The following is an 895,850-nucleotide window of genomic DNA, read 5'->3' as shown; positions in this document are numbered from 1 at the left end:
TGGAAACCTGTCGCGACAACGAAACGCGCTTCGAGTTCGAGTGCTACGACATCGGCCATCTCTACAACCTAGCGCATTTTCTCGACCGCCGGCTGGTGACGCCGCCACTGTTCGTGCAGTCGGTGTTCGGTCTGCTCGGCGGCATTGGCCCGCATCAGGAGGATGTCCTTCACATGCGGCGCACAGCCGACCGGTTGTTCGGGGCGGACTATCGGTGGTCCGTGCTGGGCGCGGGGCGTCACCAGATGAACATCGCCGCAATGTCGGCGGCGATGGGGGAAAATCTGCGGGTTGGCTTGGAAGACTCGCTCTGGATCGGGCGCGGCCAACTCGCGGAATCGAGCGCGGAGCAGGTCAGGCGGGCGCGCAAGATCGTCGAGGGGCTGGGGCGGCGTGTTGCGACGCCCGATGACGCGCGCCGGATTCTTCAGCTCAAGGGAGCTGAGAAGGTCGGCTTCTGATCGGCGATCGGCGGCCGGTTTTCATCGGGTGAAAACCAGCGCACCCAATGCGTGAAGCTGCACTTTCGTGGGCTTAGCGTCGATCCGAGTCAACAAAGTGGGGGGAAGAGGGAGTGACAATGAAGTTGATGCAGGCTCTCGTCGGGATTGCCGTGTATCTGGCGCTTCAGGCCGGCGCGTGGGCGCAGGTCTCGGACAATGCGGTTCGGATCGGGGTGCTGACCGACCTCTCGGGTCCGTTCGCGGAGACCAATGGCAAGGGCGATGTCGTTGCAACCCAGATGGCGGTTGACGAGTTTGCCGGCCAGGTGCTCGATCGACCCATCGTCGTCATCTCGGGGGACCACCAGAACAAGGCCGACGTGGCCGCCGCGATCGCCCGCAAGTGGTTCGACGTGGACGGCGTCGATGCCATCGTCGGCGTACCCAATTCGGCGGTCGCGCTTGCCGTCAACGAGGTGGCGCGGACGCGCGGCAAGATCGTGCTGGCATCCGGGCCCGCGACCGGGGACCTGACGGGCAAGGCGTGCTCGCCGACGACGCTGCATTGGACATACGACACCTGGATGCTGGCAAACAGCACCGGGAAAGCGGTCACGCTGAGCGGGGGCGGCTCGTGGTTTTTCATCACGGCCGACTACGCATTTGGCCATGCGCTCGAGCGCGATACGACGCGCGTCATTGCGGAGAATGGCGGCCAGGTACTCGGCTCGGTCAAGGCGCCTCTCAATGTGTCCGATTTCGCGTCCTTTCTCCTGCAGGCGCAGGGTAGCAAGGCCAAGATCATCGGGTTGGCCAATGCGGGCGCCGACGCGGCCAATGCGATCAAGCAAGCGCACGAGTTCGGCATCGCCGACAACGGGCAGAAGCTGGCGGGATTGCTCGTGAGTGTCGTGGAGGTGAGCTCGCTCGGCCTCGATGTCGCAAAGGGGCTAGTCTTTACCGAGACATTCTATTGGGATCTCAATGACCAGACGCGCGCCTGGGCCAGGAAGTTCGGCGAGCGTCGCGATGGACGCATTCCGGGCATGGTCAACGCCGGCGCCTACTCCGCCATCCTGCACTATCTGAAAGCGGTCAAGGCGGCGGGTACCGATGAGGGCCTGGCAGTCGCTGCCAAGATGAAGGAGCTTCCGACCGACGATGCGGTCTTTGGCCCCGGCTTGGTGCGGGCGGATGGCCGCAAGATCCACCCGGCTTATTTGCTGGAGGCGAAGAGCCCGTCGGAGTCGAAGGGAGGATGGGACGTGGCGCGCGTGCGCTACACGATACCGGCCGAGGTGGCGTTTCGTCCATTGTCCGAAAGCGAGTGCCCATTGGTCAAGAAGAGCTAAGTCATGGTGTCGTATCCCTACCGTAACGGCCATCCGGACGAACAGCAGGCCATCTCGCTGAGTCGTCTTCTGACCTACGTTCGCGATGTCATCTATCCTTACTCGCCGTACTATCGCCAGGTGTTACAGCGAAGGGGCGTGGATCCCGCGGCGTTGCGATCCTACGGTGATTTCAGGCGTGCGGTGCCGCTGACCTTCAAGGAGGACATCGTCGCAAATCTCGCTGATCTCACCGTCATGCCTGCCTATCCAGGCGAGGCGTCCGCCTCTGGTGTCGAAGAGCTTACCCCCGCTCACTTGCGAGCCTATCGGAGCGCGGCCGAGACGCCGTCCACGCGCGACGTGTTCGGACTGCGCCCCGAGAGCGAGCGCGTTCAGGAACAGTTCCTGCGCGAATGGCAGCCGATCCATTTTCAGTTGTCGGGTGGCTCGACGGGACGCTCGATCACGACCGGGTACACGGCGCATGACCTGCGCTTGATGGAGCGATCCGGTGCGTGGCTTTATCAGCTCAACGGGCTGATCACACCGCAGGACGTCTGGATGAACCTGCTGCCGGCGGCGCCGCATCTTGGCATCTATGCCTCAATGCTAATTCCGTACATGAACGCTCAGCCGAACCTGAACACGTTTGGCGGCAAAGTGATGCCGACCGAACGTCAGATCGAATGGGCTGCGGAGATGGGGGGCACCGCAATTCTGGCGCTGCCCTCCTATCTGACGCACTGGCTCAGGAGCGCGAAACGATTGCTCGACCACGGGTGGATCAAGCCTCTGAAGAAGATAAAGCTCGCGATGTGCGTCGGCGAGCCGCTGACGGAGCCGTATCGGAAGCTGCTTAAGGAGCTATTCGCATCGATCGGGTCTGACGACGTGGCCGTACTCGAGGGGATGAGCTCGACCGAACTACGGGCGGGCGGCTTCTTCGAGTGCCGCGAGGGCTCGAAGCTCCACCTTGACCCCGAATATTTCTATCCGGAGATCCTGCACCGCGAAACGCGCGAGCCCGTCCCGTTCGGCGAACCCGGTGTGTTCGTCTGGAGCCATATCGATTGGCGCGGGACCGCCATCCTTCGCTATTGGACCGGTGACTATGTGAGCGGGGGAATGGTGTGGGACGAATGTCCACATTGCAGGTTGACGATGCCAAGGCTGCGAACGCCGATCTGGCGGGTGGAGCGCGATTTCACCAAGGTCAGAGGGACACGTGTCGAGTACGTCGCGCTGCAGGATGCCGTCCGCGGCGTCCCGGAGGTCCGCACCTACCAGGTCGTGCTTCGCAAGGAAGTGGCCGGCGATGCGACGTCGCGTGATCTTCTCGACGTCAGCATCGCGATCGCTGCGGACGCTGACGAAGCCGTGGTGAGAGAGCGGATTCAGGGCGCGTTGAAGACCCAGATCGAGCTGCGCGCCGATTCGATTGCCGTGGAGAGCATCGAGACGATCGAGGGCAGGCTGTTTGCAAAGAAACTGAAGGCAGAATGGATCGTCGATCAGCGTCCGGTGCTGGACCGCGCAGGCGTCTAGGCCTCTGCGAACACGTCGGGGAGCGGGGAAGGCTGCTTGAGGCCGCCCACTCGGCTAGAGCAGTTTGCCGATTTCGTCAGCCGCCTTGCGGAGCCTCGGTGCGATCTGGGGCAGTGTGTCGCGATTGATCCGCGAACTCCAGTCCGAGACCGCGATCGCACAGACGACGGTGCCTTCCTGATCGAACACCGGTGCCGCGTGCGAGGCAACGCCGGGGATCGCCTCCTCGAAATCGCAGCATCCTTTCTTGCTCCTCATGTAGGAGAAGTGGCGCTGCAGGAACCTCGGATCCGTGATCGTGTGGCTGGTGAATTGCCGCAAGAGGCGGTTTTGATACGTCGTGGCGAACTGCTTGTCGCCGCGGTAAGCGAGCAACAGCTTTCCGATTGCGCTGGCGTGCGCGGCCGTCGGCAAAGTCTTGAACGCTTCCCGGACATCGCGATCCCCGCTGTTGGTCAGGATGCGCTCATGGATCACGACATCCTCGCCCAGCAGTTCCCCGAGTTGAATCGCCCCCTTCACCTCCTGCGCCAGTCGCAGCAGGATTGGTTTGGCGGTGTCGCGAAGGAGCTGGGAACGCTGCGTCGAGTTGGCGAGACGGAATATCCTGTAGTTCAGCACATAGCGGTCGCGCTGGTCGCGCTTGATATAACCCATCTGCGTCAGCACGGCGAGCATGCGATAGGCTGTCGCCGTATGCAGCCCCACTTTATCGGCAATGTCGACCATGCGGAGCGGGCGAGGGCTCTGCCTAATGCATTCGAGCACATCGAAGCCGCGTGCCAAGGATCGATTTTGATAGGACATCACAGGCTCCCTTTGTGGCGTCGGTCGGCCCTCGCGCGCCGGCGTTTCGCTTATTGCTTCTCCGCGCCGAGGCGGATGGAAATTTCCCTTGCCGCGGCGAGCGTCAGCGATTTGACCTTGCTCAGATGCTCCGCCGAATATCGCTTCTTGAGGCCGCCGATGCTCAGCGCCCCGGCGAGCTTTGAACCCGGCCCGAAGATCGGGACGCCGATGGCGACAACGAACTCGGCGACATCCTCGTCACCGATCGCGTATCCATCGGCGCGGACGCTGGCGAGTCTCGATCGGATCTTTCGCGGGTCAGTCACGGTCGCCGCGGTTCGAGCCGGCAGTGGGCCGCGCAGTATCTCCTCTTGCTGTTCCAGGTTCATGTTTGCAAGCAGCACAAACGGTGCTCCTCCGCAGTGAAGCGGCAATGTCTTTCCAACGGTCATGACGTTGGCGAGAACGGGAAAGTCTCCGTCGACCTTTTCGATGCACAGCGCTTCCATGTTGTGCTCGACCGTGAGCAGAACGGTGTCGTTTGTCTGCTGCGACAGCGCGCGCATGACCGGCGTCGCAGCCGTGTGCAGGGCGGTGTTCGTGATCGCCGTGCTTCCCAAGCTGAAGAGGTCAAGGCCTAGTCGATAAAGGCCTGTTCGTGAACTTCGCTCGACAAAGCCCTCTTCTTCGAGGGTGCAGAGCATGCGGTAGCAGACCGTCCTGGGATAGCCGGTCTCCTCGACCAATTCGCCCAAAGACTTTTCCGGAGACGCGTGGGTGAACGTCCTCAAGATCCGGATCGCCTTGCGAAGCGACAAACTCCGGTCGCCACTGGGCGCAGACGTCTCGCGGGTGGTCTTCGTCGTCGCCACCTGGATTTTTCCCCATCCGTGATGTCCGATAATCGGAACATGTGTTCGATTATAGGGAAAGTCAAGTCCGATTGACGCGTCTCAAAAGAGAAACCAAGTTCCCGCAGCTCCGTATGACCCTGGTGCTCGAATAGGGATGAAGGAAGCGGTTTGAGCCACTTCTAGCATCGAGGGACCAACTAGCCTCTCCTTCGGCCCCGCGTGTGATGTTTTGCCCAAGCTGATGTGTCACAGCACATCCAGCCGATCGCTTCGATGGTTTCGTTGTGCGATTGTACCAAGGTGGGTTTTTTGAGAACTGGCTCGTGATGGGCAAAGCGGTTACGCAATCTGCGAATTGCGTTTAAGCGGCCAAATGTTTCGGGCGTCGCGGCGGCGGGGCCGGATAGGAATCGAACCATCAACCAAACCGTTACGAGCGGTCATTAGCTGACACGAGAATAGCACGGTCGCTCGCTCTCTTTGCCGCGAAGACGATTGAAGAGATCCGACCGTCTGAATCCGAGGGGCCAAAAGGCACTTCTTCGAGAGCGAGTTCTCCAAAACGACCCGCAGCTATACCGGAAAGGGTACTGTCAAATACCAGTGGTGAGTGATGTTCGCTGCGCGCAGGCCGGTCGACCGATTGGGACGGCGACCGGGGGAAGTGCTGCGCCGCGGCGGCGACCTCACGCGCGCCGGCGTGATGAAGCAGGCGGCGAGCCGGAAGCAGTTTGCGCAGGGCGGTTTGCTGCCAGGCGTGACGCTGAACACCGGCCCCGACGACTTCCAACTCACCGCAAGAGAGTTTCTATTCCACGGTCCTGCATGAACTGACGCATTTCAGCAGCGCACCCCCGCGCCCGAACCGGGAGAAAAAGCAAGCGATTTGCCGACAAGCCCTATTGCTTCGAGGAATTGAATTGTGGAACTCGGTGCGGCGTTTGCGCCGAACTCGAGATCAGCAACGAACCGCGCCAGGATCACGCTCAGTATATCGCCCCTCATCTAGCAGACAAGCGCGCGGTCTTTCAGGCAGCAACTGCCGCGATCTCTTTCTCGCGCGATATTACCTATCCTATGAGGTCATTCATCCGCAGCGCTAGATAGAGCAGGACGCGTTGCTCGTACGCCGCAAGTTTGAGCCCGGTCAATCGCTCGATCTTGTCGAGTCGATAGGCGACTGTTTTTTGATGGGTGCGGAGCTCCTTGGCCGCAGCTTGCTGGGAACAGTTGCATGAGAAAAACGTTCGCAGGGTCTGGAAGAGCACGTCTCGCTGCGGGCTCTTCTCTTTGAGAAGCTTGCCCAAGGTTTCTTTCGCAAACTGGTGAAAGTCGGCTCCTTCCCGCATACTCATGAGAAGCCCGGCGACGCCGACTTCATCGAAGCCCACGACAGCCGCTTGGCGATTTTGGCGCGCAACGTCAAGCGCGATATGAGCGTCTTTCCATGCATCCGGCATCAGCATAGGATCGCGACAGCTCCGACTTAGGCCGATATAGACAAGCGAGCCAGGAACGCGCCGCATGACTTCCGCCAGAAGGCTTTGAGCAAAGTCGCGGACGCGCACGGCATCGGACGTGGAGACCACGAGGGCCAGTTCGTTGCCCCGCAACCCAGACAGCCGAACGAGATGTCGGGACGACAATCGGTCAGGGGCTTCCACAACCGACCGGCGACGAGCTTCAATTTCGCCGCCGGTAAGCAACCCGGATTTGCCAGGTTTATCGATCCCGTCCACGCAGCATACGAGAACGCAGTATTCTCCAGGAATCTCGGCATTTAACTCTTTCGCTCGCTGGAGCGCGAGCTGACGCAGGTGATCCGGACCTTCAAGCAGGTCCCACGTCAGTATGGCCAGCTTGTCGGTGAGAGCACGCGCAGCCGCCCTCTCCTTGGTTTGATGAAGCGCCGTCGTCACACACAGCTCTGTAATCGCGAGTTGGGCGCTCTCGTCTTCGATTTCTGGATCGATGAGAATGGCCCAGCCCATCAGTTCCGATCCCGCCGTGATACTTTGGAACGCGAAGCGGAGCGTCCCTGAAGTCAAGGTCTTGTGGCGCGTATCCGACCCCGTACTTTGCGAGATTCCGGTACGGATAGCGCGCAGAATCGCATCGGTGACGGAGCTGGAGGGATGGCATGCTTTAACATCCAGGTGCTTATCGAGGATCAGAACCGGAGAACGCAGATGCTCGTGAGCCCGTTGGGCGATCTCCGACAGGCTGCCACCGTTGAGCAATGTCGAGATCAGACTTTCTTGCAGGTTTGCGGAGTTGCGTATGACGTCGTAGCGCTGCTGAAGCTCAGCGTGGGCATCCTTCAGCTTTTGCGTGGCTAACTCGCGCGCTTCAAGCAGCGCCGCATTTTCGATGGCCAGGGAAGCAAGATTGGCGAGCGTCGCGAGTTCCGCCGTATGCTGCGCCGTGAAGGTGGACGGCTTTCGTCTCCAGACCTCTAGGACTCCGATCACCTGGTCCTGTGACATAAGCGGAACGGCCAAGGCTGAACGGACGCGCTCCGCGCGCGCGAGACTCATGAAGTCGCGGCTGATAATTTCGCTTTGAACATAATCTTCGATCGAGCAGGGCTGCCGGGTCTGCAGCACCCTCCCTCCAACGCCTTGGCCTGCTTTCATGCTCAGGCGCGCCGTCTCGACCGCAAAGTTTCCGGTGCAACGCTTCATAACCAAAGCGTCGCCCTCAAGAAGCATGATGCCGCAGATATCGGCGGACAGCCTGGTCTTGGCTTCGTGAGTGATTTGAAGAAAGATCTCCTGCAAATCGTGACTTTTAAGGATCTTATTTGCAACGCGCTGGAATACGCGGATCGCTTCGAGCTTGTCGGGATTGACGGTTTGACTCTCACTCGATGCGATAGCGAGCCCAAAGACTTTGGACAGGACCGCGGCGGCTTCATTGAGCGCCGCAGGATCGCCAACACCCTCGGCAAGCAGGCCAACGCGGGCCACTTGCACGGGGATAAAGGCAGAGTTCTCGAAAATCACCACACTGTCTGCCGCGTCGGGCAGGCTCTCGATCAACGCTTCGTCGGCGCCGTCATTGAGTCTCTCCCATTCTCGCCAGGCGCCAGCCGAACGAACGAGAAGTCGTACGTCCTTTGCGGAGAGCAGATTGCGAAAGAGAATACGAGCTTCGGAAAACAGCGCTTGCGTGCCGTGGTCGGCCGCGTTGACAAGCGTGCCAATAGCGTCTTTCAAAAAAGCCACCGGTAAAGCGGGATGCGGCTCCAAAACGACGTGCGCCAGCGGCGCGGTCCTGCTCATGCATACTCCTCCCAGGCGGCTCGGAGTGGCGCTGCAACGGCTCGTCTTCGCGAGGCCATTTTGTGCAACGCAATACGACTGCGGCCCTCGTAAGAGCTTGCTCTGACTTGCCTTAATTGGCAACCGCGCAACGACAGCCCGACTAAATCCGAGGATCGATTACGGCCTTCAGAATCCTTTGCGCCTTTAGATCGGCATAGGCTTGCACGGCGTCAGCAAATCCAACCCGGCGATCCACAACAACGGTGGGGTCGAGAACGCCGGTCGTGATCAATGACAGAAGTCTGGGACGAAGCCGGATCGAGTCGCCGATCGCAAAGCCCAGCGTGAGCTCGTTTGCGAAACTCTTGGCGAGTGGAAACGGCCAGCTTTCGGTGGCATGGGCACCAACCGAGATGATACGCCCACGCTTTCTTACGAGATCGAAAGCTCCGGTCAGGGTGACGGCTGCTCCAACGGCTTCGACGACCAGATCGGCCCCCTCACCATCAGTCAGGCTGTCAATGAGCGAGCGGGCTTCGCTGGGCGAGGTAGCAAGGCTCCCGTTCGCACGGGCAAAGGCGCGGCGGGTCTCGCTGGGCTCGATAACGACGACTGCGCCAGCTCCTGCTGCTTGCGCGGACAGACTTGCCAGCTGGCCAACACTGCCGCCTCCTATGACAGCGATGATTTCTCCGGGCAGGAGAGCACCCCGCTCGACGGCTGCCCATCCCGTTGCGAGGTTATCGCCAAGAAGAATGGCGGCTTCATCGGAGCACCCCTTCGGCAACAAACCCAGCGTTGTGTCCGCGTTGGGAACCCGTACGATTTCCGCCTGTGCCCCGTGGAGCGCCGGGCCAAAAGACGTTCCTGTGCCGAAGAACGCCCTTTCGTGGCATTCCCAATGGTCGCCCCGGTCGCACCAACGGCAGTGACCGCAGGCGGTGAAGTCGGACGACATCACCCGGTTGCCAACCTTGAACCGTGTCACGGCCGCGCCGACCGCAATGACTTCGCCGACGAACTCGTGGCCAATAATTGCACCAGGCCGGATGCCCGCGAAGTCGCCGGCAGTCACGTGAAGGTCCGTGCCACAGATGCCGGCCAATTCCACGCGTACCAGAGCGTCTCCAGGCTGCTCCACCTGCGGCGGAGCAACGTCCTGCAAGGCGACAGTCCCGCGACCCTGGTAGACAATGGCGCGCATATCAGCCCAATTCGGAAATGCGTTTGGCGATGCTGCGGGCAGCTTCCGCTAGCGCAGCTTGTTCTTCAGGACGGAGTGGGAGTGTGACGATCTCCTTGACACCATTTGCGTCCAGACGGACGGGAAGACCCAGGCGCGTGTCCGCCACGCCGTAAGCTCCTCCCGATTGCACACAAGCCGCGATCATGGGGCTGCTGCCTTTCACCATGGCTGCGACCATCGAGGCAGCAGACTCGGCTGGCGAGAAATAGGCACTACCCTTTTGGAGCAGTTTGACGACCTCAGCGCCGGAGTCCCGTGCGCGCTCAACGATGGCAGCCAGGCGATCCTTGGCGATCAACGTCTCGATCGGTCGACCGTTCGCAGTCGCGAGGCTTAGGGGAATGACCATCTCGGCGCCATGGCTGCCGAGGGCGATCGCATCGACATCCTGGGGCCTCGCGACGCCCTCGAGCGCGATGAGTGAGCAGAAGCGTGCGCTGTCGAGCACGCCCGCCATCCCGATGACCTTGTTGGCGGCGAACCCGGACAGCTTGGCCATCAAATGGGTCATCTCCTCGAGCGGGTTGGTCACGACGACCACCACCGCGTTTGGCGCATAACGACGAATTCCGTCCGCGACGCCTCCAACGATTTCTGCATTCACACCCGTGAGATCGGTGCGGCTCATGCCGGGCTGACGGGGGCGACCAGCCGTCATGACGACGTAGCGCGCCTCTTCGAGCGCCGCGAGATCGGTGCTTCCTTCGATGCGGGTTGTGAATCCTCGCAGCCCCGAGCTATGCCACATGTCGAGGGCCAACCCGGCGGCAAGGCCGGGAACGATATCGACGAGAACCACGCGCGAGAAGAGAGAGGTTTCAGCAAGCCGGAGCGCGGTCGTGGCCCCGACATGCCCCGCGCCAATCACCGCTGCCCGCGGTCGATCGTCGTTCGTAGCGGCATTCGGCTCGCCCCCAACGCGCATTTGCGGGGGCACAGGTGCCCCACGGCGATAAAGCGAGCCCGAGAGCGCGCCCAGCTGAAGCGAACCGGGACTCACTGAGGGTTTGGCCGCGGGGGCGGATCGCGAAGGAGCTAGCGGGATCGAAGGCATGGGTGACGCCGCAGGCGGTGCAGCGCTCCGCAGCGAACCGGATCGTTCGATCCGGATGTTCAGCTCTTTGGCGCGGTCGGCCGCCAGCGGCGTCAGAATATCCTTCGCAGATATGATGAGAACGCCGTTAGCACGCTCGACATCTGCAACAGAAACGACGCTCATACTTTCGTTCCTCCCAGTTCCTCCAGCGAGGCGACCGCAGCTTTCGCCGCACTTTCGACTTCACTCTCGGTGCCAGAGATGAACAGCCGGCCGAACCGGCCGACCGCGCGGACTTCGATCAAGCTGATGTTGGCAGCCTTCTCGGCCTCATTGCCGGCCAGCGTTACATAGGCCGCGGGCGTCGCTTCGAGCACGAAAAGGCTCGACCTCGGCAATAGCAGATTGCCCTTGCGCCACTTGTTGATGAGCTGAGCTTGATAGGGATTGACGTTTGTGACGAATTGCGAAGACGCAATCGTCGGCCGCACACGGTCCTCTTCCTTGAGACCGAGGTAGTCGAGGACGGCTTGACCTGCCGCAAGCACTTCCGATTGGGTGCGGGAGTGAATTTCGAGAAGGCCAAACTCGCGTTCGATGATCTGTAGCGCCGGGCGCACGTCGGCCGCCTTGAGCGCAATGTCGGCGCACCGGAAGATCTCGTTGCCGGGTGCCACCTCGATGAAAAGCTCAGACATCCCGGCCACAGGCACATCCCCCTGACAGGTGGATGCGACATGCGCGGCAGCCTGGGGCTGCATGCTGTCGATGAAGGCGTATGTTCGCAGTTGGAAATCCATTGGGTTAGCTCTTTGCGATTCCGAAAGGAGTGACGAGTTCTGAGTGTGGATAAGCCCAGGTCTCAATTCCGCAGAAGGCAGCGACGATCGATGCCGCGTGAGGGACCCGGACCGCGCCGCCCACAAGATGAATGGAGCGAACGTCGCGGTCTCTGATTTGCCGGAGGATTGAGGTCGCGATCCGCTCAACGCCTGGACGAAGGATGTGAGAGTAATCCTCCTTGCCGAGGCGTTTGCGTTCCTCAGCATCTTCAACGGAAATTCGCAACGCGCCGGCGAGGATGAGGTCGAGGTGATGACCTCCGCCCGGCTCGTCATCGAGGGCGATGATCGTGCCGTTCTCCACGATGCCGACACCCGTGGAGCCTCCGCCAACATCGACAATCGCGCCATTGTCCAGTCGCAGCAGCGCTCGTGCGGCAGACACCTCGTCGACGAGCTGGCGGCAGGTGATACCTGCGTTTTCGAGGACATACCGGCACGCGCGAGCTTCGGCCTCTGGAACGCCCGGAGGAAACGCTGTTGCGGCGGCGCCGATCTCCGCCCCCAATGCGGTCGTTGCCGAGCTCTTTAGCTGCTTGACGGCGGTGACGGCATCTCCAAAATTGACGACGACGCCGTCGCGCACGGCCTGACAGGGAAGACTATCCCAATAGACTGGACGCCCGGCTCCATCCACGGCGGTCAAAACGATCGTCGCAGTCCCGAGATCCACACCGAAGGATACCGGAGCTTCGGAGGACGGAGCACGAAAGGTTGCTGCTGCCGATTCGAGAAACGCCGTTGTTTCGTGGTTGACCGCTGAAATGCTCGATTTGACGCGCGCAAGCATGGCTAGATCCCCATGTTCGCCTGATAGAGCGAGCGCCACGGACGCACTTCATGCGCGATACGTTTGATGTTGATCAGATGAAGTGGCGTGACGTTGTCGGAGACAATCGATCCACTCCAGGTGCCGGTGCCGAGCATAAACGATGGGTCGGTCGCGCAGCTATAGCCCATGCCGCCAAACAGAGTTGGCGTATTGATCACGATGCGTCCGGCACGAAGGGCCGACATGGTGGCGATGACCTGATCGTCCTCGCAGTGAAGACCGAGGGTGTGGCCTTCGCCACCGAATGCGAGGATATGGCGGCAGCGTTCGTACCCTGCCGCGAGGTCTGCCGTGCGGTAAAAGGACAAAACGGGCCCGAGGATCTCGCGCGACAGCGGTGCCTGTGGGCCTACTTGTGCCAACTGCGCCCCGAGAACCTTACAGTCTCCGGGAACGCCAACATTGATTCGACGGGCCAGCTCTTTGGCCGACAAGCCAACCGCTTCCGGCCTGAGTTCATCTTTGTCGGTAAAGATGATCTCCGCCAAACGTTTCTGATCCGCTTCGTTCAGAAAAAACGTTCCTTGGGCTGCGAACGCGGCGATACCCGCGTCGGCGATCGGCTCATCCAGCACGACGGACTGTTCGGCGACGCATGCCGTGCCGTTGTCGAACGACTTCGACGTGATAGCCATCAGCGCGGCTTCCTTCACGTCTTTGACCGACCGATGGATGTAGACGGGCACGTTGCCGGCGCCGACGGCAAATGTCGGCTTACCGCTTGAATACGCCGCACGCACCATTCCCGGCCCTCCGGTTGCGAGCACAACGGAGACGTCGGGATGGCGCATGAGCTCTCCCGTTGACTGAATAGTGGGTAGTGCAAGGCACGAAATCAGGCCCTTGGGCGCTCCGGCCTTGACTGCGGCTTCCGCCATGATCTCTGCCGCCCGGACACAGCACCGCACGGCGCGGGGGTGCGGTGCACATACAATGGCGTTGCCCGACTTTACGGCCGCCAGGCACTTGAATAGGACCGTGGAAGTTGGGTTTGTGACGGGGATGATGGCCGCGATCACGCCCATCGGAGACCCAACGGCCGTCATGCGGTTGACTTCGTCGACCCACAGAACTCCCACCGTCCGCATCGGGAGCATCGACGCGGCGACGAATTTGGTATTGTAGAGGTTCTTCAGGATTTTGTCCTCGTACACGCCAAACCCGGTCTCGTCGACCGCCATTCGGGCAAGCTCCTTGGCAGCGGCCGTGCCGGCATCCGCCATCGCCCGAACAATGCTGTCGACTTTTTCCTGATCCGCGCCAGCGAACGCTTGGAAGGCTGCCCGCGCTTGACGCGCTTTGTTGCGCGCCTCCGCCAAGCCCGCCAAATCGGAATCAAGATCCATTGCCACGCCCATGGACTCACTCATGCATTGGAGTTTTGAGAATCAGATGGGAGATGGCGGTCAGCCCTTGCCGAGAATTCCTTCGACATCCTCGTGCGGTCGGGGAATGACGTGAACAGAAACTACTTCTCCGACTTTGCCGGCTGCCGCAGCGCCGGCATCCGTGGCGGCCTTAACGGCGCCGACGTCGCCGCGTACCATCACGGTGACGAGGCCCCCGCCGATCTGTTCGCGCCCGATCAGCCGCACATTGGCGGCCTTCACCATGGCGTCGGCCGCTTCGATGGCTCCCACGAGCCCCTTGGTCTCGACAAGACCGAGGGCTCCCCTCGGTTGACCGGTCGTTGGCGTCGTATTCATTTGAGCGTCTCCTTGCTTTGGTTGGGATGTATTGTTCGGCGGGCGATTTTGCCGGTCATGCTTTCGAGTAGACATTCTTGCTGCCGATCTGAACTGTATCGACCACCGCAATGATCGCAGCATCGGTCGGTACGTTGGAAGCGTCGGGAATGCGCGCAGCGCTTCCGCGCGTCACGAGTACGATCTCGTCCTCACCGGTCCCCACGAGATCGATTGCGACATAAGTCGTGGCGCCCTCAGGCGTAGCCGCATCCGTTGCCACTTCGACGGGGGCTACGACGAGCAGTTTGTAGGAATTCAGGCCGGACGACTTGATCGTGGAAACAACGGTTCCGACTACACGCCCGATCTCCATAGCGCACTCCCTGGACACGATTGTCGGCGCTCGACTGACGCCATTTTCGTGAACACTAGGGGGTCTAGCTGCGCGGCGTCATTCTCTTGCCCGGATAAAAAACAGCCGGCCGATTTATCTTGGACGCCCATGGCAAGGGCATTTTAAATACGGATGATGACGGTGCTCGCAGAGGGTGCCGCCAAGAGCGCCAGCTAGGGAGGAATAGCATGATTCAAGACGAAGACGTCCATTTTCACAAGGCGGACGCGGGCGTCCCGAATTGGGCGGAGACGAACTTTTTTGGGTTCTTCAACGCCGAGGCGAAACTCAATATCGGCGTCTACGCGCTGTTTCGTCCCAACCTGGGTATCGTCAGCTCCACGATCTGCATGAATTCCGGGTTTGCCAACACCCCTTGGGAAGCTGACTTCTGCGATCTTCGAGCGTCGATGCCGATCCCTGAGCCGCGCGATCTCAGCGCGTTCAAGCTCGAGAATTCGCTCGGCATCAAGTGCCTGCGCCCGAATATGGATTGGCACATCGGGTATGATGACGGCGAAGGCACATTGATCGACGTTAACTATCGTTCGATCATGCTTCCTTTCGATATTCACGATCCCGATATGGACCCGATGAAGGCGAAAGCCCTCAAAGAAGCCGAACAGGGCGGCAAGTTCGCTTGGGGGACGGCCTATAACGGTCACTTCGACCAGACGGGACATTTCAAGGGAAGGGTCGCCATACGCGGCGAGACGTTTCCGATCGACTGCATCTCGACCATGGATCACAGTTGGGGCCCTCGACCCGAGCGTGGCGCGCCCAACATGAGCTGGTTGCACGCCCACTTCTCGAAAGATCTCGCTTTCCACGTCATTTTCAGCTTCGACCCGAAGACGAACGGCCGCGAACTGTCCCTAGCTCATGGCTATGTGGTCGAAAAGAGCAAGATCTTCGGTCTGAAAGCGGCCTACGGCACGACAAAGAGGTCGCGCGACCGGTATGCCGATGAGGTCGATCTTGTCCTGACCGACAGCAGTGACCGGGAGTGGAAGCTGCACGGCAAGGGACTGACCAGTTTTCCCTGGCAGTGCTGGCCCAACATGGTGTCCTTCAACGCCTTGGCGCGGTGGACCTGCCAGAATCTGACCGGCTACGGGGAAATCCAGGACTTCTTCGAGATGCCGCAGCTGACCGCGCTGAACGCGGCGCCGGAGACCCGTATCCGCGCTGGGATGGCAGAAGCGAGATGAAAGAGGTGCTTGCTGTCCTCTTCGATCTCGACGGAACGCTGGTGCAGACCCGGGAAGCGTCGTGGCGGGTCTTCGCCAAGACGAACGCCGCCCTCGGGCTGGGCATCAACAGCCAGTCCGAATTCTTCCGTCTCCTCGAAGACAATATGTTTCATGGGCTTCAGAAGCATTGTGGCGACGGGCGGCGAGCCGAAGAGGCGGCACGGCATTTCCTTGACCTCTTGCAACGCGAATACAACCCAGAGTTTGTCCCGGGAATGGCGGACGTTGTGCGGGCGTTCGCCGGAAGCTGCTCACTCGCCGTGATATCCTCCAATTCCGTCGCCACCATCCGACGCATATTGGATCGCGAAGGACTGACGCATTGTTTCTCGCACGTATTCGGCGGCGATGTCGAAAAAGACAAGCGGGCCTGCGTTCGGCGCTTTCTGGTGGACGGTTCCTATCTGGTCAGCCGCAATTGCACGCCCGCTTACCGGGAGGGCCATGAGCCAGAGGCTCCGCGCGCGGATCAAATCGCACTCATCACAGACACCGTGGGCGATGTTCGTCATGCCGTGGAATGCGGCGTTCGCGCCATCGGCGTCGCTTGGGGCATGCATTCCGAGCAACAGTTGCGCGCCGCCGGCGCGGAATTTGTCGCCGTATGGCCGCAAGAGCTCGTGGCACAGTTGCTGCCTGACGGCTTTGCTTCAGGTTGCGCGATCGTGCCGGTGACCGAGCCCGGCGCTTGCTGCGGAAGCGGCGCCTCGCACTGCAATTGCAGTTGCCAGCATAGCGAGCTCGCCGAAGTAGCGGCCGTCCGACGAAGCCGACGCCTCGCCGCGACGGAGGCGCTCGGCGAACGCACGACGTGTGGCGCCGGAAGCTCTCCGGCACGCGACGACGTTCCCAGCGCCCGCGTCAGGGATGCGGACAATCTCCTTTTGCATACCCTTCGCCGGCTGCGAGGCGGCGAGCGACAGCTGTTCCACTGACCAATTCATCAGCCACGTCAACACACAGGGAGGAGCTTAAATGAGTTACATCGCGGAAGGTTACAACAGCTTCGAGACCAAAAAGACGCCGTCCGGCACCGTCAAGTATCTTCCGGATCCGAAGTCTGTCATCGCCCTGATCCAGAGTGGCAAGCTGAAGGAGCACATTCTCCTCGTTCAGGGCGGAACGACGACCTTCCTTGCGCCGGCCCTTAGCATGGGCGCGATCGGCGTGATCACGATGTCTGGCGCGCCGGAGTCCCATCTCGGGATTCTTTCGCGCGAATTTCAGATGCCTTGCGTGATGACGACCTACCTGACCGACAGCGACTCCCGCTACGTCACCGGCGGAAACAACGACGCGCACTTCGCAGCCATCATCAAGGCCCTCGAGGGCAAGAAGGTCCAGCTGCACTGCGAGGACAGGGAGACCGGTCGGATCGCCATCGTCAGCTGATCAATTCCAAATATAATCGCAATCGAGGAGGAAACCGATGTCTACCTATAAGGACCGTTATAAGTCTGCGGACGACGGCATGCGTTTTCAGGATCTCGTGTACCAAGGCAATTTCAAGGGCTTGGATCCGGTGCCCGACGGCATTCTTGGCGACAAGATCTTACGCCAGCGCGCAAAGAGCAAGGTGCTCGAGAAGGTCAGCAAGGAAGACGTCCTGCGCGACCAGTTCACGGTCGACGAGCTGAATGACCTCAACAACTATCTGGCCTGGAACATCTGGGACGTACTCGTGATGCGCGCGACCGAGGGCGTGTCCGGCATGATCCCGCGCCAGGAGTACGAAATCCTCGCGTTCATGCACGAGTTCTATCGATGGCCCGAAATCCTAGAAATGACGACCAATGAAGTTGGCGCCCAGGGCATCATCGACATCGGTGCGTCGGCCCGTCGCGAGATCGGCACGAAGGTGAACTGCGTCCACGACTGGTGTATCGGAGCGGTCGGCTTCGGCATGGGACGTTGCGGCCTGCTGGCGCTCGAAGCCATCCAGCCGCAGGACTACGTCCGCGAGAGCAACATCATCCTCAAGTTCATGCAACGTGTTCTCTGGGGCAAGCGCCAGGATGGCTACATCCTGAACTCCCAAGACCGCTATCGCTGCAAGATCCACGAGAAGGACATCCTCGACAAGCTCGTCGGCCAGGTCGAATACTTCGAACCTGGCAGCGAGAAGCATGACTCGTTCGTGCGCTTCAATGCCGCCGCAGAGCTTCTGTCATTCCTCGACCACTATGATTGCCGACTGGGATTGGGCGACACCGGCCCTTACGAGCTTCCCGACGGCAAGATCATGATCATCCGCGACCTCTTTACCAACGAGGAGGCCTTTGATTGGAGCGATGTTTGCGACCACGAGAATGTGCCACACTGCTACACGTTGTGCCTTGTCATCGATCCCGACAAAATGAATCTTTCGGAGATTCGGGTGAACGACATCTCGACGACGTTTACGCGGCCGAAGAACTACATCGAGCATATCGTCGGCGGCGCGGTCTTCGTGCGTGAGAAATGGAACACGCCGATGGGCGAGGTCTACCCCGTCAAGATCTCGGAGTTGGACAAGCGTCTTGAGGGAATCCAGCAGGCTACGTTCAAGCTCTATACGAAGTTCTCACGGATGTCCCGGCGTACCCTTATCACCAACGGCATGTACGTGTACTACATCGACATGATCCTGCCGCATCTGCGCCTGGCCGGCACCTACGACAAGGCCTGCAAGGATTACGAGTTCTGGGAGATCGACCAGCGGGTTTCCAACTACTACTACGACATCGTGAAGCGGGGCTTTGCTCAGGCGACGGTGCCGCAGAAGATCTTCTCGGGTGAGGGCTATCTTCCGTTCCCCGACAATGTCAGCCTCAGCCGATCAAAGTACTACTGGAAATAGCCAAGAACGCGACGTCGGACGCCGCTTCACGCGACGTCCGGCACCGTATCGATTGGACGGATGATGACAGCATTAAGCGAACAAGAGTTTCTCGTGCTGAACGGCGCCCATTTGAAGAAGATGGCATCCGCCAACGAGCTGGCGCGCGCCGTTGGCGTCGCCGCCTCGGACGCCGAGGCCGTACTCAACGCTGCAGCAGACAAAGGGCTGCTAATGGTGGCCGAAGGCAAGTATCTGCTGCTGCCGGACGGCACCAGCGCCGTGCACGAATACTATACGACCGCCTACGGGACCCTGCGATCCAATGAAGAAGTTCTGGCGTGGTACGACCGCTTCGAGACGATCAATGACCAGTTCATCAAGCAGGTCAGCGAGTGGCAATCGGCGGATGGCGATGACCGAATTCAGGCGCGCCTCATCAAGACCGTGGAGCGGCTGATCAAGAACATCGGAGAGTTGACACCGCTGATCCCGCGCTATCACACCTACGTGGATCGCTTCGGCGCAAGCGTCGCGCTCGTGGACCAGGGCGAGAAGGACTATGTCTGCAAGCCCACGCTCGATTCCGTTCACAATGTCTGGTTCGAATTTCACGAGGATATTCTCTCAGTGATCGGTCGGCCACGGGATACGTGAAACAGACAGATGACGGCCAGCATGATGGGTGACAGTTTCGTTCGAGATGTGACCGCCGGCGACGTCGAGGACGCGATGCGGTTCGGCGGGAAGGCGAGCGGGCTCGCGAAGATGGCGCGCGCCGGTATCCCGATTCCTCCGGCCTTTGTCATTGGTGTTGAAGGTTTCCACCAATTCCGGGCCAACGGGGGAAAGATCGGACAACAGCTGCTTACGCAAGCGCATGAAGCGATCCGTGGCCTAGAAGCACAAACCGGTCGCTTGTTCGGCGACAAGAACCGTCCGCTGCTCATTTCCGTGAGATCCGGCGCGCCTGTGAGCATGCCTGGAATGATGGATACCGTCCTCAATCTTGGTTTGACGTCGGCGTCAGCATTGAAACTTGCAGGCGGTCCCGGGGGAAGCGATTTCGCGCTTGATACTTGGCTGCGCTTTTGGCGCATGTTTAGCGACATCGTCTTGGGGCTCGACCCGGCTGAGCTCATGAAGGCCGTAAAGGCGCCCGAGGTGGCTGCGCGAAAGGACCTCAATCGAGCAAGTTTCGATTCATTGGAGCGCTCAATCCTCGACCATATCGAGGCGGCGGGTGAATCAGTCAGCTCTGATCCCCTTCGCCAGCTTGAGCAAGCTATCGAGGCCGTCTTTCGGTCCTGGGACAGCGCGCGCGCAAAAGCCTACCGCAGGCATCATGGAATCTCAGACGATCTGGGAACAGCTGTGACGATACAAGCGATGGTGTTCGGGAACGCCGATGATGACTCCGGTTCAGGTGTGGCTTTCACCCGAAACCCCAATGACGGTCGGAAGGCGCTCTACGGCGAATATCTGATTGGTCGGCAGGGAGAAGATCTCGTCTCGGGAACGCATACGCCAATCGACCTTTCTGATTCCAAGGCTCTCGACCCGGCGTTGCGCGAGGCCTTCGAAAGGCACAGCAAGACGCTCGAAGCTCTCTATGTCGATGCCGTCGATATCGAGTTTACCGTTGAGGCACGGAAGCTCTACTTTCTGCAGGTGCGCCCGGCCAAGCGGACGGCCGCCGCGGCTATCAAAATAGCCGAGGATCTGGTTGAGGAGGGCGCCATCGATCGGGATACGGCCCTGTCTCGCGTCACTCCGGATCAAGTTCGAAAGGTTTCGCGTCCGGCTTTCGACGATGAGGATCTCGCACGGGCGACGCTCGTTGCGCAGGGATTAGGCTCGTCGCCGGGGCATGCGTGCGGTGCCGCGGTTCTCGACGCGGATCGGGCGGCTGACCGCGCGCTTGCGGGCGAGAACGTCATTCTGCTGCGTCCGACGACGAGCCCTCAGGATATCCGGGGGATGCTTGCCGCCAATGGGATCATAACCGCGCGCGGCGGCGCGCTGAGCCATGCCGCCGTCGTGTCTCGAGCGCTTGATCGTCCTTGCATCGTCGGTTGTGACGCGATCGATGTTGATCTCAATCAGAAGACGTTCACCATCGCGGGAAAGACATACCCTGAAGGCACGCAGATCTCGATGGACGGCAGCACCGGAAAAGTATTTGCCGGTGCTCTCAAGCTCAAGGCGGCCGGCGCGGGTCTGCCGTCGTTGAAAAATTTGCTTCTTTGGGCTGATGAAAGGTCGAGGGCGACGGTCTGGACCTCCCCGAAGTCGAGTGAGGAGCTGACGGAGTCCGTCAATGCTGGCGTACGGGCAGGAAACCTGGTCAGCATCACGGATCTGATCATCGCGAACGGAAGCGTTGCCAAATTTGTTGAACTCACGGCAGCGGCCGGGCGAACAGATTCGCTGCGCGGCGTGGCGGACGGCATTCGTTCGATCGTGCACGATGCTTGTTCTTCAGCTCTAGCGGGAGCCTCGGATATCCCGGTGTGGTTGCGCCTCCCTCGCGTAAGTTCGGACCGGGCGCGCCGTTTGATCGACAATTGGGAGGAGCTGCCGGCGGGGTTCTTCCTGCCTCTAGGTTCATCGAGCTACCTGCAGGCTATAATGGACGGAATATCTGCCGCTGCCAACGGCAAGGAAGTGGGTGTCCTGATCGGCGGCATCTCGTGCGCCGCCGAGCTCGGAGCATTCCAGCAAAAGGCCAAACGAGCCGGCCTTAGTGCTGGCGCTGTCATCAACAATGTCATGGCTCTCGACAATGTCCTGCACTTCGTCGAGTCGGGGGCGCCGATCTGGATCGATGTTGCCGACATCGTCCGCACGGTCTGCGGCTTTCCGATCGAGGTCCAACAGTCGCTGGATGTGCTTGATCAGTATGCCAAGGAAGAGCTCATTCCGGCCAATCCGTTCCGCAAGCTTCCGGTGTATGTGACCGACCTTTTGGCGGCCGCTGCTTCCGCCGCAGACCAAGGCGCGGCCCTCGGAGTCGAGGGGGGCGGCATGCCTGGCGAAATGCTCGCCAAACTGCATCAAATGGGTTTCCGGCGCTTCGTCGTACCCGTTGGGCGGCGTGACGAACTTCGCTTTGTGCTGGGGCGTTAAAACAAGGAGTAGGCAATGGCACTGCAGGCGCTGGGCTTCGTCGAAACAAACGGGTTGGTCGCGGCTATTCAGGCTGCCGACGCTATGGTGAAGTCCGCCAACGTTAAGCTCGTCACAAAGCAACAAGCCGGAGGAGGCCTGATTTCGATCATTGTGCAAGGTGACGTCGGTGCGGTGAAGGCTGCAGTCGACGCGGGTGCCGCAGCGGCCGGCCAGCTCGGGAAGGTTGTGTCGGCTCACGTCATTCCACGGCCGCATGACGGCATGGAGGATATTCTGAAGCGCCCCCCAGTCCGATAGACTCTTCTGGTCGCTGACCAAACCGCCAGCTTGGTCTGCAGGCCTGCGCTCCTCCTTGCGAAACCGCGCCATGGCTCTACACGCATCGATCCAAGCTATCGAATGGACCACTTATCGGTAGCCAGAATCGTGGGTTCGCATGTGCCGAAAAGGAAAGCGGCTTATATTTCAATGGGGATTGACTGACACTCTCTCCGCCATTTGCACGATTTTGTACACCAAACTACGATTTCGCGCGCTCGGGGACGCACGTTGGGCGGAATGCACGCCAAAGCGTGCGGAGAAAAACAATAGTAACCAACCAACTCTTCCTGCCAGTTTCAAAAATCCTGATGTCGCGCTCCAGAAGATTGTTGTCGATCGGCGCCATCTTCGGTGTATCGCGCCAGATAATTCCACTAGTTCTGAGCATAGGACACGGCGTCGCCAAGCTTGCTGTCGGGCAAGATCGCCGTCGCGCAAACGACGACGGTGTTACCCAGCAGTTGAAGGTTTCGGTTGAAAAGCCTTCGAGGCAGAACGGTGGGCCCGATGCCGCGACAAGTGGGAGATGCGCACAACGTTAGCTGAGGTGCGCATCTCTCCTGTCGCTGTTTTCACGCTAACTATCGTGTTTCAAATAGAGGTCTGGCCTCACCAACTCACAGAGCGAAGGCGGTAGAGCCGATCCCACGTCTCAAAGATCGAGCACAAGGGGCCCCGTCCGACAACGCGAGACACAGGCTGTGAGATAGGTCTCCTTTTCCGCATCGCTGAGGATGAAATCGCGATGATCTGGTTCACCGGCCAGATAGCGAACCTTACACGAGCCGCAGAGCCCAGAGACGCAGGAGGTTTCCACCTCGATTCCGGCGCCTGTGAGTGCTTCGACAATGCTCTGTTCGGCGGCAACGTGCACTCTGCGTCCAGAGCTCGCTATCTCCACATCGAATTCGTCCAAGCCCGCTACTGGCGGGGTTGCGCCATTCGAGGATATCTGGAGGACGGGTGCGGCGAAGTGCTCAAAATGAACACTTCCCTTCGGCCAGTGCGCCGTCGCACTGGAACAGGCCTTCATAAAGCCGGCTGGTCCGCAATAGTAGATCTGTGTGCCTTTCTCGTGCGTCCTAAGCAGAGCCCCGATATCCAGGCCTTTGTTGTAGTCACCGCCGTCATGGTGAAGGTGGACCTTGCGCTGCAAGCCAGAGTTGGCCAGTTCGTCCTTGAACGCGGTGTATTCGGGACCTTTGGTGCAGTAGTGTAGCGCGTAGCTCGCACCGATCGCCTCGAGGCGGTGACACATTGCTTTCAAGGGCGTGATGCCGATCCCGCCGGCCAGCAAGACATACTTGGAGGCTGCTTCGTCCAAGTGGAAGTTATTTCGTGGATAGCCGATCCGCACCACATCCTGCACATGCACGTTGTGATGCAATGCCTTGGAACCGCCGCGTCCCGCCTCGTCCTTTAACACGGCGAAGACGTATCGGTGTCGTTCGGCTGGGTCATTGCTCAGTGAATACTGCCGTACGATGCCGTTCGGCAAATGAACATCAATGTGCGAGCCCGCGGTGACTTCGGGGAGTGGGCGCCCCTTGGCATCGACTAGTTCGTAGGAATGAACACCGAGAGCTTCGAAGCGAATTTGTCGCACCAGGAGCTCAAGTGTGTCTGTGGCGGGAGTTGGCCTGCGCAACTGTGAGGGGCTATTCATGGCGCTTACTCCAGCTGGTGGCCGGGACGAACCCGACCGACCAGCGCAGTTCAAGACACAGGCACCACATGTGTGGGCGGCGCCGGTCATGTTCTTCCGAGGTTACGTTCGATTTTATCCATGCCTTCGATGACGAAGGCGCGGCGCTCCTTGTTGGGCAACTTGTCGCTGTTAGTGAGCAGCGCGACGATTCCGCGCGAAATGCGCCGGCGGTTCGCGACCTCCTCATTGATATCCTCGGCCTCCGGCACATCAAACACGTTGCCGCAGCAATAGCTGTACGGAGCGCCCCCTGCTGCGCGCAACCAATCGGCAAAGCCGTCCGCCGATGCCGCTAGGTTGGTCCCGCGCAACGCGTCGCGCAACATCTTGCGGAAGGCATAGAGGCCAGCGTCAAACTTGGTCGGGTTTTCAAGCGCGTGAACCGCGATCGGACGCTGACTGATGATCGCCTCATAGTCGCCCGGCGCGTACTGGCACTCCTTGTAGTTGTCACGTTCACGATGACTCGACGGAATCGGCGGGAGATCTTCCAGTTTGTACTTGCCGAAGCGTTCGGGGCGCCTCATCGCGATTTGCCCCTCCAGAAAATCAATCGTCTCATAGCCGACCAGCGACTTGTCGCCGATGCCGCGGGTGTCGATACCAGGCCCCATCACGCGCCAGCCGATCATCTTGCTGTTTTCGTCGTCGACAGGAACCGTCCAGCGGATGATGTGGAAGCGGCTGAAGTGCTTGCGCGCCGAACCGTCCTCCGAGGTGTAGGCGTGGAGCGACAAGTTGGGTAGCACCTGGTGCTGGACGCGGACAAACAGGCGATCCTTGTCGACGCGGCGTGCTCCGGCGCAGGCGAGGCTACGACCATCTTGCACCGGAATAAATTGCATGTCGGGCGCGACCTCCATGGAGGCTGCACCGACCTCGTTGAACGTGGTGCCCTGATAGTGACCGTCTACCACGAAGGTACCGTTGTGCAGGGCGGTCGGGTGATAGTTATCAGCGGCGTTATCCTGCACCTGAAGCCAGTTGCAATGCTGCCAGTTGCTGTAGGGCACGAGTTCGTCCGTTTCAGCAACAGTGAAGTTGCCTTCCCATTCAGGAAACGGTGGCTCGTGCTCTGGGGGTCCCATGTAGGCAAAGACGAGCCCATGGCGCTCGAACGCCTTGTAGGCGCCCTGACGGATCGAACAGGCGAATTTCTCCGCCTCCTTCTCCTCGCCCTTCGGATAGGGAACGTGCAGACAAGTACCGTCCACATCGAACACCATGCCATGGTAACAGCAACGGATACCGCGGTCTTCGATGCGACCATATTCCAAGCTCGCACCGCGATGAACGCAATGCGCGTGGAGCACGCCTACGCGGCCACTCTTGTCACGGAATGCGACCAGCTCTTCACCCAGGATCTTCAGAAAGCGGGGCGTGTCGGTAAGTTCGGCTGACATGCAGATGGGGTGCCAGAATCGGCGCATGAATTCACCCATCGGGGTGCCTGGGTTGGTCTCCGTGAGTTCGGGATCGTGTTGAGGCACGCGGTTCGCGTAGTAGCCGCCGTAGGACTGCATGTGCTGCTTTGACGGGGCGCCGCTCGATGCGGGCTTTGCCAGTGGCTTTGTTGCGGCGTCCATTCCCGTTCTCCTTCTCATTTGTTGCAAACGCGGCCGACCGGTGAGGTCCGCTTTAATTTGGAATACCAAAATCTCATAGTAAATGGAATAGATTTCTTGAAGTTCGATCAACACAATGATTTATAATAAAAAAACTGAAGTTAGCCTCGTTAATTTTGGAATTCCAATTGAGTATCGAGCAGCAGGAATTGCGCGGCCGCCTCGGAGAAGACGGCGCAACCAATCTTGGGACTGATGCGAGGGATCGGCAGAATCGGCTAACGCGTTCCGCGCAGCCTGTTCTCTGTGAAAGAGCCAGCGTTGGCGGCATGAAGGAAAGCGAGCTCTTCAGCTTCCTCCGGCTGGCCACCGAGAATGGCGCCCATTATGACGCGATGCTCACCCCATGCACGTTGCCGCTCCGGGCCGGCCTCGAGCACCAACACCATCGCACGCTGGATGTGCAACCAAAGGGGATCCATCGTGGCCGCGATAGAGGAGTTACCGCAGATGTCATAGATTTCCCGGTGAAATGCCACGTCGGCACGCACCTGTTGCGACATCGACGTACTGCTTGTGGCTATAGCGCCTGCGTCGAACACTCGTCGAAGGCGCTCGAGGTCTGCGGTCGGCAACTCGCCGACCTTCACGCGTGCCGCAGCCAACCTAGCCGCCAAACCATCCAAACGAGCCCGAATTTGATAGAGATCCCGAACTCTATCCGCACTGACGGGAGCGACCTCGACACCCATCTTGCCAGCCTCTCGCACGAGCCCGCGCTGTTTGAGGAGCTGAAGGGCGTGACTGACTGGGGCTCGGGAGACGCCCAGGCGTTCGGCGAGCGCTGCCTGCCGAATACGTTGGCCCGGCGGCAGCTTGCCGTCCACGATCTCTTCGATCAGCCGGTGGTATACCGAATCGGTCAGAAGGGGCGCGTCAGTGAGAGCATGACTCAAATGATAGAACTCCTCTTTTGCCCATACTACTGGGCGCCACCTGAACGGGGAATAGGAATCCGGTATTCCAGATCGGAGCGGCCATGAGGGACAATCGCCTATTGGAAATGCAGATCTTCCGGGCCGTCGTGGAGCACAACGGCTTTACGGCAGCCGCCTACGCGCTCGAGAGCTCGCAGCCTTTCGTCAGCCGTGCCATCGCGCAGCTCGAGAGAAGGCTAGGTGCCAAACTGATCCACAGAACTACTCGGCAGCATCGCCTCACCGCAGAAGGAGAGCGCTATCTGGCCACCTGCCGAGAGATCCTCGCAGCGCTCGATGATGCCGAAAACGCCTTTGCGGGACAGTCGACCCCGGCAGGCGACCTGAGAGTTAGCGCCCCCCTTGCCTTCGGTACTGACCAGGTCCTTCCGTTGCTGCCCGGCTTCCTAGCCACCCATGACCGAGTGAGGGTACATCTTTCCCTAAGTGATACGATCGTCAGTCTGATCGACGACAATTTCGACGTCGCCGTACGCATGGGGAGACTGCGTGACTCTCAACTGAGGGCACGCAAGCTCTGCGACCTTCGGCGAATCGTCGTCGCTGCGCCGGACTATGTTCGACGTCGCGGCGCCCCGCCGACGCCCGCTGCACTCAAGGACCATAACTGCCTGGAGTGGCATGGCGCACAAGAGCATCTGAATCGTTGGCCATTCAGTATCGAAGGCGAACGACGAGACCACATCGCGGCAGGCAATTTCCGCAGCAGCAACGGCCTCTCACTGGCCGAGATGTGTTTTCAGGGCGTGGGCGTTATGCGGATGGCCGAGCACCTTGCCCTACCGGCAATCCGCGATGGTAGGCTGCTTCGCCTCCTTCCTGAATTTGAAGAGCACGATGGCACCGCTATTCATGCAGTCTATCTTCCGGAACGACGCCTCAGTGCTCGCGTCCGTGTTTTCATAGATTACCTCGCTGACGCCTTGCGCAGCCCGCCTTGGAGCCAGGCCGATTAATTACGCCACGGCATGAGTGTTATGGCATAGCGTATCCTGAACGCACTGCGGGCGAGGGTTAGCATCTTCGGTATTGATGAAGGAGCTCCCCATGCTGGACACCAAGATCTCGGAAAAACCATCTACTGCCACCGAAGATGGCCGCGGTGAAAAGATCACTCTCTCCAAAGGCCGGATTTCGATCTACCAGCCGGAACAGGAGGGATTGATCTTTCCCGAACTTCCACAATTCAAGAATGTCGGCGAAGAGCGCGCCTACCGTAAGGCTCATCTGACCGCCGCTTGCCGGGTCTTCGCCAAGTACGGCTATGACTACGGCTTCGCAGGTCATCTAACCGTACGCGATCCGGAATTTCCCAACCTCTATTGGACCAATCCGATGTGTGTCCATTTCGCGGACGTGACCGTATCTAGTCTCATTCTGGCCGACCATTCCGGCACGGTCCAGGAAGGCAAATACGCCATCAACCGTGCTGGCTTCGTGCTCCACGCAGCGGTCCATGAACACAACCCAAAAGTCATGGCGATGTGTCATGCTCATACGCTTTATGGCGCCGCCTTCTCCTCCACCGGACGGCCGATCGATCCGATCTCGCAGGACGCCTGCGCCTTCTTCGAGGACCAGGTAGTCATCGGGAAAAATGCAGGCGCTGTCGCGGTCGAAGAGAAGTCGGGCGTTGGCATCGCCGAGGCGATTGGAAATCACCGCGCTGTGCTTCACCAAAACCATGGCCTGCTGACTTCGAGTCCGCATAGCATCGACGATGCCGCCTGGTGGTTCATCGCCCTCGAGCAATGCTGCAAGGCGCAACTCGCGGCCGAAGCAGCGGGCAGCAAGCCAACGTTTGTAACCCCCGATCGGGCGCGCTACAGCCGAGAACACGTTGGAAGCTCATTCATTGGCTGGCTCCACTTCCAGCCACTGTACGACCACATCGCGAAACACCAACCCGATATGTTTGCATAGCCGAACTTGCAGTGGATTATTCGGGGCTCACGCGTCGCCGAGCCCCGATCGATCCAAACACCGGCAAGCCTGTGCTCATCACAAGCGCCCATCGGCACGCCAGATCAAGGCGTCAGCTCTGTGTCCACCGAGCGGTCGAGGACGGCCTTTCTGACAGTTCACTCGACCTGCGAAATAGCTGGACGTGAGTCTGGCGCACATCCGATAGATTCAGCCTTCCTGTCAGGCCATTTCCAACAAACGAACCAATCAATAGGAGGAGCAAAACGTGCGTGTTTTCTATGATGCCGACGCTGACACCAACCTAGTGAAGGCAAAGACTATCGCGATCATCGGCTTCGGCAGTCAAGGACATGCTCATGCCCTCAACCTGAGGGACAGCGGTGTGAAGAACGTTGTGATCGGCCTTCGGCCGGGCTCGACGAGCGTCGTCAAGGCCAAAGCAGCTGGTTTTGAGGTCTCGGATGTAGCAGCGGTCGCCAGATCCGCCGATATCGTCATGCTCCTGACTCCGGACGAGCTACAGGGCGACATCTATCGCGAGCACCTGCACGACAACATGAAGAAGGGCGCGGCGCTCGTGTTCGCGCACGGCCTCAACGTGCACTTCAACCTGCTCGATCCGCGCGCCGACCTTGACGTGCTGATGATCGCGCCGAAGGGCCCCGGCCACACCGTGCGTTCGGAATATCAGCGCGGCGGCGGCGTACCGTGCCTGATCGCGATCGCCAAGGACGCCTCCGGCAATGCCCATGATCTAGGCCTCAGCTACGCCTCCGCCATCGGTGGCGGCCGGGCCGGCATCATCGAGACCACCTTCAAGGAGGAATGCGAGACCGACCTGTTCGGCGAGCAGGTGGTGCTCTGCGGCGGCCTGGTTGAGCTCATCAAGGGCGGCTACGAGACCCTGGTCGAGGCCGGCTACGCCCCCGAGATGGCCTATTTCGAGTGCCTGCACGAGGTGAAGCTGATGGTCGACCTGATCTATGAAGGCGGCATCGCCAACATGAACTACTCGATCTCCAACACCGCCGAGTATGGCGAGTACGTCACCGGTCCGCGCATCGTCACGGCCGAGACCAAGGCGGAGATGAAGCGCGTGCTCGCCGACATCCAGGGCGGCAAGTTCGCCCGCGACTGGATGCTCGAGAACAAGGTCAACCAGACCTCGTTCAAGGCGACCCGTGCCAAGCTCGCTGCACACCCGATCGAGGAAGTCGGCGCCAAGCTCCGCGACATGATGCCCTGGATCAAGAAGGGCGCGCTGGTCGACAAGACCAAAAATTAATTAGAGCCATGCGGCTCGGTGCCGCTCACGGCATACGACCGGCTGGCGGGGCCGCAAACCGGCTCAGGCTTCCGCGCAGGGAATATCCGGCGCGGGATGGGCGCTCATGAGGCTCGGGCGAGACCGCGTGGCATCAGACGGCCGCGAGTAGTGCAGCGCAAACAAAGAGAAACTGTAGCGATTAGCAAGAGGAGGAAGCAATGACGGATATAACTGCGCAAGATGCGAGCGCGACGACAGTTGATGATCGCGCGATCTACACGAAAGTCATGTGGCGATTGATACCATTTCTGCTCACTTGTTACGTCGTCGCCTATCTCGATCGAGTGAACGTTGGTTTCGCCAAGCTCCAGATGTTGAGCGAGCTCGGATTCAGTGAACTGGTTTACGGCCTGGGGGCTGGGATCTTTTTCATTGGCTACGTGATCTTCGAGATTCCTGGCAACTTCATTCTGATCAGAGTCGGCCCTCGCCTCTGGATCAGCCGCATCATGATCACTTGGGGCGTGATCTCTGCTTTGACGATGCTCGTCAAGACGCCAATGAGCTTCTACGTTTTCCGGTTTTTACTGGGAGCGGCAGAGGCGGGCTTCATCCCGGCAATTCTCTACTACCTTACGATTTGGTTCCCATCGTCTCAGCGCGGCAAGACGTCGTCCCTCTTTTTAGCGGGTATTCCGCTTTCGGGCATTATCGGAGGGCCTTTATCGGGATGGATTATGAGCGAGTTGCACGGCTCCACGGGACTGGCGGGTTGGCAATGGATGTTCCTCCTCGAAAGTATTCCGGCCATCATACTCGGAATCGTGTGCTATCTTTACCTTGATGATCACATCGACTCCGCGGACTGGCTCACCGGCATCGAGAAGGAGAAGATCAAGGCGGACATTTCCCGCGAGACGCGGGAAAAGAAACTACACTCCTTCCACGATGGTCTGCTAAACGGCCGTGTCTGGCTCCTGAGTATCACCTATTTCTTCTTCACACTGGGACTTTATGGGCTCAGCTTCTGGCTACCGAGCATCATCAAGGAGAGCGGCGTGAAGGACCCGCTCTCGGTTGGAATGTTAACAGCCATCCCTTATTTTGGCGCCTTGGTTGTAATGTTTCTTGTTGCTCGTAGCTCTGACCGGCATCAAGAACGCCGCTGGCACTTGGCTCTTCCAGCGCTGGTTGGTGCCGCCGGCCTCATGCTAAGCGTGAGCTACGCCCACAATCCTGTATTGGCATTGGTTGCACTCACGATCGCTGCCATGGGCGCTCTCACCTGCATACCGCAATTCTACACTTTACCCCCAGCCATCCTTAGCGGTGGTGCCGCGGCGATGGGACTCGCCGTTGCGAACTCTGTGGGGAGTATTGCGGGTTTCGTCAGCCCGTATCTTCTGGGCTGGTTCAAAGAACTCACGGGGAGCACAGATGTTGGGATCATGCTACTTGCCGGAGGCCTGGTGCTCGGAGCGCTTCTCGTATTTGCAAACCCGCCGCGACTTGTGAACCGCTGATGCGCGACAACCCCAGACCGCAGGAATAGACGAAGATCAGAAAGTAAACGCGGCGCGGTGCGCTAGAAGCATCAAGGTACTGATTGACGAACTATCGGTCGCGGCGTTTTTCGAATCCCAAGAATCCGGTGAACGCCGCGACCCTAGCGAAAGGTGATTTACTGGACCGACCTGCGAGATCAAAATGTCAAGCAATCTGATCCGGGGCTTACGTTTGTGGGCCTCCTGAATGCCAAATTGCAGGTTGGTAACGATCTCCCCGGAGCTGGCGCCATGACGTCCGCGGGGGCGTCATCGCTTTCCCCCTCATTGGTTCCGACCATCAGCCCTGCATATAAACGATGTGCGTCTCCATGTACTCATAAAGTCCGTGTTTTCCATCTGCACCACCAATGCCAGACTTACGTCTGCCAGCATGGAAGCCCTGCATCGCTTCAAAATGCTCGCGGTTCACATAGGTCTCGCCGAACTTCAATTCTCTGCTCGCTTGAAGCGCGGAATTGATGTTCCTGGTAAATATCGAGGACGTCAGGCCGTACTCTGAGTCGTTTGCCAGAGCGATCCCCTCATCGAGCCCATCGATGACTTGAATCGGGAGCACTGGTCCGAAGATCTCCTGCTTCATGACGCCCATGTCACTCTTGCAGTTCACCAATACCGTGGGCTCGTAGTGAAAACCCTTGTCCCGATTGGAGACCTTTCCTCCGGTCAGCACCTGCGCTCCCGCAGATTTCGCGCCTTCGACAAGCGTGGAGACCTTCTTGAGAACCGCCTGATTGGTGAGCGGCCCCATGGACACACCTTCATCAACCAGGGGATCGCCGTAGGTCGTGGCTTTCATCAGCGAAGTCACCTTCTCCGCGAACTGGTCTACCACGCCGCGCTCCACGTAGATCCGCTCGGCGCAATTGCACAACTGCCCGGTGTTGAGCACGCGGGAATCGTAAACCGCCTTCGCAGCGAGATCGATGTCAGCGTCACGCATCACGATGGCAGGAGCCTTGCCGCCCAACTCCAGATTGACGCGGGTCAGATTGCGGGCCGCAGCCTCCATGATCCGAACCCCGGTGGGGACACTGCCGGTAAAGCTCACCAACCCCACATCCCGATTTGACGCCAGCGCATTGCCCGTGCTGGCCCCGCGGCCGCTGATGATATTGAAGACACCCTTCGGGAGCTCCGTCTCCGCAACGAGTTCAGCAAACTCGTACGCATTGATCGGGGTTTCTTCGCTGGATTTGATGACGATGGTATTTCCCGTCACTAACGCGGGCGCCATCTTTCGCGCGATCAGAAAGAAGGGGAAATTCCACGGCAGGATCCCGGCGGTCACGCCGATTGGCTTTCTGAAGAGAAACACCGACTCGTTGGGCCGATCGCTCGAAACGATCTCGCCTTCGATCCGGCGTGCCCATTCAGCCATGTAGTCGATGTAGTCCGCAGTAAACGCCACCTCGAGCTTCGCGAGGCCAAGAACCTTCCCCTGCTCCTTTGTAATCGTCAGCGCCAGGCGGTCCACGTTCGCGCGAATCTTGGCGGAGAGCTGACGGAGGTAGCTTGCCCGCGCGATCGCTGGAAGCTTTTCCCACGCCGGCTGCGCGCGCTTGGCAGCCGCGACCGCTTCATCCACCTCGCTTACCGGCGTATCGGTCACGACGCCAACGAGCTGGCCATTTGCTGGATTGATCACATCGACGGTGTCGCCTCGAGATGCTTTGACAAAGCGCCCATCAATGTAGTTCTCACATTTTTTTGCCATTCGATTCTCCTCCCAGGTTGATTGCGGCGACATCGGACCTGTTGCCAACGGCCGCGCAAGCAGCGCGCGTGCCCCGAGCTAGCGTCCAATATCTTTTCCGAAGGCCTATATTTTTGGTCCATGAGCAGCGCTTCAATCTGCTCGTTCAAGCGGGCATCCGCGCACTTCACCCAAGCAGATCGAGTGAAGTTGGCTCCATTTCGAGCGCCAGACAGGCGGCGCGCATAATCCGCAATCCGCCTGTCTGGCCTATGCTGTGATTACCGAGGTCACTCAGCTCTTCGGAAGCTCTGCATCGGTGATGACCCAGAACTTCTTGAGGAAGGGCGTCTTGATCGACCAATGCAGATCCAGATTCTTCGGCTGGCCGACGATATCACCCGCCTTGATATGGTACTGTTTCCCGGTTTGCGTCACCGTGAGGACAGCTTCGCCTTCCAGCAGGAAGAAGGTCTCATCCCCCATGGGTGACGAGTACCTCATCTCGGACGACCCATCGGCTTTACGGGTGGGCGAGGTCATTCCGGTGCGCCACAAACCACACATCAGGGTCCCGGTTGAACCGACTTTGCGGATGACCTGTACTTCGCCGACTTTTGAGGGGCCGTGCACGGGCTCGTTCCACTCGAAAGGAACCCATTTGTCGGCATCACCGGTGATGTTACCCGTGTAAATCGCGTCCGCCGGGGTCGCGACGTTCGGGCTATCCCAAATGACCCACATCTTCTTCAGGAATGGAGCCGGGATTTCCCAGGTCACATCAAGATTCTTTGGATGGCTGATGATGTCTCCGGCCTTGATGTGATGCTTCTTTCCGGTCTTGGTGACCGTGATGTGGGCCTCCCCCTCCAGTATCAAGATCGTCTCATCCCCTACCGGAGCGGAATAGACGACGTTGCATGAACCGTCGGGACGACAACCTGACGAGACCGGGCTGGTTCGCCATAGACCGGAAAGCAGAGAGCCACTTGAGCCCTCAGGCCGGATCACGATGAGGTCACCCTTGACCTGCTTCCCATGAAGGGGATCATCCCACTCAAACGCAGTCCACTTATCCTTCGCTGGATTATCATTTCGATTCCCGACGAAGAGCTCCAGAGATTTTGCGGCGGATACTTTCTGCACAACGTTCATCGTCATTTCCTCCTCTTAATTATGGCCGACCTGAATTCGAATTCTGCATTCAGAGTTCAAATCGCAGCTTATGGAGGCACGAAATGGAGTTTGAGAAATGGGCCAGTCGAGAGTTTTTTGAGTAGTCCAGTCTCCTACTTCCTCGCTGGGCTCCTCAGCTAAATATGTCTGATCATAGGGACCTTCCCGAATTATTGCGGTGCGATCAGACGTCTGATCTGCGCCGGAGATTCGAGACGCGCCCCTCGACCCGGATCAAATCGTGGGTGAGGTCAGATTGACTATGGGGGCGGGATGGGAAACGATGTGGTACACCGATAGCGCTCCCAGCTGAGCTTTCGATGGGTCCAGACCGAGAGGCCCTCAATGCAACTCCTGATCAGCATTGACCGTGCGGCTGGACGACCTTTGCAGATCCAGATCTATGAATCGATCCGGTCTCAGATCCTGAGCGGTACGCTCAAAGCCGGAAAACAGTTGCCGTCCTCGCGAACTCTCTCGGAGCAACTGGGCATCGCCCGCAACACGGTGGTGCTGGCTTACGAGCGTCTTGCATCCGAAGACTATATCAATTCGCGTACCAAGGCCGGCATCTTCGTCAACGACAGGCTTCCGGACGCGGCCGTGTTGATTCGGAGCGGCTACGCGACCGATACATCGAAGACGCAACGCATTTGTCTCGGAAAGAATCCAACTTTTTCAGGACGAGCACCTGAGCTTTGGACGGAACAGCGCGCGCGGCCACGGTTCGACTTCTTTGTCGGACGTCCCCATGCGGATAGCTTTCCAACGAGCTTCTGGCGTAGCGCCACCGCGCGCCATCTGGCCTTTGCGCACGGCGTGCAAACCCAATATGGGGATCCGCGCGGGCTTGCGGTACTGCGCGAGGCGATCGCCGATCATTTGAAAGCGACGCGCGGCATCGACGCGGAAGCCGATCAGGTCCTGATCACTTCAGGCATTCAGGGGGCACTTAATCTGCTGGCTCGTGTGTTCTTCGACGGGACCGGGGACACCAGCGTCGCGATCGAGAATCCTTGCTATCAGGGCGCAGCCTTTTTGTTCAGCAGTTATGGTGCCCGCATCCACCCGGTTGCGGTGGATGATTATGGGATGATCGTCTCGCAGCTCGAAGGGTTTCGCGGCAGTCTGGTCTATGTGACACCGTCGCATCAGTTTCCAACCGGCTGCACGATGAGCCTCGACCGCAGGCTGCATCTGCTGAGCTGGGCGTATCAAACCGGAAGCTATGTCATCGAAGACGATTACGACAGCGACTTCCGCTACGACGGACCGCCGCTGACCGCACTTGCCGGGCTAGATCGCCGGGGACACGTCATCTACCTGGGCACGTTTTCGAAATCGATCGGCGCCGGAATCCGGCTTGGCTACGCGGTGCTTCCGCGCCATCTGCTTGAGCAGGCACGGATTGTGAAGTCCTTGCTGGACAATGGCGCGCCCTGGCTCGAACAGGTGGTTGTCGCGGATTTTCTGAAGGAAGGAGCGTTCATCCGGCACCTTCGACGTATCCGGCGATCGTACATGGCCGCGCGAGATGCCCTGATCGAGGCGATCGACCATCATTTCCCAGGCGGCGTGCTTTCAGGCCGCGAATGCGGGATGCACATGATGTGGACGGTGCCGCCTAACCTGCCAGCGGCGGACGACATACAGCGTCTCGCACTCAGCCGAGGCGTGGGGCTCTATCCACTTTCCAAGGCGGCCGCCCACGAGTACGGCAAGGCGCAGTTGCGCGACCGGTCGCTTGTTCTTGGCTATACTGCCTTGTCGGAGGGTGAGATCGGGGACGCGATTGCGCGTGTCGCTGCGGCAATCAAGGACCACGCGGGCTAACAAACAAGACAAGTACTGCTTCGTCAGCCAAAAGGGTGCCCGACCCTGCGGGTCGGGCAGTCTGGGAGTTCGAGAGCGCGGCTCTCGGTATGTCGACGTCTGGACGGTGGCGAGCAATGCCATGCGCACCGGCAATACCGGAAGGGCCACGTCGGCAAAAACAAATGAGGCCAGTCAGCGGGCCGACGCACGCGCTGAACCGACGTCGTCCCCTGCCTGGACCAATTCTAAATCGTGCCACTGGTCCAAGCGTTCCGCAAAAACAACTCTATGCTTCCTCCCGCCTAAGCCGTTGCAAGGGAGATTATCCATGGCAGTTTATCAAAGCATGCAGCGCGTGCGGTTTTCGAGCGAGGACGGCTACAAGAAATTCCAGATGGTTTTCTCCAACGTTCGCCACCATCTGAAGAAGCTTCCCGGGTTTCTGCATCTGACGTGGTGGGTGCATCCCGACGATCCCCACTGGTACAACGAGGTCAGTTTCTGGACCAGCTTCGAGGCCCTGAAAGACTGGCACATGGACACTTACCACAAGCACGCGAAGGAGTGGGCGGTCCGCACGGGCGCGATCATGGAAGACATCATCGTCAACTTCGAATACAAGAATGCGCGGCTCATTCGCGTGTGCCCGGCTTGCGCCCATATCTCTGATACGGCGTTCGATGTCGCGCAGGAGCAGGCTGCCCTCGCCCAACCCTGCGTCAAATGCGGATTCATTTTCCCGGTGATGGCCGAAACTGCGAACAGCACGGCAGTCTTTAAGGACGTTGCTCCGGCGCCGGCAGCTATCGCTGCGGAGTAATCGCTCCATCCTACGCGTTCGCAGCGCTTATCGCTCAAGCGATGTCTTGCCGCATCAAGCGAGGCGGCAAGACTCTGCGACGCACGCTGTCACCCCTGACGGAAGACATCTTCGATGGCGAGACCAATGCGGCGAAAGCTTCCGGTGACCGTCCTGTCCGGATTTCTCGGCGCCGGCAAAACCACATTGCTGAACGAATTGCTGGTGAACCGGGCCGGACGGCATATCGCGGTCATCGTCAACGACATGTCGGCGGTGAACATCGATGCTGCGTTGATCAAGTCGGGAACGGCGCAGCTGTCCCGTACCGAGGAGACGCTGGTCGAGCTGAGCAATGGTTGCATTTGTTGCACGCTTCGCGGCGACCTCATCGACGAGGTCAGGAAGCTTGCTGGGCAGCGCCGGTTTGACAACCTGATTATCGAGGCAACCGGCATCTCCGAACCCCTGCCGATCGCCGCCGCGTTCGCATATCGAGATGAATTCGGTTTCAGCCTGGACGACGTTGCCTCGATCGAGAACATGATCACGGTTGTCGATACGGCGCAAATTGCGCACCAGTTCTGGTCGCGCGAATTTCTGAGTTCGAAAGAGGCCGTTTCGCCCGACGATAAGCGCACCATTGTCGAGCTGCTGGTCGATCAGATCGAATTCGCCGACGCCATCATCCTGAACAAGATTTCGTCGGCCAGCATCGAGCAGCGCCGCGCAGCATATTCGATCGTGCGTGGATTGAATGCCGACGCGACGATCCTTGAGGCGGACTTCGGGCGCCTGGATCTTCGGCATTTGCTCGATGTTAATCGCTTTGACGGCGAACGGGCGCAGATGCATCCACTCTGGAAGAGAGAACTCGATGGGTTCAAGGATCATGTGCCTGAAACCGAGGAGTACGGCATCTCGAGCTTCGTGTATCGCGCCCGGCGCCCGTTTGATCCGACACGGTTTTCCGAATTCCTTGCCAGTCCCTGGAACGGAATCCTGCGGGCCAAAGGCTTCTTCTGGCTTGCAAGCCGCCCCCGATGGGTCGGCGAGCTCAGTCAGAGTGGCGCCCTGGTGCGGACGACTGGAAGAAGTTGGTGGTGGTCAGCGATCGGCAAAGCACTCTGGCCCAGCGATCACCAATGGCGCCGCGAGCTTGCGGCCTCATGGGACCCCAGATATTGCGATCGCAAGCAGGAGCTCGTCTTTATCGGAACGGATTTTGATGCCGACGATCTACGTCGAAGGCTGGATCTGTGTCTGACGGACTCCAGCCCCTCTCAGGTGCCTTCAGAGCTGATCGACGAGGACGACTGTTTTCCGGCCTGGCTTGCGAAAGCGGATCTGAATAGCGTCGCGTCGACACCGCCGTGATCTCATTCCAGAATTGCATAAAAGCAGGACAAAGCTGCGCGCAGGTGCTGCATCGGCCGGAGTGCCCAGTTTTGTTCGCAAGTGGCGCACCCGACACGATTCGAACGTGTGGCCTTCGCCTTCGGAGGGCGACGCTCTATCCAGCTGAGCTACGGGTGCTGACTGCTTACGCAGTGCTTACGCGAGCTTTGGCAGGTGTTGAGCTCCTGCGCGCCGCCTTCGCAAGCCTTTGTATTTCAATCGTCTTTCTGACGCGCCTGTCGCATCTGCCGGCTTGACACGTGCCTTCGGAGGGCAACGCTCTATCCAGCTGAGCTACGGGTGCGTGCAGGGGTTCATTTAGCTGATTGGCTCCGCGTCGGCAACGGCGTTGTCCAACTGGTTAAGGGCTGTAAACTGCCTCCCGACAATATGACAGGCCGCGAAAAAAGGCCGTCTTTCGAGGGAGTTTGCCCATGCGTCCGCTGGAATTCGGCTGGTATCTGCCCACGCATGGCGACACCACGGCCTATGGGCTGATGGAGGCCCAGATCGCCGGTTCGCCGGAACTCTGCGAGCGCGTGGTCGCGGCCGCTGAGGACGCCGGCTTCGAGTATCTGCTGATCCCGGTAGGCTCGGTGTGCTGGGAGGCCTGGATCACGGGCGCCTTCATGGCGGCGCGCTCCAGCCGGATCAAGCCGCTGATTGCGGCGCGGCCCGGCTATATCAACCCGGTGCTGATGGCAAAGATGATCTCGACCTTCGACCAGATGTCGGGTGGGCGGATCTGCATCAATCTGATCGCCGGCCAGAACGAGAGCGAGGTTGAGGCCGAGGGCGTGCGTCAGCCCAAAGAAGAGCGCTACGCGCTGATGGAGGAGGAGGTCTCGATCGTCAAGGCGCTGTGGACGACGCGCGGCCCGGTGCATTTCCAGGGCAGGTTTCACACGATCTCCGGCGCGCATATCAGGCCGCGGCCGCTTCAGCAGCCGTTCCCGAAATTCTATCTCGGCGGTGGCTCGCGGCAGGCCTGGGAGGTGTCGGCGAAGCATTCCGATGTTCATCTGTTCTGGGGCGACCTGCCGGAACGCATCGCGGAGAATATCGCCGAGATCCGGCGGATGGCGCGGGCGCATGACCGCGAGGATGCGATCGGCTTCGGCATGCGGTTGCAGGTGATCTGCCGCGAGAACGAGACGGATGCCTGGGAGGCGGCCGACCAGCTGGTGCGCCACGCCACCGAGCGGCAGAAGCAGGAGATGAAGACGCTTTACAATCGCTCGGAGGCCAACCAGCGCGTGCAGCAGCTCGCGCGCGACTACGGCGATCTCCTGATGCCGCATCTGTGGACCGGCATCACCAAGGTGCGGCCCGGCGCCGGCATCGCGGTGGTCGGCGATCCCGCGCAATGCGCCGCGACCTTGCAGCAGTTCATCGATGCCGGTTGCCACTCCTTCTGCCTGTCCGGTTATCTGCACGACGAGGAGGCCGAGCGGTTCGGCCGCCTGATCCGCCCGATCCTCGCCGCCAACAATCATGGACGGCTCGTGGCCTGAGGCGCGGGTGCGGAAGCTTTCCGAAAATTCACGGGTGAATCTGCGCCTGACGCGCCATGATCCAGCCGAGCTCGCGGCAGCAACGGAGTCGAACCATGCATCACCGGGCCTGGCTTGCGGCCGCGGCATTGCTCGTCGTGGCGGCGGCGCACGTACCCGCGGCGTCCGCGACGCAGGCACAGACCGAGCGCGACCGGAAACCGGTCAAGGAGATCGCCAATGCGCGGATTGCCGTCGGCAAAGCGAGCTTTCCGCTCTACCTCTCGGCCGACTGGTCCAACCCGCTGCCGGATGTTACGCGCGCGGTGCTCGTGCTGCATGGCGTGCTGCGCAATGCCGACGACTATTTTCGCGCGGCGCTGAGCGCGCAGGCCGCGGCCGGCGATGCCGGCGAGCATGCGCTGATGATCGCGCCGCAATTCCTGATCGAGTCCGACGTCGAGGCCTTCAAGCTGCCGGCGGAGACGCTGCGCTGGAGCCTCTATGGCTGGCAGGGCGGCGAGCCTGCGCTCGCGCCGAGCGCGGCGAGCTCGTTCGAGGCGCTCGACACCATCCTGGCGAAGCTCGGCGACCGCAAGCTGTTTCCGAACCTGCAGCAGGTCGTCGTGTTCGGTCATTCCGGCGGCGGCCAGGTGGTGCAGCGCTATGCGATCGCGGTGAAGGGCGACCAGGCGCTGCTGCGCGAGGGCATCGGCGTGCGCTATGTGGTCGCCAATCCGTCCTCCTACGCCTATTTCACCAAGGAGCGGCCGGAGCCCGCGATCGCGGCGAACTGCCATGGCTATAACAGCTGGAAATTCGGTATGGACGACCGCCCGCCCTATCTTGCCGAGCCTTCGCCGGCTGCGCTGGAGCAGGCCTATGTCGCGCGCCGCGTGATCTATCTGCTCGGAACGCTCGACACCAACCCCAATCATCCCGCGCTCGACAAATCCTGCATGGCGGAGGCCGAGGGGCCGTACCGTTACGCGCGCGGGCATTCCTATGCCGCCGTGATGCAGGCCCGCGACGGCGGCGCGCCAAACCACAGCGTGTGGGATGTGCCCGGCGTCGGCCATGCGGGCGGCAAGATGCTCAATTCGCCCTGCGGCCTGACCGCCGTATTCGACATCCCCGGCTGCGAAGCAGCGCGCTGAGCCCCCGACACCAGAATTTGTGCGCGGAATCGGTGGCAAGCGGCACAGAGATCGCCTACGCTTGTACCGCGAATGGAGCAGCACGACCGACAGCTCGATGGAGAACATCATGAGAGCAGGTTTGATCACGCTTCTGACAGCCGGTGCCTTCCTCGGCTTGACCCCGGCCAACGCCGCAGAGGGATGCGGTGACGGTTGCCACAGGACCTCACGAGGTGCCTGCGTGATCGACGGCTGGGGCACCGCCGCGCGGGTCAGGAATGAGTGTCCCGCCACCTCGCGCCCGCGCCCGCCGTGTGGTGGCGCTGGCTTCGTCTGGCGGCGCGACTACCAGGCTTGCAGCCAGACCACGAAGGATTGGCTCTAGTGTGCTGAATGCGAAGTTCGTGCGATTTCGCGGCAGCCACTTTCACGAACTTCGCATTCATAAAGCACACTAGAATCAGAAGTTTGCTAGTGTCCTTATCGAATCCGAAGTTCGCTCCGAAGGTGCGGCAAATGATGCGAACTTCGGATTCGGGACACTAGCCGTCGACGGCCTGGCCAGCGTCACGCCGGCACGATCACCTTGCCGATCGGCCACAGCGCGATGCCGGCAAGCTTGAGATGCGCCCAGGCGAACGGGATGCCGATGATGGTCACCGCCAGCAGGATCGCGGTGATCACATGGCCGATCGCGAGCCACCAGCCGGCCAGGATGAACCAGATCAGATTGCCGATCACGCCGAGCGGTCCGGTACCGATGTCGGACGTGCCGGTCACCTCATCGCGGCGCACCGCACGCGAGCCGAACGGGAGCAGCGTGTAGACGGCGATGTTGAAGGCGGCGCGCGCCCAGGGCAGCCCGATAATGGTCACAGCCATGATCACGGCGGCGACCAGCCAGCCGAACGCCATCCACGCGCCGCCGATCAGGATCCAGAGGATGTTCAGGAGGATAGATACAGGCTGCATGGCTGACACCTTCGCGCCGCTTGGGACTGCTCTTTATATACGCCGCCGCCCGGCGCTGCGGTAGGTGTGGCCTAACCGCGCGCCTGCCGTGACGAGGCGCTTCACCGGCTGCCGGCGCCGAACGACAGCTGGCACCTCATTGCATCCATCGCGACGGCAACTAATCTCGCGCGACCGGGCAGGGCGCAAAGACGCCTGCACCGAAAAGGGAGAACAACAATGAGAACAATATTCGGAGCAGCGATCTTGGCGGCGCTGGCATTGTCGGTTTCGGCCGTGCGGGCCGACGACGCCGTGCGCTTCGCGCCGCTGAAGGCGGAGGAGCTGTCGCCGGCGCAAAAGGCCTGGGCCGACATGATCAGCGCGCCGCCGCGCAATGCCAAATTCACCGCGCCGCCCTACCGCGCCTATATCCGCAATCCCGATCTGGCGCCGAAGCTGTCGAACCTGTCGGAGTACCTGCGCTGGAATACCTCGCTGCCGGCACGGCTCAGCGAAATGGCGATCCTGATCACGGCGCGGCACTGGACTGCGCAATATGAATGGTCCGCGCACCATCCGCTGGCGATGAAGGGCGGGCTCGATCCGAAAATCGCGGACGCCATAGCCAAGGGCACGCGGCCCGAGAGCATGAAGGACGACGAGGCCGCGCTGTACGATCTCGGCATCGCGCTCTATCGCGACAAGAAAGTCAGCGACGCTGTCTACAAGGCGGCGCTAGATAAATTCGGCGAGCGCGGCATCACGGATATCATCGCCATCATGGGCTATTACGACATGGTCTCGATGATGCTGATCACGATGCAGGCCGGCCCCGCAAATAACGGCGTGCAGCCGTTGGCGGTGCTGGACAAGTAGCCGCATCTGCAGCGGTCTCAGGTTCTTACCTCTCCCGCCTGCGGGGAAGGTCGACGTGCGCGCAGCGCGCGGCGGGTGGGGGCTCTCTCCCCAATTATGACTCGTGGTGAAACCCCTACTCCAACCCTCCGCCGCAAGCGCAGGGCAATCGCATATGGCCGTTTGAGGCGATCGGAGTTCCCACAAACTCGTCATGCCCGGGCTTGTCCCGGGCATCCACGTCTTCGTTTCCACGCGAAGAAAAGACGTGGATGGCCGGGACAAGCCCGGCCATGACGGCGCGGAAGAATCGGTTCATTCCATATGCGATTCCCCTGCCCGCAAGCGGGAGAGGGAGCGCAGTCACGTCGCGCCCTTACCGCCGGAAACCGCTGGCGCGCGAATAGCCCTGGCGGCCTTCCTGGGCAGGGCGCGCGGCCATGCTGGCGCGCGTTTCGCTGGCGACCGGCGTCGCCGGCTTCAAATCCTCGAGGAAGATCGGCTTGGCGAAGTAATAGCCCTGGGCATAGCGGATCTTGGTCGCCGCCTGCAGATAGGTGAGCTCCTCGTAGGACTCGATACCCTCGGCGATCACGGTCATACCGAGCGCCTCGCTCAGCGATTCGATCGCGCGCAAGATGCCCTGGCTGCGCGGCCGCTGATGGATGTCGGTGATGAAGGAGCGATCGATCTTGATCTCGTCGGCGGTGATATCGGCGAGCGCCGACAGCGACGAATAGCCGATGCCGAAATCGTCGATCGAGATGCCGACGCCGATGCCGCGCAGGATCGGCAGGATCTGGTCCTGGAAATGCGACCGCGTCACGAACGCGTCCTCGGTCACCTCGATCATGAAGCGTTTCGGGAAGCCGGTCTCCTCGAGCGCGCGCGCGAACCGGCGCATGAATTCGAGGTTGGAGGCCTGCTTGGCGGCGACATTGATGCTGATCGTCGCCGTCGGACCGAACGTGTCGTTGATCAGGTCGATCGACTTGACGATCTCCGCCAGCACCAGGAACGTCAGCTCGTCGATCAGGCCGAGCTCGACCGCGAGATCGATGAAGGTGCCCGGCGCCTGGATCACACCCTCGTCGTCGCGCAGCCGCACCAGCGCCTCGATGCCCTTCACCTCCTGGGTGCGGATATCGACCTTGGCCTGAAACGCGCAGCAGAAGCGCTTTTCCAGGATCGCCAGCCGCAGCGACTGCTCGATCTTCATCCGCGCCAGCGCCTCGCGCTCCATGCTGTTGTCGAAGAACGCGGTCGAGCCCTTGCCGTTGTTCTTGACGCGGTACATCGCGATGTCGGCGTTCTGGCGCAGCGCCTCGTAGCTCCGGCCATGCATCGGATAGAGGCTGACGCCGATCGAGGTCGAGGCGAAGATCTCGGAGTCCTCGATGAAGAACGGCGCCTTCAGCCGCTCCTGCATGACATGGATGAATTCGGCGACTTCGTCATTGCCGCTGATCGGGTTGAGCAGCAGCAGGAATTCATCGCCGGAGATGCGCGACAGGATATCGGTGTCGCGCAGCGCGTGGCCGAGTCGCTTCGACAGCTCAACGAGCAGCGCATCGCCGATCGCATGGCCGTAATAGTCGTTGATGTGCTTGAAGTTGTCGACGTCGAGGAAGGCGAGCGCGAAATGGCCTTGCGAATCGTCGCGGATCAAGCCGTTGACGCGGTGCTCGATCACCCGGCGGGTCGGCAGGCCGGTCAGCTCGTCGTAATAGGCCGAGCGGAACAGCTGGTCCTCGAACGCCTTCTGCTCGCTGATGTCGGTCGAGGTCGAGATCAGGAGATTGCGACCCGCGATCCGGACCGGCCGGTGCGAGGTCAGGAACACGTATTTGGATGCGCCGCAGGAGAGCGTTTCCTCGAGCACCACCGGACGGCCGCTGCGCAGCAGGTCCAGGTTGGCGGCGTGGCGCTCGTCGACCGGGGACGCCTGGCTCGCACTGGCGGCCAGCTGCAGCTGGCTCGCGGCTGCTTCATTCACCAGGATGATCTGGCCCTGCTCGTCCTGGACGGTCACACCCGCCGGAAGGAGTTGGAGAAGGTCGCGCAGGATACGCAATTCATTGCCGGAAATATCGTCTTGGCCGGGCACTGCCGCGCCCGCCTGAAAATCGTGTCTGGTGAGACTATGCATGCGCCGACCTTGGCAAAGTCCGTTGTAGTTTTGGTTAAGCGGACCTGCGAAATGCCGTGACAGAATGAGACCGCGGCGGCTTTCGCAAGCCGTCGCGGCAATCGTAATTAACAGAGTATCAATGTCGGCCGCGACCGCTGGTGAAAGCGATTGCGCTGCGCGCGGTTGCATCAACACATGCGCGTGTGCCGGAAAGCCGACTTATCAACAGCTCGGAAGCTTGCACTGCATGGTGCAGTGAACACCGGTCTTCAGGTAACTGATCTCGGTCTTGCCGTCGAACGGCCGCAGCGCCGACTTGAGCAGCTTGGTGCCGAAGCCGGCTTCGCCGATCGTCTCGACCACTGGTCCCTCGGTCTCGTCCCAGATCACGTTGAGACGTCCATCGTCGACGGTCCATGACACTTGTAAAAATCCGCGCGGCGAGGAGAAGGCGCCGTATTTTCCGGCGTTGGTTGCGAGCTCATGGAAGATCAGCGCCAGCGAGACGGCGAGCTTGGCGGGCAGGAACAGCTGCTCGCCATTGAGGTTGAACCGCACGTGGCCGTAGGGCCCGAGTTCCGAGCGCAGCAAATCCTTGATATCGCAGCCATAGCCGTCGACCCGCGCGATCAGATCGTCGGTTGCCGAGAGCGCGCGGATGCGATGGTCGATGCGCTGCCAGACATCGGGCCGGTCCTGCAGCGCCTGATGCAGTACGGCATGAATGGTCGAGGACTTGTTCTTCAGCCGGTGCTGCAATTCGTCGACCACCACCTTGCGGTACTGCTCTTCCTCGATCAGCCGTTTGGAAACTTCGCGCTGCTGTGCGACCAGGGAACGGTAATGCTCGACGCCCCAGATCGCGATGCCGCACACAACCCAGAAGATCATCAGCAGCGCAAAGCGCGCAGGATCGGCGTGCGCGCCGCTGAAATTGAGCACGACGCCGAGCAGGCCGCTCGCCAGCGCAGTCGCGATCCCGATCCGGAAACCGCCAAGGGCGGTGGCAAAGAACACTGCCGGGAAATAGGGCGTGAAGAACACATCCGGCCGGATCTGGGCGAGCCCGAAGCGCGCGGCCGTGGCCAAAACGAGACAAAGCACCGCGAAGGCGACCGCAAGCCGCACCGACGGCTGGGCATCGCCCCGCCAACACGCCCTGAAATCGTCGATCCACTTCGCCATCGGTCGTCCCAGTTCACGTGAACAGGCGACCCAAAATAAGGCCGCTGCGACCGAAAAACCGCAGTTGTGGCCTTCTGGCCACAGGCGGACCTCGCGACCCGTGGCGGCTTGCAAGTGCTTGTATTGGCAGCAGGAGCTGGGGAATATCCGCAACATCATACGTAAGTTGAGGGGACCGACATGGGACGGCTGGACGGCAAGGTCGCGGTGATCACAGGGGCGACCAGCGGCATCGGGCTGCGCACGGCGGAGATCTTTGTCGCGGAGGGCGCGAAGGTCGTGATTGCCGGGCGCCGCGCGCCGGAGGGCGAGGCACTGGCGCAACAGCTCGGCGAGACCTGCGTGTTCCGTCAGACCGATGTCACGGTCGAGGAACAGATGCAGGCGCTGATCGCGCTTGCGGTCGAGAAGTTCGGCCGGATCGACTGCCTGTTCAACAATGCCGGCGGCCCGGCGCAGACCGGGGGCATCGAAGGCCTCGACGTCGAGCGGTTCGACGCCGCGATGGCGACGCTGGTGCGCAGCGTCATGCTCGGCATGAAGCATGCTGCGCCCTCCATGCGCAAACAGGGCTCCGGCAGCATCATCAACAATGGCAGCATCGCCGGACGGCTCGCCGGCTTCTCGTCGTCGATGGTCTATGGCGCCGCGAAGGCCGCGGTGATCCATTTCACCAAATGCGTGGCAATGGAGCTCGGCGAGTCCGGCATCCGCGTCAACTCGATCTCGCCCGGCGCGATCGCCACCGGCATTTTCGGCAAGGCGCTCGGATTGTCGACGGAAGCAGCCGAGAAGACCGCGGCCGTGATGCGCGAGGTCTACAAGGCGGCGCAGCCCATCCCGCGCGCCGGCCTGCCCGACGACATCGCGCATGCCGCGGTGTTCCTGGCGAGCGACGAGTCGAGCTTCATCAACGGCCATGACCTCGTGATCGACGGCGCCATCACCGGCGGCCGCAACTGGAGCCAACAGCAGGCCGGCTACGTCGCGCTGCGCAAGGCGTTCGATCAGGGCGCGGGGTAGCAGCATCCGTCATTGCGAGCGGGGCGACTTGTCCGCCGAAGCCTTGGCGAAGGCGGAAGTAATCCATCGCGCACTGCCGATTCCTTCAGGGCGAGGAAAAAGTATGAAGCGCGTCTTGATCACGGGCATGTCTGGAACGGGGAAATCGTCCGCGATCGAAGAGTTGGTTGCGCGAGGTCATCAGGCTTACGACCTTGACACACCCGAATGGTCTCACTCGCACGCGGCATGTGCGGGTGATGACGCCGCATTGTTTGGCGTCTTGAAGCGCAAACCATCCCCGCCGTCGTCCCGGCGAAGGCCGGGACCCATTACCCCGATTGGTCATTGTTGAGCGATGCTGGAACGACGAGTCCCGTTCACAACACCCGCCGCGGAGTATGGGTCCCGGCCTTCGCCGGGACGACGGCGGTGGATGTGGCGCGGGCTGGCGTTCTTTCTTCCTCCAGGAAGGGTCGCAAATCACGCCTTCTGTTTCGCCGCGGCCTTCGCAAGATCCGGCGCATTCACCGCGGGGATCGCGACGCGGCCGGGGCCGGTTTGTTGAAGCGCAGCGGCGGCCTTGTCGTTCTGCATGATCTTGGCCATCACAGCCTGGCCGGCGCGTTCGAACACGGCGCGGTTGTCGATCAGGAACTGGCGCGACTTGCGCAGGCCGTCGATATAGCCGTTGATCTCGGGCACGACATAGCGCGCGACCATGTCCCAGCTGCGGCGGGTGTTTTCCGGATTGGCCCAGTCGTGCGCGAAGCCGATGATCGAGCCGACGCCGCCCGACACATCGACCAGATTCTTGATCATCTTGATCAGATCATCCGGCGTGCCGATGGTGGACGCGGCGCCTTCGACGAACGCGGTCTTGTCGACGGCCTCATCGGGCGAGGAGAATGCGGTCAGGCCCGGCCGCATCAGGGTGCCGACGTTATATTCGTTGTGCCAGCGCATCAGCCCGGCGCCGGCCTCGCGCCGCGCCTGCTCGCGGGTCTCGGCGATGTGCCAGGACAGCAGCACGCGCCAGTTGGCGCGGCTCACCGTGGTGCCGGCCTTCTTGGCGGCGTCCTCGGCGAACTGCCATTGCTGCGGCAGCGCCATCAGGCCCTGGGTCGACATCGAGCCCAGCGAGATGATGCCGATGCCGTATTTGCCGGCGAGCGTCATGCCCGACGGCGAGATCTGCGAGGCCACCACGAACGGCATGTCCTCCTGCAGCGGCAGGATCTGCAGCGCGGCGTCGTGCATCTCGAACCAGTCGGTCTTGGCGGTGACGCGCTCGCCGTTGAACAGGCGGCGGATCACCGCGATCGCCTCGTCCTGGCGGTCGCGCTGGGTCATCGGGTCGATGCCGAGCGTATGGGCGTCGGAGGCGAGCGCACCAGGGCCGGAGCCGAAGATGGCACGGCCGCCGGTCATGTGGTCGAGCTGCACCATGCGCTGCGCGACGTTGAAGGGGTGATGATAGGGCAGCGAGATCACGCCGGTGCCGAGCTTGATGCGCTTGGTGCGCTCGCCGGCCGCGGCCAGGAACATCTCCGGCGAGGCGATGGTCTCCCAGCCCGAGGAGTGGTGCTCGCCGCACCAGAATTCGTCGTAACCGAGCGCGTCGAGCTGCTCGACGAAATCGAGGTCGCGGCGGAATTGCAGCATCGGATGCTCGCCGATCGGGTGATGCGGGGCGAGGAAGGCTCCGAACTTGAGGCGCGCCATGGGTCGTTCTCTCCGGACTATTGTTATCGGGGCTTTCCGCCAACCTACGGGGTGCCCCGGGGCAAGGCAATGCTCCGAGGCTGCGGCGCCCGCATGGTTGTTGCGCAAATCGGCGGCGATTGCCGCCGTCCGGAATGTTTCCCAGCGCGTCAACGCAAATTGGCAGCCGGGGCTCGAGCGTCTGTGATCCCGGGCTTACCTCGCAGGTAATCGAAGCGATGACCGGAATCTGCTGATGTCCGCCGTAACGTCATTTCGGGCAGGACAGGACATGCACCAGATCGTTTCGACGCGAGCGGACACGTCCCGCCGCTGGTGGGTGCTGGCGATCGTGGTGTCGGCGCAATTCATGTTCGGTGTCGATGCCTTCATCGTCAACGTCGCGATCCCGACGATCGCGGCGGAGCTGCACGCGACGCCGGCGCAGATCGAGGCCGTGATCGCGATCTACCTGATCGCCTATGCCACGCTGGTGGTCACCGGCGGCCGGCTTGGCGACATCCATGGCACCAGGAACGTGTTCATCGCCGGCGTCGCCGGATTCTCGGTGACCTCGCTGTGGTGCGGTCTCGCGCAGTCCGGGCCCGAGCTCATCGTCGCGCGGCTCGCGCAGGGTGCAACCGCGGCGCTGATGGTGCCGCAGGTGCTGGCGACGCTGCATCTGCTGTTCTCAGACGCCAGCCGCGCGCGGGCGTTCGGCATCTACGGCATCGTGCTGGGGCTCGCGGGAGCCGCCGGCTTCATGCTCGGCGGCGTGCTGGTGACGCTCGATCTCGCCGGCCTCGGCTGGCGCGCGGTGTTTTTCGTCAACGTGCCGTGCGGCGTCGTCATCATCGCGGCGGCATTGAAGATCATGCCGACGGTGCCGCGCCGCGCCGGCACGCGGCTCGATATCCCGGGCGCGATCGTGCTGTTCGCGGGCCTGCTGTGCCTGATCGGTCCGCTGCTGTTCGGCCACGATCTCGGCTGGACGGCATGGGTGTGGTTGGTGATGGCCGTGGGCATCGCCGTGATCGCGACTTTCGTACGGCTCGAGCGGTCCGTCGCGCGCCGCGGCGGCATGCCTCTGATCGATCTGTCGCTGCTGTCGGATCGCGCCTTCATGCGCGGGCTGGTCGCGGTGTTTTTCTTCTTCTTCGCCAACCTGTCCTTTTATCTCATCATGACCATGTTCATGCAGAAGGGCCTGCAGATTCCGCCGCTTCAGGCTGGGCTGGTGTTCGTGCCGCTGGCGCTGACCTTCGTGGTTGCCTCGCGTCACAGCGGCGTGCGCGCAAGGCATCGCGGCACGCTGGTGCTGATCGAGGGCTGTGCGCTGCAGATCGTCGGTCTCGCCGTGCTCGTCGCGACAATTGAGGTGGTCGCGGCACCGTCGGCACTGCTGCTCGCGCTGGCGCTGATGATCTTCGGCTACGGCCAGGGGCTTGTCATGGCGCCATTGTCGAGCGCGGTGCTCGCGAGCGTGCGGCCCGCGAGCGCCGGTGCCGGCTCCGGCATGTACGGCACGACGACGCAGATCGGCAACGCGGCCGGCGTTGCCGCGATCGGCGCAGTCTTCTTCGCAATCGAGAGCACGATGTCAGCACGTCTGGCGCTGTTTGCGGCATGCGCATTGTTTGTGCTGTCGATCGCCATTTCAGCCGCATTTCTGTCATGGATGCGCCGCGCCACGGCGTGAATCCGGCGGCACGCGGCGCGCATTCCTGAAAAGTTGATGCTCAAACAAGGTGCTACGGCAACTATTTCGGCCGACTCGCAGCGCGATCACGCATTAACGCCGATTCTCACAATTCCGCAGGGAAAGACAGCACACGGCCTTTTCATTTTGCAGTGCAGCAATTATCTGATCGGGTGACACAGAAGACCAAATCACCTCAGGAGTTGCTGTTGTCCCTGATCAACAACGTCGAATTTCTGCGTCATCTGCCGAAGATGAGCGCGTTCGGCGGCCTTGGCGCACTCGCGCCGGCCGTGCCGACGCCGCTCGTCGAGACGACCGAATTCGGCGTCAACCCCGGCGATCTGAAGATGTTCTCGTTCGTGCCCGCGCAGCTGGCGCGGTCGCCCGCGCTCGTCGTGGTGCTGCATGGCTGCGGCCAGACTGCCGCGTCCTACGATCACGGTGCCGGCTGGTCGGCGCTTGCGGCGCATTACGGCTTCGCGCTGCTGATGCCGGAGCAGCAGTCTTCCAACAACGGCAACACCTGCTTCAACTGGTTCAACCCGCAAGACATCGCGCGCGGGCAGGGCGAGGCCGCGTCGATCAGGCAGATGATCGCGCATCTGGTCGGCACGCATGAGATCGACCCGCGCCGCATCTATGTGACGGGTCTGTCCGCCGGCGGCGCGATGGCCTCGGTCATGCTCGCGACCTATCCGGATGTGTTCGCTGCCGGCGCCATCATCGCCGGCCTGCCGTTCGGCGTCGCCACCGATCTGCGCGAAGCGCTGCACGCGATGATGCATGGCAGCGCGCTGTCCGCGCCCGAGCTCGGCGGTCTGGTGCGCAACGCGTCCACGCATGGCGGCGCATGGCCGAAGATTTCGGTGTGGCACGGCAGTGCCGACCGCACCGTGCACCCCGGCAACGCCGATGCGATCGTCCGCCAGTGGCTCGACGTGCACGGCCTGCCGCTTGCCGCGATGTCGAAGGCGGATGTCGACGGCCATCCGCGCGAGGTGTGGTGGAACGCCGACGGCGAAACCTTGGTCGAGTCCTACACCATCGCCGACATGGCGCATGGCACGCCGCTCGGGCTTGCCGACAATGACGAGCGCTATGGCGTGGAGGGCGCGTTCCTGATCGAGGCCGGGATCTCCTCGTCCTATCACATCGCGAGCTTCTTCGGCCTGACCGACAAGGTCCGTCAGCCGCATATCGCGCCGACCGGAATTCCGCGCGAGCGCGCCGACACGGTCTCGATGACGGTACCGGTGCCCGCGGCCGAGCCGGAGGTGGCGTCCGGCCGCAAGAGCGATCGGCAGCGCAAGCGACGGAGCAAGGGTGTCGATGTCGGCGGTGTCATCACGCGGGCGCTCACCGCTGCGGGGCTGATGAAGTAGCTACATCTCGCCGGTCAGAAACGGATTCGTCATCCGCTCTTGGCCGATGCTCGATCCGGCGCCATGGCCGCAGATGAAGCCGACATCGTCGCCGAGCGGCAGCAGCTTGTCCTTGATCGACTGGATCAGCGTCGGATGGCTGCCCCCGGGCAAATCGGTGCGTCCGACCGAGCCGGCGAACAGCACGTCGCCGACATGGGCGAAGCGCAGCTCCTTGTTGAAGAACACCACGCTGCCCGGTGAGTGGCCGGGGCAGTGCAGGATGTCGAAGGTGAGGTCGCCGATCGAGACCTGATCGCCCTCATCGAGCCAGCGGTCTGGCCCGAAATTGCGTACCCCGGTCATGCCGAAGCGCGCGCCGCTCGAGACGACATTGTCGAGCAGATATTTGTCGGCGATGTGCGGGCCCTCGATCTTGACCTGCAGCGCGTCGCGCAGTTCGGCGGCGCCGCCGACATGGTCGATATGACCGTGGGTGAGCCAGATCTTCTCGACCGTCACGCCGGTCTGCTTGATCGCAGCCTGGATCTTCGGCACGTCGCCGCCGGGGTCGATCACCACGGCCTTCTTGGTGGGCTCGTGCCAGATGATGGTGCAGTTCTGCTCGAACAGCGTCACCGGTACGATGATCGCGCCGGCCTTCGGTTTGGTGTCGGTTGTCTCGTTCATGGGGGCACCATAGGCTTCCGGGAAACGTCGTCAACACGCGCTGGAAATGCGGCTGCCCCGGCGTGTGATCCCAAAACGGACCGTGATAAGGTCACCTCCAGCAGAAGAAGTTCGTGAGCGGGCCGGTACGCGGCTGCTCTCGATCATGATTCAAGTCATCGCAGTCCGGAACTTCATGACCCAGGCTTCCAAATCACCGCTCGGCGGACCCCGGACCACCGCGCGCGCCTTCTTCGTCGCAGACCGCATCAACACGTCCGGTCTCGAGCGCGGCGACGTGCTGGCCACGACGCCGCTGGCGTTTCGCGTCAATGAAAACGGCGTGGCGATCCTGTTCCGCTACGGCGTCGTCGTGCTGATCGGCCTCAATGCGCTGGAGGAGGATGAATTCCTGCGCAGCCTGCAGTCGCGCATGACCGGCCTGTTCACGCGGCGCGAGGAGGAGATCGCAATCATCGAGCTCGCCGCCGAGAAGGAGGATCAGATTCCGCCGGGCGGCCCGATCTATCTGCAGGGCCTCTCGCCGGAGCGGCTGATCCTGGTCGGCGAGGCGTTGGCGAAAAGCGTGGTGCTGGCGCGGCACGAGCGCGAGGTCCGGGCAGTCTTCGACACGACCGAGCCGCTTGCGCGTGAGCTCGCCAAGGGCGGCCGCGTCCATCGCGGACGCGTTGCGATCCTCAAGCACATCGGCAACGCGCTGCTGGTGCGGCATCGCGTGGCCGGACCGGTGGAAGTGTCGGAGAAGCCCGATATCCTCTGGGACAAGCCGCAGCTCGAGCGCCTCTATGCCCGGCTCGAGGACGAGTATGAATTGAAGGAGCGTGCGGAATCGCTGAACCGCAAGCTCGCAGTCGTTGCCGAAACCGCGCAGGTGCTGACCGACATCATCGACACCAGCCGCTCGCTGCGGCTGGAGCTGATCATCGTCTTCCTGATCCTGTTCGAGGTGCTGATCACCATCTATCAGCTGGCGATGGCCCGCCACTAAGACACCTTGCGAACGGCGTAGCCCGGATGCAGCGCAGCGAAGTCCGGGAGCTTCGTCAGCCGGTCCAGTGGCCCCGGATTGCGCTTCGCTGCATCCGGGCTACGGCGCCATTTTTCCGTCCCGAATTGTGCGTCATCCCTGAACCTCCGGACAACCCCGGGGACACGGGGCGGACCACGAGCGAGGGGGAATAGGATGGATCAGGACAACAGGGACTGGTGGCGACGCGGCATCTTCTATCAGGTCTATCCGCGCTCATTTCAAGACAGCGACGGTGACGGCGTCGGCGATCTCAAGGGGATCATCACGCGGCTGCCCTATCTGACGCGGCTTGGCGTCGACGCGGTCTGGCTGTCGCCGATCTTCCCGTCGCCGATGGCCGATTTCGGTTACGATATCTCCGATTACACCGGCATCGACCCGCTGTTCGGGACGATGGAGGATTTCGACGCGCTGGTCGCGGCCGCGCACGATTCCGGCCTCAAGCTGATCCTCGATCTGGTGCCGAACCACACATCCGACCAGCACCAATGGTTCATCGAGGCGAAGAACTCGCGCGATAACCCTAAGCGCGACTGGTACATCTGGCGCGATCCGGCGCCGGACGGCGGCCCGCCCAACAACTGGCTGTCCGAGTTCGGCGGCAGCGCCTGGGCGTATGACGAGGCCTCAGGCCAATACTATTATCACGCCTTCCTCGCGCAGCAGCCCGATCTCAACTGGCGCAATCGCGAGGTCAGGGACGCGATCTACGACGTGATGCGCTTCTGGCTGCGCAAGGGTGTCGACGGTTTTCGCGTCGACGTGATCTGGCACCTGATCAAGGATGCCGACTTCCGCGATAACCCGACAAACCCGCATTATCGCGCGGACCGGCCGCCGCACGAGAAGCTGCTGACGCAATATTCGACCGATCAGCTCGAGGTGCACACCGTCATCACCGAGATGCGCGGCGTCACCGAGGAATTCGACAACCGCGTGCTGATCGGCGAGATCTATCTGCCGCTGCATCGGCTGGTCGCCTATTACGGCAACGATCTGCGCGGCGCGCAGATGCCGTTCAACTTTGCGCTGCTGTCGACCTTGTGGAGCGCGCGATCGGTCGAGATGATCATCGCCGACTACGAAAAGGCGCTGCCGCCGGGGGCATGGCCGAACTGGGTGCTCGGCAACCACGATCGGCCGCGGGTGGCGAGCCGGGTGGGGCCGGCGCAGGCGCCGGTCGCCGCGATGCTGCTGCTGACGCTGCGCGGCACGCCGACGCTCTATTACGGCGACGAGATCGGCATGCGCCAGGTTGCGATTGCGCCGGATCAGGTGCGCGATCCCTTCGAGAAGAACGTGCCGGATATCGGCGTCGGCCGTGACGGCTGCCGCACGCCGATGCAATGGAGCGCCGAGCGCCATGCCGGCTTCTCGACGGCTCCGCCGTGGCTGCCGCTGGCGCAGGATTTTGCCAGCGACAATGTCGCAAGTCTCGAAGCCGAGAGGACGTCGATCCTCAATCTCTACAAGGCGCTGATCGCGCTACGGCGAAGGCTGCCGCAGCTCGTCCATGGCAGCTATGAGCCGGTGGCGGCGCACGGTGATGTGCTGCTCTACCGGCGGCGCAGCACCGAGGGCGTGGCCGTGATCGCGCTGAACTTCGGCGCGGCCGCCGCGTCGGTCTCCTCGAGCGCGATCGGCTTCAGCAATGAAGTCCTGCTGTCGACCTTGATGGACCGGCAGGGCGAGAAGGTCGAAGGCGTGCTCGATCTGCGCCCCAATGAGGGCGTGATCCTCGGACCACATCAGGACGATTGACGCCGGGTGCGGGGCTCCATGGTATCGATGTCGCTGCGCTTGAGCAGATAGTCGAGCCCGCCGACCCGATACCAGCGATAGCCGTAGGCCTCGATCAGAAGCTTGTGGCGACCGGCCTCGTCGGCGCGGCTGTGGTCCTCGGTCAGGAGATTGACGAGGAGTTTGCCGGCGTCGTCGGGCAGCCCGACGTTGAACGATATCTCGAGCGGCTTTTCCGCGAAGTTGTGCACGAACAGCACCGAGTTGTTACGCCAGTCGTACCGGATGATCAGGATGGCGGGGTTTCGGCTTGCGATAACCTTGAAATCTCCCCAGCCGACCTCGGGGACTTCCTTGCGCATACGGACGATGCGCTCGGTCGAGTTCAGCATCGAATTGGGGTCGCGCCGTTGCTTGGCCGCGTTGACGTGCTCATAGCCATACGGTCCATTGTCGATGACGGGCACACATGGCCGATCGCTCTCGGTGAAGCCGGCGTGTGGCTCGGTCGACCATTGCATCGGTGTGCGCGCGCAACCGCGTTCGGGCAGGTCGAGATTGTCGCCCATGCCGAGCTCATCGCCGTAGCGGATCACGGGCGTGCCGGGAAGCGTGCACATCACGCTGTAAGCGAGCTCGATGCGTCGGCGGTCGCCGCCCAGCATGGGCGCAAGCCGTCGCCGGATGCCCCGGTCGTAGAGCTGCATGCTCTTGTCGGCACCGAATGCCTCGAACACCGTCTCGCGCTGCGGCTTCGACAGGCGGCCGAGGTCGAGTTCATCATGATTGCGCAGGAACAAGCCCCATTGTGCGGTCGCGGGCCGTGGCTTGGTCGCCGTCAGTGCCTTCGCCAACGGCTTCGTATCCGCCGACGCCAGCGCGTAGAACAGATGCTGATTGACGTGGAAGTTGAACATCATGTGCATCCGGTCGCCGTCACGCCCGAAATATTCCATGTCCGTCTCGGGCAATACGTTGGCTTCAGCGAGGATGATCGCGTTGCCCTGGCGCCATTGCAGGAATTCCCGAAACGATCGCAGCATGTCGTACTGCTCGACCGGCTTGCGCCTGGAGGCGCCCTTGGTCGCGATCACGAAGGGCACGGCGTCCATGCGGAAGCCCGAGACGCCGAGCTGAATCCAGAACCCCATGATCTTGAGGATCTCGGCCTGCACATGCGGGTTCGATGTGTTGAGGTCCGGCTGGAAATCGTAGAAGCGATGAAAGTACCAGGCGCCGGCTTGCTTGTCGCGCGTCCAGGTCGATTTCTGAACGCCGGGAAACACCATGCCGGTGTTGGCATTGGCGGGCTTCCTGTCCGACCAGACATACCAGTCGCGGTACGGCGAGTCCTTCGAGCTGCGCGCTGATCGAAACCAGGCGTGCTGATCCGAGGTGTGATTGACGACGAGGTCGATGATGACGCGGATGCCGCGCTGCTGGCAGCCATGGGTAAATTCAACGAAATCGCCCAGCGTGCCGTAGCGCGGATCGACGTCGTAATAATCCGAGATGTCGTAGCCGTCGTCCCTGTTGGGCGAAGGCTGAAACGGCATCAGCCAGATCGCGGTGATGCCGAGCCCGTGCAAATAGTCCAGGCGCCGGAGCAGGCCGCTGAAATCACCGATGCCATCGCCGTTGGCATCCATGTAGGTGCCAACCGACAGGCAGTAGATCACTCCGTTCTTGTACCAGAGGTCGTCGATCACCAGGCAATCCTCACCAGTCCACCTGTGGCGGCGGCCGGGAGGATAAGCGGTGAGGCGGCGACGGGTTCCTGTGGAGCGCCGTCCCGCAACGGAGCCGGACGACGCTCCGTGCCGGCCTGACGCTGCCGCGCTCTATCGGTGGGAGCATGATCTCCGCGGAAAGCCCGCTTCCACTTTTCCGGATCATGCGCTCGTGGAATCGGCTAATCTTCGCTCTATGGACTCATCCGCCCGCCAGATCGCGCTTGTGCCCGCGCCCGACCGACGCCAGTCGGAGACCGCGCTTGCGATCGCGCGCGGCACGGCGAGGCTTCTGAGATCGCTGGGATTTTCCTGCATCAGCGAATTGCCGCTGCCGTCCGGCCGAAGAGCCGATCTGGTCGCGCTGAACGAGCGCGGCGAGATCTGGATCGTCGAGATCAAGTCGTCGGTCGAGGATCTGCGCGCCGACCAGAAATGGCAGGACTACCGCATGCATTGCGACCGGCTGTTCTTCGCCTTCACGCAGGATCTGCCGTGCGAGATCTTCCCGGAGGACACCGGTTTGATCATCGCCGACGCCTATGGCGCGCATCTGCATTGCGAGGCGCCGGAGCATCGCCTGCCGGCGGTCACGCGCAAGGCGATGACGGTGCGCTTTGCCATGGCCGCGGCGCAGCGCATCAACCGCCTGGTCGATCCGCAGGGGCACGCCGAGTTTTAGCGAAGAACATTGCTGTTGCCCCGTCATCCCCGCGCAAAGGCCTCGCCTTTGGCGCTGGAGGCGCGAGCGCAGCGAGCCTCGAAGGATGAATCGGCCCGGCTGGTGGCCGTCGACCCTTCGAGACGCGCGCAAGGGCGCGCTCCTCAGGGTGACGGACAGCTTGTTGGATTCCGTAGGATGGGTAGAGCGAAGCGAAACCCATCACTTGCCGCCGCGGCGTGAAGTTGGTGGGTTTCGCTTCGCTCTACCCACCCTACGAAGCGACGAAAAGCAAATGGCCGGGACGAGCCCGGCCATCGCGAAATCAAATGAAGCGTCGCTTACCGCGGGGCGCGCTTTGCGAGGATGCGCTGCAAGGTGCGGCGGTGCATGTTGAGGCGGCGCGCGGTCTCCGAGACGTTGCGGTTGCACATCTCGTAGATGCGCTGGATGTGCTCCCAGCGCACGCGGTCCGCCGACATCGGATTGGCCGGCAGCTCGGACTTCTCGGTGCCGGTCGCGAGCAGCGCGGCGACGACGTCATCGGCGTCGGCGGGCTTCGAGAGATAATCGACGGCGCCCATCTTCACCGCGGTGACGGCGGTGGCGATGTTGCCGTAGCCGGTCAGCACGATCGCGCGCGCCTCGGGGCGCTTGCGCTTCAACGCCGAAACGACGTCGAGGCCGTTGCCGTCGCCGAGGCGGAGATCGACGACCGCGAAAGCGGGCGCGGCGCGGCCGATCTCGGCGAGACCATCAGATACCGTGTCGCATGACTTCACCGCGAAACCCCGCGTCTCCATCGCGCGCGACAGGCGTTCCAGGAACGGCTTGTCGTCCTCGACGATGAGGAGCGAGCGGTCGGCATGGTCATTCAGTTCAGTGATGGCGTTCACGATCCATTTTTCCCTGTGGCAGACCCCTATTATATGGGGTCCTACTGCGGCGCTGCCAAGGCAGCCGAAAGTCGCGTGCTTGTCTGGAAAGAGCAATGCATCCGTAATGCCAGGGTCGCGATTAAGAATCGTTCTTAGGATTCGGTTTCGTCGCCAGGCGCAGCTTCCTCGAAGCGCTCGCGCGGCCAGACGATCTGCACCACGGCGCCGTGATCGGGAAAGGTGCGATTGGTAAACGACACCTTGGCGCCGGTACGTTCCAGCAGCGTCCTTGCGATGAAAACGCCCAGACCCAGGCCCCCACGTGGGTTTTGGGCCTCATCCGCACCTCGGCGACGCGACAGATACGGCTCGCCGATCCGCTTCAGCATGTCGGGCGCGATGCCCGGACCGTCGTCGGAGACGACGACTTCAACGGTCTCGGCGTTCCACCACGCGTTCACCTCGACGGTCTGGTGCGCGAAATCGACCGCATTTTCGAGAATGTTTCCGACGCCATAGAGGATCGCCGGATTGCGCGCGGCGACCGGTTCGGGCGTTGCTGCGACAGCAAGCCGCACCTTGATGTTGATGCCGAAATCGCGATGCGGCGCCACCGCCTCCTCGATCAAGGTCGACAGCTTCATGGTGTCGAACGGCGCACCGCTCGATGACAATTGCGCGATCTTGCTCAGGATGTCGCGGCAGCGCTGCGCCTGCTCGCGCAGGGTCTTGAGGTCGCCGGCGATCGCCTGGTCATGCACCGTCTTCTCGAGCTCGCGCGAGATCAGGAAGATCGTCGACAGCGGCGTGCCGAGCTCGTGCGCGGCGGCGGCGGCGAGGCCGTCGAGCTGGGTCAGATGCTGCTCGCGCGTCAGCACCAGCTCGGTCGCCGCGAGCGCATCGGAGAGCTGGCGTGCTTCCTCGGTCACCTGGAATGCGTACAGACTGGTGACGCCGATCGCGAGCAGGATCGAAAGCCAGACGCCGATCAGATAGATCGGCGGCAGCACCAAGGGATCGTCGGCATCCCAGGGCAGAGGCAGATGGTAGAAGAACAGCGCCGAGGCGCAGGCGACCGCAAGACAGCCGAGCGCGATCGTCAGCCGGATCGGCAGCACGGTGGCCGAGATCAGGACCGGCGCCAGGAACAGGAACGAGAACGGGTTCTGCAGCCCGCCGGTGAAGTACAGGAGCCCGCCGAGCTCGACGATGTTGAACGCGAGCAGGGCCGCGGCATAGGCCGGCTCCAGCCGCTGCATCGGGTTGAAGGCGATCTGCAGCGCCAGATTGAGCAGCGCCGAGAACGTCACGATGGTGACGCAGGGGACGATCGGAACGTCGAATTCCAGTCCCTGCGCCACGATGAAGATGGCGACGAGCTGGCCGAGCGCGGCGAGCCAGCGCAGCCGCAGGATCGTATCCAGGCGGACGTAGCGGCGGGGTTGGCGGAAATCGGAAGCGACGTCGGTCATCCCGGGACCTTAGCTGTGCCGTGGGCGGCGCACAAATTCGCGACTTGGCGCACCGATGCAGGGCAAGCCTTTAATTACCGCCAAGCCTTGCGCTTATTGTCGCAATGGCTCAATGACGGCCATATGCAACAGGTCGGGACAGGTCAGAGGCAAGCTCCGGCGGCTGAACAAGGCGAGTCGGCCGCGATCGACGTCGCGCATCTGGTCAAGGTCTACAAGACCGCTCGCGCGGTCGACGATATCTCGTTCCGCATCGCGCGCGGCAGCATCACCGGCCTGCTCGGCGGCAACGGCGCCGGCAAGACCACGACGATCGCGATGATCATGGGCCTGGTGCTGCCGACCTCGGGCAGCGTCGAGGTGCTCGGTGCACGAATCCCCGAGCAGCGCTACGACGTGCTCGGCCGGATGAACTTCGAAAGCCCCTACGTCGACATGCCGATGCGGCTCACGGTGCGGCAGAACCTGACCATTTTCGGGCGCCTTTATGCCGTGCAGCGTTTGCGTGAGCGGATCGACCAGCTCGCCGACGATCTCGATCTCAAGGAATTCCTCGACCGCTCCAACGGCAAGCTCTCTGCCGGGCAGAAGACCCGCGTCGCGCTGGCGAAGGCGCTGATCAACGAACCGGACCTCTTGCTGCTCGACGAGCCGACCGCCTCGCTCGACCCGGATACCGCCGACTGGGTGCGGCAGCATCTCGAGACCTACCGCAAGACCCATAACGCGACCATCCTGCTGGCGTCACACAACATGCTGGAGGTCGAGCGCCTCTGCGACCGCGTCATCATCATGAAGCGCGGCAAGATCGAGGACGACGACAGCCCCGACCGGATCATGGCGCGCTACAACCGCGACACGCTGGAAGAGGTGTTTCTCGACGTGGCGCGCGGCCGGGTGCGGGAGGGCGCGCCAGAGGACACACCATGAGCGAACTCGTCAGCCAGCACCAGCACACCATTTCACTGCAACGCATCAACGCGATGGTGCTGCGCTATTGGTATCTCCTGATGTCGTCATGGCCGCGGCTCCTGGAGTTGGTCTACTGGCCGGCACTGCAGATCATCACCTGGGGCTTCCTGCAGAATTACATCTCGCAGGCATCCGGCTTCTTCGCCAAGGCGGGCGGCACGCTGATCGGTGCCGTGATCCTGTGGGACATCCTGTTCCGGGGGCAGCTCGGCTTCTCGATCTCGTTCCTGGAGGAGATGTGGGCACGCAACCTCGGCAACCTGATGATGAGCCCGCTGAAGCCGATCGAATTCCTGCTCTCGCTGATGATCATGAGCCTGATCCGGCTCGCCATCGGCGTGATCCCGATGACGCTGCTGGCGCTGTTCTTTTTCGGCTTCAACTTCTACGCCATCGGGCTGCCGCTGATCGCGTTCTTCTGCAATCTGATCTTCACGAGCTGGTCGGTCGGCGTGTTCGCCTCGGGCCTCGTGCTGCGCAACGGGTTAGGGGCGGAAAGCATCGTCTGGACGCTGATGTTCGCGGTGATGCCGCTCGCCTGCATCTACTATCCGGTCGAGGTGCTGCCGGCCTGGCTGCAAGCTGTCGCCTGGACGCTGCCGCCGACCTATGTGTTCGAAGGCATGCGCTCGCTTCTGATCGATCACGTCTTCCGCGCCGACCTGATGGCGTGGGCGCTGGTCATCAACGCGTTCCTGTTCGCTGCCTCTTTTGCGATCTTCCTTGCCCTTTTGCAGAGCGCCAAGCGCAACGGGTCGCTGCTCGGCGGTGGTGAATAAATGTCACTTTCTCGTGGATTCTCGGCCTTTTAGCCCGATATCGCCCCCAGATTCGGCTCGCGGCGCATTGACGCATTGTTACGCATTGGTCAGGATGCTGCGGCGCAAAACAGGGGTCTGAAAATACTATGCCCATCGGTGAATTTGGCGGTGCCCCGCCACTAGCGGCGGAAGGCAGCCCGGCACTCACGACGCCGTTGTACTGGATGTACGAGATGGCGCATGCGTCGCTCAATCCGGTGCGCGCGGTAACCGACGCCACCAAGATCCTGTTTCAGAACCCGCTCAATCCGTGGACCCACACCGAGTTCGGCAAGTCGATCGCCGCCGGTTGTGAGCTGTTCGAGCGCACCACGCGCCGCTACGGCAAGCCGGAATGGAACCTGCCGACGACCGAGGTCAACGGCATCCGCACTCCGGTCGAGGTCCGTTCGATCTGGGAAAAGCCGTTCTGCCGCCTGCTGCATTTCGATCGCAAGCTGACGCGCCCGCTGCGCTCGCCGCAGCCGCGCGTGCTGATCGTGGCGCCGATGTCGGGTCACTATGCGACGCTGCTCCGCGGCACAGTCGAGGCGTTCCTGCCGACGCATGAGGTCTACATCACCGACTGGGCCGACGCGCGCATGGTGCCGCTCGCGGCCGGCCGGTTCGATCTCGAGGACTATGTCGACTACCTGATCGAGATGCTGCACGCTCTCGGCGGCAACATGCATGTCATCGCGGTGTGCCAGCCTTCGGTGCCTGTCGTGGCAGCGGTTTCCGTGATGGAAGCAAACAACGACCCGTTCGTACCGCTTTCGATGACGCTGATGGGCGGGCCGATCGACACCAGGCGCAATCCGACCGCGGTCAACAACCTCGCCGAAGAGCGCGGCATCGAGTGGTTCCGTAACAATGTCATCACCAAGGTGCCGTTCCCGCATCCGGGCGTGATGCGTGACGTCTATCCGGGCTTCCTGCAGCTCAATGGCTTCATCAGCATGAACCTCGACCGGCACATGGACGCGCACAAGGCGCTGTTCGCCAATCTGGTCAAGGGTGACGGCGATCTCGTCGACAAGCACCGCGAATTCTATGACGAGTATCTCGCGGTGATGGATCTCACCGCCGAATATTACCTGCAGACCGTCGACCTCGTCTTCGTCAAGCACGCGCTGCCGAAGGGCGAGATGACCCATCGCGGCAAGCCGGTCGATCCGTCGAAGATCCGCCGCGTCGCGCTGATGACGGTCGAAGGCGAGAAGGACGACATCTCAGGTCTTGGCCAAACCGAGGCGACACACGCGCTTTGCACCGCGATCCCGAACCATCGCCGCGTGCATTACGTGCAGAAGGGCGTCGGGCACTATGGCGTGTTCAACGGCTCGCGTTTTCGCTCCGAAATCGTGCCGCGGATCTCCGATTTCATGGTTTCGGCGGCCAATACGCGGCTTTCGCTGGTCGCCGCCGCCGAATAGGTATCGCCCCGGCCGCGATTTTCGCGGTCGCGCAAGTCGCTGATTTAACTAAAAGAATCCCAAATCGGGCGAGGCCCAAAGGGTGAATATAATTTCATTCTTTGGGCCTTTTTCGTAACCTTGATTCATCGGAAAAATTCCGGTTCCAGCCCCTGCCTGTAGAGGTCAATTAACGTCCGACCCCTGTATATTGGGCAAATGATTTGTTTTTGCGCCGAGCGCTTTCCCTGGCGGCGGATATGGCAAAGTTCGGGCGAACTCCTGCTCCCCGGACTCTCAGAAATGGCTACTCGCGCGCTCCTCTATCGGCGGCCTGCCGAACCCGCGACCGTATTGGTCAGACACGGCTCCCAGTTCTTCACCGTCAGGTTGCGCCGGCATAGGCGCGCGCGCCGCTACACACTCAGGATACATCCAACCGATCGTGAAGCGATCCTGACGATGCCGCCGCGCGGCACGATTCCGGAAGCCAAGGAGTTCGCCAATCTCCATGGCGGCTGGATCGCCGCCCGTCTTGGCCGCTTGCCGAAGGCCGCGCCGTTCCAGACCGGCACCGTGGTGCCGTTGCGCGGCGTGCCGCATCGCCTGGTGCACCGCTCGGGCGAGCGCGGCACGGTGTGGACCGAGACGCGCGACAGCGGCGAGAGGATCATTTGCGTCGCCGGCGGCGTCGAGTACATGGATCGCCGCGTGCACGACTTCCTCAAGCGCGAGGCGCGCAAGGACCTGCAGAAGGCGGCGCAGCTTCACGCCGCGGAACTCGGCGTGCGGGTACGCCGGATCTCGATCCGCGATCAGTCCAGCCGCTGGGGCTCGTGTACTTCGGCGGGTTCGCTGTCGTTCTCATGGCGGCTGATCCTGGCGCCGCCCTTCGTGCTCGATTACCTCGCTGCGCATGAGGTCGCCCATCTCGTCGAGATGAACCACTCGGCGCGGTTCTGGCGGGTGGTCGACAAGGTCTGCGCGTCGGTAACGCGCGCCAAGAACTGGCTCGACACCTACGGCAACGACCTGCATCGCTACGGGATCCAGGAGTAGGGCGCGCTGTTCGCCCCGAACGTTGCTGTCATCGCCCGCGAAAGCGGGCGATGCAGTATTCCAGAGGCGTTTGTCTTCAATCCAGGGGCTGAGGCGTACTGGATCCCCCGCCTTCGCGGGGGCTGACGGCTTGAGTGCGTAGTGCGTAGCCCGGATGGAGCGTAAGCGTAATCCGGGGCAGCTTTCACCGATGGCGTGACTGGTCCCGGATTACGCTTCGCTTCATCCCGGCTACGGAGCAACGCGATCCGTCCGCCTACCGACTTCTACCGAAACAACCGATCCGCCAGCCAGCCGTCCAGTCCGGCCGCAGCCTCCGGCCGCGCGTTCGGGTTGGGTGGCGCCGAGGCGCGGGCCGGCGTCGGCGGGGGCGGGCGATAATAGCCGCCGCCGGATGGCACCGGCGCCGGAGGTTGCGATGCCTGCATTGGTGGCTGAATCTGCATCGGTCCCGCCGGCGCAGACGGCGCGGTGACCTGCGACGAGATCTGCATCAGGTTCGCCGGCCCCCAGCTGCCCTGCGAGTTCGGGATCGCGGCGACCGGCACGCCCTGATGCGCCGCCTTCATGAAGCGGGTCCACACTTCGACCGGCAAGCCGCCGCCGGTCGCCTTCTTGGTCGGTGAATTGTCGTCATTGCCGAGCCAGACGCCGGTGACGAGCTTGGCGGTGTAGCCGATGAACCAGGCGTCGCGATAATCCTGGCTGGTGCCGGTCTTGCCGGCGGCGGTCCAGCCCGGGATCTCCGCCTTGCGCGCGGTGCCCGAGATCAGCGTCTCGCGCATCATGCTGTTCATCATCGAATCGTAGCGCGGCTCGATCACCTGGTTGGGCGGATCGGTCGGACGGTCATAGAGCAGCTTGCCCGAACTGGTCTTGATCCTGGTCACCACATGCGGCGAGATGGCGTAGCCGCCATTGGCGAACGGCGCATAGGCGCCGACCAGCTCGATCACGGAGACTTCCGAGGTGCCGAGCGCGATCGAGACGTTGGACTCCAGCTTGGAGGAGATGCCGAGCCGGTGCGCGGTGCGCACCACGTTCTTGGCGCCGACCTCGACGCCGAGCCGCACCGCGACCGTGTTCAGCGACATCGCCAGGGCCTGGGTCAATGTCACCGAGCCGAAATATTCGTGGGTGTAGTTCTCCGGCTTCCAGCCCTTGATGTCGAGCGGCGCGTCGGTGCGGATGGTATCCGGCGTCAGCCCTGCTTCGACCGCGGTGAGATAGACGAACGGCTTGAACGCCGAGCCCGGCTGCCGCTTCGCGGTGACCGCGCGATTGTACTGGCTCTCCGAGTAGTTCCGGCCGCCGACCATGGCGCGCACCGCACCGTCCGGCGTCATCGCCACCAGCGCGCCCTGGCTGACATTGAACTTCACGCTCTTGGCGGCGAGCTCATCGATGATGGCGGCTTCGCCGACGTTCTGCAGCTTCGGATCGATCGTGGTCTGCACCACGATGTCCTGGTCGATCTGGCCGACCAGATCGTCGAGCACTTCGCCGATCCAGTCGGCGACATAGTTCACGGTGCCGGCGCCGGCCGGCTTCACCGCAATCGAGGGCTGGCCGATCGAGGCCTTGGCCTGCGCCTCGGTGATGAACTTGGCGTCGGCCATCGCCGCCAGCACGACCTGCGCGCGCTGCTCGGCGCCTTCAGGGTTGCGGTTTGGCGCCAGCCGCGACGGCGACTTGACGAGGCCGGCCAGCATCGCGGCTTCCGGCAGCGTCACGTTCTTCGCCGACTTGCCGAAATAGCGCTGCGCGGCGGCCTCGACGCCATAGGCGCCGGACCCGAAATAGACCCGGTTGAGGTAGAGCTCGAGGATCTCGTTCTTGGAATGCTTGCGCTCCAGCCAGAGCGCGAGCTCGGCTTCCTGCAGCTTGCGCTGCATGGTGCGCTCCTGGGTCAGGAACAGGTTCTTGGCGAGCTGCTGGGTCAGCGTCGAGCCGCCCTGCGAGACGCCGCGGTGCAGGAGGTTGGTCACCGCCGCGCGCAGGATGCCAACCGGGTCGACGCCGTAATGCGAATAGAAGCGGCGGTCCTCGATCGCGATGAAGGCCTTCGGCAGATAGGGCGGCAGATCCTTCAACGCGATATTGGCGCCGGCCATTTCGCCGCGCTGCGCCAGCACGCTGCCGTCGATGCCGACGATCTGGATCGTCGGCGGACGCTTGGGAATCTCCAGCGACTGGATCGGCGGCAGATGCGCGCCGACCCACACCACGACACCGATCACCGCAATGCCGGCCCACAGGCCGAGCACCGCGGTCCAATAGAACAGGCGGCCGATGCCAAAGCCCCGCGGCTTGCTGCGCCGCTTGCTGCCGCTGCGCGACGGGCGCGGTTTCTCGCTACCGGAATCGCTGCTCTTGTCGCTGCTCTTGGGTTTGGATTTGGCGGGCTTGTCGTCGCCGCCGCCGGGAATGCGATCGGACGGCGACAGCCGAAGGTCGGCAAGCGCGGCCGGAAGCCCGAACAGCGGCTCCTTGCGCGCACCGCCTTTTTTCCGTCCCCACGCCATCCGCAACGCTCACACCCTGACAGGGACGCACGCTAGCGTTCCCGGTTTAAGGGGCGGTTACGCAAAGCTTAACGGGGCATTAGGAGGTGAGGCAGCGCGTGCTACATAAGGAGCATGATCAGGAAAAGTGGGCACCGGTTTTCCCTCGCGACAAACGCGGAGCGTTTGCGCGGAGATCATGCTCAAACAGGATGGAAGAGCGCGATCGAGCGATCGCGCTAGGGAACAAGAAACGAAGGAGCGCCGCATGGGCCATATCGATCCGACCAAGGACGTTTTCGCGCAGTTCCGGGACGACAACCGGCCGGGCCCGATCCACATGCTCAACCTGGTGCGCCTGCGCGAATGGGCCGCCTATCCCGACGGCCGCAAGGCCACCGGCGCGGAGGCTTATGCGGCGTACGGCCGCGAGAGCGGGCCGGTGTTCGAACGGCTCGGCGGCCGCATCGTCTGGCAAGGCCGCTTCGAGCTGATGCTGATCGGACCGCAGGAGGAGCGCTGGGATCACTGCTTCATCGCGGAATATCCAAGCGTCGCCGCCTTCGTCGAGATGATCCGCGATCCGGTCTATCGCGAGGCGGTGAAGCACCGCCAGGCCGCGGTGGACGATTCCCGCCTGATCCGCCATGCCGTGCTGCCGGTGGGGAAGAATTTCGGCGAGATTCCGAAGTAGGCGCGTAAAAATCGATGGGTCGCGGCGATCTCCATCCCCGTCATGCTGAGGTGCGAGCGGAGCGAGCCTCGAAGCATGCACGGCCCCGCTGGTGGCCGTCGACCCTTCGAGACGCGCCTCGCGCTCCTCAGGGTGACGGTGATAGGACATCCCCGCAAACAAATCGGCGGCCTGGAGGCCGCCGATTGCATTTCAAACCTGCGCGAACCGGCTAGCCGGCCGGGCCGGCGTCCTCGAGGATCGGGCCGAACAGCTCCCAGCGCTCGCCGTTGAAGCGCATCATCTGCAGCTGCTTGTTGACGCGATAGTCGTTCGGCGCGGTGTTGCCTTTGATGCCGGGCAGCGCCATGTCGAGCTCGACATTCTTCAGGTTGGTGGCCTGCTTCAGCACGTTGTCGCGGGTCAGGTCGTCGCCGCACTGCTTCAGCACATGCACCATCAACTGGGCGGTCGAGTAGCCATAGGTGTTGAAGTTCGAGTTCTTGTCGCCGTCGGGATAGTACTTGGCCATGAAGTCGAAATAGCGCTTCATGCCCGGATCGTCCTTCCACTGCGGATCGGCCGGATCCTTGCCGTAATTGGTGCTGATCAGGCCCTTGGAGGCTTCCAGGCCCGCCGGCTGCAGCACGGCGCCGACCGAGGTCGCGTTGATGTCGACGATGTGGATCGGGTGCCAGCCGAGCTCGGCGATCTTCTTGATCGCCTGCGCCGCCTGCTTCGGCGTCGAGGCCGAGAAGAACAAGTCGGCGCCGGCGTCCTTGATCTTGATCACCTGGGAATCGATGGTCGGGTCGGAGACCTCGTAGGAGGCTTCGGCCACGATCATCTTGGCGGCCTTGTCGCCGAGCCCGGCCTTGATGCCGTTCAGATAATCCTTGCCGAGGTCGTCGTTCTGATAGAGCACGCCGATCTTGGCGTTGGGGTGCTCCTTCAGGATGTACTGGCCGTAGATGCGGCCTTCGACGAAGTAGTTCGGGTTGAAGCCGAGCGTCCAGGGGAAGTTCTTCGGGTCGGTGAACTTCGAGGCGCCGGTGGCGGCAAACAGCTGCGGCACCTTCTTGGCGTTGAGATATTTCTGCACGGCGGCGTTCGACGGCGTGCCGACGATCTGGAAGGTCAAGAGCACCTCGTCGCTCTCGACGAGCTTGCGCACCTGCTCGACGGCCTTCGGCGGCGAATACGCGTCGTCATACTGGATCAGGTTGATCTTGCGGCCGTTGATGCCGCCCTGATCGTTGATCATCTTGAAGTAGGCCGCCTGGGTCTTGCCGATCGAGGCATAGGCGGAGGCCGGTCCGGAGAAGGGGACGGTCTGGCCGATCTTGATCTCGGTGTCGCTCGCGCCGGGATCGTACTTCTTCTGCGCAAAGGCCGACGTTGCTGACAGCGCGATCGCGAGCGCCGTTCCCGTGACCAGGTGGAAAATCCCGTTCCTCATAATGCTGTTTCCCTCACGTGACTGATGGTTGGCCGATGATCTTGTCCGCGGGTTCAAGGTCCCGCGGTCGCCATCGCTGGGCCGGGATACTGGAGGAACCGTTATTGCAACGCAAGACGAGCGCTGCCGAAAAGGTGAGCGATTTCAGTCAACCAAAGTAGGGGGCGGTGCGAAAAGGTGGGTGGAGCGGCGCGAAGGTTGGGGCCCGCTTTACCTCGCCCCGGCTGCGGGGAGGGAGGTCGCATCGAAGATGCGATGTGGGTGAGGGGGAGTCTCCGCGGGCGCAGCTAATGCAGCGGTGCGCGGAAGCAGCCCCTCACCCCGACCCTCTCCCCGTAAGAACGGGGAGAGGGAGTGGAGTCTCGTCCCGACCGCGGCTAGCCCGCCGGTCCGGTGTCCTCGATGATCGGGCCGAACAGCTCCCAGCGCTCGCCGTTGAACTTCATCATCTGCATCTGCTTGTTGATGCGATAGTCGTTCGGTCCCGTTGTGATCGACATGCCCGGCAGCGCGAGGCTCGGCACGAACTTCTTCAGGCTGGTCACCTGCTTCATCAGGTTCTCGCGGGTGAGGTCGTCGCCGCACTGCTTGAGCACCTGGATCAGGAGCTCGGCCGTCGAGTAGCCGTAGGTGTTGACGGTGTTGAGCTTGTCGCCTTCCGGATAATACTTGTCCATGAAGGCGAAATAGGCCTTCACGCCGGGATCGTCCTTCCATTGCGGGTCGGCGGGGTCCTTGCCGTAATTGGTCGAGATGATGCCCTTGGAGATGTCGAGACCGGCCGGCTTCAGCGTCGCCGACACCGGGCTCGCATTGATGTCGAGGATGTGCACCGGGTTCCAGTTGAGGTCGGCGATCTTGCGGATCGCCTGCGCGGCGAATTTCGGGGTCGAGGCGTCATAGACCAGATCGACGCCGGCGGCCTTCAGCTTCACGATCTGGGAATCGACCGTCGGGTCGGTCAGCTCGTAGGACACCTCGGTGACGATCATGCTGGCGGCCTTGTCGCCGAGCCCGCTCTTCAGGCCGGTGATGTAGTCGCGGCCGAGATCGTCGTTCTGGTAGAAGATGCCGATCTTGGCGTTGGGGTGATTGGCCAGGATGTATTTGGCGTAGATGCGTCCCTCGGACTGGTAGTTCGGATTGAACGCGATCGTCCACGGCGCGTTCTGCGGATCGGAGAAGCGCGAGGCGCCGGTGGAGGCGAGCAGCTGCGGCACCTTCTTGGCATTCAGATATTTCTGCACGGCGGCATTCGACGGCGTGCCGATGATCTGGAACGTGAACAGCACCTCGTCGCCCTCTACGAGCTTGCGCACCTGCTCGACCGCTTTCGGCGGCGAATAAGCGTCGTCATACTGGATCAGGTTTAGCTTGCGGCCGTTGATGCCGCCCTGATCGTTGATCATCTTCATGTAGGCCGCCTGGGTCTTGCCGATGCCGGCATAGGCGGATGCGGGGCCGGAGAACGGCACGGTCTGGCCGATCTTGATCTCGGTGTCGGTCGCGCCGATGTCGTATTTCTTCTGCGCGGTGGCCGATGTAACCGACAACGCGATCGCAAGCGCCGTCGCAGCGAGCAATTGCACGCTTCTCATGTCCGTGACCTCCCTGTTGCCGGTGATCTTGTCCGCAAGCTCAGGCCGGCGGATGTCACCGTTGCACGGGATGATGGAGGAACGGCTGGGCCATTGCAAGACGATGCACCCTGCGCGCGATGTCGCGTTTGAGCATGATCCGGAAAAGTGTGAAACGCTCTTCCGAGCGGATCATGCTCAAGAAAACAAAAGCGCGCCCGCGCTTTAGGCCAACCAGAGCTGGATCAGCGCCAACGCAGCGGGAGCCGCCTGCACATAAAGAATGCGGCGGCTGACGGTGGCGGCGCCATAGGCACCGGCGACAATCACGCAGAGCAGGAAGAATGTCTTGATCTGGAACGCGAAGGCCGGATTGCCATGTACGAGGCCCCAGATCAGTCCGGCGGCGAGGAAGCCGTTATACAGCCCCTGATTGGCGGCGAGCACCGCAGAATCGTTTGCCTTCTCGATCGAGTTGCGAAACGTCTTCAGCCCGAGCGGCTTGGTCCAGAGAAACATCTCGAGCACAAGGAAATAGACGTGCAGCATGGCCACCACCGCGACCAGAACATTGGCAAGCAGCATATTGCGGTCCCCCAGAGCTTCGGTTCTGATTGAATCAGAATCAAAGCTCAAGATTGTTGTTTTGACGCGTTTTCTTCACGCGAACCGGTGTCCACTTCGCTTGAAAACGCTTTAACCGGAATTCGGGTGGACGCTAGCATGCGGGCGGTGAATTGTATGCCGACCGATCTGCTTGCCCGAGATATGACAATGGCCGACCGCAGGACTGCACAGACCTTCAACCTCGACCGCCACAAGACCCCGATCGGCACCGCGCTGCTGGTGACCGATGACGACGGCGTGCTGCGCGCGCTCGACTGGGACGACTATGAAGCGCGCATGCTCGACCTGCTGCGGCTGCATTATGGCGCCGTGACGCTGCGGGACGGCCACGCGCCGGCTGCGATGCGCAAGGCGCTCGGCGATTACTTCAAGGGCGATCTCGATCGTCTCACCGATGTCGAATGGCGCGTCGCCGGCACGCCGTTCCAGCAGAAGGTCTGGCACGCGCTGCCGAACATTCCGCACGGCACCACCATGAGCTACGGCGCGCTGGCGGCGAAACTGAACGCGCCGAATGCGATGCGCGCGGTCGGCCATGCCAACGGCTCCAACCCGATCAGCGTCGTCGTGCCATGTCACCGCCTGATCGGCGCCAACGGCTCGCTGGTCAAATATGGCGGCGGGCTGGAGCGCAAGCGCTGGCTGCTGCGCCACGAAGGCGTGGAGGTGTAGAGCGTTTTCGAGTGGGAACCGGTTGGCGTGAAGAGGCGCGTCGAGACAAGGTCCAGCAATCCGCTTCGACCGCCGGTGCGGCGATCAATCGAGATCTTCGCTGGGCATGTTGCGCAGATCGCGCACGATATAGAGGAACACAACGAGCGAAGGCACCCACGCGAGTATCGCTCCCACCAGCATCGCATCGACCGTCGTCATGTGAGACTCCTTGCGCGTTGTTGGCCAACGTCGTCAGATCGGCTTTTTCGATGGGGCGCCGGTTCTGGGGAAGGGATACAGCCACTTCCAATAGGCCTTGTTGCGCTCCAGCTGCCGCTTGTGGATCTCGCGGCACTTCGTCGAGCAAAACTGCTCAAAGTACCAATTGTGCCGTATCAGCCCGAAAGGCCGCTTGCAGGCCGGATTTCCGCAACGAGCTGTCATGACGCTGCCTCCGCATTCGCGCGCCAAAGCCAGCGGATGAAATCCTCCTGGCCTTTGTAGAGGCAGAGGCGTCCGCAGTAGCGTTCGCCCGCCGGATTTCGCAAACAGATGATCTTGGGGTCTTCGCTGTCACACTGGGCGCAGCGCGGTTCCGCACGCATGGCGACCTCCCTCCGAGGAATTGCCATTTGCCAATCAAAATGTCTGGTGCTGTCCTTGCCGTCGATCTTCCCGAAGGACGACGATGCGAAATCTCGCGCCGCCGCCGTCCATGCGCAACTTGTCCAGATGTTTTGTGGCATCATCCTTGCGTATAGCCGGCCCGGTGATGGCTGATCCAACTCACGCACCCGGCGCCGCGCTGCGCTGCGCGAGGGCGGTATCGAGGCATTTGATCAGGACGTCCCCGTCGCAGGGCTTGCTCAGAAAGCAGATCGCTCCAGCCTTCAGCGCCCGGACGCGATCGCTTTCGACCGAGAACGCCGTGACGAAAATGAACGGAAAGCGGTGTCCGCTGGCAATGAGGTGGCTCTGCAGGTCGAGCCCGCTCATGGCCGGCATCCTGACATCCGCGATCACACAGGATGTGTCATTCAGGCTGGGCGAGTGCAAAAATTCCTCGGCCGACGCGTAGGTCTCGACCGCGTAGCCCAGCGACCTGACGAGATTGTCGGTCGCGGTGCGAACCGACATGTCATCGTCGATGATTGATATCACTGGCGGGTTGGGCAAGGAGGTTTTCCCGGGCCGGAAGGGCCTCTGGCGTGTGCATCATGTGGGGACCACAGTGCGTCGCCAATCGGGGCCGGAGAATCATACTTAGGTTTGCGCCCCGCCGGCTGCCGGTCCGATCTGGAGCATCTGTGCCATCCTGACCAGATCGGGTAACGACTTCGCCGCCATTTTCCGCATGATGTGCCCGCGGTGTATCTTCACTGTGATCTCGGCCACGCCGATTTCGGCGGCGACCTGCTTGTTCATCAACCCCGCCGTGACGAGCGTCATCACCTGGCGTTCACGCGGCGTCAGGGTCGCGAAGGCGGCGCGCAGGTTGGCAAGAACCTTGGCGTCATCGCGACGGTTCCTGTCGCGCTCGATCGCTGTCGTGACGGCATCCAGCATGTCCTGATCGCGAAATGGCTTGGTCAGGAAGTCCACAGCGCCGGCCTTCATGGCCCTGACCGTCATCGGGATATCGCCGTGGCCGGTCATGAAGATGATCGGAATATCGATGCCCGCCTTCGCCAGCTCCCCCTGAAAGTCGAGGCCGCTGAGCCGGGGCAGCCGGATGTCGAGGATCAGGCAGCTCGGGACATCCGGGGGCTTGCGCTGCAGAAATTCATGGGCCGAGCCGAATGCTGCGGTCCGCAAGCCGACGGACCGGAACAGATTGCTCAGCGCGTCCCGCACGGATGCGTCGTCGTCGACGACGAAGACGATGGGATCCTCGGCGTTTGCCAGACCAGAAGGCGATGCCGCGCGCCCGGTCACCATGCATGATCCTCTTCGTGCAGTGGCAAGGTGAACTGGAATGTCGCGCCGGGGCCGCTATTTCCGGTCACGGACAGGCGGCCTCGGTGGGCTTCGACGATCGATCGGCAGATCGACAGCCCCATTCCCATGCCGCTGGCCTTGGTGGTGTAGAAGGCGTCGAACAGCCGTTCGGCATTCTCGGTCGCGATTCCGACGCCGCAGTCGGTGACCGTGACCACGATCTGCCCGACCTCGTCATGTCGCGTCCGGATCACCACTTCCCGCGGCCGGTCCGTGACCGGCTGCATGGCCTCGATGCCGTTGAGGACCAGGTTGAGGATGACCTGCTGCAGCTGGATACGGTCGGCAACGACAGACGGGAGCGCGGGAGCGAGGTCGAGCTGCAAGGATACATGGTGGCGCTGCAGTTCATGCTGCACCAGGATGATCACCTGGTTGATGACTTCATTGACGTCGAGTGGCGCCTTCTGATCGGTCGTCTTGTTCACCATCGCGCGGACGCGCTGGATGACCTCGCCCGCCCGGTTGCCGTCGCTGATGATCGACCTGACCGCGCCGCGAGCTTCGTTCAGATCGGGGGCCGCCCGGTTGAGCCACCGCAGGCATGCCGCGGCATTGGTGACCACGGCGGCAAGCGGCTGGTTCACTTCATGGGCGATCGATGCGGCGAGCTCGCCGAGCGCCGTCACGCGCGTGACGTGTGCGAGGTTGGTCTGCGCTTCGTGCAACTCCGCCTCGGCTCGCTTGCGGGCGGTCACGTCGGTGACCGCTCCGATGAATTCGGTGTCGCCCGAAAGATTCGTCACCGCATGCGCCCTGGCGTGAACAAATTTGATCGCCCCATTGGGCATCAGCAATCGGTAGCCGTGCTCGAAGTCCTTGCCGTCGAGCGAGGCGCGGTCGATGGTCCGTTGCACGCGGGCGCGATCATCCGGATGGACGCGCTGCAGGACCGTGGCATGTGTGATGGAAGGAGCCCTGTCGAATTCGAAGATCCTGAACGTCTCTTCCGACCAGATGATCTCGCCGCTGGCGACGTGCCAGCCGAAGCTGCCGGTGTGGCTCAATCGCTGGGCTTCGGTCAGGTACATTTCACTCTGCTGCAGCGCATTTTCGGCGTGCTTGCGCTCGGTGATGTCCTCGCATGCGATCAGCACGATCAGCTGATCGCCCAGCCGCCGCACCGCCTTGGCGTTTTCACGAACCCAAATCCGTGAACCGTCCTTGCGGACCTTCCGGATTTCCCAATTGTGGGTCTGGCCGATGTTGTCGAGGCATGCCGCGACGTTGCGCTGGACCATGTCCCGGTCTTCGGCGGCAAAGACCCGCAGCACCGATTGTCCAAGCAGTTCGTCGACGGTGTAGCCGAGCTGCGCCGCGCCGAACGTGTTGACCGACAGCACGAGCCCCGTTGCGTCGACCATGAAGTACATGACCGGGTTGTGCTCGAATACCTCCTTCCATTGCGCTTCGCTGTTGCGCAGCGCCTCCATCGCGCGCTCCTCGCTGCTGGCTCGGCCGCGCAACATGGCTTCCATCCGCCTTTGCGAACGGCCCACCAGGCGGATCATCAGCAATGCGGCGGTCAGCGACGCGACGAGCAGCGCCAGGGCAACCAGATGGGCGGAAGCTGCTGGCTGCGGACCTAGCAACAGCCCGATGCAGGTTGTCGCCAAGGCCAGCACCATGCCGCCGAGCAGCCATTGCTCGGCCGACCAGGACTTCGTGGTCGGGTCGCGGATCATCGGCAGCCCAGCACTTGGCCATCATCATGGGCCGCGCTGCGTCGCTAGGTGACTGCTACCATCAGCGGCGACAACGTCGCCCTCCCAATAGACTGTATATTAGCAGCTTTCTTGCCGCCCGGGCGGGATGACGCCGGCCTTTTTGGCGGTCCACACCCGTGGGATCGCGCAGAAAGCGAAGCCGTTGAGCGCGCTCAGGTCCAGGTTGCGACCTAAACTCAAGTATGAGTCGTCCCCACCGAATGTAACGGTCGGATCAACCTCCGTTCAATGGCCCGTTCCATCCCGGTGACTACGCTTATTGGGTAACTCGATGACGGTAGAGATTTCCGGGGTTCAGCAATCGCCAATCAGTGACGGAGATTGAAATGCCCAGCGCGCGCCTGCATCTGATCGTTTGCTCCGACGACGTCGACCACGAGGCAAGGCCTCAGAGACGCGATCGCAGCTTCCAGCCTTCCGTTATCGTTGGTGGCAGGCAAACAGCAAGCACGCTGACCGACAACCCGTGGATCGATCTGCTGGACGCATTCGATCTGGGCGTGGTGGTCTGTCAGGCCAGCTACCTGGCCTTGCTGGGAGCGAGCCTGGCGGCGCTGCAGCCGCAATTCGACGCGCCAGACTCAGGGCGGTAGCCGGCCCTGAATTCCAAGTCCGGCAGGCTGCCGGGACCGAAGCGCTGGCTGCTCACGCCTGGGTCGCGCAAGACGGGTCCGATCACAGCCTCCGTGAGAGCCCGGAATCCATTCCCCGCCTAGCCCCGGCCCTGATGGATTCCGGGCTCAGTTCTGCAGACGCCCTCGGCTGCGCAATGGCGCACCGCAATGATGGGCGGAGCAGGTCGACGGCGCGGCTCCCGCGCCAGGCTCCCGACGGCGGCAAATTGCAGCAATTTTTTCGAAAGATGCCCGGTTCGCTTTAGCCGCTTTTGAAGCACCTGATTATTGGATCTGTCCGGCAACGGCTTCGCTCTGCAGAGCTGTGCGTTGGTTCGCGCACTGACAGATCAGGGGCCGGTCATTATGAATCAGGCACAGCAGCACAAGCCGCTTCCCGAAGACAATAATTCCGTCACCAGGAATGAGGCCGACGGCGCACGGGGATTGCAGCGCGATCTGCAGGAACGGCTGCAGCCGGAGCATGACGAGCCGGCCAGCGATAGCGCTCCCCATCCCGAAGCGCCCGCAGGCTCAGGCCGGATGGTTCGCCGCCTGCTCAAGGTCGGCATTGGCCTTGCCATCGTCACCGTCTTCGGATGGCTGCCGCTCAGGGCTGTGTTGCAGACCTCGAGCGTGGAGGCCGTGGTCAACGCCAGGATCGTGACCTTGCGCTCACCGATCGACGGCACCGTGAGCGCGAAGCCGCAGAAATCCACGCAGCTCAGCGTGGTTCACGAGGGCGATGCGATCCTTCACGTCGTTAACGCACGCGGCGATCGCGCCCGGCTCGATGATCTCCGGCGACAGATGTCGCGGTTGGAAAATGAGCGCCCGAGTCTGGCCGCCAAGCTTGCGGCCGCCGAGACGGCGCAACAGGATCTTGCCCGCCAGGCCGGCCAGTTCCGTGACGGCCGCATCCTTCAGCTCGAGGCCCGGATTGCCGAAATCCAGACCGCGATCGAGGCCGCCGCCGCACGGCGGGAGGAGGCCGTGGCCGCCGTCGAGCGGGCGTCGTCGCTGATCAAGTCGGGCAGCGTGTCGACGGTCGAAATGGCCCGCCTGACGCGCGAGCAGGCGATCTCGCAGCAGACCGAAATCGGCGCTCGACGGCGTCTCGACGCCGCCAAGGTCGAGCTCACCGCCGCAAGGAATGGCACTTATCTCGGCGACAGCTACAATGACCGGCCGAGCTCCGTGCAGCGCGAAGAGGAGATGCGCCAGCGCGTTAGCGATCTGCGCGCCGATCTGGCGCATGCCGATGCCGAGATCGAATGGCTGACCCACGAGATCGCAGCCGAGCAGCTGCACTACGTCAACCGGGCGGAAGCCGACATCAAGGCGCCGGTCGGCGGGCGCATCTGGGAGATGATGACGTCGCCCGGCGAGGACGTCAGGGCCGGGCAGCCCTTGCTCAAGCTGCTCGATTGCAGCGGCGCGGTGGTCACGGCGAACGTCACCGAGAGCGTCTACAACGGACTGAAACTCGGCGAGCAGGCGAGCTTCGAGCCGAATGACGGCAGCGCCGCGCTGCAGGGCGAGATCGTCAATCTCACCGGCGCGTCGGGCGCGCCCGCGAACCTTGCGATCAATCCGGATGCGCTGAACAAGGAACCCTATCGGGTCACGGTCTCGATGCCGGCGCTCGATACCACGGGCAAGGATTGCGCGGTCGGCCGCACCGGGCGCGTGGTGTTCAACGCGGACGTGGCAAAGTCATGATGGCGGCATTTGCGCCCGGGCTAGTCGCCTTCGGCGCCTGCCTTGCCATCCTGCCCCTGCTCCGCCGCGAGCAGACCCTGGCCCGCGTCATGATGACCGGCATGTCGTTCGTCCTGCTGGTCCACTATTTCGCGTGGCGGGTGACCCACACCTTGCCGCCTCCGGGCCTCACCGCCGACACGCTGGTCGGCTATCCCTTCATGCTGGCCGAGGCGGCCTCGATGATCGCGGTGTGCCTGTCGCTGCTGTTCCTCAGCCGCACGATCGACCGCTCACCCGAGGTCAATTCGATCCTGCGCCGATCGAAGCTGCCCGCAAACGCGCCGCTCGTCGACGTCTTCATCTGCACCTACAACGAGGAGAAGGCGATCCTGGAGCGCACCATCATCGGCGCGACCGGGCTCAACTATCCCAATTACCGCGTCTGGGTGCTCGACGATGGGCGGCGGCTCTGGCTGCGCCGGCTCGCCCAGGAGCTCGGCTGCAACTATCTGGCCCGTCCGGACAACCGCCACGCCAAGGCCGGCAACATCAATCATGCGCTCCAGCACGTTTCCGGGCTGGCCGAGCGGCCGGAGTTCATCTCGATCCTCGACGCGGATTTCGTCCCGATGCCGGACTTCCTGACCCGGGCGATGAGCCTGATGCAGGACGGCAGCGTCGGCGTCGTGCAGACGCCGCAGCACTTCATCAACCCGGATCCGATCCAGACCAATCTCGCGGCGACCGATGTGTGGCCCGACGAGCAGCGCTTCTTCTTCGATATTTTGATGCCGGCCAAGGATGCCTGGGACACGGCGTTCTGCTGCGGCACCTCATCGCTGATCCGCTTCTCCGGCCTGATGCAGATCGGCGGCTTCCCGACCGATTCGGTGACGGAGGATTACCTCGTCACACTGCGGCTGAAGGAGAAGGGACTGCGCACGGTCTATCTGAACGAGCGCCTGACCATCGGACTCGCGCCGGAGGGACTGAAGGAATACATCACGCAGCGCGGACGCTGGTGTCTCGGCTTCATGCAGATCTTCCGCGGCCGCAGCGGGCCGTTCTCGCGGCAATCGAAGCTCGCCTTCATGGACCGGCTGTCGCTGGTCGACGCCTTCATGAGCTGGGCGGCGGTCTACGGCACCAAGGTGTTCGGCCTGGTCGTGCCGTGGCTTTATCTGCTGTTCGGGATCAAGGCGGTCCATGCCGACCTGTTCGAGCTGCTAAAATATTTCCTGCCGTTCTATGTCTGGCACGCCTTCACGATGGCGTGGATTTCGCGCGGCCGCTCGCTCGCGATCATGACCGACGTGTCGCAATACATCGCGGCGCCCGCGGTGCTGAAGGCGGTCGTGACCGGCCTCGCCAGGCCGCAGGGCCACAAATTCAAGGTGACGGCCAAGGGCGGCGACCGCAACCGCCGCTTCATCGAGTGGCCGCTGCTGCGGCTCTACGGTGCCGCCCTGCTGATCACGCTGTTTGCGATCGCCTACGCCTTCATCCTGCATCTGCGCGGCGAAAACATCGCCTATGGCGGGCTGGCGCTGGCCTGGAGCCTGTACAATTGCGTCGTGCTCGCGATCGTGTGCTTCATCTGCATCGAGCAGCCGCGGCGCCGCAAGGCCGAGCGGTTCGAGCGCGACGAGCCGATCCTGATCCATCAGGACAGCGAGATGCGGCTGATCCGGATGGCCGACATCTCGATCTCCGGTGCGCGCTTCATCGATCCTGTCCCGCCCGCCATCGGTTCGCTGATCAAATGCAATGTCTACGGACAGAACGTCGCCGCGACCGTGGTCCGCCGCACCCGCGACGGCTTCGGCGTCCGCTTCGAGGACGCGGTGGCGACGCGGGTCAATGTCGTGCGCGCGTTCTACGCCGGCGAATATGTCCGCGCTTTCCAAGGCGTGCGCGCGGCGCCGGTCGGCAAGGCCCTGCTGATGCGGCTGTTCGGTTGATTCGCCACGGGATTGGGGCTTCGCTCCTTCGGTGGAAACGGCTTTCGATCCCGTCATCCCCGCGCAAAGGCTTCGCCTTTGTCGCTGGAGGAGCGCGGAACGCGCGTCTCGAAGGATCGACGGCCCGGCCGCTTCCGCATACTTCCACTCTCTTGGGGAAGGAACGTGGCCGTCGATCCTTCGAGACGGCCGCTGCGCGGCCTCCTCAGGATGACGGGACAGGCGTGTACGCTTCTTACGATTCGATCTACGCCGCCGGCTTTGCCGCCTGGTCCTCGCTCGCCAGCAGATGCAGCAGCGCGCTCTTGATCGCGGCCTGCCGGGTCGGCGCCGTGATCTGGGCGCCGAGCAGGTCGGTGACATAGAACACGTCGCGGGCGCGTTCGCCGAAGGTCGCGACATGCGCCGAGGCGATGTTGAGGTTGAGCTTCGAGATCGCGGTGGTGAGCTGGTAGAGCAGGCCGGGCCGGTCGAGGCCGGAGACCTCGATCACGGTGTAGCGGTCGGACCACTGGTTGTTGATGGTCACCTCGGGCTCGACGATGAACGGCCGCGCCTTGCTGCGGACGGTGCGCTTGGCAACCGCCTCGGGCAGCCGCAGCTTGCCTTCCAGCACGTGCTCGATCATCTCGCCGATTCTGGTGGCGCGGCGGCCCTCGTCCTCGTCGCGGTCGTATTCGCGTGAGATCGAGATGGTGTCGAGCGCGCGGCCGTCGGTCGTGGTGTAGATCTGGGCGTCGACGATGTTGGCGCCGGCCGACGCGCAGGCACCCGCGATGATCGACAGCAGCCACGGATGGTCGGTCGCCAGGATCGTCAGCTCGGTGACGGCGCGGACCTCGTCGAAGCCGACATTGATCGCAAGCTTGTGGCCGGCCTGCTCGCTGGCGCGGATGAAGCGGGCCTGGCGGATCTTGCGCGCCAGCTCGACCTTGAGCCAGTAGGCCGGATAGTGCCGGCCGATATAGGCGTTGAGCTCCGCCTCCGGCCATTCGGTGAAGGCGCGGCGGAATTCGGCTTGCGCCACCGCGATGCGCTGGGCGCGGTTGACCTCGGAGAAGCCGCCGGTCAGCACCGGCTCGGTCTCGTAATACAGCGTGCGCAACAGCTGCGCCTTCCAGCCGTTCCAAACGCCCGGGCCGACGCCGCGGATGTCGGCCGTGGTCAGGATCGTGAGCAGCTTCATCTGCTCGACCGACTGGACCACGGCGGCGAAATTCTCGATGGTCTTGCGGTCCGACAGGTCGCGCGATTGCGCCACCGTCGACATCGTCAAATGCTCCTCGATCAGCCACGCCACCAGCTCGGTGTCGGCCGCCGAGAAGCCGAGCCGCGGGCACAGCCGCCGCGCCACCTTGGCGCCGGCGATCGAATGATCCTCAGGTCGGCCCTTGGCGATGTCGTGCAGCAGCGTCGCGATATAGATCACCGGGCGGTGCTCGGGGCGGATCTTGCGAAACAGGTCGCTGGCGACCGTGAACTCCTCGTTGCCGCCGCGCTCGATGTCCTGCAGGAAGCCGATGCAGCGGAGCAGATGCTCGTCCACCGTGTAGTGGTGGTACATGTTGAACTGCATCATCGACACGATCTTGCCGAAGGCGCGGATGAAGTGGCCGAGCACGCCGGTCTCGTTCATCCGCCGCAGCACGATCTCCGCATTGTCGGAGGTCAGGATCTCCATGAACAGGCGGTTGGCTTCGTCGTTCTCGCGCAGCTGGGTGTTGATCAGCTTGAGCGAGCGCGTCACCGTGCGCATCGCATCGGGATGGAAGGCAAGGTTGTTCTGCTGCGCGAGGCGGAAGATCCGGATCAGATTGACCGGATCGTGCTTGAACACGTCGGGCGCGGCGAGGTTGATGCGGTTGTTGTCGACGATGAAGTCGTCGCTGCCGTTAACCCGCCGCCGCTTGGTGCCGGGCCGCAGCCGCGCCACCATCCGGCTCAGCACAGGCGCCGGCTTGTTGTGCTCTTCCTCGAGCTTGGCGCACAGGATCGCGGTGAGGTCGCCGACGTCTTTCGCGATCAGGAAGTAGTGCTTCATGAAGCGCTCGACGTCCTGCATGCCGGGATGCGAGGTGTAGCCGAGGCGGACTGCGATTTCGCGCTGCATGTCGAATGACAGCCGTTCCTCGGCGCGTCCGGCGAAGAAGTGCAGATTGCAGCGCACCGACCACAGGAAGTCAGCGCAGCGGCGGAAGGTGCGGTATTCCTGCGCGTCGAACACGCCGCGTTCCAGCAGCTCGTCGGTCTCGCGCACGCGGTAGACGTATTTGGCGATCCAGAACAGCGTGTGCAGGTCGCGCAGCCCGCCCTTGCCGTCCTTGACGTTGGGCTCGACCAGATAGCGCGACTGGCCGGCGCGGCGATGCCGCTCCTCGCGCTCGGCAAGCTTGGCGGTGACGAATTCCGACGCGGTGCCCTGCACCACGTCCTTGTCGAAGCGCTCGACCAGCTCGTCATAAAGCGGCTGGTCGCCGGTCAGGAACCTGGTCTCCAGGATCGCGGTGCGGATCGTCATGTCGCCGCGGGCCTGACGGATCGATTCATCGACCGAGCGGGTGGCGTGGCCGACCTTCAGCCCCATGTCCCAGAGGCAATAGAGAATGGCTTCGGCGACCTGTTCGCCCCAGGCGGTCTGCTTGTAGGGCAGGATGAACAACAGATCGATGTCGGACTCCGGCGCCATCAGCCCGCGGCCATAGCCGCCGGTCGCCACCACGGCCATGCGCTCGGCGCCCGAGGGGATCGGCGAGTGATAGAGGTGGCGGGTCGCCGCCGCATAGAGGATGCGGATGATCTCGTCCTGCACGAAGCAGAGCCGTTCGGCGCAGCGCCGGCCGTGACGGTCCTTAAGCAGCAGCGCCTGCGCCGTAGCGCGCGCCGCGATCAGCTCGGCCTTGAGCAGCTGCGCCATCGCGGCGCGGAACTGGTCCTCGCGGCCGGCATGCCGTTCGGCAAGCGCATTCACCGCCGCGGTGATCCGCTCGGTCTCGAAACGATCATCCGCTTCAGGGCGGGCCTCGGCTACGACGCTGTCCATAGGTTCATCCGATATCGGACGGAGCCGTTGCTGTCACTGACCAAAGTATAACGACAGCAGCTCCATGCTTTCATGGCGGCGCTTCGAGCAAGATCGTTCTCGCGCCATCCCGTAAAGGGTAGAGATTTTCTCGTTGACCGCAAGGCTAACTCATTGAAATAAAAGATTGTTTCTTAAAACTGATCGAGGGGGTCGACGAATGCAAAAATTTTCCCGGCGCACGTTCGCTGCGCTGCTCGCGGTCTCGACCTTGCTGCCCGGCGCGGCGCGCGCCGCCGACGCGCTGAAGGAGATCCGGATCGACTGGGCGACCTACAATCCGGTGTCGATGGTCCTGAAGCAGAAGGGCCTCCTGGAAAAGGAATTCGCCAAGGACGGCATCAGCATCGTCTGGGTGCAGTCGGCCGGCTCCAACAAGGCGCTCGAATTCCTCAACGCCGGTTCGATCGATCTCGGCTCGACCGCGGGTTCGGCGGCGCTGGTCGCGAAGATCAACGGCAACCCGATCAAGTCGATCTATGTCTATTCGCGTCCCGAATGGACCGCACTGGTCACGACCAAGGATTCCAGGATCGCGTCCGTCGCTGACCTCAAGGGCAAGCGCGTCGCGGTGACGCGTGGCACCGATCCGCACATCTTCCTGGTTCGTGCGCTGCTCGGCGCCGGCCTCACCGAAAAGGACATCACGCCGGTGCTGTTGCAGCACGCCGACGGCAAGACCGCGCTGATCCGCGGCGACGTCGACGCCTGGGCCGGTCTCGATCCGATGATGGCGCAGGCGGAGGTCGAGGACGGTGCAAAGCTGTTCTACCGCAAGGCGGAAGCCAACACCTGGGGCATCCTCAATGTGCGCGAGGAGTTCCTGAAGGCGCATCCGGATATCGTCCGCCGCGTGCTCGCGACGTACGAGGAAGCGCGGAAATATTCGCTGGCCAACTATGACGAGCTGAAGAAGACCTTCATCGCCGTCACCAAGCTGCCGGACGCCGTGGTCGACAAGCAGCTCAAGGAGCGCACCGAGCTGACCCACAGCCGGATCGGCAGTGCCCAGCGCGAATCGATCCTCGCCGCCGGCCTCGCCTTGCAGCAGGCGGGCGTGATCGACGCCAAGACCGACGTCAAGGCCGCGCTGGATTCCTTGGTCGACGATCAGGTCCCGCTGCCCACCAACTAACCGCTGTCGTTAAACTAGGACCAATCCACATTCAGGATTCCCATAGCTGAATGATGCTGAATCAATGCGTTCCGGACGTTTTGATTCGGAGCGTGCTGATGGGTGTGAAGCGCTATGAGCTAAGTGATGCGCAATGGGCTCGGATTGCGCCTCTGCTGCCAGGCAAGGTGGGCGATCCCGGCCGCAGCGGTGTCGACAATCGCCTGTTCGTGAACGGGGTTTTGTGGGTTCTGCGGTCCGGCGCCTACTGGCAGCACCTGCCGGAGCGCTACGGCAAGTGGAAGAGCGTACACGCGCGTTTCACCCGCTGGGCCAAGGCTGGCGTTTGGGAGAAGGTGTTTGCCGAGCTGATCAAGGATCGCGACAACAAATACCTGATGCTCGACACCACTCTGGTTCGTGTCCACCAGCAGGCTGCGAGCGGAAAAGGGGGGCCAAAACTCAGGAACTGGGGCGTTCCCGAGGTGGTTTGACCACCAAGATCCACATGCTCTGCGACAGCCTCGGTCGGCCGCTGCGCTTCATGCTCACCGCCGGACAACGACACGACAACCTCACCGCAAAAGCCCTGCTCGAAGGCTTCAAGGCCGAGGCCGTGTTGGCCGATAAGGCCTACGACAACAATGATCTACGCACGACCATCGCGGACATGAACGCCGAAGCGGTAATCCCCTCAACCCGCTCTCGTAAGATCCCCATCCCGCATGACGAGACGATCTACAAGCTACGCAACCGCATCGAGCGTTGCTTCAACAAGCTCAAACACTTCCGCCGCTTTGCCACGCGATATGACCGACGAGCAGACTACTTCCTCGCATTCGTCCACCTCGCCGCAATCTGCATTTGGCTCCGCTGAATGTGGATTCGTCCTAACCTTCGTCGTCCCGGGCAAGCGAAGCGCGACCCGGGACCCATAACCACAGGGCTTTATTGTTGAACAAGGCTGTGGCCCCAGCTCGCTTGATTACCACGCCCTGTGGTTATGGGTCCCGGCCTTCGCCGGGACGACGTGGATGGAGTTAGGCGCGCTCCGCCTTGCAATCCCGCCGGAAGAATAGTTGTTGCTATGGCCATGACCGTTGACCTGCCCGCGCTGGAACAGACGGCCCCGCCCGGTGCACCTGCGCAGTGGTCACGCTATGCGCGCCCGGTGCTCGGGCTCGTGCTGCCGATTGCGCTGGCGCTGGGCTGGGAACTCGTCGTCTCTCTCGGCTATTCCAACGGCCGCCTGGTGCCGCCTCCGTCAAAGGTGTTCGAGACCATCGTCGAGCTCGCCAAGAGCGGAGAGCTGTCGCGCCATATCCTCGCGACGCTGTGGCGCGTGGGCGCGGGCTTTGCGCTCGGTGTCGTCGCCGGGACCATCATGGGCGCGATCTCCGGCTATTGGGATTTCGCCAAGCGGCTGCTCGATCCGACGGTGCAGGCGCTGCGCGCGATCCCCTCGCTCGCCTGGGTGCCGCTGTTCGTGCTCTGGCTCGGCATTTTCGAGACCTCGAAGGTCGCGCTGATCGCGGTCGGCGTGTTCTTTCCGATCTATCTCGGCGTGATGGGCGCAATCCTGTCGGTCGATCGCAAGATCGTCGAGGTCGGCCGCGTGTTCCGCCTGTCCGGACCGGCGATGATCCGCCGCATCCTGTTGCCCGCCGTGCTGCCGGCCTATGTGGTTGCGCTGCGGGTCGGGCTCGGTTTGGGGTGGATGTTCGTGGTCGCGGCCGAACTGATCGGCGCCTCCGAAGGCCTCGGCTACCTTCTGCTCGACGGCCAGCAGCTCGGCAAGCCGGCGCAGATCCTCGCCGCGATCGTGATCTTCGCGATCCTCGGCAAGCTCACCGACTGGCTGATCGAGGTCGCCGCCGCACCGCTGCTGCGCTGGCAGGACGCGTTCGGCGCGCGGGGAGGGCAGTGATGCTGGCTCTCAAGGACGTCGGCAAGACCTATCCGAACGGTGTCCACGCGCTGGAGCGGTTCTCGGCCGAGATTGCGCCCGGCGAGATCATCGCGATCATCGGCGGCTCGGGTTGCGGCAAGTCGACGCTGCTGCGCGCCATCGCCGGCCTCGACCGCGCCAGCACAGGCAGCGTGACGCTCGACAATGCGGTGATATCATCGCCGCACGCCAAGATCGGGATCATCTTCCAGGAGCCACGGCTGCTGCCCTGGCTCAGCGTCGCCGACAATATCGGCTTCGGCCTCGCCGGCCTTCCGGCCGAGGCGAGGCGCGCGCGCGTCGTGGCGGCGCTCGCCCGCGTCGGCCTTGCCGACAAGGCCGCGGCCTGGCCGCGCGAATTGTCCGGCGGCCAGGCGCAGCGGGTCGCGATAGCCCGCGCGCTGGTGCCGCAGCCCGAAGTGCTGCTGCTCGACGAGCCGTTCTCGGCGCTCGATGCCTTCACGCGGCGCGATCTGCAGGATCATCTGCTCGATCTGTGGACCGACACGCGGCCGACCCTGATCCTGGTCACCCACGACGTGGACGAGGCCGTGGTGCTCGCCGACCGCGTGCTGGTGATGCGGCCGCAGCCGGGCCGGCTGTTCGAGGAGATTACCATCAACCTGGCGCGGCCGCGCGACCGCAAATCGGAGCTGTTCGACACCTTCAAGCGCCGCGTGCTGACCGCGCTCGACCGCTCGCTCGACCGTTCGGTGCGGGACGTCACCGACAAATCCAGCGCCGGCGAGGCGATGTGGTGGTGACATCCGCTCGTTAAGGCCTTACATCGGCATAAAGAAGAATAGCCGGGAGCAGACCCATGGACTCCGCCGAACTCCGCGCAATGCAGGCTCCGATCAAGGAGCGCTACAAGACCGACCCCCAGGCCGCCGTGATCACGCTGAAGGCCAAGGGATCGATCGACAATGAGAGCATCGCCTGCAAGGTCGAGACTGGCCGTGCGCTCGCGATCGCCGGCCTCCACCCCGCTACCGGCGGCTCCGGGCTCGAGCTTTGCTCCGGCGACATGCTGCTGGAAGCGCTGGTCGCCTGCGCCGGCGTCACGCTGAAATCGGTCGCCACCGCGATCGACGTGCCGCTGAAGCCCGGCAATGTCTTCGCCGAGGGCGATCTCGATTTCCGCGGCACGCTCGGCGTCGACAAGGAGACCCCGGTCGGCTTCCGCGAGATCCGCCTCCGCTTCGAGATCGGCACCGACGCGCTGCAGGACAAGCTCGATCTCTTGCTGAAACTCACCGAGCGCTATTGCGTGGTCTATCAGACCATCAAGAACGGCCCGAAGGTTTCGGTGACGATGCAGCGGGTGTAGCCGCTTTCAACGGTGTCGTCCCGGCCTAGCGCGCGATTGCGCATGGAGCCGGGACCCATACGCCGTGTCTTCTCGATTCAAGCCCCGCTGTCCGACGGCTTTCGTTCCACACGAACAGTCGTGGTTATGGATCCCGGCCTTCGCCGGGATGACGAAGAATGTCCCCCGAACTCCACTTCGTCCTGATCCTCGTGCTGCGCATGGCGGTTGCGGCCGCATTCGTGGTCAGCGCGTCCATCATCACGGAGCGTTCGGGACCGGTGATCGGCGCGCTGATCGCAACCCTGCCGATCTCGGCCGGGCCGTCCTACACCTTCCTCGCGCTCGACCATGACGCGGCCTTCATCGCCGAGGGCGCGCTGGCGAGCCTGCCGGTCAACGCCGCCACGATCTATATGGGCCTGACCTACGCCGTGCTGGCGCAGCGCTTCAGCATGTGGATCAGCGCGGGCAGCGCGATCGCGGTGTGGCTGGTGCTCGCCACCATCATCCGCCAGTTCGAGTGGTCGCTCGCCGCCGGGCTGATCGTCAACGCCATCACCTTTGCGATCTGCATCCCGCTGCTGAGGCCCTATCGGCATGTCGCGAAAATGCCGCTGATCGCGCGGCGCTGGTACGACATTCCGCTGCGCGCCGCGCTGGTCGCAAGCCTGGTCGGCACCGTGGTTACAGCGTCAAGCTGGGTCGGCCCGCGCGTCACCGGCGTCATGGCGCTGTTTCCGATCGTGTTCTCCTCGATGATGCTGATCCTGCATCCGCGCATCGGCGGCCCCGCCACCGCCGCCGTGCTCGCCAACAGCGCCTGGGGCCTGATGGGCTTTGGCCTCGGGGTTGCGGTGCTGCACGTCGCGGTGCTGCAATTCGGCTCGCCGATCGGCCTCTGCTGCGCGCTCGCTACCTGCATCGTCTGGAATCTGGTGCTGTGGCAGCTCGGGCGGAGGAAAGTAAAACGTTGACGCCGTCATTCCGGGGCGATGCGAAGCATCGAACCCGGAATCTCGAGATTCCGGGTCTGGTCCTTCGGACCATCCCGGAATGACGACAGGAGCTACCCCTTCGGCAGCTTCGCCCTTAGCGCATACAGCGCATCCAGCGCCTCGCGCGGCGACATCTCGTCGGGATGCAGCGCCTTCACGGCCTCGACCAGCAGATCGGCCTCGCTCGGCGGTTTGTCCTCACTGGCGGCGCGGGAGGGGACGGCGAACAGCGGCAGATCGTCGACCAAGGCACGCGCGGTCTGGCCGCGGTCCTGGGCTTCGAGTTTTGCCAGCACCGATTTGGCGCGCGTGATCACGGCCGGCGGCAGGCCGGCGAGTTTTGCGACCTGGATGCCGTAGGAGCGGTCGGCCGAGCCCGGCAGCACCTCGTGCAGGAACACGACGTCGCCCTGCCACTCCTTGACCCGCACCGTGGCGTTGAACATCCGCGGCAGTTTCGCCGAGAGCGCGGTCAGCTCGTGATAATGCGTCGCGAACAGCGTGCGGCAGCGGTTGCTCTCATGCAGATGCTCGATCGCGGCCCAGGCTATCGACAGCCCGTCGAACGTCGCGGTGCCGCGGCCGATCTCGTCGAGGATCACCAGCGACCGTTCGCTGGCCTGGTTCAGGATCACCGCGGTCTCGACCATCTCGACCATGAAGGTCGAGCGTCCGCGCGCCAGGTCGTCGGCGGCGCCGACGCGCGAGAACAGCCGGTCGACGATGCCGAGCCGCGCCCGCGACGCCGGCACGTAAGAGCCGATCTGTGCCAAGAGCGCGATCAGCGCATTCTGGCGCAGGAAGGTCGACTTGCCGGCCATGTTCGGACCGGTGATCAGCCAGAGCTGACCGGATTTCTGGCCCGGCGCCGGCGACAGGTCGCAGGCATTGGCGATAAACGGCTGGCCGTCGCGCTTCAGTGCCTGCTCGACCACCGGATGCCGTCCGCCCTCGATCGCAAAGCCGAGCGAGCCGTCGACATCGGGCCGCACGTAATTGTCGTCGATCGCAAGTTTGGCCAATGACGTCGCGACGTCGAGCATCGCAAAGGCATGCGCGGCGTTGCGCAGATCATCGCTCGCCGCGAGCGCCATCGCGCTCAGGCGTTCGAAGATCTCGAGCTCGAGATTGAGCGCGCGCTCGCCGGCATTGGCGATCTTGGCTTCGGTCTCGCCGAGCTCTGCGGTGGTGAAGCGGACCTGCCCGGCCAGCGTCTGGCGATGGATGAAGGTTGCATTCAGCGGCGGCGCGAACAGCTTGTCGCCGTGCTGCGCGGTGACCTCGACGAAATAGCCGAGCACGTTGTTGTGCCGGATCTTCAGCGTCTTGATGCCGGTATCCTCGGCATAACGCGCCTGCATCGCGGCGACGACGAGGCGCGAGGCGTCGCGCAAATTGCGGCTTTCGTCGAGCGCGGCCTCATAACCCTCGCGGACGAAACCGCCGTCGCGCTTGATCAGCGGAAGCTGCTCGGAGAGTGCGCGGGAGAATTCCTGCGCCAGATCGCGCGAGGGGCGCTGTAGCGCCGCCATCACGGTCGAAACCTCGGCCGGCGGATTGGACAGCTGCGCCAGCAGCTCCAGCGCCTGGTCGGCGGCGAGGATGCCGTCGCGCAGGCTGGCGAGGTCGCGCGGGCCGCCGCGGCCGACCGAGAGCCGCGCCAGCGCGCGCGACATGTCGGGCGCCGCGCGCAGCACGGTCCTGATGTCCTCGCGCGCCGCGGAATCCGCGACGAAGGCCGAGACGGCATCGAGCCGCCGCGCGATCACGGCAACGTCGGTCAGCGGCGCGGCAAGGCGCTGTGCCAGGAGGCGCGAGCCCGCCGCGGTGACGGTGCAGTCGATCGCATCGAGCAGCGAGCCGCGGCGCTCGCCGGCGAGCGTGCGCGTCAGTTCGAGATTGGCGCGGGTCGCCGGATCGATCGCCATCGTGGTGCCGGCGGCCTCGCGCGCCGGCGGCGACAGCGGCGGACGCTTGCCGACCTGGGTGCGGTCGATATAGGTGACGGCCGCGGCCGCGGCGGTCGCCTCCAGTCGCGACATCGCTGACAGGCCGTCCATGGTCGCGACCGCGAAATAGTCGCAGAGTCGCCGCTCGGCGGTGGCGCTGTCGAACACGTCGCGGGTCAGCGGCGTCACCGACGGCAGTTCGCGCAAGGTCGGCGCCAGCTCGCTGTCGCTGTAGAGCGCATCGGTGACGATGGCCTCGTTCGGATTGATGCGCGCCAGCGTCGCCGCGAGCTCCGCGGTCGCACACTCCGTCACCATGAATTCGGAGGTCGAAATGTCGATCCAGGCAAGGCCAAGACGATCCGCACCGGCCGAGCCGCGGGCGCGCGCGATCGCGATCAAGTAATTGTTGGTGCGGGCGTCGAGCAGGGTGTCTTCGGTCAGCGTGCCCGGCGTCACCAGCCGCACCACGCCGCGGCGGACCACGCTCTTGTTGCCGCGGGCTTTGGCCTCCGCGGGATTTTCCGTCTGCTCGCACACCGCGACACGATGGCCGGCGCCGATCAGGCGATGCAGGTAATCCTCGGAGCGTTCGACCGGAACGCCGCACATCGGGATGTCCATGCCCTGATGCTTGCCGCGCTTGGTCAGCACGATGCCGAGCGTCCGGGAGGCGATCTCCGCATCCTCGAAGAACAGTTCGTAGAAGTCGCCCATCCGGTAGAACAGCAGCAGGCCGGGATGGGCGGCCTTGATTTCCAGATACTGTTCCATCATCGGCGTGACGCGCGACGGCGCCTCGGCGGCAGGAGCGGGCTCGGGCGGAACGGGGATGGGCTGCTGGACTGTCATGAGGGGGCGGAAACTACAAAATTTCGTCGCGCGGTCCTATCCGCGAAGTCGGGGTTTTCCACCCTGTCCACGGCGCCAATTATGTCAGCCCTCACGGCAATGCGTGCGGGGCGCGCAGCCGCATCAATTGACCTGCCGCGGGCACGCTCCTAAAACCGATCTCAAGTTCCAGCAGATCCAGCGCCTAAGTCGCGGCATTCAGGGAGAGATTCAATGCGTGATGTGTTCATTTGCGATGCCGTCCGGACCCCGATCGGCCGTTTCGGCGGCTCGCTCGCCAAAGTACGCGCCGACGATCTCGCCGCGGCCCCGATCAAGGCGCTGATTGCCAAGCACCCGACGCTCAATTGGAACGAGGTCGACGAGGTCTATTTCGGCTGCGCCAACCAGGCCGGCGAGGACAACCGCAACGTCGCGCGCATGGCGCTGCTGCTCGCAGGCATGCCGGAGTCGGTTCCCGGCCAGACCCTGAACCGGCTCTGCGCCTCCGGCCTCGATGCAGTCGGCGCTGCGGGCCGCGCCATCCGCGCCGGCGAGATCGATTTCGCGATCGCGGGCGGCGTCGAATCGATGACGCGCGCGCCGTTCGTGATGGGCAAGGCCGCGGAAGCCTTCTCGCGTTCGTCCGAGATCTACGACACCACAATCGGCTGGCGCTTCATCAATCCGCTGATGAAGGCGCAGTACGGCGTCGATGCGATGCCGGAGACCGGCGAGAACGTCGCTGAGGAATTCCAGGTGTCGCGCGCCGATCAGGATGCGATGGCGATCCGCTCGCAGCAGCGTGCGGGCGCGGCGATTGCGTCGGGCTATTTCGCGCGAGGAGATTGTTCCGATCCAAGTGCCCGGCGGCAAGGCCGGCCCGATCACCGTCGACAAGGACGAGCATCCGCGTCCGGAGACCACGCTCGAAGGTCTCGCCAAGCTGAAGCCGATCGTGCGCAATCCGGGCACAGTGACCGCGGGCAACGCGTCCGGCGTCAATGACGGCGCCGCCGCGATGATCCTCGCTTCCGAAGCCGCGGTGAAGAAGCACGGCCTGACGCCGCGCGCAAAAATCCTCGGCCTTGCCTCGGCCGCGGTGCCGCCGCGCATCATGGGCATCGGTCCGGTGCCGGCAACGAAGAAGTTGGTCGAGCGCCTCGGCATCAAGGTGTCGGACTTCGACCTGATCGAGCTCAACGAGGCCTTCGCCTCGCAGGGTATCGCCTGCCTGCGCCAGCTCGGCGTCAAGGAAGACGCCGATTTCGTCAATCCGCATGGCGGCGCGATCGCGCTCGGCCATCCGCTCGGCATGAGCGGCGCGCGGCTGGTCTTGACCGCCGTGCACGGCATGGAGAAGCGGGGCGGGAAGCTTGCCTTGGCAACTATGTGCGTCGGAGTTGGTCAGGGCGTTGCGGTCGCGATCGAAAAACTTAATTAAGCCAATGGCTTGGAGGGGCTGAAAACAGCCCTTCCCCAATTTGGTTATGCATTATAATGATCTGACGTGAGCTCACCGGGCGCGTGGGCCGCGGAGGAATTCGCCATGACCTTGTTGTACCCGCTGCAATCGCTTGCGGCCCATCCGGCGCGGCTGTCGCCGGACTATCGTTCCGCCGTGAAGCGTTCGCCGCAGAAGCCGCTGATCCCGCTGCGGCACACGCTCTCGGAGCTGACCGGCCCGGTCTATGGTCATGAGACGGTGCGCGCGCACGACAACGACCTCACCATCCAGGCCAAGGGCGAGCCGCTCGGCGAGCGCATCATCGTGCACGGCTATGTGCTCGACGAGGACGGCCGTGGCGTGCCCAACACGCTGGTCGAGCTGTGGCAGGCCAATGCCTGCGGCCGCTACATTCATGTCGTCGATCAGCACCCGGCGCCGCTCGATCCCAACTTCACCGGCGCCGGCCGCACGCAGTCCGATGCCAAGGGCTATTACAAGTTCATCACCATCAAGCCCGGCGCCTATCCCTGGGGCAATCACCATAACGCCTGGCGGCCCGCGCATATCCACTTCTCGGTGTTCGGCCACTCGTTCGTCTCGCGGCTGGTGACCCAGATGTACTTCCCGGGCGATCCGCTGTTCCCGTTCGATCCGATCTTCAACTCGGTGACGGACGAGAAGGCGCGGGCGCGGATGATCTCGTCATTCGATCTCGAGAACACCAAGCCGGAATGGGCGCTGTGCTACCGCTTCGATATCGTGCTGCGCGGGCAGAGTGCCACGCCGATGGAGACCAGGTAAGTGTCGAACCCGCGTCCTGATGGAATCACGCCTTCGCAGACCGTCGGCCCCTATTTCAAGTATGGCCTGACGCCGAACGGCGAATATGAATGGAACGATGCCTTCACCAGCAACCTTCTGACGCCTGACGTCTCGGGCGAGCGCATCCGCGTCGAGGGCAAGGTCTATGACGGCGACGGCGCGGTGATCCCGGATTGCATGCTGGAGATCTGGCAGGCCGATAGCCAGGGCCGCTTCTCCGATCCGCAGGATGCGCGCGCGCTGCCCAATTCGAGCTTCAAGGGCTTTGGCCGCTGCGGCACCGACAAGAGCGGTGGCTACGCCTTCGACACCATCAAGCCGGGCGTGGTGCCGGATGCCGACGGCAAGCCGCAGGCGCCGCATATCGGGCTCGCGGTGTTCGCGCGCGGCATGCTGCTGCACCTCTACACAAGGATCTATTTCGACGACGAAGCCGGCAACGCCGGCGACTCCACGCTCGCACTGGTGCCGGCCGAACGCCGCGCGACGCTGATCGCCAAGCGCAAGGCCGGCGCGGGCAGCGTCTACACCTTCGACGTCCATCTGCAGGGCGACAACGAGACCGTGTTCTTCGACGTCTAGCCCGGCCGCTAGCCGCCGCGCCGCAGCTCTTCGGTGGCGCGCCGGAGCACCTCGTGAAGCCATTCGTGCGAAGGCTCGTCCTCGACGCGTTCGTGCCAGAGCAGCCGAACTTCCACGGGCGTCGTGGTGTAAGGCAGTTCATAGGTCGTAATCGCATGTGCCTGCTCGAGTGCACGCGCCAGCGGCCGCGGGACGATCGCAGCCAACTCGGAATCGATCAGCAGTGCGGGCAGGGCAAGGAAGTGCGGCAGCGAGACCGCGATCCGCGGCGGCCGGTCGCTCTCGGACAGCGCCCGTTCGAGCGCGGGGCGATCGTACATCTCCGAACGCCTGGCGAGTCCGCGCTCGGAGATGAAGCCGCCAATCGCGCCTTCCTGCTCGCCGCCAAAGGACACCACGACCAACGGCAAGGTCGCGAGCTTTGCCTTGTCGAGCCGGCCAAGCTTGCGCCTTTTGCCGACGATCAGCACATCATTATATTCGAACAGCAGCGCCGTGCGGAAACGGCTCGGCGGCGACGAGAACACGCCGATCGCGACGTCGATGCGGCCGAGGTCGATCTGCTCGGCAAGATCGATCCGCGTCACCGGCTTGATGGTGAGGTCGATCGCAGGAGCTTCCCGGCCCAGGATCTTCAGGAGCGGCGGCGCCAGCACCATCGTCGTGAAGTCGTTGGCGGCCAGCGTGAACGGCTTGGTGGAGGCTGCTGGAGCGAAGGTCGGCAGCTCGACCGCTGCCTCCAGCGATCGCAGCGCCTGGCGAACCTGCGGCGCCATCGTCAACGCGCGCGCGGTCGGCTGCATGCCGGTGGCCGTGCGCACGAACAGGTCGTCATCCAGCATCTCGCGCAGCCGCGCCAGAGAGTGGCTGACAGCGGATTGGCTCAGCGCGACCTTCTGGCTGGCCCGCAGCACGCTGCGCTCCTCCATGACGGCGTCGAATACCTTGAGCAGATTCAGATCCAGGGTCTTGAAGGAAACGGACACGTTGAGAGTCCCCGTCTATGGCAGATCGCTCGCCTCGGCAAAATTCCGCGATCGACGGCAGTTAAGGCCAGGCGTCTGGCGGATGCAACCGAGCGGATTCTCCACGAGCGTATAGCCGTGTCGTCACCACCTGCCATCTGAAGCCGGTTCAGGATCACTCTGCAAGACTTTCACTTCCGCAACGCGGCGTTCTGGCCAAGATTGCCGGCACCGGGTTGGGAGGAGAAAAGCGATGAAGGCCTGGGTGATGTTGGCCCGAAGTGGCGCGCGTAAATCAATCGGACTGGCGTTGATGCTGGTGGCGACGGCGACGTCGGCGATTGCACAGAACGAGCCGGTCAGGCTCGGCGTGCTGACCGACATGTCGTCGCTGTACGCTGACAATGGCGGCCAGGGCTCGGTGGTCGCGGCGCAAATGGCGGTGGACGATTTCAAGGGCAAGGTGCTCGGCCGCCCGATCGAGATCGTTGCCGGCGATCATCAGAACAAGGCGGATATCGGCTCGGCGATTGCCCGGCGCTGGCTGGAGAACGACAATGTCGAGGCCATTCTCGATGTCCCGAATTCCGCGGTCGCGCTGGCGGTGCAGGGCATCACGCGCGACAAGAAGAAGCTGTTTCTCGCTACCGGCGCGGCAACGTCCCGGCTGACCGGCGACGAGTGCTCGCCGACCGGCATCCACTGGACCTACGATACCTATGCGCTGTCGCAGGGGACGACGAGGGCGATTTCGCGCCTCGGCGCCAGGTCCTGGTTCTTTCTTTCGGCCGACTACTCGCTCGGTGCGCAGCTCGAGGCCGACAGCCGCAAGGTGATCGACACGACCGGCGGCAAGGTGGTCGGCGCCGTGAAACACCCGATCAACACGCCCGATTTCTCGTCCTTCCTGCTGCAGGCGCAGGCCTCCAGGGCCGACGTGATCGCGCTCGCCGACGCCGGCGGCGACTTTATCAACGCCGTGAAGCAGGCCGGCGAGTTCGGGGTGACGCGCGGGCAGAAGCTTGCCGGCCTGATCGTCTTCATCGCCGACATTCACAGCCTTGGGCTGCAGAGTGCGCAAGGCCTGATGCTGAGCTCGGCGTTCTACTGGGACCTCAACGACGAGACGCGGGCGTGGTCGAAGCGCTTCATCGAGAAGACGAAGAAGGTGCCCACCATGATCCACGCCGGCACCTATGGCGCGGTCATGCACTACCTCAAGGCGGTCGAAGCCGCCGGCACGCTCGATGGGCCGACTGTCGCCGCCAAGATGCGCGAATTGCCGGTGAACGATTTCATGACCCGCAACGGCAGGATCCGTCCCGACGGCCGGCTGGTCCGCGACATGTATCTGTTCCGCGTCAAGTCGCCGGCAGAGTCGAAATACCAGTTCGACTACTACCAGCTGCTGGCCACGATCCCGGGTGAAGAGGCCTTCAGACCGATGGAGGACGGCGGATGCTCGCTCGTGAAGAAGTCGTGATCGACCGGGACGCGGCGTGCGGCGTTGCGCGCAATCCGATCGACGAGGTGATCGCCGGCCGGCTGTCGTGCCGCGAGTTCTCCGGCAGTCCGGTCTCGCGAGCGACCGTCGAGCAGATCCTGCGCGTGGCGCGGTTCGCGCCGAGCGGCGCGAACATCCAGCCCTGGCACGTCTATGTGCTCGCCGGCGCCGCCAAGACCGAGGTGTCGGCTGCGCTTCTGCATGCGTATGAGAACGAGCCGAGCGAGCACGTCTCCGAATATCAGTACTACGCCAGCGCCTTCCCCGAACCGTATCTCGGCCGTCGCCAGGAGTTCGGGCGATTGTTCTATAACTCGCTCGGGATCGCGCAAAGCGACACTGCGGCGAGGAGCCGGCAGACCGCAAAGAACTTCGTGTTCTTCGGCGCGCCGGTTGGATTGATCGTCACCATCGATCGGCGTCTCGCGATGGGAAGCTGGCTCGATCTCGGCATGTTCATCCAGAACGTGATGCTGGCGGCGGTCGGACGCGGGCTGCAATCCTGTCCGCAGGAAACCTTCGCCAGATTCCACCGGATATTGCGTCCACTGTTGTCGATCCCCGCCGAGCAGATGGTGGCCTGCGGGATCTCGATGGGCCACCCCAGGGAGCGACCGCGCACGCGACTGATGCCGCGCGCGGAGGTGGAGGCATTCGCCTCCTTCAAGGGTTTCGAGGATTAGACCAGGAGAAAGTCATGGGAAGCCGGGAACAGCTTATCGAACGCAGCATTCCATTTCTGCGCGAGGTCAAGGACATGACGCCGAGCGCGGCGATGGAGCGATGGCTCAACGAGACCTATGGAGAGGACAGCGCGCTGTACCAGGATCTCGCCCGCCTCATCAAAATGGGAGTCGAGGAGGGCTGGGCGGCGAACCAGGAGGTGGAAGGTCCGAACTATCGGCGCAGCCGCATCCTCGAGCCGGTCCCCGAGACGTTCCAGTTCAGCATCACCGCGGTCTACATGAACAGCACCGATCCGCGCCGCTTCAAGGACGAGGACGATCGCGACGTGCTGCGCGGGCAATATCATGGTCACCCCTATGGCGAGCTCAACCTCGTCGTTCCCCTCGACAAGGGCGCGCAGTTGAAGGGGCTGCAGGGCTGGCAGGGGCCGGGCTGGACCGCGCCGGATCCCGGCAGCCGGCACTATCCGGAGGTCAGGGGCGGCGCGGTCATCGCGCTGTTCTTTCTGCCGGCCGGGCGCATCTCCTACGATTTCAAGGCGCCGGCCTGACGTTCGGCGCCAGCGGCAATCCGGTCCGGAGAATGCGCATGACATTGATCTATCCGGTCGCTTCGAACAGCGTCCATCCCGCGCGCCTGTCGCCTGCGTACCGCAGCGCGATCAAGCGCGTACCCTCAAAGCCGCTGATCCCGCTGCGGCACACGCTCTCGGAGCTGACCGGCCCGGTCTATGGTCATGAGACGGTGCGCGCGCACGACAACGACCTCACCATCCAGGCCAAGGGCGAGCCGCTCGGCGAGCGCATCATCGTGCACGGCTATGTGCTCGACGAGGACGGCCGTGGCGTGCCCAACACGCTGGTCGAGCTGTGGCAGGCCAATGCCTGCGGCCGCTACATTCATGTCGTCGATCAGCACCCGGCGCCGCTCGATCCCAACTTCACCGGCGCCGGCCGCACGCAGTCCGATGCCAAGGGCTATTACAAGTTCATCACCATCAAGCCCGGCGCCTATCCCTGGGGCAATCACCATAACGCCTGGCGGCCCGCGCATATCCACTTCTCGGTGTTCGGCCACTCGTTCGTCTCGCGGCTGGTGACCCAGATGTACTTCCCGGGCGATCCGCTGTTCCCGTTCGATCCGATCTTCAACTCGGTGACGGACGAGAAGGCGCGGGCGCGGATGATCTCGTCATTCGATCTCGAGAACACCAAGCCGGAATGGGCGCTGTGCTACCGCTTCGATATCGTGCTGCGCGGGCAGAGTGCCACGCCGATGGAGACCAGGTAAGTGTCGAACCCGCGTCCTGATGGAATCACGCCTTCGCAGACCGTCGGCCCCTATTTCAAGTATGGCCTGACGCCGAACGGCGAATATGAATGGAACGATGCCTTCACCAGCAACCTTCTGACGCCTGACGTCTCGGGCGAGCGCATCCGCGTCGAGGGCAAGGTCTATGACGGCGACGGCGCGGTGATCCCGGATTGCATGCTGGAGATCTGGCAGGCCGATAGCCAGGGCCGCTTCTCCGATCCGCAGGATGCGCGCGCGCTGCCCAATTCGAGCTTCAAGGGCTTTGGCCGCTGCGGCACCGACAAGAGCGGTGGCTACGCCTTCGACACCATCAAGCCGGGCGTGGTGCCGGATGCCGACGGCAAGCCGCAGGCGCCGCATATCGGGCTCGCGGTGTTCGCGCGCGGCATGCTGCTGCACCTCTACACAAGGATCTATTTCGACGACGAAGCCGGCAACGCCGCTGATTCTACGCTCGCACTGGTGCCGGCCGATCGCCGCGCGACGCTGATCGCCAGGCGCAAGGCCGGCGCGGGCAACGCCTACACCTTCGACGTCCATCTGCAGGGCGACAACGAGACGGTGTTCTTCGACGTCTAGCTGCGCGTCGCCAGCGGCGCGCAATTCCAGCATTGAAGGGATGACCGAAATCCGCTGCGCGCGTTCGCCGCGGCGGATTTCGCTTGACTATGCGTAATCAGTTATATAATGCATAAGTTATATAACTGATTTGAGATCAAATATGGCCAATCTCGACGCCGCCTTTTCCGCGCTCGCCGACCCGACCCGCCGGGCGATCCTGGCGCGCCTCGCGCTGGGCGAGGCGACTGTCATGGAACTGGTCGAGCCGTTCGACATGACCCAGCCCGCGATCTCCCGCCATCTCAAGGTGCTCGAGGGCGCCGGCCTGATCGTGCGGCGCATCGAAGGCACCAAGCGGCCGTGCCGGCTCGCGCCGACGGCGGTGGCCGAGATCGATCAATGGCTCGGCATGCTGCGCCGTGCGCTGGAAACCAATTACGACCGGCTGGACGACGTGCTGGCCGCAATGAAGCCTGAGCAGTGAAGGGTATCCCCATGAGCAAGTTGACGCTGAAGACCGAAGGCGACCGCTATGTCGTCGTGATCAGGCGCTTCGTCGCGCCGCCGGAGGCGGTGTATCGGGCTCATACCGAGCCGGAGCTGTTGCAGAAATGGCTCCTCGGTCCCGACGGCTGGACCATGCCGGTCTGCATCAGCGAGGCGAAGCCTGGCGGCAGGATCCGCTACGAATGGACCGACGGGAAGGGCGGCGGCTTTCATTTGACCGGCGAATATCTCGCGCTCGAACCGTTCAGCCGCATCGTGCATGTCGAGCGCATGCATCTGCCGGATCCGACGCCGGACAATCATGTCGAGACGCGCTTTGCGCCCGACGGCGACGGCACCTTGATGACGATGCGGATGACCTTGCCGGATGCCGAAACGCGCGCAGCGATGCTCGCGACCGGCATGGAGCACGGCATGGAAGACAGCTATGCTCGGCTCGACCGCATGAGCTGAACGCGACTGACGTGAGGGACAATGCGCGACCGTTTCCTGACGGGGCTGATTGGCTATCCGATCGCGCATTCGGCGGCGCCTGCGATGCACGAAGCGGCCGCAGCTGCGCTCGGCGTTCGCTCTCACTACCAGCTCATCGAGGTCAAGGGCGCCGGCCGCGACGAGTTGCGCGCGCTGCTCGAGGGCATCCGGCGGCTCGGCTTTGCCGGCGTCAATGTCACCTTTCCCTACAAGGAGGCGGTGGTCGAGCTGCTCGACGACCTCGCACCCAATGCGCGCGCGATCGGCGCGGTCAACACCATCGTCGCCGATGGCACGCGGCTGGTCGGGCACAACACCGACGCGTCAGGTTTTGTGCGTGCGATCGCGCCGCTGCTTGCATCAGCGCCGCGCGGCCCGATCGCGCTGATCGGTGCCGGCGGCGTCGGCAAGGCGATCGCCTTCGCGCTCGCCGGCCTCGGTGTCGGTGAAATCAGGATCTTCGACGCCGATGCTGCCAGGGCGGCACAGCTTGCGGCCCAGTTGCGGGATCGCCATGCGGTCCGCGCCGCTAGCGTCGAGGCAGCGGTCGATGGCGCGACCGGCGTCGTCAACGCAACGCCGGTCGGCATGCTGCCGAGCCGCGACAGTCCCGTGCCGGACAGCTTGTTGCGTCCGTCGATGTGGGTCGCCGATGCGGTCTACACGCCGCTATGGACGCCGTTGCTGTTGGCGGCCAAGGCCAAGGGCGCCAGAGTCCTGATCGGGCGCGATCTCGCGATCTACGCAGCAGCGGATGCGTTCGAGTTGTTCACGACAATGATGCCTTCGACGGATGTCATGGCAAATGCGTTCGACGCAGTGATGGCCGCACGCTACTCTCCGCCCGCTTGAAGGGCGGAGACACAAAATGACAAAAATCAGGATCGGGCTGGCCGGCTGCGGCTTCGTGTCGGAGCTGCATATGGTTGCCTACCGGCGCGTCTATGGCGTCGACGTCGAGGTGAGGGCGGTCGCGGCGCGCGGCGATCATGTCAATGCGTTCGCCCGCAAGCACGCAATCCCGAACGCCTATCGCAGCTTCGCCGAGCTGATCGCCGACCGCGAGCTTGACGTGATCGACATTTGCACGCCGCCGAACCTTCACGCCGCGATGATCGTCGAGGCGATGCAGGCCGGCAAGCACGTGATCTGCGAGAAGCCGTTCAGCGGTTATTTCGGCCGCGACGGCGACAAGGCGCCGATCGGCCGGCATGTGCCGAAAGCGCTGATGTACCAGCGGGTGATGGAGGAGATGGAGGTGACCCGCGCCGCGATCGAGCGAAGCGGACAACTCTTCATGTATGCCGAGGACTGGATCTACGCGCCGGCGGTGACCAAGACCGCGGAGATCATCCGCGCGACAGGCGACAAGATCCTGTTCATGAAGGGCGAGGAGAGCCATTCCGGCTCGCATGCGGCGCATGCCGCCGAGTGGGCGATGACCGGCGGCGGTTCGCTGATCCGGATGGGCTGCCATCCCTTGTCGGCGGTGCTCTATCTCAAGCAGGTCGAGGCCAAAGCCCGCGGCGAGGCCATCACGGTCGCAAGCGTCACCTGTGACGTCGGCAATGTCACCGCCGGCCTCAAGCCGGAAGAGCGCGCCTACATCAAGGCCAAGCCGGTCGATGTCGAGGATTGGGGCACGCTGACCGCAACCTTCTCCGACGGCACCAAGGCGACGGTGTTTTCCGGCGACATGATCATGGGCGGCGTGCGCAACCTGATCGAGACCTATACGAGCGGCGGCTCACTGTTTGCCAACATCACCCCGAACACGCATCTGACCAGCTACCAGACGAGCGAGGAGAAGCTCGCCTCCGTCTACATCACCGAAAAGGTCGATCGCAAAACCGGCTGGCAATATGTCTGTCTCGAGGAAGAATGGACCCGCGGCTACCTGCAGGAGATCCAGGATTTCATGGAGTGCATTGCGACTGGCCGGCAGCCCCTCGCGGACCTCGCGCTGGCGTATGAGACGACCAGGGTGAACTACGCCGGCTACTGGGCGGCGGATGAGGGCAGGCGGGTGGTGCTGTAGGGTGGCGGGAACGACGAGATTACGCGGGTATACTCACGCCAGACCCGTCATCCTGAGGAGCGCGTAGCGCGTCTCGAAGGATGCACGGCCCGGCCGGTGGCCGTCGATCCTTCGAGACGCCCGCAAGTGCGGGCTCCTCCAGCGACAAAGGCGAAGCCTTTGCGCGGGGATGACGGGGATAATTCTCCGGCGAGCCGCACAGCAAACGATCGTCCCTACGCCGCGTACACCGAGCCCTTCGGCAGCGGAAACACCGGATCCTGGGTGCGGATATTGGTCGGCCACACCACGGTGATGCGCTCGCCGGCGTTCTGCATCACGACCGGCGTCGAGCGCTCGTTCTGGCCGGACAGCGGCGTGCCCGGCGGATAGAACTTCACGCCATAGCCCTGGATGGTGCCGCCTGCGGGGATGTCGACGTCGAGCGCCGCCTTGCGGATCGCCTCGGGATCGAAGCCGCCGTACTTCTCCTTGGCGACCGGCAGCACATTGTTGAGCAGGATCCAGGTCTGGTTGAAGCCCATCGAGCAGTGCGGCGGCACTTCGGTCGCATTGGTCTTCTCGCGGTAGCGCGCGACCATGGTCTTGGTGAGGTCGCCGATTCCCGGCGCGAGCTTGGCGGGATCGAGCAGCTGCGCCGGCACCGGATCGATGTTGCAGAAATTGTCGATGTCGGCGCCGAAGGTCGCGCGCAGCTTGTCGAGCTGGCTGTAGCCCGCGCCGGCGCCGAACAGCATCTTGAACTTCAGCCCGCTCTCGCGTGCCTGGCGCAGGAACAGCGTGATGTCGGGATTGTAGCCGGCATGCGAGATCACGTCGGCCTTGGCGCGCTTCAGCTTGGTGACCAGCACCGAGAGATCGGGCGCGGAGGCGGAATAGCCCTCCTTCAGCGCGACCTGCAGCCCGACCTCCTTGGCGAAGGCCTCGTCCGCCGCGGCGACGCCGACGCCATAGGGCCCGTCCTCATGGATCAGCGCCACCTTGACGTCCTTCGGCTCCATGCCGAGCTTGGCCTTGGCGTGTTCGTTGATGAAGCTCGCGAAGGCCTGGCCGTACTGATCGGAATGGATCTGTGCGCGGAACACGTATTGCAGGTTCTTGTCCTTGAACACGGCGGTCGAGACGGCGGTCGTGATCCACAGAATCCGCTTCTGCTGCTCGACCTTGGCGGCGAGCGGCACCGCGTGGGAACTTGCGAACACGCCGTTGAGGATGTCGACCTTCTCCTGGTCGATCAGGCGATTGGCCTCGTTGATCGCGACATCGGGCTTACTCTGGGAATCGACGTTGACCGGCGCGATCTTGTACTTGCCACCGATGCCGCCCTTCTCGTTGACGAGGTCGATCGCGATCTGGGTGCCGATCGAGGAGGCGACCGAGCCGCCGGCGGCGAACGGGCCTGTCAGGTCGTAGATCACGCCGATCCGGACCGTCTCGGCCTGCGCCTGCGCCCGTGTCCAATCCAAGCTGAAAGCAGCGGCGGCAGCCGCTGAAGTCTTCAGCAGCGTCCTGCGTGAAGTCGGCATCGCGTCCTCCCCTGAAACCGTCAGTTGTGTGACGGGTCCTGCTTGTTTTCGCGGAGTATTGGGAGGCGAGGTCGGAAAGTCAACGCGGCTCGCTGCTGCGGCGTCTTGCGCTTTCGGAGGGGGCGTCCTCACTCTTTCACCGTCACCCTGAGGAGCGCGTAGCGCGTCTCGAAGGGTCGACGGCCACCAACGGGGCCGTGCATCCTTCGAGGCTCGCAAGTGCTCGCGCCTCAGGATGACGGTGTGACCAATCGCCCCGACACTCGGAGAACGTAGGGCGAAAACCTACTCCATCACCGCGGCATGATCCGACGGCGCCGACTGCGCGCGCAGCGCGGCCTTGGTCGAGCCGATCATCAGCGCGAGCGGGATCGAGACCAGGATGAACAGCATCACCAGCTGGTAGTCGTGCGAGAACGCGATGATCTGCGACTGCGCCGCCACCATCTTGTCGGCCATCGCGCGGCCGGCATCGGTGTTGAGGTTGATCATGCCCGATACGTCGGGCATCTGCAGCGCGTGGTTGAACGGATTGATCTGCTCCGACAGCTTTGCGTAGATTCGCCGTCCGCCTTCCGTCAGCTGCGCGATCACGATCGAGATGCCGACCGAGCTTGCGACGTTGCGCAGCAGCGTCAGCATCGAGGTGCCGTCGGTGCGCAGATGGTTGGGCAGCGACATGAACGCCACCGTCGACAGCGGCACGAACACGAGGCCGAAGCCAAAGCCCTGGACCACGCTGACGACGATGATCTCGTTGGCCTGCGTCATGTCGGTCCAGCCGGTCATCTGGAACAGCGAGGCCGCGGTCAGCGCCAGGCCGGAGATGATCAGCGTGCGCGCCTCGATATAGCGCATCATGCGGCCGACCAGCATCATCGCGACGAAGGTGCCGGCGCCGCGGGTCGCCAACAACAGGCCCGCGGTGATGATCGGGTAGCCGACCACGTTCTGCAGATAGGGCGAGGACAGCGCCATCGTCGAATACAGCACGAGGCCCATGACAGTCATGAACACGCAGCCGCCGAGGAAGTTCTTGTCCTTGAACAGCGCGAACTGGATGAACGGCCGGCTGGTCGTCAGCGAATGGGCGAAGAAATAGTAGAAGCCGATCGCGGAGACGATGAATTCGATCATGATCTCGTTGGATTCCAGCCAGCCGAGCTGCTCGCCGCGGTCGAGCGCGAGCTGCAGCGAACCGATCGCGACCGCGAGCGCGCCGAACCCGAACCAGTCGAAGCGCAGATTGAGGTCTTGCTTGGTCTCGTCCATGAAGACGGCAAGGCCGAGCACGGTGATGGCGCCGAATGGCAGGTTGACGAAGAACACCCAGTGCCAGGAATAGGTCTCGGTCAGCCAGGCGCCGAGCGAGGGCCCCATGATCGGGCCCATCATCACGCCCATGCCCCAGATCGACATCGCTTTCGCGCGCTCATGCAGCGCGTAAGAGTCGAGCATCACGGCCTGCGACAGCGGCACCAGCGCCGCGCCGAACACGCCCTGCAGCAGGCGGAACAGCACCATCTGGTTGATGTCCTGCGCCAGGCCGCAGAACACCGAGGCGACGGTGAAGCCGGCCGAGCAGATGATGAAGATGCGCTTGCGGCCATAGCGGTTGGCGATCCAGCCCACCGGCGCGGTCATGATCGCGGCCGCGACGATGTAGGAGGTCAGCACCCAGTTGATCTGGTCCTGCGAGGCCGACAGCGAGCCCTGCATATAGGGCAGCGCGACGTTGGCGATCGTGGTGTCGAGCGCCTGCATGATCGTCGCGGTCATCGCGCAGATCGTCACCATGTTCCGGCGCATGCCGGGTACGGCGGATGGTGACGGTGCATTCATTCAGGTCGGTCCTGTTCGAGCGTTGGAAACCCGCTCCCCCGCAAGCGGGAGAGGGGGCGCACTGTCTCCCGCTTCTTCTCTCTACTCGTGGTCCGGGTGCGCCGAGGCCGGCGCCAGCCCGAGCAGGCCGGCCAGTGTGCGGCGGTGGTTGGTGTCGATCGTCGCGTAGACGCTCATGCCGGCTTTCAGCTTCTTCACGAACGGATCGTTCTCGTCGAAATAGATCCGCACCGGCACGCGCTGCACCACCTTGACGAAGTTGCCGGTCGCGTTCTGCGGCGGCAGGATCGCGAACTGTGCGCCGGTGCCGGGCGACAGCGAGCCGACCTTGCCCTTGAACCGATGGTTGGGGAACGCGTCGACGTCGAGCTCAACCGGCTGGCCGACCGCGACATAGGTGAAGTCGCTTTCCTTCGGATTGGCGTCGACCCAGGGATGGTCGACGTCGATGATCGAGAACACCGGCGAGCCGGCGGCGACGAAGCGGCCGAGCTGGATCTGGTCGACCTGGGTCGCGACGCCGTCCATCGGCGCGCGCAGCACGGTGTGGTCGAGATTGCGCTGGGCGTCGTCGAGCTTGGCCTTGGCCTGGGCGTAGGGCGGGAACTGTTCGATCGGCAGGTCGATGTCGCCGAGCAGCTGCGTCTTGTCCTTGGAGATCTGCTGCCTGATGTATTGCGCGAGACTCTCGGCCGTCACTTGCGCATTCGCCGCATTGTCGAGGTCGAGCTGCGAGCCGAAATTCTGCTTGGCCAGCGTCGACTTGCGATCGACGTCGCGCTTCTTCAATTCGATGCTCTGCTGGGCGAATTCCAGCATCCTGCCGTTGATCTTGATGTTGTCGACCAGGTTGTCATAGGTGGTCCTGGTCTGGTCGAGCGCAGCCTTGGCCTGCGCCACCGCGAGGCGGAACGGCACCGGGTCGATTTCGAACAGTTCGTCGCCCTTCTTGACGTGCTGGCCTTCCTTCACGACGATCTTGTCGATCTTGCCGGAGATTTCCGGCGTGATCAGCACCTTCTGCGCCCCGACATAGGCATCGTCGGTGCCGACATAGCGGCCGCCATTGAGATAGAACACGATGCCGCCGATCGCAGCGAGCGTCGGCAGCACGACCAGCAGCAGTGTGCGGCGATAGCGCCGCAGGCCCGCCATCAGGCGGCGGCGCGGCGCGCGGCTGGCCTTGCCCGACGGGGTGGGCTCGCCCGGATTGTTCTTCTGCTCGGGAGCCAGCTTGAGGACGGGTTCAGCCATAGCGCTGTTCCTTTCGGGAGGGCTCGCCGGCTGGGGTCTGGACGGCATTGCGAACGTTTTCCTTGATCGATTCCAATTGGGTGAGCAGGCGATACGCGTCAGCGGGGCTGATGCCCTCGAGCGCGGTCGCGGTGAGTTCGGAGCGGAGGCCGGCGAGCTTGCCGAGCAGCGGGCGGGCGGCCTTCTTCAGATAGAGGCGGTTGACGCGGCGGTCGTTCTCGTCGCTGCGGCGTTCGATCCAGCCATTGTCGCAGAGCTTGTCGATCAGCCGCGTCAGCGTGATCGGCTGCACCTCGAGCAGCTCGGCGAGCTCGGTCTGTTTCAACCCTTCCTGGCGTTCCACCTTGGACAGCACGGCCCATTGCGCGCGGGTGATGCCGTAGCGTGCGGCCTCCTTGTCGGCATAGACGCGGATCAGCCGGAACACCTCGCCCAGCGTAAACAAGAAATCGGTGTCCACCGAACCGCGCATCGATCCTGCCTCCATAAGCTTGGGATATAATAAGCTTGCTTATGATTTCTGCATGCCGGGTTAACGCGAGGCTGCCCCGCATTGCGGGCATGGCTGCAACGCGGCGGCGAACCGGGGTTGGGAGCCGGGCTTTGGGAACGGGCGCGCAAATGCTACATATCGAGGCAATGAGCCTGGCCAAGCCGACATTTCCTGCCCCCGACCACGATCACGGCCGCTGCGCCGCGGACGCGATGGCGCATGCCGAGCAGGTTTGTGCGCGCCGCGGCCAGAAATTCACCCCGATCCGCCGTCAGGTGCTGCAGGCGCTGCTGTCGAGCCATCGCCCGCTCGGCGCCTATGAGGTGATCGACGAGCTGGCCAAGACGATGCCGCGGCCGGCACCGATTACCGTCTACCGCGCGCTCGACTTCCTGATGGAGAACGGCCTCGTCCACCGCATCGAGAGCCGCAACGCCTTCCTCGCCTGCGCGCATGACCATGACGAGACCTCGATGGTGGCGTTTTTGATCTGCGACCATTGCGGCTCGGTCGGCGAGATCCCGGCCGCCCCCGTCGCGCAAAGCCTGACCGCGGCGGCGCGGGCCTCGGGGTTCATCCCGAAACTCTCCGTCGTCGAGATCGCCGGCACCTGTGCGCACTGCCAGAAGACGTGATGGCGCGATGGTTTCAGCTAACTCGCACTGCTTTCGAGCTACCTCGCCCCGCTTGCGGGGAGAGGTCGAAATTCGCGGTAGCGAATTTCGGGTGAGAGGGACTCTCCGCACGCTCGCCTCTATCGAATTTGCGGCGACGGCCCCTCACCCCAACCCTCTCCCCGCAAGAGCGGGGCGAGGGAGCCCAACCGGCAATTAACAACACGGCACCAAGCCGGCCCGCGAGGAAACATGTCGACCCAAGCGATCTCCGCCAGCGTCACAAGGCCCGTCAGCGTCGGACACGGGCTGCCGCCCGGCGCCATCGCCGTGATGCTGATGCTGTGCGTGAGCTGGGGCTTCAACCAGCTCGCGGTCAAGCTTGCGCTGCCCGACGTGCCGCCGATGCTGCAGGCGATGATCCGCTCCGCCGGCGCGCTGCCGGTGATGCTGATCGTCGGCCACCTGCGCGGGGTCAAATTCTTCGAGCGCGACGGCACGCTCGTGCCCGGGATCATCGCCGGGCTGATGTTCGGCTGCGAGTTCGTGCTGATCTTCACCGGACTGGTCTTCACCTCGGCCTCGCGCGCCTCGGTGTTCCTCTACACCGCTCCGTTCTTCGTTGCGCTCGGCTCGCACCAGTTCCTCGGCGAGCGTCTCTCGACCGTGCAGTGGAGCGGGCTTGCGCTGAGCTTTGCCGGCGTCGCGCTCGCGATCGGCGTGCCGCAGCCGAACGTCGATGCCAAGGTGCTGCTCGGCGACCTCATGGTGGTCGGCGGCGGCGCGCTGTGGGCGGCAACTACGCTGGTCGCCAAGGGCACGGGCTTGCGCAAGGCCGCGCCGGAAAAGGCGCTCGGCTACCAGGTCGCGATCTCGATTCCGATCCTCGGCCTCGCCGCCTGGATCGCGGGCGAGCGCATCGAGCATGTGCCGAGCGCGCTGTCGATCTCGCTGCTCGCCTATCAGGCGGTCTGGGTGGTGGGCTGCACGTTTGTCATCTGGTTCGCGATGGTGAAAACCTACTCCGCGAGCAAGCTGTCGGCCTTCACCTTCGTCACGCCACTGTTCGGCGTCGTCGCGGCCTATTTCATCATGCACGACACGCTGACGGCGGTGTTCGGCGTCGCCGCGCTGCTGGTGATCGCAGGGCTCTATCTCGTCAACAAGCCCGACCCGAAGGTGACGCCGGATCCCAACGTGCCGGCGTGAGGCTATCCTGGGTGCCGTGCGCTCAACTCTCTCCCCGTCATGCTGAGGAGCGCGGAACGCGCGTCTCGAAGCACGACGGCCCAGCCGGCAGCCGGGCCGTTCATCCTTCGAGGCTCGCAAGAGCTCGCGCCTCAGGATGACGAGCAAAGAGGAGCGGAATGCCGCAGACAACCGGAGCGCAATCCCGTTACATCATCCGCTCATGCATCTCGAAATCGACGTAGACCGGCGGAAGATGCAGCCCGCGGCCGGCAAGCATTTTTGCGCTCCCGGCTCCGAGATCGGTGACCTCGAGTGAGATGCCGAGCCCGTCCCGGTAGAGGATCGGCTGATAGCCCTTGATGATTCTCTGGCCGAACGCGGGATAGGGCGGCGCGCCATCGGAGAACGCGTGGCGGAATGCCTGGTAGAGCGTCGACGATCGCAGGGTCTCCATCGCGGCGCGCCCATGCCCTTCGGCAAGGCAGATGCGGATTCGGAAATAGGTGTTGTAGCTTTGATGCAGCTTCTCGATCGCAATGAATCCGGCTGCGTCCGCTCCGTCGAGCGCGTAATAGGCCGTCGTCCGATCCTGTTCCGGCGTCGCCGTCTCGGCCGCCTGCAACTGCTCTTTCTCCTTGTGCAGCAGGCCGGCAATGTCGGTCTGTCCCGCGTCCTTGCGCAGTTCAACTGCGCAATTGCTCACGATGCTGGCGCTTGCGCGATGGTTCAGGTCGATCTCCGCGCCGCCGTCCCGTAGGGCGTGCCAGCCGGCGGCCTCAAGTCGCGCCCCTGATCCGGAAAACAGCGCGTTGAATGGCGGTGAGGTGATGCCGTGTCCGTAACGCGCGCAGAGATCGACGACGATCCCGCACGCGGCAGTGACGCCGGGGTCGGTTTTGTCGGCGACGGCCGATGTCCCGCCATCCGCCGGGATCGCGAATACGGCCATGACGGCTTTGGAAAAACCGGAGACCTTGCGTTCCGCCTCTCGCCTGGCGAGCACGGCCGGATCAGGCGGAGGTGCTTCCGATGAATCGACGCCGGACCTCGCCCGTGCCGTCGAAGCGGTCTGCAGGCTTCGGCGGCCGAGTGCGGCGAGGAAGCAGAAGGCAGAGAAAGCAAAGGCGCAGGTCGCCGGGATCGCGGCGATCAATCCATACGGCACGTGCACGCCAAACCATGCCTCGATGCGATCCTGGACAGCGGAAAAGAAGTAGAAGATGACAAACGGCGCAACGGCGAAGAACACCGCAAGGCCGGTGGTCAGGCCACTGTCGTGGAAGCGCCGGGCCGTCACGGCAAACAGCGGCAGCGCTATTGCGACGGCGGCGTAGACCGTCTTGTCGAGCTGATGGGCTGCGAGCAGGAGCAGCAGACAAAAGCCGAAGAACCACCAGAACTCGGCGCGCGAAGCCCGTCCGGTGAAATCAGCATACTTCCTGAAACAGGTGGCGATCGACACGGTGGGATGCACGACCATCTCCGGCAGACGGCAGCACTCTAGCGGCGAAGATTTACGTTTCCCTATTGCTGAGCGGACAATTGTGGCCTTCAGGCGCAATTGCGGACGGTATCGATTTACGTCAACATCGCCTCCACGAAGGCTCCCATGCGAGGGATGCCGTTGGAGGCGCGCCGATGCCAACCGATGCCACCGATGCAATTGAAGCCGGAATCCGGTCCGCGTTCACGGCATACTCCAAGGAGGATGATCCGGACTGGCGGAGCGCGTGCTGGATCAAGCCGGATGAGTGCTCCCACCTCGCACGGAGCATCTTGAAGGAATTGGCGGCCCGCGGCCTTGAGATCGTCAAGAAGCCGGCTTGATCGGCTCAAGACTCCGACGATTCATGTCACGAGAATGCGGATGTATGCCTCATCGGCGCGCCAAACATTCAGCGTCGTCCTGGCGAAGGCCAGGACCCATTACCCCAACTGTCGGTTGTCGCGCGACGCTGGGGGCCGCTTTCCCGTTCACAAGCAAATTCGCCTTCGCCAGGACGACGGAGGAGACATCGCGCTTCCCCACTAACCCCTCTCGATTGGCAGGGACTCATCCTTCGCCCATTCGCCCATCGAGCCGTCATAGAGCGTGAGATTGTCGTAGCCGAGCCGATGCAGCTGGAACAGGTCGATGGTCGCGGAGATGCCGCCGCCGCAATAGGCGACGACGCGCTTGTCCTTGGTGATGCCTTGCGCAGCAAACGTCGCTTCGGCCTCCTCAAGCGGCACGAACGTCTTGTGCTTGGGATCGATCAAGGTCGCCGCCGGCACGCTGACGCTGCCGGGGATGCGGCCGGGTCGGCCGTAACGGCTCGGCTCCAGTCCCTTGTAGAATTGCGGGCCGAGCGCGTTGACGATGACGGTGTCGCCCTCCGTGGTCGCGGCGAGCACGTCATGCTTGTCGACGAACATGCCGTCCTTCGGCCGCGCCGGAAACGTCGCCGGCGGATAGCCGCCGGCAAGTCCGGTCTCGATGTCGCGTCCTTCGGCGGTCCATTTGTCGATGCCGCCGTCGAGCACGGCGGCACCCTCGAAGCCGAGCGAGCGCAGCATCCACCAGAACCGCGTCGCCCACATTGCGGTGCCGATCGAATAGAGCACGACGCGGCTGCCCGCCGAGATGCCGTGGCGGCCGAACGCGGCTTCGAGCTGCGCTGTCGGCGGCATCATGAAACGCAGATGGGTATTGGCCTCGGAGAATTCGGCCTGCAAATCCAGGAAATTCGCGCCCGGGATGTGGCCGGCCTCGAACGTCTGGCGGCCCGAGACGACAATATAGGGAACGTTGCTGCCGGCGGGAGCCGGCTCCAGATAGGTCGTGCAGTCGAACAGGCGAAGGTCCGGCCGGGTCAGGATCTCGGCAAGTTCCGCCGTGGTGATCAGCTCGCTGTTGCCGGCCATTTTGCGTCCTCCCGGTGTGTGTTTAACGGGATGCTAAGATGCGCCAGATCACATGAAAAGCTGTCACTTTGCCCTTTGATTCACCCCAATCCGGTCCAATATAGCGGGGCATGCAGGACGCCGCTGCATGGCTTGCGTTTGGCCTCAATCGGCGCCATAAGCTATTGAATTCACTCCGAAACACGATCGTTTGGCCCGCCGCGCGCGAGGCTCATCGCCCCCTTGGTGAATGTCACCAAAACCTGATATTCGAGACGCCATGAACAAGCCCGAGATTTTGCCGCAAGACGACGTCGCCGGCCCCGCGCCGCGGCACCAAACCACGCAGGTCATGGTCGGCAACGTCGCCGTCGGCGGCGGTGCGCCGATCGTCGTGCAGTCGATGACCAACACCGACACCGCCGATGTGGACGGCACCATCGCCCAGGTTGCCGCGCTGTCTCGCGCCGGCTCCGAGATGGTCCGCATCACCGTCGACCGCGAGGAAGCCGCTGCCGCCGTGCCGCACATCCGTGACGGCCTGCGCAAGCGCGGCATCACCACGCCCCTGATCGGCGACTTCCACTATATCGGCCACAAGCTGCTCGCCGAATATCCGGCCTGCGCCGAGGCGCTCGACAAGTACCGCATCAATCCCGGCAATGTCGGCTTCAAGAACAAGCGCGATACGCAGTTCGCCGACATCATCGAGATCGCCAACAAGAACAACAAGCCGGTGCGCATCGGCGCCAATTGGGGTTCGCTCGACCAGGAGCTGCTCACCAAGCTGATGGACGAGAATACGGCCTCGGCCAATCCGCGCGATGCCCGCGCGGTGACCCGCGAGGCGATGGTGCAGTCGGCGCTGCTGTCGGCCGCGCGTGCGCAAGAGCTCGGCATGCCGAAGAACAAGATCATCCTGTCGGCCAAGGTGTCGGCCGTGCAGGACCTGATCGCGGTCTATCAGGAAGTCGTGCGCCGCTCGGATTATGCGATCCATCTCGGCCTCACCGAGGCCGGCATGGGCTCGAAGGGCATCGTGGCCTCCTCGGCCGCGCTGGGCATCCTGCTGCAGCAGGGCATCGGCGACACCATCCGCATCTCGCTGACGCCGGAGCCCGGCGGCGATCGCACGCTGGAAGTGCAGGTCGCGCAGGAATTGCTGCAGACCATGGGCTTCCGTACCTTCGTGCCGCTGGTTGCGGCATGCCCGGGCTGCGGCCGCACGACCTCGACCACGTTCCAGGAGCTGGCGCGCTCGATCCAGGATTTCATCCGCGACGAGATGCCGGCCTGGAAGACCAAGTATCCGGGCGTCGAGCAGCTCAACGTCGCGGTGATGGGCTGCATCGTCAACGGCCCGGGCGAATCCAAGCATGCCAATATCGGCATCTCGCTGCCCGGTACCGGCGAAGCGCCGGCCGCGCCTGTCTTCGTCGACGGCAAGAAGTTCCGCACCCTGCGCGGTCCGGGCATCGCCGCCGACTTCAAGGCATTGGTGATCGACTATATCGACCAGCGCTACGGCAACGGCGCCAAGCTGCCGGAGCAGGCCGCCGCCGCGGAGTAGTTTCACTCCGCGCGTGACCCACACTCAACCGTTGTTCCTGCCTAGTGCGCAATTGCGCACGGGAGCAGGGACCCATAGCCACAGGATGTGGTTGTGGCGCGAGATGCGGGTTACCAGCCTTCGCAAAACCCGATCCTGTGGTTATGGGTCCCGGATCTGCGCTCCGCTTCGCTGCGCTTGTCCGGGACGACAGATATGTTTGAGGCGCAGATTGCGCTTCCGTCGATGCGCGTTACCATGCTCCCAATCAAGAATGATTGGGAGAACGCCCATGAGCTCGCTATCCGGCAAGCAGGGTCCGCGCTATCGCCACCTCGCCGACCAATCCGAGCCCTATGAGACCATCGGCGTCGAGAAGCTGACGCCGATCATCGGCGCGGAGATCTCCGGCGTCGATATCGGCAAGCTCGTTGGCGACGATGCGCGCTCCAACCGCCAGATGGACGAGATCCATCGCGCGCTCGCCGAAAACCTCGTCATCTTCTTCCGCGACCAGCACATCAGCCCCGACCAGCATCTCGCCTTCGGCCGCAAGTTCGGCGAGCTGCATGTGCATCCCGCCGCGCCCAATGAGGGCGATCCGGCGCTGATGAAGATCTACGCCGACAAGGATTCCCCGCGCGCCAATGGCGAAGGCTGGCACACCGACGTGTCCTGCGACCTCGAGCCGCCGATGGGCTCGATCCTCTACATCAAGCAGTGCCCGCCGCGCGGCGGCGACACACTGTTCGCCAACATGTACGCCGCCTATGAGGCGCTGTCGGACCGCATGAAGGCCTATCTCGACGGGCTGACCGCGCTGCATGATGGCGAACAGACCTATCGTGGCCTGTATGCGAACTACGGCGTCGCCGACAAACGGGAATATCCCCGCGCCGAGCATCCGATGGTTCGCACCCATCCGGGGACCGGCAAGAAGTCGCTCTATGTCAATCGCGGCTTCACCCGCTTCATCGTCGGCATCCCGCGCGACGAAAGCGACGCCATGCTGGCCTATCTCTACCAGCACGCCGAGAACCCGCTGTTCCAGTGCCGCTTCCGCTGGACCGAGAACGCGATCGCGTTCTGGGACAACCGCTGCGCCCAGCATCGCGCGATGTGGGATTACTGGCCGCACACCCGCTCCGGCACCCGCGTCACCGTGAAGGGAGAGCGGCCGGTGTGAGGAATTGCGTGGTGCGTAGGATGGGTAGAGCCAACGGGTCCGCGCAACGCGCGGCCCGATGATAAACTCCGCGAAACTCATCGTCGTGCGGCTCAAAAAGTTGATGGGTATCGCTGCGCTCCACCCATCCTCATATGGGGATTTGTGAGTCAAGTCTCTTCGCGAGGTCTGGGTTGGTGTTTGACGGCAAGAGGGCGGCGCGCGGAGCCGAGCGTAGCGCAGCGCGACGACCGGGCAACGAACAGGGATTGGCTTCCGAAGATTGCTGCAGTTCACTGCATCACCTCATATCCGGTCGGATTGTTTGATCCGTACCCACTTTCCGCATGCTTGCGGCGAGGAAGCCTGGCGAGGATGAGACCCATCTACGAAACGGCGGTTGAAGCCCTAGGATGGCACGGTCATCATCCATCCCGCACGGAGCGCGGCGAAGCCGCGGCGCGTGGTGGGGTGGTCGGTTTTACGCCTTGATCACGGCCTGGTCGGGGACGAGGCCGGTGGTGAGATAGCGCCACAATGCCACGATCAACTTGCGCGCCAGCGCGACGATGGCGATGCGTTTGGCGCGCTTGCCGGCGTCGGCGGTGCGGGTGCGGAACCAGCGGCTGAGCGTGCTGTCGCCTTGATGACGAAGCCACAGCCAGGCCAGTTCGATCGCCTTGTGGCGGGCGCGCCGATTGCCGGCCTTGCTGATGCCTTGCTCGCGATCGGTGCCGCCGCTCTTCCAGGGACTGGGCGTCAATCCGCAATAGCTGGCGACCTCGCGGCGGTTGCGGAAGTCCTTGTAGAACAGCTCGTTCACCAGCGTTGCCGTGAAGGCCGGGCCGAGCGCCTTGAGCCGCTGCAATTGATCTCGTCGCTCGACCATCGGCGTCGGAACCGCCGGAGAAGTGTCCGCAGCCTGGGTCTGCTCCAGCGCCGCGAGTTGCTCACACACCAGCATCAGCCGGGCGTGCTCGCGCTTGATCTCGGCCAGAAGATGCGGCGGCAGCGCCTCGCCCTGCCAGTCGCGCTGCCGCTCGAGCCAGGTAAGCCAGTCGCGCCGCCGCGGATTGCCGACCGCCATCCCCCGAAGACGCAGCAACGCCTTGATCCGGTTGCTGTGGGCGGTCTGCTCGGTGACCAGGCGGTCGCGTTCGCGGCTGGCGCGCCGGGCATCCTCCGCTTCCACGCGCGGCACCCGCACGATCCGGACCACCCGCGGCTCACCCCGCAAATAGGCCATCAGCGTGCGCAGCAATAGCTCGCCGTCGATCCGGTCCGTCTTTGCTCGCCGTGCCCGCTGCTCCACCGCAATGCTCGCGGGGTCGAACACGAAGTTCAAAATCCCGGCCGCCTCCAGCAGCCGGTGCAGCCAAAAGCCGTCATAGCCGGCTTCATAGCAGCTCACCACACGCGGCACCGATCCGAGCTTCTCCGCCACCCGGGCGCGGGTCCGTTCGATCAACGCCAGCAGTTCGGCGTGATCGCCTCCTTGCAGCTTGTGGCGCGACATCCGATCCCGGTCCGGGCTGTGCAGCGTCACAAGCCACGTCTTCTGACTGAGTTCGATCGCAACAAAAATTGTGCCACAATGGCTGGCGGTGGGCGTCCCTGCGGTCGATGCTTGCATCTGACTTCTCCGATGGTTCGAGTGTGGAAACCCAAATCTATCGGAAAGGCCACGCTCACCGCCCCATGGAATCTACGAACTACAACGAAAATAAATTCGGGAGACCGCCCATGCTTCGCGCCGAAGACAACAAATTCCTCACCGAATCCGGTGAGGGGACCGGCATGGGCGAATTGCTGCGGCGGTTCTGGATTCCGGTGCTGCTGTCCGAGGAACTGCCGGAGCCGGACAGCGACCCGAAGAAGATCGTTGTCATGGGCGAGGAGCTGCTCGCCTTCCGCGACACCAGAGGCGTGGTCGGCGTCATCGACCAGTACTGCCCGCATCGCGGCGCCAATCTTTGGCTCGGCCGCAACGAGGAATGCGGCATCCGCTGCGTCTATCACGGCTGGAAGTTCGACACCGACGGCCGCTGCGTCGACATGCCGACCTCGTATCCCGACCTCAACGCAAAGGACCTGATCCGGATCAAGTCCTATCCGGTGCGCGAATGGGGCGACATGATCTGGGCCTATATGGGTCCGGCCGATCAGATGCCCGAGCTGCCGGCGCTGGAGATGGCGCTGCTGCCGGCCTCGCACCGCTTCGTCACCAAGAAGTGGCAGGACTGCAACTGGGTGCAGGCGGTGGAAGGCTCGATCGACACCGCGCATTTCACCTTCGCGCATCTCTCCTTCGAGAAGGAGGAGAACGAGATCCTCGACATCAAGAAGCATTTCGTGAACCCGCTGACCCGGGTCGCGACCGATCACATGCGCTGGATCGCCGAGGACCCGCGCCCGGTGATCAAGATCAATCCGCATGAGGCCGGCCTCACGGTGGCGGGCGGACGGCTCACCGGCAGCGACAACATCTATTGGCGCATCGCCCAGTTCCTGATGCCGTTCCACAGCTACGCGCCGAGCTCGATGCCGGGCGAGAACATGTTCGGCCAGACCTTCGTGCCGGTCACCGACACCAATTGCTGGATCTACACCTATGCGTGGAATCCGCACCGGCCGCTGACCGATGCCGAGCGCGAAGGCTACGCCAACGGCAACGGCGTGATGGCTGTCGTCGACGAGAACTACGTGCCGCTGCGCAACAAGGCCAACGACTATCTGATCGACCGCAAGCTGCAGCGGACCAAGAGCTACACCGGCATCAAGGGCGTTTCCGAGCAAGACGCCGCGGTGCAGGACAGCCAGGGCCCGATCGCCGACCGCACCCGCGAGCATCTCGGCCCGACCGATCTCGGCATCATGCATTTCCGCAAGCTGGTGATGGAGGCGGCCCGCGCGCTGCAAAAGGGCGAGACGCCGCCGCATGCTCAGCATCAGGACCGCTACACCGTGCGCTCCGGCGCCTGCGTCACCAGCAAGACCAAGGACCTCACCGCCGTGATGATCGAGCGGTTCGGCGATCCCTCCGGCTTCGTCGGCGGTCCCGGCCAGAACGCCGCCGCGGAGTAGGGCACCGTCGTCCCTGCTTTCGCAGGGACCCATAACCACCGTTGGATATTATTGAGATGCGCTGTGGCCCCAACCTTCGCCAAACCAGCGACGGTGGTTATGGGTCCCGGCCTGCGCCGGGACGACGTGGGGAGGGATACCGCGCGCTACACGCGCTACAACGGCATCCTGCGATACTCGCGGTTGGCGAGGCTGGCTTCCTCGAGGTCGAGGTCGCGCTCGATCCGCCGCCTGGTCTCGTCGGTGATCTTGCCGTCGCGCAGCAGCATGTGGATGAACTTGCGCTCGGAGGCGATCAGCTCCCGTGTCAGCTCGGTGCCGGTGGCGGAGACGTCGTGCGTGTCGGGATTGAGCGAGTCGGGGAGCTGGTTGATGCGGATCTCGTGCCGCGAGCGCAAAAGCTTGATCACCTCGTCGGAAAGCTCGCGGTCGTCGGTGATGGCATCGAGCGACTTCAGCGCGGCGTTCAGCGCCTCGCGCCGCGCCGCGATCTCCTGCTCGTGCTCGGCGATGTGCTCGCTGCGTCCGTCCCTGGCGAGGCCGAGCCAGCGCACCACCGGCGGCAGAGTGAGGCCGAGCCCGACCAGCGTCACGAAGATCACACCGAAGGCGACGAACAGGATCAGGTCGCGATACGGGAAGGCATCGCCACTCGGCAAAGTCAGGGGCAGCGCCAGCGCCGCGGCGAGCGAGACCGCGCCGCGCACGCCGGTGAAGGCCACCACGAACACCGCCCGCCACGACGGCAGCGGATCGCGCTCGCTCACGCGGGCGCTGATCCAGCGCGGCAGATAGGTGCCGGGAAACACCCAGACGAAGCGCGCCACGATCACGATGACGGCGACCAGCACGGTGGCGGTGAGGATGTCGTGCAGCGGGAACGACTTCGACTTCTCGTACAGCGAGCGCATCTGGAAGCCGGTCAAGAGGAACAGCAGGCCCTCGATCAGATAGATGATCAGGTCCCAGAAGAAGATGCCCTGCAGGCGCGTCGCGGCCGAGATCAGCAGCGGCCCGTTCCAGCTCATGTAGAGGCCGCAGGCGACGGTCGCGATCACGCCGCTGCCGCCGAAATGCTCCGGGATCCAGTAGGCGAGGTAGGGCGTGATCAGCGACAGCGTGATCTCGACCTGCGGATCCCTGGCGCGGCGGCGGGCGCGCAGGCTGAGCCAGCCGACCGCGGTGCCGAACGCGATCTCGCCGGCGACGATGACGAGAAAGGTGCCGGTCGCCTTCGGCAGCGAGAACAGCCCGGTGGTGATCGCGGCGAGCGCGAAGCGGTAGAGGATCAGCGCGGTCGCGTCATTGGCAAGCCCTTCGCCCTCGAGCACCACCAGGATGCGGCGGGGCATGCCGAGCCTGCGGGCGATCGCCAGCGGCGCGACCACGTCCGGCGGCGCGACGATGGCGCCGAGCAGGAAGCCGATGCCCCAGGGCAGGCCGATCAGATAATGGGTCGCGGTCGCGACCATGAAGGCGGTGAAGATCACGCAGCCGACCGACAGCAGGATGATCGGCCGCAGATTGGCCTTGAACTCGCGCCAGCTCATCGCGACGCTCGCCGAATAGATCAGCGGCGGCAGCACCACCAGCAGCACCAGCTCGGGCGGCAGTTCCAGCGACGGCATGCCCGGCACGAAGGCGAGCACGATGCCGACCAGCAGCAGCAGGATCGCGGGCGCGATATCGGTCCGCCGCGCCACCAGGGCGGTTCCCGCCAGCACGCCGAGCAAAGTGAGAAAAATCTGAAATTTGGCTTCCATAACGGGCTCAATTCGCCCGGAAACCGGTGCCAGTCAATGCGGTCCGGCCGGAGCCGGACCGCAGGGGGCGCGTCACAAAGCCGTCGCGGGCGCGCCGCGCCCGGTCGATCAATCCCTGAGGTCGTAGCGGTACGACTTCGAGACGATCTGCCAGCCGTCGGCGAGCTTCATCGCCACCAGATAGTCGGTGAAATAGCGCGGCGGCAGCTGGCAGCGCACCTTGATGAAGGCGGTGTTGTCGTCGGAGCGGTCGATGGTGACGATAAAATCCTCGCGCGGCTTGCCTTCGGCCTTCGCCGAGGTGCGCTTGCGCACCAAGGCAAGCCAGTCCGGCACGGTCAGGACCTTCAGCTCGCCCTTCTCCACCCAGCGCAAATCGGCGCTCGGATGAAAAGCCTCGGCGAGCTTGTCGGCATTGCTCTCGTAGAGACCGTCGAAATAGGTTTGCACGACGCTTTCGACGCTGGATCGATCTTGGCTCATCGGTTGGTCCTCCCGGCAGGATTGGATCGGCTGGAGCGTTTTCGAGCGAAGCGGGTGCCGGTTCGCGTGGAGAAAACGCGTCAGGCTCGAATCTAGAGCCCCCGTTCCGATTCAATCGGAACGGAAAGGGCTCCAGGATTTAGCCATGAACCGCTAGATTGCGCCATGGCCGGCGACAAAATTCTGCGTGAGGGACGAGTTGTGACCGCATCTGCAAATTCGAACGAACATATCCTGACCGGCGAATGCTTCTGCCGCGACGTGCGCTACGAGGTGGCCGACGCGTTTGCCTATGCGCTCAATTGTCACTGCTCGAACTGCCGGCGCACCACGGGATCGGCGTTCAAGCCGTTCGCGGGAATCGCGCGCGACAAATTCACCGTGGTCGGCGGCGCTGACGGGCTCCTGATCTATGGCGATGAGCGCACCCACGACGCGCATTGCGGCCGCTGCGGCTCGCTGCTCTATTCGCTGGTCCGTGACGGCGCCTATGTCCATGTTGCGATGGGCACGCTGCGCGATGCGCCGGCGATCCGGCCGACCGCCCATATCTTCGTCGGCTCCAAGGCGCCGTGGTACGCGATATCGGACGATCTGCCGCAATATCAGGAGCACGTGACGCAAGGCGGGGAATAAATTCGCACGACGTCATCGGCGTGCTGCTTGTAGCCCTTGCCGACCGCCCTGCGCACGGCATCTCATCATGCCGCGCAGCTAGATTGCGCTCGCGGCGATGTTCACCATCAGGGCGAGCAGCGCGGTGTTGAACACGAACGAGATGATGCCGTGCACGGTCGCGGTGCGGCGGATGATCTTGTCGGTGATGCCGACGTCTGAGACCTGCGCGGTCATGCCGATCACGAACGAGAAGTAGACGAAGTCCCAGTAATCGGCGTCGGCATGTTCGTCGCCGCTCGGAAACTGCAGGCCGCCGGGCGTCTTGCCGCGGTAATACTCATGGGCGTAGTGCAGCGCGAACGCGGTGTGCACCACGGCCCATGACAGCGTGATGGTGACGATTGCCAGCGCCAGTCCGGCCGGGCTGCCCTTCGATGCGCCGAGCTCGAACACGATGGCGGCGAGGCTCGCCAGCGCGCCGAACGCGGTCAGCAGCAGGATCAGGAAACGGCCGTCGTCCTGCAGGATGGCGCTTCGCTTGATATGGGCGACGCCACAGCGCAGCATCATCACATAGGCCAGCACGAGATACAGCGCGGCGAAGGCATCCCAGCCCGCGAGCAGGCGCGTGACGATGCGCGCTGCTCCCGGCACCAGCAGCGCAGCCAGGATGCCGAAAGCGATCGAGCCGAAGGTGCGCGGCCGGCCCACGACGACGCGGACCGGCAGCGGCAGCTTGCGGAAGCGAACAAGGCGGTCGTCGATCTCCTTGTTCATTTCGCGCGTTGCTCTCGGCTAGTTCTTGCGCTCGGCGACGAAGCGGGCGGCCGCCCGCAGCACCTCGCCGCGGTCGCCGAACACCGACAGCGCGGCGTCGGCACGCGCCAGGAGGTCGCGGACGCGCTGCTTGGCGCCATCGATGCCGAGCTGGGTGACGAAGGTGGTCTTGCCGAGCGCGGCGTCAGCGCCGGCCGGCTTGCCGAGCGCGGCAGCATCGCCCTCGACGTCGAGCAGATCGTCGGCGATCTGGAAGGCTTCACCGAGCGCTTTGCCGTAATCGTCGAGCGCCTGGTACTCCTTTTGTGAGGACTGGCCGAGGATCGCGCCGGCGATGCAGCCGAAGCGGAGCAGCGCGCCGGTCTTCATCTGCTGCAGGCGCGCGACGTCGACCGGCTCGCGGTCGCCGAAGCGGCCTTCGCCGGCAAGGTCGAGGATCTGGCCGCCGGCCATGCCGCCGACGCCGGAGGCGCGCGCCAGCGCGCGGGTCAACAGCAGGCGGACCTGGGCGTCCTTGTGGATCGCATCACGGGTGATAATGTCGAAGGCAATGGTGAGCAGCGCGTCGCCGGCGAGGATCGCGGTGGCGTCGTCATAGGCCTTGTGCAGGGTCGGGCGGCCGCGGCGCAGATCGGAATTGTCCATCGCCGGCAGATCGTCGTGGATCAGCGAGTAGCAGTGGATGCATTCCAGCGCGGCGCCAACCAGCAGCGCGGATTCGCGTGGGATGCCGAACACCGCCGCGCTCTCGACCGCGAGGAACGGCCGCAGCCGCTTGCCGCCGCCGAGGCTCGAATAGCGCATGGCCTCGATCAGCCGCTTCGGGCGCACGATTTCGTCGCTTTCGGTCGCGTCGGACAGCAGTTTGGCGAGCAGGGCTTCGGTATCCTCCGCGGTCTGGTCCAGCCGCTTGGAAAACTCTGCAGTACCGGTCGTCATTAAGAATTGCTCCAGATCGATTTTCGGCCGGACAATCGTTGATGGCATCGGCTTCGTCAATTCCCGCCCTGCGACGGAATGCGCCTTAAAAGTGCTGGAAAAACCGTGAACTATCCCGCAGACGTCGACGGCGCCGGCCGTGTTCTGGCGGGCGGGTCCCAAATCCTTCCTGGAATGGTCCTCCCCGGAAACCCCTGTTTTGCGCATCGTCCGAACTTTATTGCTGCTTTTGCTGGCCCTGCTGTTGCTGCCGTATCTGGTGGCGCCGTTCTACCGCACCGGCCATCCGGTTTCGGCGCTGATGGCCTGGCGGACCCTGCGCGGGGCCCCGGTGACGCGGCATTGGATCGATTTCGGCGCGATGTCGCCCTATCTGGCGCGGTCCGTGGTCGGCTCGGAGGATGCCCATTTCTGCAAGCATCGGGGCATCGACTGGGGCGCGCTGCGCGAGGTGCTCGACGACGCCGAGGATGGCGAGGTGGCCCGCGGCGGCTCGACCATCACCCAGCAGGTGGCCAAGAACCTGTTCCTGTGGTCCGGCCGCAGCGTGATCCGCAAGGGGCTGGAACTGCCGCTGGCGCTCTGGATCGATCTCGTGTTGCCCAAGCAGCGGATCCTGGAAATCTACCTCAATATCGCGGAAATGGGCCCGTCCGGCCAGTTCGGCGCCGAAGCCGGCGCCCAATATGCCTTCGGCCGGTCCGCCGCGGGGCTGTCAGCCCGCGAGGCCGCGCTTTTGGCGGCGATCCTGCCGAATCCGGTCAAGAGGAGCGCCCGGAACCCGGGCCCGGGGGTCCGCAGGCTGTCCGCCACCTATATGGTCCGGGCCAACTCCGTGACGCGCTGCTGGCGCGAAAATCGCGGCTCCTGAGGCCGATTTCGGGCGCTTTTTGCTGTCTCCGGCCCTAGCTTTACGCAGTGCCTTCCTCTATAAGCGCGGCCTTACCGGCATCGCAGCTTGCGCTTCGAAGCGCTGAGCCGTCCGCATTTCGGACGATGCCTCCGCAACACCCCTAGAGGACACCGTCATGGCCGTTCCCAGAAGAAAAACCTCGCCGTCGCGCCGTGGCATGCGCCGTTCGGCCGATGCGATCAAGACCCCGACCTATGTCGAGGACAAGGACTCCGGCGAACTGCGCCGTCCGCACCACCTCGACCTGAAGACCGGCATGTACAAGGGCCGTCAGGTCCTGAAGGCCAAGAAAGAGTCCTGATCGGACATTCGGTCCACGCGCCGCAGCCATGCGGCGCGGCGCCTGAATTCGGTCAACGAGTGCGGCGAAGACGGGCGCGTCCGCGGCGAGGCCAATGAGCGTCGCCGCATTGCTGGTTCTCCCTGAATAAGGCGCAAGCCCCGATGGTCGGTTTTCCGCTGCTGCTCGTTCCGCTCGCGGTCTACAACATCATCGCTTTCCTGATGCCCGGCGTGTCGTTCACGGACCCGCTGATCAGGCTGACATTGCTGTCGGGCGAGCAGTGGCAGATCACGCTCAGCGACATGCTGCTCGCCGCCGCCGTACTGCTGTTGCTGCTCGAGGTCATCAAGGGCGCGCGCCCCGGCGCGAAATATCTCACCGACCATCTGCTGTCGCTGATCGTGTTCGGCGCCGCCGCTGCCGAATTCGTGCTCTGGCCGAAATTCGGCAACTCGACCTATGGCCTGCTCACGCTGCTGGCGCTGGTCGATTTCATTTCCGGAATTGCGCTGCGCACCCGCCGCCGTGCGGTGGTCGCACCGGCGCCCAGCGCCGGCAGGGCGCACCCTGCGGCAGCTGAGGCACCGCAACCTGCACCCGTAGCGGAGCCGGCACCCCGGCCTGAGCCCGCGCCTGTCGCCGCGCCGGCGCCTGCCGCGCCGCCACCGGCCGCACCGGTCCCCTCGGCGACGTCGGTTGCGGAATCCGTGCTACTCGATCAGTCCGCGCCAAAGCCGACGGTGACCTCGCCGGATTTGCAGCCGGGCGGCCATCCGCCGTCGGACGCGCCGCAGCGCTGATATTTTCCTAGATGATCTGCCGGGTCCGCCGCGCCACGCTGCGGCGTTCGTCGACATGCGGGCCGTAAGCGCTCTGCGCGTCGGCCAATGACCCACGCCGCTGCCCGCGCGTCTGCGGTTCGTGTGCGGCGGTCGCGATCAGATGAGCCACAAACGACGGATCGGCATGCGGCAGCGGGATCTTGGGCGCCCAATGGGTGGTCGCGGCCAGCGGCACCAGCGCCGTGCTGGCCGCCGCGGGATCGCCGGTGCACTCACCGTCGAGGATTTCCGATTGATCGATATCCTGCATCGCCTGCGACCCGTTGGAGCGTCATAGTTTGGGACGTTGCGGCCCTCCGCAACACCCCTGTGGCAAGGGTCATGCCCGCCGTCCCCAGTTCGTTCCCGGACAGTCGAAAACGTGGTTTCCAGATTATTTATCAACTTCACCTAGCGTTGGATTCGCCGGAACCACTATCTTGAGAGCGTGTAGAATCACCGGGCGCCGTCCCAAATCGAGACATGTTCGATGCCCCCTGTCCCGCCAGCTGCCAGCATCCTCGCCTCGCTCGGCCAAGCGACATTCGCCTGGGACTTGGCGAGCGATGCGATTGCCTGGAGCGACAATGTGGCGGCGGTCTTCCCGGATATCCCGGTTGCGGCGCTTGCGAGCGGTGCCGAGCTTGCAAAGCTGATCGAGCCATCGCGCTCGGTGCGATCCGATGCGCTCGGCGCGCCGGCGCCGGTACGCGGCGGGGAGGGCGTTCCCTACCGGATCGAATATGGCGTGCGGGCCGTCACGTCAGCGCCGGTGATCTGGATCGAGGAGACCGGCTGCTGGTTTGCCGGCGCCGACGGCAGGCCGGCGCGCGTGCAGGGCGTCGTCCGCATCAACAATGAGCGGCATGCCCGCGACGAGCAGCTGCTGAAGCTGTCGCGGCACGATCCGCTGACCAACGAGCTCAACCGCACCCATCTGATCGCCTCGCTCGCCGAGACGATGGAGGAGTGCGCGCGCTTCCGTTCCTCCTGCGCCTTCATGCTGATCGGCATCGATCATCTGGCGCGCGTCAACGATGCCTTCGGCTTCGATGTCGCCGACGCCGTCATCGCCGAGGTCGCGAAGCGGATTCGTGCGCGGCTGCGCAGCGGCGACATGCTCGGCCGCTTCTCCGGCAACAAGTTCGGCCTGATCCTGCGCAACTGCACCGTCGACGACACCAATGTCGCGGCCGAGCGCTTCCTGGCCGCGGTGCGCGACGAGGTGGTGCCGACCAAGTCCGGCCCGGTATCGGTGACGGTCTCGATCGGCGCCGTCACCATTCCCCGCCATGCGCGGTCGGCGGAGGAGGCGGTCAATCGCGCCCAAGAGACGCTGGACGCGGCCAAGAGCCGCCGCGCCGGATCGTTCGCGCTGTGGAAGCCGAATGTCGAGCGCGACGCCCAGCGCCGCGTCAACATCCGCGTCACCGACGAGATCGTCACCGCGCTGAACGAGCGCCGCATCGTGATCGGCTTCGAGCCCGTGGTCGATTCGCTCCTGCGGCAGCCCGCGTTCTACGAGTGCCTGGTCCGGATGGAGCAGGACGACGGCCGCGCGCTGCTCGCGCCCGATATCGTGCCGGTCGCCGAGCGGCTCGGCCTGATCCGGCTGGTCGATCACCGTGTGCTGGAGCTCGCCATCGCCGAGCTCGCTGCCGCTCCCGGCGTACAGCTCAGCCTCAACATCTCGCCCGACACCACGATGGATCCGGACTGGTGGGCCACCATCGAATCCCTGATGCGCGCGCATCCCGGCGTCGGCGAGCGGCTGATCGTCGAGATCACCGAGACGGTGGCGATCCAGGATATCGACGACGTGCGCGGCTTTGTCACGCGCCTGAAGAACTTCGGCAGCCGGATCGCGATCGACGATTTCGGCGCCGGCTACACCTCGTTCCGCAACTTGCGCAAGCTCGGCGTCGACATCGTGAAGATCGACGGCGCCTTCGTGCAGAACATCGTGCGTTCGGCCGACGACCGCGCTTTCGTGCAAACGCTGATCGATCTCGCCCGCCGCCTCGAGATCAGGACGGTCGCCGAATGGGTGCAGGACGAGGAAGCCGCCGTGATGCTGCGCGAATGGGGCTGCGACTTCATCCAGGGCCGCCTGATCGGCCTCGCCTCGCCGGACCGCCCGTGGAACGCGTCGGCGGAGAAGCCCGTGCCCGCCACGGGCTGATCTGTTCGCCAAATCAACGGTGTCGTCCCGGCGAAAGCCGGGACCCATACGCCGCAGCCTCTCGATGAAGCGATCTGGCAGACGTTTGCTTCAAACAACCGACATTTGTGGTTATGGGCCCCGGCTTTCGCCGGGGCGACGTTGGGTGAGGTGCGCGGCGCAAAGCCATGCTCGTCCTTCTTCGGCTGACCGCTACGCTTCAGGCCTTCTCTTCAGCTCTCGCCGCCGGCGAAGATGTCCTTGCGGATCACTGCATGGACGCCCCAATTGCCGTCGACCACCTGGGTGATGCCGAAGTCGACGCCGAGCGAGATCAGCGAGATGGCCTCGTCCTCGGTCAGCTTCTTCGTCGTCATCAGGAATTTGCGCATCTTGCGGAAGGCGTCGCGCAGAGCGAGGTCGACCGACGACTTCTTGTAGATCTCGGTCTGCGCGCTGGAGCCGAGCTCGCTGAGATAGTTGGCATAGCTGAAGCCGTGCACCAGCCATTCGTCCTGGGTCTCCAGCATCGGGTAGTCGAGCGCTTCCAGCGCGGTGCCGGCGAGGTCGGCCTTCTTGTGCAGGATGATCTGGAAGGTGCCGTTGAGCGAGCATTCGATCGCGGTGCCGCACAGTTCGGAATCGCCCTGCGAAGCATGGGAGTCGCCGACCGAGAGCAGCCCGCCCTCGACCGCCACCGGGTAATACATCGTGGCGCCCTTGCCGATACGCCAATTGTCGATGTTGCCGCCGGTGTAGCTCGGCGGGATCGAATCGACGAACTCGGCCTCCTTCGGCGCGAGCCCGATCACGCCGAAATGCGGACGCACCGGGATGCGCACGTTCTTCAGGATGCCGTGGTTCTCCTTGACGGTCGAATGATCGACCGGGACGCCGGGATAATCGATCGTCTTGTGCACCACGCCGGACGGATCGGTCTGCGGCGTCCAGGTGAAATTGTAGACGGCGCGCGCCCAGTTGCGCTCGCCGGTCGCGTCGACCTCGTAGATGGTGACCACCTCGCGCGGCTTCGGCTCGGTGAGCAGATCCTTGTAGTGGAAGCCCCACGATGCCGCGGCGTTGCTGCCGAACGCCTTGCCGGAAAATTTCGGGTTGGCGCAGGGCCGCGGCGCGACGTCGATGATGCGCAGCTCGAGCACGTCGCCTTCCTCGGCGCCGCGCACGAACACCGGCCCGGTGCAGATATGCACCCCGAGGCCTTCGCCGGCGCCGCGTCCGAACAGCGAGGCATCCATCGGGCCGGCGCCGCGCCGGTTCACGCCCTTCTTCTCCTTGGTCCAGAGATAGACGCTCTCGACGCCGGGATCGCCCTTGACCATGCGCTCGGCATCGTCATTGGCGTGATGCGTCAGCGCCTCGATGGTGATGAAGTCGCCGGAATTGATCTCGACGCGCGGCTTCAGCGATTTGCTGAAATAGCCCCAATGCACGGTGTCGGCATTCGCTGGCAAATGGTGATAGGCGCGCTGCGCCGGCTGATGCTTCTCGGCGGCGGCCGCCATTTTCGGCGTCACCAGCGAGATGCCGCCGGCGGTCATTGCCGCGGCGCCGCCCGCCGCCGCGAAGCTTGAGCGCAGGAACGAACGGCGTTCGCGGTCGAGCGTCTCCTTGAACTGGCGATGATGCAATTCGAAGTCCGGGCAGTTCTTGTCGTCACCTGCGCACATCTTGAGCTCCTCCTTGGATCGAAAGTGCGCATGAGAGTGCATGGTGCCGCGCCGCTCCGACATGACCGGGCGCGCCCAATAATTTGTCGGCGCGCTTGCTGTCGTCGCGGCGCAAAGGCCTGTGCAACAGCGTGCAAGGCATCTGCGGCGGCCGTCTTCGCATCGCGGCATGGCCGGAGCGGTCAAGAATTTGGGCGCATTCGATCAAGTTGCACTGCGTTCGCCGCTGATAGCGCTGCCACGCGAAAGCGGCCGCTTCCGCGCGTTGCACGCAGGCTGGGCAACATGTGCCGTCGCAACACGCTTGCCGCCTGCCTGCAATCGGTGCAGGCTGCGTTCACGGCTCTGCGAGTGGAACGCTGCGGTGCTGCGGCCTGGAGGGGTGATGGTCGCGACGACCTATCGGGTTTCGGTCGATGCGATCCCGCGGCAAAACCGGCGGGAGGTCTGGCGCGAGGCGCTGGCCGGTTTGCAGCTCGATTGCGAATTGCCGGAGGCCGGCCAATTCCAGTTCGGCGAATTGACCGCGAAGCGCTCGACCAGCGGCGGCCAGCTCGCGCTGCTGCGTTCCACCGAGCAGCAGATCGTCTGCAGCGGTCATGCGGCCTCGCCGGGAATGCCGGCGCGGGTCGCCATCATCTTCCACGGATACGGCCGCGGCAGCATCACGTCCGGCCAACGCAGCTGCGAGTTTGCCGACAACGACGTCTCGGTGTGTGACCTGCAATCGCCGTGGCGGATGACCTTGCGCGAGGATTTCGAGATCCTGTTGCTCGAACTGCCACGTGAGCGGCTGCTCGGCCGGCTCGGGCATAATCGCTTGCGTTTGCCGGCCGTGCTCGGCGCGACGATCGCCGCTGCGTCCGTGCGTCCGGTGATGCGGACCCTGGGCGGCAATTTCGCGATCCTGGACAAGGCCGATCTCGTCACCGCCGAGGTCGCGGTCACCGAACTCGTCGCCGGCGCGCTGCTCGGCGAGACGCGGCTCGATGCAGAAGCGATGACGCAGGTCCAGGCCGGCCATCTGCGCCGGGTCGATGCCGCGATCGAGGCCCAGCTCGGCAATGCCGGCCTGACCATCGCCGACATCGCGCGGCAGGAAGGGCTGTCGCAACGCTATCTGCAACGGCTGTTCGAACGGCAGAACACGACGTTCTCGGCCTATGTGCGTGAGCGGCGGCTGGAACGCTGCTGCAATGATCTGATCGATCCGAACTATGCTGACCAGCGCATCGCCGAAATCAGCTACCGCTGGGGCTTCACCGATCAGGCGCATTTCAGCCGGATGTTCAGCGCGACCTACGGCACCTCGCCGCGCGACTTCCGCAAGGCGGTGCCTCGTGATGTGGAGGGCGAGCGCACGCGCGGCCGGCCGCGGCTGGCGCGTGGCACCGCAACGGTGCTGCGGCTCGCGCCAAATCTCGCGTCAAGCCCGGTTGCGCGCGAGACGGTTGCGCCGCTGGAGCCGATCGTACCGGTTGAACCGGCGGGGGCTGTGCCGGAAGGGCGGGGCGCCTCGCATCACCATCTCAAGGTGTCCAGGGAGACCGCGCATTGGGGCTATCTCAGCCGCGCCATCCCGCCCGTCATGAGCGTGCAGTCGGGCGCGGTGGTGACGATCGAGACGCTGACCCAGCATGCCTTCGATGATTACGAGCGCATGATCAAGGGTGATCCCGGCGCGGAGAGCGTGTTTCGCTGGACCGCCGAGGGCAAGTCGGTCGAACGGCGCGGCGCCGGTCCGATGGACGGTTCGATCTTCGGCCGCGGCGCCGGCGAAGGGTTCGGCGTGCACATCTGCACCGGGCCGATCTATGTCTGCGGTGCGGAGCCGGGCGATGTACTCGAGGTGCAGATCCTCGACATCTGGCCGCGGCCATCAGCCAATCCGGCCTACGCCGGCAAGTCGTTCGGCAGCAATGCCGCGGCCTGGTGGGGCTTTCAGTACAACGATCTGATCGATCCGCCGGCCAAGCGCGAGACCATCACGATCTTCGAGACCGATGCGCAGGCCGAGTGGGCCCACGCCGTCTATTCCTACCGCTGGACGCCGCAGACCGATCCGTTCGGCGTGCGCCACGAGACGATGGATTATCCCGGTGTGCCGGTCGATCACGCCACCGTCGAGAAACAGCCCGGCGTGCTCGCCGGCGTACGGATTCCGGCGCGGCTGCATTTCGGCTTCATGGCGGTGGCGCCGCGCGAATCCGACATCATCGATTCGATTCCGCCCGGCTATTTCGGCGGCAATGTCGACAATTGGCGCGCTACTAAGGGCACCACGCTCTATCTGCCGGTCGCAGTATCAGGCGCGCTGTTCTCGATCGGCGATCCGCATTTCGCGCAAGGCGATGGCGAGGTCAACGGCACCGCGCTCGAGCTTTCGCTCACCGGCCAGTTTCGCTTCATCCTGCACAAGAGCGGCAGGGCGACCAAGCCGCATGTCGAAGGGCTGGCGCATCCGCTTTTGGAAACGCCGGAGGAGTGGATCCTGCATGGCTTCAGCTACGGCAATTATCTGCGCGAGCTCGGGCGCAACGCGCAGTCGGAGATCTACCAGCGCTCGTCGGTCGATCTGGCGCTGCGCAATGCGTTCCGGGCGACGCGCAAATTCCTGATGGAGTGCTACTGTCTCAGCGAGGACGAGGCGCTGGCGCTGATCTCGCTCGGCGTCGATTTCGGCGTCACGCAGGTTGCCGACGGCAATTGGGGCGTGCACGCGATCGTCCGCAAGAGCATGCTTCCCGGGGCAAGCGGCGCCTGACGCCGGCAGAGTTGCCGCCGTCAGGATTGCGCGAAACGATAGCGGCCGGTGCGTCCGGCCGATCGGCGATAAGGACCTACTCGTCCTTCTTCGTCGGCTGCGACATGCGCTCGAGGCGTTCCTGCATGTCCTTCATCTGGCGCCGAAGATCGTCGATGTTGCCGTCATCGGGCGTGGGCTCCGGCGCCTTGTCGGCCTCGCCGCCACCGCGTTGCGGCACGAACGGCTTGAACATCGAGAAGGTCTGCTGGAACAGCTCCATGTTGCGGCGGACCTGTTCTTCCAGCGGCGCAAACGGTGTCCCGCTCAGCGCGCCCGCGATCTGCTTGCGGAATTTTTCCTGTTCCTTGGTCAGCGTCTCGATCGACTGTTCGAGATATTTCGGCACCACCATCTGCATGCTGTCGCCGTAGAAGCGGATCAGCTGGCGCAGGAAAGTGGTCGGCAGCAGGTTCTGCCCGGCCTTGTTTTCCTGCTCGAAGATGATTTGCGCGAGCACGGAGCGGGTAATGTCGTCGCCGGTCTTGGCGTCATAGACTAGGAAATCCTCGCCTTCCTTCACCATCGCCGCGAGATCCTCGAGCGTGACATAGGTGCTCGTCCCGGTATTATAGAGCCGCCGGTTCGCGTATTTCTTGATCGTGGTCGGTTGTTCAGATTTTGCCATGGGCTCTCACTTCAACACCGAAGAACCTGGAACCCCACGGCATCGCCGCAGGGCAAAATGCAACGCATCGCAGCAAAGGTAAGCATTTTCAAAGCGGTTCGGCTACAGTTTTGTGCTGTGCGGTTAATTCCAAAGCATAGGATTTGCTCAGGAAAGTGCCAAGGGCGTCATTTTGAGTGCGTCGCGGCGCGATTTGCCCGACAGTGCGATTGACATGTCTCAACGAGGTTTACAGGATAGCCGTCAAGAGACAGGCCCGCCAAATCGGCCGCCCGCCGTCGAGAAACCCAGCTACAACCCATAGGAGATGTCCATGTCAGACGATGTCGTCATCGTCAGCGCCGCCCGCACCCCCGTCGGTAGCTTCAACGGCGCTTTCGCCACCACGCCGGCCCATGACCTCGGCGCGATCGCCATCAAGGCGGCGCTGGAGCGTGCCGGCGTCGAGGGTGGTCAGGTCTCCGAAGTCATCATGGGCCAGATCCTCACCGCCGCGCAGGGCCAGAACCCGGCACGCCAGGCCTCGATCGCGGCCGGCATCCCGGTGGAAAGCCCGGCCTGGGGCGTCAACCAGCTCTGCGGCTCGGGCCTGCGCACCGTGGCGCTCGGCTACCAGGCGCTGCTCAACGGTGATTCCTCGATCGTCGTCGCGGGCGGCCAGGAATCCATGAGCATGGCCCCGCACGCGCAATATCTGCGTGGCGGCGTCAAGATGGGCGGCCTCGAGCTGATCGACACCATGATCAAGGACGGGCTGTGGGATGCCTTCAACGGCTACCACATGGGCAACACCGCCGAGAACGTCGCCAAGCAGTACCAGATCACCCGGTCGCAGCAGGACGAGTTCGCGGTCGGTTCGCAGAACAAGGCCGAGGCGGCGCAGAAGGCCGGCAGGTTCAAGGACGAGATCGTCCCGGTCACCATCAAGTCCCGCAAGGGCGATATCGTGGTCGACGCCGACGAGTATCCGCGCCATGGCGCCACGCTCGACGCGATGGCCAAGCTCCGCGCGGCGTTCGAGAAGGACGGGACCGTAACCGCCGGCAACGCCTCGGGCATCAATGACGGTGCCGCCGCCGTCGTGCTGATGACCGCCAAGGAAGCCGCCAAGCAGGGCAAGAAGGTGCTGGCCCGCATCGTGTCGTGGGGCCAGGCCGGCGTCGACCCCAAGATCATGGGCACCGGCCCGATCCCCGCTTCGCGCGCCGCGCTGAAGAAGGCCGGCTGGAACATCGCCGACCTCGACCTGATCGAGGCCAACGAGGCGTTCGCCGCGCAGGCCTGCGCGGTGAACAAGGACCTCGGCTGGGATCCGGCCAAAGTCAACGTCAATGGCGGCGCGATCGCGATCGGCCATCCGGTCGGCGCGTCGGGTGCGCGGGTGCTGGTGACGCTGCTGCACGAGATGCAGAAGCGCGATGCCAAGAAGGGCCTCGCGACGCTGTGCATCGGCGGCGGCATGGGCATCGCTATGTGCGTTGCACGCGACTGAACAAAAGGCAGCGAGGCCGGTTAGGTGATGAAAAGATCATCTGTCAACCGCGAAGCGAGCTGATAAATAAGATGCCCGGCTTTGCGCCGGGCATTTTTGTTTCGACAGCATGATCCGGAAAAGTGTGAAGCGGTTTTCCGAGAAGATCATGCTCAAAAAAGGGAGCCAAAGTGCGATGACAATTCAACCTGATCTCATCGCGCTTTGTTGAGTGAGTGCGTAGGCCGGAGTTATCCGGTTATAAAAGACGGCCAAGGAGGAAACGGACATGGCACGTGTTGCATTGGTGACGGGCGGAACGCGCGGTATTGGAGCTGCGATCAGCAAGGCGCTGAAAGCGGCGGGCTACAAGGTGGCGGCGAGCTACGCCGGCAATGACGCCGCGGCGGAGAAGTTCAAGGCGGAGAGCGGGATTCCGGTCTACAAGTGGGACGTCGCCTCGTTCGACGCCTGCGCGGCCGGCGTCAAGCAGGTCGAGGCCGATCTCGGCCCGGTCGACGTGCTCGTCAACAATGCCGGCATCACCAAGGATACCGCGTTCCACAAGATGACGGTCGAGCAGTGGAATGCCGTGATCAACACCAACCTCGGCTCGCTGTTCAACATGACGCGCCAGGTGATCGAGGGCATGCGCGCCCGCAAGTTCGGCCGCGTCATCTCGATCTCCTCCATCAACGGCCAGAAGGGCCAGTTCGGCCAGGTCAACTACTCGGCGGCCAAGGCCGGCGACATCGGCTTCACCAAGGCGCTGGCGCTGGAGAACGCCAAGGGCGGCATCACCGTCAACGTGATCTGCCCCGGCTATATCAATACCGAGATGGTGCAGGCGGTGCCGAAGGACGTGCTCGAGAAGAACGTGATCCCGCAGATTCCGGTCGCCCGGCTCGGCGAACCCGAGGAGATCGCGCGGGCCGTGGTCTTCCTCGCCGCCGACGATGCCGGCTTCATCACCGGCTCGACGCTGACCGTCAACGGCGGCCAGTATCACGCCTGACGCGAGCAGCGTCGCCGCGTCGCAGGCGCGCACAATCAAGTAGCGAATGCCCGGCCTTGTGCCGGGCATTTTCGTCTTTACAACGCAACACACGCGAAGGAAGACGGCCGGCCGGGACATCGGCGAGCGGCTGCAGACCGCCATCCTTTGGACAGTCATGCCCGGCCACGACGGATTGAATTGAGATGACGACCCGAACTGCCACCCTTGTCGGACTGACCGCCATCCTGATGTGGTCGCTGCTGTCGGTCATGACGGTCGCGACCGGGGCTATCCCGGCGTTCCAGCTCGCGGCCATGACCTTTGCGATCGGCGCCGCGTTCGCGTTCGCGAGCTTCCTGTTGCGTCCGTCAGCCTTCGGCGCGTTGAAGCAACCGCTTGTCGCCTGGGTCGTCGGCGTCGGCGGGCTGTTCGGCTATCACGCGCTGTATTTCCTGGCGCTGCGCTTCGCCCCGCCGGCTGAGGCCGGCCTGCTCAATTATCTCTGGCCGCTATTGATCGTGCTGTTCTCGTCGCTGCTGCCGGGCGAGCGGCTTGCGGTGCATCACATCGTCGGCGCGCTGCTCGGGCTCGCCGGCACCGTGCTGCTGTTCGCCGGCAACACCGGCGCCTTCACAAAAGAGCAGATTCCAGGCTTCGCGGCCGCCTTTGTCGCGGCGTTCGTCTGGGCGTCCTATTCGGTGATGTCGCGCCGGCTCAAGGCGGTGCCGACCGATGCGGTGGCAGGCTTCTGCCTCGCGACCGCCGTGCTTGCGGCGCTCGTGCACATGATGGTGGAGACGACGGTGTGGCCCGCGACGCCGCTGCAATGGCTCGCCGTCGTCGCGCTCGGCATCGGTCCGGTGGGGGCCGCGTTCTTCGCCTGGGATATCGGCATGAAGCGCGGCGACATCCGCGTGCTCGGTGCCGCCTCCTATGCCACGCCGCTGCTCTCGACCGCGTTCCTGATCGCAGCGGGCTTCGCCAAGCCCAGCGCCAATATCGCGATCGCCGCGATCCTGATCGCCGGCGGCGGGCTGATCGCGGCAAAGGACATGGTGCTGAGAAAAAGAACGTAGGATGGGTAGAGCGCAGCGAAACCCATCATCCCGCAGAGTAGATAGGAATTGATGGGTTTCGCTGCGCTCTACCCATCCTACGAAGAGGGTTGTTGCTACTGCTTCACCGTCACCCTGAGGAGGCCGCAACGCGGCCGTCTCGAAGGGGCGACGGCCCCGTCTGTGGCCGATTCATCCTTCGAGGCTCGCCCAGCGGCGCAATTGCGCCGCAAGGCTCGCACCTCCAGCGACAAAGGCGGTGCCTTTGCGCGGGGATGACGGGAAAAAGCTCTTACGACGCCGGCTCCCAGCCCTTCGGGGCCAGCTCGAACTTCGCGAATTCGAATCCCGGCGCGACGGTGCAGCCGACCAGCGTCCAGTCGCCACAGCTTTCGGCGGCCTGCCATGCGTCTGCCGGCACGATCGCCTGTGGTTGCTCGCCGCGCGCCACATCCGGCCCAAGCGTGATCGAATGCGGGGCGCCGTCCTCCGCAATCCGCAGCATCAGCGGCGCGCCGGCGTAATAGTGCCACATCTCGACGGCGTCGATGCGATGCCAATGCGAGCGCTCGCCGCGCGCCAGCAGGAAATAGATCGCGGTCGAGTGCGCGCGGCCATTGGCGTCGCAGCGCGCGTCGCGAAACGTCTCGCGATAATGTCCGCCTTCGGGATGCGGCTGCAGCGCGAGCTGCGCGATGATGTCGGCAGCCGAGAGGTCGGCCATCACGACTTGTTCTTGCGCTCGCGGAGCTCGCCGAACACCAGCGCCGGGTCGGCGCCCTTCATGTGCAGCTTCGCCGCCACCGCGGGCTCGTCGGCGCGCAGGAACACGTTGGCCTTCTTCTCGTCGCCGAGCAGCACCGGAATCGTCGGCTTGTTCTCGGCGCGCAGTTTTGTGACCTCTGCTGCGCGCGCCTGCAGGGCCGGATTGTCGGGCTCGATGGTGAGCGCGAATTTCACATTCGCAGCGGTATATTCATGGCCGCAATAGAGACGGAAATCGTCCGGCAGCGAGCGCAGCTTCAGCAGCGAATCCCACATCATGGGGTAGGTGCCCTCGAACACCCGGCCGCAGCCGATCGAGAACAGCGTATCGGCGGCAAACACCGCCTTCTCGCCGTCGAACACATAGGAGATGTGATCGAGCGTATGGCCGGGCGTCTCGACCACGCGTGCGAGCAGGCTGCCGACCTTGATGACATCGGCATTGGCGGCGCGCAGATCGACATTGGCGATCTTGGCCGACTGGTCGTGCGGGGCGACGACGCGGCAGCCGTATTTCTGCTTCAGCTCGGCGACGCCGCCGACATGGTCGCCGTGGTGATGGGTGATCAGGATATCCGTCAGCGTCCAGCCTTCGCGCTCCAGCGCCTTGATGATCGGGCCGGCTTCCGGCGCGTCGATCGACGCGGTCGCCTTGGTCGCGGGATCGTGGATCAAATACCCGAAATTGTCGGTGAGGCAGCTGAAGGTGCGAATTTCGGCGGTCATGATATCTCCACGAACAAACGGGACGGACATTTTCAAAGCATGATGTATTCGAAAGACCGGTATCGACTTTCCCGGGTCATGCTTTTAACGCGCCCAATATAGGGGTGAAATATGGCGTTAACGCTCCGGCGGCAATGCAATTTTCGGCGCACCCGGGCAGCAGGGGGCGTGTTAGGCTAAACACCATGGACGTCATCGACCTGCGCGACTTCTATTCGCAGCGCCTCGGCATCGTGGCGCGGCAACTGATCAACCGGGGCATCCGCGCGCGGTGGCCGAACGCGGAAGGCCAGCGCGTGCTCGGCCTCGGCTATCCGACCCCCTATCTCGGCCTGTTCCGTGAGTCCTGCGAGCGCTGCATTGCCTTCATGCCGGCGGCCCAGGGCGTGCTGAAATGGCCGACCGGCCGGCCGGCGCTGGCCACCCTGATTGACGAATTCTCGATGCCGCTGCCGGATGCCGCGGTCGACCGCGTGCTGCTGGTGCACGCGCTGGAGATGTCCGATGACCCGGAGCGGTTGCTGCGCGAGGTGTGGCGGGTGCTCTCGCCGTCGGGGCGGCTGATCGCGATCATCCCGAACCGCCGCGGCGTCTGGACGCGCACCGACGCCACGCCGTTCGGCCATGGCCGGCCCTATTCGCGGGCGCAGATAACGCAGCTGTTGCGGCAGACCTGGTTCACGCCGTCGTCGTGGGGCGAGGCGTTGTTCATGCCGCCGGTGCAGGGCAGCTGGTTCCTGCGCTCGGCGATGGCGTGGGAGCGGGTCGGCGCGGCGCTGTCGATGCCGTTCGCCGGCGTGCACATCGTGGAGGCGACCAAGCAGGTCTATCGCGCGATTCCCGCGCGCCGCGAGCGCACGCAGCTGATCCCGTCATTGCGTCCGGTGCTGGTGCCGTCCTCGACGGCGACGCGCAAATCGACTCACGCAGAGTCGTGAAATTTCACCCTCCCCGGAGCAGGGCTATCGCATATGAGAGGAAATGGATTTGTCCGCGCCGTCATGGCCGGGCTTGTCCCGGCCATCCACGTCTTTCTTCGCCCGGAAACAAAGACGTGGATGCCCGGGACAAGCCCGGGCATGACGAGTTTGTGGAGCGACCGAGCTCATATGCGATAGCCCTGCTCCCCGGAGGGGAAGGGTGGAATACGTGCGTTACTCGTTGCCCGGATTGAAGTCGTCGCTCGGTGCGGGCTGCGTCGCCATGTCGGGGCGCGGGCCGTGCGGACGGCGGCGGCGGCGCGGAAAGCGCTCGCTCCGTTCGCCGCGTTCTGCGCCGCCATTATTGCCTTCATAGGCGCCGTTGACCTGTGGCTGCGCGCCGCCGGTGATGAACGAGGGCAGGCGATCGACGCCGCCGGCATCGGCCATCGCGGGCTGCGGCTGGTTCTGCGGTTGCGGCTGATATTGCGGCTGCGGACGATGCTCGCGCTCGCGGTGCTCACGCGGCTGCTGGTCGCGCTCGCGATGCTCGCGCGGCTGCTGCTGCTCGCGCTGGTACGGCTGCTGGCCGTTGTCGCGCATGAAAGGTTGCTGCTGCTGCGGCACGAAGCCCGGCTCCTGGCCGAAGCTCGAATAGCCGTCGCTGTCGTCGTCGCCGTCTTCGGTCGGGGTGACCTCGGCGTCGGGGCGCGGCGGCTGCTGATTCTGCCGGAACTGCTCCTGCGCGGCCGCGATGATCCGGTAGTAGTGCTCGGCGTGCTGGTAGTAGTTTTCAGCGGCCACCGGATCGCCGGAGGAGCGCGCATCGCGCGCAAGCTGAACGTATTTCTCGGCCACGTGGGAGGCCGTGCCGCGGATCTTGATGTCAGGTCCGTTCGATTCGTACACCCGTGTCAGGGGATTCTGGCCGCGCCGGTTATTGTTGTTGTTATTGTTGTTGTTATTCCGGTTGCGCATCCGCTTGTTGTTCTGACCGTTTCTCATCTGTCGCCTTTTATTCCAGCCCTGAAGTTATTGCAGTCCACAGTCCGATTTCTCAGAAGTCCGATTCCCAGAGTCCGATTCGGCGCGCGCCTAGTCACACGGAATCGCAATACCGTTCGAAGTGGTTTCGATGTCGCCGACCATCTCGTTCAGCAAAATCGCGTGCAGCAAAGACGCGTTCCCCAACCGCCGGCAATCGCGCCAGCGACCAAATCATTCCGCCCGTTGAGACAGGCTCAGTTCTCGTGCGTAAGTCTTCAAGCGCAATAACAGGCTTTCGTTCGCTTGGCGGTCGAGAGCAGCACAGCTTCGGCTATTGCGCTCTATATGACCTGCGTTCCTGGAACCTTTCGATCGGCGGGCTCTGCTGAACCCTGGTCATCACCCGTAACGGATTACGGGGCCAGCACCGATGTTGTGCCCGGAACGTAGTCGTTCCCGGGGGATAATCCAAGAGGTTTTTTTTCGTTCCAATAGGACTTTATCGGGGCAGCCGGCGGGCGGAAACGGCCCTCGGGATGCCCCCCAGATCGGCCTTTGGCGGCCCCGTTGGGGATAACCCGGATGCCGTCATCAGCGCTTCAACGTCGCCGCTCTGACCCTGTCCGACTTCCACAACCAGAAATCCTCCTGAGGTCAAAAGACCCGCAGATTGCGAAATCAGCGCGCGGTAGGCGTCGAGCCCGTCGGCACCGCCGTCGAGCGCCGCGCGCGGATCATGCGCGCGCACCTCGATGTCGAGTCCGGCGACGTCGGCCGAGGGGATGTACGGCGGATTGGACACGATCAGCTCGAACGCGCCGACGAGCCCGCGGCCGTAGTCGCACTCGATCCATGTCGTGCGATCGGCGAATCCGAGCGCGGTGGCGTTGCGGCTCGCGGTCTGCAGCGCCTCCGTCGAGATGTCGGTGGCGAAGCCATGCGCGTTCGGCAGTTCCGAGAGCAGCGCCAGCAGGATCGCGCCAGAACCGGTGCCGAGATCGGCGATCCGCAAGGCGCGCTCGGCCACCCCGTCGGCGCGCAGCAGTTCGAGTGCGCGCTCGACCACCGTCTCGGTGTCCGGGCGCGGCACCAGCGTCGCGGCGGACAGGTACAGCGGCAGTCCCCAGAACTCCTTGACGCCGAGGATGCGCGCGATCGGTTCGCCGGCGAGGCGGCGCTGCGCGAGGTGCTCGAGGCGATCGGCTTCGTCCCTCGTCAGCGCGCGCTTCGCGCCCGTGATCATGCCGGTCAGATCGAGCCCCAGCACGGCGCCGACCAGCAGTCGCGCATCGAGCTCGGCGGCGTCGTGGCCGGCCGCCTTGAGGCGGGCGGCGAGGCTGCGCCTGATGCTCTCGACAGTCTGGCCATGTCCTGCGGGTTCGCTCATGGCGCGTTGTTAGCCGATGGTCGATGCGGCGTCGATATCACTTGCGCCCCGTGCGGCCGGCGCGCACGGTCAGAATCTGAACCTAGCGATCCGGAACGCGCGACCATGACGGGCTATGACGACCAGAACATCTTCGCCAGGATCCTGCGCGGCGAGGTCCCGAGCTTCAAGGTCTACGAGACCGATCGGACCTTTGCCTTTCTCGACATCATGCCGCGATCGCCGGGACATACCCTGGTGATTCCGAAGGCACCCGCGCGCGGCATCCTCGACATCGCCGAAGACGACCTCGCCGAGGTGGCGCGGTCGGCCAAGCGCATCGCCGTCGCCGCGATGAAGGCGTTTGCGGCCGACGGCATCATCATCCAGCAGTTCAGCGAGCCCGCCAGCGGCCAGGTGGTGTTTCACCTGCACATGCATGTGATGCCGGTGAAGGCCGGCGTCGCGCTGCTGCCGGCGCAGACCGTCAAGGCGGAGATGGATGTGCTCGCCGATCACGCCAGGCGGATGATCGCGGCGCTGCGTGGGTGAGCGGGTGGCCCGGTCCGACGCGGGAATGCCGTAATCCCTATCCCGAGAGGCCATGCGCAATATCGAGTTCGTCATTGCGAGGAGCTCGCGACAAAATTTGCAAAGCAATTTTGTGCTGTAGCGACGAAGCAATCCATCGGTCCGCGCATGCGGACCGATGGATTGCTTCGCGGAGCCTGTCATCGGGCGCGCGTTCGCGCGACCCGTTGGCTCGCAATGACGGCGAAGAAAGTGACGCGCCCTAAACCCCGAGATAGCGCTGCAGGACATCGGGCTGCGCCTTGATCTCCTGCGCCGGCCCTTCATGGACGATGTGTCCGTTGTTGATGATGTAGATGCGCTGCGCCAGCGCGAGCGTCGCGGCGAGGTTCTGCTCCACCAGCACGATGGTCTGTCCGGCCTCGGCGAGGTCGCGGCACGCCTTCATCAGGTCGCGCACGATCACCGGCGCCAGGCCCTCGAACGGCTCGTCGAGCAGGATGATCTTGGGATCGCGCACCAAGGCGCGCGCGATCGCCAGCATCTGCTGCTCGCCGCCCGACAGGTCGGTGCCGCGGTTGCCGCGCCGCTCGCGCAGCCGCGGGAACATCTCGTAGATGCGGTCGAGCGGCCAGCGCTGCGAGGCGGTCAGGCCGGCGATCACGAGGTTCTCCTCGACGCTCAGGCTGCCGAAGATACGGCGCTCCTCATGGACCAGCTGCATGCCGGCCTGCGCGATCTTGTGGCTCTTCCTGCCCGAGATCTCGACGCCGTCGAACATCACCGAGCCGCGGCGCGGGGTCACGACGCCCATCAGGCTCTTCAGCGTCGTGCTCTTGCCGGCGCCGTTACGCCCGAGCAGCGCCACCACCTCGTTGCGCTCGACGCGCATCGAGACGTTGAACAGGATGTGGGAATCCCCGTAATAGCTGTTCAGTCCGTTGACCTCGAGCAGGCTCATGCGGCGAGCACTCCATGCACGCCGCCAAGATAGGCTTCCTGGACGGTCGAGTTGGTCTTGATCTCTTCCGGCGTTCCCTCGACCAGCACGCGGCCCTCCTGCAGCACGGTGACGCGCTCGGCGAGCTCGAACAGCGCATCCATGTCGTGATCGATGATGATCATGGTGCGGCCCTGGCTGATCGACTTCAGCAGCTTGACGGTCTCGACGCGCTCGCGCGGGCTCATGCCGGCCAGCGGCTCGTCGAGCAGCAACAGGCTCGGCGACGTCGCCAGCGCCAGCCCGATCTCCAGCCGCCGCTTCTCGCCATAGGCAAGTTCGGACACCGGCGTATCCGGCCGCGTGGTCAGATTGACCAGCTCGAGCGTGTGCTGCACGCGCTCGGACAGGCCGGGGATGCTGTCGATGCTGCGGAACAGGTCGAGCTTGAACTTGCCGCGCAGCGCCGACAGCGCCGCGATCACCAAATTCTCGCGCACCGTCAGCCCGGTGAACAGCTGGTTGACCTGGTAGCTCTTGGTCAGGCCGAGCTGACAGACGTCGGTGACGTTCATGCCGGTGATGTCGCGGCCCTCGAACAGGATGGTGCCCGAGGTCGGATGCACCTCGCAGGTCAGCATCTTGAAGAAGGTCGACTTGCCAGCGCCGTTCGGGCCGATGATGCCGCGCAGCTCACCGTGATTGACGGTGAAGTCGATGTCGCTGTTGGCGAGCAGGCCGCCATAGCGCTTGGTCAGGCCCCTAGCCTGGAGGATCGGGCCGGACGGATTGCCGCCGGCACGAGCCGCCACCGGCTTCGGCGCGGCGGCGTGCCGCTCGCTTGCCACGGCGACGACCTCGGGTGCGCTCTCCTCCGGCTCCTTGGCGCCGCGCTGTCCGGTCAGGAGGCGGTAAAGATCGGCGAGGCCACCGATGATGCCGCGGCGCAGGAAGCACACCAGCAGCACGAACACGATGCCGAGCACGAGCTTCCAGGCCGCGCCGAGCCCGAGCGCCGCCTGCAGGAAGTCCTGCAGCGACAGCCACACCGCGGCGCCGACCAGCGGCCCGAACAGCGTGCCGCGGCCGCCGATCGCGGTCTGCATCACGAGCTGCCCCGACGTGTCGAAGGTGAACGCGTCGGGCGGCATGAAGGCCTGCAGCACGCCGAGCAGCCCGCCGGCAAAGCCGGCATAGGCGGCGGCGATCACGAAGGCGGTCAGCTTGTAGCCGTGGATGTTGTGGCCTACCGCGGTCGCCCGCAGCGGATTGTCGCGGATAGCGCTGAACACGGCGCCGACCGGCGAGCGCACGATGCGCAGCGCGATCACGACGCCGATGAAGTAGCACAGCGCCAGGAACTGGTAGAGCGACCAGCCGGTGGTGAAGTGCAGCGTGGTGAAGCCGAGATTGAAGCTCGGGGTAGGCACGCCCGGCAGCCCGTTCTCGCCGCCGGTGAAGTCCGACAGCGGATTGAACTCGACGAAGAAGAACACCTCGGCGATCGCCACCGTGATCATCGCGAAATAGATGCCGGTGCGGCGCAGTGCGATCAGGCCGATCAGATAGCCGGTGGCGGCGGCCGCGATCATGCCGATGACGAGCGCGAGCACGACGTACGGGAAGCCGGCGCGCGTCAGCAGATAGGCCGCGACGAAGCCCCCGGTTCCGTAGAAGGCCGACTGGCCGAACGACAGCAGGCCGGTGAAGCCGAACAGGATGTCGAAGCCGAGACCGAACAGGCCCCAGACCAGGATCCGGTTCACGGTGTTGGGTGCGAAGCCGAGCCACGGCAGCACGAAGGGCGCGACGATCAGTCCGGCGGCCGTCAGGAATTCGATCAGGTATGGGCGCTGCTTAAGCATCTAAATATCCGTCGTCATTCGCGGCCCTGCGTGCCGAGCAGGCCGTGTGGTCTGAGCACCAGAACGAGCGTCATCGCCGCGAACAGCATGACGTAGGCGTAACCGGGGTTGAACATCGAGGTGATGCTGATGATCTCGCCGGCGATCAGCCCGCCGAGGATGGCGCCGGGAAACGAGCCGACGCCGCCGATCACCACCACCACGAAGGTCTCGACCAGGATGTCGTCGCCGACACCCGGCGTCAGCGACACCACCGGCGCATTGATGATGCCGGCGAAGCCTGCGGCCATTGCGCCGATGCCGAACACGATCATGAAGACGCGGTAGACGTTGATGCCGAGCGAATCGACCATCACCGAATCCTCGATGCCGGCGCGCACGATCATGCCGAGCCGGGTGCGGTACAGGATCAGGAACAGCGCGCCGAGCGCGACCGCGACGATGCCGACCACCGCGAGCCGGTAGGTCGGGTAGAACAGGAAGCCGAGCGAGGTGATGCCCTGCAGCAGCGCCGGCGGCGGCACCACCTGCGACTGGCTGGTGAAGATCAGCCGCACGATCTCGACGAAGCAGATGCCGAGGCCGAACGTGACCAGCAGCTGGTCCTCATGCGGGCGATGGTAGAAATGGCGGATGATGATCCGCTCCATCGCCACGCCAAGCGCCATCACGAACAGCGAGCCCGCGATCACGGCGAGAATGAACGAGCCGGTGTAGGAATAGGCCACATATCCGGCGTAGCCGCCGATCATGAACATGGCGCCGTGGGCGAGGTTGAGCACTCCGAGCGTGCCATAGATGATCGTCAGCCCGGAGCTGATCAGCGCCAGCAGCGCGCCGAGCGCCAGCCCGTTGAAAAGTTGCGAGACGAAATTTGGCCAGTTGATCATGGCGCGCGTTCACTCAGCCGTATACCTGGCCCGGTCGATGGAGGATGCGTTCCGAGAAAAGCGGCGCCGCGGGCCGGGTCGCCCCGCCCACGGCGCCGAGTCTTCCCACGTTAATCAGGTGTAGTCGCCGAGATGGCAGCCGAACGCATCCGGCTTCTGCATCAAGCCGTCGCCGGGGACGATCTCGATCACCTCGTAATAGTCCTCCTTGTTCTTCATCTCCTTTTCCATCTTGCCGCGGACGATGACGACGGGGCGGACGCACTGGTGATCCTCGGGGCGATAGTGGACGTCGCCGACCAGCGAAGGCAGCGTCTCGCCCTTCTCATAGGCCTTGATGACGTCGGGCGGATAGAAACTGCCGGCTTCCTCGACCATGCGGGCCCAGTGCGCGAAGCTGACATAGGCGTTCTCGGCGCCCCATTCCGGCTTGTATCCGTACTTCTTCTCGAAGGCCTCGTTGAACATCTTGGCCAGCGGATATTTGTCCTCGATGGTCCACCAATAGTCGGTCGCGGCGTAGACGCCCTGCATCAGGCCGCCGGTCTCGCGGGCGATGAACGGCACCTGGTAGGGCACCACGAGCTTCATCTTGTCGAGCACGCCGAACTGCTTGGCCTGCTGCGTCGACAGCACGGCATCGTGACCCCAGTTGACGTTGATCAGCACGTCGGCGCCGGAGTTCGCGACGTTGAGCAGATAGGACGAATAGTCCGGCGCGCCGAGCGGCGAGACCTGGTTGGTGACGGTGGTCCAGCCCGCCTGGGCGAGGTAGTCCTGCATCGACTTGGTGACGGTGTGGCCGTAGGTGTAGTCGGGCGTCAGGTAGGCGGCCTTCTTGTTCTTGCCGAACTGCTTGATCAGCACCGGCGCGATCGCCGCCGCGGCGGTCTGGCCGAAGAAGTTCTGGCGGAAGCCGTAGCGCACGCAATCCTTGCCAGTGGTGTCGTTCGAGCCGGAAATGCCGCAGACGAAGATCACCTTCTCGCGCTGCGCCAGCTTGTTCAGCGCCACCGCGACCGCGCTCGACGTGCCGCCGGTGATCATCACCGCCTTGTTCTCGGAGATGAAGCGCTGCTGCGCCTGCACGGCCTCGTTCGGCTTCGCCGCGGAATCCGCGACGCCGAACTTCAGCTCCTTGCCGAGCACGCCCTTGCTGGTCTTCGGCGAGATCTTCTTGATCAGCTCGTGGCCGCTGTTGATGTGCTCGATCGCGAGCTGATAGCCCTTGAGCTCATCCTCGCCCTGCACCGCATAGGTGCCGGTGCGCGGGACCGAGATGCCGATGAACGCCGAAGAGCCCGACGTGCCCGCGGGATAGGTTCCGATCGCCGGGTGGTCCTCGGCGAAGGCCCGCGATGCGATCGAGGCCGGCAGCACGCTGCCGCCGATCAGGCCCGCGCCGGCTTGCAGCAAAGTGCGGCGCGAAACGTTCGGGGTTCTGCCCGGCCGAAAATCCTTGGTGCTCATCGCTCAGTATCCTCCAATTATATTGATTGTTGGCGCGCATGCTCACTCGTCGCCGGATCGGATCGATCGGCGGCACGATGCGCCGGCTGCGATGGAGCAGCCTGTCACGGCTACAATTCCCCACCGGCATATTTAGTCAATGTCACCTTTCGTCGAATCATATCGGCCTACGATAGAAATAATATCGTTCTACGATGTATCGAAGGTTTACCGACCGGGTGCGGGTCCTGTAAGTGAGGGAGCGATGATCCAGGAGCCTTCAAGTCGCACCGGAAATGCCGGAGAGCACGCCGTGTCCGAGCACGGTCACGCCGTGTCCGAGCACGGTGCCGCCGGGCAATTGGGCAGCCTGAGCATTCGCGCGATCAACGTCCTGAAGGAACTGGCGGTCGAGCTGCTCGACGAAGTGCCGCCGAAGGTGGGCTGGACGCCGCCGGACGATCTGCTGCGGCTGCTCACCGCGCGCCATCTCGCGACGGCGCGGAATTGCGGACGGCAAACCATGCGCGAGATCATCGCTTGGGCCGAGACGCGCGGAATAACGATCCCGTCTCCGCATCACACCGGCAAGTCGTTGTCGGAGGTCTGGGGCGATCTGGTCGCGCGTGCCTCGGCCGGGCATCTCACCAAGAGCGAGATCACCGAGGCGCTGGAGAAATCCATTCGCCGCAGGAGCCCGCGGATTCCGGTCGCGTTCCAGATCGTGCTGCTGAAGATATTGAGCTCGACCTACGATCACTGGCCGCAGCCCTGAGCTTGCCCGGCGCCGCCGCTCGACCGTCAAACCGTTGAAAACATGAGTGGGGGCGGCCGGTAGTATGGTGCGTCCGGCGCGGGCTTGATAGCGTTGCACGGCGTCTGCCGTCCGGCGGAGCGAGCCAGCAGCAGGACGACTGAATGCCGCAACCAAAGCAACGACGAGCACCAGCCGGAGCAACCAAACGCAAGGCGGCGGCCGCGACGGTGGACTACCGGGCGCTTGCGCAGTTTCGCTACGAGTTGCGCAGGTTTCTTGCATTCAGCGAGGAGGGCGCCCGGAAGGCCGGAATGACGCCGCGGCAGCATCAGGCGCTGCTCGGCATCAAGGGTTTCGTCGATCCCGGTCCGCCGACCGTCGGCGACATCGCCCGGTTCCTGCTGATACGGCATCACTCCGCCGTCGAACTGATGAACCGCATGGCAAAGCTCGGACTGGTCAGCCGGCTTGCCGATCCGGACGACGCGAGGCGGGTTCAGCTCAAGCTAACGGCAAAGGGAGAGCAGAAGCTCCAGGCGGTCTCGAAGAAGAACATCGAGGAGCTGCGCCGCGTCGCGAGCCCGGCGTTGCGCCGCTTGCTGAAGTCCTCGCCGTCTTCCGGCGAATGAGTGATGCATCCGCCGGCGCAAGCGGCGGCGCGCGTCAGGCGGCTGCGCCCTGCGCGGCGAGCTGTGCCGCCTGGTGCTCGGTGGTCAGCGCATCGATCAATTCGCCGAGCGCTTCGCCCGCGATCACCTGCGGCAGCTTGTAGAGCGTCAGGTTGATGCGATGGTCGGTGACTCGCCCTTGCGGGAAATTGTAGGTGCGGATGCGCTCGGAGCGGTCGCCGGAGCCGACCTTCTCCTTGCGGTCGGCGGAGCGCGCCGCCTCGACGCGCTGGCGCTCGGCATCGTAGATGCGCGAGCGCAGGATGTTCATCGCCGACGCCCGGTTCTTGTGCTGCGAGCGGCTGTCCTGCATCATCACGACGATGCCGGTCGGCAGATGGGTGATGCGGATCGCCGATTCGGTCTTGTTGACGTGCTGACCGCCGGCGCCGCCCGCGCGCATGGTCTCGATCCTCAAGTCGGTGTCCTTGATATCGACGTCGACGTCCTCGACCTCCGGCAGCACGGCGACCGTGGCGGCCGAGGTGTGGATGCGGCCCTGCGTCTCGGTGTCGGGCACGCGCTGCACGCGGTGCACGCCGGATTCGAATTTCAGCTTGGCGAACGCGCCGCGGCCCTGCACCTCGGCGATGATTTCCTTGTAGCCGCCGACGGTGCCTTCGCTCGCCGAGATCACCTCGACCTTCCAGCCCTGCAGGGACGCGAAGCGCTCATACATCCGGAACAGGTCGCCGGCGAACAGCGACGCCTCGTCGCCGCCGGTGCCGGCGCGGATTTCCAGCATCACGTTGCGGTCGTCCATCGCGTCTTTCGGCAACAGCGCGATCCGGATCTGCTGCTCGAGCTCGCCGATCCGCGCCTGCAGCGTTTCCAGCTCGGCTTCCGCCATGCTGCGCATCTCGGGATCGGTCCCCGCATCCGCCAGCATCGCCTCGGTGTCGGTGAGCTCCGATCGGGCGGAGCGATAGAGCTTCACCGCGTCGATCAGCGGATTGAGCTCGGCGAGCTCGCGCGTGATCTGCACATAGCGCTCGGACTTGACCTCGCCGAGCAGCTCGGCCTCGAGCGAGGCATGATGGGCGAGCAGGACGTCGAGTTTGGCTTCGGGTAGCATGGCGGTATCTCGAATTGCGGAAGGTACGGAAGGGCGGCAGCGGCGACGGCAGCGTCGCTACAAGGCCAGCCCCTCGGTTTCCGCAAACTTCGTCAGCGCCTCGCGGATCGAGACGCTGCCGACCGGCGCGTCCAGCAGCGGATTGATCATCGCCTCGGCCTTCTTGGCATCGAGGTCGAGGATCAGCGCCTTGACCGGGCCGTGCGCGGTTGCCGACAATGAAAGCGAACGGTAGCCGATGGCGATCAGCGCCAGCGCGCCGATCGGTTTCGACGCCATCTCGCCGCACAGCGAGGCGGCCTTCTTCGCCGCCTTGGCCTTGCGCACGATGTCGCGCAGCGCGCGCAGGATCGGCGCCGACAAAATGTCGAAGCGTTCGGAGACCTTGGCATTGCCGCGGTCGACCGCAAACAGGAACTGGAACAGGTCGTTGGAGCCGACCGAGACGAAGTCGACCTTCTTCAGGAGCTCGTCGAGCTGGTAGAGCAGCGCCGGCACCTCGACCATGGTGCCGATATCGATCCGCTCGGGCAGCGAATGGCCGTGCTGGCGCAGATAGGTCAGCTCGCGCTCGACGATCGCCTTGGCCTGGTCGAACTCGGCGATATCCGAGATCATCGGGAACATGATCTTCAGCGCGCGGCCGCCGCCGGCGCGCAGCAGCGCGCGGATCTGGCCGCGCAGCAGGCCGGGACGGTCGAGGCCGAGCCGGATCGCGCGCCAGCCGAGCGCGGGATTTTCCTCGATCACGGTCTCCATATAGGGCAGCGCCTTGTCGCCGCCGATGTCGAGCGTGCGGAAGGTGACGGGCTTGGAGCCCGCGGCGTCGAGCACGGTGCGGTACAGCGCGAGCTGGTCGCTCGAGCGCGGCAGGTTCGGGCTCACCATGAACTGCAATTCGGTGCGGAACAGGCCGATGCCGGCGCTGCCGGTGTCGTCGATATGCGGCAGGTCGATGGTCAGGCCGGCATTGATCAGAAGCTCGATCGGCTGGCCGTCCTTGGTCACGCAGGCCTTGTCGCGCAGCGCCGAATATTGCGCCTGCCGCCGCGCCCGGAACCGGACACGCTCGGCATAGGCGGATTCGATCTCGGTCGAGGGGCGGACATAGATCTCGCCGGAAATGCCGTCGACGATGATGGCATCGCCCGGGTCGGCGATGCCGGGCGCGTTCGGCACCTCGCCGACCGCGGGAATGCCGAGCGCGCGCGCCACGATCGAGACGTGGGAATTCGCGGTGCCTTCCTCCAGCACCAGGCCGCGCAGCCGCTTGCGGTCATAGTCGAGCAGCGCCGCCGGGCCCATCGCGCGGGCGATCAGGATGGCGTTGTCGGGCAGCTGCTCGCGCGACGGCGCATGGTCCTGGCCGACCAGCTGCCGCATCAGGCGATGGCCGAGATCCTCGAGGTCGTGCAGGCGGTCGCGCAGATAGGGATCGGTCGAGCGCAGCATGCGCGCGCGGGTGTCGGACTGCACGCGTTCGACGGCGGCTTCCGCGGTGAGGCCGGTGGCGACCGCCTCATGCAGCTTGTGCGACCAGCCCTGGTCGTTGGCGAACATGCGGTAGGCTTCCAGCACCTCGCGGTGCTCGCCGCCGTCGGCGACGTCGCCGCGCTCCAGCATGCGGTCGAGATCGGCGCGCAGATTGGCGAGCGCAGTGTCGAGCCGCTTGATCTCCTTCGGCAGATCCTCGGCGATGTAGTTGGTGATGACGACGCGCGGCTCGTGCAGCACGACGTGGCCGAGCGCGATGCCGTCGGAGAGCACCGCGCCGGTCTTGTGCAGCGAGTGCCGCGCGGCGGGCTCGGCGCCGGGCTGCGCCAGCGCGGCAAGCTCGCCGGAGGCGATCATCTCCGCCAGCACCATGGCGGTGGTCTGCAGCGCCTCGACTTCTTCCTCGACATAGGTGCGCTTGGCGCGGTTCTGCACCACGAGCACGCCGAGCGTGTTGCCGGCGCGCAGGATCGGCACGCCGAGGAACGAGTGGTAGGCCTCTTCGCCGGTCTCCGGGCGGTAGGCGAAGGCGGGATGGCTTTGCGCGTCGGACAGGTTGAGCGGCGTCGCCTCGCTGGCGACGAGGCCGACCAGGCCTTCATGCGCGCTCATCACCGTGCGGTGGACGGCGTCGCGGTTCAGACCTTCGGTGGCATAGAGTTCGAGGGTGTTGTCGATGCGCAGCACGTAGCAGGAGCAGACCTCGGCCACCATGTTGGCCGCGATCAGCACCACGATCTTGTCGAGCCGCTCCTGGGCGGAGACTTGCTCCGCCATGGTCTCGCGGAGCCGTCTCAACAGGATGCGGGGGCCTCCCGACGCGCTCCGCATGTGTTTCAGTCCCTCCCCGCGAAGCCAGCGCACCGGTGCGGCCGGCCGCTGGCGCAAAACTCGTCAAAAACAACAATTTTAGTCATTCGGTGTCGCCGCTCGCCAGTTCCCGCCGATTCGCGATCACCGAAACTGTGCCACAGTTTGCGACAGCCTACCTGACTGGCCGTATAGCCAATCGAGGCTTGCTTTGCCAAGCAAAACGCCTGCCAGTAGCAAATAACGTCTGCGTCAGCCCAATGCTGCGCCCGCTAAGAGAAATTCTAACTCCGGGGCGCGGCTGGGGAGCACGGCCAGTGCTCGGTCTCGTCGTTCCGGGGCGTCGCGAAGCGGCGAACCCGGAACCTCGAGATTCCGGATTCGATGCTGTCGCATCGCCCCGGAATGACAGCGGAGCGAGCCCTGCCCCTGCCGGTCGCGCCTACGCCTGATCCAGCCCGTACAGCGTGTGCAGCGTGCGGACCGCAAGTTCGGTGTAGGCGGCGTCGATCAGGACCGAGAACTTGATCTCGGAGGTGGTGATGGCGCGGATGTTGATGTTTCGGTCGGCCAGCGCCTTGAACGCCTTGGCCGCGACGCCGGCATGGCTGCGCATGCCGCTGCCGATCACCGAGACCTTGGCGACGTCGGTCGCGGTGTCGAGGCGTGCGTAGCCGATCTTGGCCTTGGCGGCGGTAATCGTGTCCTTGGCGCGGTTATAGTCGCCGGCCGGAACGGTGAAGGTGAGGTCGGTGGTCTTGCCGTCCTCGGACACGTTCTGCACGATCATGTCGACATTGATGCTGGCATCCGCGAGCGGCCCGAAGATCGCGGCGGCGACGCCGGGTTTGTCCTCGATCTGGCGCACGGAAATCTGGGCTTCGTCCTTGGAGAAGGCGATGCCGGTGACGACGTGCATTTCCATGATTTCCTCCTCGCTGCAGATCAGCGTGCCCGGCGGCTGGTTGGCGTGCGGGTCGATATCCTCTGGCTTGTCGAAGCTGGAGCGCACGAAAATCGGCATGTTGTGCACCATGCCGAGTTCCACCGAGCGAACCTGCAGCACCTTGGCGCCCTGCGAGGCCAGTTCCAGCATGTCCTCGAAGGCGATCTTGTCGAGCCGGCGCGCCTTCGGCACCACGCGGGGATCGGTGGTGTAGACGCCGTCGACGTCGGTGTAGATGTCGCAGCGGTCGGCGCGCAGCGCGGCGGCGATCGCCACCGCCGAGGTGTCCGAGCCGCCGCGGCCGAGCGTGGTGATGCGGCCGGTGTCGGGATTGATGCCCTGGAAGCCGGCGATCACGGCGACTTCCTTGCGCTCCTTGAAGCGGGTGATGATCTCGGTGCCGTCGATATCGAGGATGCGCGCCGAGGCATGCGCCTCCGAGGTCTTGATCGGGATCTGCCAGCCCTGCCAGGAGCGCGCTTGGATGCCGATGCCCTGCAGCACGATCGCGAGCAGGCCCGAAGTGACCTGTTCGCCGGAGGCGACCACCGCGTCATATTCGCGCGCGTCGTGCATCGGCGAGGCATCGGTGCACCAGGCCACCAGCTCATTGGTCTTGCCGGACATCGCGGAGACGACGACGGCGACCTCATGGCCCGCGTCGACCTCGCGCTTCACATGCTGCGCGACGTTGCGGATACGATCGATATTGGCGACGGACGTACCGCCGAATTTCATCACGAGGCGGCCCATGACGACGCGTCTATTCCTTTAAGAGGATAAGTAGGTTAACCCACGCCGAAAACCGCAAGCGCGGGGACCGAAACGCGCGTATACATAGCGCCGCGCCCGGGGGCAAGCCGGTAGGTAGGGGGCCCTCGAGTGTCTTTTGGGGGTGTTTTGACCGGTTGCGGGCGGGTTGTGGCGCACGGGTAACACGGGGCAACTCGAAGGCGGATTGGATGGGACGTTATATCGACGAGATCCTGCAGCCTGGCGAGAAGGTGCTGTATTCCACGAATGCGCACTGGATGTTCTATTTGCCGGCGATCGGGGCCTGGATCGTCGTGCTGGCGCTGCTGATCCTGTCGCGGATGACCACGGTCGACGGCCTCGTGATGGCCTGCTTTGCGGCCGCCGCCGTGGTCGCGGTCGCGGCGCTGTACTGGACCGCCGCGGCCTGGTTCCACCGCTGGACCACCGAAACCGACGTCACCAATTTCCGCGTGGTGCACAAGAGCGGCTTCATCAAGCGGCGTACCTTCGAGATGAGCCTCGATAAGGTCGAGAGCGTCGACGTCAACCAGAGCATCATGGGGCGCCTGCTCAATTATGGCGACGTCACCATCCGGGGCGTCGGCGAGGGCATCGAGACCATCAGGACCATCGCCGCGCCGCTGTCGTTCCGCAATTCGATCACCGCGCGATAGGGGCGCGCGCAATCATGGCCACGCAATCAACGCTTTCCGGTTTCTCCGCCAGTTCCTCCGCCAATGCCTCCGCCAGCTCGGTCGATCCGGCCGAGGTCGCGAAATTCTCGAAACTGTCCGATGAATGGTGGGATCCGCGCGGCAAGATGGCGCCGCTGCACAAGATCAACCCGCTGCGCCTGACCTATATCCGCGACGCCGCCTGCCGCAAGTTCGAGCGCAACGCCAAGAGCCTCAACTGTCTGTCCGGCCTGCGCCTGCTCGATATCGGCTGCGGCGCCGGCCTGTTGTGCGAGCCGTTCACGCGGTTAGGGGCCCAGGTGATCGGGATCGATCCTTCCGCCACCAACATCGCCGCGGCGAAGCTGCACGCCGACAAGGGCCATCTGTCGATCGACTACCGCTGCACCACGGTGGAAGAGATGGACGCCCGCGAGCGCTTCGACATCGTGCTGGCGATGGAGGTGGTCGAGCACGTCAACGACGTCGGCGCCTTCATCAAGCGCTGCGCGGTCATGCTCAAGCCCGGCGGGCTGATGGTGGTCTCGACCCTGAACCGCAACTGGAAAAGTTTTGCGCTGGCGATCGTCGGCGCCGAATACGTGCTGCGCTGGCTGCCGCGCGGCACCCATGAGTGGAGCAAGTTCGTCACCCCCGCCGAGCTCGAGCGCTATCTCGGCGACGTCAACCTCACCGTCACCGAACAGGCCGGCGTGGTCTACAACCCGCTCGCCGACAAATGGACCGTGTCGACCGACATGGACGTGAACTACATGGTGGTGGCGGAAGAGGTGTGAGTTGAGTGTCACGGCCTTGGCCACACAACAGGTGTCGTCCCTGCGAACACAGAATGCGTAGCCCGGATGGAGCGTAGCGTAATCCGGGACCCCTTCGTCCGCGGATGAGCTGGCCCCGGATTGCGCTTCGCTTCATCCGGGCTACGGAAGTTTGTGGACATCGCGCAATCCAGTCATGCGCCCACTCGGTTGACCGCGTCAGCGGCAATCGGCACGCTGGGCGTGTACTCCCGCCGGCATGCTTTCCTTATCCCCCATGTTCACGATCGCCTCGCTCTGGATCCCCTTCACCATCGTCGCTGCGTTCGGGCAGGTGGCTCGCAATGCGATGCAGCGGCATCTGACCGGGCCGCTCGGGACCTGGGGCGCGACCAATATCCGCTTCCTGTTCGGCCTGCCGTTCTCGGTGGTGTTCTTCGCGCTGGCGGTGCTGCTGACCGGCGATCGCGTGCCGTGGCCGTCATCGTCGTTCTGGCCGTGGCTGGTGACCGGCGCGCTCAGCCAGATCGTCGGCACCGGCTTCATGCTGCTGGCGATGAACGACCGCTCTTTCGTGGTAACCACGGCCTACATGAAGACCGAGGCGATCCAGACTGCGATCTTCGGCTTCATCTTCCTCGGCGACCATCTCACCTCGTCCAAGGTGATCGCGATCGTGATCGCGACCATCGGCGTCGTCATCACCGCGTTGCGGCCCGGTGGGCAGAAGAGCTTCGCCGACCTGCGCCCGACCGTGCTCGGCCTCGGCGCCGCCGCAGTGTTCGCGATCTCGGCGGTGAGCTTTCGCGGCGCGATCATCGCGGTGCCCGGCGTCTCATTTGTTACGGCGGCCTCCTACACGCTGATGTGGAGCCTCCTCGTGCAGACGCTGATCCTGTCGGTCTATCTGTTGTTGCGCGCGCCCGACGTGCTGAGGTCGATCCTCAAGCTGTGGCGGCCCTCGATGTTCGCGGGCTTCATGGGCGCATTCTCATCGCAATTCTGGTTCCTGGCGTTCGCGCTCACCGCCGCCGCCAATGTGCGCACGCTGGCGCTGATCGAGGTGCTGTTCGCGCAGGGCGTGGCGTATTTCTCGCTCAAGCAGCCGTTCTCGCTGCGCGAGGTGTTCGGCATCGTCCTGATCGTGATCGGCGTCGCGCTCTTGATCGCCGCGTAATTACCCTTTCACCGCGATCAGCACCGCGCCCGCGGAGATCAGCGCGATCCCGATCCAGCCATAGGCCGAGGGGCGTTCGCCGAGGAAGGTAGCGCCGAACAGCGCCACCAGCACGACGCTGAGCTTGTCGATCGGCGCGACGAGCGTGGCCGGTCCGAGCTTGAGCGCGCGGAAATAGCAGATCCATGATGCGCCGGTGCCGAGCCCGGACAGCAGCAGGAACAGCCAGCTCTTGCCCGAGATCGGCCCGGACTGGGTGAACTGTCCGGTCGCGAACAGGATGGCCGACAGCGTGATCAGCACGACCACGGTGCGGATCAGGGTGGCGAGATCGGAGTTGATGCCCTCGACGCCGACCTTGGCGAAGATCGCGGTCAGCGCGGCGAAGACGGCGGAAAGAAACGCCCAGACCTGCCAGGAGGAGAATGAGTCGGGGGGCATGCTCTTCCCAGATTGTCATTCCGGGGCGGTGCGCAGCACCGAACCCGGAATCTCGAGGTTGCGGCGCGAGATTCCGGGTTCACGCTTCGCGTGCCCCGGAATGACGCTGCGCGTCAATTCCGGTCTTCCGGCAGCGTCGGCAGGGGCGAGACCTCGACGCCTTCGTCGATCAGCGCGCGGGCCTCTTCGGGCGAGGCTTCGCCGTAGATCGGCCGGTGCTCGATATCGCCGTAGTGCATCTTGCGCGCTTCGTTCGGGAAGCGGTCGCCGACATTGTCGGCGTTCTTCACGATGTGGTCGCGCAGCTCCTTCAGCTTGCTGCGCAGCTCGCGCTCCTGCGCCATCATCAGCGACGTCGATTCATTGCCAGTCGCCTCGACGGGCGCGGCCGGCGCCGGCTGGGCCGGTTCGCGGCCCTTCTTGCTGACGACCTGCGGCGCCATGATCGCGCGCTCGATCTTGCTCGAGCCGCACGACGGGCAATCGATCAGGTGACGCCGCTCCTGCGATTCATAGGCCGCGGAGCTCTGGAACCAGCTCTCGAACTGGTGGCCGCGCTCGCAGCGCAGCGTGTAGCGGATCATGCCGAACCCCGGACGAGGTGCAGATGCTCCGGGCCGGCCTTGGGGTCGGCAATGCCGAAACGCCTGCCATGCTGCAACGAGGGAATGGTCTTGCGCGCAGTCTCGACCTTGGCGGGGTCGATCTCGGCCAGGAACACGCCCGGCTCGACGCCGCCCTCGGCGAGGATCTCGCCCCAGGGGTCGATGATCAGCGAATGCCCGAAGGTCTCGCGCTTGTTCTCATGCAGGCCGGCCTGCGCCGCTGCGAACACGAAGCAGCCGGTCTCGATGGCGCGGGCGCGCAGCAGCGTGTGCCAATGCGCTTCGCCGGTCTTGCGGGTGAAGGCGGACGGCACGGTGAGGAACGATGCGCCGGCTTCGGCCAGCGCGCGGTACAGCGCCGGGAAGCGCACGTCGTAGCAGATCGTGAGTCCGATTCGGCCCCAGGGTAGGTCGGAGATCACGGCGGTCTCGCCGGGCTGATAATTGGCCGATTCGCGATAGCTTTCGCCGCCCGGCAGATCGATATCGAACATATGGATCTTGTCGTAGCTCGCGAGCAGATTGCCCTCGGGCCCGATCAGGAACGAACGGTTGACCGCCTTCTCCGGCGAGTAGCGCAGCGCCAGCGAGCCGATATGCAGGTGGATCTTCAGTTCGGCGGCCAGCGCGCGATACGCCTTGAGCGACTGGTCGTCCTCTTCGCTCGCCAAATGCTCGAACAGCGCCTTGCGGTTGAGCTGCATCATGTTGCTGACCTCAGGGGTCAGCACGTACTTGGCACCCTGCGCCGCCGCCTCGCGGATCAGCCGCGTGCCCTGCTCGAGGCTCGGCTCCGGCAGCAATCCGGTGCGCATCTGCACCATGGCGGCGGTGAAAATGTTCTCCGTCATCAGGCGCCGCCTCCGTTGCTGAGCAGGCCGTCGAGCTTGCCCTCGCGGTCGAGCGCGTAGAGCTCGTCGCAGCCGCCGACATGGGTCTTGCCGATGAAGATCTGCGGGAAGGTCGAGCCGGCACCGGCGCGGCCATACATCTCGTCGCGATAGGCCGGGTTGCTGGCGACGCTCAATTCGGTGAACGCGGCGTTCTTGCGCGTCAAAAGCGATTTGGCCGCGCTGCAATAACCGCAGCCCGGGCGGGTGTAGATTTCAATGGCAGCGGTCATGGTGCGCTCGGTTGAACCAGAATGTCAGATTATATGGGAGCGCGGTGGGTATCGACAACCCGGGCAAACACCAGCACGTCGACCTGCGCGGCTTTGGCGCGGAGCAGCGCCCGTGCGCAGGCGTCCACTGTCGCGCCCGAGGTCAGGACGTCGTCGATCAGGATCACGCGGCGGCCCTGGACGTCAGCCTTGCGTTCATCGGCGACCCCGAATGCGCCCTGGACATTGCTGGCGCGATCCTTGCGTGACAGCCCGATCTGCTGCTCGGTGGCGCGGATGCGCCGCAGCGCTTCGGCAGTCATTTTGACGCCGCTCTGGAGCGCGATCACCTTGGCGAGCGCCCCGGACTGGTTGTAGCGCCGGCTCCAGCCGCGCCGCCAGTGCAGAGGAACCGGAACCAGCAGATCGGCGTCGTGGAGCAATTCCTTCCCCGCCCGCGCCATCCAGCGACCCATTGTGGGCGCCAGATCGGTGCGATCCTGGTATTTCAATGCGTGCACCAGCGTGCGCGCGACATCGTCATAGCGCACCGCGGCGCGGGCTCTGCTGTAGGCCGGCGGATTGGCGATCGCCTCCATCGACAGCAGCTCGGGGCCGGGATCGTAGACGAAGGGAATCCCGAGCCGCGGGCAGAACGGCGGCGCGATGAACGACAATCTGGCCCAGCAGGTCGCGCACACCCCCTCGCCATCGACTGGCTCACGGCACGAAACGCATAGCGTCGGCAGCGCGATATCGAGCGCCAGCCGCGCGGTGCGCAGCCACGCGCTCCCGATCGCGCCGAGCGCGCGGTGGACGTGACCGGTAATGGAGCGTGTCGGTGATGCCTCGGCGTCCATGGCGGGCGAGGCTAGCGTTTGATCAATGCAGGCTCAAGGCACATTGCCTGCGGCGGCGGTCCGGCGTAACCAGCCGGCATGACACCGAACCCGCCGACCGCCCCCATCCTGTTCGATCGCGCCTTGCTCGGCGCGCGGCTGGCGCGCGCGCGGCGCGAGGGCGCGGCGACATTCCTGCTCGAGCGTGCCAGCGAAGACATGGCGGACCGCTTGCTGGCGGTGTCACGCAGCTTTTCGGCGGCTGCCGATGTCTGGACGCCGGGCAACGGGCTCGCGGACGCCCTGCATGGGCGTGTCGCCGCGGTCGATGCGATCGGATTCAGTGAGGCGGAAGCGCTCGGACTGGCGCCGGAGTCGCGCGATCTCGTGGTCTCCGCGCTCGCCTTCCAGTTCGTCAACGACCTACCGGGCGTGCTGGCGCAGATCCGCCGGGGGCTGAAGCCGGACGGGCTATTGCTTGCGGCGATGCTCGGCGGCGATACGCTGACCGAGCTGCGGCAGAGCTTTGCCGCGGCGGAGGCCGAGTGCGAGGGCGGGGCCTCGCCGCGCGTCGCGCCGTTCGCCGATCTGCGCGATATCGGCGCGCTGCTGCAGCGGGCGGGATTCGCGCTGCCGGTGACCGACGTCGACCGCGTCGTGGTGCGCTATGCCAGCGCCTTCGCGCTGATGGCCGATCTCAGGCGCATGGGCGCCACCAATGTGCTGCGCGAGCGCCGGCACACCTTGACCCGCCGCGCCACCATGCTGCGCATGGCGCAGATCTACGGCGAGCGTTTCGCCGATCCCGACGGCCGCATCCGCGCCACCTTCGACATCGTCTGGCTGTCCGGCTGGGCGCCGCATGAAGGCCAGCCGAAGCCGCTCAAGCCCGGCTCGGCGAAAGCGAGCTTGGAGGCGGCGGTGAAGGGGACGAAGCGTTAGGGACGCACGATGCAAGGACTCCCTCTCCCGCTTGCGGCAGGGGTGTCCGGGGAAATTCAGGCATAGCGGAGCTCCATCTGGTCAGGTGAGATGGTTGATTTCCGACGGCTGGGGTTGATGGGCGGAGGTTTGTCGATGGCAGCGAGGGATCGACGCGTGAGCAGGAGCTGGCCGACGAGTTCGGCGAACCTGAGCGGGAGCATTTTGATGCAGTTGGTGTGAGCGGCGATGCGCAGCAGCAGGTAGGCAATCATCGCAGCGAGCACCTGAAGGCGGATCGCGTTGTCGTTGGCGCCGAGGAACTTGCGAATATCGAGATGCTGCTTGATCCAGCGGAACAGCAGCTCGATTTGCCATCGGCTCTTGTAGAGGGCGGCGATCTCGACGGCGCTACGGGCAAGGTCGTTGGTCAGGAGTGTGATCTTGCCGCCTTTCTCGCGTCTGATCTTGATGCGGCGGAGCGGGATTGGAAGGCGCGAATCGCCCTTGCTGGTGAGCTTCACCTCGTCATCGGCAAGGATTTCGAAGCCATCCCCGTTACGCTTGCGGATGGCGCGATGCCTGAGCGAGCGAAGACGGATGCTCGTCTTCGCCCGGGTAACGAAGAAAGCCTTGCTATCATTGATCTTCTGCCACCAGTCGAAACGGCAATAGCCCTTGTCAAACACATAGGTGGTGGCGGGCTGGATTGGGGTCTGTCGGCCGATCTCGATGTCATTGACGTTCGCGGCCGTCATCTCGACGCAGGTCGGGACATCGCTCCTTGGGTCGTAGACGACATGCAGCTTCATGCCGCGGATGCGGCCGTTCCACGTCGCCCAACTGCAGACCTTGCCGAGCGGGATCGGACTGGCGTCGATCAGACGCACCATCTCCATGCCTTCACTCCGCAGCTGGCGACGCGCCATCGCCGACAGCGCCGCAAAGGTTTGCGCGAAAATGCCGATCGGACGGCGGGCATTGGCATCGGACAACGTCGAGCGCGACAGCTTGCCGGTTCCCAAGTGATAGTGATGCTGCGAATTGGCGTTGAAGCCAGTCACCACCCCGCGCAGACTGCTGTTGCCGCTAAGCTGGGCATAGATCAGCGCCACCAGATGATCCCAGCTCCTGAACGACTTGTCGTAGGCATCCCCGTCCAGACGATCCACAACCGTCTGAAACTGCCGTCGATTGATCGGTTCAAGCAGCCTTCCAAAAATGCTACCGCGATATCGCATGCTCGGCCCTCTGTGTCTCGACAACCAGAAAAGACCGATTTGCCTCGGTCCTGCCGAGCATGCACCGCGACACAGTGAATCATTCCCCGGACACCCCTGCGCTTGCGGGGGAGGGTTGGGGTGGGGTCTCTCCACGAGTCGTATCGCGGAAATGGCCCCCACCCGGATCGCATCTGCGATGCGATCCGGCCTCCCCCGCAAGCGGGAGAGGCCGACCGAGCCAGCGGATAAGTCGCGTTCATATGCGATTGCCCTGCCCTTGCGGGGAAGGCGAGGGGGCGCTTACGCGATTTCGGAATAATGGAATTATGCCGGTGAGTTGCCCGACGTGTCAAGTCGCCTGGTCGGACGCCGGCCACCGCCACCTGCTTTGCATGGGGTTGTTTTCGATATTTTGGTAGCGCGCCTCCCCGCGAGCGGAAGAGGCGAAGAAGATCACAGCAACAGATCGATCAGATGCGGCAGCAGCGGGATGTCCGCGGGCGGCATCGGGTAGTCGCGTAGCTTGCTTGCGCGGACCCAGGCGAGGTTCTGGCCCTCGCGCGCCACCGCGATGCCCTCCCAGCGCCGGCAGATGTAGAGCGGCATCAGCAGATGGAAGGTCTCGTAGGCATGGCTGGCGAAGGTCAGCGGCGCGAGGCACGGCTCGCTCACGGTGATGCCGATCTCCTCGTGCAGTTCGCGGATCAGGGTCTGCTCCGGCCGCTCGCCGGGCTCGATCTTGCCGCCGGGGAATTCCCACAGGCCGGCCAGCGCCTTGCCCTCGGGGCGCTGCGCCAGCAGCACGCGCTTGTCGGCATCGACAAGCGCGCAGGCGACGACGAGGGTCAGCTTGATGTCAGCCATGCGGCGGGGGATTCCTTCCAGTCTGCAAGCTTTCATTAACCAGCAACGCGCTGTCAGCCAAACGATTTATGCCCGCGCGGCTTTCCGCGATCGCGATAAGCCGGCCTTAATTCGTATCCGGCAGGGTGAAGGTTCTCATCTATCTGCCCATCATATTCTTTGCCGACATAACCCATGAGCACCTTGATCCGGACCATCAGCCGTTTCCGTCGCGATCGCTCCGGCAACATCGCAATGACCTTTGGCCTCGCTGTGCTGCCGCTCGTCGTCGCAGTCGGATGCGCGGTCGACTATTCCCGCGCCAACCAGATCCGCAGCAAGCTGATATCGGCCGCCGACGCCGCGAGCGTCGGATCGATCGCCAAGGCGTCGCCCGGCTTCATCGCCGCCGGCGCCATGACCTCGGACGGCGAGATCCAGGCGGGCGAAGCCGATGCAACCAAGATCTTCAACGGCAACATCTTGAACCAGAACGGCTTCACGCTGACCAGCGTGACGCCGACCATGACCAAGAACGGCGGCGTCATCACCTCGACGGTCAAGTTCACCGCCGATGTCCCGACCATGTTCCTCGGCGTGATCGGACAAAGCAAGATGACGGTGACCGGCGCGTCGACCTCGACCGCGAACATGCCGCTCTATATCGATTTCTATCTCCTGCTCGACAACTCGCCGTCGATGGGGGTTGCGGCGACGCCCGCTGACGTGACCAAGATGGTCAACAACACGTCCGACAAGTGCGCCTTCGCCTGTCACGACTACAACGACGCCAACAACTACTACAATCTCGCCAAGACGCTCGGCGTGACGACGCGGATCGACGTGCTGCGCAGCGCGACCCAGCAATTGATGGACACGGCCGCGAACACTGCGACCTATGCCAGCCAGTACCGGATGGCGATCTACGATTTCGGCGCCTCGTCGAAGACGATCGGCCTGCGCGCGCTGTTCTCGCTGTCGACCAGCCTGTCGAGCGCCAAGACCGCGGCCGGCAACATCGACCTGATGGGCGTCTACGGCAACAACGATACCTACACCGCCGACAAGGACAGCCAGTTCTCGACGGTGCTTCCGGCCATCAGCAACGCGATCAGCGCGCCGGGCCCGGGCACGGCGGCAGCGCCGATGAAATACCTGTTCTTCGTATCCGACGGCGTGGCCGACGAGCCGAATTCAAGCTGCCTGAAGCCGATCAGCGGCGGCAATCGCTGCCAGTCGCCGATCAATCCGGCGCTGTGCACGGCGATCAAGAACCGCGGCATCAAGATCGCGGTGCTCTACACGACTTACCTGCAGCTGCCGACCAACGGCTGGTACATGACCTGGATCGATCCGTTCAACCAGGGCCCGTTCGGCCCGTCGCCGAACAGCCAGATCGCGCAGAACATGCAGGCCTGCGCGTCGCCGGGCTTCTATTTCGAGGTCAGCCCGACGCAAGGCATCGCCGACGCGATGAACGCGCTGTTCAAGAAGGCCGTCGCCGACGCGCGGATCAGCAGCTAGCGAAGCGCACACGCTCTATCACCGTCACCCTGAGGAGGCCGCAAAGCGGCCGTCTCGAAGGGTCGACGGCCCGATTTTCTCCGCGCGGCGCTATCGGGCCGTGCATCCTTCGAGACGCGCTACGCGCTCCTCAGGATGACGGGACTCACGCCGTCATTGCGAGCCAACGGGTCGCGCGAACGCGCGCCCGATGACAGGCTCCGCGAAGCAATCCATCTGTCCGCATGCATGGACGGATGGATTGCTTCGTCGCTTCGCTCCTCGCAATGACGGCGGTGATTGGGAAAGCGATTACGACCTGTAGTCGCCGTTGATCGCGACGTATTCCTTGGTGAGGTCGCAGGTCAGCACGCGGTCTTTGGCGCTTGCCGAGGCCGAGCGCGACCTTGATCTGGATCTTCGGCGCCTTCATCGCCTCCGACACCTCTTTCTCGTTGTAGGACGGATCGCGCGCGCCGCTCTTGGCGACGCGGATGCCGTTGAAGGAGATCGAGAGCTTGTCGCGGTTGGCGGGCTCGCCGGCCTTGCCGACCGCCATCACCACGCGGCCCCAATTGGCGTCCTCGCCGGCGATCGCGGTCTTCACCAGCGGCGAATTGGCGATCGACATCGCGATTCTGCGTGCCGACGGTTTGGTGGTGGCGCCCTCGACCACGACCTCGACTAGCTTGCGCGCGCCTTCGCCGTCGCGCGCCACCTGCTCGGACAGATCAGCGAGGATCTGCTGGAACGCCTTGGTGAAGGCCTTCAGCCGCGGGTCGCCGGCGCGCGAGATCTTCGGCGCGCCGTTGGCAGCGGCGGCGCCGGTCGCGAAGGCCAGCAGCGTATCCGAGGTCGAGGTGTCGCCGTCGATGGTCAGCGCATTGAAGGTGTCCTCGACGCCGGCCTTGAGCAGCGATTGCAGCACCGAGGCCGACAGCGGCGCGTCGGTGAAGACGAACGACAGCATGGTCGCCATGTCCGGCATGATCATGCCGGCGCCCTTGGCCATGCCGTTGATCGTCACCTTGGCCTTGCCGAGCTTGACGGTCGCGGTGGCGACTTTCGGAAAGGTGTCGGTGGTCATGATCGCCTTCGCCGCGTCCATCCAGAGATCGGGGGTCGCGGTCTCGGCGAGCTGCGCCAGCACGCCGTCGAACTTGGTGGCGTCGAGCGGCTCGCCGATCACGCCGGTGGAGGCGAGGAACACGTCCGACGTCGAGCAGCCGACCGCCTTCGCCGCGATCTGCGCGGTCAGCGCGGTGGACGCCTTGCCGGTCTTGCCGGTGAAGGCGTTGGCGTTGCCGGAATTGACCACCAGCGCGCGCGCGGCGCCGCCCTTCAGCTTGGCGCGGCACCATTCGACTGGCGCCGACGGGCACTTCGACTTGGTGAAGACGCCGGCCACCGCGGTGCCCTTGTCGAGCAGCGCGAGCAGCACGTCGGTGCGCCCCTTGTAGCGGATGCCGGCGGCAGCGGTCGCAAGCCGCACACCCGCGATCACGGGCATCTCGGGAACGTCGGGCGGGGCGAGGGGGGAGACGGCGGTGGACATCGGCAAGCTTCCGGCTACGGGGAGGGAAGCGCTCCATAACATCTCGCCGCAAGAAGCGGGAGAGGGCTGCGATGCGAACGCATAACGGCGTCGTCCCGGCGAAGGCCGGGACCCAACCACCGTCATCAATTGTTCAAGAAACTGCTGCCACCGCAAGACAAGCTCCGCTGCGGCGTATGGGTCCCGGCCCCCGTGTGCAGTTGCGCACTTGGCCGGGACGACGCGATCTTCAAAGAAGCCGTAGCCCGGATGGAGCGAAGCGCAATCCGGGACAGGTCCCTCCGCGGCAACAGACCCCGGATTTCGCTGCGCTTCATCCGGGCTACGAGGAAGCTGTAAAAAGCAAAATGGCCGGGACATGCCCGGCCATCGCGCATTGAAGCTATTGACGTCGCGAAGCTTACTTCTTCGCCGGCGCCATCTTGTTGTCGGCCGGCTTCGGCGCGTCCTTGGCGGCATCCGCGGGCGCGGCGGCGTCGGCCGGCTTGTCCATGCGCTCGACCTTGGCGGCCTCGCGCAGCTTGGCGACATAGTCGGCCTGCGCCTTGCGGGTCACATAGGTCTCGATCTGGGCCTTCACCTGCTCGAAGTCGGGCGCCTTGCGGTTGCGCTTTTCCTCGACCTTGATGATGTGCCAGCCGAACTGCGACTTGACCGGATCGGAGATCTTGCCCGGCTCGAGCGAGAAGGCGACCGCGGAGAATTCCGGCACCATCTGCTCCTTGGTGAAGAAGCCGAGGTCGCCGCCGTCGGAGGCGCCGGGGTCCTTGGACTTCTTCTTGGCGAGCTCGCCGAAGTCGGCGCCCTTGTCGAGCTCGGCCTTGATCGCCTTGGCCTCGTCCTCGGTCTCGACCAGGATGTGGCGGGCGCGCACCTCCTGCTCGCCGGTGATCTGCTTGGCGGCCTCCTCATAGACCTTCTTCATGGCGTCGTCGGTGGTCGCGGCCTTGCCCTCGCTGGCAAGCAGGCTGTCCATCAACAGGCGGTTGCGGGTGAAGGCGAGCCGCTTCTTGAAGTCGTCATTGTTCTCGATCTTCTTGTCCTCGGCGGCCTTGGACACGATCTTCATGTCGATCAGGAAGGACAGCACGTTGTCCTTGCGGGTCGAGGGGTCCATCTGCTGCAGGCTCGGGCCGAGTTCCTCCTCGGCGAGCGCCACGTCGCTGGCGTGGATCTCCGAGCCGTTGACCTTCGCCAGCACCGGATCGGATTCCGCGGCCCGGACCGGGAGGCCGGCAGCCAGCACTGCGACAAGACAGCCCGTCGCGGCCAGGGTGGCGAGGCCGAGGCGCAGGCCGGTTTTGGTTTCCGGGGGCGAGGTGGTCATGCAAAATCCTTGTCTCAAAGGGGGGAAGCTCGAGCGGGGCGGACACTCGCCCAATCGTGTTACATTGGCAACGCGAAAGTCTTGTCAAAATGATGAATTCCTTGACATCTTGCCAGCGTTGACAACCCCCCGACCGGGCCATATCTCTGGCCAACCGCGTCAGCGGCGAGAGCGCTTATTTTGCTGCGTTTTTCGCCGTTGAACCCAGGATGGCCTGTTTCCCACTCAATTGGCGGAGGAGCCCCCGGGCCGGGGCTCGAACCGTAGCGCGTCACGGTGAGTTGATAGGCGATCCGGCGGACCATCTCAGGCTGTAATCCAAGACTGAATTCCAAGTTGAATTCCAACACTGAACGAAGACCGAACTCGAGACCGAAGAACAGGAATTTCGCATGATCGGCGCGCTCGCCCGCAAGTTTTTCGGCTCCGCCAACGACCGTCGGGTCAAGGGGTATCAGTCCCGCGTCAACGCCATCAACGCGCTGGAGCCCGAGCTCGTCAAACTGACGGACGATCAGCTCAAGGCCCGCACCGCCGAGTTCAAGCAGCAGCTCGCCGGCGGCAAGACGCTCGACGACATCCTGGTTCCGGCCTTCGCCACCGTGCGCGAGGCGGCCAAGCGGACGCTCGGCCAGCGCCATTTCGACGTTCAGCTGATCGGCGGCATGGTGCTGCACGAGGGCGACATCGCCGAGATGAAGACCGGCGAAGGCAAGACGCTGGTCGCGACGCTTGCGGTCTACCTCAACGCGCTCGCCGGCAAGGGCGTCCACGTCGTCACCGTCAACGACTACCTCGCCCGCCGCGACTCGGGCTGGATGGGCCAGATCTATGCCTTCCTGGGGCTGACCACCGGCGTGATCGTGCATGGCCTCGACGACGCCGAGCGCAAGGCCGCTTATGCCTGCGACATCACCTACGGCACCAACAACGAATACGGCTTCGACTATCTGCGCGACAACATGAAGTACCGCCTGGAGGACATGGTCCAGCGCGAGCACTATTACGCGATCGTCGACGAAGTGGACTCGATCCTGATCGACGAGGCGCGCACGCCGCTGATCATCTCCGGCCCGCTCGACGACCGCTCGGATTTCTACAACACCATCGATACCTTCATGCCGAATCTCGCCAAGAAGGACGACTACGAGGTCGACGAGAAGCAGCGCACGGTGACGCTGACCGAAGGTGGCATGGAGAAGTTGGAGAACCTGCTGCGCGACGCCGGCCAGCTCAAGGGCGACTCGCTGTACGACGTCGAGAACGTCTCCGTCGTGCATCACGTCAACCAGGCGCTGCGCGCCCACACGCTGTTCACGCGCGACAAGGACTACATCGTCCGCGACGACGAAGTCGTCATCATCGACGAGTTCACCGGCCGCATGATGCAGGGCCGCCGCTATTCGGAAGGCCTGCACCAGGCGCTGGAAGCCAAGGAGCACGTCACGGTCCAGCCCGAGAACCAGACGCTGGCCTCGATCACCTTCCAGAACTATTTCCGGATGTACCAGAAGCTGTCCGGCATGACCGGCACGGCGCTGACCGAAGCCGACGAACTGTTCGACATCTACAAGCTCGAGGTCGTGGAGATCCCGACCAACCTGCCGGTGGCGCGCCTCGACGAGGACGACGAGGTCTACCGCACCCAGAACGAGAAATATGCCGCGATCCTTGCCGAGATCGAGCGCGCCAACAAGCGGCTGCAGCCGGTGCTGGTCGGCACGGCGTCGATCGAGAAGTCGGAAGTGCTGGCCGAGTACCTGAAGAAGCACGGCTACAAGCAGATCGACTTCACGTCCGAATCCGGCATGGAGAAGCTCTATGCCGCGGCGCGCGCCGGCAAGCCGGCAAAGCTGTTCGCGGTGCTGAACGCGCGCTTCCACGAGCAGGAAGCCTATATCGTCGCGGAAGCCGGCGTGCCGGGCGCGATCACGATCGCGACCAACATGGCCGGCCGCGGCACCGACATCAAGCTCGGCGGCTCGCTCGAGATGCGGATCCAGCAGGAGACCGCCGGGATCACCGATGAGGCCGAGAAGGCCAAGAAGATCGAGCAGATCAAGGCCGACATCGAGCGCTTCCGCGAGATCGTGCTGAAGGCGGAAGAGGATTTCGAGGTCGAGCCCGCCAAGGGCAACAAGCCCGCGAAAACCGTGAAGAAGCCGGGCGGCCTCTACATCATCGGCTCCGAGCGTCACGAATCCCGCCGCATCGACAACCAGCTGCGCGGCCGTTCCGGCCGTCAGGGCGATCCCGGCCGCTCGAAGTTCTTCCTGTCGCTGGAAGACGATCTGATGCGCATCTTCGGCTCCGACCGGCTCGACAGCATGCTGCAGCGGCTCGGCCTGCAGGAAGGCGAAGCCATCATCCATCCCTGGATCAACAAGGCGCTCGAGAAGGCGCAGCAGAAGGTCGAGGCGCGCAACTTCGACATCCGCAAGAACCTCTTGAAGTTCGACAACGTCCAGAACGACCAGCGTAAGGTGATCTTCGACCAGCGCGTCGACCTGATGAAGGACGACAGCGTCGTCGAGACCGTGACCGACATGCGCCATGCCTTCGTCGAGGACGTGGTCACCAAATACATTCCCGAGCACGCCTATGCCGAGCAGTGGGACACCGCGGGCCTCAAGGACGAGCTGAAGCGCGTGCTCGATGTCGATCTGCCGGTCGACGAATGGGCCAAGGAAGAGGGCATCGCCGACGAGGAGCTGCTGACGCGCATCGAGACCCATGTCGACGAGCGCATGGCCGCCAAGGTCGCGCAATGGGGTCCCGACGTGATGCGTTACGTCGAGAAGACCATCCTGCTGCAGACGCTGGACCATCTCTGGCGCGAGCACCTGATCATGCTCGACCATTTGCGCCAGGTGATCGGCCTGCGCGGCTATGGCCAGCGCGATCCGTTGCAGGAGTACAAGACCGAGGCCTTCAACCTATTCCAGGAGATGAGCGCGCATCTGCGCGAGGCCGTCACCGCGCAGCTGATGCGGGTCGAGATCGTGCCGCCGGAGGAGCCGCCGCAGCCGCTGCCGCTGATGGAAGCGCACAAGCTCGATCCCAACACCGGCGAGGACGAGTTCGCGCAGGCCCGCCTGACCGAGGCGACCTACGCCCAGGCCTCGCTGGCGCCGGGGATGATTGCCACCGACCGCGATCCGAACGATCCGGCGAGCTGGGGCAAGGTCGGCCGCAACGAGGACTGCCCCTGCGGGTCTGGCAAGAAGTACAAGCACTGCCACGGCCGGTACGCGTAGCCGCCGCGCGCGCTGAGGCGGCGGGCGACTGGCCCGCGCCCGTCGAGCCGCATCGCTCTCAGCCGGCGAAGGCCTTGTCGAGATCGGCGATCACGATCTTCTGCATCTTCAGCATCGCCTGCATCGCGCGGTCGGCTGCCTTGCGATCAGGGGCGCTGAGATAGCGGCCGAGCGCGGTCGGGATCACCTGCCAGGACAGGCCGAAGCGGTCCTTGAGCCAGCCGCAGCGCGATTCCTGGCCGCCGTCGGTGAGCTTCTCCCAGAAGTAGTCCACCTGCTCCTGGGTCTCGACGCTCAGGAAGAACGACACCGCCTCGTTGAACTTGTGCTGCGGCCCGCCATTGAGCGCGTGGAACCGCTGCCCCTCGAGCTCGAAGCTCGCCATGAAATCGCTGACGGTCTCGATCTTGGCGTTCGGAAACACCGATTGGTAGAAGGCAACCGCGTCGCGGACGTTGTTGTCGAGCCAGAGGAACGGCGTGATCGAAGTCATGACGGGAAATCCTCACTAGCGAGTGATCGGGTGGACCAGCGCGGCCAAGCGCGAAGGCTGCGCCGCAGGGCGCGCCCCGAGGACGCACCAAACCGCCGCATCCCGACATTTCCTGCCGGTCTTTTTTCGATGGTTTCGGTAGGAGCGCGCCGGGCCGGCGCGGCCTTAATTGGCGCTGCCGATCAGGCTTTCCAGCAGGCGCTTGAGCTCGGTGGTCGACTCGTCGCCATAGCTCTCGACGATGTGCTCCTCCTGGCTCACCGCGAGCGAGTTGAGCCGCCGGCACAGCGCCTTGCCGCGGTCGGAGACGAACATCAGCACCTTGCGGCGATCCTTGGGGTCCTGGACGCGATAGACCAGCGCGTCCGACACCATGCGGTCGATCATCTTGGTCAGCGTCGGATGGTTGAGCAGCACAGCATCCGCAAGCTCGCCCATCGAGTGGCCGTTGCCGTCGGACAGCACTTTCAGGATGCGCCACTGCTCGACCGGCACGCCTTCCTTGGCGAGCCGCGTCTCCAACTGCCGGTTGATCTCCCGGTTGGCTTGCGCCAGCAGGTAGGCGAGATGTTCGGTGATCGGGGAATTTTCTTTCGGCGGTTTAGCCACGGCGTGAGACCTGGTTCCTGACCCGGTGAATGAATGTCCGGCAACTCATGCCGTTTCTATATGCACTTCAATTGTTGAATATTCAATATTTTCACCTAGGATATTCCCCCAACCAAGGGGCGGATGCCGCGACCGCCCGCTGGCTGCGTTGCGTACTGCTTCCCAGACAGGAGTTGGCGTGCTCTCGACGGTCTCTTTCCAGGCGTATGGCGGCATGCCCGTCGCGCCGCCGCTGCTGTTTCGAAACCCGTCGTCCTGCGCGGCCGATCTCGCTTTGACCCTCAAGCCCGGCTCGTCGCGCCGTGGCGGCACCGGCAGCAAGCTTCGAATCGGCAATTTCATCACCTTCTCCGGCGCGCCCGGGATCTGGGGGCCGATCTCCGCCAACAGCGTCATGCTCGCGGTCGCCGAGATCAACCGGCGCGGCGGCATCCGCGGCCGCGAGGTCGAATTGTCGATGTACGACGCCGGCGGGCCGATCGAGGAGGTGGTGCGCCGCGCCGAGCGGGCGATCGCCTTCGACGAGGTCGACGTCATCATGGGCTCGCATATCTCGGCGGTGCGCCTCGCGCTGCGCAAGGTCACGGCCGGCCGCATCCCCTATGTCTACACGCCGGTCTATGAAGGCGGCGAGCGGACGCCGGGGGTGATGGCGATCGGCGAGACGCCGCGCGCCGAGAGTCGCCCGGCGATCCACTGGCTCACCGAGGTCAAGAAGGCGCAGCGCTGGTATCTGATCGGCAGCGATTATGTCTGGCCCTGGCAGTCGCATCGCGCGGTGAAGCGCTATATCAAGGAGGCCGGCGGCCATGTCGTCGGCGAGGAATTCGTCCCGCTCGGCGAGGACAATCACGAGCCGCATCTGGCGCGAATTCGCGCAGCACGGCCCGATGTCGTGCTGATCTCCCTGATCGGCACCGACAGCATCACCTTCAACCGTGCCTTCGCCGAGGCCGGGCTTGCGGCGACCACGCTACGTTACGCCGGCGCGATGGACGAGACCGTGATGCTCGGCATCGGCCCGGACTCGACCCAAAACCTGTTCTGCGCCTCCGGCTATTTCGGCTGCATCGATTCGCGCGCCAATGACGACTTCCGGACCAGCTACCGCGCGATGTTCGGGGCGCATGCGCCGCCGATCGGCTCGGTCGGGCAGTCGAACTATGAGGGGATGCGCTTTCTCGAAGCGGCGGCCAACCAGGCGCGCTCGCTGTCGATCGGACCGCTGTCCGCCGCAGCGCACAATCTCGTCTACAGCGGCGCCCGCGGCACCGTCACCCTTCGCGACGGCCGCGCCGAGATGCCGATCTATCTTGCCGAGGCCGACGGTCTCGACTTCAATGTGATCAGGACGATCTAGATGGACCGGCCGATGCCGCGCTCGCCGCGCGGCTTGCCGGTGCCAGACAGGAGCAGGTGTGCATTCGACGCCCTACGTCATGGCCCGAACCTCGAGCAACAGGTATGGCGGCCTTCCATGCCCGCCTTCCCTGCTGTTCCGGAACCTGACGTCGGCGCGGTCCGATCGCGTATTTTCACCGATGGATCGGGACGGTTTCGGTCCGCGCGGTGCGCGCAGCCGGCTTCGGATCGCCGGCTTCGTCTGCTGCACCGGTTCGCCCGGGATGTGGGGACCGGCCGCGACCTCGAGCGCACAGCTCGCCGTCGCCGACATCAACCGGCGCGGCGGCATCCTCGGCCGCGAGGTCGAGTTCTCGGTCTATGACGCCGGCGGACCGATCGAGGACGTGCTCGATCGCGCCGAGCAGGCGATCGCATCCGACGACGTCGATCTCATCATGGGCATGCACACCAGCGCGGTGCGCGTCGCGTTGCGTGGCCTGATCACCCGCAGCAAGATCCCCTACATCTACACGCCGGTCTATGAGGGCGGCGAGCGGACGCCCGGCGTCATCGCGATCGGCGAGACGCCGCGCTGGCAGAACCGGCCGTCGATCCACTGGCTGGCCGAGGCGAAGCGCGCCTCGCGCTGGTACCTGATCGGCAGCGATTATGTCTGGCCATGGCAGTCGCACCGTGCGGTGAAGCGTTACATCAAGGAGACCGGCGGTCTCGTGGTCGGCGAGGAGTTCGTGCCGGTCGGCGAGGACAATCACGAGGCGCAGCTGGAACGCATCCGCGCCGTGAAACCCGATGTCGTGCTGATCTCGCTGATCGGCACCGACAGCGTGACCTTCAACCGCGCCTTCGCCGACGCCGGCCTTGCCGCCACCACGCTGCGCTTTGCCGGCTGTTTCGACGAGACGGCGCTGCTCGGCATCGGCGCCGACAAGACCGAGAACCTGTACTGCGCCTCCGGCTATTTCCCCTCCGTCGGCTCACGCGAAGGCGACGATTTCAGGGACCGCTATCGCGCGATGTTCGGGGCGTTCGCGCCGCCGGTCGGCTCGTGCAGCGAGTCCGCCTATGAAGGGTTCTGCCTGCTCGAGGCCGCCGCCAAGCGCGCCGGCACGCTGGACATGCGGCCGCTGCTCGCGGCGGCGGACAACCTCGTCTATCGCGGCCCGCGCGGTCCGGTCACGGTGCACAGCGGCCATGCCAGGATGCCGATGTATCTTGCCGAAGCCGATGGTCTCGACTTCAGGGTGATCAAGCCGATCTGAGCAGTGCGACGGCGTCGCCGGAAGGTTTTGCGAAATAATACTTGAAAAGGAAAATATTTCCGTTTTCAATACAACAACGGGGTGAGCGGTTCGCGCGGGCAACGCGCCGCTGCACCTGCCTCGAAGGATCAAATCCAAAGATCAAAAGCTATCAGGAGAGCGCCGTGACCGTCGTCCTTCCCACACCAACGCAACTTCGTGCCGTCGCCGAGCAGTGCGGCCTGTCACTGACCGATGAGGATGTGGCCTCGTTCCGCGGCCTGATGCAGGGCTCGATCGACGCCTACAACGTGATCGCCGCGATGCCGGACGAACTGCCTGCGGTGAAATATCCGCGCACGCCCGGCTATCGCCCGGCGCCAGAGGAGAACCCGCGCAACGCCTGGTACTACAAGTCGACCGTGAAGGGCGCGGCCTCCGGCAAGCTCAAGGGCAAGACGGTGGCGCTGAAGGACAACATCATGCTGGCCGGCGTGCCGATGACGAACGGCTCGTCGACGCTGGAAGGCTATATCCCCGATTTCGACGCCACCATCGTCACGCGCATGCTCGATGCCGGCGCCGAGATCGCCGGCAAGACCCATTGCGAGCACTTCTGCCTGTCCGGCGGCAGCCACACCAACTCCTACGGAGCGGTGCACAATCCGCACAAGATGGGCTACTCGGCCGGCGGCTCGTCGTCGGGCTCCGGCGTCGTGGTCGCGCTCGGCGAGGTCGACATGGCGATCGGTGGCGACCAGGGCGGCTCGATCCGCATGCCGTCCTCGTTCTGCGGCACCTACGGCATGAAGCCGACCTGGGGCCTCGTGCCCTATACCGGCATCATGCCGATCGAGATTTTCGTCGACCACACCGGACCGATGACCGCGACGGTGGAGGACAACGCGCTGCTGCTCGAAGTGATCGCCGGTGACGACGGCTACGATCCGCGCATCAAGGCGCCCAAGGTCGAGGATTACACCAAGGCGCTGGGTAAAGGCGTCAAGGGCATGAAGATCGGCATCCTCAAGGAAGGCTTCGAGCAGCCGACCGCGGAAGCCGCGGTCAATGAAAGCGTGCGCGAGGCGGCCAAGCGCTTCAAGGATCTCGGCGCGTCGGTCGACACCGTGTCGATCCCGATGCACATGGTCGGCCCCGCGATCTGGACCCCGATCGGCACCGAAGGCCTGACCCAGACCATGATGTTCGGCGACGGCTACGGCCTCAGCCGCGGCGACCTCTATTCGACCTCGCTGATGGATTTCCATCGCGGCTGGCGCCGCCAGGCGGATTCGCTGTCGGAGACCACCAAGCTGTTCATGATGCTCGGCACCTACATCAACAACAGCTTCGGTCCGCGCTTCTACGGCAAGGCGCTCAACATCTCGCGCCGCCTCACCGCGGCCTATGACAAGGCATTCAAGGATTACGACCTGCTGCTGCTGCCGACCACGCCGATGAAGGCGCCGGCGCTGCCGGCGGCCAATGCCAGCCGCGAGGACTATGTCGCCCGCGCGCTCGAGATGATCACCAACACCGCGCCGTTCGACATCACCCATCACCCGGCGATGTCGCTGCCCTGCGGCATGGTCGACGGCCTGCCGGTCGGGTTGATGCTGGTCGGCCGGATGTTCGAGGAATCCACCATCTACCGCGCCGCGCACGCCTTCGAGCAGGCCGGCGACTGGAAGAAGATGTGAGGCGCCGCTTGTTGCAGACACAGGCTGGATGGATCGAACGCCGGATCGAACGCCATGGCTAGCACTTTTGCCGCGGCGTTCGAGATCGTGAGCTTCGGCGCGATTATCGTGCTGGTGGTGCTCGGGCTCGGCATCATCGCCAGCATGATGGGCATCTTCAACTTCGCGCAGGGCGAGTTCGTCCTGCTCGGGGCCTATGTCACCTATCTGGCCTACGCCCATGGCGCACCGGTCTGGGCCGGCATGGTCGCGGCGCCCTTCGTGGTCGGCGCGATCGGCTTCGTGCTGGAGGCGCTGATCATCCGGCGGTTCTACGCCGCGCCGATCGTGGCGATGCTCGGCACCTATGCGCTCGGGCTGATCATCCGCGAGAGCGTGCGCGGCTTGATCGGCGGCTTCTATCTCACGGTGCCGGAGCCGATCGGCGGCTCGATCGACCTCGGCTCGGTCCACATCTCGGCCTGGCGCTTCACCATCATCGTGATCACGCTGCTGGTGATGGGTGGCTGCTATCTCTTGCTGGCGCGCACCTCGTTCGGGCTTCGGGTCCGCGCCACGCTGGAGAATCCGGCGCTGGCGCGCGCGTCGGGCATCTCGACCCCCCTGATCTACGGGGCGACCTTCGCGTTCGGCGCGGCGCTGGCCGGACTTGCCGGCGCGCTGATCGTGCCGGTGTTCAGCCTGTTCGCCGACCTCGGCATCCGCTTCCTGATCCAGGGCTTCGTTGCCGTGATGGTCGGCGGGGTCGGCTCCTTCATCGGTCCGGTCGCCGGCGCCGGTGTGATCGGCACGCTCAGCGCGGCGCTGCCATGGGTGATGTCTCCTGTCGTCGCCGACGTCCTGGTCTTCGTGCTCGCAATTGCCTTCATCAAATTCCGCCCGCAGGGCCTCATATCGGGAAAAGGGGTTTAGTCAGATGTTCGATCGCACCAATCTCACGCGCCGCCGCTTCATGAGCAATTTCGCTTTCGCGACCGGCGCGCTCGCGACCGGGGTCGGCAGCTGGGTGGTCAGGCCCGACTGGGCCAACGCCGCCGAGGGACCGATCAAGGTCGGCATCGCGACCGACCTGACCGGCCCGATCGCCTATGCCGGCAACGCCGACGCCAACGTCGCCAAGATGGTGATCAAGGAGATCAACGCCGGCGGCGGCCTGCTCGGCCGGCCGCTCGAGCTCTATATCGAGGACACCGCCTCGAACGAATCGGTCGCGGTCGGCAATGTCCGCAAGCTGATCCAGCGCGACAAGGTCGACATGGTGCTGGGCGGCATCACCTCGTCGATGCGCAACGCGATCAAGGATCCGATCGTGGCGCGCGGCAAGACGCTCTACATCTATCCCGCAGCTTTACGAGGGCAAGGAGTGCACGCCCTATCTGTTCTGCACCGGACCGACCCCGGCGCAGCAATGCGACACCTTCATTCCCTGGCTGATCAAGAACGGCGGCAAGAAGTTCGCGCTGCCGAGCGCCAACTATGTCTGGCCGCACACGCTCAACGTCTACGCCCGCAAGGTGATCGAGTCGAGCGGCGGCGAGGTGGTGTTCGAGGAATACTACCCGCTCGACCAGGTCGACTTCTCGGCCACCGTCAACCGCGTCATCTCCAACAAGGTCGACGTCGTCTTCAACACCGTGATCCCGCCCGGCGTCGGTCCGTTCTTCAAGCAGCTCTATGAAGCCGGCTTCCTCAAGAACGGCGGGCGGCTCGCCTGCGTCTACTATGACGAGAACACGCTCAACATCAATCAGGCCAACGAGATCGAGGGCCTTGCGAGCTGCCTCGACTATTTCAAGGTGCTGACCAAGGAGGATCCGTTCGACGCCAAGCTCCAGGCAGCCTATGAGAAGGATTTCCCCGGCAACTTCCTGTTCGCGGCCGGCAGCGCCGCCACCGGAACCTATCGCGGCCTCAAGCTGTGGGAGGCGGCGGTCAAGGAGGCCGGCAAGGTCGACCGCGACTCCGTTGCGGCCGCGCTCGACCACGCCAAGATCGCCGAAGGGCCGGGCGGACCGGCGGAGATGGTGCCGGGCAAGCGTCATTGCAAGATGAAGATGTACACCGCTGTTGCCAAAGGCGGGAACTATGAGATCGTCGCGCGCAGCGACGGTCTCGTTGATCCCAAGGAATGCTGAGCGATCCATGGTTGGAGCAAGAGAGGCTGTCGCACGCGTCGGTGAGGAACCAGATGTCGTGACGGGCGAGGGTGCACCGGCCGCAAGCGCGCCGGCGGGACGGGTATCGGCAGGATGGAAGGTCCTGCCGATCGTGGAAGGGCTGGTGCTGCTGATCGCACTGGTCCTGCCATGGGTGCTGCAGGACTATCTGACGGTGTTCGCCACCCGCGTGGTGATCCTCGCGTTGTTCGCCCTGTCGTTCGACCTGGTGTGGGGCTATGCCGGCATCATGAGCTTCGGCCAGGCGCTGTTCTTCGGCGCCGCCGGCTACGGCGTGGCGCTCTTGGCACGCGATCTCAATGTCACCTCGATCCTCCTGATCCTGCCTGCCGGCACGCTGATCGGGCTCACTGCGTCGCTGCTGCTCGGCGGCTTCCTGCTGCTCGGGCGTTATCCCTCGAGCGTGATCTTCGTCTCGCTCGGCACCCTCACCGGCTCCTATGCCGCGGACCGGCTGGCGCGCGGCTGGTATTATCTCGGCGGCCAGAACGGCATCCCGTCGATCCCGCCGCTCACCCTCGGCAGCTACGAGTTCGAGGAGGGGCCGATCTACTACTACATGGTGCTCGGCATCCTCGTGGTCGTTTATCTGCTCTGCCGCTTCCTGGTGCGCTCGCAATTTGGCCTCGCGCTCGCGGGGCTGCGCGAGAACGAGCAGCGCATCGCCTTCTTCGGCTACAAGGCGCAGCACCTGAAGGCGATCATCTTCGCGGTCGGCGGCACCATCGCCGGTCTCGCCGGCAGCCTCTATGCCTTCCACGAGGGCTTCGTCTGGCCCAACATGCTGGGCGTCGTGTTCTCGACCCAGGTCGTGCTCTACGTCCTGTTCGGCGGCTCCGGCACGCTGATCGGCGCCGTGATCGGCACCGTGATCATCGAGGGCGTCAGCTTCTGGCTGTCGGACAATTACCGCGACGTCTGGCCGATCATCCTCGGCGTGCTGCTGCTGCTCGTCATCATGTTCCGGCCGCTCGGGCTGATCTCCTTCGTGCTCGGCGAGCGCGAGCGGGTCGGCAGTTTCGGCAAAGCCCCGAAGGAGACCGGCAATGCCGCTCCTTGAGGCGCAAGGCATCAGCAAAGTGTTCGGCAAGCTGACCGCGCTCGACGGTGCGGCGCTGACCGTCGGCGAGAACGAGTTCCACGGCCTGATCGGCCCGAACGGCTCGGGCAAGAGCACGCTGATGAAATGCGTCGCCGGCGCCGAGGTGCCGACCACCGGCAAGGTCAGCTTCATCAACACCGACATCACGGCGTTCACGCCGACCGAGCGCGCCCGCGCCGGCATGAGCCTGAAGTTCCAGATCACCTCGGTGCTGCCGACGCTGACGCTGTATGACAACATCCTGCTGGCGCTGCAGGCGCACTGCTCGCTGTTCGACCTGGTGCTGTCGCGCACCCGCAAGAAGCTGCACGATCAGGTGATGACGATGCTGACCCAGTTCCGGCTCGCCGATCGCGCGCATGATGCCGCCGCGGCGCTGTCGCACGGCCAGCAGCAATGGCTCGAGATCGCGATGGCGCTCGCCGGCAAGCCACGGCTGTTGCTGCTGGACGAGCCGACCGGCGGCATGAGCCTCGAGGAGCGCCGCGTCACCGGCGAGCTGTTGCAGCCGATCAAGCAGCATTGCTCGCTCGTCATCGTCGAACACGACCTCGATTTCATCCGCGACATCTGCGACCGCCTCACCGTGCTCGACCAGGGCAAGGTGCTGGCCTCGGGAACGGTCGCGGAAATCCAGGCCAACAAAAGCGTCCAGGAGATCTATCTTCGCCGTGCCTGAGCAAACCTTCCTCGATATCCGGCATCTCGATGCCGGTTATGGCCGCAGCCAGGTCCTGTTCGATGTCAACATCGGCATTCCCTGGCGCGGCGGCGTCGCCGTGCTCGGCCGCAACGGCGCCGGCAAGACCACGCTGATGAAGACCATCGTCGGCGAGCTCACGAGCTCGCAGGGCGAGTTGTTCTTCGACGGCCGCGACATCACCCGCCGCCGCACCGAGGAGCGGGTGCGCTCCGGCATCGGCTATGTGCCGCAGGAGCATTCGGTGTTCGCCCGCCTGTCGGTGCGCGACAACCTCGCGGTCGGGTCGCTGTTCAATTCCGATGCCAGCGCGGTCGATCGCGTGCTGACGATCTTCCCGAAACTCGGCCAGCGGCTCGACCAGCCGGCCGGCACGCTGTCCGGCGGCGAGCGCAAGATGCTGGCGATCGGCCGCGCCATGCTCGGCAATCCGAAGCTGCTGCTGCTGGACGAGCCGACCGAAGGCGTCTGGATCGGCGTGATCGAGGAGATCACCGAACGGCTGATCGAGCTCGCCAAAAGCATCTCGGTCGTGATCGTCGAGCAGCATCTCGACCTCGCGCTGCGCGTCGCCGACTATGCCTATGTGCTGGACCGCGGCCGCGTCGCGCTGCAGGGCGGCGCGAGCGAGGTGCGGAGCGATCCCGAACTGCTGCGCTATCTGGCGCCGTAGCAGGCTTCAGTGCGGCAGGCGATCGGCCTTGCGGCCGATCACGCCGTCTCCCGGCGTCCGCCGTGCCGATCGCATCTCGCGACGCACATACCAGGTCGCGACCGAGCAGATCAGCCAGGCCAGCGATGCGGCGATGAAGGCGGCCGGCACGCTGCGATCGACCGTCAGCAGGAAGACGACAGCAAATGCCAGCATGCCGACCGCGCCGAGCGCTGCGCCCGCCGCATCGAGCGCCGCGGCCTGCTGCCCGCGCCACGTGCCGTCGAGACCGGCGTTCCGCTTGCGGCGGATTTCATGCTTCTCGATCAGGGTGGCGCTGGCGCAGAAGATGGCGGGGAGTGCAAGAAAGGCGCCGCCGACATAGGCGCCGCAAGTGCTGCTGATCACGCCGGTCAGGACGGTGGCGCCGCCACCGAGCACGAAGCGGATCAGATATTCGGTCCAGCGGCTTTCCCTGAGCGAGGACAGCGAGACGCGGACCGGTGTCATGCCTGCCCTCCGGCAACGCCCAGCAAGCCGAACACGAGCGCGAGCCAGACGATCAGCGCCAGCAATGTGGCGGGGACCGCGCGGAGCCTCGCGCGAATCAGCAATTGGCAGACCACGAAGCTATAGATGGCAAGCGCAACGGCGCCAGCCATCATCGCGCGGCTCTGCAGGCCGGCATAGTCGGTGCCGTGCTGGTACACGGCGATGCCGAGGGTGGCGAGCGCAACCGACGGCGCCGCGCCGAACAGCCCGGCGAAGCTCTTCGGACGCAGCACGTCACCCAGCATCGCGAAGGCCGACACCACGGCCCCGCCCACGAGAAAGCGGATGACATATTCGCTCATCGCGCCTTGCCCCGCGGTGGATCGTCACCGGGATAGCCGGTCCACAATCGCAGCAGCCGCTCGAGAAGTGCTCCGAGCCCGAATCCCGCGATCACGTCGCTCGTCCAGTGTGCGAGAACCATAATGCGCGTCAGCGAGAGGCCGACCGCGAGTGCCTGGATTGGGCGGCGCGCGCCGGCGGGCAATGTCGCTGCCGCCGACGCCAGCGCGCCCATATGCAGCGCGTGGCCGGATGGGAAGGCGTCGTCGCGCCTGCCAGAGATCGGGATGCCGTTGGCATGGCCGGCTACGGTCAGGCGATCCGGGCGAGTCTGGTTGAACAGCAACTTCAGGCCATGCGGCAGCAGCGATGCTGCGCGACCGTCACCAGCAGCGCGTGATTGCCGGCGCGCTCGAGCGAGGCGCCGCGCCCGCGTGAGGCGAGCCAGCCTGCGGCGGCGAGCACAAGCAGGACCTTTTCGTCAGCGCCCCAGGTCAGTGTGCGGGCGATCTCTTCCGGCGCAGGTGCGGTGTTGCGGGCGATCGCACGCGCGATCATGGCGTCCGCCGCGGTCGGGCGAATGGTGATCGGGAAGGGGGCGCCTCGATGGCGGCGTGCGCGAACTCGGGCTGTCGTATGCATGATCAGGTTCCCATCCAACGCGCCAGCCGCGGCATGGGTCCTAACCGGCGTGCAAGGAACCAAATGCAGATCGATGCTCTTGAACTCTTGCCCGTCTCGACCCGATCCCAAGGCTCAATCCCGAGGCTTCGCGCGCCAATGGGGATGCAGGGCGGGCGATGGATTGTAGTCAGGGAGAGGTGTCGATGACGGAGCCGGACGTTCGCAAGGGGATGCCGCCGGTCAAGCTTTCGCGCGATGAATTCGAGCGGCGCTACCGCAAGCGATTTGCCGATCCGGTCTTTCAATCCATGCAGACGGAGCTCGCGACGATCATCGCCGGTGCCTGGGACGCCTATCGTCATTCGCGCAAGGCGCCGGTTACCCGCAAGGCCGGCCCCGGTTTTGCCGATCCCGACTATGATCTCGCGGTCGATTGGCTGTCCGCGCGCGATGCCATCGATGAAGCGCAGCGCAGGCATGACGATCCAAACGAAGCGCCGCATATCCTGCTGATCAACGGCTCCTCGCGCAGCGAACATACGTGTCCCGGCGAGATGTCGAAAAGCTGGCGCTTGGTCGAGATCGCCGAGGCCGCCTTTCGCGAGATGGGCCTCGCGGTCGATGTGCTCAATCTGTCGCGGCTGACCTCCGAGTTCGGCAGGGAAATTCACCCCTGCAAGTCTTGCGTCTCCACCTCGATGGCACTCTGCCACTGGCCGTGCAGCTGCTATCCAAACTACTCGCTCGGGCAAACCGACGACTGGATGAACGAGATCTATCCGCTGTGGGTGCGCGCGCATGGCATCATGATCATCTCGCCCGTCAACTGGTACCAGACGCCGACCGGACTCAAGGCGATGATCGATCGCCTGGTCTGCGCCGATGGCGGCAATCCCGATCCGACCTCAACCCACGGCAAGACCGCGAGCGAAGCCAAGGCGCTCGAACTCAAGGGCTGGCCATACCCCAAGCATCTGCGCGGCCGGCATTTCGGCATCGTGGTCCACGGCGACAGCGTCGGTGCGGAAACGTGCCGTCGCTTTCTTGCGGACTGGCTCACCGACATGGAGCTGATCTCGGCCGGTGGCAGGGCTGAGATCGACGGCTATGTCGGCTACATGAAGCCCTACGCGATGTCGCATCGCGATCTCGACGAAGACAGGGCCTTCCAGGAACAGGTGCGCAATGTCGCGCTGGCGCTCGGCGCCGCCGTCGACCTCGCGCGCACCGGGCATCTGGAAGATCCCGGCAAGGGGCTTGAGGACCCGCGGCCGAAGTAGGGTGGAATCCGGGTTCCCAAAGGAACGAAGCGCCCCGGCTGCCCGTTAGGCCGCGGGAGGAAGTCACAATGCGCTATATTTCGATTGCAGCTCTTGTTGCTGCTGCCGTGATGAGCAGCGGTGCCGCGTTGGCGCAGCATTCCGGTACGCCATCGGAACAGAGCGCGTGCACGCGCGATGCACAGCGCTTCTGCCGGAAGGACCTCGGCAATGACGGGGCCGTGCAGAACTGTCTCCAGATGAAGCGGGCCAGCCTGAGCCGAAGCTGCAAGAAGGTTTTCGAAAGCCACGGAATGTAACGGTCAACGCGCATGCGACGGTGACGGAGCGTGGTGTTCGAACCTGCGAGCGTGGCGGTGCGGTGGCGACGAGGCGTCTGCGCGGTGCTGACGAAAGCACGCAACGCGGACGGCGAAATCGTGCAGGCCTGACGCTTTGGGTGCGATCGGCGCCCGGCTTTCCCTGCGCGCTCTGCCAACGGAGAGGGCGGAACGAAGAGCAAAGCTCGGACAAATCATGTCGCGAGAACGTTGTGGTGTGACTCACAGACCGCGCCACACACTCAATGTCGTCCTGGCGAAAGCCAGGACCCATTAGCCCAAATGAGAGTTGTTGCGCGACGCTGGGGCCACGATCCCATTCACGATCAAGTTCGGTGGTTATGGGTCCCTGCTTTCGCCCTAGTGCATCTACACGTTTGTCGGGCCATTTGCGAGGATTTGGAAGCGGGCCATTCCGGTGTGGAAGGTGATTGGTCCAGGTGGACGGTGGGAGGCGTAGCCGGTCCATCCGCCGAGTTTTGCGATGACCCATGCCGCCCAAGCAAGAGTGTTGGGGCGATGGTGGTTTTTCTGAAGCTCGGTGCGACCTTTCATGGTTTTGTTGATGGCCCTGAGCGTCTCGATCTCTTCTGCGGTGAAGACAAATTCAGCCGGCAATTCTTCGCCACTGTTGCGGGCCTGAACGAGTTGAATGACGATACATGCCGCTCTGGTGGCGACCGCCACGAGCTTGATCAGGCCTTCGGCGCTCTCGATCTGACTATCCTCGATGCGCAAACCCTGGCTCTTCAGCGAGCGAAAGAGTTGCTCAATGATCCAGCGCTGGCGGTACCAGGAGACGATCTGCCAGGCGTCTTTAACGGTGGCGACCGGATGAGTGGTCAGGAGCAGCCAGCGAATGGGCTCCGCACCTCTCGGCGGATGCAACTCGACCACTTCTACGAAGCTGAGTTTGATGCCCTCCGCCAAGTCGGTGACGCCGGGCCTCTGCGGCCGCTTGAGCACGACGGTTCCGAAGCGCATCGAGAGATGGGCCTGCCGGCCGCGCCGATCCATTCGCTGCGGCAGATCGATCACCGCGTTGTCGCAGAAGCGGCTCCGCTCGACCGCCTGATAAAGTGTGCCGCCATCGACCAGCGCATGGTCGTGCATGGCACGCGACAGAAGATGGACATTCTCAGCTGGCGTCAGCGCCCAGTGAGCAAAGAAATCCCCCTCGCGGTCGTTGACGACGGTGATCATGCGGGCATCTGCCAGGACGTCGCGGCCTTGCTCGGCGGCCGTCACCCAGCGCGCCGACTCCTTGTCGGCCAAGGCGCGCCGCTCATGCGGGATTTTTACCTTGCCTTTGCGCGTCCAAACGTTGCCGCCAGTAAGGCCAAGACAGACCCCGCTGTCGGCATCCACCGCCATCATCGCATGCAACAGCACGCCGCGAGCATTGCCCTTGCCGACTTTGCCCAGCCCGCGCCGCCGTCCCGCCTGGGTCTGGAACTTGACCTCGCTCGTATCCTGGATCGCCAGCACATGACGCCCGCTGACCGCAGTCCGCGTCTGCGCGCTCCAGCCCTCAATCAATTTATCGATCGTGACTTGGGGGTTGTTCACAAACCGCCAGAACGCCATATTGGCAGCCCAATCGCCCCGGGCCATCTGGCGCAAGCAGACGCTGCGCGTGCAAAGCATAGCCCGCAGAAGCGTCGCCCCCTTTTGTCGAGACGAACGTCCCCGAACTCACCCAAAGACAAATCCGGCTGCATCGCTGGCGCTCCTTCGAATCAAAGCGCCAGTGAGAGAATCATACAACATGCTGCAGAGACGCCACTTCTTGCTGCACCGAGTCAATCTGTCGCGCCCCAAAACCGTGTAGACACGCTAGTGCGAAAGCAGGGACGACGGCTGGAAATAGTTTGCGCTACAGCAGCATTGCGACGAGCGGCAGCGAGCTGTCTTCGCGCAGACGCGCCCCGCCTACTTCACCGCCGAGAAGCGGGTGTCGAACGAGTTGGTCTGCACCACAGGCGCGGAGCCGGCGAGTTGGGTCGACGACGACGGGGCCGGTGCGGCGGCTGCGGCCGTGGTCACTGCGGGCTTCGGTGCGGGCTTGGCGGCTTGCTTCGGCTCAGCCTTGGGGGCGACGCGAACCACCGATTGCGGCTTGGCCTCGGCGACCTTCGGCTTGGCCGGGGCAGCAGCGGCCGGAGCCGGTGGAGCGGTCGTCTTGCTGGCGTCGGCGGTGCCGCCGATCCCGACCTTGCGGGCAAAGCTGGAGAAGAAGCCTTCGGACTTGTCAGAGGTGGATTTGTCGGAGGCGGACTTGTCGGACGCGTTCGCCGAGGCAACGCGGGTGCCGGCCGACGACGTGGTGGACGACGTTGTCGCCACGACCGGCTCCTCCTGCTGGACCGCAAGATTGGGCTTCGGCGGATTGACCGTACCGGGGATCGTGCCGGGCGCGCGCGCCAGCGACATCGATGCCAGCGCCTGGCTGTCGCCGCCTTCGGAGAGGCCGGTGTTTCCTTCCGGAATCTTCGAGGCGAAGATCGCGTTCATGCCGCCGTCGATGCCGGTGTTGAGGCGCGCAACGGGCGTGCCCTTGGACACCAGCTTGGCGGTCTCGGCGGCGTCCTTCTGCTCCTTCTCGTGCACGGCGCTCGCGATCTCCTCGGGGATCACATAGGCCGGGCACTTCGCGGAGGCGTCGAACACCGGATCGCGTGTCGCGCCCGGCGCCTTCACCGCGTCGAACACGTACTTCTTCTCGCAGAAGTCGACCTTCGGCTCCTGCTTCGTCACCTCGAAATGATCGTAGCCTTCCTTGATCATCTTCCAGAACGGCATGTTCGGATTGTTGCGGTGCTTGGCCATGTTCACCGGCGTCATCCGGAACGGATAGGCCTGCAGCTGGAACGCCTTCTGGCCGCCGAAGAAGGATTCGCGGCCGAGCGAGTAGATTTCGGCGATCTGCTCGTCCGTCATCGCGTAGCAGCCGCGCGAGGAGCAATCGCCGTGCACCATCAGCTGCGAGCCGGTGCGGCCGAGCGCCTTGTCGAAGGCGTTGGGATAGCCGGTGTTGAACGACAGGTAATAGGCCGATTGCGGGTTCATCTGGCTCGGGTTGATCGAGTAGAACCCTTCGGGCGCCTGGCGGTCGCCTTCGCGGACCTTCGGACCGAGGTCGCCCGACCAGCGGCAGATTGGATAGGTCTTGAGCAGCGCGAACTGGCCGGAGCGGTTTTGCTTCCAGACCTCGAGCTCGGCCTCCTGCTTGAACAGCCGCACCAGGATCGGCGACTGCATGTCCATGTCCTTTTCGGTCATGGCAGCGACGAGCTTTGGCGGGACCGGCTGGTTGGCCTTGGCGTTCTGCGCGAGCGAGATCTGGTCGCTGTCACAACCGGCGAGCATGACGCCTGCGGCGAGGACCGCCGAGGTCAGAAGCGCGCGTACGAGCGTGCGATGAGTCAAGTCCGAGCTCCACACCCACCGGGCGATTTTCGCGACCCCAACACGGCGAATATGCCCTGAAGCCATTGTCTAAAATATTAGCCTTCGACGACCCCTGCTCGCAACCTGAACCGGGGCGGACAGCCCTCACGGTAGCAGGCATGGTTCAAGGAATGTTAAAGACCCGGCTCGGGGCCCAATTACGGCAAAATTGGTTGATTTGGACGAAAAATCGAGCCGTTTGGGCGCCTCAGCCGAGCTTGCGGCCGATATCGAGGAATTTCTGGCGCCGCTGTTTGCGAATCGCGTCCGGATCAAGATTTCGTAGGTCGTTGAGCGCCTGGGCGATGGCATCGCCCGTGGTCGCGATCATCGCGGTGGGGTCGCGATGAGCGCCGCCGGAGGGCTCCTTCAGGATCTGGTCGATCACGCCGAAGCGCAGCATGTCCTGGGCGGTGATCTTCATGCTGTTGGCGGCTTCCTGCGCCTTGGTGCCGTCGCGCCACAGGATCGAGGATGCCGCCTCCGGCGAGATCACGCTGTAGATCGCGTGCTCCATCATCAGGACGCGGTTCGCCGTGGTGATGGCGATGGCGCCGCCCGACATGCCTTCGCCGGTGACGATCGCGACATTGGGCACACCGAGCGACAGGCAGGCGTCGGTCGAGCGCGCGATCGCCTCGGCCTGGCCGCGTTCCTCGGCGCCGATGCCGGGATAGGCGCCGGCGGAATCGACGATCGAGAGCACCGGGATGCCGAACCGGTCGGCCATTTCCATCAGGCGCACTGCCTTGCGGTAGCCTTCGGGGCGCGCCATGCCGAAATTGTGCTTGATGCGGCTCTCGGTGGTGGCGCCCTTCTCCTGGCCGACCACACAGATGCTCTCGCCGCGGAAGCGGCCGAAGCCGCCGACCAGGGCCTCGTCGTCGGCGAATTTGCGGTCGCCGGCCATCGGCGTGAATTCGGTGATCAGGCCGCCGATGAAATCGGTGAAGTGCGGCCGCTGCGGATGCCGCGCCACGAGCGTCTTCTGCCACGGCGTCAGATTGGAATAGAGCTCGGTGAGCGCCTGCGCCGCCTTGTCCTCGATCCGCGCGACCTCGTCGCCGATGTCGCTGCCGCTCGCGGCAAGCGCACGCAACTCGTCGATCTTGGATTCAAGCTCGGCGACGGGTTTTTCGAAGTCGAGATAGCTGCGCATCGGGTCGGGCATCAACTCAATATAGGGAAGATCGGTGCGAGGGGCGAAGCGGTTTCGGCGTCGGAAAGAGAAGCTTTGTAACTTCAAACGGTTAACGCGCATTCGGGTGGAATGCACGCTTCGGGATCGCAAGCAGGTGACGCTCTTTCTGCGGAGACGAAGCGGAAGTCAAGGCGGATCAGATGAAGGTATCGAGGTCTCCACGCGCGTAGCCCGGATGAAGCGAAGCGTAATCCGGGGAGACTGCGTCCGCGGTGAGACCGATCCCGGATTTCGCTGCGCTTCATCCGGGCTACGGATCCCTAGGACTTCTCCGCCAACGGGTGCAGGTCGCGGACCAGGCTCTTCAGCCGCTCCTCGACCACATGGGTGTAGATCTGGGTGGTCGAGATGTCGGTGTGGCCGAGCAGGGTCTGCACGATGCGCAGGTCCGCGCCATTGTGCAGCAGATGGCTGGCAAACGCATGACGCAGCACGTGCGGGGAGACCAGCCGCGGCGCAAGGCCGGAGGCGCTCGCGAGCTCCTTCAGATCGCGGGCGAAATGCTGCCGGGTCAGATGGCCGCTCTCGCCGGAGGACGGAAACAGCCATTTCGCCGGCGCGGCCTTCTTCGCCTTCGGCTGCATCACCTCCAGCGCTGCGAGATAGTCTGCCATCGCCTGGCGCGAGGCGTCGTTCAGCGGCACCAGCCGCTCCTTGTTGCCCTTGCCGCGCACCACGATCATCCGCGCATCGCGCCGCGCCGCCGAGACCGGCAGCGACACCAGCTCGGAGACGCGCAGGCCGGTGGCGTAGAGCACCTCGAGCAGGCAATACAGCCGCAGCGCGCGCAGCCGCTGCGCCGGCGAGACGTCGGTCTGGGTCAGTTCCTTGGCGCGGGTCAGCATGCGGTCGACATCGGCGATCGACAGCACCTTGGGCAGGCCGCGGCCGCGCTTCGGGCCGGACAGGATCGCGGCCGGATCGTCGGTGCGGACCCGCTCATTGAGCAGGAAACGGTAGAGATGCCGCATCGCCGACAGCCGCCGCGCCACGCTGGTCGACTTGAAGCCTCTGACATCGAGGTCGGCGAGGTAGTCACGCAGCGTCTCGGTGTCGGCGCTGGTGAAATCGGCGCCGGCTTGGGCGAGGTAGTCGGAGAAATCGGTGAGGTCGCGTCGGTAGGCGTCGAGCGTGTTGGCGCCGGCGCCTTGTTCCGCGGCGAGCATGTCGAGGAACAACGCGGTCAGTCTGGCGTCGGAGGACTTGGCGAGGGTCTTGGAGGGATTTTTGGCAGCAGCGGGCATGCCGGAATCATAGCGTCTATTTCTTGAGGAACTTATCCGGTGGGATGGTCACCGTCATTTCCCGCGGTTTCGGGTGCACGAAATTGGCCAGCGCGAAGACGATGCCGTAGCCGATCCCGAAAATCACGGCGACGACCGTCAGGAAGCGGAACAGGCTGGGCATGGAAGCGACTCGGGCGGCGAATTAACCAATGAAATCATCCAACATGTTCCCCGCGCGGTTGCAAGAGTCGCTGGTAAGGGTGTCGCCGGGGGTAGTATAGGTGGCTCGAATTCTGAACAATTCGTCCCAATATCCGAGCTTTTTGATGTCCGACGCAGCCGTCCCGGCGCCCACCCACCCGACCCTGGAGGCCGACATCGCGGCCGCACTGGGGACGAGGTCGATCGTGCTGGTCGGCATGATGGGGGCCGGCAAGTCGACCATCGGCCGGCGGGTGGCCGCGCGACTCAAGCTGCCGTTCACCGATGCCGACACCGAGATCGAGGCGGCGGCGGACATGACGATCCCGGAGATCTTCGAGAGCAAGGGCGAGCCGTATTTCCGAGACGGTGAGGCGCGGGTGATCGCCCGCATCCTCGGCAATGGCCCGGTCGTGCTGGCGACCGGCGGCGGCGCCTTCATGCGCGAGGAGACCCGCAACCGGATCCGCGACCGCGCGATCTCGATCTGGCTCAAGGCCGACAGTGATATCATCATGCGCCGGGTGCGCCGCCGCGCCGATCGTCCGCTGTTGCACACCCCCGACCCCGAAGCGACCGTCAACCGCCTGCTCAGCGAGCGCGAGCCGGTCTACGGCACCGCCGATTTGACGATTGCCTCGCGCGACGTGCCGCACGACCGCATCGTCGACGAATGCCTCGAGGCCCTGCATGCGCATCTGTGCGGTGCGCGTCCGGCCGACGAGCAACCACCTGTGATGGATTGAACGCGACCTCATGACTGCGCCCTTGAAACATTCTGCCTCAGTTACCGTCGACGTCGCGCTCGGCGACCGCGCCTATGACATCGTGATCGGCCGCGACGTGCTGCAGTCACTTGGCGAACGTGTCGCGGCGCTGCGGCCCGGCGTGCGCACCGCCATCGTCACCGACCGCACCGTCGCCAAGCACTGGCTGGAGCCGGCCGAGGCGTCGCTCGCCGCCGCGGGGGTGCCGACGTCGCGGATCGTCGTCGAGGAGGGCGAGGGCTCGAAGAGCTATGCCACGCTGACCGAGGTCAGCGAAGCGCTGATCGCGGCGAAGATCGAGCGCAATGACCTCGTCATCGCGCTCGGCGGCGGCGTGGTCGGCGATCTCGCCGGCTTCGCGGCCGCGATCCTGCGCCGCGGCGTCGATTTCGTGCAGGTGCCGACCTCGCTGCTGGCGCAGGTCGATTCCTCCGTCGGCGGCAAGACCGGCATCAACTCGCCGCAGGGCAAGAACCTGATCGGCGCATTCCACCAGCCGGTGCTGGTCATCGCCGACACCTCGGTGCTCGACACGCTGTCGCCGCGCCAGTTCCGCGCCGGCTACGCCGAGGTCGCGAAATACGGCATCCTCGGCGACGAGGCCTTCTTCGGCTGGCTCGAGAAGAACCACACCGACATCTTCGCCGGCGGCGCCGGGCGCGAGCACGCGATCGCAACCTCCTGCCGCGCCAAGGCGGGCGTCGTCTCGCGCGACGAGCGCGAGACCGGCGAGCGGGCGCTGCTCAATCTCGGCCATACCTTCGGCCATGCGCTGGAAGCCGCAACCGGCTTCTCCGACCGGCTGTTCCACGGCGAGGGCGTCGCGGTCGGCATGGTGCTGGCGGCGGAATTCTCGGCGCAGCTCGGCATGATTTCGTCCGACGATGCGGGGCGCATCGCGCGTCATCTGTCCGCGGTCGGATTGCCGACGCGCCTGCAGGATATCGCAGGCTTCGCGCAGGAAGGCCTTGCCGACGCCGACGCGCTGCTGGCGCTGATGGCGCAGGACAAGAAGGTCAAGCGCGGCAAGCTCACCTTCATCCTGCTGGAGGCCGTCGGCCGCGCCGTGATCGCCAACAATGTCGAGCCGCAGCCGGTGCGCGACTTCCTGCAAGCCAAGCTGAAGGCCTAGACCGGGATGCCTCTCCTTCGGATCGTCATCCCGCTCTATCTTTTTGATTTGAGCATGATCTTTTCGGAAAACCGCTACACACTTTTCCGGATCATGCTCTAGCCACGGATCAGTTCAGTGGGATGGTTCACCTTCTCGATCGTGCTGCTCTGCCTGTTCATCTCGGCGTTTTTCGCGGCGAGTGAGACGGCGCTGACCGGCGCCTCGCGCGCCAGCATGCTGCGGCTGTCGAAGCAGGGCAACACCGATGCCGGTGTGGTCTCCAAGCTGGTCAACATGCGCGAGCGCATGATCGGCGCGCTGCTGCTCGGCAACAACATCGCCAATATCGGCGCCTCGGCGCTGGCGACCGGCGTGTTCACCGCCTGGTTTGGCGACGTCGGCGTGCTCTATGCCACCGCTGTCATGACCGTGATGGTCGTGGTGTTTGCCGAGGTGCTGCCCAAGACCATCGCGATCAACGCGCCCGACCGCATCTCGCTTTTGGTCGCGCGGCCGATGCGGCTGACGATCTTCGTGCTGGGGCCGCTGCTCACCATCATCGAGACCATCGTGCTGGCGCTGATGAAGCTGCTCGGCATCAAGGTCGGGGCGCATCAGGCGGTGCTGTCGCCGACCGAACGTCTGCGCGGTGCGGTCGATCTGTTGCATCACGAGGGCAAGGTCGAGAAGCAGGATCGCGACATGCTCGGCGGGTTGCTGGATCTCAGCGAGCTGCAGGTCTCCGACGTCATGGTCCATCGCACCGAGATGACCATGGTCAACGCCGACCTGCCGCCCGAGGAACTGGTGCGCGAGGTGCTGGCGAGCGAATACACCCGCATCCCGCTGTGGCGGGAGAAGCCGGAGAACATCGTCGGCGTGCTCCACGCCAAGGACCTGCTGCGCGCGATGCGCGCCAACGAGGGTGACATGTCGGCGATCGATGCCTCCGCGATCGCGCTGCCGCCCTGGTTCGTGCCGGAGATGCGTCCGGTCTCCGAACAGCTGAAGGCGTTCCGTCGCCGCAAGACCCACTTCGCCCTCGTGGTCGACGAGTATGGCGAGGTCGAAGGCATGGTGACGCTGGAGGACATTCTGGAGGAGATCGTCGGCGACATCTCCGACGAGCATGACGTCGTCGTTGCCGGCGTGCGGGCGCAGCCGGACGGCTCGGTCGTGGTCGACGGCTCGGTGCCGATCCGCGATCTCAACCGCGCGATGGACTGGCGCCTGCCGGACGAGGAGGCGACCACCGTCGCCGGCCTCGTGATCCACGAGGCGCGCTCGATCCCGGAGCGCGGCCAGAGCTTCACCTTCCACGGCTTCCGCTTCCGCGTGCTCCGCCGCGAGCGCAACCGCATCACCGCGCTGCGCATCGTCGCCGTCCCGCGCGAGACCGAGCTGGAGGAGAAGAAGCCGAAGCGGGCGGGGACGGCGTTCTAGCGCTGTGCGGTCGGGACCAATCTATCACCGTCACCCCCGCGCAACGGCTTCGCCGTTGTCGCTGGAGGAGCCGCGAAGCGGCGTCTCCAAGGGTCGACGGCCACCAGCCGGGCCGTGCATCCTTCGAGACGCCGCTTCGCGGCTCCTCCAGCGACAAAGGCGCAGCCTTTGCGCGGGGATGACGGATCAGGCAGCGGCGTTGGCCTACTCGATATCAATCGAGATACCGGACAGCTTCCAGGCGCCGTCGGAAGGGATGAAGCCGAGCTGATACTTCACCTGCTTGGGCGTGGTGTCGAAATGACCCTTCAGCCGCAGCACGCCCTTGTCGTCGATCTTGGCGTCCTCGTCGAGAACGATCGGCTTGGCGACTACGGCGTCGAACACCGCGTGCTTGTCGACCAGATCCTTGAAGATGGTCTTGAGCTTGTCGGGTGGAAACTGGTCGCGGAACGGCTTTGAGATCTTGGCGTGGAACACGGTGAAATTGTTCGCCGCCACCGCATCGTTGAGCGAGACCAGGATGCTCTTGATCAGCACCTCCTGGACGAACGGGCTCGGCATGTCCAGCGCCGAGGCCGGGCGCATCGCGCATATCAGGAGCAGGCCGGCGGCGGTGACGATCGACCGGAAACGTGGCCAGCTAGGGATCATCAATGGCCCCATATCATGCGTGGCGGTGCAATCCTTAGTTTCACCTGCTCACGCAGGGAGCAGGTCCATCCTGTTCTCATAAAGGAAAACCGCCGCTTCGTCTTGAGGCAAGCGCGCACTAGCGCGGCTTTTCCCCGGGGCCGTGGGCGTGGATCGCCAGCGCATGCACCGAGCCGGCGAGTTCCTGCGCCAGCGTCGCATTTATCATGCGATGGCGTTCGATCCGGCTCTTCCCTTCGAAGGCCGGAGACACAATATATACCCGAAAGTGCGTCTCCCCGCCTGGCCTGTGGCCGGCGTGGCCCTCATGCAGATGTGACTCGTCGACGACGTCGAGGCTTTCCGGCAAGAAAGCTTCACGCAACTTGTTTATGATAGCGTCTTTGGTGCTCATGGCGGCGGAGTTAGGTTCGCGACAGCTTTTCGTCAATGGTGCAAGCGGGAAACGAGGTCCGCGCAATGTCAAGACTTGAAGATTTGTGCATTGCGTAGTCAAAGAGAACATGCCGATCGATTCATCAAAATTCTTCGACTCCATTCGCATCAAGCCGACCAAGGTGAGTGCGAAGCGCCAGGCGCAGGCCGGCGAGCAGGCCGTGACCTGCGAGTGGGCGGGTTGCCAGAACAAGGGCGCGCATCGCGCCCCGAAAGGCCGCGAGAATTCGCGCGAGTATTGGCACTTCTGTCTCGACCACGTCCGTGAATACAACCAGTCCTACAATTTCTTCCAGGGTATGAATCCTGACGACGTCGCGCGCTACCAGAAGGACGCGCTGACCGGCCACCGTCCGACCTGGAAGATGGGTGCCAACAACGGCAAGAAGGGCGAGAGCGGTCTCGATGCCGCCTCCGATCCGTTCCACGTATTCTCCGAGCTCAACGGCCGCGGCCGCTGGCGCCCCGGACCGGGCGGCGCGGAGCCCAAGCCCGAGACCCGCAAAATCATGAACGCCGAGCGCAAGGCGCTGCAGGTGATGGGGCTAGGGGCCGAGGCGACGCTCGAAGACGTCAAGTCGAAGTACAAGGCGCTGGTCAAGCAGCACCACCCCGACGCCAATGGCGGCGACCGCTCCACCGAGGATCGCCTGATCGAGATCATCAAGGCGTACAATTATCTGAAGACCGTGGTGCGCGAGGCCTGAAGTCTTGCCTCCGTCGCCCCTGCCTAGTGCGCAGTTGCGCACGGGAGCAGGGGCCCATAACCACCGGCCGTTATCGTTTGCACAAGATGTCTGCCCGATTGCCCCATCGATGGGCCGCGGCGTATGGGTCCCTGCTTTCGCAGGGACGACGGCGGAATATGTAGCTCCGCCGTCGCAAGCGTTGAAACGGTCTAGCTCTCACCCGTTCGGCACTGCCCCGACATAGGACGAACTCGGCCGGATCAGGCGCCCGGTGCGCCGCTGCTCAAGCGCGTGCGCGGTCCAGCCGGCAGCGCGCGCCGTGGCGAAGATCGGCGTGAACGCATGCCGCGGGATTTCCAGCCCATCGAGCAGGATCGCGGTGAAGAACTCGACATTGGTTTCCAGCGGCCGCTCCGGATTCTTCTTCCGCAGCGCCTCGCGGATGTAGGCCTCGACCTCGCCGGCAAACGGCAGGTCGGCACCACTGGTCTCGAGGCGCTCGATCGCGATCTTCAGCACGTCGGCGCGCGGGTCGCGCACGCGATAGACCCGGTGACCGAACCCCATCAGCCGTTCGCCGTGCGCCAGCGCGCCGTCAACCCAGGGCTTGATGCGCTCGCGTGTGCCGATCGCGTCCAGCATTTCGAGCACCGGCTCAGGTGCGCCGCCATGCAGCGGGCCGGTCAGCGCGCAATAGCCGCCGGTGATCGCCGCGAACAGGTCGGCCTGCGTCGAGGCGATCACCCGTGTGGTGAAGGTCGACGCATTCATGCCGTGATCGCAGACGGTGACGAGATAGGCGTCGAGCGCGGCGACCTCGCGCGGCTCGACCTTGCGGCCCAGCAGCATCCGCAGCGTGTCGGCGGCGTGGCCGGCATTCGGGTCCGGCGCGATCGGGTCATGTCCCTTGGCGTGCTGGACCAGGGCGCCCGCGATCACCGGGAAGGCGCCGACGATGGTCGCCTCATGCTCCAGCCCGCTCTCGCCGCGCAGGCCCGCGATCGCGGCCCGGAAGCCGTCGACGATCGACATGCCGCGCGTCGCCGGCAGCAGGTCCGGCAGGCGGGCGAAGGCGCGTTCGCGGGCGGCGCCGAGGCTGGCGCGGACATTGGCTTCACTCAGCGACTTGCCGGTGGCGCCGTTCCACAGCCGCGCCGTGACGCCCTCGAAGCTCGACTTGCCCGCGAGGTCGGCGACGTGCTCGCCGGCGATGATCAATTCGCCGCGCTCGCCGTCGACATGGCTCAACACGGTCTCGGCGGCAGGAACGCCGTCCAGACCGATCTGGCTCTTGGTGAGGTGCATATTCATGGCCTGATCTCCTTGCTTCACCCCTTCAAGGTCAGGCCTCTCGACGAGTTGATCAATCTTGATTATATAAATCAATATGAAAAAATCCGCCGAGCTTTACCTCTCCGCTCGCGAAGCCGCCGCCGAGCTCGCGATCTCGCCGGCGACCCTCTACGCTTATGTCAGCCGCGGGCTGATCCGCTCAGAGCCGTCGCCGGATTCGCGCAGCCACCGCTACCGCGCCGAGGACATCAGGGGGTTGAAGGAGCGCCGCGTGCCGTCGCCGGAGCCGCGGGGCTTCCGTAATTTCGACGCCGACCTGCCGGTGATGGATTCGGCGATCGCAACCATCACCGAGCAAGGCCCGATCTATCGCGGCGTCAACTGCGTCGAGCTCGCCGAGCGCGACACGCTGGAGCACACCGCGACGCTGCTGTGGGATGTCACCGGCGTCGATCCGTTCGCACCGGACAATTGCCCGCACCTCTCGGACGAAATGCGCGCGATCGCTGAGGCCGCGCGCCGCGCCCAGCCGATCGACCGCACGGTCGCGGTGCTGGCGCTGGCGGCAAGCGCCGATCCCGGCGCCTTCACGCGCGCGCCGGACGGCCGCGCCATGGTCGGCGGCCGCATCCTGCGGCTGCTGGTCGCGACCATGCTGAACGCTGCGCCATCGAACGAGCCGCTGCACGAGCAGGTGGCGCAGGTTTGGACGCCAGGCAACAAGCACGCGCCCGACCTGATCCGCCGCGCGCTGGTGCTGCTCGCCGATCACGAACTGAATGCGTCGACCTTCACCGCGCGCTGCGCGGCATCGACCGGGCTTAATTTGTACGACGCCGTGATCGCGGGTCTCGTCGCGTTGAAGGGACCGATGCATGGCGGTGCCGGCGTGCTCGCCTCGCGCCTCGTCAAGACGATGCTCGACAATGACGTTGCGCCGGTGGTTCGTGAGCGGGTCGCGCTTGGCGAGCGTTTCGCCGGCTTTGGGCACGGCGTCTACAAGAAGGGCGATCCGCGTGCGATCTCGCTGCTCGAAGCGCTGACGCGGGCCGGCGCGCCGCGCAAATTCACCAGGGAAGTGCCGGAGCGGATCGCGGAGGCGACCGGCGAATTCGTCAATATCGATTACGCGCTGGCGGTGCTGGTGCATGCGCTGCGGATGCCAGCGGGCAGCGAACTCGCGCTGTTTGCGATGGCGCGCAGCGTCGGCTGGATCGCACATGCCAGCGAGCAGCTTCAACTCGGCAAGTTGATCAGGCCTCGCGCGCGCTATGTCGGACCGGCGCCCGGGCGGGCGGGAACGACCAACAGCATCTAGCGCATGATCCGGAAAAGTGGAGACCGGTTTTCCGAGAAGATCATGCGCAAGTGAAAGGAATTATTTCGCCGGCTTGGCCGGTTCGATCAGGCTGCCGCCATGCCGGCGGCGGATGGTCCAGGCGACCAGCGCCAGGATCACGGCGCCGCCCGCGACCGCAAACATCCAGAGATGCTTGCCGACATGGCCGTGATGCGGCAGGCCGGCATAGTCGTGCAGCGCGGTGACGGCGAGCACGCCGGGCAGCACATGCGCCGGCGCCCAGAGCAGGATCGCGGGGATGTTGACCGCGTAGAAGCGCGCCGGCGGCATGCCGAGCGCGCCGGCCGTGATCGGCACGAAGGCGCGGATCGGCGGCACGAAGCGGGCGAAGAACACCGCGAGCACGCCCCAGCGGTTGAAGAAGGCCTCGCTCTGCGCCACCACGCGCGGGTAGTTGGAAAGCGGCCAGGCCGACAGTATCTCGCGCTGGCTGCGGTGGCCGATCAGGTAGGCGGTGCCGTCGCCGAGCATCGCGCCGGCGGCCGCCGCGGCGAGCACCGGCAACAGCTTCAATTCGCCGCCCGGCACCAGCGCGCTCAACGCCAGGATGATGGTCGACCCCGGCACCAGGGAGCCGACCACCGGCACCGCCTCCAGCAGGGCGGCCAGAAACAGCGTCAGATAGGCAAGCCAGGCATGGGCCGAAACGAACGCGATCAAAGGGTCAAGGAATGAAGTCACAAAATTCCCATGTGGCGGTGTTATCGATTTGAGAGCTAACAACTCCCCGCCGGGCTGAAAAGTGCCCGGCCCGGGCCGGCCGTCGTGGTGCTGCGGCAAAAGTACGGCGGGATTTGCAGGGCAGCCTTCCAAAAACCGAGTTTCGCTCCTATCTTTATGATAGAACAACGGAACTTTGATTTGCTCGCGGGCTTCTGCCAACCGTTGCTCTCTGCTAGGCTTATGCGAAGCACCCCATCCGCAGCCAAACGATTAATCTGGTTTCGGGAACGCCCGGGACCTCGGAGGATGAATGACGACCGCCGTCCAGACCAAAGCTCAGGAACCCGTCGGCTTGCCCGACATGAAGGTGTCGGTCCGGCAGGTCTTCGGGATCGATAGCGACCTGGAAGTTCCCGCCTATTCCGAAGTCGATCCGCATGTGCCGGAAGTCGACAGCGACTACCGCTTCGACCGCGCCACCACGCTCGCGATCCTCGCGGGCTTTGCCAAGAACCGCCGCGTGATGGTCACCGGCTATCACGGCACCGGCAAGTCCACCCACATCGAGCAGGTTGCGGCCCGCCTCAACTGGCCCTGCGTGCGCGTCAACCTCGACAGCCACATCAGCCGTATCGACCTCGTCGGCAAGGACGCGATCGTGGTCAAGGAAGGCAAGCAGGTCACCGAATTCCGCGACGGCATCCTGCCCTGGGCGCTGCAGCACAATATCGCGCTGGTGTTCGACGAATACGACGCCGGCCGCCCGGACGTGATGTTCGTGATTCAGCGCGTGCTGGAAGTCTCCGGCCGCCTGACGCTGCTCGACCAGAACAAGGTGATCAAGCCGCATCCGGCGTTCCGCCTGTTCTCGACCGCCAACACGGTCGGCCTCGGCGACACCTCGGGCCTCTATCACGGCACCCAGCAGATCAACCAGGGCCAGATGGACCGCTGGTCGATCGTCACCACGCTGAACTACCTCGCCCATGACGAGGAAGTGGAGATCGTGCTGGCGAAGGCGAAGCACTATCGCACCCAGGAAGGCCGCGACATCGTCAACAAGATGGTGCGGCTGGCGGATCTGACCCGCAACGCGTTCGCCAACGGCGACCTGTCGACGGTGATGAGCCCGCGCACGGTGATCACCTGGGCCGAGAACGCCGACATCTTCAGCGACATCGGCTTCGCGTTCCGCGTCACCTTCCTCAACAAGTGTGACGAGCTGGAACGGCCGCTGGTCGCCGAGTTCTACCAGCGCTGCTTCAACGTCGAGCTGCCGGAATCCTCGGTCAACGTGGCGCTCAGCTAGTCCATGCCGAAAATCTCCGTCGAGCGCACAGTCACACAGACGAAGAAAGCGGTGCTCGGCGGATTGCTCCACTACAACAACGAGAAGATGGGGAAGCAGAAGTACAAGCGCTTCGCCATCTCGCTGCGGCAAGGCGACGAGATTGTCGGCGGCATCGTCGGCGAGGTCTGGACCGCGGTGTTGTTCATCCAGTTGTTCTGGATGGAGCAGAAGTTTCGCAACAAGGGCTTTGGCGCGAAGCTGATCAAGGCGATCGAGGACGAGGCGCGGCGCTTCGGAGCGACGCGATCCTATCTGGATACGATGAGCTTCCAGGCGCCGGGCTTCTACCGCGCCAACGGATATAAAGAGTTCGGTTCGATTGAGGGGTATCCCGGCGGCGTAACGCGCCATTGGTTTACGAAATCGCTATGACAACCTCCAACATCAAATTCCGTCCCGGATCCAAGGAAGCGCCGACCGAGCCGTTCAAGCGCTCGGTGTCGGCGTGCCTGAAGGCGATCGCCAAGAAGCCGGAGCTCGAGGTCTCCTTCGCCGCCGAGCGCCCGGGGCTTGCGCCCGGCAAGGCGCGGCTGCCGGAGCCGGCGCGCAAGATGACCAAGCGCGATGCGGCGATCGTGCGCGGCCACGCCGATTCGATCGCGCTCAAGATCGCCTGTCACGATCCCAAGGTGCATCGCAAGCTGATGCCGGGTAATCCGCAGGCGCGCGGCGTGTTCGAGGCGGTCGAGCAGGCGCGCGTCGAGGCGATCGGCTCGCGGCGGATGGCGGGCGTCGCGAAGAACCTCACCGCGATGCTCGACGATCATTTCCACCGCGGCAAGTATGACGAGATCACCGACCGCGCCGACGCGCCGCTGTCGGATGCGCTGGCGATGCTGGTGCGCGAGCGTCTCACCGGCATGGCCCCGCCCGCGGCCGCCAAGAAGATGGTCGATCTCTGGCGTCCGACCCTGGAGGACAAGATCGGCTCGCGGCTCGACAAGCTCAGCCGTTTCACCGAGGACCAGGCGAGGTTCGGCGACCTCGTCCATGATCTGCTGTCGGCGCTCGATCTCGGCGACGACCGCAACATGGATTCGGACGATGACGACGACCAGGACGAGAATCAGGACGGCGAGAGCGATCAGTCCGGCGCCGAGGGCTCGCCCGACTCCGACGCCGCGCAGGAGATGAGCGCCGACCAGGCGCAGACGTCAGCGGAAGAGATGAGCGAAAGCGCGATGGAGAGCGCGCAGGCCTCCACGTCGGACACGTTCGACGACGGCGAGCTCGGCGACGACGAGACGCCGGGCGAGGCGACGCGGCCGAATGCGCGCGGACAGAACGAGCCGCGCGGTCCGGAATATCACGCCTTCGCGCCGAAGTTCGACGAGGTGATCGCCGCCGAAGACCTTTGCGATCACGACGAGCTCGAGCGGCTGCGCTCCTATCTCGACAAGCAGCTCGCGCATCTGCAGGGCATCGTGGCGCGGCTCGCCAACCGCTTGCAGCGTCGGCTGATGGCGCAGCAGAACCGCGCCTGGGATTTCGATCTCGAGGAGGGCATCCTCGATCCGGCGCGGCTGTCGCGCGTCGTCACCGATCCCTATCATCCGCTGTCCTTCATGCATGAGAAGGAGGCGACCTTCCGCGACACCGTGGTGACGCTGCTGCTGGATAACTCCGGCTCGATGCGCGGCCGCCCGATCACGGTCGCCGCCACCTGCGCCGACATTCTGGCGCGCACGCTGGAGCGGTGCGGCGTCAAGGTCGAGATCCTCGGCTTCACCACGCGCGCCTGGAAGGGCGGGCAGTCGCGCGAGGCGTGGCTCGCGGCCGGCAAGCCGGCCAATCCGGGCCGCCTCAACGATCTCAGGCACATCATCTACAAGTCGGCTGACGCACCCTGGCGTCGCGCGCGGAAAAACCTCGGGCTGATGATGCGCGAAGGCCTGCTCAAGGAGAACATCGACGGCGAGGCGCTCGACTGGGCGCACAAGCGCTTGCTCGCGCGCCCCGAGCAGCGCCGCATCCTGATGATGATCTCCGACGGCGCGCCGGTCGACGACTCCACGCTGTCGGTCAATCCCGGCAACTATCTCGAGCGGCATCTGCGTCACATCATCGACGAGATCGAGACCCGCTCGCCGGTCGAGCTGATCGCGATCGGCATCGGTCACGACGTGACGCGCTACTATCGCCGCGCCGTGACCATCGTGGACGCCGAAGAGCTTGGCGGCGCCATCACCGAAAAGCTCGCCGAGCTGTTCAGCGAGACCCACGGCTCGGCGCCCGCGCCGGGCATCCGGCGCCGCCTCCACTCGTGAGACATGCGCTCGTCCCCTAGCCGCCGCCGTTTCCTCCAGGGTATGGCGGCGGGGCTGTCGGCCGCCGCATTGCCGCGTCTTGCGCAGGCGCAGAGCGCGACCCAGCCGCCGGCAACGCCGAGGCCGGCTGCGAGGCCGAGCCCCTACCGGGTCAACGAACCGGTTTCGATCGACGTCAACGCGCGGCCGCTGCCGTCGTTCGACATCCGCGACCGCGCGCGCACGCGGTTCGGCGCGCTGGAATATCGCAGCGGTCTGATCCTGACCTCGTCGTTCTCCGGCTTCGGCGGCCTCTCCGCGCTACGGCTCGATGCCAAGGGCGAACGCTTCATCGCGGTCAGCGACCAGGGCAGCTGGTTCACCGGCCGCATCGTTTATCGTGGCCGGGAGATGGTCGGGCTCGAGGATGTCGAAGCGGCACCGCTGCTCGGCGCCGACGGCAGGCCGATCACCGCGACCCGCGGCTGGTATGATTCGGAATCGCTCGCGCTCGACGGCTCGTTCGCCTATGTCGGTCTCGAGCGGGTCAACCAGGTGCTGCGCTTCGATTTCGCCAAGGGCTTTACCCGCTCGCGCGGCGAGGTGATTGCGCTGCCGCCGGCGGCACGCAAGCTTCCCAACAACAAGGGGCTGGAGGGGCTCGTCTTCGTGCCGAAAGGCCAGCCGCTTGCCGGTACGCTCATCGCATTCTCGGAACGCGGGCTCGATGCAAGCGGCAATTTGGTCGCCTTCCTGGTCGGCGGCAAGACGCCGGGCCAGTTCAGCGTCCGTCGCAGCGAGAATTTCGATATCAGCGACGCGGTCCTGCTGCCGTCGGGCGGCCTGTTGATTCTGGAGCGGAAATTCTCCTGGTTCGGCGGCGTCGGCATCCGCATCCGCCGTCTCGCGCTGTCCGATATCGCGCCCGGCGCCGTGGTCGACGGCCCCGCGATCTTCAATGCCGATCTCGGCAACGAGATCGACAATATGGAAGGCATCGACGCCCATGTCACGGAGGAGGGCGAGACCGTACTGACCATGGTCTCCGACGACAATTTCTCCCTGATCCAGCGCAATCTGCTGCTGCAGTTCACGCTGGTGGACTGAGGGCGCCGGCCCGGAGGGACCCCGTCAGGACATTGCTGATCTGCGCCCCGGCCTGCGCGGCCATCCGGACGGTTGGTGATCGGCCGTGCTGCCTCTATCTTAACCGGGCCCTCTCCCCGATCCCGGATATCCGCCGCATGAGCACCCTGTTCTCTCCGATCGAACTGCGCGACCTGAAACTCTCCAATCGCATCATGGTCTCGCCGATGTGCCAGTATTCGGCCGTCGACGGCTCCGCCAACGACTGGCACTTCACCCACATCAACATGCTGGCCCTGTCGGGCGCGGCGATGTTCTGCATCGAGGCCACCCATGTCGAGGATATCGGGCGGATCACGCCCGGCTGCCTCGGTCTTTACAATGACGCCAACGAGGCGGCGCTGAAGCCGATCCTGGCCTCGGTGCGCAAGCATTCGAAAGCGGCGGTCGCCATGCAACTCGCCCATGCCGGCCGCAAGGCGTCGAGCCAGCGCCCCTGGGAGGGCGGGCAGTTGATCCCGATTGCCGAAGGCGGCTGGCAGACGGTCGGACCATCTGACGTCCCGCACAAGGAAGGCGAGGCCGCGCCGGTGGCGCTCGACGACGCCGGCCTGACGCGCATCCGCGAGGCCTTTGTCGCGTCGGCGAAGCGCGCCGACCGGCTCGGCATCGATGCGCTCGAGCTGCACGGCGCGCACGGCTATCTGCTGCACCAGTTCCTGTCGCCGATCGCCAACAAGCGGACCGACCGCTATGGCGGCTCGCTGGAAAACCGCATGCGCTTCCCGCTCGAAGTGTTCGATGCCGTGCGCGCCGTATTCCCGGATCACAAGCCGATCGGCATGCGGGTGTCGGCGACCGATTGGGTCGAGGGCGCCTGGGACCTTGCGCAGACCATCGAGTTTGCCAGGGAGCTGAAGAAGCGCGGCATCGACTGGATGGATGTCTCCTCCGGCGGCGTCTCGCCGTTGCAGAAGATCCCGCTCGGGCCGGGCTACCAGGTGCCGGCGGCGCTGGCGGTCAAGGAGGCGACCGGCGTTACCACGATGGCGGTCGGCCTGATCACGGAAGCGAAGCAGGCGGAGGAGATCGTCTCGTCCGGCAAGGCCGATATGGTCGCGCTCGCCCGCGGCATGCTCTACGACCCGCGCTGGGGCTGGCACGCTGCCGCCGAGCTCGGCGGCGAGGTGAGCGCACCGCCGCAATACTGGCGCTCGCAGCCCTCGACGCAGAAGGCGCTGTTCGGCAAGACCACGTTCGGGACGCGCTGACAGCGCACCTCGCTTGCGAGGTCACGGCATGGCGGGCCCGAACCAGCGCGTCAGCGCGGCGTCGAGGCCCGTCGTGTCGGCGTCGTCGGCCGCCCAGGCGATGCAGGCATCCGGGCGGATCAGCAGCGAAGCGCCGCTACGTCGCGGCACGCATCGCACGAAGATATCCCAGCGTGCCGCGATCGCTGACGCGGCTCCATCAGTCGCATCGACCAGCACGGCCCTGCCGTCCTCCATCTGATCGAACAGGGTTGTTTCCGCGCCGTCGTCGCCGAGAGCAAAATTGCCGGAGAGCCGGCCGATCGAGGGATGGTCGCTGCCGAGATCGTAACGGATCCTGACGCCGCTGATCATTTCGCCGAAATAGCGGGTGCCCTCGTCAAGGCTCATCAGGTCAGCAACGATCTCGCGCAGGGCGTCCGTCATGACATCAGGTCGCATCAATGCGACCTGGGCGCGTGTGTTGGCGAGCACCCTTGCCGCGATCGGATGCCGCTCTTCGGTGTAGCTGTCGAGCAGGCTTTCGGGCATGCGATCGCACACGACTGCCGCAAGTTTCCAGCCGAGATTGACCGCATCGAGCAGGCCGAGATTGAGGCCTTGTCCGCCGAATGGCGAGTGCACATGCGCCGCATCGCCCGCCAAGAGGACGCGGCCCCTGCGATAGCTGTCGGCCTGCCGCGCATTGTCGGTGAATCGCGTCGCGGTCTTGACGGCGGTGACGCGAACGTCGGCCCCGCTGATCCGGCGCAGGGTGGTCTCGATCTCCTCGCGCGTGACCGGCGCGCTGCGATCGGCCGGCGGCCCATCGAATTCGGCCAGGAACACCCGGCCAGGAATCGGTCCATACGCCATCATGCCGACCGGCGTCCGTCGCCAGCCGACCGGCAGAAGCCGATCCGGATGATCGAGATCGACGATGGCCTGGTGTCCCGTGAGGGTCGGTTCGGTGCCGGGGAATGCGAAGCCCGCGCGCTTGCGCACGGCGCTGCGTCCGCCGTCGCAGCCGACCAGATAGGCCGCGTGCAGCGTGGCATCGCCGGACGCGTCCCTGGTCCGCGCCACGACGCCGTCGCCGCTATCCTCGAAATCGATCAACTCGCAGCCGCGCCTGATCTCGATGCCGAGCGCGTGGGCGCGCTCGGCGAGCATCGTTTCCAGGGCTTGCTGGTTCACCCCGCGCAACCGCCGGTCCGGCTCGCGCTGACGCGTCTGGTCGATCAGGAAAATGCCCGAGAAGTGACCGCCGAATTTCTTGAACGGCAGTTCGCTCGCATCGCCCGCGCCCTTCATGAGCCTGGACATGCTGTCCGCCATGCTGCGTTCGACCGCATTCATCGCGTCGCCGAGGCCGCGGCGCTCCAGTGCCTCGCCTGCCAGCGCGCCGATCGCGCCGGCCTTGATGGTCTGGTCGGGCTCGGTCAGCCGCTCGATCACGATCACGTCGGCGCCGCCCAGGGTCAGTTCGATCGCCAGCAGCAGTCCGGTCGGCCCGGCACCGACCACAACCACATCGGTTCGTTCACGCGTCACGCCGTCACCATAAAATTATACTAAGTATAATATTTACTATGGTACAAATTCCCGCATGTCAAATCAGGGCGGATTGCGCGAGCGGAAGAAGGAGGCGACGCGCCAGGCGATCTCGGATGTCGCCACCGAGCTGTTCCTGGAACGCGGCTTCGACAATGTTTCGGTGGCCGAAGTCGCCGAGGCCGCCGAGGTCTCCCGGATGACTGTGTTCAATTACTTTCCACGCAAGGAAGACCTGTTCTTCGACCGTGAAGAGGAAAGCCGTCAGTTGCTGCGGGCCGCCTTTGCCGAGCGCCCGGCCGGCGAGGCGCCGATCGCGACGCTCCGCAAGCTGGTGCACAGCCTGGCGGATCGCGTGCATCCGTTCGCGAAATTCACCGACGCAACGGCGAAATTCTGGCGCACCGTCGCCGAGAGCCCGGCGCTCTCGGCGCGGGCGCGCGAGATGCGTGACGAACTGGTCGATGATCTCGCAACGGTGCTGGCGGCAGCCATCAAGCGCCCGCTCGCCGATGCCGATGCCCGGCTTGCCGCGTCGATGGTGGTCACGGCGCTGACCGTCGCCTATGCGGAAGGGCTTCGCGAGCACAAGGCCCGCAGGTCGGCTGCGTCGTCACGCGAGACCTTCCTGCGGATCATGGAGCGAAGCTTTTCCGGTATCGCGATCATGCTGAAGGATACGCCCTACGCATAGATCCGGGGCGAGCTGATGCGACAGGGCCATTGTTCTGCCGCAGCCCGGGCAGGTACTCTCGAAGCGCGTGCGCAAGACACGCATCGAACAAAGAGAGGAAACCCATGGAACTCGGATACTTCGCGATGCCGTCGCATCCGCCGGAGTGCGGATTGAAGGAGGGCCACGACTGGGACCTGCAGGTGCTGCGCTGGCTCGACGAGCTCGGCTATCAGGAAGCCTGGATCGGCGAGCACCACACCGCACCCTGGGAGCCGCATCCGTCGCCTGATCTGTTGATCGCGCAGGCGCTGCTGCAGACCAAGAACATCCGCATCGGACCCGGCGGCTTCCTGCTGCCGTATCATCACCCGGCAGAGCTCGCCAACCGCGTCGCGATGCTCGATCACCTCTCGAACGGGCGGCTCAACTTCGGCGTCGCGGCCTCCGGGCTGCCGAGCGACTGGGCCATGTTCAATGTCGACGGCATGTCAGGACAGAACCGCGACATGACCCGCGAGGCGCTCGAGATCATTTTGAAGATGTGGACCGAGCCGGCTCCCTGGACCCACAAGGGCAAGTTCTGGACCGTGACCAAGCCGGACACGATGTTCGATTTCCTCAAGCCGCATATCAAGCCTCAGCAAGCGCCGCATCCGCCGATTGGCGTCGCGGGGCTCTCCAAGAATTCGGACACGCTGAAGCTCGCCGGCGAGCGCGGCTTCATTCCGATGAGCCTCAACCTCAACCCGGCCTATGTCGGCAGCCACTGGGACTCGGTGGAGGCGGGCGCGGCCAAGACCGGCCGCACGCCGAGCCGCAAGGATTGGCGAATGGTGCGCGAGGTATTCGTCGCCGACACTGATGAAGAAGCATGGAAGCTGTCGACCGGCGACATGATGGGCCGGATGATGGGCGAGTACTTCCTGCCGCTGCTCGGCCACTTTGGTTTCAAGGATTACCTGAAGGCCTCGCCCGACGTGCCGGACAGCGACGTCACGGTCGAATATTGCGCGCGCAACAACTGGATCGTCGGCTCGCCCGCGACGGTCACCGAGAAGATCGAGCAGATCTACCAGGAGGTCGGCGGATTCGGCGTGCTCCTGGTGTTCGGCTTCGACTACAAGCACAAGCCGGAAGCCTGGCACAATTCGCTGCGGCTCCTGAAGCAAGAGGTGCTGCCGCGGCTGAAGCATCTCGACGCCTCGGTCGGCCGCGCGGCGTAGGTTTGGCGGAGAGGATAACAAGGGGCAGCGGTAACGCTGCCCCGTGTTCACGACGGATCGCCGGCGTCAGGTGGTGCCGAGCCAGAACCGCGTTTCGGTTTCCGCCCAGCCCTTGCCGATGCGGTTGCTCAGCCAGGTGTCGCTGCGCTTCAGACCCTTGTCCTTCTGGCCCTCCGGCGTGTTGCGCCAGGCCTGCCAGCGATACTGTCCGTAGATGCTGACGATGCGCGCGGCATAGGTCAGCGCCAGCTGCGAATCGCCCCTGATGATGACGAGGTTGTCGTCGTTCTTGGTGCTGGCGCGGTCGGAGAAATTGTGCGAGCCGGTCATGACCACCGGGTTCTTGCCGGCCGGATCCAGCACGATCACCTTGCTGTGCACGGCGATCATGAATTTGCCGGTGTTCTTGATCTCGTGCTCCCACCAGTCCGCGGTCTTGTCGATGCCGGCGGGCCGGATCACGTCGGCGATCTGCTTGCCCTTGAAGACCTGCTGCTGTCCGTCGCCGGCCAGGAGCTGCAGCTGATCCTTCGGGCTGTCCTTGCCCTGCGCCGGGAAATTGTTGAGCACCCCGCGCACATAGAGCTTCTTGTCCTGCGCCTTCTCCAGGATCGGGCCGAGCAGGCCCTTGTTGCCGGGATTGAGCATCAGGCACACCGCGCCATGCTCGGTGTCCTCGATCATCTTGGTGGCTTCCTTGAGGTCGCCGCTCCTGGTGGTGGGCGTGAACCAGACGCTGAGCTTCGACTTGCCGATGGTGAAGGGCCATTCGTGATCGCCGGCCACGGCCAGCGCCTTCGGCGACTTGCTGCCGTCGGCGTAGATCGCTTTCCAATGGTCATGATAGGCCGCCGCGACCTTGTCGTCGGTGATCTCGAGCCCGTTGTTGTTCTGGGTGCACAGTCCGGTCCGGGTCCAGTTGGTGCTGCCGGTCCAGACCACCTTCGGCTTCTGCGCGCCGTCGCAGAACACCGCGAACTTGTTGTGAGCGTAACGGCTCGGCGCGATCTTGCGGCGGACGATGTCGACGCCGGCCTTCTTCAGCACGTCGGCGTTCTTCTCGGTGTCCTTGGCGGTGGCGTCGGCCTTGCCTGTGCTGTTGCCGAGCACGACGTGCGCCTTGCCCTTCATCGCGGTCAGCGCGGCGATCAGCTCGGGGTCGTTGAGCTCGTAGAGCGCGAGATAGACGTCGCGCTTGCTCTTCTTGGCATCGGCCAACAGCGCCAGCAGGCGGGCGCCGAGCTGGCCCTTGAGGAAGTCGCGGATCTTGTTGCCCTTGGTCGAGATCGCCTTCTCCAGGGTTTGCGCCGGCTTCTTGTCCTTGCCGATCGCGCGCGACAGCCATTGCGCCGAGATCGTGCCGCGGTTGAACCATGGCTTGAGCGGGCCCGACGGCATTGCGGAGACGTATTCGGTCCATGTCGCTGGCGCACTGTAGGCGGGCTTCACCTTGGCGGCGCCGTCCTTGAGAACCGGAACGACGCCATAGCGGACCGGCGTGTCGGTTGGCGCCAGGAAATCGGTCCAGTTCGTCTTCTGCACCGGCCATTCGGTGCTCGGCCGATGTTCGCCCGGCTTGTGATCCTGCGCCTGGTCCTCGAACCCGACCCAGGTGTCGACCACGGTTGCACTTTTGCCCTGCTGCTGACGATACAGCGCAAAGCCGAGGCAGTCCGGGATCATTGCCGCGACCTCCCAGACCACGAAGATGCCGTCGGTGGTCGGGAACGCCTGAATTGTGGAAATCATGGTGATGCTCCCAATCCCTGATGAGAAATATCCGGTCGACATGAACCTGGCGCGTCAACGTCGCCCGGCGACCCCTGAAGTCGCGTCGGATCGTTCCGGGCGTCGGGGCAGCTGATCTAGCAAGGAGAGTATGCCAGACAATCTACAACCTGGTCTGTCGGCAGGATCACAGATCGGTCACGTCGTGCGCACCCGTTGGGCCGCGATGCTGTGGGCCCGATCGCGGCTCCCTACAGCAGCCGCACCGTGACCTTCGCCTTGCCCTTATGGTCGACGTAGAACCATCCGCAGACCCAGGGCAGGCTGATGACGGCCTGGTTGACGTAGAGGAAGATCTCGCCGCTGCGATCAGCGGTGAACCTCGCCTTGTAGACCTGCGGGTCGGTGTTCGACACCGGCAGGGGGTCGAGGAAATACTCGTCGACGCCGGTCTCTCCGACCCGTGCGATCAGCCTGAACCACGGCCGGAACAGGATCCGCCGCAGGAAGATCGCAAAATAGCCGCGCAACTGCTTTGTGCCTTCGATGGTCGAGGTCCGGTATCCGATCGGCGTCACCGCGCGGCCGGCGTCCTCCCATGGCTCCGACATCGTGATCGCGATCTCGTACTTGAATCCCGTGCGCACCTTGAGACCGGTCGGCGCACAGATGGCGCCGGTGTCGAAGTCGGCGGCATCCTGCGGGATGCCCTTGTCGACGGCGACAAGCTTGTCCGTTGCAGTGCCCTTGCAGAATGCCCCCGTCGAATCGGCGAGATTGAACAGGAAGTGGCTGACCAGCGTCGCGCTGAACCAGACCAGCAGGGCCGTGAGCAGGAAAGGGACGACATGCCGCTTTCCGACATTGAGAATCCACTGATAGACCGCGCTGGTACGGAATCGATAGATCGCATCGTGCATGAACCCGGAGAGTGGCGTCGGCTTCGCGCGGTCACGCCAGATGATCCGCATCCTGTCCCGAATCGTGGCGCTGAGCGAACTGCCTGCACCCATCAGCACGATGACAGCGAGGATGCCGCCGGCGAACCATTCCGGGTTGCCGGCGTACCAATCGGTCCACCAATGAAAGGAATCGGGCAGAAACGATTGAACGAAGCGCACCAGCTCAGAGATCATCCTGACAGGTGAGCTGAATTCGTGCTCCTTGTGCTGGTTATGGAACAGCCAGAACGCGGCCAGATGCAGCGACGCCGCCAGCGTGGCGAAGTAGGCGATCCGCCGCATCCAGACGTAGTTCCACAGCTTCTCCTGCGCGGCATAGCGCGCCGGTGCGCCCGCAGGCGTCTCAAACGTATTGGCGCCGAGCGGGGTGACCTGGCCGCTGCGCGAGACGACCACGTAGTTCGGCGGAAGTCCGATCGGGGCATAGGCATTGGCGCCGCTGTCGATCCGCTCGAACACGCTCTCGTGGATCTTCGGCATCGGCACGCTGACGCCGGCATAAGGATCGTTGCAGAGGTCGGCGACCTTGCGCGGACCGTACCGGTAGTACGCGCCGAGGCCGGCCCGGGAATCGTAGAGGCGGCCATCCTTGTCCTCGGAGGACTTGATTGACTTGATCGCGTCAGGGTCGGCGATCGGTGCGCTCTTGAATGCGAGGCCGCGCTTGACGGCTTCGTCGACCAGCCAGGCCAGCGGCACGAATGCGACGGCGTCGTCCGGATAGCCGCCGCCGACATTAGCATGCATTCCGACGAACCAGACCTGGACGAGGCGCTCGCCATCGATGCTGGTCGGCACCGCGGGCGCGGGCTGTCCCGGCTCTTGCTCGGTCCAGAGCACCGGATGAAAGGTCGTGCGCTCGTCGTCGAGCGCCAGCGCGTGTCGCGCGCACTTGACCTTTGGGCTGAGAATCCGGTTCGGCAGTTCGAGCGGCCACACCCAGTTGGAGATGCCGCGCGTCATCTCGTCGATCGGCAGGCCATAGGCCGCGACGGTGTCCCAGATGCCGATGAATTCGATCGCTGGCACCGGCTTCCGCGCGATCCTTGCATACGGCTTGTTGCCTCGAAGGCGATCCCACAGCGGCACAAGAACATAGTCGCGCAGCGCGCGGAACAGCACCTCGATGCGCCAGATCGAGTGGTAGCCCTCGGCCCGGTATGCGCGATAGGCCTTCACCGCGCCGTCGTGCAGCTCGGATTCAGTGTCCGCGACGATCAGGCCCTGATCGAGGATGAGTGCGGCGAGCGTGCGCACGGTGAACGCGCCGCGGCTGAATCCGAACAGGTAGACCTTCGAATCGTTCGCGTGGTCGTAGTTCCGGCAGATGAACTTGTAGGCGTCGAGGATATTGCGCTTGAGACCGTAGCCGAAGGCGCCGCCGAGGATTGCCAGCGGAATGAATTTCGACGTGCCGACGCCGTCATCATACTTGGCGGCCTGCGTATTGCCCTGCAAATCGAGCGACTGGAAGATCCGCCAGACATTGGTGCGCCAGACGCTGGAAGCGGCGTTGCCGGTGCCATCGGACAGAATAATGATCTTCGGACTCGGCATTGAAAGACGCTCGCTGAAACGAATGAAGCGGATGGCGCAGCGTAGCAGGGACCGGATCGTTTGCTACCTTTGATCGCTCTTTAATCATTCCATGCCGCGATAGGTGTGAACTAGCGCACAAAGCGTCACGTGGTCGCGGCCATGTGAGAGGTGACCGCTTTCGCGTTGCTGCGAAAAGGCCTAGCCTAATAGCGGCGCAATTCATTGATGAGGCACAGCCATGCGCAGCCACGTCAGAAAATTTGCCCACGTCCTTGAGCGCTTCGGCCTTGCTTTGGCGGGAGCCGCAAGCGGTCTGTTTGTCGCCATCCATGTCGGCTCGAGCGTCTCGGCGCTGACCTCGCAGGCGTTCCTGCTCGTCATGATGCTGGGCGGAGCGATCGGCTTCTATCTCGGCATCGATACACCCCCCAAGCTGTTCCATCCGAAGGATACGGCGTCGATGCGCAAGATCGACGCGGCGGAGCTGCTCGGCGCGATCGGGACCTTCCTCGCGACGATGGTTGCGTTCTTCTCGGTTGGCGTCGTCGTGCTGCGCAGCGAGCCGGAGATCGGCTGGACCGCGGCCATCATGGCGGGCTGGGTGCTCGGCGTTGCCATGCAGATCGTCGGCGGCACGATTGCGCGGGCGCGCGCCTGAAGCGTCGGAGTGGCGTTGGACGAGGCTGGTTTGCTGGCTCGGGATCGGTCGTGTTGCAGGGGGGATGGTCTGAACGCAAGTCCTGTGTCGGCCGTCACCCGCTATGCCGGGACACCGCAAAGGCCTACGCGCCAAGCCGGATCAGCTGCTACTGCGCCTCCCTCATCGGTTCGCGACCTTGGTGGGGTCCTTGACCGCCTTGAACGTCTCCTGCTCGACGCTGTAGAGCTCGCCGCCGACCTTCTCGACCCTGCGAATGTAGATGTCGTGGACGACTTCGCGCGTCTTCGGGTCGATCGACATCGGGCCGCGCGGGCTTTCCCAGGCCATACCCTTCATGGCTTCGACCAGCGCATCGCCATTGGTCTTGCCGCCGGTCACCTTCAGCGCCTCGTAGATCAGATGCATGCCGTCATAGGCGCTGACGCTGATGAAGTTCGGTCGAACATTCGCGTTGGCCTTGCGAAACGCCGCGACATAGTCGCGGTTCAGGTCGGATGGATGCGCGGCGGAGTAGAACCCCGCCGTGATCATGCCGATCATCGCATCGCTCATGCCCGGCAGGTCCTCGTCGTCGGCGATGTCGCCGGGGCCGATCAGCTTGATCCCGCTCTTGTCGAGCCCACGCTCGACAAACTGCTTGGCCAGGATACCGGCCTGGCCTGTCGGGACAAAAATGAACAGGGTGTCGGGATTGCCATCCCGCGCGCGCTGCAGGAACGGCGCGAAATCGGGGTTGGCCAGCGGCACTTTCAGCGCTTCGACGATCGTTCCGCCGGCCACGGTGAAGCTCGCCGAAAATACGCCGGCGGCTTCGCGCCCGGGTGCCCAGTCGGACGCTATGATGGTGGCCCGTTTCGATCCGTTCCGCGCCGCCCAATCCGCCAGCACGCTGGCCTGCTGCGCGTGCGTCCAGCTGGTGCGCACGAAGTAAGGCGACCGTTCGGTCACGATCGACGTGCCCGATACCATGACGACGGTCGCCGTCTTGCTCTCATTGGCAAGCGGCGCGAGCGCCAGCACGCTCGGCGTCAGTCCGCCGCCGAGGATCGCGACCTCGTCGTTGACGATCAGCTCCTGCGCAATGCGCTTGGCATTGTCGGGCAGGCTGGCATCGTCCCGGACGATCAATTCGATCTTGCGGCCGGCGACCATGTCACCGTGCTGCGCCATGTAGAGCCGCGCCCCGGCGACCGCCTGCTTGCCGACCGGCCCCAGAACGCCGGTCAATGGCATCACCAGCCCGACCCTTACGACGTCCTGCGCCTGGGTGGGTCCCGGTCGCACCGCCGCAAGCGCCAGAACGGCCCCGACCAACATGGCAAACCGGGTACTCGACATGGCCAACCTCCCGCGAGCCCGGAGATGATGCTGGGCCGGTTCGCGACTATCGGCTTCGCGCCAGGGAAGTCCTGATGAAGAAGTGACAGAACGGCGAATTTCCTGCTAAATTTTCCCGATTGGTGCCGTCTGTGGGCATGGAGTGACCTCTATGGACCCGGCGACTGAATCCGTTTTGATATTTGATTCCTTTGAGCTTGATCTCGCCCGCGGCGTAGCCCGCGTGGATGGCGTCGATCTCGATCTCAGGCCGAAATCATTCGCGGTGCTCGGCTATCTCGCCGGCAATGCCGGGCGGCTGGCATCCAAGCAGGATCTGCACGAGGCGGTCTGGGGTAACGTCGCGGTTTCGGACGACTCGCTCGTCCAGTGCATCCGCGAGCTGCGCCTGAAGCTGCGCGATGATGACCACCGCATCATCAAGACGGTGTCTCGCCGCGGCTATCGCCTCGACGCCAGGCCGGTGCCGCCGCCGCACGATCATGGATCGCAGAACGTCTCGCGCCGAACGTCCGCTCCCCGCGGCATCGCGGCACGCTTGGCCGCGCTTCCCCGATGGTTGATGATCGCCGGCCTGTCGGTGATCGCCTTCGCATCATTCGCATCCGTGCCGCCGCTCGCCAACGGGATGTGGCATCCTCTGGCCGAATTGGCGCACTGGCTTGTGCCACAGGATCACGGCATCGTGCCGGAGCAGGATGTCGAGCGGATCACCGCGCTGGCCGCCGAGAAGCAGCTGCCGCTTCCCGCCTATCGCGTTCGCGCGCCGGCAAGCGACGTACCGGACAATGTCCGCCGCTTTCTCGGCGTGTGGGTGAGTGACCAGGGATGGATCAATTCGCACCGCCAATTCATGATGATCGTCACCAATGTCGATCGGGACGGTGTCGCGACCGGCTATCTCGTGAACGGCCCGGCGATGCCGCACAGCCGTGTACCCGGGCCGGGCTTTTCCGGCGGCTTCACCGGATATGTCGTCGACGACGTCTTGCGCTATGACGGCAATACCGGACTGCATTCCGCCTCCATCACCGCGGATGGGCGGATCGAGTTCAAGCTCGTCTTCCGTGAGGGAGGTACCAGTGTCGTGTTCCTCGAACCGCTCTGGACCCTTGCCCACCCAGGCCCCATTGCACGCAATCAAACCTGATCGAAGCGCATCCGGTGTGATTACGCGCGCCGCGAAACACCGAGCCCCGCCAGATGCGTGTCGACGAACTGCGCGAGGCGCTCGCGCAGCATCTCAGGCGGGACCGCGACCATGCGCTCTTCGAGGCCGAGCGAGATGATGCCGTGGACCGCGGAGAACATCGTCCGCGACAGCAGCGCGACGTCGCCGGGATCGCGATCGGGCAGCAACCGGAGCAGCGGCGCATGCATCAGCGCGAACGCGTCCATCACCATCGTGAGGATGTCTTCCGGAAACGGCCGATCGTCCTCCATCCGGTGCTCGAACAGCGAGCGCAGCAGATTGGCGTGCTCGGTGGCGAAGCCGAGATAGGCGTCGGCAAGTCCGTGTAGCTGGCGCAGGGGATCGTCGGCCGGGACCGCCTTGAGGCGTGTGGTCAGGGCGTGAACGGTCTCCCGGTTCACGGTCAGGATCAACCCGTCGAAGTCGCCGAACTCATTATAGACACTGCCGATGGAGCAGCCGGCGGCCTCGGCGACATCACGAACCTTGAGTGATCTCAATCCTTTAGTGGCGATTGACCGGCGCGCGATCTCGATCAGCAAGGCTCGCCGCTGAAGTTTTTTTCGGTCTCGTCGCGATTCTTCTTGAACAATGTTCATTTTCATACTACTAATTTGAGCGTTGCTCAAGTTGGCATAGGAGGCCACTCAAATGCAGACCCTAGCACTTCAATTGACCACCACCCTTGTCGATGACGCGATCGAGCTCGTGAAGGACTTCGGCCGCGCCGTCCTCACTCTGGCGACCGCGCCGATCGAGCGGATTGCCCGCGCCTGTGACGTCGCAGGCGTCCTGGAGCAGCGGCGCGCGGATCGGCGCGCGCCGCGCCAGGCGGCTGCGAGCGGAGGCCGCTGCAAGTCGCGCAACTGCCGATGGTCGCCGTTCGGCGGCTTGAGTGAACTGACCTGAAGCACGCGGGCCGCAATTGTCGGCGAAACCTCAACAAAGCGCTCACCATGTCCCCTGCGAGCCCGTCCGGCGTCGATCAACCCCAGGTCTGGATAAGGTCTCGTACATCTCTGGCGGGCAATGTCGCGACGTCCCGGTGCGACCGATTTTGCGCGCCTTCGAACCGATACGTTGCGGAAAAGACTAAAGGCTGCGGCATCCCCGTCATTTTCTCCACGCTCACCATTCTCTGCCACCCGAATTCGCAGGCCTGCCAGCGCCGTGCGCGCTAACCCAAGGAACCGGTCATGATCAAGGAATTGATGACGTCCCGCCGCTTCGCGCCGCTGTTCTGGTCGCAGTTTTGCTCGGCGTTGAACGACAACGTGCTGAAGAACGCGCTCGTCATCATGCTGCTGTATGGCGTCGCCAACGAGCAGGGGCCGGCGCTGGTCCAGCTCGCGGGGGCGGTGTTCATCGCTCCGTTCTTCGTGCTGTCGGCGCTCGGCGGCGAGCTCGCCGACCGCTACATCAAATCCGTCGTCGCCCGCCGGCTGAAGTTCTTCGAGATCTTCGCCGCGGCGTTTGCCGCCGCCGGCTTCTTCACTCATTCGATCCCGCTGCTGTTCATCGCGCTGGCGCTGTTCGGCATCGTCGCGGCGCTGTTCGGCCCAGTGAAATATGCCGTTCTGCCCGACCAGCTGTCGGTGTCCGAACTCGCGACCGGCAATGCGCTGGTCGAGGGCGCAACCTTCATGGCGATTCTGATCGGCACCATCGCGGGCGGCATGTTCGTCGCCGGCGCCAGCCACATGGGCTGGATCTGTGCCGCCGTGGTCGGCCTGTCGGTGCTGTCCTGGGGCTTTGCGTCACGGATCCCGGTGACGCAGCCGTCCGCGCCGGATCTGCCGATCACCAAAAATCCCTGGACCTCGACCGTGCGCCTGTTGAAGTCGCTCTATGCCGAGCCGCGGCTGTGGGACGGCATGGTGATCGTGTCCTGGTTCTGGATGGTCGGCGCGATCGTGCTGTCGCTGCTGCCCGCGCTGATCAAGGAAGGCGTCGGCGGCACCGAGGGTGTGGTCACGCTGTGCCTTGCCGTGTTCGCGATCGGCATTGCCGCCGGCTCGCTGTTCGCCGCGCAGCTGAGCCATGTCCGCCCGAACCTCGCGCTGGTGCCGATCGGCGCCATCGTGATGGGCGTGGTCGGCCTCGACCTCGCCTGGGCGATCGCCACCACCTCGCTTGGCAAGGACGTCACCGCGGCCGCATTCGCGACCTCGTTCGGCGGCTTCCGCATGCTGGCCGACTTCTTCCTGTTCGCCTTCGGCGGCGGCCTGTTCGTGGTGCCGTCGTTCGCTGCCGTGCAGGCCTGGACCGCGCCGTCCGAGCGCGCCCGCATCATCGCCGCAGGCAACATTTTGCAGGCCGGCTTCATGGTCGCCGGCGCGGTGTTCGTCGGCGCCCTGCAATATATCGGCCTGCCGATCGCCTGGATTTTCTTCGGCCTCGCCGTCGCGAGCTTCGGCACCGTCTGGTTCGTGCTGAGCAAGTGGGGCAAGGAGGGCGTGCGCGACTTCGGCGCGCTGCTGTTCCGGGCGCTGTTCCGCGTCGAGGTGCGCGGCATGGAGAATCTGCCGCCATCGGGTACGCGGATGCTGATCGCGCCGAACCATGTCAGCCTGGTCGACGGCCCGCTGCTGCACGCCACCTTGCCGATCGATGCGAGCTTCGCGGTCGACACCGGCATCTCCAAGGCGTGGTGGGCCAAGCCGTTCCTGAAGATGATCAAGCACTACACGATGGACCCGACCAAGCCGCTGGCCGCGCGCGACCTGATCAAGCTGGTCGCCGCCGGCGAGCCGGTGGTGATCTTCCCGGAAGGGCGCATCACGGTCTCCGGTTCGTTGATGAAGGTCTATGACGGCACCGCGATGATCGCCGACAAGGCCGATGCGGTCGTCGTTCCGGTCCGCATCGAGGGCGCGCAGCGTTCGCATCTCAGCTATCTCAAGAATGGCGAGATCAAGCGCTCCTGGTTCCCCAAGGTGACGATCTCGATCCTGCCGCCGGTGAAGCTGCCGGTCGACCAGTCGCTGAGGGGCAAGGCGCGCCGCAATGCCGCCGGCGCCGCGCTGCAGGACGTGATGATCAACGCCATGGTCCAGAACGCGATGCTCGACCATACGCTGTTCGAGGGCCTCGGCCACGCCTATCGCGACCGCGATACCGGGAAGCCGATCATCGAGGACGCGCTCGGCACCAAGCTGACCTATCGCAAGCTGATCCTCGGCGCCCAGGTGCTGAGCCGCAAGCTCGAGCAGGGCACCGCGGTCGGCGAGAATGTCGGGGTGCTGCTGCCGAACTCGGCCGGCGTTGCCGTCGTGTTCATGGCGCTGCAGACCATCGGCCGCGTGCCGGCGATGCTCAACTTCTCGGCAGGTCCAGTCAATGTGCTGGCGGCGATGAAGGCGGCGCAGGTGAAGACCGTGCTGACCTCGCAGGCCTTCATCGAGAAGGGCAAGCTCGACAAGCTGATCGCGGCGCTCGCCCGCCAGGCGCGCGTCGTCTATCTCGAGGATGTCAGGGCCGGCATCGGCCTCGCCGACAAGGTCGCGGGCTTCCGCGCCGGCATCGCGCCGCGCGTCGCCCGCAAGGCCAACGATCCCGCGGTCATCCTGTTTACCTCGGGCTCGGAAGGCACACCGAAGGGCGTCGTGCTGTCCCATCGCAACATCCTCGCCAACGCGGCGCAGGCGCTGGCACGGGTCGATGCCAATGCCAACGACAAGGTGTTCAACGTGCTGCCGGTGTTCCACTCGTTTGGTTTGACCGGCGGCATGATGATGCCGATCCTCGGCGGCATCCCGATCTTCATGTATCCGTCGCCGCTGCATTACCGGATCGTGCCTGAGCTGATCTACCAGACCGGCGCGACGATCCTGTTCGGCACCGACACCTTCCTCACCGGCTATGCCCGCTCGGCGCATGCCTATGACTTCCGCACGCTGCGGCTCGTCATCGCCGGTGCGGAGGCGGTGAAGGAGCGCACGCGGCAGATCTACATGGAGCGCTACGGCATCCGCATCCTCGAGGGCTATGGCGTCACCGAGACCGCGCCGGTGCTGGCGATGAACACGCCGATGGCCAATCGCCAGGGCACCGTCGGCCGCATCTCGCCGCTGATGCAGTACCGTCTCGATCCGGTCCCCGGCATCGAGGAAGGCGGCCGCCTGTCGGTGAAGGGCCCGAACGTGATGCTCGGCTATCTCCGTGCCGAGAATCCCGGCGTGCTCGAGCCGCTGCCTGAAGGCTGGCACGACACCGGCGACATCGTCACGGTCGACGCGCAGGGCTTCATCGCGATCAAGGGTCGTGCCAAGCGCTTCGCCAAGATCGCCGGCGAGATGGTCTCGCTGTCGGCGGTGGAGGCGATCGCGGCTGCGATCTGGCCGCAGGCGATGTCGGTTGCGGTCACGCTGCCCGATCAGCGCAAGGGCGAACGCATCGTGCTGCTCACCACGCAGAAGGACGCCGACCGCGCCGCGATGCAGCGCCAGGCCAAGAGCGTCGGCGCCTCCGAGCTCGCGGTGCCGGCCGATATCCGCGTCATCGACAAGGTGCCGCTGCTCGGCACCGGCAAGACCGACTATGTCGGCGCCACTGCATTGGCCAAGGAAATAGCAGCGGAACTCGCCGCGGCGCCTGCGCCGCAGGTCGAGCCCGCCGGCGATGAGGGCGAGGCCGAGCCGGCGCGGCTGGCGCAACACGTTGCATGAGGCTTGGCATGATGGTTGTGCTTTTCGGGACCATGTTGTCAGATAGACGGCAACTGCTCCCGAGAAAGCACGATCATGCTGGACAAACTGAACCCGGCTACGGAGGACGCGCCTGAACTTGCCGCCGAGCAATGGATCGGCGCGCTGGATGCGGCGTTCGCGAGCCGCTCCGCCGAGGCTCTCGCCGCGCTGTTTGCGCCCGAGAGCCACTGGCGCAATATCTTCGGCATCTCCTGGCGGTTTGCGACCTTCAGCGGGCGGCAGTGCGTCGTTGCCGAACTGCTTGCGCGCGCTGAAGCGGCCGGCGCGCGCGGATTTCGTCTCGATGACCGTGCCTTGATACCGCGGCGGGCCGTGGTGGCCGGACGCGAGGTGATTGAGGCCGTCTTCACCTTCGACACGTCGAACGGTCCCGGCACCGGCGCGGTCCGCCTGCTGCATGAGAGGGGCGGAAATTCCGCGGCGTGGACGTTCTCCACGATGCTCGACTTCAACCGCATCTGCGAGGCGCGCGCCGACGGCACTGCCGAGCAATCCCACGCGCGCGATTTCGCCGCACCCGACTGGCTGGAGCAGCGGCAGGCCTCGCGCGCCTATGCCGACCGCGAGCCTGACGTACTGATTGTCGGCGGCGGCCATGCCGGCATCGCGGCCGCGGTCGAGTGCAAGCGGATCGGGCTCGATGCCCTGATCGTCGATCGCGAGCGGCGCATCGGCGACAATTGGCGGCTGCGCTATCGCGGGCTCAAGCTGCACAACAAGACGCCGGTCAATCTGTTTCGCTACCTCCCGTTCCCGCCGAGCTTTCCGGACTACATCCCGAAGGACAAGATCGCGAACTGGCTGGAGAGCTATGTCGACATCATGGAGCTCGACTTCTGGACCGAGACCTCGTTCGAGGGCGCGCGCTATGACGATACGACGCAGCGCTGGACCGTGACGCTGCAAGGGACCAGCGGCCCGCGCACGCTGCATCCGAAGCACATCGTGCTCGCGACCAGCGTCAGCGGCACGCCGAACATTCCCAGGATCGACGGCATCGGGAATTTCGAGGGGAAGGTGCTGCACTCCAGCGCCTTCGCGGCCGGGCGCGAATGGGCGGGGCGTTCGGTCGTCGTGTTTGGCACCGGCACCAGCGCGCATGACATCTGCCAGGAGCTGCACGCCGCCGGTGCCGACGTCACCATGGTGCAGCGCAGCCCGACCATGGTGGTCAATGTCGAGCCCGCGCAGCTCTACGACAAGACCTATCTCGGCGACGGACCGGCGATCGAGGTGCGCGACATCCTCAATTCCGGCGTGCCGCTCCCGGTGATGAAGATCGCGCACAGGATCATCACCGACGAGGTCAAGCGGCTCGATGCGTCGTTGCTGTCGCGGCTGGAGCGCGCCGGCTTCCGGCTCGAGTTCGGCGAGGACGGCACCGGCTGGCCGCTGAAGTTCCGCTCCCGCGGCGGCGGCTATTACTTCAATGTCGGCTGCTCCGAGCTGATCGCCGACGGTAAGATTCGCCTGATCCAGGCCGCCGACATCGCTGATATCACCGCCACCGGTCTTGCGCTGAAGGACGGCACGTCGCTCGGCGCCGAGCTGTTCGTGCTCGCTACCGGCTACAAGGGCCCGGACCATCTGGTCGGCAGATTGTTCGGCGAGGACGTCGCCGAGCGCGTCGGCCGGGTCTGGGGCTTCGACGATGCGACGCAAGAGCTGCGCAACATGTGGACACGCACGCCGCAGCCCGGCCTTTGGTTCGCCGGCGGCGCGTTCTCGCAGGCCCGCATCTACAGCCGCTTCATCGCGCTGCAGATCGCAGCGATCGAGGCCGGCACGCTTTCCAAGCAACTCACCTGAACTCCACGCACTCGCACTGAAGGACTCCCATGCCGCTTCCGCTCGATCCCGTCATTGAGAAGATCATCCCGCTGCTGCCGCTGCGCGATCCCGAAACCATGACGCCGCAGAGCTGTCGCGATTCGCTCCGGGCGTTGGCGGAGGCGCGCAAGGCGGTGCCGCCGCCGCCGGTCGACGTGGCACGCGATATCGAGGTCGCTGGCGCCGCCGGCAAGCTCGGCGCGCGGCTCTATCGCAACGGCCGCGGCACGGCGCCGACCGTGATCTTCTTCCACGGCGGCGGCTGGGTCGCCGGCGATCTCGAGACGCATGATCGCCAGGCCCGCAACCTCGTGATCGACACCGGCGCTGTCGTGATCTCGGTCGATTACCGCCGCCCGCCGGAGACGCACTTTCCAGGGGCCTTCGAGGATGCGTTCGCCGCGATCCGCGACGTGGTCGCGCGGATCGATGAATTCGGCGGCGATCTCGCCCGCGTCGGCGTTGCCGGCGATTCCGCGGGCGGCAATCTCGCCGCCGCCACCGCGCTGGCCTGCCGCGACGCCGGGATCAGGCTCGCCGGGCAATTGTTGGTCTATCCCGTCACCGACGTGGTCGGCAATTTCGCCGATCCGGGCGAGAACGCCAAGTTTCCGTCACGCGCCGAGAATGCGGACGGCTACTTCCTGACGCGGGCGACGATGCAGTGGTTCTGCGGGCACTATCTCGCCGACAAGGCTGAGGGCGCCGACTGGCGCGTCTCGCCGCTGCGCGCGAAGAGCCTTGCGGGTGTGGCACCGGCGGTGGTCACCACAGCCTGGTTCGACCCGCTGCGCGACGAGGGCCATGCCTACGCCGAGGCGTTGCAGGCGGCCGGCGTGCCGGTGACCTATCATTCCGGCGAGGGGCTGATTCACGGCTATTTTGGTCTCGGCGACGCGTCGGAGGCCGCACGCGCCGAGGCGCAGCGCGCGCGGGCGGATTTTCGGGTGTTGCTGGAGCGGGGCGTCTAATCTCCGGTCGTCCCGGCCTTTGTTGGCGAACGGACTCTAACCTCCTCGTCGTCCCGGCGAAGGCCGGGACCCATAACCACCGCAGCCTGTTGCAGGAGCGGGCTGCGGCTCCAGCGTCGCGCCACGCCATCCAGTCGGGGTAATGGGTCCCGGCCTTCGCCCATAGGCGCTAAAATAGGATTTGCGCCTTGGATTCGCTTGTGATTCCAAGATGGAATGGCACACGAATCGCTTGTGAACAAAGATTGGGCGCGCGTTGTCGCCCGACTTGGCGGAGCCGAGGCTCTGAACATTAGCGCGCGCAAGACGAAGGCGTTTGTCCGTCCGCGGGAGATCAGCAATGCGGTCGACTTGCTGCGCCTGATCTTGGCTTATTGCCTTGGTGAGAAAGGGCTGCGGTTGACGGCGGCATGGGCCACGTCGGTTGGGCTTGTCGATATCTCCAACGTGGCTCTGTTGTATCGCTTACGTCAGTGCGGAGATTGGCTGGCAATCTTGGTCGAGCAGGCGCTTGCCGCCGCGGCGCCGAAGGCGAGCCGCGGTCGTCTGATCCGTATTGTTGACGCCACGACGGTCCCCAAGGCTGGGACGAGCGGCAGGAACAAGAACGCAGTGTGGCGTATCCATAGCGCGTTCGATCTTCCGCAGGAGCGCTTTGGTCACTTCGAACTGACCGATCAGCGAGCGGGCGAGACGCTGGATCGGATACCGGCGGTTGCCGGTGAGATCCGTCTTGCCGATCGCGCCTATCTGCAACCGGAGCGCATGGCGCATCTCGTCGATGCCGATGCGGACTTCGTGATCCGGGCCGGCTGGAAGAGCGCGCGCTGGCTCGATGCCGAAGGTAATCTTGTTGACCTCACTGCCGAACTGCGCAACGCCTCGGCGCGTGGCCTGATCGATCGGCCGATTTGGATAAAGCGCAAGTCAGGTGCGCCGCCGCTCGCAGTGCGTCTGGTTGCCGCGAAGAAGCCGGCGCAAGCTGCTGCGGCTGCGCGACGCAAGGCGCGCCGGACTGCACAAAAGGGAGGTCATCAGCTCTCCAGGCAAACACTTGACGCCGCAGATTGGGTGATCCTGGTGACCTCACTCAGGCCAGAGGACTTCACGACTGCAGATATCCTCGCCCTCTATCGGCTGCGATGGCGCATTGAGCTCGGCTTCAAGCGGCTGAAAAGCCTGATTGGCCTGAAGGGACCTCCCGGAACCGACGAGCGGTCCGCCAGACCCCATATCCTCGCTCATCTGCTGATCATTCTATTGCTCGAGCCGCTCGTCGACGAACTCGAAGACTCTCCCCGCTTGGCCGACGCCGCCTGACCCACCCAGTGACGTGGCGTCTGCTGCGCCAGCTCGTAGCTTCGCTACGGCAAGCGATCATTCCACAGCCCGCAATCGCTCTACTCTGCAGAGCCAGTCACGCTCTCCGGCGACATCTACGCGAGCCACCCAGACATAAGCGCCACTATCAGACTATGATCAAACTATCTTAGCGCCTATGGGCCTTCGCCGGGACGACGTGATGAGAGAGCGGAATCCTTAACGATACCGCACGCTGCCGGTGGTCACCGGATCGGTCGGCAGCACGGTGGCGCCGGCTCTGCTGGCGGCGGCGGAGGTGATCATGCCGGGCTCGGCCGCGGCCTGCACATTGCGGGGCGGGTTGAATTCGAGGATGACGAGGGCGGCCGTCGCGAGCACCGCCACGGCGGCGGTTGCAATCGCAGGCACCAGTCTTCCGCGCGGATCGGCTGCGCGAACTTGCATTGACGAATTCCTTTATCGGGGTCGTTCTTCGGACGTGATGTAAGAACGGCCAGGCTTCTTCCCAAGAGTGCGGCGCACATGCCTCACAATCAGTTGTGCCGGCCGTGATGTCCCTCACGGTGTTCGAGACGATACGGGCTTGGCCTGCGTCGAATCGCAATCGTGTCGGACGGCTTGTTTGCACACTAATATCTGGAAGAGATCGTGGCGTTTTGCATGCGCCTCATGCGCTCGTGATGATGCGCAGTGATGTTGTGATTAACGGGCGCGCGAGGAGCCGCTTTTGCCTTTATTCATAGGGTTTCTTTATTGGTTAAGGCGCGGGCGTTAAGCGTTTCTTCACGCCCGAACAGCGCATCAGCAGAGATTCGCGCTGCGGCGAGTGATGACACCGCTGTCATTGGCAGCAGCCGTCAGCGAATTTGCTGCAGCCTCCGCGGATGCCGCCGTCATTGCGAGAAGCAAAGCGACGAAACAATCCATCTCTCCATGCCCATTATGATGGATTGTTTTGCTTCACGTGTCATCACGCAAAGAAGAATCCACCACTGGCTGGTCAAGACCACACACCTTCACCGTCCGCCATGCGGCACGGTCGTCTCGCGCACCCCTCGCGCCCACCGCATCCAGCACTCAACGTCCGCGACGATCGAGATACGCTCCTCTTAGAGGAGGTGGGACGCGGTGTTTTTACCCGTGAGTTGAGATGTCGGGGGAAGAGGAATATTTTCTTTGAGGTGACTGGATAGGGTGTGACGCCTTGAAAAAGCGAGGAAATTTCGAGTCTTGGCGCGCGATTGTCGAGTAGAATGCGATTTCGCACCGACGCGACGGTCAGTCCGCCGAGGCTGACGAAGCGACGTCGTCGTCTGGAAAAATACCAAGAACTTTTCTTCGGACCTCGCTCAATATGACTGAGGGAATATTCATTCCGTCAAACTGGTCATTGTGGTCCTCGATCCACTTCCTGGCCTGATCGCGATCCAAATTGTCGAGTGCGATTTTATCGTGGAGTTCAACGGCGGTCATTCGAGACAACCCAAGTTCAATTAGTGAAACAAGCGTACGGGTCGACACCCCAAACTCTAATGCGACGCTGACATCCATGTCAGTCGAGATGAGATCCTCGCGACCTACACTAGTGAGGTGAAGCTTCAGCGTCTCCATATACGCGGACAAATATTTGGGTGCGCGAAATCGAGCTACTTGCTCAATGAGCTCCATAGTGTTTCGAATGAGCTGAGGGAGCTTAAACGGACGTCGTCGGCGGTTCTGATATGCAATCCGAGCTTTGATAACCGACGCCAATGAGTATCCTTTTAGCCACTCAATGACGACAAGCACATGCAACGGAACAAGAGTCGGTGGTTGGAAAGCTGGATACAGATGCTCATTGATAGTTTCGAATATTCTTACGAGCCGAGGAAAGGCGTCGCTGCTTTCAGGAGCAGCCGGCAATAGGTCTTCAACATCGCCCGGATAAGCTTTGAAGAAATTCATTAGATGCTGCATCCCAACTGCATTTACACCTGAATGCCGCTCCGCGAGTGTGGCTGGTAGCGAGATGTTGGAAGAGAGTTGACCGAGCGACGCATTGATTGAGTGCAGAAACTCTAGGTCATGTCGCTTCGCAAAGGGGGCGGACAGTATTGAGCCCTCCCGCAGGTAAAGCGTTAAAAGATAGCCGCAAACTTGCTCCAGCTGAGAAACCTGACCTAGGCCGGATGTTTCTCGCTGCCATCTACCGTCGATGAATTCTTGGATTGCTTCGCGATCCCGAAATACATAGTCGGTTTCTCTTTCGATCGGATAGCGCTTTCTCTGAGGGACACCGTCGGGCCAGGCGTTCGGTTCTTCAGGATCAACACATACGATATTGCCTTGGAACTCATTGCCCCATCGCCCAGCGCGACCAGCTAGATTCCAAAAGTCATGTGGTTCCATTGGTTGCCCGACGCCTTTCCGTGGGCCCCGAACAACGATTGTTCGGCAAGACAAGTTTACCCCTTCGATCAAAGTCGACGTGCAAACGAGGAACCGAATTTTCCCTTTGCGGAAGAGCCGCTCGATTTCTTCTCGCAACAGAGAGGGCATGTTGCCGTAGTGGAATGCGACTCCCTTTCGCGCAAGCGAAACGAGTAGATAAGACTCGTGGACACCACGTCGAGCTAAGTCGGCTAGAGCGGCTAACTCTTGGTCCATCTCGGGCGTAGCGGTGTCGACGAGCTGCCCGAGAAGCGACGCAACTTCTTCTGCTTCCGCGGCGCCATTGGTGTAGACGAGAGTGCCTCCCTTTTGGCCCGCGGCAGCAGCGATCAGCGCGAGCTTCTTTTTTTGCGAGGTAGGACGTGCTGGAAGAACGAGGGTTCCTATTGAGACAAGTTCATTATTCGGCCGTCGCAGCTTTAGCTCCCAATCGGTGGTGCGCCTGGGACGTTGGGTTGCCAAAATAACGTTCTGAAGGACCATCGGAACGTCGCTATCGATGGCCTGTGTCTCGGTGGTGGAAGGAGCATCGTCCAGCAGTGTCTCTGGATTTTGGGTCGCTGGACTAACGAAGATCATCCTGATCTGGGGATTGCTGCGCGTCACTCGTTCCAAGGCTTCTTGCAGCACCACGCCACGAAGTCGATCGCCCACCTTGTGAGCCTCGTCTGCCACAAGGATGTCGATCTTGACATCTGTATTCAGGACATTCGCGAGTAGATGCAATCGCTCCTGAGTGAATACAAAAACTACCTTTCTCGTCCCATTCTTCGCGTCACCATATTTGGCGGAAAGAGGTAGAGACGTCACGTCGATATCCTCAATTTCCGATCGCTTCAGTAGCGTGTTGAGATTGTCTTCGATCTCACTGACCAGTGCGCGGGTTGGCGCGAGATAGACGGCGACGTGCGCCCCGGAAGTTTTGATCTCGTCAACGAGCCACTGGAGAACAAGGAAGGTCTTGCCCGAGGCCGTCGGGGCCGAAGCTGAAATCCATGAATTTTGTCGGTGGGCCTCGTTCCAAAAGCTTTGTTGGAATGGATTGACGTGCAACCACTGTCCTGTGTGTTCGACGAGTATTGAGTTCTCGAAACTCCTAGCGAATGCCTCGATTCGTGCTGTGATACCTAGGCGGCTTTCAAGGTCCGGCTGAAGGAGGTTGCGCTTTGATGCTAGCTGTATTGCGCGATAATTTGATAATTTCTGAAGCAGGATCGCTCCTGCGTCGCGAACATTGCGGCGATCTCCAATGCTCAGCGCGGCGGTTGCTATCCGAAGTGCGGCTTCCACTCGATCCCGATGGTGGGATTTTGCCAGTAAGCTGCCTGCGAGAATAAGTCGCTCCCAATCGAGTTCGTGCAGTTGTTTTGCAACGCTCTCTCGGAGTGAAATAGAGCCAAACTCCGAAGTGACGGTCGCCAACGTTACGAGAGCCAAGTCATCTCTTATGCCCTCCGATAATAGCCAATCGTGAAGCTCCGACTCGTTCACGGTGCTTTTCCAAGTGCTTTAAGGAACGCATCCCTGAATGCAGAGACGGAAGGCATAGGAACGCAAAGAAATTCGATCTCAAACTTGTCGAGCTTTTCCTTTGAAATTCGATTTCCGACTTTCTCGGCCCATTCTTCGATAGCGCTTTGGGCGGCAGCAACAATCTCAGCCGGGAAAGCTTTCTTGTGTTCGTCTGGATAGAATTCTACGTCGAAGCCAACGAGAGCAACGCCGCAATACTGAACGCGGTTAGACTGAGGTGAAGACTTGTCGAAATACCTCCGGAAGGCGCTTGTTAGTTCTTGGTTGTTGAGGTCTGCTTTGTCGCTCAGCAGCAAGAGGTCGCGTTCGCGGCCGGCATCTTCGCTATCGGGCTCAAGAAGAAATGGGGAGAGGCTGGTGAGGCAGTCTCTAATTGCGTCTGTTACATGCTCGTAGACCTTGGACTCCGCCCAATAGAGCTTAATGACGCCGTCGTCGGTAACTCTCGCGTAGACTCCGTCAGCGCCATGATAGTGAACTGCTGAGTCAGTTTTGAGGTCCATTTTGCAAAGCACTTGCGGCATCTTCAGGAAGCGCTCGCAGAGAACGGACAATAGCATCTCGCCACCTTCGCCAGTCTTAGCGAGGTCGGTAAAGAGATTGATCGCCTCGTGGTGCAGGCGACTTACTGCTCCAGAGGAATGAAACTTGATGTCGCGCTCCCGGGCTGCGGCGAGCTTGCTTTTCGGTATCGCGTAGTCAGCCAGCATTGCCCGCATGAACTCAGCGAGGCGGGCAATTCTTACATGTCCGCCAGCATCAACGGTAAGACAATGGCAATGGAGCGCCACCTTAGTATTTTCAATCGCAACGTCTTGTTGAACGAGTGTCAAATGAACGTTGAGTTCTTCAGGGTCCCCGGCCAGTATGCTCTGTAATAACTCCGGCGTGATATCGCTCAGACAACTCTCCCCGCAATCGTACCGCTCGGATCAAGATAGCGGATGGCGAGTAAACGCGACAAGGCTCCTACAACCAAAGATAGGTGGATGGGCTGACCAGCTAGCGCCCCCTGGCGATAGGTCTGCGGTGCAGCAAAGGACCCAAAACAAAAACGGCCGGGTCATCGACCCGGCCGTTCAAAACTCTCCGCGAATTCCGCTCCCGCGTCTCGCTCAGCTCGCCTTCTTCACCGGGGCCGGCTTGCCGACCTTCTTCTCGATCGCGCGCTTCAGGTCGAGGGCGCGGGGCGAGAGCACGTCGGCCTTGGCCTTGAGCAGATAGGCGTCGAGGCCGCCATTGTGGTCGACGCTCTTCAGCGCGTTGGTCGAGACGCGTAGGCGCACGTTGCGGCCGAGCGCTTCGGAGATGAAGGTGATGTTGGCCAGGTTCGGCAGGAAGCGCCGCTTGGTCTTGATGTTCGAGTGGCTCACCTTGTGGCCCGTCTGGGGGCCCTTGGCCGTCAGTTCGCAGCGCCGGGACATCTTACAAAATCCTTATTGCATCCCCGCCGCTCGAAGGGCGTGCAATCACACGGCCCGCGCGGGGGTTTTGAATTCGCGTCCATTTTCCAGGAACCGCGGGTGTATAGGGGGAGAATACCCGAGCGTCAAGATTATATCGCCGCATGCGGGGCACCGGAATTGCTGGTTCATAAGGTCTTCCAGCCACTTAACGGCGGATATGGCAACCATATAAAGGGCGTATTCGGCTGCAAGTCTAGGTTCCATACAAGATGCGCCTTGTTGTCCGGCCGAATTGAACGCCGAAATGGACAACGGATAGAGCGCCGATAGCAGGACCGTCAGGTAGGTTAAGTGACCACCGCCATTGCCATTTTGCCCCCGCTCGGCCGGCTGCTCGGCCTGTGCGCCGGCGCATTGCTGCTGTTCTGCGCCGAGCGTGCGAGCGCGCAAGGGAGGCTCGACGCCCAGTATGAGGCGACGCTCGCCGGTATCCCGGTCGGCAAGGGCAGCTGGACCATCGAAATCGGCGACGACAGCTTCTCCGCCTCGGCCCAGGGCGGCACCGCGGGCCTTCTGAAGGCGTTTTCCGGCGGCTCCGGCGCGGGCGCCTCGCAGGGCCGCGTCGTCAACGGCGCGCTGGCCGCCACCTCCTACACCGCGACCACCACCACCTCGAAGAAGTCGGAGACGATCCGGATGGTGCTGGCCAATGGCGGCATCAAGGAATCCGCGATCGAGCCGGAGCCGCCGGTCGATCCCGACCGCCTGCCGGTGACCGATGCGCAGAAGAAGAACGTGTTCGATCCGATGACCGGCTCGTTCCTGCGCGCGCCCGGCAATGCCGAATTGATGAGCCCGGATATTTGCCGCAGCGGCGCCGGCATCTTCGACGGCCGCATGCGCTACGACCTCAAGCTCGATTTCAAGCGGGTCGAGATCGTCAAGGCCGAGCGCGGCTATCATGGCCCGGCGCTGGTCTGCGCGCTCTATTTCGTGCCGATCTCGGGCTACATCCCGGATCGCCCGGTGATCAAATATCTCGCCGCCCAGCGCAACATCGAGATCGCCTTCGTGCCGATCGCCGGCACCCGCCTGCTGGTGCCGTTCCGCATGACGATCCCGACCCCGCTCGGCCAGGCCATGCTGGAAGCCACCTCCTTCGTCACCACGGCCGCGCCGCCGCGCGTGGCGAAGACGCAGTAACCCTCTGTCGTAGCCCGGATAAGCGAAGCGCTATCCGGGGACAGTCGTCCCGCATATCGCTTCGCTCATGCGGGCTACGCGGTAGCCAGACCGTCACCCTGAGGCGAGGGTAAGAGTTCTTCCCTTTTCCCCTTGTGGGAGAAGGAGGGATGAGGGGTTCGCTCCGCGGAGACAGACCCCTCACCCGGCGCCTGCGGCGCCAACCTCTCCCACAAGGGGAGAGGTTACTTCGGAGGCGCTACGCGGCGCGCGGAATGCAACGAACGTCACCGGAATCCAGTTGACTCTTGTCCGCTTCTGATTCGACTCGGACGCCCCTGGAACTTAAGGAATTCAGTCCGCATATCCTGTGCTTGTGGAGCCCTCTCAAACTTGATCTAGTGCCGCCGCCGTCAGCCTACCCGAGATGTTGCGGTGAACGTATCAGGTCCCAAATCGAGTCAGCGATTCGGCCGCGATTCGTTCTAGAGTCGTTCCAGAGCTTAAGGTAGGCGCGGAAAGCGTCGCATTGTGAGACAGATTTTGTGAAAGGACGCGTGAAGGAGTGAAGACCAGAGCGTCAATCCCTCACCGTCACCCTGAGGAGGCCGCGCAGCGGCCGTCTCGAAGGGCGACGGCCCTGCTGTCTCATCAAGATCGCCGCAAACGGGTCGATCTCGGCCGTGCATCCTTCGAGACGCGCTGACGCGCTCCTCGCAGGTACAACGGCGAATTCGCCGTTGTACCGGGGATGACGGATCAGAGAGCGCCCCAACAAATTCAAGAAACACCTGCAAAATATGACTTTCTCAACTTCGTTCGGAAATGACCGCGTGCCCGGTGCAGGCGTTACCGCGGTGCTCGGGCCGACCAACACCGGCAAGACGCATCTGGCCATCGAGCGCATGCTGGCGCATTCGTCGGGCTTGATCGGGCTGCCGCTGCGGCTCTTGGCGCGCGAGGTCTACAACAAGATCGCGGACCGCGCCGGCGTCGACAACGTCGCGCTGATCACGGGCGAGGAGAAGATCAAGCCGAAGGCGCCGCGCTTCTGGGTCTCGACCGTCGAAGCGATGCCGCGCGATCTCGACGTGTCCTTTCTCGCGGTCGACGAGATCCAGATCGCGGCCGATCTCGAGCGCGGGCATGTGTTCACCGATCGCATCCTCAACCGCCGCGGCCGTGACGAGACGCTGCTGCTGGGCGCGGCGACGATGCGGCCGATGATCGAGCGGCTGCTGCCGGGTGCCTCGATCATCACGCGGCCGCGGCTGTCGCAACTCGAATTCGCCGGCGACCGCAAGATCACGCGGCAGCCGCGCAGAACGGCGATTGTCGCGTTCTCCGCCGACGAGGTCTACGCGATCGCCGAATTGATCCGCCGTCAGCATGGCGGCGCGGCCGTGGTGCTGGGCTCGCTCTCGCCACGCACGCGCAATGCGCAGGTCGCGATGTTCCAGAACGGCGAGGTCGATTATCTCGTTGCGACTGACGCGGTCGGCATGGGGCTCAATCTCGACGTCGATCACGTCGCCTTCGCTTCCGACCGCAAATATGACGGCTATCAGTTCCGCCGCCTGACCCCGGCCGAATTCGCGCAGATCGCCGGCCGCGCCGGCCGCGCGACGCGCAACGGCACCTTCGGCACCACCGGGCGCTGCGCGCCGTTCGAGCCGGAGCTCGTCAACGCGCTGCAGAACCACACCTTCGATGCCGTCAAGGTGCTGCAATGGCGCAACGCGAAGTTGGACTTCGCCTCGCTCGGCGCGTTGCAGGTGTCGCTGGCGCTATCGCCCAATCATGAGGCACTGACGCGGGCCCCGGTGGCCGAGGATCTGCGCGTGCTCGAGCACGTCGCGCGCGACGCCGAGGTGCGCGAATGGGCGCATGGGGCCAAAGCGGTGGAGCGGCTGTGGGAGGCCTGCCAGGTTCCGGACTACCGAAAGCTGTCGCCGGCCGCCCATGCCGAACTCGTGACCACGCTGTATGGCTTCCTGATGCAAAAGGGGCGTATCCCTGACGCATGGTTTGCCGCCCAGGTCGACCAGGCCAACCGGACCGACGGCGATATCGACACGCTATCGGGCCGGATCGCGCAGATCAGGACCTGGACCTTTGTTGCCAACCGGCCGGACTGGCTCTACGACCCGGACCACTGGCAGGGGATCACGCGCGAGCTCGAAAATAAATTATCCGATGCGCTGCATGAACGGCTCACGGAGCGTTTCGTTGACAGGCGGACCAGTGTATTGATGCGCCGCCTGCGGGAGAACTCAGTTTTGAATACGGAAATTGGCAAGACCGGTGAAGTGATCGTGGAAGGCCACGTGATCGGCCGGCTCGATGGTTTCACCTTCGCACCTGATGCGGCCGAGGCCGGCAGCGACGCCAAGGCGCTGCAAGCCGCCGCCCAGCAGGTGCTGGCGCGCGAGATCGATGCGCGTGCCGAGAAACTGGGCGCCGCCCCTGACGAGCAGTTCGTGCTGACCTCCGACGGCACCATCCGCTGGACCGGCGATGCGGTGGCCAAGCTGGTGGCCGCCGAGGACGCGCTGCATCCGCGGCTGCGCATCATCTCCGACGAGCGGCTGACCGGCGCCTCGCGCGAAGCGGTGCAGACCCGGCTCGACCTCTGGCTCAAGACGCATATCGAAAAACTGCTCGGGCCGCTGTTCGAACTGTCCAAGGCCGAGGACCTGCAGGGCATCGCCCGCGGCATCGCCTTCCAGCTGGTCGAGGCGCTCGGCGTGCTCGAACGCGCGAAGATCGCGGCCGAGATGAAGGATCTCGACCAGCCCTCGCGCGCGGCCCTGCGCAAATACGGCGTGCGGTTCGGCGCCTACCACATCTATTTCCCGCAGCTCTTGAAGCCCGCGGCGCGCTCGCTGGCCTCGCTGCTGTGGGCCGAGAAGCAGAGCAATGCCGATATGGCGGCATTGTCGAATGTGCAGCATCTCGCCTCCAGCGGCCGCACGTCGTTCCCGGTCGATAAGGCGTTGCCGCGCGATGCCTATCGCGTGCTCGGCTATCGCCAGTGCGGCGAGCGCGCGGTGCGCGTCGACATCCTGGAGCGGCTCGCCGATCTGATCCGCCCCGCTTTGGCCTGGCGCGAGACCTCGCCGGGCGAGAAGCCTGCGGGTGCGTTCGACGGCCGCGGCTTTGTCGTGACGCAGGCGATGACCTCGCTGACCGGCTCCGCGGGCGAGGATTTTGCCTCGATCCTGCGCGCGCTCGGCTACCGCATGGACCGCCGTCCGCCGCTGCCGCCGAAGCCCGTCGAGGCCGCGCCGGCCGAGACCACGGAGGCCGTAGCCGAGACCACGGAGGCCGTGGCCGAGACCACCGAGACGGTCGCCGCCGAGACGCCGCCAGTCGAGGCGACCTCTGAGGCCGCCGTGGATGCGCCGGTTGGTGCCACCGCCGAGGTTGTGGCCGAAGCGCCGGAGGCCGCCACGGATCAGCCAGTGTCGGGCGATCCCGCACCGTCGGCCGCGCTGCTGCCCGATGTCGGCTTTGCCGAGGTGGTGTCCAGCGAGGCGACGCCGGTCGTCGTCGAGACCAAGCCCGAGCCGGCGGCAGAAGCTGCCGCGGAGCCCGCCGCTGTCGCCGAAGAGCCCGCTGCTGAGGCGCCCGCTTCGGAAGCGGTATCCAAGTCCGCGCCTGCCGTGGAAGCCACTGCAGAGACGCCCTCCGAGACCGCCACTGAGGCGGCCGCGGAGACCGCGAGTGCTGAGGCAGCACCAGCTGAAGCCACTGCCGCCGCCGCGGAGACGCCGGCCGAGCCGCAGCTGGTCGAAGTCTGGCGTCCCGGTGGCCGCTCCGACGAGCGCCGTCCGCATCATCGCGGCCACGATCGGAACCGCGGCCGTCACCAGGGCAAGCCCGCCGAGGGCGCCCAGGCCGCCGAAGGCGGCGGTGAGGGGGGCAACAGCAAGCGCGAGCAGCATCGCCGTCCGCGCCGTCACCAGGATTTCCGCGCGCCGCGTCCGGGCGCGCCCGCGGATCCGGCTGCGGCCCCCGCCGAAGGCGCGCAGGCCCGCGACAACAGGGACGACAAGGGTCAGCGCCGCGAGCGCTTCGAAGGCAAGGGTCGCGACCGCGACAACGAGCGTCGCCGCGACAACAAGTTCGGCGGCGACCGCAAGGGCGAGCGCGGCGATCGTGATCGCGGCGGCCGGGATTTCGGCAAGGGCGGCCGCGACAAGCGCGAGGGCGGCCCGTCGCATCGGCCCTACGCCTCGAGCGCGCCGCGCGAGCGCGACCGGCCGATCGATCCGAATTCGCCATTCGCCAAGCTCGCTGCCCTGAAAGAGCAGCTCGCAGGCCGGAAGGAATAGTCCAACCCTTGGTTTAACGCTTGGTCTAGTTTGGATCGACAGCGCCTCGACAAATGGCTGTGGCATGCGCGCCTGGTGAAGGCCCGCACCAGCGCCGCTGAACTCGTCGCGTCAGGTCATGTCCGCATCAACGGCACGCGCGAGAAATCGCCGGGCCATGCGGTGAAGGCGGGTGATGTCGTCACCGTCGCGCTCGATAACAGCGTCCGCGTGCTCAAGGTGATCGGCTTTGCCGAGCGGCGCGGCGATGCCAGTTCGGCGCGGGTGCTGTACGAGGATTTGCAGGCCGGCAATTTGCAGGCCGGTAAGGAGTAGTTATCTAGCGCTTGCTATCTCAATTTGGGTGGCAGGAGCGTGAGAATACTGGCGTTTTTCGAGGGCCGCTTCCCTTGCGGCCCCGGTATTCCTGCGCTACGCAACCCCAGAAAAATCGATCGTTCCGGAGTTTTGGATGACCTACGTCGTCACTGAAGCCTGCATCAAGTGCAAATATACCGACTGCGTCGAGGTCTGCCCCGTCGATTGCTTCTACGAGGGCGAGAACATGCTGGTCATCCATCCCGACGAATGCATCGATTGCGGCGTGTGCGAGCCGGAATGCCCGGCGGACGCCATCAAGCCGGACACCGAGCCGGGCCTGGAAAAGTGGCTCGAGGTCAACCGCGACTACGCCAAGAGCTGGCCCAATATCACCCAGAAGAAGGACTCGCCGGAAGACGCCAAGGAGTGGGAAGGCAAGGAAGGCAAGTTCGAGAAATATTTTTCTCCGAATCCCGGCAGCGGCGACTGATTCGCCAGGGAATACCGTGGTAAGGTCGGGCTCTGGTCCGCCGCGGCCCTCCGTTCGGCCGCCGATTTAACCCTAATGACGGACATATGACCTGAACGGCCCCTGTTATGCCCGGAATCGGGCGTAAACCATTGATTTTTGCGGAAAATGTGCTATATCTGACACATTACAGGCCAAGAACCCCCTGCCATGCGTACCTTGTGGCTTCGAGGTTCCCGCAAACTCGAACAGGGGCGTGGCAGTTTCCGCGCGCAGGCTGTGTCACAGAAAACGCGTAAAAAGAGTGCTTCAAAGACGACGAAAAAAGCCGCTGTCGTTGCTCGCAGCGCAACCAAGGGCCGTGCCAAGGCGTCCGTGAAGGGGGCCAAGAAGGTGGCGGCTGCAAAGTCCTCAAAGAACAAAAGAAGCGTGATGCCAGAAAAGACTGCCAAGACTGCCGCGAAAGCGGCAGCTGCGAAGCCCGCTGCTGCCAAGGTCGCCCCCAAGCCTGCCGCGACCAAGACGGCTGCTGCGCCGAAGCCGGCCGCCCCGAAGGCTGCCGTCCCCGCCGCTGCTCCGAAGGCTGCCGCCAAGCCGGCCGCCGCGCCGCGCGTCGAGGAGCCGAAGAAGGTCGTGACGCAGCGTCAGGGCTTCAAGGCCAATGAATTCGTGGTCTATCCCGCTCACGGCGTCGGCCAGATCCTGGCGATCGAGGAGCAGGAGATCGCGGGCGCCAAGCTCGAGCTGTTCGTGATCAATTTCATGAAGGACAAGATGACGCTGCGCGTCCCGACGGCGAAGGTCGCCAATGTCGGCATGCGCAAGCTGTCGGAGCCGGCGCTGGTCAAGAAGGCGCTGGAGACGCTGAAGGGCCGTGCCCGCGTCAAGCGCACCATGTGGTCGCGCCGCGCCCAGGAATACGAAGCGAAGATCAACTCGGGCGACATCGTCGCGATCGCCGAGGTGGTCCGCGACCTCTATCGTTCGGAATCGCAGCCCGAGCAGTCCTATAGCGAACGCCAGCTCTATGAAGCGGCGCTCGACCGCCTGTCGCGCGAGATCGCGGTCGTGCAGCACTCGACCGAGACCGAGGCGATCAAGGAGATCGAAGGCCAGCTCGCCAAGAGCCCGCGCCGCGGCGCCAAGGCAGAAGCCGAGGGTGAAGGCGAGGGTGATGCCGACGGCGAGGATGCCGATACCGATGGCGACGATACCGCCGTCGAGGACGAAGCCGCCTGAAAGGGTTCGACGGATTGAAAACAAAAGCCCGGTCGCAAGACCGGGCTTTTTGCTTTGGCGGCGTGTCCGTGGGGCACGCTTACCTCTCCCTGGTGGGAGAGGTCGGATTGCATGGCAAATGCAATCCGGGTGAGGGTGCAGGCTCTCCGCAAGTTGCAGCCCCTCGACCGCGATCTTCGCCCGGGCAGATCGATATTCCAAACTGTCCGCGCCGCTGGACTCTTGGACCAGCGGCACTCGTTGCCGACTTATCCCGAAACGGAACGCCGGTAACTTTTGCGCGTTCGCTCGCCAATGAGGAGAGCGGACCATGACATCAAAGGCAGGCATTTTTTTCGCAGGCGTTGGAACAACTTTTATTATCCTAGGCGCTGGGTTCGGTGGTGGACTGTTCATGGCGAATTCGGCGCTTAAGGATTCTGCCGGCGCCCCCGCGCGCGTCTCTTCGCCAGCGCCTGCGGAACCAGCGCGCGTTATCCTGCCATCCACGGCAGAAGCCGCGCAGCCACCGCAGCCTGCCACCCAACGAGAGCCCGCCACGCCAGACGCAGCCTCACCGCCGCAGCCGCCACTGGAGCCGGTCAAGGACGTACAAGCGCCTGTCGAGAAGCAGGCGGACGTGGTGGACACGAGAAAATCTGACATTGCAGAAAAGGAGCGGCGTAAGCGCTACGCCGAACGCAAGGCGAAGCGCGTCGCGACCGAGCAGGCGAGGCGTCAACAGCGGCGCATCGAACAAGGCGAGCAACGCCGCGAAGCTCCGGTGCTCTTGGAGCAGGCGCGACGCCACGAAGTGCCGATCATGGCGTCTGAAGACGATGACTCCCCGCCGCGTCCGTTCGCGAATTTCTTCAGGAATGACTGAGCGCATCGCTTTAGTGAAGGAGCCGAGGAACAGTCCGCAATCGAGGGACGTTAGTGCTGATACAGAAGGCCCGTTCGTCTGATGGCTAACGAAAACTCCATTGCTTCAACTGCCAGTCCTGAACAACGCATAGAGCAGGCGTCAGAGGCGATCCGTCAGATGGCTGAGCGCGGCGTATTCGAACCTTTGCCGCAACAAGATCGGTGGCTGCATCACTTGAGTGAAGCGACCAGGGCGGCTCCGCTTCAATCGCTTGCCGTTGCATTCTTGCTGGGGGTCTTCCTGGCTCGGCGGTAGCCGTCGGCTACGCCGTTGATGCTGCCGCGCCGCGTGCTCAATACGAGCGCTGCTCGATGCCCCAGCGGCGGTTCTCGGAGGTCACGATCCATAGATTGCGGTGACGGCTGGCAATCGATCCGTCGGCGCGGTGGCGGCTGTATTCGACCAGCAGATGCACCTTGCGCGGCCCGACCAGCACCGGCTCCTTGCGCTGATAGGTGCTCTTCGTCCATCCCGTGGTGCGCGCCAGATCGTTGAAGAACGACGGCGGCAGCTGGCCCGGGCCATCCCAGATCACGAGCTTCTCGCCGGACAGGATGACGTGCGGGAAGTGCAGCAGCGCGTCCATGCCGGCGAGATCGCGAGCGTTGAAGCGGTCGGTGAAATCGTCGATGCAACGGATCGCCGCCGCGATCATGGCCGCATGGTCGGCATTGTCAGGGTCGGGTTGGAAGAGCTTGTCGGCATTACTCATGCCGTCGCTTTACACTGGCAGCGAAGCGAGCCGCAATGACGCTCGAAGCTACGTAAACGATCCTGACCAGTATCGTCTTGTCTTGCTTCATGGATGACGACGGCAACGGGAGCGCGGCGTGCTATGCTGACCGCCCTGCCGTTATTTGATCGACATTAAACTGACCCCATCAATTTGCAGCGAGGAGAAATTCGATGACATCCAATGTTGAGGCAACCAGGAAGGGTTATGAGGCCTTTCAACGTGGTGACATTCCGACGCTCATGAGGGATCTGATCGATGACGACTGCACGTGGATAACCCCGGGTCCCCAGGACAAACTGCCTTGGGCCGGGACCTTCAAGGGAAAGCAGCAGATTGCAAACTTCTTCGTCCAGGTTGGCGAGAATCTGGAATTCAGCGAGTTCGCGCCGCGTGAGATGATTGAGCAGGGCGACACCGTCGTGGTCCTGGGTACACTCACGGCGCGGGCAAAGAAAACAGGCAAGACTGTAACGAACGAATGGGCCCACGTTTTCAAGTACCGTGACGGGAAGGCGGTCCGCTTTCAGGAGTACATTGACACTGCGGCGGATGTTGCCGCGATGTCGTGACAAAGCAAGAGGCAGGCGCGCATGCGCGGATGTCGTCGGCGTCATCCGCCTCTATCGCCTACTTCACCCGCTGCTTCTCGAGCTTGCGCGCCAATGTCCGGCGATGCATGCCGAGGCGGCGGGCGGCTTCGGAGATGTTGAAGTCGGTCTCCATCAGGGTCTGGTGGATGCGCTCCCATTCCAGCGTCTTGATCGAGGTCGGCCGCGCGCCAAGCTCGATGGCGGCGTTGCCGGCGGCCTTCTGGAACGCGGCCTCGATGTCGTCGGTGTTTGACGGCTTGGCCAGATAGTGGCAGGCGCCGAGCTTGATCGCCTCGACCGCGGTCGCGATGCTGGCAAATCCGGTCAGCACGACGATCAGCATCTCAGGGTCATGCGCGTGCAGCGCTTCGACGCAGGCAAGGCCCGATGCGCCGCCGGCGAGCTTCAGGTCGACCACCGCATAGCCGGGCGATTGCTGCTCGAGCAGCTGGCGGACCTCGTCGAGCGAGGCCGACACCGCCACATCATAGCCGCGGCGCTCGAACGAGCGCTTCAGCGTGCGGGCGAAACCCGCATCGTCCTCGACGATCAGGAGCTGGCGTTCATCCGTCAAGATGGTCTCCGATCGCAAGCGTCGAGAGCGGCAGCTCGAGCCTGACCGCGGCGCCGATGTCCGGCCGGTTGCGCGCCGTCACCACGCCGCCCAGCTTGCGCACCACGTTGACCACCAGGAACAGGCCGAGGCCGCTGCCGGGGCTGCCCTTGGTCGATTGATACGGCTTGCCGATATGCGCCAGCATCTCGCGCGAGAAGCCCGGGCCGCGATCGGTCACCGACAGCACCAGCGTGTCGGCATTGCGCTCGGCCATCAGCTCGATCCAGTCGCGCGACACCTCGGCGGCGTTGTCGAGCACGTTGAAGATCGCCTGCTTGAGCGCGATGTCGGATACGATCGCGAGATCGGCGCCGAAAGCGTTGCGAAAATACAGCGTGGCCGACGGCCGCGTCGTCCGCCATTCCTCCACCAATGCCGTCAGGAACGCCGCGACCGTGGTCGGCGAGGAGCCTTCGCCGCGGGCTTCGCCCGCCGAGAGCAGGATGCCTGTGACGATCGATTTGCAGCGCTGCACCGAGATCTCCATCTCGCCGAGGTCTTGCGACATTTCAGGGTCGGAGGCGAGCGCGGGCATCCGGCGCCAGTCGCCGAGGATGACCGAGAGCGAGGCGAGCGGCGTGCCGAGCTCATGCGCGGCGCCGGAGGCCAGGAGGCCGATCCGGACGATGTGATCCTGCTCGGCGGCGTGCTGGCGCAGCGCCGCGAGGCGCAGGTCGCGATCGCGCAGATTGCGGTTGATCCGGGTCATGAACACCACGAGCAGCACGGCGTCGAGCACGAGGCCGATGAAGGTGCCGGCGATATAGAGGTTGAAGGCATCGGCGAAGCCGTGCTGCGGCAGCTCGAGCGGCCGGTAATAGCTGGTCAGCCAGGCGAAGTTCATGCAGACCAGCGCCACCAGCGACCAGGTCGAGGGCGCATCGAGCAGCACCGCGCCAAGCGTCACCTGCAGCAGATAGAGCGAGGTGAACGGGTTGGTGGCGCCGCCGCTGAGATAGAGCAGGGCGGTCAGCGCCGCGACGTCGAGCGCCAGCGCGACCAGCAGCTCGCGGTTGTTGATGTCGGCGCGGTAGCGCAGCCACAGCAGGCTGACGACATTGAGCGCCACCAGCCCGGAGATCACGGCCGCCAAGGGCAGCAGCGGCAGCGCGACGCCCATCCAGAACTGCACAAAGCCGATGGTGGCGATCTGGCCGATCACGGCGATCCAGCGCAGCTGGACCAGGAGGGCCATGTTCTTGCGATTGGTCGCGATGTCGGCGGGCGCGGCGAGGTCGAACGGCATGCCGGCGGCCGCGCCCGCGGCGGACGGCGTTACCGCCGCGCCGGTCGCGGCCTTGTCGTCATGCAGATCCGATGTGCGCTCGAGCATCTGGGCCTGTGTCGCGAGACAGATTGCGGGCTGCGCCGATCAAGCGGCGCACGGCGGCGCGCCGTGAACCCCACCTTGGATCGGAGGCGCCGGCGCGGCTCCTGCCGCTGATGACGCGCAGGAGCGCGCCCGCCAGCATAAGGGCCAGTGCGAACCATGTCAGCGCGTAAATCAGGTGGTTGTTCGGAAACCGCACGATCGTGAGCCCGCCGATTGGGTAGCCGCCCGGATTTGGCGTCGCATCGGCGTCGATGAAGAAGGGGGCTACATGCGACAGTCCGTGCGCGGCGGCGATGGCGGCGACGTCGCGGGAATACCAGCGGCCGGCCGAAGCATCGTTGCTGCGCAGGAAGCCGCCCTTCGGCTCCGACATCCGCAGCAGTCCGGTGACGCTGACGGCGCCCTGCGGCTCGCCATCGCGCCGTGTCGCGGGATCGCGTTTATCAGCGGGAACAAAGCCGCGGTTGACCAGCACGGTGGTTCCGTCGGCGGCTTGCAGCGGGGTCAGTACCCAGAAGCCGGGACCTTCGGCCGTGACGGCCTGCACCAGCGTTTCGTCGGCGTTGAGGAACGTGCCGCGTAGGGTGACGCGGCGGTATTCATCGCTCGCGGCCGTGACCGCCGGCCATGACGATGGGGGCGGCGGCGCGACCGGCGCGGCATGCATGCGCTGCTCGACCCGCTCGATCAGCGCCAGCTTCCAGGTCCGGCGTTCGATCTGCCAGATACCGAGCGCGCTCAGCAGCACCACGCCCAGCATGCCGAGCGTGAGCAGCAACAGCGAGGGTCTGGCAGACCGCATCGTCACGGCATCTGGCTCATGTCGTGCAGCGGCATCATGTTGATGTTGAGATGATGCATGACCCACAGCGAGCCGGTCAGCGCGATCACCACCATGACCACGGTGAAGATCATCGCCATCATGGTCCAGCCGTTCTCGGACCGCGTGTTCATGTGCAGGAAGTACACCATGTGCACGACGATCTGCACCGCGGCGAGCACCAGCACGATCAGCGCGGTGACCTGCTTGTCGGCGATGGCGCCGGTCATCACCAGCCAGAACGGCACCGCGGTGAGGACGACGGAGAGACCGAAGCCGATCAGATAGCTCTGCAGCGAGCCGTGAGCCGCGCCGCCGTGATCGCCATGTCCGTGGCTGGCATTGGCTTCGAGCGTATGAGCTTTGGCGTGAGCTTCTTTTGTCATCGCAGCATTCCCAGGAGATAGACGAAGGTGAAGACGCCGATCCAGACCACGTCGAGGAAGTGCCAGAACATCGAGAGGCACATCAGCCGGCGCCGGTTGGCTTCGGTGAGGCCGAAGCGCGCGGTCTGCACCATCAGCGTCACCAGCCAGACGAGGCCGAAGGTGACGTGCAGGCCGTGGGTGCCGACCAGGGTGAAGAACGACGACAGGAAGGCGCTGCGCTGGGGCGTTGCGCCCTCGTGGATCATATGCGCGAACTCGGTGAGCTCGATGCCGAGGAAGGCGAGGCCGAACAGCCCGGTGATGGCGAGCCAGGCTTGCGTCGCGCCGATCCTCGATTTCTCCATCGTCAGCATGGCGAAGCCATAGGTGATCGAGGAGAGCAGCAGCATCGTGGTGTTGAGCGCGACCAGCTTGAGGTCGAACAGGTCCTTCGGCGATGGGCCAGCGGCATAGTTGCCGCCGAGCACGCCATAGGTCGCGAACAGCATCGCGAAGATGAGGCAATCGCTCATCAGGTAGATCCAGAAGCCCAGCATGGTGCTGGCGCCTTCCGGATGATCGTGCTCGTCCACAACGTGAAAGATCGGCTCGGAGTCCTGGGTAGAGACCGTTGTTGCTACGCTCATGTCTGGGCTCCCGCGGCGAGCACGCGTGTCCGCGCGTCTTCAGTCCGCACCACCTCATCCGCCTGGATGTGGAAGTCGCGGTGATAGTTGAATGTGTGGCCGATCGCGACCGCGAGCAGCGCAACGAAGCTGACGGCGGCGAGCCACCAGATGTACCAGATCAGGCCGAACCCCATTACCGTCGCGAGGCCCGCGAGGATGATGCCGGTGCCGGTGTTCGACGGCATGTGGATCGGCTTGAAGCCGGTCAGCGGGCGCCTGTAGCCGCGGCGCTTCATGTCCCACCAGGCGTCGTTGTCGTAGACCACGGGCGTGAAGGCGAAGTTGTAGTCCGGCGGCGGCGACGAGGTCGCCCATTCCAGGGTCCGCGCGTTCCAGGGATCGCCGGTGGTGTCCTTCAGTTGCTCGCGGCGCAGAATGCTGACCGCGAACTGCACCAGCATCGCGACGATGCCGAGCAGGATCAGGAACGCGCCGAAGCCCGCGATGATGAACCAGATCTGCAGGGAGGGATCGTCGAACACGCGGAGCCTTCGGGTCACGCCCATCAGGCCGAGCACGTAGAGCGGCATGAAGGCGAAGTAGAAGCCCGAGACCCAGAACCAGAACGACAGCTTGCCCCAGAACGGATCGAGCCTGAAGCCGAACGCCTTCGGGAACCAGTAGTTGATGCCGGCGAACAGGCCGAACAGCACGCCGCCGATGATCACGTTGTGGAAATGCGCGATCAGGAACAGGCTGTTATGCAGCACGAAATCGGCCGGCGGCACCGCCAGCAGCACGCCGGTCATGCCGCCGATCACGAAGGTCAGCATGAATGCCACCGTCCACATCATCGGCAGTTCGAAGCGGATGCGGCCGCGATACATCGTGAACAGCCAGTTGAACATCTTCGCGCCCGTCGGGATCGAGATGATCATGGTGGTGATGCCGAAGAACGAGTTCACGCTGGCGCCGGAGCCCATCGTGAAGAAGTGGTGCAGCCAGACCAGGTAGGACAGGATGGTGATGACGACGGTGGCGTAGACCATCGAGGTGTAGCCGAACAGCCGCTTGCCGGAGAACGTCGCGGTCACCTCGGAGAAGATGCCGAACGCCGGCAGCACCAGGATGTAGACCTCGGGGTGGCCCCAGATCCAGATCAGGTTCACGTACATCATCGGGTTGCCGCCGAAGTCGTTCGTGAAGAAGTTGGTGCCGACGTAACGGTCGAGCGACAGCAGCGCCAGCACCGCCGTCAGCACCGGGAAGGAGGCGACGATCAGGACGTTGGTGCAGAGCGAGGTCCAGGTGAACACCGGCATCTTCATCATCGTCATGCCCGGCGCGCGCAGCTTGACGATGGTGCAGATCAGGTTGATGCCCGATAGCGTCGTGCCGACGCCGGCGACCTGGAGTCCCCATATGTAATAGTCGACGCCGACATCGGGACTGTAGCCGATGTTCGACAGCGGCGGGTAGGCGAGCCAGCCGGTGCGGGCGAATTCGCCGACGAACAGCGACATCATCACCAGCACGGCGCCGCCGACCGTCATCCAGAAGCTGAAATTGTTGAGGAACGGGAAGGAGACGTCGCGAGCACCGATCTGCAGCGGCACCACATAGTTCATCAGGCCGGTGACCAGCGGCATCGCCACGAAGAAGATCATGATCACGCCGTGCGCGGTGAAGATCTGGTCGTAATGATGGGCCGGCAGATAACCGTCGGAGCCGCCAAAGGCGATCGCCTGCTGCAGCCGCATCATCAGCGCGTCCGCGAAGCCGCGCAGCAGCATCACGATGCCGAGGATCATGTACATGATGCCGATGCGCTTGTGGTCCACGGTGGTGAACCACTCGCGCCACAGATAGGTCCAGAGCCGGAAATAGGTGACGATCGCAAACAGCGCGAGGCCGCCGGTCGCCACCACCGCGAAGGTGCCGACCAGGATCGGCTCGTGGATCGGCAGCGCCTCCAGATTGAGGCGACCGAAGATCATCTTGACGAGATCGGGATTCATGCGGTCCTCCTCAGGACTCTGATTTCGGACGCTGACCGAGCAGCAAGGATGTCGACGAGGGGTGCGCGGGCGAGAACGGCGGGCGCTTCAGCCCGAAGCCGCGCAGCGGCGTCAGGTCGAGCGGCGCGGTGATCTCGTGCGACGGCGCGTCCTTGATCTCGTCCATCGAGCAGATGCCGGCGACGAAGGTCGGCTCAGAGCCGAGCGGCGCGCCGCGGCGGGCGTATTTGTCGTAGGTCAGCGGCAGCGTGTTGTTGAAGCCTTCGCGGCCTAGGCCGCCCTTGGCGTCGATCGCCATCATCTCGCTCATGCACATCTTGCCGGGCTCGACGCACATGTTGAGGACCGCCTTGTAGAGATCGCGGTCGACCGAGCGGTAGAGCCGGACCGGATCGTTCTGGCTCGGACGCTCGAGCTGCAGATAGTCGGTGCGGCCGAGCATGTTGGCGCTGGTCTTGGCGGTGGCGATCCACTTGTCGAAATCGGCGCCAGAAAGGCTCTTGAAGTCGAAGTGCATGCCGGAGAAGCCGGCGCCGCTGTAATTGGCCGAGAAGCCGCGATAGGTGCCTTCCTTGTTGGCGACCGCGTGCAGCTTGGTCTCCATGCCGGGCATGGCGTAGATCTGGCCGGCAAGCGCGGGGATATAGAACGAGTTCATCACGGAGGACGCCGTGATGCGGAAGCGGATCGGGCGGTCGACCGGAGCTGCGAGCTCGTTGACGGCGGCGACGCCGTAGTCCGGGTAGATGAACAGCCACTTCCAGTCGAGCGCGACCACCTCGACATTGAGCGGGGCGTCCTTGCTCTCGATCGGCTTGTCGGCGGCGATGCGGCCGAGCGAGCGGTAGGGATCGAGCAGATGGGTGCCCATCCAGGTCAGCGCGCCGAGGCAGATGATGATCAGCAGCGGCGCCGACCAGATCACGAGCTCGAGCTGGGTGGAGTGATCCCACTCCGGCTCATAGGGGGCCGCAGCGTTGGACTGGCGGTAGCGCCAGGCGAAGAACACGGTCAGCGCCATCACCGGAAGCACGATGATGAGCATCAGGACGGTCGAGATGACGACGAGGTCGCGCTGCTGGGCGGCGATGTCGCCGGCAGGCGCCAGGACGACGAAATCGCACCCGCCAAGGAGCGCCGCGAACGGCAATAAGGCCAATAATTTCAAGGCGCGCACGGCTCACCCCACTTGAATTTTATGAGTTCCGCCAAGGGGTAGCTGCGATGCAGCAAAGTTCACATTGGACAATTTGTCCAATGTTGCACTGCGGGATGGAGGGGCAGAAGGTGAGGTGGACCGCGTGGCAATCTGCCCGTGGCCTCACTTCTTGTTTGAGCACGGTCTATTCGGAAAACCGGTTGGATCATGCTGAAAAGGACGGTTCTCCGGCGATGGCACAAGCCCCAGCAATGGCTCACGGCACCCCGACCGCATCAGGTCACGGGCAGGCGAAACCCGGCGAAATCGCCATCGGCGTCATCATCGGACGCACGTCGGAATTCTTCGATTTCTTCGTCTATGCGATCGCCTCGGTCATCGTGTTCCCGAAGCTGGTGTTCCCGTTCGTCAATGAGCTGACCGGCACGCTCTATTCGTTCGGCATCTTCGCGCTGGCCTTCGCCGCGCGGCCACTCGGCACCGTCATCTTCATGGCGGTCGACCGCCGCCACGGCAAGGGCGCCAAGCTCGTCATCGCGCTGTTCCTGCTCGGCACCGCCACTGTGGCGCTCGCGTTCCTGCCCGGCTACGACACGATCGGCGTCGCGGCGATCTGGCTGTTGGCCGCCGCGCGCGTGCTGCAGGGCATCGCCTGGGGCGGCGCCTGGGACGGCCTTGCCTCGCTGCTGGCGATGAATTCGCCGGCAAACCGCCGCGGCTGGTACGCGATGGTGCCGCAGCTCGGCGCGCCGCTCGGGCTGATCGTGGCCAGCGCGCTGTTCGCCTTCTTCGCCGGCAACCTCTCGGCGGATGATTTCTTCGACTGGGGCTGGCGCTATCCGTTCTTCGTCGCCTTCGCCATCAACGTGGTGGCGCTGTTCGCGCGGCTGCGCATGGTGGCGACGGATGAATATTCCGAGCTGTTCGAAAGCCGCGATCTGGAGCCGGCGCGGGTCGGCGAGACCATCGCGCAGGAGGGCCGCAACATCCTGCTCGGCGCCTTCGCGCCGCTGGCGAGCTTTGCGCTGTTCCACATGGTCACGGTGTTTCCGCTGTCCTGGGTGTTCCTGTTCACCAAGGAAAGCCCGGTGCGCTTCCTGATCATCGAGATGATCGGCGCCATGGTCGGCGTGGTCGCGATCATCGCCTCCGGCATGATCGCCGACCGCGTCGGGCGCAAGCCGCTGCTGCTGGGATCGGCGGTCGCGATCGCGGTCTATAGCGGCTTTGCCCCGCAGCTGCTCGATGCCGGGGCGTTCGGCGAAACGGTGTACATGGTGCTCGGCTTCGTGCTGCTCGGCCTGTCGTTCGGCCAGTCGTCGGGCGCGATCGCCTCGAGCTTCGCGCGCAACTATCGCTACACGGCCTCGGCACTGACCTCGGATTTAGCCTGGCTGTTCGGTGCCGGCTTCGCGCCGCTCGCGGCGCTGCTGCTGGCGACGCATTTCGGCCTGATCTCGGCCGGCGCCTACCTGTTGTCGGGCGCGGTGTGGACGCTGCTGGCGCTGTGGCTGAGCGGATTGCGCGAAGCCGAGGGTTGAGCTCTTCTCCTTCCCCCTGAAAGGGGGAAGGTTGGGATGGGGGTCAGCCACAGGCTCCGCTGCAAGCGGAGAGAGCAGATCCCCACCCGCTTTGCTCTGGCGAGCAAAGCGACCTCCCCTTTTCAAGGGGAGGTGGGCTAGCGGAACAATCCGTCGACGCGGAACGAGTAGCCCAGGCCGACGATGTAGTTCGGTGAGTTGCGGTTGAGTCCGAACGCGACATGGAAGTCGACCTGCTGGGTCGGCGTGATCTGGTACAGGCCGCCGGAGTTGATGAGCTGAGTCGGCCGCGTGCCGTCGGGATAGTCGCCGACATATTCGGTGAACACGCTGATCCGCTCGGTCAGCTTCTTCTCGATCACGAAGGTCGCTTCCGACATGTGCCGGCCGGTCAGCTCGGCAGGGCGGAAGAATTCCGTGAACATGCCGCTGACGCCCCAGCCGTCATGCAGCGCCCATGACCATGGCAGTTGGAGATAGGGCTGCGCGCCGCGCCCGGCGATCTCGGCAGCGCCCGTCGGCAGCGCGACGCCGGCCGTGATCGAGAGGTCGAGCTTCCCCGGCAGCGGACTGATCTGCCATTTGATCCCCGGCGCGACGTCGGAGAAGCCCGAGGCGCCGGGCGACTTCACAGTGCCGACATAGCTCGGCAGGTCGACCAGCACTTCGAGGCAAGGCGCAATCCCGAGCCGCCAGCGGCTGTTGCTGCCGTCGATACTGCGACCACTGCTGCGGCCGGTCAGGTTGATGCCGTTCTCGTTCTGCAAGCTCCCGACCGGCACGACGATACTCGAATTGGTGACGTCGGGCCGGTCGGTCGCGATTTCGTCGCCCGGCTTGGGACAGCCGTCCGCGCGCGCGGCGGTGGCTGCTGCGAGTGTGAGCGCAGCAAGCACGCACCCGAGTTCGGCAAGTCGAGCGACGGCGCCGAACCGATTCTGAAACACTGGGGATGCTCCAATAGCCCGGCGCCGCTGCGGAGGTGGCAGCTTTCGATAGAGATCGGCGGCGCGCGGGGATATTCCCGGCGCGCCCGAGAATCTTCGTCAGACGTCGGCGGCGCGAGCGCGCGGCATTTCAGGGAATAGAATGGCAGCATGGCTGCTCCTGTTGTGGTGGCAAACAGGAGAGCCCCGGGAATGAGCATTCGTTCGATCGCAGGCGTGCTGGCGCCGCGGCAAGCCAAAATTGCCGCGATGGCGGCCATCGCGATTCTGCTCGCCCTGAACAGCGCCCGTGCCGCGGGAGATGCGGCGCGCGGCGCCACGCTGTACCAGGGCTGCGGCGATTGCCACTCGATCGACAAGAACGACGTCGGCCCGATGCACAAGGGTGTCGTCGGCCGCCTAGCCGGCTCCGTCGCAGGCTACGACTACTCGCCGGCGCTGAAGAACTCGAAGATCGTGTGGACCGAGGAGAATCTCGACAAATGGCTCACCGGTCCGGACACGATGGTTCCGGGCACCAAGATGTTCTACGAGGTTCAGGATCCGAAGGATCGCGCCGACATCATTGCCTTCCTCAAGGAGAAGGCGAAGTAGCGGGCTATCTCTCATGTCGTCCCTGCGGAAGCACTAGCGTATATACATATCCTCCGCAGTCTTTCCGGAGTCTTCTCAAAGAGTTGGCCGAAAACCGCAGAGAACTTACTCATCTGCACTAGGGTTGCGCCCGCCGATTTCGGCTCTCGCCTAGTAGCTAACCCCTTGATGATGAGTCGGTTTTCTAGCCTCGAAGAGATGTGTAAATGCCCTAGTGCGGAAGCAGGGACCCATAACCACCGGAATACGTTGTTAGGGCGCGCTGTGGCCCCAGCTTTTTTCAATCAATCGATAGCTGTGGTTATGGGTCCCGGCCTTCGCCGGGACGACAGCGGTAGTGAGGCGCGAGCGCGACACCTCGCAACCTCAATCCACCACGATCTTGACGCGGTCGCGCGGCTTCACCTGGGCATGGGCGTCGAGGCCGTTGAGCACGCGGAAGCGCTCGGTCGGGTGATCGACGCCGGACATGCGGTGCGACAGCGATTCCACGGTGTCGCCGGGCTGCACGTTGATGACCTTGATGCGCAGCGGCCGCGCGGCCTGGATCTCGTCGAGCGTCAGGCGGCGGAACGAATTGACGGTCTCGCGCGCGTTACGCTCGCTCTCGGTGGACTTCTGCTTGGCGGCGAAGATGAAGCGGTAGACGTCGCTGCCGAAGCGCAGCGCGTAGACCTTGAACTGCCACTGGTCGCCATGGGCGGTGGCCGAGGCCGCCGGAAAGCCGTTGATGTTGAGGTCCTCGGTCGAGGACTTCTCGACGCCTTCCATCCAGCCCGAATTCAGGTAATCGCCGAGCGACTGCTCGGCCGGCACCCGCACCACGTCGAAGCGCATCGCCTGGCTGCCGCCCTCGCGCACGCCGATCACCGCCTGCGCGGTGTTGTCGAGCGTGAAATTATCGGGCGCGGTGAAGGTGAAGCCGAGCTTGGGATGCAGGAAGCGGCGGCCGCGCACGAACCCTTCGCTGGGATCCTCGCCATAGACGATGTTGTCGATCGCGGCGAGATAGGTCTCGCGATCGCGCTCGTTGCTCTCGGGCGACGAGTATTGCCGTGCGGTGGTCTGCGCGTTGTTGATGCGCTCGGGCGTTGCCGGATGCGACGAGGTGAAGTCCTGCGCGCGCGGATCGAGCGCGGTCTTGCCGATCTTGAGCGCGGCATTGCGCTCCATCGCGGTCAGGAAGCGCGCCGCGCCGTAGGGATCGAAATGCGCGCGGGCGGCGATCCCGACGCCGATGCCGTCGGCCTCGAATTCCTGCTGGCGCGAGAAGCTCGCCATCGTCAGCTTGGTCTTGGCGAGCGCCAGCGCGGTGAGATCGGGATCGGTGCTCATGTCGGTGACGACGCGCGTCACCACCGCCGCCTGGCGGGCCTGGTCCTCGCGCATCGCCGCGTGCTTGGCCAGCACATGCGCCATCTCGTGGCTCAGCACCGAGGACAGCTCGGAGGTGTCGCTGGCGAGCGCAATCAGGCCGCGCGTGACATAGAGCTGGCCGGTCGGCAGCGCGAAGGCGTTGACCGCGCCGGAATTGAGGATGGTGACCTTGTAGGCCTGGTCGGGCCGTTCGGAGGCGGCGACCAGCCGCTCGACGGTCTTGCTGATCAGGGCCTCGAGCTTCGGGTCGTCGTAGGCGCCGCCATAGGACGACAGGATGCGCTCATGTTCGCGTTCGCTCGTGGGCGTCTGCTGTACCACGCGGTTCGGCTTTACCGGCGCCGCCGCTGCCGTGGGCGCGGCCTGCTCGAACCGGCCGACATTGCCGCAGGCCGACAGCGTCAGGGCGGCGCAGATGAGCGCCGGCGCAGCCAAAAGGCGGCGGCCAGTCCCCTCTTCACGCCGTCCTGCGCGCTCAATCACGTCAAAAACTCACAAATTGTCCCGTAAAAAGACCGGGGCAGGGCCCCTGGGTTTCTTGAGTCCCTTGGACCTCTAGTTCCCGCCGAGCACTTCAAGCTGCCCCACCCGGAGCAGTTCGATTCGCGGCCCACGTCGTGCTTCCACCCAGCCTCGTACACGAATCTTACGATTTTCCAGAGACTTGGGCGCAAGCCCGGCCGCCTCGAACGCAGGGACTATGCGCCTTGAAATAGTCGCAGCAAAGTCCTGAGTCCAGTTTCGACCGAAATTCAGGTAGGTCGTCGCGCCCGCCTGACGCACGGACAAAACCCTGCCCTCGACCACTGTAAAACGCCCGATCCCGGTCAAAATATCGGCGGAACTTTCGGCGTTTTTTATGACGGTGGCCTCGGCCCAGGTTCCCGATCGGGCGGCCCTGGCCTCGGCCTCGGCCGCCATCAGCGCCGCCGCACAGTCCTTGTCGGCGACCTCGGATGACGCCACAGCGAGGCCCTGGCGAAGCAGCTCGCTTTGCACGGGCTTCTCACTGCCTTCGAGGAATGCGTAGGCCGGCTGCCGGCCATAGCGGTCCGGCGTGTCATCCTGTCCGCGCAACGTCACCTCGCGGCCGACCAGCAGCGCCGTCAGTGCAGCGATGGTCTTCGCCTTGTCGGCCACCTCGATACCGGTGAGCTTGATCTCACGGCCGTCGTCGAGCCGCAGGCTGCGCGCATCGATGATGGCGGCGACGCGACCCTCGCCCTGAATCTCGAAATTGCATCCACCCGCTTCGGCGCGTCCGCTGCACGCGCCGATCGCGAGGACGCATGCTGTCATCATCACCGCCCACGGACGGCGACGCCATGCTCTTTCGCGTGGAGGCGTCATGCGGCACTCGTGACTCCGGCGCGCTCCGCTCGGAGCGTGGTCGCCAACAAGGACAGTCTGACGGAAAGATCGCTTCAGAGCCACCTCAAGCGAAGCGAAATCGCATCGAGGGATGCCATCGTTGATTCGGTGGTCAATTTTTCTGCGGCGCTTCTCATCGCGTGCACAGGAGAAATTGGTGTTTCACATCAATGCGTGCCTGTCGCGAGACGAACTCGTCTTCAGCGGCCCTTGTCGTGACGAAAATTGCCGTCCGATCGTGCGCCGGGCGGCTCTCACACGCGTCAACCTTACCCATTCATGATCTCAACTCCGTGCGCGGAATGAGAATTCGTTATTGTTGCCAATGACTTGCGACGCAAGGTAACTATTCGGCAATTTTTTGAAAGGCGGCCGATCGCGGTCGCTCGCGCATATTGCCGAGGTCCTTGTGTCGAACCCAGTTGTTCTCACGCTGACGACCAGCGATCCGCTGCACGATTATCTCCAGCTCTACAACGCGATCTCGGCGATCAGCGTCGGCGGTGGACTCGCCGCGGCCAACACCGATTACGTGATCAACTTCTCGCTCTCGTCCGGCGCGCGCACGCTGCAATTGCTGGACGATCTGCCGGCCATCAATCTGATGAACGGCTCGACGCTGACCTTCGACGGCAACTCCGACTACAACAATCAACTCGGCGGCCAGGACTACAGCGACGTCATCGACGCGCGCGGCTATCAAGGCTTTGTCGTCACATCAGGCACGGTGACGTTCAAGAACCTCACGATCGTCAACGCGGTTGCGAGCGGCGGCAATGGTGGGGTCGGCGGTGGCGGCGCGGGCCTCGGCGGCGGCCTGTTCGTCGGACAGAACGCCAATGTCACGCTGAACAACGTCAATTTCGGCAGCAACACGTCTAAGGGCGGCGATGGCGGCGTGGTCGATCCGGCCGGCGGCGGCGGCGGTGGTGGCGGCATCGGTGCCGATGGCGGCAGCGGCAATGGTGGCGGCGGCGGTGGCGGCGGCTTCGGCGGCCAGGACTATTACGGCTATCACGGCAATGGCGGCAGCGGTTACAGCGAGGCAGGCTCCGACAGCCAGCATCCCTCGACCGGGGCGCAGACCGCGGGCGGCACGCCGGCGACGATCGAAGGTGCGGCGGGCGGCGGACAGGGCGCCGACAATTACGGCGGTTCAGGCTACGGCGCACATGCCGGCGGTGGCGCGAGCGGCGGCGGTGGTGGCGGCGGTGTCGGTGGTGGCGGCGGCGGTATCGGCGGCGCCAACTCGGTGGGCGGCGGCCCCTCGGGCACCCTGATCGGCTTCGGCGGCGCCGGCGGCATGGGCGGCGGTGGCGGCGGCGGCATTTATGGCGGCGGCAATGGTGGTTTCGCCGGCGGTGGCGGCGGCTCCGGCAACGGCAGCGGATACGCGCATACCGGCGGCAATGGCGGCTTCGGCGGTGGCGGCGGCGGTTCGAACGGCACGCCCGGCACCGGCGGCTTCGGCGCGGGCAGCGGCTCGCTCGCCGGCGGCGGAGGCGGCGGCCTTGGCGCCGGCGGCGACATCTTCGTTCAGCAAGGCGGAACGCTGACCGTCATCGGCGGCACCTTGATGGATGCCACCGAGACCGGCGGCACCGGCGCCAACGGTGCCGGCAACGGCTCCGCCTATGGCGACATCTTCATCCAGGGCACGATGGTGGTCACGCCGACGCACGCCGTTTCCACGGTCTTCGAGGGATTGCAGACCGTCACCACGCTGACGATCGGCGACAGCATCGCCGATGAGCGGGGCATCAGCGGCAGCGGCACCACTGGCAAGCTGGTCGTCTCCGGCGGCGGTACGCTGACATTGACGGGTGCGAGCACCTATGTCGGCGGTACGCAGATCGATGCCGGCAACACTCTCTCGATCACGGCCGACAACAACATCGGCGGTTCGGCCGGTGCGCTGATCCTCAACGGCGGCACGCTGACCACGACCGGCGGCTACACTTTCACGCACGATATTCAGCTCACCGCCAATGGCGGCACCTTCGACATATCGTCCGGCACGATCGCGGACACCGGCTCGATCAGCGGCTCCGGTACGTTCATGCTGTCCGGCGCCGGCACGTTGCAGCTCGGGATGGGTCAGCTCGCGGGGCTGACCGGGACGTTCGGTCTGAGCAGCGCGCATCTGTCGCTGACATCGAGCGGCACTTTCGACGACACGCTCTCGGTCACCGGCAATTCGATCCTGTCGATCGCGAACGGCAAGACCGTGTCCGACACGGCCCTCGTCACCGGCAGCGGCAATCTCGGCGTCGACGGCGGCGGTACGCTCGTGCTTGGCCATGCCGCCAATACCTATGGAAGCACGACGATCTATTCGGGCACGGTGTGGCTCACCGCGGCCGGCGCCGCCGGAACCGGCAACATCTCGTTCACGACCGGCATCGCCGGCACGCTGAAGATCGACAACGCCGCGCTGAGCGGCAATGCGTTCGCCAACACGATCGCGAACTTCAATCCCGGCCAGCTCATCGACCTGACCGGGCTGCAGTACAACACCCAGAATCCGTCGCTCAACACGGTCAGCCTGTCCGGCAACACGCTCTCGATCTCGAACGGCACCACGACCGATACGCTGACCCTTGCCGGCGTCGGCGCCGGGACCAGTTTTCAGCTCTCGCAGGATGCCAACGGCGGAACGATCGTGCAGGTCGTCTCGACCCGCGTCTTCAACGTCTCCAACGTCGCCGAGCTCAATGCGGCCATCCTGCAGATGGATTCCGGCGGGCAGAACGCCGCGCCGAATGCCAACTACACAATCAACATCACTGCGAACTTCAGCCTGACGTCGGAGCTGTACGCGCTCAATCTCTTGAGCGGATCGAGCGTCACGATCAATGGCAGCGACGGCCACGGCGGCACGCATACGATCGACGGCCTCAACGCCCAGCGCGGCTTCTTCGTCTATGCGGGCAACGTCAATCTCGAGAACCTGACCATCCAGAACACGGTGGCCGCAGGCGGCGGTGTCGTTCGCGGCGGCGGCGGTGGCGGCGCCGGGCTCGGCGGCGCGCTGTTCGTCTCGTCGAACGGCAGCGCCACCATCGACAACGTCACCTTCCACAACAGCGCCGCGATCGGCGGCAACGGCGGTGCCGGCGGCACTGGCAGTATCAGCTCCGGCTACGGCTTCGGCGGCGGCGGCGGGATGGGCGGACGCGGCGGAAGCAGCGGCGGCGGGGGGATCGGCCTCGGCGCTCAGGGCGCGGATGATGATCTCTTTAGAAGCGGTTCGCCCGGCATTATCCCCAACACCGCTGGGGGCGGCAAAGGGAGCGACGGTTACCTGGTCTCGATCGGGGGCGGGACCGAGCTTTACTGGTATGGCGGAGCAGGCGGCGCCAACGGTGGAGGCGGTGGCGCGGCGGGGTGGATCGGCAGCGGCGTCCGCGCACCCTACGGTCCGGGTGGCGGTGTCGGCGGCGGCAACGGGGCTGGTGGCGGCAATGGCGGCTTCGGCGGCGGCGGCGGCGATGGCGGCAACGGCGGCTTCGGCGGTGGCGGCGGCTACAATGGCGACGGCGGCTTCGGTGGCGGCGGTGGCATCGGCGGTGTCGGCGGCTTTGGCGGCGGCAATGGCGGCACCAATGGCAACGGCGCGCCGGGTGGCGGTGGCGGCCTTGGCGCGGGCGGCGACGTCTTCGTTCAGCAAGGCGGTTCGCTGACCATCAAGAGCGGCTCGCTCTCCAATGATTCCGGCTTCAGCGCCGTCAAGGGCGGCACCAATGGCATCGGCCAGGCCAGCGGCTCGGGTTTCGGCTCCGGCATCTTCATCCAGGGCAACAACAATCTCAGCTTCACGCCGGCCAGCGGCCAGACGCTGACGGTTGCCAACGACATCGCGGACCAGAGCGGCAATGGCGGCACCGGTGCCAATGCGGGCATTGGGGGCCTCGCCATCAGCGGCGGCGGCACCGTCATCCTCGGCGGCAACAACACCTACACCGGCAACACCACGGTCAGCGGCGCCGGCACAAGGGTGTCGATCTCCGCCAACGTGAATCTCGGCGCGGTCACCAATGTGCTGAAGCTGGGCGACGGCACCGGCATCAGCTTCACCGACGGCTTCACGCAGACCCGCAACATCACCGTCGCGGGCGATCCGGTCTTCAATGTCGCGGCCGGCGAAACCGTTACCCAGAGCGGCGTGATCTCCGACGGCGCGACGCCTGGTGATGTCGAGGTGACCGGCGGCGGGCGGCTTGTGCTGTCGGCGCACAACACCTATTCCGGCGGCACCGTCATCAAGGGCTCGATCCTCGAGCTGGCGGCGAGCGGTGCGGCGGGAACCGGCGCGATCGCCTTCACCGACGGCAGCACCGAAAAACTCGTGCTCGATGCTGCGGCATTCTCCGGCACCTCGTTTGGCACGTCGATCACCGGCCTTTCCGGCGGCGACACCATCGACTTCGGCAACATCGCCTATGACGCCACGGCGACGCTGTCCTATGCGAACGGCGTGCTCTTGGTGAAGAGCGGTAGCGGCACGACGCTCGCCTCGCTGAACCTGAGTTTTGGCGCCGGCGCCTCGGCCGGCTCGCTGATGCTGGCGTCCGACGGCTCGGCCTCTCCGCATCTCGAGATCCGGTCACAGGCGAGCATCGCCTCGATCACTTCCGACACCACCGATCATCTCACGATCCTGAACGCCGGCAAGGTCGTGACCATCACCGTCAACTTCAGCAACACGGTGAACGTGACCGGCGCGCCGGAGTTGCTGCTCAATGACGGCAAGGCCGCGACCTATCTCAGCGGCAGCGGCTCGCAGGCGCTGGTGTTCAGCTACACGGTGCAGGACGGCGACAGCACGTCCGATCTTCAGGTGCAGAGCCTCTCGCTCAACGGCGGCACGATCAAGGATCCCGGCGGTCAGGACGCCGACGTGACCCATGCGGCGACCGACCTGCATCTTGTGATCGACGCGATCGCGCCGACCGTATCGGTTGCGGCGAGTTCGACCGCGCTGCTGGCCGGGCAGACCTCGACCGTCACCTTCACCTTCTCCGAGGCGGTCACCGGCTTTGCGCTGACGGACACGACGGTGAGCGGCGGCGCGCTGAGCAACCTCGTGCATGTCGGCGTCAACGCCGCGCACCAGGACATCTACACGGCAACCTTCACACCCGACGTGACCAACGCCGAGGCGGGCTCGGTGCAGGTCAACGCGTCAAGCTATACCGACAGCGCCGGAAACGCCGGCGCGGCAAGCAGCGCGATCACCTTCACCGGTGATACCAAGGCGCCGACGGTGGCGGTTGCAGCCGATCACACCACGCTGGTTGCCGGCGATAGCGCGGTTGTCACGTTCACCTTCTCCGAGGCCGTCAGCGGCTTTGCATTGGGTGATGTCACCGTCCAGGGCGGTACGCTAGGCAATCTCACCCATGTCGGCGTCGATGGCTCCGGCCACGACGTCTACACCGCGACCTTCACGCCCGATGTGACCAACACCGAGGCAGGCTCGGTGCAGGTCAATGCGTCAAGCTATAGCGACGTTGCCGGCAATTCCGGCTCGTCGAGCAACACGATCAGCTTCACCGGCGACACCAAGGCGCCGACCGTGTCGGTTTCAGCTGACCATGGTACGCTGCTTGCCGGTCAGACCGCGGTCGTGACCTTCACCTTCTCCGAGGCCGTCGCGGGCTTTGGGCTCGGCGATGTCAGCGTCAGCGGCGGCGCGCTGGGCAGCCTTGTCCATGTCGGCGTCAACGGCGCCGGCCAGGACATCTACACCGCGAACTTCACGCCCGACGTGACCAACGCCGAGGCAGGCTCGGTGCAGGTCAATGCATCGAGCTATAGCGACACGGCCGGCAACGCCGGCGCTGCCAGCAACGCCATCAACTTCACCGGTGACACGCTGGCGCCGACGGTCTCCGTCACGCTCAATCCCGACACGGTGCTGGCCGGCGACCTCTCCGTCGCGACCTTCACCTTCTCGGAGACCGTGTCGGGCTTCGCCCTTGGCGACATCACCGTCCATGGCGGCGCGCTGAGCAATCTCGTGCATGTCGGGCTCAACGGTGCTGGGCAGGACGTCTACACCGCGACCTTCACGCCCGATGTCAGCGACACCGAGACCGGCTCGGTGAAGGTGAATGCGTCCGGTTACAGCGATGTGGCCGGCAATGCCGGCGCGGCAAGCAACACCGCGACGATCGGCGGCGATACGCTGGCGCCGACGGTGTCGATCGCGGCTGACCGTAACGCGCTGCTGGCGGGCCAAACCGCGCTGGTGACGTTCACGTTCTCCGAACAAATCGCGAGCTTCGCGCTCGGTGACGTCACGGTACACGGCGGGGCGTTGGGCAATCTGGTCCATGTCGGCGTCAACGCATCGGGCGAGGACGTCTACACGGCAATTTTCACGCCGGACGAAAGCAACACTGAAGCCGGTTCGGTGCAGGTCATCGCCGCGAGCTATATGGATATTGCCGGCAATACCGGTGCGGCGAGCGGCACCATCAGCTTCACTGGCGATACCAGGGCGCCGACGGTGTCGGTTGCCGCGAGCCCGAGCACGGTGCTTTCGGGCCAGACTTCGGTTGTCACCTTCACCTTCTCCGAGCAGGTCGCGGGCTTTGCGCTCAGCGATACCGTCGTCGCCGGCGGCACGGTGACCAATCTGGTCCATGTCGGGCTCAACGTGTCGGGGCAGGACGTCTACACCGCGATCTTCACGCCCGATATCAACGACGTCGTGGCGGGTTCGATCCGGGTCACGGCCGCAAGCTATGCCGACGTATCAGGCAGTGCCGGCGCGGCGAGCAATACCGCGACGATCGGTGGCGACACGCATCCGCCGACGGTATCGGTGGCGGCCGATCACACCCTGCTGCACGCCGGCGACACCGCGCTGATGACGTTCACCTTCTCCGAGGCGGTCGCAGGTTTCGGACTCGGCGACGTCACCATCCATGGCGGCCTGCTGGGCAGCCTCGTCCATGTCGGCATCACCGGCGCAGGTCACGATATCTACACCGCGACCTTCACGGCCGATGTCACCGACCATCTGTCGGCTGACCTTTCGGTTGCCGGGGCGAGCTACACCGACATCGCCGGCAATGCCGGCGGAGCGAGCAATGCGGTCAGCTTCACCGGCGACACCAAGGCGCCATCGGCGCCGACGCTGGCACTGCACCGCGACACCGGCGTCTCCAGCGCCGACCACATCACCAGCAATCCGCTGATCGATTACACCAAGTTCGATGCGGCCGACACGCTGCGCTACAAGGCCGACGGCGCGTCGGGCTTCTCCACGGCGGCGCCGGTCTTTACGACTGATGGTATGCACTCCGTCACGGTGCAGGAGGTCGACGCCGCCGGCAATGTCAGCGCATCCTCCAACCTGACCTTCACCCTCGACACCACGGCGCCTCATCTCACCGGAATCACGGCGACGCCCTCCGGTGGCGTCGCGACGCCGGGTTCGCTGGTCCAGCTGACGGTCGGCTTCAACGAGGCGGTCCACGTCAATGGCGGCACGCCGAGCCTGACGCTGAACGATGGCGGCACCGCAATCTACGACGCCGCGGCAACGGTGCTGCTCGGCGATTCCTCGAAGCTGGTGTTCGATCACATCGTGTCGTCGACCGATCGCGCCGGCTCGCTGGCGGTGACCAGCTTCGCCGCCAATGGCGCCGATGTCGTCGACCTGGCCGGCAATGCGGCCTCGCTTTCGGCGGTGTCCGCCGTGTTCGACGCCCTGCATATCAACGAGACCATCGTGCCGGCCTACACACTCGGCGCCATTACCCGGCCGGAATTGCATCTGGATCTCGGCGGTCGCATCATCATGGATGCAACGGCATCGGCATTCGCCGGACATTATGGCATGCAGTACCTGTTCCTCGGCCTGCCGGCGGGAACGCCCCATCAGACCGTTCCCGACTTTCATCTCTGATCGCAGCGCGGCCGGAAGCTCCGGCGCGGCGCCTCATTCCGCTTAGCGGAAAACAGATTGCTGCCGCTGCGGCTTGCTGCAGTGCAGGCCATGCGGCATGATCCGGCCCTCGAAACGGACCTGATGGAACGAAGTCCGCGCTGCAAGGGAGGATTGGAATGAGACGAGTTTTGGCCGGCGTGTTGGCCTGTGCGTTTGCGATCTCGGCGAATGCGTCGCTGGCGCAGGACAAGCCTCCGCTGAAGCTCGGCGGCATCCTCGATATGTCGAGCCTTTATGCCGACATCACCGGCTCGGGCAGCGAAACCGCCGCCAAGATGGCGGTGGAGGATTTCGGCGGCGAGGTGCTCGGCCGCAAGGTCGAGATCGTGGTCGGCGACCATCTCAACAAGGCCGACCTCTCCGCCAACATCGCCCGCGACATGATCGACAACCAGGGCGTCGAGATGATCTTCGACGTCGCGGCCTCCGCGACCGCGCTCGCCGCTGCCGAAATCGCCAAGGCGCGCAACAAGATCATCATGTTCAACGGTCCGGGCTCGATCCGCCTCTCCAACGAGGCCTGCGGCCCCTATACCGTGCACTACGTGTTCGACACCTTCGCGCAGGCCAATGTGACCGGCCTTGCCGCGGTGAAATCCGGTCTCGATACCTGGTTCTTCCTGACCGCGGACTACGCGTTCGGCCAGGACCTGGAAAAGGACACCAGCAACGTCGTGGTGAAGTCGGGCGGCAAGGTGCTCGGCAGCGTGCGGCATCCGATCAACACCTCGGATTTCTCGTCCTTCCTGCTGCAGGCGCAGGCCTCGAAGGCCAAGGTGATCGGCCTTGCCAATGCCGGCGGCGACACCATCAACGCGATCAAGCAGGCGGCGGAATTCGGCCTCACCAAGAGCGGCCAGAAACTGTCGCCGCTATTGGCCTTCGTCACCGACATCGACAGCGTCGGGCTCGAGACCGCGCAGGGCCTGTTGCTGGCGGAAGCCTTCTACTGGGATCTCAACGACGACAGCCGCGCCTTCACGAAGCGCTTCATGGAACGCACCAAGCGGGTGCCGACCTCGGCACAGGCCGGCGTCTATTCCTCGGTGACGCACTATCTCAAGGCGGTGAAGGCCGCCGGCACCACCGATGCGGCCGCCGTCATGAAGGTGATGAAGGAGACCCCGATCAACGACATGTTCACCAAGAACGGCAAGATCCGCGAGGATGGCCGTATGGTGCACGACATGTATTTGTTCGAGGTCAAGAAGCCGTCGGAATCGAAGGGCCGCTGGGACGACTACAAGCTGGTAGCGACCGTGCCGGGCGACCAGGCCTTCCAGCCGCTGTCGGAGTCGCGCTGCCCGCTGGTGAAGAAGTGACGAAGTGACGAAGTCACGCAGTCATCCCGGGGCGTGCGAAGCACGAACCCGGGATCTCGAGGTTCCGGGTCTGGTGCTTACGCACCATCCCGGAATGACGGATTCAAAATAACAACGAAAGGCAAAACGCCATGAGCGACAATCAGATGGTCCTCCAATCCCTCGACAAGGGCCTGCTCACGATCACCATGAACCGTCCCGATCGGCGCAACGCGCTCAATCCCGACATGACGCGCGGCCTCGTCGAGGCGGCGCGGCGCGCGCAGGACGATACCGAGGTGCGCGCGGTGCTGATCCGGGGCGCCGGCGGCACCTTCTGCGTCGGCGGCGACGTCAAGTCGATGGCGGAAGGCCGCGCCCCGCTGCCGTTCGAGGCCAAGATGGCCAACCTGCGCCGCGGCATGGAGGTCTCGCGCATCCTGCACCAGATGCCGAAGCCGGTGGTGGCGCAGCTCGACGGCGCCGCGGCCGGCGCCGGGCTTTCGATCGCGCTGTCCTGCGATCTCCGTATTGCCGGCGCCTCCTGCAAGATCACCACCGCTTTCGCCAAGGTCGGCTTCTCCGGCGACTACGGCGGCACCTACTTCCTGACCAAGATGCTCGGCAGCGCGAAAGCGCGCGAGCTCTACATGATGTCGCCGGTGCTGTCGGCGCAGGAAGCATACAATCTCGGCATGGTCTCCAAGGTGGTGCCTGATGCCGACGTCGAGGCCGAGACGTTGGAGCTGGCGCGGTCGCTGGCGCAGGGCCCGTCAGTGGCGCTCGGCTACATCAAGCGCAACATCAACAATGCCGAGACCATGACCCTCGAAGCCTGCTTCGACGGCGAGGCGATCCACCACACGCGTGCCGGCGAGACCACGGACCACAAGGAAGCGGCAAAAGCCTTCGTCGAGAAGCGCAAGCCCACCTTCCAGGGGCAGTAGACCATGGCCGAGTACATGCGGCTGCGGCAGATCTGCCTGGTGGCGCCGCAGCTTGCGCCCGTGATCGCGGACATCTCCGCGATCATGGGCCTCGACGTCTGCTATCGCGACGGCAACGTTGCGAAATACGGCCTCGAGAACGCGCTGCTGCCGGTCGATACCATCCTGCTCGAAGTCGTCGCGCCGTTCCAGCCGGGGCCGGGCACGGCGGCCGGGCGCTTCATCGAGAAGACCGGTGGCCGCGGGGGCTATATGGCGATCTTCGTTTGTGAGGATCCCGACGCGCGCGGCGCCAAGGCCAACGCGATGGGCGTGCGCACCGCGAACGTGATCACGCACGCGCCGTATCACGGCGTGCAGCTGCATCCGCGCGACTGCCGAGCCGCCTTTATCGAGTTCAACCACACCGACGACAGCGACGACGTGCTGGGGCCGTACCCGCCGGCTGGCCCCGACTGGCAGAAGTCGATCCGCAAGGACACGACTTTGGCGCTGACCGAGGTCGAGATGCAGAGCCCCGAGCCTGAGGCGTTGGCGGCGCATTGGGGCAGGATCATCGGCATTCCCGCCGATGGTACCGTGGTGAAGCTGCCGAACAGCACCTTCCGCTTCGTCAAGGGCGACAGCGAGATCATGAGCGGCTTGACGTTCAAGGTCGCCGACAAAGCGAAGGTGCTGGAAGCGGCGAAGGCGAGAGGCTGTGCGGTGAAGGGCGACGGGTTCCAGCTCTGCGGCGTGACGTTCAAGCTGACGGCGTGACGTCGTAGCCCGGATGGAGCAGAGCGAAATCCGGGACTGTGCTCTCCGCGGGTAGACCGGCCCCCGGATTGCGCTCCGTTGCATCTGGGCTACGCATCTTTCTCCCGTCATCCTGAGGAGCCGCGAAGCGGCGTTTCGAAGGATGCACGGCCCGGCTGGTGGCCATGCACCCTTCGAGGCTCTCTTCGATCGCACCTCAGGGTGACGGTGAACGATTGGTGCTTGCGGGGAGAGCGGTTGAGCCGGCGGCGGTGATCCAATATCGTCAAGAGCAACAACAACAATCGGGAACACGCTCCCCATGCCGCATCCGCTCGATACCTTCTTCGCCCCAAAAAGCATCGCGCTGATCGGCGCCTCGCGCGATCATGAGAAGATTCCCGGGCGGCTGCTCGCGATGCTGCGCAAGAACGGCTATCCCGGCGCGCTCTATCCGATCAATCCGAACTATGACGAGATCGACGGGCTGAAATGCTTCAAGTCGGTCGCCGAGATCGGCGCGCCGATCGATCTTGCCGTTATCGTCATTCCCGCGCGTGCGGTGCTGCCGGCGCTGGAGCAATGCGCGGCGGCCGGTGTGAAGAACGCGGTCATCATCTCGTCCGGCTTTGCCGAGGAAGGCGGCGACAGCGCTGACATGCAGGACGCGATCGTCGCGCTGGCGAAGCGAACCGGGATGCGGATCAGTGGGCCGAACGCGGAAGGGTTTTACAGCCAGGCGCAGAAGGTCGCCGCGACCTTCAGCCCGACCGTCGACGTCAAGCCGGAAGCGCCCGATCTGGTCGCCAGCAAGCGGCGGATCGGCATCGTCGCACAGAGCGGCGGCATCGGCTTTGCGATCTATCACCGCGCCAAGGCGCTCGGGGTTGCGCTCAGCTATGTCGTCAGCGCCGGCAATGAGAGCGATCTCGGCGCCGGCGAGTTCCTCGACTACATGGTGCAGGATGCCTCGACCGACGTGATCTTGCTGTTCATCGAGGGTATCCGCGACGTCGACAAGTTTTTGGCGGCGGCGAAGCGCGCGGCAGAGCTCAAAAAGCCCGTGATCGTCACCAAGGTCGGGCGCTCCGGCGCCGGCGAGCGCGCGGCGGCCTCGCACACCGCGAGCATGGCGGGTTGGTCGGCGGCCTATGATGCGGTGTTCGCGAAATACGGCTTCATCGTCTCCAACGACCTCGACGAGGCCGTGACCATTGCCGCGGTTCTGACTACCAATCCGCTGCCGAAGGGCGATCGCGTCGCGGTGCTGACGGTGTCCGGTGGCGCCGGCATTTGGGGCGCCGATACCGTCTCGATGCAGGGCCTGCGCGTGCCGGAGCTTTCAGCCGCGATCCAGAGCCAGATCAAGCAATGGATGCCGTCCTACGGAGCGGCGGGCAATCCGGTCGACGTGACCGCGCAGGGCGTGTCATCCGGCGGACTGCAGAAGAGCATCGAGCTGTTCGACACGTCTGATGAAGTGGACGCGACGCTGGTCGTGCTGTCGCTGTCGAGCGAGACGCGGATGCCGTTCAAGGAAGCCGAGCTGAAGCCGTTGATCGCCGCGCAGAACAAGCCGGTGGTGTTCTATTCCTACACGCTGCCGTCGCAATTCGCGCGGCAGGAACTGGCGAAGTCGGGCGTGGTGGTGCTGTCGGGGCTAACCCATGTCGGCGTCGCGATGCGGCGGCTGGCGGACTATGCCGCCTTCAAGCCCGCGCCGGAGATCTCGGCATCAGCGTCGCCGGCGCACGATCTCTCCATGCATCTCACGTCGAAGACGTTGTCGGAATATGACAGCAAATCGCTGCTGCGCGCGGCCGGCATTGCGCTGCCGGATGAGGTGCTGGTGACCGACCGCGACGGGCTCGACGCTGCGATCGAGCGCGCCGGATTTCCACTGGTCATGAAGATCCAGTCGCCCGCGATCGCGCACAAGAGCGAGGTCGGCGGCGTCCGCGTCAACATCGCCGCCAAGGGCGCGGCATTCACGGCCTATCGCGACATGCTGGAGACGGTGCAGAAGCAGCGGCCGGGCGCTGAAATCCAGGGCGTGCTGGTCGGGCCGATGGCCAGGAAGGGCGTCGAGATCATCGTCGGCACCATGACGGACGCGACCTTCGGGCCGATGGTGATGGTGGGGCTCGGCGGCATCACTACCGAACTGTTCAAGGACGTGGTCTATCGCCCCGCGCCGGTGAGCCCGGCTGAAGCGAGCACGATGCTTGAGACGCTGAAGGCCGCGCCGCTGCTGCACGGCTTCCGCGGCGCGCCGAAGGCCGATGTCGCGGCACTGGCGCGATTGATCTCGCAGATTTCGGTGCTGGCGGCGCAGCACGCGAACGAGATCGCCGAGATCGAGGTCAATCCGGTGTTGGTGCACCCGGAGGGGCAGGGCGTCACGATCGTCGATGCGCTGGTGGTGCCGAAATAACTCGGTGTCGTCCCGGCGAAGGCCGGGACCCATAACCACCGAAGTGAGTTGTAAGAGGAGCCGACGCCGCTTGTGCCCTTTCCACGGGCCGCGGCGTATAGGTCCCGGCTCCCGTGCGCAATTGCGCACTAGGCCGGGACGACCCGTGGAGAGAGCGGCGCTTGCAGCTACCGCCCCTTGAAGTTGGCGACGCGGCGCTCGGCGGTGGCCTTGACGCCTTCCTTGAAGTCTTCGGTCGCGCGCAGCTTGGTCTGCTCGGCGAGCTCATGGTTGGTCGCGGCGAGCACGCGGTCGGCGAGGTTGGCGCGCATGGTGGCGCGGGTCGAGACCAGGCCGAGCGGCGAGCATTCGGCGATCTCCTGCGCGAGTTTCATCGCTTCCGCCCGCACCTGATCCTGCGGCACCAGCACATTGGCGAGGCCCCAGCGATAGGCCTCTTCGCCGGTGACGCGGCGGCTGGTGTAGAACATCAGCTCGGCATTGTTCTTGCCGATCAGTTCCGGCAGCGTTGCGGTCAGGCCGAAGCCCGGATGGAAGCCGAGCTTGGTGAAGTTTGCCGCGAAGCGCGCCTCGGGACAGGCGACGCGGAAGTCGGCGGAGACGGCAAGGCCGAGGCCGCCGCCGATCGCGGCGCCATGGATCGCCGCGACGATCGGCTTCTTGTTGCGGAAGATGCGCACCGCCTGAACGTAGAGATGGTTGATCGGCAGGTTCGAGGCCGGATCGCTCTTGGCGCGTTCCTCCTGCTCCTGGCGGGCGGGATCACCGAAATTGGCGCCGGCGCAGAACGCCTTGCCCTGGGCTGCGAGCACCGAGGCGCGGATCTCGATATTGTTGTCGAACTCCTCCAGCGCGTCGGCGATCTGGTTGATCAGCGCGACGTCGAAGAAGTTCAGCGGGGGTTTTCGGATTTCGATCAGGCCGACATGGCCGTGGGTTTCGACGCCGATATCAGTGTACTTGGTCATGATCTGTCCTCGTTGAATTAGCGCAGGCGAGCCCGCGCGGCTAGCGCAGACCAAGTCCGCGGGCGATGATGCCGCGCAGCACTTCCGTGGTGCCGCCCTGGATCGTCAGCTTGGGCGCGGTCTTGATGGCGAAATCGAGCTGCTTTTCCAGCGTCTCGCGGTTGGTCGCGGTCTCCTCGACGAACGCGGCGAGATCGCGCACGCGATGAGGCAGCTGCTGCTCCCACACCGTGCCGATGTCCTTGACGATCGAGGCCTCCACCACCGGCTCCTTGCCGGCCTGCAGCATGCCGGCGACCGATACCGACATGCGGCGCATGGTGTGAACCTGCGCCACCAGGCGGCCGATGCCCTCGGCGCTGCGGGTGTCCGGGTTCTTGCCAACCGCGCGCACGAGCTCGGTGAGCACGTAATAGGTCTCGAGAAACCGCTCGGGACCACTTCGCTCATAGGCGAGCTCCGACGTCGCCTGCTTCCAGGCGCCATCGACCTCGCCCAGCACGTGATCGTCGGGCACGAAGTAGTCGGTGAACACGACCTCGTTGAACTCGAACTGGCCGGTGATCTGGCCGATCGGATTCACCTGGATGCCCGGCTGCTTCATCTTGACCAGGAACTGGGTCAGGCCGTGGCGGCGGTTTTCCTTGGTCGGCGGCGAGGTGCGGAAAATCGCGATCATGTAGTCGGCAATGTGCGCCGACGAGGTCCAGATCTTGGTGCCGTTGATCAGATAGCCGCCGTCGGTCTTGGTTGCACGGGTCTTCGCCGCGAACAAATCGGAGCCGGAGTTCGGTTCGCTCATGCCGATGGCGAAGCAGACCTCGCCGCGGCAGATGCGCGGCAGGATGTCCATCTTGATGTGCTCGGGCGCGTATTTCAGCAGCACCGGCCCGCTCTGGCGGTCGGCGACGAAGAAGCGCCGGGTCGGCGCGTTCGCCACCCGCATCTCCTCGGTCACCACATAACGCTCGAGGAACGAGCGCTCCTGGCCGCCGTATTTCTTCGGCCAGGTCATGCCGAGCCAGCCCTTGGCGCCGACGCGACGGGAGAATTCCGGCGCGTCATTGTCCTCGCGGTTCGGCGCGTGGGGATCGAAGGTGCCGGCGGCGATTTCCTCGGCGAGGAAGGCGCGCACCTCCTTGCGGAGCTGCTCGCATTTTTCCGGCAGGCGGATCGGATCGAAACGAAGGGCTGCAGTCATGATGTCCAGTCCTGATCTTTCTGCCTGATCTCAGCGCGAAGCCACCAGCGGCCACAATTCATCGGCGCCACGATTCGCGACGAGCTTGCCGAGCTCGACCGCCCAGTAGCTCTCCGAGCCGAAATCGTCGCGCCAGGCCAGCGCCCGCAGCGAATAGCGGTGCAGGATGTGCTCGATGGTGAAGCCGATCGCGCCATGCACCTGATGCGCGATGCCGCTGCCCTTCTCCGCCGCTTCCGAGCAGCGGACCTTGGCCGCTGCGGCTTCCAGGAACACCGCATCAGTGTCCAGCGACTTGGCGTTCACGATCGTGTCCGCCGCCGAGGTCGCAGCGGCCAGTGCCGCGGCGTTTTCGCCGGCGAGACGCGCGAGGTTGTGCTGCACCGCCTGGAATTTCGAGATTTTCTTCTCGAAGGCGATGCGCTCATTGGAATAGCGCACCGAGATGTCGAGCATCGCTTCCAGCGCGCCGGCGATCTGCAGGCTGCGCACCACGCCGCCCATCAGCATCAGCGTGGACTGGTCAAAACCCTTCGGCGCCGGCCTGGTCGTGACCGGCTGCACCTTGTCGAGCGTGACAATGTCGTTGTGATCGCCGCCGAGCCCGATGCCGGATTCGATCCGGCACTTCGCTGCATCGATCAGCGCGATCGACACGCCGCCATTGCCTTCAGCCAGCACCGCGAAATGTTTTGCGTCCTTGGCGAACGGCACGCCGCGGGCGCGGCCGGAGAGCGAGCCGTCGGCGTTGAGCGTCACGCGGTCCTTCGGGCTTGCCGGCAGCACGGTCATCTCGCCTTCGGGAGAGGCGATCCTGGCTTGCGTCAGCAGCCAGCCGGCCAGCATTGTTTCGGCCAGCGGAACAGCGATCGCATGCCGCCCAGCGACGTTGAGGACGCTGAATCCTTCGGCGAGGCTGGCGCCGGAACCGCCGAGATCGTCGGGCACCCAGGACAGCGGCAGGCCGGCTTCGGTCAGCGCCTGCCACAGCGGCGCCTTCCATGCGCCCTGCTTGTCGTGATTGATGGTTTGGGCATCCGCGAGATCGGCGAAAATCTTTTCCGCGGTCTCGGCGACGATGTTTTCACTCTCCGCCACAGCGTTCCTCGTGTTGATTGGCTCGGGCTGGCTGTTCGGCCATGCCCTGCTTGCGATGTTGTCTTGCGCTCAATGATGCGGAAAAGCCATAGCCGTGACAAGCGCTGCCCGCAGGGCCACTTGCGCGGATGGCATGAAGCCGGACTTGGCGCATGAATTCCGCATAGTGAACTTTCGATTGTCCCCGTTTGTATGCCACGCACACGCGCAAACCGGCCGCCGACATAAGTTCAGTCCGCCAGATGAAACTCGATTGCCTTCCGCATCAGGTCGGCGAACTCGGTCTCCTGGGTGACCAGCGCGTCGTTCAATCCGGCCACGCACAGCACCAGCGGTTCGTTCGATTCCGCAATCGGCGGCAGGTTCATGGCGACGGCGCCCGCGCCCGGCGTGACCAGGCCGAGCGAGAAGGCGTGCCCCTTGGCGCGGACCTTCTTCAGTTCAAGCAGCAGCGCCTTGATGTCGACCTGACGATCGGGCCGGCTCTCGTTGGCGTTGATCAGGCGCACCAGGCGGCGCACCTCCTTGTCCGGATAGGCCGACAGCAGCGCGTAACCCGACGCGGATCGCGCCAGCGGCCGCAGCGTTCCGGCCTTGACATACAGCCGCATCGGCAGCTTGGCCTGAATGATATGGACATACTGCGCGCTGAGCCCGTTGCGCACCGCGAGCATGATGGTCTCTCCGGTCCGCGCGGAGAGCTCTTCCATCAGATTGACCAGGCGTCCCTTCGTGAACAACGCCGGGCTCAGCCAGTGCCCCAGCATCGAGATCCGCGGCGTCGGGATATAGGTGCGGCGGCTGGTGTCATAGTGGAGATAGCCGAACGCCGTCATCGTCCGCATCAACGCCGAGGTGCTGGATTGCGGGAACTTGAGCGCGGCCGCGACTTCGATCGCGGAGGCGGCGCGCTGGTGCTCTTCGAAGAATTCGAGCACGTCGAACACGCGCCGCGCCGACTTGACTGCATTGTCCATCTTCGGCAGGTCGCGCGAGGTGTCGCCGGGGAAATCGGGGCCGTCGAAAGACCGCGCGCCGGCAGCCGCGCCGGCCTTCGCTACATCCTTCTTCGCCACCGGCATCGCTATCGTCCCTGCTGCGCCACCCGCCGCTTCAGCCACCAGCCATATTGCTCCGGCCAACTCGTCCACTCCGGATCGCATCCGAGCGCAAGTGCCGTCTGCGCGGGCCAGTTCGGATTCCACAGCAGTTCGCGGCCGAGTGCAATAAGCGTCGCCTTGCCGTCCCGCAAAATGGCTTCGGCGTAGTCCGGTTCGCGGATCAGCCCGACCGCCACCGTCGGCATGCCGACTTCCTTCTGGATGCGCTCGGCGAACGGCACCTGGAAGCCCGGGGTGCGCGACACCAGCGAATTGCCGCGCGGTAGCTTCATGCCGCCCGACGAGCAGTCCACCATGTCGATCCCGATCGCCTTCAGCTCCGCCGCAAACGCGATCGAGTCCTCGATCGACCAGCCGATGTCGACGCCGTCGACCGACGAGATGCGGACGAAGGCCGGCAGATGGCTGGGCCACTCCTCGCGCATGATCGCCGCGATCCGCAGCGGCAGGCGCATGCGGTTCTCGCGCGACCCGCCATACTCGTCGTTGCGGTTGTTCGCCAGCGGCGACAGGAACGAGTGCATCAGATAGCCGTGCGCGCAGTGCAGCTCGATGACGTCATAGCCGGCCGCCCTGGCGCGACGAAATGCCTGGCGATAGTCGTCCACCAGGGCATCGATCTGCTCTGAAGTCATCATCTGCGGTGCCGGCCAGCCGTCATCGAAGGGAATGCCGCTCGAGGCCGCGATCTGCCATGGGCCTTCGCCGCGTGCCTTGATGTCAGCTTCGCCGAGCGGGTTGCCGCCTTCCCACGGCCGCTGCGAGGAGCCTTTCCGGCCGCCATGTGCGATCTGGATCGCGGCCTTGGCGTTGAAGCTGTGGATCAGCGCGGCGAGGGCGGCGTGGTCCGCGATGTGCGCATCGTCCCAGATGCCGAGGCATCCATGGGTGATGCGCCCCTGGGTGTTCACCGAGCTCTGCTCGACGAACACGAGGCCGGCGCCGCCGGCGGCGAGCTTGCCGATATGCGCGGTGTGCCAATCGGTGGCGCGCCCCTCCCGCGCCGAATAGGTCGCCATCGGCGAGACCATGATCCGGTTCTTCAGTTCGAGATCGCGCAATTGCAGTGGGGTAAACAGCAGCGGCAGCTCAGTCATGGGATGTCCAGCCTTGCCTGTGGTTTCTTGCCTGTGACTTGCGAGTTTCGTCAGAGCGATCATTTCTTCAGCAGCGGACAGGCGCTCTCCTCCGGCGTCGCGAACGCCTCCTTGCCCGGGATCACCTGAACCAGCTTCTCGTAGTCCCAGGCACCCTTCGATTCGGCCGGCGACTTCACCTGCACGAGATACATGTCGTGGATCAGCTGGCCGTCCTCGCGCAGGAATGCGTTGCGGGCAAAGAAGTCATCGATCGGCATGTCCTTCATCTGCGCGATCACCTTGGGGCCGTCGTCGGTGCCGGATTTCTCCACCGCCTTGAGATAGTTCATGACCGCGGAATAGAGACCGGCCTGCACCATGGTCGGCCGCTTCTTGGTCCTGGCCATGAAGCGCGCGGCAAAGTCGCGGGTCTTGTCGTCGAGATCCCAATAGAAGGCGGTCGCGAGCTGCAGCCCCTGGGCGGCCTGCAAGCCGATCGCGTGGATGTCGCTGGTCTGCATCAGGAAGGCCGCGAGCTTCTGCGTGTGTGCCATCCCGAATTCCTGCGCCTGCCGGATCGAGTTGGCGAGATCGCCGCCGGTGTTGGCAAAGGCGATCACGTCAGCCTTCGAGCTCTGGGCCTGCAGCAGATAGGACGAGAAATCCATGCTGTTGAGCGGATGCCGCACCTCGCCGGCGATGCTGCCGCCGACCTTCTCCACGGTCCTGGCCGCGTCGTTGCGCAGGGCGTGGCCGAAGGCGTAGTCGACCGTGACGAAGTACCAGCTCTTCGCGCCCGACTTGGCCAGCGCCCGAACCGTGCTGTTGGCGAGCGCATAGGTGTTGTAGGTCCACTGCACCGAATTCGCCGAGCAGCCCTTTCCGGTCAGATCGGAGGAGCCGGCCGACGACACCAGCATCGCCTTGTTCTTCTGCTTGGTGAGCTCGAGCACGGCGAAGGCGACGGCGGAATTGGCGAAATCGACGATGACGTCGACATTCTCCTGCTCATACCAGCGCCGCGCGATGCCGGCGCCGATGTCCGCCTTGTTCTGATGGTCGGCATCGACCATCGCGATCGGCTTGCCCAGCACCTTGCCGCCGAAATCCGCGATCGCCATCCGGACCGCTTCGACCGCTCCGGGGCCGGCGGCGTCGGCGTAGAGTCCGGCCTGATCGGTCAGCACGCCGATCTTCACCGCGTCGTCGGAAATCTGCGCGTGGGATGGCGCGGCGGCGAAGGCGACTGAGAGGATTGCAGCGCTCGCGGCGATCCATCCGTATCTCGATGTCATTGTCCTTGGTTTCCTCTAGTTCGATTGCCTTATGGCGTTGATCTTGTCTTGCCGCAGGTCGATCATGCCCGGATGCGACTGCGGATCCCTGTCCGCGCCGAGCAGCACGTGCTTCTGGATCTTGTTGGTCGAGGTCAGCGGCAACTCGGCGACGAAAGCGATCCACGCCGGCAGCTTGAACGCCGCCAGGCGTTCGCGGCAGAAGTGGAAGATGTCCTGGGCGAGCTCGCGTGAAGCATCGGTGCCGTCGTTGCTCACGATGAAGGCCGCAACTTCCTCGTCGCGGATCGGATCGCGCGCGGCGATGACTGCGGCCTGCTTGACCTGAGGCGACGTCGTCAGCACGGCCTCGACCTCCGCCGCCGAGATGTTCTCGCCGGCGCGCCGGACCAGATGCTTCAGCCGGTCGACGAACACGAAGGCGCCGTCCTCGTGCTGCCAGGCGCTGTCGCCGGTGTGAAACCAGCCGCCGCGCCAGGCCTGCTCGGTGGCCTCGGGGTCCTTCAGATAGCCGTAGAAGAAGCCGCGCCGCGGCGTCGCTTCCGAATGGCGCACGCAGAGCTCACCGACTGCGCCAGCCGGCAGCGCATTGCCGTCGGCATCGAGGATGATCATTTCGAGGCCGGGCACGCTGCGGCCGATCGTGTTGGTCTCGAGATGGCGCGGCTCGACTGTGTTGAAGGGGCTGCGTCCGGTCTCCGTCATGCCCCAGCCCTCGACGAAGGGGACGCCGAAGCGTTCGCGAGCCCGCGCGCGCTGCTCGGGATTGGCGCCGACGCCCATCGAGAAGCGCAGCGCATGGGCTTTCTCGTCCGGCGTCTCCGGCTGCGCCAGCAGGGCCGCGACGATCACGCCGAGATAATGCAGCACGCTCGCCCGGCATGCGACGATATCGCGCCAGGCAAATTTCGCGTTGAAGCGTTCCGGCAGGATCAGGCAGCCGCCGGTCAGCATCATCGCGATCGGGGTCAGCGTCAGGCCGGCCATGTGAAATAGCGGCAGCGGGCTGTAGAGGCGCTCCGTTCCTGCATGGTATGTCGCCTCGCCGCCGTGGCTGACGTACCAGCGGCCGGTCGAGACCACGTATTCATTGGTCAGGATGCATCCCTTCGGACGCGCCGTCGTGCCTGACGTGTACAGCAGCGCGGCCTCGGTCTCGCTTCCCGGCTCGCCGGCGCGCGGTGCTGGCCGCCTGGCCTGCGGCACTTTCTCGACGCTGGCGCCGAGATCGTCACCGGAGACGGTGAGCAGCGGAACGTCGCCGGTCAGCGCCTTCTGCAATTCCTTCTGATCGGCCAGCGTGATGATCAGGTCGGGGTCGGCATGCGCGATCAGGTATTCGATTTCCGCCGCGCGATAGGCCGGGTTGATCGGAACGATCGAAACGCCGATGCCGTTGAGCGCCAGCCAGTGCACGATGAAATCGGGGCGATTCTCCAGCAGCAGGCAGGCGCGGTGGCCGTGGCCGAAGCCTGCTGCACGGTACTGATCGCGCAACGCGCAGACCTGCCGCGCGATGCCGCCATAGGACAGTTCGACGCCGTCGGGAAAGTATGCGCGGTCGGCACGCGCGGGAATGCAGAGAAAGGGTTTGAACGCTGCCGCATCGGATGTCGCAGCGAACGTGCTGAACACGGTGTACATCGTGGCGAAACTTCCCTTCGACGGCCGCTGATCGATGCCAACGATGCCGATCCGAAGGAGCCCGGGTGCTTCGTTGAGCGCATTTGTCATGCGATCGCGACGTTGCGCGGAAGCTATAAGGACGAATAATATGCTGTCAAATCCATTATGAGTTTTCATAAAACTCATATGTAGTTTGAAGTCAAAAGCGGAGGTAAGAGATGAAGATGCATATGTTGTCGGGCGGCCGTCTCCAGATGTCGAAGCGGACCTATCTGCCTGACGCGGCGCGCGGCGAGATGATCGAGCTTCCGGTGTCCTGCGTGCTGTTGCGGCACACGCAAGGCAATGTGCTGTTCGATACCGGATGCCATCCCGATGTCGCGACCGATCCTGACGGACGGCTCGGCACGCTGGCCAAATACATGCGCCCGATCATGCCGGCGGATGATCATGTGCTGACGAGCCTGAAGGCCGTTGGCCTGGGCGCTGACGACATCGACGTGGTGATCTGCTCCCATCTGCACACCGACCATTGCGGCTGCAACGCCTTCTTCAAGAAGGCGACGATCTTCGTCCACGCACTCGAGGTCGAGGCCGCGAATGCCGATAACGCGTTCGATCGCGGATACATCAAAGCGGATTGGGATCATCCGCTGAAGATGGAGATCTTCGATAAGCAGATGGACGTGTTCGGCGACGGCAAGCTGACGCTGGTCCCGCTGCCCGGACACTCGAAGGGAACGACCGGCGCGCTGGTCAAGCTCGACAACAGCGGCGAATTCCTGCTCGCCTCCGACGCGCTCAGTGTGCGCGCCAATCTCGACCAGCGGACCTCGCCGAGGAACAGCCTCGACGTCGACCAGTTCCTGAAGTCGCTCGACGAGATCGCCAGGCTCGAGGCGTCCGGCGTCAAGGTCATCTGCGGCCATGACGAGGCGCAGTGGGCCAGCCTGCAAAAGGGGCCGAACGCGTATACGTGAGGATTTGGCGCGGTTTGCAGATGCTGTCTCACGCGATATGGTGTGCCGCCGCCGGAGTTCATCTGGCTCACAACAACAAGGAAAATGCAGATGTCCAAGGATGGTTTGTGCGCGATCGTGACGGGATCGGCATCGGGACTCGGCGCCGCCACCGCGCAAATCCTCGCCGCGCAGGGCGCGCGCCTCATCATCAACTATTCCAACAGCAAGGCGGAAGCCGAGGCGACCGCGGAAGCCTGTCGCAAGCAGGGCGCCGAGGTGCTGGTGGTGCAGGGCGACGTCTCGCGCGATGAGGACTGCAAGAAGATCGCAGCCGCCGCGCAGGGCTGGGGCCGCCTCGACGTGCTCGTCAACAATGCGGGCACCACCAAGCACGTGCCGCATCACGATCTCGACGGCCTGACCGCGGAAGATTTCCAGCGCATCTATGCCGTCAACACCATCGGCCCGTTCCAGATGGTTCGTGCCGCGCGCGCGCTGCTCGAAGCCGGCGCGAAGGCATCTAGCCGTCCGTCGGCGGTAGTGAACGTCTCCTCGGTCGCCGGCATTTCCGGCGGTGGTTCGTCGGTCGCCTATGCCGCGAGCAAGGGCGCGCTCAACACCATGACGCAGTCGCTGGCGCGCGCGTTGGCACCGTTGATCCGCGTCAACACGGTGTGTCCGGGTTATATCGATACGCCCTGGTTCACCAAGGGCCGCGGCGAGGCCGGCGCCAAGCAGGTGCGCGATGCCGTGGTGGCGCGCGTGCCGCTGAAGGTCGCCTCGACGGCCGAGGACATCGCCAATCTGGTCTGCTTTCTGGCGAGCCCGGCGTCGAGCAACATGACCGGCGAATTCGTCCGCATGGATGCCGGCATGCATCTGATTCAGTGAGGTCGCTATCCGTCTTCCGAACTGCGGCAGAAATGAAAATGCCCGGGCATGGCTCGGGCATTTGCATATTGAGACAGGCTTTGTGCTTCTTCGGTCATTCCGGGGCGATGCGTCAGCATCGAACCCGGAATCTCGAGATTCCGGGTTCTCGCTTCGCGAGCCCCGGAATAACCGTTGAGGATGACGCCTACGGCGTCACCTGTTTCCGATATCCGGGATCACGCGCGCCGCGACCAGCCGATTCCAGATGAACAGCACCACCAGAGCGCCGATCGTGGCGGTGATGAAGCCGGCACCTTGTTCGGGACCGTAATGGCCGATCGCCTGGCCGATGAAGGTCGCTAGAAACGCGCCGGCGATGCCGAGCACGGTGGTGAGAATGAAGCCGCTTGGATTGTTCGGCCCCGGCGACAGGAACCGCGCGATGATCCCCGCGACAAAGCCGACGATGATGACCCAGATGATGCCGCCCATGACTGTCGTCCTCCTCAGATGGAATCAACGCTACCGTCAGAGCCTGCGGTGCAACTCGTCGCCGCTCGGCAGCCGGCCGTCCGGCGTCAGATGATTGATCGCGTCGGGCAGATATTGGCTGAGGCCCTGCAGCAGTTCGTCGCGCGACAAGCCGCTCTGCGATGCCAGCGAGTTGATCTGGTCGGCGCCGAGCGCGTTGGCGAGATCGCCGGGCGCGATCTGCTTGTTGGGACCGTTGCTGACCCAGGAATTGGCCGCGTCGCCATGGCCCTTCTGCTGCAGCTGGTTGAGCAGATCGCCGAGGCCGCCGCTGAGCACGGTGCCGGCTGCGCCGCCGGCGAGCAGGCCGCCGAGGCCGCCCTTGAGCAGATCGCTGAGCCCGCCGCCACCGGCGCCGCCGGGCAGGCCTGCGGTGACGTTGCCGGGAGGAAGCGGCGGCGCCTGCGCCGGCTTCGGCTCAGGGGCGCTCGCGTCCGCCTGGCCGCCGGAGAAATGCTTGACCGCCTTCCAGGCGAGCAGCGCGAGGATAGCCATCGTCATCGGCGACATTCCGCCGCCGCTCGAACTGTCGGATGAGGTGCTTGGCGCGCTCGGACCGCGCGGGCCGTTCTGCATGCCGTTGAGTACGTCGAGTAAACCCATGATCGTCTCCTGCCGCAACCGTGCCCCGAGCGGGAAACATAGCTTCCGCCCATGACGGTTACAAGGCGGGCCACCCGGCCCGCGGTGCGTCGAAATAGGCAGGCAACCCAAGGTCTGCTATCGAGCCAATGATGAATGGACGTTTGGCCACATGAACGAGGACCGGCCGATCGGCATTGCGGGCGCGGGAAGCATCGGCTGCTTCGTCGGCGGCACGCTCGCGGCCGCGGGGCGCCGTGTCGTGCTGCTGGCGCGGCCGCGGCTGATCCAGGAGATCGCAGGCAACGGCTTGCGGGTCAGCAGCTTTGACGGCTCCGAGCGGACGGTATCCGCGGACCGGCTCATTGTGTCCGACGATCCGTCGATCTTGTCTGACGTCCAGACCGTGCTGGTGACGGTGAAGAGCGCCGACACCGCTGCGATGGCCGATGTGATCGCGCGCCACGCGCCTGACGATGCCGCGGTGATCAGCCTGCAGAATGGCGTCGGCAATGTGCCCTTGCTGCGCGACCGTTTGCCGGGCCGCAACGTGCTCGGCGGCATGGTGCCGTTCAACGTGGTCGCGCTCGGCGACGGCCGCTTCCATCGCTCGACCTCCGGCGACATCGTCATCGCGCAGGATGACGCGGGCACCGCGGCGCGGCTGTCGGTGCCGGGCCTTGCGATCAAGCCCACCGGCGATATCGACGGCGTGCAGTGGGGCAAGCTGATCGTCAATCTCAACAATGCGCTCAATGCGCTGTCCAATATTCCGCTGCGGCAACAGCTCGCGCAGCGCGGCTGGCGACGACTGCTTGCCGATCAGATGGCCGAGGGCCTGGCCGCGGTGCGCGCCGAAGGCATTGCGCCGGTGTCGCCGACGCCGCTGCCGTCGAGCTGGATGCCGCCTTTGCTGCGGCTGCCGGATGCGCTGTTCGACATGCTGCTCGGCCGCACCATGAAGATCGATCCCGAGGCGCGCTCCTCGATGTGGGAGGATCTGCAGCGCGGCCGCCGCACCGAGATCGACTATTTGCAGGGCGTGATTACCGCGATCGCGGATCGCCGCGGGCTCGAGGCGCCATTGTCGCGCCGCGTCATCGCGCTGATCCGGAAGGCGGAGGCGGACGGCAAGGGCTCGCCTGGGCTAACGCCCGAACAGATCCGCGATGGCAGTGACCATGAACGCCGATGATCGTCCGCCACGTCGATCGAACAACAGAGGAGATGACATCATGAAATGGTCCAGCATCATGCTGTTCACGCTTGTTGCGCTCGCGGCCGGCCCGGTCCGTGCGGCGCCGCCGACCGTGACACCGTCGCCTGGCTATGATGCGCGCTTGCAGGAGCAGCGCGCGGCGGCTGCGGCAGCCAGCCGAGCGGCCACGCCTGCGCACAAATCGGTCGCGCCCCGACACCACAAGCGCACCCGCGCGCACTGATCCATTACAGAGACGACTTCAGATGAAGCTGCTGTTCCTCGCGCTCACCTTCGTGTTTGGCTTCACCACGGCCTCAGGTGCCGCCGACTATGCCGGCTCGATCAGTGCCTACCGGCGCGCCAACCGCATGCCCGCGGTGAAGCTCGACGCGAAGCTGAACGCGATGGCGCTGAAGCAGGCCCAGGCGATGTCGGCGACCGGATCGGTCAGCCACTCCGCGGGCGGCAGCTTCTTCACGCGCATCGCGCCGCTCAAGAAGCAGCGCGCCGCCGAGAATATCGGCGCCGGCTTCATAGCCTTCGCCGAGATGCTGAAGCAGTGGGAGAATTCGCCGGGCCATCGCGAGAACCTGCTGATGCCGGGCGCCAAGCGCGTCGGCGTCGCCTTCGTCGACAATCCGAAGTCGCCGTACCGCAGGTTTTGGGCGATGGTGATTACCGATTGAGCCTGCGGTGTCATTCCGGGGCGGAGCGAAGCGACGAACCCGGAATCTCGACGGCAGAGAGATTCCGGGTTCTCGCTTGCGCGAGCCCCGGAATGACCAAGCGAACCGTCAGTTTCGCTTCGCAACCTTGGTCGGTGGCGGCGGTGTCGGCGTGAACAGCTTCTTCAGGCCGTCCAATCCCTCGGAAAGCCGCGGCCATTCGCAGGAGAACGTACCCTTCACGCAGTTGCTTGCTCGCGGCCGCGGCTCGGGAATGGGGACGGCAGCGACCCGCGGCTTGACCGGCCTTGCGGCGGGGACGGGGACTTTCGCAGTCTCACTGCGCACCGGCTCATTGTGCAATGACGCCTGCTGGATCTGCGGCGGCCGCGCCGGCTGTGTCTCCTGCCGCTCGAGCTGTTTCGCATTGAACGCCGCGACGATACGCGAGCGGCGCTGCTGCTCGAGATAGCCGGTATATTCCTGGTCGATCTTCCTTTGCTCGTCCGGCGTCGGATTGGGACCGGCGATGTCGAAGCTGCGGTCCTGCATGAAGTCGTAATAGGTGTAGCCACCGCCAGGCTTGCGACGGCCGGCGAACTTGGCGTTGCAATCGGCGAGTTGCGCGGTCTTGTCTTCCCTGGTCTTCGCCTTCTCGGCGAGGTCTGCGCAGTCCTCGAAGTCCTTCGGGCCGCCGCGCCACCATTGCGCGTGCGCGCTCATCGGCGCCAGCACGCAAGCGACGGCGAAAGCGGCAACAGCCAACGTCGATGATCGTGACGGCATCACGGACATTGAGACCAAACCCGAACGACACAGAGTGAGCAGATTGTCGCCATTTTAGTGACACTTGTCACCCGGGAACCCGACGATTTTCCTGACCTGTGGAATGTTGCCGCGGCTGATGGAACACAGCCTTCGCGATTGGAATAATTGAAGAATCTCATCGGAACGGGCCGGGCCGGAGATCAGAACAATTCGCCTTTAATCGTTCACTTCACCCTGTGCAGCAACGCAACCAGTTCCGCCTGCCGGTGGGTGCCGGTCTTCTGGAAGATCGTCTTGAGCTGATTGCGCGCGGTGGCAAGGGCAACGCCGGCCGCCTGCGCGGCCGCTTCGACCGAATCGCCGCGCGCAAGCCGCGCGGCGAGGCGTGCCTGCGCCGGCGTCAGCTCGAACGTCGCCGCCAGCAGCGCCTGATCGAACGCGGCGCTGCCTTCGAGATCGCGGATCAACAGGATCGCGCGCGCCCCGAGGAACGGCGAGCGCGCCGCCGGAGGCACCGGTTGGATCTGGATCACGATCGGCCGCTTGTCGATCCTGCGCACCACGATCGGCGACGACGGCAATGGGTGCAGGTCCGAGCTGTGGGCCAACTGATCGATCAGCCTGGTCAGATCGGCATTGGCCTGTCGGTCGAGCAGGGTGAGGCGATTGTTGCGGATCGCAAGGTCGTAGCCGAGGCAGCGTTCCGCCTGGCTGTTCATGCCGATGATGGTACCGAAGCGGCCGACGGCAATCGCAGCGACCTGGATCAGATCGAGCGCGCCGGTGATGCCCGAGAGTGCGGAGCGGCCGACGACGGCGGAGAGCGTCGCGGCTTCCGTGAGCGGCGCCGACACCCTTTGCAGCGCCTTGATCTCGTCGGCGTCGAACAAGCCTTCCCTGGGCGAACGCTGGATCGTCAGTGCCCACAACGCCGGGCCGGAGTGGAAGCCGATCGCCGCGAACCATTTCAGTCCGAACTCGCCGAGCGTGGCGTAGAGCGGATCGCGCAGCATCTCGGTTTCGGATTCGAACAGATCCGCATCGGTGATGACATCGACGCCAGCATGCATCAGCGGCACGCCGCGGGCCGCGCGGATGTCGGTGAGGTGAAGATTGTGCGGGAAGTAGGTCTTGGTGAAATACTCGGTGATCGAGTCCGTGCGCGGAATGTCTTCAGTGCGGATATCGCTCTGAAGCATCGCAGCGCCGGTCGCGCCGACGGCGGCGCAGACCTCGTCCATAAAGGACGGCCAGGTCGAGGGATCGAGAACCACATCGCCGAGGCGCGCGGTCACATCGTCAAGCCTGTGCAGATCGACCAAAATTCAGCTCCGCCGATGCAAACAGCGTTGTTTTGTCAGGCGAAACAGGCTGCACCTCGTTGCGCCCGGTACCGGGCATAAGAAAACCCAGGGGCCCGATATGCAAGTTAAATCAGCGACAGGCTAGGGGCCGGGTCCGCAAGCGCTGGCGAAACATGATCGAAAATCGGCGGGTCCCGCTGGCCGGTGCGATCCGGCCGCTACGATAAGTGACCATCCTCACGGTGGCCGGCCTCGGTCAGCGCCACGCGGCAGAAGCTGGCGGCGATCGCGACGACCTCCTCCACGGCCTGCGGATATTGCTTCGACACCCAGCGCAGCGCGATCGAGATGACGGCGCCCACCATGCCGACCGAGAGCAGCGAGGCGGCCGCGCCCTTGCCGCTGCGCTTCGGGTCGAGCGCCGGCGGCACCAGGATGTCGCTGAAGACGCGCAAGGCGTCGAGCTTGACGGCATCGACCGCCGGACTGATGCCTGAAATTTCCAGCAGAAAGACCCGGGCGGGCTTCGGGTGCTGCTTCAGCCGCGTGAAATAGAGCGTCAGCGCCGCGCGCAGCCTCATCTCGGCATCGTCGCCTGCGGCTGCAGCGGCCGCGGTCATTTCCTCGTGCAGGTGGCCGACGACATGGCCGTAAGCGGCGATCAGCAGAGCCTCGCTGTTCGCAAAGGACTCGTAGAAATAGCGCTCGGTCAGCTCGGCCGCCTCGCAGATCGCCTTCACGGTGGCGCCGCGATAGCCGACCTCGCCATAGACCTCGATCGCCGCGTCGATCAGCTTGAGCCGCCGCTCGGCGCGGCGTTCCTCGGCGTCCATACCGCCATAAAGGCGGGCTTTCCGGCTGCTTGCCATGAAAGTGTATTGACACGGGGCATTGTCAGATGTCAAGTTATCTGACAATATGTATTGTCAGTACTGCCACGGGAGGGTCAGGGCGTGTCCGTTCATTTCGACGTGTTGATCGTGGGCGCGGGACTGTCGGGCATCGGCGCCGGCTACCATTTGCAGGCCAACTGCCCGGACCGCAGCTACGCCATTCTTGAAGGCCGCGACTGCATCGGCGGCACCTGGGACCTTTTCCGCTATCCCGGCATCCGCTCCGACTCCGACATGTACACGCTTGGCTATTCGTTCCGGCCGTGGACCGAGCCGAAGGCGATCGCGGATGGCCCGTCGATCCTGAACTATGTGCGCGAGACCGCGCGCGCCTACGGCATCGACAAGAACATCCGCTTCAACCATCGCGTCGTGCGCGCCGACTGGTCGTCGGCGGACTCGCAATGGACGGTCGAGGTCGAGCGCGGGCCGGAGAAGACGATCGAGCGCTTCACCTGCAGCTTCCTGTTCATGTGCAGCGGCTACTACAAATATGAACACGGCTACACGCCCGACTTCCCCGGCATCGCCGATTTCGCCGGCCGCGTCGTCCATCCGCAGAAATGGACCGACGACATCAACTATGCCGCCAAGAAGGTGGTGGTGATCGGCAGCGGCGCGACCGCGGTGACGCTGGTGCCGGAGATGGCCAAGACCGCCGCCCATGTCACGATGCTGCAGCGTTCGCCGACCTATGTCGTGGCGCGGCCCGACGAGGACAAGGTCGCCAACTGGCTGCGCGCGCGGCTGCCCGCGAAACTCGCCTACGGCCTCACGCGCTGGAAGAACGTGCTGTTCGGCATGTATTTCTACCGGCTCTGCAAGCGCGATCCGGAGCGCGTCAAGAAGCTGATCCTCGGCGGCGTGCGGCATGCACTCGGTCCCGACTACGACGTCGCCACCCATTTCACGCCGCGCTACAATCCGTGGGACCAGCGGCTTTGTCTGGTGCCGAACGGCGATCTGTTCCAATCGCTGCGCAACGGCAGATCGTCCGTCGTCACCGATCAGATCGAGACCTTCACGCCCGGCGGCATCAAGCTCAAGAGCGGCAATGTGCTCGACGCCGACATCGTGGTGACCGCGACCGGCCTCGATTTGCAGGTGCTCGGCGGACTCGAGATCAATGTCGACGGCGCGCGAGTCGATCTGTCGAAGACCATGAACTACAAGGGGCTGATGTACTCGGGCGTGCCGAACCTCGCCGCCGCCTTCGGCTACACCAACGCGTCCTGGACGCTGAAATGCGACCTGACCTGCGAATATGTCTGCCGCATGCTCAACCACATGAAGGCGAACGGCTACGCGCAGGTCACGCCGCGGCGGAACGATCCTGATGTCGCCGAACTGCCCTGGGTGGATTTCTCATCGGGCTATATCCAGCGCGCCGCCGCCAGGTTCCCCAAGCAGGGCTCGCGCCGGCCGTGGCGGCTCTACCAGAATTATGCACTCGATATCATGACGCTGCGCTTCGGCTCGCTGAAGGATGAGGCCATCGAATTTCTCCCGGCACGTCGGGCGAGCGCGAACGCCGCCTCGAATCCGGCCCGGCAGGTGGCGTAACGCGCGACGCGCCAACCGCCGCGCAACTTCGCCCGCGCCCGATGTGGCGCGGGCTGGCGATCACGCGGCAGCTCTGCTATGGGATGGCGACGCCCGCATGCTTTCGCTGCGGGCGGTGCGGTCCCGTAGCTCAGCCGGATAGAGCGACGGTTTCCTAAACCGTAGGTCGGAAGTTCGAGTCTTCCCGGGATCGCCATTTTTCGCTCGCCGCGCGCTGTCGGCGAGGCTTTTCAACACGCATTTCGGCGCCATTTGCCCGGCGTTTGCTCCCCCAAGTTCACCCGAGATCAAGTTCACCCCAAATTAGGGAAAGCCCGGGACAATGGGGAGGGGGCACCGGAAGACCGCGCGTATGCGAGCTAGCGTTCCAGAACGGGTTGAGCAGGGGGGCGGCGATGCCCTTCGCGATCCGCTGCGTTCAAAAGGCCGGCCGCTCGTCGTCGATGTCGACGAGGTCATGGTGCGGGGAAGCTCCGTCCCGGCCGATATCGCATCCGATCTGATCCGCCGCCTCCGCGCTTTCGCCGCGGCGATCACCGCTTCCTTCGGGTCGCAGCCGCGATCAGCGCATGGTGCAGATCCATCGGGGTTCGATCCGTCCCGGGCGCAATTCGACCACGACGCGGTGAGGTTCCTGCTGCAGGTGCTGGGCGAAGGCCGCCCGGTCTACCTTTGCTCGGAAACCTATCCCGAGCCGTTCGTCAGCGCGGTCGCCCAACATCTCGGCGTCTTCACCGCCTGGGCCGCCGCACCGCAGCGCGAAGAGCTGCCGCCCGTGCTTCGGCAGGGCTTTGACTATATCGGCAGCGCGGCGGTCGCGTTGCCCGATTCCGCATCGCGCCTCGCGCGCCCCGCTCGATCCGAGCCGTCCGCGCCCGCGCTGGTCAGTATGCGCGTCAATATGCGCAGCTGGCTGAAGCTGTTCAGGGTGCATCAATACGCGAAGAACGCTCTCGTGCTGGTGCCGCTGCTGACCGCACACAAATTCGCATTGGGATCGGCGGCGACGTCGCTGTTTGCGGTGATCGCATTTTCGCTCTGCGCGTCGGGCGCCTACATCCTGAACGACCTTCTCGACGTCGAGGCCGACCGCGCGCATCCGACCAAGCGCAACCGCCCGATCGCAAGCGGCGCCATCCTGGCATCGCGGGCCGTCGGCGCGATGGCCCTGGCGCTGGTCGCCGCATTTGCGATCGCCTTGTCGATATCGATCGAGTTCGGCGGCGTCCTGCTCGGCTATTTCGCGCTGACCACCTCCTATTCGTTCTGGCTCAAGCGCATCGCGACCGTCGACGTCGTCGTGCTCGCCACGCTTTACACCGTCCGCGTGATCGGCGGCGCCGTCGCGATCAGCGTGCCGATGTCGGAATGGCTGCTCGCTTTCTCGCTGTTCATCTTCATGTCGCTGGCGCTGGTGAAGCGCTATATCGAGCTCTCCGGCCAGCCGGACGGCGCCGTGCTGGCGGCGCGCGGCTACCAGGTCGGGGACAAATCGATGATCGCGATCCTCGCCGCCGCGTCAGGCTTCAACGCCGTCGTGATCTTCACGCTCTACATCTCGTCCGATACGGTGCGCGCGCTTTACAGCCATCCGCAACTGCTCTGGGTCGGTTGCCCGATCTTGATGTACTGGATCGGCCGCGTGATGTTGTTCGCGCAGCGCGGATTGATCGACGACGATCCGGTCATCTTTGCGCTGAGGGATCGCGTCAGCTGGGTCGCGCTCGGCGCGATCGGCGCCATCATGCTCGCCGCCATCTAGCGATGCCGGCGGCTGCGTTACCAGGAGCTGTGATGTCGACCTCCAGTCCGGGCGGCATTGGCCTGTCCGGCTGGGGCAACTATCCGAAGGCGTCGTCCGAACTGCTGGCGCCGCAGACGCCCGCGGGCGCGCGGGACCACCTGCTTGCGCGGTCCGGCGTCGTCGCGCGCGGGGCCGGGCGGGCCTACGGCGATGCCGCGATCGGAACGCAATCCACGATTTCGTCGCGCGGCCTGAACCGGATGCGGAGCTTTGATGCCGCAACCGCGCGATTGACGGTCGAAGCCGGCGTGACCATCGCCGACATCCTTGCCGTTTTCGAGCCGCGCGGCTTCTTCCTCAAGGTCGTGCCCGGCACGAAATTCGTGACGGTCGGCGGCGCGATCGCGGCCGACGTTCACGGCAAGAACCATCATCGCGATGGCGGCTTCGGCACCATCGTCGATTCGTTCCGCCTCGCGCTGCCTGGCGGCGAGATCGTCACCTGCTCGCGATCGGAAAACGCCGCGCTGTTCGCGGCGACACTGGGAGGCATGGGGCTGACGGGCATGATCCTCGACGCGACGCTGCAACTGCTGCCGATCGAGACCGCCTGGCTGCGTCAGGACACCCGCGTCGCCGGCAATCTCGACGCGGCGATCGATCAGCTGGAAAGCAGCGCATCGACCACCTATTCGGTGGCCTGGATCGACTGCCTCGCGCGCGGCGCGGCGCTCGGCCGGTCGCTGGTCTATCTCGCCGAGCACGCCACGCGCCGCGACAAGGATATGCTGGGACCCGGCCTCGAAGCGTTTCCCAGCCTCCGCACGTCGCGGCTCGCGGTCCCGGAGCTGTTTCCGGGATGGCTGCTCAATCGCGCATCGATGCGGGCGTTCAACGAGCTGTACTTCCGCCGCGGCGCCGCGCATCCGGGCAAGCCGCGGCTGGTCCATTGGGACCCGTATTTCTTTCCGCTCGATGCGATCGCCGACTGGAACAGGATCTACGGCCGGCGCGGCTTCGTGCAATATCAATGCGTGATCCCGCTCGACCGTGCGCGCGGCGTTCTCGCCGAAATTCTCGATCGTGTGTCGCGGCGCGGCGATGCGTCGTTTCTCGCGGTGCTCAAGCAGCTCGGCGAAGGCAGCGGGCCGATGTCGTTTCCGCTCCGCGGCTACACGCTGACGATGGACTTTCCGGTCAGCGACGCGCTGTTCGGGTTTCTTGACCAGCTCGACGCGCTGGTGGTCGATGCCGGCGGCCGGCTCTATCTCGCCAAGGACGCGCGGCAGTCCCGCGCGACATTCGAATCCGGATATCCCGGCCTTGCGGCCTTGCGCGACATCCGCCAGCAGATCGGGGCGAACAGTCGCCTCGTGTCCCATCTTTCAGCACGGCTTGGAATTTGATGACCGGCACAAAATCAATTCTGGTGATTGGCGGCAGCTCGGACATCGGGCACGCGACCGCGCTGCGCTATGCGAGGGACGGATGGCGCGTGATGCTCGCCGCCCGCGATATCGCCGCGGCACAGCGCAATGCGGACGACATCAAGACGCGAAGCGGTACCGAAATCTCGGTTGTCGCGCTCGACGTGCTGCAGACCGGGCAGCTTGCCGGCTTCGTCGCCGGTCTTTCCCCACTTCCCGACACCGTCGTATGCGTTGTCGGGGAGCTCGGCGATCAGCAGCGTGCCGAGACCGATCCCGAGCTTGCGACGAAGATCATGCGCACCAATTTCGAGGCGCCCAGCCTGCTGCTCGAACTGTTCGCGCAAGCCTTCGCGACGCGCGGCTCGGGAACCATCGTCGGCGTGAGCTCGGTCGCCGGCGATCGCGGGCGGGCCTCGAACTATTATTACGGCGCGGCCAAGGCCGGCTTCTCGCAATTCCTGTCCGGCTTGCGCAACCGCCTGGCGCTTGCGGGCAAGGTTCGTGTCGTCACCGTCAAGCCGGGATTCGTGCGGACCAGGATGACGGCGCATATGAAGCTGCCGGCTCCCTTGACGGTGCAGCCGGATCGGGTCGCGGAGGATATCTTCCGGGCCGATGTGACGAGGCCGCGTGACGTGATCTATGTGGCGCGCCGCTTCCGCCTGGTGATGGCGATCATCTGCGCGCTGCCGGAGACGATCTTCAAACGGATGCGTATCTGATGCCCGGCGTCGCCGCCAACCACGCGTCGTTCCCGCGATCCAGCGCGATCCGGCCGAGCGTCCCGCTCGTGACGGCATCGCTGTGGCTCGTGCTGTTCGCGGTGACGCTGATCTTCAGCGTTATGCTCTGCGACGGCAGGCTGATCTTCACCCTCGACGATCCCTACATCCACCTCGCCGTCGCCGATCACATCCTGTCCGGCGGCTACGGCGTCAATGCGTCCGAGGTCTCGTCGCCAAGCTCGTCGATCATCTGGCCCTATCTGCTGGCCGTGACCGAGACGCTGCATCTTGGCGCATTCGGTCCACTCCTGATCAATGCCGCGGCAGCGGCAGCGACCGTCGTGGCTTTCCTGCGCATTCTTGAATCGGCTGAACTGCTTGGCCCCGGCCGGGAGAAGTCGCTGCTGTTTTTCGTCGCGTTGCTCGCCATTTTTTCGTCGAGCGCGATCGCCCTGCCGATGACCGGCATGGAGCACAGTCTTCACGTTTGGGCCACGGTCGCGACCTTCGGCGGCCTGACCGAAGCCGCGCGCGGACGGCCGCCGACCGCCATGCATTTCGCGGCGCTGGTGCTGCTGCCGCTGATTCGCTTCGAGGGAATCGCGTTCGCCATCGCGGCGATGATGGGGTTTGCCCTGCTCGGCCAGCGCCGTTTTGCCGCCGCGGCCGCTGCCGTCACGCTCTGCGCGTTCGCCGCGTATTTCGCGCGAATGGCCTCGCTCGGTCTCCCGCTTTTGCCGAGTTCGGTATTGCTCAAATCGCGCATCGCCGAATCCGGCTATGAAGGGACCGGCGTCATCGCCTCCATCCTCCGCAATCTCGGCGACAGCTTCGCTGATCCCGCCGGCTTCAGGCTGATGCTGCTCGGTCTTGCGCTCGCCGCCGTGATGGCGCTGCTCCGCTCCGACCGCGGCGCCCTGATCGTCTGTGCGACGGTGCTCGCCGCGATCGCTGCGCATCTCGGCTTTGGCCAATATGGCTGGTTCTACCGGTATGAGGTTTACATCGTTGCGCTTGCGGTGCTGGCGCTGCTCTACGCGGTTGCACGCGCGCGAGCGGTCTTGAGCGTCCCGCAATGGACCGCCGCGACGCTCGCCAGCGTCGGGCTCGCCGGTTTTGCCAGCGTGGGCTATGTCAGCGCCGCTCTGGAGACGCCGTTTGCCTCGCGCGGCGTCTACGAGCAGCATTATCAGTTGGGGCGCTTCGCCCAGCAGCTCTACCGGCGGCCGATTGCCGTGAACGATCTTGGGCTCGTTGCCTGGGGAAATCCGAACTTCGTGCTGGATCTGTGGGGACTCGGTTCGGAGCGCGTGCGCAAGGCGAAGCGCGCCGGCCGCTACGGCCCGGCCGAAATGGCCGCGCTCGCCGACGAGCATCATGTCGGCGTCGCCATGATCTACGACAGCTGGTTTGCGCAGGGCGTGCCGGCGAGCTGGAGCAAGGTCGCGATCCTGCACACGATTCCGGTGACCGGCGCGCGCGGTGACGTAAGCTTCTACGTCACGCCGGCCGCGGAGCCACAACTCGTCGCCGGCGCGCTGAGGGCCTTCGCGTCGACCCTGCCGGCGCGCGATCGTCTCGAAATGGTGGCGCCGTGAGCGTTGCGTGATCGCGGGGCGTGTCGCGCCGGGTGCTCAAATCCTCGCAAGAGGCCCCTGCGCCGGAACGGGAGAGCCGCTGCTTGACTCGCGCAGCAGCAGGATTGCGACGATCAGCGTGATCAGCGCGGCGATCCCGAAGCCTCCGATCGAAAGCACGTCGACCCAATGGACGTCCGTGCGGGGCGTGTTGTTATGGACCGTGTGCATGTAGCCGAAGGCTCCGATCGGTATCGGCGCGGCATAGATGATCGCACGTTCCCACTCGCGGGCCTTGGCCTGAAGCGCCGGCAACAGCAGCGCCATTCCGACACTGAAAATCAGGAAGTCGTAATCATACGCATAGGGGCTGATGCAGACCGATACGATCGCGGTCAGGCCGAGACTCTCGCGCACCGGCATCTTGCGGTAGACCGCGACCAGCACGATGCCGAGCGCAAGGACGGCGACGATGCCCTGGCCGATAAACGCTGCCGATGCGGAGAACCCCGTGGTTCGCAACGCGGCATAGGTCGAGACCATTCGATACAGCGGATAATAGGCTTCCCGCAGGAATACCGACGAATCATGCACGCTCTGCAGCATCACGGTCCAGATCTGCATGCCGAACAGCACCGTGCAGATCGCCGAGCTGATCAGCACGACGGCGCCCGCCGTCATCACGACGATCCACGAGCGCCGCAGGATGGCATAGAGTGCGAAGGCGATGGCGAAATGAGGCTTGATGATCATGAGACCAAGGGCCACGCCCGCGAGCATCGGCCGCTCTTCGAAGTACAGGCACACCAGCCCGATCAGTGCGGCGGTAAGGAAGCTGTTCTGACCGCATGCCAGCGTGACCCCGATCGTCGGAAAGAAAACGATCAGCACGAGCACGAACCGGTTTCCGGCAAGACGCCGCAGCACGGCGAGATAAAGAGCCAGCGTCGAGGCCATGAACAACAGATAGGCCATCCCGAACGGGACCAGCGCGAACGGAGCCAGCAGCAGGTTGAATTGCGGCGGGTAGGTCCACGGCATGAAGCCGTCGTGCCCGCCCGACGCCTGCTTCTCGATGATGGCGAGCTTCGCGAATTGATAGGCCTGGTCGAGGTCGCCGAGCCACACCAGCTTTGCGGTGATGTAGAAGGCGGCGAAGTCGACCAGTTCGCGGCCGTGCCCCAGCCCCAGCTGGGAGAACCACACAACCTTGAACAGGAGGGCGGCGACCAGCATCACGAGGATTCCGCGTGTGTAGTTGGTGCGCTTCGAGTCCGTCGACTGAATTGTTTCGAGCGTTGTTGCGAGCATCAGGCCGGGCCCTGTTATGGCAACCCAAGCTAGATTGAATAGGTTAAGCAGTCGAAAAATTGCAGGGAGAGGGTGGATCCCCTGTCGCCTGACAGCCGCAGGGATGCATGAAATCGGTCGGTCGAGGCTGGAACCGGACGGTATCTCGGTGTCCGGATGCGACTTTCGCTGGACGCTCCGTCGGCGGCAGTGATAACGGCTGACAAGAACCATCTCACGACGGACCGCATGCCGAAACCGCCGCCTCCTTCCAATCGCGGGCCCAGCCCATCCCCGGTACTGCAACGCGCCGTGGTCGCATTGCAGATGGGACAGGTCGTCGAAGCCGAGCGGCTGGCGGCGGAGGTCTTGAAGGCAAACCGGACCGATGTCGGCGCGGCCTCGATCCTGGCACGGGCGCTGATGATCCAGAACCGCAACGAGGAAGCGATCGCACCGCTTGAGCGAGCCGTACGCCGCGTCGAGGATCCCGGCCTCGAGACCCTGCTTGGCGCAGCGCTCGGCGGCGCTGGTCGCGGCAGCGAGGCGATCGATGTGCTGCGGCGAACCACCGCGCGGCGGCCGCCGTACCTGCCCGCATTCCAGGCGCTGGCAGGGCAATTGCACTCGGCCGGTCGCATCGACGAGGCGGTTGCCGTCATCGAGAGCGCGCTCGTTCTCGCGCCGGGGAGCCTCGAGTTTCAGCTGCTGCTGGCGCAGCTGCTGCCCCAGCGCAATGAGCGTGGCCGGGCGCGCGAGATTCTGGAGAAGCTGCGCAATGCGGCGCCGGGACATCCCGATGTTCTGGCCGCGCTCGCGCGTGTGTTGCTGCTCGATGGCGAATATGCTGCCGCGGCGGATCTCTACCGCCAGGTGGTGGCGCAGCGCCCCGACGACCCGCTGACGCGTCTCAGCTTCTCCGCCAGTCTTCTGGAAATGGGCGACCGCGCGGCCGGCGAGGCCAATCTGCGTCTCGCGTTGCGCGGCCGGCCGCAAATGATCGGCCGCACGACCGCCGCGCTGATCATGTCATCGCACGGCCGCTTCTTCTTCCGTCGCAGCGCCTTTGCGGAATTTCTGAGCTAGGGCGTTTTCGAGCGAAGCGGACACCGGCTCGCGCTAACGCGTCAAAACTAGAATCTAGAGCGGCGGGGATAAGCCGCGGCCTCTGCGCTCAAGCACAAGCGCCTCTGGAATGCTGGATCGCCCGCATGCGGGTGAAGACACCGAACCGGCTCAGGATCGCGCCACATATTCGGTGTCGTCCTGGCGAAAGCCAGGACCCAGTACCCCAAATCTCAATTGTTGAGCGACACCGGGCCGCGATCCCGCTCATCACCGAAGACGGTGGCTATGGGTCCTGGCTTTCGCCAGGACGACGGCGGTGGATGCCGAGCCTCCCATCGGGTAGTTCGCAATGACGGAGGAGGCCGCAGCGGAGCTTCGCGCGCCCGCTCTACGTCCGGAATTGGCGCCGATAGAGTCCGGACTCGCGGGCCATCCTGTTGGTCAGTTCCTGGGCGCGCGATGTTTCATCCGGCGTCATCGCCGCGGTCTGCGCGACCCAGTTTTCGCGCTTGACCGGGAAGCATTGCGCAACCGGCGTGCCCTTGGGCAATACGCCGTTGAAACTGGTGTCGTGCCAGCGTGCGGGGAAATGAACCCAGCTGTCGTGAAACAGATCGCAATCGACCATGCCGGTCAGCGTGGTGAACGGCAGGTCGAACCGGTTGACCGGATGGGTGAAGAACAGCGAGTAGCCCGGCGGCGCCTCGATGGTCCACAGATTGACGAACTTGATGACGAAGCGGTCGGGCTCGAACAGCGGCGAGCCGACCACCTGGCTTTCGTCGTGGAAGCCGACCGGCGAGCGCGGGAATTCGAGCGCGCCGCCGGCCGGAAGGTCGTTGTCCCAGGTGATCGCGCCATTCTCGACCTTGAGATCGCAGATCAGCGGCAACAGGAAACCCGATGTCATCGCATCGACGAATGGCGGGCAGCGCTTGACGGTATCCTCTTCGCGATTGCTCATCGTATTGAAGGCCTGCGTCGGCATCGCTTTGAGCCATCCGGGAAGCCCCAACGACGCAGGCATCGGCGGCGGAATCTTGCCCTCGAGCTCCGCGGGGCAGCGGAATTTGATGGTGATCGCTTCGTTATTGTTGGACACGGCTTTGGTCCTTGGTTCGTTCAGTGTCGGCGGCGCCCTTGCGCCAGTCGATGCTCGTCTAGCACGCGACGACGGGGCGGAGAAAGCAGCCGCATCGGTCGCGAAGCGAGCCGCGATATCGAGCTATAAGTTGTTGTTATCATGACGGATAAGGCAAAGCCCTTAATCTCCCGGTTCGGCGCGCGCCAATGCTGCTTTTCCGCGTCCCTCCGCTCACCGGTGTGCAAGACTCTGCCGATAGGCATTGGCTTTCGACGCCCGCCGGGCGCATCATCGCCGGCGTCGCTGACGACAAGATCTGCGAGAGGTAACGGAGGTACCATGGCCGAATCGAAGGTTGAGACCGCCAACACTGCAGCTGCCGCGTCCCCCTCCGGCGAGAGCGGCGGCCCCAGCCACCTCGCGGTCGCGACCGTCCGCACCGTGCCGATCGAGCAGGCGCAGTCCCGCACCGAGCACGATCTGCTCGGCGAGGACGACGTGCCGGCCAATGCGCTGTGGGGCATTCACACCAAGCGCGCGGTGATGAACTTTCCGATCACCGGCGTGCCGGTCGGGCACTTCCCGGAATTCGTCCGCGCGCTGGCGCTGGTGAAGCAGGCCGCAGCGCGCGCCAACAAGCGGCTCGGCTATCTCGCACCCGAGAAGGCGGATGCGATCGAGGCGGCCTGCACCCAGATTGCGACCGAAAAGGTCTATGCCGAATCCTTCGTCGTCGACGCGATCCAGGGCGGTGCCGGCACGTCGACCAACATGAACGCCAATGAGGTGATCGCCAACGTCGCGCTGCGGCTGATGGGGCGCAAGCCGGGTGACTATCACGCGCTGCATCCGAACGACGACGTCAACATGGCGCAGTCGACCAACGACGCCTATCCGACCGCGCTGCGGCTCGCGGTGATCTTCGCCACCCAGCCGCTGGTGCGCGCACTGGACGATCTCGCCTACTCCCTCAAGGGCAAGGCGGTGGAGTTCGCCGACGTGTTGAAGATGGGGCGCACCCAGCTTCAGGATGCGGTGCCGATGACGCTCGGCCAGGAATTCGACGCCTTCCACGTGACCGTGAAGGAGGATGTCGCGCGCCTGAACGAGATTTCCGCGCTGTTCCGCGAGGTCAATCTCGGCGCCACCGCGATCGGCACCGGCATCAATGCCGATCCGCGCTATGCGGCGCTCGCGGTCGAGGAATTGTCGCGGCTGTCCGGCCAGCCGATGGTGCTTGCTTCCAACCTGATCGAGGCGACGTCCGATCTCGGCGCCTTCGTGCTGTTTTCCGGCGTGCTCAAGCGCGTCGCGGTCAAGCTGTCCAAGATCTGCAACGACCTGCGGCTGTTGTCGTCGGGACCGCGCACCGGCATCGGCGAAATCCGCCTGCCCGCGGTGCAGGCCGGCTCGTCGATCATGCCCGGCAAGGTCAATCCTGTCATTCCCGAGGTGGTCAACCAGGTGGCTTTCCTGGTGATCGGGCACGACCTCACGGTCACGATGTGCGCCGAAGGCGGCCAATTGCAACTCAACGCGTTCGAGCCGACCATCGGCTATTGCGTCTTGAGTTCGCTGCGCATGCTGACGGCGGCGGTCGATACGCTGACCAAGCGCTGTGTCGACGGCATCGAGGCCGATCGCGAGCGTTGCCGCAGCCTGGTGCAGGGCTCGATCGGCCTGATCACGGCGCTGGCGCCGTCGCTCGGCTACGAGGCCTCATCGCGCGTGGCGCGCCGTGCGCTCAAGGAGAACCGCTCGGTCGCCGACATCGTGCTGGAGGAGAAGCTTCTGACCGAGGCGCAGCTCAATCAGCTGCTCGAGCTCGAGGCCATGACCCGCCCGGCGCGCCGGCAGCCGGTGCCGAGGAGTTGAGGGCGAGGCGCAGCAATTGCGCTCCCTCTCCCGCAAGCGCAGGGCTATCGCATTTCGTGGCGGTACCCTCGTGGCCATCCTTCGAGACGCCCGCCTTCGGCGGGCCCTCAGGATGAGGTCTTGTTTTGCGGCACAATAGTAGACCCTCATGGTGAGGAGCGCCGCTTGCGGCGAGTCTCGAACCACGAGGCCAAACACTTGCCCGGTCGCCAGGGGACATATGCGATAGTCCTGCCCGCAAGCGGGAGAGGGGGCGCAGTCCCTTCGGGGGCCTACAGCGTCTTGATGAACTCGATCAGGGCGCGGCGCTCGTCTTCCTTCAGCTCCGGCCCGATCACGCCGGTGCGCTTCTCGTTGGAGAATTCGTGTCCGGAATTGCCGTTGCCGCGCTTGGTGGTGTCGAGCATGAAGGCGTTCTTGATCTTGTCCTTCCAGACGTAGCCGAGATCCTTCGGATCATACTCCCGGCTGCCGAGATAGAAGGTTGCGGGACGATCCTTCACCGGCGACAGCAGTGCGTAGATGGTCGGGACCGAGCCGTTGTGCAGATAGGGCGGGGTCGCCCAGATGCCGTTGAGCGGCCGGACCTTGTAGGCGAGCGGCGCCTGGATCTCGTTCGGCCGATAGCCGTTGATGCGCTTGCGATCTTCCGGCGGGGTCTTGTTCTGGTCGTACCAATAGTCGACGGTCTTCTCGACGAGATCGCCGAGCGCCGGACCGAAACTGCTGTCCTTGATGTTCAGATTGGCCGGCGTCTCGACGGTGCGGTGCGCGAGGCCCTCGGCCTGCGCGCTGTCGGTGCCGATATGGCTGATCGGAATCATCTCGACATCGAGCAGCGGCTGGCCGGCCTCGTTCCTGGTCCAGCGCTTCTTGTCCTTGAACAGCGCAAAGGCTTCGCTCGCCGGCAGCGCCTTGCTGTCGATCGCCGGGCCGTGACAGCCCTGGCAATGCGCCTTGTAGAGCTCGCCGCCCTTCTTCGCGAGATCCATGTTGATCGGCGGCAGGATGTTCTCCGGCCATTTCGGCGACGCCAGTCCGCCAAAACCCCTGTCCTCGCTGGGCGGCTCGCCGGCGATCATCCGCTCCATCTCGTGCAGCACGTCGATCCGCGCGCTCGATTTGTAAAGCCCCTTGGACTCGTCGAGCAGGTTGAGCTCGGCGCTGACGCCGAGCGCCTCGCCGGCGTTGCGCACCATCGGCTGCATGATCGAGCCGTCATATTGCACCCAGCTGAACCACGGTGCGTTCCAGATCCGCGGGAAATGCACCGGCGCCGAATGCGAGGCGTAGTTGTTCGGGTTGTTCAGGTCGATCGAGAACACCTGGTTGCCGATCCGGTTCAGCGCGTCGAGCCGCGCATAGCCTTCCTCGACGCTGTTGGCGGTGACCTTGTTCTCCAGCGAATTGATGTTGGCGTATTGCTTCAGCACGAGGTCGAGCTGGCCGCGCAGCGCCATGCGCTCGTCGAGGCTGGCATCCTTGCCGAGGATCTCGTCGGCAAAGCGCGAGAAGCGCCCCGGCCAGAAGCGCGTCAGCAGCAGCGAGACGCCGACGCTCTTCTGGAATTCGAACAGATTGGTGTTGGCCGGTCCGCCGTCGATCACGATCTCGGTGCCGCGATAGCTGAAGCTGCCGGTGTGGCAGGCGGCGCAGGTGAGGCCTACGCCGGTCATGTCGGCCTTGCTGTGCGGGTTGCGCCATGGCGCGCCGTTGGCATCGGCCATCGGGCCGCCCTGCGCAAAGCCGATCGGCAGCGCATCGGGTTTGCCCGGAATCACCGTGTCGGGAATAAAGCCGAAGCGGCCGAGATAATTGGTCTCGCTGAGTCGCGGCGCCGCGGTGAACAGCGGCCAGACCGTCGGCTGCTCCAGCGCCATGAACCATTCATGGGGAATGCCGAAGGTCCGCGTGCCCTGGTCGGCGTGGTAGAACCAGCGCAGCCGCTCCGCGCTGACATTCTGATCCAGCCACACGGTCTTTGCCGACGGCTGGTAGTCGACGACCTCGACGCGGAAGCCGCTCGCGACCGTCTCGATATCGTCCTTGAAATAGAGGACGCCGGCGACAATCAACAGTCCGATGACGAATATCGTCTTGCGAGGCATGCCCCGTTCCCCCAATTCGCGGTACCCGCGCGTGATATGGATGAGATGTTAAAATTCGCCGAAAAACGAGTTCGCGCTAAGCGTGTGATGCGGTGTGCGCTATCCTACAGTGGCGGCGCTTGATCTAACAACGGAAATGTTGATTGGCTGTGAGCCAGTTCACTTGCGGCGTTCCCTCCGCGGCGGCATTTGCGCGCATCGAGGCCTGCGGCTAGAAACAACGGCGCAACAATTCTTCGAGATGTCATCTTGAACACGTCAGGCGCGCAGCCGCTCACGATCACGGTCTCGGACCACGGCACGGTGTCCGCGCTGCTGCTGCGGCCGGCGCAGGCCCGTAGCGCCTATGTGTTTGCCCACGGCGCCGGCGCCGGCATGACGCATCCGTCGATGGCCGTGATCGCGGAGGGCCTGGCGGAGCGCGGCATCGCGACATTGCGCTATCAGTTTCCCTACATGGAGAAGGGCAGCAAGCGGCCCGATCCGCCCGCCGTCGCGCAGGCAACGGTGCGTGCCGCGGTGGCGGAGGCCGCGCGTCATTGCGGCGAACTGCCACTGTTTGCCGGCGGCAAGTCGTTCGGCGGACGCATGACCTCGCAGGCACAGGCCAAGGCGCCGCTCGCCGGCGTGCGCGGGCTGGTGTTTCTCGGCTTTCCGCTGCATCCCGCCGGCAAGCCGTCGAGCGAGCGGGCCAAGCATCTCGCCGAGGTCGAGGTCCCGATGCTGTTCCTGCAGGGCACGCGCGATGCGCTGGCCGAGCTCGACCTGCTCGAGCCGGTGGTGAGGGGGTTGGGTCATCGCGCGACGCTGCATCTGGTGCAGGAGGCGGACCACTCCTTCCATGTCCTCAAGCGCTCCGGCCGCAACGACCGCGAGGTGATGGCCGAGGTGCTCGATGCCTTCGCGGGCTGGGTGGCGAAGCATTCGTAGGTGTGTAGCCCGGATGAGCGAAGCGACATCCGGGGTCTGCATGCCGCGGGCGAGATCGGTCCCGGATATCGCGGAGCCTGTCATCGGGCGCGCGTTCGCGCGACCCGTTGGCTCATCCGGGCTGCGCTTGGCCGCGAAAGGGATGTTATTCTCCACCCATGACCAGGATCCTGATCGTCAATCCCAACACCACCGCGTCGATGACCGCGACCATCGCGGCCGCGGCGCAAGCGGTGGCCGCGCCGGGCACCGAGATCGTCGCCGTCACATCCGCGATGGGACCGGCCTCGATCGAGGGCTTCTATGACGAGGCCTTCGCCGTTCCCGGGCTGATCGAGGCGCTGCTGAAAACGCCCGATGCCGATGCCGGCATCGTCGCATGTTTCGACGACACCGGGCTAGATGCCGCGCGGTCGGCTGCGCGCTATCCGGTGGTCGGCATCTGCGAGGCGGCGCTGGTCACCGCCGGACAGATCGCCAAGCGCATCGGCATCGTCACCACGCTGCCGCGCTCGATCGTGCCGCTCGAGGAACTGGTGCGCCGCTACGGCTTTGCCGACCGCGCGATGGTCACCGCCTGCGACGTCGCGGTGCTCGATCTCGAGAAGCCGGGCTCGGGCGCCAAGGCCAAGCTGGAGGCCGAGATCGCGCGGGCGCTGGACAAGGGCGCGGACGCCATCGTGCTCGGCTGCGCCGGCATGGCCGATCTTGCCCATGAGCTGTCGGTGCAGTTCGGCGTGCCTGTGATCGACGGCGTGGCCGCCGCGGTGAAGCAGGCGGAAGCGCTTGCCGGCCTCAAGCTGACGACGTCGCGCCGCGGTGCTTACGCTTCGCCCGCGGCGAAAAAATACCACGGTCTGCTCGAAGGATTCGCGCCAGCTTCAAATGAATAAGCTCCGTCATTGCGAGCGAAGCGAAGCAATCATCTCTTAACTTGCGGAAGCGTGGATTGCTTCGTCGCTATTGCTCCTCGCAATGACGGATGAAGTTTTTATGACACCACCCCGCCATAGATCCGGTCGCGCAGGCGGCGCATGCCGGACAGCCAGCGCTCGCGGTTGGTGGCCTTGCGCTGCATGTATTCCTGCACCTGCGGATGCGAGAGAAGCAGGAAGCGTTCTTCGGCCATCGCCTCGATCACCATCCGCGCGACCTCGCCCGGCTGCAGCACGCCGTCGACGCGCGCGGCACTCGGGCCCGGCGTCGTCATGCCCGTCTGCACCGATTGCGGACAGAGCACGGAGACGCGGATGCCGCGATCGCCATACTGGATGGCGAGATGCTCGGCGAGCGCGACCGCGGCGTTCTTGGTCACGCCGTAAGGCATCGAGTTCAGCGAGGCTAATAGCCCCGCGGCGGATGCGGTGTTGATGAGATAGCCGGAGCCGCGCGCGAGCATGCCGGGCACCAGCGCGCGCGCCGCGTACACGTGGCTCATCACATGCACGCGCCAACTCACGTCCCAGTCGGCATCGGACGCGGTCTCTTGTCCCTTGCGCGAGAGCCCGGCATTGGAGAAGAACACGTCGACCGGACCATATTTGTCCTCGGCGGCGGCGATCAACGCCTTGATGTCCTCCTCGAGCCCGACATCGGCGGTAACGGCAAGACCGTCGATATCGCCGGCGACGCTCGCGAGCCGATCGCGCGAGGTCTTGAGATCGGCGACCACGACGCCGCGAGCACCGGCGTCCGCATAGGCCCGCGCCACCGCCTCGCCGATCCCGCTCGCGCCGCCGGTGACGATGCAGACCTTGTCCTTGACTTGCATGGTTCGATGTCCCTGCTTGTTATCGTGGTGGGTCGGATTGTCAGCCCTGATACAGGCCCTTGTCACGCGCCTTCTGGATCGCGAGCGCGGCCATCAGGTCGAGCATTGGGGTCGAAATGGCGGCCGCGCGGGCGAATGTCGCCGGTGCGCGCACCAGCACATCGATCTCCATGGCGCGCCCGAGTTCGTAGTCCTGCAGGATCGACGGCTTGTGGTCCGGCGCCGGCCCTGAGCGGGTGACGCGCTTGACCTCGGGAATATAGTGTGTCGCCACTGCATTGGCCTCGTCGAGCAGGCGCGGGATCACGTCCTGCACGTCAGGATCGTCGCGGACGCCACGCGCGGTCAGCCCGGTCAACAGGCACAGCACCGACATCGACATGTTGGTTAACAGCTTTGACCAGATCGTCTCGCGGATCTGCTCGACCTCGGGCGATTCGATCGCGGCGTCGTCGAGCGCCGCGCGCAGGCGGGCGATGCGCTCGCCCTGCCGGTCGTCGCATTCGCCGATCAAGAGACGGTTGCGGTCCGGCGACAGGTTCGCGACGACCCCTGGCGCGATCACCTCGTTGGAGGAAAAGATCACGCCGCCGATGATCCGCTCCTTCGGGACGGCGCTGCGCAAATGCCCGCCGGGATCGAGGAAGCCGAGATCGGGGATCGCGGGATGCTGCGGCGGCAGGCCGAGATCGTACCACCAGGGAATGCCGTTCTGCGCGAACACGATTGATGTGTCGCGCTGAAGCAGCGGCGGGAGCTCGGCTGCGAGCGCGCCGATGCCGGTCGCCTTCAGTGTGCTGATGACGATGTCCTGCGGCCCCAGATCGGCAGGATCGGCTGAGGCCTTCACCTTCGCGGTGACGCTGCTATCGCCGACCTTCAGCGTCAGTCCGCTGGCCCTGACCGCGTCGAGATGCGGCCCGCGCATCACGCAGGCCACATCGTGACCGGCGCGCGCGAGCCGGACCGCGAAGTGGCTGCCGACGGCGCCCGCGCCGAAAATGCAGATACGCATGAGTGGAACAATTCTCCGCAACGTGCCCCGTCAGTTTCCACAAGCGCGGGGCATCGCGCAACCCGTCATGCGCGTGGCGCGGTCGTGCGCGCCCGAAAGTGATGGATCAAGGCATCCGCTCTCGCCATAGTGCAAGGCTAGTACAAGATAACAGCAATGCCGAACGAGGGAGCAACGTCATGTCGGCCAGCCCAGTCCTGTGGAGCCTCGATGCGCGCGGGGTCGCGACCGTCACGCTGAATCGTCCCGAGGTCAACAATGCTTATGACGGCGCGCTGATTGCGGGCGTGCTGGCCGCGATCGACGATCTCTCGACCAAGCCGGTGCGCGTCGTCGTGCTGAACGGCAACGGCAAGCATTTCCAGGCCGGCGCCGACCTGAAATGGATCAACGGCGTGCGGCCGAAATCGTTCGAGGAGAACGAGGCGGCGTCGCGCGCCACCTTCGAGGCGGTGCAGCGTCTCAACACGCTGCCGGTCCCGACCGTCGCGCTGGTGCAGGGCGGCTGCTTCGGCGGCGGCACCGGCGTGATCTCGGCCTGCGACATCGTGATCGCGGCCGACAATGCGCTGTTCTCGATCACCGAGGTGCGCTGGGGCCTGACCGCGGCGATCATCATCCCGCAGCTCTGCGACGCGATTGGCGTCCGCCAGGTGCGCCGCTATGCGCTGACCGGCGAACGGTTCGGCGCCGAGGATGCCCGCCGCATCGGCCTTGTCCATGAGGTGGTGCCGCTGGCCGATCTCGACAGCGCCGGCGCCAAGGTCGTCGAGCAGCTGCTCGGCAACGCGCCGGATGCGATGGCCGAGACCAAGAAGCTCGCGATGGAAAGCTCGTTCGGCGGCATGGCGGTGGACGATGCGGCCTACAAGCGCCTCGTCCAGCTGCATTCAGCCAAGCGGCAGACCGCGGAAGCTGCCGAGGGGCTTGCATCCTTCGCCGAGAAGCGCGCGGGCCGGTGGGGCGGCGCCACGTAAGCTCAGCAGCCGCGGCAGATGCCGCGCATGCTGCGATAGACCTCTTCGTCGTCGCGGCGCATCAGCTGCAGCTGATCGAACGTCTTCGATTCGCTCGACCGCGCCACCGGCGGCTCGGGCTTGCGCTTCGCCGCAAGTTCCTGCTCTTGCCGATGGTAGCAAGCCTCGCGATCCGCCTTGGCCTCAATGAAGCGGCAGGTCTCGATCGCGGCCGCGGGCCCAGCGACGATGATGAGACCAAACGACATTGAGATCAGGAGTTTCAAGCGGGCGATCCTTTCGCGTCCTTGTCTCAGCTCGGCATGCGACCGGCAAGGCCGGCGTCGCATCACAGCGGCTGCGACAGCGTTTTTTTCAATGTCTTCAGCAGCGCCTGCACCGCGGCGGCATCGATGCGGCGCTCGGGAACGGCGGCCTTGACCCACAATTCGGGGATCGGAAAGTCGGTGAGTACCGGTTGCAACGCGCCGTCGCGCAGCGCGTCCGCGACCAGATAATGCGAGAGCAGCGCAATGCCGTTGCCGGCGATCGCGCTTTGCGTCAGCACGCGGCCTTCGTTCGAAGAGAGAATCGGGCGGACCTGGATATTGATGCGGCCGCGCGGGCCCTCGAATGGCCATTCCGGTCCGGTCGGCAGGAAGCTGAGGCAGCGATGATCGACCAGGTCGCGCGGATGCTTTGGCGTGCCGTGCTTCTTCAGATAGGCCGGCGAGGCGCATACGAGACGCGGCAGCCGGCACAAAGGCTCGTCAACCACGCCGCCAAAGGAATGCGGGAAGGCGCCGATCGCGATATCAAAACCTTCGGTCACCGGATCGACCGGACGATCGATCATCACGATCTCGAGATTCACGCTTGTGTTCTGCTTCTGGAAGATCGTGAAGGCATCGGCGAGCCGCGCCACCGTCAGCGAAGTCGGCGCCTTGACGCGCAGATGATCGGAGAGGTCGCGCTGCTTCTCGCCCATCCGCGACAAGAGATCGCCGACATCGGCAACCACGCCACGGGCGCGATGCACATATTGCTGCCCGGCCTCGGTCAGCCGCAACTGGCGGGTCGAGCGGTGGAACAGCGCGGTGCCGATCCGCTCCTCGAGTTGGGTGACGCGCTTGGCGACGACGGATGTCGCGACGTTGAGCTTGCGCGCCGCGGCGGAAAAGCCGCCGGCATCGGCGGTGGCAAGGAAGGCTTCGAGATTGACCAGCGTATCCATCTGCCTTGCTCGCCTTTCTCGATTCGCGAAAGCTGATTACATAATTTGGTGGATTGTACTGCAATCTGCATCAATTCATAGTTGGCCCAATCAACTTTGTTCAGGGCGGAAATGATGCGAGCGAGCACGATCGAAGAACCTGCGCGGCAGGTCCCGGTCTATGGCGAATATGACGTGGTGGTGCTTGGCGGCGGACCGGCCGGCATCGCGGCAGCGGTCGGCGCGGCACGTGCCGGACGGCGGACGCTCCTGATCGAGCGTTACGGATTTCTCGGCGGCATGGGCACCGCGGCCGGCGTGACCAACTTCTGCGGACTGCACGCCAACATCTTCGGCGAGATGCACCGCGTGGTGCAGGGCATCGCCTCCGACCTCCTGGCGCGGATCGACCGGCTCGGCGGGCTGAACGCGCCGCATCTGATCCTCGGCAAGATCCTTGCGCAGGCCTACGACACCGCGGCCTACAAGATCGCGGCCGACGATCTGCTCGCACATCACAAGGTCGACATTCTGTTCCACGCGCTCGGCGCCGGCGTCGTCATGGATGGTTCGCATATCCGTGCGCTGATGGTGGAAACCAAGGCCGGCCGTCAGGCCGTGCGCGCCAGCATCTTCATCGATTGTTCTGGTGACGGCGATCTCGCGGTGTGGGCCGGTGCGCCCCATGAAGTCGGCGATAATGCCGGCGGCATGCTCTACCCCTCGATGATGTTCCGCCTCAACGGCATCGATCCAGCGAAGGCCGGCGATGCCTGGCGCACCATCCCGGCGCTGATGGCTGAGGCCGAGGCCGCCGGCACCCACACATTCCCGCGCAAGTCGGCGATCGTGCGGCCGCAGAAATCGCAGATCGAATGGCGGGTGAATTTCACCCAGGTGACGCGAAGCGATGGCGGCGCCATTTCCGGTATCGATCCTGACGACATGACGCGCGGCGAGATCGAGGGCCGCCGCCAGGCGGTCGAAGCGTTCAGGTTCCTGCGCACGGTGCCCGGCTTCGAGAATTCCTACATCGTCGATCTGCCGCCGCAGCTCGGCATCCGCGAGACGCGGCGTGTGATCGGCGGATACATGCTGTCAGGCGAGGATGTGCTGGGCTGCGCCTCGTTCGAGGATTCGATCGGCGTCAATGGTTGGCCGAAGGAATCCCATGTGCCGGGTGATGTGATCTTCGAGTTTCCGCCGATCCCGGAGAGCCGCGGCTATAACGAGTTGCCGTACCGCATGCTGGTACCGGAGGGCGTCGACAATCTCCTGGTCGCCGGCCGTTGCGCCTCGATGACCCATGAAGGGCAATCGGCGGCGCGCGTCTCCGGTGCCTGCTTTGTGATGGGCGAGGCGGCGGGAACTGCGGCGGCGCTGGCGCTGTCGGGCAATACGATTCCGCGCGACATTTCCGTCGAAAAGTTGCAACAACAGCTTGGCAAACAGGGCGCGTTCATCGGCCGCGATCAGGCCGTGCCCGAGGGGTTGTAGGTGGAGACGGCAATGATGGGTTGGGCGCGGCTCGCACTCGCGGGTCTCCTGGTGTGGGCCGCGAGCGGCATTGCGCGGGCCGATGATCTCCTGAAGGCGAAGATCGGCGTGTTGCGGCTGTCGTCCTCGGCGCCGGTGTTCATCGCGCAGGACAAGGGCTATTTCCGCGACGCCGGGCTCGACGTCGAGCTCAAATTCTTCGACGCCGCGCAGCCGATCGCGGTCGCGACCGCGTCGGGCGATGTCGATTTCGGCATCACCGCCGTCACCGCCGGCCTCTATAATCTCGCCGGCAAGGGCACGCTAAAGGTGATCGGCGGCATGAGCCGCGAGAAGGCCGGCTATCCCCTGATCGGCTACTTCGCCAGCAACAACGCCTATGCGAGCGGCCTCAAGACGCCGAAGGATCTGGCCGGCAAGCGCGTCGCGGTGACCCAGGTCGGCTCCAGCTTCCATTATTCGCTCGGTCTGCTCGCCGACAAATACGGCTTCAAGCTGTCCGACGTGAAGGTGGTGCCGCTGCAGTCGCTGTCGAACGCGGCTGCCGCGCTGAAGGGCGAAACCGTCGACGCCGCGCTGCTGCCGGTCTCGACCGCGCGGACGCTGATGGATTCCAACGGCGCGAAATTGCTCGGCTGGGTCGGCGACGAGACGCCGTGGCAGTTAGGGGCCATCTTCGCGTCGCCGAAGGCGCTGACCAACGCACCGCTGGTGACCAGGCTGCTTACCGCGCTCACCCGTGCCGACCACGAATATCACGACGTGATCCTCACCGCGATCAAGGATGGCGTGGCGCCGATCAACGAGAAAACGAAACCGCTGCTCGAGATCATCGCCAAATACACCAACCTGCCGGTCGCGCAGGTGGTCGGCAATTGCGCCTATATCGATCCCGACGGCAAGCTCGACGTGAAGAACCTCGACAACCAGATCAAATGGCTGCAGGGGCAGGGCTTTGTGGATAAGGGCTTTGACGCCAATGCGATCATCGCCAAGGATTACGTGAAGGCGGATTGATGTGGGACCGCGTGCACAACTCTATCCCCGTCACCCTGAGGAGCGCGCACTTGCGCGCGTCTCGAAGGGTCGACGGCCGAGCTGCTACATCCGGGCCGTCGACCCTTCGAGACGTCGCTGCGCGGCTCCTCCAGCGACAAAGGCGAAGCCTTTGCGCGGGGGTGACGGGTCTGGCAGTGAGTTCATGACGCCATGGACCTGATCGCCGACCATATCAGCCATCGCTTCGGCGCGCTCGACGTGCTCGACGATGTCTCCTTCACGGTCCGCGCCGGCGAGATCGTCGCGATCGTCGGGCCGTCCGGCTGCGGCAAGAGCACCCTGCTGTCGATCCTTGGCGGCCTGCTGCGGCCGAGCAAAGGTGCCGCTGAGCTGCGCGGCGCGGCGCCGGCTGATAGCCTCAATCCGCTGACCTTCGTGTTCCAGGATTTTGCGCTGCTGCCGTGGAACACGGTCGAGGAGAACGTCGCGTTTCCGCTGCTGCATACGGGCTTGAGTGCCGGCGAGCGCAGCGCCGTGATCGACGATGCGCTGCGCCGCACCGGGCTGTCGGATTTTCGCGCCGCCTATCCGAAGCAACTGTCCGGCGGCATGCGCCAGCGCGTCGGCATTGCGCGGGCACTCGCGGTTCGCCCCGCGATCCTGCTGATGGACGAGCCGCTGTCGGCGCTGGATTCGCAGACCCGCGAGCTCCTGATGGAGGATTTCGTGCGCCTGCTCGCCGACGGTGCGATGGGCGCGGTCTATGTCACGCATAATCTCGAGGAAGCGGTGCGGCTCGCCGACCGCGTCGTGGTGCTGTCGCGCCGTCCTGGCCGGATCCGGGAAATCGTGACCATTCCGATGACGCGCGCCGAGCGCGGCACGATGGACGCGCGCGGGCCGATGGCCTCACTGCAGGGTGAGCTGTGGTCGCTGATCCGGAAGGAGGCGATCGATGCCGAGCGCGAGGTCCAGCATGCTTGACCGCGCGCCGCAGCAACCGAAAGACCAGTCGGCGGAGGCGACGCGCCCGGTCGCGTTTCGCGGCGCCGGCTTTATCCCCGACGGCAGCCGACATGCCGGCTGGATCGCGCTCGCGCTCGTGATCGCGCTCTGGCAGCTCGCCGGCAGCGCAGGCTGGGTCAATCCGCTGTTCCTGCCGGCGCCGTCGGCGATCGCGGTCGCGATCTATAAGCTCGCGATGTCGGGCGCGCTGTGGCAGCACCTGTCGTGGTCCATTATGCGGATCGGTACCGGCTGGATCATCGGCACGGCCGCCGGAGTCGTGGTCGGCTTCGCGATCGGGCTGTCGACCATGGCGCGCGGCGTCGGCATCACCTTCATCTCGGCGCTGTTTCCGATTCCGAAGATCGCGCTGCTGCCGTTGCTCATTCTGTGGCTCGGGATCGGCGAGGAGCCGAAGATCGCGACCATTGCGCTTGGCGTGTTCTTCTCGACCGCGATCTCGGTCTATAGCGGCGTCGATGCGGTGCCGCGCAACCTGATCCGGATGGCGCAAAGCTTCAACGTGCCGTTCCACGCCATCGTGCGCCGCGTGATCTGGCCGGGCGCGCTGCCCTCGATCCTCGCCGGCTTCCGCATCACCGCGTCGGTGGCGCTGCTGCTCGTGGTCAGCGCCGAGATGATCGGCGCGCAATACGGCATCGGCGCCTTCGTCCTGCAGGCCGGCAATCTGATGCAGACCGATCAGCTGCTCGCCGGCGTCGTGATCCTGTCGCTGTTCGGGCTTGCGGTGGGGAAGCTGATCAATTTGCTCGAGACGAGGTTGTTGCACTGGCGGTGAGAGCACGCTGCGGGCCACAACCCCCGCTGTCGTCCCTGCGAAAGCAGGGACCCATAACCACAGGGCGTGGTTGTTAAAACAGGCTGGGGCCGCAGCTTCTTTAGCCAACCGAGGACGGTGGTTATGGGTCCCGGCTTTCGCAGGGACGACGTGAGGTGGGCGCTGCGTGCCTTGCGCAGACGATCGTTACGCGTTGCCCCTGTCCTCGCGGAACAGGTCGAGCTTCTGCTGCACCGGGCGGTCGGAGAACGAGAACAGCACGGAGTCGGCATCGGCCTCGTGGGTGACCCAGTGCCAGCTCGGCACCACGAACAGGTCGCGCGGTCCCCACTCGAAGGTCTGGTCGCCGACCCTTGTGCGGCCTTTGCCCTCGATCGCGGCGAACACGGTCGCATCGGTTGCGCGATAGCGCGCGGTCTTGAAACCCTTTGGCAGCAGCTGGATGAAGGTGCCGATGGTCGGCATCGCGAAATCGCCGGTCTCGGGGTTGGAGAATTTCAGCTTCAGGCCGTGACAGGCGTCCCACTCGTCGCTGACCTTGGCCTTCTCCAGCGCCTCGCGGGTGTATTCATAGGGATAGTTGAAGATCGGCGAGGTCTTCGAGGTTCGCTTCTGGTCGATCGGCAGCAGATTGTGGCCGTAGCGCGCGAAGCTCGCGCCGGCCGGCTTGGAGATCGACTGCTGGTCCTCCTTGGCGCCTTCGGCAAACGAGCAGTCGAAGAACTGCACCATCGGGATGTCGAGCCCGTCGAGCCAGAACATCGGCTCATTGGTTTCGTTGGAATGGTCGTGCCAGGTCATCGACGGCGTGATGACGAAGTCGCCCGGCGACATCGCGGTGCGCTCGCCGTCGACGGCGGTGAAGGCGCCCTTGCCCTCGAGCACGAAGCGCAGCGCCGATTGGGCATGGCGATGGGCGGGGGCGATGTCGCCCGGCACCACCATCTGCACGCCGGCGAACAGCGAGGTCGTGATCTTGGACTGGCCGCGCAGGCCGGGATTTTCCAGCACCAGCACGCGGCGCTCGGCTTCCTTGGCCGTGATCAGCTTGCCGGCCTCGTTCATGTAGTCGCGGATCTGGTCGAACTTCCACAAGTGAGGACGGCAGGCGCTTTTCGGCTCCGGCGTGATCAGATCGTTCATCACGTTCCACAGCGCCGAGAGGTTCTGGCCGTCGATCTTCTTGTAGAATGCCTCGCGCTCCGGGGTCTTCTGCACGGCTTCCATGGCAAGCCTCCCATCATTCTTGTCGGTGCAATTTAATTGACAGTATACTGACAATATGGCTAGCGTCAATGAAGCAAGCCATGGCGTTTTCGAGCGAAGTGGATACCGGTTCGCGCAAAGAAAACGCGTCAAACCAGAATAATGCAAGGGAGGTTCCGATGAAGCTGCATGGCTATTTCCGGAGCAGCGCGTCCTACCGGGTCCGGATCGCCCTCAATCTGAAGGGGCTCACCTCAGAGCATCTGCCGCATCATCTGCGCAAGGGCGAGCAGTGCGCGCCGGCCTATCTCGCGATCAATCCGCAGGGGCTGGTGCCGACCCTGGAAAGCGATGCCGGCGCGATCCTCACCCAGTCGCTCGCGATCATCGAATGGCTCGACGAGACCAATCCCAACCCGCCGCTCTTGCCGAAAGATCCGCTGCGGCGCGCAAAGGTGCGGGCGTTTGCGCAGGCGATCGCCTGTGACACGCATCCGGTGCAGAATTTGAAGGTGCTGGCGCGGCTGCGCCAGCTCGGCCTGCCCGAGGAGCAGGTGACGGAATGGGCGGCTTGGGCCAATCGCGAGGGACTGTCGGCCTGCGAGACCCTGATCGCGGCGGAGTCCGGCCCGTTCTGCTTTGGCGATGCGCCGACGTTGGCCGATCTCTGCCTGGTGCCGCAGCTCGCCAATGCGCGGCGCTTCGGCGTCGACGTTTCGGCCTATCCGCGCCTGCTCAAGGCCGAGGCCGCGGCAAAGCAAATCAAGGCGTTCGCCGACGCCGCCCCGGACAAGCAACCCGATGCCGAATAACAAACCAGCGCCCGTCACGATGGACGCGGTCTATACCGCGCCCGGCTACCTGTTCCGGCGGATGCAGCAGATCGCGGTCGCGCTGTTCATCGAGGAGTGCAGGGCGTTCGACCTGACGCCGGTGCAATACGCCGCGCTGGTCACGATCTCGACCCATCCCGGTATCGACGCCACGAGGCTCTCGGCGGTGATCGCGTTCGACCGTTCCACGCTCGGCAACGTGATCGAACGGCTGCAGGCCAAGGAGTTCATCGTGCGCAAGCCGGCGCCCGAGGACAAGCGCGTCAAGCTGCTCTATCTTACCAAGGCCGGCGCGGCTGTGTTGAGCGACATCATGCCCTCGGTCGACAAGGCGCAGGCGCGGATGCTGCAGCCGCTGAAGCCGGCCGACCGCAAGACGCTGCTGGCGCTGTTGACCCAGCTCGTCGACCTCAACAACGAGGCGTCGCGGGTGCCGCTGCGCGCCGAGGATGCGCTCGAACATCTCGGGAGGTCGGGCTGATGGGGGAGACGAGACCTGTCCTGATCGCGGGTGGCGGCATTGGCGGCCTTGCCGTGGCGCTGGGCCTCGCGCAAAAAGGCATCCGCTCGATCCTGCTGGAGAAGGCCGCCGCGCTCGGCGAGATCGGCGCCGGCATCCAACTCGGCCCGAACGCGTTCCACGCCTTCGACTATCTCGGTGTCGGCGAGGCCGCGCGCAACATGGCCGTCTATATCGATCAGCTCCGGCTGATGGATGCGCTGACCGCCGACGAGATCACCCATATCGATCTCGGCGACGCCTTTCGCGCGCGGTTCGGCAATCCCTATGCCGTGGTACATCGCGGCGATCTGCATGGCGTATTCCTGCGCGCGTGCCAGAATCACGAGCTGATTGAACTGCGCGTGTCCAGCGAGGTGGCAGGCTACGAGCAGGATGGTTCGTCGGTGACGGCAAAGCTCGCCGATGGCGAGCGGATCACCGGCCGGCTTCTGATCGGCGCCGATGGCTTGTGGTCGAACATCCGCAAGCAGGTGACGTCGGACGGCCCGCCGCGCGTCTCCGGCCACACCACCTATCGCTCGGTGATCCCGACCGAGCAGATGCCGGAGGATTTGCGCTGGAATGCGGCGACGCTGTGGGCCGGCCCGAAATGCCACATCGTGCATTATCCGCTGTCGGGCTGGAAGGTGTTCAACCTCGTCGTCACCTATCACAACAATGCGCCGGAGCCGGTTGCAGGCAAGCCGGTGTCCGAGGCCGAGGTGATGAAGGGTTTTACCCACGTCCATGAGCGGGCGCAGAACATCATCCGCCACGGCACCAACTGGAAGCTCTGGGTGCTGTGCGACCGCGATCCGAACGAGCAGTGGATCGACGGCCGCGTGGTGCTGCTCGGCGACGCCGCGCATCCGATGCTGCAATATTTTGCGCAGGGCGCCTGCCAGGCGATGGAGGACGCGGTCTGCCTGTCGCACATGCTGGCCCATCACGATGACCAGACAGCGGCGCTCGAAGCCTACAGCGCGCAGCGCTTCCCGCGCACCGCGCGCGTGCAGCTGATGTCGCGCGCGATCGGCGAACACGTCTACCATCCTGCAGGCGAGCACGCCCGCATCCGCAACGCGATCATGAGCACGAAGTCGCAGGATCAATGGTGCGATGACATCGCCTGGCTGTATGGCGGGACGGGGCTGAAGGCGTAACTGCCCGGCAGTCGATACACGCGGCGTGCTCGCCGCATTCTCCCTCGTCGTCCCGGACAAGCGAAGCGCGATCCGGGACCCATAACCACCGAAGGCTGTTGTGATGGCAGGCTGGGGCCCCAGCCTTCGCGCCACAAATATTTGTGGTTATGGGTCCCGGCCTTCGCCGGGACGACACTGAATGTGTGGCTGGATGGCGGGACGGGGCTGGGCAGCTAGCTACTTACTCGTCGTCCCGGACAAGCGAGCGTAGCGAGCGCGATCCGGGACCCATAACCACCGAAGGCTGTTGTGATGGCAGGCTGGGGCCCCAGCCTTCGTGCCACACACATTTGTGGTTATGGGTCCCGGCCTTCGCCGGGACGACACTGAATGTGTAGCTGGATGGCGGGCAGCTAGCTACTTACTCGTCGTCCCGGACAAGCGAAGCGCGATCCGGGACCCATAACCACCGAAGGCTGTTGTGATGGCAGGCTGGGGCCCCAGCCTTTGCGCCGCAAATATTTGTGGTTATGGGTCCCGGCCTTCGCCGGGACGACGTTGAATGTGTGGCTGTATGGCGGGGCAGCTAATGCTCGTCGTCCCGGACAAGCGAGCGTAGCGAGCGCGATTCGGGATCCATAACCACCGATGGCTGTTGTTGTGGCAGGCTGGGGCTCCAGCCCTCGCGCCACAAGCATTTGTGGTTATGGGTGCCTGCTTTCGCAGGGACGACAGCGAGTATGGCGCTCTCACATCCGCATCACTGCCTGGCGGTCGATCTTGCCGGTGCCGGTCTTCGGCAGCTCGTCGATGAATTTGACCTCGCGCGGATATTTGTACGGCAACAGCTTTGTCTTGACGTATTCCTGCAGCCGCCGCGTCGCTTCAGCCGTGTCGAAGCCGGCCTTGTTCATGACCACCACGGCGCGCAGCGTCATGCGTCGGTCCGGCAATTCGGCGGCGTAGACGGCGCATTCGCGGACATCGGGGTGATCGGCGAGGCAGAGCTCGACCTCCAGCGGATAGACCCACTGGCCGGAGATCTTGATCAGATCGTCGGCGCGGCCGCGGAAGAAGTGGAAGCCGTCGCTGTCGCGCATGAAACGGTCGCCGGTGTAGATCCAGCCGTCCTCGCGCACGGTCTCGGCGGTCTTGTCCGGCCGGTTCCAGTACAGCGGAGTCGCGGAATCGCCGCGCACCCACAAGATGCCTTCCTCATTGTCGCCGACCTCGCGGCCGTCGCTGTCGCGCAGCATGATCTCGTAGCCGGGCACGCGCAGGCCGGCGGCGCCGAGCTTCTTTCGCTCCGCGCGGTTGCTGAGATAGACGTGCAGCACTTCGGTCGAGCCGAGGCCTTCGATGATCTCGAGCCCGGTGAGCCGCCTCCAGCCGTTGAAGACCTCGGCCGACAGCACCTCGGCGGCCGAGACTGCCATCCGCAGCGAGGAGAAATCGGCGGTGTAGGCGCCTTCGGCTTTGGTCAGGGAGATGTAGAGCGTCGGCAGGCCGAAGAACACGGTCGGGCGATATTGCCCGATCGCCGCGAAGATCGTGGCCGGCTTCGGCTGGCCCGGCAGCAGCAGCGTCGCCGCACCGACCGAGAAGGGAAACGTGATCGAATTGCCAAAACCGTAGGCGAAGAAGATCTTCGGCACCGAGAAGCAAATGTCGCCGGGCGAAAGCTTCAGCACATTGCGGGCAAAGGCGCGCTCGCTATAGGCCATGTCGTGCTGCAGATGCACGATGCCCTTGGGACGGCCGGTCGACCCCGACGAATACATCCAGAACGCCATCTCGTTGCGGTGCGTGTCGGCCGCGTCGAGCTCGATCGGAAATCCTTGCAGCCAGTCGCCGGCCTCGCGCGTTTCGGCAGCCGCGTGATCACCGGCGGCGCCATTGACCACCACCAACGTGCGCAGCGGCGTGTCCTTGCAGGCTTCCGCGTTGAAGCGCGCACAGAATTCCGCATCGGTGACGGCGACCTGCGCGCCGGCGTCGGACAGGTAGAATTGCAGCAGCTCGGGCGTCGTCAGCGTGTTGATCAAGAGCGGCACGTAGCCGGCGCGCACCGCGCCGAAGAATGCGGCCGGATAGGCCGGCGTGTCGTCGAGGAAGAGCAGGACGCGGTCGCCGCGTTGCAGTCCGAGCGACCGGAAGGCGTGGCCCCAGCGTGCGGCCTCAGTGCAGAGCTCGCGATAGGTCCGCGTGCCGGCCGGGCCGGTCAGCGCCAGGCGCTCGGCATTCCCGTTGCCGAGATTGTCGAACAGGATGCGGCTCGCATTGTAGCGCTCGGGGATCGTAAAGCCGATCTCGCGCGCACCGGGATTGTCCAGCGGAACCTGGTCGGCGATCCCGGTCATGATTGTCCCTTTGCGGCTGCGTAGCGGGCCATGAAGGCGGGCGACATCGCGCGCAGCCGCGCGTCGTCGATCCGGCCGGAGCGGGTGATGTAGCTGTAGGCGAAATCCATCAGGTCGAGCGTCATGTGCGCGGGAAAATGCTCGTACCAGTCGGCGCTGGTCCGCGCCGCGGTGACGAGCTTCTTCACGATGGGCTTGCGCTCGCTCTCGTAGCGCGCAAGCGCGGCGCCAATGCCGCTCTCGGTCTCCAGCGCCTTGGTCAGCGCAATCGCATCCTCGATCGCAAGCCGCGTGCCCGAACCGATCGAGAAATGCGCCGAATGCAGCGCGTCGCCGATCAGCACCATGTTGCTGTGCGACCAGCGCTCGTTCCAGATCCACGGGAAATTGCGCCACACCGATTTGTTCGAGATCAGCCGGTGGCCGTCCAGCGTCGCGGCGAATACGCCCTCGCAGATCGCCTGCGACTCTTCGATGCTCTTGTCGGCGAAGCCGTAGGCCGCCCAGGTCGCCGCGTCGCACTCGACCAGGAAAGTGCTCATGTCCTTCGCATAGCGATAGTGATGGGCGTTGAAGCTGCCGCGCTCGGTCGCCACGAAGGTCTGCGACAGCGTCGCGAAGGTCTTCGTGGTGCCGTACCAGGCGAACTTGTTTGAGGAATGCGAGACCGAGGCGCCGAACGCGGACTCATAGCCGCGGCGGACCATCGAGTTCAGCCCGTCGGCGGCGACGATCAGGTCGTAACCCCTGAGCTCATCGACCGATTGCACCACGGTGTCGAAGCGCGGCGTGACGCCTGTGCTGCGGACGCGCTCTTGCAGGATCGTCAGCAGCGCCAGCCGGCCGATCGAGGAGAACCCGACGCCGTCGATCTCGACGCTCTCGCCGCGCAGATTGAGGGTGATGTTCTTCCAGCTCTCCATAAGCGGGGCGATGGCGTCGACCGTCTCGGGGTCGTCGGCGCGCAGGAAGTCCAGCGCCTGTTCGGAGAACACCACGCCGAAGCCCCAGGTGGCGCCGGCCGCGTTCTGCTCGAACAGGTCGATCTCGGCGTCGGGATGACGCTTCTTCCACAGATAGGCGAAATAGAGCCCGCCGGGCCCTCCGCCGATCACGGCGATCCGCAACGTCTGCCTCCCAGATTGACAGTGTACTTACAATTTGGGTCCAGACTAATCGCCCTCCGGCGGGAACGCCAGAGGGAAAATGCGTGCGGCGACTAGCCGCGTGGCGCCGAAGGGTTCAGTAGCAGCGGCGGGCCTTGACCCCGTCGACCCATACCCAGCGGCAGCCGGCGGCGACGGGTTTGCGGGCGACGACCGCGCCGTTGGGGCCGGCGCAGCCGGCGCGATAGACGCCGCGCGCGCAAACGACCGCATTGGCGTCGGAGGACTCAAAGGTCATCGTCGCGGCAAAGGACAGCCGGGCCGCGGCGATCAGCAATATTGAACGCATGAAAATTCCCTCTCCCGGGTGAGGCATGGTCGGCCTGTCGGTGGCAACAAGGTGCTACGGTTCCGTGCCCGGCAAACCGCCGGGCACATGTCGTCTCACCGCCTGCGCGGCTATTTCTTTTCCGCTTCCGCCAGCACCTTCTTGCAGGCGGGCGCCAGCTTGTCGCTCTGCTTGGCAAGACAGGCGATGATGCGGCCGCCGCCGGGCGTCACGCTTTTGCAGAACTTCTCGTAGTCGCCCATGCAGGCGTCGCGTTGCGCTGTGGTCAGCTCCTGGGCGTAGACAGCGGTTGCGCCGCAAAGCAGCGCGGCGGTCAGGACAATACGCAGCATTGTTCGCTCCCTTCTCCAGTCTCTAGCGTGACAACAGGATTATCGCGCTGCGAACGGCGCCAGCACGTCGCGGCACGCCGGCGACAGCGAGCCGGCATTGGTCGCGAGGCACTGCACGATCCGCCCGCCGCCCGGTTGGACGCCGCCACAGATCGAGCGGACGTCGGCGCCGCAGGCCGAGCGCAGCACGAACAGCTCTTCGCGCGGCCGCAGCGGCCGCAACGCGATCACGGCCGGCGCCGCGGCTGGTGCTGTCGTCGCTGCAGCGCCGGCGGCCGGCGCGGCGGCGCCGCCACCAGCGGCGGCGACGGCCTTCTCGCAGGCCGGCGAAAGCTTGCCCTTGTTCTTTTCGAGACACTGCAGCGCCGCCGCGCCGCCGGTCGGCACGCCCGCGCAAACCTTGGGATAATCGGAGCGGCATGCGCTGCGGATCGCGGAGATCTGCGTGTTGGACGGCGTCCCGGCCACCTTCGGTGCGGCGGCTTCGGTGGCGGGCTTGGCCGTTGCCGCGGGAGCAGCCTCGGTCTTGGCCGCCGCGGGCGCGGAGTCTGCCTTCGGTGCGGCAGCCGGAGCTTCGACGGCCTTCACCGCGCTGGCGCAGCCCGGTCCGAGGCTTGCCATGTTCTTCTGCAGACATTGCAGCGAGGCTTCGCCGCCCGGCGGTACGCTTGAGCAATGGGCGATGTAGTCGTTGCGGCATTGCGACTTGATGGCGTCGCGCTGCGCCTGGGTCGGCGCCTGCGACAAGGCCGGTGCGGTGCTCATGAATGCCGCAAGCGCAAGACATGCGGACAGCTTCGTTGCTCGTGTCAACGCATTGATCATCTGAATTAATCCTCTGGTCGCGCCGGATGCCTCCGGCTCAACTGAACTGAGTTCTGAAAAAGTCTTGTTGTAACAACCTCGGCGAGCGGCATCATTTTCGCTTTCGAGTTCCGCTGCAAGCGGATTGTTGCTATGGATGAAGTAGGCGGATTTTTTGCCCGTCACGAGATCTTTAAATTTAGTCATTTGAATCGAGGCTCGGAAATGAGGCATGCGCGCGCGTCGGCACATTTCGGTCGGAGCAGTTTTGTGCGGCTGCGAAATGCACCGCTTGCGCGCGTCGCGTTCGTCGTATCGGCCTTCGTCAGTTTAAGTGCCTGCGAGCAAAACAGTTTTGTTGCGCCGCCGCCGCCCAAGGTCGAGGTTGCCCCGCCGGTGCAGCGCGCCGTCACGCGTTATCTGGACGCCACCGGAAACACCGCGCCGATCCAGACCGTCGATCTCGTCGCGCGCGTGCAGGGCTTCCTGCAGGCGATCAACTATCAGGACGGCTCCTTCGTGAAGGCAGGGACCACGCTGTTCACGATCGAGCCGGAGACCTACAAGCTGAAGCTGGAACAGGCGCAGGCCGCAGAGGTCGGCGCGCAGGCGACGCTGAAGCAGGCCGAGCTCGACTTCAAGCGGCAGACCGATCTGGTGCAGCGGCAGGCGGTCTCGCAGGCGACCCTTGATACCTCGACCTCCACCCGGGACAACGCCCAGGCCAGCCTGCAGCAGGCCCAGGTCAACACCAGGATCGCGGCGGTCAACTACGGCTACACCAACGTGGCCGCGCCGTTCGACGGCATCGTCAGCAATCACCTGGTCTCGATCGGCGAGCTGGTCGGCGTGACGTCGCCGACCCAGCTTGCCACCATCGTGCAGCTCGATCCGATCTATGTGAATTTCAACGTCAACGAACAGGACGTGCAGCGCGTGCGGGATGAAGCGCGCCGTCGTGGTCTGTCGGTCAACGAGCTCAGGCAGTTGCCGGTCGAGGTCGGCCTGCAGACCGAGACCGGCTATCCGCACAAGGGCAAGCTTGATTACATCTCGCCGACCCTCAACCAGTCGACCGGCACGCTCGCGGTCCGCGGCGTGTTCCCAAATCCGGACCGGACCTTGCTGCCCGGCTTCTATGTCCGCGTTCGCGTGCCGTTCGACAAGCAGGACAACGCGCTGCTGGTGCCCGACGTCGCGATCGGCAGCGACCAGGCCGGCCGCTACGTGCTGGTCGTCAATGCCGAGAATGTAGTCGAGCAGCGCAAGGTGACGACCGGCCCGCTCGATGAGGGGCTGCGCGTCATCGAGAGCGGCCTGAAGCCGGATGACCGCATCGTGACTGCCGGATTGCTGCGCGCGATCCCCGGGCAGAAGGTCGATCCGCAGGTGCAGAAGGCCGACGCGGCGCCGACAGCCGCCAAATAGGACGCACGCGCCATGATCTCGAAATTTTTCATCGAGCGCCCCGTCCTTTCCAACGTCATCGCGATCCTGATGATCCTGATCGGCGGCGTGGCGCTGTACAATCTCGCGGTCGCGCAATATCCCGACGTGGTGCCGCCGACGGTGCAGGTGACGACGCGCTATCCCGGCGCCTCGGCCAAGACGGTGGTCGACACCGTGGCGCTGCCGATCGAGCAGCAGGTCAACGGCGTCGAGGACATGCTGTACATGCAGTCCTACAGCGGCGCCGACGGCACCTATACGCTGACGGTGACCTTCAAGATCGGCACCGATCTCAATTTCGCGCAGGTGCTGGTGCAGAACCGTGTCTCCAGCGCGCTGTCACAGCTGCCGACCTCGGTGCAGAACCAGGGCGTCACGGTCCAGAAGCGGTCGACCTCGATCCTGCTGTTCGTGACGCTGACCTCGCCGAACAAGACCTATGACAGCCTGTTCCTGTCGAACTACGCCACCATCAACATCCGGGACGAGCTGTCGCGCCTTCCGGGCGTCGGCAACGTCACGGTGTTCGGCGCCGGGCAATATTCGATGCGGGTCTGGCTCGATCCGAACAAGCTGCAGGTGCGCGGGCTGGTGCCGCAGGACGTCATCCAGGCGATCCAGCAGCAGAGCCAGCAGGTCACCGCCGGCCAGGTCGGCGCGCCGCCGACGCCGGCGGGCCAGGCGTTCCAGTACACGCTGAACGTCAACGGCCGGCTCGACGACAAGAGCCAGTTCGAGGACATCATCGTCAAGACAGGCAATGTCGGCGACGTCACCCGGGTCCGCGACGTCGGCTGGGTCGAGCTCGGCGCGCAGACCTACAGCCAGATCTTCTCGCTGAACCAGAAGCCCGCGACCGGCATCGGCGTGTTCCAGTCGCCGGGCGCCAATGCCTTGCAGGTCGAGAAGGCCGTCGAGAAGAAGATGGCGGAGCTCGCCAGGCAGTTTCCGCAGGACATCAAATACGACACGCCGTTCGACACCACCAAATTCGTCAACGCCTCGATCGAGGAGGTCTACAAGACCCTGTTCGAGGCCGGCCTGCTGGTGCTGGTCGTGATCCTGGTCTTCCTGCAGGACTGGCGGGCGATGCTGGTGCCGGCGACCACCGTGCCGGTCACGATCATCGGCGCGTTCGCGGCCATGGCCGCGCTCGGCTTCACCATCAACTTGTCGACGCTGTTTGCGATCGTGCTGGCGATCGGCATCGTGGTCGACGACGCCATCGTCGTGGTCGAGGGCGCGGCGCACAATATCGAGCGCGGCATGTCGGGCCACGATGCCGCGATCAAGGCGATGGACGAATTGTTCGCGCCGATCGTCGGCATCACGCTGGTCTTGATCTCGGTGTTTTTGCCGGCGGCGTTCCTGCCCGGGCTGACCGGGCGGATGTACGCGCAATTCGCGCTGGTGATCGCCGCCACCGCGCTGCTCAGCGCCGTCAACGCCGCGACGCTGAAGCCGACACAATGCGCGCTATGGCTGCGTCCTCCCGCGCCGCCCGAGCAGCGCAATTTCTTCTATCGCGGCTTCAACGCGGTCTATGACCGGCTGGAGCGCGGCTACACACGGCTGGTCAGCGGCATCGCCGGGCATGCCAAGACCTCGGTCGCCGTTGCGCTTGTCATCATCGGGCTTGCCGGCTACGGCCTGTCGCGGGTGCCGACCGGATTCATTCCGATCGAGGACCAGGGCTATCTGCTCGCCGCGGTGCAATTGCCCGACGGCGCGGCCCTCGACCGCACCCAGCACGTGCTCGACGAGGTCACCACGATCGCTGGCAAGACCCCCGGCGTCGACCAGGTGATCAGCATCGCCGGCATCTCGGCGCTGGACAATTCCTCGAGCCTCGCCAATGCCGGCGTCGCCTATCTGATCCTGAAGGACTGGAGCGCGCGCGGGCCGGGCGAGGACCTGCGCTCGCTGGTCTACGGGCTCAACGACAAGCTCGCGGTGATCCCGGAGGCGCGCATCCTGGTGATCCCGCCGCCGCCGATCCAGGGCATCGGCAACGCCGCCGGCTTTGCCATGCAGGTCGAGCTGCGCGACGGCAATGCCGACTACGGCAAGCTGCAGGCGGTCACCGGGGCGATCGTGGCCAATGCGCAGACCCAGAGCGCGCTGCAGCGGGTCCAGTCGTCGTTCCGCTCGATGGTGCCGCAGTTCGACGTCGACGTCGATCGCATCAAGACGCAGACCCTGCACGTCACCCCCGACCAGATCTTCGCGGCGCTGTCGTCCTATCTCGGCGCCAGCTACGTCAACCAGTTCACCAAGTTCGGCCGCACCTTCCAGGTCTATACCCAGGCCGAGGCACAGTACCGCCTGAGCCTGCGCGACATCGAGAACATGATGGTGCGCAACAGCAATGGCGACATGATCCCGCTCGGCACGGTCGCCAAGATCACGCCCTCGATCGGACCATCGCTGATCAGCCTCTACAACCTCTATCCGTCCGCCTCCATCATCGGGCTGCCGGCGCAGGGTTACTCGTCCGGCCAGTCGATGGCGTTGATGGAGGAGATCGCGACAAAGACGCTGCCGCCCGGCTCGGGCTTTGAGTGGACAGCGATGTCGTACCAGGAGAAGGAGGTCGGCAGCCAGATCTACTACGTGTTCGCGCTGGCGCTGCTCCTGGTCTATCTGGTGCTCGCCGGGCAATATGAGAGCTGGTACGCGCCGATCTCGGTGATCCTGGCCGTGCCGCTGTCGCTGCTCGGCCCGACGCTGGTGCTGCTGAGCCTGAATATCGAGAACAACCTCTACACCCAGATCGGCACCATCCTGCTGATCGCGCTGTCGGCCAAGAACGCGATCCTGATCGTCGAGGTCGCGCTGGAACGTCATCTGCGCGACGGACGGTCGGTGCTGGATGCGGCGATCGACGCGGCACGCGCGAGATTCCGGCCGATCCTGATGACGTCGTTTGCCTTCATTCTCGGTGTGCTGCCGCTGGTGATCGCGACCGGCGCCGGCGCCAACGCCCGCAAGTCGATCGGCATCACCGTGTTCTCCGGCATGATCGCCTCGACCTGCCTCGCCGTGCTGTTCGTGCCGGCGTTCTTCGTCGTGGTGCAGAGTTTCGAGAACTGGCGCAAGGCGAAGAAAGGCAAGACGGCGCCGCAATCCGCACCGCAGACCTCGGGCACGGTGCATTAGGGCTGCGCATTCAAACCTATCACCGTGCCCCTGAGAGGCCGTGAATGTATGACTCTCGATGACGCAACATACTCGATGTCGTCCCGGCGAAAGCCGGGACCCATAGCCACCGAAGGTCATTGTTGCACGACGCTGGGGCCACAGCTTTCTAACGACTCAACCCTGTGGTTATGGGTCCCGGCTTTCGCCGGGACGACGAGGGGAGAGATTGCGCTGCATCCCCGCCACCCTGAGGAGGCCGCGAAGCGGCCGTCTCGAAGGGGCGACGGCCACCAGCCGGGCCGTGCATCCTTCGAGACGCGCTACGCGCTCCTCCAGCGACAAAGGCGAAGCCTTTGCGCGGGGATGACGGGTTCGGAGATGTTCCCCGCCTACACCTTCACCATGCGCTTGCCGCGATTTTCGCCGGCGAGCAGGCCGATCAGCGCCTGCGGCGTGTTCTCTATCCCGTTGATGACGTCCTCCTGCACCTTGAGCTTGCCCGAGGCGACCCAGGACTGCAGGTCGGCGAGTGCGGCGTCGCGCTGGTCCATGTAGTCCATCACGATGAAGCCCTGCATGATCAGCCGCTTCACCACGATCAGGCCGGGCACGCCGCGCGGGCCGTGCGCGGAGGGGACGCCGTCATATTGCGAGATCGCGCCGCAGCAGGCGATGCGGCCGCGATTGTTCATCTGCGCCAGGCAGGCTTCCAGAATGTCGCCGCCGACATTGTCGAAATAGACGTCGATGCCCTTGGGCGCCGCCGCGCGCAGCGCCTTGTAGGTCGCGCCGTCCTTGTAGTCGACTGCGGCGTCGAAGCCGAGCTCGCTGGTCAGCCAATGGCACTTGTCCTTGCCGCCGGCGATGCCGACGACGCGGCAGCCCTTGATCCCAGCGATCTGGCCGACGATCGAGCCGACCGAGCCCGCGGCCGCCGACACCACCACGGTCTCGCCTTCCCTGGGCTTGCCGACATGGAGCAGGCCGAAATAGGCGGTCAGGCCGGCAACGCCGTAGACGCTGAGCAGATGCGTCATCGGCTCGAGCTTCGGCATCTTCGCCAGATGCTTGGCGGGCACGGCGGCATAATCCTGCCAGCCGGTGTCGCCGAACACGATGTCGCCGGGCTTCAGGGTAGAATCCTTCGACGAGATCACCTCGGCGATGCTGCCGCCGGCCATCACGGTGTTGGCTTCCACCGCAGCGCGGTAAGTGGCGCCGTGCATCCAGGCGCGGTTGGCGGCATCGAGCGAGATGTAGCGCGTCCGCACCAGCGCCTCGCCGTCCTTCGGCGTGGGGATCGTCCCCGTGGTCAGACGAAAATGCTCGGGGCCAAGCTTGCCGGTCGGCTTTTCGACAAGCAGGATCTGGCGATTGACGGTGTCGTTCATTGGCGGTGTCTCCCCCTTTTGCCTTCGCTTTGCCTTCCCTTGGCGTTGGTCGTTTCGCATGCAATTGACTGCGACGCGCGCAGCGCCTTGCACAGATTGTGCGCTGCATGAACGCTAGTCCGCGCGCTGGCATTCCACAACGGGAACGTTTCGGCAAAGTCGCGCTGGACGCGAAGCGTGTTGCGTAGCTGCGTAAATCTGCCACACTTGCCCTCCGCCGGGAACTGACGGGGGTAAGAGAATGTCCAGCAGGTTTACGCAGTATATCCTGATTGCGATGGTCCTTGGCATCGCGATGGGGACGATTGTCTTCAACTACTTTCCTGACAGCCGTGCCGAGATCGCAGCAGACGTCAACCTGATCGCGATGCTGTTCCTGCGTCTGATCAAGATGATCATCGCGCCGCTGGTTTTCGCAACCCTCGTCGGCGGCATCGCCCATATGGGAAGCGGCGCCAAGCTCGGCCGCATCTTTGCCAAGACCATGGGCTGGTTCGTCTCCGCCTCCTTCGTCTCGCTGCTGCTCGGCCTCGTGATGGTGAACCTGCTGCAGCCCGGCGCCAACTTCCCCGGCACGCTGCCCGACAAGGCGCAGTCGACCGGACTGCCGGTGTCGGCGTTCTCGATCGAAAAATTCCTCACCCATCTGATCCCGACCTCGATCGCGGACGCGATGGCGCAGAACGAGATCCTGCAGATCGTCGTGTTCGCGGTGTTCTTCGCGGTTGCGCTCGGTGCGATGCCTGAACGGGCCAAGCCGATCATGAGCCTGATCGACGACCTCGCGCACATCATGCTCAAGGTCACCGGCTATGTGATGCTGTTCGCGCCGCTCGCGGTGTGGGCCGCGATCATGGCGACCGTCTCGAAGAACGGCCTCGGCGTGCTCTGGAAGCTCATCGTCTTCATGGGCGGCTTCTATCTCTCGCTCCTGATCCTGTGGGGCATCCTGGTCGTCGTCGGGTTCATCGTGATCGGGCCACGCTACAGCCATCTCTTGCGGCTGATCCGCGAGCCGCTGATGATCGCGTTCTCGACCGCCTCGTCGGAGGCGGCCTATCCGAAGACGCTGGAGGGGCTGAACAGGTTCGGCGCCTCCTCGCGCATCTCGGCCTTCGTGCTGCCGCTCGGCTATTCCTTCAATCTCGACGGCACGATGATGTACTGCACCTTCGCGAGCATCTTCATCGCGCAGACCTACCACATCGAGATGTCGGTCGGCACGCAGCTCGCGATGCTGGCGACGCTGATGATCACCTCGAAGGGCGTTGCCGGCGTGCCGCGCGCCTCGCTGGTGGTGATCGCCTCGACGCTGGCGCAGTTCAACATCCCCGAGGCGGGCCTGCTGATGATCATGGGCATCGACACCTTCCTCGACATGGGCCGCAGCGCCACCAACGTGATCGGCAACTCGCTGGCGACCGCCGTGGTCGCGAAGTGGGAGGGCGAGCTGAAGGCCGAGCACGAGCTCGGGCCCGACGACGCGGTGCCGCAGGATGCGGTGCCGGGCGCCGTGATGGCCGGCCATTGAGGGGAGGGATGCATGCATCGCGCCCGCTGGAGGCCGATACGGGCTGAGGCGCCTCTCCTGTCGACACACCTGCTGTCAGCTTGTCTGCTGGCGGCAAGCCTGTTCGCCGCACCGGCGTCCGCACAGCCGGCGGGCGAGGGGCTCAGCCCCACGCTCGCCAACATCAAGGCCACGCACACGGTGCGGATCGGCTATCGCGAAAGCTCGCTGCCGTTCTCGTTCCTCGATCACTCCAACCGGCCGATCGGCTACAGCCTCGAGCTGTGCGATGCGATCGTCGAGGAGATCGGGACCGAGGTCGACGACGCCAATCTCAAGGTCGACTACGTCAAGGTCACCTCCGACGACCGCATTCCGGCGGTCGTCGACAAGAAGATCGACCTCGAATGCGGATCGACCACGGCGAATGCCGAGCGCGGCAAGCAGGTCGCATTCTCGCCGCTGATGTTCGTGGCCGGCACCAAGCTGATGGTGCCGAAGGCCTCCGGCGTCACCCAGGTTGCCGACCTGAAGGGCAAGACGGTGGTAGTAACCAAGGGCACCACCAACGAGCAGGCGATGCACAATGTCGACGCCAAGCAAAAGCTCGGCCTCAACATCGTCACCGCACCGGACCACGAGCAGTCCTACCAGATGCTGGTGGACGGCAAGGCGGATGCGTTCGCGACCGACGACATCCTGCTCTACGGCCTGATCGCGCGGCACAAGTCGCAGGACAAATTCCGCGTCACCGGCGACTACCTGTCCTACGATCCCTACGGCATCATGTACCGCAAGGGCGAGCCGCAGATGAAGGACGTGGTCGAGCGCGCGTTCCGCAGGCTCGCCTCGAACCGCGACATCGTCCCGCTCTACAACAAATGGTTCGTCGCCCGGCTGCCGACCGGCGAGAAGCTGAACGTCGCGCTGTCACCGCAGCTCGAAGAGGCCTTCAAGGCGCTCGACGATTCGCCGGGCGGGTCGAACTAGCCGCGAATTTCGGCCTCTCCCCTCGCGGGAGAGGTCTGAATTCCAGCGCGACTTCGCTCACCGCCAATAGCGGCGCGACAAATCCAGGCACTGCCGGACCCAGTATCCGTTCACGTGGATCAACTGGCACGTGCTCGGAGGCGGCTCCTTGATGATTGGGTAGCCGTGGATGTCGATATTCGTCGGGGCCGTGACGCCGCGCCAAAACACCGCGTTGGCGGCCGGAGGATTGAAGGCGGCGGCGAACGCCGCCAGTGCGACGAAGCTCAAAAGAAGTTTGCGCATAATCTGTTTCCGGATCAATCAATGCACGGAAGCGTACTCCCTTGCGCAGGATGAGCAAGGCGCCGAATCGATTAAAATGACGGCCAGAACTTCGGTGCCGGCTGCACCGCCGCCCCCGCGTCAGCCGCCGCGAACCGCCATGCATGCGAGGGCAACGATGCCGACCGCTGCCAGAACAACCATGACCTGGAAAACCGCGCGCCCAAGAATCGCTCCCATCAAAGCTCCGTCGATCCGGCGGGATCTTCCTTCGAGTGTCCACGCGCCGCGATCTCTGGAGCATCATCGGCAGGCAAGATTCGGCTGTTGCGGTCTGCGAACTCGTCGCTTCACCGGCTAATGTCGTTCGGCGACGATTCGATCGACCTGTTGCTTCAGCTCTGCTTCCATTTCGGAAATGACGTCGTGCGGCAGGCGAGCGCGGAGCGGATCGGTCGTCTCGTGCTGCATCCTGGGCCGCTTGGCGAGCGCGGGTCGTTTAAGCGCCTGATCCTCGATCAATCGTCGAGAGGACGCATAGCCTGTCGCGCCGGCCGTCACGTTAGTCCCGTGGGGTTCGCAAGGATCCTGATCCGACTGCACAACGTTCTTCATGAGCTCTGCCTCCTGGCACTATCTCGCAAGAATTCCCTTGCTCAGGCCCGAACCATTCGGCTCGTCCGGCTTGTCGCCCATCGATGACGCTGAAACCTGCAAAGTTGTTCCGCACGGAACTTGCAAAGGTCTGCCGGAACAGTCCCTCATGAAGCGGGAACCAGAACCATCAGCGTCCTCGATCATTAACTCTGGTTGATCGTTCGGAGGTCGCCATGGCTTACGCGAGACCAATTCGTCAAATAGCAATTGTGGTCGAAGACGACACGATCCAGCGCGACATGATTGCGCTGTTGTTGGAAGAAGGCCATTTCGACGTCATCCAGTGCGAAGACGCCGAGACGGCAGCGCTGGCCATCAAGATGCGTCATCCGTCGCTGGTGGTTACCGATATCAAGCTCACGGGCAAAATGGATGGCGTCGAGCTTGCACGCTTGGCCGTCGATTGCGACCCGGGCGTGCGCGTTATGGTCATCTCGGGCCGGCCCCCGGACAGCGCGCTGCCTGAGGGCGTCAAGTTTTTCGAGAAGCCGGTTTATCCACCCATGCTGCTGCGAGAGCTGGCGTCGTAGATCTCGCCGACGGGTGGCCCATGCAAGACGATCCCGAAATCGATTGGCACCGGGAGCAGATTGCGAAGAACCGGGAACTGATCGCGGAATTGCAATCCGGAAATACGGCGGGGGCTGACGTGTTTCCGGAGACGCAAGCCGAGATCGACCGTCTCATGGCACAGGTCGAGCAATCGGAATTGATCGTCGCCGCCTATGAAAAGGAGCACCCGCAAGACTGATCGGGCGCTCACAGTGCAGGATGGCGCCGGCGAGCCCGCGTCGTCGGGCAGGGAAACGCTACGCGAACACTTCGTCCAGCGCGGCCGAATACGCCGCCTCGACCAACGCCGGATGCCGGCGCCCCAGCGCTTCCATCTTCACCCCGGAGTTCACCTCGAGGATTTTCCACGCGCCATCCGTGCGCACGACGTCGATCGAGGCGAAGCGGATGCCGACGGCTTGCGCGGCCTTGATCGCGAGCGCGACGCAGGCCTCGCGCATTGCGTCATCGGCGAGCAGCACGGGCTCCGCGCCGGCATCGAGGTTGTGCCGCCAGTTCAGCAGAAGCCGTTCGCCGGCGGGCGGAACGGCGTCGAGCGCGGCGGCATCGAAATCCTCGGTGATGGTCTTGAGTTGCTCGGCCGTCGCGCTCGCCTGCGCCAGCGCGCGCAGCGACTGGATGCCGTCGCCAGTCACCGACGGGCGCGCCTTGCCGTAGACGATCAGCGCGCGCGCATCGAGCAGCACGACGCGCACCTCGTCCACGATCTCGACATAGGGCGAGATGGCGAGACTTGGATGTGCGGCAAGGACGCGCGCGACCGCGGTCTCCAATTGCGCCCGCGTCGTCACGCGGAACACGAGCTCGCCGGAGGTCCCCTCATTGGGTTTGATGACGAGCCCCTGCGGATGCTGCTCGAGCAGACGCTGCATCGCGTCCAGCGAGTCCGATCCCGGGATGTGCTTGCTGAGCTTCGCGCCCAAAAACAGCGTATGCGGAATGACGGGGACGCCGGCCGATGCCAGCACGTCCGCGCAGGCCGATTTGTCGTTGGCGACCTGATGCGCGACCGCGCTGTTCAGCCCGACGTCGTAGCCGATCGCGAGCCGCCGCGCGTTGCCCTTGGTCATGGTGACCAGCCAGCCGCCGGACCGCACCTCGACGGCAATCGCGTGCGCCAAACAATATTTTTTGATGGTTTCCAGGAAGATTCGCTGGCTGATCAGGACCACGAGATCATTTTCCCTTCACCGCGGTTTTTGTAGCAATTAATTGCCAGATCGATGCCGATCTCAGCAAGTAAATTACGTGCAGCGCCACGTGTTAACGATGACGTCGTTGAACCTCTGCGCGAAATCGAACGACTGCCATTCTGAGATCGCAATTGCACGCCAGTTGATCTTGACTATCTCCTGCATTGGCGCAATGGACACGCGAGATCTTCAGTGATTTCGGCCACTTCCGCGCCGTCGCGAGCCGTCTAGAAATCAAACCATTCTAATTCTGGTCAGTCGAGAAAACGAAAACCCATGAGCGCGTTCTATCGAGAGAAAGTTCTTTCCGTTCAGCACTGGACCGATACGCTTTTCAGCTTCCGGGCGACCCGCGATTCCGGTTTCCGCTTCCAGAACGGGCAGTTTGCCATGATCGGCCTTGAGGTCGACGGCAGGCCGCTGCTGCGCGCCTATTCGATGGCGAGCGCCAATCACGAGGAAGAGCTCGAGTTCTTCTCGATCAAGGTGCAGGACGGCCCGCTCACCTCCAAGCTGCAGAAGATCCGCGAGGGCGACACCATCCTGGTCGGCCGCAAGGCGACCGGCACGCTGATCACCGACAACCTGATTCCCGGCAAGCGGCTGATGCTGCTGTCGACCGGCACCGGCCTCGCCCCGTTCGCCAGCCTGATCAAGGACCCCGAGGTCTATGATCGCTACGATCAGATCCTGCTGGTGCATGGCTGCCGTCAGGTCTCGGAGCTCGCCTATGGCGAGGAGCTGGTCGCCAAGCTGCGCGACGACGAGCTGTTCGGGCCGCTGCTGTCCGAGAAGCTCTCGTACTACCCGACCGTGACGCGCGAGCCGTTCCGCAACCGCGGCCGCATCACCGATCTGATCACCTCCAACCAGCTGTTCAGCGACCTGCATCAGGGCCCCCTCGACATCGAGACCGACCGCATCATGATGTGCGGTAGCCCGGCGATGCTGGAAGAGCTGAAGCAGCTGTTCGAGACGCGCGGCTTCAAGGAAGGCAGCGGCAACACCCCCGGTCACTTCGTGATCGAGAAGGCGTTCGTCGAGCGTTAAGGCCGTCGAGCATTAAGATTGGCGTCCTGGCGAAAGCCAGGACCCATAACCACCGCTCTTTGTTTGTCGAAGGCTGGGCCCCATCAGGCTCCAGCCTTTTGCATTTGTGGTAATGGGTCCTGGCTCCCGTGCGCAATTGCGCACTAGGCCAGGACGACCCGTGAGTATGTGGCGTCTCCCATTGCCACGCTGCTATAACGCCTCCAACGCCGCGCGGCCGTTGCGCGAAAGCGGCGATCTGGGAGCAGCACCTTGTCCATCACCGATCCGGATGCACCGAAGACCGCCTTTGTGTTTGCCGGCGGCGGCAGCTTTGGCGCGATCCAGGTCGGCATGCTGCAGGCGCTGGCCGCGCATGGCGTGGTCGCCGACATGGTGGTCGGCTCCAGCGTCGGCGCACTGAACGGCGCGTTCTACGCCGGCGACCCGACGGTCTCGGGCGTCGCGCGGCTGGCCGAGATCTGGCGCGGCCTCAACCGGCAAGACGTGTTTCCGGTGACGTGGCGGACGCTGGTGAGCTTCCTGTGGCGGCGCGACTTCCTGATCCCGCATGACGGCGTCCGCAAGCTGATCGACGACTACATCCCGTTCCGCAATCTCGAGGACGCGCGGATCCCGATCCACATCGTCACCACAGACATCATCAGCGGCGACAGCGTAGTGCTGTCGGAAGGTTCGACCGCGGAGGCGATCGTCGCATCGACCGCGATCCCGGGTGCGTTCACGCCGGTGCATTACCGCGATCGTTTCCTGGCCGATGGCGCGATCTCCAGCAACACGCCGGTCCGCGTCGCGGTCAGGAACGGTGCCAAACGCCTGATCGTGCTGCCGACCGGGCATGCCTGCGCCAACCAGGCGCCGCCGGTCGGCGCGCTCGCCAATGCCCTGCACGCGCTGACGCTCCTGATCGCGCGGCAGCTCGTCAACGAGCTCGAGAACATCGGGCCCGATGTCGAGTACTTCGTGGTGCCGCCGCTCTGCCCGCTGGTCGGCTCGCCCTACGATTTCTCCAGGACCGCCGATCACATTACCCGGGCACTCGACACCACCAACGCCTGGCTCGACGGCGACGGCCTGAAGCCGGGGCACATCCCGCACGAATTGCAGCCGCACGAGCACTAGGCGAACGGTGCTCTCTCCTCATCTCCTCTGCAAGCGCACTCACATGCGCGGGTGATGACACCGCGTGGTGCGACGCCTCGAATCGAGAACCATCCCCATCGTCGTCCCTGCGAAAGCAGCGACCCATACGCCGCGGCGGACCTTGTTGAAGGGACTCGTCGTTCCAGCGTGGCCCAACAATTGGCATTTGTGGTTATGGGTCCCTGCTCCCGTGCGCAAGTGCGCACTAGACAGGGACGACGGGTTGGAGGAGCCGCAGACTCACATCACGATTTCGGAATAGTGGAATTGTGCCGGTGAGTTGCCCGACGTGTCAAGTCGCCCTGTCGAGCGCCGGCCGCAGCCGGCTCCTTTGCATGGGGTTGTTTTCGATATTTTGGTAGTGCGCCCGCGACGGCAGGTTATCGCATCCGATCCGCAGCCCCTTCGTTGCACTGCAAAAGCCGATCTCGTTTTCAATTTGACCGGTATCCGCACCCGCCCATTCGGGTGGTTGTCACATCTGTGACTGCTCGGCCGTATAACCGTAGTGCACTTGTTCCGCGAGTTGGATTAGGCTCGCGGCCGACAGGTCATTTGGGCAGACCGGAGGAATTTCATGGATACAGTGCTGCTTCCGTTCTCGCCACGTTTCATCGTGCTGACGATCTGCGCCGTCGTCACCGTGCTCCTGCTGCTGGTTGGAATTTTCGATCACAAGGTCTTCAAGATCGTCCTGATCCCGCTGGTCATCTTCGGCGCGCTGACATTGCTCGGCATCCGCGACCTCACCCAGAAGAACCACGCGGTGCTGCGCAACTACCCGATCTCGGCGCATGTCCGCTTCCTGCTCGAGGAAATCCGCCCGGAGATGCGGCAATATTTCTTCGAGAGCGAGAAGGACGGCATGCCGTTCTCCCGCGACACCCGCGCGGTGGTTTACCAGCGTGCCAAGATGGTGCTCGACAAGCGGCCGTTCGGCACCCAGGAGGACGTCTATCGCGAGGGCTATGAGTGGATGCACCACTCGGTGGCGCCGAAGCCGAGGGCCGACCAGAAATTCCGCATCACCGTCGGCGGCCCGGACTGCACCAAGCCGTATTCGGCCTCGGTCTTCAACATCTCGGCGATGAGCTTTGGCGCGCTGAGCCCGAACGCGGTGCGGGCGCTCAATGCCGGCGCCAAGAAGGGCGGCTTCGCCCACGACACCGGTGAGGGCGGCGTCAGCCCCTATCATCGCGAGATGGGCGGCGACATCATCTGGGAGATCGGCTCCGGCTATTTCGGCTGCCGCAACCGCGACGGCACCTTCAATCCGGATCTCTTCGCAAGCGTCGCGGGCGACGATCAGATCAAGATGGTCGAGCTCAAGATCAGCCAGGGTGCCAAGCCCGGCCATGGCGGCGTGCTGCCGGCGGCGAAGGTTTCCGAGGAGATTTCCAAGATCCGGGGCGTACCGATGGGCGAGGACTGCATCTCGCCGGCCTATCACAAGGCGTTCTCGACGCCGCTGCAGATGATGGAATTCGTCGCCCGGATGCGCCAGCTGTCCGGCGGCAAGCCGGCCGGCTTCAAGATGTGCATCGGCCATCCCTGGGAATTCCTGGCGATCTGCAAGGCGATGCACGAGAGCGGGCTCTATCCCGACTTCATCGTGGTCGACGGCAATGAAGGCGGCACCGGCGCCGCGCCGCTCGAGTTCATGGACCATCTCGGCATGCCGATGCGCGAGGGCGTCAATTTCGTCCACAACGCGCTGATCGGCATCGGCGCGCGCGATCGCATCAAGGTCGGTGCCTCCGGCAAGATCGCGACCGCGTTCGACATGGCGCGCGCGATGGCGATCGGGGCCGACTGGTGCAATTCGGCGCGCGGCTTCATGTTCGCGCTCGGCTGCATTCAGTCCCTGAGCTGCCACACCGATCGCTGCCCGACCGGCGTCACCTCGCAGGACCCGATCCGCAACCGCGCGCTCTACGTGCCCGACAAGATCGACCGCGTGTACAACTACCACCACTCGACCCTGCACGCGCTGACCGAGCTGCTCGCCGCCGCCGGCCTCGAGCACACCAAGGAGCTGCGCCCGATCCACTTCTCGCAGCGAAGTTCGACCACCGAGGTCTCTTCCTTCGCCGAGCTCTATCCGACGCTGCGCCCCGGCGAACTGCTCGAAGGCACCCAGGACCGCCGCTTCCGCGACGCCTGGGCGATGGCGCGCGCGGATTCGTTTCAGCCGGCGGGGTAGGGGCGGCAAATCCGTAGCCCGGATGAAGCGCAGCATAATCCGGGACCACTCTCTGTGCGGATCGACCGATCCCGGATTACGCTACGCTCCATCCGGGCTACGCTCACGACGTACCAGCGGACGCGCCGAACCATTTGGTCAGCGCCTCGGTTAGGCCGGCCTGCGTTCGCTCGCCAACCCACGCCACGTAGCCATCGGGCCGCACCAGCACCGCGGTCGGGGCCGAAACCGTGCCGTGCGCGGGAAGCTCCCATGCGCCGCGATACTCAGCATCGACCAGCTGAATCCGGTCGGTCCATCCCGCGATGGCGATGTCGCCGGGCTCGCCGAAATTCAGCAGCACCGGCCGCGCCCGGTGCAGCAGCGCGAAGACCTGCATCGGACCGTCGGCTGTGACCAGATCGAGATCGGGCATGTGGCGTCCGAGCAGCGGATGGCCGTCGCCAAGATCGTAGTGAAGATCGAGGCCGGACATCATCGCGGCAAAGCTCCTGCGCGGCTCCTCCATGCGCAGCAGATCGGAGACGATCTCGTGCAGCGCCCGGGTGCGCGGATCGGTGCGGTTGAGCGCGACATGCGCCATGGTGTTGCGCAGCACGCGGGCCGCCACCGGATGCCGTTCGGCTTCGTAGGTGTCGAGCAGGCTGTCCGGCGCGATCTGCTTGACCACCTGGGCCAGCTTCCAGCCCAGATTCACCGCGTCCTGCACGCCGATATTGAGGCCCTGGCCGCCCATCGGTGGATGCACATGGGCGGCATCGCCGGCCAGCAGCACGCGCTGTTTGCGGTAGGTCACGGCCTGCCGGGTCATGTCTGTGAAGCGCGAGATCCAGCCCGGACTGTGGATGCCGAAATCGGTGCCGTACGCGGCGACCAGCGCCTCGCTGACGTCGCGCAGGGTCGGCTCCCGGTCGGTGCCGAGTTGCCGCTCGGTCAGCACCAGCCGCACCCGCCCGCCATCTTCCGCCTTGCCGATCGCCGAGGTGCCGGTGTCGTGCTGGCGAAAGCCCCATTCCGGCTCGCCCGCCATTTCGGCCTCGGCAATCAGCCAGCTCGTGGTCGGATCCCATCCGGCGAATTCGATGCCGGCCGCTTTGCGGACGAGGCTCCGGCCACCGTCGCAGCCGACGAGATATTGTGCCCGGAGCAATTGGCCATCCGACAGTTCGACGTCGACGCCGGCGTCGTCCTGCGTGAAGCCGGTCACGTCGCGCGCGCGAATAATCGGCACTGCCAGTTCGCCGACCCATTCGCCGAGCAGGCGCTCGATATGGTTCTGCCGGAGCCCCAGCGTGAAATTGCGCCGGGTCGGAAAGTCGGTGATCTCAAGCGGAACCAGGTGCGAATGGAACAGCACTGCCGGATGGCGCGTCCCCAGCGCGACGAAGCGGTCGCCGATGCCGCGCTGATCGAGCACCTCGATGGTGCGCGCGTGCAGGCCGCCGGCCCGAGCGCCGATCAGGTCCTCCCCCGCGCGCCGCTCGACAATCGCAACATCTATTCCCGCCAGCGCCAACTCGCCCGCCAGCATCAGCCCGGTCGGACCTCCGCCGGCAATCACGACAGCATGTTCCCGCATCCCGCACTCCTCCGTTCGATTGGGCGCGCGTTCTACGGGATGACCCCGGGCTTGCGGCAAGCCCGGGGGGTCTACATATATCTGAGTGGGGAGAGGGCGTTTGCTGCCCGAACCAACCAACTCCGAGACATCGTTGAGAAGAACGGCGCGGCAATTTGCTGTCGTCCCGGCGCAGGCCGGGACCCAGAGATGGCGCGTTCAGAACTCGCCGTGGATGCGGCCGGAGAAGATGTGCACCGGGCCGCGGTCGGCGTTGTAGGCGGGGTTGGTGATGAACTGATAGTCCGCGGTCAGCGTCAGGTTCTTGTTCACCTGATAGGCGTAATAGGTCTCGAAGATCCGCTCCAGGCTGTAGTTCAGCGCGCCGTCGCCGATCAGCAGGCCGAGGCCGCCGGCGGCAAGGTAGTCGCGATGCGCTGATGATAGCCCGTTGATCGCGCCGCCGATGCCGATCGTGTCGTTCGCGCGTCCCCACCTGCTGCCCTTGATCGACACGCCGCCCGAGACGCTGCGGTCGACATCGGTGAACGACAGGATCTCGTTCTGACCATCGTTCCAGCTGAGGCGGCCGAACAGGCCGACATCCTTTGCGATCTGCTGCTCGCCGTTCAGATAGAAGCCGTATTTCAGATTGTCCTTGCGGATGCCGGCCATCACGTCGTTGATGTCGAGCCCCGGATTGGCGTCCTCGATCGCGAGCGCCTGGGCGTAATTGCCGGTGTTGCCGCGGTTGCCGAACACGCCGACGCGCAGCTTGCCGGGCTGGTCGAAGATCGAATAGCGGCCCTCGAATTCCACCACGGCGCCGCCGGTGTTGAACACCAGAACGTCGCTGTTCGGGGCGTTCGGCACCTGGAATACGCCGGCGCGCACCGCCCAATCCTTGCGGTTGAGCTCGACCACCGCGCCGCGGGTGTAGCCGGGCAGGTCGGCCGGGAAGTCGTAGGCCGCGGACGCCCACATCGCCCAGTTCATGAAATCGGCGCGCGGGTCCTTGGCGTAGGAATTGCCGTCGAAGAAATCGCCGACTGCAAAGCGCCCGACCACCAGCGTGAGGCGGTCGATGTCACGCTTGCCGGCGATCTGGTTCGGGCCGTCGGCGACGTCTTCCTGCTCGCCGCCGAAGCCGAAGGTCTGCTTGAAGTAGTAGCGCTGCGGCCGGATTTTCGGGAACGGCGCGCCGGCCTTCTGCGCTTCGCCGTTCGAGAAGCCGGCAAGGCCGAGCGTGCCGTTGAGGCCAAAGCCCTGCGCGGTTTCCGGGTTGAAGTAGAACTCGCCGCCTTCCCAGAGCCGCACGCCGAGAAACGCCGTCGTGGTCCAAGTCTGCTGCAACTGCCCCGCGCCGGGAAGGCTGTTGGTGCCGGCATAGGGCGAGCGGAAGGAGGCGTAGGTCTGCGGCAGCAGCGTCGTCTGGCCGTGCACGCTCCAGTCGCTCGATTCGGGTAGCGCGGTGCGCGTCGGCGTTGCCGACCATGGCGAGTCGCCAAGCTGATAGTTGAGGCCGAATTTCAGCAAATGGATGCGCGGGTCGATGCTGACGCCGGGCAGGCCGAAATCATTGAGGCCGAGCGTGCGGCGCGACAGGTCGACGTAGTCGTATTCGACCTTGGCGGTCCAATTGCCGCTCACCGCGAATTCGGCGCCGGCGCCGACGGTCCAGCCGGTCTGGTACTGGCCGGGCTCCGAGATCACCTCGCCCGCGGCGTCGTTGACCCGAACCTGGCTGTGGCCCCAGGCGAAGCCGCCGGTCACGTAAGGCATCCAGGTGCCGAAAGAGTAGCCGGCGCGGCCGCGCAGCGTGCCGACATAGTCGATCGACGAATTGAAGGGGCCGAGCACCCGTCGCGGCAGGTCGGTCGGGCCGGTGAAGGTCGCATCCGCCTCGACGCCGAGCACGAAGCGGTTGGCGAACTCCTTGTTGTATCCGACCTGGAAGCCGCCGATCCCGCCGGTAATGGTGGGCGGGAAGAACACGCCCTGTTCCAGGATCGGATTGGTGCCGGGACCCAGCGTGCCGTCGCCATAACCGACATGGGCGCCGACATAGAATCCGGTCCAGCTGTAGACCGCCCTGGCGGCGGGGGATTTGAGGGCCAGATCGGCCGCGGTCGCCGGCGCGCCGAAGGTTGCCGCACCGAGCGCTGCGCCGGCGGCGATCTGGACCCGGAAGAGGCGGACGCAGGTCATGACGCGGCTTTCCGCGAACGAATGGCGGTTTCGCCCGGCATCACTGCAGATTTGCTGGCCGCTTGCCACCCGAGATTTGAAATCATCGCCCGCCGTCCCCGGTCCGATCTGTGTCGTCCCATCCAAAGCCAGATCAGCACCTAGCATCCCCTGTTGCTTATTGCAAATAATTCGCAATAGCAACTGAGGTGCGCCCAATACCGTTCCGATTTGCACGCCACCGTGACAGTCACGTAACAGCGCGAGGCGGCAGGCCACATCGGCGGCGATCGGCCGCGTGTCCGTGGCAAATCGGTCGCGACCCGACCGTTCAATCGATGCCCCCATTGTCCTCGTCCTTTGTGTTGAATGCCGGCTGCGATGCTCTGCCGAGCACGACCCGCGCGCCGGCCCGTTCGATACATCGCGCCATCGACAGCGCCGTCCGCAGTCCGGCGTTTGAGATTGTGCGTTTCCGGTGGAGCGCGGCCGCGCCGCGCAGGATGGCGCTCGCCAGCCTGAGCAGCACGAGCGCGCCCCATCGCCGTCCGCGACTGAGCGCGGTCACGCTCCCACCGTGGCGAGCTGCACGATCCGCAGCAGCACGAGGCCGGCGGCGACGACGAGATAGCCGCGCAGCACGATCATCCAGATCCGGCTCAGCGGGCTGAGCCGCGCCGGCGGCAGCCGGTCGAGCGGCGGCATCCGCCAGCTGTCGCGGTCGACCAGAGCGTTTTCGAGCGAAGTGGGTACCGGTTCGCGTGAAGAAAACGCGTCAAAACAGGAATCTGGAGCCCCGTTCCGATTCCATCGGAACAGAAAAGACTCTCGCGGCGGCTTGCGCTTGAAGCGGAACGACGCGTGACGGCGCGACGACATCTCGTAGAACTTGACGGCTGCCGTCACCAACAACGCGAGCAGGCTGCCGGCGACGAGGATGCCGATGATCCACGCCTCGCCGAGATCGGGGAACAGCACCGCGGCGGTCAGGATCACCGACAGCATCACCAGCCCCGCGACCACCGCGCCGGTGAACAGGTTGAGTTTGGTCGAATTGACCCAGGGCCCGAGGATGTGGCGATCGTTGCACAGCAGCAGCAGGAACACGGTCGCGCTCGGCAGCAGCACGCCGGCCAGCGTCTGCACCGCGTTGGTCAATAGTCCGAGCGGCGTGCCCGGCGTCAGCACCAGCGCCGCCGCGAGCACGATCAGGCCGCAATAGACGCTGTAGAAGCCCTTCGCGTCCCGCGGCTTGCGGTGCAGCGAGTGCTTGACCGCGAACACGTCGCCGATCGCATAAGCGGTCGCGAGGGAGACTGCCGCAGCACCGATGATGCAGGCATCGAGCAGCGCAAGGGCGAACAGCACCGCCGGCAGCCGGCCAGCATATGTCTCGAGGCCCACAGCGGTCCCCAGCGCGTCGGTGTAATTGCCGAATTCGGGCTTTCCTGCGAACACTGCCGCGCAGAACGAGATCATCGCGACGGCGCCGACCACCACCAGCACGATGCCGATGCACAGATCCATCCGCTCATAGCGGATGAAACGCGGCGTGATCCGCTTGTCGACGATGTAGCTCTGCTGGAAGAACAATTGCCACGGCGCCACCGTGGTACCGACGATGGCGACGATCAGCAGCATCACCTCGCTGAGCTTGGCGTCCTGCGGCATCTTCGGCACGAAGAAGTCCGCCGCGATCTGCCCGACCGGCGGATGCACCATCAGGATCACGGGTACCAGCAGCAGGCTGCCGGCGACCAGCACGATTCCGAAGCGTTCGAAGCGGCGGAAGTCGCCGGTCGAGACCGCCAGCATCACGATAACAGCCGAGGCCAACACGCCCCAGAACTGCGAGACGCCGAGAAAGTGAAGTGCAAACGTGATGCCGATGAACTCGGTGACGATGGTCAGCGCGTTCAATACCAGGAGGTCGATGGCGCTGAAGGCACCCCAGAACTTGCCGAAGCGCTCGAAAATCAGCCGCGCATGGCCAACCCCGGTGACGGCGCCGAGCCGCACCACCATCTCCTGGTTGACGTAGAGCACCGGGATCAGCAGCAGAAGCGTCCACAGCAGCGTGGTGCCGTAATTCTGTCCGGCCTGGGTGTAGGTGCCGAACGCGCCGGCGTCGTTGTCGCCGACCATCACGATCAGGCCGGGGCCGACGATCGCCAGCAGCGTCTTCAGCCGGGCCAGCAAGGTCGCGCGCGGCGCGGTGTCGTCGCGCGCGATGCTGCCGAGCGCGCCGTGGGTGTCGCCGGCATGCGCGCTGTCGAGAATGGCGGTTTGTGTGGTCTTGCTTTCGGTCATTTCGCGTCTCCTCGCCGCCTTTCGGCACGGCGGGAGGGACGCAGGCGTCGTCAGGCGCGCACGTCTCCGCTGCCGTGAGCAGCGGCATTTCCAGATCTGATGCAGCTCAATGATCCCGCTGCCGCGCCGCGATGGCGCGCAACGGGACGACTAGGTCCTTCGTCCATGTCGGCCTCCTAAACCAAGACGACTACTTCCGACCGAGCAGCGGGCGCCGCTTCACCTCGCCCCGCGTGCGGGGAGAGGTCGGATCGCATCGTCAGATGCGAACCGGGTGAGGGGGAGCTTCCGCGAACTCAGCTATTACCGTGTGCGCGGAGACGGCCCCTCACCCCAACCCTCTCCCCGCAAGAACGGGGAGAGGGAGCGGCCAGCACTGTCGTTATCAAGCCCGCCCTCACGGTCGGCCTAAGCGCACAGCCGTGGCTTCGCTGCGGCGCGTCGCTGCTGATCGAGATCACCGCCGCTGTCGTCGACGATCCAACGGCATTCCAGGCGGCCGTCGATCAGGACCCAATGACAGGCCGGGGTTGGACGCCGGCGGCGGCCCGCCAGGCGGCGAAAGCCCGGCAGGTTGTCATTGCAATGAATGGCGGCCGGCGGCGGCATGCGCCGCGGCTCGACCACGCGCCGCGGGCTTGCTTGCCGGAATTTTGCGAGCTTTTCGAACATCGCTCACCTCCACTTCCGCTGGTCGCGGCAGGCCGGTGAGGAGCAGTGGTCAGCTTGGGCGCGACCACCCGTCCACGCAGGCGAGATCTGCGCGATCAGTCTTGCTGTGTTGCGGCGTCACCAGTCCCGGCATCGCCGGACTACTGTCGCCTGAGTTGCTACTGCCCATGTGCCTTCTGTGCTGGCTCGTGGATCGACTTGTCTCCGGGGCCAGAACCCCGGGGCGGAACGAACGTTCCCGCCATCGGGCACTACGCCCGCGACAATGGCCTGTCAAGTCGATTCGGCTATCCTCCGGGGAGGATCATAGCTATCCTCCCCGGAGGATAGGAGAGCCAGATGTCCGACGACCATCCGCACGCTGCGATCGCCAGGCGCCTGAAGCGCGCCAACGGCCATCTCGACACCATCGTCGAGATGATCGAGCAGGGCCGGCCTTGTGCGCAGATCGCCCAGCAATTGCAGGCGGTGGAGAGCGCGATCGAGAGCGCCAAGAAGGCGCTGATCCACGATCACATCGGTCACAGCCTGGAGGAGACGCTGAAGGCATCAGGGCCGAAAGGGCGAGCCGTGCTGCGCGATTTCAGGCTGGTCGCGAAGTATCTGTGATTGCCGCGTTCAAGAATTGACCCGCCCGGGGGGATCACCGGACGGGTCGGTTGCGACACGGGGTGGATGAGGACCCGTGCCGAACACAGGATCCGCAACCCTAGGAATTGCGTCGATCAGTAGGAGCAGCTGCGCACGCGGCCGATGTAATTGCCGTAGGCGTCGAACTGGCGCACCCAGCCGCAGCGCCGATAGCCGCCGCCGTAGTAATAGCCGTCGCTGGCCGCGATCGCGCTGCCGACAACGGCGGCGCCGACGAGACCTGCGCCAACGCCCCAGCCCCAGCCATACGGCTTCGCTTCAGCCTGCGACGTCGTGGACGCGATGGTGCCGGTCACGGCGAGCGCGGTGAGGGCGAGGGCGGCGAACTTGGTCTTGATCGACATGGAATACTCCATCCTGTGTGGGCGGCGCCGGTGTGGTCCGCATGCCCGTTGGACGGAGGCTGTCCGGTTCCGGTTCGAAGACCGGGGCGGAAATATGGTTTCGCGAATTGTTTCGTCGCGCTTGTCAGGACGAAGCAATCGCGGTCATTTGCCGCGAAATACGCTCGGATCGAACCTGTCGACGTCGGCGAGCAGCTCGCAGAACGCGCGCGCGCCGTGCTCGATCAGCTTCTCGCCCTTCTCGGCCGAGGCCTTGGTCGCATCGCCGATCGCGCCGCTCGGATTGAGGTCCTGCGCCTGCCAGGCGAACGGCGCCGGCCGCTGCGTCGACAGAAAGCGATAATCCTTCTCGATCCGCACGCTGGCCGGCTTGAAGTCCGCGATCGCATCCTTGCGCACGGCGTGCGGATATTTCGCCAGCATGATCGAGGTCTCGACCGCGCCGCCATGGATGCCGTGGCGCAGTTCGCCAGCGTCGAACAGCCCGTCGGGCGCGCCGAAGCGCGACCAGCTCGTGGTCACCACCAGCATCTGATGGTGCGCGCGCAGATACTGCGCCACCAGCTGCATCGCGGCGGAATTGCCGCCATGGCTGGTCACGATCACGAGCTTCCTGACGCCTGCGCGCGCCACGCTCTCGCCGAGCGCCATCCAGCTCTTCAGCGCCACGTTGGTCGGCAAGGTCAAGGTACCCGGAAAATCGATGTGCTCGGTTGAGATGCCGACCGGCTGCAACGGCAGGAACGTGGCGGGAGTGGTCGCCGGCAGCAACTCTCGCACCCGCGAAAGATAGGCCTCGCCGATCATGATGTCGGTTCCGAGCGGCAGATGCGGCCCGTGCTGCTCGGTCGCGGCCAGCGGCAGCACCGCAATCCAGCTCGCGGCCGTATCCCTGGCGATATCGGGCCAGTGGATGGCGGTCCAGTTGCGGGGCGGAAGCTGAGAGGTCATCAAGCCGGTCGTTTCAATACAAGCGTTTCACGGGATGGATTTGCAGGCTAGTTTGTTTAACATCATAACGGGTTCGCGTCTCCGGGCGCGGTCCACGTCTTCCCGCCTTCCATCATGGGCCATAATGATCGACGGAGTCCAACCATGATCCCGGCCTTTTTGCTGCGAGCATTAACCACAAGCCTTCTGACCGCCGCGCTTTGCGTTGCCGCGGCGCTTGCCCCGGCGCGGGCGCAGACCTCGGACAAGACCTTGGACAAGGTCTCGTTCGGCACCAATTGGGTCGCCGAGGGCGAGCATGGCGGGTTCTTCCAGGCGCTCGCCGACGGCACCTACAAGAAATACGGCCTCGACGTCACCATCGTGCCCGGCGGTCCCAACGAGAACAACCGCATGCTGCTGATCGCGGGCAAGCTCGACTTCTTCATGAGCGCGAACTCGCTGCAGACCTTCGACGCCGTCACCAACAACGTGCCGCTGGTCGCCGTCGCCGCCATGTTCCAGAAGGACCCCCAGGTCTTCCTGACCCATCCCGAGGTCAAGGCCACGAAGATCGAGGATCTGAAGCCGCTCACGCTTTTGATTTCGAAGGAGGGCATCACCAGCTACTTCCAGTGGCTGAAGTCCGAATATGGCTTCGACGAGAACAAGGTGAAGCCCTACACCTTCAACCCGCAGCCTTTCATCGTGAACAAGCAGACCGCGATGCAGGGCTACGTCACCTCGGAGCCTTTCGCGGTCGAGAAAGCCGCCGGCTTCAAGCCGAACGTGCTGCTGCTCGCCGATTACGGCTTCAACTCCTACTCGACGCTGATCGAGACCCGCCGCGACCTGGTCGACAAGAAGCCTGACCTCGTGCAGCGCTTCGTCGATGCCTCGATCGTCGGCTGGTACCACTACGTCTACGGCGACAACTCGGCCGGCAATGCGATGATCAAGAAGCTCAATCCCGACATGAACGACGAGCTGCTCGCCTATTGCGTCGCCAAGATGCGCGAGCACGGCATCGTCGATTCCGGCGATTCCATCAAGAACGGCATCGGCGCCATGACCGACGAGCGGATGGCGAGCTTCTTCGACAAGATGGTGCGCGCCGGCGTGGTCAAGAGCGCCATCGACTATCGCCAGGGCTACACGCTGCGCTTCGTCAACAAGGCGGTCGGCGCCGAGCTCCGGCCGAAGAACTGACGGGTGCGGACGGGCGATGGCGGAGCCTGCGTTGTCTGGATCTGATGCAGCGTCGGCTGTGCGCCTGCGCGGCGTCAGCAAGACCTATGACAGCGGCGTGAGGGCACTCGGGCCGCTCGACCTCGACGTGAGGCGCGGCGAGTTCGTCTCGCTGCTCGGGCCCTCCGGTTGCGGCAAATCCACCGCGCTGCGGCTGATTGCAGGTCTCGCCACGCCAAGCGCCGGCACGGTCGAGGTCTCGCATCATGGCGCGGAGCAGCGCGGCAGCCACCGCATCGGCTTCGTATTTCAGGAGCCGACCCTGATGCCGTGGGCCACGGTGCGCGACAATGTCCGCCTGCCGCTGAAGCTCGCCCGTGCGCCCGCGACGGACGCCGATGCGCGCATCGATGCGGCGCTGGACCAGGTCGGGCTCGCGGAGTTCGCGAGGGCCTATCCGCGCGAACTGTCCGGCGGCATGAAGATGCGGGTGTCGCTGGCGCGCGCGCTGGTCACCGATCCGGATGTCCTTCTGATGGACGAGCCGTTCGCGGCGCTCGACGAGATCACGCGGTTTCGCCTCAACAACGACCTGCTGTCGCTGTGGCGCACCCTGCACAAGACCGTCATCTTCGTGACGCACTCCGTGTTCGAGTCGGTCTATCTTTCCGAGCGCGTGATCGTGATGACCGCGCGCCCGGGCCGGATCGGCGCCGAGTTTCGCATCACCTCGCCGGAACCGCGCGGCGAGGAGTTCCGCACCTCGGCCGAATACGCCGCGTTCTGCCGCGAGGTCTCCAGCGCGCTGGCGCCATCCTATGCAGGGCAGGCGGGCGCATGAAATCTCCGCAGGACCTCGTCCGTTTTCTGCTGCCGCTTGCGGTGTTTGCCGCTGGCCTCCTGCTCTGGGAAGCCATCGTCCGCGGCTATGGCATCCAACCTTACGTGCTGCCGAGCCCGCTATTGGTGCTGAAGACGCTGGTTGCGGACTGGCCCATCCTGTCGCAATCGCTCGGCGTCACGCTCCTGACCACGCTCGAAGGCTTCGTTGCCGCGGCAGTCGGCGGCATCGTGCTGGCGCTATTGTTCAACCAGTCGAAATGGCTGGAGTATTCGCTGTTTCCCTATGCGGTGGTGCTGCAGGTCACGCCCGTTATCGCGATCGCGCCGCTGCTCCTGATCTATCTGCAGCAGCAGACCGCGGTGATCGTCTGCGCCTGGATCGTGGCGTTCTTTCCGGTGCTGTCGAACACGACGCTCGGCCTCAATTCGGTGGATCGCAACCTCGCCGGATTGTTTCAACTTTATGGCGCCTCACAGCTGCAGACGCTGCTGTTCCTGAAGCTGCCCGCGGCGCTGCCCTATATCCTCGGCGGTCTGCGCATCGCCGGCGGGCTGTCGCTGATCGGCGCCGTGGTCGCGGAGATCGCGGCGGGCAGCGCCGGCGCCGGCTCGGGCCTCGCCTTCCGGATCGCTGAATCAGGCTACCGGCTGAATATTCCCCGCATGTTCGCGGCACTTCTGCTGCTATCGCTGGCCGGGATTGTCATTTATGGGTTGCTGGCGCTAGTTTCGCATTTGTTGCTGCGGCGTTGGCATGAAAGCGCGTTAGGAAAGGAAAGTTGATGGCCCCGATTTCTTCCGAAAAGATCGATCTGTTGATCTATGGACCGATCCGGCCAATCCTCGAAAACGGCTTTCCCGATCAATACGTGCTGCACCGTGCCGAGAGCCGCGGCGACCTCGAGCGGCTGACGCCCGATACGCTGGCCAAGATCCGCGGCATCGCCGTCACCTATCACACGATGGCGACCGACAAGACCGCGCTGGCGATGTTTCCGAAGCTCGAGATCGTCGGCAGCTTCGGCGTCGGCTACGACCACGTCGATTCTGCCTATGCGCGCGATCACAATATCGTGGTCACCAATACGCCCGAAGTGCTGACCGAGGAGGTCGCCGATGTCGCGATGGGCTTGTTGATCGCGACGTTGCGCGAGTTCGTCAAGGCCGACCGCTATGTGCGCTCCGGGCTGTGGCAGACCCAGAATTATCCGCTCAGCGTCGGCTCGCTGCGCGACCGCAAGATCGGCATCGTCGGCATGGGCCGGATCGGCCAGGCGATCGGGCGCCGTCTTGAAGCCTCGCGGGTGCCGGTGTCCTATCACTCGCGCAATCCGTCCAAGGACGTCTCCTACAAGCACTATCCCGATCTGATCGAGATGGCGAAGGCGGTCGACACCTTGATCGTCATCGTGCCGGGCGGCGCCTCGACCGCGAAGATGATCAATGCCGACGTCTTGAAGGCGCTCGGCCCCCGCGGCGTGCTGATCAATGTCGCGCGCGGCTCGGTGGTCGACGAGCCGGCGCTGGTCGCGGCGCTGAAGTCCGGCACCATCCTGGCCGCAGGTCTCGACGTGTTCGCGGCCGAGCCGAACGTGCCCGACGAATTGAAGGCGATGCAGAACGTCGTGCTGCTGCCGCATATCGGCTCGGCCTCGGTGGTGACGCGCAACGCGATGGACCAGCTCGTGGTCGACAACATCAAGAACTGGTTCGCCGGCAAGCCGCCGCTGACGCCGGTTGCCGAAACTCCCGTCAAGGATCGCTGATGTCGTTGTCCCGCTTCAATGCCGTGCTGTGTCTGCTGCTGGCCGCGTGCGGTCCGGCAGCGGCGCAGGACGTCACGACGTTGAAGAAGGACATGATCGGGCAGTGGGAGCTCGCCACCACCGAGCGCAGCAAGACCTGCGTCGTGACGCTGAAGGGCGATACGGCGCCGCAAGGCTTCAAGCTCGAGCTCGAGCCCGCCTGCGCCGCCGCGCTGCCCTTCACCAAGGACATCACCGGCTGGAGCATCAAGGGCCTCGGCGACATCGTGCGGCTGCACAATGCCGCCGGCGAGACCGTGATCGATTTCACCGAGGTCGAGACCGGCATCTTCGAAGGCATGCGCACCAATGAGGGCGTCTACATCCTGCAAAACCTCGCCGCGGCGCGCTCGCTCGCCAAATCGATGGACCAGATGATCGGCGACTGGTCGATGGTCCGCGGCAACGGCCAGGCGATCTGCACGCTGGTGCTGACCAACACCGACGCCGGCAACGACAATTTCCAGGTGTTCCTGAAAGGCAAATGCGATCCCGCGGTCGCTTCCTTCAACCCGACCATGTGGCGGCTCGATCACGGCCAGATGATCCTGATGTCGGCCAAGGGGCAGACCTGGCAGTTCGAGGCCGACGACAACGCCCAGTGGCGCCGCGTCCCCGACAGCGCCGATCCGCTGATCATGCTGCGGGAGCAGTAGGTCGGGTGCTGGCTTCGTAGCCCGCATGAGCGCAAGCGATATGCGGGATTTCGCCGGTGCATTCCCCGGGTATCGCTTCGCTCACCCGGGCTACGGGATTGCCACAAGCTCCGTGTCGTCCCTACCTAGTGCGCAATTGCGCACGGGAGCAGGGACCCATAGCCACGATGCCGGTTGGTTTTGCGCGGCTGTGGCCATGGCTCGCTTCAGCAACTCAACCCAGTGGTTATGGGACCCTGCTTTCGCAGGGACGCCAAGGATTTGCTTCTGCCTGAAAAAAATTCCCTTTCCGCTGTCGATTCACCCCCTCCCGGATCGTCGTTCCCCATAGCGAGCCGGTCTTGCGGCGATCATCGCCGCGTCTCGCCCAACAGGAGTTTTCCGATGCGCTTCATGTATATCGTCACCTCCGCGCAGCCCCCGGGCCCGCCGACGCCCGCTCTGATGGAGGCGATGGGCAGGCTCGCCGAGCGGGAAATCAAGGCGGGCCGTATGATCGACACCGGCGGGCTGTTGCCGGTCGCGATGGGCGCCCAGGTCCGCATCACCGACGGCAAGCTCAACGTCGTCGACGGGCCCTTCGTCGAGACCAAGGAGATGATCGGCGGCTACGCGATCTTTGAGCTCCGCAACAAGGAAGAGGCGGTCGCCGCCGCCGTCGAGTTCATGCAGCTGCACAAGGAGCATATGCCGGGTTGGGAGGGAACTTGTGAGGTCCGTCCGTTCGCCACCCCGGGCGCCGACGGCGGTTGTCAGGTCGATGTGTCCGCCTGCGCCTGATGCGCCGCGCGAACAGGGCGTTCGCAAGCGAAGTGGACGCCGGTTCGCGTGAAGACAACGCGTCAAGCTGAGAATCCAGGTCGGCGGCGATGACGGCCGCCGACATCCAGGCCACGATCCTTGCGGTGTGGCGCATCGAGCAGCCGCGGCTGATCACCAGCCTGTCGCGGATGCTGCGCGACGTGCCGCTCGCCGAGGACCTGACCCAGGAAGCGCTGGTCGCCGCGCTCGAGCATTGGCCGGCCGATGGCGTGCCGGAAAAGCCCGGTGCCTGGCTGATGGCGACGGCCAAGCGCCGCGCGCTCGACCATCTGCGCCGCAATCGCATGCTGGCCGAGAAGCACGGCGTGATCGCGCACGACCTGGCGCGGGAGCAGGAGACCATGCCCGACTTCGATGCCGCGCTCGACGACGATATCGGTGACGAATTGCTGCGGCTGATCTTCACCGCCTGCCATCCGCGCCTGTCGCGGGAGGCGCGCGCCGCACTGGCGCTCAGGATGATCTGCGGCCTCACCACCGAGGAGATCGCGCGCGCCTTCCTGCAGGCGGAGGCGACCATCGCCCAGCGCATCGTGCGCGCCAAGCGCACATTGTCGGAGTCAGGCCTTGCCTACGAGACGCCGCGCGGCGAGGATCTGTCCGAGCGGCTCGCCTCCGTGCTCGAGGTCGTCTACCTCATCTTCAACGAGGGCTATACCGCGGCAAGCGGCGACGAATGGCTGCGGCCGCAGCTCTGCAACGAGGCGCTGCGCATGGGCCGCGTGCTGACCTCGATCGCACCATCGGAGCCGGAGGCGCACGGCCTGCTGGCGCTGATGGAGTTCAACGCTTCGCGGATGGCGGCGCGCACCGATGCGTCCGGTGAGCCGATCCTGCTGATGGACCAGAACCGTGCGCGGTGGGATCGCCTGCAGATCCGCCGCGGGCAGCTCGCGCTGGCGCGCGCCCGCGAGCTCGGCGGCGCCGGCGGCTTCTATGTGCTGCAGGCCGCGATCGCCGCCTGCCACGCCGAAGCCGGAACACCGGACGCGACCGACTGGCGCCGCATCGCCGCGCTGTACGGCGATCTCGCCGCGCTCTTGGATTCACCCGTGATCGAGCTCAACCGCGCAGTTGCGATCGGCATGGCCGAGGGGCCGCTTGCCGCGCTCGCGATCGTCGACGGCCTCACCGATGAGCCGGCGCTGAAATCCTATCATCTGCTGCCGAGCGTGCGCGGCGATCTGCTGAATAAGCTGAGCCGTTTCGCGGAGGCGCATGCCGCGTTCGAGGCCGCCGCCGCATTAGCCGGCAATTCGCGCGAGCGCGAGTTCCTCAAGCGGCGCGCCGCAATCGCTGCGCGTGCCGCGCAGGATCATGGCTGCCGCTGACGGCTCGGCGATTTCGACGGAGCGAAACCATGTAGCCCGCATGAGCGAAGCGAGATGCGGGTCTTTGCGACGAGCAACCCCGGGTGTCGCTTCGCTCACCCGGGCTACAAGGTAGCTTCGGGTCGTCGTGTCCGCGATTTCGACTCAAACCTGCGGCATGCTCGGACAAAATTCTTTTGAACCGGGAACTGCCACCATGACGAAGCCATCCGTGCTGGCGATCGGCCTCGACCCTACCTTCGTCGATCTGTCCGTCATGCCGCAGTTCACGCCCGAACTGGTACGCAGCTATCTCGACGCGCAGATCGACGGCCTGCGGACGCTCGGCTACGACGTCGAGAGCTGCCTGATCGACCTCGGCGATACGGCGGAAGCCGTGACGGCGGCGGCCCTCAACGCGCGCCGCTACGACTGCGTCGTGATCGGTGCCGGGCTGCGCGAGCCGCCGGAGCGGCTCTTGCTGTTCGAGACGATCCTCAATCTGGTGCACCGGCTCGCCCCCGATGCCGCCATCTGCTTCAACACCAGGCCGGCCGACACCGCCGCTGCCGTGCAACGCTGGGTCAAGCCTTAGGACGCCAGATGAGCGTCGCCTTGAGCCGGCGAATCGGGCTCGGCGCGCTGCCCGCCGCCCAAGGCGGACACTCGGGCCGGCCCGATGCCGGCATTGGCCGGAGGCTCGCCGCGAAGGCCCAGCGGTTGTTGCCGGCGGCAACCTATGACACCATCCAGAGTCCGATTTGCTTTTGACTTTGGAAGCCTATGCCGCGCCGCAAATTTGCCTGGGAAAAGCTGACGGACGAGCAGTTGCTCGCGCAACCGCTCAATCGTCTGAGGGTTGCCGTCGAGGGCACCTGGCTCGCCGATTGTGTGAATACGCTCTATGAGGAGCTCGAGGAGCGCGGCATCCGGTTGCGGCCCGCACACATGGATCTCGAGCGAATGGTTCAGCCCGGCAGATGTGCCCGGCATCGCGATCCCGTTCTACCTCGCCCATCCCCGCCTGATGAAGCTCGAGAAGAAGATGATGCTCGACGTCGAGGGCGCCTCGTGGTCCGAGTGCATGGCCATTCTCCGCCACGAGGCGGGGCACGCCGTGCAGCACGGCTACCAGCTGCAGCGCCGCCGGCGCTGGCAGCAGCTGTTCGGCCCGTCGTCGCAGCACTACCCGCGCTACTACCGGCCCAATCCGGCCAGCCGCAATTATGTCCAGCATCTTCGGCTCTGGTACGCGCAGAGCCATCCGGATGAGGACTTCGCCGAGACCTTCGCGGTGTGGCTGCGGCCGCGCTCGAACTGGCGGACGCGCTATGCCGGCTGGCCCGCGCTGAAGAAGCTCGAATATGTCGACGAGCTGATGGGCGAGATCGCCGGCAAGCGGCCGCTGCTCCCGACGCGCGAGCGGGTCGATCCGCTGCATACGCTCAAGCAAACGCTCGCCGAGCACTACAGGAAGAAGCAGGCATTCTACGCTTTCACGCCGCCGAAGACCTATGACCGCGATCTCTCCAAGCTGTTCTCCGCCGATCCGCGGCATTATCGGCGTCCGCCGGCCGCAGCCTTCATCAGGCGGCACCGCGCCCAGATCAGGCAGCTGGTGGCGCGCTGGACGGGCGAGAACCAGTTGACGCTCGATGCCGTGCTCGATGATATGATCTCGCGCTGCCGCGAGCTCAATCTGCGTGCCGTCGGCCCCGAGCAGAAGCTCGTGACAAACTTCACCATTCTGCTGACCGCCAAGACCATGCACGCGCTGTTCGGCCCGTCGCGCCGGAAATGGATCGCGCTATGAAACAGCTTCGCATTCTGGTGCTGATGCACCCGGACTGTGTGCCGCCCGACTCCAGCGATGGATACAGCGCGCGGGAGATCAACGAGTGGAAGACGGAATACGACGTCGTCAGCACCCTGCGCGCGGCCGGCCATGAGGTACGTCCGCTTGGCGTGCAGGAGGAAATCAAGCCGGTGCGCGACGAGATCGAGGGCTTCAAGCCGCACGTCGTGTTCACGCTGCTGGAGGAGTTTCACTACGACGTCGTGTACGACCAGCACATCGCGAGCTATCTCGAGCTGATGAAGATCGCCTATACCGGGTGCAACCCGCGCGGCCTGATCCTGGCGCGCGGCAAGGATCTGTCCAAGACGCTGGTGCACCATCGCCGGATTCCGGTGCCGGCCTTCGCGGTGTTTCCGATGCGCCGCAAGGTCAAGCGGCCGCCGCGTCTCGAGCTGCCGCTGATCGTCAAGAGCCTGAGCAGCGATGGATCGCTCGGTATCTCGCAGGCGTCGATCGTCGATACCGACGAGAAGCTCGCCGAGCGCGTCGCCTTCATCCATGAGCGGATCGGAACGGCCGCGATCGCCGAGCAATTCATCGAGGGACGCGAGCTCTATGTCGGCGTGCTCGGTAACAACCGGCTGCGGGTGCTGCCGGTGTGGGAACTGAAATTCGGCAGCATGGGCGGCCCTGCTGCGCGCCAGATCGCCACCGAAAAGGTCAAGCACGATACCAGCTATCAGGAGCGCGTCGGGATTGTCGACGGCCCGGCCGAGGATCTCACGCCGGAACTATCCGCCCATATTCAACGGCTGGCGAAGCGCATCTACCGGACCCTGGGGCTCGACGGCTATGCGCGCATCGACTTCCGCCTGTCGACCAATGGCGTTCCCTATTTCATCGAGGCCAATCCCAATCCCGAGATCGCCAAGAGCCAGGAGTTCGCGACGGCCGCCGGGCATGACGGGCTGGACTATCCGGATCTCCTGCAGCGCATCGTGACGCTCGGAATAAGCCGCGCCAAGGCCGGCGCGTCGCTGGGCTGACTCGAGGCCGCTAGATCATGATGCGTTTCCACAGAATCGCATCATGATCTCATCTCCTTGTTTGAGCATGATCTTTTCGGAAAACCGGTTTCCACTTTTCCGGATCATGCTCTAAAGGCTGCGCTGCATCGGATGGCGTCGCGCATCCTTGGGAATGAACATCGCAAACGTTTCCCTAACGCGCGCGGCCGGCGTCACTGTGCCGGCAGCCGCGGACGCTGGGGCCGCCGTCGGATGAAATGCGTCCGGTTCCGGCCAGCGCCGTGCAAGGATTTCGTTTACCGAAACCGGCATGGCGAGCCCATCGCTGCGGCAGCTGTCGTAGACGTACAAACCGGCAAGAAAAATCGATACGACAACAAGGATCGTCCTGAAAATCGGCATTGTGCTTGCGCCTTCTTGATTGAGGCGAACAATGCCCGGTGACGGTGAACCGCGCGTTTAGCGCTCCGGCCGATCAGCCGATACGGTTCCCAACTCATGAATGGGCTTGCGTAAACGGCCCGCTTACCAATGCCTTCAAGGTTGCGGCAACCAGCTTTCCTCACCGGCGGGAAAGAAGTCTCTGGCATTGAAAGACCAACAACAAGACTGAGGAGGCACCATGTTCGTCGCCATTCGAGTCATGATCCTGATCGCCAGTGCATACGCCGGCTCGGCCGTTGCAGAGATGCAGTTTGCGCCGCTGCCGAGCCTTGCGGCGTCGTCCGCGCCGTAACGCCGGCAAGCGAGGCGGCGCACCTTACGCCGGACTGGGCGCCACCTCGCCGACCCCGATCGCGCGAGCCGCGTTTTCCGTCATCCTCGTCGCCGTCAAGCGCAGGAAATACAGCGACAGTCCCGGGTTGCGCTCGCACAGCTTCCTCAGTGCGCTGTCGCTGATCCAGAGCAGATCTACATCGGTCGCGGCTTGAGCGGTTTGCGTGCGGCGGCGCTCGAGCGAAAACAGCCCGATCTCGCCGAACAGTTCGCCCGCCGATACCCCGCGATCGATCTCGGGAAACCTGACCTCGCCGGATACGACCATGTACAGCAGGTCGGCGTCGTCGCCCTTCCGGAAGATCGTTTCTCCCGCCTTGAGATGCTTCGGCTGCATGAACGGCTGCAGCCAGTTCGGAGAAAGGTCCGTCGCTGCAGCACGCTTCGCTTTCCGAAGCAGCCGAACCATCTGGAACAGCAACACCACGTTCAGGGGCAGCAGAATGATATGCAGGATGAGCACCGGGTAGATCCGGTCGCCCAATCCATAGCTGATGAATGCCAGATTGCTGAATATCGCGACAGCGCGCAGGCTCAACATCGTACTCATGCAGAACGTCAGCAACACAAGCGCCGACGCCAGATAACCCAAACCATCGATCAACGTCATGACAACGCCCACTGGGAAATGAAAATTGCAAGCAAACCGATCTGAAAACGACCGGCAACATACACCAGTACGCTCAGTTTCCTGAGCGGAAATATCGCCGGCCCACGCTTGCGGCGGTGCACGCGCCGTGACGCGGCCTCAGCTCGACGAACGCGCGCGCGAGGCGACGTGAATGGCGCGGGTCTTGCCGGATTTCGTTTTGGCGGCGACGACGGTCGGGCGCGCCTTGCCGAGCCGGGCCGCGCCCGGCGAGCTCTTCCCGAGCAGCAGCGCGAGCCGCTTGCGCGCGCGGCCGGCGACCGACCTTGCCGCCTCTCGCGCGGCCTCGGCCTTGCGGATGATCGTCGTCACCACGGACGCCGGCGACGCCGCGACGAAGGCGACATCCTTCGCCTTCGAGAGGCCGCCTATGCCTTCGCACGGCGCTTCGCCCGGCAAGTCGATGCGGATGGCGAGCGTCTCGGCACGCTCGATCCAGTCCTCCGCCTTGGTGCCGGTGATGATCCGGACATAGTCGCGGGTCTCGCGCGGCAGCTCGCTCTGCCTGGCGAGCCATTTCTGGACGCGGCCGCTGCCGGCATTGTAGGCGGCCGCCGCCAGGCCGAGATTGCCGAAATCGTCGCGCAGCTTGCGCAGCAGCTTTGCGGATGCGGGCAACGCCTGCAGCGGATCGAAGGGGTCGTCGAGCCCGACTTCGGCCGCCGTCTCCGGCATGAACTGCGCAACGCCCTGCGCACCGGCATGGCTGATTTCGTTCGAGCGAAAGCGGCTCTCCTGCCAGATCAGCCGCGCAAAGAACGCAACGGGGATTTCGCTCGCCTGCGCCGCGTCCTTCAGGCTGTGGCAGAATTTGTCGATCGCGGACAGCTGCGGCTCGGCCGCGGCATCGCTCGGCTGCGCCGCAGGCGCGGGCGTCTTGTCCGCGTCCGTCGCAGCGGGTGCCTCGCTGGCATCAGCGCTTTCGATAAAGCGTGCGGCAAACGGAACGGCGTCGGATGTCGCGTCGCGCGAGAATGTCGGAGCTTGGGTTGAGGCATTGATCGAGCCGGGCGACCGATCGAAGTCGAGCATCAAGACAAGAAACGCGGCAAGCGCCGCGATGACAAATCGCATTTGCTTCGTGAGACCTGAATTGTGATGTGAGTTGCGCGCAAATGCACTTCGGATCACGACTTTTTAGCGGGTCGATTGCGGCGAAGCCGCGAAATCAGCTGTTCCGCCGCGGAACTTGGCCGCTGTTCGCATTGGAACTTCGACGCTTTCCGTAGCTTTACGGAAGATGATCACGTTGGGATGCACGATGTTCCGACCGTTTTCCGTTGCACGTTTTGCGATTGCACTTTTGCTTGTGTCGGCCGCGCCGGCGGTGGCCGCGGGTCTTGATGCGGCCGCGATCAACGACGTGGCGGCGCCGCCGGCAAAATTGCCGGACCGTCGTCAGCTCAACGCCTTCGTTGCCAAGCTCGAGATCCTGCTCGACCGCGCGCATTTTTCTCCCGGCGAGATCGACGGCAAGCTGGGCGACAACGCGCAGAAGGCGCTCCGGGCGTTTGCCGACGCGAATGGATTGTCCTTCGACAAGGCGGTGACGCCGGAGCTCTGGAGCGGGCTCACAACCGCCAGCGAGGGGCCTGCGATCGTCAGCTACACGATCGTCGACGCCGACGTGAAGGGGCCGTTCGCGAAGAGGATCCCCGCGAGGATGGAGAGCATGAAGAGCCTGCCGGCGCTGGGCTATACCAGTCCGAGCGAAGCGCTCGCCGAAAAATTCCACATGAGCGAGGCGCTGCTTCAGGCGCTCAATCCGGGACAGACGTTCGACAAGGCCGGCGAGACCATTGCGGTTGCCAACGTCGTCGACGCCGGAAAACCGCCGCAGGTCGCGCGCGTCGAGGTCGACAAGACGCGGCAGGCGCTCAGCACGTTCGATGCAGCAGGCAAGCTGCTCGGCTTCTATCCTGCGACGGTCGGCAGCGCGGATAAGCCGACGCCGAGCGGAACGCTCAAGGTGACGGCGATCAACAAGAACCCGACCTATCGCTACAATCCGAAATACGCGTTCAAGGGCGTCAGATCGAAGACGCCGTTCACGATCAGGCCCGGTCCGAACAACCCGGTCGGTGTGGTCTGGATCAACCTCTCGGGCGAAGGCTATGGCATTCACGGCACGCCCGATCCCGGCAAGGTCTCCAAGGCGGAGTCCCACGGCTGCGTCCGGCTCACCAACTGGGACGCGCAGCGCGTCGCGGCCGGTGTCGCGAAGGGCACGCCGGTTGCGTTCATCGATAGCGCGACAAGCTCAGCAACGGCGACGCGCTGACCCTGACGCAACATCGTTCACACATCAGCAACCGACAGAAATGTCGGCGCGCTCGGCCTTGGGCCGGACGCCCGTGCGCTCGGGAGATGATGCGCAGCCGGCGAGCAAAGCGGCTCCGCTTTCCAAGCCTAGCGCGAGATTCGCTGGTATGCCAATGTCGCGTCGTGCCAAACCCGCAGGAGGTCAGCATGCGAACGATCATAACGAACATAGTGGGAGCACTCTGCGCCATCGCGATGGTCGCGAGCGCACACGCAGCGGTAAAAGAGGAGCCGGTCACCTATAGCGATGGCGAGACCACGATGAAGGGCTTCGTCGTCTATGACGACGCGACCCAGGCCAAGCGGCCCGGCATCGTCATGGTGCATGAATGGTGGGGCATCACCCCGCATATCCATAACGAGGCGCGGAAGTTCGCGGAGCAGGGCTACGTGGCCTTCATCGCGGATATGTACGGCGCCGCCAAGACTGCCGACAACCCGAAGGATGCCGGCGCGCTCGCGGGCTCGGTGATGAAGAACCTGAAGGTGATGGAGCAGCGCTTCAATGCCGCGCGCGAGCAACTCGCCAAGCAGGCCTCGGTCAATCCGCAGCGGATCGGCGCCGTCGGTTACTGCTTCGGCGGCGCGGTGGTGCTGAACATGGCGCGCACTGGCGCCGATCTTGCCGCCGTCGCGGGCTTCCACGCCTCGCTCGGTCTCAACACCCCCGCACCGGCGCCGGGCACCGTCAAGGCGAAAATCCTGATCCTGAACGGCGCCGACGATCCGTTCGTGAAGCGCGAGCAGTACGATGCGCTGAAGAAGGATTTCGACGCGGCGAAGGCCGATTACCGCATCGTCGAGTATCCCGGCGCGGTTCACGCGTTCACCAACCCCGAAGCCACCGAGCTCGGCAAGAAGTTCAACCTGCCGCTCAGATACGACGCCAAGGTCGATCAGGAATCCAAGGCCGAAGCCGCCAAGCTGTTTGCTGCAAACCTCAAGAAATAGGCGAAAGGGCCACCCAGACGGTGGCCCTTTTCATTCGTGGCTGCTTTGGCCACGGAAGTGGCAGGGCCGTGGTCTCGCTGGCGCGTTCGCGCCTTGAAGCCATGCGGAAGACGCAGCCGGGCGCGCGGATGCTGGCCGTCTCGCACGGTTGCCACGGGGCGCTCCCCGGCCGATGATGCGCAAAACGGATCAGAACGATCGAGAGGGAGCGAATGCGCGGGCGTCGTGTGCTGATGGAATCGTTCGTGTCGCACGGCGTGCGTCATATCTTCGGCAATCCTGGCACGACCGAAACGCCGCTGCTCGATAGCCTGCCGGCCTTTCCGCAACTCGAATACATCATGGCGCTGCATGAAGGTGTCGCGGTCAGCGCCGCCAGCTTCTACGCGCAGGCGTCGGGGCGGGTCACCGTCGCCAACCTGCACGTCGCTCCCGGCCTCGGCAACGGCATCGGCTCGCTCTACGGCGCGCTGAAGGCGGGTTCGCCCGTGGTCGTGACGGCCGGCCAGCAGGATACGCGAATGCGGCTGAAGAATCCGCTGCTCGGCCATGACCTCGTCGCGATGGCGGCGCCGGTGACCAAGTGGAGCGTGCAGATCGAGCGCGCCGACGAGATCGCGCCGATCATGCGCCGCGCGTTCAAGGTGGCGACCGATGCGCCGCAGGGGCCGGTGTTCGTGTCGCTGCCGATCGACGTCATGGAACAGGAGACCGCGGTCGATGCTCTGGCGCCGGACAATTTGTGGCGCTCGACGCGCCCCGATCCGGCCGGCATCGAAGCGCTTGTCGCGCTGCTTCTGAAGTCGAAGAAGCCGGCCATCATCGCCGGCGACGACGTGGCACGATCGGGCGGCGAGCAGGCGCTGGTGGCGCTCACGGAAGCGATCGGCGCCACCGTGTGGTTCGAGGGGCTGCGCCATCACGCGCCGTTCCCGACCAGCCATCCGAGCTATCGCCAGTCGCTTCCGGGCGACGCAAGGCAGGTGCGCAAGGCGCTCGGCGATATCGATCTCGTGCTGCTGATCGGCGGTCCGTTCTTTGAGGACATCTGGTTTGCGCCTGGTGGCCACATCCCTGACGGTGCGTCCCTGCTGCAGATCGAAGCCTCGGCCGAGCGTCTCGCGCTCAACAACCGGCTCGATGCCGGCATCGTCGGCGACATCGCCGTCAGCGTCAGTGCATTGTCGGAAGCGGTGTGTGCAAGGGCGGGCGCCGACTTCAGGCAGGCCGCGCAGAACCGCAATGCCGCGCTGGCCGAACTGCAGGCGAAGGAGAAGGAGGCCTATCGCGCGCGCGTCGAGAAAAGCTGGGACCGCCAGCCGACCGCGATGCCGCGCCTCACCGCGGAATTGCGTCGCGGCCTGCCCGATGATGTCGTCATCGTCGATGAAAGCATCACGGCGAGCCTCGATCTCGCGCGCGCCTTCGACTATCGCGGCTTCGGCGATTATTTCGGCGGCCGCGGCGGCGGCATCGGCCAGGGCCTCGCCGGGGCGATCGGCGTCAAGGTCGCGATGCCGGATCGTCCGGTGGTCGCGATCTCCGGCGACGGCTCGGCGATGTACGCGATCCAGGCGCTGTGGACCGCCGCGCACCACAAGCTTGCGATCGTGTTCGTGGTGCTGGCGAACCGCGAGTATCGCATCCTCAAGCACAATGTGGACGTCTGGCGGCAGAACTTCGAAGCCGGCACCCAGCATCCCTATCAGAACATGGATATCACCGGCCCCGCGCTCGACTTCGTGCATCTCGCGGCCGGCATGGGCGTCGAGGCGGTCAGGGTCGAGAAGGCCGACGACATTGCCGGTGCCGTCGCAAAGGCTGTCGCGGCGCAGCGGCCGTACCTCGTCGAGATCGCAATCGAAGGCAAGCGCTAGAGCATGATCCGGAAAAGTGCGAAGCGGTTTTCCGACAAGATCATGTTCAAACAGGGAGCAAAGAGCGCGATGACGATTCGATTCGATCGCGTCGCGCTTTAGAGGAGTTTCTCATGGCAGGCATTCTGGACGGCAAGGCTGCATTGGTGACGGGCGGCGGCTCCGGCATCGGCCGGGCGACGGCGATCGCCATGGCGCGTGAAGGCGCGCGCGTGGCGGTGTCGGACCTCTCGAAGGACGGCATCGAGGAGACGGTCGCGCTGATCAATGCCGCCGGCGGCCAGTCGATCGCGATCCAGGGCGACGTCACCGACGAGGCCGAGGTCGCGAACATGGTGGCCCGCACGGTTTCGGCGTTCGGGCGCATCGATTGTGCGTTCAACAATGCCGGCGTTGCCGGGCGCTCCGTCGGGCCGCCCGGCCAGCGCATTCATGAACTCACCCAGGCCTCGGTGGCCAAGATGTTCTCGGTGAATCTGATGGGCGTGTTCCTGTGCCTGAAATACGAGGTCGCGCAAATGCTCAAACAGGGCGGTGGCGGCGCCATCGTCAACACGGCCTCGATCGCAGGCCTGGTCGGCCTCGCGACGTCCGGCCACTATGTCGCGACCAAGCACGGTGTCGTCGGGCTGACCAAGTCCGCCGCGATCGAATATGCCCAGGACGGCATCCGCGTGAATTGTGTCAATCCCGGATACATCAAGACGCCGATGACCAAGGAGACGATGGACGAACGCTATGACGAGATCATCGCCAAGGTGCCGGTCCGTCGCCTCGGCGTGCCCGAGGAAATCGCCGAAGCCGTGGTCTGGATGTGCTCGGACAAGGCGTCGTTCATGACCGGCGCATCGCACGTGGTCGACGGCGGCTATAGCGCCGCCTGATCTTCCGAAGGGCCTAGGTCCCACGTCTTGTCTGTGAAAGGCCAGCTTCCCTTAGGGTGAACCGGCCCTCGAGCTCGCCCTTTGCAGCAAACGGACATCGCGGCAGCGCGGAATGACGTCAAAGCTTGATCCAAGCGGACCCTGGCTGGCTTGCGCCAACCAGCCGTGCGTATCGATGGGTTGATCCGCTTCCAGCACTAACGTAGTCGTTCGCGATGAGCGAACGCACGGCCGGCGCCAAGGCCGCAGCCCTTCCGGATACGAAAGCCATCCTGCTCGGGGTCGCCTGCGGCCTCGGTGCGGCGCTGTGCTGGGCGCTCGGCTTCGTGGCGACCCGACACGGCCTGAAGGTCGGTTTTACACCCGTCGACCTGCTGATGCATCGCTTCCTGTGGTCGGGCATCGTCTTCCTGCCGCTCGTTGTGCGCGCCGGCCTCCGCGATCTCTGCGGCATCGGCTGGGGCCGCGGCATGGCGCTGATGCTGCTCGGCGGGCCGGTGATGTCGCTGATCAGCTATGCCGGCTTCTTGTTCGTGCCGCTGGGGCACGGCAGCGTGATCCAGCCGTCCTGCGCAACGCTGGGTGGATTGTTTCTCGCGGTCGTTTTGCTGAAGGAATCGGTCTCGCTCTCGCGGGCGGCCGGCGCTGTCGTCATCGTCGTCGGCCTTGCCGTGATCGGCAGCGAGTCGATCGGCCATATGGGGCCGAGCGCCGTGATCGGCGATTTGATCTTCGTTGCGACCGGCTTGATGTTCGCGGGCTTCGCCACGCTGGTGCGCTATTGGCGTGTCTCAGCATTCTCCGTGGCCAGCGTCATCAGCGTGCTGTCGCTCTCGCTGTTTCCACTCTATGCCGCCTCGGGTGGGCTCGCTCGCGATGCGGCCATCGGCCTGCATGAAAACACGCTGCAGGCCATCGCCCAGGGCATCCTGGCCGGGCCCGCGGCGATGTATCTGTTCGCGGTGTCGATCCAGCGCCTGGGCGTTGCCCGCGCAGCCGTATTTCCTGCGACAGTGCCGGTGCTGACCCTGCTGTTGGGATGGCTCCTGATCGGCGAGCCACCAACTACGCTGCAGGCGGCCGGATTGGCCGCCGTGTTGGCCGGATTCTATCTCGCGCAGCGGCAGCGCTAGACGGCCGACGTCCTGATGGCGCGCGGTCGCGGCGACGATTGACAAGCAAGCGAGGGATCGCGGATGGTGCGGCTCTCCGCCGTGTCGCAATGAGACGCCGATGCAAGTTCAACGTTTGGCGCTGCCGATGCTTGCAGGGCTCGTGCTTGCAGCTTCGGCTTTGTCGGGCGCAGCCCGGGCGCAAGGCGCCGCCGAGCCGATGCGGCAGACCTCGCAGTGGCAGAACTGGCAGTGGCAGACCTCGACGCCGGAAGAGCAGGGGATGGATTCCGCTGCGCTGGCGCGGCTCGTCAATGACGGTGCGGCCCACAGTCTCGATAGCCTCCTGATCGCGCGGCACGGCCGGATCGTGCTCGACGCCTATTATGCGCCCTACACGCCGGAGATCCCGCATCTCTTCAATTCCGTCACCAAGGCGGTGACCGGAACGCTGGTCGCGATGCTGCTCAGGGATGGCGCGCTCGACAGCCTCGACCATCGCATGGTGGATTTCTTCGGCGATCGCACCATCGCCAATCTCGACGACCGCAAGCGGGCGATCACGGTCCAGACCATGCTGGACATGACCTCGGGAATGGCCTGGACCGAAGGCGTTGAGGGTAGCCGACCGGACTCGCTGATCGAGTGGGGGCGCAGCCCTGATGCGATCCAGTTCATCCTCGACCGCCCGATGGCGAAGGCGCCGGGCGAGGCGTTTGATTACAACACCGGCAATGCGCAGCTGTTGGCTGCGATCATCAACAAGCTCACCGGCATGAGCGCGCGGGACTACGCGGTGACCAAACTGTTTCGCCCGCTCGGGATAGCCGCGCCGTACTGGCACAGCATCGGTCCCGGACTGACGCAGGGCGGCGGCGGGCTTCAGCTCGCGCCGCGCGACGCGGCCAGGATCGGTCTGCTCTATCTGCATGACGGTGAATGGGACGGGCAGCGCTTGCTGCCGACCGGCTGGGTCGACCGCATCAGGCATGCGACGACGGAGATGCACGCCTCGTTCGACTCATCGTTGCGCTACGCCAATTTCTTCTGGGTCATGCCGCAGCGGCAGGTTGTCATGGCGGTCGGCGACCGCTGCCAGCTCCTCATGCTGTTTCCCGCGCTCGACATCGTCACCGTCGTGACCGCGCGCGACTACTGCTCGTTCGGCAGAATGGCCGACGAGATTTCGGGCGCGGTCAAATCCGACACGGCGCTGCCGGTGAACTCCGTCGGCGGCAATCAGCTCGCGGGCGCGTTGCGCGATATCGCAACCGAGAAGCTGTCGACGGTTGGTGCCGTGCCCGAGACGGCCGCCGCCATCTCCGGCAAGACCTGGCGCTTCCCGGCCAATGGCTTCAATTTGCGGGCACTGACGCTGCATCTGACGGATCAGCCCGCGCACTACGAACTCGAAACGGCGACGCCGGATTCGGCGAGGCCGGTGACGACACTGGCGGGACCGATCGGGCTCGACGGTGCCTACCGTCTCGGTCAACCGACGGCGCTCGGCGTGATGGCGCTGAAAGGGACGTGGCAGGACAACCAGACATTCGCGATCGATCTGCGTCTAGTCGGCGGCGATACCGACCGCCGATGGCTGCTGTCGTTCGATGGCGGCAAGGCCCGGCTCAGCGGCAAGGATCGCTTCGGCCGCGACGTTAAGGCCGACGCTGAAGCGCCGGGCGCGCAATAGCTCGAGCGCGGGCCGCGTCCCTGTCCATTTCGGGCACGTGAAGCTCGGCTTCCTTCGCGTCGTCCCGGCGAAGGCCGGGACCCATACGCCGCGGCGGACGTTGTAGCTGGGACTGGTCGTGCAATAGTGCAGAAGGCGTCGTGCCCGCGCAGCGACCTTGGCGGCATGATCGCAGGAAATCACGACCGGCGTACGCCAACACGCACACCGGCCATGGCAGACGGCCGCGCGAATCGACAATGCTAAGGAAACTATGCGCCCGAGGCTCTCAGCGCGGCGGCGACCTTATTGGTCCACCTTCGGCGTCTTGCCCGCAATGTCGAGGCCGAACCGGAGCGCGCGCTCCTGGCGCTCTTCCGTCAGCAGCTTCAATTCCCGTTCCAGCGACCGCGCCACCTCGTCCTGGGTTTCCTTGGAGCGGCGACGGGAGTCGCCTTGCGGTTTGGCCGGTTCGGCAGTCACGGGAGAAGCCCTTGTCATCACAGTGTCACAGGCCCTGATCGCACGGCGGGAGTCGGGGCGACAATCAAAAAGAATTCAGTGGGTGCATCTTTGGAAGGTTTGCTGTGCGTCTGATTCAAATTTGGGCAGAAAATTCTCTTAAGTGTTGCCTCGAATGGAGCCGGACCCCTTCGGCCCGCCGTCTCATCAATTCGGATAAGAGAGCCCGGTTCCGACGAAATCATTTCCGGATTCGCACGAAGGCGTCCTGAAACCGACAAGGTCTAACCTTAGTAGCGTTGTGAAGGACGGCTGCCTGGTGAGACGCTGAGGACTGCGGTGGTGAGATTCACGACCTGGGTCGAGAGGTCAGTCGGTCCTCCTGAGACGTTGGGGATGATCCCGGAAATGAAGAAGTTGAATGCTGTGCCTTATGTCTGGGCGGCCGCGCTGATTGCGGTCGCGATCTGGGGCGTGAGCGGCACCCCGCAGACGGCACACACCTCTGCCAGCACCCATCTGGCCCGGGTGCGCTAGAGCTTCGGCCGCAGCGAGCGCTGCATATCCATCGTGTAGGTGTAGCGCCCCTCGGGGTGCGTGGTGATGGTGACCTCGAACAGTTCCTCGCGCTGGCCGTAGTAGCGGCGTACCACGGTGAGCGCCGGCGAGCCGGTCTTGACGCCGAGCGCCCTGGCGATCGGCGCCGGCATGCCCCGCACGAAGATTTCCATCTGCGCGCGCTCGGTGACCTGGCCGTACATCCTGGCGATCTGCTCATGCACCGGGGTGCGGCCGTGGTCGGGCCGGGTCACGACATCGGCGAACCTGCGCAGCACGTAGATCTCGGCCCAGCCGAGCGGGGCTGCGAACTGGTCGGAGCGGCGCACCGCCTCGATCAGGAACCAGCTCTTGCCGGGCTCGCATTTCAAGAGCCCGGCCAGCTTGCGGTCGGCGACGATGTCGCTGCTCGCAACGACCTCGCGGTAGGTTTCGTTGGAATAACGCAGCCACTCGCCGAGCGACTTGACGCTGTGGGTGAACAGCACCGGCGGCTCGGATGCGATCACCACCGAGCCGAGGCCGGCGCGGCGCACGATCAGGCCCTGGTCGATCAGGATGCGCAGCGCCTCGCGCACGGTCTGCCGGCTGGCCTGATAGCTCGCCATCAGCTCGGTCTCGGTCGGCAGCAGATTGCCGACCGCGTAGGTGCCGAGCCGGATGTCCTTCTGCAGTCCGGTGGCGATGTCGCGGTAGCGGGACGATCGCGCTCGGTCCGGTTGTTCAGACATGGCGGATCACTGGTATGCCGTATGGCAGACGACCGGATGTCCCGATTGCATCGACTGCAGCGCGGCCTCGAACGCGGCGAGCGTCGCCAGCACGTCTGCCTCGAGCACCGGGAACGGCTGCTTGCCTTCGACGGCGTCGGCAAAGGCCGATAGTTCCGCGGTGAGGGTGTCGATTGCCGGATAGCGCGTCGTCGCAGGCGCCTCGCCGGATTTCCGCAGTACCATCGTCTGTTCGTCGAGCACCTCGGCGGATCCCTTCGTTCCGAACACATGCACGCGCCAATAGAACGGTGTTGCGCGAATTGTCGCAAGGGTTGCGCTCACGCCATTCACAAATTCAATCGCCAAGGTTGCAGTGTCGAGCGGCGGCGGTCCGGCCTCGCGCGCACTCAACCGGGCATAGACCTGGCGCGCGGGACCAAGCAGGCTGACGAAGCCGTGGAGCACATGCAGCCCCGCGCCGGTCAGGCCGCCGCCCGGCGATTCCTCGGGCGACAGCCGCCAGCCCTGCGTGATGCTCTGCGAGTTCTCGTTGCTGTTGTGACCCTCGACATGCAGGATGGTGCCGAGCTCGCCACTGGCTGTGATCGCGCGCAGCGCCTGCATCGACGGCCAGAACCGGCGGTTATGCCCGACCGCGAGCACCACGCCGGCGCTGCGGCACGCCGCGAACATCTCTGCGGCATCGGCGCGCCGAAGCGCCAGCGGCTTCTCGCAAAACACCTGCTTACCGGCGCCGGCTGCCGCGATCACCTGGCTCTTGTGCAGCGAATGCGGCGTCGCCAGCAGCACGGCATCGATGCGAGGGTCGGCGAGGACATCGTCCAGGCTCGCCGCGATGGAGAGGCCGTGCGCCTCGCAAAAGCCGGCGGCGCCGTTGGCGTCGGGTTCCACCGCTCGGACGATCCTGAGCCGCGGCTCGTTGCGCGCGGCCCGGACCAGTGCGCGGCCCCATCGACCGAGGCCCGCGATCGCACAGTTGATCATGATTGTCCCTCACCGTGGCCGCGGCCGGCCCGGATCGCCTCGATGACCGCGGCGCTGTCGTTGTCAGGGCCTTGAAGCGCGATCGCCGCGCGCAGCAGTTCGGCCTGCACCGAGGTTAGCGGTAAGGGCAGGCCGTGCCGACCGGCCTCCTGCAGGATCAGTTCGGCATCCTTCAAGGTCTGCGCGATATGCGATTGCGGCGAGAAATCCCGCGCCAGCATCTTCGGCCCCTTGCTGTCCATCACCTTGGAATATGCCGCCGATTGCCGCGCGGTCGCAAGGAACGCCGCGCCGTCGAGGCCGAGGCTTTCGGCAAAGGCGATGCCCTCGGCCAGCGCGGCGCGGTTGTTCTGCAGGATCAGGTTGATGGCGAGCTTGGTGCGGCTGGCATTGCCGATCGCACCGACATTGACCCGCTGCGGGCAGAGAATATCGAGCGTCGTCGCGGCGGCGTCGATGATGTCGGCATCGCCGGCGACCAGCGCGGTGGCCGTGCCCGCCCGGACCTCGGCACTGGTGCCCGAGATCGGCGCTTCGATGAAGGCGAGGCGCGAGCGGGAGGCGAATTCGGCGATTGCCACGATCTCACCCGGCGCGCAGGTGGTGGTGCAGATGACGCGCGGCGGCGGCGTCGCGTTGGCGAGGTCCGGCAGCAGCGTCCTGACCTGGGCCGCGTCATACACCGCGATGACGATGGTCCGGCAGCGCGCCGCGACGTCGGCGGCGAACGCTGCGAACTCGGCGCCGCTGGCTCTCAGGCCATCGGTCTTCGCCGCGTCGATGTCGAAGCCGATCACCCCGATGCCGGCGTCGATCAGCCGCGCGGAGAGCGCCGATCCCATCAGCCCGAGGCCAATCATGCCGACAGGTGTCTCGCAAGCCATGATGCGACGCCGCCTCGCTTTATTGCGGCTGGATGCCGGCCGCCTTGACCTCCGCCGACCAGCGCACGACCTCGCTCCTGACGAAGGCGCCGAACTCGGCGGGCGCGAGCGGCGCCACCATCACGCCGACATCGGCGAGCTTCTTCCTCGTCTCCGGCATTGCGAGGTACTTCGCACACTCGGCGTAGAGTTTGCTGACCACGGGTTCCGGCGTGCCCGCGGGCGCGAACAGGCCGTACCAGATCGTGGCCTCGAAGCCCGGCATCGCTTCGGCGAGCGCGGGCAGGCCGGGCGTCAGCTCGTTGCGGGTCGCCGACGTCACGGCGATGCCGCGCAAGGTGCCGCCCTGCATCTGCGGGATCGCGACCGAGAAGTCGCCGAAGGTGAGATCGATCACCCCCGCCATCACGTCGGTCATCGCCTGCGGGACGCCGCGATACGACGCCGCGACCAGCGACAGGCCGCCGCGCGATTGCAGCTGGGCGATCGAGATCTGCGATGCGCCGGAACCGTAGCCCGCGGTCAGGTTGGGATTGGCCTTGGCGTAGCTGAGGAACTGCGGCAGGTCCCTGGCCGCGAGCTTCGGATTGACCAGCAGCACCATCGCCGTCGTGGTGGTGCGGATGACCGGCGCAAAGTCCTTCACCGGGTCGTAGGGCAGGCTCTTCAGCGTCGCGACGTTGCTGGCATGGGTGGTGTTGGTGCCCATCAGCAGCGTGTAGCCGTCGGGCGCGCTGCGGGCGACCTCCTGGGCGCCGATGCTGCCGAGCGCGCCGGCGCGGTTCTCGATCAGCACGGTCTGGCCGAACGCGTCCTGCAGATGCTGGCCGACCAGCCGCGCGACATTGTCGGGACCGGCGCCGGCCGGGAAGGGCACGATGATCTTGAGCGGCCGTTGCGGGAAATCGTCCGCGGGGAAAGCCGGCAGGACCGGAAGCGTCGCAAGCAGGACGACGAGCAGCCCCAGCCGTAACTTCATCCCGGTCCCCTCCCGTGTCTGCTTTTGCAAATTTATACGGACAAATACATCAGAAAGGCAAGCGTCAGGCCTGTCGGAATGTTGAGGTGCGTCATATTTATCCGTATAAATAGTCCATTCAGGGAGCCCGACGACGATGGTGGACATCAGCGATCTCCATGCGCGCGGACTGCGCCGGCGCCAGAAGATGTTCGGCGAGGTCGACGTCGCCAAGCGGATGGCCGCTGCGGGCGATTTCGGCACGCCGCTGCAAGACATCATCAATGCCTACGTCTACGGCGACGTCTGGGAGCGCAGCGGGCTGTCCGACCAGATCCGCAGCCTCGTGATGCTCGGCATCACCGCGGCGAGCAGCAAGCCGGCCGAGTTCCGCGTCCATGCCAAGGGCGCGCTGGCCAATGGGTGCACCGCCGCGCAGGTGCAGGACGTGCTGCTGCTGGTCGCGATGTATTGCGGCATTCCGGCCGCGATCGAGACCAGCAAGATCGCAGCCGAGGTGTTCGGCGAGGCGCCGCCGGAGGGGTAGGGCACGGGCCCTTGCCGTGATAGGGACGTTGCCGTCTGCGACCGGCAACAGGATCTGCCCATGTCCGCCTTCCCGACCTCGACCACCGTGCTCGATTCCGTATTGTTTCGCGATGCCTTCGGCACGCGCGAGATGCGCGAGGTGTTTTCCGACCTGCGGCTGATCGAGCGCTACGCCGAGGTCGAGGTCGCACTGGCGAAGGCCGAAGCGCGCTGCGGCGTGATTCCCGCTGAAGCCGCCGCGGAGATCGCAAAACGTACCGATGTTGCCGCGCTCGATTTCGATCTGCTGCGGCAGGAGACCGACGTCGTCGGCTACCCGATCCTGCCGCTGGTGCATCAGATGGCCAAGCAGTGCGGCGAGGCCGGCCGCTACGTTCATTGGGGCGCGACCACGCAGGACGTCATGGACACCGCCGTCGTGCTGCAACTGCGCGATGGATTGAAGATCATCGAGGACGACATCGGTGCGCTGCGCGGCATCCTCGCCGATCTCTCGAAAAAATACCGCGACACGCCGATGGCCGGCCGCACCCATCTGCAGCAGGCGCTGCCGGTGACCTTCGGCTACAAGACCGCGATCTGGCTCGCCGCGTTCGATCGCCACGCCGCGCGGCTTGTGGAGCTGAAGCCGCGCGTGCTGGTCGGCCAGTTCGCCGGCGCCGCCGGCACGCTGGCCTCGCTCGGCGACAAGGGATTCGAGGTTCAGCGGGCGCTGTGCGAGGAACTCGGGCTCGGCGTGCCCGTCGCGACCTGGCATGTCGCGCGCGACGGTCTGGCCGAAGCGGTGAGTTTCCTCGCGCTGGTCACGGGAACGCTCGGCAAGATCGCGCTCGACATCATGATCATGGCGTCGACCGAGTTCGCCGAGGTCTACGAGCCGTTCGTCAAAGGGCGCGGCGCGTCCTCGACCATGCCGCAAAAGCGCAACCCGATCTCGTCGGAGCTGATGCTCGCCGCCGCCAAGGCGGTGCGCCAGCATGCCGGCCTGATGCTGGATGCGATGGTGCAGGATTTCGAGCGCGCCACCGGCCCGTGGCACGCCGAATGGATGGCGATCCCGGAAAGCTTCGTGCTGACCGCGGGCGCGCTGCACCAGGCGAGGTTCGCGCTTGGCGGTCTGATCGTCGACGAGCAGCGGATGGCCGACAATCTCGACATCAGCCGCGGGCTGATCGTGGCCGAAGCCGTGATGATGGGCCTCGCGCCGTCGATCGGCCGGCAGGAAGCGCATGACGTGGTCTATGACGCCTGCCGCCTCGCCAACGACAAGGGCCTGACGCTGACCGAGGCGCTAGCGGCGGATGATCGCGTTGCCAGCCGGATCGATCGGGCGACGATCGACCGCCTCACCGCGCCGAAAAACTATCTCGGCCTGGCGCCGCAGATGGTCGACCGGGTGCTGGCCTCGGTGAAGCGGTAAAATTCGAGGCAATTGCTCGCCGTCGCGTGATCGGGCGCGGCGGGCAGGAACCTTGCGGATGCGGATCGAATTGGACTACGAATCCCGAGGGTTCCTCAAACGACACGGCGCTTCATGACCGCACATCAACGCAACCTTTCCGCATCGATCGATCCCGTGAAGCTCGACCGGCTCGCCGAAGTCGCGATCAAGGTCGGCCTGCAGCTGCAGCCGGGGCAGGATCTGCTGCTCACGGCGCCCGCCGGAGCGATGCCGCTGGTGCGGCGGGTGGTGGAGCATGCCTACAAGGCCGGTGCGGGTCTCGTGACGCCATTCTTCTCGGACGAGGAGCTCACGCTGGCGCGCTACCGCTACGCCAACGATGCGAGTTTCGATCGCGCCGCAAGCTGGCTCTATGAGGGCATGGCGAAGGCGTTCGGCGCCAACACCGCGCGGCTTGCGATCGTCGGCGACAATCCGATGCTGCTGTCGGGCGAAGACCCGGTCAAGGTGGCGCGCGCCAGCAAGGCCAATTCGATCGCCTACCAGCCGGCACTGGAGAAGATCGTCAATTTCGACACCAACTGGAACATCATCGCCTATCCGAGCACGTCCTGGGCCAAGCAGGTGTTCCCCGACGATGCCGAGGACGTCGCGGTGGCCAAGCTTGCCGATGCGATCTTCTCCGCCTCCCGCGTCGATCAGGATGGCGCCGTCGCCGCCTGGGCACAGCACAATGCGAAGCTCCGCGAGCGCACCGAATGGCTGAACGGCCAGCGCTTCCACGCGCTGAAATATTCCGGACCCGGCATGGACCTCACGATCGGCCTCGCCGACGGTCATGAATGGGAGGGCGGTGCGTCGACTGCCAAGAACGGCATCGTCTGCAATGCCAACATCCCGACCGAGGAAGTCTTCACCACCCCGCACTGCCGCCGCGTCAGCGGCCACGTCGTCAGCTCCAAGCCGCTGTCCTATCAGGGCACGCTGATCGACAATATCTCGGTCAAGTTCGAGGAAGGCCGCATCGTCGAGGCCAAGGCCTCGCGCGGCGAGGAAGTGCTGAAGAAGGTGCTCGACACCGACGAGGGCGCGCGCCGCCTCGGCGAGGTCGCGCTGGTGCCGCACTCCTCGCCGATCTCGAAGAGCGGGCTGCTGTTCTTCAACACGCTGTTCGACGAGAACGCCGCCTCGCACATCGCGCTCGGCCAGTGCTACTCGAAATGCTTCGTTAATGGCGACAAGCTGACGCCGCAGCAGATCGCCGAGCAGGGCGGCAACAAGAGCCTGATCCATATCGACTGGATGATCGGCTCCGCCCACACCGATATCGACGGCATCCATGCCGACGGTCGCAGCGTGCCGGTGTTCCGCAAGGGCGAGTGGGCGTAAGGGGGCCGACGCTCTTCACCTCGCCCCGCGTGCGGGGAGAGGTCGGATCGCATCTTCAGATGCGATCCGGGTGAGGGGGCGCCTCCGCGAATGCAGCTGTCACCGAATATGTGGAGAGGCCCCTCACCCCAACCCTCTCCCCGTAAGAACGGGGCGAGGGAGCGCAATCCCGTCGCCGTCGCTACCGACCCAATCTCATCGCGCTCTACTGAAACCTCCGCCCCCGCGCGGCGAGCAGGTCGCCGCGTGGCGCGCTGAAGCGGCAGGTCTCGTGCTGCGGCCGGAAGCCGAGCCGGCGATAGATCTTCAGCGCGGGAGCGTTGCGGCTCGAGACGTTGAGCCAGCACGGGTGCTCGACCGATACGTCGTGTGCGGCCAGCACGCGATAAACCAGCAGCTGGCCGAGCCCGCGTCCCTGCCGCACCGGGTCGACGGCGACCGACTCGATCCACATCGAGTTCCGCTCCAATTCAGTCAGGCAGAAGCCCGACATCTGTCCATCCTCCGACGCGATCCAGACTTCGCTCTCGGTCAGGACCTGCGCCATCTCTTCCGGCGAGTACAGGCGGAAGGCGGCGTCCGACGCATAGGCGGCGTTATGGATGCGCGCGACCTCGCCCGCGCAGGCGGTGACGTCGCTGACCTGCTCGATGGTGGCGCGCGCGGCCGCGAGCGTGCGCGCCGGCTGCAACGGCTCGACGCACTTCATCCCGATCTCGGACTCGACATGAACGAAGCCGAAGGCCGCGACGAAGGCCATTCCGGCCGGCCAGTCGCTGCTCACCAGCGTCTGCACGGTGAGATCGGCATCGGCGTCGATCGCAAGCACCTCGTCGAACAGCGCGAGGCCAATCCGGCGGCGGCGCATCTCGGGCGCCACGACGATCTTGAGGAATCGGGTGTGATGCGCGCCCTGGTCGCGCAACGAGGACTCGGCGAGGCCGACGAGTGCGCCATCGCGCTCGGCAACACGAAAGCCGCGCCCGCCGCGGTTCTGCGGCAGCTTCAGGAACTGGTCCCATTGCGGCAGCGTGACAGGGCCTAGCCGCGGTTCCACCGCGGCTGCCTTTGCGTAAAGTTCGACCACCGCTTCCGCATCAGCCTCTCGAAGCGGCCGGATGGTGATGCCGTCATCCATGAGTCGAGAGTTTACCCGATATCGAGCCGATAGACATCCTTTGCCGTCTTCACGAACAACGCCGTCTTTTCGGCTTCGCTATATTGTGATGCAAGCCGTTTAAAGGTGTTGAAGATGACCTGGTAGCTGCATTGCCCCTTATCAGGTGGGAAGTTGCTCTCGAACATGCAACGGTCCGGACCGAACGCCTCGATGCAGGTCTCGACATAAGGCCGCCAGGCGGCGGCAAGTTCCTCCGACGAGGGCGGCCTGGGGCGGAGGTGGAAGTCGTAGCCGAGCAGGCACATCGCCAGCCCGCCGAGCTTGACCACGACGTTCGGGCATCTGGCGATCTCCTGGATCGACGCCTTCCAGACCGGAAAGGTCTCCGCGCGCTTGCCGGCGAAGCGGCCGGTGCCGACCGGGCCGCCGCAATGGTCGAGCACGATCCTGGTATCGGGAAAGGCGCGGGCGAGGTCGGTCAGCTCGCTGATCTGCGGGTGGAACAACCAGGCATCGAAGCTGAGCCCGAGCGGTGCCAGGCAGGCGAACCCCCTACGAAAGGTGGAGTCCAGCAGAATGCCCTTCGGTCGGTTCGCGTACATATGGGCGACGTTGGGGTCTTCATCCCAGGCCGAGGAGTGGCGGATGCCGCGGAACCGGCCGTTGCCGGCGGCAATCTCCGCCTCCAGCACCGCCTTGGCCTGATCGCCGATCAGAAGGTTAACGTGGCTGACGATGCCGGCGCAGATCGCCGCCTTGCCGTAGCCGCCGCTCGCCGCCATCGCCGCGACGCCGTTGGCGAACTCGACCTCGCCGACCGGACGGAACGCCTCCGGGCCGTCGGCGCGGTACATCGACCGGCAATCGACATAGACGGTCGCCACGATGTTGTGGCCGGACGCGATGTCGTCGCGCATCTCCTCGATCAGATAGCGCAAGCCCCCACGATCCCAGAGATGGTGATGCGGATCGACGATCGGCCGGGCCGGATCGATGATCTCCTCGGTGTATTGGGCGAGCCAGTCTTCGCGCGGATTGGCATAGAGCCCGCTGGCGGAGGCGGGCAGAGTGCTGGCCATGGATGATGCTCCCTGTTCTTGCTCTTGTCGGCCGCCGATACGATGTCGGCTGCGTGGAGGATAACGAGCCGCGCAGCGACGCGTCAAACCCGGGCCTCTGCCTGACCTCTGCCTGAGGAGGCATGCGTACGTCTGCGCGTGCCGGTCAACCCGACCGTATTGCCGGTCGCGACCATGTCATCGACTGAGCTTGCCTCGCCGACGCCGGCGATGCCTGCTCGGCGCGCCAGGTGATGATGACCGAGGCGATGACAAGAAGCGCTCCAAACAACATCGTGACGGAAAACGGCTCGCCCAGAATCAGCGTGCCGAGCAGCACGGCGATGATCGGGTTGACGAAGATGTAGGTCGAGACCATGAACGTCGACACATTGTCGAGCAGCCAGCGAAATGCCGTGAAGCCGATGACGCTGCCGGCGATGGCGAGATAGATCACGGCCGCGAGCGAGGGCGCCGAAACGTCGCGCGGCGAGAACCCTTCCAGTTCACCGGACGCAAGACTAATTGCAAACAGGACCGCGCCGCCGATCGACAGTTGCATGCCTGACGACAATGTTGGCGAACCATGATCCGAAGTCCGACGCGACAGCATCGTGCCCATCGCCCAGGAGAACGCCGCAGCGAGCAGCAGCAGAATGGGAAGGATACTGAAATGGCCCTGTTCGGCCGATTGCCAGCCCACGATTGCCACACCAGCAAGGCCGGGCAGCAATGCGGCCAGCGTCATGGTCGCGGGACGACGGGTTTGCGGATACAGGAAATCGATGAGCAACACCCAGAACGGGATCGTAGCCAGCATGATCGCGGCGATGCCGGACGGAACCGATTGCTGGGCATAAGCGAGAACACCATGGCAGCCGACGAAGAACAGCACGCCGCAGAGTGCTGCGGTCAGCCAGTTCCACCGCGAAACGCGCGTGACGTCCGCCCCGTTCAGCGCGATCAGGATCAGGCCGCCGCCGAGCGAGCGAAGGCCCATCAGCAGGAACGGCGGGATCGACTTCAAGCCGAGCGCGATCGCGAAGTAGGTGGAACCCCAAAGCAGATAGATGGCGGCGAACGCGCCGACAATCAAAAGGCGCTTGGACATACGAGGCTCCCGAGCTAGATTCTAACCCCTTAATGGGTTATCAAATCCAACCCATTAAGGGGTTATGCGTTCCAGAGGAGTTGCTGGACCATGCCGCGCGTTCCTTCGCCTGACGCGTCGTCCCGGGAAGAGCTCAGCATCAAGTTCGTTAATACGGTCGCATGGCGTCTCCGCGACCTGGTTGAGGATCGGATCGCGACTTCGGATTCCATTCTGAAATGGCTGGTCGATGCCGAACTGGCGGATCGCCGGATCGCCGCGCAGCTCAGGGCGCGATGGAAAGCCTCACCGCACGAGGCCGATGCCTTTCTGAATGCGGCGCATGGTCTGCGCGAGGCGCTCTACAGGATCTTCATCGCCCGCATCGGAGGCGGCCGGATCGATCCGACGGCGCTGGCCGATATCAACCGATACCTCGAAGCCGCGTTGGGCGGTGTTGCGCTCGGACCTGTCGGCGACACCCTGCGGTGGCTGCCGACAGCCGGGAAAGTTGCGCCCGAGACGCTGCTCAAGCCGATCGCGTGGTCGGCGGTGAGCCTTCTGACCGGGCCCCGTGCGCTGAGGGTGAAGCAGTGCCAGGATGAGCGGGGTTGCGGTTGGTTGTTCGTTGACGAGAGCCGTACCCAGAACCGGCGGTGGTGCTCGATGGGCAATTGCGGCAATCTTGCCAAATCGCGGCGGCACTACCGGCGCAGCCAGGCGGCGGAGGAATGAGTGCGTTGAGCCTCACACCCCGTCGAGGATGATCACCGTTGGCGTCGCCGGCAGCGTGTCGCGTGAAATCCGCAAAGTGCGCTCGCCGCCGCGGCGATCGATCTCGAACTGCTGGCCGATCAGGCGCATGAACTCGTCGAGCGGGGTGGCGAAGCGGTGCATCGGCAGCACGACGGCGGCGCGCAATCGCCTGGTGATTTCGGAGATGCCGTCGAGCGACATCGTATAGGTGCCGTCGATCGGCACCATCACGATGTCGAGCCGGCCGATCGCGGCGAAATGGCTGTCGTCGAGCTTGACGTGGAGGTGGCCGAGATGGCCGATGCAGAGGCCGGCGACCTCGAAGATGAAGATCGAATTGCCGTCTTTGATCATCTCGCCGCCGGGGTCTTCGCCCCAGTAGCGGCGAATGTCGGTGGTGACGTTGCGGATATAGACGTCGCCGATGCGCATCGCGTAATGCGCGGCCTGGCCGTTCTCGCCCCAGCCATGCAGCACGTGGGGAATCTTGGGGTCGGGAAACAGCGTGTAATGGGTCGCGTGGGCCCGGTTCATGGTCGCGACGTCGGGCAGCCGCCCGGTCCGATAGACGCCGTTATAGTCGGTCGCGATCCGGATGCCGCCGGGCGTGTCGATATAGTAGGTCGAATGGCCGGCATAGGTGATCGCGACTTCGTCGGACTTGGTCGCAGTCTTGTCCGCGGTCTTGGCCGCGAGGCGGCGGTAGCTCACGGGGACGGCGCGCGGCGGCGCATTGGCCATCGCCAGGCATTCGCTGCGCTGGGCGTCCTGCGCGAAGGCGTGACCGGTCAATGATCCCAGCAAGACCAGCGCGGCGAGCAATCTCAGCATGACCTGTTCCGTCTGCGGCGGCATCCGCGGACGGAACAGTAGCGCGCAATTGGCGCGCCGTCATGATGAGGCCCGTGCATCGCTCCATGGCGCGGGCTGCAACACGAGCCGGGCGATTATTGCGTCGGGACACGCTAGGATGCCGCGCAAACGATCGAGATCAGGGAGTTCTGCGTGACTGATACCGTCTCTTCGCAGCGCGCGCCTTCTACCAAACGGCTCGAGCCATTGCGCCATGTCGATGCCGGTGTGCTCAACATCGCCTATTACGAAGCGGGCCCCTCCATTGGGCCGGCCGTGCTGCTGATGCATGGCTTCCCCTACGACATCCATTCCTATGTGGACGTCGCGCCCATGCTGGCGGCGCAAGGCTGTCGGGTCATCGTGCCCTATCTGCGCGGCTACGGACCGACGGCGTTCCGCGACAAGGCGACGCCGCGCTCGGGCGAGCAGGCGGCGGTCGGCGCCGACTTGATCGCGCTGATGGACGCGCTCGGCATCGCGCGCGCGGTGTTCGCCGGCTATGACTGGGGCGGCCGCGCCGCATCGATCGGTGCGGCGCTGTGGCCGGAACGATGCATCGGACTCGTCTGCACCAACGGCTACATGATCCAGGACATCGCGCATGCGATGGTGCCGGCGCCGCCTGATCGCGAGGTGCCGCTTTGGTATCAGTACTACTTCCAGCTCGAGCGGGGGCGGGCGGGGCTCGCCGCCAACCGGCGCGGCATCGCCAAAATCCTGTGGTCGCAATGGTCGCCGGGCTGGGCGTTCGACGACGCCTGCTTCGAGCGGACCGCGGTTGCGTTCGACAATCCTGATTATGTCGACGTGGTGATCCACAGTTATCGCCACCGCTACGGCGTTGTCGACGGGGATCCGCAATATGCGGATTTGCAGCGGCGGCTCGACACATTGCCTGTCATCAGGGTCCCCGCCATCTCGCTCGACGGCGCCGACGACGGCGTGACGTTCGCGACCGACGGCAGTCGCACCGCGGCAAAGTACACCGGCCGCCTTGCCCATCGCCTGATTCCGCATGCCGGCCACAATCTGCCGCAGGAAGCGCCCGAGGCGTTTGCCGCGGCGGTGATCGAGGTGATGAAGGCTAGCGCCGCGGGCTGATCTTCCAGGCGATGGCAAGCGTCAGCAGCGTCAGAATGCCGCTGACCAGCGCGGCCGTCGGGATTGTCAGGGCCAGTGCCGCGGTTGCGGCCCAGCCGATCGAGGAGAAGGCTTCCGCGAAGGTCGCGATACGGGAGGAGGTTTGGCGCCGGCGGAACTGGCTGCGCTTGGCCTGCGCGCGGAACCAGAGCTGGACCGCGGCGGCGGATGCGGTCGCGATGAGGATTGCGATCGCCGTGACCGCGGCCTGCCCTGGCGAGGCAAACGCCAGCGCGGCCACCAGCGGGGCGAAGATTGCGGCGATCGCGATCAGGACCACCTCGACCTTGGCGCGGGTCACGCGTGACGGCGGCAGCGGCGCGGTCGCCACCAGATCGGGCGCGTCCTCGCCGGAGATGGTCAGCCAGGCGAGCCCGCCGGCGAGCTGGCCTGCGGCCATCACGATGACGGGCGTAATCAGCACGATCGCGGTCGACGTACCGGAGAAGCTGCGCCACAGCATCAGCGCCGGCGGCAGCAGATAGAGCATCTGCATCAGGGTCTGCGACAGCAGCCACGGATCGCGGCGCAGCAGCAAGAATTCCTTGCGCCGCAGCGCCTGCTGCCGCGAGCCCGCCCGGAACGCGCGGGCGCGTCCCCGCGTCACCGCAGCCGGATTGGCGGCGACGCTGGCGACCGTATCGGCAAACCGCGGTGCGAATATCGCCATCACGCCGCCGAGCATCACCAGCGCCGCGGCGAGCAGCAGCATCATGATTTCGAGGTCCCCGAGCGATGCCCGCGCCGGCCACCACAGCAGGCTGCCGAGGGCGGGGGCAATTCGCGCCGCGGTTTCCGAGGTCAGGAAGGCAAAGCGCGACAACGTGCCGTAGGACAGCACGGCCACGACCTGCAGCGCGATGACGAAGCCGGCGCCGATCACGGCGGAGACGACCTGCGCTACCAGCCGCGTCCGGCTCGGCCCGATCAGGCGGAACAGGAACGCGGTGACGGCGATCGCGGCGGCTGCCGCCGACAGCCCGATCGCAAGGACGACGCCGAAGCCGGCGAGCCACCGCGGGCCGCCGAGATAGACCAGCACGTCGATGAACGGCGTCGACAGCAACAGCGCCATGCTGCTCACCGTCAGCGCGATCGCGGCGATCCGGATCGAGAAGATGTTGGTGAGTTTTGCCGGCGACGACATGATCAGATCGAGATCGGCGCGGGCGTAAAACACGCGCGTCACCGACTCGATCGCCTGCGAGAGCATCAGCGCCCAGGCCAGGAAGATCGTCGCGGTCAGCACGATCAGCGACGACGGGTCGAGCGGAAACCGCAGGTCGGCATAGCGGTTGACCACGGCATAAGCCGGCAGATGCAGGATCGCCGCGAAGATCAGAAGGCCGATCACGGCGCGATTGCGCCGGCGACGGCCGCCGGTCATCATCGCCAGCCATTCGCGCCACGCCAGGCGGAATTCGTGCCGCGCGAACCAGGTGAGGTGGGCGACCGAGCTCACGCGGCCGCCGCTTCGGTATCGACCAGCGCGATGAACATGTCCTCGAGGGTGGTGTCGTTGCGGCCGTTCTGCGCGCGCAGCTCGGCCAGCGTGCCCTCGGCGATCAGCCTGCCGGCCGCGATCACGCCGATCCGGTCGGCCATCCGCTCGGCGACTTCGAGAATGTGGGTCGTCATGATCACGGTGCAGCCGGCGCGGACGCGCTCCTGCAGCAGTCCCTTGACGTGGCGCGCCGACAGCGCGTCGAGGCCGGTCAGCGGTTCGTCGAGAATGATCAGGCGGGGATCGTGCACCAGCGCGCCGGCCAGCGCCACCTTCTGGCGCATGCCCTTGGAGAAGCCTTCGCAGCGCTCGTTGAGATGCGGCTCGAGCCCGAGCGACATCAGGAGATCGCGCGCCGAGCTCTCCGAGGTGCGCGGATCGATGCCCCACAGGCCGGCGACGAATTCGAGATATTCCAGCGGCGTCAGCTTGTCGTAAATCATCGGCTCGTCGGACACCCAAGCCATGATCTGCTTGGCGGCGACCGGATCGGCGAGCGCATCGATGCCGAGGATCGACACCGAGCCGGCATCGGGCCGCAATAGCCCCGCCACCATGCGCAGCGTCGTGGTCTTGCCGGCGCCGTTCGGTCCGAGCAGCGCATAGAACTCGCCGATACGGATCGTGAGATCGAGCGCGTCGACCGCCGGGCGATCAAAACGCTTGGTTAACCCTCGCACGGCGAGTGCGGACAGTTCAGGTGTCATGGCGTGGTGGCGATCCGGAATTTCGCTCGTCGGTTGCGCAAAGCTTGGACAAAAACCGTTTCGGTGCAGTGAATCGCACGGGGCAAATCAAAGGTGATATCCGTATTAGTCCGTGCTGCGGCAAATCTCCGCAAATGTGATGATACAGCGACAACAGCGGTTTGTTGACAGGGATCGGGCCTTTTGGCTCAATCGGGGCGGACATAGGCGGCTTTCGGCGCTCCAGACACAAGGGCGTGAAGGCGGGATGCAACGAGCGATCGGATAAGAATCGCCGGGCATCGGGGAGGGAACGATGCTGGACTTTGTTCAGCAGCTCGTCAGCGGCATCGCGCTCGGCTGCGTTTACGGCCTGATCGCGCTCGGCTTCGTGCTGGTCTACAAGGCAACCGAGGTCGTCAATTTCGCGCAAGGCGATTTGATGATGCTGGGCGGCTTTTTCGCCTTCACCTTCATCGGCATGCTCGGGCTGAATTACTGGGTCGGGTTCGCCGGCGCGGTGATCTGCATGGCGCTGTTCGGCATGCTGGCCGAGCGGCTCGTGGTGCGGCCGATCCTCGGCTATCCACAGTTCTCCATCATCATGGCGACGATCGGGCTCGGCTATTTCCTGCGCTCGATCTCCGGCATGATCTGGGGCACCGACGACTTCAAGATCGAGACGCCGTTCAGCCAGGGCGTCCTGCGGATCGGCAGCCTGGTGCTCGCCTACGACAAGCTGTCGGTGATCGCGGCGACCATCATCCTGTGCGCGCTGCTCTATCTGTTCTTCAACCGCACCACGCTCGGCACGGCGATGCGCGCCAGTTCGGAGAACATGCTGGCTGCCTATTACATGGGCATTCCGGTCAAGCGGGTGGTCTCGATCGTCTGGGCGATCTCGGCGGCGGTCGCGACCTGCGCCGGCGTGCTGCTGGCGCCGATCACCTTCATTCATTCCAATGTCGGCCTTGTGCTGGGGTTGAAGGCGTTTCCGGCCGCGGTGCTCGGCGGCTTCGGCTCGATCCCGGGCGCCGTGGTCGGCGGCGTCCTGATCGGCGTGATCGAGAGCATGGCCGGCTTCTATTTGCCGCAGGGATGGAAGGACGTCGCGCCCTACATCGTGCTGCTCGCGGTGCTGCTGCTCAAGCCCGAGGGCCTGTTCGGCCTTCACGTCCGCAAGAAGGTCTGAGGAGCGACACATGCGGTTTCTCTTCAAGACCGATTACGAAGACGACATCAAGCTGTTCCCGCATTCGGGCTACATCTATTCCTACGGCCTGTTGCTGGCGGTGCTGCTGATCGCGCCTTACGTGCTCTCAAGCTATCTGATGAGCCAGCTTGTCTTCGTCTGCATCTACGCGACCGTCGGCGTCGGGCTCTTGATCCTGACCGGCTTCACCGGACAGGCCTCGCTCGGCCATGCCGCGTTTCTTGCGATCGGCGCCTATACCGCCGCCTATCTGCAGCAGTTCAACGTGCCGTTCCCGGTCTACTTCCTCGCCGCGGGGCTGTTGACCGGCGTGGTCGGCGCGCTGGTCGGATTTCCGGCCTTGCGGCTGCAGGGCATCTATCTGGTGATCGCGACGATCTCCTTTGCGTTCATCGTCGAGGAGATCCTGGCGCGCTGGGAAAGCGTCACCAACGGCAATGAGGGCATGCGGGTCAAGACCATGCAGCTGCTCGGCACCACGGTGTCGCGCGACGGCCCGACCTTCTATTACCTCTGCCTTGCGGTGCTGGTGCTGACCATCGTCGGCACGCTCAATCTGCTGCGCTCGCCGACCGGGCGCGCCTTCGTCGCGATCCGCGACAGCGAGACCGCGGCGCGCAGCATGGGCATCAATGTCGCGCTCTATAAGGTGAAGTCGTTCGCGATCTCGGCGGCGATCACCGGCTTTGCCGGCGTGCTGTTCGCGCACAAGCTGTCCTTCATCTCGCCCGAGATGTTCACGCTGCAGCTTTCGATCGAGTTCATCATCGTGATCCTGATCGGCGGCACGTTCAGCCTGCACGGTGCGGTGCTGGGCGCGATCTTCCTGGTCATGATCGATCCGTTCCTGACCTATCTGAAGGACGATATGCCCGGCGTGATCGGCGGCATTGCTGCCACCCTCGGCGCCGGCACCGAGCGCGCGGGCCAGATCCAGGACGCGGTCGCAGCCTTCGCCTCCGCCAACGGACTGAAGGGCGCGATCTACGGCATCATCATCGTGCTGTTCGTGCTGTTTGAACCGCTCGGACTCTATGGCCGTTGGCTCAAGATCAAGCTCTTCTTCCAGCTGTTCCCGCTCTACAAGCGCGCCACCTTCAAGCGGCAGAAGATCTATGTGAAATCGGAGCGGAACAGATGAGCTATTTCCGCGCCGAGAACCTGTCGCTGCATTTCGGGGGCCTCAAGGCGGTCGATGCGGTCAGCTTCGCGGTCGAGAAGGGCGAGATCCTCTCGATCATCGGGCCCAACGGCGCCGGCAAGAGCTCGATCTTCAACCTGATCTCGCGGATCTATCCGCCGACCTCCGGCAAGATCTTCTTCGAGGATCAGGACATCACCCAGGAGCCGGCCTACGATATCGCGAAACTCGGCATCGCCCGCACCTTCCAGAACATCGAGCTGTTCGAGAACGCGACCGTGCTGAGCAATCTCCTGGTCGGCCGCCATCGCCATTCCACCACGCGGCTGTGGCAGGAGCTATTGTTCCTGCCGAGCGTTCGCGCCGGCGAGAAGGCGCATCGCCGCCGCGTCGAGCAGGTGATCGAATTCCTCGATCTCGAGCCCTACCGCGACAAGCTGATCTCGGGACTGCCCTACGGCGTGCGCAAGGTGATCGAGCTGGCGCGGGCGCTGTGCTCGGAGCCGAAGCTGATCCTGCTCGACGAGCCGTCCTCCGGCCTCAATGTCGAGGAGACCGACGACATGTCGTTCTGGATCCGCGACATGAAGAGCGAGCTCGGCATCACCGTGCTGATGGTCGAGCACGACATGACGCTGGTCAACCGCGTCTCCGACCGCGTCATCGCGCTGAACTACGGCCGCGTGCTGGCGATGGGCTCGCCGTCCGAGGTGCAGCACCATCCCGACGTCGTCGCAGCGTATCTCGGCGCATGAGGATGATGCCATGAGCACAGCGGACATCATCCTGAAGCTCTCCAACATCGAAAGCTATTACGGGCCGATCATGGCGATCCGCGGCATCAGCCTCGAGGTGCCGCGCGGCCGGATCGTGACGCTGCTCGGCGCCAACGGCGCTGGCAAGACCACGGTCCTGAAGACGATCTCCGGCATCCTCGACCCGCAGAAGGGCTCGATCGAATTCCTCGGCAAGCCGATCCAGCGCATGGAGGCCGACAGGATCGTGCGGCTCGGGCTGAGCCATGTGCCGGAGGGGCGCGAGGTGTTTCCGTTCCTGTCGGTGCGCGAAAACCTGATGATGGGCGCCTATCTGCGCAAGGACCGCGACGGTGTGGCGCAGGACCTCGAGCGCGTCTACGGCTATTTTCCACGATTGAGAGAGCGGCTCGGCCAGCCGGCTGGGCAGCTTTCGGGCGGCGAGCAGCAGATGCTGGCGATCGGGCGGGCGCTGATGAACCGGCCGACGCTGCTGCTGCTCGATGAGCCGTCGCTCGGGCTGTCGCCGATCCTGGTGAAGGAGATCTTCACCATCATCCGCCGCGTCAATGAGGAGCAGGGCATGTCGATCCTGCTGGTCGAGCAGAATGCCAAGATCGCGCTGGAGACCGCGCATTACGGCTATGTGCTGGAGATCGGCCGCGTCGTCATGAACGACACCTGCGAGCGGCTGATGAATTCACCCGATATCCAGGAGTTCTATCTCGGCGCCAAGGAAGCCGGCGCGCGCGGCGAGCGGCGCTGGAAAAAGAAGAAGACGTGGCGCTGAGAAAGACTGGGCGCCGGCAATGGCGCCGAGGAAGGTTTGGCACTGAAAGAGATTGGAGCTAGATTTCAGGCCCGTTTCGCCAACAAGACCGGCAACACAAGCCGGCGCGTGAGACGGGCGGCAGAGGAGGGAGCGCGCATGGCCGGACCAGCGGTGCTGACGGTTGCCGACACGATCGCGAGGAGCTTTCTGCTCGCGGTTCAAACGCGTGGCGACAGGCCCGCGATCCGCGAGAAGAAGTTCGGCATCTGGCAACCGACCAGCTGGCGCGAATGGCTGCAGATCTCCAAGGACATCGCCTACGGCCTGCATGCCACAGGCTTCCGTCCCGGCGACGTTGGCTCGATCATCGCCAACGCGGTGCCGGAATGGGTCTATGCCGACATGGGCATCCTGTGCGCCGGCGGCGTCTCCTCCGGCATCTATCCGACCGATTCGGCGGCGCAGGTCGAATACCTCATCAATGATTCCCGCACGCGGGTGATCTTCGTCGAGGATGAGGAGCAGCTCGACAAGGTGCTGACCTGCCGGTCGCGCTGTCCGACGCTGGAGAAGATCGTCGTGTTCGACATGGAAGGCCTCTCCGGCTTTTCCGATCCGATGGTGCTGTCGCTCGCGGAATTCACGTCGCTCGGCCGCAATCATGCCTGGGGCAATCCGGCGCTGTGGGACGAGATGACCGGCAGCCGCACCGCCTCCGATCTCGCGATCCTGGTCTACACTTCCGGAACCACGGGCCCGCCCAAGGGCGCGATGCATTCCAACCGCAGCGTGACGCACCAGATGCGCCACGCCAACGATCTCTACCCCTCGACCGACAGCGAGGAGCGGCTGGTGTTCCTGCCGCTCTGCCACGTCGCCGAGCGGGTCGGCGGCTATTACCTCTCGCTCGCGCTGGGATCGGTGATGAATTTCGCCGAGAGCCCGGAGACGGTGCCGGACAATCTTCGCGAGGTGCAGCCGACCGCGTTCCTCGCGGTGCCCCGGATCTGGGAGAAGTTCTATTCCGGCATCACCATCGCGCTGAAGGATGCGACCCCGTTCCAGAACTGGATGTATGCCCGCGCGCTCGCGATCGGCAACCGGATGACCGAGTGCCGGCTGCAGGGCGAGACGCCGCCCTTGTCGCTGCGGCTCGCCAACCGCGCGGCCTATTGGCTGGTGTTCCGCAACATCCGCCGCATGCTCGGGCTCGACCGCTGCCGGATTGCGCTGACCGGCGCCGCGCCGATCTCGCCGGATCTGATCCGCTGGTATCTCGCGCTCGGCATCGACATGCGCGAGGTCTACGGCCAGACCGAGAATTGCGGCGTCGCGACCATGATGCCGGCGGATCGCATCAAGCTCGGCTCGGTCGGCAAGGCCGCGCCCTGGGGCGAGGTGATGATCTGCCCGAAGGGCGAGATCCTGATCAAGGGCGATTTCCTGTTCATGGGCTATCTCAACCAGCCGGAGAGGACCGCCGAGACGATCGACGCCAAAGGCTGGCTGCACACCGGCGACGTCGGGACGATCGACAATGAAGGCTATGTCAAGATCACCGACCGGATGAAGGACATCATCATCACCTCCGGCGGCAAGAACATCACGCCGTCCGAGATCGAGAACCAGCTCAAGTTCTCGCCCTATGTCTCGGATGCGGTCGTGATCGGTGACAAGCGGCCGTATCTCACCTGCCTGATCATGATCGACCAGGAGAATGTCGAGAAATACGCCCAGGACCACGACATCCCCTTCACCAATTACGCGAGCCTGTGCCGCGCACGCGAAATCCAGGATCTGATCCAGCGCGAGGTCGAGGCGGTCAACGTCAAGTTCGCGCGCGTCGAGACCGTCAAGAAATTCTATCTGATCGAGCGCCAGCTCACGCCCGAGGACGAGGAGCTGACGCCGACCATGAAGCTGAAGCGCAGCTTCGTGAATAAGCGCTACGCGGCCGAGATCGCCGCCATGTATGGCGAACGCGCGGTGGCATAGCCGAGGAGAAAGAAATTGGCGAAGGAGCGAGCAGGCCCGACCCTTCGCTTAACATGGGCCATGTAAGGAGGAGACTGCAATGTCGAAATCGCTGAAGGCGCTGGGCCTTGCGGTGAGTGCGCTGGCGCTGACCTGTCTGCCGGCCGCAGCCCAGACCAAGGTCACCAATGAAGGCATCTCGCCGACCGAGATCGTGATCGGAACGCATCAGGACTTGTCCGGCCCGATCAAGGTCTGGGGCGTTCCGGTGTCCAACGGCATGAAGATGGCGGTTGAGGAGATCAACGCCGGCGGCGGCATCAACGGCCGCAAGATCAAGATGATCCTGGAGGACAACGGCTACGATCCGAAGAAGGCGGTGCTGGCCTCGCAGAAGATGGTCGAGCGCGACAAGGTGTTCGCGATGATCGGCCCGATGGGCTCGCCGACCGTGCTCGCCGCGCAGGACATCCTGTTCGATGCGGGCGTGTTGCAGCTGTTCCCGCTGACGGCCGCCGAATTCACCTTCAAGTTCGATCCCGCCAAGCCGCAGGAACGGCTGAAGTTCAACAACCTCCTGCCCTATGTCGAGAGCACGCGCGCTGCGCTCAAATACATGATGGAGTGGAAGAACTTCAAGAAGCCCTGCATCATGCATCAGGATGACGAGTACGGCAAAAACGTGCTCGACGGCTTCACCCAGCAGCTTGGCGCGATGAAGGTGCAGCCGGCATCGGTCACGAGCTACAAGCGCGGCGCCTCCGACTTCTCGGCGCAGGTCGCCAAGATGAAGGCCGACGGCTGCGACCTCGTCGTGCTCGGCACCGTGATCCGCGAGACCATCGGCGCGATGAACGAGGCCAAGAAGCTCGGCTGGGACGTGACCTTCCTCGGCGCCACCCCGACCAACGTGCTCGAAGTGCCGGCGCTCGGCAAGGAAGCCGTCGAAGGGCTCTATGCGGCCTCGGGCTTCGAGATTCCCTACGAGGACACGGCCAAGGGCAAGGTGAAGGACTGGCTGGTGAACTACAAGAAGATGTTCAACACCGACGCCAACACCCAGGCGATCATCGGCTACAACGCGGTGATGACCTTCGCCTTTTACGCGCAGAAGGCGGGCAAGGATCTCTCTGGCCAGAAGATGCTGGACTCGCTGGAGTCAGGCGACAAATTCCTCGACATCTTCAGCTCGCCGCCGACCAAGTTCTCCAAGACGGATCATCTCGCCAACACCATCACCCAAGTGCAGCAGGTCAAGGGCGGCCGCTGGGTGCTGGTGAAGGATAATCTGATGTTCTGACGGGGTTGGTGCGGGACATCCCTCGATACCGTCGTTCCGGGATGGTGCGTCAGCACCAGACCGCAGGTGCGCAGTTGCGCACCGGGGAACCTCGAGATTCCGGGTTCGATGCTTCGCATCGCCCCGGAATGACGCAGTCAGTTACCGCGCCGCCGGCCGCCAAGCGGCCTCGGCGACGAGCGGGGCATCGACATAGCGGCTGACGCCGTGCTGGTCGATCACGAAGGTCGGCCGAAAACTCCTGATGTCGCTGTCCTCGATCATCGCCATGCGGCGGTTGTCGAGCGTCAGCCAGCGGCCGTCGAGCCGCGCCGCGACCACCGCATGGTCCTCGCCGCCGACGAGGTCATGCAGGACGACGATCCGCAGATCTTCCGGAGCCACGCCGGCCTTGCGCAGCGCCACGAGTTTCGCGATCGCATAGTCCTCGCAGTCGCCGCTGCCGCGGGCGAAGGTGGCGAGCGGCGTCGCCCAGACGTCGGGCTCGCCATAGGCCGCAAGATCGCTGCCCGGACGGATCGCAAGGTTGATCGCGCGGTTGATCTCGCCGAGCCGGGCGCGACCCTGACGCGCCCGTCCGGCATCGACGATCGCCAGGAATCGCAGCGCCGCCGGCGACGCGCAGCCGGCGCGGTCGCTCTCGCAGGCTGCCAGTTGCTCCAATTCGTCGGCGAGCTGGCGCTGCACGCCGAGCCATTTGTCGTGCAGGCCGCCGTCGGCAAGCAGGCTGGTGGTCAGGCCGAACGGCTCGGTCGATTTTCTGATCAGCGTCGCCGGACCGGGCGAAAGCAGCGAAGCGGCATTGAGCTCGGCAACCGGCGCGGCCAGGGCCAGGCCGAAGCCCAGCGTGACGGCGCGCAGCGCATGCGGGCGAAGCGAGAATCTCATCCGACACCCCCTGTCCGCTCTTCGGCGGGTGGACATTGCACCGCGCACGCGACCGGATCGTTTCATGCCGGGCAGCATGGCGAACGATCCCTTCGAATCGACTTAAGATGTGGGGAATCAGGGGAAGAGGCTAAAGGGCGCCTGCTTGGGGTCCCGAAAACTTTACCGGTTTGTGAAAGGAAGCGGCGAACCTTTTTCCACTGCTTTGCAACTCATCCTTGCCTTCTGGTTAACCCGGCCGGTCCGCGCACGGGACTGCTGTGATTTGTAAGCTAAGTCACAGCTTTGGCCGGGAAATTGGGGTCAAATGCCCGCTCTGGGCTAAGGGGAAATAGAGGCAAGTACAGAAATGCCAATCAATACCACGAATACGTGGCTCAGTACGTATCTTGGCTTAAATCCCACCTTATGGTACCGTCAGGCGAATCCGAACTACACGGCTCTTCACAGCGTGAGCCAAGTCACATCCAGTCAAACCGCACTACAGGACCACCTTGCGCAAGCACAGAGTGGTTTCGCCAAGCTTTATCCGATGATATGCAGGCATAATCATTCGGATATTTTAACAATATTAACTCTCGTGCGGTGATCCGCAGTGAACTTTGTCGAGAAATTCGACGGCCTGTTGCCGAACACGGACGCTTATGCCCGTGGATACGTGCACGTCGACAGCGTTTCCACGCATGCTCCGCCCGGCGCGATCATCGTCGACGACGGGCAATTGCTGTTCACCGGCGACTTCAAGCGGACCGGGCTCGATCTCGTCATCGCGAAGGACGATCGGGAACTCGTCCTGCACGACTACTTCAAGGGCGAAAAGCGCGCGCCGCTGGCGTCGCCTGACGGCGCGCATCTCACCGGCGATCTCGTCAACGCACTCACCGGCTACACCCAATATGCCCAGGCCGGCGGCGCGGCGGAGCCGGCCAAGGTCATCGGCCATGTCACCAAGCTGACCGGGAACGCCACGGCAATCCGCAACGGCGTCGCGATCGTCCTGAACCAGGGCGATAACGTCAACAAGGGTGACGTGGTGCAGTCCGGCGGCGACTCGACGCTCGGCATCACCTTCATCGACGGCACCGTGTTCGGTCTCGGACCGAACGCCAAGATGGTGCTGAACGAAATGATCTACGACCCGAACGGGTCGAGCAATACGTCGCTGATGAGTCTGGTCTCGGGCACGATCTCCTTCGTGGCCGGCGCGACCGCCAAGCACGGCGACATGAAGGTCGATACGCCGGTCGCGACCATGGGCATCCGCGGCACCGCGGTGCTGGTCGAGATCGATTTCGACGTGCAGGGCACCGGCGGCGTGCCGCCGGCCAAATTCCAGGTGCTGGTCGAGCCCGATGGCAGCACCGGCTCCTACATCCTGTTCGACAAGACGACGCTCAATCCGATCGCGACCGTCGATCAGGCCGGCACCCAGACCATTGTCAACGGCCAGGGCAGCGTCAGCTTCGTCTCGTCGGCGCAACTGTCGACCGATGCGCAGAAGCTGATCTCCGACGTCTTTGCGCTGAAGTTCACGGACAACAACAATCCCAACACCAAGCTCACCACCAACTTCACGGACAGCGTCGTCCCGGTCTCGAGCAGCTTCAAGCTCACCAGCAGCGACAGTGGCGCGCCGATCATCATTCTGCTGACCTTCGTCAACACGACCGGCCCTCAGGCCGGCGGCGTTCCCAACAGCAGGATCGAGCACATCCCGGGGCCGCCGCAGGTCGTGACCCAGGACGCGGCGTTTACCGAGCGGCCGGGGCTGACCCAAAGCGGGCTGTTCGACACCGCGACGGGCCAGATCAAATGGCTGGACCTCAATGTCGGTGACATACCGAGTGCGAAGGTCGACTATTCCGCGTTCAGCTACCGGGACGCCAACGGCAGCGACGTGACCTCATCGCTGACGGCAGCGCAGCTTGCGGCCATCAAGACCGTCGAGATCCCGTTGCTGCTCGAGCCCGATCCGAACAACAAGAATGCCGGTTCGGCGACCTGGACCTACAACCTTGCCGACAGCGCGTTCGACTTCCTGGCTGCCGGAGAAACGCTGACGCTGGCCTATGTCGCGCGCGTCGATAACAATTTCGCACCGAACAACGAGACCACGTTCAAGACCTTCACGATCACGATCACCGGCACCAACGACTCCCCGGTGGTGACGTCCTCGGCGCAGGCCGGTTCGATCACCGAACTCCCAGCAACGACGAATTCCGCCCAGCCTGATACGGCGCACGGCACGCTGACATTTACCGATGCGGATCTGACCGACACGCATACGGTCACCATCACCGGCGTCACCGAGGCCGGCGTCACCACCGGACTTGCCAGCCATGCCACCGTGCTGAGCTGGCTGTCGTTGGGCGCGCTGACGGATTCGACCGATGGCGTGACGGGATTGCGCTCCTGGACGTTCTCGGCCGCCGACAGGAGCTTCGACTATCTCGCCACCGGCGAGACGCTGACGCTGACCTACACGGTCGAGATCGACGACCATCAGGGCGGCGTCGTCACGCTGCCGGTCACCATCACGATCGTCGGCACCGACGACAGGCCGGTGATCACCTCGCCGACCCAGGCGGCCGCCATCACTGAAGCCGAGGAGACGACCGGCTCGGTCGTGCCGGATACCGCATCCGGTACCGTGACCTTCGTCGATGTCGATCTCAGCGACACCCACAGCGTCACCGTTGCCGGCGTCACCGAAACGGGCGTTACCACGGGGCTTCCCGATCAGGCGACGATACTGGGCTGGATGTCGCTCGGCACGCTGACGGATTCGACCGGCGGCGTAACCGGATCGCGCGCCTGGACCTTCTCGGCCGCCGACAGAAATTTCGACTATCTCGCCGTCGGTGAGACGTTGACGCTGACTTACCTGATCCAGGTCGACGACCATCACGGCGGCGTCGTCACCCAGCCCGTCACCATCACCATCACGGGCACCAACGACGCGCCGACGTTCACGTCGGAGCCGCCGACCGCCACGGTCCCCGAGATGATCGGCGAGACCGGATCGATCAAGCTCGACGTGGCCCAGGGCGCGGTGACATTTGCCGACGTCGATCTCAGCGACACCCACATCGTGTCCATCACCGGCGTCGCGGAATCCGGAACGACCACAGGCCTGCCTGAGGACGAGTCCACGATTCTGAACTGGCTCTCGCTGGGGACGCTGACCGATTCGACCGGCGGGGTCGCCGGATCCCAGGCCTGGACCTTCTCGGCCGCCGACCGCAATTTCGATTATCTTGCCGACGGTGAGACACTGACGCTGACCTATACGGTCGAGGTCAAAGACCATCATGGCGGCGTGATCAGCCAACCGGTGACGATCACGATTACCGGCAGCAATGACGCGCCGATCGTCACGTCGGCACCTCAGGCGGCCATCATCCCCGAACAACCCGATACGACCGGTTCATCGACGCTGGACAGCGCATCCGGCACCGTGACCTTCACCGATGTGGATCTCAGCGACACCCACACCATGACCATCACCGGCGTCGCCGAATCCGGGGCGACGACGGGCCTGCCCGACGAGGCCACGATCCTGAACTGGCTGTCGCTGGGGACGTTGACGGACGGGACCGGCGGTTCAATCGGATCGTCGACCTGGACGTTCTCGGCCGCGGACCAGAATTTCGACTATCTCGCCCTCGGCGAGACGCTGACGCTGACCTACACGATCCAGATCGACGACCACCATGGCGGCATCATCAACGAGCCTGTGACGATCACGATCAACGGCGCCAACGACGCGCCGATACTCGCCGACGTCAATGCCGGCACGCTCACCGATACCGCCGATAACGACACGTTCGGCACGCTGACCGGCACGCTCCATGGCAACGACGTCGACCATGGCGAAACCGCGACGCTGACTTATGCCGCGCTCAATTCGGACCACACTGCGGTCACGCAGATCGCGGGCCTCTACGGCTCGCTTACCGTCAACCCGGACGGCACCTACAGCTATGTTCCCGATGCTGCCGCGATCAACGCGTTGGGCAAGGGCACCTATGCCGACACGTTCGATGTGGAGACGATCGACGCGCATGGCGCCGTCGGGACCGCGAAGCTGACGATCGACGTGATCGGCGCCAACGACGCGCCCGTGATCCACACCGACAACGTCAGTATCACCGAACATCCCAACGGGACCGAGACGATCTCCGGCCTGACCGTGACGGACGCCGATGCGACGGCCGACGAGACTTTCACCATGGCCGCGGCGACGACGCCCGGTGCGGGCAGCAGCGTTGCACCTTCGTCGCAGGAGGGGCTTCTCTCCAGCATCAACACCGCGCTTGGATCGCCGGGCCTCATTTACAACCCCGGCCAGACAGCTCCAGCGACCGACACGATCGCGCTCTCCGTGACCGATGGCCATGGCGCAACCGATACGGTCAACCTGATCTTCAACGTCCAACAGGACCGGCCCGAGCCCGTGATTCTGACCGGGACCAGCGACAAGGACGTGTTCTTCGGGTCGGGTTATCAGGACAAGTTCGTGTTTGCGCCGAACTTCAACCACGACACGATCCTGAACTTCACGCCAGGCGAGGACCAGATCGACCTGTCCACGGTCGTCTCGGCAAGCACCTTCAGCACCTGGTTCGATCAGCATGTTGCGACATCGCCGACCAATTCAGCGGACACGCTGATCACGATCGACAGCGCAGACACGATCACATTGCACAATGTCGCGAAGGCGAGCCTGTCCCAGAACGACTTCATTATTCATTTTACGTGACGGACGCCCGGCCGTGCCGCCGGGGGGCTGGTCCGGCTGATTGTGCACTGCGCATGCTTGCTCGATTGGAACAATTCTGCGCGCGTGATATCCAGATGGCATGAAACGGCTGAAGGCGATACGTAGGTGGTTCGCACGGCGCTTCGGCTACGCGCGGCTGGTCTGCGTGGCGCTGTTGATCGGCATTGCTGCGCTGCGGATCGTGGATCCGGCTCCGGTTCAGGAGCTTCGCGTCAGGACGTTTGACACATTCCAGGCGCTGCAACCGCGCCAGAAGACCGCGCGGCCCGTCACCATCGTCGACATCGACGAAAAGAGCCTCGCCGATCCCCGGCTCGGACAGTGGCCGTGGCCACGGACCCGGCTCGCCGACATCGTCACCAATCTCACCCGGCTCGGCGCCGTGGTGATCGCGTTCGACGCGGTGTTCTCCGAGCCGGATCGTCTCAACCCCGATATCGCCGCCGATACGTTCAGCAGCCTCGATGAGGAGATGCGCGCCAGGCTGCGGCAACTGCCGAGCAACGACAGCATCATGGCCGAGGCCATCAAGAACTCGCGCGTGGTGCTCGGCGAATCCGGCGGGCCCAACGTGCGCGCCGACCTCAACGAAAAGCTTCCGGTCACCGGACTTGCGATGCTCGGTGAGGAGCCGCAGCCTTTCATGTACATGTTCCCGGGGCTGCTGCGCAACGTGCCGGTGCTCGAGGAGGCGGCTGCCGGGCGCGGCCTGTTCACGATCAGGCCGGAGCGCGACGGCATCGTCAGGCGCGTGCCGATGATCATGGTGGCGCAGGGCATCACCATGCCGTCGCTGAGCTTCGAGATGCTGCGGGTGGCGAGCGGCTCCGGCACGATCCTGATCAAGGCCGACAAGGCCGGTATCAAGAGCCTGGGTCTCAAGGGCTTTGCGATCCCGACCGATCTCCACGGCCAACTCTGGATCCACTACGCCCGCCGCGATCCCTCGATCTATGTCTCGGCGGTCGATGTGCTGGACGGGCGCGTCTCACCGGACCGAATTGCCGGCAAGCTGATCGTGATCGGCACCTCAGCAACCGGGCTGAACGACATCAAGACGACGCCGGTGACGCCGGCGATGCCCGGTGTCGAGGTCCATGCCCAGGTGCTGGAGAGCGCGTTGACCGGCGATGTCGTTTCGCAGCCGAATTACGGCATCGGCATCGAGTTCTTCGCCGCACTGATCATGGGGCTCCTGGTGATCGCCTTCGCGCCGAAGTTCGGTCCGATCACGCTGGTCGCCGTCGGCGGAATGTTTGCCTCGGTGCTGATCGGCACGTCCTGGTACTTCTATTCCCAGCACCGGCTGCTGATCGACTTCACCTATCCGCTGATGTCGACCACGGCGATCTATCTCACGCTGATCTTCTCCGCCTTCGTGCGCGAGCAGCAGCAGCGTCGACAGATCAGGTCGCAATTCGTGCAGTACATGTCGCCCGCGCTGGTCGAGCAGCTGGCGCAGTCGCCGGAGCGGCTGGTGCTCGGCGGCGAGGAACGCGAGATGACCATCATGTTCTCGGACATGCGCGGTTTCACCTCGATCTCGGAAACCTACAAGAGCAATCCGCAGGGCCTTACGGCGCTGATGAACCGCTTCCTTACTCCGCTTTCCAACGCAATCCTCGCCCGCAAGGGCACCATCGACAAATATATGGGCGACGCCATCATGGCGTTCTGGAACGCGCCGCTCGATGACAAGCAGCACCAGCTCAACGCCTGCGATGCGGCGCTCGACATGCTGGAGCGCGTCGACGACCTCAACCGGGAGCGCGAGCAGGAAGCGAAGGACGGCGGCCACGTCTATGTGCCGCTCAACATCGGTGTCGGTCTCAACACCGGCTCCTGCGTGGTCGGCAATATGGGCTCCGATGTGCGCTTCGACTATTCGGTGTTCGGCGACAGCGTCAATCTGGCCTCGCGGCTCGAGGGACAGTCCAAGGAGTACGGCTTCCCGATCATCGTGGGATCGAAGACCGCGCTCGCGGTGAAGGAGAAGTTTGCGATCCTCGAGCTCGACTTCATCATGGTCAAGGGCAAGAAGGAGCCCGAGGTGATCTATGCGATTGCCGGCCGCGAGGATGTCGCGAGCTCCGGCCGCTTCCAGCGGCTGCGCAACCTGACCATCGAGATGCTCGCCTGCTACCGCAGCCGCGATTGGGACGGCGCGCTCGCCGCGATCGAACGCGGCCGCAAGACCGACGACGCGCAGACGCTGCAATATCTCTACCGCCTCTACGAGGCGCGCATCCACGCCTTCCAGAAGGAGCCGCCGCCCGACGACTGGAACGGCGCATTCGCGTTGACGACGAAATAGCCGACGCAAGCCCGCTGTCGTCCCGGTGAAGGCTGGGACCCATAACCACGAATGGTCGTTGACGGAAGATCGTCTCGCCGCGTGCCCATTGCGGCGGCCGCGGCGTATGGGTCCCGGCTCCCGTGCGCAGTTGCGCGCTAGGCCGGGACGACGATGGAATGTCTATTCCAGCCCGATCTGGGTCAGATCCTGGAACCAGTGCTGCGCCTGCACGAAGGTCTTCACCTTCGGCGACAGCGCGTGCGGATTGGTGTCGTGCACCACCCACACCAGCGCGGCATCGTCGACGATCAGCGCGTGTGCCTGCGCCAGCAGCGCATCCTGTTTGGCGGAATCGAAGGTCTGCTTGGCCTCGTCGATCAACGCATCGACCTTCGGGTTCTTGTAGCCGCCCCAGTTGACGCCGACCGGCGCCGCTTGGCCGGAGTGGAAGAACCGAACGATGGCGTAGAGCGGATCCGACGTGACATAGGCGATGTTGTTAGCGGTGATGCCGGCATTCATCTCGTCCGCCGCGCCCTTGCGCCAGTGCGTATATAATGTCTCGAGCTCGACCACCTTGAAGTCGATGTCGATGCCGATCTCCTTGAAGCTCTGCTGCAGGAACTCGTTCATCGGCAGCGACAGCATCTGCCCGGTGCCGCCCTGGGCGATGATGAAAGTCGTCTTCAGCGGCTTGTCCTTCGAATAGCCGGCTTCCTCCACCAGCTTCCTGGCGGCCGCGAGATCGTATTTCAGTTCGAACGTCGGCTCACCGAACCACGGGCTCGACGGATCGACCTGGCCCTTGGCGGGCTTGGCGAGGCCGTTCATCAGGCCAACCACCGCGTCGCGGTCGATCGCGAGGTTGAGCGCCTTGCGCAGGCGGATGTCGGTCCATGGCGAGCCCGGCAGCACGCTCAAGTGATAGTTCCAGACATGCGGTGTCACGTTGTCGACGATCCTCATGCCGGCGGCCTTGAGCTGCGGCACGGCGTCGGGCGCCGGCGTTTCGATCAGGTCGACCTGGCCGGCCAGCAGCGCGTTGGTGCGGGTCAGCGCCTCCGGCATCGGAATCAGGATCATCTTGTCGACCTTCGCAAGCCGCTTCTTGTCCCAATAGTCCGGGTTCTTCGTCAGTTCGGCGAGCTCGCGCGGCACCAGCTTGGTCAACTTGAACGGACCGGTGCCGGAGGGCTGACTGGCGAACTTGTCCCAGTCCTTGCCGAGCTTTTCATATTGCGCGGGGCTCGAGACCAGGAACCAGAGCATCTGATAGGGGAAGAAGGAGTCGACCGTCTTGGTGGTGATCTCGATGGTGAAATCGTCGACCTTGGCGTAGCTCGCAACCGAAGGCAGGCGGGTCTTGACCTGCGCGCTCTGCCGCTTGTCGAACTGCGGTGCCTTGTCGTTCAGCACCTTGTCGAGATTCCAGATCACCGCGTCGGCATTGAAGTCGCTGCCGTCGTGGAATTTGACGCCCTTGCGCAGCGTGAAGCGCCATTTGGTCTTGTCGTTGTCGTCGACCTTCCATTCGGTCGCAAGCCCGGGCACCAGCTTGCCCGGCCGGTCGGCAACATCCATCTCCCAGGCAACCAGCGGATCGTAGATCGTGTAGGCGGTGAACTGATAGGCGCCGGCGCCGCGATCGGGCTGGCCGGTGGTCAGCGGAATGTCGGCCATCGAAATGCCGTAGCGCACAATGGACTCGGCTTGCGCCGACATGGCCGGCCAGCCCGCGGTCAAGGCAAGCGCCATTGCCGCCATCAGGATCGAATTGCGCGCACGCATATGAAGGCTCCGTTGGAAAGACGTTGGAGCCAAATCCTGCAAGCATGATGCCAGAATAGGCATCTTCGCTCCGTTCGGGCCCGAGGTGGGAAGAAATGACGCGCCCGGCGGTTATTTGCTGATGAACTATTCCCCTTGGCACAGGCATTGCATACGCTTGCCCAAGAAATAATCACCAAAACGTCACCAGACTCGAAGGGGCTGCTCAGATGCGTAACAGGAAAACCAATGCGACGGCGATCATGCTGGCGCTTGCGATAGCCACAGGCGTGCCGGCGATCGCCAGCGCCGAGACTGTGCTGCGCATTGGCATGACCGCTGCCGATATTCCGCGCACGCTCGGTCAGCCCGACCAGGGCTTTGAGGGCAATCGCTTCACTGGGCTTACGATGTATGACGCGCTGACGATGTGGGACCTGTCGTCGTCGGACAAGGCGAGCGCGATGATCCCCGGCCTTGCGACCGAGTGGAAGGTCGACGATGCCGACAAGACCAAGTGGATTTTCAAGCTGCGCTCCGGCGTCACCTTTCATGACGGCTCGCCGTTCAATGCCGACGCCGTGGTCTGGAACGTCGACAAGGTCTTGAAGCAGGACGCGCCGCAATACGATGCGAGCCAGGTCGGCGTCACCGCCTCGCGCATGCCGACGCTGGTCTCGGCGCGCAAGATCGACGACATGACGGTGGAGCTGACCACCAAGGAGCCGGACAGCTTCCTGCCGATCAACCTCACCAATTTGTTCATGGCGAGCCCGGCCAAGTGGCAGAAATTCTACGACAAGGCCGAAGGCGCCGACGCCAAGGCGAAGTCGCAGGCCGCGTGGGCCGCGTTCGCCAAGGACGCGGCGGGCACCGGCCCCTGGAAGATGTCGAGCTTCACCCCGCGCGAACGGCTCGAGCTGGTGAAGAACGAGAACTACTGGGACAAGGCACGGGTGCCGAAGGCTGACAAGATGGTGCTGTTGCCGATGCCGGAGGCCAATGCCAGGACGGCGGCGCTGCTGTCGGGGCAGGTCAACTGGATCGAGGCGCCGGCGCCGGACGCGCTGCCCGAGATCAAGCAGCGTGGCTTCAACCTCTATTCCAACGAGGAGCCGCATGTCTGGCCGTGGCAGTTCTCGCGCGTCGAGGGCTCGCCTTGGAACGACATCCGCGTCCGCAAGGCGGCCAATCTCTGCATCGATCGCGAAGGGCTGCGTGACGGCCTGCTTGCCGGCCTGATGGTGCCGGCCACCGGCACGTTCGAGCCCGGCCATCCCTGGCGCGGCAACCCGACCTTCCAGATCAAGTACGACAAGCCGGCCGCGCAGAAGCTGATGCAGGAGGCGGGCTTCGGTCCGAACAAGAAGCTGACGGTCAAGATCCAGACCTCGGCATCGGGCTCGGGCCAGATGCTGCCGCTGCCGATGAACGAGTATCTGCAACAGGCGTTGGCCGAGTGCTACTTCGATGTGCAGCTCGACGTCATCGAGTGGAATACGCTGTTCACCAATTGGCGGCGCGGCACCAAGGATCCGACCGCCAACGGCTCGAACGCCATCAACGTCACCTATGCGGCGATGGATCCGTTCTTCGCGCTGGTGCGCTTCCTGCAGTCGGGCATGGCGCCGCCGGTATCGAACAATTGGGGCTTCAACAACAACCCGAAGTTCGACGAGCTGGTGAAGAAGGCCCGCCAGACCTTCGAGCCGGCGGCGCGCGACGCCGCGCTGGCCGAGCTGCATGCGGCCTCGGTCGACGACGCGGCCTTCCTCTATGTCGCCCACGACGTCGCACCGCGCGCGATGAGCCCGAAGATCAAGGGCTTTGTGCAGCCGAAGAGCTGGTTCGTCGACTTCTCGCCGGTCACGGTCGCGCCGTGAGGCGCTAGTCGCGCAATAGGTGCACCCTCTCCCCTTGTGGGAGAGGGTGGCTTCGCGAGAGCGAAGCCGGGTGAGGGGTTGTCTCCGCGGACACGCCTCCCTGAGATGAAATGATTGTATCCGCGGATAGAAACCCTCATCCGGCGCGCTCGGCGCGCCACCTTCTTCCACAAGGGGAGAAGGAAGAAAGAACGCAACGTGTTCGCCTATACGTCCAGACGGATCGTCTACGTCATTCCGATCGTGCTCAGCGTGGCGCTGGTGTGCTTCCTCTTGGTGCACATCACGCCCGGCGACCCCCTGGTCGCGGTGCTGCCCGCCGATGCCTCGCAGGAGCTCGCCGCCCAATTGCGCACGGCCTACGGCTTCGATCGCCCGTTGCCGGTGCAATTCGGCCTGTGGCTGTGGCGCGCGATCCATGGCGATCTCGGCAATTCGATCGCAACCGGGCGGCCCGTCCTGACCGAGGTGATGCGCGCCGTCGGCAACACCGTGATGCTGGCGATCGCGGCCGCGATGATCGGCTTTACGCTCGGCCTGCTGTTCGGCCTGATCGCCGGCTATTTCCGCGACACCTGGGTCGACAAGGTCGCGACCTCGGTGGCAATAGCCGGCGTGTCGCTGCCGCATTATTGGCTCGGCATGGTGCTGGTCATCATCTTCTCGGTGCAGCTCAACTGGCTGCCCGCCGTCGGCGCAGGTCCCGGCGGCTCCGGCGCCTGGGCGTGGGACTGGGAGCATCTGCGTTATCTGGTTCTGCCGGCGATCACCACCTCGGTGATCCCGATGGGCATCGTCACCCGCACGGTGCGCGCGCTGACCGGCGACATCCTGAGCCAGGATTTCGTCGAGGCGCTGCGCGCAAAAGGCCTGCGCGAGACGGATGTGTTCCGCCACGTCATCAAGAATGCGGCGCCGACCGCGCTCGCGGTGATGGGCCTGCAGCTTGGCTACATGCTGGGCGGCTCGATCCTGATCGAGACCGTGTTCTCCTGGCCGGGTTCGGGCCTGCTGTTGAACTCGGCGATCTTCCAGCGCGATCTGCCGCTGCTGCAGGGCACGATCCTGGTGCTGGCGCTGTTCTTCGTGCTGCTTAACCTCCTGGTCGACATCGCGCAGGCCGCGATCGATCCGCGCATCAAGCGGAGCTAGAGCATGAGCGCGATGAGCGATACTGCGTTGCAGGCTGCCCCGACCACCAAGGCGCGCGGCTATTGGGCGACGGTTGCCCGCCGTATCAGGCGCGACAAGGTCAGCATGGCCTGCGCCATCATCCTGGTGCTGATCTTTGCCTCCGCGCTGCTGGCGCCGTGGCTGCATCTTGCGGATCCCTATCAGGGCTCGATGATCCGCCGCCTGCGCCATATCGGCACGCCGGGCTATCCGCTCGGTACCGACGAGCTCGGTCGCGACATGCTGGCGCGGCTGATCTATGGCGGACGGCTGTCGCTGGTCATCGGCATCCTGCCGGTGATCTTCGCGTTCGTGATCGGCACCTCGCTCGGCCTCGTCGCCGGCTATGTCGGCGGCAAGCTCAACACCGCGATCATGCGCACCGTCGACGTGTTCTACGCCTTTCCTTCGGTGCTGCTGGCGATTGCGATCTCGGGCGCGCTCGGCGCCGGCATCACCAATTCGATCGTGTCGCTGACCATTGTGTTCGTGCCGCAGATCACCCGCGTCGCCGAAAGCGTCACCACCGGCGTCCGCAACATGGATTTCGTCGAGGCGGCGCGCGCGTCCGGCGCCGGGCCCTTCACCATCATGCGCGTCCACATGCTCGGCAATGTGCTCGGCCCGATCTTCGTCTACGCCACCGGCCTGATCTCGGTGTCGATGATCCTCGCGGCCGGTCTGTCGTTCCTCGGGCTCGGCACCAAGCCGCCGGAGCCGGAATGGGGCTTGATGCTGAACACGCTGCGTACTGCGATCTACGTCAATCCGTGGGTCGCGGCGCTGCCGGGCGCGATGATCTTCGCGGTCTCGATCTGCTTCAATCTGCTCAGCGACGGCATGCGCAGCGCCATGGACATCAGGAATTAGAGCATGAGCGACGCCAATCTCTCCGTCGATATGCTGGAGCCGGTCGCCGACATCGGCGGCGCCGCGCAGCCGCTGCTGCAGGTCAAGGGACTGACCAAGCACTTCCCGGTGCGCGGCGGCCTGTTCAGCCCGCGCAAGACCGTGCGCGCCGTCGACGACGTCACCTTCGCGGTCATGAAGGGCGAGACCGTCGGCATCGTCGGCGAATCCGGCTGCGGCAAGTCGACTACGGCGCGGCTGTTGATGCACCTGATGGCACGCGATGCCGGCGATATCATCTATGACGGCCGGCAGGTCGGTCCGTCGCTCTCGCTGCGCGATTTGCGGCGCGGCGTGCAGATGGTGTTCCAGGACAGCTACGCCTCGCTCAATCCGCGCCTCACCATCGAGGAATCGATCGCCTTCGGGCCAAAGGTCCACGGCATGGCCGACGACACGGCGCGGACGCTGGCGCGCGAATTGCTCGGCAAGGTCGGCCTGCGGCCGGAGATTTTCGCCAACCGCTATCCGCACGAAGTGTCCGGCGGCCAGCGGCAGCGCGTCAATATCGCGCGTGCGCTCGCGCTGTCGCCGCGGCTCGTGATCCTCGATGAAGCGGTTTCCGCGCTGGATAAATCGGTCGAGGCGCAGGTGCTCAATCTGCTCGCTGACCTGAAGCGGGAATTCGGCCTGACCTATCTGTTCATCAGCCACGATCTCAACGTCGTCCGCTACATCTCCGACCGCGTGCTGGTGATGTATCTCGGCGAGGTCGTCGAACTCGGCCCGGTCGATGCGGTCTGGGACGCGCCGGCGCATCCCTATACCCGCGCGCTGCTGGCGGCGATGCCGTCATCCGATCCCGACAAGCGCACCGAGGTGCCGCCGATCTCGGGCGATCCGCCCAATCCGATCGATCCGCCGCCGGGCTGCCGGTTTCACACCCGTTGCCCGTTTGCGGAGCCGCTCTGCGCAAACGACACGCCAAAACTCAGCGATCTCGATACAATGAGCCATCAAGCGGCGTGCTACATGGCCATTCCTGGCTCGGGGCACAGCCGCGCGCCGACAAAAGCAAAAGGAGAAAACGCGGCATGACCAGACCTACTCCCAAGGATGTCAAGGTGATCGCGCACGTCGCCGACGTGCCCGCCGACGACGAAGTCGCCACCCGGATCGCCAATTCGATCGGGCCGGCATTCGACGGCTTCGCACCGATCTCCGGTACGCTGCCCTTCGATCTCGAACCCGCGAGCTTCCTGCTGGCGCAGATCGCGCAGAAGATCGAGAAGGTGTCGAAATGAGTTCTGATCCGGCCCTGATGACGCTGACCGCGGTCGCCAAGGCGATCGCCGACAAGAAAGTTTCCTCGCATGAGGTGACGCGCGCCGTGCTGCATCGCGTTGCGGAATGGCAGCCGCGCCTCAACGCCTATATGGCGATCGAATCCGAGCAGGCGCTGGCCGCCGCCACCGAGGCCGATGCCGCGCTCGCCAAGGGCAATAGTCGCGGTGTGCTGCATGGCGTGCCGCTGGCGCACAAGGACATGTACTACGACGCCGGCAAGGTCGTGACCTGCGGCTCGCTGATACGCCGCGACTTCGTGCCGAAGACGACTGCGACCGCCCTGCAGCGGCTGAAGGATGCCGGACAGGTCCGGCTCGGCTCGTTGCAGATGGTCGAGTTCGCCTATGGGCCGACCGGCCACAACGTGCATTACGGCGCGGTGCGCAATCCCTGGAACACCGAGCACATCACCGGCGGCTCCTCGTCGGGCTCGGGTTCGGCGGTTGCAGCGCGGCTCACCTTCGCGGCGCTCGGCTCCGACACCGGTGGCTCGGTGCGCATGCCGGCGCATTTCTCCGGCGTCACCGGCCTGAAGACGACGGTCGGCCGCATCAGCCGCGCCGGTGCGATGCCGCTGTCGCAGTCGCTCGATACCGTCGGTCCGCTGGCGCAGACCGCGGAGGACTGCGCGCTGCTGCTCGGCCTGATGGCCGGCGCCGACCCCGAGGATCTGACGGCGTCGACGCAGCCGGTCCCGGACTATATGGCCGCGACCAAACAGTCGCTGAAGGGCCTGAAGATCGGCGTGCCGACGGCGTTCTATGTCGACGACCTCGACCCTGAGGTGGCGCGTATCCTCGACGAGACCGTCGCCACCTTGAAGAAAGAGGGCGCCGAGATCGTCAAGGTCGAGCTGCCCGATCAGCGCCAGCTCTCTTCGGCATCGCAGCTGGTGCTCGCGGTCGAGGCTGCCGCCTTCCACAAGCGCTGGATGATCGAGCGGCCGCAGGATTACGGCGCGCAGGTCCTGATGCGGCTGCAGAACGGCCTGACCACTCCGGCGGTCACCTATCTCGAGGCGATGCGCTGGCGTGGTCCCGCGCTCGCCGCGCACAACGCGGCGGTCAACGGGGTCGATGCGGTGATCGCGCCGTCGTCGCCGGTGCCGGCGCCCACGATTGCCGAGAGTGATGTCGGCAATGGTCCGGGCGCCGACGCGGTGCTGCAGCGGCTGACGCGCTTCACCCGCCCGGTCAACTATCTCGGCCTGCCGTCGCTCTCGATTCCCTCCGGCTTCACGAAGACGGGTCTGCCGGTCGGCATGCAGCTGATCGGCCGCTCCTTCGAGGAAGCGGTTCTGCTTCGGATCGGCGCCGCGTTCCAGCGCGCCACCGATTTTCACGCCAGGGTGCCCAAGCTCGCATGACCAACCTCGTCGAGATCAACAACCTCAACATCCGCTTCACCGGCGATCGCACGGTCCATGCCGTGAACGATCTCAGCCTGTCGCTCGGCGAGGGCGAGGTGTTGGGGCTGCTCGGCGAGTCCGGCTCGGGCAAGAGCGTGACGCTGCGCGCGTTGATGCGGCTGTTGCCGAAGAAACGCACGCAGATCTCCGGCAGCGTCAAGGTGCTGGGCCAGGAGGTGCTGGCGATGGACGACGAGGCGCTGTCCGCATTCCGCGGCCAGACCGTCTCGATGATCTTCCAGGAGCCGGCGCTGGCGCTCGATCCGGTCTACACCATCGGCCGCCAGATCGCGGAGACGGTGATGCGCCACGAGGGCAAGAGCGAGCGCGAGGCCACGGCCCGCGCGCTCGAAATGCTCGAGGTGGTGCGGATCCCCTCCGCGAAGCGGCGGCTGGACTCCTATCCGCACGAAATGTCGGGCGGCATGCGCCAGCGTGCGATGATCGCGCTGGCGCTGGCCTGCAAGCCGAAGATCCTGCTCGCGGACGAGCCGACCACGGCGCTCGATGCCACCGTCCAGATCCAGATCCTGCTGCTGCTGCGCGAGCTACAGCGCGAGTTCGGCATGTCGGTCATCTTCGTCACCCACGACATTGGTGTCGCGATCGAGATCTGCGATCGGGTCGCGGTGATGTATGCCGGCCAGATCGTGGAGCAGGGCGCCTTGCGCGACATCGTGCGCTCGCCGGTGCATCCCTATGCCAAGGGCCTGCTGGCCTCGACCATTCACGGCGCGATGCGCGGCCAGCGGCTGGAAACCATTCCGGGCACCCCGCCCTCGCTCGATCATGCGCCGGCCAGTTGCTCCTTTGCACCGCGCTGCAAGTTCGCTGAGCCGCGCTGCAGCGAGAGCCTGCCACCGAGTGTGCAGGTCGCTCCCGGCCGCCTGGCACGGTGCATCCTGGCCGAGCCGGCGTCCGCCACGGCCTAGCTCGCGCGCGCCACGGCGTCCGTGATCCAGCGCCGCACCGCAGCGATGCGGCGGTCCCGCGCCTGCTCGGTGCGGGAGACCAGGTAAATCGTCTCACTGTGCGCCGCCTCGAACGCAAACGGCGCCACCAGCCGCTTGCCGAAGCCCGGCCGCGCCTTGATCAGCGGCGCGATCGCAATCGCGACGCCGAGCCCGTGTTCGGCGGCCTCCAGCATCGCCGGCACGCTGTCGAGCCACAGATGTCCGCGCGGAGCGAGATTCGGCAGCCCGGCCTCCCTCAGCCAGGCCGGCCACGCCCGCGGCTGCGTCGTGACATGGATCAGTACCTCGCGCGACAGGTCCGCTGGGGTCCGAAGACCTGCCTTGACCAGCGCCGGCGTGCAGACCGGCATTCCTTTGACCTGCACCAGCGGCTCGACCTTCAGTCCGGCGGCGTGTTCCCGCCCGTAGCGGATCGCGACATCGACGCGCGACCCGTTGAAGTCGGCATATTGGTGGGTGGCCTCGATCCGTAGCGTCAGTTGCGGATGGCGCAGCTTGAACTCCGGAAGCGCCGGCAGCAGCACGGCGCTGGTGAAGAACGGCAATGAGCTGATCCAGAGCTCGCTGCCGGCCTCACCGCGTCGCCGCAGCATGTCACGGCTCGCCTCCTGCAGTGTCGCCAACGCGGCCGACACTTTTGCAAGGTAGCGCTCGCCGTCGTCGGTCAACCGCACCTGGCGCGCGCCGCGGACGAACAGCTTGGTGCCGAACTGCTCTTCCAGTCCGCGGATCTGGTGGCTGATTGCCGACGGGCTCAGCGACAGGTCTCGCGCGGCGCGCCGGAAGCTGAGCTGGGTGGCCGCACGCTCGAAGGCGAGCAGCGCCGGCAGCGGCGGGATCACCCGCGGATCCGGGGCATCCAATGGGTGAATGCCGCTCACCTGAAGTGATGAATGGCCTTTTGTCATGGCCACTATTCTTGGATCAGATTGGCCGAACGCTCAATCCTGCTCATCTCAGGGGATCATTCGCCTTGGCCATCTTCGAACCGCTCGCCACGCCCCATCACTGGAAGCCCGCGGCGCTGGCGGCCGGGCCGTTCACAGGCCTTCAGGGCGGGGCGGTCGCAAGCCTGCTGACCGGCGAGGTCGAGGCCATGGCCGGCGCGCGCAACTGGGGCACCGCGATCTCGGCGGCGGCCTGGTTCCTGCGGCCGACGCCAATGGCGGAACTGCGCACGCACGTTACCGTGGTGACCGAAGGCGGCCGGGTCAGCGTCGTCGACAACACGCTCTGGCCGGCCGGCGAGGAGCAACCCTGCGCGACGGTACGCGTGACGCTGTCGCGCGAGCGTGCCGTCGAGGTCCCGGGATTTTACGGGAGCGCAGCCGATCAGGTGGATCCCACGGTGTTTCCGTTGCGCAGCCCACACGCGGTCCATGGCCGCAGCTGGTTCATGGATGCGATGGAAGCCCGTGCCGGCGGCGATACCGCCTGGTTTCGCTTGCATCACGCCGTCATAGCGGGCGCCGGTCCGCTGGCGCGGGTGCTCGGCCCGGCTGACTGGACCCACGGCATCGCGCGGCCCGTCCAGAACGTGGTGGCCGACCCCAATCCGAACCTCGCGGTGCAGCTGTTCCGGTCACCGCGAGGCGCCTGGATCGGCGTTCGCGCCGAGGCCCGCTGGCGACCAGAAGTCGGGCTCGGCGTCGGCAGCGGGGTGTTGCTCGATGTGGATGGCGAGATCGGCCGGGTCTCGATGTCGGTCATTCTCGTGCCGCTTCCGGGAAGCGCGCCCGCGCGAGGCCAGGGTTCCGCCGCCGGTTAACCCTAATTTATTCCGTCAACTGTCGGTGCGATCACAAAATGAGGCCGCGAACCATGCTTTGGTTCACGCGACTTAAAATGGACGGTGGTCGCAAACGTCTATACAACGTGGTGATCACGTAACTCTTTTGTTTTGCAGAGATCAGTTTTTATGGCAGCCGCGCCCGCTGTCCGGCGTTCCGAACTGGCTGAGGCGCTGCGCGCTTGCCGCAGCGCCTTTATCGGCGTCGGCCTCATCAGTTGCATGATCAACCTGCTCTACCTGACAGGTTCGATGTTCATGCTGCAAGTCTACGACCGGGTGCTGCCGAGCCGCAGCGTTCCGACCCTGGTCGGCCTCGTGGTCATCGCCGCGGTCCTCTACATGGCTCAGGGCGTGCTCGACCTGCTGCGCGGACGGATCCTCGGCCGCGTCGGCACCTCGCTCGACGAAGCGCTCAATGCGCGGGTGTTCGACACCGTCGTGCGGCTGCCGCTGATGGCCGGCAATCGCAGCGAGGGCCTGCAGCCGCTGCGCGACCTCGACAACGTGCGCTCCTTCCTCGGCAGCATGGGTCCCGGCGCGTTCTTCGATCTGCCCTGGCTGCCGTTCTACATGGTGATCTGCTTTGCCTTCCATTGGCTGCTTGGCGTTACGGCGCTGATCGGCGCGATCATCCTGGTGACGTTGACACTGATCACGGAATACTTGTCGCGCACGCCGGCCAAGGAAGCGATGACGCTCGCGGCGCGGCGCAACGATCTTGCCGCCTCCAGCCGCCGCAACGCCGAGGTGCTGGTGGCGATGGGCATGGCCGGCCGCATGAACAAGCGCTGGAACGAGGCCAACGAGGAGTATCTGTCCGGCAACCAGCGTGCGAGCGACGTCACCGGCGGGCTCGGTGCGGTCGCCAAGGTGCTGCGCATGATGCTGCAGTCCGCCGTGCTCGCGGTCGGCGCCTATCTCGTGATCCATCAGGAGGCCACCGGCGGCATCATCATCGCCGGCTCGATCCTGAGCGCGCGGGCACTGGCGCCGGTCGATCTCGCGATCGCGCATTGGAAGGGCTTCGTCGCCGCGCGGCAGAGCTGGCAGCGGCTCAACCGCCTGCTGCAGCAAATTCCGGCGCGGCCCGAGCAGACGCTGTTGCAGGCGCCGGAGAAGAAGCTTTCGGTCGAGGCCGTGACCATGGTCGCGCCGGGCGACCAGCGCGCCATCGTGCAGGACATCACCTTCGCCGTCGAAGCCGGCAGCGGCGTCGGCGTGATCGGCCCGAGCGGCTCCGGCAAGTCGTCGCTGATCCGGGCGCTGGTCGGCGTCTGGATGCCGGCGCGCGGCAAGGTACGGCTCGACGGCGCCGCGCTCGACCAATGGTCGTCCGACCAACTGGGGCGCCACGTCGGCTATTTGCCGCAGGACGTCGAACTGTTCGCCGGCACGGTCGCGCAGAACATCTGCCGGTTCGATCCCGACGCCAAGTCCGACGGCATCATCGCGGCGGCCAAGGAGGCCGGCGTGCACGAGATGATCATCAAGATGCGCGAGGGCTACGACACCCAGGTCGGCGAACAGGGCACCGCGCTCTCCGCCGGCCAGGCGCAGCGCGTGGCGCTGGCGCGGGCGCTGTACGGCAATCCGTTCCTGATCGTGCTGGATGAGCCGAACTCCAATCTCGACAGCGAAGGCGACGAGGCGCTGACCCGCGCGGTGCGCGGCGCCCGCGAGCGCGGCGCGGTCGTCATTGTGGTTGCGCACCGGCCGATCGGCATCGAGGGCGTCGACCATCTGCTGGTGCTGAAGGACGGCCGCATGCAGACCTTCGGGCCGAAGGAGGCCGTGCTTGCGCAGGTGCTGCAGCGTGCCGCGCCGCCGGTGCCGACGCCGATCAAGATCGTCGCGGATGCGGGAGCCGCCAAGTCATGACCGATCAACCGCGCAACGCACATCGCTCGATCCGCAAGCATCTGATCGTCGGCCTCGCCGTGGTTCTGGTTCTCGGCGGGGGCGTCGGCGGCTGGGCCGCAACGGTGCCGATCTCAGGTGCGCTGATCGCGCCGGGCTCGGTGGTGGTCGAATCCAACGTCAAGAAGGTGCAGCATCCGACCGGCGGCGTGGTCGGCGAGGTGCGGGTGCGCGACGGCGACGTGGTCAAGGCGGGCGACATCGTCGTGCGCCTCGACGAGACCGTCGTGAAGGCCAGCCTTGCGATCGTGGTCAAGACGCTGAACGGTCTTTATGCGCGCGCGGCCCGGCTCGAGGCCGAGCAGCAGGGCCGCGACAAGATCGCCTTCCCGCCGCAGCTGCTCGAGCAGGCCAAGGAGCCGGACGTTCGCGACATCATGGCGAGCGAAACCAAGCTGTTCGAGGTCCGCGTCAACGGCCGCACCGGCCAGAAGGCGCAGCTGCGCGAGCGCGTCACCCAGCTCAACGAGGAGATCTCCGGCCTGCAGGCGCAGGAGAGCGCCAAGGACAAGGAGATCGCGCTGGTGCAGCAGGAGCTGGTCGGCGTCCGCCAGCTCTATGAGCAGCATCTGGTGCAGCTGACCCGCCTGACCACGCTCGAGCGCGACGCGGCGCGGCTCTCCGGCGAGCGCGCGCAGTACATCGCCTCGCGCGCGCAGGCCAAGGGCAAGATCACCGAGACCGAGCTGCAGATCATCCAGGTCGACAAGGACATGCTGGCGGAGGTCTCGAAGGACCTGCGCGAGACCAACGACAAGATCGGCGAGTTCGTCGAGCGCAAGGTCACCGCCGAGGATCAGCTTCGCCGCATCGACATCCGCGCGCCGCAGGACGGCGTCGTGCTGCAATCGACCGTGCACACCGTCGGCGGCGTCATTACCGCGGGCGATGCCATCATGATGATCGTGCCGAAGGCCGACGATCTGTCGGTCGAGGCCAAGGTCAATCCGCAGGACATCGACAAGCTGCAGGTCGGACAGAAGACAGTGCTGCGGCTCTCCGCCTTCAACCAGCGCACCACGCCGGAGCTGAACGGCGTCGTCACCCGCGTCTCCGCCGACGTCACCACCGACCAGCGCACCGGGCAGAGCTATTACACCATCCGCGTCTCGATGCCGCCGGAAGAAGTGGCGCGCCTCGGCAGCGAGGTGAAGATCATCCCGGGCATGCCGGTGGAAGCCTTCGTCCAGACCGGCGACCGCACCATGCTGTCCTATCTGATGAAGCCGATGAGCGACCAGTTCATGCGCTCGTTCCGCGAGAAGTGAGCCGCGCGCTGCTCTTGTAGCCCGGATGAAGCGCAGCGAAATCCGGGAACAGTCGCTCAGCGGATGAAGTCGTCCCGGATTGCGCTTCGCTTCATCCGGGCTACGCAGTCCTCGTTAGATTGCAGGCTCTTTCCCCAAGTCGTCCCTGCGAAACCAGGGACCCATAACCACATGATCGAGTTGTTGAAGCAGGCTGTGGCTCCAGCGGACCATCGTCAATTGCCATCGGTGATTATGGGTCCCGGGTCGCGCTTCCGCCTCCGCTCTTCGAGCTTCGGTGAGACAAGTCGCTTGCCCGGGACGACAGGGAAAAATTACCGTTCCAGATTCTTCAACAACAGCTCCAGCGCCGCCTTCGCAAATGCCTGCATGTTCGCCTGCCGGTCGCTGCTCGCGGTCTCCAGCGTGATCACCTGCTGGTGGGGGCCTGCGACAGCCATGCAGCTGTGGCCGGCGGCATCGCCGTAGCGGTTGCCGGTCGGGCCGGCGGCACCGGTCTCCGACAATCCCCAGTCGGTCGCGAGGCGCTCGCGGATCTGCCGCGCCAGCAATTGCGCGTAAGGTTCCGACGCCGAGCGGAGCCCACGCATGGCGTCGTCGGGAATGTCCATCAGCGCGCGCCGCGCGTCGCGGGTGTAGATCACGCCGCCGCCGAGGAAATAGGCCGACGCGCCGGGAACCGCGAGCAGCGATGCGGAGATCAGTCCGCCGGTTGAGGATTCCGCGACCGCAATCGTCTGCTTGTTCGCGATCAGTTTTGCGGCGACCTGTTCGGCGATGGATGTGAGCGCGTTCATCGGCCTTCTTTCTCGTTGCTTGCCATGAAAATCCCGTGGGGCGTCCTGCCCTCCTAGCACACCACGCAGCCCTTTGCCGAGTTGCAGGCCGCGGCATGGCCTGATTGAATGCAAGACAAGAACCAGGCGCCGCCCGACAAGCTTGTCGTGAGAGCGTGCGCGGAGGAAACATCATGACGTCGCCAATCGCGGGCGGCGTGGATTGCGATCTGCATCCCGCCGTGCCTCACCTCACCAGCCTGCTGCCGTACATGAACGACTACTGGCGCGACCAGGTGACGACGCGCGGCATGACCGACCTGATCTCGCAATCCTATCCGACCAATTCGCCGATCTCGTCGCGGCCGGACTGGCGTCCAGCGCAAGGCAAGCCGGGCTCGAGCCTTGCGGACATGCAGCGCCAGGCGCTCGACCAGTTCGGCACGGCCTACGGCATCTGCAATCCGCTCTACGGCGTGCAGATGGTGTTCTCCGAGGACATGGCCGATGCGTTCTGCCGCGCGCTGAACGACTGGCTGGTCAAGGAATGGCTCGACAAGGACGATCGCCTGCGCGGCTCGATCGTGATCCCGGTGCAGAGCATCGAAAAGGCGGTCGCCGAGATCGAGCGCTGTGCGCAGGACAAGCGCTTCGTGCAGGTGTTGATGCTGGTGATGGGCGACATGCCGCTTGGCAAGCGGCACTACTGGCCGATCTACGCCGCGGCGGAACGGCTCGGCCTGCCGGTCGGCATCCATGCCGGCAGCGCCTATCACAATCCGCCGACCTCGGTCGGCTGGGGCTCCTATCACATCGAGGATTATGTTGCGCAGGCGCAGGCGTTCCAGACCCAGCTCACCAGCCTGATCGTCGAGGGCGTGTTCGCGCGCCATCCGAACCTGAAAATGGTGATGCTGGAGTCCGGCTTCACCTGGCTGCCGCCATTCCTGTGGCGGCTGCACAAGTTCTGGCGCGGCGTGCGCATGGAGACCCCGTGGGTCGACCGCGCGCCGCTGGAGATTGTGCGCAGCAACATCCGCTTCTCGCTGCAGCCGGTCGATGCGCCGCCGGACGGAGACACGCTGAACCGCCTGTTCGACCATATGCAGTCGGACGAATTGATCCTATTCTCGTCAGATTATCCGCATTGGCAGTTCGACGGTGACGAGGTGCTGCCGCACGGGTTGTCGCAGGATCTGGTACGCAAGATCATGATCGATAATCCGCATGCGACCTATGGCCGGCTCAAGGTGAAGGAGATGACGCCATGAACATCCAGCTCCGCGAGCGTCCCGAAACCGCATCGCCGACCAGCATCAAGACCGCGATCGCCGACTGCGACATCCATCCGGCCCGCGCCACCAAGGATGAATTGTATCCTTATCTCGAAAAGCGCTGGCATGCGCATCTCGAGACCTTCGGCGTCCATGCCTATCAGGGCATGATGGGAGGCCCGCCCTATCCGAAGGCGCAGCCGAATGCGTCGCGCCGCGATGCCTATCCGCCGGAAGGCGGCCCGCAGGGCTCGTCGCTGTCCTTCATGCAGAAGCAGCACCTCGATCCCAACAATGTCGCGCTCGGCGTGCTCAACCCGCTCAACACCGGACAGGGCATCCGCAACCAAGATCTCGCCGGCGCGATCTGTTCGGCAATCAACGACTGGCAGATCGAAAAATGGACCAGCAAGGATTCCCGCCTGAAAGGCTCGGTCGTCGTCGCCAATGAGGATGGCATGTCGGCCGCCGCCGAAATCCGCAAGCGCGCGGGCGACACAAATTTCGTCCAGGTGCTGCTGCTCAGCCGCAATGTCGAGCCGCTCGGCCAGCGCCGTTACTGGCCGATCTATGAGGCGGCACAGGAAGCCGGCCTTCCGATCGGTGTGCACGCCTTCGGCTTCGGCGGCAACCCGATTACCGCGTCGGGGTGGCCGAGCTACTATATCGAGGAGATGGTCGGGCATTCGCAGTGCCAGCAGACCGCTCTGGCGAGCCTCGTGCTCGAGGGCGTGTTCGAGCGCTTCCCGAAACTGAAGATGGTGATGGTCGAGGCCGGCTTCGGTTGGGCGCCGTCGCTGGCCTGGCGGCTCGACAAGGTGTTTTCGCGGCTGCATGCCGAGGTGCCGCATCTGAAGCGCAAGCCGTCGGAATATATCCGCGACCACATCTGGTGGACGACGCAGCCGATGGAGGATCCGGAGAGCCGCGACCATCTGTTCCAGACCATCGAGTGGATCGGCTGGGACAGGCTGCTGTTCGCGACCGATTACCCGCATTGGGATTACGACGAGCCGTCGCGCGTGCTGCCGGCCGGCGTCAGCGATGCCAATCGCCAGGCGTTCTATCTCGACAACGCCAAGCAGCTGTACGGTATCGCATGATCCGAAAAAGTGGGAACCGGTTTTTCGAATCAGATCATGCGTGAGAACGATTGATGGCGCGGCATGTGATAGCCCCGGTGGACGAGCTGCCGCCGGGTTCGCGAAAATTTCTCGAGATCGACGGACGGCCGATCGCGGTCTTCAACGTCAAGGGCGAGTTCTTCGGCCTGCTGAACCGCTGCCCGCATCAGGGCGCGGCGCTGTGTGAGGGGCCGCTGATCGGGCTCGCGTCGTCGTCGGACCCCGGCGAAATCGAATACACCAAGCTCGGCGAGATCCTGCGCTGCCCCTGGCACGGCTGGGAGTTCGACATCCGCACCGGCCAGTCCTATTGCGACCCGCGCCGCTTCCGCGTGCGCGCCTATCCGGTCAGCGTCGAGCCGGGCACCAATGTGGTGAAGGGGCCGTATGTCGCCGAGACCATCAAGGTCGCGGTGGAGAGTGACTACGTGGTGGTGGATTTGTAGCCGCGACCGTCCCGAAATCCTGTTCACCGGAGATGGCAATCGGTGAGCGTCATGCAAAGCATCCTCTTGCGTGCGTTTGGCCGTCCTCGGGGCCTCCTGGGGAGGCTCGGCGGCATGATCATGGCACGCACCAATGCAGATTGCGGCGCGTGGGTCGCAGTTCGCCTAGAGGTAGGACCTGATGACAGCGTGCTCGAAGTCGGGTTTGGTCCGGGCGCCGTCATTCATCGCCTGTCGACATTGGTGCCGGTCGGACGCATCGCGGGCATTGATCCGTCGCAGGAGATGGTCGGGCAAGCTCGCGCCCGGAACGCGGCCGCGATCGAGGATGGTCGTGTCGAGCTTCGGCTTGGCTCCGTGGAACGCATGCCATTCGATGCGAATAGCTTCGACGCGGCGCTGGCGATCAACTCGATGCAGGTCTGGCCGGATGCCGTCGCCGGGCTACGTGAGGTCCGTCGCGTGATGAAGCCGAGCGGCAGGATCGCACTCGGCTTTACGCGCTACTCCGGACAGCCCAAGGAAGGGGTGACGGAAAAGCTGGCAGCGGCCGGCTTCACGCAGGCTCAGCTGGTCGAGACAAATGAGTGGTTCTGTGCCCTGGCGACAAAGCCCGATGCAAGATGAGTTCGTAAGCCGGGCTACGCTGCGCTAACCCACCACCATTCATTCCGCCATCATCTGCCGTTCGCGCGCATAGCGCACCAGCGCGACAAAGCGGTAGATACCGTGCACGAATTTGCCGTAGGGCATGGTGATGAACAGCGCGAACACCACGCCGAGATGCAGCGCCAGCAGCGGGCCCATCGCGGCGGTCTCGCGCCACAGCAGCAAGGCGAGGCCGGTGATGCTGGTCAGGAACAGCATCAGGATGAACGCGGTGTCCATGCCCATGCGCTGCTCGTCGACCAGCACGCGGTCGCGCTTCCATTTCTCGCCGAGCAGGCCGAGCGGGCCGACCACGAGCCCAATGCCGCCGAGCGTGCCGAGCACGACGGGCAGGTCCCACCACGCATAGGGTGCCTCGCGCGCCAGGAGGTAGTGATACAGCGTGCCGACGCAGGTCGCGGCGAAGCACAGCGCGAAGCCATAGAAGGTGAAGTGGTGATACAGCTTGCGGCGGTCGGTCGGCTGGTCGTCCTCGTTGAAGCAGCCGACACCGCCGCCGTCGAGGTAGCGCAGCTCGCCGGCGTCGCGGACCGCCTGCAACAGCGCCTTCGCATCCGTCGTCATGCCGACCGGCTCGCCGATGTCGCGCCAGAAGGCGCGCACGCCCATTACCAGCGCCAGGATCGCGTAGAGCAGGGCTAAGCCGAACAGCAGCGCCATCGCATTGTGCGGCATCAGTTTGTAGAACGCGCCGGGACCGGTGTGGATGCCGGTGAGCACGCCGCGATCATTGACCGCGGCGAAGCCGAAGATGAAGGCGGCGACGCTGAGCGCTGCGATCAGGCTGATGACGAGGCCGTTGCGCGCGAACGCGCCGGCAAAGGCGCGCGGCCAGGCATAGGCGGCATAGGATTCGGCGCGCGCGACCGCGAGCGTCTTCGGTACATTGACGTTGAATTCGTGCGGCGGCGAGAACTGGCAGTCGGTGTAGCAGGCGCCGCAGCCGTGGCAGAGGTTGGCGAGGTAGTTGAGATCGCCGTCGGAGAAAGCGCGGCGCATCTCCATCGCGGGAAACACCGCGCACAGGCCCTCGCAATAGCGGCAGGAATTGCACACCGTCATCAGACGGTCGGCTTCCTGCAAGATCCTCGTCCCGTGCATCGCGTCAGTCCCGCCTTCAGTTCCGCGCATTCTTGGCTGCTTCCCGGCCGGCGACGCGACCGAACACGCTGCCGATGGTCATGCCGATGCCGGCGGCATAGCCCTTGCCGAGCACGTTGCCGGCCATGATCTCGCCGGCCGCGAACATGTTGGCGGACGGCTTGCCGTCCTTCATCAGTATCCGCGCCTCTCGGTTCACGCGGGTGCCGAGATAGGTGAAGGTGATGCCGGGCCGCACCGGATAGGCGAGGTATGGCGGCGTCTCGATCCGGCGCGCCCAATGCGTCTTCGGCGGCGCGATGCCTTGGGTAGCGCAGTCGTCGAGGATGGTGTGGTCGAAGGTGCCGGGCTGCACTGCGGCGTTGAACTCGGTGATGGTCTTTTCCAGCGCGGCCGCGTCGAGCTCGAGCTTGCCGGCGAGTTCGGCAATCGTCGCGCCCGCGATCGGTGGAAACAGCGTCGGCATGAAGCTCGTCACCACGGTCGAGTCGAAGATGATGTAGGCGATCTGGTCCGGCTGCGCGGCGACCAGCCGGCCCCAGATCGCATAGCGCTTCGGCCAGATGTCCTCGCCCTCGTCGTAGAAGCGCTCGGCATGCTTGTTGACGACGATGCCGAACACGACCGAATCGTGACGCGTGATGATGCCGCCGTCGAATTTCGGCGCGCGGGCGTCGATCGCCACGGCATGGCATTGCGTCGGATCGCCGATCTCCTGCACGCCCTTGGCGAGCAGCATCTTGAGGATCGCGCCGCGATTATAGGGCGTGCCGCGGATCAGGAAATTGTCGGCCGCATCGCCCCAGGATTCCTTCAGCCATTCGATGTTGGCCTCGAAGCCGCCGGCGGCCGCAACCAGGGTCGAGGCGCGGACTTCGGTCTTGCCGCCGACCGGCTGCTTCAGCTGCGCCGAAAGGAACATGCCGTCCTCGACCGTGAGGTCGATGACCTCGGCATCGTAGAGGATGTCGACGCCGAGCTCCTCGGCGGTGCGATAGAGCGCGTTCAGCATCGCGCGGCCGCCGCCGAGGAAGAACGAGTTGGTGCGGCCAAGGCTCAGCGTGCCGCCGAGCGACGGCTGCCAGCGTACGCCCTGCTCGACGATCCAGTTCAGGATGTCCTTGGATTCGTGGATCATGAAGCGGGCCAGTTCCTCGTCGGTCTGGCCGCCGGTCACCAGCAGCAAATCCTTCCAGAACTCCTCCTCGGTGTAGGGACCGGTGAGGATCTCGGTCGCAGCGTCATGGGCGCAGCGCATGTTGCGGGTGTGGCGGGTGTTGCCGCCGCGATAGAATTTCGGGGCGCCTTCCAGCACCAGCACCGAGGCGCCGGCGCGTCGTGCGCTGATCGCAGCGCACAGCGCGGCGTTGCCGCCGCCGATCACCAGCACGTCGAACCTGCGCGTCAGATCAACCATGCGCTCTTGTTATCGTTGTTGGCATGGAAAGCAACACGGCCGGGCGCATGAGCATGATCCGGAAAAGCGTGTCGCGATTTTCCGGAGAAGTCATGCCCAGCGAGCCCGCCCGGCCGCGAAGTGGAATATCAGGCCGCAACCGTCTCGCGCTGCTCGATGGTCTGGCCGCCACGATACACGATCAGCGCGGCGACGATGCCGAGAGCTGCGGCGCACATCAGCCAGTAGCCGGGCGAAGCCTTGTCGCCGGTCTGCTGGATCAGCCAGGTCGAGGCGAACGGCGTGAAGGTGCCGAACAGCCCCGCCGCCAGCGCAAAGGCCAGCGAGAAGCAGGTGGTGCGGACATGCGCCGGCACGATCTCGACCAGGCAGCCCAGCATGGTGCCGCTGTAGACGCCGAAATAGAACGAGAACATCATCTCGACCGCCAGCATCTTGCCGAACGAGGGATTGGTCACCAGCCAGTGCAGCGCCGGATAGGCCGTGATGAGGGACAGGCCGGCGATCGCCAGCAGCACCGGCTTGCGGCCGATCCGGTCGGACACCGCGCCGCCGACCGGATTCCAGATGAAATTGGTCACCGCAACCAGCAGCGTCACCAGCAGCGCATCCTGGGTCGAGAGCTTCAGCACGGTCTTGCCGAAGGTCGGCGTATAGACGGTGACGAAGTAGAAGGTGGTGGTGGTCAGCACCGCGATCATCATGCCGAGCACGACGATGCGCCAGTTCGCGATCGCCGATGCGAACACCTCGCTTGCGGTCGGATGCTTCTTCATCGCGAGGAACGCCGGGGTCTCCTCTAGTGTCCGGCGCAGGAAGAAGATCACCGGGATGATCAGGCAGCCGACGAAGAACGGGATGCGCCAGCCCCAGGAGGCCACGGTCGCGGCCGGCATGCTCTCGCTGAGGACGAAGCCGAGGATCGAGGCGACGAAGATCGCGACCTGCTGGCTCGCCGACTGGAACGAGGTGTAGAAGCCGCGATTGCCGGGCGTGGCGATCTCCGCGAGATAGACCGAGACGCCGCCGAGCTCGACGCCGGCGGAGAAGCCCTGCAGCAGGCGCGCGATCAGCACGATGATCGGCGCCGCAATGCCGATGGTCGAATAGCTCGGGCAGAGCGCGATCACCACGGTGCCGATAGCCATGATCGACAGCGTCACGATCAGGCCCTTGCGGCGGCCGATGCGGTCGATATACGCGCCGAGCACGACGGCGCCGACCGGGCGCATCAGGGCGCCGAGCCAGAACACGCCGAACGCGTTGAGCAGCGCCGCGGTCTCGTTCTCGGAGGGGAAGAAGGCCTTCGCAATCGCCTGGGCATAGAAGCCGAACAGGAAGAAGTCGAACTGCTCGAGGAAATTGCCGCTGGTCGCGCGCAGGATGGCGCCAAGACGCGATTTGATCTGCGGGACTTGCGATGAACTCGACTGCGACATAACGCCCTTTCCTCCCCGTGACAAAAACGGCCGGCGCAAATTGTCTCGCCGGCCAAAGCAGTTAACTGCCATGTGCGGCAATTTGGCACGCCTGTCCGGCGCGACCAACCCGAAATCACGCGGGGGGCTATGGGAAAAAAGCCGTAGGTGCAAACCGCAGGGAGCGTCTCGAGCGAAGGAGATACCGGTTCGCGCGAAGAAACCTCGTCAAAACAACGATCTGGCGCTTTGGCCCAGGTCCAATCAGAACCGAAGCTCCGGCCGACGCGTGCGCCGCATCAAGGCGCGGCGTGCGCCGTTGTGCCGAGCCAGTTCCGGAACGCGGAGAGCTTTGGCGTATCGGCGCGTCCTTGCGGCGAAACCAGGTAGAAGCCGGCGTCGGCCGGCAGCGCGATCTTGAAGGGAACCACGAGGCGACCCTTGGCGATGTCGTCCTGCACATAGGAGGTGCGGCCCATCGCGATGCCGATGCCGTCGATCGCGGCCTGGATCGTCACGAACAGCAGGTCGAAGGTGACGCCGGGCTGCTTGGAAATATCGGTCGGCAGCCCCGCCGCGGTCAGCCACAGCCGCCAGTCGTCGCTGTTGGCGTTGCTGGTGTGCAGGAGCGTGTGATCCCTGAGGTCTTCAGGGCATTTCAGCGGCCTGGTTCCCTGCAGCAGCGACGGGCTGCACACCGGAAACAGCTCATCCGCCATCAACCAATCGGCACGCAGGCCCGCCCATTGGCCGCGGCCATAGCGGATCGCCGCGTCGACCTTGTCGCGCTGGAAGTCGATCAGGCTGGTCGAGGTGGTGATGCGAACGTCGATGCCGGAATGCGCCTCCTGGAAGGCCGACAGCCGCGGCAGTAGCCATTTGGCGGCAAGCGATGCCAGCGTCGAGACCGTCAGCACGTGATCGTCGTCCCGGCGCAACAGGCGGTCGGTGGCGAGCCTGAGATCGTTGAAGGCGGCGCGGACGCCGGGAAGGTATTCGGTAGCCTCCGGCGTCAGGCTCAGCGAGCGGTTCTGGCGGACGAACAGGCGGACGCCGAGCTCCTCCTCGAGCCGCCGGATCTGATGGCTGATCGCCGTCTGCGTCACGTTCAGTTCGGACGCCGCCAGCGTGAAGCTCATATGCCGTGCGGTGGCCTCGAACGCCCTCAGGCCATTCAGCGAAGGCAGGCGGCTGGTCATCTCTTATGCGTCTCCAATTCTTATGCGTCTCCAATACATGACTTTAATTCATGCGAAACGGTACAAAGTGTCGTTTGTGAGCGGGCCGAATAGCTCCGATACTACGGCCAACAGGTTACCGATAGGAGCCGCAGATGTCCATTTTCACCCATGAATCGATGACAAATCGTCATACGCCAAATCATCACGCATCGGGCCTGCTGAACCAGGTCGGCGAGACCCTTCACGTCTGGTGGGAGCGCTATGAGCGCCGCCGCGAGTTGTCGCAGTGGACCGAGCGCGATCTGCACGACATCGGCATGTCCCGCAGCGACATCGTTTTCGAGACCGAGAAGCCGTTCTGGCGGGCCTGAGAAGGACGCCACCGCTGGCGTCGCCTCGATCGAGGGGCGCCGGCCAATTTCTTCACCCGAGGAGCGTGTCATGGTTGCGCTGCATCTCGACGATCTCAAGCAATACTCTGACGTGCTGCGCGCCAAGAACGGCAGCGAGGTCAAGGTGCGCTTCGTCGAGCCGCGCGACCGCGAAGAGCTGCAGAGCTACATCCGCTCGCTCTCCGCGGGGTCCCGTTACAACCGCTTCCTGGGCGCGTTGAGCGAGCTGCCGAAGACGGAGCTCGAGCGTTTCATCCATGTCGGCGAGGCTGACCGGTTCACGGTGGTCGCGACGATGCCGGTCGATGGCTTTGAGACCATCGTCGGCGAAGCCCGCTACGCCTTCCATGCCGATACGTCGAGCGTCGAGTTCGGCCTGTCGATCGATGACCGGTGGCAGGGCCACGGCATTGGCAAGGCGCTGCTCAAGAATCTCGAATGCCGCGCGGCGTCCTTCGGAGCCGAGCGCATCTTCGGCGACACCTTGCGTTCCAATGCGACGATGATCGGCCTCGCCCGGAAGTCGGGCTACGCCTTCATGCCGAGCGCCGGCGATTGGAAGCTGGTGCGCTTTGCAAAAGAGATCCACGTCGAACCGCAAGACATTCCCTGTGCCAGCTGGCGGCTTGCCGCCACTTCCCGCTTGGCCGCGATGTCCTCGCTTGCGGTTTGACTGACTAGGCCCGGTTCTGGCCCCTCCAGAACCGGGCCCTTTTCTATAGCCCGTGCCTTTGCCGCGATTTCCGCTCGTCATGCGCGGGCTTGACCCGCGCATCCATCGAGCGAAAGCGTTTCTTTCGATGGATTGCCGGGTCAAGCCCGGCAATGACGGATCAAACTTCCTCCGTAAAATCCGTCGACGTCGCCACCGTCCGCCATTCCGCGAGCTCCCTCGCGACAAACGCATTCTTGGTCTCGATCCGCTCCACGGTGTCGCTGCCGAGCGGCAGCCGCAGCGGCGGCGTTTCCGCGTTGACGAGCTTGAGGATCGCACCGGCGAGCTTGCGCGGATCGCCGCGCTGGCCGTGGTTGAAATCGGCGGCGACGGCGCGGGTCTTGCCGACGCTCGCATGATAATCCTCGATCTGCTGCGCGGTGCGCGACAGCGAACTCTCGTCGAGGAAGTCGGTGCGGAAGAAGCCCGGCTCGACCACTGTCACCTTGATGCCGAGCGGCGCGACTTCGGCGGCCAGCGCCTCGCTGATGCCTTCCACCGCGAACTTGGTCGCGCCGTAGACGCCCCAGCCGGGATAGCCGGTGTAGCCGCCGACCGAGGAGATGTTGATGACGTGGCCCGAGCGTTGCCGGCGCATATGCGGCAGCACCGCGCGGCTGACGCCGAGCAGGCCGAACACATTGGTGCCGAACAGCCGCTGGGTCTCCGCGGCGCTGGCCTCCTCGATCGCGCCGAGCAGGCCGTAGCCCGCATTGTTGATCAGGATATCGATGCGGCCGAACTTTTTGACCGCCTCGCCGGCCGCGGCGTGGGCCTCAGCCTCGCTGGTGACGTCGAGCCTTGTGGCCAGCAGCCGCTCATGCTGGCCGAGGCGAGCGGTGACGGTCGCGGGATCGCGAGCGGTGGCCACCACCGCATCGCCGGCCTTGAGCGCGGCTTCCGCGATCAGGGCACCGAACCCCCGGGAAGCTCCTGTGATGAACCAGACACGCATGATCTTGCCCTTTCCTGGAAGGCCCGGCGCGCTGCCGGGCTGATGGGCAAAGGGATAGCGCCTCGCCATAATTGAGATAATCCGCTATGAATTCCTCAAGCTACTGAGCAGAATTCATCAATGCGGATCGATCCTTCCGACCTCGCCACCTTCCTCGCCATTGCCCGGCACAAGAGTTTTCGCGCGGCGGCGACCGAGCTTGGCGTGTCCGCCTCGGCACTGTCGCATGCGCTGCGCAACATCGAGGAGCGGCTCGATCTGCGCCTGATCAACCGCACCACGCGCAGCGTGGCGTTGACCGAGGCCGGGGAGCTTCTATTCGCGCGGATCAGTCCGGCGTTTCGCGACATCGACGATGCGCTGGAGGATCTCAACAATTTTCGCGGAAAGCCGGTGGGCACGCTGCGCTTCACCGCGGCGCGCCAGTCGGCGCAACTGGTGCTGCTGCCGATCGTCACGCGCTTCCTGAAGGCGTTTCCTGATATCAACGTCGAGATCATGATCAACGACGCGTTGATCGACATGGTCGCCGCGGGTTTCGATGCCGGCGTGCGGTTCGGCGAGACCATTGCTGCCGACATGATCGCCGTGCCGATCGGGCCGCGGCATCGCTTTGCCGTGATCGGCTCGCCGGCCTATTTCAGGACCCACAAGCCGCCGGTGACGCCGCACGACCTGAAAGGCCTGCCCTGCATTCGCTACCGCTTCACCTCTGGCGCGATCTATCGCTGGGAGTTCGAGCGCGGCGGCATCGAGGTCGATATCGATGTCGCGGGGCCGCTCACGCTGAACGACCAGGATCTGATGGTCGATGCGGCGCTCGAGGGGGCGGGGCTGGCCTATGTGTTCGAGGCGCAGGTCGAGGCGCTGATCGCCAAAAGAAAACTGGTGCGCGTGCTCGCCGACTGGTGCCCGGCCTATCCCGGGTTCTTCCTCTATTACCCCAGCCGCAGCCAATTGCCGGCCGCGCTGCGGGCGTTCGTCGATTTTGCGCGCGGCAGCCCGTAGCCCGGATGGACCTGCGTAGCCCGGATGAAGCGAAGCGCAATCCGGAGAGACTGCGTCCGCGGTGAGACCGATCCCGGATTACGCTGCGCTGCATCCGGGCTACGAGATCGTCATGCGCGGGCTTGACCCGCGCATCCATCAAACAAAGGCATTCCTTTGCGATGGATTGCCGGGTCAAGCCCGGCAATGACGGGACGCTGAACTGGGATCAACTCCCCCGGAACACCGGCTTGCGCTTCTCGATGAAGGCCTGCACGGCCTCCTTGTGATCGGCCGTCGTGGTGAGGCGGATCAGCCGCTCGGCCTCGTGGTCGCGCGCGGTGGCGAAGTCGAATTGCAGCGCCTCGTCGAGATTGTCCTTCATGTAGCGCAGCGCCAGCGTCGGGCCTTCGGCGATCGACTTCGCCAGCGCAAAGGCCTCGTCCTGCAGCGTTTCGTCCGGCACCACGCGGTTGACGAGGCCGATCTGCTCGCATCTCGCGGCGTCGACCTTCTCCGAAGTGAACATCAGCTCGCGGGCGCGCGAGGTGCCGACCAGGCGCGTCAACAGCCAGGCCATGCCGTAATCGCCGCTCAGCGCCACCCGTAAGTAACCGGTCGAGATGAAGGCGGATTGTGCCGCGATCCGAATGTCGCAGGCCATCGCGATCGCAAGGCCGGCGCCGACCGCGGGACCGGGAAGGGCGGCAATGGTCGGCTTGCGCACCGAGGCGAGCGCGCCGGTGAGCAGGCGCTGGCGCTCCTGCAAATCCGCGACCTTGTCCTCATAGGACATTTCGAGCTTCTTCTTGTCGCGATGCGCGCCCATGCCCTTGACGTTGCCGCCGGCGCAGAACGCCTTGCCGGCGCCGGTGACGAGCAGCACGCCGACCTCGGGGTTCTCGCCGCAGGTCCTGATCATCGTGCGCAGCGCCGGCGTCAGCGTGTCCGACAGCGAGTTGCGGGCGTCCGGGCGGTTCAGCGTGATGACGGCGACGCGATCGCGGATCACGCAGAGCAGTTCGTCGGTGCCGGTCTCGATCTTGATTTCAGCGGTCATGTCGTCGCTCCCCATGTCTGTTTGTTTCGTCATTCCGGGGCGATGCGAAGCATCGAGCCCGGAATCTCGAGATTCCGGGTCTGGTGCTAGCGCACCATCCCGGAATGACGGTGAAAGTTACTTCACGCGGTGAGCAAAAGGCGCCAAGCCTCGTGCGCACCGCCTCACAGCTTGCTCGCGATCTTGATCACGTTGGCGTTTCGTCCAGCCTACGCTGCTTACATGATCTTCGTCATCTCAAAACTTCTCAACCCAAGGCCGCAATTCCAGCTCCCAGGTCCAGGCGCTGCGCGGCTGTTGCAGCACGTTCCAGTAGCTCAGTGCAATCGCGTCGGGATCGAGCATCGAGTCCGGCCGGTCGGCGGGCTCGGTGCGGGCGGCGCTGCGGATGCCGCCGTCGATCACGAAATGCGCGACGTGGATGCCCTGCGGCGACAATTCGCGTGCCATGCTCTGCGCGAGGCCGCGCAAGGCGAACTTGCCCATCGCGAACGGCGCCGATTGCGCATAGCCCTTCACGCTGGCGGAAGCGCCGGTGAACAGGATTGCGCCCTTCTTGTTGGGCAGCATGCGCTTCGCCGCTTCCTGCGCCACCAGGAATCCGCCGAACGCCGAGACCGCGATCGCCTGCTCAACCTCTGAAGGGACCAGTTCAACGAAGGGGCCGCGCGAGCGGCCGGAGGCGTTGTAGACCACGAGATCAGGCGTTCCGATCTCGCGCTCGACCAGACCAAAGAGACGTTCGACATCCTCGGCCTTGGTGGCGTCGCAGGCATAGGCCCGCGCGCCGGTTTCGGTGCAGAGCGCGCCGAGCTTCTCGATGCTGCGGGCGCCGAGTGCCACGCGAATTCCCTCCCGCGAAAATAGCCGCGTCAAGGAGGCGCTGAGGCCCTCGCCGGCGCCGACGATCAGGGCGATCTTGTATTTTGGAATATCCATTGGGCTTTCCTTTGCTCGGCCGGAGGAGGATAGTCGTGCCCAAACAAATGAGCACCGAAGCCGGGAATTCAATGCAGCCGCACAAGCAGGATCCGAAAACGTCAGCCGTCAGCCAACCGGGCCTGCTGGCGCCCGACACGACGGGAATGAATTTCTTCCGGGCCGATCCGGCGCTGACCGACCTTCTGAAGCTGCATCTGCCCGATGCATTGTTCCGCCATATCGAGCCGCATCTCGACCGCCTCGGTGGATTGGCCGGAGGCTATCTCGACGAATGCGCGCGGCTTGCCGACCGGCATACGCCGGTGTTGCACCAACGCGACAAGTTCGGCCGCGACGTGCAGCACATCGAGTATCATCCGGCCTATCGCGAGATCGAGAAGGCCGCGTTCGGCGAGTTCGGCATTCACGCGCTGTCGCTCCGCAAGGGCATCATGGGCTGGCCCGACAAGTATCCTGTCGTGGCCAAGCACGCCTTCACCTTCCTGTTCAACCAGGCGGAGTTCGGCATGGGCTGCCCGATCAACGTCACCGACGGTTGTGCAAAGCTGCTGGCAAATTTCGGCGACGAGGCGTTGAAGGCGAAATATCTCGACGGCCTGACCCAGACCGACATGAGCAAGCTGACGCAGGGCGGCCAGTTCATGACCGAGAAGGAGGGCGGCTCCGATGTCGGCACGCTGACCACGCGCGCCGTGCAGGAGGGCGATCACTGGCGGCTCTATGGCGAGAAGTGGTTCTGCTCCAACGCCGATGCCAAGGTGGTGATGCTGCTGGCGCGGCCGGAAGGCGCCGGGCCCGGCACCCGCGGCGTCGGCCTGTTCCTGATGCCGCGTTTCCTCGACGACGGCTCGCAGAACCATTACCGGATCGTGCGGTTGAAGGACAAGCTCGGCACCCGCTCGATGGCCTCGGGCGAGATCAAGTTCGATGGCGCGATCGCCTACGCCGTCGGCAAGCTCGACCGCGGCTTCGTGCAAATGGCCGAGATGGTGAACTCGTCGCGGCTCTCCAACGGCGTGAAGTCGACCGCGCTGATGCGCCGCGCCTGGCACGACGCGATCACCGTGGCGAAGGGCCGCGTGGTGTTCGGCCAGCGCATCATCGACCTGTCGCTGGCGCGGCGGCAGCTGATGAAGATCATGCTGCCGACCGAACAGGCGCTGTCGATGAGCTTTTTGACCGCCGACGCGCTCGACCGCGCCGAGGCCGGCAGCCAGGACGCCGCGGCGCTGCTCCGCATTCTGACGCCGACGCTGAAATTCCGCGCCACTCGCGACGCCCGAAAGGTCTGCGGCGATGCGATGGAGATGCGTGGCGGCATCGGCTACATCGAGGAATTCGTCACGCCGCGGCTGCTGCGCGACGCGCATCTCGGCTCGATCTGGGAGGGCACCGGCAACATCGTCGCGATCGATGCGCTGAAGCGCGCGGTCGGCCGCCATGGCGCCGACAATGCGCTGGCCGCCGATCTGCATGCGCGGCTCGATGACAGCGCGAATGTGCCGCAGGCCTGGCGCAACCGGCTGCGCGATCTCAGCGACCGCGCGGTCGCGTTTGCGCGCGAGGTGGCGAGCCGCATCGACAATGAGGGCGACGCGCGGCGCGCCACCAGCCTGCTCTATCATGTCGCAAGCGCGGTCGCGCTGGCGTGGGAGGGTGGGCGCATCCACGAGACGCGCGGCGATGCGCGTCGGCTGTTGCTGTCGCGGATGGTGATCGATCACCGCGTGCTGCCGGGCGATCCGTTCCGGCTAACGGAAAATACCGTTCAGCGCAGGATGACCGAGCACCTGCTCGGCGATCGCGCGGTCGGCATGGCCGAGGTTGGCGAATTGCTTGACGCAGCGTAGGCTGCTGCGCGAGCGAACTTTTCAAACAATCAAAAACGTCAAGGGAGACCGCGATGAAGGCCGCCGTCCTGCATGAAGTCAATCAGCCGCTGGTGATCGAGGATGTCAGCGTGCCCAATCCGGGGCCGCGCGAGGTCCTGATCCGCACCGCGGTCGCGGGCCTCTGCCATTCCGATCTGCACTTCATGGAAGGCCTCTATCCGCATCCGCTGCCGGCGGTGCTCGGCCATGAATCGGCCGGCGTGGTCGAAAAGGTCGGCTCCGACGTCAATTACGTGAAGCCCGGCGATCACGTCGTCACCTGCCTGTCGGTGTTCTGCGGCACCTGCGACAACTGCACCACCGGCCGCACCGTGCTGTGCACCGACACCACGGTGAAGATGCTGCCCGGCGCCTCCAACCGCCTGTCATGGGGCAGGAAGGAGAAGCTCAACCAGTTCCTCAATCTGTCGTCGTTCGCCGAGCAGATGCTGGTGCACGAGAACGCCATCGTGAAGATCAAGAAGGAGATGCCGCTCGATCTCGCCGCGCTGATCGGCTGCGGCGTCATCACCGGCTATGGCGCGGTGGTCAACACCGCGAAGGTGACCGCCGGCGAGACGGTGGCGGTGATCGGCTGCGGCGGCGTCGGCATGGCCGCGATCAACGGCGCGCAGATCGCCGGCGCCGGCCGCATCATCGCGATCGATACCAATCCGGCGAAGCTGCAGCTTGCGACCAAGCTCGGCGCCACCGATATCGTCGATCCGGCCCGCGGCGACGTGGTCCAGCAGGTGCGCGAGCTCACCGGCGGCGGCGTGCAGCACTCCTTCGAGGTGCTCGGCCGCAAGGACACCGCCGAGCAGGCCTTCGCCATGCTGGCGGCGGGCGGCACCGCGACCATCGTCGGCATGATCCCGTTCGGCCAGAAGATCGAGCTGCACGGCTTCGACTTCCCTGCGCGAGCGCCGCATCCAGGGCTCGTCGATGGGCTCCAACCACTTCCGCGTCGACATGCCGCGCCTCGTCGACTTCTACATGCGCGGCAAGCTGCATCTGGAAGACTGGATCTCGGCCAAGCTGAAGCTCTCCGAGATCAACGAGGGCTTTGCCAACATGAAAGCCGGCAAGACGCTGCGCAGCGTGATCATGTTTGATAGCTGAGCGTGTGTCGTCCCGGCGTAGGCCGGGACCCATACGCCGCGGCCTCGCTTTGGGCACGTGGGTGGACGACTTTCTTTACTCACCACAAGCTGCGGTGGTTATGGGTCCCGGCCTGCGCCGGGACGACACCTGAATCGCTCACCGCGCGACATGCGCGGATACCGCGCGCCATTTTCCGTTCTGCCGCGCCCAGCAATCGGTATAGCGGCCGTGCGCCGGCTCACCGTCCGCGTTGGTGTAGCTGGTCTGGGCGTGGATGATGGCGAAATCGCCGAGGATGCGGATTTTGACGTCCTCGGCCTTCAGCCCCTTGATCTTCACCGGGATCGCCGTCTGCTTCAGGAAGGCAGCGCGGTCGACCAGGCTCTTGTCGGGATTGGTGCAGTAGAAGTCCTGCGCCAGAATTTCGTCGAAGCGCTTGACGTCGCAGTTCTGAACTGAATCGACGTAATCCTTGTTGAGCCTTGTCAGCTCCTCGAGATCGTTGCTCATTGGTTTTCTCCCTGGTTCTGCTGTCCGTCATTGCTGTGTCGGCGGCGGCGGCCTCGATACCGTCATCCTGAGGAGCCGCGAAGCGGCGTCTCGAAGGATGCACGGCCCGGCTGGTGGCCGTCGACCCTTCGAGACGCGCGCAACGGCGCGCTCCTCAGGGTGACGGCGATAGAGTTAGGTGCCCTTCGTCGCTCTGCAATGACCGCTGATCAATCATCGAACATCTTCGGCGGCACGAAGCCGCCGAATTCGCGCTCGATCAGCCCGGCGAGTTTCAGCGGCGTGCGGTCCTCCAGCCAGGGGCCGACGATCTGCACGCCGACCGGCAATCCGTCGGGCGCAAAGCCGGTCGGGATCGCAGTCGAAGGCAGGCCGGGCAGGGTCGCGATGCCGGGCCAGGCGAGCTGGTCGGTGTAGATGTAAGGCTCGCCATCGATCAGGATTCGCCGCTGCTCCTGGTCGGGCTCATGATCGTGCGGATAGGCCGGCGTCGGCATGATCGGACAGATCACCGCGTCGAACGACTTGAACAGCTCGCGCCATCGCGCGCGCAGCCGCGAGCGGGCGACCGTCGCCTGCACCCAGTCGCGGTGGCTGAGCGCGATGCCGCGCAGTCGTTCGGCCTGCAGGCTGGTGTCGCCGGCGGGCAGCGCAGCTGCCGCCGCGCAGGCGCCGGCATAGACCTCCGGCGGGAAGGTCGCGGCGAGGAACGACAGCAGCATCCGCATATAGAGCCGCGAGGACGCCGCGAAATTCGGCAGCAGCGGGCTCGACCGCGATATCTTGGCGCCGGCCTTGTCGAGGTGGCTCGCGAGCTTGTCGATGCTGCCGCGCACCGCCTTGTCGGTCGGCAGCACCGGATCGGTGTCGATCACGAGGATCCGGAAATCCTTCAGGCTGGCGTGGCGCGCCACCGGCAGGTCGAGGCGATAGGCCTTGCCGGCATCGAGCGGATCGGGAGCGGCCATCACGTCGAGCAGCAGCGACAGGTCGGCCGCGCCGCGCGCCATCGGGCCGGTCACCGCAAGGTCGCGCTCATAGATGATGGGCGGTGCCGGCGGCGCGGTGTGGCCGCGCGACGGCAGCAGCGCGAAGGTCGGCTTGTGCGCATAGATGCCGCAATGAAACGCCGGCACGCGCAGCGAGCCGCCGATGTCGGAGCCGAGCGACAGCGCGCCGTAGCCCGCGGCGAGCGCCGCCGACGATCCGCCGGACGATCCGCCCGGCGTGCGGCCGAGGTCGTAGGGGTTGTTGGTGGTGCCGTAGATCTCATTGTAGCTCTGCCAGTCGGCGAGCCCGACCGGCACGTTGGTCTTGCCGAGGATCACGCCGCCGGCGTCCTTCACCCGCTGAATCGACAGCGCGTCCTCGGTCGGGACGAAGTCCTTTTGCGGCAGGAAGCCCCAGGTCGTCGGCAAGCCGGCGACGTTGAAGGATTCTTTCACCGTCATGGGGATGCCGAGCAGCGGCCTGTGCTCGCCACGCGCGATCGCGGCATCCGCGGCGCGCGCAGCGGCGAGGCCGCGCTCGAAATCGCGCACGCAGACCGCGTTGACCTTGCCGTCGTGACGCTCGATGCGGCCAATCGCGTCCTGTGCGAGCTCGACCGCCGAGACCTGCTTGTTGCTCAGCGCCTGCGACAATTCGACGGCGGTCTTGAAGCTGTATTGCGATTTGGCCACGGCGTGCTCCCGGTTTGTTGTTGGCGCGATGATGGGCAGTTTGGCTGCCGCCCGCAAGCGCTGTAGCCGTGACGTTGTCGCCGTGTTTGATCGGAATTGCTCTGCTTTACCTCGCCCCGCTTGCGGCAGGGGTGTCCGGGGAAATTCAGGCATAGCGGAGCTCCATCTGGTCAGGTGAGATGGTTGATTTCCGACGGCTGGGGTTGATGGGCGGAGGTTTGTCGATGGCAGCGAGGGATCGACGCGTGAGCAGGAGCTGGCCGACGAGTTCGGCGAACCTGAGCGGGAGCATTTTGATGCAGTTGGTGTGAGCGGCGATGCGCAGCAGCAGGTAGGCAATCATCGCAGCGAGCACCTGAAGGCGGATCGCGTTGTCGTTGGCGCCGAGGAACTTGCGAATATCGAGATGCTGCTTGATCCAGCGGAACAGCAGCTCGATTTGCCATCGGCTCTTGTAGAGGGCGGCGATCTCGACGGCGCTACGGGCAAGGTCGTTGGTCAGGAGTGTGATCTTGCCGCCTTTCTCGCGTCTGATCTTGATGCGGCGGAGCGGGATTGGAAGGCGCGAATCGCCCTTGCTGGTGAGCTTCACCTCGTCATCGGCAAGGATTTCGAAGCCATCCCCGTTACGCTTGCGGATGGCGCGATGCCTGAGCGAGCGAAGACGGATGCTCGTCTTCGCCCGGGTAACGAAGAAAGCCTTGCTATCATTGATCTTCTGCCACCAGTCGAAACGGCAATAGCCCTTGTCAAACACATAGGTGGTGGCGGGCTGGATTGGGGTCTGTCGGCCGATCTCGATGTCATTGACGTTCGCGGCCGTCATCTCGACGCAGGTCGGGACATCGCTCCTTGGGTCGTAGACGACATGCAGCTTCATGCCGCGGATGCGGCCGTTCCACGTCGCCCAACTGCAGACCTTGCCGAGCGGGATCGGACTGGCGTCGATCAGACGCACCATCTCCATGCCTTCACTCCGCAGCTGGCGACGCGCCATCGCCGACAGCGCCGCAAAGGTTTGCGCGAAAATGCCGATCGGACGGCGGGCATTGGCATCGGACAACGTCGAGCGCGACAGCTTGCCGGTTCCCAAGTGATAGTGATGCTGCGAATTGGCGTTGAAGCCAGTCACCACCCCGCGCAGACTGCTGTTGCCGCTAAGCTGGGCATAGATCAGCGCCACCAGATGATCCCAGCTCCTGAACGACTTGTCGTAGGCATCCCCGTCCAGACGATCCACAACCGTCTGAAACTGCCGTCGATTGATCGGTTCAAGCAGCCTTCCAAAAATGCTACCGCGATATCGCATGCTCGGCCCTCTGTGTCTCGACAACCAGAAAAGACCGATTTGCCTCGGTCCTGCCGAGCATGCACCGCGACACAGTGAATCATTCCCCGGACACCCCTGCGCTTGCGGGGAGAGGTCGCCGCGCGCTTGCGCGGCGGGTGAGGGGGTACAGGTACGTCCACTTGCGTCACGTGTGGATATGGCCCCTCACCCCAACCCTCTCCCCGTAAGAACGGGGAGAGGGAGACTTGAACCGTTGCTACGCCGCGCCGATCAGGATGCCGACCGCGAGCACGATCGCGCCGCCGAGCACGATCTGGAATACCGCCTGCAGGAACGGCGTGTCCATGTAGCGCGCGCGGATGAAGGCGATCGCCCACAATTCGAAGAACACCACGATGCCGGCAATTGCGGTCGCGATCCAGAATGCGTTCGGCCAGGCGTCGGGCACCAGATAGGGAATGGTGTGGCCGAGCCCGCCGAGCGTCGTCATCAATCCGCAGGTCAGGCCGCGCAGCCAGGGCGAGCCGCGGCCGGTCAGCGAGCCGTCGTCGGACAGCGCCTCGGCAAAGCCCATGCTGATGCCGGCGCCGATCGAGGCGGCAAGCCCGACCAGGAAGGTTTGCCAGTTGTGATGCGTTGCGAAGGCGGCGGCGAACAGCGGCGCCAGGGTCGAGACCGAGCCGTCCATCAATCCGGCGAGACCCGGCTGCACATATTGCAGCACGAACATCCGCCGCCGGGTGCGGTCTTCCTCCGCGCGCACGTCCGGCTTGAGGATCTCGCCGGTCAGCTTCACCGCGAGCTTCTCGTGGCCCTTCTCCTCCTCGGCGAGATCGCCAAGCAGGCGCCGCACGCCGACATCCTCGGCCTTCTCGGCGGCTTTGGCATAGAAGCGCTCGGCCTCCAGCTCCATGGTCTCGACTTCCTTGCGGATGGTGTCGAGCGGCAGGTTCTTGGTGAGCCAGATCGGGCGGCGGCGCAGGAAGCCTTTGACGTCCTCGCGCCGGATCGGCGGCAGATGCGCCCCGAAGCGCTGCTCGTAGGTTTCGAGCAGCCGGTGGCGATGGCCGCGCTCCTCCTCGGCCATCTCCTCGAAGATCTTGGCGGTGTCGGGATAGCGCCCCGCGAGATCCTCCGCGAACGTCATGTAGATGCGGCTGTCCTCCTCCTCGGAGGCGATCGCGACCGCCAGCACCTCGCGCTCGGTCAGATCGGCAAAGTTCTTCACGGCAACGCCTTGCTCACGGAGTTTAGAATTAGAATAGTTCTAAACTATAAGGTTGCACCGGCGCCGGGTCAAATCCGGATCGGCCCGGATTCGCTGCCGCAGCACCGGCAAGCCGCGCGGGTTGAGCGAAGAAAACGCCTGAGATCAACGGGATGCGACGCGACGGCCGAACGAGCGTCTAGCGCTGCGTGCCGGCGTCTCGCAGGAATGTGAGCAGCAGTCGGCTCACCTCATCGGGCTGCTCCTGCTGCACCCAATGGCCGGCGCCGTCGACCAGATGGCAGCCGATCATGCTGGTGCAGGCTTTCGTCTGCATCGCCTCGAACACGCCGGGCCGCTGATATGTGCCCCAATCCTGCCTGCCGGAAATGAAGGCGGACGGCTGGTCGATCGTGCGGCCGCTCCAGGTCTGCAGTTCCCGGACGAACGCCCCCGAGGTGCCGCAGCGATACCATTGCAGTCCGCCCTGGAATCCGGTCCGCTGATATTCGGCGCTGTAATAAGCGAGCTCGCTATCCGGCAGCCATGTGTTGGCGGCGATCGCCTCGCGTGACGGCATCTCCTCGGCGACGGTCGCGGCCATGTCCTTGGCGAGATCCATCACGTAATAGGTCGGCAGTTTTGCCAATTCGCCTGCCGACCAGGATTGCAGCGGATACGGCTTGTTGTCTTTCCAGTCCGCGCTTTTGTGGTGGTAATAGGCGCGCAGGAAGTCGTGTACGCCCTGCGGCGCGCGATGCATGTCGTCACTCGCCGGGCGCGTCGAATAGTACCATTGGTAGTGCTTGCGCGGCCGCGGCAGCGCGGCGAGCTCGCGATGCATGGGGTCTTCGCTCGCTGGCTTTGCCGGCGCGCTCGCGGTGTTGAACGGCAGCGACGGCGGCCCCGAAAACGGCGCGCTCATCATCACCACCGCGCGGAACACGTCGGGCCGGATCAGTGCGCACCACGCCGCAACCGACGAGCCGAAATCGTGCCCGATCACCGCATCGACGTGCTTGTAGCCGAACGCAGCGACCAGCCCGAGCGCATCGCGCACCAGATTGGGCAGGCGGAATGACGCAAGATCGCCGTCATACTCCGCACTCCAGCCTGACGTGCGGCCATAGCCGCGCTGGTCCGGCGCGATCACATGATAGCCGGCGGCGGCGAGCTTCGGCATCACCTTGCGCCAGGAGAACGCCAGCTCCGGAAAGCCGTGCAGCAGCAACAGGCAGGGCCGGCCGGATGTTTCGAAGCCCGCTTCCAGCACATGCATGCGCAGGCCGTTGATCCCGTCGACATAACGCGAGCGGATGGTGGAGGGCAGCGGGACGTCGGGGAGGGCTTCCATTGTGCAGATCACCTGTTGGGCATCGCCGCAGAACCAGCGCATTTGGCTGTATGCTGACGGTCATTATTGAACGATAGCAATTTTGCCCAGGGGATGCATACCGCATGCGCCACGCGAGGATTGCAGAGCTGCCCGGCTGGATGTCGCGTCTCGGCGTGGGGATCGTGGCGGCAAGTCTGGTGCTGATGTCGGCGGTGCGTGCCGCCGACATCAGGCAGCTCACCGAGAAACTGCCGCGCGCCTATGTCGGCGAATTCCTGTGGGACGGCGACAACGCGGTGCAGAACGTCGTCATTACCTTCGACAAAGTGCAGGCCCTGAACGAGCAGAACGCGGAAGCGCGCGGCTGCGGTTCATATGAGGTCGGTCGCCACGTGACCAAGATCGGCGTGCAGATGTTCGTCCGGCTGTCCGATCTCGAGGTCGAGATCTTCGAACGCTCGCCCGATGGCGACGGGGCGTTCGAAACCGACGGCAGCCATCGCGGCAAGCTGTCGGAAGATTTTCAGCAGATCGATGCGCAATGGACCACCACGGCATCGGGCAAGCACGGCCAGCTGCATTTGCGTGCCGTGGCATCGGTCGCGTGCGCACCGGCGGAGGATTTGTAGGTTTGCATAAGATTCGCGACATGACGAAGCGTAGCGTGTCTCTGACATGCGGTGTGTTCTTAACCCTCCCCTGAAAGGGGAGGGTCGACGCGAATGAAATGAGCGGCGGGGAGGGGTCGGATCTCTCCACTCGAAAGGTATTCGTGGAGAGACCTGACCCCTCCCCGTTTCGCATTTCGCTTCGCTGCATGCGAACCGACCCTCCCCCTCCAGGGGAGGGTGAAGCGCGGTCACGCCTTCGCCGGAGCCTTCGGCCAATAGCGGTCGCGCAGATGGCGCTTCACCAGTTTGCCGGTCGGCGTACGCGGCAGCTCTTGCTCGAAGTCGATGCTCTTGGGGCATTTGATCGGCGACAAGTGCTGCCGGCAGAACGCGATCAGCTCGGCCTCGAGCTCCTTGCCGGCCCTGGTGATGTCGTGCGGCTGCACCACGGCCTTGACCTCTTCGCCCATCTCCTCGTTCGGCACGCCGAACACCGCGACGTCGGACACCGCCGGATGCGTGATCAGGACGTCCTCGGTCTCCTGCGGATAGATGTTCACGCCGCCGGAGATGATCATGTAGCTCTTGCGGTCGGTCAGATAGAGGAAGCCCTCTTCGTCGAGGTAGCCGACATCGCCGAGCGTCGACCAGCCCTTGGTGTTGTAGGCCTTCTTCGTCTTCTCCGGATCGTTGTGATAGGAGAACGCCGGCGCGTCGGCGAAAAAGACCTGACCGATCTGGCCGGTCGGCGCTTCCTCGTCGTTCTCGTCGAGGATCTTGACCTTGCCGACCACCGCGCGGCCGACCGTGCCGCGGTGGGTCAGCCATTGCTGCGAGGTCGAGACCGTGACGCCATTGCCTTCGGAGCCGGCGTAATACTCGATCAGGATCGGTCCCCACCATTCGATCATCTTGGCCTTGACGTCGACCGGGCAGGGCGCCGCGGCGTGGATCGCGCCTTTCAGCGACGAGACCTTGTAGCGTGTGCGCACTTCGTCGGGCAGCTTCAGCATGCGCACGAACATGGTCGGCACCAGCTGCGACTGCGTCACCTTGTGCTTCTCGACCTGCTTCAAAAATTCCTCGGCGTCGAAATGCTCCATGATGACGGAGGTGCCGCCGAGCACGGTGGCCATCATGTTGAAGCGTAGCGGGGCGGCGTGATAGAGCGGCGCCGGCGACAAATAGATGCTGTCCGCATTCATGCCGCACATGTCTGCGGTGAGAATCCGCAGGAACGGGTTCGGCACGTCGATCCGGTTGCCTTCGAACTGCTTCTTGATGCCCTTTGGCCGGCCGGTGGTGCCGGAGGAATACAGCATGTCGTAGCCGGCGACCTCGTCGGCAACCGGCGTGGTCGGCTGCGCGCCGGCTTCCTTGTCGTAGGAGCGGAAGCCCGGTGAGGGCTCGTCCATCATGTAGAACAGCGGCTCGCCCGCCTCGCCCTTGATCAGGCCCTTCACCTTGTCGGCGCATTGCGGCGTGGTGATGAACACCTTCGCGCCGCAGTCCTTGATGATGTAGGCGATCTCTTCTTCCGTCAGGTAGCGGCTGATCGCCGTGTAATAGAGACCCGAGCGCTGCGCGGCCCAGCAGATCTCCATGAAGGCGAGCCTGTTTTCCATCAGCAGCGCGATGTGGTCGCCGGCCTTGAGGCCGAGCGAGCGGAACAGATTCGCGCCTTGGTTCGAAAGCTCGTCGAGCTCGCGATAGGTGATGGCCTTGCCGCTGCCCGCCATCTGGTAGGCGATCTTGTTCGGATGGGTGCGCGCGTGGATCGACGGATGGGTCATTGTGTTTCCTCGGAGCATCAATAGTGGTCGTCCCCGCGAACGCGGGGACCCATGACCACCAATTTTTCTTGTTGGACTGAGTTGTGGCCCCAGCCGCGCCTAACCACAAACGGCTGTGGTTATGGGTCCCGGCCTACGCCGGGACGACATCATTGTTGTGGCCGCTGATGCGGACTTTTCTTACAGCCGCTCGACAATCGTCACATTCGCCATGCCGCCGCCTTCGCACATGGTCTGCAGGCCGTAGCGCTTGTTGCGCTGCTTGAGGGCATGCAGCAGCGTCGTCATCAGCTTGGTGCCGCTGCCGCCGAGCGGATGGCCGAGCGCGATCGCGCCGCCGTTGACGTTGAGCCGGGCCGGATCGGCGCCGGTGGTCTTCAGCCAAGCGGTCGGCACCGAGGCGAAGGCCTCGTTGACCTCGAAGAGATCAATGTCGTCAATCTTCATGCCGGCCTTCTGCAGCGCGCGCTGGGTTGCCGGCAGCGGCGCTTCCAGCATGATCACGGGGTCGCCGCCCATCATGGTGAGGTGATGGATGCGCGCCATCGGCTTGACGCCGAGCGCCTTCAGGCCCTTCTCGTTGACGACCATGACGCCGGAGGCGCCGTCGCAGATCTGGCTGGCGCTCGCCGCGGTGAGCTTGCCGTTCTCGGCAATCAGCTTGACGCCCTTGATGCCGTCGAGGCTGGCGTCGAAGCGGATGCCTTCGTCGATGTGATGGGTCTCGGTCGAGCCGTCGGCGCGGGTGATCTTGACCGGCACGATCTCGTCCTTGAAGTGGCCGGCCTGCGTCGCCGCGATCGCGCGCTGATGGCTGTTATAGGAATATTCGTCGAGCTCATCCTTCGACAGGCCGTACTTCTCGGCCATCATCTCCGCGCCGGTGAACTGGCTGAACACGATGTTGGGATACCTCGCCTCGATGCCCGGGCTCTTGTAGTGGCCGAAGCCGTTCTTGGCGGGCAGCGAGGAGGCGAGGCCCATCGGCACGCGGGTCATCGATTCCACGCCGGCGGCGATCACGCAATCCATCGTGCCAGACATCACCGCCTGCGCCGCGAAGTGCAGCGCCTGCTGCGAGGAACCGCACTGGCGGTCGATCGAGGTCGCCGGCACGCTCTCCGGCAGCTTCGAGGCCATCACCGCGTTGCGCGCGATGTTGGTGGACTGCTCGCCGGTCTGCATCACGCAGCCCATGATCACGTCCTCGACCTGCGCGGGGTCGGCGCCGGTGCGCTCGACCAGCGCATCGAGCACGGTCGCGGCCAGATCGGCCGGATGCCAGCCGGCGAGACGCCCTCCCTTGCGGCCGCCCGCGGTGCGAGCGGCGGCGACGATATATGCCTCGGCCATGTCTGATCTCCCTGATGTTTCCGGATTGGGCGGTCTGAAAGTTGGGCCGGATTTAAGGGGTGGCTCAGCATTTAGTCAATCAATCAATTAACTCTTGAGTGCGGCCCCGCCATGGGCTTATGTGCGGCCTCGATTTACCGTCGACCCCCTGACACAGAGCGGGACCACAGCGCAGTTGAATACCAGCGTACCGACGAAACTTCCGGCCGGCAAAAATGCCACCGCCGACAAGCTTTTGGTTGCGGCCAGTGAGCTGATGATCGAGCGCGCCTCGATCGAGGTCTCGTTGTCCGACATTGCGCAGAAGTCGGGCGTCAACGCCGCGCTGGTGAAATATCATTTCGGCAACAAGGACGGGTTGTTGCTGGCGCTGCTGGCGCGCGACGCCGCCACCGAGATATCGCAACTCGAATATCTCATCAGCCAGCCGATCACGCCGTCGGCGAAATTGCGGCTGCATATCGGCGGCATCATCCGCGCCTATCACCAGTTCCCCTATATGAACCGGCTGATCCATTATCTCCTGCACGAGAGCTCGCCTGCCGCCGCGAACGAGGTGTCGAAATTCTTCGTCGCGCCGCTGTTGGATTTTCACCGCCGGCTGCTCGCAGAAGGGATCAAGGCCGGCGAATTCCGCAAGATCGATCCGGTGCTGTTCTACACCAGCCTGATCGGCGCCTGCGATCATCTGTTCTTCGGCCGTCACGCGATGTCGCGCGCGGTCGGCGTCGGTCCGGTCACCGACGAGGTCTGCCGCGATTACATCAAGCATATGGAAGCCTTGATCTTCGGCGGCGTGCTCAATCCGGATAAGGAAACGGCAGCGGTCGCCGCCGGATAACAAGTTCGAAGTCTAGAGAAGAAACGCCCAAGGAAAGGTTGTATCCATGCAGTTGAAAGACGTTGCCGTTCTCATCACCGGCGGTGGCTCCGGCCTTGGTGCCGCAACCGCGCGCGCCATGGCCGCCAAGGGCGCCAAGATCGGCGTGATCGACCAGAACAAGGAAAATGCCGAGAAGGTCGCCGCCGAGGTGAAGGGCGTTGCGCTGCATGCCGACGTCACCGACGAGGACGCCATCAAGGCTGCGATCGCCAAGGCCGAGGCCGCGCACGGCATCGCGCGCGTGCTGATGAACTGCGCCGGCATCGGCGGTTCGCAGCGCATCGTCGGCAAGGACGGCGTCTATCCGCTGGCGAAGTTCGTCCGCATCATCAACGTCAATTTGATCGGCACCTTCAACGTGCTGCGCCTGTTCGCCGAGCGGCTGGCGACCGAAGCCCCGATCGGCGAGGAGCGCGGCGTCGCGATCAACACCGCATCGGTCGCGGCCTATGAAGGCCAGATCGGCCAGATCGCCTATTCCGCCTCGAAGGGCGGCGTCGTCGGCCTCACGCTGCCGGCCGCGCGCGACCTCGCCAGCCTGAAGATCCGCGTCAACACCATCGCGCCCGGCCTGTTCCTGACGCCGCTGCTGATGGGTCTGAACGAGGAAGCGCGCAAGAGCCTCGGCGCCCAGGTGCCGCATCCGGCCCGCCTCGGCGACGCCTCGGAATACGGCAACCTCGCGGTCCACATCGTCGAGAACCCGATGCTCAACGGCGAAACCATCCGCCTCGACGGCGCCATCCGCATGGCCCCGCGCTAACCACAAGCTCGACTGTCGTCCCGGCCTTGCGCGCAATTGCGCGCTGGAGCCGGGACCCATACTCCGCGGCGTCTGTAACAGGCAAACCTGGCAGACGCCGCGCAAGACAACAACAGCCTGTGGTTATGGATCCCGGCTCGCGCTTCGCTTGGCCGGGACGACGGTCGGGAGGACCATGCGCGTGTCTCAGCCGCTGCTGATCGAACATCACGACGGGGTCGATTGGGTTACGCTCAATCGCCCCGAGAGCCTCAACGCACTCGATCCTTCGCTGATCGACGCGCTCAACGTCTATTTCCAGGGCCTGCAGCGCAATCGCGACACCCGCGTCGTGGTGCTGAAGGGCGCCGGTGCGAATTTCTGCGCTGGGCTCGACCTCAAGCACGCGATGGCGCGCCGCGGCGGGCAGACCGAGCCGCCCGGCGTGACGGAGTCGCTGGACTCGCAGCGGCGCATCGCCGACATCGTGATGTTGATGCGGCGCGCTCCGCAGCCGATCATCGCGCTGGTGCAGGGCGCCGCCGCCGGCGGCGGCTTCGCGCTGGCGCTTGCCGCCGACATCCGCATCGCGGCGAAGAACGCGCGGATGAACTGCGCCTTCATCAAGCTTGGTCTCGGCGGCTGCGACATCGGCACCAGCTATTTCCTGCCGCGCCTCGTCGGTGTGTCGGTTGCGTCCGAATTGATCCTCACCGGGCGCTTCATCCATGCCGACCGCGCGCTTGCGGTCGGCCTGGTGTCCGAGGTGGTCGAGGTCGCCGATCTTGATGCTGCGGCCAATCCTTATGTCGAGGCGATGATGACGGCCTCGCCGGTCGGTCTCCGCCTCTCGAAGGAATGCATCAACATGAGCGTCGATGCCGGCTCGATCGAGGCCGTGATTGCGATGGAGGATCGCAATCAAGTGCTGTGCAGCCGCTCGGAAGATTTCCAGGAAGGCATCAGGGCCTTTCTCGAGAAACGAAAGCCTGTCTATATCAGGCGCTGAGAACAGATCCTCAAAAGGACAAGAATTCCGGGAGACGCAAAATGGATGGAGACGCGGCGATGCTGACGAAACCTGCCTTTCGCAAGGTGGATTGGCTCGCACGTGACATCGCGGTCGAGCGGCGCGGTGACGGCACCGTCGTCCTGAAGTCGCGGATTCCGCTCCAGGCCTACGAGACGCATATTCCGGCCTATCTCGCCAAATGGGCGGCGCAGGCGCCGGAGCGGATCTGGCTCGCGCAACGCGGTGGTCCCGACCGGCAATGGCGCAAGGTGTCCTATGGTGAAGCCAAGCGCACCGTCGATGCGCTGACGCAAGGCCTGCTCGATCTCGGCGTCGGCGACGGCCGGCCCGTCGCGATCCTCTCGGGCAATTCTATCGAGCACGCGCTGATGACGCAGGCCGCGATGCAGGCGCGGCTGCCGGCCGCGCCGGTGTCGCCGGCCTATTCGCTGATGAGCCAGGATCATCTCAAGCTCAAATACCTGTTCAACCTGATCAAGCCGGCCATCGTGATGGTGCAGGACGGCCCGACTTTCGAGAAGGCGCTCAAAGCGATCGATCTCACCGGCATCACGGTCGTCCACGTCCTGCGTCCCTGCGAGGGCATCAGGAGCGCGGCCTTTGCCGACCTCGCGGCAACGCCGGTGACGGCTGCGGTCGGCGAGTCCATCGCGAAGATCACGCCCAGGACCGTCGGCAAGCTGCTGTTCACCTCGGGCTCGACCGGCATGCCCAAGGCCGTCATCAACACCCAGGAGATGATGTGTGCCAACGCGGCGATGATGATGCAGGTGCGCCCGCGTGAAACGGAGGGACCGATCGCGACGGTGCTCGACTGGATGCCGTGGAATCACACCATGGGCGGCAACGCCGCGTTCAATCCGGTGCTGGTCGACGGCGGCACGCTCTATATCGACGACGGCCGGCCGATGCCGGGCCAGCTCGAGGAGACCATCAGGAACCTGCGCGAGGTGTCGCCGACCTATTACGCCAACGTGCCGGCCGGCTACGCCGCGCTCGCCGCCGCGATGGAGAAGGACGAGGCGCTGTGCGCGAGCTTCTTCAAGAACCTCTCGATCATGGCCTATGGCGGCGCGCGGCTGCCCGACGATCTCTATGACCGCATGCAGGCGCTGGCGGTGAAGACCACGGGCGAGCGCATCGTGTTCTACACCGGCTGGGGCTCGACCGAGACCGCGCCGACCTCGACCGGCACCTATTGGGATACCGAGCGCGTCGGCCTGATCGGTCTGCCGTTCCCCGGCGTCGAGCTGAAGATGGTGCCGTGCGGCTCGAAATATGAATTGCGGCTGCGCGGCGTCAACGTCACGCCAGGCTATTTCGGCCAGGCGGACCTCACGGCCAAGATGTTCGACGAGGAAGGCTTCTACTGCATCGGCGATGCCGGCGTGTTCGTCGATCCCGAAGATCCGCTGCAAGGCATCATCTTTGCCGGCCGGGTGGTCGAAGATTTCAAGCTGACCACCGGCACGTTCGTGCATGTCGGCTCGTTGCGCACCGATGCGATATCAGCCGCGACGCCGGTCGTGCATGACGCGCTGGTTGCGGGGCAGGACCGTGAGTTCATCGGCCTGCTGTGCTGGCCGAACCTGCACGCCTGCCGCCAGCTCGTCGGCAATGCCGATGCCAGCTACGAGGACGTGATCCGGCATTCCGAAGTGCTTGCCTGCCTGAAGAAGGGTTTGCAGGCGCACAATGCGTCCACCACCGGCAGCAGCATGCGTATCGCGCGTGCGATGCTGATGGTCGAGCCGCCATCGATCGACGGCAACGAACTTACCGACAAGGGCTACATCAACCAGCGCGCCGGCCTCGAACGCCGCGCCGCGCTGGTGGAGAAGCTATATGCCGGCAAGCCCGGCGACGACGTGATCATCTTGAACTGATCCTACGAAAGCAAACACGTCATTCCGGGGCACGCGAAGCGTGAACCCGGAATCTAGAGGTTCCTTACGTCGAGATTCCGGGTTCGATGCTGCGCATCGCCCTGGAATGACAGCAAGAAAAAGGTAAGCGCCATGAATTTCGATTTCTCCGACGAACAGAAGCAGATGCGCGACGAGGCGCGGAAGTTCCTCAGCGAACAGTGCCCGCCGAAGGCCGTGCGCGAGGTGCTCGACGGCAAGGCGCCTTACGACAAGGCGCTGTGGAAGGGCCTCGCCGAGATGGGCTTCCTTGGCGTTGCGATCCCGGAACAGTTCGGTGGCGCGGGCGCCGGCCATCTCGAGCTCTGCGTGATCGCGGAGGAAATGGGCCGCGCGCTGGCGCCGGTGCCGTTCTCCTCCACCGTCTATCTCGCCGCCGAAGCGATCCTGATCGCAGGCAGTGACGCGCAGAAGCAGAAGTGGCTGCCGAAGATCGCCGCGGGCGAAGCCATCGGCACGCTGGCGCTGTTCGAGGGCAAGGGCAACCCGTCGCCGAAGGCGATCAAGGTGACGGCCAATGGCGGCGTGCTCAACGGCGTCAAGAAGCCGGTGCCTGATGGCGCGATCGCCGATTTCGCCGTGGTCGCCGCGCGCACCGGCTCGAGCGGACGCGAGTCCGATATTTCCTTGTTCATCGTCGACCTCAAGGCCGGCGGCGTCGAAATCAAGTCGCTGACCAACATCGACCTGACCCGCGGCCAGGCCGAGTTTACCTTCAAGGATGCGAAGGCCGAGCCGCTCGGCGCGGCCGGCGAGGGCTGCAGCGTGATCACCCAGGTGCTCGATCGCGCGGCCGTGTTGACGGCGTTCGAGCAGGTCGGCGGCGCCGACCGCGCGCTGGAGATGGGCCGCGACTATGCGCTTGATCGTATTGCCTTTGGCCGGCCGATCGGCTCGTTCCAGGCGGTCAAGCACATGCTGGCCGACATGTATGTGTCGGCGACGCTGGCGCGCTCAAATTGCTACTACGGCGCCTGGGCGCTCTCGACCAATGCCGGCGAATTGCCGGAAGCCGCCGCCGCCGCGCGCATCAGCGCGACGCAGGCATTCCAGCATTGCGCCAAGAACAACATCCAGGTGCATGGCGGCATGGGCTTCACCTGGGAGTTCGACTGCCACATGTACTACCGCCGCGCCAATGCGGTGGCGCTCGGTCTCGGCAGCCTGTCCTATTGGGAAGACGCGCTGATCGACCGCATGCGCAAGAAGAACGCGGCGTAACGATACGATTCGTCATTCCGGGGCGCGCGTAGCGCGAACCCGGAATCCAGAGGTTGGGAATCGAGATTCCGGGTTCGATGCTGCGCATCGCCCCGGAATGACGGAAAGAAAGCCACCATGAATTTCGATGACACCCCGCAGGAGGCCGCATTCCGCGCCGAGGCGAAAGCCTGGATCGCGGCCAATGCACCGAAGCAACATGAGGACGAGCTGCGCAAGGCCTCGCTCGGCCGTGTTGCGCTCAAGGGCGCCAACATTCTCGAGGTCGCGAAGGCCTGGCAGAAGAAGAAGGCCGATGCCGGCTGGGCCTGCCTGCACTGGCCGAAGGAGTATGGCGGCCGCGGCTCGTCGCCGATCGAGCGCGTGATCTGGCAGCAGGAGGAGGGCCCGTTCGGCCGCCTTAGCTCGATGTTCATCATCGGCCACGGCATGTGCGGCCCGACCATGATGGCGTTCGCCGGCGAGGAGCAGAAGCGCAAATATCTGCCGCCGCTTGCCTCCGGCGAGAAGATCTGGTGCCAGCTGTTCTCCGAGCCGGCCGGCGGCTCCGACGTCGCCGGCCTGCGCACCCGCGCCGAGAAGCATGGTGACGAGTGGGTGATCAACGGCCAGAAGATCTGGACCTCGGGCGCGCATTATTCCGACTACGGCATCTTGCTCACCCGCACCGACCCGACCGTGCCCAAGCACAAGGGCCTCACCATGTTCTTCCTGGACATGAAGAGCCCGGGCGTCGAGGTCAGGCCGATCAAGCAGGCGAGCGGCGCCTCCGACTTCAACGAGGTCTATTTCACCGACGTGCGCATTCCGGACTCGCAGCGGCTCGGCAATGTCAATGACGGCTGGAACGTGTCGCTGACCACGCTGATGAACGAGCGGATGTCGATCGGCGCCGGTGTCGCCACCGGCTTTCCCGAGCTGTTCGACTTCTGCACCAGCCTGATGCTGGAGGACGGCCCCGCGATCGAGAACCGCGCGGTGCGCTCCAAGCTCGCCAACTGGGCCGTGAAGGCGAGCGGGCTGAAATACACCAGCATGCGCGCGATCTCGGCGCTGTCGAAGGGCGAGCGTCCGGGACCGGAGAATTCGATCGGCAAGCTGGTCGCCGGCTCGATGATCCAGGACGTCGCGACCTATGCGCTCGATCTGCAGGGCGCGGCCGGCGCGCTGAACGGGATTGAGGATGCCGAGGTCGCCGGCAAATTCCAGGCGATGCTGCTGCGCGCGCCGGGCACCCGCGTCGAGGGTGGCACCGACGAGATCATGCGCAACATCATCGCCGAACGCGTGCTGGGCCTGCCCGGCGACATCAGGGTCGACAAGGACGTCCCCTTCAACAAGATCCCGACCAAGGGAAGAGCTTAACCGTCGTTCCGGGGCGGCGCGAAGCGGCGAACCCGGAACTCGAGCGACATAACTTCTAGATTCCCCGATGCGCAACCGCGCATCTGAGGTTCGCGCTGCGCGCGCCCCGGAATGACAAAGAAAAGGAGCCGCCATGAATTTCGATGACACGCCGCAGGAAGCCGAGTTCCGCGCCATCGCCCGCAACTGGATCGCGGCCAACGCGCCGAAGGAGTTCGAGGAGGAGCTCTCGAAGTCCTCGCTCGGCCGCATCAGGCTTGCGAAGCACGACATGGTCGAGGTCGGCAAGGCCTGGCAGAAGAAGAAGGCGGAAGGCGGCTGGGCCTGCCTGCACTGGCCGAAGGAATATGGCGGCCGCGGCGCCACCCCGATCGAGCGCGTGATCTGGCAGCAGGAAGAGGGCGTCTACGGCAAATTGACCCAGCCGTTCCAGATCGGCGAGGGCATGTGCGGCCCGACCGTGATGGCGTGGGGCAGCGAAGACGCAAAACGCCGCTATCTGCCCAAGCTCGCCTCCGGCGAGGAGATCTGGTGCCAGCTGTTCTCGGAGCCGTCGGCCGGCTCCGACGTTGCGGGGCTGCGCACCCGCGCCGAGAAGAAGGGCGACAATTGGGTCGTCAACGGCCAGAAGATCTGGACCTCAGGCGCGCATTACTCCGACTACGGCCTGTTGATCGCGCGCACCGATCCGAATGTGCCGAAGCACAAGGGCCTCACCATGTTCTTCCTCGACATGAAGAGCCCCGGCGTCGAGGTCAGGCCGATCAAGCAGGCCAACGGCATGCAGGAGTTCAACGAGGTCTATTTCACCGACGTCGTGATCCCGGACAGCCAGCGGTTAGGGGCGGTCGGCGAGGGCTGGAGCGTGTCGCTGACCACGCTGATGAACGAGCGCATGTCGATCGGCGCGCGGCTCGCCACCGGCGTGCCCGAGATGTTCGAGTTCTGCTCCAATTTGATGCTGGAGGACGGTCTTGCGATCGACGATCCGGCGGTGCGCTCCAGGCTTGCGAGCTGGGCGGTGAAGGCGAGCGGGCTGAAATACACCAGCTACCGCGCCATCTCGGCGCTGTCGAAGGGCGAGCGACCGGGCCCGGAAAACTCGATCGGCAAGCTCGTCTCCGGCCTGATGCTGCAAGACATCGCGACCTATGCGATGGACCTCGAGGGCGCGGCGGGCAGCCTCACCGGCACCGATGAGGAGCAGGCCAACGGCCAGTTCCAGCAGATGCTGCTGTCGTCGCCCTCGATGCGCATCGCCGGCGGTACCGACGAGATCCTGCGCAACATCATCGCCGAGCGCGTGCTGGGCCTGCCCGGCGACATCCGCGTCGACAAGGACGTGCCCTACAACAAGATCCCGACCAAGGGGCGGGGTGGTTAGTCGTCATTCCGGGGCGATGCGAAGCATCGAACCCGGAATCTCGAGATTCCGGGTTCACGCTTCGCGTGCCCCGGAATGACGAAAAAGGAGGATATATCATGGACGCGAAGACACCGAACCCGCGCTACGCGACCGAGGACCGTATCGGCGCGCTCGAGGAATTGCTCAACGAGCGCTACTCGGTGCGCGCGTTCCAGCCGCGCGAAGTGCCGCGCGAGGTCATCGAGCACATTCTGTCGACTGCGCAGCGCACCGCATCCTGGTGCAACAGCCAGCCTTGGCAGGTGCTGATCGTCTCCGGCGAGGCCAAGGAGCGGTTTCGCAAGGCGATCTATGCCGAGGCGTCGCGCGGCCTCGGCGAGGATTACGACTTCACGCCGCCGCGCGAATATGTCGGGGTCTATCTGGAGCGCCGCCGCGAAAGCGGTTTCCAGCTCTACAACACGCTCGGCATCGCGCGCGGCGACAAGCCGGCCTATGCAAAACAGGCGCTGGAAAACTACAATTTCTTCGGCGCGCCGCACATTGCCGTGATCCACACCAATGAGCAGCTCGGCATCTATGGTGCGATCGACTGCGGCGGCTATGTCTCGAACTTCATGCTGGCGGCGCAGGCGCTCGGGCTCGGCACCATCCCGCAGGCGGCGATCGCGCGCCATTCCGGGCTGATCCGTCGTCATTTCAACCTGGCCGACGATCGCCGGGTTGTCTGCGGTATCTCGTTCGGCTATGCGGATCACGCGCAAAAGGTGAACAGCTACCGCACGTCGCGCGCGACCGTGGAAGATACTGTCACATTCGTTGATGTATAATTTCCTCAAGGCGGGAAGGTCGGTTCACCCTCCCGCCGAGGATAAGAAGAGCTACAAGAAGAAACGACAAGAACAACAATGGCGAATAACGCCTCCCTGACGCCGGCGGAGATCAGCTGGCAGCTGCACCGTCTGCCTGCACTCGAGCGCGACGCGTTCATCGCCGCGCATTATCTGGGACGGCCCGTTGCCTGGAAGACCCGCTTCTTCGACGCGATCGATTGGGGCGCGGGCTCGGTGCTGCAATTCAGCTTCCTGCAGCGCGGCTGGCATCGCCATTCGCGGCTCGACAATCCGATCTATGCCTATATCGACATCGAGCAACATCCGGAAACCCGCGGCCTGCGCCGCGGCCGCCGGATCGATCTTGAGGGCACGATCAAGGGCGTCGACTTCGTGACCGGGATTACGCTGACGCTGGAGCGGTTCGAGATCCTGCCGGTCAATTTTTTCGACCGCTTCGTGATCAGCTCTGACAGCCGCTACTAGCAAGCAGCGAACCGCAGACTCTGCTCCGACCTCTCCCCGCGCGCGGGGAGAGGTCGGAACGCATCGTTAGATGCGTTCCGGGTGAGGGGGAGTCTCAGCAAGCGCAGCTATCACCGTATGCGCGGAGACAGCCCCTCACCCCAACCTTCTCCCCGTAAGAACGGGGCGAGGGAGCGCACTGCTCCTGCGGCTCCATTCAACCCAATCTCATTACGCTTCAGCGTCCCGCCACCGCGCGGCGGGCTGGCGCGTCGGCATAGCGCGCGGCCATCGCGCTCGTCAGCTCGGCCATCTTCTCGCGCAACTCTAACGGCGCGACCACTTCGGCCTCGGCGCCGAGCCGCAGCAATTCGGTCGCCGCATGCCACACCGTCTTGCCGACCGGCATGGTGGCGAGCCGCCAGCCGTCGGCGTCGGTGCCATCAGTGAGCCGCATCCGCGCCTTCACGTAAGGATGCGCCAGCGCGTCGAACAGTTTCAGCCCGAGCGGCGACAGCCGCACCGTGGCCTCGTTCGGATGCAGCTCGGCCTCCAGCCGCTCGATCGAGGCGCGCCAATAGGCGGCGAGGTCGAACGCCGCCGGCCGCGCGAATGGGGTCTCCAGCGCCGTGCAATCCAGCACGCGCGCGACACGGTAGGTGCGTACATTGCCGTCGACGAGGCCGGCGAGGTACCAGCTGCCGCCCTTCAGCACGAGGCCGAGCGGCGCCACGCGCCGCCGCTTCTCGGCCTTCCAGCTCTGGTAGCGGATCTCGAGCATGGTCTCGCGCAGCACGGCGCCGGCGATGGCGCGCAGATGCTCCGGCTCCTCGGTCTCGCCGAACCAGCCGGGCGCGTCGAGATGGAAGCGCTGCTGCATCCCTCTCGCGTTGGGCCGCAGGTTCTCCGGCAGCGCCGCCATCAGCTTGGTCTGCGCCGCCACCATCGCGGCATCGAGGCCGAGCGCAGCGGCGGGCCCCGGGAGACCGGCCATGAACAGCGCCTCGGCCTCGCCCTGCGACAGGCCGTTGAGCCGGACGCGATAGCCGTCGAGCAGGCGATAGCCGCCTTCGGCACCGCGGTCGGCATAGACGGGAACGCCGGCGGCGGCGAGCGCGTCGATGTCGCGATAGATCGTGCGCACCGAAACTTCGCAGGCTTCCGCCAGCTCAGGCGCGGTGACCTGGCCCCGCGCCTGCAGGGTGGTGAGGATGGAAAATAGCCGGCTCGCGCGCATGGCCGGATCATACCTGACATAAGATGTCAGGTATAGGCGGACATAAAGGCCATGCCCCCTGACGGCGCAAGGAGACCCGCCATGACCACCACCACCGACCGCGTCACGCTGTATTATTCGCCGCAAAGCCGCGCCACCGGCACCCGCGTGCTGCTGGAGGAACTCGGCGCGCCGTATGACCTGCACGTCCTCAACATGAAGGCCGGCGAGCAGCGCAAGGACGCCTATCTCGCCATCAATCCGCTCGGCAAGGTGCCGGCGATCAGCCATGGCGACGCGCTGATCACCGAGCAGGTCGCGATCTTCATCTATCTCGCCGATCTGTTTCCGCAGGCCGGCCTGACGCTGGCGCTGAACGACCCGCGCCGCGGCCCGTATCTGCGCTGGATCGCCTATTACGGCTCATCGTTTGAGCCGGCCGTGATCGACCATTTCATGAAGCGCGAGCCCGCGCCGATCACGCAGTCGTCCTATGCCGATTACGACACCATGCTGGGCGCGCTGGAATCGCAGCTGGCAAAGGGGCCCTATCTGCTCGGCGAAGAGATCACAGCGGCTGACATCCTTTGGGGCATCGCGCTCAGCTGGACCATGATGTTCGGCATCGTGCCGAAAAGGGACGTGTTCGTCCGCCATGCCGAACGCATCGCCGCACGCCCGGCCTTCCAGCGGATATCGAAGGCCGATGACGAGATGGCGGCGCAGCATGCCGCGGCCGCCGGAGTGTGATACGGATCGGGCCGATGGCGAAAGTCCTGCACAGCACCAACTGCTTCAACACCTTGATCCGCGTCGCGGAGGACTGCCCGGCGCAGCGCGGCGAGGAGCCGCAGCTGCGCGGCGGCCAGCCAACGGTTGCCGTGCTGCAATACCGGATGATCGCGGGATCGCCATACAAGTACACCTCTGACGATGTGGTTTTCGCGACGTCGGCGGCCGGCCGTGCGCTCGATGCGAGAGCGGCGAAGAAGGCGCGCAGCCTCGCCCGCGAGACGTTCTTCTCGCGCGGCCAGGCCTGCATGCGCGCCTCGCCGCTCGGCAAGCGTTTCGGCTGGGGTGTCCATGCCGACGCCGAGGGCCGCATCGCGCTCTACGCCGTCGACAGCAAGCGCTACCAGGCACTCGCCGCGGATCCTGACATCGCGCAGGTCCGCGCGATGCGGAGCAAGCGGGCGTGAAGAGGCACTGCTCTCATCCTCCCCTGGAGGGGGAGGATCGGTTCGCATGCAATGCGAACCGAGGTGGGGTGATCTCTCCACTCGGGCACCGTTCGTGCTGAGAGATCACCCCACCCCGTCTCACATTCCGCTGCGCTCCATGTGACCCGACCCTCCCCCTCCAGGGGAGGGTGAAGGGAGTGTGCCGTGCGACCAATCGCTAAAACCGCGGTGCCCGCTTTTCGGCGAAGGCCTTGATGCCTTCCTTGATCTCGTCGCCGCGCATGCTGTCGCGGTGGCGGGCGTCGGCGGCGGCTTCATCCAGTGCGCCGCGGGCGAATTCGTTGATTGCGCGCTTCATGCCGGCCATCGCCTTGGGCGCGTTGCCCGCCAAAATCGTCGCGAGCTTGTCGACTTCCTCGTCGAGCAGGTCGAGCGATACCATCGCGGTGAGGTAGCCGATCCGCAGCATCTCCGGCGCCGATATCTTCTGCGCGGTCAGGAACAGCATCCTGGCGTTATCGACGCCGAGCCGCGTGACATAGCGCTGGATGCCGCTCTTGTAATAGTGCAGCCCGAGCCGCGCCGCCGGCATGAACATCTCGGCGGTATCGACGCCGATGCGGAAGTCGCAGGCGAGCGCGAGGTCGGTCGAGCCGCCATAGACCCCGCCATTGAGCCGGCAGATCGTCGGCACGCTGAGATCCTCGAGGCGGTTGACCACGACCTCGAACGCCGAACCCGCGCTCTGTTGTTCGCTGGCGCTCACCGCGCGCTCGGCGACGGAGTTGAGGTCGTAGCCGGCGGAGAACGCGCGGCCGGTTCCGGTCAGCACCAGCACGCGGATTGCGGGATCGGCCTCGATCCGGTCGAACAATGTCAGCAACTCGCCGAGGTCCTCGGCCTGCAGGCGGTTGAGATGCTTCGGCCGGTTGAGGCGGATCGTTGCGCGTGCGCCCGCGATTTCGAGCACGGGTCCGCTGGCGGTGTCGGCCGCGTCAGCCATCTTGGTCTCCATCATTATTGATTCTCACGTTCGCGCCGCTTGGCCTCGGCGTCGATGGTCTCGGCGAGATCGGGATGCCTTGCCATCAACAGGCGGAAATCGACCAGGTCAAGCACCAACAGCCTGGTCACCTTGCTGGTCGAGACGCTGGCGCCGCGCTTGGCGTTGCCGAGCAATGCCATCTCGCCGAAGAACTCGCCTTCGCCAAGCTTCACCTTGCGCCCGGGCAGGTCGACCTCGACCTCGCCGGCGGCGACGAAATACATGCAGTCGCCATTGGTGTCCTTGCGGATGATCATGGTGCGCGGCGGCAGGTCCATGGTCCGCAGCATTTGGGTGACGTCGGCGATCGCGGCCGGGCCGAGGTGCGCGAAGAACGGCACCTTGCTGACGGTCTCCCAGGTTCGCAAGAAATTGTCGCGGCGGGTTTCGGCGGCAAAGCCGGTCGCCAGGATACCGGTCCACAGCCCGAACACGCCGAGGCCCGAGATCATCACCATGGCGGCGACCACGCGGCCGAGCGGGGTGATCGGCACCACGTCGCCGTAGCCGGTCGTGGTCAGCGTCACCACCGCCCACCACAGCGCCGCCGGCACGCTGCCGAAGGTCTGCGGCTGGACGTCCCGCTCCAGGAAATATTCCGCAACGGAGGCCAGGAACACCACCATCAGGAAGATCACGAGCACGCTGAGCAGCGGCCCGGATTCCACGACCAGCACGCGCCGGAGCTGGCGCAGGCCGGGAATGCCCGGCACCACCTTGAGCACCCAGAGCACGCCGAGCAGCCAGGCGGTTTTCGGCTCGACTCCGGACAGCAAGGCCACCGGCACGGCCAGCGCGCCGATCGCGTCGACCACGCCGGCGCTGGACAGCGCGTAGAACCAGAATTTGCCCTGCCGGCCCATGTGGCGCAGCCGCACCAGCCATTCGAATACGAAATAGGCAAGGCAGGCCCACAGCAGCGCATCCACCCAGCGCGGCGCCGCGTCATGGGCCGGCGCGACCGTCAGCAGCGTCATCATGGCGACACCGGCCGCGACGGCGACATAGGCCGCCGTGGTCATGTTGCGGCCGGCGGTGGCGGAAACGAAGCGCGTCAAGGCCGGAAGGACGAGCCGCTTGGACATCGGAACGGAGCTTGCCTGTCGATGAATTGCTGGAATTGAGGCCCTGCGAACGGCAGAGCCGATGTCACAACGTGCCTCTCCCGGTTGAGGCCGTCAACGCGCAGGCCATGGCGGGATGCTCGCGGCGGAAGACCCATCAGTTGGACGAAAGGCCTAACCATGTTGGCCCGATTTTGCGCCCGCGAATGTGAGAAATCGGACAAAACGTCGCTTTTTCCCCGTATATCAGGGATGCTGGTCGCCGATGCGACCTTGGCCGGAATGAAGCGACTAATAAGGCGATCTTATTCACTTCTTGAGAAATTGGTTGGTTTCCGATGGATACCTCACATCTCGCGGAGCACGCAGGCGCCGCCGGCAGTTTCTTCGCATCGATCTTCGTGGTTGCCACGCTGTCGATGCGGACCATGATCCCGTTGCGCGTCTTCGCCATCCTGACCAACATCATCCTGATCGCGACCGCCGTCCCGACCCACAATTACGCGACGCTGATCCTGCATGCCGTGCTGCTGCCGGTGAACACCTATCGGCTGCACCAGATGCTGCAACTGGTCCGCAACGTGAAGAAATCGGTCAACAGCGATCTGTCGATGGAATGGCTGAAGCCGTTCACGACGGAACGCAAATGCACCGCGGGCGAAGTCCTGTTCTACAAGGACGAGAAGGCCGACAGCATGTTCTACATTGTCAGTGGCCGCTTCCGCCTGGTCGAATCCGGCATCGAGCTGCCGGTCGGCGCCCTAGTCGGCGAGTTCGGCATGCTGTCGCCGTCGAACACGCGAACCCAGACGCTGGAGTGCGTCGAGACCGGCATGGTGCTGTCGGTGACCTATGACCAGGTCGAGCAGCTCTACGTCCAGAACCCGGCGTTCGGCTTCTACTTCCTGCGCCTCGCCAGCGCCCGCCTGTTCCAGAATATCTCGACGCTCGAGCAGCAGCTCGCGCAGCACGCCACCCCACAGGTCGCGGAGCCCAAACCTGCATGAGCCCCGTGACGAGTTCTGGAGGCGCCGCAGTGGCGGATGACGACGGTCTCCTGGCTTCGCTCCGTTACCTCTTTGCCGATATCATCGGCGATGAGGACGAGGGGCCGCCGGTGCTGCCCGACGCCTGCCCGGACCATCTCGGGCCGGCCGTCACCAAGGCCATCGATCTGTTGATCGCCTATCAGAGCACGAGCTACGCACAGCTCTATATCGACCGGCTCAAGCGCTTCGTCGGCCGCCGCGGCGTCGACGACGCCCTGCTTGCCGAGATCGGCCGCCTGATGGCGGAGCGCATGGCGTATGAGGACGCGATCCGCATCGCGCAGCTCAAGCTTGGCGAAGTCAGTGCGGCGGGCGGCCTTGCGGCGCGCTCGGCCGACGACGTCAAGAAGTTTCGCCTGGACGAGTTGATCGACGCCCTGCCGGCCGTGGTCGCCGATCCGGTGCTCGGCGTGCTGGATCAGTTCGGCTGGCGGCGTCGCCGGGTCTCGATTCGCTTCAGCGCCAACAACCGCTTCAGCGTTCGCCGGCTCAGGATCGAGGCGGGCCTGAAGCGCTGGCGGCTGTTCTCGGGACGCTATGCCAGGGAGCGCGTCTGGGTCGAGCGCTGGCTGCACATGATCGACCGCAGCCTGACCAAGCAGCCGGGCGCCGCCCCGGCGGTCGTGCAGACCGCGACCATGATCCAGGGTTACGGCGATCCCTACCGCCAGGGCATCGCGGACTGGCACGTGATCATCGACGGGCTCGCCAAGCCGACCTTCGACGGCGTGCTCGTGCTCCCCGACCTTGCCGGCGCCATTGCGGAAGCGCGCGCAGCCACCATGCCCGATCCGCGGCAGGCAGCGCTGAAGCGCAAGATCGCGGAGATCCGCGCCCGGGCGCCGGCGGTGTCGTAAGAACCTTCGCCGTCATTGCGAGGAGCGAAGCGACGAAGCAATCCAGTTCCCCGCTTGCGGCGCTGTGGATTGCTTCGCTTCGCTCGCAATGACGCGGGAATCTGCCGAAGCTATCTACCGCTTGATGTGCGGCGGCTCGTCGTAGCCGCGGCGGCTGGAATAGAACAACAGGCCCATCAGGCCGATGCAGACCGCGGCCAGAAGCGCAATGCCGATCGTGAACACCACGATGCCATAGGTCGGCACCGGAGCGTCCACAGTCAGACCTTCATAGGCGTAGGCGCCGACGGCGGCCAAAAAGGCCAGCAGGCCGATGCTGATTGCAATGCGCATGCGTAGCTGCCTCTGCTGAGGGCCGAGGGCAACAGGGCACTTGCGCCGGTTTTCACGCCGCGGCGGTAGCCTTGGCCAGCGCCTGCCGTCCGGCTTCGGTCAACTCGGAAAGCGTCGTCCTGCCGCTCTTGGCGCATTTGATGATGTATCTGGCAACGCGGCGGCGGGTGTCATGTTCCTCGCCGTGAGCTGCGTCTGCGCAAACGCGATCGAGCGCAACGTTCATGGCGAAGAGCGTGCGTGAGTCAAACCGTTCCTTGATCATCGCAGCTCTCCTTTGCGACTCGCGGCTACTTGCGGAACGTCAGCCATTCGCTGACTTCCATCACAGTCTCGGTCTGTCTGGCCTTCTTCATCAGCATTTCGCGTTCCCGTCCCGGCGGCAGCTTGCGTGCCGCAATGCGCGAATCTTCGGCGAATTTCTGCAAGCGGTTTTCGAACGATCCGGGAGGCCGCGACCTGTTGCGCTTCTTCTTGATCATGCCGTCTCCGAGCTGGAACCAGCAATACTAGGCTTGTTCCCCGGATGCCGTCGTTAACCCATGACATCGGTCGAATTGAAAAAAAAACGCGCGCCGGAAATTGGCGACCCAAAATCGCGACCTGAGATCGCGACCTGGGATCGCGAAGATCGCAGGAACGATCTTCGGCGCTCTGCGTAACACCCGTGCGTTCGCTGCTTTGCTCCCCGAAAGGCGGTGGACCACTCCGGTGACGGGCCTCGGCGAATTTGATCGCCGGGGCCCGCATGTCTTCAGGCAAGGCAGCCAAGGCAACAAGAAGGACATAAGCAGTGGCACATTCAAACCAGGGTATCGTGAAAGACAACAAGGGGCAGGAGCAGCCGGCCGACAAGCAGCGCGCGCAGACCGCGCACAAGACCGACCCGCGAAAGTCGAATGCGCGCGAAGCGACGCGTGATCCGAAATTGAACGATGCCGACAAGACGCCGGGATCCGGCATGACATCGGACGACCGCGGCGATCCTCCAACGGGCTGAACGGCGTTCCGCTCTGCAGCAATCGCGGCAATGCGGCAGGAACGATGACCCGGGCCGACTGTTGGCGTCGAGGGATCAATGGAGAACTGACATGGCGATGGACGAGAAGGAGGTCGGAAACCTGATCGGCAGCGACAAGGTCGAGGGCACCGCGGTCTATGGCTCCGACGAGCGCAAGATCGGCTCGATCGAACGGGTGATGATCGACAAGAAGAGCGGGCGGGTGTCTTACGCCGTGCTCGGCTTCGGCGGCATTCTCGGTCTCGGCAACGACCATTATCCGCTGCCCTGGCAGTCGCTCAAATACGACACGAGGCTGGGCGGCTATGTCACCGGCGTCACCGAGAGCCAGCTGCGCGGCGCGCCGAAATACGGCAGCGAGCGCGAGTGGAATTGGTCCGATATCGGCACCACGCGCGCGGCGAACGACTACTACGGCGTGCCGTTCGTCTGAACGTCCCTTAGACGTCCCCCCGAGCCGGGGGACCCGTATTTCACCGGTGGTACCCACCGGGAGCCGAGGTGTGCGTGATGCTCGCGATGTAACCGTCGCATCCTTGGGACGTCTGTACACTAGTGAACATACGTCAATAGCTGTGCAAGGTAACATACGTAACTGAAGTCGGTCCTGCAGTTGCCCGATTAAACATGCGGGAGACCAATCGTTGGCGTCGCTAATCCGGAAATTGGAGCAGTTTGCACGGCTTTCGCCGGTAGACCAGGTCCTTCTCAATCGCGCGTCTACCGAGCGCGTCCGCCATTTTGGTCCGCGGGTCGACATCGTCCGCGAGGGCGAGAAGCCGAAGGACGTCCATCTGATCCTGTCCGGCTGGGCCTATCGCTACAAGCAGCTCGAGGACGGCCGGCGTCAGATCGTGGCCTTCTTTCTGCCCGGCGACATTTGCGACGTGAACGTCTTCATCCTGCGCGAGATGGATCATTCGATCGGTACCGTCACGGCAGTGTCGATCGCCGACCTCTCCCGCGAATTCTTCGACAAGGTCGCGGCCGGACATCCGCGCATCGTGACCGCGTTCTGGTGGGAAACCCTGGTCAACGCGGCGATCCAGCGCGAATGGACCATGAGCCTCGGCCAGCGAACGGCGCTGGAGCGGATGGCCCATCTGCTGTGCGAGATCTGGCTCCGGCTACGTGCTGCAGGCCTGACCCAGGGCGACAGCTGTGATTTCCCGCTGACCCAGGGCGATCTCGCCGATGCCACCGGGCTCTCCAAGGTTCACGTCAACCGAACGCTGCAGGAATTGCGCGCCGGCGGCCTGATCGTACTCAAGGGAAAGACCCTGGTCGTCCCCAATCTCGAGCGGCTGATGCACGCCGGCCTGTTCAACCCGAGCTACCTGCATATGGATCACGAGGGACGGCAGCTCGACGCCGCTGCGACGCCGACGAACGCGGCGGTCGGGTAGTAAGCGCTGCGCTCCGGTGCATGTCGAGAGCGTGCGGATGTATGGTTCACCGGCCGTTTAACATAGGCGGTGTCGTCCTGGCGAAAGCCAGGACCCATTACCCCAAGTCTCAATTGTTGCGCGATGCTGGGGCCGCGATCCCGTTCATCAGCAAAAGCGGTGGTAATGGGTCCTGGCTTTCGCCAGGACGACAGTGGTGCATGTGGCGCGATCGCAGGGACGACAGTTGTATCTGTGGCGCAACCAACGGCTTGGTTTCACCCGTTCGCCGCCTTCACCACCACGAGGTTCTCGTCCGGCGTCGCCGGGTGGCGCTTGAGGTGATCGCGGCGCAGTGCGATCTCGTCGCGGACCAATTCGTAGCCGAGCTTGAACGTGTCCATTCCGTCGCCGGAAACGGTGCCGTCGCGCAGGCCGGTCACCGCGCCGCGCAGGATCGCCTCGAGCTCGTCCTGCAATTCGTCGAGATGCTCGGCGCAAGTGGCGTGCTCGACGCGCTCGCCGATGTCGAGGATCCTGCCCGCCCAGCTCGCTGGCCTTCTCCGGTGCGACGCGGGTGATCTTGGTGTAGATCGCGGCGAAGATCGAGCCGATGATGCTGAGCGCGGCGGCAGCGAGATACATCACGTCGCTGTAGCGATCCATGAACGACTTGGTATCGTCGTTGATGTATTCGGCGGCGCCCTGATGGGCGACGATGAAGGCGTCCTTGTCGGTCGCCGCCGGCTCGATCTTGGAGGCGAAGCCGTCGTCGAGCGCGAGTTCCGACTTGTTCTCGTAGATGATGCGGGCGAGCTCGGCGGCTGTCGTCGTGGACATTGAGGATTGCGCGACCAGCAGCCATTCCAGCCCAATGGTGTCGACCTCGTCATCGGGGATCGCCGGCGAGGACGACAGCATGCCGGTCGAGACCGTCTCCTCCGAAATCGCCGGGTATTTGCGCGCCAGCGCCTTGGCCGCGTCGATCGCATTCAGCGTGAAGCCGCCGGCGCGCTTGGCATATTGCTCGTAGGTCTTGTCCTTCACGATCTTCGAGGCATGCTCGATCGCGATCACAGCGGCAAAGCCGGAGGCGAACAGCTTGTCGAAAGGTGTGTTCGGCGGCGCCTGCTGTACCCGCTGCGCCGCGTCGGGGCTGTCGGCAATCTCGAGCGCGCTGCGGACGAAATTGACGCTGTTCTCGCCGTCGCCGACGACCGCGATCCGCTTCTTCTTGAGCTCGCTCAGCGATTTGATCTTCTTGCCGCCGGGGCTGAGCACCAGCACCACGTCATGCTCGAGGATCGCGATGGCGCGGGCACGCGGCGGCACCCTTGCGTCGGTACGCAGGACGGCAAGCGAGGCGTCGCGGCGATCGAATTGCGCCAGCGCCCTGGCGTTGTCGGGGTTCGGCGCGATCTTCAGCCGCAGCCGCGACGAATTGTTCTTCAGCACGGTGGCGAGCTTGGCGGCGAATTTCGCCTCCGGGCCGTTGGCATCGCCGACCGCGAACACCAGCGTTTCGGAATTGCGCAGCCAGAGCCGGCCGCCGATCACGGTGACCGCGCTCAGGAGCAGCGTCAGCAGGGTGAAGACGATGATCTGCACGCGGTTGGTCTTGACGACCGTTTTGGCGACCGGAGGGCGCGGCGGCGGCATCGGCGCAGGCGAGGGGGCTTCGGCACTCATGGCTGATTACCTGGCTCATCACCCGTCCGGGACGGCCCGTTGCCGCGACCCGATCGGCGCGGCGCTGCCCGGTGAATCCGTAAATGGCTATAAAAGAAAGAAAATTTCCTATGTTGCCGACGATATACCTCCCCGGGGGGAATGCAAACCGGCCGCCGGCCGTAACCTTAATCTCGGCCGGCCTGCGCCGCGATGCCACATGACCATTGCCACTATCCACGGTCGGAGCGAGATGTGATTTTCGAGGAGGCGCAGGTGCATTCCGGCGCCGGAGATGTCATAAATGAGACACGCTTCGGTTTGCGGAATTGTGCTGACGACCTGACCCGGATTTCTTGCAATCACATTCATCGAAGTAAAAGGGCGTCAGCTTGTTGTTTCCCTCCATGTCATCGTCGGTGTCGGTTGGTGCCCTGGTGGGATGGATGTTGCTTCTCACCGCAAAGCACATCATCGCCGACTTCATGCTGCAGAACGCCTGGATGGCGATCGGCAAGGACCAGAAAACCGGCTGGGCGCTGCCGCTGCTGGCGCATTGCCTGGTCCATCTCGCGGTCGCGCTGGCGCTGATCCTGGTGGTGGCGCCGCGGTTCTGGTACGTCGCCTTCATTGACTTCGTGATCCACATCATCGTCGATCGGGCCAAGGGCATCTGCGCCTCGCATTTCGGCGTGACGCTGGAATCCGGCCACCCCTGGTTCTGGACCCTGATCGGGGTCGACCAGGCGCTGCACCACCTCACCGGCTTCGCGCTGTCGATCTACATGGCCGCGAACTGAGCGGTTCGCGCGCACCTTTCCTCACATCCTGGACCAGGAAGCCAGCCGGGCCGCGGCGGGCGGATGTGATTCGCGCGCAACGGGCAAGAGCCTCCGGAAGCGACCGGAGGCCGTGGTTAACCTTTCGTTAGAGGATTACGCGGCATCTTCCCGATCGAGGGGGATATGCAAATGTTTTCAAGCCGCGACGCCTTCGAGAACGATGCCTGCCCGGTGGCCGACGACCTGCTCGGCCAGATGTATCGCGCCAATCCGAACGGGCTCTCGTTGCTGGTTGCCAATGTCGCGCCCGACGTCAGGGCGAGGCTCGCGCTGTTCTGCTATCGCCGCAGCCATCTGCACGCGCTCGCGGTCGCGATCGCGTCGAGCTGCAGCGAGTGGGAGCTGGCGAATTCGGGTGGCCGTGTCGGCTCGACGCTCTACGCGCTGTCGCGTGAGCCGGCCCGCGCCGCGACCGTTTCGCATGGCGGCCGCAAGCCGATCACGCTGTCGACCAAGCCGCTGACGACCTTCGCGCCGATCGTCGATGACGAGCTCGACGACGAGGACGTCAGCGACAGGGTCACGGCGTAACGTCTGTTAGATCGGCTGCGCGCTCGCGATGAGCGGCAGCCCGTGCCGGCGCCGCGCCATCGCGCATTCCGCGTCGCCCGGCTGGCAGGTCCGGCATACTTCCGGCCGCACCGCATAGACTTCGCAGCGCGTTGCTTCTCCGACCCGGCCCGCTAGCGCCGAGCAGCGGTCGCCCTCGCAGCGCATGCCTGATTGTCGCGCGTTGACGAATTGCGGTGGGATCAGATTGAGCTGCGCGTCGTCCTCGATGGTGAAGCGCGGCCAGTTCTCCGAATAGCTGCAGCAGGCGCCGCAGGACGGGCAGGGGCTTGCGTCGGCTGCGTCGGTCGCGTTGTCGGCCATCAGGTGTCCCTCGGCGCTTCCCAGACCAGGCTGCGCCGCCAGCGCGCCCTGAGCAGGTCGCGCCGCTCCGGATATTTCTCGTCGTGATAGACCGCCGTGACCACGCGGTCGGTGCGGAAGCTGCGGAAATCCTTGCGCAGCTCGCACCAGGCGGCGAGCAGCCGCACCGCCTCGTGATAGCCGACCGCGATCGGCCAGATCGTGCGCTCAGAGTCGCGGCCATGCTCGTCGCGATAGTTCAGCGTGATCTTCTTGCCCTCATGGATCTGGCTGCGGGTCCTGACCATGTCGATGCGGTCGGGCTCCCGGTTCCAGGCCGAGCGGGCCCGGCTTGCCGGCTCCAGCACGAACGGCCGCAGTCGGTCGGGCACGGTCTCGGCGATCTTGGCCATCAGGTCCTCGGCCGCGCGCGCCAGCGCCGGATCGGCGTGGCCGACCACCCATTGTGCGCCGAGCACGCAGGCCTCGATCTCGTCGGGTGTCAGCATCAAGGGCGGCAGGTCGAATCCCTTCTCCAGGATGTAGCCCATGCCGGCCTCGCCGCGGATCGGCACCCGCTGTTCGATCAGGCTGGCGATGTCGCGATAGATCGTCCGCTTCGATGTCTCGAGCTCGGCGGCGATTGCATCGGCGGTCAAAGGCTTACGGGTGCGGCGGAGCACCTGGATGATCTGAAACAGCCGGTCGGCGCGTCTCATGGCAACTCTCTCGATCGCTCTCTTGGCACGTGTCTTGTCGAGTGTCTCGGTAGCGGTTTTGGCAGCCGTCTTGACGAGTGTCTTGACGGGTCTCGTCGTCTCTCGGTGCGCAGGCTTTTCTGGGTCCCGTCCGGCTACTGCTGACAGCATGTTGGCAGCAGGTGGGGGCTATATCAGGACAACACCTCAAGTGAAGGGAATTTGTCCATGACGAATCTTGACGAACTCGGTTTCCGGCAGGCGCAAGGCTTTGCGCTGGAACAGCTGGTCACGGTCTACTCCACCTCCGGCGACCTGCGCTGGGCCCTGGTCGCGCTGATCGCACAGTCGATCAGCACGGTCTGGTCCTACGGGCGGGCACGGCTGGTCAAGCGCGTTCGCGGGGCGGTTCGCCGCCTCGCACCCGTCGGCCCGTTCGACAGTGAATGCCACTACTGCTGACACCATGCTGGCAGCAGGGGACGGCTAGCTTCAATTCACGACCACAGGCGATCGGGAGCTTTATATGATTACGCTTTTTGGCTTTGGCACGGGCTTCGGCTTGCCGGAAATTAGCCCCTTCGTGACCAAAACCGAGGTCCAGCTCAAGATGGCCGGGCTCGACTATCGCAAGGAGAAGGCGATGCCGCCGGCGTCTCCCAAGGGCCAGCTGCCGTTCATCGCCGACGACGGCGAGACGATCGCCGATTCGACCTTCATCCGCGCCCATATCGAGGGCAAATACGGCTTCGATTTCGACGCGCCGCTCAGCCTGCAGGCGCGCGCCCAGGCCTGGGCCTTCGAGCGCATGATCGAGCATCACGTCTACTGGGCGCTGGTCGGCGCGCGATGGGTCGACGACACCAATTTCGCCAAGGGGCCCGCGCATTTCTTCGACGGCGCGCCCGACCATATGCGCGACAAGATGCGCGAGGACGCCCAGTTCCGCGTTGCCGAGAATTATCTGCTGAGCGGACTTGGCCGCCACGGACCGGACGAAGACGTCGATCTCGCGATCCGTTCGCTGTTCGCGCTGTCGGTGCAGCTCGGCGACAAGCCGTATCTGATGGGCGATGCGCCGTGCGGCACCGATGCCACCGCGTTCGGCGCGCTGGCGGGAATCCTCACCCCGTTCTTCGATTCGCCGCTGCGCGAGCGCACCGAGAAGTTTGACAATCTCACCGCCTATGTCGGCCGGATGATGCGGCAATACTATCCGGAATTCGCCTGGGCGCCGCTGCAGCGGCAGGCGGCCTAAGCCGGCCCCGCAGGAGCGCGGCCAGCTCCGCCTCGAGCTCGGCGATGCGCTGGTCGCGCGAGGCCAGCGCTGCCGCGACATCGGCCGCGTCGAACTTTTGCGGAATGTGCTGCGGGCAGTTGGTGTCCCACGCCGTGACCTTGAACAGGATCACCTGCTCGGGCCGCGCCCGGTAGCCCTGCGGCATCAGCGTGCGGGTCAGCGCCGGATCGTCCTCCACCACCTTCGCCTCGCCCCACAGCTTGACGCGGCGGCGGTGCGCGTAATCCATCACGAAGATATAGGCCTTGGCATTCTCCGAGAGATTGCCCTGGGTGATGAACTGGCGATTGCCGCTGTAGTCGGCGAACGCGATGGTGTGCTTGTCGAGCACCTTGATAAAACCCTTCGGTCCGCCGCGATGCTGGATGTAGGGCTGGCCGTCGGCCGAGGCGGTCGCGAGATAGAAGCTGTTCACCTCGCCGAGGAAGCCGGCGAGGTTCTCGTCGATCTCGCTGCGCCAGCCGCCATGTGCCTCGACTTCGGCGTAGGTGGCGCGTGAGCCCTTGCGGGTCTGGATCGCCTTCACCGCCGGACTGAATGCGACGTCGCTCGCATAGCTGTGACCATCTGACATCGGAGCCTCCCGTGACGGGCGCCTGAGTGGTTGTCCTCGCCGCTTAAGATGGACATTCCCAGATCGTAAGCAATCTTGTGCATTGACACTTCACTGTTGCCGATTATGCAATAGTGCCATGGACCGGATCGACGCCATGCAGGCCTTCGTCGCGGTGGCGGACCTCGAGGGGTTTGCCCCCGCCGCCCGCAAGCTCGGCCTGTCGCCGTCCGCCATCACGCGGCTGATCGCGGCGCTGGAGGAGCGGCTCGGCGCGCGGCTGCTGCAGCGGACCACGCGGCAGGTGACGCTGACGGACGCCGGCTCGCGCTACCTGGAGCGGGCGCGCCGGATCCTCGCCGACGTCGAGGAGGCCGAGGACGCGGTGGAGAGCGAGCGCACCCGCCCCGAGGGACGGCTGGTGATCTCGGCACCGTTCGGCTTCGGGCGGCTCCATGTCAGCCCGGTGGTGAGCGCCTATCTGAAGCGCTATCCCGGCGTCGGCGTCGACCTGCGGCTGTCGGATCGCAGGATCAATCTGGTCGAGGACGGCGTCGACCTCGCGGTCAGGCTCGGGCACCTCCCGGATTCGACGCTGGTGGCGCGGCATGTCGGCCGGATGCGCCGCATCGTGGTGGCGTCGGCCAGCTATCTCAAGCGTCGCGGCGAGCCGAAGCGACCGGCGGACCTCACCGCCCACGACACGATCCAGTTCGGCGCCATGACCGCGACGCCGGATTGGCGCTTCATGGAGGATGGCCGCGAAGTCCGCATCACCCCTACGCCGCGCTTCACCAGCAACAGCTCGGACGCCGCCATCCAGTACGCCGAGCAGGACGGCGGACTGACCCGGGTGATGGCCTACCAGGCGGCCGAATCGCTGAAGGCGCGGCGGCTCCAGATCGTGCTCGCCGAGTTCGAGCAGCCGGCTGTGCCGATCCACGTCGTCTATCCGACGACGCGGCTGTTGTCGGCCAAGGTGCGGACCTTCATCGATCTCGTGACCGAGGTCACCGACTGGTATTTCGACTAGCTCACCGGCGGCTTCTTCGGCACCACGCGGAAGGTGCCGTTGGCGCGCGCGATGGTCACCCCGTCGGCCTTGATCAGGCTCTGCGCGAAGCAGATCGTGCTGCCGGTCTTGATCACGTCGCTCTCGATCGCGAGCCATTGCCCGACATTGGCGGAGCCTACGAAATCGACCGCGAGCGAGATCGTCACGAACGAGGTGGTCCAGCCGGTCGCCTGGCCGCAGCTATAGCCCATCGCGTTGTCGGCAAGGGCTGCGATCAGGCCGCCATGGATCAGGCCGCGGCCGTTGGTGTGCGGCCTCGCCAGCCGCAGGCCGATGATGACGGCCCGCTCGGTCTTCTTTTGGTAAAGCGGCTCCCAGGGCTCGGTGAGCGGGCTCTTGCGGAACAGCGGCTCGAAGCCTTGAGGGACGTCTTGGGGATTGTCGGGCACGACTTGCGTATCGGTGGTCATCTGAAGCTCGCATATGACGTTGGGTTGACGCCATTGAACGCGATGTCGATGACGGTTTCACCGCCTACAAAGTTTTAAACGGGATTTGCACGGCTGTTTGAAGCTCGCTCGCGCCGGGTGCGGGATACAATGTCAGCATCGCGGCCGCTTCCCAACCGTGACGCAGTTCACGCGCATCCGGCCGCAGTTTGTGACATGCTCCGCGCCGCGTCCATGGCGTGAGGAGAGACCATGTCGGCCGAGACCCGCCTGACCTGCCTTCGCATTGCGCTCGTCGCGGTCGGTCTGATCGCGATTTTCGCTGTCTATCCGCTGTTCCAGCTCTGGCCGTCCGGCTGGTCCTGGGGCCACGGCCATTCGCATTACCCGATGATGATCGTCGGCATCTATGCGACGCTGGGCGTATTCCTGTTGCTCGCCGCGCGCGATCCGCTGCGGCACCGCAGCCTGATCTGGTTCGCGGTGTGGTCGAGCGTCGTGCATGGCGGCATCATGGCCGTGCAGGCGATCAGTGACGAGGCCGAGCGCGGTCACTTGCTGGGCGACATCCCGGCGCTGTTGCTGATCGCGCTGGTGCTGGCCTGGCTGATGCCGAAGCCGGCCGTTGCGGCTGCCTAAGCCCAGGCATCACGTCCCGTCATCCCGAGGAGGCGCGCAGCGCCGTCTCGAAGGATCGACGGCTACCGGCCGGGCCGTGCATCCTTCGAGGCTCGCTGCGCCGGCACCTCGAGACAACGGCGAAGCCTTTGCGCGGGATGACGAAGCCGGCAGTCGGTGATCAGAACGGCAGCCCCACGTAATTCTCCGCCAGCGAGGTCGACGCCGCCTTCGAGCTGACGAGGTAGTCGAGCTCGGCGATCTGGATGCGCGCGGCGAATTCGCCCTCGTCGGGGAATTTGTGCAGCATCGAGGTCATCCACCAGGAGAAGCGCACCGCCTTCCAGACCCGCGCCAGCGCGCGTCCCGAATAGGCATCGATGCCGGCGGAGGATTTCTCGTCGTAGTATTCGCGCAGCGCCTGCGACAGATAATGCACGTCGCTGGCGGCAAGGTTGAGGCCCTTGGCACCGGTCGGCGGCACGATGTGCGAGGCGTCGCCCGCCAGAAACATGCGGCCGAACCGCATCGGCTCGGCGACGAAGCTGCGCAGCGGCGCGATGCTCTTTTCGATCGAGGGGCCGGTGACGATCTCGTCGGCGGCCTTCTGGTCGAGGCGCCGCTTCAATTCGTCCCAGAACCGCTCGTCCGACCATTGGTCGACATGATCGTCGAGCGGGCACTGCACATAGTAACGGCTGCGGTGGGACGAGCGCATCGTGCACAGCGCAAAGCCGCGCTCGTGGTTGTTGTAGATCAGCTCCGGCGAGACCGGCGGCGTCTCCGAGAGGATGCCGAGCCAGCCGAACGGATACACCCGTTCGTAGCTGGTGATCGCCGACGCCGGCATGCTGGCGCGGCTGATGCCGTGGAAGCCGTCGCAGCCGGCGATGAAGTCGCAGGCGATCTCGTGGGTGACGCCGTCCTTGACGTAGCTGACGCGCGGATGATCGGTATCGAAATCAAGCGGCTTGACGTCGGCCGCCGAGTAGATCGAGGTCAGGCCGGCCTCCTTGCGGGCATTCATCAGGTCGAGCGTGACCTCGGTCTGGCCGTAGATGGTCACGGTCTTGCCGGTCCAACCATGCAGGTCGATGCGGTGCCGTGCGCCGCCGAACGCCAGTTCGAGACCGTGATGGACGAGGCCCTCCTGGTGCAGCCGGGCAGCGGCGCCGACGCTCTCGAGCAGCGACACGGTGCCTTCCTCGAGCAGCCCGGCGCGAATCCGCCCCAGCACATAGTCCGGGGTCTGCCGCTCAAGAATGATGTTGTCTACGCCGAAAGTATGAAGTAGTTGCCCAAGCAACAGTCCGGCCGGACCTGCACCAATGATTGCTACTTTTGTCCGCAATACCTTGTCCTCCCGATCGGATAGGCTTTTAGCCGGTGCCCGCGCCGGCAACTTGCCAAGGCAACTATATCATATAACGATTTTGGCAAGGCGGATTTGCGCGGGACCCGCGCGTTCGCCGCAGCACAAGATGCGGTGGCGCGGGACCGGGCGGAGGGTGCGACGAGGCGTCCGCCCGCCGGATTTCATCTTGAATATCCGCGCGAATTAGATAACATGTTAAGTAATGAGCCGGGCACGAAGCCCGTCCTGGAGAGGAGGAGACGTGATGAGGAAGACAATGTTGGCGGTGTTGATGGCCGCCGCCATCGTGCCGGCCGCGGGACCTGCCGTCGCGCAGGACAAGACCGTCAATCTCAAGGTGTCGCTATGGGTGCCGCCGGCGCATCCGCTGGTGCCCGCGACCCAGGCCTGGGCCGCCGACATCGAGAAGGCATCGGGCGGCACCATCAAGGTCACCGTGTTTCCGTCCGAGCAACTCGGCAAGGCGTTCGACCATTACGACATGGCGCGCGACGGCATCGCCGACGTCACCTATGTCAATCCTGGCTATCAGCCCGGCCGTTTCCCGATCGCGGCCGCCGGCCAGCTTCCGTTCACCTTCTCCGACGGCAAGAAGGGCACGCTGGCGCTGAACGAGTGGTATCACAAATATGCGCCGACCGAGATGAAGGACACCAAGCTGTGCTTCGCCTTCATCCACGATCCGGGCGCGCTGCACGGCAAGAAGAAGATCGTGCTGCCGAGCGACCTCTCCGGCGTCAAGGTGCGTCCCGCGCAGAGCACCATCGGCGAGATGGTGAAGATGTTCGGCGGCACCAATGTGCAGGCCTCCGCGCCGGAATCGCGCGACGCGATCGAGCGCGGCGTGGCCGACGAGATCACCTTCCCCTGGGGCTCGATCTTCCTGTTCGGCATCGACAAGGTGGTGAAGTACCACATGGACGTGCCGCTCTATTCGACGGTGTTCACCTACAACATGAACCTCGCCAAATATAATTCGATGTCGGCTGCCCAGAAGAAGGTGATCGACGATCACTGCACGCCGGAATGGGCCTCCAAGGTCACCGACCCCTGGACCGATTTCGAAGCCAATGGCCGCACCAAGATGAAGGCGCTGGAAGGCCACGAGGTCTATCCGCTGACTTCGGACCAGCTCGCCGAGTGGAAGAAGGCGGTCAAGCCGCTGCGCGACAGCTGGGCCGAGGCGGTGAAAAAGGCCGGCGGCGATGCGGCAAAGATCGACGCCGATCTGCAGGCCACGCTGAAGAAGTTCGAGGCGGGGATCTGATCCCGCTCCCCTTCACCTCTCCCCGCTTGCGGGGAGAGGTCGGATCGCATCGTCAGATGCGATCCGGGTGAGGGGGTACAGGTCTCACCGCATTCACGACTCGTGGAAGCAGCCCCTCACCCCAACCCTCTCCCCGCAAGAGCGGGGGAGAGGGAGCTCATCGAAGCAACGCATGACGCAATCTGCCGAAGTTTCCCAAGACGGCGCGATCACCGGCCCACCCGAGCCGGCGCGCAAAAATTTCATGGATCGCTTCATCGATTCGATCGAATGGGTCGCGGCCTTCTTCGTTGGCGTCGTCGCGCTCAACACCTTCACCGCGGTGTTCATGCGCAAATTCTTCGCGGTGACGATCCCCGACTACTACAATTTCGGCCAGTTCCTGCTCGGCATCCTGATCTTCTGGGGCATCGCGGCGACGAGCTATCGCGGTACCCACATCACCGTGGATCTGGTCTGGGCCAATGCCTCGCCGCGCCACCAGCGCTGGATCGACATCTTCGCGACGCTGGTGCTGCTGTTCGTGGTGAGCGTGCAGACCTACACGCTGGTCGACAAGGTGATCGACACCAGGAACAGCCATATCGTCACCATGGATCTCGGCGTGCCGGTCTGGCCGTTCTTCCTGGTGTCGTGGATCGGCGACGTCTCCGCGGTGCTGCTGATCGCGATCCGCACCTACCGCCTGATCTTCCATCCGGAAGATATCCATGATGCCAAGATCAAGACCGCGGAGTAGACGGCCATGAGTCTCGACCTCAGTCCCGAGACCGTCGCCGTCATCGGCTTTGTCAGCCTGTTCGTGCTGATGCTGCTCCGTGTCCCCGTCGGCATGGCGATGGGTCTCGTCGGCATCACCGGCTTTGGCTATCTCACCGGCTTCGCGCCGGCGCTCAAGCTGGTCGGCCAGACCACGATGCGTACGGTGACGGATTATTCCTTCGGCGTGATCCCGATGTTCCTGCTGATGGGCGCCTTCGTGTCGGTCTCGGGCATCAGCCGCGAGCTGTTCCGCGCCGCCAACACCTTCGTCGGCCATTGGAAGGGCGGGCTCGGCATTGCGACGATCGCAGCCTGCGGCGGCTTCGCCGCGATCTCGGGCTCGTCGGTCGCGACCGCCGCGACCTTCTCGGCCGTCGCCTATCCCGAGATGCGCCGCTTCGGCTATCCGCAATCATTCGCCGCCGGCGTGATCGCGGTCGGCGGCACGCTCGGGGCGATGCTGCCGCCGTCCACCGTGCTCGCGGTCTACGGCATCATCACCCAGCAGGATATCGGCAAGCTGTTCATCGCGGGCGTAGTGCCGGGCCTGCTCGCTATCGTGATGCACATGATCACGATCGGCATCATCGGCGTGGCGCGGCCCGGCTTCCTGCCGGCGGGAAAGAAAGCATCGTGGCACGAGCGCTTCGTCGCGCTGCGCGACGTCTGGTCGCCGCTGCTGCTGTTCCTGTTCGTGATCGGCGGGCTCTATGGCGGCTTCTTTGTCCCGACCGAAGCCGGCGCGGTCGGCGCGGTGGGCGCCTTCATCATCGGTATCCTCCGCGGCAAGCTGACCAGGGAAGGCATCCTGCAATCGCTGCTGCAGGCGACGCGCACCGCGGCCGCCGTGTTCACGGTGCTGATCGGCGCGCTCTGCTTCGGCTATTTCCTCACCATCACGCAGACGCCGCAGCACGTCACTGAATTCCTCACCGGGCTCGGCATCGGCCCCTATGGCGTGCTGGCGCTGATCCTCCTGATGTATCTGGTGCTCGGCTGCCTGATGGACGCGATGGCGATGGTGATCCTCACCGTGCCGATCGTGTTTCCGGTGGTGACCGCGCTCGGCTTCGATCCGATCTGGTTCGGCATCATCATCGTCATGACGGTCGAGCTCGGCCTGATCCATCCGCCGGTCGGCATGAACGTGTTCGTGATCAAGAGCGTCATCAAGGACGTCAACATGTCGACGATCTTTGTCGGGGTGCTGCCGTTCGTCATCACCGATCTGATCCGGCTGGTGATCCTGATCCTGTTCCCGCTGCTTGCGACCTGGCTGCCGCAGCGCATGATTGGTTAGGCCTATGAATCCCGAGCTTGAGACCAGATACGTCTTCACCATAACCGCCCGGATCGCGGAGGTGACGTCCGCCGGCGACATCGGCACCGGCGTTCGCCGCATCATTCCGATCATCGGCGGCGAGGTGAGGGGCGAGAAGGTCAACGGCAGGGTGCTGGCGTTCGGTGCCGACTTCCAGATCATCCGGCCCGATGAGCTGATCGAGCTGGAGGCGAAATACGCGTTCGAGACCGACGACGGCGCCGTCGTCTATGTCGAGAACAAGGGCATCCGCTTCGGGCCGGTCGAGCTGTTGCAGAAGCTGAAGCGCGGCGAGGCCGTCGATCCGAAGCTGATCTATTTCCGTACCGTTCCGAAATTCGAAACCGGCGCCGAGAACTACCGCTGGCTGATGCAGCACATCTTCGTCGGCTCCGCCGCCCGCCACGCCGACCGGGTCGTGATCGACGTGCATCAGGTGCTTTAGCTTTCGCACACTTGCCGTCTCACCTGCCGGGAGGGGGCGCGCGCATCAACTCCATCACCGTCACCCTGAGGAGGCCGCGCAGCGGCCGTCTCGAAGGGTCGACGGCCACCACCCGGGCCGTGCATCCTTCGAGGCCCGCTTGCGCGTGCACCTCAGGATGACGGAATCGACAGCCGTGCGCGCCCATATTGATTGACTCTCCCGCTAATAGTTATAAAACATAACTATTCTGAACGGGAAACAATAACGCCATGGGAAACGCTGCCGGCGGGGGAGACGCCTCGCTGCTCAGGATCGAGACGCGGGGGGCGGTGCTGACGGTTGGGCTGAACCGTCCCGCCAAGCGCAATGCGCTCAATGACGGCATCATCCTGGCGCTGCGGGATTGCTTCTCCGCGATACCGGATGCGGTCGGCGCCGTCGTCATCCATGGCATCGGCGACCACTTCTCGTCCGGCCTCGACCTCTCCGAACTGACCGAGCGCGACGCCACCGAGGGCCTGGTGCATTCCCAGATGTGGCATCGCGTGTTCGACCGCATCCAGTATTGCCGCGTGCCTGTCATCGCCGCGCTGAAGGGCGCGGTAATCGGCGGCGGGCTGGAGCTGGCTTGCGCCGCGCATATCCGGGTCGCCGAGCCGTCGGCCTATTTCGCGCTGCCCGAGGGCCAGCGCGGCATCTTCGTCGGCGGCGGCGGATCGGTGCGGTTGCCGCGCCTGATCGGCGTGCCCAGGATGGCGGACATGATGCTGACCGGGCGGGTCTATTCGGCGACCGAGGGCGCCGCCTACGGCTTCTCGCAATACCTCACCGAGGCCGACGGCGCGCTGCCGAAAGCGCTGGAGCTTGCCGAGCGCGTCGCCGCCAATGCGCCGCTGACCAACTTCGCCGTGTTGCAGGCGCTGCCGATGATCGCCGAGGCCAATCCGCAGACCGGCCTGTTGATGGAATCGCTGATGGCGACGGTGGCGCAGAGCGACAAGGAAGCCAAGAAGCGCATCCGCGCGTTCCTTGATCGCAAGACCGCCAAGGTAAAGCCGACATGAGTGCCGCGCCGTCTGCGACCACTGCGACCGCGCATCCGCTGCGCCCGATCTCGTTCGGCAATCCCGACGTCACCGTCGAGCGCCGCGACGACGGCACGATCTATCTCCGACCGAAGCTCAGCCTCGCCGATTTTCCGGTTCGCCTCACCGATCGCCTGCACCACTGGGCGAAGGCCGAGCCGAACCGCGTGTTCATGGCCGAGCGCGCCGCCGGTGGCGGCTGGCGGCAAATCACCTACGTGCAATTGCTCGAGGCTATCAGGCGCATCGCCTCCGCCTTGATCGCGCGCGGATTGTCGCCCGAGCGGCCGATCGTGATCCTGTCGGGCAATTCGATCGATCATGCCCTGATGGCGCTCGGCGCGCTCTATGCCGGCGTTCCGTTCTGCCCGGTGTCGCCGGCCTATTCGCTGGTGTCGCGCGACTATGGCAAGCTCAGCTTCGTCATCAAGCTTCTGACGCCGGGCCTCATCTTTGTCGACGATGCCGATAAATTCGCCGACGCGCTGCGTGCCAATGTCGGATCCGATGTCGAGATCGCCGCGAGCCGCGGCACCGTGCCCGGCCGTGAGGTGACGCGTCTTGCCGGCCTCTTGGCGACGCCGGAAGACCCACGCCTCGATGCGACCCATGCAGCAATCGGTCCGGACACGATCGCGAAATTCCTGCTGACGTCGGGGTCGACCGGCAATCCCAAGGCCGTCATCAATACCCAGCGCATGATCTGCGCCAACCAGGTGATGCTGCGCGAGACGCTGGCGTTCCTCAAGGACGAGCCGCCGGTGATCGTCGACTGGCTGCCGTGGAATCACACCTTTGGTGGCAACCATAACGTCGGGCTGACGCTCTATAACGGCGGCTCGATGTATCTCGATGAGGGCAAGCCGATGCCCGGCGGCATCGAGGAGACGGTGCGTAACCTGCGCGAGATCTCGCCGACGGTCTATTTCAACGTGCCCAAGGGCTATGAATCGCTGCTGCCCTATCTGCGCGACGACGCCGGTCTGCGGGCAAGATTCTTCGACCGGCTGCATGCGATGTTCTTCTCGGGCGCCGCGCTGTCGCCGTTCGTCTGGAACAGCCTCGATGCGCTCGCCGTGCAGGAGAAGGGCTATCGTGTGCCTGTCCTGACCGGCCTCGGCGCCACCGAGACCTCGCCGTTCTTCATGTCGGTGCGCCCGGATACCAGCCGCTCCGGCCATGTCGGGCTTCCGGTGTCGGGCAATGATGCGAAGCTCGTTCCGAACAACGGCAAGCTCGAGGTCCGCGCCAAGGGCCCGAACGTGACGCCGGGCTACTGGCGGCAGCCCGAGCTGACCGCCAAGGCGTTCGACGAGGAGGGCTTTTACAAGTTCGGCGACGCGCTGAAGCCTGCCGACGCTGGTGATCTCGATGCCGGTTTCGATTTCGACGGCCGCATCGCCGAGGATTTCAAGCTGGCGAGCGGCACCTGGGTCAGCGTCGGACCGTTGCGGGCGCGCTTCGTCGGCACCTGCGCGCCGCTGGTGCGCGACGTCGTGATCGCGGGGCTCAACCGCGACGAGCTCGCCGCGATCGTGATCCTCGATCTCGACGGCTGCCGCCTGATCAATCCGCAGCTCGCCTCTGGCGACATCGCCGTCGCGGCCAATGATCCGCTGGTGCGGACGGCCTTCCGCGAGCGCTTCGCGCGCGTCCTGGCCGGCGCCACCGGCTCGTCGAACCGGATCGCGCGCGCGATCCTGCTCGACACGCCGCTGTCGATCGATCGCGGCGAGGTCACCGACAAGGGCTCGATCAACCAGCGCGCGGTGCTGGAGCATCGCACGGACATCATCGAAGCGCTTTATGCGCCGGTGCCGCCGGCATCGGTGATCACACTCGTCTAGTTCTCGAACAGGAGAAAGCCATGCAGTTGAAGGACCAGGCCGCCATCGTCACCGGCGGTGCATCGGGATTGGGCGCTGCGACCGCGCGCCGTCTCGCCGCGCAGGGCGCCAAGGTCGCGGTCTGCGATCTCAACGCCAAGCTCGCCGAGAGCGTCGCGGCGGAGATCGGCGGCATTCCCGTCGTCTGCGACGTCGCCGATGCTGCGGCGGCCGAGGCCGCGGTGGCCGCCGCCGCCAAGGCGCACGGCCCCGCGCGCGTGCTGGTGAACTGTGCCGGCATTGGGGTGGCAAAACGCGTGATCGGTCGCGAGGGGCCGATGGCGCTGGGCGACTTCGACAAGGTGATCAAGGTCAATCTGATCGGCTCCTTCAACATGTTGCGGCTTGCGACCGCTGACATGGCCAAGCTCGAGCCGCTCGCAACCGGCGAGCGCGGCGTCGTGATCTCAACGGCCTCGGTCGCGGCCTATGACGGCCAGATCGGCCAGGCGGCCTATTCGGCATCGAAGGGCGGCATCGTCGCAATGACGCTGCCGATTGCGCGCGAGCTCGCGCAACTCGGCATCCGCGTGCTGACCATCGCGCCCGGCCTGTTCATGACGCCCCTGCTGGCCGGCCTGCCGCAGGAAGCGCAGGATTCGCTTGCCGCCGCGATCCCGTTCCCGCGCCGGCTCGGCCAGGCCGACGAGTTCGCCTCGCTGGCGCTGCACATGATCGACAATCCCTATCTGAACGGCGAAGTGGTGCGGCTCGATGCCGCGCTCCGGATGGCGCCGCGCTGAAGCATGATCCGGAAGAGCACGAACGCCCTTCCGGATCGCTCATGCTCGATCGAGGATAAACCATGTTCGTCAATCGGCGCGACGTGCAGATCCAGTGGGGCGATTGCGACCCCGCCAACATCGTCTATTACCCGCGCTACTTCGCGATGTTCGACGACTCGACCTCGATCATGTTCGAGGCCGCCGGCTATTCGAAGCAGGACCTCGTCCACAAATACGGCCTGGTCGGCATTCCCATGGTCGACACGCGGGCGAAATTTCACATCCCATCGACCCATGGCGACTGGATTACCATCGAGAGCCGGATCGAGAGCATCAAGCGCTCGAGCTTCGAGGTGGTGCACCGCGTGTTCAAGGGCGAGGCGTTGGCGATCGAGGCGTTCGAGACCAGGGTGCTGGTCGGCCGCCACCCGGACGATCCCGCCAAGCTGAAATCGGCACCGTTTCCGCAGGAGATCATTGACCGCTTCATGAAGGGCTGACTTGCACCCCTTCATGGCTCGACTTTCGGAGCATGATCCTCTCGGAAAACCGGTTTCCACTTTTCCGGATCATGCTCTAAAGAAGGGGCTGAATTGGCCCGCAAAACCGGTTTAAACCCAAAAAACTTAACTGCAGGGAGGAATGAATGAGGAAGGCCACTCTCGTCGCCGCGGCGCTCGCAGCAGCCATCGCGCTGCCGGGCGCGCCCGCACTGGCGCAGACCAATGAAATCACCATCGGCATCTCGATCTCGACCACGGGGCCCGCCGCGGCGCTCGGCATTCCCGAGCGCAACGCGCTCGATTTCGTGCCGAAGGAGATCGGCGGCGTACCGCTGAAGCTGATCGTGCTCGACGACGGTGGCGATCCGACGGCCGCGACCACCAACGCGCGGCGCTTCGTCACCGAGTCCAAGGCCGACATCATCATGGGCTCCTGCACCACGCCGCCGTCGATCGCGGTGTCGACGGTCGCCAACGAGGCCGGCATCCCGCATTTCGGCCTCGCGCCGTTCCCGATCAACGAGGCGCGCATGAAGTGGTCGGTCGACCTGCCGCAGTCGATTCCGATCATGGGCAAGGTGCTCTACGAGCACATGAAGGCGCACAACATCAAGACCGTCGGCTATATCGGCTATTCGGATTCCTACGGCGATCTCTGGGTCAACGACTTCAAGGCGCAGGCCGTGCCGATGGGCCTGACTATGACCGACGAGGAGCGCTTCGCGCGTCCGGATACCTCGGTCGCGGGCCAGGTGCTGAAGCTCGTCGCCGCCAATCCCGATGCCATCCTCGTCGGTGCTTCCGGCACCGCCGCGGCGCTGCCGCAGACCGCGCTGCGCGAGCGCGGCTACAAGGGTCTGATCTACCAGACCCACGGCGCCGCCAGCATGGACTTCATCCGCATCGCCGGTGCGGCCGCGGAAGGCGTCATCATGTCGGCCGGCCCGATCATGTCGCCGGAAACCCAGCCCGACAGCGCGCTGACCAAGAAGCCCGGCCTCGCGCTGAATACGGCCTATGAAGCCAAGTACGGCGCCAACAGCCGCAGCCAGTTCGCCGGCCACTCGTACGATGCATTCGAGGTGATGAAGCGCATCATCCCGGTGGCGCTGAAGACCGCCAAGCCCGGCACGCCGGAATTCCGCGAGGCGATCCGCAAGGCCTTCATCTCCGAGAAGGAGATCGTCGCGACCCAGGGCGTCTACAACTGGACCGAAAAGGATCGCTACGGCCTCGACGACCGTTCGCGTATCCTGCTGACGGTCAAGGACGGCAAATACGTCCCGGCGATGTAAGCTGGACGCAATCCGTGAAAACGAAAAAGCCGGTCCCGATGGGGCCGGCTTTTTCTTACCCTCCCCTGGAGGGGGAGGGTCGCTTCGCATCGCAAGTAGCGATGTGAAGCGGGGTGGGGTGGTGGTCTATCGCCGTCGGTAGTGCTTCAGCGGCACAGCTTCCGCTTCGCGAGCGCCATAGAGCTCGACATAGATCCGTTCGAGCACGGCATTCAAATCCTCACTGACCTCCGAATTCCAGAACCTGACGACGCGATATCCTTCCCGCTCCAGCCACTCTTGTCGCGCACGATCGCGCTTCGCCACTTTATCGTCGTTGTGGTGTCCACCGTCCAACTCGACGATGAGTCGCTTGGCCGGGCAGAAGAAATCGACGACGTAAGGGCCAATCGGTGCCTGCCTTCGAAAATGCGTTCCGTCCGTTGGCAGCTCTCTCAGCGCGCGCCACAGGATTCGTTCATGCGGCGTCGTGTTGGCGCGCAGCTCTTCGCGGCGGCTCTGCGGATTGATGTTGAGACCATTTGTGTGGCTTCACCCCACCCCGATCGCACCCGCGATGCTGCGCATCGCGCGCGCAATCGACCCTCCCCCTCCAGGGGAGGGTGAAGTGGAGCGCAATCCTTGCGCGAATGCAAGCGCGGTCAGAAATCATTTCCCGGAAGGCGCACCTGCCTTCATCCTCCCCTGGAGGGGGAGGATCGCCGCGCATGTAATGCGCGGCGAGGTGGGGTGACGGTCTCTCCGCGATGGAGTTGCGCGTCCTAAATCGCACTCTCGCCTTCGTGCTGGAAGCCGAGATAGCTCGCGGCGACGCCCTTGTTGGCGGCGATCTCCGTCGCGGGGCCTGACAGCACGAACTCGCCGAGCTCCATGACATAGGCGCGGTCGGCGATCTGCAATGCGGCCTGGGCGTTCTGCTCGACGAGGAGCACCGAGACGCCGGCGGCGCGGAGCTCGCCGACGATGCGGAAGATGTCGGCGACGATGATCGGGGCGAGGCCGAGGCTCGGCTCGTCCAGCATCAGGAGCTTCGGCGCGCCCATCAGCGCGCGGCCCATCGCCAGCATCTGCTGCTCGCCGCCGGACAGCGTTCCGGCAAGCTGCTTGCGCCGCTCCTTGAGCCGCGGAAACAGCGTGTAGACCCGCTCCAGCGAGGCGGCCGCGACGGCCTTCGCGATCCGGAACGCGCCGAGCTCGAGATTGTCCTCGACATTCATTGTGCCGAACAATTCGCGATGCTCGGGCACCAGGCTGAGGCCGGTGGCGACGCGGTCCTCGATATCGAGCGGCGCCATGTCGACGCCGGCGAAGCTGGTGCGCCCCTTCAGCGGCAGCACGCCCATGATGGCGTTGAGCAAGGTGGTCTTGCCGGCGCCGTTGGCACCGATGATGGTGACGATCTCGTTCTGGGCGACGTCGAGCGAAACGCCGCGCACCGCCTCGACCTTGCCGTAGGAGATGTGGACGTCGGTCACCGATAGCAGCGCACTCATGCGGCGGCTCCGAGATAGGCCTTGATCACGTCGGGATTGCGCTTGATCGCGGCCGGCGTGCCCTCGGCGATCTTGGTACCGAAATCCAGCACCACGATGCGGTCGGCGAGATCCATCACGAACCCCATGTCGTGCTCGACCAGCAGCACCGACATGCCGCCGTCGCGCAATTGCCGGAGCAGCGCGGCCAGCCGCTGCTTCTCCATGTGGCGCAGGCCGGCGGCCGGCTCATCGAGCAGCAGCAGCATCGGATCGACGCACAGCGCGCGGGCGATCTCGACGATGCGCTGCTGTCCGAGCGACAGCGAGCCCGCGAGCTGGTCGATCTGGTCCGACAGGCCGACGCGCGCGATCTGCCGCGCGGCTTCCGCCAGCAGCCTCGCCTCGTCGGCGCGGTCGAGCCGCAGCATGCTGGAGATCGCGCCGGAATTGCCGCGCAGATGCGCGCCGATCGCGACATTTTCCAGCACGGTCATGTCGGGCACCAGCTTGACGTGCTGAAAAGTCCTGGAAACGCCGAGCTTGACCACCTCCTGCGGCGGAGCGTTCGCGACCTCGTTGCCGAGCACGGAGATCTTGCCGCTGGTTGCGGTCAGGACGCCGGTGATCAAATTGAAGGTCGTGCTCTTGCCGGCGCCGTTCGGGCCGATCAGCGCGACGATCTCGCGGGCGTTGACGTCGAACGAGACGTCGTTGACCGCGAGCACGCCGCCGAACTGCTTGCGCGCCTTGTCGATGTGCAGAAGGATCGGAGACGTTCCGGGCGCTCGTTCGCGGTGCTCCAGTTTCACGGACGTGTCCGGGGTCTTGCGGGCGGGCTTGAACGGCAGCCGCGACATCAGCCAGGGCCAGACGCCCTGAGGCGCGAGCTGCAACAGCAGCACCAGCATGATGCCGAACACGATGGTCTCGAGCTGGCTCTGGCCGCCGAAGATGTAGGGCAGGTAGCTCTGCAGCACCTCCTTGAGGATCACGACGATGCCGGCGCCGAGCACGCCGCCCCAGACGTAGCCCGCGCCGCCGACCACGGCGATGAACAGATACTCGATGCCGGCCTGCGCGCCGAACGGCGTCGGATTGGCGGCGCGCTGGAAATGCGCATAGAGCCAGCCGGACAGGCCGGCCAGCACCGCGGCATAGATGAACACCAACAGCTTCGCGCGGGGCGTCTGCACGCCGAACGCTTCGGCCGCGACATGGCCGCGCCGCAGGGCGCGGATCGCGCGCCCGGTGCGGGAGTCCAAGAGGTTCATGGTCAGCAGCGCGGAGAGCAGCACCGCGACCCAGATCGCGTAGTAGATCGCATCCGGGCTCAGCATCTTGAACGAGCCGATCGACAGCGGCGGAATGCCGGAGATGCCGTCGTTGCGGCCGAGGAATTCGAGCTTGCTGAACAGATAGAATAGCCCGATGCCCCAGGCGATGGTGCCGAGCGGCAGATAATGGCCGGATAGCCGCACCGTGACGATGCCGAGCAGCACGGCCGCGATGCCGCTGACCAAGAGCGAAGCCGGCAGCGTCAGCCAGGGCGAGACGCCGTAGGCGGTGGTCAGCACCGCCGTGGTGTAGGCGCCGAAGCCGCAGAACGCGGCCTGGCCGAACGAGGTCAGGCCGCCGACGCCGGTGAGCAGCACGAGGCCCATCGCGACCAGCGCGGCGAGGCCGATATTGTCGAGCAGCACGATCCAGAACGGCGGGATGCCCGGGACAAGCGGAATCACCGCCATCACGAGCGCGAAGATGATGAGGGGAAGGCGCTGCGTCATCGCGCTCAATCCTTCTCTTCTTCGACCTCGGGCGCCGCGAGCGAGCGCAACACGAGCACGGGGAGGATCAGCGTGAACACGATGACTTCCTTGAAATTGCTGGCGTAGAACGATGAGAAGGCCTCGACGATGCCGACCACGATGGCGGCGACCGCGGTCAGGGGATAGCTGACCAGGCCGCCGATGATGGCGGCGATGAAACCCTTCAGGCCGATCAGGAAACCGGTGTCGTAATAGAGCGTCGTGATCGGCACGATCAGGATGCCGGAGATCGCGCCGATGACGGAGGCGAGCAGGAACGCGATCTGGCCCGACAGCGTGGTGCGGATGCCGACCAGGCGGGCGCCGAGGCGGTTGACCGCGGTGGCGCGCAGCGCCTTGCCGGTCTTGGTGTAGCCGAAGAACAGCCACAGGGCGACGATGAAGCCGATCGTCAGGCCGTAGACCGCAAGGCTCTGCCCGGTGAAGCGCAGCGGGCCGGCGGTTACTGCGGCATTCGACAGCGCAGGCGCGCGCAGGCCTTCGGCGCCGAAGAACACCAGGCCGAGGCCCTGTAGCGCCAGATGGCAGCCGACCGAGGCGATCAGCAGCACCAGCACGGAGGTGTGCGCGATCGGCTGGAACGCGATGCGGTAGAGGAACAGCCCGATCGCCGCCACGATCAGGAGCGCGAGCGCGATGTTGACGGCGATCGGCGTGCCGGGACCGACCAGCGCGTAAATCAGACCGAGCAGCGCGACGGGAAAGGCGATGTTGAGCGCGACCGAGCGGATCACCAGCCGCGCATGCAGCGCGTTGCGGGCGAAGAACAGGTCGAGGGCGAAGGCGACGAGGCCCATCGCGACCGCAAGCCGCGCTGTGCCGGGCACCTGGCCGGTCGCCAGCATGGCGTAGCTCAGCGCGCCGTAGGTGACGAATTCGCCCTGCGGGATCAGGATCACCCGCGTGACCGCGAACACCAGCACCAGGGCCAGCCCCAGCAGTGCGTAGATCGCGCCATTGGTGATGCCGTCCTGCAGCAGGAACAGCATGATCGTTGTGTTCAAGGCCGAGCGCTCCCCCTCAAGCGTCGGACCGCCTCGACCGGTTGTGCCGGTCAGGTCGGCCGATATCGGCTGTTGAAAGCTGCCGACATTTGATATAGTCCATAACAATTATTAGATATAATCTCAAGGTCCCCGAGTGTCGTGCGGGATTCTTGTAGCGGGATTGCGAGCCTGGAGCGATGACTGTTTCCAAGACCGCCACCGATGCCCTCCGTTCGTCGCGGGCCCTGCGCAGGGAACCGGCCGATTCTGCCGGGGACGACAGCATGCTGCAACTGGGCGAACTGTCCGGATTGCTCGGCTATTCGTTGAAGCGCGCGCAGCTCAGGGTATTCGAGGACTTCCTGCGCTGCGTCGCGCCGCTGCAGCTGACGCCGGCGCAGTTCTCGGTGTTGCTCCTGCTCGACAAGAATCCTGGCCGCAACCAGACCGAGATCGCCAACACGCTCGGTATCCTCAGGCCGAATTTCGTCGCGATGCTCGACGCGCTGGAGAGCCGCGACCTTTGCGCGCGGATGCGCTCCACCAACGACCGCCGTTCCCACATCCTCGTCCTGACCGACAAGGGCCGCGCCGTGCTGGCGCGCGCCAAGAAGCTGGTCGCCAACAAGCACGAGGCGCGGCTGATCGAGGTGCTCGGTCCGGCCAACCACGCCGCGCTGCTGGAGATGCTGGCGAAGCTCGCGCAGGAGTTTTGAGAGAGCGCGACGGCCCGTCCGCTCGCAATGACGCGTTGGGTTGATCCATATCCGGCATGCGGGCGCCGCCAGGCGGCGAACCATCGCGGTCTAAAGCTTGTAGCCGATGTTCCGCAGCAGATCCTTCCGCCACGCAATGTCGGCGTCGGTTTCGACACCCAGCGGCGAGGCGCCATCCACCACGCCGAGCACGCCGCGCCCGAGCTCCGTCTGCGCGACGATCACCTGTGTTGGATTGGCCGTCGAGCAATAGATGCGGCAGACCTCCGGCACTGCGCGCACCGCCGGGAGCACGTTGACGGGAAAGAACCCGTCGCCGAGGAAAATCAGGAAGGTGTGACCGGCGCCGATCGCCAATGCGTTGTCGCGTGCCAGGGCGAGCGAGGCGTCGTCGTTACCGGAGCAGCGCACCAACCGCTTGCCGGAGGCCTCGCAGAAAGCCAACCCGAAGCGGATGCGCGGAACCGCGCCCACCAGCGCTTCGTGAAGGTCTTCCACGGTCTTGATGAAATGCGACTGGCCGAAGATGAAGTTGGTCTCATCCGGCTTGACGATGGGCACCACGGTGAGTTCCATGGCTTCGCTCCTGCACGCGAACTCCCCAATCCATGGTAGGCCGTCGGAGGGCGTTTGCAAGCGGCCACAGGCGCTCAAATGTGCCGGCTGTCTGCTTCGGCTCACGCCGACCAGCGTCCGTACTCACGACGGCTCTCAAGGGGGACCGGAAATCGCCGGGAGGTTGCGCGCCGAAGGGCGGCAATTGTGGTATCCTCCGTCAAGCGCGATGGCCCGTTTGTTGCCCGGCCCCTCGCAAATGGCCGCGAAGCGTACCGAGCGTTGCTAACGGATCTGAAGGGAGCGCTTCCGGGGGCTCGAGGAGGATCAACGCCGTGAAGCGGGACTTCGACCTCATCGTCTATGGCGCGACGGGTTACACCGGGGGTCTCATCGCCGAATATCTGGCGACATCCTATCGCGGCGACGATGCTCCGTCCTGGGCAATTGCGGGACGCTCGACCGACAAACTCCAGAAAGTGCGTGCCGACATCGGCGCACCGGACGATTTGCCGTTGGTGAAGGCGGATGCCGCCGAGCCGGCCAGCCTGCGTTCGATGTGCGAGCGCGCGACCGTGGTCGTCACCACGGTCGGGCCCTATCAGCTTCACGGTCCCGAGCTAGTGGCGGCATGCGCGGCCACCGGCACGGCCTATGTTGATCTTTGCGGCGAACCGGGCTGGATGCGGGGTATGATCGACGCCCATCACGAAGAGGCAAAACGGACCGGCGCGCGCATCGTCTTCTCCTGTGGCTTCGATTCCATCCCGTTCGATCTCGGTGTGCTCACGTTGCAGGAGAAGGCGCGCGAGAAATTCGGACGCCCGGCGCGGCGGGTGAAGGCCCGTCTACGCAAGGTGAGGGGTGGCATGTCTGGCGGCACCGCGGCGAGCGCTCAGGCGACGCTGGCCGCCGCGGCGCGCGACCCGGCCCTGATCCGGCTGCTGACCGATCCCTTCGCGTTGACGCCGGGCTTCACTGGGCCGTCTCAGCCGTCGGGCCTCGTCCCCGAATATGACACAAGCATGCACGCGTGGCTCGTGCCGTTCCCGATGGCGCCGATCAACACCAAGAACGTGCACCGCACGAACTTCCTGTTGGGCCATCCCTACGGCAGGGACTTCGTTTATGACGAGATGATGGTGGCGCCGGGACTTGGGGACATCGCGAGCGTGACGACGGAGACGTTCGCCACGGTGGTGTCCTTGTTCGGGACCGGCGGTCTCAAACGCGGCGCAGGCCCGACCCGGGAAGCGCGCGAGAGGGGCTTCTACGACATCTTCTTTCTGGGCGAGGTGCCGGATGGTGGACGGGTCGAAGCCGTTGTCACCGGCGACCGCGATCCGGGCTATGGCTCGACAAGCAAGATGATCACCGAAAGCGCTCTCTGCGTCGTGCGTGACGTGCAGGGTGAGGGCGGCATCTGGACGCCGGGCGCGCTGATGGGGCCGGCCTTGCGCAAGCGTCTAAAGGAGCGCGCCGGCCTCACTTTCAGTGCGCGTTGAGGTCACGCACGCAGTCGGCAGGTATAGCAGCCCGTTCGGCTAAAAAAGCGACTAGAGGGCGATCATACGATCGTCCGCTACGATACTTGAACTTGGCTCCGACTCTTCTGCTTGCAAGGAAGGCAACCCTAATCCAGGGCCAAGCAATTGACGGCAGCGAAGCAGTGCCGCAAATCCGGACAGTGCGTCGAGACTGGTCCGAAGCAGCATCGGTAACTCGCTCGGCTGTTTCATTGTCGCACGGACCAGCGCGGCGAGATCGATCGTCCCGTTTGCACGCACTGCGGACAGGGCGGCGGCAGGAAGCTGCCGACCGGCCGGATCCATGATCACGCGGACGGCAGTCATAGGGAGGCCGCGCGCTGCAGCGACACTCGCCGCCACATGGGATTCGTTATCGACCGCCAGCGCGCCTGTACTCATATGCAGCGAGCGCTTCGCTTCTGGATGCATGGCGACCGTGGTCACACCAGCAATAGGGCCATAAATCGAACCGGGGATGAGTCGAAGCAAGGCTTGCGACCAGTCCCGATCAGTGAAGAGCTGAATCGTTTCCGAAACGATCGTCGATGCTACGACGCATGCGCCTGCCGGGAGGTCGGGCGAAAGGCCGCCCGCGACGCCAAAGCTGATGAGACCGTAGCAATCCTCAGCAATTGCCGACGCGAGAGACTCCGCGAGCGTGCTGCCATCGCCACTGCAGATCGCCTGCGTATGCAGGTCTGCAGCGATCCGCGCCTCAAACGCAAGTCCCGTGACTCCAATCACCGCTGCCATGAGTCCGCTCCCCGGATGCCGCGCTGGACGGCGAGTGTCCGCGCATGCGGGTCGTATCAGGAGTGTTCTGCTCCAACGCCAAATCGCAAATGACTAACGAGTTAGTTTCTGACGGATATGTTAGCTGCTTTGTTTTGGCGCCGTGATAAATGCTGCCTAGGGCCGGGATCCGTGGCGAGCGTGAGATCGTGCCGGAAGCTGCAACAGCGCACTTGACGAGCCAAATCGGCGACCTCACGAGACGCGTGCCGATGCAATGTCCGCCGCGTCTCCAAGTCATCGTGCGGAACGATTTGGAGCGTTGTCCGCGCTGGCAGTTCGCCTTCGCGAGCGAGCGCAAGGATCATCGATACTATGAGTTGGTCGAGGATACCCTTCATCCCGAGTTCGATTACCGGTATTTCCTCATCAAAGATGCGGTTGATCAGGTTTGTGCTGTACAGCCATTCTTCCTAATGGACCTGGATTTGCTGGCCGGTGCGAGCCCGCGGTTTGGCGGAATCATCGACGCCATTCGCCGGATGTGGCCAGGTTTGATGCGCGCCCGTGCGCTCATGGTGGGGTGCGTCGCGGGGGAAGGTCATCTTGACGGGGACAAGGCCTGCCATCGAGGCTGCGCGGAACTTCTGGCCTCTACGATTGCAATACATGCTCGCAGGCTCGGGGCGCGGCTGATCGTGCTCAAGGAGTTTCCGGCGCGATACCGACCAATCCTCGACTGCCTGATCGCTCACGGCTTCACCCGCATCCCCAGCCTGCCCATGACCAGGCTTTGCATCGATTACGCCAATTTCGATGACTATATGAATCATGCGCTCAACAGCGCAACCCGCAAGAAACTCCGCAAGAAGTTTGAGGCGACAGCGCGGGCCTCTCCATCCGTCGAGATGAACGTCGTCAACGACGCGACGCCGGTGATCGCGCAGATCTATCCATTGTATTTCCAAGTCTATCAGCGTTCGAAACTGCACTTCGAGAAGCTGACGGAACAATACTTCTGCGACTTGGGGCGGCGGATGGGGGACAAGGTCCGCTTCTTCCTCTGGCGTCAGAACGAGCGGATCGTCGCGTTTGCCGCATGCATGGTACATGGTGACGCGATCTATGCGGAGTACATAGGTCTCGACTACGATGTCGCCTTAGACCTGCACCTCTATCATTATGTGTTTCGCGACATGGTGAGCTGGGCAATCGCCAACGGGTACAAATGGTTTCGCAGCAGCGGGCTGAACTATGATCCAAAGCTGCACCTGAGGCACTTGCTTGATCCGATCGACTTATACGTTCGGCACACCTCCGCGCCGATCAACTCAGTGTTGAAGCGCATTTTGCCGGTGCTCGAGCCGACGCGATATGACGAGACGCTTGCGAAGTTTCGTAACTATCAGGAGCTTTGGGCGCAGCCCGAGACTGGCCTTGGGTCCGTCGAGGATACGGCCTAATCCACCAAAATCACCCGCACGTCATTGACGTTGGTCAGCGTCGGTCCGGTCAGGAGCAAATCCCCGGTCTGCGCGAAGAACCCCGTCGCATCGTTGTTCTCAAGATAGGCCTTCGGATCGAGGCCGATCGATTTCATCTTCGCGAATGTCGCCTGGTCGATCACGGCGCCGGCCGGGTCGGTCGCGCTGCCAGCGCCGCCGTCGGCGCCGTCGGTATCGGCGGCCAGTGCCGAGACGTCGGGTGTATCCTTCAGTAGGCCGGCCAGCGCCAGCGCGTATTCCTGGTTGGGGCCGCCGCGGCCATTGCCGCGCACCGTCACCGTCAGCTCGCCGCCGGAGATGATCGCAACGCGCTTGCCTTCGCTGCGCGCCTTCAGCGCCAGCCGCGCATGCTCGGCCGCGATCTCGCGGGCCTCGCCTTCGAGATCGGCGCCGAGCGCGATGGTCTCGTAGCCGGCGTCCCGCGCGACCTTCACCGCGGCGTCGATCGAGGCCTTCGGCTTTGCCAGCAGTTCGAATGTCGCCCGCGCGAAGGCGGCATCGCCGGGCTTGCAGCTTTCGTTCGCGGGATCGTCGAGCGCGCGGCGGACCGCGTCGTCGATGGAGAGATTGTATTTGGCGACCAGTGCGCGGGCGTCCGCCAGCGTGGTCGGATCCGGCACCGTCGGCCCGGAGGCGATCGCGGAGGGATCGTCATGCGGCACGTCCGATATCGCCAGCGTGACGATCTCGGCCGCGTGCTGGCCGGCGCGCGCCAGCCGTCCGCCCTTGATGCGCGAGAGATGCTTGCGCACGGTGTTCATCTCGCCGATCGGCGCGCCGGAGCGCAGCAGTGCGCGGTTGACCTGCTGCTTCTGGGTAAAGCTCACGCCGTCGACCGGCGCGATCCAGTTCGCTGAACCGCCGCCGGTCAAAAGCACCAGCAGGAGATCGTCCGGGGTCGCTGTCGCGGCGAGCTGCAGCGTGTCGTCCGCCGCCTTGAGCCCGGCCTCGTCGGGCACCGGGTGGCCGGCCTCGACCACCTTGATGCGGCGGGTCGGCACGCCATGGCCGTGGCGGGTGGTGGCGATGCCGACCAGCCGCGACGGATCGAGCTCGAGCGCGTCGAGATAATGCCGCTCGGCCGCCGCGGCCATCGCCGCGGCGCCCTTGCCTGCGCAGAGACAGATCACCCGTCCCTTCGGCACCGGCCGCAGCCGCGACGCCAGCACGACATCGGGATGCGCAGCCGCCACAGCGGCATCGAAGATCGAACGCAGGAAAGAACGACGGTCGGTCATGGTTGTGCCTTATGTAACGCGGTCAGTTTCCGCCGACTTCGCCGCTGATGACGTCGCCGAACAATTGCCAGCGCTCGCCCTTGAACTGCATCAGCTGGAGCTGTTCGATCGGCTGGAAGTCGGCAGGCCCGGTCGACAGCGTCACGCCGGGCAGCAGGCCGCCCTGCGCGAATTGCTTCAGGCTCGCCGCCTGCTTCATCACATTGGCGCGGGTGAGGTCGTCGCCGCAGCGGCGCAGCACCTCGACCATCGTGGTCGCCATGTTGTAGCCGGTCATCGCCGAGGCATCGACGCGGTTGGTGTCGGGCATGTATTTGGCGAGCAGTTCGTCGAACGCCTTCATGCCGGCATCATCCTTCCACTGCGGATCGCTGGCGTCCTTGGCGTAGGCGGCCGAGATCACGCCCTGCGCATTGTCGAGGCCGGCCGGACGCATCACGGTCGCGGTGGAGGCCGAGACGTTCGAGACGATGGTCACCGGCTTCCAGTTCATCTCGCCGAGCTTCTTGATCGCCTGGGCGCCGAATTTCGGCGTGGTGAAGAAGACGATGACGTCGGGATTGGAGGATTTCAGCCGCACCACATGGGAATCGATCGTCGGCTCGGCGACTTCATAGCTCTCCTTGGCGACGACGCGCGCGGGATCGCTGGCGAAGCCGTCTTCCAGCCCCTTGAGGTAGTCCTTGCCCATGTCGTCGTTCTGGTAGAGCACCGCGACCTTGGTGGCGGGCTTCTCCTTGAGCAGATATTTCGCGTAGATCCGCGACTCGCTCTGGTAGCTGGGCAGCCAGCCCATGGTCCAGGGGAAGGCCTTCGGATCGTTCCACTTGGTCGCGCCGGTCGCGACGAACAGCTGCGGTACCTTCTTGGCGTTGAGATATTTCTGGATCGCGGTGTTGGAGGCGGTGCCGAGCGTGCCGAACAGGAACAGCACCTCGTCGCTCTCGACCAGCTTGCGGGCCTGCTCGACGGCCTTCGGCGGCGAGTAGGCGTCGTCATAGGAGACGAAAGTGATCTTGCGCCCGTTGATGCCGCCGTCGTCGTTGACCTTCTTGAACACCGCGGCCATCGCCTTGCCGACCACGCCATAGGCCGACGCCGGGCCGCTATAGGGCACGATGTTGCCGATCTTGATCTCGGTGTCGCTCGCACCGGTGTCGTATTTCTTCTGCGCCCACGCGGCATTGCCGGTCGCGGCGGCGACGGCGAGGCCGAGCAGGGCGGTTGCGACACGGTGTCGGATCGGCATCGGCATTTCCCGAAATCTCCTTGTTGTTGCCGCCGCGCAAGGGCGCCGGTTTCTTGTCGGGGGTCTTGCCGGTTTACCTAGCGTATTGCCGGGTAAAGTGTAAGCAGGCATTGCCCGGGCCGGCCTGCGAGCAGGGCCATGGCCTTAAATTCCCGTTTCCGACGCGTTTTTTTCGCGCGAACCGGTACCCGCTTCGTTCGAAAACGCGCCAACAAAAAGCCCCCTGCGACGGTATCGCAGGGGGCCATTCCCGGTCGGGAGGCGGCGGGAAATCAGCCGCCGACGTCGGCGCTGATGACCTCGCCGAACAGTTCCCATTTCTCGCCCTTGAACTTCATCAGCTGCAGCTGGCTGATCGGCGCGAAATCGTTTGCCGCGGTGTTGATCTTGACGCCAGGCAGCAGCACCTCGGTGCGGAAGTCCTTCAGGCTTGCGGCCTGCTTCATGATGTTCTCGCGGGTGAGGTTGTCGCCGCACTGCTTCAGCACCTGGACCAGCGTCTGTGCCACGCCGAAGCCGACCACGGTGCCGCCGTCGAGCTTGTCGCCTTCGGGGAAGTCCTTGGCCATGAAGGCGTAGAACTCCTTCATGCCGGGGTCATTGTCCCATTGCTTGTCGGATGCGTCCTTCAGGTAGGCGGCGGAGATGATGTCCTGCGCGTTCTCGAAGCCGGCCGGCTTGATCACGCTGCCGACCGAGGCCGACACGTTGTTGAGGAAGTGGGTCGGTTTCCAGCCGATCTCGGCGACCTTCTTGATCGCCTGCGCCGCGAATTTCGGCGTCGCGATGTCGATGAAGACGTCGGCGTTGCTCGCCTTCAGCTTGACGATGTTGCTGTCGATGGTCGGCTGGGAGGTCTCGAAGCTTTCTTCCGCGACGATCATGCTGGCGGCCCTCTGGCCGAGCCCGTCCTTCAACCCCTTCAGATAATCCTTGCCGTAATCGTCATTCTGGTAGAGCACGGCGATCTTGGCGTTCGGCATGTTCTTCAGGATGTACTTGGCGTAGATCTGGGTCTCGCTCTGGTAGTTGGGCTGCCAGCCCATGGTCCAGGGAAAGTCCTTCGGGTCGTTCCACTTGGTGGCGCCGGTGGCGACGAACAGCTGCGGCACCTTCTTGGAGTTCATGTATTTCTGGATCGCCGAGTTCGACGGCGTGCCGAGCGAGTTGAAGATCAGCAGCACCTCGTCGCTCTCGACCAGCTTGCGGGCCTGTTCCACGGCCTTCGGCGGCGAGTAGGCGTCATCGTAGGAGATGAAGTTGATCTTGCGGCCATTGATGCCGCCGGCGTCGTTGACCTTCTTGAAATAGGCGGCCTCGGTGCGGCCGATGACGCCATAGGCGGACGCCGGGCCGCTGTAGGGCATGATGTTGCCGATCTTGATCTCGGTATCGCTGGCGCCGGTGTCGTATTTCTTCTGGGCAAGCGCAGCGCTGCCGGATGTCGCGACGAGCGCGAGCGCGGCCCCGAGGACCGCAAGTTTTTTGGTAGCGGACATCTATGTCTCTCTCCCTGTTTGTCAGACGCATGTGTCTCGGCCCTCTTGCTTGGAGAGCTCTTTATTTGGCTGCAGTGATTATCATTTTAGGCGGTTCGCCTCAATGAGAAGCCCCTGCGGCAAACGCCGCAGGGGCGGTATCTTTGGTCGACCTTACCGGCCTAACCGCCGACGTCGGCGCTCAAGACTTCGCCGAAGCGCTCCCAGGTCTCGCCCTTGAAGCGGATCAATTGCAGTTGCGAAAGCGGCGCGAAATCGGTCGCCGAGGTGTTGACCTTGACGCCGGGCAGCAGGCCGCCGGGCTCGTAATCGCGAATGCTGGCCGCCTGCTTCATGATGTTCTCGCGGGTCAGATTGTCGCCGCAGGCCTTGAGCACGTGGACCAGGCCCTGCGAGACGATATAGGCGTACATCACGGAGGCATCGGACCGGTTCGCTTCCGGATAGTATTTATCGAGGAATTCGTTCCAGGCGATCATCGCCTTGTCGGTCTTCCACTGCGCGTCGGTCGGATCCTTGAAATATTGCGACGAGATGATGTCCTGGGCGTTCTCGAAGCCCGCGGGCTTGATCACGCTGCCGATCGATCCGGAGACGTTGTTGAGGAAGTGCAGCGGCTTCCAGCTGAGCTCGGCATTCTTCTTGATCGCCTGCGCGCGAATTTCGGCGTCGTGATGTTGAAGAACACGTCGGCGCCGGAGGCCTTGAGCCTGACGATGTGGGAATCGATGGTAGGCTCCGTCACCTCGTAGCTGTCCTCGGCGACGATCATTGTCGCTGCCTTGGTGCCAAGCCCGTCCTTGAATCCCTTCAGGTAGTCCTTGCCGTAATCGTCGTTCTGGTAGAGCACCGCGATCTTGGCGTCGGGCTTGTTCTTCAGGATGTACTTTGCATAGATAATGGACTCGCTCTGGTAGTTGGGCTGCCAGCCCATGGTCCAGGGAAACTCTTTCGGGTCGTTCCACTTGGTGGCGCCGGTGGCGACGAACAGCTGCGGCACCTTCTTCTGGTTCATGTATTTCTGGATCGCCGAATTCGGCGGCGTGCCGAGCGAATTGAAGATCAACAGCACCTCGTCGCTCTCGACCAGCTTGCGCGCCTGCTCGACGGTCTTCGGCGGCGTATACGCGTCGTCGTAGCTGATGAAGGTGATCTTGCGGCCGTTGATGCCGCCCTCGGCGTTGATCTTGCGGAAATAGGCCTCCTCGGTCTTGCCGATCACGCCATAGGCGGAGGCCGCTCCGCTGTAGGGCATGATGTTGCCGATCTTGATCTCGGTGTCGCTGGCGCCGGTGTCGTATTTCTTCTGGGCTAGCGCAGCGCTGCCGGATGCGGCGACGAGCGCAAGCGCAGCAGCAAATGCCGTCAATTGTCGTATTGCAGACATGCCGTTTCTCTCCCTGATTGCAGATGATGTGTCGCGGCCCCCTGTTTCGAGAGCTCATTGTTGGTCGTAAAAACTATCATCTTACCTGGGGTGTCTCAATGAAAAGCCCCTGCGGCATTGCCGCAGGGGCTGCGTCTTTAGTCGACCGCCCTCAAGGCGGGCCGCTGCTCAAAAATCCGCCAACGCGTTCGCGTATGCGTGGCGCCAACCGCAGAGATTGCTGTCGAGTAAAGCGACGCCGTTGAGTTGTGCGCGCGGATCGAACAGACCGACGTGACGATCAGTTGCTCAGATTGCTCGAAATGATGTCCCCGAACAGCTCCCACCTTTCGCCCTTGAACCGCATCAGGCGCAGTTGCTTGATCGGTGCGAAATCGGTGGACGAGGTGTTGATGCTGATGCCCGGCAGCAGCGTGCCGGGGACGAAATCCTTCAGGCTCGCGGCCTGTTTCATGACATTGGCGCGGGTGAGGTCGTCGCCGCACATCTCCAGCACCTGCACCATGGTCTGTGCGGCGGCGTAGCCGAACGAGGTGGCGCCGTCGAGCTTGTTGGCGTCGGGATAATTCTTCTTGAGGAAGGCGAGGAATTTCTCCATGCCGGCATCCTTGTCCCACTGCGGATCGGCGCCGTCCTTGAGATAGGATGCCGACAGGATACCCTGCGAATTCTCGAAGCCCGCCGGCTGCATCACGCCGCCGACCGAGGCCGAGACGTTGGCGACGATCTGCAACGGCGTCCACGCGATCTCGGCCGCCTTCTTGATCGCCTGTGCCGCGAATTTCGGCGTCGTGATGCTGACGAATGTGTCGGCACCGGCGGCCTTCAGCTTGATGATGTGGCTGTCGACCGTGGGCTCGGATGTCTCGTAGGCCTCCTCGGCGACGATCATCGATGCCTTGTCGCCGAAGGCGTCCTTCAAGCCCTTGAGGTAGTCCTTGCCGAAATCGTCGTTCTGGTAGAGCACGGCGACCTTGGCGTCGGGCTTGTGCTTCATGATGTATTTTGCGTAGACCCGCGCCTCGTCCTGGTAGGACGGCTGCCAGCCCATGGTCCACGGATAATCTTTCGGGTCGTTCCACTTCGAGGCGCCTGAGGCGATGAACAGCTGCGGCACCTGCTTCTCGTTCATGTATTTCCGGATCGCCGCATTGGTCGCGGTCCCGACCGAGCCGAACAGCAGCAGCACTTCGTCGTTCTCGACCAGCTTGCGCGCCTGCTCCACCGTCTTGGGCGGCGAGTAGCCGTCATCGTAGGAGATGAACTTGATCTTGCGGCCGTGGATGCCGCCGGCATCGTTGATCATCCTGAAGTAGGCGGCCTCGGTCTTGCCGATCGTGCCGTAGGCCGAGGCGGGACCGCTGTAGGGCATGATGTTGCCGATCTTGATCTCGGTGTCGCTGGCCCCGGTGTCGTATTTCTTCTGCGCCTGCGCGACATTGCAGCTCGTCAGGATCAGAGCGAATGCGGACAACAGCGCCGTCAGGGACGGGCGTGCGGCAGTCATGGTTTCCCCACCTCGGGTTCTTTGTTTGGAGTATTCAATACCATCGGCGCGGGGCGTCAACAAAAAGCCCCCGCGACGGATATCGCGGAGGCTGTTGTTTTATTCCCGCAGTGCAACGTCACTCGGAGGGGACGTCGCCGGAAATGATGTCGCCGAACAGTTCCCACTTCTGCCCCTTGAAACGCTGCATCTGCAGCTGGGCGATCGGGGCGAAGTCGGTAGCCGAGGTGTTGATCTTGACGCCGGGCAGCAGGGTGTCGGGCGTAAAGTCCTTCAGGCTCGCCGCCTGCTTCATGACGTTGGCGCGGGTGAGATCATCGCCGCACATTTCGAGCACCTTGGCGAGCGTCTGTGCGGCGCCATAGCCGTACACATAGCCGCCGTCGGTCTTGTCGGCGCCCGGCATGTACTTGTCGAGAAACTCGGCCCACTTCTTCATGCCGGGGTCGTTGTTCCACTGTGCGTCGGCACCGTCCTTGGCGTAGGCCGCCGACAGCACGCCCTGCGCGTTGTCGAAGCCGGCCGGCTGCATCACGCTGCCGACCGAGGCCGACACGTTGGTGATGATCTGCAGCGGCTTCCAGCCGAGCTCGGCGGTCTTCTTGATGGTCTGCGCGCCGAACTTCGGCGTGGTGTAGATCAGCAGCACGTCGGGATTGGCGGCCTTGATCTTGACGATGTGGCCGTCGATCGACGGCTCCGAAATCTCATAGCTCTCCTCCATGATGATGCTGGAGGCCGCCTTGGCGCCAAAGCCGTCCTTGGTGCCCTTGAGGTAGTCTTTGCCGAAATCGTCGTTCTGATAGAGGATCGCGATCTTGGCGTCGGGCTTCTCCTTCATCAGCCACTTGGCGTAGATCTGCGCTTCGCTCTGGTAGCTCGGCTGCCAGCCCATGGTCCACGGGAAGTTCTTCGGGTCGTTCCACTTGGTGGCGCCGGTCGCGACGAACAGCTGCGGGATCTTCTTGGAATTCAGGTATTTCTGGATCGCGGTGTTGGACGGGGTGCCGAGCGGGTTGAAGACGAGCAATACCTCGTCGCTCTCGACCAGCTTGCGCACCTGCTCGACGGCTTTCGGCGGCGAATAGGCGTCGTCATAGCTGACGAAATTGACCTTGCGGCCGTTGATGCCGCCGCGATCGTTGATCATCTTGAAGTAGGCTTCTTCGGTCTTGCCGATCACGCCGTAGGCGGAGGCTGGTCCCGAATAGGGGATGATGTTGCCGACCTTGATCTCGGTATCGCTTGCGCCGGTGTCGTATTTCTTTTGGGCGAATGCGGCAGTGGACGTCGCGGCAACAGCGACGATCGCCGCGGAAATCGCGGCGATCCGAACGGTAGAAAGCATAATATCTCCTGGTTTGCTTCTATAGGCTGTCAGTTTTTCTTGAACTTTGCGGCCAGTTGCTGGGCAACGATCGCGACCTGCCTGGCGCCGTGCGGCACGAGGAAGATGACGAGGAACAGCAGCACGCCGAACACCGCGCCCGAAAGGCCCTTCGAAATACCCTCGGCGATGTTGGGCACGAAGATGATGAAGGCGGAGCCTACGATCGAGCCGGGCAGCCAGCCGACGCCGCCGACCACCATGCCGAGGAACAGCGAGATCGCGAGCTGGATGGTGTAGCCGTCGGGCGCCACGAACTGCACCGCGATGGCGCCGAGACCGCCGGCAACGCCGGTTATGCCGGCCGAGACGCCGAACGCCAGCGTCTTGTACAGCGCGACGTCGACGCCCATCGCGGAGGCCGCGATCTCGTTGTCGCGGATCGCCATGAAGGCGCGGCCGGAGCGCGAGCGCAGCAGGTTCACCGAGGCCACGTAGATCGCGATCGTGACGACCAGCGTGAAGTAATACAGCCACATGTCCTGCCCCATCGGCAGGCCGAACGGCGCATCCGGCTTGGTGACCACGAGACCCTGCACGCCGCCGGTCCAGTGCTCGAAATAGCCCAGCTTCAGAAGCTGCGGCATCGCGGTGGCTAGCGCAAAGGTCGCGAGCGCCAGATAGACGCCGGAAAGCCGCAGCGCCGGCTGGCCGAACAGGAAGCCGAAGCCGAAGCAGACGATGCCGGCGATCGGCAGCGTGAGGGCATAGTTCATGCCCGCATGCTCCATCAGGATCGCCGAGGTGTAGGCGCCGACGGCGTAGAACGCGCTCTGGCCGAGCGAGAACTGGCCGGAGCCGCCGGTCAGGATGTTGAGCGCCAGCACCGCAAGGCCGTAGATCAGAAGCATCGTCATCTGGAAGATGATGAAGTTCTTGACGAACAGCGGGATCAGGATCAGCGCGGCGAGCACGACGAGCGAGGTGCCGTAGCCCAGCGTCATGGCGCGCTTGGGAACGGCCTCGACGGCCTGGCCTTCGGTGACGACTTCGACTTCTTCAGCGGCGCTCATGATCAAACTCGCTTCACGATGGCGCGGCCGAACAGGCCTGCCGGTTTCACGACCAGGACGACGATGATCAGCGCAAGCGCGATCGGAAGTTTCAGTTCATTGCCGACGCCGGGGATGTAGGTGCCGACGAGGTTCTCGAAGACGCCGACCAGGAAGCCGCCCATGACGGCGCCGAACGGGCTCGACAGGCCGCCGAGCACGGCTGCGGCAAATCCATAGATCAGCACGCCGAGCATCATGTTAGGCTCGAGGAACACCACAGGTGCGATCATCATGCCGGCGATCGAGCCGATCGAGGCGGCCATGCCCCAGCCCAGCGCGATCATCCACGAGGTGTTGATGCCGACCAGCCGGGCCGATTCCGGCAGCGATGCGGCGGCGCGCATCGCAAGACCGACCCGGGTGAAGCGGAAGAAGAAGAACAGCAGGAGCAGCATCAACAGTGTGATGCCGATCATGCCGGCCTGATGGGTCGAGATCAGCTGGCTGCCGAGGAACGGTGAGGAACCGAACGGCGTCGGATACTGCTTGATGGTGAAGTCCCAGATCAGGCCGGCGACCGAGTTGATGATCGCGTAGAGCGCGATGAAGCCGGCGACGTTGGTCAGGATCGGCGCCTTCGCCAGCGGCTTGAACAGCAACCGCTCGATGACGATGCCGGCGGCGAACGAAAAGGCGACGGTGAGCACGAAGGCGCCCCAATATGGCACGCCCCATTGCATCAGCTGCCAGGACACGAAGGTCGAGAACATCGCCATTTCGCCCTGGGCGAAATTCAGATGGTCGATGGCCTGGTAGATCATGACCACCGCGAGCGCCATGCAGGCATAGATCGCGCCGGTGGCGATGCCGGCCAGGACCTGGTTGGCAAAAAGCTCCATTGTGCCAGCTCCCTCAGTAGCCGAGATAGGATTTGCGGACGTCTTCGTTGTTCGCGATGTCCTTGGCATTGCCCGACATCACGATCCGTCCGGTTTCGATCACGTAGGCCTGGTCGGCGAGCTCGAGCGCGAGCTGCGCATTCTGCTCGACCACCAGGATGGTCACCTTTTCCTCGCGATTGATCTTGCCGAGGATGCGGAACAGGTCGCGCACGATCAGCGGCGCGAGGCCGAACGACGGCTCGTCGAGCAGCATCAGGCGCGGCCGCAGCATCAGCGCGCGCGCCACCGCGAGCATCTGCTGCTCGCCGCCGGACAGCGTGCCGGCCTGCTGGGTGTAGCGCTGCTTCAGCACCGGGAAATGCTCGTACATCCGTTCGATGTCGGCGCCGATCGCCTTCTTGTCCGGGCGGCTGATGGCGCCGAGCTGCAGGTTTTCCTCCACCGTCATGTTGGTGAAGGTGCCGCGGCCCTGCGGCACGTGGGCGATGCCGAGGCGGACCACGTTTTCGGTCGAGCGCGTGCCGATCGGCTTGCCCTCGAACTCGATCGCGCCGGTGGAGCGCACCATGTTGCAGATCGCCCGCAGTGTGGTGGTCTTGCCGGCGCCGTTGGCGCCGAGCAGCGTGGTCAGCGAGCCCTCGTTGAGCGAAAAGGAGAGGCCGTGCAGGGCCTGGACCTGGCCGTAATAGGCGCGCAGGTCCTTGACGTTGAGCATCGTGGTCATTGGTCCTTGCTCCCCAGATAGGCCTTGATGACATCAGGGTCGGCCTGGACCTGGGCCGGCGTGCCTTCGGCAAGCTTGCGGCCGAAATTGAGCGCGACGACGTGGTCGGCGATCGACATCACGAGACCCATGTGATGCTCGACCAGCAGCACGGTGATCTTGCGGTCGTCGCGGATTTTGCGGATCAGGTCGCCGAGCACATAGACTTCTTCGTGATTGAGGCCGCCGGCCGGCTCGTCGAGCAGCAGGATCTTCGGATCCGCGGCCAAGGCGCGCGCAAGTTCGACGCGCTTCTGGGTGCCGAACGGAAGTCCCGAGACCACGGTGTGGGCGACGTCCTCGAGATCGAGATAGCCGAGGATGTCGTGCACCTTCTTGTTCATGTCGGTCTCGCCGCGGCGGACCCAGGCGAGGCGCAGCGAGTCGCTGACGATGTCGCTCGAGGTGCGCGCATGCGCGCCGACGCGCACATTGTCGATCACGGACAGGTTGGGGAACAGCGCGACGTTCTGGAAGGTGCGGCCGATGCCGATCTCGGCGATCCGGTGCGGCGGGCGCGACAGGATGCTCTTGCCTTCCATCAGGATGTCGCCGGACGACGGCTGATAGAGCCGCGACAGGCAATTGAACAGCGTCGTCTTGCCGGCGCCGTTCGGCCCGATCAGCCCGAGGATCTGTCCATGGCGCATGTCGAACGACACGCCGTTCAGTGCGATGATGCCGCCGAACACGACGCTGACGTCGCGAACCGCGAGCAGGGGATCATTCCCCTGCGCGAGCTGTGCCTGCGTCATCTCGTCTCGCCCGCCGTCTTCGAGCGGTGCGAGCGGCCCTGCGATGCGTTTCGCTGGACGTGATGGAGGCTATCTGATCCCCTCGGCCAAACGTGCAACTTTCCCTCCTACTCTGGTCTTTTTGCGTTCTTCTTTTTTGGATTGCGGCGCCATTCCACCGAGCGCCTGCTCGATGTTCCTTACCATCGCGACAAGACGAGGTCCAATGTCGTTGAGCAATCTGTCTTCCGTGAAGCGGAATGCCGGCGCGCCGCAATTGAAGGCGAAAGGACCGGTTCCGTCGTTCAATCTCAATGCAACGCCGACTGCGGCGACGTCGTTCTGCCAGTCGCCTGCGGACATCGTGAAGCCGCGCTTCGCGACCGTCTCGCCGGAGCGCTCGATGCCGTCGCGCATCTTGGCCCAGCGGCTGCCGTAGTGGTCCCGCAACTCACGCAGTAAAGCCGCGCGCTCGTCGGGCGGCAATGCCCAAATATAGGCACGCCCCATCGCGGTGGTTGCGATCGGCACCCGCGAGCCGACGTCGAGTTGTACGCCGAGCGCCAGGCCGTTCCGGCTCTGGCCGAAATAAATCATGCTGTGGCGGTCGCGGCCGCCGACGGCGACCGCTCCGCCGGTCGCGCGCATCACTTCTTCTCGATAGGGCTCGGACAAATGCCGAACGCCGAGATTAGCGAGCGCGGCGTAGCCGAGTGCCATCGCCGACGGCGCGAGCTGGTACTTCTCGAACTTCGGTACAGGTGTAAGGTATCCCAGCTTGGTCAGCGTGTAGGTCAGCCGGGAAATGGTTGGCTTCGGTAACTTGGTGCGGGCCGCAATCTCCTGGTTGCCGAGCAGCCCGTCATTGGGTTGGAATGCGCGCAGGACGTCCAGTCCGCGGGAAAGCGCGACGACGAAATCTTGCGGTACCTGATCTCAAGAACGGCGTCGTCGGGATCGCCTTTGTCGTCCTTGACCTTGATCCGATGTAGACCCTTGATCGTCACCTCGTCCATTTCGTCGGCAATTGTATGATTGCCGTCCCCGGCAAGCCGATCAACACAGGTTCGCACCAGGAAATGCGTTCCGACCTCCTCGGCCAGGCAAAACAGCTCATAGATGTCGCTCTCGCGATCACCAATATGAACGCATCGTCCAGGAGCAGCGAGAAGGTCGGTCGATTGCCGTAAATTGCGATCGGTCGCGGCTTTCTTGCTAGCGCGCTTCATCCCTATCCTTGCCCTGCCCTTGTCATGCTCGTTGACAAGGCACGTGCTTCAAAATAACCCTCCATGTCAAGATGTGGAATTAAATTTCGCAGTGCGAAATTGGTCTAATCGTAGCGGCTCAACGCAAGTCGTGCAGCTACTCAACACAAGTCCAAGAACAAGCATCCAGGGAGAGTCCCGGTGAGTGAAGTCGTCAAGCTCGAACGTCATGACAATATTGCCGTCGTCACGGTTAACAGTCCGCCTGTGAATGCGCTGAGCGCCGCGGTGCGCGGCGGCATCTTCGAATGCATCAAGAGTGCGATCGATGATGCGCAGGTCCAGGGCATCGTGCTGACCTGCGCCGGCCGTACCTTCATCGCCGGCGCCGACATCACCGAATTCGGCAAGCCGCCGAAGCCGCCCGGGCTCGCCGAAGTGCTGAGCCTGATGGAGAGCTCGCCGAAGCCGATCGTTGCCGCCATCCACGGCACCGCGCTCGGCGGCGGCCTCGAGGTCGCGCTGGCCTGCCACTACCGTGTCGCCACCAAGGACGCCAAGCTCGGTCTGCCCGAGGTGAAGCTCGGCCTGCTGCCCGGCGCCGGCGGCACCCAGCGCCTGCCGCGCGCGGTCGGTCCCGAGCTCGCGGTCAAGATGATCGTCGGCGGCGATCCGATCGGCGCGGACGCGGCGCTGAAGGCCGGCCTGATCGAGGAGATCGTCGAGGGACCGGCTTCGGGCGGTGAGGCATTCGCGCGCAAGGTGGTCGCCGAGAAGCGTCCGCTGCGCAAGCTGCGCGACGACGACAGCAAGCTCGCCGCGGCCAAGGCCGATCGTTCGATCTTCACCAATGCGGTCGCTGCGCTGACCAAGAAGTCGCGCGGCCTCGAGGCGCCGTTCGCCGCTGCCGACGCCGTCGGCGCCGCGATCGACCTGCCCTTCGATGAGGGCCTGAAGAAGGAGCGCGAGGGCTTCTTCAAGCTGATGAACGGCGACCAGTCCAAGGCACAGCGCTACGCGTTCTTCGCCGAGCGCGAAGCCGCCAAGATCTCCGGCGTTCCCGAGGGCACCAAGGGCCGCAACGTAGCGCGCGTCGCCATCCTCGGCGCCGGCACCATGGGCGGCGGCATCGCGATGTCGTTCGCCAATGCCGGCATCCCGGTCACCCTGATCGAGACCGGCGAGGAGCAGCTCAAGCGCGGCATGGGCATCATGCAGAAGAACTACGAGGCGACCGCCGCGCGCGGCGGCATCCCGGCGGACGCGCCCGCCAAGCGGATGGCGCTGATCAACGGCGTCGTCGGCATCGAGAACGTCGGCGACGCCGATCTCGTGATCGAGGCGGTGTTCGAGACCATGGCGGTCAAGAAGGAAGTGTTCGGCAAGCTCGACCAGTACGCCAAGCCGGGCGCGGTGCTGGCCTCCAACACCTCCTATCTCAACATCGACGAGATCGCGAAGTCGACCAAGCGTCCGCAGGACGTGCTCGGCATGCACTTCTTCTCGCCGGCCAACGTCATGAAGCTGTGCGAGATCGTGCGCGCCGACAAGACCGCGCCGGACGCGCTGGTCACCGCCGTCTCGATCGCCCGCAAGATCGCCAAGGTGCCGGCAGTGGTCGGCGTCTGCGACGGCTTCGTCGGCAACCGCATGCTGGCGCAGCGCGGCAAGCAGTCCGAGAAGCTGTTGTTCGAAGGCGCCCTGCCGCAGCAGGTCGACGCCGTGGTGACCAAGTTCGGCATGCCGATGGGCCCGTTCGCGATGGGCGATCTCGCCGGTCTCGATATCGGCTGGCGCTCGCGCAAGGACCGCGGCATCAAGTCGGAGATCGCCGACGCGCTCTGCGAAGCCGGCCGCTTCGGCCAGAAGACCGGCAAGGGCTACTACAAGTACGAGGCGGGCTCGCGCGCCGCGCTGCCCGATCCGGAGGTCGAGAAGCTGATCGACGAGACGCTGGCGCGCCTCGGCCGCAAGAAGCGCGTCGTCAGCGACGACGAGATCCTCGAGCGCATGATGTACCCGATGATCAACGAAGGCGCGAAGATCCTCGCCGAGGGCATCGCGGCGCGTCCGTCGGATATCGACGTGGTCTGGCTCTATGGCTATGGCTGGCCGATCTATCGCGGCGGTCCGATGTTCTGGGCCGACACCGTCGGCCTCAAGCACATCGCCGATCGTCTGGCCTTCTACGCCAAGGAGACCAACGATCCCTCGCTTGAGCCGGCGCCGCTGCTCAAGAAGCTCGCCGACGAGGGCAAGACCTTCGCCTCGCTCGCCGCGCCGTCGAAGGCGGCGTGATCGAGCGACTGTAACCACGTGTCATTCCGGGATGCGCCGTAAGGCGCAGACCCGGAATCTCGAGATTCCTCGATGCGCAAATTGCGCATCTTAGGTTCACGCTGCGCTTGCCCCGGAATGACAGTTTCCAGAGTCTGGTTTTCATGACCTATCCCGGCGAACAATATTATCCCAAGGGCGTGCAGTGGAGCGACGAGATCACGCGCGGCACGCTGCCGGACCTGCTGTCGAGCGCCGCCGCCGAGTTCGGCGCGCGCCCGGTGCTCGAATTCCGCGACCGGCCGATCAGCTACGCCGAGTTGGAGGCCCTGGTCGAGACCGCCGCTGCGGCCTTCATGCGGGCCGGCTACGGCAAGGGCACCTCGGTCGCGCTGTTCCTCGGCAATTCGCCTGACCATCCGATCAATTTCTTCGGCGCGCTGAAGGCCGGCGCCCGCGTCGTGCATCTGTCGCCGCTCGACGGCGAGATCGCGCTGTCGCACAAGCTGTCCGATTCAGGCGCGCGGGTGCTGGTCACCAGCAATTTGTCGGCGCTGTTGCCGACCGCGCTGAAATTCCTCGCCAAGGGTCTGCTCGACCGTCTGATCGTCTGCGAGGACGACAATTGGGGCAAGGTCGGCACGCCGCAAACCGCGCTGCCCGACAATCCCGCCATCATCACCCACCGCCAGTTCATCGACGGCGCGACCAGGCCGTCGCAATGGCCGGCGGTCGACGTCGAGGACGTCGCGCTGCTGCAATATACCGGCGGCACCACGGGCCTGCCCAAGGGCGCAATGCTCAGCCACGGCAATCTCACCGCGGCGGTGTCGATCTACGACGTCTGGGGCAAGCCCGGGCGGCTCGAACGCAATGCGATCGAGCGCGTGATCTGCGTACTGCCGCTGTTTCACATCTACGCACTGACCGTCGTGCTGCTGTCGGCGATCCGGCGCGGCCATCTGATCTCGCTGCACCAGCGCTTCGACGTCGAGGCCGTGATGCGCGACATCGAGGTCAAGCGCGCGACGGTGTTTCCCGGCGTGCCGACGATGTGGATCGCGATCGCCTCGCTGCCCGATCTCGACAAGCGCGATCTCTCTTCGCTGGTGGTCGCCGGCTCCGGCGGCGCGCCGCTGCCGGTCGAGGTCGCGAAGATCTTCGAGCGCCGCGTCGGCATGAAGCTGAAGAGCGGCTGGGGCATGACCGAGACCTGCTCGCCCGGCACCGGCCATCCCAAGGAGGGACCGGAGAAGCCGGGCTCGATCGGGCTGATGCTGCCCGGCATCGAGATGGACGTGGTGTCGCTGGAGGATTCCACCAGGGTGATGCCGGTCGGCGAGGTCGGTGAAATCCGTATCCGCGGCCCGAACGTCACCAAGGGCTACTGGAACAGGCCGGCGGAGACCGCTGAGGCCTTCGTCGGCGACCGCTTCCTCACCGGCGACATCGGCTACATGGACGCCGACGGCTATTTCTATCTGGTGGACCGCAAGAAGGACATGATCATCTCCGGCGGCTTCAACGTCTATCCGCAGATGATCGAGCAGGCGATCTACACCCATCCCGCCGTGCAGGAGGTGATCGTGATCGGCATTCCCGACGATTACCGCGGCGAGGCGGCAAAGGCCTTCATCAAGCTGCGCGACGGGCAGCCGGCGTTCTCGATCGACGAGCTGCGCGCGTTCCTCACCGGCAAGGTGGGCAAGCATGAATTGCCGGCGGCCGTCGAGTTCGTCGACGAACTGCCGCGCACCCCGGTTGGAAAGTTGTCGCGTCACGAATTGCGCCAGCAGCAGCCCAAGACATCTCAATCCACGCAACAACAGACCGCATCAGGATTCCGCCCATGACCGACGCCGTTATCGTCTCCACCGCCCGCACACCGATCGGCAAGGCCTATCGCGGCGCGCTCAACGTCACCGAGGGCGCGACCCTGCTCGGGCACGCGATCGGCGAAGCGGTGGCGCGCGCCAAGGTCGATCCGAAGGAGATCGAGGACGTGGTGATGGGCGCGGCGATGCAGCAGGGCGCGACCGGCGGCAACATCGCGCGCAAAGCACTGCTCCGCGCCGGGTTGCCGGTGACCGTTGCCGGCACCACGATCGACCGCCAATGCGCCTCCGGCCTGCAGGCGATTGCGCTCGCCGCACGCTCGGTGATCTTCGACGGCGTCGAGATCGCGGTCGGCGGCGGCGGTGAATCGATCTCGCTGGTGCAGAACGACAAGATGAATTCCTTCCACGCCCAGGATCCGGCGCTGCTCAAGATCAAGGGCGAGGTCTACATGCCCATGATCGACACTGCCGAGATCGTCGCCAAGCGCTACAACATCTCGCGCGAGAGGCAGGACGAGTATGGGCTGGAAAGCCAGCGCCGCACCGCGGCCGCGCAGCAGGGCGGCAAGTTCAAGGAAGAGCTCGCGCCGATCACCACCATGATGGCGGTCACCGACAAGGCGACCGGTGCCGTCACGATGAAAGAGGTGACGCTGTCGCAGGACGAAGGTCCGCGGCCGGAGACCACGGCCGAAGGGCTTGCCAGCCTCAAGCCGGTGCGCGGCGACGGTTTCACCATCACCGCCGGCAATGCCAGCCAGCTCTCGGACGGCGCCAGCGCCTCCGTGATCATGAGCGACAAGGAAGCCGCCAAGCGCGGGCTGAAGCCGCTCGGGATCTTCCGCGGCTTCGTCTCCGCCGGCTGCGAGCCGGACGAGATGGGCATCGGCCCGGTGTTCGCGGTGCCGCGGCTCCTGAAGCGTCATGGCCTCAAGGTCGACGATATCGATCTCTGGGAGCTCAACGAGGCCTTCGCGGTGCAGGTGCTGTACTGCCGCGACAAGCTCGGCATCGATCCGGAGAAGATCAACGTCAATGGCGGCGCGATTTCGGTCGGCCATCCCTACGGCATGTCGGGTGCGCGGCTCACTGGCCACGCGCTGATCGAGGGCCGCCGCCGCAAGGCCAAGTACGCAGTTGTCACCATGTGCGTCGGTGGCGGCATGGGCGCGGCCGGCCTGTTCGAGGTGTTGCAGTAGGATTGTCGTCCCGGCGAAAGCCGGGACCCATACGCCGCGGCTTCTCTTTGGGCACATGCGGCAGCCGGCTTTGTCAAACGCGAAAGCCGGTGGTTATGGGTCCCGGCCTTCGCCGGGACGACGAGGAAAGAAGAAGTTGAATTTCAAAAGGAGGATCCGATGGATCTCGCTTTCACCAAGGAAGAGATAGCGTTTCGCGAGGAGGTGCGGGAGTTCTTCAAGAACAACGTGCCGCCGGAGACCCGGCGCAAGCTGCAGGAAGGCCGCCATCTGTCGAAGGACGAGATGGTCACCTGGTGGCGCATCCTCAACAAGAAGGGCTGGGGCGTCACCCACTGGCCGAAGGAATATGGCGGCACCGGCTGGAGCACCGTGCAGCACTACATCTTCAACGAGGAGCTGCAGTCCTATCCGGCGCCGCAGCCGCTCGCCTTCGGCGTCAGCATGGTCGGTCCGGTGATCTACACCTTCGGCAACGAGAAGCAGAAGAAGGAATATCTGCCGCGCATCGCCAATGTCGACGACTGGTGGTGCCAGGGCTTCTCGGAGCCGGGCTCGGGTTCGGACCTCGCGTCGCTGAAGACCAAGGCCGAGCGCCGTGGCGACAAGTGGATCATCAACGGCCAGAAGACCTGGACCACGCTCGCCCAGCACGCCGACATGATCTTCTGCCTCTGCCGCACCGATCCGGCCGCGAAGAAGCAGATGGGCATCTCCTTCATCGTGTTCTCGATGAAGTCGAAGGGCGTCACCGTGCGCCCGATCCAGACCATCGACGGCGGCCACGAGGTCAACGAGGTGTTCTTCGACGACGTCGAGGTGCCCTACGAGAACCTGATCGGCGAGGAAAACAAGGGCTGGGATTACGCCAAATTCCTGCTCGGCAATGAGCGCACCGGCATCGCCCGGGTCGGCGTGTCGAAGGAGCGGCTGCGCCGCATCCGCGCGCTGGCCTCCAAGGTCGAGTCCGGCGGCCGTCCGGTGATCGAGGATCCGGCGTTCCGCGAGAAGCTCACGGCCTGCGAGATCGAGCTGAAGGCGCTCGAACTCACCCAGCTCCGCGTCGTCGCCGACGAGGGCAAGCACGGCAAGGGCAAACCCAATCCGGCCTCCTCGGTGCTCAAGATCAAGGGCTCGGAGATCCAGCAGACCACCACCGAGCTGCTGATGGAGATCATCGGTCCGTTCGCCGCGCCCTATGACGAGCACGGCGATGCCGGCTCGAACGAGAGCATGGATTGGACCGCGCAGATCGCGCCGAGCTACTTCAACAACCGCAAGGTTTCGATCTACGGCGGCTCCAACGAGATCCAGCGCAACATCATCAGCAAGGCGGTGCTGGGGCTTTGATCCTCTCCCTCTCCCCGCTCTTCGCGGGGAGAGGGTTGGGGTGAGGGGCATCTCTCCGAGCAACGACTGCCGAGAGACCTGTACCCCCTCACCCGGATCGCTTCGCGATCCGACCTCTCCCCGCAAGCGGGGCGAGGTGAAGAGGCCCCGGCTTGAACAACGATCAGTTAGTTAAGGGAACGAACATGGATTTTGATCTGTCCGAGGAGCAGCGGCTTCTCAAGGAAAGCGTCGACGGGTTGCTGGCGGATGCCTACGACTTCGATGCGCGCAAGAAGTACATGAAGGAGAAGGGCGGCTGGAGCAAAGCGCTCTGGAGCAAGCTCGCCGAGCAGGGCCTGCTTGGTCTGCCCTTCGCGGAGACCGACGGCGGCTTCGGCGCCGGCGCGGTCGAGACCATGATCGTGATGGAAGCGCTCGGCAAGGCGCTGGTGGTCGAGCCTTATCTCGCCACCGTCGTGGTCGCCGGCGGTTTTCTGCGCCATGGCGGCTCGGCCGAGCAGAAGGCCAAGCACATTCCCGGCATCATCGACGGCAGCAAGACCTTCGGCTTTGCCCAGCTCGAGAAGAACTCGCGCTACGATCTCTTCGACGTCGTGACCACGGCGAAGAAGAAGGGCGACGCTTACGTGATCGACGGCGAGAAGTTCGTCGTGCTCAACGGCGAGAACGCCGACACATTGATCGTGACCGCGCGCACCAAGGGCGGCCAGCGCGACAAGATCGGCATCGGCGTGTTCCTGGTTCCGGCGGGTGCCAAGGGCATCACCAGGAAGGGTTATCCCACCCAGGACGGCCTGCACGCGGCCGACATCACCTTCACCAATGTCGAGGTCGGTGCTGACGCTGCGATCGGCGATCCCGAGAACGGCCTGCCCCTGATCGAGCGGGTCGCCGACGAAGCCCGCATTGCGCTGTGCGCGGAAGCGGTCGGCGCGATGGACGAGTCGCTGAAGGAGACCGTCGAGTACATCAAGACCCGCAAGCAGTTCGGCGTTGCGATCGGCTCGTTCCAGAGCCTGCAGCACCGTGCCGCGGACATGTTCGTGGCGCTGGAGCAGGCCCGCAGCATGTCGATGTTCGCCACCATGGCGTCGGACTTCGACGACGCCAAGGAGCGTGCGTCGGCGGTTGCCGCCGCCAAGGTGCAGGTCGGCAAATCCCTGAAGTTCGTCGGCCAGCAGTCGATCCAGCTTCACGGCGGCATCGGCATGACCATGGAGGCCAAGATCGGCCACTACTTCAAGCGGCTGACCATGATCGAGAACACGCTCGGCGACACCGACTACCACCTCCGTCGCGTCAGCGAGGGCGGCGGGTTGTTGGCCTGAGCCATCTCCGTCATTCCGGGGCTCGCGAAGCGAGAACCCGGAATCTCGCGCCGCAACCTCTGGGTTCCGGGTTCGCGACTGCGTCGCGCCCCGGAATGACGTGCAAATAACAGGGAAACAACAACAATGAAAAACACCCCGTTCGATCTCACCGGCCAGGTCGCGGTCATCACCGGCTCGAGCCGCGGCATCGGCCGCGCATCGGCGGAGCTTTTGGCAAAACTCGGCGCCAAGGTCGTGATCTCCTCGCGCAAGGCGGATGCTTGCCAGGAAGTCGCCGACGGCATCAAGAAGGCGGGCGGCGATGCGCTCGTCATCCCCTGCAACATCGCGCGCCGCAACGAGGTCGAGGCGCTGGTCTCGGGGACGATCAAGCATTACGGCAAGATCGACATCCTGGTCTGCAACGCCGCGGTCAATCCCTATTACGGCCCGCTGCTCGACATCACCGACGAGGCCTTCGACAAGATCATGGGCTCCAACGTCAAGAGCAACATCTGGCTGTCCGCACTGGCGATCCCGCAGATGGCCGAGCGCGGCAAGGGCTCGGTCGTGATCATCTCCTCGATCGGCGGCCTGCGCGGCTCGACCGTGATCGGCGCCTACGGCATCTCCAAGGCGGCCGACTTCGCACTGTGCCGCAGCCTCGCCGGCGAATGGGGCCCGAAGGGCGTGCGCGTCAATTGCGTGGCGCCGGGCCTGGTGAAGACCGATTTCGCCCGCGCGCTGTGGGAGGACCCGGACAATCTGAAGCGCCGCACCGCATCGACGCCGCTCCGCCGTATCGGCGAGCCCGACGAGATCGCAGGCGCTGTGGCCTATCTCGCTTCCGACGCGTCGACCTTCATGACCGGCCAGACCATCGTGGTCGACGGCGGCGTCACGACGGCTGCGACTTAATCTTCAAGAGAAGCCGTCGTGGCCGGGCAAGCCCGGCCACGACGCGTTGCTTCAGACTTGCTCCAGCGCCCGCTCGAAATCCTCGATCAGATCGTCGGGATGCTCGAGCCCGGCCGAGAAGCGAACGAAACCTTCGCTGATGCCGAGCTCGGCGCGGGCCTCCGGCGCCAGGCGCTGATGCGTCGTGGTCGCGGGATGCGTGACCAGGCTCTTGGCATCGCCGAGATTGTTGGAGATGCGCGAGATCTTCAGGGCGTTGAGACAGCGGAAGGCGCCGGCCTTGCCGTCCTTCACCTCGAAGCCGACCAGCGTCGAGCCGGCGCCCATCTGCTTCTTCACCGTCGCGGCCTGCGGATGATCGGGACGGCCGGGATAGACCAGCCGCGTGATCTTCGGATGCCTGGCCAGCGCCTCGGCGATCTTCGCCGCGTTCTCGGTCTGGGCGCGGACGCGGACGCCGAGCGTCTCCAGCCCCTTCAGCAGCACCCAGGCGTTGAACGGCGACAGCGACGGCCCGGTCTGGCGCATGAAATTGTGGATGTGCTCGGCGATGAAGGCCTCCGACGACAGGATGACGCCGCCGAGGCAGCGGCCCTGGCCGTCGATATGCTTGGTTGCGGAATAGACCACGACGTCGGCGCCGAGCGACAGCGGGCTCTGCCAGATCGGCGTCGCAAACACGTTGTCGACGATCAGCCGGGCGCCGCCGCTATGCGCGATCTCTGCGATCGCGCCGATGTCGAGCACGTCGAGCGTCGGATTGGTCGGGCTCTCCAGGAAGAAGGTCTTGGTGTTCGGCCGCAACGCGCGCTGCCACTGGTCGAGGTCGAGGCCGTCGACCAGCGTCGTCTCGATGCCGTAGCGCGGCAACAGGTCCTGCACCACGTAGAGGCAGGAGCCGAACAGGGCCTTCGAGGCCACCACATGATCGCCGGCCTTCAGCGGCGCGAGGATCGCGGTGGTCACCGCGGCCATGCCGGTCGCGGTCGAGCGCGCGGCTTCCGCGCCCTCGAGCTCGATCATGCGGCGCTCGAACATCGCAATGGTCGGGTTGGAATAGCGCGAATAGATGAAGCCGGGGTCCTGGCCCTTGAAGCGCGCCTCGCATTGCTCGGCGGTGTCGTAGACGTAGCCCTGGGTGAGAAACAGCCCTTCCGACGTCTCCCCGAATTGCGAGCGCAGCGTACCGCCATGGACGAGACGGGTTTCGGGACGAAAGCGGGCCGTGGTTTCAGATTCAGACATGTGACCTCCGAGGTGGCCATTTCCCCTGGAAACTGGCCACAAAAAAACCGGCCTGGAGCAACCTCCACAAGCCGGGATCACACTGTCCCCGGCCTGTTTAGCGACTTATTTAACGTGGCTGCAAGCCGGCCGGCTCAAATCACCACGGGATAAGTGCAGCTGATATTCCCTCGCGCCCTTTCCGTCAAGACGGTCATCGGATAACCCGTAAAAGCCCATATTTTGGGGCTTGATGGCCGCCTGGAGTATGATTTTTGGGTCATCTCAAGGGATCGCCGAGGGACCGCATCGTGTCGTTCACGCTGGAAGATGAATCCAACGGAATCCTGCCCGACCGCATGATCGCGGAGATGGCGGAGGCCGGCCTCATTCTGCCCGCCTATGACTTCGTCGAGAGCCAGATCCAGCCGGCCAGCCTCGATCTGCGCCTCGGTGACATTGCCTACCGGGTCCGTGCCAGCTTCCTGCCGGGACCCGATGCCACCGTCGCCGAGCGGATCGACGAGCTGAAGCTGCACGAGATCGATCTGTCCGACGGCGCGGTGCTGGAGACCAACTGCGTCTACATCGTGCCGCTGTTGGAGAGCCTGGCGCTGCCGCCGGAGATCGTGGCCGCGGCCAACCCGAAGAGCTCGACCGGACGGCTCGACGTCTTCACCCGTGTGATCGCCGACGGCACCCGCCGCTTCGACATGATCGGCGCCGGCTATCACGGCCCGCTCTATGCCGAGATCAGCCCGAAGACGTTTCCCGTGCTGCTGCGCGAGGGTTCGCGGCTCAGCCAGGTCCGCTTCCGGATCGGCGAGGCCACGTTGACCGCCGACGAGCTCGATGCGCTGCATGCCGCCGAGCGGCTGGTCGATATCGACGATGCCGATCTCTCCGATGGCGTTGCGCTTTCCGTCGATCTTTCCGGCGAGAGCTCGGGCGGCTTTGTCGGGTACCGCGCCAAGCGCCACACCGGCGTGGTCGATGTCGATCGCCGCGGCGGCTATGCCGTCGACGACTTCTGGGAGCCGATCAAGGCCCGGCCCGACGGCAGTCTCATTCTCGATCCCGGCGAGTTCTACATCCTGGCGTCGAAAGAGGCGGTGCAGGTGCCGCCGGACTACGCCGCGGAGATGGTGCCGTTCGATCCGCTGGTCGGCGAATTCCGCGTCCACTATGCCGGCTTCTTCGATCCCGGTTTCGGCTATGCCGGCGCCGGCGGCAAGGGCGCGCGCGCCGTGCTGGAGGTGCGCTCGCGCGAGGTGCCGTTCATCCTCGAGCATGGCCAGATCGTCGGCCGTCTCGTCTATGAGCGGATGCTGGAGCGTCCCGATGCGCTCTACGGCCAGCGCATCGGCTCGAACTATCAGGCGCAGGGCCTGAAGCTCTCCAAGCATTTTCGCGTGTAATTCCGTTTCGCGCGCGCTTAATTCCGTAGCCCGGATGAAGCGCTAGCGAAATCCGGGACGCTGCATACGCGCAATGAGCTGCCCCGGATTGCGCTTCGCTCCATCCGGGCTACGATTGCGCGCGCGAGGCTTTATCTCGCCAACAAGAACAGCGGGAGCAGACATGACCGGAGAGCAGGACGCGCGCGAAACGCAGTGGCGGAAGTGGCGCAGTGTCGCCGATCTCTATCACGCCTTCTTCACCGGCCTGATCCTCACCGTCGTCACGCGGCGCGGCACGGCTGATGCCGCCGAGTTCGTCTTCCGCGTGTTTCGCCGCCAGCAGCAGGAACGCTTTCTCCCCGGCTTGAAGAAGCTCGGCCTCGACGGCCTGCCGCCGGCGGTCGCGGCCGCGCAATATCATTACCTCTCCAACTGGATCGGCGGCGTGCATGTCGAATACATGTATGAGACCGACCGCAAGGCCTGGATCCGCTATCCGCCGCCGCGCTGGATCTGGAAGGGCACGGCGATCTGCGGCGTGCCCGGCGAGGTCTCGCGCGCGATGCTGCGCGGCTGGCACGCCAACAACGGTGTCGCGCTCGGGGACTTGCGGCTCGGCTTCGTCTGCACCAAGCAGAGTGTCGACGGCCAGGACGGCCTCGAAGGCTATTACTGCGAGTACGATCATCCGCTCGAGCTCGACCAGCGCCTGGTGTTCGCGCGCCATCTCGAGGCGCCGCCATTCGATCCGAACACCGCGCCGGCGCTGCCGGTCGACAGCTGGCCGAGGCCGCGGCTGGAAAAGGCCTATCGCAACTACGCGATGGAATATGTGAAGACGGCCGCGCCGGTCATCGTGCAGGTGTTCGGCCCGGAGGATGCGAGCTACCTGCTGCATCTCACCGGCAAGCTGATCGGCATGCAGTATTACGACGAGGTCGCGCAGGCGCTCGGCGGCCGCCGTGGCCGTGCCACGGAATTTGCCGCATTCCTGCGCACTCTCTTCGAGTCGCAGGACGATATCGCTGACGTCAGCGAATCCGAGGGCCAGTTCGAATTCCGCCAGCAGGGCTGGAAGCTGATGGCCGATGTCGCCGACTATCATCCGGCCTGCGCCAGCGTGCTGACCGGCCTGTTCGAAGGGCTGGCCGCCGGCTGCGGGCGGCATATTCCGGTGCATCTGAAGCCGAACAGCACCGCCGGCGCGCCGTTCGTCTGGTCGATCGGCTAGCGCCAAGGTTCATCCGGGTTCACCTGCAATCGCGCAGGCCCCCCTTGCGCCCCGCGCACGTGGAATCCGCTGCTGCCATGGTAGGGAAACACCATGGCGCGGCTCCCCAGATCGCGCGTGGGAGTAGAAATGTCCGATCTCGGCCTCGCCGAAATACCTGTCGACGAACAAGAGCGGCCGCTGCCGCCGCCGGTGACCAAGCCGGCGCGCAATGCGCTGCTCGACGGGCCGATCCTGCGCACGCTTCTGTGGCTCGCGTGGCCGAACGTGATCGCGCTCTCGGCCGGCACCTGCGTGGTGATCGCGGAGACCTCCTATATCGGCCGGCTCGGCGTCGAGTCGCTCGCGGCGATGGCGTTGGTGTTTCCCTGCGTGATCCTGACCATGACGATGTCCGGCGGCGCGATGGGCGGCGGCGTCGCATCCGCGATCGCGCGTGCGCTCGGCGCCGGCGAGATCGAGCGCGCCTCCACGCTGGCGATGCATGCGCTGCTGATCGGCCTGACCTTTGGTTTGACGTTCATGCTGGGCATGCTGATCTTCGGCCCGCGCCTGCTCGAACTGCTCGGCGGCCGGGGCAATGTGCTGGCGCAGGCGATCGCCTATTCGCAGGTGTTCTTCGGCGGCGCGATCCTGCCCTGGCTGATGAACACCATGGCCGGCATCCTGCGCGGCACCGGCAACATGAAGCTGCCGTCGACCATGATCCTGTCCTCGGCGGTGTGGCAGATCATTCTCGGCGGCACGCTCGGGCTCGGTCTCGGTCCGGTGCCGCAATTCGGCATGCGCGGCGTCGCCGCGGGGTCGCTGATCGCCTATTCGATCAGCATCAGCGTGATGGGCTGGTATCTGTTCTCGGGCCGTGCCCGCGTGAAGCCGAAACTCAAGGGGCTGCGCGTGCAATGGGCGATGTTCATCGACATCCTCAAGGTCGGCGCGGTGTCCTGCTTCTCGCCGTTGCAGTCGGTTCTGACGATCTCGATCTTCACCCACATGCTGGCGCAGTTCGGCACCGCGGTGCTCGCCGGCTACGGCATCGGCGCGCGGCTCGAATTCATGCTGACCTCGGTCGCCTTCGCGGTCGGCATCGCCTCGGTGCCGATGATCGGCATGGCGGTCGGCGCCGAGTGCGTCGCGCGGGCCCGGCGCATCGCCTGGACCGCGGGCACGGTGTCGTTCCTTGCGGTCGGCGTGGTCGGCAGCTTCATCGCCGTCTTCCCCGACCTCTGGGTCAATCTGTTCACCAATGATCCGCACGTGCGGGCGACCAGCCATCAATATCTCTCGACCGCCGCGCCGATGTACGCGTTCATCGGCCTTGCGATGTCGATGTATTTCTCCTCGCAGGGTGCCGCGAAAGTGCTGGGTCCGGTGCTGGCGCAGACAGCGCGGCTGATCTTCATCGGCACCGGCGGCTGGTGGCTGTCGACGCATGAGGCGAGCGCGCAGAACTTCTTCGCACTCGCCGCCGCCTCGATGGGCGTGCTCGGCGTGCTGTCCTGCCTCAGCGTGATCCTGACGCGCTGGGGCAAGTCGGCACCGGTCGCCGAGGCGCAGCCGGCGCTGTCGTAGATATTAAACCCGTCATCCTGAGGAGCCGCGAAGCGGCGTCTCGAAGGATCGACGGCCCAGGTGTTTCGGCGTGCGCTCGTAGAAACAGCGGGGCTGTCGCCCTTCGAGACGGTCGCTTCGCGACCTCCTCAGGGTGATGGTCATAGTTCGAAATGCGCGGCCAGTCGCATGACCTAGCGGATCACGCCGCGCTCTTCTCCCTCGCCGACTTGGCCATCGCCGCCTGCATCGCCGCCGCGCCGAGGTCCATTTGCGCGTCCATGTAGGGCGCGACCTCGTGCGGCAGCACGTCGGCGATCCACACCACGCGGCAGCGCGTGTCGCCCTCGGCGAACACCTGCACCGAGGCGGAATGCTGCTTCAACCGCTCGCTGCTGATCGCATAGACCAGCCGCTTTCGCTGGTCGTCGCAATCGACCAGCGTCTCGCGCGCCACGGTGCCGTTGGAGAAGCTGACGGTGCGGACGTCGCCGTCCAGTTGCGTGTCAGTCACGAAGCCCGGCACTAGCCGCGTATGCAGTGCGCCGAAATCGCGCAACGCGTCCCAGACATGATCTGCCGGCGCGTCGATCGGGATATCCTTGTGAATGGAAGCCATCGTTCAATCCTCGTTGGTTTCAGATGTGTCGTCATTGCGAGGAGCGAAGCGACGAAGCAATCCACACCGCAGCAGGCGGAAAGATGGATTGCTTCGCTCGGCTCGCAATGACGGCGGAGCTGTGGTGTGCTAGGTCGACACCGCCTCGACATTGTTGCCGTCGGGGTCGAGCAGGAACGCCGCGTAATAGGTCGGGCTGTAATCCTTGCGATGGCCCGCCGCGCCGTTGTCCCTGCCGCCGGCTTTCAGGCCTTCGGTATGGAATGTCTTGATCGCGTCGTGGCTCGGGGCACGGAACGCAACGTGCGCGCCGCCCTGGGTCTTGCCCTTGTGCAGATGCAGCCAGAGCGCGGGCTCGCCCTTCGGGCCGAAGCCGGCGCCGCTGTCGTCGCGCGAGCAGAGCACGAAGCCGAGTGGCGCCAGCACCGCGGTGTAGAAGCGCACGCTGGCGTCGAGGTCGGCAACGCGCAATCCGATATGGTCGTACATGAGGAAATCTCCAGTCGCTAAGCGCATCGAAAGACGCGCGGACTGGAGTAGCCTAGCTATTGCAGCGCGAGACGTTCTTGGAAAATCTTGCGGTCGCCGCGAGAGGCCTGGCGGAACTTCAGCGGCGAGGCACCGGCGGCGCGGTGGAAGCTGCGCACGAAATTGGACAGGTCGCCGAAGCCGACGTCATAGGCGATGTCGGTGACCGGGCTGTCGTCATCCGCGAGCCGCCGCGCCGCATGGCGCAGCCGCGAGCGCACGAGATATTGATGCGGGGTGACGCCGAGCACGGCGGAAAACAGCCGCAGGAAATGGAAGGTGCTCAAGCCGGCCTGCTCGGCGGCATCGTCGAGGTCGATCTGATGCTGTGAATTGGCGTCGATCCACAGCGCGGCCTCGACGGCGCGGCGGCGATCGCGCAAGCCTGCGGTGAGCGGCTTTGCCTTGCGGTCGGACACCAGCTCGACAAGGCGGCTGGTGAGGAGGTGGCCGATCTCGTCGAGACCGACGTCGCTGTTGCCAGCTGCCGCCGTTTGCGCGAGCTCGCCGATCACCATCAGTTCCGGCAGCGGCGGCACCGACCCGACCTGCCAGACCGCCGCGCGGTCGCCGATGGTCTCGACCAGCACCGGGTCCAGGAAGAACGACAGGCATTCGTCGCCGACCACGTGGTCGTGCGTGCAGGTGTATTCATCGCCGGGATGGCCGACCAGGATCGAGCCTGCCACCAGCTCATGGAAGCGGCCGCGGCAACGGCAGCCGAAGCTGCCGCTGCGCACATAGGACACCGAGTGGCAGGCGAACTGCTCAGCGAACGGCTTGTCGCCGGGTTCCGCCGTGCAGCGAAATTCGTTCACCGTGATGCGATCGCGCTGCAGCAGCGTGGTTCGGACCATGCCCGGGATTTAAGCTTGCGGCCGGAGCCGTGCAACGGGCAGCAGCACATCAAAAAGGGTCTTGCTGGTGGTCGGCTGGGCGCCCTCGATCGAGAGCAGCCGCCGTTTCGAGATGCTGCCGCCGTTCGGCGAGATCCGGTCGGCATAATTGCCCGCCTCGAGCACCCGGTGGCAGGGCACCATGACCATGAAGGGATTGCGGCCGAGCGCCTGTGCCACCGAATAGACCGCGCCGGACGCGCGCAAGGCGCTCGCCACCTCGTCATAGGTCCGGGTTTCGCCGCGGGGAATGGTGCGGACAAACTGGTAGACGCGCGCGTTGAAGGCCAGGATGCCGCTCATGTCGAGCGCAACGCCGGCAAGGTCCCCAATGCCGCCGCGCAAGGTCGCGGCGATGCCCTCGATCGCGACAGCGACCTCCTCGGGAGGCCGCATCTCGCGCGCGTCAGGATAAAGCTTGAATAGCCGCTTGCGGGTCTCGATCTCGCGCAGCTCGGGAAGCTGCACGCCAGCCACGCCGAGCTCGCCCCACGCGATGCCGCATCGGCCGATCGCCGTGTCGAAAATGGTATACCCACGCCCCGCCATGACGCCACCAGCCCCCACGCGCGCGATCCTAACATTGTCGCCGGCGCGCGCATCCGGAATCTTGACGTTTAGCTAACCATGTCGCGGCCCCTTCTGTGTGACCCCGCCAATTTATCAGTCACGCATCTTAAAGGCTTTGCCCGCTATCTGGTCGTCAGCATGCTGCTCCACGGTACGATCGGCGGAACGATGACCAGCACCGGCGCGGATGGGGCGCGCGGCAGCACAGCCGTGGCCGGGACATCGACCGGGCGTCTTCATCCGCTGTTCGCATTGTTGTTGCTGGCATTGGTCCTGCGCCTTCCGGCCGCGCTCTGGCCCAACGTGATGTATCCGGACGAGATCTTTCAGTATCTCGAGCCGGCGTGGCGGATGCTCGGCCATGACGGCATTTTGACGTGGGAGTGGCGCGAAGGCATTCGCGGCTGGTTCCTGCCGACATTGCTGGCCGGGCCGGTCGCGGTGGGCGGCTTGATTGCGCCGGGGGGCGAGGGCGCTTTCCTGGTGCCGCGCCTGGTCGCCGCATCTGCGTCACTGTCGATCGTGGTCAGCGCCTGGTTCTTTGGTGCACGGATTTCGCGAACCCATGCCATCGTCGCGGCGTTCGCTGCGGCAGTCTGGTTCGAGTTGATCCTGCTCTCGCCGCACACATTGGGCGAGCCGTTGGCGACGGCGCTGGTCGTGCCGGCGGCGCTGCTGGTGACCGGCCGTCCGTCGCAGCGGCATCTGGCGATCGGCGGCGCGTTGCTCGCTTTTGCCTTTGTCTGCCGCTTTCAGTACGCGCCGGCCATCGCCGTGCTTGCGCTCGGCGCCTGCTGGATGCGTTGGCGAAACCTGATTCCTATGATCGCGGGCGGTCTCGCCGCGCTGGTGCTCTCCGCCGCGATCGACCTTGCGCATGGCGCCGTGCCGTTCGCCTGGCTGATCGGCAACATCAACGAAAACCTGCTGCATGATCGCGCGACCGAGTTCGGCGTGACGCCCCCTTCGGCCTATCTCGTCAACTTCCTGATCGTGTGGTCGGCGGCGATCGTGTTGCCGCTCGCCGCGATCTGGCGCGGCGCGCGGCATGCGCCGCTGCTGCTGGCCGTGGCGCTGGTCAACCTCGTCTTCCACAGCCTGATCGCGCACAAGGAATACCGCTTCGTCTTCCTGTCGGTGGCGCTGTTCATCATCGTCGCGGCGCTGGGATCGGCCGATTGGGTGCAATGGCTGCGCGCAAAACCCGGGTGGCGCCGCTGGGCATTGCCGATCGTCACCGGCGGCTGGGCCTTGCTCTCGGTGACGCTCGCCGGCGCCAGCGAAGGGATGCGCGACTACTGGACGCGCGGTGTCGGCGCGGCGCGGCTCGCCGCCGAACTGCGCAGCGATCCGCAGCTGTGCGGCCTCGCACTTTACAATGTCCGTTTCCAGCTGTTGCCAGGGCGGGAACGATTGGTCGGCCCAGTACCGCTCTATGCGCTGGAGCCCGCCGATCCGCTCGCCGAGCTGATCCTGCCGCCGCTGTTGCAGGCGACCAGGCCGGCCTTCAATCGCATCCTCGCGCGGCCCGCGGCCGCCGGTGATCTGCCGGCGGATTATTCAAGGCAAAGCTGTGCCCGCGTCGGCATCGCCGATGCCTGCATCTATGCACGAAGCGGCACCTGCGACGCATCCGCCGCCGCGGCTTTTGTCATCAATGACGTGCTCGTGAGGATGGGCCACTAGCGGGGGCGGTGCGGCGATCGGCTCCAATGCGCGCTTGATCCGCTGCCTCCGCCCGGGCTATGGTCCGGCCGGGTCGCACCCGTGAGGTGCGACCTCAAGCATCGAGATCGCGGGCGTAGTTCAATGGTAGAACGGCAGCTTCCCAAGCTGCATACGAGGGTTCGATTCCCTTCGCCCGCTCCAGCCTTCAGGCAAATGTCGCGGGACAGTTTGTCGGCATGGCAATGTATTTGGCGACAGCAGGAGACGTGACGTGAGGTTGCTTGGAGCGCTGCTGCTTGCGCTGGGCGCGCTTTGGATGACGAGGCCGGCATCCGCGCAAATGTATGATCCGCGCTATCCCGTCTGCATGCATGTTTACGGTGAGTTGGTCGGCGAGCGCATGGACTGCATCTTCACGTCGATAGATCAGTGCCAGGCCAGCGCTGTGGGCATGCCGGCGACCTGTCTGGTGAACCCTTATTATGCGCCAAGGTCTTATGCGCCAAGGTCGGCGCGTCCTCATCGGCCTGAACGATGACTTTTCCGGCGGTATCGCGAGCGTTCATTTGAGATCAGTGCATGGCATGGTGGTACTACGCGTTCTTCGCGATCGTTCTGCTCGGATGTTGTGCATTGGTGGTTCGCGCCCGTCGCGGCAGCAATACGCGAGAAGACGAGGAGCTGAACCGGCGGATCGATGAGCGCGTCGATCGGCTCGATCTCACCCGGCGCAATCGCGACAGGGATTCCTGACCCAGGGAATCCGCAGACGGCCTTCGCTATTATCCCGGGATATTACGGCGATCTGTTCACGCAACGTGCGCGCCTAACGCACCGTACTCGACCTGTTCTTCTCACAACGCGCAGTTATGTTTCCGTAGTTCTCCGCGTTTGAGAACGAAGTTCCGCCGGAACGATGTCGCGGGTTCCGGCATTGGTCGAATAGAGCCGACCGACCTCCGGCGAGAACGGTCGGTTCAAGCCCGCGCCTGGCCGTTCTCTCTCAACAGCCCCCCTAGAAGACGGCCGGCGCGGGTCCTTATCCCGGTCCTGCTCGATGTGACGAGGCTGCGCGCCGGGCGAGTGTCGCTGACGTTCGCGATGGATTTAGCGCCAGCCCAAAGCGGGCGCGATCTGGGTCAAGATCGTCTCGATCACATGCGCGTTGTAGTCGACGCCGAGCTGATTGGGGACGGTCAGAAGCAAGGTATCGGCCTCCGCGATCGCCTCATCCGTCTTGAGCTGCTCGATCAGCCTGTCCGGCTCGGCGGCGTAGCCGCGGCCGAAGATGGCGCGCGTCCTCTCATCGATGAAGCCGATCTGGTCTTGCTCCTGGCCGTTGCCGAAATAGGCGCGGTCGCGATCGTCGACCAGCGCGAAGATGCTGCGGCTCACCGAGACCCGCGGCTCGCGCGTGTGCCCGGCTTCCTTCCAGGCGGCACGATAGGCCCGGATCTGGGCGGCCTGCTGGATGTGGAAAGCCTCTCCGGTCTCGTCGTTCTTCAGCGTCGAGCTTTGCAGGTTCATCCCGAGCTTCGCCGCCCACACCGCGGTGGCGTTCGAGCCGGCGCCCCACCAGATGCGCTCGCGCAGGCCTTCCGAGAGTGGTTCGAGCCGCAGCAGGCCGGGAGGATTGGGAAACATCGGCCGTGGATTGGGCTGCGCAAATCCCTGGCCGCGCAGCATGTCGAGGAAGATCTCGGCATGACGCCGGCCCATGTCGGCGTCGGTTTCGCCCTCGCCCGGCTGATAGCCGAAATAGCGCCAGCCATCGATCACCTGCTCGGGTGAGCCGCGGCTGATGCCGAGTTGCAGGCGTCCCCTCGCGATCAGGTCGGCCGCGCCGGCGTCCTCGATCATGTAGAGCGGATTTTCGTAGCGCATGTCGATCACGGCGGTGCCGATTTCGATCCGGCTGGTCCTGGCGCCGACGGCCGCCAGCAGCGGGAACGGCGAGGCCAGCTGGCGCGCGAAGTGATGGACGCGAAAATACGCACCGTCCGCGCCGAGCTCTTCGGCCGCGACCGCAAGGTCGATCGATTGCGGCAGCACATCCGCGGCCGAGCGGGCCTGCGACTGCGGCGAGGGCGTCCAGTGCCCGAACGAAAGGAATCCGATTTTCTTCATGCCGGCAATGTAGGGATGTCCGCGACGAATTGCGATCCGTGACGTGACCCGGGGATGACCGAAAGTGCTTACCAGCCGGGAGATTTTTCTGCGGCAAATGTTGCGGGTTTTGCAGATCGGGCCGTTGCGCAAGTGCTGCATGCGTGCAGGTCTGGCCGCCTGCGCCGCGGCATGACTTGCGATCCCGGGGCGCGCCGCCTAGCTTTCCGCCACGATTTCTCCCGCCAACACCGTCCCGCAGGTCCCGATGTCGCAGCCGCTTCTGTTTCAGCCGATCACGCTTCGCGGCGTGACCTCCCGAAACCGCATCCTGATCTCGCCGATGTGCCAGTATTCGGCGACCGACGGCTTGGCCAATGACTGGCATCTCGTGCATCTCGGCAAGTTCGCCCAGGGCGGCGCCGGGCTCGTGATGGTCGAGGCCGCGGCGGTTGTCGCCGAGGGTCGCATCACCCACGGCGACGTCGGCATCTGGAACGACGAGCAGATCGCGCCGCTCGAGCGGATCGCCGCCTTCCTCAAGGACAATGGCGCCGTGCCCTCGATCCAGCTCGCGCATGCCGGCCGCAAGGCCAGCATGCAGCGTCCCTGGTACGGCAATGCCGCTCTCGATGAGGCCGACCGCGCCCGCGGCGATCTGCCGTGGCGGACGGTGGCGCCGAGCGCGATCCCGATGGAAGACGGCTGGCTGATGCCGCACGCGCTCGAGGTGGCCGAGCTCGCCGCGCTGCGCGAGCAATGGCGGCGCGCCACCTTGCGTGCGGTGGAGGCCGGCTTCGAATTCGTCGAGGTGCATTGCGCGCATGGCTATCTGCTGCACGAATTCCTCTCGCCATTGTCGAACCGCCGCACCGATGCCTATGGCGGCGATCGCGCCGGGCGGATGCGCTATCCGCTCGAGATCATCGAGACCGTGCGCGCGGCCTGGCCGGCGGAGCGGCCGCTGTCGGTGCGGATCTCCTCGGTCGACGGTATCGACGGCGGCCTGACGCTCGAGGACCAGGTCGCGTTCGCCCGCGAAGCCAGGGCGCGCGGTGCCGATTTGATCGATTGCTCGTCGGGCGGCCTGCTCGGCTCGGCGACCGCGGCGCGGATTCCGCGCGGCTACGGCTTTCAGGTGCCCTATGCCGATGAGATCCGCCGCGCCGCCGACATTGCGACCATCGCGGTCGGCCTCATCCTGCATCCGCAGCAGGCAGAAGATGTCCTGGCCAACGGCCAGGCCGACCTGGTCGCGATCGGCCGCGAGGCGCTGTTCGATCCGAACTGGCCGCTGCATGCCGAGCTTGCGCTTGGCGCTGGAGGCGGCGAGGTGTTCGCGTCCTGGCCGAAGCAGTATGGTTGGTGGCTGGAGCGGCGCGAGCCGGGCCTGCGCCGGCTCGACGGCCCGCCGCTGCCGTTCCGCCAGAGCTGACAAGAAAATCCGACAACAACCTGGGAGGTCGTTATCATGACATCAGTCGCAAAGCGCCCCTATCGCGGCGTCTTCCCCGTGGCGCCGACCATCTTCGACGCCAACGGCAAGCTCGACCTCGACGGACAACGGCGCTGCGTCGACTTTATGATTGACGCCGGCTCCCACGGCATCTGCATCCTCGCCAATTTCTCCGAGCAGTTCGTGCTGACCGACGCCGAGCGCGAGACCGTGATGCATACGGTGCTCGAGCATGTCGCCGGCCGCATTCCCGTCATCGTCACCACCACGCATTTCTCCTCGGCGGTCTGCGCCGCGCGCAGCCGCGAGGCGGAAGCCGCCGGAGCTGCCATGGTGATGGTGATGCCGCCCTATCACGGCGCGACCTTCCGCGTCGGCGAGCCGGGCATCTACGAGTTTTATCGGGGCGTGTCGGATGCCATCAACATCCCGATCATGATCCAGGACGCGCCGGTGGCGGGAACACCGCTCTCGGTGGATTTCCTGGCACGGATGGCAAAGGAGCTCGCCAATATCAGGTACTTCAAGATCGAGGTGCCGATGGCGGCGAACAAGCTGCGCGGCCTGATCGAGAAGGGCGGCGCCGAGATCGAGGGGCCGTGGGACGGCGAGGAGGCGATCACGCTGATGGCCGATCTCGATGCCGGCGCCACCGGCGCGATGACCGGCGGCGGCTATCCCGACGGCATCCGCCAGATCATGGATCCGTTCTTCGCCGGCCGGCGCGACGAGGCGGTCGGGGCCTATGCGCGCTGGCTGCCGCTGATCAATTACGAGAACCGCCAATGCGGGCTGCAGGCCTGCAAGGTGCTGATGCGCGAGGGCGGCGTCATCAAGTCCGATGCAGTGCGCCACCCGCTGCAACCGCTGCATCCGGCGACGCGCGCGGGGTTGATCGAGATCGCGCGAACACTCGATCCGGTTGTGCTGCGCTGGGGACGATGAGAGGACGCCTGGTCAGGCGCGTCCGGGCCTTTAGGACGCTCTCTCGATCGCCGGCGCGCATGGACGTTGATCTGGCGAGCGGAGCCGTGTGGCGGGCTTGGCTGAAGGGCTCGGGCGAAACCTTGTCGAAGCATGATGCCGCCGCTGCCGCTCTTGAAATCCTCGTGCCTGATCACCACCTTGGGTGGAGTACGCGATCATCGACCCTGCTTGAGTTCGCTGCAGTGAGCTTGGTTCGGCGATGGTCGTGCATGGCTGCCCGGACAAGGAGGGGGCCATGTTGCGATGTATCCGCTTGGCGGCACTCAGCTTGGCTGCCGCGTTGATGTCGACGGTGGCTGGCGCAGCGCAGGCTTGCGCCTCCCGGTCCGATTTCGTGACCTTCCTCAAAGACCATTTCGGTGAGGTTGAGGTGCACCGCGGATTGTCCGATCGCGGCCACCTCGTGGAGGTCTTCGTTTCGCCGGCGGGTACCTGGACGATCCTCCTGTCGCGGCCTGACGGTTTGTCCTGCCTCGTCGATGCGGGCGAGGCCTGGACCACGACGGTCCCCCCATCACGCGACGCGCGATTGCTGCGCCTCGTCGTGCCGGGTCCCGTGCACTGAACCTGCGCAAAGCATGCTACGCGTCCCACGTCACCGGCAAATCCAGCAGGCCGCGGAACGCCCAGCCGCCGATCCGCGCCGGCTTGTGCTCGATCAGGCGCAGATTCTTCAGCCGCTTGAAGATCGCGGGCAGCGCGACGTCGGCGACCATGGCGCGCGAGGCCCAGGCGCCGGCGCAGAAATGCGGACCGGCACCGAACGCGATGCTCTTGCCGGCGTCGCGGCGCACGTCGAACGCATCGGGCTTGTCGAAGTGTTTCTCGTCGCGGTTCGCCGAGCCGAACATCAGGAACACGCGCTCATTGGTCTCGAATGCGACGTCCCTGATCGTCCAGGGCTTTGCGATCCGCCGCGGCGACATCCCGATCGGCGAGATCCAGCGCGCATATTCCTCGAACACCTGCAGCCACGGGATCGTGCCGCTCGTCGCCAGCGCAAGCTGGTCGGGATGGGTCAGCAGCGCCCATACCGTGCCGGCGATTGCATCGCGCGGTTCGTTCTGGCCGCCCGAGATCGCAAGCTTGATATTGGCGCGCACGCTCTCCATCGGCATGTCGGTCTGCAGCATTACGCCGAGCAGGCTGAGGTCGGGCGTCTTGCGCAGCCTGGGGACCATGTCGTCGATCGCGGCATCGATCCCGGAGGTCGCCGCATGGCAGCGCGCCTCGATCGCGGGATCGCCGACATAATTGGCGATGCCGTCGATCATACCCTGCGACCACGCGTTCATGTCCTGGAAGCGCATATTGGTGAGGCCGGTGATCGACTTCAGGCATTCGGCCGAGAACGGCAGCGCGAACGTCTGCACGAAATCGACCACGCCGTCCGGGTTCAGTTCGTCGAGGATGCGCGTCGCGTGTGCTGCGAACTGCGCGGTCCAGTGCGATCTGACGGTTTTGGGCGAGATCGCCGGAAAGATCGCCTTGCGCTCGTTCATGTGCGCATCGCCGTCCTTGCGCATCATGTTGTGGCCCATCAGGTTGTTCATCAGCCCCTCGGGCTGGTGCGACGAGAACACGTCGATCTGCTTCTCGGAGATGAAGATGTCGTCGCGGCTGCACAGCAGCGTGCTGCCGAGTTGCGGCACGAAGGCGATCGGCGCCTCCTTGCGCATACGCGCCAGCGCCGGGTAGGGATCCTGCCAGAAGGCGGGGACGTCGATATTGAAATGGGGCGCGGTGCTCACGACGTGATCTCGGTTTGGCCTCGGGTTTTCGGACCGAGCATAGGCCGGGCGGCGCGGCCCGTCTGTCCCCACCGCTGGGGACAGCGGGAGACCATCGCCTGGAGCACGCTCAGTTCAACTGGCGCGCTGAGGCCATCAGGCGCAGCGCGATCGCGAACAGCTCGTTCTGCGAGGAGATGCCGAGCTTGTCATAAGCGCGTTTGCGATAGGTGAGGGCGGAGTGCAGCCCGATGCCGAGTTCGGCGGCGATCGCTTCCGAGCTGAGACCGGAGAGGATGCGCAGGCAGACCTCCTGCTCGCGCCCCGTCAGCCTGGCGAGCGGCTCGGCGGTTGCAAACAGGGTCTTCAACCGCTCGATCGGATCAACATCCGGTGCCGGGTCGCGCTGGAAATGCCGCGCCACGGCCGCCGTCAACGCCGGCGCGACCGCGGCCAGGCGCGCGATCTGCTCGCGGCTGAAGCGGCCTTGCGCGGTGATCTGGTAGAAGTTGACATAGAAGCAGGTGTCGCCGGTCCAGATCGCGGAGGCGAACTTGTCGACAATGTCGGAGTCGTCGAAGAAGATCTTGCGGTAGCCGTCGCTGTACATCCGGCGGGCAAAGTTCGGCAGCACGATCGGCGCAGCCTGCGTCCGCCCCTCGAACACCGCGTCGCGGTTCGGGTCGGCCTGATGGAAATGCTCGGAATAGGCGATCCCGAGGTCGCGCCCGGTCGGGATGTTGCCGACATCGAGCAGGCACGCGGCGGTCCGCGGACCGGTGAACGAGAACACCATGCAATGACCGACCCCGGCGACGCGCCGCAGCGCGCCGATCAGGGCCTGCGGAAAGCTGTCGCGGCCGATCGCCAGCAGCGCCGGCGTGATGTCGCTGACGACAGAAGTCTTGAAGGCGAAATCTGCCTTCATGGCGTCCTCCCTGTGTTTCGGAAAGACTAGAGCCTTTTCCGTTCCGATGGAATCGGAACGGGGCTCTGGATTCTTTGTTTTGACGCGTTTTCCTAACGCGAACCGGGATCCACTTCGCTCGAAAACGCTCTGGCAGCGACATCGCCGGCGTGGAAGCGGCGCCTCAGGCGCCCGGCACCTGGTCGAGGAAGCCGGTGATGCTCCTGATCCGGCCGTCCTTCAGCATCGCGAAGTCGGTGCCCTTGATCGGGCTGTCGACGCCGTCCGGCCCGAGGCCCCAGGAGAATCGGACATGGTCGCCGAAGCCGTTCGGCTCCCCGATCAGCTTGAAGCGGAAGTCCGGAAACTTCTGCTGCACGCCGGCGATCAGCGCGTCGACGCCCTCATGGCCGTCGCCGTTCATCAGCGGATCGATATAGCGCGCATCGGCGGTCCAGTTCTCGCTCAGCATCTCGCGACGCCGGCTCGGCGTTCGCTCGTTCCAGAGATCGATATAGCGGCGGGCGATGGTGGCATGGTCGGTCATGGTGCTCTCCTTCGATAATGCCGGACTGTGCGGCGGTCCGGACTATCGAAGGTTCGCGTGCGCCGATCGATTACCTCTGAGGTCATCGCGCGGGCTATGGTGCGATGGTCAGCACCGCCTTCATGTTGGGATGGTAGCGGCAGTAATAGTCGACCGTGCCGGCCTTGGTCAGGACCGACTTGATTGTCTTCTTCGGCGCGATCGTCACGTCGAAGTCGCCGTTCTTCGCGGTAGCGGTGTGCGCCAACACGTCCTTGTTGACCCATTCGATGGTGTCGCCGACCTTGGCCGACACCTCGGCCGGCGAGATCACCAGATTTTCCATCACGATCTGGATGGTGGCCGCATGCGCCGGGACGGCCATCGCGCCGAGCGCGAGCAAAGCCAGCGTTGCGAGACAGCGTCCTGGCAACATCGCGCGCCTCCTTACTTCAGGCCGGCCGCGACATGTTCGGCATGCTGCTGGTGGCCCTGGAAGATCTTCAGGCCGGTTTGCAGCAGGCCCTTCAGCTCGGGATTGCTGGCCGAGGGGATCAGCTGCGTTTCCAGCGCGGTGTTGACGGCCTTGTGGTAGGCGACCTCGTTGTCGATATAGGCCTTGTCGTAGGCGGCGCCCTTCAGCTTGCCGAGTTCGGCGAGCTTGTCGGCCGCCTGCTTCGACAGCGCCTTGCTGGTGTCGTTGTCCTCCGGCGTCACCTTCAATTTCTTGACGAGGTCGAGCGCCTGCTTGTTCACCGCCTCGTGGTCGCGCGCCATGTCCTTGGCGAACGCCTTGACCTCCTTGTTGGAGGCCTTCTCTTCCGCCTGCTTGGCGGCATTGATGTCGATCACACCGGCCGTATAGGCGATGTGCGCGATCTGCGGATCGGTCGGCTTGGCGCCCTGCGCCAGCGCAGCGCAGTTGAGAAGGCTGAGCGCGGCGACCGCGATACCCAATCGAACGAACATGGTTTGAAACTCCTGTTGAGCCGGGCGTAGCGCGCGGCGCGTCGTTGCTTGCACAGGAGTTGGATGGCGCGGACGAGCAGAGGTTCCCGAAAAAAATTCAGGCGGTGGCGCGGAGCCGTTTCAGAACCGCCTCGGTCAATCGCTCGCAGCGCTTGCCCGCGAAGGGGAAGGCCTCCATGACGACGGGGCCGATCTTCCGCTCGACATTGTCGCGCAGCATGGTCCGGGCGCGGTGCAGGCGGGTCTTCACGGTTTCCGGCTTGAGGCCGAGAATCTCAGCGGTCTCCTCGACATTCATGCCCTCGATCACGCGGGTGATGAAGACGAGGCGGAACGCCTCGGGCAGCTCGTCGATCGCGTGCTCGACGACGTGCTGGATTTCGCGCTGGGCCATGGATTTTTCCGGATCGTCTGTTGACGACAGGGGGAACTGGATGATCTGGGCTTCAGGAGCGCCTTTCGGCAGATCGGACCATTCGACGCTGCTGTGCCTGCGGCGCAGGCGGCCGAGTGCCTCGTTCATTGCGATCCGCGACAGCCAGGTCGACAGGCTGGAGTCGCCGCGGAACTGGTCGAGATGGGTAAAGGCGCGCACATAGGCGTCCTGAACCACGTCCTCGGCCTCGTGGTCGTTGCGCAGGATGCCGCGCGCCAGCCGGAACAGCCGGCGATTATTCGCCTGCATGATGGCGCGGATCGCGGCCTCGTCGCGGGCGAGCGCGCGTTGCACGAGCTCGGCATCGTCCGAGCGGGTCGGCGGCAGGGACGTTACATGGGCCTGGCGCATGGCGGGATCGCCCTCACTGTTGGCGGAATCATACCATTGGATGCCAACCGGCCGTACAGGTTCCCGGGAAAATGGTGATCGGTCAAAAAGACCGCTACGGCCTGATATAGGCCTCCGGATCGCCGCGCGCATGCGCCTCCATCGCGTCGAGGAAACAGCGCACCTTCGCCGGGACAAATTGCCGCGCCGGCAACAGCGCATGCACGTTCAGCGGCTCGCAGGCATGATCGGGCAGCAGCCGCCGCAACTCGCCGGCCGCGACGGCGGCTTGGGTATAGCTGGCGGTGACCCGCAGCACGCCATGGCCCGCGAGCGCCGCCTGCAGCCGGACATGGGCATTCGAGCTGGTCAGGCGTGCGCGATCGACCGCGAGATGCTCGACCGCGCCGCCGGGAGCGGTGATCGCCCATGGCGGATCGCTGGGGCCGGTCAGCAGCGGCAGCTTTCTCAGATCATCCAGCGTGCGCGGCTCGCCGAATTTCTCCAGCAGCGCCGGTGCCGCGAACAGGCCGCGCTCGAGCGTGAAGACGCGGCGGATCACGATGCCGGCTGACGGCAGCGGCGCCTCCAGCATCGCAAACACGATGTCGTAGTTCTCGGCGACCGGGCTAACGATGTCGTGCTCGACGTCGATCCGGATCGAAAGCTCCGGATAGCGACCCATCACCGCGCAGGCGACCGGTCCCGCATGATGCGCGCCGAATTCATAAGGCGCCTTGATGCGCAGCGTGCCCGCAACCGCGCTCGACATCGCCAACGCCTCGCTGTGGGTGTCGTGCAGCGCGGTGAACAGCGGGCGCACCTTGCGATAGATGGTTTCGCCGGAATCGGTCAGCCGCAGGTGCCGGGTGGTGCGCTCGATCAGCCGCAGCCCGAGATTGGCTTCGAGACGCTGCACCGCAGCACTGAGACTCGATTTGGGATGGCCGAGCACGCGCGCGGCCGCGGTGAAGCCGCCATGCTCGACAACCTCGCAAAACAGCTCCCAGTCGCGCCACTCCATGGCCGATTGTCCATCCACCGGTACAGTGTGTCCAGCCAAATCGGATTATCCCGGTGACCGCAATCACCTAACCTCGTCGCAACCAAATCTTGCATCGGGAGGGTGAGATGGCTGACGACGGAATTTTCCTGCGCAACACCTGGTACGTGGCGGCGTGGAATCACGAACTGATCGACGGCAAGATGGTCGCGCGCACCATCCTGGAACGGCCGATCGTGCTCTATCGCGGGTCGAGCGGGAAAGTCGTCGCACTGGACGACCGCTGCTGCCATCGCGCCGCGCCGCTTTCGATGGGGCGCATCGAGGGCGACGACATCAGGTGCATGTATCACGGCATGAAGTTCGCGGCCGACGGCAAATGCATCCAGATTCCCGGTCAGGAAACGATCCCCGCCAAGCTCGGCGTGCGCAGCTATCCCGTGGTCGAGCGCTACAATCTGATCTTCATCTGGACCGGCGATCCCGAGAAGGCCGATCCGAAGCTGATCCTCGACTATCCGCCGCTCGAGGATCCCAGATGGCGCGGCCTGCCGGGTTACATGCACTACAAGGCCAACTGGCTCCTGATCGTCGACAACCTCAGCGACTTCGCGCATCTCGCCTTCGTGCACACCAACACGCTCGGCGGCTCCGAGGAATACGCCTACAAGACCAAGCCGGTCGCGATCGAGAAGCTGGATGACGGTTTCCGTGTCGAGCGCTGGCACATGGGCGCCGAGCCGCCGCCCTACCACAAGAAGGTGATCCCGAACAAAGCCGACAAGATCGACCGCCGCAATATCGGCCGCATGATCGTGCCCGGCATCTTCACGCTCGACACCACGTTCGCGCCGGCGGGGCAGGGCGTCGAGAAGGGCGTCCAGGTTCCGGGCACGCGGTCATATCGCAACGCGCAGTTCATGACGCCGGAGACGCGCTCGACCACGCACTTCTTCTGGAATTACCTGCACGATTTCGACATCGACAATCCGAACATCGCACTGTCGCTGCGGCACAGCCTCGAGGAAGGGTTCAACGAGGACAAGGATATCATCGAGGCGCAGCAGCGCGTGTTCGACGCCGATCCGGACTATCAGCTGCTCGCGATCGGCGCCGATGCCCCGCTGACCTATTTCCGCTGGCTGTTCGCGCGCAAGCTCGAGGCGGAGAAGGGCACGGCACGCGCCGCCTAGAGCATGATCCGGAAAAGTGTGAAGCGGTTTTCCGAAAAGATCATGCTCAAACAAGGAGCTAAAGCGCGATGATGATTCAACCCAATCTCATCGCGCTTTAGTCCGTTGCAACTACGGACGTTTGCTGCTTGGCAGCAAGCGGCGCCGGGGTCGCGAGATCGTGACATCCCGGCGTGGCTGCCGCTCCAGCCGGTTTGGCGTAAACTGATCCGACCTGAATTTGTCGGCGTGAAGGTGACCCGCGTTGGCCAGACCATCCCGGTAGCGATCAATCGGTGAATGAGCTTGCCCGAAAAGACGGATCGATCGGATCGAAGTGCGAGCACCAACTGGGCGCAGGACGCCTGGCTATGGCCGTTTGAAGCCGCGCGATTGGCGCTGGACATCTACTCGCAGTGGTACCCCAACCGTCCGCCCGAGCCCACGGATTCGTCGGGCGAAGCGGCGGCGCTGCCCTGGACGACAGCCCATTCGGTCGCGCTTCAGCTGCCGTCGATGTGCCTGCTGGATTTCTCGAGAGCGGCCGAAGGCCGGCCGCTTCTGGTCTGCGCGCCCTATGCGCTGCATCGCGCGCAGATTGCGGATCTTGCCCCCGGCCACAGCCTGATGGAGGCGTTGCAGAAGGCTGGCGTTGCGCGTCTCTATCTCACGGATTGGCGCTCGGCGGCGCCGGAGATGCGATATTTCTCGATCGACACCTTTCTGTCCGATCTCAACGTGGCCGTCGACACGATCGGGCCGCCGGTCGACCTTGCAGGTCTCTGTCAGGGCGGCTGGCTGTCGTTGCTCTATGCGGCGCGCTTTCCCGGCAAGGTACGGCGGCTTGTGCTTGCCGGCAGCCCGGTCGACGTCTCGGTACCGTCGGAGCTTTCCCGGATGGTCGCCTCGCTTCCACCGCAAGGCTTCGAGGCGCTGGTCCGTCAGGGGGATGGGATCATCAGCGGCAAGCACATGCTGCAGGCCTGGAGCATCCCGTTCACCATGCGTGACGCGGAAGCGGCGCTGCAGAGGCGGCTCGACCGCAATTCGGAGGATGCGCGGGCGTTGCTCGATCGCTTCACGCGCTGGAATGACGAGACGCTCGATCTGCCGGGCACCTACTACCTCGAAGTGACCGACTGGATCTTTCGCCAGAACCGGATCGCGGCTGGCGACTTCCTCGCGCTTGGCTGCAAGATCGATCTCGCTGCCGTGAAGCAGCCCGTCTTCCTGCTCGCCGCAGAGAACGACATCGTTGTTCCGCCCGACCAGGCATTTGCGACAGCGCGGCTCTTGGCCACGCCGCCCGCGTGGCTGCAATGCCATACCGAGCCGTGCGGTCACCTCGGACTGTTCATGGGCTGCAAGGCTCTCGCCGGCTCATGGCGCCGGATTGCCCGCTGGCTTCAGTCCGATCTCGGTGAGGCTGCCGGCGAGCAAGCGCGGATCAGCGCGTGAGTGCAAGATGAAAAATGCCCCGAATTGCGCTTTGCAATCCGGGGCATCCGGTATCCGTTGGATGACGTGCGTCGCGTCTATTTCGCCGCGACGACCATGATCTCGACATTGTACTGCGGCGCCGCCAGCTTGGCCTCGACGGTGGCGCGGGCCGGGGTGTTGCCCTGGGAGACCCAGCCGTCCCACACCGCGTTCATCTCCGGGAACGTCTTCATGTCGGTGATGTAGATCGTCGCACTGAGCAGTTTCGACTTGTCGGTGCCGGCCTTGGCGAGGTGGCCGTCGATGATCGACAGGATGTCCTTGGTCTGGTCGGTGACGCTGCCGCCCGCGGCCTTGCCGGCGACGACGCCGGCGAGATAGACGGTGTTGCCGTGCACGACGGCCTGGCTCATGCGCGGGCCGGTTTCGAAACGCTGAATGCTCATTTGGGTCTCCACTTGAATGGCGGGCACTGTCTAACCTGCCAGAGCGAGCGCCGCCACTGCACAATTTGCAGCGCCGTTCACCGAAATCGCTCGAAATTGCTCCGAGATCGGCTCGGCGCAATCAGGTCGGCGGATTCTGCCCATTCGTCCAGCGTGCGAACAGCGCCACTCGCTCGGCCGGCCAGGCACCGTCGCACGGCATGGTCCCGGCCTCGAGCCGTGCCAGGATTTGTTGACAGTGCCTGGCGACATCCGCCTCGTTCCAGAGATCGAAGGCGAACAGCATCGAACTGCGGTCCATCGGCCGGAACAGCGGTCGGATGTGCTGTTCGAACTGCACGGCCTCGCCGGGGCCGGGGAGTGCCACGCTGATCTCGTTCGCGGCCTGCGCATCGCTCGCGGTTGCGGACGGCCGTGCGGCCGGCGTTGCGTTGCAGACCCACCACCAGCGCGGCACCGGCATGTTCGGCGGCGGTGTTGCGCCGGCGCCGGAATTCTCCACTGCGATCCGCGAGCCCCATTCGATATAGGCGACGAAGGCGGCGCGCAATTCCGGATCGCTCGGTAAGCCCGCATCGTCGGCACTCTGCACCATGTAGGTCGCCCACAATGCGCGCTGCTCCGGCCGGATCTCCTTGCCGATGTGCTGCGACACCATTCGCCGATAGCCGCCGTAGCGCTCGGTGTAGAAGCGTGGGCCGCCGAACACCTCGCTGAGCCACGCCGCCACCCGCTCCGGATGGTCCGGCGACATCTCGGCGAACAGCGGACCGAGCAGCGGATCTTCCGGCACGTAACGACTGTAGAAGATGCGCGTCATGTCGAGCAGCGCCGGATAGCCGCCAGCCCATTCGAACAGCGTCGGCTCGCGCATCGGATCGGGAACGGGATCGCGAAACGCGACGTTCCAATGCATGCCGCTGCAAAACGGCTTGTTCAGCGACGCGCCGCAGCGGCACAGGCTGACATGCTCTTGCGACGCGCCCGCGTTCTGTGTGATCGGCGCGCCATCCTCATCGACCAGTTCGACATGGCCGGTGACGCGATAAGGCCCGTCTTTCGACACTTCGATCTGCGGCGGCCTGCTGACGTCGGACAGGTTGGCGTCACGCTTGGGGCCGATACCGATGCCAAGCGCGCCCGACGGGCATCTGCGCACTGCGTTGAGGAGGTCGTCGAGGCGCGCCCCGCTGGCTGCGATGAAAGGCTCCTCGCCGAGACGAAACACCGAGTTAAGGCGGTCGGTGCAGAAGCCGGAATGTGCGCAGGTGCCGCGATTGTCGAACACGAACGCCTGCTGCCCGGCATAAACGTCGAGCCTGTCCGGTGCGCGCCGCGGATCCCTAGCGTCGGTGAAGCCGCGCGCGACGTGGCTGTCGTCGCAGAACGGCCTGGTCTGCGATTGTCCGCAGCGGCAGAGCCGCACCGGGGCCTCCGTTGCGATCGGCACGCCGAGATGATCGACGATCGGAGTGCCGGGCTCCGGTTCGTAAGGCCCATTGCGTCTGACGACGATGCGCTTGCGCGGCTGTTGCTTGTCGCTTGGACCCTGGGCGGAATTGTCGTCTGTCATGTCTTGCAATGATCCCTGAACTCGCCCAACCCGTGCAATGCGTGCTTAGATGGATCGATGGCGGCTCTCAACGAACCAGATGGAAAGTGCCGCGGGAGAGTTGCAATGATCCGCAAGACCAAGCGCAAATATGGTTGCCCGGTCGAGTTCTCGATCGATCAGCTCAGCGGCAAATGGAAGACGGTGATCCTGAGCCGGCTCAAGGTCCGGCCGATGCGCTACGGCGAATTGCGCCACGACATCCCGCAGCTCAGCGACAAGGTGTTGACCGAGCGCCTGCGTGATCTCTGCAACTCGGGCTTCGTCAAGCAGGAGCGCGGCGGCGGCTCCTCGCGCTATTGCCTGACCAAGCGCGGCGAGATGCTGAAGCCGATGCTGCAGGCACTCTACGATTGGGGCGAGGCCAACGCCGATACGTTCGGCGTTCGCTTCCTCAGCGCGGAGGCGGATTAGAGTAAGATGCGCAATTTCGGAATATTAGAATAATGCCTCTGAGTTGCCCGACGTGTCAAGTTGCTTGTTCGAACGCCGGCCACCGCCCGCTACTTGGTACTTTGCATGGGGTTGTTTTCGATGTTTTGACCCGCCCCCCGGCGACGGTCGCATAAGCACTAGTCCAGAGAGCGGATTTCCGGCGGAACCTTAAGCAAGGAAAGCCCGTTGTCGCGGGATGTTGGGGGTAATCAAGACAAGGAATACTCATGCACATCCGCATCTCTACGGCGTCCGTCATCGTTGCGGCGCTCTCGCTCGGAACACCTGCTTGGGCGCAGGTGCAGGGAACGCAACCGAAGGCGATGCCGCAGGCTCAATCTGATCAGCCCACCGCCATCCGGAGCATCCAGGTCGTGGACATCAAGGAACTCAAGCCCGACGCCCGGTCAAAGGTCGAGGCTGTCGTCGCAAAGGCAAGCGAAGACGACCTGCGGAACCTTCGCGGTTCCATCGACGCATCTGAAGAAGCAGTATCCGCGCTGAAGGCGAAGGGCCTGAGCTCGGCACAAGTTGTCGCGGTCAATCTCACCAACGGCATCCTGACGCTTTTCACCAAGACCGCCTGATCGCAACACGGCTCGGGGAACTTCCGCTGAAAAGCCCGCCGGTTCACGCCGGCGGGCCAACGACTGGATCTCGGAGTAGCACGCCTCAGTTCACCGCCTTCGCCGCCGCACGTCCCGCGTTGCGGCCCGAGAACAGGCAACCGCCGAGGAACGTGCCTTCCAGCGAGCGATAGCCGTGCACGCCGCCGCCGCCGAAGCCGGCGGCTTCGCCGGCCGCGTAGAGGCCGCGGATGATCTGGTGATCGTTGCCGAATACGCGCGAATCGAGATCGGTCTCGAACCCGCCGAGCGTCTTGCGGGTGAGGATGTTGAGCTTCACCGCGATCAACGGACCGTGCTCGGGATCGAGGATCCGGTGCGGCTTCGCGGTGCGGATCAATTTGTCGCCGATATAGCGCCGCGCATTGTGCAGGTTCATCACCTGCGCATCCTTGACGTAGGGGTTGGTGATCTCGCGGTCGCGCGCCTCGATCTGCGCCTTGATGGCGTCGAGCTGCAACAGATCGTTGCCTGCGAGCTTGTTCATGGCATCGACGAGATCGGCGAGATTGTCGCGCACGATGAAGTCGGCGCCGTGCTGCTTGAACGCCTCCACCGGCGCCGGCGCGCCCTTGTTGGTGGCGCGCTTGATCGTCATGCGCCAGCTCTTGCCGGTGAGGTCGGGGTTCTGCTCGGAGCCGGACAGCGCGAACTCCTTCTTGATGATGCTCTGGGTCAGGATGAACCACGAATAATCGTAGCCGGTGCCCATGATGTAATGCAGTTGCCCGAGCGTGTCGGAGCCCGGGAACAGCGGCGCCGGCAGCCGCTTGCCCGTCGCGTCGAACCACAGCGACGACGGTCCCGGCAGGATCCGGATGCCGTGACGCGGCCAGATCGGGTTCCAGTTCCGGATGCCCTCGACATAGTGCCACATGCGGTCGCGGTTGATCAGCCGGCCGCCCGCCGCCTCGGTGATGCCGATCATGCGGCCGTCGACATGTTCGGGCACGCCGGAGATCATGAATTTGGGCGGCTCGCCGAGCCGCTTCGGCCAGTTCTGCCGCACCAGATCATGATTGCCGCCGATGCCGCCGGACGCGACGATTACCGCAGGCGCACGGAAGGAAAAGTCGCCGACGACGTTGCGCGAGGAACTCTTGCCGCGCTCGACCGAGCTCGGTTCCAGGATCGCGCCGCCGACGCCGTCGACCACACCGTTGGTGACGCTGAGCGCATCGACGCGGTGGCGGAACTTGAATATCAGCCGTCCGCTTTTCGCGGCCTCGCGCGCGCGGCGTTCGAACGGCTCGACGATGCCGGGTCCGGTGCCCCAGGTGACGTGGAAGCGCGGCACCGAATTGCCATGGCCCATCGCGTCGTAACCGCCGCGCTCGGCCCAGCCGACCACCGGGAAGATGCGATGGCCCATCGCGCGCAGCCAATCGCGTTTCTCGCCCGCCGCGAATGCGACATAGGCTTCAGCCCATTTGCGCGGCCAGTAATCCTCCTCGCGATCGAAACCCGCGGTGCCCATCCAGTCCTGCAGCGCGAGCTCGACCGAATCCTTGATGCCGAGCCGGCGCTGCTCCGGCGAATCGACCAGGAACAGGCCGCCAAACGACCAGAAGGCCTGGCCGCCGATGCTTTGTTCCCCTTCCTGGTCGAGCACGATGACGCGCTTGCCTGCGTCGGCGATCTCGGTTGCGGCCACGAGACCGGCAAGCCCCGCGCCAATCACGATCACATCTGCATCGTCAGCCATGTTCAGGTCCCCCGTCCCGCCGAGATTCAAGACCGCCTCATTGCGTGCGGTCAACGCCAAATGGACCTTGCCTGTGGCGGCGGAGCACCAAGCACGTGCGCCGCGCTGTTCCAGTTTGGGACCTTTCCCCACTTTCACTGCAGCGTGCGCGCAACACCCAATTTGAATTTGTTTTGACCGGCTTCACTCGTCTGGACAAAAATCCGCGCGCACAACACGCTCACGATCGTCTTGCATCACAGACCAAACAGATTCGGTTTCGACTGGGGCTGGCCAAAATGAAGTTGATGACGGGGTTGCTCGCTGCGGTTCTCCTGCTGGCGGGAATGGGGGTGTCTCAAGCTGTAGTCAGGATCGCCGACGATCGCGGCGGCAAGATCGGCGTCTATGTCGACAGGTATCAGGACCTGCGGACTTCGGGCGAGACGGTCATCATCGACGGGCTATGTGCCTCGGCCTGCACCATCGTGCTCGGCAAGGTTCCTCACGACCGGATTTGTGTGACCTCGCACGCCAGCCTCGGCTTCCACGCAGCCTGGGATTACGGCGATAACGGCCGTCCGGTCCCCAATCCCGAAGCCACCCATATGCTGTACCTGATGTATCCGCCGGCGGTACGCAGATGGATTTCGGGGCGTGGTGGCCTGACCCGGCGCATGATCTTCCTGCGCGGCAAGCAACTGCAGGCGCTGTACAAGCCGTGCTACCTCAACGCCCAGGCCTCGGCGCCGAAGCCCGCGCACTAAGCTCCGGCTGCTTCTCTGTTTGACCCTCGTCGGCCATTGGCCTCGGCAGACGCCGGGGCATGAACGCGCCGGCACCGGAATCGCTCGCCATCATTTGACGGCCTGCGACCGCCATTGCGCTTGCTGCCTGCCGGAACCCGGCTTATCTCAGCCTCATGGTTCAGCCGATCTCCACCCGATCCGAGCTCGTAACGGCTCCACAGACCCGGGTGGCGTCTGCGATCCTGTGGGGTGCGGCCGGTATCGGCGGATTGGCCCTGCTTGCCGCTGCCGCGCTCTGGTTCCACTACGGGACCGCGGTGTTTTTCGAAATGATCACGGCCGGCATCTCCGCCTGCTTCTGACAAGGACGCCCTCGCATCATGCCCCGGACCACGCGCCCATTGGTGATCTTCGCTGCCTTCGCGGGCAGTCTGGCGGTCGGCTTGTTCCTCATGCTGTGGGCGATCGGCGGCTTGCGCACCGTTGCCGCGCCGGCCGCGATCGGCGGATCGTTCCAGCTCACCGACCAGTCCGGCCAGACCGTTACCGACAAGAACCTTCAGGGCAAGCCGACCCTGATCTTCTTCGGATTCACCCATTGCCCGGATATCTGCCCGACCTCGTTGTTCGAGATCTCGGAGGTCCTGAAGGCGATGGGCAAGGACGCCGATCGCGTGAATGCCTATTTCGTCTCGGTCGATCCGGAACGCGACACCGCCACCGCGATGAAGGATTACCTGTCGAGCTTCGATCCGCACCTCAAGGGCCTGACCGGCGATCCCGCCGCGATCGCCAAGGTGCTGTCGAGCTATCGTGTCTACGCCAAGAAAGTGCCGCTGAAGGATGGCGACTACACGATGGACCACACCGCGCTGATCTATCTGATGGACCGCGACGGTCATTTCGTCGCGCCGTTCAATCTGAAACGGACGCCGGAAGAGGCGGCGGCCGATCTGAAACGGTATCTCTGATCGCCCTTTCCGGTTCAGAATTAACCCAATCGGCGCTCGCTTCAGGCGCCGATTCGGCTATAAGCCGTTCAATTTCCTGAAATTGCCGGTTATGCCAAATCCCTCTGTCCAGCCCCTTGCCGTCCGTTCGCGCCAGCTTTGCCTGGCCGCGGGCATGATCGCGGCTGCCTTGCTGGCCTTGGCGTACCCTGCAATTGCACAGACACCCCCCGCACAGGCGCCGGCAGCCAAGACGGCTCCTGCTCCGGCTCCGCCCACCAAGGCGGCCCCCGCACAAGCGACACCTTCGGCGCCGGCTGCACCGCAGGCAGCGCCTGCGGCCCCCGCGGCAACCCAGGCGGCCCCGACCCTGCCGCCCAAGGCCGCCGCCGAGGCCGCGCCGCAGGCGGTGCCGGGTTTCTGGGACCCGCGGCGCCGGCCGGACCGCCCGGACCTGTCGCGCCTCACCGTGATCCGCTTTCTGACCGAGACCGACTATCCGCCGTTCAATTTCACCGGTCCCGACGGCAATCCGGCCGGTTTCAACGTCGACCTCGCGCGTTCGCTCTGCGACGAGATCAAGGTCACCTGCACCATCCAGATGCGCCGCTTCGAGACCCTGATCGATGCCCTGGCGACCAACCGGGGCGACGCCATCATCGCGTCGATGGCCGTGACGCCGCAGCTGCGCGCCAAGGTCGATTTCACCGATCCCTATTATCGCGCGCCGGCCCGCTTCGTGTCGCGCCGTGACAACGCGATGCCGGAAATCCGCCCGGAATATCTCGAGGGCAAGAAGGTCGGCGTCATCGCCGGGACCTCGCACGAGGCCTACCTCAAGGCGATGTTCACCGACGCCGAAATCCACTCCTATCCGGATAACGACACGCTGCGCGCGGCGCTGCGCCGCGGCGAGGTCGACTTCGTCTTCGGCGATGCGATCTCGCTCGCGTTCTGGATCAACGGCACCGATTCCGCCGAATGCTGCGCCTTTGCCGGCGGCCCCTTTGTCGAGAGCCGCTATTTCGGCGAGGGCGTCGGCATCGCGGTCCGCAAGGGCAACGACCTGCTCCGGCAGTCGCTGAACTGGGCGCTGTTCCGGATCTGGGAAAAAGGCCGCTTCACCGATCTGTGGCTGCGCTATTTCTCGGTCAGCCCGTTCTGAGTTCGTCATTCCGGGATGGTCCGTAGGGCCAGACCTCAGGGGTGCAATTGCACCCCGGGGAATCTCGAGATTCCGGGTTCGATGCTGCGCATCGCCCCGGAATGACGACAAACTTCCCGTCGTTTTGCATTTTGCCGCGAAAGCGTTAGTTTTCGCGGCCTTTTTGGAGAGAACCTGAGGAATGTCCGTGATTGATCCTTCTGCCAGCCCGAGCGACCTGCGGGCGCTCGCCGAACAATCCAACGCCTGGCCGTTCGAGCAGGCGAAAGCGATTGTGGCGCGGTTGAAGAAAAATCCGAAGGACGAGGTGCTGTTCGAGACCGGCTACGGCCCATCGGGCCTGCCGCATATCGGCACGTTCGGCGAAGTCGCGCGCACCACGATGGTGCGCCACGCCTTCCGCGTGCTCACCGAGGACAAGATCAAGACGCGCCTGCTCGCCTTCTCCGACGACATGGACGGCCTGCGCAAGGTGCCGGACAACGTGCCGAACAAGGAGCTGCTGGAGCAGCATCTCGGCAAGCCGCTGACCAAGGTGCCCGATCCGTTCGGTACCCATCCGAGCTTCGGCCAGCACAACAATGCGCGGCTGCGCGCCTTTCTCGACCAGTTCGGCTTCGACTACGAGTTCGCGAGCTCGACCGAGTACTACACCTCCGGCCGCTTCGATGCCGCGCTGCTGCGCATGCTGGAGCGGATCGAGAAGGTGATGGCGATCATGCTGCCGTCGCTGCGCGAGGAGCGGGCGGCAAGCTACTCGCCGTTCCTGCCGATCTGTCCGCGCACCGGCCTTGTGCTCTACGTGCCGGTGACGGCGCATGACGCCAAGGCCGGCACGATCTCGTATGAAGACCCCGATACCAAGGAGACCGTCACGGTTCCTGTCACCGGCGGCCGCTGCAAGCTGCAATGGAAGCCGGACTGGGCGATGCGCTGGTACGCGCTCGGTGTCGACTATGAAATGGCCGGCAAGGACCTGATCGACTCGGTGAAGCTGTCGGGCAAGATCTGCTCGGCGCTCGGCGGCACGCCGCCGGAAGGTTTCAACTACGAACTGTTCCTCGACGAGAAGGGCCAGAAGATCTCGAAGTCGAAGGGCAACGGCCTGACGATCGACGAGTGGCTGCGCTATGCCTCGCCGGAATCGCTGTCGCTGTTCATGTATCGCGAGCCCAAGGCGGCGAAGCGGCTCTATTTCGACGTCATCCCGCGCAATGTCGACGACTACCAGCAATTCCTCGACGGCTTCACGCGGCAGGAAGCGCGGCAGCAGCTGCAGAATCCGGTCTGGCACATCCATTCCGGCAAGCCGCCGCAGGCCGACATGCCGGTCACCTTCCAGCTGCTGCTGACGCTGGTGTCGTCGTCGAACGCGGAGAATGCCGAGACGCTGTGGGGTTTCATCGGCCGTTATCGTCCGGGCGTGACGCCGCAGACCCATCCGAAGTTAGATGCGATGGTCGGCTACGCCATCAACTACTATCGCGACTTCGTGGCGCCGACCAAGCAGTTCCGCGAGCCGACCGAAGGAGAGCGCGCTGCGCTGCAGGATCTGCGCGATGCGCTCGCCAACATGCCGGCGAACGCGACCGCGGAAGACATCCAGAACGTGGTCTATGAGATCGGCCGCCGCGAGCCGTTCCTCGACATGGTCAAGAAGGGCAAGGACGGCCGTCCCGGCGTCTCGCTCGACTGGTTCAACATGCTCTACCAGGTGCTGCTCGGCCAGGAGAAGGGCCCGCGCTTCGGCTCCTTCGTCGCGGTCTACGGCGTGCAGAACGCGGTCAACATGATCGACGGCGCGCTGGCGCGGTCGTCGTAGGGATCGCGGCGCTCATCGCCGCTCGGCCTGCGCCGCGTCGCGCAGGCCGTCGCTGGTGGCGCGCAGCAGCGTCAGCAGCAGGCCGTTGAGCGGCGTCGGCACGCCGTGCCGTTCGCCGGCCGCGACGATCGCGCCGGTGAGAGCATCGGCTTCGAACGGGCGTCCCGCGACACGATCGAAATACATCGAGGTGCCGGCGTCTGGCGGATAGGTCAACAACGTCGCCAGCATCAGCTCGGCCTCGTCGGGCGCGAGCTGGGCGCCGTCGGCGCGGCCGACATTCGCGGCCTCCTCGAGGATTGCGCGGCACAGCGCCTTGACGTCCGCGCGGCGGAACACCGCCTGCCGCTGCAAGGTGAGCGCGGTGATCGGATTGGCGACCGCATTGAGCAGAAGCTTGCGCCACGCCAGCGTGGTGAAATCGGCGGAGCGCCGCACGCGCATCGCCGTGCCATCCAGCAGCGCTTCGAACGCGCGTCCGTCTGTGTCATCGGCAACCGCGAATTCATGCTCGCCGGCGCGGCGGAAACGGATGCGATCCGGCGCCAGCCGCTCGCCGTTGTAATAGACGATGGTCGGCACGACCGTGGCGGCGCCGACCAATGGCGCCAGCCGCTCCGCGTGGCCGATGCCGTTCTGCAGCACCGCGACGCGCGTCCGCGGCCCGCACAGCCTTTGCAGCCAGGGCGCGCTCGATTCCGTGTCCTGCGCCTTGGTCGACAACAACACCCAGTCGACCGGCGTAGCCGCTGCCGGATCGGTGAGGGCGCGCAGCGGCACTTCCACCGTGCCTTCCGCCCGCTCGACCGTGAGCCGATCGAGCGGGCGCCGGACACAGGCGATCACGTCATGCTTGTCGACCGCCCGCAGCAGGCCGGTGACGATGCCGCCGATGCTGCCGAGGCCGACGATGGCGATGGTCTTGCGGTCGGATGGTCCTGTCATTGCGTAACTCTGGGCTTTGCGGAGTGGGTTGCGTTGGGTTGGAAAGTGCAGGCCGCTCATGTGGCTTTCCGCCGCAGCCAACGAAGCCGCCGAGCCGCGATCTTCGCAGCGCATCATCACACAATGACGCCGAGCCCGCAAAATTCGGATAGCAGGCCATCGGCAATTTCACCGGAGCCTGGCGCCGGATTGCGCTACACTCGCATCCATAAAATCAGCACGGCCTCCGCCGAGAGGCCGGCACAGACGGGAGCATGCGCATGCAGTTCAGGGTTTCGCCGACATCGCTGCAGGACAGTTCGAGCGCCGAGGAATGGCAGGCGCGGGTCGATCTCGCGGCGGCGCATCGGCTCGCCTACATCCACGGCTTTTCGGAAGGTATTTTCAACCACCTCACCTTGGTGGTGCCCGGCCGCACCGACCGCTACTACCAGATCCCGTTCGGCATGCACTGGTCGGAGGTGACAGCATCCTCCTTCATGGAGGTCGGCATCGACGATGCCGAGGTGAAGCGCGGCGAGGGTGAGGTCGAGCGCTCCTGCTTTTGCATCCATGCGCCGATCCACAAGGCGCTGCCGCAGGCCAAGGCCGTGTTCCACACCCACATGCCCTATGCGAGCGCGCTGACACGGCTCGAGGATCCGCGGATCAAGGAGATCGGCCAGACCGAGGTCGGGCTGTCGGAGGCGATCGCATATGACGACCTCTACACCGGCCCCGCGCTCGATCCCGAGGAAGGCGCGCGGCTCGCCAAGGTGATCGGCAACAAGACCATCCTGTTCATGGCCAATCACGGCATCTCGACCGTCGGCGAGACGGTCGCCGATGCCTATGACCGGCTCTATTACATCGAGCGCGCCGCACAGGTGCAGATCTACGCGATGTGGACCCAGCAGCCGCTCAAGCAATTGCCGCAGCATGTGGTGGAGAAGACCAAACGCGATTTCCGCGACGACCATCTCTACAACGGCCCGTCCCCGGCGCAGCGGCATTTCGATGCGCTGAAGCGGATGCTCGATCGCAAGGAGCCGGACTACGCGACGTAATGGGCTTGGATGGCGCTCTAACCTCCGCCGTCTCCCGGCGAAAGCCGGGACCCATTACCACAGGGTCGCGTTGTTGAAGCGCGCTGCGGCCCCAGCGTGGTGTAGCAATAATCTTCGGTGGCTATGGGTCCCGGCTTTCGCCGGGACGACAGTGGTTATGTGGCTACTGGTTTAGCCGGCTACTGGCTCGCCCACACCACGCGTGCGATCCACGCGACTTCCTCGGCATCGAGCATGCGGTCGGGGTGCTCCGGATTGAGCGACGCCAGTTCCAGCATCTTGGCGGTGCGGCGTCTCAATTCTTTCACCATCACCTCGCCGCCGGTCGTGCGCACCACCACGCGGTCGCCGCGGCGGATCGCGGTCGCGGGTGACACCACGATGATGTCACCTTCGCGATAGGCCGGTTTCATCGAGTCGCCCTCGATCTCCAGCGCATAGGCGTGTTCGTCTGATGTCGCCGGTAGCGCCACTTCATCCCAGCCCTTGCCGGCGGGAAAGCCGCTGTCGTCGAAATAGCCGCCGGCGCCGGCCTGCGCGAAGCCGATCAGCGGCACCGACTGTCCGCCGCGCGCGCCATCGCCGAGCAACTGCACGAAGGTCTCCATGCTGGCATTGCTCGCGGCCAGCGCCTTGGAGAGCGATTCGGTCGAGGGCCAGCGCTCGCGCCCGTCGCCGGTCACGCGCTTGGATTTGTTGAAGGTGGTGGGGTCGAGTCCGGACTGCTTGGCAAGGCCCGACGGCGACAGCCCGGCGCGTTCGGCGAGCCGGTCGAGCGCGGCCCAGACCTGCGCGTGGGTCAGCGGTCGGGTGGCTTTGGGCTGTTTGGCCATCGAGGTATCCCGGATGGTAGGAATTATTGCCTGAAACTTGGCGTTTTCGCAAATCTGTCGGCCGATGTGCCCTGGCACCGCTTGAGTTGCGCCGCCGCCGCCGATACGGTCCCTCGCTCGCCAGATGGCGTCTGGGGCATTTCCCCTCAAATCCGGATAAAACCCCAAGAGACTCAAGGACAAAAGGGAAGGCCGGCCCGTGCCGATGATCTACAAAATCACCCCCGCTTCGGCCTGGCGCGAGGCTGAGCGGCAGGGCGTGTACCGGGGCAGTGCCGACGACAAACGCGACGGCTTCATCCATTTTTCCACCGCCTCCCAGGTGGCCGAGACCGCGCGCAAGCACTACCACGGGCAAACCGGCCTGTTCCTGGTCGCGGTCGATGCCGATGCGCTGGGCGATGCCCTGCGCTGGGAGCGGTCGCGCAATGACGAGCTGTTCCCGCATCTCTATGGCGAACTCGACCTCGGCGCGGTCACCGAGATCCTCGACCTGCGCGCGCGCTCCGACGGTGGCCACGACGTTCCGGAGCTCAAGCCGTGATCCGTGCCTTCGACGCCTTTTCGCTGCCGCTGCTGCGTTGGTTCGATCCCGAAGATGCCCATCGCATGGCGATCCAGGGCCTGAAGCTGCTGCCGCCGATCCGGCAGCGGCCGGATGACCCCAAGCTCGCGGTGCGTGCCTTCGGACTCAACTTTCCAAATCCGATCGGCATGGCGGCGGGTTTTGACAAGAGCGCGGAGGTGCCCGACGCGCTGCTGCGGCTCGGCTTCGGCTTTGTCGAGATCGGCTCGGTGACGCCGAAGCCGCAAGGCGGCAACCCGCGGCCGCGGCTGTTTCGCCTGGAGCGCGACGAGGCCGTCATCAACCGCATGGGCTTCAACAATGACGGTGCGGAGGCCGTGCTGCGGCGGCTCGCCGCGCGCGCCAGCGCCGGCGGCATCGTCGGGGTCAATGTCGGGGCCAACAAGGATTCGCCCGACCGCGCAGCCGATTATGTGAAGCTGATCGAGACGTTTGCGCCGGTCGCGAGCTATTTCACCGTCAATGTCTCCTCGCCGAACACGCCCGGCCTGCGCAATCTGCAGCAATCGGCGGCGCTCGACGATCTGCTGGCGCGGGTCATCGATACCCGCGAGCGCGTGCGCAAGAACGCCGGCGATTCGCCGGTCCTGCTCAAGATCGCGCCCGACCTCAGCCTCGCCGAGCTCGACGACGTCGTGCACATCGCCCGCTCGCGCCGCGTCGACGGCATGATCGTCGCCAACACCACGCTGGCGCGGCCCTCGACCTTGCGCGAGGAGAATCGCGCCAAGGAGCAGGGCGGCCTGTCGGGCCGTCCGCTGTTCCGGCTGTCGACGCGGATGGTGGCCGAGACCTATGTCCGTGTCGAAGGCGCGTTTCCGCTGATCGGCGTCGGCGGCATCGATAGCGGCGGCGCCGCACTGACCAAGATCCGTGCCGGGGCCAGCCTGATCCAGCTCTATTCCTCGCTGGTCTACAAGGGCCTTGGCCTCGTCGACGACATCAAGCGCGATCTGTCCTCGACCCTGCTGCGCACCGGCCGCGACTCGCTGTCGGAAATCGTCGGCGCCGATGCGGCGACGATTACAGCCGAGGAGTGGCCGGTGAGGTAGGTGCGGGTAGCCCGGATGAAGCGAAATCCGGCTGCGCCCTAACCTCCCCTTGAAAAGGGGAGGTCGCTTTGCTCGCCAGAGCAAAGCGGGTGGGGATCAGCTCTCTCCATGAGCTGCGTCGCCTGTGGCTGACCCCCATCCCGACCTTCCCCCTTTCAGGTCCTTTCAGGGGGAAGGGGAAGAGAACTTCGTAGCCCGGATTGCGCTTCGCTCCATCCGGGCTACGGACTTACGCCGTCTTGAACGTCTTCCGCAGCAGCGCCGGATAGCGCAGGCCCTGCAGGCCGCCGCGCGCGACGTAGAAGCCGAGCAGCGCGATCCACAGGCCGGTGTTGCCGAACGAGCTGAGCGCCCACCAGGTGGCGAGGAAGATCGCAAGCGAGGCCAGCATCAGATTGCGCATCTCGCGCGCCCAGGTGGCGCCGACATAGATGCCGTCGAAGCCGAACGCGAACACGCCGGGCAGGGGTGCCAGGATCACGAACGGCAGGAACTCGCGCGCATAGCGGCGCACGTCGTCGCTGGTCGTCATCAAATTGATCAGCGCCGGTCCGAACAGTGCGAACAGCACCGACACCACCAGCGCAAAGCCGATCCCCCACAGCAGCACCAGCCGGGTCGAATCGGAAAAGCCGCGTGGATCGCGTGCGCCGAAGGCGCGGCCGCACAGCTGTTGGGCGGCATTGGCGAGGCCGTCGAGGAAGAAGGCGCTCACCAGCAGGAAATTGTTCAGCACCGAATTCGCCGCCAGCGTCACGTCGCCTTCGCGCGCGCCCTTGGCGGTGAAAAACAGGAACACGACGATCAGCGCCGCGGTGCGGACCATGATGTCGCGATTGACCGCCAGCATGCGCATCAGCTTGGCGCGGTCGAACAGCGTGGCCGCGGGCACCGCGAAGCCGCCTTGCGAGATCCGCCAGGCCACGACGATGCCGACAGCGAAACCGGCGGTCTCGGCGAGCACGGCGGCGATCGCGGCACCGGCGATGCCGGTGCCGTAGACCTGCACCAGCAGCACGGTCGCGGCCATGTTGATCAAATTGATCACGATCTGCAGCGCCAGCGCCAGATTGGCGCGGGCCTGGCCGACCAGCCAGCCGAGGATGACGTAATTGGCGAGCGCCAGCGGCGCCGACCAGATCCGGATCATGAAATAGGCTTTGGCCGCGCGCGTGACGCCTTCGCTGCCGCCCATCAGCTGAAACGTGACCGCGGCGAGCGGCACCTGCAGCGCGATCAGCGCCGCGCCGATCAGGCCGGCGACGATGAAGCCGCGCACCAGGATGGCGGCATATTCCTTGATCTCGCCGGCGCCCTGCGCCTGTGCGGTGAAGGCCAGCGTGCTCATGCGCAGGAAGGCGAACAGCCAGAACAGGCAGTCGAAGATCACCGAGGCCATCGCCACGCCGCCGAGCAGCGCGGCGTCGTCGAGGCGGCCGATCGCGGTGGTCGAGACGATGCCGATCAGCGGCGTGGTCAGGTTGGCGACCATCGCGGGGCCGGCGATGGCGAACACCTGACGCGTCGTGATCTTCGGGTGGATGGGTGCGTGCATGGCTACAATTGCAAGGAATATCCGTTTCTATCGCGACATCCGTCGCGCGACCATGCCGGAATTGTTCTCAGAGCAATGCGATGGCGGAAGATCGGCGGGCAAGGCATTGCATGGTCAGAGCGCCACGACCATGCCGTCGCTCGCCGCCGTGTAGGGCAAATCGTCGATGCGGCCGAGCATGTCGTCGCTCATATGGGTCAGCACCACGCGCCTGGCGTTGATGGCGGGCAAATGCGCTTCCAGCGTCTTCAGGCTGAGATGGTTCTTGACCATCTTGTCGTAGGTATAGGCTTCGGCGATGAAGAGGTCGGCGTCCTGCGCCGCCGGGATCAGCGCGTCGGTCCATTCGGTGTCGGCGCTGTAGCTGATGATGCGGCCTTCCGCCTCGACGCGGTACGCGAAGAACGGCCCGCCGGACTCGCCATGCACGACAGGGTAGGGCGTCACGGTCACCTCGCCGAAGCTGCGCGTTTCGCGCGGCGCCAGCGTAACGACGGATAGATCGAAGCGTTGTTTGGTTTTGGAGGAATGCTCGAACATCACCTCCATCACCGCAGGCAGTTTCGTTTCGATGCCTTCGGGCCCGGCGATCACCAGCGGCCGGGTGCGGCGGGAGAACTGCGCGTCGAGCAGGAAGAACGGCAGGCCGGCAAAATGGTCGCCGTGGAAATGCGTGATCAGGATCAGGTCGATTGCGTCGCGGTCGATCTCGAGCCGCTTCATCGCCGGCAGCGACGAGGCGCCGCAATCGATCAGGAAATTGCTGCGCGCGCCGCTGACGTGGAAACAGGTGTTGAAGCGGCCGCCGGAGCCGAATGCATCGCCGCAGCCGACAAATCGCAATTGCATCGGCTGCGAACTCCCTGAGATCAGCGGCCGCGCGGCGCGCCGAACAGCCGCGACAACAGCCAGATCGGAATCACGATGACGGCGCCGAGCAGGAAGTAGCGCCAGGCCCAGTTGATCGCGTCGAAGCCGAAATCCCAGATGCTCTGGAACAGCCTGCGGATGCTGTTGAGGATGTTCCATGGATCGAGGCCGATCGCGGCGAGCACGACACCGACCAGAATCGACAGCAGAATCAACCGGAACGCCACAGAGAGCGGCGATCCGCCGAGAAAGCGGTACAGGCCGTCACTCCGGCCGGCCGGCAAGTCCCGGATGTCGTTTGGCATTGCTGTCTCCAATAGCGTTTTCGCGCGAAGTGGGCACCGGTTCGCGTGAAGAAAACGCGTCAAAACAAAACCTAGACCTCGGTTCCGATTCCATCAGAACCGAGGTCTAACGGAATCGCCCGCATTATAGGTCACGGCGGTGCACATGGGAAACCCGCGCACCGCGATCAATGGCTGTCATGCGCGCTTGGGATTTAACTTCCTGTCATGGAGATTAACATCCGTTCAAGCGTCTCCAGCCGGTCGGCTTCGCGCGGCGGCTTGTCCCAGCGCAGGCGGCTGATCCGGGGGAAGCGCATTGCGACGCCGGACTTGTGACGCGGCGAGCGCTGCAAGCCCTCGAAGGCGACCTCCAGCACCAGCCCCTGATCCGGCTCATGCACGACATGCCGCACCGGGCCGAACTTCTCGGTGGTGTTGCGGCGGACGAAGCGGTCGATCTGCAACAGCTCCTCGTCGGTGAAGCCGAAATAGGCCTTGCCGACCGGCACCAGCTCGTCGCCATCATCGCCATGGGTCCAGACCCCGAACGTATAGTCGGAGTAATAGGACGAGCGCTTGCCGTGGCCGCGCTGGGCATACATCAGCACCGCGTCGATGATGTGCGGATCGCGCTTCCACTTCCACCACGGACCTTTCGGCCGTCCAGGCAGATAGGGCGCGTCGCGCCGCTTCAGCATCACGCCTTCGACCGCGTCGGCATCGTCGCCGGCGCCGGCGCTCTTGGGATCGGCACGCGCCGCGGCTAGCTCTTCCCAGCTCGCGAACGGGACGGTCGGCGACAGATCGATGCGCGGATCATTCAGCTTGGCGACGAAGGCTTCGAGATGCGTGCGGCGTTCGGTGAAGGGCAGCTCGCGCAGATCGTTCTCGTCGTCGCCGAGCAGGTCGTAGGCGCGCAGGTGGATCGGAAATTCCTTGATCAGCTTCGGCGAAACGACCTTGCGGTTCAGCCGCTGTTGCAACACGTTGAAGGTCTGCACGCGGCCGTCGCGCAGCACCAGCAACTCGCCGTCGATCGCGCCGGGCAGATACAGCGACGGCACCAGATCCGGAAAGCTGCCGGTGATATCCTCGCCGGTGCGCGAATAGAGCCGCGCCTGGACGTGGCCGCGCGCATCGCGGCCGGACACCGCCTGCACCCGGATGCCGTCCCATTTCCATTCCGCGCTGAAATCGGCGGCGTCGAGGTTGGCGAAATCGCCATCCTCGATCGCATGCGCCAGCATCACCGGGCGGAACGGCGCAGGGTCGCGGTTGACCGGTTTGTCTCCGCGGCCCTCGAGCCAGGCGAATAGGTCGAGATAGGGCGGCGACAGGCCCGGCCACAGCAGCTCGATCTCGTGCGGGTCTTTGTCGCCGAGCGCCGCCGCCGCGGTCTTCGCCAGCCGCGCCGAGATCCCGATCCGCATCGCGCCGGTGACGAGCTTCAAGAGCGCCCAGCGCCCGGTCTCGTCGAGCTCGTCCAGCCAGCGCGCCAGCTGCGCCGGCAGCTCGGCCTTGCCGAGCGTGCGCAGCGTGATGACGACATCAGTCAGCGTCGGGGGAGGCGGGTTGTTGTGGCCCGGCAGCTCCGCCTTCGGCCACATCAGCGCGACCGTCTCCGAGAGGTCGCCGACGTAATCATAGGAGTAGCCGAACAGCACCGGGTCGGCGCGTTCGGTGATCAGGTCGCGGATCAGGCCGGGCTTGGCGTGCTTGAACGACAGCGCGCCGGTCAGCGCCGCCAGCGCGTAGCCGCGGTCGGGGTCCTCGGTCTCGCGGAAATAGGCGACCAGCAGCTTGATCTTGTTGTTGCGGCCGGGCTCGTAGGCGAGGCGGTCGAGCAGCTCGGCAAAACGGTTCATGTTTCCGCCTCGCCGGCGAGCTGGGCCTCGCCGGTCAGTGCGGCCGTCTCGCCTTCATCCTCGTCGCCATAGCCGACCAGATCGAGCGGCCGCGCGGCAAGGCCTTTGGTCTTGCACCAATGCACCAGCGCATCTTCCTGGCCGTGGGTGACCCAGATCTCGCCGGCGCCGGTCGCCGCGATCGTCGCCGTCAGCCCATCCCAGTCCGCATGATCTGATATCACCAGCGGCAGCTCGACGCCGCCCTGCCGGGCCCGGGCGCGCACGCGCATCCAGCCCGAGGCGAATGCGGTGACTGGATCGGGAAAGCGGCGCGTCCAGACATCGGATGTCGCGCTTGGCGGCGCCAGCGTGATGGTGCCGGCAAGCTCGGCTTTCTTCATGCCGCGCGCGGGCCGGAGCTCGCCGAGCGCAATGCCGCGCTCCTGATAGTAATAAGTGATCTTCTCCATCGCGCCATGCAGGTAGATCGGCGCGTCGTAGCCGGCCTCGCGCAGCAGCGCGATCACGCGCTGCGCCTTGCCGAGCGAATAGGCGCCGACCAGATGCGCGCGCTCCGGGAACAGTTTGACCGAGGCCAGCAGCTTGTTTACTTCGCCGGCGGCATCGCCATGGCGGAACACCGGCAATCCAAACGTCGCCTCTGATATGAAGACGTCGCAGGGCACCAGCTCGAACGGCGCGCAGGTCGGGTCGCGCGCATCCTTGTAGTCGCCGGAGGCGACGATGCGGGTGTCCTTGCAGGTCACCGATATCTGGGCGGAGCCCAGCACGTGGCCAGCGGGATGAAACGTCACCGCGACGTCGCCGAGCCTGATCTCCTCGCCATAGGCGATCGCCTGCGTCGAGCCGGCGAAATTCTCGCCATAGCGCAGCCGCATCATGTCGAGCGTTTCCTGGGTCGCGAGCACCGCGCCGTGACCCGCCCGCGCATGGTCGGAATGGCCATGGGTGATCAGTGCCCGCTCGACCGGCCTGACAGGATCGATGTGGAAGCCGCCGGGCTTGCAGCAAAGCCCGGCCGGGACGGGCATCAGGATGTCTTGCGGGCGCATCGTCCCTATATAGGCGCTCGATCTGCGATGTTTAGCCGGATCCGCGGGCTTGACCCGTGCATCCATCTCCGGAAAAAGTCCGTGCTTTGATGGATGGCCGGACCCGGCCGAGATTGGTTCCTTAAAGCGAATGGCCCCCCGCCTGTTTCTGTCCTCCGGCGACCTCGTCGCTGACCGCCGCTACGAGTTCGCGCGCGACCTGCAATTGAAGGGCGATCTGCCGGCCGCCGCCGAGCTGCTCGAACAGGCGATCGAGCTCGTGCCGAAATTCCCGTCGGCCTGGTACACGCTGGGCAAGATCCGCCTGGAGCTCGGTCAGCGCGATGCCGCGATCGCAGCGTTCCGCGGCGCGCGCGACGCCGATCCCGAAGACCGTCATGGCGCCGGCCTTCGTCTGATGCAGCTCGGCGTCGAGGCCGTCAGCGCGATGCCGCCGGGCTATGTCCAGACGCTGTTCGATCAATATGCGCCGCGCTTCGAGGCCGCGCTGGTCGGCGATCTCGGCTATCGCGGCCCGGCACTGCTGTTCAAGGCGGTGCTGTCGGTGCGTGCGGGCGCAAAGAAACCGGCCTTCTTCAAGCGTGCGATCGATCTCGGCTGCGGCACCGGGCTGGCGGCCGGCGCATTCGCCCGGCATGTCGATCGCTTCATCGGCATCGACCTGTCGCCGCGCATGATCGACAAGGCGCGCGCCACCGGCCTCTATGCCGAGCTCGAGGTCGACGACATGTTGAAGGCCGTTTCGGCCAAACGCGAGGCCAGCGCCGAATTGATCCTGGCCGCCGATGCAATGGTCTATGTCGCCGATCTCGCGCCGGTGCTCGCCGAGGCCAGCCGCGTCCTGGTGGCGGGCGGCGTGCTCGCCTTCACGGCCGAGACCCATGACGGCGAAGGCGTCATCATCGGCGAGGGACTGCGCTACGCCCACAGTGCAGCTTACGTGCGCGACTCCGTCGCTGCCGCGGGGCTGACGCTGGCCCAGCTCGACGATCTCTCGGCGCGCAATGAAGACAATATCCCGGCACCCGGACTCGTCGCCGTCGCGGTCAAGCCGTGACCGCTTCGCCTTCTCCCACAAGGGGAGAAGGGAAGAGTCATTCACGTTACGCACCCAAACTTGAGTCTACACGCTACGCATTTGCCGCGACGCGGCATTGCGCCGCAAAGTCATGACTTCGCGCTTGCCCGGCGCAGGGCGGAATGCGAGAGAGCTTTTCGTCTCAGGGAGAGAAATAATGAAAAAACATACACGGCGCGAGTTCGGCGCCACTGCATTGTCCGTGATCGCCGCGTCCGTGCTGCCCGCGCCTTTCGTCCGGGCCGCCGACAAGAAGTACGATCCGGGTGCGAGCGACACCGAGATCAAGCTCGGCCAGACCGTGCCGCATTCCGGCCCCGGCTCGCTCTATGGTGTGCTCGGCCGCGTCGGCGAAGCCTATTTCCAGATGCTGAACGACAAGGGCGGCATCAACGGCCGCAAGGTGAAATTCCTCACCATGGACGACGCCTACAGCGCGCCGAAATGCGTCGAGGCGACGCGCCGTCTGGTCGAGCAGGAGGAGGTGCTGGCGCTGTATGGCTCGCTCGGCACCGCGCCGCAGACCTCCGTGCACAAATATCTCAATTCCAAGGGCGTGCCGCAGCTTCTGCTCAACACCGGCGCCTCGAAGTGGAACGACCCGAAGAATTTCAAATGGACCATGGCGGGCCTGCCGCTCTATCCGACCGAGGCACGCGTTCTCGCCAAGCACGTCGTCAGCGTGAAGCCGAACGCCAAGGTCGGCATCCTCTACCAGAACGATGATTTCGGCCGCGACTTCCTCGGGCCGTTCAAGAAGGTGCTGGCCGATGCCGGCGGCAAGGCACAGGTGATCATGGAGCAGACCTACGATCTCACCGATCCGACGGTCGATTCGCAGCTCATCAATCTCTCGAAGTCGGGCGCCGACGTCTTCTACAACATCACCACCGGCAAGGCGACGTCGCAGTCGATCCGCAAGGTGACCGAGCTCGGCTGGAAGCCGCTGCAATTGCTGTCGGCGGGCTCGACCGGTCGCTCGATCCTGAGCGCCGCTGGCCTCGAGAACGCCAAGGACATCGTCGCGATCCGCTACAACAAGGAAGTCGGCGTGCCGCGCTACGAGAAGGATCCGGACGTGATCGCGTTCGAGGAGCTGCGCAAGAAGTACCTGCCGAACATCGACCCCGATAACACCATCGCCTTCGCGGGCTACGGCCAGGCGGCGACGATGGGCGAAATCCTGCGCCGCTGCGGCGACGATCTGACCCGCGCCAACGTGCTGAAGCACGCCACGACGCTCGCCGGCTTCCACTCGCCCTATTTCCTTGAAGGCATCAATTACAGCTACACGCCCGACGACTACACGCCGATGAAGACGCTCTATGTCTCGATCTTCAACGGCAAGGATTGGGACCTCTCCGGCCAGCCGATGACAGAGTAGTTGGGTAAGCCTCGCTCTCTCGTCCCCCTCGCCCCGCTCTTGCGGGGAGAGGGCGGGGTGAGGGGCTTCCCTCCGCGAGGCGGTGCGAGTTGTAAGACCTGTACCCCCTCACCCGGAAATTCAAGCTGCGCTTGAATTCCGACCTCTCCCCGCAGGCGGGGCGAGGTGACATCCAGGCGCTTCGCAGCGCACGGAGCGCGCTGGTAGTCCTGCCACCTGCCGCCATTTCCGCTCCGCCCTCGACGAAGCCGCCTGAACCACCTACCTCTTGGGCGTGTCGACGCTCGATCTCTTTTCCGTTCCGCCGTCGGAAACGGCCGATCTCCTGCCGCGCCGGTTTCGCGACTGGTTTGCCTCACGCGGCTGGTCGCCGCGCGAGCATCAGCTCGCGCTGCTGGCGAAAGCGCGCGAGCAGCGCTCGGCGCTGCTGATCGCGCCCACCGGAGCGGGCAAGACGCTGGCGGGGTTCTTGCCGACACTGGTGGAGTTGAGTGGAGAGGGGCAGGGCAAGAACTCTTACCTCCCCCTGAAAGGGGGAGGTCGGCACGCTCGGGGGCGCACTAGCGCAACCGAGCGCGACGGGTGGGGGTCAGCCGCGGGCACGGAGCGAGCGGCTGACCCCCACCCCAACCCTCCCCCTTTCAGGGGGAGGGAGCCCGACGATCTCGCAAGCGACGAAATTGAATCGAAGACGGTTCGCCCAGCCCTTATCTCCACCGGCCGCGGTGTTCGCCGCAGCGGCGGGCTGCACACGCTTTACATCTCGCCGCTGAAAGCGCTCGCGGTCGATATCGCGCGCAATCTGGAGACGCCGGTCGCCGAGATGGGGCTGCCGATCAGGATCGAGACCCGCACCGGCGACACGCCGGTGTCGCGGCGGCAGCGGCAGCGGCGCTATCCGCCGGACATCCTGCTCACCACGCCGGAGCAGCTGGCGCTGCTGCTGGCATCCGACGACGCGCCGTTCCTGTTCTCTTCGCTGAAGCGCATCGTGCTCGACGAGCTGCATGCGCTCGTCACCTCCAAGCGCGGCGATCTATTGTCGCTCGGACTTGCGCGGCTCTGGACCATCGCGCCGCAGATCCGCGCCATCGGCCTCTCGGCGACGGTCGCCGAGCCGGAGCAGCTCGCGCGCTTCCTGGTGCCGCAGCCCGGTGGCCAGAATGCATCCGCCGACGTCGTCACCGCCGGCGGCGCCGCACCGCCGGTGGTCGAGATGCTCGACACCAGGGAGCGGCTGCCGTGGTCCGGCCACAGCGCGCGCCATGCGCTGCCCGAGGTCTACGAGCTGATCAAGCGCAACAAGACCACGCTGGTGTTCGTCAACACCCGCAGCCAGGCCGAGATGCTGTTCCAGGATCTCTGGCGCATGAATGACGACGGGCTGGCGATCGCGTTGCATCACGGCTCGCTCGACGTCGCGCAGCGCCGCAAGGTCGAGGACGCGATGGCCGCCGGAAAACTGCGCGGCGTGGTCTGCACCTCCTCGCTCGATCTCGGTGTCGACTGGGGCGATGTCGATCTCGTCATCAATATCGGCGCGCCGAAAGGTTCGTCGCGGCTGATGCAGCGGATCGGCCGCGCCAACCACCGCTTCGACGAGGCCTCGCGCGCCGTGCTGGTGCCGGCCAACCGCTTCGAGGTGCTGGAATGCCGTGTCGCGATCGACGCGATCGCCGAGAATGCGCAGGACACGCCGCCGCTGCGCTCGGGCGCGCTCGACGTGCTGGCCCAGCACGTGCTCGGCTGCGCCTGCGGCAAGCCGTTTCTGTCCGATGAACTCTATGATGAGGTCCGGACCGCAGCGCCCTATGCATCGCTCGCACGCACCGATTTCGACGATGTCGTCGATTTCGTCGCCACCGGCGGCTACGCACTGAAGACCTATGAGCGTTTCGCGCGCATCAAGCAGGACAAGCAGGGCCGCTGGCGCGTCACCAATCCCAAGGTGCGGCAGAGCTATCGTCTCAACGTCGGCACCATTGTCGAGGAGACCATGCTGAAGGTGCGGCTGGTGCGCTCGCGCGCCGGCGGTAGCGGATCGACCGGCGCGATCGCGCGCGGCGGCCGGATGCTCGGCGAGATCGAGGAGGTCTTCATCGAGGGCCTCGTGCCCGGCGACACTTTTGTCTTTGGCGGTGAGGTGGTGCGCTACGAGGCCTTGGTTGAAGACCAGGTCTATGTCTCCCGCACCAATGATAAAGATGCAAAAGTGCCGTCCTATATGGGCGGCAAGTTCCCGCTCTCGACCTATCTCGCCGAACGCGTCCGCAAGCTGCTCGACAACAGCCGGGCCTGGAACGCGCTGCCGGACCAGGTGCACGACTGGCTGTCGCTGCAGCGAAAATTCTCGCGTGTGCCGGCGGTGCGCGAGCTATTGGTCGAGACCTTTCCGCGCGGCGGCAGCCATTATCTGGTCTGCTATCCCTTCGAGGGCCGGCTCGCGCATCAGACGCTCGGCATGCTGCTGACCCGCCGGCTGGAGCGCGCCCGCGCCCGTCCGCTCGGCTTCGTCGCCAACGAGTATGCGCTTGCGGTCTGGGGCGTCGGCGATCTCTCCTTCATGATCCGGCACGGCAAGCTCGATCTCAACGCGCTGTTCGATCCCGACATGCTCGGCGATGACCTCGAGGCGTGGCTTGCGGAATCGGCGCTGATGAAGCGCACCTTCCGCAACTGCGCCATCATCTCCGGCCTGATCGCGCGACGCTTCACCGACGAGGAGAAGTCGCGCCGCCAGGTGCTGTTCTCGACCGACCTGATCTACGACGTGCTGCGCAAGCACCAGGCCGACCATGTGCTGCTGCGCGCCGCGCGCGGCGATGCCGCCACGGGATTGCTCGATCTTCGCCGTCTCAGCGACATGCTTTCGCGCATCCACGGCCGAATCACCCACAAGGACCTCGACCACGTTTCTCCGCTTGCCGTCCCCGCGCTGCTGGAAATCGGCCGCGAGTCAGTTTATGGCGAAGCATCCGACGAGCTCCTGGCCGAGGCGGCCGAGGAACTCGTGCGGGAGGCGACGACGTAACGCTGGTATTCTGGGGAACAGGACGTGACGGCAAGCGCGCTAGCTTTGCGAGACGGTGACGACATGCGCGTTTCGAGGGTCACGGTGGCCGATGTCGGCTTCGTGGCGGATTTCTCCGGCGCGCTGTTCTGGGAAGCGCAGCGCCTGCTCGTGGTCTCCGACCTGCATCTGGAAAAAGGCTCGAGCTTCGCCAGCCGCGGCGTGCTGCTGCCGCCCTACGACACGGTCGCGACACTGAGCCGGCTCGCCGCTGTCGTCGCGCGGCACGATCCGCGGCAGGTGATCGCGCTCGGCGACAGCTTTCACGATCGCGATGCGCATGAACGCCTGTCCAATCCGGACCGCGAGGCGCTCGCGGCGTTGCAGCTGCGGCGCAACTGGATCTGGATCTCGGGCAATCACGATCCGGCGCTGCCGTCCGATCTCGGCGGCGTGGTCGCGACCGAAGTCGCGATCGGTCCGATCGTGTTCCGCCATGAGCCGACCGGCGCCGCCGGCGAGATCGCCGGACACCTGCACCCCAAGGCGCGGGTGCCGACCCGTGGCCGCTCGATCGAGCGCCGCTGCTTCGCCTGTGACGGCGAGCGCGCGGTGATGCCGGCGTTCGGCGCCTACACCGGCGGCCTGAGCATCCGCGATGGCGCGTTCACACGGATCTTCGGATCGCCCGGCTTCATGGCCCATGTGCTCGGCGACAACCGCGTCCACGCGTTCGTCGCGTCGCGGTGTTATTGAGGATCGCGGGCGCCTGCCACAGACTCAGTGTCGTCCCGGGCAAGCGAAGCGCGACCCGGGACCCATAACCACCGCTCTTCGAGATTGCGCAAAGCTGTGGCCCCAGCGCGGCATCACTACTGCATGCGGTGGTTATGGGTCCCTGCTTTCGTGTTTCGCAGGGACGACAGCAGAGATTGTTGCGCGACCTCGACCTAAGCCGCCTTCGCCTGCACGCTTTCGCAATACTCCGCGAGCCTGTCCGCCAGCCGGAGTGTCGCCGGGCTGGCTTCGGGGGCGGCGACGAGGGCGACCTCGGTGCGGTCGATCGGCGCAAAGCCGTCCTTTGCGGTCAGCACGCGATGCTCCGCCTGGATCGACATTTCCGACAGGATGCTGAGCCCGAGGCCCGCGGCGACCGCGGCCTGGATGCCGGCGAGGCTGGAGGAGGTGTAGGCCATATGCCAGTTGCGGCCGGCGCTCTCCAGCGCATGGATGGCGCGGGCGCGGTAGAGACAGCCCGAGGCGAAACCGATCAGCGGAACCGAGCCGGCCGTCGTATCGCGTGGGTGGCTCTTGCTGGTGACCCAGTGCACGCGTTCAGGCCAGACCGCGATGCCGCCCTTCTCATTGGCGGCGCGCTTGATCAGCGCGAGATCGAGATCGCCGCGTTCGAGATCGCGGTACAGGAACAGGCTCTGGCCGGAGCGCACGTCGAGCCGCAAGGTCGGATGACTGCGCGCGAAGGTGGCGAGCAGCTTTGTCAGCCGATAGGCGGCAAAATCCTCGGTGATGCCGATCCGGATCGCGCCTTCGCTGCCGGGCCGCGAGAGCACGTCGCGGGCCTCCTCGGCGAGTGACAATAGCCGCCGCGCATAGGTCAATAGCCGCTCGCCGGCTTCCGTCGGGGTGACATCCTTGCCGCTGCGGATCAACAGCGGCTGGCCGACATCCTCCTCCAGGCGCTTGATCTGCTGGCTCACCGTCGACTGCGTGCGGTGGACGCGCTCTCCGGCGCGGGTGAAGCCGCCGGCATCGACCACCGAGACGAAACTGCGCAACAGCTCCAGGTCGAGCATCGCAGCCTCCATTTATAAATCCACTGTACGCTAGTCTATCATTTAATTTCCAAATATCAAGGCGCAGGCCTAGATCATGGCCGAAGGAGAATTCGCCCATGTCCGCCGCTACCTCGATGGCCGCCCCCCGCGCCCGCTTCAACACCCTGCCGCTGCTGATTGCCCTGTTCTGCCTGCTCTGGAGCTACGCGTTCGTGGCCGGCAAAATCGGCGTCACCGACTGCCCGCCGCTGATCCTGCTCGCCGCGCGGTTTTCGCTCGCCGGGGTTCTGATCCTCACCATCTCATGGCTGCGCCGCGACCAATGGGATCTCACCTGGCGCGATGCGGCGGTGTTCGCCGTGCTCGGCGTCGCCAACAACGCGCTCTATCTCGGCCTCGGCTATACCGGCCTGAAGACGGTCTCCGCCGGACTTGGCGCGCTGATCGTCTCGGCCAATCCGGTGTTCACCGCCATGCTGGCAGCGCTGTTCCTCGGTGAGAGCATGACCTTGCGCAAGGTGATCGGTCTCGTGCTCGGCATCGTCGGCGTCGCCTTCATCGTCTGGCATCGCATGTCGGTCGGATCGGACAGCCCGCATGGCATCTTGTTCACGCTGGCCTCGCTCGCCTCGATCGTCGCCGGCACCGTGCTGTTCAAGCTGCTGGCACCGAAGGGCAGCCTGTGGATCGGCAACGGCATCCAGAACATGGCCGGCGGCCTTGCGGTGATGCCGTTCGCCTTCACGCTCTCCAGTGTCAGCGACATCGTGCCCAGCATGCGGCTTGCCGGCGCCTTCACCTTCCTCGTGCTCGGCGGCTCGATCCTTGCCTATCTGCTCTGGTTTCATCTCCTGAAAGTGTGTGGTGCGACCGCCGCAAGCGCCTATCACTTCCTGATGCCGCCGCTCGGCATGCTGTTCGCCTATCTCGTGCTCGGCGAGCATGTCGAATTTCGCGACCTGCTCGGGATCGTTCCGGTGGCGCTCGGCATTTACCTGGTGACCCGCCCCGCAGCCGCGCCCAACAGGAGTATGACGTGAGCATCACCATCACGCTGATCGGAGGTCCCACCGCCCTGATCGAGATCGACGGGTTCCGCCTGCTCACCGATCCGACCTTCGATGCGCCCGGCGAGTATCAATTGCCGCATGTGAAACTGGAGAAGCTGACGGGCCCCGCGCTCGGCGCGCGCGATGTCGGCGCGATCGATGCGGTGCTGCTGAGCCACGACCAGCATTCCGACAATCTCGACCATACCGGCCGGGATTTCCTTAAAGAGGCGAAGCGCGTGCTGACGACGGAGGCCGGCGCCAGGCGGCTCGGCGGCAACGCCGAGGGCTTTGCGCGCTGGGCCTCGACCGAGTTGCAGAAGGGCGGCCGGACCCTCACCATCACAGCGACGCCGGCGCGGCACGGACCGGCGGGGATCGAGCCGTTGTCCGGCGACGTCATCGGCTTCGTCGTCGAACCGGCAAAACCGGGCCGTCCGGTCTATGTCAGCGGCGACACCACCTGGTTCGACGGCGTCGCCGAGGTTGCGCGGCGCTTCGACTGCGGCGTGGTGCTGCCGTTCGCCGGCGCGGCGCAAACCCGCGGCCCCTTCCATCTCACCATGGACACCAATGACGCGATCGAAACCGCGCGCGCCTTTGCGGACGCGGTGATCGTGCCGGTTCATACCGACGGCTGGGCGCATTTCCGGCAGAGCGCGAGCGACCTGCGCGCGAGCTTCGATACGCTCGGCTTCGGCCGCCGTCTGCGCATCCTCGAGCCCGGCATCGCCACGGTCATCGAGCCGTAGGTTTCGTCCCAGGAACCTTGCCGGTATCCGGCTCGTTGTCAGACGGCTGGAACCGGACATGACGCGGCAAGGGACGATCCCACCACACGACAAACATGACGATGCGCCGGCGGCGAAGCCTCGGCGCCAGCCGTTCAGTTTCAGCCGCGTCCTGAAGACGCTCGGACCCGGGCTGATCACCGGCGCTTCCGACGACGACCCTTCGGGGATCGGCACCTACAGCCAGGCCAGCGCGCAACTCGGCTACGGCATTGGCTGGACCATGCTGCTGACGTTTCCGCTGATGAGCGCGATCCAGGAGATCTCGGCGCGGGTCGGCCGCGTCACCGGGCATGGCATCGCGGGCAATGTATGCCGGCATTATCCAGGCTGGCTGCTCGCCGTCGCGGTGACGCTGCTGTCGATTGCCAACACCATCAACATCGCGGCCGACCTCTCGGCCATGGCCGATGCGGCAAAGCTCCTGATCGGCGGTCCGGCCATCCTCTATGTGGTGCTGTTCGGCGTGACCTCGGTGGCCGCGCAGATCTTCATGAACTACCGGCGCTACGTCGCGATCCTGAAATGGCTGACGCTCAGCCTGTTCGCCTATGTCGCGGCGCTCGCCTTTGCCAAGGTGTCGTGGATGGATGCCCTGGCCGGCGTGCTGCTGCCGCGCATCAGCTGGAGCGCCGACTATTTCACGACCATCGTTGCGATCCTCGGCACCACGATCTCGCCCTATCTGTTCTTCTGGCAGGCCTCGCAGGAGGCGGAGGAGCAGCGGGTCGACGCCACCAAGCATCCGCTGATCGAACGGCATTACGGCGCCCGGCACGAATTCTCGCGCATCCGCGCCGATACCATCACCGGCATGGCGTTTTCGAACCTGATCGCATTGTCGATCATCGTCACCGCCGCCGCATCGCTGCACGCCGCCGGCAAGACCGATATCCAGACCTCGGCGCAGGCCGCCGAGGCGCTGCGCCCGATCGCCGGGCCGTTTGCCGAGGTGATCTTTGCGCTCGGCATCGTAGGCACCGGCCTTCTGGCGATCCCGGTGCTCGCGGGTGCGACGGCTTATGCGGTCGGCGAGGGCCGGCGATGGCGGGTCGGGCTGACGCGCAGGCCGAAGGAGGCGATCGCGTTCTATTCGGTGCTGGCGCTGTCGGGCGGCATCGGCATCGCGCTCAACTTCACGCCGATCGATCCGATCTCGGCGTTGTACTGGAGTGCGGTCGTCAACGGCGTGCTCGCGGTGCCGGTGATGGTGCTGCTGATGTTCATGACCCGCCGCCGGGACATCATGGACCGCTTTGTGGTCCGCGGATGGCTGTACTGGCTCGGCTGGCTCTCGACCGGCGCGATGGCGCTCAGCGTGATCGCGATGGGGATCGGCTTCCTGCTGTAGCTTGTTCGAACTCCTCAACCCTCGCCGAACAGCGAGCTATCGATCTTGGTCGTCGATTTGACCTTTCGCAGGATGATCGTCGTGCGGTAGCTCGCGACGTCGCTATCCGGATGCATAAGGCGGTCGAGGATGAAGGATTGATAGCGCGCGAGGTCCGAGGACACGATCCGTAGCGAGTAATCCCAATCGCCGGCAATCATGCAACATTCGACGACCTCCGGAAGGTCGATCACCTTCCGCTCGAAGCGCGTGAAGGATTCCCTGTTCTGTTGCTTGAGACGGACCTCGACGATCACGTCGAATCCGAGTCCAACCCGCGTCGGGTCCACCAGCGCCACATAGGAATTGATGACGCCGGCCTCTTCGAGCGTGCGAACGCGTCGCATGCAGGGGGCGGACGAGAGGCCGATCCGCTCGGCCAGCTCGAGATTCGTGATGCGCCCCTCGACCTGCAGCACGTCGAGGATTTTTCGGTCGATCTCGTCAATCACGATCGCGGTTCCCATTTCTTTCGCATTCTCCATCTTTTGCGCAATTGTTTGCAGAAGAAGGGCTGAAATGCATCTCAAATCGCAATGTCATTGCCCTCGCGCGCGCATAAGATGTGGTGCGAGGGTTCTTTGATCGCTGCAACCGAGCAGCAAGGAGCGGGCATGGCCGGAAATGACGACAAATCCTTTTGGGATCGCGCGCGGCGTCACCTCATTCGCTATGGCGGGACGTTCGCTCCCGTGATCATCGAGCGTGCCTCCGGGTCCTTCGTCTATGACGCCGACGGCCGGGCCATCCTGGATTTCACGTCCGGGCAGATGAGCGCCGTGCTCGGTCACGGTCACCCGGAGATCGTCCAGACCATCAGCGAGCATGTCGAACGGCTCGACCATCTCTTCAGCGGCATGCTGACGCGCCCGGTCGTCGCGCTGGCCGAACAGCTCGCGGGCCTGCTGCCGCCGGGGCTTGATCGCGTCATGCTGCTGAGCACCGGCGGCGAGTCGAATGAAGCTGCGATCAAGATGGCCAAGCTCGCCACCGGCGGCTTCGAGACCGTCGCGTTCGCGCAGTCCTGGCACGGAATGACGTCTGGCGCGGCCGGAACGACCTATTCGGCCGGCCGCAAGGGTTATGGTCCGGCGCCGGTCGGCTCGCTCGCGATTCCGACGCCGAACCCCTATCGCCCGCGCTTCGGCAATGCGGCCGATTGGCGGGCCGAGCTGGCCTACGCCTTCGATCTGATCGATCGCCAATCGACCGGCTCGCTCGCCTGCATGATCGCCGAGCCGATCCTCAGCTCCGGCGGCCTGATCGATCTTCCCGAAGGCTACTTTGCCGAGTTGAAGGAGCTGTGCCGGGCCCGCGGCATGCTGCTGATCGTCGACGAGGCACAGACCGGCCTTGGCCGAACCGGCGCCATGTTCGCTTTCGAGCGCGACGGTGTCGTGCCTGATATCCTGACCTTGTCGAAGACGCTCGGTGCCGGGCTGCCTCTGGCTGCGGTCATCACCTCCGCCGAGATCGAAGAGCGGTGTCACGAACGCGGTTTCCTGTTCTACACGACGCATGTGTCGGACCCGATGCCGGCCGCGGTCGGGCTGAAGGTCATCGAGATCATCCTTCGCGACAGATTGGTCGAGCGCGCCAGGATAGCGGGCGCGCGGCTGAGGGACGGGCTCCTCGCACTTCAGAACCGGTTCGAATGCATCGGTGACGTGCGCGGCAGGGGGCTGATGCAGGGCATCGAGATCGTGCGCGACCGTTACAGCAAGGAGCCTGACGAAGCGCTCGGAACGCGTGTCTCTCAGCGCTGCATGCAGCTTGGACTGAGCACCAACATCGTTCAGTTGCCCGGCATGGGCAGCGTATTCCGCATCGCCCCGCCGCTGACGATCAGCGACGACGAGATCGATCTTGGCCTCTCGATCCTCAGCAACGCGTTCGAAAGCGCATTGCAAAGCAGGGCTGGCTAGATCAATCCTTGCGGAACACGATCGAGGCCATCCAGCCGGTCATCAGCGCCATGAACGCGGTGATCAGGCCGTAGACAAGGCCGTTATGCCGCGCGGTGGTGGCGACGAATTGCTCGAAGCCGACCTTGACGATCTCGAACGCGGTCTCGGCCTTGGTCACCAGCGCGCCGTCGGAAAACAGCTTGATCTCGACATTATAGGTGCCGATCGGCACCTCCGCCGGCAGCGGAATGCCTGTGCGGAACAGGGTCGGGGTCAGGAAGGTCACCGCCGAGGTCGCCTCACGGTACAGCCCGTGCTCGGAGCGCAGCCGCACGAAGGCGCTGCGGAACGGGTCGTTCGGCACCACGTCGGCATAGTCGGGCCCGACCCGCTGCATCAGCAGCACGTTGTTGAGCCCGAGCTGCTGCCGCCGCTGCACCTCGGGCGAGGCGATCTGGTCGAACGGGCGATTCGAGAACAGCGCGAGATAGCCCGGCACCTGCAGGAACTGGCGCGAGTCGGTGTTGATCCAGATGCCGAATTTGCGCTCCTTGCGCCGCGTGACCATGTCGGCGCGCGGGCCGGACACCGTGACGACGAGATCGTAATTGTTGCGATTGGCCGGCGCCTTGTCGTCCTTCTCGACCGAGCCGAACAGCACGAGCTCGCCGCCGGAATAGTTCGGCGTCACCGTGACGCGGTGGTTGGAGACCGACACGATCAGCCGCTCGGCATGAGCGGGCGCGGCCGCCAGGCCGGCGGCGGCGAAGCCGATGATCGCGAGCGCCGCGCGCAGCCTCATGGCGGGGCTCCGCCGGTTTCGCGGATGCTGTAGAGGTCCTGCGGCCGGATCACCAGTTCCACCGCAAAGCGGATGCCGACCGCGAGCACCAGCAGGCCGAGCAGCAGGCGCAGATGCTCGCCGCGGATCTTCTGGCCGGCGCGGGCGCCGAACTGCGCGCCGGTGACGCCGCCAACCATCAGGATCAGCGCCAGCACGGCGTCGACCAGATGGTTGGTCACCGCGTGCAGCATGGTTGCGAACACCATGGTGACGAGGGTGAGCACCATCGAGGTGCCGATCACGGTCGAGGTCGGCACCCGCAGCACATAGATCATCAGCGGCACCAGGATGAAGCCGCCACCGATTCCCATCACGGCGCCGATGAAGCCGATCGCGAGTCCGACCACAACGACCGGGATGACGGAGAGATAGATCTTGGAGCGCTTGAAGCGCAGCTTCAGGGGCAGGCCGTGGATCCAGCCATGGCTGCCGGGCTTGCGCAGCGCGATCGGACCGCCGCGGCGGACGCGCAGCATCGCGCGCAAACCTTCCCAGAACATCAGCCCACCGACCGTCGTCAGCAGGATGACGTAGGACAGCGCGATCATCAGGTCGAGCTGGCCGAGCGAGCGCAGGAAGGTGAAGGTCCACACCCCGAACGTGGTGCCGAGCGTGCCTCCGACCAGCAGCACCGCCGCCAGCAGCGGATCGATCGCGCGTCTGCGCCAATAGGAAATGGCACCGGAGAACGAGGAGGCCGCGATATGGCTGGCGACGGAGGCGACCGCGACAGCGGGCGCGATGCCGACGAAGATCAGCAGCGGCGTCATCAGGAAGCCGCCGCCGATGCCGAACATGCCGGAGACGAATCCAACCGCCGCGCCCATCGCCAGGATGAGGAAGACATTGACCGGAATGTCGGCGATCGGGAGGTAGAGCTGCACGCGCGTCGCTTCTTGTCGGTTCGCCGCGAGTTCGGCACAAGGCCGCATCACGGCGTGATGTCGTTCTGGTCGGGCATTCTCCGGCTGAACGAATCCGGTCGGCGCGCAAGACGCAGGCGAACGCGGGTCGATTGCCGCGTTCTTGCATAACTGAAATCGGCGGGGGGAGGGACTAAAGAATCCGCTCCCGGGGGCATTTTTCGCCGCACCTGGCCGCCGTCTGCGGACGTGGTTGATAATTCAGATTAATGACGCCTGTGTCGCCTCACGGCCGATCGACCGGCTTGGTGATCAGGTTCAGCGCGAGCGCTTCTTTCGGGTTCAGCCAGCGGATATCGGAGGTTTGCGACATCGCCTCGACGATCCCGGAAGAGACGCCCATCTTGGTCATGTAGCCCAGCACCATGCCCTGGATGCGTTGGGCCTCGGCGAGGGGATCGCTGACGGGCGTGCTCGTCGTGAAGCGATGCACGCCGAGTCGCGAGCCCGCGATGCCATAGCGGGTCTGGCCGCCGGCATAGACCAGGACGCAGGCGCTGGCGCAGGACGCGGGGCGGAGCTTGCCCGAGGCGCCGGCGGTGGCGACCGCGGTGACCAGCCCGTGCGTGCGGATGACCTCGCCCATGATGGCGGCCTGGTTCAGCGCACCGCCCGGCGACGACAGCAGCACGACGTCGCCCGGTGCGAGACGCGCCTCGCTGAGCCGGTCGCGGAACCAGCTCGCGCTGGCCGAGCCGATCTTGCCGCTGATCGCAAGCGCCCGCCGGCCGCGGCCCGATCCGTCGATGTCGACGTCGGGAATCACCGCGGACGTCATGCTGGCCGCGATGTAAGTCTCGCGCCAGAAGTCCCAGGCGCCCGGCGTCGACAGGTCCCGGTAAGCCTGGATGGCGACGCTCGACAACAGCAGCACGAAGATGATGATGGACCAGAGCGAGAACCGGAACGCGCGAGGCGGCGATGCCGCGTTCCCTTGCGGCGTCGGCGGAGGCGGGGCTGAGGGGCGCCGGGCAAATGGAGACGGCGCCTGCCGCGGCGGCGCCACGCGGGGACCGGTCGGCGAGGAACGGTGGCCCGTTCCATCATCCTGGCGATCATCGACAGACAAGCCTGACCCTCCGGAACGTGCGCCGACGGCGCGGAACTGCGCGCCTGTCTACACGGCCGAAGGCCGGAGGTATAGGACAGCGGCACCGTCAAGGCGCCGCAGCCGTCTCGAACCTAGTGAGCCGGAGCGGCGAGCGCCGCGGTCCGCTTCGAGGGCTGCTTGACCGGCTTCGCCGCTGCGGGCTGCGCGGCCGCGCCGTCCCAGCCGCCGGCGGGCGCCGGGACGTTGACCGCATCGCTCGGCTGCGGCTCGGCGGTGAAAGTCTGGATCGCCAGCTTCGCTGCGGCCAGCGACTGCGGGTCGAGCCGCTTGGCAATATCGTCGCGCTTGTGGCCGGCGTCGGCGTCGCCCTGTGCGGCCGCGAGGCTGAACCACTTGAAGGACTCGGCGAGGTTCTGTTCGACACCGATGCCGCGGGCATAGAGGATGCCGAGATTGACCTGGCTGTCGGCAACACCGCGATCGGCCGCCTTGCGGAACCACTGCGCGGCGCTCTTGTAGTCGGCGCCCTTGCCGCCGCCATCGGCGTCGAGCACGGCGAGATTGTGCATCGCCTTGGCGTTGCCGCGCTCGGCGGCCTGCACGTAATAGCGTCGCGCCACATCGAAGTCGCGCTTCACGCTGAGGCCCTTCTCGTAGAAGGTGCCGAGCCGGAACATCGCGGGCACCACGCCGGCCTGCGCCGCGCGGGCATACCATTTGGCGGCTTCGTCGACATTGGCGGTCACGCCCTTGCCCTCGGCAAAGCGGACGCCGACCTCATAGGCCGCGGCCGCATCGCCCTTGATCGCGGCGCTGCGCAGCGCCGGACCACCGATCGCATCGGGCAGCTTCTCGCCCGCGGGGATCTGGACCATGGCGAGCTTGCCGCCGAGCGGCGGTGCGGTCGGAATCGTGCCGGTGACGTCGTTGGCAGCGGCCGTTGGTACCGCGGTCGGCTCAGGCGCGGCGGCCGGTGCGGGCGCGATTGCCGGCGGTAACGTCACCTGCGCGCTGTCGAGCGTGTTCGGCGCCGGAGTATTGTTGGACTGGCGGCCGAGCGGGGTCGGCGAGGTCATCGATGGCCCGGGCACTGACGACCCGGGCAGGCCGGACGGCGCAGCCGGGGCGGGGGCTGCGGAATTCTCGGCAGGCGGCTGCATGGGCGGCGTGGCCGGCTCGCTGTGCTCGATCGCCGGCACCTGCGGCGCGGAGCTGGTGTCGAGCAGGTTCATCGCCATCTTGGCGGTCGAGAGCAGGATCACGACCACGCTCGCGCCGACCAGCAGCGAACGGATCTTGGAGGTGATGGTCGAGGGCTGCGCCTCCGGCGCGCCAGTCGCCGTCGCGCCGGCCGCGGCCGTGCCGGCCTTGGCGGCAGCCGCCTTCGCGGCCTTGTCGGCCTTCTCCTTGGCCTTGGCTGCAGCCTTGCTCGCGGCGCGCGCCGCCTTCTCGTTGACGGGTTGCGCGGCAGCGGCCTGCGCGGCGCGGCGTGCGGCGGCGATGAAGCTCGATGTCGAGACCGGCTCCTTCTTGCCGGCGGGAAGATCAGAGATCGCGCGCTCGGAATCCGCGATCCGCTCCGACGGCGAAGCGACGCGGCCGGAGGGGCGTGTGCCCGGTTCGAGCGGATGATCCGGTGGCAGGTCCGGCGCGATCGCGGCGCGTGCGGACGCCGCATGCGGCTCGAGGATCTCGCTGATCGCGCGCGGCGGCAGCGGCGGCGGCGCGCTCTCGACCGGCTGCGCGGCATGGAATTCGCGCGGCGCGGACATGAAGTGCTCCTGCGCCAGCGCAGGATTGGGCAATTCGGGCCTGTACGATTCAGGCTTGTACGCTTCAGCTTTGGGCTGCGCGATCGGCTGCGACATCGCCGCGCGCGGCATCTCCATCCGCGGAGCTTCCATCCGCGGTTCGGCCGGCGCGGGAGCAGGCGGCGCGGTGCGCACCGTACGCAGATCGTTCTCGATCATCGCGAGACGATCGACGACATGGCCGAGCGTGTTGTGAACGGTCTCCAGCGAATCCTGGGTGCGGCGGTCGGTCTCCGACTGGCTGAAGCGGATGTCGGACAGCTCGCGCTTCACCATGTCGACGATGCCGCTGTCCATCATCGGCTGCGGCGAGGAGGTGTTGACGTTGCGGGCGGCGTCGGCGAGCGAGGCGATGTGGGCGTGCTGCGCCTCGAGGTGCCGCATGATGTCATGCAGCGCTTCCTCGACCCGGCCGAGATTGCCGGAGCGCTGGTCGGCGGACTCCAGGCGCTCGAGCAGATACGAGACGCGCTGCTCGAGATGGGTGAATGCCGACGAACTGTCGTTGCCGACCTGCAGGCGGTCGATCCGCTCCGACAGCGAGCGCAGGGCGCCTTCGATGGCATCGGTGTTGTCATAGCCGGCCGGCCGCTCGCGGGTCTCCAGCGTCGAGGCCAATGCGGCAATGCGTTGCTCGATCCCGGCGAAGGCATCGCCATGGCTCTCGGCGCGCGACATCTGCGACAGCTGGTCGACCTTCGCGGCCAGCGCATGCACGTCCCCGGAGAGCTGCAGCAGCGCGTCGTTGGAGGCGACGTTGGAGACGATGGCGCGCAGCGCGGCGATCGCGCTCTCGAGCTGATGCACCGTCGACGGATCGTCGTTGGCGCGCAGGATCATGTCGAGCTTGGCGCCGAGATTGCGGATCGCCTCGTCGTAGCCGGTGAGCTGCTCGGCGGGCGTCAGCGTGCGCAGCGACTCGCGGATTTCCGACAGCGCGCGTTCGATGCCGGCGATCGCCTGGCCCTGGCCGTTGCGGCCCTCCTGGCGGAGCTCGTCGATCCGGTGATGCAGCGAGCGGATCTCGTTCTCGATCGACTCGATCGCCCGGCGCGGCATCGCCTCGGTGATCGCCTGGCGGATTTCCGCAAGCTCGCCGCGGAAGGCCGCGATCGACTGCTCAATATGGTCGGGCCGCTGCAGCGCCTCGATCTGGCTCGTGATCTTGAGCAGCTGACGCTCGAGCGAGGAGAAGTCGGGCCCGGCAGGCGGCGGTGGCGCATAGGCGGCCATCGGCGGCGTCGATTGCGGCATCGGCGGCGTGCCGCGCGGCGGCATCTGCCGTTGTGCCGATACGTCGAGCTCGTTCTGGCGCGCGGCGATCTCCGCGATCGCGAAATCGAACGAGGCCGGGCTCAGTGGCGGCGAGGGGCGATAGACCTGGGCTGCGGCGCGCTCGACCGCCTCCGCCTGGCGCAGCCTCTCCTCCAGTTGCCGGTCATGCATCTGCGGCTCGCGCTGCATCTGCGACTCACGCATCGGCTGTGGCTGCGGCTCGCGCGCCGCCTGCGGCCGCGAAATTTGCGACAGCCGGGCATCGAGGCGCGAAATCGCGTCGTTCAGCTGCCGCGCGACGGCGGGCTGGCCGCGCGGCACTTCGGCGCGCACCGCTTCGGCGCGCGTCAGAGGCTTTGCAATCTGTTCGATCTGCCGGGTGATGGCGTCGAGCCGCTGGTGGATATCGGCGACCTCGCGGCTTTCCCGGCTCGGCATCGGCTGCCGTTGCTCCATGCGCCAATCCGGCGGGCTCGGTTCACCGACGGTGGAGTTGAGCCAGTCGTTCAACGACATGCCGGCGCGGCGCGCAGCCGCCTCGGCCCTGTCGCGGACGGAGGGATCGATGCCGTCAACACTCCACGATACGCGCGAATTCATGATTCCGTCCGGTCCCGACTCCGGCGCTACACCCTGCGCCCGCAGCCTCCCCGCGCATTCCCGTTAAGAGACAATCGAATTCTGCGCCGGGCGTCTGCTTCAGCTGCTGACTTTTTCCCGTCACGGTAAATAACGGGTTAAGGAATGCGGCCGACGGGCGCTAAAGTTAGGGAATCCGGGAACCTGTTGCGCCGGATCAGGACAATGCCCTGCGGTGCTGCTCCTCTTCTCCTTCCCCCTGAAAGGGGGAAGGTCGGGATGGGGGTTTGCCGCACACACTGCTGCGTGTGGAGAGAGATGATCCCCACCCGCTTTGCTCTTCGAGCAAAGCGACCTCCCCTTTTCAAGGGGAGGTTGGAGATTTGTTTCTAGCCGTTGCTTTCGCGCTTGCCGTCGTCGAGCGGCAGCACATTGCTGCGGCCGGACATGGCCGAGAGCGCGTCGAGCGCCTCCTCGCACCATTCCACCACCATCCGCTCATGGCGCATGCCGAGGCGCAGACTGAGCATCTTGCCGACATCGGCCGGCGGCGCGGTGCCGTCGGGGAAGCGCTTGTTGAGCAGGCGCTCATAGCGCTCATAGCGGTCGCGGTGATGCTCCAGCCGCGCCATCAGGTCGTTGCGCAGCGGCTCGATATCGACGCAGTCGAGCGCATAGAGCCGGACCAGAAGGTCATCCTTGATCGAGGGCGGCACGCTCGGGCGCGCTGCCCAGTGCTTCAGCGCCGCGCGGCCTTCGGCGGTCAGGGTATAGACCAGCTTGTTGGGTTTGCCGGACTGCACCACCTCGCGGCCCTGGACATGGCCCTTGTCGCGCAGCCGCGAGAGCTCCCGGTAGATCTGCTGATGGTCGGCCTTCCAGAAGAAGCCGATCGACGCATCGAACGTCTTGGCGAGCTCATAGCCCGTCATCGGACGTTCCGTGAGGCAGGCAAGGATTGCGTCACCGAGTGCCAACGCCCACCTCCATCTCAGTTCCCCAAAAGGCCATTCTGAAGTTCGCTTGACTTTATGCGTTAGTGTGCATATGCGTCAATATGCATATGGTGATCGGCGTGCCGCCCTGTCGCGCGCGCCGATGTCCAGGCTTCTTAACCCCGCCGCAGGAGACGTCCGAATGAGCAAGCCGGGCCTCGACAAGTGGTACGCCTACATGAAGTCCCACGACACCGCCGCTCTGTGGGACCTGCTGCATCCCGACGCGGTGTTCGAAAGTCCGGTCGTGCACACGCCGCAGCGCGGCCGCGACATCACCTTCAAATATCTCACCAGCGCCGCCAAGGTGCTCGGCGGCCCGACCTTCAAGTATCTCGGCGAGTGGCGCAATGACACCGGCGCGGTGCTCGAATTCGAGAACGAGATCGACGGCATCAAGCTCAACGGCGTCGACATCATCACGTTCGATGGTGACGGCCGGATCACGCATTTCAAGGTGATGGTGCGTCCGCTCAAGGCGATCAACCTGCTGCATCGGATGATGGGCGAGGAGTTGATGAAGCAAAGCGGCGCAACGTCGCAATCACAGTCGCGATAGCATCTGCCGCGGACCTCCGGAACCGGATAAGGTCCGCTCCAACAACCCAAGGACACGCTGCGCAGCGTCCGTCGCATATGCGGCCACGAGCCAGCCGGGAGATCAGCATGCCAACCTACAAAGCCCCCGTCGAAGACGTCAGCTTCCTGCTCAACGACGTTTTCCAGATCGATCGCTACGGCAATCTTCCCGGCTTCACCGATGCCTCGGCCGATGTGCGCGAGGCGATCCTCGGCGAGGCCGCCAAGCTCAGCGAAGAGGTGTTGCAGCCGCTCAATCGCACAGGCGATCTCGAGGGCTGCAAGCGCAATGACGACGGCAGCGTCACCACGCCGAAGGGCTTCAAGGATGCCTTCAGGCAGGTCGCCGAAGGCGGCTGGCTCGGCCTCTCGGCGCCGACGGAATTCGGCGGCCAGGGCCTGCCGGTGACGCTCTCGCAGGCCGTCAACGAATTCCAGATCTCCGCCAACATGGCGTTCTCGATGTATGGAGGGCTGACGATGGGCGCGACCGCGGCGCTGCTGGTGCACGGCACCCCCGAGCAGAAGCAGACCTATGTGCCGAAGATGGTCGCCGGCCAGTGGACCGGCACCATGAACCTGACCGAGCCGCAGTGCGGCACCGATCTCGGCCTGCTCCGCACCAAGGCGGTGCGCCAGGCCGACGGCAGCTTCAAGATCACGGGCACCAAGATATTCATCTCCGCCGGCGAGCACGACCTCACTGAGAACATCATCCATCTCGTGCTGGCGCGCATCGAAGGCGCGCCGGCCGGCATCAAGGGCGTCTCGCTGTTCGTGGTGCCGAAGGTGCTGGTCAATGCCGACGGCTCGCTCGGGCAGCGCAACGGCGTCAGCTGCGGCTCGATCGAGCACAAGATGGGCATCCACGGCAATTCCACCTGTGTGATGAACTACGACAACGCCACCGGCTGGCTGATCGGCGAAGAGAACAAGGGCATGCAGGGCATGTTCGTGATGATGAACGAGGCTCGCCTCGGCGTCGCCGTGCAGGGCCTCGCGCAGTCCGAGGTCGCCTATCAGAACGCGGTCGCTTATGCCCGCGAGCGCCTGCAGGGTCGCTCGCTGACCGGCGTGAAGGAACCCGAGAAGCCGGCTGATCCGATCATCGTACATCCCGACGTGCGCCGCACGCTGCTCACCATCCGCGCCTTCAACGAGGCGGCGCGCGCCATGGTGGTATGGACCGCGCTGAAGAGCGACGTCGCGCACCGCTCCAACGACGCTGGGGATCGCCAGGCTGCCGACGATCACATGGGCCTGATGACGCCGGTGCTGAAGGGCGTCCTGACCGACACCGGGTTCGCCAACACGGTCTCGGCGCAGCAGATGTTCGGCGGCCATGGGTACATCGCCGAGCACGGCATGGAGCAGTTCGTGCGCGATGCGCGCATCGCGATGATCTATGAGGGCGCCAACGGCATCCAGGCGCTCGACCTGGTCGGCCGCAAGCTGCCGCGCGACGGCGGCCGTGCGGCGATGGCGTTCTTCGGCGAGGTCGGCGCTTTCGCCAAGGAGCATGGCGCCGACGAGGCGATGAAGCCGTTCATCACCCCGCTCTCCACCGCGCTCGGCCATCTGCAGCAGGCCACCGGCTGGCTGATGCAGAACGCGCTGGCCAAGCCCGACAATGCCGGCGCCGCCGCGACCGACTACATGAAATTGTTCGGCCTCGTCGCGCTCGGCTATATGTGGGCGAAGATGGCCAAGGTGGCGCAGGACAAGGCCGCCGCCGGCACCACGCCCTACCTCAACACCAAGCTTGTGACCGGCCGCTTCTTCATGGAGAAGCTGCTGCCGGAGACCGCCGTGCATCTGGCCCGGATCCAGAGCGGCAGCGCCACCACGATGGAATTGGCCGCGGAAGCGTTCTGACGCGTTTTCCAGCGAAGTGGAGACCGGTTCGCGTGAGGAAAACGCGTCAAACAAGAAAGCCCTGAAAATTGCCGCCGCACTGCTGCGGCGGCGGGTCTTTCCGTATATATTATGATCCTCATATCAAGGAGGGCGTCATGCCTGAGGCATACATCTACGATCACGTTCGTACCCCGCGCGGCCGCGGCAAGGCCGACGGCGCACTGCACGAGGTCACCGCGCTGGCGCTCGCCACGGTGCCGCTGAAGTCGCTCAAGGAGCGCAACAATCTTCCCGAGGATTCCGTCGATGACGTCGTGCTCGGCGTCGTCGACCCGGTCGGCGAGGCCGGCTCCGACATCGCCCGCTTCGCGGCGCTGAACGCCGGCCTCGGCGAGAAGGTGCCGGGCGTGCAGATCAGCCGCTTCTGCGCCTCCGGCCTCGATGCCGTGAACTTCGCCGCGGCCCAGATCATGAGCGGCCAGCATGAGCTCGTGATCGGTGGCGGCGCGGAATCGATGAGCCGCGTCGGCATCGGCGCCTCCGGCGGCGCCTGGCCGATGGATCCCTCGATGGCGGTGCCGGCCTATTTCATGCCGCAGGGCATCTCGGCCGATTTGATCGCGACCAAATACGGTTTCTCGCGTGACGACGTCGACGCTTACGCGGTGCAGAGCCAGCAGCGTGCGGCCAAGGCCTGGGACGAGGGCCGCTTCGGCAAGTCGGTGGTGCCGGTCAAGGACGTCAACGGCCTGACCATCCTCGCCAAGGACGAGCACATGCGCCCGACCACGACGATGCAGTCGCTGGCGCAGCTGCAGCCGTCCTTCGCGGCGATGGCGGCGATGGCCGGCTTCGACGCGGTGGCGATCCAGTCGCATCCCGAGGTCGAGAAGGTCAATTACGTGCATCACGCCGGTAATTCCTCCGGCATCGTCGACGGCGCCGGCGCCGTGCTGCTCGGCAGCAAGGAGGCGGGCGCCAAGCACGGGTTGAAGCCGCGGGCGAAGATCCGCGCATTCGCCAATATCGGCTCGGAGCCCGCGATGATGCTGACCGGCCCGGTCGACGTCACCGAAAAGCTGTTCGAGCGCTCCGGCATGAAGAAGTCGGACATCGACCTGTTCGAACTCAACGAGGCCTTCGCCTCGGTGGTGCTGCGCTACATCCAGGCGTTCGACATCGACAACGCCAAGATCAACGTCAATGGCGGCGCGATCGCGCTCGGCCATCCGTTAGGGGCGACCGGCGCGATGATCCTCGGCACCGTGCTCGACGAGCTCGAGCGCACCAACAAGGAAACCGCGCTGGTGACGCTGTGCATCGGCGGCGGCATGGGCACCGCCACCATTATCGAGCGCGTCTGAGGCGAGGGGAGCGAGCAACATGGCTTACAAGAATTTCAAGTTCGACGTCGACGCCGACGGCATTGCGCTCGTCACCTGGGACATCCCTGATCGTTCGATGAACGTGTTCGACGAGATCTCGACCCAGGAGATCGGCGAGATCATCAAGCAGACGACCAGCGATCCTGCGATCAAGGGTGTCGTGATCACCTCGGCGAAGGAGGCGTTCTGCGCCGGCGCCGACCTCTCGATGCTCGAGGGCATGAACCGCTCTTACGCGCAGCTCTTCAAGGAGAAGGGCGAGGAAGCCGCGAACCAGATGCTGTTCGAGCAGAGCCGCCAGATGTCGCAGTCGTTCCGCGCGATCGAGACCTCGGGCAAGCCGTGGGTCGCCGCGATCAACGGCCTTGCGCTCGGCGGCGGCTTCGAGATCACGCTGGCCTGCCACTACCGCGTCGCGGCCGAGAACCCGAAGACCCGGCTCGGCCTGCCCGAGATCAAGGTTGGCCTGTTCCCCGGCGCCGGCGGCACCCAGCGCGTGCCGCGTCTTGTGCAGCCGGCGGACGCGATGCAATTGCTGCTCAAGGGTGAGGCGGTCAATCTCACCCGCGCCAAGGCACTCAACCTGATTCACGCGGTGGTGCCGGCGGCCGATTTGATCAAGGCCGCGAAGGACTGGATCAAGGGCGGCGGCAAGGCGGTCGCGCCGTGGGACGAGAAGGGCTTCAAGTTGCCCGGCGGCCCCGTCTTCTCCAAGATGGGCATGCAGATGTTCCCGGCCGGCAATGCGATCTATCGCCGCGAGACCTACGACAATTATCCGGCCGCGCGCGCCATCATGAGCTGCGTCTATGAGGGCCTGCAGCTGCCGATCGACGCCGCGCTGCGGGTCGAGTCGCGCTACTTCACCAAGGTGCTGCGCTCGAAGGAAGCGGCGGCGATGATCCGCTCGCTGTTCCTGTCGATGCAGGAATTGAACAAGGGCGCTCGCCGCCCGGCGGGCATGCCGCCGACCAAGGTCAAGAAGCTCGCCGTGATCGGCGCCGGCTTCATGGGCGCCAGCGTCGGCTATGTCTCGGCGCAGGCCGGCATCGACGTCGTGCTGGTCGATCGCGACCAGGAGAGCGCCGACAAGGGCAAGGGCCACGCCAAGACCGTGGTCGACGGCCTGATCGCCAAGGGACGGATGAAGCAGGACGCGGCCGATGCCATCCTGGCGCGGATCTCGGCCACATCAGACTACAACGTGATCTCGGACTGCGACCTCGTCATCGAGGCGGTGTTCGAGGATCGCAAGGTCAAGGCGGATACCTATGCCAAGGCCCAGCCGCTGTTGAAGCCGGGCGCGATCTTCGCCTCCAACACCTCGACGCTGCCGATCAATTCGCTGGCCGAGGAGTTCAAGGACCAGGGCAAGTTCATCGGCATCCACTTCTTCTCGCCGGTCGAGAAGATGATGCTGGTCGAGATCATCCTCGGCAAGAACACCGGCGACGTCGCGCTGGCGACCGCACTCGACTATGTGCGCGCGATCGGCAAGACGCCCATCGTGGTGAACGACTCGAGGGGTTTCTTCGCCAACCGTTGCGTGATGCGTTACATCTCCGAGGGCAACGAGATGCTGCTCGAGGGCGTGCCGCCGGCGATGATCGAGAACACCGCCAAGATGGCCGGCATGCCGGTCGGGCCGCTGTCGCTGCAGGACGAGGTCGCGCTCGATCTTGGCCTGAAGATCACCAAGGCGACCGAGGCTGATCTCGGCCCCAATGCGATCGACCAGGCGCAGAAGAAGCTGATGGTCGAGATGGTCGAGAAGCAGGGCCGCTTCGGCCGCAAGAACGGCAAGGGCTTCTACGACTATCCCGAGAAGGGCAAGGGCCAGAAGAGCCTGTGGCCGGGGCTCGCCAATCTGCAGCCGAAGCACCTCGATCCCGACACGCTCAGCGTCGAGGAGTTGAAGCAGCGCTTCCTGGTGGTGCAGGCGGTGGAGGCCGCGCGCACCGTCGAGGATCACGTCATCACCGACGTGCGCGAGGCCGATGTCGGCTCAATCCTCGGCTTCGGCTTCGCGCCCTTCACCGGCGGTGCGCTGTCCTACATCGACTTCATGGGCACCAGGAACTTCGTCGCACTCTGCCACAGCTTCGAGAAGAAGTACGGCTCGCGCTTCACGCCGCCGAAGCTGCTCGAGGAGATGGCCGCCAAGGGCGAAACCTTCTACGGCCGCTTCCCGCCGAAGAAGCAGGCGGCGTAAACTTCTGAGGCGAACTCGCGCAGGATCAAGCCGGTCATCGATCCGACTTGATCCTGTTGTGCGACGGTCATGCGCGTCAAAGTCCCGCCACGCTCGTTCCCCACTGGCACCACGCTGCTGGCATCACTCTTGCTCGTCGATCGCCGGGGCGACGATCAGCGTGAGGGTGTCGTGCGATGAGTTCTGCGTTCAAGGAAGGAGCCGCGGAGATCGCGGCGAAGGATTCCTTGTCTTCCCTGCGGTCGTCGCGATGGCGGAAGCCGCTGCGTCTGCGGGGCAAGGGCCCGTCATGGGCCGGCCTCGCGCTACTCGTTCTGGCCGCGGATATTGTGCTCGCCGCGACGGTCTGGCAGGCCGTCAATTTCTTCCGCCATTGAGCCGTCAGTCCCCGGAGAGAGCAAGGCGCCGGCGAGATAGGCGAACTGGTTGAAGGCGAGACAGGCGACGACGATCGGAGCACCGGTGGCAAAGGAAAAGCCGTCGGATTGGAGCACGATCGCCGCGAGCACCGCGACCAGCGGCGACTCCAGCATCAATGTCCAAACCCGAAAGTACAAACTGGTTGCCAGCCCAACCAGGGTGCTGGTCAATAAAAGGGTAAAGGCGATCGTCACATTTTTAGACCAGTTGGAGCGGAGGGCGCGCCGCAGGTCATAGTCAGTCAGTTGGATCGCTCGAACAAGGACGGCCACGCCCTCAGCCGAAAGTAGTCTTAATCGGTAGAATGCCGATTAAATTGATTTTGTTCCAGCACGTCCTGAAGGTTTGCACCGTTCATTTCTCCCTGAAGGCGCGGTGGACCTGGTCGGCCAGCGGCTTCATCAAACAGGAGAGCACCGTCCGCTCGGTGGTCGGACACACCTCGACCGGCATGCCCGGCAGCAGATGGGTCGTGGCCAGCTTCTTCCTGTCGACAATTATCGGCAAGGGCCGGCCGCGTGGTGCCACGAGGCCGGCCTTGTTCGGCTCAGGCCGCCTTGAGCAGGCCTTCCTTCTTCAGCGCCTCCTGCACCTTCGGGCGCGCCGCGACGCGGGCCTTGTAGGCCGTCACGTTCGGCAGGCCGGAGAAGTCGAAGCCGAGCCGGTCCTGCGCCCACATGATCATGGTGAAGAGGTAGCCGTCGGCGACCGTGAACTGGTTGCCCATCAAATAGTCGCGTCCGGCGAGCTGGCTCTCGACATATTTGAACTTGCCCATGGCGCGGTCCTTGAAGAAGGCCTTGGCGTCGTCGGCGAGCACGGGCGAGAACATCGGACCGAGATTCTTGTGCAGCTCGGTCGTGGTGTAGTTCAGCCATTCGAGCAGCTTGTAGCGCTCGTTGGAGTCCCTCGCCGGTGCCAGCTTCTTGTCGGCGGCCTTGTCGGCGATCATCTGGATGATGATTGGCCCCTCGGTGACCATCTCGCCGGTATCCAGCGTCAGCGCCGGCACCTGGCCCTTGGGGTTCACCTGGAGGAAATCGTCGCCGTTTTCGAGCTTCTTGGCGCGGAGATCGACCTTGACCAGGTCGTAGGGCAGCCCGGCCTCGAGCAGGGCGATATGGGGGGAGAGGGAGCAGGCACCGGGGGTGTAATAAAGCTTCATAGGGGTATTCCTTCCCTTGTTCTTGGCGTCCGGAGAGGGATTGCCTACATGCGCCTGCATGAAATAGTCAAGATTGATGCAGATGCATTCAGTGCGGTACAGTCGGTGCCGGGACCCTATGAGCTAGACCATGAAACGCAAGCTATCGAGCGAGGCGACGGCCGCCTGGATCCGCCTGATGCGGGTGCCGAGCCGGGTGCTGGACTGCGTCGAGCAGGATTTGAAGAAGGCCGGTTTTCCGCCGCTCGCCTGGTATGACGCTTTGCTCGAGCTGTCCCGCGCGCCGTCGGGCGAGCTGCGTCCGGTCGAGCTCGAGCGCCAGATGCTGATCCCGCAATATTCGACCTCGCGGCTGATCGACAAGCTGGTCGACGAGGGGCTCGCCGCCCGCCGCGAATGCAAGATCGACAAGCGCGGCCAGTTCGTCGAGATCACCGAGGCTGGACGCGAGCTGCAGAAGCGGATGTGGAACGCCTATTCCGCCGCGATCGACAAGCATGTCGGCTCGAAATTATCCGACGCCGACGCAACCAGGCTGTGCGGCCTGCTCGACCGGCTCGGCTGCGCCTGCGGCGACGCCAAAGGCGACGTCAAGAACGAGACCAAGGCTGACAGCAAGGCTGCGCCTGCGCGAGACGGCGTGCCTGCCCGATGATATTGCTGATTCCATCATCCGCAGCCGTTGTGGCTCGCGGATGTCCCTGCCACCGCGCGCCTTCGATCGAAGCGCCTTTGAGTTGGATTATCTATGGCGCGTGACCAGATCGACATGACGCCGCTGCAGTCGCGCGACGAACTCGTGGCGTGGCTTGAAGCCGGCGTGAAGCCTGAGTCCGAATTCCGGATCGGCACCGAGCACGAGAAGACTCCGTTCACGCTGGAGGGCCATCAGCCCGTGCCCTATGAAGGCGCCAAGGGCATCGGCGCGCTGCTCGAGGGCATGAAGCTCTTGCTCGGCTGGGAGCCGATCATGGAGCGCGGCAACATCATCGGCCTCTATGACGTCACCGGCGGCGGCGCGATTTCGCTCGAGCCCGGCGGGCAGTTCGAACTGTCGGGCGCGCCGGTCGAAACCGTGCATCAGACGCAGTCGGAATTGATGGCGCATCTGGCGCAGGTGCGGGAGATCGCAACCCCGCTCGGCATCGGCTTCCTCGGCCTCGGCATGACGCCGTCCTGGTCGCGCGCGCAGATCCCCGTGATGCCCAAGGGGCGTTACAAGATCATGCGAAACTACATGCCGAAGGTCGGCAAATACGGCCTCGACATGATGTTCCGGACCTGCACGGTGCAGACTAATCTCGACTTCTCCTCCGAAGCCGACATGGTGAAGAAGCTGCGGGTGTCGCTGGCGTTGCAGCCGATCGCGACCGCCTTGTTCGCCAACTCGCCGTTCACCGAAGGCAAGCCCAACGGCTTCCTGTCGTTCCGTTCCGAGATCTGGCGCGACACCGACAATGCGCGCAGCGGCATGGTGCCGTTCGCGTTCGAGGACGGCATGGGCTTCGAGCGCTATGTCGATTACGCGCTCGACGTTCCGATGTATTTCGTCAAGCGGGGCGAGGAATATATCGACGTCTCCGGCTCCTCGTTCCGGGATTTCTTCGCCGGCAAGAATGCCGCCTTCCCGGGCGAGCGCCCGACCTTGTCGGACTGGGCCAATCACCTCTCGACGATCTTCCCCGAGGTGCGGTTGAAGCGTTACCTCGAAATGCGCGGCGCCGACGGCGTGCCGTGGGGCCGGCTGCCGGCGCTGCCGGCGTTCTGGGTCGGGCTGCTCTACGACAATGACAGCCTCGATGCCGCCTGGGACATCGTCCGCCACTGGACCGCGCCGGAGCGGCAGGCGCTGCGTGACGACGTGCCGCGTTTCGGCTTCAAGTCGCGGATCAAGGATCGCTATCTGTTCGAGATCGCCAAGGAGTGCCTGATCCTGTCGCATGCCGGATTGCGGCGGCGCGGCCGGATCGATCATCTCGGACGCGACGAGAGCCGCTTCCTCGAACCGCTCGAGCGCATCATCGAGGCCGGCCGCTCGCCGGCCGAGGAGATGCTGGAGAAGTTCAACGGTCCCTGGAAGGGCTCGGTGGAACCGGCCTATCAGGAATACGCCTTTTAGTCCCCGCTTGGATCCGATCCGGGCGTGAGGCGCGCGCGAACGGCGGTGGTGTCGCACCCGCCGTTCATCAGCCGTACAGGTTCATGGCGTTCAAATGACGCCCCGCGAAACGCGCGGGGCTGCGCGAATTTGAAAGCAATCTCATGGGGATAGGCCGCCTCTTTAGGGCGTGTGTGGTGGTGTTTGCGGCTCTCGCGGCCGCGGTCGTCGCACGCCCGGCATTGGCGCAGACCAATTTCGACCGCCCCGGCGGCGACTATCTCAACGCGCCGGTGACGACGGGCGATCCGGCCGATTGCGCGCTGACCTGCGAGCGTGACCGCCGTTGCCGCGCCTGGAGCTTCAACTATCCGACCGACGCCAATAATGGGGCGGTGTGCTGGCTGAAGAGCACCGTGCCGCCACGGGTGCAGAACGTCTGCTGCGTCTCCGGGGTGCGCGGCGCGGGCGTGGTCGAACCGCGCAACGGCGCCATCGAAACTTCGATCGACCGCCTCGGCGGAGACTACAAGAATTTCGAGCTGAAGAGCAGCGACGGCGACGAGGCCTGCCAGGCCGCCTGCACCGCCGACAACAAGTGCCGCGCCTGGACCTACGCCCGGCCCGGCTATGCCGGCCGCGACGCGCATTGCTTCCTGAAGAAAGAGATCAAGCCGCCGCGCCGCAAGGCGGGGTTCACGTCGGGCGTGGTGCGGTGAATCCGTAGCCCGGATGAGGCGAAGCGTAATCCGGGACCGCGCTCACCGTGGATGGGCCTGCCCCGGATTTCGCTGCGCTTCATCCGGGCTACGCGACGACGGGCTACTCCGCCGCCAGCACCGTGATCTCGGGCCAGAGCGCCTTCCAGCGCGCCGCCTTCGTCGCATAGTTCGCCGGCGAAAAGTTCGCGGTCCGGTTCGGCCGCACGATCATGCCGGCGACATCATCGAAACCGTTCGGCGCATAGACGTCGTGGCCGCGCGTGGTGCGGCGGATGCCGATCTGCGTGTTTTCGGTGAGGAAGCGATCGATGCCGTCGGTCGAACGCGACAGCGCCGGGTAGGGCAGGCCGTGCTTGTCGGGATACCAGAGATGGACGCGGGCCTGGTTGCGCACCTCGATCGCGACACCGAGACGGCCGAGCCGTGCCTTGAGCTCACGGATCACCGCATCCTCGGCCTCCCATGAGGTATCCGGATCGAAATAGAAGATGTCGTGGTCGCTGATGCCATGATCGAGCGGCCGGCTGGTCAGCACGTTCCACACGGTCTGCACCAGGCAGCCGGCGACCAGCCACGCATCGGGCAGACCGAGGCGGTACAACTCGTCGGTGATGGCTTGATTGGCCGGGTTGCGCAGCGCGGCTGCGAGGAATTCGTCCTGCGTCACGACGAGGCGGTCGCGTCGTAGTCCCGGACCGCCTTCTTCGACGCCAGCGTGCGCCAGTGCCGGCGCAGCAAGGGCTCGACGGTCTGACGTTTGGCCTTCGACAGGCGGATCAGGACCGTCGGGTAGTCGCGGTAGTGATCGGTGAAGTAGAACACCTTGGGCTGATGCTCGACCAGCATGTCGCGCTCCTCCGGCGGGACGCCCGGAATCACCAGGCTGTCGCCGTCCTCCTTGAGCCGCACCAGCATCTTGTTGCGCACCTTCAGCGCCGGCGTGCCGTAGGAAGAGCCGTCCTCGACCTCCGGCCATGCCAGCGCGATGTGCCTGATGTCGTCGAAGGTCACGACTATCATCCCGCAAGGAATGTAGCCCGGATGGAGCGAAGCGAAATCCGGGACATCTTGCAGAGTGGGAGATCCCGGATTGCGCAGCGCTCCATCCGGGCTACGCGTCTACTGCACCGAGGTGAAGAAGCGCGCGAGGCGGAAGCCTGAGAGCCAGGTCCAGACCGGCTGGCTGCGGATGCCGAGGTCCCAGGAGCCGACCACGGCGTCGGCGCGGCCGATCAGATTGTCGATCGGCAAGAGGCCGACGCCGCCGTCGCGCACCGGCACGCGGCTATCGGCGGAATTGTCCCGATTGTCGCCGAGCACGAACAGTTTGCCCGGCGGCACCGTCACCTCTTGGGTGTTGTCGAGCCGGCCGTTGTCGCGGATCTTGAAGATCGCGTGGTTGACGCCGTTCGGCAGCGTCTCGATGTAGCGATACGCCTCTTCGCCGCCGCCGCGATCGTCTTCGGCGAAGCCGGTGCCGTCGGGCTTCAGCGTCGCCGCATGATCGTTGATGAAGAGCTGACCCTGCCGCATCTGGATGCGGTCGCCGGGCAGCCCGACCACGCGCTTGACCCAGGCCTGCGAGCGGTCGCCCGGCCAGCGGAACACGACAACGTCGCCGCGCTTCGGCGCCTCGCCGAACACGCGGCCGGTTTCCGGCAGCGTGATCTGGATCGGCAGCGAAGCCGCGCCGTAGCCATAGGGATATTTCGAGGCGACCAGCGCGTCGCCGATCAGCAGCGTCGGCTCCATCGATCCCGACGGCACGTAGAACGGCTCCGCGATCGCGCCCTTGGCGAGGAACACGACGGCCACGATCGCGGCCAGTTGCACGGCCTGCCCGCGCCAGCTGGTCGGCTTGGCCGTCACGACTTCGTTTCCGCTGCTCACTAGCCCGTTCCTCCGACCGTAATCCGTTCCATCCTGAGCGTCGGTTGGCCAACGCCGACCGGCACGCCCTGGCCGTTCTTGCCGCAGGTGCCGATTCCCGTATCCAGCGCAAGATCGTTGCCGATCATGGTGATCCTGTGGAGATCGGTCGGTCCGTTGCCGATCAGCATGGCGCCCTTCAGCGGCGCGCCGAGCTTGCCGTTCTCGATCTTGTAGGCCTCGGTGCACTGGAACACGTACTTGCCCGAGGTGATGTCGACCTGGCCGCCGCCGAAATTGGCGGCGTACATGCCGTTCCTCACCGAGGCGATGATCTCGGCCGGGTCGCGGTCGCCCGACAGCATGTAGGTGTTGGTCATGCGCGGCATCGGCACATGGGCATAGCTCTGCCGACGACCGTTGCCGGTCGGCTTCATGCCCATCAGCCGGGCGTTCTGGCGGTCCTGCATGTAGCCGACCAGAATGCCGTCCTCGATCAGCACGGTGCGGTTGGTTGGCGTGCCCTCGTCGTCGATCGAGAGCGAGCCGCGGCGCGAGGCCATGGTGCCATCGTCGACCACGGTGACGCCCTTGGCCGCGACCTGCTGGCCCATCAGGCCGGCAAAGGCGGAGGTCTGCTTGCGGTTGAAATCGCCCTCGAGCCCGTGGCCGACGGCCTCATGCAGCATCACGCCGGGCCAGCCGGCGCCGAGCACCACGTCCATCTCACCGGCGGGCGCCGGCACCGATTCGAGATTGACCAGCGCCTCGCGCAGCGCGCCGTCGGCGGCGTCGCGCCAGGCCTTGGTCTCGATGAAGCGGGCATAGCCCTCGCGGCCGCCATAGCCCTTGCTGCCGCTCTCCTGGCGGTCGCCCTGGCCGGCGACGACGGAGATGTTGACGCGCACCAGCGGGCGGATGTCGCGATAGCTCTCGCCGTCGGGCCGCAGGATCTCGACCACCTGCCAGGTCGCGGTGAGGCTGGCCGAGACCTGACGCACCCGCGGGTCCTTGTCCCTGACATAGGCGTCGATCTCGCCGAGCAGCTTGACCTTGGCCTCGAACGCCGGGCCGTCCAGCGGGTTCTCGTCGCCATAGAGCTTGATGTTGGTGTGGGCGGGCGCCGCGGCGAAAGTGCCGGCATAGCCGCCGCGCACGGCCGCGACCGCATCCGCGGCGCGGATCAGCGCCGGGATCGAGACGTCGGAGGAATGCGCATAGCCGACCGCGTCGTCCTTGACCGCGCGCAGGCCAAAGCCCTGCGAGGTGTCATAGGTCGCCTGCTTCAGCCTTCCGTTGTCGAACACCAGCGCCTCGGTCTGCCCGAACTCCAGGAACAGCTCGCCGTCGTCGGCGCCTTCAAGGCCGCGGGACACCTCGCGGCGGACGGCATCGCGGTCCAGATTGGCGCGGTCGAGCAGGGAGGTCGTGGCGGGATTGGTCATGGTCACTCCGACGCAATGCGATTGCTTGGCGATTCCTCGTCATCCTTGCCTGAAGCGCAACTGATTGCCAGTGGGGAACCCGCAGCAGGGATTTCGGGGGATTGAAGCAGAGACGAGCGGAAAACTCATCTTACAACCCGGAAACCTGTACCGGTCCCGGTTCAGGCCCGGACGGCGATCACCAAAGATAGTGGTTGGGGTGGCAAACCGGGAGTGCCTGCGGCTGTACTGTCGATCACAGTGCCCCGTCGGCGTCCTCACCTTGTCGTCATCACCTTGAGCGCCGATCCGCCTTCCGCGGCGGGCTTTCGCGCTCGGCTGCATCGCCCGATTGCGGCTTCGGCTGTGCGGTGCCCTGCGCCGAGGTCGGAAAGCCATGCTCCTGTGCCCAGCGGTACAGTTCATCGAACACCGGCTTGAGCGCCTTGGCGGACGGCGTCATCTCGTACTCAACCCGGGGCGGCACCTCGGGATAGACCGTGCGCTTGACGAGGCCGTTGGCCTCGAGATCGCGCAGCTGCGTGGTCAGCATATGCTGGGTCACGCCGGGGATCGACTGGCGCAGCTCGCCGAACCGCCGCTTGCGCTCGACCAGTTGCCAGAGGATGTCGCCCTTCCATTTTCCGGCCAGCACCGACAGCGCGCGATGAAATTGCGCCGACAGGTCGCCGTTGCACGGCTCGGACGCCGCCGGAGGCTCGGCAGGCTCAATAGTCAGTTTTTTCATACTACCTCACAAAAAGCATCCTACTTGTTCTTTTCATCTTACTCCCGAATTTAGACCACCGAAAGCCGCGGGCCAGCCGCCGATCGGTCGGGTGGCCGCGGTCCGGCCTTACGAACAACTCGGGAGTCATCAATGTCAGTTGCAGTTGCCGCGGCGCCGTCGCGCTGGAAATCCGTCAGCCTCTGGGTCGTCAGGGGACTGCTCGCTTTGACCTTTGCCGCCGCGGGCGCGGCCAAGCTTTACGGCGTGCCGATGCTGGTCGAGGAATTCGAGCATATCGGGCTCGGTCAGTGGTTCCGCTATTTCACCGGATCGCTGGAGCTGCTCGGCGCGATCCTGATCCTGCTGCCCCCGGTCGCGGCGTTCGGCGGCGTGCTGCTGAGCTGCATCATGGTCGGCGCCACCATCAGCCATCTTTTCGTGATCGGCGGCTCGCCGGTGCCCGCCCTCGTGCTGCTGACATTGAGTGTGATCGTCGCCTACGCCAAGCGCAGCCAGTTCGCCCTGCTCGCGAGCGCGCCGTGAGGCGAGCGCGATGCGCGTCTCTCTCCGCAAGCTGATGGTCGTGACCGGGCTGGTGCTGGCCTTCGCGGTGCCGTTCGCCGCGACAATGCTGCTCACCGGTTCGGTCGCGGCGGTCTCGAAACCCGAGCCCAAGAAACCTGAGTCCAGCAAGCCGGAGCCGCGCATGCACCGCCTGGTGCTGCCGATCAACAGCGACGACCCGACCACGATGCGGGCGCTGATCTCGACCGCGCTCAACCTCCCGAAATATTATCGGGAGCGCAACGAGCCGTTCGAGATCGAGGTCGTCGCCTACAATGCCGGCGTCCACATGCTGCGCGCCGATACCTCGCCGGTGAAGGATCTGCTCCGGGTGGCGAGGGGGCTCACGCCGGACATCCGCTTCGTGGTCTGCGAAGCCACCAGGCTCGGCATGGAGCGCGCCGAGGGACATCCGCTGGTCCTGCTCGATCATGTCGACCTGGTGCCGAACGGGCCCGGGCGCATCATCGAATTGCAGGAAGCCGGCTGGTCCTACATCCGGTCCTGAGCGATGCAGCGATCAAGCCAAGCGGAGAATTTGTCATGACGTCAGCTCACGTACCGACGCGCCGTGCCGTCGTTGCCGGCATGATTGGCGCCGGCGCCTCGCTCGCAATGCCCACCGGAGCTGTGCTCGCAGCGTCGGGACCGCCGCAATTCGGCACCATCCGGCATCAGTTCACGCAGGTCGAAGGCGCCCGCCCGGTGCCGCCGGTTGCGATCCCGGCGCTCACCGGCGGTGCGCTTGATCTCTCCGCGTTCAAAGGCAAGCTGGTGCTGGTGAATTTCTGGGCCACCTGGTGCGCGGCGTGCCGGACCGAGCTGCCGATGCTGGACCGCCTTGCCGCCAGCGGTCGTCGCGATCTCGTGGTTATCGCTGTTAGCACCGATCGCAACCGCGCGCCGGTCGCGCCCTACGTCAAGCAGCTCAAGCTGCGCCACCTCGCGGTCGGCTTCGATCCCGGCGGTCTCGTGTCGCGCGTCGACGTCGCCGAGGTCGATACGCCGTTCGCGCTGTACGGCATGCCGATCTCATTTTTGATCGGCATCACCGGACAGGTCGAAGGCTACATGACGGGTGAGGCGGACTGGCTGTCCACGGAGGCGAGCGCGTTGTTCGACTACTATGCGGGAGTCCGCTGAGATGGCTTAGCCCGGATGAAGCGCAGCGAAATCCGGGACTGGTTCATCCGCGATGAGAGCGGCCCCGGATTGCGCTGCGCTCCATCCGGGCTACGCTTTCCTGTGCCGCTCGGCGCCGCTAGGGCAATTTGTCATACCCCTCCGCCAGGCCATTCAGGCTGAGCGGAAAGCCGATCCCTTCCTCGGGCGTCTCGAAGATGATGAAGGTCGCGGTCTTGGCGTTCTTGAGCTGGCCGAGCAGCTTGTCGTCCATCACGACCTCGGCGACGCAGCCATTGGGCAGGCACCTGACAAAACCGGCGCGGCCGACGTCCTGATTGTCGAGCTTGAGGCCGAGGCCGGAGGGCAGCAGCACGCCGAGCGGCGCGACCACGCGCATCAGGCGGCTCTTCTGGTCGGCGGTCTTCAGCACGATCACGGTCAGGCCGGCATTGGAGCGGTCTTCCGCTACCACGCTCTGGATCAGCGCGCATTGCTCGGCCTGGGCGCCGGGCGGAGTGTCGCAGCGGATCTGCCAGTCGCCGTGGACCGAGCGCACCGCGCCTTGCGCGTTCGCCGGCTGGGTCAGGCCAAGAGAAAGGCCGAGGCAGAGGGCCAGAATCGCGAGGCCGCCGAGCCGGCTGGCCATCGTCAAACGAATGTTCGAAGCGCCCATCCGGGTCGATCCTTATAGATGTTCGGTCGGTCCGGCCGTCCGGCCGCCGGTAGCACGCGCGCCACGATGCGCTTCCCGGAAGCGAATCATGATCTCATCTTCTTGTTTGAGCATGATCTTTCGGAAAACCGGTTTCCACTCTTCCGGATCATGCTCAGGCGTCGACTGATACCGCAATGACGGCGCCTTGAAGGCGATCGTGAAGCCATTCTCGCGCCGGATTGGGGCAGCCCGCAGCGAATCAGGTTCCTGTGCGCTGCCCTGTCTGTGGGTACATCCGGTAATCCCCCTGTCAAGCGGCATGGACAATTGGTCCAAGTGCTTTCGCTTGATTTTGCAGGAAAAATCGCAAGCGGCAGCTTCATCGCAGGCGCATGGCTTTCGGCCCCACTACTGCATTGCGAGCGCCGGAGAATTATGGTTTGAGAGGCTGGATTTCGACGCGTTCTAGCGATCTGGCTCCCGTACCCACCTTGACTCAGAGACGGGTATGTCCGGAAGGCCGTTTGTCAGGGCGGATCGTGCTGCATTTTCGGCCACATGCCGGGGGTGCTTTGGGGAATAATGCAAGGGAGCGCGAGGCGCATGAAGATGTCGATTGGCCGGTTGGGCAGGCAATTGCTGGGGTTGGCGGTGGCGGGTGTGGCGTCTGTCGCCGCGGGATCGGCCTTCGCCGAAATGGGGCAGCCGGCGCCGTGGGAGCACACGCTGCAGGAAGGCGTGACCCCGGTGATGGAAAACATCATCTGGTTTCACAATTTCCTGCTGGTGCTGATCACCCTGATCACGCTGTTCGTGCTCGCGTTGCTCATCATCGTGGTGGTGAAGTTCAACGCCAGGGCCAACCCGGTCCCCTCCAGGACCACCCACAACACGCTGATCGAGGTGGCCTGGACGCTGATCCCGGTGCTGATCCTGGTCGGCATCGCGGTGCCGTCGTTCCGCCTGCTGTTCCTGGAGCTCGACGTGCCGAAGCCGGATCTCACGGTGAAGGTCACCGGCAAGCAGTGGTACTGGTCCTACGCCTATCCGGATAACGGCAAGTTCGAGTTCGACTCGCTGCTCGACAAGGACAAGCAGCCGCGCCTGCTCGGCGTCGACAACGAGATGGTGGTCCCGGTCAACAAGGTGGTGCGGATCCAGACCACCGGCGCCGACGTGATCCACTCCTTCGCGGTGCCGGCCTTCGGCGTGAAGATCGACTCGATCCCCGGCCGCCTCAACGAGAGCTGGTTCAAGGCCACCAAGACCGGCGTGTTCTACGGCCAGTGCTCGGAACTGTGCGGCAAGGACCATGCCTTCATGCCGATCGCGGTCAGGGTCGTGAGCGACCAGGAATTCGCGACCTGGGTCGAAGGCGCGAAGAAGAAGTTTGCGACCAACCCGGCGAATTCCTACGCCTCGGCTGGTCAGGCGGCGCAGTAAGCCTCACGGCTTACGGCGCGGATGGAATAAGGGCGACGGGACCGCAAGGTCCAAGAGGGACTGCAAGGCAGGATTTTGAACATGGCGACAGGCGCAGCGACACACGACGATCACGCCCATGACGATCACGCCCACCATCCGACCGGATGGCGGCGTTATCTCTACTCCACGAACCACAAGGACATCGGTACGATGTACCTGATCTTTGCGGTGATCGCGGGCATCATCGGCGCGGCGATGTCGATCGCGATCCGTGCCGAGTTGATGTATCCGGGCGTCCAGATATTCCACGAGACGCACACCTATAACGTGTTCGTGACCTCGCACGGCCTGATCATGATCTTCTTCATGGTCATGCCGGCGATGATCGGCGGCTTCGGCAACTGGATGGTGCCGCTGATGATCGGCGCGCCCGACATGGCGTTCCCGCGCATGAACAACATCTCGTTCTGGCTGCTGCCGGCCTCGTTCGCGCTGCTGGTGATGTCCACCTTCGTCGAGGGTGAGCCGGGCGCCAACGGCGTCGGCGCGGGCTGGACCATGTATGCGCCACTGTCGACCTCGGGCCATCCGGGACCGGCGGTCGATTTCGCGATTCTCTCGCTCCATCTCGCGGGTGCCTCGTCGATCCTCGGCGCCATCAACTTCATCACCACGATCTTCAACATGCGCGCGCCGGGCATGACCCTGCACAAGATGCCGCTGTTCGTGTGGTCGATCCTGGTTACCGTGTTCCTGCTGCTGCTGTCGCTGCCGGTGCTCGCCGGTGCGATCACCATGCTGCTGACCGACCGCAATTTCGGCACCACCTTCTTTGCGGCTGACGGCGGCGGCGACCCGGTGCTGTTCCAGCATCTGTTCTGGTTCTTCGGCCACCCCGAAGTGTACATCCTGATCCTGCCCGCCTTCGGCATGATCAGCCAGATCGTCTCCACCTTCTCGCGCAAGCCCGTGTTCGGCTATCTCGGCATGGCCTACGCCATGGTCGCGATCGGCGGCATCGGCTTCGTGGTGTGGGCGCACCACATGTACACCGTCGGCATGTCCTCGGCGACGCAGGCCTATTTCGTCGCCGCCACGATGGTGATCGCGGTGCCGACCGGCGTGAAGATCTTCTCGTGGATCGCCACGATGTGGGGCGGCTCGATCGAGTTCAAGGCGCCGATGATCTGGGCGATCGGCTTCATCTTCCTGTTCACCGTCGGCGGCGTCACCGGCGTCGTGCTGGCCAATGCCGGCGTCGACCGCGTGCTGCAGGACACCTACTACGTGGTGGCGCACTTCCACTACGTGCTGTCGCTCGGCGCCGTGTTCGGCATCTTCGCCGGCTGGTACTACTGGTTCCCGAAGATGTTCGGCTACATGTACTCGGAGCGGATCGCCAAGCTGCACTTCTGGTTCACCTTCGTCGGCGTCAACCTGGTGTTCTTCCCGCAGCACTTCCTCGGCCTGTCGGGCATGCCGCGCCGCTATGTCGACTATCCGGATGCGTTCGCCGGCTGGAACCTGATCTCCTCCTGGGGCTCGTACATCTCCGGCATCGGCGTCCTGATCTTCATCTACGGCGTGATCGATGCCTTCGTCCGCAAGGAGCAGGCCGCGAACAATCCGTGGGGCGCCGGTGCGACCACGTTGGAGTGGACGCTGACCTCGCCGCCGCCGTTCCACCAGTTCGAAGTGCTGCCCCGCGTGCAGTAAGTCCACGACAACGCGGCGCACTTTAAGGGTGCGCCGCGCCTTTTGAGAGAAGCGAGACCTGATCTTGTCGGTTGTCGATCACAACGCCATCGAGCTGCCCCGGATCTCCGAGGCCGAAGTGGGCGACTACATCGCGCTGTTGAAGCCGCGCGTGATGTCGCTGGTGATCTTCACCGCGCTGGTCGGGCTGATGATCGCGCCGGTGCACGTGCATCCGGTGCTGGCATTCACCTCGATCCTGTGCATCGCGGTCGGCGCCGGCGCCTCCGGCGCGCTCAACATGGCCTATGAGGGCGACGTCGACGCGCTGATGACGCGCACCGCCAACCGGCCGATTCCGCGCGGCCGCATCACGCAGACCGAGGCGGCCGCGTTCGGCATCACGCTCGCCTTCTTCTCGGTGATGACACTCGGCATTCTGGTCAACTGGGTGGCGGGTGCGCTGCTTGCCTTCACCATCTTCTTCTATGCCGTGGTCTACACGATGTGGCTGAAGCGCTGGACCGCGCAGAACATCGTGATCGGCGGCGCCGCCGGTGCCTTGCCACCGGTGGTGGCGTGGGCCGCCGCGACCGGATCGCTCTCGGTCGAGCCGATCCTCCTGTTCCTGATCATCTTCTTCTGGACCCCGCCGCATTTCTGGGCGCTGGCGCTGTTCCGCAGCGACGACTATGCCCGCGCCGGCATCCCGATGCTGCCGGTCGTCGCCGGTCCCGACGCGACCCGGCTGCAGATCCTGCTCTACACCATCGTGCTGGTCGCGATCGCGCTGGCGCCGTGGCCGCTCGGCTATTTCGACGCGATCTACGGCGTCACCTCGCTGGTGCTCGGCGCCGGCATGCTGTGGCTGGCCATCGAGGTCTATCGCCGCCGCGAGGGGACGGCTGCCAACCGCGCCACGCGCCGGCTGTTCGCCTTCTCGATCCTCTATCTGTTCGCGCTGTTTGCCGTCCTTCTCGCCGAGGTCGTGGTCCGCGCGATTGCGCCTGTCTTCATCGGATAGGGAGCCGGGGGGCGAGATGGGGGCGCATGGGATATCAATGGACGAGAAACGCGAACCAGAAGGCATCGTCCTCACCGAGGCGCAGCTCAAGAGCCGCCGCCAGCGCTCGATCGCCATCGCGCTCGCGCTCGGCATCCTGGTCGTGCTGTTCTTCGCCGTCACCCTCGTCAAGGGGCCGGCCGTGCTGGTGCGGCCGCTGTGAGTGAGATGGCCAACCAGGGACCGCAGCAGGGTGAGGGCGCCAAGGTCACGCGCCGCACGCTGACGCGCGACGCCGTGGTTGCCTCGATCTGCGGCTTCGTCGTGGTGCTGATGGTCGGCGCGTCCTACGCCGCCGTGCCGTTCTACAACTGGTTCTGCCGCACCACCGGCTTCAACGGCACCACCCAGGTCGCGACCTCGGTGCCTTCGGATGCGCCGCTCGAGCGCACTATTTCGGTCAGCTTCGATTCCAACGTCGCGCCGGGCCTGCCCTGGAAGTTCGAGCCGGAGCAGAACACGATCGACGTCAAGATCGGCCAGGTGGTCACGGTCTACTACACCGTCACCAACCAGTCGGCGCGCACCACCACCGGCCAGGCGTCCTACAATGTCGCGCCGTTGACGGTCGGCGCCTATTTCCAGAAGATCAACTGCTTCTGCTTCACCGAACAGACCATGGCGCCGGGCGAAAAGCGCGAGATGGCCGTGGTGTTCTATGTCGATCCGGCGCTGGCCAAGGACAGCGAGAACGACACGCTGAAGACGATCACCCTGTCCTACACCTTCTTCCCCGTGCGCGACGCCGCGCCGAAGCCCGTGGCGGCGGGCGAGGCGGAACAGCGCAAGGGCGGCTAGTTTTGGAATTTAAGATTTAAGACGTGCCTTGCGGCACGCGAATGGAGAGACGGCAATGGCTGAGGCGCAAGTCAAGCATCACGACTATCATCTCGTCGACCCGAGCCCGTGGCCGGTGGTCGGCTCGATCTCGGCCTTCATCATGGCGTTCGGCGCGATCGGCTGGATGCACCACATGTTCTCCGCCGCCCCGATCGTGTTCGGCGTCGGCACCATCGGCGTGCTCTACACGATGGCGAGCTGGTGGGGCGACGTGATCAAGGAAGCCCAGTACAAGGGCGACCACACCCGCGTGGTGCAGATCAGCCACCGCTACGGCATGATCCTGTTCATCGCCTCCGAGGTGATGTTCTTCGTCGCCTGGTTCTGGGCCTTCTTCAATGCGGCGCTGTTCCCGGCCGACGCGGTGCATGCCACCCGCGATGCGGTGTTCGGCTGCGGCGCCGGCACGGCGATGGGTGCCTGCTCCGTTCCCGGTACCTGGCCGCCGCACGGCATCGAGACCTTCGATCCCTGGCATCTGCCGCTGCTCAACACGCTGCTGCTCCTGACCTCGGGCACCACCGTTACCTGGGCGCACCATGCGCTGCTGGAGAACGACCGCCAGGGCCTCAAGCAGGGCCTGATCCTCACCGTGATCCTCGGTGCCCTCTTCACCTGCGTGCAGGCCTATGAGTACGCCCATGCGACGTTCTCGTTCGGCGGCAACGTCTATGGCGCGACCTTCTTCATGGCGACCGGGTTCCACGGCTTCCACGTGCTGGTCGGCACCATCTTCCTGCTGGTCTGCCTGATCCGCGCCTATGCCGGCCACTTCACGCCGAAGCAGCACCTCGGCTTCGAGTTTGCCGCCTGGTACTGGCACTTCGTCGACGTGGTCTGGCTGTTCCTGTTCATCTGCATCTACGTCTGGGGCCACGGCGCCGAGACGATGGCCCACGGCGCACATTAATTGCCGGCCGACGTGCTAAGAGGGGGCGGCCGAATGGCCGCCCCTTTGTTTTTGAAGAGAACCGATGACCGATACCCAGCCGACCGTCACTGAGAGCGCACTGCGTGGCATCGCCTGCCGCTGCCCGCGCTGCGGCAAGGGCAAGCTCTATTCCGGCTTCCTGACGCTGGCGCCGCGCTGCCAGGCCTGCGGCCTCGACTTCGCCTTTATCGATTCCGGCGACGGGCCGGCGATCTTCGTCATCATGCTGGCCGGCGCGATCGTGGTCGCGGCGGCGCTGATCGTCGAGGTGAAGTACCAGCCGCCGTTCTGGGTGCATGCCGCGCTGTGGCTGCCGTTGATCCTGGTCACCACGATCCTGCCGCTACGATCGATGAAGGCACTTCTGATCGCGCTGCAATTCCACCACAAGGCCGCCGAAGGCCAATTGATCGAGCGCGACCCGAAATGAATGATGTGACGACGCGCCGGCCGAGCGCGGCCGGCTTCGGCATTTTCACGTTGATCCTGATCGCGGTGTTTATCGCCCTCGGTTTCTGGCAATTGCAGCGCCGGGTCGAGAAGCACGCGCTGATCGCAGCGCTCGAGGCGCGGCTGGCCGCGCCGACCGAGGCGCTGCCGCCGCCGTCGGCATGGCCGACGCTGACCTCCGCCAAGGATGAATTCCGCCGCGTGACCCTGACCGCGACCTATGCGAAGCAGCCTGACGCGATGGTGTTCAGCTCCGGCTCCGCCGTGCGCGACGACATTTCGGGTCCCGGCACCTGGGCGTTGCTGCCGGCGAAGCTCGCCAGCGGCGAGACCGTCGTGATCAACACCGGCTTTGTCCAGAACACGATGCAGGATCGCGCCTTCGAGGACCGCGTCGTCGGCCGCCTCGTCACCGGCGCGCCGGTTGAACTCACGGGCTATATCCGCTTTCCCGAGCCGCCGGGCCGGCTGACGCCGAAGGAAGATCCGGCGAAGCGGCTGTGGTTCGTGCGCGACCATCGCGCGATGGCGCAGGCGCTCGGCTGGGGCCAGGTCGCGCCGTTCTACATCGACCTCGAGGGGCCGGTGCCCGACAGCGGCACGCCGAAGCCCGGACCGCTCAAGGTGCGGCTCAAGGACGACCACATGCAGTACGCCATCACCTGGTTCTCGCTGGCCGCTGCGGTCACGATCGCCTTCGGCCTGTGGTGGCGCGGCCACCGGCGCCGCGCCTCTGGTCGAACCTAGTCGCATCATGGTTTGATTGACCCGCGAAGGGGACTTCGCGGCAAGCAATCAGGGTGTGCCATGGAGAAATACGGCGCCGGGCCAATCGTTGTCCTGGAGTATGATCCCAACTGGCCGGCCATGTTCGAGACGGAGCGCGCGAGGATCGAGCATGCGCTCGGCTCGCTGGCTCTGGCCATCGAGCATGTCGGAAGCACCGCGGTTCCGGGCTTGCCGTCGAAGCCGATCATCGACCTGATGGTCGGTGTCCCCAGCCTCGCGGAGGCACGGGAACGCTGCATCAAGCCGATCGATACGCTCGGCTACCACTACATACCGGAATACGCGGCGTGGCTGCCTGGCGAGTTGTTCTTCCGCAAGGGTCCTCCGGGGCCGTGGACCCATCATCTGCATGTGATGGAGCCATCCAATCCGCGCTGGGAAACGCTGCTGGTGTTTCGCGACTATCTTCGCGCGCACCCCGAGGTGTCCCGTGCCTACGCCGAGATCAAGCAGGCCCTTGCTGCCTCCTCGAGAGAGGACATCGCGGCCTATCGCAACGGCAAAACGCGTTTCGTCGAGGAGACGACCGCGAAGGCCCGCGCGTGGCGCGCGGACCTGTCCGGTCGATAGCGCGGCTTAGCCACGCCTGCATTCTGCGGTAGCGCCATCCATGCCGGCGCCGGGATCAATGACCCATGGGGGCGGGGCCGCCGAGCTTGACCTTGCGCAAGGTCAGCGCCAGCGGGATGGCGGAGAGCGAGATCAGCATCAGGACCCAGAACGCATCCATGTAGGACAGGAACGAGGCCTGGGTCTGCACCTGCTGTCCGATCCACTGGATCGCCTGACTGTGCGCCTGCGCCAGCGAACTGCCCTGGGCGACGAAGAAGTCGGTGACCTGGTGCAGCGTGTCCTGGTATTGCGGGCTCGACGGCGTCACCTGCTCGACCAGCCGGCTCTGGTGGAATTGCTGGCGATGCGTCAGCACGTTGGACACGATCGAGACGCCGATCGAGCCACCGGTGTTGCGCGCCGCGTTGATCAGCGCGGAGGCCTGGTCGGTCTTCCCAGCGGGAATGCCGTCATAGGACGCCGCCATGATCGGCACGAAGATCAGCGGCAGGCCGACGCCGATCAGCATGCGCGAGCGCGCCATGAACCAGAAGCCGAGATCGCCGTAGACGTTGGTCATGCTGTACATCGAGGCGGCGATCACCAGCGCGCCGGCAACGATCAGGTATTTCGGCTGCACCCTGGCGGCGAGCCGGCCGACCGCGAACATCATCATCATGGTGACGACGCCGCCGGGCGAGAGCACGAGGCCGGCCCAGGTCGCGGTGTAGCCGAAATCCTGCTGCACCAGTTGCGGCAAGAATTGCGTGGTGGCGAGCAGGATGGCGCCGGTTGCCAGCATCACCAGGAAGCAGGCGCCGAACTGACGGGTTGCGACCATGCGCAGGTCGATCATCGGATTGCGCCGGGTCATCTCCCACGGGATCATCAGCACGAACGCCGTGGCGCAGATCACTGCAAAGGTGATGATGAAGGGCGAGGCGAACCAGTCGTCCTCGAGGCCGCGATCGAGCACCACCTCGAGCGCGCCGAGGAAGGTCGCGATCAGCGCGAAGCCGATGAAGTCGAACCTGTTGTCCTGGGGCTGCGCCCCCTTGGCTTTCGCGGTCGCGGGCTCCTGCAGCACGGCCGCGATCAGCGCGATCGCGAACACGCCGACCGGCGCGTTGATCAGGAAGCACCAGTGCCAGGAGAGGTTGTCGGACAGCCAGCCGCCGAGCGTCGGCCCGACCACCGGCGCCACCACGACGGCAATGCCGAACACCGCGAACGCCTGCCCGCGCTTGGCCGGCGGGAAGGCATCGGCGAGAATCGATTGCGCAACTGGCACCATTCCGCCGCCGCCGAGACCCTGCAGGATACGGAACAGCAGCAGCGCGTTCAGATTGGACGCAAAACCGCACAGGATCGAGCTGACCGTGAAGATGCCGAGGCAGATCAGGAAGAAGGTCTTGCGCCCGAGCGTGCGGGCGAGAAAGCCGGAGGCGGTCAGGATGATGGCGTTGGACACCAGATAGGTGGTGACCACCCAGGAGGCCTCGTCCTCGCTCACGCCCATGCCGCCGGCGATATAGGGCAGCGCGACGTTGGCGATGGTGGTGTCGAGCACCTCCATGAAGCTCGCGAGCGCGACCACGATGGCGATCAGCCAGGGATTGACGGTGACGCTCGGAGCCGGAATGCCTTTGGCATCGATGGCGGCGGCACTCATCACAGCCTCCCGAGGCTCGACTTCTCAAGGCGCTCGAACAGGGACGGCGCGGGATTGATCCGCACCGTCGGCACCACGGACATGCCCGGGCCGAGCGCGACGTCGGCCGGTGGGTTGTCCATCACGATCTTCACCGGCACGCGCTGCACGATCTTGACGTAGTTGCCGGTGGCGTTCTGCGCCGGCAGCAGCGAGAACGCGGTGCCGGAGCCCGGCTGCACGCTCTCGACATGGCCCTGGATGGTGCGTCCGGGATAGGCGTCGATCTTCATCGTCACCTTCTCGCCCGGCCGCATCTTGTCGAGCTGGATCTCCTTGAAGTTCGCGGTGACCCAGGTCTGGTCGGGCACGAACATCGTGAGGTTGGTGCCGGCCTGCGCGAACTGGCCGACCGCGGCCGACAGGCTGACGACGCGGCCCGGCTGGGCGGCGGTGACCGTCGTATAGGACAGATTGAGCTTGGCCTGGTCGCGCTGCGCCTCGGCCTGGGCGAGGTTCGCGACCGCGCTCTTGCGCTGCGCCTTCAGCGACTCGACCTGGCGCTGCGCGAGGTTGAGCGTCGCCTGCGCGCTCAGCAGCGCAGCCTGCTGCTGATGCAGCTGCGAGGTGAACTGCTCGGAATTCTGCACCGTGCCGTAGCCGGATTGCTCCAGATGCTGGTAGCGCGTTGCCTGCTGCTGGGCGAACACCAGCGCCGCCTGCGCCTGGTCGACCTGCGCCTGGTTGGCAGCAATCTGCGCCTGCTGCACGTCGAGCTGCGCATCGACATTCTCGATGCTGGCGCGCGCGGCCGCGACCTGCGCCTCGGCCTGCGCCAGCGCGACGCGATAGTCGCGGTCGTCGAGCCGGGCGATCACGTCGCCGGCCGCGACATGCTGGTTGTCGGTGACCGGGACGGCGGTGATGTAGCCGGAGATCTTCGGCGCGAGCGCCGACTGCCGCGCGGCGATGAAGGCGTCGTCGGTGGATTCGAAATGCGCGCTGTAGTCCATGTAGAGATAGCCGCCGCCGATCGCTGCGGCGAGCAGCACGGCGCCGATCGCGGAGACGACCGGACGGCGGCGGAGAAAGCTGCGCCGTGTTGTCTTGCCGATGACCTCGGGCGGGATTGTTGCCGGCGGGGCGGGTTGCTTGCCCGCGGGATGCTCCTGCGCCGGAGTTCGTGCGGTGACCGAGGGCCGGTCAGGCTCATGGGAGGCCGGAGCCGAGGACGCCCCCTCGATACCCTCATGCCCCGGTTGGTCGCGCTCCAAAACAGTGTCTTCAAACATGATGGCGGCTCCTGCTGTCAGGCGAGGTCTGCAAGGCCTTCGCAAATAGGAACGGAACCGTTCCGTTCTATGCGGCAAATAGTTCCGCCGCAGTGCGTCGTCAATAGAAACGGAACTGTATCGTTCTATTTACAACTAGATGTGATAAGGCTATATTGCCTGATATTGCCGGCCTGACCGGCCCATCGAACCCGGGTCGATGCGATGACCACCAGCACCCTGAAGAAGCCGCGGCTACCGAAAACCAAGCCGGTCGAGGTGCGCGCCGGCCGGCCGCCGAAGGAGCTCGCCGGCGAGGTCGATGCACGCATCCTCGACGCCGCGCGCCGGGTCTTCCTGCAGCGCGGGTTCGAGGGCGCGAGCATCGATGAGATCGCGGAAGTCGCGCGCTCCGGCAAGCGGACGATTTATGCGCGCTTCCGCGACAAGCGGGCGCTGTTCACGGAAGTGGTGACGCGGGACATCCTGGCACGCATCGCCGAGTTCAAGGCCGATCCGCCGGTCGGCGCGACCATCGAGGAGCGCCTCACCAGCGTTGCCTCGACCCTGTTGCATTGGGGCTTCGATGCCGACCGGATCGGCCTGATGCGGCTCGCCATCGCGGAAGCGCACCGCTTCCCGGATCTCGCCGCCAACGTCAACCGCAGGGCGCGCGCGCTCAGCACCGAGCTCGGCATTCACCTGCTGCGCGACCTGACGCAATCCGACCAGCTCGGCAAGCTGCCGGCCTTCGCGCCCGAACACCTGCCGACGACGGCGCGGATGTTCCTCGACATCATCGCGGTGCCGATGCTGCTCCGGGCGCTGTTTGAGGTCGACCTAAAGGCGCTCGATCCCGAGATCGACGCCCATGTCGCGCGCGGCGTCGCGTTCTTCGTCGCCGCATGTCGGACCGGCTGGGTGGAGAATCCCAAGCCATAGGCGCGCTTAATCCGGCGCGCGCTCCACGGCGTGACGCAGCCAGACCATGCCGCCTTCCAGCGCCTCGCAATGGGTGAGCCGCAGCGACTGACCGGCGCCGGGGCGGTCGCCGTCGGGGCCGTGATAGTCGACGATGCTTTGCGAGCCGGCGACGCCGTCGACCGCCGGAAAGATCAATGTGCTGAACTCGTCGATCAGCCCATGCTTCAGGAAGGCGCCGTTGATCCCGCCGCCGCCTTCGAGCAGCAGCGTCCTGGCGCCGAACAGCGACGCGAGCTGCGCCATCGCGCCCGGCAGATCGTCGCCCTTGGTGCCTGCAAAGATGTAGGACGCACCGTCCTCGCGCAGCTCGGCGAGGTGCGCATCGGACACCTGCTCGCCCAGCACAGCGACGGCATGATCGCCGCCGACATTGTCCTTGCCGAAATGCACACGGCCCGACGGATCGATGCCGACAGCAAGCTTGCGGCCGTTACGGTTGCCGAGATGCGCCTCGCGCGGCAGCCTCAGTGGGTTGGCGATATGCCGCTCCGTTCCCTTGGCCATCTCGTTCATGGTGACGCGGCCGATGATCCATCCATCGGCATCGAAACCGTCATGGATCCTTTCGTAGTGGCCGCGCAGCACGTCAGCCGAGATGCCGGCGGCGGCCTTGGTGAAGCGGCTGGGATGAAGCCGGCCGTCGATCGACGTGCCCATGTGGCAGATGATGTGGGGGCGCATAGGCTGAACTCTTCGGTGCGGAATGACAGCGCCGCAGGGGCGGGTGGGGCAGCTTCAGATTTATAGACGCGCAGGCAGGTTCTCAACGCGGATAACGCGGCGGCGTTTCAACTTCGCTTGTTTAGTCGAACCAGCCGTGCCGCTTGAACCAGAGCACCGGCAGGATGCCGCTGGCGATGATCGCGGCCCAGGCCAAGGGATAGCCGAAGGTCCAGCTCAGCTCCGGCATCTCCTTGAAATTCATGCCCCAGACCCCGACCAGGATGGTCGGGGGAACGCCGACCACCGACACGATGGTCAGGATCTTGAACAGGTCGTTCTGCTGGATGTTGATGAAGCCGAGCACGGCGTCCAGCAGCAGCTGGATCTTGTCCGAGAGCCGGGTCTCGTAATCACCCAGTGAAGCCACATCCTTGGAGACGGCCTCGAGCCGGCGCTTCGAAGCCGACGTGATCCATTCATTGCCGACGTCATCGGCGAAGCTCGCGACCCGGCCGACGCCGAGCAACACGTCGCGCGCCTTCGCCAGGCGATCGGCGAGCTCGCCGATGTTCTCCAGCGCCTCGCGCAACCTGCGGCTGGAGCGCACCGGACGCTTGCTCCGCACCAGGCCGCCCTTGAAGACGCCCCGCGACAGCCTGTCGGTCTTGGCGCCGAGATGCTCCAGCACGTCGGCGCCGCGATCGATCATGGCCTCGAGCAGCGCGGTGAACACGCACATGCCGTTCTGCAGGCTCTTGTCAGTGCCGATCCGCTTCATGACGTCGTCGAACGTGGTCAGCTGCGCGAACCGCACCGTGACCAGCACCTTTGGGCCGATCACGAAACCGATATTGGTGATCTCGGCTTCGTTGTTGTCGTCGAGCCGCACCGCCGGCGAGCTCAGATAGAGCCGGTCATGATCGGTGATCAGGCGGCTCGACGCCTCGATCTCGCTCAACGATCGCTCGGACGGGACGCGGATGTCGAGCGCGCGCTCGACGAACTGCTTTTCGTCCTCCGTAGGATCGAGCAGATCGATCCAGATGACCTCGGACGGCACTTCGGCGCCGATGCTCCGCCAATCAGAGGTCGCCGACCTGTACAGCTGCAGCAATGATCGGGCTCCATGCATGGTGGGTGGTGCGTCCCACGACAATCCCGAGGGCCGCAGGGCCGTTCCCTGTGTTTGGAAGCCTGCCGGCACTCACTTCAGTCGATGAGAGGTTCCGCCGAGCTTTCTAAGCCTGCGCAGGTCGCTTGCGGCCTCCGAGAGCAACCAATCGCGAAACGTCACGATCTTCGGCAGGCTTGCGGTCGCCTTCGGGCAGAGGATCCAGTAGGTCTTCGACAATGGCAGCGACTGCGGAAACGGCCGCGCCAGATGGCCGTTGATGAGGTCCCACGCCGCCAGCGTGGTGCGCGCGAGCGCAATGCCTTGCCCATTGATGGCGGCATCAATCACCATGCTGGCGCGATTGAGGACCGGGCCATGCGTGGCGGCAGCATCGTCAAGTCCCGCTTCCTCAAGCCAGTTCTTCCAGTCGGCGCGACTGTCCATATGGATCAGCGGAAATTTCAGGATGTCAGCGGGGTTGCTCAGGCGTCGCTTGCCGGACAATAGCTTTGGGCTGCACACGGCAAATAGCCGCTCCGGGCTCAGCCGCACCGCGTCAAGCCCCGGCCAGTTGCCGTCGCCGTGGCGCACCGCGAGATCCACTTCCTCGCGCGCGAAGTCGACGTGGTGCAGCGTGGCGGAGACGCGCAGGTCGATGCCGCTATGCGCCTCAACAAAGTGGCCGAGCCGGTGCACGAGCCATTTCGCCGCAAAGTCCGGCGACGTCGATACGGTCAGCACGCCGGTATTCTGCCGTTGCAACAGCCGCTCGGTGCCGATGGCGATGCGGTCGAGCGCGTCGCGCACGACAGCGAGATAGTCGCGCCCGGCTTCTGTGATGATCAGGCGCTGGCGCTCGCGGTTGAAGAGCTTTATTGCGAGCTCGGCTTCCAGTGCTTTCACTTGATGGCTGACGGCACCCTGCGTGACACAAAGCTCTTCGGCAGCGCGCGTAAAACTCTCGTGGCGCGCGGCGGCCTCGAAGGCCTTCAGGGCATTGAGCGGCGGCAGGCGTGGGCGCATCGCACGACTTCATGAGAAAAATTAGGGCAGGCACGAGAAACGATGCTTTGCGGGAAACCGCCCCGCACGATTATTGAACAGCTCCAGTGAAGCATTTCAAGCGATTTGGAGCCTGTCGTGTCCGTCCTTTAACCGATACATCTCGGTCGATCCCGCCGGTGCCCGCCGCCGACCCGGCCACACCACTTCATCAATTCAGCTCAGGAAGGTCGCCTGGCGCTCCGCGCCCCGTATGGTGGAGCTTGCTTGACCGGCCGTTTCAGCGCATCGCGCTTCGCGCGATTGCCGATGACCCGCATCTGCTTTGCGATCTCGGCCTGACGCGCGAGCAGGCGCTGCGCGAGGCCTCCAAGCCGTTCTGGCGCTGAGACCAAATCAGAAAGGAGAAAGCGGATGTCCGGTCCGATCGTCTACGGTTTCCCACGCAGCAGTTTTGTCAACATCGTCCGCTTGATCCTGACGCACAAGGACGTAGCTTACCAATTCCACGACCTTGAACCGGTCATGGGCAAGCCCGATCACCTGGCGCTGCACCCGTTCAACCGTGTCCCAATTCTGAAACACGGCGATCTCACCGTCTACGAGACGAGTGCGATTGCCGCCTATGTCGACGAAGCCTTTGGCGGCGTGTCGCTGACGCCGAAAGACATCAAGGCGCGGGCGCACATGAACCAGTGGATCAGCGCTGTTAACAACTATTACTACCCCTACATGATCTATCACGTGACGCATGAGCGTCTGGTTTTCCCGGAACTCGGCATCGCCCCCGACGAGAAGGTCGTGGCACATGCGCTGCCCAAGGTCGAGACCGGGCTAGCGGTGGCCGAGCGCCAGCTTGCGCACGGCAAGGATTTTTTGCTCGGGGACGAACTCTCGATTGCGGATTTCTATCTGCTGCCGAGCACGTTCGCCTTCAGCCTCACCGCCGAAGGGCAGTCGATGTATCCGAAATTCCCGGCATTCTGCCGCTGGCGGGAACGCATGGACAATCTGCCCGCAACGCAGAAGGTTCGCGCCGTCGTGCAGCGGGTGCCGATCGAACACGCGCGCGAATGGTCTACTTCGCACCGGCCGAAATATTGACCGTCATTGTTCGCGTGCAGAGCGCCCGGTTCCGACCTCCACGTGCAGCCAGAAGCCCGTTTGTTTCCGAACAAAGGCGATGACGGAGCGTTAGTGCAGAGCATGAGGAAGGGACAACACCATGAAGAATTCCATATCGGTTGCGTTCATCTCCGCGGTCGCAATGACCTTCGCGTTCGCCGGAAGCGATGCAAAAGCACAGTCTACGCCTGTCCAACAGGCCCAGCCGCCTCAGCAGTCGGAGCAAACCCGCGAGCAGGATCGCAGTCGCGCCGAGGACGTTAAGATCGGGCGTGACTGGAAGGCTCAAGGCGGCGAGAGGGACCACGCCGGCCAGGCAATACCAGACGACGGCCATCAGACTGTCGGTCGAGACTGGCGAGCCCATCCAGAGAACCGGGACCGCCAGTAGCTATCGAGGTGGAATTGGCGACGCCTGGTGCGCGGCGTGACCTTCGAAGAAGGAAAGCGGAGAGCCGAAGGTCAATCCCGCACGTATCTCGTTTACCGGATGGCCTCCGGTGAGCGCGTGCCGGACCGCGATGTCGAAGCTGAGGTCGTCGCGCACACGATAGATCAGCCCGACCAACCCCGAGAACGTATCCTCTTTTCCAAACTCGTTCTCGTAGAATATCTCGGCGACGGGGCGCACCGTCCAGGTCATCGGTCCTTCGACAATAGCACCCACGAACACGTCGCCATGATGGTCGCGGGTAATGGCAGTCTCGGCATTCAAGTGAATGGTGCCCCAATCCCAGCGCTGCGAGACAATGCCGGCCAGGCTTACGCCAACGCCCGAATTGCCGGTACTGTCAGGAAGAAGGACGCCAAATTCGGTCGCAATGCTCGGACCGGTCTTGTCCTGCAGGCTACCGGGTACGACCACGTGCTTGAGAAACGCTCCGGCTGCAGTCAGGCTGGTCGGTCCGGGCGGAGAGAGCGACGTTTGTCCCTGGCCTTCGAAGACGGCTTCCCAACTCTCGCTCAGACCGTAGTTGAGAACCCAGGCCGGCGCGATCAGGCTTGTTCCGCTCTCATCACGCAAACGTCCGGCCGGCTGCAACTCGACCTCCATCTCCCCCTTCTTGGCAACAGCGGCATCCGTGCCATCGAAGGGGCGATAGGCCGAGGCGGGGTCAGACCAGGCGATCAGTCCAAGAGCGACCATGAAGCGAGGCGCAAGGCGTCTCGAATAGCTGCGAAAGCCCCGGCTGCGTTTCCACATGCGCCGTCTCCCCACAAAGTCGATCTCAAGGCATTGGCTTGAACACCCAGATTGCCGCCGGTCCGGCAGGCCCCGCGCGGACCGCAACAAACAGACGGTCCAGCTCCGGCACAAAGAGCGATGTTCGTGCGCCCGTTGCCGTCGGCCGGCGCGCGATCAGTCGATAGGCCGCTCCATCAATCTCAAATACATCGACGTATCCAGCGCCGCAGCTCACATAAATGCGTCCGCGCTTTCCATCTACAAAGAGGTCGTCGGCATCGCCGCAAGTGCCGGTGGCTGCAATCGCCTTGCCGTCGGTCGAAAAGGCTGCAAGCTCGGCTGGGCTGCGATACACCAGGAGAACGCGACTTCGTTCGTGATCGATGGCCATCGCGAAATTACCGCCCTTGTCCAGCGGCCAGCTGGTGAGTTGTTTCCCGGAAGCAACGTCCACCACCGCGACGGTTCGCGCGTCAGGCAGATTGACAAAGATGCGCCCACTATCGGGCTGAAGCTGGAAGCTTTCCGGATGTGCCTTAAGGAGTAGGCTCCGAACCTTTGTCCGCGTGGATGGGTCGACGACTGCCAGGCCACCATCGCCATAGCCGACGATGACGCGCTTGGCCGCCGCGTCGACCCGGATATTGTCGGCATCGCTGCCGAGTTCGATTCGCCCGGCCGCCTTGTACTCGTTGGCTTCGTACAGCTGCACCGATCCGTCGCGGGCGTTGGCGACGTAGAGGGTGTCGGTCGACGGCTCATAGCCGACGCCTTGGGGTTCGCTCAGTCCGGTAATGGTTCGAAGCAAACTGCGCGCAGCCAGATCGACGACGCCGACGCTGTTGTTGCCGAGCTCGGCCACGAACAGTCGCTGCCGCTTCAGGTCGACCGCCAGGTGATCAATCCGACCGCGGACACCGCCGAGCAGGATCTTCGTTTCGAGCTGAAGGGGCGTCTTGTCTCCTGCCGGTTCGGTTGCCGCTGCCAGCGTCGGAATAAGGGCCTCGATGCGCCGGACGATCTGATCCCGGGCCGACTCATAATCATCGATACCCAAGGGAATGCCGGACCAGTAGGCCACGTCGGCCCGTCCGTGCCGCTCGGCGGCGGGGATCTGATCGAACGCCACCACCTGGTCTGCCGCGGCCATGTCGTCGATGGTCAGCTGTTGCGGCGTGTTGGCCGCCTCCAGACCATCGAGTGCAAGGCCATCCCGCACCCTAACCGGCACCGACCGATAAAGGTCGATGCCGCGTGAGACCGCCCTTATCCGCGATCCGCGCTCCTGGGCAGCCTTGTTGAAATAGGCCGCCGCCATCTGGCTGTTCACCACGCCGTGCAGGCAGACAAAGACAACGATCTTGCCATCGTTCGCCGGCGCCGGCCGAGCCGATGTCAGCGCGATCGCAAGCACCGTGGCGGCAATGCGCAGCATCACGTGGGCACTCCTGAGCAGCGTGCGCCACATGGACATGACCGTGAGGCTTCGCATCGTTGATCCCTCCGAGACCAGGGTCAACTTTTTGTCGTGGCCGTCTTGTCGAGCGCGGCACGCAGGCCCTTGGCGAGCTTGACGGCGTCGTCATTGGCCCAGAAATGCATGAAGAACAGGCGCGGCTGTTCGTCCAGCATGTGGCTGTGCAGCGCGGTGACGTCGATGCCGTGCGTCCGCAACGCCATGATGACGGGGTTGACCTCGTCATTTGTCAGCACGAAATCGCCGGTGATCGCCGCCTTGCCGCCGCCGGCCGGCTGGAAGTTGATGCCGATGGCGACGCCCAACGGACCGACCGGGCTCAACGCCATGCCCTGTTCGATGATCGGATCGCGGCGGGGCACGTTGAACTGATAGACGCCGCCATTGGCCTGGCCCTTGACGCCGATAATCTGATCGAGCTGCTCGGTATCGAGATCGATGGTCGGCGGCGGCGCGGCCGGCGCCGCGGCCTTGAGCGGCGTCTTGCTTTCGGCGAGGCCATCCCGAATCGCGGCGGCGAGCTTGACCGGGTCACCGTGGCCGGCGACGTGCATGTAGAAGGTGGCTGGGCTCGCGCCGAGCAAATGGTTGTGCACGGCCGTGATCTGCAGGCCGTTTCCGATCATCTTCAGCATGACAGGGTTGATCTCGGATTCGAGCAGCACCAGGTCGCCCATCGCCATGACGTCGTCGTGCATGGGCTTGAAGGCGACCCAGCCGCCGAGCGCCAGCGCCGGCTTGATGGTGATGCCGTCGAGCGTCACCGTCAGATCGCTCCGCGGAAAGCCGTAGCGATGCACGTCACCGGTGACGGCGGGTTTTCTGCCCAGCGTATCGTCGACCTTCTGCCAGTCGATCGCCTGCGCATGTGCCGACGAGACGAACGGCTCGGTGAATACCTGCCAGTCGATCTTTTGCGCGCTTCCGCCTGTGGCGAAGAGACAGGCACCGACGCCGATCAGCGCCGAAATCGTGTGTCGCATTGGATTGCTCCCTTGAATCTCTTTCGATGCTTCGGATCGTGGCTCTATTGCATCGAGAGCCCGACGATGGTCCGGAACCCGGCGATGTTCTGCACCGCGATTTCGACGGGATCGCCGAAGCGGACGGCATTGAAGATCAGGCCGTCCTGGACCTTGAACGGTTCGATCCGGTCCGGAGATAACCGGATCAGCAGCGTGTCGTTGCGTTCATCGACACGATCGACGACGCCGCGCAGCGTCTCGCTCGCTTGCGGGTGGACCATCGCCGCCTGCATTGTCACTGCCGCGTCCTGCCGCTCATCGTGGGCGGCCGGCGCTGCCAGGGTTGCGCCCGGCCCCAGCACTGCCATGCACAGGGCCACAGTTGCTCTCATCATGATTATCACTCCATCGATCGGTTGACGGCTTTCGCGCGCGCGGGAGCTCAGTCCCGCTCCTTGACCTGGCCGCTGCTGTCGATCACGAGCCGCACCGGCTTGCCGTTCTTCATCGCCTTCGCCGTCGTGCCTTCGGCCGTCGACTTGACCTCGCTGATCTCGGCGTAGCCGGCGGCGCGAAGTTTTGCGACGAGTTCGTCCTGCGTCAGGGCATGGGCCGGCATGACCGCGCCCGCGATCGTCAGGACGAGAATCAAACGGGAGAGTCGTCGTGTCTGCATGGTTGTTCTCCTGGTTGTGTTGTGCTGCCCCAGGTTCTCAAGCTGCGCGCCGTTCCGCTCAGATGATGCCGACAAGGCGCAGCAGTACGCCCGTGATGCAGGAGGCGGCGAGGACGCTGAGCATCCCCGCATTGAAGCGGAAGATCGCGATCGCGGCGGCGATCGACAGCGCCATCGCCGGCCAGTCGAGGCTAGCAGGCACCGGCGCGTCGAACGACAGGCCTAGCCCGTGCACAGGGAATGTTTGCCGGAACAGCGTGTGCAGCGCGAACCAGATCGACAGATTGAGGATCACGCCGACCACGGCGGCGGTGATCGCCGAAAGCGCGCCCGCCAGCGGCTTGTTGCCGCGCAGCGCCTCGATGTAGGGCGCCCCGACGAAGATCCACAGGAAGCACGGCGTGAACGTCACCCAGGTCGCGAGCAACCCGCCGAGGGTGGCGGCCAACATCGGCGACAGCCCGCTTGCTTCGCGGAACGCGGCCATGAAGCCCACGAACTGCACCACCATGATCAGCGGTCCGGGCGTGGTCTCGGCCATGCCGAGTCCGTCCAGCATCTCGCGCGGGCTGACCCAGTGATAATAGTCGGCGGCCTGTTGCGCGACATAGGCGAGCACGGCGTAGGCGCCGCCGAACGTCACCATTGCCATCTTGCTGAAGAAGATCGCGATCTGGGTGAACACGTCGCCGGGCCCGAGCGCAATCAGCAGGGCGAACACCGGCACCAGCCAGAGCGCGAGCCAGATGGCGCCGACCCGCAAAGTGCGCGATGCGTTGGGACGGACATGGTCCGGCACCGCTTCACCGAGCATGCTGTCGATCACGGCGGAATTCTTGCCGCCATGCTCGATCGCCGCAAATTCGCTCCGGCCGAGACGTGCGCCCACCAGCCCTGTGACCGCGGCGGCGCCGATGATCAGCGGAAACGGCACGGCGAAGAAGAAGATCGCGACAAAGGCGATCGCCGCGAGCGCGATCATCACCCGGTTGCGCAGCGCGCGCTTGCCGACCCGCACCACGGCCTGGATGACGATGGCGAGCACCGCGGCCTTCAGGCCGAAGAACAGCGCTTCGACAAACCCGACATTGCCATACGCCGCGTAGATATAGCTGAGGCCCATGATGGCGAAGATGCCGGGCAGGATGAACAGCCCGCCCGCCACGATGCCGCCGAGCGTCCGATGCAGCAGCCAGCCGATATAGGTCGCCAGCTGCTGCGCCTCCGGCCCCGGCAGCAGCATGCAGTAATTGAGGGCGTGCAGGAAACGCCCCTCGGATATCCAGTTCTTCTCCTCGACCAGGATGCGATGCATCACCGCGATCTGGCCGGCCGGTCCGCCAAAGCTCAGGATGGCGACGCGTATCCAGACCAGCAGCGCCTCGTTGAAGGAGATGCCGTGCGCGGGTTCATGCCCGCGCGCTTTCGCTGTCGTTGCGACGTCGGTCATGGCTTCACCTTGCTGGTCGGCCAGTTGTGCGTCTCCTTGGTCGCGTCGCGGCACCATCGGTAGAAGGCGTCGTAGAGCAGCAGCCCGGCGCTCAACTGCTCGAGGTCGTCGTCGAACATGCGCGACAGGCCGAGCGAGGCGGCGAGCAGCCCGGGCGCCTCCGGCGAAAGCTCGAGCCGCGCGGTATCGGCCGCCCGCACCATCGTCGCGAGCCGCTCCAGCGCCGGCGTCGCGAGGCCGAATTCCTTGACCATCACGTCGAAGGTGCAGAGCTCACCGCGATGGCTCCAGAACACGTTCTCGATGTCGAACGGCGTGGCGTCGAACCGTTCGGCGACCGCCTCGACCTCCGCCGATGTGACGAACAGGAACACGGCCGCGGGATCGACGAAGCGGCGGATCAGCCATGGACAGGCGATGCGGTCGATCTTCGGCCGCGATCGCGTCACCCAGACGGTGCGGCCCCGCCCGTCGCGTTTCGGAATCTTGTCGGCGGGAACGGTCGGTAGCTCCGCTTCCCGCCAGCCGAGGTGGCCGCCCTCGAGAATCTCGGCCGCGATGTTGCTGCAGCGCAGCCAGGCGGCGGTGCCTTCGGAAAGCTTCTGTCCCTTCTGGCAGACCACGACCACGGACTGCCCGGTGAAACGGGAAGCCCAGTCCTGGACGTCGAGATGGGAATAGCGGACCGCGCCCGGAATCAGGCGCGGATCGGCAGCGAAATCTTCATCGAGACGAACGTCGACGAGCGTCGGCGCCTTCGCCGTACCGATGAGACGGGACAATTTTTCTGAAGAGATCGATGTGTATGACGACATGGTGCGCCCTTGGTGACAGGACGCGATTCTTGGGCATGTCGCCTCGCGGGGAGATCGCACATCCCCGTAGCCGCATCAAAAACCCTGATTTCCGGGCTGTCAACCTGACTTTGCCAAATCCAGCAGCAATCGCCGATCGACAGTCACGAAAACTTCATCGCGCGGCTTGGAACAAGCATTCGTGGACTCTGGCCGATGGGTCATCTCTCCATCTGCGGCGAGTTGCGAATAGGAACATACAATTCGCTGCCGAGTTGCGCGGTGGCAGGGACCAACTCAGGTAGATGCCGACACCGCGATCGTGTCGCGCTCCCGCCTGCATTCATTGGAGCAATGCCGATTGATGGACAGTCATTATTGGCATGCGACGCCTGTTGCTCTTGTCGTTATGCTGCTCATCACAACAACCGGCGGCGCTCTCGCCCACGATCACCAGCACCCCGACTTGAATGGTTGGTACGAGGGCCTGCATAGCAGCAAGGGTCCCTGCTGCGATGGCACAGATGCGCAGCACATCGACGACGTCGACTGGGAAACCAGGAACGGCCATTATCGGGTGCGCATCGATGGCGAGTGGGTTGACGTTCCGAACGAAGCCGTCGTGCCCGGGCCGAACCTGTCCGGCCGACCCATCGTGTGGCCTTACTACATAGACGGTCATCCGAAGGCGCGCTGCTTCATGCCTGGCAGCATGGGCTGACGCCCGCCGCTGACATCCCGCCGCCATGTCTCGATGCGCGCCCCGGCTGGCCGACAGCGAGGTTGACCAATATAGGGTACCCCCCTATATTACAATCATGTCGCATACCATCAAGCACAAGTCCAAGCTCGTCGGCCGGGTTCGCCGCATCAAGGGCCAGCTGGAGGCCGTCGAGCGTGCACTGGAGTCCGAGATTGGTTGTGCCGACGTGCTGATGCTGGTGGCCTCGGTTCGCGGTGCCATCAACGGGCTGACTGCGGAATTGCTCGAGGATCACATCCGCCACCATGTCGTGGATCCTGCCCGGGAAAAGGATCCCGAGAAGGCGCAGGGCGCCGCGGACCTGATCGACGTCGTTCGTACCTATTTGAAGTGAGTGCCATGACCGACCTGTCTCAGCTGCTCCAGCAGAGCAGCGCGCATGCGTGGCTGTTCGTACCCAGCGCGATCCTGCTCGGCGCACTGCACGGGCTCGAACCCGGCCACTCCAAGACGATGATGGCGGCCTTCATCATCGCGATCCGCGGCACGGTGGCGCAGGCGGTGCTGCTCGGCGTGGCGGCGACGATCTCGCACACCGCCATCGTCTGGCTGGTCGCACTCGCCGGACTTCATTTCGGCCAGCAATGGTCCGGAGAACGCAGCGAAGCCTGGCTGCAACTGGCGTCGGCGGTGATCATCATCGCGATCGCGGCCTGGATGGCCTGGCGCACCTGGCGCGAGCAGGCTGCCGAACACGATCACGATCACCACCATCATCACGACGAAACGCGCCAGCTTGTCCTGGCCGGACAATCGCTGTCGCTCGAGGTCTTCGAGGACGGCGTGCCGCCGCGCTGGCGGTTGCGAAGCGAGGCCGGAGCGCTGCCGGCGGCCGGCGACGTTGATGTCGTGACGATCCGTCCCGACGGCAGCGAGCAACGCTTTCGCTTCGCCGACAGGGGTGGTTATCTGGAAAGCATCGACGAAATTCCGGAGCCGCATGCCTTCAAGGTGCGCGTCTCAGTCCGCGCGGACGTGGCGGAAGTCCTGTTCGAGGAGCATGACCATGCGCATATGAATCTCGGCGACGAGGACGACGCGCATGCGCGCGCGCACGCCGCCGATATCCGCAAGCGCTTTGCCGGACGCACCGTCACGACATGGCAGATCATCCTGTTCGGCCTGACCGGCGGGCTGATTCCGTGTCCGGCGGCGATCACCGTGCTGCTGCTCTGTCTCCAGCTCAAGCAGTTCAGCCTCGGCTTCGTGCTGGTGCTTTGCTTCGGCATCGGGCTTGCGCTCACCATGGTCTCTGCCGGCGTTGCGGCCGCGCTCAGCCTGCGTCATGTCGAACGTCATTGGGTCGGCTTCAGCCGCTTTGCCCATCGCGCCCCCTACGTGTCGGCCGCGCTGATCGTGCTCGTCGGCCTCTACACGGGCTGGCTCGGGTTGCACGGGATCACGGCCTGATCCGGGATCACGGCGTGATCCGGGATCGTGGCCAGATCCGCTTCGCTCCACTTCCATCTTGAAACCTGCGCGCGGTGGTCTAGATTTGCCTCAAGGGGACAAGGCAGACTCCCCGTGAGACCTCGGTCCAAGCTCTGCGCGACACTCACCGTCGTGGAGCTTTCACATGGACACCCAACCACACACACGTCTTCGTTCCGAAAATCGTCCTGGCAAAATCGCTATCCTGTCGCGTGGCGACGCCGCGTCGCGCCGGGAGGCGACCCCACAAAACAGCCGTTTCGTCCGCGTCTTCGAAGCGCTCGCCGCTTCGGGCATCGAGGCCGTTCCCGTCGTCTATGACGAGACATTCGCCGATGCCGTTCGCGACCAATTGCTGACGATGGACGGCGTTCTGGTCTGGGTCGATCCGATCCATCAGGGCAAGACGCGCGCCGCCCTCGATCCGCTGCTGCGCGAGGTCGCGGCGGCGGGACCATGGGTCAGCGCGCATCCCGACATCATCCTCAAGATGGGCGTCAAGGACGTGCTGTACCGGACGCGACACCTCGGCTGGGGCGCCGACACCCATCGATACGCCACGGTCGATGCGTTCCGCGCCGAATTTCCCTCGCGCTTGCGCGCGGGTGGTCCGCGCGTGCTCAAACAGAACCGCGGCAATGGCGGGCAGGGCGTCTGGAAGGTGGAAACCGTGCCGAAGACCGACGCGACGATTCGCGTGCTGCATGCGCTGCGCGGCAGCCAGCCGGAGGAGATGCCGCTGGCAGACTTCATGGCGCGCTGCGAGCAATATTTCGGCTGGGGCGGCTGCATCATCGATCAGGCTTTCCAGCCGCGCCTGCCCGAGGGCATGATCCGTTGCTATGTCAGCGGAGCGAAGGTCGCGGGCTTCGGGCACCAATTGATCAAGGCCCTGATCCCGCCGCCCCCGCAAGGCCCGGATTCTCCGGAAGCGCAACCCGGACCGCGCATCATGCGCGGCCCCGATGCTCCGCAATTCCAGAGGCTGCGAAGCTTGATGGAGGACGAATGGATCCCGCAAATGATGGCCGCGCTGACGATCGATGAAGCGTCGCTGCCGGTGATCTGGGATGCCGATTTCCTCTACGGCCCACGCGATGCTGATGGCGCCGACACCTACGTGCTCTGCGAGATCAACGCGAGCTCGTGCTTCGCGATTCCCGACGAAGCGCCGGCGGCGATCGCGCAGACGGTCAGGGATCGCATCGGTCGGAACATGGCGAGCGTGAGGTGAGCACGCCCTGCAGGCTTCCTCTTTCTACCCATTGCTCGGGGCCCATGGGTGCGATCGGCACCCTGCTTTCCCCGCGCCCTCTGAGGGCGGAACGAAAGACCAAGCTCGGACACATCATGTCGCGAGAACGCGGAGTGTGTCACAGACGACGCCACACATTCGGTGTCGTCCCTGCGAAAGCTGAGACCCATAACCACCGATGGTCGTTGTTGAGCAGTGCTGCAACGACGAGTCCCCTCCGCCACAACCGCCGCGGAGTATGGGTCCCGGCCTTCGCCGGGACGACGATCGAGAGAGAACCGCGCACACGTTTGCGTCTCTGCCCGTCCTTTGCAGCGCGTCCGCAAACTACTTCGCCCGCATCGCTTCCGGTGTATCCGGCTGCGCGGACGGATGCGCCTTGGCGAACGCCGGCAGCGCCATGGCGGTCTCGTGGATGCGCTTCACGGTCGGCCAGGGCGACAGGCTGATCTGCTGGTTGATCGCCGCCGTGACATGGCCGACCAGGCAGATGTCGGCAAGGGTGGGCGCATCGCCGTGACAGAACCGGCCGGTCGCCTTGTGGCCGGCGAGGTGCCCCTCGAGCGCCGCCAGCGTCTCGACCGTCCAGTGCCGTCGCCACGCGTTCTGCTGGCTGTCGCGCAGATCGAGCTCGCGGTCGAGATAGCGCCGCACCCGCGGCGTCAGCAGCGGATGGCCCTCGCAGGCGACGATCAGCGCCAGCCCGCGCACCCGGGCGCGGCCGAGCGCATCCGCCGGCAGCAGCGGCGGGCTCGGGTAGGTCTCGTCGAGCCAATCGATGATCGCGAGCGACTGGAACAGCACCGTGCCGTCGTCGGTCACCAGCGCCGGCAGCGCCATCTGCGGATTGATCTTGCGATAGGCATCAGTGCGATGCGCGTCCGCATCGAGATCGACGAAGACGACGTCGGCGGCGACGCCCTTGAGGTTGAGCGCAATCCGCACCCGAAAGCTCGCCAGCGAGCGCCAGAAGGAGAAGAACTGCATGGAGTGCACCCCGCATTTCTTCCCCTCTCCCCTTGTGGGAGAGGGTGGACGCGATGCAAGGCATCGCGGACGGGTGAGGGGTCTGTCTCCGCGGATAGAGACCCCTCATCCGTCGCGGACTTTGTCCGCGACACCTTCTCCCACAAGGGGAGAAGGGAAGAAAGGTCTATCCAGACCCGTAGCCCGGATGAAGCGCAAGCGAAATCCGGGGCCGGTCCGTCGTTCCGTTGCAGTCTATCCCGGATTACGCTTCGCTGCATCCGGGCTACGGCACTCCAATACGTCATGCCCGGGCTTGACCCGGGCATCCATCAATCTTCGGAAGTGTTTTTGAAGATGGATCGCCGGGTCAAGCCCGGCGATGACACGTGTCGAGGAGGCCTACCCAGCCCCCACCTTCTTCTTGCGCCAGGCGAGATGCACGGCGCAGGTGCAGCCCTGCGGATGCGAGGCCAGCTCCGCGTCGTTGGCGGGCGTCGCGGCGGGCGCGATCGCCGGTCCCTTGGCGCCGTCCTGCGCGGGGATGTAGTTCAGCACCGGCGCCAGCCAGCGCTCGATCTCGGCGACCGTCATGGCCTTGCGCGCGGCGTAGTCCTCGACCTGGTCACGTTCGATCTTGCCGACGCCGAAGTAGAAGCTTTCGGGATGCGAGAAGTACAGGCCCGAGACCGACGAGCCCGGCCACATCGCAAAGCTCTCGGTCAGCTTCACGCCGGCCGTTGCCTCGGCATCGAGCAGCGCGAACAGAGTCCGCTTCTCGGTGTGGTCGGGTTGCGCCGGATAGCCGGGCGCCGGGCGGATGCCGTCATATTTCTCGAGGATCAGTTCGTCCGCCGACCACGCCTCGTCGGGCGCATAGGCCCAGAACTCCTTGCGCACGCGCTGGTGCATGCGCTCGGCGAAGGCTTCGGCCAGGCGATCGGCCAGCGCCTTGCACAGGATCGAGGAGTAGTCGTCATTGGCGTTCTTGAAGCGGTCGGCGACTGCATCCTCGCCGATCCCCGCGGTGACGACGAAGCCGCCGATATAGTCGGCGATGCCGGTTTCCTTCGGCGCGATGAAATCGGACAGCGCGGCGTTGAAGCGGCCCTCGCGCTTCTCGAGCTGCTGGCGCAGCGTGTGGAAGGTCGCGATCTTCTGCTTCCGCGTCTCGTCGGCATAGACCTCGATGTCGTCGCCGACGGCGTTCGCCGGCCAGAAGCCGATGGTGGCGCGGGCGGTGAACCATTTTTCCTTGATGATCGTGTCCAGCATCTTGCGCGCGTCGGCATAGAGCGAGCGCGCGACCTCGCCGACCTTGGGGTCGTCGAGGATCGCCGGGAAGCGGCCGGTCAGCTCCCAGGTCTGGAAGAACGGCGTCCAGTCGATGTAGTCGGCGAGCTCGGCAAGATCGTAGGCGTCGAAGCTCTTCAGCCCGAAGAAGGCCGGCTTTTTCGGCGGCGCCGCCGCAAAGTCGATCGCGACCTTGTTGGCGCGGGCCTCGCCAAGCTTCAGCCGCTTCTTGTCGGCCTGGGCGCGGAAATGCGCCGTCGAGATTTTTGCGTATTCGGCGCGTACCTCGGCGGCGTAGGCCTGCTTTTTCTCGGCCGACAGCAGCGAGGAGGCGACGCCGACGGCACGGCTCGCGTCATTGACATGCACGACCGGGCCGCCCGGATAGTTCGGGTCGATCTTCACTGCGGTGTGCACGCGGCTCGTGGTGGCGCCGCCGATCAGGAGCGGCAGGTTCATGCCCTGCCGTTGCAGCTCGCCGGCGAGGAAGCTCATCTCGTCGAGCGAGGGCGTGATCAGGCCGGACAGGCCGATGATGTCGGCGCCCTCGGCCTTCGCGGTCTCGATGATCTTGTTGGCGGGCACCATGACGCCGAGGTCGATGACCTCGAAATTGTTGCACTGGAGCACGATGCCGACGATGTTCTTGCCGATGTCGTGGACGTCGCCCTTCACCGTCGCGAGCACGATCTTGCCCGCGGCGTTGCGGCCGCCGGTGATGCCGTTGGCGAGATTGCGGGCCTTCTCCTCCTCCATGAACGGCATCAGATAGGCGACCGCCTGCTTCATCACGCGGGCCGACTTCACGACCTGCGGCAGGAACATCTTGCCGTCGCCGAACAGGTCGCCGACCACGTTCATGCCGGCCATCAGCGGCCCCTCGATGACGTCGAGCGGACGGGACGCGTTCTGGCGGGCGGCCTCGGTGTCCTGCTCGATGAACTCGGTGATGCCGTGCACCAACGCGTGGGACAGCCGCTTCTCGACCGGCCATTCGCGCCAGGCGAGATCTTGCTCCTTGGTCTGCTTCTCCTTGCCGCGGAATTTCTCGGCCAGCGCCAAGAGCCGCTCGGAGGCGCCGGGATCGCGGTTGAGGATGACGTCCTCGCAGGTCTGGCGCAGCTCGGGATCGATGTCGTCGTAGACGATCATCTGCCCGGCATTGACGATGCCCATGTCCATGCCGGCATGGATCGCGTGATACAGGAACACCGAGTGCATCGCCTCGCGCACCGGTTCGTTGCCGCGGAACGAGAACGACAGGTTGGAGACGCCGCCGGAGATGTGGGCGCCCGGCAGGTTCGCCCGGATCCAGCGCGCCGCCTCGATGAAGTCGACGCCGTAATTGTTGTGCTCCTCGAGGCCGGTCGCGATCGCAAAAATGTTCGGATCGAAGATGATGTCCTCGGGCGGGAAGTCGAGCCGGCCGACCAGGATGTCGTAGGCGCGCTTGCTGATCTCGGTCTTGCGCTTGAACGTGTCGGCCTGGCCGGTCTCGTCGAACGCCATCACCACCACGGCGGCGCCGTGGCGCTTGGCGACGGTCGCCTCATGGATGAACTTCTCCTCGCCTTCCTTGAGCGAGATCGAGTTCACGATCGGCTTGCCCTGGATGCATTTCAGGCCGGCCTCGATGACGTGGAACTTCGAGGAATCGACCATCACGGGCACGCGCGCGATGTCGGGCTCGGCGGCGACGAGGTTGAGGAACGTCACCATCGCCGCTTCGGAATCGAGCAGGCCCTCGTCCATGTTGACGTCGATGACCTGGGCGCCGTTCTCGACCTGGTCGCGCGCGACCTGCAGCGCGGCGGTGTAGTCGCCGGCGGTGATCAGCTTGCGGAAGCGCGCCGAGCCGGTGACGTTGGTGCGCTCGCCGACATTCACGAACGGGATCGCGTCGGTCAGCGTGAACGGCTCGAGGCCGGAGAGCCTGAGCCGCGGTGCGATCTCGGGCACCACGCGCGGCTTGTGCGGGGCGACGGCCTTGGCGATCGCGGCGATATGGTCGGGCGTGGTGCCGCAGCAGCCGCCGACGATGTTGACGAGGCCGGCGGCCGCGAACTCGCCGATCAGCCGCGCCATGTAGTCCGGCGTCTCGTCATACTGGCCGAATTCGTTGGGCAGGCCGGCGTTCGGGTATGCACAGACCAGCGTGTCGGCGACGCGGCCGATATCGGCGATATGCGCGCGCAGATCCTCGGCGCCGAGCGCGCAGTTGAAGCCGATCGTGATCGGCCTTGCGTGCCGCACCGAATGCCAGAACGCCTCCGGCAACTGGCCGGAGAGCAGGCGGCCGGACTTGTCGGTGATGGTGCCGGAAATCATCACGGGCACGTCGATGCCGCGCTCCTCGATGATCTCGGAAATCGCGTACAGCGCCGCCTTGGCGTTCAGCGTGTCGAAGATGGTCTCGACCAGCAGCAGGTCGGCGCCGCCGTCGAGCAGGCCCTTGGCCTGTTCGCCATAGGCCTTGCGCAGATCGTCGAAGGTGACCGCGCGATAGCCGGGATTGGAAACGTCGGGCGAGATCGAGGCGGTGCGGTTGGTCGGGCCGAGTGCGCCGGCGACGAAGCGCGGCTTGCAGTCCTCGGCGCTCACCCGCTCGGCGGCGGCGCGCGCCAGGCGGGCGCCCTGCAGGTTCAGCTCATAGGCGAGGTCCGACATGTCGTAGTCGGCCTGCGCGATCGAGGTCGAGGAGAAGGTGTTGGTCGCGACGATGTCGGCGCCGGCGCGCAGATATGCGGCGTGGATGTCCGTGATCGCATCGGGCTGGGTCAGGATCAGCAGATCGTTGTTGCCCTTGATGTCGCGGTGGAAGTCCGCAAAGCGCGCGCCGCGGAACGCGGCTTCGTCGAACTGCAGGCCCTGGATCATCGTGCCCATGGCGCCGTCGAGCACCAGGATGCGCTCGCGGGCAGCCGCGAGCAAAGCGTTACGCTTGGGGGAAACGGGAACGGACATGTGTCAGGCAGCTTTCTGGGCACCGTTCGGCCGGATGCCGAGCAGGTGGCTGATCGCGAACACGAGGTCCGCGCGGTTCATGGTGTAGAAGTGGAAGGTGTCGACGCCGTGCTTGAACAGCTTCTGCACCTGGCCGGCGGCGACGGTGGCGGCAACCAGCTTGCGGGTCTCGGCGTCGTTGTCGAGGCCCTCGAACTTCTCGGCGAGCCAGTCCGGCACGCTGGTGCCGGCGCGCGTCACGAAATTGCGCGCCTGCTTGAAATTGTGCATCGGCATGATGCCCGGCACGATCGGAATCTCGATGCCGCGCGCGCGCACCCGGTCGACATAGCGGTGGTACAGGTCGTTGTCGAAGAACACCTGAGTGATCGCGCGCGTCGCGCCGGCGTCGACCTTGGCCTTCAGCGTGTCGATGTCGGCGTCGAAATCCTTCGCTTCCGGATGCTTCTCGGGATAGGCGGACACCGAGATCTCGATGTCGGCGTGGCGCCGCTTGATGCCGGCGACAAGCTCGGCCGAACTCTGGTAGCCGTCCGGATGGGTGAAGTAGGGCGTGCCGATGCCGCCGGGCGGATCGCCGCGCAGCGCGACGATGTGACGGACGCCGACCTCATGATAGCGGTCGACGATGTCGTCGATCTCGCCGCGCGAGGCGCTGACGCAGGTCAGATGCGCGGCCGGCAGCAGATCGGTCTCGCGCAGGATGCGGGTGATGGTCGAATGGGTGCGCTCGCGGGTCGAGCCGCCGGCGCCGTAGGTGACCGAGACGAAGTTCGGCGTCAGCGGCGCCAGGCGATTGATGGTCTCCCAGAGATTGCGCTCCATCTCCTCGGTCTTCGGCGGGAAGAACTCGAAGGAGATTTTCGGCGCTTTGGGCGCACGTGGTGCGTTCGGCACGGAGGAAATGGTCTCGGTCATGATACGCAAAGGCTCCGCAACTGGAGGGCAGACATCCGGCCTGGATATGAAGGCCCCAAGATAAGCCAAACGCGTCGAATCAAACAGCCCATCGGATGTGGGAAATTGCCCATTCGTGGCGCAGATTCGGCAGAAATTGACTATCGTGGACGCTCGGTGGGCAACCCGTTGGTTTCGCGACGGTAGCATTAATATATTGAAAATATTGATATAATAAGGATTCTGCAAGTGATTGGAGATCGAAATCGATTGTGGGTAACTTGGTGCGTCAATGAACCGTCGTATATCGTCCCAAAATCAGCGGCTGCCGGCGCCGGCGTTCCGCCGCGGGACTGGTCTGCGTGGCCGGGGCCTTTGTCGCCTCGTGGCGCCACACTAGGTTGACGGCCATGATTCCGCTGTCCGTCCTCGACCTGTCGGTCGTCACCACTGGCACCAGGCCGGCTGTTGCGCTCCGCAACAGCATCGACCTGGCACGCCATGTCGATGGCCTTGGCTACGTCCGCTACTGGCTCGCCGAGCACCACAACCTGGCTTCCGTCGCGAGCCCGGCGCCCGATCTGATGATCGGGCAGATCGCGGCGGTGACGTCGCATATCCGTGTCGGTTCCGGCGGCGTGATGCTGCCCAACCACGCGCCGCTGGTCGTCGCCGAGCGCTTCAAGATGCTGGAGGCGCTGTTTCCCGGCCGCATCGATCTCGGCCTCGGCCGCGCGCCCGGCACCGACGGCGCCACCGCCTACGCACTGCGCAGCCGGCTCGATCGCCGCGAAGGCGATGATTTCCTCGAGCGGCTGCACGAGCTGACCTTGTGGGAGACGCGCGATTTCCCGCCCGGCCATCCCTACAACAATGTGGTGGCGATGCCGGATGATTCGCCGCTGCCGCCGATCTGGTTGCTCGGCTCGAGCGACTATTCCGCCGAACTCGCGGCCCAGGTCGGGATGGGCTTTGCATTCGCGCATCATTTTGCCACTCACGATGCAATTGCGGCGATGACGAACTATCGCGCGCATTTCAAGCCGTCGGGCTGGCGTGCGACGCCGCAGGCGATTCTGGCGGTTGCGGTTGTTGCGGCGGAGACCGACGCTGGAGCCGAGCGGCTTGCGCTGTCGATGGATCTCAACCGGTTGCGCCGCGACCGCGGCCAGTATCTGCCGCTGCCGAGCGTCGAGGAGGCAGAGGCCTATCCCTACACCGACGCCGAGCGCGCCTCGATCGCGCGCAACCGCGCCCGCCTCTTCGTCGGCAGCCCCGCAACCGTGATGACGAAGCTGGAGCCGCTGATCGCGGCGACCCAGGCCGACGAACTGATGGTGATATCAGCGGTCTACGACCATGCCGCGCGGAAGAAGTCGTACAGCCTGCTCGCCGAGGCGTTCGGGCTTGCGAAGAGGGCGGCGGCTTGACCCCGTCATTCCGGGGCGATGCGCAGCATCGAACCCGGAATCTCGAGATTCCGGGTTCACGCTTCGCGTGCCCCGGAATGACTGCGTCAATCCTGCGTCTCGCTGAAAGTCGCGCGGAACGGATGGCCGGGATAGACGCCGACGATGCGGAATTCGCGCGAGAAGAATTTCAATTCCTCGATCGCAAACGCGAGGCCGCGCTCATCGGGGTGACCGTCGACATCGGCATAGAATTGCGTGGCGAAGAAATTGCCGTCGACCATATAGCTTTCGAGCTTGGTCATGTTGACGCCGTTGGTGGCAAAGCCGCCCAGCGCCTTGTACAGCGCGGCGGGCAAATTGCGCACCCGGAACACGAAAGTCGTGACCAGCGGCCCCGAACCCTGCGTGGCCCATTTGGCCTCGCGCGCCAGCACCACGAAGCGGGTGGTGTTGTGGGCCTCGTCCTCGATGTCCTCGGCGAGAATGTCGAGACCGTAGATGTCGGCGGCGAGGCGGGAGGCGATCGCCGCCACGCTCTTGTCGCCGCGCTCGGAGATGTCGCGGGCGCTGCCGGCGGTGTCGGCGGCGACGATCGGCTTGATGCCGAGCTTGCGGATGACGCGGCGGCACTGGCCGAGCGCGTGGACATGGCTCTCCACGCTCTTGATGTCGGCGAGCTTGGTGCCCTTGATCGCCATCAGCTGGTGGCGGATCGGCAAGAACCATTCGCCGACGATGAACAGCCCCGAAGCGGGCAAGAGATGGTGGATGTCGGCGACGCGGCCGGCGACCGAATTCTCGATCGGGATCATGCCGAGATCGGCCTCGCCCGAGGAAATCGCGGCCAGCGCGTCCTCGAAGGTCGGGCAGGGCATCGGCTCGGCGTCGGGATAGGCCTCGACGATCGCGATATGGGAATTGGCGCCAGGCTCGCCCTGGAACGCGATTTTCAGCTTCTTGGTCATGGGTGGCCTTTTACCAGCCGGTCAGGCTTTGGAAAGTATTCTGCGGGCGGTTTCGAGATCGGCCGGGGTGTCGACGCCGCGCGGGACGGTATCGACGATGGTGACGTCGATCCGCATCCCGGCCTCCAGCGCGCGGAGTTGCTCGAGCTTTTCCTGCTGCTCCAGCGGCGAGGGCGGCAGCGCCACGAACCGCTCCAGCGCGGCGCGGCGGTAGGCGTAGAGGCCGATATGATGGTAGCGCGGCCCGTCGCCATAAGGCGCGGTGGCGCGGGTGAAATACAGCGCGCGCAACCGGTTCGGCCCGATCGGCGAGCCGACTGCCTTGACGACGCTGGGGGCCTGATCCTCCTCCTCGGTATGGATGCGCGAGGCCAGGGTCGAGATGTCGACTGCGGGATCGTCGAGCGCCGGCATCACGCTGCGGATGGTCTCGGGGCTGATGGTCGGGAAATCGCCCTGCAGATTGACCACGATCTCGGCATGGCCGTCGGGGTCGAGGGTCGTCATCGCTTCATAAATCCGGTCCGAGCCGGACGGATGGTCGGGACGGGTCATTACGACCTCGCCGCCCGCAGCCTTCACCGCTGCAGCGATCTCGGCCGTGTCGGTCGCAACCGCAACCCGGCCGATGCCCGCTGCCTCGGCCCGCCGCAGCACATGGACGATCATCGGCACGCCGGCGATCTCGAGCAGCGGCTTTCCCGGAAGGCGAGTGGCGGCCATGCGGGCCGGAATCAGCACCAAGGTACGGGGTTGGGTCATTCGTGTCGGAGCCCGTCCGGCCTGCGGAAATTGCCGGGGAGGAGGTTGAATTCGGCGCGTTTATACGGGTTGCCAGAGCGCGGGCAAACCGATATCTCAACCCTGCTTGGGGCGGTGCGATAAGGCCGATTCCCAGGTCTTTCCCCGCGGCCGTATTCCCGGCCTGAAGTCGACATTCAAGGCCCGGAGCCTGACCCAAAATGGACTCCTTCGAACTCAACAAAATCCTCGGTGCGGTTCTCGGCACCTGCATCGTCGTCCTGGTGATGAGCTTTGCCGCCAGCGCGAAATTCGCGCCGAAGCTGCCGGAGAAGCCGGGTTTTGAGATCGCTGTGAAGGAAGAGTCCCATGGCGGTGGCGGCGAGGCCGCTGCGGCCGCATCCGAGCCGATCGAGAAGCTGCTGCAGACCGCTTCCGTCGAGAAGGGCGCGGCGGCCGCCAAGAAGTGCCAGGCCTGCCACACCTTCGAGAAGGGCGGTCCCAACCGCGTCGGTCCGAACCTGTTCGGCGTCGTCGGCGAGAAGAAGGGCGAGGGCCGTGGCTTCAATTTCTCGGCCGCGATGAAGGGCAAGGGCGGCGAATGGTCCTTCGACGACCTCAACAAGTTCCTGACCAACCCGAAGGGCTTCATCCCGGGCACCGCGATGGGCTTTGCCGGCGTGCCGAAGGACAGCGAGCGCGCCGACATCATCGCCTATCTGAATTCGAACTCGGAGCACCCGGCTCCGCTCCCGACCGCCTCGAAGTAACGATTTGCTTCGCGCAAGCATGCGGATGAAACGGCCAGGCATTGCCTGGCCGTTTTCGCATGGGGAATCCGCTGTCGCGGGGTTGTTATCGGGACGTTTCGCCGCACCGATATTGTTCCCGGACCAATATCATGAGGAAAAAGCAACGTAATTTGTCGAACCGTTGCCTTATATTGGGTCCCATGTAAGCGGGGCCGCAAGCAGGAAGACCGAATTTGGCGATCACCCGACGACACCTCCTTCAAGGCAGCGCACTGGCGGCAATGGCTCCGGCGCTCGGACTCACCCCCGGCCTGTCGGCGATCACGCCGGCCTTCGCCGACGAAGCCCCCAACGGGCTGAAATGGCGGCACGGCCTCTCGACCTACGGCGAAATCAAATATCCCGCCGACTTCAAGCGCTACGACTACGTCAAGCCGGACGCGCCGAAGGGCGGCGTGGTGCGGCTGTTCCAGCCCGGCACCTATGACAGCTTCAACCTGGTCGTTGCGGGGTTGAAGGGCACGGTCGCCTCTTCCGTCACCCGCATCTACGATTCGCTGATGGAGGCCTCGCTCGACGAGCCCGATACGTATTACGGCGAACTCGCCGAGGCGGCAGCCTTCCCCGACGATTTCTCCTACGTGATCTACCGCCTGCGGCCCGGCTCACGCTGGCACGACGGCAAGCCGGTCACGCCGGAGGACGTGATCTTCTCGTTCGAGGCGTGGAAGGCGAACAGCCCGATGTTCAGCGCCTACTACCGGCACATCGAAAAGGCCGAGAAGGTCGGCGATCGCGACATCAAGTTCACCTTCGACAGCCCGGGCAACCGCGAGCTGCCGATGATCACCGGTCAGCTCGTCATCCTGCCCAAGCATTGGTGGGAAGGCACCGACGCGCAGGGCAAGAAGCGTGACATCACCGCGAGCACGCTGGAGCCGCCGCTTGGCTCGGGTCCCTACCGGATCAAGGAGTTCGTTGCCGGACGATCGGTGGTGCTCGAGCGCGTCAAGGACTACTGGGGCAAGGATATTCCGATCGCGATCGGACAGAACAATTTCGACGAGCTGCGCTACGAATATTTCCGCGACGACACCGTCGCGCGCGAGGCGCTGAAGGCCGACCAGTTCGATTGGTACGGCGAGCGCAGCGCGAAGGAGTGGGCGTCGGCCTACGACGTTCCGCCGGTGCGTGAGAAGCGGCTGCTCAAGGAGCTCTTCACCGTCCGCAATCAAGGCCGGATGCAGGGCTGGGTGTTCAACCTGAGGCGCCCGAAATTCGCCGACCCCAGACTGCGCCGCGCCTTCAACTATGCTTTCGATTTCGAAGAGATGAACCGCGTGCTTTCGACCGGCGACTATCATCGCGATTCAAGCTATTTCGACGGCATCCCCGATTTGATGGCGACCGGCCTGCCGGAGGGCAAGGAGCTCGAGATCCTGGAGACGCTACGCGACAAGGTGCCGCCGGAAGTCTTCACGACGCCCTACAAGGATCCGGTCGGAGGCACGCCGGAAAACGTGCGCGCCAATCTGCGCGAGGCGACGCGGCTGTTGAAGGAAGCCGGCTTCGAGATCCGCGACCGCAAACTGGTGGATTCCTCAGGCCAGCCGTTCACGGTCGAGATCCTCGGCAACAGTGGCGATTCCGGCATGGAGCGGATCGCACTGTTCTACAAGCCGAGCCTGGAGCGCCTCGGCATCACCGTTAATCTGCGCGCCGTCGACACGGTGCAGTATCAGAACCGGGTGCGCGATTTCGATTTCGAGATGGTGACCCAGGTCTGGGGACAATCGATCTCGCCCGGCAACGAGCAGCGCGACAATTTCGGTTCGCAGGCGGCCGACCGGCCCGGCTCGAACAATCTTCCCGGCATCAAGAATCCGGCGGTCGATGCCATCATCGAACGCATCATCTTCGCCACCAGCCGCGTCGATCAGGTCGCCGCCGCGAAGGCGCTGGATCGGGTTTTGCTCTGGAACTTCTATCTTGTTCCACACTTCAATTACGACAAGCAGCGCTATGTCTATTGGGATCGCTTCAGCCATCCCGACCCGCTGCCGAAATACGCTGTTTCGGGATTCCCAAATCTTTGGTGGTACGACGCCGACAAGGCGGCCAAGCTCAAGCGTTCATAAAACTCAAGGATTCGCGCATGGCGCTATTCTCCCGTCGGCACGCACTCGGCCTCGGCATCGGTGCGTTGAGTGCTGCAGGCTTGCGTGCTGCGCCGGCGGTGGCCGACAACGGAACCGAGATGCACGGCATGTCGGTGTTCGGCGACCTGAAATATCCGGCGGATTTCAAGATCTTCGACTACGTCAATCCGAAGGCGCCGAAGGGCGGAGCGTTCTCAATGATCCCTTCGACCCGTGCCTACAACCAATCCTTCTTTACGTTCAGTTCGTTCAACGCGTTCATCCTCAAGGGTGAAGGCGCGAAGGGCATGGAGATGACCTTCGATTCGTTGATGGCACGCGCGGGCGATGAACCTGACGCGATGTACGGCCTGGCCGCAAGATCGGTCTCGATTTCTCCCGACAAGCTCACCTACCGCTTCACGATGCGGCCCGAGGCTCGCTTTCACGACGGCTCGAAGCTGACTGCGCAGGATGTCGCGTTCTCGCTCAATACGCTGAAGGAGAAGGGGCATCCGTTGATCGTGGTGCAACTGCGCGATTTCGTGAAGGCCGAGGCGCCCGACGACGGCACCGTGATCGTGACCTTCGCGCCTAATCGCGCGCGCGACGTGCCGCTTTATGTTGCGGGTCTGCCGATCTTCTCGAAGGCCTATTACGCGAAGCGGCAGTTTGATGAGTCCACGCTCGAAGTTCCGCTGGGCTCCGGGCCGTACATGGTCGGCAAGTTCGAGGTCAATCGTTACGTCGAGTATAACCGCCTCAAGGATTGGTGGGCAGCCGACTTGCCGGTCAATCGCGGCAGTTACAATTTCGACACCGTGCGCTACGAGTTCTACCGTGATCGCGATGTCGCGTTCGAAGGCTTCACAGGCAAAAATTATCTGTTTCGCGAGGAATTCACGTCCCGTGTCTGGGCGACGCGGTACGATTTCCCGGCTATCAAGGACGGGCGGGTCAAGCGCGAGACATTGCCGGACGAAACACCGTCCGGTGGGCAGGGTTGGTTCATTAACACCCGTCTCGACAAGTTCAAAGACCCGCGCGTTCGCGAAGCGCTAATCTATGCCTTCGATTTCGAATGGACCAACAAGACCATCATGTACGACGCTTACGCGCGCAGCGTCTCGCCTTTCCAGAATTCGGACATGGTGGCTAGTGGACTACCTTCGCCCGAGGAATTGAAACTGCTCGAACCATTCCGCGGCCAAGTGCCGGATGAGGTGTTCGGCGAGCCCTTTGTGCCGCCGGTGTCGGATGGATCGGGACAGGACCGCGCATTGCTGCGAAAGGCGACGCAGTTGCTCAACGATGCAGGATGCGTCGTCAAGGATGGCAAGCGGCGATTGCCTAACGGCGACCCGCTTACGATCGAGTTCCTGCTAGATGAGCCGACTTTCCAGCCGCATCACGCCAGCTTCATCAAGAATCTCAAGCCGCTTGGCATCGATGCCAACATCAGGCAGATCGACGCAGTGCAGTATCGTGCGCGTGTTGAGGCTTTCGATTTTGAGGTGACGACCCAGCGTATATCCATGTCGGCGACGCCGGGTGACAGCCTGAGGCCTTACTTCTCGTCCCAGGCTGCGACCACCAAGGGCTCCTACAATCTGGCGGGCGTTGCCAACCCGGCGATCGACGCATTAATCGAAAAAGCTATCGCTGCCGAGACGCGGGCGGACTTAACCTTTGCCTGCCGCGCGCTCGATCGCGTCTTCCGTGCCGGCCGCTATTGGGTGCCACAATGGTATTCTAACAAGCACCGTGTCGCCTATTGGGACCAGTTCGGGCATCCGGAGAAGCCGGCGAAATATGCGGGCGTCGGCGCGCCCGACAACTGGTGGTATGATGCGGCCAAGGCCGCGAAGCTCGAGCAGGCGAAGTAGCCGATGAGCGCCTATATCGCCCGACGTATCTTCCTGATGCTGCCGACGCTGCTTGGCATCCTGTTCGTCTCCTTCGTGGTCGTGCAGTTTGCTCCCGGCGGTCCGGTCGAGCGGGTCATCGCGCAGATCAACGGCGCCGACACCGGCGGCACGTCGCGCGTGTCGGGAGGCGGCGGCGATTTCGGCGCGCAGCGCGGCCAGGGCGCGGGCGCAGGCGCGGCCATCAATTCGAAATACCGCGGCGCGCAGGGGCTCGACCCGGATTTCATCAAGAAGCTCGAGGTGCAGTTCGGCTTCGACAAGCCGGCGCCCGAGCGGTTCGCGTTGATGGTCTGGAATTTCGCGCGGTTCGATTTCGGCAACAGCTATTTCCGCAGTGTCAGCGTGCTGCAGTTGATCAAGGAGAAGCTGCCGGTCTCGATGTCGCTCGGCATCTGGATGACGCTGCTGACCTATCTTATCTCGATCCCGCTCGGCATCCGCAAGGCGGTGCAGGACGGCTCGCGGTTCGATACCTGGACCTCGGCGGTGATCATCATCGGCTTTGCGATCCCGGGCTTCCTGTTCGCGATCCTCCTGATCGTGCTGTTTGCCGGCGGCTCGTTCCTCAACATCTTCCCGCTGCGCGGCCTGACCTCGGACGGCTGGTCGCAATTCCCCTGGTACTGGAAGATCATCGACTATTTCTGGCACCTGACGCTGCCGCTGGTGTCGATGGCGCTCGGCGCCTTCGCCACCATGACCCTGCTGACCAAGAATTCGTTCCTCGACGAGATACGCAAGCAATATGTGATGACCGCGCGCGCCAAGGGTTGCAGCGAGCGCCAGGTGCTGTACGGCCACATCTTCCGCAACGCCATGCTGATCGTGATCGCAGGCTTCCCGGGCGCGTTCATCCACGCGTTCTTCTCCGGCTCGCTCTTGATCGAAACCATCTTCTCGCTCGACGGGCTCGGCCTGCTTGGCTTCGAGAGCGTGTTGAACCGCGACTATCCGGTGGTGTTCGGGACGTTGTTCATCTTCTCGCTGGTCGGACTGGTGGTCAATCTGCTCTCCGATCTCGCCTATATGTGGATCGATCCCAGGATCGACTTCGAAGCGCGGGAGGTCTGATGACGATGCTCGCGCCCCAGCCGGTCGAGACCACGACGCAATCGCCGCTCGGCGAAGCGGTGCCCGCCACGCACCACGCCTTTTCGCCGTCGCCGCTGAACAAGCGACGCTGGCAGAACTTCAAGGCCAATCGCCGCGGCTACTGGTCGTTCTGGATCTTCCTCGTGCTGTTCGTGGCGTCGCTGTTCGCCAATTTCATCGCCAACGACAAGCCGCTGATGGTCAAATATGATGGCCGCCTGTACTGGCCGGTGATCTTCACCTACGCCGAGATCACGTTCGGCGGTGACTTCGAGACCGCAGCCGATTATCGCGATCCATACTTGCAGAAGCAGATCGCCGCCAAGGGCGGCAGCATGATCTGGCCGCCGATCCGCTACTCCTACGACAGCCGCAACCTCGACCCGCCGACGGCGGTGCCGTCGAAGCCGACCTGGCTGTTGACCGAAGAGCAGTGCAAGGACGTGGTGAAGCGCAAGGGCCTGACCGGCTGCCGCGACCTCGAATACAACTGGCTCGGCACCGACGATCAGGGCCGCGACGTGGTCGCGCGGCTGATCTACGGCTTCCGCATCTCGGTGCTGTTCGGCCTGACGCTGACCATCCTGTCCTCGATCATCGGCATCGCCGCGGGCGGCGTGCAGGGCTATTTCGGCGGCTGGACCGATCTCATCTTCCAGCGGCTGATCGAGATCTGGACCGCGATCCCCTCGCTCTATCTGCTGCTGATCATCTCGGCGGTGCTGCCGCCGGGCTTCTTCATCCTGCTCGGCATCCTCCTGCTATTCTCCTGGGTCTCGCTGGTCGGGCTGGTGCGCGCCGAGTTCCTGCGCGGCCGCAATTTCGAATACATCCAGGCGGCGCGCGCGCTTGGCGTCTCCAACGGCGTGATCATGTTCCGCCATCTGCTGCCGAACGCGATGGTCGCGACCATGACCTTCCTGCCCTTCATCGTCTCGTCCTCGGTGATGACGCTGACGGCGCTGGATTTCCTCGGCTTCGGCCTGCCGCCCGGCTCGCCCTCGCTCGGCGAGTTGCTGTCGCAGGGCAAGGCCAACGTGCAGGCGCCGTGGCTCGGCCTCACCGGCTTCTTCTCGGTCGCGATCATGCTGTCGCTCCTGATCTTCATCGGCGAAGCCGCGCGCGACGCCTTCGATCCACGCAAGACGTTCTCGAAGGGCTGAGGCATGGACGCGATCAACCAGCCTTTGCTCGATGTCCGCGACCTCTCGGTCGCTTTCGGCCGCTCGCTTGCGGTCGACGGCATCTCGTTCTCGATCAAGCGCGGCGAGTGCGTCGCGCTGGTCGGCGAATCCGGCTCGGGAAAATCCGTCAGCGCGCTGTCGGTGCTGAAGCTGCTGCCCTATCCGACGGCCTCGCATCCCTCAGGCGCGATCCGCTTCCGCGGCCGCGACCTCCTGACCGCGTCCGATCAGCAGATGCGCGAGGTTCGCGGCAACGACATCTCGATCATCTTCCAGGAGCCGATGACCTCGCTCAATCCGCTCCAGACCATCGAGACCCAGATCGGCGAGATCCTGTCCCTGCACAGGGGCGTCAGTGGCGCGGCGGCGCGGGCGCGGACGCTGGAGCTATTGGGCCAGGTCGGCATCCCCGAGCCGGAGACCCGGCTCAAGAGCTATCCGCACCAATTGTCCGGCGGCCAGCGCCAACGCGTGATGATCGCGATGGCGCTCGCCAACGAGCCCGATCTGTTGATCGCGGACGAGCCGACCACCGCGCTTGACGTCACCGTGCAGGCGCAGATCCTGGCGCTGCTGGCCGAGATCCGCGCGCGGCTCGGCATGAGCCTGTTGTTCATCACCCACGACCTCGGCATCGTCCGCCGCATCGCCGACACGGTCTGCGTGATGAACAACGGCAAGATCGTCGAGCAGGGGCCGGTCGAGCAGGTCTTCACCGCGCCGAAGCACGCCTATACCCAGGCGCTGCTCGCGGCCGAGCCGAAGCCCGATCCGGCGCCGCCGCAGCCGGGCGCAGCGGTCGTGATGTCGGCGGACAATCTCAAGGTCTGGTTTCCGATCAAGCGCGGGCTGTTGCGCTCGACCGTCGGCCACATCAAGGCGGTCGATGGCGTCAGCCTCGCGGTGCGCAAGGGCGAGACGCTCGGCGTGGTCGGCGAATCCGGCTCCGGCAAGACCACACTCGGGCTCGCGCTGCTCCGGCTGATTTCGTCCGATGGTCCGATCGTTTTCCTCGGCAACGACATCCAGGGCCTGCGCTTCAAGCAGATGCGGCCGTTCCGCCGCGACATGCAGATCGTGTTCCAGGACCCGTTCGGCTCGCTCAGCCCGCGCATGTCGGTGGCCGACATCATTGCCGAGGGCCTTGAGGTGCACCAGAAGCAGCTGTCGCGCGAGGAGCGCGAGGCGCGGGTGATCAAGGCAATGAAGGATGTCGGGCTCGATCCGGACTGGCGCTTCCGCTATCCGCACGAATTCTCCGGCGGCCAGCGCCAGCGCATCTCGATCGCGCGCGCGGTCGTGCTGGAGCCGAACTTCGTCGTGCTGGACGAGCCGACCAGCGCGCTCGACATGCTGCTGCAGGCCCAGATGGTCGACCTGTTGCGCGACCTGCAGCGCAAGCGCGACCTCACCTACATGTTCATCTCGCACGATCTGCGTGTGGTCGCCTCGCTGGCGAGCCATCTGATCGTGATGAAATCGGGCAAGGTGGAGGAGGAGGGACCGGCCTCCGAGCTGTTCAAGAATCCGAAGAGCGACTACACCCGCGCGCTGTTCGCCGCCGCGTTCCGCATCGAAGCGGCCGGCGACGGGGCGGTAGCGACGTAGGCATCTTCGTCGTTCCACGTCATCCCCGCGCAACGGCTTTGCCGTTGTCGCTGGAGGTGCGAGCCTTGCGGCGCAATTGCGCCGCTGGGCGAGCCTCGAAGGGTGGCGTGGACTGGGGCCGTCCATCCTTCGAGACGCGCTTCGCGCTCCTCAGAGCCTGACTGAAAAATGGGTGAGTGATCTCAGTGGGGTGTGATTCCATCGGATTTGCAAAGATTCGAGGGAGAGCACGATGCCCTGGACCAAGATCACTCGGGAGCAATATCGGCGGGACGATCTGCGTTATGCAAGCGATATGACCGATGCGGAGTGGGCGGTGATCAGACGCCTGTTGCCGCGAGCGAACCGGCGCGGCCGGCCGCGTAAGACGGAGCTGCGTCGTGTGATCGAAGCGATCCTCTATATCGTTTCGACCGGCTGCCAGTGGCGGGCGTTGCCGCAGGAGTTCCCGCCCTATTCGACGGTGCAGGGCTATTTTTATAGATGGCGGGATACAGGCCGGTGGCAGAGGATTGTCAGCGTGCTTGTCCGACGGGCGCGAAAAAAGCTTGGACGGACACCGAAGCCGACGGCAGCCGTGATCGACAGTCAAAGTGCGCCGACCACGCAAGCTGGCGGACCGCGCGGCTACGATGCAGGCAAGCGCATCTACGGCCGCAAGCGGCATATCGTGACGGATACCAATGGCCTCCTCCTCGGGGTTCATGTTCATCCGGCCAACGTTCAGGACTGCCATGGCGCCGTACCGCTGCTGAAGAACGTGCGGATGAACTTCCCCCGGCTGCGCCACGTCTTTGCCGACCGGGTCTACCGCGGAAATCAACTCCTCGACGCGCTCTCAGACTGCGGTCCATGGACTGTCGAGATCGTCGAGCGGCCTCAAGGCGTCAAAGGCTTCCAGCTTCTGCCGAGGCGGTGGGTGGTTGAACGCACATTCGCTTGGTTCGGCAGATGCCGCCGCCTCGCCAAGGACTTCGAGGCGACGGTGGCAACCGAAGCTGCCTGGCTGCTGATTGCACACATCAGGCTCCTGACCCGCAGACTCGCGGCTGCAGCTAAGGTTGGGTGATTTATGAGTCAGACTCTCAGGATGACGGGAATGTATATTGCTCAAAGCCGCTTGATCGCCAGGACTTCGCTGCCGGCGGTCTTGATCCGCGCGATCGCAGCCTGCGTGTTCTCCACCACCGTTGCCATGTGATGCGCGTTGGCGTGCACGATCGTGGTCGCGTCGCGCACGATGGCGACATGGCCCTTCCAGAACATCAGGTCGCCGCGTTGCAGCTGCTTGGATTCCGCGACCGTCAATTCGCGGCCGAGGCCTTCCTGCTGCATGTCGCTGTCGCGCGGGCAGCCGGTGCCGGCGGCGGTCAGCGCGATCTGCACCAGGCCTGAGCAATCGATGCCGAGGCTCGATTTGCCGCCCCACAGATAGGGTGAGCCGACGAATTGCTCGGCGATCGCAACGAAATCACCTGCCATCGTGTCGAGCGGCGCGAGATGCCGGCGTGGCAGGTGCCAGCCCTCGCGGGTCACCGCGAACGCACCGTCCTCGCGGACGATGGCGAGCTTCGTCCCCATCGCCAGCGCCTCGACCGGTGGCAGCTTGATCGACGGGCCCGGAAACGCCAGCGTGCGCAGCGCCGTCACCTTGTGCGTCGGCGCGGCGCCGGGCTTGGCCAGCGCGGCCTCGGGAATCCAGCCGACATAGCCGTCATCGGCGAGCTGGCCCCAGGCCCAGCCTTCGCCGTTGCGATCGTACACCGTGACGCGCTCGCCCCGGAGCGCCTGCGTCATCTGTTCGGCATCGCTCGCCGGCGCCTGGCGTAGCGGCGCGATGGCGTCGCCGATCTCGAGCACTTCGCCTTCGACGAAGTGCGAGGCCTTGACCTTGCCCTCCAGATACTTCGCCGCGAGGTCGTCGCGGGCCGGTGTCAGACGGGGGTCATGCATAGCGCTGGCTCAGCAATTTGTAGATCGCGCGCGCCGCCTGGCACTCGCCGCCTTCGGGACGGCCGGGCTTTGCCGACGGCGTCCAGCCGTAGATGTCGACGTGCAGCCAGCTCCTCGCGTGCTCGACGAAGCGCTGCAGGAACAGCGCGCAGGTGATCGAGCCCGCGAAACCGCCTGACGGTGCGTTGGTGATGTCGGCGGTCTTGGAGTCGAGCCAGGCGTCGTAGGCCGGCCACAGCGGCATCCGCCAGAGCGGGTCGTTCTCGCTCTTCGCACAAGATGCGACGTCGCCGGCGAGCGCCTCGTCATTGGTGTAGAACGGCGGCAGATCCGGGCCCAGCGCCACCCGCGCGGCGCCGGTCAGCGTGCCCAGATCGACCAAAAGATCGGGCGTCTCCTCGTCGGCGAGCGCCAGCGCGTCGGCGAGCACCAGCCGCCCTTCGGCGTCGGTGTTGCCGATCTCGACGGTGATGCCCTTGCGCGACTTGAAGATGTCGAGCGGGCGGAACGCGTTGCCGGCAACCGCGTTCTCGACCGCCGGGATCAGCACGCGCAGCCGCAGCTTGAGCTTCGCGTCCATCACCATCTGGGCCAGCGCCAGCACGTTGGCGGCGCCGCCCATGTCCTTCTTCATGATGAGCATGCCGCTCGAAGGCTTGAGATCGAGCCCGCCGGTGTCGAAGCAGACACCCTTGCCGACCAGCGTCACCTTCGGATGGTCGGGGTCGCCCCAGCTCAGCTCGATCAATCGCGGCGACCGCGTCGACGCCATGCCGACGGCGTGGATCAGCGGGAAGTTCTGGGCGAGCTCGTCGCCGTCGATGCAATTGAAGGCAGCGCCGAACCGCGTCGCGAGGTCGCGCGCCACCTCAGCGAGCTCGGCCGGTCCCATGTCGTTGGACGGCGTGTTGATGAGATCGCGCGCCAGCGCCGCGGCATCCGCCATCCGGGTGATCTCCGCCATGTCGACGCCGTCGGGCGGCACCAGCCGGACTTCGGGAGCCTTGTTGGTGCGATACCGGCCGAAGCGATAGCAGCCGAGCGCGAAGGCGAGCGCGGCAAGTCTGGTGTCGTGCGGCGCATTGGCGAAGCGGTAGACGCCGGGCGGCAGCAGGCCGGGCAGGGCGCCGGGCCGGAACGGATCGCGCGCCTTGTGGTCGGCGTCCTCGAGACCGAACAGCACTTGCGCGATGCCGCCGTCTGCCGCCGGCAGGACGAGTAATTTGCCGGGCTTGGCCGCAAAGTCATTGGCTGCCGCGAACTGGCGCGCCGGCGCCGGCAGCTCGCCCTGAATCGCATCCCATGTCGCCTTGGTGACGAAGGTAATCGGCGTGGCGGCGGTCGTGGGGGCGGTCTCGAACACGGATGGCATGCGGCTCTCGGCTGTTCTGGCGTCGTTGGTGGGCTACTACACGCCTTTCGCCGCGGATGGTAGCGGGCCAACGGTTCACGCGACGTGCAGGGCCGGAACCGGCGCGTCGGCTGCCGGCGCCGCCAGTTAACCAGACGTTAGGGTTAACAGTCTATTGCTGGCACGCTCGGCTGGAACCGTTCGCCCGATTTCGTGAGTCACAGTGCCATGCGTCGACAGTCCAATCTGACCCGGCATCTTGCTTCCGCAGCCCTTCTGGCGGTCCTGGCCGCAGGGCTTGGCGGTTGCCAGACCATGTCCGACGTGGCGGGATCGATCACGTCGCGGTCCGATCCCACGCCCGATGATCCGCGCCGGGCCGTCGAGGCCTATGGCGAGCGCTATCGCAAGAATCCCAAGGATGTCGCCGCCGCGGTCGCCTACGGCCAGGCCCTGCGCATGACCGGCCAGCGCTCGCAGGCCTGCGCCGTGCTCGAGCAGGCCACGATCGCCAACCCCGGCAACAAGGCGCTGCTCGCCGCCTACGGCCGCGCGCTGGCCGACAACGGCAATTCGCAGGCTGCATTCGACGTGCTGAGCCGCGCGCACAGCCCGGACAATCCGGACTGGCGGATCCTGTCCGTGCAGGGCACCACGCTCGACAAGATGAACCGGCACGAGGAGGCGCGGCGCTATTACGCCAGTGCGCTCAGGCTGGCTCCGGACGAGCCGTCGGTGCTGTCCAATCTCGGCTTGTCCTACATGCTGACCAAGGATTTGCCGAAAGCGGAAGAGACGCTGCGCCAGGCCTATGCCAGCGCTCGCGCCGACACCCGGATCCGGCAGAACCTTGCGCTGGTCGTCGGCCTGCAGGGCCGCTTCGCGGAGGCGGAAACGATCGTCAAGGCCGACCTGCCGTCGGATGAGGCCGCGGCCAACGTCGCTTATCTCCGCGACATGCTGAACCGCAAGGACGGGCCGCGGACCGCGTCGCGTGCGGCGCCGGTCGTCGCCAAGGACGACTAAACCAAACGCGGCAGCTCCACCGCCCCTTGAAAAGGGGAGGTCGCTTTGCTCGTGAGAGCAAAGCGGGTGGGGATCATCTCTCTATGCGCACCGGCGTCTGCGGCCGACCCCCATCCCGACCTTCCCCCTTTCAGGGGGAAGGAGAAGACAGACCGTCATTTGGGCTATGCATACTCCAAACCTCCCCTTGAAAAGGGGAGGTCGCTTTTGCTCGTGAGAGCAAAGCGGGTGGGGATCATCTCTCCACGAGGAGCGGTGTCTGCGGCTGACTCCCATCCCGGCCTTCCCCCTTTCAGAGGGAAGGAGAGAGGCAGCCGGCGCAGGCGAGGCAACTCAATGCATCGTGGCGATCTTGATGTAGGACGGGCCGAGGATCACGATGAACAGGCAGGGCAGGAAGAACAGGATCATCGGTACCGTCAGCTTGGGCGGCAGTGCCGCGGCCTTCTTCTCGGCCTCGTTCATCCGCATGTCGCGGTTTTCCTGCGCCATCACGCGGAGGCTCTGGCCGAGCGGCGTGCCGTAGCGTTCGGACTGCTGCAAGGCCATGCACACCGACTTCACGCCTTCGAGGCCGGTGCGGCGCGCCAGGTTCTCGTAGGCGGTCTTGCGATCCTGCAAATAGGACAGTTCCGCGGTCGTCAGCGCAAACTCCTCCGACAGCGCGACCGATTGCCCGGCGATCTCGTTGGCCACTTTCCGGAACGCGACCTCGACCGACATGCCCGACTCGATGCAGATCAGCAGCAGGTCGAGCGAATCCGGGAACGCGCGCTTGATCTGGAGCTGGCGCTTGGAGATCGCGTTCTTCAGGAACAGCATCGGCGCCTGCAGGCCGGCATAGGCCGCGCCGACGCAAATGCCGATCTTGAGCGTGAGCGACCAGTTCGCGCCGGCAATGAAGAACGTATAGATGATCGCGCCGATCAGCATCAGGATCGGCGTGACCGCCCGCGCTGCCAGGAAATAGACATACGGAGCGTGGCCGCGATAGCCCGCCATCACCAGCTTCTCGATCGCCGCTTCCTGGGCCAGCCATTTGGTGAGGTTCAGGTCATCCACCATCTTGGAGACGGCCTGCTTCGGCGTCTGGCGCAGCGTCACCTTTTCCGACCTGGAGAGACGGTCGCGCTCGCGCTGCCGCAGGCGCTCGCGCTCGCTGGCGACCGCCTTCATGCGCTTGTTGAGATCGCCGCCGGCGAGCAGCGGCATCACCAGCGTGTAGACCGTCGCGCTTGCCGCGAAGAAGGCAAGCAGCATGGTCATGAACCTGACGTCGTGGAGCTTGGCGACCAGAATATCAATCATGCTGCACCGTCAGAAATCGAAGTTGATCATCTTCTTCATCACCAGCACGCCCATCGACATCCAGATCGCGCAGGCCACCAGCATGAGCTGGCCCATCGAATTGGTCCACAGCAGGGCGATGTAGTCCGGCGTCGTCAGGAACACGAGGATCATCACGATCGGCGGCAGCGAGCCGATGATGGCGGCGGAGGCCTTCGCTTCCATCGACATCGCCTGGATCTTCTCGGCCATCTTCTTGCGGTCGCGCAGCACCCGCGACAGGTTGCCGAGCGCTTCCGACAAATTGCCGCCGGACTTCTGCTGGATCGCGATCACGATGCCGAAGAAGTTGGCCTCCGGCAGCGGCATCCGCTCGTAGAGCCGGGCACAGGCTTCGCCGAGCGGCATGCCGATCGCCTGGGTCTCGATGATGGCGAGAAATTCGCTGCGCAGCGGCTCCGGCGCGTCGTTGACGACCGCCTTGAGCGATTCGAACAGCGGCAGGCCGGCCTTGATGCCGCGCACGATGACGTCGACGGCGTCAGGCAGTGCCTTCAAGAACGCCTTTTCCCGCCGCTTCTTCAGGAAGCCGAGCACCCAGCGCGGCAGGCCGAGACCCATGGCAAAGCCGATGCCGGCCGCGCCGAGCAGGCCTCCGCCAACCATGAAGGCCACGCCGAACCCGAACAGGCCAAGGGCGCCGGAGATCATCCAGAATTTCTGCTCCGACCACTCCAGTCCGGCCTGCGAGATGCGCACGCCGAGCGGGACTTTCTTGTCCTTCTGCCGACGCGCCTCGAGCTCCTTGAGCGATCCCTCTACCTGCTCGCGGCGGGAGCGCTGCGTGCGGTCGGCGTTTCGTGTCGTCGTGGGTTCGCTGCGCGCCACCGACGCGCGCCGCGACTCGGCCTTCTTCTCCCCCGAAAGGTAGGGATACAGGAAGACCCAGGCGATGCCGCCGACCGTCGTGGCGGCGAGGAAGGCGAGAGCCAGAGTTTGCATCTGCATCCTGCGTTCCCCTAGACCGGCGCCGGCGCGTCGGAGGCATCCAGCGCTGCCGCAAGCCGCTTCTCTTCATTGTAATAGCGCGCACGTTCCCAGAAGCGCGGCCGGCCGATGCCGGTCGAGCGGTGCTTGCCGATGATCTTGCCGTTGGCGTCTTCCCCGACCACGTCGTAGAGGAAGACATCCTGGGTGATGATGGTATCGCCTTCCATGCCCATCACCTCGGTGATGTGCGTGATGCGGCGCGAACCGTCGCGCAGGCGCGCGGCCTGCACGATGATGTCGACCGAGGCGCAGATCATCTCGCGAATGGTGCGTGACGGAAGCGCGAAGCCGCCCATGGTGATCATGGATTCGCAGCGCGACAGTGCTTCGCGCGGATTGTTGGCGTGCAGCGTGCCCATCGAGCCGTCGTGGCCGGTGTTCATGGCCTGCAACAGGTCGAATGCTTCGGGTCCGCGGACTTCGCCGACGATGATGCGCTCCGGGCGCATACGCAGGCAGTTGCGGACCAGTTCGCGCATCGTCACCTGCCCCTCGCCCTCGATGTTCGGCGGCCGGGTTTCCAGCCGCACCACATGCGGCTGCTGCAGCTGAAGCTCGGCGGCGTCTTCGCAGGTGATGATGCGTTCGTCGTGCTCGATATAGTTGGTCAGGCAGTTCAGCAGCGTGGTCTTGCCCGAGCCGGTGCCGCCGGAGATGATCACGTTGCAGCGGACGCGGCCGATGATCTGCAGGATGGTCGCCCCTTCGGGGGTGATCGCGCCGAACTTGACGAGCTGCTCCAGCGTCAGCTTGTCCTTCTTGAATTTGCGGATGGTGAGCGCGGGCCCGTCGATCGCCAGTGGCGGCACGATGGCGTTGACGCGCGAACCGTCGGCGAGGCGGGCGTCACAGATCGGCGAGGATTCGTCGACGCGCCGGCCGACCTGGCTGACGATGCGCTGGCAGATGTTGAGCAGCTGCTGGTTGTCGCGAAAGCGGATGCCGGTGCGCTGGATCTTGCCGGCGACTTCGATGAACACGGTGCCTGCGCCGTTGACCATGATGTCGGCGATGTCGTCGCGCGACAGCAGCGGCTCCAGCGGGCCGTAGCCGAGCACGTCGTTGCAGATGTCGTCGAGCAGCTCCTCCTGCTCGGCGATCGACATCACGATGTTCTTGATCGCGATGATCTCGTTGACGATGTCGCGGATTTCCTCGCGCGCCGATTCGCTGTCAAGCTTGGCGAGCTGGGCGAGGTCGATCGCCTCGATCAGGGCGCCGAAGATCGTCGCCTTGACCTGGTAGTAGTTGTCCGAGCGGCGGGCTTCGACGGCGGGGGCAGGCGGCGGCTTGCTAGGTGCCAGCGGCGGCGACGAGATCGCCGGTGCGACGGACTCGCGCAACATCGCCGGCGCGCCGGCAGGTTCCGGCGCCTGAAACGCGGGCTTGGGTGCCCGCACGTCCCCATCGTTTCCGCTACGCTTACCAAACACGACGTCGTGACTCCACGCGGACCACTATTTGGACCGCAGCTTTTCGAGCAGGGGCGACAGGAAGGACCCCCTCGGCTTCTTGGTCTCGCCGCGGCCTGTCAGCCGCTGCGCCATCTGCAGAAACATCTCGACCGCGCGGTGATTGGCGGAAATCTCGGCGATCATCTGGCCGTTGTTGGCGGCCGAACCGAAGATCTGCGGATCGAACGGGATGGCGGCGATCGGCTGGCTTTCGATCGCCTTGGCGAACTCACCGGCCGCGATCTCGGGACGCTTCGGCACGCCGACCTGGTTCAGGCAATAAAGCGGTGCGCGGTCGTTGGGCCGCGAGGCCTTCAGCAGGTCGAACATGTTCTTGGCATTGCGCAGATTGGCGAGGTCGGGCGCCGCCACGATCAGGATGTCGTCGGCCGCGATCAACGCGCGCTTGGTCCAGCCGGACCATTGATGCGGCACGTCGAGCACGATGCAGGGCATCGTGGTCCGCAGCGTATCGAAGATCGCATCGAACGCCTCGGCGCCGAAATCGTAGACCTTGTCGAGCGTCGCCGGCGCCGCCAGCAGGCTCAGATGGTCGGTGCATTTCGACAGCAGGCGGTCGACGAAGGCGGTATCGACGCGGTCCGGCGAGAACACGGCGTCGGCGATGCCCTGTGCGGGATCCTGGTTGTAGTTGAGGCCGGCGGTGCCGAAGGCGAGGTCGAGGTCGGCGACCACGGAGTCGAGCGCCAGATCGCGGGCAATCGCCCAGGCGACATTGTGGGCGATGGTCGAGGCGCCGACACCGCCCTTGGCACCGACGACGGCGACGATGCGGCCGACCGCCTTGGCTTCCGGCGCCGAGAACAGGTTGCAGACCGCGCGCACCACGTCGATCGCATGGGCCGGCGCGATCACGTAATCGCTGACGCCGCGCCGCACCAGCTCGCGATACAGGGTGACGTCGTTGACGCGGCCGATCACGACCACACGTGTGCCGGCGTCGCACACCGTTGCGAGCTGATCGAGGCCGGCCAGGATGTCGCCGCGGCCCTCGGTCTCGAGGATGATGACGTTGGGCGTCGGCGCCGAGCGATAGGCCTCGATGGCGGCCGCCATGCCGCCCATCTGGATCTTGAGGTGAGCCTTGGCCAGCCGGCGATCCTCGCCGGCCGACTGGACGGCGGCAGCGGTCTCGACCGTTTCGCAGAACGCCTGGACCGAAACCCGTGGCGCCGGAGCAATATGGTCGTCCACGGCCTGCGGCGGGGCGTCCGTCTGCTCTTCGGAGTTTTGCTGCGCGTAGGTGATCATTTTCCTGTGTCGCTTAGCTTGGCCCTGTCGGACTCGGGATAACTCGTGGCGGTGGTGGTGCCCTTGCGATACTTGTCGAAGGCGATGTTACGACGCGACGTATAGGCAGGGGTCTCCGCGCGCGGCTGCACGAGGTCGGTCGGGTCTTCGACCATGGCTGCGAGGTTGCGCTGATTGGCGCAGCCGAAATTGTAGTACTGCTTGTTCTCGATGTAGGACCCGTTGTGGATCGATGGGCCGAGATCTTCCGGCCAGAGGCCGCACGGCCCGGCGACCGCTTTGATCTTTGGATAGTTCACGCGGATCGCGGGCATCTGGCGCGGATCCTCGGGATGGTATTTGCGAACGAGGATCCCGCGCGGCGGCACGCCGGCGGCGGTGAACGTGGCCTGGATCTCGCGCAGCGATTCCTGGGCGGTCCGTGCGTTCGGCGTGTCGGCGGGAACGTCGATGGTGACGGCGCCGGTCCCCTCGCGCATCCAGTCCTGCGCCATCCCCATCACCTCGGCGCGCTGCTCCGCAGTCAGGCCGCCGCGGCTGCGGCCGACGAAGACCACGATCGAGCGATCAGCCTCGGTGACCGCGATCGGGTGACGCTGGCGATAGTCGGCCGGCGCGTTCACCATCGCGAAACTGTTGTCCGCGGCGTGCTGGCAGGCACCGAGCGTCATCGCGAGGCTGACGAGCGCTCCGGCGAGAGCGATGCCGCGCTGGTAACCGGCGGATGTCCTGGATGTGGTCTGTGTCATCGTCCGCCTCAGTCCGTAATGAAGCCGTAAGTGCCGCGGTAATTCCGCGCCGGCTCGGTGCGGCCGGGCACGCCGTAGACGCGGTTGATGCTGCCGAGCAGGTCGGCCTGCGGATCGGACGCGTTGGCGAAGCCGTCATCCGGACGCGACAGGTCCTTCTGCGCCACCGCGCGAACGACATAGGGCGTCACCAGCACCATCATTTCGGTCTGGTTGTTGACGAAGTCCCGGCTGCGGAACAGCGTTCCGAGCACCGGCAGCGATGCCAGCCCGGGAAGGCCATTGATCGCCTGCTTGGTCTGGTCCTGGATCAGGCCGGCCATCGCCATCGAGCCGCCCGAGGGAATTTCCAGCGTGGTCTCGGCGCGCCGGGTCTTGATCGAGGGGATCGTCGTTCCGCCGGCGCCGCCGGTCAGCGAGTTCTCGGTCGAGACTTCCGACACTTCCGTCATCACGCGCAGGCTGATCCGTCCCTCGGTCAGCACCACGGGCGTGAAGTTGAGCGAAATACCGAATTTCTTGAAGCTGACGGTCTGAACGCAATTCCCGATCGCGCCTCCCGTCGTCGTCTGACAGGTCACGCCGGTCGGAATTGGAAACTCGCCGCCCGAGATGAAGGTCGCCGATTCGCCGGAGATCGCAGTCAGGTTCGGCTCGGCGAGCGTCCGCACCACGCCTGCGCTTTCCATGGCGCGGAGCGTCGCCGACACCGATGGGGCCGCGCCGAACGAAGTGGTGAGGGCGTTGCCGGGCACCAGCGCTGCGTTGTTTGCCGTGAACGGGTTGTTGTTGGTGAATTTCACCACAGTGGTGCCGTAATTGAGGTTCGCGGTGAGGTCGATGCCGAGCTGCTTGATCAGGCTGCGCGAGACTTCGGCGACCGTCACCTTCAGCATCACCTGGTCGCGGCCGCGAACCGTGATGGAGTTCACGACCTTGTCGGCGCTGCCGACCAGCCGCGTGGCGATCTCGCCGGCCTGCTGCGCTTCGATCGGGCTCGCCGCGCTTCCCGTCAGCATGACGCCCTCGCCGACACCCTCGATCTGGATATCGGCATTCGGCAGCGCTGCGCGCAGGGCCGCGCGCACGCCGTTGAGGTCGCGCTTGACCGCGATGTCATAGGCCGCGATCTGCTGGCCGGCGGCGTCGAAGAACACGATGTTGGTCTGGCCGACTGTCGCGCCGATGATGTAGGCGCGTTGCGCCGAGCGGACCACGGCATTGGCGATCTTGGGATCGGCGACCAGCACGTCCTTGATGTCCCTCGGCAGATCGATCACCACCGATTTGCCGACGCCGAGTGAGAGGAAGCGGGCGTTCATCTGGCCGTCGGCCGCGGCGGGAGCGGCGCGGTAGTCGCCCGCCACCACCGGCGTCAGTGCCGGGTTGAGCGTGAGCGCCGCGACGGCCGAGAACGACAATGCGCGGACCATGAAGGCCCGCATCGTCCGTTGAGTTGCCCCGCCCTTCATCACCTGTGTCCTCATGGTCACTTCTGCATCGTTGCCTGGTTGGCAACGCCAAAGCGGATGACGTCGATCGTCTCACCGCGTCTTTGGTGGTTGTCTTCGATCCTGACGTCGTTCCCGTTGTTGTCGGCGATGCTGCGCAGCGCCAGCGACAGGACGCCGCTCTGGCGCGCGCGCGCCAGCGTCTCGGTCTGGTCAGGCTTCAGCTCCAGCGTCACCGTCTTGCCGATCAGTGCGTTGGTGCCGTCCTTCTCCTTCGGCGCCTGGTCGATCGCAAGGACGCGGATATTGGTCAGGATGACCTCGGAATTGACGATGTCGGCGCCGTTGCGGTCGGGATTCTTGTCCCGCTTCGACAGCAGGACGTCGACCCGGTCATTCGGCAGGATGAAGCCGCCGGCACCGGTCTCGGGAGAGATTTCAGTCGATACCGCCCGCATGCCGGTCGGCAGGATCGCGGCCATGAAGCCGCTTCCGTCGGCCTTGACGAGCTTCTGCTCGCGGATCGGCTCGCCCTGGATGAACGGGGCGCGCGCGATCGAGCCGGTGACGTCCTTGATGGCGTCGGCGTGGCTGTCCTTACGCATGAAGCTGGCGCTGGCGGTCGCCGCCGGCCAGGTCTGCCACTGCAGATCTTCGGCCTTCACTGCCTGGCCGAGGCCGATGTCCGAGCGCGCGACCAGGATGTCGACGGTCGGCAGCTGCGCAACTGGCGGAGGAGCCGCCGGCTTGTCGTCGCTTCCGCTCGCCAAATAAAGCGCCGCAAGGCCGGCGCAGCCTGCAATTGCCAGGACCAGAATGCGGGCCTTATCCATTACGCTTCACTTTCCACATGACGCCGCGACGCTGCCGCCGCCGTGATGGGAGTTGACCAGCTATTCGTCAAAGCATGGTTAATGAGGCGTATCTAAATCGCCTTAACGGGCGGTTACCGCTGCTTTCTCAGCGCATGGCGAAGTGCGCGAGATCGATCGTCTTGATCCAGTCCGTCTCGGGATAGATCAGGAGGGCCCCAAGGGCGAGTGCGATGCCGTAGGGAATTCCGGTCTGCTTGTCGTGCAGGCGGCTGAGCCAGGCCTGGGACGCGAGCGGGTAGGGCAGTGGCCATTGCCGCAGCTGCAGCAAGAGCACGGTCAGCGCACCGCCAAACAGCGAGGCAAAGACCAGATAGGGCAGCAGGTGCTCGAACCCGAACCACAGGCTGGCCGCGGCCGCGACCTTGGCGTCTCCGCCGCCGACCCAGCCCATCGCGAACATGCCGAACGCCACCACCAGAACCAGCGCGCCTGCGCCGGCATGGGTGAGGATCTCGTGGACGCCCATCCCGGTCAGCGGCGCCAGGACAAAGAAGCCCGCCACCAGCGCCAGCGAAATCCGGTTCGGGATCGTCATGGTCAGGAGATCGCTCGCCGCCGCAAAGGCCATCAGGGCCGGAAACAGCATCAAGCGTGCGATGTCGAGGATCATGAATTCATGCCGTCAAGCTGGAGCTGCGGTCGAGACCCGACGCTAGCGGCCAATGGTGAACAATCGGAAAAGGATTGCCGGCACCTTCAACAGAGGCTGCCGATCGGCCCCCGACAAATAGCAAAGGTCCCGGGATTGCCGGGACCTTTGATGCGAATTCGTCGAAGCCGGCTTACTTCAGCGAGCCCGAGATCGAGTTGAAGGTACCCGAGAGCTTCGTGCCGACGCCGTTGACTGCAGCGATGATCGCGATGGCGATACCGGTGGCGATCAGGCCGTACTCGATGGCGGTCGCGCCCGATTCGTCCTTCACGAAGCGCGAAACGAGGTTCTTCATAAAATCACTCCTGTGTACACGTGGCTGGTCGAACTAGATTTGGTCTCGCCGGCGTTCTCAGCACCGTGACCATTGCGGCACCCTAGTGTTGGACGATTTCGGCGCAGTTAATTTGATCGCATAAACTCTGCGGGAACCCGCTGATGTTGCGCACAGTAAATTTGGCATTAAACGGTCCGCTCAAATTGCAGATTGTTGCTGCGACCCGGCGTCCGGCGCCTATTCACGGCTCCTTAAGCGCACATCTATACCCATGGGGCTTCCGTAGTATGAGGCTGCCATGTCCACCCTTCCGATCGAAGTCATCGAGATGCTCGGCCAGACGATGATGAGGGTGGTGCCGATCACGATCGGCCTCGCGCTGTTCTTCACAGTGCTGACCCACTTCTGGGCCTGCAATCCCGGCAAGCCGTGGTGGCAAAAGCGCGAGCTGGTCACGGACATCTGCTACTGGTTCTTCGTGCCGGTATTCGCCCGCGTGCTGCGGATCGGGCTGCTGGTGGTGGGCGCGGCCGCGGTGTTCGATGTGCACGGTGCCGACGAGCTGATCTCGTTCTACGAGAACGGACACGGCCCGCTGGCGCAGCTGCCGCTCTGGCTGCAATCGATCATCTTCCTGGTCGCCTCCGACTTCATGCTGTATTGGCTGCACCGGATGTTTCACGGCGGCGGCTTCTGGAAGTACCACGCCATTCATCATTCCTCCGAGGATCTCGAATGGATCTCGGCGGCGCGCTTCCATCCCGTCAATCTGCTGATCGGCACGATCTCGGTCGACGTGATCCTGCTGATAGCCGGCATCTCGCCGAACATCATGCTGTGGGTCGGTCCCTTCACCACATTCCATTCCGCCTTCGTGCACGCCAACCTGAACTGGACGCTCGGCCCGTTCAAATATGTGATCGCCACGCCGGTGTTTCATCGCTGGCATCACACCGCGCTGGAGGAGGGTGGCGACACCAATTTCGCCGGCACGTTTCCGCTCTGGGACATTCTGTTCGGGACATTCCGCATGCCCGAAGGCAAGCTTCCGGATGATTACGGCGTCGACGCCGAGCAGGGCGTGCCGGCCGAAATCGGCGGACAGCTGGCCTATCCGTTCCGTCATTGACCGGACTGCGCGCGCATGAGTGCTGAGACCGCAACCATCCCACAGGCGCGGGCCTCGGTGTTCGCCGAAGTCCCGGCCTGGTTCTGGATGGCGTGCGGCGTCTATGCGTTGCTGCTGGTCGTCGGCGACAGGCTGCTCGCCGATTCCGACACCTACTGGCAGATTGCCGTCGGCCGGTGGATCCTCGACCACCGCGCATTGCCGTCGGTCGATATCTATTCCTTCACGAAAGCGGGTGAGCCTTGGGTGTCGTCGTCGTGGCTGGCGCAGGTCCTGTTCGCGAAGGCCTACGACCTTGCCGGGTGGACCGGGCCTGCGGTGCTGGCCGCGGCCTGCGGTGCCGCCACCTTCGCGCTGCTCACCGCCATCCTCGGCCGTGCGCTGCCGGCAATCCATGCGAGCCTGATCGCGCTGGCGGCGCTGGTGTTGACCTTCGGGCATCTGCTGGCCCGTCCGCATGTGCTTGCGCTGCCGATCATGATGGTCTGGGCGAGCGGCCTGATGGTCGCCAGCGAACGCCGCGAGGCCCCCTCGTTCTGGCTGCTGCCGTTGATCGCGCTCTGGGCCAATCTGCATGGCGGCTTTCTGTTTGGCCTGGTGCTGGCCGGCGCCTTCGCGCTCGATGCGCTGTGGAACGCCGCGCCGGCGCAAAGATTGCCGCTGGCGCTGCGCTGGGCCGCATTCGGCCTCGGCGCGCTGGCCGCGTGCTGCGTGACGCCCTATGGCTGGGGAACGATCTTCGCCTCGCTCAGGATTCTCAGCCTCGGTGAACTGCTGCATCTCATCACGGAGTGGATGCCGGCGAGTTTCAGCCACGTCGATGCATTCGAGCTGACCATTCTCGGCCTGATCGGGGGGGCGCTCTATTGCGGGGTGAAGCTGCCGCTGCCGCGGATCGCCCTGGCGCTGGGCCTGCTGCACATGGCGCTATCCCATGTCAGGAATCTCGAGCTCTTCGCCCTGTTGTTGCCGCTGGCCGCGCTGACGCCGGTGGCAACCCAGTTCGGCCTGCGTGCCGCAAGCGTGGCCCGGCTGAAGGCCACGCCGGCCGCGGTGCTCATCACCGCGCTCTGCGCCTCGACCTGGTTCATTGCGGCGCGTCGGGACATGTCGCCGCCGACGATCCATTCGCCCGCTGCCGCTGTCGACGCGCTGAAGGCGCACAACGTGCAGCGCGTGCTCAATGATCTGCAGTTCGGCGGCTATCTGATCTGGCGCCAGGTGCCGGTGTTCGTCGACGGCCGTGCCGAGCTTTACGGCGAGAAATTCGAGATGGCGTATTACCGTGCGCTCCAGCTCAAGGACGTCGACGGCTTCCTCGACCTGCTCAAGACCTACAGGGTCGATGCGGTGATGCTCGATCCGGCAACGCCCGCCTCCAAGTTTCTCGATCACATCGATGGATGGCAGCGCCTCTACGCGGACGATCGCGTGGTGGTGCATGTGCGTGCCGCCGGCTAGGCGGCGCGGCGGCGTTTTTCCGCGGGATCACCGGGCCGTTGGCCGATCCGTTCCGGAAGTCGTGACATCCGCGCAATTCAGCGGTCGATTTTTGCTCTTCTTAAATGAATTGCCGTCAGATTTGCCTGCGTCGGGCGCCGGTCCGCTGCGTATCGCTTTTGCCGGCTTGTTAACGTCCCGGGGTAAGGTATGTCGTTTCAATTCCAGCGTATTGGCGCCGTCGCGCGCATTGGATTCATCTCGCTGGCCGCAGCCGTTCTGCTGTGGCCCGCATTCGCAACGGCCGCGCCGGATCCGGACCGGATTGCGGTCAATGTCGATCAGGCCAAGCTCGTCAAGCTGCCCGGCGGCATTTCCACCATCGTGGTCGGCAACCCGCTGATCGCCGACGTCACCCTGCAGAATGGCGGCGTTGTCGTCGTGACCGGCAAGGGCTACGGCGCGACCAACTTCATCGCACTCGACCGCACCGGCCAGGTGCTGGTGGATCGCCAGATCCAGGTCGAAGGTCCGACCGACCAGCTTGTCACCGTCTATCGCGGCGTCGATCGCGAGACCTACAGCTGCATGCCGGTCTGCCAGCGTCGCATCACCCTCGGCGACGGCGAGACCTACTTCAAGTCGACCATGGACCAGGCCGGCTCGCTCAACAGCCAGGCCTCCGGCTCGGGCGCGGCCGCGAAGCCGCAGAACTAGCGCGTGTCCGCGCCGGCGCTTCGCACGCCGGGGCAGCCGCCTGCCGCAGGCGGTTCATCCGACATGGTTAAGAAAGGCCTGACGGATCGGGTCGCCCTGTCTCGATCCGGCGAAATACTTCGACAATGAGTCTTGGGTAGTTGTTGCCGCCATGTTGATCCGGGGTCGTTGATGCCGCTACCCGCTCATTCTTTCACGCGCCTCCTCCATCGCTTTCGCAGAAACCGCCGTGGCGCGACCGCGGTCGAATTCGCGATGGTCGCGCCGCTGTTTTTCGGACTGCTGTTTGCGATCATCGAAGTGGCGATGATCTTCTTTGCGAGCCAGGTGCTGGAGACGGTGACGCAGGATTCTGCGCGCATGATCATGACCGGTCAGGCGCAGGGCGCAAGCTATACCCAGCAGCAGTTCAAGGACTACGTCTGCGGCCAGGTCAACCCGCTGTTCGATTGCGCCAACGGCATATCGGTCGACGTGCGCAGCTACCCCGCGGCGACGGGCTTCAGCAGCGTCAACATCGCGCCTCCAATCGATTCCAACAACGCATTCATTCCGGCCATGAAATGGTGTCCCGGCAAGGACGGCGACGTCGTGGTGGTCCGGCTGTTCTATCAGTGGCCGCTGTTCGTCACCAAGCTTGGCTTCAATGTCGCCAACCTCGCCAATGGCAAGCGGCTGCTGACCGCGACCGCGACATTCAAGAACGAGCCATCCGGGACCGCCGGGGCGACATGCTCATGAGCAACGTCATGAAAACCCAGGCAGCGGCCTTGCTGCGCTCCGTCGTGGCCCTGTGCAATGACCGCCGGGGCCTTGCCGCCGTCGAGTTCGCTTTCGTCCTGCCGCTGATGCTGGTGCTGTTCTTCGGCACCGTCGAGTTTTCATCCGGTGTCGCGGTCGACCGCAAGGTCACGCTTATGGCGCGCGCCGCGTCGGACCTGACCTCGCAGTCGACGCAGGTGGTGGATGCCGACCTGCAGAACTTCTTCAGTGCCAGCGTCGGCATCATGACGCCGTACGATCCGACGCCGACCAAGGTCACCTTGTCGGAAATCTACGTCGATGCCTCGAAGGTCGCGCGGATCCAGTGGAGCAAGGCGGGGGTGATGGCCACGGGCGCCACCCAGGCCACATTGACGGCCTCGAGCCGCAGCCAGGGTGATGTCGTGACCAGCGTCGTTCCGGCGGCGCTGCTGGTTGCGGGCACATATCTGATCTTCAGCGAAGTCAGCTACAAATACGTTCCGACGGTCGGCTATGTGATGGCCAAGAGCGGCATCAATCTCACCGATGTCGCCTTCACAAGGCCGCGGCAGTCGGTTTGCGTGTTCTATGCCCCGACGTCCGCCACCATGCCGACGACCTGCTCGACCTATTAGAGCGTTTTCGAGCGAAGTGGATACCGGTTCGCGTGGAGAAAACGCGTCAAAACAAGAATCTAGAGCCCCGTTCCGATTCCATCGGAACGGGAAAAGCTCTAGAGCTTTCCAACGACGCGGACGCCGGTTGGCAATCCAGACAAAAAGGGCCGCACCCGAAGGTGCGGCCCTTGATGCTTTAGCGACAATTTCCTGGAGCTTCGCGCTCCCGGGAAATCGGCTTATCCGGCGGCGCGCAGATTGTCGGCCGAGGATTTGCCGGAACGGCGGTCAGCCACGATCTCGTAGGAGATCTTCTGGCCTTCACGCAGAGTGCCAAGGCCGGCGCGCTCGACTGCACTGATGTGCACGAACACGTCGTTCCCGCCTTCATCCGGCTGGATGAAGCCGTAGCCCTTGGTCGCGTTAAACCACTTCACGGTTCCCATGCTCACGTGGGTAGTCCCTTCTCAGATATACAAGTTCAAGACCCGCTGATCGGCGGGGTGGTGAGATCGAATTTTTGGAAGGGTCGTCAGCGTCTGAACCGGCTGTACCGGTATTGGCTAATGTCGTCCGGCCGAAAATCGATGGGTAGGATATTATTCGATAGAAGGCTTCAAAACAATCCTGAAAACAATCCTGACGTGCGCGATTTTTTGGCCGGCGCAGCCGCCGGCCAATTGTGCGCAGGACATCAGGACGTCATGCCCGCAGCGGTTGCAATACCCCGCTTATCGGCGGCGGAACTGGCCGCCGCGCTGGGCTCCGCCCCGCGGCGGGCCGCCCGGCGCGCCGCTCGGACGTTCGTCCTTGTGCCGGAAGATCAAGCGCCCCTTTTCGAGATCGTAGGGCGACATTTCGATCGTAACGCGGTCGCCGGCCAGCGTCTTGATGCGGTTTTTCTTCATCTTGCCGGCGGTGTAGGCGACGATCTCGTGCCCGGCATCGAGTTGCACCCGGTAACGAGCGTCGGGGAGGATTTCGGTCACCAGTCCTTCGAACTGGATCAGCTCTTCCTTAGCCATATGTTTCTCCAGATCGAGCGACGGCTAGTGCTTCGGTCGGTTGTTGCGGTTGGATTGCGGATTCGGCCGGCTCTCGCGATGCAAGAAGGCGACGCCCTGAATGCCTTCGCTGTTGCCGGCCTGCGACGGACGCGGCGACTCGCCCCGGCTCGTCTGCGGCGCGCCATTATTACCACCTCGACGGCGGCGGCGGCGAGGGCCTTTTGCGCCCGGAGCGGCCTCATTCCCACGGACATTATGCGCACGGGGTGCAGAACGGCCGCCCCGGTGCGGGTGGGTGGCCTGCGCCGGCCCGGCGGCCTCGCGGCCGCCAGAGGAGCTGCCTTGTGTGCGGCGGTCTTCCCGCGGCACGGTAATCCGGATCAGCCGCTCGATATCGCGCAGATAGCCCATCTCCTCGGCACCGGCGATCAGCGAGATCGCGACGCCGTCGGCGCCGGCGCGCGCCGTGCGGCCGATGCGGTGGACGTAGGTCTCCGGGATATTGGGCAGGTCGAAATTCACCACGTGGCTGACGCCGTCGACGTCGATGCCGCGGGCGGCGATATCGGTCGCCACCAGCGTGCGGATCTCGCCGGAACGGAACGCCGCCAGCGTGCGCTCGCGGTGGTTCTGCGACTTGTTGCCGTGGATCGCATTGGCCTCGATGCCGGCCTTGGCAAGGCTTTTCACCACCTTGTCGGCGCCGTGCTTGGTGCGGGTGAAGACCAGGGCGCGGTTGACCGGCTCCTGCTTCAGCAACTGGGCGAGAACCGTCGGCTTGGCCGCGAAATCGACCTGGATCGCGCGCTGGGCGATGCGATCCACCGTCGAGGCCACCGGCGTCACCGCCACGCGGGCCGGGTCGCGCAGCATCGCCTCGGCGAGCTCGGCGATGTCCTTGGGCATGGTGGCCGAGAAGAACAGCGTCTGGCGCCGGATCGGCAGCTTGGCGACGATTTTCCGGATGTCGTTGATGAACCCCATGTCGAGCATGCGGTCGGCTTCATCGAGCACCAGGAACTCGACCTGGTTGAGCTTCAGGCCGTTGCTCTGCACGAGATCGAGCAGGCGGCCGGGGGTGGCGACCAGCACCTCGACGCCCTGCATCAGGGAACGGACCTGGCGGCCCATCGGCACGCCGCCGATGGCGAGCGTCGAGGACAGCCGGATGTGGCGGCCATAGGTGTTGAAACTGTCGAGGATCTGGCCGGACAGTTCACGGGTCGGCGAGAGCACCAGCACGCGGCAGCTCTTGGGCTGCGGGCGGACGCGGTTCTCCAGCAGCCGGTGCAGGATTGGCAGCGCGAAGGAGGCGGTCTTGCCGGTGCCGGTCTGGGCGATGCCGACGACGTCGCGGCCGGCAAGGGCTAGCGGGATGGTCTGGGCCTGGATGGGGGTCGGCGTGAGATAATTTTCTTCTCGGAGCGCGCGGGCGATGGGATCGGCGAGGCCGAAATCCTGAAAGGAGGTCAAAAGGTGGTTCTTTCCATAAAAGCCGTCGTCGTCCCGGCCCATATCGGCCGGAAGCGTGTGAAGGCATTCGGGGACACCCGCGTGTCTGGGGCGTCAAGCTGGGTTAGCTGAAAGGCGAGCCAGAAGCCGCTTGGGGCAGCTTGAACACGCAGCTCGCGAAGGCACCGCGACTCTCGCGGGCATGGCGAGGATATGGACCAGGAACTGGGCGGTTTCAAGGTGAGATTGCCGTCTTTGGTGCCCGGAGTTCGCTGAACCATCGCGCAAACTGTCACAAATCGATGCCGGAAATTTAGCCAAGGCGGCGATTCTGCCTACAAAATAATCTGATTGCTCTTTCGGCAGTCAAGTTGGCGGCTCAATGATTGAGCAGTCGGCTTCCGTATTTGCCCGGAACCGATGAAATTATCTAACCGGTTCATCGGCTTACAGGGGCTGCGCACCGTGGCACAGTTCTTGCGATTCCCTTAACCGCAGGCGGCCAAGCGGCCGTTCGCAGCGTTCCACGCCTGCGTCAGGGAGACGACATTTCATGCTTACTCAGCTTTCTCACAAAATAACGACGATGACCCGCCGCCGCGCGCTCGCGGCGACGGCCGGCCTGGTTTTGGGTCTGGCTGCGTCCTCGTCCCTCGCGCCCGCGCAAGCGGCCGACGACACCATCAAGGTTGGCATCCTTCACTCGCTGTCGGGCACCATGGCCATCAGCGAAACCACGCTGAAGGACACGATCCTTTTCCTGATCGACGAGCAGAACAAGAAGGGCGGCGTGCTCGGCAAGAAGCTCGAGCCCGTCGTGGTCGACCCCGCCTCGAACTGGCCGCTGTTCGCCGAAAAGGCCCGCGAGTTGATCACCAAGGACAAGGTCGCGGTCGTGTTCGGCTGCTGGACCTCGGTGTCGCGCAAATCCGTGCTCCCGGTGTTCAAGGAGCTGAACAACATCCTGTTCTACCCGGTACAGTATGAGGGCGAGGAGTCCGAGCGCAACGTGTTCTACACCGGCGCGGCGCCGAACCAGCAGGCGATCCCGGCGGTCGACTATCTGATGAAGGAAGAGAAGGTGAAGCGCTGGGTGCTGGCCGGCACCGACTACGTCTATCCGCGCACCACCAACAAGATCCTGGAAGCCTATCTGAAGTCGAAGGGCGTCGCCCAGGACGACATCATGATCAACTACACGCCGTTCGGTCACTCTGACTGGCAGACGATCGTGGCCGACATCAAGAAGTTCGGCTCGGCTGGCAAGAAGACCGCGGTGGTCTCCACCATCAACGGCGACGCCAACGTTCCGTTCTACAAGGAGCTCGGCAACCAGGGCATCAAGGCGACCGAGATCCCGGTGGTCGCGTTCTCGGTCGGCGAGGAAGAGCTCGCCGGCATCGACACCAAGCCGCTGCTCGGCCATCTCGCCGCCTGGAACTACTTCGAGTCGATCAAGACCCCGGCGAACGAGAAGTTCATCAAGGAGTGGCAGGCCTACACCAAGAACCCGAAGCGCGTGACCAACGATCCCATGGAAGCGCACTACATCGGCTTCAACATGTGGGTGAAGGCGGTCGAGAAGGTGAAGTCGACCGATCCGGACAAGGTGATCGATGCGCTTCCCGGCATCGAGGCGCCGAACCTGACCGGCGGCGTGTCGCAGATGCTGCCGAACCACCACATCACCAAGCCGGTGTTCATCGGCGAGATCAAGGGCAACGGCCAGTTCGACGTGGTCTGGAAGACCCCGGGCCTGGTGGCCGGCGACGCCTGGTCGAAGGAGCTCGAAGGCTCCAAGGACCTGATCGGCGATTGGGTCGGCAAGAAGTGCGGCAACTTCAACACCAAGACCAACAAGTGCGGCGGCCAGGGCTCCTGACAATAGGGCTCCTGACAACAGGGCTCCTGAGCTCCTGACCTGATCGACGACACAACACAACCATCCAAGAACCTGGAGAAGGCGGCACAGCTCGCCGCCTTCTCCTCACACTCCTGCCGGGGTACTGACGTGTTCGCCAATTGTATTGATCGTTTTCGTGCGCTGTTTCTCTCGATCCTGCTGCTGAGCTGCCTTGCTGTGCCGGCGCTGGCTGGTCCGTTCGAGGATTCGGTCGCCAAATTCGCCAATGACGAGTTCTCCGACACCGAGGCTGCGATCGGTGAGGTCGCCGCGTCGGGCAATGCGCTGGCCTCGCCCATCATCAGCGCGCTGCAGGACGGCCGGCTCTCGGCCGATCCCGACAGCAAGAAGGTCTTCATCACGCGGACCGACGGCAAGATCGTCGACGCCGCCACGGGTGCTGCCGTCGACAAGCTGCCTGACAACGCCGCCGCCGTCCGCCTCAACAACCGCCTGCGCCGCACCGTGGAGGCTGCGCTCGGCGGCCTGACGCTGCTGTCGCCGGATCCGGCCAAACGCCTCGCCGCCGCGCAGTCGGTGTTCAAGAGCCACGAGGAGAATTTGCTGCCGACGGTGGAGGCTGCGCTCGCCAAGGAGAACGTCAAGTCGGTCAAGCAGGCCTTCGCCGAGGCGCGCGCCGCCATCATCCTGTTCAAGTCGGACGCATCCGACAGCGACAAGCTCGACGCCGTCGCCGTGGTCAAGGCGCGCGGCGATCAGGAGGCGCTGGCGCTGCTCACCGGCCTCGGCGCCGACCAGCCGCCGCTGGTCGCCAACGCGGCCGCAAGCGCGGTGTCCTCGATCCAGAGCAATCTGGCGATGTGGTCGATGGTGCAGAATGCCTGGTACGGCCTATCACTCGGCTCGGTGCTGCTGCTCGCCGCGATTGGGCTTGCCATCACCTTCGGCGTGATGGGCGTCATCAACATGGCGCATGGCGAGATGGTGATGCTCGGGGCCTACACCACCTTCGTGGTGCAGGAGGTGATCCGCAGCCGCTATCCTGCGCTGTTCGACTATTCGCTGCTGATCGCGGTGCCGCTCGCCTTCCTGGTCGCCGGCTTGATCGGTGTCGTGATCGAGCGCACCATCATCCGCTTCCTCTACGGCCGTCCGCTGGAGACGCTGCTCGCGACTTGGGGCCTGTCGCTGGTGTTGCAGCAGGCGGTGCGCACCGCGTTCGGCCCGACCAACCGCGAGGTTGGCAACCCCTCCTGGATGAGCGGTGCCTTTGAGCTCGGCCAGATCACCATCACCTATAACCGGCTGTGGATCCTCTGCTTCACGCTCGCGGTGTTTGCCATCCTGCTGGCGATGCTGCGCTACACCGCGCTTGGCCTCGAGATGCGCGCGGTGACCCAGAACCGCCGCATGGCGGCCTCGATGGGGATCGCCACCTCGCGCGTCGACGCGCTGACCTTCGGTCTCGGCTCGGGGATCGCCGGCATTGCCGGCGTGGCGCTGTCGCAGATCGACAATGTCAGCCCGAATCTCGGCCAGAGCTACATCATCGACAGCTTCATGGTCGTGGTGTTCGGCGGCGTCGGCAATCTCTGGGGCACGCTGGTCGGCGCCTTCACGCTCGGCATCGCCAACAAGTTCCTCGAGCCTGTCGCGGGCGCGGTGCTCGGCAAGATCGCGATCCTGGTGCTGATCATCCTGTTCATCCAGAAGCGGCCGCGCGGCCTGTTCGCGCTCAAGGGTCGGGCGGTGGAAGCATGACGCCGCACATCCTCACCCGTTCGCTCGATCGCGCCGCGACCGCGTTCGTCCTGATCGTCGCCGCGATCGGCGTGCTGATCCCGTTGTCGAACCTGCTGCTGCCGCAGGGCTCGCTGTTCCAGGTGCCGACCTATCTGGTCGCGCTGTGGGGCAAATATGTCTGCTACGCCATCCTTGCGCTCTCGATCGATCTGATCTGGGGCTATTGCGGCATCCTCTCGCTCGGCCACGGTGCGTTCTTCGCGCTGGGCGGCTACGCGATGGGGATGTACCTGATGCGCCAGATCGGCAGCCGCGGCGTCTACGGCAACCCGATCCTGCCCGACTTCATGGTGTTCCTGAACTGGAGCAAGCTGCCCTGGTACTGGTACGGCTTCGACAAGTTCTGGTTTGCCGCGCTGATGGTGCTGCTGGTGCCGGGTCTGCTCGCCTTCTGCTTCGGCTGGCTCGCCTTTCGCTCGCGCGTCACCGGCGTGTATCTGTCGATCATCACGCAGGCGATGACCTATGCGCTGCTGCTGGCGTTCTTCCGCAACGATTTCGGCTTCGGCGGCAATAACGGGCTGACCGACTTCAAGGACATCATCGGCTTCAACGTGCAGGCCGAAGGCACCCGCGCGGCGCTGTTCCTGCTGAGCTGCCTTGCGCTGATCATCGCGTTCCTGATCTGCCGCGCGATCGTGACCTCGAAGCTCGGCAAGGTCCTGATCGCCGTGCGTGACGCCGAAAGCCGGACCCGTTTCCTCGGCTATCGTGTCGAATCCTACAAGCTGTTCGTGTTCACGCTGTCGGCGTGCATGGCCGGCGTTGCCGGTGCACTCTATGTGCCGCAGGTCGGCATCATCAATCCGAGCGAGTTCGCGCCCGCCAACTCGATCGAGGCGGTGATCTGGGTCGCGGTCGGCGGCCGCGGCACGCTGGTCGGCGCGGCGCTCGGCGCCGTCGTCGTCAACTACGCCAAGACGTTCTTCACCTCGGGGCCGCTCGCACCGTACTGGCTGTTCATGCTGGGCGCGCTGTTCATCCTGGTCACGCTGCTGTTGCCCAAGGGCATCGTCGGTACCTTCAACGCCTGGTGGGAGCCGCTGAAAGCGCGGCGCAACTCACCCGACGCCGAGAGTGCCGCGCGCGAAGACGGCATCGGCGCACCGAACCCGGCGGAGTAGGCAGATGAACGTCATGGATACCCGCGCCACTTCGGCCATGCTCTACCTCGACGGCGTGCACGTCTCGTTCGACGGTTTCCACGCCATCAACAATCTGTCGCTGGCGCTCGAGCCCGGCGAGATGCGCGCCATCATCGGCCCGAACGGCGCCGGCAAGACCACGATGATGGACATCATCACCGGCAAGACCAAACCCGACGAGGGCACGGTGCTGTTCGACGGCACCGTCGACCTGACCCGGCTCGACGAGACCCGTATCGCCGAGCTCGGCATCGGTCGCAAATTCCAGAAGCCGACGGTGTTCGAGAGCCAGACCGTGCAGGACAATCTGCTGCTCGCGCTCAATGTCGATCATTCCGTGTGCGGCACGCTGTTCTGGCGCGGCAGCAAGGCTGAGTCCGAGCGCATCGACAAGGTGCTCGAGACCATCCGCCTGACCGATGCGCGCAACCGCCTCGCCGGCAGTCTGTCGCACGGCCAGAAGCAGTGGCTCGAGATCGGCATGTTGCTGGCGCAGGACCCGAAGGTGCTGCTGGTCGACGAGCCGGTCGCCGGCATGACCGATGTCGAGACCCATCTGACCGCGGAGCTCCTGAAGGAGATCAACAGGAATCACACCATCATGGTGGTCGAGCATGACATGACCTTCGTGCGCGAGCTCGGCGTCAAGGTGACCTGCCTGCATGAGGGCTCGGTGCTCGCCGAAGGTTCGATCGACCAGGTGTCGTCGAACGAGCGCGTGGTCGAAGTGTATCTGGGGCGCTAGCGCGATGCTGAAGATCGACAACATCAATCTCTATTACGGTGCGGCGCAGGCGCTGCGCGGCGTGTCGCTGACCGCCGAGCCGGGCAAGGTCACCTGCGTGCTCGGCCGCAACGGCGTCGGCAAGACCTCGCTGCTGCGCGCGATGGTCGGCCAGTATCCGATCGCCTCCGGCACGATCAATTTCGACGGCAAGGACATCACCGCGCTAAAGCCCTATGAGCGGGCGCGTCGCGGCATCGGCTTCGTGCCGCAGGGCCGCGAGATCTTTCCGCTGCTGACGGTGGAAGAGAACCTCAAGACTGGCTTCGGTCCGCTCAAGCGCGAAGACCGCAACATTCCCGACGACGTGTTCTCGCTGTTTCCGGTGTTGGAGACCATGCTGGGCCGCCGCGGCGGCGACCTTTCCGGCGGCCAGCAGCAGCAGCTCGCGATCGGCCGGGCGCTGGTGATGCGGCCGAAGCTCCTGCTGCTCGACGAGCCGACCGAGGGCATTCAACCCTCGATCATCAAGGATATCGGCCGCGCCATCTCCTATCTGCGCAACCTCGGCAACATCGCGATCGTGCTGGTCGAACAATATCTCGACTTTGCCTGCGAACTCGGCGACAGTTTTGCCGTAATGGACCGGGGTGCGGTGAAATATGCCTGCGACCGCGCAAGCCTCGATCCCGCCGAGATCAGCCGCCAGATGGCGCTGTGAACAGGATGTGAGCCGCCTGTTGTGGCGCGCGAAGGGAGCGTCGGGGGAATGCGGACCGGGATCGCAGGCGCGGCAGCGGCGACGTTTGCGGCAAACCGCGCCCAGGGTGCTGTCAGGTTCGGCGTGCATCTGAAAGACGGCGCCACCCGCCGCGGCGACCTGCATGAGTCCGGCTCGCTGCGCGTCCGCTTCCCATCGCCGGAGGACGACGGTCTCTCGGCCATGTTCGTCAACACCGCCGGCGGCATTGCCGGCGGGGACCGCTTCGAGATCGCGGTCGCGGCCGGCGAGGGCGCGCGTTTGACGCTGACCACCGCGGCGGCTGAGAAAGTCTACCGTGCACCGGCAGCGGCGGCACGGCTCGACATCGCGCTGACCGTTGCCGCAGGCGCGCATCTCGCCTGGCTGCCGCAGGAAACCATCCTGTTCGACCGTGCCCGCATTCACCGCGGCTTCGACATCGACCTTGCCGAGGGTGCCTCGCTCCTGCTCTGCGAGATCGTGGTGTTCGGCCGCGCCGCGATGGGCGAGACCATGCGCCACGGCGAGTTCGTCGACCGCTGGCGGATGCGCCGTGGCGGCAAGCTGGTGTTCGCCGAGACCGTCAGGCTCGACGGCGAGATCGGCGAGAAGCTCGCGCGACCCGCGATCGCGGGCGGCGGCTGCGCGATCGGCACGGCGCTGATCGTGCCGGGTGACGAAGCCTTGGTCGAGCGCATCCGCGAGGCGTCGGAAAGCTTCGGCGGCGAGGTCGGCATCTCCGCCTGGAATGGCTTTGCAATGGCCCGCTTCTGTGCCCAAGATGCGGCCCGGCTGCGGGCCGACATGATGACGGTGCTCGGCCGCGCCTCCACTGTCCCGCTGCCGCGGCTTTGGCTCAACTAATCCTTTCAACGCTTTCAGAGTGCTCGCATGAATTTGTCTCCCCGCGAAAAGGACAAGCTCCTGGTATCGATGGCGGCCATGGTGGCGCGGCGCCGGCTCGAGCGCGGCGTCAAGCTGAACCATCCCGAAGCCGTCGCGTTGATCACCGACTTCATCGTCGAGGGCGCGCGCGACGGCCGCACCGTCGCCGAGCTGATGCAGGCCGGCGCCAAGGTCCTGACCCGCGCGCAGGTGATGGATGGCATCCCGGAGATGATCCACGACATCCAGGTCGAGGCGACATTCCCCGACGGCACCAAGCTCGTCACCGTGCACGAGCCGATCCGATAGCCACGAGCGTCATTCCGGGGCGGCCGAAGGCAGAACCCGGAATCCAGAGATTGTTGATCGAGATTCCGGATTCACGCTTCGCGTGCCCCGGAATGACAGGAGAGACGAATGATCCCCGGCGAACTCTTCATCAAGGACGGCGAGATCGAGCTCAATGCCGGCCGCAAGACCGTGACGCTCTCGGTCGCCAACACCGGCGATCGTCCGATCCAGGTCGGCTCGCATTACCACTTCTTCGAGACCAACCCGGCGCTGAAATTCGACCGCAAGAAAGCCCGCGGCATGCGCCTCGACATCGCCGCCGGCACCGCCGTCCGCTTCGAACCCGGCCAGACCCGCGACGTCCAGCTCGTCGCACTCGCCGGCAAGCGCGTGATCTACGGCTTTCGCGCCGAGGTGAAGGGGAAGCTGTAGCGCCATGCTTCCCGCTGTCCGCATGGTCTCCGAAGCTGCCGAGCTTGCCGCGCACCGTCATAACGGGATGGCGCGCAAGGGGCGGGGGAGTGAGCCTTACATCAACCATCTCGCCGAGGTCGCGAATCTGCTCGCGCAGGTCACTAACGGCACCGATGCCGAACTGGTGGCTGCCGGCTGGCTGCACGACACCATCGAGGACACCGAGACCACGCGCGAGGAGCTCGCGCAGAAGTTCAGCGCGCGCGTTGCCGATCTCGTTGTCGAGTGCACCGATGACATGAGCCTGCCAAAGCCTGCCCGCCGGCAAAAGCAGATCGAGGATGCTCCGCACAAATCTCCCGGTGCAAAGCTGATCAAGATCGCCGACAAGATCAGCAATATCGGCGCGCGGATCGTGCCGCATCCGAGCAAGGACGAGCGCGACGATCTCGCCGACTATGCGGCCTGGGCCGACAAGGTCGTTGCCGGTTGCCGGGGCATCAATCCGCGGCTTGACCGCATTTTCGACGACGCGATTGCGCGCGCCAAGGCCGCGCTGGCTGAAACTGGGGGCTGACATGTCCGTGAAGATCAAGCGTTCCGTCTATGCCGACATGTTCGGTCCGACCACCGGTGACAGGGTTCGGCTTGCCGACACCGATCTGATCATCGAGGTCGAGAAGGATCTCACCACCTATGGCGAGGAGGTGAAGTTCGGCGGCGGCAAGGTGATCCGCGACGGCATGGGGCAGTCGCAGGTGACCAACGCGCAGGGCGCGGCGGATACCGTGATCACCAATGCGCTGATCGTCGATCACTGGGGCATAGTGAAGGCCGACGTCGCGATCAAGGAGGGCATGATCGCGGCGATCGGCAAGGCCGGCAATCCCGACATCCAGCCCAATGTCACCATCGTCATCGGTCCCGGCACCGACGTGATCGCCGGCGAAGGCAAGATCCTCACCGCCGGCGGTTTCGACAGCCACATCCATTTCATCTGCCCACAGCAGATCGAGCACGCGCTGATGTCTGGCGTCACCTCGATGTTAGGGGGCGGCACCGGCCCCTCGCACGGCACCTTCGCCACCACCTGCACGCCGGGTCCGTGGCACATGGGGCGGATGATCCAGTCGTTCGACGCCTTCCCGGTCAATCTCGGCATTTCGGGCAAGGGCAACGCCTCGCGTCCGGCGGCGCTGGTCGAGATGATCAAGGGCGGCGCCTGCGCGCTCAAGCTGCACGAGGACTGGGGCACGACGCCGTCCGCGATCGACACTTGCCTCTCGGTGGCGGACGACTACGACGTCCAGGTGATGCTGCATTCGGACACGCTGAACGAATCCGGCTTCGTCGAGGATACGGTGAAGGCGTTCAAGGGCCGCACCATCCATGCCTTCCACACCGAAGGTGCCGGCGGCGGCCACGCACCGGATATCATCAAGATTGCCGGGCTGAAGAACGTGCTGCCGTCCTCGACCAATCCGACCCGGCCGTTCACCCGCAATACCATCGACGAGCATCTCGACATGCTGATGGTGTGCCATCACCTCGATCCGTCGATCGCCGAAGACCTCGCCTTCGCCGAGAGCCGGATCCGCAAGGAGACCATCGCCGCCGAGGATATCCTGCACGACCTCGGCGCGCTCTCGATGATGTCGTCGGACTCGCAGGCGATGGGCCGGTTGGGTGAGGTCATCATCCGCACCTGGCAAACCGCGGACAAGATGAAGAAGCAGCGCGGGTCGCTGCCGCAGGACAAGGGCAACGACAACGACAATTTCCGCGTCAAGCGCTACATCGCCAAATACACCATCAACCCCGCGATTGCGCACGGCGTGTCGAAGCTGATCGGCTCCGTCGAGAAGGGCAAGATGGCCGACCTCGTGCTGTGGTCGCCGGCGTTCTTCGGCGTCAAGCCGGATTGCATCATCAAGGGCGGCTCGATCGTAGCGGCGCCGATGGGCGATCCCAACGCCTCGATCCCGACGCCGCAGCCGGTGCATTACCAGCCGATGTTCGCCGCCTTCGGCAAGTCGCTGACCGCATCCTCGGTGGTGTTCACCTCGAAGGCCGCGGCGAGCGGCGGTCTCGCCCGCAAGCTCGGCACAGCCAAGAAGCTCTATGCGGTGCAGAACACCCGCGGCAAGATCTCCAAGAAGAGCATGATCCACAACGACGCGACGCCCGAGATCGAGGTCGATCCCGAGACCTATGAGGTACGCGCAGACGGCGAACTGCTGACCTGCGCGCCGGCCGAGGTGCTGCCCATGGCACAGCGCTATTTTATGTTCTAAAACCCATCCCGGTAACCAGAGCGTCTTCGAGTGAACTGGATTTCCGGTTCGCGGAAAGAAAACGCGTCAAAACAAGACTCAAGCCAAAACAGAAAACCGGGAGGAATTTCCGTGATTTACGTCGTTGCCACGCTGACCATCAAGCCCGAGACCCGCGCCGAATTCATCGCCGCGGCGACGGCCTGCATCAAGGAAACCCGCAAGGAGCCCGGCAACATCGCTTACGATCTGCATGAGAGCGTCACCGACCACAGCAAGATGGTGTTCGTCGAGCAGTGGGAGAACGCGGAGGCGCTGGTGCCGCATCGCACCGCCGAGCACATGAAGACGTTCGGCCGGGTCGCGGTGAAATGCATGGCCGCGCCGCCGAAGATCGAGGTGATCACGCCCGAGAAGGTCGACGTCCGCTAACGAAAAAAGAAGGGAGATAATCCATGATCTATGTCATCGCCACCACGCCGATGAAGCCGGAGAACAAGGACGACTTCATCAAGGGGCACAAGGCCTGCACGGTCGAGACCCGCAAGGAGAAGGGTTGCATCTCCTATGACGGCAATGTCAGCGTCAACGATCCCAACCTCTATGTGGTGGTCGAGCGCTGGGAGAGCCGCGAGGATCTCAACGGCCATGCCAGGGCGCCGCACATGAAGGTATGGCGCGAATATTCCGCTAACATGAAGACCGGGCCGACGGTGATCGAGATCATCAGCGACGCCAAGGTCGAGAAGCTCTGAGGCATCGATGATCCGCGCCACCAAGGTCCTGGGACAGCACCGCTGGAAGGAAGCGCCAGCCGATACCGTCGTGCTAGATTTCGACGACCGGCACCGGCGGCGGATGGTGATGTCAGGGACGCGCGGGCTCGAATTTTTGCTTGATCTCGAAAACGCCGTCGCGCTGCGCGGCGGCGATGCGCTGGTGCTGGAGGACGGCCGCCTCGTCGAGGTGGTCGCAGCTCCCGAGCCGCTGGCGGAAATCCGGGGCAGCGATCCGCATCATCTGATCCGGGTCGCCTGGCATCTCGGCAACCGTCATCTGCCGACCCAGATCATGCCGAAGGGCCTGCGCATCCGCAGGGATCACGTGATCGAGGCGATGGTGAAGGGGTTGGGGGCCCGTGTCATCGAGATCGAGGCGCCGTTCGATCCCGAGGGCGGCGCCTATGCGGAGCATGCGCATGCCGACGAGCACGCGCATGGTCACACCGGGCACGATCATGCCCACAGCCATGCGCATGATCACGGTCACCACCATGACCATGATCATGGGCCTGACCATGACCACCACCATCATCATGACGAGCATTGCGAGCATGCTCATCATCACCACGATCACTCCCATGCTCATGACCACAAATGAGCCTGATCCCGCCGCGCTGCGCGGTGGGATGGCGGAGGACGAGGCGGCCGCGCTGTACCGGCTGATGACATGGCTGTCGCCGTCCTTTCCGGTGGGGGCATTCGCCTATTCCAGCGGCATCGAATGGGCGGTCGAGGCCGGCGACATCACGGATGCCGCGTCGCTGCGCGGCTGGCTCGCCGCGATGCTTTCCGACGGCAGCGGATTTTGCGACGCCGTGTTTCTCGCGCAGAGTTTTCGCGCGGCGTTGCAGCCCAATCATGCCGGGCTGAAGCAGGTCGCCGAGCTTGCCGCGGTCTTCGTGCCGTCGCGCGAGCGGCAGCTCGAGACCACGACGCAGGGGCGCGCCTTCATCGAGATCGCCCGTGCCGCGTGGAATTCGCCCGGCCTCGACGCGATGATTGCGGCTTGCAACGGCCCTGTCGTCTACCCCGTCGCGGTCGGCATCGTCAGCGCTGCACACGGCATTCGGCTTGCGCCGGCGCTGCACGCCTTCCTGCATGCAGTGACCTCGAACTGGATTTCCGCGGGCAGCCGGCTGATCCCGCTCGGGCAGACCGACAGTCAGCGCGTGTTGGCCGGTCTCGAGCTGGTCGTTGCTGCGACCGCGGCGCGGGCCAATGCGGCCTCGCTCGACGATCTCGGCGGCGCGACCTTTCGCGCCGATCTCGCAAGCCTGCGTCACGAGACGCAATACACGAGGCTGTTCCGGTCATGATGCATCCTCCGCTGTCGTCCCTGCGAAAGCAGGGACCCATAACCACAGGGGGTGGTTGTTGCGGATGGTGTCGGCCACTGGACCCGGTTGAAGGATCACGCGGTATGGGTCCCGGCTTTCGCCGGGACGACAATAGAGGGACTTGTTGATATGCCCACTTCCCACGGCCCACTTCGTGTCGGCGTCGGCGGCCCGGTCGGCTCCGGCAAGACCGCGCTGATGGACCTGCTCTGCAAGTCGATGCGCGAGCGCTACGACATCGCCGCGATCACCAACGACATCTACACCAAATGGGATGCCGAGTTTCTGGTGCGCTCCGGTTCGCTGACGCCGGACCGCATCGCCGGTGTCGAGACCGGCGGCTGTCCGCATACTGCGATCCGCGAGGACGCTTCGATGAATCTCGCCGCGGTCGCCGACATGCGGGCAAAATTCCCCGACCTCGATCTGGTGCTGATCGAATCCGGCGGCGACAATCTGGCGGCGACCTTCTCGCCGGAATTGGCCGATCTGACGATCTACGTCATCGACGTTGCCGCCGGCGACAAGATCCCCTCCAAGGGCGGCCCCGGCATCACGCGATCCGACCTCCTGGTGATCAACAAGATCGATCTCGCACCCCATGTCGGTGCGTCACTCGAGAAGATGGACACCGACGCCAGGCGGATGCGCGGCGAGCGGCCCTTCGTGATGACCAACCTGAAGAAGAGCGACGGCCTCGATCGCATCATCAGCTTCATCGAGACCAAGGGCGGCCTTCGGTCGCAGGGCAAGGTCAAGGCGGGTTAGGCCAGCTAGACGTTAATCATTGTGGCAGGGTCGGCCAGTCCCGTCATCCCCGCGCAAAGGCTTCGCCTTTGTCGCTGGAGGTGCGAGCGGAGCGAGCCTCGAAGGATGTACGGCCACGGGTGGGGCCGTTCACCCTTCGAGACGCGCGTGCCGCGCTCCTCAGGGTGACGGTGAACGAGCGAGTGCGCGCACCCGCCGCAAAAAAGCTGCGCAATCGCCGGAACAATTTCCAACTTTGCCGATTAGCAACCTTTGGCGCCGCCAAAGACCGCCGGGTGGCGTCGTCGTTAATGCTGCCGACCGGCTCCTGTTGCGGACCGATGATCGCTATTCCATATTCCTTTGCGGCGGGCTTTCATCGCATCCTGATTTGTCGCCGCCCTTGCAGAAGCCAGATGACTTCCGTCCCCTTTCGCCACCCCCTGATTGCCGAGTAAGCGTGTGGTTCGACTGGGCTTCATCGTTGCCTTGATTGCGCTGATCGGAGTTCTGCTCTCCGGTCTTGCCGCCTATCGGGTGCACGATCAGGAGCTCGCGATCGACGGCATCGCGCTGGCGCGGGCGATCGATGTCCACGCCAGCCTGGTGCAGGACCGCCTGACCGAGCGCGAGCTGCTGGCGCGGGTCGCCTCCGGGCTGTTCCGGGCGCCGTCGATGGTGAAGGCCAACATGCTGCAGCCGCTGCGCTCGGCGATCTACGCCTTCAAGACCGATTTCGTCGTCGCCGCCTGGATCGCGCGGCTCAAGCCGGACGAGCTCGCCGCGGCGGAGGCCGAGCTGAAGGCCAACGGCTTCACCAATCCGACGATCCGGGATTTCGACGACCAGGCGCTCGACCTCAAGGCGCTCGACAAGCCGATCAACGTGCTGATGGACGTCGAGCCGCGCAATCCGGAGACCTTGAGCATTCCGGGCCGCGCCTTCGACCGCCACTCGGTGGTGGGCCCGATGCTGGCACGGGCGATGGCCAACGCCAAGCCGGTAGCCTCCGATCCGGTGCCGCTGTTGCGGCAGAACGGCCCGGTCGGGGTCGTGCTCGCCGCGCCGGTGTTCCAGGAGGGCGCGTCCGAGCCGGCCGGCTTCATCACCTTCTCCTATGAGCTGTCGTCGCTGATGCTGACCAACGATGACAGCTCGCTGTTCGCGGTGGCGTTGAAGGATCCGCGCGACTCCAACGACGAGTTCACCGCCAACGAGCAGGGCATCGTCACCTCGCGCGCGGTGCGCCAGGACGGCCCGCTGCCGTCGATGGTGCGCACGGTGACGTTCGGCGGCCGTGACTGGTCGCTCGACTATTACGCCAAGAGCAACGCCACGGTGCGTGCGCAGCAGACCGCGACCATCGTCGCGGCGATCGGCCTCGCGCTGACCGGCATCGTCTGCGGCCTGTTCGGCTATGTCGCCTATAACAATTTGCGCCTCAGCCGCGAGATCGAGGTCCGCATCGGATTCGAGCGCCGGTTGACCGCCGTGATCGACGAGCTCAACCATCGCGTCAAGAACATCCTCGCGGTGATCCAGTCGATCGTGACCCGCACGCTGCGGCACGGCGCCGATATCGATGTCGCGCGCGAACTCTTGATCGGGCGCATCCATGCGATGTCGAACGTCGTCACGCTGCTCAGCGAGAGCCAGTGGCAGGGCGTCAAGCTGAAGGGCCTGTTCGAATCGCGCGCGATCCCGCATGCCGACCGGATCGCGGTGAACGGTCCCGACATCACGGTCAGCGCCCGCGCCGCCCAATCGCTGTCGCTGCTGTTCTTCGAGCTCGCCTCGCATTCCGACGAAGGGCTGTCACTGGTCGGCAAGCACCCGCACATCGTCGCCAATTGGGAGGTCGTCGGCGAGGATGCGGACTTGGTCTTTCATTTCCGCTGGGAAGAGTTCAACACCAGCCAGGCGACGCGGCGAGCCGACAGTGATTTCGGCCTGATCCTGCTCGACCGCGTCGCGCCCGAGGCGCTCGGCGGCACCGCGAAGCGCTACTTCACCGACGTCTCCTATGTCTATGAACTGACCGCGCCGATGGACACCGTCGTCGACATGACCGAGCGCGACCGCACCGAGCAGTTCTCCGCGCCGCTGCGCCCGGTGAAGAAGTAGCGGCTGCCTCAGGTTGTGTGATCGGATCGACGCGCGGATTGATCGAAATCACGCGCGCAAGCATGCGCCGGCGTCATCGTGACCAATGCCCACTATCAGTAATAGACCGCAACCGATTGTTAAAACTTCGTTGAACATGCTTGGGCATATACCGAGCAGGATACCGTCTGAGGACCCCGATGAGGCTTTGGGTCAGCCTGACCTTGCTCGCGGCAGTTTTGCCGGTAGGGCTGTCGCTTGCCTTGACTCCGGCAGCGCCGCCCGGCGACCCTGCGACAATCCGTGCCAGCTATCGGAGGCCGGACGTCGTTCCGTTCCCGAGCCGCAATCCCTATTCGGAGGCGAAATCCGCGCTTGGGCAACTGCTGTTCTTCGATCCGCTGCTGTCGAGGTCAAAGACACACTCCTGCGCGAGTTGCCACAGGCCATCCCTTTCATGGGCCGATGGCCTTCCGCGCGCCATCGGTGAGGATCCCAAGGGCCTGCCGATCCGCTCGCCGACATTGATCGATGTGGCCTTCTTCGAGCCGCTGGGATGGGACGGTAAGTTCAGGGATCTGGAATCCGTTGCGTTCGGGCCGATCCTCAGTCCGGCGAACCTGAACATGACCGAGCCGGAATTGATTGCGCGACTTTCGGCGATCCCCGGCTATGTCGATGCCTTCGCCCACGCATTCGGAGACGGCGCGATCACGCGGCCGAGGATCGAGGCGTCATTGGCGACCTTCGAGCGCTCCATCGTCGCAGGCGAGGCTCCGTTCGACCGTTGGATCAAGGGCGACGACACCGCCATCAGCAAATCAGCCCAGCACGGCTTTGAGCTTTTCAACGGCAAGGCACGTTGCTCGGCTTGCCACAGCGGCCCGTCGTTTTCCGACGGATCCTTCCAGGATATCGGCACCGCCAAGGGCCATGACATCGGGCGCGGCCGTTTCTTTCCGACCTCGGCGAAGCTGAAATATGCGTTCAAGACGCCGACATTGCGCGACGTCGCGCGCCGCGCGCCCTATATGCACGACGGATCGGTGGCAACGCTGGAAGATGTCATCGAGCTTTACAACAAGGGTGGGATCGATCGGCCCAGCCGATCGCCCGACATCAAGCCGCTGTCCCTGACGGCAGAGGAGAAGAACGACCTCATCGCCTTCCTGCAAACCCTGACCGCAACGGCCCCGCCGGTGGCAGGCGTCCCCAAACTGCCGCGCTGACCTCGGCTCAACGCGGTTCAGAACGAGGTTCGTTCAGGACAGGTGCGGCAGCGCCGCGCCCAGGAGGCCGAGCCCCACGATCACGAATGCGCCCGCGCAGGTCTCGAGGGTCGCTGCGCGCGCGGCGGACGATCTTGTCAAACAGGCGAGGGCCGACCCCACCCCGATACTTACGACGCTCAACGCTCCGAACACTGTACCGGCCTCCCGATCCGATTTGTCCGGATTTCACTACGACAGTTGAATTGAGCTCCCGTGCCGGAATTAGCTAAAATTTGAGGCAACCGGCTGTAAAGACTGCACTAAGGGACAGGCCGGGGGCTCGCCCGCCACGATTAACCACAATGCAACCACGGGATGTCCCGGCAGGCGCAAAGCTTAAAATTTGATATAAGTTAAACAAGTCCTTAAGTGTGTGGGCGGTTGGTTCAATGTTTAGTGGATGGGCGCGAGATACCGTCTCGGCGGTGCGCTCCTTTTTCGCCACGTGCCTTGCAGCGGTTCTGTTTTGTGTCGTCGCCGCGCGCAGTGCCGAGGCACATGTCAAATGGTTTTGTGCCTACGATGTCGCCGGTCAGCCCCGCGGACTCGAGAATGTCCTTTGCCTGGATTTCGAGCTGCTGCTCGGCGTCGCCATCTTCTGGCTGTTTGCGGGTTGCCTGATCGAGCCCACCTCGCTGGGTGACGCCACGATCCGGGTCATGGACCGTGTCACCGAGGGACTGCGGCTGCGCACCGAATTGATGATGCGCGCAGTGTGCGGGTTCTTCTTCATCTCGATCTGGGCCGTGGGCGGCATCCTGCTGACGCCCGAGTTGAAGACGACATCGCCGTACGTCGGCGCGCTGCAGCTTGCGATCGCTGCCGGGATGCTGTCACGCCGCACGCTGCCGCTGTCGGCGGCGGGGATGGTGGTCCTGTTCGGGATCGGTGTGCGCGACTACGGTGTCTTTCACCTCGCCGATTACCCGATCTTTCTCGGTGTTGCCGCCTATTTTGCACTGGTTGGGTTGAACAAGGATTTGTTCGGAGTTCGGCCGATCGATGTGATGCGCTACGCCGCCGCGGTGACGTTGATGTGGGCCTCGGTTGAAAAATGGGCCTATCCGGAGTGGAGCTTCCCGCTGCTGATCGAGCATTCCGCGATGACGCTGGGCTTCGACAACGAGTTCTACATGCGCGCCGCCGGCATGGTGGAATTCACGCTTGCCTTTGCCTTGATCTGGACGCCGCTGATCCGGCGTTGCGCCGCCACCGTGCTGACGGGGATGTTCATCAGCGCGTGCTTCGAATTCGGCAAGATCGACACGATTGGACACTCGGCGATCATCGCTGTCCTGCTTGCGATTGTCGCCGACAACAAGGTGTTGTCGCGCGACCGCCGTGCGCCGTGGCTCGCCCCGGTCGCGCTCTGTGCCGCGCTGTCGGTGACCTTGTTCGTCTATTATTTCGGCCACGCCGCGATCTTCAAGACGTCGGTCCTGTAGATCGCCGCCGCCTGGGGCGGCTATTTGGCGACGTGGACCGCGAGCTTCATCTTCGGGTGAATGCCGCACAGCACGGTGTAGTCGCCGGGCACCGAGAAGGTGACGTCGAACTTGCTGCCCGGCTGCTGGTCACCCGAGTCGAAGCTGAACGTATCAGTGCTCAAATAAGCGTGATGCAGCAGTTCGCCGTCATCGTTAACGAACCGTAAAACCTCACCCCGCTTGATCGAGATCTGCGCGGGTTTGAATTCACGATCCTTCTGCGAAATGACATAAGGGGCTGCGCCCAAAGCTGCTCCAATAAGCGCTCCAGTGACGATCGCCGCCGCAAACGGCACGCGGCCGAACTGGCCCAGGCGCAAGGCGCGCAACAAGCCTGACTGCATGAGACCCCCGCTGAACCTCGAACACCAAATATCGGCTATCCCGGGCTGCAAATGTGGCTCCCGGATCACCTGTAAGGGTGATTATCGCCAGCTGATCTTAACGATTTCAGCATGAGTTCCAGTCACTACTAAAGCAATTTTGAGCAGACAGTTATTTTCCGCAGTGCTGCGCGTTTCTGCGTAGCTTGAGTATCGAGCACTACGGCGAAACGCGGGCATGGACAGCCTATTTGGCAACCTCAAGGTAAAGAGCGGTGCGGCCTTTCGGTTCGCAACCGTCCGCCTTTCGCGTCTTGCCCTGACCAAGGGTTCGATCCGCAGCCAGATTCTGATTTTTTGCCTTGCTATGAGCGCCGTTGCGGTCGCCCTCGGCGGGTACTCCATCCTCGGCATCCGCCATGCCGGCGATCTGGTGGCCAAGACGTTCGACGAATCCCTGATGTCGATCAACTATGCACGCGCGGCCGGTGCGGATTTCGCCGCGATGCGGGTCGCCTCGTCGCAACGCCTGCTGACCACGGATCCGGAGATTCGCGCCAATCTCGATGGCCAGATTGAAAAGCTCGCGAAGACGCTCTCGGAAGACCTGGCGATTGCTGCCGATCGGTCGCAATCCTCGCGCGCTGCGCAAGCCGCCGCTAAGGTTCAGGAAGCCGCCGACGCCTGGATGGCGCTGCACCGGCGCGCGATCGGACCGTCCACGGAGGGCAGCGCGGCGGCCGATCCGCGCGCACCGGGTGCGACGGTCGGCGATGTCGATCGCTACTCCAAGATTGTCAGTCAGCAGGTCGAGCTGCTGGTCAATTATACGGCCGGCGATGGCTTCCTGTTCAGGCAAAAGGCGCTCTCGACGATCAAGCGGGACCTGCAGCTCAACGTGGCCGGGCTGACCGTCGCGCTGTTTCTGTCGGCGCTGTTTTCGTGGCTGCTGGCGCGCCGCATTATCGGGCCGGTCGCGATCGCATCGCGGGCCGCGCGAAGCATCGCCGGCGGCGACCTCGACGCGACCATCCCCAAGGGCGGGACCGACGAGCTTGGCACGCTTCTGACCGCAATGGAAACGATGCGCGACAACATCCGGCGGATGGTCAATCAAGAAGTATCGCAACGCCGCTCGGCGCAGGCACGGCTTTCCGATGCGCTCGAAACGTCGCGTGAGGGCGTCGTGCTGCTCGACGCGGATGGCCAGGTCGCGCTGGCCAACTCGCGCGCGAGTGAATTCATCCGTCTCTCGCCGCAGCTCCTGCAGTCGAATCCGCTCGATGCCGCCAGGCTGGCGCCTGCCGACGGTGACATCGATGGCTTTGCGAGCGAGGCGCAGCTTGCGGATGGACGCTGGCTGCGCGTCAGCCGCAGCGAGACGCAGGAGGGCGGCGTCGTCCTCGTCTACAGCGACATCTCCGCGCTGAAGCAGCAGAAGGCCGAGCTGCATGAAACCAATCTGCGGCTCGACGCGGCGCTCACGCACATGTCGCAAGGATTGTGCCTCTACAACAGCGAGGCGCGGCTGCAAGTCGCCAACCGCCGGTTCTGCGAGATCTTCGATATATCGCCGGAGCTTGTCGTTCCCGGAATGACCATGGAGGAGGTGCTCGACCTGAGCATCGCCGCGGGCAATCACGGCGAGCGGACCGTCACCGACCTGCTGGCGGAGCGCGAGCGCTCGATGGCCCTGCACGACGGCAATTATCTGCAGCATCTCAGTGATGGACGGATCATTGCGATCGCGCAACGGCCGACATCCGATGGCGGCTGGCTCGTCACCTGCGAGGACGTCACCGAACAGCAACGGGCGGAATCGCAGATCGCGTTCATGGCCCGGCACGATGCCCTGACCAAGCTGCCGAACCGGACGTTGCTGGCCGAGCGGATCGAGCTGGCGGTTGCGCAGGTCGGCCGCGGGCTCGGCTTCGCGGTGTTCTGCCTCGATCTCGATAATTTCAAGCAGGTCAACGACACGCTCGGGCATCCGGTCGGCGACGAACTGCTGTGCGCGGTCGCGGACCGGCTCAACGCCTGCGTCCGCGAGGTCGACACCGTCGCGCGTTTGGGCGGCGACGAGTTCGCGGTCATCCAGTGTGGCGTCCAGGGCGGCGACGAGGCCGAACGCCTCGCGCGCCGCATCGTGGAATGCGTGGGTGCGCCGTACGAGCTGAACGGGCATCGCGTCGTCGTCGGATGCAGCGTCGGCATCTCGATGTCGCCGGGCGACGGCACCACCGGCGAGAAGCTGCTGAAGAACGCCGACGTCGCCTTGTACCGCGCCAAGATGGAAGGCCGCGGCACGTGGCGCTTCTTCGAGCCTGCGATGGACGCCAGCCTGCAGCGGCGTCGGGCCATCGAGCTCGACCTTCGCGAGGCGATGGTCAAGGACGAGTTCTCGTTGTTCTACCAGCCGCTCTACGATCTCCATCTCGACCGCATCTGCGGCTTCGAGGCGCTGCTGCGCTGGCATCACCCCAAGCGCGGGCTGGTGCCGCCGGACCAGTTCATCCCGATCGCGGAAGAGATCGGCCTGATCGGCCCGCTGGGAGAATGGGTGCTCAATCGCGCCTGCGAACAGGCGACGACCTGGCCCAGCGAGATGAAGCTCGCGGTCAACGTATCCGCGGTCCAGTTTCGCGATGCCGACTTCACCGACGTCGTCGTCGGCGCGCTCGCGACGTCAAAATTGTCGCCGCGCCGGCTGGAGCTCGAAATCACCGAGTCCGTGTTCCTCGCGAACAGCAACGAGACGCTTGCAACGCTGCACAAGCTGAAGGCGCAGGGAGTGCGCATCGCGCTGGATGATTTCGGTACCGGCTATTCCTCGCTGAGCTATCTGCGCAGCTTCCCGTTCGACAAGCTCAAGATCGACAAGTCCTTCGTGCGCGATGCGACCGCGACGCATGGATCGAAGTCGATCGTCCGCGCCGTCATCAGCCTCGGCAGAAGCCTCGGCATGACCACGATCGCGGAGGGCATCGAGACCGTCGAGCAGCTGGATCATATGCGGGCCGAAGGCTGCAACGAGGCGCAGGGCTTCCTGTTCAGTCACCCGGTCCCGGTGACCGAAATCGCAGCCAAGATCCTCGAATTGAGAAACGGCTTCAAGCCGGCGTCCGTCAAGGCGATGGCCAGCTGACGGCGCGCTCAGCGTCACCGGGCCTTGCAGGCCAATATAAAAAGGCGGCCCTCGGGCCGCCTTTTCTCATCTATCGCCGTGGTCGCGCTTAGCCGCCATTGCCGCCGATCACGGCACGCACGGTGTTGTCGGGGCCGAAATCCTCGGCGCTGTCGACATAGAGCAGCGCGGAGAGCTTCGATCGCGCGCGGTTGACGCGGCTCTTGATGGTGCCGACCGCGCAGCCGCAGATTGCCGCGGCATCCTCGTAGGAGAAGCCGGACGCGCCGACCAAAATCAGCGCCTCGCGCTGGTCCTGCGGCAGCTTTTCAAGCGCGGCGCGGAATTCCTCGAATTCCAGATGCGCCGCCTGCGAAGGCTGGCTCTTCAGCGTCTTGGCATAATTGCCCTCGGCATCCTCGACCTCGCGCCGCCGCTTCCGGTAGTCGGAGCGAAACAGGTTGCGCAGGATGGTGAACAGCCACGCGGGGAGGTTCGAGCCGGGCTGGAACGAGTCGATGTTGGCGATCGCGCGCAGCAGGGTCTCCTGCACCAGATCGTCGGCGCGGTCACCATTACCGGACAGCGAGATCGCGAACGCGCGCAGGCTCGGGACCGACGCAAGGATATCGTCGCGAAGTTCATTCGTGAGAGGCATTAGTCCCCTCCATTGTTCTTGTCGGTATCGCCCCCGGCGACGGCCGCCGCCGCAGCCTCCGGCCCGTCGAGTTTGCGGATCAGCTCCGCAAAGCGGTCGGGTACGCCCTGTCGCACCACGTCATCGTACATGGCGCGAAGCTGGTGGCCGATTCTCGATTGAATCTCGGCGTTGAGACCGCCCTGCTTCTTTACTTCCTTCATGATGTGATCCACGCTTCCCCGGGAGTTAAGTCTCTGATTTCCAAGTCGTTTCCTCGAAAAAAGAGGCTGGCCGCGTTGCCTCGTCGGTCTGGAGCTAATGCAAAGTTGCGCAGAAAGTTCCGGAATGCTGGAACTATTTCGTGGAACTTTTTCGGCTTTCGCGCGTAGTCGGCGATGCAGGGGAACCGGGGTCGTCCCAGAACTGGATTCTGCCGCCCCCAGACAACGGGTTTCAGGCCGCCAGGCCTCACGAACAAGGATGGAGTGGGAATGTCCCGATCGCAGATCGTTGCCGAACACCTTCCGCTGTTGCGCCGTTACGCTCGCGCACTGACCGGAAATCAGGCGTCGGGGGACGCCTATGTCGGGGCCATGCTCGAGGCCCTGTTGCAGGATGGATCGTTGCTGGATCAGACCCACGGGCCGCGCGCCGGCCTGTTTCGGCTGTTCACCCAGATCTGGAATTCGGTGTCGGTGAACAACAACGACAATGCCGACGTGGCGACGCTGTCGCTGCCGCCGGAGCGGCGGCTGTCGAACATCACGCCGCTGCCTCGCCAGGCCTTCCTGCTGCTGTCGCTCGAGGGCTTCTCGGAGGAGGAGGTCGGCTACATTCTCGGCACCGATATCGCCGAGACGCGCAAGCTCACCGATGCCGCCGGCCGCGAGATGGCCGCCGAGATCGCCACCGACGTCCTGATCATTGAGGACGAGACCTTCATCGCCATGGACCTCGAGAGCCTGGTGAAGAATCTCGGCCACAACGTCATCGGCGTTGCGCGCACGCATTCCGACGCGGTGGCGCTCGCCAAGAACAAGAAGCCCGGCCTGATCCTCGCCGATATCCAGCTCGCCGACGGCTCGTCGGGCCTCGATGCCGTGAACGAGTTGCTGCGGACCTTCGAGGTGCCGGTGGTGTTCATCACCGCCTATCCCGAGCGCTTCCTGACCGGCGAGCGGCCGGAGCCGGCATTCCTGATCTCAAAGCCGTTCCAGCCGGCGATGGTGTCGGCGGTGGCGAGCCAGGCGCTGTTCTTCCAGCGCAACTCGCGCAACCGCACGCCGCGCGCGGCATCGGCATGATCTGAGTTTACGCAAGGAAGCAAAATCCAGACCGGCGTGCCGAAAGGTACGCTGGTTTTTTTTAAGCCTTCGATCGCGACGTTACTGCGGCGTCACGCGGACCGGCATCGTGCTGAGCGCCCGCAGGCCCGAGCTGTCGCGGAAGGCCGTGGGGCCCGCAATCTCGATCTGCCTGACGCGGCTGGCGAGCGCGGTGATTACGGCTTCCGCTTCCAGCCGCGCCACCATCTGCCCGACACAGCCGTGGATGCCGATGCCGAAGCCCATGTGTCCGGAGAGCCGCCGTCTGACGTCGAATTGGTCGGCATGCTCCCAGCGCGTCTCGTCGCGGTTGGCGGAGGCGAGCAGCAGCAGCACCTTCTCGTGCTTGCCGATCCTGACGCCGGCGATCTCGGTGTCATTCGGCGTGGTGCGGAACACGAACGGCGCCGGTGAATCGAAGCGCAGCGTCTCGTCGAATGCCGCGCGCGACAACGACGGATCGGCTGCAAGCAGCGACCATTGCTCGGGATGGCGCGCAAGCGTGTACAGCGCCATGCCGATCGCGCTGATCGTGGTGTCGAGCCCGGCCGAGAGCAGCGAACGCACCAGCAATGGTGCTTCCTCCGCGCTGATCTCGCCGGCGTCGGCCGCCTCATAGACCTGCGCGCCAAAGCTGCCCGGGCGCAGCGCCTCGCGCTGGCAGCGCGCCGCGACCCAGGGCAGCACGCGGGGCGCCTGCTGCATCAGATCGCGAAAATAATCGTTTTCGGGCCCGAAGCCGGCGAACACCATCGCGCCATAGGTCAGGAAGTTCTCGCGGCCCTCCTGGTCGATGCCGAGCGCGTCGGGAAACACGCTGACCGGAAACACCTCCGCGATGTCCTTGATGGCGTCAAACGATCTGCGCTCGACCAGCCCGTCGATCAGCCGCGTCGCCGTTGACTTGAAATCATCTGCAAGCCGCCGCATCGCGCCGGGTGAGAGGATCCGCGCCAGCACCGCGCGGGTTCGCGTGTGCAGCGGCGGATCGGCTTCCAGCACGATGCTTGGCGGTCGCCACGGCTTTTCCGTGAAGTGGTTCGCAAGTCCCGCGCCGCCGGCGTTGCTGAAATTGACATGGTCTCCGAAGATCGTCTTGACCTCGGCAAAACGCGGCACCGCCCAGATGTCATATTTGGTCAGGCGGACGACCGGCGCCGCGGCACGCAGCTCCGCATAGGTGCCGTAGGGATCGGCCCGCGTCGCCGCGCTGAACGGATCGAAATCGCTGCGGGCCATTTCGCCTGCAAGGGAGCTCGCTTGGCTGCTCATCGGGTCCTCCCGTCTTGTCATTAGTTAATTGACCATAGTCAATTAACTCGCATAGTGCAAGGGCGGGGTTGCCATTGGGGCGGGTGCGCGGCATGGAGGCGCGAGGCAGATGGGGATGTCGATCGTGGAGCGAGCCAAAGGCGCACGGCGCTTTCAGCGCAGGGCGCGCCAGGAGGCCGACAAGGAGGCGCTGAAGGCGCTGATCCTTAAGACCGCGCGCAAGGAGTTCGCCGCCGGCACGCTGGAGACCGTATCGATCCAGAAGATCGCCGACGCGATCGGCTACTCCAAGGGCACCGTCCTCAAATATTACCCGACCAAGCTGTTGCTGCTGCTCGCGGTGAAGCAGCAGAATCTCGAGGCGGTCGCCGAACGCCTCGAGCGGGTCCGCGCGGAGACGGCCGACAGCGATCTGCGGCTGCGGCGCGTGATGGAAACCTATCTCGATTACTGGGCCGACAATCCCGATCACTTCCGCTCACTGTTCTCGATGTCCGGTACGATCGAGGACCGCCGTTTTCCCGACGGCGTCTATTTCGGCGAGACCGAGATTGCGCGCCGCAGCTACGAAATGTTCGTGATCTCGGTGCGGGAATTTCTGGCGGCACATGGCGCCGAGCCGGCGCCTGGCCTGCCGCAGCGGCTCGCAACCGCGCTGCTGGCGGCGACCCACGGCGTGGTCGCGCTCGCGCTCGGCACGCCGACCATGAAACTGCCCGACATGCGCGGCACCGGCCGCCTGCTCATCGCAAGCCTGATCGATGCCTGGACGGCCAGGCTTGCCGCCGCTCGGAAAAACGACGGCTGGCCGCGGATCACGATCGGCACCTTCGCCTGACGGAGCGGTGTCCGCACGTGCCGCGCGTCCCTGCATAGGCCACGTCCCCCTCATACGCGAAGCGATGTGGAATCCCGGGCGTTCGCCTGCTAAGCGCCGCCCATGGATACGACGCAGCGCGATAGAACGGCGGGCTTTCTCTGCCTGGTGGTGACGGCCTTCGGCTGGGCCCTGAACTGGCCGCTGATGAAGCTGTTGCTGCAGCAATGGCCGCCGCTGTTCGCCCGCGGGCTTGCCGGCACCTGCGCGGCGGTGATCCTGGGCACGCTGGCGCTGGCCCGCGGACAATCGCTCGCCGTGCCGCGCGAGGCGATCCCGCGGCTGCTGTTTGCCTCCTTCACCAACGTCTTCGCCTGGATGGGCTTTGGCACCATCGCGATGAAATTCGTCACGGTCGGAGAGGGCGCGCTGCTCGCCTACACCATGCCGATCTGGGCGATGCTGTTCGCCTGGCCGGTGCTGCACAGCCGCCCGACGCTGCGGGATCTTGCGGCGCTGGTGCTCGGCGTCGCCGGCGTTGCGCTCCTGCTCGGCAGCAATGGCTTTGCGTTCAGCGCCGACAAGCTCACCGGTATCGCGCTGGCGCTCGCCTGCGCCATCCTGTTCGCGCTCGGCAACGTGCTGAATCGCAAGCCGCTGCCGATGCCGCCGCTCGCGGTGGTCGCCTGGCAGGTCGGCATCGGCTGCCTCGTGATGCTCCTGCTCGGCATCCTTTTCGAGCATCCGAACTATGCCGCGATCACGCCGCTCGGACTCGGCTGCTTTGCCTATATGACGCTGATGCCGATGGGGATCTGCTATCTCACCTGGTTCGAGACGCTGCGCCGCCTGCCGCCGACATCGGCGTCAACGGGCATGCTGCTGGTGCCTGTCATCGGCGTGGTGTCGGCCGCGATCATTCTTGGTGAGCCGCTGGGCCTGCGCGAGATCGGCGCCATGGCACTGACGCTCGGCGGCGTGACGCTGGCGCTGCAGCGGGCCTGACGCAAAGGAGGGAACGGACATCGGCGCATCGCGTTCTCCCGAAAAGGGAGCTTGGCCATGCGCAAGGCGATCGCGCGGCTTGATGCGGAGCAGAGGGCGCAACTGCTTTATCTCGCAGATCTCGGCACGGCGATGTTCACGTCGGCCCTCGTGGTGTGCAGCCTGAAGGCGATTGTCGACCTGTTCGCGAGTTGAAACTGCCAACCCTTGCGCCAACGCGCCCTCAATCCTCTTGCGGCGCGTCCCCTTGGGTGTGCCCCTCAGGGCCTCGGTTGAACACCCCATAATCGCTCGATTTCACTCCTGCCCCCCCATCGACGCCAATGCCGGCCAGACCGAGCTTGAGCAGCTCGCGGACCGCCGCGGCGCGGGTCGGCATGCGGTGCTTGAAGCGGAAATCGTCGAGGGCTGCCAACTCCTCCGGCGATAGCATGACCTGAAGACGCTCAGCGCGAAGCTCATTCATCGCAAAACACCCAGACTTAGCTTGTTGAGTAATTTGCTAAACCGCCAAACTCGCGTGTGGTTCCATCGGTTGAGACAAAAACGCTGATTGAGTAAATTTATCAAATGAAATCAATAGCTTAGATAAAAAATAAAGGAACGGTCCGGCCACCCATCTCGTTATGCTGCTGGAGAGATGCCATGACCAACCACGTCAAGCTTCCCCGCAAGCTATCCGAGGAGCCGGAAGCCCCGAAACCGCGGCGTCCGAGCCACGCGAAAGTCATCGAGCAACTGGACCGCTGGGCCAACAGCCCCGGTCTTCAACCGCCAAAGGTCGATAATGCAGAGGACGATTCAAAAGCGGAAGCGATCTGAACCCCACACATTCGAGCAGCGCCTCGAGGAACACCGCGTGCGACTTGAAAGCCGGCTCGCGCAACTGCCGCGCGGTGCCGAACGCGAGCAGATCGTCGCGCGCATCGAGCAACTGCGGACAGCCGTCGAATTGAACGCGATGCTGTCGCCGGCCGGCTGAGCCGAGAAGCGAAACGGCGGAACGGCCCACTTGCTCCCGCCGCTCCACCCGCCTACCATTCCCATGTTGATGGGGATGGAGTCCCCCGATAACCGCCGCAAGGCTGATGACTCCTACCGGGCGCGACAGCGTCGGTAGGAGCATGCGCCACCGCCGACCCGCCGTGTCCCGCGAATGAGAAGGGACAGCGCATGACGGGTCTTCCTGGTTCACTCTCAATCGCATTGTCGCTGGTCGGGTCGATCTGGCTCGTCGGTGTCGTCGCCCTGCTGGTCGGCGCGCCGGGCGAGCTGGTCGCGGCGACCTTCGTGCTTGGGTTGGTGGCGGGCTTCGTCGAATGGCGAGCCGGAAAGGTGGAGCATTGAACGTTCAGTTGTTGGCGGCGGTCGCGATCGGCGGTTCGCTGGGATCGGTCGCGCGCTATCTGGTGGCGATCGGCGCGGGGCGCCTTGTCGGTACGGAATTTCCCTGGGGCACGCTGGTGATCAACATCGTGGGTTCATTCCTGATCGGCGCCTTCGCGGAGGCGTTCGCGCTGAGCTGGAATGCCAGCCAGGCGATGCGGGTGTTTCTCACCGTCGGCATTTGCGGCGGCTTCACCACCTTCTCGACCTTCTCGCTCGATGCGATCGTGCTGATGCAGCGCGGCGAGCTATGGTCGGCCGGCGCCTACATGGCAGCCTCCGTTGCGCTTTCGATTCTCGCGCTGTTCGGCGGCCTGCTGCTGGTGCGGGCGTTCACGACTTGATGGTCAGCTAAGCGGTCGCTTTTCCGTCATCCTGAGGAGCGCGGAACGCGCGTCTCGAAGGATGCACGGCCAGGCTAGTGGCCGTACATCCTTCGAGGCTCGCCCAGCGGCGCAATTGCGCCGCAAGGCTCGCACCTCAGGATGACGGGGCGAAATTGACGAATGGATATACCAGTCTCGCTAGGCGCTAATCAGTCGCGCGGCGGCCGGTGCGTGGATTGAGCGGTGCGGTCGGCGGCCGTCTCAGCGCCTCGGGCAGGAACGGCTCGCCGCGCTTCGGCGTGGCGTCGGCGCGCACATCGGCGGCCCATTGCGCACGTTCGTGCGGCGTCTGGTTGTCGTTGAAGCTTCGCTTCACATCGACGCCGTCGACGGGATCGTTGACGCCGTTCCGGCTGGCGGGATGGTCGACGCCGCTGTGGATGTCACTGGAGTTGCCCATCGCGGCCTCCGTGCTCGGCGGATCCGGATCAGGATTTGATCCTGGATCCAGGACTTCTGCACCAACGTGGCCGGCGCAAGCGCCGTTCCAAACATGAAAGTGAAGGGCGGGAGGTACCGTCCGCCGCCCGGAATCCTTGGCGCGTCCGGGACCAGCCGGTAGGATGGAACCCGGATGGCAGCCAGGAACCAAGGGAAAGACCGGGGAATGAAGCATATCGACGTCGCGGTGATTGCTGCCACGCTGTGGCTGCTGGCGTCGATGGTGCTGGACATCCTGACGCCGAAGTCGCTCACCGCGCTGATGATCGCCGCCGCGCTTGCGCCGCCGTTCCTGATCGGGATCGGCATCCATTTCGCACGTGAATATTTCAAGGCGAGGCGGCGCAGCTACCCGCCGCCGCAGTTGGACGAACACTTCAAGAACTGAGCGGGGCAGGGCTGCGGAAGGGCTGCGCGTGCTGCATTGAACTGCGCAGATGGCTTGCTAAGCTTGCGCCATGACCGAGCATCTCCCCGATACGATCAGCCGCCTCTACACCGACCCTGGCGAATATGTCGACAGCGACCATCCCGCCATCGAGGCGTTCGCCCGCGCCGCCGTTCCGTCTGACGCCAGCGCGCGCGACAAGGCGCGCCGGCTCTACACCGCGGTGCGCGACGGCATCCGCTACAACCCCTATGTCAGCATGCGCTCGCCCGAGAGCTACCGGGCCTCCAGCGTGCTCGCCGCCGGCAACGGCTACTGCGTCGGCAAGGCGGCGCTCTATGCCGCGGCCTGCCGGGTCCACGGCATCCCGGCGCGTATCGGCTTTGCCGATGTGCGCAACCATCTCACCACCGAGAAGCTGCGCCAGAGCATGGGTTCGGACCTGTTCACCTGGCACGGCTTCACCGAAGTGTTCGTCGATGGCGCTTGGCGCAAGGCGACCCCGACCTTCAACGACACGCTGTGCGCCAAGCTCGGCGTCAAGCCGCTCGATTTCGACGGCCACGCCGACGCGCTGCTGCATCCCTTCGACGGCGAAGGGCGCGCCTACATGCAGTATGTCAACGACCACGGCAGCTATCACGACGTCCCCGCCAAATTCCTGATGCGCGAGATGGCGCGCGAATACGCCAACATGCAGGGCGAGGATCTCGCCGGCCGCGACATGGAGCGCGAAGCGGCCGAGCAGTAGCGGACGTGCGAGCTTATCGCGCCGGCTGAGGGGGCGGTGTCATGGATGCGGAGCTGCCGAAAGCGCAGGTCAGCCGCCCCGCCAAAGGCTGGGAGGACGCGGTCGCGCTGACCGGCTTCATCCTGGTCGCGGTCGGGCAAGCCTCCAACCAGGTTCTGGCGCGCGGGCTTGCCGGCTCGGTGCCGCCGTTCTCACTCGCCTTCTTCCGCTGGAGCATCATCGCCATCGGCCTCGCGCCGTTTGCGATCGCAGCGATCCGCGACGGCAAGATCCCGCTGGCGCAGAACCTCTGGCCGATCCTCGCCGCCGGCTTCCTCGGCATGTTCCTGTGCGGCGGCCCGGTCTACATCGCCGGCATCACGACCACGGCGATCCACATCGCGCTGATCTTCGCGCTGTCGCCGATCATGGTGCTGCTGATCTCGGCGGCGCTCGGCATCGAGCATATCGGTCCGCTGCAATGGCTCGGTACGGCGCTGGCGCTCGGCGGTGCGCTCTTGATCGTCTCGGGCGGTCATCTGGAAACGCTGACGCAATCGAGCGCGGCCTGGGGCGATCTCCTGGTGGTGTGCGCGATGCTCGGCTGGTCCGGCTACACGCTGCTGCAGTCGCGCGTCGCGCCGCGCGCCTCGCTGCTGGCGCGGGTCAGCCTGTTCTCGGCGGCCGGCGCGCTGTGCTCGCTGCCGCCGGCGCTCCAGGAGATGTGGGCCACCCCGGCGGAGGTGTTCAACACCCGGGCGTTCGAGGCCTATGTCTTCGCCGGCCTCGTGCCCGGCCTGATCGCCTATGCGGGCTTCGCCTGGCTCGGCGCCAGATTCGGCTCGGTGCGGAGCTCGCTGGTGCTCTACGTCGCACCGATCGCGAGCGCGCTGCTGTCCTGGATCATCCTCGGCGAGCCGCCGAAGCTGATCCATCTGGTCGGCGGTCTTTTGATCCTCGGCGGCGTCTGGGCGAGCCTGCGCAAATAGATCCAGTTCCTTCCCAAGGTGCAACCTTTTCCGGCCTCGTGCGTTGAATCCGGCGTTGATTCAAGAGCTTAGTCGGAGGTCGCATGAATCTTACTCCCCAGCAGCGCAAGGACCGTGATGCGCAGCGTCAGCAAGATGCATCGCAGGCGATGAAGGAGCATCGCGCCAACGAGAAGGCGTTCTACGACAACTTCCAGCGCCTCAAGGCCGAGCGGCAGGCGCGCGAAGCCGCGGAGTCACGGAAGGCGAAATCCGCTTCGAAATAAGCGCTTGGAGTCACACCCACCAATCCGGATGGCCCGGATCTGATCGACCGAGAAGGAGCGGAAGCGAGGGGGCGAGCACGGCGCAAACAAGCTCGCCCCGAAGACGAGAAATCTCCAGGCTTATGGAGGACGTCAGATGTACTTTGCCGATCAGAAAACGGTCACCTGCAAATGCGGTGAGCCCTTGAGCGAATTGATGCTCGTCGACGACCAGACAACCGGAATCAAGTTTCACGTCGGTCGTTGCCCGTCATGCCATGAAGTGACGGTTGTTCGATCCCAGGACATGCCATCGAACGACAATGCCTGACGCGGACGGTCCTCTCGCGAGTGGGAGGACCGGGCCTTTGGTTTCAGATTTTTCGATTGCGACCGGTGAGCGACAGGCCGGCTGACGCATCGTTCGCGGCACACCAGAAAAAGAGCAGGGCGCGACCGGCATCACCACGGTCGCGCCCTACGTCGCCGGTCAATGGGGCAGGGGGAATAACCGGCTCTTCCAATGACTCGCACACCCCCTGAGTCGTTCCGCACAAGCGAAAATATTTTCGTACACGGTTAAGTGATGGCCGGACGCGAGAACCCCGCGGGTTTCGTTCGCGTTGTGTCCGGGATCGCCAAGGGATCGTCGAGCGAATTTCCATGGGGCGAGGGACATCACCATGTCAAAGATTCAGATGGGAATTTTCGCTGCGCTGGCGGCTGGGCTGACGCTTGGCGCCGTCCAGCTGGCATCTGGCCACGATCTCATCGGCCGCCAGCAGGTCACCACCGCACTGGCGCCGGAGAGCGCCGTCAATCGCGCCGCCAAGACCGACCGTGCCACGGTTCCAGTCACCGGCCTGCCGAGCCGGACCGTTGCGCTGAAGGTCGAGCGGCTTCCCGATACGTCGGTGCTGGTCCGCGTCCCCGTGGCCAAGGAAGAGGCGCGCCATCGCCCCGCAGTGCCGGCTCGGGCACGGCCCGGCGACACCCGCAAGGTGGCCTGCGAGCCCGTGGTCAGCGTGCTGACCGAAGTGGCCAAGCTGTTGCAGCCCGGTCGCTGCGTGACCTGAGTAGGTGTCATCGCCCGGCTTGTTTGTCCGGGCGAGCCGATAGGGCGCGGCGTACCGGATCGCCGTCGCGGGCGATGACGGCGGAGCTTGGTAGCTGGCCCGGTAGCCTACTTCTCCTCCTCGTCCGCCTCGCCGCTGCTGGCGGCGCTGCGGCTTGCCATCAGCCCGAGTGCGAGGCCGCCGATCGCCAGGATCGGGATCAGCCGCTTCACGCCGATGGCCCGCACGATCTGCAGGCCGGTGGCGACCACCACCGGATCGGCGAACACATTGGCCGCGGCGGCCTTTGCCGCCTTCTCGGCGCGGCGGCGCATCTCGCGCTTGCGCACGATGTAGACGCTGGCGGCGATCAGCGTGACGACAAGGAACAGCGCGGCGCCGGCGAGGCACGCTTCCACCGGCCCGTAATGCCGCAGCACGTAGACGAAGGCGGCCGCGCAAAGAAAGGCGATGGTGATGAACAGCGCGATCGCGGCGGCCGCGGCCAGCGACGTCAGCCGCAGCGCGTTGCCGGTGGAATCCTTGACGTCATTGATCAGCCGCTGAAGCATCGACCAGCCCTGCCCTGAACCTTGCCTTGAATCTTGCCTTGAACCTTGCCTTGAAAAGCGCATCGACAAACGCGGCGGCGGCGCGCCAGCGCCGCCATCGCATCCAGAGGGGTGGTTTCCGCGTGATCGCCACTATGGGGCTCATCCCCCGGAGACCGCAGATTGCCTAGCGGCGCCAGGTGACGCCGATCAGGAAGCCAAGACCGAGCGCAAGGCCGACCGTCGCCAGCGGCCGCTGGGTGATCATATCTTCCAGCGATTCCTCGATCGAGGATGCGGCATCCTGCGCCGCGCCCATCATCGCGCTGCCGCGCTCCGACATGTCGTCGAGTGTATCTTCCGCACTGGCGGGCGCATCCTTGTAGCGGCGGCGGGCCTGCTTGCCCGCGTTGTTGGCAAACGAGTTCAGCGCGTCGGTGATCTGTTCGGTGAGGGCGGCGATATCGTTCTTCACGGCGGTGACATCCTTTTCAAGGCGTTCGTAGGTCGCTTTGTCCGTCATGTTCTTGATCCCAAATGCGCTGTCCGTGCTCGACATCGAAAAGCTCCCGGAGAACTTGCGTGCTGGAACAAAAACGCGCCGCGCGGTGCATGGTTCCAGCCGTGAAACCGGGCTTTCAAACGGTGCCGGCCTCGCTTGAGAACGCCTTGCTACTCCTCCGGCAGCTGCGGCGAATCGACCGGCATCAAATGCTCCTTGACGATCAGTGCCACGATCAGGAGCGGCGACGACAGGAAGGCGCCCATCGGGCCCCATAGCCAGGTCCAGAACGCCAGCGCCAGGAAGACTGCCAGCGCGTTCAGCGACAGCCTGCGGCCGACGATCGTCGGCGTGACGAAATGTCCTTCCATGAAGGTCACAACCGCAAAACACGCCGGCGCGATCAGCCCGGCGCCGATGGTCGGCGAGGCGATGATGCCGACCGCGACCAGCACGACGAACATCGCAATCGGCCCGATGATCGGAACGAAGTTCAGCGTCGCGGCGAGCGCTCCGAGCCCGGCCGGGTTTGGCATGCCCGTTGCCGCGCAGATCGCGCCGGTGATGATGCCGACGCCGACATTGATCATGGTCACCATCAGGAGATAATTGCCGAGATGGGTCTCGACCTCGTTGAGGATGCGCAGCGTACGCAGCCGCGCCGTGCGTTCGCTGAATGCCATCACCAGTGCGCGGCGCAGATCCTTCCAGCTTGCGATGAACAGGATCAGGGTCGCGATGAACAGCAGGAATTCGGCGAAGGTCGGCGACAGGAATTCCAGCGTCGGCTGCACCCATTCGAATTTCGGCAGTTGGAGCGTGGCCAGCGTATCGGAGCCGCCGACCATGGTCTGCAATTCCTGCCACAGCGCGAGCGGCCGGTCGAACACGTGCAGCTTCTCCTTCAGGATCGCGCCGAGCTCGGGCAGCCGCGAGCTCCACTCCATCACCGGCGAGGCAATCAGCCCGACCATGAAGCTGACGGCGGCGCCGACCGCGATCACGATGACGACCGCGCCGAGTGCGCGCGGAATCCGATACCGTTCGAGCATGCCCGCCGCCGGCGACAGCATGGTGCCGACGATGAAGGCCATGGTGATCGGGAGGAAGAAGGCGCGTGCGAAATAGAGCACCGCGACGATGACGATAACCAGCAGGGCCATCAATGCGAAAGCGACGGCCTCGGCGCGGCTGACCACCGGCGGCAGTTCGATCTTGCTGTCGGGGACTGGCGTGCCTTCGGGCGCTTTGCCAAGCAGGTCTTCACTTGGAAAGGCGCGCACCGAACTCCTCCCGCGTGAGGACGAACAAGCCCGTCGCGTGGTCGCCCCGCGCGTCGAATGGCGCGATGACAACGGGCCGCTCCCCGGAAAGTTCCGTCGCGCGTTCGTGAGACGTGACGGGTTGACAATCGCGGCTTCGCGACGATTCGCGGCGGAACCGACTCGCGACCATCCGCGTTGGCCGGGCATCGCATCACCACGATGCGCATCCCGTCCAGGGGCAGCACATGACACAGCAGTCTGTTTCCAGCCGCCGGCTTGCGTCGCGCGCCGCGCGCACCCTTGCCCTCGCCAGCGTCCTGTTTGCGACGCCGTTTGTCGTCACCACGTCGGCCAGCGCCCAGGTCCGTTCTTCCGCGCTCGGCTATGCGTCGACGCAGCCGGGCGCATTTCCCGCCGACGAGGTGATGAACGACCCCTCGAGTGGGACCGGCGAGGACGGCGCGCTGCCGGAGCGGCTGCGCCGGACCACCGTCGCGCTCAACACGACCGAGGCGCCCGGTACCATCATCATCGATACCGGCAACACCGCGCTCTATTACGTGCTCGGCGGCGGCCGGGCGATCCGCTACGGCGTCGGCGTCGGCCGCGAGGGGTTCACCTGGGCCGGCACACAGACCATCAGCCGCAAGGCCGAATGGCCGGACTGGCATCCGCCGGCCGAGATGATCAGGCGCCAGCCCTATCTGCCGCGCTTCATGGCCGGCGGCCCGGGCAACCCGCTCGGTGCGCGCGCGATGTATCTCGGCTCGAGCGAATACCGCATCCACGGCACCAACGATCCCTCGACGATCGGCAAGTTCGTCTCGTCCGGTTGCATCCGCCTGACCAATGAAGACGTTTCCGACCTGTTCAGCCGGGTCGATGTCGGCACCAGGGTCGTGGTGCTGCCGAAGAACGCGCCGCACCTCGCCGCGCGCGAGATCGGCCCGACCACGACGCAGATCTCGGTCCGGCCGGCCGCGGTGCGGCCGCGCCCCGCGGTGACGACGCTGCCGTCCGGGCGTCAAGCAATGAACATCCCGCCGGCTTCCTCGTTGTACTGACGATCGATGTTGTACTGAGGGCCGGTGATGGTGACGCGATACTCCAGGCGGTGGGCGTTCGGGACCGCGGCAGTGCTTGGCCTGTCCCTTGCGCCTGCGGCGCAAGCCCAGGATTTCTTCTCGCAACTGTTCGGCGGCTTGATGCAGGGCCGCCCGCCGATGATTCGGATGCCGTTCGACGATGGCCCGCCTATGATGCCGCGGGTCGAGCGCCGTCCGCGCTATGACGTCGGCCAGGCCTATTGCGTGCGGACCTGCGACGGCCGCTATTTCCCGCTTGCTGCGACCGGCAACCAGAGCAAGGCGGAAAGCTGCAACAGCTTCTGTCCGGCGAGCGCGACCGAAGTGGTCTATGGCGGCAATATCGACAACGCTGCGACGGAAGACGGCAAGCCGTATTCCGAGCTGCCGAACGCGTTCCGCTATCGCGACGAGCTGGTCTCGGGCTGCACCTGCAACGGCAAGGACTCTGTCGGCCTCGCCGCGGTGAAAATCGAGGACGATCCGACCTTGCGCAAGGGCGACATTGTCGCCGGCAAGGACGGGCTGATGTCGGTGAGCCGTCCGGACCGGCGCGGCGCGCAGCTCAACTTCACGCCGGCGCCGGATCGCATCCGCGCCAAATATGGCCGGCCGGCAGTGGTGGCGCGCGAGTAGCGTCGATCACACCTCGGCGGCCGCTTTGTTCCTGGCGCGGAACCGGCCTGCCTCCCGCACGTTAGCAAAGGGCGAACAGCACATTCACCGATGCCATCAGGGGGCTCCGCATGCTCGTCGGCGTACTCGTCACCTTCCTTGTCGTTATTCTCGTTCTTTATCTCATCAACATGCTGCCGCTCGACGGCCGCGCCAAGCAGATCGCGCGCGCCGTCGTCATCATCATCGGCATCATCTCGCTGCTGAAGTATCTGGCGGTGTTCTAGATCCGTCATTGCAAGGAGCGAAGCGCAACCATGCTCATCGTCGTCCCTGCCTGGTGCGCAATTGCGCACTAGGCAAGGACGACAATGGCGGCGGTCGTGATTCAAGCTGTCAAACAGCTTCTCGGTGTCGTCACCCGCGCATGCATGAGCGGGGGGTGACACGGCGAGGGCGTCTGCACGATTTCGGGATAATGGAAATGTAGAGCTGATTTGCCCGACGAGTCAAGTTGTCGTGTCGAACAGTTGTCGTGTCGAACGTCGCCGTATCCGCCGGCACCTTTGCATGGGGTTGTTTTCGATAATTTGGCAGTGCGCCCTTGCGACGGCAGGTGATCGCGTCCGGCTCTTCCCGGCGTTACTTGCGGCGCCAACAAAAAAGCCCCGGCTTATCGCCGGGGCTTTTGCTTGTCGTTGCGATCGCTTGCAGATCAGCCCGCGGCCTTGGCCTCGCGGCGGCGCGCGGTGAGGATGTATTCGGTATAGCCGTTCGGCTGCGTGCGGCCCTCAAAGATCAGGTCGCAGGCGGCCTTGAAGGCGGTGCCATCGAACGCGGGCGCCATCGGCTTGTAGAGCGAATCGCCGGCGTTCTGCTTGTCGACGACGACAGCCATGCGCTTCAGCGACTCCATCACCTGGTCCCTGGTGATGACGCCCTGATGCAGCCAGTTCGCGAGGTGCTGGCTCGAGATGCGCAGCGTGGCGCGGTCTTCCATCAGGCCGACATCGTGGATGTCGGGCACCTTGGAGCAGCCGACGCCCTGGTCGATCCAGCGCACGACGTAGCCCAGGATGCCCTGGCAGTTGTTGTCGATCTCCTGCTTCACATCGTCGGGCGCCCAGTTCGACTGCGACACCGGAATGGTGAGGATGTCGGAGAGCTTGGCACGCGGCCCACCCTTGGCGAGCTCCTGCTGCCGGGCGATCACGTTGACCTGGTGATAGTGCAGCGCGTGCAGCGTCGCCGCGGTCGGCGACGGCACCCACGCGGTGGTGGCGCCGGCCTGCGGATGGCCGATCTTCTGCGTCAGCATGTCGGCCATCTTGTCGGGCGCGGCCCACATGCCCTTGCCGATCTGGGCATGGCCGGGCAGGCCGTCGATCAGGCCGTTGTCGACGTTCCAGTCCTCATAGGCCTTGATCCACGGCTGCGCCTTCATGTCGTTCTTGCGGATCATCGGACCCGCTTCCATCGAGGTGTGGATCTCGTCGCCGGTACGGTCGAGGAAGCCGGTGTTGATGAACATGATGCGCTTGGAGGCGCGCTGGATGCAGGCCTTGAGGTTGACCGTGGTGCGGCGCTCCTCGTCCATGATGCCGACCTTCAGCGTGTTCTCCGGCAGGCCCAGCATCTTCTCGACCTCGGCGAACAGGTCGCAGGTCAGCGTCACCTCGTCGGGGCCGTGCATCTTCGGCTTGACGATATAGGCCGAGCCGGTGCGGCTGTTCTTGACCTTGGAATTGCCCTTGAGGTCGTGGATCGCGAGCAGGCCGGCGACCGCGGCATCCAGGATGCCTTCCGGAATCTCTTCGCCCTTGGCGTCGAGCACGGCGTCGGTGAACATGTGGTGGCCGACATTGCGCATCAACAGCAGGCTGCGGCCGTGCAGCTTCAGCTCGCTGCCGTCGGGCTTCTTGTAGACGCGGTCGGCATTGAGCGAGCGGGTCAGCGTCTTGCCGCCCTTCTCGAAATCGGCCGACAGCGTGCCGTTCATCAGGCCGAGCGTGTTGCGATAGACCAGCACCTTGTCCTCGGCGTCAACGGCGGCGACCGAGTCCTCCATGTCGAGAATGGTGGAGACCGCCGATTCCAGGATCATGTCGGCGACGCCGGCCGGGTCATCCTTGCCGATCACGTTGTTGCGGTCGATCTTGACCTCGACATGCATGCCGTTGTTGACGAGCAGGATCGCGGAAGGCTGGGCGGCGTCGCCCTGATAGCCGGCGAACTGGGCGGCATTCTTCAGCGCGGTCGAGTTGCCGCTCTTCAGCTTGACCGAGAGCTGGCCCGCGATCACGGCGTAGGAGGTAACGTCGGTGTGGCTTCCGGTCGCGAGCGGCACGGCGGCATCGAGGAACGCCTTCGCCTTCGCGATCACCTTGTCGCCGCGGGCCTTGTTGTAGCCACGGCCAGCCTCGCTCGGATCGTGCGGGATCGCGTCGGTGCCGTAGAACGCGTCGTACAGCGAACCCCAGCGCGCGTTGGCGGCGTTCAGCGCGTAGCGGGCGTTGGTGAGCGGCACCACCAGCTGCGGGCCGCAGATCTTGCCGATTTCCTCATCGACATTTGATGTCTCGACCTTGTGGGTCGCGGGCTCGGGCAGCAGGTAGCCGATGTCCTTGAGGAACGCGGTGTAGGCGTTGATGTCGAACGCCTTGCCCCTCTTGGCGCGATGCCAGTCGTCGATCTTGGCCTGCAGCGTGTCGCGGTACGCGAGCAACTCGCGGTTCTTCGGTCCGAGCTTCTGGATGATGGCGGCAAGTCCGGCCCAGAACGCATCCGGGGCGATCCCGGTTTTCGGCGTCGCCTCCTTGGCGATGAAATCGAACAGGACAGGGGCGATCTTCAATCCATGGGCATCGACACGAGTCATGATGGGCTTTCTCAAAGAAATGGGGCGTTTAGGAGCTGTTTTCGAGAGAAATCAGCAAAAAACGCGCCAAAGGGCCGCGTTCACGGCCCTTTTAGCCCTAAAGTCCCGGTTCTGAGAAGGCCCCCTTTCCGGCCCCACGCTACACCGTCACCCGGGCGGCGACCCCGAATTTTCCAAACGCCAGGGTCCGCGCCCGGAAAGGCCCGTCAGGGCGCCCTGGTGCGTACCTTGCTGGCGATGAGCAATGCAGCGAGCACCAGGGGAATTGCGCCCGCTACGAACACAGCGGCTGCGCCCATCAGATCAAGCACCAGCCCGCCGCCGGCCGCGCCCATGGTGATGCCGAGGAAGATCGACGCCACGGTCAGTCCGGTCCCGCTCTCGGTCTCGTCGGGCACCATGCGGGTGATCCATGTCGTGGTCGCGACCGGTACGCCGCTGAAGGCGAAGCCCCAGAGTGCGACCAGCACCAGAGCCGGAATGACGTCCTTGCCAAAGACCGAGAGCAACAGACCGATCACGCTGATCGCCAGCGGCATCGCGATCAGCGTGAGCTTGAGTTTGCGCTCGGCCATCAGCCCGCTCGCGAACGAGCCGAGGTAGTTCGCGACGCCGAAGGCAAGCAAGGTCGCCGCAACTCCGGCGGCGCCCAGCCCGGTCACGCTCTCGAGGAATGGACGGATATAGCCGAAATAGCCGAAGTGTCCGGTGAAGACCAACGTTGCCGCCAAGATGCCGGCGCCGATCCCCGGCCGTGTCAGGATGTCGATCAGGGTGTCGAGCCCGGCTTCTCCCCTTGGAGCCAAACGCGGCAGAGCAAGTGCCTGGATGACGAATACCGCTGCGCCCAATGCCGTCGCGAGCAGGAACACGGAGCGCCAGCTCGCCACCTCGCCGAGATAGCTGCCGAGCGGAACGGCAATGATCATCGCGGCGGGAATGCCGCTCATCACGATCGACAAGGCCCGGGCAACCAGCGACGGCGGTACCAGCCTGATCGTCGTCGCTGCCGCCATCGCCCAAAACCCGCCGATGGCAAGGCCGAGCACGATCCGCGCCGCCAGCAGGAACGTGATGCTCGGCGCCAGCGCCACCAGCAGATTGGAGATCACCAGGAGAATCGAAAAGCTGAGCAGCACCGGCTTTCGATTGAACCTGCGCGTCAGTGTCGGCGTGAACAATGCTCCGACCAGCCCGGCCAGCGAGGTCGCGGTCACGGCCTGACCGGCGAGGCCCGGACTCACACCGAGATCGCGCGCCATCGGCGTCAACAGACCGGACGGCAGGAACTCGGCCGTCAGAAGTGCGGTGACGCCCAGCATCATGGCCGCGACGGCGCCCCAGGCGGGCCTTTCCGGTGAGGCCGGCTTGTCACCAACCTTGAGCGCGGCGTCGCCCGGCATCAGCGCAACGGCATCGGCGTGCGCCAGAGCGGGGTCCACTTCTTGATCCATTGGCCGAACCTTCCATCTATGTTGCACCGCCGCAGACATAGGCTGGAGGTTTTGGACGATCTATGCCATAAACGCTCCAATGTTTGATCATTCGTCCAGATCGTCCACCGCCGATACGACCGACGCCGCCGTCGATCTGGTGAGCGAGTTGCTGCTCGGCATGCGGCTTGAGGGCGTTCACTACCGTCGGGTCGAGACGCGGGCGCCCTTCGGGTTTCGGTTCGAAACGCCGTACGGGCGCGCGCAATTCCACTTCGTTGCACATGGCACGGCACTTCTGCGCTACGCCGATGCGACGCTGCTTCCCCTTGGATGCGGTGACGCGATTTTCCTGCCGCGCGGCGGCGCGCATGATCTTGTCTCGGCCCCGGATGAGCCGAGTTGCGACGTCGAGCGTTTCAAGACCGAGACGCTATGCGGCAATGTCGATGTGACATCGGCCTGCCCTGAAGGATGCCCGCAGGACGAGTCGGTCCTGGTCTTCAGCGCCTGCATGAATTTCGATCTTGGCGGCATGCGCCCGCTGATCGCGCTGATGCCGGAAGTGATGCGGGCCGACACCTTGCTTGCGCGCCAGCCGGAAATCGAACCGATGCTGAAGGCCATGGAGCGGGAGACCTGCACGCCGCGGGCCGGCTCCGTCGGCGTGATGGCGCGGCTCGCCGATGTGCTCGCCGCGTCGATCGTGCGTGGCTGGGTCGAATGCGGCGGCGATAACGCCATGGGCTGGTTCGAGGCCTTGCGTGATCCGCGTCTCGGCCGCGCGATCGGCGCGCTGCATCGCGAGCCCGGCCGCAACTGGACTGTTGCTGAATTGGCGGCGGAGGCGGGTTGCTCGCGTTCGCTGTTCGCCGAGCGCTTCCAGGCCATGACCGGGCAATCGCCGCTGCGCTATCTTGCCGAGCTGCGCATGCGTCTCGCGACACAGTGGATCAAGCATGAACGCCAGCCGGTCGATGTGATCGCGCAGCGGCTTGGCTATGCGTCACAGGCGGCGTTCAGCCGCGCGTTCAAGCGTGTCACCGGGCAATCGCCGGGGATGGTACGGCACGGGACCGAAAGCCGCGCGGCGGAATAGGCCTCAATACCGCCGTCATGCCCCGCTTCAAGCGGGGCATCCAGTACGCCGCGGCCTATCGGCTCAATAATTGCTGACTCTGGAATACTGGATCGCCTGGACAATGAGCCGCGCGATGACAGCAAGAGAAGCTAAATATTCGCCGCGAGGTCGGTCAGTTCGTCGAACAGGATGCCAGTCGTGGCCAGCATCCGCTCGATCTCGTCGGTGGCATCGCTGACCGAGCGGTTCGAGGTGTCGATGGTCAGTTCGTTGCCGGTCGGCGGCTGGTAGTCATTGGTGATGCCGGTGAAAGACGGCAATCCGCCGGAGCGGGCCTTGGCGTAATGGCCCTTGGGGTCGCGGGTCTCGCAGACTTCGGCCGGCGTCGCGACATAGATTTCGCGGAACGCGCTGTCGGCGATGCGGCGAGCTGCCGCACGGTCGGAGGTCGATGGCGACACCGCGGCGACGATGGCGATATGGCCGTTGCGCGCCAGGTGGGTCGCGACTTCGGCGAGGCGGCGGATGTTTTCGGCGCGGTCCTGCGGCGAGAAGCCGAGATCGCCGTTCAGCCCGGCACGCAGCGTGTCGCCATCGAGCAGGATCGGCGAGCCGCCATTGCCGAACAGGCGCCGTTCCAGCGCCCGCGCCAGGGTCGACTTGCCCGAGCCGGGCAGGCCGGTCAGCCAGATCACTGCGCCGTTGTGGTGGTAGCGTGCCGAGCGCTCGTCCGGCCGCAGCGCGGACTCCACCGGCACGATATCGACCGGCACCGCCGGCCGGCCGGCGTCGACCGACAGCACGAGACCGCCGCCGGCGATACGGCCGTTGACCTCGATCACGAGGCGGCCGGTGCGCGGATTGTCGGTGTAGGGATCGGTTGCAACCGGCTGCGCCAGCGAGATGTCGATCTCGCCGACATGGTTGCGCGCGATCGCGGTGTTCTCTTCGTTGGACAGCGCGCCGGGATCGACCGCCTTCTCGATCGCGACCACGGTGGCGCGGCTTTCCTTGGTGCCGAGCCGGATCAGGATCTGCTCGCCCTTGGTCAGCGGCTTGTCGTGCAGCCAGAAGATCCGGGCGCGGATGCGGCGGGTGTCGCGCGGGCTTTGCCCGGAATGTCCGATGATGTCGCCGCGCTCGAGGAACAGCTCGCGGTCGAGCGTGATGCCGACCGAGCGGCCGGCGCCCTGCGGGGCGCCCACCGGCGTCACCGGCCAGCTCTCGACGGTCTTGATCTGCGCGATCTTGCCGGTCGGCATGATCACGATCTCGTCGCCGGCCTTCAGGCTGCCGGACTCGATGCGGCCCGCCACGATGCGGCGGTCGTCGAACTTGTAGATCGCCTGCACCGGCAGCCGCAGCGGCAGCTCGGCCAGCGGGCGTGCCGGCTCGAGCGCATCGAGCGCCTCGACCACGGTCGGTCCCTTGTACCAGTCGATCCGCGCCGTGCGCTCGGCAACGCCATCGCCGTCGCGCGCCGAGATCGGGATCACCGCCGTGGGCGTGACGCCGAGGCCGATCAGATGCGCGGAAATCTCGTCGCTGATCTCCTTGAAGCGGTCGGCGCTGAACTCGACGCGGTCCATCTTGTTGACCACGACCGCGACCTGCTTCACGCCGAGCAGATGCAGGAGATAGCCGTGCCGCCTGGTCTGGTCGCGCACGCCTTCCAGCGCATCGATGATCAGCACCGCGCCGTCGGCCTGCGAGGCGCCGGTGATCATGTTGCGCAAGAACTCTGCGTGGCCGGGCGCGTCGATCAGCACGACGTCGCGCGAGCGGGTGCGGAAGCGGATCTGGGTGGTGTCGATGGTGATGCCCTGGTCGCGCTCGGTCTGCAGCGCATCGAGCAGGAACGACCACTCGAACGGCATGCCGCGCCGCGCGCTCACCGCCTTCAGCATTTCCAGCTTGCCGTCCGGCAGGCTGCCGGTCTCATGCAGCAGGCGCCCGACCAGCGTCGACTTGCCGTGATCGACGTGGCCGACGATAACGATGCGCACCTGCGGCCGCGTCGTGCCGTTGGGCGTTGCCGAGATCGAGGCAGTGGGAAGGATCATGTTCATCGGAACGCTCGCACGAAGCTTGGTGTTGCTTGAAGTGTTGATCAGAGATAGCCGGCGACGCGCAGCCGCTCGAACGCATCCTCGGTCTCGTGGTCGAGCGCGCGGCCGGCGCGCTCCGGGACCTTGGTGCCGTCGAGCTCGGTGAGGATCTCGTCTATGTTGGAGGCGGTGGAGGCGACCGGGAAGGTGATGTCGGCATCACCCAGCGAGCGGTAGCGCTTGCCGTCCTTGGCGAGATAGAGCGGGATGATCGGAATGCCTTCGCGCTTGGTGTAGGCCCAGATGTCGGCCTCGGTCCAATGCAGGATCGGATGGATGCGCAAATGCGCGCCTTGCGGCGGCGAGGCGTTGAACTGGTCCCAGAACTCCGGCGGCTGGTCGCGGACGTCCCATTCGCCTTCGAGGCCGCGCGGCGAGAACACGCGCTCCTTGGCGCGGGTGGCCTCTTCGTCGCGGCGGATGCCGGCAATCAATCCGTCAAAGCCGAACTTGTTGAGCGCGAGCTTCAGGCCCTCGGTCTTGCGCGCGGCGGAACGTGCGGCCGGCGGCAGGGTCGGGTCGACGCTGTCGATCGGCGGGCAGGGCTCGACGCGCAGGTCGAGATCCCACTCCTTTCCGAAGCGGTCGCGGAACGCGTACATCTCCGGAAATTTCTTGCCAGTGTCGACGTGCAATGCCGGGAACGGGACGCGGCCGAAGAACGCCTTGCGCGCCAGCCAGATCATCACGTTGGAATCCTTGCCGAGCGACCACAGCAACGCGAGCTTTTTCAGCCGGGCGAACGCTTCGCGCAGAATGTAGATGCTCTGCGCCTCCAGCTCGTCGAGATGATCCATCGACGGAGGCGCCTGATTGGCGGGAATCCCCGGCACGGAAGATGCATTGCTAAGCGCTGCGGACCGCGTCCTGGCGGCGACGGATTCGTTGTCGAGAAGATGCATCTCTTGGCCTTGGCCTGTGGAGTTGAAAATTCTAAAGTTGCGCTGCAATAGAGAAGAAATAATTTTCTCTTTGCTGGCCTTGATCGAGAGATAAATAGAAAATAATTTCAGTCAACCCCCAAGTTGGGGAAGCGAGTGTCTGATGCGATATCTGCCGGTGTTTCTGGATCTGCAAAGCGGCAAGGTGCTGCTCGTTGGAGCGGGCGACCTCGCGCGCGCCAAGTTGCGGCTGCTCGCAGCCGCCGGCGCCGCGGTGCGCTGGTACGCGACCGACGGTGATCATGACATTGCCGGTCTTGCGGCGGAGGACGCCGCGCGGATCGAGCGCGCCGAAGGCGATCCGCTCGCCGCCGATCTTTCCGATGTCATCGCCGTCCTCTGTGCCGGCGCAGGCGAGATCGGTGTTGCGATGTCGGTGCGCGCCAAAGCGATCGGCCTGCCGGTCAACGTGATGGACGACCTCGTACATTCCACCTTCATCATGCCGGCGATCGTGGATCGCGGCGATGTCGTGGTCGCGGTCGGCACCGGCGGCACGTCGCCGGTGGTGGCGCGCCGCATCCGCGAGAAGATCGAGGCGGTGCTGCCGGCGCGGATCGGCGATCTCGCCGGCTTCATCGGCGGCGTCCGCAAATCGATCCACGCCCGCATCGAGGAGTTTCCGCTGCGTCGCCGCTTCTGGGAGCGCATTGTCGACGGCCCGATCGGCGCGCTGGTGCTGGCCGGCCGCAAGGACGAGGCCGAGCAAGCGCTGAACGCGATCACCGATCCCGCCGCATTCGCCGGCGCGAGCGCGGAAGGCAAAGCCATCGGTCACGTGACGCTGGTCGGCGCCGGTCCCGGCGATCCGGATCTGCTCACGGTGAAAGCGTTGCGCGCGCTGCAGGATGCCGACGTCGTGTTCTATGACGAATTGGTGTCGTCCGAAATTCTCGACCGCATCCGGCGCGATGCGACGCGGATCCCGGTCGGCCGCCGTGTCGGCAAGCCCGGCATCGGCCAGGATGCCATCAATGCACTGATGATCGAGGCCGCGCAGTCGGGCCAGCGCGCGGTGCGGCTGAAGGGCGGCGATCCCTTTATCTTTGGCCGCGGCGGCGAGGAGATCGAGGCGCTGCGCGACGCCGGCGTCGCCTACTCCATCATTCCGGGCGTCTCCGCCGGTCTGGGCGCGGCCGCGCAATTCGAAGTGCCGTTGACCTTCAGGCACGAGGCGCTGCGCATCACCTTCCTCACCGCGCACAAGGCGCGCGATGCCGAGGTTGTCGACTGGTCGGTGCTGACAGACAAGAAGATGACCGTCGTCGTCTATATGGGCATGACCGCGGCGCCTTCGATCCGCGAAGGCATGCTTGCCGCGGGCCGCTCGCCGGAGACGCCGGTCGGCGTGTTCGCGCGCGTGACGCGGCCGGATGCCAAGGCCGCGGTCGGCACGCTGGCGCGGCTGCCCGAACTGGTCAAACAGGTCGACGGCGGTCCGGCCATTCTCATCATCGGCGACGTGGTCGCGCATTCCGCGCCGTGGAGCCGGTCCAACGTCACCCAACTCTTCTCCAACCAGATGTTCTCCGAACTGCTGAAAGCTGCCGAATGACCTCTCCGCTTGAACAGAAGAAAATCAGGATCACGGGCCCCTCGGTGGTGACCGCCAACCGTACCTGGGATGGTGCCGTGGTGTACCGAACCGCCAAGCAAGGCTGGTCCACCGAATTGTCCGATTCCGCCGTCGTCAGCACCTCCGACGACGCGCGAGCGCTTTTGGCCGAAGCCACCGCCGACGATGTCGGCGCGGTCGGCCCCTACATCGCGCCGGTCGAGCTCAAGGACGGCGGCAAGCTCAAGCCGGGCAATCTTCGCGAACACATCCGCGCCAAGGGCGTCACGATCGATCTTCAGGTGCCGGCGTAAGGCTCATCCATCATGTATGCATATGACGAACTCGACCGCACGCTGATCAACGAGCGTGTTTCGGAATTCCGCGACCAGGTGAAGCGCCGCCTTTCCGGCGAACTCACCGAGGACGAATTCAAGATCCTGCGCTTGCAGAACGGCGTGTACCTGCAGCTGCACGCCTACATGTTCCGCGTCGCGATCCCCTACGGCACGCTGTCGTCGAAGCAGTTGCGCCGGCTCGCCCATGTCGCGCGCCGCTACGATCGCGGCTACGGCCACTTCACCACGCGGCAGAACATCCAGTTCAACTGGATCAAGCTCGCCGAGCTGCCCGACGCGCTGTCCGATCTCGCCGAAGTCGGCATCCATGCGATGCAGACCTCCGGCAACAACATGCGCAACGTCACCTCGGACCAGTGGGCAGGGGTAGCGCCCGGCGAGATCGAGGATCCGCGGATCTGGTCGGAGATCCTGCGCCAGCACACCACGCTGCATCCGGAATTCTCGTTCCTGCCGCGTAAGTTCAAGATCGCGATCACCGCTTCCGAGCACGATCGCGCCGCGATCAAGATCCACGACATCGGGCTGCGGCTGCACAAGAACGCCGACGGCGAGACCGGTTTCGAGGTGCTGGTCGGCGGCGGCCTCGGCCGAACGCCGTTCATCGCCAAGACCATCAAGCCGTTCGTCCACGGCCGCGACATCCTGAGCTATGTCGAGGCGATCCTGCGCGTCTACAACCAGTACGGCCGCCGCGACAACATCTACAAGGCGCGCATCAAGATCCTGGTGCACGAGCTCGGCATCGAGAAGTTCGCCAAGGAAGTCGAGGAGGAGTGGAAGGCGATGGGCGATGTCGGGCTGACGCTCGATCGCGCCGCCATTGAGGAGGTCCGCTCGCGCTTCTCCTATCCGCCTTACGAGAAGCTGCCGCACATGCCGGACGAGCTGAAGCAGGCCGCGCATGATCCGCTGTTCGAGCGCTGGCGCAAGAACTCGGTCGCGCCGCACAAGGTGCAGGGCTATTCGATCGTGACGCTGTCGCTGAAGCCGGTCGGTGGCCCTCCGGGCGATGCCACTGCCGAGCAGATGGACGCGGTCGCCGACCTCGCGGACAAATATTCGTTCGGCGAGATCCGCGTCGGCCACGAGCAGAACCTCGCGCTGCCGCACGTCGCCAAGCGCGACCTGCCGCAGCTGTTCAAGGCGCTCGATCGCCTCGGCCTCGCGACGCCGAACGTCAACCTCGTCACCGACATCATCGCGTGCCCGGGGCTGGACTACTGCTCGCTGGCCAATGCGCGCTCGATCCCGATCGCGCAGGAGCTGACGCGGCGCTTCGCCAACCACGACACCGCCGACCTGATCGGGCGGCTGCACATCAACATCTCCGGCTGTATCAATGCCTGCGGCCATCACCATGTCGGCCACATCGGCATTCTCGGCGTCGAGAAGAACGGCGAGGAATTCTACCAGATCACGATCGGCGGCCGCGCCGACGAGAACGCGCAGTTGGGCACGCTGATCGGCCCGGCCGTTCCCTATGCGGAAGTCGCCGACGTGATCGAAGACATTGTCGAAGCCTATCTCGCGCTGCGCGACCGTCCCGAGGAATTGTTCGTCGATACGGTGAAGCGTCTGGGCGTCGAGCCTATCAGGGAGCGGGTCTATGCCACTCGTTAAGCAGGGAAGAATCACCACCGATCTGTTCGTGCATGTCGCCGACGGCGCCGAGCTGCCGGGCGACGGCGCGGTGCTGGTGAGCGCCGAGCGCTTTCTCGCCGATCCGGAGGCGCTGCTGCGCCGTCCCGGCAAGCTAGGGGTGATCTGGCCGAACAACCGCAACCTCGACGATCTCGTGCCGCATCTCGATCGGCTGGCCTCGGTCGCGCTGGTGTTTCCGACCTTCCGCGACGGCCGCGCCTACAGCCAGGCGCGCCTGCTGCGCGAGCGTTACGGCTATGACGGCGAGCTGCGCGCCACCGGGCAGATCCTGCGCGACCAGTTCGTGTTCATGACGCGCGCCGGCTTCGACGCCTTCGAGGTGAAGAAGGATGCCGACGCCGACGCGTTTGCCGCGACCATGAAGCGCTATTCGGTGTTCTACCAGCCGACCGGCGACGGCCGCGTCACCGCACTCAACCGCCGCATGCAGCTGCGTCACTCGGAGAGCGCCGGCCAGTGAGCACGCTTGCACCAGGGCTCGTGGTGGCGCCGGCCGCATTGCCCGCGGCCGATGCGCTCGATCGCGCGCTGCGCACGGCCTCGCCCGCCGAGGTGATCGCAGCCGCGGTCAAGACGCTCGGCCGCGAGAAAGTGGCGCTGGTGTCGTCGTTCGGCACCGAGTCCGCCGCGCTGCTCAAGGTGATGGCGGATGTCGATCCGGCGATCCCGGTGGTGTTTCTCGATACCGGCTGGCTGTTCGAGGAGACGCTGGCTTATCGTGACACGCTGATCAAGACGCTCGGCCTCACCGACGTGCGCTCGATCAAGCCCGATGAGGAAGCGCTGTCGCGCCAGGATCCGGACCGCGAGCTGTGGTTCACCGATCCCGACGCCTGCTGTCGCATCCGCAAGGTCGAGCCCTTGGCGCGCGCGCTGAAACCGTTCGCCGGCTGGATCAACGGCCGCAAGCGTTTCCAGGGCGGTGCCCGCGCCGACATCCCGGTTGTCGAGGATGACGGCGTCAGGCTGAAATTCAATCCGTTCGCCAACGTCTCGCGCGAGGAGATCGAGGCGATCTACACGCTCGGCAAGCTGCCGCCGCATCCACTTGTCGCATCGGGATATCAGTCGGTCGGGTGTATGCCTTGCAGCAGCCGGTCCGCTGCCGGCGAGGATGCACGCGACGGCCGCTGGCGCGGTCGGGCCAAGACGGAATGCGGCATCCATACGATGAAGATGTCGTAAGCATGATCCCTGCGACAAACGCGAAGCGTTTGCGCGGGGGCGCTCAATCGCGATGAACCTTCATCGCGATTTGGCGACGCGACAAAGCCTTCGCAGTGCCGCGACTTCGTAGCACAAGCGCGCTGCGCCGCCGAAAACAAAGAAAACCGGTTTCGTTGACTTAAGACCACTTCGCCGTGAGTTATGTCTTGCGTGTTCCCTGACATTTCTCAGGTTGAATGGAGAGCGAAATGATCCGTCGTATCCTGCCGCTGGTCGCGGGACTGTTGTGGGCGAGCTCGGCCTTTGCGGCCGACTATTCGCTGCTGAACGTGTCGTATGATCCGACCCGCGAGCTCTATGTCGATTTCAACAAGGCGTTCGCCGCGGCCTATCAGAAGGAAACCGGCAAGAGCGTCGAGATCAAGCAGTCGCATGGCGGCTCCGGCTCGCAGGCGCGCTCGGTAATCGACGGATTGCAGGCCGATGTCGTCACGCTGGCGCTCGCCTATGACATCGATGCGATCGCGGGCAAGGGCCTGATCGCGGCCGACTGGCAGAAGCGGCTGCCGCTCAACGCCTCGCCCTACACCTCGACCATCGTGTTCCTGGTGCGCAAGGGCAATCCCAAAGGCATCAAGGATTGGGACGATTTGATTAAACCCGGCGTCAGCGTCATCACGCCGAACCCGAAGACCTCGGGCGGCGCGCGCTGGAACTATCTCGCCGCCTGGGGCTATGCGCAGAAGAAGTTCGGCTCCGCGGACAAGGCGAAGAAGTTCGTCGCCGATCTCTATCAGAACGTGCCGGTGCTCGACACCGGCGCGCGCGGCTCGACCGTGACTTTCGTCGAGCGCGGCGTCGGCGACGTGCTGCTGGCGTGGGAGAACGAAGCCTTTCTGGCGCTTCGCGAATTCGGCGCGGACAAGTTCGAGATCGTGGCCCCGGCGCAGTCGATCCTGGCCGAGCCGCCGGTCGCCGTGGTCGACAAGGTCGCCGACAAGAAGGGCACCCGCGCCGTCGCCGAGGCCTATCTGAAGTACTGGTACACCAAGGAAGGCCAGGAGATCGCCGCGCGCAACTCGTACCGGCCGCGCGATCCCGAGATCGCCAAGGAGTACGAAAAATCCTTCGCCAAGGTTGAACTTTTCACCATCGACGACGTTTTTGGTGGTTGGACCAAGGCCCAGAAGGAGCACTTCGCCGAGGGCGGCATCTTCGATCAGATCTACAAGAACTGATCGGATTATCAGGGGGATATGTGAGCACAGCGGTTGCACGTCGCAGTACCCTGCCGGGGTTCGGTCTCACCATGGGACTGACCCTGACATGGCTCTCCGTTATCATCCTGATTCCGCTGGCCGCGCTGTTCCTCAAGACGTTCGAGCTCAGCCTCGACCAGTTCTGGGCCATCATCACCAGCCGCCGCACCCTGAATGCCCTGAAGATTTCGTTTGGGCTTTCGTTTGCGGCCGCCTGCGTCAATCTGGTGATGGGCACCGTCATCGTCTGGGCGCTGGTGCGCTACCGCTTTCCGGGCCGGCGGCTGTTCGACGCCATCGTCGATATTCCGTTTGCCTTGCCGACGGCGGTCGCCGGCGTCGCGCTGACGCAGCTGTTCGCCCAGAAGGGCTGGCTCGGCGCGCCGCTCGCGGAGCTCGGCATCAAGGTCGCGTTCACGCCGATCGGCATCTTCATAGCGATGATCTTCATCGGCATTCCGTTCGTGGTGCGCACGGTGCAGCCGGTGCTGATCGATCTCGATCCCGAGATCGAGGAGGCGGCGGCGAGCCTGGGCGCCAATCGCTGGCACACCGTGTTTCGCGTCATCCTGCCGAGTTTGATCCCGGCGCTGCTCACCGGCTTCGCGCTGGCCTTTGCCCGCGCCATCGGTGAATACGGCTCGGTGATCTTCATCGCGGGCAATCTGCCCAATGTCTCCGAGATCGCGCCGCTGTTGATCGTGATCCGGCTGTCCGAATTCCGCTATGCCGATGCCACCGCGATCGCGGTCGTGATGCTGGTGGCCTCGTTCCTGATCATCTTCCTGATCAACCGGCTGCAGCGCTGGGCGCAAGCCCGCATCCCCGTGCATTGAGGTCGAGATGTCGATGCAGACGGGATTGGTGACCTCGACCACGCAACTGCGGACCTACGCACCCGCGACCGATGTCAGCGTCGCGGCGCCGGCGCCGCGGCTCGAGATCCCGCGCGCGGAGCCGGGGACGGCGCAGCACAATTTGCGCACCGAGCCCGGCCCGATCCGCTTCATCATCATCGCGCTCGCGATTACCTTCCTCAGCGTCTTCGTCGTGCTGCCGCTGGTCGTGGTGTTTGCGTCGGCGTTCTCGAAAGGGATCGGCGCGTATCTCGCGGCGCTGGCGGAGCCTGAGGCGCTCGCCGCCATCAAGCTGACGCTCTTGATCGCCGCGATCTCGGTCACGCTCAATCTTGTGTTCGGCGTGATCGCGGCCTGGGCGATCTCGAAGTTCGAATTCACCGGCAAGACCTTCCTGATCACGCTGATCGACCTGCCGTTCTCGGTCTCGCCGGTGATTTCGGGCCTGGTCTACGTGCTGCTGTTCGGCGCGCAGGGCTATTTCGGGCCGTGGCTGCAGGCGCATAACGTCCACATCCTGTTCGCGGTACCCGGCATCGCGCTGGCGACGATCTTCGTCACCTTCCCCTTCGTGGCGCGCGCGCTGATCCCGCTGATGCAGGAGCAGGGCACCCAGGAAGAGGAGGCGGCGATCTCGCTCGGCGCCTCCGGCCTGCAGACCTTCTTCCGCGTCACGCTGCCCAACATCAAATGGGGCCTGCTGTACGGCGTCCTACTCTGCAACGCGCGCGCGATGGGCGAGTTCGGCGCGGTGTCGGTCGTGTCCGGCCACATCCGTGGCGAGACCAACACGATGCCGCTGCTGGTCGAAATTCTCTACAACGAATACCAGTTCGTCGCCTCGTTTGCGATCGCGTCGCTGCTCGCGATGCTGGCGCTGATCACCCTGGTGGCGAAAACCGTTCTCGAGCGGCGGCTCGACGAGGCAGAGGTGCCCGATGGCGATTGAAGTCAAGAATATCGTAAAGACGTTCGGCAGCTTTGCCGCGCTCGACAATGTCGACCTCAAGGTCGCCGACGGCGAGTTGCTTGCCCTGCTCGGTCCGTCCGGCTCCGGCAAGACGACGCTGCTGCGCATCATCGCGGGCCTGGACTGGCCCGACTCGGGCGAGGTCGCGATCGACGGCGAGAATGCGCTCTCGCGCGGCGCCAGCGAGCGCCAGGTCGGCTTCGTGTTCCAGCACTACGCGCTGTTCCGCCACATGACGGTGTTCGAGAACGTCGCCTTCGGCCTGCGCGTGCAGCCGCGCGCGGTCCGCAAGGACGAAGCGACGATCCGCGCCCGCGTCAAGAACCTGCTGGACCTGGTGCAGCTCGATTGGCTCGCCAACCGCTATCCCAGCCAATTGTCCGGCGGCCAGCGCCAGCGCATCGCGCTGGCGCGCGCGCTCGCGATCGAGCCGCGGATCCTGCTGCTCGACGAGCCGTTCGGCGCGCTCGATGCCAAGGTGCGCAAGGAGCTCAGGCAATGGCTGCGCTCGCTGCACAACGAGATCCACGTCACCTCGATCTTCGTCACCCATGACCAGGAAGAAGCGCTCGAAGTCGCCAACCGCGTCGTAGTGATGGACAAGGGCAAGATCGAGCAGATCGGCTCGCCCGGCGAGGTCTATGACAATCCGGCGACCGCCTTCGTGCACGGCTTCATCGGCGAATCCATCGTGCTGCCGGTCGACGTCGCCGGCGATGCGGTGCGGCTGGACGGCCGTCCCCTGAACATTCCGGCGCTCGGCGCGGCATCGGGCGCGGCAAAACTGTTCGTCCGCCGCCACGACATGGCGGTCGGCCCGGCTGGAACCGGCGCCCTGGAAGGCGCCATCCGGCACGTCCGTTCGTTCGGTCCGATCCAGCGCGCCGAGGTGGCCCTGTCGGGGAGCGAGGGCAAGACCGTGATCGAGATCGACGCCCCCCGCGACCGCGAGCTCCAGGCCGGCGAAATCGTCTCCCTGCAGCCCCGCCGCTACCGGATCTTTGCCGTCCAGGAGTAGGCATCCGGGCGACGGTTCCTGACCACATCCACCGTCATTCCGGGGCGGTCCGTAGGACCGAGCCCGGAATCTCGAGATTCCGGGCTCGCTTCGCGCCCCGGAATGACGGCATTTCACAGCCAAAAGTTAGCCCCTGTTCACCATTCAGCCACGGTTGGTATGCAACAACGGCGGGCTAATCTTTGGGGGTTTTCTTACAGTGAAACGGACGACGGTCGCCCTGTTCGGGCTTCTGCTGCTTGCCGGCTGCGGCACGGACACCAAAATCCCGGAAGAACCGACCATGTATCTCAACATGGCCCAACCCGGCGCTGTCCTGGATAGCCAGGCGGCCGCGATCATGTTTTCGCAGTATCGCCAGAACAATGGCCTTGGCACCGTCGTGGTGGATCCGGACCTGACCAAGCTCGCCGAGCAGCAGTCGCAGGCGATGGCCGCGCGCAACAAGATGGACCATGACGTGAAGGCCCCGCTCGGCAAGCGGCTGCAGGCCGGGGGCTATCCTGCGACGGTGGCGGTCGAGAACATCTCGGCCGGCTATCACACGCTGGCGGAAGCCTTTTCGGGCTGGCGTGATTCACCGCCGCACAAGGCCAATATGCTGAAGAACGGTGTCACAAAAATGGGCATCGCGGCCGTCTATGCTCCCAACACCAAGTACAAGGTGTTCTGGACGCTCATTTTGGCGGCAACCTGACCTCGATAAATTCCGCGTGATCCAGAGCATGATCCGGAAAAGTGTGAGGCGGTTTTCCGAGAAGATCATGCTCAAACAGAGAGCCCTTCATCTCGTTGATTGACGCGGCGGCGAACAGCCGCCACGGTGCGCCGTTCTCGTTGTTTGCAGCCCCAACGGTTACGAATGGATACTTCTGATTCCGCGCCGGCCTCGACGCCCGCGCAAGCGCAGCGCGTGCTGGTTCTTCAGGGCGGCGGCGCGCTCGGCTCCTATCAGGCCGGTGCCTTTCAGGCGCTCTGCCACGCAGGCTTCGAGCCGGAATGGATCGCCGGCATCTCGATCGGCGCCATCAACGCCGCGATCATCGCCGGCAACGAGCCGGCCGAGCGCGTGCCGCGGCTGAAGGAATTCTGGGAGATGGTGTCGGCGCCGGTGCCGTGGAATCCGGTCTCGAAGCATGAACGCGCCCGCTCGCTGTTCAACGAGACCAGCGCCGCCATCATCGCGACCTTCGGCGTGCCCGGCTTCTTCACGCCGCGGATTCCGCCGGCGCCGCTGTGGCCGCCCGGCAGCTCGCAATCGCTGAGCTATTACGACACCGCGCCGCTGAAGAAGACGCTGGAGCGCCTCGTTGATTTCGACCGGATCAACGATCTGAAGACGCGCCTGTCGGTCGGCGCGGTCAGCGTCACCTCGGGCAATTTCCGCTATTTTGACAATTACGAGTTCAGGAAGCTCGGCAAGAAGATAGGCCCCGAGCACATCATGGCCTCGGGCGCGCTGCCGCCGGGCTTTCCGTCCGTGGTGATCGAGGGCGAGCATTATTGGGACGGCGGCATCGCCTCCAACACCCCGCTCGACTTCGTGCTCGACGAGGAGACCAGCCGCGATCTCCTGATCTTCCAGGTCGATCTGTTCAGCGCGCGCGGGCCGTTGCCGGAGACGCTGCTGGAGGCCGCCGAGCGCGAGAAGGACATCCGCTATTCCAGCCGGACGCGGATGAACACCGACAAGAACAGGCAGATCCACAACGCCCGCATGGCGGTACGCGACCTGATCGGCAAGCTGCCCGATTACCTGAAGAACGATCCGTCGGTCGAGCTGCTGCGCAAGGCGTCCAAGGAGAACACCGTCACGGTGGTTCACCTGATCTACAAGAGCAAGAACTACGAGAGCTCCTCGAAGGACTACGACTTCTCCCATGTTGCGATGGTCGAGCACTGGGGCGCGGGCGTCCGCGACGTGCATTTGTCGATGCGTCACAAAGAATGGCTAGAACGGCCGCAGTCCGGGGAGACCATGGTGACTTACGACCTCACGGGGGATGAACCCACACCCCCCGCAAGCAAATAGGAGCGACCGATAATGGGTACGTTGACAGGCAAGACCGCCGTTGTGACCGGCTCGACCAGCGGCATCGGATTGGCGATCGCGCGCGCCTTCGCCGGCGCCGGCGCCAATATCGTTCTCAACGGCATGGGCGTTCCGGCCGATATCGAGAAGGAGCGTTCCGGCATCGAGACCGACTTCAAGGTCAAGGCCGTGCATTCGCCGGCCGACATGACCAAGCCGGCCGAGATCGCCGACATGATCGCGCTCGGCGAGAAGACCTTCGGTTCGGTCGATATCCTGGTCAACAATGCCGGCATCCAGTTCGTTGCGCCGATCGAGGAATTCCCGCCGGAGAAGTGGGAAGCGATCATCGCGATCAATCTGTCGTCCGCGTTCTACGGCATCCGCGCCGCGGTGCCCGGCATGAAGAAGCGCGGCTGGGGCCGCATCATCAACACCGCCTCGGCGCACTCGCTGGTCGCTTCGCCGTTCAAGTCGGCCTATGTCTCGGCCAAGCACGGCATCGCCGGTCTCACCAAGACGGTGGCGCTGGAGCTCGCGCAGCACAAGATCACCTGCAACTGCATCAGCCCGGGCTATGTCTGGACCCCGCTGGTCGAGCACCAGATCCCGGAGACCATGAAGGCGCGCAACATGACCAAGGAGCAGGTCATCAAGGACGTGCTGCTCGCCGCGCAGCCGACCAAGGAGTTCGTGACCTCCGATCAGGTCGCGGCGCTTGCGCTGTTCCTGTGCAGCGACGATGCCGCGCAGATCACCGGCTCCAACTACTCGATCGACGGCGGCTGGACCGCGGAGTAATTTTCCGGCGGGATTTGGCGGCCTAAGAGACAAGCCGGCCCTGATTGGATCAGGGCCGGCTTTTGCTTTGAGGCTGCAGGCGTCGCCATCGCCTGCAGCCATCGCTTTTGGCGAAATTTTGCAACTTTTTCCGATCGGATTCAGGACGATTTGGCACGCCGTGGGATGATGGCATGGGCATTCCTGGCGAGGAGCAAATCGGATGGAGCAGCGGCAGGCATACAACGAGGTGATGGGCGAACCGCATTCCGAGCTTCGGCCCAGCTCCCAGCTACGGCTCAAGGGCAAGGTGGTCCTCGCCGGGAGCGCCGGTTACGACGAGGCGCGCAAGGTCTGGAACGGCGCCGTCGACAGGCGGCCGGCCATGATCGCCTACTGCGCGGATACCCAGGACGTGGTCGAGGCTGTGACGTTCGCGAGGTCCCGCACGTTCCCGGTGGCCGTTCGCAGCGGAGGCCACAATGTCGCCGGCCTCTCGGTCTGTGACGGTGGCATGGTCATCGACCTGTCGCGGATGAAACGCATCGATGTCGATCCGGTCAGGCGCACCGCGCGCGCGGAGGCCGGCCTCGATCTCGGCGAATTCGATCGTGCCACGCAGGCGCACGGCCTGGCGACCACCATGGGGATCAACAGCGACACCGGCATCGCCGGGCTCACGCTTGGCGGCGGCTTCGGCAAGCTCGGGCGAAAATACGGGTTGACCTGCGACAACCTGATTGCCGCCGAAGTGGTGACAGCCGAGGGACGGGTTTTAAGGGCCAGCGCGACCGAACACCCCGACCTGCTCTGGGGCTTGAGAGGAGGCGGCGGCAATTTCGGCATCGTGACTGCGTTCGAATACCAGTTGCATGCGATCGGCACGTCGTTGCCCGTCGCGTCAACGCTTTATCCTTACGATCAGGCGCGCGAGGCCATGCAGTTCTACGATGAATTCGCCCGCAACGCTGCCGATGAGGTCAACGTCGATGCGGCCCTTGTGACGCTGCCGTCGGGCGACCGGTTCTTCAACATCTCCGGTTGCTATGTCGGCTCGCATCATGACGGTGAGCGTGCCCTTTCGCCGATCGTCAAGTTCGGCTCGCCCGTCGAGACGCGCCTCGCAACCGTTCCCTATCTCGAGATTCAGTCAGGCGGCGATGCCCTGTTTCCGCGGGGACGTCGCTACTACTGGAAGGCGCAGTTCCTGCGCGAGATCGGTGCCGGCGCGATCGACGCGCTGCTCGACGCCTATGCGAGAGCCCCCAACACCGCGTCCTTGCTGGTTCTCCAGCATGTCGGCGGCGCAATTGCACGGGTTCCGGTATCGAGCTCGCCTTACGCCAACCGTGATGCGGCGTTCGACTGCTTTCCGGTTGCGATCTGGGACGATCCGGCCGGTGACGAGGCGAACATGCGTTGGGCGCGCGAGCTGTGGAGTGCCGTCAGGCCCTATTCGACCGGCGGTGTCTATGCCAACAACCTGGGGGATGAGGGCGAAGACCGGGTGCGCGATGCCTATGGTGAAAATTACGCGCGTCTTGTCGCGCTCAAGAGCAAATACGATCCGACGAATTTCTTCCGCCTGAACCAGAACATCAAGCCGACGACATAGTTCTGGGCATCGGAGAAAATCCAAATGCGAAGCCGCTGGACCATTCTTGCTGCTCTGTTCGTCGCTCGTGCCACCATCGCCTTTCAGTTTCAGAGCGTCGCGGCCATCGCGCCACAGCTCAGCCAGGGTCTGGGCGCGAGCCTGGCCGATATCGGCGTTCTGATCGGGCTCTACTTTGCGCCGGGCGCCTTGCTTGCCTTGCCTGGCGGCGCGATCGGCCGCCGCTATGGCGACAAGGTGGTGGTCCTTGCCGGTCTCCTGATGATGCTGGCAGGCGAACTGCTGATGACCACGTCGACGTCGTGGAGCGTGCAGATCGCGGGCCGGCTGACTGCCGGCATCGGCGGCGTGCTCCTGAACGTTCTGATGACCAAGATGGTCGCGGACTGGTTTGCCGGCCGGGAAATCGCCACCGCGATGGCCATTTTCATCAACTCATGGCCGGCCGGCATCGCAGTCGCTCTCATGCTGTTGCCGGCAATCGGAGCCACGCTCGGGCTCCATGCCGTCAATCTTGCCGTCGCCGGGGTGATCCTGATCGGTCTCGGCCTCATCGCTCTGGTTTATCGCGCGCCGGATGCGGCCGTCGCGGTTGAAGGCGAGCCTAGCAGCCTGACCGCCGACACGATCTGCGCCGTGATTGCCGCCGGCCTGATCTGGTGTCTCTACAACATCGGCTTTGCGATGATCTTCAGTTTCGGTCCATCGATGCTGGTCGAGCAAGGCTGGTCCGGCGCCGCAGCCGGATCAACCATCAGTATCGTGCTCTGGCTCGCCGCCCTTTCGGTGCCGTTAGGCGGCTTCCTCGCCGATCGGACCAAGCGCGGCGAGGTCATCCTGGTCACGGGCTGCATCGCCTTCGCGCTCCTGACACTGCTGCTGTCGCGCAGCGGCACGGTGCTTCCCGTCGTCATTGCTCTTGGAATCCTCTGCGGCCTGCCTGCCGGTCCGATCATGAGCCTGCCTGCGCGCGTGCTCGAGCAGAAGACGCGGCCGATCGGAATGGGAATATTCTACACCGTCTTTTACGCCGGCATGCTGGCTGGACCTGCGATCGGAGGAAAGCTCTCCACCACGGTCGGCTCCGCGAGCGCGGCGCTCGACTTCGGCGCCGCCATGCTCCTGGCTTGCCCGGCCGTTCTGTGGTTCTTCCGCCGCATGGTTGCCGGCCAGCATTGGGAGCGGGCGGACATCAGGCGCGCCTGACCGGCGCAAGGCTGAACGCGGTCAGGCAGGTTTCTCAGTCCGGCGGCGGTCATGCATCGCACAATGCCGCGCCGGCGGAATGCTATGACGCCGGCAGCCGCTTGCCGAACGCCAGCACGTGCAGCCCGAGGCGCGAGCGCACGACATAGAACAAGAGGATCGTCTCGAAGGTCAGCGACAGCGAGGTCGAGGCGGCGGCGCCCATGCCGCCGTAACGCGGGACGAGGGCGATGCAGAGCCCGACATTCATCAGGAATGACACCGCATAGGCGGTCGCGCAGATGCTCTGGTGGCCGAGCATGTTCAACAGGCGCTCGACCGGCCCGATCGCCGAGCGCACCACGAGCCCGATCGCGGCAACGAACATGATGCTGTAGCCGTCGACGAATTTCGGGCCGAACAGCCACAGCAGCGGCTTGCCGAACGCCAGCAGGGCGATGGTCGCGAGCAGCGAGGGCCAGAACGTCCAGCTGATGGCGTGTGCGACATAGGCCGACAGCCGGTCCTTGTCGCCGAGCGCGTTGTATTCGGCGAAGCGGTGCGCCGTGGTCGCCGCCATCGCGTAGTGCACGAACGACACCAGCGCCAGCGTCTTCACCACGGCGAAATAGATGCCGACTTCCTCGGACGAGCGGAATTGCTGCAGCATCAGCACGTCGGTGTAGCCGAGCAGCAGATAGAAGCTCTCGACCAGCATGATCGGCAGCGAGATCGCGAACCAGCCCTTGACGTCGTAGGTCTTCTCGCCCACCCCGAGATGGGCGGTGAGGCGGCGGTTGAGCACGATCATCTGGCCGATCGCCGCGATGTACACCGCGGCCGCGCTCGCGATCATCGCCGCGGTGGCGCCGAGATTGAGGCCGAGCGCCAGTGCGCCGGCGGTCAGCGCGATGATCAGCCCCTGCCGAACGATGAACTGCGGCATCAGGCCGAGCTGCATCCAGTCATGCGCGCGGGAGATGCCGTCCTGGGTGTTGGCGACGACGAAGGGCGGCAAGGTCAGGCAACCGATATAGAGCGGCACCACGGCGTTGGGATCGATCCAGGGCGAGGCGAGGTGGATCACGCCGGCGAGCAGCAGCGCGACCATGCTGGACGTCGCCAGCACCACCCAGCGGCCGCCGGAGAGGAAGCCGCGCAGCGCCGCAAGGTCGCCGCGCGCGCGGTATTCCGGAATGATCTTCTGCGCGGAGGGCGCGATGCCGAAATCCATGGTGCTGCCGAGCAGCAGCACCCAGGTCCAGACATAGACATAGATGCCGTAATCCGAGCCGCTCATCCAGCGCGCCAGCAGGATCTGCGCGAGATAGGCGATGGCGGCGCTGATGACGCGGATGGCGAAGATCATGCCGGCGAGGCGTTTGGTGACCGACGCCTCGTTGGTGCCGCCGAGCGCGCGCGCAGCGAGGCCACGCAGGCGTGCGGCCCGGCCCAATGGCGCAGAGGTTGCCGATTGTGTCTCCATCACAGCCAAGGCGGAAAATTCCTAAAGCGCCGCACGGCGGCAATGGCCACCGATCTATCAACGAAACGTTAAGATTGGGTTCGGCGACGCACCCCTTCGGGGTCGTCCCGGGGCAGTGCGAAGCACTGAACCCGGGAGCTCGAGATTCCGGGTTCGATGCGCTGCATCGCCCCGGAATGACCCTACGGCTCAATTCAAATTGATATTGAATTCGTAGCTTTTGTCGCCGCCGACCAGCGTCAGCTTCAGCGCGGCGCCGTCGGCCTTGGCGCCGGGCGGCAGGCCGTCGAGCTCGAAAGAAAAACGCTTCACGCCCGGCGGCGCCTGCGCAACGAGCTTGGGCACCGGCAGCGCCCAGTCGGGCGTCGGCCCCTCGACGAACAGGCTGAGGTCGCGGCTCTCGGGCGCGCTGACATCGACCAGCACGTTGTTCTTGCCGTCGCGCTTGACGTCGCGGATCGAAAGCGGGATGGGGTCGCCGATATTGGCGGGCTTCGGCACCGCGTTGAGCGCTTCCGACAGCGCGGCGTCCTCGGTCGATGCGACGCTCGCGAACGCCAGCTCGGCCTTCGCCTCCACCGGCACGCACAGCTTCTCGCACACCGCGTAGTTGATGTCGGCGCGCAGCACCAGCGGCTTATCGGGATTCTTCGCCACGATGCGCAGCGGCAGCACCACCTGGTGCTTGTAGCCGAGCGAGGTGCCGCCGGCGCCGTCGTCGAATTGCCGCGGTGCCGGCCACATCACGGTGACCGCCTCGACGTTGTCCGACCTGGAGAAATCGAACCGCGGCGGCACGCCGGAATCGCCGGGCGTCCGCCAATAGGTCTTCCAGCCGTCCTGCAACTGGAACGCAATGCCGCCAAGCAGCACCGCGCCGCTGCGCGATCCGGCGAGCAGCCGCACCGCCGAATGCGTGTCCTGTTGCCACGGCGAGGCGTCGTCGGCGCGGACCTCCGTGGCCATACATGCGACGGAAAACAGGGCGGCAACGCCAAATGCGGCACGCAAGGGAACTATGACGATCATGAGACGTCTTTACCTGCAACTTTCGGTGCAAACCATTGAATTGCTTGTGATGCATCGCCGCACGGCGGTCGATGGTTGATTGACAGAACCGCCACCCGATATCAGGATGCGAAATCAGCAGGAAAGGCCTTTGCGGATGCGCCCTGAAGGCAAACCAGGCAAGACTCGCAAGACCGCCGCCGGCAGAAGCCCGGCCGTCGGTGCCCATGCCGCCGAAGGCGGCTACCTCGACGGCCAGATGCTGATCGCGATGCCTGTCATGAACGACCCGCGCTTCGAACGCTCCGTGATCTACATGTGCGCGCATTCCTCCGAGGGCGCGATGGGCATCATCGTCAACCGTCCCGCCGGCAGCATCGATTTCCCCGGGCTGCTGGTGCAGCTCGACATCATCGAGAAGTCGGACCAGATTCAGCTGCCCGAGAATGCCGAGATGATGAAGGTGATGAAGGGCGGGCCGGTCGACACCGGCCGCGGCTTCGTGCTGCATTCCAGCGACTTCTACATTCAGGATGCGACGCTGAACATCGACGACGGCATCTCGCTTACCGCGACCGTCGATATCCTGAAGGCGATCGCCAAGGGCGCAGGGCCGAAGCACGCGATCCTCGCGCTCGGCTATGCCGGCTGGGCGCCGGGCCAGCTCGAGAACGAGATCCAGCACAATGGCTGGCTGCATTGCGACGCCGATCCGGAGCTGATCTTCGGTACCGACGTCGACGAGAAATACGCGCGCGCCTTGCGCAAGATCGGCATCGAGGCCGGCATGCTGTCGAACGACGCGGGCCACGCGTAGGCCGCGCTGACGTCGTCGACGATTTGTCCACATTCACGGTGTCGTCCCTGCCGTCGCACTAGCGTGTCTACACGGTTTTGGGGCGCGACAGATTGACTCGGTGCAGCAAGAAGTGGCGTCTCTGCAGCATGTTGTATGATTCTCTCACTGGCGCTTTGATTCGAAGGAGCGCCAGCGATGCAGCCGGATTTGTCTTTGGGTGAGTTCGGGGACGTTCGTCTCGACAAAAGGGGGCGACGCTTCTGCGGGCTATGCTTTGCACGCGCAGCGTCTGCTTGCGCCAGATGGCCCGGGGCGATTGGGCTGCCAATATGGCGTTCTGGCGGTTTGTGAACAACCCCCAAGTCACGATCGATAAATTGATTGAGGGCTGGAGCGCGCAGACGCGGACTGCGGTCAGCGGGCGTCATGTGCTGGCGATCCAGGATACGAGCGAGGTCAAGTTCCAGACCCAGGCGGGACGGCGGCGCGGGCTGGGCAAAGTCGGCAAGGGCAATGCTCGCGGCGTGCTGTTGCATGCGATGATGGCGGTGGATGCCGACAGCGGGGTCTGTCTTGGCCTTACTGGCGGCAACGTTTGGACGCGCAAAGGCAAGGTAAAAATCCCGCATGAGCGGCGCGCCTTGGCCGACAAGGAGTCGGCGCGCTGGGTGACGGCCGCCGAGCAAGGCCGCGACGTCCTGGCAGATGCCCGCATGATCACCGTCGTCAACGACCGCGAGGGGGATTTCTTTGCTCACTGGGCGCTGACGCCAGCTGAGAATGTCCATCTTCTGTCGCGTGCCATGCACGACCATGCGCTGGTCGATGGCGACACACTTTATCAGGCGGTCGAGCGGAGCCGCTTCTGCGACAACGCGGTGATCGATCTGCCGCAGCGAATGGATCGGCGCGGCCGGCAGGCCCATCTCTCGATGCGCTTCGGAACCGTCGTGCTCAAGCGGCCGCAGAGGCCCGGCGTCACCGACTTGGCGGAGGGCATCAAACTCAGCTTCGTAGAAGTGGTCGAGTTGCATCCGCCGAGAGGTGCGGAGCCCATTCGCTGGCTGCTCCTGACCACTCATCCGGTCGCCACCGTTAAAGACGCCTGGCAGATCGTCTCCTGGTACCGCCAGCGCTGGATCATTGAGCAACTCTTTCGCTCGCTGAAGAGCCAGGGTTTGCGCATCGAGGATAGTCAGATCGAGAGCGCCGAAGGCCTGATCAAGCTCGTGGCGGTCGCCACCAGAGCGGCATGTATCGTCATTCAACTCGTTCAGGCCCGCAACAGTGGCGAAGAATTGCCGGCTGAATTTGTCTTCACCGCAGAAGAGATCGAGACGCTCAGGGCCATCAACAAAACCATGAAAGGTCGCACCGAGCTTCAGAAAAACCACCATCGCCCCAACACTCTTGCTTGGGCGGCATGGATCATCGCAAAACTCGGCGGATGGACCGGCTACGCCTCCCACCGTCAACCTGGACCAATCACCTTCCACACCGGAATGGCCCGCTTCCAAATCCTCGCAAATGGCCCGACAAACGTGTAGATGCACCTAGTGCGAAAGCAGGGACCCATAACCACCGTATGCAATTGCGGCACCGCGCTCGGGCCACAGCGTCGTGCAACAACAGCGCCCTGTGGTTATGGTCCCGGGTCGCGCTTCGCTTGCCCGGGACGACAGCTGTGGGTTCGACTACGACAGCGATGGTTTGGCTACGACAGCCTTCGCGACCGCTACTCCGCCGCTTCCTGCGCGACCGTCGGCTGGGTGCCGGCCACCGTGGCGCGGCGCATGTCGCGGGGCTGCGACTGGTCGTAGCGGCGGACGCGGTGCACGGTCTGGCGGTTGTCCCACATCACGAGGTCATGCACCGTCCATTTGTGCACATGGACGAATTCGGGCTGCGTCGCGTGCTCGGTCAGATCGCGCAGCAGCAGCCGCGCCTCCGGCATGCTCATGCCCCTGATGGCGCCGGCGTGAGAGGACAGATACAGCGACTTGCGGCCGTGCACCGGATGCGTGCGCACCAGGCGCTGCAGCACCGGCTTGAACATCTGCTTCTCCTCGTCGGTGTAGTCGAGGAAGCCGAGCGAGCCGCGCGAATACATCAGCGAGTGCTCGCAGATCATGTCCTCGATCTCGGCCTTGGTCTCGTCGTCGAGCGCGTCATAGGCGGCGCGCATGTCGGCGAATTCGGTGTTGCCGCCCTTCGGGTTCACCACGCGCGCCGACAGCAGCGAGAATTTCGCCGGGATCGGCCGGAACGAGCTGTCGGAATGCCACAGGCAGTTGCCGAGGTTGAACAGATGGGTGCGGTGGTCCTTCGGCAGCGGCTTGCCGTCCTTGCCGAGATTGCTGACGTCGTTCAGCCCGGAGGCGAGGCGGTAGTCCTGCTTCTTCGTCACCGTGCCGCCGCGCGCATCTTCGCGCTCGCCGAAATTCAGCGCGAACGCCATCTGCTGCTCGTCGGAGATGTCCTGGCCGTGGAACACGAGCACGGCGTATTTGTCCATGCCGGCCTCGATGTCGATCGCTTCCTGCTTCGTCAGCGGCTTGCGCAGATCGACGCCGGAAACCTCGCCGACGAAATGCTTGTGAAGCTGCCGGATCAGGACCGTCATTGGCATATCTCCCCGTCTGTCGCGGGCGGTTTTCCCGCTTCGTTTGACGGGAAGGCTACTCGCCGCGCGCGCGCTGTCAACGCTCGCGGGCCGTGCGCGGGTCAGGCATTCCGCGCCATCAACCCGCCGTCGACCGGAATCACCGCGCCGGTCAGGAACGATGCGGCGGGCAGGCACAGGCTCAGCGTCATGTGCGCGACCTCTTCCGGATCGCCGTAACGGGCGAGGGCGGTGCGGCGCTTGGCGTAGAGCGTCTTGTGCTCCTCGGAGATGCGGTCGGTGATGGCGGTGCGGATCGGGCCCGGGCAGATGCAGTTCACGGTGATGCCTTCGCGTCCCAGCTCCACCGCGAGCGAGCGGGTCAGGCTGGTGACGCCGCCCTTGGCCGCGGAGTAGGGGCTGTGCAGCGCGGTCGCGCCGAGCGCCTCGGTCGAGGCGATGTTGACGATGCGCGGCGAGTGCGACTTGCGCAGGTATGGCAGTGCCGCGCGGATGATGCGCGGATGCGCCGTCAGCATCACCGCGATGCCCTTGGCCCAGGCGTCCTCGTACGCGGGATCGTCGATCGGCACCCGCACCGAGATGCCGGCATTGTTGACGATGATGTCGAGCCCGCCGAAATGCGTGGCGACGTCGTTGACGACTTTGGTGATGGCGTCGCGATCGCCGACGTCGAGCGTCCAGGCCTTCGCCGAGCCGCCGCTTGCTGAAATCTCCTTCGCCACCGTCTGCGTGCCTTCTTCGGTGAGGTCGGTGACCGCGACGTTGGCACCTTCATCGGCAAACACCCGCGCGGTGGCGCGGCCCATGCCGCTGGCGGCGCCGGTGACCAGAACGGTGAGGCCCTTCACCGAACGGCTGAGCTGCTTGTATTCGGACATGACGGACCCCCCGTTGATTTTTTGCGTTGTGAGAGACGGCAACGCTGGCACCGATCGCAGGATACGTCAAACTACTGATCCGATATCGGCATGCGCGCAGCGCGTTAACGCAAGTTTCCCGGTTGGCTTTCCGAGAAGGATCATGCTCAATCAAGACAACAGCACGAGAGAGGAACGCGCGATGAACGAGCTCGATTTCGGCGGCAAGCAGATATTGGTGGTCGGCGGCTCCAGCGGCATCGGCAACGGCATCGCGCAGGCGTTCCGCGCCAGGGGCGCGCGCGTCGCGATCTGCGGCACCCGTGCGCAGGCGAGCGACTATTCCACCGAAGAGGGCTCGCATCTCGAGGGCCTCGCCTACGCGCAGCTCGATGTCAGCAACCCGCAGGCGATCGAGGCCTTCAGGCCGTCGTTCGACCGGCTCGATGTGCTGGTGCTGGCGCAGGGCGCGGTGATTTACCGCCGCGGGGAATTCGAGATGGAGGGTTTTCGCAAGGTGCTCGAGGTCAACCTGATGAGCCTGATGGCCTGCGCGACCAAATTCCAGCCGATGCTGAGCGCGAGCAAAGGCTCGCTGATCATCGTGAGCTCGACCGCGGCCTATCATTCCACCATGGGCAATCCGGCCTACAACGCCTCGAAGACCGGCGCCGTCGGACTGACGCGCACGCTCGGCGAGGCCTGGGCGGAGAACGGCATCCGCGTCAACGGCATCGCGCCTGGCCTCGTCGACACCAAGATGACCAAGGCGACGACGGCCAATCCGAAGCGTCTCGAAGGCGCGCTCGAGCGCATTCCGCTGAAGCGTCTCGGCACGCCCGCCGACATGGCCGGCGCCGCGCTGTTCCTGGCCTCGCCGCTCGCCTCCTACATCGTCGGCCAGACCATCGTCGTCGACGGTGGGCTGATCCTGTAACCGCAGGAACCTGCGCGCCGTTTCCCGGTTAGCTCCCGGACAGATCAGGGAGCGTGACGATGGACAAGGATCGGATTTTCGGAACGGCGAAGGAGTTCGCGGGCAAGGCCGAAGGTGCTGTCGGCGACGCGACCGGCGATGCGCAGACCCAGGCCTCGGGCCGCGCGCGCGAAGCCGCGGGCTCGGTGCAGGATCTTTACGGCCAGGCCAAGGACGCCGCGCGCGACGCCGCCGACACCGCGGTCAACTACGCCAAGGATGCCTATGAGCATCGCGGCGAGACCGTTCGCAGCGGACAGAAGGCGATGGCGCATGCGGTGCAGGAGAACCCGCTGGGATCGCTGCTGATCGCCGGCGGCATCGGCTTTGCACTCGCGCTCCTGATGACGCGCCAGCCGCGCCGCCCGCCGCCGTCGCGTTGGCGCTATTACGGTTGATACCATCTCGCCCACCGTCATTGCGAGGAGCTCGCGACAAAATTGCAAAGCAATTTTGCGCTGAAGCGACGAAGCAATCCAGCCGTCCGCGCGTGCGGATCGATGGATTGCTTTGCGGAGCCTGTCATCGGGCGCGCGTTCGCGCGACCCGTTGGCTCGCAATGACGTGGATGTAGCGTCAATTCTATCGGAAGACGCGCGGCCTACTGCCACGGACTCCCCGGCACTGCGGCCCGCTGTCCGACACCGCGCGGCGGGCGCGGCGGCGGAGCGACCAACGGGCGCTGCTGCGGCGCGCCGAACCCGAACAGATCGCGCAGCCAAGGCTGTGTCTGCGGCTGCTGTTGCGGCTGGGCCTGGGTCTGGGCCGGACGGAACACGCGCCTTGGCGGCTTCGGTGCGGTGATGATCGAGCCGTCGGGCGCGATCGCCGTGGTCGAGGGCGGCGGATTGGCCGGTCCGCCCGCCGGCGCGGCGGGCGTGGTCGCGGCAACCGGCACATCGCCCTTGGCTTGCTCGCGGCCCATCTCGCGGCGCGGCCAGACGAAATCATCGGCGCGGCCGGCGGGTGGCGCCAGCGCCTCCCCCTTCACCAGCGTGCGCGCGGCGAGCGCATCGACGGCGGCGGGCCGCGAGCCCGGTCCGCCGAGCAATTGATCGGTGCCGACGGTGGAGGCGACCAGCGGCAGCACCGGGCCCGCCAGCGGCCGCGGCGCGGGCTTGCCGGGCTCCGCGCTGGTATCCGGCGTCGCGGGTTCGCTCGGCAGCGCGATCGGCCCGGAGCGCACCGCGAGCAGGCGCGTCACCTCGCGCTCGACATAATGCGCGAGCTTGCGCGCGCCGGCCTTGGTGAAGAACACGCCGTCATCGGTACGCAGCTTGCGGGGCTGGCCTTCGAAGTCCGGGCCCTTCTGCATGAAGCGGCCGGCCTCGTCGACAAAGCCGTCCCAGACGTCAACATAGGTGATGCCGGCCTTGCCGGCGCCGTCGCGATAGAGCGCGTCGAGGAACAGCATGTCCGACGTGCCCTTCTGGCCGCGGATCGCGGGCAGGCCGACCCACAGCACCGGCACGCCCTTGCTCTTCAGCACGTTGATCAACTCCTCGATCTTCTTGCCGTAGAGCTCGACCCAGCGGTCGTCGCGGAATTCATAGAGGCCGTTCGGCGAACGCGCAGTCTTTTCCGGCGCGGCCTGCGAGTCATTGTCGGCGTCGTCGGCCGGCGGCTCGGCCTCGACCGGCTTGCCATCAGTTTTGGCGGCGGCATCGGGCTTGTCGCCCGGCTTGGCTTCGGGCTTGCCGCGCGCGTCCTTTTTCTCGTCCTTCTTGTCGACCTTCTTCTCCACGACAGATTCTCGGATCGCGGTGCGGTCGTTGAGGCCGAGCATCACGACGATGGCGTCGGGGTTCTCGGTGGCGAGAATGCCCTTCGCGGCCGCGGCCCAATCCGCCGGATCGCCCTTGGGCTGATAGCGGATCAGGCCGGAGACCGTCTTGTGCTTGCGGATCACGCCCATGTCGGGCTGGTCGGAATAGGCATCTTCCAGGCCATAGCCGAGCCAGTCGGCCATGGCGTCGCCGATGACGAGCACGTTGCGCTCGGCGGCCGCCTCGCGCTTGGCCGGTGCCGGAGCGCGCGAGAAATCCTCGCGCGGCCGCTGCGGCTGCGATGATTGCGGTTGCTGCTGCTGGAACGGCGCGAAGAAATCGCCGCCGAACCAGCCGCCACCACCGTGCTGCGGCGGAGCGCGGCGCTGCGGTTGCGGCGGTCCGCCGCCGAAGCCGGGGAAGCCGAAGAATTGCGCCGAGGCGGGCTGGGCGATGCCGATCAACAGCGCAAGCGCCACCGTCAGCGCGACCAGCGGACCGGCTTCGGTGAATATGCGCAAAAAGGACTTTGGCTCTCGCATCGCGTTCGGTCGCAAATGATCTGGAAGTACGCGAGCATACTAGCGGAATCGGGCCGCAAGCGGGCAGCTTTTCCACCATAAATCGGGTGCCGCCGGCCGCCGTCAAGGCAGGCGGCAAATATCGGATTTCACGGTTACTTTCGGGGTGGAGGGCCTAGCCGTCGCGGCGACGGAACCGTGCCCCCTCTCCCGCTTGCGGGAGGGGCAAGAGCCGTAGCCCGGATGGAGCAAAGCGTAATCCGGGACCAGACCAGCCGCACGGCGAGAACCCCGGCTTTCGCTGCGCTGCATCCGGGCTACGGGAGGCGGTCCTCCGGCTTCAGCCCTACCGCGCCCGCAGCCGCTCCAGCACCTCGGCGGTGGCAAAACCGTCGGCCGGTGCCCCGATCGACACCTGGAAGCCGCGCAGCGCCTCGCGGGTCTGGCCGCCGAACTGGCCGTCGGGCGTACCCTTGTAGAAGCCGCGCTGGGCGAGCAGCTGCTGCAGTTCCAGCCGCTCGGCGCGCGACAGCACCCGCTCCTGCCGCGGCCAGGGCTGCGCGAAGGGCTGGCCGCCGCGCAGGCGGTCGGCGAAATGGCCGATGGCGAGCGCGTAGGCCTCGGCCGGGTTGTACTTCATGATCACCCGGAAATTCTGCAGCATCAGGAAGCCCGGCCCCTCGGCGCCGGCCGGCGCCAGCAGATAGGCCTTGTCGGACGGCCGCGGGAACGGCTGGCCGTTCGGCCGCTTGAGGCCGAGATGCTCCCATTGCGACAGCGGCATGGCCTTGGCGCGGTCGGCCAGCATGTAATTGAGGCCTTGCGGCAGCACGACCTCGTAGCCCCAGCTCGCGCCGGTCTGCCAGCCGTCCTTCTTCAGATTGTTGGCGGTCGAGGCGATCAGGTCGCTCGGATTGTCGACGACGTCGCGGCGGCCGTCGCCGTCGCCATCGACGGCATAGCGCTTGAACGCGGTCGGCATGAACTGGGTCGGGCCGAAGGCGCCGGCCCAGGAGCCGCGCATCTGCTCGGGCCTGAGGTCGCCGCGGTTGAGGATTTCCAGCGCCGACAGGAACTCGTCCTTGAAATAGGCCTGACGGCGGCCGATGCAGGCGAGCGTCGCGGTCGACTGCACCACGTTGCGATCGCCCATCTGGGTCGAGTAGTTCGACTCGATGCCCCAGATCGCCGCAATGATGTAGCGGTCGACGCCATAGGCCTTCTCGGTGGCATCGAACTGCGGCTTGTATTTCGCAAGGATCTCGCGCCCCTTGGCGAGCCTGGTGTCGCTGACCAGGATGTCGAGATAATCCCAGATCGCCTTGGTGAACTCCGGCTGCGAATCCATCAGATCCATGATGCGCAGATCGGGCGTCAGGCCGGCGGTGAAGCGCTCGAAATTCTCTTGGGTGATGTTGCGCCGTGCGGCATCTGGCCACATCGCTGCGACGCAGTTCGGGAAGTCCGACGCGGCCTGGCGGATCGCCGCTGCGGTCATCAGCGGATGGCCGGAGGCGCCGTCTTCACCGCTCCACGGCGGTGCCGCGCCGTCCTGTCCGGTTGCGGCCTGCGGCGGCGTCGCGTTCGGTCCGGAAAAGATGCTGTCGATCAGGTTGGTCAGGCCGTTGCCCGCCGACTGGGCTTGCGTGCTGCCGGGCAGCAGCAGGGCCAGCGCGATCAGGCTCGCGCCGAAAAGCTTGGTCCTTGATGTTCCCATCGCGCGCATTTGTCGTGTGCCTGTCAAAATCGTGCTGTTCCAGAAGGCCCCGGCACGGTTTCCAATAACTTAACAAGGGCGAGATTTTGTTGCGGCCCGCATTTGGCTGACGGGAACGGCGGAATTAAGCCGCACCACACATCCGCCTTTGTTGGCGGCTGCAAAACGGGGTACCAAAGGCATGATTCATTTCGTGCCGCCGTCCCACCCATTTCAAGGCTTCCGATAATCCCATGAAGATCCACAAAGCCGTATTCCCCGTCGCCGGTCTCGGTACCCGCGTGCTGCCCGCCACCAAGGCGATGCCGAAGGAGATGCTGACGATCGTCGACAAGCCCCTGATCCAGTACGTGGTCGACGAGGCCCGGGAAGCCGGCATCGAGCATTTCGTGTTCGTCACCGGCCGCAACAAGGGTGTCATCGAGGATCACTTCGACCGCATGTTCGAGCTCGACACCACGCTGGCGCAGCGCGGCAAGAAGACCGAGCAGGATATCCTGGCGCAGAACCAGCCGGAGGCCGGCGCGATGAGCTTCACCCGGCAGCAGGCGCCGCTCGGGCTCGGCCACGCGGTGTGGTGCGCACGCGATATCATCGGCAACGAGCCGTTCGCGGTGGTGCTGCCGGACGAGTTGGTGCTGAACACGCCGGGCTGCCTCAAGCAGATGATCGACGCCGCGAGCAGGCTTGGTGACAAGTCGAACCTGATCGCGGTCGAGGCGGTGCCCGACGAACTCACCCATCAATACGGCATCTGCAGCGTCGGCAAACGCACCGGCAACATCTTCGAGGTCGACCGCATGGTCGAGAAGCCGCCGCAGGGCACCGCGCCGTCCAACCTGTCGATCACCGGCCGCTACATCCTGCAGCCGGAGATCTTCAACATCCTGGCCACGCAGGAGCGCGGCGCCGGCGGCGAGATCCAGCTCACCGATGCGATGATCGGGCTTGCGAAGACGCAGAAGTTCTACGGCGTCGAGTTCGAGGGCGAGCGCCACGATTGCGGCTCCAAGCCCGGCTTCCTCCGCGCCAACATCGCCTTCGGCCTCAAGCGCCCCGAACTGCGCGACGGCCTGATCGCCGAGATGAAGAAGTACCTGGAGAAGTAGGGGCGCCGCGTCATCTCGTCATTCGCCGCGAGAATGCGGACGTATGATTCACAGACCGCGCAACATATTCGATGTCGTCCTGGCGAAAGCCAGGACCCATTACCCCGACCATCAGTTGTTGAGCGAAGCTGGAGCCACGATCCCGTTCACAATCAAACGCGGTGGTTATGGGTCCCTGGCTTTCGCCAGGACGACGGTTGTGGGGGTGGCGAGACGTGTGCGTCAAACCAGAACTACATCTTCGCCGCAGCGTCTCGGCAATCACGCCACCTTCCTTCGCCCCGCGCGCTTCGCCGGCTCCTTGGCGCCGTCCTGCTTCGGCGCGCGCAGGGCGCGGGCGGCGAGGCTGACGACCTCGGAGATCTGCTGGAGCTGCGCGGCGAGCGGAGAGGTCTTGCGCCAGACCATGCCGATGGTGCGCGACGGCTGCGGATGCTTGAAGCGCGAGACCGTGACCGGCGCCGAGCGCGTCTCCACCGTCACCGCCATCTCGGGGATCAGGGTGACGCCGATACCGGCGCCGACCATCTGCACCAGCGTCGACAGCGAACTCGCGTCCAGCACCTCGCGCGGCGGCGAGGATTGCATGTTGCAGAACGACAGCGCCTGGTCGCGGAAGCAGTGGCCCTCCTCGAGCAGCAACAGCCGCATCTCGCGCAGCATCTCGGCGCTCGGCACCGGCGTCTTGGCATCCTCGCCCGGCCGCACCAGCAGGAAGTTTTCCGAGAACAGCGCGACCTCGGTCAGCGACGGTTCCGATACCGGCAGCGCCACGATCGCGGTGTCGAGCCGGCCTTCGGTGACCTCCTTGATCAACTTCGGCGTCAGCGTCTCGCGGACATGGATGTCGAGCTCGGGATGCAGCCGCGCCAGGTTCTCGATCACCTTCGGCAGCAGATATGGTGCAATCGTCGGGATCATGCCGACCCGCAGCCGCCCGGCGAGCTTGTCGCGCGAGGCGCGCGCGAAGTCGCCGAGTTCGTCGACCGAACGCAGGATGTCGCGCACGCGGCGCAGCAGGTCCTCGCCGAAGGTCGTCAGCGTCACCTGCCGCGCATTGCGTTCGATCAGCACGCCGCCGACCGCCTGTTCCATTTCGCGGATCTGCATCGACAGCGCCGGCTGCGACACCGCGCAGGCATCCGCGGCGCGCCCGAAATGGCGGTGGTGGGCCAGAGCATCAAAATACCTGAGTTGCCGGAGTGTGACATTTATCATCAGATAATCTTATCGACGCGATCACTAAAGTCAATTTCCTCTGATGGATTGGGTTGCGTAGAATCGTTCTTGGAAGAGCTCCAGCGCATTCCAGAATCCATCACCTCGGAGAAGAAACATGGACGCAAAAACCGACGAAGGCGCGGGCAAATGCCCATTCACAGGCGGGCCTCGCGGGCACTCGAATCGTGACTGGTGGCCGGAGACGCTCGACGTTCAGGTGCTGCATCGCAACTCCAGCCTGTCCGATCCGATGGGCAAGGGCTTCGACTACGCCAAGGAATTCAAGAGCCTCGATCTCAACGCCGTGATCAAGGACCTCACGGCCCTGATGACGACGTCGCAAGAATGGTGGCCGGCCGACTTCGGCCATTACGGCGGCCTGATGATCCGCATGGCCTGGCATTCGGCGGGCACCTATCGCATCACCGACGGCCGCGGCGGCGCCGGTGCCGGTCAGCAGCGTTTCGCCCCGCTCAACAGCTGGCCGGACAACGCCAACCTCGACAAGGCGCGCCGGCTGCTGTGGCCGATCAAGCAGAAGTACGGCCGCAAGATCTCGTGGGCCGATCTGATGGTCCTCGCCGGCAACGTTGCGCTGGAATCGATGGGCTTCAAGACGTTCGGTTTTGCGGGTGGCCGCGCCGACGTGTGGGAGCCGGAAGAGCTGTACTGGGGTCCGGAAGGCACCTGGCTTGGTGACGAGCGCTACAGCGGCGAGCGCCAGCTCTCCGAGCCACTCGGCGCGGTGCAGATGGGCCTGATCTACGTCAACCCGGAAGGCCCGAACGGCAATCCGGACCCGGTCGCCGCCGCGAAGGACATTCGCGAGACGTTCTTCCGCATGGCGATGAACGACGAGGAGACCGTCGCGCTGATCGCCGGTGGCCACACCTTCGGCAAGACCCACGGTGCGGGCGATCCGTCGTTGATCGGTCCGGAGCCGGAAGGTGGCGCGATCGAGGAACAGGGTCTCGGTTGGAAGAGCAAGTTCGGCACCGGCGTCGGCGCTGACGCGATCACCGGCGGTCCCGAGGTCACCTGGACCCAGACCCCGACCAAGTGGAGCAACCACTTCTTCGAGAACCTGTTCAAGTACGAATGGGAGCTGACGAAGAGCCCGGCGGGTGCGAAGCAGTGGAAGGCAAAGGGCGCGGACGCCGTCATTCCGGACGCGTTCGATCCGTCGAAGAAGCATGTCCCGACGATGCTGACCACCGACCTGTCGCTGCGCTTCGATCCGGCCTATGAGAAGATCTCGCGCCGGTTCTATGAGCATCCGGATCAGTTCGCGGACGCCTTCGCCCGCGCCTGGTTCAAGCTCACGCACCGCGACATGGGTCCGATCCAGCGCTACCTCGGCCCGCTGGTGCCGAAGGAGACGCTGATCTGGCAGGATCCGGTACCGGCGCTCGATCACGCCGTGATCGACGACAAGGATATCGAGGCGCTCAAGGCGAAGATCCTCGCCTCGGGCCTGTCGGTGTCCGAACTGGTGTCGACCGCCTGGGCCTCGGCCTCCACGTTCCGCGGCTCCGACAAGCGCGGCGGTGCCAATGGTGCACGCATCCGACTTGCGCCGCAGAAGGACTGGGATGTCAACGAGCCCGCGCAGCTCAAGGGCGTGCTGGGCAAGCTCGAAGCCATCCAGAAGGAGTTCGGCAAGAAGGTTTCGCTGGCCGATCTGATCGTGCTCGGCGGCGCGGCTGCGATCGAGAAGGCGGCGAAGGACGGCGGCACCAATGTGAAGGTCCCCTTCACGCCGGGCCGCACCGATGCGACGCAGGACCAGACCGACGTCGAGTCGTTCGCTCCGCTCGAGCCGCGGGCTGACGGCTTCCGCAACTATATCGGCGGCAAGCATCAGTTCCTGCAGCCGGAAGAGGCCTTGGTCGACCGTGCACAGCTCCTGCGGCTGACCGGACCGGAACTGACGGTCCTCGTCGGCGGCCTGCGCGTGCTCGGCGCCAATGCCAAGAAGTCGAAGCACGGCGTCTTCACCGGCAAGCCGGGGACGCTCACCAACGACTTCTTCCTCAACCTGCTCGACATGGGCACGGTGTGGAGCGATGCCGGCGAGGGCGTCTATGAGGGCCGCGACCGCAAGACCAAGGCGGTGAAGTGGACCGGCACCCGCGTCGACCTGATCTTCGGCTCACACTCGCAGCTGCGGGCGTTCGCCGAGGTCTACGGCCAGTCCGACTCCAAGGAGCAGTTCGTGAAGGACTTCGTCGCGGCCTGGGCCAAGGTGATGAACGCCGACCGCTTCGACCTCGCGAAGTAAGCGGCGAGCAAACGGCAATCAGGGCAGGGCGGCGCTTCGGCGCCGCCCTGTTTCATTTGGGAGATGATGCGGAAGGATTTTCGCGGTTTGCCGATCCCGTTCAATCATGCAGCTTCATGTCGCGGATCATCTCCTCGAACTCCGCCTGCGTCGGGGTCGCCAGTGAGGCCTGCGGCGCGCTGCTCGTCGCGGTGGATACGTCGCACTGCGAGGCACCGCGCGAAGGTTCAAAGATTGCGGTCAGGCTCGCCCAGCAGACGAGGAGGGCCACGATCCAGTCCAGTACATTGGATGCCGTCATTGCAGCACCAGCATCAGCATTTCCATGCCCTGATGCTGCAGCCGACTCGGGCTTCGCGCAATTCGGAAGCTACGAAACGTAACTTCGGCGTTGCCGAGCGGGTTATCCGTACCGAGCGAGTGCAACACACCGTCATTGCGAGGAGCGTCAGCGACGACGCAGTCCATTTCTCCGCTTGCGGCACGATGGATTGCTTCGCTCCGCTCGCAATGACGGCGGGCGGAGCGCACAAACTAAAATTGTGACGCTGCCGCTACAGCGACGATCCGCTCCGCGCCCGGCGCCCCTCGATCGGATAGGCGGGGTCGTTGAAGCCCGGCGTCGAGGGATGGCCGGTGACGACGAGGCGGTCGATCAGGGCTTCGTCCTCGGCGGTGAAGCGATAGTCGAGCGCGCGGATGTAGTCGTCCCATTGCGCTTCGGTGCGCGGCCCCGCGATCACGGCGCTGACGAACGACGAGTTCAGTACCCAGGACACCGCGAACTGCCCGGCGGTGATGCCTTTGCTCTCGGCGTGGCGCTTGATCTCCTGCGCGAGCTCGAGCGATTCCGGCCGCCACTCGGTCTGCATCATGCGCTTGTCGTTGCGCCCCGCACGCGTGTCCGCGGGTGGCGCCGCGTCGGGCGCGTATTTGCCGGTAAGCACGCCGCGCGCCAGCGGGCTATAGGGCACGATGCCGAGCCCGTAATAGGCGCAGGCCGGGAAATGCTCGACCTCCGGCATCCGGTTCATCGCATTGTAATAGGGCTGGCTCGCGACCGGGCGGTCGATGCCGAGCCGGTCGCAGATGTTGCAGATCTCGGCGACGCGCCAGGCGCGGTAGTTGGAGACGCCGAAATAGCGCACCTTGCCGGCGCGGATCAGGTCGCCCATCGCGCGCACCGTCTCGTCGAGCGGCGTCGTGTGATCTTCCTTGTGCAGATAGTAGACGTCGATGTAGTCGGTGCCGAGCCGCTTCAGGCTCTCGTCGGCGGCCTGGAACACCCAGCGACGCGACAGCCCGCCGTGGTTGGGATCGTCGCCGATCGGATTGGCGAGTTTTGTCGCGAGCACCCAGTTCGACCGGCTGTGGGAGATCGCGCGCCCCACGACCTCCTCGGACTTGCCGGCATTATAGGCGTCGGCGCTGTCGATGAAGTTGATGCCGGCCTCGCGCGCCTTCGCCACGATCCGCGCCGAGGTCGCCTCGTCGGTCGGTCCGCCGAACATCATGGTGCCGAGGCAGATCGGCGAGACCTTCAGGCCGCTACGGCCAAGCTGGCGATATTGCATCGGACTTTCCTTTCCTGCGGTCATTCCGGGGCGATGCGCAGCATCGAGCCCGGAATCTCGAGATTCCGGGTCTGGTCCTTCGGACCATCCCGGAATGACAAAGGATCAGCTGTCGTTCTTCAGGATCTTGAACACGCCGTTGGCCATCGCGATACAGCGCTTGTCGACGGTCACCTCGGCCGTGATGAAGATCAGGCTGCGGGTCGAGCGTACCACGCGCGGCCGCGTCGTCAGGATCTCGCCGATCTTGCCGGCCTCGACGAAATGGGTGTCGAGCTGCACGGTCGCAAGCGTCGGCTTGCCCGAGACGTAGCGTGCGGCCATGCCGCAGGCGCGGTCGGCGAAGGTCATGATCACGCCGCCCTGCACGAGGCCGCGGCGATTGTGGTGCTTGTCTTCGGTGATCAGCGCGAGTTCAAGCGCGCCGTCCTTCAACCGTTCCCACAACGGGCCGATCAGCGTCAGGAATCCCGTGGTTTCGGCGATCTTCCAGCCGTCGGATGTGAGTTTGTCCGCGGCCTTGGCCGTCATGAGGTGGGGTCCGTTGCTTGCTGATGATTGATCGCAGGAGGCATGTGGTCGCAGTCATTTCATCAAACGCTGTTGTGTTGTAGTCAAGGTCAATGGCCCGCACATTTGACGATGCCACCCGGCGGAATATCGCAGAGCTCTGTGCCGCATTCGCACGCTTGGCACCGGCGGACGCCGCGCCGACGCTGAAGCGCGCGGCGGTCGCGATCGCGCTGACCGAAGGCGACGACGGCAGCGGTACGGCGTTCCTGTTGACCCGCCGCAGCGCGCGCCTGCGCGCCCACAGCGCGCAATGGGCGCTGCCGGGCGGGCGCTGCGATGCCGGCGAGACGCAGGCCGAGGCCGCGCTGCGCGAATTGCATGAGGAGCTCGGGCTCGCGCTTGGCCCGAGCGACGTGCTCGGCATGCTCGACGATTATCCGACGCGATCCGGCTATCTGATCACGCCGGTCGTGGTCTGGGCCGGTGCGCATGCGGCGATCACGCCGAACCCGGACGAGGTCGCCTCCGTCCATCGCATCGGCCTCGATGCGATCGAGCTGGATGGCGCGTTCAGCTTCGTCACGATCCCGGAAAGCTCGCGCCGCGTGATCCGCTTCCGCCTCGGTGGCCAGCAGATCCATGCGCCGACCGCCGCGCTGATCTATCAATTTCGCGAGGTGCTGGCCGGCCGCAGCACCCGCGTCGCCGAACTGGAGCAGCCGGTATTCGCATGGAAGTAGGCCGCAACGATGCCGCTATTTGTGATGCCGCTTGCGGGCGTTCATCTTTATTGATTTCCCCTGCGCACCAGGCGAATGCGCCGCGGCCTCGGGTTCCTGAGGCGCCCGCGACACATTCTCGTAACAGGTGAAGCGTGAACGCGTATCCGGAAACGTTCCGCAGTCCGGACGCTCGGCGCGCGCCGATGCGGCGAGCGTCAACGCGCAGGCGGCGACGAGCCAGAGTGCCATTCTCATCGCAATCTCCAGGGCTTTCTCCAAGGCTTTCGTTCGGAGAACACCGCATTGTGGCGAATATTCTGCATTGATCGCGGCATCCGGCCGCTGCGATCCGGACAATTCCGGGCTGACTTCGCGGCCGTGCTTGCTACAACGAGGCCATGCGCCCGCAATTGATTCGCCTGTGCCCTGGATTTTTCGCGCTCGCGCTCGTCGCCGGCGCGCCGTCCGTATTTGCCGGCGAGGCCGGCGCGCTGCCGCCTTCCGTCGCCAATGCGATGGCGCAGGCATCGCCGCAGGCGATCATGGAATATCGCCGCAAGCTGCAGGAATATCAGGAGGCGCGCGCCGCCTTCGAGCAGGACGCCAGCGCCTATTGGAACGCGGTCGCCGAGAAGAGGCGCGGCCGCAACGCCAAGCGGCGCGACCGCGTGCAGATCTCGCTGGACGATTACGTGCTGCAGCAGCCGCCGGTCTATGAGGGTCCGAAGCGGCCGGTCAATCCGGCCCCGGAAGAGGAGGAAGGCAAGCCGCCGCGTCCGCCCAAGACGCTTCCGGTGGCCTCCGATCTGGTTAGGGCGGCGGCCGAGCAATTCCAGTTCACGCCGCAGCGGCCGGCCAGCGAGGTCGAGTTCAAGCGCGCCTATGCGCGTTACGCGCGCGCCGCGGGGCTGACGCCGGAGCAGGCGGTGCGGGTCTATTCGTTCGAGACCGGCGGCACCGGCACTTACGACGTACAGGCGGGCATCGAGCACGGCGGCAAGCGCGCCATCTCCACCGCGATGGGCTACAACCAGCTGCTCACCACCAACACCGTCGAGCTATTGGCCGAGCAGGGCCATGAATTCGTGCGGGATCTGACCGAGCGGGTTGCGAGAACGCAGGGGCCCGCGCGCAAGGCGATGGAGCACAAACTCGCGGTGCTGAAGAAGATGGTCGCGTTCACGCGCACCGTGCCCGACGACTGGTCGGCGCATGCGCGCCTCGCCGATACGCCGCAGGGCTGGGCGTGCCATGCCATGGTGCTCGACATCGATGTCGGCCCGATGCTGCAGACCCACAAGCTGCTGACCTCGGTGATCTTCGCCCGCAACAAGGGCTACAGCCGGCCGCTGACGGCGGCCGAGCTCGAGATGATGAACCTGACCGGCGACGGCACCGGGCTCGACATGGTGACCATGCCGCAGGCGATGCGCGAGCAGGTGCCGACCGCGAATTTCTTCCAGCGCTCCGGCTACGAGCGCAACCCGGTCGCCATCCGCCACAACACGGTGGCCAGGCTGCTTGCCGTCACCAACGAGCGGATGGACTTCAACAGCAACAAGCCGGGCGCGAAGGAATTGGCCACGGCGTTCTGATACCTGCCGAAAGCCGCTAGTGTCCTGAATCAAAAGTTCGGCGGACTCCAAATCGACTCGATGATAGCGGACTCTCCTGATTTGGGGAGGATTGGCGATGGGTCGGCGCTTTGCTCCGCTGGAGCTTGATGAGGTGGAACGTGCTGAGTTGACATCGTTGGCGTCGCGTCGAAGCACTGCTCAGGCGTTGGCGCTGCGGGCTCGGATCGTCCTGGCCTGTGCTGAGGGCGAGCAGAGCAAGGTCGTGGCGGCCCGTTTGGCTGTCGATCCCGACACGGTCGGCAAATGGCGGCGGCGGTTCTCCGAGCATCGGCTTGAAGGTCTTTGGGACGAGCCGCGATCGGGGACGCCACGCACGATTGAGGATGCCCGGATCGAGGCGGTGATCGTTCGCACCCTTGAGACCCAGCCTCCCGGGGCCACCCACTGGAGTTCGCGCAGCATGGCGCGGGCCAGCGGGCTGTCAGTCTCAACAGTACAGCGTATATGGCGCGCTTTCGGCTTGCAGCCGCATCGGTTGGAGACCTTCAAGCTCTCAACCGACCCCGACTTTGTCGCCAAGGTTCGCGACATCGTCGGCCTTTACGTAGCTCCGCCCGAGCGCGCCATCGTACTGTGTGTCGATGAGAAGTCGCAAATCCAGGCGCTGGATCGCAGCCAGCCCATGCTGCCCATGCGACCAGGCCAGCCGGCGCGCCGTAGTCACGACTACAAACGCCATGGCGTCACCTCGCTGTTTGCCGCCCTCGACGTCGCAACCGGCCGGGTCATTGGCAAATGCTATGGACGCCATCGTGCCAAAGAGTTCCGCAAGTTTCTCGATGAGATCGAAGCTGCGGTTCCAGACGATCTGGACGTCCACCTCGTCATGGACAATTACGCAACCCACAAGACGCCGTTGATCCGCAACTGGCTGGCAAAGAGGCCGCGCTGGCACGTCCACCTGACGCCAACCAGTTCATCCTGGCTCAATCAGGTCGAACGCTTCTTTGCACTCATCACCGAGCGTAAGATTAGGCGCGGCATCTATCGCAGTGTGGCGGCGCTACGGGCCGAGATTGCCTCCTTCATCGACCATCACAACGCTGACCCAATGCCGTTCCGATGGACCAAATCAGCTGACGACATTCTCGGCTCAATCGAACGCTTCTGCGCTTACAATCTGCCCGCCAAGGCATAAAATGCCATGAACTTTTGGTTCAGGACACTAGGGCATTTTCGGTTCTGATTGAATCAGAACCGAAGCCCTAGACTCTTCTTGACGCGTTTTCTTGACGCGAACCGGCGTCCACTTCGCTCGAAAACGCTCTAATTCGAGCCGAACTTGAACTTGCCGTCGCCCTCGAGATAGGGCCCGGAGCGCATGTAGAGCTGGCCGTTCTGGCCGATGAAGAACAGCGTCCCCTTCGGCACCTTCTTGGCGCCCTTCAGCAGCGTGCCGGCGTTGTTGGTGCCCATCTTGTAGGACCAGGTCTTGCCGTCCTTGTCATAGGCGTAGCCCATGTCGGGCTTCAGCTCCCAGGGCGCAGCCTCCTGCGCGAATGCGCAAGTCGTCAGCGCGGCAAACGCCGCAGTCGCGATAAAAGTCTTGGTCAAAAAATGCGTCATGATCCACCTCCGGCCGAGAAAACGGCGTCGTCCCCACGTTTTTGAACAAATCACGAACGATGTTCACGCGTCAATACGACAATCGGCGCGACCGCTCGCGGATCGGCGACTTTGTGAATTCCCGCATCAAGCTTGGCGACTATTTTCGCGTTACCGTTTACAAACGCTTGGATTGCCAGAAACACGACCTTGGGATGATCAGGATGAACCACGTCATGAAGATCGGAATCGGTGTCGCTCTGTCGTTCATGACGCTGGCGTCAGTCGCGCAGGCGGACGAGTTCAAGCTCTCCAACAACCAGCGGATCTCCTGCAGCCGCGGCCTGTCCGCCGGCAAGCTCAACACCGCGACCTGCAAGTCCTACGCCTATCTGTTCAACGCCAAGACCTCGGAATACTTCCGCTGTCAGGTCTCGCTGGCGCTGACGCGGGACAACAAGGAGGTCATCAACGTGCAGGCCGACGGCGGCTGCACCAAGAAGCCGCGCATTTTCGAGACCGACGGCAATTACACCTTCGACGCCACCGAGACCGAGCCGCCGAACACCAACTCGTTCTTCGGTCCCGGCGGCTATGCGATCTGGGCGAACGACGTCAACACCCAGAAGATCCGCGGCTGCATCACCATTTCGTCCGGCCTCGGCTCCGACATCTCGAAATGCCTCGACATGACGTTCCAGTGACGTCGGCGCGGGCCGCGTGATGCGCAAGCTGCGCCCGGCCCCGCTGTGCCGCTCCTGGCTGTTTCTCGAAGGCGCCAACGAGGACGTGCTGCAGCACGCGGCCGCCAGCGGCGCCGACGTGCTGATCCACGAGCTCGAGGATTTTACCCCGCCGCCGCTGCGCCCGAAGGCGCGGGCCTTGGCGGCCGAGCTCTACGCCGCCTGGCGCGACCAGGGCGTGATGGTCGCGGTCCGCGTCAATCCGCTGGACCAGGACGGCATGGACGATCTCGCCGCCGTGATGCGCGGACGTCCGGATATCGTCGCGCTGCCGAAGGTCGCCGAGCCGCACCATGTCGTCAGGCTTGACGAGGCGGTGACGCGGTTCGAGCGCGACTGCGGTATCGCCGAGGGATCGACATCGCTGCTGCCGAATATCGAGTTCGCGCGCGGTCTGGTGCAGACCGGTGCGATCGCCATGGCGAGCCGGCGCGTCATCGGTTGCCTGATGGCCTCCGAAGACCTCGCCGCCGATCTTGGTGCCGAGCGCGGCAGCGATGGCCTGGAGCTGGCTTACGCGCGGCAGCGCTTCATCGTCGAATGTCGTGCCGCTGATGTCGTCGCGGTCGATTGTCCCTACACTTGGAGCGACGCTGAAGGCGTCGAACGCGACACGATCTGGGCGCGCCGGCTGGGTTACACCGCAAAGAGCCTGGTCGATCCCGCGCATGCCCCGATCGTCAACGGCGTCCTGACGCCGGGCGAGGAGGAGTTGCGCCAGGCGGGCAGGATCGCCGCGGCGTTCGAAGCGGCGCGGACAAAGGGCTTTGGGCGCGTCGAACTTGACGGCTCGCTGCTCGAGGTGCCGACCTATTCCAATGCAAAACGCCTGATCGCGCGCGGCGAAGCGCTGCGCGCGATCGATCGCGACACATGAGCCTGACCAGAGGCGATGCCTCAGGAGGCTGGCTCTTTCTCAGAGAAATGCATGCGTGAGCGGGCGAACTTCTTGACGCCCATCGGCTTGCCGAACAGGTAGCCCTGGACCTGATCGAAATCCATTTCGTGCGCGGCGAGAAAGTCCGCACGCGTCTCGACCCCCTGGGCCACGACCTGCGCGTCGTTGTCGTGGGCCAGCTCCACGACACGCCGGCACACCGTCTGCTTCAGGCGCTGATCCGCGCAGCCGGTGACGAATTGATGGTCGACCTTGAGCTGGACGAACGGAAAGTTCGGCAGGCCCAGCAAAGACGGCCAGTTCGCGCCGACATTGTCGATCGAGATGCCGATATTGTGCAGTCGAACGCGCCGGGCGACATCGATCGCCAGATCCAGATTATCGACCACGTCGGTGCTGTCGATCTCGATCAACAGGCCCGCGAAGGCCGCATGATCCGGCATCCGGTAACAGAGCTCGCGCACGGCACGATCGTCGGCGAGGAATGAGATCGGCAGGTTGATCGAGAGATTGACCGGTCCGGTCTGCTCGAGGAGATAGCGCCAGTCCTCGATCGCGCGCTCGATCACGAATTCGGACAGCGCATGAAAATGCGGATCGCTTTCGTCCGGGATGAAGTAGGCCGGCGGCACGACGCCCCAGGCCGGATGGCGCATCCGGATCAGCGCCTCGGCGCCGCTCGGCACCAGCGTCCGGAGATGAATTTTCTGCTGGTACCACAGCTCTAGCCAGCCGGCCTTCAGCGCTTCGGGCACGTCCACCGCCGGGCTCGGCGCGGGTTCAAGCGGCATCAACGACGCAAGACTGTCGCGAAGGGTCCCGGCGCTGAACGGCGTCGACAGCGCCGGCAGCATGGCGATGCCGTACTCATCGCCGATTTGCCGGACCGCCTTGACGATGATCGAGTCCGGCTGCCCGATGACGAGGACCTTGCCGCCATAGTCCTTTCTCACCAAAGTCTCGAGAATTTTACTGACTTCGATGCCGTCCACGGACACACCGAGCACCAGGAGATCGGGCCGTTCCGCGTCCAGAACGGTGTCGAGTTCCAAAGCCTGGCTGCATTCACTGGTGATGAAGCCGAGGTCTTCCAGCGCCTCGGCGAGGAAGGTCCGAAGGTGTTTTTTGCTGTCCGCAATGCATGCGCGTGGGGTCAGCTTGCGATGTCCGAACCAGCCGGCTCGCGTGCGTTCGATGTGACTGATGTGATTCATGCCCCGCCTTGTCCGTAGTTACCCCGGCTTGACTCGTACATCCTAGAGCGGCGGCAATCATGGAAATTTCTGGATCATACATTGATTGCCCCGCTAACCTTAAAGGATTCAATTCGATTCAAATGGCGCTGGAATCGCGGCGTCTCACCGCTGTTACACCTGCAACAAATGCGTCATCTGACATTCATGAGCGCGATCGCGTCCGACTTTGCACATCGGCAGAAACACTGTGCGCGTGTGTCATCGAGAGACGGCGTTAATGACTGTGTTGTCGCGTCGACGCAGACGCGGAATTGCGTCATTGTCGGACATCAGATCGCATCATGCAGAGTGCTCCGCAGAGCGCCGATGACGAATCAGATCATCCGTTTTGTGATGCCAATGCAGATGTGCGTGACGTCGTCGCTGCTGTTCGCAACGTCTCCCGCATCAACGCGCAGTAGCCGATCAGCGCGGCACAAGCGATAGCTGCAAGGAACAGGAATGCAGCGCTGCAACCTGCATGGACGACAATGAATCCGGCTACAGCGGTGCTCAAGCCGACATCCGGGGCCGCAAGCCGATCTTCGCTGCTTCGTTGCGGCCGGTCCGCGCCGCGAACGCTTTGGGTCCGACAATGCCGAGAGTCACCGCGGCGATCGCCGGCGCGAATACCGAGCCGTTAGCGGCCGCCAGCGCCCGGGTCGCGGCAACCAGCTCGAAGCGGTCGCCCGGTCGCGCGGGGAGTTCCCGCGCAGGTAAAGTGGTGTTGCTATCGGGGATTTCCGCCGCGCATGCGTCATTTGGATGGGTTGACCCGGCGGGGGTGTCCGGCCAATTTCCGGCCGGCTTAAGGGGAGAATAATACTCATGAATTCCAAGTTGATGGCTGCTGCGATCGTGGCAGCCAGCGTTTTGTCCGCGCCTGTCGCACAGGCCGAGCAGTTCATTAACGTGCTCACCGGCGGCACCTCCGGCGTCTACTATCCGCTCGGCGTCGCGATGGGGAAGATCTACGGCGACAAGATCCCCGGCGTGAAAACCCAGGTGCAGGCGACCAAGGCCTCGGTCGAGAACCTGGTGCTGCTGCAGCAGGGCCGCGGCGAGATCGCCTTCACGCTCGGCGATTCGCTCAAAGCCGCCTGGGAAGGCGACGCCGAAGCCGGCTTCAAGAACAAGCTCGACAAGCTGCGCACCATCGGCGCGATCTATCCGAACTACATCCAGATCGTCGCGACCGCCGAGAGCGGCATCAAGACACTCGCCGATCTCAAGGGCAAGAGCCTGTCGGTCGGTGCGCCGAAGTCCGGCACCGAGCTCAACTCGCGCGCGATCCTCGCGGCCGCCGGCATGAGCTACAAGGATCTCGGCAAGGTCGAGTACCTGCCGTTCGCCGAATCGGTGGATCTGATGAAGAACCGCCAGCTCAACGCCACGCTGCAGTCCGCCGGCCTCGGCGTCGCCTCGCTGAAGGACCTCTCGACCTCGAGCGAGATCACCGTGGTCGCCGTGCCGAAGGAGACCGTCGACAAGATCGGCCCGCCCTTCGTCTCCGTGATCATCCCGGCCAACACCTATACGGGCCAGGACAAGGACGTGCCGACCGCCGCGGTCGTGAACTACCTCGTGACCTCGAGCGCGGTGTCGGACGATCTCGCCTATCAGATGACCAAGCTGGTCTACGAATCGCTGCCGGAACTCGCCAACGCCCACGCCGCGGGCAAGGAGATCAAGCTCGAGGCCGCCGCGACCGGCAGCCCGGTGCCGCTGCATCCCGGCGCGATCCGCTATTACAAGGAGAAGGGCCTGATCAAGTAAGGCCGGTTACGCTTCGAGGGTGTCATGGCCGGGCTTGACCCGGCCATCCATCTTTCTAAAGAGCTCATTTTTCGATGGATGCGCGGGTCAAGCCCGCGCATGACGTGCGGGGGACGCGGCCCAAGCGCCACGCAGGTACTATGGACGTCGCGGACACGGCGGGGGACTGATCATATGCAGCAGCAGGTTGAGGGCGAGCAGCCCATCAAGGTTGAATTCGACAATTTCGAGCATGGCTTTCCGGAAGGCTTCGGCCCGGGTGCCTGGGGGCATCTGGCCTATGCCATCGGTCTCGCCTTTGCGGTGTTCCAGCTCTATGTCGCAGCTTTCAACTACCTGCCGAGCCAGGTGGTGCGCGGCGTCCATGTCGGCTTCCTGATCCTCCTGACCTTCGGCCTGATCGGTAATTTCACCGCCAAGACCGATTTGGGCCGCGCGGTGAGCTGGATCGTCGGCGCCGCCGGCTTCCTCTGCGGGCTCTACCAGTGGATCTTCTATGCCGACCTGATCGCCCGCGACGGCGATCCGACCAACATGGACCTCGCGGTCGGCACGCTGCTCGCGGTCCTGATCTTCGAGGGCACGCGGCGGCTGATGGGGGCGGCGCTGCCGCTGATGTGCGGCGCCTGTCTGCTCTACTGGTTCTTCGGCCAATATCTGCCGTCGCCGTTCAATCACCGCGGCTATGACTTCGACCAGATCGTCACCCATCTCTCGTTCGGCACCGAGGGCTTCTACGGCGTGCCGATCTACGTCTCGGCAACCTACATCTTCCTGTTCATCCTGTTCGGCTCGTTCCTGGAACGCGCCGGCATGATCCAGCTGTTCACCGACGTCTCGCTCGGCCTGTTCGGCCGCACCCGCGGCGGCCCCGCCAAGGTCGCGGTGTTCGCTTCGGGCATGATGGGCACGATCTCGGGTTCGGGCGTCGCCAACGTCGTTACCGTCGGCCAGTTCACGATCCCCTTGATGATCAAGTTCGGCTATCGCCGCGCCTTCGCCGCCGGCGTCGAGGCCACCGCTTCGATGGGCGGCCAGATCATGCCGCCCGTCATGGGAGCGGTCGCCTTCATCATGGCCGAGACGCTCGGCGTGCCCTATTCGGAGATCGTCAAGGCCGCGGTGATCCCGGCGATCCTCTATTTCGCCTCGGCGTTCTGGATGGTGCATCTGGAGGCCGGCAAGCACGGCCTCGTCGGCATGAAGCGCTCGGAGATCCCGAGCGCCTGGAAGGCGCTGGTGGCGCGCTGGTATCTGGTGCTGCCGCTCGCGGCGCTGGTCTACATGCTGTTCGAGGGCTTCACGCCGCTCTATGCCGGCAGCATGGGCCTTGCGCTCACGGTCGCGCTGATCCTCGGCGCCAGCATCACACTCGGCTTCTCCAACACCATCGTGCGCTACATCTTCTGGATCGGCCTCGCGCTGGTGGTTGCCGCGGTGTCGCGCCACGGCATCGAGATCGTTCCGGTCGCCAGCGTCGTCGCCGGTCTCATCGTGATCGCGGCGATCACCCGCGGCGGCCGCGCCACCCTAAAAGCCTGCCGCGACTCGCTCGCCGACAGCGCCAAATCGGCGCTGACGGTCGGCATGGCCTGCGCCATCGTCGGCACCATCATCGGCATGATGACGCAGACCGGCGTCGGCACCATCTTCGGCAGCTGGATCATCGGGCTCGGCGCCAAGAGCCTGTTCCTGGCGCTGATCATGACCATGCTGCTGTCGATCCTGCTCGGCACCGGCATCCCGACGATCCCGACCTACATCATCACCGCGGCGCTGGCCGCGCCTGCGCTCGCCAAGCTCGGCGTGCCGCTGATCGCAAGCCACATGTTTGCGTTCTACTACGGCATCATGGCCGACCTCTCGCCGCCGGTTGCGCTCGCGGCCCTGGCGGCGGCGCCGATCGCCAAGGAGAACCCGGACAAGATCGGCTGGGAGGCGATGCGGATCGCGCTTGCCGGCTACGTCATTCCGTTCATCTTCGTCTATTCGCCGGCGCTGATGCTGCAGACCGGGGATCCGATGCAGGCGCAACTCGGCTTCTACGGCGCGGTGGCGCTGGCGACCTTCAAGGCGCTGGTGGCGATCGGATTGTTCGGCATCGTCGCGATCGGCTTCCTGTTCACGCGGCTGACTTTCATCGAGATCCTGGTCGCGTTCGGCGCCGCGCTCTGCCTGCTCGGCGATTTCCCGTTCTCGGATACAGCGGGCTTCACGCTCGCTGCTGCTGTCGTGCTATGGCAATGGCGGCAGCGTCCGCGCAATGCGGTGGCGGCGGCTTGAGCCTCTGCCTCGCTTCCGCGGGAGTCGTGAAGGCGCTGTCGATTGCGGCGTTCACGCTCGCCTGGACGCATTCGATCGAGAAGAGCGCGTGGCAGGAGGACTGGCTGGTCACGCCGGCCGGGCTGACGCTGCAACAGGCGCGCGTCAAGGGCACCGGCGCCGGCATGGAGCCGCCGCCGGAGGCGCGCCTTGTCGATGGCTGGTTTCAATGGTCGCCCCCGCCGATGCCAAGGGCGGAGGTCGTGCTCGGCAATTCCGGCGCCGCGGGTGAATGGCACCTGTGCCAGGAGGGACGCTGCCAGACCTTATCGGAGATTATCGGGCATCCGATCGGTGCTAATGTCACGACGATGAGTGTTTGCGAGAATCCGTAGTAAGTATCCGTAGCCCGCATGAGCGGAGCGATATGCGGGGGATAGCGCTCCCGGATATCGCTTCGCTCATCCGGGCTACAGTCACGACAAGAACAACAAGGGAGAACAGGCGATGGATCGGCTCAAGGGCAAGGTTGCGATGGTGGTCGGCGCGGGTTCGATCGGGCCCGGCTGGGGCAATGGCAAGGCGACCGCCGTCACCTTTGCGCGCGAGGGCGCCAGCGTCTTCTGCGTCGATCGCAACGGCGCCGCGGCGGAGGAGACCGTCGGCATCATCACCGGCGAGGGCGGCAAGGCTGCCGCATTCACCGCCGATGTCTCGCGCGCCGGCGAGGTCGAGGCGATGGTCGCGGCCTGCCTGAAGGCCTACGGCCGCATCGACGTGCTCGACAACAATGTCGGCATCGCCGAGGTCGGCAGCGTGGTGGAAGTTGCGGAAGCCGAGTGGGACCGCGTCTTCGCGGTCAACCTCAAGAGCGCCTATCTGTCGATGAAGCACGTCATTCCCGTCATGATCAAGCAGGGCGGCGGCTCGATCATCAACATCTCCTCGATCGCCTCGATCCGCCATGTCGGCATTTCCTATGTCAGCTACAACGCGAGCAAGGCCGCGATGAACCAGATGACGCGCTCGACCGCGGTCGAGTTCGCCTCGAAGCATGTGCGCGTCAACGCGATCCTGCCCGGACTGATGAAGACACCGATGGTCGCGCATTCGGCCGGGCTGGCGCAGAGCTACGCCAAGGGCGATGTCGAGGCGATGTGGCGCGCCCGCGACGCGCAGGTGCCGATGGGGCATATGGGCGACGCCTGGGACGTCGCCAATGCCGCGCTGTTCCTGGCGTCGGACGAATCGAAGTATGTCACCGGCATCGAGCTCGTGGTCGACGGCGGCATCACCTCCAAGTCAGGGGCGTGAAGTCGGGCGCCTGAGCAGCGAACTTCGCTTTACCTCGCCCCGCGTGCGGGGAGAGGTCGGAATGCATCGCTAGATGCATTCCGGGTGAGGGGATTCTCCGCAAATGCAGCTATCGCCGGTTACGCGGAGACAGCCCCTCACCCCAACCCTCTCCCCGTAAAGAACGGGGAGAGGGAGCGCAGTGCTGTCGCGGCGGCTATTCATCCTAACCTCATGGCGCTTTAGGCCTCCACGCTGAGCTCGGCGCGGTCGAGCTCTTCCTCGACCAGATGGAATGCGTCGTCGCCGATCGCCTCGATGCGGCGCAGATTGAGCAATGCCTGACGCGCCGCGGCGATGGCGCGGCGGCGCAGCGGATCCGACGGCAGCTCGCGCGAGGTCAGGCCGCCGTCGGGATCATTCTCGGCGCGCAGCAGCACGGCGCGATATTCGAGCCGCAGGATCTCGGCCTCCTCCGACGGGTCGGCGTCGATTTCGTCGAGCGCGGCGCGAAACACCACGCCGCGGGCATGGGCCGCCTCGCGTCCGACCGGATCGTCGTCAGCGAAATTCAACGCCAGGATCAATGGCCGCAGCGTCAACCCCTGGATCACGAGCGAACCGAGCACCACGGCAAACGCCGTCAGCAGGATCAGATCGCGATACGGAAACCATTCAGGCAGCGCAAACGCCGCCGCCAGCGTGACGATGCCGCGCATGCCGCACCAGGACACGATGAAGCCGCGCTTCAAGGTCGGCACGGCGTCCACCACGTGGGCGGGCAGCAGGTTGCGCGTCTTCAGTGTGCGCAGCAGCGCGCCGTAGGGCATTACCCAGAGGATGCGGGCGAGGATCACGACGGCGAGGATCGCGGCGGCAAAGCTGCAATACTTCCACCGCACCTCGTCGTCGAGCCCGGACCAGATCGGGCGCAACTGCAGGCCGATCAGCATGAAGGCGAGCACGTTGAGCACGAACACGACGGTTTCCCACACCGCGTAGGACGACACGCGCAGCCGCGCCGATGTGCGGGCCGGCGCGGTGCGCGAGATGGTGATCGCATAGGCGATGATGGTGAGGATGCCGGACAGCCCGAGATGCTCGGCAATGATCCACACCATGAAAGTGCCGCCGAACTGCGTGATGATCGCGCTCGGTGCCTCGGTGATGCGACGCGTGATCATCATCCAGACTTGCGCGAACAGGAAGCCGGCGGCGAGGCTGCCGACCAGCGCAATCGTGATGGACGGCACGAACTCGCGGATCTTCATGTGCTCGGCGGCGACGAGGCCGACCGCGACGCGATAGATGAGCAGCGCGCTGGCATCGTTGAGCAGGCTTTCTCCTTCGAGGATCTTCTGGATCCGGTAGGGCAGGTTGACCTGGCGCAGGATCGCGGTGGCTGCGGCCGCGTCCGGCGGTGCCACGATGGCGCCGAGTGCGATCGCAACCGCCCATGGCATGTCCGGGCGCAGCCAATGCGCGACCACCGCGACCGCCGCTGTGGTGACGCCGACCGCGACCACCACCAGCGTCGAGACCGGCAGCCAGTTGTTGCGGAGATCGCGCAGCGAAGTGTCGAACGCGGCGTCGAGCAGCACCGGCGCGACGAACAGCGCCAGCGCCAGTTTCGGTTCCAGCGCCCAGGTCGGGGCCCACGGCAGCAGCGTCAGCAGCACGCCGCCGAGCGCCAGGAAGGTCGGGTAGGGCACCTTGATCCGCCGCGCCAGCGCCGATAGCGCCACCGCCGCGAGCAACAGCCCGATGATCCATTCGAATGTGAGCAAGCCGAACCCCCGATGCAGCCGATCGTCGCAATTGACGTATAATCCAGCGTGTGGTTTTGCGGCAAATGGCGCGCCGCCGGGCATCGGAGGCCGGCGGTTCGGGCGCGGAAGAGGGACGATTTGTCGGCGATCAGGATGCGACGCAAACCTGCAAATCTGGCCGCGATGCTGGTCTGTGTCGGCCTGTCGGGCGCGCTGATGACGGGCGTTGCGCGCGCCACCGGCAGCGAACCGGGCGAGGATGTGCAGGCCAACGCCGGCCCCTGCATCGCGGCGGCAGCGGCCGCCGATGACGACAAGATCATCGATGTCTGCGGCGCGCTGATCGACAATGAGAAGGCGACGAGGCCCGATCGCGTCAAGGCGCTGATGGCGCGGGCGGGCGCCTATGACCGCAAGCAGATGATCGATCGCGCGATCGCAGACTATGACACCGCGCTCAAGCTCGATCCATCGCTTGCCGATGCGCATAATGCGCGCGGCGAGCTGTGGCGCCGCAAGGGCGACCGGCCGAAGGCGATCCTGGATTTTGGTGCTGCCGTCAAGCTCGACCCCAATCACGCCGCCGCCAGGGCCAACTACAAATCGCTGTCGCTGGAGCTGGAGCGGATCGGCGCCATGATGGCGGTCGCCGGCAAGCCGAGCTTCGATTGCCGCAAGGCGCGCCGGCCGGTGGAGAAGGCAATCTGCGCCAATCCCACGCTTGCCGATCTCGATCGCGAGATCGTCGCATCCACCTTCCGCACGGTGCGCGAGACGCAGAATCCGCGCCAGGCGCGCGAGCTGCAGCGCGCGCAGGATCAGTTCATCGCCCGCCGCAATGCCGACTTCGGCAAGCCGGGCTACGATCTGGAAAAGGCGATGCGCGAGCGGCTGCAGCGGATCAACGGCGTCGACGGCTACTAGTGCTCCGTTCCGATCGAAGCGGAATGAGCTCTAGATTCTTGTTTTGACGCGTTTTCTTCACGCGAACCGGGACCCACTTCGCTCGAAAACGCTTTGCTCCGACCCGGCCGAAGGTCGCGGTCATTTCGGCTTGAAACGGCGCCACTTCCCGTGACAATGGTCGGCAAATGACGCGCGACCGCGCGAGGGAGAAACGCGATGAATATCCAGCAGAGCCGGTATCATGAGGTGTATGCCCGCTCGCTCCGGGACCCCGAGGGCTTTTGGGCGGAAGCGGCGCGCGAGATCGACTGGATCGAGCCGGCCAAGAAGATCTTCGATCCCTCCATGGGCGCCTACGGGCGCTGGTTCGCCGGCGCCGTGGTCAACACCTGCTACAACGCGCTGGATCGCCATGTCGCCGGCGGCCGCGCCAGCCAGGTCGCGCTGATCCACGATTCGCCGCTCACCAACACGATCACCAAGTTCACCTATTCCGAATTGTTGGAGGAGGTGCAGACGCTGGCTGCGGTGATGCAGGATTTCGGCGTGGCGAAGGGCGATCGCGTCATCCTCTATATGCCGATGGTGCCGGAGGCTGTCGTCGCGATGCTCGCCTGCGCGCGGATCGGCGCGGTGCACAGCGTGGTGTTCGGCGGCTTCGCGGCCAAGGAACTCGCGACCCGTATAGATGATGCCAAGCCGAAGCTGATCTTCTCGGCGAGCTGCGGCATCGAGCCCGGGCGCATCGTGCAATACAAGCCGCTGCTCGACGAGGCGATCCGCCTCGCCGGCAGCAAGCCCGAGACCTGCATCATCCTGCAGCGGCCGCAGCAGGCTTGCGAGCTCACCGCGGGCCGCGATCATGACTGGGCGACGCTGCGCCGCGCCGCATTCGACGCCGGCAAGGCCGCGCCGTGCGTGCCGGTAGCCGCCACCGATCCGCTCTACATCCTCTACACGTCGGGCACGACCGGAATCCCGAAGGGCGTGGTGCGCGACAATGGTGGTCATCTCGTCGCGCTGAAATGGTCGATGCACAATCTCTACGGCGTGAAGCCCGGCGAGATCTGGTGGTGCGGCTCCGACATCGGCTGGGTGGTCGGCCATTCCTACATCGTCTATGGCCCGCTGATTCACGGCGCGACCACCATCATGTATGAGGGCAAGCCGGTCGGCACGCCGGATGCCGGCGCGTTCTGGCGCGTGATAAGCGAGCACAAGGCGGTCGCCTTCTTCACCGCGCCGACCGCGTTCCGCGCGATCAAGAAGGAGGACCCCGAGGGCAAGTTCATCCGGAATTACGATCTCTCGAGCTTCCGCACCCTGTTCCTCGCCGGCGAGCGCGCCGATCCGCCGACGGTGGAGTGGGCCGAGCAGCAGCTCAAGGTGCCGGTCATCGACCATTGGTGGCAGACCGAGACCGGCTGGTGCATCGCCGGCAATCCGGTCGGGCTCGGCCAGCTGCCGGTCAAGCACGGCTCGCCCACGGTGCCGATGCCGGGCTATCAGGTCGACATCGTCGACGAGGCGGCGAAGCCGGTCGGGGCCGGCACGATGGGCTCGATCGTCATCAAGCTGCCGATGCCGCCGGGCTGCCTGCCGACGCTGTGGCAGCAGGACGATCGCTTCAGCGACGCCTATCTCTCGGAATTCCCCGGCTACTACAAGACCTCGGATGCCGGCTACAAGGATGAGGACGGCTATGTCTGGGTGATGGGCCGCACCGACGACATCATCAATGTCGCCGGCCACCGGCTCTCCACCGGCGGCATGGAGGAGATTCTTGCCTCGCATCCCGATGTCGCCGAATGCGCCGTGCTCGGCGTCAAGGACGCGATCAAGGGCGAGGTGCCCTGCGGCTTCCTGGTGCTGAAGGCCGGCGTGACCAAGCAGCCCGCCGAGGTCGAGAAGGACGTCGTGGCGCTGGTGCGTGACAAGCTCGGGCCGGTCGCCGCGTTCAAGCTCGCGATCACGGTGGCGCGGCTGCCGAAGACCCGCTCCGGCAAGATCCTGCGCGGCACCATCAAGAAGATCGCCGACGGCGAGCCCTGGACCATGCCGGCGACGATCGAGGACCCGAAGGTGCTCGACGAAATCGGCGAGGCGCTGAAGGGGAAGGCGTAGCTCTTGTTGCCTCGCCCCGCTTGCGGGGAGAGGCCGGGTCGCATGGCAATGCGATCCGGATGAGGGGGCTCCGCGCGCTCGCTGCTTCATTCTGCGGAGGCGGCCCCTCACCCCAACCCTCTCCCCGCAAGAGCGGGGCGAGGGAGTGCTGGCACCTCCCGCGCCTGAGGTCGGCACCTGTGGAACAAGACTTCCGCATTCGGAAGCAAAACGGCCTTGATTTTGATGGATTGCCGGGTCATCCCGGCCTCCCTGTCATATGCCACGAGATACGGACCCACGGATGCGATCCATTTCCGCACGCGCGCCACTCGCCTTGCTGCTCGCCCTGCCGCTGCTTGCGGGCTGTCTCGAGCGCGGCCGATCGCCGATCGCGGAGAGCATGGGCGACGACGACCAGTACTGCCAGGCCGGCGGCAAGGTGGCGGTCGGCTCGCCTGATTACGTCGCCTGCCGCAAGAACCGCGACGTGCAGCGCCAGAACGCCGAAGCCCGCACCGATCGGCGGCAGCGCGATCTCGGCGAATACATGATGAACAATCCCGACCGGCATTGAGCCGCGCCGACGGCCGCGGTCACGCCCATCGCATGCGCATCCAAGCAAAAACGCGGCAGGTTGCCCTGCCGCGTTTCGTATTCTGCGCTTCGAGTTGCGCGATCCGCGCTTACTCTTCCTCGTCGGCGGGCTTCTTGCCGCCGATCGTCTTCAGCTTGGCGAACACGGCATCGACGTTGAGATCGTCGTGGCGCTCGATCGGCTGGTCGTCCAGCTCGTCCTTGCGCGTGGTCTCGGAGGCCGGCAGCAGCGTGGCGCCGCCGTAGACCGTGGTGGTCGGCTTCTCCTTGGCGGCGCGCTGCACCTCGAAATCGAGCTCGATCTGCGAGCACAGGCCGAGCGTCACCGGGTCCATCGGGGTCAGGGTCGAGGCGTTCCAGTGGGTGCGGTCGCGCACGCTGGCGATCGTGGTCTTGGTGGTGCCGACCAGACGCATGATCTGGGCGTCCTTCAGCTCGGGATGGTTGCGCACCAGCCAGAGGATCGCGCTCGGACGCTCATGGCGGCGCGACACCGGGGTGTAGCGCGGGCCCTTCTTCTTGGCGGCGGAGGGCAGCACCACCTTGCTCTCCTGGAGCCTGAGGCGGTAGTTCTGGTCGCGCTCGCCGCGCTCGATCTCCTCGCGGGTCAGCTGGCCGTTGGAAATCGGGTCCATGCCCTTGATGCCTTGGGCGGCGTCGCCGTCGGCGATGGCGCGGACCTCGAGGGGGTGCATTTTGGTAAAATCGGCCACCTGATCGAAGGTCAGGGCGGTATTGTCGACCAACCACACGGCAGTCGCCTTCGGCATCAGCGGTGCGTTGCTCATGGCAAATCTCCTTTGTGCTTCGCCCACCTCTGTCGAGGCGAAGCTGGTAGTCATCGGCGATGACGGGAATTATAGGGCCTATATAAGCCCTCCGGGGGGAATGGCGCAATGGGCCAGCAAAATCGCCTTGACAGCGCCCGAAAGCAGTCCCAAGTCCTTACTCAAATTGGCCGTTCCCCGCCCGCCGGCGAGGGGTGATTCGGTCCCGAGATTGCCCCGAGACAGCCCGATGTCAGCCAAAAAACCCGACCTTAGAATCGTGCTTTGTTCCCCCCGCGGCTTTTGTGCCGGGGTGGTCCGTGCCATCGACACGGTCGAACGTGCCCTCACCATTTATGGTGCGCCGGTCTATGTCCGGCACGAAATCGTCCATAACAAGTATGTGGTCGACAGCCTGAAGACCAAAGGTGCCATTTTCGTCGAGGAATTGGCCGAAATCCCCGACGATACCAACGCGCCGGTGGTGTTTTCGGCCCACGGCGTTCCGAAATCGGTTCCTGCCGAGGCCAAATCCCGCAATTTCTTCTCGCTGGACGCGACCTGCCCGCTGGTGACCAAGGTCCACCGCGAGGCGGCGATCCATTTCAAGCGCGGCCGCGAGATCCTGCTGATCGGGCATTCCCACCACCCCGAGGTGGTCGGCACGCTGGGGCAGCTGCCGGCTGGCGCCGTGACCCTGATCGAGACCGCCGAGGACGCCAAGACCTTCGTTCCGAAGGACCCCAACAACCTCGCCTTCGTGACCCAGACCACGCTGTCGATCGACGACACCGCGGAGATCGTGACGCTGCTCAAGCAGCGCTTCCCGAACGTCAACGGTCCGCACAAGGAAGACATCTGCTACGCGACCACCAACCGTCAGCTCGCGGTGAAGAAGGTGGCGCCGGTGGTCGACGCCCTGATCGTGGTCGGCGCGCCGAACTCGTCGAACTCGCAGCGCCTGCGCGAGGTCGCCGAGCGCGAGGGCTGTCCGATCGCCGTGCTTGCCCAGCGCGCCAGCGACATCGACTGGGGCAGGTTCGAAGGCATCACGAGCCTCGGCATCACCGCGGGCGCATCGGCGCCGGAGGTGATCGTCGAGGAGATCATGGGCGCCTTCGCCGAGCGCTACGAACTGCACGTGGAGACGGTCTCGGCCGCGGAGGAGAACGAGTTCTTCCCGCTGCCGCGTTCGCTGCGGCCTGACGCTGCCGCGGCGGAATAGACCATATGGCGGTCTACACCGACGTTGCCGCCGAAGACCTCGCGGAATTCCTCAAAAGCTACGACATCGGCGAACTGCTCTCCTACAAGGGCATCGCCGAGGGCGTCGAGAATTCGAACTTCCTGCTGCACACCAGCCAGGGCGCCTACATCCTCACGCTCTATGAGAAGCGCGTGGCGGAGGACGACCTGCCGTATTTCCTGTCGCTGATGGGCCATCTCGCCGAGCGCGGCGTGTCGTGCCCGCAGCCGGCGCGCAACCGCAAGGGCGAGGTCACTAGCCGGCTCGCCGGCCGGCCCGCCGCGATCATCAACTTCCTCGAGGGCGTGTGGCCGCGGCGGCCGAACGTGGCGCATTGCTCCGGCGTCGGCGAGGCGCTGGCCAAAATGCACGTTGCCGGCCGCGATTTTCCGCTGGTCCGCAACAATCCGCTGTCGGTCGCCGGCTGGCGGCCGCTGTTCGATCTCGCCGCCGCACGGGCCGACAGCGTGCAGCCGGGCCTGCACGATTTCATCGCGCGCGAGCTCGATCATCTCGAAGCCGCCTGGCCGACCGATCTGCCGGTCGGTGTCATCCATGCCGACCTGTTTCCCGACAACGTGTTTTTTCTGGGCGACAGGCTCTCAGGCCTGATCGACTTCCCGTTCGCCTGCAACGACATCCTGGCCTACGACGTCGCGATCTGCCTCAACGCCTGGTGCTTCGAGCCGGATCATTCCTTCAACGTCACCAAGGCGCGCGCATTGCTCAACGCCTATGGTCGCGAGCGCCCGCTGTCGGCGGCGGAAGAGGCCGCGCTGCCGTTGCTCGCGCGCGGTGCCGCGATGCGCTTCCTGCTGACGCGCCTGGTCGATTTCCTCAACGTGCCCGAAGGCGCGCTGGTGCAGCCGAAGGACCCGCTGGAATATGTCCGCAAGCTGCGCTTCCAGCAGAGCGTCGCTGCTATCAACGACTATGGCGTCACGCCGGCCGGGTGCGCGGCGTGAGCGACAAGCCGCATGTGACTGTTTTTACCGATGGTGCCTGCTCCGGAAATCCGGGGCCGGGCGGCTGGGGCGCGATCCTCAGATTTGGCGACGTCGAGAAGGAATTGAAGGGCGGCGAGGCGCACACCACCAACAACCGCATGGAGCTGATGGCGGCGATCTCGGCGCTGGAAGCGCTGAAGAAGCCCTGTGTGGTCGATCTCACCACCGACAGCCAGTATGTCCGCCAGGGCATCACCGGCTGGATCCATGGCTGGAAGCGCAACGGCTGGCGCACCGCCGACAAGAAGCCGGTCAAGAATGTCGAGCTGTGGCAGCGTCTCGATGCCGCGCTGAAGCCGCATGAGGTGCGCTGGCACTGGATCAAGGGCCACGCCGGCCACACCGAGAACGAACGCGCCGACGAGCTGGCGCGTGAGGGCGTGGCGATGGCGAAGTTGAAGAATTAGGGCCGCAGCGAGCCGGGTGCGTAGGATGGGTAGAGCGCAGCGAAACCCATCATCTCAATGCACGGCACGAAGGCGATGGGTCTCGCTGCGCTCTACCCATCCTACGATTCCCTAAATTTCGGCGATCTTGCCCTCTCCCCTTGTGGGAGAGGGTGGACGCGATGCGCAGCATCGCGGACGGGTGAGGGGTCTGTCTCCGCGGATAGAGACCCCTCATCCGGCGCGGATTGCATCCGCGCCACCTTCTCCCACAAGGGGAGAAGGGAAGAAGCGTCGGCTTACAGCTGACCGAGCAGCGTGTCGCCGCCGGAGACCTCGACCTTGCCCGGGGCGGGCTCGAGGTTGAGCTTCTTCACCACGCCGTCCTCGACCAGCATCGAGTAGCGCTTGGAGCGGATGCCGAGGCCGTTGCCGGAGGCGTCGAGCTCCATGCCGATCGCCTTGGCGAAGTCGGCATTGCCGTCGGCGAGGAAAACGGCTTCGTCGCGCTGGTCGGTGTCGCGCTTCCAGGCGTTCATCACGAAGGCGTCGTTGACCGAGACGATCGCGATGGTGTCGACGCCCTTGTTCTTCATGGCATAGGCGTTGAGGAAGATGCTCGGCAGATGCATCTTGTGGCAGGTGCCGGTGTAGGCGCCGGGCACGGCGAACAGGGCGACCTTCTTGCCCTTGAAAATGTCGTCGGTGGTTTTGACCTGCGGCCCCTCGGCGGTCATCACGCGAAACTTGGCTTCCGGCAGCTTGTCGCCAACATTGATCGTCATCGTTGTTCTCCCTCGGTGAAGCGGAACTGTCTTAAACCCGGCTACAGCACGGCACAATACGGGCTCGCCGAAGAACGGCAATGCCGGACGTCAAAGCGTTTTCGAGCGAAGTGGATACCGGTTCGCGTGAAGAAAACGCGTCAAAACAAGAATCTAGCGCCCCGTTCCGATGCAATCGGAACGGAAAAGGCTCTGGTCACCGTTCCGTCATCAGCCGGAAAACCCGCCGGCGTCGAGAAAGGCCTGCTCCTCGGCCGTGGTCTGCCGGCCCAGCATGCGATTGCGGTGCGGGAAGCGGCCGAACCGGCGGATGATGTCGGCGTGGTCCTCGGCGTATTTCACGTTGTCGGGATGGCAGTCATATCGCCGGAACAGCGTCACGCAGCGCTGCTGGTCGTCGAGGTCCTCCGAATGCTCGAACGGCAGATAGAGGAATTCGCGCAGCACGGGGGCGGTCCGCGCATCGACGCCGCGGTCGATGGCGCGCCTTGCCACTTCACGCGCCAGCGCATCGCTTGAAAAGGTCCTGGCGTCGCCTCGAAACAGGTTTCGCGGAAACTGGTCGAGCACGATGGTCAGCGCCAGCGCGCCCTCATCGCTCGCCTCCCATGACGACAATTCGCCGGCAGCCGCCTTCTGCCAGGTGGCTAGGAAGCGGCTGCGGATCTCGGCATCGAACGCGTCGTCGTGCTTGTACCAGCGGTCGCGGCCGGCATTCCGCCAGAAGCCAAGCACGTCAGCCGGCGTCGCGAGGCTTGCGTCAGACATCGAACGTCAGTCCACTCAGGCCTTAGGCCGCGGCCTTCTTCTCGTCGCGCAACTCGCGGCGCAGGATCTTGCCGACATTGGTCTTCGGCAGGTCGGTCCTGAACTCGATCTGCTTCGGCACCTTGTAGGCGGTGAGCTGGGTGGCGCTGAACTTGATGATGTCCTCGGCGGTGACGTTCGGGTCCTTCTTGACCACGAAGGCCTTCACCGCTTCGCCGGACTTCGCATCGGGCACCCCGATCACGGCGCATTCGAGCACGCCCGGGTGGCTTGCGATCACTTCCTCGATCTCGTTCGGATAGACGTTGAAGCCGGAGACCAGGATCATGTCCTTCTTGCGATCGACGATCTTGGTGTAGCCCTTCTCGTCCATCACGCCGATGTCGCCGGTGCGGAAATAACCGTCCGCGGTCATCACGCGCGCAGTCTCGTCGGGCCTGTTCCAGTAGCCCGCCATCACCTGCGGGCCCTTGGCGCAGATTTCGCCGGCCTCGCCGATCGGCAATTCATTGCCGTCATCGTCGCGGATCGAGAGCCATGTCGAGGGGACGGGAAGGCCGATCGTCCCGGAGAACTCCTCGATCGTTGCAGGATTGCACGTCAGGGTCGGCGACGTCTCCGACAGGCCATAGCCTTCCGACAACGAGATGCCCGTGACCTTCAACCATTTCTCGGCGACCGGCCTTTGCGTCGCCATGCCGCCGCCGTTGGCGATCTTCAGCTTGGAGAAGTCGAGCTTGTCGAATCCGGGCGTGTTCAGCAGGCCATTGTAGAGGGTGTTGACCGCCGGGAAGAAGCTGACCTGGTACTTCGACAGCTCCTTGACGAAGCCCGCCATGTCGCGCGGATTCGGAATCAGCAGATTGGTGCCGCCGGCCCGCATGCCCAGCAGATAGCAGGCAGTGAGCGCAAAGACGTGATAGAGCGGCAGCGCGCAGACGATGACCATCTGTTCGACGATCGGCGGCTTCGCCAGCGCCGGCTGCAGCCAGGCGTCGTTCTGCAGCACGTTGGCCAGGATGTTGCGGTGGAGCAGGGTCGCGCCCTTGGAGACGCCGGTGGTGCCGCCGGTATATTGCAGGAAGGCGACGTCATCGAGCGTCAGCGTCGGTTTGTTGAGCTTGGCGGCGCGGCCGGCCGACAGCGCCTCGTTGAAGCCGACGGCGCCGGGAATCGACCAGGCCGGCACCATCTTCTTCACCCGGCGCACCACCAGATTGACGATCACGCCCTTGAGGCCGAGCAGGTCGCCCATGCTCCCGACGATCACGTGCTTGACCGCGGTGTTGGGAAGCACCTTCTGCACGGTGGTGGCAAAGTTCTCCAGCACGATGATCGCCTCGGCGCCGGAATCCTTGAGCTGGTGCTCGAGCTCGCGCGGGGTGTAGAGCGGATTGACGTTGACCACGGCAAAGCCGGCGCGCAGCACGGCGGCGGTCGCGATCGGATATTGCAGCACGTTCGGCATCATCAGCGCGACCCGTGCGCCCTTCTGCAGGCCCTTGCTCTGCAGGTAGGCACCGAGCGCCGTCGACATCCCGTCGAGCTCGCGATAGGTGATCGCCTTGTCCATGCAGATGAACGCCTTGCGATCGGCGAATTTCTTGAAGCTCTCTTCCAGCAATTCGACCAGCGACGAATATTGCGTGACGTCGATATCCGCGGGCACGCCGGCCGGATAATGCTTGAGCCAGATGCGCTCCATGATGGTCAATCCCCTCTCTCAAATTTGGCTGATGTCCCGGATTGCTTCCGGGTTTTCCGACCTTTGGCCGCGTTATTTCAGGCAGTATTGAGCGATGCCGCGGCCAATGGCAAGCCGCTGCGCGTTATCGACGCATTGGAGGAAATGACGGTCGGAAATGACGGGCGGGCGCTGTGCTAGCCGGCCGGTTTGGCGTCGGCTTTCGGCTTGTCTGCAGCCTTGGGTTTGTCGGCCGCAGTCTTCGGCTTGGCGGCCGGCTTTGCCGCCGCCGGCTTGCCGGCAGGCTTTGCGGCGGCGGGCTTGTCCGCCGCGGCCGTCTTCGCAGCTGCGGCATCCGGCTTGGCGTTGGCGTGACGCGCGGGCTTGGCCGCCGCCGGCTTGCTGTCCGACTTGGAGGCACCCTTGGTGTCGGCCTTCGCGTCATCGGCCGCATCGGGCTTCTTGCCCGCGACGCGGCTGTGCTTGCCCTTGGCGCGCTTGACCGGCTGCATCTTCTCGGTGTCGGCCTCGACCGCGGCGATCAACGCAGCACCGGTCTTGGTCGGCCCCGTATAAACCACGACCGGCTCGGAGGCCGCGGCCGGCTGCGCCAGCATGTCGGCCGGCTTGGTCGGCATCGCAGCCTGCAGGCCCGAGGCGAAGAAGCTGACGCCGCCGTCGCCATTGGTGCTGGAGCTTCCGGCGCTGGCGACGGTGTCTTCTGCGTCCTCGTCGCTGGCGGGCCGCTTGTGCTTGGGACCGCACATCTCCTCGCGCAGGTTCGGCGGCGTGGAATCGATCGGCACCAGATTGTCGACGGTGCCGAGCGAGGGCCGCAGCCACGCCATCCCATTGTTGGCAAAGCCGCGGTCCAGGAGCTGCGCGGCGCGGATCGCGCGCATGCGGCCCGAGGAGGCGCCGAGCACCACGGCGATCAGCCGCTTGCCGTCACGCGTCGCCGACGCCACGAGATTATAGCCGGAGGCGCAGATGAAGCCGGTCTTGAAGCCGTCGGCGCCGGGATAGCGGCCGATCAGCTTGTTGAAGTTCTGGGTGATGCGGCGGCCGAAGCGGATCGACGGGATGTGGACGAAATACTCGTATTCCGGCAGGTCGCGGATGATGGCGCGGGCGAGGATCGCCATGTCGCGCGCCGAGGTGATCTGGCCGTCGGCGGGCAGGCCGTTCGGATTGACGTAGCTCGTTTGCGTCATGCCGAGCCTTTGCGCGGTCTGGTTCATCATCCCGGCAAAGCCGTCGATCGAACCGCCGATGCCCTCGGCCAGCACCACGGCCATGTCGTTGGCCGACTTCACCAGCATCATCTTCAGCGCGTTGTCGACGGTGACCTGGGTGCCGGGCCGGAAGCCCATCTTCGAGGGCGACTGCGACGACGCGGTCGGCGACACCGTGAGCAGCGTGTCGAGCGAGACGCGGCCGTCCTTGACCGCCTTCAGCGTCACATAGGCCGTCATCATCTTGCTGAGCGAAGCCGGGTACCACGGCATCGTCGCATTGTCGGCCTGCAGCACCTTTCCGGAATCGGCCTCGACAACCAGCAGTGCCTCGGCTTGCGCCATTTGCGGCGCGGCGACGGCGAGCATCGCGACGGCCAGAATCCATTTCAATGACGGGCGAGGAAGGTGCACGAATCCGGTTCCGGTCCTTTGAGACCCGCCTTGAAAAAAGGAGGTCTTGCGATTGTGACGTACGGGTTTCAAGCGTGTCCGGCGCCGCATTGCGGCGATGCAAACCCTATACCGGCTTGCCAGCAGAGAACAGAGGCCGGGGAATTATATCGTGGACGAAATCGGCTGAATTTCGGCAGCCGCCTCAATTGGAAAGGCGGGAATTATGGTGTCTCGATGCCGGCGCGCGCCTGTTCCTGGACCATGAACTGGGCCCGCGCCAGTTCGGCAAAACGCCCGCCTTTCGCCACCAGTTCATCGAAAGTTCCGCTTTCGATCACCCGTCCCTGGTCGAACAGCAGGATGCGGGTGGCGTGGCGGATGGTGGACAGGCGATGCGCGATCACGAAGGTGGTACGGCCCTTCATCACTTCGTCGAGAGCGGCATTCACCTTGGCCTCGGTGACGGCGTCGAGGGCGCTGGTGGCCTCGTCGAGGATCAGGATCGGCGGATCCTTCAGCAGCGCACGCGCGATCGACAGCCGCTGGCGTTCGCCGCCGGACAGCATGCGGCCGCGCTCGCCGGCATGGGTATCGAACTTCTTTTCGCTGCGCTCGATGAAATCCAGCGCCTGCGCGCGCGCCGCGGCGGTGCGCAGCTCCTCGTCGGTCGCGTCGGGCTTGCCGACGCGCAGATTGTCGGCGAGCGAGCGGTTGAACAGCAGCGCCTCCTGGAACACCACGCCGATGTTTCGCCGCAGCGCCGTCAGCTTCAGCGCGCGTATGTCCATACCGTCGATCCTGATGATGCCCGATTGCGGATCGAACGCGCGATGCAGCAGCGCGATCGCGGTCGATTTGCCGGCGCCGGTCGAGCCGACCAGCGCGATGGTCTGGCCCGGCAAGGCGGTGAAGCTGAGATCCTCGATCGCCGGCCGCTTGCCGTCATAGGAGAACGAGACGTCGTCGAACTCGACGAGGCCGGACAGCCGTCCGGGATCGACCGCGCCGGGCCGGTCGCGCACCGCCGGCACCGCATCGAGCACGTCGAAGAACTCCTGCAGGCGCGGCGCTTCCATGAACACGTTGTTGATGAAGCTGACCACCTGCTCGAGCTTCTGGATCAGCATGGTGGCGAACGAGACGAACATCACGATCTCGCCGACCGTGGTGAGGTCCTGGTTATGCAGCGCGATGCCGACGGTGAAGATCGCGAGCACCGTGATCGTGGTCGAGGCGCGCGTGATCACGGTGACCAGCGCCCACCATGACAGCACCGGCATCTGCACCGCGAGCAGCTTGTCGGCGACGTAGCGCAGGCCCTGCACCTCGGAATCGATCCGCACGAAGCTCTGCACCAGCGCGACATTGCCGAGCGCGTCCGAGGCGCGCGCCGAGAGGTCGCTGTAATAGGCCTCGACCTCGCTCTGCATGCCGTAGGTCTTGCGCACCACCAGCGTGGTCAGCACGGTGAACACGACGCAGAGCCCGAACAGCAGGACCGCCAGCCGCCAGTTGATGTAGAGCGAGAGCGGCAGCAGCACGATCAGCGACATGATCGCGGCGAAATGCTCGCGGAAGAAGCCGAGCCAGAGCCGCCACAGCGCGTCGGTGCCGTTCAGCATCACCTTCATCAGCCGCCCGGAATGGGTGCCGGAATGGAAGGTCAGCGGCAGCTGAAGGATGTGCTCGAAATAATCGGTCAGCACCGCCTGGCGCTGGCGGTGCGCCAGCCGGTCGGCCTGCAGCGCCACGATCGCGCTGCAGCCGATCGTGAACAGGCCGAACGCCGCCCAGGCGACGAGCAGCGGCCATGCCGAGGAGGTCGCGAACAGCCCGGTGACCGGCCGGCCCGACAGCACGTCGACGATCTTGCCGAACAGCACCGGCTCGGCGAATTGCGCGCCGGCGAGCAGCACGTTGGCGATGGCCAGGATCCAGCCGAGCCGCGCCTCCTTGCCGAGCAGTTCGAGGACGCGGGTATAGAGGCGAAGCATGGACATGCCGGCGGCACTCGTCAGCGGTGGGCGCCCGATCAGGCGGGAATGCAATTTAATCAGGGTTCGCGATGCAGGGCCAGCGGTGACAGCGCGTCATGCTCAGGGTGAGGGTGATTGTGGCGAGCGGCTCCCTACGCCGTCGTCCTGGCGAAAGCCAGGACCCATAGCCACCGAATTTGATTGGGAGCGGGATAGTGGCCCCAGCGTCGCGCAACAACAAACGGCTGGGGTAATGGGTCCTGGCTTTCGCCCATAGGCGCTAAAATAGGATTTGCGCCTTGGATTCGCTTGTGATTCCAAGATGGAATGGCACACGAATCGCTTGTGAACAAAGATTGGGCGCGCGTTGTCGCCCGACTTGGCGGAGCCGAGGCTCTGAACATTAGCGCGCGCAAGACGAAGGCGTTTGTCCGTCCGCGGGAGATCAGCAATGCGGTCGACTTGCTGCGCCTGATCTTGGCTTATTGCCTTGGTGAGAAAGGGCTGCGGTTGACGGCGGCATGGGCCACGTCGGTTGGGCTTGTCGATATCTCCAACGTGGCTCTGTTGTATCGCTTACGTCAGTGCGGAGATTGGCTGGCAATCTTGGTCGAGCAGGCGCTTGCCGCCGCGGCGCCGAAGGCGAGCCGCGGTCGTCTGATCCGTATTGTTGACGCCACGACGGTCCCCAAGGCTGGGACGAGCGGCAGGAACAAGAACGCAGTGTGGCGTATCCATAGCGCGTTCGATCTTCCGCAGGAGCGCTTTGGTCACTTCGAACTGACCGATCAGCGAGCGGGCGAGACGCTGGATCGGATACCGGCGGTTGCCGGTGAGATCCGTCTTGCCGATCGCGCCTATCTGCAACCGGAGCGCATGGCGCATCTCGTCGATGCCGATGCGGACTTCGTGATCCGGGCCGGCTGGAAGAGCGCGCGCTGGCTCGATGCCGAAGGTAATCTTGTTGACCTCACTGCCGAACTGCGCAACGCCTCGGCGCGTGGCCTGATCGATCGGCCGATTTGGATAAAGCGCAAGTCAGGTGCGCCGCCGCTCGCAGTGCGTCTGGTTGCCGCGAAGAAGCCGGCGCAAGCTGCTGCGGCTGCGCGACGCAAGGCGCGCCGGACTGCACAAAAGGGAGGTCATCAGCTCTCCAGGCAAACACTTGACGCCGCAGATTGGGTGATCCTGGTGACCTCACTCAGGCCAGAGGACTTCACGACTGCAGATATCCTCGCCCTCTATCGGCTGCGATGGCGCATTGAGCTCGGCTTCAAGCGGCTGAAAAGCCTGATTGGCCTGAAGGGACCTCCCGGAACCGACGAGCGGTCCGCCAGACCCCATATCCTCGCTCATCTGCTGATCATTCTATTGCTCGAGCCGCTCGTCGACGAACTCGAAGACTCTCCCCGCTTGGCCGACGCCGCCTGACCCACCCAGTGACGTGGCGTCTGCTGCGCCAGCTCGTAGCTTCGCTACGGCAAGCGATCATTCCACAGCCCGCAATCGCTCTACTCTGCAGAGCCAGTCACGCTCTCCGGCGACATCTACGCGAGCCACCCAGACATAAGCGCCACTATCAGACTATGATCAAACTATCTTAGCGCCTATGGGCTTTCGCCAGGACGACGCTGAACATTTGGTGCCGCTTCGCATGCTCTCAATTCACCAGGCGGCCGTCGATCGGCGGCAGGAAAGCCTCGTCGAAGATGTCGGCGGCGTGCGGCCGCTTCTGGAATTTGAAGTCCTCCGCGAGCTGGTCGACCGAGCGCTCGAAGCGCTCCGTCTCGATGCCGCCGATGCCGTCGCGCTTCACCTCGCTGGTCAGGATGTTGTCGCGGATGATGGCGTTCAGCCGCTCCAGCTCCAGATCGCGCGAGCCGCCATCCATCCGGCTCGCGACCTCGCCGGCGGCGCCGGCCGGATCCTTGATCGCGAGGTTGGTGCCGCCGATCGCCGCGCGCACGAATCCTTTCACCGCATCCGGCTTCGCGGCGGCAAGGCGCGGGCTGACGATCACGGCAAAGCCGTAGGCCTCGCAGCCATAGTCGGCGAAGCGCAGCACCGCGAGATCGTCGGCGGGCACGCCGCGATCGCGCAAATTGATCGCCGAGAGATAGGAGAAGCCGGTAACGGCATCGACCTGGCCGGCGGAGAGCATCGGCTCGCGCACCGCGGCGCTGATCGTGCTCTGCTTCACGCTCGACAGCTTGATGCCGTTCTGCTTCGCGACCGCGGGCCACAGCCGGATCGAGAGATCGCCCTCGGCGACGCCGAGGCTCTTGCCCTGCATGTCGCTCAGCGTCCTGATGCCGCGGCTCTTGCGCGCGATGATCGCATAGGGCGCCTGGTTGAACAGCACGAACACCGCCTTGACGGGCGCAGCACCAGGCTTGTCGCGAAAGCCGATCAGCGAGTTGATGTCGACGAGGGCGAAATCGCTCGAGCCGTCGGCGACGCGCGCGATGGCATCCGCCGAGCTGGTCGCGACGTTGGTGCCGACCGCAAGGCCCTCCGCGCTGAACAGGCCGCCGGTCGACGCCATCACGAATGGCGCGGCGGCGGCATCAAGCGGACGGTCGAGCGTGAACTGGATGGTGAGCGGCGGCGGCAGATCGCTGGCGCGCAGCGGCGTCAACACCGGCCACACGCCCCCCGTGAGGCCGATCATGCCGGCCAGTATCCAGCGGAGAACGGTGGTCCGACTTACCTGCATCATGACATCCGGGAGGCGAGACAAAGTGCCGCGCCGGCGCGCCTGCTTCATGACATCGAATGCGCCAGAGCAAGCGTCAATTTCAAGCGTTATTTGCAGGCATTTTGCCCCAGGCAAGGTGAACGGTCGATGACTGCCAGGCTTCGGCTTGCCATGTTTTCACCTCAGGTCGTTCAGCTTGCATTCGGTTTGGGGAACCTAATCTGGAGGCAGTGGGTTAGCTAACCAAGGCCCGTCGGGCCGGCTTCCACAAAGGATGACTGCAATGTTTGCGCGAAAAGGTGTTTTTTCGTCCATTGGCCGCGCAGCCACATTGGCAACGGTTGCCGCGGTGGCGTTGACGGCCGTCGAGCCGACGATGGCGTTCGCAGGCTCTGCTCAGACAGGCAAGGTGACCGCTGTGACGACGTCACAAGGCACGAGCGGCGCGACCGACATCAGTGCCCGCCGTCGCTACTATGGCGGCGGTGGCGCAGCGGCTGCGGCGGCGTTCGCCGGGATCGTCGGCACGGGCCTCGCGATCGCCGCTGCTCAGAGCCGCCGCGACTATTACGACTCCTACGGCTACTATGGTGGCCCGGGCTACTACGGTGGTCCCGTCTACTATGGTGGCGGCCCGGTCTATTATGGCGGCGGACCGTACTATGGTTACCGCGGCTATTACGGGCGCCGCTCGCAACTGCCGTATCAGCCGTACTGACGGCGGTCGGCGGTTCTCAGAACTGTCACAAAGCATCCAATCCACCGGCCGCGGCCCGGTGGATTTTTTCGTCGTCGCCGTTAACACGCTGGCGACGCGTTTCGATTAGGCTCGAAGCATGAGTGATTCGATCGAGCGGCTTTACCAGGCGGTGATCGCGGCCAAGGATCTAGATCCGGCTACGTCGCGCACGGCACGGCTGTTCCAGCGCGGCCCGGCCAAGATGGCCAAGAAGCTCGCCGAGGAAGCGATCGAAGTGGTGATCGACGCCGTGAGCGGCAAGTCGGATGCCGTCATTCGCGAAAGCGCCGACCTGTTCTACAATCTCGCCGTTCTCTGGGCGTCGGCCGGCGTGAAGCCGGAGGATGTCTGGCGCGAGATGGAGCGGCGCGAGCGGCTGCTCGGGATCGCCGAGAAGCTGCCGAAGTCGCCGGTCAAGCTGCCCAAACCCGCGCCGGTCCCGGTGGTTCGGCGCCGAATTGTCGCGCTGGAGAACCGGCTGCGCAAACGGTAGCCGTAAATCAACCAGATTCAGCTCAATCCCGGCATGGACAAATCCGCTCCATGATGGTTCATCGCGCCCATGTTGAAACGGATTTACGACTGGTGCGTCGACGCGGCCGACAAGCCCCATGCGCTGTGGATTCTCGCGGCCGTCGCCTTCGCTGAGAGCTCCTTCTTCCCGATCCCTCCCGACATCATGCTGCTGCCGATGTCGCTGGCGCGGCCGAAGCGGGCGTGGTGGTTCGCCGCGGTCTGCACGGCAGCGTCAGTTGCCGGCGGCGTGCTCGGTTATGCGATCGGCGCACTACTCTACGACTCGCTCGGGCAGTGGCTGATCCATCTCTACGGCCTCTCCGACAAGGTCGACGCGTTCCGCGCCTCCTACGCCGAATGGGGCGCCGTGATCATCCTGCTGAAGGGACTGACGCCGATCCCCTACAAGCTCGTGACGATCACATCAGGCTTTGCCGGCTACAACATCTGGCTGTTCATCCTGTGCTCGATCGTCGCGCGTGGCGGCCGCTTCTTCTTCGTCGCGGTGCTGCTCAACCGCTATGGCGATTTCATCCGCGCCGAGCTCGAGAAGCGGCTCGGCCTGTGGGTCGCGATCGGCGCGATCGTGCTGGTGCTGGGCTTTGTTGTCGCATTCAAGCTGATCTAGTGTGCTGAATGCGAAGTTCGTGCGATTTCGCGGCAGCCACTTTCACGAACTTCGCATTCATAAAGCACACTAGAATCATAAGTTTGCTAGTGTCCTTATCGAATCCGAAGTTCGCTCCGAAGGTGCGGCAAATGATGCGAACTTCGGATTCGGGACACTAGCGACCGACCGCTTGCGGCTTTGCCTGCGCGCGGCTTCGGGTTACGCTCAGCGCGATGGCTGATGGAATCGCGGACCTGCTCGATCCTGCCGGGCTCACGCTCGTCAGGCCCACGCGCGCAAGGGCGCGCATTGCGCTGTCGGGTCTTGTGCTGTCAGGTCTTGCGCTGTCGATGACGCTGACGACCCTCGACTACAGCCGGGCCCAGACAGCACCGCCGACGCTTGGCGTGCAGTCGCCGGCGCAGCAGCCGGTCGCGCCTTCGCAGCAGCAACAGATCGAGCTGCCGCCGGCGCCGGTCGAGCGCGAGAATCCCGGGCTGATCAATGAAATCGGAAAGCTGTTCGAGAAGTCGAAATCGGCGCTGCCGCCGCTGAAGAGCCCCGGCGAGACCATCAACGATTTGTCGAACATCGCGCGCCCCTCGACGGTGGTGACCGGACGCGCGGCCTGCGTGGTGGCCTCGAACGGTGCGCCGGACTGCAAGATCGGCGCCGACCGGCTGTGCCAGAGCAAGGGGTTTCGGGAAGGCAAGGGCATCGATACCGACGCCTCCGAGAAATGCTCGCCGCTGGTCTATCTGCCGGGCCACAAGCGCGGCCCGAACGACTGCAGGACGGAAAATTTCGTGACACGGGCGGTCTGCCAATAGCGACGGCCAGGCTTTGCGTCTGGGATGCCAGGCGCCCGCGAAAACACGGTTTCAGGATGAGGATTTGTCATCCTTTTTGCAGCGCCAAAACGCAATACTTGACACTGGAAAGATTGCCTTGTTGGTATGACGGTCAGCATTCGAGATCAACCAACGACCAACGCTTGAGGATCCGCTTCAAATGTCCATGCCTGCTCTGTTCAAGGGCCGCCTGTCTCTTCCCGTGATCGGGGCGCCGCTGTTCATCATCTCCGTGCCCGACCTCGTTATCGCGCAGTGCAAGGCCGGCGTGGTCGGCTCGTTTCCGGCGTTGAACGCGCGGCCGCCGGAGCTGCTCGACGAATGGCTGTACCGGATCAAGGAAGAGCTCGCCGCCTATGACAAGGCGCATCCGGAGCGGCCGTCGGCGCCGTTCGCGGTGAACCAGATCGTGCACAAGTCGAACAACCGGCTCGATCACGACATGGCGCTTTGCGAGAAGCACAAGGTGCCGATGATCATCTCCTCGCTCGGCGCGCGCGAGGAGCTCAACCAGGCCGTCCACGGCTGGGGCGGCATCGTCTTCCACGACGTGATCAACCAGAAGTTCGCGCACAAGGCGATCGAGAAGGGCGCCGACGGCCTGATCCTGGTCGCGGCCGGCGCCGGCGGTCACGCCGGCACGCTGTCGCCGTTCCCGTTCGTGTCGGAGACGCGGCAATGGTTCGACGGGCCGATCGCGCTGTCGGGCACCATCTCCAACGGCCGCGCCATCCGCGCCGCGCGCATCATCGGTGCCGACTTCGCCTATATCGGCTCGGCCTTCATCGCGACCAAAGAGGCAAACGCGGTCGAGGGCTACAAGGACATGATCACCAATTCGTCCGCCGAGGACATCGTCTACTCCAACCTGTTCACCGGCGTGCACGGCAATTATCTGAAGCCGTCGATCGTCGCGGCCGGCATGGATCCGGAAAACCTGCCGACCTCCGATCCCTCGAAGATGAGCTTCGGCACCGATGCATCCGGCGAGCGCGCCAAGCCGAAGGCCTGGAAGGAGATCTGGGGCTCGGGCCAGGGCGTCGGCAGCATCTCCAAGGTGGTGCCCGCAGCCGAGCTGATCGCCCGGTTCAGGAAAGAGTATGAAGACGCGGTCGATCCGGCGCTCGCCTGATGGAGCCGATCTTTCGCGTTGACGGCGACCGCGTCGTCACCAGTCCTGACGCCGCGGGTCCGTGGGATCCGCGGATGCAGCACGGCTCCGCACCGGCAGCGCTGGTGGTGTGGGCGGCCGAAGCCCTTCCGACGCCGGTGCCGATGCGGATCGCGCGCGTCACCATCGACCTGATGCGCCCGGTGCCGGTGGCGCCGCTGACCGTGCAGAGCGAGGTCCTGCGCGACGGCCGCAAGATCCAGCTCTGTGGCGTCAGGCTGCTTGCCGACGGCGTTCTCGTGGTTTCGGCCACGGTGCTCAAGATCAAGCAACAGACCGCCGAATTGCCGCCTGACATCGCCCCGCTTGCGGTCGATCTGCCGGGGCCCGACGAAAGTATGATCGAGCCGGGCAACCTTGCGAACAGTCCGTTCGTGAAGTGCATCTCGATGCGGGCCGCGCGCGGCCGCTTCGGCGTGATGGGACCTGGTGCGATCTGGTTCCGCGTTGACCGCCCGCTGATTGCGGGCGCCGCCGTCTCGCAGGCGATGCGGGCAGTGGTTGCCTCGGACTTCTCCAACGGCACCTCGCCGGCGCTCGATTTCAGCCAATGGACCTTCATCAACGCTGATCTCTCGGTGAGCCTGGCGCGCGAGCCGGTCGGCGACTGGATCCTGCTCGACGGCCAGTCCTGGATCGGGCCCGACGGCGCCGGGCTTGCAATGTCGCGGCTCGCCGATCAGCGCGGCTATTTCGGCCAGGCGGTCCAGAGCCTGGTCATCGAGCGGCGCTAGGACGCGCTCGTTGATCCTGCGGCCACGGCCGAGGGACAGTCCCAAGCGACTGCCCCTGCGGCAAAAATAACTCCGCTTCCCGGGAACGGTTGGCGGCAGGTGCGAGTTTCGCTCCCGTTAGGGGGTCCCATGATGCGTATTGATCCCGCCGCCGGCATCGTGGCCATGGCCGTCCGGCGGTTGTGTGATGTGCCGGACGGTGTCGACGCCCGGCCGCCGCAGGGACAGACGCGATGAAGCCTGGTCCGTCCTCGGAACGCGCGGTCATCCTCGCCGCGAGCGAGCGGGACGCCGTCAAGACTGCCCACCTGATCAAGGAAGCTGGCTATTACGCCAACATCTGCGGTGATCTCGCCGAGCTCGAACGCCAGATCGCAAGCGGAGCGGGCCTTGCCATCATTGCCGACGAGGTGATCAGTGCCGCCGATCTCGCCGGCCTGACGCACTGGCTGAACGAGCAGCCGTCATGGTCGGATTTTCCTATCGTACTGATCAGCGAGAAGGGGGGACCCGAGCGCAATCCCGAAGCCGCGCGGCTCGGCCGGGCGCTCGGCAATGTCACCTTCATCGAGCGGCCGTTTCATCCGACCACGCTGGTAAGCCTGGTCGCCGCGACGGTGCGCGGCCGCCGCCGCCAATACCAGACCCGTCAGATCCTCGAGGATCTGACCGAGAGCGAAGGTCTGCTGCAGACCGCGCTCAATGCCGGTCATCTCGGCGCGCTCGAGCTTCACCTGCCGGATTTCGAGCTCGAGGCGTCGCCGACCTGCAAGACATATTTCGGGCGCAGGCCGGGCGATACCTTCACCTATCAGGATCTCCTGGCCGCGGTGCATCCCGACGACCGCGCGCGCCGGAGCGAGATCGTCGAACAAACGTTGCGCACCGGCTCGGATTATCAGATCGAATACCGCAACATCTGGCCCGACGGCACCGAGCACTGGGTTGACGTGCGCGCGCGTGCGGTGCGTCGGCCCGACGGCGGCATCCGCTCGCTGGTCGGCGTTTGCTCCGACATCAGCGCACGCAAGACCGCGGAGATCGAGCGCGAGGCATTGCTGGCGCAGCTTGCCGCCGAGCGCACCGCACTCGCCGAACTCACCGCGACGCTGGAGCAGCGGGTCGAGCAGCGCACCGCCGACCTGATGAAGGAGGTCGCGGCGCGCGAGCGGGCGCAGGAACAGCTCCGCCATGCCCAGAAGATGGAGGCGATCGGCCAGCTCACCGGCGGCGTCGCGCACGACTTCAACAATCTGCTGATGGCGGTGATGGGCAATCTCGATCTGCTGCGCAAGCGCTTGCCGGAGGACCCACGCCTGCGTCGGCTGGTCGACGGCGCATTGCAGGGCGCCGAGCGCGGCGCGTCGTTGACGCAGCGGCTGCTGGCATTCGCGCGGCAGCAGGATCTGCGCGCGGTGCCGGTCGATCTCGGCGCGCTGGTGCGCGATATGAGCAATCTGCTCGAGCGCTCGCTCGGACCGCGCATCATGCTGCGGCTCGACATTCCCGAGGGGCTGCCGCTTGCCTGCGTCGACAGCAACCAGCTTGAGCTCGCGGTGCTAAACCTTGCGATCAATGCGCGCGACGCGATGCCGGATGGCGGCGTGATCGAGATCCGCCTCGCGGCCTGGCAGGCGAAGAATGATCCGGCGCTGCAGCCTGGCGACTATTTGAAGCTCTCGGTGATCGACAGCGGCACCGGCATGTCGCCGGACGTGCTGAAGCGCGCGATCGAGCCGTTCTTCTCGTCGAAGCCGGTGGGCAAGGGCACCGGGCTCGGCCTGTCGATGGTGCATGGGCTCGCCGAGCAGCTCGGCGGCGAGCTGGAGCTGTCGAGCGCGGTCGGCAAGGGCACCACGGCTGCACTGGTGCTGCCGGTTGCAACGGCGGTGCCGGAGGTCGAGAGCCCGGCGCCTGCAGCGCAGACGGTCAAGCGCTCGGCGGTGATCCTGCTGGTTGACGATGATCCGTTGATCGCGATGTCCACCATGGAAATGCTGGAGGACCTCGGTCACCGCGTGATCGGCGTCAATTCCGGACCGCAGGCGCTCGAAATCCTCAGGAGCGACCAGGAGATCGACCTGATGATGACCGATCACGTGATGCCCGGCATGACCGGCATCGAACTCGCCGCCGCTGCGCGCAAGGTGCGGCCGCAGCTTCTGGTGCTGCTCGCCACCGGCTATGCCGAACTGCCCGACGGCACCCAGGTCGACCTGCCGCGGCTGGCCAAGCCCTACCACCAGGATCAGCTGCGCGACCGGCTCGATCAGTTGCTCGGGCAGGGCACCGGTCAGCAAGCTGCTGCCGCCAGCGCCGACAGTCTCGCCACGCCTTCCACTCTGTCCCCGTCACCCTGAGGAGCCGCGAAGCGGCGTCTCGAAGGGCGCCGGCCCGGCTGCTGCCGCAAGCGGAGATAGCGCAAGCTGAAACATCGGGGCCGTGCATCCTTCGAGGCTCGCTCCGCTCGCGCCTCAGGGTGACGGTGCGCACAGCTCCATCCGCGTCATTGCGAGCGAAGCGAAGCAATCCATAGCCCGGCAGGTCGGAGAGATGGATTGCTTCGTCGCTTCGCTCCTCGCAATGACGGCGGAGCAAAAGCGTCACAACCTCTCAGGATGACGGGACCAGCAATCGTCGTGCGAGCATCCTACCCCACCATGCGGTCGCGGCCGCTCCAGAAGCGCGCCTTCAGCACCTTCTTGTCGACCTTGCCGACGCCGGTCATCGGCAGCTCCTTGACGAACTGGATCTGCTTCGGCGCGTGCGCCGAGCCCTTCTTCGCCTTCACCAGTCCGATCAGCTCGTCGGCGTCGGGCGCAGCGCCCTCGCGCGCGACCACGACTGCGGTGACGGCCTCGCCCCATTTGTCGTCGGGCACGCCGACCACGGCGACCATCGCGACGTCGGCGTGTTGCGACAAGACATCCTCGACTTCGCGCGGGAAGATGTTGAAGCCGCCGGAGACGATCATGTCCTTCTTGCGGTCGAGGATGAACATGTAGCCGCGCTCGTCCATGCGCGCGATGTCGCCGGTGTGCAGCCAGCCGCTCTTCAGCGTCTCCGCCGTGATGTCGGGCCGTTTCCAGTATTCGGCCATCACATGCGTGGCGCGCACGCAGATCTCGCCGGCCTCGCCGGTCGCGACCTCCTCGTCGTCCTGATCGAGGATCTTGACCTGGCAGGCGGCGATCGGGAAGCCGCAGGACAGGAACAGGTCCGGTGTCTTCGGGTCATGATCCGCCTTGCGCAGCACCGAGACCGGATAGCATTCGGTCTGGCCATAAAGCTGCGAGAACACCGGGCCGATCCGCTCGATGCCTTCGACCAGCCGGCTCGGCGACATCGCGGACGCGCCGTAGAGCAGGAGTTCGAGCGAGGAGAGGTCGGTCTTGTCGAGCGCGGGATGATCCAGCATCACATAGATCATGGTCGGCACGAACAGCGTGAAGTTGATCTTCTCGCGCGCGATGGTCGTGAACACGGCCTCCGGATCGAACCCTTTCAGCATGTGCACGGTGCCGCCGCGCATCAGCGTCGGCAGCACTTTGGTGCCCGCGACATGGCTGATGGGGGCCACGGTGAGGTAGCGCGGCGTCTCCGGAATCTCGAAATCGGCGAGGATCGCGGCGGCGAAGCCGCCATATTCGCGGTGATAGCGCAGCGCGCCCTTGGATTTGCCGGTCGTGCCACCGGTGTAGTTCAAGGTCGAGATGTCGTCGGCGCGGGCGAAACTCTTCGCGCTTGCGCTGCCGGCGTCCCCAGCCACCTGCAACAGGTCGGCGCCGTAATCCGCCGGGCCGAGCGTGAACACGGTCTTCAGGCCCTGCGCCTTCGCCGTGAGCTCGCCGCCGCGATCGCGAAACGTGATGCCGTCGACGATCAGCATCTGCGCTTCGGAATCCTCGATCTGGAACAGCTGGTCGTCGAGCGAGCCCAGCGGATGCAGCCAGGTGATCGCGAGCCGCGACAATTGCGCGGCGACGCCGGCGCACCAACTGTCGGCGCGGTTGGCGGTGAGCAGCGCGACGCGGGTGCCAGGCGCAAAGCCGAGCCGCATGAACACGCTCTGCATGCGTCCGATCAGGTCGGTCGCGCCCTGATAGCTGAGCGAGCCGCCCGGCCATGCGAAGGCGGTGCGCGATGGATAGCGCGCCAGCGCCCGCAGGGTCTGTTCGCACACCGCCGGAAATGCATAGAGCGGATTGCTCATCTGGTTGTCCCTCCCGCCTTTGTCTTTGGCTTTTGTCGTGCCAATGTTGGCGGCAACGCTAACACAATGACGATGGGAAGAAACAACTTGTCCGCCGATCCTCTCGCGCGTTTTCGCGGTCGCCTGCGGCTGCCGCTGATTGCAGCACCGATGTTCCTGGTTTCCGGTGTCGAACTGGTGGTAGCGGCCTGCCGCAACGGCGTGATCGGTTCGTTTCCGACGGTGAATTGCCGTGAGACGGAACAGCTCGATGCCTGGCTCGGCGACATCGCGCGCCGCCTGCAGGCGCATGCCGACGCCAGCGGTAGAGCCGCGGCGCCGATCTGCCCGAACCTGATCGTGCATCGCTCCAACACGCGGCTGGCCCAGGATCTCGCCGTGCTGCTGCGGCACAAGCCCGAGCTTGTGATCACCTCGGTCGGCTCGCCCGCGCCGGTGCTTGGCCCTCTGCACGATGCCGGCGCGCTGGTGTTCGCCGACGTCGCCTCGATCCGCCATGCCGAGCGCGCAGCAGCAGCCGGCGCCGACGGGCTCGTGCTGCTCACTGCGGGTGCGGGCGGCCAGACCGGCTGGCTCAATCCGTTCGTGTTCGTCCGCGCTGTGCGCGGCTTCTTCGATGGACCGATCGTGCTTGCCGGCGGCATCAGCGACGGCCACGCGCTCCGCGCCGCAGAGGCGCTCGGCTGCGACCTCGCCTATATGGGCACCAAGTTCATCGCGACGCGCGAGAGCATGGCGGACGGCAGGTACAAGCAGATGCTGGTCTCTTCCACCGCCGACGACGTCATGCTCACGACGGCGTTCACCGGCCTGCAGACCAACATGCTGCGGCCCTCGATCGAGGCCGCCGGTCTCGATCCCGACGACCTGCCGGCACGCGGTGCGATCGACATCGGCAAGGACATCGACATCGGCGCCCGCGAAAGCCGCCCCAAACGCTGGCGCGATATCTGGAGCGGCGGTCATTCCACCTCAGGGGTGACCGGGGTGCTCGGCGTCGACGAACTCGTGGCGCAGACGATCGCGGAGTATGAGGCGGCGAGCGCGCGGGTGCGGCTCTAGAGTCGCTGCTTTGACGCGTTCTCTTCGCGCCAACCGGTGCTCGAAACCGCGCTGGTTCGCGAAATAGCAGCACTCAAATCCCGCCCATCCGCTTAACGCGGCATTAACCATGCCAGTCCCAACAATAGCGTCACGGGCCGCCACGGCTGGTCGCCCGGTAGTTTGTGGGAATGCGACATGGCTTTTGAGCCGCTCTCCAAGACCCCGGCATCACTCGACGAGCTCCGGACCCGGGTGTTTTACGCCCTGCAGCGGCATCCGCTGTGCCGTCAGGTCGAATTCGACATTGTCAGCACGCCGCGCACCCGCCGCACCAACTGGACGGTCAGCATGCACACGGTCCAGCCCGGCGCGCTCTGGACGGCGCATGAGATCGTCGCCGATATCCAAGAGGCCTATGAGCTCGACGTCGCGGCCTGATTTTCCGGCCGTTTCGGGACAATTTCACCTATTTGGCGTCGTCACGGCACGGTACCGCCGCATTTCGCGCGCAGTTTGCGGTGACACCGGCCGGCAATGGAGTAGTTTTTGACCAGAGCCATCACCCTCGCCGCGCTGACATGCTTCCTCCTCGCGGGCGCCGCGGTAACAGCCATTTTGGGCCGTGACAGCCTGCCGGCGGCGCAGGCCGACATTGGACCGGTCGCCAATCGTGCCAGCAAGCAGGACAAGCTCGCCGTCTCGACGCTTGCCGCGGCCTCGTTTGAGGCGCCCCAGCCGATTGAGCCTCCCGCCAATCCGTCTCCGCTCCTGTTACGGGCCCAAGCCGCGATTCCGGGCGCGACTGACACGGTGCGCCAGGCCTATGCCTCCGTCGAGCCGACCGATGTCGGCCTGCCGAAGATCACCGACCCCGTCGATGCGGCTCAGCCGAAGATCGCCGAACCCGCGCCGGTCGCCCCGGCGCCGCCGAAGCCCAAGGCTGCGGCCAAGCCGGCGCCGCAGAAGAGCTACGCCCTGCTGAGCGACGCCCAGATCGCCGGCATCAAGGACCGGCTGAAGCTGTCGTCGTCGCAGGAATATTACTGGCCGGCGGTCGAGGCCGCATTGCGCGCCGTCGCCCGCAAGATCCACGCCAAGCGCCAGGGCGATCCCGCATCCGGCAGCATGCCGATCGATCCGGACTCCGAGGAGGTCCAGCAGCTGAAGTCGGCGGCGATGCCGCTGCTGTTCCAGCTCCGCGAGGATCAGAAGAACGAGGTCCGTTCGCTGGCGCGCCTGATTGGCCTCGAACGTGTCGCTGCGATGATCTGAGCGGCAGGGTCCGGCCGAAGCGGATCTGCGCTCCTTGTGCTCTAGCGGGCCTCCAGCGGCCGCAGCTTCTCCACCTTACCCTGGGTTTCGACGAGCAGCTGTTTCATGAAGTCCTTGTTGCGCTTCAGCCAGGGCTCGAGCGTCTGCCTGACGTCGCTTGGCGACTTCTTCTCGATGGCTTGCGCCAGCCGGGTCTGAAACGTCCCCCAATCCTTGAACATCTCCTTCAGCAGCGCATCGTCGGAGATGTTGATCGCCGACTTGATGTCGCCGACGGTTTCGAGCTCGCGCATATTGCCCTGTCGCAGGCGGCAGACCACCAGCCTGCTGAGTGACATTCTCGAGGATGCCAGGCGGCCGCCATTGGATCGGCTGCGTTCGTTGGTGCACGCCTTCATCCGCTCCGAATGCGAGGAGGCCGCGGTGCGCGTCGCGCTCAGCGACGCCGCGCCGCTCTATCGCGATGCGCCCGAGGCGCGCGCGGCACGGGCATCGGGCGAGCGCATCGTCGAAGCGTTCATGCGCGCGGCATCGCCGAAAGCGTCCGGCGCGGTGCGCGCGATGGCCGGCGATTTGATCACGACGACGCTGAGCACGGTGGGCAAGGATTTTTCCGAGAGCCCGCGAACGCCCGCCGAGATCGCGACCTATGCCGACGCCATGGCCGACATGTTCTGCGCGTATCTGAGGAGTCTCGGAAAGCGCTGAAGTTCACAGATAGTGCTTGGCGACCAGCAGAAACCCGAGCACGCCGCCGGTCACAGCGAAAACCGTCACGCCATTGCAGAGACTGACGTAAGCGGCCGACCAGTAAGAAACAGTCTGAGCGGCCGTCGCAACTTTTTTCGACTTCTGGGGCAAGCCAATTGGCTCCTGAAAAAGGCGCCGCCATCTGGTCAACACAGATGACGGCGCCCGTCTGAGGGCTTCAGGGCGAAACCCTGCTGCAGCGTAAGGTGCGATCATGAACGGTTCGTATACCGCCCGGCTGTCGCAAGCTCGCATGTCAGCTGAAGCGTCGAGGTTCCCTAAAGCATCACCCGGAAAAGTGCGCAGCGGTCTTCCGAAAAGATCATGCTCAAACAAGAGGCCAAAGCGCGATGACGATTCGACCCAATCTCATCGCGCTTTAGAACGAAGCGTAGGCATTTCGAAATGCGATGGCGCCGGCCAGCGAGCGCGGCCGCGTGCGCACGGCATGCCCGTCGTTGCCGCTCTGCACGATCCACTGGCCGTTCTCCTGACCCACGATCTTGCCGACGTGGTGACGCCAAACCACGATGGTGCCGACCGAGGGGCCGCCGGCATTGGTGCCGTAGCTTGCCCAGGATCGGGCCAGATTGAATTGCGGACCGGGATCGCTGCCGACCTGGGTGCGCATGAACCAGCCGCACCACGCAGCTGGGCGACCGGAATGTGCAGAGTGCCGATGGTGATGGTGACGGCCGCGGGCTTCGGCAGTTGAAGCGAACGCCAAAAGAACCGCCACAGCGGCGAGAAGTTTACGCATTACAAAGTCCTTCTTGCTGTTGGCAGACCATCCATGTTGTGGGGGGAAGCGCAGCGATGATCTGCGATTGGCTTGCGAAGCGACCGCATCGGTCAGGCGACGCATAACGAAGGCGGGGCATGGCCCGCGCAGGCGTTTAAGAAACGGGCTATGGCCAAAATATGGCCGGTACGTCCCGTCAGGCGGCCGCGACACTGCCGAAGACGTCAGGCTTGGTCCGCGCAATGGCTGCTAATTTGATCACCGCGGTTGTGCTCTCGGACAGCGACGCGTTGTCGAGCCGGCCAGCCTAGGATCGGCTGCCGATCGTGAGTCAGTGCGGTGTGGTGATTGTAAACAGTCCGTCTTCGCTTTCGCGTTGCTCGAGCTTCGCCGGACACGCTTCGCCCTTGCAGGCTTCGCGGCCGCGCCACGCGAAGCCTGCAAAGGCGAAGCGTGGTGCACCATTCAGAATACAAATGCGCAATCTACCTAATTTAAATACCTGTATAATTCTGCTGCGGACAAGGTCGACACGTTTCCGACCTATCGCTTGGTCTTGTGAAGGACCAATTTGCCCTGCGAAGCGACATCACCCCACCTGGCGGACCAATTGAGTTCCGAGGCGGAGGGTCGCTCAATGCCTTTCTGATCCCAAGCTCCCTGTAGCGCAAATAGAGCCCCTTGGGGATCGGCACATCGCAAGATCCAGCAACCGTCGGGCAACTCGATTGGACCTTGGAGGACCCGGCCCCCGCCAGCATCAACGCGCTTGGCAGCCGCACCGATGTCGTCGACATTGAAGTAATAGAGCCAGCAGGGTTGCGATACGCTCGGAAGTTTGGTGAGCATTCCGCCGATCGTCTGGCCGGCCGCCGAAAACAATTCGTACAGGTCGGCCGGCCCGGTTTCAGCGTGAGCCTTCTGCCAGCCAAGAAGCTCGCCGTAAAACGGGAAGATCTTGTTCCGGTCTTCAGCCAGCAACTCGTGCCAGCCCACGCGTCCAGGCTCGTCCAATCCGCTGGGTTGCCGTTGGCCATATGTCAGCCCGGAAACCAGTGCAAACGTCGCTCCTTGCGGATCGGCGACCACCGAAATTCGGCCAATATTGCTGGCGGTCGGCGTTACCAGAATGGCGCCCCCACGACGGCGGATCTGCACGGCTTTCGCATCCACGTCATCGACGGCGATGTAGCCGACCCATCTCGGCCTCGCTCCCAATCGCAGCCCCTCTTCCGGGAGATGCATGAGTCCAACTGCCGGGGCGTCGCCTGCAGTAAGCAGCGTATAGGCGAATTCCGGAGTCGACGCATCTTCCACCGCCCAGCCGATGACCTTGCCATAAAAATCAGCTGCTGCCGGCATGTCCGTCGTCAGCAACTCATACCAGGCGAAGCGTCCGAGTTGATCGACCAAGCTAATTTCCCCGTTCAAGCGGGCCGACGATTGCGCACTGCATCAAATTGCACCCGTTGCAATCCGCTCCACGGGCGCGGATTGTCGATTTAATCGACCAAATTGCGCGATATCGTTCATGAAGATGAATGCAATCAGAACGAGCTCTATTACATTTTGTGTATACCGTAATTCTTGTCTGCCTCGTTCGCTCGGCGTAAGATCGTGCTTCGGAAGTCCTTTCTTCCAAACTTGGAGGATGCGGCCATGCAGCGGGCGAAGCAAGCTTCGAGAAAGAAGCGAACGACCAACGCCGCGGTACCGGCGCTGGGATTAGCCGGTCTGACTTTTTCGCTCGCGGGCAGCGCATATGCCTCCGCCGTGCCCTCCGGCGACGTTCAACACAAGCCGAACTTCACGCCGGGCCATATGACGACGCTCAGTGAGGAAGAACTCGCCGACGTCAGTCTCGCCACCTTCCACCTCAATCTCATCGACGATGAAAGCGTCGGAGGCCGCGTGCTGCTCGCGCGGGGATGCGGTGGTTGCCGTGGCTGCGGAGGCGCCAGAGGTTGCGGAGGCTGCAGGGGTTGCGGAGGATGCAGGGCCTGCAGAGGCTGCCGCTGCGGTGTCGGTTGCGGTGGATGTGGCGGCTGCGGCGTTGGTTGGATCGGCGTAGGCGTGCCATTGGTCTCATGCGCAGGCTGCTGTGCATCCTGGGGCCGCTGCCGCTGGTGCTAGCGCTCACTGACTGGGCGTCGGCACGTCGCGATTTCATTGGCCGGGCGCCCGAACGACCCGGCCAATTTTTTGCTTTCGTTATACATTCGCCGCGCCTGGCTGATCAGCTTGCCGACGGTGGGCGAGTGTGATCCAAATTGCTCGCAGAATGCCGGTGGCCGAACGCGGCGCACAAGTCGCGCAATGCCATGGTTTGCCGCGCTCCGGCGATCGGAAGTGACTGCAACAGGATCAGCGTGCCGCCCCGATGACAGTCAATGGCAAGAGCCGCACCGCGAGGCAGAGCCGCAAGGGCATTTTGCGATTCGCGCCGAACTTTACCGCTTATGTGATTCCTCCCGATGTGGTCTGCCTCTACTCCGAGAACCGCAAATTCTTCCTGCATGGTGATCTCTATTGTGCGGTGGCCGCGGCGATCGGCAAAAATGGTAAGGCTGCACCAGAGATCGTTCGGCAGCTCTCAAAGAATTTTCCCGCCGACAAGATCGAGGAAGCGATCAGGCGGCTGCTGGAGCGCCGATATGTCGTAAGCGGAGCGCCGCACGCGTTCGCAGGCGCCGTCGATGGATATTGGGCGAGTCTCGGCCTGCCCCCAGAGGTCGCAAAACAGAATCTCCGCGATTGCCCCGTGCGGGTCGAAGCCATCGATGTCAAAGGCGCCAACGAACTTGCCGCGGCCTTGAGCAAGCTCGGTGTTCGGATCACCAAGCGGTCGCCCAAGCTCACGATCACACTGGCGAACGACTATCTTGACCGGCGGCTCGTCGAATTGAACGGAAAGCGCTTTGGCGATGGGACGCCCTGGCTGCTGGCGCAGCCGTCCGGCGTGTTTCCGCTGGTGGGACCCGTGTTCAAGCCGGGCGAGAGCGCCTGCTGGACTTGCCTGTTCGATCGCATGATACGCAATCGGGAGATCAAGGGATTTCTCGATCGCAGAGCGGCGCAGGTGGTCGCCGTATCGCCCCTGATCGGCGACGCCGTCGGACAGATCGGCATCCACTTCGCTGCTGTTGAAATTGCAAAAGCGATTGCCTCGGGATTTCGTACCGATCTGCGCGATCACATCGCAAGCTTCGACCTGACCGGTGCCGTCATTGCCAAGCATTACGTCGCGCGACGCCCGCAGTGTCCTACCTGCGGCAGCAGGAAGCTGCAGAGTCCGCGCCGGGCGGCAGCGCCGATCGAGATCGCGGAGGGCGGAAAGCTCGTCATGACCAGCGGCGGTTACCGCGCCGTGACGTCGCGAGCCACCGTAGCACGGTTCCGCAAGCACGTCAGTCCGCTGACCGGCGTCGTCTCGCGGCTCGAGCGGATCGAGGCCGATCTGCCGATGAACACGAACTTTTTCGCCTACCACAATTTCTCGGCGCCGGCCTGGAACGTCGACCAGCTCAGATCCGGATTGAGCGGCGGCAGCTTCGGCAAGGGCTCCACAGCCGAGCAGGGCGAGGCCAGCGCGTTGATGGAGGCGATCGAGCGCTATTCGGGTATTTTCCAGGGCGACGAGATCAGGACGAAGCGCCGCTTTGTCGATTTCGCTCCCGGCGCCGCTCTTCTTCCCAACGAAGTACAGCTTTTCAGCAACGCGCAGTTTCAAAACAGACATACCTCGCAGCCGGACGATTCACATCTGGTGCCTGAGCCGCTCGATCCCTCGACCAAGACGGAGTGGTCGCCGGTCTGGTCGTTACGGGACAAGCGTTTCAAACATCTTCCAACGGGCCTCTTGTACTTCTTCTATGGCGGCTTCCACACGGATTCCAACGGATGCGCGGCCGGCAACACCCGGGAGGAAGCCATCGTTCAAGGCTTCCTCGAACTGGTCGAACGCGACGCCTACGCGATCTGGTGGTACAACCGGCTGCAACGTGCAGAAGTCGACCTCGCGCAATTCGAAGATCCCTATGTGCGGGATCTGCAAGCCCAGCTTGCCGATGCGGGGCGCAGGCTTTGGGTGCTCGACATCACCAGCGATCTCGGTATTCCCTCTTACGTGGCGATCATCCATTGGATGCAGAACGGACACGAAAATATCGAATTCGGTTCCGGCTCACATTTCGATCGCCGCATAGCCCTGCTGCGTTCCCTCACCGAACTGACCCAGTTCATGTCGATTGGCATGATGGGCGGCGGAAGTGGCGAGAAGCCGACGCTGGACGGTGTCACGCCGCTGCGACTGGACGATTATCCGTTCCTGATCCCCAGCGACAATCCGATCGTGCCGTCGGCGCCGAGCCTCAAGGTTCACGACAACGCGCGCGACCAGGTCAATGCCTGCATCGAGATTGCCACCGGCGCGGGATTTGATTTCCTCGTGCTCGACCAGACGCGGCCCGATGTCCAGGTGCCCGTCGTCAGAGTGCTCGTTCCGGGGTTGCGACATTTCTATCGCCGCTTCGCGCCCGGCCGACTTTACGATGTTCCGATGAAGCTCGGATTGCTGAATCGTCCGCGACTGGAAAGCGAGCTCACGCCATTCCTTCCACACACCTGAAGGCTGGCTCGTTGCGCAACTTCCGGAAAACGAAGCTCAGGAAGATCGCACCCGTCATCGTCGCCCGATTGAACGGTCGTTGCTCCCTTCACATGCAGGCGGACGGAAGCATCGCTGCAGGCTTGGGCGGCTACTCGATCAATCTGGGACAATTCAGTGCGGCAGCGGTCGACCGTGCGGGACATCTCACCAGCGGCCTGCCGCTCGCCTCCTTTGCGGGCAAAGGCGTCCTCGCGAGGCAGGTTCATGCCCTCGTGCGGCGACTGGCAGGGCACGGACTTCTCGAATACCGCCTATACTCTCCGCGTGACGAGCAAGACCTTGTGGTCATCGAGCCGCAGGTCGCCGAATACTGGCCACAACGTGCAAAGCTGGGGAACGGTGATACCATTGTGCTGTCGCGCTTCGCTTATCTACGCCGGCGCGGCAGCGAGATGGTGCTGGAATCGCCGCGCGCCGGCGCGCTGTTTCGGATTTTCGATCCCGCCATCGCTGCCACCCTCGCTGCCCTGTCGCGGCCTCAGAAGATCAGCAAGCTTCGCCGCCATGCGGCCTCCGCCAACCTCGATCTGCTCGGATTGCTGCTCGACAGCAAGATGCTGATCAAGCTCAATGCGAAAGACGGCGACGGCCTTCGGGTGAATGAAGGCGACGGCAATCTCGTTCTCTGGGACTTCCACGATCTCGTGTTTCATACGCGGAGCACGGAGGGCCGGCACACCAATCCAGTTGGCGGCGCGTTCACCCATGCGGGCGTCGTTCCACCGCTACCCGCGGTGCGCCCGCCTTGGCCCGGCAAGAAGATCGACCTCGGCAAATTCTCCACGTCGGGGTCGGTCTCGCACTTCGCGAAGCTGTTGCGCGAACGCCATTCAATACGAGATTTCGACGACCAGCATCCGGTCACGCTCGCCGAGCTCGCGCAGTTTCTCGACACGACAACCCGCGTGCTGTCGGAATGGAAGATCGGCGCAGATTTTGACGGCGGTCCCGAGGTCACCTACAGCGCAAGACCCTATCCGTCGGCAGGCGGCGCGTATGAGCTGGAACTATACTTGGCGGTCTTGAACTGCGGGGAGCTTGCACGTGGACTTTACCACTATGACGCGGGCAGCCACGCGCTTGTCGCGATCGACACCTCCGCCCAACAACTCCAAGCGCTTTCTACGGCGGCCGAGTTTGCCATGGACGCATCCGGTTCACCGCAGGTCTTGATCACGATCGCCGCGCGCTTTGGGCGGATCTCCTGGAAATACAGCTCAATCGCATATTCGTTGATCCTGAAGGACGTCGGCAACCTGATCCAGACGTTCTATCTGACGGCGACCGACATGGGCCTTGGTGGCTGCGCAATCGGCACCTGCAACATCGATCTGTTTGCAAAAATGACGGGGCTTGAATTCCACGTGGAGGGCCCGGTCGGTCAATTCGCGCTCGGACGCGGCAGGAAACCGGCCCCCTCTAGCTAAAGGGGAGGTCTTTCGAATGTTTACGGCCTGGATCGCACGCGAATGGCGCCCAGCGGCGGGATTCGGCTTCGCCCTTCGGGCTACGCCGGGACGAGCCTTCGTGCGGATGGCTTGTCGGCTACGGCTGCGCTGAATGGTGCCCCTGGCCGGAATCGAACCAGCACTCCTTGCGGAACTCGATTTTGAGTCGAGCGCGTCTACCAGTTCCGCCACAGGGGCATTCGCAACGGTCCCGGCCGGGAAGGCCGGGGTCGCGAAGCGCGGCGGACTATAGCGGGCGGCCCGTCATGGTCAACCCGCGCGGGCGGGATGTCCCGCGCCCCGGCAGCGGAATTTCCGGTGGGTGTGACCCCGAGGACGACGCAAGGCCGTTGCCGTCCGTATGGCAGTCACGGAAGAGTTTGCCCGGCGGCGGCAGCCGCTGCCACCGTCCCCAAGCCTGGCCGCGGCTGCGGCAACCTACTTCGAGACGGAGGCGCGAGCGTAACGGTATTGTCCGGTTCGTCGATCTCGATGAACGCACGGGGCACTTGAAGCAAGGGGCACTTGAACATGGTGTGGGGATGGTACGAGCGCAGCCAATTCGGCGACTTCTTCCCGAACGGCGACTATGTGGGCTGGGAGGAAGGCCTCAAGCAATATTTCGACGAGCAGATGTCTGCGGAGCAAAGGGCGGCGCTGAACGACTGGCACGTCGCTTACATCGGGGAGGTGGCTCGCAAGTTCAGGGAGGACAGTGGCCTGCTCGAGCCGCACGAACGTCCGTTGGAATTCAGGATGGAGGATTCACGCAAATCGCTCGGATCGCTGCTGCATTTGACCAACGGCGTCCGTGCCGTCGATGCAACCTTGCACGCGATCATCGAGAAGCTGGAGCCGGGCGTGCACCAGTTCTGGCCGCTACGGATCACCACGCCGAAGGGCAAGGACTACCCCGTTCCGTATTACGGCATCATCGTCCGCCGTTACATCGACAGCTTCGTGCCGGAACAAAGCGCCGTCCATCAGGTGTCGGAGGGATCGACGGCGTATTTTGCAAACAATCCCACGAAAAAGGGCTATGGCAGTCTGACGGTCTTGAAGCGTGTCAGCGTCGGCGCCCATCTCTGGCATGAACGCAGGCTGCTCAATCCGAGCCTTTTCTTTTCCGATGAGCTGCAGGCGGCGATGACCCAGTGGGGCCTGCGCGTTCCCACGCATCACCGACTGAACGCGATCTGACCGCGGCGGACGGCGGCCGTCACGGTCAACCCGCGCGGATGTGATTGTCCCGCGCCTCGACAGCGGTATTTTCACGCGATACGACCGCAATCGACGACCTTGGAGCAGGGCCCATGACCCTCCCGAACGATGCTCCCCGGAGGACCGACGTGACGATTGCCACCGCCCATCCGTCGCATGCTTCCGCCGCCGGCAATCCGGCGCTGACCTCGTCGCTGGCGATTGCCGTGATCGCGGCGGCGACCCTGGCCGGCGCCTGGTTCTTCCAGCTCGTGCTGGAGATCATGCCTTGTCCGCTCTGCCTCGAGCAGCGCTATGCCTATTACCTCGCGGTGCCGCTCGGCGCCCTGGTGGCGCTCGCGGCCGCCCGCGGCGCGCCGCGTCCGGTGCTGCTCGCGGGCCTTGCGATCCTCGGCCTCGCCGCGCTCGCCAATGCCGGGCTCGGCACCTATCACGCCGGTGTCGAATGGGGGTTCTGGCCGGGGCCGACCGATTGCACCGGCCCGATGGTGGATTTCGGCAAGGCCGGCTCGCTGCTGGACCAGCTCGACAAGGTGAAGGTGGTGCGCTGCGACGAGGTGCAGTGGCGCTTCCTCGGCATCTCGCTGGCCGGTTACAACGTGCTGATCTCGCTCGTGATGGCCGCGATCGCCGGTTGGGGCGTGATGAAGGCCGCGAGGGCCTGAGGTCGGGCCGTACGGTTTTCTCGTTATCCGTCATGCCCGCGCAAAGGCTTCGCCTTTGCCGCTGGAGGAGGCCGCGAAGCGGCCCTCTCGACGCATGGACGGGCACCAGCCGGGCTGTTCATCCTTCGAGACGCGCGGAGCCTGTCATCGGGCCGCGCTTCGCGCGGACCCGGTGGCGCTCCTCAGGATGACGGGACAAAGGGGGCCTAATCGTCGACGTCGTCCTGCGGCCGGCCGAACAGATGGATGATGCCCGGCGTCGAGATGGTGACGAACAGGAAGCGCGACAGATGATGCGCGCCGACGAAGATCGGGTCGATGTGCAGCGTCAACGCCAGCGCCAGCATCGCGTCCATCGCGCCCGGCGCGAAGGCGACCACGACGTCGGCGAGCCGCACATGGGTGGTGAAGCCGATCACCGCGACGAACACGGCCGAGATCAGGATGGCAATCGCAAACGAGCCGAGCCCGGCATTGACGTGACTGAGCAGCGTCGAGGTCTTCATCCGCGCGAAGCGGGTGCCGATGATGGCGCCGATGCCGACCAGCGCGACGTTGCGGAGCCAGGGCGGCAGGCCGCCATCGACCAGCCCGGAGCCGTGCAGCAGGCTGGAGGCGAGCATCGCGCCGAACATCCAGCTGGCGGGGAATTTGATCCAGCGCAGCAGCAGCGAGACGCCGATCGATAAGGCGACCAGCGCGACGAGGCCGAACGGCGAGGCGACCGTCGTCGGCAATGGCGGCGGCGCTGCATGCGTCACCCCGGTCAGCGCCAGCACCAGCGGCAGCGCCGCGGTCAAGATGATCACGCGCATGGTCTGCACCACCGCGATCGCCGCGACGTCGGCGCCCTTTTCCGCGGCGAGGATCGTGATCTGCGACAGCGCGCCCGGGCTGCCGGCAAGGAAAGCCGAGGTCTGGTCCCAGCCATGGATGCGTTGCAGATAGAGGCTCGAGCCGAAGGTCGAGCAGAACGTCGCCAGCGCCAGCAGGCCGATGGTGAGCGGATAGGAGCTCACGTGCTGCAGCAATTGCTGTGACATCAGCGAGCCCAGGGAGATGCCGAGCAACAGCAGCACCGATTGCGTCAGCACCGCCGGCACCGCGAGCGGCCGTCCGGCCAATGCGGCGATCGCGACCGCGACCATCGCCCCCGAGATCAGGCCGCCCGGCAATTCTGCCCACAGAAACAGCAAGCCGCCGACGGTGCCGATGACGAGGGTCTCGAGCCCGTTCAGGACTTTGCTGCGGTCGGGAATGGCCGTTGCCATCGAAGCGCGGATCAGGGTCACGCCGCCTTATGGCAAATTCGCGTGAACGCGACAAATGCATCTCGCGATTGCAGCAATGCGCTCCGGCTCGCCCGGCGCACAGATTTTCACCCTTCGAAACGGGCCGGGGATTGCGATCAGTATCGCCACAAATTCGTCATGACGGGGCAGAAGCGCGAAGCGCGTCTTCGCGCAGGTGTCCCGGCCATCCACGCCTTTCCCACGCGCAATCCAACACGTAGATGCCCGGCACAAGGCCGGGCATCACGGGTTCGTCGAGGGATCGAGCGCAGTTGCGACTGCCCTCCCCGATGGGGAGAGCGAATCGCATCAAACCTGCCCGGATGTTTACTTCGTCGCCGCGGGCGCAGCGGCGGCGCCGCCCGACTTCTCCTTCTTGCACTCGGAGCGGAATTTCTTGCGCTCCTTGCCGTGCAGCCCCTTGGCGTCGGCTTCCTTCGAGCATTCCAGCGACTCGGCGGTGCGCGGCTTCTTCTCGGCCGGCGCCTTGGTCTCGGCCTTCGGAGCGGCGTCCTTGGCGGCGGGCGCGGCCGTTTGCGCGAAAGCTCCGCCCATCAGCAGCAGGGAGGCCAGGGCGGTTGCGGACGCGAGCGTGGAAATCGTCTTCATGGGGCACCTCGTGAGGGAAAGAGGGCCGAAACGTCGCGCGACGATGCTGAACCGTGGATGAACATGCAGCGGTCCCGCCGCCACAATATTTTAACGCGCAGGCGCGCAGGCGCGTTGTCGCAAGTCGGGGTTGCGCTAGGATAATGGTCTTACGCCAATGCTCCCCACGGGAAACCAACGGGAAACCAGGGATGACGGGAGACCAGCGATGACCATTCAAATCAGATTGTTGTGCGTGCTTGCGGTGTCGGGCTTTGCAGCCTTTGCGGCGAGCGCGCCGGCGCAGGCCCTGACCGCGCAGGAATGCAGCGCCAAGTACCAGGCGGCCAAGTCGGCCGGCACCCTCGGCGGCCAGAAGTGGAATGATTTCCGCAAGGCGCAGTGCGGCGCCGACGCGACCCCGGCTGCGGCGCCCGCCGCTCCGCCGCCGGCAGCCGCCGCGCCCGCTCCGGCCGCGCCGAAGGAAGCCAAGCAGGCGCCCGCCGCGGCACCGGCGGCGCCGGCAGGACCCGCCGTATTTCCGAACGCCATCGATCCCAAATACGCCAAGGAGTCCGAAGGCAAGGGACGCATGCACACCTGCGTCGACCAGTACAACGCCAACAAGGCCACCGGCGGCAATGGCGGCCTGAAGTGGATCCAGAAGGGCGGTGGCTATTACAGCGAATGCAACAAGCGCCTGAAGGGCGCCTGAGCGAGCCGACCGAGTCTGGCGAGCGGCCGGCGTAAGCCGGCCGCTTTCTGTTTGCACCGGCTCTATTGGCTGCAGCTCTCTCTACGGGTTTTCCGTGAGCAGCTTGTCCGCCGACTGCGCCAGCAATTGCGCGCGCTTGCGCGGGCCGCGCTCGAGAAACAGCAGGCTCTGGCCGAAGATGAAGCAGTAGAACAGGAAGGCCTGCGCATCGGCCTCTTCAGTCGGCAGCCCGGTGGCGCGATAGAGCTGGGCGACATTCTTCAGCCGCGCGGCATCGACGCTCGCGGCGGCGGCGGCGGCGGCCTCATCGGTGCGCGCCCATTGCCGGATCGCGAGCTCGACCGCCATCGCCTCGGTGTTCATGCGCTCCGAATACAGCGTGATGATCGCCTTCAGCCGCTCGCGCGCGCTGGCGCCGTCGAGCGCGGTGTGCTTCTCGATCGATGCGATGCGGCCGTCGCGCCAGCGCGTCAGCATGGCCTCGAGCAACGCGGCGCGATCCCTGAAGCGGCGGTAGAAGCCGCCCTTGGTGACGCCGAGATTCTTCGCCAGTACCTCGACCCGCACGCCGTCGACCCCGCTATGCGCGAGTTCGGCGAAGCCGGCCGCGACCCAGACGTCGCCTTTGCTTTCAGTCATGCGATCTCCGCGCATCATAATGCGCAATGGGATCGTCATCACGCATTAATCGCTTGTTTGTGCATGGCCTTTTCGGAAAACCGCTTCGCACTTTTCCGGATCATGCTTTGATACGGTACCGTATTGCTAGCCTGCTTCGTCCTTGATACGCTACCGTATCAAAAATCGAAGGAGGGATCCGATGGAGGGCGAGGCGACCTATCGCGGCACGGTCTATCCCTGGCACTGCGACCATATCGGCCACATGAACGTCATGTGGTATGTCGGCAAGTTCGACGAGGCGAGCTGGAACATGTTCGCGCGGCTCGGCCTGACGCCGAGCTACCTGCGCGAGTCCAGCCGAGGCATGGCCGCCGTGCAACAGAACATCTCCTACAAGCGCGAGCTGCTCGCCGGCGACCTCGTCGAGGTCAAGAGCCGGTTGGTCGAGTTCCGCGACAAGTCGATCCGTATCCTGCACGAGATGCGCAATGCGGAGACCGGCGAGATCGCCGCGACCTGCGAGATCGCGGCCGTGCATATCGACCGTGCCGCGCGCAGATCGACGCCGTTCGCGCCGGCGATCCGCTACGCGGCGATGCCGCATCTCGTGCCGTCCGAGCCCGCAATCGCGTGACCGCCATGCCGCGTTTCGAACCGAAGAATCCCGATTACCGTGCGGTCGCGACCGATACGTTCGCACGCCAGCGCGCGATGCAGACGCTTGGTATCTCGATCGCGCGCATGGAGCCCGGCGAGGTCGATCTCGCGATGCCCTATGCGCCGGAATTCTGCCAGCAGAACGGCTTCGTGCATGCCGGGATCATCACCGCGGGCCTCGACAATGCCTGCGGCATCGCCGCCTTCACGCTGATGCCGGCCGGTTCGGACATCCTCACCGTGGAGTTCAAGACCAATCTGCTGGCGCCGGCCCGCGGCGAGCGATTCGTGTTCCGCGCCGTCGTGGTCAAGCCCGGCCGCACACTGACGGTCTGCGACGGCCGCGCCTACGCGATCCAGGACGGCGTCGAGACGCTGGTCGCGACCATGAGCGGAACGCTGATGGCGCTGGCGCGGCGGGAGTCGCCGCCGACGGGTGGAGCTCTATCTCCGTCACCCTGAGGAGCCGCAAAGCGGCGTCTCGAAGGGTCGACGGCCCCATCGTTACGACGAAGGAGTGCGCGGGCTTGTCCGGGCCGTGCATCCTTCGAGGCTCGCAAGAGCTCGCGCCTCAGGATGACGGTGCTGAGCGGGTCGAGGCGCGGTTGCTTTCGCAGGGACGACGATTGTGGATGCAGGCCGCGCCACACACCCCGTGTCGTCCTGGCGAAAGCCCATAGGCGCTAAAATAGGATTTGCGCCTTGGATTCGCTTGTGATTCCAAGATGGAATGGCACACGAATCGCTTGTGAACAAAGATTGGGCGCGCGTTGTCGCCCGACTTGGCGGAGCCGAGGCTCTGAACATTAGCGCGCGCAAGACGAAGGCGTTTGTCCGTCCGCGGGAGATCAGCAATGCGGTCGACTTGCTGCGCCTGATCTTGGCTTATTGCCTTGGTGAGAAAGGGCTGCGGTTGACGGCGGCATGGGCCACGTCGGTTGGGCTTGTCGATATCTCCAACGTGGCTCTGTTGTATCGCTTACGTCAGTGCGGAGATTGGCTGGCAATCTTGGTCGAGCAGGCGCTTGCCGCCGCGGCGCCGAAGGCGAGCCGCGGTCGTCTGATCCGTATTGTTGACGCCACGACGGTCCCCAAGGCTGGGACGAGCGGCAGGAACAAGAACGCAGTGTGGCGTATCCATAGCGCGTTCGATCTTCCGCAGGAGCGCTTTGGTCACTTCGAACTGACCGATCAGCGAGCGGGCGAGACGCTGGATCGGATACCGGCGGTTGCCGGTGAGATCCGTCTTGCCGATCGCGCCTATCTGCAACCGGAGCGCATGGCGCATCTCGTCGATGCCGATGCGGACTTCGTGATCCGGGCCGGCTGGAAGAGCGCGCGCTGGCTCGATGCCGAAGGTAATCTTGTTGACCTCACTGCCGAACTGCGCAACGCCTCGGCGCGTGGCCTGATCGATCGGCCGATTTGGATAAAGCGCAAGTCAGGTGCGCCGCCGCTCGCAGTGCGTCTGGTTGCCGCGAAGAAGCCGGCGCAAGCTGCTGCGGCTGCGCGACGCAAGGCGCGCCGGACTGCACAAAAGGGAGGTCATCAGCTCTCCAGGCAAACACTTGACGCCGCAGATTGGGTGATCCTGGTGACCTCACTCAGGCCAGAGGACTTCACGACTGCAGATATCCTCGCCCTCTATCGGCTGCGATGGCGCATTGAGCTCGGCTTCAAGCGGCTGAAAAGCCTGATTGGCCTGAAGGGACCTCCCGGAACCGACGAGCGGTCCGCCAGACCCCATATCCTCGCTCATCTGCTGATCATTCTATTGCTCGAGCCGCTCGTCGACGAACTCGAAGACTCTCCCCGCTTGGCCGACGCCGCCTGACCCACCCAGTGACGTGGCGTCTGCTGCGCCAGCTCGTAGCTTCGCTACGGCAAGCGATCATTCCACAGCCCGCAATCGCTCTACTCTGCAGAGCCAGTCACGCTCTCCGGCGACATCTACGCGAGCCACCCAGACATAAGCGCCACTATCAGACTATGATCAAACTATCTTAGCGCCTATGGGCGAAAGCCAGGACCCATTACCCCGAATCTCAATTGTTGCGCTGGCTGGGGCCACGATCCCGGTCATCACCGAATGCGGTGGTTATGGGTCCCTGCTTTCGCAGGGACGACAAGCGGGGATGACGGTCTGAGAAAGTGTGACGGATTTGAAGGCGACGGCGCCCAAGATCTGCGCATGCATCCAAGACCCACGCATTGACAAGGTCCCGCCACACCGACCTGATAGGCGGATGTCTCGCGTGAGCTTCCTGCCATGATCGCCAGCCTCAGCCTGATCCTGCTCTGCCAGCTGGTCGGCGAGGTCGCCGTGCGCGCGCTGGCGGTACCGGTGCCGGGCCCGGTGGTTGGCCTCGTGCTGCTGCTGTTGCTGCTGTTGGCGCGCGACCGCTTTCCGGCGCTGGCGCGCGGGCCGCTCGGCGATGACGGCGTCGAGAGCGCGAGCCGCGGCATGCTCGCCAATCTCTCGCTGCTGTTCATTCCGGCCGGCGTCGGCGTGGTGCAGAAGCTCGATCTGCTCGCCGAGCACGGCATCGCGGTCCTGGTGATCCTCGCGGTTTCGGTCATCGTCACCCTGCTGGCGACGGTTGCAACCTTCGTTGCGGCGAGCAGTTTGTTGTCGCGCGAGGAGGAGAGGCCGTGAACGACAATCCGTTCTCGCTCTGGGTCTATCTCTCGCAGTCGCCGCTGCTCTGGCTGACGGTGACGCTGTTGATCTATGCGGCGGCCGACGCGGTGTCGCTGAAGACAAGGCGGCACCCGCTCGCCAATCCCGTGCTGCATTCGGTTTGGATCATCGGCGTGTTCCTGCTGCTGACCCGAACCTCCTACACCACCTATTTTGCCGGTGCGCAGTTCGTGCACTTCCTGCTCGGGCCGGCGACGGTGGCGCTCGCGGTGCCGCTCTACGAGAATCGCCGGCGGGTCGCGGCGGCGATCCTGCCGATGCTGGTTGCGCTCGCGATCGGCTCGCTGACGGCGATCGTCTCGGTGGTGCTGCTGGCGCAGGCGTTCGGGCTGCCGCGCGACGTCATCCTGTCGCTGGCGCCGAAATCGGTCACCGCCGGCGTCGCGATGGGCATCAGCGAATCCCTGCATGCCGATCCCTCGCTGACCGCAGTGTCGGTGATCCTCACCGGCATCATGGGGGCGATCATCGTCACGCCCCTGATGAACTTCACCGGCATCACCGACTTTCGCGCCCGCGGCTTTGCGGCGGGCATCGCCGCCCATGGCATCGGCACCGCGCGCGCCTTCCAGGTCGACGAGGTCGCCGGCGTCTTCGCCGGGATCGCGATGAGCCTGAATGCGCTGGTCACCTCGCTGCTGGTGCCGCTGGCTGTGACATATCTGCTGCGCTGAGCATGATCCGGAAAAGTGGGAACCGGTTTTCCCTCGCGACAAACGCAACGCGTTTGCGCGGAGATCATGCTGATATAGAGAGTCCGGCTGCAGGGCAGTTTTGTGCTATTGGTATGGCGTTGAGCAGCAAATCCTTCTAGGGTCGCCGGCTCAAACGCGAGTCTGTTCCCCTTGGTCTTCTCCGCAACTCAAAGCGTGCTTGGGCTGGCATCGGGCATGCTGGTCGGTTTTTCGCTGGGCCTGGTCGGCGGCGGCGGCTCGATCCTTGCCGTGCCGTTGATGGTCTACGCGGTCGGCGTGCCGGAGCCGCATGTCGCGATCGGCACCTCGGCGATCGCGGTCGCCGCCAACGCCGCGGTCAATCTCTCCAACCACGCCCGCGGCGGCACCGTGATCTGGTCCTGCGCGCTGGTGTTCGCGCTGTCGGGCATGCTGGGCGCGTTCGGCGGCTCGATCCTCGGCAAGATGCTGGAGGGGCAGAAGCTGCTCGCGCTGTTCTCGCTGGTGATGCTGGTCATCGCGGGCCTGATGCTGAAGAATCGCGCGCGGGTCGGGCTGACCGACGTCAAGATCTCGATGTCCAACATGCCCGCGATCATCGGCCTCGGGCTTGCCACCGGAACCATGTCGGGGTTCTTCGGCATCGGCGGCGGCTTTTTGATCGTGCCGGCGCTGATGCTGGCGACCGGGATGCCGATCATGAACGCGGTCAGTTCCTCGCTGGTTGCCGTCACCGCCTTCGGCATGACCACGGCCCTGAGCTATGCGTGGTCCGGGCTGGTGTCGTGGGGCCTGGCGGGGCTATTCGTCGCCGGCGGCATCGCGGGCGGCCTTCTCGGCACAAGCAGCGCCCGCCACCTGTCGGAACGGCGCGGCGCGCTTAATATCGTGTTTGCGACTGTGATTATCGTGGTGGCGATCTATATGCTGCTGCGTAACATCAATGTGTCCTGAACGTAGAAGGGTGAAGAGCTCTTGCGAAAGCCAGCTATGAACCAACTGACGAAATCGCCCCTGATCAACGCCGGTGCCACCCGCCGCGGCGCGCTCGGCCTGTTCGGTGCCGGCATCGCTCTCATGGCCGCGGGCGCCGCACGCGCCGAGGACGACAATGTCCTGACCGAGGAGCAGGTGCTGCGCGATCCGGATATTCCTGACATCGGCAACCCCAAGGGCGACATCACCATCGTCGAATGGTTCGACTACAACTGCCCCTATTGCCGCAAGCTCGCGCCGGAGCTGCGCCAGGTGGTGCAGGACGACGGCAAGGTCCGCCTCGTGCTGAAGGATTGGCCGATCCTCGGACCGGTCTCCAAGGTCGCGGCGCGGATGGCGCTGGCGGCTAAGTACCAGAACAAGTTCGACGTCGCGCATGAGGCGATGATCTCGGTCAATTCGCGCATCACCGAGCCGCGCATCGCCGAATTGCTCTCGGGCGCCGGCCTCGACATGGACCGCCTGAAGAAGGATCACGACGCCAACGCCAAGGCGATCGATGCGATCCTTTCCCGCAACAACGAGCAGGCGCTGGCGTTCGGCTTCAACGGCACGCCGTCATTCATCGTCGGCAAGTACCGCGTACCGGGCGTGCTCAGCATGGATCAGTTCGAGCAGGTGATCGCCGACGCCCGCAAGGCCAATATGGGTCGCAAGACCGAGCAGAATTGATCGCGCTTCCTGCAACGAAAATGGCCTCTCCGGCGAGAGGCCATTTGCTTTTGTGTCGGCTTGAAAACAATCGTTACTTCGCCGCGATCTTGTCCCACTGCTCGCGGGTGCGCGTCTTCAGCAGGTTCCAGTCATGCGCTGCGACGTCCCAATTGACGATGGTGCGCGTGTCCTGCGCCACCTCGCCATTGGCGACGCTCGATGTCCGCATGGAATCGTAGACGTAGACGCCGCATATCAGCAGCAGCGCGCCCAAAATCATGCCGAAAAAGGTCCGCATCGCTCAATCCCTCCGGTGTCGGAAGCATAACGTCGCCGGGCTCGCTGTGGTTCCGGCGATCGATCAACTGCGCGCGAACGCCCGCATCACGTAATCGATGAACACGCGCACGCGCGGCGAGAGCTGGCGGTTGCGCGGATAGAGCAGGTTTACCGGCACCGATGGCGGCGGGCATTGCTGCAGCACCGGGATCAGCGTGCCGTTTGTCAGATCGGCTTCGGCGTGGAAGCGCGGCACCTGCACGAGGCCGAGACCGAGTTTGGCGCTCGCCAGGTAACTCTCGGGGCCGGTCACCGACATCGGCGCCGGCAGCGGAAATTGTTTCAGCACGCCGTCGATCACGAACTCCATCGGCCGCAGGCGTCCGGTCGTCAGCGAGCGGATGCCGATCATGCGATGGCCATCGAGTGCGAACGGGTCGACCGGTGTGCCGAAACGCGCAAGGTAATCCGGCGTCGCGCAGGTCAACCGCTCCAGCATCGTGACCTGCCGCGCGATCATGTCGCTGTTGGGCAGCTTGCCGAAGCGCAGCACGCAGTCGACGCCTTCGCGGATCAGATCGACCCAGCGGTCGCTCTCGCTCATGTTGATCTCGATATCAGGATATTCGGCGAGGAAGCCCGGCAGGTTCGGCAGCAGGAAGTGCCGCGCCAGCGTGCCCTGCACCTCGAGCCGCAGCAGCCCCTTCGGCCGCGCGCCGCCGAACGCGCCCTCGGCGTCTTCGAGATCCGCGATCAGCGACAGGCAGCGGCGGTAGTGCGCCTCGCCATCGAGCGTCGGGCGCACCGTGCGCGTGGTGCGCTCGAGCAGCCGCACGCCGAGCCGCGCCTCCAGCCCCTTCACCGCGTCCGTCACCGTCGAGCGCGGCAGCCCCAGATCCTCGGCGGCGAGCGAAAAGCTGCGCCGCTCGACCACCCGGGTGAACACGCGCATCGCGTCGAAACGGTCCATCTATTGTCCGGAAATAACGAATAGTGATGTCGGATGATGCATGATTATCCGGAAGACGCCAAGACCTAGTGTCCTCCCATCCAACGCGGCGCGGCCGCACAACCTGATGGGAGACTGAAAATGACCAACCAAACCAACAAGGTAGCTCTGGTGACGGGTGCCTCGCGCGGGATCGGCGCGGCGGTGGCCGAACGCCTCGCCAAGGACGGCTTCACCGTCGTCATCAACTACTCCGGCGACGCCAAACCCGCCCAGGCGGTGGCCGACAGGATCGAGGCCGCCGGCGGCCGGGCACTGACGGCGAAGGCCGATGTCAGCGATGCCAACGCGGTGCGCGGCATGTTCGACGCGGCGGAAGCCGCCTTCGGCGGCGTCGACGTGCTGGTCAACAACGCCGGCATCATGAAGCTCGGCAAGATCGCCGACAGCGACGATGCCGCGTTCGACCAGCAGGTCGCGGTCAATTTGAAGGGCAGCTTCAACACCATGCGTGAGGCGGCGCGCCGGCTGCGCAACGGCGGACGCATCGTCAACTTCTCGACCAGCGTCGTCGGCACCAAGCTTGAGACCTACGGCATCTATGTCGCGACCAAGGCCGCAATCGAGTCGTTGACCGCGATCCTGTCCAAGGAGTTGCGCGGCCGCGGCATCACGGTGAATGCGGTCGCGCCCGGGCCGACCGCGACCGACCTGTTCCTGCACGGCAAGTCGGACGAGCTGATTGACCGCTTCGCCAAGATGGTGCCGCTGGAGCGGCTCGGCACGCCCGATGACATCGCCAATGTCGTGTCGTTCCTCGCCGGCCCCGACGGCTCCTGGATCAACGGCCAGGCGCTCCGCGCCAATGGCGGCCTGGTCTGACGCCCGCACATCTCCAACCCAACTCGCATTCAACCGATCACAAGGATACGTGTCATGAAACAGGTCATCGTCATTACCGGCGCTTCGAGCGGCTTCGGCCGCCTCACCGCCAACGCGCTTGCCAAGGCCGGCCACACCGTCTACGCCTCGATGCGCCACACCACCGGCCGCAACGCCTCCGCGGTCGCCGATATCGAGGAGTTCGCGCGCGACAACAAGGTCGACCTGCGCTCGCTCGAGCTCGATGTCGGCTGGCAGGCGTCGATCGATGCGGCGATTGCGCAGATCGTCGCCGAGGAAGGTCGCCTCGACGTCGTGATGCACAATGCCGGCCACATGGTGTTCGGCCCGGCGGAGGCCTTCACGCCCGAGCAGCTTGCCGAGCTCTACGACGTCAACGTGCTGTCGACCCAGCGCGTCAATCGCGCGGCGCTGCCGCAGCTGCGCAAGCAGGGCAGGGGACTCGTGGTCTGGGTGTCGAGCAGCTCTTCGGCCGGCGGCACGCCGCCCTATCTCGCGCCGTATTTCGCGGCCAAGGCCGGCATGGATGCGATGGCCGTGATCTATGCTCGGGAGCTTACGCGCTGGGGCGTCGAGACCTCGATCATCGTGCCCGGCGCCTTCACCGGCGGCACCAACCACTTTGCGCATTCCGGCCGTCCCGCCGACGAGGCCCGCGTCGCCGAATATGAGGCCGGTCCCTATGCCGGCTTCGGCGAGGAGATCATGAAGGCGTTCGCGGCGATCGTGCCCGAGGATGCCGACGCCTCGTCGGTCGCCGACGTGATCGTCAAAGTCGTCGACACGCCGTTCGGCAAGCGGCCGTTCCGCGTCCACATCGATCCGACGCAGGACGGCGCCGAAGTCGCATTCGGCGTGATCGACCGCGTCCGCAACGAGATGCTGCACCGGGTCGGCTTCTCCGACCTGCTCAAGCCGCGAGTGAACGGGTAATCTTCTCCCCGCAACGTCATTGCGAGGAGCGACAGCGACGAAGCAATCCATCTGCCCGCGTGCTCGGTGACAATGGATTGCTTCGCTCGGCTCGCAATGACGGGATACGATCCCTCAGGTGCTGTCGGCTCGCTCACCATTCATCCACTGCATGATCTCCGCATTGATCTCGCGCGGATAGGTGTGGCTGAGATCGTCGATTTCGCGATAGGTCACCCTGGCGCCGGCGGCTGACAGCATGCCCTGGGTCTGCCGCGCGGTCTGCACGGGAAACATCCAGTCGAGTCGGCCGTGGGTGATGAAGATCGGCAAGCCGCGCAGCCGCTCCGCGTCGGCGATCTCTGCCATCAGCGGATGGAAGGTCGCGGCAACGGGCGCCAGATGCGTGAAGCGCGAGGCGCCGTCGAGCCCGCTCACATAGCTGAAGGTGCCGCCGTCGCTCATGCCGGTCAGCAGCAGGCGCGTCTCGTCGATCTTCCAGCGCGCACGCACCTGGTCGAGGATGCGGTTCAGATTCGGCGAGTCGGTGTCCTCGCCCATCAGCGCCCAGGTCTGGCCGGTCGCGGTCGGCGCCACCAGGATGGCGCCGCGGCTGCGCGTATCGCGCAGCCAGCTCCACAGGAAGCCGCGGCCATTGCCGCTGCCGCCATGCAGCGCCATCACCAGCGGCCAGGCGCGATCCGGCGTGTAATATTCCGGCACGTACATCGAGAAGCCGCCGCGGCTGCCCGGCTCGTTGCGCTCATGGAAGATGCCGGTGTCGGCGTTGGGCTTGGCGGCGAGCTTCGCCTGCAGCTCGGTATCCTCGCGCAGATCGGGCGCGATGAAGAAACCGCTGACCGGCGGCAGCTCGGTCAGCGGATAGAGCGCCTCCTGCGCCCGCGGCAGATAGCGCAGCGCGCGGAATACGCTGACCAGATCGCCTTCGCCGTTCTGCACCGCGCGCAGTCCCGCATAGCCTGACAGCGCCGGTTCGATCGCAGCTTCCAGCGCGGTCTTGATGTGCGCGAATTTCTCCGGCCAGTCGGCGAGCCGCGGCCGCACCGCCTGCAAGGCCTCTTCGGGCTCGCCCGCGATCTGCATCACGCGATCGAAGTCCGGCGGATTGAGGTTGCGCGCGACGAACGACAGCGATTCCAGCGTCTGCAACAGCGGCGGCAGCACGGCCACGATGTCGTCAACCACGGCCTCGCTCATCGCCGCTGCCTCTTCCCTTTGCCTCAATGAAGCCGCGGCGCCTTCAACAGCTTTATGCGGTCGATCGAGGTCAGCGTGACGTCGAAGGTGACGCCCTCGTGATAGATGGTCAGCGGCACGTCGACGCCGGCCGCGCCGAGCGACCAGAGCTTGCGGTAGAAGCCGGCCTGGCTCGTCACCTTGTCGCCGTCGACCGCGAGGATCACGTCGCCGGTCTTCAGTTCGGCGCGCGCCGCCGGTCCCTTGCTGGCGACGCCGACCACCACGAGGCGGTTGTCGATCTCGGTCGTGAACATGCCGAGCCACGGCCGCGCCGGCTTGTCGACCCGGCCGAACTTGCGCAAATCGTCCAGCACCGGATTGAGCAGATCGATCGGCACGATCATGTTGACATGCTCGGCGTGGCCCGAGCGCTCGCGTTCGAGCTGCAGCGAGCCGATGCCGATCAGCTCGCCGGCATTGTTGATCAGCCCGGTGCCGCCCCAGTTCGGATGCGACGGAGAAGTGAAGATCGCCTCGTCCAGCAGATACTCCCAGTAGCCGGCGAATTCCTGCTTCGCCGCGATCTGGCTTGCGACCGAGCGCGTGCGGCCGCCGGCGCCGCCGAGCACCACATTGTCGCCGACCTGCGTCGCCGCCGACGAGCCGATCCGCAGCGGCTCGAGATCGACCCGGCCGAGCGCCTGCACCAGGCCGAAGCCGGATTCGAAATCGAAGCCGAGCGCGTGGCCCTCGACCGCGCGGCCGTCGCCGAGATGCAGCCACACCGTGGCGGCTTCAGTGATCAGATAGCCGATCGTCAGCACCAGCCCGTCGTCGATCAGGACGCCATTGCCGGCGCGCTCGGTGCCGAGCGTCTCGGCGCTGAAAGCATCCGGCGGAATGATCGAGTGCAGCCCGACCACACTCATCAGCGCGCGATCGAGATCGTAGCGGTAATCTTCAGGGCGAGGCTGAAAGGCCGCGGGCACTTTCCATTCGGTCGTGGAGGGCATCAAGGGATCTCCTGGCGTGCAGGGCGCTGGAACCTCAAGGTAGACCGAGGTTCTGCCGGCAGGGAAGATGGAATGATATACCTTGCAGGGCCGCCTGCACAGCTCATGTGGCGTGCAGACCTGCCCCTCGCAAGATAATTGAACCTATTCGGTTTTTGCCGCACGCGCCGGCATGATGCGGAAGGCACGGTTGTCCTTGATCCACGCGGCGCGCTCGTCGCGCAGCATGGTGCGGCGAACCTTTCCGGAATCGTCGCGCGGCGCGGTGCCGACGCGCTCGAAACTTTCCGGATGCTTGTAGCGGCTGAGCCGGTCCTTCAGGAAATCGCCCATGCCGTCGGCGATCGCTTGTGCATCGGCGCTGTCGGCGAGCTCGAGGATCGCATGCACGCGCTGGCCGAATTCCGGATCGGGCAGTCCGACCACGACGCAGGAGCGCACCTCGGGATGCTCGCTGACCGCGGCCTCGACCTCGGCCGGATAGATGTTGGCGCCGCCGCGCAGCACCATGTCGGCGAGCCGGTCGCCGAGATAGAGATAGCCTTCGTCATCGAGTCGGCCGATGTCGCCGAGCGACTCCCAGCCGTCCGGCCGCCGCTTCGGCGTTGCGCCGAGATAGTGATAAGTCGAGCCGGCGCCGTCATTGGGCAGGAAATAGATTTCGCCGGTCTCGCCGGACGCGACGTCGTTGCCGTCCTCGCCGATGATGCGCAGTTTCGCGGTCTCGCCGATCTTGCCGACCGAGCCCTTGTGCGCCATCCATTCGGTGCCTGAGATCACGCAGGCGCCCTGCCGCTCGGTGCCGCCATAGAGCTCCCAGATCCGCTCGGGGCCGAGCCATTCGATCCACTTCTCCTTCAGCCAGGGCGGCATCGGCGCTGCCATGTGAAACACGATGTTCAGGCTGGAGACGTCGTAGCGGTTGCGCACCTCCTCGGGCAGCGCCCAGATCCGGTGCATCATGGTCGGCACGAAGTTCACCCATTGCACGCGCTCGCGCTCGATCAGCCGCAGCGTCTCCTCGGCGTCGAACTTCACCATGCCGGTGACCCTTCCGCCCCCGAACAGCGCAAAGTGCGAGAGGATGAATGGCGCATTGTGATACAGCGGCCCCGGATTGAGCAGCGAGGTGTCGCGCGCAATGCCGAGCGTCGCCTCGGCCGTGGTCTCGATCACCGCGGGGTTGTGATCGAGGATCACCTTCGGCCGCCCGGTCGAGCCGCCGCTCGTCATCGCCTTCCAGTAGCGCGCGACCGGCGCATCGAGCGGCTCCTCGGAGAATCCGTCCGGCACGAAATTCACCGGCAGCGAATTCGGCGCATTCCAGTCGGCCTCGCCGCCGACCACCAGCGACGGTTTCAGAATCTCGAGCACGGCAGCGGCCTCGCCGCGCGGCAGCCGCCATGACAGCGAGGTCGGCGTCGCGCCGCACTTCCACACCGCGAAGGTCGTCTCGAAGAACGCGTTGCTGTTGGGCAGCCCGATCGCGACGAAGTCGCCGGGCTTGACGCCCTTGGCGGCGAAGGCGCGCGCCCGTGCATTGGCGCGGCGCTCGAGCTCGAGCCAGGTCAGCGCATCCGCGCCATGACTGATGGCGATCGCATCCGTGGGCTTGCGTTCGGCATACCAGCGCGGCACGTCGGCGAGGGGGATCAGCATGGTCGTTTCCGTCGGAAAAGGCGGCTTGAAGCGCTCTTGTTGCAGGGATGTGGCCAAGGCCACGGCCGCCACTTCACCAAGAGTGCAGTCTCCGTGTCAAGCCGGCGGCTGTCCATGCGGCCGGTATCCCGCTGATGGAGTTGCAGAATCCCTGTTCGCTAAAAGCCGCGTCAAGATTCCGGTAAAGTTCAAGCGATCGCGCTAAGCCGGGCTTTACGGGGGGCCGGCATTGTGGCCGTTGCGGTTCTGTGCCGGGCGCGTCGAGCGACGTGCACGGCGTGCAATGTCTTTCAATGACCAATGGCTTCAAGGACGGCGACGATGGCGAGCAATCGAGCACGGATCAAGGTCAGTCGCGAGCCGCGGCGCCAGCTCAACAATCGTGCGGCCTGGATCACGGTCGACGACGGCGCGACCGAGAGCGAATGCGCCGTGGTCGACATCTCGCCGGGCGGCGCCAAGATCACCACCGAGGTCGAGTTCGAGGTGAAGGACCGGCTTGCGCTGACATTGCTCGCCGATCACGCCAAGCGCTTCCCTTGCGAGGTGGTCTGGCGGCGCGGCAAGACCTACGGGCTCAAATTCGTGACCGCCGAGGTCGAGCCGGTTGAACCGGCCGCGGAGCCGGCCGGCGCGACCTAGCGCGGCTTCATCAATCAACGTTCGAATGGACATCGGCGCAGACCATCGCCGATCGCATCGGGCGCGCGTTCAATGGTTCACGCCAGGACGTCCCGCGCAAGTGTGGCTCACGTCATCGCCGCTGCGGGTTGTTGTCGGCATTGCCGGTGGTGGTGCCCGTCGGGCCTCCCGGAAGCGCCGGTGCGGCGCTGCCGCCGCCGGTGCCCGAAGACGGTGCGACGCGCTGGCCGGACTGGGTCGGGAGCGCAGTGCCGCCGACGCCGTTCGACGGTGCGGCGCGGTCGCCAGGCCTCGGCGGCAGCGGGGTGCCGCCGGTGTTCTGCGCGAGAAGCGGGGCCGGTGCGAGGATGAGGCCGGCGGCGACGACGATGGCAAATTTGGTCTTGAACATGTGCTGGTCCGAGATGGCGCGGTGAGGCTTGAGCGACAGGCACAGCCGCGACGGAGACGAGACATCCGCCAAGCCCGCGAGATTGCGATACCAACATAACGTCAGCCGCATTTGATGCGTTCCCGGACGCCTCGCCAGGGCGAAGCAAATATCCGTGTAATGAACGGTCTCCACCGATCGCGGCGACGCCTCGCCGGTGTTGCGGATCTTTCGACATGAAGTTTGGACATTCATGTCGCGAGAATGCGGATGTGTGACTCACAGACCTCGCCACACACTCAATGTCGTCCTGGCGAAAGCCAGGACCCATAACCTCAAATCTCAATTGTTGCGCGACGCTGGGGCCGCGATCCCGTTCATCATCAAATGCGGTGGTTATAGGTCCTGGCATTCGCCAGGACAACGAACGGATAGCGCCGTGTGCCCGTCCTCACGGGTTCACGCAAACACAGTCGAGCCCGGCAATGGCGACTGGTTGGCCAGGCGCCGTCGTCCTAGCGTTCCGTCAGCTTCAGCTCGATGCGGCGGTTGCGCTTGTAGGCCTCTTCGGTCTGCGCGGTGTCGAGCGGCTGGAATTCAGCAAAGCCGGCGGCGACCAGGCGTTGCGCCGGCACGCCCAGCGAGACCAGGTACTGCACCACCGAGATCGCGCGCGCCGAGGACAATTCCCAGTTCGACTTGAACAGCGGGCTGTTGATCGGCCGCACGTCGGTGTGGCCGTCGACGCGCAGCACCCAGGCGATCTCGGGCGGAATCTGCTTGTCGAGATCGATCAGGGCGCTCGCGACCGTTTCGAGCTCGGTCTTGCCCTCGGGCAGCAGCGTCGCCTGGCCGGTGTCGAAGAACACTTCCGACTGAAACACGAAGCGGTCGCCGACGACGCGGATATCGGGACGGTTGCCGAGGATCGCACGCAGCCGGCCGAAGAATTCCGAGCGGTATTTCGATAGTTCCTGCACCCGCTGCGCCAGCGCGACATTGAGGCGCTGGCCGAGATCGGCGATGCGGTTCTGCGATTCCTTGTCGCGTTTCTCGGAGGCGTCGAGCGCCTCTTCGAGCGCAGCGAGCTGGCGGCGCAGCGCGCTGATCTGCTGGTTCAGCAGCTCGATCTGCGCCAGTGCGCGCGACGATACGGCCTTCTCGGACTCCAGCGCCTTGTTGAGTTCGTTGGCGCGGCCCTGCGCGTCGCTGCCGGAACTCGCGAGCCCCTCATAGAGTCCCTTCATGCGGTCGCGCTCGCCTTCCGCCGAGGCGAGCCCGGCGCGCAGCTGCGCCACCTGGTCGTCGAGCGTCAGCTTGGAGAGCTTCTCCAGCGACAGCAGGTCGTTGAGCTGGGCGATCTTGGCGGTGAGCTGTTCCAGCGCCTTGTCCTTGCCGGTGACCTCCTGCGACAGGAAGAACTGCACGACCAGGAACACCGACAGCAGGAACACGATCGACAGCACCAGCGTCGACAATGCGTCGACAAAGCCGGGCCAGTAGTTGAAGCCGGATTCGCTGCGGCGCGAGCGGGCGAGGGCCATGGGTGTCTCCTTGGGCTTGCTCCCCGGCTAGCTCTTCTCGGGCTGGCGGGCGAGGCGTTCGAGCAGCCGCTTGATCTCGCGGTTCTGCTCGCCCTGGCCGTCGGCCCATTCCCGGATCATCTGCTGCTCGGTGCGCATATGCGCAACCAGTCCCTGGATCGCCTCGGCAAGATTGGCCATCGCGGCCGTGGTGCTGCGGCCGCCGCCGCCTTCCTCGAGCGCGGTGCGGAGCCGATCGATCGCGCCCTGCATGTCGCCGGAGACGCCAGGTTCATCGCCGGAAATGCCGCGCACGGTGCCGGCGAGCCAGTCCTCGAGGTCGGTGTAGAAGCGGTTCTGGGCCTGGCTCGACTGCAGGTCGAGGAAACCGAGGATCAGCGAGCCGGCGAGGCCGAACAGCGAGGACGAGAACGAGATGCCCATGCCGCCGAGCGGCGCGGCGAGGCCCTCCTTCAGCGTATCGAACAGCGCGCCGGAGTCGCCGCCGACCTTGAGCCCGTCGATCACCTTGCCGACCGAGCCCACCGTCTCGATCAGGCCCCAGAACGTGCCGAGCAGGCCGAGGAACACCAACAGGCCGGTCATGTAGCGCGAGATGTCGCGGGCTTCATCGAGGCGGGTTGCGATCGAATCGAGCAGATGTCGCATGGTCTGCTGCGAGATCGACATCCGCCCCGAGCGTTCGCCGCCGAGGATCGCGGCCATCGGGGCAAGCAGCGTCGGGCGGCGCTCGATCGCAAGGCCGGGATCGGCGATGCGGAAATTGTTGACCCAGGCGACCTCGGGATAGAGCCGGATCACCTGGCGGAACGCCAGGATGATGCCGATCAGCAGCACCGCCCCGATCAGGGCGTTCAGCCCCGGATTGGCAAAGAAGGCCGTGACGATCTGCTTGTACAGCACGACCCCGACCAGGCTGCAGAGCACCAGGAACACCAGCATCCGCACCAGGAAGATCCGAGGCGAGGACAGCTTGCTCAATTCGATCTCCATGTCGGAGCGGGAAGGAGGCATTGCCGGGTCATCCGTTCGCGAAGGCCGCATCTGCGAGCAATATGGCACAGCGGCGGAGTGAGGAAAGCCGATTCCAGGGGCAGCAAACAGGACCTTGAGTTGGAATCTCGTGGGCCGTTGCCGCTTTGCACGGCTTTCCGACCGCTCCTCGCTTCACTATCCACTGAGTTGCACACCCCACCCGCAGATCGCGAAATGAGGTCGGCTTGCACGCGTCATTCGGTGAGGCGAACGCGACGATGGTGATTCGGTCCGATTGTCTCGATGTTGCGAGGTGCGGCATTCCGCGCAGGCAAAATGGCAGGGTTCCCGCTCATGCAGACCTTAATGCATTCCCACAGCCTGCGATGGAACCCGCTCACAATGCGGTGACAAGACAAAAGATGCCGCGAAATCAGAGCGATAGCGTTCTGTGACATTGAGCCGCCCAAAAACGCATTGCGTCGCAGCAAGCAGATTTTATTTTCATCACAGCAACACGAGCGGTGTCGCCGTGACACCGCCGTTCGTTTGTTCAAACGTTTCAGGGGCGATTATCTCAATGTCTGGACTTCGCGCGCAATCGGCATGCATTGCTCTGATGCTGGCCGTGACGGCGCCACTGCTTGCAAGCTGCGACGAGCCGAACACCGCAACCGCCGCCGTGCAAGCACCCGAGCCGGACGTCAGTGTCGTCACCGTGAAGCCGCAGGCGCGCGCGATGCTGCGCGAGCTGCCGGGCCGCATCGCGCCGACCCGTGTTTCCGAGGTACGCCCGCGCGTCTCGGGCATCGTGGTCAACCGCATGTTCCATCAGGGCAGCGAGGTGAAGGTCGGCGATCCCCTGTACCAGATCGATCCGCTCCCGTTCGAAGTCGAATTGCAGTCGACCGAGGCGGCGCTGGCGCGCGCCAAGGCCGTGCTCGAACAGGCCGCGCTGCAGGCCCGCCGTATCGCCACCTTGACCAGCCAGCGCGCGGCGCCGGAAGCCGAGAACGAAAAGGCGATCGCGACGCTGAAGCAGGCCGAAGCCGATGTGCAGGGACGCGAGGCCGAAGTTGCGCGCGCCAAGCTCAATCTGGATTATGCGACGATCCGCGCGCCGATCGACGGCACCATCGGCGCGGCGCTGGTCAGCGAGGGCGCGCTCGTCGTGCAGAACGACGCCGCGAGCCTTGCGACCATCCAGCAGCTCGATCCGATCTACGCCGACTTCCAGCAGTCGGTGACCGAGATGAACCAGCTCCGCCGTGCCTTCGAGAGCGGCGATCTCGACCGCATCGCGCCCGACGCGATGAAGGTGCGCCTCGTGCTCGACGATGGCTCGATCTACCCGCTGCCGGGCAAGCTGCTGTTCTCCGACGCCAAGGTCGACGCCTATACCGGGCAGGTGACGTTGCGCGGCGAGTTCCCGAACCCGCATCGCATCCTGCTGCCGGGCATGTATGTGCGCGTGCTGATCGAGCAGGGCATCGACAGCGATGCGATTGCCGTGCCGCAGCAGGCGATCCAGCGCAATGGCGGCGGCGGCAGCGAGGTGTTCGTTGTCAAGGCCGACAATCACGTCGCGGTGCAGCCGGTGCGCACCGGCTCGCTGCAGGGTGGTTCCTGGTTCGTGACCGATGGCCTGAAGGCCGGCGACAAGGTCGTCGTCGAGGGGTTCCAGAAATTCGCCGCCGGCGACAAGGTCCGGCCGCAAGCCTGGCGCGAGGTCGACGCAGCTGCAGCACCGACGGATTCGCACCAGACCGCGCACGCAGTGCGGTGATCCGATATGCCTAGCTTCTTCATCGACAGGCCGATCTTCGCCTGGGTCGTCGCGCTGTTCATCTGTCTGATCGGCGCGATCTCGATTCCGCTGCTCGCGGTCGCGCAATATCCGATCATCGCGCCGCCCTCGATCTCGATCTCGACCAGCTATCCCGGCGCGTCGCCGGAGAACCTCTACAACAGCGTGACGCGGCTGATCGAGGAGGAGCTCAACGGCGCCGCCAACATCCTGAACTTCGAATCGACCTCCGACTCGCTTGGCCAGGTCGAGATCATCGCCAACTTCAAGCCGGGCACCGACACCAGCCAGGCTTCGGTCGAGGTGCAGAACCGCCTCAAGCGCGTCGAGGCGCGGCTGCCGCGCGCCGTGATCCAGCAGGGCATCCTGGTCGAGGAAGCCTCGTCCGCCGTGCTGCAGATCATCACGCTGAACTCGACCGACGGCTCGCTGGATGAAGTGGGCCTCGGCGACTTCATGATCCGCAACGTGCTGGGCGAGGTGCGCCGCATCCCCGGCGTCGGCCGCGCCACGCTGTATTCGACCGAGCGGTCCTTGCGGATCTGGATCGATCCGGCCAAGCTGGTCGGCTACGGCCTGTCCGCCGACGACGTCAACAAGGCGATCACGGCGCAGAACGCCCAGGTCGCCTCCGGCAGCATCGGCGCCGAGCCGAGCACAGATACCCAGAAGATTTCCGCGCAGGTGCTGGTGAAGGGCCAGCTGTCCTCTCCCGACGAGTTCGGCGCCATCATCCTGCGCGCCAACGCCGACGGCTCGACGGTCCGCCTGCGCGACGTCGCGCGGATCGAGATCGGCGGCCTCAGCTACCAGTTCAACACCCGCCTCGACGGCAAGCCGACCGCCGGCCTCTCGGTGCTGCTGTCGCCGAAGGGCAATGCGCTGGCGACCGCGAGCGCGGTCGAAGCCAAGATGAAGGAGCTGTCGCGCTTCTTCCCGGCCAACATCTCCTACGAAATCCCCTACAACATCACGCCGGTGGTCGAGGCTTCGATCAAGAAGGTATTGACGACGCTGGTCGAGGCCGTCGTGCTGGTGTTCGTCGTGATGTTCCTGTTTCTGCAGAACATCCGCTACACCATCATCCCGACCATCGTGGTTCCGGTGGCGCTGTTGGGCGCCTGCGCCACGCTGATGATCGCGGGTTTCTCGATCAACATGCTGACGATGTTCGGCATGGTGCTGGCGGTCGGCATCCTCGTCGACGACGCCATCGTCGTGGTCGAGAACGTCGAGCGCATCATGGCGGAGGAGGGTCTGCCGCCGAAGGAAGCCACCAAGAAAGCGATGTCGCAGATCACCGGCGCCATCATCGGCATCACGCTGGTGCTGATGGCGGTGTTCGTGCCGATGGCGTTCTTCCCCGGCTCGGTCGGCATCATCTACCGGCAGTTCTCGGTCACCATGGTGGCGGCGATCGCGTTCTCGGCGCTGCTCGCGCTGTCGCTGACGCCGGCGCTGTGCGCGACCTTGCTCAAGCCGGTCAAGAAGGGCCACGGCCATGCCAGCAAGGGCGTGTTCGGCTGGTTCAACCGCGTGCTCGACACCAGCCGCGCCGGCTATGTCAGCACGGTGCAGGCCGGGCTGAAGCGCACCGGCCGCCTGATGCTGATCTATCTGGTGCTGTTCGCAGGCGTCGCCTACGGCTTCGTCCGGCTGCCCGGCGGCTTCCTGCCGGTCGACGACCAGGGCTTCATCACGACCGACGTGCAGACGCCGTCGGAGTCGTCCTATGCCCGCACCGAAGCCGCGGTCGAGCAGGTCGAGAAGTACCTCAAGGACCGCGCCGGCATCGAGAACGTCACGTTCCTCACCGGCTTCAGCTTCCTCGGCCAGGGCATGAACACCGCGCAGGCCTTCATCACCCTGAAGGACTGGTCGGAGCGCGGCCCGAAGGATTCCGCCGCCGCCATCGTCGCCGACATCAACCGCGATTTGTCGTCGATCCGCGACGCCAGGATCTCGGCGTTGCAGCCGCCGCCGATCGACAACCTCGGCAACTCCTCGGGCTTCTCGTTCCGCCTGCAGGACCGCGGCCAGAAGGGTTATTCGGCGCTGATCGCCGCGTCCGATCGCCTGATCGCTGAGGCCAATGCCAGCCCGATCCTGCAGAAGGTCTATGTCGAAGGCCTGCCGCCGGCGCCGCAGGTCAATCTGATGATCGACCGCGAGAAGGCGGGCGCGTTCGGCCTCACCTTCGAGGACATCAACAACACGATCTCGACCAATCTCGGCTCGAACTACATCAACGACTTCCCGAACCGCGGGCGCATGCAGCGCGTCATCGTGCAGGCCGACAAGACCAGCCGCATGAACGCGGACGACATCCTCAACTACAACGTCAAGAACAGCCGCGGCCAGCTGGTGCCGTTCTCGGCCTTCGCCACCATCGAGTGGTCGAAGGGACCGACGCAGATCGCGGGCTTCAACTACTATCCGGCGGTGCGCATCTCCGGCGAGGCGCGGCCGGGCTTCACCTCGGGCGATGCGATCGCCGAGATGGAGCGGCTCGCCGACAAGCTGCCGCGTGGCTTCGGCTATGAATGGACCGGCCAGTCGCTGCAGGAGAAGCTGTCGGGCTCGCAGGCGCCGTTCCTGCTCGCGCTGTCGGTGCTGGTGGTGTTCCTGTTGCTCGCCGCGCTCTATGAGAGCTGGACCATTCCGCTCGCGGTGCTGCTCACCATTCCGCTCGGCATTCTCGGCGCGGTGGTGGCGGCGACGATGCGCGGGCTCTCAAACGACGTCTATTTCACCGTCGGCCTGATCACCATCATCGGTCTTGCCGCCAAGGACGCGATCCTGATCATCGAGTTTGCCAAGGATCTGCGCGCGCAGGGCAAGCCGCTGGTCGAGGCGACCATCGAGGCCTGCAGTCTCAGATTCCGCCCGATCCTGATGACCGGTCTGGCCTTCGTCTGCGGCGTGCTGCCGATGGCGATCGCGACCGGTGCCGGCGGCGCCAGCCAGCAGGCACTCGGCACGTCAGTGATGGGCGGCATGATCGCGGTGGTGATCCTCGCGCTGCTTCTGGTGCCGGTGTTCTTCGTCAGCGTGCAGCGCGTGCTGGCCGGCGACCGTGAGACGGCGCCGGAGCAGGGTGAGGTGTATGGCCCGCCCGCGCCGGCAAGGATCGGTCACTGACATCAGGGACCGACGCTGGTCAGATCAGCGGCTTGCTTTCGCAAGCCGACCAATCCAGATTGCAGCTCTGGATTGAACGGGAAGCGTTTGGGCAACCCGGCGATTGAGGGCATGCGATGCGGCCGAGCGATATTGCGATCTCGAATTATCGCTCGATCCGGCGGCTCTTCATGCCCATCCAGCCGCTGTCCGTCTTCGTCGGCGAGAACGGTGTCGGTAAATCCAATCTCTACAAGTCCCTGTCGCTGTTGCGGGATGCTGCGACCGGCCGGATCACGCGCACGATCGCTGACGAGGGCGGGCTGAACTCGGTCTGCTGGTCGGGCCTGCGCAAGCGCGGCGAGGATGCAAGGCTGCGGTTGGAGGTCAGGTTCGATCACGTCAAATACGCCATCGAGCTCGGGCATCCCGGCCCGCTCGAGGCGGCATTTCCCGGCGAGCCGATGATCAAGTCCGAACGCATCGAGGCGATCCACGGCAAGCGCAAAGTCCTGATGATGGAGCGGACCAATTCATACGTCAGCGTCCGCGGCGAGAGCGGCGCCTGGAGCGAGCACAAGGATGCGGTGCTGCCGTCGGAGACCGCGCTCGCGGATTTCCTCGACGGCAAGGCGTGCCCCGAAATCGACCTGATCCGAAACTCGCTGCAGAGCTGGCGCTTCTATCACGATTTTCGCACCGATCCGGGCTCGCCGATTCGAAAGCCCTGTCTCGCCATCACGACGCCCTCGCTGAGCGCCGATGGCAGCGACCTGGCCGCCGCCTTGGCAACGCTCAGCGCGATCAGGCAGGATGCGGTCGACTTGCAGGATGCGATCGAGGATGCGTTCCCGGGTGCCGAGCTCCGGGCATGGGCGGAAAACGGACGGTGCGAATTCGAGCTGCAGCAGGCTGACGTGCCGCGCCCGTTCAAGGCGCACGAACTATCCGACGGCACGCTGAAATATATCTGCCTGCTCGCCGTGTTCATGGGCTATCGGCTGCCGCCGTTCATCGCGCTGAACGAGCCCGAGACCAGCCTGCATCCCTCGCTGTTGGCGCCGTTGGCGAGGCTGATCGCCAGGGCGTCGCGCCGCGCCGACATCTGGATCGTCACCCATTCGGAACAACTGATGGAGGCGCTGCGCAGCGAGAGCGCGGTCCCGCCGCGCCGGGTGATCAAGGCGAAGGGCGCCACGACCATCGAGGGCCTGACCGCGGGCGGTGAATTTCGTGACGGGCAGGACGACGATGATGAGGATGACGACGATTAAATCGCGCCGTCGCGTTACTGCCCGAGCGGCTTCAGGATCTTGATCAGCTCGCCGTGCACGAACTCGTTGCCGCAGACGATGTGGCCGGTCTGCAGCGGGTCGTCATTGCCCTGGATGCCGGAGACGGTGCCGCCGGCTTCGCGGACCATCAGCAGGCCGGCCGCGACGTCCCAGGCCTGCAGATTGCGCTCCCAATAGCCGTCGAGCCGGCCGGCGGCGACAAAGGCGAGGTCGAGCGAGGCGGCGCCGAAGCGGCGGAAGCCCGCGACCTTGGTCTGCAGCGCCGCCATCTCCTGCAGCGCCAGCTGGTGACTACCGCGGCCGATATGCGGCAGGCCGCAGGCCACGACGCATTCGTTGAGCTGGCGGCGGCCGGCGACGCGCAGGCGCTGGTCGTTGAGGAACGCGCCCTTGCCGCGCTCGGCGATGTAGAGCTCGTCATTGGCGGGATTGTAGATCACGCCGGCGATCACGGTGTCCTCGCGCTTCAGCCCGATCGAGATCGCGAATTGCGGGATGCCGTGCAGGAAGTTGGTGGTGCCGTCCAGGGGATCGACGATCCAGGTGTGGCTCTTGTCAGAGCCTTCGCGCTTGCCGCCTTCCTCGCCGACGAACCCGTAGCCGGGCCGGGCCTTCTCGAGGTCGGTGTAGAGCATCTCCTCGGCGCGCTTGTCGGCGAGCGAGACGAAGTTTGCCGGCCCCTTCAGCGACACCTGGAGATGTTCGATCTCGCCGAGGTCGCGCTTGAGGCTGCGGCCGGCGCGGCGCGCGGCCTTGACCATGACATTGATGAGAGCGGAATAGAGCATGATGAGAACTTGTGACCCGAGAATGTGAAAGTCGATCAGGCGGCGCACGCAAATCCGTCATCCTGAGGTGCGAGCGCAGCGAGCCTCGAAGGGTGCACGGCCCCGGACCGGGCCGTTCATCCTTCGAGACGCGCTTTCGCGCTCCTCAGGATGACGGATCAGGAGGGAGCGACCTAGCCGCCCGAGTTTCCGGACTGGGTGCCCTCTGGAAGTGGCGCCGTCAAGGCGTCATTTGACGTTGTTTCCGATCCATTTTCGCGCGGCTGCCTCGGCCTTGGCGCGGTCTTCCGGGCTCATATCGGCGAGGATGTCGTCGAGATCGGGGTCGCCCTTGCCGGCGGTCTTGGCGACCGTGTGCCATTTCAGCGCCTCGACCTTGTCCACCGGGGCGCCGGCGCCGGTCGCCAGCACATGGGCGAGGCGGTTTTGCGCGATCGCGCTGTTCTGCCGGGCCGCCTTGCGCAGCAGCGCCACCGCCGCCGGCACGTTCCGCGGCGTGCCCGAGCCGTTGTAGAGGGCGATGGCATATTCGACCTCGGCATCGACATTGTCGGCCAGCGAGGCGGCCTGCAGCAGCCGCGCCGCCTTCTCGAGGTCCTTCGGCACGCCGGTGCCTTCCTTGTAGAAGGTCGCGAGCGCGTATTGCGCCTCGGGGCTGCCGGCGTCGGCGGCCATGCGCAACAGCTCGGCGGAGCGGCGGAGGTCCTGCGGCAGGGTCTGGCCGTCGAGATAGAGCAGCGCGAGATTATAGGCCGCCTTCGGCTCGCCGAGCTTGGCCGACGACGCCAGCAGCTTGACCGCGGCATCCTTGTCGACCGCGCCGCCGCGGCCCGCGATCTTCATCATGGCGAGCGCGAACATCGCCTCGCGGTCGCCGGCATCGGAGGCGCGCTTGTACCACTCGTCGGCCTTGACGTAGTCGCGCTTGACGCCGAGCCCATTGGCATAGAGCTCGCCCAGCATCGTCATGGCCTTGGCATCGTTGTTGTTCTGCGCGCGCGCGGTCGCGAGGTCGAACGCGGTCTTGTACATGCCGCGCTGATAGGCGCCGTAGACGAGGTCGACATTGGGATCGTCGACGGCCTGGGTCGGGGTCGGCGAGGGCGTCGGAGATGCGGCAGGCTTCGGCGTCGCGGAGGCGGCGGGCTTGGGCGTCGGCTTCTTCGCGACCGGCGAATGCACCTTCGGCTTCGGAGCCTCCTTCTTCGCGGGCGGCGTCTGTGCCGGCGGCGTGATCGAGAGCTGCGCCATCGCGCCGCTCGCCAGCATCGTGCAGCCGAGCGCAACACCTATCGGACGCAGGCATTTCATTCCGGCGTCATCCCTCGGCCTTTCCGTCGGCCTTGGCCTTGCCGAATGTGCCTGCATGCGCCCGCGCAATCGCCTCTCCGATCTCGACAAGCGCCGCCTTGGCGCCGCGCGGATCGGACCAGATGGAGTCTCCGACCAGCACGAAATCCGCGCCGGCCGCCGCGAACGTCTCGGCTTCCTCGCGCGAGGTTGCAAAGCCGATGCAGGGCGGCTCGAACAATTCGTCCCACCATTCCAGCCGCTCGGCGATGGCCTCGCGCGAGGGCCGCTGTCCGTTGGCGTCGGGCTCGCCGAACAGCACATAGTCGGCACCGGCTTCGCCCGCGGCCATGGAATCGTGGCGGGTCGCGAGTCCGCCGACGCCGACAATGCGGTCGGGTTTCAGCGCCGGCGACGCCTCTTTCATCGCGGCGACGCCGGTCAGATGCGCGCCGTCGGCGCCGGCGCGGGCCACGATATCGGGATGACCGTCGATCAGCAGCGCCGCGCCGGCGTTCTGGATCGCGGGCGCCAGCGCCTTGATGGTGGAGATCATGCTGCGCGGATCGCTCTCGCGCAGCCGCACCAGCACGGCCGCGACATCGGCCGCGGCAAGCAGCTCGGTGAGCTCGGCCGCAAGCCGCGCAGGCTCATCGACCGCCGGCGTTGCCAGATAGAGGCGCGGCGTCGGCCGCGGCGGAACGGGCTTGGTCGCCAACTATGCCGCCTGTTTCTCGAGGCCGGCTTCCCAATTGCCGGTGCTCGCGAGCCCGTTCATCCGGGCGCGATGCGAGAAGGCGCGCTGGCCCGCGGGGACGTTGTCGGGCTTGCCGGACCACGCCTTCTGCGGCGCCGCCTGCAGCGCGCGGCCGTAGGAGAAGGTCAGCCGCCAGGGCAAATTGCCGAACTTGTTCATGGCGTCGAGATGCGCGGTCGCTTCCTCGTCGCTCTGGCCGCCGGAGAGGAAGGCGATGCCGGGCACCGCGGCCGGCACGCAGCTCTTGAGCAGGCGGATGGTCTTCTCGGCGACTTCCTGCACCGGCGCTTGCTTCGGGCACTTCTTGCCCGAGATCGCCATGTTCGGCTTCAGGATCATGCCTTCGAGCGCGACGCGCTGCACCCGCAATTCCTGGAAGGTGCGGTTCAGCACGCGCTGCGTCACCTCGTAGCAGCGGTCGATGTCATGATCGCCGTCCATCAGCACCTCCGGCTCGACGATCGGGACGATCTGCGCGGCCTGGCACAGCGCGGCGTAGCGCGCCAGCGCATGGGCGTTGGCACGGATCGCGGTCTGGGTCGGGATTCGCGGTCCGATATCGATCACCGCCCGCCACTTCGCAAAGCGCGCACCGCGCTCGTAATATTTCTTCAGCCGCTCGGCGAGCTTGTCGAGGCCGACGGTGACGAGTTCGCCTGGGCAGTTCGGCAGCGCCTGCGTGCCCTCGTCGACCTTGATGCCGGGGATCGCGCCGGCCTGCTCGATCAGCTTGACCAGCGGCGTGCCGTCCTTGGCATTCTGCCAGATCGTCTCGTCGTAAAGGATGACGCCGGAGATGTACTTGCTCATCGCCTCCTGCGAGCGGAACAGCATCTCGCGATAGTCACGGCGATTGTCCTCGGTCGAATCGACCTTGATGGCGTCGAACCGCTTCTTGATGGTGCCGGAGGATTCGTCGGCGGCGAGAATGCCCTTGCCCGGGGTGACCATGGCAAGCGCGATTTTGTTGAGGTCGGAGAGGTTCATCGGGGCGTCCTCCAGAGCCATTGCCTTTGCAAACCAAAATAGGCGGTTCTCGGGCAATTGCCTAGAAAACGTTCGTCGCGGCTGAGATCGCGCGTAGATTTGGCTTGTTCTGTTCACCTCGCCCCGCTTGCGGGGAGAGGCATAGGCCGCCTTCGGCGGCCGTCGGCAAAGAACGCCGAAGTCGAGCTTCGGCTATGTTGCATCGCTAGATGCAATCCGGGCGAGGGGGTACAGGTCTAACCGCATTCGCCGCTCGTGGAAGCAGCCCCTCACCCCAACCCTCTCCCCGCGAAGGGCGGGGAGAGGGAGAGATACGTCAGGCGACCTTGGGGTCGAGCTGGCCCGCGGCGTAGCGCTTGGCCATTTCCGCCGTGGTCAGCACCTTCTTGATCTTGCTGGCCTGGCCCGCGGTGTTGAACTCCTGCAGGCGCTGCTTGCACAGCTTGGTCATCGCCTCCATCGCGGGCTTGAGGTATTTGCGCGGATCGAACTCTTCCGGATTGTCCTTCAGCACCTTGCGGATCTGACCGGTCATCGCCATCCGGTTGTCGGTGTCGATGTTGATCTTACGCACACCGTTCTTGATGCCGCGCTGGATCTCGGCGACCGGCACGCCCCAGGTCGGCTTCATCTTGCCGCCATTGGCGTTGATGATCTCCTGCAGCTCCTGCGGCACCGACGAGGAGCCGTGCATGACGAGATGCGTGTTCGGCAGCTTGCGATGGATTTCCTCGATCACGTTCATGGCGAGGATGTTGCCGTCGGGCTTGCGGGTGAACTTGTAGGCGCCATGCGAGGTGCCCATCGCGATCGCCAGCGCGTCGACCTTGGTTTCCTTGACGAACTTCACGGCCTCGTCCGGGTTGGTCAGCAGCTGGTCGTGCGACAGCTTGCCCTCGGCGCCATGGCCGTCTTCCTTGTCGCCCATGCCGGTCTCGAGCGAGCCGAGCACGCCGAGCTCGCCTTCCACCGAGATGCCGCCGAGATGGGCCATGCCGGTCACGGTCTTGGTGACGCCGACATTGTAGTCCCAGTCGCCGGGGGTCTTGCCGTCGGCCTTCAGCGAGCCGTCCATCATGACCGAGGTGAAGCCGGACTGGATCGCGGTCATGCAGGTGGCGGGCTCGTTGCCGTGGTCGAGATGCACGCAGACCGGGATCTGCGGGTAGATCTCGGTGACGGCGTCCATCATGTGCTTGAGCATGACGTCGTTGGCGTAGGACCGCGCGCCGCGCGAAGCCTGGATGATGACGGGCGCGTCGACCTCGGAGGCTGCCGCCATGATCGACAGCGCCTGTTCCATGTTGTTGATGTTGAAGGCAGGTACGCCGTAATCATGCTCGGCCGCGTGGTCGAGCAGTTGCCGCAACGTAATGCGAGCCATTCCATTTCTCCCTGTAGTGCAAGTTCGCGGATGTAACCTAAATCAACGGTTTTTCAGAACTTCGACGCCCGGCAGCGGCTTGCCTTCCATCCATTCAAGAAACGCGCCGCCCGCGGTCGAGACGTAGGAAAAATCACCGCCGACGCCCGCTTGGTTCAGCGCCGCGACGGTGTCGCCGCCGCCGGCGACCGAAATCAGCTTCCTGGCCTTGGTGCGTTCGGCGGCATGCTTGGCCGACACCACGGTGCCGCGGTCGAACGGCGTCAGCTCGAAGGCGCCGAGCGGTCCGTTCCAGACCAGCGTCGCCGCGTCGTCGATCGCGGCATGGATGCGCGCGATCGATTGCGGACCGACGTCGAGGATCATGCCGTCGGCCGGGATCGCATCGAGGCCATAGGCATGCGACGGCGCGTTGGCGGCAAACTGGTTGGCGACGACAGCGTCGACGGGGAGGATGATCGCGCAATTGGCGGCGTTGGCCTTTTCCATGATCCGCAGCGCGGTCGGGGCAAGATCCTTTTCGGCGAGCGACTTGCCGACGGCGACGCCCTGCGCGTGCAGGAAGGTGTTGGCCATGCCGCCGCCGATCACCAGCGCGTCGACCTTGCTCACGAGGTTTTCCAGGAGGTCGATCTTGGTCGAGACCTTGGCGCCGCCGATGATCGCGATCACCGGCTTGGTCGGCGCTTCCAGCGCCTTGCCGAGCGCGTCGAGCTCGGCCTGCATGGTGCGGCCGGCATAGGCGGGAAGCTTGTGGCCGAGGCCTTCGGTCGAGGCGTGGGCGCGATGCGCGGCGGAGAAGGCGTCGTTGACCCAGATGTCGCCGAGCTTGGCGAGCTCAGCGACGAAGCCGGCGTCGTTCTTCTCTTCCTCCTTATGGAAACGCGTGTTTTCCAGGCAGAGGATGTCGCCGTCCTTGAGGGCCGCGACAGCGGCGGCCGCGGGCTCGCCGATGCAGTCCTCGGCGAAGCCGACCGGGCGCTTGATCACCTTCGACAGCGCGTCGGCGACCGGCTTCAGCGATTCCTTGGGATCGCGTCCCTTGGGGCGGCCGAAATGGGCGAGCAGGATCACCTTGCCGCCCTTGTCGGAAATTTCGCTGATGGTGGGGGCCACGCGCTCGAGCCGGGTGGCATCGGTGACGCGGCCATTTTCCATGGGGACGTTGAGGTCGACGCGCAGCAGCACGCGCTTGCCCTTCACGTTGACGTCGTCGAGGGTGCGGAACGATTTTGTCATGGGGGTGTCGAACTCCTGGGGTCATTCCGGGGCGATGCGTAGCATCGAACCTCAGATGCGCAATTGCGCATCGGGGAATCTCGAGATTCCGGGTCTGGTCCTGCGGACCATCCCGGAATGACGGAGCGGCAAACACGCAGATGCCCGGCGGTGAGCCGGGCATCACGAACAGTCGAACCTAAACCAGCTTGCCGATCGCGACGGCGGTGTCCGCCATACGGTTCGAGAAGCCCCACTCATTGTCGTACCAGGACATCACGCGCACGAAGTTGCCGTTCTGCACCTTGGTCTGGTCCATGTGGAAGGTCGACGAGTGCGGATCGTGGTTGAAGTCGATCGAGACGTTCGGCGCGTTGGTGTAGCCGAGGATGCCCTTGAGCTGCTGCTCGGACGCACGCTTCATCGCCTCGTTGATCTCCTTGACGTCGGTTGCGCGCTTGGCGACGATCTTGAGGTCGATCACGGAAACGTTCGGGGTCGGAACGCGGACCGAGACGCCGTCGAGCTTGCCCTTCAGCTCGGGCAGCACGAGGCCGATCGCCTTCGCGGCACCGGTCGAGGTCGGGATCATCGACATCGCCGCGGCGCGGCCGCGATAGAGATCCTTGTGCAGGGTGTCGAGCGTCGGCTGGTCGCCGGTATAGGCATGGATCGTGGTCATGAAGCCGGTCTCGATGCCGACGGTGTCGTTCAGGACCTTGGCGACCGGCGCGAGGCAGTTGGTGGTGCAGGAGCCGTTCGAGATCACCAGGTGATCCTTGGTCAGCGTGTCGTGGTTGACGCCGTAGACGATGGTGGCGTCAGCACCGTCGGCGGGCGCCGAGACCAGCACGCGCTTGGCGCCGGCGGTGAGGTGCGCGGAGGCCTTGTCCTTCGCGGTGAAGATGCCGGTGCATTCCAGCGCGACGTCGACGCCGAGCGCCTTCCACGGCAGCTTGGAGGGATCGCGCTCGGCCGAAACCTTGATCTTGTTGTCGCCGAGGCTGATCGTGTCGCCGTCGACCGTGACGGTGCCGGGGAAGCGGCCGTGCACGGAATCGAAGCGCAGCAGGTGTGCGTTGGTCTCGACCGGGCCGAGGTCGTTGATGCCGACCACCTCGATGTCCTTGCGGCCGGACTCGGCGATGGCGCGCAGAATGTTGCGGCCGATACGCCCAAACCCGTTGATCGCGACGCGGATTGCCATGCTCGTCTCCTCTAATGCTGTTGTCAGCCCCGCGGGAGCGCTCCCACGAGGTTTTTACGGCGGAACGCCCGGTTCGGCCGGGCGCGTACGGAAAAGATGGAGCTTAGGTAATCCTTTTTTGCGACAAGCTCAACCTTGGCCGACGGGTGTCAGGCCAGCGTCAGACGCGCTTCGTGGCAGCGTTAACGACGGCTTCAGCAGTAATGCCGAAATGCCGGAAAAGGTCCTTCGCCGGAGCGCTGGCGCCGAATCCGTGCATGCCGATGAATTCGCCGTCATGGCCGATCACGGCATCCCAGCCCCAGCGTACCGCAGCCTCGATCGCGATCTTGACCGGGGCGTTGCCGATAATGGCATTTTGCCGCTCGGCGGGCTGTGCCAGCAGCAATTCCAGCGACGGGACCGAGACCACCCGCGTCGCGATGCCGCGTCCGGCGAGCTGCTTCTGCGCCTCGACCGCGATCTGGACCTCGGAACCCGACGCGAACAATGACACTTTTGCGTCACCCTGCGCCGCGACCAGCTCATAGGCGCCGTGGCTGCACGGGTTGTCGTTCGGCGCCGTGGTGCGGAGCTGCGGCAGGTTCTGGCGGGTCAGCGCCAGCACCGTCGGTCCGTCGACGCGGTTGAGCGCCAGTTCCCAGCACTCGGCGGTCTCGACCGCGTCACAGGGACGGAACACGCGCATGTTGGGCATCGCGCGGAGCGCGGAGAGATGCTCGACCGGCTGGTGCGTCGGGCCGTCCTCGCCGAGGCCGATCGAGTCATGGGTCATGACATAGACGACGCCGGTGCCCATCAGCGCCGACAGCCGCATCGCGCCGCGCGCGTAGTCGGTGAACACCAGGAAGGTGGCGGCGTTCGGCGCGAAGCCGCCGTGCAGGAAGATGCCGTTGAGGCACGCCGCCATGCCGTGCTCGCGGACGCCGTAATGGATGAAGCGGCCCTTCGGCGTCTTGGCACCGAACGCCGTCGCCGACTTCGCCTTGTTGTTGTTGGAGCCGGTGAGGTCGGCGGAGCCGGCGACGAATTCCATCGGCATCGCAGCCGCAATCACCTCGATCGCTGCTTCCGACGATTTGCGGGTCGCGACGTTGAGCGGATTTTCAAGGAGCCCCTTCTTGAAAGCGCGCAGCCCCTTGGCGAGCGACTGCGGCCGCTCGTGGCGAATGCGGCGTTCGAACTCGGCGCGCTTGCGGCTGCCGAGCTGCGCGAACTGCTCGTCCCACGCCTTGTGCTCGGCGGCGCCGCGGGCGCCTGCCTCGCGCCAGGCCTTCAGCACATCGTCGGGCACCGAGAACGGCTCGAGCGAGATGCCGAGCTTCTCCTTGGCCGCCTTGAGCTCGTCGGCGCCGAGCGCCTCGCCATGCGCCTTGGCGGTGCCGGCCTTGTGCGGCGCGCCGTACCCGATCGTGGTCTTGCAGGCGATCATCGAGGGCTTGTTGGATTTCTGCGCGCGGGTGATTGCAGCGGCGATCGCCTGCGGATCGTGGCCGTCGATCAATTCGGCGGCCCAGCCTGCGGACTTGAAGCGCTTCACCTGATCGACGGAATCGGAGATCGAGGTCGGGCCGTCGATCGAGATGCCGTTGTCGTCGTACAGCACGATCATCTTGTTGAGCCGCCAGACACCGGCGAGCGCGATCGCTTCCTGCGAGATGCCCTCCATCAGGTCGCCGTCGGAGGCGAGCACATAGGTGTGGTGGTTGACGATCTTCTTGCCGAACTCGGCGGCCAGCATCTTCTCGGCGAGCGCCATGCCGACCGCGGTCGCGATGCCCTGGCCGAGCGGACCGGTGGTGGTCTCGATGCCCCTGGTGTGGAAGTTCTCCGGGTGTCCCGGTGTCAGCGATCCGAGCTGGCGGAAATGCTTGAGCTGGTCGAGCGTCATGTCCTTGTTGCCGGTGAGGTACAGCAACGAATAGAGCAGCATCGAGCCATGGCCGGCCGAGAGCACGAAGCGGTCGCGATCGGGCCACGCCGTGTCGGCCGCATCGAATTTCAGGAATTTTGTGAACAGGACGGTCGCGACGTCGGCGGCGCCCATCGGCAGGCCGGGATGGCCGGAATTAGCCTTCTCGACGGCGTCCATGGCAAGGCCACGGATCGCATTGGCCATACGGGTGTGATCGACCTGCGTCATGATGAAAAGTCCGCCTAAAATGAGGAGCTGATTGCGGGACGGATCGGGGCGGGCAGCCGCGATACGCGCGTGGATGGCCTTACGGGTTGGGGGTGGATTAGCACCTCAATTCCGCAAGTCCAAGGCGATGAAACGCCTCAAAACGGGGAAAAGTTGCCCGAAATCGCCCTATTTCATTCAACGGTGCATAGTTCTGCGCCGCCGTTGCGCTTCCCTCGCTTGCCACGTAAATTTCGTCCCGTAAACGCTTGCCGAACCGCCAGTTTTGCCGTGCGGCAGGCCTGTCTTCCGCAGGCTACCAAGCCAACCGACTTGAAGGGTCCACGCCGCGTGTCATGAGTGATCGTCTCGCCAACGGGTCTGGCAATACCGAGGCACCGCTTGCCGATATCGATGCTGCGACCAAGCGGCTGATGGCAGCGCTTGATGCGCTGGAGAGTTCGGTGGAGCGGCGCCGCGAGGCCGACCGCGACGAGAACGAATTGGCGAGCCGCATCCAGGCGCTCGGCGCCGATCGCTCCAGGCTTGCCGACGAGCTCGACGGATCGCTGGTGAAGACGCGCAAGCTCGAGCGCGCCAATCGCGAGATCGCGGAAAAACTCGACGCGGCAATCGGCAGCATTCGCGCCGTGCTCGACGGCGGAGACCCTAGATGAGCCACATCAACGTCACCATCAATGGCCGGCAATACCGGATGGCCTGCGAGGAGGGCCAGGAGGTGCGGCTCCTGAAGCTCGCGGAAAATCTCCAGCAACGCGTGGAATCGCTGCGCGGCAAGTTCGGCGAAATCGGCGATGCGCGGCTGACAGTGATGGCGGCGCTCACCGCCTGCGACGAACTGGTCGACGCCAGCGCACGCATCCGCAGCCTCGAGGAAGAGGTCGAGCAACTGCGCAATGCGCGCGTTGCCGCCATCGACCGCGCCCGCGCGACCCAGACCGCGGTCTCCAACGCGCTCAACGCCGCCGCGGAGCGGATCGAGCGCACCACGCAGGTGCTCAACCGCACCATCGGCGGCGGCATCGCGATCGGGTGATCTATATTTTCCGGCATCGGGTGAATCTTATCCTCCCCTGGAGGGGGAGGATCGACGCTCATGAAATGAGCGGCGAGGTGGGGTGACGGTCTTTCCACACGCGCAGTGCCCGCGTTGAGAGATCACCCCACCCCGGTTCGCATTCCGCTACGCTTCATGCGTACCGACCCTCCCCCTCCAGGGGAGGGTGGAGAGAAGTGCATGGGTCTCGGCTGCGTCTTCCTTACCGCTGGCGGATTGGGGCAACGATGGCTAGATTAGCCCCCGCGAAGCTGCGTCGTGCGTCAGGAGCCATATATCCCCGGGGCCTTATCGATCCTTTAGGGAACTGTCCCTGGCCGGGTCCGTGGACCCGGACATATGGTGCCCACCTACTTTCGTAGGGAACTCCGGGATCGAGCGCTCCAACGGCCTCTGCGGCTTCGCACTTATTTTTGCTGTTGCCTTGTCGTCGCGCTGCGGCGGTTGAATTGTCTAGCAGTGTTGTGCCCCGCGATACGGGGCGTCCAGCGCGCCGCGGCCTGGCCTTAACGAAAGCTAGCGTCTCTGGAATGATGGATCGTCCGTTGTCGCGGACGACGACAGCGGAAGATGGATCATGCACGCATCTCCATCGAAGGCCGAGCTCCGGGCACTTGCTCTCGCCAAGCGCGATGCGCTGAGTGACGAGCAGCGCGCGACGGCTGCCGAAGCGCTCGCCAAGCGCGGCGCGCCGTTCGAGATCGCGCAGGGCATGATCGTCTCGGGCTATGCGCCGATCCGCAGCGAGCTCGATCCGGCGCCGTTGATGAAGAAGCTTGCCGACAAGGGCGCGCGGCTCGCGCTGCCCTGCATCAACGCGCGCGGCCAGTCGCTGACCTTCCGCAGCTGGTCGCCGCAGGACCGGCTGATGCTCGGGCCGCTCGGCATTCCCGAGCCGTCGCCGGCCGCCGCCGAGGTGCATCCGGACGTGATGCTGGTGCCGCTCGCGGCATTCGACAAGCTCGGTCACCGTATCGGCTACGGCGCCGGCTATTACGACTATACCTTCGCGCATCTGCGCAAGGCCAAGCATGTGATCGGGGTCGGACTTGCCTTTGCTGCACAGGAAACCAAGGCGATTCCGGCGCTGTCGCACGACGTCCCGCTCGATTTTGTGCTAACGGAGCGCAAGACGTTCGATTTCCGGAGTAGCTAACCTTGCGAATTCTCTTCGTTGGTGACGTCGTCGGCAGGACCGGCCGCACCGCCATCGCCGACCACCTTCCCGGCATGATCAGGGACTGGTCGCTCGATCTCGTGGTCGTCAATGGCGAGAATTCCGCCGGCGGCTTCGGCATCACCGAGGCGATCTATCAGGAGCTGCTCGACGCCGGCGCCGATGCGATCACGCTCGGCAACCACGCCTGGAATCAGAAGGAGGCGCTGGTCTTCATCGAGCGCGCGCCGCGCCTGATCCGCCCGCTGAATTTTCCGCGCCATTCGCCCGGCCGCGGCGCCACGCTGGTCGATACCAAGAGCGGCAAGCGCGCGCTGGTCCTCAACGCGATCGGCCGCGTCTTCATGGAGCCGTCCTCGAACGATCCGTTCAGCGCCATCGAGCGCGAGCTCGAGGCCTGCCCGCTGCGCGAGGGCTGTGACGCCATCGTGCTCGATTTCCATGCCGAGGCGACCAGCGAGAAGCAGGGCATCGGCTTCTTCTGCGACGGCCGCGTCAGCCTCGTGGTCGGCACCCATACCCATGTGCCGACCGCTGATCATCAGGTGCTGCCGGGCGGCACCGCCTATATGAGCGATGCCGGCATGACCGGCGACTATGACTCGGTGATCGGCATGCAGAAGGAGGAGCCGCTGCAGCGCTTCCTCACCGGCATTCCCTCCGGTCGTTTCGAGCCGGCGGGCGGTGTGGCAACACTGAGCGGCATCGCGGTCGAGACCGACGATGCGACCGGGCTCGCGGTGAAGGTCGCGCCGGTGCGCGCCGGCGGGCGGCTCGAGCCCGCGGTGCCGGGGTTTTGGGTGAAGTGAGGTTGCCGTAGCCCGGATGCAGCGAAGCGAAATCCGGGAATCTCTCCGCGGTGGCATTGATCCCGGATCACGCTTCGCTGCATCCGGGCTACGGAGCTGCCGTCAACCCTGCCTAAAGCCCATCCGGAATGCGCCCCAGCGGCGGCCGTTTACGACGATCGGCGATGACAGGTCCTTCATCAGCACGAAATTGCCGCCGCCCATGTCGCGGCGATAGGTCTGCAGCAGGAACGGTTTTGTGTTGGCCGCGACCTTGCTCACCGCGCGGTCGTTGAAAAGGCGGCGGTTGCGGCAATTGGCGTTGTTCCAGACCGGGTCCGGCCCCTGCGGCTGCCGGTAGTTCGGATTGTGGGTCGGCAGATAGCCGCTGCGCGCCCAGGCGACGCAGAACACGATGCGCGGATCGCTCTTCTGGATCGGATCCTGGATCGCGGGCAGCACGCGGTCGGTAAACGCGACGTAGTCGGTCAGGTACTGCTTCGGATTGGTGCCGGCGATCTCGCGATAATTCTCGTCCATCAATTGCGCGAGCGTGACCTCGCCGCGCGCGACGGCATTCTCGAACAGCTCCGAGATCTGCCTTGCGGTGTCGATCACGACACGGATCAGCGGCGTGTCACTGGTCTCCACGCCGCTGTCGGCGATGGTCACGATCAGGCTCTCGGAGAGCTCGAGCAGTTTCGCGACGCGGCTGTCGGCGTGCTTGAGGTCGCGCGAGGAGAGGTCGACGCCCTTGGCCAGCTCGTTCAGCTCCGCGATCACGCTGTCGCAATGGCCGAGATTGGAGGTCGCGGCGCGCGCCACGCTGCCGATCTCGGCGCCGACGGATGAGAAGCCTTCCTGCACGCGCATGATGATGCCCGAAATCTGCTGGGCGCCTTCGCCGGCGCTCTTGGCGCGCAACGAGGCATCGCTGCTCTCGCCGATCAGGCTGCCGATCTGGCCGTCGAGATCGCGCACGGTGTCGGAAATCTGATGCGTCGCCTGGCGGGTCGCTTCCGCAAGGTTCTTGACTTCGCTCGCGACCACGGCAAAGCCGCGGCCGGCATCGCCGGCGCGCGCCGCCTCGATGGTGGCGTTGAGCGCCAGCAGATTGGTCTGCTTGGCGATCGCCTCGATCGAACCGGAAACCTTGGCGACCTGGCTCAGCGCGGAGCCGACCGCGGCGAGCCGCGCCTCGATCCGTCCGACCGCCGCGACGAGCTCCGCGATATGGCTGACCGCCGTCTCGACCACATGGCGCGACTCCGCGATCTGGCCGACCGCGGCGGATGCGGTCGTTTGCACCGCCTGTGATGCGTTGGCGATGTCGTGATTGGCGGCGACCATCGTCTCGGCCGTCGTCTGCAAATGATGGAAGCGCTCGGACTGGCTGCTGACGCGGTTCGCGACTTCCTGGACGTTGCCGGCGATGTCGGCGAGTTCGACCCCGAGGCCGCCGATGCGGTCGGCGAGCTGGTCCACCAGCCGCTCGGCCAGCGTTCGGTCCGATGACGTATCCAGAACTGCAAGCTGCGCGGCCGACATGTCGACGCTTCCTCCGTTACAGCGGCCTGTCGGCCGCCGCAGCATTCCCCATTCCAACCCTAAAGCGTGATTCGCGCTGCCGATCTTGCCTGAGCGCGCACCGTGTAGCCCGGATGCAGCGCAGCGAAATCCGGGACTCCTGCCCGTGGAAACATGCATCCCGGATTACGCTTCGCTGCATCCGGGCTACGAAGCGTTCAAAGCTTGTAGGCGGTGCGGAACCCGCCCCAGTGCCGGCCGCGCACGCGGATCGGTACGTCGATCTCGCGCATCATCACCGTGTTGCCGCCTCCCATGTCGCGCGCATAGGTCTGGATCAGATAGGCGCGCTGGTTGCGGCCGGCGGCGAGGCCCGCGGCGTCGTTGAAGATGCGGCGGTTGCGGCTGTTGGCGGTGTTGTATGCCACGTCGCCCGGCCGCTGCGGCTGCGAGTAGAGCTTGTTGTGGACGGGCAGATAGCCGTTCTGGTCGATCATCACGCAGAATGCCATTCGCTTGTCCCTGGCGAGGAATGCGTCCTGGAACGCCGGCAGCGTGCGCTCCGCCCAGTCCAGCATTTTGGTGCGGTACTGCACCGGGTTGGTGCCTGCGATCTCGACATAGTCGGTGTCGAACATGTCGGCGATTGTAATCGCGCCGCTCGCCAGCCCGTTCTCGAACATCTTGCTCAGCGTGCTGCCGGCTTCGATCGCGCGGGTGACGAGCTCGGCGTTCTCCTCGTGGATCGCCCACATCCGGTCTTCGATTTTTTCGCGCAGCTCGGCCGTTGCCGCCTCGAAGCGGGCCTGGCTGCCTGCCTTGGAGCGCTCGCCGATCCGGATCCGGCACGCGCCGATCTCCGGCAATGTCGCGTTCAGGGTCTCTTGCGCCGGCAGCTTCTCGGCATCGGCGCCGCCGATCAAAATGCCGTCCATCGCGATCTCGTAGACCGGTGCGGTGACGATGCCGCGCGTGGTCGTGATCTCGATCTTGAGGCTGCAAGGCAGGCGCTCGTTCTTGCGCGGATCGCCGCGCTCGTCCTGGCGCAGCAGCACCGCGCAGCGCGCTTTCAGCTTCTGCGCGAACGCAGTCACCGCCTTGCCGGCCTTGGCGACATTGTCGCCATGCGCGGCGGCTTCGCGCGTTGCCGAGTCGATCTCGCCGGCGCTGGTGCCGACCGAGACGATGAAGTGCGAGGCGGAGGCGGCGTTCTGCCCCATCTCGCCGGTGATTTCATTCTGCTCGGCGACCGCGCCGTTGACGTTCTCGAACACCGGGCGGATCTTTTCGATCGCCTGGGAGATGCGGTGCACCGCGTCGGCCGATCCGGTGGCGTCCTTCTGCAATGCCTCGATCTTGCGGGTGATCTCCTCGGTCGCGCTCTGGGTCTGCACCGCCAGCGCCTTGACCTCGGTTGCGACCACCGCAAAGCCCTTGCCGGCGGCACCGGCGCGCGCCGCCTCGATCGTCGAGTTCAGTGCAAGCAGCGTGGTCTGCCGCGCGATCTGCGCGATCAGATTGACGACGTTGCCGATCGCGGCTGAGGATTCGCGCAGGCGATCGACATTGGCGGTGGCCTCGCGCGCCGCGGCCGCGGCGTCGTCAGCGAGCTGGCTCGCACTGCGCACCTGCGCCCCGATGCCCTCGGCGGAGTGGGTGAAGCGGTCGGCGGCTTGCGAGAACGTCGTCGCGGTGCTCTGCGCATCGCTGCTGCGGCCGGTCAGCGCGTCGGTGCGGGTGCGGATGGTGGCGAGCTTGGCTGCCGTCGCCTCGGCGCCGTCGGCGACCGAGCTCGCGGCGCGTTCGAGCTGGCGGATCATCGCGCCGAGCTCGAGTTCCAGCAATTCCAGGATCTCCTTGGAGGAATCCTTGGATGAATCCTTGGCCGAATCAGTCTCGGCCGAGACCTCAGGGGTTGCGGCCGCGGTTGGAACCTGCGGCGCGACGGCCGGCGCAGCCGGCTCCGGCACTTGCTTTCGAAACAAACCGAACGCCATGTGGGCTCTTTGGGGCTGTGGAAAGTTGCGGCGGGACGGGGCGATCCTCGCATCCGGGCATGAAGTCATGGTTAACAAGTGCCTCATATTCCGGCTTGCGGTAGTATTCCTCCGCCGGAGGGCCCCGGCGATCCTTTGATTTTGACCGTGAGGGGCCTATAAGGCCGCGTTTTCCATTCCTGTTCAGACCCTAAGCTCCGAAGAGACGTCGCATGGCCGGCCATTCCCAATTCAAGAACATCATGCACCGCAAGGGCCGGCAGGATGCCCAGAAGTCGAAGCTTTTCGGCAAGCTGGCCCGCGAAATCACCGTGGCGGCCAAGCTCGGCACCCCGGACCCGGCGATGAATCCGCGGTTGCGCGCCGCCGTGGTCGCGGCCCGCGCCGAGAACATGCCCAAGGACAATATCGACCGTGCCATCAAGAAGGCCGCGGGCAATGAGGGCGAGAACTATGACGAGATCCGCTACGAGGGTTATGGCCCCGGCGGCGTCGCCGTCATCGTCGAGGCGCTGACCGACAACCGCAACCGCGCCGCTTCCGATATCCGCTCCTTCTTCACCAAGTCGGGCGGCAATCTCGGCGAAACCGGCTCGGTCGCCTTCATGTTCGACCGCACCGGCATCATCGAATACGACGCCAAGGTCGCCTCCGACGACGCCATGCTGGACGCCGCGATCGAGGCCGGCGCCGACGACGTGGTCTCCAGCGAAGGCGGCCACGAGGTCTACGCCTCGCAGGACACTTTCCGCGAAGTCGCAAAAGCGCTGGAAGCGAAGTTCGGCGAGCCGCGCAAGGCGGCGCTGACCTGGAAGCCGCAGAACACCGTTTCGGTCGACGACGAGACCGGCGAAAAACTGTTGAAGCTGATGGACCTGCTCAACGAGCACGACGACGTCCAGAACGTGTTCGCCAATTTCGAGGTGTCCGACGCGCTGATCGCGAAGATGGGCGGGTAAGAGCGTCGTCCGCCCCCAACACACCACTGTCATCGCCCGCGAAGGCGGGCGACCCAGCATTCCAGAGACCTGCGTTTGATTCGAGAAGCCGCGGCGTACGTCATCCCCGCTCCCGTGCGCAATTGCGCACTAGGCGGGGATGACGAGCGGGCCGAGTACAACGACACGCGGAGCAGGGGATGGCGCTCCGTTTGTGTTTCGTTCTCCCGGCGCAGGCGGTATCACTACCCCATGACATCCCAGCCGATTCGCTCCCCCGTCCGCATCATCGGTATCGATCCGGGTCTCCGCCGCACCGGCTGGGGGGTGATCGAGACCGAAGGCAACCGTCTCGTCTATATCGCCTGCGGTTCGGTCGAACCGCCGGACGATCTGCCGCTGGCGAGCCGGCTGCTCGCGATCCATGAGGGGCTGGCCGCCGTGCTCGCCGATTACAAGCCTGCGGAGGCGGCGGTCGAGCAGACCTTCGTCAACAAGGACGGCGTGGCCACGCTGAAGCTCGGCCAGGCGCGCGGCGTCGCCATGCTGGCGCCAGCAATGTTCGGTATCTCGGTCGCCGAATACGCGCCCAACCAGGTCAAGAAGACCGTGGTCGGCGCCGGACATGCCGAGAAGAACCAGATCCAGGTGATGCTGAAGATCCTGCTGCCGAAAGCCGAGCCGCCGTCCGCCGACGCCGCGGACGCGCTCGCGGTCGCGATCACCCACGCCCACCACCGCCAGAGCATCGCGCTGCGGCTCAGGGTGGCGAACCTATGATCGGCAAGCTGAAGGGTCTGATCGATTCCTATGGCGAGGATTACGTGATCCTCGACGTCGGCGGCGTCGGTTATCAGGTGCATTGTGCGAGCCGCACGTTGCAGGCGTTGCCGTCGCCGGGCGGCGCCGCCGTGCTCTCGATCGAGACCTACGTCCGCGAGGACCAGATCAAACTGTTCGGCTTCCGCAGCGATCACGAGCGCGAATGGTTTCGCCTGCTGCAGACCGTGCAGGGGGTCGGCGCCAAGGTCGCGCTCGCGGTGCTCGGCACGCTGCCGCCGACCGATCTCGCCAACGCCATCGCGCTGCGCGACAAGGCGGCGGTGGCGCGGACGCCGGGTGTCGGGCCGAAGGTCGCCGAGCGCATCGTCAGCGAATTGAAGGACAAGGCGCCGGGCTTTGCCGATGTCGATCCCGCGGTGGTGCAACTGTCTGGCGCGATCGACAACAACCGCGCGCCGCGTCCGGTCACCGACGCGATTTCGGCGCTGGTCAATCTCGGCTACGGCCAGCCGCAGGCCGCCGCCGCCATCGCCGCCGCCTCGCGCAGCGCCGGTGAGAGCGCCGAGACCGCGCAGCTGATCCGGCTGGGCTTGAAGGAACTGTCGAAGTGATCCGTGGATTGGAGCGCCTCTGTTCTTCACCTCGCCCCGCTTGCGGGGAGAGGTCGGATCGCATCGCAGATGCGATCCGGGTGAGGGGGTACAGGTCTCGACACACATTGCGCTCGCGGAAGGAGCCCCTCACCCCAACCCTCTCCCCGCAAGAGCGGGGAGAGGGAGAACAATCTCGTGTTAGTCTCGCATCATGAATACGCCCTCGCGCATGGTCTCGCCTGAACGCCGCTCCGACGATGTCGGTGACACCGCGCTGCGGCCGCAGTCGCTGACCGAGTTCGTCGGTCAGGCCCAGGCGCGCAAGAATCTCTCGATCTTCATCGAGGCTGCGAAGAAACGCGGCGAGGCGCTCGATCATGTGCTGTTCGTCGGTCCCCCCGGCCTCGGCAAGACCACGCTGGCGCAGATCGTCGCGCGTGAGCTCGGCGTCGGCTTTCGTGCGACCTCCGGCCCTGTCATTGCGAAGGCCGGCGATCTCGCAGCGCTGCTGACCAATCTCGAAGAGCGCGACGTGCTGTTCATCGACGAGATCCATCGCCTCAGCCCGGCGGTCGAGGAAGTGCTCTATCCCGCGATGGAGGATTTTCAGCTCGACCTGATCATCGGCGAAGGTCCCGCGGCGCGTTCTGTGAAAATCGAATTGTCGAAATTCACCCTGGTCGGCGCGACGACGCGTGCGGGGCTGCTCACCAATCCCTTGCGCGACCGCTTCGGCATTCCGATCCGGCTCAATTTCTACACCGAGGAAGAGCTCGAGAAGATCGTCACCCGCGGCGCCCGCGTGCTCAATATCGGCATGAGTCCTGACGGCGCAAATGAGATCGCGCGCCGCGCCCGCGGCACGCCGCGCATCGCCGGCCGCCTGCTGCGCCGGGTGCGCGACTTTGCCTCCGCCGCCGATGCCGATTCCGTCGACCGCGGCATCGCTGACCGGGCGTTGAGCGCGCTCGAGGTGGACAGCGTCGGGTTAGACGCGATGGACCGGCGCTATCTCACCACCATCGCGTTGAACTATGGCGGCGGGCCGGTCGGCGTCGAGACCATGGCGGCGGCGCTGTCGGAGCCGCGCGATGCGATCGAGGACATCATCGAGCCCTATCTGATCCAGTGCGGCTATCTGCAGCGTACTCCGCGTGGCCGGCTCCTGACCTCGCATGCTTTCCGTCATCTCGGTCTCGCCGAGCCGAACCGCGATCCCTCGCAATTCGGCCTGTTCGGCGGCAATGGCGACGAGGACTGACGCATGATCCGGAAGAGCGCGAAGCGGTTCTTCATGCTGAAGCAAAAGCCCTCCGCTCCCAAAGACGTGAATGACGTGTTGATGCAGCGCGTCGCGCTTGCCGGTAACCTTGCCTACTAACCATTGCGGCATCCCTGCAGGCCGTCTGCACAAACGCGGCCCAATTTCGCTCCAATCAAAGGGCCTATGATAGCCCAGAGTGTTTTCGACAAGCGCCAGGCATCACCGATCACACATCCATGATTTCACGTCGTCATTTTCTGCGCGGGTTCGGCGGGTTGACCGCCGCCACCGCTTCGACCGCGGCCTATGGCTTGAGCGAGCCGGTCGTCCGCCTCGCGCTCACGCGCTACGATCTGTCGCCGCGGCAATGGCCGGCGGACTTTCCGCTCAAGATCGCCGCACTCGCCGACATCCACGCCTGCGATCCCTGGATGTCGCTCGATCGCATCGCTGAGATCGTCGAGCGGACGAACGCCCTGAACCCCGACATCATCGTACTGCTCGGCGACTATGTCGCGGGGCTACGCCACGTCACCCGCTTCATTCCGGCCTCCGACTGGGCCGCGGTGCTGAAGGGCCTGAAGGCGCCGCTCGGCGTGCACGCCGTGCTCGGCAACCACGACTACTGGGAAGACAAGGCGGTACAGCGCTTGGGGCGCGGCATCCCGCTGGCGCGCCGCGCGCTGGAGGGGGCGGGGATTCCGGTCTACGAGAACGACGCGGTGCGGCTCGCCAAGGACGGTCGTCCGTTCTGGCTCGCCGGTCTCGGTGACCAGCTCGCCTTCATGGCGGCGCGGCCCTATCGCCAGGTCACGCGCATCGGCGTCGACGATCTCAACGCGACGCTTGCCAAGGTCACAAACGACGCGCCGGTGATCCTGCTCGCGCATGAGCCCGACGTCGCGCTCCGGGTGCCCTCGCGTGTCGCGTTGCAGCTGTCCGGCCACACCCATGGCGGACAGGTCCGGCTGCTCGGCTGGTCGCCGGCTGTACCGGTGAAGCACGGCATGCGGCTCGCGTATGGCCATATCAAGCTGAAATGCGACGTCGTCGTCTCCGGCGGCCTCGGCTGCAGCATCATGCCGTTCCGCCTCGGCGTGCCGCCCGAGATCGTGCAGGTCACGCTCGGCGCAAAGGGGCCGGTGGTGTCCTGACTACGCTTGCGTGGGCGAGAGCTGCGCATCGGATGCGGGCCGACGGCGGTTCCGCCGAAAGTAACCGCTGTATCCGTTCCGGTTCCGGAGTGGCGCCTTTCGACATGGCCGCGATGAAGGATCGTAAGTTGCCGCATATTTCTGTGGGCGGTACCCTTCACCCTAAGGTAGCGGGAGGGATTGCGCAAAATGCAGGATTGGTATCCCAAGAAGCTCGTCGTCGGCGTTCAGGGGACGACAGGCACCTACGAGTTCATGAAAACCGTTTTCGGCCGGGAGCAGCCGTTCCGTTACGCCGAATTTGGAATCTACATGGCGGATACCGCAAGAAACGTCTGCCAGCTGTTTCCCGAGTGTGAGCTGCATCTTTTCGATTTCAACGATGCGGTCCAGCGCGCGGAGACAAAGCTCAGCGCCTACCCAAACAAGATCTCATATTTCGGCAACACCCAGAAGTTCAACGATTCCTACAACTGGTCTCTCATGAAGCTGATCAGGCAGTATGAGGGCGCTCCGATCTATGATTATTGCTTTCTCGACGGCGCGCATACGGTCGCAGTCGACGCTTTGAACTACTTCTTGTGCGACAAACTGCTCAAGGTTGGCGGTTACATGGATTTCGACGACTATGAATGGCGTCTGAGGGGATCGTCACTCGATCCGACGAAAATTCCGGCAATCGGCGATCAATATACCGATGAGCAGATCGACGCTTTTCAAGTCAAGATGATCGTTGACGACCTGGTCAGAACAGATCATCGGTACCAAGAGGTCGTCAGAAACAAGGTATTCCAGAAGGTCGCCTGATCCAGATCGCCAGCCGATCCCAAGATTTCCCGACCGTGCTTGCGTCGGCCGGCGATTTTGCGCAATACGAACCAAAGTCTTGCGCAATCGGGGGCTGCAAATGACCTCACCCATTCTCGACGGCCAGATCCGCGACGGCCGCCACCATATGCAGGTCCGCGTCTATTACGAAGACACCGATTTTTCCGGCATCGTCTATCACGCCAATTACCTGCGCTTCATGGAGCGCGGCCGCACCAATCATCTCCGCCTGATGGGCGCCGAGCAGCAGGCGCTGTTCGATGAAGCGCAGGAGGAGACCGGCGGCTTCGCCTTTGTCGTGCGCTCGATGACGCTCGACTTCCTCAAGCCGGCGCGGATGGACGACGTGCTCGACGTCGTGACCTGGCCGATCGCTGTGAAGGGCGCCTCCATCATGCTCGCTCAGGAAGTCCGGCGCGGCGATGACGTGCTTGTGAAGGCCGAGGTCCGCGTCGCCTTCATCAGCGGCGGCCGCGCGCAGCCGATTCCGAAGGCTATTCGCGCGCTGATGAAGGCCGATCTGTCTTAGAGCGTTTTCGAGCGAAGTGGGTACCGGTTCGCGTGAAGAAAACGCGTCAAAACAGGAATCCGGAGCCCCGTTCCGATACAACCGGAACGGAATAGGCTCCAGCTATCGGGCGATAAGAAACGACCCATCGACTCTGCGCGGCGCGGCGATAGATTTGCGCGTGACAAAACGCGATCAGATCGATCGCGTTTGTCTTACATTTCGAGCATGATCTTTTCGGAAAACCGCTTCACACTTTTCCGGATCATGCTTCAACCGCGAGGGATCGCCAATGTCACGCCCGCCGCTGCCACCCTTCACCCGCGAGACCGCCGCACAGAAAGCGCGCATGGCGGAGGACGCCTGGAATTCGCGCGACCCGGTTCGGGTTGCCGGCGCCTATACCGAGGACAGCCGCTGGCGCAACCGCTCCGAGGTGTTTCAGGGCCGCGAGGCGATCGTGGCCTTCCTGACCCGCAAATGGGAGAAGGAGCAGGAGTATCGCCTGATCAAGGATCTCTGGGCATTCGACGGCAACCGCATCGCGGTCCGCTTCCAGTACGAATGGCACGATGCCGGCGGCAACTGGTTTCGCTCCTACGGCAACGAGCAGTGGGAGTTCGACGAGCACGGCCTGATGCGCCGCCGCGAGGCCTCGATCAACGACATCGCGATCTCGGAGAAGGACCGCCGCTTCCACTGGCCCGCCCCGGGCCCGCGTCCGGCCGACGTGCCGGGGTTGGCGCAGGAGCCGTTCTGATCGGCTCTCCGTAGCCTTGAAGCCCGGATGGAGCGCAGCGAAATCCGGGACGATCTCTTGGAGTGCACCCACTCTCCTGTGGCAAGATCGATCCCGGATTGCGCTTCGCTCCATCCGGGCTACGGCGCGTTTGTGCCGGCTCGTCGAAAACGATTTGCGAGTCCCGATGAGGGGCGGTTTATTCTGGTCCGCGTTGCAACCTCACCGCGTCTGCCGGACCTCATTACATGCCAAATAAACGTTCTGCCGCCGTTGCGCTCGCAGGCTTCCTCCTCGCGACCGTCTTCATAGCCGTTGCTATCCAGCCAAGCGCAGCGAGGAATGAAATGCGCGGGGCCGATACTTGGGGGGCGATGTTCAGACATCAGCTCGAGAGGTGTTGGAGGAGACCTCCACGCGTCGGAAGCGATGCAGCAAGTGTAAGGGTTGAGTTTATGATCGAGCTGACGCGAGAGGGCAGGCTCGATGGGCAACCTGTGGTGTTGCCAGGGAGCAAGCCGGCCACATCAGACTATGCTCAGGCTTATCAAAACAGTGCGCTGCGAGCGATCACTGAATGCCAGCCGTACACGTTGCCGGCGGAATACTAAGATGAGTGGAAGAAATTCCAGCTAGTCTTCATGGACGCGCCGCCTCCAGCCACACGAAAGGGGGAGCCTGCGGATGAGCTCTCCAACACCCGCAAGCTTTCGATTTGCCGAGGATGCTGACCGCGGCACCCCTTCACCTCGCCCCGCTTGCGGGGAGAGGTCGGATCGCATCGCAAGATGCGATCCGGGTGAGGGGGTACAGGTCTCACCGCATTCGCAACTCGCGGAAGCGGCCCCTCACCCAACCCTCTCCCCGTAAGAACGGGGAGAGGGAGAGAAGACAGTGCCTCCGTCGTAAGAAACCTTACGCCGCAGCCTTGTGCCGCGCGATCTCGGCCTTGTAGAGTTCGAACTCCTCCGCGATCGCCTTCGCGACCGAGGGCCGGGCGCGCAGGCGTTCGTAATAGGCCTTCAGCGCCGGCCATTTCGCGAGCTCGATCGGCGGCGTTGCCATGGTCCAGTTGATCACGGTGACGAGATAGCCGTCGGCGACGCTGAAGTGGTCGAGCAGGTACTCGCGGCCCTTCAGGTGGTTCTCGACATAGTCGAGCCGCGAGACGTATTTCTCCAGCGCATAGGTCTTGGCTTCCGGCGGCGCCTTCTTGTCGAGCAGCGGCAGGAACAGGCCCTTGTGCAGCTCGGTGCCGATGAAGCACAGCCATTGATGCAGCTTTGAACGCTCGGCGTTCGACGCCGTGCCGATGCCGGCGCGCGGAAACTGGTCGGCGACATATTGCAGGATCGCGGCGTTCTCGGTCAGCACGACGCCGTCGTCGGTGCGCAGCGTCGGCACCAGGCCGAGCGGGTTGACCTTGTTGAAGTCGGAGCCGTCGTTGCGCACCGCCTTGGTCTTCGGGTCGACCTCGAGATAGTTGGCCGGCTGGCCCGCTTCGTAGAGCGCGACGCGGGTCGCCATCGAGCAGGCGAGGGGCGAGAAATAAAGGTCCATGGGTGCCTCCAGTGTCTGGCGCGGGGGTCCGGCCGTTATTGATTTTTGTACTGTCTTGGATAATATTGGTGGCGTCAAGGAATTAAATGCGAAATGGTACAAAAAAGTAAGGGGCCGCCAACTGCTGCCAAAATCGCGGGGCCGGTCGCGCCGAAGCGCCGCGGGCGGCCGCGCGCCTATGAGCCCGATGTCGCGCTCGGCAAGGCGCTCGATCTGTTCCGGCGCGACGGCTTCGCCGCGACCTCGCTCGATGATCTGAGCGCTGCGACCGGCATGAACCGGCCGAGCCTTTATGGCGCGTTCGGCGACAAGCGCGAGCTCTACATCAAGAGCTACCAGCGCTATCGCGACGATGCGCGCGCCGCGATGGTCGATATCTTCCGCGCCGACGCGCCGCTGCGCGAGCGGCTCGAGCGCATCTATCGCATCGCGCTCGACATCTATCTCTCCGGCGAGTCCGGCCCGCGCGGTTGCTTCACCGTGATGACGGCGGCGTCCGAGGCGGTGTCGGATCCGGACATCCGCACCATGGTGGTCGAGGGACTGACCGAGCTCGACAAGGCGTTCGGCATCTGCTTCCGCCATGCCAAGGAACGCGGCGAACTGCCTGAGGGGACCGATCCGGCGTCGCTGGCGCATCTGGCCTCTGCCACCATCCATACCATCGCGATCCGCGCCCGTGCCCGCGTGCCGCGCAAGGAGCTCGAGGCGATCGTGAAGGGTGCGATCGACGTGCTGTGCGGGGCGAAATAGCCGTCCAATTTTCTTGCCGGGCAAATGTCGGGCGCTGGCTTTCCCGCCCGTCTTCCGTAAGGTCTCCCCACTCACGGAAGCGGAACATCATGGGAAAAGTCAGGACTTCAGTATTCACGGTCTCGATCGACGGATTTGGCGCGGCGCTGAATCAGAGCCTCGAACATCCGTTCGGCGTCGGCGGCCTGACGCTGCCCGCGGCCTGGTTCTTCGAGACGCGCACCTTTCGCGCGATGACCGGCCAGGATGGCGGCACCACCGGTCTCGACGATGAGATCGCGCGCAAGTCGATGGAGGGGATCGGCGCCTGGATCCTGGGCCGCAACATGTTCGGCCCGATCCGCGGACCATGGCCGGATCATGCCTGGAAAGGCTGGTGGGGCGACAATCCGCCGTACCACACGCCGGTGTTCGTGCTGACCCATCACGCGCGGCCCGACATCGAGATGGAAGGCGGCACGACTTTTCACTTCGTGACCGACGGCATGCTCGCGGCGCTGGAGCGGGCGCGCGCGGTTGCCGGTGACAAGGACATCCGCGTCGGCGGCGGCGTCTCGGTGGTGCGTCAATTCCTGCAGGCGCGTCTGCTCGACGAGCTGCAATTGGTGCTGCCGCCGGTCGTGCTCGGCGCCGGTGAGAGTTTGTTCGCGGGCCTCGATCTGCCTGCCCTCGGCTACGCCGTCGTCTCGCATGTCGCGAGCCCGCACGCGACCCACGTCACCTTCGCGCGCAAGGCGTCTTAGTCAGCCGTGCATCTTGTCCGTCGAGCGAAGCGAAGCATTGCTTCGTCGCTTCAGCGCAAAATTGCTTTGCAATTTTGTCGCGAGCTCCCCGCAATGACGTTCAAGCGCGATTCCGCATCGCCGGTTTCGTAGCCCGGATGGAGCGTAGCGCAATCCGGGAGCGGTTTGTCCGGCGCAAAGAACCCCGGATTTCGCTTCGCTGCATCCGGGCTACGCGCCGGTGCTAATACCCCCGCTTGCGATCGACGAGGTTCTCCAGCGCGCCGCCGGCCTCGAAGCGCGCGATCTGCTGCGCGACATATTTCGAGATCTCGTCGGCGTCGGTGTCGGCGGCGTTGTGCGGCGTCAGCACCACCTTCGGATGGCTCCAGAACGGGCTCGCCTCGGGCAGCGGCTCGGTCTCGAAGACGTCGAGCGAGGCGGCGCCCAGCGTGCCTTCATCGAGCGCGCGCAGGATGTCGGCCTCGTTCTGCAGGCCGCCGCGGCCGGCATTGATGATGACGGGCGCGCCGAGCGGGCTGTTGCGGTTCAGCTTCGCGAACGCGTCGCGGTTGAGCACGTGCCTTGTGTCCGGCGTCAGCGGCAGCAGGCAGACCAGGATGTTGGTCTCGCGCAGGAATGCGTCGAGCCCGTCCGCGCCGTGATAGCAGGCGATGCCGTCGATCCGCTTCTCGCTGCGGCTCCAGCCGACGACGCGGAAGGCGAGCGCGCGCAGTGCCTGCGCCGAGGCGGCACCGAGGGTGCCGAGCCCCATGACGCCGACGGTGATCGCGCTCGCCGCCCACTGATAGTCCGGCGCCCAGCGCTTCACCCGCTGCGACTCCCGCAGATAGAGCTCCTGGCGGTGATGCATCAGAACGTGCAGCACGACATATTCGGTCATGCGGTCGGTGAGATCGGAGACCGCGACCCGCACCAGCGGCACGTCGGGCAGCGAGCGATCGGCCATCAGCGCGTCGACCCCGGCGCCGAGATTGAAGATGACGCGCAGGTTCTTGAATGCCGCGAGCTCGCCCGGCTTCGGCTTCCACACCGCGGCGTAATGTACCTCGGCGGGATCGAGCGCGCCGTCCGGCAGCAGCACCACGCGGCGGTTCGGGCAGACCGCGTCGAACCGCGCCTTCCAGCGCGCCGACGACCAGTTTTCCGAGCCGCCATTGATCAGCAGCGCGAGCGCGCCCTTACTCATCCCGATACCTCCAACGTCTATGTGATGCATGTCACAGAGCGGGTCCGGCCCGCTCTCATCTCCTGCCATCAACAGGGGAGAACTTCCATGCGCAAACTGATCCTGGCGTGGGCTTTCATCCGCGCCGCCGGCGCCACGGCCCACGCCCGTGCTCGTAAACGCTGACGCGCCGGCTGAGGCTCAACCGAAGGTTGCTCCAACGCAGGGCGAGGCCCGGTCGGCCCGATCGCAGGCTCAGGCGCAACCCGTGGCGCCTCCACGGCAGCAGGCGTCCTGTCCGGTGACGAGGAGCCACGTCCGCCATCGCGAGAGCGATGAAGCCAAGGCGCGCCGGATCGCCGCCCGCTACGGCGTCTATCGGCAACCGCACGTTCATCGCCGCCGCGACAAACGTCCCGTCCGTCGAAGCGCGCCATGGAGCCGCGATCAAAATTCACCGTCGGCATCCGGAACCTAAATTTCTTTCGCGCCCCCTGTCGGCAGCGGGCATAATCGTTCGTTCTTGCAATGAACGGAGATGCCTTTTCGATGCTGTACGCCATCCTCTGCTATCATGACGAAGACATGGTCGGCTCCTGGAGCAAGGAACACGACGCCTCCGTCATGCAGAAACTGTCCGTCGTGCAGGACAAGCTCGCCAAGCAGGGCAAGCTCGGCCCGGTGGCGCGGCTGTTGCCGACCACCGCGGCGACCACGCTGCGCAAGGAAAACCCGCCGCTGGTGCTGGACGGCCCGTTCGCCGAAACCAAGGAACAGCTGCTCGGCTTCTATCTGGTCGAGGGCAAGAACCTCGACGAGGTGCTCGACATCGCGCGCGACCTTGGCGAGGCCAATCCCGGCGGCACCTATGAGATCCGCCCGGTCGGCTACTTCAATCAGGGAGGTACCAAGGCGTGAGCGTGACCGACACCGCCTGGATCGATGCTGCGTTGACGTCCGCGCGTCCCCAGGCGGTCGGCGCCCTGCTGCGCTACTTCCGCAATCTCGACACCGCCGAGGAGGCGTTCCAGAACGCCTGCCTGCGGGCGCTCAAGAGCTGGCCGCAGAACGGCCCGCCGCGCGATCCCGCGGCGTGGCTGATCATGGTCGGCCGCAACGTCGCGATCGACGAGGTCCGCCGCAACAAGAAGCAGCAGCCGCTGCCCGAGGACGACCAGGCGATCTCCGACCTCGACGACGCCGAGGACGAGATCGCCGAGCGGCTCGACGGCTCGCATTACCGCGACGACATCCTGCGGCTGCTGTTCATCTGCTGTCACAAGGATCTGCCGGCGACGCAGCAGATCGCGCTCGCGCTGCGCATCGTCTCAGGTCTTACGGTGAAGCAGATCGCGCGCGCCTTCCTGGTCTCGGAAGCGGCGATGGAGCAGCGCATCACGCGAGCCAAGGCGCGCGTCGCCGATGCCAACGTGCCGTTCGAGACGCCTGGCGCGGTCGAGCGCAGCGAGCGGCTCGCCTCGGTCGCGGCGATGATCTATCTGATCTTCAACGAGGGCTATTCGGCGAGCGGCGACACCGCCGAAATCCGCGCGCCGCTGTGCGAGGAGGCGATTCGCCTCGCCCGCCTGCTGCTGCGGCTGTTCCAGAGCGAGCCCGAGATCATGGGGCTGACGGCGCTGCTGTTGTTGCAGCATGCCCGCGCCGAGGCGCGCTTCGACGCCGATGGCCAGGTGATCCTGCTCGACGACCAGGACCGCAGGCTGTGGAATCAGAAGCAGATCGCCGAGGGCCTCGCGCTGATCGACAAGGCGATGCGCCACCGCCGCAGCGGGCCCTATCAGGTGCAGGCGGCGATCGCGGCGCTGCATGCCCGCGCGGAAAAGCCCGAGGATACCGACTGGACCCAGATCGACCTGCTGTACGGCGCGCTCGAGGTCATGCAGCCGTCGCCGGTGATCACGCTCAACCGCGCCGTTGCGGTCTCCAAGGTAAAGGGGCCGGAAGCCGCGCTCGAGATGATCGAGCCCTTGGCGCCGCGGCTTGCCAACTACTTCCACTATTTCGGCGTCCGCGGCGCCTTCCTGATGCAGCTCGGCCGCAACGAGGACGCCCGCATCGCCTTCGACCGCGCCATCGCGCTCGCCAACACCACCGCCGAAGCCGCCCATATCCGCATGCACATCGACCGCCTGATGCGCGACAGCCAGCCGCGCAACGCGAAGGCGAAGTAGCGGTCAGCAACAGCGCACCGGCATACTCGCTGCACCTCCCCCGCAAGCGCAGGGCTATCGCATATGGCTGTCGGCCATGACGACGTGGAAACGTCGCTTGCAGAAGCGCGCGAATGCCAAATGCCCGCCGGGGGCGAGCGTGCGTCTGGGTGATTTCGGAATATTGGAAAACTATCCCTGAGTTGCCCGACGTGTCAAGTAGCCCGGTCGGACGTAGCCCGGTCGGACGCCGGCCACCGCCGGCTACTTTGCATGGGGTTGTTTTCGATATTTTGGCAACGCGCCTCCCCCGCGAGCGTCCCGCAAGCGGGAGAGGGAGCTCAATCCCGTCGCGGCTCTCAATCGACTCTACCTGACAGCGCTTCCGAAAAAATCTTCGCCCGCCTTGTCGGCCGCGTACTCCGCCGTTCGTCATGAAGGCAGAGAGCATCACCAAGCGTTACGGAGCCTGTCATGCCGACGATCGTCGACACCGAAGTCTCAAAGCCCGCCCGCATCGCCGGCCGCGTCATGAGCGGCGTGGTCGTCTTGTTCCTGCTGTTCGACGGCGCGATCAAGCTGGTGCCGTTGTCGGTCGTCACCGAGACCATGGACAGGATGGGCTTCGGCGCGAGCGATGCGCTGGCGCGTAGCCTCGGCATCATCACCATCGTTTGCACGCTGCTCTACTCGGTGCCGCCGACCTCGATCCTCGGCGCCATCCTGCTCACCGGCTATCTCGGCGGCGCGATCGCATCGCATGTGCGGATCGGCAGCCCGCTGTTCACCCACACGCTGTTCGGGCTCTATCTCGGCCTGATGCTGTGGGGCGGGCTCTATCTGCGCGACGGCAATCTGCGCGCAATGCTTCCATTTCGCCGGTGAGGTATTGTTCAATCCATCCCTGTGGAGACTGACATGTTGGAGACCATTGCCATCATCGCGATTGTCCTCGGCGTCGCGATCGCCGTCATCCTCATCCTCGCGGCGACCAAGCCGGGCACGCTCCGCGTCACGCGTGCGATCAGCATCAACGCGCCGGCCGAGCGGATCTTTCCATTGATCGACGATTTCCATCAGTGGACGCTCTGGTCACCCTACGAGAACCGGGATCCGGCCATGAAGCGCATCTACAGCGGCGCCGGGCGCGGGCAGGGTGCGGCCTACGCCTGGGACGGCAACAAGAATGTCGGCGCCGGCCGCATGGAGATCCTGCAATCCTCCGCGCCGTCGAAGATCGTCATCAAGCTCGACTTCATCAAGCCGTTCGAAGGCCATAACACTGCCGAGTTCACAATGCTGCCGCAGGGAAATGCGACCAGCGTCACATGGACCATGTATGGTCCGGCCGTCTTCATGTCGAAGGTGATGCAGGTGTTCATGAACCTGGATCGCATGATCGGCAGGGATTTCGAGGTCGGTCTCGCCAATCTGAAGAAACTGACTGAAAAGTAGCGCGTTTTCGAACGAGGTGGTTACCGGTTCGTGTCAGGAAAACGCGTCAAGATGACAATCCGGAGCCCTCGTTCCGGTACCACCGGGGCGAGGCTCGAATGACCCAAGGGAGCATGCGATGCAGGTCAACCCCTATCTCTCCTACGACGGCAATTGCGGCGCCGCGCTGAAATTCTACGAGAAGGTTCTCGGCGCGCGGATCGAGGAAACCTTCCCCTATGGCGAGGGCAGTGCGGAGATGCAGACGCCGCCCGGCTGGAAGGACAAGATCATGCACGCCCGCCTCACGATCGACGGCGAGATCATCATGGTCTCCGACGCCCCGCCCGGCCACTTCCAGAAGCCGCAGGGCTTCCACGTCGCGTTGCAGGTCGAGGATCCCGCGGAGGCCGAACGCCGCTTCAAGGCGCTGTCAGAGGGCGGCACGGTGACGATGCCGTTCGGCAAGACCTTCTTCTCCAACGGCTTCGGCATGTGCATCGATCAGTTCGGCATCCCCTGGATGGTGAACTGCCCGCAGGGGATGTAGGCACGGACGTTCCGTCCGCTCGCGCTGACGGAGATGGTGTGTGCCGCGCTATCCACGTCATTGCGAGCCAGCGGGTCGCGCGTAAGCGCGCCCGATGACAGGCTCCGCGAAGCAATCCTTCGCTCCGCAAGCGGGGACATGGATTGCTTTGTCGCTTCGCTCCTCGCAATGACGGTGTAAATTTGCCGCTACCTGCACCGCGGATAGATCGCCGCGAGCTCGCGGCCGCGCAGCAATAGCAGGCGCGAGGTCAGGCCGCCGCGGCGGGCGATCCAGCCGCGCACCGGTGCTGGATAGGCTTGCAGCACCGCCACGGACGCTTCCGGCTCTGCATAGGTGCGGCCGCGCTGGTCGATCGAGCGCGCGGCGTGGAAGCCGAGCACGGCGCGCCGCGTCACGCAGATGCGGTCGCCTGGCACCATCGAGAGCACCAGGGTGCAGGCCGACAGGCAGGGCCCGTCGATCACGACGCGCTCGCCCGATTCGCGCACCTTGTCGAACAGTTCGATGAACGGGCCGACCTGCCCGCCGGGGCTGGCGAGGATACGAACATCTGCTTGCGCGCAGCTAACCGTTGCGCAGAGAGCTGCCGCCGCGACAAGTATTTTCATGCGCGCAATCCCTGCCACGATGCGATCGAGGTGCCGCCGCATCTCAAGCCGGAAGGCTCGCGCCGGAATGGGGCATCGTCAAGACCGATGTCCCGGTCGCGACAGCAGGTGGCTCAGGCCGCGCGGTTCTTGAGCGCCCCCACGATCGCAGTGAGCACAGCGCCGGCAACGCCGCCGCCGGCGACCTGGCCGATGATGCTGCCGATGTCAGGCGTCGCGCCGGAATTGGCGAGCAGCGGGATCAGCATGCCCAGAAGCTGTCCGCCCGCGCCGCCGCCGATGGCGCCTGCGATGGTGTTACCGAGCGTGCCGAGATCGATGTTCTTGGCCGCTCCCGCCGCGACATTGCCGCCGACGGCTCCGCTGATGACCTGAATGATCAGATTGATGAGAACGCCCGACATGAGGTGATTTCTCCCCGGTATCTGGTTCAGCACGGCTGAGACGCCGGCCGGCATCCCACCGCCGCGAAGGTTAGGCCTCCAGCGCGCAGAGGTCATGCTGCACACGCGAAGATTGTCGACCCGCGCCGACGCTATGCACCGGCTTTTTTGAGGGAACCCTCCGGCTCTCCCGGGAGCCTCAGTCCGCGCCGGAGACGCCGGCCTCGGCAAAGGTCGCCATGCCGCCATGACAGGCGAGCGCCGCGCGCAACAGCAGGATCGCAACCCCCGCGCCGGAGCCTTCGCCGAGCCGCATGTTAAGGTCGAGCAAGGGGGCGAGCTCGAGCTCGCGCAGCAATTCGCGGTGGCCAAGCTCGGCCGACACATGTCCGGCGCGGCAATGCGCGAGGCTATCGGGCGCAAGCCGCGCCAGCGGCAGCACCGCCGCTGTCGCCACGAAGCCGTCGAGCAGCACCGGAATGCAGCGTGCGCGCGCTGCCAGCACGGCCCCCGCGATCGCCGCGAGCTCGCGTCCGCCGAGCGACATCGCGGTGACGAGCGGATCGTCGATCGCGCCGCGATGCAGCTTGAGCGCCGCATCGATCGTGGTGCGCTTGCGTATCAGCCCGGCATCGTCGACGCCGGTGCCGCGGCCGGCCCAACGCACTCCGCGCCCGCCCATCAAGGCCGCGCACAGCGTCGCGGCGACCGTGGTGTTGGCGATGCCCATCTCGCCGACCACGAGCAGATCGCATTGCTCGGGCACCGTGCGCCAGCCGGTATCGAGCGCGACGAGGAAATCGGCGGCGTCCATCGCCGGTCCGGTCGTGAAATCGCGGGTCGGGCGCGCCAGCTCGAGCGGCTCGACGCGCAGCTCGGCACCGGCAAGCCTGGCGATCTGGTTGATCGCAGCGCCGCCGGCGGCGAAGTTCGCCACCATTTGCGCGGTGACCTCGGAGGGATAGGCTGAAACGCCGCGCTCGGCGATGCCGTGATTGCCGGCGAACACGGCGATGGTGACGTGGTCGAGCCGGGGCATCTCGCGCCGCTGCCAGCGCGCCAGCCAGATCGCAACCTCTTCCAGGCGGCCGAGGCTTCCCGGCGGCTTGGTCAGGTTCTGCTGGCGCTGCGTGGCGGCCGCGGCACTGGCCTCGTCGCCCTGCGGCAGGTTGCGACAAAAGCCGCGGATGTCGTCTAGAGTACTGAACTGCATGCGATTCCCTCGTCGAGCGGGCCGCAAGCTAATGCATGATCCGGAAAAGTGTGAAGCGGTTTTCCCTCGCGACAAATGCGTAGCATTTGCGTGGAGATCATGCCCTAACAGGAAGCCAAAGCGCGATGAGATCGAGCCCGATCTCGTCGCGCTTTAGCCCAATTTCCAGGCCTTCACCATGAATCAATGGCTCGACGAGCTCAGGACCGCCACCGCCTTCCTGACCCGCCTGCCGATGTCGCATCCGGACGGCGCGCGGCCGGAGAGCTTTGCCCGGGCGCAGCGGCTGTTTCCCCTGGTCGGGGCCGCCATCGGGGCGGCGATCGGCCTGTTTTGCCTGCTGCTGCGGGCGATCGGTGTGCCGGATCTGGCCGCCGCCGCGCTCGCGCTCGGCGGCGGTGCGCTGCTCACCGGCGCGCTGCATGAGGACGGGCTCGCCGATGTCGCCGACGGGTTCGGCGGCGGCCGCGATGTCGCGGCCAAGCTCGAGATCATGCGCGACAGCCGGCTCGGCACCTATGGCGCGCTGGCGCTGGTGGTGAGCTTTGCCGCCAAGCTCGCGGCGCTGGCTGCACTTCCGAACGGATTTGTGGTGCAGAGCCTGATATCTGCGCACGCGCTGGGCCGCGGCGTGCTGCCATGGATCGCGATCAGCCTGCCCTATGCGCGCAAGGACGGGCTCGCCGCCAATGCCGGTAGGCCCGATGGGACAATTGCCGTGGTCGCGGCCGGCCTGGCGCTGCTGATCGCAGTCCTCGCCTTGCCGTTCGGCAGCGCGCTGCTGGCGGCGATCGCGGCCGGTGCGAGCGCACTGGTCATGGTGCTCGCGGCAAAGCGGCAGATCGGCGGCCAGACCGGCGATGTGCTCGGCGGCGCCGAGCAGGTCGCGGAGACCGCGATTCTGGTGTTGCTTGCGGCGCGGTTAGGTTAGGGCGTTTTCGAGCGAAGTGGATACCGGTTCGCGTGAAGAGAACGCGTCAAAATGAAAGCGTGGGCGGAACATGGATCGCGAAACGCGTCTCTGGCTAATCCGTCATGCGCCGGTGGACGGTCCGCGCGGCGTGATCCACGCGCCGGATGCGCCCGCCGACCTCAGCGATGCCGCGGCATTCGCGTCGTTGCAGGTGAGGCTGCCGGCTTACGCTCTCGCGGTCTGCAGTCCGGCGCGGCGCACTCGCGAGACCGCAGCAAAGCTCGGCCTGACGGCAGCGGAGGACGACACCTTTCGCGAGCAGGATTTTGGCGATTGGACCGGCCGGCGCCATAGCGAGATCGAAGCCGAGCTCGGCGCAGCCTATCGCGCGTTCTGGCAATCGCCGGGCAACAACCGGCCGCCGCGCGGCGAAAGCTTTGCCGATCAGATCGCGCGGGCGCGGGCAGGGCTCGCGCGTCTGCCGGCCGGCGACGTCGTACTGGTCGTGCATTCCGGCACCATTCGCGCGATCCTTGCGATCGCGCTCGAGCTTGCCCCGGAGCTTGCGCTGCGCTTCGTCATCGATCCACTGTCATTGACGCGGATCGACCGGCTGCCGAATGCCTGGCGCGTGGTCGCGGTGAACGAGCGCTAATTTAGTCACTCAGCGGCACTAGCAATTCCGTCACCCTGAGGAGCGCGTAGCGCGTCTCGAAGGGTCGACGGCCACCAGCGGGGCCGTCCATCCTTCGAGACGGCCGCTTCGCGGCCTCCTCAGGATGACGGAGATGGGGTGAGTGTATCGCTGAGTCTACCCATTCCGTCGCGCGCCGCGCAGGGTCGGCAGGCCGATGCCGGCGGCGTCGAAGCCGCCGTCGACGGCGAGGATCTGTCCGGTGATGTAGCTGGCGCGATCCGAGCACAGGAAGAAGATCGCTTCCGCCAGCTCCTCCTCCAGCCCATAGCGGTTGAGCGGGATGGCGTCGTGATAGTCGGCGCGGATTTCCGGCGTGTGGACGGCCTTGGCCATCGCGGTCTCGACCGGCCCGGGCGCGACGCCGTTGACGCGGATGCCGAGCGAGGCGAGCTCGACCGCGAGCTGCTTGGTGAGATGCGCAAGGCCGGCCTTGCTGGTGCCGTAGGCCGAGCGCAGCGTCGAGGCGCGCACCGCCGAGATCGAGGTGATGTTGACGATCGCACCGCCGCCATGCTCGCGCATCACAGGCGCAGCCGCCTTGGTGCACAGGAACGGGCCGGTGAGGTTGACCGCCATGATCCGGCTCCAGTCGGCGTCCGAGGTCTCCAGCACCGGCGTGAACACGGCAATGCCGGCATTGTTGACCAGCGCGTCGAGCCGGCCGAACCGGTCCGTGATCGCAGAGATCGCGGCTGCCACGCCAGCGGCGTCCGATACGTCGCAGGTCAGCGCCAGCGCGTCGTCGGGCTGCTTCAGCGCCGCGACCGCCGCGCGCAGCAATTCGCCCTCGATGTCGAGCAGCGCGACGCGCCAGCCGTCGGCGAGAAAGCGTTTCGCCGCGGCAAGCCCGATGCCACGCGCGGCGCCGGTCACGAGTGCGACTTTGGGGGAAGCGGGATTCATCGGATGGTCCATCGGTTCGGGCAGGAAATCCCGACCGTCTGCGACCTTTACCTGGTGATGTCAACCTGAGAGGCGCTCAACTGGCTCGGCCGTCATTGCGAGCAGCGATAGCGACGAAGCAATCCATTCTTCCCGTGTGGCGAGGTGGATTGCTTCGCGGAGCCTGTCATCGGGCGCGCTTTCGCGCGACCCGTTGGCTCGCAATGACATGGGTGCGTCGGCCGTTCTATACTCTTTCAGCATGGGAACAAGGCGCGTCTCGCGTCCTCGATGAATGTGCGTCGCGTTCGATGCTTGGGTCTCCACGCCCGCCGACCGCAATAAGTATCCATACGAAAAGTATCCATACGAAAAAAATCGCCGCACGAGATGTCGGAAGGGCGGTCCCGGGCTCGTCCTCCGGTCACTCATTCCATGATGGAGTTCCGATGTCGCTTACCCTGCATTACCACCCGCTGTCCTCGTTCTGCTGGAAGGCGCTGATTGCGCTCTACGAGAACGGCACGCCGCTCACGCCGAACATGGTCAATCTCGGCGATCCTGCCGAGCGCGCGGCGCTGCTCGCGCTGTCGCCGATCGGCCGCTTTCCCGTGCTCCGCGACGAGACGCGGGGCGAGACGGTGCCGGAATCGAGCATCGTCATCGAATATCTCGACCGGCATTATCCCGGTGCCGTCAGGCTGATCCCCGAGGATCCGGACCTCGCGCTGCAGACCCGGCTGCGTGATCGTTTCCTCGATCTCTATGTCCACCTGCCGATGCAGAAGGTCGTCGGCGACCGGCTGCGGCCTGCGGACAGCAAGGATCCGCATGGCGTCGCCGAGGCGCGGGCGCAACTCCGCACCTCCTATGCGATCCTGGATCAGCAACTGATCTTGAATCAGCAACGCGCGCGTGGCGGCTGGATGATGGGCGAGCATTTCTCGTTGGCCGATTGCGCGGCCGCGCCGACGATGTTCTACGGCAACAAGGTCGAGCCGTTCGGAGATGGACATCGGCATCTGGCCGCCTATCTCGAGCGGCTGATGGCGCGGCCGTCCTTCGCGCGTGTCCTGAAGGAGGCCGAGCCCTATTTCGGCATGTTCCCGCAGGAAACCTGACGCAGGCCGGCCTCCGACCCGGTTCCAAAAATAAATTATGGCGGGATGTCGCTTTCGCGCCGTCTCGTTCGTCATCTCGCTGAGGCCCGGGTTTCCGGAGCGCTGGCCGCTCCGGAGGCCCGGGCAATACGTGTGGGAGACGACATGGCTGCAGTTGGCAACAGGGCGGAGATCATCCGCTCCCTCTTCGCCGCCTACCTCGCCAATGACCGCGCGAGCGTCGAGGCGGCGTTCGCGGAGGATTTCCGCTTCTCGACGCCCTATGGCGAGAACATCGACAAGCCGACTTATTTCGCCGAGTGCTGGCGCGATTCCGGCTGGATCGGCCGCCACGAGATCGAGCGCATCATGGTCGACGGCCTCGAAGCCTTCGTCACCTATCGCTGCGTCGCCCGCGACGGCAAGAGCTTTCGCAACACCGAGTTCTTCGTGTTCGACGGCGACAAGGTGTCGCGCATCGACGTCTATTTCGGCCCATCGCACCAGGACGGCGAACTTGTCAGGCAGGACCGCTGAGGGCTGTGGCACGCGATGCAATGACCTCCGAAATAATTTCGCTTGGCCTGTCGGCGTGGCAAGCCCCGCGTCGTCCTTGAGACGAGCACCGGAGATACCGGCAAGGCAGCTGAACAGGACAACGGAGCAGGACGATGAAGTTCATGGTGATCGTGAAGGCGAACAGGGATACCGAGGCCGGCGTGATGCCGAGCACCGAGCTGCTCGCGGCGATGGGCAAGTTCAACGAGGAGATGGTCAAGGCCGGCGTGATGCAGGCCGGCGAGGGGCTGCATCCGACCAGCAAGGGTGCCCGCGTCAAATATGCCGGCGGGCAGAGCACGGTGTCGCGCGGCCCGTTCGGCCTGAGCAGCGATCTGGTCGCCGGCTTCTGGCTGATCGAGACCAAGTCGCTCGACGAAGCGATCGACTGGATGAAGCGCGCGCCGTTCGACGGCGGCTCCGAGATCGAAATCCGCCAGGTGTTTGCCGCGGAGGATTTCGGCGAGGCGCTGACGCCCGAGCTGCGCGAGCGGGGAGAGCGCCTGCGCGCGCAGGTGGGCAAGAAATGACACCCGACGTCATTCCGCGATATCGCACCGGCGATGCGCCCGGAATACATGATCATCGTCGCAAGTCGTGGATTCCGGGCCGGCGCCGCGTGGGGCTTCCCGGCATGACGAGGGTGAAGATTGCGAGTTACTCAACAGGCAAGGAAATCCGACCAATGCGTTTCATGATGCTGATGATCCCGCTCGGCTACGAGTCCGCGCCGGCCAAGCTCGAGCTCGACCCCGAACGGGTCGCCGCGATGATGCGGTACAATCAGGCGCTGAAGGACGCCGGCGTGCTGATCACGCTGGAAGGCCTGCATCCGCCGGCTGCCGGCGCGCGCGTCAAGTTCGACACCGGCGTGCCGGTCGTGATCGACGGCCCGTTCACCGAGGCCAAGGAAGTGATCGGCGGCTTCTGGATGATCGAGGTCGCCTCGCGCGCCGAGGCCATCGAATGGGCCAGCAAGTGCCCGGCCACCGCCAACGAGATGATCGAGATCCGCCAGGTGCAGGAGATGGCAGATTTCTCCGAAGAGGTGCAGCAGGCCGCCGCGACCTTCGAGCATCCGCAGGGCGGCTGGGGCAAGGCTCTGCGCTGACACCGCATGATCCGGTCTTGCAACACGTAGCGATGCCGCCGCACGGCGTCATCGCGTCAGCAAACGATCGTCAAACCAGTAACGACTACAATGGAGATGCAAGATGAGCACCAACACCTTTCTCGCGGTCTATCTCGGCGGCGGCAGCACCGGCTCGCGGATGGCAGCCTGGAATGCGCTGCCCGAGGCCGAACGGCGTGCCAAGGAGCAGCAGGGCATGGCGGCCTGGGGCGCCTGGGTCGAGAAGCACCATGACGTGATCGTCGAGATGGGCGGACCGCTCGGCAAGACCAAGAAGGTTGGGCAGGGCGGCGTCACCGACATCGCCAATCTGATGACCGGCTTCACCGTGGTGCGCGCGCCCTCGCATGAGGCAGCGGCAAAGCTGTTCGAGAACCACCCGCATTTTTCGATCTTCCCAGGCGAAGCCGTGGAGATCATGCCGGTGCTGCCGATCCCGGGCCGATAGGCAATCGTTTTGGGCCATGGGCTCCCTGAACCTCTCCCGCTCGCGGGGGAGGTCGTCGCGCGCAGGCGGATGGAGGCCCTCTCCACTGTGTAACTCGCGGAGAGGGCCTCCGCTCGCCAGCGGCCGACTTCGTGTCCAGGTCACACCGGCCCGAGCAAATCTGAAAGCCCTGGAGTGGAGGTCTTGCGCCATGGCGAAGCTTGTCTTCGGACTGAACCAGTCGCTCGACGGCTATGTCGATCATCAGGCGATGGTGCCGGACACCGGGCTCTTTCGTCATTTCATCGAGCAGGTGCGCAGCGTGGCCGGCATGTTGTACGGCCGCCGCATGTACGAGGTGATGCGCTATTGGGACGACGACCTTCCTGATTGGGATGCAGAGGAGCGCGACTATGCGGCAGTGTGGCGGAGACGGCCAAAGTGGGTCGTGTCGCGCTCGCTGAAATCCGTCGGACCCAACGCGACACTGGTCGAGGGGGACGTTGAGGCGGCGGTGCGCGGGCTGAAGGCCCGGCTCGACGGGGAGATCGAAGTCGCCGGGCCGGACCTGGCGGGGAGTCTGACCGAGCTTGGCCTGATTGACGAGTATCGACTGTACCTCCGGCCCATCGTGCTCGGGCGCGGCAAGCCATTCTTCGTCGGCCCCCGCGCGCCGCTCCGCCTGGTGGCAAGCGACCGGATAGGCGAAAACACGATCAGGTTGACCTACGTCCCCGCCTAGTCATGCAACGTGCCTGACGGCGTTGCGCGGAAGCCCCCCGACTGACTGGTCCGTTAATCTTGATTGACGCGCCGCCGCCCCGCTAGTGACCTTTACCGCCAGCTCATGTAAAAGCCGTTCACATGAGCTGGCGCAAGGACCAAGGCCGCGCCGAGCGCGGTTATCATCACGGCAATCTCAAAGAGGCGTTGCTGCAGGCCGCACTCGACCTGATCTCGAAGAAGGGGCCGGCCGGCTTCACCTTCGCCGATGCCGCGCGGATGGCCGGCGTCAGCCCGGCCGCGCCGTACCGCCACTTCCGCGACCGCGACGAGTTGATCGCCAGCATCGCGCAGCGCGGTTTCGAGCAGTTCGAATCGCTGTTGACGCAGGCCTGGGACGACGGCCGCCCCGACACTGTCACGGCGTTCGAGCGGGTCGGCAAGGCCTATCTCGCCTTCGCCCGCGAGGAGCCCGCGTTCTATTCGGCGATGTTCGAATCCGGCCTGCCGGTCGATTCCAATCCGACCTTGATGGCCGCAAGCGAGCGCGCCTTCGCGATCATCCGCGCCGCTGCCGAACGGCTCGCGGCACTGGCGCCGCCCGGCATGCCGCGTCCGCCGGCGATGATGATGGCGCTGCACATCTGGGCGATGTCGCACGGCGTCGCTTCGCTGTTCGGCCGCGGCGATGCCGCGCGGCGCAAGCTGCCGATGTCGCCGGAGGATCTGCTCGAGGCCGAAGTGCTGATCTATCTGCGCGGCCTCGGCTTCCCGACCGACCGCCGGCCTGGAACCGCGGCCGCCGACGACAAGCCCGCCGGTCCGTGGGGCAAGGCGAAATAAGGTTCAACGGCCAAGCCAAAAATAATCCGAGGGGTGCGTCACCCGCGCTGCTTGACTTTCCCGAGGGATCGGCTACCTATGTAAATGTTATTTACATTCACAACGGCGTGATGCCGTGATGGAGAAGGAAATGGCCTACACCGCTGATGTCAATCGCTGGCGCGGCCCCGTCGAAGAGCCCTACCGTCCCTACTTCTACGCGACGCCGTGGCATCCCCTGAAGATCGCCGGGATCATCCTTGGCTTCATGATCTGGTGGCCGATCGGCCTCGCCCTTCTCTTTTTCACACTCGGGAGCAGAAAGATGGCCTGTTGGAGTCACAACGATATGGATCGCTGGCAGAACAAGATGGAGCGGATGCAGGACAAGATGGAGCGGATGAAGAGCCGCATGGAGCGCCGCGGCTTCCCGTTTGGCGGCTTCGGTCCGCCCTCCAGTGGCAACCGCGCCTTCGACGAGTACCGCCAGGATACGCTGCGCCGTCTCGAGGAGGAGCAGGTCGAGTTCAAGAACTTCCTCGATCGCCTGCGCCACGCCAAGGACAAGGAGGAGTTCGACGCCTTCATGGCGCAGCACAAGACCCGTCCGACCCCGCCGACCGACCAGCCGCCGCAGGGTTGATCGCGCGAGGCAAGCGCTAGCCTTCAGGCGATGTGCCCCCATAGAACCTGATGGCCCTGAGCCGCCCGTTTGCGATGAGCAAGCGGGCGGTTTGCATTTTGGGATGGTGACGCCCACTCTATCGTTTGGGATCCGGACGATGAGGTGAAGACCATGGCGGGATCAGCGACAGTGACGGCCGGCGAGCTCTGGCTTGCGATCCGGCGCGAGGCGGAGGCGGCGATCGCGGCCGATCCGTTCCTCGAGGCGTCGGCCGCCTTCATCCTAGATCAGGGCGACCTCGGCGGTGCGCTCGCTTTTCTGATCGGCCGGCATATCAGCCGCGCGGAAGAGGATCGCGCGCAGTTCGCGCGGACCGCCCGCGAAGCCTATGCGGCCGAGCCCGGGCTGGTCGATGCCGCGGCCACCGATCTCACGGCCATCGTGCGCCGTGATCCCGCGATCACGGGCTTCCTGCCGCCGCTCCTCAACTTCAAGGGCTTCGTCGCGCTGCAAGCCTGGCGGGTATCGAACTGGCTGTGGCGCGAGGACCGCCCCGACCTTGCGCTCATGATGCAAAGCGCGACGGCGGACCAGTTGCAGATCAGCATTCACCCATCGGCCCGGATCGGAACCGCGGTTTTCCTCGATCACGGCACCGGCATCATCATCGGCGCGCTGGCCTCGGTCGGCGACGAGGTCACGATTCTGCAGAACGTCACCATCGCGCGGCATCAGGATGATCCGCGCCGCGCGCCGAAGATCGGCCACGGCGTGCTGCTCAGCGCCGGCGCCACGGTGATCGGACATCTCTCCATCGGCGATTTCGCCAGGATCGGCGCCGGCGCGCTGGTGACGACGGATGTGCCCGCCGGCTGCACCGCCATCGGCGTGCCCGCGCGGCTGACCAATTGCGCGGAGGCGGGTACGCTTTCGTGAGGTGAGCACCCTCTCAGGCTCCTCTCCCCTTGCGGGAGAGGGTTGGGGAGAGGGGTGGCCCCGGGCGTGGTGTCAGAGATTGGATGATGCTGTTGCATCAGCGCGCAGCAGGTGTCGCCGCTCTAACTGGATGCGGAGCAAGTGCGCCCCTCTCCCCAACCCTCCCCCGCAAGGGCCGCAAGGGGGGAGGGATCCCTACTAGCGTGCTCGCCTCACTGCATGATGCGAAGCGACCGCCCCCTCACGCATTCGATCCATGGATCGCGTCGATCACCGCGTCGGTCACTTCCCTGGTCGTCGCCTTGCCGCCGACGTCGGGCGTCAGCACGCCGGCCGCGCACACCTTCTCGACCGCGGCCATCAGGCGCGCCGCGGCGTCCTTCTCGCCGAGATGCTCCAGCATCTGCGCACCGGTCCAGAAGGTCGCGACCGGGTTGGCGATACCCTTGCCGGTGATGTCGAAGGCCGAGCCGTGGATCGGCTCGAACATCGAGGGATAGCGGCGCTGCGGGTCGATGTTGCCGGTCGGCGCCACGCCGAGGCTGCCGGCCAGCGCGCCGGCGAGGTCGGAGAGGATATCGGCATGCAGATTGGTCGCGACGATGGTGTCGAGGCTCTTCGGATTGAGCGTCATGCGCACCGTCATGGCGTCGACCAGCATCTTGTCCCAGGTGACGTCGAGGAAGTCCTTCGCCACCTCGGCGGCGATCTCGTCCCACATCACCATGCCGTGGCGCTGCGCGTTCGACTTGGTCACCACGGTGAGGAATTTGCGCGGCCGCGACTGCGCGAGCTGGAACGCATAGCGCATGATCCGCGTCACGCCGACCCGGGTGAAGACAGCGACTTCGGTGCCGACCTCTTCCGGCAGGCCCTTGTGCGCGCGGCCGCCCATGCCGGCATATTCGCCTTCGGAATTCTCGCGCACGATCACCCAGTCGAGATCGCCGACGCCGACATTGCGCAGCGGCGAGGCGACGCCGGGCAGGATCTTGGTCGGCCGCACATTGGCGTATTGGTCAAAGCCCTGGCAGATCGGCAGGCGAAGGCCCCACAGCGTGATGTGGTCGGGCACATCGGGCGCGCCGACCGCGCCGAAATAGATCGCGTCGAAGTTCTTCAGCTCCGCGAGCCCGTCGGCCGGCATCATCACGCCGTGCTTCTTGTAATAGTCCGAGCCCCAGTCGAAGGTCTTGACGTTAAAGCTGATGTCGCCGCTGCGCTCGGCCAGCGCCTCCAGCACGCGGACACCCGCGGAGATCACTTCGGGGCCGATGCCGTCGGCGGGAATGGCGGCGATGGAATGGATACGCATGGGATCTCTCCGATCGATGGTTAGCGGGTTCGCACGGGATTGGGTTGCGGTTCGGATTGTGCCGGCGCGCTCTGCGCGCGCGACAGCAGCAGCGTGAGCACGCCCGAGAGCACCAGGAGGCCGGCGACGAAATAAAGACCGCCGTCGAAACTGCCGGTGCGCTCCTTGATCCAGCCGATCATTGCCGGCCCGACGAAGCCGCCGAGATTGCCGATCGAGTTGATGGTGGCGATCCCGGCCGCTGCGGCCGAGCCGGACAGGAACATGGTCGGCATGCTCCACAGCGGCGGCTTCGACGAGGAGATGCCGATATTGACCAGGGTCAGCGCCGCGATCACGGCGGCAAGGCCGGTCCACAGCCCGGCGAGCGCAAGTCCCGCCGCGGCCATCAGGCAGGCCAGCACCACGTGCCAGGTGCGCTCGCCGGTGCGGTCGGAATGTCGCGCCCATAGCACCATTGCGATGACGGCAACCGTCGCCGGTACGGCGTTGAGGAAGCCGACCTGGATCGACGACAGGCCGAACGCCTTGATGATCTGCGGCGCCCACACCCCAAGTGTGTAGAGCCCGGCCGAGGTGCCGAAATAGACCAGCGCCAGCGCCAGCACCCGCGGGTCGGCGAGGCCGCGCCAGATGCTGTGGCTCGCGGTCGTGGCCTTGCCGTCGTTCTCGGCCTTCATGGTCTTGACCAGCCAGGCGCGCTCGTCGTCGGCCAGCCATCTGGCCTGCTCCGGCCGGTCGGTCAGGAAGCCCAGCACGACGAAGCCCAGCAGCACGGCGGGCACGGCCTCCAGCACGAACAGCCATTGCCAGCCCTTGAAGCCGAGCATTCCGTCCATCTCCAGCAGTGCGCCGGAGAGCGGCGAGCCGAGCACGGTTGAGAGCGGCGCCGCCGCCATGAACAGCGCGGTGACGGCGGCGCGCTGCCGCGCCGGGAACCAGTAGGAGAGATAGAGAATGATGCCGGGGAAGAAGCCGGCTTCGGCGGCGCCGAGCAGGAAGCGCAGCACGTAGAAGCTGGTCGCGCCCTGCACCAGCGCCATCGCCGCCGAGACCAGGCCCCAGGTGATCATCACCCGCGCGATCCAGATCCGCGCGCCGATCTTGTGCAGGATGATGTTGGAGGGCACCTCGAACAGGAAGTAGCCCCAGAAGAAGATACCGGCGCCGAAGCCATAGACGGTCGGCGACAAGCCGATGTCCTTGTTCATGGTCAGCGAGGCGAAGCCGATATTGACGCGGTCGATGAAGGCCACGAAGTACAGCAGCATGATGAACGGCACGATGCGCAGTGAGATCTTGCGCAATACGCGCGCGCCAAGCTGGCTTTCCATGGGCTTCTTCCCGGGTTCGTCTTGTTTGTTGGGACGGCGCCTGTCGCGCGCCACCGGGAAGCCTAGAAGCTCGCGCCCTTCCGCTTCAATCCGCGCCGGTTTATACAAAAAAATGATATAATCGGACCCGACCTCACTTGGCGTCATGCCCGGCCTGTGCCGGGCATCCACGTCTTGGCGGCAAAGAAAAGACATGGATGGCCGGGACAAGCCCGGCCATGACGAACGCGGGGCATAAGGAAGCGACGTCTTGGAACTGCACCAGCTTCGTTGCTTCGTCGCGGCTGCCGAGGAACTGCATTTCGGCCGCGCGGCGCAGCGCCTGCAGATGATGCCGTCGGCGCTCGGCCGCCACATCAAGCTGCTGGAGGAGGATCTCGGGGTGCGGCTGTTCGCGCGCACGACGCGCGCGGTGTCGCTGACCGAGGACGGCGCTGTGCTGCTGCGCGAGGGCCGCGCGCTGCTCGGCCGCGCTGAGGCGATCGAGAACGGCTTTCGCCGTCGGCTGCGCAAGCCACAGGCGCGCCGCTTCCGGATCGGCGCGATCGACAGCGCGGCGGCCGGCCTGCTGCCGCCGCTGCTGCGCGACCTCCGCGCCGCCCATCCTGATGTTGCGGTGCAACTGCTCGAGGAGAAGACCATCCGCCTGCTGCCGAAGCTGCTGTCTGGCGCGCTCGACCTTGCGTTTGTGCGCCCGCCGGAGCGGCCCGACCGCCGCATCGAGTTTGTCCCGCTGTTGCAGGAGACCGCCGTGGTGGCGCTGTCGCACAAGCACGCGCTGGCGCGGCGCAAGCAGATCGTGCTGCCCGACATCGCGGATCAGCCCCTGATCGTGCCGGAACGCCGCTCGCGGCCGCACAGCCACGATCTGACGACAAAACTGTTCGACGAGGCCGGGCTGACGCCGCGTATCCAGGAGATCGCCGACGAGAAGCAGACCATCGTCAACATGGTCGCGGCAAGGCTCGGCGTCGCCATCGTGCCGCGCTGGACCACACGGATGGCGATCCCCGGCGTCCGCTTTGTGCCGCTCCGCCTGAAGCGCGGCAGCAGCGCCGGCCGCCTGCCGCTCGCCGCAGCCTGGCTGAAAGGCTCCCGCGATCCGGTCCGCGACCAGGTGATCGCGGTGCTTGAGGCAAGGTTGAAGAGTTACGCGCGCGAGGCGTGAACACGTCCCTCTCTCTCTTCATTCCGGGGCGTGCGAAGCGCGAGCTCGGAATCCATTCCACCACGCGTTTTGCGGATCGATGGATTCGGGACCTGTGTTGCAAAACGCGGAGCCTCTGTCTTCAACCAATGGAAGGATCATTCGATTTTTCAACCGTGTCGTCGCGAGGCATGGAGCGCGGCAACACCTGTGCCCATTTCGGCGGCAGAAAGTTCCTCGATCAACTGAAACGCATGGCGCAGAAAGTTCCACCGATCCCGTTCTATTTCGACCTAATGTGAATCGCGGCGCAATGCTCGCGAGAACCAAGGCAAGTCTGATGTCACGCTGTTGCATCGATGTTCCGCTTCAACGGATACGATTGCAGTGCGCCGCCACATAAGCGCCCTTTGTTACTTCTTGAATGCATGTCGAGTAACAACCGAAATCCCGAGCCGCATCATGGCGGCTTTGGACCAAGGGAAAGTGATGATGTGGACAGCCCGACACTGCTCGATCCGTCTGCTTGTTGTGCTTGCGACGGCAGTCTCCTCATTCCCAGCCATGGCTCAGGTGAGCAAGGGCAGTCCTTCCGCCGTGGCACCCGCAGCGCCCGCCGCACCAACTGCGGCACCGGCCTCGTCGAGCAAGGTCTCATTAGGTGCCATTCGGTGGGACAATTGGAGTCTCGACAGTCCCTATGGGCAGGTCCTGGCCGACCCTGGATTGCGCGCGCGCGCTCCGTATTACACAGAGCGTCTGCCGAACGGAAATCTCGGTTTTCCCGGAAACACCGAACGAGCACTGAATGCGGACGTGCATTACGCGAAGTCCGCAGGCTTGGATTATTTCATCTTCGGCTACTACCTGGAGAGTTCGTCCTGGGGACGCGATCCCAGTCGAGCCGTGGCGCTCAATCGGGCGTTGGGAAATTTTCTTCGGCTTCCAGACAAGCTCGGCATCAAATACGCGCTGAATTTCAACCTGTCATTCCCCCCTCGTGATGTGCCGATGGTGAGTGATGCAATCAGCAAAGCGGTAGCTGGGCCGGATTACATGCGGGCGAGCGACGGCTCGGCGCCTGTGTTCTTCCTGCTTGGTACGATGACCCCGTGGATAAAGGGGCTTGGGGGTGAAGAGGGTACAAAGGCGGCCCTGAAGGATATGAGGGATCGGGTCAAGGCCGCGACCGGCCGAGATCTCTACCTGGTTGCCTTGCTCTTCAACCTGTCCGAGACGGAGCCCGTTGCTCACAGGATAGGATTTGATGCGGCGAGTACATATGCGACCGCCCTTGGGTCGAATGGAAAATCCCTGCCGTACGCCAGTTGCGCGGCTCTTGCACAGAAAGCCTGGCAAGCCGAAGCCCAGAATGGTTCTGGAGGCTTCCTACCAACCGTGACGCTTGGCTGGGATTATCGACCGGCTTTGCGCGATCCTCAGGAACTGAAAACTCGCAAGCCGAATCCGGACTGGTGTCAACCTGCCACCGATGAGGAATGGACACGGCAAATCCGTGCTGCAATCAGTCAGGCGGCCAACAATCCGCGCAACGATCGCTTCAAGAGCGTTGTGATCTATGCCTGGAACGAGAGCTCCGAAGGCGGCTGGATTCAGCCGACGCTGTCTGAAGGCGTGCGGCGTCTCAAAGTGATCGCCAACGCGGCGGGCCGACGCCCGACACTTCCGCCGTTCAAGCTGGTGTGGCCGACGCGGATCGATCCGAAGGCGTGTGCCGTCGGTTCGTCATCGATCTCAACTACAACGGCTGGCGCCGGATGCAAATCGGCCAGTGATTCGATGACAACTGCGTGGCCATGTCCGCCAGGCATGCAGATTGCAGGCGAGGAATTGCGCCAAGCACCGTCGGAGGATGGAGAAAAAATACCGCTTATCTGGCAGGAGAGGCTCTGCACGCCACAGGGCAAACAACAGCGATCAGTTAATTGAGTCAATATCGACAGGGGGTTCCCAATGGATGAAGTCTGGAGTGATGAGAATACCTTCGTGATCAACAACATGAAGTTTGGCCTGATCAGGCAGAACTTCAATGATGCCAGGACGACGAAGGATTCCATCGCGATCATCAAGAACCGCGGGATGATTGATCGCTACAAAAGCCTCATTCGCGAGAACGGGGTTACCAATATCCTGGAATTCGGCATCTTCGAAGGTGGTTCGGCTTTGCTTCTTGCCGCGATCGAGGAACGTATCAAGTTCGTCGGGATCGATATCAGACCTGCGAGCCCAGCGGTGCTTGGCCTGATCCGCGACCACGGTCTGACGGACCGCGTCAAATTATACTACAATACGTCGCAAGGCGACACCGCGCGCGTCCAGACCATCATCAGGACGGAATTCCCCGGCCAGCGAATAGATATGATTATCGACGACGCCTCGCATCAATACGAGCTCTCGCGAGCAAGCTTCGAGGCGTCCTTCCATTATCTCAAGAGCGATGGTCTCTATCTGATCGAAGATTGGGCCTGGGCTCATTGGGAGGAGCCCTATCAGACGCAGCAATGGACCGATATGCCCGCCCTCACCAATCTGATCTTCGAGCTCGTCATGCTCTGTGGGAGCCGGCCCGATATCATTTCGGAAATGAGCGTTCAGAAGGCGATAGCCATTTTCCGCAAGGGCGAACAAGAGGTCGGAAACTTCAGCCTGTCAAAGCTCTACCGTCATCGCAACAGGTGGACCCCCGCACTGTGACGATGCGCCCGGCTCTTGCCGGAGAGCACACGAGCTCGATCGCTTCCCCCACAACGCGTTATGCCCGGCCTTGCGCCGGGCATTCACGTCTTGGCCGCATAAAAAGCTGTTCGAGGCCGGGCTGACGCCGCGTATCCAGGAGATCGCCGACGAGAAGCAGACCATCGTCAACATGGTCGCAGCAAGGCTCGGCGTCGCCATCGTGCCGCGCTGGACCGCACGGATGGCGATCCCCGGCGTCCGCTTTGTGCCGCTCCGCCTGACGCGCGGCAGCAGCGCCGGCCGCCTGCCGCTCGCCGCCGCCTGGCTGAAAGGCTCCCGCGATCCGGTCCGCGACCAGGTGATCGCGGTGCTTGAGGCAAGGTTGAAGAGTTACGCGCGCGAGGCGTGAGGCTGCCTCGTTGCGTGATGCCTCGACGGCCGATGAATGATTTTGGCCGGTTGACCTAGGTCAACGCGACCTGCGCTGGCCGGGTGAGCGTGTCCGGCATGGCGAAGCGTCAGGACTGGGTCATGATCGCAGGGTGCGTCGCTACCGCTTTGGCGGTGGTGGCGCTCGTCGCCCTTTTCTCTGCCTGAGCTGTGTCGCCCCGTAGTGTTACGGGGTGTCCAGCTAGGTACCTGAGATAACTGGGTAATTCCCAAAGCTCGAACACCGCTGGCACAAACTGCACTGGCTTGCCGAGTTCCTCCCGGCATAGCTTCCCCTTCCAACGTAGGGCGGCGTTATGGGCAACCTACTTTACAGCGTGTTTGTCGTGCTGATGGGGCTGAGCCCGGTCATCCTCGTGGCGATTGCCATGTTCATAAATTGAGGGCCAGGGCTGTGTCTTTCGGCGTGCCAACCACTGATCCATTCCGCTGGCGTGCTTAGTTAATAAATCCGCGATGCTTTAACCTGGTGAAAGGTTGGCGTCAGCGCGGGCGTGTACGCTCGCGCCCATGAATTGGGACCTGCTGTATTTCCGCCTCTCGCTCGTCTGGATGGCGATCACCGCTGTCATGCTGGTCTACGTGCTGGTCGCATAGGGGCTGCCTCTCCGTCGTCGAAGCCTTCCGCCGATATTTTCCTCACGCGCCGATCGGACATGCCGCCAGAATGCGAAGCTGCGTCACCATTAAGGCTGTCATCGCCCGGCTCGCAGTTCAGCCCGGGCGATCCAGTACGCCGCGGCCTCTCGGCTCAGGCACGACTGCCTCTGGAATACTGGATCACCGGCCCGCGCGCGTGATGACACCGCGTGCTCGGCTGTTTGACAATTGAATCTGCTCTACATCCCGTCATCCCAAGGTGCGAGCTCTTGCGAGCCTCGAAGGATGCACGGCCACCAGCCGGGCCGTCGCCCTTCGAGGCTCGCTCTGCGCGCACCTCAGGGTGACGGGAATGGCATCTTTGGGTCTAGCTCACATAGACAAGCTGGTAGACAAACGACTTGCCCCTCGCCGCGGCTCAAATCTCCCCGGTTTTGCGGGTCCGCCATGAGTTCCTCCTTTGTAGACTCGCGTTATGTTATAATATAACAGTCGTTGCATGGCGCATACGCACACCCACGAGGACCACCATCACGGCCACGCCCATCCCCACGGGCACAGCCACGCCCCGCACGCGCATCCGGCGCAGGCCGCGCACTGGTCGATCCTGCGCATGCCCGTGCCGGCCCGACTGCTCGCGGCGCTCGCGGTCAGTGCCGGCCTGTGGGCTGTCGTCTGGCTGGCGATGAGGTGAGACCTGTGGCTGCTCTTGTTACCTTCCGTGACGTCACGCTCGGTTATGACCGCCACCCGGCGGTGCATCATCTCAATGGCGCCGTCGAGGCGGGTGCGTTGCTCGCCGTGATCGGCCCGAACGGCGCCGGCAAGTCGACCCTGCTGCGCGGCATCGCCGGCGTGCTCAAGCCGCTGTCGGGCGTGATCGATCTCGACGGGCTGGATCATCGCGACATCGCCTATCTGCCGCAGTCTGCCGACATCGACCGCAGCTTCCCGATCTCGGTGTTCGATTTCGTCGGCACCGGGTTGTGGCGCTCCACCGGCTTCTTCGGCGGCATCGGCAAGGCCGCGCGCGAGAAGATTTTGGCGGCGCTCGCCGCCGTCGGCCTCAACGGATTCGAGAACCGCCCGATCGGCACGCTGTCCGGCGGCCAGACCCAGCGCATGCTGTTCGCGCGCGTGCTGTTGCAGGACGCCCGGCTGATCGTGCTCGACGAGCCGTTCAACGCCATCGACGCCAAGACCACCGCCGACCTGCTGGCGCTGGTGAAGCGGTGGAACGGCGAGGGGCGCACCGTGCTGGCGGCGCTGCATGACCTCGACATGGTGCGCAACAATTTCCCGGAGACGCTGCTGCTGGCGCGCGGCCCGGTCGAATGGGGACCGACCGTCGAGGCGCTGACGGCGGACAATCTGATGGTCGCAATGCGGATGTGCGAGGCGTTCGACGATAGCGCCGCGGCCTGCGCCGCCGATCCACGCTCGCGGGCCGCCTGACGCCGATGCTATCCGACGCGCTGGTCACGCCCTTCACCGAATTCGAATTCATGCGCCGCGCGCTGGCGGCGGTGATCGCGCTGTCGCTCGGCGGTGCGCCGATCGGCGTGTTCCTGATGCTGCGGCGGATGAGCCTGGTCGGCGACGCCATGGCGCATGCGATCCTGCCGGGGGCGGCGATCGGCTTCCTGCTGTCCGGGCTCAACCTGTTCGCGATGACGACCGGCGGCCTGATCGCGGGCTTTGCCGTGGCGCTGCTCGCCGGCCTCGTCGCCCGCACCACCGAATTGAAGGAGGACGCCTCGCTTGCGACCTTCTATCTGGTCTCGCTCGCGCTCGGCGTCACCATCGTGTCCATCAAGGGCACCAATATCGACCTGCTGCACGTGCTGTTCGGCAACATCCTGGCGATGGACGACCAGACGCTGCTGGTGATCGCGTTCAACGCCACCCTCACGCTCCTGGTGCTCGCGGTGATCTATCGCCCGCTGGTGATCGAATGCGTCGATCCGGTGTTTTTGCGCACCGTGAGCCGGGCCGGCGCGCCGGCGCATCTCGCCTTCCTCGCGCTGGTCGTGGTCAACCTCGTCAACGGCTTCCACGCGCTCGGCACGCTGCTCGGCGTCGGACTGATGATCCTGCCCGCGGGCATTGCGCGGTTCTGGTCGCGCGACATCACCACCATGATCTGCATCGCGGTGGTGAGCGCGATGCTGTCGGGCTATGCCGGACTGGTGCTGTCGTACCAGACCCGGATTCCATCCGGCCCCGCGATCATCCTGGTCGCGGCGGGGCTGTATATTGTGTCGCTGCTGTTCGGTAATGTCAGCGGCCTGGTGCGGCAGCTGTTTCCCGGCCGCCATCTCGAGGCGTGAGTACGATGCGGCGATTGTTCGGTTTGATTGGTCTGGCGCTGCTGCTGGCGAGTGGACCGGCGCGCGCCGCCGAGCGCATCAATGTCGTCGCGAGCTTCTCGATCCTCGCCGACATGGTGCGCAATGTCGGCGGCAATAATGTCGACGTGACGGCGCTGGTCGGGCCCGACGGCGACGCGCATGTCTACGCGCCGACGCCGGCGGATGCCAAGAAGGTCGCCGACGCCAAGCTCGTGGTGATCAATGGTCTCGGCTTCGAGGGCTGGATGCCGCGGCTGCTGCAGGCCTCGGGCAGCAAGGCGCCGGTCGCGGTGGCGACCAAGGGGATCATGCCACGAAAGATGGGCGGGCATGACGATCCGCATGCCTGGCAATCCGTGGCCAATGCGAAGATCTACGTCGTCAATATTCGCGACGGGCTGATCGCCGCGGCCCCCGACCACACAGCCATCTTCAAGGCCAATGCCGACGCCTATCTGGCCAAGCTCGAGGCGCTCGACCGCGAGGTGCATGAGGCGGTGGCGAAAGTGCCGGAGGCGCGGCGCAAGGTGATCTCGACCCATGGCGCCTTCGGCTATTTCGCCGACGCCTACGGCGTCACGTTCTTCTCGCCGCTCAGCGTGTCCACGGATTCCGAGCCCAGCGCGCGCGATATCGCCGCCATCATCGCCCAGATCAAGGTTGCGAAAATTCCGGCAGTTTTTCTCGAAAATATCAGCGATCCCCGCCTGATCGAGCGGATCGCGGCCGAGACCGGCGCCCGGGTCGGCGGCACCCTGTATTCGGACGGTTTGACGGCCGAAAAGGGCGATGCACCCACTTACATTGATATGGTCAGGCACAATATAAAGGCCCTGATCAGCGCGCTCGCCGAGTAGGGCAGGGGCCTCCCTGCCTGGATTGAGCGCGGCCCTAAGTTCCTTCGGAGTTGTTATGGCTGAAGCTTCGCAAAAAATTCCTGTGACCGTGCTGACGGGCTATCTCGGCGCCGGCAAGACCACGCTGTTGAACCGCATCCTGTCGGAAAACCACGGCAAGAAATACGCCGTCATCGTCAACGAATTCGGCGAGATCGGCATCGACAACGACCTCATTATCGGCGCCGATGAGGAAGTGTTCGAGATGAACAATGGCTGCGTCTGCTGCACGGTGCGCGGCGACCTCGTCCGCATCATGGACGGCCTGATGAAGCGCAAGGGCAAGTTCGACGCCATCATCGTCGAGACCACCGGCCTTGCCGATCCCGCGCCGGTCGCGCAGACCTTCTTCGTCGACGAGGACGTGCAGAAGAACGCCCGGCTCGACGCGGTCGTGACCGTCGCCGATGCCAAATGGCTGAGTGACCGCCTCAAGGACGCGCCGGAAGCCAAGAACCAGATCGCGTTCGCCGACGTCATCGTGCTGAACAAGACCGACCTGGTCTCCAAGCCCGAGCTCGCCGAGGTCGAAGCCCGCATCCGCGGCATCAATCCCTATGCCAAGCTGCACCGCACCGAGCGTTGCCAGGTCGGGCTGACCGACGTGCTGGAGCGCGGCGCGTTCGATCTCGACCGCATCCTGGAGATCGAGCCGGATTTCCTCGAGGCCGGCGACGATCACGACCATGATCACGATCATCATCACCATGATCATAATCACCACCACCATGATCACGAGCACGGCCATGCCGGGTTGAAGCATTATCACGACGAGGACATGCAATCGCTGTCGCTGCGTTCGGAGAAGCCGCTCGACCCGACCAAGTTCATGCCTTGGCTGCAGCAGCTCGTCGCCACCGAGGGCCAGAAGATCCTGCGCTCGAAGGGCATCCTCGCCTTCACCGGCGATGACGACCGCTACGTGTTCCAGGGCGTCCACATGATGCTGGAGGGCGACCATCAGCGGAAATGGAAGGACGGCGAGAAGCGCGAGAGCCGCGTCGTGTTCATCGGTCGCGAACTGCCCGAGCAGGCGATCCGCGACGGCTTCGAGCAGTGCATCACCACGTGATGAAAGAGTTCGATCCGGGCGAGGCCCCTTCTTCCATCGTTTCGATCACCGACCGGGTCAAGCCGCTGCCGCTCGGCGCGGCGGTGAGCTCGGTGCATTTCCTCGGCGACCGCGCGTTCTTCGTCGGCTCCGAGGAGGGCGTTGCGATCGCGACCGCCGACGGCGAGATCACGCGGACGCAGACGCATTTCGGCGCCATCCTGTGCGCCGCCTCCGACGGTAAGCGGCTCGTCACCGGCGGTGACGACGGCAAGCTGATCGCGATCGACGCCAAGGGCGAGACCTCTGTCATTGCGACCGACGCCAAGCGGCGCTGGATCGACAACGTCGCCCTGCACAGCGACGGCACGCTGGCATGGTCGGCGGGCAAGACCGCGTTCGTGCGCAATCCGAAGGGCGAGGAAAAAACCTTCGAGGTACCGTCGACCGTCGGCGGGCTAGCCTTTGCGCCGAAGGGCCTGCGGCTTGCGATCGCGCATTACAACGGCGTGACCTTGTGGTTTCCCAACATGGCGGCCAATCCGGAGTTTCTGGAATGGGCCGGCTCGCATCTCGCCGTCATGTTCAGCCCGGACAACAAATTCCTCGTCACCGCGATGCACGAGCCCGCGATGCATGGCTGGCGGCTCGCCGACAACCGGCATATGCGGATGAGCGGCTATCCCGGCCGGGTGCGCTCGATGTCATGGAGTGTCGGCGGCAAGGGGCTCGCGACCTCGGGCGCCGATACCGTGATCGTCTGGCCGTTCACCAGCAAGGACGGCCCGATGGGCAAGGAGCCGGCGATGCTGGCGCCGATGCCGGCGCGGGTCGCCGTGGTCGCCTGCCATCCGAAGAACGACATCATGGCGGTCGGCTATGCCGACGGCACCGTGCTGATGGTCCGGCTCGAGGACGGCGCCGAGATCCTGGTGCGCCGGAACGCCGGCACGGCGGTGTCGGCGCTCGGATGGAATGCCAAGGGCACGCTGCTCGCCTTCGGCACGGAAGATGGTGACGCGGGCATCGTGGAAATGTAAGAGATCGCGGCAGACGAAGCGTTTTCGAGCGAAGTGGGTACCGGTTCGCGTGAAGAAAACGCGTCAAAAGACGAAGCTCGCGCCGGGGCCGCAGCGTCATGCGATTTCTCACCACGTTCCAGCTCGCCGACTTCATCGACACGCTGGTCAGCCTGACCACGGCCTTTGTATTCGGCACCCTGATCGGCGCTGAGCGGCAGTACCGACAGCGCACCGCGGGTCTGCGCACCAATGTGCTGGTCGCGGTCGGCGCTGCCGCCTTCGTCGACCTCGCGATGCATCTGGCCGGCGCCGACGGCGCGGTGCGGGTGATCGCCTATGTGGTGTCGGGGATCGGCTTCCTCGGCGCCGGCGTCATCATGAAGCAGGGCATGGACGTGCGCGGCCTCAACACCGCGGCCACGCTATGGGCCTCGGCCGCGGTCGGCTCCTGCGCCGGTGCCGACCTCGTGGCGCAGGCGGCGGCGCTGACCGTGTTCGTGATCGCCGGCAACACGCTGCTGCGTCCGCTGGTCAACGCCATCAACCGCATCCCGCTGAACGAGAAGGCCTCGGAGGCGACCTACTACTTCAAGCTCGCGGTCACTCCCGAGGCATTGCCCGACATGCGCGACCGCCTGGTCGAGAAGCTGGAGGCAGCGAACTACCCGGTTGCCGATGTCGACGTGGTCGAGGCCGGCGACGACTTCCTCGAGATCGTGGCGACGCTGGTCTCGACCGCGGTCGAGCCCAACGAGTTGAACGCCGTGGTGGTCGACCTGCAGCATCAGCCCGGCGTGCGGCACGCGACCTGGGAGGTCAGCACCACGGATTGAGCCGAGGTTCCCGCAGGCACCGCTTCGGAACCATGCCGTGGCGGGATCGTTGACCCCGCGGACAAGGCGCAGGTGAACGAGATGGCTGTGGATCGGACCAGGTTGCGAATCGACATGCTGATCGCCTCGACGCTGGTGGCGGCGGGCGTTGCGATCGCAGTGCTTTCGCTGCACGCGATCAATGCCGCTCCGCCGCAAGAGATCGCGCAGGCGACCCAGCCGCTGCAACCGACGCCGACGCCCGAGCCGCAGCAGACGGCGCCACCGGCCGAGTCGAAGCCCGGCGGCGAGCGGCCGACCACGCCGGCGCCGCAGCCCGCGCGTCCCGACGATGAGGCACGGAAGTCCGGCGCCAAGCCGGTGCTGCCGCCCGCGCCCGCGGAGAAGACCGCGCCGCCGATCGAGAAAAAGTAAGCGCGCCGCGGCCCGCATTGTGACGCGGATTTGACGGACGCTGCCGATTATACGGTCTCGCCTCCGCCGCCGGCGCCCTCCATAATCTGTCGTCTCGCCAACGACAGATGGGGCCTGCCATGAAGATCGAGGACGTCCGGCGCACCGCCTATTCGATGCCGCTCACCAACCCGTCGTTTCCGCCGGGGCCCTACCGGTTCTTCGACCGCGAATATTTCATCATCACCTACAAGACCGACCTGGAAGCGCTCGCCGCCGTGGTGCCGGAGCCGCTCGAGGTCGCCGAGCCGGTGGTGAAGTACGAGTTCATCCGCATGCCGGACTCGACCGGCTTCGGCGACTACACCGAGACCGGGCAGGTGATCCCGGTTCGCTTCAGGGGTGAGGAGGGCGCCTACACCCACGCAATGTATCTCGACGATGAAGGCCCGATCGCCGGCGGCCGCGAGCTGTGGGGATTTCCGAAGAAGCTGGCAAAGCCCAGGATCGAGGTCGAGAGCGATGTGCTGGTCGGCTCGCTGCATTACGGCTCGGTGCTCTGCGCCTCCGCCACCATGGGCTACAAGCATCGCAAGGTCGACCACGACACCGTCTTGAAGTCGATGACGGCGCCGAACTTCATTCTGAAGATCATCCCGCATGTCGACGGCAGCCCGCGGATCTGCGAGCTGGTGCGGTTTCATCTGGAAGACATCACGCTGAAGGAGGCCTGGACCGGCCCCGCCGCGCTCGGCCTGTTTCCGCACGCGCTGTGCGACGTCGCCCGCCTGCCGGTGCGCGAGGTGGTCTCGGCGCTGCATTTCAAGGCAGACCTGACGCTCGGCCTCGGCTCGGTCGCGTTCGACTACATGGCGAGATGACGAAGTCATTCCGGGGCATCGCGTCGGCGATGGACCATGGTGCGCACTCGCGCACCTGCGAATCTCGCGCCACGATTTCGAGATCCCGGGTCTGCGCGCCTAAGCGCGCATCCCGGGATGACCCTGTCAGCGCACCAGAATATTCTTGAACTGCCAGGGATCGCTGGTGTCGATGTCTTCCGGAAACAGTCCCGGACGATCCGTCAGCGGGGTCCAGTCGGTGTAGAAACCCTTCACCGGGCCGAGATACGGCAGCTGGATTTCCAAGAGACGATCGAAATCCATCTCGTCGGCTTCGACGATGCCTTCGTTCGGATTCTCCAGCGCCCACACCATGCCGCCGAGCACGGCGGACGTCACCTGCAGGCCGGTGGCGTTCTGATACGGCGCGAGCTTGCGGGTCTCCTCGATGGAGAGCTGCGAGCCGTACCAGTAGGCATTGTTGTCATGGCCGAACAGCAGCACGCCGAGCTCGTCGATGCCGTCGACGATCTCGTTCTCATCGAGGATGTGGTGCTTTTCCTGCATCTTCGCTGCGCGGCCGAACATTTCATGCAGCGACAGCACGGCGTCATCGGCCGGGTGATAGGCATAGTGGCAGGTCGGCCGATAGATCGCCGTGCCCGATGCGTCACGCACCGTGAAGTAATCGGCGATCGAGATCGACTCGTTGTGGGTGACGAGGAAGCCATACTGCGCGCCGCGGGTCGGGCACCAGGTGCGCACGCGCGTGTTGGCGCCGGGCTGCATCAGATAGATGGCGGCGCCGCAGCCGGCTTCGTGGGTGTGCGCATTCTCGGGCATCCATTTCTCATGGGTGCCCCAGCCGAGTTCGGACGGCTGCACGCCTTCCGACAGGAAACCTTCCACCGACCAGGTGTTGACGAAGACGTCAGGCTCCTTCGGCGACTTGGAGCGCTGGGTGTCGCGTTCGGCGATGTGGATGCCCTTCACGCCGGCCTGCCGCATCAAGTCCGCCCATTCGGCCTTGGTCTTCGGCTTCGGGGCATTGAGCTTCAGATCGGCGGCGACGTCGAGCAGCGCCTGCTTGACGAAGAATGAGACCATGCCGGGATTGGCGCCACAACAGGAGACGGCCGTCGTCGAGCCCGCGGGGCGCGCCTTCTTGGCGGCCAGCGTCACTTCGCGAAGCGCGTAATTGGAGCGCGCTTCCGGGCCCTTCGAGGAATCGAAATAGAAGCCGAGCCAGGGCTCGTTGACGGTGTCGATGTAGAGAGCGCCGAGTTCGTTGCACAGCTCCATGATATCGGTCGAGCCGGTATCGACCGACAGATTGACGCAAAAGCCCTGGCCGCCGCCTTCGGTGAGCAGCGGGCTCAGCAGGTCGCGATAATTGTCCTTGGTCACGGCCTTCTGGATGAATTTGACGTTGTGCTTCTCGCAATGCGCCTTGCGGCCCTCGTCCTTGGGGTCGATCACGGTGACGCGCGACTTGTCGTAATCGAGATGCCGCTCGATCAAAGGCAGCGTGCCTTTGCCGATCGAGCCGAAGCCGATCATAACAATGGGACCTGTGATCTTCGCGTAGATCTGCGAGGCGGGGCTCATCATTTTCTCCAGGAGAGTGCCTAGCGGCGGATAGGGTGGATCAGGGGTTGCGACGCTTCGCGGTGACTTCGATCTCGACCTTCATCTCGGGCTTGTAGAGCCCCGCGACGATCAGCATCGTTGCGGCCGGGCGGATGTCGCCGAGGACCTCGCCGCAGACCGCGAAATGGGCATCCACGTCACGGGCGTCGGTGAGGTAGTAGGTCGCGCGGACGATGTCGGCCATCGCAAAGCCTCCCTCCTTGAGGGCGGCCTCGATGGTCTTGAAGCAGTTCCGTGACTGGCTCGTGACATCTGCCGGCATGGTCATCGTGGCGTAGTCATAGCCGGTGGTTCCCGCGACGAAGGCGAAGTCGCCGTCGATCACGGCACGGCTGTAGCCGGCGGTCTTCTCAAAGGGCGAGCCGGTGGAAATCAGGCGGCGGGACATATTGGACCTCGACTGAAAATGGCTTTGCGCGGGGTTTACGGGCATTTTTGGCGCCCGCGCAACCCCTTGGTTCAGGCCTGGTGCGGCCGGCACTAATGGGACTGCAGCGTGCTGTCCGGCGACGATGGCGGCGTGCCGGTCCAGCGCCGGCCCAGGATATCCCTGACGATCATCACCGAGATCAGAATCAGCATGACCGTGGTGACGAGGCCACGCCAACGCGGGCGCGCGCCATCGGTGATGGGAAGGTGCTCCGACATGGCGGCCCGCCTTACGCCGCGTGCGGCACGGCGAGCGGTGCCTTCCGGGTCCGGGATCGCGTCCGCGGTGCCTTGGCCTCGGGCAGCGGCGCGCCGGTCGGCGTGATCATGCCCCAGGCGCCATCCAACGCGCCTGCGACAAGCTCGACGCCGAGCAGCCGCTCGCGCTCGAACGTGCCCGGCAGCGACAGCTCGCCGGTCTTGGCCGCCGTGAAGCCGAAGCGGGCGTAGTAGGGCGCATCGCCAAGCAGGATCACGGCGCCGTGGCCGCGCGCCTTGGCCACCGCCAGCGCACGCCGCATCAGCGCGGCGCCGACGCCGAGGCCGCGGCAGTCGTCATCGACTGCCAGCGGCCCCAGCATCAGCGCGCTGCGGCCCCCCGCGCTGACGTGCCACAACCGCACGGTTCCAACCAGCCGGCCTTCCTGGCGCACGGCCGCAAGGCTCAGGCCTTCGGCGGGCGCGCGTCCGTCGCGCAGGCGCTGGCAGGTGCGCGTATGGCGATTACAGCCAAAGCAGGCATCCAGCAGCGCTTCGCGTGCGACGACGTCCGAGCCACGCTCCGCACGGATCGCGAACGGGGCGGCATCTCGGATGAGGGCAACGGGGGTGTTCCGTTTTGCAGTCATGGCACGTCAGTCCCCGCTTGCAACGGCATGTCGTACGCCGCGGCAAGCGTCGTTCAGGAAAAATCAAAAATGATCGGGAAGGAGCCGGCGGGGCCGGCTCCCGGTTTATCGGGCCTCGAAAACGAGGCGGGTCAGATGTGGTAGGTCTTCAGCGGCGGAATGCCGTTGAACGCCACCGACGAGTAGGTCGACGTATAGGCGCCGGTGCCTTCGATCAGCAGCTTGTCGCCGATCTCGAGCGTCACCGGGAGCGGATACGGCAGCTTCTCGTACAGCACGTCGGCGCTGTCGCAGGTCGGGCCCGCGAGCACGCACGGCGTCATGTCCGCCCCGTCATGCGGGGTGCGGATGGCGTAGCGGATCGACTCGTCCATCGTCTCGGCGAGACCGCCGAACTTGCCGATGTCGAGATACACCCAGCGCACCTCGTCCTCGTCGCTCTTCTTCGAGATCAGAACGACTTCGGTCTCGATGATTCCAGCATTGCCGACCATGCCGCGGCCCGGCTCGATGATCGTCTCCGGAATCTGGTTGCCGAAATGCTTGCGCAGCGCGCGGAAGATCGACCGGCCATATTGCAGGACCGGAGGAACGTCCTTGAGGTACTTGGTCGGGAAGCCGCCGCCCATGTTGACCATGGTGAGGTTGATCCCGCGCTCGGCGCAGTCACGGAACACGGTCGACGCCATCGCGAGCGCGCGGTCCCACGCCTTCACCTTGCGCTGCTGCGAGCCGACATGGAACGAGATGCCGCACGGCTCCAGGCCCAGGCGCTTGGCGAGGTCGAGCACGTCGACCGCCATCTCCGGGTCGCAGCCGAACTTGCGCGACAGCGGCCACTCGGCGCCGGCGCAGTCATAGAGGATGCGGCAGAACACCTTGGCGCCGGGGGCGGCGCGGGCGATCTTCTCGACCTCGGCGGCGCAATCGACCGCGAACAGGCGAATGCCGAGCGCGAAGGCACGCGCGATGTCGCGCTCCTTCTTGATCGTGTTGCCATAGGAGATGCGGTCCGGCGTCGCACCGGCGGCCAGCGCCATCTCGATTTCCGCAACCGTCGCGGTGTCGAAGCAGGAGCCGAGCGAGGCCAGCAGCGACAGCACTTCGGGCGCCGGGTTGGCCTTCACCGCATAGAACACGCGGCTGTCCGGCAGCACCTTCGCGAAGGTCTGGTAATTGTCGCGCACGACTTCGAGGTCGACGACGAGGCACGGCTCGGTGTCGAGTCCATCCTGGCGGCGGTGGCGCAGGAATTCCTGGATACGTTCAGTCATGGCACTCTCCAACGGTCCCAGCGACGGGATCCGCATCAACGTGACGTCGGGTAAGAGCGCTTCGGCCACATCGCGCGATGGAGGCGCGTTGAGGCCAAGAGACTCAAACCAGACTGTGCTGCCGTGGATTGGTTGGGAGAGTTTCCCGCCCGATCACCTGGCAATGAAGGACAAGCCTTTTCAGTAGCCCGGGCCGGCGTTGGACCGCCGGTAGAGACCAAAAAAGCCCGATCCGTCGTTGCTTTAAGTCGCGTCCCCCGTTGAGAGCGGGGTGCGCCGGTTCGCCTCCGGCTGCCAGTCACGGTTGCAAAGAGTGGTGAGACCTTCAACGGCATCCCTGGAGAGAGATGCTGGCCGCCTCGTGTCCTGATGGACGTAAGCGACCCTCGGTTCTTCCACCCCTTGGCGGCTGTCCGGCCTCTTGTCCGGATACCTACCGACTGACACACGACCACAGGCACGTGCGAAATTGGGCAAGGCAGGAAATAAGTCTTTTGACTTCGTGGCGCAAGAATTTTTTTGCGATAGCGGCAAATTTCCCTAACGCGTGCTTGCGATGTCGCGCGCAGCACGCGTCGGACGCGCTGAAGATGAACGGCTGTTAAGAATGACTAACGAAGCGTGTGTGCGTTTTAGCCCTGTGCCGCAGTGCTTTCTTGAATCGCTCAAACTCACGCGCGACGCGTGAACGGCTCGACGCGCTGAGCTGCGCGGATGAAGGCGATCATGATCAGCACGCCGATGCCGAACAGCACCGCCTGCAGGATGTGCGCGGCGACGTCGTCGAGCCCGAGCAGAATCGCGAGCGCCCAGCCGCCGGCGAACGCCGCGCCGAACACTTCCGCGCCGATCAGGATCGCCGCCGAGATCACGGTGATGACGCTTGGCCAGGCGATGGTGCGGTTGCCTGAGTTGGAGGGCTGCATGGTCATGAAATAGGTCCTGTTCAGGGGGCGCAATCTCTCCGAAAAGTGCCCATCTATCAAGCGCAAAAGGCCCAAAAATGCCGTATCGCGTGATATAGATTGGGCAGCATTTTCAAGGCGAAAAACGGGACATTCGATGTCAGAAACCAGCGCAGACGCCAAGGCTCAGGCTCTTGCCAACCCCCTCCTGAAGGCATGGCGGACGCCGCTCGAGACGCCGCCGTTCGCCGAGATCAAGCCGGAGCATTTCCTCCCCGCTTTCGAGCAGGCTTTCGCCGATCATTCCGCGGAAGTGACTGCGATCACCCATGATCCGGCGCTGCCCGACTTCGACAACACCATCACCGCGCTGGAGCGCTCCGGCAAGCTGCTGTCGAAGGTCTCGGCGGTGTTCTACGACCTGGTCTCGGCGCATTCGAGCCCGGCGATCCTGGAGATCGACAAGGAGGTGTCGCCCCGGATGGCGCGGCACTGGAATCCGATCATGATGAACGCTGTGCTGTTTGGCCGCATCGCCATGCTGCACGAGAAGCGCGCCTCCCTCGGCCTGACTGGCGAGCAGATGCGGCTGCTGGAACGCACCTACACCCGCTTCCGCCGCTCCGGCGCCGGCCTCGACGATGCGGCAAAGGCCCGCATGGCCGAGATCAACGAGCGCCTCGCCCATCTCGGCACCTCGTTCAGCCACCATCTGCTCGGCGACGAGCAGGAGTGGTTCATGGAGCTCGGCGAGGCCGACCGCGCCGGCCTCTCCGACACATTTGTGGCGGCTGCCAAGGCTGCGGCGGAAGAGCGCGGCATGCAAGGCAAGGCGATCGTGACGCTGTCGCGCTCCTCGGTCGAGCCGTTCCTGCAGAGCTCGTCGCGGCGCGACCTGCGCGAGAAGGTCTACAAGGCCTTCACGGCGCGCGGCGACAATGGCAACGCCAACGACAACAACGCCACCATCGTGGAGATCCTCAGGCTGCGCGAGGAGACCGCCAAGATCCTGGGCTTCCCGACCTACGCCGCCTACCGCCTCGAGGATTCCATGGCCAAGACGCCGGAGGCCGTACGCGGCCTCCTGGAGCGGGTCTGGAAGCCGGCGCGAGCGCGGGCGCTCGCCGACCGCGACGCGCTGCAGGCGCTGATCGCGGAGGAGGGCGGCAATTTCACCCTCGCGTCCTGGGACTGGCGCTACTACGCCGAGAAGCTGCGCCAGCGCCGCGCCAATTTCGACGATTCCGCGATCAAGCCCTATCTGGTGCTCGACCACATGATCGAGGCCGCGTTCGACTGCGCCACCCGCCTGTTCGGCGTCACCTTCGAGGAGCGCAAGGATATCCCGGTGTGGCACCCGGACGTCCGGGTCTGGGAGGTCAAGGGCCGCGACGGCCAGCACAAGGCGCTGTTCTACGGCGACTACTTCGCGCGGCCCTCGAAGCGCTCCGGCGCCTGGATGACCTCGCTGCGCGACCAGCAGAAGCTCGACGGTGCCGTCGCGCCGCTGGTCATCAATGTCTGCAACTTCGCCAAGGGCGCCGATGGCGCGCCGTCGCTGCTGTCGCCCGACGACGCGCGGACCCTGTTCCACGAGTTCGGCCATGGCCTGCACGGCATGCTGTCCAACGTGACCTATCCGTCACTGTCCGGAACCAGCGTGTTCACCGACTTCGTCGAGCTGCCCTCGCAGCTCTATGAGCACTGGCAGGAGCGGCCCGAGGTGCTGCAGCGCTTCGCCCGCCACTACGAGACCGGGGAGGCACTACCGGACGATTTGCTCAAGCGCTTCCTTGCCGCGCGCAAGTTCAACCAGGGCTTTGCCACCGTGGAGTTCGTCTCCTCTGCGCTGGTCGACCTCGAATTCCACACCCAGCCGGCAGCGGCGAGCTGGGATGTCCGCGCCTTCGAACAGAAGGAGCTGGAGAAGATCGGTATGCCCGCCGAAATCTCGCTGCGGCACCGGCCGACCCAGTTCGGCCACATCTTCTCCGGCGACCACTATGCCTCCGGCTACTACAGCTACATGTGGTCGGAGGTGATGGACGCCGACGCCTTCGGCGCCTTCGAGGAGGCCGGCGACATCTTCGATCCCGCGACCGCCAAGCGGCTGCATGACGACATCTATTCGTCGGGCGGCTCGCGCGATCCGGAGGAGGCCTATGTCGCCTTCCGCGGCCGCGAGCCCGAGCCGGACGCGCTGCTGCGCCGTCGCGGCCTGCTCGAAACGCCCGAGGCGGCCTGAGGTGCGGCCGTCGTTGAACCGGCTGATCGGCTGGCTCGTGCTTGCGGTGTCCGTCGTGCTCGGCACGGCGGCCGCCGAGGCCCATCCGCATGTCTGGATCGTCGCCAGGAGCGAGCTGATCTACGCGCCCGACGGCACCATCACCGGGGTCCGGCACGCCTGGACGTTTGACGACATGTTCTCGACCTACGCGCTGCAGGGCATCGAGACCAAGGTGAAGGGCGCCTACAGCCGCGAGGAGCTGGCGCCGCTGGCGCAGACCAATGTCGAATCGCTGAAGGAATACGCCTACTTCACCTTCGCCAAGGGCGACGGCAAGAAGCAGAAGTTCACCGAGCCGGTCGACTATTTCCTCGAATACAAGGATTCGGCGCTGACGCTGCACTTCACCTTGCCGGTGAAGACGCCGTTCAAGGCCAGGCAGCTCGCGCTCGAAGTGTTCGACCCGACCTATTTCATCGACTTCCAGTATGCCGAGAAGGAGCCGGTCAAGCTGGTCGGCGCCGCGGCGGGCTGCAAGATGCAGTTCGAACGGCCGAATAGCGACGGCACCGCAGCCGCGCAGAAGCTCGGCGAGCAGACCTTTCTCGACGGCGGCAACGGCAATTTCGGCATGATGTTCGCCAACAAGGTCTCGGTGGAGTGCCTATGACGCCGACCGTCTCGCGCATGACGCGCGGCCTCGTCGTCACAGCCGCCGTGGTCGCTGCAATAGCATTGCTTGATGGCGCCGTTCATGCGCTGCTGGCGCAAAATCCGTTCGGCGCGCCGCGCGCGGCGGAGCCGCAGGGCGGCCTGGTCGGCTGGCTGCTGGCGAAACAGTCGGAGTTTTACCGCGAGATCTCCCAGACCATCCGCGCCGCGAAATCCGACGGTTCGGCGGTCTGGACGCTGCTTGCGATCTCCTTTGCCTACGGAATCTTCCATGCCGCCGGCCCCGGCCACGGCAAGGCGGTGATCTCGTCCTACATGATCGCCAATCGCGAGACCGCGCGGCGCGGCATCGTGCTGTCGTTCGCCTCGGCGCTGATGCAGTCGGTGGTCGCCGTTCTGATCGTGGGCATCTGTGCCTGGCTGCTCAACGCGACCGCGAAGACGATGTGCGGGGCGGAGAAGGCGATCGAGATCGCAAGCTACGCGCTGATCGCGGCGTTCGGCGCCCGGCTGGTGTGGGTCAAGGGCGGCAGCTTCTTCCGCGCCCTGCAGGCGCCGCGGCCGGCGCTGGCGATGGCCGGCGCGCATCATCACGACCACCATGATCACGATCACCACGACCACCGCCATGATCACCATCACCGTCACGCGCATGACGATCACGGGCATCATCATGATCACGGTCACGATCACGGGCATGACGCGCAGCACGTCCGTGACGAGCATTGCGGCCATTCGCACGGGCCGACGCCGGCCGAGCTCGCCGGTCCCGGCGGCTGGCGGCGGGGGCTCGGCGCGATCCTCACGGTCGGGATCCGGCCCTGCTCGGGCGCGATCCTGGTGCTGGTGTTCGCGCTGGCGCAGGGCCTGTTCTGGGCCGGCATTGCCGCGACCTTCGTGATGGGGCTCGGCACCGCCATCACGGTGGCGGCGATCGCGCTGGTCGCGGTGTCGGCGCGCGGCGTGGCCGAGCGGCTGAGCGCGGCGCGCGACGGCGGCGGCATGGTGATCATGCGCGGCCTGGAGTTCGCCGCCGCGGGCCTTGTGCTGCTGTTCGGGCTCGGGCTGCTGTTCGGCTACATCGCGGCCGAACGGGCGACGTGCCTGTAGGGTCCCACTCCAGGTTATCCGTCATCCTGAGGAGCCTGCGTAGCAGGCGTCTCGAAGGATCGACGGTCACCAGCCGGGCCGTGCATCCTTCGAGACGCGCGCGAGGGCGCGCTCCTCAGGATGACGGGGAGGGGAGCGGATTCGCACTCAACTCGTCAGATACCCTCTGATCGCCGGCAGCAGGAAGATCGCGATGTTGATCGCAAATCCGATGCTCCAGAGGATCGAGCGCAGCGTCGGGCGGTTGCCGATATAAGTGAAGACGTAGGCGATCCGCACGATCAGGAACAGCACGGCGAGCTCGTCGATCAGCCGCAGCGGGCCGACGCGGAATTCGGCGAGCAGCACGGCGAAGGCGAAGAACGGGAAGGCTTCGATGCCGTTCTGGTGCGCGCCGAGCGCCCGCGAGCGGATCGGATCGTCGTAGAAGTCGGGATCGCGCGGTCTGGCATTGTCGAAGCTGCGGAAGCCGGTCCACTTCACCGATACGATCGTCAGCAGCGAGAGCATCAGCGTCCCGAAGACGCACCATTCGGCGATCGTCATGGTTCCCCCTTATTCCGCACGGGAACGTAGCCAACCCGCACTCGGCTTGACAAGGTTGGAGCAACGCGCGAAGCCCAAAGCTCCCAGGCGAAGGATATCTAGCGCAAGGCCATGAGCACGGTGATCCCCTTCGAGAGCGCGAAGCCTGCCGGGGCGCCGAAGCCGGAACGCGTCGGCGTGCTGCTGGTCAATCTCGGCACGCCCGATACGGCGGATGCCGCCGGCGTGCGGGTCTACCTCAAGGAATTCCTGTCCGATCCGCGGGTGATCGAGGATCAGGGCCTGCTCTGGAAGCTGATCCTCAACGGCATCATCCTGCGGGTCCGTCCGGCCCGCAAGGCGCGCGACTATCTGAAGATCTGGAACACCGAGAAGAACGAGTCGCCGCTGAAGACCATCACGCGCTCGCAGGCCGACAAGCTGGCGGAGGCGATCGCCGATCACGACCACGTCGTGGTCGACTGGGCGATGCGCTACGGCAACCCCTCGATCAAGCAGCGCATCGAGGCGCTGGCGGCGCAGGGCTGCGGCCGGCTGCTGGTGGTGCCGCTCTATCCGCAATATTCCGCCGCGACGTCGGCGACGGTCTGCGACGAGGCGTTTCGCGTGCTGGCCGGCATGCGCGCGCAGCCGATCCTGCGGGTGACGCCGCCTTACTACGACGATCCCGACTACATCGAGGCGCTCGCGGTCTCGATCAACGCGCACCTTGCGACATTGCCGTTCCAGCCCGAGATCATCGTCGCCTCGTTCCACGGCATGCCGAAGGAATATGTCGACAAGGGCGATCCGTATCAGGCGCAATGCATCGCCACGACCAATGCGCTGCGCAAGCGGCTCGGGCTCGATGCCAACCGGCTGATCCTCACCTTCCAGTCGCGCTTCGGCAAGGCCGAGTGGCTGCAGCCCTATACCGACAAGACGGTCGAGAAACTCGCCAAGGACGGCGTGCGGCGCATTGCCGTGGTCACGCCCGGCTTCTCCGCCGATTGCCTGGAGACCCTGGAGGAGATCGCGCAGGAGAATGCCGAGATCTTCCGGCACAATGGCGGCGAGCAATTCGCGGCGATCCCCTGCCTCAACGACAGCGACGGCGGCATGGACGTGACCCGCCAGCTCGTGCTGCGCGAGCTGCAAGGCTGGATCTAACAAGGCTGGATTTAACAAGGCTGGATTTTGATCGTTAACGATCCGTGACACCGGGCACGGGCATTCGTTGGCATCTGGTCATCCGACAGCAGCTTCCTATGTGCTAGGGAGAACAACAGCCGGCTGAACCGGCGGAGCGGTCCTGCCGACCAATGCACGACCGTGACTGGCGACGGTCTCGCCGGCCCTGGAGGACTTTATGACTGGCTTCGACGTTTTCGCGATCGCGTTTGTTCTTCTCGTCATCGTTACGCTGTTCGCCGGGATCAAGACCGTTCCGCAGGGTTTTGACTGGACCATCGAGCGGTTCGGCAAATACACCCGCACGCTGTCCCCCGGCCTCAATCTGATCGTGCCCTATTTCGACCGCATCGGGCGCAAGATCAACATGATGGAGCAGGTGATCGACATCCCCGAGCAGGAGGTGATCACCAAGGACAACGCCACCGTGACGGTGGACGGCGTCGCGTTCTACCAGGTGTTCGATGCCGCCAAGGCGAGCTACGAGGTCGCCAATCTCAACCAGGCGATCACCGTCCTGACCATGACCAACATCCGCTCGGTGATGGGCTCGATGGATCTCGACCAGGTGCTGTCGCATCGCGACGAGATCAACGAGCGGCTGCTGCGCGTGGTCGACGCCGCGGTCTCGCCCTGGGGGGTTAAGGTCAACCGCATCGAGATCAAGGACATCGTGCCGCCGGCCGACCTCGTCGAGGCGATGGGCCGGCAGATGAAGGCCGAGCGCGTCAAACGCGCCGACATCTTGCAGGCCGAGGGCCAGCGGCAATCCGAGATCCTGCGCGCCGAGGGCGCCAAGCAGGGTCAGATCCTGCAGGCCGAGGGCCGCCGCGAGGCCGCCTTCCGCGACGCCGAGGCGCGCGAACGGCTCGCCGAGGCCGAAGCCAAGGCGACCCAGATGGTGTCGGAATCGATTGCCAAGGGCGACGTCGCGGCGCTGAACTATTTCATCGCCGACAAGTACATCAAGGCGTTCGGCCAGCTTGCGGAATCGCCGAACCAGAAGGTCCTGATGCTGCCGATCGAAACCTCGAGCGTGCTGGGCTCGCTGGCCGGCATCGGCGAGATCGCCCGCGCCACCTTCGGCGAGAGCGCGGCCTCCGCCACGGCCGCAGTACGGCGCGGCGGTTCGGTGCCGCCGGCCGGTCCGACGGCGCCGCCTCCGGTGCCGCCGCAGCGGTGAGGGCGTGACGGCGTCGCGCCCGCAATGGTAGAGGTCACGTCATGGCCGAGATGTTTTCGACATTGGGTACCTGGAACTGGCTGATCTTCGGCTTCATCCTGATGGCGCTGGAGCTTGCGGCGCCCGGGGTTTTCCTGTTCTGGCTCGGGCTCGCGGCACTGCTGGTCGGCCTGCTGTCGTTCGCCTTCACGCCGTCCTGGCAGATACAGCTCTTGATGTTCGCAGTGTTCGCCGCCCTGGCGGTGCCGGCATGGCGGCATTTCGCGAAGGGCGCGACGGCGGCAAGCAAGACCAATCCCTTCCTCAACCGCCGCAACGAAGCCCTGGTCGGCCGCGAATTCACGCTGGAGAAGCCGATCGTTGACGGTTCAGGCACGGTGCGGATCGACGATACGGTGTGGCGCGTCGCCGGCCCCGATGCACCGGCCGGCAGCCGGGTGAAGGTCGTCCGCGCCGACGGCGCCAGCCTGACGGTGGCGATCGCTTAGTCTGGCCTGAGCCATCGACGACGACTCGGCCCCGAGCGTCGGATGCTGCTTCGGGCGAGTAATCCGTAGCCCGGGTGAGCCAACGGGTCGCGCGCATGCGCGCCCGATGACAGGCTCCGCGATACCCGGGGAAACCGGTCCCGCATGTCGCTCCGCTCATGCGGGCTACACACTGACGGCCGCCGAGGTCTAGCTGCCGCCCTGCTTGCTCCAGCGCTCGGCGAAGCGGTTGAGCGGCGTGAATGTCGCAAATAGCTCGCGGCCGAGCGCGGTGAGGCCGTAACCATCCTCCGTCAGCTCGACGAAGCCGGCCTCGCGCAGCTCCGTCAATCGCGTCTGCAGGATCGTCGGCGAGGCCTCGTCGCAGGCCGTGCGCAGCGCGCGCGAGGTCAGCGCGCCCTCGCGCAGCTCCCAGATGATGCGCAAGGTCCAGCGCCGTCCCAATAGATCGAGCAGCGCCATGATCGGGCGGCCGGTCCGCGAGCCGCGGACGCTGGGTCTTGTGACTGGGCCCTGCTTCGGCATGTCGCGAATTCCTTTCGAATTCCTCTTGCGAGTCGCTACAGATATTGTAGCATATCGCTACATTAAATGTAGCGACGGGATCAGCCCATGTCACGCCTCGCGCCGCTCGATCCGCCCTATCCGGCGGACGTTCAACAGCATTTCGATCGCATCATGCGCGGCAAGCCGCCGCTGGTACTGTTCCGCGTGATGGCCGGCCATCCGCGCGCCTGGGAGAAGTTTCGCGGCGGCAGCTTATTGGACCGCGGGCCGCTTCCCTTGCGGGCGCGGGAGATCGTGATCGACCGCACCTGTGCGCTCAATGCCTGCGAATATGAATGGGGCGTCCACGTCACGGCGTTCGGCGCGGCCGCCGAACTGACGGAGCAGCAGGTCCACGCCACCGTGCGCGGTGCGGCCGATGCCGGCTGCTGGTCGCAGGCCGAACAGGCAATGATCGCGGCAGTCGACGCGCTGCATGCCCGCGCGACATTGAGTGAGGAGGAATTCGCGGCGCTGTCGGCGCACTACGATGAGGACCAGATCCTGGAGATCATCCTCTTGTGCGGCTTCTACCGCACGGTCTCCTACCTCGCCAACGCGCTGGCCCTGCCGCTGGAGGAAACCGCGGCGCGGTTTCCGAGGTAATCATCGTCATTGCGAGGAGCGAAGCGACGAAGCAATCCATTTCTCGCAAGAGGAGAGATGGATTGCTTCGCTTCGCTCGCAATGACGGGGGAAGCTTGCGCTACGCCACGCCCGCGCGCAGCAGATCGTGCAGATGGATGATGCCGACCGGCTTCTTCGCATCGGTCACGATCAGCGTCGTGATCTTCGAGGCGTTGAGCAGCTCCAGCACTTCGCCGGCGAGCGTATCGCGGCTGATCGTCTTCGGCGTCCTGGTCATGACCTCGTCGACCGACAGCGTCAAAAGGTCGGGGCGCATCTGCCGGCGCAGATCGCCGTCGGTGACGATGCCGACGAGATGGCCGTGGCGGTCGACGATGCCGACGCAGCCAAAACCCTTGGAGGTCATCTCGACCAGCGCATCCGACATCTTGGTGCCGAGCGGCTTCAGCGGCAGCGCGTCGCCGCCATGCATCAGGTCGCGGGCATATTTCAGGAGCGCGCCGAGCTTGCCGCCCGGATGCAGCACGCTGAAATCGGTCGAGGTGAAGCCGCGGCCCTCGAGCAGCGCGATCGCCAGCGCATCGCCGAGCGCCAGCATCATCAGCGAGGACGTGGTCGGCGCCAGATTGTGCGGGCAGGCCTCGCGGGCCTTCGGCAGCGTCAGCTGCACGTCGGCGGCCTTGCTCAGCGTCGAGTCCTTGTCGGCCGTCATCGCGATCAGCGGAATGCCGAAGCGGGCGGCATAGGCGATCAGGTTGCGCATCTCGGGCTGCTCGCCGGACCATGACAGCGCCAGGATCACGTCATCGATCGTGATCATGCCGAGGTCGCCATGGCTCGCTTCGGCGGCGTGCACGAAGAACGCCGGCGTGCCGGTCGAGGCAAAGGTCGCGGCGATCTTGCGCCCGATATGGCCGGACTTGCCGAGCCCGGTGACGATCAGCCGTCCCTTGGCATTGCCGATCAACTCGGACGCGGCCGCGAACGGCGCGCCGAGGTCGGACTTCAGTGCCGCGGAGATGGCTGCGACGCCGCTTGCTTCGGCATCGAGGGTGCGGAGCGCCGATTGAACGGCGCCGTCATCGGGGCCGGATGATTTGGTCATCAGCGGTTTCGGTTTGGCCATTTAGGATTCCAAGGGAGGGTTTTGCACCCGGGCGTCTCCCTTAGCACGTTCGATTCCGCGATGCGACGCGCGGCGGCCGATCCTCAACGGCTCATTAACCATAATTGTTTTAACTCCATTAACGACGTTTTCCGCCGCCCGGCGGAGTGCGTCCGACAAGTATGTGAATTCGTTGGAGTTTTTCCATCGTGTTGCGGCGGCCAGCAAGCGGCCAAGACCGGCGTGGACGCCTCGTCCGCGCGGTTTTGCCATGCCCTGCCGTGACCGTCCTGGCGCTGACCGTGACCACCGGGTTCGCCGCGGCCCAGACCGTGACGCCCGATCTGTTCAGCCCCAATCGCCAGAGTCAGGTGATCACGCAGGATTCGCCGCTGCGCCGGACCACGGCCGACGCCATGGATCCGCTCAACGGCCTGAGGCTGCCCGACGCCGATCGCGATCGCCGTTCCTCCTCGTCTTCATCGACATCAACATCGACGACGCGGATCGGGCAGGTCCCGACCTACGGGCTCCCCGCGGCGAACGGCGCCTCGACGTCGGGCTATGACTCGCTCAACCGCAAACGCCAGAAGCCGAAATATTATCCGGGCCAGGCCAAACCGAAGCCGCCGGCAGGACCCGGCTCGCCGCAGCCGACGCCGGTGCCATTGAACGCCACGGGGCAGCTGCGGCTGTCGATCCCGCCCTCGGAGACCGCCAACAAGACGCCGCTGCCGCCGGCGATGGCCGGCACCATCGTCGGCCAGCCGCCGCGCAAGCGGCTCAAGATCGACGACGATCCGTTCGGCGCGGTCGGCGATTATGCCGGCTCGTTCATGGTCAAGACCGCGGTCGAGGTGATGGCCGGCTACGACACCAACCCCGGTCGGCTCTACTCGCCGCAGGGCCGGGCGTTCTACATGGTCGCGCCGGAATTCCTCGCGGTCTCCGACTGGGAGCGTCACGCCGTCGTCGCCGATTTGCGCGGCTCCTTCAACGGCTATGGCTCCGGGCTGACGCCGAACGCCGACGGCACGCCGCTGTCGGCGCCGCTCGACATCGACCGTCCGAATTTCACCGGCCATATCGACGGCCGTGTCGACGTCACCAAGGACACGCATCTGCTGGGGCAGGCCCGCCTGCTGGTCTCGACCGACAATCCCGGCAGCCCGAACGTGCAGGCCGGCCTCGCGAGATATCCGATCTACACCACGGTCGGCGGCACCTTCGGCATCGACCAGCATTTCAACCGCATGCAGGTTTCGCTCGGCGGCACCATCGACCGCACCGACTACCAATGGTCGAAGCTCACCGACGGCACCTCTTCGTCGAACGACGATCGCAACTTCACCCAATACGGCGGCGTCGGCCGCGTCAGCTATGAGCTCAATCCAGCCGTGAAGCCCTTTGTCGAAGTCGAGGGCGACAGCCGCTTCCATGATCTCTATCTCGACCGCAACGGTTACGCGCGCAATTCGTCGGGCGGTTATGCCAAGGTCGGTACGTCGTTCGAGTTCACCCGGCTGTTGTTCGGTGAGATCTCGATCGGCTATGCCATGCGCGACTATGTCGACCCGCGGCTTAGCCGACTCGAAGGCCTGCTCACCACGGCCTCGCTGACCTGGACCGCGACGCCGCTGACCACGGCAAAGTTCTATTCCGACACCCAGATCGGCGAGACCACGCTGCCCGGCACCTCGGGCGTGCTGTCGCGCACCTACACCGTCGAGGTCGATCACGATTTCCGCCGCTGGCTGACCGGCATCGGCAAGTTCACCTACGGCACGCTCGATTACCAGGGCGACAACCGCACCGACAAGATCTACGCGTTGTCGGGCGACCTGATCTACAAGCTGACCCGAAGCCTCTGGATCAAGGGCACGCTGAGCCGGAACTGGCTGGATTCGAATCAGCCAGGACAGAGCTCGGCGTCGACAGTGGTGATGCTGGGCGTGCGGGTACAGAATTAATGGCGAGGGTGCGCAAGTCGCACCTCAAATGAGGTGTCGTGCCCCGCGAAGGCGGGGCACCCAGTACGCCGCGGCCCATCCGTTCAAGCCCTGACGTCTCTGGAATACTGGATCGCCCGCTTTCGCGGGCGATGACAGTTCAGTGTGTGGCTGCAGTGGCGTGGCGGCTGACGCGCTTACCCCGGCAGATCGGTCTTCCCCATCAGGAAGGTGTCGATCGAGCGCGCGCACAGGCGGCCTTCTCGGATCGCCCAGACCACGAGCGACTGGCCGCGGCGCATGTCGCCGGCTGAGAAGATCTTCGCGCGCGAGGTCTGGTAGTCGTGCAGAGAGGCGCGGACGTTGCCGCGCTGATCGAGCTCGACGCCCAGCGTCTTGAGCAGGCCCTCGTGCACCGGATGGACGAAGCCCATCGCCAGCAGCACGAGCTCGGCGTCGAGCGTGAACTCGGTGCCGGGCAGCGGCTTGAACTTATCGTCGACCTTGACGCAATGCAGCTTCGTCACCTTGCCGTCGACGCCTTCGAACTTCGTCGTCAGCACGGCGAATTCGCGCACCGCGCCTTCGGCCTGGCTCGACGACGTGCGCATCTTCAGCGGCCAGTTCGGCCAGGTCACGCCCTTGTTCTCGTGCTCGGGCGGCGCCGGCATGATCTCGAGCTGGGTCACCGACTTTGCGCCTTGCCGGAACGAGGTGCCGATGCAGTCCGAGCCGGTATCGCCGCCGCCGATCACGACGACATGCTTGCCGCCGGCGAGGATGTCGGCGGCACCGTTCAGCGGCTCGCCGGAGACGCGGCGGTTCTGCTGCGGCAGGAAGTCCATCGCGAAGTGGATGCCGGAAAGCTCGCGGCCGGGAATCGGCAGGTCGCGCGGGGCTTCCGCGCCGCCGGTCAGCGCCACGGCGTCATACTGCTTGGCGAGCTCTTGCGGATCGATCGCACCGGGCGTCGAGCCGCCCACGGCCTTGCCGTAGTGGAAGGTGACGCCCTCGGCTTCCATCTGCGCCACGCGGCGATCGATGATGCCCTTCTCCATCTTGAAGTCGGGAATGCCGTAGCGCAGCAGGCCGCCGGCCTTGGCGAACTTCTCGTAGACGTGCACCTCATGGCCGGCGCGCGCGAGCTGCTGCGCGGCGGCCATGCCGGCGGGACCCGAGCCGATCACGGCGACCTTCTTGCCGGTCTTCTGCGCGGCGATTTCCGGCTTCAGCCAGCCATTGTCCCAGGCGCGGTCGACGATCGCGCATTCGATGGTCTTGATGGTGACCGGGTTGTCGTCGATGTTGAGCGTGCAGGACGCCTCGCACGGCGCCGGGCAGATGCGGCCGGTGAACTCGGGGAAATTGTTGGTCGAGTGCAGGTTGCGCGAGGCTTCTTCCCAGTTGCCCTGATAGACGAGGTCGTTGAAATCGGGGATCTGGTTGTTGACCGGGCAGCCCGGCGTGCCCGGCGCGGTCGAGCCCGTGCCGTGGCAATAGGGGATGCCGCAATTCATGCAGCGCGCAGCTTGGTCGCGCGTGTCCTTCTCGCTCAGCGGAATGACGAATTCCCTGAAGTTCTTGAGTCGATCGGCGACCGGCTCGTACTTGCGGTCATGCCGCTCGATCTCGAGAAAACCTGTGATCTTACCCATTGAAACCCGATGCCCCTGCATCATGTGTTCGTCTGTTCTGTTTGACCCTCATCCTGAGGAGCGGCGCGTGCGCCGCGTCTCGAAGGATGGAGGCCCGTGTGGCGGCCTCATGGTTCGAGACGGCGCTGCGCGCCTCCTCACCATGAGGGTCTTTCAGGCTTACGCGCCGATCGCGATCTTCGGCTCGGCGTCGGCGTTGGCCTTCATTTCCTTCAGCGCGCGGCGGTACTCCACCGGCATCACCTTGCGGAATTTCGGCAGCCAGCTCTTCCAGTCGGCGAGGATCTCCGCCGCCTTCTTCGAACCGGTCAGCTTGGCGTGACGCGTGATCAGGACGTGCAGCCGCTCCACATCGGAGTCGAGCAGGTTCTGGAACACGTCGACCCGGCCATGCGCCTCGAGATCGCCGGAGTGGTGGTAGGTGTCGGCGTTGATCATCTCCTCCGACAGCACCGGCTCGAGCTCGACCATCGAAAGATTGCAGAGCTTGTCGAAGTCGCCGGCCTCGTCCAGCACATAGGCGATGCCGCCGGACATGCCGGCCGCGAAGTTGCGTCCGGTCTTGCCGAGCACCACGACGATGCCGCCGGTCATGTATTCGCAGCAATGATCGCCGGCGCCCTCGACGACCGCGACCGCGCCGGAGTTGCGCACCGCGAAGCGCTCGCCGGCGATGCCGCGGAAGTAGCACTCGCCCGCGATCGCGCCGTACATCACGGTGTTGCCGACGATGATCGACTCTTCCGGCACGATGCCGGAGATCTTCGGCGGCTTGACGATGATGCAGCCGCCCGAGAGGCCCTTGCCGACATAGTCGTTGCCTTCACCCTCGAGCTCGAAGGTGACGCCCTTGGCGAGCCAGGCGCCGAACGCCTGTCCCGCCGTGCCCTTCAGGCCGACATGGATGGTGTCGAGCGGAAGACCGGCATGGCCGTAGATCTTGGCCACCGCGCCCGACAGCATCGCGCCGGCGGAGCGGTCGGTGTTGTTGATCTCTTCCTCGATCTTGACCGGGGCGCCGCGATCGAGCGCGGCCTGCGCCTTCTCGATCAGCCGGCGGTCGAGCACGGCTTCCAGATGGTGGTTCTGGCTCTCCGAGTGATAGATCGTCTGGCCCTTCTCCTCCTTCTGCCGCACGAACAGCTTGGAGAAATCGAGGCCCTTGGCCTTCCAGTGCGAGACCAGCGCGGTCTGGTCCAGCATCTGGACCTGGCCGACCATCTCGTCGAACGTCTTGTAGCCGAGCTGCGCCATGATCTCGCGGACTTCCTCAGCGACGAAGAAGAAGTAGTTGATGACGTGCTCGGGCTGGCCGGTGAAGCGCTTGCGCAGCACCGGATCCTGGGTCGCGACGCCGACCGGGCAGGTGTTGAGGTGGCACTTGCGCATCATGATGCAGCCCGCCGCGATCAGGGGGGCGGTGGCGAAGCCGAACTCGTCGGCCCCGAGCAGCGCGCCGATCACGACGTCACGGCCGGTGCGGAAGCCGCCATCGACCTGGACCGCGATGCGGCTGCGCAGCTGCTGGCGCACCAGCGTCTGATGGGTCTCGGCAAGACCGATCTCCCACGGCGAGCCGGCATGCTTGATCGAGGTCAGCGGCGAGGCACCGGTGCCGCCCTCGAAGCCCGCGATCGTGACATGGTCGGCGCGCGCCTTGGCGACGCCTGCGGCAACCGTGCCGACGCCGACCTCCGACACCAGCTTCACCGAGACCTGGCCGTCCGGATTGACGTTCTTGAGGTCGTAGATCAGCTGAGCGAGGTCTTCGATCGAGTAGATGTCGTGATGCGGCGGCGGCGAGATCAGGCCGACGCCCGGCGTCGAATGCCGGACGCGGGCAATCGTCGCGTCGACCTTGTGGCCGGGCAGCTGGCCGCCTTCGCCGGGCTTGGCGCCCTGCGCCATCTTGATCTGCATCATGTCGGAGTTGACGAGGTATTCCGTCGTCACGCCGAACCGGCCCGAGGCGACCTGCTTGATCGCCGAGCGCATCGAGTCGCCGTTGGGCATCGGCTTGAAGCGATCGGACTCCTCGCCGCCTTCGCCGGTGTTCGACTTGCCGCCGATCCGGTTCATCGCGATCGCGAGCGTGGTGTGCGCCTCGCGCGAGATCGAGCCGAACGACATCGCGCCGGTCGAGAACCGCTTGACGATGTCCTTGGCCGGCTCGACATCCTCGAGCTTGACCGGCTTGCGCTTGTCGTCCTCGGCGCTCTTGATCCGGAACAGGCCGCGCAGCGTCAAGAGACGCTCGGACTGCTCGTTGAGGATCTTGGCGAACGCCCGGTAGCGCTCCTGCGAATTGCCGCGCACGGCATGCTGCAGCGTCGAGACCGATTCCGCGGTCCAGGCGTGGTCCTCGCCGCGGGTGCGGTAGGCATATTCGCCGCCGACATCGAGCGCGCTCTTGTAGATCTGGCCGTCGCCGAACGCGTCGGTGTGGCGCCGCACGGTCTCCTCGGCGATCTCGCCGAGGCCGACACCCTCGATGCGGGTGTGGGTGCCGGCGAAATACTTGGCGACGAAGTCCGCCTTCAGGCCGACCGCGTCGAAGATCTGCGCGCCGCAATAGGACTGGTAGGTCGAGATGCCCATCTTGGACATCACCTTGAGCAGGCCCTTGCCGATCGACTTGATGTAGCGCTTGACGATCTCGTAATCGTCGAGCGCGCCGGGCAGCCGGTCCTTCATCGCGAGGATGGTTTCGAACGCGAGATAGGGGTTGATCGCTTCGGCGCCGTAGCCGGCGAGGCAGGCGAAGTGATGCACCTCGCGCGGCTCACCGGATTCCACGACGAGGCCGACCGAGGTGCGCAGGCCGGTGCGGATCAGGTGATGATGCACGGCGGCGCAGGCCAGCAGCGACGGGATCGGAATCCGGTCGGTGCCGGTCATGCGGTCCGACAGGATGATGATGTTGATGCCCTCGCGCACCGCGCCCTCGGCGCGTGCGCAGAGCTCGTCGAGCACCTGCTCCATGCCCGCCGCGCCGAACCCGGCGTGGAAGGTGGTGTCGAGCGTGCGCGACTTGAAATGGGTCTCGGCGACGTCGGAGATCGAACGGATCTTTTCCAGATCGGCGTCGGTCAGGATCGGCTGCCGCACCTCGAGGCGCTTGGTCGAGGCGACGCCCTGCAGGTCGAACAGGTTCGGCCGCGGCCCGATGATCGAGACGAGGCTCATGACGATTTCCTCGCGGATCGGATCGATCGGCGGGTTCGTCACCTGCGCGAAGTTCTGCTTGAAGTAGGTGAACAGCTGCTTCGGCTTGTCGGACAGCGCCGAGATCGGCGTGTCGTTGCCCATCGAGCCCGCGGCTTCCTCGCCGGTGGCCGCCATCGGCGTCATCAGGATCGCGATGTCTTCCTGGCTGTAGCCGAACGCCTGCTGCCGATCGAGCAGCGGCAGGTTGGAGCGCACGCCCTTGGCCGGCGCATCCGGCAGCTCCTCGAGCTGGATCTGGGTGCGATGCAGCCAGTCGCTGTAGGGATGGCTCTTGGCGAGGTCGGCCTTGATCTCGTCGTCGGGAATCAGGCGGCCCTGCTCGAGGTCGACGAGCAGCATCTTGCCGGGCTGCAGCCGCCACTTGGTGACGATCTGGTCCTCCGGAATCTTCAGCACGCCCATTTCGGACGCCATCACGATGCGGTCGTCCTTGGTGACGAGGTAGCGCGCCGGGCGCAGGCCGTTGCGATCGAGCGTGGCGCCGATCTTGCGGCCGTCGGTGAAGGCGATCGCGGCCGGGCCGTCCCACGGCTCCATCAGCGCGGCATGATATTCGTAGAAGGCGCGGCGCTGCTCATCCATCAGGGGATTGCCGGCCCAGGCTTCCGGAATCATCATCATCACGGCGTGTGGCAGCGAGTAACCGCCCTGCACCAGGAATTCGAGCGCGTTGTCGAAGCAGGCGGTGTCGCTCTGGCCTTCATAGGAGATCGGCCACAGGCGGCTGATGTCCTTGCCGTAGAGCTCCGAATGCACGGACGCCTGCCGAGCCGCCATCCAGTTGACGTTGCCGCGCAGCGTGTTGATCTCGCCGTTATGGGCGATCATCCGGTACGGATGCGCCAGCGACCAGGTCGGGAAGGTGTTGGTCGAGAAGCGTTGATGCACCAGCGCCAGCGCGCTGTCGAAGTCGGCCTCATGCAGGTCGGGATAGTACTTGCCGAGTTGGTCGGCGAGGAACATGCCCTTGTAGATCACGGTGCGGCACGACAGCGAGCACGGATAGTAGCCCGCCATGCCGCGGTCGCGGCGCTGATAGATCGCCTGCGAGATCGACTTGCGCAGGATGTAGAGGTGGCGCTCGAAATCGTCCTCGGTCTTGGCCGCACCATTGCGGCCGATGAAGACCTGCATGTGGTAGGGCTCGGTCGGCTTCACGGTGACACCGAGCGAGGAATTGTCGCTGGGCACATCGCGCCAGCCGAGCAGCTTGAAGCCCTCGTTCTTGATCTCGTCGGCGATGATGCTCTTGATCACGTTCCGCCACGCGGCATCGCGCGGCATGAACAGCGCGCCGATGGCGTATTCGCCGGGCTGCGGCAGCTTGAAGCCGAGCTCTGCGGTCTTGCGCGCGAAGAAGGCGTGCGGGATCTGCACCAGGATGCCGGCGCCGTCACCGGCGCGCGGGTCGGCGCCGACGGCGCCGCGATGCTCGAGGTTGCACAGGATGTTCAGCGCGTCGGAGACGATCTGGTGCGACTTCTGGCCCTTGATGTTGGCGATGAAGCCGACGCCGCAGGAATCCTTTTCCAGGCTCGGATCAAACAGGCCTTCGGCTTCCGGGCGCCAAGTATGCAACTCACGCGCGGGCTCGGCGGCTTTCGAGTCCGCGGTCGCCGACAGCGTTCCTGCCACGATGTTTTCGCGCTCGAATTCCGACCCGCTCATGTGTCCTCTCCCTTTCGTAAGGGCCCCACCATATTTGGCGCACCTTGGACGTTGCGGCACCCACCGGGCCACCGCTCGTCCGCCGCGAGCCGCATTTTCCTAAATTCAGACGACGGGCGTTTCAACGTCCCCTGAGGGACGGCCCTGCCTGCAGCATTCTCGGAGCTCGGGGCGCCGAGGTCTCGTTGCAATCCCTATGCCGGGATGGCCTCGAAATTGAGACAGCTTTACTGTCCTAACTTAGACCTTGCCAAATTTTTGTCTATCACACAAGCGCGAGGAAGTCCTCGCCCGCATGCTCGGATCGAACGGCTCGGCGGGCATGAGGCGCCCCCGATTCGAAGCAAACACGCCGTGATCTGGCCCAAGGAGGGACCAAGGACCGCCGAATTTGAAACTGAAGTTTTGCCCCGGGCAAGCCGGCAAGAGAGCGGAAACGCTCCAGGGCGGGGCAGACAGGAGTTACGGCGATGAAGTTGTTCACAGGTTCGGTTGCTGCCGCCGCCCTCGCGCTCAGCGCAGCCTCGGCCGAGGCCCAGCTGGCGACGTCCGCCCGGATCGGCAGCCCGCTTCTGGTCAGGGTATCCGACATGGACGGGCCCTATGCCGCCATGCCCGAGGTTCCGCCGCCGCCGCGCTTTGGCCGGGTCCCGAGCCTGTTGCCGCCGGTCGAGGTCTATACCGTGCTCCGCGAGAACGGCTATCTGCCACTTGGCGCGCCCCGGCAGCGCGGGTTCGTCTACACGATCTCGGTGATCGACCAGGGCGGCGATGACGGCCGGCTGGTGATCGATGCCCGTGACGGGCACATCATCCGCTTCACGCCGGCCTCCCGGCTCGGCGACAATTACGAAGAGGAAATGAGCGCGACCGATGGTCCCGTCGGGCCGATGCCGCGGCCGATCCAGGCCCGGGTGCCGCGCCCGCCACTCCCGATCCCGCATGTTGCCAGCCGCGTGCCGGTGCCGAAGCGGAACCCGCTGGGGGCCAAGGCCCAGGTTCCGGCGGCTCAGGTTCCGGCGACCCAGACTCCGGCGGCTGCCCAAGCGCCGGCGGCAGCCCAGGCTCCGGCCCCGGCGGCCCAGGCCGCCGTCCCGCAGGCGGCCACGCCGCAGCCTGCTCAGGCAGCCACACCCGCGACGGCCGAGCAGGCCGCAGCCCCGAAGCCGGCTGAGGCCCAGGCTGCGCCGCAAGCCGTCCAGCAAGCCGAGGCTCCGACCGTCGGTCAGGGTGCTCCGCCGCCGGCGCCCGCGCCCGCGATCCTGCCGACCCAGGCAATGCCCAAGGTGCAGGGATTGGAGTGAGATCCGTAGCCCGGATGGGGAGCGAAATCCGGGGACGTTCCCGGCGGCACGACCCTCCCGGATTGCGCTTCGCTTCATCCGGGCTACGGACTGACGGCAACAAAAAACGCCCCGGTTTCCCGGGGCGTTTTCGCGATCAGCCAATATCTGCTGACGCGGGGTTTGTTGCTTAGGCGGCGACCTTGCCGCCCGAGCCGTCAACGACCTGCGGAGCCTTCTCGCCCCCGCCGATCGGAATGCTGCGGGGCTTCTTGGCCTCGGGAATCTCGCGGACGAGATCGACGTGGAGCAGACCGTTCTCGAGCGAAGCGTTTTTCACCTGCACGAAGTCGGCAAGCTGGAAGACGCGCTCGAAGGCGCGGGAGGCGATGCCGCGATAGAGCACTTCGGCGCCGTTGCCGGAGTTCTCGTTGGCGGTTTTCTCGCCCTTGATCGTCAGCGTGTTCTCCTTCGCGACGATCGAAAGCTCGGCCTGCGAGAAGCCGGAGACTGCAACGCTGATCCGGTAAGCATTCTCGCCGGTGCGCTCGATGTTGTAGGGGGGATAGCCGGGGCTGCCGTCCGAGGTCACCTGATCGAGCAGGTTGAAGAGGCGGTCGAAGCCGACGGTGGAACGATAAAACGGAGTGAGGTCGTAGCTACGCATAGGAATAGTCCTCCATTGAGCGACTGTTTCAGTTACCCGCCCGCCATCGGGCCGGGCTTAGATGTGTGCAGCCTGATGTTTCGGTTCCGAAGCACTGGTAGCGGCCTGCACGGAGGTGATATGGGAGGGGTCACGTCGCGTTCAAGAGGCGGAAACCGCGTCGCATTTTTCGGCGCCGGCGTCCTTGATCTCCACCCTGTCTCACCACTCCGGTCCCCTTCATGACGCTCGTCTCGATTCCCGCCAACCCGGTTCCGGACGACGTTGTCAGTGGCACCATCAAGACACCAGACGGGGCCGAGCTGCGCTTTGCGCGCTGGGCGCCGCCGCCCGGCCGCAAGGGCACGGTCTGCGTGTTCGGCGGGCGCGGCGAGATGATCGAAAAATATTTCGAGACCGTGCGCGATCTGCGCGACCGCGGCTTTGCGGTGGCGATGATCGACTGGCGCGGGCAGGGCCACTCGTCGCGGCGGCTGCGCGATCCCCGCAAGGGCTATGTGCGCGACTTCGCCGACTACGAGGTCGACGTCGAGACCTTCGTGCAGCAGGTGGTGCTGCCGGATTGCCCGCCGCCCTATTTCGCGCTGGCGCATTCGATGGGCGGTGCGGTGATGCTGCGCCTCGCGCATGCCGGCAAGCGCTGGTTCGACCGCATGGTGCTGTCGGCGCCGATGATCGACCTGCCGCGCCGCCGCGTGTCGTTCTTCCCGAGCGCGCTGCTTCGGATCATGCGGCTGGCCGGGCAGGGCGGCCGCTATGTTCCCGGCGGCAGCGACGAACTGGTCGGCCTCGCGCCCTTCATCGGCAATCCCGTGACCAGCGATCCGGTGCGCCATGCCCGCAACGCGGCGATCCTGGAAGAAGATCCGACGCTCGGCATCGCGGCGCCGACGATCGCCTGGGCCGACACCGCGTTCACCGCGATGCGCACCTTCCGCGGCACGTCGTATCCGTCGGAAATCCGCCAGCCGATCCTGATGCTGGCGGCGAGCAATGATGAGGTGGTGTCGACGGCCGCGATCGAGGAGTTTGCTTATCACTTGCGCGCCGGCTCGCATCTCGTGATCGCCGGCTCCAAGCACGAGATCCTGCAGGAGCAGGACCGCTACCGCGGCCAATTCTGGGCGGCGTTCGATGCGTTCGTGCCGGGCACGCCGCTGTTCAAGTGAAACATGGCGTTTTCGAGCGAAGGGGAAACCGGTTCGCGTGAAGAAAACGCGTCCAACAAAAATCTAGCGCTGTAGCAGCGCGACGATCCGGTCAGGAAAGCGCTTGTCCACGAACAGCGTCCTGACCTCGGCGACGCTGAGATAGCGGTTCTTCCCTTCGCCCTTGCCCATGATGTCGAGCAGCACCGGCCACTCGCCGAGCATCAAGAGCGGATAGTAGCAGTGCAGGATGCCGTAGGACGGCGGATGCTCGTCCTTGGCGCGCTGGAAGTTCGCCGCCATGAACGTCTTGATCTCGGCGGCCGACAGCCCGCGTTCGACGCTGCCGTCGGGTGCCTTGTAGTCGCTGCCGAAGGTCGCGAGCCGCGCGATCTCGTCCTCATGGACCACCGCGTGCTGGTCGAGGATGCGCGAGCCGGCGCCGTGCTTGTCGAGCGGGCCGTTGCGCAGCGCGTCGAGAATGGCGCCCTGGAACAGGCTGCGCAGCTGGCTGAAAGGACCGAGGCCGTTGGCGATCTGCGCCACCATGAAGATCTTCGCCCGCGCGGTGAATCCCTCGAACCCGGTCTTGCCGGTTGCGCGCCCGATGGTCCCGGTCAGTTCAGGCAGCGGCACGATATGGCCGCCGACATAGTTGCCGGCGACGAGCGCCCGCAGGAACGGGCAGGGATTGTCGGGGGAAATCTGCGGGGCGGGCGCCGCGCTTGCAGCCGTATCGGACATCAAACCACATCCTGAAAAGCTTCAGCTTAAAAAGCATCCATTACCGGTGGATGAATTCGCTCAGGAGTCGACGGCGAATTTCGAGGTGGATGCAACCAGAGCGAGTTTGCCGAACGGCAGGCCGGCTTTCAAGAGGCCGTCGCGATAATGCGCGATGTCGGCCGGGTTCTTCCAGTGGAAATTGCGCAAGTGACGCTCGACCGTCAGCTCGGGATGGTTGGCGAGCAGGGCCTCGGCCGCCTGCGCGGCCTCGTCGGCGCGGCCGAGCTGGGCGAGCGCTGCGGTGCGCACCGCAAGGCACTGCAGATGGTTCGGGTTCAGATACAGCCCCTCGCGCGACCACGACAGCGACGCGTCATATTGCCCGAGCAGATAATGGCTGAATGCGTTCAGCGCCGCCCATTGGTAGCGCGGGTCGCTGTTGCCGCGCTGGACCGCCGTCGAGAACAGATCGACCGCCTTGCGATGATCGCCGATCACCATGTGGCAGATTCCCAGAACGCCGCGCGCGCCCATGTCGTAGGGGTTGAGCTCGATCGCCCGCTTGATGGCGTCCATCGCGGCTTCGTAATGGCCCTGCATCGCGTGCAGATAGGCCAGCAGCGAAAACGCGAACGAGGAGCGCGGGTCGAGCCGCACGCTGCTCTCGGCCAGGCTGACCGACGAGGCCCACAATTCGCGCGTGCTCGGAATCCAGCCGAACTGGATGCTCTGGATCTGGATCAGCGCCAGATAGGCGCGCGCGATCGACAGCGCGGGGTCGAGCTCGATCGCCTCCTTGAACAGCGCGATCGCGGTTTCGCAATCGTCCTTGGTCTGCTGATAGTAGTGCGACAGCCCCTTCAGGAAGCGATCCCACGCCGTCAGTTCGGCGTTCGGCGAGCGCGCCGGTGCCGATGCTTCGGCGCGATAGATCTCCTGCGCGACGGCGGCGGAGAGATTCGCGGTGATCTCGTCCTGCATCGCGAACAGGTCGCCCATGTCGCGGTCGTAGCGGCCGGTCCACAGCTGCTCGCCCTTCTCGGGCGCGATCAGCTCGGCGGAGACGCGGATCTTGTTGCCGGCGCGCCGTACCGAACCCTGGATCAGATAGGTCGCGTCGATCTCGCGCGCGATCAGCCGCGTCGAGACGTTCTTGCCCTTGTAGGCGAAGGTCGAGTTGCGGCTCAGCACGCGGTAGAAGGATTGCAGCGACAGCGCGTGGATCAGGTCCTCGGTCAGGCCGTCCGAGAAATATTCGTCGGCGCCGCCGCTCAGATTGTCGAACGGCAGCACGCCGACGATTGCGGTCCGGTATTGCCCCGGCAGATGCGGGCCGTCGTCCGGAACCTGCTCCTGGGCATCGGATCCGGCCGGCGCCCAGGTCCAGACATTGACCGGCTCGGCGATGTTCTTGAAGCGGTGCGGGCCGGCGTCGACGAGGGTGACGGCAAGCCGCCGTCCCGCTTCGGTGCGGGCCTTGTCCGACACCGCGATGCCGCCGGGCGTTGCGACCGTCTCGAGACGGACTGCGATGTTGACGTCGTCGCCGAACACCTCGTCCTCGTCGGCCATCACGTCGCCCATGTGGACGCCCATCCGGAAGTGCATGGCGCGGTCGGCCGGCAAATGTTCGTTGCGCTCGGCCATCAGGGTCTGCATCGCGACGGCGGCCTCGATCGCGCCGATGATGCTCGGAAATTCCAAGAGGAAGCCATCGCCGGTGTTTTTGACGATTCGGCCGCCATGATTGAGGATGATCGGGTAAATCGCGCTGCGGTGCGCCTTGAACGAGGCATGCGTCCCCGCCTCGTCGGCACCCATCATGCGGGAATAGCCGGCGATGTCAGCGCAAAGAATGGCAGCGAGCCGTCTTTCCATGTCTCCTGTGCCCTGGAATGGCCACTTAGCCGAGGTGACCGAATCCGATACTTACAAGACAGGCCGGGTCCGGCGGAAGCCCGGTTTGCAGGCACCTATAATGCATAGTAGCAGGAATTGGCATGCGACCAACGGATCGTACAGTGGTTTCTCTACTGAATTCGTGTGTCGCTGGGATGGCGCCGGCTGGCTGATCATCCTTTCCGGGCGGTTACTTGCATAGGTTAATCTCACTGCCATGCTGGGAATTCACGAACTTTGGCTGTTTGTCCTGTCCGGCCTGCTGCTCAACGTCACACCGGGGCCGGATACCGCTTATATCATCGGGCGCACGATTCAGCTCGGATGGCGCGGCGGAGCTGCTGCGGCGATGGGAATCAGCTGCGGTTGCCTGGTCCATGTGCTGGGTGCGGCGATCGGCCTGTCGGCGCTGCTGATGGCCTCGTCGACCGCGTTCCTGGCCGTCAAGCTGGTCGGCGCGGCCTATCTGGTGCTGACCGGCCTGCAGATGCTGCTTTCGCGCGCCAAGCCGGTCGCCGAGATCGCCGGGCAGGGCGGCGAGACCTCGATCTCGCGCGTGTTCTGGCAGGGGGCGCTGACCAATATCCTCAACCCCAAGGTGGCGCTGTTCTTCCTGGCCTTCCTGCCGCAATTCGTGGCGGCCGATTCGCCGCACAAGACGCTCGCCTTCCTGGTGCTCGGCCTGATCTTCATCACCGGCGGCACGCTGTGGTGCCTTGGCCTTGCGGCCTTCGCGGCGCGGGCTGCCGGCCACATCAGGCAATCGGCCGGCGTGATCGCCTGGATCAACCGCTCGCTCGGCGCGCTCTTCATCTATCTCGGCGTCCGCGTCGCGACGCTGGAGGCGCGCTAGCTCGCGCCTTGAGGCTCTCGCTTTGCCGCTCTAACCGTGGATCTTGAGCAGTGCGCTGCCGGCGAGATAGATGCCGAGCAGGATCATCGCGATCAGGAACCAGCGGCGGAACACCTCGGGGTGCATCCGTGTGCGAACCGCCTGGCCGATGAACATGCCGGTGAACGACGCCGCCATCGCGACCGCGCCCGGCAGCGCGGTGGCTGCCGTCAGCAGGCCCGATGCCGTGAGGTTGAAGGCGAGCGCCACGGTCGCAGTGGTGAAGAACACGCCGAGCGCCTGCACCAGTTCGTCCTTCTCCATGCCGATCGCCTGCATGAAAGGCATCGAGGGGATGACCTGAACGCCGGTCGCCGCCGAGATCAGCCCGGTGATGACGCCGACGATGCCGCCGATCCATTTCTCGTCGCGCCGCGCGACCTTGAAGCTGAACCTGCTCAGCCCGACGATCGCGTAGATCACCAGCAGCACGCCCAGCACGACGGTGCCGTAGGCCGCGTAAGGCCCGGTCAGCAGCCCGGCATTGATCCAGATGCCCGCCACGGTGCCGAGCATCAACGGCCACAGCCGCTTGATGATGTCGCGCAGATAGGGGCCGACGAAGGTCTGCCAGATATTGGTGACGATCGCCGGCACGATCACGATAGCAATCGCCTGGCCCGGCGCCATCGTGGTTGCGAGCAGCCCCATCGCGACCGTCGGCAGGCCGAGGCCGAGCGTCCCCTTGACGAAGCCGGCGAGCAGGAAGGCGAAAGCGATGAAGATCAGGAGATGGTCGACCATGGCGGCACATTGACCGATCGATGCGAACGGCACAATCTGGAGGTTACGGAGTTAGCCTTCGGACGACCCGAAGGTATGGGGTGGGAAACGTCATGCGGTTCGACCTGACCGATTTGCAATTGTTCATCGCGGTTTCCGATGCGCGCAGCATCACCCAGGGCGCGGCGCGCGCGAACCTTGCGCTGGCTTCGGCCAGCGAGCGGATCAAGGGCCTCGAGGAAGCGCTCGGCGTCGCGCTGCTCAAGCGCGGCCGCCGCGGCGTCGAACTTACTGCGGCGGGCGAGAGCTTGCTCGGCCACGCCCGCATCGTGATCCACAATGTCGAGGCGCTGCAAAGCGATCTCGCCGCCTATGCCAGCGGCGTGCGCGCCAACGTGCTGCTGCTCGCCAACACCTCGGGCCTGTCGGAGCATCTGCCGCGCGCGCTCGCGGCCTTCCTGCACGAGCATCCCGATATCAGCGTCGATGTCGAGGAGCGCGAGAGCACCGATATCGCGACCGCGATCGCCAGCGGCGCCGCCGATCTCGGCTTCGCCGCGGAGCACGCGCTGCCCGACAGCGTCGAGCGCTTCCTGTTCAGCGAGGACCGCTTGATGCTGGTGGCGTCGCGGCGCGGCGATCTCGGCGGCCGCCGCCAGATCGACTTCCAGGAAGTGGTCGGCCGCGATTTCGTCGGCCTCACGGCAACATCCGCGCTGCAGGTTCATATCTCGCGGCATGCCGCAAAGCTCGGGGCGCGGCTGCGCTTCCGCGCCCGCCTGCGCGGCTTCGACGCGATCTGCCAGATGGTCGCCGCCGATGTCGGCATCGCCGTGATCCCGGAGACCGCGGCGCGGCGCTGCGCGGCGTCGATGCCGATCACGACGATAAGGATCCGCGACGCTTGGGCCAACCGCCGGCTGACGATCTGCGCGCGCAGCTTCAAGGCGCTGCCGCGCGCGGCCAAGCAACTTGTGGACTATCTGCGCGCCGAAGCGCAGCGCTGACGGCTGGCTCATTTCGTCGTCACCACGCCGGCGTCCTGGATCACCTTCGCCCATTTCCTGATGTCGGCGGCGATGAAGTCGCGGAAATGCTCCGGCGTGTCGCCGGCCAGCGTCAGACCCTGCTCGGCGAGCTTCTGCTTGACGATCGGATCGGCCATTGCCGCGGTGGCGAGCTGGTTCAGCCTGATGATGATCGCGGGCGGCGTGCGTGCGGGCGCGACCATGCCGTACCAGTTCTCGATGACCAGGTCGGGCATGCCGGCCTCGGAGGTGGTCGGCACGTCGGGTGCGGTCGGCGCGCGTTCGCGCCCACCGAGCGCGATTGGCCGCAGCGCGCCAGCCTTGATCTGCGGCAGGATCACCGGCAGGTCGAGGAAGGTCATCTGCACCTGCTGACCCAGCAGGTCGTTCACCGCCGGCGCGGCCCCGCGATAGGGCACGTGCACGATGTCGACCTTGGCCGTCAGCTTGAACAATTCGCAGGCGAGATGCGGCAGGCTGCCCGGGCCGGAGGAGGCGAAGTTGAGCTTGCCCGGCTGCGCCCTGGCGAGCGCGACCAGTTCGTTCATGTTCTTCGCCGGCACGTTGGCGGCGACCACCAGCATCTCCGGCACGGTCGCGACCAGCGTCACGCGAGGTCCTTCAGCGTGTCGTAGGCGACCTTCTCCATGCTGGGGCTGATCGCCAGCGCGCCGGCGCTCGCGATCGCCACCGTGTAGCCGTCGGGCGCGGCCTTCGCGACTGCGTCGGTGCCGAGCACGCCGCCCTGGCCGGCGCGGTTGTCGACGATGACGGGTTGCCTTGCGAGCTCCGAGATCTTCTGCCCGATCACCCGTGCGATGATGTCGTTCGGCCCGCCGGGCGGGAATGGCACGATCAGCCGGATCGGCTTGGTCGGAAAATCCTGGGCGAAAGCCGTGACGGGCGCGAGAAACAGGAGAAGGGCTGCCAGCAGCCTGCCGCGCATCGTCATGTCGCCCATCCCTGACTTTTCTGGTTGCGGTCAGGATGGGCGCGGATCAGACGCCCGGCAACTCAAGAAATCAGGCAGGGAACTCAGGCGTTCAAAAGCTTCATCGCCGCTTCATGCACGCGCGGGTCGCCGGCCGCGATGATCCGGCCGCCGCTTTGCGCCGGCTTGCCGTCCCAGGTGGTGACGACGCCGCCGGCGCCGGTGACGATCGGGATCAGGCCGGCAATGTCGTAGGGCTTCAGCTCGGTCTCGACCACGAGGTCGAGATGACCGGCGGCGAGCATGCAATAGGAGTAGCAGTCGCCGCCATAGCGCGACAGGCGCGCCGTATTCTCGATACGGCCGAAGCGGGCGCGGTCATCCGGATTCATCAGCAGCGGGCTCGTGGTGAAGACGGTCGCTTCCTTCAGCGAGGCGCAGCGCCGCACCGAGAGCCGCCGTTCGCCCGACGGGCCGGAGTAGTGCGCCGAGCCGTTGTCGCCGGAGAAGCGCTCGCCGATATAGGGCTGGTGCATCATGCCGAATACCGGCGTACCTTTGTGCAGCAGCGCGATCAGCGTGCCCCAGATCGGAAAGCCGGCGATGAAGGATTTCGTGCCGTCGATCGGATCGAGCACCCAGACATAGTCGGCGTCCTCGCGCTCATTGCCGAACTCCTCGCCGACGATGCCGTGCTGGGGGAAGTTCGACTTGATCAGCCGCCGCATCACGGCTTCCGCCGCCCGGTCGGCCTCGGTGACCGGATCGAAATCGTTCGAGCTCTTGTTGTCGACCGAGAGCGAGGTGCGGAAGAACGGCAGGATGGTTTCGCCGGATGCGGTCGCAAGGCGGCCGATGAAGGCGGTAAAGTCGATGACCGTCACGGCATGTCCCTGAACTGCGCAAACGACGCGGTAGAAATCGGATGCGGTCTTGCCTAGCTCAATCCGGCGCGGCGCGCACGATTAACGGAGTGTTATCCAGCCCGGTGACGCGGTTCCGGACTTTCGATTTGGCTTCGGATTCGAAAGCGCCCGGGGTCTCGGTCTCGATCACGAAGTTGCGAATTCTGGTATACAAGCTATGCGCAGAGCGCCGACCGCTCGGGGCTTTCCTTGTAAGATATTGATCCTACATACGGAAAGCCGCTCCTCCCGGCCTGTTGCAGTTTCGCCAGACTTTCCAACATTACCCAAGAAATGTTTCGAAAGTTCTTGCGTTTTGTGCAGCGCGGTCGCATATTGTTGCGGTGCGGTAGCGCCTCGCGCTATCGCTGCCCTCCTTGGGCGTTTCCTCCCTAGACTTGGGCCGCTTGTTCATTCAAGCGGCCCTTTTTTCTTGGCTCATTGCTTCCGCGCGTGAACACGGAATCCAGTTTCGCGTGAGGCCCAGTCGCCGACTGAATTCCATATTCACGGCTTCGGTTGGCAACCGCAGTCCCGGCCGAACCGAGCGCTACTCCGCGGCCGCCTGGAACGGGCCGAGATCTCCGAACGGGATTTTCGCCAGCGCATCCGCCAGGGTGGCAAAGTCGGCGGCCACCTGCGCGAAGCGCGGGCCGCGCTCGCGGCGGCGCTCATCCATATAGACCGCGCGGTTGAGCTCGATCTGCACGGTGTGCAGGCCGCTCGCCGGATTGCCGTAATGCTCGGTGATGAAGCCGCCGGCATAGGGCTTGTTGCGGCCGATCGAATAGCCGAGCGAGCTCATGATCTCCTCGACGAGGTCGGGCAATAGCGGCGCACAGCTCGTGCCGTAGCGGTCGCCGATCACGACGTCGGGCCGGCGCGGCTCGTCGCGCGACACGCCGACCGACGGCATCGAGTGGCAGTCGACCACCATCACCGCGCCGAACGCCTGGTGCGCCTTGTTGATCAGCCGGCGCAGTGCGCGGTGATAGGGCTTGTAGAGCACCTCGATCCGGCGCAGCGCCTCGTCGACGTCGAGCCGCTCGCGATAGATCTCCTGGCCGTCGCCGACCACGCGCGGGATGGTGCCGAGGCCGCCGGCCACCCGCATCGAGCGCGTATTGGCAAAGCTCGGGAGCCGCCCGGTGAACATGCGCGGGTCGAGCTCGTAGGGCTCGCGGTTCACGTCGACATAGGAGCGCGGGAAGTTGACCCGCACGATCGGAAAGCCGCGATCGCTGAGGCCCGCGATCAGCTCGTCCATGAAAGAGTCTTCGGAGCGGCGCAGCGACACCACATCGATTCGCGACGCGTCGAGGAATTCGGCCGGATAGACCGAGCCCGAATGCGGGGAATTGAAGATGATCGGCGCGCGCCAGGCCTGCGGCTCAACGATCTCGAACGGGGGCGACAACTCGCCAGCAAATTCGGTCATTCTCTTGGCGCCGTCCCTTGCGTCCGCCTCGCCCCCGCAGCAACTGAGTCTGCCGGAAAAGCGGAGATTTATGGGCACGCATTGTCGGTAATCGCGATCATTCTGCCAAGTGAAAAGAGTGTGGTTTCAGCTGGAACGCGTCTTAAAAGCAGCAAATGCGGCACCCGGTTGATTCGATGTCTGGTTCGGTCCACAAATGGGTGGCGCGCATTTGCCGCTGGCTTGACGCAAATTTCACCCGAAATTTACCGTCTGTCGGGCTTACTGTTCGGACTGCTCCTCAAGCCGGATTCGACGATTCCTGCCATGCCGAAAATACTTCTCGCCGAAGACGACACCGATATGCGCCGCTTCCTGGTCAAGGCGCTCGAAAACGCGGGTTTCAAGGTCTCGCCGCACGACAACGGCATGTCGGCCTACCAGCGGCTGCGCGAGGAGCCGTTCGAAATGCTGCTCACCGACATCGTGATGCCCGAGATGGACGGTATCGAGCTGGCGCGCCGTGCCTCGGAACTCGATCCCGATATCAAGATCATGTTCATCACCGGCTTTGCCGCGGTGGCCCTCAATTCCGATTCGGAGGCGCCGAAAAACGCCAAGGTGCTGGCCAAGCCCGTGCACCTCAGGGAATTGGTCAGCGAAGTGAATAAGTTGCTGGCGGCCTGATTCGCCAAAAAACCTTCACTTTGTATCCTTGCCTGCCCCGCCGCCGTCCGTTATAGGGACCCGATCCAAATACGCTTTGGGTGCGTAGCTCAGCGGGAGAGCACTACCTTGACATGGTAGGGGTCACAGGTTCGATCCCTGTCGCACCCACCACTTATTGAAGTTGGTTCAGTCACTTAACTGGCCTCCTTTTTTGAGTGAATAAGCCTGATTGACGATTTTGCGCGTAGTTTGCGCGTTGAGAGCGGACGCTGCGTGTGCCGCTGCAACTCCTCGATGATCTCCTCAGTTGCGCGTCGCGCATCCTCCAAGAAATCCGGATCATGATGTTCGTACCAACTAGCGGTGCGGCCATCGTCATGACCGAGCCAGACATCGCGCTGCTCCTTCGACACCGGCGGCTTGGCGCGCCTCACTGACGTCGCCATAAAATGGCGGATCGTGTACTGGGTGAACGAGGGTAGGCCGCAGGCAACCGCGTGCCGTTTGAATGTTCGCTTCATCGTGGTGATCGGCTGATCGTCCCATGTCATGGGCGCGGACCGGTCCCAGTGCTTCAACCAGCCCCTCAGGTTTTCAGTCAGCCGGATCTTTGGCCTGTGCTTCTTTGTCTGTCGCCTACCGGGCGGATTGAGATCAATCAGCCCGATGTTCCACTCGACCTGCTTGTCGGTGCGAAGGTCAAGGATCGCCTCCGGCCGAGCCCACGTATTGAGAGCAAGGATCACAAATCGAAAAAGGTTCTCTTGCCTCACGTCGATCGCATCGATGAAGTGACCGAGTTGCTCGAGCGTCGGCAACCAGTCCCGCGGCTCCGAGTCGGGGAGGGCGGTTAGTTCCGCCACGTCTTTCGCCTGCGTGTAAACATTCGGCGCGCTGTCGAGAAGCAGGACTTCCTTTTCGCGGTCGAGTCCGTCGACGACGATCTGGACTTTGCAGGCAAATTTGAAGGCTGCCGATATCACTGAGAGATTGCGCGCGATGGTGCCGGCGGAGTGAGCGTACTTGTCGACGCACCACCGCATGAACTCCTTCTGGCGAAGAGGTGAGAAGTTTGAGACGCGCGCCATAGGACCGATTTTTTTCGCAGCGAACTCCGTCGCGAGCTGGATTGCTCGAAACGCCGGCTTCGCAGACGACTTATGCTTGATGTCGTTCTCATAGTAGAAGTCCAACGGCTGAACGAATAGCACCGCGTCTGGCGATCGGTTACCCGAAGAGGCCGTGCTTCCGAGGAGTTCGATCAGCCGTTCTTGGGCTTCCGCGAGAACTTTTGTATCAAGACTTTTGCGACAAGTTCGTCGCTTTCGCTGGTCCCACCAGTGGGCGTAAAGGTAGTCGGAACCAACGACACGGCCGATCCAGAAGCCTCGATATTCCCAAATCCGTTTTGCTGCGGCTGGCATGGTGTGATTTTCCGTTTGAGATATTCGGCGATCGAATCCGGGTTATAAAGAATGGCGCCCTTTTTCCCGTTCAAGAACTCGATTTCCTTTTTGCGTCGCGCCTCGCGGAGTTCGCGGGCGCCCAAGAACCGAGAGAATCGTTTGCAGACCTCTGCTTCGGTGACGTAATGATCGAATGGCGCCAGCGGGTTGGTCGCGGTAGAAGCCGCAAAGATACCGGTCATTAAGCCGCCTCCCGCGCTAAGGGATCGACCGCTTCGGCCAGCAACCTCACCATTTCCCAAGTATCGCCAGCGCGCAGTTCGCCTATCAAGAAGCGAACGTCATCGACGCCAATTCGAGCGACCACCCTCGCGACCGCCTCTTGCTGACGCGCGCGCTGTCGACTCTCCTCCTGCTCCTGGAGAGCCCGCTGCTTTTCCCACTTTCGACGAGTCCTGGCCGAAACCTCTCGGCGCTTTTGCGCGATCTGCTTTTTTTGAGTTTCGAGTCTTTCCTGCTTCGAGACTTCCAGCGCCTCAGAAACCGCGCACGTCGAAATCGCTTCACCATTTTTCAGCCGTTGCACGACATCCTGTACAAGCGGCGGCGGTACGTTCTTGGCGGCCAGTCGGTAGACAAGCGCCGGCCTCAAGTTTGTAACGGTTACATTTAAGCGCCAGTCTTCAACGAATATTGCCGCGCTGATGTAGTTATAGGCCGTCTTTTCGCCGAAGCCGCATTCGGCTTTGATCCAGTCGAGAAACTGACCGCGAGGCAGCTTCTCTCGCGCCTCCAGTAGCTCGCGGCCAGCATCGACCGCCGCCCAGGTCAATCTCGACGAGCGACCGAATTCGCTTTGCGCCATTGCGAAGCTTGGCGATATCGTTTGCCGGAAGCGCACCGTAATCGAAGGAGGACTCCTCCAGAACCGCCAACGATCCGGTCATGATGCGACGGCCTCCAGCGTCGCCGGTTGCCACGCTTCCGGATCGCGCAGCCAAGCCTCAAACTCAGATCGGCGGTAGACGGTGCGGCGAGTGGAGAGCTTAATTCGCTTAGGGAAGCGCTGCCGCTTCTCAAGTCGCCTGCGCGTGAGGTCGGAGAGATGGGAACGCTCGGTAAGCGTATCATCGTTCTCAATGAACGGATCATCAACCATGCTGGAATCCTCGGGCTACAAAAAAGCTCATCGATCGGTCTTGCTCCCGATCAACGGATTCTTTTTTTGGCCGCCCCCGGCCTCCGGTTGACGGCCCAGCAATGGCTTACGCGCCGGTCCGGTCGCAACTGAAAATCACGGTCATGCACAGGCTGTCCCCGAAATTCCACAGCACATTGCGGAAAAGGCATGAACACTTTCACGGTAGCGTGACTTCGTTCGCTAGAAAATCAGAAATCTGCCGTTTCGTTTTCCATTAGTTTTAGAATGCCCGCCGGATTTATGGGGTCGGCGGGCATTTCGGTTTTTCAAAGTTGCGGCCTAGGCCAAGTTGACCACCGCAGCGGCCATCGTCTGCCGCAGCTGGTAATGCCAGCCCTCGCGGCCGATGGTGTCGGTGTCGGGCCACTCGTTGCCCTGGTCCTCGCATTCATTGGCGTAGCGCAGCACTGCGGCGACGCCGGCAAGGGAAGTTGGCATCGTGTTGGCGAGCGCCCATTCTAACTCTTGGCAAGACTCGCAAAGTTGCAAGACCAGACCATCGGCATCCGTCACGCCATTCTCGTCCTGCTTGGTCCATAGCTCGGTCCTGTCGCGATCGAGTTCGGCGTGAAGTCTGGCCCTAATTTCAGGCGTGCTGGCGAAGTCCGGCATCAACCCTAGCCGGTCGTCGATCTGCGCATGAGTATGCAAGTAGTATGGCTCACCGCCCTTCATACCCAGTTGGACCCGCGGGGTGCTGCGCCGGGCTTCCTCCGGGAGGGTTTCGCAAAGTTCACTTAGAGCCATAAGCGCGTCGCTGTAGGCCCGCTCCTCGGCGCGGTGGCGGGCGATCAGCGCGAACACTGGGTCGGCATCAGGGCAGGCCACGGCGGCCATGGGTGTCGCTGCGGTTACTGCGGGCGGGATTGCCGCCAGCGCCATGACAGCGCCACCGGTGGCCGCGACAGCGGCTCCGGAGAGGAAACCGCGACGCGACGAGATTATGCTATTATTTAAAGTAGCTTCGGGCATAGCAACTAATCCTTGCTTGCTTGGGGTTAGAGCCGGGGCGGAAGTTCGTGCTTCCCCTCGGCTTGCTTCTATGGTACCACGGTTTATGGCAAAGACAAGTGTGGTACCAAAGAAAAAGCGCGGCCCCGCCCCAACAGGCAAGGGGGTTCAGGTCGGCGAGCGGTGGCACCCCTCCGAACTCGCCGCAATTGATGCTTGGATCGCAGCGTCCTCCGACAAGACCCTTACCCGCGCTCACGCGATCCGGCGCTTGGTAGCGCTGGGGTTGAAGGCGAAGAAGTAGGGTGGACATAATCAAGACCGCGATGGGATGGCTGGAAATGCCGCACTGGCTCATTGTCGCGGGCGCACTGCTTGTGATTGCGGGCCTAATCGGACTTGTGAGCCGCCGCAAGCGACTGGCGGACGTCCAAGATGACCCCGCCAGAGAGCCGAGCCCTGATGCGCGACCCCAACTGCCACCGCGGCCAGATCTTCTTGACTCCCAGCCACGGAAGAATCGGCGTTCGACGTTAAGCAATGAAGAAACACCCCAGGTCCGCCCCGTCGAGATCGGGCTGAAGGCGAAAGGTAAGTAGAGTGGTGCCAGCAGCTTGGGAAAGGCCTTATACTCCAGATTTTCGTGGTGGAGACAACACAAAGCAGGAGATTTATATTGCCGTTGGCGCAGCTCTCACGGCTTGGGAAGAACTCGAAGCTGAGGTTGCCAACCTCTTCGCGCATCTTACGGGTAGTGCCGATCAATATCATCTCGGACCAGCTATCCGCGCCTTCGGCGGTGTGAGCGGCGCTAAAATGCGTGCGCAAATGCTCGATTTGGCATCAAGCGCGTTCTTCGATAATCTGATCATGCTCGATGACCAGTATGAGCTGATCACGACCACGTTTAAGGACGTCACTGAGGCGATAAAATCGTATCGTGGTTGGTCTGACCGGCGCAACGATGTCGCTCATGGTGCCGTCCGAGAAGCAGACGACGCCGATCCGGAGAGCGAAATGCATACCGGGCCACACACCTATCTTTTGTATCCGTCAGAATCAAACACCCGAAAGTGGCCAACGCTTGGCGAGCCTGCCTACAACTTCAACGCTCGCGAAATTTTCAAATTCACTGATGGATTTATCGAACTGAGGCAGCACGTCATCGCGACTTGCGAAATGATCGCCGATCTAAATGCGAAACTGTCAAAATGACGACGCGCTCGCCGCCGCCCCTCTGCGAGGCTCCACGAGGGTCCCGAAACATGTTTAGCAGGCGCGACCGCCGGCAATAGCAAAGCCTATGCCGGTCCTACTCTGGCAAAACAGATCCGGTCTTCGACTCGGCGCGGTACACGCGGTAGGTTCGTCTTCGCCCCATAGCCACGCCAAGGCCGCAAACAATCGCGGTACCGATGAAGGCGACGCCGGCCTGAATTTGCTGAAAGATGGATGTCGCACCGAACAGCGCGATTGTCTCGATAAGGATTCCGAGCCCCAAGCCGAATCGGGAGAACGTGCCCCAGCCTGTGACGGTGATCTCTTCCCTGATTTCTGCAACTTCAGCGCCGCTCTTGGACGCGGCCTGCGCGGCTTGTGCCGCGGACTCGGAAGCCATCATGCCGCGCTCGCTGCGTACAACCAGATAAATTAAAATGCCGATCCCGAAAACGCCCGAAAAAAGAATGAAACCGTCCATAGGCGACCTCCGCCAAACAGTAGCTGTTCTACCAAGCCCTCAACCCTAGAGGGAAGTGCCGGTGGGATTCCACAGGGAATGGGAAAGGCCATGACGGGGCGGCCAGTCCGAGCCGCTCGGCCAGTGTCCTCCACCGTAAATCACGGGCAACCTCGGACTGGAGGAGAAGAAGTAGGAACGCGTTCAGTCGGATTTGGTCAGATCAATTTCAGTTCGTTTGAGCGCTTAACCAATTTTCCTTGACCTCTCGATTAGTGAACAAGTCAAAATCGTTGGCGATGATCGCGTAGGTCGCCGCCCCCGCATCGATTGGCTTTCCGAAAGCTGGGTGTGGTTCGATATTAAACCAGTGGTTGATTTGAAAGTGGCCGATGTTCTCATGCCAGATTGCCCGCGTTACTTCCCGATGACCGGTCGTTTCAAAGACCGAGCGCGAATAGGTGACTAAAAGATCGCCCTTACCAAGATAGGAATCGAGCATATCTGGCCTGTAGTCGGGCAACATCCTCCACAATTGGGTTCGAGAGATCGATATGCGGAATCTCTCCAGGTTTTTGCAACTGACGGGATTCGGAAAAAGAGCGCTCATGTGGGCGTTGGCATCGCGAATGCGACAACCCAGGCTCTTTGCAAAATACCGCAGAAGATTTCGAATTTCTTCCTGGTGATCAACTCCGAATATCTCTTGGAGTGGCAGCACCGAGCGTCCCCCGTCCTCCTGGGACTGGTCAAGCCAGTCAGAAAGAAGGTCATAGGCTCGATCGCAGGCGGCAGTTTTATTGCTGTTGCAGTCGCCGCAGAGAGACGGTGCATATTTCATCAACCGGGATTTGGGGCCTGGGATGCGGCGCGGTGCATCTTTGCCAAAATGGAACGGCTGATTTTCGAACTCGTAGCCGTCTTGCTCAAATAAGCGCCTAAGGTCGCGGCTCTTGAAAATATGCTCGCGACTATCGGCTAGCTTCCCGCAAATCCAACATTCTCCCGACGCGTCAGTCATCAGCTCAGACCCGTAACCGAATCCTTGACTATTCTCTGGGGCAGATCGCAAGGTCTAATTGCTTGGATCTGCAGAACGCGGCACGGTTGCATCAGCCGACTCACCTTTTCGTTTTCCCACTATCATTTGTTGACTTTAAAGTCAACCAATTGTTGACCTGAATGGCGACACTAGATAAAATCGCGATCCTGACGCGGATAACGACGCCGCTGCGCAGGCGGGAATTCGAGGAAAGAAAGTTCTTTGCGATGCCCTCGATGGTCCAGTTCCTTCGAGACATTCTGCCCGGAGCTAAAACCGGCGTTGTAGAAGCGACCGAGACGCCCGCAGCACAAATGGACACGCTTTTGAGGAAATGGAACTCGGGGCGGCCCATGGAATACGGCCGAGCCTTTTCAAACCTTAGACCTGCTGCGCATGGTGTTTGGGAGATGAAGACTGCTGACCTTCGGGTTTTTGGTTGGATCTACCGCCCCAAGATATTTATCGCTACTTTTGCCGGCCTTGCGGATGACTATAAATCGCAGAACGGCATCCCACCGAAAGAATCCTACGACGAAGCGCGCAATCGCGTCGTTTGGATTCGAGACCGAATAGCTCTTGATCCCCCCGCGTTTGCGACCGGAGACTATGATGCCCTCATTTAGCTTTGACATTGGCGAGAAAGAACGAGCCGGATCGCGGTTTCTGTCGGACGTGCGCGACGAATTGCAGCGTGCACTTGCGACTGAAAAGTCGCGCAGAAAAATCACACAACAAGAGATCGCAAATATTCTTGAAACTAGTCGTGCGGTAATCAATCGGCAGATAATGGGACTGGAGAATATTGGTATTAAACGCGTGGCAGAAATACTTTGGGCTATTGGATGGGAGCCGCATTTTGAGGCCCGCCCGATCCCGGATGGCGATAATGAAATCATTCCGCCGTCAGCTCACGCACCTGTCACCATTGATCCAGACAATCAAAAGGAGCGCGCAAGCGCACTTGATCCCCTTCAGGGGGGTGAAAAGGATCGAAAGAAAGCTTCAAGTGCTCGCGAAGCAGCGTACGCGTAATATCGAGACCGCACGATGGAACTGATCTCCCTGGATACATGTCGCTCAACGTGGCTTTTTCCCACTGAGGAATTCTTGCCCTTAGCCGGCTCCGATGGAATCGCAACAATCCAGCAGGTAGCTGATCGCTACAATTTCAGAACATTCCCCCAGAACCCGACCAAGGAAGATGTTGATAAGAATGGGCTCAAGTTCGCACTTGGTTCGTTCTCTTATGAAGGTGAGAGTATCGGAATTACCGAGTTCGTAGCCTACAATGATGGAATTGTTGCTCAGTCCAACACGACAGAGCGGGCAACTGCGTTTTTAGAAGATATCACGAGCTTTCTTATTGAAGAGCTCGGGTTTAGGCGTCCAGTTTCCGACATCAAGAAGATCAACGTTAGCATTCTAACCGTTGAATTCGCCGAGTCGGTGAGCAAGCTTTTTGCCCATCAGGCCGAATTATTCTCACTCGTCAGAGAGTACTTGAACGCGCCGCAGGATACCGCTCACCCGGCCGAGGTTAGCAGGCTAGATATCTCCCTTGACGATTCCACGGTCGGCCAAAATCAAAGACCTAAGTTGATCCTAGAATCCCGCACTACGGTCCCACTATCACGGCGAAGGTACTACTCGAACGCAGCGATGCACACGAAAGCTCACTTAGAACTGCTGGGTAAGATCGAGAAGATGTTCATGGGCGTGTCAGTCTGACGGCGCCCGAGTCGCCGCATCATCACCGAAATGGGTTGCGGTTGGAAAGGTCGGCTGGGTCGATACCCGGTTGGACTGGGGCGAGGTGATCAATTTCGCCAAGGGCGTCTCTGGCTAAACCGCTGCCAATTCCTCCTTAGCGCAACCCTTCCCTTGTTGCCGCTGCGCGCGCTGGCCTAGGTGGCTCGCGGGCACCCTCTCTTGGACATATCGACCACCGCCTTGTTCGACTTGTATCGAGTGGCGCGCGTTGTTTTGCAGAGCCCCTTAACGAGCGATCGAGATAACTCTTCAAAAGTATCGAAGCGCTCTATGTTGTGGGCCGCCCGAGATTCTTCGGAGACCCGAAACCAAGGGCCATTAAACAACAGCGACGCCGACGGCAGCAGAAGATAATCGAGGGGCGATTGGTTGTTTTCGCCCAGTCTCAAAATAACCACCCACCCCTCTAGCCGGCGCACGCGATTACGCATCATCCAGTGCACCACTCGGCCCCCATATTTGCACCATCTGGCGACCCGAAAGCTGACGTTCTCAGCCTTATCCAACCTCAAACACTTGGCCGAGCGATCAAGTCTAGCAAACGACCCCGCCTGTTCGAGGGCAACCCGAAGACGAACTGCATTTTGAAGATGGAATTCGACCCATTGCTTGTGCGCGGCGAGTTTGTCCCAATAGTGTTGATTGCCCGTGTAGCCAATCAGTCGATAAACGTTTTTAAGCGTGCCGAAGTGAGCCAAAAACGAGGAGACTGAGGGCATGCCAGGGCACTCGTCGATAATCCCTGAACTCAGCTTGCCTTTCTTCATCAGCAGCTTTCTAAGCCTTAGCAGCATTTCCTCCTCTGGGATTTTGATGAGCCGCCGTGCCGCCATAACCTTCTGCACGCGCA

The 895,850-nt window shown here is 64.7% G+C and carries 831 protein-coding genes, 5 tRNA genes, 1 other RNA gene, 13 pseudogenes and 2 riboswitches (2 of these 852 cut by a window edge); of the genes and pseudogenes, 482 read left to right on the top strand and 368 right to left on the bottom strand.

Annotated elements, in window-relative coordinates; translation table 11 throughout:
- The 3 genes from ACVIYL_RS07555 to ACVIYL_RS07545 form a co-directional block, all read left to right on the top strand.
- A protein-coding gene (locus ACVIYL_RS07555; protein WP_456778146.1) for a 3-keto-5-aminohexanoate cleavage protein crosses the window boundary here: on the top strand, positions 1 to 461 show its end. It extends 469 nt beyond the left edge of the window; only the last 461 of its 930 coding nucleotides appear in the window; the start codon falls outside the window, past its left edge; it ends in the stop codon at positions 459 to 461.
- 119 nt (positions 462 to 580) lie between these two features.
- Positions 581 to 1,795 carry an ABC transporter substrate-binding protein gene (locus ACVIYL_RS07550; RefSeq protein WP_456778145.1) on the top strand — a complete coding sequence of 405 codons (1,215 nt, stop codon included), beginning with the start codon at positions 581 to 583 and terminating at the stop codon, positions 1,793 to 1,795.
- A 3-nt stretch (positions 1,796 to 1,798) separates the two neighbouring features.
- Positions 1,799 to 3,322, top strand: a complete 1,524-nt coding sequence (locus ACVIYL_RS07545; RefSeq protein ID WP_456778144.1) for a phenylacetate--CoA ligase family protein — start codon at positions 1,799 to 1,801, stop codon at positions 3,320 to 3,322.
- Between the two features lie 54 nt (positions 3,323 to 3,376).
- On the opposite strand, the gene ACVIYL_RS07540 is transcribed toward ACVIYL_RS07545, so the two are convergent.
- Entirely contained in the window at positions 3,377 to 4,129 is a 753-nt protein-coding gene (locus tag ACVIYL_RS07540) for an IclR family transcriptional regulator (RefSeq protein WP_456778143.1), read from the bottom strand.
- A 50-nt stretch (positions 4,130 to 4,179) separates the two neighbouring features.
- On the bottom strand, positions 4,180 to 4,983 hold the full coding sequence (locus tag ACVIYL_RS07535; RefSeq protein WP_456778142.1) for an IclR family transcriptional regulator: 804 nt from the start codon (positions 4,981 to 4,983) through the stop codon (positions 4,180 to 4,182).
- 643 nt (positions 4,984 to 5,626) lie between these two features.
- Here ACVIYL_RS07535 and ACVIYL_RS07530 point away from each other — a divergent pair.
- Together ACVIYL_RS07530 and ACVIYL_RS07525 are read left to right on the top strand one after the other, a co-directional pair.
- A pseudogene (locus ACVIYL_RS07530) lies at positions 5,627 to 5,755 on the top strand (ABC transporter substrate-binding protein); the annotation flags it as partial.
- Between the two features lie 125 nt (positions 5,756 to 5,880).
- Positions 5,881 to 6,072, top strand: a complete 192-nt coding sequence (locus ACVIYL_RS07525) for a hypothetical protein (protein WP_456778141.1) — start codon at positions 5,881 to 5,883, stop codon at positions 6,070 to 6,072.
- Here the strand turns inward: ACVIYL_RS07525 and ACVIYL_RS07520 are convergent.
- From ACVIYL_RS07520 to ACVIYL_RS07485, 8 genes are all read right to left on the bottom strand, one after another.
- Positions 6,036 to 8,249 carry a helix-turn-helix domain-containing protein gene (locus ACVIYL_RS07520; protein ID WP_456778140.1) on the bottom strand — a complete coding sequence of 738 codons (2,214 nt, stop codon included), beginning with the start codon at positions 8,247 to 8,249 and terminating at the stop codon, positions 6,036 to 6,038. The two genes, ACVIYL_RS07525 and ACVIYL_RS07520, sit on opposite strands and share 37 nt — an antisense overlap.
- Positions 8,250 to 8,391: 142 nt before the next feature.
- Positions 8,392 to 9,435 carry an alcohol dehydrogenase catalytic domain-containing protein gene (locus ACVIYL_RS07515; protein ID WP_456778139.1) on the bottom strand — a complete coding sequence of 348 codons (1,044 nt, stop codon included), beginning with the start codon at positions 9,433 to 9,435 and terminating at the stop codon, positions 8,392 to 8,394.
- Between the two features lies 1 nt (position 9,436).
- A complete protein-coding gene (locus ACVIYL_RS07510; RefSeq protein WP_456778138.1) occupies positions 9,437 to 10,696 on the bottom strand; it encodes a malate dehydrogenase in 1,260 nt (419 codons plus the stop codon).
- A complete protein-coding gene (locus ACVIYL_RS07505; RefSeq protein WP_310884844.1) occupies positions 10,693 to 11,313 on the bottom strand; it encodes a BMC domain-containing protein in 621 nt (206 codons plus the stop codon). Before ACVIYL_RS07505 ends, ACVIYL_RS07510 begins: the two co-directional genes overlap by 4 nt.
- Positions 11,314 to 11,317: 4 nt before the next feature.
- Positions 11,318 to 12,145 carry an ethanolamine utilization protein EutJ gene (gene eutJ / locus ACVIYL_RS07500; RefSeq protein WP_456778137.1) on the bottom strand — a complete coding sequence of 276 codons (828 nt, stop codon included), beginning with the start codon at positions 12,143 to 12,145 and terminating at the stop codon, positions 11,318 to 11,320.
- Positions 12,146 to 12,147: 2 nt separating this feature from the next.
- The gene (locus tag ACVIYL_RS07495; RefSeq protein WP_456778136.1) at positions 12,148 to 13,545 is read right to left on the bottom strand and encodes an aldehyde dehydrogenase family protein; all 1,398 of its coding nucleotides are present in this window, start codon (positions 13,543 to 13,545) and stop codon (positions 12,148 to 12,150) included.
- Between the two features lie 48 nt (positions 13,546 to 13,593).
- Complete coding sequence (gene pduA, locus ACVIYL_RS07490) at positions 13,594 to 13,893, bottom strand: propanediol utilization microcompartment protein PduA (protein ID WP_310884841.1); 300 nt, start codon at positions 13,891 to 13,893, stop codon at positions 13,594 to 13,596.
- Positions 13,894 to 13,948: 55 nt separating this feature from the next.
- On the bottom strand, positions 13,949 to 14,248 hold the full coding sequence (locus ACVIYL_RS07485; protein ID WP_310884840.1) for a EutN/CcmL family microcompartment protein: 300 nt from the start codon (positions 14,246 to 14,248) through the stop codon (positions 13,949 to 13,951).
- A gap of 209 nt (positions 14,249 to 14,457) precedes the next feature.
- On the opposite strand from ACVIYL_RS07485, the gene ACVIYL_RS07480 reads away from it, so the two are divergent.
- From ACVIYL_RS07480 to ACVIYL_RS07450, 7 genes are all read left to right on the top strand, one after another.
- Positions 14,458 to 15,480: a DUF7064 domain-containing protein gene (locus tag ACVIYL_RS07480; RefSeq protein WP_456778135.1), complete on the top strand. Its 1,023-nt coding sequence runs from the start codon at positions 14,458 to 14,460 to the stop codon at positions 15,478 to 15,480.
- The gene (locus tag ACVIYL_RS07475) at positions 15,477 to 16,457 is read left to right on the top strand and encodes an HAD family hydrolase (RefSeq protein ID WP_456778134.1); all 981 of its coding nucleotides are present in this window, start codon (positions 15,477 to 15,479) and stop codon (positions 16,455 to 16,457) included. The genes ACVIYL_RS07480 and ACVIYL_RS07475 overlap by 4 nt, the downstream gene beginning before the upstream one ends.
- A gap of 40 nt (positions 16,458 to 16,497) precedes the next feature.
- Positions 16,498 to 16,914, top strand: coding sequence for a PEP-utilizing enzyme (locus ACVIYL_RS07470; RefSeq protein WP_310884837.1), 417 nt, complete (start codon positions 16,498 to 16,500; stop codon positions 16,912 to 16,914).
- A gap of 37 nt (positions 16,915 to 16,951) precedes the next feature.
- Complete coding sequence (locus ACVIYL_RS07465) at positions 16,952 to 18,361, top strand: hypothetical protein (protein ID WP_456778133.1); 1,410 nt, start codon at positions 16,952 to 16,954, stop codon at positions 18,359 to 18,361.
- Positions 18,362 to 18,424: 63 nt separating this feature from the next.
- Complete coding sequence (locus tag ACVIYL_RS07460; protein ID WP_456778132.1) at positions 18,425 to 18,997, top strand: hypothetical protein; 573 nt, start codon at positions 18,425 to 18,427, stop codon at positions 18,995 to 18,997.
- 9 nt (positions 18,998 to 19,006) lie between these two features.
- On the top strand, positions 19,007 to 21,469 hold the full coding sequence (locus tag ACVIYL_RS07455; protein WP_456778131.1) for a pyruvate, phosphate dikinase: 2,463 nt from the start codon (positions 19,007 to 19,009) through the stop codon (positions 21,467 to 21,469).
- A gap of 15 nt (positions 21,470 to 21,484) precedes the next feature.
- Positions 21,485 to 21,769: a BMC domain-containing protein gene (locus tag ACVIYL_RS07450; protein ID WP_456778130.1), complete on the top strand. Its 285-nt coding sequence runs from the start codon at positions 21,485 to 21,487 to the stop codon at positions 21,767 to 21,769.
- Positions 21,770 to 22,067: 298 nt separating this feature from the next.
- Here the strand turns inward: ACVIYL_RS07450 and ACVIYL_RS07445 are convergent.
- The 4 genes and pseudogenes from ACVIYL_RS07445 to ACVIYL_RS07430 form a co-directional block, all read right to left on the bottom strand.
- Positions 22,068 to 22,212 (bottom strand): annotated as a pseudogene (locus ACVIYL_RS07445) (IS66 family transposase); the annotation flags it as partial.
- Positions 22,213 to 22,445: 233 nt separating this feature from the next.
- Positions 22,446 to 23,459 carry a PDR/VanB family oxidoreductase gene (locus ACVIYL_RS07440; protein ID WP_456778129.1) on the bottom strand — a complete coding sequence of 338 codons (1,014 nt, stop codon included), beginning with the start codon at positions 23,457 to 23,459 and terminating at the stop codon, positions 22,446 to 22,448.
- Between the two features lie 86 nt (positions 23,460 to 23,545).
- Positions 23,546 to 25,087 carry a Rieske 2Fe-2S domain-containing protein gene (locus tag ACVIYL_RS07435; protein ID WP_456778128.1) on the bottom strand — a complete coding sequence of 514 codons (1,542 nt, stop codon included), beginning with the start codon at positions 25,085 to 25,087 and terminating at the stop codon, positions 23,546 to 23,548.
- A 257-nt stretch (positions 25,088 to 25,344) separates the two neighbouring features.
- On the bottom strand, positions 25,345 to 26,022 hold the full coding sequence (locus ACVIYL_RS07430) for a GntR family transcriptional regulator (RefSeq protein WP_456778127.1): 678 nt from the start codon (positions 26,020 to 26,022) through the stop codon (positions 25,345 to 25,347).
- 83 nt (positions 26,023 to 26,105) lie between these two features.
- Here ACVIYL_RS07430 and ACVIYL_RS07425 point away from each other — a divergent pair, with 83 nt between their 5' ends.
- The 4 genes from ACVIYL_RS07425 (at position 26,106) to ACVIYL_RS07410 (ending at position 30,780) form a co-directional block, all read left to right on the top strand.
- Positions 26,106 to 27,020 carry a LysR family transcriptional regulator gene (locus ACVIYL_RS07425; protein ID WP_225648480.1) on the top strand — a complete coding sequence of 305 codons (915 nt, stop codon included), beginning with the start codon at positions 26,106 to 26,108 and terminating at the stop codon, positions 27,018 to 27,020.
- A 91-nt stretch (positions 27,021 to 27,111) separates the two neighbouring features.
- A complete protein-coding gene (locus tag ACVIYL_RS07420) occupies positions 27,112 to 27,987 on the top strand; it encodes a class II aldolase/adducin family protein (protein WP_456778126.1) in 876 nt (291 codons plus the stop codon).
- 268 nt (positions 27,988 to 28,255) lie between these two features.
- The gene (gene ilvC, locus ACVIYL_RS07415) at positions 28,256 to 29,275 is read left to right on the top strand and encodes a ketol-acid reductoisomerase (protein ID WP_456778125.1); all 1,020 of its coding nucleotides are present in this window, start codon (positions 28,256 to 28,258) and stop codon (positions 29,273 to 29,275) included.
- A 200-nt stretch (positions 29,276 to 29,475) separates the two neighbouring features.
- On the top strand, positions 29,476 to 30,780 hold the full coding sequence (locus ACVIYL_RS07410) for an MFS transporter (protein WP_456778124.1): 1,305 nt from the start codon (positions 29,476 to 29,478) through the stop codon (positions 30,778 to 30,780).
- Positions 30,781 to 31,102: 322 nt separating this feature from the next.
- Here ACVIYL_RS07410 and aldA read toward each other — a convergent pair whose 3' ends face one another.
- Together aldA and ACVIYL_RS07400 are read right to left on the bottom strand one after the other, a co-directional pair.
- Positions 31,103 to 32,539 carry an aldehyde dehydrogenase gene (gene aldA / locus ACVIYL_RS07405; RefSeq protein ID WP_456778123.1) on the bottom strand — a complete coding sequence of 479 codons (1,437 nt, stop codon included), beginning with the start codon at positions 32,537 to 32,539 and terminating at the stop codon, positions 31,103 to 31,105.
- A 273-nt stretch (positions 32,540 to 32,812) separates the two neighbouring features.
- Positions 32,813 to 33,679, bottom strand: coding sequence for a cupin domain-containing protein (locus ACVIYL_RS07400; protein ID WP_225648485.1), 867 nt, complete (start codon positions 33,677 to 33,679; stop codon positions 32,813 to 32,815).
- A 360-nt stretch (positions 33,680 to 34,039) separates the two neighbouring features.
- On the opposite strand from ACVIYL_RS07400, the gene pdxR reads away from it, so the two are divergent.
- The 3 genes from pdxR (at position 34,040) to ACVIYL_RS07385 (ending at position 37,685) form a co-directional block, all read left to right on the top strand.
- On the top strand, positions 34,040 to 35,527 hold the full coding sequence (gene pdxR, locus ACVIYL_RS07395; protein WP_456778122.1) for a MocR-like pyridoxine biosynthesis transcription factor PdxR: 1,488 nt from the start codon (positions 34,040 to 34,042) through the stop codon (positions 35,525 to 35,527).
- 310 nt (positions 35,528 to 35,837) lie between these two features.
- Positions 35,838 to 36,329 (top strand): antibiotic biosynthesis monooxygenase family protein, encoded by a 492-nt coding sequence (locus tag ACVIYL_RS07390; protein ID WP_225648486.1) that lies wholly within the window; start codon positions 35,838 to 35,840, stop codon positions 36,327 to 36,329.
- Positions 36,330 to 36,473: 144 nt separating this feature from the next.
- The gene (locus ACVIYL_RS07385; protein WP_456778121.1) at positions 36,474 to 37,685 is read left to right on the top strand and encodes a GTP-binding protein; all 1,212 of its coding nucleotides are present in this window, start codon (positions 36,474 to 36,476) and stop codon (positions 37,683 to 37,685) included.
- 82 nt (positions 37,686 to 37,767) lie between these two features.
- Here ACVIYL_RS07385 and ACVIYL_RS07380 read toward each other — a convergent pair.
- Positions 37,768 to 37,844, bottom strand: a tRNA-Arg gene (locus ACVIYL_RS07380).
- 296 nt (positions 37,845 to 38,140) lie between these two features.
- Here ACVIYL_RS07380 and ACVIYL_RS07375 point away from each other — a divergent pair.
- The 3 genes from ACVIYL_RS07375 (at position 38,141) to ACVIYL_RS07365 (ending at position 40,723) form a co-directional block, all read left to right on the top strand.
- Positions 38,141 to 39,220: an LLM class flavin-dependent oxidoreductase gene (locus ACVIYL_RS07375; RefSeq protein ID WP_456778120.1), complete on the top strand. Its 1,080-nt coding sequence runs from the start codon at positions 38,141 to 38,143 to the stop codon at positions 39,218 to 39,220.
- 95 nt (positions 39,221 to 39,315) lie between these two features.
- Positions 39,316 to 40,356, top strand: a complete 1,041-nt coding sequence (locus tag ACVIYL_RS07370) for an alpha/beta hydrolase (protein WP_253605951.1) — start codon at positions 39,316 to 39,318, stop codon at positions 40,354 to 40,356.
- Positions 40,357 to 40,465: 109 nt separating this feature from the next.
- A complete protein-coding gene (locus ACVIYL_RS07365; protein ID WP_156436045.1) occupies positions 40,466 to 40,723 on the top strand; it encodes a GCG_CRPN prefix-to-repeats domain-containing protein in 258 nt (85 codons plus the stop codon).
- 182 nt (positions 40,724 to 40,905) lie between these two features.
- Here ACVIYL_RS07365 and ACVIYL_RS07360 read toward each other — a convergent pair whose 3' ends face one another.
- Entirely contained in the window at positions 40,906 to 41,310 is a 405-nt protein-coding gene (locus ACVIYL_RS07360; protein ID WP_016843571.1) for a YccF domain-containing protein, read from the bottom strand.
- Between the two features lie 219 nt (positions 41,311 to 41,529).
- Here ACVIYL_RS07360 and ACVIYL_RS07355 point away from each other — a divergent pair, with 219 nt between their 5' ends.
- The gene (locus ACVIYL_RS07355; protein ID WP_456778119.1) at positions 41,530 to 42,168 is read left to right on the top strand and encodes a carboxymuconolactone decarboxylase family protein; all 639 of its coding nucleotides are present in this window, start codon (positions 41,530 to 41,532) and stop codon (positions 42,166 to 42,168) included.
- A 355-nt stretch (positions 42,169 to 42,523) separates the two neighbouring features.
- Here ACVIYL_RS07355 and ACVIYL_RS07350 read toward each other — a convergent pair whose 3' ends face one another.
- A complete protein-coding gene (locus ACVIYL_RS07350) occupies positions 42,524 to 44,296 on the bottom strand; it encodes a putative bifunctional diguanylate cyclase/phosphodiesterase (RefSeq protein ID WP_456778118.1) in 1,773 nt (590 codons plus the stop codon).
- A 204-nt stretch (positions 44,297 to 44,500) separates the two neighbouring features.
- Entirely contained in the window at positions 44,501 to 45,463 is a 963-nt protein-coding gene (locus ACVIYL_RS07345; protein WP_057015384.1) for a sensor histidine kinase, read from the bottom strand.
- A 180-nt stretch (positions 45,464 to 45,643) separates the two neighbouring features.
- Here ACVIYL_RS07345 and ACVIYL_RS07340 point away from each other — a divergent pair, with 180 nt between their 5' ends.
- Positions 45,644 to 46,486 carry an SDR family NAD(P)-dependent oxidoreductase gene (locus ACVIYL_RS07340; RefSeq protein ID WP_456778117.1) on the top strand — a complete coding sequence of 281 codons (843 nt, stop codon included), beginning with the start codon at positions 45,644 to 45,646 and terminating at the stop codon, positions 46,484 to 46,486.
- A 462-nt stretch (positions 46,487 to 46,948) separates the two neighbouring features.
- On the opposite strand, the gene ACVIYL_RS07335 is transcribed toward ACVIYL_RS07340, so the two are convergent.
- Complete coding sequence (locus ACVIYL_RS07335) at positions 46,949 to 48,190, bottom strand: LLM class flavin-dependent oxidoreductase (protein ID WP_225648491.1); 1,242 nt, start codon at positions 48,188 to 48,190, stop codon at positions 46,949 to 46,951.
- Between the two features lie 271 nt (positions 48,191 to 48,461).
- Here ACVIYL_RS07335 and ACVIYL_RS07330 point away from each other — a divergent pair, with 271 nt between their 5' ends.
- Positions 48,462 to 49,868 (top strand): MFS transporter, encoded by a 1,407-nt coding sequence (locus tag ACVIYL_RS07330; RefSeq protein ID WP_456778116.1) that lies wholly within the window; start codon positions 48,462 to 48,464, stop codon positions 49,866 to 49,868.
- Between the two features lie 209 nt (positions 49,869 to 50,077).
- A complete protein-coding gene (locus ACVIYL_RS07325; RefSeq protein ID WP_456778115.1) occupies positions 50,078 to 51,253 on the top strand; it encodes an extracellular catalytic domain type 1 short-chain-length polyhydroxyalkanoate depolymerase in 1,176 nt (391 codons plus the stop codon).
- On the opposite strand, the gene ACVIYL_RS07320 is transcribed toward ACVIYL_RS07325, so the two are convergent.
- Complete coding sequence (locus tag ACVIYL_RS07320) at positions 51,254 to 51,922, bottom strand: MBL fold metallo-hydrolase (RefSeq protein ID WP_057015387.1); 669 nt, start codon at positions 51,920 to 51,922, stop codon at positions 51,254 to 51,256. It lies immediately after the preceding gene.
- A gap of 175 nt (positions 51,923 to 52,097) precedes the next feature.
- On the opposite strand from ACVIYL_RS07320, the gene ACVIYL_RS07315 reads away from it, so the two are divergent.
- Positions 52,098 to 52,910, top strand: coding sequence for an RMD1 family protein (locus ACVIYL_RS07315; RefSeq protein WP_057015413.1), 813 nt, complete (start codon positions 52,098 to 52,100; stop codon positions 52,908 to 52,910).
- 195 nt (positions 52,911 to 53,105) lie between these two features.
- Positions 53,106 to 54,713: an alpha-amylase family glycosyl hydrolase gene (locus ACVIYL_RS07310; protein ID WP_456778114.1), complete on the top strand. Its 1,608-nt coding sequence runs from the start codon at positions 53,106 to 53,108 to the stop codon at positions 54,711 to 54,713.
- Here ACVIYL_RS07310 and ACVIYL_RS07305 read toward each other — a convergent pair.
- Complete coding sequence (locus ACVIYL_RS07305) at positions 54,701 to 56,401, bottom strand: alpha-amylase family protein (RefSeq protein WP_456778113.1); 1,701 nt, start codon at positions 56,399 to 56,401, stop codon at positions 54,701 to 54,703. The genes ACVIYL_RS07310 and ACVIYL_RS07305 overlap by 13 nt on opposite strands.
- 217 nt (positions 56,402 to 56,618) lie before the next feature.
- Between ACVIYL_RS07305 and ACVIYL_RS07300 the strand changes: the two genes are divergently transcribed.
- A complete protein-coding gene (locus ACVIYL_RS07300; RefSeq protein WP_456778112.1) occupies positions 56,619 to 57,104 on the top strand; it encodes an MmcB family DNA repair protein in 486 nt (161 codons plus the stop codon).
- 320 nt (positions 57,105 to 57,424) lie between these two features.
- Here ACVIYL_RS07300 and ACVIYL_RS07295 read toward each other — a convergent pair whose 3' ends face one another.
- Together ACVIYL_RS07295 and ACVIYL_RS07290 are read right to left on the bottom strand one after the other, a co-directional pair.
- On the bottom strand, positions 57,425 to 57,979 hold the full coding sequence (locus tag ACVIYL_RS07295; RefSeq protein ID WP_016845514.1) for an ActR/PrrA/RegA family redox response regulator transcription factor: 555 nt from the start codon (positions 57,977 to 57,979) through the stop codon (positions 57,425 to 57,427).
- A 134-nt stretch (positions 57,980 to 58,113) separates the two neighbouring features.
- Positions 58,114 to 59,433, bottom strand: a complete 1,320-nt coding sequence (locus ACVIYL_RS07290) for an ActS/PrrB/RegB family redox-sensitive histidine kinase (RefSeq protein ID WP_028335612.1) — start codon at positions 59,431 to 59,433, stop codon at positions 58,114 to 58,116.
- A gap of 123 nt (positions 59,434 to 59,556) precedes the next feature.
- On the opposite strand from ACVIYL_RS07290, the gene ACVIYL_RS07285 reads away from it, so the two are divergent.
- The 4 genes from ACVIYL_RS07285 to ACVIYL_RS07270 all read left to right on the top strand — a co-directional run bounded on the left by ACVIYL_RS07285 (position 59,557) and on the right by ACVIYL_RS07270 (position 63,679).
- Positions 59,557 to 60,363, top strand: coding sequence for an ABC transporter ATP-binding protein (locus ACVIYL_RS07285; RefSeq protein ID WP_456778111.1), 807 nt, complete (start codon positions 59,557 to 59,559; stop codon positions 60,361 to 60,363).
- Positions 60,360 to 61,184, top strand: a complete 825-nt coding sequence (locus tag ACVIYL_RS07280; protein ID WP_057015392.1) for an ABC transporter permease — start codon at positions 60,360 to 60,362, stop codon at positions 61,182 to 61,184. The genes ACVIYL_RS07285 and ACVIYL_RS07280 overlap by 4 nt, the downstream gene beginning before the upstream one ends.
- 128 nt (positions 61,185 to 61,312) lie before the next feature.
- Positions 61,313 to 62,641: a polyhydroxyalkanoate depolymerase gene (locus ACVIYL_RS07275; protein ID WP_028341465.1), complete on the top strand. Its 1,329-nt coding sequence runs from the start codon at positions 61,313 to 61,315 to the stop codon at positions 62,639 to 62,641.
- Between the two features lie 198 nt (positions 62,642 to 62,839).
- Positions 62,840 to 63,679 (top strand): M48 family metallopeptidase, encoded by an 840-nt coding sequence (locus ACVIYL_RS07270; protein WP_456778110.1) that lies wholly within the window; start codon positions 62,840 to 62,842, stop codon positions 63,677 to 63,679.
- A gap of 266 nt (positions 63,680 to 63,945) precedes the next feature.
- Here ACVIYL_RS07270 and ACVIYL_RS07265 read toward each other — a convergent pair whose 3' ends face one another.
- Positions 63,946 to 66,204 carry a transglycosylase domain-containing protein gene (locus tag ACVIYL_RS07265; RefSeq protein WP_456778109.1) on the bottom strand — a complete coding sequence of 753 codons (2,259 nt, stop codon included), beginning with the start codon at positions 66,202 to 66,204 and terminating at the stop codon, positions 63,946 to 63,948.
- A 247-nt stretch (positions 66,205 to 66,451) separates the two neighbouring features.
- Here ACVIYL_RS07265 and ACVIYL_RS07260 point away from each other — a divergent pair, with 247 nt between their 5' ends.
- A complete protein-coding gene (locus ACVIYL_RS07260; RefSeq protein WP_456778108.1) occupies positions 66,452 to 66,877 on the top strand; it encodes a DUF1330 domain-containing protein in 426 nt (141 codons plus the stop codon).
- A gap of 211 nt (positions 66,878 to 67,088) precedes the next feature.
- Here ACVIYL_RS07260 and ACVIYL_RS07255 read toward each other — a convergent pair whose 3' ends face one another.
- From ACVIYL_RS07255 to ACVIYL_RS07245, 3 genes are all read right to left on the bottom strand, one after another.
- Entirely contained in the window at positions 67,089 to 68,315 is a 1,227-nt protein-coding gene (locus ACVIYL_RS07255) for an ABC transporter substrate-binding protein (RefSeq protein ID WP_018269220.1), read from the bottom strand.
- Positions 68,316 to 68,692: 377 nt separating this feature from the next.
- Positions 68,693 to 69,913, bottom strand: coding sequence for an ABC transporter substrate-binding protein (locus tag ACVIYL_RS07250; protein WP_456778107.1), 1,221 nt, complete (start codon positions 69,911 to 69,913; stop codon positions 68,693 to 68,695).
- Between the two features lie 204 nt (positions 69,914 to 70,117).
- Positions 70,118 to 70,477: a DUF1304 domain-containing protein gene (locus ACVIYL_RS07245; protein WP_283065856.1), complete on the bottom strand. Its 360-nt coding sequence runs from the start codon at positions 70,475 to 70,477 to the stop codon at positions 70,118 to 70,120.
- 189 nt (positions 70,478 to 70,666) lie between these two features.
- Between ACVIYL_RS07245 and ACVIYL_RS07240 the strand changes: the two genes are divergently transcribed.
- Positions 70,667 to 71,191: a methylated-DNA--[protein]-cysteine S-methyltransferase gene (locus ACVIYL_RS07240; protein ID WP_456778106.1), complete on the top strand. Its 525-nt coding sequence runs from the start codon at positions 70,667 to 70,669 to the stop codon at positions 71,189 to 71,191.
- A gap of 422 nt (positions 71,192 to 71,613) precedes the next feature.
- Here the strand turns inward: ACVIYL_RS07240 and ACVIYL_RS07235 are convergent, their stop codons facing one another.
- From ACVIYL_RS07235 to ACVIYL_RS07220, 4 genes are all read right to left on the bottom strand, one after another.
- Positions 71,614 to 71,919, bottom strand: coding sequence for a hypothetical protein (locus ACVIYL_RS07235; protein WP_176937154.1), 306 nt, complete (start codon positions 71,917 to 71,919; stop codon positions 71,614 to 71,616).
- Positions 71,920 to 71,959: 40 nt separating this feature from the next.
- Positions 71,960 to 72,334: a response regulator transcription factor gene (locus ACVIYL_RS07230; RefSeq protein WP_456781793.1), complete on the bottom strand. Its 375-nt coding sequence runs from the start codon at positions 72,332 to 72,334 to the stop codon at positions 71,960 to 71,962.
- 102 nt (positions 72,335 to 72,436) lie between these two features.
- Entirely contained in the window at positions 72,437 to 73,111 is a 675-nt protein-coding gene (locus ACVIYL_RS07225) for a response regulator transcription factor (RefSeq protein ID WP_456778105.1), read from the bottom strand.
- Positions 73,105 to 74,856, bottom strand: coding sequence for a PAS domain-containing sensor histidine kinase (locus tag ACVIYL_RS07220; protein WP_456778104.1), 1,752 nt, complete (start codon positions 74,854 to 74,856; stop codon positions 73,105 to 73,107). The genes ACVIYL_RS07225 and ACVIYL_RS07220 overlap by 7 nt, the downstream gene beginning before the upstream one ends.
- A 368-nt stretch (positions 74,857 to 75,224) precedes the next feature.
- On the opposite strand from ACVIYL_RS07220, the gene ACVIYL_RS07215 reads away from it, so the two are divergent.
- From ACVIYL_RS07215 to ACVIYL_RS07205, 3 genes are all read left to right on the top strand, one after another.
- Positions 75,225 to 75,491 (top strand): hypothetical protein, encoded by a 267-nt coding sequence (locus ACVIYL_RS07215; protein ID WP_057015418.1) that lies wholly within the window; start codon positions 75,225 to 75,227, stop codon positions 75,489 to 75,491.
- A 387-nt stretch (positions 75,492 to 75,878) separates the two neighbouring features.
- On the top strand, positions 75,879 to 77,234 hold the full coding sequence (locus ACVIYL_RS07210; RefSeq protein ID WP_310882214.1) for an HlyD family efflux transporter periplasmic adaptor subunit: 1,356 nt from the start codon (positions 75,879 to 75,881) through the stop codon (positions 77,232 to 77,234).
- Positions 77,231 to 79,177 carry a glycosyltransferase gene (locus ACVIYL_RS07205; RefSeq protein ID WP_456778103.1) on the top strand — a complete coding sequence of 649 codons (1,947 nt, stop codon included), beginning with the start codon at positions 77,231 to 77,233 and terminating at the stop codon, positions 79,175 to 79,177. Before ACVIYL_RS07210 ends, ACVIYL_RS07205 begins: the two co-directional genes overlap by 4 nt.
- A 247-nt stretch (positions 79,178 to 79,424) precedes the next feature.
- Here ACVIYL_RS07205 and ACVIYL_RS07200 read toward each other — a convergent pair whose 3' ends face one another.
- Positions 79,425 to 82,217: a [protein-PII] uridylyltransferase gene (locus ACVIYL_RS07200; RefSeq protein WP_456778102.1), complete on the bottom strand. Its 2,793-nt coding sequence runs from the start codon at positions 82,215 to 82,217 to the stop codon at positions 79,425 to 79,427.
- 199 nt (positions 82,218 to 82,416) lie between these two features.
- Here ACVIYL_RS07200 and ACVIYL_RS07195 point away from each other — a divergent pair, with 199 nt between their 5' ends.
- The 6 genes from ACVIYL_RS07195 (at position 82,417) to ACVIYL_RS07170 (ending at position 87,604) form a co-directional block, all read left to right on the top strand.
- Complete coding sequence (locus ACVIYL_RS07195) at positions 82,417 to 83,391, top strand: aliphatic sulfonate ABC transporter substrate-binding protein (protein WP_057015402.1); 975 nt, start codon at positions 82,417 to 82,419, stop codon at positions 83,389 to 83,391.
- 98 nt (positions 83,392 to 83,489) lie between these two features.
- A protein-coding gene (locus ACVIYL_RS07190) for an IS5 family transposase (protein WP_256558577.1) occupies positions 83,490 to 84,247 on the top strand; the annotation gives its coding sequence in 2 pieces (ribosomal slippage) (positions 83,490 to 83,826 and positions 83,826 to 84,247; 759 coding nt in all).
- 216 nt (positions 84,248 to 84,463) lie between these two features.
- Positions 84,464 to 85,297, top strand: a complete 834-nt coding sequence (locus ACVIYL_RS07185) for an ABC transporter permease (RefSeq protein ID WP_456781792.1) — start codon at positions 84,464 to 84,466, stop codon at positions 85,295 to 85,297.
- Complete coding sequence (locus ACVIYL_RS07180) at positions 85,297 to 86,082, top strand: ABC transporter ATP-binding protein (protein ID WP_456778101.1); 786 nt, start codon at positions 85,297 to 85,299, stop codon at positions 86,080 to 86,082. Before ACVIYL_RS07185 ends, ACVIYL_RS07180 begins: the two co-directional genes overlap by 1 nt.
- Positions 86,083 to 86,138: 56 nt before the next feature.
- Positions 86,139 to 86,648, top strand: coding sequence for an OsmC family protein (locus ACVIYL_RS07175; protein WP_456778100.1), 510 nt, complete (start codon positions 86,139 to 86,141; stop codon positions 86,646 to 86,648).
- 158 nt (positions 86,649 to 86,806) lie between these two features.
- Positions 86,807 to 87,604, top strand: a complete 798-nt coding sequence (locus ACVIYL_RS07170) for a hypothetical protein (protein ID WP_225647055.1) — start codon at positions 86,807 to 86,809, stop codon at positions 87,602 to 87,604.
- Positions 87,605 to 87,696: 92 nt separating this feature from the next.
- On the opposite strand, the gene mutS is transcribed toward ACVIYL_RS07170, so the two are convergent.
- Positions 87,697 to 90,426 (bottom strand): DNA mismatch repair protein MutS, encoded by a 2,730-nt coding sequence (gene mutS, locus ACVIYL_RS07165; protein WP_456778099.1) that lies wholly within the window; start codon positions 90,424 to 90,426, stop codon positions 87,697 to 87,699.
- Positions 90,427 to 90,639: 213 nt separating this feature from the next.
- Between mutS and pcaF the strand changes: the two are divergent.
- The 3 genes and pseudogenes from pcaF (at position 90,640) to pcaG (ACVIYL_RS07150) (ending at position 93,259) form a co-directional block, all read left to right on the top strand.
- Positions 90,640 to 91,849 (top strand): annotated as a pseudogene (pcaF, locus tag ACVIYL_RS07160) (3-oxoadipyl-CoA thiolase).
- Positions 91,850 to 91,954: 105 nt separating this feature from the next.
- Positions 91,955 to 92,656, top strand: a complete 702-nt coding sequence (pcaH, locus tag ACVIYL_RS07155; RefSeq protein ID WP_456778098.1) for a protocatechuate 3,4-dioxygenase subunit beta — start codon at positions 91,955 to 91,957, stop codon at positions 92,654 to 92,656.
- A complete protein-coding gene (gene pcaG / locus ACVIYL_RS07150; RefSeq protein WP_456778097.1) occupies positions 92,657 to 93,259 on the top strand; it encodes a protocatechuate 3,4-dioxygenase subunit alpha in 603 nt (200 codons plus the stop codon).
- A gap of 8 nt (positions 93,260 to 93,267) precedes the next feature.
- Here the strand turns inward: pcaG (ACVIYL_RS07150) and ACVIYL_RS07145 are convergent, their stop codons facing one another.
- Positions 93,268 to 94,245, bottom strand: coding sequence for a LysR family transcriptional regulator (locus ACVIYL_RS07145; protein WP_456778096.1), 978 nt, complete (start codon positions 94,243 to 94,245; stop codon positions 93,268 to 93,270).
- 232 nt (positions 94,246 to 94,477) lie between these two features.
- On the opposite strand from ACVIYL_RS07145, the gene ACVIYL_RS07140 reads away from it, so the two are divergent.
- The 9 genes from ACVIYL_RS07140 (at position 94,478) to ACVIYL_RS07100 (ending at position 101,309) form a co-directional block, all read left to right on the top strand.
- Positions 94,478 to 95,707 carry an ABC transporter substrate-binding protein gene (locus tag ACVIYL_RS07140; protein ID WP_375166759.1) on the top strand — a complete coding sequence of 410 codons (1,230 nt, stop codon included), beginning with the start codon at positions 94,478 to 94,480 and terminating at the stop codon, positions 95,705 to 95,707.
- Positions 95,683 to 96,411 (top strand): nitroreductase, encoded by a 729-nt coding sequence (locus ACVIYL_RS07135; RefSeq protein ID WP_456778095.1) that lies wholly within the window; start codon positions 95,683 to 95,685, stop codon positions 96,409 to 96,411. Before ACVIYL_RS07140 ends, ACVIYL_RS07135 begins: the two co-directional genes overlap by 25 nt.
- 14 nt (positions 96,412 to 96,425) lie before the next feature.
- Entirely contained in the window at positions 96,426 to 96,965 is a 540-nt protein-coding gene (locus tag ACVIYL_RS07130) for a 4-hydroxylaminobenzoate lyase (RefSeq protein WP_456778094.1), read from the top strand.
- A gap of 38 nt (positions 96,966 to 97,003) precedes the next feature.
- Positions 97,004 to 97,705, top strand: coding sequence for a protocatechuate 3,4-dioxygenase subunit beta (gene pcaH / locus ACVIYL_RS07125; protein WP_456778093.1), 702 nt, complete (start codon positions 97,004 to 97,006; stop codon positions 97,703 to 97,705).
- Complete coding sequence (gene pcaG / locus ACVIYL_RS07120) at positions 97,706 to 98,308, top strand: protocatechuate 3,4-dioxygenase subunit alpha (RefSeq protein WP_456778092.1); 603 nt, start codon at positions 97,706 to 97,708, stop codon at positions 98,306 to 98,308.
- A gap of 142 nt (positions 98,309 to 98,450) precedes the next feature.
- Positions 98,451 to 98,774 carry an ArsR/SmtB family transcription factor gene (locus ACVIYL_RS07115; RefSeq protein WP_092090579.1) on the top strand — a complete coding sequence of 108 codons (324 nt, stop codon included), beginning with the start codon at positions 98,451 to 98,453 and terminating at the stop codon, positions 98,772 to 98,774.
- A gap of 11 nt (positions 98,775 to 98,785) precedes the next feature.
- Positions 98,786 to 99,250 (top strand): SRPBCC domain-containing protein, encoded by a 465-nt coding sequence (locus tag ACVIYL_RS07110; protein WP_253606000.1) that lies wholly within the window; start codon positions 98,786 to 98,788, stop codon positions 99,248 to 99,250.
- A gap of 21 nt (positions 99,251 to 99,271) precedes the next feature.
- Entirely contained in the window at positions 99,272 to 100,123 is an 852-nt protein-coding gene (locus ACVIYL_RS07105; RefSeq protein ID WP_456778091.1) for a shikimate dehydrogenase, read from the top strand.
- Between the two features lie 16 nt (positions 100,124 to 100,139).
- On the top strand, positions 100,140 to 101,309 hold the full coding sequence (locus ACVIYL_RS07100; protein WP_456778090.1) for a Gfo/Idh/MocA family protein: 1,170 nt from the start codon (positions 100,140 to 100,142) through the stop codon (positions 101,307 to 101,309).
- A 215-nt stretch (positions 101,310 to 101,524) separates the two neighbouring features.
- Here ACVIYL_RS07100 and ACVIYL_RS07095 read toward each other — a convergent pair whose 3' ends face one another.
- The 4 genes from ACVIYL_RS07095 to ACVIYL_RS07080 form a co-directional block, all read right to left on the bottom strand.
- On the bottom strand, positions 101,525 to 102,835 hold the full coding sequence (locus ACVIYL_RS07095; protein ID WP_057016785.1) for an ABC transporter substrate-binding protein: 1,311 nt from the start codon (positions 102,833 to 102,835) through the stop codon (positions 101,525 to 101,527).
- Between the two features lie 285 nt (positions 102,836 to 103,120).
- On the bottom strand, positions 103,121 to 104,677 hold the full coding sequence (locus tag ACVIYL_RS07090; RefSeq protein ID WP_456778089.1) for an MDR family MFS transporter: 1,557 nt from the start codon (positions 104,675 to 104,677) through the stop codon (positions 103,121 to 103,123).
- An 81-nt stretch (positions 104,678 to 104,758) separates the two neighbouring features.
- The gene (locus ACVIYL_RS07085) at positions 104,759 to 105,931 is read right to left on the bottom strand and encodes an HlyD family secretion protein (protein WP_456778088.1); all 1,173 of its coding nucleotides are present in this window, start codon (positions 105,929 to 105,931) and stop codon (positions 104,759 to 104,761) included.
- Positions 105,924 to 106,403 carry a MarR family winged helix-turn-helix transcriptional regulator gene (locus tag ACVIYL_RS07080; protein WP_085970781.1) on the bottom strand — a complete coding sequence of 160 codons (480 nt, stop codon included), beginning with the start codon at positions 106,401 to 106,403 and terminating at the stop codon, positions 105,924 to 105,926. The genes ACVIYL_RS07085 and ACVIYL_RS07080 overlap by 8 nt, the downstream gene beginning before the upstream one ends.
- Before the next feature lie 167 nt (positions 106,404 to 106,570).
- On the opposite strand from ACVIYL_RS07080, the gene ACVIYL_RS07075 reads away from it, so the two are divergent.
- Together ACVIYL_RS07075 and ACVIYL_RS07070 are read left to right on the top strand one after the other, a co-directional pair.
- Positions 106,571 to 107,059 (top strand): Fur family transcriptional regulator, encoded by a 489-nt coding sequence (locus ACVIYL_RS07075; RefSeq protein ID WP_026191999.1) that lies wholly within the window; start codon positions 106,571 to 106,573, stop codon positions 107,057 to 107,059.
- A gap of 231 nt (positions 107,060 to 107,290) precedes the next feature.
- Positions 107,291 to 108,247, top strand: coding sequence for a DMT family transporter (locus ACVIYL_RS07070; RefSeq protein WP_028343556.1), 957 nt, complete (start codon positions 107,291 to 107,293; stop codon positions 108,245 to 108,247).
- Between the two features lie 187 nt (positions 108,248 to 108,434).
- On the opposite strand, the gene ACVIYL_RS07065 is transcribed toward ACVIYL_RS07070, so the two are convergent.
- On the bottom strand, positions 108,435 to 109,703 hold the full coding sequence (locus ACVIYL_RS07065; RefSeq protein WP_456778087.1) for a DUF805 domain-containing protein: 1,269 nt from the start codon (positions 109,701 to 109,703) through the stop codon (positions 108,435 to 108,437).
- Between the two features lie 554 nt (positions 109,704 to 110,257).
- Positions 110,258 to 111,133, bottom strand: coding sequence for a sulfurtransferase (locus tag ACVIYL_RS07060; protein WP_253606013.1), 876 nt, complete (start codon positions 111,131 to 111,133; stop codon positions 110,258 to 110,260).
- A gap of 259 nt (positions 111,134 to 111,392) precedes the next feature.
- On the opposite strand from ACVIYL_RS07060, the gene ispG reads away from it, so the two are divergent.
- Positions 111,393 to 112,682, top strand: coding sequence for a flavodoxin-dependent (E)-4-hydroxy-3-methylbut-2-enyl-diphosphate synthase (gene ispG / locus ACVIYL_RS07055; protein ID WP_456778086.1), 1,290 nt, complete (start codon positions 111,393 to 111,395; stop codon positions 112,680 to 112,682).
- 271 nt (positions 112,683 to 112,953) lie between these two features.
- Entirely contained in the window at positions 112,954 to 113,847 is an 894-nt protein-coding gene (locus ACVIYL_RS07050; RefSeq protein WP_456778085.1) for a TauD/TfdA dioxygenase family protein, read from the top strand.
- 460 nt (positions 113,848 to 114,307) lie between these two features.
- Here the strand turns inward: ACVIYL_RS07050 and ACVIYL_RS07045 are convergent, their stop codons facing one another.
- The gene (locus tag ACVIYL_RS07045) at positions 114,308 to 115,459 is read right to left on the bottom strand and encodes an IS110 family RNA-guided transposase (protein ID WP_456777621.1); all 1,152 of its coding nucleotides are present in this window, start codon (positions 115,457 to 115,459) and stop codon (positions 114,308 to 114,310) included.
- A 110-nt stretch (positions 115,460 to 115,569) separates the two neighbouring features.
- Between ACVIYL_RS07045 and ACVIYL_RS07040 the strand changes: the two genes are divergently transcribed.
- Complete coding sequence (locus ACVIYL_RS07040; RefSeq protein ID WP_456778084.1) at positions 115,570 to 116,910, top strand: Rieske 2Fe-2S domain-containing protein; 1,341 nt, start codon at positions 115,570 to 115,572, stop codon at positions 116,908 to 116,910.
- Between the two features lie 155 nt (positions 116,911 to 117,065).
- On the opposite strand, the gene ACVIYL_RS07035 is transcribed toward ACVIYL_RS07040, so the two are convergent.
- Complete coding sequence (locus tag ACVIYL_RS07035) at positions 117,066 to 118,673, bottom strand: Na+/H+ antiporter (RefSeq protein WP_456778083.1); 1,608 nt, start codon at positions 118,671 to 118,673, stop codon at positions 117,066 to 117,068.
- Between the two features lie 108 nt (positions 118,674 to 118,781).
- Positions 118,782 to 119,156, bottom strand: coding sequence for a nuclear transport factor 2 family protein (locus ACVIYL_RS07030; protein ID WP_016847513.1), 375 nt, complete (start codon positions 119,154 to 119,156; stop codon positions 118,782 to 118,784).
- Positions 119,157 to 119,357: 201 nt separating this feature from the next.
- Here ACVIYL_RS07030 and ACVIYL_RS07025 point away from each other — a divergent pair, with 201 nt between their 5' ends.
- Entirely contained in the window at positions 119,358 to 119,792 is a 435-nt protein-coding gene (locus ACVIYL_RS07025) for a GFA family protein (RefSeq protein ID WP_310883107.1), read from the top strand.
- Positions 119,793 to 119,870: 78 nt separating this feature from the next.
- Here the strand turns inward: ACVIYL_RS07025 and ACVIYL_RS07020 are convergent, their stop codons facing one another.
- The gene (locus tag ACVIYL_RS07020) at positions 119,871 to 120,551 is read right to left on the bottom strand and encodes a DUF1345 domain-containing protein (protein WP_168859166.1); all 681 of its coding nucleotides are present in this window, start codon (positions 120,549 to 120,551) and stop codon (positions 119,871 to 119,873) included.
- 18 nt (positions 120,552 to 120,569) lie between these two features.
- Positions 120,570 to 121,490 carry a polyprenyl synthetase family protein gene (locus ACVIYL_RS07015; RefSeq protein WP_057015582.1) on the bottom strand — a complete coding sequence of 307 codons (921 nt, stop codon included), beginning with the start codon at positions 121,488 to 121,490 and terminating at the stop codon, positions 120,570 to 120,572.
- 199 nt (positions 121,491 to 121,689) lie between these two features.
- Between ACVIYL_RS07015 and mtgA the strand changes: the two genes are divergently transcribed.
- The 3 genes from mtgA to ACVIYL_RS07000 all read left to right on the top strand — a co-directional run bounded on the left by mtgA (position 121,690) and on the right by ACVIYL_RS07000 (position 123,486).
- Positions 121,690 to 122,361 (top strand): monofunctional biosynthetic peptidoglycan transglycosylase, encoded by a 672-nt coding sequence (gene mtgA / locus ACVIYL_RS07010; RefSeq protein WP_456781791.1) that lies wholly within the window; start codon positions 121,690 to 121,692, stop codon positions 122,359 to 122,361.
- A 157-nt stretch (positions 122,362 to 122,518) separates the two neighbouring features.
- A complete protein-coding gene (gene rpmF / locus ACVIYL_RS07005) occupies positions 122,519 to 122,704 on the top strand; it encodes a 50S ribosomal protein L32 (protein WP_021077536.1) in 186 nt (61 codons plus the stop codon).
- A gap of 143 nt (positions 122,705 to 122,847) precedes the next feature.
- Positions 122,848 to 123,486, top strand: a complete 639-nt coding sequence (locus ACVIYL_RS07000) for a hypothetical protein (RefSeq protein WP_057015581.1) — start codon at positions 122,848 to 122,850, stop codon at positions 123,484 to 123,486.
- Positions 123,487 to 123,493: 7 nt separating this feature from the next.
- Here ACVIYL_RS07000 and ACVIYL_RS06995 read toward each other — a convergent pair whose 3' ends face one another.
- Entirely contained in the window at positions 123,494 to 123,778 is a 285-nt protein-coding gene (locus tag ACVIYL_RS06995; RefSeq protein ID WP_456778082.1) for a hypothetical protein, read from the bottom strand.
- Between the two features lie 219 nt (positions 123,779 to 123,997).
- On the opposite strand from ACVIYL_RS06995, the gene ACVIYL_RS06990 reads away from it, so the two are divergent.
- On the top strand, positions 123,998 to 125,689 hold the full coding sequence (locus tag ACVIYL_RS06990; RefSeq protein WP_456778081.1) for an EAL domain-containing protein: 1,692 nt from the start codon (positions 123,998 to 124,000) through the stop codon (positions 125,687 to 125,689).
- 212 nt (positions 125,690 to 125,901) lie between these two features.
- On the opposite strand, the gene ACVIYL_RS06985 is transcribed toward ACVIYL_RS06990, so the two are convergent.
- Positions 125,902 to 127,356: an acetamidase/formamidase family protein gene (locus tag ACVIYL_RS06985; RefSeq protein ID WP_456778080.1), complete on the bottom strand. Its 1,455-nt coding sequence runs from the start codon at positions 127,354 to 127,356 to the stop codon at positions 125,902 to 125,904.
- Positions 127,357 to 127,741: 385 nt separating this feature from the next.
- On the opposite strand from ACVIYL_RS06985, the gene ACVIYL_RS06980 reads away from it, so the two are divergent.
- Complete coding sequence (locus ACVIYL_RS06980) at positions 127,742 to 130,120, top strand: acetamidase/formamidase family protein (RefSeq protein ID WP_253606020.1); 2,379 nt, start codon at positions 127,742 to 127,744, stop codon at positions 130,118 to 130,120.
- 76 nt (positions 130,121 to 130,196) lie between these two features.
- On the opposite strand, the gene phaR is transcribed toward ACVIYL_RS06980, so the two are convergent.
- The gene (gene phaR, locus ACVIYL_RS06975; protein WP_057015574.1) at positions 130,197 to 130,787 is read right to left on the bottom strand and encodes a polyhydroxyalkanoate synthesis repressor PhaR; all 591 of its coding nucleotides are present in this window, start codon (positions 130,785 to 130,787) and stop codon (positions 130,197 to 130,199) included.
- A 313-nt stretch (positions 130,788 to 131,100) separates the two neighbouring features.
- Between phaR and ACVIYL_RS06970 the strand changes: the two genes are divergently transcribed.
- From ACVIYL_RS06970 to yddG, 3 genes are all read left to right on the top strand, one after another.
- Positions 131,101 to 132,279, top strand: coding sequence for an acetyl-CoA C-acetyltransferase (locus ACVIYL_RS06970; RefSeq protein WP_050425846.1), 1,179 nt, complete (start codon positions 131,101 to 131,103; stop codon positions 132,277 to 132,279).
- A 268-nt stretch (positions 132,280 to 132,547) separates the two neighbouring features.
- Positions 132,548 to 133,273 (top strand): acetoacetyl-CoA reductase, encoded by a 726-nt coding sequence (phbB, locus tag ACVIYL_RS06965; protein WP_016841131.1) that lies wholly within the window; start codon positions 132,548 to 132,550, stop codon positions 133,271 to 133,273.
- A 185-nt stretch (positions 133,274 to 133,458) separates the two neighbouring features.
- Positions 133,459 to 134,331: an aromatic amino acid exporter YddG gene (gene yddG, locus ACVIYL_RS06960; RefSeq protein WP_456778079.1), complete on the top strand. Its 873-nt coding sequence runs from the start codon at positions 133,459 to 133,461 to the stop codon at positions 134,329 to 134,331.
- 271 nt (positions 134,332 to 134,602) lie between these two features.
- Here the strand turns inward: yddG and ACVIYL_RS06955 are convergent, their stop codons facing one another.
- The gene (locus ACVIYL_RS06955; protein ID WP_456778078.1) at positions 134,603 to 135,034 is read right to left on the bottom strand and encodes a cupin domain-containing protein; all 432 of its coding nucleotides are present in this window, start codon (positions 135,032 to 135,034) and stop codon (positions 134,603 to 134,605) included.
- The gene (gene gloB, locus ACVIYL_RS06950; RefSeq protein ID WP_438076680.1) at positions 135,034 to 135,801 is read right to left on the bottom strand and encodes a hydroxyacylglutathione hydrolase; all 768 of its coding nucleotides are present in this window, start codon (positions 135,799 to 135,801) and stop codon (positions 135,034 to 135,036) included. The genes ACVIYL_RS06955 and gloB overlap by 1 nt, the downstream gene beginning before the upstream one ends.
- A 185-nt stretch (positions 135,802 to 135,986) precedes the next feature.
- Here gloB and ACVIYL_RS06945 point away from each other — a divergent pair, with 185 nt between their 5' ends.
- A complete protein-coding gene (locus ACVIYL_RS06945) occupies positions 135,987 to 136,739 on the top strand; it encodes a class I SAM-dependent methyltransferase (protein WP_028343579.1) in 753 nt (250 codons plus the stop codon).
- Between the two features lie 216 nt (positions 136,740 to 136,955).
- Here the strand turns inward: ACVIYL_RS06945 and ACVIYL_RS06940 are convergent, their stop codons facing one another.
- Both ACVIYL_RS06940 and prmC read right to left on the bottom strand, forming a co-directional pair.
- Entirely contained in the window at positions 136,956 to 137,726 is a 771-nt protein-coding gene (locus ACVIYL_RS06940; RefSeq protein ID WP_076824705.1) for a DUF4167 domain-containing protein, read from the bottom strand.
- A 481-nt stretch (positions 137,727 to 138,207) separates the two neighbouring features.
- Positions 138,208 to 139,095, bottom strand: a complete 888-nt coding sequence (gene prmC / locus ACVIYL_RS06935; protein ID WP_456778077.1) for a peptide chain release factor N(5)-glutamine methyltransferase — start codon at positions 139,093 to 139,095, stop codon at positions 138,208 to 138,210.
- 105 nt (positions 139,096 to 139,200) lie between these two features.
- On the opposite strand from prmC, the gene ACVIYL_RS06930 reads away from it, so the two are divergent.
- The gene (locus ACVIYL_RS06930; protein WP_456778076.1) at positions 139,201 to 139,626 is read left to right on the top strand and encodes an HIT domain-containing protein; all 426 of its coding nucleotides are present in this window, start codon (positions 139,201 to 139,203) and stop codon (positions 139,624 to 139,626) included.
- A gap of 241 nt (positions 139,627 to 139,867) precedes the next feature.
- On the opposite strand, the gene ACVIYL_RS06925 is transcribed toward ACVIYL_RS06930, so the two are convergent.
- The 4 genes from ACVIYL_RS06925 to ACVIYL_RS06910 all read right to left on the bottom strand — a co-directional run bounded on the left by ACVIYL_RS06925 (position 139,868) and on the right by ACVIYL_RS06910 (position 144,770).
- Positions 139,868 to 140,566 carry an ABC transporter ATP-binding protein gene (locus ACVIYL_RS06925; RefSeq protein ID WP_456778075.1) on the bottom strand — a complete coding sequence of 233 codons (699 nt, stop codon included), beginning with the start codon at positions 140,564 to 140,566 and terminating at the stop codon, positions 139,868 to 139,870.
- Positions 140,563 to 142,410 carry a branched-chain amino acid ABC transporter ATP-binding protein/permease gene (locus tag ACVIYL_RS06920; protein WP_456778074.1) on the bottom strand — a complete coding sequence of 616 codons (1,848 nt, stop codon included), beginning with the start codon at positions 142,408 to 142,410 and terminating at the stop codon, positions 140,563 to 140,565. The genes ACVIYL_RS06925 and ACVIYL_RS06920 overlap by 4 nt, the downstream gene beginning before the upstream one ends.
- Positions 142,411 to 142,424: 14 nt before the next feature.
- Positions 142,425 to 143,300, bottom strand: a complete 876-nt coding sequence (locus ACVIYL_RS06915; protein ID WP_456778073.1) for a branched-chain amino acid ABC transporter permease — start codon at positions 143,298 to 143,300, stop codon at positions 142,425 to 142,427.
- A gap of 114 nt (positions 143,301 to 143,414) precedes the next feature.
- Positions 143,415 to 144,770, bottom strand: coding sequence for a substrate-binding protein (locus ACVIYL_RS06910; protein WP_310883114.1), 1,356 nt, complete (start codon positions 144,768 to 144,770; stop codon positions 143,415 to 143,417).
- Between the two features lie 292 nt (positions 144,771 to 145,062).
- Here ACVIYL_RS06910 and ACVIYL_RS06905 point away from each other — a divergent pair, with 292 nt between their 5' ends.
- Together ACVIYL_RS06905 and ACVIYL_RS06900 are read left to right on the top strand one after the other, a co-directional pair.
- Entirely contained in the window at positions 145,063 to 145,524 is a 462-nt protein-coding gene (locus ACVIYL_RS06905) for a hypothetical protein (RefSeq protein ID WP_456778072.1), read from the top strand.
- 143 nt (positions 145,525 to 145,667) lie between these two features.
- Positions 145,668 to 146,135: a MarR family winged helix-turn-helix transcriptional regulator gene (locus ACVIYL_RS06900; RefSeq protein WP_456778071.1), complete on the top strand. Its 468-nt coding sequence runs from the start codon at positions 145,668 to 145,670 to the stop codon at positions 146,133 to 146,135.
- Between the two features lie 34 nt (positions 146,136 to 146,169).
- Here ACVIYL_RS06900 and prfA read toward each other — a convergent pair whose 3' ends face one another.
- The 3 genes from prfA to ACVIYL_RS06885 all read right to left on the bottom strand — a co-directional run bounded on the left by prfA (position 146,170) and on the right by ACVIYL_RS06885 (position 151,252).
- Complete coding sequence (gene prfA / locus ACVIYL_RS06895) at positions 146,170 to 147,249, bottom strand: peptide chain release factor 1 (RefSeq protein WP_456778070.1); 1,080 nt, start codon at positions 147,247 to 147,249, stop codon at positions 146,170 to 146,172.
- Between the two features lie 57 nt (positions 147,250 to 147,306).
- Positions 147,307 to 149,574, bottom strand: coding sequence for a phosphoenolpyruvate--protein phosphotransferase (gene ptsP, locus ACVIYL_RS06890; protein ID WP_028337326.1), 2,268 nt, complete (start codon positions 149,572 to 149,574; stop codon positions 147,307 to 147,309).
- Positions 149,575 to 149,995: 421 nt separating this feature from the next.
- Complete coding sequence (locus tag ACVIYL_RS06885; protein ID WP_456778069.1) at positions 149,996 to 151,252, bottom strand: aspartate kinase; 1,257 nt, start codon at positions 151,250 to 151,252, stop codon at positions 149,996 to 149,998.
- Between the two features lie 209 nt (positions 151,253 to 151,461).
- Between ACVIYL_RS06885 and ACVIYL_RS06880 the strand changes: the two genes are divergently transcribed.
- The 3 genes from ACVIYL_RS06880 (at position 151,462) to ACVIYL_RS06870 (ending at position 153,882) form a co-directional block, all read left to right on the top strand.
- Positions 151,462 to 151,929 carry a PH domain-containing protein gene (locus tag ACVIYL_RS06880; protein WP_057015559.1) on the top strand — a complete coding sequence of 156 codons (468 nt, stop codon included), beginning with the start codon at positions 151,462 to 151,464 and terminating at the stop codon, positions 151,927 to 151,929.
- A 14-nt stretch (positions 151,930 to 151,943) separates the two neighbouring features.
- On the top strand, positions 151,944 to 152,726 hold the full coding sequence (gene ubiG, locus ACVIYL_RS06875) for a bifunctional 2-polyprenyl-6-hydroxyphenol methylase/3-demethylubiquinol 3-O-methyltransferase UbiG (RefSeq protein WP_456778068.1): 783 nt from the start codon (positions 151,944 to 151,946) through the stop codon (positions 152,724 to 152,726).
- Positions 152,727 to 152,982: 256 nt separating this feature from the next.
- Positions 152,983 to 153,882, top strand: a complete 900-nt coding sequence (locus ACVIYL_RS06870; protein ID WP_456781790.1) for an EamA family transporter — start codon at positions 152,983 to 152,985, stop codon at positions 153,880 to 153,882.
- On the opposite strand, the gene ACVIYL_RS06865 is transcribed toward ACVIYL_RS06870, so the two are convergent.
- The 5 genes from ACVIYL_RS06865 to ACVIYL_RS06845 all read right to left on the bottom strand — a co-directional run bounded on the left by ACVIYL_RS06865 (position 153,883) and on the right by ACVIYL_RS06845 (position 156,890).
- Positions 153,883 to 154,323, bottom strand: coding sequence for an EamA family transporter (locus ACVIYL_RS06865; protein ID WP_456778067.1), 441 nt, complete (start codon positions 154,321 to 154,323; stop codon positions 153,883 to 153,885).
- 113 nt (positions 154,324 to 154,436) lie between these two features.
- Entirely contained in the window at positions 154,437 to 154,907 is a 471-nt protein-coding gene (locus ACVIYL_RS06860; RefSeq protein ID WP_092083110.1) for a DUF1178 family protein, read from the bottom strand.
- Positions 154,904 to 155,779, bottom strand: a complete 876-nt coding sequence (locus ACVIYL_RS06855; RefSeq protein ID WP_057015555.1) for a carbon-nitrogen hydrolase family protein — start codon at positions 155,777 to 155,779, stop codon at positions 154,904 to 154,906. Before ACVIYL_RS06855 ends, ACVIYL_RS06860 begins: the two co-directional genes overlap by 4 nt.
- Entirely contained in the window at positions 155,779 to 156,051 is a 273-nt protein-coding gene (grxC, locus tag ACVIYL_RS06850) for a glutaredoxin 3 (RefSeq protein WP_057015554.1), read from the bottom strand. The genes ACVIYL_RS06855 and grxC overlap by 1 nt, the downstream gene beginning before the upstream one ends.
- Positions 156,052 to 156,080: 29 nt before the next feature.
- Positions 156,081 to 156,890, bottom strand: coding sequence for a ComF family protein (locus ACVIYL_RS06845; RefSeq protein ID WP_253606051.1), 810 nt, complete (start codon positions 156,888 to 156,890; stop codon positions 156,081 to 156,083).
- Positions 156,891 to 156,968: 78 nt separating this feature from the next.
- On the opposite strand from ACVIYL_RS06845, the gene ACVIYL_RS06840 reads away from it, so the two are divergent.
- The gene (locus ACVIYL_RS06840) at positions 156,969 to 157,811 is read left to right on the top strand and encodes a methyltransferase domain-containing protein (RefSeq protein WP_253606052.1); all 843 of its coding nucleotides are present in this window, start codon (positions 156,969 to 156,971) and stop codon (positions 157,809 to 157,811) included.
- 56 nt (positions 157,812 to 157,867) lie between these two features.
- On the opposite strand, the gene ACVIYL_RS06835 is transcribed toward ACVIYL_RS06840, so the two are convergent.
- Together ACVIYL_RS06835 and ACVIYL_RS06830 are read right to left on the bottom strand one after the other, a co-directional pair.
- Entirely contained in the window at positions 157,868 to 159,031 is a 1,164-nt protein-coding gene (locus tag ACVIYL_RS06835; protein WP_057015126.1) for an IS4 family transposase, read from the bottom strand.
- 435 nt (positions 159,032 to 159,466) lie between these two features.
- A complete protein-coding gene (locus ACVIYL_RS06830) occupies positions 159,467 to 159,877 on the bottom strand; it encodes a (deoxy)nucleoside triphosphate pyrophosphohydrolase (RefSeq protein WP_028343243.1) in 411 nt (136 codons plus the stop codon).
- A 174-nt stretch (positions 159,878 to 160,051) separates the two neighbouring features.
- Here ACVIYL_RS06830 and ACVIYL_RS06825 point away from each other — a divergent pair, with 174 nt between their 5' ends.
- Positions 160,052 to 161,380: a TadE/TadG family type IV pilus assembly protein gene (locus ACVIYL_RS06825; RefSeq protein ID WP_456778066.1), complete on the top strand. Its 1,329-nt coding sequence runs from the start codon at positions 160,052 to 160,054 to the stop codon at positions 161,378 to 161,380.
- A gap of 291 nt (positions 161,381 to 161,671) precedes the next feature.
- Here ACVIYL_RS06825 and argJ read toward each other — a convergent pair.
- A pseudogene (argJ, locus tag ACVIYL_RS06820) lies at positions 161,672 to 162,914 on the bottom strand (bifunctional glutamate N-acetyltransferase/amino-acid acetyltransferase ArgJ).
- 400 nt (positions 162,915 to 163,314) lie between these two features.
- Positions 163,315 to 164,241, bottom strand: coding sequence for a peptidylprolyl isomerase (locus ACVIYL_RS06815; protein ID WP_028337312.1), 927 nt, complete (start codon positions 164,239 to 164,241; stop codon positions 163,315 to 163,317).
- A gap of 392 nt (positions 164,242 to 164,633) precedes the next feature.
- On the opposite strand from ACVIYL_RS06815, the gene secA reads away from it, so the two are divergent.
- Positions 164,634 to 167,498 (top strand): preprotein translocase subunit SecA, encoded by a 2,865-nt coding sequence (secA, locus tag ACVIYL_RS06810; protein ID WP_456778065.1) that lies wholly within the window; start codon positions 164,634 to 164,636, stop codon positions 167,496 to 167,498.
- Positions 167,499 to 167,556: 58 nt separating this feature from the next.
- Here the strand turns inward: secA and ACVIYL_RS06805 are convergent, their stop codons facing one another.
- Positions 167,557 to 167,991, bottom strand: a complete 435-nt coding sequence (locus ACVIYL_RS06805; protein WP_168858585.1) for a VOC family protein — start codon at positions 167,989 to 167,991, stop codon at positions 167,557 to 167,559.
- A gap of 165 nt (positions 167,992 to 168,156) precedes the next feature.
- On the bottom strand, positions 168,157 to 168,600 hold the full coding sequence (locus ACVIYL_RS06800; RefSeq protein ID WP_310882110.1) for a MarR family winged helix-turn-helix transcriptional regulator: 444 nt from the start codon (positions 168,598 to 168,600) through the stop codon (positions 168,157 to 168,159).
- Between the two features lie 178 nt (positions 168,601 to 168,778).
- Between ACVIYL_RS06800 and ACVIYL_RS06795 the strand changes: the two genes are divergently transcribed.
- From ACVIYL_RS06795 to ACVIYL_RS06755, 9 genes and pseudogenes are all read left to right on the top strand, one after another.
- Complete coding sequence (locus ACVIYL_RS06795; RefSeq protein WP_456778064.1) at positions 168,779 to 169,960, top strand: substrate-binding domain-containing protein; 1,182 nt, start codon at positions 168,779 to 168,781, stop codon at positions 169,958 to 169,960.
- A 79-nt stretch (positions 169,961 to 170,039) separates the two neighbouring features.
- Positions 170,040 to 171,224, top strand: a complete 1,185-nt coding sequence (locus ACVIYL_RS06790) for a substrate-binding domain-containing protein (protein WP_456781789.1) — start codon at positions 170,040 to 170,042, stop codon at positions 171,222 to 171,224.
- Positions 171,225 to 171,388: 164 nt separating this feature from the next.
- On the top strand, positions 171,389 to 172,903 hold the full coding sequence (locus tag ACVIYL_RS06785) for an amidase (protein WP_456778063.1): 1,515 nt from the start codon (positions 171,389 to 171,391) through the stop codon (positions 172,901 to 172,903).
- Positions 172,904 to 172,957: 54 nt separating this feature from the next.
- Positions 172,958 to 173,815, top strand: a complete 858-nt coding sequence (locus ACVIYL_RS06780) for a branched-chain amino acid ABC transporter permease (RefSeq protein WP_028337306.1) — start codon at positions 172,958 to 172,960, stop codon at positions 173,813 to 173,815.
- A 4-nt stretch (positions 173,816 to 173,819) separates the two neighbouring features.
- A pseudogene (locus ACVIYL_RS06775) lies at positions 173,820 to 174,257 on the top strand (ABC transporter substrate-binding protein); the annotation flags it as partial.
- A complete protein-coding gene (locus tag ACVIYL_RS06770) occupies positions 174,205 to 175,038 on the top strand; it encodes an ABC transporter substrate-binding protein (protein WP_456781788.1) in 834 nt (277 codons plus the stop codon). The pseudogene ACVIYL_RS06775 and the gene ACVIYL_RS06770, both read left to right, overlap by 53 nt.
- 7 nt (positions 175,039 to 175,045) lie before the next feature.
- Positions 175,046 to 176,140 carry a branched-chain amino acid ABC transporter permease gene (locus tag ACVIYL_RS06765; RefSeq protein ID WP_253588262.1) on the top strand — a complete coding sequence of 365 codons (1,095 nt, stop codon included), beginning with the start codon at positions 175,046 to 175,048 and terminating at the stop codon, positions 176,138 to 176,140.
- A complete protein-coding gene (locus ACVIYL_RS06760; RefSeq protein WP_028343255.1) occupies positions 176,127 to 176,861 on the top strand; it encodes an ABC transporter ATP-binding protein in 735 nt (244 codons plus the stop codon). The genes ACVIYL_RS06765 and ACVIYL_RS06760 overlap by 14 nt, the downstream gene beginning before the upstream one ends.
- The gene (locus tag ACVIYL_RS06755; protein ID WP_253606059.1) at positions 176,854 to 177,555 is read left to right on the top strand and encodes a branched-chain amino acid ABC transporter ATP-binding protein; all 702 of its coding nucleotides are present in this window, start codon (positions 176,854 to 176,856) and stop codon (positions 177,553 to 177,555) included. The genes ACVIYL_RS06760 and ACVIYL_RS06755 overlap by 8 nt, the downstream gene beginning before the upstream one ends.
- 6 nt (positions 177,556 to 177,561) lie before the next feature.
- Here ACVIYL_RS06755 and ACVIYL_RS06750 read toward each other — a convergent pair whose 3' ends face one another.
- The 3 genes and pseudogenes from ACVIYL_RS06750 to ACVIYL_RS06740 all read right to left on the bottom strand — a co-directional run bounded on the left by ACVIYL_RS06750 (position 177,562) and on the right by ACVIYL_RS06740 (position 179,010).
- Positions 177,562 to 178,044 (bottom strand): DUF3147 family protein, encoded by a 483-nt coding sequence (locus ACVIYL_RS06750; protein ID WP_456778062.1) that lies wholly within the window; start codon positions 178,042 to 178,044, stop codon positions 177,562 to 177,564.
- Positions 178,041 to 178,388: a DUF3147 family protein gene (locus tag ACVIYL_RS06745; protein ID WP_456778061.1), complete on the bottom strand. Its 348-nt coding sequence runs from the start codon at positions 178,386 to 178,388 to the stop codon at positions 178,041 to 178,043. The genes ACVIYL_RS06750 and ACVIYL_RS06745 overlap by 4 nt, the downstream gene beginning before the upstream one ends.
- Positions 178,385 to 179,010 (bottom strand): annotated as a pseudogene (locus tag ACVIYL_RS06740) (phosphatase PAP2 family protein). The gene ACVIYL_RS06745 and the pseudogene ACVIYL_RS06740 overlap by 4 nt, the downstream one beginning before the upstream one ends.
- Before the next feature lie 185 nt (positions 179,011 to 179,195).
- Between ACVIYL_RS06740 and ACVIYL_RS06735 the strand changes: the two are divergent.
- Complete coding sequence (locus ACVIYL_RS06735) at positions 179,196 to 180,272, top strand: flavodoxin family protein (protein WP_456778060.1); 1,077 nt, start codon at positions 179,196 to 179,198, stop codon at positions 180,270 to 180,272.
- Between the two features lie 68 nt (positions 180,273 to 180,340).
- Complete coding sequence (locus tag ACVIYL_RS06730) at positions 180,341 to 180,571, top strand: hypothetical protein (RefSeq protein ID WP_028337297.1); 231 nt, start codon at positions 180,341 to 180,343, stop codon at positions 180,569 to 180,571.
- Between the two features lie 390 nt (positions 180,572 to 180,961).
- On the opposite strand, the gene ACVIYL_RS06725 is transcribed toward ACVIYL_RS06730, so the two are convergent.
- The 5 genes from ACVIYL_RS06725 to ACVIYL_RS06705 all read right to left on the bottom strand — a co-directional run bounded on the left by ACVIYL_RS06725 (position 180,962) and on the right by ACVIYL_RS06705 (position 186,650).
- Positions 180,962 to 182,206: an IS4 family transposase gene (locus ACVIYL_RS06725; RefSeq protein WP_456781787.1), complete on the bottom strand. Its 1,245-nt coding sequence runs from the start codon at positions 182,204 to 182,206 to the stop codon at positions 180,962 to 180,964.
- Positions 182,207 to 182,524: 318 nt separating this feature from the next.
- Positions 182,525 to 184,021 (bottom strand): L,D-transpeptidase family protein, encoded by a 1,497-nt coding sequence (locus ACVIYL_RS06720; protein ID WP_456778059.1) that lies wholly within the window; start codon positions 184,019 to 184,021, stop codon positions 182,525 to 182,527.
- 229 nt (positions 184,022 to 184,250) lie between these two features.
- Positions 184,251 to 185,213, bottom strand: a complete 963-nt coding sequence (locus ACVIYL_RS06715; protein WP_456778058.1) for an acetyl-CoA carboxylase carboxyltransferase subunit alpha — start codon at positions 185,211 to 185,213, stop codon at positions 184,251 to 184,253.
- 290 nt (positions 185,214 to 185,503) lie between these two features.
- The gene (gene xerD / locus ACVIYL_RS06710; protein ID WP_456778057.1) at positions 185,504 to 186,487 is read right to left on the bottom strand and encodes a site-specific tyrosine recombinase XerD; all 984 of its coding nucleotides are present in this window, start codon (positions 186,485 to 186,487) and stop codon (positions 185,504 to 185,506) included.
- A gap of 16 nt (positions 186,488 to 186,503) precedes the next feature.
- Complete coding sequence (locus tag ACVIYL_RS06705; RefSeq protein WP_016843561.1) at positions 186,504 to 186,650, bottom strand: hypothetical protein; 147 nt, start codon at positions 186,648 to 186,650, stop codon at positions 186,504 to 186,506.
- A 145-nt stretch (positions 186,651 to 186,795) separates the two neighbouring features.
- On the opposite strand from ACVIYL_RS06705, the gene ACVIYL_RS06700 reads away from it, so the two are divergent.
- From ACVIYL_RS06700 to ACVIYL_RS06690, 3 genes are all read left to right on the top strand, one after another.
- Positions 186,796 to 187,416 (top strand): shikimate kinase, encoded by a 621-nt coding sequence (locus tag ACVIYL_RS06700; RefSeq protein WP_076824827.1) that lies wholly within the window; start codon positions 186,796 to 186,798, stop codon positions 187,414 to 187,416.
- 10 nt (positions 187,417 to 187,426) lie between these two features.
- Complete coding sequence (gene aroB / locus ACVIYL_RS06695) at positions 187,427 to 188,569, top strand: 3-dehydroquinate synthase (RefSeq protein WP_456778056.1); 1,143 nt, start codon at positions 187,427 to 187,429, stop codon at positions 188,567 to 188,569.
- A gap of 117 nt (positions 188,570 to 188,686) precedes the next feature.
- Positions 188,687 to 189,994 carry an HlyC/CorC family transporter gene (locus ACVIYL_RS06690; protein ID WP_076824825.1) on the top strand — a complete coding sequence of 436 codons (1,308 nt, stop codon included), beginning with the start codon at positions 188,687 to 188,689 and terminating at the stop codon, positions 189,992 to 189,994.
- A 204-nt stretch (positions 189,995 to 190,198) separates the two neighbouring features.
- Here the strand turns inward: ACVIYL_RS06690 and ACVIYL_RS06685 are convergent, their stop codons facing one another.
- Positions 190,199 to 190,648, bottom strand: coding sequence for a hypothetical protein (locus ACVIYL_RS06685; RefSeq protein ID WP_092083131.1), 450 nt, complete (start codon positions 190,646 to 190,648; stop codon positions 190,199 to 190,201).
- 118 nt (positions 190,649 to 190,766) lie between these two features.
- Positions 190,767 to 191,042: a BolA family protein gene (locus ACVIYL_RS06680; RefSeq protein WP_028338206.1), complete on the bottom strand. Its 276-nt coding sequence runs from the start codon at positions 191,040 to 191,042 to the stop codon at positions 190,767 to 190,769.
- 109 nt (positions 191,043 to 191,151) lie between these two features.
- On the opposite strand from ACVIYL_RS06680, the gene ACVIYL_RS06675 reads away from it, so the two are divergent.
- Positions 191,152 to 191,790, top strand: coding sequence for a J domain-containing protein (locus ACVIYL_RS06675; RefSeq protein ID WP_225646911.1), 639 nt, complete (start codon positions 191,152 to 191,154; stop codon positions 191,788 to 191,790).
- A gap of 198 nt (positions 191,791 to 191,988) precedes the next feature.
- Here the strand turns inward: ACVIYL_RS06675 and ACVIYL_RS06670 are convergent, their stop codons facing one another.
- A complete protein-coding gene (locus ACVIYL_RS06670) occupies positions 191,989 to 193,083 on the bottom strand; it encodes a citrate synthase/methylcitrate synthase (RefSeq protein WP_456778055.1) in 1,095 nt (364 codons plus the stop codon).
- A 76-nt stretch (positions 193,084 to 193,159) separates the two neighbouring features.
- On the opposite strand from ACVIYL_RS06670, the gene ACVIYL_RS06665 reads away from it, so the two are divergent.
- Positions 193,160 to 194,383, top strand: coding sequence for a citrate/2-methylcitrate synthase (locus ACVIYL_RS06665; protein ID WP_057015541.1), 1,224 nt, complete (start codon positions 193,160 to 193,162; stop codon positions 194,381 to 194,383).
- Between the two features lie 60 nt (positions 194,384 to 194,443).
- Here ACVIYL_RS06665 and ACVIYL_RS06660 read toward each other — a convergent pair whose 3' ends face one another.
- Positions 194,444 to 195,106, bottom strand: a complete 663-nt coding sequence (locus ACVIYL_RS06660; RefSeq protein WP_456778054.1) for a DedA family protein — start codon at positions 195,104 to 195,106, stop codon at positions 194,444 to 194,446.
- Positions 195,107 to 195,398: 292 nt separating this feature from the next.
- Between ACVIYL_RS06660 and cobS (ACVIYL_RS06655) the strand changes: the two genes are divergently transcribed.
- The 5 genes from cobS (ACVIYL_RS06655) to ACVIYL_RS06635 all read left to right on the top strand — a co-directional run bounded on the left by cobS (ACVIYL_RS06655) (position 195,399) and on the right by ACVIYL_RS06635 (position 201,042).
- Complete coding sequence (gene cobS, locus ACVIYL_RS06655; protein WP_057015539.1) at positions 195,399 to 196,397, top strand: cobaltochelatase subunit CobS; 999 nt, start codon at positions 195,399 to 195,401, stop codon at positions 196,395 to 196,397.
- Positions 196,398 to 196,400: 3 nt separating this feature from the next.
- Positions 196,401 to 196,811: a GNAT family N-acetyltransferase gene (locus tag ACVIYL_RS06650; RefSeq protein WP_028343272.1), complete on the top strand. Its 411-nt coding sequence runs from the start codon at positions 196,401 to 196,403 to the stop codon at positions 196,809 to 196,811.
- On the top strand, positions 196,808 to 198,706 hold the full coding sequence (gene cobT / locus ACVIYL_RS06645) for a cobaltochelatase subunit CobT (RefSeq protein WP_028343273.1): 1,899 nt from the start codon (positions 196,808 to 196,810) through the stop codon (positions 198,704 to 198,706). The genes ACVIYL_RS06650 and cobT (ACVIYL_RS06645) overlap by 4 nt, the downstream gene beginning before the upstream one ends.
- A 3-nt stretch (positions 198,707 to 198,709) precedes the next feature.
- Entirely contained in the window at positions 198,710 to 199,792 is a 1,083-nt protein-coding gene (locus tag ACVIYL_RS06640) for an esterase-like activity of phytase family protein (RefSeq protein ID WP_456778053.1), read from the top strand.
- 137 nt (positions 199,793 to 199,929) lie between these two features.
- Positions 199,930 to 201,042, top strand: a complete 1,113-nt coding sequence (locus ACVIYL_RS06635) for an NADH:flavin oxidoreductase/NADH oxidase (RefSeq protein ID WP_456778052.1) — start codon at positions 199,930 to 199,932, stop codon at positions 201,040 to 201,042.
- A gap of 21 nt (positions 201,043 to 201,063) precedes the next feature.
- On the opposite strand, the gene ACVIYL_RS06630 is transcribed toward ACVIYL_RS06635, so the two are convergent.
- Positions 201,064 to 202,575, bottom strand: coding sequence for an FAD-dependent monooxygenase (locus ACVIYL_RS06630; protein ID WP_456778051.1), 1,512 nt, complete (start codon positions 202,573 to 202,575; stop codon positions 201,064 to 201,066).
- 55 nt (positions 202,576 to 202,630) lie between these two features.
- Here ACVIYL_RS06630 and ACVIYL_RS06625 point away from each other — a divergent pair, with 55 nt between their 5' ends.
- Both ACVIYL_RS06625 and ACVIYL_RS06620 read left to right on the top strand, forming a co-directional pair.
- Entirely contained in the window at positions 202,631 to 203,269 is a 639-nt protein-coding gene (locus ACVIYL_RS06625; protein WP_456778050.1) for a TetR/AcrR family transcriptional regulator, read from the top strand.
- Between the two features lie 104 nt (positions 203,270 to 203,373).
- The gene (locus tag ACVIYL_RS06620) at positions 203,374 to 204,474 is read left to right on the top strand and encodes an LLM class flavin-dependent oxidoreductase (protein WP_057015535.1); all 1,101 of its coding nucleotides are present in this window, start codon (positions 203,374 to 203,376) and stop codon (positions 204,472 to 204,474) included.
- A gap of 66 nt (positions 204,475 to 204,540) precedes the next feature.
- Here the strand turns inward: ACVIYL_RS06620 and ACVIYL_RS06615 are convergent, their stop codons facing one another.
- Both ACVIYL_RS06615 and ACVIYL_RS06610 read right to left on the bottom strand, forming a co-directional pair.
- A complete protein-coding gene (locus tag ACVIYL_RS06615; protein WP_456778049.1) occupies positions 204,541 to 206,223 on the bottom strand; it encodes a phospholipase D-like domain-containing protein in 1,683 nt (560 codons plus the stop codon).
- A 230-nt stretch (positions 206,224 to 206,453) separates the two neighbouring features.
- Positions 206,454 to 208,721: a DUF2235 domain-containing protein gene (locus tag ACVIYL_RS06610; RefSeq protein ID WP_456778048.1), complete on the bottom strand. Its 2,268-nt coding sequence runs from the start codon at positions 208,719 to 208,721 to the stop codon at positions 206,454 to 206,456.
- A 220-nt stretch (positions 208,722 to 208,941) separates the two neighbouring features.
- Here ACVIYL_RS06610 and ACVIYL_RS06605 point away from each other — a divergent pair, with 220 nt between their 5' ends.
- Positions 208,942 to 209,361: a hypothetical protein gene (locus ACVIYL_RS06605; protein ID WP_225163223.1), complete on the top strand. Its 420-nt coding sequence runs from the start codon at positions 208,942 to 208,944 to the stop codon at positions 209,359 to 209,361.
- Between the two features lie 162 nt (positions 209,362 to 209,523).
- Here the strand turns inward: ACVIYL_RS06605 and ACVIYL_RS06600 are convergent, their stop codons facing one another.
- Positions 209,524 to 210,702 (bottom strand): ABC transporter substrate-binding protein, encoded by a 1,179-nt coding sequence (locus ACVIYL_RS06600; RefSeq protein WP_456778047.1) that lies wholly within the window; start codon positions 210,700 to 210,702, stop codon positions 209,524 to 209,526.
- Between the two features lie 151 nt (positions 210,703 to 210,853).
- On the opposite strand from ACVIYL_RS06600, the gene ACVIYL_RS06595 reads away from it, so the two are divergent.
- The gene (locus tag ACVIYL_RS06595) at positions 210,854 to 211,852 is read left to right on the top strand and encodes a winged helix-turn-helix domain-containing protein (RefSeq protein ID WP_456778046.1); all 999 of its coding nucleotides are present in this window, start codon (positions 210,854 to 210,856) and stop codon (positions 211,850 to 211,852) included.
- 20 nt (positions 211,853 to 211,872) lie between these two features.
- Here the strand turns inward: ACVIYL_RS06595 and ACVIYL_RS06590 are convergent, their stop codons facing one another.
- Positions 211,873 to 212,493 (bottom strand): TetR/AcrR family transcriptional regulator, encoded by a 621-nt coding sequence (locus tag ACVIYL_RS06590; protein ID WP_456778045.1) that lies wholly within the window; start codon positions 212,491 to 212,493, stop codon positions 211,873 to 211,875.
- A 52-nt stretch (positions 212,494 to 212,545) separates the two neighbouring features.
- On the opposite strand from ACVIYL_RS06590, the gene ACVIYL_RS06585 reads away from it, so the two are divergent.
- The 5 genes from ACVIYL_RS06585 (at position 212,546) to ACVIYL_RS06565 (ending at position 220,724) form a co-directional block, all read left to right on the top strand.
- The gene (locus tag ACVIYL_RS06585; protein WP_456778044.1) at positions 212,546 to 212,803 is read left to right on the top strand and encodes a hypothetical protein; all 258 of its coding nucleotides are present in this window, start codon (positions 212,546 to 212,548) and stop codon (positions 212,801 to 212,803) included.
- Positions 212,804 to 213,090: 287 nt separating this feature from the next.
- Complete coding sequence (locus ACVIYL_RS06580) at positions 213,091 to 216,561, top strand: acyl-[ACP]--phospholipid O-acyltransferase (protein ID WP_456778043.1); 3,471 nt, start codon at positions 213,091 to 213,093, stop codon at positions 216,559 to 216,561.
- A gap of 75 nt (positions 216,562 to 216,636) precedes the next feature.
- A complete protein-coding gene (locus tag ACVIYL_RS06575) occupies positions 216,637 to 218,412 on the top strand; it encodes an NAD(P)-binding domain-containing protein (RefSeq protein WP_456778042.1) in 1,776 nt (591 codons plus the stop codon).
- A gap of 29 nt (positions 218,413 to 218,441) precedes the next feature.
- Positions 218,442 to 219,404, top strand: a complete 963-nt coding sequence (locus ACVIYL_RS06570) for an alpha/beta hydrolase (protein ID WP_456778041.1) — start codon at positions 218,442 to 218,444, stop codon at positions 219,402 to 219,404.
- A gap of 234 nt (positions 219,405 to 219,638) precedes the next feature.
- Complete coding sequence (locus ACVIYL_RS06565) at positions 219,639 to 220,724, top strand: IS4 family transposase (RefSeq protein ID WP_253604643.1); 1,086 nt, start codon at positions 219,639 to 219,641, stop codon at positions 220,722 to 220,724.
- A 219-nt stretch (positions 220,725 to 220,943) separates the two neighbouring features.
- Here ACVIYL_RS06565 and ACVIYL_RS06560 read toward each other — a convergent pair whose 3' ends face one another.
- The 4 genes from ACVIYL_RS06560 to rpmB all read right to left on the bottom strand — a co-directional run bounded on the left by ACVIYL_RS06560 (position 220,944) and on the right by rpmB (position 226,114).
- The gene (locus ACVIYL_RS06560; protein WP_016843499.1) at positions 220,944 to 221,171 is read right to left on the bottom strand and encodes a hypothetical protein; all 228 of its coding nucleotides are present in this window, start codon (positions 221,169 to 221,171) and stop codon (positions 220,944 to 220,946) included.
- An 834-nt stretch (positions 221,172 to 222,005) separates the two neighbouring features.
- Positions 222,006 to 224,648, bottom strand: a complete 2,643-nt coding sequence (locus tag ACVIYL_RS06555) for a DEAD/DEAH box helicase (RefSeq protein ID WP_456778040.1) — start codon at positions 224,646 to 224,648, stop codon at positions 222,006 to 222,008.
- A complete protein-coding gene (locus ACVIYL_RS06550; protein ID WP_456778039.1) occupies positions 224,645 to 225,523 on the bottom strand; it encodes a HamA C-terminal domain-containing protein in 879 nt (292 codons plus the stop codon). Before ACVIYL_RS06550 ends, ACVIYL_RS06555 begins: the two co-directional genes overlap by 4 nt.
- Before the next feature lie 282 nt (positions 225,524 to 225,805).
- On the bottom strand, positions 225,806 to 226,114 hold the full coding sequence (rpmB, locus tag ACVIYL_RS06545) for a 50S ribosomal protein L28 (protein WP_028341882.1): 309 nt from the start codon (positions 226,112 to 226,114) through the stop codon (positions 225,806 to 225,808).
- Positions 226,115 to 226,468: 354 nt separating this feature from the next.
- On the opposite strand from rpmB, the gene ACVIYL_RS06540 reads away from it, so the two are divergent.
- From ACVIYL_RS06540 to ACVIYL_RS06515, 6 genes are all read left to right on the top strand, one after another.
- On the top strand, positions 226,469 to 227,299 hold the full coding sequence (locus ACVIYL_RS06540; RefSeq protein ID WP_168858678.1) for a DUF3108 domain-containing protein: 831 nt from the start codon (positions 226,469 to 226,471) through the stop codon (positions 227,297 to 227,299).
- Positions 227,300 to 228,078: 779 nt separating this feature from the next.
- Entirely contained in the window at positions 228,079 to 231,615 is a 3,537-nt protein-coding gene (locus ACVIYL_RS06535; protein ID WP_456778038.1) for a helicase-related protein, read from the top strand.
- A 30-nt stretch (positions 231,616 to 231,645) separates the two neighbouring features.
- Positions 231,646 to 231,930 (top strand): RNA-binding S4 domain-containing protein, encoded by a 285-nt coding sequence (locus ACVIYL_RS06530; protein WP_310882090.1) that lies wholly within the window; start codon positions 231,646 to 231,648, stop codon positions 231,928 to 231,930.
- Positions 231,931 to 232,066: 136 nt separating this feature from the next.
- Positions 232,067 to 232,405 (top strand): ferredoxin FdxA, encoded by a 339-nt coding sequence (gene fdxA / locus ACVIYL_RS06525; RefSeq protein ID WP_016844914.1) that lies wholly within the window; start codon positions 232,067 to 232,069, stop codon positions 232,403 to 232,405.
- A gap of 411 nt (positions 232,406 to 232,816) precedes the next feature.
- A complete protein-coding gene (locus ACVIYL_RS06520) occupies positions 232,817 to 233,623 on the top strand; it encodes a CarD family transcriptional regulator (protein WP_080686805.1) in 807 nt (268 codons plus the stop codon).
- Between the two features lie 310 nt (positions 233,624 to 233,933).
- Entirely contained in the window at positions 233,934 to 234,488 is a 555-nt protein-coding gene (locus ACVIYL_RS06515; protein ID WP_156436051.1) for a hypothetical protein, read from the top strand.
- A 334-nt stretch (positions 234,489 to 234,822) separates the two neighbouring features.
- Here ACVIYL_RS06515 and ACVIYL_RS06510 read toward each other — a convergent pair whose 3' ends face one another.
- Complete coding sequence (locus ACVIYL_RS06510) at positions 234,823 to 235,242, bottom strand: hypothetical protein (RefSeq protein WP_456778037.1); 420 nt, start codon at positions 235,240 to 235,242, stop codon at positions 234,823 to 234,825.
- A gap of 194 nt (positions 235,243 to 235,436) precedes the next feature.
- Here ACVIYL_RS06510 and ACVIYL_RS06505 point away from each other — a divergent pair, with 194 nt between their 5' ends.
- Positions 235,437 to 235,835: a nuclear transport factor 2 family protein gene (locus ACVIYL_RS06505; protein WP_057015516.1), complete on the top strand. Its 399-nt coding sequence runs from the start codon at positions 235,437 to 235,439 to the stop codon at positions 235,833 to 235,835.
- Between the two features lie 58 nt (positions 235,836 to 235,893).
- Here ACVIYL_RS06505 and ACVIYL_RS06500 read toward each other — a convergent pair whose 3' ends face one another.
- The 7 genes from ACVIYL_RS06500 to cyoA are packed head-to-tail and all read right to left on the bottom strand — an operon-like array spanning position 235,894 to position 242,817.
- Entirely contained in the window at positions 235,894 to 236,430 is a 537-nt protein-coding gene (locus ACVIYL_RS06500) for a response regulator transcription factor (protein ID WP_253606106.1), read from the bottom strand.
- Complete coding sequence (locus ACVIYL_RS06495) at positions 236,420 to 237,805, bottom strand: ATP-binding protein (RefSeq protein ID WP_456778036.1); 1,386 nt, start codon at positions 237,803 to 237,805, stop codon at positions 236,420 to 236,422. The genes ACVIYL_RS06500 and ACVIYL_RS06495 overlap by 11 nt, the downstream gene beginning before the upstream one ends.
- A complete protein-coding gene (locus ACVIYL_RS06490) occupies positions 237,777 to 238,583 on the bottom strand; it encodes an SURF1 family protein (RefSeq protein WP_076824829.1) in 807 nt (268 codons plus the stop codon). Before ACVIYL_RS06490 ends, ACVIYL_RS06495 begins: the two co-directional genes overlap by 29 nt.
- Positions 238,584 to 238,609: 26 nt before the next feature.
- Positions 238,610 to 239,011, bottom strand: coding sequence for a cytochrome o ubiquinol oxidase subunit IV (gene cyoD, locus ACVIYL_RS06485; protein WP_456778035.1), 402 nt, complete (start codon positions 239,009 to 239,011; stop codon positions 238,610 to 238,612).
- The gene (gene cyoC / locus ACVIYL_RS06480) at positions 239,008 to 239,640 is read right to left on the bottom strand and encodes a cytochrome o ubiquinol oxidase subunit III (RefSeq protein ID WP_225163208.1); all 633 of its coding nucleotides are present in this window, start codon (positions 239,638 to 239,640) and stop codon (positions 239,008 to 239,010) included. Before cyoC ends, cyoD begins: the two co-directional genes overlap by 4 nt.
- Positions 239,637 to 241,640, bottom strand: a complete 2,004-nt coding sequence (gene cyoB, locus ACVIYL_RS06475) for a cytochrome o ubiquinol oxidase subunit I (RefSeq protein ID WP_057015510.1) — start codon at positions 241,638 to 241,640, stop codon at positions 239,637 to 239,639. Before cyoB ends, cyoC begins: the two co-directional genes overlap by 4 nt.
- Before the next feature lie 10 nt (positions 241,641 to 241,650).
- Positions 241,651 to 242,817, bottom strand: coding sequence for a ubiquinol oxidase subunit II (gene cyoA, locus ACVIYL_RS06470; protein WP_253606114.1), 1,167 nt, complete (start codon positions 242,815 to 242,817; stop codon positions 241,651 to 241,653).
- 233 nt (positions 242,818 to 243,050) lie between these two features.
- On the opposite strand from cyoA, the gene ACVIYL_RS06465 reads away from it, so the two are divergent.
- The gene (locus ACVIYL_RS06465) at positions 243,051 to 244,340 is read left to right on the top strand and encodes an MFS transporter (protein ID WP_283065627.1); all 1,290 of its coding nucleotides are present in this window, start codon (positions 243,051 to 243,053) and stop codon (positions 244,338 to 244,340) included.
- A gap of 137 nt (positions 244,341 to 244,477) precedes the next feature.
- Here the strand turns inward: ACVIYL_RS06465 and ACVIYL_RS06460 are convergent, their stop codons facing one another.
- Complete coding sequence (locus tag ACVIYL_RS06460) at positions 244,478 to 245,287, bottom strand: transporter (RefSeq protein ID WP_456778034.1); 810 nt, start codon at positions 245,285 to 245,287, stop codon at positions 244,478 to 244,480.
- A 192-nt stretch (positions 245,288 to 245,479) separates the two neighbouring features.
- Here ACVIYL_RS06460 and ACVIYL_RS06455 point away from each other — a divergent pair, with 192 nt between their 5' ends.
- On the top strand, positions 245,480 to 245,881 hold the full coding sequence (locus ACVIYL_RS06455; protein WP_057015128.1) for a c-type cytochrome: 402 nt from the start codon (positions 245,480 to 245,482) through the stop codon (positions 245,879 to 245,881).
- A 366-nt stretch (positions 245,882 to 246,247) separates the two neighbouring features.
- Here ACVIYL_RS06455 and ACVIYL_RS06450 read toward each other — a convergent pair whose 3' ends face one another.
- Both ACVIYL_RS06450 and ACVIYL_RS06445 read right to left on the bottom strand, forming a co-directional pair.
- Complete coding sequence (locus tag ACVIYL_RS06450) at positions 246,248 to 247,741, bottom strand: M48 family metalloprotease (protein WP_456778033.1); 1,494 nt, start codon at positions 247,739 to 247,741, stop codon at positions 246,248 to 246,250.
- A gap of 72 nt (positions 247,742 to 247,813) precedes the next feature.
- The gene (locus tag ACVIYL_RS06445) at positions 247,814 to 248,560 is read right to left on the bottom strand and encodes a thermonuclease family protein (RefSeq protein ID WP_456781786.1); all 747 of its coding nucleotides are present in this window, start codon (positions 248,558 to 248,560) and stop codon (positions 247,814 to 247,816) included.
- Between the two features lie 478 nt (positions 248,561 to 249,038).
- Here ACVIYL_RS06445 and ACVIYL_RS06440 point away from each other — a divergent pair, with 478 nt between their 5' ends.
- The 5 genes from ACVIYL_RS06440 to ACVIYL_RS06420 all read left to right on the top strand — a co-directional run bounded on the left by ACVIYL_RS06440 (position 249,039) and on the right by ACVIYL_RS06420 (position 262,012).
- The gene (locus ACVIYL_RS06440; protein WP_456778032.1) at positions 249,039 to 256,550 is read left to right on the top strand and encodes an Ig-like domain-containing protein; all 7,512 of its coding nucleotides are present in this window, start codon (positions 249,039 to 249,041) and stop codon (positions 256,548 to 256,550) included.
- 158 nt (positions 256,551 to 256,708) lie between these two features.
- A complete protein-coding gene (locus ACVIYL_RS06435; RefSeq protein ID WP_253606127.1) occupies positions 256,709 to 257,914 on the top strand; it encodes an ABC transporter substrate-binding protein in 1,206 nt (401 codons plus the stop codon).
- Between the two features lie 131 nt (positions 257,915 to 258,045).
- On the top strand, positions 258,046 to 258,840 hold the full coding sequence (locus ACVIYL_RS06430; protein ID WP_456778031.1) for an enoyl-CoA hydratase: 795 nt from the start codon (positions 258,046 to 258,048) through the stop codon (positions 258,838 to 258,840).
- A gap of 3 nt (positions 258,841 to 258,843) precedes the next feature.
- On the top strand, positions 258,844 to 259,599 hold the full coding sequence (locus tag ACVIYL_RS06425; protein ID WP_092083163.1) for a VOC family protein: 756 nt from the start codon (positions 258,844 to 258,846) through the stop codon (positions 259,597 to 259,599).
- 301 nt (positions 259,600 to 259,900) lie between these two features.
- Positions 259,901 to 262,012 carry an acetate--CoA ligase family protein gene (locus tag ACVIYL_RS06420; protein ID WP_456778030.1) on the top strand — a complete coding sequence of 704 codons (2,112 nt, stop codon included), beginning with the start codon at positions 259,901 to 259,903 and terminating at the stop codon, positions 262,010 to 262,012.
- A 167-nt stretch (positions 262,013 to 262,179) separates the two neighbouring features.
- Here ACVIYL_RS06420 and ACVIYL_RS06415 read toward each other — a convergent pair whose 3' ends face one another.
- From ACVIYL_RS06415 to ACVIYL_RS06385, 7 genes are all read right to left on the bottom strand, one after another.
- A complete protein-coding gene (locus tag ACVIYL_RS06415) occupies positions 262,180 to 262,980 on the bottom strand; it encodes an enoyl-CoA hydratase/isomerase family protein (protein ID WP_456778029.1) in 801 nt (266 codons plus the stop codon).
- A 40-nt stretch (positions 262,981 to 263,020) separates the two neighbouring features.
- Complete coding sequence (locus tag ACVIYL_RS06410; protein ID WP_018269158.1) at positions 263,021 to 264,181, bottom strand: acyl-CoA dehydrogenase family protein; 1,161 nt, start codon at positions 264,179 to 264,181, stop codon at positions 263,021 to 263,023.
- Between the two features lie 30 nt (positions 264,182 to 264,211).
- A complete protein-coding gene (locus tag ACVIYL_RS06405; protein ID WP_057020166.1) occupies positions 264,212 to 265,279 on the bottom strand; it encodes an acyl-CoA dehydrogenase family protein in 1,068 nt (355 codons plus the stop codon).
- Between the two features lie 230 nt (positions 265,280 to 265,509).
- Positions 265,510 to 266,361, bottom strand: coding sequence for an IclR family transcriptional regulator (locus ACVIYL_RS06400; RefSeq protein ID WP_057020165.1), 852 nt, complete (start codon positions 266,359 to 266,361; stop codon positions 265,510 to 265,512).
- 2 nt (positions 266,362 to 266,363) lie between these two features.
- On the bottom strand, positions 266,364 to 267,497 hold the full coding sequence (locus ACVIYL_RS06395) for an NADH:flavin oxidoreductase/NADH oxidase (protein WP_253606134.1): 1,134 nt from the start codon (positions 267,495 to 267,497) through the stop codon (positions 266,364 to 266,366).
- A 59-nt stretch (positions 267,498 to 267,556) separates the two neighbouring features.
- Positions 267,557 to 268,774, bottom strand: coding sequence for an ABC transporter substrate-binding protein (locus tag ACVIYL_RS06390; RefSeq protein WP_456778028.1), 1,218 nt, complete (start codon positions 268,772 to 268,774; stop codon positions 267,557 to 267,559).
- A 15-nt stretch (positions 268,775 to 268,789) separates the two neighbouring features.
- Positions 268,790 to 270,508: an AMP-binding protein gene (locus tag ACVIYL_RS06385; protein ID WP_456778027.1), complete on the bottom strand. Its 1,719-nt coding sequence runs from the start codon at positions 270,506 to 270,508 to the stop codon at positions 268,790 to 268,792.
- Positions 270,509 to 270,618: 110 nt separating this feature from the next.
- Between ACVIYL_RS06385 and ACVIYL_RS06380 the strand changes: the two genes are divergently transcribed.
- Together ACVIYL_RS06380 and ACVIYL_RS06375 are read left to right on the top strand one after the other, a co-directional pair.
- Entirely contained in the window at positions 270,619 to 271,380 is a 762-nt protein-coding gene (locus tag ACVIYL_RS06380) for an N-acyl homoserine lactonase family protein (protein WP_456778026.1), read from the top strand.
- Between the two features lie 90 nt (positions 271,381 to 271,470).
- Positions 271,471 to 272,253 carry an SDR family NAD(P)-dependent oxidoreductase gene (locus ACVIYL_RS06375; protein WP_456778025.1) on the top strand — a complete coding sequence of 261 codons (783 nt, stop codon included), beginning with the start codon at positions 271,471 to 271,473 and terminating at the stop codon, positions 272,251 to 272,253.
- 195 nt (positions 272,254 to 272,448) lie between these two features.
- On the opposite strand, the gene ACVIYL_RS06370 is transcribed toward ACVIYL_RS06375, so the two are convergent.
- A complete protein-coding gene (locus ACVIYL_RS06370) occupies positions 272,449 to 272,727 on the bottom strand; it encodes a GlsB/YeaQ/YmgE family stress response membrane protein (RefSeq protein ID WP_024582682.1) in 279 nt (92 codons plus the stop codon).
- A gap of 36 nt (positions 272,728 to 272,763) precedes the next feature.
- Positions 272,764 to 273,369, bottom strand: a complete 606-nt coding sequence (locus ACVIYL_RS06365) for a YidB family protein (RefSeq protein ID WP_168858718.1) — start codon at positions 273,367 to 273,369, stop codon at positions 272,764 to 272,766.
- Positions 273,370 to 273,520: 151 nt separating this feature from the next.
- On the opposite strand from ACVIYL_RS06365, the gene ACVIYL_RS06360 reads away from it, so the two are divergent.
- The 3 genes from ACVIYL_RS06360 to ACVIYL_RS06350 are packed head-to-tail and all read left to right on the top strand — an operon-like array spanning position 273,521 to position 275,235.
- Positions 273,521 to 274,543 carry a 2-dehydropantoate 2-reductase gene (locus ACVIYL_RS06360; RefSeq protein WP_456778024.1) on the top strand — a complete coding sequence of 341 codons (1,023 nt, stop codon included), beginning with the start codon at positions 273,521 to 273,523 and terminating at the stop codon, positions 274,541 to 274,543.
- Between the two features lie 40 nt (positions 274,544 to 274,583).
- Positions 274,584 to 274,790, top strand: a complete 207-nt coding sequence (locus tag ACVIYL_RS06355) for a hypothetical protein (RefSeq protein ID WP_057020159.1) — start codon at positions 274,584 to 274,586, stop codon at positions 274,788 to 274,790.
- Between the two features lie 22 nt (positions 274,791 to 274,812).
- On the top strand, positions 274,813 to 275,235 hold the full coding sequence (locus ACVIYL_RS06350; protein ID WP_057020158.1) for a CAP domain-containing protein: 423 nt from the start codon (positions 274,813 to 274,815) through the stop codon (positions 275,233 to 275,235).
- 108 nt (positions 275,236 to 275,343) lie between these two features.
- On the opposite strand, the gene ACVIYL_RS06345 is transcribed toward ACVIYL_RS06350, so the two are convergent.
- The 3 genes from ACVIYL_RS06345 to ACVIYL_RS06335 all read right to left on the bottom strand — a co-directional run bounded on the left by ACVIYL_RS06345 (position 275,344) and on the right by ACVIYL_RS06335 (position 278,155).
- A complete protein-coding gene (locus ACVIYL_RS06345; protein WP_456778023.1) occupies positions 275,344 to 276,009 on the bottom strand; it encodes a hypothetical protein in 666 nt (221 codons plus the stop codon).
- A 197-nt stretch (positions 276,010 to 276,206) separates the two neighbouring features.
- A complete protein-coding gene (locus ACVIYL_RS06340; protein WP_057020156.1) occupies positions 276,207 to 277,304 on the bottom strand; it encodes a helix-turn-helix transcriptional regulator in 1,098 nt (365 codons plus the stop codon).
- 200 nt (positions 277,305 to 277,504) lie between these two features.
- A complete protein-coding gene (locus ACVIYL_RS06335; protein WP_092083175.1) occupies positions 277,505 to 278,155 on the bottom strand; it encodes a TetR/AcrR family transcriptional regulator in 651 nt (216 codons plus the stop codon).
- Between the two features lie 84 nt (positions 278,156 to 278,239).
- Between ACVIYL_RS06335 and ACVIYL_RS06330 the strand changes: the two genes are divergently transcribed.
- The 6 genes from ACVIYL_RS06330 (at position 278,240) to ACVIYL_RS06305 (ending at position 285,239) form a co-directional block, all read left to right on the top strand.
- On the top strand, positions 278,240 to 279,742 hold the full coding sequence (locus ACVIYL_RS06330) for a flavin-containing monooxygenase (protein ID WP_456778022.1): 1,503 nt from the start codon (positions 278,240 to 278,242) through the stop codon (positions 279,740 to 279,742).
- Between the two features lie 119 nt (positions 279,743 to 279,861).
- Positions 279,862 to 279,938 (top strand) — tRNA-Arg (locus tag ACVIYL_RS06325).
- 156 nt (positions 279,939 to 280,094) lie between these two features.
- Entirely contained in the window at positions 280,095 to 281,504 is a 1,410-nt protein-coding gene (locus tag ACVIYL_RS06320) for a UbiA family prenyltransferase (RefSeq protein ID WP_456778021.1), read from the top strand.
- Positions 281,505 to 281,536: 32 nt separating this feature from the next.
- Positions 281,537 to 282,892, top strand: a complete 1,356-nt coding sequence (locus tag ACVIYL_RS06315; protein WP_456778020.1) for an FAD-binding protein — start codon at positions 281,537 to 281,539, stop codon at positions 282,890 to 282,892.
- Positions 282,892 to 283,638, top strand: coding sequence for an SDR family oxidoreductase (locus ACVIYL_RS06310; protein WP_057020153.1), 747 nt, complete (start codon positions 282,892 to 282,894; stop codon positions 283,636 to 283,638). The genes ACVIYL_RS06315 and ACVIYL_RS06310 overlap by 1 nt, the downstream gene beginning before the upstream one ends.
- Positions 283,638 to 285,239 (top strand): hypothetical protein, encoded by a 1,602-nt coding sequence (locus ACVIYL_RS06305; protein WP_456778019.1) that lies wholly within the window; start codon positions 283,638 to 283,640, stop codon positions 285,237 to 285,239. Before ACVIYL_RS06310 ends, ACVIYL_RS06305 begins: the two co-directional genes overlap by 1 nt.
- Before the next feature lie 36 nt (positions 285,240 to 285,275).
- Here ACVIYL_RS06305 and ACVIYL_RS06300 read toward each other — a convergent pair whose 3' ends face one another.
- Entirely contained in the window at positions 285,276 to 286,529 is a 1,254-nt protein-coding gene (locus ACVIYL_RS06300) for a glycosyltransferase family 87 protein (RefSeq protein ID WP_456778018.1), read from the bottom strand.
- A gap of 228 nt (positions 286,530 to 286,757) precedes the next feature.
- Here ACVIYL_RS06300 and ACVIYL_RS06295 point away from each other — a divergent pair, with 228 nt between their 5' ends.
- A complete protein-coding gene (locus ACVIYL_RS06295) occupies positions 286,758 to 287,594 on the top strand; it encodes a tetratricopeptide repeat protein (RefSeq protein ID WP_080667181.1) in 837 nt (278 codons plus the stop codon).
- A gap of 370 nt (positions 287,595 to 287,964) precedes the next feature.
- Here the strand turns inward: ACVIYL_RS06295 and ACVIYL_RS06290 are convergent, their stop codons facing one another.
- Complete coding sequence (locus ACVIYL_RS06290; RefSeq protein WP_028336241.1) at positions 287,965 to 288,678, bottom strand: hypothetical protein; 714 nt, start codon at positions 288,676 to 288,678, stop codon at positions 287,965 to 287,967.
- Positions 288,679 to 288,999: 321 nt separating this feature from the next.
- Between ACVIYL_RS06290 and ACVIYL_RS06285 the strand changes: the two genes are divergently transcribed.
- The gene (locus ACVIYL_RS06285) at positions 289,000 to 290,535 is read left to right on the top strand and encodes an aspartate ammonia-lyase (protein WP_456778017.1); all 1,536 of its coding nucleotides are present in this window, start codon (positions 289,000 to 289,002) and stop codon (positions 290,533 to 290,535) included.
- Positions 290,536 to 290,807: 272 nt separating this feature from the next.
- Here ACVIYL_RS06285 and ACVIYL_RS06280 read toward each other — a convergent pair whose 3' ends face one another.
- Entirely contained in the window at positions 290,808 to 292,643 is a 1,836-nt protein-coding gene (locus ACVIYL_RS06280) for a di-heme-cytochrome C peroxidase (RefSeq protein ID WP_456778016.1), read from the bottom strand.
- 249 nt (positions 292,644 to 292,892) lie between these two features.
- Here ACVIYL_RS06280 and ACVIYL_RS06275 point away from each other — a divergent pair, with 249 nt between their 5' ends.
- Positions 292,893 to 293,573, top strand: a complete 681-nt coding sequence (locus ACVIYL_RS06275) for an alpha/beta hydrolase family protein (RefSeq protein ID WP_456778015.1) — start codon at positions 292,893 to 292,895, stop codon at positions 293,571 to 293,573.
- A 158-nt stretch (positions 293,574 to 293,731) separates the two neighbouring features.
- Entirely contained in the window at positions 293,732 to 294,466 is a 735-nt protein-coding gene (locus ACVIYL_RS06270; RefSeq protein ID WP_456778014.1) for an aspartate/glutamate racemase family protein, read from the top strand.
- Between the two features lie 98 nt (positions 294,467 to 294,564).
- On the opposite strand, the gene ACVIYL_RS06265 is transcribed toward ACVIYL_RS06270, so the two are convergent.
- Positions 294,565 to 295,344, bottom strand: a complete 780-nt coding sequence (locus ACVIYL_RS06265; protein ID WP_456778013.1) for an SDR family oxidoreductase — start codon at positions 295,342 to 295,344, stop codon at positions 294,565 to 294,567.
- A 40-nt stretch (positions 295,345 to 295,384) separates the two neighbouring features.
- Complete coding sequence (locus ACVIYL_RS06260) at positions 295,385 to 296,359, bottom strand: ketopantoate reductase family protein (RefSeq protein WP_456778012.1); 975 nt, start codon at positions 296,357 to 296,359, stop codon at positions 295,385 to 295,387.
- A gap of 179 nt (positions 296,360 to 296,538) precedes the next feature.
- Here ACVIYL_RS06260 and ACVIYL_RS06255 point away from each other — a divergent pair, with 179 nt between their 5' ends.
- Positions 296,539 to 297,336, top strand: a complete 798-nt coding sequence (locus tag ACVIYL_RS06255) for an enoyl-CoA hydratase-related protein (RefSeq protein ID WP_253605084.1) — start codon at positions 296,539 to 296,541, stop codon at positions 297,334 to 297,336.
- A 2-nt stretch (positions 297,337 to 297,338) separates the two neighbouring features.
- Here ACVIYL_RS06255 and ACVIYL_RS06250 read toward each other — a convergent pair whose 3' ends face one another.
- Both ACVIYL_RS06250 and ACVIYL_RS06245 read right to left on the bottom strand, forming a co-directional pair.
- Complete coding sequence (locus ACVIYL_RS06250) at positions 297,339 to 297,602, bottom strand: hypothetical protein (protein ID WP_229191898.1); 264 nt, start codon at positions 297,600 to 297,602, stop codon at positions 297,339 to 297,341.
- Positions 297,603 to 297,664: 62 nt separating this feature from the next.
- Positions 297,665 to 298,549 (bottom strand): LysR family transcriptional regulator, encoded by an 885-nt coding sequence (locus ACVIYL_RS06245; RefSeq protein ID WP_456778011.1) that lies wholly within the window; start codon positions 298,547 to 298,549, stop codon positions 297,665 to 297,667.
- Between the two features lie 114 nt (positions 298,550 to 298,663).
- Between ACVIYL_RS06245 and ACVIYL_RS06240 the strand changes: the two genes are divergently transcribed.
- The 4 genes from ACVIYL_RS06240 (at position 298,664) to ACVIYL_RS06225 (ending at position 302,828) form a co-directional block, all read left to right on the top strand.
- Positions 298,664 to 300,025: an FAD-dependent oxidoreductase gene (locus tag ACVIYL_RS06240; protein WP_456778010.1), complete on the top strand. Its 1,362-nt coding sequence runs from the start codon at positions 298,664 to 298,666 to the stop codon at positions 300,023 to 300,025.
- Positions 300,026 to 300,037: 12 nt separating this feature from the next.
- Positions 300,038 to 301,042 (top strand): ABC transporter substrate-binding protein, encoded by a 1,005-nt coding sequence (locus ACVIYL_RS06235; protein WP_456778009.1) that lies wholly within the window; start codon positions 300,038 to 300,040, stop codon positions 301,040 to 301,042.
- 192 nt (positions 301,043 to 301,234) lie between these two features.
- The gene (locus tag ACVIYL_RS06230) at positions 301,235 to 302,008 is read left to right on the top strand and encodes an ABC transporter ATP-binding protein (RefSeq protein WP_456778008.1); all 774 of its coding nucleotides are present in this window, start codon (positions 301,235 to 301,237) and stop codon (positions 302,006 to 302,008) included.
- Positions 302,001 to 302,828: an ABC transporter permease gene (locus ACVIYL_RS06225; RefSeq protein ID WP_456781785.1), complete on the top strand. Its 828-nt coding sequence runs from the start codon at positions 302,001 to 302,003 to the stop codon at positions 302,826 to 302,828. Before ACVIYL_RS06230 ends, ACVIYL_RS06225 begins: the two co-directional genes overlap by 8 nt.
- Positions 302,829 to 303,014: 186 nt before the next feature.
- Here ACVIYL_RS06225 and gtdA read toward each other — a convergent pair whose 3' ends face one another.
- Positions 303,015 to 304,055, bottom strand: a complete 1,041-nt coding sequence (gene gtdA, locus ACVIYL_RS06220; RefSeq protein ID WP_038384747.1) for a gentisate 1,2-dioxygenase — start codon at positions 304,053 to 304,055, stop codon at positions 303,015 to 303,017.
- A gap of 158 nt (positions 304,056 to 304,213) precedes the next feature.
- Here gtdA and maiA (ACVIYL_RS06215) point away from each other — a divergent pair, with 158 nt between their 5' ends.
- The 3 genes from maiA (ACVIYL_RS06215) to ACVIYL_RS06205 are packed head-to-tail and all read left to right on the top strand — an operon-like array spanning position 304,214 to position 306,532.
- Entirely contained in the window at positions 304,214 to 304,846 is a 633-nt protein-coding gene (gene maiA / locus ACVIYL_RS06215; RefSeq protein WP_076832895.1) for a maleylacetoacetate isomerase, read from the top strand.
- A complete protein-coding gene (locus ACVIYL_RS06210) occupies positions 304,836 to 305,348 on the top strand; it encodes a MarR family winged helix-turn-helix transcriptional regulator (RefSeq protein WP_057020139.1) in 513 nt (170 codons plus the stop codon). Before maiA (ACVIYL_RS06215) ends, ACVIYL_RS06210 begins: the two co-directional genes overlap by 11 nt.
- A complete protein-coding gene (locus ACVIYL_RS06205) occupies positions 305,348 to 306,532 on the top strand; it encodes a 3-hydroxybenzoate 6-monooxygenase (RefSeq protein WP_456778007.1) in 1,185 nt (394 codons plus the stop codon). The genes ACVIYL_RS06210 and ACVIYL_RS06205 overlap by 1 nt, the downstream gene beginning before the upstream one ends.
- 731 nt (positions 306,533 to 307,263) lie before the next feature.
- Here the strand turns inward: ACVIYL_RS06205 and ACVIYL_RS06200 are convergent.
- The 5 genes from ACVIYL_RS06200 to ACVIYL_RS06180 all read right to left on the bottom strand — a co-directional run bounded on the left by ACVIYL_RS06200 (position 307,264) and on the right by ACVIYL_RS06180 (position 311,486).
- Entirely contained in the window at positions 307,264 to 308,874 is a 1,611-nt protein-coding gene (locus ACVIYL_RS06200; RefSeq protein WP_456778006.1) for a benzoate-CoA ligase family protein, read from the bottom strand.
- Positions 308,871 to 310,001 carry an FAD-dependent monooxygenase gene (locus ACVIYL_RS06195; protein ID WP_456778005.1) on the bottom strand — a complete coding sequence of 377 codons (1,131 nt, stop codon included), beginning with the start codon at positions 309,999 to 310,001 and terminating at the stop codon, positions 308,871 to 308,873. The genes ACVIYL_RS06200 and ACVIYL_RS06195 overlap by 4 nt, the downstream gene beginning before the upstream one ends.
- A gap of 115 nt (positions 310,002 to 310,116) precedes the next feature.
- A complete protein-coding gene (locus ACVIYL_RS06190; protein WP_456778004.1) occupies positions 310,117 to 310,329 on the bottom strand; it encodes a hypothetical protein in 213 nt (70 codons plus the stop codon).
- A 110-nt stretch (positions 310,330 to 310,439) separates the two neighbouring features.
- Positions 310,440 to 310,661, bottom strand: a complete 222-nt coding sequence (locus ACVIYL_RS06185) for a cysteine rich repeat-containing protein (protein WP_028336261.1) — start codon at positions 310,659 to 310,661, stop codon at positions 310,440 to 310,442.
- A 39-nt stretch (positions 310,662 to 310,700) separates the two neighbouring features.
- Positions 310,701 to 311,486, bottom strand: a complete 786-nt coding sequence (locus ACVIYL_RS06180; RefSeq protein WP_310880784.1) for a cysteine rich repeat-containing protein — start codon at positions 311,484 to 311,486, stop codon at positions 310,701 to 310,703.
- Between the two features lie 249 nt (positions 311,487 to 311,735).
- On the opposite strand from ACVIYL_RS06180, the gene ACVIYL_RS06175 reads away from it, so the two are divergent.
- Positions 311,736 to 312,893 carry an efflux RND transporter periplasmic adaptor subunit gene (locus ACVIYL_RS06175; RefSeq protein WP_456778003.1) on the top strand — a complete coding sequence of 386 codons (1,158 nt, stop codon included), beginning with the start codon at positions 311,736 to 311,738 and terminating at the stop codon, positions 312,891 to 312,893.
- 12 nt (positions 312,894 to 312,905) lie between these two features.
- Positions 312,906 to 316,073 carry an efflux RND transporter permease subunit gene (locus ACVIYL_RS06170; protein ID WP_456778002.1) on the top strand — a complete coding sequence of 1,056 codons (3,168 nt, stop codon included), beginning with the start codon at positions 312,906 to 312,908 and terminating at the stop codon, positions 316,071 to 316,073.
- Between the two features lie 371 nt (positions 316,074 to 316,444).
- Here ACVIYL_RS06170 and ACVIYL_RS06165 read toward each other — a convergent pair whose 3' ends face one another.
- Entirely contained in the window at positions 316,445 to 317,446 is a 1,002-nt protein-coding gene (locus ACVIYL_RS06165; protein ID WP_456778001.1) for an NADP-dependent oxidoreductase, read from the bottom strand.
- Positions 317,447 to 317,687: 241 nt separating this feature from the next.
- Here ACVIYL_RS06165 and ACVIYL_RS06160 point away from each other — a divergent pair, with 241 nt between their 5' ends.
- Complete coding sequence (locus tag ACVIYL_RS06160; RefSeq protein WP_028336266.1) at positions 317,688 to 318,977, top strand: dicarboxylate/amino acid:cation symporter; 1,290 nt, start codon at positions 317,688 to 317,690, stop codon at positions 318,975 to 318,977.
- Between the two features lie 12 nt (positions 318,978 to 318,989).
- Positions 318,990 to 319,946 carry an amino acid ABC transporter substrate-binding protein gene (locus ACVIYL_RS06155; protein ID WP_456778000.1) on the top strand — a complete coding sequence of 319 codons (957 nt, stop codon included), beginning with the start codon at positions 318,990 to 318,992 and terminating at the stop codon, positions 319,944 to 319,946.
- 57 nt (positions 319,947 to 320,003) lie between these two features.
- On the opposite strand, the gene ACVIYL_RS06150 is transcribed toward ACVIYL_RS06155, so the two are convergent.
- Together ACVIYL_RS06150 and ACVIYL_RS06145 are read right to left on the bottom strand one after the other, a co-directional pair.
- On the bottom strand, positions 320,004 to 320,231 hold the full coding sequence (locus ACVIYL_RS06150; protein ID WP_028337614.1) for a hypothetical protein: 228 nt from the start codon (positions 320,229 to 320,231) through the stop codon (positions 320,004 to 320,006).
- 336 nt (positions 320,232 to 320,567) lie between these two features.
- Complete coding sequence (locus ACVIYL_RS06145) at positions 320,568 to 320,825, bottom strand: hypothetical protein (RefSeq protein ID WP_253638013.1); 258 nt, start codon at positions 320,823 to 320,825, stop codon at positions 320,568 to 320,570.
- 215 nt (positions 320,826 to 321,040) lie between these two features.
- On the opposite strand from ACVIYL_RS06145, the gene ACVIYL_RS06140 reads away from it, so the two are divergent.
- On the top strand, positions 321,041 to 321,397 hold the full coding sequence (locus ACVIYL_RS06140) for a response regulator (RefSeq protein ID WP_253605067.1): 357 nt from the start codon (positions 321,041 to 321,043) through the stop codon (positions 321,395 to 321,397).
- 20 nt (positions 321,398 to 321,417) lie between these two features.
- Positions 321,418 to 321,618, top strand: coding sequence for a hypothetical protein (locus tag ACVIYL_RS06135; RefSeq protein WP_057020127.1), 201 nt, complete (start codon positions 321,418 to 321,420; stop codon positions 321,616 to 321,618).
- A 58-nt stretch (positions 321,619 to 321,676) separates the two neighbouring features.
- On the opposite strand, the gene ACVIYL_RS06130 is transcribed toward ACVIYL_RS06135, so the two are convergent.
- On the bottom strand, positions 321,677 to 322,612 hold the full coding sequence (locus tag ACVIYL_RS06130) for an ATP-grasp domain-containing protein (RefSeq protein WP_057020126.1): 936 nt from the start codon (positions 322,610 to 322,612) through the stop codon (positions 321,677 to 321,679).
- 297 nt (positions 322,613 to 322,909) lie between these two features.
- Between ACVIYL_RS06130 and ACVIYL_RS06125 the strand changes: the two genes are divergently transcribed.
- The 3 genes from ACVIYL_RS06125 (at position 322,910) to ACVIYL_RS06115 (ending at position 327,029) form a co-directional block, all read left to right on the top strand.
- Complete coding sequence (locus ACVIYL_RS06125; RefSeq protein ID WP_076832718.1) at positions 322,910 to 323,683, top strand: ferredoxin--NADP reductase; 774 nt, start codon at positions 322,910 to 322,912, stop codon at positions 323,681 to 323,683.
- 252 nt (positions 323,684 to 323,935) lie between these two features.
- The gene (locus ACVIYL_RS06120; protein WP_092083205.1) at positions 323,936 to 324,805 is read left to right on the top strand and encodes a patatin-like phospholipase family protein; all 870 of its coding nucleotides are present in this window, start codon (positions 323,936 to 323,938) and stop codon (positions 324,803 to 324,805) included.
- Between the two features lie 598 nt (positions 324,806 to 325,403).
- The gene (locus ACVIYL_RS06115) at positions 325,404 to 327,029 is read left to right on the top strand and encodes an FMN-binding glutamate synthase family protein (RefSeq protein ID WP_456777999.1); all 1,626 of its coding nucleotides are present in this window, start codon (positions 325,404 to 325,406) and stop codon (positions 327,027 to 327,029) included.
- A gap of 103 nt (positions 327,030 to 327,132) precedes the next feature.
- On the opposite strand, the gene ACVIYL_RS06110 is transcribed toward ACVIYL_RS06115, so the two are convergent.
- The 5 genes from ACVIYL_RS06110 to ACVIYL_RS06090 form a co-directional block, all read right to left on the bottom strand.
- Complete coding sequence (locus tag ACVIYL_RS06110) at positions 327,133 to 328,608, bottom strand: FAD-dependent monooxygenase (RefSeq protein ID WP_456777998.1); 1,476 nt, start codon at positions 328,606 to 328,608, stop codon at positions 327,133 to 327,135.
- Positions 328,609 to 328,806: 198 nt separating this feature from the next.
- A complete protein-coding gene (locus ACVIYL_RS06105) occupies positions 328,807 to 330,795 on the bottom strand; it encodes a carbohydrate porin (protein WP_456777997.1) in 1,989 nt (662 codons plus the stop codon).
- 310 nt (positions 330,796 to 331,105) lie between these two features.
- Entirely contained in the window at positions 331,106 to 331,303 is a 198-nt protein-coding gene (locus ACVIYL_RS06100; RefSeq protein ID WP_456777996.1) for a hypothetical protein, read from the bottom strand.
- Positions 331,304 to 331,338: 35 nt separating this feature from the next.
- On the bottom strand, positions 331,339 to 333,084 hold the full coding sequence (locus ACVIYL_RS06095) for an NRAMP family divalent metal transporter (RefSeq protein ID WP_456777995.1): 1,746 nt from the start codon (positions 333,082 to 333,084) through the stop codon (positions 331,339 to 331,341).
- A gap of 408 nt (positions 333,085 to 333,492) precedes the next feature.
- Entirely contained in the window at positions 333,493 to 333,756 is a 264-nt protein-coding gene (locus ACVIYL_RS06090; RefSeq protein WP_057020120.1) for a hypothetical protein, read from the bottom strand.
- A 339-nt stretch (positions 333,757 to 334,095) separates the two neighbouring features.
- On the opposite strand from ACVIYL_RS06090, the gene ACVIYL_RS06085 reads away from it, so the two are divergent.
- Complete coding sequence (locus tag ACVIYL_RS06085; protein WP_016840607.1) at positions 334,096 to 334,365, top strand: metal-sensing transcriptional repressor; 270 nt, start codon at positions 334,096 to 334,098, stop codon at positions 334,363 to 334,365.
- Positions 334,366 to 334,481: 116 nt separating this feature from the next.
- Here ACVIYL_RS06085 and ACVIYL_RS06080 read toward each other — a convergent pair whose 3' ends face one another.
- Together ACVIYL_RS06080 and ACVIYL_RS06075 are read right to left on the bottom strand one after the other, a co-directional pair.
- Positions 334,482 to 334,751 (bottom strand): hypothetical protein, encoded by a 270-nt coding sequence (locus tag ACVIYL_RS06080; protein WP_057020179.1) that lies wholly within the window; start codon positions 334,749 to 334,751, stop codon positions 334,482 to 334,484.
- Positions 334,752 to 334,895: 144 nt separating this feature from the next.
- The gene (locus ACVIYL_RS06075; RefSeq protein ID WP_456777994.1) at positions 334,896 to 335,702 is read right to left on the bottom strand and encodes a creatininase family protein; all 807 of its coding nucleotides are present in this window, start codon (positions 335,700 to 335,702) and stop codon (positions 334,896 to 334,898) included.
- Positions 335,703 to 335,846: 144 nt separating this feature from the next.
- Here ACVIYL_RS06075 and ACVIYL_RS06070 point away from each other — a divergent pair, with 144 nt between their 5' ends.
- The 11 genes from ACVIYL_RS06070 (at position 335,847) to ACVIYL_RS06020 (ending at position 345,149) form a co-directional block, all read left to right on the top strand.
- On the top strand, positions 335,847 to 336,890 hold the full coding sequence (locus ACVIYL_RS06070; RefSeq protein WP_069280433.1) for an ABC transporter substrate-binding protein: 1,044 nt from the start codon (positions 335,847 to 335,849) through the stop codon (positions 336,888 to 336,890).
- 16 nt (positions 336,891 to 336,906) lie between these two features.
- Complete coding sequence (locus ACVIYL_RS06065; RefSeq protein WP_456777993.1) at positions 336,907 to 337,710, top strand: ABC transporter ATP-binding protein; 804 nt, start codon at positions 336,907 to 336,909, stop codon at positions 337,708 to 337,710.
- Positions 337,707 to 338,495 (top strand): ABC transporter permease, encoded by a 789-nt coding sequence (locus ACVIYL_RS06060; RefSeq protein WP_225645459.1) that lies wholly within the window; start codon positions 337,707 to 337,709, stop codon positions 338,493 to 338,495. Before ACVIYL_RS06065 ends, ACVIYL_RS06060 begins: the two co-directional genes overlap by 4 nt.
- A complete protein-coding gene (locus tag ACVIYL_RS06055; RefSeq protein ID WP_456777992.1) occupies positions 338,495 to 339,478 on the top strand; it encodes a 2-hydroxyacid dehydrogenase in 984 nt (327 codons plus the stop codon). The genes ACVIYL_RS06060 and ACVIYL_RS06055 overlap by 1 nt, the downstream gene beginning before the upstream one ends.
- Positions 339,478 to 340,173, top strand: coding sequence for an AprI/Inh family metalloprotease inhibitor (locus ACVIYL_RS06050; RefSeq protein ID WP_283065482.1), 696 nt, complete (start codon positions 339,478 to 339,480; stop codon positions 340,171 to 340,173). Before ACVIYL_RS06055 ends, ACVIYL_RS06050 begins: the two co-directional genes overlap by 1 nt.
- A 384-nt stretch (positions 340,174 to 340,557) precedes the next feature.
- Complete coding sequence (locus ACVIYL_RS06045; protein WP_057020112.1) at positions 340,558 to 340,953, top strand: YciI family protein; 396 nt, start codon at positions 340,558 to 340,560, stop codon at positions 340,951 to 340,953.
- Positions 340,954 to 341,042: 89 nt separating this feature from the next.
- Positions 341,043 to 342,326 carry an RNA polymerase sigma factor gene (locus ACVIYL_RS06040; RefSeq protein ID WP_456777991.1) on the top strand — a complete coding sequence of 428 codons (1,284 nt, stop codon included), beginning with the start codon at positions 341,043 to 341,045 and terminating at the stop codon, positions 342,324 to 342,326.
- 196 nt (positions 342,327 to 342,522) lie between these two features.
- A complete protein-coding gene (locus tag ACVIYL_RS06035) occupies positions 342,523 to 342,900 on the top strand; it encodes a type 1 glutamine amidotransferase family protein (protein ID WP_253605022.1) in 378 nt (125 codons plus the stop codon).
- A gap of 8 nt (positions 342,901 to 342,908) precedes the next feature.
- Positions 342,909 to 343,076: a hypothetical protein gene (locus tag ACVIYL_RS06030; RefSeq protein WP_456777990.1), complete on the top strand. Its 168-nt coding sequence runs from the start codon at positions 342,909 to 342,911 to the stop codon at positions 343,074 to 343,076.
- A 133-nt stretch (positions 343,077 to 343,209) separates the two neighbouring features.
- A complete protein-coding gene (locus ACVIYL_RS06025) occupies positions 343,210 to 344,118 on the top strand; it encodes a putative zinc-binding metallopeptidase (protein WP_456777989.1) in 909 nt (302 codons plus the stop codon).
- A complete protein-coding gene (locus ACVIYL_RS06020; RefSeq protein WP_050382451.1) occupies positions 344,115 to 345,149 on the top strand; it encodes a D-alanine--D-alanine ligase family protein in 1,035 nt (344 codons plus the stop codon). Before ACVIYL_RS06025 ends, ACVIYL_RS06020 begins: the two co-directional genes overlap by 4 nt.
- A 111-nt stretch (positions 345,150 to 345,260) precedes the next feature.
- On the opposite strand, the gene ACVIYL_RS06015 is transcribed toward ACVIYL_RS06020, so the two are convergent.
- The 3 genes from ACVIYL_RS06015 to ACVIYL_RS06005 form a co-directional block, all read right to left on the bottom strand.
- Complete coding sequence (locus ACVIYL_RS06015; RefSeq protein WP_438076908.1) at positions 345,261 to 345,533, bottom strand: hypothetical protein; 273 nt, start codon at positions 345,531 to 345,533, stop codon at positions 345,261 to 345,263.
- A gap of 358 nt (positions 345,534 to 345,891) precedes the next feature.
- Complete coding sequence (locus ACVIYL_RS06010; protein ID WP_076832668.1) at positions 345,892 to 346,518, bottom strand: Crp/Fnr family transcriptional regulator; 627 nt, start codon at positions 346,516 to 346,518, stop codon at positions 345,892 to 345,894.
- A 138-nt stretch (positions 346,519 to 346,656) separates the two neighbouring features.
- Positions 346,657 to 347,631 (bottom strand): lytic transglycosylase domain-containing protein, encoded by a 975-nt coding sequence (locus ACVIYL_RS06005; protein WP_456777988.1) that lies wholly within the window; start codon positions 347,629 to 347,631, stop codon positions 346,657 to 346,659.
- 187 nt (positions 347,632 to 347,818) lie between these two features.
- On the opposite strand from ACVIYL_RS06005, the gene ACVIYL_RS06000 reads away from it, so the two are divergent.
- The 6 genes from ACVIYL_RS06000 to ACVIYL_RS05975 all read left to right on the top strand — a co-directional run bounded on the left by ACVIYL_RS06000 (position 347,819) and on the right by ACVIYL_RS05975 (position 355,396).
- Positions 347,819 to 348,838: a L,D-transpeptidase family protein gene (locus tag ACVIYL_RS06000; RefSeq protein WP_456777987.1), complete on the top strand. Its 1,020-nt coding sequence runs from the start codon at positions 347,819 to 347,821 to the stop codon at positions 348,836 to 348,838.
- A gap of 188 nt (positions 348,839 to 349,026) precedes the next feature.
- Positions 349,027 to 349,830 (top strand): dienelactone hydrolase family protein, encoded by an 804-nt coding sequence (locus ACVIYL_RS05995; RefSeq protein ID WP_456777986.1) that lies wholly within the window; start codon positions 349,027 to 349,029, stop codon positions 349,828 to 349,830.
- Between the two features lie 212 nt (positions 349,831 to 350,042).
- The gene (locus tag ACVIYL_RS05990) at positions 350,043 to 351,707 is read left to right on the top strand and encodes a thiamine pyrophosphate-binding protein (protein ID WP_310880803.1); all 1,665 of its coding nucleotides are present in this window, start codon (positions 350,043 to 350,045) and stop codon (positions 351,705 to 351,707) included.
- Between the two features lie 113 nt (positions 351,708 to 351,820).
- Positions 351,821 to 352,591, top strand: coding sequence for an SDR family NAD(P)-dependent oxidoreductase (locus tag ACVIYL_RS05985; protein WP_168858220.1), 771 nt, complete (start codon positions 351,821 to 351,823; stop codon positions 352,589 to 352,591).
- A 215-nt stretch (positions 352,592 to 352,806) separates the two neighbouring features.
- The gene (locus ACVIYL_RS05980; protein ID WP_456777985.1) at positions 352,807 to 353,724 is read left to right on the top strand and encodes a DMT family transporter; all 918 of its coding nucleotides are present in this window, start codon (positions 352,807 to 352,809) and stop codon (positions 353,722 to 353,724) included.
- 100 nt (positions 353,725 to 353,824) lie between these two features.
- A complete protein-coding gene (locus ACVIYL_RS05975; protein ID WP_456777984.1) occupies positions 353,825 to 355,396 on the top strand; it encodes a serine hydrolase domain-containing protein in 1,572 nt (523 codons plus the stop codon).
- 285 nt (positions 355,397 to 355,681) lie between these two features.
- Here ACVIYL_RS05975 and ACVIYL_RS05970 read toward each other — a convergent pair whose 3' ends face one another.
- Positions 355,682 to 355,858 (bottom strand): hypothetical protein, encoded by a 177-nt coding sequence (locus ACVIYL_RS05970; RefSeq protein WP_162832420.1) that lies wholly within the window; start codon positions 355,856 to 355,858, stop codon positions 355,682 to 355,684.
- A 387-nt stretch (positions 355,859 to 356,245) separates the two neighbouring features.
- Between ACVIYL_RS05970 and ACVIYL_RS05965 the strand changes: the two genes are divergently transcribed.
- A complete protein-coding gene (locus ACVIYL_RS05965; protein WP_016847287.1) occupies positions 356,246 to 356,374 on the top strand; it encodes a hypothetical protein in 129 nt (42 codons plus the stop codon).
- Here ACVIYL_RS05965 and ACVIYL_RS05960 read toward each other — a convergent pair.
- From ACVIYL_RS05960 to ACVIYL_RS05945, 4 genes are read right to left on the bottom strand one after another with little or no spacing between them, the layout of a single operon-like run.
- Positions 356,371 to 357,126 (bottom strand): GntR family transcriptional regulator, encoded by a 756-nt coding sequence (locus ACVIYL_RS05960; protein ID WP_028337580.1) that lies wholly within the window; start codon positions 357,124 to 357,126, stop codon positions 356,371 to 356,373. The genes ACVIYL_RS05965 and ACVIYL_RS05960 overlap by 4 nt on opposite strands.
- Before the next feature lie 6 nt (positions 357,127 to 357,132).
- Positions 357,133 to 358,113 (bottom strand): Gfo/Idh/MocA family protein, encoded by a 981-nt coding sequence (locus tag ACVIYL_RS05955; RefSeq protein ID WP_456777983.1) that lies wholly within the window; start codon positions 358,111 to 358,113, stop codon positions 357,133 to 357,135.
- Positions 358,110 to 358,997: an NAD(P)-dependent oxidoreductase gene (locus tag ACVIYL_RS05950; RefSeq protein WP_310880807.1), complete on the bottom strand. Its 888-nt coding sequence runs from the start codon at positions 358,995 to 358,997 to the stop codon at positions 358,110 to 358,112. Before ACVIYL_RS05950 ends, ACVIYL_RS05955 begins: the two co-directional genes overlap by 4 nt.
- A gap of 19 nt (positions 358,998 to 359,016) precedes the next feature.
- Positions 359,017 to 359,976 carry a Bug family tripartite tricarboxylate transporter substrate binding protein gene (locus ACVIYL_RS05945; protein ID WP_092089708.1) on the bottom strand — a complete coding sequence of 320 codons (960 nt, stop codon included), beginning with the start codon at positions 359,974 to 359,976 and terminating at the stop codon, positions 359,017 to 359,019.
- Positions 359,977 to 360,112: 136 nt separating this feature from the next.
- Here ACVIYL_RS05945 and ACVIYL_RS05940 point away from each other — a divergent pair, with 136 nt between their 5' ends.
- The 3 genes from ACVIYL_RS05940 (at position 360,113) to ACVIYL_RS05930 (ending at position 363,295) form a co-directional block, all read left to right on the top strand.
- On the top strand, positions 360,113 to 360,502 hold the full coding sequence (locus ACVIYL_RS05940) for a carboxymuconolactone decarboxylase family protein (RefSeq protein ID WP_456777982.1): 390 nt from the start codon (positions 360,113 to 360,115) through the stop codon (positions 360,500 to 360,502).
- 60 nt (positions 360,503 to 360,562) lie between these two features.
- Entirely contained in the window at positions 360,563 to 361,924 is a 1,362-nt protein-coding gene (locus ACVIYL_RS05935; RefSeq protein WP_456777981.1) for a class-II fumarase/aspartase family protein, read from the top strand.
- A 114-nt stretch (positions 361,925 to 362,038) separates the two neighbouring features.
- Positions 362,039 to 363,295: an aminopeptidase gene (locus tag ACVIYL_RS05930; protein WP_253625146.1), complete on the top strand. Its 1,257-nt coding sequence runs from the start codon at positions 362,039 to 362,041 to the stop codon at positions 363,293 to 363,295.
- A gap of 205 nt (positions 363,296 to 363,500) precedes the next feature.
- Here ACVIYL_RS05930 and ACVIYL_RS05925 read toward each other — a convergent pair whose 3' ends face one another.
- From ACVIYL_RS05925 to ACVIYL_RS05915, 3 genes are all read right to left on the bottom strand, one after another.
- Positions 363,501 to 364,433 (bottom strand): GNAT family N-acetyltransferase, encoded by a 933-nt coding sequence (locus ACVIYL_RS05925; protein WP_310880810.1) that lies wholly within the window; start codon positions 364,431 to 364,433, stop codon positions 363,501 to 363,503.
- Positions 364,434 to 364,444: 11 nt separating this feature from the next.
- Entirely contained in the window at positions 364,445 to 365,494 is a 1,050-nt protein-coding gene (locus ACVIYL_RS05920) for an amidohydrolase family protein (protein WP_456777980.1), read from the bottom strand.
- A gap of 145 nt (positions 365,495 to 365,639) precedes the next feature.
- Positions 365,640 to 366,584: an EamA family transporter gene (locus ACVIYL_RS05915; RefSeq protein WP_456777979.1), complete on the bottom strand. Its 945-nt coding sequence runs from the start codon at positions 366,582 to 366,584 to the stop codon at positions 365,640 to 365,642.
- Positions 366,585 to 366,674: 90 nt separating this feature from the next.
- Between ACVIYL_RS05915 and ACVIYL_RS05910 the strand changes: the two genes are divergently transcribed.
- On the top strand, positions 366,675 to 367,298 hold the full coding sequence (locus ACVIYL_RS05910; protein ID WP_456777978.1) for a CGNR zinc finger domain-containing protein: 624 nt from the start codon (positions 366,675 to 366,677) through the stop codon (positions 367,296 to 367,298).
- A 12-nt stretch (positions 367,299 to 367,310) separates the two neighbouring features.
- Here ACVIYL_RS05910 and ACVIYL_RS05905 read toward each other — a convergent pair whose 3' ends face one another.
- Positions 367,311 to 368,150 carry an MBL fold metallo-hydrolase gene (locus tag ACVIYL_RS05905; RefSeq protein WP_316398815.1) on the bottom strand — a complete coding sequence of 280 codons (840 nt, stop codon included), beginning with the start codon at positions 368,148 to 368,150 and terminating at the stop codon, positions 367,311 to 367,313.
- Positions 368,151 to 368,324: 174 nt separating this feature from the next.
- Here ACVIYL_RS05905 and ACVIYL_RS05900 point away from each other — a divergent pair, with 174 nt between their 5' ends.
- Positions 368,325 to 369,275 carry an alpha/beta fold hydrolase gene (locus ACVIYL_RS05900; protein ID WP_456777977.1) on the top strand — a complete coding sequence of 317 codons (951 nt, stop codon included), beginning with the start codon at positions 368,325 to 368,327 and terminating at the stop codon, positions 369,273 to 369,275.
- Here the strand turns inward: ACVIYL_RS05900 and ACVIYL_RS05895 are convergent.
- Positions 369,259 to 370,776, bottom strand: coding sequence for a permease (locus ACVIYL_RS05895; RefSeq protein WP_456777976.1), 1,518 nt, complete (start codon positions 370,774 to 370,776; stop codon positions 369,259 to 369,261). The two genes, ACVIYL_RS05900 and ACVIYL_RS05895, sit on opposite strands and share 17 nt — an antisense overlap.
- On the bottom strand, positions 370,773 to 371,525 hold the full coding sequence (locus tag ACVIYL_RS05890; protein WP_253604987.1) for an ABC transporter ATP-binding protein: 753 nt from the start codon (positions 371,523 to 371,525) through the stop codon (positions 370,773 to 370,775). The genes ACVIYL_RS05895 and ACVIYL_RS05890 overlap by 4 nt, the downstream gene beginning before the upstream one ends.
- Before the next feature lie 295 nt (positions 371,526 to 371,820).
- On the opposite strand from ACVIYL_RS05890, the gene ACVIYL_RS05885 reads away from it, so the two are divergent.
- The 6 genes from ACVIYL_RS05885 to ACVIYL_RS05860 all read left to right on the top strand — a co-directional run bounded on the left by ACVIYL_RS05885 (position 371,821) and on the right by ACVIYL_RS05860 (position 378,659).
- On the top strand, positions 371,821 to 372,696 hold the full coding sequence (locus ACVIYL_RS05885; protein ID WP_018269126.1) for a branched-chain amino acid ABC transporter permease: 876 nt from the start codon (positions 371,821 to 371,823) through the stop codon (positions 372,694 to 372,696).
- Between the two features lie 10 nt (positions 372,697 to 372,706).
- The gene (locus tag ACVIYL_RS05880) at positions 372,707 to 373,858 is read left to right on the top strand and encodes a branched-chain amino acid ABC transporter permease (protein WP_456777975.1); all 1,152 of its coding nucleotides are present in this window, start codon (positions 372,707 to 372,709) and stop codon (positions 373,856 to 373,858) included.
- Positions 373,855 to 374,613, top strand: coding sequence for an ABC transporter ATP-binding protein (locus ACVIYL_RS05875; protein ID WP_028336610.1), 759 nt, complete (start codon positions 373,855 to 373,857; stop codon positions 374,611 to 374,613). The genes ACVIYL_RS05880 and ACVIYL_RS05875 overlap by 4 nt, the downstream gene beginning before the upstream one ends.
- A gap of 10 nt (positions 374,614 to 374,623) precedes the next feature.
- A complete protein-coding gene (locus tag ACVIYL_RS05870) occupies positions 374,624 to 375,403 on the top strand; it encodes an ABC transporter ATP-binding protein (protein ID WP_018269124.1) in 780 nt (259 codons plus the stop codon).
- Positions 375,404 to 375,541: 138 nt separating this feature from the next.
- Entirely contained in the window at positions 375,542 to 377,380 is a 1,839-nt protein-coding gene (locus ACVIYL_RS05865) for an AMP-dependent synthetase/ligase (RefSeq protein WP_225645430.1), read from the top strand.
- A 79-nt stretch (positions 377,381 to 377,459) separates the two neighbouring features.
- Positions 377,460 to 378,659, top strand: coding sequence for an ABC transporter substrate-binding protein (locus tag ACVIYL_RS05860; RefSeq protein ID WP_050382511.1), 1,200 nt, complete (start codon positions 377,460 to 377,462; stop codon positions 378,657 to 378,659).
- A gap of 141 nt (positions 378,660 to 378,800) precedes the next feature.
- Here ACVIYL_RS05860 and ACVIYL_RS05855 read toward each other — a convergent pair whose 3' ends face one another.
- Positions 378,801 to 379,547 (bottom strand): transglutaminase-like cysteine peptidase, encoded by a 747-nt coding sequence (locus ACVIYL_RS05855; RefSeq protein WP_456777974.1) that lies wholly within the window; start codon positions 379,545 to 379,547, stop codon positions 378,801 to 378,803.
- Between the two features lie 595 nt (positions 379,548 to 380,142).
- On the opposite strand from ACVIYL_RS05855, the gene ACVIYL_RS05850 reads away from it, so the two are divergent.
- Positions 380,143 to 384,309 carry a VCBS domain-containing protein gene (locus ACVIYL_RS05850; RefSeq protein WP_456777973.1) on the top strand — a complete coding sequence of 1,389 codons (4,167 nt, stop codon included), beginning with the start codon at positions 380,143 to 380,145 and terminating at the stop codon, positions 384,307 to 384,309.
- A gap of 100 nt (positions 384,310 to 384,409) precedes the next feature.
- A complete protein-coding gene (locus ACVIYL_RS05845; RefSeq protein ID WP_456777972.1) occupies positions 384,410 to 386,644 on the top strand; it encodes a CHASE2 domain-containing protein in 2,235 nt (744 codons plus the stop codon).
- 162 nt (positions 386,645 to 386,806) lie between these two features.
- On the opposite strand, the gene ACVIYL_RS05840 is transcribed toward ACVIYL_RS05845, so the two are convergent.
- Positions 386,807 to 388,414: an ABC transporter substrate-binding protein gene (locus ACVIYL_RS05840; protein ID WP_456777971.1), complete on the bottom strand. Its 1,608-nt coding sequence runs from the start codon at positions 388,412 to 388,414 to the stop codon at positions 386,807 to 386,809.
- Positions 388,415 to 388,623: 209 nt separating this feature from the next.
- Here ACVIYL_RS05840 and ACVIYL_RS05835 point away from each other — a divergent pair, with 209 nt between their 5' ends.
- From ACVIYL_RS05835 to ACVIYL_RS05805, 7 genes are all read left to right on the top strand, one after another.
- Positions 388,624 to 390,276: an ABC transporter substrate-binding protein gene (locus tag ACVIYL_RS05835; RefSeq protein WP_410469766.1), complete on the top strand. Its 1,653-nt coding sequence runs from the start codon at positions 388,624 to 388,626 to the stop codon at positions 390,274 to 390,276.
- A 198-nt stretch (positions 390,277 to 390,474) separates the two neighbouring features.
- Positions 390,475 to 391,428 carry an ABC transporter permease gene (locus ACVIYL_RS05830; RefSeq protein ID WP_310880821.1) on the top strand — a complete coding sequence of 318 codons (954 nt, stop codon included), beginning with the start codon at positions 390,475 to 390,477 and terminating at the stop codon, positions 391,426 to 391,428.
- A gap of 3 nt (positions 391,429 to 391,431) precedes the next feature.
- On the top strand, positions 391,432 to 392,319 hold the full coding sequence (locus ACVIYL_RS05825) for an ABC transporter permease (protein ID WP_092089726.1): 888 nt from the start codon (positions 391,432 to 391,434) through the stop codon (positions 392,317 to 392,319).
- Positions 392,320 to 392,322: 3 nt separating this feature from the next.
- A complete protein-coding gene (locus ACVIYL_RS05820; protein WP_310880822.1) occupies positions 392,323 to 393,396 on the top strand; it encodes an ABC transporter ATP-binding protein in 1,074 nt (357 codons plus the stop codon).
- On the top strand, positions 393,393 to 393,602 hold the full coding sequence (locus ACVIYL_RS05815) for a hypothetical protein (RefSeq protein ID WP_076832604.1): 210 nt from the start codon (positions 393,393 to 393,395) through the stop codon (positions 393,600 to 393,602). Before ACVIYL_RS05820 ends, ACVIYL_RS05815 begins: the two co-directional genes overlap by 4 nt.
- Positions 393,599 to 395,011, top strand: coding sequence for an amidase (locus ACVIYL_RS05810; RefSeq protein ID WP_456777970.1), 1,413 nt, complete (start codon positions 393,599 to 393,601; stop codon positions 395,009 to 395,011). The genes ACVIYL_RS05815 and ACVIYL_RS05810 overlap by 4 nt, the downstream gene beginning before the upstream one ends.
- Positions 395,008 to 395,985, top strand: a complete 978-nt coding sequence (locus tag ACVIYL_RS05805) for an ABC transporter ATP-binding protein (protein ID WP_456777969.1) — start codon at positions 395,008 to 395,010, stop codon at positions 395,983 to 395,985. Before ACVIYL_RS05810 ends, ACVIYL_RS05805 begins: the two co-directional genes overlap by 4 nt.
- Here the strand turns inward: ACVIYL_RS05805 and ACVIYL_RS05800 are convergent.
- On the bottom strand, positions 395,982 to 396,935 hold the full coding sequence (locus ACVIYL_RS05800) for a LysR substrate-binding domain-containing protein (RefSeq protein ID WP_456777968.1): 954 nt from the start codon (positions 396,933 to 396,935) through the stop codon (positions 395,982 to 395,984). The two genes, ACVIYL_RS05805 and ACVIYL_RS05800, sit on opposite strands and share 4 nt — an antisense overlap.
- Before the next feature lie 65 nt (positions 396,936 to 397,000).
- On the opposite strand from ACVIYL_RS05800, the gene ACVIYL_RS05795 reads away from it, so the two are divergent.
- From ACVIYL_RS05795 to ACVIYL_RS05785, 3 genes are all read left to right on the top strand, one after another.
- Positions 397,001 to 397,795 carry an acyl-CoA thioesterase domain-containing protein gene (locus ACVIYL_RS05795; RefSeq protein WP_456777967.1) on the top strand — a complete coding sequence of 265 codons (795 nt, stop codon included), beginning with the start codon at positions 397,001 to 397,003 and terminating at the stop codon, positions 397,793 to 397,795.
- Between the two features lie 150 nt (positions 397,796 to 397,945).
- Positions 397,946 to 399,697 (top strand): type I secretion system permease/ATPase, encoded by a 1,752-nt coding sequence (locus ACVIYL_RS05790; RefSeq protein ID WP_456777966.1) that lies wholly within the window; start codon positions 397,946 to 397,948, stop codon positions 399,695 to 399,697.
- Complete coding sequence (locus ACVIYL_RS05785) at positions 399,694 to 401,004, top strand: HlyD family type I secretion periplasmic adaptor subunit (protein ID WP_057020081.1); 1,311 nt, start codon at positions 399,694 to 399,696, stop codon at positions 401,002 to 401,004. The genes ACVIYL_RS05790 and ACVIYL_RS05785 overlap by 4 nt, the downstream gene beginning before the upstream one ends.
- Before the next feature lie 314 nt (positions 401,005 to 401,318).
- Here the strand turns inward: ACVIYL_RS05785 and ACVIYL_RS05780 are convergent, their stop codons facing one another.
- On the bottom strand, positions 401,319 to 401,801 hold the full coding sequence (locus ACVIYL_RS05780; protein WP_456777965.1) for a CinA family protein: 483 nt from the start codon (positions 401,799 to 401,801) through the stop codon (positions 401,319 to 401,321).
- A gap of 173 nt (positions 401,802 to 401,974) precedes the next feature.
- Here ACVIYL_RS05780 and ACVIYL_RS05775 point away from each other — a divergent pair, with 173 nt between their 5' ends.
- The 4 genes from ACVIYL_RS05775 (at position 401,975) to ACVIYL_RS05760 (ending at position 405,251) form a co-directional block, all read left to right on the top strand.
- On the top strand, positions 401,975 to 403,051 hold the full coding sequence (locus tag ACVIYL_RS05775; protein WP_168858649.1) for an amidohydrolase family protein: 1,077 nt from the start codon (positions 401,975 to 401,977) through the stop codon (positions 403,049 to 403,051).
- Positions 403,048 to 404,157, top strand: a complete 1,110-nt coding sequence (locus tag ACVIYL_RS05770; RefSeq protein WP_253625130.1) for an amidohydrolase family protein — start codon at positions 403,048 to 403,050, stop codon at positions 404,155 to 404,157. Before ACVIYL_RS05775 ends, ACVIYL_RS05770 begins: the two co-directional genes overlap by 4 nt.
- A 53-nt stretch (positions 404,158 to 404,210) precedes the next feature.
- A complete protein-coding gene (locus tag ACVIYL_RS05765; protein WP_016846808.1) occupies positions 404,211 to 404,624 on the top strand; it encodes a Rieske (2Fe-2S) protein in 414 nt (137 codons plus the stop codon).
- 114 nt (positions 404,625 to 404,738) lie between these two features.
- Positions 404,739 to 405,251, top strand: a complete 513-nt coding sequence (locus ACVIYL_RS05760; protein ID WP_456777964.1) for a class I SAM-dependent methyltransferase — start codon at positions 404,739 to 404,741, stop codon at positions 405,249 to 405,251.
- 39 nt (positions 405,252 to 405,290) lie between these two features.
- On the opposite strand, the gene tcuB is transcribed toward ACVIYL_RS05760, so the two are convergent.
- The 4 genes from tcuB to ACVIYL_RS05740 form a co-directional block, all read right to left on the bottom strand.
- The gene (gene tcuB / locus ACVIYL_RS05755) at positions 405,291 to 406,394 is read right to left on the bottom strand and encodes a tricarballylate utilization 4Fe-4S protein TcuB (RefSeq protein WP_456777963.1); all 1,104 of its coding nucleotides are present in this window, start codon (positions 406,392 to 406,394) and stop codon (positions 405,291 to 405,293) included.
- A 16-nt stretch (positions 406,395 to 406,410) separates the two neighbouring features.
- Positions 406,411 to 407,811 carry an FAD-dependent tricarballylate dehydrogenase TcuA gene (gene tcuA, locus ACVIYL_RS05750; protein WP_456777962.1) on the bottom strand — a complete coding sequence of 467 codons (1,401 nt, stop codon included), beginning with the start codon at positions 407,809 to 407,811 and terminating at the stop codon, positions 406,411 to 406,413.
- 128 nt (positions 407,812 to 407,939) lie between these two features.
- Positions 407,940 to 409,250, bottom strand: a complete 1,311-nt coding sequence (tcuC, locus tag ACVIYL_RS05745; RefSeq protein ID WP_076832572.1) for an MFS transporter — start codon at positions 409,248 to 409,250, stop codon at positions 407,940 to 407,942.
- Positions 409,251 to 409,528: 278 nt separating this feature from the next.
- A complete protein-coding gene (locus tag ACVIYL_RS05740) occupies positions 409,529 to 410,428 on the bottom strand; it encodes a transcriptional regulator GcvA (RefSeq protein WP_456777961.1) in 900 nt (299 codons plus the stop codon).
- 134 nt (positions 410,429 to 410,562) lie between these two features.
- Here ACVIYL_RS05740 and ACVIYL_RS05735 point away from each other — a divergent pair, with 134 nt between their 5' ends.
- Both ACVIYL_RS05735 and ACVIYL_RS05730 read left to right on the top strand, forming a co-directional pair.
- Positions 410,563 to 410,781 carry a DUF1127 domain-containing protein gene (locus ACVIYL_RS05735; RefSeq protein ID WP_456777960.1) on the top strand — a complete coding sequence of 73 codons (219 nt, stop codon included), beginning with the start codon at positions 410,563 to 410,565 and terminating at the stop codon, positions 410,779 to 410,781.
- A 70-nt stretch (positions 410,782 to 410,851) separates the two neighbouring features.
- On the top strand, positions 410,852 to 411,475 hold the full coding sequence (locus ACVIYL_RS05730) for a GNAT family N-acetyltransferase (protein ID WP_310880830.1): 624 nt from the start codon (positions 410,852 to 410,854) through the stop codon (positions 411,473 to 411,475).
- 160 nt (positions 411,476 to 411,635) lie between these two features.
- Here the strand turns inward: ACVIYL_RS05730 and ACVIYL_RS05725 are convergent, their stop codons facing one another.
- A complete protein-coding gene (locus ACVIYL_RS05725) occupies positions 411,636 to 412,472 on the bottom strand; it encodes an oxidoreductase (RefSeq protein ID WP_456781784.1) in 837 nt (278 codons plus the stop codon).
- Between the two features lie 120 nt (positions 412,473 to 412,592).
- On the opposite strand from ACVIYL_RS05725, the gene ACVIYL_RS05720 reads away from it, so the two are divergent.
- The gene (locus tag ACVIYL_RS05720) at positions 412,593 to 413,480 is read left to right on the top strand and encodes a LysR family transcriptional regulator (protein ID WP_456777959.1); all 888 of its coding nucleotides are present in this window, start codon (positions 412,593 to 412,595) and stop codon (positions 413,478 to 413,480) included.
- Positions 413,481 to 413,688: 208 nt separating this feature from the next.
- Here the strand turns inward: ACVIYL_RS05720 and ACVIYL_RS05715 are convergent, their stop codons facing one another.
- Positions 413,689 to 414,519: an enoyl-CoA hydratase gene (locus ACVIYL_RS05715; RefSeq protein ID WP_456777958.1), complete on the bottom strand. Its 831-nt coding sequence runs from the start codon at positions 414,517 to 414,519 to the stop codon at positions 413,689 to 413,691.
- Between the two features lie 237 nt (positions 414,520 to 414,756).
- Positions 414,757 to 415,458: an SDR family NAD(P)-dependent oxidoreductase gene (locus ACVIYL_RS05710; protein ID WP_229186202.1), complete on the bottom strand. Its 702-nt coding sequence runs from the start codon at positions 415,456 to 415,458 to the stop codon at positions 414,757 to 414,759.
- 71 nt (positions 415,459 to 415,529) lie between these two features.
- On the opposite strand from ACVIYL_RS05710, the gene ACVIYL_RS05705 reads away from it, so the two are divergent.
- Together ACVIYL_RS05705 and ACVIYL_RS05700 are read left to right on the top strand one after the other, a co-directional pair.
- Positions 415,530 to 417,311 (top strand): acyl-CoA dehydrogenase family protein, encoded by a 1,782-nt coding sequence (locus ACVIYL_RS05705; RefSeq protein WP_456781783.1) that lies wholly within the window; start codon positions 415,530 to 415,532, stop codon positions 417,309 to 417,311.
- A gap of 53 nt (positions 417,312 to 417,364) precedes the next feature.
- A pseudogene (locus ACVIYL_RS05700) lies at positions 417,365 to 418,454 on the top strand (Zn-dependent alcohol dehydrogenase).
- A gap of 138 nt (positions 418,455 to 418,592) precedes the next feature.
- On the opposite strand, the gene ACVIYL_RS05695 reads toward ACVIYL_RS05700, so the two are convergent.
- The 5 genes from ACVIYL_RS05695 to ACVIYL_RS05675 form a co-directional block, all read right to left on the bottom strand.
- Entirely contained in the window at positions 418,593 to 418,946 is a 354-nt protein-coding gene (locus ACVIYL_RS05695) for a nuclear transport factor 2 family protein (RefSeq protein ID WP_456777957.1), read from the bottom strand.
- A gap of 209 nt (positions 418,947 to 419,155) precedes the next feature.
- Complete coding sequence (locus ACVIYL_RS05690; RefSeq protein WP_456777956.1) at positions 419,156 to 420,628, bottom strand: amidase; 1,473 nt, start codon at positions 420,626 to 420,628, stop codon at positions 419,156 to 419,158.
- 145 nt (positions 420,629 to 420,773) lie between these two features.
- Positions 420,774 to 421,937, bottom strand: coding sequence for an IS4 family transposase (locus tag ACVIYL_RS05685; RefSeq protein WP_057015126.1), 1,164 nt, complete (start codon positions 421,935 to 421,937; stop codon positions 420,774 to 420,776).
- A 238-nt stretch (positions 421,938 to 422,175) separates the two neighbouring features.
- Positions 422,176 to 423,147, bottom strand: a complete 972-nt coding sequence (gene mbfA / locus ACVIYL_RS05680; RefSeq protein WP_057016287.1) for an iron exporter MbfA — start codon at positions 423,145 to 423,147, stop codon at positions 422,176 to 422,178.
- 178 nt (positions 423,148 to 423,325) lie between these two features.
- Entirely contained in the window at positions 423,326 to 424,480 is a 1,155-nt protein-coding gene (locus ACVIYL_RS05675) for an alpha/beta fold hydrolase (protein WP_456777955.1), read from the bottom strand.
- 104 nt (positions 424,481 to 424,584) lie between these two features.
- Here ACVIYL_RS05675 and ACVIYL_RS05670 point away from each other — a divergent pair, with 104 nt between their 5' ends.
- The gene (locus tag ACVIYL_RS05670; protein ID WP_456777954.1) at positions 424,585 to 425,091 is read left to right on the top strand and encodes a hypothetical protein; all 507 of its coding nucleotides are present in this window, start codon (positions 424,585 to 424,587) and stop codon (positions 425,089 to 425,091) included.
- 230 nt (positions 425,092 to 425,321) lie between these two features.
- On the opposite strand, the gene ACVIYL_RS05665 is transcribed toward ACVIYL_RS05670, so the two are convergent.
- Together ACVIYL_RS05665 and ACVIYL_RS05660 are read right to left on the bottom strand one after the other, a co-directional pair.
- Complete coding sequence (locus ACVIYL_RS05665; protein WP_456777953.1) at positions 425,322 to 426,866, bottom strand: acyl-CoA synthetase; 1,545 nt, start codon at positions 426,864 to 426,866, stop codon at positions 425,322 to 425,324.
- Positions 426,867 to 427,046: 180 nt separating this feature from the next.
- A complete protein-coding gene (locus tag ACVIYL_RS05660; RefSeq protein WP_456777952.1) occupies positions 427,047 to 428,219 on the bottom strand; it encodes an acetyl-CoA C-acetyltransferase in 1,173 nt (390 codons plus the stop codon).
- A 175-nt stretch (positions 428,220 to 428,394) separates the two neighbouring features.
- On the opposite strand from ACVIYL_RS05660, the gene ACVIYL_RS05655 reads away from it, so the two are divergent.
- The 9 genes from ACVIYL_RS05655 (at position 428,395) to ACVIYL_RS05615 (ending at position 438,073) form a co-directional block, all read left to right on the top strand.
- Positions 428,395 to 429,060: a TetR family transcriptional regulator gene (locus tag ACVIYL_RS05655; RefSeq protein ID WP_057016282.1), complete on the top strand. Its 666-nt coding sequence runs from the start codon at positions 428,395 to 428,397 to the stop codon at positions 429,058 to 429,060.
- A gap of 46 nt (positions 429,061 to 429,106) precedes the next feature.
- Positions 429,107 to 429,865 carry an SDR family NAD(P)-dependent oxidoreductase gene (locus ACVIYL_RS05650; protein ID WP_016847447.1) on the top strand — a complete coding sequence of 253 codons (759 nt, stop codon included), beginning with the start codon at positions 429,107 to 429,109 and terminating at the stop codon, positions 429,863 to 429,865.
- 181 nt (positions 429,866 to 430,046) lie between these two features.
- Positions 430,047 to 430,853 (top strand): enoyl-CoA hydratase/isomerase family protein, encoded by an 807-nt coding sequence (locus ACVIYL_RS05645; protein WP_168858655.1) that lies wholly within the window; start codon positions 430,047 to 430,049, stop codon positions 430,851 to 430,853.
- A gap of 41 nt (positions 430,854 to 430,894) precedes the next feature.
- On the top strand, positions 430,895 to 432,763 hold the full coding sequence (locus tag ACVIYL_RS05640; RefSeq protein WP_456777951.1) for an AMP-binding protein: 1,869 nt from the start codon (positions 430,895 to 430,897) through the stop codon (positions 432,761 to 432,763).
- A 132-nt stretch (positions 432,764 to 432,895) separates the two neighbouring features.
- The gene (locus ACVIYL_RS05635; RefSeq protein ID WP_456777950.1) at positions 432,896 to 434,023 is read left to right on the top strand and encodes an acyl-CoA dehydrogenase family protein; all 1,128 of its coding nucleotides are present in this window, start codon (positions 432,896 to 432,898) and stop codon (positions 434,021 to 434,023) included.
- Between the two features lie 117 nt (positions 434,024 to 434,140).
- The gene (locus ACVIYL_RS05630) at positions 434,141 to 435,388 is read left to right on the top strand and encodes an acyl-CoA dehydrogenase (RefSeq protein WP_253604930.1); all 1,248 of its coding nucleotides are present in this window, start codon (positions 434,141 to 434,143) and stop codon (positions 435,386 to 435,388) included.
- Positions 435,389 to 435,521: 133 nt separating this feature from the next.
- Positions 435,522 to 436,772, top strand: a complete 1,251-nt coding sequence (locus ACVIYL_RS05625; protein ID WP_225160882.1) for an acyl-CoA dehydrogenase — start codon at positions 435,522 to 435,524, stop codon at positions 436,770 to 436,772.
- Positions 436,773 to 436,870: 98 nt separating this feature from the next.
- Entirely contained in the window at positions 436,871 to 437,584 is a 714-nt protein-coding gene (locus tag ACVIYL_RS05620) for a nitroreductase (protein WP_456777949.1), read from the top strand.
- A 78-nt stretch (positions 437,585 to 437,662) separates the two neighbouring features.
- Positions 437,663 to 438,073, top strand: a complete 411-nt coding sequence (locus ACVIYL_RS05615; RefSeq protein ID WP_229159005.1) for a hypothetical protein — start codon at positions 437,663 to 437,665, stop codon at positions 438,071 to 438,073.
- Positions 438,074 to 438,290: 217 nt separating this feature from the next.
- Here ACVIYL_RS05615 and ACVIYL_RS05610 read toward each other — a convergent pair whose 3' ends face one another.
- Complete coding sequence (locus ACVIYL_RS05610) at positions 438,291 to 439,289, bottom strand: helix-turn-helix transcriptional regulator (RefSeq protein ID WP_456777948.1); 999 nt, start codon at positions 439,287 to 439,289, stop codon at positions 438,291 to 438,293.
- A gap of 81 nt (positions 439,290 to 439,370) precedes the next feature.
- Here ACVIYL_RS05610 and ACVIYL_RS05605 point away from each other — a divergent pair, with 81 nt between their 5' ends.
- Positions 439,371 to 440,018: a glutathione S-transferase family protein gene (locus tag ACVIYL_RS05605; RefSeq protein WP_456777947.1), complete on the top strand. Its 648-nt coding sequence runs from the start codon at positions 439,371 to 439,373 to the stop codon at positions 440,016 to 440,018.
- Positions 440,019 to 440,032: 14 nt separating this feature from the next.
- Positions 440,033 to 440,467, top strand: a complete 435-nt coding sequence (locus ACVIYL_RS05600; protein WP_456777946.1) for a DUF6157 family protein — start codon at positions 440,033 to 440,035, stop codon at positions 440,465 to 440,467.
- Positions 440,468 to 440,666: 199 nt separating this feature from the next.
- Here the strand turns inward: ACVIYL_RS05600 and ACVIYL_RS05595 are convergent, their stop codons facing one another.
- A complete protein-coding gene (locus ACVIYL_RS05595; protein WP_076832869.1) occupies positions 440,667 to 441,452 on the bottom strand; it encodes an enoyl-CoA hydratase/isomerase family protein in 786 nt (261 codons plus the stop codon).
- Positions 441,453 to 441,466: 14 nt separating this feature from the next.
- Positions 441,467 to 442,579: a cyclic nucleotide-gated ion channel gene (locus ACVIYL_RS05590; RefSeq protein ID WP_016847459.1), complete on the bottom strand. Its 1,113-nt coding sequence runs from the start codon at positions 442,577 to 442,579 to the stop codon at positions 441,467 to 441,469.
- A gap of 317 nt (positions 442,580 to 442,896) precedes the next feature.
- Between ACVIYL_RS05590 and ACVIYL_RS05585 the strand changes: the two genes are divergently transcribed.
- A complete protein-coding gene (locus tag ACVIYL_RS05585; RefSeq protein ID WP_016847460.1) occupies positions 442,897 to 443,565 on the top strand; it encodes a Crp/Fnr family transcriptional regulator in 669 nt (222 codons plus the stop codon).
- A gap of 29 nt (positions 443,566 to 443,594) precedes the next feature.
- Entirely contained in the window at positions 443,595 to 444,464 is an 870-nt protein-coding gene (locus ACVIYL_RS05580) for a DUF6537 domain-containing protein (protein WP_456777945.1), read from the top strand.
- 114 nt (positions 444,465 to 444,578) lie between these two features.
- On the opposite strand, the gene ACVIYL_RS05575 is transcribed toward ACVIYL_RS05580, so the two are convergent.
- From ACVIYL_RS05575 to ACVIYL_RS05565, 3 genes are read right to left on the bottom strand one after another with little or no spacing between them, the layout of a single operon-like run.
- The gene (locus ACVIYL_RS05575) at positions 444,579 to 444,797 is read right to left on the bottom strand and encodes a hypothetical protein (RefSeq protein ID WP_016847462.1); all 219 of its coding nucleotides are present in this window, start codon (positions 444,795 to 444,797) and stop codon (positions 444,579 to 444,581) included.
- 52 nt (positions 444,798 to 444,849) lie between these two features.
- A complete protein-coding gene (locus ACVIYL_RS05570) occupies positions 444,850 to 445,062 on the bottom strand; it encodes a hypothetical protein (RefSeq protein WP_456777944.1) in 213 nt (70 codons plus the stop codon).
- Positions 445,063 to 445,087: 25 nt separating this feature from the next.
- The gene (locus ACVIYL_RS05565; RefSeq protein WP_016847464.1) at positions 445,088 to 445,279 is read right to left on the bottom strand and encodes a hypothetical protein; all 192 of its coding nucleotides are present in this window, start codon (positions 445,277 to 445,279) and stop codon (positions 445,088 to 445,090) included.
- Between the two features lie 311 nt (positions 445,280 to 445,590).
- On the opposite strand from ACVIYL_RS05565, the gene ACVIYL_RS05560 reads away from it, so the two are divergent.
- From ACVIYL_RS05560 to ACVIYL_RS05550, 3 genes are all read left to right on the top strand, one after another.
- Positions 445,591 to 445,797 carry a hypothetical protein gene (locus ACVIYL_RS05560; RefSeq protein ID WP_028339101.1) on the top strand — a complete coding sequence of 69 codons (207 nt, stop codon included), beginning with the start codon at positions 445,591 to 445,593 and terminating at the stop codon, positions 445,795 to 445,797.
- 91 nt (positions 445,798 to 445,888) lie between these two features.
- Positions 445,889 to 446,251 carry a PRC-barrel domain-containing protein gene (locus tag ACVIYL_RS05555; RefSeq protein ID WP_456777943.1) on the top strand — a complete coding sequence of 121 codons (363 nt, stop codon included), beginning with the start codon at positions 445,889 to 445,891 and terminating at the stop codon, positions 446,249 to 446,251.
- A 211-nt stretch (positions 446,252 to 446,462) separates the two neighbouring features.
- Positions 446,463 to 447,224, top strand: coding sequence for a Crp/Fnr family transcriptional regulator (locus tag ACVIYL_RS05550; RefSeq protein ID WP_456777942.1), 762 nt, complete (start codon positions 446,463 to 446,465; stop codon positions 447,222 to 447,224).
- Between the two features lie 257 nt (positions 447,225 to 447,481).
- Here ACVIYL_RS05550 and ACVIYL_RS05545 read toward each other — a convergent pair.
- A pseudogene (locus ACVIYL_RS05545) lies at positions 447,482 to 448,892 on the bottom strand (TAXI family TRAP transporter solute-binding subunit).
- 425 nt (positions 448,893 to 449,317) lie between these two features.
- On the opposite strand from ACVIYL_RS05545, the gene ACVIYL_RS05540 reads away from it, so the two are divergent.
- The gene (locus tag ACVIYL_RS05540; RefSeq protein ID WP_016847469.1) at positions 449,318 to 449,671 is read left to right on the top strand and encodes a DUF3307 domain-containing protein; all 354 of its coding nucleotides are present in this window, start codon (positions 449,318 to 449,320) and stop codon (positions 449,669 to 449,671) included.
- A gap of 171 nt (positions 449,672 to 449,842) precedes the next feature.
- The gene (locus ACVIYL_RS05535; protein ID WP_016847470.1) at positions 449,843 to 450,244 is read left to right on the top strand and encodes a hypothetical protein; all 402 of its coding nucleotides are present in this window, start codon (positions 449,843 to 449,845) and stop codon (positions 450,242 to 450,244) included.
- Between the two features lie 6 nt (positions 450,245 to 450,250).
- Here ACVIYL_RS05535 and ACVIYL_RS05530 read toward each other — a convergent pair whose 3' ends face one another.
- Both ACVIYL_RS05530 and ACVIYL_RS05525 read right to left on the bottom strand, forming a co-directional pair.
- Positions 450,251 to 450,586: a YkgJ family cysteine cluster protein gene (locus ACVIYL_RS05530; protein ID WP_456777941.1), complete on the bottom strand. Its 336-nt coding sequence runs from the start codon at positions 450,584 to 450,586 to the stop codon at positions 450,251 to 450,253.
- On the bottom strand, positions 450,586 to 451,284 hold the full coding sequence (locus ACVIYL_RS05525) for a helix-turn-helix transcriptional regulator (protein ID WP_028336549.1): 699 nt from the start codon (positions 451,282 to 451,284) through the stop codon (positions 450,586 to 450,588). Before ACVIYL_RS05525 ends, ACVIYL_RS05530 begins: the two co-directional genes overlap by 1 nt.
- A gap of 207 nt (positions 451,285 to 451,491) precedes the next feature.
- Here ACVIYL_RS05525 and ACVIYL_RS05520 point away from each other — a divergent pair, with 207 nt between their 5' ends.
- Both ACVIYL_RS05520 and ACVIYL_RS05515 read left to right on the top strand, forming a co-directional pair.
- Entirely contained in the window at positions 451,492 to 451,725 is a 234-nt protein-coding gene (locus tag ACVIYL_RS05520; RefSeq protein ID WP_225160897.1) for a hypothetical protein, read from the top strand.
- Positions 451,726 to 451,789: 64 nt separating this feature from the next.
- Positions 451,790 to 452,521 (top strand): glutathione S-transferase family protein, encoded by a 732-nt coding sequence (locus ACVIYL_RS05515; RefSeq protein ID WP_456777940.1) that lies wholly within the window; start codon positions 451,790 to 451,792, stop codon positions 452,519 to 452,521.
- Here the strand turns inward: ACVIYL_RS05515 and ACVIYL_RS05510 are convergent.
- Entirely contained in the window at positions 452,442 to 453,137 is a 696-nt protein-coding gene (locus ACVIYL_RS05510) for a pyridoxamine 5'-phosphate oxidase family protein (protein ID WP_456777939.1), read from the bottom strand. The two genes, ACVIYL_RS05515 and ACVIYL_RS05510, sit on opposite strands and share 80 nt — an antisense overlap.
- 118 nt (positions 453,138 to 453,255) lie before the next feature.
- Here ACVIYL_RS05510 and ACVIYL_RS05505 point away from each other — a divergent pair, with 118 nt between their 5' ends.
- On the top strand, positions 453,256 to 454,149 hold the full coding sequence (locus tag ACVIYL_RS05505) for a LysR family transcriptional regulator (protein ID WP_456777938.1): 894 nt from the start codon (positions 453,256 to 453,258) through the stop codon (positions 454,147 to 454,149).
- Here the strand turns inward: ACVIYL_RS05505 and ACVIYL_RS05500 are convergent.
- Positions 454,146 to 454,601: a PaaI family thioesterase gene (locus tag ACVIYL_RS05500; RefSeq protein WP_076832511.1), complete on the bottom strand. Its 456-nt coding sequence runs from the start codon at positions 454,599 to 454,601 to the stop codon at positions 454,146 to 454,148. The two genes, ACVIYL_RS05505 and ACVIYL_RS05500, sit on opposite strands and share 4 nt — an antisense overlap.
- A 231-nt stretch (positions 454,602 to 454,832) precedes the next feature.
- On the opposite strand from ACVIYL_RS05500, the gene ACVIYL_RS05495 reads away from it, so the two are divergent.
- Positions 454,833 to 455,219: a DUF6632 domain-containing protein gene (locus ACVIYL_RS05495; protein WP_253604899.1), complete on the top strand. Its 387-nt coding sequence runs from the start codon at positions 454,833 to 454,835 to the stop codon at positions 455,217 to 455,219.
- Positions 455,220 to 455,379: 160 nt separating this feature from the next.
- Here the strand turns inward: ACVIYL_RS05495 and pobA are convergent, their stop codons facing one another.
- Positions 455,380 to 456,549 carry a 4-hydroxybenzoate 3-monooxygenase gene (gene pobA, locus ACVIYL_RS05490; RefSeq protein ID WP_456777937.1) on the bottom strand — a complete coding sequence of 390 codons (1,170 nt, stop codon included), beginning with the start codon at positions 456,547 to 456,549 and terminating at the stop codon, positions 455,380 to 455,382.
- A gap of 268 nt (positions 456,550 to 456,817) precedes the next feature.
- On the opposite strand from pobA, the gene ACVIYL_RS05485 reads away from it, so the two are divergent.
- The 9 genes from ACVIYL_RS05485 (at position 456,818) to ACVIYL_RS05445 (ending at position 465,844) form a co-directional block, all read left to right on the top strand.
- Positions 456,818 to 457,840: a TRAP transporter substrate-binding protein gene (locus tag ACVIYL_RS05485; protein ID WP_076832508.1), complete on the top strand. Its 1,023-nt coding sequence runs from the start codon at positions 456,818 to 456,820 to the stop codon at positions 457,838 to 457,840.
- Positions 457,841 to 458,012: 172 nt separating this feature from the next.
- Positions 458,013 to 458,579, top strand: a complete 567-nt coding sequence (locus ACVIYL_RS05480) for a TRAP transporter small permease (protein WP_456777936.1) — start codon at positions 458,013 to 458,015, stop codon at positions 458,577 to 458,579.
- A 6-nt stretch (positions 458,580 to 458,585) separates the two neighbouring features.
- On the top strand, positions 458,586 to 459,902 hold the full coding sequence (locus ACVIYL_RS05475; protein ID WP_456777935.1) for a TRAP transporter large permease: 1,317 nt from the start codon (positions 458,586 to 458,588) through the stop codon (positions 459,900 to 459,902).
- Between the two features lie 4 nt (positions 459,903 to 459,906).
- The gene (locus tag ACVIYL_RS05470; protein ID WP_310880850.1) at positions 459,907 to 460,368 is read left to right on the top strand and encodes a DUF3237 domain-containing protein; all 462 of its coding nucleotides are present in this window, start codon (positions 459,907 to 459,909) and stop codon (positions 460,366 to 460,368) included.
- Positions 460,369 to 460,619: 251 nt separating this feature from the next.
- Positions 460,620 to 461,414: a crotonase/enoyl-CoA hydratase family protein gene (locus tag ACVIYL_RS05465; RefSeq protein WP_028336538.1), complete on the top strand. Its 795-nt coding sequence runs from the start codon at positions 460,620 to 460,622 to the stop codon at positions 461,412 to 461,414.
- Entirely contained in the window at positions 461,411 to 463,282 is a 1,872-nt protein-coding gene (locus ACVIYL_RS05460) for a feruloyl-CoA synthase (protein WP_456777934.1), read from the top strand. Before ACVIYL_RS05465 ends, ACVIYL_RS05460 begins: the two co-directional genes overlap by 4 nt.
- A gap of 20 nt (positions 463,283 to 463,302) precedes the next feature.
- The gene (locus tag ACVIYL_RS05455; protein WP_456777933.1) at positions 463,303 to 464,064 is read left to right on the top strand and encodes an SDR family NAD(P)-dependent oxidoreductase; all 762 of its coding nucleotides are present in this window, start codon (positions 463,303 to 463,305) and stop codon (positions 464,062 to 464,064) included.
- Between the two features lie 62 nt (positions 464,065 to 464,126).
- Positions 464,127 to 464,546: an acyl-CoA thioesterase gene (locus tag ACVIYL_RS05450; RefSeq protein WP_028336535.1), complete on the top strand. Its 420-nt coding sequence runs from the start codon at positions 464,127 to 464,129 to the stop codon at positions 464,544 to 464,546.
- Positions 464,547 to 464,692: 146 nt separating this feature from the next.
- Positions 464,693 to 465,844, top strand: a complete 1,152-nt coding sequence (locus tag ACVIYL_RS05445; protein WP_092085353.1) for an ABC transporter substrate-binding protein — start codon at positions 464,693 to 464,695, stop codon at positions 465,842 to 465,844.
- A gap of 126 nt (positions 465,845 to 465,970) precedes the next feature.
- On the opposite strand, the gene ACVIYL_RS05440 is transcribed toward ACVIYL_RS05445, so the two are convergent.
- The 4 genes from ACVIYL_RS05440 to ACVIYL_RS05425 all read right to left on the bottom strand — a co-directional run bounded on the left by ACVIYL_RS05440 (position 465,971) and on the right by ACVIYL_RS05425 (position 470,149).
- Entirely contained in the window at positions 465,971 to 466,282 is a 312-nt protein-coding gene (locus ACVIYL_RS05440; RefSeq protein WP_229161125.1) for an endonuclease domain-containing protein, read from the bottom strand.
- A gap of 323 nt (positions 466,283 to 466,605) precedes the next feature.
- Complete coding sequence (locus tag ACVIYL_RS05435; protein ID WP_057016004.1) at positions 466,606 to 467,337, bottom strand: ABC transporter ATP-binding protein; 732 nt, start codon at positions 467,335 to 467,337, stop codon at positions 466,606 to 466,608.
- Positions 467,334 to 469,103, bottom strand: coding sequence for a branched-chain amino acid ABC transporter ATP-binding protein/permease (locus ACVIYL_RS05430; protein ID WP_168857604.1), 1,770 nt, complete (start codon positions 469,101 to 469,103; stop codon positions 467,334 to 467,336). Before ACVIYL_RS05430 ends, ACVIYL_RS05435 begins: the two co-directional genes overlap by 4 nt.
- A gap of 5 nt (positions 469,104 to 469,108) precedes the next feature.
- Positions 469,109 to 470,149, bottom strand: a complete 1,041-nt coding sequence (locus ACVIYL_RS05425) for a branched-chain amino acid ABC transporter permease (RefSeq protein ID WP_028336532.1) — start codon at positions 470,147 to 470,149, stop codon at positions 469,109 to 469,111.
- A gap of 179 nt (positions 470,150 to 470,328) precedes the next feature.
- Here ACVIYL_RS05425 and ACVIYL_RS05420 point away from each other — a divergent pair, with 179 nt between their 5' ends.
- Positions 470,329 to 470,847, top strand: a complete 519-nt coding sequence (locus ACVIYL_RS05420; RefSeq protein ID WP_028336531.1) for a MarR family winged helix-turn-helix transcriptional regulator — start codon at positions 470,329 to 470,331, stop codon at positions 470,845 to 470,847.
- A gap of 90 nt (positions 470,848 to 470,937) precedes the next feature.
- Here ACVIYL_RS05420 and ACVIYL_RS05415 read toward each other — a convergent pair whose 3' ends face one another.
- Positions 470,938 to 471,423 (bottom strand): adenosine-specific kinase, encoded by a 486-nt coding sequence (locus ACVIYL_RS05415; protein ID WP_028339081.1) that lies wholly within the window; start codon positions 471,421 to 471,423, stop codon positions 470,938 to 470,940.
- Between the two features lie 314 nt (positions 471,424 to 471,737).
- Here ACVIYL_RS05415 and ACVIYL_RS05410 point away from each other — a divergent pair, with 314 nt between their 5' ends.
- Positions 471,738 to 472,907, top strand: coding sequence for a saccharopine dehydrogenase family protein (locus ACVIYL_RS05410; RefSeq protein ID WP_057016007.1), 1,170 nt, complete (start codon positions 471,738 to 471,740; stop codon positions 472,905 to 472,907).
- Positions 472,908 to 472,958: 51 nt separating this feature from the next.
- Here ACVIYL_RS05410 and ACVIYL_RS05405 read toward each other — a convergent pair whose 3' ends face one another.
- A complete protein-coding gene (locus tag ACVIYL_RS05405; protein ID WP_168857608.1) occupies positions 472,959 to 473,684 on the bottom strand; it encodes a phosphorylase family protein in 726 nt (241 codons plus the stop codon).
- Between the two features lie 212 nt (positions 473,685 to 473,896).
- Between ACVIYL_RS05405 and ACVIYL_RS05400 the strand changes: the two genes are divergently transcribed.
- Entirely contained in the window at positions 473,897 to 475,126 is a 1,230-nt protein-coding gene (locus ACVIYL_RS05400; protein ID WP_456781782.1) for a GNAT family N-acetyltransferase, read from the top strand.
- Here ACVIYL_RS05400 and ACVIYL_RS05395 read toward each other — a convergent pair.
- From ACVIYL_RS05395 to ACVIYL_RS05345, 11 genes and pseudogenes are all read right to left on the bottom strand, one after another.
- A complete protein-coding gene (locus ACVIYL_RS05395; RefSeq protein ID WP_253604882.1) occupies positions 475,123 to 476,406 on the bottom strand; it encodes a glycerate kinase type-2 family protein in 1,284 nt (427 codons plus the stop codon). The two genes, ACVIYL_RS05400 and ACVIYL_RS05395, sit on opposite strands and share 4 nt — an antisense overlap.
- Positions 476,407 to 476,428: 22 nt before the next feature.
- On the bottom strand, positions 476,429 to 477,661 hold the full coding sequence (locus ACVIYL_RS05390; RefSeq protein ID WP_253625106.1) for an ABC transporter substrate-binding protein: 1,233 nt from the start codon (positions 477,659 to 477,661) through the stop codon (positions 476,429 to 476,431).
- 266 nt (positions 477,662 to 477,927) lie between these two features.
- Positions 477,928 to 479,154 carry an ABC transporter substrate-binding protein gene (locus ACVIYL_RS05385; protein ID WP_456777932.1) on the bottom strand — a complete coding sequence of 409 codons (1,227 nt, stop codon included), beginning with the start codon at positions 479,152 to 479,154 and terminating at the stop codon, positions 477,928 to 477,930.
- 161 nt (positions 479,155 to 479,315) lie between these two features.
- Positions 479,316 to 480,541: pseudogene (locus tag ACVIYL_RS05380) on the bottom strand (ABC transporter substrate-binding protein).
- Between the two features lie 280 nt (positions 480,542 to 480,821).
- Positions 480,822 to 482,048 (bottom strand): ABC transporter substrate-binding protein, encoded by a 1,227-nt coding sequence (locus ACVIYL_RS05375; RefSeq protein WP_456777931.1) that lies wholly within the window; start codon positions 482,046 to 482,048, stop codon positions 480,822 to 480,824.
- A gap of 118 nt (positions 482,049 to 482,166) precedes the next feature.
- Positions 482,167 to 483,396 carry an ABC transporter substrate-binding protein gene (locus ACVIYL_RS05370; RefSeq protein ID WP_283065299.1) on the bottom strand — a complete coding sequence of 410 codons (1,230 nt, stop codon included), beginning with the start codon at positions 483,394 to 483,396 and terminating at the stop codon, positions 482,167 to 482,169.
- 29 nt (positions 483,397 to 483,425) lie between these two features.
- A complete protein-coding gene (locus tag ACVIYL_RS05365) occupies positions 483,426 to 484,448 on the bottom strand; it encodes a branched-chain amino acid ABC transporter permease (protein ID WP_456777930.1) in 1,023 nt (340 codons plus the stop codon).
- A 2-nt stretch (positions 484,449 to 484,450) separates the two neighbouring features.
- Positions 484,451 to 485,329, bottom strand: a complete 879-nt coding sequence (locus ACVIYL_RS05360; protein WP_028339071.1) for a branched-chain amino acid ABC transporter permease — start codon at positions 485,327 to 485,329, stop codon at positions 484,451 to 484,453.
- Positions 485,330 to 485,342: 13 nt separating this feature from the next.
- Positions 485,343 to 486,056 (bottom strand): ABC transporter ATP-binding protein, encoded by a 714-nt coding sequence (locus ACVIYL_RS05355; RefSeq protein WP_038384532.1) that lies wholly within the window; start codon positions 486,054 to 486,056, stop codon positions 485,343 to 485,345.
- On the bottom strand, positions 486,053 to 486,850 hold the full coding sequence (locus ACVIYL_RS05350; protein ID WP_016847575.1) for an ABC transporter ATP-binding protein: 798 nt from the start codon (positions 486,848 to 486,850) through the stop codon (positions 486,053 to 486,055). The genes ACVIYL_RS05355 and ACVIYL_RS05350 overlap by 4 nt, the downstream gene beginning before the upstream one ends.
- Before the next feature lie 69 nt (positions 486,851 to 486,919).
- Positions 486,920 to 487,753 (bottom strand): annotated as a pseudogene (locus ACVIYL_RS05345) (IclR family transcriptional regulator); the annotation flags it as partial.
- A gap of 485 nt (positions 487,754 to 488,238) precedes the next feature.
- On the opposite strand from ACVIYL_RS05345, the gene ACVIYL_RS05340 reads away from it, so the two are divergent.
- The 6 genes from ACVIYL_RS05340 to ACVIYL_RS05315 all read left to right on the top strand — a co-directional run bounded on the left by ACVIYL_RS05340 (position 488,239) and on the right by ACVIYL_RS05315 (position 496,932).
- On the top strand, positions 488,239 to 490,335 hold the full coding sequence (locus ACVIYL_RS05340; protein WP_456777929.1) for a 3-hydroxyacyl-CoA dehydrogenase NAD-binding domain-containing protein: 2,097 nt from the start codon (positions 488,239 to 488,241) through the stop codon (positions 490,333 to 490,335).
- A 143-nt stretch (positions 490,336 to 490,478) separates the two neighbouring features.
- Positions 490,479 to 492,167: a dicarboxylate--CoA ligase PimA gene (pimA, locus tag ACVIYL_RS05335; protein WP_456777928.1), complete on the top strand. Its 1,689-nt coding sequence runs from the start codon at positions 490,479 to 490,481 to the stop codon at positions 492,165 to 492,167.
- Complete coding sequence (locus tag ACVIYL_RS05330; RefSeq protein ID WP_057016016.1) at positions 492,164 to 493,351, top strand: acetyl-CoA C-acyltransferase; 1,188 nt, start codon at positions 492,164 to 492,166, stop codon at positions 493,349 to 493,351. The genes pimA and ACVIYL_RS05330 overlap by 4 nt, the downstream gene beginning before the upstream one ends.
- A 159-nt stretch (positions 493,352 to 493,510) precedes the next feature.
- Positions 493,511 to 494,701 carry a pimeloyl-CoA dehydrogenase large subunit gene (gene pimC / locus ACVIYL_RS05325; protein WP_018269091.1) on the top strand — a complete coding sequence of 397 codons (1,191 nt, stop codon included), beginning with the start codon at positions 493,511 to 493,513 and terminating at the stop codon, positions 494,699 to 494,701.
- A 185-nt stretch (positions 494,702 to 494,886) separates the two neighbouring features.
- Positions 494,887 to 496,032: a pimeloyl-CoA dehydrogenase small subunit gene (gene pimD, locus ACVIYL_RS05320; RefSeq protein ID WP_456777927.1), complete on the top strand. Its 1,146-nt coding sequence runs from the start codon at positions 494,887 to 494,889 to the stop codon at positions 496,030 to 496,032.
- A 126-nt stretch (positions 496,033 to 496,158) separates the two neighbouring features.
- Positions 496,159 to 496,932, top strand: coding sequence for an SDR family NAD(P)-dependent oxidoreductase (locus ACVIYL_RS05315; RefSeq protein ID WP_028338111.1), 774 nt, complete (start codon positions 496,159 to 496,161; stop codon positions 496,930 to 496,932).
- Between the two features lie 51 nt (positions 496,933 to 496,983).
- On the opposite strand, the gene ACVIYL_RS05310 is transcribed toward ACVIYL_RS05315, so the two are convergent.
- Positions 496,984 to 498,177: an O-succinylhomoserine sulfhydrylase gene (locus ACVIYL_RS05310; RefSeq protein ID WP_253604862.1), complete on the bottom strand. Its 1,194-nt coding sequence runs from the start codon at positions 498,175 to 498,177 to the stop codon at positions 496,984 to 496,986.
- 76 nt (positions 498,178 to 498,253) lie between these two features.
- Positions 498,254 to 498,333, bottom strand: a riboswitch (SAM riboswitch).
- A 134-nt stretch (positions 498,334 to 498,467) separates the two neighbouring features.
- On the opposite strand from ACVIYL_RS05310, the gene ACVIYL_RS05305 reads away from it, so the two are divergent.
- The 3 genes from ACVIYL_RS05305 to ACVIYL_RS05295 all read left to right on the top strand — a co-directional run bounded on the left by ACVIYL_RS05305 (position 498,468) and on the right by ACVIYL_RS05295 (position 502,359).
- The gene (locus ACVIYL_RS05305) at positions 498,468 to 499,574 is read left to right on the top strand and encodes a 2'-deoxycytidine 5'-triphosphate deaminase (RefSeq protein WP_028339061.1); all 1,107 of its coding nucleotides are present in this window, start codon (positions 498,468 to 498,470) and stop codon (positions 499,572 to 499,574) included.
- 163 nt (positions 499,575 to 499,737) lie between these two features.
- Positions 499,738 to 500,787: a hypothetical protein gene (locus ACVIYL_RS05300; protein WP_456777926.1), complete on the top strand. Its 1,050-nt coding sequence runs from the start codon at positions 499,738 to 499,740 to the stop codon at positions 500,785 to 500,787.
- 129 nt (positions 500,788 to 500,916) lie between these two features.
- Positions 500,917 to 502,359, top strand: a complete 1,443-nt coding sequence (locus ACVIYL_RS05295; RefSeq protein WP_456777925.1) for an MATE family efflux transporter — start codon at positions 500,917 to 500,919, stop codon at positions 502,357 to 502,359.
- A 181-nt stretch (positions 502,360 to 502,540) separates the two neighbouring features.
- Here ACVIYL_RS05295 and ACVIYL_RS05290 read toward each other — a convergent pair whose 3' ends face one another.
- From ACVIYL_RS05290 to ACVIYL_RS05275, 4 genes are all read right to left on the bottom strand, one after another.
- A complete protein-coding gene (locus ACVIYL_RS05290) occupies positions 502,541 to 502,957 on the bottom strand; it encodes an SRPBCC family protein (RefSeq protein ID WP_076832454.1) in 417 nt (138 codons plus the stop codon).
- Between the two features lie 129 nt (positions 502,958 to 503,086).
- Positions 503,087 to 503,446, bottom strand: coding sequence for a VOC family protein (locus ACVIYL_RS05285; RefSeq protein WP_168857618.1), 360 nt, complete (start codon positions 503,444 to 503,446; stop codon positions 503,087 to 503,089).
- 56 nt (positions 503,447 to 503,502) lie between these two features.
- The gene (locus ACVIYL_RS05280; RefSeq protein WP_456777924.1) at positions 503,503 to 504,342 is read right to left on the bottom strand and encodes a helix-turn-helix domain-containing protein; all 840 of its coding nucleotides are present in this window, start codon (positions 504,340 to 504,342) and stop codon (positions 503,503 to 503,505) included.
- Between the two features lie 9 nt (positions 504,343 to 504,351).
- Positions 504,352 to 504,930 carry a methylated-DNA--[protein]-cysteine S-methyltransferase gene (locus tag ACVIYL_RS05275; RefSeq protein ID WP_456777923.1) on the bottom strand — a complete coding sequence of 193 codons (579 nt, stop codon included), beginning with the start codon at positions 504,928 to 504,930 and terminating at the stop codon, positions 504,352 to 504,354.
- Positions 504,931 to 505,089: 159 nt separating this feature from the next.
- Here ACVIYL_RS05275 and ACVIYL_RS05270 point away from each other — a divergent pair, with 159 nt between their 5' ends.
- The 4 genes from ACVIYL_RS05270 to ACVIYL_RS05255 all read left to right on the top strand — a co-directional run bounded on the left by ACVIYL_RS05270 (position 505,090) and on the right by ACVIYL_RS05255 (position 507,372).
- Entirely contained in the window at positions 505,090 to 506,637 is a 1,548-nt protein-coding gene (locus ACVIYL_RS05270) for a 4-amino-4-deoxy-L-arabinose transferase (protein ID WP_456777922.1), read from the top strand.
- A gap of 109 nt (positions 506,638 to 506,746) precedes the next feature.
- Positions 506,747 to 506,820 (top strand) — tRNA-Gly (locus ACVIYL_RS05265).
- A 70-nt stretch (positions 506,821 to 506,890) separates the two neighbouring features.
- Positions 506,891 to 507,157, top strand: a complete 267-nt coding sequence (locus ACVIYL_RS05260) for a DUF3551 domain-containing protein (RefSeq protein WP_456777921.1) — start codon at positions 506,891 to 506,893, stop codon at positions 507,155 to 507,157.
- Positions 507,158 to 507,198: 41 nt separating this feature from the next.
- Entirely contained in the window at positions 507,199 to 507,372 is a 174-nt protein-coding gene (locus ACVIYL_RS05255; RefSeq protein WP_194295406.1) for a hypothetical protein, read from the top strand.
- A 354-nt stretch (positions 507,373 to 507,726) separates the two neighbouring features.
- Here the strand turns inward: ACVIYL_RS05255 and ACVIYL_RS05250 are convergent, their stop codons facing one another.
- On the bottom strand, positions 507,727 to 508,746 hold the full coding sequence (locus tag ACVIYL_RS05250) for an LLM class flavin-dependent oxidoreductase (protein WP_456777920.1): 1,020 nt from the start codon (positions 508,744 to 508,746) through the stop codon (positions 507,727 to 507,729).
- Between the two features lie 247 nt (positions 508,747 to 508,993).
- Here ACVIYL_RS05250 and ACVIYL_RS05245 point away from each other — a divergent pair, with 247 nt between their 5' ends.
- The 3 genes from ACVIYL_RS05245 to ACVIYL_RS05235 all read left to right on the top strand — a co-directional run bounded on the left by ACVIYL_RS05245 (position 508,994) and on the right by ACVIYL_RS05235 (position 511,733).
- Positions 508,994 to 510,160 (top strand): NADH:flavin oxidoreductase/NADH oxidase, encoded by a 1,167-nt coding sequence (locus tag ACVIYL_RS05245; RefSeq protein WP_456777919.1) that lies wholly within the window; start codon positions 508,994 to 508,996, stop codon positions 510,158 to 510,160.
- A gap of 36 nt (positions 510,161 to 510,196) precedes the next feature.
- Positions 510,197 to 511,126, top strand: a complete 930-nt coding sequence (locus tag ACVIYL_RS05240; RefSeq protein WP_456777918.1) for a dihydrodipicolinate synthase family protein — start codon at positions 510,197 to 510,199, stop codon at positions 511,124 to 511,126.
- A gap of 295 nt (positions 511,127 to 511,421) precedes the next feature.
- Positions 511,422 to 511,733, top strand: coding sequence for a hypothetical protein (locus tag ACVIYL_RS05235; protein WP_456777917.1), 312 nt, complete (start codon positions 511,422 to 511,424; stop codon positions 511,731 to 511,733).
- 16 nt (positions 511,734 to 511,749) lie between these two features.
- On the opposite strand, the gene ACVIYL_RS05230 is transcribed toward ACVIYL_RS05235, so the two are convergent.
- The 7 genes from ACVIYL_RS05230 to ACVIYL_RS05200 form a co-directional block, all read right to left on the bottom strand.
- Positions 511,750 to 512,919 carry a cytochrome P450 gene (locus ACVIYL_RS05230; protein WP_456777916.1) on the bottom strand — a complete coding sequence of 390 codons (1,170 nt, stop codon included), beginning with the start codon at positions 512,917 to 512,919 and terminating at the stop codon, positions 511,750 to 511,752.
- Between the two features lie 109 nt (positions 512,920 to 513,028).
- Positions 513,029 to 513,826, bottom strand: a complete 798-nt coding sequence (locus ACVIYL_RS05225; protein WP_456777915.1) for a helix-turn-helix transcriptional regulator — start codon at positions 513,824 to 513,826, stop codon at positions 513,029 to 513,031.
- A gap of 163 nt (positions 513,827 to 513,989) precedes the next feature.
- A complete protein-coding gene (locus tag ACVIYL_RS05220) occupies positions 513,990 to 514,352 on the bottom strand; it encodes a nuclear transport factor 2 family protein (RefSeq protein WP_076832433.1) in 363 nt (120 codons plus the stop codon).
- A gap of 94 nt (positions 514,353 to 514,446) precedes the next feature.
- Entirely contained in the window at positions 514,447 to 514,767 is a 321-nt protein-coding gene (locus ACVIYL_RS05215) for a cupredoxin domain-containing protein (RefSeq protein WP_229189393.1), read from the bottom strand.
- A gap of 11 nt (positions 514,768 to 514,778) precedes the next feature.
- Positions 514,779 to 515,300 carry a DUF4142 domain-containing protein gene (locus ACVIYL_RS05210; protein WP_057016034.1) on the bottom strand — a complete coding sequence of 174 codons (522 nt, stop codon included), beginning with the start codon at positions 515,298 to 515,300 and terminating at the stop codon, positions 514,779 to 514,781.
- Between the two features lie 97 nt (positions 515,301 to 515,397).
- Positions 515,398 to 516,087, bottom strand: coding sequence for an RNA polymerase sigma factor (locus ACVIYL_RS05205; protein WP_456777914.1), 690 nt, complete (start codon positions 516,085 to 516,087; stop codon positions 515,398 to 515,400).
- Positions 516,088 to 516,181: 94 nt separating this feature from the next.
- On the bottom strand, positions 516,182 to 517,090 hold the full coding sequence (locus tag ACVIYL_RS05200; protein ID WP_456777913.1) for a LysR family transcriptional regulator: 909 nt from the start codon (positions 517,088 to 517,090) through the stop codon (positions 516,182 to 516,184).
- Between the two features lie 107 nt (positions 517,091 to 517,197).
- On the opposite strand from ACVIYL_RS05200, the gene ACVIYL_RS05195 reads away from it, so the two are divergent.
- Positions 517,198 to 518,262, top strand: a complete 1,065-nt coding sequence (locus ACVIYL_RS05195) for an aromatic ring-hydroxylating dioxygenase subunit alpha (RefSeq protein ID WP_456777912.1) — start codon at positions 517,198 to 517,200, stop codon at positions 518,260 to 518,262.
- Between the two features lie 285 nt (positions 518,263 to 518,547).
- Positions 518,548 to 519,699, top strand: a complete 1,152-nt coding sequence (locus ACVIYL_RS05190; RefSeq protein ID WP_456777911.1) for an alpha/beta fold hydrolase — start codon at positions 518,548 to 518,550, stop codon at positions 519,697 to 519,699.
- A gap of 77 nt (positions 519,700 to 519,776) precedes the next feature.
- On the opposite strand, the gene ACVIYL_RS05185 is transcribed toward ACVIYL_RS05190, so the two are convergent.
- Entirely contained in the window at positions 519,777 to 520,127 is a 351-nt protein-coding gene (locus ACVIYL_RS05185) for a RidA family protein (RefSeq protein WP_028334578.1), read from the bottom strand.
- A 121-nt stretch (positions 520,128 to 520,248) separates the two neighbouring features.
- A complete protein-coding gene (locus ACVIYL_RS05180) occupies positions 520,249 to 521,700 on the bottom strand; it encodes a CDGSH iron-sulfur domain-containing protein (protein ID WP_456777910.1) in 1,452 nt (483 codons plus the stop codon).
- A 105-nt stretch (positions 521,701 to 521,805) separates the two neighbouring features.
- Between ACVIYL_RS05180 and ACVIYL_RS05175 the strand changes: the two genes are divergently transcribed.
- Both ACVIYL_RS05175 and ACVIYL_RS05170 read left to right on the top strand, forming a co-directional pair.
- Positions 521,806 to 522,153, top strand: a complete 348-nt coding sequence (locus ACVIYL_RS05175; protein WP_163153530.1) for a winged helix-turn-helix transcriptional regulator — start codon at positions 521,806 to 521,808, stop codon at positions 522,151 to 522,153.
- Between the two features lie 248 nt (positions 522,154 to 522,401).
- Complete coding sequence (locus ACVIYL_RS05170; RefSeq protein WP_168858453.1) at positions 522,402 to 522,761, top strand: hypothetical protein; 360 nt, start codon at positions 522,402 to 522,404, stop codon at positions 522,759 to 522,761.
- An 85-nt stretch (positions 522,762 to 522,846) separates the two neighbouring features.
- Here ACVIYL_RS05170 and ACVIYL_RS05165 read toward each other — a convergent pair whose 3' ends face one another.
- Positions 522,847 to 524,505 (bottom strand): FAD-binding dehydrogenase, encoded by a 1,659-nt coding sequence (locus ACVIYL_RS05165; protein ID WP_456777909.1) that lies wholly within the window; start codon positions 524,503 to 524,505, stop codon positions 522,847 to 522,849.
- Positions 524,506 to 524,783: 278 nt separating this feature from the next.
- On the opposite strand from ACVIYL_RS05165, the gene ACVIYL_RS05160 reads away from it, so the two are divergent.
- The 5 genes from ACVIYL_RS05160 (at position 524,784) to ACVIYL_RS05140 (ending at position 529,170) form a co-directional block, all read left to right on the top strand.
- Entirely contained in the window at positions 524,784 to 525,251 is a 468-nt protein-coding gene (locus ACVIYL_RS05160) for a hypothetical protein (RefSeq protein WP_057016040.1), read from the top strand.
- Between the two features lie 209 nt (positions 525,252 to 525,460).
- Positions 525,461 to 525,595, top strand: a complete 135-nt coding sequence (locus ACVIYL_RS05155; RefSeq protein WP_276486903.1) for a hypothetical protein — start codon at positions 525,461 to 525,463, stop codon at positions 525,593 to 525,595.
- A gap of 18 nt (positions 525,596 to 525,613) precedes the next feature.
- Entirely contained in the window at positions 525,614 to 526,204 is a 591-nt protein-coding gene (locus ACVIYL_RS05150; RefSeq protein WP_028339030.1) for an SCO family protein, read from the top strand.
- Positions 526,205 to 526,358: 154 nt separating this feature from the next.
- Positions 526,359 to 527,348, top strand: a complete 990-nt coding sequence (locus ACVIYL_RS05145) for a transporter substrate-binding domain-containing protein (RefSeq protein WP_456777908.1) — start codon at positions 526,359 to 526,361, stop codon at positions 527,346 to 527,348.
- Between the two features lie 181 nt (positions 527,349 to 527,529).
- The gene (locus tag ACVIYL_RS05140) at positions 527,530 to 529,170 is read left to right on the top strand and encodes a lysine--tRNA ligase (RefSeq protein ID WP_229189382.1); all 1,641 of its coding nucleotides are present in this window, start codon (positions 527,530 to 527,532) and stop codon (positions 529,168 to 529,170) included.
- A gap of 12 nt (positions 529,171 to 529,182) precedes the next feature.
- Here the strand turns inward: ACVIYL_RS05140 and ACVIYL_RS05135 are convergent, their stop codons facing one another.
- The gene (locus tag ACVIYL_RS05135; RefSeq protein WP_456777907.1) at positions 529,183 to 530,115 is read right to left on the bottom strand and encodes a 2-dehydropantoate 2-reductase; all 933 of its coding nucleotides are present in this window, start codon (positions 530,113 to 530,115) and stop codon (positions 529,183 to 529,185) included.
- Between the two features lie 260 nt (positions 530,116 to 530,375).
- Here ACVIYL_RS05135 and ACVIYL_RS05130 point away from each other — a divergent pair, with 260 nt between their 5' ends.
- Positions 530,376 to 531,161 carry a class II aldolase/adducin family protein gene (locus tag ACVIYL_RS05130; RefSeq protein ID WP_456777906.1) on the top strand — a complete coding sequence of 262 codons (786 nt, stop codon included), beginning with the start codon at positions 530,376 to 530,378 and terminating at the stop codon, positions 531,159 to 531,161.
- 179 nt (positions 531,162 to 531,340) lie between these two features.
- On the opposite strand, the gene ACVIYL_RS05125 is transcribed toward ACVIYL_RS05130, so the two are convergent.
- Positions 531,341 to 531,994, bottom strand: coding sequence for a S24 family peptidase (locus ACVIYL_RS05125; RefSeq protein WP_016844853.1), 654 nt, complete (start codon positions 531,992 to 531,994; stop codon positions 531,341 to 531,343).
- A 199-nt stretch (positions 531,995 to 532,193) separates the two neighbouring features.
- Here ACVIYL_RS05125 and ACVIYL_RS05120 point away from each other — a divergent pair, with 199 nt between their 5' ends.
- On the top strand, positions 532,194 to 532,538 hold the full coding sequence (locus ACVIYL_RS05120) for a DUF952 domain-containing protein (protein ID WP_028334591.1): 345 nt from the start codon (positions 532,194 to 532,196) through the stop codon (positions 532,536 to 532,538).
- On the top strand, positions 532,535 to 533,632 hold the full coding sequence (locus ACVIYL_RS05115) for a quinone-dependent dihydroorotate dehydrogenase (protein WP_225642147.1): 1,098 nt from the start codon (positions 532,535 to 532,537) through the stop codon (positions 533,630 to 533,632). The genes ACVIYL_RS05120 and ACVIYL_RS05115 overlap by 4 nt, the downstream gene beginning before the upstream one ends.
- Before the next feature lie 229 nt (positions 533,633 to 533,861).
- Here ACVIYL_RS05115 and ACVIYL_RS05110 read toward each other — a convergent pair whose 3' ends face one another.
- The 5 genes from ACVIYL_RS05110 to ACVIYL_RS05090 form a co-directional block, all read right to left on the bottom strand.
- Positions 533,862 to 535,187, bottom strand: coding sequence for an MATE family efflux transporter (locus ACVIYL_RS05110; RefSeq protein ID WP_456777905.1), 1,326 nt, complete (start codon positions 535,185 to 535,187; stop codon positions 533,862 to 533,864).
- A 114-nt stretch (positions 535,188 to 535,301) separates the two neighbouring features.
- A complete protein-coding gene (locus ACVIYL_RS05105; RefSeq protein WP_456777904.1) occupies positions 535,302 to 536,036 on the bottom strand; it encodes an MBL fold metallo-hydrolase in 735 nt (244 codons plus the stop codon).
- Positions 536,037 to 536,056: 20 nt separating this feature from the next.
- Positions 536,057 to 536,362 (bottom strand): DUF6460 domain-containing protein, encoded by a 306-nt coding sequence (locus ACVIYL_RS05100; RefSeq protein WP_028334595.1) that lies wholly within the window; start codon positions 536,360 to 536,362, stop codon positions 536,057 to 536,059.
- Positions 536,363 to 536,556: 194 nt separating this feature from the next.
- Complete coding sequence (locus tag ACVIYL_RS05095; protein ID WP_456777903.1) at positions 536,557 to 538,209, bottom strand: cisplatin damage response ATP-dependent DNA ligase; 1,653 nt, start codon at positions 538,207 to 538,209, stop codon at positions 536,557 to 536,559.
- Complete coding sequence (locus ACVIYL_RS05090) at positions 538,206 to 539,264, bottom strand: ligase-associated DNA damage response exonuclease (RefSeq protein ID WP_456777902.1); 1,059 nt, start codon at positions 539,262 to 539,264, stop codon at positions 538,206 to 538,208. Before ACVIYL_RS05090 ends, ACVIYL_RS05095 begins: the two co-directional genes overlap by 4 nt.
- A 130-nt stretch (positions 539,265 to 539,394) precedes the next feature.
- Here ACVIYL_RS05090 and ACVIYL_RS05085 point away from each other — a divergent pair, with 130 nt between their 5' ends.
- The 4 genes from ACVIYL_RS05085 to pdeM all read left to right on the top strand — a co-directional run bounded on the left by ACVIYL_RS05085 (position 539,395) and on the right by pdeM (position 545,492).
- Complete coding sequence (locus ACVIYL_RS05085; RefSeq protein ID WP_456777901.1) at positions 539,395 to 540,321, top strand: methyltransferase domain-containing protein; 927 nt, start codon at positions 539,395 to 539,397, stop codon at positions 540,319 to 540,321.
- Positions 540,322 to 540,499: 178 nt separating this feature from the next.
- On the top strand, positions 540,500 to 541,726 hold the full coding sequence (locus ACVIYL_RS05080) for an ABC transporter substrate-binding protein (RefSeq protein WP_176937109.1): 1,227 nt from the start codon (positions 540,500 to 540,502) through the stop codon (positions 541,724 to 541,726).
- Between the two features lie 274 nt (positions 541,727 to 542,000).
- Entirely contained in the window at positions 542,001 to 544,757 is a 2,757-nt protein-coding gene (locus ACVIYL_RS05075) for a ligase-associated DNA damage response DEXH box helicase (RefSeq protein WP_456781781.1), read from the top strand.
- A 63-nt stretch (positions 544,758 to 544,820) separates the two neighbouring features.
- A complete protein-coding gene (gene pdeM, locus ACVIYL_RS05070) occupies positions 544,821 to 545,492 on the top strand; it encodes a ligase-associated DNA damage response endonuclease PdeM (RefSeq protein ID WP_456777900.1) in 672 nt (223 codons plus the stop codon).
- Positions 545,493 to 545,686: 194 nt separating this feature from the next.
- Here pdeM and ACVIYL_RS05065 read toward each other — a convergent pair whose 3' ends face one another.
- Complete coding sequence (locus ACVIYL_RS05065; RefSeq protein ID WP_456777899.1) at positions 545,687 to 546,550, bottom strand: LysR family transcriptional regulator; 864 nt, start codon at positions 546,548 to 546,550, stop codon at positions 545,687 to 545,689.
- 98 nt (positions 546,551 to 546,648) lie between these two features.
- Between ACVIYL_RS05065 and ACVIYL_RS05060 the strand changes: the two genes are divergently transcribed.
- Genes ACVIYL_RS05060 through ACVIYL_RS05050 form a run of 3 tightly spaced genes read left to right on the top strand, consistent with a single transcriptional unit; the run spans position 546,649 to position 549,723 of the window.
- Complete coding sequence (locus tag ACVIYL_RS05060) at positions 546,649 to 547,572, top strand: DMT family transporter (protein ID WP_456777898.1); 924 nt, start codon at positions 546,649 to 546,651, stop codon at positions 547,570 to 547,572.
- Positions 547,569 to 548,333: an MBL fold metallo-hydrolase gene (locus tag ACVIYL_RS05055; RefSeq protein WP_456777897.1), complete on the top strand. Its 765-nt coding sequence runs from the start codon at positions 547,569 to 547,571 to the stop codon at positions 548,331 to 548,333. Before ACVIYL_RS05060 ends, ACVIYL_RS05055 begins: the two co-directional genes overlap by 4 nt.
- A gap of 58 nt (positions 548,334 to 548,391) precedes the next feature.
- On the top strand, positions 548,392 to 549,723 hold the full coding sequence (locus ACVIYL_RS05050) for an NRAMP family divalent metal transporter (protein WP_456777896.1): 1,332 nt from the start codon (positions 548,392 to 548,394) through the stop codon (positions 549,721 to 549,723).
- Positions 549,724 to 549,737: 14 nt separating this feature from the next.
- Here ACVIYL_RS05050 and ACVIYL_RS05045 read toward each other — a convergent pair whose 3' ends face one another.
- A complete protein-coding gene (locus ACVIYL_RS05045; RefSeq protein WP_168858469.1) occupies positions 549,738 to 550,229 on the bottom strand; it encodes an Lrp/AsnC family transcriptional regulator in 492 nt (163 codons plus the stop codon).
- A gap of 147 nt (positions 550,230 to 550,376) precedes the next feature.
- On the opposite strand from ACVIYL_RS05045, the gene ACVIYL_RS05040 reads away from it, so the two are divergent.
- Positions 550,377 to 551,687 (top strand): aspartate aminotransferase family protein, encoded by a 1,311-nt coding sequence (locus ACVIYL_RS05040; protein ID WP_456777895.1) that lies wholly within the window; start codon positions 550,377 to 550,379, stop codon positions 551,685 to 551,687.
- Between the two features lies 1 nt (position 551,688).
- Here the strand turns inward: ACVIYL_RS05040 and ACVIYL_RS05035 are convergent, their stop codons facing one another.
- The 5 genes from ACVIYL_RS05035 to ACVIYL_RS05015 form a co-directional block, all read right to left on the bottom strand.
- Positions 551,689 to 552,471 (bottom strand): TIGR02186 family protein, encoded by a 783-nt coding sequence (locus tag ACVIYL_RS05035; protein ID WP_456777894.1) that lies wholly within the window; start codon positions 552,469 to 552,471, stop codon positions 551,689 to 551,691.
- Positions 552,468 to 553,397, bottom strand: coding sequence for a sulfite exporter TauE/SafE family protein (locus tag ACVIYL_RS05030; protein ID WP_076832838.1), 930 nt, complete (start codon positions 553,395 to 553,397; stop codon positions 552,468 to 552,470). The genes ACVIYL_RS05035 and ACVIYL_RS05030 overlap by 4 nt, the downstream gene beginning before the upstream one ends.
- A gap of 265 nt (positions 553,398 to 553,662) precedes the next feature.
- Complete coding sequence (locus tag ACVIYL_RS05025; protein WP_456777893.1) at positions 553,663 to 554,505, bottom strand: hypothetical protein; 843 nt, start codon at positions 554,503 to 554,505, stop codon at positions 553,663 to 553,665.
- Positions 554,506 to 554,618: 113 nt separating this feature from the next.
- Positions 554,619 to 558,173 (bottom strand): hypothetical protein, encoded by a 3,555-nt coding sequence (locus ACVIYL_RS05020; RefSeq protein ID WP_456777892.1) that lies wholly within the window; start codon positions 558,171 to 558,173, stop codon positions 554,619 to 554,621.
- Positions 558,174 to 558,541: 368 nt separating this feature from the next.
- Positions 558,542 to 559,129, bottom strand: coding sequence for a PadR family transcriptional regulator (locus ACVIYL_RS05015; RefSeq protein WP_057016062.1), 588 nt, complete (start codon positions 559,127 to 559,129; stop codon positions 558,542 to 558,544).
- A gap of 160 nt (positions 559,130 to 559,289) precedes the next feature.
- Here ACVIYL_RS05015 and ACVIYL_RS05010 point away from each other — a divergent pair, with 160 nt between their 5' ends.
- The 4 genes from ACVIYL_RS05010 to ACVIYL_RS04995 all read left to right on the top strand — a co-directional run bounded on the left by ACVIYL_RS05010 (position 559,290) and on the right by ACVIYL_RS04995 (position 565,180).
- Positions 559,290 to 559,706, top strand: a complete 417-nt coding sequence (locus ACVIYL_RS05010) for a nuclear transport factor 2 family protein (protein ID WP_229191371.1) — start codon at positions 559,290 to 559,292, stop codon at positions 559,704 to 559,706.
- A gap of 107 nt (positions 559,707 to 559,813) precedes the next feature.
- Positions 559,814 to 561,601: an acyl-CoA dehydrogenase C-terminal domain-containing protein gene (locus ACVIYL_RS05005; protein ID WP_456777891.1), complete on the top strand. Its 1,788-nt coding sequence runs from the start codon at positions 559,814 to 559,816 to the stop codon at positions 561,599 to 561,601.
- A gap of 137 nt (positions 561,602 to 561,738) precedes the next feature.
- Positions 561,739 to 562,947, top strand: a complete 1,209-nt coding sequence (locus ACVIYL_RS05000; protein WP_283065077.1) for an acetyl-CoA C-acetyltransferase — start codon at positions 561,739 to 561,741, stop codon at positions 562,945 to 562,947.
- 19 nt (positions 562,948 to 562,966) lie between these two features.
- Complete coding sequence (locus ACVIYL_RS04995) at positions 562,967 to 565,180, top strand: 3-hydroxyacyl-CoA dehydrogenase NAD-binding domain-containing protein (protein WP_456777890.1); 2,214 nt, start codon at positions 562,967 to 562,969, stop codon at positions 565,178 to 565,180.
- A gap of 305 nt (positions 565,181 to 565,485) precedes the next feature.
- Here ACVIYL_RS04995 and ACVIYL_RS04990 read toward each other — a convergent pair whose 3' ends face one another.
- The 3 genes from ACVIYL_RS04990 to gstA form a co-directional block, all read right to left on the bottom strand.
- On the bottom strand, positions 565,486 to 565,872 hold the full coding sequence (locus ACVIYL_RS04990; protein ID WP_240536793.1) for a hypothetical protein: 387 nt from the start codon (positions 565,870 to 565,872) through the stop codon (positions 565,486 to 565,488).
- Between the two features lie 82 nt (positions 565,873 to 565,954).
- Positions 565,955 to 566,107, bottom strand: a complete 153-nt coding sequence (locus tag ACVIYL_RS04985) for a hypothetical protein (protein WP_456777889.1) — start codon at positions 566,105 to 566,107, stop codon at positions 565,955 to 565,957.
- Positions 566,108 to 566,147: 40 nt separating this feature from the next.
- Positions 566,148 to 566,765 (bottom strand): glutathione transferase GstA, encoded by a 618-nt coding sequence (gstA, locus tag ACVIYL_RS04980; RefSeq protein WP_456777888.1) that lies wholly within the window; start codon positions 566,763 to 566,765, stop codon positions 566,148 to 566,150.
- A gap of 130 nt (positions 566,766 to 566,895) precedes the next feature.
- On the opposite strand from gstA, the gene ACVIYL_RS04975 reads away from it, so the two are divergent.
- From ACVIYL_RS04975 to ACVIYL_RS04965, 3 genes are all read left to right on the top strand, one after another.
- Positions 566,896 to 567,420, top strand: a complete 525-nt coding sequence (locus ACVIYL_RS04975; protein ID WP_016847103.1) for a MarR family winged helix-turn-helix transcriptional regulator — start codon at positions 566,896 to 566,898, stop codon at positions 567,418 to 567,420.
- 93 nt (positions 567,421 to 567,513) lie between these two features.
- Positions 567,514 to 568,884 carry a glutamate--cysteine ligase gene (locus ACVIYL_RS04970; protein WP_092088053.1) on the top strand — a complete coding sequence of 457 codons (1,371 nt, stop codon included), beginning with the start codon at positions 567,514 to 567,516 and terminating at the stop codon, positions 568,882 to 568,884.
- Positions 568,885 to 569,027: 143 nt separating this feature from the next.
- Positions 569,028 to 569,582: a PAN domain-containing protein gene (locus tag ACVIYL_RS04965; RefSeq protein WP_456777887.1), complete on the top strand. Its 555-nt coding sequence runs from the start codon at positions 569,028 to 569,030 to the stop codon at positions 569,580 to 569,582.
- A gap of 103 nt (positions 569,583 to 569,685) precedes the next feature.
- Here ACVIYL_RS04965 and ACVIYL_RS04960 read toward each other — a convergent pair whose 3' ends face one another.
- The 5 genes from ACVIYL_RS04960 to ACVIYL_RS04940 all read right to left on the bottom strand — a co-directional run bounded on the left by ACVIYL_RS04960 (position 569,686) and on the right by ACVIYL_RS04940 (position 573,626).
- Complete coding sequence (locus tag ACVIYL_RS04960) at positions 569,686 to 570,252, bottom strand: nucleotidyltransferase family protein (RefSeq protein WP_225642116.1); 567 nt, start codon at positions 570,250 to 570,252, stop codon at positions 569,686 to 569,688.
- Positions 570,249 to 570,596 (bottom strand): MmcQ/YjbR family DNA-binding protein, encoded by a 348-nt coding sequence (locus tag ACVIYL_RS04955; RefSeq protein WP_092088124.1) that lies wholly within the window; start codon positions 570,594 to 570,596, stop codon positions 570,249 to 570,251. Before ACVIYL_RS04955 ends, ACVIYL_RS04960 begins: the two co-directional genes overlap by 4 nt.
- A 108-nt stretch (positions 570,597 to 570,704) precedes the next feature.
- Entirely contained in the window at positions 570,705 to 571,475 is a 771-nt protein-coding gene (gene lepB, locus ACVIYL_RS04950) for a signal peptidase I (protein ID WP_456777886.1), read from the bottom strand.
- Positions 571,475 to 572,899 carry a metalloprotease TldD gene (gene tldD / locus ACVIYL_RS04945; RefSeq protein WP_253625071.1) on the bottom strand — a complete coding sequence of 475 codons (1,425 nt, stop codon included), beginning with the start codon at positions 572,897 to 572,899 and terminating at the stop codon, positions 571,475 to 571,477. Before tldD ends, lepB begins: the two co-directional genes overlap by 1 nt.
- A gap of 271 nt (positions 572,900 to 573,170) precedes the next feature.
- Complete coding sequence (locus tag ACVIYL_RS04940) at positions 573,171 to 573,626, bottom strand: winged helix-turn-helix transcriptional regulator (protein ID WP_253604759.1); 456 nt, start codon at positions 573,624 to 573,626, stop codon at positions 573,171 to 573,173.
- 132 nt (positions 573,627 to 573,758) lie between these two features.
- On the opposite strand from ACVIYL_RS04940, the gene ACVIYL_RS04935 reads away from it, so the two are divergent.
- The 3 genes from ACVIYL_RS04935 to ACVIYL_RS04925 are packed head-to-tail and all read left to right on the top strand — an operon-like array spanning position 573,759 to position 575,315.
- Positions 573,759 to 574,151 carry a DoxX family protein gene (locus tag ACVIYL_RS04935; RefSeq protein ID WP_456777885.1) on the top strand — a complete coding sequence of 131 codons (393 nt, stop codon included), beginning with the start codon at positions 573,759 to 573,761 and terminating at the stop codon, positions 574,149 to 574,151.
- A 10-nt stretch (positions 574,152 to 574,161) separates the two neighbouring features.
- Complete coding sequence (locus ACVIYL_RS04930; protein WP_456777884.1) at positions 574,162 to 574,680, top strand: DsrE family protein; 519 nt, start codon at positions 574,162 to 574,164, stop codon at positions 574,678 to 574,680.
- A gap of 35 nt (positions 574,681 to 574,715) precedes the next feature.
- Positions 574,716 to 575,315 carry a TlpA family protein disulfide reductase gene (locus ACVIYL_RS04925; RefSeq protein ID WP_253604751.1) on the top strand — a complete coding sequence of 200 codons (600 nt, stop codon included), beginning with the start codon at positions 574,716 to 574,718 and terminating at the stop codon, positions 575,313 to 575,315.
- Between the two features lie 118 nt (positions 575,316 to 575,433).
- Here the strand turns inward: ACVIYL_RS04925 and ACVIYL_RS04920 are convergent, their stop codons facing one another.
- Positions 575,434 to 575,970, bottom strand: coding sequence for an invasion associated locus B family protein (locus tag ACVIYL_RS04920; RefSeq protein ID WP_253625069.1), 537 nt, complete (start codon positions 575,968 to 575,970; stop codon positions 575,434 to 575,436).
- 12 nt (positions 575,971 to 575,982) lie between these two features.
- Positions 575,983 to 576,273, bottom strand: a complete 291-nt coding sequence (locus ACVIYL_RS04915; protein WP_143029702.1) for a hypothetical protein — start codon at positions 576,271 to 576,273, stop codon at positions 575,983 to 575,985.
- 282 nt (positions 576,274 to 576,555) lie between these two features.
- On the opposite strand from ACVIYL_RS04915, the gene coxB reads away from it, so the two are divergent.
- The 9 genes from coxB to ACVIYL_RS04870 all read left to right on the top strand — a co-directional run bounded on the left by coxB (position 576,556) and on the right by ACVIYL_RS04870 (position 583,715).
- On the top strand, positions 576,556 to 577,395 hold the full coding sequence (gene coxB, locus ACVIYL_RS04910) for a cytochrome c oxidase subunit II (protein WP_026191935.1): 840 nt from the start codon (positions 576,556 to 576,558) through the stop codon (positions 577,393 to 577,395).
- Positions 577,396 to 577,476: 81 nt separating this feature from the next.
- A complete protein-coding gene (gene ctaD, locus ACVIYL_RS04905; RefSeq protein WP_253604749.1) occupies positions 577,477 to 579,093 on the top strand; it encodes a cytochrome c oxidase subunit I in 1,617 nt (538 codons plus the stop codon).
- Between the two features lie 64 nt (positions 579,094 to 579,157).
- Positions 579,158 to 580,096 carry a heme o synthase gene (locus tag ACVIYL_RS04900; protein ID WP_028334631.1) on the top strand — a complete coding sequence of 313 codons (939 nt, stop codon included), beginning with the start codon at positions 579,158 to 579,160 and terminating at the stop codon, positions 580,094 to 580,096.
- A 37-nt stretch (positions 580,097 to 580,133) separates the two neighbouring features.
- Positions 580,134 to 580,298 (top strand): hypothetical protein, encoded by a 165-nt coding sequence (locus ACVIYL_RS04895; RefSeq protein ID WP_028334632.1) that lies wholly within the window; start codon positions 580,134 to 580,136, stop codon positions 580,296 to 580,298.
- Between the two features lie 5 nt (positions 580,299 to 580,303).
- Positions 580,304 to 580,933 carry a cytochrome c oxidase assembly protein gene (locus ACVIYL_RS04890; protein WP_076832349.1) on the top strand — a complete coding sequence of 210 codons (630 nt, stop codon included), beginning with the start codon at positions 580,304 to 580,306 and terminating at the stop codon, positions 580,931 to 580,933.
- Between the two features lie 55 nt (positions 580,934 to 580,988).
- Positions 580,989 to 581,885 (top strand): cytochrome c oxidase subunit 3, encoded by an 897-nt coding sequence (locus ACVIYL_RS04885; RefSeq protein WP_057016083.1) that lies wholly within the window; start codon positions 580,989 to 580,991, stop codon positions 581,883 to 581,885.
- A gap of 64 nt (positions 581,886 to 581,949) precedes the next feature.
- Positions 581,950 to 582,336: a DUF983 domain-containing protein gene (locus ACVIYL_RS04880; RefSeq protein WP_253604745.1), complete on the top strand. Its 387-nt coding sequence runs from the start codon at positions 581,950 to 581,952 to the stop codon at positions 582,334 to 582,336.
- A complete protein-coding gene (locus ACVIYL_RS04875) occupies positions 582,333 to 583,103 on the top strand; it encodes an SURF1 family protein (RefSeq protein WP_456777883.1) in 771 nt (256 codons plus the stop codon). Before ACVIYL_RS04880 ends, ACVIYL_RS04875 begins: the two co-directional genes overlap by 4 nt.
- 60 nt (positions 583,104 to 583,163) lie before the next feature.
- Complete coding sequence (locus ACVIYL_RS04870; protein WP_456777882.1) at positions 583,164 to 583,715, top strand: GrpB family protein; 552 nt, start codon at positions 583,164 to 583,166, stop codon at positions 583,713 to 583,715.
- 55 nt (positions 583,716 to 583,770) lie between these two features.
- Here ACVIYL_RS04870 and ACVIYL_RS04865 read toward each other — a convergent pair whose 3' ends face one another.
- On the bottom strand, positions 583,771 to 585,369 hold the full coding sequence (locus ACVIYL_RS04865) for a DHA2 family efflux MFS transporter permease subunit (RefSeq protein ID WP_456777881.1): 1,599 nt from the start codon (positions 585,367 to 585,369) through the stop codon (positions 583,771 to 583,773).
- Complete coding sequence (locus ACVIYL_RS04860) at positions 585,369 to 586,640, bottom strand: efflux RND transporter periplasmic adaptor subunit (RefSeq protein WP_456777880.1); 1,272 nt, start codon at positions 586,638 to 586,640, stop codon at positions 585,369 to 585,371. The genes ACVIYL_RS04865 and ACVIYL_RS04860 overlap by 1 nt, the downstream gene beginning before the upstream one ends.
- Before the next feature lie 204 nt (positions 586,641 to 586,844).
- On the opposite strand from ACVIYL_RS04860, the gene ACVIYL_RS04855 reads away from it, so the two are divergent.
- The gene (locus ACVIYL_RS04855) at positions 586,845 to 587,561 is read left to right on the top strand and encodes a TetR/AcrR family transcriptional regulator (protein WP_253604741.1); all 717 of its coding nucleotides are present in this window, start codon (positions 586,845 to 586,847) and stop codon (positions 587,559 to 587,561) included.
- Positions 587,562 to 587,567: 6 nt separating this feature from the next.
- On the opposite strand, the gene ACVIYL_RS04850 is transcribed toward ACVIYL_RS04855, so the two are convergent.
- The 3 genes from ACVIYL_RS04850 to ACVIYL_RS04840 all read right to left on the bottom strand — a co-directional run bounded on the left by ACVIYL_RS04850 (position 587,568) and on the right by ACVIYL_RS04840 (position 590,403).
- Positions 587,568 to 588,284, bottom strand: a complete 717-nt coding sequence (locus tag ACVIYL_RS04850; protein ID WP_456777879.1) for a dihydrofolate reductase family protein — start codon at positions 588,282 to 588,284, stop codon at positions 587,568 to 587,570.
- A 121-nt stretch (positions 588,285 to 588,405) separates the two neighbouring features.
- A complete protein-coding gene (locus ACVIYL_RS04845; protein ID WP_456777878.1) occupies positions 588,406 to 589,380 on the bottom strand; it encodes a magnesium transporter CorA family protein in 975 nt (324 codons plus the stop codon).
- Between the two features lie 90 nt (positions 589,381 to 589,470).
- On the bottom strand, positions 589,471 to 590,403 hold the full coding sequence (locus ACVIYL_RS04840; protein WP_168858833.1) for a transcriptional regulator GcvA: 933 nt from the start codon (positions 590,401 to 590,403) through the stop codon (positions 589,471 to 589,473).
- Between the two features lie 242 nt (positions 590,404 to 590,645).
- On the opposite strand from ACVIYL_RS04840, the gene ACVIYL_RS04835 reads away from it, so the two are divergent.
- Complete coding sequence (locus tag ACVIYL_RS04835) at positions 590,646 to 590,771, top strand: DUF1127 domain-containing protein (RefSeq protein ID WP_256521239.1); 126 nt, start codon at positions 590,646 to 590,648, stop codon at positions 590,769 to 590,771.
- 25 nt (positions 590,772 to 590,796) lie between these two features.
- Positions 590,797 to 591,486, top strand: coding sequence for a glutathione S-transferase family protein (locus ACVIYL_RS04830; protein WP_456777877.1), 690 nt, complete (start codon positions 590,797 to 590,799; stop codon positions 591,484 to 591,486).
- A gap of 412 nt (positions 591,487 to 591,898) precedes the next feature.
- Here ACVIYL_RS04830 and ACVIYL_RS04825 read toward each other — a convergent pair whose 3' ends face one another.
- The 7 genes from ACVIYL_RS04825 to ACVIYL_RS04795 form a co-directional block, all read right to left on the bottom strand.
- Complete coding sequence (locus ACVIYL_RS04825; protein WP_456777876.1) at positions 591,899 to 592,711, bottom strand: hypothetical protein; 813 nt, start codon at positions 592,709 to 592,711, stop codon at positions 591,899 to 591,901.
- A 25-nt stretch (positions 592,712 to 592,736) separates the two neighbouring features.
- Positions 592,737 to 594,185 (bottom strand): arsenate reductase/protein-tyrosine-phosphatase family protein, encoded by a 1,449-nt coding sequence (locus ACVIYL_RS04820; protein WP_456777875.1) that lies wholly within the window; start codon positions 594,183 to 594,185, stop codon positions 592,737 to 592,739.
- 23 nt (positions 594,186 to 594,208) lie between these two features.
- Complete coding sequence (locus tag ACVIYL_RS04815; protein WP_456777874.1) at positions 594,209 to 595,153, bottom strand: DUF1259 domain-containing protein; 945 nt, start codon at positions 595,151 to 595,153, stop codon at positions 594,209 to 594,211.
- Positions 595,154 to 595,197: 44 nt separating this feature from the next.
- Positions 595,198 to 595,515, bottom strand: coding sequence for a hypothetical protein (locus ACVIYL_RS04810; RefSeq protein ID WP_456777873.1), 318 nt, complete (start codon positions 595,513 to 595,515; stop codon positions 595,198 to 595,200).
- A gap of 62 nt (positions 595,516 to 595,577) precedes the next feature.
- Complete coding sequence (locus ACVIYL_RS04805; protein WP_057016095.1) at positions 595,578 to 595,811, bottom strand: hypothetical protein; 234 nt, start codon at positions 595,809 to 595,811, stop codon at positions 595,578 to 595,580.
- 58 nt (positions 595,812 to 595,869) lie between these two features.
- Positions 595,870 to 597,261, bottom strand: a complete 1,392-nt coding sequence (gene chrA / locus ACVIYL_RS04800; protein WP_456777872.1) for a chromate efflux transporter — start codon at positions 597,259 to 597,261, stop codon at positions 595,870 to 595,872.
- Complete coding sequence (locus tag ACVIYL_RS04795; protein WP_225164497.1) at positions 597,258 to 598,076, bottom strand: chromate resistance protein ChrB domain-containing protein; 819 nt, start codon at positions 598,074 to 598,076, stop codon at positions 597,258 to 597,260. Before ACVIYL_RS04795 ends, chrA begins: the two co-directional genes overlap by 4 nt.
- 343 nt (positions 598,077 to 598,419) lie before the next feature.
- Here ACVIYL_RS04795 and ACVIYL_RS04790 point away from each other — a divergent pair, with 343 nt between their 5' ends.
- From ACVIYL_RS04790 to ACVIYL_RS04775, 4 genes are all read left to right on the top strand, one after another.
- A complete protein-coding gene (locus tag ACVIYL_RS04790; RefSeq protein ID WP_225164498.1) occupies positions 598,420 to 598,776 on the top strand; it encodes a hypothetical protein in 357 nt (118 codons plus the stop codon).
- A 97-nt stretch (positions 598,777 to 598,873) separates the two neighbouring features.
- Complete coding sequence (locus ACVIYL_RS04785; RefSeq protein WP_016847064.1) at positions 598,874 to 599,152, top strand: metal/formaldehyde-sensitive transcriptional repressor; 279 nt, start codon at positions 598,874 to 598,876, stop codon at positions 599,150 to 599,152.
- A gap of 5 nt (positions 599,153 to 599,157) precedes the next feature.
- Positions 599,158 to 600,228: a nickel/cobalt efflux transporter gene (locus ACVIYL_RS04780; protein ID WP_456777871.1), complete on the top strand. Its 1,071-nt coding sequence runs from the start codon at positions 599,158 to 599,160 to the stop codon at positions 600,226 to 600,228.
- Positions 600,229 to 600,394: 166 nt separating this feature from the next.
- A complete protein-coding gene (locus ACVIYL_RS04775) occupies positions 600,395 to 601,483 on the top strand; it encodes a Cj0069 family protein (protein WP_456777870.1) in 1,089 nt (362 codons plus the stop codon).
- A gap of 348 nt (positions 601,484 to 601,831) precedes the next feature.
- On the opposite strand, the gene maiA (ACVIYL_RS04770) is transcribed toward ACVIYL_RS04775, so the two are convergent.
- The 3 genes from maiA (ACVIYL_RS04770) to metF form a co-directional block, all read right to left on the bottom strand.
- Complete coding sequence (gene maiA, locus ACVIYL_RS04770) at positions 601,832 to 602,491, bottom strand: maleylacetoacetate isomerase (protein ID WP_456777869.1); 660 nt, start codon at positions 602,489 to 602,491, stop codon at positions 601,832 to 601,834.
- A 381-nt stretch (positions 602,492 to 602,872) separates the two neighbouring features.
- Positions 602,873 to 606,727, bottom strand: a complete 3,855-nt coding sequence (gene metH / locus ACVIYL_RS04765) for a methionine synthase (RefSeq protein ID WP_456777868.1) — start codon at positions 606,725 to 606,727, stop codon at positions 602,873 to 602,875.
- 3 nt (positions 606,728 to 606,730) lie between these two features.
- Positions 606,731 to 607,645, bottom strand: coding sequence for a methylenetetrahydrofolate reductase [NAD(P)H] (gene metF, locus ACVIYL_RS04760; RefSeq protein WP_016840922.1), 915 nt, complete (start codon positions 607,643 to 607,645; stop codon positions 606,731 to 606,733).
- 389 nt (positions 607,646 to 608,034) lie between these two features.
- On the opposite strand from metF, the gene ACVIYL_RS04755 reads away from it, so the two are divergent.
- Entirely contained in the window at positions 608,035 to 609,054 is a 1,020-nt protein-coding gene (locus ACVIYL_RS04755) for an LLM class flavin-dependent oxidoreductase (protein ID WP_456777867.1), read from the top strand.
- Positions 609,055 to 609,140: 86 nt separating this feature from the next.
- Here the strand turns inward: ACVIYL_RS04755 and ACVIYL_RS04750 are convergent, their stop codons facing one another.
- Together ACVIYL_RS04750 and ACVIYL_RS04745 are read right to left on the bottom strand one after the other, a co-directional pair.
- Positions 609,141 to 610,001, bottom strand: a complete 861-nt coding sequence (locus ACVIYL_RS04750) for a prephenate dehydratase (RefSeq protein ID WP_076824865.1) — start codon at positions 609,999 to 610,001, stop codon at positions 609,141 to 609,143.
- Between the two features lie 21 nt (positions 610,002 to 610,022).
- Positions 610,023 to 610,763 (bottom strand): 3-deoxy-manno-octulosonate cytidylyltransferase, encoded by a 741-nt coding sequence (locus ACVIYL_RS04745; protein WP_229190896.1) that lies wholly within the window; start codon positions 610,761 to 610,763, stop codon positions 610,023 to 610,025.
- A 200-nt stretch (positions 610,764 to 610,963) separates the two neighbouring features.
- On the opposite strand from ACVIYL_RS04745, the gene ACVIYL_RS04740 reads away from it, so the two are divergent.
- From ACVIYL_RS04740 to ACVIYL_RS04710, 7 genes are all read left to right on the top strand, one after another.
- Entirely contained in the window at positions 610,964 to 611,512 is a 549-nt protein-coding gene (locus ACVIYL_RS04740) for a c-type cytochrome (RefSeq protein ID WP_028342300.1), read from the top strand.
- A 263-nt stretch (positions 611,513 to 611,775) separates the two neighbouring features.
- Complete coding sequence (locus ACVIYL_RS04735) at positions 611,776 to 613,632, top strand: extracellular solute-binding protein (protein WP_456781780.1); 1,857 nt, start codon at positions 611,776 to 611,778, stop codon at positions 613,630 to 613,632.
- 17 nt (positions 613,633 to 613,649) lie between these two features.
- Entirely contained in the window at positions 613,650 to 615,518 is a 1,869-nt protein-coding gene (locus tag ACVIYL_RS04730; protein WP_253609812.1) for an extracellular solute-binding protein, read from the top strand.
- 3 nt (positions 615,519 to 615,521) lie between these two features.
- Positions 615,522 to 616,631, top strand: a complete 1,110-nt coding sequence (locus tag ACVIYL_RS04725) for a microcin C ABC transporter permease YejB (protein ID WP_057016107.1) — start codon at positions 615,522 to 615,524, stop codon at positions 616,629 to 616,631.
- Complete coding sequence (locus ACVIYL_RS04720) at positions 616,631 to 617,815, top strand: ABC transporter permease (RefSeq protein ID WP_456777866.1); 1,185 nt, start codon at positions 616,631 to 616,633, stop codon at positions 617,813 to 617,815. Before ACVIYL_RS04725 ends, ACVIYL_RS04720 begins: the two co-directional genes overlap by 1 nt.
- 3 nt (positions 617,816 to 617,818) lie before the next feature.
- Complete coding sequence (locus ACVIYL_RS04715) at positions 617,819 to 619,444, top strand: ABC transporter ATP-binding protein (RefSeq protein ID WP_057016109.1); 1,626 nt, start codon at positions 617,819 to 617,821, stop codon at positions 619,442 to 619,444.
- Positions 619,445 to 619,676: 232 nt separating this feature from the next.
- Positions 619,677 to 620,513: an IS5 family transposase gene (locus ACVIYL_RS04710; protein WP_253625200.1), complete on the top strand. Its 837-nt coding sequence runs from the start codon at positions 619,677 to 619,679 to the stop codon at positions 620,511 to 620,513.
- Positions 620,514 to 620,554: 41 nt separating this feature from the next.
- On the opposite strand, the gene ACVIYL_RS04705 is transcribed toward ACVIYL_RS04710, so the two are convergent.
- Together ACVIYL_RS04705 and ACVIYL_RS04700 are read right to left on the bottom strand one after the other, a co-directional pair.
- A complete protein-coding gene (locus tag ACVIYL_RS04705) occupies positions 620,555 to 621,397 on the bottom strand; it encodes a C40 family peptidase (protein WP_456777865.1) in 843 nt (280 codons plus the stop codon).
- Complete coding sequence (locus ACVIYL_RS04700; protein ID WP_456777864.1) at positions 621,390 to 622,769, bottom strand: leucyl aminopeptidase family protein; 1,380 nt, start codon at positions 622,767 to 622,769, stop codon at positions 621,390 to 621,392. Before ACVIYL_RS04700 ends, ACVIYL_RS04705 begins: the two co-directional genes overlap by 8 nt.
- Before the next feature lie 207 nt (positions 622,770 to 622,976).
- On the opposite strand from ACVIYL_RS04700, the gene ACVIYL_RS04695 reads away from it, so the two are divergent.
- Positions 622,977 to 623,774: a tetratricopeptide repeat protein gene (locus tag ACVIYL_RS04695; protein ID WP_456777863.1), complete on the top strand. Its 798-nt coding sequence runs from the start codon at positions 622,977 to 622,979 to the stop codon at positions 623,772 to 623,774.
- Between the two features lie 333 nt (positions 623,775 to 624,107).
- Here ACVIYL_RS04695 and ACVIYL_RS04690 read toward each other — a convergent pair whose 3' ends face one another.
- From ACVIYL_RS04690 to ACVIYL_RS04650, 9 genes are all read right to left on the bottom strand, one after another.
- Positions 624,108 to 625,082, bottom strand: a complete 975-nt coding sequence (locus tag ACVIYL_RS04690) for a type II secretion system F family protein (protein WP_456777862.1) — start codon at positions 625,080 to 625,082, stop codon at positions 624,108 to 624,110.
- 9 nt (positions 625,083 to 625,091) lie between these two features.
- The gene (locus tag ACVIYL_RS04685) at positions 625,092 to 626,069 is read right to left on the bottom strand and encodes a type II secretion system F family protein (protein ID WP_456777861.1); all 978 of its coding nucleotides are present in this window, start codon (positions 626,067 to 626,069) and stop codon (positions 625,092 to 625,094) included.
- A gap of 11 nt (positions 626,070 to 626,080) precedes the next feature.
- Positions 626,081 to 627,544 carry a CpaF family protein gene (locus tag ACVIYL_RS04680; RefSeq protein ID WP_456777860.1) on the bottom strand — a complete coding sequence of 488 codons (1,464 nt, stop codon included), beginning with the start codon at positions 627,542 to 627,544 and terminating at the stop codon, positions 626,081 to 626,083.
- Positions 627,545 to 627,568: 24 nt separating this feature from the next.
- Positions 627,569 to 628,837 carry an AAA family ATPase gene (locus ACVIYL_RS04675; RefSeq protein ID WP_018269598.1) on the bottom strand — a complete coding sequence of 423 codons (1,269 nt, stop codon included), beginning with the start codon at positions 628,835 to 628,837 and terminating at the stop codon, positions 627,569 to 627,571.
- Positions 628,834 to 629,586 carry a CpaD family pilus assembly protein gene (locus tag ACVIYL_RS04670; protein WP_456777859.1) on the bottom strand — a complete coding sequence of 251 codons (753 nt, stop codon included), beginning with the start codon at positions 629,584 to 629,586 and terminating at the stop codon, positions 628,834 to 628,836. The genes ACVIYL_RS04675 and ACVIYL_RS04670 overlap by 4 nt, the downstream gene beginning before the upstream one ends.
- Before the next feature lie 8 nt (positions 629,587 to 629,594).
- A complete protein-coding gene (locus ACVIYL_RS04665) occupies positions 629,595 to 631,073 on the bottom strand; it encodes a type II and III secretion system protein family protein (protein WP_456777858.1) in 1,479 nt (492 codons plus the stop codon).
- 2 nt (positions 631,074 to 631,075) lie between these two features.
- On the bottom strand, positions 631,076 to 631,870 hold the full coding sequence (cpaB, locus tag ACVIYL_RS04660; RefSeq protein WP_456777857.1) for a Flp pilus assembly protein CpaB: 795 nt from the start codon (positions 631,868 to 631,870) through the stop codon (positions 631,076 to 631,078).
- A gap of 127 nt (positions 631,871 to 631,997) precedes the next feature.
- Entirely contained in the window at positions 631,998 to 632,522 is a 525-nt protein-coding gene (locus ACVIYL_RS04655) for an A24 family peptidase (RefSeq protein WP_028334676.1), read from the bottom strand.
- Between the two features lie 172 nt (positions 632,523 to 632,694).
- Positions 632,695 to 632,859 (bottom strand): Flp family type IVb pilin, encoded by a 165-nt coding sequence (locus tag ACVIYL_RS04650; RefSeq protein ID WP_016842642.1) that lies wholly within the window; start codon positions 632,857 to 632,859, stop codon positions 632,695 to 632,697.
- 280 nt (positions 632,860 to 633,139) lie between these two features.
- Between ACVIYL_RS04650 and ACVIYL_RS04645 the strand changes: the two genes are divergently transcribed.
- From ACVIYL_RS04645 to ACVIYL_RS04625, 5 genes are all read left to right on the top strand, one after another.
- Positions 633,140 to 633,970 (top strand): sterol desaturase family protein, encoded by an 831-nt coding sequence (locus ACVIYL_RS04645; RefSeq protein WP_438077276.1) that lies wholly within the window; start codon positions 633,140 to 633,142, stop codon positions 633,968 to 633,970.
- A gap of 15 nt (positions 633,971 to 633,985) precedes the next feature.
- Positions 633,986 to 635,431 (top strand): hypothetical protein, encoded by a 1,446-nt coding sequence (locus tag ACVIYL_RS04640; protein ID WP_456777856.1) that lies wholly within the window; start codon positions 633,986 to 633,988, stop codon positions 635,429 to 635,431.
- Positions 635,432 to 635,620: 189 nt separating this feature from the next.
- Positions 635,621 to 636,127, top strand: a complete 507-nt coding sequence (locus tag ACVIYL_RS04635; RefSeq protein WP_057016118.1) for a pilus assembly protein N-terminal domain-containing protein — start codon at positions 635,621 to 635,623, stop codon at positions 636,125 to 636,127.
- A 171-nt stretch (positions 636,128 to 636,298) separates the two neighbouring features.
- Positions 636,299 to 636,868, top strand: coding sequence for a TadE/TadG family type IV pilus assembly protein (locus ACVIYL_RS04630; protein WP_076824889.1), 570 nt, complete (start codon positions 636,299 to 636,301; stop codon positions 636,866 to 636,868).
- An 8-nt stretch (positions 636,869 to 636,876) separates the two neighbouring features.
- On the top strand, positions 636,877 to 637,506 hold the full coding sequence (locus ACVIYL_RS04625) for a TadE/TadG family type IV pilus assembly protein (RefSeq protein WP_225645084.1): 630 nt from the start codon (positions 636,877 to 636,879) through the stop codon (positions 637,504 to 637,506).
- A gap of 221 nt (positions 637,507 to 637,727) precedes the next feature.
- Here the strand turns inward: ACVIYL_RS04625 and ACVIYL_RS04620 are convergent, their stop codons facing one another.
- From ACVIYL_RS04620 to ACVIYL_RS04610, 3 genes are all read right to left on the bottom strand, one after another.
- Positions 637,728 to 637,940: a cold-shock protein gene (locus tag ACVIYL_RS04620; protein WP_016842648.1), complete on the bottom strand. Its 213-nt coding sequence runs from the start codon at positions 637,938 to 637,940 to the stop codon at positions 637,728 to 637,730.
- A gap of 279 nt (positions 637,941 to 638,219) precedes the next feature.
- On the bottom strand, positions 638,220 to 638,513 hold the full coding sequence (gene infA, locus ACVIYL_RS04615; protein WP_016842649.1) for a translation initiation factor IF-1: 294 nt from the start codon (positions 638,511 to 638,513) through the stop codon (positions 638,220 to 638,222).
- 24 nt (positions 638,514 to 638,537) lie between these two features.
- Positions 638,538 to 640,010, bottom strand: a complete 1,473-nt coding sequence (locus ACVIYL_RS04610) for a DEAD/DEAH box helicase (protein WP_430641161.1) — start codon at positions 640,008 to 640,010, stop codon at positions 638,538 to 638,540.
- A 523-nt stretch (positions 640,011 to 640,533) separates the two neighbouring features.
- Between ACVIYL_RS04610 and urtA the strand changes: the two genes are divergently transcribed.
- The 18 genes from urtA (at position 640,534) to ACVIYL_RS04520 (ending at position 657,773) form a co-directional block, all read left to right on the top strand.
- The gene (urtA, locus tag ACVIYL_RS04605) at positions 640,534 to 641,829 is read left to right on the top strand and encodes an urea ABC transporter substrate-binding protein (RefSeq protein WP_371852088.1); all 1,296 of its coding nucleotides are present in this window, start codon (positions 640,534 to 640,536) and stop codon (positions 641,827 to 641,829) included.
- Positions 641,830 to 641,973: 144 nt separating this feature from the next.
- A complete protein-coding gene (urtB, locus tag ACVIYL_RS04600; protein WP_375167117.1) occupies positions 641,974 to 643,572 on the top strand; it encodes an urea ABC transporter permease subunit UrtB in 1,599 nt (532 codons plus the stop codon).
- Entirely contained in the window at positions 643,569 to 644,738 is a 1,170-nt protein-coding gene (gene urtC / locus ACVIYL_RS04595) for an urea ABC transporter permease subunit UrtC (RefSeq protein ID WP_456777855.1), read from the top strand. Before urtB ends, urtC begins: the two co-directional genes overlap by 4 nt.
- Positions 644,739 to 644,742: 4 nt before the next feature.
- Positions 644,743 to 645,504, top strand: a complete 762-nt coding sequence (gene urtD / locus ACVIYL_RS04590) for an urea ABC transporter ATP-binding protein UrtD (RefSeq protein WP_253604708.1) — start codon at positions 644,743 to 644,745, stop codon at positions 645,502 to 645,504.
- Positions 645,505 to 645,508: 4 nt separating this feature from the next.
- Complete coding sequence (gene urtE, locus ACVIYL_RS04585; RefSeq protein WP_018269603.1) at positions 645,509 to 646,204, top strand: urea ABC transporter ATP-binding subunit UrtE; 696 nt, start codon at positions 645,509 to 645,511, stop codon at positions 646,202 to 646,204.
- Between the two features lie 48 nt (positions 646,205 to 646,252).
- On the top strand, positions 646,253 to 647,089 hold the full coding sequence (locus ACVIYL_RS04580) for an urease accessory protein UreD (RefSeq protein WP_168858006.1): 837 nt from the start codon (positions 646,253 to 646,255) through the stop codon (positions 647,087 to 647,089).
- Positions 647,090 to 647,116: 27 nt separating this feature from the next.
- Positions 647,117 to 647,419, top strand: coding sequence for an urease subunit gamma (locus tag ACVIYL_RS04575; RefSeq protein ID WP_028334687.1), 303 nt, complete (start codon positions 647,117 to 647,119; stop codon positions 647,417 to 647,419).
- A 108-nt stretch (positions 647,420 to 647,527) separates the two neighbouring features.
- Positions 647,528 to 647,833: an urease subunit beta gene (locus ACVIYL_RS04570; protein WP_028334688.1), complete on the top strand. Its 306-nt coding sequence runs from the start codon at positions 647,528 to 647,530 to the stop codon at positions 647,831 to 647,833.
- Between the two features lie 4 nt (positions 647,834 to 647,837).
- A complete protein-coding gene (locus ACVIYL_RS04565; protein WP_456777854.1) occupies positions 647,838 to 648,392 on the top strand; it encodes an HD domain-containing protein in 555 nt (184 codons plus the stop codon).
- Between the two features lies 1 nt (position 648,393).
- On the top strand, positions 648,394 to 650,109 hold the full coding sequence (ureC, locus tag ACVIYL_RS04560; protein WP_253604700.1) for an urease subunit alpha: 1,716 nt from the start codon (positions 648,394 to 648,396) through the stop codon (positions 650,107 to 650,109).
- A gap of 111 nt (positions 650,110 to 650,220) precedes the next feature.
- Positions 650,221 to 650,520 (top strand): putative quinol monooxygenase, encoded by a 300-nt coding sequence (locus ACVIYL_RS04555; RefSeq protein WP_024581875.1) that lies wholly within the window; start codon positions 650,221 to 650,223, stop codon positions 650,518 to 650,520.
- Between the two features lie 23 nt (positions 650,521 to 650,543).
- A complete protein-coding gene (locus ACVIYL_RS04550) occupies positions 650,544 to 650,843 on the top strand; it encodes a putative quinol monooxygenase (protein ID WP_028342270.1) in 300 nt (99 codons plus the stop codon).
- 7 nt (positions 650,844 to 650,850) lie between these two features.
- The gene (locus ACVIYL_RS04545; RefSeq protein WP_456777853.1) at positions 650,851 to 651,468 is read left to right on the top strand and encodes an urease accessory protein UreE; all 618 of its coding nucleotides are present in this window, start codon (positions 650,851 to 650,853) and stop codon (positions 651,466 to 651,468) included.
- The gene (locus tag ACVIYL_RS04540; RefSeq protein ID WP_456781779.1) at positions 651,449 to 652,186 is read left to right on the top strand and encodes an urease accessory protein UreF; all 738 of its coding nucleotides are present in this window, start codon (positions 651,449 to 651,451) and stop codon (positions 652,184 to 652,186) included. Before ACVIYL_RS04545 ends, ACVIYL_RS04540 begins: the two co-directional genes overlap by 20 nt.
- A gap of 150 nt (positions 652,187 to 652,336) precedes the next feature.
- Positions 652,337 to 652,975, top strand: coding sequence for an urease accessory protein UreG (gene ureG / locus ACVIYL_RS04535; protein WP_028334695.1), 639 nt, complete (start codon positions 652,337 to 652,339; stop codon positions 652,973 to 652,975).
- Positions 652,976 to 653,416: 441 nt separating this feature from the next.
- Entirely contained in the window at positions 653,417 to 655,078 is a 1,662-nt protein-coding gene (locus tag ACVIYL_RS04530; RefSeq protein ID WP_225161328.1) for a CHASE domain-containing protein, read from the top strand.
- 179 nt (positions 655,079 to 655,257) lie between these two features.
- Entirely contained in the window at positions 655,258 to 656,286 is a 1,029-nt protein-coding gene (locus tag ACVIYL_RS04525; RefSeq protein WP_456777852.1) for a cytochrome-c peroxidase, read from the top strand.
- A gap of 503 nt (positions 656,287 to 656,789) precedes the next feature.
- Positions 656,790 to 657,773: a hypothetical protein gene (locus ACVIYL_RS04520; protein WP_456781778.1), complete on the top strand. Its 984-nt coding sequence runs from the start codon at positions 656,790 to 656,792 to the stop codon at positions 657,771 to 657,773.
- A gap of 20 nt (positions 657,774 to 657,793) precedes the next feature.
- Here the strand turns inward: ACVIYL_RS04520 and ACVIYL_RS04515 are convergent, their stop codons facing one another.
- The gene (locus ACVIYL_RS04515; RefSeq protein ID WP_028334698.1) at positions 657,794 to 658,159 is read right to left on the bottom strand and encodes a methylamine utilization protein; all 366 of its coding nucleotides are present in this window, start codon (positions 658,157 to 658,159) and stop codon (positions 657,794 to 657,796) included.
- 217 nt (positions 658,160 to 658,376) lie between these two features.
- Here ACVIYL_RS04515 and ACVIYL_RS04510 point away from each other — a divergent pair, with 217 nt between their 5' ends.
- Positions 658,377 to 661,283, top strand: a complete 2,907-nt coding sequence (locus ACVIYL_RS04510) for an EAL domain-containing protein (protein WP_456777851.1) — start codon at positions 658,377 to 658,379, stop codon at positions 661,281 to 661,283.
- Between the two features lie 88 nt (positions 661,284 to 661,371).
- Here the strand turns inward: ACVIYL_RS04510 and ACVIYL_RS04505 are convergent, their stop codons facing one another.
- Complete coding sequence (locus tag ACVIYL_RS04505) at positions 661,372 to 661,920, bottom strand: sigma-70 family RNA polymerase sigma factor (protein ID WP_016847265.1); 549 nt, start codon at positions 661,918 to 661,920, stop codon at positions 661,372 to 661,374.
- Positions 661,920 to 662,123: a NepR family anti-sigma factor gene (locus ACVIYL_RS04500; RefSeq protein WP_018269610.1), complete on the bottom strand. Its 204-nt coding sequence runs from the start codon at positions 662,121 to 662,123 to the stop codon at positions 661,920 to 661,922. The genes ACVIYL_RS04505 and ACVIYL_RS04500 overlap by 1 nt, the downstream gene beginning before the upstream one ends.
- Positions 662,124 to 662,393: 270 nt before the next feature.
- Between ACVIYL_RS04500 and ACVIYL_RS04495 the strand changes: the two genes are divergently transcribed.
- Complete coding sequence (locus ACVIYL_RS04495; protein ID WP_016847263.1) at positions 662,394 to 663,206, top strand: response regulator; 813 nt, start codon at positions 662,394 to 662,396, stop codon at positions 663,204 to 663,206.
- Positions 663,207 to 663,287: 81 nt separating this feature from the next.
- Here ACVIYL_RS04495 and ACVIYL_RS04490 read toward each other — a convergent pair whose 3' ends face one another.
- Positions 663,288 to 664,499, bottom strand: coding sequence for a cytochrome P450 (locus ACVIYL_RS04490; RefSeq protein ID WP_456777850.1), 1,212 nt, complete (start codon positions 664,497 to 664,499; stop codon positions 663,288 to 663,290).
- Positions 664,500 to 664,614: 115 nt separating this feature from the next.
- On the opposite strand from ACVIYL_RS04490, the gene ACVIYL_RS04485 reads away from it, so the two are divergent.
- From ACVIYL_RS04485 to ACVIYL_RS04475, 3 genes are all read left to right on the top strand, one after another.
- Complete coding sequence (locus ACVIYL_RS04485) at positions 664,615 to 665,337, top strand: TetR/AcrR family transcriptional regulator (RefSeq protein WP_253609809.1); 723 nt, start codon at positions 664,615 to 664,617, stop codon at positions 665,335 to 665,337.
- 102 nt (positions 665,338 to 665,439) lie between these two features.
- Positions 665,440 to 666,321, top strand: a complete 882-nt coding sequence (locus tag ACVIYL_RS04480) for a DMT family transporter (RefSeq protein WP_456777849.1) — start codon at positions 665,440 to 665,442, stop codon at positions 666,319 to 666,321.
- A gap of 57 nt (positions 666,322 to 666,378) precedes the next feature.
- Positions 666,379 to 666,516 (top strand): hypothetical protein, encoded by a 138-nt coding sequence (locus ACVIYL_RS04475; RefSeq protein WP_310882004.1) that lies wholly within the window; start codon positions 666,379 to 666,381, stop codon positions 666,514 to 666,516.
- 28 nt (positions 666,517 to 666,544) lie between these two features.
- Here ACVIYL_RS04475 and ACVIYL_RS04470 read toward each other — a convergent pair whose 3' ends face one another.
- Positions 666,545 to 666,787: a hypothetical protein gene (locus ACVIYL_RS04470; RefSeq protein ID WP_310882003.1), complete on the bottom strand. Its 243-nt coding sequence runs from the start codon at positions 666,785 to 666,787 to the stop codon at positions 666,545 to 666,547.
- Between the two features lie 179 nt (positions 666,788 to 666,966).
- Here ACVIYL_RS04470 and ACVIYL_RS04465 point away from each other — a divergent pair, with 179 nt between their 5' ends.
- From ACVIYL_RS04465 to crcB, 4 genes are all read left to right on the top strand, one after another.
- Positions 666,967 to 667,143 carry a hypothetical protein gene (locus ACVIYL_RS04465; protein ID WP_194295308.1) on the top strand — a complete coding sequence of 59 codons (177 nt, stop codon included), beginning with the start codon at positions 666,967 to 666,969 and terminating at the stop codon, positions 667,141 to 667,143.
- Between the two features lie 37 nt (positions 667,144 to 667,180).
- Positions 667,181 to 667,303, top strand: coding sequence for a hypothetical protein (locus tag ACVIYL_RS04460; RefSeq protein ID WP_456777848.1), 123 nt, complete (start codon positions 667,181 to 667,183; stop codon positions 667,301 to 667,303).
- Between the two features lie 62 nt (positions 667,304 to 667,365).
- Positions 667,366 to 667,426, top strand: a riboswitch (Fluoride riboswitch).
- 68 nt (positions 667,427 to 667,494) lie between these two features.
- On the top strand, positions 667,495 to 667,668 hold the full coding sequence (locus ACVIYL_RS04455) for a hypothetical protein (protein WP_225161321.1): 174 nt from the start codon (positions 667,495 to 667,497) through the stop codon (positions 667,666 to 667,668).
- Positions 667,665 to 668,051: a fluoride efflux transporter CrcB gene (crcB, locus tag ACVIYL_RS04450; protein ID WP_310882002.1), complete on the top strand. Its 387-nt coding sequence runs from the start codon at positions 667,665 to 667,667 to the stop codon at positions 668,049 to 668,051. Before ACVIYL_RS04455 ends, crcB begins: the two co-directional genes overlap by 4 nt.
- Positions 668,052 to 668,238: 187 nt before the next feature.
- On the opposite strand, the gene ACVIYL_RS04445 is transcribed toward crcB, so the two are convergent.
- Positions 668,239 to 668,493, bottom strand: coding sequence for a hypothetical protein (locus tag ACVIYL_RS04445; protein ID WP_310883143.1), 255 nt, complete (start codon positions 668,491 to 668,493; stop codon positions 668,239 to 668,241).
- A 207-nt stretch (positions 668,494 to 668,700) separates the two neighbouring features.
- Between ACVIYL_RS04445 and ACVIYL_RS04440 the strand changes: the two genes are divergently transcribed.
- The 6 genes from ACVIYL_RS04440 to ACVIYL_RS04415 all read left to right on the top strand — a co-directional run bounded on the left by ACVIYL_RS04440 (position 668,701) and on the right by ACVIYL_RS04415 (position 671,962).
- Complete coding sequence (locus ACVIYL_RS04440; protein WP_057016139.1) at positions 668,701 to 668,922, top strand: hypothetical protein; 222 nt, start codon at positions 668,701 to 668,703, stop codon at positions 668,920 to 668,922.
- A 70-nt stretch (positions 668,923 to 668,992) separates the two neighbouring features.
- On the top strand, positions 668,993 to 669,673 hold the full coding sequence (locus ACVIYL_RS04435) for a transglutaminase-like domain-containing protein (RefSeq protein ID WP_456777847.1): 681 nt from the start codon (positions 668,993 to 668,995) through the stop codon (positions 669,671 to 669,673).
- 41 nt (positions 669,674 to 669,714) lie between these two features.
- Positions 669,715 to 670,641, top strand: coding sequence for a DMT family transporter (locus ACVIYL_RS04430; RefSeq protein WP_253604681.1), 927 nt, complete (start codon positions 669,715 to 669,717; stop codon positions 670,639 to 670,641).
- A gap of 83 nt (positions 670,642 to 670,724) precedes the next feature.
- Entirely contained in the window at positions 670,725 to 670,907 is a 183-nt protein-coding gene (locus ACVIYL_RS04425) for a hypothetical protein (RefSeq protein WP_028334711.1), read from the top strand.
- 136 nt (positions 670,908 to 671,043) lie between these two features.
- Entirely contained in the window at positions 671,044 to 671,217 is a 174-nt protein-coding gene (locus ACVIYL_RS04420; RefSeq protein ID WP_310883139.1) for a hypothetical protein, read from the top strand.
- Between the two features lie 352 nt (positions 671,218 to 671,569).
- The gene (locus ACVIYL_RS04415; protein WP_092086566.1) at positions 671,570 to 671,962 is read left to right on the top strand and encodes a hypothetical protein; all 393 of its coding nucleotides are present in this window, start codon (positions 671,570 to 671,572) and stop codon (positions 671,960 to 671,962) included.
- 107 nt (positions 671,963 to 672,069) lie between these two features.
- On the opposite strand, the gene ACVIYL_RS04410 is transcribed toward ACVIYL_RS04415, so the two are convergent.
- From ACVIYL_RS04410 to ACVIYL_RS04400, 3 genes are all read right to left on the bottom strand, one after another.
- Positions 672,070 to 672,513: a hypothetical protein gene (locus ACVIYL_RS04410; protein ID WP_456777846.1), complete on the bottom strand. Its 444-nt coding sequence runs from the start codon at positions 672,511 to 672,513 to the stop codon at positions 672,070 to 672,072.
- 166 nt (positions 672,514 to 672,679) lie between these two features.
- The gene (locus tag ACVIYL_RS04405) at positions 672,680 to 673,051 is read right to left on the bottom strand and encodes a DUF883 family protein (RefSeq protein ID WP_456777845.1); all 372 of its coding nucleotides are present in this window, start codon (positions 673,049 to 673,051) and stop codon (positions 672,680 to 672,682) included.
- Positions 673,052 to 673,164: 113 nt separating this feature from the next.
- Positions 673,165 to 674,277: an AI-2E family transporter gene (locus ACVIYL_RS04400; RefSeq protein WP_456777844.1), complete on the bottom strand. Its 1,113-nt coding sequence runs from the start codon at positions 674,275 to 674,277 to the stop codon at positions 673,165 to 673,167.
- A 227-nt stretch (positions 674,278 to 674,504) separates the two neighbouring features.
- Here ACVIYL_RS04400 and ACVIYL_RS04395 point away from each other — a divergent pair, with 227 nt between their 5' ends.
- The 3 genes from ACVIYL_RS04395 (at position 674,505) to ACVIYL_RS04385 (ending at position 676,246) form a co-directional block, all read left to right on the top strand.
- Positions 674,505 to 675,323 (top strand): L,D-transpeptidase, encoded by an 819-nt coding sequence (locus ACVIYL_RS04395; RefSeq protein WP_456777843.1) that lies wholly within the window; start codon positions 674,505 to 674,507, stop codon positions 675,321 to 675,323.
- Between the two features lie 27 nt (positions 675,324 to 675,350).
- Positions 675,351 to 675,980, top strand: a complete 630-nt coding sequence (locus tag ACVIYL_RS04390) for a DUF2865 domain-containing protein (RefSeq protein WP_225645131.1) — start codon at positions 675,351 to 675,353, stop codon at positions 675,978 to 675,980.
- 110 nt (positions 675,981 to 676,090) lie between these two features.
- The gene (locus ACVIYL_RS04385) at positions 676,091 to 676,246 is read left to right on the top strand and encodes a Thivi_2564 family membrane protein (RefSeq protein ID WP_085970696.1); all 156 of its coding nucleotides are present in this window, start codon (positions 676,091 to 676,093) and stop codon (positions 676,244 to 676,246) included.
- Between the two features lie 428 nt (positions 676,247 to 676,674).
- Here the strand turns inward: ACVIYL_RS04385 and ACVIYL_RS04380 are convergent, their stop codons facing one another.
- Positions 676,675 to 678,837, bottom strand: coding sequence for a malate synthase G (locus ACVIYL_RS04380; protein ID WP_456777842.1), 2,163 nt, complete (start codon positions 678,835 to 678,837; stop codon positions 676,675 to 676,677).
- A gap of 206 nt (positions 678,838 to 679,043) precedes the next feature.
- Positions 679,044 to 680,291, bottom strand: a complete 1,248-nt coding sequence (locus ACVIYL_RS04375; RefSeq protein WP_253604669.1) for an MFS transporter — start codon at positions 680,289 to 680,291, stop codon at positions 679,044 to 679,046.
- A gap of 79 nt (positions 680,292 to 680,370) precedes the next feature.
- Between ACVIYL_RS04375 and ACVIYL_RS04370 the strand changes: the two genes are divergently transcribed.
- Positions 680,371 to 681,369: an AraC family transcriptional regulator gene (locus tag ACVIYL_RS04370; RefSeq protein ID WP_456777841.1), complete on the top strand. Its 999-nt coding sequence runs from the start codon at positions 680,371 to 680,373 to the stop codon at positions 681,367 to 681,369.
- 131 nt (positions 681,370 to 681,500) lie between these two features.
- Here ACVIYL_RS04370 and cysC read toward each other — a convergent pair whose 3' ends face one another.
- Both cysC and cysD read right to left on the bottom strand, forming a co-directional pair.
- The gene (cysC, locus tag ACVIYL_RS04365) at positions 681,501 to 683,420 is read right to left on the bottom strand and encodes an adenylyl-sulfate kinase (RefSeq protein WP_253604665.1); all 1,920 of its coding nucleotides are present in this window, start codon (positions 683,418 to 683,420) and stop codon (positions 681,501 to 681,503) included.
- Between the two features lie 41 nt (positions 683,421 to 683,461).
- Complete coding sequence (gene cysD, locus ACVIYL_RS04360; protein WP_038386140.1) at positions 683,462 to 684,256, bottom strand: sulfate adenylyltransferase subunit CysD; 795 nt, start codon at positions 684,254 to 684,256, stop codon at positions 683,462 to 683,464.
- A 247-nt stretch (positions 684,257 to 684,503) separates the two neighbouring features.
- On the opposite strand from cysD, the gene cysG reads away from it, so the two are divergent.
- The 14 genes from cysG to ACVIYL_RS04290 all read left to right on the top strand — a co-directional run bounded on the left by cysG (position 684,504) and on the right by ACVIYL_RS04290 (position 698,883).
- Entirely contained in the window at positions 684,504 to 685,955 is a 1,452-nt protein-coding gene (cysG, locus tag ACVIYL_RS04355; RefSeq protein WP_316395944.1) for a siroheme synthase CysG, read from the top strand.
- Positions 685,952 to 686,269 (top strand): DUF2849 domain-containing protein, encoded by a 318-nt coding sequence (locus tag ACVIYL_RS04350; protein WP_028334721.1) that lies wholly within the window; start codon positions 685,952 to 685,954, stop codon positions 686,267 to 686,269. The genes cysG and ACVIYL_RS04350 overlap by 4 nt, the downstream gene beginning before the upstream one ends.
- A 12-nt stretch (positions 686,270 to 686,281) precedes the next feature.
- Positions 686,282 to 687,937 carry a nitrite/sulfite reductase gene (locus ACVIYL_RS04345; RefSeq protein WP_456777840.1) on the top strand — a complete coding sequence of 552 codons (1,656 nt, stop codon included), beginning with the start codon at positions 686,282 to 686,284 and terminating at the stop codon, positions 687,935 to 687,937.
- Entirely contained in the window at positions 687,924 to 688,439 is a 516-nt protein-coding gene (locus tag ACVIYL_RS04340) for a DUF934 domain-containing protein (protein WP_016845212.1), read from the top strand. Before ACVIYL_RS04345 ends, ACVIYL_RS04340 begins: the two co-directional genes overlap by 14 nt.
- On the top strand, positions 688,436 to 689,164 hold the full coding sequence (locus ACVIYL_RS04335) for a phosphoadenylyl-sulfate reductase (RefSeq protein ID WP_456777839.1): 729 nt from the start codon (positions 688,436 to 688,438) through the stop codon (positions 689,162 to 689,164). The genes ACVIYL_RS04340 and ACVIYL_RS04335 overlap by 4 nt, the downstream gene beginning before the upstream one ends.
- Positions 689,165 to 689,394: 230 nt before the next feature.
- Positions 689,395 to 690,384 (top strand): sulfate ABC transporter substrate-binding protein, encoded by a 990-nt coding sequence (locus ACVIYL_RS04330; RefSeq protein WP_050387293.1) that lies wholly within the window; start codon positions 689,395 to 689,397, stop codon positions 690,382 to 690,384.
- Between the two features lie 50 nt (positions 690,385 to 690,434).
- Positions 690,435 to 691,241 (top strand): sulfate ABC transporter permease subunit CysT, encoded by an 807-nt coding sequence (cysT, locus tag ACVIYL_RS04325; protein ID WP_092086688.1) that lies wholly within the window; start codon positions 690,435 to 690,437, stop codon positions 691,239 to 691,241.
- Between the two features lie 7 nt (positions 691,242 to 691,248).
- A complete protein-coding gene (cysW, locus tag ACVIYL_RS04320) occupies positions 691,249 to 692,211 on the top strand; it encodes a sulfate ABC transporter permease subunit CysW (RefSeq protein ID WP_456777838.1) in 963 nt (320 codons plus the stop codon).
- Positions 692,201 to 693,250 (top strand): sulfate/molybdate ABC transporter ATP-binding protein, encoded by a 1,050-nt coding sequence (locus tag ACVIYL_RS04315; RefSeq protein WP_456777837.1) that lies wholly within the window; start codon positions 692,201 to 692,203, stop codon positions 693,248 to 693,250. Before cysW ends, ACVIYL_RS04315 begins: the two co-directional genes overlap by 11 nt.
- A 199-nt stretch (positions 693,251 to 693,449) precedes the next feature.
- Positions 693,450 to 693,947 carry a CAP domain-containing protein gene (locus ACVIYL_RS04310; RefSeq protein WP_456777836.1) on the top strand — a complete coding sequence of 166 codons (498 nt, stop codon included), beginning with the start codon at positions 693,450 to 693,452 and terminating at the stop codon, positions 693,945 to 693,947.
- Between the two features lie 165 nt (positions 693,948 to 694,112).
- Positions 694,113 to 695,282 carry a DUF3734 domain-containing protein gene (locus tag ACVIYL_RS04305; RefSeq protein ID WP_438077346.1) on the top strand — a complete coding sequence of 390 codons (1,170 nt, stop codon included), beginning with the start codon at positions 694,113 to 694,115 and terminating at the stop codon, positions 695,280 to 695,282.
- A gap of 12 nt (positions 695,283 to 695,294) precedes the next feature.
- Positions 695,295 to 696,083 carry a 3-hydroxybutyrate dehydrogenase gene (locus ACVIYL_RS04300; RefSeq protein WP_137476689.1) on the top strand — a complete coding sequence of 263 codons (789 nt, stop codon included), beginning with the start codon at positions 695,295 to 695,297 and terminating at the stop codon, positions 696,081 to 696,083.
- A 202-nt stretch (positions 696,084 to 696,285) separates the two neighbouring features.
- Entirely contained in the window at positions 696,286 to 697,677 is a 1,392-nt protein-coding gene (locus tag ACVIYL_RS04295; protein ID WP_456777835.1) for an FAD-binding oxidoreductase, read from the top strand.
- A 24-nt stretch (positions 697,678 to 697,701) separates the two neighbouring features.
- Positions 697,702 to 698,883: an MFS transporter gene (locus tag ACVIYL_RS04290; RefSeq protein ID WP_456777834.1), complete on the top strand. Its 1,182-nt coding sequence runs from the start codon at positions 697,702 to 697,704 to the stop codon at positions 698,881 to 698,883.
- A gap of 82 nt (positions 698,884 to 698,965) precedes the next feature.
- On the opposite strand, the gene ACVIYL_RS04285 is transcribed toward ACVIYL_RS04290, so the two are convergent.
- Both ACVIYL_RS04285 and ACVIYL_RS04280 read right to left on the bottom strand, forming a co-directional pair.
- A complete protein-coding gene (locus tag ACVIYL_RS04285) occupies positions 698,966 to 700,348 on the bottom strand; it encodes an oligosaccharide flippase family protein (RefSeq protein ID WP_456781777.1) in 1,383 nt (460 codons plus the stop codon).
- Positions 700,349 to 700,537: 189 nt separating this feature from the next.
- Positions 700,538 to 701,377 (bottom strand): protein-disulfide reductase DsbD domain-containing protein, encoded by an 840-nt coding sequence (locus tag ACVIYL_RS04280; RefSeq protein ID WP_456777833.1) that lies wholly within the window; start codon positions 701,375 to 701,377, stop codon positions 700,538 to 700,540.
- Positions 701,378 to 701,513: 136 nt separating this feature from the next.
- Here ACVIYL_RS04280 and ACVIYL_RS04275 point away from each other — a divergent pair, with 136 nt between their 5' ends.
- Both ACVIYL_RS04275 and ACVIYL_RS04270 read left to right on the top strand, forming a co-directional pair.
- Complete coding sequence (locus tag ACVIYL_RS04275) at positions 701,514 to 702,173, top strand: YqgE/AlgH family protein (RefSeq protein WP_456781776.1); 660 nt, start codon at positions 701,514 to 701,516, stop codon at positions 702,171 to 702,173.
- A 284-nt stretch (positions 702,174 to 702,457) separates the two neighbouring features.
- Positions 702,458 to 703,702: an IS4 family transposase gene (locus ACVIYL_RS04270; RefSeq protein WP_456781775.1), complete on the top strand. Its 1,245-nt coding sequence runs from the start codon at positions 702,458 to 702,460 to the stop codon at positions 703,700 to 703,702.
- Positions 703,703 to 703,890: 188 nt separating this feature from the next.
- On the opposite strand, the gene ACVIYL_RS04265 is transcribed toward ACVIYL_RS04270, so the two are convergent.
- Positions 703,891 to 704,778, bottom strand: a complete 888-nt coding sequence (locus tag ACVIYL_RS04265) for a TauD/TfdA dioxygenase family protein (RefSeq protein WP_456777832.1) — start codon at positions 704,776 to 704,778, stop codon at positions 703,891 to 703,893.
- Between the two features lie 101 nt (positions 704,779 to 704,879).
- Positions 704,880 to 705,659, bottom strand: coding sequence for an SDR family NAD(P)-dependent oxidoreductase (locus ACVIYL_RS04260; RefSeq protein WP_456777831.1), 780 nt, complete (start codon positions 705,657 to 705,659; stop codon positions 704,880 to 704,882).
- A gap of 181 nt (positions 705,660 to 705,840) precedes the next feature.
- Between ACVIYL_RS04260 and ACVIYL_RS04255 the strand changes: the two genes are divergently transcribed.
- Positions 705,841 to 706,575, top strand: a complete 735-nt coding sequence (locus ACVIYL_RS04255) for an SDR family NAD(P)-dependent oxidoreductase (protein ID WP_456777830.1) — start codon at positions 705,841 to 705,843, stop codon at positions 706,573 to 706,575.
- Between the two features lie 59 nt (positions 706,576 to 706,634).
- A complete protein-coding gene (locus ACVIYL_RS04250) occupies positions 706,635 to 707,012 on the top strand; it encodes a CsbD family protein (protein ID WP_050387227.1) in 378 nt (125 codons plus the stop codon).
- Between the two features lie 203 nt (positions 707,013 to 707,215).
- Here ACVIYL_RS04250 and ACVIYL_RS04245 read toward each other — a convergent pair whose 3' ends face one another.
- Together ACVIYL_RS04245 and ACVIYL_RS04240 are read right to left on the bottom strand one after the other, a co-directional pair.
- Positions 707,216 to 708,922, bottom strand: a complete 1,707-nt coding sequence (locus tag ACVIYL_RS04245; RefSeq protein WP_076825226.1) for an SGNH/GDSL hydrolase family protein — start codon at positions 708,920 to 708,922, stop codon at positions 707,216 to 707,218.
- Positions 708,923 to 709,247: 325 nt separating this feature from the next.
- Positions 709,248 to 710,627: a lytic murein transglycosylase gene (locus ACVIYL_RS04240; RefSeq protein ID WP_456777829.1), complete on the bottom strand. Its 1,380-nt coding sequence runs from the start codon at positions 710,625 to 710,627 to the stop codon at positions 709,248 to 709,250.
- A gap of 224 nt (positions 710,628 to 710,851) precedes the next feature.
- Between ACVIYL_RS04240 and galU the strand changes: the two genes are divergently transcribed.
- Positions 710,852 to 711,727 carry a UTP--glucose-1-phosphate uridylyltransferase GalU gene (galU, locus tag ACVIYL_RS04235; protein WP_456777828.1) on the top strand — a complete coding sequence of 292 codons (876 nt, stop codon included), beginning with the start codon at positions 710,852 to 710,854 and terminating at the stop codon, positions 711,725 to 711,727.
- Between the two features lie 261 nt (positions 711,728 to 711,988).
- On the opposite strand, the gene ACVIYL_RS04230 is transcribed toward galU, so the two are convergent.
- Positions 711,989 to 712,945: a LysR substrate-binding domain-containing protein gene (locus ACVIYL_RS04230; RefSeq protein WP_456777827.1), complete on the bottom strand. Its 957-nt coding sequence runs from the start codon at positions 712,943 to 712,945 to the stop codon at positions 711,989 to 711,991.
- 118 nt (positions 712,946 to 713,063) lie between these two features.
- Here ACVIYL_RS04230 and katG point away from each other — a divergent pair, with 118 nt between their 5' ends.
- Positions 713,064 to 715,229, top strand: a complete 2,166-nt coding sequence (gene katG / locus ACVIYL_RS04225; protein ID WP_253604641.1) for a catalase/peroxidase HPI — start codon at positions 713,064 to 713,066, stop codon at positions 715,227 to 715,229.
- Positions 715,230 to 715,329: 100 nt separating this feature from the next.
- Here the strand turns inward: katG and ACVIYL_RS04220 are convergent, their stop codons facing one another.
- From ACVIYL_RS04220 to ACVIYL_RS04210, 3 genes are all read right to left on the bottom strand, one after another.
- Positions 715,330 to 715,530: a hypothetical protein gene (locus ACVIYL_RS04220; RefSeq protein ID WP_057016417.1), complete on the bottom strand. Its 201-nt coding sequence runs from the start codon at positions 715,528 to 715,530 to the stop codon at positions 715,330 to 715,332.
- A 253-nt stretch (positions 715,531 to 715,783) separates the two neighbouring features.
- Positions 715,784 to 716,803: an aldo/keto reductase gene (locus tag ACVIYL_RS04215; RefSeq protein WP_456777826.1), complete on the bottom strand. Its 1,020-nt coding sequence runs from the start codon at positions 716,801 to 716,803 to the stop codon at positions 715,784 to 715,786.
- 105 nt (positions 716,804 to 716,908) lie between these two features.
- Positions 716,909 to 717,334: a PaaI family thioesterase gene (locus ACVIYL_RS04210; RefSeq protein WP_456777825.1), complete on the bottom strand. Its 426-nt coding sequence runs from the start codon at positions 717,332 to 717,334 to the stop codon at positions 716,909 to 716,911.
- Positions 717,335 to 717,426: 92 nt separating this feature from the next.
- On the opposite strand from ACVIYL_RS04210, the gene ACVIYL_RS04205 reads away from it, so the two are divergent.
- Positions 717,427 to 718,056 carry an NUDIX hydrolase gene (locus ACVIYL_RS04205; RefSeq protein WP_253604639.1) on the top strand — a complete coding sequence of 210 codons (630 nt, stop codon included), beginning with the start codon at positions 717,427 to 717,429 and terminating at the stop codon, positions 718,054 to 718,056.
- 15 nt (positions 718,057 to 718,071) lie between these two features.
- On the opposite strand, the gene ACVIYL_RS04200 is transcribed toward ACVIYL_RS04205, so the two are convergent.
- A complete protein-coding gene (locus tag ACVIYL_RS04200) occupies positions 718,072 to 718,317 on the bottom strand; it encodes a hypothetical protein (RefSeq protein WP_456777824.1) in 246 nt (81 codons plus the stop codon).
- Positions 718,318 to 718,436: 119 nt separating this feature from the next.
- On the opposite strand from ACVIYL_RS04200, the gene ACVIYL_RS04195 reads away from it, so the two are divergent.
- Positions 718,437 to 719,633: a hypothetical protein gene (locus ACVIYL_RS04195; RefSeq protein WP_438077367.1), complete on the top strand. Its 1,197-nt coding sequence runs from the start codon at positions 718,437 to 718,439 to the stop codon at positions 719,631 to 719,633.
- A gap of 97 nt (positions 719,634 to 719,730) precedes the next feature.
- Positions 719,731 to 720,813, top strand: coding sequence for an IS630 family transposase (locus ACVIYL_RS04190; protein ID WP_253604297.1), 1,083 nt, complete (start codon positions 719,731 to 719,733; stop codon positions 720,811 to 720,813).
- Between the two features lie 128 nt (positions 720,814 to 720,941).
- Here ACVIYL_RS04190 and ACVIYL_RS04185 read toward each other — a convergent pair whose 3' ends face one another.
- Positions 720,942 to 721,241 carry a hypothetical protein gene (locus tag ACVIYL_RS04185; RefSeq protein ID WP_016845604.1) on the bottom strand — a complete coding sequence of 100 codons (300 nt, stop codon included), beginning with the start codon at positions 721,239 to 721,241 and terminating at the stop codon, positions 720,942 to 720,944.
- Positions 721,242 to 721,444: 203 nt separating this feature from the next.
- On the opposite strand from ACVIYL_RS04185, the gene ACVIYL_RS04180 reads away from it, so the two are divergent.
- Positions 721,445 to 721,924, top strand: coding sequence for a hypothetical protein (locus tag ACVIYL_RS04180; RefSeq protein WP_225645168.1), 480 nt, complete (start codon positions 721,445 to 721,447; stop codon positions 721,922 to 721,924).
- 19 nt (positions 721,925 to 721,943) lie between these two features.
- Positions 721,944 to 722,840 (top strand): HpcH/HpaI aldolase/citrate lyase family protein, encoded by an 897-nt coding sequence (locus ACVIYL_RS04175; protein ID WP_456777823.1) that lies wholly within the window; start codon positions 721,944 to 721,946, stop codon positions 722,838 to 722,840.
- A 20-nt stretch (positions 722,841 to 722,860) separates the two neighbouring features.
- Here the strand turns inward: ACVIYL_RS04175 and ACVIYL_RS04170 are convergent, their stop codons facing one another.
- Entirely contained in the window at positions 722,861 to 724,075 is a 1,215-nt protein-coding gene (locus tag ACVIYL_RS04170) for an EAL domain-containing response regulator (protein ID WP_456777822.1), read from the bottom strand.
- Positions 724,076 to 724,645: 570 nt separating this feature from the next.
- Positions 724,646 to 724,783, bottom strand: a pseudogene (locus ACVIYL_RS04165) (MFS transporter); the annotation flags it as partial.
- 141 nt (positions 724,784 to 724,924) lie between these two features.
- On the opposite strand from ACVIYL_RS04165, the gene ACVIYL_RS04160 reads away from it, so the two are divergent.
- From ACVIYL_RS04160 to ACVIYL_RS04145, 4 genes are all read left to right on the top strand, one after another.
- Complete coding sequence (locus ACVIYL_RS04160) at positions 724,925 to 725,872, top strand: TAXI family TRAP transporter solute-binding subunit (protein ID WP_018269641.1); 948 nt, start codon at positions 724,925 to 724,927, stop codon at positions 725,870 to 725,872.
- A 174-nt stretch (positions 725,873 to 726,046) separates the two neighbouring features.
- The gene (locus ACVIYL_RS04155; protein ID WP_456777821.1) at positions 726,047 to 728,155 is read left to right on the top strand and encodes a TRAP transporter permease; all 2,109 of its coding nucleotides are present in this window, start codon (positions 726,047 to 726,049) and stop codon (positions 728,153 to 728,155) included.
- Positions 728,116 to 728,529, top strand: coding sequence for a DUF1850 domain-containing protein (locus tag ACVIYL_RS04150; protein WP_456777820.1), 414 nt, complete (start codon positions 728,116 to 728,118; stop codon positions 728,527 to 728,529). Before ACVIYL_RS04155 ends, ACVIYL_RS04150 begins: the two co-directional genes overlap by 40 nt.
- A gap of 112 nt (positions 728,530 to 728,641) precedes the next feature.
- Positions 728,642 to 729,448, top strand: a complete 807-nt coding sequence (locus ACVIYL_RS04145) for an SDR family NAD(P)-dependent oxidoreductase (RefSeq protein WP_253604628.1) — start codon at positions 728,642 to 728,644, stop codon at positions 729,446 to 729,448.
- A gap of 221 nt (positions 729,449 to 729,669) precedes the next feature.
- Here the strand turns inward: ACVIYL_RS04145 and ACVIYL_RS04140 are convergent, their stop codons facing one another.
- The gene (locus ACVIYL_RS04140; protein WP_310882938.1) at positions 729,670 to 731,214 is read right to left on the bottom strand and encodes a cation:proton antiporter; all 1,545 of its coding nucleotides are present in this window, start codon (positions 731,212 to 731,214) and stop codon (positions 729,670 to 729,672) included.
- Between the two features lie 135 nt (positions 731,215 to 731,349).
- Here ACVIYL_RS04140 and ACVIYL_RS04135 point away from each other — a divergent pair, with 135 nt between their 5' ends.
- From ACVIYL_RS04135 to ACVIYL_RS04125, 3 genes are all read left to right on the top strand, one after another.
- Entirely contained in the window at positions 731,350 to 732,120 is a 771-nt protein-coding gene (locus tag ACVIYL_RS04135) for a tetratricopeptide repeat protein (RefSeq protein WP_082653725.1), read from the top strand.
- 198 nt (positions 732,121 to 732,318) lie between these two features.
- Positions 732,319 to 734,226 carry a propionyl-CoA synthetase gene (locus tag ACVIYL_RS04130; protein ID WP_456777819.1) on the top strand — a complete coding sequence of 636 codons (1,908 nt, stop codon included), beginning with the start codon at positions 732,319 to 732,321 and terminating at the stop codon, positions 734,224 to 734,226.
- Positions 734,227 to 734,509: 283 nt separating this feature from the next.
- Positions 734,510 to 734,782: a hypothetical protein gene (locus ACVIYL_RS04125; protein WP_075969207.1), complete on the top strand. Its 273-nt coding sequence runs from the start codon at positions 734,510 to 734,512 to the stop codon at positions 734,780 to 734,782.
- Between the two features lie 109 nt (positions 734,783 to 734,891).
- Here the strand turns inward: ACVIYL_RS04125 and ACVIYL_RS04120 are convergent, their stop codons facing one another.
- A complete protein-coding gene (locus ACVIYL_RS04120; RefSeq protein WP_076825203.1) occupies positions 734,892 to 735,590 on the bottom strand; it encodes a DUF1013 domain-containing protein in 699 nt (232 codons plus the stop codon).
- A gap of 229 nt (positions 735,591 to 735,819) precedes the next feature.
- Between ACVIYL_RS04120 and ispH the strand changes: the two genes are divergently transcribed.
- Genes ispH through rnhA form a run of 3 tightly spaced genes read left to right on the top strand, consistent with a single transcriptional unit; the run spans position 735,820 to position 738,229 of the window.
- Entirely contained in the window at positions 735,820 to 736,794 is a 975-nt protein-coding gene (gene ispH, locus ACVIYL_RS04115) for a 4-hydroxy-3-methylbut-2-enyl diphosphate reductase (RefSeq protein WP_456777818.1), read from the top strand.
- Positions 736,795 to 736,799: 5 nt separating this feature from the next.
- Entirely contained in the window at positions 736,800 to 737,780 is a 981-nt protein-coding gene (locus ACVIYL_RS04110; RefSeq protein ID WP_225645181.1) for a homoserine kinase, read from the top strand.
- A complete protein-coding gene (gene rnhA / locus ACVIYL_RS04105) occupies positions 737,777 to 738,229 on the top strand; it encodes a ribonuclease HI (RefSeq protein ID WP_456777817.1) in 453 nt (150 codons plus the stop codon). The genes ACVIYL_RS04110 and rnhA overlap by 4 nt, the downstream gene beginning before the upstream one ends.
- A 278-nt stretch (positions 738,230 to 738,507) precedes the next feature.
- Here rnhA and ACVIYL_RS04100 read toward each other — a convergent pair whose 3' ends face one another.
- The 5 genes from ACVIYL_RS04100 to ACVIYL_RS04080 all read right to left on the bottom strand — a co-directional run bounded on the left by ACVIYL_RS04100 (position 738,508) and on the right by ACVIYL_RS04080 (position 745,076).
- On the bottom strand, positions 738,508 to 738,993 hold the full coding sequence (locus ACVIYL_RS04100; RefSeq protein ID WP_018269652.1) for a peroxiredoxin: 486 nt from the start codon (positions 738,991 to 738,993) through the stop codon (positions 738,508 to 738,510).
- A gap of 210 nt (positions 738,994 to 739,203) precedes the next feature.
- Positions 739,204 to 739,761: a DUF924 family protein gene (locus ACVIYL_RS04095; RefSeq protein ID WP_310882942.1), complete on the bottom strand. Its 558-nt coding sequence runs from the start codon at positions 739,759 to 739,761 to the stop codon at positions 739,204 to 739,206.
- A gap of 22 nt (positions 739,762 to 739,783) precedes the next feature.
- Positions 739,784 to 741,466, bottom strand: coding sequence for a long-chain fatty acid--CoA ligase (locus ACVIYL_RS04090; protein ID WP_253604610.1), 1,683 nt, complete (start codon positions 741,464 to 741,466; stop codon positions 739,784 to 739,786).
- A 176-nt stretch (positions 741,467 to 741,642) separates the two neighbouring features.
- Complete coding sequence (locus ACVIYL_RS04085) at positions 741,643 to 743,094, bottom strand: D-alanyl-D-alanine carboxypeptidase family protein (protein ID WP_456777816.1); 1,452 nt, start codon at positions 743,092 to 743,094, stop codon at positions 741,643 to 741,645.
- 203 nt (positions 743,095 to 743,297) lie between these two features.
- Complete coding sequence (locus ACVIYL_RS04080; protein ID WP_225162952.1) at positions 743,298 to 745,076, bottom strand: glucan ABC transporter ATP-binding protein/ permease; 1,779 nt, start codon at positions 745,074 to 745,076, stop codon at positions 743,298 to 743,300.
- 321 nt (positions 745,077 to 745,397) lie between these two features.
- Here ACVIYL_RS04080 and ACVIYL_RS04075 point away from each other — a divergent pair, with 321 nt between their 5' ends.
- Complete coding sequence (locus tag ACVIYL_RS04075) at positions 745,398 to 746,483, top strand: IS4 family transposase (RefSeq protein WP_253604643.1); 1,086 nt, start codon at positions 745,398 to 745,400, stop codon at positions 746,481 to 746,483.
- 229 nt (positions 746,484 to 746,712) lie between these two features.
- On the opposite strand, the gene ACVIYL_RS04070 is transcribed toward ACVIYL_RS04075, so the two are convergent.
- Positions 746,713 to 747,768, bottom strand: coding sequence for an ABC transporter substrate-binding protein (locus tag ACVIYL_RS04070; protein WP_456777815.1), 1,056 nt, complete (start codon positions 747,766 to 747,768; stop codon positions 746,713 to 746,715).
- 265 nt (positions 747,769 to 748,033) lie between these two features.
- Between ACVIYL_RS04070 and ACVIYL_RS04065 the strand changes: the two genes are divergently transcribed.
- The 7 genes from ACVIYL_RS04065 (at position 748,034) to ACVIYL_RS04035 (ending at position 754,731) form a co-directional block, all read left to right on the top strand.
- Entirely contained in the window at positions 748,034 to 748,468 is a 435-nt protein-coding gene (locus ACVIYL_RS04065) for a hypothetical protein (RefSeq protein WP_253604604.1), read from the top strand.
- 118 nt (positions 748,469 to 748,586) lie between these two features.
- Positions 748,587 to 748,982, top strand: coding sequence for a phosphoribosyl-ATP diphosphatase (hisE, locus tag ACVIYL_RS04060; protein ID WP_028342591.1), 396 nt, complete (start codon positions 748,587 to 748,589; stop codon positions 748,980 to 748,982).
- Positions 748,983 to 749,051: 69 nt separating this feature from the next.
- Positions 749,052 to 749,633, top strand: coding sequence for a YqaA family protein (locus tag ACVIYL_RS04055; RefSeq protein WP_456777814.1), 582 nt, complete (start codon positions 749,052 to 749,054; stop codon positions 749,631 to 749,633).
- A gap of 215 nt (positions 749,634 to 749,848) precedes the next feature.
- Positions 749,849 to 750,445, top strand: a complete 597-nt coding sequence (locus tag ACVIYL_RS04050; protein ID WP_310882945.1) for a hypothetical protein — start codon at positions 749,849 to 749,851, stop codon at positions 750,443 to 750,445.
- Between the two features lie 181 nt (positions 750,446 to 750,626).
- Positions 750,627 to 751,598 (top strand): NAD(P)H-dependent flavin oxidoreductase, encoded by a 972-nt coding sequence (locus ACVIYL_RS04045; RefSeq protein ID WP_283064901.1) that lies wholly within the window; start codon positions 750,627 to 750,629, stop codon positions 751,596 to 751,598.
- A complete protein-coding gene (locus ACVIYL_RS04040; RefSeq protein WP_310882947.1) occupies positions 751,598 to 752,371 on the top strand; it encodes a thioesterase family protein in 774 nt (257 codons plus the stop codon). Before ACVIYL_RS04045 ends, ACVIYL_RS04040 begins: the two co-directional genes overlap by 1 nt.
- A 233-nt stretch (positions 752,372 to 752,604) precedes the next feature.
- On the top strand, positions 752,605 to 754,731 hold the full coding sequence (locus tag ACVIYL_RS04035; RefSeq protein WP_456777813.1) for an ATP-binding protein: 2,127 nt from the start codon (positions 752,605 to 752,607) through the stop codon (positions 754,729 to 754,731).
- Between the two features lie 290 nt (positions 754,732 to 755,021).
- Here ACVIYL_RS04035 and ACVIYL_RS04030 read toward each other — a convergent pair whose 3' ends face one another.
- Complete coding sequence (locus ACVIYL_RS04030; protein ID WP_456777812.1) at positions 755,022 to 756,584, bottom strand: AMP-binding protein; 1,563 nt, start codon at positions 756,582 to 756,584, stop codon at positions 755,022 to 755,024.
- 66 nt (positions 756,585 to 756,650) lie between these two features.
- On the opposite strand from ACVIYL_RS04030, the gene ACVIYL_RS04025 reads away from it, so the two are divergent.
- From ACVIYL_RS04025 to ACVIYL_RS04015, 3 genes are all read left to right on the top strand, one after another.
- Complete coding sequence (locus ACVIYL_RS04025) at positions 756,651 to 757,646, top strand: NAD(P)H-dependent flavin oxidoreductase (protein WP_456777811.1); 996 nt, start codon at positions 756,651 to 756,653, stop codon at positions 757,644 to 757,646.
- A 177-nt stretch (positions 757,647 to 757,823) separates the two neighbouring features.
- Complete coding sequence (locus tag ACVIYL_RS04020) at positions 757,824 to 758,066, top strand: hypothetical protein (RefSeq protein ID WP_225162945.1); 243 nt, start codon at positions 757,824 to 757,826, stop codon at positions 758,064 to 758,066.
- 108 nt (positions 758,067 to 758,174) lie between these two features.
- Complete coding sequence (locus ACVIYL_RS04015) at positions 758,175 to 758,900, top strand: hypothetical protein (RefSeq protein WP_456777810.1); 726 nt, start codon at positions 758,175 to 758,177, stop codon at positions 758,898 to 758,900.
- A gap of 41 nt (positions 758,901 to 758,941) precedes the next feature.
- On the opposite strand, the gene ACVIYL_RS04010 is transcribed toward ACVIYL_RS04015, so the two are convergent.
- Positions 758,942 to 759,238: a hypothetical protein gene (locus ACVIYL_RS04010; RefSeq protein WP_253610078.1), complete on the bottom strand. Its 297-nt coding sequence runs from the start codon at positions 759,236 to 759,238 to the stop codon at positions 758,942 to 758,944.
- On the opposite strand from ACVIYL_RS04010, the pseudogene ACVIYL_RS04005 reads away from it, so the two are divergent.
- Positions 759,210 to 759,608, top strand: a pseudogene (locus tag ACVIYL_RS04005) (TetR/AcrR family transcriptional regulator); the annotation flags it as partial. The gene ACVIYL_RS04010 and the pseudogene ACVIYL_RS04005 overlap by 29 nt on opposite strands.
- Positions 759,609 to 759,611: 3 nt before the next feature.
- On the opposite strand, the gene ACVIYL_RS04000 reads toward ACVIYL_RS04005, so the two are convergent.
- The 3 genes from ACVIYL_RS04000 to ACVIYL_RS03990 all read right to left on the bottom strand — a co-directional run bounded on the left by ACVIYL_RS04000 (position 759,612) and on the right by ACVIYL_RS03990 (position 761,805).
- A complete protein-coding gene (locus tag ACVIYL_RS04000; RefSeq protein ID WP_168857337.1) occupies positions 759,612 to 759,761 on the bottom strand; it encodes a hypothetical protein in 150 nt (49 codons plus the stop codon).
- Between the two features lie 268 nt (positions 759,762 to 760,029).
- Positions 760,030 to 760,281: a C40 family peptidase gene (locus ACVIYL_RS03995; protein ID WP_057016389.1), complete on the bottom strand. Its 252-nt coding sequence runs from the start codon at positions 760,279 to 760,281 to the stop codon at positions 760,030 to 760,032.
- Positions 760,282 to 760,935: 654 nt separating this feature from the next.
- Complete coding sequence (locus ACVIYL_RS03990) at positions 760,936 to 761,805, bottom strand: VOC family protein (protein ID WP_456777809.1); 870 nt, start codon at positions 761,803 to 761,805, stop codon at positions 760,936 to 760,938.
- 967 nt (positions 761,806 to 762,772) lie between these two features.
- On the opposite strand from ACVIYL_RS03990, the gene ACVIYL_RS03985 reads away from it, so the two are divergent.
- Entirely contained in the window at positions 762,773 to 765,019 is a 2,247-nt protein-coding gene (locus tag ACVIYL_RS03985) for a TOMM precursor leader peptide-binding protein (RefSeq protein WP_456777808.1), read from the top strand.
- A gap of 92 nt (positions 765,020 to 765,111) precedes the next feature.
- Positions 765,112 to 766,488, top strand: a complete 1,377-nt coding sequence (locus ACVIYL_RS03980; protein ID WP_456781774.1) for a SagB/ThcOx family dehydrogenase — start codon at positions 765,112 to 765,114, stop codon at positions 766,486 to 766,488.
- 134 nt (positions 766,489 to 766,622) lie between these two features.
- Here ACVIYL_RS03980 and ACVIYL_RS03975 read toward each other — a convergent pair.
- Positions 766,623 to 766,707, bottom strand: a tRNA-Leu gene (locus ACVIYL_RS03975).
- Positions 766,708 to 767,040: 333 nt separating this feature from the next.
- Here ACVIYL_RS03975 and ACVIYL_RS03970 point away from each other — a divergent pair.
- Positions 767,041 to 767,709, top strand: a complete 669-nt coding sequence (locus ACVIYL_RS03970; RefSeq protein ID WP_456777807.1) for an imm11 family protein — start codon at positions 767,041 to 767,043, stop codon at positions 767,707 to 767,709.
- Positions 767,710 to 767,822: 113 nt separating this feature from the next.
- Positions 767,823 to 768,395 carry a disulfide bond formation protein B gene (locus ACVIYL_RS03965; protein WP_456777806.1) on the top strand — a complete coding sequence of 191 codons (573 nt, stop codon included), beginning with the start codon at positions 767,823 to 767,825 and terminating at the stop codon, positions 768,393 to 768,395.
- Between the two features lie 206 nt (positions 768,396 to 768,601).
- Here the strand turns inward: ACVIYL_RS03965 and ACVIYL_RS03960 are convergent, their stop codons facing one another.
- The gene (locus ACVIYL_RS03960) at positions 768,602 to 769,687 is read right to left on the bottom strand and encodes an AbrB family transcriptional regulator (RefSeq protein WP_456777805.1); all 1,086 of its coding nucleotides are present in this window, start codon (positions 769,685 to 769,687) and stop codon (positions 768,602 to 768,604) included.
- 327 nt (positions 769,688 to 770,014) lie between these two features.
- Positions 770,015 to 770,296 (bottom strand): PsiF family protein, encoded by a 282-nt coding sequence (locus ACVIYL_RS03955; protein WP_168857374.1) that lies wholly within the window; start codon positions 770,294 to 770,296, stop codon positions 770,015 to 770,017.
- 208 nt (positions 770,297 to 770,504) lie between these two features.
- Here ACVIYL_RS03955 and ACVIYL_RS03950 point away from each other — a divergent pair, with 208 nt between their 5' ends.
- On the top strand, positions 770,505 to 770,990 hold the full coding sequence (locus ACVIYL_RS03950) for a hypothetical protein (protein ID WP_310882955.1): 486 nt from the start codon (positions 770,505 to 770,507) through the stop codon (positions 770,988 to 770,990).
- An 81-nt stretch (positions 770,991 to 771,071) separates the two neighbouring features.
- Here ACVIYL_RS03950 and ACVIYL_RS03945 read toward each other — a convergent pair whose 3' ends face one another.
- Entirely contained in the window at positions 771,072 to 771,629 is a 558-nt protein-coding gene (locus tag ACVIYL_RS03945) for a TetR/AcrR family transcriptional regulator (protein WP_028342569.1), read from the bottom strand.
- A 181-nt stretch (positions 771,630 to 771,810) separates the two neighbouring features.
- Between ACVIYL_RS03945 and ACVIYL_RS03940 the strand changes: the two genes are divergently transcribed.
- From ACVIYL_RS03940 to ACVIYL_RS03910, 7 genes are all read left to right on the top strand, one after another.
- The gene (locus tag ACVIYL_RS03940) at positions 771,811 to 772,245 is read left to right on the top strand and encodes an acyl-CoA thioesterase (RefSeq protein ID WP_253604581.1); all 435 of its coding nucleotides are present in this window, start codon (positions 771,811 to 771,813) and stop codon (positions 772,243 to 772,245) included.
- A gap of 5 nt (positions 772,246 to 772,250) precedes the next feature.
- Entirely contained in the window at positions 772,251 to 772,730 is a 480-nt protein-coding gene (locus ACVIYL_RS03935) for a PaaI family thioesterase (RefSeq protein ID WP_253604580.1), read from the top strand.
- 286 nt (positions 772,731 to 773,016) lie between these two features.
- Positions 773,017 to 774,102 carry an IS4 family transposase gene (locus ACVIYL_RS03930; protein ID WP_253604643.1) on the top strand — a complete coding sequence of 362 codons (1,086 nt, stop codon included), beginning with the start codon at positions 773,017 to 773,019 and terminating at the stop codon, positions 774,100 to 774,102.
- A gap of 435 nt (positions 774,103 to 774,537) precedes the next feature.
- Complete coding sequence (locus ACVIYL_RS03925) at positions 774,538 to 774,924, top strand: CidA/LrgA family protein (RefSeq protein WP_018269670.1); 387 nt, start codon at positions 774,538 to 774,540, stop codon at positions 774,922 to 774,924.
- Entirely contained in the window at positions 774,921 to 775,643 is a 723-nt protein-coding gene (locus tag ACVIYL_RS03920; protein ID WP_456777804.1) for an LrgB family protein, read from the top strand. Before ACVIYL_RS03925 ends, ACVIYL_RS03920 begins: the two co-directional genes overlap by 4 nt.
- A 216-nt stretch (positions 775,644 to 775,859) precedes the next feature.
- Complete coding sequence (locus ACVIYL_RS03915) at positions 775,860 to 776,597, top strand: sulfite exporter TauE/SafE family protein (protein ID WP_456777803.1); 738 nt, start codon at positions 775,860 to 775,862, stop codon at positions 776,595 to 776,597.
- A 36-nt stretch (positions 776,598 to 776,633) separates the two neighbouring features.
- Entirely contained in the window at positions 776,634 to 777,311 is a 678-nt protein-coding gene (locus ACVIYL_RS03910; RefSeq protein WP_456777802.1) for a DsbA family protein, read from the top strand.
- Positions 777,312 to 777,384: 73 nt separating this feature from the next.
- Here the strand turns inward: ACVIYL_RS03910 and ACVIYL_RS03905 are convergent, their stop codons facing one another.
- Together ACVIYL_RS03905 and ACVIYL_RS03900 are read right to left on the bottom strand one after the other, a co-directional pair.
- Positions 777,385 to 777,591, bottom strand: a complete 207-nt coding sequence (locus ACVIYL_RS03905; RefSeq protein ID WP_016841536.1) for a hypothetical protein — start codon at positions 777,589 to 777,591, stop codon at positions 777,385 to 777,387.
- A 63-nt stretch (positions 777,592 to 777,654) separates the two neighbouring features.
- The gene (locus tag ACVIYL_RS03900) at positions 777,655 to 778,542 is read right to left on the bottom strand and encodes a LysR family transcriptional regulator (protein ID WP_456777801.1); all 888 of its coding nucleotides are present in this window, start codon (positions 778,540 to 778,542) and stop codon (positions 777,655 to 777,657) included.
- Between the two features lie 120 nt (positions 778,543 to 778,662).
- On the opposite strand from ACVIYL_RS03900, the gene ACVIYL_RS03895 reads away from it, so the two are divergent.
- Together ACVIYL_RS03895 and ACVIYL_RS03890 are read left to right on the top strand one after the other, a co-directional pair.
- Entirely contained in the window at positions 778,663 to 779,403 is a 741-nt protein-coding gene (locus ACVIYL_RS03895; RefSeq protein WP_456777800.1) for an SDR family oxidoreductase, read from the top strand.
- Positions 779,404 to 779,457: 54 nt separating this feature from the next.
- Positions 779,458 to 780,357 (top strand): SDR family oxidoreductase, encoded by a 900-nt coding sequence (locus ACVIYL_RS03890; RefSeq protein ID WP_456777799.1) that lies wholly within the window; start codon positions 779,458 to 779,460, stop codon positions 780,355 to 780,357.
- Positions 780,358 to 780,471: 114 nt separating this feature from the next.
- Here ACVIYL_RS03890 and ACVIYL_RS03885 read toward each other — a convergent pair whose 3' ends face one another.
- The 3 genes from ACVIYL_RS03885 to ACVIYL_RS03875 all read right to left on the bottom strand — a co-directional run bounded on the left by ACVIYL_RS03885 (position 780,472) and on the right by ACVIYL_RS03875 (position 784,208).
- Complete coding sequence (locus ACVIYL_RS03885; RefSeq protein WP_456777798.1) at positions 780,472 to 781,554, bottom strand: carboxylesterase family protein; 1,083 nt, start codon at positions 781,552 to 781,554, stop codon at positions 780,472 to 780,474.
- Between the two features lie 23 nt (positions 781,555 to 781,577).
- Positions 781,578 to 782,549 (bottom strand): S1C family serine protease, encoded by a 972-nt coding sequence (locus ACVIYL_RS03880; RefSeq protein ID WP_057016190.1) that lies wholly within the window; start codon positions 782,547 to 782,549, stop codon positions 781,578 to 781,580.
- Between the two features lie 144 nt (positions 782,550 to 782,693).
- On the bottom strand, positions 782,694 to 784,208 hold the full coding sequence (locus ACVIYL_RS03875; protein WP_456777797.1) for an AMP-binding protein: 1,515 nt from the start codon (positions 784,206 to 784,208) through the stop codon (positions 782,694 to 782,696).
- A 321-nt stretch (positions 784,209 to 784,529) separates the two neighbouring features.
- Between ACVIYL_RS03875 and ACVIYL_RS03870 the strand changes: the two genes are divergently transcribed.
- The gene (locus tag ACVIYL_RS03870; protein WP_456777796.1) at positions 784,530 to 784,850 is read left to right on the top strand and encodes a PilZ domain-containing protein; all 321 of its coding nucleotides are present in this window, start codon (positions 784,530 to 784,532) and stop codon (positions 784,848 to 784,850) included.
- 112 nt (positions 784,851 to 784,962) lie between these two features.
- Here ACVIYL_RS03870 and ACVIYL_RS03865 read toward each other — a convergent pair whose 3' ends face one another.
- The 3 genes from ACVIYL_RS03865 to ACVIYL_RS03855 all read right to left on the bottom strand — a co-directional run bounded on the left by ACVIYL_RS03865 (position 784,963) and on the right by ACVIYL_RS03855 (position 787,778).
- The gene (locus ACVIYL_RS03865) at positions 784,963 to 785,352 is read right to left on the bottom strand and encodes a hypothetical protein (RefSeq protein ID WP_456777795.1); all 390 of its coding nucleotides are present in this window, start codon (positions 785,350 to 785,352) and stop codon (positions 784,963 to 784,965) included.
- A 383-nt stretch (positions 785,353 to 785,735) separates the two neighbouring features.
- Positions 785,736 to 786,764, bottom strand: coding sequence for a peptidoglycan -binding protein (locus tag ACVIYL_RS03860; RefSeq protein ID WP_057016193.1), 1,029 nt, complete (start codon positions 786,762 to 786,764; stop codon positions 785,736 to 785,738).
- A gap of 27 nt (positions 786,765 to 786,791) precedes the next feature.
- Positions 786,792 to 787,778: a flagellar motor protein MotA gene (locus ACVIYL_RS03855; RefSeq protein WP_456777794.1), complete on the bottom strand. Its 987-nt coding sequence runs from the start codon at positions 787,776 to 787,778 to the stop codon at positions 786,792 to 786,794.
- A gap of 541 nt (positions 787,779 to 788,319) precedes the next feature.
- Between ACVIYL_RS03855 and ACVIYL_RS03850 the strand changes: the two genes are divergently transcribed.
- The 3 genes from ACVIYL_RS03850 to ACVIYL_RS03840 all read left to right on the top strand — a co-directional run bounded on the left by ACVIYL_RS03850 (position 788,320) and on the right by ACVIYL_RS03840 (position 793,940).
- Positions 788,320 to 789,525 carry an efflux RND transporter periplasmic adaptor subunit gene (locus tag ACVIYL_RS03850; protein WP_456777793.1) on the top strand — a complete coding sequence of 402 codons (1,206 nt, stop codon included), beginning with the start codon at positions 788,320 to 788,322 and terminating at the stop codon, positions 789,523 to 789,525.
- A gap of 6 nt (positions 789,526 to 789,531) precedes the next feature.
- On the top strand, positions 789,532 to 792,687 hold the full coding sequence (locus ACVIYL_RS03845) for a multidrug efflux RND transporter permease subunit (RefSeq protein WP_456777792.1): 3,156 nt from the start codon (positions 789,532 to 789,534) through the stop codon (positions 792,685 to 792,687).
- Positions 792,688 to 792,803: 116 nt separating this feature from the next.
- Positions 792,804 to 793,940, top strand: a complete 1,137-nt coding sequence (locus ACVIYL_RS03840; RefSeq protein ID WP_456777791.1) for an AAA family ATPase — start codon at positions 792,804 to 792,806, stop codon at positions 793,938 to 793,940.
- 14 nt (positions 793,941 to 793,954) lie between these two features.
- Here the strand turns inward: ACVIYL_RS03840 and ACVIYL_RS03835 are convergent, their stop codons facing one another.
- The 8 genes from ACVIYL_RS03835 to tkt all read right to left on the bottom strand — a co-directional run bounded on the left by ACVIYL_RS03835 (position 793,955) and on the right by tkt (position 803,735).
- Positions 793,955 to 794,749, bottom strand: a complete 795-nt coding sequence (locus ACVIYL_RS03835; RefSeq protein ID WP_253624981.1) for an inositol monophosphatase family protein — start codon at positions 794,747 to 794,749, stop codon at positions 793,955 to 793,957.
- Positions 794,750 to 794,977: 228 nt separating this feature from the next.
- Positions 794,978 to 796,060: an HcpA family protein gene (locus tag ACVIYL_RS03830; protein ID WP_456777790.1), complete on the bottom strand. Its 1,083-nt coding sequence runs from the start codon at positions 796,058 to 796,060 to the stop codon at positions 794,978 to 794,980.
- Positions 796,061 to 796,067: 7 nt separating this feature from the next.
- The gene (locus ACVIYL_RS03825) at positions 796,068 to 796,757 is read right to left on the bottom strand and encodes a thiamine phosphate synthase (protein WP_456777789.1); all 690 of its coding nucleotides are present in this window, start codon (positions 796,755 to 796,757) and stop codon (positions 796,068 to 796,070) included.
- Positions 796,758 to 797,783: a class I fructose-bisphosphate aldolase gene (locus ACVIYL_RS03820; RefSeq protein WP_456777788.1), complete on the bottom strand. Its 1,026-nt coding sequence runs from the start codon at positions 797,781 to 797,783 to the stop codon at positions 796,758 to 796,760.
- A 316-nt stretch (positions 797,784 to 798,099) separates the two neighbouring features.
- On the bottom strand, positions 798,100 to 799,167 hold the full coding sequence (gene fba, locus ACVIYL_RS03815) for a class II fructose-bisphosphate aldolase (RefSeq protein ID WP_168859026.1): 1,068 nt from the start codon (positions 799,165 to 799,167) through the stop codon (positions 798,100 to 798,102).
- Between the two features lie 42 nt (positions 799,168 to 799,209).
- Positions 799,210 to 800,406: a phosphoglycerate kinase gene (locus tag ACVIYL_RS03810; protein WP_456777787.1), complete on the bottom strand. Its 1,197-nt coding sequence runs from the start codon at positions 800,404 to 800,406 to the stop codon at positions 799,210 to 799,212.
- A 178-nt stretch (positions 800,407 to 800,584) separates the two neighbouring features.
- Entirely contained in the window at positions 800,585 to 801,592 is a 1,008-nt protein-coding gene (gap, locus tag ACVIYL_RS03805) for a type I glyceraldehyde-3-phosphate dehydrogenase (RefSeq protein ID WP_016842563.1), read from the bottom strand.
- A 160-nt stretch (positions 801,593 to 801,752) separates the two neighbouring features.
- A complete protein-coding gene (gene tkt, locus ACVIYL_RS03800; RefSeq protein WP_456777786.1) occupies positions 801,753 to 803,735 on the bottom strand; it encodes a transketolase in 1,983 nt (660 codons plus the stop codon).
- A gap of 335 nt (positions 803,736 to 804,070) precedes the next feature.
- On the opposite strand from tkt, the gene ACVIYL_RS03795 reads away from it, so the two are divergent.
- The 5 genes from ACVIYL_RS03795 (at position 804,071) to ACVIYL_RS03775 (ending at position 806,778) form a co-directional block, all read left to right on the top strand.
- Positions 804,071 to 804,391, top strand: coding sequence for a DUF4164 domain-containing protein (locus ACVIYL_RS03795; RefSeq protein WP_456777785.1), 321 nt, complete (start codon positions 804,071 to 804,073; stop codon positions 804,389 to 804,391).
- On the top strand, positions 804,388 to 804,771 hold the full coding sequence (locus ACVIYL_RS03790; RefSeq protein WP_028332812.1) for a cell division protein ZapA: 384 nt from the start codon (positions 804,388 to 804,390) through the stop codon (positions 804,769 to 804,771). The genes ACVIYL_RS03795 and ACVIYL_RS03790 overlap by 4 nt, the downstream gene beginning before the upstream one ends.
- A 266-nt stretch (positions 804,772 to 805,037) precedes the next feature.
- Positions 805,038 to 805,198: non-coding RNA, 6S RNA (gene ssrS, locus ACVIYL_RS03785), on the top strand.
- A 171-nt stretch (positions 805,199 to 805,369) separates the two neighbouring features.
- Positions 805,370 to 805,948 carry a 5-formyltetrahydrofolate cyclo-ligase gene (locus tag ACVIYL_RS03780; protein WP_137476855.1) on the top strand — a complete coding sequence of 193 codons (579 nt, stop codon included), beginning with the start codon at positions 805,370 to 805,372 and terminating at the stop codon, positions 805,946 to 805,948.
- Between the two features lie 2 nt (positions 805,949 to 805,950).
- Positions 805,951 to 806,778, top strand: coding sequence for a TIGR00282 family metallophosphoesterase (locus ACVIYL_RS03775; protein ID WP_092087611.1), 828 nt, complete (start codon positions 805,951 to 805,953; stop codon positions 806,776 to 806,778).
- Positions 806,779 to 806,880: 102 nt separating this feature from the next.
- On the opposite strand, the gene ACVIYL_RS03770 is transcribed toward ACVIYL_RS03775, so the two are convergent.
- A complete protein-coding gene (locus ACVIYL_RS03770; RefSeq protein WP_456777784.1) occupies positions 806,881 to 808,305 on the bottom strand; it encodes a methyl-accepting chemotaxis protein in 1,425 nt (474 codons plus the stop codon).
- 197 nt (positions 808,306 to 808,502) lie between these two features.
- Positions 808,503 to 810,281 (bottom strand): methyl-accepting chemotaxis protein, encoded by a 1,779-nt coding sequence (locus ACVIYL_RS03765; protein WP_456777783.1) that lies wholly within the window; start codon positions 810,279 to 810,281, stop codon positions 808,503 to 808,505.
- 212 nt (positions 810,282 to 810,493) lie between these two features.
- Here ACVIYL_RS03765 and ACVIYL_RS03760 point away from each other — a divergent pair, with 212 nt between their 5' ends.
- The 8 genes from ACVIYL_RS03760 (at position 810,494) to ACVIYL_RS03725 (ending at position 817,109) form a co-directional block, all read left to right on the top strand.
- Positions 810,494 to 811,240, top strand: a complete 747-nt coding sequence (locus ACVIYL_RS03760) for a YebC/PmpR family DNA-binding transcriptional regulator (RefSeq protein ID WP_028332817.1) — start codon at positions 810,494 to 810,496, stop codon at positions 811,238 to 811,240.
- Between the two features lie 231 nt (positions 811,241 to 811,471).
- Complete coding sequence (gene ruvC, locus ACVIYL_RS03755; RefSeq protein WP_456777782.1) at positions 811,472 to 811,999, top strand: crossover junction endodeoxyribonuclease RuvC; 528 nt, start codon at positions 811,472 to 811,474, stop codon at positions 811,997 to 811,999.
- Positions 811,996 to 812,613, top strand: coding sequence for a Holliday junction branch migration protein RuvA (gene ruvA / locus ACVIYL_RS03750; protein WP_456777781.1), 618 nt, complete (start codon positions 811,996 to 811,998; stop codon positions 812,611 to 812,613). Before ruvC ends, ruvA begins: the two co-directional genes overlap by 4 nt.
- 193 nt (positions 812,614 to 812,806) lie before the next feature.
- Entirely contained in the window at positions 812,807 to 813,856 is a 1,050-nt protein-coding gene (gene ruvB, locus ACVIYL_RS03745; RefSeq protein ID WP_253604533.1) for a Holliday junction branch migration DNA helicase RuvB, read from the top strand.
- A gap of 239 nt (positions 813,857 to 814,095) precedes the next feature.
- Complete coding sequence (locus ACVIYL_RS03740; protein ID WP_456777780.1) at positions 814,096 to 815,013, top strand: metallophosphoesterase; 918 nt, start codon at positions 814,096 to 814,098, stop codon at positions 815,011 to 815,013.
- Positions 815,014 to 815,202: 189 nt separating this feature from the next.
- Complete coding sequence (locus ACVIYL_RS03735) at positions 815,203 to 815,820, top strand: hypothetical protein (RefSeq protein ID WP_076825032.1); 618 nt, start codon at positions 815,203 to 815,205, stop codon at positions 815,818 to 815,820.
- A 100-nt stretch (positions 815,821 to 815,920) separates the two neighbouring features.
- The gene (gene ybgC / locus ACVIYL_RS03730) at positions 815,921 to 816,370 is read left to right on the top strand and encodes a tol-pal system-associated acyl-CoA thioesterase (RefSeq protein ID WP_253604529.1); all 450 of its coding nucleotides are present in this window, start codon (positions 815,921 to 815,923) and stop codon (positions 816,368 to 816,370) included.
- Positions 816,371 to 816,641: 271 nt separating this feature from the next.
- Positions 816,642 to 817,109, top strand: coding sequence for a nuclear transport factor 2 family protein (locus ACVIYL_RS03725; RefSeq protein ID WP_456777779.1), 468 nt, complete (start codon positions 816,642 to 816,644; stop codon positions 817,107 to 817,109).
- Positions 817,110 to 818,003: 894 nt separating this feature from the next.
- Here the strand turns inward: ACVIYL_RS03725 and ACVIYL_RS03720 are convergent.
- Positions 818,004 to 818,648 carry a glutathione binding-like protein gene (locus tag ACVIYL_RS03720; protein WP_456777778.1) on the bottom strand — a complete coding sequence of 215 codons (645 nt, stop codon included), beginning with the start codon at positions 818,646 to 818,648 and terminating at the stop codon, positions 818,004 to 818,006.
- Positions 818,649 to 818,741: 93 nt separating this feature from the next.
- Here ACVIYL_RS03720 and ACVIYL_RS03715 point away from each other — a divergent pair, with 93 nt between their 5' ends.
- Positions 818,742 to 819,401 carry a TetR/AcrR family transcriptional regulator gene (locus tag ACVIYL_RS03715; protein ID WP_456777777.1) on the top strand — a complete coding sequence of 220 codons (660 nt, stop codon included), beginning with the start codon at positions 818,742 to 818,744 and terminating at the stop codon, positions 819,399 to 819,401.
- Positions 819,402 to 819,490: 89 nt separating this feature from the next.
- Positions 819,491 to 820,144, top strand: coding sequence for a dihydrofolate reductase family protein (locus ACVIYL_RS03710; RefSeq protein WP_456777776.1), 654 nt, complete (start codon positions 819,491 to 819,493; stop codon positions 820,142 to 820,144).
- A gap of 223 nt (positions 820,145 to 820,367) precedes the next feature.
- Here the strand turns inward: ACVIYL_RS03710 and ACVIYL_RS03705 are convergent, their stop codons facing one another.
- Positions 820,368 to 821,333 carry a 2-hydroxyacid dehydrogenase gene (locus ACVIYL_RS03705; protein WP_456777775.1) on the bottom strand — a complete coding sequence of 322 codons (966 nt, stop codon included), beginning with the start codon at positions 821,331 to 821,333 and terminating at the stop codon, positions 820,368 to 820,370.
- Positions 821,334 to 821,861: 528 nt separating this feature from the next.
- On the opposite strand from ACVIYL_RS03705, the gene ACVIYL_RS03700 reads away from it, so the two are divergent.
- From ACVIYL_RS03700 to ACVIYL_RS03680, 5 genes are all read left to right on the top strand, one after another.
- Positions 821,862 to 822,230 carry a YciI family protein gene (locus ACVIYL_RS03700; RefSeq protein ID WP_028332829.1) on the top strand — a complete coding sequence of 123 codons (369 nt, stop codon included), beginning with the start codon at positions 821,862 to 821,864 and terminating at the stop codon, positions 822,228 to 822,230.
- Positions 822,227 to 823,504 (top strand): RNA polymerase sigma factor, encoded by a 1,278-nt coding sequence (locus tag ACVIYL_RS03695; RefSeq protein WP_253604511.1) that lies wholly within the window; start codon positions 822,227 to 822,229, stop codon positions 823,502 to 823,504. The genes ACVIYL_RS03700 and ACVIYL_RS03695 overlap by 4 nt, the downstream gene beginning before the upstream one ends.
- 453 nt (positions 823,505 to 823,957) lie before the next feature.
- Positions 823,958 to 824,368, top strand: a complete 411-nt coding sequence (locus ACVIYL_RS03690) for a DoxX family protein (RefSeq protein WP_253604509.1) — start codon at positions 823,958 to 823,960, stop codon at positions 824,366 to 824,368.
- Between the two features lie 33 nt (positions 824,369 to 824,401).
- A complete protein-coding gene (locus ACVIYL_RS03685) occupies positions 824,402 to 824,938 on the top strand; it encodes an SRPBCC family protein (protein ID WP_456777774.1) in 537 nt (178 codons plus the stop codon).
- A 118-nt stretch (positions 824,939 to 825,056) separates the two neighbouring features.
- Positions 825,057 to 825,467, top strand: coding sequence for a VOC family protein (locus tag ACVIYL_RS03680; RefSeq protein ID WP_225647897.1), 411 nt, complete (start codon positions 825,057 to 825,059; stop codon positions 825,465 to 825,467).
- A 188-nt stretch (positions 825,468 to 825,655) separates the two neighbouring features.
- Here ACVIYL_RS03680 and ACVIYL_RS03675 read toward each other — a convergent pair whose 3' ends face one another.
- From ACVIYL_RS03675 to cobT (ACVIYL_RS03665), 3 genes are all read right to left on the bottom strand, one after another.
- A complete protein-coding gene (locus ACVIYL_RS03675) occupies positions 825,656 to 826,078 on the bottom strand; it encodes a S49 family peptidase domain-containing protein (RefSeq protein WP_057016263.1) in 423 nt (140 codons plus the stop codon).
- A 113-nt stretch (positions 826,079 to 826,191) separates the two neighbouring features.
- Complete coding sequence (locus tag ACVIYL_RS03670; RefSeq protein ID WP_016842535.1) at positions 826,192 to 826,482, bottom strand: hypothetical protein; 291 nt, start codon at positions 826,480 to 826,482, stop codon at positions 826,192 to 826,194.
- Positions 826,483 to 826,660: 178 nt separating this feature from the next.
- On the bottom strand, positions 826,661 to 827,674 hold the full coding sequence (gene cobT, locus ACVIYL_RS03665; RefSeq protein WP_456777773.1) for a nicotinate-nucleotide--dimethylbenzimidazole phosphoribosyltransferase: 1,014 nt from the start codon (positions 827,672 to 827,674) through the stop codon (positions 826,661 to 826,663).
- A 178-nt stretch (positions 827,675 to 827,852) separates the two neighbouring features.
- Here cobT (ACVIYL_RS03665) and cobS (ACVIYL_RS03660) point away from each other — a divergent pair, with 178 nt between their 5' ends.
- Both cobS (ACVIYL_RS03660) and ACVIYL_RS03655 read left to right on the top strand, forming a co-directional pair.
- Positions 827,853 to 828,605, top strand: a complete 753-nt coding sequence (gene cobS / locus ACVIYL_RS03660; RefSeq protein ID WP_456777772.1) for an adenosylcobinamide-GDP ribazoletransferase — start codon at positions 827,853 to 827,855, stop codon at positions 828,603 to 828,605.
- Positions 828,606 to 828,675: 70 nt separating this feature from the next.
- Positions 828,676 to 829,242 (top strand): histidine phosphatase family protein, encoded by a 567-nt coding sequence (locus ACVIYL_RS03655; RefSeq protein WP_456777771.1) that lies wholly within the window; start codon positions 828,676 to 828,678, stop codon positions 829,240 to 829,242.
- A gap of 156 nt (positions 829,243 to 829,398) precedes the next feature.
- Here the strand turns inward: ACVIYL_RS03655 and ACVIYL_RS03650 are convergent, their stop codons facing one another.
- A complete protein-coding gene (locus ACVIYL_RS03650) occupies positions 829,399 to 830,187 on the bottom strand; it encodes an SDR family NAD(P)-dependent oxidoreductase (protein ID WP_456777770.1) in 789 nt (262 codons plus the stop codon).
- Positions 830,188 to 830,615: 428 nt separating this feature from the next.
- On the opposite strand from ACVIYL_RS03650, the gene ACVIYL_RS03645 reads away from it, so the two are divergent.
- From ACVIYL_RS03645 to ACVIYL_RS03605, 9 genes are all read left to right on the top strand, one after another.
- A complete protein-coding gene (locus tag ACVIYL_RS03645) occupies positions 830,616 to 831,287 on the top strand; it encodes a glutathione S-transferase family protein (RefSeq protein WP_456777769.1) in 672 nt (223 codons plus the stop codon).
- Between the two features lie 144 nt (positions 831,288 to 831,431).
- The gene (locus tag ACVIYL_RS03640; RefSeq protein WP_456777768.1) at positions 831,432 to 831,803 is read left to right on the top strand and encodes a nuclear transport factor 2 family protein; all 372 of its coding nucleotides are present in this window, start codon (positions 831,432 to 831,434) and stop codon (positions 831,801 to 831,803) included.
- Positions 831,804 to 831,937: 134 nt separating this feature from the next.
- Positions 831,938 to 832,354 carry a YciI family protein gene (locus tag ACVIYL_RS03635; RefSeq protein ID WP_057016223.1) on the top strand — a complete coding sequence of 139 codons (417 nt, stop codon included), beginning with the start codon at positions 831,938 to 831,940 and terminating at the stop codon, positions 832,352 to 832,354.
- Positions 832,355 to 832,509: 155 nt separating this feature from the next.
- A complete protein-coding gene (locus ACVIYL_RS03630) occupies positions 832,510 to 832,935 on the top strand; it encodes a YciI family protein (protein ID WP_092087574.1) in 426 nt (141 codons plus the stop codon).
- A gap of 103 nt (positions 832,936 to 833,038) precedes the next feature.
- Positions 833,039 to 833,404, top strand: coding sequence for a YciI family protein (locus ACVIYL_RS03625; protein ID WP_028341377.1), 366 nt, complete (start codon positions 833,039 to 833,041; stop codon positions 833,402 to 833,404).
- Between the two features lie 190 nt (positions 833,405 to 833,594).
- Positions 833,595 to 834,125: a dihydrofolate reductase family protein gene (locus tag ACVIYL_RS03620; protein ID WP_253604486.1), complete on the top strand. Its 531-nt coding sequence runs from the start codon at positions 833,595 to 833,597 to the stop codon at positions 834,123 to 834,125.
- A gap of 122 nt (positions 834,126 to 834,247) precedes the next feature.
- On the top strand, positions 834,248 to 834,949 hold the full coding sequence (locus ACVIYL_RS03615; RefSeq protein WP_225647905.1) for a TetR/AcrR family transcriptional regulator: 702 nt from the start codon (positions 834,248 to 834,250) through the stop codon (positions 834,947 to 834,949).
- Between the two features lie 130 nt (positions 834,950 to 835,079).
- Entirely contained in the window at positions 835,080 to 835,571 is a 492-nt protein-coding gene (locus ACVIYL_RS03610) for a DUF2852 domain-containing protein (RefSeq protein ID WP_026192213.1), read from the top strand.
- Between the two features lie 153 nt (positions 835,572 to 835,724).
- Positions 835,725 to 836,489, top strand: coding sequence for a serine O-acetyltransferase (locus tag ACVIYL_RS03605; protein ID WP_456777767.1), 765 nt, complete (start codon positions 835,725 to 835,727; stop codon positions 836,487 to 836,489).
- Positions 836,490 to 836,730: 241 nt separating this feature from the next.
- On the opposite strand, the gene ACVIYL_RS03600 is transcribed toward ACVIYL_RS03605, so the two are convergent.
- Both ACVIYL_RS03600 and ACVIYL_RS03595 read right to left on the bottom strand, forming a co-directional pair.
- Positions 836,731 to 837,804 (bottom strand): tartrate dehydrogenase, encoded by a 1,074-nt coding sequence (locus ACVIYL_RS03600; RefSeq protein ID WP_456777766.1) that lies wholly within the window; start codon positions 837,802 to 837,804, stop codon positions 836,731 to 836,733.
- 20 nt (positions 837,805 to 837,824) lie between these two features.
- Positions 837,825 to 839,138 carry an MFS transporter gene (locus ACVIYL_RS03595; RefSeq protein WP_456777765.1) on the bottom strand — a complete coding sequence of 438 codons (1,314 nt, stop codon included), beginning with the start codon at positions 839,136 to 839,138 and terminating at the stop codon, positions 837,825 to 837,827.
- A gap of 250 nt (positions 839,139 to 839,388) precedes the next feature.
- Between ACVIYL_RS03595 and ACVIYL_RS03590 the strand changes: the two genes are divergently transcribed.
- From ACVIYL_RS03590 to ACVIYL_RS03530, 13 genes are all read left to right on the top strand, one after another.
- A complete protein-coding gene (locus ACVIYL_RS03590; RefSeq protein WP_456777764.1) occupies positions 839,389 to 840,306 on the top strand; it encodes a LysR family transcriptional regulator in 918 nt (305 codons plus the stop codon).
- A 441-nt stretch (positions 840,307 to 840,747) separates the two neighbouring features.
- Entirely contained in the window at positions 840,748 to 842,235 is a 1,488-nt protein-coding gene (locus ACVIYL_RS03585; RefSeq protein WP_253604473.1) for a glycoside hydrolase family 71/99 protein, read from the top strand.
- Positions 842,236 to 842,259: 24 nt separating this feature from the next.
- Entirely contained in the window at positions 842,260 to 843,000 is a 741-nt protein-coding gene (locus ACVIYL_RS03580) for a class I SAM-dependent methyltransferase (RefSeq protein WP_057016230.1), read from the top strand.
- A gap of 70 nt (positions 843,001 to 843,070) precedes the next feature.
- A complete protein-coding gene (locus tag ACVIYL_RS03575; protein ID WP_456777763.1) occupies positions 843,071 to 843,391 on the top strand; it encodes a LysR substrate-binding domain-containing protein in 321 nt (106 codons plus the stop codon).
- A gap of 1,140 nt (positions 843,392 to 844,531) precedes the next feature.
- The gene (locus ACVIYL_RS03570) at positions 844,532 to 844,726 is read left to right on the top strand and encodes a hypothetical protein (protein WP_038384372.1); all 195 of its coding nucleotides are present in this window, start codon (positions 844,532 to 844,534) and stop codon (positions 844,724 to 844,726) included.
- A gap of 5 nt (positions 844,727 to 844,731) precedes the next feature.
- Positions 844,732 to 845,487 carry a metal ABC transporter ATP-binding protein gene (locus ACVIYL_RS03565; RefSeq protein WP_456777762.1) on the top strand — a complete coding sequence of 252 codons (756 nt, stop codon included), beginning with the start codon at positions 844,732 to 844,734 and terminating at the stop codon, positions 845,485 to 845,487.
- 5 nt (positions 845,488 to 845,492) lie between these two features.
- Positions 845,493 to 846,362 (top strand): metal ABC transporter permease, encoded by an 870-nt coding sequence (locus ACVIYL_RS03560; protein WP_168857863.1) that lies wholly within the window; start codon positions 845,493 to 845,495, stop codon positions 846,360 to 846,362.
- Between the two features lie 5 nt (positions 846,363 to 846,367).
- The gene (locus ACVIYL_RS03555; protein ID WP_253604471.1) at positions 846,368 to 847,240 is read left to right on the top strand and encodes a metal ABC transporter substrate-binding protein; all 873 of its coding nucleotides are present in this window, start codon (positions 846,368 to 846,370) and stop codon (positions 847,238 to 847,240) included.
- A gap of 55 nt (positions 847,241 to 847,295) precedes the next feature.
- A complete protein-coding gene (locus tag ACVIYL_RS03550; RefSeq protein WP_225163849.1) occupies positions 847,296 to 848,351 on the top strand; it encodes a CobW family GTP-binding protein in 1,056 nt (351 codons plus the stop codon).
- A complete protein-coding gene (locus ACVIYL_RS03545) occupies positions 848,351 to 849,370 on the top strand; it encodes a WD40 repeat domain-containing protein (protein ID WP_176937088.1) in 1,020 nt (339 codons plus the stop codon). The genes ACVIYL_RS03550 and ACVIYL_RS03545 overlap by 1 nt, the downstream gene beginning before the upstream one ends.
- Before the next feature lie 98 nt (positions 849,371 to 849,468).
- Positions 849,469 to 850,185, top strand: a complete 717-nt coding sequence (locus ACVIYL_RS03540; RefSeq protein ID WP_038384367.1) for an MgtC/SapB family protein — start codon at positions 849,469 to 849,471, stop codon at positions 850,183 to 850,185.
- 81 nt (positions 850,186 to 850,266) lie between these two features.
- Complete coding sequence (locus tag ACVIYL_RS03535; RefSeq protein ID WP_253604469.1) at positions 850,267 to 850,599, top strand: hypothetical protein; 333 nt, start codon at positions 850,267 to 850,269, stop codon at positions 850,597 to 850,599.
- Positions 850,600 to 850,718: 119 nt separating this feature from the next.
- Positions 850,719 to 851,459, top strand: a complete 741-nt coding sequence (locus ACVIYL_RS03530; protein WP_456777761.1) for an acetoacetate decarboxylase — start codon at positions 850,719 to 850,721, stop codon at positions 851,457 to 851,459.
- Positions 851,460 to 851,585: 126 nt separating this feature from the next.
- Here ACVIYL_RS03530 and ACVIYL_RS03525 read toward each other — a convergent pair whose 3' ends face one another.
- The 6 genes from ACVIYL_RS03525 to ACVIYL_RS03500 form a co-directional block, all read right to left on the bottom strand.
- The gene (locus ACVIYL_RS03525; protein WP_456777760.1) at positions 851,586 to 853,028 is read right to left on the bottom strand and encodes a homospermidine synthase; all 1,443 of its coding nucleotides are present in this window, start codon (positions 853,026 to 853,028) and stop codon (positions 851,586 to 851,588) included.
- Between the two features lie 40 nt (positions 853,029 to 853,068).
- Positions 853,069 to 853,458, bottom strand: a complete 390-nt coding sequence (locus ACVIYL_RS03520) for a RidA family protein (RefSeq protein ID WP_076827703.1) — start codon at positions 853,456 to 853,458, stop codon at positions 853,069 to 853,071.
- A gap of 92 nt (positions 853,459 to 853,550) precedes the next feature.
- Positions 853,551 to 853,718: a hypothetical protein gene (locus tag ACVIYL_RS03515; RefSeq protein ID WP_456777759.1), complete on the bottom strand. Its 168-nt coding sequence runs from the start codon at positions 853,716 to 853,718 to the stop codon at positions 853,551 to 853,553.
- Between the two features lie 11 nt (positions 853,719 to 853,729).
- Positions 853,730 to 854,347 (bottom strand): GNAT family N-acetyltransferase, encoded by a 618-nt coding sequence (locus ACVIYL_RS03510; RefSeq protein ID WP_456777758.1) that lies wholly within the window; start codon positions 854,345 to 854,347, stop codon positions 853,730 to 853,732.
- A 131-nt stretch (positions 854,348 to 854,478) separates the two neighbouring features.
- The gene (locus ACVIYL_RS03505) at positions 854,479 to 855,621 is read right to left on the bottom strand and encodes a type III PLP-dependent enzyme (protein ID WP_057016239.1); all 1,143 of its coding nucleotides are present in this window, start codon (positions 855,619 to 855,621) and stop codon (positions 854,479 to 854,481) included.
- Between the two features lie 671 nt (positions 855,622 to 856,292).
- A complete protein-coding gene (locus tag ACVIYL_RS03500) occupies positions 856,293 to 856,553 on the bottom strand; it encodes a hypothetical protein (protein ID WP_168857868.1) in 261 nt (86 codons plus the stop codon).
- A gap of 130 nt (positions 856,554 to 856,683) precedes the next feature.
- Here ACVIYL_RS03500 and ACVIYL_RS03495 point away from each other — a divergent pair, with 130 nt between their 5' ends.
- The 3 genes from ACVIYL_RS03495 to ACVIYL_RS03485 are packed head-to-tail and all read left to right on the top strand — an operon-like array spanning position 856,684 to position 860,535.
- On the top strand, positions 856,684 to 858,771 hold the full coding sequence (locus ACVIYL_RS03495; protein ID WP_456777757.1) for a M3 family metallopeptidase: 2,088 nt from the start codon (positions 856,684 to 856,686) through the stop codon (positions 858,769 to 858,771).
- Positions 858,772 to 858,784: 13 nt separating this feature from the next.
- Entirely contained in the window at positions 858,785 to 859,423 is a 639-nt protein-coding gene (locus tag ACVIYL_RS03490; RefSeq protein ID WP_456781773.1) for a DUF1007 family protein, read from the top strand.
- Positions 859,420 to 860,535 carry a nickel/cobalt transporter gene (locus ACVIYL_RS03485; protein WP_456777756.1) on the top strand — a complete coding sequence of 372 codons (1,116 nt, stop codon included), beginning with the start codon at positions 859,420 to 859,422 and terminating at the stop codon, positions 860,533 to 860,535. Before ACVIYL_RS03490 ends, ACVIYL_RS03485 begins: the two co-directional genes overlap by 4 nt.
- A 147-nt stretch (positions 860,536 to 860,682) precedes the next feature.
- Here the strand turns inward: ACVIYL_RS03485 and ACVIYL_RS03480 are convergent, their stop codons facing one another.
- Positions 860,683 to 861,081, bottom strand: a complete 399-nt coding sequence (locus ACVIYL_RS03480; RefSeq protein WP_016842609.1) for an MAPEG family protein — start codon at positions 861,079 to 861,081, stop codon at positions 860,683 to 860,685.
- Positions 861,082 to 861,192: 111 nt separating this feature from the next.
- On the opposite strand from ACVIYL_RS03480, the gene hemH reads away from it, so the two are divergent.
- From hemH to ACVIYL_RS03465, 3 genes are all read left to right on the top strand, one after another.
- A complete protein-coding gene (gene hemH, locus ACVIYL_RS03475; RefSeq protein ID WP_456777755.1) occupies positions 861,193 to 862,230 on the top strand; it encodes a ferrochelatase in 1,038 nt (345 codons plus the stop codon).
- 199 nt (positions 862,231 to 862,429) lie between these two features.
- Positions 862,430 to 863,434: an SPFH domain-containing protein gene (locus tag ACVIYL_RS03470; protein ID WP_456777754.1), complete on the top strand. Its 1,005-nt coding sequence runs from the start codon at positions 862,430 to 862,432 to the stop codon at positions 863,432 to 863,434.
- A gap of 41 nt (positions 863,435 to 863,475) precedes the next feature.
- Positions 863,476 to 863,922, top strand: a complete 447-nt coding sequence (locus ACVIYL_RS03465) for an NfeD family protein (RefSeq protein WP_028332871.1) — start codon at positions 863,476 to 863,478, stop codon at positions 863,920 to 863,922.
- 189 nt (positions 863,923 to 864,111) lie between these two features.
- On the opposite strand, the gene ACVIYL_RS03460 is transcribed toward ACVIYL_RS03465, so the two are convergent.
- Complete coding sequence (locus ACVIYL_RS03460) at positions 864,112 to 864,447, bottom strand: winged helix-turn-helix transcriptional regulator (RefSeq protein ID WP_456777753.1); 336 nt, start codon at positions 864,445 to 864,447, stop codon at positions 864,112 to 864,114.
- A gap of 87 nt (positions 864,448 to 864,534) precedes the next feature.
- Between ACVIYL_RS03460 and ACVIYL_RS03455 the strand changes: the two genes are divergently transcribed.
- A complete protein-coding gene (locus tag ACVIYL_RS03455; RefSeq protein ID WP_456777752.1) occupies positions 864,535 to 865,074 on the top strand; it encodes a carboxymuconolactone decarboxylase family protein in 540 nt (179 codons plus the stop codon).
- 100 nt (positions 865,075 to 865,174) lie between these two features.
- On the opposite strand, the gene ACVIYL_RS03450 is transcribed toward ACVIYL_RS03455, so the two are convergent.
- Positions 865,175 to 866,182, bottom strand: coding sequence for a KpsF/GutQ family sugar-phosphate isomerase (locus ACVIYL_RS03450; protein ID WP_092087532.1), 1,008 nt, complete (start codon positions 866,180 to 866,182; stop codon positions 865,175 to 865,177).
- A 260-nt stretch (positions 866,183 to 866,442) separates the two neighbouring features.
- Between ACVIYL_RS03450 and ACVIYL_RS03445 the strand changes: the two genes are divergently transcribed.
- Positions 866,443 to 868,131 carry an outer membrane beta-barrel protein gene (locus ACVIYL_RS03445; protein ID WP_456777751.1) on the top strand — a complete coding sequence of 563 codons (1,689 nt, stop codon included), beginning with the start codon at positions 866,443 to 866,445 and terminating at the stop codon, positions 868,129 to 868,131.
- Between the two features lie 176 nt (positions 868,132 to 868,307).
- On the opposite strand, the gene ACVIYL_RS03440 is transcribed toward ACVIYL_RS03445, so the two are convergent.
- Both ACVIYL_RS03440 and gltB read right to left on the bottom strand, forming a co-directional pair.
- A complete protein-coding gene (locus ACVIYL_RS03440; protein ID WP_225163834.1) occupies positions 868,308 to 869,765 on the bottom strand; it encodes a glutamate synthase subunit beta in 1,458 nt (485 codons plus the stop codon).
- 159 nt (positions 869,766 to 869,924) lie between these two features.
- The gene (gene gltB / locus ACVIYL_RS03435; RefSeq protein ID WP_456777750.1) at positions 869,925 to 874,661 is read right to left on the bottom strand and encodes a glutamate synthase large subunit; all 4,737 of its coding nucleotides are present in this window, start codon (positions 874,659 to 874,661) and stop codon (positions 869,925 to 869,927) included.
- 470 nt (positions 874,662 to 875,131) lie between these two features.
- Between gltB and ACVIYL_RS03430 the strand changes: the two genes are divergently transcribed.
- Positions 875,132 to 875,965, top strand: coding sequence for a hypothetical protein (locus tag ACVIYL_RS03430; protein ID WP_253604452.1), 834 nt, complete (start codon positions 875,132 to 875,134; stop codon positions 875,963 to 875,965).
- Between the two features lie 169 nt (positions 875,966 to 876,134).
- Here the strand turns inward: ACVIYL_RS03430 and ACVIYL_RS03425 are convergent, their stop codons facing one another.
- Entirely contained in the window at positions 876,135 to 876,611 is a 477-nt protein-coding gene (locus ACVIYL_RS03425) for an Hsp20 family protein (protein ID WP_092087522.1), read from the bottom strand.
- A 221-nt stretch (positions 876,612 to 876,832) separates the two neighbouring features.
- Between ACVIYL_RS03425 and ACVIYL_RS03420 the strand changes: the two genes are divergently transcribed.
- Positions 876,833 to 877,780, top strand: a complete 948-nt coding sequence (locus ACVIYL_RS03420; protein ID WP_057016251.1) for an alpha/beta fold hydrolase — start codon at positions 876,833 to 876,835, stop codon at positions 877,778 to 877,780.
- A 63-nt stretch (positions 877,781 to 877,843) separates the two neighbouring features.
- Here ACVIYL_RS03420 and ACVIYL_RS03415 read toward each other — a convergent pair whose 3' ends face one another.
- Positions 877,844 to 878,503, bottom strand: coding sequence for a hypothetical protein (locus tag ACVIYL_RS03415; protein WP_253604448.1), 660 nt, complete (start codon positions 878,501 to 878,503; stop codon positions 877,844 to 877,846).
- Positions 878,504 to 878,563: 60 nt separating this feature from the next.
- The gene (locus ACVIYL_RS03410) at positions 878,564 to 880,363 is read right to left on the bottom strand and encodes an adenylate/guanylate cyclase domain-containing protein (protein ID WP_057016253.1); all 1,800 of its coding nucleotides are present in this window, start codon (positions 880,361 to 880,363) and stop codon (positions 878,564 to 878,566) included.
- 238 nt (positions 880,364 to 880,601) lie between these two features.
- Here ACVIYL_RS03410 and ACVIYL_RS03405 point away from each other — a divergent pair, with 238 nt between their 5' ends.
- Positions 880,602 to 881,237 carry a LysE family transporter gene (locus tag ACVIYL_RS03405; RefSeq protein ID WP_438077550.1) on the top strand — a complete coding sequence of 212 codons (636 nt, stop codon included), beginning with the start codon at positions 880,602 to 880,604 and terminating at the stop codon, positions 881,235 to 881,237.
- Positions 881,238 to 881,267: 30 nt separating this feature from the next.
- Here ACVIYL_RS03405 and ACVIYL_RS03400 read toward each other — a convergent pair whose 3' ends face one another.
- Positions 881,268 to 882,020 (bottom strand): sulfite exporter TauE/SafE family protein, encoded by a 753-nt coding sequence (locus tag ACVIYL_RS03400; protein ID WP_456777749.1) that lies wholly within the window; start codon positions 882,018 to 882,020, stop codon positions 881,268 to 881,270.
- Positions 882,021 to 882,112: 92 nt separating this feature from the next.
- On the opposite strand from ACVIYL_RS03400, the gene ACVIYL_RS03395 reads away from it, so the two are divergent.
- A complete protein-coding gene (locus ACVIYL_RS03395) occupies positions 882,113 to 883,006 on the top strand; it encodes a LysR family transcriptional regulator (protein WP_076827672.1) in 894 nt (297 codons plus the stop codon).
- A gap of 8 nt (positions 883,007 to 883,014) precedes the next feature.
- Here the strand turns inward: ACVIYL_RS03395 and ACVIYL_RS03390 are convergent.
- From ACVIYL_RS03390 to ACVIYL_RS03380, 3 genes and pseudogenes are all read right to left on the bottom strand, one after another.
- Positions 883,015 to 883,988, bottom strand: a pseudogene (locus ACVIYL_RS03390) (tripartite tricarboxylate transporter substrate binding protein).
- A 74-nt stretch (positions 883,989 to 884,062) separates the two neighbouring features.
- Complete coding sequence (gene hisN, locus ACVIYL_RS03385; protein WP_456777748.1) at positions 884,063 to 884,842, bottom strand: histidinol-phosphatase; 780 nt, start codon at positions 884,840 to 884,842, stop codon at positions 884,063 to 884,065.
- 571 nt (positions 884,843 to 885,413) lie between these two features.
- Positions 885,414 to 886,301: an N-formylglutamate amidohydrolase gene (locus ACVIYL_RS03380; protein WP_456777747.1), complete on the bottom strand. Its 888-nt coding sequence runs from the start codon at positions 886,299 to 886,301 to the stop codon at positions 885,414 to 885,416.
- 306 nt (positions 886,302 to 886,607) lie between these two features.
- Here ACVIYL_RS03380 and cpdR point away from each other — a divergent pair, with 306 nt between their 5' ends.
- A complete protein-coding gene (gene cpdR, locus ACVIYL_RS03375) occupies positions 886,608 to 886,967 on the top strand; it encodes a cell cycle two-component system response regulator CpdR (RefSeq protein ID WP_016843340.1) in 360 nt (119 codons plus the stop codon).
- A 78-nt stretch (positions 886,968 to 887,045) separates the two neighbouring features.
- Positions 887,046 to 887,120: transfer RNA gene (locus ACVIYL_RS03370), tRNA-Val, on the top strand.
- 23 nt (positions 887,121 to 887,143) lie between these two features.
- On the opposite strand, the gene ACVIYL_RS03365 is transcribed toward ACVIYL_RS03370, so the two are convergent.
- The 5 genes from ACVIYL_RS03365 to ACVIYL_RS03345 all read right to left on the bottom strand — a co-directional run bounded on the left by ACVIYL_RS03365 (position 887,144) and on the right by ACVIYL_RS03345 (position 890,528).
- A complete protein-coding gene (locus ACVIYL_RS03365) occupies positions 887,144 to 888,142 on the bottom strand; it encodes a hypothetical protein (protein ID WP_456777746.1) in 999 nt (332 codons plus the stop codon).
- 68 nt (positions 888,143 to 888,210) lie between these two features.
- Entirely contained in the window at positions 888,211 to 888,597 is a 387-nt protein-coding gene (locus ACVIYL_RS03360; protein WP_456777745.1) for a hypothetical protein, read from the bottom strand.
- Entirely contained in the window at positions 888,597 to 889,220 is a 624-nt protein-coding gene (locus ACVIYL_RS03355) for a DUF3102 domain-containing protein (RefSeq protein WP_456777744.1), read from the bottom strand. The genes ACVIYL_RS03360 and ACVIYL_RS03355 overlap by 1 nt, the downstream gene beginning before the upstream one ends.
- A gap of 78 nt (positions 889,221 to 889,298) precedes the next feature.
- Positions 889,299 to 889,514, bottom strand: a complete 216-nt coding sequence (locus ACVIYL_RS03350) for a helix-turn-helix transcriptional regulator (RefSeq protein ID WP_456777743.1) — start codon at positions 889,512 to 889,514, stop codon at positions 889,299 to 889,301.
- Positions 889,515 to 889,835: 321 nt separating this feature from the next.
- A complete protein-coding gene (locus ACVIYL_RS03345; protein ID WP_456777742.1) occupies positions 889,836 to 890,528 on the bottom strand; it encodes a hypothetical protein in 693 nt (230 codons plus the stop codon).
- A 579-nt stretch (positions 890,529 to 891,107) separates the two neighbouring features.
- Here ACVIYL_RS03345 and ACVIYL_RS03340 point away from each other — a divergent pair.
- Entirely contained in the window at positions 891,108 to 891,722 is a 615-nt protein-coding gene (locus tag ACVIYL_RS03340) for a hypothetical protein (protein ID WP_456777741.1), read from the top strand.
- Between the two features lie 97 nt (positions 891,723 to 891,819).
- Here the strand turns inward: ACVIYL_RS03340 and ACVIYL_RS03335 are convergent, their stop codons facing one another.
- Positions 891,820 to 892,206, bottom strand: a complete 387-nt coding sequence (locus ACVIYL_RS03335; protein ID WP_456777740.1) for a hypothetical protein — start codon at positions 892,204 to 892,206, stop codon at positions 891,820 to 891,822.
- Between the two features lie 208 nt (positions 892,207 to 892,414).
- Positions 892,415 to 893,206: a hypothetical protein gene (locus ACVIYL_RS03330; protein WP_456777739.1), complete on the bottom strand. Its 792-nt coding sequence runs from the start codon at positions 893,204 to 893,206 to the stop codon at positions 892,415 to 892,417.
- A gap of 161 nt (positions 893,207 to 893,367) precedes the next feature.
- Between ACVIYL_RS03330 and ACVIYL_RS03325 the strand changes: the two genes are divergently transcribed.
- Genes ACVIYL_RS03325 through ACVIYL_RS03315 form a run of 3 tightly spaced genes read left to right on the top strand, consistent with a single transcriptional unit; the run spans position 893,368 to position 894,958 of the window.
- Entirely contained in the window at positions 893,368 to 893,853 is a 486-nt protein-coding gene (locus ACVIYL_RS03325; RefSeq protein ID WP_456777738.1) for a hypothetical protein, read from the top strand.
- Positions 893,840 to 894,262 carry a hypothetical protein gene (locus ACVIYL_RS03320; protein WP_456777737.1) on the top strand — a complete coding sequence of 141 codons (423 nt, stop codon included), beginning with the start codon at positions 893,840 to 893,842 and terminating at the stop codon, positions 894,260 to 894,262. Before ACVIYL_RS03325 ends, ACVIYL_RS03320 begins: the two co-directional genes overlap by 14 nt.
- 15 nt (positions 894,263 to 894,277) lie before the next feature.
- A complete protein-coding gene (locus tag ACVIYL_RS03315) occupies positions 894,278 to 894,958 on the top strand; it encodes a hypothetical protein (protein WP_456777736.1) in 681 nt (226 codons plus the stop codon).
- Positions 894,959 to 895,134: 176 nt separating this feature from the next.
- Here the strand turns inward: ACVIYL_RS03315 and ACVIYL_RS03310 are convergent, their stop codons facing one another.
- Positions 895,135 to 895,850, bottom strand: the final stretch of a protein-coding gene (locus tag ACVIYL_RS03310; RefSeq protein WP_456777735.1) for a recombinase family protein. 931 nt of this gene lie beyond the right edge of the window; only the last 716 of its 1,647 coding nucleotides appear in the window; its start codon lies beyond the right edge, outside the window; it ends in the stop codon at positions 895,135 to 895,137.

The sequence above is a fragment of the Bradyrhizobium sp. USDA 3315 genome, assembly GCF_054056795.1.
This window is presented reverse-complemented; position numbering and strand designations above follow the sequence as displayed.

What these genes read in the sequence shown, in the direction of transcription:
- ACVIYL_RS07550 (WP_456778145.1), top strand. Translation starts at nt 581, where the DNA reads ATGAAGTTGATGCAGGCTCTCGTCGGGATTGCCGTGTATCTGGCGCTT.
- ACVIYL_RS07545 (WP_456778144.1), top strand. Translation starts at nt 1,799, where the DNA reads ATGGTGTCGTATCCCTACCGTAACGGCCATCCGGACGAACAGCAGGCC.
- ACVIYL_RS07540 (WP_456778143.1), bottom strand. Translation starts at nt 4,129, where the DNA reads ATGTCCTATCAAAATCGATCCTTGGCACGCGGCTTCGATGTGCTCGAA.
- ACVIYL_RS07520 (WP_456778140.1), bottom strand. Translation starts at nt 8,249, where the DNA reads ATGAGCAGGACCGCGCCGCTGGCGCACGTCGTTTTGGAGCCGCATCCC.
- ACVIYL_RS07515 (WP_456778139.1), bottom strand. Translation starts at nt 9,435, where the DNA reads ATGCGCGCCATTGTCTACCAGGGTCGCGGGACTGTCGCCTTGCAGGAC.
- ACVIYL_RS07510 (WP_456778138.1), bottom strand. Translation starts at nt 10,696, where the DNA reads ATGAGCGTCGTTTCTGTTGCAGATGTCGAGCGTGCTAACGGCGTTCTC.
- ACVIYL_RS07505 (WP_310884844.1), bottom strand. Translation starts at nt 11,313, where the DNA reads ATGGATTTCCAACTGCGAACATACGCCTTCATCGACAGCATGCAGCCC.
- eutJ (WP_456778137.1), bottom strand. Translation starts at nt 12,145, where the DNA reads ATGCTTGCGCGCGTCAAATCGAGCATTTCAGCGGTCAACCACGAAACA.
- ACVIYL_RS07495 (WP_456778136.1), bottom strand. Translation starts at nt 13,545, where the DNA reads ATGGGCGTGGCAATGGATCTTGATTCCGATTTGGCGGGCTTGGCGGAG.
- pduA (WP_310884841.1), bottom strand. Translation starts at nt 13,893, where the DNA reads ATGAATACGACGCCAACGACCGGTCAACCGAGGGGAGCCCTCGGTCTT.
- ACVIYL_RS07485 (WP_310884840.1), bottom strand. Translation starts at nt 14,248, where the DNA reads ATGGAGATCGGGCGTGTAGTCGGAACCGTTGTTTCCACGATCAAGTCG.
- ACVIYL_RS07480 (WP_456778135.1), top strand. Translation starts at nt 14,458, where the DNA reads ATGATTCAAGACGAAGACGTCCATTTTCACAAGGCGGACGCGGGCGTC.
- ACVIYL_RS07475 (WP_456778134.1), top strand. Translation starts at nt 15,477, where the DNA reads ATGAAAGAGGTGCTTGCTGTCCTCTTCGATCTCGACGGAACGCTGGTG.
- ACVIYL_RS07470 (WP_310884837.1), top strand. Translation starts at nt 16,498, where the DNA reads ATGAGTTACATCGCGGAAGGTTACAACAGCTTCGAGACCAAAAAGACG.
- ACVIYL_RS07465 (WP_456778133.1), top strand. Translation starts at nt 16,952, where the DNA reads ATGTCTACCTATAAGGACCGTTATAAGTCTGCGGACGACGGCATGCGT.
- ACVIYL_RS07460 (WP_456778132.1), top strand. Translation starts at nt 18,425, where the DNA reads ATGACAGCATTAAGCGAACAAGAGTTTCTCGTGCTGAACGGCGCCCAT.
- ACVIYL_RS07455 (WP_456778131.1), top strand. Translation starts at nt 19,007, where the DNA reads ATGACGGCCAGCATGATGGGTGACAGTTTCGTTCGAGATGTGACCGCC.
- ACVIYL_RS07450 (WP_456778130.1), top strand. Translation starts at nt 21,485, where the DNA reads ATGGCACTGCAGGCGCTGGGCTTCGTCGAAACAAACGGGTTGGTCGCG.
- ACVIYL_RS07440 (WP_456778129.1), bottom strand. Translation starts at nt 23,459, where the DNA reads ATGAATAGCCCCTCACAGTTGCGCAGGCCAACTCCCGCCACAGACACA.
- ACVIYL_RS07435 (WP_456778128.1), bottom strand. Translation starts at nt 25,087, where the DNA reads ATGGACGCCGCAACAAAGCCACTGGCAAAGCCCGCATCGAGCGGCGCC.
- ACVIYL_RS07425 (WP_225648480.1), top strand. Translation starts at nt 26,106, where the DNA reads ATGAGGGACAATCGCCTATTGGAAATGCAGATCTTCCGGGCCGTCGTG.
- ACVIYL_RS07420 (WP_456778126.1), top strand. Translation starts at nt 27,112, where the DNA reads ATGCTGGACACCAAGATCTCGGAAAAACCATCTACTGCCACCGAAGAT.
- ACVIYL_RS07410 (WP_456778124.1), top strand. Translation starts at nt 29,476, where the DNA reads ATGACGGATATAACTGCGCAAGATGCGAGCGCGACGACAGTTGATGAT.
- aldA (WP_456778123.1), bottom strand. Translation starts at nt 32,539, where the DNA reads ATGGCAAAAAAATGTGAGAACTACATTGATGGGCGCTTTGTCAAAGCA.
- ACVIYL_RS07400 (WP_225648485.1), bottom strand. Translation starts at nt 33,679, where the DNA reads ATGACGATGAACGTTGTGCAGAAAGTATCCGCCGCAAAATCTCTGGAG.
- pdxR (WP_456778122.1), top strand. Translation starts at nt 34,040, where the DNA reads ATGCAACTCCTGATCAGCATTGACCGTGCGGCTGGACGACCTTTGCAG.
- ACVIYL_RS07390 (WP_225648486.1), top strand. Translation starts at nt 35,838, where the DNA reads ATGGCAGTTTATCAAAGCATGCAGCGCGTGCGGTTTTCGAGCGAGGAC.
- ACVIYL_RS07375 (WP_456778120.1), top strand. Translation starts at nt 38,141, where the DNA reads ATGCGTCCGCTGGAATTCGGCTGGTATCTGCCCACGCATGGCGACACC.
- ACVIYL_RS07370 (WP_253605951.1), top strand. Translation starts at nt 39,316, where the DNA reads ATGCATCACCGGGCCTGGCTTGCGGCCGCGGCATTGCTCGTCGTGGCG.
- ACVIYL_RS07365 (WP_156436045.1), top strand. Translation starts at nt 40,466, where the DNA reads ATGAGAGCAGGTTTGATCACGCTTCTGACAGCCGGTGCCTTCCTCGGC.
- ACVIYL_RS07360 (WP_016843571.1), bottom strand. Translation starts at nt 41,310, where the DNA reads ATGCAGCCTGTATCTATCCTCCTGAACATCCTCTGGATCCTGATCGGC.
- ACVIYL_RS07355 (WP_456778119.1), top strand. Translation starts at nt 41,530, where the DNA reads ATGAGAACAATATTCGGAGCAGCGATCTTGGCGGCGCTGGCATTGTCG.
- ACVIYL_RS07350 (WP_456778118.1), bottom strand. Translation starts at nt 44,296, where the DNA reads ATGCATAGTCTCACCAGACACGATTTTCAGGCGGGCGCGGCAGTGCCC.
- ACVIYL_RS07345 (WP_057015384.1), bottom strand. Translation starts at nt 45,463, where the DNA reads ATGGCGAAGTGGATCGACGATTTCAGGGCGTGTTGGCGGGGCGATGCC.
- ACVIYL_RS07340 (WP_456778117.1), top strand. Translation starts at nt 45,644, where the DNA reads ATGGGACGGCTGGACGGCAAGGTCGCGGTGATCACAGGGGCGACCAGC.
- ACVIYL_RS07335 (WP_225648491.1), bottom strand. Translation starts at nt 48,190, where the DNA reads ATGGCGCGCCTCAAGTTCGGAGCCTTCCTCGCCCCGCATCACCCGATC.
- ACVIYL_RS07330 (WP_456778116.1), top strand. Translation starts at nt 48,462, where the DNA reads ATGCACCAGATCGTTTCGACGCGAGCGGACACGTCCCGCCGCTGGTGG.
- ACVIYL_RS07320 (WP_057015387.1), bottom strand. Translation starts at nt 51,922, where the DNA reads ATGAACGAGACAACCGACACCAAACCGAAGGCCGGCGCGATCATCGTA.
- ACVIYL_RS07315 (WP_057015413.1), top strand. Translation starts at nt 52,098, where the DNA reads ATGACCCAGGCTTCCAAATCACCGCTCGGCGGACCCCGGACCACCGCG.
- ACVIYL_RS07310 (WP_456778114.1), top strand. Translation starts at nt 53,106, where the DNA reads ATGGATCAGGACAACAGGGACTGGTGGCGACGCGGCATCTTCTATCAG.
- ACVIYL_RS07300 (WP_456778112.1), top strand. Translation starts at nt 56,619, where the DNA reads ATGGACTCATCCGCCCGCCAGATCGCGCTTGTGCCCGCGCCCGACCGA.
- ACVIYL_RS07290 (WP_028335612.1), bottom strand. Translation starts at nt 59,433, where the DNA reads ATGACCGACGTCGCTTCCGATTTCCGCCAACCCCGCCGCTACGTCCGC.
- ACVIYL_RS07285 (WP_456778111.1), top strand. Translation starts at nt 59,557, where the DNA reads ATGCAACAGGTCGGGACAGGTCAGAGGCAAGCTCCGGCGGCTGAACAA.
- ACVIYL_RS07280 (WP_057015392.1), top strand. Translation starts at nt 60,360, where the DNA reads ATGAGCGAACTCGTCAGCCAGCACCAGCACACCATTTCACTGCAACGC.
- ACVIYL_RS07275 (WP_028341465.1), top strand. Translation starts at nt 61,313, where the DNA reads ATGCCCATCGGTGAATTTGGCGGTGCCCCGCCACTAGCGGCGGAAGGC.
- ACVIYL_RS07270 (WP_456778110.1), top strand. Translation starts at nt 62,840, where the DNA reads ATGATTTGTTTTTGCGCCGAGCGCTTTCCCTGGCGGCGGATATGGCAA.
- ACVIYL_RS07265 (WP_456778109.1), bottom strand. Translation starts at nt 66,204, where the DNA reads ATGGCGTGGGGACGGAAAAAAGGCGGTGCGCGCAAGGAGCCGCTGTTC.
- ACVIYL_RS07260 (WP_456778108.1), top strand. Translation starts at nt 66,452, where the DNA reads ATGGGCCATATCGATCCGACCAAGGACGTTTTCGCGCAGTTCCGGGAC.
- ACVIYL_RS07255 (WP_018269220.1), bottom strand. Translation starts at nt 68,315, where the DNA reads ATGAGGAACGGGATTTTCCACCTGGTCACGGGAACGGCGCTCGCGATC.
- ACVIYL_RS07250 (WP_456778107.1), bottom strand. Translation starts at nt 69,913, where the DNA reads ATGAGAAGCGTGCAATTGCTCGCTGCGACGGCGCTTGCGATCGCGTTG.
- ACVIYL_RS07245 (WP_283065856.1), bottom strand. Translation starts at nt 70,477, where the DNA reads ATGCTGCTTGCCAATGTTCTGGTCGCGGTGGTGGCCATGCTGCACGTC.
- ACVIYL_RS07240 (WP_456778106.1), top strand. Translation starts at nt 70,667, where the DNA reads ATGGCCGACCGCAGGACTGCACAGACCTTCAACCTCGACCGCCACAAG.
- ACVIYL_RS07235 (WP_176937154.1), bottom strand. Translation starts at nt 71,919, where the DNA reads ATGCCACAAAACATCTGGACAAGTTGCGCATGGACGGCGGCGGCGCGA.
- ACVIYL_RS07225 (WP_456778105.1), bottom strand. Translation starts at nt 73,111, where the DNA reads ATGGTGACCGGGCGCGCGGCATCGCCTTCTGGTCTGGCAAACGCCGAG.
- ACVIYL_RS07220 (WP_456778104.1), bottom strand. Translation starts at nt 74,856, where the DNA reads ATGATCCGCGACCCGACCACGAAGTCCTGGTCGGCCGAGCAATGGCTG.
- ACVIYL_RS07215 (WP_057015418.1), top strand. Translation starts at nt 75,225, where the DNA reads ATGCCCAGCGCGCGCCTGCATCTGATCGTTTGCTCCGACGACGTCGAC.
- ACVIYL_RS07210 (WP_310882214.1), top strand. Translation starts at nt 75,879, where the DNA reads ATGAATCAGGCACAGCAGCACAAGCCGCTTCCCGAAGACAATAATTCC.
- ACVIYL_RS07205 (WP_456778103.1), top strand. Translation starts at nt 77,231, where the DNA reads ATGATGGCGGCATTTGCGCCCGGGCTAGTCGCCTTCGGCGCCTGCCTT.
- ACVIYL_RS07200 (WP_456778102.1), bottom strand. Translation starts at nt 82,217, where the DNA reads ATGGACAGCGTCGTAGCCGAGGCCCGCCCTGAAGCGGATGATCGTTTC.
- ACVIYL_RS07195 (WP_057015402.1), top strand. Translation starts at nt 82,417, where the DNA reads ATGCAAAAATTTTCCCGGCGCACGTTCGCTGCGCTGCTCGCGGTCTCG.
- ACVIYL_RS07185 (WP_456781792.1), top strand. Translation starts at nt 84,464, where the DNA reads ATGACCGTTGACCTGCCCGCGCTGGAACAGACGGCCCCGCCCGGTGCA.
- ACVIYL_RS07180 (WP_456778101.1), top strand. Translation starts at nt 85,297, where the DNA reads ATGCTGGCTCTCAAGGACGTCGGCAAGACCTATCCGAACGGTGTCCAC.
- ACVIYL_RS07175 (WP_456778100.1), top strand. Translation starts at nt 86,139, where the DNA reads ATGGACTCCGCCGAACTCCGCGCAATGCAGGCTCCGATCAAGGAGCGC.
- ACVIYL_RS07170 (WP_225647055.1), top strand. Translation starts at nt 86,807, where the DNA reads ATGTCCCCCGAACTCCACTTCGTCCTGATCCTCGTGCTGCGCATGGCG.
- mutS (WP_456778099.1), bottom strand. Translation starts at nt 90,426, where the DNA reads ATGACAGTCCAGCAGCCCATCCCCGTTCCGCCCGAGCCCGCTCCTGCC.
- pcaH (WP_456778098.1), top strand. Translation starts at nt 91,955, where the DNA reads ATGACCTTGTTGTACCCGCTGCAATCGCTTGCGGCCCATCCGGCGCGG.
- ACVIYL_RS07140 (WP_375166759.1), top strand. Translation starts at nt 94,478, where the DNA reads ATGAAGGCCTGGGTGATGTTGGCCCGAAGTGGCGCGCGTAAATCAATC.
- ACVIYL_RS07135 (WP_456778095.1), top strand. Translation starts at nt 95,683, where the DNA reads ATGCTCGCTCGTGAAGAAGTCGTGATCGACCGGGACGCGGCGTGCGGC.
- ACVIYL_RS07130 (WP_456778094.1), top strand. Translation starts at nt 96,426, where the DNA reads ATGGGAAGCCGGGAACAGCTTATCGAACGCAGCATTCCATTTCTGCGC.
- pcaH (WP_456778093.1), top strand. Translation starts at nt 97,004, where the DNA reads ATGACATTGATCTATCCGGTCGCTTCGAACAGCGTCCATCCCGCGCGC.
- ACVIYL_RS07115 (WP_092090579.1), top strand. Translation starts at nt 98,451, where the DNA reads ATGGCCAATCTCGACGCCGCCTTTTCCGCGCTCGCCGACCCGACCCGC.
- ACVIYL_RS07110 (WP_253606000.1), top strand. Translation starts at nt 98,786, where the DNA reads ATGAGCAAGTTGACGCTGAAGACCGAAGGCGACCGCTATGTCGTCGTG.
- ACVIYL_RS07105 (WP_456778091.1), top strand. Translation starts at nt 99,272, where the DNA reads ATGCGCGACCGTTTCCTGACGGGGCTGATTGGCTATCCGATCGCGCAT.
- ACVIYL_RS07100 (WP_456778090.1), top strand. Translation starts at nt 100,140, where the DNA reads ATGACAAAAATCAGGATCGGGCTGGCCGGCTGCGGCTTCGTGTCGGAG.
- ACVIYL_RS07095 (WP_057016785.1), bottom strand. Translation starts at nt 102,835, where the DNA reads ATGCCGACTTCACGCAGGACGCTGCTGAAGACTTCAGCGGCTGCCGCC.
- ACVIYL_RS07090 (WP_456778089.1), bottom strand. Translation starts at nt 104,677, where the DNA reads ATGAATGCACCGTCACCATCCGCCGTACCCGGCATGCGCCGGAACATG.
- ACVIYL_RS07085 (WP_456778088.1), bottom strand. Translation starts at nt 105,931, where the DNA reads ATGGCTGAACCCGTCCTCAAGCTGGCTCCCGAGCAGAAGAACAATCCG.
- ACVIYL_RS07080 (WP_085970781.1), bottom strand. Translation starts at nt 106,403, where the DNA reads ATGCGCGGTTCGGTGGACACCGATTTCTTGTTTACGCTGGGCGAGGTG.
- ACVIYL_RS07075 (WP_026191999.1), top strand. Translation starts at nt 106,571, where the DNA reads ATGAGCCTGGCCAAGCCGACATTTCCTGCCCCCGACCACGATCACGGC.
- ACVIYL_RS07070 (WP_028343556.1), top strand. Translation starts at nt 107,291, where the DNA reads ATGTCGACCCAAGCGATCTCCGCCAGCGTCACAAGGCCCGTCAGCGTC.
- ACVIYL_RS07060 (WP_253606013.1), bottom strand. Translation starts at nt 111,133, where the DNA reads ATGGCCGGCAACAGCGAGCTGATCACCACGGCGGAACTTGCCGAGATC.
- ispG (WP_456778086.1), top strand. Translation starts at nt 111,393, where the DNA reads ATGAACAAGCCCGAGATTTTGCCGCAAGACGACGTCGCCGGCCCCGCG.
- ACVIYL_RS07050 (WP_456778085.1), top strand. Translation starts at nt 112,954, where the DNA reads ATGAGCTCGCTATCCGGCAAGCAGGGTCCGCGCTATCGCCACCTCGCC.
- ACVIYL_RS07045 (WP_456777621.1), bottom strand. Translation starts at nt 115,459, where the DNA reads ATGCAAGCATCGACCGCAGGGACGCCCACCGCCAGCCATTGTGGCACA.
- ACVIYL_RS07040 (WP_456778084.1), top strand. Translation starts at nt 115,570, where the DNA reads ATGCTTCGCGCCGAAGACAACAAATTCCTCACCGAATCCGGTGAGGGG.
- ACVIYL_RS07035 (WP_456778083.1), bottom strand. Translation starts at nt 118,673, where the DNA reads ATGGAAGCCAAATTTCAGATTTTTCTCACTTTGCTCGGCGTGCTGGCG.
- ACVIYL_RS07030 (WP_016847513.1), bottom strand. Translation starts at nt 119,156, where the DNA reads ATGAGCCAAGATCGATCCAGCGTCGAAAGCGTCGTGCAAACCTATTTC.
- ACVIYL_RS07020 (WP_168859166.1), bottom strand. Translation starts at nt 120,551, where the DNA reads ATGAACAAGGAGATCGACGACCGCCTTGTTCGCTTCCGCAAGCTGCCG.
- ACVIYL_RS07015 (WP_057015582.1), bottom strand. Translation starts at nt 121,490, where the DNA reads ATGACGACCGGTACTGCAGAGTTTTCCAAGCGGCTGGACCAGACCGCG.
- rpmF (WP_021077536.1), top strand. Translation starts at nt 122,519, where the DNA reads ATGGCCGTTCCCAGAAGAAAAACCTCGCCGTCGCGCCGTGGCATGCGC.
- ACVIYL_RS07000 (WP_057015581.1), top strand. Translation starts at nt 122,848, where the DNA reads ATGGTCGGTTTTCCGCTGCTGCTCGTTCCGCTCGCGGTCTACAACATC.
- ACVIYL_RS06995 (WP_456778082.1), bottom strand. Translation starts at nt 123,778, where the DNA reads ATGCAGGATATCGATCAATCGGAAATCCTCGACGGTGAGTGCACCGGC.
- ACVIYL_RS06990 (WP_456778081.1), top strand. Translation starts at nt 123,998, where the DNA reads ATGCCCCCTGTCCCGCCAGCTGCCAGCATCCTCGCCTCGCTCGGCCAA.
- ACVIYL_RS06985 (WP_456778080.1), bottom strand. Translation starts at nt 127,356, where the DNA reads ATGTGCGCAGGTGACGACAAGAACTGCCCGGACTTCGAATTGCATCAT.
- ACVIYL_RS06980 (WP_253606020.1), top strand. Translation starts at nt 127,742, where the DNA reads ATGGTCGCGACGACCTATCGGGTTTCGGTCGATGCGATCCCGCGGCAA.
- phaR (WP_057015574.1), bottom strand. Translation starts at nt 130,787, where the DNA reads ATGGCAAAATCTGAACAACCGACCACGATCAAGAAATACGCGAACCGG.
- ACVIYL_RS06970 (WP_050425846.1), top strand. Translation starts at nt 131,101, where the DNA reads ATGTCAGACGATGTCGTCATCGTCAGCGCCGCCCGCACCCCCGTCGGT.
- phbB (WP_016841131.1), top strand. Translation starts at nt 132,548, where the DNA reads ATGGCACGTGTTGCATTGGTGACGGGCGGAACGCGCGGTATTGGAGCT.
- yddG (WP_456778079.1), top strand. Translation starts at nt 133,459, where the DNA reads ATGACGACCCGAACTGCCACCCTTGTCGGACTGACCGCCATCCTGATG.
- ACVIYL_RS06955 (WP_456778078.1), bottom strand. Translation starts at nt 135,034, where the DNA reads ATGGCCGACCTCTCGGCTGCCGACATCATCGCGCAGCTCGCGCTGCAG.
- gloB (WP_438076680.1), bottom strand. Translation starts at nt 135,801, where the DNA reads ATGACCGCCGAAATTCGCACCTTCAGCTGCCTCACCGACAATTTCGGG.
- ACVIYL_RS06945 (WP_028343579.1), top strand. Translation starts at nt 135,987, where the DNA reads ATGGACGTCATCGACCTGCGCGACTTCTATTCGCAGCGCCTCGGCATC.
- ACVIYL_RS06940 (WP_076824705.1), bottom strand. Translation starts at nt 137,726, where the DNA reads ATGAGAAACGGTCAGAACAACAAGCGGATGCGCAACCGGAATAACAAC.
- prmC (WP_456778077.1), bottom strand. Translation starts at nt 139,095, where the DNA reads ATGAGCGAACCCGCAGGACATGGCCAGACTGTCGAGAGCATCAGGCGC.
- ACVIYL_RS06930 (WP_456778076.1), top strand. Translation starts at nt 139,201, where the DNA reads ATGACGGGCTATGACGACCAGAACATCTTCGCCAGGATCCTGCGCGGC.
- ACVIYL_RS06925 (WP_456778075.1), bottom strand. Translation starts at nt 140,566, where the DNA reads ATGAGCCTGCTCGAGGTCAACGGACTGAACAGCTATTACGGGGATTCC.
- ACVIYL_RS06920 (WP_456778074.1), bottom strand. Translation starts at nt 142,410, where the DNA reads ATGCTTAAGCAGCGCCCATACCTGATCGAATTCCTGACGGCCGCCGGA.
- ACVIYL_RS06915 (WP_456778073.1), bottom strand. Translation starts at nt 143,300, where the DNA reads ATGATCAACTGGCCAAATTTCGTCTCGCAACTTTTCAACGGGCTGGCG.
- ACVIYL_RS06910 (WP_310883114.1), bottom strand. Translation starts at nt 144,770, where the DNA reads ATGAGCACCAAGGATTTTCGGCCGGGCAGAACCCCGAACGTTTCGCGC.
- ACVIYL_RS06900 (WP_456778071.1), top strand. Translation starts at nt 145,668, where the DNA reads ATGCCGCAACCAAAGCAACGACGAGCACCAGCCGGAGCAACCAAACGC.
- prfA (WP_456778070.1), bottom strand. Translation starts at nt 147,249, where the DNA reads ATGCTACCCGAAGCCAAACTCGACGTCCTGCTCGCCCATCATGCCTCG.
- ptsP (WP_028337326.1), bottom strand. Translation starts at nt 149,574, where the DNA reads ATGCGGAGCGCGTCGGGAGGCCCCCGCATCCTGTTGAGACGGCTCCGC.
- ACVIYL_RS06885 (WP_456778069.1), bottom strand. Translation starts at nt 151,252, where the DNA reads ATGGGCCGCCTCGTGATGAAATTCGGCGGTACGTCCGTCGCCAATATC.
- ACVIYL_RS06880 (WP_057015559.1), top strand. Translation starts at nt 151,462, where the DNA reads ATGGGACGTTATATCGACGAGATCCTGCAGCCTGGCGAGAAGGTGCTG.
- ubiG (WP_456778068.1), top strand. Translation starts at nt 151,944, where the DNA reads ATGGCCACGCAATCAACGCTTTCCGGTTTCTCCGCCAGTTCCTCCGCC.
- ACVIYL_RS06870 (WP_456781790.1), top strand. Translation starts at nt 152,983, where the DNA reads ATGTTCACGATCGCCTCGCTCTGGATCCCCTTCACCATCGTCGCTGCG.
- ACVIYL_RS06865 (WP_456778067.1), bottom strand. Translation starts at nt 154,323, where the DNA reads ATGCCCCCCGACTCATTCTCCTCCTGGCAGGTCTGGGCGTTTCTTTCC.
- ACVIYL_RS06860 (WP_092083110.1), bottom strand. Translation starts at nt 154,907, where the DNA reads ATGATCCGCTACACGCTGCGCTGCGAGCGCGGCCACCAGTTCGAGAGC.
- ACVIYL_RS06855 (WP_057015555.1), bottom strand. Translation starts at nt 155,779, where the DNA reads ATGACGGAGAACATTTTCACCGCCGCCATGGTGCAGATGCGCACCGGA.
- grxC (WP_057015554.1), bottom strand. Translation starts at nt 156,051, where the DNA reads ATGACCGCTGCCATTGAAATCTACACCCGCCCGGGCTGCGGTTATTGC.
- ACVIYL_RS06845 (WP_253606051.1), bottom strand. Translation starts at nt 156,890, where the DNA reads ATGGACGCCGAGGCATCACCGACACGCTCCATTACCGGTCACGTCCAC.
- ACVIYL_RS06840 (WP_253606052.1), top strand. Translation starts at nt 156,969, where the DNA reads ATGACACCGAACCCGCCGACCGCCCCCATCCTGTTCGATCGCGCCTTG.
- ACVIYL_RS06835 (WP_057015126.1), bottom strand. Translation starts at nt 159,031, where the DNA reads ATGCGATATCGCGGTAGCATTTTTGGAAGGCTGCTTGAACCGATCAAT.
- ACVIYL_RS06830 (WP_028343243.1), bottom strand. Translation starts at nt 159,877, where the DNA reads ATGGCTGACATCAAGCTGACCCTCGTCGTCGCCTGCGCGCTTGTCGAT.
- ACVIYL_RS06825 (WP_456778066.1), top strand. Translation starts at nt 160,052, where the DNA reads ATGAGCACCTTGATCCGGACCATCAGCCGTTTCCGTCGCGATCGCTCC.
- ACVIYL_RS06815 (WP_028337312.1), bottom strand. Translation starts at nt 164,241, where the DNA reads ATGACCACCTCGCCCCCGGAAACCAAAACCGGCCTGCGCCTCGGCCTC.
- secA (WP_456778065.1), top strand. Translation starts at nt 164,634, where the DNA reads ATGATCGGCGCGCTCGCCCGCAAGTTTTTCGGCTCCGCCAACGACCGT.
- ACVIYL_RS06805 (WP_168858585.1), bottom strand. Translation starts at nt 167,991, where the DNA reads ATGACTTCGATCACGCCGTTCCTCTGGCTCGACAACAACGTCCGCGAC.
- ACVIYL_RS06790 (WP_456781789.1), top strand. Translation starts at nt 170,040, where the DNA reads ATGGCCCGAACCTCGAGCAACAGGTATGGCGGCCTTCCATGCCCGCCT.
- ACVIYL_RS06780 (WP_028337306.1), top strand. Translation starts at nt 172,958, where the DNA reads ATGGCTAGCACTTTTGCCGCGGCGTTCGAGATCGTGAGCTTCGGCGCG.
- ACVIYL_RS06765 (WP_253588262.1), top strand. Translation starts at nt 175,046, where the DNA reads ATGGTTGGAGCAAGAGAGGCTGTCGCACGCGTCGGTGAGGAACCAGAT.
- ACVIYL_RS06760 (WP_028343255.1), top strand. Translation starts at nt 176,127, where the DNA reads ATGCCGCTCCTTGAGGCGCAAGGCATCAGCAAAGTGTTCGGCAAGCTG.
- ACVIYL_RS06750 (WP_456778062.1), bottom strand. Translation starts at nt 178,044, where the DNA reads ATGACACCGGTCCGCGTCTCGCTGTCCTCGCTCAGGGAAAGCCGCTGG.
- ACVIYL_RS06745 (WP_456778061.1), bottom strand. Translation starts at nt 178,388, where the DNA reads ATGAGCGAATATGTCATCCGCTTTCTCGTGGGCGGGGCCGTGGTGTCG.
- ACVIYL_RS06735 (WP_456778060.1), top strand. Translation starts at nt 179,196, where the DNA reads ATGACGGAGCCGGACGTTCGCAAGGGGATGCCGCCGGTCAAGCTTTCG.
- ACVIYL_RS06730 (WP_028337297.1), top strand. Translation starts at nt 180,341, where the DNA reads ATGCGCTATATTTCGATTGCAGCTCTTGTTGCTGCTGCCGTGATGAGC.
- ACVIYL_RS06725 (WP_456781787.1), bottom strand. Translation starts at nt 182,206, where the DNA reads ATGGCCCGGGGCGATTGGGCTGCCAATATGGCGTTCTGGCGGTTTGTG.
- ACVIYL_RS06715 (WP_456778058.1), bottom strand. Translation starts at nt 185,213, where the DNA reads ATGCCCGACCCGATGCGCAGCTATCTCGACTTCGAAAAACCCGTCGCC.
- xerD (WP_456778057.1), bottom strand. Translation starts at nt 186,487, where the DNA reads ATGCCCGCTGCTGCCAAAAATCCCTCCAAGACCCTCGCCAAGTCCTCC.
- ACVIYL_RS06705 (WP_016843561.1), bottom strand. Translation starts at nt 186,650, where the DNA reads ATGCCCAGCCTGTTCCGCTTCCTGACGGTCGTCGCCGTGATTTTCGGG.
- ACVIYL_RS06700 (WP_076824827.1), top strand. Translation starts at nt 186,796, where the DNA reads ATGTCCGACGCAGCCGTCCCGGCGCCCACCCACCCGACCCTGGAGGCC.
- aroB (WP_456778056.1), top strand. Translation starts at nt 187,427, where the DNA reads ATGACTGCGCCCTTGAAACATTCTGCCTCAGTTACCGTCGACGTCGCG.
- ACVIYL_RS06685 (WP_092083131.1), bottom strand. Translation starts at nt 190,648, where the DNA reads ATGATCCCTAGCTGGCCACGTTTCCGGTCGATCGTCACCGCCGCCGGC.
- ACVIYL_RS06680 (WP_028338206.1), bottom strand. Translation starts at nt 191,042, where the DNA reads ATGAGCACCAAAGACGCTATCATAAACAAGTTGCGTGAAGCTTTCTTG.
- ACVIYL_RS06675 (WP_225646911.1), top strand. Translation starts at nt 191,152, where the DNA reads ATGCCGATCGATTCATCAAAATTCTTCGACTCCATTCGCATCAAGCCG.
- ACVIYL_RS06670 (WP_456778055.1), bottom strand. Translation starts at nt 193,083, where the DNA reads ATGAATATGCACCTCACCAAGAGCCAGATCGGTCTGGACGGCGTTCCT.
- ACVIYL_RS06665 (WP_057015541.1), top strand. Translation starts at nt 193,160, where the DNA reads ATGAAAAAATCCGCCGAGCTTTACCTCTCCGCTCGCGAAGCCGCCGCC.
- cobS (WP_057015539.1), top strand. Translation starts at nt 195,399, where the DNA reads ATGACGACCGCCGTCCAGACCAAAGCTCAGGAACCCGTCGGCTTGCCC.
- ACVIYL_RS06650 (WP_028343272.1), top strand. Translation starts at nt 196,401, where the DNA reads ATGCCGAAAATCTCCGTCGAGCGCACAGTCACACAGACGAAGAAAGCG.
- cobT (WP_028343273.1), top strand. Translation starts at nt 196,808, where the DNA reads ATGACAACCTCCAACATCAAATTCCGTCCCGGATCCAAGGAAGCGCCG.
- ACVIYL_RS06640 (WP_456778053.1), top strand. Translation starts at nt 198,710, where the DNA reads ATGCGCTCGTCCCCTAGCCGCCGCCGTTTCCTCCAGGGTATGGCGGCG.
- ACVIYL_RS06635 (WP_456778052.1), top strand. Translation starts at nt 199,930, where the DNA reads ATGAGCACCCTGTTCTCTCCGATCGAACTGCGCGACCTGAAACTCTCC.
- ACVIYL_RS06625 (WP_456778050.1), top strand. Translation starts at nt 202,631, where the DNA reads ATGTCAAATCAGGGCGGATTGCGCGAGCGGAAGAAGGAGGCGACGCGC.
- ACVIYL_RS06620 (WP_057015535.1), top strand. Translation starts at nt 203,374, where the DNA reads ATGGAACTCGGATACTTCGCGATGCCGTCGCATCCGCCGGAGTGCGGA.
- ACVIYL_RS06615 (WP_456778049.1), bottom strand. Translation starts at nt 206,223, where the DNA reads ATGATTTCCACAATTCAGGCGTTCCCGACCACCGACGGCATCTTCGTG.
- ACVIYL_RS06610 (WP_456778048.1), bottom strand. Translation starts at nt 208,721, where the DNA reads ATGCCGAGTCCGAAGATCATTATTCTGTCCGATGGCACCGGCAACGCC.
- ACVIYL_RS06605 (WP_225163223.1), top strand. Translation starts at nt 208,942, where the DNA reads ATGCGCAGCCACGTCAGAAAATTTGCCCACGTCCTTGAGCGCTTCGGC.
- ACVIYL_RS06600 (WP_456778047.1), bottom strand. Translation starts at nt 210,702, where the DNA reads ATGTCGAGTACCCGGTTTGCCATGTTGGTCGGGGCCGTTCTGGCGCTT.
- ACVIYL_RS06595 (WP_456778046.1), top strand. Translation starts at nt 210,854, where the DNA reads ATGGACCCGGCGACTGAATCCGTTTTGATATTTGATTCCTTTGAGCTT.
- ACVIYL_RS06590 (WP_456778045.1), bottom strand. Translation starts at nt 212,493, where the DNA reads ATGAACATTGTTCAAGAAGAATCGCGACGAGACCGAAAAAAACTTCAG.
- ACVIYL_RS06585 (WP_456778044.1), top strand. Translation starts at nt 212,546, where the DNA reads ATGCAGACCCTAGCACTTCAATTGACCACCACCCTTGTCGATGACGCG.
- ACVIYL_RS06580 (WP_456778043.1), top strand. Translation starts at nt 213,091, where the DNA reads ATGATCAAGGAATTGATGACGTCCCGCCGCTTCGCGCCGCTGTTCTGG.
- ACVIYL_RS06575 (WP_456778042.1), top strand. Translation starts at nt 216,637, where the DNA reads ATGCTGGACAAACTGAACCCGGCTACGGAGGACGCGCCTGAACTTGCC.
- ACVIYL_RS06570 (WP_456778041.1), top strand. Translation starts at nt 218,442, where the DNA reads ATGCCGCTTCCGCTCGATCCCGTCATTGAGAAGATCATCCCGCTGCTG.
- ACVIYL_RS06560 (WP_016843499.1), bottom strand. Translation starts at nt 221,171, where the DNA reads ATGCAAGTTCGCGCAGCCGATCCGCGCGGAAGACTGGTGCCTGCGATT.
- rpmB (WP_028341882.1), bottom strand. Translation starts at nt 226,114, where the DNA reads ATGTCCCGGCGCTGCGAACTGACGGCCAAGGGCCCCCAGACGGGCCAC.
- ACVIYL_RS06535 (WP_456778038.1), top strand. Translation starts at nt 228,079, where the DNA reads ATGACTTTCTCAACTTCGTTCGGAAATGACCGCGTGCCCGGTGCAGGC.
- fdxA (WP_016844914.1), top strand. Translation starts at nt 232,067, where the DNA reads ATGACCTACGTCGTCACTGAAGCCTGCATCAAGTGCAAATATACCGAC.
- ACVIYL_RS06520 (WP_080686805.1), top strand. Translation starts at nt 232,817, where the DNA reads ATGCCAGAAAAGACTGCCAAGACTGCCGCGAAAGCGGCAGCTGCGAAG.
- ACVIYL_RS06515 (WP_156436051.1), top strand. Translation starts at nt 233,934, where the DNA reads ATGACATCAAAGGCAGGCATTTTTTTCGCAGGCGTTGGAACAACTTTT.
- ACVIYL_RS06510 (WP_456778037.1), bottom strand. Translation starts at nt 235,242, where the DNA reads ATGAGTAATGCCGACAAGCTCTTCCAACCCGACCCTGACAATGCCGAC.
- ACVIYL_RS06505 (WP_057015516.1), top strand. Translation starts at nt 235,437, where the DNA reads ATGACATCCAATGTTGAGGCAACCAGGAAGGGTTATGAGGCCTTTCAA.
- ACVIYL_RS06495 (WP_456778036.1), bottom strand. Translation starts at nt 237,805, where the DNA reads ATGCTCGAGCGCACATCGGATCTGCATGACGACAAGGCCGCGACCGGC.
- cyoD (WP_456778035.1), bottom strand. Translation starts at nt 239,011, where the DNA reads ATGACAAAAGAAGCTCACGCCAAAGCTCATACGCTCGAAGCCAATGCC.
- cyoC (WP_225163208.1), bottom strand. Translation starts at nt 239,640, where the DNA reads ATGAGCGTAGCAACAACGGTCTCTACCCAGGACTCCGAGCCGATCTTT.
- cyoB (WP_057015510.1), bottom strand. Translation starts at nt 241,640, where the DNA reads ATGAATCCCGATCTCGTCAAGATGATCTTCGGTCGCCTCAATCTGGAG.
- ACVIYL_RS06465 (WP_283065627.1), top strand. Translation starts at nt 243,051, where the DNA reads ATGGCTCACGGCACCCCGACCGCATCAGGTCACGGGCAGGCGAAACCC.
- ACVIYL_RS06455 (WP_057015128.1), top strand. Translation starts at nt 245,480, where the DNA reads ATGAGCATTCGTTCGATCGCAGGCGTGCTGGCGCCGCGGCAAGCCAAA.
- ACVIYL_RS06445 (WP_456781786.1), bottom strand. Translation starts at nt 248,560, where the DNA reads ATGATGACAGCATGCGTCCTCGCGATCGGCGCGTGCAGCGGACGCGCC.
- ACVIYL_RS06435 (WP_253606127.1), top strand. Translation starts at nt 256,709, where the DNA reads ATGAGACGAGTTTTGGCCGGCGTGTTGGCCTGTGCGTTTGCGATCTCG.
- ACVIYL_RS06430 (WP_456778031.1), top strand. Translation starts at nt 258,046, where the DNA reads ATGAGCGACAATCAGATGGTCCTCCAATCCCTCGACAAGGGCCTGCTC.
- ACVIYL_RS06425 (WP_092083163.1), top strand. Translation starts at nt 258,844, where the DNA reads ATGGCCGAGTACATGCGGCTGCGGCAGATCTGCCTGGTGGCGCCGCAG.
- ACVIYL_RS06420 (WP_456778030.1), top strand. Translation starts at nt 259,901, where the DNA reads ATGCCGCATCCGCTCGATACCTTCTTCGCCCCAAAAAGCATCGCGCTG.
- ACVIYL_RS06415 (WP_456778029.1), bottom strand. Translation starts at nt 262,980, where the DNA reads ATGACCAAGTACACTGATATCGGCGTCGAAACCCACGGCCATGTCGGC.
- ACVIYL_RS06410 (WP_018269158.1), bottom strand. Translation starts at nt 264,181, where the DNA reads ATGACTGCAGCCCTTCGTTTCGATCCGATCCGCCTGCCGGAAAAATGC.
- ACVIYL_RS06400 (WP_057020165.1), bottom strand. Translation starts at nt 266,361, where the DNA reads ATGCCGGTGGCGAAGAAGGATGTAGCGAAGGCCGGCGCGGCTGCCGGC.
- ACVIYL_RS06395 (WP_253606134.1), bottom strand. Translation starts at nt 267,497, where the DNA reads ATGACTGAGCTGCCGCTGCTGTTTACCCCACTGCAATTGCGCGATCTC.
- ACVIYL_RS06390 (WP_456778028.1), bottom strand. Translation starts at nt 268,774, where the DNA reads ATGACATCGAGATACGGATGGATCGCCGCGAGCGCTGCAATCCTCTCA.
- ACVIYL_RS06385 (WP_456778027.1), bottom strand. Translation starts at nt 270,508, where the DNA reads ATGACAAATGCGCTCAACGAAGCACCCGGGCTCCTTCGGATCGGCATC.
- ACVIYL_RS06380 (WP_456778026.1), top strand. Translation starts at nt 270,619, where the DNA reads ATGAAGATGCATATGTTGTCGGGCGGCCGTCTCCAGATGTCGAAGCGG.
- ACVIYL_RS06375 (WP_456778025.1), top strand. Translation starts at nt 271,471, where the DNA reads ATGTCCAAGGATGGTTTGTGCGCGATCGTGACGGGATCGGCATCGGGA.
- ACVIYL_RS06370 (WP_024582682.1), bottom strand. Translation starts at nt 272,727, where the DNA reads ATGGGCGGCATCATCTGGGTCATCATCGTCGGCTTTGTCGCGGGGATC.
- ACVIYL_RS06365 (WP_168858718.1), bottom strand. Translation starts at nt 273,369, where the DNA reads ATGGGTTTACTCGACGTACTCAACGGCATGCAGAACGGCCCGCGCGGT.
- ACVIYL_RS06360 (WP_456778024.1), top strand. Translation starts at nt 273,521, where the DNA reads ATGAACGAGGACCGGCCGATCGGCATTGCGGGCGCGGGAAGCATCGGC.
- ACVIYL_RS06355 (WP_057020159.1), top strand. Translation starts at nt 274,584, where the DNA reads ATGAAATGGTCCAGCATCATGCTGTTCACGCTTGTTGCGCTCGCGGCC.
- ACVIYL_RS06350 (WP_057020158.1), top strand. Translation starts at nt 274,813, where the DNA reads ATGAAGCTGCTGTTCCTCGCGCTCACCTTCGTGTTTGGCTTCACCACG.
- ACVIYL_RS06345 (WP_456778023.1), bottom strand. Translation starts at nt 276,009, where the DNA reads ATGTCCGTGATGCCGTCACGATCATCGACGTTGGCTGTTGCCGCTTTC.
- ACVIYL_RS06335 (WP_092083175.1), bottom strand. Translation starts at nt 278,155, where the DNA reads ATGGCAAGCAGCCGGAAAGCCCGCCTTTATGGCGGTATGGACGCCGAG.
- ACVIYL_RS06320 (WP_456778021.1), top strand. Translation starts at nt 280,095, where the DNA reads ATGCGAGCTAGCGTTCCAGAACGGGTTGAGCAGGGGGGCGGCGATGCC.
- ACVIYL_RS06315 (WP_456778020.1), top strand. Translation starts at nt 281,537, where the DNA reads ATGTCGACCTCCAGTCCGGGCGGCATTGGCCTGTCCGGCTGGGGCAAC.
- ACVIYL_RS06310 (WP_057020153.1), top strand. Translation starts at nt 282,892, where the DNA reads ATGACCGGCACAAAATCAATTCTGGTGATTGGCGGCAGCTCGGACATC.
- ACVIYL_RS06305 (WP_456778019.1), top strand. Translation starts at nt 283,638, where the DNA reads ATGCCCGGCGTCGCCGCCAACCACGCGTCGTTCCCGCGATCCAGCGCG.
- ACVIYL_RS06300 (WP_456778018.1), bottom strand. Translation starts at nt 286,529, where the DNA reads ATGCTCGCAACAACGCTCGAAACAATTCAGTCGACGGACTCGAAGCGC.
- ACVIYL_RS06295 (WP_080667181.1), top strand. Translation starts at nt 286,758, where the DNA reads ATGCCGAAACCGCCGCCTCCTTCCAATCGCGGGCCCAGCCCATCCCCG.
- ACVIYL_RS06285 (WP_456778017.1), top strand. Translation starts at nt 289,000, where the DNA reads ATGGCCGAATCGAAGGTTGAGACCGCCAACACTGCAGCTGCCGCGTCC.
- ACVIYL_RS06280 (WP_456778016.1), bottom strand. Translation starts at nt 292,643, where the DNA reads ATGCCTCGCAAGACGATATTCGTCATCGGACTGTTGATTGTCGCCGGC.
- ACVIYL_RS06270 (WP_456778014.1), top strand. Translation starts at nt 293,732, where the DNA reads ATGACCAGGATCCTGATCGTCAATCCCAACACCACCGCGTCGATGACC.
- ACVIYL_RS06265 (WP_456778013.1), bottom strand. Translation starts at nt 295,344, where the DNA reads ATGCAAGTCAAGGACAAGGTCTGCATCGTCACCGGCGGCGCGAGCGGG.
- ACVIYL_RS06260 (WP_456778012.1), bottom strand. Translation starts at nt 296,359, where the DNA reads ATGCGTATCTGCATTTTCGGCGCGGGCGCCGTCGGCAGCCACTTCGCG.
- ACVIYL_RS06255 (WP_253605084.1), top strand. Translation starts at nt 296,539, where the DNA reads ATGTCGGCCAGCCCAGTCCTGTGGAGCCTCGATGCGCGCGGGGTCGCG.
- ACVIYL_RS06245 (WP_456778011.1), bottom strand. Translation starts at nt 298,549, where the DNA reads ATGGATACGCTGGTCAATCTCGAAGCCTTCCTTGCCACCGCCGATGCC.
- ACVIYL_RS06240 (WP_456778010.1), top strand. Translation starts at nt 298,664, where the DNA reads ATGCGAGCGAGCACGATCGAAGAACCTGCGCGGCAGGTCCCGGTCTAT.
- ACVIYL_RS06235 (WP_456778009.1), top strand. Translation starts at nt 300,038, where the DNA reads ATGATGGGTTGGGCGCGGCTCGCACTCGCGGGTCTCCTGGTGTGGGCC.
- ACVIYL_RS06230 (WP_456778008.1), top strand. Translation starts at nt 301,235, where the DNA reads ATGGACCTGATCGCCGACCATATCAGCCATCGCTTCGGCGCGCTCGAC.
- ACVIYL_RS06225 (WP_456781785.1), top strand. Translation starts at nt 302,001, where the DNA reads ATGCTTGACCGCGCGCCGCAGCAACCGAAAGACCAGTCGGCGGAGGCG.
- gtdA (WP_038384747.1), bottom strand. Translation starts at nt 304,055, where the DNA reads ATGGAAGCCGTGCAGAAGACCCCGGAGCGCGAGGCATTCTACAAGAAG.
- maiA (WP_076832895.1), top strand. Translation starts at nt 304,214, where the DNA reads ATGAAGCTGCATGGCTATTTCCGGAGCAGCGCGTCCTACCGGGTCCGG.
- ACVIYL_RS06210 (WP_057020139.1), top strand. Translation starts at nt 304,836, where the DNA reads ATGCCGAATAACAAACCAGCGCCCGTCACGATGGACGCGGTCTATACC.
- ACVIYL_RS06205 (WP_456778007.1), top strand. Translation starts at nt 305,348, where the DNA reads ATGGGGGAGACGAGACCTGTCCTGATCGCGGGTGGCGGCATTGGCGGC.
- ACVIYL_RS06200 (WP_456778006.1), bottom strand. Translation starts at nt 308,874, where the DNA reads ATGACCGGGATCGCCGACCAGGTTCCGCTGGACAATCCCGGTGCGCGC.
- ACVIYL_RS06190 (WP_456778004.1), bottom strand. Translation starts at nt 310,329, where the DNA reads ATGCGTTCAATATTGCTGATCGCCGCGGCCCGGCTGTCCTTTGCCGCG.
- ACVIYL_RS06185 (WP_028336261.1), bottom strand. Translation starts at nt 310,661, where the DNA reads ATGCTGCGTATTGTCCTGACCGCCGCGCTGCTTTGCGGCGCAACCGCT.
- ACVIYL_RS06180 (WP_310880784.1), bottom strand. Translation starts at nt 311,486, where the DNA reads ATGATCAATGCGTTGACACGAGCAACGAAGCTGTCCGCATGTCTTGCG.
- ACVIYL_RS06170 (WP_456778002.1), top strand. Translation starts at nt 312,906, where the DNA reads ATGATCTCGAAATTTTTCATCGAGCGCCCCGTCCTTTCCAACGTCATC.
- ACVIYL_RS06165 (WP_456778001.1), bottom strand. Translation starts at nt 317,446, where the DNA reads ATGAACGACACCGTCAATCGCCAGATCCTGCTTGTCGAAAAGCCGACC.
- ACVIYL_RS06160 (WP_028336266.1), top strand. Translation starts at nt 317,688, where the DNA reads ATGTCCAGCAGGTTTACGCAGTATATCCTGATTGCGATGGTCCTTGGC.
- ACVIYL_RS06155 (WP_456778000.1), top strand. Translation starts at nt 318,990, where the DNA reads ATGCATCGCGCCCGCTGGAGGCCGATACGGGCTGAGGCGCCTCTCCTG.
- ACVIYL_RS06150 (WP_028337614.1), bottom strand. Translation starts at nt 320,231, where the DNA reads ATGCGCAAACTTCTTTTGAGCTTCGTCGCACTGGCGGCGTTCGCCGCC.
- ACVIYL_RS06145 (WP_253638013.1), bottom strand. Translation starts at nt 320,825, where the DNA reads ATGAAGAACGTTGTGCAGTCGGATCAGGATCCTTGCGAACCCCACGGG.
- ACVIYL_RS06140 (WP_253605067.1), top strand. Translation starts at nt 321,041, where the DNA reads ATGGCTTACGCGAGACCAATTCGTCAAATAGCAATTGTGGTCGAAGAC.
- ACVIYL_RS06135 (WP_057020127.1), top strand. Translation starts at nt 321,418, where the DNA reads ATGCAAGACGATCCCGAAATCGATTGGCACCGGGAGCAGATTGCGAAG.
- ACVIYL_RS06125 (WP_076832718.1), top strand. Translation starts at nt 322,910, where the DNA reads ATGAGCGCGTTCTATCGAGAGAAAGTTCTTTCCGTTCAGCACTGGACC.
- ACVIYL_RS06115 (WP_456777999.1), top strand. Translation starts at nt 325,404, where the DNA reads ATGGATACAGTGCTGCTTCCGTTCTCGCCACGTTTCATCGTGCTGACG.
- ACVIYL_RS06110 (WP_456777998.1), bottom strand. Translation starts at nt 328,608, where the DNA reads ATGCGGGAACATGCTGTCGTGATTGCCGGCGGAGGTCCGACCGGGCTG.
- ACVIYL_RS06105 (WP_456777997.1), bottom strand. Translation starts at nt 330,795, where the DNA reads ATGACCTGCGTCCGCCTCTTCCGGGTCCAGATCGCCGCCGGCGCAGCG.
- ACVIYL_RS06095 (WP_456777995.1), bottom strand. Translation starts at nt 333,084, where the DNA reads ATGACCGAAAGCAAGACCACACAAACCGCCATTCTCGACAGCGCGCAT.
- ACVIYL_RS06090 (WP_057020120.1), bottom strand. Translation starts at nt 333,756, where the DNA reads ATGTTCGAAAAGCTCGCAAAATTCCGGCAAGCAAGCCCGCGGCGCGTG.
- ACVIYL_RS06085 (WP_016840607.1), top strand. Translation starts at nt 334,096, where the DNA reads ATGTCCGACGACCATCCGCACGCTGCGATCGCCAGGCGCCTGAAGCGC.
- ACVIYL_RS06080 (WP_057020179.1), bottom strand. Translation starts at nt 334,751, where the DNA reads ATGTCGATCAAGACCAAGTTCGCCGCCCTCGCCCTCACCGCGCTCGCC.
- ACVIYL_RS06075 (WP_456777994.1), bottom strand. Translation starts at nt 335,702, where the DNA reads ATGACCTCTCAGCTTCCGCCCCGCAACTGGACCGCCATCCACTGGCCC.
- ACVIYL_RS06070 (WP_069280433.1), top strand. Translation starts at nt 335,847, where the DNA reads ATGATCCCGGCCTTTTTGCTGCGAGCATTAACCACAAGCCTTCTGACC.
- ACVIYL_RS06065 (WP_456777993.1), top strand. Translation starts at nt 336,907, where the DNA reads ATGGCGGAGCCTGCGTTGTCTGGATCTGATGCAGCGTCGGCTGTGCGC.
- ACVIYL_RS06060 (WP_225645459.1), top strand. Translation starts at nt 337,707, where the DNA reads ATGAAATCTCCGCAGGACCTCGTCCGTTTTCTGCTGCCGCTTGCGGTG.
- ACVIYL_RS06055 (WP_456777992.1), top strand. Translation starts at nt 338,495, where the DNA reads ATGGCCCCGATTTCTTCCGAAAAGATCGATCTGTTGATCTATGGACCG.
- ACVIYL_RS06050 (WP_283065482.1), top strand. Translation starts at nt 339,478, where the DNA reads ATGTCGTTGTCCCGCTTCAATGCCGTGCTGTGTCTGCTGCTGGCCGCG.
- ACVIYL_RS06045 (WP_057020112.1), top strand. Translation starts at nt 340,558, where the DNA reads ATGCGCTTCATGTATATCGTCACCTCCGCGCAGCCCCCGGGCCCGCCG.
- ACVIYL_RS06040 (WP_456777991.1), top strand. Translation starts at nt 341,043, where the DNA reads ATGACGGCCGCCGACATCCAGGCCACGATCCTTGCGGTGTGGCGCATC.
- ACVIYL_RS06035 (WP_253605022.1), top strand. Translation starts at nt 342,523, where the DNA reads ATGACGAAGCCATCCGTGCTGGCGATCGGCCTCGACCCTACCTTCGTC.
- ACVIYL_RS06030 (WP_456777990.1), top strand. Translation starts at nt 342,909, where the DNA reads ATGAGCGTCGCCTTGAGCCGGCGAATCGGGCTCGGCGCGCTGCCCGCC.
- ACVIYL_RS06025 (WP_456777989.1), top strand. Translation starts at nt 343,210, where the DNA reads ATGAGGAGCTCGAGGAGCGCGGCATCCGGTTGCGGCCCGCACACATGG.
- ACVIYL_RS06020 (WP_050382451.1), top strand. Translation starts at nt 344,115, where the DNA reads ATGAAACAGCTTCGCATTCTGGTGCTGATGCACCCGGACTGTGTGCCG.
- ACVIYL_RS06015 (WP_438076908.1), bottom strand. Translation starts at nt 345,533, where the DNA reads ATGCCGATTTTCAGGACGATCCTTGTTGTCGTATCGATTTTTCTTGCC.
- ACVIYL_RS06010 (WP_076832668.1), bottom strand. Translation starts at nt 346,518, where the DNA reads ATGACGTTGATCGATGGTTTGGGTTATCTGGCGTCGGCGCTTGTGTTG.
- ACVIYL_RS06005 (WP_456777988.1), bottom strand. Translation starts at nt 347,631, where the DNA reads ATGCGATTTGTCATCGCGGCGCTTGCCGCGTTTCTTGTCTTGATGCTC.
- ACVIYL_RS06000 (WP_456777987.1), top strand. Translation starts at nt 347,819, where the DNA reads ATGTTCCGACCGTTTTCCGTTGCACGTTTTGCGATTGCACTTTTGCTT.
- ACVIYL_RS05995 (WP_456777986.1), top strand. Translation starts at nt 349,027, where the DNA reads ATGCGAACGATCATAACGAACATAGTGGGAGCACTCTGCGCCATCGCG.
- ACVIYL_RS05990 (WP_310880803.1), top strand. Translation starts at nt 350,043, where the DNA reads ATGCGCGGGCGTCGTGTGCTGATGGAATCGTTCGTGTCGCACGGCGTG.
- ACVIYL_RS05985 (WP_168858220.1), top strand. Translation starts at nt 351,821, where the DNA reads ATGGCAGGCATTCTGGACGGCAAGGCTGCATTGGTGACGGGCGGCGGC.
- ACVIYL_RS05980 (WP_456777985.1), top strand. Translation starts at nt 352,807, where the DNA reads ATGAGCGAACGCACGGCCGGCGCCAAGGCCGCAGCCCTTCCGGATACG.
- ACVIYL_RS05975 (WP_456777984.1), top strand. Translation starts at nt 353,825, where the DNA reads ATGCAAGTTCAACGTTTGGCGCTGCCGATGCTTGCAGGGCTCGTGCTT.
- ACVIYL_RS05965 (WP_016847287.1), top strand. Translation starts at nt 356,246, where the DNA reads ATGAAGAAGTTGAATGCTGTGCCTTATGTCTGGGCGGCCGCGCTGATT.
- ACVIYL_RS05960 (WP_028337580.1), bottom strand. Translation starts at nt 357,126, where the DNA reads ATGTCTGAACAACCGGACCGAGCGCGATCGTCCCGCTACCGCGACATC.
- ACVIYL_RS05955 (WP_456777983.1), bottom strand. Translation starts at nt 358,113, where the DNA reads ATGATCAACTGTGCGATCGCGGGCCTCGGTCGATGGGGCCGCGCACTG.
- ACVIYL_RS05950 (WP_310880807.1), bottom strand. Translation starts at nt 358,997, where the DNA reads ATGGCTTGCGAGACACCTGTCGGCATGATTGGCCTCGGGCTGATGGGA.
- ACVIYL_RS05945 (WP_092089708.1), bottom strand. Translation starts at nt 359,976, where the DNA reads ATGAAGTTACGGCTGGGGCTGCTCGTCGTCCTGCTTGCGACGCTTCCG.
- ACVIYL_RS05940 (WP_456777982.1), top strand. Translation starts at nt 360,113, where the DNA reads ATGGTGGACATCAGCGATCTCCATGCGCGCGGACTGCGCCGGCGCCAG.
- ACVIYL_RS05935 (WP_456777981.1), top strand. Translation starts at nt 360,563, where the DNA reads ATGTCCGCCTTCCCGACCTCGACCACCGTGCTCGATTCCGTATTGTTT.
- ACVIYL_RS05930 (WP_253625146.1), top strand. Translation starts at nt 362,039, where the DNA reads ATGACCGCACATCAACGCAACCTTTCCGCATCGATCGATCCCGTGAAG.
- ACVIYL_RS05925 (WP_310880810.1), bottom strand. Translation starts at nt 364,433, where the DNA reads ATGGATGACGGCATCACCATCCGGCCGCTTCGAGAGGCTGATGCGGAA.
- ACVIYL_RS05920 (WP_456777980.1), bottom strand. Translation starts at nt 365,494, where the DNA reads ATGGCCAGCACTCTGCCCGCCTCCGCCAGCGGGCTCTATGCCAATCCG.
- ACVIYL_RS05915 (WP_456777979.1), bottom strand. Translation starts at nt 366,584, where the DNA reads ATGTCCAAGCGCCTTTTGATTGTCGGCGCGTTCGCCGCCATCTATCTG.
- ACVIYL_RS05910 (WP_456777978.1), top strand. Translation starts at nt 366,675, where the DNA reads ATGCCGCGCGTTCCTTCGCCTGACGCGTCGTCCCGGGAAGAGCTCAGC.
- ACVIYL_RS05905 (WP_316398815.1), bottom strand. Translation starts at nt 368,150, where the DNA reads ATGCTGAGATTGCTCGCCGCGCTGGTCTTGCTGGGATCATTGACCGGT.
- ACVIYL_RS05890 (WP_253604987.1), bottom strand. Translation starts at nt 371,525, where the DNA reads ATGACACCTGAACTGTCCGCACTCGCCGTGCGAGGGTTAACCAAGCGT.
- ACVIYL_RS05885 (WP_018269126.1), top strand. Translation starts at nt 371,821, where the DNA reads ATGCTGGACTTTGTTCAGCAGCTCGTCAGCGGCATCGCGCTCGGCTGC.
- ACVIYL_RS05880 (WP_456777975.1), top strand. Translation starts at nt 372,707, where the DNA reads ATGCGGTTTCTCTTCAAGACCGATTACGAAGACGACATCAAGCTGTTC.
- ACVIYL_RS05875 (WP_028336610.1), top strand. Translation starts at nt 373,855, where the DNA reads ATGAGCTATTTCCGCGCCGAGAACCTGTCGCTGCATTTCGGGGGCCTC.
- ACVIYL_RS05870 (WP_018269124.1), top strand. Translation starts at nt 374,624, where the DNA reads ATGAGCACAGCGGACATCATCCTGAAGCTCTCCAACATCGAAAGCTAT.
- ACVIYL_RS05865 (WP_225645430.1), top strand. Translation starts at nt 375,542, where the DNA reads ATGGCCGGACCAGCGGTGCTGACGGTTGCCGACACGATCGCGAGGAGC.
- ACVIYL_RS05860 (WP_050382511.1), top strand. Translation starts at nt 377,460, where the DNA reads ATGTCGAAATCGCTGAAGGCGCTGGGCCTTGCGGTGAGTGCGCTGGCG.
- ACVIYL_RS05855 (WP_456777974.1), bottom strand. Translation starts at nt 379,547, where the DNA reads ATGAGATTCTCGCTTCGCCCGCATGCGCTGCGCGCCGTCACGCTGGGC.
- ACVIYL_RS05845 (WP_456777972.1), top strand. Translation starts at nt 384,410, where the DNA reads ATGAAACGGCTGAAGGCGATACGTAGGTGGTTCGCACGGCGCTTCGGC.
- ACVIYL_RS05840 (WP_456777971.1), bottom strand. Translation starts at nt 388,414, where the DNA reads ATGCGTGCGCGCAATTCGATCCTGATGGCGGCAATGGCGCTTGCCTTG.
- ACVIYL_RS05835 (WP_410469766.1), top strand. Translation starts at nt 388,624, where the DNA reads ATGCGTAACAGGAAAACCAATGCGACGGCGATCATGCTGGCGCTTGCG.
- ACVIYL_RS05825 (WP_092089726.1), top strand. Translation starts at nt 391,432, where the DNA reads ATGAGCGCGATGAGCGATACTGCGTTGCAGGCTGCCCCGACCACCAAG.
- ACVIYL_RS05820 (WP_310880822.1), top strand. Translation starts at nt 392,323, where the DNA reads ATGAGCGACGCCAATCTCTCCGTCGATATGCTGGAGCCGGTCGCCGAC.
- ACVIYL_RS05815 (WP_076832604.1), top strand. Translation starts at nt 393,393, where the DNA reads ATGACCAGACCTACTCCCAAGGATGTCAAGGTGATCGCGCACGTCGCC.
- ACVIYL_RS05810 (WP_456777970.1), top strand. Translation starts at nt 393,599, where the DNA reads ATGAGTTCTGATCCGGCCCTGATGACGCTGACCGCGGTCGCCAAGGCG.
- ACVIYL_RS05805 (WP_456777969.1), top strand. Translation starts at nt 395,008, where the DNA reads ATGACCAACCTCGTCGAGATCAACAACCTCAACATCCGCTTCACCGGC.
- ACVIYL_RS05800 (WP_456777968.1), bottom strand. Translation starts at nt 396,935, where the DNA reads ATGACAAAAGGCCATTCATCACTTCAGGTGAGCGGCATTCACCCATTG.
- ACVIYL_RS05790 (WP_456777966.1), top strand. Translation starts at nt 397,946, where the DNA reads ATGGCAGCCGCGCCCGCTGTCCGGCGTTCCGAACTGGCTGAGGCGCTG.
- ACVIYL_RS05785 (WP_057020081.1), top strand. Translation starts at nt 399,694, where the DNA reads ATGACCGATCAACCGCGCAACGCACATCGCTCGATCCGCAAGCATCTG.
- ACVIYL_RS05780 (WP_456777965.1), bottom strand. Translation starts at nt 401,801, where the DNA reads ATGAACGCGCTCACATCCATCGCCGAACAGGTCGCCGCAAAACTGATC.
- ACVIYL_RS05775 (WP_168858649.1), top strand. Translation starts at nt 401,975, where the DNA reads ATGACGTCGCCAATCGCGGGCGGCGTGGATTGCGATCTGCATCCCGCC.
- ACVIYL_RS05770 (WP_253625130.1), top strand. Translation starts at nt 403,048, where the DNA reads ATGAACATCCAGCTCCGCGAGCGTCCCGAAACCGCATCGCCGACCAGC.
- ACVIYL_RS05765 (WP_016846808.1), top strand. Translation starts at nt 404,211, where the DNA reads ATGGCGCGGCATGTGATAGCCCCGGTGGACGAGCTGCCGCCGGGTTCG.
- ACVIYL_RS05760 (WP_456777964.1), top strand. Translation starts at nt 404,739, where the DNA reads ATGATCATGGCACGCACCAATGCAGATTGCGGCGCGTGGGTCGCAGTT.
- tcuB (WP_456777963.1), bottom strand. Translation starts at nt 406,394, where the DNA reads ATGCACGGGACGAGGATCTTGCAGGAAGCCGACCGTCTGATGACGGTG.
- tcuA (WP_456777962.1), bottom strand. Translation starts at nt 407,811, where the DNA reads ATGGTTGATCTGACGCGCAGGTTCGACGTGCTGGTGATCGGCGGCGGC.
- tcuC (WP_076832572.1), bottom strand. Translation starts at nt 409,250, where the DNA reads ATGTCGCAGTCGAGTTCATCGCAAGTCCCGCAGATCAAATCGCGTCTT.
- ACVIYL_RS05740 (WP_456777961.1), bottom strand. Translation starts at nt 410,428, where the DNA reads ATGACCAGCCGCCTGCCTTCGCTGAATGGCCTGAGGGCGTTCGAGGCC.
- ACVIYL_RS05735 (WP_456777960.1), top strand. Translation starts at nt 410,563, where the DNA reads ATGTCCATTTTCACCCATGAATCGATGACAAATCGTCATACGCCAAAT.
- ACVIYL_RS05730 (WP_310880830.1), top strand. Translation starts at nt 410,852, where the DNA reads ATGGTTGCGCTGCATCTCGACGATCTCAAGCAATACTCTGACGTGCTG.
- ACVIYL_RS05725 (WP_456781784.1), bottom strand. Translation starts at nt 412,472, where the DNA reads ATGCGTGTCTGGTTCATCACAGGAGCTTCCCGGGGGTTCGGTGCCCTG.
- ACVIYL_RS05720 (WP_456777959.1), top strand. Translation starts at nt 412,593, where the DNA reads ATGCGGATCGATCCTTCCGACCTCGCCACCTTCCTCGCCATTGCCCGG.
- ACVIYL_RS05715 (WP_456777958.1), bottom strand. Translation starts at nt 414,519, where the DNA reads ATGACCGCTGAAATCAAGATCGAGACCGGCACCGACGAACTGCTCTGC.
- ACVIYL_RS05710 (WP_229186202.1), bottom strand. Translation starts at nt 415,458, where the DNA reads ATGGATATTCCAAAATACAAGATCGCCCTGATCGTCGGCGCCGGCGAG.
- ACVIYL_RS05705 (WP_456781783.1), top strand. Translation starts at nt 415,530, where the DNA reads ATGCAGCCGCACAAGCAGGATCCGAAAACGTCAGCCGTCAGCCAACCG.
- ACVIYL_RS05695 (WP_456777957.1), bottom strand. Translation starts at nt 418,946, where the DNA reads ATGAGCAACGATCTCGAGGAGCTGACAAGGCTCAACAAGGATTACGTC.
- ACVIYL_RS05685 (WP_057015126.1), bottom strand. Translation starts at nt 421,937, where the DNA reads ATGCGATATCGCGGTAGCATTTTTGGAAGGCTGCTTGAACCGATCAAT.
- ACVIYL_RS05675 (WP_456777955.1), bottom strand. Translation starts at nt 424,480, where the DNA reads ATGGAAGCCCTCCCCGACGTCCCGCTGCCCTCCACCATCCGCTCGCGT.
- ACVIYL_RS05670 (WP_456777954.1), top strand. Translation starts at nt 424,585, where the DNA reads ATGCGCCACGCGAGGATTGCAGAGCTGCCCGGCTGGATGTCGCGTCTC.
- ACVIYL_RS05665 (WP_456777953.1), bottom strand. Translation starts at nt 426,866, where the DNA reads ATGACCCATCCGTCGATCCACGCGCGCACCCATCCGAACAAGATCGCC.
- ACVIYL_RS05660 (WP_456777952.1), bottom strand. Translation starts at nt 428,219, where the DNA reads ATGGCCGAGGCATATATCGTCGCCGCCGCTCGCACCGCGGGCGGCCGC.
- ACVIYL_RS05650 (WP_016847447.1), top strand. Translation starts at nt 429,107, where the DNA reads ATGCAGTTGAAAGACGTTGCCGTTCTCATCACCGGCGGTGGCTCCGGC.
- ACVIYL_RS05640 (WP_456777951.1), top strand. Translation starts at nt 430,895, where the DNA reads ATGGATGGAGACGCGGCGATGCTGACGAAACCTGCCTTTCGCAAGGTG.
- ACVIYL_RS05635 (WP_456777950.1), top strand. Translation starts at nt 432,896, where the DNA reads ATGAATTTCGATTTCTCCGACGAACAGAAGCAGATGCGCGACGAGGCG.
- ACVIYL_RS05630 (WP_253604930.1), top strand. Translation starts at nt 434,141, where the DNA reads ATGAATTTCGATGACACCCCGCAGGAGGCCGCATTCCGCGCCGAGGCG.
- ACVIYL_RS05625 (WP_225160882.1), top strand. Translation starts at nt 435,522, where the DNA reads ATGAATTTCGATGACACGCCGCAGGAAGCCGAGTTCCGCGCCATCGCC.
- ACVIYL_RS05620 (WP_456777949.1), top strand. Translation starts at nt 436,871, where the DNA reads ATGGACGCGAAGACACCGAACCCGCGCTACGCGACCGAGGACCGTATC.
- ACVIYL_RS05615 (WP_229159005.1), top strand. Translation starts at nt 437,663, where the DNA reads ATGGCGAATAACGCCTCCCTGACGCCGGCGGAGATCAGCTGGCAGCTG.
- ACVIYL_RS05610 (WP_456777948.1), bottom strand. Translation starts at nt 439,289, where the DNA reads ATGCGCGCGAGCCGGCTATTTTCCATCCTCACCACCCTGCAGGCGCGG.
- ACVIYL_RS05605 (WP_456777947.1), top strand. Translation starts at nt 439,371, where the DNA reads ATGACCACCACCACCGACCGCGTCACGCTGTATTATTCGCCGCAAAGC.
- ACVIYL_RS05600 (WP_456777946.1), top strand. Translation starts at nt 440,033, where the DNA reads ATGGCGAAAGTCCTGCACAGCACCAACTGCTTCAACACCTTGATCCGC.
- ACVIYL_RS05595 (WP_076832869.1), bottom strand. Translation starts at nt 441,452, where the DNA reads ATGGCTGACGCGGCCGACACCGCCAGCGGACCCGTGCTCGAAATCGCG.
- ACVIYL_RS05590 (WP_016847459.1), bottom strand. Translation starts at nt 442,579, where the DNA reads ATGTCCAAGCGGCTCGTCCTTCCGGCCTTGACGCGCTTCGTTTCCGCC.
- ACVIYL_RS05585 (WP_016847460.1), top strand. Translation starts at nt 442,897, where the DNA reads ATGGATACCTCACATCTCGCGGAGCACGCAGGCGCCGCCGGCAGTTTC.
- ACVIYL_RS05575 (WP_016847462.1), bottom strand. Translation starts at nt 444,797, where the DNA reads ATGCGCATTGCAATCAGCATCGGCCTGCTGGCCTTTTTGGCCGCCGTC.
- ACVIYL_RS05570 (WP_456777944.1), bottom strand. Translation starts at nt 445,062, where the DNA reads ATGATCAAGGAACGGTTTGACTCACGCACGCTCTTCGCCATGAACGTT.
- ACVIYL_RS05565 (WP_016847464.1), bottom strand. Translation starts at nt 445,279, where the DNA reads ATGATCAAGAAGAAGCGCAACAGGTCGCGGCCTCCCGGATCGTTCGAA.
- ACVIYL_RS05555 (WP_456777943.1), top strand. Translation starts at nt 445,889, where the DNA reads ATGGCGATGGACGAGAAGGAGGTCGGAAACCTGATCGGCAGCGACAAG.
- ACVIYL_RS05540 (WP_016847469.1), top strand. Translation starts at nt 449,318, where the DNA reads ATGTTGCTTCTCACCGCAAAGCACATCATCGCCGACTTCATGCTGCAG.
- ACVIYL_RS05535 (WP_016847470.1), top strand. Translation starts at nt 449,843, where the DNA reads ATGTTTTCAAGCCGCGACGCCTTCGAGAACGATGCCTGCCCGGTGGCC.
- ACVIYL_RS05530 (WP_456777941.1), bottom strand. Translation starts at nt 450,586, where the DNA reads ATGGCCGACAACGCGACCGACGCAGCCGACGCAAGCCCCTGCCCGTCC.
- ACVIYL_RS05525 (WP_028336549.1), bottom strand. Translation starts at nt 451,284, where the DNA reads ATGAGACGCGCCGACCGGCTGTTTCAGATCATCCAGGTGCTCCGCCGC.
- ACVIYL_RS05520 (WP_225160897.1), top strand. Translation starts at nt 451,492, where the DNA reads ATGACGAATCTTGACGAACTCGGTTTCCGGCAGGCGCAAGGCTTTGCG.
- ACVIYL_RS05515 (WP_456777940.1), top strand. Translation starts at nt 451,790, where the DNA reads ATGATTACGCTTTTTGGCTTTGGCACGGGCTTCGGCTTGCCGGAAATT.
- ACVIYL_RS05510 (WP_456777939.1), bottom strand. Translation starts at nt 453,137, where the DNA reads ATGTCAGATGGTCACAGCTATGCGAGCGACGTCGCATTCAGTCCGGCG.
- ACVIYL_RS05505 (WP_456777938.1), top strand. Translation starts at nt 453,256, where the DNA reads ATGGACCGGATCGACGCCATGCAGGCCTTCGTCGCGGTGGCGGACCTC.
- ACVIYL_RS05500 (WP_076832511.1), bottom strand. Translation starts at nt 454,601, where the DNA reads ATGACCACCGATACGCAAGTCGTGCCCGACAATCCCCAAGACGTCCCT.
- ACVIYL_RS05495 (WP_253604899.1), top strand. Translation starts at nt 454,833, where the DNA reads ATGTCGGCCGAGACCCGCCTGACCTGCCTTCGCATTGCGCTCGTCGCG.
- ACVIYL_RS05485 (WP_076832508.1), top strand. Translation starts at nt 456,818, where the DNA reads ATGAGGAAGACAATGTTGGCGGTGTTGATGGCCGCCGCCATCGTGCCG.
- ACVIYL_RS05480 (WP_456777936.1), top strand. Translation starts at nt 458,013, where the DNA reads ATGACGCAATCTGCCGAAGTTTCCCAAGACGGCGCGATCACCGGCCCA.
- ACVIYL_RS05475 (WP_456777935.1), top strand. Translation starts at nt 458,586, where the DNA reads ATGAGTCTCGACCTCAGTCCCGAGACCGTCGCCGTCATCGGCTTTGTC.
- ACVIYL_RS05470 (WP_310880850.1), top strand. Translation starts at nt 459,907, where the DNA reads ATGAATCCCGAGCTTGAGACCAGATACGTCTTCACCATAACCGCCCGG.
- ACVIYL_RS05465 (WP_028336538.1), top strand. Translation starts at nt 460,620, where the DNA reads ATGGGAAACGCTGCCGGCGGGGGAGACGCCTCGCTGCTCAGGATCGAG.
- ACVIYL_RS05460 (WP_456777934.1), top strand. Translation starts at nt 461,411, where the DNA reads ATGAGTGCCGCGCCGTCTGCGACCACTGCGACCGCGCATCCGCTGCGC.
- ACVIYL_RS05455 (WP_456777933.1), top strand. Translation starts at nt 463,303, where the DNA reads ATGCAGTTGAAGGACCAGGCCGCCATCGTCACCGGCGGTGCATCGGGA.
- ACVIYL_RS05450 (WP_028336535.1), top strand. Translation starts at nt 464,127, where the DNA reads ATGTTCGTCAATCGGCGCGACGTGCAGATCCAGTGGGGCGATTGCGAC.
- ACVIYL_RS05445 (WP_092085353.1), top strand. Translation starts at nt 464,693, where the DNA reads ATGAGGAAGGCCACTCTCGTCGCCGCGGCGCTCGCAGCAGCCATCGCG.
- ACVIYL_RS05435 (WP_057016004.1), bottom strand. Translation starts at nt 467,337, where the DNA reads ATGAGTGCGCTGCTATCGGTGACCGACGTCCACATCTCCTACGGCAAG.
- ACVIYL_RS05430 (WP_168857604.1), bottom strand. Translation starts at nt 469,103, where the DNA reads ATGACGCAGCGCCTTCCCCTCATCATCTTCGCGCTCGTGATGGCGGTG.
- ACVIYL_RS05420 (WP_028336531.1), top strand. Translation starts at nt 470,329, where the DNA reads ATGACTGTTTCCAAGACCGCCACCGATGCCCTCCGTTCGTCGCGGGCC.
- ACVIYL_RS05415 (WP_028339081.1), bottom strand. Translation starts at nt 471,423, where the DNA reads ATGGAACTCACCGTGGTGCCCATCGTCAAGCCGGATGAGACCAACTTC.
- ACVIYL_RS05405 (WP_168857608.1), bottom strand. Translation starts at nt 473,684, where the DNA reads ATGGCAGCGGTGATTGGAGTCACGGGACTTGCGTTTGAGGCGCGGATC.
- ACVIYL_RS05395 (WP_253604882.1), bottom strand. Translation starts at nt 476,406, where the DNA reads ATGACCGACCGTCGTTCTTTCCTGCGTTCGATCTTCGATGCCGCTGTG.
- ACVIYL_RS05390 (WP_253625106.1), bottom strand. Translation starts at nt 477,661, where the DNA reads ATGCCGATGCCGATCCGACACCGTGTCGCAACCGCCCTGCTCGGCCTC.
- ACVIYL_RS05385 (WP_456777932.1), bottom strand. Translation starts at nt 479,154, where the DNA reads ATGTCCGCTACCAAAAAACTTGCGGTCCTCGGGGCCGCGCTCGCGCTC.
- ACVIYL_RS05375 (WP_456777931.1), bottom strand. Translation starts at nt 482,048, where the DNA reads ATGACTGCCGCACGCCCGTCCCTGACGGCGCTGTTGTCCGCATTCGCT.
- ACVIYL_RS05370 (WP_283065299.1), bottom strand. Translation starts at nt 483,396, where the DNA reads ATGCTTTCTACCGTTCGGATCGCCGCGATTTCCGCGGCGATCGTCGCT.
- ACVIYL_RS05365 (WP_456777930.1), bottom strand. Translation starts at nt 484,448, where the DNA reads ATGAGCGCCGCTGAAGAAGTCGAAGTCGTCACCGAAGGCCAGGCCGTC.
- ACVIYL_RS05360 (WP_028339071.1), bottom strand. Translation starts at nt 485,329, where the DNA reads ATGGAGCTTTTTGCCAACCAGGTCCTGGCCGGCATCGCCACCGGCGCG.
- ACVIYL_RS05355 (WP_038384532.1), bottom strand. Translation starts at nt 486,056, where the DNA reads ATGACCACGATGCTCAACGTCAAGGACCTGCGCGCCTATTACGGCCAG.
- ACVIYL_RS05350 (WP_016847575.1), bottom strand. Translation starts at nt 486,850, where the DNA reads ATGACGCAGGCACAGCTCGCGCAGGGGAATGATCCCCTGCTCGCGGTT.
- pimA (WP_456777928.1), top strand. Translation starts at nt 490,479, where the DNA reads ATGACCTATCCCGGCGAACAATATTATCCCAAGGGCGTGCAGTGGAGC.
- ACVIYL_RS05330 (WP_057016016.1), top strand. Translation starts at nt 492,164, where the DNA reads ATGACCGACGCCGTTATCGTCTCCACCGCCCGCACACCGATCGGCAAG.
- pimC (WP_018269091.1), top strand. Translation starts at nt 493,511, where the DNA reads ATGGATCTCGCTTTCACCAAGGAAGAGATAGCGTTTCGCGAGGAGGTG.
- pimD (WP_456777927.1), top strand. Translation starts at nt 494,887, where the DNA reads ATGGATTTTGATCTGTCCGAGGAGCAGCGGCTTCTCAAGGAAAGCGTC.
- ACVIYL_RS05315 (WP_028338111.1), top strand. Translation starts at nt 496,159, where the DNA reads ATGAAAAACACCCCGTTCGATCTCACCGGCCAGGTCGCGGTCATCACC.
- ACVIYL_RS05310 (WP_253604862.1), bottom strand. Translation starts at nt 498,177, where the DNA reads ATGTCTGAATCTGAAACCACGGCCCGCTTTCGTCCCGAAACCCGTCTC.
- ACVIYL_RS05300 (WP_456777926.1), top strand. Translation starts at nt 499,738, where the DNA reads ATGACCGGAGAGCAGGACGCGCGCGAAACGCAGTGGCGGAAGTGGCGC.
- ACVIYL_RS05295 (WP_456777925.1), top strand. Translation starts at nt 500,917, where the DNA reads ATGTCCGATCTCGGCCTCGCCGAAATACCTGTCGACGAACAAGAGCGG.
- ACVIYL_RS05290 (WP_076832454.1), bottom strand. Translation starts at nt 502,957, where the DNA reads ATGGCTTCCATTCACAAGGATATCCCGATCGACGCGCCGGCAGATCAT.
- ACVIYL_RS05285 (WP_168857618.1), bottom strand. Translation starts at nt 503,446, where the DNA reads ATGTACGACCATATCGGATTGCGCGTTGCCGACCTCGACGCCAGCGTG.
- ACVIYL_RS05280 (WP_456777924.1), bottom strand. Translation starts at nt 504,342, where the DNA reads ATGGTCCGAACCACGCTGCTGCAGCGCGATCGCATCACGGTGAACGAA.
- ACVIYL_RS05275 (WP_456777923.1), bottom strand. Translation starts at nt 504,930, where the DNA reads ATGGCGGGGCGTGGGTATACCATTTTCGACACGGCGATCGGCCGATGC.
- ACVIYL_RS05270 (WP_456777922.1), top strand. Translation starts at nt 505,090, where the DNA reads ATGCTGCTCCACGGTACGATCGGCGGAACGATGACCAGCACCGGCGCG.
- ACVIYL_RS05255 (WP_194295406.1), top strand. Translation starts at nt 507,199, where the DNA reads ATGGCATGGTGGTACTACGCGTTCTTCGCGATCGTTCTGCTCGGATGT.
- ACVIYL_RS05250 (WP_456777920.1), bottom strand. Translation starts at nt 508,746, where the DNA reads ATGAAGAAAATCGGATTCCTTTCGTTCGGGCACTGGACGCCCTCGCCG.
- ACVIYL_RS05245 (WP_456777919.1), top strand. Translation starts at nt 508,994, where the DNA reads ATGTCGCAGCCGCTTCTGTTTCAGCCGATCACGCTTCGCGGCGTGACC.
- ACVIYL_RS05240 (WP_456777918.1), top strand. Translation starts at nt 510,197, where the DNA reads ATGACATCAGTCGCAAAGCGCCCCTATCGCGGCGTCTTCCCCGTGGCG.
- ACVIYL_RS05225 (WP_456777915.1), bottom strand. Translation starts at nt 513,826, where the DNA reads ATGAAGGCAGATTTCGCCTTCAAGACTTCTGTCGTCAGCGACATCACG.
- ACVIYL_RS05220 (WP_076832433.1), bottom strand. Translation starts at nt 514,352, where the DNA reads ATGACCGACCATGCCACCATCGCCCGCCGCTATATCGATCTCTGGAAC.
- ACVIYL_RS05215 (WP_229189393.1), bottom strand. Translation starts at nt 514,767, where the DNA reads ATGTTGCCAGGACGCTGTCTCGCAACGCTGGCTTTGCTCGCGCTCGGC.
- ACVIYL_RS05210 (WP_057016034.1), bottom strand. Translation starts at nt 515,300, where the DNA reads ATGTTCGTTCGATTGGGTATCGCGGTCGCCGCGCTCAGCCTTCTCAAC.
- ACVIYL_RS05205 (WP_456777914.1), bottom strand. Translation starts at nt 516,087, where the DNA reads ATGCGCCAGGCCCATGTAACGTCCCTGCCGCCGACCCGCTCGGACGAT.
- ACVIYL_RS05200 (WP_456777913.1), bottom strand. Translation starts at nt 517,090, where the DNA reads ATGGAGTGGCGCGACTGGGAGCTGTTTTGCGAGGTTGTCGAGCATGGC.
- ACVIYL_RS05195 (WP_456777912.1), top strand. Translation starts at nt 517,198, where the DNA reads ATGGCTGACGACGGAATTTTCCTGCGCAACACCTGGTACGTGGCGGCG.
- ACVIYL_RS05185 (WP_028334578.1), bottom strand. Translation starts at nt 520,127, where the DNA reads ATGAGCATTCAGCGTTTCGAAACCGGCCCGCGCATGAGCCAGGCCGTC.
- ACVIYL_RS05180 (WP_456777910.1), bottom strand. Translation starts at nt 521,700, where the DNA reads ATGACAGACGACAATTCCGCCCAGGGTCCAAGCGACAAGCAACAGCCG.
- ACVIYL_RS05175 (WP_163153530.1), top strand. Translation starts at nt 521,806, where the DNA reads ATGATCCGCAAGACCAAGCGCAAATATGGTTGCCCGGTCGAGTTCTCG.
- ACVIYL_RS05170 (WP_168858453.1), top strand. Translation starts at nt 522,402, where the DNA reads ATGCACATCCGCATCTCTACGGCGTCCGTCATCGTTGCGGCGCTCTCG.
- ACVIYL_RS05165 (WP_456777909.1), bottom strand. Translation starts at nt 524,505, where the DNA reads ATGGCTGACGATGCAGATGTGATCGTGATTGGCGCGGGGCTTGCCGGT.
- ACVIYL_RS05160 (WP_057016040.1), top strand. Translation starts at nt 524,784, where the DNA reads ATGAAGTTGATGACGGGGTTGCTCGCTGCGGTTCTCCTGCTGGCGGGA.
- ACVIYL_RS05150 (WP_028339030.1), top strand. Translation starts at nt 525,614, where the DNA reads ATGCCCCGGACCACGCGCCCATTGGTGATCTTCGCTGCCTTCGCGGGC.
- ACVIYL_RS05145 (WP_456777908.1), top strand. Translation starts at nt 526,359, where the DNA reads ATGATCGCGGCTGCCTTGCTGGCCTTGGCGTACCCTGCAATTGCACAG.
- ACVIYL_RS05140 (WP_229189382.1), top strand. Translation starts at nt 527,530, where the DNA reads ATGTCCGTGATTGATCCTTCTGCCAGCCCGAGCGACCTGCGGGCGCTC.
- ACVIYL_RS05135 (WP_456777907.1), bottom strand. Translation starts at nt 530,115, where the DNA reads ATGACAGGACCATCCGACCGCAAGACCATCGCCATCGTCGGCCTCGGC.
- ACVIYL_RS05130 (WP_456777906.1), top strand. Translation starts at nt 530,376, where the DNA reads ATGCAGTTCAGGGTTTCGCCGACATCGCTGCAGGACAGTTCGAGCGCC.
- ACVIYL_RS05125 (WP_016844853.1), bottom strand. Translation starts at nt 531,994, where the DNA reads ATGGCCAAACAGCCCAAAGCCACCCGACCGCTGACCCACGCGCAGGTC.
- ACVIYL_RS05110 (WP_456777905.1), bottom strand. Translation starts at nt 535,187, where the DNA reads ATGCACGCACCCATCCACCCGAAGATCACGACGCGTCAGGTGTTCGCC.
- ACVIYL_RS05105 (WP_456777904.1), bottom strand. Translation starts at nt 536,036, where the DNA reads ATGCAATTGCGATTTGTCGGCTGCGGCGATGCATTCGGCTCCGGCGGC.
- ACVIYL_RS05100 (WP_028334595.1), bottom strand. Translation starts at nt 536,362, where the DNA reads ATGCCAAACGACATCCGGGACTTGCCGGCCGGCCGGAGTGACGGCCTG.
- ACVIYL_RS05095 (WP_456777903.1), bottom strand. Translation starts at nt 538,209, where the DNA reads ATGAACCGTTTTGCCGAGCTGCTCGACCGCCTCGCCTACGAGCCCGGC.
- ACVIYL_RS05090 (WP_456777902.1), bottom strand. Translation starts at nt 539,264, where the DNA reads ATGCGCCCGCAAGACATCCTGATGCCCGTCCCGGCCGGGCTTTGCTGC.
- ACVIYL_RS05085 (WP_456777901.1), top strand. Translation starts at nt 539,395, where the DNA reads ATGGCCCCCCGCCTGTTTCTGTCCTCCGGCGACCTCGTCGCTGACCGC.
- ACVIYL_RS05080 (WP_176937109.1), top strand. Translation starts at nt 540,500, where the DNA reads ATGAAAAAACATACACGGCGCGAGTTCGGCGCCACTGCATTGTCCGTG.
- pdeM (WP_456777900.1), top strand. Translation starts at nt 544,821, where the DNA reads ATGCGCGTTTCGAGGGTCACGGTGGCCGATGTCGGCTTCGTGGCGGAT.
- ACVIYL_RS05065 (WP_456777899.1), bottom strand. Translation starts at nt 546,550, where the DNA reads ATGCTCGACCTGGAGCTGTTGCGCAGTTTCGTCTCGGTGGTCGATGCC.
- ACVIYL_RS05060 (WP_456777898.1), top strand. Translation starts at nt 546,649, where the DNA reads ATGTCCGCCGCTACCTCGATGGCCGCCCCCCGCGCCCGCTTCAACACC.
- ACVIYL_RS05050 (WP_456777896.1), top strand. Translation starts at nt 548,392, where the DNA reads ATGACGCGGCAAGGGACGATCCCACCACACGACAAACATGACGATGCG.
- ACVIYL_RS05045 (WP_168858469.1), bottom strand. Translation starts at nt 550,229, where the DNA reads ATGGGAACCGCGATCGTGATTGACGAGATCGACCGAAAAATCCTCGAC.
- ACVIYL_RS05040 (WP_456777895.1), top strand. Translation starts at nt 550,377, where the DNA reads ATGGCCGGAAATGACGACAAATCCTTTTGGGATCGCGCGCGGCGTCAC.
- ACVIYL_RS05035 (WP_456777894.1), bottom strand. Translation starts at nt 552,471, where the DNA reads ATGAGGCTGCGCGCGGCGCTCGCGATCATCGGCTTCGCCGCCGCCGGC.
- ACVIYL_RS05020 (WP_456777892.1), bottom strand. Translation starts at nt 558,173, where the DNA reads ATGAATTCGCGCGTATCGTGGAGTGTTGACGGCATCGATCCCTCCGTC.
- ACVIYL_RS05010 (WP_229191371.1), top strand. Translation starts at nt 559,290, where the DNA reads ATGAGCAAGCCGGGCCTCGACAAGTGGTACGCCTACATGAAGTCCCAC.
- ACVIYL_RS05005 (WP_456777891.1), top strand. Translation starts at nt 559,814, where the DNA reads ATGCCAACCTACAAAGCCCCCGTCGAAGACGTCAGCTTCCTGCTCAAC.
- ACVIYL_RS05000 (WP_283065077.1), top strand. Translation starts at nt 561,739, where the DNA reads ATGCCTGAGGCATACATCTACGATCACGTTCGTACCCCGCGCGGCCGC.
- ACVIYL_RS04995 (WP_456777890.1), top strand. Translation starts at nt 562,967, where the DNA reads ATGGCTTACAAGAATTTCAAGTTCGACGTCGACGCCGACGGCATTGCG.
- gstA (WP_456777888.1), bottom strand. Translation starts at nt 566,765, where the DNA reads ATGAAGCTTTATTACACCCCCGGTGCCTGCTCCCTCTCCCCCCATATC.
- ACVIYL_RS04975 (WP_016847103.1), top strand. Translation starts at nt 566,896, where the DNA reads ATGAAACGCAAGCTATCGAGCGAGGCGACGGCCGCCTGGATCCGCCTG.
- ACVIYL_RS04970 (WP_092088053.1), top strand. Translation starts at nt 567,514, where the DNA reads ATGGCGCGTGACCAGATCGACATGACGCCGCTGCAGTCGCGCGACGAA.
- ACVIYL_RS04965 (WP_456777887.1), top strand. Translation starts at nt 569,028, where the DNA reads ATGGGGATAGGCCGCCTCTTTAGGGCGTGTGTGGTGGTGTTTGCGGCT.
- tldD (WP_253625071.1), bottom strand. Translation starts at nt 572,899, where the DNA reads ATGACCAATCCCGCCACGACCTCCCTGCTCGACCGCGCCAATCTGGAC.
- ACVIYL_RS04940 (WP_253604759.1), bottom strand. Translation starts at nt 573,626, where the DNA reads ATGAAAAAACTGACTATTGAGCCTGCCGAGCCTCCGGCGGCGTCCGAG.
- ACVIYL_RS04935 (WP_456777885.1), top strand. Translation starts at nt 573,759, where the DNA reads ATGTCAGTTGCAGTTGCCGCGGCGCCGTCGCGCTGGAAATCCGTCAGC.
- ACVIYL_RS04930 (WP_456777884.1), top strand. Translation starts at nt 574,162, where the DNA reads ATGCGCGTCTCTCTCCGCAAGCTGATGGTCGTGACCGGGCTGGTGCTG.
- ACVIYL_RS04925 (WP_253604751.1), top strand. Translation starts at nt 574,716, where the DNA reads ATGACGTCAGCTCACGTACCGACGCGCCGTGCCGTCGTTGCCGGCATG.
- ACVIYL_RS04920 (WP_253625069.1), bottom strand. Translation starts at nt 575,970, where the DNA reads ATGGGCGCTTCGAACATTCGTTTGACGATGGCCAGCCGGCTCGGCGGC.
- ACVIYL_RS04915 (WP_143029702.1), bottom strand. Translation starts at nt 576,273, where the DNA reads ATGCCGCTTGACAGGGGGATTACCGGATGTACCCACAGACAGGGCAGC.
- coxB (WP_026191935.1), top strand. Translation starts at nt 576,556, where the DNA reads ATGAAGATGTCGATTGGCCGGTTGGGCAGGCAATTGCTGGGGTTGGCG.
- ctaD (WP_253604749.1), top strand. Translation starts at nt 577,477, where the DNA reads ATGGCGACAGGCGCAGCGACACACGACGATCACGCCCATGACGATCAC.
- ACVIYL_RS04895 (WP_028334632.1), top strand. Translation starts at nt 580,134, where the DNA reads ATGGACGAGAAACGCGAACCAGAAGGCATCGTCCTCACCGAGGCGCAG.
- ACVIYL_RS04890 (WP_076832349.1), top strand. Translation starts at nt 580,304, where the DNA reads ATGGCCAACCAGGGACCGCAGCAGGGTGAGGGCGCCAAGGTCACGCGC.
- ACVIYL_RS04885 (WP_057016083.1), top strand. Translation starts at nt 580,989, where the DNA reads ATGGCTGAGGCGCAAGTCAAGCATCACGACTATCATCTCGTCGACCCG.
- ACVIYL_RS04880 (WP_253604745.1), top strand. Translation starts at nt 581,950, where the DNA reads ATGACCGATACCCAGCCGACCGTCACTGAGAGCGCACTGCGTGGCATC.
- ACVIYL_RS04875 (WP_456777883.1), top strand. Translation starts at nt 582,333, where the DNA reads ATGAATGATGTGACGACGCGCCGGCCGAGCGCGGCCGGCTTCGGCATT.
- ACVIYL_RS04870 (WP_456777882.1), top strand. Translation starts at nt 583,164, where the DNA reads ATGGAGAAATACGGCGCCGGGCCAATCGTTGTCCTGGAGTATGATCCC.
- ACVIYL_RS04865 (WP_456777881.1), bottom strand. Translation starts at nt 585,369, where the DNA reads ATGAGTGCCGCCGCCATCGATGCCAAAGGCATTCCGGCTCCGAGCGTC.
- ACVIYL_RS04860 (WP_456777880.1), bottom strand. Translation starts at nt 586,640, where the DNA reads ATGTTTGAAGACACTGTTTTGGAGCGCGACCAACCGGGGCATGAGGGT.
- ACVIYL_RS04855 (WP_253604741.1), top strand. Translation starts at nt 586,845, where the DNA reads ATGACCACCAGCACCCTGAAGAAGCCGCGGCTACCGAAAACCAAGCCG.
- ACVIYL_RS04850 (WP_456777879.1), bottom strand. Translation starts at nt 588,284, where the DNA reads ATGCGCCCCCACATCATCTGCCACATGGGCACGTCGATCGACGGCCGG.
- ACVIYL_RS04840 (WP_168858833.1), bottom strand. Translation starts at nt 590,403, where the DNA reads ATGCGCCCACGCCTGCCGCCGCTCAATGCCCTGAAGGCCTTCGAGGCC.
- ACVIYL_RS04830 (WP_456777877.1), top strand. Translation starts at nt 590,797, where the DNA reads ATGTCCGGTCCGATCGTCTACGGTTTCCCACGCAGCAGTTTTGTCAAC.
- ACVIYL_RS04825 (WP_456777876.1), bottom strand. Translation starts at nt 592,711, where the DNA reads ATGTGGAAACGCAGCCGGGGCTTTCGCAGCTATTCGAGACGCCTTGCG.
- ACVIYL_RS04820 (WP_456777875.1), bottom strand. Translation starts at nt 594,185, where the DNA reads ATGCGAAGCCTCACGGTCATGTCCATGTGGCGCACGCTGCTCAGGAGT.
- ACVIYL_RS04815 (WP_456777874.1), bottom strand. Translation starts at nt 595,153, where the DNA reads ATGCGACACACGATTTCGGCGCTGATCGGCGTCGGTGCCTGTCTCTTC.
- ACVIYL_RS04805 (WP_057016095.1), bottom strand. Translation starts at nt 595,811, where the DNA reads ATGCAGACACGACGACTCTCCCGTTTGATTCTCGTCCTGACGATCGCG.
- chrA (WP_456777872.1), bottom strand. Translation starts at nt 597,261, where the DNA reads ATGACCGACGTCGCAACGACAGCGAAAGCGCGCGGGCATGAACCCGCG.
- ACVIYL_RS04795 (WP_225164497.1), bottom strand. Translation starts at nt 598,076, where the DNA reads ATGTCGTCATACACATCGATCTCTTCAGAAAAATTGTCCCGTCTCATC.
- ACVIYL_RS04790 (WP_225164498.1), top strand. Translation starts at nt 598,420, where the DNA reads ATGGACAGTCATTATTGGCATGCGACGCCTGTTGCTCTTGTCGTTATG.
- ACVIYL_RS04785 (WP_016847064.1), top strand. Translation starts at nt 598,874, where the DNA reads ATGTCGCATACCATCAAGCACAAGTCCAAGCTCGTCGGCCGGGTTCGC.
- ACVIYL_RS04780 (WP_456777871.1), top strand. Translation starts at nt 599,158, where the DNA reads ATGACCGACCTGTCTCAGCTGCTCCAGCAGAGCAGCGCGCATGCGTGG.
- ACVIYL_RS04775 (WP_456777870.1), top strand. Translation starts at nt 600,395, where the DNA reads ATGGACACCCAACCACACACACGTCTTCGTTCCGAAAATCGTCCTGGC.
- maiA (WP_456777869.1), bottom strand. Translation starts at nt 602,491, where the DNA reads ATGCAGTTCTTCTCCTTCTGGCGCTCGCTGGCGAGCTTTCGGGTGCGG.
- metH (WP_456777868.1), bottom strand. Translation starts at nt 606,727, where the DNA reads ATGTCCGTTCCCGTTTCCCCCAAGCGTAACGCTTTGCTCGCGGCTGCC.
- metF (WP_016840922.1), bottom strand. Translation starts at nt 607,645, where the DNA reads ATGACCGAGACCATTTCCTCCGTGCCGAACGCACCACGTGCGCCCAAA.
- ACVIYL_RS04755 (WP_456777867.1), top strand. Translation starts at nt 608,035, where the DNA reads ATGATTCCGCTGTCCGTCCTCGACCTGTCGGTCGTCACCACTGGCACC.
- ACVIYL_RS04750 (WP_076824865.1), bottom strand. Translation starts at nt 610,001, where the DNA reads ATGACCAAGAAGCTGAAAATCGCGTTCCAGGGCGAGCCTGGCGCCAAT.
- ACVIYL_RS04745 (WP_229190896.1), bottom strand. Translation starts at nt 610,763, where the DNA reads ATGACCCAACCCCGTACCTTGGTGCTGATTCCGGCCCGCATGGCCGCC.
- ACVIYL_RS04740 (WP_028342300.1), top strand. Translation starts at nt 610,964, where the DNA reads ATGGACTCCTTCGAACTCAACAAAATCCTCGGTGCGGTTCTCGGCACC.
- ACVIYL_RS04735 (WP_456781780.1), top strand. Translation starts at nt 611,776, where the DNA reads ATGGCTCCGGCGCTCGGACTCACCCCCGGCCTGTCGGCGATCACGCCG.
- ACVIYL_RS04730 (WP_253609812.1), top strand. Translation starts at nt 613,650, where the DNA reads ATGGCGCTATTCTCCCGTCGGCACGCACTCGGCCTCGGCATCGGTGCG.
- ACVIYL_RS04725 (WP_057016107.1), top strand. Translation starts at nt 615,522, where the DNA reads ATGAGCGCCTATATCGCCCGACGTATCTTCCTGATGCTGCCGACGCTG.
- ACVIYL_RS04720 (WP_456777866.1), top strand. Translation starts at nt 616,631, where the DNA reads ATGACGATGCTCGCGCCCCAGCCGGTCGAGACCACGACGCAATCGCCG.
- ACVIYL_RS04715 (WP_057016109.1), top strand. Translation starts at nt 617,819, where the DNA reads ATGGACGCGATCAACCAGCCTTTGCTCGATGTCCGCGACCTCTCGGTC.
- ACVIYL_RS04710 (WP_253625200.1), top strand. Translation starts at nt 619,677, where the DNA reads ATGCCCTGGACCAAGATCACTCGGGAGCAATATCGGCGGGACGATCTG.
- ACVIYL_RS04705 (WP_456777865.1), bottom strand. Translation starts at nt 621,397, where the DNA reads ATGCATGACCCCCGTCTGACACCGGCCCGCGACGACCTCGCGGCGAAG.
- ACVIYL_RS04700 (WP_456777864.1), bottom strand. Translation starts at nt 622,769, where the DNA reads ATGCCATCCGTGTTCGAGACCGCCCCCACGACCGCCGCCACGCCGATT.
- ACVIYL_RS04695 (WP_456777863.1), top strand. Translation starts at nt 622,977, where the DNA reads ATGCGTCGACAGTCCAATCTGACCCGGCATCTTGCTTCCGCAGCCCTT.
- ACVIYL_RS04690 (WP_456777862.1), bottom strand. Translation starts at nt 625,082, where the DNA reads ATGATTGATATTCTGGTCGCCAAGCTCCACGACGTCAGGTTCATGACC.
- ACVIYL_RS04685 (WP_456777861.1), bottom strand. Translation starts at nt 626,069, where the DNA reads ATGCAGATGCAAACTCTGGCTCTCGCCTTCCTCGCCGCCACGACGGTC.
- ACVIYL_RS04675 (WP_018269598.1), bottom strand. Translation starts at nt 628,837, where the DNA reads ATGATCACCTACGCGCAGCAAAACTCCGAAGAGCAGACGGACGCCCCG.
- ACVIYL_RS04670 (WP_456777859.1), bottom strand. Translation starts at nt 629,586, where the DNA reads ATGACACAGACCACATCCAGGACATCCGCCGGTTACCAGCGCGGCATC.
- ACVIYL_RS04665 (WP_456777858.1), bottom strand. Translation starts at nt 631,073, where the DNA reads ATGAGGACACAGGTGATGAAGGGCGGGGCAACTCAACGGACGATGCGG.
- cpaB (WP_456777857.1), bottom strand. Translation starts at nt 631,870, where the DNA reads ATGGATAAGGCCCGCATTCTGGTCCTGGCAATTGCAGGCTGCGCCGGC.
- ACVIYL_RS04655 (WP_028334676.1), bottom strand. Translation starts at nt 632,522, where the DNA reads ATGATCCTCGACATCGCACGCTTGATGCTGTTTCCGGCCCTGATGGCC.
- ACVIYL_RS04650 (WP_016842642.1), bottom strand. Translation starts at nt 632,859, where the DNA reads ATGAAGAACCTCGTTTCGCGCTTCGTGAAGGACGAATCGGGCGCGACC.
- ACVIYL_RS04645 (WP_438077276.1), top strand. Translation starts at nt 633,140, where the DNA reads ATGTCCACCCTTCCGATCGAAGTCATCGAGATGCTCGGCCAGACGATG.
- ACVIYL_RS04640 (WP_456777856.1), top strand. Translation starts at nt 633,986, where the DNA reads ATGAGTGCTGAGACCGCAACCATCCCACAGGCGCGGGCCTCGGTGTTC.
- ACVIYL_RS04635 (WP_057016118.1), top strand. Translation starts at nt 635,621, where the DNA reads ATGTCGTTTCAATTCCAGCGTATTGGCGCCGTCGCGCGCATTGGATTC.
- ACVIYL_RS04630 (WP_076824889.1), top strand. Translation starts at nt 636,299, where the DNA reads ATGCCGCTACCCGCTCATTCTTTCACGCGCCTCCTCCATCGCTTTCGC.
- ACVIYL_RS04625 (WP_225645084.1), top strand. Translation starts at nt 636,877, where the DNA reads ATGAAAACCCAGGCAGCGGCCTTGCTGCGCTCCGTCGTGGCCCTGTGC.
- infA (WP_016842649.1), bottom strand. Translation starts at nt 638,513, where the DNA reads ATGGCTAAGGAAGAGCTGATCCAGTTCGAAGGACTGGTGACCGAAATC.
- ACVIYL_RS04610 (WP_430641161.1), bottom strand. Translation starts at nt 640,010, where the DNA reads ATGGGCCGGGACGACGACGGCTTTTATGGAAAGAACCACCTTTTGACC.
- urtA (WP_371852088.1), top strand. Translation starts at nt 640,534, where the DNA reads ATGACCCGCCGCCGCGCGCTCGCGGCGACGGCCGGCCTGGTTTTGGGT.
- urtC (WP_456777855.1), top strand. Translation starts at nt 643,569, where the DNA reads ATGACGCCGCACATCCTCACCCGTTCGCTCGATCGCGCCGCGACCGCG.
- urtD (WP_253604708.1), top strand. Translation starts at nt 644,743, where the DNA reads ATGAACGTCATGGATACCCGCGCCACTTCGGCCATGCTCTACCTCGAC.
- urtE (WP_018269603.1), top strand. Translation starts at nt 645,509, where the DNA reads ATGCTGAAGATCGACAACATCAATCTCTATTACGGTGCGGCGCAGGCG.
- ACVIYL_RS04580 (WP_168858006.1), top strand. Translation starts at nt 646,253, where the DNA reads ATGCGGACCGGGATCGCAGGCGCGGCAGCGGCGACGTTTGCGGCAAAC.
- ACVIYL_RS04575 (WP_028334687.1), top strand. Translation starts at nt 647,117, where the DNA reads ATGAATTTGTCTCCCCGCGAAAAGGACAAGCTCCTGGTATCGATGGCG.
- ACVIYL_RS04570 (WP_028334688.1), top strand. Translation starts at nt 647,528, where the DNA reads ATGATCCCCGGCGAACTCTTCATCAAGGACGGCGAGATCGAGCTCAAT.
- ACVIYL_RS04565 (WP_456777854.1), top strand. Translation starts at nt 647,838, where the DNA reads ATGCTTCCCGCTGTCCGCATGGTCTCCGAAGCTGCCGAGCTTGCCGCG.
- ureC (WP_253604700.1), top strand. Translation starts at nt 648,394, where the DNA reads ATGTCCGTGAAGATCAAGCGTTCCGTCTATGCCGACATGTTCGGTCCG.
- ACVIYL_RS04550 (WP_028342270.1), top strand. Translation starts at nt 650,544, where the DNA reads ATGATCTATGTCATCGCCACCACGCCGATGAAGCCGGAGAACAAGGAC.
- ACVIYL_RS04545 (WP_456777853.1), top strand. Translation starts at nt 650,851, where the DNA reads ATGATCCGCGCCACCAAGGTCCTGGGACAGCACCGCTGGAAGGAAGCG.
- ACVIYL_RS04540 (WP_456781779.1), top strand. Translation starts at nt 651,449, where the DNA reads ATGCTCATGACCACAAATGAGCCTGATCCCGCCGCGCTGCGCGGTGGG.
- ureG (WP_028334695.1), top strand. Translation starts at nt 652,337, where the DNA reads ATGCCCACTTCCCACGGCCCACTTCGTGTCGGCGTCGGCGGCCCGGTC.
- ACVIYL_RS04525 (WP_456777852.1), top strand. Translation starts at nt 655,258, where the DNA reads ATGAGGCTTTGGGTCAGCCTGACCTTGCTCGCGGCAGTTTTGCCGGTA.
- ACVIYL_RS04515 (WP_028334698.1), bottom strand. Translation starts at nt 658,159, where the DNA reads ATGCAGTCAGGCTTGTTGCGCGCCTTGCGCCTGGGCCAGTTCGGCCGC.
- ACVIYL_RS04510 (WP_456777851.1), top strand. Translation starts at nt 658,377, where the DNA reads ATGGACAGCCTATTTGGCAACCTCAAGGTAAAGAGCGGTGCGGCCTTT.
- ACVIYL_RS04505 (WP_016847265.1), bottom strand. Translation starts at nt 661,920, where the DNA reads ATGCCTCTCACGAATGAACTTCGCGACGATATCCTTGCGTCGGTCCCG.
- ACVIYL_RS04500 (WP_018269610.1), bottom strand. Translation starts at nt 662,123, where the DNA reads ATGAAGGAAGTAAAGAAGCAGGGCGGTCTCAACGCCGAGATTCAATCG.
- ACVIYL_RS04495 (WP_016847263.1), top strand. Translation starts at nt 662,394, where the DNA reads ATGTCCCGATCGCAGATCGTTGCCGAACACCTTCCGCTGTTGCGCCGT.
- ACVIYL_RS04490 (WP_456777850.1), bottom strand. Translation starts at nt 664,499, where the DNA reads ATGAGCAGCCAAGCGAGCTCCCTTGCAGGCGAAATGGCCCGCAGCGAT.
- ACVIYL_RS04485 (WP_253609809.1), top strand. Translation starts at nt 664,615, where the DNA reads ATGTCGATCGTGGAGCGAGCCAAAGGCGCACGGCGCTTTCAGCGCAGG.
- ACVIYL_RS04480 (WP_456777849.1), top strand. Translation starts at nt 665,440, where the DNA reads ATGGATACGACGCAGCGCGATAGAACGGCGGGCTTTCTCTGCCTGGTG.
- ACVIYL_RS04475 (WP_310882004.1), top strand. Translation starts at nt 666,379, where the DNA reads ATGCGCAAGGCGATCGCGCGGCTTGATGCGGAGCAGAGGGCGCAACTG.
- ACVIYL_RS04470 (WP_310882003.1), bottom strand. Translation starts at nt 666,787, where the DNA reads ATGAATGAGCTTCGCGCTGAGCGTCTTCAGGTCATGCTATCGCCGGAG.
- ACVIYL_RS04465 (WP_194295308.1), top strand. Translation starts at nt 666,967, where the DNA reads ATGACCAACCACGTCAAGCTTCCCCGCAAGCTATCCGAGGAGCCGGAA.
- ACVIYL_RS04455 (WP_225161321.1), top strand. Translation starts at nt 667,495, where the DNA reads ATGACGGGTCTTCCTGGTTCACTCTCAATCGCATTGTCGCTGGTCGGG.
- ACVIYL_RS04445 (WP_310883143.1), bottom strand. Translation starts at nt 668,493, where the DNA reads ATGGGCAACTCCAGTGACATCCACAGCGGCGTCGACCATCCCGCCAGC.
- ACVIYL_RS04440 (WP_057016139.1), top strand. Translation starts at nt 668,701, where the DNA reads ATGAAGCATATCGACGTCGCGGTGATTGCTGCCACGCTGTGGCTGCTG.
- ACVIYL_RS04435 (WP_456777847.1), top strand. Translation starts at nt 668,993, where the DNA reads ATGACCGAGCATCTCCCCGATACGATCAGCCGCCTCTACACCGACCCT.
- ACVIYL_RS04430 (WP_253604681.1), top strand. Translation starts at nt 669,715, where the DNA reads ATGGATGCGGAGCTGCCGAAAGCGCAGGTCAGCCGCCCCGCCAAAGGC.
- ACVIYL_RS04425 (WP_028334711.1), top strand. Translation starts at nt 670,725, where the DNA reads ATGAATCTTACTCCCCAGCAGCGCAAGGACCGTGATGCGCAGCGTCAG.
- ACVIYL_RS04420 (WP_310883139.1), top strand. Translation starts at nt 671,044, where the DNA reads ATGTACTTTGCCGATCAGAAAACGGTCACCTGCAAATGCGGTGAGCCC.
- ACVIYL_RS04415 (WP_092086566.1), top strand. Translation starts at nt 671,570, where the DNA reads ATGTCAAAGATTCAGATGGGAATTTTCGCTGCGCTGGCGGCTGGGCTG.
- ACVIYL_RS04410 (WP_456777846.1), bottom strand. Translation starts at nt 672,513, where the DNA reads ATGCTTCAGCGGCTGATCAATGACGTCAAGGATTCCACCGGCAACGCG.
- ACVIYL_RS04405 (WP_456777845.1), bottom strand. Translation starts at nt 673,051, where the DNA reads ATGTCGAGCACGGACAGCGCATTTGGGATCAAGAACATGACGGACAAA.
- ACVIYL_RS04395 (WP_456777843.1), top strand. Translation starts at nt 674,505, where the DNA reads ATGACACAGCAGTCTGTTTCCAGCCGCCGGCTTGCGTCGCGCGCCGCG.
- ACVIYL_RS04390 (WP_225645131.1), top strand. Translation starts at nt 675,351, where the DNA reads ATGGTGACGCGATACTCCAGGCGGTGGGCGTTCGGGACCGCGGCAGTG.
- ACVIYL_RS04385 (WP_085970696.1), top strand. Translation starts at nt 676,091, where the DNA reads ATGCTCGTCGGCGTACTCGTCACCTTCCTTGTCGTTATTCTCGTTCTT.
- ACVIYL_RS04380 (WP_456777842.1), bottom strand. Translation starts at nt 678,837, where the DNA reads ATGACTCGTGTCGATGCCCATGGATTGAAGATCGCCCCTGTCCTGTTC.
- ACVIYL_RS04375 (WP_253604669.1), bottom strand. Translation starts at nt 680,291, where the DNA reads ATGGATCAAGAAGTGGACCCCGCTCTGGCGCACGCCGATGCCGTTGCG.
- ACVIYL_RS04370 (WP_456777841.1), top strand. Translation starts at nt 680,371, where the DNA reads ATGTTTGATCATTCGTCCAGATCGTCCACCGCCGATACGACCGACGCC.
- cysC (WP_253604665.1), bottom strand. Translation starts at nt 683,420, where the DNA reads ATGAACATGATCCTTCCCACTGCCTCGATCTCGGCAACGCCCAACGGC.
- cysD (WP_038386140.1), bottom strand. Translation starts at nt 684,256, where the DNA reads ATGGATCATCTCGACGAGCTGGAGGCGCAGAGCATCTACATTCTGCGC.
- cysG (WP_316395944.1), top strand. Translation starts at nt 684,504, where the DNA reads ATGCGATATCTGCCGGTGTTTCTGGATCTGCAAAGCGGCAAGGTGCTG.
- ACVIYL_RS04350 (WP_028334721.1), top strand. Translation starts at nt 685,952, where the DNA reads ATGACCTCTCCGCTTGAACAGAAGAAAATCAGGATCACGGGCCCCTCG.
- ACVIYL_RS04345 (WP_456777840.1), top strand. Translation starts at nt 686,282, where the DNA reads ATGTATGCATATGACGAACTCGACCGCACGCTGATCAACGAGCGTGTT.
- ACVIYL_RS04340 (WP_016845212.1), top strand. Translation starts at nt 687,924, where the DNA reads ATGCCACTCGTTAAGCAGGGAAGAATCACCACCGATCTGTTCGTGCAT.
- ACVIYL_RS04330 (WP_050387293.1), top strand. Translation starts at nt 689,395, where the DNA reads ATGATCCGTCGTATCCTGCCGCTGGTCGCGGGACTGTTGTGGGCGAGC.
- cysW (WP_456777838.1), top strand. Translation starts at nt 691,249, where the DNA reads ATGTCGATGCAGACGGGATTGGTGACCTCGACCACGCAACTGCGGACC.
- ACVIYL_RS04315 (WP_456777837.1), top strand. Translation starts at nt 692,201, where the DNA reads ATGGCGATTGAAGTCAAGAATATCGTAAAGACGTTCGGCAGCTTTGCC.
- ACVIYL_RS04305 (WP_438077346.1), top strand. Translation starts at nt 694,113, where the DNA reads ATGGATACTTCTGATTCCGCGCCGGCCTCGACGCCCGCGCAAGCGCAG.
- ACVIYL_RS04300 (WP_137476689.1), top strand. Translation starts at nt 695,295, where the DNA reads ATGGGTACGTTGACAGGCAAGACCGCCGTTGTGACCGGCTCGACCAGC.
- ACVIYL_RS04295 (WP_456777835.1), top strand. Translation starts at nt 696,286, where the DNA reads ATGGAGCAGCGGCAGGCATACAACGAGGTGATGGGCGAACCGCATTCC.
- ACVIYL_RS04290 (WP_456777834.1), top strand. Translation starts at nt 697,702, where the DNA reads ATGCGAAGCCGCTGGACCATTCTTGCTGCTCTGTTCGTCGCTCGTGCC.
- ACVIYL_RS04285 (WP_456781777.1), bottom strand. Translation starts at nt 700,348, where the DNA reads ATGGAGACACAATCGGCAACCTCTGCGCCATTGGGCCGGGCCGCACGC.
- ACVIYL_RS04280 (WP_456777833.1), bottom strand. Translation starts at nt 701,377, where the DNA reads ATGATCGTCATAGTTCCCTTGCGTGCCGCATTTGGCGTTGCCGCCCTG.
- ACVIYL_RS04275 (WP_456781776.1), top strand. Translation starts at nt 701,514, where the DNA reads ATGCGCCCTGAAGGCAAACCAGGCAAGACTCGCAAGACCGCCGCCGGC.
- ACVIYL_RS04270 (WP_456781775.1), top strand. Translation starts at nt 702,458, where the DNA reads ATGGCCCGGGGCGATTGGGCTGCCAATATGGCGTTCTGGCGGTTTGTG.
- ACVIYL_RS04265 (WP_456777832.1), bottom strand. Translation starts at nt 704,778, where the DNA reads ATGACGGTCCTGATCCGGCAGCTTCACAAGCATTTCGTCGGCGAGGTT.
- ACVIYL_RS04260 (WP_456777831.1), bottom strand. Translation starts at nt 705,659, where the DNA reads ATGTCCGAATACAAGCAGCTCAGCCGTTCGGTGAAGGGCCTCACCGTT.
- ACVIYL_RS04255 (WP_456777830.1), top strand. Translation starts at nt 705,841, where the DNA reads ATGAACGAGCTCGATTTCGGCGGCAAGCAGATATTGGTGGTCGGCGGC.
- ACVIYL_RS04250 (WP_050387227.1), top strand. Translation starts at nt 706,635, where the DNA reads ATGGACAAGGATCGGATTTTCGGAACGGCGAAGGAGTTCGCGGGCAAG.
- ACVIYL_RS04245 (WP_076825226.1), bottom strand. Translation starts at nt 708,922, where the DNA reads ATGCGAGAGCCAAAGTCCTTTTTGCGCATATTCACCGAAGCCGGTCCG.
- ACVIYL_RS04240 (WP_456777829.1), bottom strand. Translation starts at nt 710,627, where the DNA reads ATGCGCGCGATGGGAACATCAAGGACCAAGCTTTTCGGCGCGAGCCTG.
- galU (WP_456777828.1), top strand. Translation starts at nt 710,852, where the DNA reads ATGAAGATCCACAAAGCCGTATTCCCCGTCGCCGGTCTCGGTACCCGC.
- ACVIYL_RS04230 (WP_456777827.1), bottom strand. Translation starts at nt 712,945, where the DNA reads ATGATAAATGTCACACTCCGGCAACTCAGGTATTTTGATGCTCTGGCC.
- katG (WP_253604641.1), top strand. Translation starts at nt 713,064, where the DNA reads ATGGACGCAAAAACCGACGAAGGCGCGGGCAAATGCCCATTCACAGGC.
- ACVIYL_RS04220 (WP_057016417.1), bottom strand. Translation starts at nt 715,530, where the DNA reads ATGACGGCATCCAATGTACTGGACTGGATCGTGGCCCTCCTCGTCTGC.
- ACVIYL_RS04215 (WP_456777826.1), bottom strand. Translation starts at nt 716,803, where the DNA reads ATGCAATATCGCCAGCTTGGCCGTAGCGGCCTGAAGGTCTCGCCGATC.
- ACVIYL_RS04210 (WP_456777825.1), bottom strand. Translation starts at nt 717,334, where the DNA reads ATGACGGCCAAGGCCGCGGACAAACTCACATCCGACGGCTGGAAGATC.
- ACVIYL_RS04205 (WP_253604639.1), top strand. Translation starts at nt 717,427, where the DNA reads ATGGCCCGCACATTTGACGATGCCACCCGGCGGAATATCGCAGAGCTC.
- ACVIYL_RS04195 (WP_438077367.1), top strand. Translation starts at nt 718,437, where the DNA reads ATGCGCCCGCAATTGATTCGCCTGTGCCCTGGATTTTTCGCGCTCGCG.
- ACVIYL_RS04190 (WP_253604297.1), top strand. Translation starts at nt 719,731, where the DNA reads ATGGGTCGGCGCTTTGCTCCGCTGGAGCTTGATGAGGTGGAACGTGCT.
- ACVIYL_RS04185 (WP_016845604.1), bottom strand. Translation starts at nt 721,241, where the DNA reads ATGACGCATTTTTTGACCAAGACTTTTATCGCGACTGCGGCGTTTGCC.
- ACVIYL_RS04180 (WP_225645168.1), top strand. Translation starts at nt 721,445, where the DNA reads ATGAACCACGTCATGAAGATCGGAATCGGTGTCGCTCTGTCGTTCATG.
- ACVIYL_RS04175 (WP_456777823.1), top strand. Translation starts at nt 721,944, where the DNA reads ATGCGCAAGCTGCGCCCGGCCCCGCTGTGCCGCTCCTGGCTGTTTCTC.
- ACVIYL_RS04170 (WP_456777822.1), bottom strand. Translation starts at nt 724,075, where the DNA reads ATGAATCACATCAGTCACATCGAACGCACGCGAGCCGGCTGGTTCGGA.
- ACVIYL_RS04160 (WP_018269641.1), top strand. Translation starts at nt 724,925, where the DNA reads ATGAATTCCAAGTTGATGGCTGCTGCGATCGTGGCAGCCAGCGTTTTG.
- ACVIYL_RS04155 (WP_456777821.1), top strand. Translation starts at nt 726,047, where the DNA reads ATGCAGCAGCAGGTTGAGGGCGAGCAGCCCATCAAGGTTGAATTCGAC.
- ACVIYL_RS04150 (WP_456777820.1), top strand. Translation starts at nt 728,116, where the DNA reads ATGGCGGCAGCGTCCGCGCAATGCGGTGGCGGCGGCTTGAGCCTCTGC.
- ACVIYL_RS04145 (WP_253604628.1), top strand. Translation starts at nt 728,642, where the DNA reads ATGGATCGGCTCAAGGGCAAGGTTGCGATGGTGGTCGGCGCGGGTTCG.
- ACVIYL_RS04135 (WP_082653725.1), top strand. Translation starts at nt 731,350, where the DNA reads ATGCGACGCAAACCTGCAAATCTGGCCGCGATGCTGGTCTGTGTCGGC.
- ACVIYL_RS04130 (WP_456777819.1), top strand. Translation starts at nt 732,319, where the DNA reads ATGAATATCCAGCAGAGCCGGTATCATGAGGTGTATGCCCGCTCGCTC.
- ACVIYL_RS04125 (WP_075969207.1), top strand. Translation starts at nt 734,510, where the DNA reads ATGCGATCCATTTCCGCACGCGCGCCACTCGCCTTGCTGCTCGCCCTG.
- ACVIYL_RS04120 (WP_076825203.1), bottom strand. Translation starts at nt 735,590, where the DNA reads ATGAGCAACGCACCGCTGATGCCGAAGGCGACTGCCGTGTGGTTGGTC.
- ispH (WP_456777818.1), top strand. Translation starts at nt 735,820, where the DNA reads ATGTCAGCCAAAAAACCCGACCTTAGAATCGTGCTTTGTTCCCCCCGC.
- ACVIYL_RS04110 (WP_225645181.1), top strand. Translation starts at nt 736,800, where the DNA reads ATGGCGGTCTACACCGACGTTGCCGCCGAAGACCTCGCGGAATTCCTC.
- ACVIYL_RS04100 (WP_018269652.1), bottom strand. Translation starts at nt 738,993, where the DNA reads ATGACGATCAATGTTGGCGACAAGCTGCCGGAAGCCAAGTTTCGCGTG.
- ACVIYL_RS04095 (WP_310882942.1), bottom strand. Translation starts at nt 739,761, where the DNA reads ATGTCTGACGCAAGCCTCGCGACGCCGGCTGACGTGCTTGGCTTCTGG.
- ACVIYL_RS04090 (WP_253604610.1), bottom strand. Translation starts at nt 741,466, where the DNA reads ATGGAGCGCATCTGGCTCAAGCATTATCCGGCCGGCGTGCCCGCGGAT.
- ACVIYL_RS04080 (WP_225162952.1), bottom strand. Translation starts at nt 745,076, where the DNA reads ATGTCCATGCTTCGCCTCTATACCCGCGTCCTCGAACTGCTCGGCAAG.
- ACVIYL_RS04070 (WP_456777815.1), bottom strand. Translation starts at nt 747,768, where the DNA reads ATGCAGGTAAGTCGGACCACCGTTCTCCGCTGGATACTGGCCGGCATG.
- ACVIYL_RS04065 (WP_253604604.1), top strand. Translation starts at nt 748,034, where the DNA reads ATGTTTGCGCGAAAAGGTGTTTTTTCGTCCATTGGCCGCGCAGCCACA.
- hisE (WP_028342591.1), top strand. Translation starts at nt 748,587, where the DNA reads ATGAGTGATTCGATCGAGCGGCTTTACCAGGCGGTGATCGCGGCCAAG.
- ACVIYL_RS04055 (WP_456777814.1), top strand. Translation starts at nt 749,052, where the DNA reads ATGTTGAAACGGATTTACGACTGGTGCGTCGACGCGGCCGACAAGCCC.
- ACVIYL_RS04050 (WP_310882945.1), top strand. Translation starts at nt 749,849, where the DNA reads ATGGCTGATGGAATCGCGGACCTGCTCGATCCTGCCGGGCTCACGCTC.
- ACVIYL_RS04045 (WP_283064901.1), top strand. Translation starts at nt 750,627, where the DNA reads ATGTCCATGCCTGCTCTGTTCAAGGGCCGCCTGTCTCTTCCCGTGATC.
- ACVIYL_RS04040 (WP_310882947.1), top strand. Translation starts at nt 751,598, where the DNA reads ATGGAGCCGATCTTTCGCGTTGACGGCGACCGCGTCGTCACCAGTCCT.
- ACVIYL_RS04035 (WP_456777813.1), top strand. Translation starts at nt 752,605, where the DNA reads ATGAAGCCTGGTCCGTCCTCGGAACGCGCGGTCATCCTCGCCGCGAGC.
- ACVIYL_RS04030 (WP_456777812.1), bottom strand. Translation starts at nt 756,584, where the DNA reads ATGAGCAATCCGCTCTATGCATTTCCGGCGGTGTGCGAACAGACCCTG.
- ACVIYL_RS04025 (WP_456777811.1), top strand. Translation starts at nt 756,651, where the DNA reads ATGACGATGGGAAGAAACAACTTGTCCGCCGATCCTCTCGCGCGTTTT.
- ACVIYL_RS04020 (WP_225162945.1), top strand. Translation starts at nt 757,824, where the DNA reads ATGGCTTTTGAGCCGCTCTCCAAGACCCCGGCATCACTCGACGAGCTC.
- ACVIYL_RS04010 (WP_253610078.1), bottom strand. Translation starts at nt 759,238, where the DNA reads ATGTCACTCAGCAGGCTGGTGGTCTGCCGCCTGCGACAGGGCAATATG.
- ACVIYL_RS03995 (WP_057016389.1), bottom strand. Translation starts at nt 760,281, where the DNA reads ATGCGCACCCAGGTCGGCAGCGATCCCGGTCCGCAATTCAATCTGGCC.
- ACVIYL_RS03985 (WP_456777808.1), top strand. Translation starts at nt 762,773, where the DNA reads ATGACAGTCAATGGCAAGAGCCGCACCGCGAGGCAGAGCCGCAAGGGC.
- ACVIYL_RS03980 (WP_456781774.1), top strand. Translation starts at nt 765,112, where the DNA reads ATGCAGGCGGACGGAAGCATCGCTGCAGGCTTGGGCGGCTACTCGATC.
- ACVIYL_RS03970 (WP_456777807.1), top strand. Translation starts at nt 767,041, where the DNA reads ATGGTGTGGGGATGGTACGAGCGCAGCCAATTCGGCGACTTCTTCCCG.
- ACVIYL_RS03965 (WP_456777806.1), top strand. Translation starts at nt 767,823, where the DNA reads ATGACCCTCCCGAACGATGCTCCCCGGAGGACCGACGTGACGATTGCC.
- ACVIYL_RS03955 (WP_168857374.1), bottom strand. Translation starts at nt 770,296, where the DNA reads ATGAAGACGATTTCCACGCTCGCGTCCGCAACCGCCCTGGCCTCCCTG.
- ACVIYL_RS03950 (WP_310882955.1), top strand. Translation starts at nt 770,505, where the DNA reads ATGACCATTCAAATCAGATTGTTGTGCGTGCTTGCGGTGTCGGGCTTT.
- ACVIYL_RS03945 (WP_028342569.1), bottom strand. Translation starts at nt 771,629, where the DNA reads ATGACTGAAAGCAAAGGCGACGTCTGGGTCGCGGCCGGCTTCGCCGAA.
- ACVIYL_RS03940 (WP_253604581.1), top strand. Translation starts at nt 771,811, where the DNA reads ATGGAGGGCGAGGCGACCTATCGCGGCACGGTCTATCCCTGGCACTGC.
- ACVIYL_RS03935 (WP_253604580.1), top strand. Translation starts at nt 772,251, where the DNA reads ATGCCGCGTTTCGAACCGAAGAATCCCGATTACCGTGCGGTCGCGACC.
- ACVIYL_RS03925 (WP_018269670.1), top strand. Translation starts at nt 774,538, where the DNA reads ATGATCGCCAGCCTCAGCCTGATCCTGCTCTGCCAGCTGGTCGGCGAG.
- ACVIYL_RS03915 (WP_456777803.1), top strand. Translation starts at nt 775,860, where the DNA reads ATGCTGGTCGGTTTTTCGCTGGGCCTGGTCGGCGGCGGCGGCTCGATC.
- ACVIYL_RS03910 (WP_456777802.1), top strand. Translation starts at nt 776,634, where the DNA reads ATGAACCAACTGACGAAATCGCCCCTGATCAACGCCGGTGCCACCCGC.
- ACVIYL_RS03905 (WP_016841536.1), bottom strand. Translation starts at nt 777,591, where the DNA reads ATGCGGACCTTTTTCGGCATGATTTTGGGCGCGCTGCTGCTGATATGC.
- ACVIYL_RS03900 (WP_456777801.1), bottom strand. Translation starts at nt 778,542, where the DNA reads ATGGACCGTTTCGACGCGATGCGCGTGTTCACCCGGGTGGTCGAGCGG.
- ACVIYL_RS03895 (WP_456777800.1), top strand. Translation starts at nt 778,663, where the DNA reads ATGACCAACCAAACCAACAAGGTAGCTCTGGTGACGGGTGCCTCGCGC.
- ACVIYL_RS03890 (WP_456777799.1), top strand. Translation starts at nt 779,458, where the DNA reads ATGAAACAGGTCATCGTCATTACCGGCGCTTCGAGCGGCTTCGGCCGC.
- ACVIYL_RS03885 (WP_456777798.1), bottom strand. Translation starts at nt 781,554, where the DNA reads ATGAGCGAGGCCGTGGTTGACGACATCGTGGCCGTGCTGCCGCCGCTG.
- ACVIYL_RS03880 (WP_057016190.1), bottom strand. Translation starts at nt 782,549, where the DNA reads ATGCCCTCCACGACCGAATGGAAAGTGCCCGCGGCCTTTCAGCCTCGC.
- ACVIYL_RS03875 (WP_456777797.1), bottom strand. Translation starts at nt 784,208, where the DNA reads ATGCTGATCCCCCTCGCCGACGTGCCGCGCTGGTATGCCGAACGCAAG.
- ACVIYL_RS03870 (WP_456777796.1), top strand. Translation starts at nt 784,530, where the DNA reads ATGGCGAGCAATCGAGCACGGATCAAGGTCAGTCGCGAGCCGCGGCGC.
- ACVIYL_RS03865 (WP_456777795.1), bottom strand. Translation starts at nt 785,352, where the DNA reads ATGCGGCTGACGTTATGTTGGTATCGCAATCTCGCGGGCTTGGCGGAT.
- ACVIYL_RS03860 (WP_057016193.1), bottom strand. Translation starts at nt 786,764, where the DNA reads ATGGCCCTCGCCCGCTCGCGCCGCAGCGAATCCGGCTTCAACTACTGG.
- ACVIYL_RS03855 (WP_456777794.1), bottom strand. Translation starts at nt 787,778, where the DNA reads ATGCCTCCTTCCCGCTCCGACATGGAGATCGAATTGAGCAAGCTGTCC.
- ACVIYL_RS03850 (WP_456777793.1), top strand. Translation starts at nt 788,320, where the DNA reads ATGTCTGGACTTCGCGCGCAATCGGCATGCATTGCTCTGATGCTGGCC.
- ACVIYL_RS03845 (WP_456777792.1), top strand. Translation starts at nt 789,532, where the DNA reads ATGCCTAGCTTCTTCATCGACAGGCCGATCTTCGCCTGGGTCGTCGCG.
- ACVIYL_RS03840 (WP_456777791.1), top strand. Translation starts at nt 792,804, where the DNA reads ATGCGGCCGAGCGATATTGCGATCTCGAATTATCGCTCGATCCGGCGG.
- ACVIYL_RS03835 (WP_253624981.1), bottom strand. Translation starts at nt 794,749, where the DNA reads ATGCTCTATTCCGCTCTCATCAATGTCATGGTCAAGGCCGCGCGCCGC.
- ACVIYL_RS03830 (WP_456777790.1), bottom strand. Translation starts at nt 796,060, where the DNA reads ATGAAATGCCTGCGTCCGATAGGTGTTGCGCTCGGCTGCACGATGCTG.
- ACVIYL_RS03820 (WP_456777788.1), bottom strand. Translation starts at nt 797,783, where the DNA reads ATGAACCTCTCCGACCTCAACAAAATCGCGCTTGCCATGGTCACCCCG.
- fba (WP_168859026.1), bottom strand. Translation starts at nt 799,167, where the DNA reads ATGGCTCGCATTACGTTGCGGCAACTGCTCGACCACGCGGCCGAGCAT.
- ACVIYL_RS03810 (WP_456777787.1), bottom strand. Translation starts at nt 800,406, where the DNA reads ATGACAAAATCGTTCCGCACCCTCGACGACGTCAACGTGAAGGGCAAG.
- gap (WP_016842563.1), bottom strand. Translation starts at nt 801,592, where the DNA reads ATGGCAATCCGCGTCGCGATCAACGGGTTTGGGCGTATCGGCCGCAAC.
- tkt (WP_456777786.1), bottom strand. Translation starts at nt 803,735, where the DNA reads ATGACGCAGGTCGATCACACCCGTATGGCCAATGCGATCCGTGGCCTT.
- ACVIYL_RS03795 (WP_456777785.1), top strand. Translation starts at nt 804,071, where the DNA reads ATGAGTGATCGTCTCGCCAACGGGTCTGGCAATACCGAGGCACCGCTT.
- ACVIYL_RS03790 (WP_028332812.1), top strand. Translation starts at nt 804,388, where the DNA reads ATGAGCCACATCAACGTCACCATCAATGGCCGGCAATACCGGATGGCC.
- ACVIYL_RS03780 (WP_137476855.1), top strand. Translation starts at nt 805,370, where the DNA reads ATGCACGCATCTCCATCGAAGGCCGAGCTCCGGGCACTTGCTCTCGCC.
- ACVIYL_RS03770 (WP_456777784.1), bottom strand. Translation starts at nt 808,305, where the DNA reads ATGTCGGCCGCGCAGCTTGCAGTTCTGGATACGTCATCGGACCGAACG.
- ACVIYL_RS03765 (WP_456777783.1), bottom strand. Translation starts at nt 810,281, where the DNA reads ATGGCGTTCGGTTTGTTTCGAAAGCAAGTGCCGGAGCCGGCTGCGCCG.
- ACVIYL_RS03760 (WP_028332817.1), top strand. Translation starts at nt 810,494, where the DNA reads ATGGCCGGCCATTCCCAATTCAAGAACATCATGCACCGCAAGGGCCGG.
- ruvC (WP_456777782.1), top strand. Translation starts at nt 811,472, where the DNA reads ATGACATCCCAGCCGATTCGCTCCCCCGTCCGCATCATCGGTATCGAT.
- ruvA (WP_456777781.1), top strand. Translation starts at nt 811,996, where the DNA reads ATGATCGGCAAGCTGAAGGGTCTGATCGATTCCTATGGCGAGGATTAC.
- ruvB (WP_253604533.1), top strand. Translation starts at nt 812,807, where the DNA reads ATGAATACGCCCTCGCGCATGGTCTCGCCTGAACGCCGCTCCGACGAT.
- ACVIYL_RS03740 (WP_456777780.1), top strand. Translation starts at nt 814,096, where the DNA reads ATGATTTCACGTCGTCATTTTCTGCGCGGGTTCGGCGGGTTGACCGCC.
- ACVIYL_RS03735 (WP_076825032.1), top strand. Translation starts at nt 815,203, where the DNA reads ATGCAGGATTGGTATCCCAAGAAGCTCGTCGTCGGCGTTCAGGGGACG.
- ybgC (WP_253604529.1), top strand. Translation starts at nt 815,921, where the DNA reads ATGACCTCACCCATTCTCGACGGCCAGATCCGCGACGGCCGCCACCAT.
- ACVIYL_RS03725 (WP_456777779.1), top strand. Translation starts at nt 816,642, where the DNA reads ATGTCACGCCCGCCGCTGCCACCCTTCACCCGCGAGACCGCCGCACAG.
- ACVIYL_RS03720 (WP_456777778.1), bottom strand. Translation starts at nt 818,648, where the DNA reads ATGGACCTTTATTTCTCGCCCCTCGCCTGCTCGATGGCGACCCGCGTC.
- ACVIYL_RS03715 (WP_456777777.1), top strand. Translation starts at nt 818,742, where the DNA reads ATGGTACAAAAAAGTAAGGGGCCGCCAACTGCTGCCAAAATCGCGGGG.
- ACVIYL_RS03710 (WP_456777776.1), top strand. Translation starts at nt 819,491, where the DNA reads ATGGGAAAAGTCAGGACTTCAGTATTCACGGTCTCGATCGACGGATTT.
- ACVIYL_RS03705 (WP_456777775.1), bottom strand. Translation starts at nt 821,333, where the DNA reads ATGAGTAAGGGCGCGCTCGCGCTGCTGATCAATGGCGGCTCGGAAAAC.
- ACVIYL_RS03700 (WP_028332829.1), top strand. Translation starts at nt 821,862, where the DNA reads ATGCTGTACGCCATCCTCTGCTATCATGACGAAGACATGGTCGGCTCC.
- ACVIYL_RS03690 (WP_253604509.1), top strand. Translation starts at nt 823,958, where the DNA reads ATGCCGACGATCGTCGACACCGAAGTCTCAAAGCCCGCCCGCATCGCC.
- ACVIYL_RS03685 (WP_456777774.1), top strand. Translation starts at nt 824,402, where the DNA reads ATGTTGGAGACCATTGCCATCATCGCGATTGTCCTCGGCGTCGCGATC.
- ACVIYL_RS03680 (WP_225647897.1), top strand. Translation starts at nt 825,057, where the DNA reads ATGCAGGTCAACCCCTATCTCTCCTACGACGGCAATTGCGGCGCCGCG.
- ACVIYL_RS03675 (WP_057016263.1), bottom strand. Translation starts at nt 826,078, where the DNA reads ATGAAAATACTTGTCGCGGCGGCAGCTCTCTGCGCAACGGTTAGCTGC.
- ACVIYL_RS03670 (WP_016842535.1), bottom strand. Translation starts at nt 826,482, where the DNA reads ATGTCGGGCGTTCTCATCAATCTGATCATTCAGGTCATCAGCGGAGCC.
- cobT (WP_456777773.1), bottom strand. Translation starts at nt 827,674, where the DNA reads ATGCAGTTCAGTACTCTAGACGACATCCGCGGCTTTTGTCGCAACCTG.
- cobS (WP_456777772.1), top strand. Translation starts at nt 827,853, where the DNA reads ATGAATCAATGGCTCGACGAGCTCAGGACCGCCACCGCCTTCCTGACC.
- ACVIYL_RS03655 (WP_456777771.1), top strand. Translation starts at nt 828,676, where the DNA reads ATGGATCGCGAAACGCGTCTCTGGCTAATCCGTCATGCGCCGGTGGAC.
- ACVIYL_RS03650 (WP_456777770.1), bottom strand. Translation starts at nt 830,187, where the DNA reads ATGAATCCCGCTTCCCCCAAAGTCGCACTCGTGACCGGCGCCGCGCGT.
- ACVIYL_RS03645 (WP_456777769.1), top strand. Translation starts at nt 830,616, where the DNA reads ATGTCGCTTACCCTGCATTACCACCCGCTGTCCTCGTTCTGCTGGAAG.
- ACVIYL_RS03640 (WP_456777768.1), top strand. Translation starts at nt 831,432, where the DNA reads ATGGCTGCAGTTGGCAACAGGGCGGAGATCATCCGCTCCCTCTTCGCC.
- ACVIYL_RS03635 (WP_057016223.1), top strand. Translation starts at nt 831,938, where the DNA reads ATGAAGTTCATGGTGATCGTGAAGGCGAACAGGGATACCGAGGCCGGC.
- ACVIYL_RS03630 (WP_092087574.1), top strand. Translation starts at nt 832,510, where the DNA reads ATGCGTTTCATGATGCTGATGATCCCGCTCGGCTACGAGTCCGCGCCG.
- ACVIYL_RS03625 (WP_028341377.1), top strand. Translation starts at nt 833,039, where the DNA reads ATGAGCACCAACACCTTTCTCGCGGTCTATCTCGGCGGCGGCAGCACC.
- ACVIYL_RS03620 (WP_253604486.1), top strand. Translation starts at nt 833,595, where the DNA reads ATGGCGAAGCTTGTCTTCGGACTGAACCAGTCGCTCGACGGCTATGTC.
- ACVIYL_RS03615 (WP_225647905.1), top strand. Translation starts at nt 834,248, where the DNA reads ATGAGCTGGCGCAAGGACCAAGGCCGCGCCGAGCGCGGTTATCATCAC.
- ACVIYL_RS03610 (WP_026192213.1), top strand. Translation starts at nt 835,080, where the DNA reads ATGGCCTACACCGCTGATGTCAATCGCTGGCGCGGCCCCGTCGAAGAG.
- ACVIYL_RS03605 (WP_456777767.1), top strand. Translation starts at nt 835,725, where the DNA reads ATGGCGGGATCAGCGACAGTGACGGCCGGCGAGCTCTGGCTTGCGATC.
- ACVIYL_RS03600 (WP_456777766.1), bottom strand. Translation starts at nt 837,804, where the DNA reads ATGCGTATCCATTCCATCGCCGCCATTCCCGCCGACGGCATCGGCCCC.
- ACVIYL_RS03595 (WP_456777765.1), bottom strand. Translation starts at nt 839,138, where the DNA reads ATGGAAAGCCAGCTTGGCGCGCGCGTATTGCGCAAGATCTCACTGCGC.
- ACVIYL_RS03585 (WP_253604473.1), top strand. Translation starts at nt 840,748, where the DNA reads ATGGCGGCTTTGGACCAAGGGAAAGTGATGATGTGGACAGCCCGACAC.
- ACVIYL_RS03580 (WP_057016230.1), top strand. Translation starts at nt 842,260, where the DNA reads ATGGATGAAGTCTGGAGTGATGAGAATACCTTCGTGATCAACAACATG.
- ACVIYL_RS03570 (WP_038384372.1), top strand. Translation starts at nt 844,532, where the DNA reads ATGGCGCATACGCACACCCACGAGGACCACCATCACGGCCACGCCCAT.
- ACVIYL_RS03560 (WP_168857863.1), top strand. Translation starts at nt 845,493, where the DNA reads ATGCTATCCGACGCGCTGGTCACGCCCTTCACCGAATTCGAATTCATG.
- ACVIYL_RS03555 (WP_253604471.1), top strand. Translation starts at nt 846,368, where the DNA reads ATGCGGCGATTGTTCGGTTTGATTGGTCTGGCGCTGCTGCTGGCGAGT.
- ACVIYL_RS03550 (WP_225163849.1), top strand. Translation starts at nt 847,296, where the DNA reads ATGGCTGAAGCTTCGCAAAAAATTCCTGTGACCGTGCTGACGGGCTAT.
- ACVIYL_RS03545 (WP_176937088.1), top strand. Translation starts at nt 848,351, where the DNA reads ATGAAAGAGTTCGATCCGGGCGAGGCCCCTTCTTCCATCGTTTCGATC.
- ACVIYL_RS03540 (WP_038384367.1), top strand. Translation starts at nt 849,469, where the DNA reads ATGCGATTTCTCACCACGTTCCAGCTCGCCGACTTCATCGACACGCTG.
- ACVIYL_RS03535 (WP_253604469.1), top strand. Translation starts at nt 850,267, where the DNA reads ATGGCTGTGGATCGGACCAGGTTGCGAATCGACATGCTGATCGCCTCG.
- ACVIYL_RS03530 (WP_456777761.1), top strand. Translation starts at nt 850,719, where the DNA reads ATGAAGATCGAGGACGTCCGGCGCACCGCCTATTCGATGCCGCTCACC.
- ACVIYL_RS03525 (WP_456777760.1), bottom strand. Translation starts at nt 853,028, where the DNA reads ATGAGCCCCGCCTCGCAGATCTACGCGAAGATCACAGGTCCCATTGTT.
- ACVIYL_RS03520 (WP_076827703.1), bottom strand. Translation starts at nt 853,458, where the DNA reads ATGTCCCGCCGCCTGATTTCCACCGGCTCGCCCTTTGAGAAGACCGCC.
- ACVIYL_RS03515 (WP_456777759.1), bottom strand. Translation starts at nt 853,718, where the DNA reads ATGTCGGAGCACCTTCCCATCACCGATGGCGCGCGCCCGCGTTGGCGT.
- ACVIYL_RS03510 (WP_456777758.1), bottom strand. Translation starts at nt 854,347, where the DNA reads ATGACTGCAAAACGGAACACCCCCGTTGCCCTCATCCGAGATGCCGCC.
- ACVIYL_RS03505 (WP_057016239.1), bottom strand. Translation starts at nt 855,621, where the DNA reads ATGACTGAACGTATCCAGGAATTCCTGCGCCACCGCCGCCAGGATGGA.
- ACVIYL_RS03500 (WP_168857868.1), bottom strand. Translation starts at nt 856,553, where the DNA reads ATGACCATGCAGCCCTCCAACTCAGGCAACCGCACCATCGCCTGGCCA.
- ACVIYL_RS03495 (WP_456777757.1), top strand. Translation starts at nt 856,684, where the DNA reads ATGTCAGAAACCAGCGCAGACGCCAAGGCTCAGGCTCTTGCCAACCCC.
- ACVIYL_RS03485 (WP_456777756.1), top strand. Translation starts at nt 859,420, where the DNA reads ATGACGCCGACCGTCTCGCGCATGACGCGCGGCCTCGTCGTCACAGCC.
- ACVIYL_RS03480 (WP_016842609.1), bottom strand. Translation starts at nt 861,081, where the DNA reads ATGACGATCGCCGAATGGTGCGTCTTCGGGACGCTGATGCTCTCGCTG.
- hemH (WP_456777755.1), top strand. Translation starts at nt 861,193, where the DNA reads ATGAGCACGGTGATCCCCTTCGAGAGCGCGAAGCCTGCCGGGGCGCCG.
- ACVIYL_RS03470 (WP_456777754.1), top strand. Translation starts at nt 862,430, where the DNA reads ATGACTGGCTTCGACGTTTTCGCGATCGCGTTTGTTCTTCTCGTCATC.
- ACVIYL_RS03465 (WP_028332871.1), top strand. Translation starts at nt 863,476, where the DNA reads ATGGCCGAGATGTTTTCGACATTGGGTACCTGGAACTGGCTGATCTTC.
- ACVIYL_RS03460 (WP_456777753.1), bottom strand. Translation starts at nt 864,447, where the DNA reads ATGCCGAAGCAGGGCCCAGTCACAAGACCCAGCGTCCGCGGCTCGCGG.
- ACVIYL_RS03455 (WP_456777752.1), top strand. Translation starts at nt 864,535, where the DNA reads ATGTCACGCCTCGCGCCGCTCGATCCGCCCTATCCGGCGGACGTTCAA.
- ACVIYL_RS03450 (WP_092087532.1), bottom strand. Translation starts at nt 866,182, where the DNA reads ATGGCCAAACCGAAACCGCTGATGACCAAATCATCCGGCCCCGATGAC.
- ACVIYL_RS03440 (WP_225163834.1), bottom strand. Translation starts at nt 869,765, where the DNA reads ATGGGTAAGATCACAGGTTTTCTCGAGATCGAGCGGCATGACCGCAAG.
- gltB (WP_456777750.1), bottom strand. Translation starts at nt 874,661, where the DNA reads ATGAGCGGGTCGGAATTCGAGCGCGAAAACATCGTGGCAGGAACGCTG.
- ACVIYL_RS03430 (WP_253604452.1), top strand. Translation starts at nt 875,132, where the DNA reads ATGAAGTTGTTCACAGGTTCGGTTGCTGCCGCCGCCCTCGCGCTCAGC.
- ACVIYL_RS03425 (WP_092087522.1), bottom strand. Translation starts at nt 876,611, where the DNA reads ATGCGTAGCTACGACCTCACTCCGTTTTATCGTTCCACCGTCGGCTTC.
- ACVIYL_RS03420 (WP_057016251.1), top strand. Translation starts at nt 876,833, where the DNA reads ATGACGCTCGTCTCGATTCCCGCCAACCCGGTTCCGGACGACGTTGTC.
- ACVIYL_RS03415 (WP_253604448.1), bottom strand. Translation starts at nt 878,503, where the DNA reads ATGTCCGATACGGCTGCAAGCGCGGCGCCCGCCCCGCAGATTTCCCCC.
- ACVIYL_RS03410 (WP_057016253.1), bottom strand. Translation starts at nt 880,363, where the DNA reads ATGGAAAGACGGCTCGCTGCCATTCTTTGCGCTGACATCGCCGGCTAT.
- ACVIYL_RS03405 (WP_438077550.1), top strand. Translation starts at nt 880,602, where the DNA reads ATGCTGGGAATTCACGAACTTTGGCTGTTTGTCCTGTCCGGCCTGCTG.
- ACVIYL_RS03400 (WP_456777749.1), bottom strand. Translation starts at nt 882,020, where the DNA reads ATGGTCGACCATCTCCTGATCTTCATCGCTTTCGCCTTCCTGCTCGCC.
- ACVIYL_RS03395 (WP_076827672.1), top strand. Translation starts at nt 882,113, where the DNA reads ATGCGGTTCGACCTGACCGATTTGCAATTGTTCATCGCGGTTTCCGAT.
- ACVIYL_RS03380 (WP_456777747.1), bottom strand. Translation starts at nt 886,301, where the DNA reads ATGACCGAATTTGCTGGCGAGTTGTCGCCCCCGTTCGAGATCGTTGAG.
- cpdR (WP_016843340.1), top strand. Translation starts at nt 886,608, where the DNA reads ATGCCGAAAATACTTCTCGCCGAAGACGACACCGATATGCGCCGCTTC.
- ACVIYL_RS03360 (WP_456777745.1), bottom strand. Translation starts at nt 888,597, where the DNA reads ATGACCGGTATCTTTGCGGCTTCTACCGCGACCAACCCGCTGGCGCCA.
- ACVIYL_RS03355 (WP_456777744.1), bottom strand. Translation starts at nt 889,220, where the DNA reads ATGGCGCAAAGCGAATTCGGTCGCTCGTCGAGATTGACCTGGGCGGCG.
- ACVIYL_RS03350 (WP_456777743.1), bottom strand. Translation starts at nt 889,514, where the DNA reads ATGGTTGATGATCCGTTCATTGAGAACGATGATACGCTTACCGAGCGT.
- ACVIYL_RS03345 (WP_456777742.1), bottom strand. Translation starts at nt 890,528, where the DNA reads ATGCCCGAAGCTACTTTAAATAATAGCATAATCTCGTCGCGTCGCGGT.
- ACVIYL_RS03335 (WP_456777740.1), bottom strand. Translation starts at nt 892,206, where the DNA reads ATGGACGGTTTCATTCTTTTTTCGGGCGTTTTCGGGATCGGCATTTTA.
- ACVIYL_RS03330 (WP_456777739.1), bottom strand. Translation starts at nt 893,206, where the DNA reads ATGACTGACGCGTCGGGAGAATGTTGGATTTGCGGGAAGCTAGCCGAT.
- ACVIYL_RS03325 (WP_456777738.1), top strand. Translation starts at nt 893,368, where the DNA reads ATGGCGACACTAGATAAAATCGCGATCCTGACGCGGATAACGACGCCG.
- ACVIYL_RS03320 (WP_456777737.1), top strand. Translation starts at nt 893,840, where the DNA reads ATGCCCTCATTTAGCTTTGACATTGGCGAGAAAGAACGAGCCGGATCG.
- ACVIYL_RS03315 (WP_456777736.1), top strand. Translation starts at nt 894,278, where the DNA reads ATGGAACTGATCTCCCTGGATACATGTCGCTCAACGTGGCTTTTTCCC.